Origin of the sequence: Sphingomonas sp. LR55, from assembly GCF_036856015.1 — a bacterium.
Taxonomy (GTDB): domain Bacteria; phylum Pseudomonadota; class Alphaproteobacteria; order Sphingomonadales; family Sphingomonadaceae; genus Sphingomonas.
In genome coordinates this window covers 662,672-1,585,417 of sequence record NZ_JASPFO010000001.1, presented here as the reverse complement: position 1 = coordinate 1,585,417, position 922,746 = coordinate 662,672, and the positions used below count along the sequence as shown (strand labels likewise).

Genomic DNA, 922,746 nt, shown 5'->3' with positions numbered 1-922,746 from the left:
TCGTCGTAATCGTAGAAGCCCGCCTTGGTCTTCTGCCCCCAGCGGTTCTCCGCCGCCAGCGCATCGCGGATGTTCTCGATCCGGCTCGGATCGCGGTGCCAGCCGATGTCGACGCCGGCCAGGTCGCTCATCTGGAACGGCCCCATCGGCATCCCGAACGCGACATGGACCTTGTCGATCTGCTCCGGGCTCGCGCCTTCCAGCAGCAGCTTGGTCGCCTCGACCTGACGCGGCATCAGCATGCGGTTACCGATGAACCCGTAGGTGACGCCGGCCACCACCGCGACCTTCTTGATCTTCTTGGCTAGCGCCATGACGGTCGCCAGCACGTCGTCCGCGGTCTTGTCGCCGCGCACGACCTCCAGCAATTTCATCACGTTGGCCGGCGAGAAGAAGTGCATCCCGACCACGTCCTCGGGCCGCTTCGTGCACGCCGCGATCGCATCGATGTCGAGATACGACGTGTTCGACGCCAGGATCGCGCCCGGCTTGGCGATCGCGTCGAGCTTGGTGAAGATTTCCTTCTTCACCTCCATCGTCTCGTACACCGCCTCGATGATCAGGTCGCACTCGGCGAGATCGGCGAAGTCGAGCGTCGGCTTCAGCGCGCCCATCGCCTGTTCGACCTGCTCGGGCTTGATCCGGCCCTTGGCGGCGGTCGCCTCGTAATTCTTGCGCACGACACCGGTACCGCGGTCGAGCGCGTCCTGCTGCATCTCGACGATCGTCACGGGGATGCCCGCGGACAGGAAGTTCATCGAAATGCCGCCGCCCATCGTGCCCGCGCCGATCACGCCGACGCGCTTGATCTCGCGCAGCTTGGTGTCCGCGGGGACGTCGTCGATCTTGGCCGCCTGGCGCTCGGCGAAGAAGATGTGGCGTTGTGCGGCCGACTGCACCCCCATCATCAGCTTCATGAACTCCTGCCGCTCGAACGTGATACCTTCCTCGAAGCTGGAGCCGTCCGCAGCCTTCTCGACGCAGGCGATGTTCGCGGCCGGCGCGTCGAAGTTACGGAAACGCCGCGCATTCTCCTTCTTGAACGCAGCCACGGCATCGGGATCGGCCTGTGCGGTCTTCTCGGACGCGCGGGGCAGGGGGCGCTTGGTCGCGATCTCTCGCGCGAAGGCGACGGCATCGGTCTCAAGCGAGATCCTCGCCGACGATCTTGACGATCAGGCCGGCGTCGAGCGCCTTCTTGGCCGAGATTGGATCGCCCTTAGCGGTCATCTCCAGCGCGAGCTTCACGCCGGCGATGCGCGGAATACGCTGTGTGCCACCCGCGCCGGGGAGCAGGCCGAGCTTCACTTCGGGCGTGCCGATCTTCGCCGAGGGGACGGCGACGCGGTAATGGCAGCCGAGCGTGACCTCGCAACCGCCGCCGAGCGCCGTGCCGTGAATCGCCGCGACGACGGGCTTCGACGACGCCTCGATCATGTCGACGACGGTGGGCAGGCCGGGCTCGACCATCTCCTTGCCGAACTCGGTGATGTCGGCGCCGGCGAAGAAGGTGCGGCCATCGCAGCGGATCACCATCGCGGTGATGCTGTCGTCCTTCACGCCTTCCTTGATCGCCGCTTCAAGACCCTGCCGGACCGCGGCGCCGAGTGCGTTGACGGGGGGATTGTTCGAGATGATGACGAGCACGTCGTCATGGCGTTCGGTGCGGATCGGGCTGGTCATTGCAAACTTCTCCTGGTGCCGGCCCCGTCATCCCGGCGAACCGGGACCCAGAGCCAAAATGATTGTACGTGCGGCCCTGGGTCCCGGCGTCCGCCGGGATGACGGCCGTTAAAGGGATCAGGTCATCGCGGCGTAGATCATCGTCTTCAGTTCGCGACGGATGGGATAAACACTGCTCGGCGAAAGCTGCGTCATGAAGACCATCGAGACGCGCTCGACCGGGTCGACGAAGAACGCGGTCGAGAACATCCCGCCCCAGTAGAATTCGCCCTTCGACCCCGGCACCATCGTCTTGGCGATGTCGTCGGTGATCGCGAACCCCAGCCCGAAGCCGGTGCCGGCGTTCGACGCCTCGCTGAACAGCGACTTCGACATCGCTGCGAGATCCGATTTTCCGGGCAGGTGGTTCTGCGTCATCAGGTCGAGCGTCTTCCGCCCGAGGATGCGCGCGCCGTCGAGTTCGCCGCCGTTCAGCAGCATGGTGTTGAACCGGTGGTAATCGAGCGCGGTCGAGACGAGCCCGCCGCCGCCGGACACGAGCTTGGGCTGCCGGCTCCACGCGCTCTCGGCGCCGCGATCGTACATCACGCGGCCTTTACCCGCGACGAGCGTGTAGCAGTCGGTCAGGCGGTCGAGCTTGTCGGCGGGGACCTGGAAGAAGGTGTCGTCCATCTTCAGCGGCGCGAAGATGCGCTCGTTGAAGAACTGGTCGAGCGGCAGGCCCGACACGCGCTGCACGACCGCGCCGAGCACGTCGGTCGCGACCGAATAATTCCACGCGGTGCCGGGCGAGAATTCGAGCGGGATCTTCGCCAGTGCGCCGATGAAGCCGTCGAGGTCATACCCGCCATGCCAGCGCTCGATCTTGCCGTCCCGGTACGCGGCATCGACGTTCGAGCGGTTCTGGAAGCTATACGTCAGCCCCGAGGTATGCCGGAGCAGGTCGACCATCCGCATCGGCTCGGCGGTCGGCCTGGTCACGAAGGGCACGCCGCCACCGCCGCCATTATAGACGCCGATATCCTTGAACTCGGGCAGCACGTGGTGGACCGGCGTATCGACCGCGACGAGGCCCTGTTCGACCAGCATCATGAACGCGACCGAGGTGATCGGCTTGGTCATCGACGCGATCCGGAACAGCGATCCTTCGTCGACGCTCTTGCCGCCCTCACGCGCCGCGCCCGCGTTCGAGAAATGGACGATCTCGCCGTCGCGCGCGATCAACAGTTGCGCGTTCGGCAGCTTGCCCGAATCGATGTAGCGCGTCTGCAGCAGCGTATCGATCGCCGCCAACCGGCACGCGTCGAAGCCATGCGCGGCAGGTTCAGCGATTTTCACGATTCGACCGTCCGTGTCATAACTCGCTCCATACCCCTAGTTCGAACTTGGTGCCTCTATTGCCTTGAGTGCAGCAGGAATCAACTATAACCTGTCTTCGAACAGGCGATAAGCCAAACCCGAAATTCAACTCTGGAGTCAACCGGTCTTGGCAAGCGAACCGATCATCGCACTCGATCCCTCCTGGCCGGCGATGTCGCTCGCCGATGCCGAGCGAATGCTGACCGCGCCCGGCGCGAAGTTCGAGATGGAGATGCTGACGATCGACGGGATCGAGACGCGCATCTGGAAGAACGCGCCACCGTCGTTGCGCTGGCTGGCCGAGGCGGCGCGCGCGCATGGCGACCGGGTCTTCACGGCCTATGAGGACGAGCGCGTCACCTACGAGGCGAACTTTCGGGCGATCGGGGTGCTGGCGCACCGGTTGCGCGAGATGGGAATCGGTCCCGGCGACCGCGTCGCGCTGGCGATGCGCAACCTGCCCGAATGGCCGGTCGCTTTCTTTGCAGGCGCCAGCATCGGCGCGATCATGGTGCCGCTCAACGCGTGGTGGACCGGCGCGGAGATGGAATACGGCTTAGCCGACTCGGGCGCGCGCGTGCTCATCACCGACGACGAGCGTCATCACCGGCTGGAGGCGGCCTACGCGACGCTGCCGGCGCTGGAGCACGTGTTCGTCGCGCGCGCCGCGGAACCGCTGACGGGGATCGTAACGCGGCTGGAGGACGTGATCGGCACCCCGCACGACTGGGCTGCGCTACCCGATGTAGGCCTCCCCGAGGCGACGATCACGCCCGACGACGACGCGACGATCTTCTACACCAGCGGCACCACCGGCGCGCCCAAGGGGGCGCTCGGTACGCACCGCAATATGATGTCGAACATCATGTCGGGCGGCTATTCGTCGGCGCGCTCGTTCCTGCGGCGCGGCGAGGCACCGCCGGAGCCGACGCCGCGGGTGACACTCACCGTGATCCCGCTGTTCCACGTCACCGCCTGCTCGGCGGGGATGATGGGGGTGATCGCGACCGGCAGCACGATGATCTTCATGCGGAAATGGGACACGATCCGCGCGATGGAGATCATCGAGCGCGAGAAGGTCAACATCACCGGCGGCGTGCCGACCATCGCCTGGCAGCTGCTGGAGCATCCCGACCGCGAGAAATACGATCTCTCGTCGCTCGAATCGATCGCCTATGGCGGCGCGCCGGCGGCGCCCGAACTGGTGAAGCGCATCCATGCCGAGTTCGGCGCGATGCCCGGCAATGGCTGGGGCATGACCGAGACGATGGCGACCGTCACGCATCACGGCAGCGAGGATTATCTCAACCGGCCGACCAGCGCGGGGCCTCCGGTGGCCGCCGCCGACCTGAAGATCATGGCGGACGACGGCGTGACCGAAATGCCCCTTGGGGAAGTCGGCGAACTCTGGGCGCGCGGGCCGATGATCGTGAAGGGATATTGGAACAAGCCCGACGCGACCGCCGCGACGTTCGTCGACGGCTGGGTGCGGACAGGCGACTTGGCGCGGCTCGACGAGGAGGGGTTCTGCTACATCGTCGACCGCGCGAAGGACATGATCATCCGCGGCGGCGAGAACATCTATTCGAGCGAGGTCGAGAACGTCCTCTACGCGCATCCCGCGGTGACCGACGCGGCGCTGATCGGCATCCCGCACCGGATCCTCGGCGAGGAGCCGGCGGCGGTTGTGCACCTCGCGCCGGGCGCGGTGACGACCGAGGCGGAGTTGCAGGGCTGGGTCCGCCAGCATCTCGCGGCGTTCAAGACCCCGGTGGCGGTGCGCTTCGTGCACGAGACGTTGCCGCGGAATGCGAACGGGAAGATCCTGAAGAAGGATCTGCAGGTGTTGTTCGCGGATCGGGTCGGTGTGACGGCGTAGGTCTAATCGCTGGCAAATTGCCGACATCCTGACGAAAGTCAGAACCCAGGGGTAACGGAGGGCAGCGATTTTTGGCTCTGGGTCCTGACTTTCGTCAGGATGACGAAGAGCGGGGGTCTCGGGATCAAGACAATGATCGGACATAACACGGGCTTTTCGAGGAATTCCATCGCACTGGCACCGCGCGCCGCTTGAATGCCGACCGCGATTACGGGATGGGGGTGGCAAAGGAATTGCCATGACGGACGCCATGACGGGCGAGGGACTTCGCCAGGAACCGCACCAGCCACAGGGCGAGGGCGGCGCCGTTGCGGAAGGTCCGCCGGCCGAGAGTGCGTTCGGCCTGCCGATTGCGGTCGGGGTCGAGGATGCGATGCGGATCGCGCAGCGTCGCGACCGATTGCTGGCGGCGCTGACGCTGACCGCCGGGGTCGGGCTGATCCTCGCCATCCCGTTCGCGCTGAAATCCGGCGCCGAGTTCTTCCTACCGCTGACCATCGCGCTCGTGATCTCCGTCGCGCTCGTCCCGGTGCTGGAATGGCTCGAGCGGCGTCATGTACCGTCGCCGCTCGCCGCGATCCTCTGCATCCTGGTGTTCCTGATCGCCGCGAACATCGCGATCGCCGCGATCCTCGTGCCCGCGACCGATTTTTTCCGGTTGCTGCCGACGCGGCTGGACCGGATCCAGAGCAACCTCGCGCCGCTGCTCGACCTGTATTCGAGCCTTGAGAAATACGTGAACAAGACGCTGCGCCAGGTCGCGTCGACGCCGATCAAGCAGCCCGCGACCGCAGGCGTTGCCGCGCCAGGATCGATCCTCGAACTCGCGGCGACGTCGGCGCCGGCGGTTATCGTGCAATTCCTGTTCGGTGTCCTGATCGTGTTCTTCTTCCTGTCGGGCTGGACGCGGATGCGGCGCGAGACGATCACCGGGCGGACCAGCTTCGACGGGGCGATGGCGACCGCTCGGGTGATCCAGGATATCGTCGACGACGTGTCCGCCTATCTCGGGACGATCACGCTGATCAACATCGTGCTCGGGATCGTCACCGGGACCGCGCTGTGGTTCATCGGCATGCCGTACCCGGCGATGTGGGGCGGGATCGTCGCGCTGCTGAATTACATCCCGTATTTCGGTCCGGTGATCGGTGCGTTCCTACTCGCGCTGGGCGGGCTGATGACGTTCTCGGACATCTGGATGGCGATGCTGCCGCCGGCGCTGATGTACGGGCTGCACCTGGTCGAGGCGAACGCGATCACGCCGTTCGTCGTCGGACACCGGCTGACGATCAGCCCCTTGCTGATTTTGATCTCGCTGAGCTTCTGGGGCTGGGTGTGGGGCACGTCGGGCGCGTTGCTGGCGGTGCCACTGCTGATCATCATCCAGACCATCGTGAAGGCCGCAGGCAAGCCCGATATCGCCGGTTTCCTGTTCGAGCACGGGACGTTGGTGCAGCCCAAGGTGGGGCGAAATCGCCGTCGCGGCGATCCGCCCGAGGCACAACGTGAAACTGGCGGATAATTTGGGTTGACGGTATCCGAACCCTCGCCTAGTTGCCGCCTCCACGCTGTTTCAGCGGGTGTAGCTCAGTTGGTTAGAGCGCCGGCCTGTCACGCCGGAGGTCGCGGGTTCGAGTCCCGTCACTCGCGCCATCGTTTGCCCTGACCGGGTAGATGGTTCGGAATAGTGTTGAGGTTTTGACGAGCCTTCCCGCGTGGCCCTAGGGTCGCTAGGGTTCGTCATTGGGAATGCGGGTGTAGCTCAGTTGGTTAGAGCGCCGGCCTGTCACGCCGGAGGTCGCGGGTTCGAGTCCCGTCACTCGCGCCACCCTATGGGGTGAGCGTGATCCTTTTAGATTTTCGGATGCTGTGAGTATCCAGTCCTACCGCCAGGTTAGGACCATATCCCCCCACACCGTTCGTGCTGAGTAGAGACCGAGTAGCTCCGTCAGGAGCGTATCGAGGGCTCGTATCGAAGCATGTGTTCCGCCCGCCAACCTGTCCTTCGATACGCCCTCTCGATACGCCGCTGCGCGGCTACTCGATGGCTACTCAGGACGAACGGTAGGGGGGCGGACGGAGCGCGTCGGCTTAGGGAGGCGGTAGTTGGGGGTGGAGCGCACCGGCTCAGGGAGCCGACAAGCGCGGCTGGGTTACCGCCCTATCTCCATCCACCGCAGTACCGGCTTCAGCGGTGCGATCCAGATCAGGCCGGTGAACACGTAGAACACCAACTGCCCCAGCCAATGCCAGCTGCCGACGATGGTCGACAAACTAACGATCGCCACGCACCACACCAGGATCAGGAGCAGGATGCCGAGCATCCCGACGGGTTTGCGCCAGGTTGGCGTCATGGCGTGATCCAGTCTGATTCGGTGGCGATGGCGTGGAGCGGGACGTCCCACGGGTCTGGGGTCAGGCTATCGACCTGCTGCACCGATAGCGCAATGCCGACGCGCCAGGCGTTCGGGTGGGCGAGGAAGACGCGGTCGTAATAGCCGGCGCCCTGGCCGATCCGGTTGCCGCGGCGATCGAAGCCGACGAGCGGGGTCAGGATGATGTCGGGTTCGAGTTCGGCGGCGTCTGCGGCGGGCTGGTGCAGCCCGAACGGCCCAGCGATCAGCGCCGCCTCGGTCGCCCAGGACAGGAAGCGCATCGGCAACGAGCGGCGGACGACATGGGGTAGGGCGATCACACATCCCGCATCGACGGCAGCGCGCGCGAAGGGCGAGGGATCGGCCTCGCCGCCGAACGGGACATAGGAAGCAACCGTCAATCCGGGCTTCAGCCGGGTCAAAAACGCCGATGGCACCGGAATATCCACAGGCGGGCGCGCTTCCCGCGCGGCGCGGAGCGAGGCTCTCAGCGCGCTCTTGTCGGTCATGCGCTTGCGACCCTGAAATAGGGAGAAAATGGTGGTGTGGCGGGCCCACCATGGCCGTGTGCCGGGTTATCCACTGACGCACGGTACGTCAGGTGGGGACCATATGCTTCGGACCAGGATCCTAACAGGGACAGCCCCCTATGGATGATGAATAGCCTCAGGGATAATAAAGGCTCGTACCGGGCAGAACCCGCCACAGCCAATCTAGGCGTTGGGCGGGCTAAGCTCAAGGGCTTGTGCGAGGCCTTCAAGACGATCTGCGATCCGCGTGAGTGCGATCTCGCTGACCGCCGAGCCTTCGGGTGGGCGATGCGCGGCTTCGTCGAGGTCGTCGGCGAGCATCAGCGCGACGAACAGCATCGCGCGCTCCGCGCTGAGACCGCCGGCCGCGCGGTCCGCGGTCGCCCAGCGTTCCGCGACCATCGCGCCCAACAAGCGGACGCGGGATTCTTCGCCATCGCGGCAGGCTACGGCGTGGGGACGACCGCCGATATCGAGCATGACCTGGGCCATCAGTTGGGGCTCCCGCGCGTGATGACATCGTCGAGCGCGGCGACGGCTTCGGCCATCCGCGCCTTGAGGGCGGCGTGGCGCTTGGCGAGCGCGTCGCCGGCTTCGGTGCGGGCTGCAATGGCGGATTCGATCCGTGCGATCGCGGCGTCGATCCGTTCGACGGCAGTTGGTCCGTCGGGAAGTGTTTCTGACATGCCATGCGAGATAGCATGGACGGGGGTGCGACAAGTCGGTTTAGGCGAAACCCAACACCATCCACGGTGTTGACAGGGCGCCCCACCGCCCCGCAAAGGCTGCGCGCCCGGAACGGACTCGCGGGCGTAGCGGAGAGACAGCAATGACGGTCAAGGTTGCGATCAACGGTTTCGGGCGCATCGGCCGTCTCGTCGCCCGTGCGGTACTCGAACAGTCGAACGGCGCACTCGAACTCGTCGCGATCAACGATCTCGGCGATGCGAAGTCGAACGCCTGGCTGTTCAAGCGCGACAGCGTCCACGGCAAGTATCCGGGCGAAGTTTCGGCCGAAGGCAACGAGCTGGTCGTCGACGGCAAGCGCATCCGCGTCACTGCCGAGCGTGACCCGGCCAACCTGCCGCACGCCGAGCTGGGCGTCGACATCGTCCTCGAGTGCACCGGCTTCTTCACCGACAAGGCAAGCTGCCAGAAGCATCTCGATGCAGGCGCCAAGAAGGTGCTGATCTCGGCACCGGGCAAGAACGTCGACCTGACGGTCGTCTACGGCGTCAACCACGACAAGCTGACCGCCGAGCACACGATCGTCTCGAATGCGTCGTGCACCACCAACTGCCTCGCGCCCGTCGCCAAGGTCCTGAACGATGCGATCGGCATCGAGCGCGGCCTGATGACGACCGTCCACGCCTACACCAACGACCAGAAGATCCTCGACCAGATCCACCCGGACCTGCGTCGCGCGCGTGCTGCGGCGATGTCGATGATCCCGACGACGACGGGTGCCGCGCGTGCGGTTGCCGAAGTGCTGCCGGAGCTGAAGGGCAAGCTCGACGGTTCGGCGATCCGCGTGCCGGTGCCGGACGTGTCGCTGATCGACCTGACCTTCACCCCGTCGCGCGATACGACGCGTGAAGAGGTGAATGCGGTGCTGAAGGCGGCCTCCGAGAGCGGCCCGCTGGTCGGCGTGCTCGACTGGTCGGACGAGCCGCTCGTGTCGATCGATCTCCAGCATACCCCGGCGTCGTCGACGATCGACAGCCTGGAGACCGCGGTGATCGACGGCAAGCTGGTCCGGGTGGTCAGCTGGTACGACAACGAGTGGGGCTTCTCGAACCGCATGGTCGATACGGCGACCGCGATGGCGAAGTTCATCTAAGGTAGACGGACGCTGCGTTCCTACAACTTCCGGTCCGACCAAAACCGTCATCCCAGCGAAAGCTGGGATCTCCCCATTCGGGTCGAGACGCCCGCCAACGAGGAGACCCCAGCTTTCGCTGGGGTGACGGACATTGGGATGGGCCGTTGATCGGCACCATCGCCGGCATAGCCCGCCACGCCCGTGCGAAAGCCCCGATGGAGGTCATCGACCATGTCGAGATCACCATCGAGGCGGGACTGCACGGCGACTTTCGCGGCTATGTGAAGCCGGGCGGCAAGGGGCGGCGCCAGGTCACGTTGCTGGAACACGGCGACTGGGCCGCGGCGATGGCCGAGGTGGGCCAGGATATCCCATGGTATGAACGCCGCGCGAACCTGCTCGTGGACGGCTTCGACCTACCGCAGATACCTGGCACCCGTCTGCGCATCGGCGCGGACGTCGTGCTGGAGGTGACGCGCCACACCGATCCGTGCGAACGCATGGAGGCCTTGGCGCCAGGATTGTTCGCCGCGCTGACGCCCGACTGGCGGGGCGGGGCTTGTACCCGAGTTTTGATGGGCGGCAGAGATCGCCGTCGGTGATGAGATCAGGATCGAAGAACCATGACCAAGCCATTCAAGACGCTAGACGATATGGGCGATATCCAGGGCAAGCGCGTGCTCGTGCGCGAAGACCTCAACGTGCCGATGGCCGAGGGTCGCGTTACCGACGACACCCGCCTTCGCGCGACCGTCGCGACCGTCGGCGAGCTTGCTGACAAAGGCGCGATCGTCCTCGTCCTCGCACATTTCGGTCGTCCCAAGGGCGTGCCGAGCCCGGAGTTCTCGCTGTCGCAGGTCGTTAAGCCGTACAGCGAAGTGCTCGGGCGCGAAGTCCGCTACATCGACTGGGAAGGGGCGGATGACGCCGTCGCGACGCTGGAGCCCGGTGACATCGCGGTGCTCGAGAACACGCGCTTCTTCGGCGGCGAAGAGACCAATGACGAAGCGGTGGTCAAGCGTTTCGCGAGCCTTGGCGACCTTTACGTCAACGACGCCTTCTCCGCCGCGCACCGCGCGCACGCCTCGACCGAGGGCCTAGCCCACGTGCTACCCGCGTTCGCCGGCCGCGCGATGGAAGCCGAACTCGACGCGCTCCAGAAGGCGCTCGGCGCGCCCGAGCATCCGGTCGCGGCGGTCGTCGAGGGCGCCAAGGTGTCGTCGAAGCTCGACGTTCTGCGTCACCTCGTCACCAAGGTCGATCATCTGATCATCGGTGGCGGCATGGCCAACACTTTCCTCGCGGCGCGCGGCGTGGATGTCGGCAAAAGCCTGTGCGAGCATGAGCTTGCGAGCGTTTGCGAACAGATCATGGAAGCGGCGGACAAGGCGAACTGCACGGTTCACCTGCCGTATGACGTCGTGGTCGCCAAGGAGTTCAAGCCGAACCCCGCCACGCGCACCGTCAACGTCCACGAAGTCGCCGCCGACGAGATGATCCTCGACGTCGGTCCGGCTGCGGTCGAATCCCTTGGCGACGTTCTGAAGAACTGCCGCACTCTGGTCTGGAACGGCCCGCTCGGCGCGTTCGAAACGCCGCCGTTCGACAAGGCGACCGTCGCGCTCGCCAAGACTGCCGCGGCCCTCACCGAAGGCGGATCGCTCGTCTCCGTTGCAGGCGGCGGCGATACGGTCGCGGCGCTCAACCATGCCGGCGTCGCGGACGCCTTTACGTTCGTCTCGACCGCTGGCGGCGCGTTCCTGGAATGGATGGAAGGCAAGGACCTTCCCGGCGTCGCCGCGCTGACCCGCTAGGATGCGGGTTCCCGCAGCAGCGGGACTAGCAGGCCGTTCAAGTCGTCAAGGTCGAACGCGCCGGTTTTCGCATAGCGAACGATACCGGCGCGATCGATGATGTAGTTGGTCGGCAGCGCGCCCAGAACCGCGAACGGCCCCTTGATCCGACGTGCGGACGGGATCGTCATCGCGGCGAACAGCGGCTTGAGTTTGTACGCGGGCAGCGAATCCTCCGTCGCCACCGCAAACACCCGCAGGCCATTGTTCTTGCGAAGGCGGTAGTAGTTATCGAGCAGCGGCAGTTCCGCCTTGCACGGTCCGCACCACGTTGCCCAGAAATTCAGAACGATAACTTGGCCGCGAAGGTCGGCGCTGCGGACCTTGCTGCCGTCGATCAGCGTCAGTTCGAAGTCGGGTGCGCGCTCGCCGATCTTTACCGCGGCGGTCGTTGCCGTTGCTGGTCCCGGTGCCGCGGATGCCGCCAGCAGCGCGGCACACGTCATGATCCCGCGCAAAATCGTCATCGCTCTTGTCCTCCCGTCGACACTCTCCGCGTCCGACGACCTTCCGTCAATCACGCGGCAAACCGAGCGGGCAGGGGATTGATCCCAGCTATCCGCGCGCCTATGTTTAACATGTTAAACGGAGACTCGGATGCTCGGCGTCAGGCTCGATAGCGAACTCGAAGAGCGACTCGCGGCGGTTGCGCGCACCCAAGGGCGCAGCAAGAGCGATATCGCACGCGAAGCCGTGCGGCGCTATGTCGAACGCCACGACGAGGCTTTTCTCGCCGAGGCACGGCGGCAGTCGCTCGCGGCTGCAGATCACGATAGGCGGGCAGGTGAAGAAGATTGGGATTCACTGATCGCGGCGCCTCCTGCATGAAATTCGTGCGCGGTATGATCGTCATCGGGGCGGGCAAGGGTGATTTCTCTGGAAAACCGCGTCCGTTTCTCGTCGTCCAGTCCGACCTCTTCGCGGATCATGCGACGATATCGCTTTGCCCGCTAACCAGTGTCATCAGCAGTACGAACCTGTTTCGTGTGTCGCTCGAGTCCTCTCCCGAGACCGGCCTCGTTCGAGATAGCGAGATCCAGGTCGACAAGGTCGACACTCTCCGTCGCGACGAGATCACCCAGATTATTGGCATGACACCCATCACCACCATGACCCGGGTCGACGACGCACTGCGCCGCTGGCTCGAACTCTAGACAGGAATTCAGCATGACCTCGACGATCACCCCGCAAATCAAATCCATTCTCGATAAATACGAAGCCACTAGCCCGGCGGTGAAGGCGAACCTCGCGCGCATCCTGATGCAGGGCAAGCTCGGCGGCACCGGCAAGCTGGTGATCCTCCCGGTCGACCAGGGCTTCGAGCATGGCCCGGCGCGCAGCTTCTCGGTCAATCCGGCGGCGTACGACCCGCATTACCATTATCAGTTGGCGATCGACGCAGGGCTCAGTGCCTATGCCGCGCCGCTCGGGATGCTCGAAGCGGGCGCGGATACGTTTGCGGGGCAGATCCCGACGATCTTGAAGTGCAACAGCTCGAACAGCTGGGCGACCTCGATCGACCAGGCAGTGACGGCGACCGTGTCGGACGCGGTGCGGCTCGGGTCGGCGGCGATCGGCTTCACGATCTATCCGGGTGCGGACCAGTTCTTCGACCTCGTCGAGGAAATCCGCGAGCTGAGCGAAGAGGCCAAGTCGGTCGGCATCGCGACGGTGATCTGGTCGTACCCACGCGGTGGCGAGCTGACCAAGGACGGCGAACTCGCTTTGGACGTCGGCGCCTATGCCGCGCACATGGCGGCGCTGCTCGGCGCACACATCATCAAGACCAAGCTGCCGACCGCGCATATCGAGCAGAAGGAAGCCAAGCCGCTTTACGCGAACACCGACTGGTCGAAGCAGTCGGACCGCGTGAAGCACGTCGTCCAGTCGAGCTTTGCCGGGCGTCGCATCAACGTGTTCTCGGGCGGCGCGTCGAAGGGCGAGGACGCGGTGTTCCAGGACGCGCGCGACATTCGCGACGGCGGCGGCAACGGCTCGATCATCGGCCGCAACACCTTCCAGCGCCCCCGCGACGAAGCGCTGGCGATGCTCGACCGGATCATCCGGATCTACAAGAACGAGGAATAAGCGCCGTTCTGCGCGCTCGTCACCCCGCCACGCGCCGGGGTGACGAGCGCGGCTTGAGGGGCTAGGGGGCGGGGATGACCGAATTCGAAGATCCGCTGGGCCCGCTCGATCCCAATTTCGCCGAGAATTTCCGCCGCGACATGCGTCGGCCGGCTTGCCAGCTTTACCTGGTGTCGCCGTTGGATGTCGGCGGTGACTTTCCCGAACGCCTAGCGCGCGCCCTGGATGCTGGCCCCGTGGCCGCGTTCCAGTTCCGTGTGAAGGATATCGACCAGCATGCGGCTGCCGCACTCGGCGAGCCGTTGCGCGCGATCTGCGCCGAGCGTGATGTCGCGTTCATCGTCAACGACGACATCGGGCTCGCCAAGCGGCTTGATGCGGATGGCGTGCATCTTGGGCAGGACGATGGCGATCCGCGCGAGGCGCGGGCGCAGCTCGGCCCCAATGCGCAGATCGGCGTGAGCTGTCACGGCAGTCGCCATCTGGCGATGGAAGCGGGCGAGGCCGGGGCCGACTATGTCGCGTTCGGCGCCTTCTATCCGACCACGACGAAGGTCGCGACGCATACCGCCGAGCCGGTGATCCTGTCCTGGTGGTCGACGCTGTTCGAGATGCCCTGCGTCGCGATCGGTGGTATCACCCCGGAAAACGCCGCGCCGCTGGTTGCTGCCGGCGCGGATTTCATCGCTGTTTCGGGCGCCGTCTGGGGTGGTGACGAGGTTGCGGCGATCAAGGCGTTCGCTGAGGTTCTTGCGAAGCGCTGAGATCGCGCCCAACCGTTGGAAACAACCGTCGTCCCGACCGTTTGATGCAGAAGCGTAACGGTTTGGGATGAGCGGCATGACGGCATTTGTGACGAAAGCTTCGGTTCTTGCGGCGTGCCTGTTCGGCGTGGCCTCGCCTGTGTTGGCGCAGCCTGCACCGACTACGCCGGTTCCGATCGACCGCAATATTCTCCACGTACAGGTGATCCTCGATCATCTCGGCTTCGGGCCGGGTGTGCTTGATGGTCGTGGTGGGCAGTCGCTGGTCGCGGCGTTGAAGGGATTCCAGGAGGCGAAGGGCCTGCCGATCACCGGCAAGCCCGATGCGCGGACGTTGCAGGCGCTGTATCCGTACCGCGCTGCGCGGCCGACCGTAACGATCGCGCTGACCCCCGAGATGCTGGCGGGGCCGTTCGTCAGTCCGTTCCCGACGGACCCGGCAAAGCAGGCCGAACTCCCATCGCTCGGCTACAAGAATGTCATGGAGAAGCTCGGCGAGATGTTCCACACGACGCCGGCGGTGATCGTTGCGTTGAACTCGCCGACGACGAAATTATCGCCGGGCACCAAGGTGGTGTTCCCGAATGCGCTGCCGACCTCGCGCGCCTATGATCCGAAGCTGAAGCCGGACTGGATCGCGACGCTGACCATGCTCAACGTCGATGCGAACCAGCCCAAGGCGGACCATGTCGTGGTCGACAAGTCTGACGGCGTGCTGCGCGTGCTCGATGCGAATGACAAGCTGATCGCGCAATTCTCCGCGACGATGGGGTCGAGCCATGATCCGCTGCCGCTCGGCACGTGGACGATCAAGGGCTCCGACTACAATCCTAAGTTCCACTTCAATCCTGCGCTGTTCTGGGATGCGAAGAAGGGGCAGCAGAAAGAGATGCTGCCGCCAGGGCCGAACGGTCCGGTCGGGGTCGTCTGGATGGACCTGTCGAAAGAGCATTACGGCATTCACGGTACGCCCAACCCTGAGACAATCGGGCGTGCGGAGAGTCATGGCTGCATTCGCCTGACCAACTGGGATGCGGCGCGGTTGTCGATGATGATCAAGCCGGGGACTAAGGCCGTGTTCCAGGCCTAAGGCAATGACGCGGACGTTCTGGATCATTCTCGGGCTGATCGTGGTAGTGGTCGGCGGCTTTGCGTCGATGGTGTCGTTCGGGAGTAGCGGCATTGAGCGACGGGTGCCTTGGCGCAAGCCAGCGCCTCCTGTCGAGGTCGCTGCCGTTACCGCAACGCCGGGAGCGCTGGCTGTCCCGGTGGCTGGTGTTCCGCGAAAAGCGATTGCGGACAGCTGGAACGATGCGCGGGGCGGCGGGCTGCGAGGCCATCACGGGACTGACATCATGGCGTCGGGCGGAACGCCAGTGATTGCAGCCGCGCCGGGACGAGTCGAGAAGCTGTTTCAGAGCGGGCTTGGCGGGATCACGCTTTACGTCCGATCGCCCGATCGCCGCTGGACCTATTATTATGCGCACCTTGCGGGGTACGCAGCTGGCATCCGCGAGGGGATGGCGGTCAAGGCAGGCGATACGCTGGGCTATGTCGGCGACACCGGCGATGCGGGGGCGGGCAATTACCATCTTCATTTCGGGCTGACCAAGATGCAGCCGGGGGAGCGCTGGTGGCAGGGTGAGAACGTCAACCCGTACCCGCTGCTTGCCGGACGCGAGCGCGCCCGCTAAAGCCCGCCGCTTCGGGTTTCCGCAGAGCCACGCCTTGATGGCCATGCTTCGCGGACGGCCCCTAGCTCTTTCCAGCAGGAATCGGTCATGAAGATCAACGCGGTCGAGATTCGTCCCGGCAACATTCTTGAATATGAGGGCGGCATCTGGCGCGCCGTCAAGATTCAGCACACCCAGCCCGGCAAGGGCGGTGCCTATATGCAGGTCGAGATGAAGAACCTCATCGACGGCCGCAAGAACAACACCCGCTTCCGCTCCGCCGAGAGCGTCGAGAAGGTGCGGCTCGAGACCGTCGACTTCCAGTTCCTGTTCCGCGAAGGCGACATGCTCACCTTCATGGACAAGATCAATTACGAGCAGATCTCGCTCGACGCCGACATTCTGGGCGACGCCGCGGCGTTCCTGCAGGACGGCATGGACGTGGTGATGGAGCTCTGGGAAGAGCGGCCGATCTCGGTCCAGCTGCCCGACACGATCGAAGCGCTGATCGTCGAGGCGGACGCCGTCGTGAAGGGGCAGACCGCATCGTCGAGCTACAAGCCGGCTGTGCTGGAGAACGGCGTCCGCGTGATGGTCCCGCCGCATATCGGTGCGGGCACGCGTATCGTCGTCGACGTCTACGAGCAGACCTACGTAAGGCGCGCGGACTAAGTTCTGCTCCCCCTCCCGCAAGCGGGAGGGGGCCGGGGGTGGGCACCCGCCCTCCATGTTACGCGACGATACTGGCGCGAACAATTTCGATGCCGCGCGACGCTGATAGCGCGAGCCCACCCCGGCCCCTCCCGCTTGCGGGAGGGGGAGATAGAATACCATGCCTAGCCATTCCGGCATCATGACCGTCATCGAGCGCGCTGCCCGCAAGGCCGCGCCGCGCCTGCGCCGCGACTTCAACGAGGTCCAGCAGCTCCAGGTGAGCCGCAAGGGTCCGGCCGACTTCGTCAGCCAGGCCGACCAGCGCGCCGAGCAGACGATCTTCGAAGAACTTTCGCACGCGCGTCCCGACTGGGGCATGCTGATGGAGGAGCGCGGCGAGGTCGAGGGTGACCCGAACAAGCCGCGGTTCATCGTCGATCCGCTCGATGGCACGTCGAACTTCCTCCACGGCATCCCGCATTTCTGCATCTCGATCGCGGTCGAGGAGCCGATGCCGAACGGCAAGCGCGAGGTCACGACGGCGTTGGTGTATCAACCGCTGACCGACGAGAGCTTCTGGGCGGAGAAGGGGCGGGGGGCATGGCTCACCGACCAGCGTCTCCGCGTGTCGTCGCGGCGTGATCTGTCCGAATCGCTGATCGCTACGGGGATTCCGTTCCTAGGGCATGGCGACTTCGCGCAGTGGAGCCGGATTTTTGGCGCGGTTGCACCTGAGGTTGCGGGGATCCGTCGTTTGGGCGCCGCGGCGCTTGATCTGGCTTGGCTTGCTGCGGGCCGGTTTGACGGGTTCTGGGAATCGAACCTGAAGCCTTGGGATGTTGCTGCGGGCATGTTGTTGGTGAAGGAAGCCGGCGGTTTCGTCACCGACTTCCGCGGTGGCGATCGCGCGATGGAGCGTAATGAGTTCCTCGCTGCGAACGACGCGCTGCACTCGCGACTGCACAAGCTGGTAGCTGGCGCGCTGCGTTAAGGTGGATTGTGAAAAGGGCAACTGGGACCGAATTCGGTTGCCCCCGCTCCCAATCCGACTGCCATCCCCATCCGTCACCCCAGCGAAAGCTGGGGTATCCCCGTGATGGTCGCCGCGCCCGCCAACCACGATACCCCAGCTTTCGCTGGGGTGACGGATGGGGGAGCGTAAGGGCCAGAGTGGGGTCAACAGCGCAACGGCGTCGACCCCGGCTCGGTCCGTCATGCCGGGCTTGTTCCGGCATCCACCGTTCCACATTCTCGCCGCGGCTGGTGTGCAACACCGTGGACCCCGGAACCATTCCGGGGTGACGGGTACGTTTCGGTGGCGTCCCCGACATTCAGTGGAAGTCGCGGCCGCAGTCGTCGACGCGCCAAGTAACGCATGTTTCCCATCACCCCGGCCCCTCCACTTGCGAGTGATTCTCACACCCTCCACGCCTTGCCCATCACCCCCCATCGGCCTAAAGCGGCCCCGTTCCGTTCGCACTTGCGAGAAGCAATTTGGTCGACCTGTCGCACTATCTTCCGATCCTCCTGTTCCTCGGGATCGCTATCGCATTGTCGAGCACGTTCGTGTTCCTGCCGATGGCCGTCTCGCGCCTCACGGGATCGCACAAGCCTACGCCTGAGAAGCTCAGCGAATACGAGTGCGGCTTTCCCGCATTCGAGGATCCGCGGAGCCAGTTCGACGTGCGCTTCTACCTGATCGCCATCCTCTTCATCATCTTCGATCTTGAGGCCGCGTTCCTGTATCCCTGGGCCGTCTCGGTCTTCACGCTCGGCTGGACCGCGTGGATTTCGATGATGATCTTTATCGGCGAATTGGCCCTTGGCCTCGTCTACGCATGGAAGAAGGGAGCACTCGATTGGGAGTAGAGCTTCAGCCCGCACCCGGTTCGCCCAGTTCGCTGGTGCCACCCGACCAGGGCTTTTTCGACGGATTGAACGGTGAGCTGACGGATAAGGGTTTCCTCGTCACGTCGACCGAAGAGCTGTTCCAATGGGCCCGCACCGGCTCGCTGTGGTGGATGACGTTCGGGCTCGCATGCTGCGCGGTCGAGATGATCCACGTCAACATGCCGCGCTACGATCTGGAGCGCTTCGGCGCCGCACCGCGCGTCCCCGCGCCAGTCGGACGTGATGATCGTTGCCGGCACGCTGTGCAACAAGATGGCCCCGGCACTCCGCAAGGTTTACGACCAGATGTCGGAGCCGAAGTACGTGATCTCGATGGGGTCGTGTGCGAACGGCGGCGGCTATTATCATTACAGCTACAGCGTCGTGCGCGGCTGCGATCGGATCGTGCCGGTGGATATCTACGTTCCCGGGTGCCCGCCGACGGCTGAGGCTTTGCTGTACGGCATCATGCAGTTGCAGCGGAAGATCCGGCGGTCCGGGAGCATCGAGCGTTGAGGGCTCCCGCACCAGCATACACGTCGAATGACGGCGTGATCGACAGCGCCCGCGCGGTGCTCGGTGGCATGCTGCTCGACGCGGTCGACCATGTCGGCGAAGTCGCGCTGCACGTTCGTCGCGAAGACCTGTACGACGCGATGATCGCGCTGCGCGATACCCCGGGGCTTGCCTATCAGCAGCTCATGGAGATCGCCGGCGTCGACTATCCGGATCGCGCGGAGCGGTTCGAAGTCGTCTATTGCATGCTGTCGCTGACGCGGAACCATCGCCTGCGCGTGCATGTCGCGACCGACGAGGAAAAGCCGGTGCCGTCGGTGACGGATATCTGGCCGGTCGCCGGTTGGCTCGAGCGCGAAGTGTACGACATGTACGGCGTGCTGTTCAGCGGTAACCCGGACCTGCGCCGCATCCTGACCGATTACGGTTTCCGTGGTCATCCGCAGCGGAAAGACTTCCCGCTGACCGGGTATGTCGAGCTGCGCTATTCGGAAGAGTCGAAGCGCGTCGTGTACGAGCCCGTGCAGCTTGCGCAGGATTTCCGTACGTTCGATTTCATGAGCCCTTGGGAGGGCGCGAACTACGTCCTTCCGGGTGACGAGAAGGGCGCGTTGCCCCAGGCCAAGGGCGCGCAGACGCCGTTGTCGGCGGACACGATCGTCAAAGCCAACGCGGCGCAATCGCCGACCCAGGCGCCGACCGAACCCAAGAGCACCGAGTCGACCGCGCAGACGGGCGCCGGTAAGTCGGAGTCCGATGCGACGCCGAAGCCTGCGAACCCCGACGTGGTCCCGACCAAGGGTGGAGGACAGAACCAGTGAGTCTGTATGTCGAAGAGCTTCTGGGTGAAGCCGACGCAGCCGATCCCACGACCGGCGACGTCACGATCCAGAACTACACGATCAACTTCGGTCCGCAGCATCCGGCCGCGCACGGCGTGCTCCGTCTTGTCATGGAACTCGACGGCGAGATCGTCGAGCGCGTCGATCCGCATGTCGGCCTGCTTCACCGCGGCACCGAGAAGCTGATCGAGTACAAGACCTACACGCAGGCGCTGCCGTATTTCGATCGTCTCGATTACTGCTCGCCGCTGTGCATGGAGCATAGCTGGGTATTGGCGGTCGAGAAGCTGCTCGACCTCGAAGTGCCTGAGCGCGCGCAGTATCTGCGGGTGTTCTTCGCCGAGCTGACGCGTATCTCGAACCACATGTTGAACCTCGGTAGCCACGTCATGGACGTCGGCGCGATGACGCCCAACTTGTGGCTGTTCGAGATCCGCGAAGACTGCATGAACTTTTTCGAGCGTGTTTCGGGCGCGCGCATGCACTCGAACTATTTCCGCCCGGGTGGGGTGCATCAGGATGCGCCGTTGAAGCTGCTCGCCGATATCGGCGACTGGCTCGACACGCGCCTGCCGCGGCTGTTCGAGGATGCGATTTCGCTCGTTGCGGACAACCGCATCTTCAAGCAGCGCAACGTCGATATCGCCGTGGTCAGCCGCGACGATGCGATAAAGTGGGGCTTTTCCGGCCCGATGATCCGTGGCTCGGGGATCGCCTGGGATTTGCGCAAGTCGCAGCCCTATGACGCTTATGCGAAAATGGACTTCGAGGTGCCGGTCGGCACGCGCGGCGATTGCTATGACCGGTTCATGGTGCGCGTCGAGGAAGTGCGTCAGTCTGCGCGGATCATGAAGCAGTGCCTGCGCGACATGCCCGAGGGGCCGATCGCGTCGCTCGATCGCAAGGTCGTACCGCCCAAGCGTGGTGAGATGAAGCAGTCGATGGAAGCGCTGATCCATCACTTCAAGCTTTACACCGAGGGCTTCCACGTGCCCGCCGGCGACGTCTATGTCGCGACCGAAAGCCCCAAGGGCGAGTTCGGCGTGTATCTGGTCGCCGATGGCTCGAACAAGCCGTACCGCTGCAAGATCCGCCCGACCGCGTTCTCGCATCTGCAAGCCATGGACTTCATGGCGAAGGGCCACATGCTGGCGGATACGACCGCGATCCTCGGCGCGATGGATATCGTTTTTGGTGAATGTGACCGCTGATGGCTGAAGCTCCGAAAATTCCCGACGAGGCCGAGACCCGCGCACGCTGGGGTTCGTTCGCGTGGACGGACGAGAACCAGGTGAAGGCGAACGAGATCCTCGGGCGCTATCCGAAGGGTCGCGAGCAGTCGGCGTCGATCCCGCTGCTCGATCTGGCGCAGCGCCAGGTCGGTGCGGAAACGCAGACGCAGGGCTGGTTGCCGGTGCCTGTGATCGAGTTCGTCGCGCGGGCGATCAGCGTGCCGTACATGCGCGTGTATGAGGTCGTGACCTTCTACACGATGTTCAACCTGGCGCCGGTCGGTCGCTTCCACGTTCAGGTCTGCGGCACGACGCCGTGCATGCTGCGCGGGTCGGACGACGTCCTGGCCGCCTGCAAGAACCGCGGTCTGGTCAAGGGTGGCACGACGCCCGACGGCATGTTCACGCTGACCGAGGTCGAGTGCCTGGGCACGTGCGCGAATGCGCCGATGGTGCAGATCAACGACGATAACTTCGAAGACCTCGATTACGACAAGACGACCGAGATCCTCGAGGCGCTGGCCAATGGCGGGCACCCGATGCCGGGTCCGCAATTCGGTCGCCGCGCAAGCTGCCCCGAAGGCGGCCCGACCTCGCTGAAGGCGATGGTCGACGCGAACCACGATTACCGGGGAGTGGGCCTGATGCTCGCCGACAAGGACCGCATCTTCACCAACGTCTACGGTTTCCAGCCGTGGAACATCGACGCAGCGATCATGCGCGGCGATTGGGACAATACCAAGGACCTGATGGCGCTCGGCCAGGACGCGATCATCGACGTGATGAAGGCGTCTGGTCTGCGCGGTCGTGGCGGCGCGGGCTTCCCGACCGGCACCAAATGGTCGTTCATGCCGAAGGAGCCGAAGCCCGATCGGCCGAACTTCCTCGTCATCAACGCCGATGAATCCGAGCCGGGCAGCTGCAAGGATCGCGAGATCATCCGCCACGATCCGCACAAGCTGATCGAAGGCGCGCTGATCGCCGGGTTCGCGATGCGCGCGCGCCGCGTACATCTACATCCGCGGCGAATATATCCGCGAGGCCGAGACGCTGTTCGCAGCCGTCGCCGAGGCGTACGACCGCGGCTTCATCGGCAAGAACGCATGCGGGTCGGGGTACGACTTCGACGTGTTCGTGCACCGGGGTGCAGGCGCCTACATCTGCGGCGAAGAGACCGCGATGTTGGAGAGCCTCGAGGGCAAGAAGGGCCAGCCGCGGCTGAAGCCACCTTTCCCGGCAGGTGCTGGACTCTATGGCTGCCCGACGACGGTCAACAATGTCGAATCGATCGCGGTTGCGCCGACGATCCTGCGGCGTGGCGCGGCGTGGTTCTCCAGCTTCGGCGCGGAGAACAACCGCGGCACCAAGCTGTTCCAGATCAGCGGCCATGTGAACAAGCCGTGCGTGGTCGAGGAGGAGATGAGCATCTCGTTCCGCGACCTAATCGAGACGCATTGCGGCGGTATCCGTGGCGGCTGGGACAATTTGCTCGCCGTAATCCCGGGTGGCTCGTCGGTGCCGCTGGTGCCCGCCGCGCAGATCATGGACTGCGCGATGGACTTCGATGGCCTGAAAGCGGTCGGGTCGGGCCTCGGCACCGCGGCGATCATCGTCATGGACAAGTCGACCGACATCGTCCGCGCGATCAGCCGTATCTCGTACTTTTACAAGCACGAGAGCTGCGGTCAGTGCACGCCGTGCCGCGAGGGCACCGGCTGGATGTGGCGCGTGATGGAACGGATGCGCACCGGCGACGCCGAACTGTCCGAGATCGACATGCTCCAGCAGGTCACGAAGCAGGTCGAGGGTCACTCGATCTGCGCGCTCGGCGACGCAGCCGCATGGCCGATCCAGGGCCTGATCAAGCATTTCCGCCCCGAGATGGAGCGCCGTATCCGCGAACGTGGTGGTGACACCGCGCCGATGATGGAAGCCGCAGAGTAATGCCTTTAGTCAAAGTCGATGGCGTAGAGATCGAGGTGCCTGCCGGTGCCACCGTGCTGCAGGCGTGCGAGCTTGCCGGCAAGGAGATCCCGCGTTTCTGTTATCATGAGCGGCTGAGCATCGCCGGCAATTGCCGGATGTGCCTGGTCGAGGTGAAGCCTGGTCCGCCCAAGCCGCAGGCGTCGTGCGCTTTGCCGGCGGCGGACAAGCAGGAGATCTTTACCAACTCGCCGATGGTGAAGAATGCCCGCGAGGGCATCATGGAATTCCTGCTGATCAACCATCCGCTCGATTGCCCGATCTGCGATCAGGGCGGCGAGTGCGATCTCCAGGACCAGTCGGTTGCGTATGGCCGCGGCCATTCGCGCTATGACGAGAACAAGCGCGCGGTCACCGAGAAGTACATGGGCCCGATCGTCAAGACGGTCATGACCCGCTGCATCCAGTGCACGCGCTGCATCCGGTTTGCCGAGGAAGTGTCCGGCGTCGAGGAGATCGGTGCGATCTTCCGCGGCGAGGACATGCAGATCACGTCGTATCTCGAGAATGCGGTCAAGAGCGAGCTGAGCGGCAACGTCGTCGATCTGTGCCCGGTGGGTGCGTTGACGTCGAAGCCGTATGCGTTCGAGGCGCGTCCTTGGGAATTGCGCAAGACGCTGACGATCGACGTGATGGACGCGGTGGGCACCAACATCCGGCTCGACAGCCGTGGTCGTCAGGTGCTGCGCTGCGTGCCGCGGATCAACGAGGACGTGAACGAGGAGTGGGCGACCGACAAGACGCGCCACGCGATCGACGGCCTTGTCCGTCGTCGTCTCGACAAGCCCTATGTCCGGGTGAACGGCAAGCTCCAGCCCGCTACCTGGGACGAGGCCTTCGCGGCGATCAAGGCGGTCAACGCCGGGTCGAGCGTTGCGGCTGTCGCCGGCGATCTGGTCGATTGCGAGACGATGTACGCCGCCAAGGCGCTGCTCGCGAAGATGGGTTCGAGCCTGCTCGAAGGCCGTCAGACCGGCATGGATTATGACGCGACGAGCATCGCCGCGGTCAATTTCAACACGACGATCGCCGGCACCGAGCGGGCCGACGCGATCCTGCTGGTGGGCACCAATCTGCGCTGGGAAGCGCCGCTGGTGAACACTCGGGTGCGGAAAGCGATCAAGAAGGGCGCGAAGGTCTTCGCGATAGGGCCGGAGACGGACCTGACCTACAAGGTCGAGTGGCTCGGTGACGATCTGGCGCTGCTTGGCAAGCTGCCCGAGGCGGTGACCGAGGCGTTCGGCAAGGCTGAGCGTCCAATGGTGATCGTCGGTGGCGGCTCGCTGAAGGGTGGCCAAGCGGCTGCTCTCAAGCTCGTCGATACGCTGGGTCTCGTGAAGGCGGACTGGAACGGCTTCAACGTCGTCCACATGGCGGCCTCACGGATGGGCGGGCTGATGCTCGGTTATGCGCAGAAGGGCGGTATCGCCGACGTGATGGAGGCGAAGCTCGGCTTCTTCCTCGGCGCGGACGAGGTAGATTACTCGAAGTTCGCAGGCTTCAAGGTGTTCGTGGGGCATCACGGTGACAAGGGTGCGGCGGCTGCCGACGTCATCCTGCCGGGCGTTACCTATGCCGAGAAGTCGGGCACGTGGGTCAATCTCGAAGGCCGCGTCCAGCGCGGCGAGCGCGCGGTGTTCGCACCGGGCGACGCGCGTGACGACTGGTCGATCTTCCGCGCGCTGTCCGACACGCTCGGCCACACGCTGCCGTTCGACAGCTTTGAGGGTCTCCGCGAGGAAATGTACGTGGACGTGCCTGCGCTGCGTCATCAGGCGCTCGCGACGTTCGAGTGGAACCCGCCTTCGCTTAACGGTGCAGGTGAGGGCGTTCTCGCCGGCTATCCGATCAAGGACTTCTACCTGACCAACGCGATCTGCCGCGCGTCGCCGACGATGCAGCGCTGCTCGGCCGAACTTCTCCACGGAGAAGATTACGCGGAGGCAGCCGAATGATCTCCTGGTTCGAATCCTCGCTCGGTTACGACTGGGCGTTCTTCCTCGCGACGATCATCGACATCCTCGTGATCGCGCTGCCGCTGATGCTGGCGGTGGCGATGATCATCTATGCCGACCGAAAGATCTGGGCGGCGATGGCGTTGCGGCGTGGTCCCAACGTCGTCGGTCCGTTCGGTCTGCTGCAGAGCTTTGCCGACGGCCTGAAGGTGTTCCTGCAGGAGACGATCGTCCCCGCAGCCGCCAACCGGACGCTGTTCCTGCTGGCACCGATCATCACCTTCACGGTCGCGCTGATCGTCTGGGCGGTGGTGCCGTTCGGCGTCGGCGTCGTCCTCGCGGATATCAACGTGGGCCTGCTCTACGTGCTCGCGGCGTCGTCGCTTGGCGTCTACGGCATCATCCTGTCGGGCTGGGCGTCGAACTCGAAATACCCGTTCTATTCGGCGCTCCGTGCGGCTGCGCAGATGGTGTCGTACGAAGTCGCGATCGGCTTCATCCTGATTTCGGTCGTGCTGTGGACCGGCAGCTTCAACCTGTCGGCGATCGTGATGGCGCAGAAGTCGCATGTCTGGTTCTTCAACGGGTACATCCTGAACCCGCTGATGTTCCCGATGGCGGTGATGTTCTTCATCTCGTCGCTGGCCGAGACGCAGCGCGCACCGTTCGATCTGACCGAGGCGGAGAGCGAGCTCGTCGCCGGGTACCAGACCGAATATTCGTCGATGTCGTTCGCGCTGTTCTGGCTCGGCGAGTACGCCAACGTGCTGCTGATGTGCGCACTCAACGCGACGTTGTTCTGGGGCGGGTGGCTGCCACCGGTCGACTGGGCGCCGCTCTATTACGTGCCGGGGATCATCTGGCTGTTCGCCAAGATCCTCTTCTTCTTCTTCCTGTTCAGCTGGGTGAAGGCGACCGTGCCGCGCTATCGCTACGATCAGCTGATGCGGCTCGGCTGGAAGGTCTTCCTCCCCGTCTCGCTGTTCTGGGTTTTCCTCGTGTCGGGCTATCTCATGCTGACGCGCGTTGGAGTGGGTTCATGAGCGTCGCTCAGATCATCAAGTCGTTCACCCTGTGGGAATTCGTGAAGGCGCACGCTTTGACGCTTCGCTATTTCTTCAAGGAAAAGGCGACTATCAACTATCCGTACGAGCGCAATCCGGTGTCGCCGCGGTTCCGGGGCGAGCATGCGCTGCGTCGTTATCCGAACGGCGAAGAGCGGTGCATCGCGTGCAAGCTGTGCGAGGCCGTTTGCCCCGCGCAGGCGATCACGATCGAAGCCGAGCCGCGTGACGACGGTTCGCGCCGCACGACGCGCTATGACATCGACATGACCAAGTGCATTTACTGCGGCCTGTGTGCTGAGGCGTGCCCGGTCGATGCGATCGTCGAGGGGCCGAACTACGAGTTCGCCACCGAGACGCGCGAAGAGCTGATCTACGACAAGTCGAAGCTGCTCGATAATGGCGACCGTTGGGAAAGCGCGATCGCGGCGAACCTTGCCGCCGATGCGCCGTACCGTTAAGCGAGCGCCGCGATGACACAGATTAACTCCGTCATCCCAGCGCAGGCTGGGATCTCGTGCCGCACGGGCGCGCCCACCAACCAGAAGACCCCAGCGTTCGCTGGGGCGACGGGGAGGGTGATCGCGTGATCCAGGCCTTAGCCTTCTACCTTTTCGCCTTCGTCGTCGTCCTGTCGGGCGCGCTGACGATCGCGTCGCGCAACCCGGTCCATTCGGTGATGTGGCTGATCCTCGCGTTCTTCAATGCGGCGGGTCTCATGATCCTGGTCGGTGCCGAGTTCATCGCGATGCTGCTCGTCATCGTCTATGTCGGTGCTGTCGCGGTGCTGTTCCTGTTCGTCGTCATGATGCTCGACATCGACTTCACCGAGCTGCGCGCAGGCGTCGCCCGGTATTTCGGGATCGGTCTCGCACTCGCGGTTGCACTCGCCGCCGAAGTGATGATCGCGATCGGCGCCTGGAGCACCGGTCCGATCCAGCTCGCGCGGCGTGCTGCTCCGATCAACGAAACAGTGCCCAACATCCAGGCGATCGGTAACCTGCTCTATACGCGCTATCTGTTCGTGTTCGAAGGTGCCGGTCTGGTGCTGCTGGTCGCGATGATCGGTGCGATCGTGCTGACCCACCGCCAGCGTGGCGGCGTCAAGGCGCAGAACATCAGCCGCCAGAACGCGCGTCGTCCGCAGGACGCCACGCGCAACACGAGCCCGGTCGTCGGGCAGGGAGTCGAACTGTGACGATCGGTCTCGTCCATTATCTGGTCGTCGCGGCGATCCTGTTCACGATGGGGGTGCTCGGCATCTTCCTGAACCGCAAGAACCTCATCGTCATTCTGATGGCGATCGAGTTGATCCTGCTGGCGGTGAACATCAATCTCGTCGCGTTCTCGGCGTTCCTCCACGACCTCGTCGGACAGGTGTTCGCGATGTTCGTGCTGACGGTCGCCGCGGGTGAAGCCGCGATCGGCCTCGCCATTCTCGTGATCTATTTCCGCGGTCGCGGCACCATCGCGGTCGACGACGTCAACCGGATGAAGGGGTAATACGGTTGATCCAGCTTATCGTCTTCCTGCCGTTACTGGCCGCGATCGTTGCCGGGTTCGGCAATCGCGTGATCGGCAACGTGCCGGCGAAACTCGTCACCACGGCTGCGCTGTTCGCGTCGTGCCTGTTGTCCTGGCCGATCTTCATCGGCTTCCTGTCGGGCACCAGCACGGCGACCGTCGCGCCGCTGCTCGACTTCATCCACTCGGGCGACATGAACGTCGCATGGTCGCTGCGTGTCGACGCGTTGACTGCGGTGATGCTCGTGGTCGTCACGTCGGTCTCGGCGCTCGTCCATCTGTATAGCTGGGGCTATATGGACGAGGATCCCGACCAGCCGCGCTTCTTCGCGTATCTGTCGCTGTTCACCTTCGCGATGCTGATGCTCGTGACCGCGAACAACCTCGTCCAGATGTTCTTCGGTTGGGAAGGCGTGGGTCTCGCATCCTACCTCCTGATCGGGTTCTGGTTCCGCAAGCCTTCTGCCAGCGCAGCGGCGATCAAGGCGTTCGTCGTCAACCGCGTCGGCGATCTCGGCTTCATGCTCGGTATCTTCGGCACGTTCCTGGTGTTCGGCACGGTCTCGATCCCCGAGATCCTCGCCGCGGCTCCCGGCATGGCGGGCTCGACGCTCGGCTTCCTCGGCTACCGTTTCGATACGATGACGGTGCTCTGCTTGCTGCTGTTCGTCGGCGCGATGGGCAAGTCGGCACAACTCGGCCTGCACACCTGGTTGCCGGACGCGATGGAAGGCCCGACCCCGGTGTCGGCGCTGATCCACGCGGCGACGATGGTCACCGCTGGCGTCTTCATGGTCTGCCGCCTGTCGCCGATGTTCGAGATGAGCCCGGTCGCGCTGACCGTGGTCACCTCGGTCGGTGCGGCGACCTGCCTGTTCGCCGCCACCTGTGGCCTCGTACAAACCGACATCAAGCGCGTGATCGCGTATTCGACCTGTTCGCAGCTCGGCTACATGTTCTTCGCGGCGGGCGTCGGCGCGTACGGCGCGGCGATGTTCCACCTCTTCACGCACGCGTTCTTCAAGGCGTTGCTGTTCCTCGGCGCCGGCTCGGTCATCCATGCGATGCACCACGAGCAGGACATGCGCTATTATGGCGGCCTGCGTAAGAAGATCCCGGTGACGTTCTGGGCGATGATGGCGGGCACGCTCGCGATCACCGGCGTCGGCATCCCCGGCATCTTCGGCAACACCGCGATCGGCTTTGCAGGCTTCCATTCGAAGGATGCGATCATCGAGGCGAGCTGGGCTGCGGGTCAGCCGGGCGTGTGGTTCGTCGGCGTGCTCGTCGCGTTGCTGACCAGCTTCTATTCGTGGCGCGTGATGTTCCTGACCTTCTGGGGCAAACCGCGCTGGGCCGCATCGGAGCATATCCAGCATGCGCTCCATGACGCGCATGGTCACGATGATCACGCGCACGACGCGCATCACGCGGATGACCATCATGCGAACCCGGCTCAGGCCGAGGACGCAGGTCATGCGCCGCACGGTCATCACGACGCGACGCACGCACCGGCCGAAGGCGATGGTGGCTATCACCCGCACGAGAGCCCGTTGCCGATGCTGATCCCGCTGATCGTGCTATCGGTCGGTGCGGTCCTCGCCGGCTTCGTGTTCCACGGCTTCTTCATCGAGCCTACCGCAGGCGAGGAGTTCTGGAAGGGCGCACTCGCGTTCCGCGAACATCTGATGCACGAGATGCACGGCGTGCCGTTGCTGATCAAACTGTCGGCGACGATCGCGATGCTGCTCGGCCTGCTGACCGCCTGGTATGCCTATATCAAGGCACCGACGTTCCCGGCCAAGGTCGTCGAACAGTTCGGCGTGCTCTACGACTTCCTGCTGCATAAGTGGTATTTCGACGAGCTGTACGACCTGATCTTCGTCCGTCCGGCGTTCGCGATCGGCCGCTTCCTGTGGCACCGCGGCGACGAGAAGACGATCAACCGGTTCGGGCCTGATGGCGCGACCTGGGTCGTGCAGATCGGTAGCCGCGTGGCCAACCGCTTCCAGACGGGATACCTCTACACCTATGCCTTCGTCATGCTGATCGGGCTGACCGCAGCCGTAACCTGGGCGATCGGACTGTAATGACCGGCTTTCCTATTCTCTCCGTCCTGATCGCGGTCCCGATGATCGCGGCTGTCGTGTGCCTGTTCGTTTCGGCGAATACGGCGCGGACGCTGGCTCTGGCGGCGACGCTGATCGACTTCGTTCTCGGCATCATGCTGTGGATGAATTACGACATCGGCGGCGCGCAGTGGCAGTTCGTCGAGCATGCTCCCGGCATCTTCGGCCCGTTCGGCTGGTCGCTCGGCATAGACGGCTTTGCGCTGATGCTGATCATGCTCAGCGTGTTCCTGATGCCGATCTGCATCGGCGCCAGCTGGCGCTCGATCACGACGCGCGTGCCCGAATACATGGCGGCGTTCTTGTTCACCGAAGTGCTGATGATCGGCACGTTCGCGGCGCAGGACCTGTTCTTGTTCTACGTGTTCTTCGAAGCCGGTCTGATCCCGATGTACCTGATCATCGGCATCTGGGGCGGCGCCAACCGGATCTACGCGTCGTACAAATTCTTCCTGTACACGCTGCTCGGCTCGGTCCTGATGTTCATCGCGATGTTGTACATGGCGAAGACCGCGGGCACGACCAGCATCCCGGCGCTGCTGAACTACGACTTCCCCGCGTATGTGCAGACATGGCTGTGGCTGGCGTTCTTCGCATCGTTCGCGGTCAAGATGCCGATGTGGCCGGTCCACACCTGGTTGCCCGACGCGCACGTCCAGGCGCCGACCGCAGGCTCGGTGATCCTGGCGGGCGTGCTGCTGAAGCTCGGCGGATACGGCTTCCTGCGCTTCCTGCTGCCGATGTTCCCCGAAGCCTCGGGGCAGCTGACCTGGCTGATCTTCGGCCTGTCGGCGGTCGCGGTGATCTACACGTCGCTCGTCGCGCTCGTGCAGTCGGACATGAAGAAGCTGATCGCCTATTCGTCGGTCGCGCACATGGCGATCGTCACGATCGGTCTGTTCGCGTTCAACCGGCAGGGCATCGAAGGCGCGATGATCATGATGCTGAGCCACGGCCTGGTATCAGGCGCGTTGTTCCTGTGCGTCGGCGTGATCTACGACCAGCTGCATACCCGCGAGATCTCGCGCTATGGTGGCCTCGCGATCAACATGCCGAAATACGCGATCTTTTTCCTGTTCTTCACGATGGCCTCGATCGGCCTGCCGGGCACCAGCGGCTTCGTCGCCGAGTTCCTGTCGCTGATGGGCACGTATCAGGTCTCGACCTGGACCGCGCTGCTCTGCACGACGAGCATCATCCTCGGCGCCGCGTACATGCTGTTCCTGTACCGTCGCGTCGTGTTCGGCGAGATCAAGTCGGACGACGTCCGGGCGATGGTCGACCTGTCGGGCCGCGAGATGTGGCTGCTCGCACCGATCGCAGCCGTCGTGCTGTGGATGGGCGTGTATCCCGAGAGTTTCCTGGCACCGATGCGCAAGGATGTGGGCGTGCTTCTCGGTCGTGTCGATCGCGCCAAGCCCGCCAGCGATTCCAACCCAACTGCGGGGAAGCCCGCCACCGTCCACGCGGGGAACCCCGCCACTGTCGATAGTGCCGCGCACGGGAGGCACACTGATGGATTACGCCGCTAACATCGCAATGACGCTGCCCGAGCTGGTGCTGGCGTTGGGTGCGATCGCCCTGATGCTCGTCTCGGCCTGGGGCGGGGACAAGTCCACGCGCGCCGTCTCGATCGCCGCCGTGTTCGTCCTGGTCGGGGCAGGGATCGCACTGGTCGGTCCGGCGTCGTCGGGTGGCTATGCGTTCGACGGCCTGTACCGCGCGGACGCGTTCGGCGCGTTCGCCAAGGTGCTGATCTACATCGCCTCGGCGGTCGCGATCGTGATGGCGCCGAGCTTCTTCGCCCGTACGCACGGCGACGATCTCCGTCCGGAATATCCGGTGCTGATCCTGCTGTCGGCCTGCGGCATGGGGATCATGGTCTCGGCCACCGACATGCTGACGCTGTATGTCGGTCTCGAACTCCAGAGCCTTGCGGCCTACGTCCTCGCCAGCTTCATGCGGCGCGACGGGCGTTCGGCCGAGGCGGGCCTGAAGTATTTCGTGCTCGGCGCGCTGGCCAGCGGCATCCTGCTGTACGGCATCTCGCTGGTCTACGGGTTCAGCGGTACGACGTTGTTCTCGGGCATCTCGGAAGCCTATGCGGGCACCAAGTCGCTTGGCCTGCTGTTCGGTCTGGTGTTCGTGTTCGCTGGCCTTGCGTTCAAGATCAGCGCGGTGCCGTTCCACATGTGGACGCCCGACGTGTACGAAGGCGCACCGACCCCGGTCACCGCGTTCTTCGCGTCGGCGCCCAAGGTCGCGGCGCTTGCGCTCAGCGTCCGCGTGGCGGTCGATGCGATGGGCCCGGCGACGGACCAGTGGCGCCAGATCGTGATCTTCGCAGCACTCGCCTCGATCATCCTCGGTGCGGTTGCCGCGATCGGCCAGACCAACATCAAGCGCCTGCTCGCCTACTCGTCGATCAACAATGTCGGCTTCGCGCTGATCGGTCTTGCGGCCGGGACGCCGGAAGGGGTGTCGGGCGTGCTGATGTACCTGACGATCTACGTCGCGATGACGCTGGGTTCGTTCCTGGTCGTGTTGCAGATGCGTGGTGACGACGGCCAGCCGGTCGAGACGATCGACAGCCTCGCCGGCATGTCGCGCACGCGGCCTGCACTCGCCGCGGCACTCGCGATCTTCATGTTCAGCCTTGCCGGCATCCCGCCGCTGTTCGGCTTCTACGCGAAGTTCGCGGTGTTCAGCGCGGCGGTCGACGCCGGGCTGTTCCCGCTGGCGGTGGTCGGCATCGCCGCTTCGGTGATCGGCGCGTATTACTATCTGCGCGTCGTCAAGACGATGTACTTCGACGATCCGGCACCGGCGTTCGCGCCGATGGAGAGCAAGGTCGAGGGTGGCCTGATCGCCATCGCCGCGGTGTTCGTGTCGCCAGCCGGCTACCTCCTCATCCCCGTGCTTGGCGCATGGACGATGGCGGCCGCACGGGCGTTGTTCTGAGCACCATTCGCACCGTCGCGGAAACAGGATCGACCAACGCCGACCTGCTGGAGCTTGCGCGCGGCGGTGCCGAGGACGGTCTCTGGTTGCGCGCGATCCGCCAGACGGCGGGGCGGGGGCGGCTCGGGCGCGAATGGTCGTCGCCCGAGGGTAACCTTTACGCCAGCACGTTGGTCCGGTTGCGGCCGAACGATCCGCCGGCTGCCAGCCTCGCGCTGGTTGCCGCGGTTGCCTTGCAGGAAACGGTGTCGACCTTCTTGGTCGCCGGGATCTGCCAGGGCACGACCGATGCGAGCGAGACGCTGGTACTGAAATGGCCCAACGACCTGTTGCTTGCGGATGCCAAGCTGTCGGGCATCCTGCTTGAACGTGCGGATAATGCGGTGATCGTCGGCTATGGCGTAAACATCGCACATCATCCCGATCTGCCCGACCGTGCGACGACCGATCTCGCCGCGCACGGTGTGGTGGTCGAGCCGGCAATGTTCCTCGACATCCTCGCGGACAGTTTCGCGCGCTGGATCGGCCGCTGGCGCACCGAGGGCATCGCGCCGGTTCGCGAGCGCTGGGTCGATTGCGCCCATCCCGTCGGTACCGCGCTGACCGCACGACTTCCCGATGGTAGCGGCATCGACGGCCTGTTCGTCGGGCTCGACACCGACGGCGCGCTGATCCTCCGCTTGGCGTCTGGCGAGCGGCGTGTCATTCACGCTGCCGACGTCTTCCTGCTTTGAGGCCCTGCTGATGCTGCTCGCGATCGATGCCGGCAATACCAATGTCGTGTTCGCGCTCGTCGAAGCCGGCGAGATCGTCGCGCGCTGGCGGATCGCGACCGATCCGCGGCGGACGGCGGACGAATATGCGGTGTGGTTGAGCCAGCTGATGCAGCTCGGCGGGCATGATCGCACCGCGGTCGAGGGCGTGATCGTCGCCACGGTCGTCCCGCGCGCTCCACAATCTCCAGGTACTCGCGTCGAAGTACTTCAACACCGAAGCGCTTATCGCGGGCCATGCGCCGGTCGAATGGGGCATCGCGATCGATGTCGACGAGCCTGCCTCGCTCGGCGCCGACCGTGCGGTCAACACGATCGCCGCGCATGCGCTGCATCCCGGCGACCTGATCGTGATCGATTTCGGCACCGCGACCACGTTCGACGTCGTCGACTATAGCGGCGCGTACAAGGGCGGGATCATCGCGCCGGGGATCAACCTGTCGCTCGACGCGCTGGTGACCGCCGCGGCGAAGCTGCCGCGGATCGCGATCGAGGCGCCGACCGATACCAGCGTCATCGGGCTCAACACCGTCTCGCAGATGCACATCGGCATCTATTGGGGCTATGTCGCGATGATCGAGGGGCTGGTGGCGCGGATGAAGCGCGAAATCGGCCGTCCCGTGAAGGTCGTCGCCACCGGCGGCCTCGCCACATTATTCGAGAAACAGACCGACGTGTTCGACGTCATCGAAGCCGACCTGACGATCCAGGGGCTGGCGATGATGTGGGATCGTCACCATATCTAGGGCCATTGGGCTCGCGCCGACCGGCCTGCGGGCCATATTCCTGTATAATCCTGAAAGTAATCAATGACTCCGAAGAACGAACTCCTTTTCTGTGGCCTTGGCGGCTCCGGCGAAATCGGCATGAACGTCAACCTGTACGGGTGCCAGGGCAAGTGGGTGATGGTCGATCTCGGCATCACCTTCGCCGATCCGCAATATCCCGGCGTCGACGTGATCCTGCCCGACCTGTCCTTCATCGAGGACCGGATCGACGACCTGCTCGGCATCGTCATCACGCACGGCCATGAGGATCATATCGGCTCGCTGCCGTACCTCGCCGAAGACCTCGGCGTGCCGATCTACGCGACCCCGTTCACGATGGGTCTGATCCGCGGCAAGCTCGAGGAAGAGGGCATCGCCAACCGCGTGAAGCTCAAGATGATCCCGATGGGCGGCAATTTCCAGCTCGGGCCGTTCGGCTTCACGTTCGTCGAGATGTCGCATTCGATCCCCGAGGCGAACGCGCTGCTGATCGACACGCCTTATGGTCGCGTGTTCCACACCGGCGACTGGAAGCTCGACAAGAACCCGGTGATCGGCAACCCGACCACGCCCGAAGGCTTCATGGCGATCGGCGACAAGGGCGTCGACGTGCTCGTCTGCGATTCGACCAACATCTTCAACACCACCGCGTCGGGCAGCGAAAGCACCGTCCGCCAGGGCCTGCACGAGGAAGTCAGCAAGGCCAAGGGCCGCGTTATGATCACCAGCTTCGCGTCGAACGCCGCGCGGCTGCACACGTTCGGCGAAGTCGCGAAGGAAACCGGACGCAAGCTGTGCGTGACCGGGCGTTCGCTCGACCGGATCATCAAGGTGGCGCGTGCGACGGGCTATCTGAAGGATTTCCCCGACACGATCAGCCCCGACGAGGCGATGCGCCTTCCCAAGAACAAGGTGCTGATCATCGCCACCGGTGGCCAGGGCGAGGAACGCGCGGCGCTCGCACGCGTCGCCAATGGCCAGCACACGATCACGCTCGACGCCGACGACACGGTGATCTTCTCGTCGAAGCAGATCCCGGGCAATGAGGTCCAGATCGGTCGTATCCAGAACACGCTGGCGGCCAAGGGCATCCGCATGATCACCGAGCGCCAGGCGCACGTCCATGTGTCGGGTCACCCGGGTCAGCCGGAACTCGCGCAGATGTATGATTGGCTGCGGCCCGAGGTACTCGTGCCGACGCACGGCGAGATGCGTCATATGATGGAGCATGCGCGCTTCGGTCTCGAGCAGGGCATTCCGCGCGCGATCGTGCAGAGCAACGGCGACATCATCCGTCTGGCGCCCAAGGGCCCTGCGAAGATCGGCAACGCGACCGTCGGGCGTCTGGTGCTCGACGGCGACGTGATCCTGCCGGCCGATGGCGCGACGCTGAGCGAGCGGCGGAAGCTCGCGATCAACGGTCAGATTTCGGTCGGTGTCGCGCTCGGCAAGGACGGCCGGATGGTCGGCCAGCCGCAGGTCCGCGTGCAGGGCGTGCCGGTCGAGGAAGACCGCGCGGCATTCATCGCCGATGCGGTCCAGGCAGCTGCGGACACAGTGCGCGGCGGCAAGCGCGAGAGCGAGAAGATGCGTGAGCAGATCCGTCTTGCGGTGCGCAAGGTCGCGAAGCGCTGGACCGGCAAGCAGCCGATCGTCGACGTGCTGCTGATCGAGGGCTGATTGGGTGCGCTGGACCTCGGCACTCGCGATCTACGTCCTGTTCTGGTCGTTCTCGGTGTTCCTGGTCCTGCCGTTCGGCGTGAAGACGACGCGCGAGGTCGGGGGCGAACACGTCCCCGGCCAGGCCGAGAGCGCGCCGCATGAGTTTCGCTCGGGGCGGACGGCGTGGCGGGTGACCGTGGTGGCGACGGTGCTGTTCGTGCTGTTCCAGCTGAATTATTCGTACGGGTGGATCACGCCACAGAGCGTCGACCTGTTCGACCGCGGCAACATGGTCACGCGGTAACTGTGCGGGTGTGACTAACCCATGCCACGTCGTACCTCGCCAGCGAAGCCTTTAGCCAGGGGCGGTAGGATTAAGTCAATTCGGCATTTGGTAATCGGGAAAGGGGATCAGGAAAATCCTGAGAGAGCACCCGGTCAACCAAACGTGAAAACAACGCTGTATCCAAAAATTAGTTAGGGTAGGCTCGCTTTAGCGCAGTTATATCAGCCGCCGAAACAAGAACGACCTGGCGGCTCGACCCCTCTGGAATCTTGCTTTCAAGGTCTGTATATTGGGAATTTGCGGCGGCAGACTCCTTGGCTTTGAAGCGACGCAAGGTCACCTTTCCTTCATCCGGATCTACTTCGATAATAAAGTATTTGGCGTCTTTGGCAGCGCCAAGCGTTTCCAAAGTAGTATTGTATGCTCGAAGCATATCTTTTGCTCGAAGATTTTCCGCTAACGTTGATATTTCGCTTACCAAAGAGCTTTTGTCTCCGGGAGTGTCCGGTACGCAAGGTGTCCGTTCAATTGCGGCAATAGCAGAACTCATCAGGGCGAAAAATCTGAGCCAATCCTCGTCCCCTTGGTTTGATTTCAATGCTTGGCGCGTAAACAGTCCAACGGCTTCGACTGCTGTTGCCCACGAATGTTGCAACTGTGTCCTAAGTTGAATTTCAACGCGCATCCCGCTATAATCTGACGTTGATGCCGTTCCGACATACTCGTAAACTAGATGATAAGAACGATAACCATCTGGCTTAGGGTTGCTTATGTAATCCTTTTCGTTTCGGAACTTATGGTCGAAATCGGTCTTTTTGTAAAATTCCGCCAAACGGTAGACGTTGGTTAGCTTCGAGAAAATTGCGCGGCATCCGGCAACATCCTGCATCTGCGTCAGTCGCATGGTCTTTTTTGACAGAAGCTTTCGATGAATTGAGTCAAGGCGCTTTGCACGCTGTGCAACAGTAACTCCCTTTTCAAATTTTCTTGCCCGATTTCTCAAGGTAATCTGAAAAGTGTTCAATGGGTAGGCGTGTGCTGAGCGCCAATTATTGATAACGTCTAGCGCTTGAAGAGCGTCTAAAGTGTTAATGGGAAAAGCTGTTTTGGCAAGCAATCGCGCAGCTGAGTTGTATTCATCCGGCTGAAAATCAAGTGTCGTCCAAACCATCTTTAAGCCTGCCAATCGAGAGAATGGTAGATTACCGCGGAGTGCCGCTTAAAAAGATGCGGCGTACCGTGTATTTTGATGACTGACCCGGTTTCATTAAAATAACCGCTCGGTCAGAATCTAAAAGCGCAATTAGCGCAACCGTTCGATCGCCTGTGCCAGTGCGACGTAGAGTTTGCCCATGTCGGACGACAGCAATGTCACCCCGAGCGGCGAGCCGTCGCGCTGCGTCAGGATCGTGCGGAGCATCGCTTCGAAGTCATGGATGTAGCGGTTGACCATCTCGCGGAAGGTCTCGTCCTCGTCGTAGAGGCCGGCGATCTCGCGGACTTCGCTGGCGTCGAGGATGCGGACCGCGCGGCGGGTGAACACCCCGCGGTCGCCCTTGAGGTACGCGCCCCATGCGCTGTCCGAGATTTCGGGTGCGATCGCCTTGGTGATGTCGATCGACGCCGAGTTGAGCGACTCGATCAGCAGCGACACGCGACGCGCAAAGGTGTCCTGGTCGGCGTCTTCGCGTTCGGTGCGCGCCTCTTGGATCCGCGTTTCCACGATTGCGGTCTGGTCGACAATCGTCTGGACTTCACGCGCAAGGCGTTCGGTCGCGCCGGTGGCGGCATCGACCGCAGCGCCGGTTGCGTCGGTGAGCGCCTTGACCTGGCGTTCCACGGTGTCGTTGGTCGCGCGGCGCATCGCGTCGGCGCTGGCGGCCTCGAGCGCGGCTGCGGCCTCGGGGATGACCTTCGACAGCGTTTCGCGGGCCTTGTCGGCTGCGACCGCGGCGGTTTCGCGGACGCGGTGGAGTGCCTCGATCAACTGCGGCGCGGCGTCTTCGGCGAAATGCTGAGTCCGGCCGATCGCTTCGTCGACCATCTGGCCTAGCGCATCGGCCTTCGCGCGACCGGTATTGAGCGTGTTGAGCAGGTCGGTCGACAGCGTGTCGAGGACGAGGCGCTGTTCGGAGATCACGCCGGCGATCGCCTCGATAGCGTCGTGCGTGCTTTCCGCCGCAGTGACGAGCGCGAGCAGTTCGGGGCGTGCGGAGACGACGATGCTCTTGCTGGCGAGCACCTGCAGAATCGAGCCGGCCCAAAGCTTCAGGCATGGTCTCGTCGATCTCGCGTGCGGCGGCGTCGAGCGCGACGAGCAGCGTTTCGGTCGTGGCGATCGTGCGGTGCGCCATGTCGTCGCCCGCGCGCAACGCTTCGGTCATCGCATTCGCCGAGCCGCCGAGCGCGCTGATCGACGCGGCGAGGTCTTGCGTGCGCTCGGTCCCATGGCGGTGGAGCAGTTCGATCCGCGATTCGACTTCGCCGAGCCCGGTGTGGAGGTCGTCGACGATCCGGTCGCCGGCGCTGCGCTGTAGATCGAGGCGGATCGCGACGCGTTCGATCGCGTCCTCGACCGCGGCGATCCGGTGCGCGAGCGCTTCGGCGCTGTCGCGCGCGGCGCTGTCGAGTGCGGCCTGGTTGGCGCCGACCATCGCCAGCATCGCGTCGCCCTGCGCGGCGATGCCGCGGCGCGACAGATCGACCGCGTCGGCGGTGCGGTTAAGCAGCGCGTCGACCGCAGCAGACATGCCGTCGGTGACCGATTCGAGATGCGCGCCTGCGGTCTGGCTGGTCGCCTCCATCCGGACGATATGCGCGGCGAGGCGTTGCGCGGCGCCGCTGGCCATCGCGTCGGCCTCGCGGCCGCGTTCGGCGAGCGCGACGATCTGCGCGTCGAGTGCGGCGGCGTGTTCGCTGGCCGACAGACCCGTGCGTTCGAGACGCTTGGCGACGTCGTCGATATCCGCCTGTGCACGGGGAAGGGTGGCGATCAGGACGCCGAGGCTGGTTTGTGCGCCGGCAGTCGAGGTTGCGAGGTTGCGCGCGTGGGCTGCAGCCTGGTCGATTTCGGAGACCATGCCGCGACCGATCGCGGCGAGCTGTTCGGTCGCGCCGCCGCCCATCGCCATGAGCGCGTTCAATTGTTCGGCAAGGTGCTGGCGATTGGCGTCGATCGTGTTCGACAACGCTGCGACGGTGCGCTCCAGGCTGGCCGCTTCGTCACGCATCGCCTGCGCCGTGATGCCGAACCGATGCGCCTCGGTGCGGCTGGTGCGCATGGTGAGCAGCCAGACGATGCCGACGAGCGCAGGGACGACACAGAGCGCTGCGATGAACTGGACCAGCGCGACCGGTTCGATCGTAGCAAGCGAGCCGCGTGCGATCCACAGCATCGCGGCCAGCCAGACAACGACGATCGCAACGGCAATGCCTGCAAACACCGCGCCGCGTTCGGGCGCAGGCTTTTGATAGGGCTCGTCGAAATGGGGCTCGGTGACGGTTTCGGACATGTCTTCTATCACCGGATCCATCACGATGTCCGCGCGAATGGGATGGGCATTGCCTGCCGACGCGCGAAACCCGATCATTGACGAACCCCCGTTCATGAATTGCGGAAGTATCATGGATTGTCGTCGGACAAAACGGATGATGCGACGGTTCGGCGAACATCCGTCCGGTAAGCGGGGCGACACGGCGTATGATCGTGGTGGCGCCGCGAGAAGCCGCGGTCGATCCTTGTGATAAGCACGGGAGGATGTGGCGGTGTAGTCGCCCCAGCCGGGTGGTTTCTCGCGCGTAACGTTGAACCGAACCGCGGCGCAGGGCAGTTCGACCTAACGCGGGCTTTGCAGGACGGCGCGTACCGCCTAACAGCCTGCGATGCTTGCCGGCCTATTATTTGCAATTCACGACGCCGACGATCGCCCCGATCGTCTGGCCGCGACGCTGCCGTTCAGCGGCGTCACGCTTATCGAATACCAGGCGCGGTTGCTGATCGCGGCCGGCGTGTCGCAGGTGATCGTCGTCGTCGCGCGGATGACGCCCGAGCTTTTGGGGGCGATCAACCGGATCGGGCGGCGCGGCGTTTCGGTCGATACGGTGCGCTCGGCGACCGAAGCGGTCGAGAAGTTGCATCCGCTCGCCCGCGTGCTGATGCTTGGCGACGGGCTGGTCACCACCGAGGCGATCGTCAAGGCGATGGCGGGCGAGGAGGGCGATTGCCTGCTCGTCGTGCCGGAGAGCGATGCTGGGCCGGGGTTCGAACGTGTCGGCGGGCAGATGGCGTGGGCCGGGGTCGCCCGGCTGAGTTCGAGCCGGATCGCCGAGGTCTCGGCTTTGCCACAGGATTACGATCTTCAGTCGTCGCTGTTGCGCTTGGCGGTACAGTCGCGCGCGACGCAAGTGTTGCTGCCAACCGATGCGGTGCGCGGTGGGCACGGTATCGAGCGGCAGGCGCGGACGCTGGAGGAACGCGGGCGTGCGGTGCTGATGACGATCGTGTCGGGGCGGCGCGGCTGGTTCGACCGGTTCGTGCTCGCGCCGATCGCGCGGCTGGCGTTGCCGCTGCTGGTCGATCGCGGCGTCGCGGGGACCACGGTGGGCGCAGCTGGGCTGGCGCTGGGCGTCGCCGGGCTGGTGACGATCGGCGTAGGCCTGTCCTCGACCGGGCTGATCCTGGCGCTGGTCGGGTGCATCGCATTGGCACTTGGTTCGGTGTTGAGCGGGCTTCGCGACGAAGAGCCGATGGCGCATGGCCAGACCGTGGCGATCGGCGGTGTCGTTGCCGCCGCCATCCTCGTCTTTGCGTTCTTCGTCAGCGGCTATGCGGGCGAGAACACCGCGCTGGCGATCGGTACCGCCCTCGTCGCGATCGGCGGACTGGCCGAGCGCGCGATCGTCGAACGCGAGCGCCAGTTCTGGTGGGGCAGTCCGGCGGCGTATCTGCTGATCGTGACGCTGACCGCACTGGTCGGTTTTCCGGTAGTGGGATTGGGGTTGACTGCGGCTTATGCGACCGCGACGCTGGCGGCGGTGATCGAACGATTGCGCCGCGCGCCTTAGGCGGACCTTAACGACCGGAGGCTAAGCACGGGGCGATGTCGGTCGGCCGAGACCCAGTTGACGCTATGCCGTCCTATGACGATCCGCTCGCGCGGGCCGAGACCGTGCGCTTGCGCGCGGAGACGCGACTGGCAGGGACCGTCGCCGACTTCTTCCTCGATGCGGATGCGCGGTTGGACGACCGGACGCGGCTGATGCTGGCGCATGTGCTGGATGCGATCGTCGGTTCGATCGAGTGGGATATCCGGCGCCACGCGGCGCGGTCGCTTGCCGGAAACGGATCGAGCAAGGCGGGCGAGGCGATCCTCAAGGCGGGCGCGGGGGGTGTCGTCGATCGACTGACGCGCGCCGGATTGCTCCGTGACGAGGAGTTGATGGACGAACTGATCGCGCGCGTCCGTCACGATCTGATCGCGGCGTCGCTGCCGGTCGAGGTGGCCGAGCCCGACGAGGCGAGTCTGCTGGTCCGTCTCGTTGGCGTGCCGGACAGTATCGTAGCGTCGGCGGCGTCTGCCCTGCTCGCGGCCGAGAGCCGGCGGCGGGTCGCGAACGAACAGGGTGTGGTCGGTGGGAGCGAACTCCCCGCCGAACTCCATCACCGCCTGGTCTGGTGGGTGGCGGCGGCAATCCGCGACGGCTTGCGGCATGCGACGCGCGAGAGCGACCGCGCGATCACCGACGCGGCGCAGCGCAGTCTCGCGGCGCATGACGAGGGCGAGCGGCCCGATGCAGTGGCGATGCGGCTGGCGGGGGCGCTCGATGCGCGCCCCAATGAACTGGCGGCGGTGCTGGTCGAATCGATCGGTGATCGGCGGCTGTCGCTGTTCGTCGCGGTGCTGGCGCATGCGCTCGGCATCGCATTCGATCAGGCGCGGGCGATCACGTTGGAGCCCGAGGGTGATCGGCTGTGGCTGGCGTTGCGCGCGCTCGACATGGATCGACCGACGATCGCCCGGATCGGGCTGGCTCTGTCGGAAGCGGACCCGCGGCGCGATATCGAGGCATTTGCGGACGCTTTGGATGCGATCGTTTCGGTCGGTGTCGATGATGCGCGGGCATCGATCGCACCACTGGCACTGAACCGCGATTTTCGGATGGCGTTGCGGGCGCTGGCGCGTACGGGTCGGCGATGAGCGTGTTCGACCCTTCGACCGAAAGCCCCATTGCCCACGCGATCGTCGCACCCGACGGATCGCTGTCGTTCGCGGATCCGGCGCTGATCGCACTGAACCAACGGGCGGGGGTATGCGCGGTGCGCCACTCGCGGTGCCGCAACTCGCGACGATTGCGCGGTTGGCGCGACGGCTCGGCATCGTCGTGTCGCGCGGCGTTGTCGTAGCTGACGACGAAACCGACGTTGATCTGTGGGTACGTGCCCAACCGGATGGCGATAATGTCCGTCTCACGGTGAGCGGCTGGCGCGAGATCGCCGCGTGGCGCCCGGCCCGGCCGGCACCCGATGCGCAGAATGATTTTCTCGGCAGCGATACCGACTGGCGGTGGGAAACCGACTCCGCGCTGCGGCTGACGTTCTTGACGCTGGATGCGGGGCCGAAGCATGGGTTCGATGCGTTCGCGCTGCTCGGCCAGCCGCTGACGGCGATGTTCGCGCTCGATGCCGGAACGGACGGGACGTTGCCGATTCTCGACTCGCTGGCAAGGCGGCGGGCGATGGCTGCGCAGCCCGCGCATCTGCGGAGTTCGGGCCGCGCGGTGACGCTGACCGCCAATGTCCGGCACGATGCATCGGGCGATTTTGCCGGGTTCGTCGGCGTGGCGCGGATGGTCGTCGAGGACGCCCCGGCGCCAGTTGCTGCCGACACGCTATCGCCGACTTTCACCAGCGGGCTCGACAAGGCGTTGCGGATTCCGCTCGCGCGGATCGTCGCCAATGCCGACAGCATCAATGCGCAGGCCGATGGCCCGGTGCAGCACGACTATGCCGATTACGCCGCGGATATCGCCAGCGCCGGCCGGCATCTGCTCGAACTGGTCGACGATCTCGTCGATCTGCAAGCGGTCGAGCGGCCCGACTTCACGCTCGCGCCCGAGCCGATCGACCTAGCCGATGTCGCCCGCCGTGCCGCTGGCCTGCTGACCGTCCGCGCAGCAAACGCCGAGGTGACGATCGTCCGGCCGGCGATGGACATGCGTGCCCCAGCGCTCGGGGATTTCCGGCGCGTGTTGCAGGTCCTGGTCAATCTGGTCGGCAACGCGGTGCGCTATTCGCCGCCGGGATCGCAGGTCTCGGTATCGGTGGAGCGCAACGACACGCGCGCAATCGTCGTCGTCGCCGATCTGGGCAAGGGCGTCGCGCCCGAGGATCAGGTCCGGATTTTCGAAAAGTTCGAGCGCGTCGACCCGTCGGAAGCCGGCGGCAACGGGCTCGGCCTGTACATCGCGCGGCGGCTGGCACGGGCGATGCAGGGGGATCTCACGGTCGAAAGCGCACCCGGCGAAGGCGCGCGGTTCGTGCTGACGTTACCTTCGGATCCGGCGCGCCACTAGGATCAGCGCGAGGCCGAACGCGGCGAGGAATGCGCCGCGATCCGCCCAAGGCCGCTGGTCGAGCATGAAGCTCGACTGCGGCCAGTGGACGTAACCGAGCCCCTGGCCGATCCAGAGCAGACCCATCAGCGCGCTGAGCACGCCGACGACCATCAGGATCGGCCGGAGCGCCTTCATCAGCGTGACGCCATCGGGACGTAGTCACGTGCGGTCGGGCCGCTGTAGAGCTGGCGCGGACGGCCGATCTTCTGGTCGGGATCGGTGATCATCTCGTTCCACTGCGCGACCCAGCCGACGGTGCGGGCGAGCGCGAAGAGCACGGTAAACATCGAGGTCGGGAAGCCGATCGCCGACAGGATCACGCCCGAGTAGAAATCGACGTTCGGGAACAGCTTCTTCTCGATGAAGTACGGATCGCTGAGCGCGAGACGCTCGAGCTCGATCGCGACGTCGAACACGGGGTCGGTGACGCCGAGTTCGCCGAGCACTTCCTTGACGGTCGTCTGCATGACGGCCGCGCGCGGGTCGTAGTTCTTGTACACGCGGTGGCCGAAGCCCATCAGGCGGAACGGGTCGTTCTTGTCCTTGGCGCGGGCGATGTACTCGGGAATGCGGTCGACGGTGCCGATCTCATGCAGCATGTTGAGCGCGGCTTCGTTCGCGCCGCCGTGCGCAGGGCCCCACAGGCAGGCGATGCCGGCCGCGATGCACGCGAACGGGTTGGCGCCCGACGAACCGGCGAGCCGGACGGTCGAGGTCGACGCGTTCTGCTCGTGATCGGCGTGGAGGATGAAGATACGGTCCATCGCCTTTTCGACGATCGGGTTCACGACGTACTTCTCGGCCGGTACGCCGAACGTCATCTTCAGGAAATTGCCAGTGTAGCTCAGCGTGTTGTCCGGATAGACGAACGGCTGGCCGACGCTGTACTTGTACGCCATCGCGGCGATCGTCGGCATCTTGGCGATCAGGCGGTGCGACGCGATGACGCGCTGTGCCGGATCGTGGATGTCGGTCAGATCGTGATAGAACGCCGACAGCGCGCCGACGACGCCGCACAGGATCGCCATCGGATGCGCGTCGCGGCGGAAGCCACGGAAGAACTGCGCGAGTTGCTCGTGCACCATCGTGTGGCGCGTGATCGTGGTCGAGAAGTTCGCCAGTTCGTCTTCGCTCGGCAGTTCGCCGTTGAGCAGGAGGTAGGCGACTTCCATAAAGTTCGACTGCTCGGCCAGCTCGCCGATCGTGTAGCCACGGTGCAGCAGCGTGCCGGCGTCACCATCGATATAGGTCAGCTTCGACTGGCACGACGCCGTCGAGGTGAAACCCGGATCATAGGTAAAATTATCCGTCTGCGCGTACAGCTTGCGGATATCGATGACATCGGGTCCGACCGTACCGGACATCACCGGATACTCGAAATCCTTGCCGTCGACCTTGAGGGTTGCGGTCTCGCTCATGCTTGTATCCTTCCTCGAAATCTTATCAGCTAGCCATCCGGTCGGCGATCCGTCCCAGGCTCTCGTCGCGCCCGAGCAGGTCGAGCACATCGAAGATCCCCGGCGACGTCTTGCGTCCCGTCAGCGCGGCGCGAAGCGGCTGTGCGACCTGGCCGAGCTTGACGCCCCGCGCTTCGGCCACGCGCCGTACCGCGCCTTCGAGCGCCTCCGTATCCCACGTGGCGAGCGCGTCAAGTTCGGCATGGGCATTGACCAAAATTGCACTCGCTTCACCCTGCAAAAGGCTCGCTGCGGCGTCGTCCATCGCCAACGGGCGCTGGCTGAACAGGAAATTCGACCCTTCGGCCAACTCGTTCAGGTTTGCGGCACGCGGCTTCAGGACGGGCATCGCGCGAGTCAGAAGATCGAGTCCGCCGGTCGGCAGATCGTGACCGAGGCGATCAGCGGCGAGCTGCGCAAGGCGCGCGTCGTCGGCTTCGCGGATGTAGTGGCCGTTGAGATTCTCGAGCTTCTTCAGGTCGAAGCGTGAGGGCGACTTGCCGACGCCGGACAGGTCGAACCACTCGACCGCCTGTTCACGGCTGATGATCTCGTCGTCGCCGTGACCCCAGCCGAGCCGGAGCAGGTAATTGTCGAACGCCTCGGGCAGGATGCCCATCTCGTCGCGATAGGCTTCGATGCCGACCGCGCCATGGCGTTTCGACAACTTGGCGCCGTCCGGGCCGTGGATCAGCGGAATGTGCGCGTAGATCGGCTCGGGCCAGTTCATCGCGCGGTAGATCGGCAGCTGTCGGAACGCGTTGTTGAGGTGATCGTCGCCGCGGATGACGTGCGTGACGCCCATGTCGTGATCGTCGACGACGACGGCCAGCATGTAGGTCGGGGTGCCGTCGGAGCGTAGCAGGACGAGGTCGTCGATCTCCTCGTTCTTGACCGTAACGGCGCCTTGAACGCGGTCCTCGATCGTGACGGCGCCTTCCTGCGGCGCGCGCAGGCGGACGACGTGGGGGAGGTTCGGCGCTTCGCTCTCGGGACGATCGCGCCACGGGCTGCGGATGCGGAGCGGCTTCTTCGCGGCCTGTGCCTCGGCACGCATCGCGGCGATCTCGTCGTTGGTCATGTAGCAGCGATAGGCATGCCCATTTGCCACCATCTCGTGTGCGACCTGGGCGTGGCGCTCGGCACCGGCGAACTGCATGACGACGTCGCCGTCCCAGTCGAGCCCGAGCCAGCGCATGCCGTCGATGATCGCGTCGATCGCCGGCTGGGTCGAACGGACCCGGTCGGTATCCTCGATGCGCAACAGGAATTTACCCCCGTTTGCTTTCGCGAACAGCCAGTTGAACAGCGCGGTGCGCGCGCCGCCAAGATGCAGGAACCCCGTCGGCGACGGAGCGAAACGGGTAACCACGGGTGCGGCCGAAGCGGCGGTGCCCGTATCAGATATTGCGCCCAACCGCGGGTGCTCCCAGACTGATGAAACGATGGAGAAACGATGGCCATGACAGCCGTCGCCGCCCCTAGCATGCGTCCTTTGCGGCGACAAATGGGCGTGCCGCGATGGGGGGCTGTCGTGGGGCTTGCCGTGGAGCGCGGGGGGCTGGCGGTCGAGCGCTGGCTGGAGGCGGAGCGCGACCAGTTGGTGCTGTGGCTGCCGGTGATGCTGGGGGTGGGATAGCGCTGTGGTTTGCGCTGTCGGACCCGGCGGCATGGTGCGTGGCGGTGTTGCTGTTGGTGGCGAGCGGGCTTGCGTGTCTGGCGGTGGGGCAGGGCGGACGTGCGGCGCGCGCGCTGGCGATTGGTTTGCTGACTGCGGGGCTCGGTCTTGGGCTGATCTGGGCTCGGTCGGAATCGGTGGCACGACCGGTGTTGGGCGGCCCGACGATCGCGAGCTTCTCGGCGAAGGTTGAGGCGATCGAGCCGCTGGTGGCGCGAAAATTGGTGCGATTGACGGTTCTGCCACTTGGCAAAGGTAAGGAGACTGATGGGCAGCCGGTTGCCTTGCCTTACCGGGTCCGCGTCAACCTCGCGGAGACCGATGCGCCGAAGCTGCTCGGGACCGGGGCAGTCGTACACCTGCGCGCTCGCCTGATGCCGCCGCCTTTGCCAGCGGTGCCGGGCGCCTACGACTTTGCGCGCGTCGCGTGGTTCGGCGGAATCGGCGCGACCGGGCGCGGCTTCGCACCGGTGGTGGTGACGGCGCCGAGCAAATCGGGGGCGGGCATTCGCGTCGCTCTGTCGCACCATATCGTCTCGCGACTGGACGGCAGCGCAGGCGGCATAGCGGCAGCGCTCGCAACGGGTGACGTTGGTGCGATCAGCGAAGAGGATTCGGAGGCGATGCGCCGGGCGGGCCTCGCACATCTGCTGTCGGTTAGCGGGTTGCATATCACCGCGGCGGTGGCAGCGACGATGTTGATCGTGCTGCGGCTACTGGCGCTCAGTCCTTGGCTGGCGCTTCATGCGCGACTGCCGCTGATCGCTGCATTGGCGGGTGCGGCGGCGGCGATCGGCTATACCTTGCTGACCGGGAGCCAAGTGCCGACGATCCGGTCGTGCGTGGCCGCGTTGCTCGTGCTGGCGGCACTGGCGATGGGACGCGAGGCGATGACGTTGCGGCTCGTCGCGGCCGGAGCGGCGTGCGTCATGCTGGTATTGCCCGAATCGGCAGCCGGACCGAGCTTCCAGCTGTCGTTCGCGGCGATCACCGCGATCATGGCGCTGCACGAGCATCCTGTGATCCGCGCGTTCTTTGGTCCGCATGACGAAGGACGCGGGCGCAAACTCGCGCGGGGTGTCGCATCGCTGCTGTTGACGGGCCTCCTGGTCGAATTCGCGCTGATGCCGATCGCGGTCTATCATTTCCACAAGGCGGGGCTATACGGCGCGTTCGCCAACATCGTCGCGATCCCGCTGACGACGTTCGTGGTGATGCCGCTGGAAGCGTTGGCACTGCTGCTCGATGCGGGCGGTCTTGGCGCACCGATCTGGTGGCTGGTCCAACGCTCGCTCGATGCGCTGCTCTGGCTCGCGCATATCGTCGCCAGCGCTCCCGGCTCGGTGCGGTCGTTGCCCGCGATGCCGACGGCGGCGTTCGCGCTGATGATCGTCGGGGGGATTTGGATTGCGCTCTGGCGGACCCAGTGGCGACGCCTCGGGCTGATGCCGCTGGCGGCCGGCGCGATCTGGGCGCTGACCACGCCAGCGCCTGACGTTCTGGTGACGGGAGACGGTCGCCACGTCGCGGTACGAACCGCGGCGGGGCTGGCGATGCTGCGCGACCGGGCGGGCGACTATACGCGCGACATGCTGGCCGAGAATGGTGGGGTGGATGGCGAGCCGCTCCTGCTCGCGGACCAACCCGATGCCCGATGCAGCCGCGATCTGTGCGTCACAGATATCGCTGGACGAGGACGGATGTGGCGCATCCTGGCGACCCGCAGCGCTTATATGGTTCCGATCGCCGAGTTCCTTGCCGCCTGCCGCGGTGCCGATGTCGTCGTCAGCGACCGCGGTTTGCCGAAACGGTGTGCGCCGCGGTGGCTGAAGCTGGATCGTCGTGTGCTCCGGCGGACGGGCGGTGTCGCGCTGACCTTGGGGAGCGGGACTGTCGTGACCATCCTCAACGCCGGCGATCGTCACCCGTGGCGCAATCCGCCTCTCCTCGAACACACCGCGCACTCGTTCGGGCCGCGACATGGCCGGTTTCACGGTGCTGCGTCGGCGTTTCGCGCCAGCCGAGGTCGTCGAAAGTAGAAATATTCACGCGAACGCGCAAAGGCGCGAAGGTGATGCGACTCCTACATGAACGATCAGCCGGTCCCGGCTTTTCGGTAGTCTGCGAAGGCAAATAGACGCCAATCTAAACACCACATCTTCGCGCCTTTGCGCCTTCGCGTGAACAAGATCACTCGTCGTCGCCTGCGATCTCAGTACGAAGAATTGGTTCACGCGGAGACGCGGAGAAGGTTCTTGTACGGCGGGGTGTCGGGCTGGCGACTGTTTGGTTTTACTTCCGAAAAGCGTTTGGAATCGTTTCGTTCTCCCTAAGCGAAACACCTCCGCGTCTCCGCGTCTCCGCACGAACCAATTCTTCGGCTGCGCGGGGGATTGGCGGCGATATGTTCGCGCAGAGGAGCAGAGATTTACGGTTTGAGTCGAGGTCGCGCTTATGTAGCGGGGCGGGAGAAGGTCTTCCGGACGCCTGGCGGTCTGAGCTTGGGCGTGTTGAAGAACTAGCCACTTTTTCGATGGCTCGGAGCACATCGCTTAGTTTGCCGAAGAGGCCCGGTCGCTGTTGCCGGTAGGATAGAGCGACTTGGCTTACCGGCTTGGCTGTCTCTTTTCCTTACCAAGAACCGAGACCGGCCAGCGTCATGATGACGAAGGCCGGTCTCGGCACTTCAATCGTAGCGGCGGAGGATGCCGGAGAGTTTGCCTTGGACGCGGACTTGGGCGGGGGCGTAGCGTTGGGGGGCGTAGGCTCGGTTTGCCGGGTCGAGGCGGACCATGGCGCCTTCGCGGCGGAAGTATTTCAGGGTGGCTTCGCTGTCTTCGATCAGGGCGACGACGATCTCGCCGTCTCGGGCGGTCTCGGTGCGGCGAGATCAGGGCGTAGTCGCCGTCTAGGATACCGGCCTCGACCATGGAGTCGCCGGAGACTTCGAGCGCATAGTGTTCACCCGAACCCAGCAGTGCGGCGGGGACGGCCAGCATCGTGCTGCCTTCGAACGCTTCGATCGGGACGCCGGCGGCGATGCGGCCGTGGAGGGGGATCTCGACGACGTCGTTCGCTGGCTGTGGCGCGGTAGCGGGCGCGGGCTTTACGTTCGACGCCTTTGATGGCGCCTTTTTCTCGGCACGCTCGGGCATGCGAAGCACTTCGAGTGCGCGCGCACGGTTCGGCAGGCGGCGGATGAAGTTGCGCTCCTCGAGCGCGCTGATCAGACGGTGGACGCCCGACTTCGACTTGAGGTCGAGGGCGTCCTTCATCTCCTCGAACGACGGCGAGACGCCGGTTTCGTTGAGGCGATCGTTGATGAAGCAGACGAGTTCGTGCTGCTTGCGCGTGAGCATGGCGGTTCTCCGTCCGGAACAGACTGGGAACTTCTATGGAACATAATTAACGCCGTCAAGCGTCCGTATCACGCGATCACGAGGATTTCCGCCGATTCGCCTCTCTTTGCAACCGGAGCGTTGCCGGGGCGGACGATGAGGCAGGTCGAGCGGGCCAGCGTTAGCAGCATTGAGCTGTCCTGGATCGTCGAGGCATAGGCTTTGCCGTCGCGCAGCTCGGCGCGGAGATAGTCGGTGCGGGCGTTGTTGGCGGGGAGGTCTTCGCCGAGCAGCGCGTGGGTCGACTGGGGGAGCGGATCGCGTGCGCCGGCCATGTGCGCGACGACGGGCTTCACGAACAGCGTCGCGGTGACGAACGCGGAGACCGGGTTGCCGGGGAGGCCGAGGACCATCATCTCGCCGATCCGGCCGGCCATCATCGGCTTGCCGGGGCGCAGCGCGATCCGCCAGAAGTCGATGGTGCCGCCGGCGGCTTCGATCGCGGGGCGGACGAGGTCGTGGTCGCCGACCGACGCGCCGCCGGTGGTGACGAGCAGGTCGGCCTCGACGCTCGCGAAGGCTTCGCGGAGGATCTCGAGATTGTCGGGCAGAATGCCGAGATCGATGATGTCAACGGGCATGTCGGCGAGCATCGCGGCGAGCATGATGCCGTTCGATTCGGGGAGCGCTACGCCGTCGGTGGTCGAGCCGGGGGGACGAGTTCGTCGCCGGTGGCGGCGACGGCGACGCGGACGCGACGGTTGACGGTGAGGGTGCCGTGGCCGCCGGTTGCGGCGACGGCGATGCGCGCGGGGCTGAGGCGATCGCCGGCGGCGATCAGGCGGGTGCCGGTGGAGAAATCGAGGCCCTTGCGGCGGGTGTTGCGGCCAAGTGTCGGCGGGCCTTCGCCGGCGAGGATCAGGGTTTCGCCGTCACGCTCGGCTTCTTCCTGGACCATGACGGTGTCGGCGCCTTCGGGCATGGCGGCGCCGGTGAAGATGCGGGTGGCCTCGTTGGAGGCGACGTTGCCTGCGAAGGGGCGGCCGGCGGCGCTTTCGCCGATGACTTTCCAGGGGCCTGGGAGGTCTTCGAAGCGGATCGCGTAGCCGTCCATGGCCGAGAGATCCGCCGCGGGTTGCGTCCGGCGGGCGAGGATGTCCTCGGCGGCCCAGCGGCCGGCGGCTTCGCGTAGCGTCACGGTCTCGTGGCCGACGCGAGGGGCCATGGCGAAGAGGCGGGACTGGGCTTCGGCGACGGGGACTAGGGTCATGCGTAAGGCTCTGTTTCTGGGCGGTTCGGAAAAGTGAAGTATAGGAAGTGTAGACGCTGGGAGCGTTTTGGCGGTTTGTTCTTTGGGCGATGTATGGGGAAGCGCGGGGCGTGGGGGTAGGTTCCGTGCTTTGCCATGGGTTTGATATGTAGGACAGGCGTTGTTGGCTAAGCGGGGCGCGGAGAGCTTAGCCGCCATGGCGATGTCTGGGCGGGCAGATATCGAACGTTAGCTACCGCCTTCTTGTTCTCCCGCGAAGGCGGGAGCCCAGGGCTGGGTCCCCGCCTTCGCGGGGAAACATAAATTTGGCGGTTGTCGTGCTTCGCTACTGCGACCTTCCCAACTGGGCCCCGGCCTTCGCCGGGGTGGGGTTTTGATCTGTGTGAGGACTTCCTCGACAGTAACGGCGAGTGTGAGGTCGTCGTTGCTCGCCGTCTCTGAACCTCTGGCCAGCGCGGGTTCATCCTTTGCGGGGCTATGTTTGGGGGAAAGAGACACCAGATCAGCATGATGACACGCAATCAGCCTCGGGCGAGAGACAGGATCGGGGCGGCGGTGGGCGCCGTGCTGTTGCCGGGGGTGCTGGGCTATGCGCTGCTCAACGGGCTGGTGGTGACGATGCCGGCGGTGGTCAGCGATGCGTTGAAGGTGTTCGATGCGGCGCCGCCTCCGCCACCGCCGCCGCCTGAGGAGAAGGTGCGGCCTAGGCCGTCGCCTAGCCGCAAGCCGGAGGGGCTGCGTCGCCGCCTAATTTGAAGTCGAAGGCTACCGAGGTAGTGGCGCCGCCGCCGGTGGTGCCGGTTGTGGTGCTGCCGCCTGTCGTGGTTGCGGAGAAGGCCGGGGTGGGGGCGCAGGCTACGGCGGGCGCTTCGGATGTGCGCGGGCCGGGGACGGGGAGTGGCGGGATCGGCAATGGCACCGGGAGCGGTGGGTATGGCAATGGCGACGGCGGGGGTGGTGAGGAGACGCCGCCGCGGTGGCGCAAGGGGCGGCTAAAGGATTCGGACTATCCGCGCGAGGCGGCCGAGACGGGGATCCGGGGGCGGGTTTCGGTGCGGTATCTGGTCCAGACCGATGGGCGGGTGTCTCGGTGCCGGGTGACCCGGTCGAGCGGGAGCCGGGAGTTGGATGCGCTTACGTGCCGGTTGATCGAGGAGCGGTTTCGGTATGAGCCTTCGCTCGATGCGGCGGGGCGGCCGGTGGAGTCGACGATCGTGGAGGATCATGAATGGGCTATGGGTGGGGATTGAAGTCCCAGGCTAGGCGCGTTCTGCTTGGCTTGCCCTCACCCTCGCCGCCTTTGGCGTCTATCCCTCTCCCCTTTGGGGAGAGGGTGCCTTGTTACGCGGTCCAGTTGCCGGATTTGCCGCCGGACTTTGCGCGGACGCGGATGTCGGTGAGGACCATCGTCTTGTCGATCGCCTTGGCCATGTCGTAGATCGTCAGGAGCGTTACCGTGGCAGCCGTCAGGGCTTCCATTTCGACGCCGGTCCTGCCTTCGGTTGAGGCGGTGGCGGTGGCGGTTACGCCGGTTTCGTCGACGATCAGGTCGATTTCCACCTTGGTGAGCGGGAGCGGGTGGCAGAGCGGGATGAGGTCGCTGGTGCGCTTGGCGGCCATGATGCCGGCGACGCGCGCGACGGCCAGGACGTCGCCCTTTTTCGCGGTGCCGGCGCCGATCGCCGCGGCGGCTTCGGCGGACATGGTGATGCGGCCGGAGGCGATGGCTTCGCGGGCGGTGACCGCCTTGCCGCCTACGTCGACCATTCTTGCCGCGCCGGCTTCGTCGATGTGGGTGAGGCCGGTCATCCGACGAGAGCGCGCGTTGCCGCTTCGACGTCGTCCTGGCGCATGAGCGCTTCGCCGATCAGGAAACAGTGGATGTCGTGTTCGGCCATCGCGTCGAGTTCGGCGCGAGTCGTGAGCCCGCTTTCGGCGACGAAGGTGCAGTCCTTGGGCGCCTTGCCGACGAGGTCGTAGGTGCGCTGGAAATCGACTGAGAAGTCGCGCAGGTCGCGGTTGTTGACGCCGATCAGGCGCGACTTGAGCCTCAGCGCGCGCTCCATCTCGTGTGCGTCGTGGACCTCGACCAGCACGTCCATCCCGCATTCGAGCGCGGAGGCCTCGATCTCGGCCATCTGGATGTCGTCGAGTGCTGCGACGATGATGAGGATGCAGTCGGCACCGATCGCGCGCGCTTCGGTCGACTGCCATGGGTCGACCATGAAATCCTTCCGCAGCACGGGAATCGAGACGGCGTCGCGCGCGGCGGTCAGATAGGCGTCGGAGCCCTGGAACCACTTTTCATCGGTCAGCACCGAGAGGCAGGCGGCGCCACCGGCTTCGTAGGCGCGGGCGTGGGCTACGGGATCGAAGTCGGCGCGGATAAGGCCTTTCGACGGACTCGCTTTCTTGACCTCTGCGACCAGCGCGTAGCCGGTCTTAGCGTCGAGTGCTGCGCGGAAGCCGCGAGGCTTCGACATGCGGGCGATGCCGGCGTCGATGTCGGCGAGCGACGTGGTGGCCTTGCGCGCGGCAACTTCGGCGCGCTTGGTCTCGAGAATACGGTCGAGCATGGTCATGTCAGTAGGCGATCCAGCGGGCGAGCAGCGCGTCGGCGCTGCCGGTGTCTAGGGCGGCGGCGGCCTTGGCCGCGCCGTCGACGAGGTTGGAGACGGTGCCGGCGACCATCAAGGCGGCGGCGGCGTTGAGCAGGACGGCGTCGCGGTAGGCGCCGGCCTCGCCCTTGAGCAGGCGGCGGAGAGCGTCGGCGTTGTGTGCCGCGTCGCCGCCGCGGATGTCGGTGATGGCGTGGCGGGTGAGGCCCGCGTCTTCGGGGGTGACCTTTGCGGGCAACGCGACGCTGCCGACCGAGGCGACGATGCTGGGGCCGGCGCCCGACAGTTCGTCGAGGCCTTCTTCGCCCGAGACGACCAACGCGGCTTCGGTGCCGAGCTGTTCGAGGGCTTCGGCGTAGAGCGTGACGTAGTCGGGGCGGGCGATGCCGATGAGCTGGCGGGTGGTGCCGGCCGGGTTGGCGAGCGGGCCCATCAGGTTGAAGATCGTCCGCTTGCCGATGCGTTGGCGGATCGGGGTGATGCGCTTCATCGCCGGGTGGTGGTTGGCGGCGAACAGGAAGGCGATGCCGATCTCGTTGAGGCTGGCCTCGGCGGTGGCGCCGGCGCGGTCCATGTCGAGGCCGAGGACTTCCAGCGTGTCGGCGGCGCCGGCCTTGCTCGAGGCGGCGCGGTTGCCGTGCTTGGCGACGGGGACGCCGCACGCGGCGACGACCAGCGCGACGGCGGTCGAGACGTTCAAGGTGTGGTGGCCGTCGCCGCCGGTGCCGCAGACGTCGATCGCGCCGGCGGGGGCGTCGATCGGGATCATCCGGTTGCGCAGCGCGCGCGGCTTCGGCGATCTCGATGCTGGTTTCGCCGCGGGTCGCGAGGTCGGTGAGGAAGGTGGCGATCGCGTCGTCGCTCGCGCGGGCGTCGAGGATGTCGGCGAACGCTTCTCGGGCGGATTCGCGGGAGAGGGGGAGGACGGGTCCGGGAGGAGGGTAGTCGTTGTCATATTCCCCTTCCGCTTGCGGGAGGGGTTAGGGGAGGGGCTACTTCGGAAGTCGCGAGTGCGGCACGCCCCTCCCCGACCCCTCCCGCAGGCGGGAGGGAGTTGGTGTGGGATGTTCGCCATCTTCAGGAAGTTGGCGAGCATCTCGTGACCGTGTTCGGTGGCGATGCTTTCCGGGTGGAACTGGACGCCGTGAATCGGCAGCGTCGTGTGGCGGAAGCCCATGACCGTGCCGTCCTGCGCGGTCGCGTTGACGACGAGCGTGTCGGGAACCGCGTTGACGATCAGCGAGTGATAGCGCGTGGCGATGAATGGCGAGGGCAGCCCGGCGTAGAGCCCGGTGTCGTCGTGGACGACGGGAGAGGTCTTGCCGTGCATCAGGCCGCCGCGTTCGACCTTGCCGCCGAAATGCTGACCGATCGCCTGATGCCCGAGGCACACGCCGAGCAGCGGTTTGCCCGCATCCGCGCAGGCGGCGACCAGATCGAGGCTGACGCCCGCCTCGGTCGGCGTGCAGGGGCCGGGGGAAATGAGGAACGCGTCCGCGCCCGACGACAGAGCCTGCCCGGCGGAGATCGCATCGTTGCGGACGACTTCGACCTCGGCGCCGAGCTCCATCAGGTAATGGACCAGGTTCCAGGTGAAGCTGTCGTAATTGTCGACGACGAGGATCATGGCGCCGCCATAGCCTAAGCGGGGCCGGGTGCAATATGTCCGCGTACGGCTGCGGTCGTACCGGGTCATCGCGATTTCGCCGCGGGCGGGTCGCGATCGGCCGGAGCGAGCCCTATATAGCGGAAGCAGCGCAGGCATTCATTCAGTGCGGAGCAATGCCGTGTGACGGACGTTATTCGTTCAAAGGAGCCTGATCCATGTTTCGTACCGTCGTCCTTGCCGCACTGATTGCACTTCCCACAATGGCGTTCGCGCAGGATGCTCAGGTCGCCTCGCCACCGCAGCGCATCCGCAGCGTTACGCTGACCGGTGATCAGAAGTGTCCGCCGTCGACCAACGGCGAGGTGGTGGTGTGCTCGACGCTCGATCAGCCGTATCGCATTCCGAAGGCGCTGCGCGACGACAAGCCGATCGCGGCACAGAACCAGAGCTGGGTGAACCGTGCCGCGTCGATGGACCAGCTTGGGCGCGTGGCTGGCGGGTTGCCGGATACGTGTTCAGCGGTCGGGACGGGTGGCCAGTCCGGCTGCTTCCTGGCGCGGAACAATGCTTATGCTCAGGAGCGTCGTGCGCCGGCTAGCGAGACGAATACGACTCCATGATTTGATCAGCTAGAGTTGGTCAGTAATTGTCGTCGAGCAACTACTTCTACCACCCCGGCGGAGGCCGGGGCCCAATTGGGGGACGGTTTTAACTGAGGTTGCGCGTTGTTACGGCGACCTTCCCAATTGGGCCCCGGCCTTCGCCGGGGTGGCGTTATCGGGCGGGCCTACTGACCGAAGCCCGGAGCTTTCGCCCGGCTGACTGCTTCGCGCGCCGCGGCGAGAATCGCGCCAGCCTTGGCTTCGCACTCGCGCTGTTCGTATTCGGGGACGCTATCGGCAACAATGCCGGCACCGGCCTGGACGTGGATCGTGCCGTCCTTCACCACCGCCGTCCGCAGCACGATGCACGAGTCCATCGATCCGTCGGGAGAGAAATAGCCGACCCCGCCTGCGTACGCGCCGCGGCGTTCGGGTTCGAGTTCGGCGATGATCTGGCAGGCGCGGACTTTCGGCGCGCCGCTGACGGTGCCGGCAGGGAAGCCGGCGAACAGCGCGTCGAGCGCGTCCTTGTCGGGGGACAGCGTGCCGACGACGTTCGAAACGATGTGCATGACGTGGCTGTAGAATTCGACGCCGTAGCTGGCGGTGACGTTCACCGACCCTGGCGCAGCCGCACGGCCGACGTCGTTGCGCCCGAGATCGAGCAGCATCAGGTGCTCCGCTCGCTCCTTGGGGTCGGCGAGCAGGCTGACGCGGTTCGCCTCGTCCTCGGCGGCGGACTTGCCGCGGGGGCGGGTGCCGGCGATCGGGCGGATCGTCACTTCGTCGTCGCGGACGCGGACGAGGATTTCCGGGCTGGAGCCGATCAGCGCGAAGCCGGGCAGGTCGAGGTGGTAGAGGAACGGCGACGGGTTGATGCGGCGTAGCGAGCGGTAGAGCTCGAACGGCGGCAGCGCGAACGGCGTGCTGAAGCGCTGGGCGAGCACGACCTGGAAGATGTCGCCGGCAAGGATGTAGTCCTTCGCGGTGGCGACCATCTCGCCGTAGCGGCCTTCGGGTAGCGCAGGCGTGTAGACAGGCTCGGCGACGTCGGCGCGGATCGGGGCGGGGACGGGCGTGCTGGCCAGCTTCGCTGCGACCGCATCGAGCCGGTCTTCAGCTTCGGTCACGATGGTGTCGGCGTCACGGGCCGGATCGGGCCAGGCGGGCGCGACGAGGTACAGCGCGTCGGTCAGGCGGTCGAACACGAGGACGACGGTCGGCCGCACGAAGATCATGTCGGGCAGGCCGAGAGGGTCGACCGGCGGTTGCGGTAGCGTCTCGACCAGACCGATCGTCTCATAGCCGAAATAGCCGACCAGGCAGGCGAGCGCGCGAGGCAGTTCGGCGGGAACCTCCGCGCGGCACTCGGCTACCAGCATCCGCAATGCGTCGAGGGTCGGCACCGGGCACGGCTCGAACGTCCCGCGATCGGTCGCCCAGTGACGGTTGATCTCGGCGCTGTGGCCATGCGCGCGGAACAGCAGGTCGGGCGCGAGGCCGATCAGGCTGTGGCGACCGCGGGTCTCGCCGCCCTCGACCGATTCGAGGAGGAAGTCGCCACGCCCCGGCTCGATCAGCTTTAGCGCGGCTGCGACCGGGGTTTCGGTATCGGCGACCTGACGACGCCAGACGAGCGCGGGGCGCCCCTCGGCCAAAGCTTCCCGCGCGCTCATGGCGATCAGTTCCCGGTGCCGCCCTGGCCGAGCAGGTCGGCGCGGACGCGGGCGAGCGATGCCGCGTTGGTCTTCACGCCAACATCGGCGCGGACTGCCTTGGCGAACTGCTCGACATATTCGCGACCGACCGAGCGGCCGATATTGGCGCGCGCGGCCTTGATCGCGGCGTCGTTGCCCGCCGCATTGCCACTGGCGATGCTGTCGAGCTTGATGACGAACCAGCCGCTGTCATCGGGCGCGGCCAGCGTCTTGGCGGTGTTCGGCGCCATGCTGAACATCAGCGCGAGCGCCGGCGGTGCACCGCGCGGATCGGCGGCGATCTGCGCACGCGAGGCGGTCAGCGGACGCGCGGCGGGCAGCTTCAAACCGGTCTGCGAAAGCGACTGCTGGATCGGCATGCCCTTGTTGATCCGTGCGAGCACGTCGGCGGCGACTTTCCGCGCAGCCTGACGCGAACGATCCGCGGTCATGTCTTGCAGCACGGCGGCGCGAACCTGTGCCAGCGGGCGCGGCGTCGCGGGGACGACGCGGCCGAGCGCGACGACGGCGAACCCGCCATCCGTGCCGAGTTGGACGAGCTGCGGGCCATCGCCTTCAGCCGCCTGGAATGCGGCGGCAACGAGCGGCGCGATCGCGGGATCGGGCTTGCTGGCCGCGTCATCCGGATTGACGCCGCTCGCGATCAGCGCAGGCGTGGTCACGGCCGCGAGCTTCTGGTCGGCGATCACTTCGTCGAAGGTCGCGTTCTTCGACAGCGAGATCGTCGATCTTGTCATGGACGTCGGATAGCGCAGCGGCCGCCTTCTGGATGCCGAGTGCGGCAGCGATCTCGCCGCGGACCTGGTCGAGCGAGCGACCGGCGACGTTCTCGATCTTGTCGACCTTGGCGACGGTCCAGCCGAGCTGCGTGCGGACCGGGCCGATCACGGCGCCATTCGCGGCGGCGAACACGGCATCGGCGACCTGTGCGGACGCGGTGTTGGCATAGGCGGCCTTCTCGACGCCGGTCTGCGTGGAGGCTTCGAGACCGGCAGCGCGCGCGGCGTCGGCGAGGCTGGTACCGGCCTTCACCTTGGCGGCGAGCGCGGTCGCGCCGGCCTGATCGGCGACGACGACCTGCGTGATCGTGCGCTTCTCGGTCGCGGCGTAGCGTGCGCGGTCCTGCTGATAGGCCTTGGCGATCTCGGCGTCGGTCGGAACCGCCTGCGCCTTGACTCGGTCGGGCGAGACGATCGCGTAGCGGACGATCCGGCGCTCAGGGACGGTGTAGCGCGCGATGTTACGCTTGTAGAAAGTGTTAAGGTCGGCGTCGCTCGGCGCGGGGCCGGCGGGGACGATTGCGGCGGGGATGAAGCCGATCGTTCCGGTGCGCTTCTCGAGCAGCAGCGACGCGTAGGGAAGCGCGAGCTGGCTCGAAACCTGCGTGGCACCGGTGCTCGGGATGGTAAGTTGCTGCGCGAACGTATCACGGACGATGTCGCTGCGGATCTGCGCGTCGGTCAGCTTCCGCTGGGCGAGAACCTGACGGTAGAGATTCTCGTCGAACTTGCCGGTCGGGCCCTGCAACGCCGGGATGCTGGCGATCTGGCCGTCGACGGCGCGCTTGCTGACGACCATGCCCTGTGCACGGCCGAACTGCTCGAGCGCCATGCTGGAGATGATCCGGTCGAGCGTGCCGTCGAGCCCGCCCTGGTTGACGAAGGTCGCCATGTCGAGCGTCGGCTGCTCCTGGCGGAAGCCTTGGAGCTGCGTCTGCGCCTGCGTCTTGACTTCGTTCGCGGTGACCTCGGCCTTGCCGACCTTGGCGACGTCGCCGCCGGTGATCCCGGCGCCGCCCGTCATCGAACTCAGGCCGGTCACGTCACCCGCGGCGAACGCGAGCGCGATCACGCCGAGCACGAGGAAGGTGATGATCACGCCGACCCTGGAGTGGGTAAGACGGCGGAAGAAAGCGAGCATGGACAGCCGATCGACAGGGATAGAACGGGGTTGCTTTACGGGGGCGCGGGCGGCTCTTCAAGTCGGGCGCGTCACGCGGCGATCAGGTCGTGCGGGGTTGTGCGGTGCGGGTGTGGCGCTATCGCTGGGCAAAATATCTGGGAGATGACGATGCGGCGTAAGCTTGTAGCCGGAAACTGGAAGATGAACGGGTCGCGGGCGATGCTCGTCGAACTCGAGGCGATTGCTGCGGCGGCGAGTGCTGCGCCGGGGATCGACGTATCGGTCGCGGTGCCGTTCACGCTGATCGCCGCGGCTTCTGAGCGTGTGCCCGGCCTCGCGATCGGTGCGGAGGACGTCCACGAGGCGGATAGCGGCCCGCATACCGGCTGCGTCTCGGCGGGAATGGTCAAGGAGGTCGGCGCGTCGTTTACGATCGTCGGGCATTCGGAGCGGCGCGCGGACCAGCACGAGACCAGCCACGATGCGTGGGCGAAGGCGGCGGCGGCGCGGCGGCAGGGGCTGCACGTCATTTTGTGCTGTGGCGAGACCGAGGCGGAGCGCGATGCGGATCGTGCGGAGCGCGTGGTGCAGGCGCAGATCGAGAAGTCGGTGCCCGACAATGCCGACGGCAGCTGGTTTACGTTGGCCTATGAGCCGCGCTGGGCGATCGGTACGGGGCGGACGCCTACGTTGGAAGAGATTGCGGCGATCCATGCGATTGCGCGCGCGAAACTGCGGATGCTGATCGGCGATGCGGCGGCGGGAGTGCGGATCCTGTATGGTGGATCGGTGACGGGGGCGAATGCGGCGTCGATCCTCGATACACCCAACGTCGACGGGGCGCTGGTCGGCGGGGCGAGCCTGACGGCAGAAAAGTTCGTGCCGATCATCGAGGCAGCGGCCTCGTTATAGATGTGGGCGGCGATGGCTTGCGTTGAAAGTCGTTAAGTCCCGATAAACCCTAGCGTCTTATGATTAATTGGCGATTCGGAGGGCGGATCGCTGATCGGCGTGACGCTGCTTTGGTGCGAGGGTTGATATGGCCAGGTGGATTCCCGGGTGCATGAGCGCCTCGATTGCAGTCTGTGCGATCGTCTCTGCGATCCCCGCTCGGGCGGAGACTCCGCGCGAACTGCTGACCCAGGCCGGGTTCGTCGATCGCGATCGGAATGTGGCATTGGCGCGGATCGACAAGGCGGCGGCGGCGGCGGGGCAGGCGCTGAGCCGGTCGCCGAACGATCCGGAGGCGGCGATCATCCAGGCGATGGCGAACGGCTATCGCGCGAAACTGCTTGGCAATCGCGGGCAGGCGATCGCCGCGCGGAAGCAATATGAGGAGCTGGTAACGCGCTATCCGCGCAATGCCGAGGCGCAGGCGGCGCTGGGGGCGTGGCATGTCGGGGTGATCGCGAAGCTCGGGCGGTTTGTCGGGCGTGCGGTGGCGGGCGCGCAGAAGGCGACCGGGCTGGAGGCGCTCGACAAGTCGGTGGCGTTGGGCGGCAACCGTGCGATGTTCGCCGGGCTGGCGGGGTTGTTGCGGCTTGAGCTGGATCCGAACGACGCTCGGGGACGGGCTTTGGTCGAGACCGCGAGCAAGGCGCCGACGCCGAGTGCGATCGACGGGTATGTGCGGAAAGCGGCGTTGGCGGTGTTGGTGCCGCTGCGGGCTGGCGATGCGAATGCGACGAAGGCTTTGGCGGATAAATTGCTGCCGTTTGGGCAGTTCGCGACGGGGTGAGACGGTCTTCAGCATGGTACCAACCATCGACTTGTTCCCCCGCGGACGCGGGGGCCCAGGATCTCGCAGGGTAGCGTTCGTAACCCTGGACCCCCGCCTCCGCGGGGGAACGGGCTAGCTAAGCGGGAACCTTGTCTTCAACATCGTGAATGCCGCGCGCAGGGCGTAGGCTTCGCCGCCCTTGGGCCGACCCGGCTTGGCGGATGGTCGCCATGCGAAGACGTCGAGGTGGGCCCATGCGGTTCCCTTGGGCACGAACCGGCGGAGGAACAACGCCGCGGTGACTGCGCCCGCGAAACCGCCGTCTGGTGCATTGACCATGTCTGCGACGTCCGACTTCAGCATCTCGTCATAGGCGTTCCAGAGTGGAAGGCGCCACATCTGGTCGCCCTCTGCAATGCCGGCTGCCAGCAGGTCCGCAGCCAGCGACTCGTCGTCGGTGAACAGCGGCGGCAGGTCTGGGCCGAGTGCGACACGGGCCGCGCCGGTCAGAGTGGCGAAGTCGAGGATCAGCTCCGGGTTGCTCTCGCCCGCCTTGGTCAGTGCGTCGCCGAGCACGAGGCGACCTTCGGCGTCAGTGTTGGTGTTTTCGACGGTCAGGCCTTTTCGCGTCGCGAGCACGTCGCCGGGGCGGAAGGCGTTGCCGGCGATCGAGTTCTCTACTGCGGGGATTAGCAGATGCAGGCGGACCGGGAGCTTGGTGGCCATTACCAGGCTCGCGAGAGCCAAAGCGTGTGCCGCGCCGCCCATGTCCTTCTTCATCAGCCGCATACCCGCGGACGGCTTGATGTCGAGCCCGCCGGTGTCGAAGGTGACGCCCTTGCCGACCAGCGCGATGCGAGGATGCGAAGGATCGCCCCATTCGAGTTCGATCAGCCGCGGCGCGCGGTCCTTGCTCGCGGCCTGCCCGACCGCGTGGATCATCGGGTAGCCGGTCGCGAGCGCATCGCCGCGCGTGGTCGTGACGGTCGCGGCGTGGCGTTTGGCGAGCGTCTCGGCGGCCGCTTCGAGATCGGCAGGGCTCATGTCGGAGGCGCCGGTGTTGACGAGATCGCGGACGAGCGCGGTGGCTTCGGCGAGGCGAACCGTCTGGTCGATGTGCGCGGCGTCTTCGGTCAGGAGTATGCGGGGGCCGGTTGTGTCGGACTTTACGTACCGCGTGAACTGGTGCTGGGCGAGCATCCAGCCTAGCCCGGCCGCGCCGACTGGTCCCTCCGCGAGACGGTATGTTCCCGCCGGCAGCGAGGCGCCGAGCGAGGCGATCCGCCACGGCGACGTCACAGCTTCGTTGCAGACCAGCAGCATCGACCAGTCGTCGGCGGTGTCGCCTGGCAGCACCGCGCGATCGCCGGGCTTGCCGGTCAGGCGGTGTGCGGCGACGGTCGTACGGAAGCGCTGCGACTGTTTGGCGAGCCAGCCTTCATACGCGTCGGGGTGGACGACGTGGATCGTCCGTGCGGGCTGGCCGCGGTCGGGTTGCAGCATCGAAGCGAAGTCGGTCATTGAGCAGGCGCCACCAGGAGTTGTTCGTATCGGCCACTCGCGCCGGGCTCGGCATAGGTGCTGAGCGAGAGCGTGCGGTCGGGATAGGTGATGCGGTAGGTGCGGTTGACGAAGCCGCCGCGCAAGCGGGTCTTGCCGGTTTGTGCGAACGCGGTGGGTTCGCCGAGCACGCCGAGGCTGGTCTTGTAGTCGGCGAGCGCGACCGGCTTGAAGTAATAGTTGGCGTCTTCGGTCAGGCCTTTCCGGTCGAGCGTGCCGGTGCGGAGCTGGTCGTAGACGGTGCGGGCGCGGGCGAGCGCGGCGGTGTCTTCGGCATTCGCGGGTGCGGGCGGCAGGACGATCTTGGCGACGCCCGCGGCGATGCGGCCCGTTGCGTCGCTAAACCAGCTGTTGGTGAGGACGACGATGGCGGCCTTGTCGTCGGGATAGACGGTGTTCTCGGACAGGAAGCCGACCGCTTCGCCGCTGTGCTCGACATAGCGGCGGCCGTTCGTGCTGCCGGTGAAGACGCCGAGGCCGTAGCCGTTGCTCGATCCGTCGGCGAGCTTGACCGGGGTTTCCTGCGCGGCCCAGTCGCCGGCGGGGAGCGTGGTGCGGTTGAGGCGCGCGACGTCCCATTTGGCGAGGTCTTCGGCGCTCATCGAGAGTTCGCCCGCGGCGTAGAGCCAGCCGTCCGCGCTCGGCGTTTCGGGGCGGACCGGGCCTAGTGCGAAGCGGCCATAGCCTTGCGGGAAGGCCTTGCCGATCGCCTTGTCCTGGTCGAGCGCGCGGATGTCGAGCGGCTTGAAGATGCGTTGCTGGAGGAAGATGAGGAGCGGTTGGTGCGCGACCTTCTCCACGATCATGCCGGCTACGACATACCCCGTGTTGGAATATTGCCACTGCGTGCCGGGCTGGAAATCGAGCGGCTTCTTGGCCCAGCGATCGACGATCTGTTGCGGCGTGACGGGCTTGGCCATCGCCGCGAAACTGTAATCCTGTGGCCAGTAATCCTGGAGGCCGGAGGTATGGCTGAGCAACTGGCGGATCGTGATGCGGTCGCCGTCGGTGATGCCGGGAATGTATTTCGCGACCGTGTCGTCGAGGCTGAGCTTGCCCTCGTCCTCGAGCAGCAGGATCGCGGCGGCGGTGAACTGCTTCGAGATCGATGCGATCTGGTAGGGGAGTTTCGGGTCTGCCTTGGCGATCGCCTCGGAGGGCTTCCCGTAGGCCTTGGCGAACACGATACGTCCGCCGCGCACCACCGCGATCGAGGCTGAGGGCACGCCGGTGTCGCCGAGCGCGCCGGTCACCAGCGTGTCGATCTGCGCGGTTTCGGCGGGGGTGAGCGACTGCGCGATGGCGGGGGCCGGGAGCAGCGCGGCGACGGCGAGGAGGCGGAGGATCATGGCGTGCAACGAAGCAGAACCGGCCGGCGCACGCAACGCCGCGATTTTTATTCCGTGGCGGTTGAAGGGGTTAGGCTAGGGCAGGAATGTTGACGGAACACGCCGTGTTACACGCACGTTTCATCGTCCGACCGGGAGCCTTTTCACGTTTTAGGGGACACAACCATGCTGTATACCATCGCCGTTATCCTGCTGATCCTCTGGCTGGCAGGCTTCGCCTTCCATGTCGCAGGCGGACTGATCCATATCCTGCTGGTGATCGCGGTCATCGTCGTTCTGGTGAAGCTGTTCACCGGCCGCAACGTCGTCTGACTTTTCCGTCATGCCGGGCTTGTTCCGGCATCCACCGTTCCGCGTATCGAATGCTATCGAGTTTGCGGAACGGTGGACCCCGGAACAAGTCCGGGGTGACGGAGCGGGTTAGGCCGGCACGCCGTAGAGGTCGTGATCGTCGGCGTCTTCGATCGTGACCGGGACGATGTCGCCGACCGTCAAGTGACCGGCGTCGCGGAGGAAAACTTCGCCGTCGATCTCGGGCGCATCCGCCTTTGAACGACCGGTAGCGCCTTCTTCGTCGACCGCGTCGATGATCACGTCGAGCGTGCGGCCGACCTTAGCCTGCAACTTGGCCGCGGAGATGGCCGCGGTCTTTTCCATGATGCGGGCGTAGCGCTCTTCCTTGAGCTCTTCGGGCACGTGGTCGGGGAGCAGGTTCGCCGCGGCCCCTTCAACCGGCTCGAAGCGGAATGCGCCGACGCGGTCGAGTTGCGCTTCGTCGAGCCAGTCCAGCAGATACTGGAAATCCTCCTCGGTCTCGCCGGGGAAGCCGACGACGAAGGTCGAGCGGATCGTGATGTCGGGCGCGATCGTCCGCCAGTTGTGGATGCGCTGGAGCACTTTCGCGTCATTGCCGGGGCGCTTCATCCGGCGCAGCACGGACGGTGCAGCGTGCTGGAACGGGATGTCGAGATACGGCAGCACGAGCCCTTCCGCCATCAGCGGGATGACGTGGTCGACGTGCGGGTACGGGTAGACGTAGTGGAGGCGGACCCACGGCGCGATCTTGCCGAGTTCGCGCGACAGGTCGGTCATGTGCGCGCGGACGTCGCGGGCTTCGTTGCGGGACATCGGGCCGCCGGTCTTCACCGGCCAGCTGGCATGGCGCAGGTCGACGCCGTACGCCGAGGTATCCTGGCTGATGACCAGCAGTTCCTTGGTGCCGGCTTCGACGAGCTTCTCCGCCTCGCGCAGGATCGCGTCGGGGCGGCGGCTGACGAGATCGCCGCGCAACGACGGGATGATGCAGAACGAGCAGCGGTGGTTGCAGCCCTCCGAGATCTTCAGATAGCTGTAGTGGCGCGGCGTCAGCTTCAGGCCGGCGTCGGGGATGAGGTTGAGGAATGCGGACGGTGGCATCGGTGCGGCCTCGTGGACCGCGCCGACGACCTGCTCGTATTCGTGCGCGCCGGTGATTGCGAGGACCTGCGGGAAGCGTGCGCGGATCGCGTCGGCTTCCTTGCCCATGCAACCGGTGACGATGACGCGGCCGTTCTCGGCGATGGCTTCGCCGATCGCCTCTAGGCTTTCCTCCTTGGCGGAATCGAGGAAGCCGCAGGTGTTGACCAGCACGATGTCGGCGCCGGCATAATCGGGCGACATCTGGTAACCGTCGCCGCGCAGCTGCGTGAGAATCCGCTCGCTATCGACGAGGTTCTTCGGACAGCCGAGCGAGACCATGCCGATCTTCGGCGGGGAGGGGAGTGTTGTTGCCATGAAGCCCGCGCACATAGGCGCAAAGTTCGGTTTTTCTAGGCGGGCGAATTTGCTTCGGCCATGGATGGGCGGATTGCGCGGGAAGGAACCGATATGCTGGCGATTGGACTGATGTCGGGGACGTCGCTCGACGGGATCGATGCCGCGTTGATCGAGACCGATGGCGAGGCGTTCGTGCGGCCGATCGCGTTTCGCGGCGAGCCCTATTCGGATGCGGCGCGGGCGCAACTGGCGGAGGCCACGCGGATGGCGCTGACGTTCGACAAGCCGCGCGCTAGTCCGCCGGTGGTCGCCGCGGGCGAACTGATTACGCGCGCATGTGTTCGCTGTGCACAAGTTGCTGGCGGATGCGGGGGTTGCGGCGGCGGATATCGATGTGATCGGCTTTCACGGGCAGACGATCGCGCATCGGCCGGACCGGCGCTGGACGTGGCAGATCGGCGATGGGGCTGCGTTGGCGCGGGCTACGGGCATCACGACGGTGTCGGATTTTCGGTCGGCGGATGTCGCGGCTGGCGGGCAGGGCGCGCCGTTGCTGCCGGTGTATCATGCGGCGTTGGCGGCGGGGCTCGAGGGGCCGGTCGCGGTGCTGAACCTCGGTGGGGTGGGGAACATCACCTTCATTCCCGGTGGGCGCGACATGCACGATCTCGCGCGAGATGTCGCCGGAGCGGGCGCAGATGACGGACCGCGATGGTCTGGTGGCGTTCGATACCGGGCCGGCGAATGGCTTGATCGATAGCTGGGTCGAGGCGGAGACTGGCGCGCGGTATGATGCCGGGGGGCGTTGGCGGCGTCTGGGCGGGTGGACGAGACGGTGTTGACGGCGATGCTCGATCACCCGTTTTTCGATGCGCCTCCGCCGAAGTCGCTGGATCGGAATGACTTTACGATCCAGCCGGCTCGGGGGTTGTCGGCGGCCGATGGGGCGGCGACTTTGACGGCGTTTACGGCCGCTACCGTGGCTGAGGCTTTGCGGCATTTGCCGGCTCGGCCGGTTCGGTTGCTGGTTGCGGGGGGTGGTCGGCATAATCCGACGATGCTGGCGATGATCGCCGCGCGGACCGGGTTGGTGGTGGAACCTACCGATGTGCTCGGGTGGAACGGCGACGCGCTGGAGGCCGAGGGGTTCGCGTATATGGCGGTGCGGACGTTGAAGGGGCTGGCGATTAGTTTTCCGGGGACAACTGGGGTTCCGGTGGCGATGGCTGGTGGGGTTGTGGATTGGGTTTGAGGGGGGCGGCGAAAAGACTCACGTTACCCAAGCCGGCCTAAAGCTTGTTCTCCCGCGAAGGCGGGAGCCCAGACTGGGCTCCCGCCTTCGCGGGAGAACAAGGAAGTGCGAGCCGTCCAGTGTTGGATATCCACCCCGGCGGAGGCCGGAGCCCAGTTGGGGAACGTCGCTAACTGAGGTCGTGCTCCGTTACCGCGACCTTTGCAACTGGGCCCCGGCCTCCGCCGGGGTGGTGCAGGAGTTAGGAAGCATAACCCCTGCTAAGATCAAACGAGACGTATCAGTGCGGCTTCTTGGCCTTGGCCGGCTTCTTGGGCTCTGGCTTCTTCGGTGGCGCCTTCTTCTCTGCTGCGTCCTTCGCACGCAATGCTGGTGCAGCGATCGCCGCTGCGATACCCGCGATCACCGTCGCGCCGACCGCGATCGCCGTCTTCGGGTGCGACTTCACCGCATCCGTTGCCGTCGCGAGGCCGGCCTTCGCTGCGTCGGTCGCGTCCTCGACCCAGTCGCTGGTCGCCGCGGTCTTCTTCGCGTCGGGCTTCGGCTTGTGGTCGTCGTCGTGATGGACCTTGGCGTGCGGCATGGCGGAGTTGGGGATCGACGACATAGGGCTTGTCCTTCGGTAAGGGATGATGCCCGATAAACCGATCGCCACCGTGACGGTTCCGTTACAGTCCGCCGCTTACCGCGCCAAACTCACCGTTTGCGGGTCAGTTCGCGCATCGCGTCGTCGAGCCCGGCGAGGCTCAGCGGGTACATGCGGTCGGTCATCAGCTCGCGGATGATCCGCACCGACTGCGAATAGCCCCATTGCGCCTCGGGCACCGGGTTGAGCCACGCCGCCGCCGGATAGGTGTTCGTCAGCCGCTGCATCCACACCGCGCCCGGCTCCTCGTTGAAATGCTCGACCGAGCCGCCGGGGTGGGTGATCTCGTACGGGCTCATCGACGCGTCGCCGACGAAGATCAGCTTGTAGTCGTGGCCGTATTTGTGGAGCAGGTCCCACATCGGCGTGCGCTCGGCAAAGCGCCGCGTATTGTCCTTCCACACGCCTTCGTACGGGCAATTGTGGAAATAGAAGAATTCGAGGTTCTTGAACTCGGTGGTCGCGGCCGAGAACAGTTCTTCGCAGAGCTTCACGAACGGGTCCATCGAGCCGCCGACGTCGAGGAACAGCAGCAGTTTCACCGCGTTGCGGCGTTCGGCGCGCATGACGATGTCGAGATAGCCTTGCCGCGCGGTGCCGGCGATCGTGCCGTCGATGTCGAGTTCGTCGGCGGCGCCGTCGCGCGCGAAGCGGCGCAGGCGGCGGAGCGCCACCTTGATGTTGCGGGTGCCGAGTTCCTTGGTGTTGTCGAGGTTGCGGAACTCGCGCTGGTCCCAGACTTTCAGCGCGCGCTTGTGCGTGCTTTCGCCGCCGATGCGGACGCCTTCGGGGTTGTAGCCGCCGTTACCGTATGGCGATGTGCCGCCGGTGCCGACCCATTTGTTGCCGCCCTGGTGGCGTTCCTTCTGCTCCTCGAGGCGCTTCTTGAGCGTCTCCATGATCTCGTCCCACGAGCCCAGCGACTTGATCGCAGCCATTTCCTCGGGGCTCAAGAATTTCTCGGCGACCGCCTTCAGCCAGTCCTCGGGCACTTCGCCGGCCGGCGTGCCGTAGCTGGTGGCGAGGCCGCGGAAGACCTTGGCGAAGACCTGGTCGAACTTGTCGAGCAGCCCCTCGTCCTTCACGTACACCGCGCGGGAGAGGTAGTAGAAATCCTCGGGCGTCCGCTCGATCACCTCGGCGTCGAGCGCCTCCAGCAGGATGAGGTGCTCCTTGAGGCTGGCGGGAATGCCGGCGCTGCGGAGTTCGTCGAGGAAGTTCAGGAACACAGGCTCACGTCCTCACTTGGTAGCCGCGATCGGCAGTTCGATCGCGCTGGCTTGCGCGGCCGAGTGGAAGACGCTGATCGTGGCCTTGCGGTAGTCCGTGGGCTTCGCGTCGAAGATGTTGGGGACGTAGGTCTGCGGGTTGCGGTCGTAGAGCGGGAACCAGCTCGACTGGACCTGGACCATGATGCGGTGGCCGGGGAGGAAGACGTGGCTGGCGTTGGGCAGCACGACGCGGAAATGCGTAGGCTGGCCGGCGACGATCGGCGTCGGCTTCTCGAAGCTATCTCGGTAGCGGCCGCGCAAGATGTCCATCGAGACGGCGAGCTGATAGCCGCCCATCTCGGGCTTGTCGGAATATTCGGCGGGGTAGACGTCGATCAGCTTCACCACGAAATCGCCGTCGGTGCCGGTGGTGCTGGCGATCAGGTCCGCAACGGGCGCGCCGGCGATCGCGACCGGGCTAGTCAGCGGCGGTGTCTGGTAGGTGAGGACGTCGGTGCGGTCGGAGAACGGGCGCTGGTCGTCGACGAGCCATTGCCGCCAGGTCGAGCCGGTCGCGTAGGTCGGGCGGATCGGGCGGAGGCGGTAGGGGATCGGCTTGGCGGGGTCGGAGATATAGTCGTCGTGGCCGTCGCTCGCGGGGGCTGTCTGGGCGAGGCCGCTGGCGGGCTGAAAATAGAGTTTCTGCGTGGCGGTCGAGTTCGGCCAGCCCGCGAGCGTCTGCCACTGGTTGGTGCCGGTCTGGAACGCGGTGACGGGGGCGAGCGCGGGCGATGTCGCGCCGGTCTTCAGCGCGCCGTTCAGGAACGGGAGCAGAACGTTCTTCCTGAACCAGAGCGCAGTGTCCGCGTCGAAGCGGATCGCGCCGAGCGTCGAGCCGTCGCCGTTTGCGCCGCCGTGTGCCCAAGGACCGAGCGCGAGGTGGTTGACGTGGTTGGGGTCGACCTTCGACACGGCTTCGTAGGCTGCGACCGCGCCGTAGATGTCCTCCTGGTCCCATTGGCTGGCGACCCAGAGCGTCTGCACGGTCTGCGGCTGCTTCGGCAGGATCGTCTCGAGCGCCTGGCCCTGCCAGAATGCGTCGTAGGTCGGGTGATCATGCATGCGATTGACGAACGGGAGTTGTTCGAGGCCGCGACTCTTTACGAACGCGCTGGCGGAACCGGCGCGGAGGAACGTGTCGTAGTCGTCGTACGCGTCGCGCCAGAGGTCGCCGGCTTCGCCCTTGGCCGCGTCCTGCGTGTAGTAATAATCGTAGCCGATCTGGCGGAAGGCGCCGCCGTGGAAGTCGTCGTCGCCCTTCCAGGTGTTGATCACCGGGTTCATCGGCACCGCGGCCTTCAGCGCTGGGTGCGGGTTCACCAGCGCCATCGCGGCCATCATGCCGTCGTAGCTGCCACCGATGATGCCGACTCGACCGTTGCTGTTCTTGAGGTTCTTCACCAGCCAGTCGATCGTGTCGTAGGCGTCGGTGGAGTGATCGACCTTCGTTTTGTTCAGGGGGCCGATCAGCGGGCGCTCGTTGATGTACGCGCCGTTCGATCCGTTCTTGCCGCGAACGTCCTCGAACACGCGGATATAGCCGGCATCGAAGAACATCGCGTCGGAGGCCTTGACGTTCATCGCACCGCTGGGGCTCGAGGTACGGCCGGTGCCGCTTTCCGCATTGTAGGGCGTGCGCTGGAGCAGGATCGGGGCATCGGTGAGCCCCTTGCGCTGGATGATGACGGCGTGGAGCGTGACCCCGTCGCGCATCGGAATGTCGACTTCGCGGCGGTCGAAATCGAAGCTGGCGTTGGCGGGGATGAACTTGGCGGGAATGTCGCCACCGGGGGGCGGGGACTTTTCCTTCTGCGCGCCTACGATTGTGGGGGCGGTGGTCGCGAGCAAGGCCAGCGTGACCGTCGTAAGAGCCTTGAACCGCATCGCTATCCTCACCGTCTTTTCAGCGACGGTGGTGGCACGGTTTGGCAGGTGGCGGCAATCCATTCGCACCGTCATCCTGACGAAAGTCAGGATCCAGGGTTACGAACGCTGTCTTTCTTGGCTCTGGATCCTGACTTTCGTCAGGATGACGGACGCGGGTTCAGCGCGCGATCGGTTCTCCACTGACGGGCACATAGGCGTCGATCAGCGCGCCGACATAATCTGGGTTCCGGCTCGTCAATTCAGCGGCGGCGTGCGCGTGACCGTAGATGAAGCCGTAGACCGGGTAGACGCCGCCACCGAGGCCGTCGACGTCCTTGTACCAGACCTTCACGTCGCTCCAGTCGTTGTTGCGCGAGACGTCGAACAGCGTGACGTCCTGTTCGGCATGCCCGCGTTCGCCGTTCTGCCGCGACCAGTTGGCATGCGTCAGCATCACGACCCGCTTCTCGACGACGCGGCTGACAACCGCGACATGCCCCATCGGCAGGCGCGCGGTCTTGGCGAAGACGATCACCGCGCCTTCCTTGGGCTTGTGCGTGCGTTCGTATTTGCCGTCGGCTTGGCTCCACCAAGTCCAGGCATTGCCGTAGATCTGGATGCCCGACGCGGCGCGCGCGAACGGCACGCATTCGCCGACATAATTAAGCAGCGAGCTGGCATTGGCGCTGGCAGCCGATGCGGTGAGGGCGATGGCGAGGAGCGTTCGGGGAGTCGCTTCATGGGCCGACGGTATCAAGCGGCTGATGACTGGTCGGTTGCGGCCTATGGTTAACGAGGGGCTCTGCCGCGTTTTTCGGGCAGATCGCCGCGGGCATACAGCGCCCAGTCGACGCCGGACAGGAGCGCGCGTCGTTTGACGATCAGCAGGCGGTAACGTGCGGCGCATCGTACCACCGTGCTCGCGGCCGGGGCATCGTCGTCGAGATCGAGGTGCAGGAACTCCGCCGCGGGGCAATCCTGCGCGATCGAAAGCGGATAGCCGCGTTCGGCGGCTCCGACGCGCAACGTGGCGATCGGGCGGAGATGATCGACGAGCACGGTCGCGCCTGATGGGTCGAGCGCTGCCATCGCCGCGATCGCGGCGCCGGTATCCCCCGGCGCAACGCTGATTGGGAAAGATCGTCGCGGATGCTCGCGACGACGATCGTGGCGAGAATGACCATGCTGACGAGGCGGATCGTGCGGTGCTTGCCGAGGCCGTCGGCGAGCAGGTGCGCGAGCAGCACGAGGATCGCGAGCGAGGACAGGAGGAAATAGCGCGGCATGCCGGTGTTGCCGACGCGCAGGACGGCGAGGCCGAGCGGGAGGCCGACGATCGCGACGAGATAGAAGATCGCGAGCGGCTCGCGTCTCCGGACGATCGCGACGAGCGCGAGCCCGATACCGATCGTCACGACGCCCGCGACCCACGCCGGTGCGGCGAGCCCGCCGACACTGGACGCGACCATCATGACGAGCGCATGGCCCATCGCGGCGGGCGAGAACGCGACGTAATCGCCGACCTGCATGCCGGTGGGGCTCACGGCGGCGGCGCCCAGCACGACGCCAAACACGGCTGCGGTCGCGACGATCGTCGGCAACAGCAGGCGGATCGTGCCGGCCGTCGCAACGTCCGCAGGATGACGATTTCGCAGCGCGACCGCGATCCAGATGGTGATCGCGCAGAGGCCGAACACCATCGTCAGTTGCGAGAACAGCCCGAGCGTGGCGAGTGCGGCCAGTCGCCACCTCGGCCACCGTGTGTCCTCAGCCGCGGCAAGCCAGCGCTGGACGATCCAGACCATCGTCATCAGCGCGAGCAGCATCGGCATGTAGCCCCGCGCTTCCGAACCGTAATCGACCATGATCGGCGACACTGCGAAGAGGGCGGCCGCGACGAGTGCGTGGCGGCCACTGCGCTGCGCGCCGATCCCGGCAGCGACGAGGATCGTCGCGGTCCCCGCGGCGATCGACAGCGCGCGCAGTGCGAGCGGCGGTGCGCCGTAGCCGCACAGCCACATCCACAGGCTGTTCAGATGATGGTTGTTGTCATGGTTGATCGCGGTGAAGATCCCGAGCGGGGTCCGAGCACGCTCGACCATGACGGCGGACCAGGCTTCGTCGACCCACAGGCCACCGCGCGCTCCACAGACGGAGGGCGAGGCCGAGAAGGGTGATTGCAGCGAGCGCGAGTGCCATGTGGAAGGTTCGCGGAGTGCGTCCGCGCGAACCTGTCGATCCTCCTCCGCCAGGGGGAGGTGGCAGGCGTAGCCTGACGGAGGGGAGGTGAGAGGCAACATCGGTTTCGTGTCCTCCCCCTCCGTCGCCTACGGCGCCACCTCCCCTTGCGGGGAGGATTGCAACGGTCCGGCAGCTATGGCGCGGTCAGGTTAAGGTCGTCCTTACCCCTGGTTCTTCTGGCGTTTCGCCATGAACGCGAGGCGTTCGAACAGCATGACGTCCTGTTCGTTCTTGAGCAGCGCACCGTGCAGTGGCGGGATCGCCTTGGTCGGATCGCGGTTTTGGAGGATGTCGAGGGGCATGTCCTCGTGAAGCAGCAGCTTCAGCCAGTCGAGCAACTCGCTGGTCGAGGGCTTCTTCTTCAGGCCCGGCACGTCGCGGACGTCGTAGAACAGGTCCATCGCCTTGCTGACCAGGATTTTCTGGATGCCGGGGAAGTGGACGTCGACGATCGCCTGCATCGTGCCGCGATCGGGGAACTTGATGTAGTGGAAGAAACAGCGACGCAGGAACGCGTCGGGCAGTTCCTTCTCGTTGTTGCTGGTGATGATGACGATCGGGCGCTCGACCGCGCGGACGGTTTCCTTGGTCTCGTAGACGTGGAACTCCATCCGATCGAGTTCCTGCAACAGGTCGTTGGGGAACTCGATATCGGCCTTGTCGATCTCGTCGATCAGCAGCACGGGTGGCGCGGGCTGCGTGAACGCCTCCCACAATTTGCCCTTGCGGATATAATTGCCGATGTCGTGGACGCGCGCATCGCCGAGCTGGCCGTCGCGCAGGCGGGCGACCGCGTCATATTCGTACAGGCCCTGTTGCGCCTTGGTGGTCGACTTGATGTTCCACTCGATCAGCGGCGCGCCGAGCGCCTTGGCGATCTCGTAGGCGAGCACGGTCTTGCCGGTGCCGGGTTCGCCCTTGATCAGCAGCGGGCGGCGCAGCGTCACGGCGGCGTTGACCGCAACCTTCAAATCGTCGGTCGCGACGTAGCTCTGGGTGCCCTCGAAGCGCTTCATGCGATATCCCGTCCGGTTCTGAATACCGGGTATGGATAGAGGGTTTTCACAGCCCCGTGCAAGCCGGTTACAGATCGCCGCGGGCGCTCGCACGGGCTTCGAGCAGAGACCACAGGCCGCGGTGCTGCGCGAACAGCTGTTGCGCGCCGAACAGGATCGCGCGCTGGGTGCCGGGCGAGGTACCGAGCGCCGTGATCACCGCCTCGGTGTCGACGTCCGAGGGAAATGTCGGTGCAGGTACCGCGAGGCCGAAGCGTTCGGCGGCGATATCGAGCATGACGCGGATCGCGCCCCAATCGAGCAACAGCGCCGCGACCGCGCCGGTCGCGCAGCCGCGCCGCTCGGACCGGGCAAGCATTTCAAGCGCGTGGCGTTCGCCGACCAGCGCCGATTCGGTTTCCGCCTGGCCGGGGGTCGAGGGCAGCGGGCCGACCGCGGCGGTCAACTGCGCGAGATAGGTGCGCTCGTCGACGAATCCGGCGGCGGCGGCGGTCAGCCAGTCCTGTGCCTCGGGCTGGACCGCGTTTGTCAGGACATCGGCGATCATGCCGGGATGGTCGCCGTGCACCGAGCACAGCGCGTGGACAGCGTCGGTCAGGTTGCGAGCCGCCTGCCCGCCGGCAACGAGGTGGCGATAATGGGGGTGCGCGACGCTGCTATCGGCCTCGGCCAGCCGGACGAGCGCCTGCCATGCGCTGTGCTCGCCTACGGGCTCGATGCCCTGCGGTATTGTGGTCGAGACCATCATACTCCGGTCGTGCTGCGCCGTGGAACGATCGTCCACGGCGGGGTTCTCGTCGGTCCGTTTAAACGAAGCGCGTAAAGACGCGGTTTACGCGGTGGTAATTATCTCATGCTCATCGGTCGGCAATCGGAATGGTCTAGATCGTCGTTGCGATGCGCCCTTTACGCCGCCTCCTGCCGTCGCGATAACGCGCCACCGAACATCTTCGGACCGTCGGGCGGTATCCGGCGGGATGATCCCACGGAGTCTACAGGATGCGAACATGGTTGCTCGGGCTTGCGCTTGCTTCGGTCGGAACCGCCGCGATGGCTGCTGATCAGGTGGCCCCGGCGGTAGCGCCCGCCGAGCCGGTCAAGCCTGTCGAGGCGGCTAAGCCCGGCGATCTGACGATGGCACGCGTCTTCGGCAATCCGGACCTGTCTGGCTCTCAACCGCGCGGTGCGGCTGTCGCCGGACGGCACGCTGCTGACGAGCTTGCGCAACCGCGACGACGAGAAGGAGCGCTTCGATCTCTGGGCGGTCGATACCGCGACCGGGCAGGCGCGCATGCTGGTCGATTCTGAAGAAGGTCGGCAGCGGTGCCGAGCTGACCGAGGCCGAGAAGATGCAGCGCGAGCGCGCGGATCGGCGGACAGAAGGGCATCGTCGCGTATGACTGGGCGCCCGACGGCAAGTCGATCCTCGTGCCGCTCGACGGCGACCTGTATCTCGCAGGGCTCGACGGCAAGGTCACGCGGCTGACCAACACGCCCGGTGGCGAGCTGAACCCGGTTGTCAGCCCCAAGGGCGGCTTCGTCTCGTTCGTCCGCGACCAGAACGTGTTCGTCCAGCCGCTGAGCGGCGGCACCGCGCGGGCTGTCACCACCGGAGGGGGCGGCACGGTCCACTTCGGCGAGGCGGAATTCGTCGCGCAGGAGGAAATGGATCGCCGCACCGGATACTGGTGGTCGCCCGACGAGCGCTATGTCGCGGTCGAGCGGTTCGACGAGGCGCCGGTGCACACCGCAACGCGTGCGTCGATCGGCGCGACCGGGACCAAGGTGTATGAGCAGCGCTACCCGGCGGCCGGTACGCCCAACGTGCTGGTCGACCTGTATATCATGAAGCCCGATGGTTCGGGGCAGGTGAAGGTCGATCTGGGCACCAACCCGGATATCTATCTGGCGCGCGTAGACTGGACGCTGGACGGCCGGATGCTGCTGGTCCAGCGCCAGAGCCGCGACCAGAAGCTGCTCGAGATGCTGCGTGTCGATCCGGCGACCGGCAAGTCGACGGTGCTGTTCACCGAGAAGTCGGGCGTAAAGAGCTGGCTCAACCTGTCGGATGCGTATCATGTGCTCAAGGACGGCAGCCTGATCTGGCGGTCGGAGCGGAGCGGCTACGGGCATCTCTACCGGTTCGCATCGGGCAAATGGACGCAGCTGACCAAGGGCGACTGGGTCGTCACTGATCTGGTCGGCGTCGATGAAACGAAGGGGCGGCTGTTCTTCCTCGGCAACAAGGACGACGCGCTCGAGCAACAGCTCTATTCGGTCGACGTCGCCAAGCCGAACGCGATCACCAGGCTGACCGAGGCTGGCTGGTGGAACAGTGCGACGATGGATGCGGCAGCCAGCCGCTTCATCATCTCGCGCTCGAACCCCAAGCAGCCGACCCAGGTCTATCTGGCGGACGCGACCGGCAAGCGGCTCTCGTGGATCAACGAGAATGCGGTGGTCGAGGGGCATCCCTATTACCCGTATCTGTCGAGCCATCAGGAGACCAAGTTCGGCACGCTGAAGGCGAAGAACGGCATGACGCTCTATTACGAGATGATCACGCCGCCGCTGGAGCCGGGCAAGAAATACCCGGTGTTCTTCGAACATTATGGCGGCCCCGGCACCGGCCAGCAGGTCACGCGCGGCTGGCAGGGTGCGCTGCCGCAGTATCTGGTCGATCGCGGCTGGATCTATTTCAAGATCGACAATCGCGGCTCGTACAACCGTGGCAAGGCGTTCGAGGACCAGATCTATCACGCGATGGGCACGGTCGAGGTTGAGGACCAGCTTTCGGGCGCGAATTATCTGAAGTCGCTGCCGTTCGTCGAACCGAGCAAGATCGCGACCTATGGCTGGTCGTATGGCGGCTATATGTCGTTGAAGATGCTCGAGAAGACGCCGGTCGTGTATGCGGCGGCGGTCTCGGGCGCGCCGGTCACCGACTGGCAGCTGTACGATACGCATTATACCGAGCGCTATCTGGGCGATCCGGCGAAGGACCCGGCGAGCTATTCGACATCGGCGGCGGTCGAGGAGGCGAACCGCATCGTCGATCCGTTGCTGCTGATCCATGGCATGGCGGACGACAACGTGTTCCTCGACAATTCGACCAAGGTCGCCGCGCGGATGCAGGCGACCGCGACACCGTTCGAGATGATGTTCTACCCGGGGTACACGCACCGCGTATCGGGGCCTGGGATCAGCGAGCATGTCTGGGGGACGATCCTGAACTTCCTCGACCGGACGGTGAAGGACAAGCCGGTGCCCGAGGCGGCTGCGGTTCCGGTCAAGTAAACGCCGGTGCGGTTCGTCGAGACGTTTCACCTGTGGCCGTTCCTCGACACACTGGTGAGCTATATCGCCGCGTTCGTGTTCGGGACGCTGATCGGGGCGGAGCGGCAATATCGCCAGCGGACCGCGGGGTTGCGGACGAACACGCTGGTCGCACTCGGGTCGGCGGCGTTCGTCGATCTCGGGCAGCGGCTGGGTGGCGACGTCGAGTCGATCCGGATCATCGCCTATGTCGTGTCGGGGATCGGCTTCCTCGGCGCGGGCGTGATCATGAAGGAGGGGATGAACGTCCGCGGGCTGAACACCGCGGCGACGCTGTGGTGCTCGGCGGCGGTGGGGTCGTGCGCGGGCAGCGACATGATCGCGGAGGCGGGATTGCTGACGTTCGTCGTGCTGCTGGCGAACACCGCGTTGCGGCCGCTGGTCGACGGGATCAACCGCATCCCGACCGAGGGGCGGACGATCGAGGCTACGTATAGCGTGATGGTGACGGTTGCGGCGGGGGATGCCGGGCCGATCGGCGATCTGGTGGTCGAGCATCTGGAGGCGGCGCAGTTGCAGGTGGCGGAGCTGGACGTCACCGAGCGGGGCGAGGACCGGGTCGAGATTGCTGCTACGCTGGTGGCGACGAACGTGCCGGCTGGGGAGCTGGATGCGATCACGGATCATCTGGCGAAGGTGCATGGGATCGAGCATGCGACGTGGCAGGCAAGGACGCACGATTGAGGCGGGGGCGGATCTAGCTGTGCACCTTCCCCAGCCACCACCCCGGCGAAGGCCGGGGCCCAGTTGGAAAGGTCGCAGTAATGGACCGCAGCGCTCAGTTAGCAACGTCCCCCAATTGGGTCCCGGCCTCCGCCGGGGTGGTGCTACTGCTCAGGCAGGTGCTGATCCACATCGCTGAGCACTAGCTTGTTCCCCGCGAAGGCGGGGGCCCAGTCTGGGCCCCCGCCTTCGCGGGGGAACAAGGAAGCAGGTGCAACGGTCGCCGCGATCCCCCCAAACTCCCCTATCCACGCAACAAGTCGAAAGCCGTTGGACCTCGTCGCGCAACGTCGGTACTGCCCGCCCAAGTCCAATCGGAGTTAAGACATGGGTTATCGGGTGGTGGTCGCAGGGGCGACCGGCAATGTCGGGCGCGAGATGCTCAATATCCTGGCGGAGCGCGAGTTTCCGGCGGACGAGATCGCCTGCGTCGCGTCGTCGCGCAGCCAAGGGTTGATGGTCGATTACGGCGACACCGGCAAGCAGATCAAATGCCAGAACATCGAGCATTTCGACTGGAACGGCTGGGACATGGCACTGTTCGCGATCGGCTCCGAGGGGACTGCCGTCTACGCACCGATCGCCGCCGCTGCCGGCTGCGTCGTGATCGACAATTCGTCGCTCTACCGCATGGACCCCGACGTGCCGCTGATCGTGCCCGAGGTGAACCCGGAAGCGATCGACGGCTACAAGGTCCGCAACATCATCGCCAACCCGAACTGCTCGACCGCGCAGATGGTCGTCGCGCTGAAGCCGCTGCACGATGCCGCGAAGATCCTGCGCGTCGTCGTCTCGACCTATCAGTCGGTGTCGGGCGCGGGGAAGGCTGGTATGGACGAGCTGTTCGAGCAGAGCCGCAACATCTTCGTCGGCGATCCGGCCGAGCCCAAGAAGTTCACCAAGCAGATCGCCTTCAACGTGATCCCGCATATCGACAGCTTCCTCGACGACGGCTCGACCAAGGAAGAGTGGAAGATGGTCGTCGAGACCAAGAAGATCCTCGACAAGAAGATCAAGGTCACCGCGACCTGCGTCCGCGTCCCCGTGTTCGTCGGCCATTCGGAAGCGATCAACATCGAGTTCGAGAACGAGATCTCGGCCGAGGAAGCGCAGAACATCCTCCGTGAGGCGCCCGGCATCATGCTGGTCGATAAGCGCGAGGACGGCGGCTACATCACCCCGATCGAATGCGTCGGCGACTTCGCGACGTACATCAGCCGCGTGCGCGAGGATCCGACCGTCGAGAACGGCCTGAACCTGTGGTGCGTCAGCGACAACCTCCGCAAGGGCGCGGCGCTGAACGCGGTCCAGATCGCCGAACTGCTTGGGCGCCGGCATTTGCAGAAGGCCTAAACTGCGCGGGGCGACTCGCCCCGATATCAACTGCTTCGATCCGCCTGACCGCGTCGCCATCCAGAGTGGCGGCGCGGTTTATGGTTTTCGGAGCGTGCCCAAAATTTTTCGGCGCTCGTCGCGGGGCCTTCAGACCCACTTCGACAATTGGCCACATAACAAACCTTGTTTTGTTTTGGGTCAAATGTTGATCTTCGGTCAGGAGATAGCCTGTTAACATTTGTAGCAAAATCGAACTTTGATATCTCGTAATGCTACGATTTATAACCAATGTAAGTATAAATCTAGAATCCGGTCATAGTGACTAGATATCAAAGCCGTTTTAACAGGTAACTTACTGTTAGTAATCATAGGTCGAGGCTTCCCACGTTCCGGTCACTAGGTTGGAAGACAACCAGTGTCCGGTGACGGTTGGGCTGCATTTGCAGTCGCTTGTGGAGGTTATCGGCATGTCTATCGCATCGGCTTATGGGAATGCGTCGCAAGCTCGGAATTCGGGCGTCACCACATCCGGGATGCACCAAACCGCCCGGCGGCGGCGCGACACGAGCATCATGCGGCAGATTCGCGGCGGTGTATCGCTGATTGGGCTGGCCGCTGCGACGACGCTCGCGTCACAACCAGCCGTTGCCCAAATTGTCCCGCCCCCCAACGTCGTTGGCGTATGCTCCGGCGTCAGCCTTCCGAAATCGGTCGTTACCGAGATCATGCGCCCCGTCATCGGCGGGGTCGTCACACCTATCGAGAACACGCTTAATCCTATCCTGACGACCGTAAACCGAATTCTCGTCCTGCCCTTGGTGGGTGGGTTGATTCCGGCGCTTCCCGCAACGACGCAGACCATCGACGTTGATGGGTTGCTGACCTCTGCGGCCGATGGCGACAACATCACGCTGAGCGTACTGGACATAAACGGAAATGCGATCGGGCCGAATTCCAACTGCGTTTCGCAGGCGGACGGTTTTGAGCTCCGGACCCCGGCCGGCATCGCGATCGGCGGCAACCGGATCACCGGGCTCGGCGCGACCGGGGCGGCGGCGTTTGCAGGCGAGGAGAACTCGATCGCGTTCGGCAACGGGTCGGTGACCGATGCGACCGCGCTGGGGTCGATTGCGCTCGGCACCAATGCTGGCGTCGGTGCGGGCGCGACGGGCGCGGTTGCGCTGGGTACGGGGGCGACCGCCACCGGCGTCAACGGCGTTGCGTTGGGGGCGAACAGCATTGCCGCGCGCGGGCCACAGGCGGATTACGCCGCGGTCGGGCTTGCCGCGCTTCAGAACTCGGCGGGCGAAGTTTCCGTCGGCACCGTAGGGGGCGAACGCCAGATCACCAACGTCGCGGCAGGCTCGGCGGACACCGACGCGGTGAACGTCAGCCAGCTTGCCGGCGTCCGGGCGCAGATCGGCACGGTTGCCAGCGGTGCGGTCCAGTATGACGATGCGACCCGAGCAAGCGTGACGCTGGGCGGTGTCGGTGCGGCGGCACCGGTTGCGCTCCGTAACGTCGCGGCGGGCACGCTAGACGCGACCTCGACCGAAGCCGTCAATGGCAGCCAGCTGTTCGCGACCAACACCAACGTCAGCAACCTGACGACGAACATCACCAACGGCGCAATCGGCGCGGTGCAATATGCCGACGCGGCCACGCCGACGGTTCCGAACGGCGGTACCCCGACCAACGACGTCGCGCTGGTCGGTGCCACGGCAGCACCGGTCGGGCTGCACAATGTCGCGGCCGGCGTCGTCGCGGCAGGCTCCACCGACGCCGTGAATGGCGGCCAGCTGGCGACCGTGTCCGGCCAAGTCGGCGATCTCGCCACGCTGGCGGTGCAGTATGACGATGCGACGCGCGCGCGTGCGACGCTCGGCGGTGTCGGTGCGGCGGCACCGGTCGCGCTGACCAACGTTGCGGCAGGTACGCTCGATGCGGCCTCGACCGACGCCGTCAACGGCAGCCAGCTGTTCGCGACCAACACCAACGTCACCAACACCAACACCGCGCTGACGAACCTGACGACCAACATCAGCAATGGCGGCATCGGCGCGGTCCAGTATTCGAACGCCGCGACGCCGACCGTGCCCAATGGCGGTTTGCCGAGCAACGACGTCGCGCTGGTCGGTGCGGCGGCAGGGCCGGTCGGGCTGCACAATGTCGCCGCGGGTGTCGTCGCGACGGGATCGACCGACGCGGTCAACGGCGGTCAGCTTTCGACCGTTGTCGACCAGGTCGGCACGCTCAACACGCTGGCGGTCCAGTATGACGACGCGACCCGCGTGCGGGCGACGCTCGGCGGCGTCGGTGCGGCGGCACCGGTCGGCCTCGGCAACGTCGCGGCTGGCGCACTGGGTGCCACCTCGACCGACGCGGTCAACGGCAGCCAGCTGTTCGCGACCAACACCAACGTCACCAACCTCACCACCAATATCGCCAATGGCGCGATCGGTGCCCTGCAATATTCCAATATGGGTACGCCGACCACGCCGAACGGTGGCGTGCCGTCGAACGACGCCACGCTGGTCGGCGGCGCAGCCGGTGCGGTCGCGCTGCACAATGTCGCCAACGGGGTGGTTGCGACCGGGTCGACCGACGCGGTCAACGGCGGTCAGCTGGCGCTGGTCTCCGGCCAGGTCGGCACGCTGAACGGGCTGGCGGTGCAATATGACGACCTGAGCCGGTCGCGCGTCACGTTCGGCGGGGCAGGGGCCGCGCCGGTGGTGCTTGGCAACGTCGCGGCAGGCACGCTCGGCGCGGGTAGCACCGATGCGGTGAACGGCGCACAGCTCGGCGCCACCAACGATGCGGTCGGCGTCAACACGACCAACATCGCGAACATCAATACCAGCGTTACCGCGCTTCAAACCGACGCCTTGCTGTACGACAGCACGCTTCAGGCGTTCAGCGCGAACCGTGGTGGCGCAGCGCAGCGCATCACCAACGTGGCTGCGGGTGTGCTGGGCGCCGGCAGCCTGGATGCGGTTAATGGCGGGCAGCTGTTCGGGCTGGGCAGCAGCGTTGCCTCCGCGCTCGGCGGGAGCTCGACCTACGATCCGGGTACCGGCGCGGTGGCTGCTGGCATCCTCTATGGCGGCACCACCTATGGTAGCGTGCAGGGTGCCGTGTCCGCGATCGAGACATCGCTCGGCGGCATGCCGACGAGCGCCGATCTGCGCTATTTCAACACGACCTCGGTCATGGCGGACTCGCGGGCGATGGGTACCGATTCCACGGCGATCGGCCCGAACGCCGTCGCCAGTGCCGATGGCGCCATCGCCGCCGGGCGCAACACGGTCGCCGCGAGCGCGGGATCGGTGGCGATCGGCGACGGATCGAGCGCGATCACCGGCAGGGCGGTGGCGATCGGTTTCGCCAATATCGCGTCCGGTGACGGCGCCGTGGCGATCGGCGATCCCAATATCGCGACCGGCGACGGTGCGGTCGCGCTTGGCCGCGACAACCAGGCAACGGGGATCGGCGCGGTGGCGCTGGGCGACACCAACTTCGCCACCGGCAACGGATCGGTATCGATCGGCCAGACCAACCAGGCGACCGGCAACGGGACGATCACGATCGGCACGAGCAACGTCGTCAACGGTCTTGGCGCGCTGGCGCTCGGCAACCGCAACCAGGTGAATGGCGATGGCTCGCTCGCCTTCGGGTCGGACATCGTGACCGGCGGCGTCAACACGCTGGTAGTCGGCAACGCCAGCACCGCCACGGGAGACTTCGCCGCCGCTTTCGGTAACAACTCGGCTGCGAGCGGCCTGAACGCGACGGCGCTCGGCACCGCCGCATCGGCGTCGGCGGACTATACGCTGGCCGTCGGCGAACGCTCAGTTGCCTCCGGCTTCGGTTCGTCCGCGCTTGGTACGCTTTCGTCGGCCACCGCCTTCGCCTCGACCGCGCTTGGCGCAGGGGCGATCGCCAATCTGGAGAACAGCGTCGCGCTGGGCAGCGCCTCGTCGACGTTGCGCGGTGGGGTCGCCAACTACACCGCGTTCGGGCTCACCGGCGCGCAATCCTCGATCGGCGAGATCGCGGTTGCCCGCACCGCCGACTATGTCGATCCCGCCACCGGGACGTTCGCGCCGCTCGGCACACGCCAGATCACCGGCGTCGGCGCCGGCAGCGAGGATACCGACGCGGTCAACGTCGCGCAGTTGCGCGGTGTCTCGAACACGCTGGGCAACGCGTTCGTCGCAAGCCTCGGCGGCGGTGCTGCGTACAACGTCACGACCGGCGCGATCACCGGCCCGAGCTACGTCATCAACGGCACGACCTACACCAATGTCGGCGATGCGCTTGCCGGCGTGGGCGGGCAGATCGGCCAGGTGGCGACGAACAGTGTGAGCTACGACAATGCCGCACAGACCTCGGTGACGCTCGGCGGAGCGGGAGGCACGACGATCAGCAATGTCGCGGCGGGCGCGATCAACGCCACATCGACCGACGCGGTGAACGGCGCGCAGCTTAACGCCACCAACCAGGCGGTCGCCTCGAACACCACGGCGATCACCAATCTCGGCAATACGGTGAGCGACCTGTCGACTACGGTCACCAATCTCGGGGGGACCGTCGCCAATCTCGGCGCCTCGGTGACCAATGTCAGCACTGCGGTCACCAATCTCGGCAACGATATCAACAACGGCGCGATCGGGACGGTGCAATATTCCAACCCCGGCAGCCCCACGACCCCCAATGGCGGCACGCCCACCAACGACCTGACGCTGGTCGGTGCGGCGGCCGGTCCGGTCGGGCTGCACAATGTCGCTGGTGGATCGATCGCCGCGGGATCGACCGACGCGGTCAATGGCGGGCAGGTGTACGCCCTGGCGCTAACCGCCGTGAACGCGGTGTCGTACGGCACCGATGCGAACGGCGTCCGCACCAACACGGTGACGTTGGCGGGAGGCAACGCGGCGGCACCGGTGACGGTCACCAATGTTGCCGCCGCAGCTGTCGCGGCCGGATCGACCGATGCGGTGAATGGTGGTCAGCTCTACACCACCAACCAGGCGGTCGCGACGGCGCAGGGTACCGCGGACAGCGCCTTGGCGCTCGGCAGCAACTCGGTCCAATACGGTGCCGGACGGACCAACGTGACGTTCAACGCAGGCGGCGCGGCAACCGTGCTCAGCAACGTCGCGGCGGGCGTGTCGACCACCGACGCGGTCAATGTCGGGCAGCTGAATTCGAGCATGAATTCGGCGGTGACGCAGGCCAATGCGTATACCGACGGACGGATCGCGGCGCTCGACTTCGACCTCCGCTCGGTGCGACGCGACGGCTATGCGGGCACGTCGGGCGCGCTCGCGGCAGCCGGACTTCCCCAGGCGTATGAAGCAGGCAAGGGCATGGTCGCGATCGGTGGCGGCACCTATGCCGGACAATCGGCAGTCGCGGTCGGCATGTCGAAGGCCTTCAACGACGGCCACACTGTGGTCAAGCTGAGCGGCACCTACGACTCGCAGGGTCGGGCCGGTGGCTCGGGCGGGATCGGATATCAGTTCTGATCTGCCCAAGACGACGACGGGAACGGGCGGCCTTCGGGTCGCCCGTTTTCGTTTGGCGGCGTTGACAGACGGGTTCGGGTCTCCGAACGGACGCCGACACCATTGCAGGATGAGACCGTGGCCAGCACCCCCAGCGAGACCCAATATTTCGACAGCTTCGACGGCACGCGCCTCGCGTGGCACGAAGTCGGTGAGGGACGCGCGGTGGTGCTGATCCACGGTTATTTCTCCGACGCGAAGACCAACTGGATCCGCTATGGCCACGCCGCGAAGATCGCCGCCAAGGGCTTCCGCGTGATCATGCCGGACCTGCGCGCGCATGGCGACAGCGACCGGCCGCACGGGCTGGAGGCGTATCCGGCGGATGCCCTGACGCAGGACGGCCATGCGCTGATCGCGCATCTCGGGCTGACCGAGTATGATCTGGGTGGCTATTCGCTGGGCGCGCGGACGACGTCGCGGATGCTGGCGACGGGCGCGACGCCGCGGCGGGTGATCTTTTCGGGGATGGGGCTGGAGGGGCTGACGCAGACGTCGCGTCGGGCCGGGCATTTCCGCAATATCCTGACGAAGCTGGGCCAGCATGTCCAGGGTACGCCGGAGTGGCTGGCGGAGGCATTCCTGAAGACTACCGGTGGCGATCCGGTGGCGTTGCTCGGCATACTCGAGACGTTCGTCGATACGCCGCTGGAGAGCGTGAAGGCGATCCAGCAGCCTACGCTGGTGGTGTGCGGCGGGGAGGATCAGGACAACGGCTCGGCGCCGGATCTGGCTGCGGCGCTGCCCCACGGAACGTATGTCGAGACGCCCGGCGGCCACATGAGCGCGGTGGTGAAGCCCGAACTTGGTCAGGCGATCGCCGACTTCCTGGCCGCCTGACTTGCTTCCTCTTTGATCCTCCCCGCCAGGGGGAGGTGGCTGGCCCTTGCCAGACGGAGGGGGAGGTAAGCGATGACCGATGTTCCGTGTCGTCCCCCTCCGTCACCTTCGGCGCCACCTCCCCCTGGCGGGGAGGATCACAGGGTTGGCCGGTAGGCGGTTGACCGGGCGGCGGCGGACCATCACTCTGGGCGCATAATCCAGGGGAAGATCATGATCCGTACCGTCTCTCTTATCGCGCTCGCGTGCGCGATTGCCGTGCCCGTGACGGCACAGGCCCAGACTGCAGCTCCCGCCGCCACTGGCAAGCCGACTGTCGCGCAAGCCGACGCGTTCGTCGCCGAAGCCGAGCGCGTGATGGCGGCGAAGTCGATCGATGCGAACCGCGTCGCGTGGGTCAACGCGACCTACATCACCGACGACACCGATGCGCTGGCGGCGAAGTCGGGCGCGGAGATGACCGATCTCGGGGTGAAGTATGCGCTCGGCGCCGCCCGCTATGCCTCGCTGCCGGGGCTGTCGTTCGATACCAAGCGCAAGCTCGATTTGCTGCGCGGCGGGCTGACGCTGCCGGCACCGACGCGGCCGGGTGCGTCCGAGGAGTTGTCGACGCTCACCACCAAGATGTCGTCGTCCTACGGCAAGGGCATGGGTACGCTCGACGGCAAGCCGATCAACGGGTCGGATATCGAGGCGGCGATGGGCTCGGTGCGCGATCCGGCCAAGCTGACCGAGATGTGGACGAGCTGGAACGACAAGGTCGGCGCACCGATGCGTGGCGACTATGCGAAGATGACCGCAATCTCGAACGAAGGCGCGCGCGAGCTCGGCTACAAGGACGTCGGCGCACTGTGGCGCTCGGGCTACGACATGACGCCCGAGCAGTTCGCGGCGCTGACCGACACGATCTGGAAGCAGGTCGAGCCGCTCTACATGGCGCTCCACACCTACACGCGGTGGAAGCTGAACGAGAAATACGGCGATGCGGTGCAGGCGAAGACCGGCCCGATCCGCAGCGACCTGCTCGGCAACATGTGGGCGCAGGAATGGGGCAACATCTACGACATCGTCGCTCCGAAGGGGGCGGGGGATCTTGGTTTCGATACCGGGGAGTTGCTCAAGGCGAAGGGATATGATCCGCTCAAGATGGTGAAGCAGGGCGAGGGGTTCTATTCGTCGCTCGGGTTCGCGCCGCTGCCGGAGACGTTCTGGAAGCGGTCGCAGATCACCAAGCCGGCGGACCGCGACGTGATCTGTCATGCGTCGGCCTGGGACCTCGACAACCAGGACGATATCCGGATCAAGATGTGCACCAAGGTGAATGCGGACGACTTCGTCACGATCCACCACGAGCTTGGCCACAATTACTATCAGCGCGCGTACAAGGCGCAGCCGTTCCTCTACAAAAACGGCGCGAACGACGGCTTCCACGAGGCGATCGGCGATACCGTCGCGCTGTCGATCACGCCGGATTACCTCGTGAAGATCGGCCTGCTCGACCAGGCGAAGGTGCCTAGCGCGGACAAGGACATCGGGTTGCTGCTGCGCCAGGCGATGGACAAGGTCGCGTTCCTGCCGTTCGGGCTGCTGATCGACAAATGGCGCTGGGGCGTGTTCTCGGGGCAGATCCCGACGACCGGGTATCAGGCGGCGTGGGACCAGCTGCGGCTCCAATATCAGGGGATCAAGCCGCCGGTCGCGCGCGACGAGACCAAGTTCGATGCGGGCGCGAAATATCATATCCCGGCGGCGGTGCCGTACACGCGGTATTTCCTGGCGCGGGTGTTGCAGTTCCAGTTCTACAAGGCGGCGTGCGACCAGTCCGGCTGGAAGGGGCCGCTGCATCGCTGTTCGTTCTACGGCGACAAGGCGGTGGGGACGAAGCTGAATGCGATGCTGAGCATGGGGCAGTCGAAGCCGTGGCCGGATGCGTTGCAGGTGTTCACCGGCAGCCGCGAGATGTCGGGCAAGGCGCTGGTCGAGTATTTCGCGCCGTTGAAGGCTTGGCTGGACGTGCAGAACAAGGGGAAGCCGACCGGGTGGTGATGGGGGCGTTGACTTATCGCCAGCTGATTTTCGCCCGCTAACTCCTAGTTCCCCCGCGAAAGCGGGGGCCCAGGGTTACGAACGCTACCGCGGTTTTAGCTCTGCCCCGCCTCCGCGGGGGAACGAGAGGAGTAGGCCGGGTTATCCAACCCAATTCACCCCGGCGAAGGCCGGGGCCCAGTTGGAACGTCCCGAGTAATGAAGCGCATCGCTCCGTTAGCAGTGTCCCCCAACTGGGCCCCGGCCTCCGCCGGGGTGGCGTGCTATCAGGGGTGGTGTGCTGCTCGGCGTGAGCAGCTTACTCCGGAACCGTCCCCGGATCGGCGATTCCAGCCTCGAACGACTTCGACGAGTCCGCCCCGTCTGCTTGATGCGCGTGCTTGCCGTTAGGCTTGGGCGCCGCCGGAACCTTGGGCGTGCTCCCGCGCAGCGTCAGGAGCGCGCCAACTGCGGCGCCAGCGACCGCGACACCGCTGAAGATCGCAGCGGCGCCCCATTTGCCACGCGTCTTTTCGGGTGGCTTGGCAACCACGACCGGCGTGGCGGTTTTTCGCGCGGGGGCCGGGCGGGGCGTGCTGCGCTTGGTCGAACGCGGCTTTGGCGTTGGTTTCGCGACGGGTTTGGGCGGCGCGGCGGACACCGGCTTGTCCGCGGCCGGCTTGGTCACCGGTACGGGCTTGGGCGCGACCGGCTTTGCAGACGACGTCGCAGCCGGAGCCGCCTTCGGCGCACTCGCCTTGCGCGGCGCGCGCCGACGGGCGGCGGGCTTCTTGGCGTCCGTATCGGGCGTGTCAGTGTCGGCCATGGCTATGGTCCCTCAGCAATGATTCCGGAAGCGTAACGCATTCCCGCGCGATCCGCTCCGGTTTTTACCGGCCAGGCTTACCGGAACGGAGGCTCGTCGAAGGCGCGCAGCTTGCGGCTGTGGAGCTTGGCGCCCTCGAGTCGCAGTTGCTCGCAGGTCTCGATGCCGATCCGCAGATGCTCGCTGATCGCGCGTTCGTAGAAGCGGTTGGCCTGACCGGGCAGTTTCAGCTCGCCGTGGAGCGGCTTGTCCGAAACGCATAGCAACGTGCCGTAGGGGACGCGGAAGCGGTAGCCCTGCGCGGCGATGGTCGCGGACTCCATGTCGATGCCGACTGCGCGCGAGAGCGAGAAGCGCAACGCGGACTTCGAATAGCGGAGTTCCCAGTTGCGATCGTCGGTGGTGACGATCGTGCCGGTGCGCAGGCGGCGTTTCAATTCCTCGCCCGACTGGCCCGAGACGATCTCTGCGGCCTTCGCCATCGCGAGCTGGACTTCGGCGATCGCGGGGATCGGGATTTCGGGCGGCAGGACGTCGTCGAGGACATGGTCATCGCGCAGGTACGCGTGCGCGAGGACGTAATCGCCGATTCGCTGGCTGGGACGCAGGCCGCCGCAATGGCCGATCATCAGCCACGCCTCGGGACGTAGCACGGCCAGATGGTCGCAGATCGTCTTCGCATTCGACGGGCCGACGCCGATATTGACCAGCGTGATGCCGGTGCGGTCGTCCGCCATGAGGTGGTACGCGGGCATCTGGTGCCGCCGCCACGCGCTGTCGGAGATGATCTTGTCGATGTCGTCGCCCGAAGAGATCGTGATCCCGCCGGCGCCCGACAGGCTGGTGAAGCGCGAGCCTTCCCCCAACTGCGTGCCGGCCCAGCGGACGAACTCGTCGACGTAGCGGTGATAATTGGTGAACAGCACGAAGCGCTGCGCGTGCTCGGCGGGGGTGCCCATGTAATGGCGCAGGCGGGCGAGGCTGAAATCGGTGCGCAGGCCATCGAACAGCGCGAGCGGACGCGTCTCGTCCTGCGCAATCCACAGGCCGTCGGCGATCTCGTCGCCGATATGCGCGAGTTCGGTCGCCGGGAAATGGCGCGACAATTCGGTGGCGGAGACCTCGTCAAGGCTCAGCGCGTGGCCGGGCTCAATGACGTACGGAAATGGGATTTCCTGGCGGCCTTCGACGGCTTCGACGGTAACATCGTAATCCTCGATCAGCAGCGTGAGCTGTTCGATCAGATATTCGGCGAAGATCGCGGGCTTGGTGACGCTGATCTTGTACTCGCCGGGCGTGACCATGCGACCGAACGAGCGCAGTGGCGTGGGGCGGTCGACGCCGCCCTTATAGATGAGGCGGATCTCGGGATAGGCGAACGAGCCGTCGGTGCGGCTGACCGGATCGGGCGCCGTGCCGTCGGCGATATAGGCGCTCATCGCGGCTTGGAGGCGCTCGACGGAAGCGCGGTAGAGGCGGTCGAGGTCGGCGACGAGGTCGGATGCGATTGTCATCGGGCAGTGTTAGGTGGCGGAGGTTACGGTGGCAAGACCACCTCAATCCTCCCCGTGTCGGGGAGGTGGCAGCCCGCTTGGGCTGACGGAGGGGGCGCCCCACGAGCGTAACGCTCGCGGTGAGCCCCCTCCACCATTCGATAAGCGAACGGTCCCCCTCCCCGTGCCGGGGAGGATTAGATTTCGCTGAGGAGATGCTCGGCCGAGCTCACCTTGAATTCGCCCGGAGCCTCGACGTTCAGCTGCTCCACCACGCCGTCGTTGACCAGCATCGAGTAACGCTGGCTGCGCGTGCCCATGCCGAAGCCCGAGCCGTCCATCGTCAGCCCGATCGCCTTGGCGAAATCGCCATTGCCGTCCGCCAGCATCGTGATGTCGCCGGCACCCGCCGACTTGCCCCATGCGCCCATCACGAACGCGTCGTTGACCGAGACGCAGGCGATCTCGTCGACGCCCTTGGCCTTCAGTTCGGCTTCCTTTTCGACGAAGCCGGGCAGGTGTTTGGCGGAGCAGGTCGGCGTGAATGCGCCGGGCACGGCGAAGAGGGCAACCTTGCGGCCCTTGAAGAAGCTGTCGGTGTCGACCTGATCGGGGCCATCCGCGGTGGCCTTGACGAGAGTGGTGGTGGGAAGGCGGTCGCCGACGCTGATCGTCATCTAAAATCTCCTGTCGCCGCGAGTTGGTCTCGCGCGAGCCGTACCTTGGACGCGGGCGCCGGTATTTCAAGCGTGGCGGGCGATCGTCTGCGCCGCTATGTTCCAACGCATGGACAAGACGGCCTTTCTTTCGGGACAATTCCTGCTCGCGATGCCGGGGATGAGCGACCCGCGCTTCGCCCGCGCGGTGATCGCGATGTGCAGCCATGACGAGAATGGCGCAATCGGGATCGGGATCGGTGCGACGATCGACGGGCTGGGGTTTCACGATCTGCTCGAACAGTTCGGGATCGAACCGGGCGACGCCCCCAACGCTCCGGTCCATTTCGGCGGTCCGGTCGAGCCGCGGCGCGGGTTCGTCGTGCACTCGTCTGACTGGGGCGGACAGGATTCGGTCGATGTCGCCGGGCGGTGGAAGCTGTCCAGCACGGTCGACGTGCTGCGCGCGATTGCCGAGGGGAAGGGGCCGTCGGAATGGGTAGTGGCGCTTGGCTATGCCGGTTGGGATGGCGGACAGCTCGAGGGTGAGCTGTCGCGGCCGGGGTGGTTCAACGTGGCTGGGGATACGGACCTGCTGTTCGACACGGCGGCGGAGGATCGGTGGACGTTCGCCTTCGCGCAGGCCGGTGTGGATCCGCGGTTGCTCGTCGCAGAGACGGGTAGGGCCTAGCCGTTCTCCTGCGAACGCAGGAGCCCAGGATTACACAGGACACCGTTCGTTACCCTGGGCTCCTGCGTTCGCAGGAGAACGGCGAGGTTCGGCAGGATCGTCCGGTTGCCCGAAACGTCATATAAAGATATCTTTATATTTGATTTGAGCCCCCAATCCCCTAAGTGGCACCGCATCCGGCACGGGCATGAGGCTCGCCGATCCAGATTATTCCCAGGAGATATCCTCGTGGCCACCACGCTCGCGCCCCAGAAAACCGACGGCAAGCCCGACTACGTCGTCGCCGACATCAGCCTCGCCGATTTCGGCCGCGCCGAGATCAACATTGCCGAGACCGAGATGCCCGGCCTGATGTCGCTGCGTACCGAGTTCGGCGCAGCGCAGCCGCTAAAGGGCGCGCGCATCACCGGTTCGCTGCACATGACGATCCAGACCGCGGTGCTGATCGAGACGCTGACCGCGCTCGGCGCCGACGTCCGCTGGGCGACCTGCAACATTTTCTCGACGCAGGACCATGCCGCCGCCGCGATCGCCGCGACCGGCGTGCCGGTGTTCGCGATCAAGGGCGAGAGCCTCGCGGACTATTGGAACTATGTCGGCGACATCTTCTCGTGGGATCGCGACGTAGAGGGCCAGACCGCCAACATCATCCTCGATGACGGTGGCGACGCGACGATGTTCGCACTCTGGGGCGCCAAGCTCGAGGCCGGCCACACGATGCCCGAGCCCGAGAACGAGGAAGAGGTCGAGATGCAGCGTGCGCTGAAGGCGTACGTCGCGAAGAACCCCGGCTACCTGACCGAGACCGTCAAGAACCTGAAGGGTGTTTCGGAAGAGACCACCACGGGCGTCCACCGCCTGTACGAGATCGCCAAGAAGGGCGAGCTGCCGTTCCCGGCGATCAACGTCAACGACTCGGTCACCAAGTCGAAGTTCGACAACCTCTACGGCTGCAAGGAATCGCTGGTCGACGCGATCCGTCGCGCGACCGACGTCATGCTCGCCGGCAAGGTCGCCTGCGTCGCCGGTTTCGGTGACGTCGGCAAGGGTTCGGCGCAGTCGCTCCGCAACGGCGGCGCGCGTGATGGTCACCGAAGTCGATCCGATCTGCGCATTGCAGGCGGCGATGGAGGGCTTCGAGGTCGTGACGATGGAAGAGGCCGTCACCCGCGCCGACATCTTCTGCACCGCGACCGGCAACGCCGACGTCATCACCGCCGATCACATGAAGGCGATGAAGCCGATGTCGATCGTCTGCAACATCGGTCACTTCGACTCGGAGATCCAGATCGCCGCGCTGTCGAACTACGACTGGACCGAAGTGAAGCCCGGCACCGACCTGGTGAAGTTCCCGGACGGCAAGCAGATCATTATCCTGGCGAAGGGTCGCCTGGTTAACCTCGGTTGCGCCACCGGCCACCCGTCGTTCGTGATGTCGGCCAGCTTCACCAACCAGACGCTCGCGCAGATCGAGCTCTGGACCAAGGGCGAGAACTACAAGAACGAAGTGTACGTCCTGCCGAAGCACCTCGACGAGAAGGTCGCGATGCTCCACCTCGAGAAGCTCGGCGTGAAGCTGTCGAAGCTCTCGGACAAGCAGGCCGGTTACATCGGCGTGCCGGTCGAAGGCCCGTTCAAGCCGGACCATTACCGCTACTGATCCTCAGGATTCCGTAGGGTTTTCGAAAGCCGCGTCCGCCACCAGGCGGGCGCGGCTTTTTCGTTACGCAACCGTGTTGCGGCGATGTCACACTTTCGTAATGTTTCGTCGCACGGATTGAAAAATAGACAGGAAAGGTGTCCTTCTGACTGCAGTAAACGCTTAGGTTCAGAGGGTTGTTAGTATGATTGGCATATCGGTCCGGAAGTCCGGATTGTTCGTAACCGCGTCCACAGTCGCGTTCGTATTGGCCTCGGCGATCCCGGCAGCAGCGCAGACAGCGACGCCGGTAGATGCCGCGACCCAGGCTCCCGGTTCCGATCCGGCCGCTCCCGTCGGTTCCGATACCACGACTGGCGCAGTTGCGCAGACGGCGGCGCCCGAAGCCAATGCCGGCAGCGATATCGTCGTCACGGGCTCGCGTATTGCGCGCCCGACGCTTGATTCGCCTGCGCCTGTTACCACGCTGACGATTGCCGACTTGACGCGCACCGGTGCGATCACCGTTGGTGACGTGTTGAACGACCTTCCGTCGTTGCGTTCGACCTACAGCCAGGCGAGTTCGACGCAGTTCATCGGCACTTCGGGCCTGAACTTCCTCGATATGCGCGGGCTCGGCGTTACCCGTACGCTGGTGCTGGTCAACGGCCGCCGGCATATCACCTCGTCCGAGGGTGATTTCCTGGTCGACACCAACACCATCCCGACCGACCTGATCGAACGTGTCGACGCGGTTACCGGCGGCCAGTCCGCGGTCTATGGATCGGACGCGATGGCCGGCGTCGTCAACTTCGTACTGAAGCGCAATTTCGAGGGCCTGACGCTCAACGCGCAGAGCGGCTTGAGCGACAAAGGCGATCACGGCACGTATCGTCTCAGCGGCACCTACGGTCAGAACTTCGCCGACGGCCGCGGTAACATCGCGCTGAACCTCGAATATAACCAGTCCGACCTCGTTACCTATGCCGATCGGCCGGGCCTTACGGGCGCGTACACCGGACGTCGCCAGTTCCAGCAGGTGGATAGTCCCGCGCTCGACAACACGGTTCCGAACCGCACGTTCCTCAAGGATGTTCACAGCTTCGGCTATGACAATGGCGGCAACTTCATCGCCTATAACGGCGCCGGGATCGGTGCATGCAGCAATGGGACCGTGGCGGCAGGCTGCCTTGCCAACGGCTATCCCCGCGTGTTCGGTTTCAACCCCGGCGGTTCGCTGTACGAGTATAACTACGGCACCGATTTCCGTCCGGCCGGTTCGAACAACAACAATGGCGGCGACGGCGGCATCCTCAACGACCGCGGTACCTTGCAGCCATCGCTGAAGCGCTACGTCGCCAACTTGCTGGGTCACTTCGACGTATCCGACGCCTTCAAGCCGTTCATCGAGGCGAAGTTCGTCCGTGTTGAGAGCTTCAACCAGGGTACGCCGACCTTTGCCCAGGGTGGCGAGCAGGGCACCGTCGCGGACGAGGACGCCAACGGCAATCCCTTCACGCGTGCGGCCGTTGGCGGGTTCAGCCGGCAGACGATCGGGATCCCGATCTCGCTGGACAATCCGTATCTCCAGCCCGGCGATGCCGCGACGATCCGTTCGCTGCTGCCGGCGGGCGCACAGTTCTTCCGCCTGAATCGCAACAACAACGATTTCGGCACGCGCGACGAATTCGACCGTCGTGATACCTACCGCATCGTCGGCGGTGCGGAGGGCACGTTCAACACCGACTGGAAGTATGATTTCTCGGTCAACTACGGCGAGTTCCGGACCCGTTCGTCGTTCTTCAACAACCGCATCAATCAGAATTTCTACAATGCGGTAGATACCGTGCGGAACGGCGCGGGCACCATCGTGTGCCGGATCAACCAGACCAGTGTCACCGATCCGAACTGCGTGCCGTTGAATGTGCTCGGGAATGGCGCTCCGAGCCAGGCGGCGCTCAACTACATCAACACGACCTCGCACCGGACCGGAAAGGCGACCGAGTTCGACGTGACGGCCAACATCGTCGGTGACAGCTCGCAATTGTTCGAGCTGCCTGGTGGCCCGGTGCAGTTCGCGCTCGGCGGCGAATATCGTCGTGAGACCGCGTCCTACGCGTATGACGACCAGGTGAAATCCGGCGCAACGTTCCTCAACGCGATCCCCGATTTCACGCCGCCGTCGTTCGCGGTGAAGGAAGCGTATGGCGAGCTCAACCTGCCGCTGCTCAAGGGCATGCGTTTCGCCGAGGAACTCTCGGCGAACGCGGCTGTGCGCGTCGCCGACTACAAGGGTTCGGCGGGTACCGTGTGGACGTGGAATGCGGGCGCACTGTACGCGCCGGTTCGCGACATCAAGTTCCGCGTCAGCTATGCCAAGGCCGTCCGTGCGCCGACATTGAGCGACCTCTACTCGTCGCCTTCGCAGAACTTCGACATTCTGAACGATCCCTGCGACGTCAACTTCATCAAGACCGGCCGCTCGACGCGTGCCGCCAACTGCGCCGCAGCGGGCGTTCCTGCCAACTTTATCAACAACGCAGCCCGTGCTGGCAGCACCGAATTTTTGTCGGGCGGTAACCCCAACCTCGAAGCCGAGACGTCGCGGAGCTGGACGTACGGCGTGATTCTCCAGCCGTCGTTCATTCCTGGCCTCGCGATCACGGCTGATTATTACGACATCAAGATCAGCAACGTCATCGCCGCCGTCGGCGCGCAGACCATCCTCGATGCCTGCTATGACGCAGCATCGCTGGACAACCAGTTCTGCGGTCTGATCAACCCGCGCCAGTCGAGTGGCGAGTTCGCCCAGACCGCGCTGCTCCAGAGCACGGTCAACTTTGCTGCGCTGCGGGCGAAGGGCATCGACGTCGATGTGTCGTACAACCGCCGTATCTTCGCCGACGACAAGATCGCATTGCGGTTCGTCGGTACCTGGGTTCGCGATCGCACGGATTATCCGTATCTCGACAATCCCGGCCAGAAGGAGCGCATCAAGGGCGAGCTGGGTGATCCGGTCTACAACTTTAACGTCTCGGCGGACTACACGCATGGACCCGTCACGGTCGGGTATCAGCTTCGCTACGTCGGTCGCCAGTCGATCACTGATTGGGAAGCCCAGCACGACACCAACGGCGTCGCTGCGCTGGATCCCTATTATGCCGACCGGGTCTACTATCCGTCGGTCGTCTATCACGCGCTGCGGGCGTCGGTGGACGTCGACAAGCGGTTCACGTTCTACGGGGGCGTCGATAACCTGACCGACAAGAAGCCGCCTTATGGCTTGCTGGGTAACGGGAACGACGCGATTTTCGATAACGTCGGCCGGTTTATGTACGTTGGCGCTCGCGTGAAGCTTTAAGGCTCGCCGTCGTCTGCGAAGATGATGACTAGATCACGAAGGGCGGGTCCGCATGTCGGGCCCGCCCTTTTGATTGTCTGGTGGCTTTCCCCAAGGGACGGTTTGGCCTACATGGACGGATGATGTCGCTACGGGCTCCCCGATAATGGTCCTCGGGACCGGTACTGCCGTGACGGTGGGGGCGATTCTGCTTCTGGCGATCCTCGGCGGTTTGGCGCTGCTCTATCTCGGCATGCGTGCGCGAGCGGATGCGACGGAAACGGTGGAGGCGAACGCGCAGTTGCGGACGATCATCGACGGATCGCCGGCGATCGTCACGGTGATCCGCTCGGGTGGGCGGATCGAGATGACGCAGCGGATGGCGGACTGGCTTGGGCTGGACGTACCGCCGCGGTCGCTGGCGGAGCTGGCCACAGGGGGCACGAGCCTGTCCCCGGACGATGCCGCACGGTTGATCGCGGATGTCACTGCGGCGCAGCGGTCGGGGCGAGCCTTCGTTCGCTCGGTCCGGCTGCAGGGTTCGACGCGCGATTACGTTTCGCGGGGGCCGAGCCCCCGGCGAGATGGGCGCCGCGGGTGCGGTGCTGCTCTGGGCATTCGACGCGACCGATAGCGAGGCGGAGATCGCCCGGCTCGGGGCAGAAACCGCGCGGCTGGGCGAGGCGTATGAATCGCTGACCGGGCTGATCGAAGCCGCGCCGATGCCGATGTGGTACCGCGCGACCGATCTGCGGCTGGCGATGGTAAACACGGCCTATGTCGATGCGGTCGAGGGGCGTGACGCTGCCGATGTCGTCGCGCGCGGGCTGGAACTGGTCGAGGGATCGGGGCGCGGCGGGCCACTCGCCGGCGCGGCGGTTGCGCGCGAGCAGGGGCGGCCGCATCAGCAGGTTCTGCCCGCGACGATCGACGGCGCCCGCCGATCTCTGCAGATCTACGACGTGCCGCTGCCGAGCGGCGGCGTGGCCGGGTTCGCGATCGATATCGAGGAACTGGAGCAGGCGCGGTCGGGGGCAAAGCGCTTTGCCGAAGCCCAACGCGCGATGCTCGATCGGTTGTCAGCCGGCGTGGCGCAGTTTGGCGGGGACCGTTCGCTCGTGTTCTGCAATCAGCCGTTTCGGCGGATGTTCGCGATGCGCAGCGAATGGCTCGCCGACCGCCCCGAATTCGACCGCGTGCTCGAGCGAATGCGCGAAGCCAACCGGCTGCCCGAGGTCCGCGACTTCCCGAGCTGGAAGGCGGAACGGCGCGACTGGTTCATGCAGACGGGCGCGGCGCAGGGTGGCTCGGTCGGCGGGGGGCGATGGAGGAGAATTGGCACCTCCGGGGCGGCACGCATCTTCGCGTCGTCGCGCAGCCTCTGCCGGACGGCGGCCTGCTGCTGATCTTCGAGGATCGCACCGAGCAGGTCCAACTCGCCAGCGCGCGCGATACCTTGCTGCGCGTGCGGACCGCGACGTTCGACAATCTGTTCGAGGCACTCGGTGTGTTCGCGGCGGATGGCCGGTTGCAACTGTGGAACAACCGGTTCCGCGCATTGTGGGGGCTGGAGGAAGAGTTCCTCGCCTCGCATCCGCGTGTCGATGCGTTTGCCGAGGCGGCCGGCGCCAAGCTCGCGACGCCGGGGCGGTCCGCGTTGATCCCCGATCTCGTCCGCTCGGCGACAGTCGGACGCCAGCAGCGCGGCGGACGCGTGGCGTTCGCGGATGGGCGGCATTTCGAGTTCGCCGGCGTGCCGCTGCCCGACGGGAATGCGCTGTTCACAATGCTCGACATCACCGACAGCCGGCGCGCGGAGCAGGCTTTGCGGGATCGGGCGGACGCGCTCGAGGCGACCGACAAGGTGAAGACTGCGTTCGTCGCGAACATGAGCTACGAACTGCGAACCCCGCTGACCTCGATCAGCGGGTTCGCGGAGATGCTGCACGGTGGCTATGCCGGCGCGATGACGCCGCAGGCCGAGGGCTATGTGGGTGCGATCCTCGAGTCGGTCGAGCGGCTTGGGTTGCTAGTCGACGACGTGCTCGATCTGACGCGGGCGGAGAGCGATCGGGCGGAGACGGATCGCAGCGATGTCGATCTGGCCACGACGGTTCGCGCGGCGGCGGAGACGATCCTGCCGTCGGCCAAGCGGCGGAAGCTCGACTTCGCGGTCGAGGTGGCGCGTTCTACCGGGCGCGTGAACGGCAATCCGAAGCGGTTGAAGGAGGTCGTCGAGCATCTCCTGCGCCACGCGGTCGCGGCAACGCCCGATGGCGGGCGGGTGTTGCTGCACACCGACGGCAATGCGACGTCGGCGCGGATTGTTGTTTCAGACGACGGGGTCGGGATGGATGCCGAGGCGGTCGCGCACGCGTTCGACCGGTTCGCGGAATCGAAGCCGATGGGGGATCGCGCGTTGGGACTGGGGTTACCGTTGGCCAAGCAGTTTGTCGAAGCGCATGGCGGGACGATCGAGCTGGTCTCGGAGCCCGGCGCGGGCACACTGATCACCGTAGAATTGCCGCGGCGATGATTACTGCCACTCCGTCATGCCGGGCTTGTTCCGGCATCCACCGTTCCGCGTGCTCGCCGGCCGTAGAGAGTGCTGACGGGTGGCCCCCGGAACAGGTTCGGGGTGACGGAGGGTGGTGAGACTCCTCGATCCGCAAGCGACCGAGGCATTCGGAGCGATGCTCGCAGGACGTGTCCGCCCCGGCGATGTGATCACCCTCGAAGGCACACTCGGCGCCGGCAAGACCAGCGTTGCGCGAGGACTGCTCGCATCACTCGGCCTCGCTGGCGAGGCGCCATCGCCCAGCTTCGCGATCGTCCAGCCCTACGAGCCGCCCGAGGTCCGCTTCCCCGTCCTCCATGTCGACCTCTACCGGATCGACAACCCCGCCGAGATCGAGGAACTGGCTCTCGACGACGCGCGCTATGATTCGCTGTTGCTGGTCGAATGGCCCGAGCGTGCCGGTCCTGATTACTGGCCCGATGCGCTTCGCTTGAGCCTGACGATCGAGCCGGACGGCACGCGCGGCTTGACAGTAAGAGTCCCGGAAGCTTGGAGGTCGCGATGGCCGACATGACCCCGCCGCCCGGCGCCGCCGCTTTTCTCGACGCTCATGGCTGGGGTGAGGCGCAGATCCTCCCGGTCGCCGGCGACGCGTCGTTCCGGCGCTATTTCCGCGCGGTCGAGGTTGGGCGTCAGGCGATTTTAATGGACGCGCCGCCCCTCACGAAGACCCGCGGCCGTTCATTGCCATCGCGGAATGGCTGGCCGAGCGCGACTTCGCGGCGCCAGCGATCTTGGCGTGCGATCTCGACCAAGGGCTCGTGTTGATCGAGGATTTTGGCGATATCCGTTTGCGCGAGACCGTCGATGCCGCGCCGGACGAGGAACTGTCGCTCTATGCGCCGGCAATCGATCTGCTGGTGCGGTTGCGCGCCGAGCCGGCGGGACCGGTACCTCCCTATGATCGCGCGGTGCTGAAGCGTGAGGCAGGGCTGTTCGTCGAATGGTATTGCCCGGCGGTCGGGATCGAGCCCGATCTCGCGGGCTGGGACGCAGCCTGGGAGACGGTGTTCTATCACGCCATCGCCGAAACGCCGGTCACGGTACTCCGCGACTATCACGCCGAGAATTTGATGCTGGTTGGGCCCGAGCGTTCGCTCGGCCTGCTTGATTTTCAGGACGCGCTGGCGGGGCATCCGGCCTATGACCTCGTGTCGCTGTTGCAGGATGCGCGGCGGACGGTCGATCCGGCAGTCGAGGCGGCGATGCTGGCGCGCTATCGCGCGGCGGCGGACGCGGGGGAAGAGTTCATGAACGCGTATCACGTGCTCGGCGCGCAGCGGAACGCGAAGATCCTCGGCATCTTCACGCGGCTATGGAAGCGCGACGGCAAGCCGCACTACGCGACGATGTGTCCGCGTGTCTGGGCGTATCTGGAGCGCGACCTGGCGCAACCGGTGATGGCGCCGGTCGCGGCATGGTTCGAGGCCAATGTACCGGCGGCGTTGCGCGGCGATCCGCTGGTCCTGAGCGCGTGAGCCGCCAGCAGACGATCCGCCCTGTCCCGCGCGGGATCGTGCCCGAGACGGCGATGGTGATGGCCGCGGGCTTGGGCAAGCGGATGCGCCCGCTGACCGCGACGCGCCCCAAGCCGCTGGTGCAGGTCGCCGGCAAGCCGTTGATCGACCACGTCTTCGAGCGGTTGCAGGCCGCCGGGATCAAGCGCGCGGTCGTCAACGTACATTACCTCGCGGACACGCTGGAGGCGCACGTCACCGACCGGTTCGCGGGGATCGATGTGCTGATTTCCGACGAGCGGAAAATGCTGATGGAGACGGGCGGCGGGCTCGTCCAGGCGCGGCATCTGCTCGGCGAGGCGCCGGTGCTGGTGGTCAACAGCGACAATCTCTGGATCGACGGACCGGTCGACACGATCAAGCTGCTCGCATCGCGCTGGGATGATGCGAAGATGGACGCGCTGCTGCTGATGGTGCCGCTCGCCCGCGCCAACAATCACACGGGCGTGGGCGATTTCTACCTCGGCAGCGACGGGCGGATCGCCGGGCGGCGCAAGCCCGGCCGGGTCGCGCCGTTCGCCTATACCGGCATCCAGATCCTCCACCCGCGGCTGATTGCGGACTGGCCGGAGGGGCCGTTCTCGACCAATCTGTTCTGGGATCGCGCGATCGAGGCCGGCCGCGCTTACGGTCAGGTCCACCAAGGCCTGTGGTTCGACGTCGGCACGCCCGCCGCGATCCCGAAGACCGAGGCGATCCTCGCGGATGGCTGATCTCGCCACGTCGGGTCGCCCGACGCTGTACACGATCCCGGCGCACCGCGCGTTTGCGGATGCGCTCGTCGCCGGGCTGATGCGGCAGGCGGGGCGCGATCCCTTGGCGCTAGCGCGCGCGCTGGTCGTGTTGCCGAACAACCGAGCGGTGAAGGCGGTGACCGAAGCGTTCGTGCGCGCGAGCGGCGGCGGGCTCGTGTTGCCGCGGCTGGTGGCGCTGGGCGATCCGGAGATGGGCGAGTCGGTCGGTGCTGCGCTCGATCCCGCGGACGATGTCGATCCACCGCTGCCTGCGGTGCCGCCATATCAGCGGCGCATGATCTTGGCGCGACTGGTGTCGGAAGAGCGGGCGCGGGAAGGCCATCCCGTCGACGCGGCCGAGGCGGTACGGCTTGCCGGCGAACTTGCGCGGACGCTCGATCAGCTGCTGGTCGAGGAGGTGCCGCCAACCAAGTTGCGCGATATCGAGCTCGGCCCCGAACTCACCGAGCACTGGCGGCGTGCGCTGGCGACGTTCGAGATCGTGCTGCAACGCTGGCCGGGCGAACTCGCGCGGCTGGGGCGGGTTGATGCGGCGACGCGGCGCTCGGCCTTGCTCGACCGGCTTGCCCAGCGCTGGCGGAATGCGCCGCCGGCCGGGATCGTGTGTGCGGCAGGCGTGACCGACTCCGCGCCTGCGGTGGCGCGGTTGCTCCGTTGCATCGCCGACATGCCGCAGGGGATGGTGGTGTTCGCCGGGCTCGACCTGGCGTTGCCCGACGAGGAATGGGACGCGCTCGGCCCGCATGATCCGAACCCCGTGACCGGGCTCACGCGGCGGTCGATCGAGACGCATCCGCAGTTCGACGCGAAACTGATGCTCCTGCGCATGGGGGTCGCTCGCGGCGAGGTGCAGACGTGGCGCGAGGGTGGCGGGCATGACGCCGATGCGGCGCGTGGCCGAGCGATCGCCAACGCGCTGGCGCCGGCGGATTTCACCGGCAAGTGGACGCAGATCGCTGCTGAGGATCGTCGCTTGAAAGGCGTGACCGCAGCCGAACTCGCAACTCCGGCGGAGGAAGCGCAGGCGATTGCGCTGGTGCTGCGGGAGGCGCTGGAGGTGCCGGAGCGGACTGCCGCGCTCGTCACGCCGGATCGGGCCTTGGCGCGAAGGGTTGCGGCGCATCTCGGGCGCTGGAATATCGGCATCGACGATAGCGCGGGGCGGCCTCTGTCGATCCTCCCGCCGGGGACGTTGTTGCTCGCGCTGGCCGAGGCGGCGGCGCAGCGCTTTTCGCCGCTCGCGTTGCTGGCGTTGCTGAAGCACCCGCTGGTCCGCGCGAGCGAAAAGCCCTCCGAACGGCCGATACGTCTTGAATGGCTAGACGGTGCGCGCGCGCTCGACCGGCGGCTGCGAGGACCACGGCCGGCGGCGGGGCTCGACGGGATCGCGGGGCATCTCGAGGAGCGCAAGGGAACTGCGGCAACATGGTGGGCGGACGTCCAGCCGCTGCTGACGCCGCTGGCCGGTGCGTTCGATCAGGGGCCGCAGCCTTTAGCGTCGGTGCTCGCGTGCCTGCGCGAGACGGCGCAGACCTTGTGCGGCGACAATCTCTGGTCGGGGCTGGCAGGGCGTGCGGCAGCGGAGTTTCTGGCCGATCTGGAAGCCGAAGCACCTGCCGGACCGCCGCGGATCGATCCGCGCGAACTGCCGCAACTGTTGCGGACGTTGCTCGACGAAGTCGCGGTGCGGCCGGCACCGGGCGGGCATCCCCGTCTCGCAATCTACGGCCTGATCGAGGCACGGTTGCAGACGGCGGACGTCATGGTGCTCGGCGGGCTGAACGAAGGCGTATGGCCGGGGCGGCCTGCGCCGGACCCGTGGCTCGCACCACGCATCCGCATGGAGCTCGGGCTGCCGGGGTTGGAGCGGCGTGTCGGCACGGCGGCGCATGATTTTGCGCAAGCGTTGGGTGCCCCGCGGGCGGTCGTCACCCGAGCGCGGCGAGATGCGAAGTCACCCGCTCTGGCCTCGCGCCTCTGGCTCCGGTTGCAGGCACTCGCAGGAGATCGGTTCGAGCGGGCGTCGGCACTGGAAGGCTGGACGCGCGCGCTCGATGATCCGGGCGAACATCTCCCCGCCGACCGTCCCGCGCCTTCGCCGCCTGCGCTGCTACGTCCGAAAGCCATCTCCGTCACTGAGGTGGACCGGCTCAAGGCCGATCCCTACGCCTTTTACGCGCGCCGCGTGCTCGGGCTGATGCCGCTCGATCCGGTCGATGCCGATCCCAGTGCGGCTTGGCGCGGGACGGCGGTGCACGACATCCTCGAGCAATGGTGGAAGCAGGACAACTGCACCGTCGACACGCTGCGACAGCGAGCGAAGGCGATGCTCGACGATGAGCGCACGCACCCGATGATGCGCGCGCTGTGGCAGCCGCGCCTGCTCGAGGCGATCGACTGGATCGCCGGCGCGATCGTCGCACAGGGCGAAGACGGCCGGACGGTCGCCAGTGCCGAGGGCAAGGGCAAGATCGAAATCGCCGGCGTAACCCTATCGGGCCGCTACGACCGCATCGACAAGCTCCCCGACGGGCGCCTGGCCGTGATCGACTACAAGACCGGCAAGCCGCCTTCGCCGACCGCGGTGCGCGCCGGCTACAGCCTGCAACTCGGCCTGCTCGGCCTGATCGCCGAGCGCGGCGGCTTCCCCGACGTCTCCGGCACAGCAGGCGCATTCGAATATTGGTCGCTCGGCAAGAAGCGCGACGCGTTCGGCTATATCGAGAGCCCGGTCGATCCCGAGGGCAAACGCGACAAGATCCCGACCGCCGAGTTCACGTCGATCGCCGCGCACAACTTCACCGAAGTCGTCGGCGAATGGCTGACCGGCAGCGCCGCCTTCACCGCGAAACTCGTGCCCGAATACGCCCCCTATGCCGAGTATGATCAGCTGATGCGACGCGACGAATGGTACGGCCGTGAGCGGTGATGCGCTCGCCACGCTCCCCCGGCTGAGGGGCGCGCAGGCCGATGCGAGCAACCCCGCCTCGCACGTCTGGCTGTCGGCGTCGGCCGGCACCGGCAAGACGCAGGTGCTGGCGGCACGCGTGTTTCGGCTGCTGTTGCGCGGGGTCGATCCCGGTGCGATCCTGTGCCTCACCTTCACCAAGGCGGGCGCCGCCGAGATGGCACAGCGGATCAACGGGCGCCTCGCCGCGTGGGTGCGGATGCCCGCGCCGGCGCTGGCGGCGGACCTGATCGCGCTCGGCGAGAGCCCGGTACAGGCGTTGCAGGACCGTGCGCGCACCCTGTTCGCCAAGGTGCTCGACGCGCCGGGCGGGGGCCTGCGCATCCAGACGATCCACGGATTCTGCCAGGGATTGTTGGCAGCGTTCCCGGTCGAGGCAGGCCTCACCCCCGGCTTTCGCCCGCTCGAAGCCCGCGAGGAAGCCGGTCTCGCCCGCGAAGCACTCGCGACGATGCTATCGGACGCGGAGCGCGAAGGCCGCGAGCGTCCGGTCGAGATCGTCGGGCGCCTGTCGCTCCGGATGGGCGAGGGCGGGGCGGAGGCGTTCTTGCTTGCCTGCGCCCGCGCGCTGCCCGCGTTGGAGGCCCTCCCGGTCGGTATCCAGCCATGGCTGCGACGTGAACTCGGCCTGCCCTCCGGCGATATCGACGAGGCGATCGCGGAGTGGTGCGACGCGCTCGATCTGGATGCGATCGCGCGCATTGCTGCGGCCAATCGCGCCTGGGGGACGGCGACCGGGCAGGCCGCAGCGGCGACCGTGCAGCGCTGGCTAGACTCCGAGGATCGCGCGGCGACTTTGGACGAGCTCGCCAGCGTCGTGCTGACCGGCACGGGCACGCAGCGCAAAGCCTCGAAGAAGCTGATCGATGCCGAGCCCGATTACGAGGTGCTCGCGCGCGATCTCGGCGAGGCGTGCACCGACGTGCTGTCGATGGTCCAGCGCGCGACCTATTGCGACCTGCTCGCCGACGGGCTGGAGGTCGGGCGCGACTATGCGCGCGGCTATGCGCTGGCCAAGCGACGCGCAGGCGCGGTCGATTTCGACGACCTGATCGCGACGACGGTGGCGCTGCTCGACCAGCCGGGGATCGGTGAATGGGTGCGCTACAAGCTCGACCAGGCGACCGAACACCTGCTCATCGACGAGGCGCAGGACACCAACGGCCACCAGTGGCGGATCGTGCGCGCGCTGGCGGACGAATTCTTCGTCGGCCGCGGCATCTATGCGCCGTCGACGCGGACGCTGTTCACGGTCGGCGATTACAAGCAGGCGATCTTCGGGTTCCAGGGCACCGATCCGCTCAACTTCCAGGCGGCCGAGCAATATTTCGGCGGGCGTGCGAGCGAGGCGGAAGGCGACGACGACTGGCCTGAGGAGGAACGTGGGCTCCCCTTGGCACGACTGTCGCTCCGCCACTCGTTCCGATCGACGCGAACCGTGCTGGAGTTCGTCGATGCGGCGATCGATGCGATCGGCGAGCCGGGACTAGGCATCGCCGGCGAGGTAGAACAGCACGCCAGCGAGGTCGCCGGGCCGGGCACCGTGACCTTGTGGCCGCCGGTGTCCGCGGGCGGCAGCGAGGACGACGAAGAGGGCTGGGTCGACGACGCGGTGCGCAAGCTCGCCAGCGATATCGCGCGTGCCGTGAAGGATTGGCTCGCCCCCGACACGGGCTTGATGCTGGAGAGCAAGGGGCGGCGGTTGCGGCCCGAGGACGTGATGATCCTGGTCAAGCGACGCGGCGACCTCGCCTCGCTGATCGTCGCGCGGCTCTATGCCGAGGGCGTGCCGGTGGCGGGCGTCGATCGCTTGAGGCTGAACGCGCCGCTCGCGGTGCAGGATCTGCTCGCGACGATCCGCTTCGTGTTGCAGCCGGAGGACGATTTGAGCGTCGCCGCGCTGCTCGTATCGCCACTGATCGGCTGGACGCAGGACGAACTGATGGCCGCCGCCCCGCGCGAGGCCGGACCGTTGTGGCGGCACCTACAACGCACGCAACCCGCGACGCGGCTGGCGCCCTTGCTGGCGATGCTCGCGCGCGCCGACATCGCCACGCCGTACCAGTTCCTAGAGGAACTGCTGTCGGGCCCGCTCGATGGTCGCCGAAAACTCATCCGCCGGCTCGGCACGGAGGCGCGCGATCCGATCGAGGAACTGCTCAACGCCGCGCTGACCTTCGAGAGCACTACGACGCCCTCGTTGCAGCGGTTCCTCGACTGGTTCGACCGCGGCGATGTCGAGATCGTCCGCGATCCGTCTGCGCCGCTCGATGCGGTCCGGGTGATGACCGCACACGGCGCGAAGGGGTTGCAGGCACCGCTGGTGATCCTGGCGGATGCAACGGCGGACCCGTCGGCGGCGCCGCGCTCGATCCTGAAATGGGCGCCCGAGCCTGGGGCTGCGCCGATCCCGGTATTCCGGCCGCGGTCGAGCGAGCGTGGCGGACCGCTCGACGCGGTCGTATCGGCCGCCGAGCAGCGCGAACTCGAGGAGCATTGGCGGCTGTTCTACGTCGCGGCGACGCGCGCCGAAGAGCGGCTGGTGATCGCCGGTGCGCTCGGGCCGCGCGCGAAGGGCGTGCCGCCGGAGAATAGCTGGTACGCGGCGTCTGATCGTGCGCTGACGGCGCTCGATGTCCCGGTGGGCGAGGGCGCGCGGACGTTCGCCGGGGTCGAGCCTCAGCCTGCGGTGATCGCCAAGGCTTCGGCTTCGGTCGAGATTGCGGCTAACGCACAGCTACCGGCTTGGGCGCACGAATCCGCACCGCAAGAAGCGCGTCCGCCTCGTCCGCTGTCGCCGTCTGCGCTGGGTGACGACGCGGTGTCCGATCCACCGCCGACGCCTGCGATGCGCGTCGCAGCGGAGCGGGGCCGGTTGATCCATGCGCTGTTCGAGCGTCTGCCGGCGGTTGCTGCCACCGACCGCGCGGCGGCAGCGGATCGCTGGCTGGCAAAAGCAGGCGGCGTCGACGATCCCGCAGCACGGTCCGAAATCGTGCAGAGCGTGGTCGCCGTGCTCGACGACCCGCGCTTCGCCGAGCTTTTCAGCGCGGATACGTTGGCCGAAGCGCCGATCGCCGCCACCCTCGCGAACGGCATGGTCGTGTCGGGGACGGTCGATCGCCTGCTGATCGAGGCAGACCGCATCCGCGTCGTCGACTTCAAGACCGGTCGGCGCGCACCGAGAGGGCTGGACGACGTGCCCGACTACCACCTGAAGCAGATGGCAGCCTATGCCGAAGCCTTGAGCGTGATCTTTCCGGATCGGTCGGTCGAGGCGGCCTTGCTGTACACCGCAGGACCGCGGTTGATCGTGCTGAACGACGAGACGCTGGCCGCAAACAAGCCGCACTATCGGCCCACGGAGCAAAGCTAGCGCCTCGGTGGTTGAGCGCACACGCGAGCGACCTTAGATACGACTCAACCAAGGAGAATTCACGATGGCGACCAAGCAGATCACCGATGCCAGCTTCGATGCAGACGTACTGAACGCCGACGGCCCCGTGCTCGTCGATTTCTGGGCGGAATGGTGCGGCCCGTGCAAGATGATCGGGCCGTCGCTCGAGGAGATTTCGGAAGAGCTAGGCGAGAAGGTGACGATCGCCAAGCTCAACATCGACGAGAACCCCGACGCGCCGGGCAAGTACGGCGTCCGCGGTATCCCCACGATGATCCTGTTCAAGGGCGGCGCACCGGCGGCGACCAAGGTCGGCGCGGAGCCCAAGGGTCGGCTCAAGGCCTGGCTCGAAGGCGAATTGGCCTAAGGACCACCTACCTCTCCGTCATCCCAGCGAAAGCTGGGATCTCCCGGTTCGAGCCACCCCGCTTACCAACCGGGATACCCCAGCTTTCGCTGGGGTGACGGCAATAGGGGGTTAGCTCCGATAGTCGGCGTTGATCGAGATGTAGCCATGCGTGAGGTCGCAGGTCCATACAGTGGCGCGGCCTTCGCCTAGCGCGAGGTCGACGCCGATTTCGATCTCGTGGCCCTTGAGATGCGCAGCGACCGGCGCCTCGTCATAGCCACTCTCCGCCAAGCCACCTTCCGCAACCTGCGTATTCCCGAACCGGATCGACAACGTGTCGCGATCGGCAGGCTCACCGGCCTTGCCGACCGCCATCACGACGCGGCCCCAGTTGGCGTCCTCCCCGGCGATCGCTGTCTTTACCAGGGGCGAGTTGGCAATACTCATTGCGATGCGGTGCGCGCTGCGATCGCTCTCCGCGCCGGTCACCTGGATCTCGATCAGCTTCTGCGCCCCCTCGCCGTCGCGAACCACGAGCATGGCGAGTTGATGACACAGGTCTGCCAGTGCAGCGCGGAAGGCGTCCGCCCCCACGCTGTCATCGTCTGCCAACACTGCATTACCAGCTTTGCCGGTCGCGAACGCCAGCACCGTGTCGCTGGTCGAGGTATCGCTGTCGACCGTGATGCACGAGAAGCTCGGCGCGTTCGCCTTCGACAGCGCGGCTTGCAGGAACTCGGGCTCGACCGCGGCGTCGGTGAAGATGAACCCCAGCATCGTCGCCATGTCCGGCGCGATCATCCCCGAACCCTTGATGATCCCCACCAGCTTGACGGTCCGGTCGCCGATCACCGCGGTCGTCACCGCCCCCTTGGTGAACGTATCGGTCGTCATGATCGTCGCGGCGGCGTCTTCCCAACCACACGGCTCGGCAGCGAACGCGGCGTCGAGCCCGGCTTCGGCCTTGTCGATCGGCAACGGCACCCCGATCACGCCGGTCGAGGACACGAACACGTCCGAAGGCTGGCACCCCAGATGCGCCGCCGTCCGCGCCGCGATCGCCTCGACCGCCGCACGGCCCCGCGACCCGGTAAACGCGTTCGAATTACCCGCATTCACTACCAGCGCCCGCGCCTGCCCGAGGGTCAGCGCCGCACGGCACCACTCCACTTCGGGCGAAGGACATTTGCTCTGCGTGAGCACACCCGCCACCACAGTCCCGGGCTCCAGCGTCACGAACGTGAGGTCGCACCGGTCCCAGGTCTTGTACTGCGCCCGCGCAACATGCAGCGCGACTCCGTCGATCGCGGGCGCGGTGGGGAAGGGCAGGGCGAGGGGGGATGTGGACTCGGTCATCCCTGCCATTTGCCGCTTGTGCCCGGCGGCTGCAACGGCTTGGTTGCGCACTGGATCATTTCGAGGGAATACTGCCGATGCGGCGATACTGGGCTGTGGCTGGTTTGGCGATGATCGCGAGCGGCGGACGACTGGGGGCAGCGCCGCAACGCATCGATCCAAAGCCGCCATCCGAGCTGGCGACGCTGTTCGGACCCGAAGCCTATCCGCCGTTGGCCGACACGCTTCGCGAAGATGGGACGGTAATAGCCGCGTTGGCGATCGATCCGCTGGGGGCGGTGACAGCTTGCCGCATCGCGACGTCGTCCAATTCCGCGTCGCTCGACGCCGCGACGTGTCGGATCATCACGACACGCAAGCCGAATTTCGTGCCAGCGCGCGATGCCGCCGGTAAGGCGGTCGCGGGGACGTACGATTTGAAAGTGCGCTGGACCTTGCCCGATGCGCAGCCCAGCCCCTTGGCGAGTGCGGGGCAGCGGCTGACGCTGCTGCTGTCCAACAAGGCCGCGATCAAGCGCTGCGAACTGCGCGACTTGCCCGCCAACGTCGCGGTCGAGGCGACGACGATGTGTGCGGGGTTTCGTGAGAAGATCGCCAGCATGTTCGGCGGTGATCCCGCGGTCTCACCACCGGGCGATATCGAGCTCGTGGCCCTGATCGACCGGTCCATCGGCCCGGCCGCACCGCTATCGGGGCCGATGCCGACGGGGATGACGGTCCTCCAGGATATGGGCAGCGAGTTCCTGGTGCAGCGGGATGGCACGCGTACCGGTTGTCCGCCGGTGTCCACGCTCGTCGACACGTCGAGCGACGATGCGGATGCGACAGAAACGGATATGTGCGATGTCACCGAACGCTTCGTCAGGCATCAGGGTACGCCCATCAAGGTGCAGGACCGTGTGCGCATTGCCTATCGGCTCGTCGGGAAATGATCACCGGGCGACGGATGGACCTTGACGGCGTGTTCGCATAAAGCCGTTTCCGCATGAACCTGCTGCTGCTTCTCTCTGCCCTGCTCTCCGCGCTGACCGGCGTGGTGCCCGGCGTGCGTGGGCAATCGGCTCAGGCAGTGGCGCAAGGTAGCGTTTGCGCGAAGACTGCGAAGGTCGCCGTCGCGAAGGTCGCGGTACGGCCTGTAGCCGCGCTGGCGTCGCTGGACGACGTCGCCGTCTCCGCAACGTTACGCGCCGTCACAGTCGGCACTACCCCGATATGGGCGGACCGTCGGCGCGAATAGCGGCGGGCGCCTGATTCTCACGGCTCGAGTGCCGCTCCCTATCTCTACGCTTGCGTGCCCCAATGTGCCGCCGCGTCTCAAATTCAGGAAATCAGCCCATGTTCGGTGGCCTCGCCAAATCCTTGTTCGGTTCGTCCAACGACCGCTACGTCAAGTCGCTCAACCCGATCCTCGCCAAGATCGCTTCGTTTGAGCCGTCGCTCCAGGCGATGTCGGACGAGGAACTCTCCGCGCAGACCGTCAAGTTCCGCGCGCGCCTCGCAGAGGGCGAGAAGCTCGACGACCTGCTCCCCGAGGCGTTCGCGACCGTCCGTGAGGCCGCGCACCGCGTGCTCGGCCAGCGCCATTACGACGTGCAGATGGTCGGCGGCATTGTCCTCCACCGCGGCGAGATCGCCGAGATGCGCACCGGCGAGGGCAAGACGCTCGTCGCCACGCTCGCGACCTATCTCAACGCGCTGCCCGGCGATGGCGTCCACGTCGTCACCGTCAACGATTACCTCGCGGCGCGCGATGCCGAGTGGATGGGGCAGGTCTACACCTTCCTCGGCATGACGATCGGCGTCATCATCCCGAACCTGTCGGACGAGGAACGCCGCGCCGCGTACGCAGCCGACATCACCTACGGCACCAACAACGAGTTCGGGTTCGATTACCTGCGCGACAACATGAAGTACGAGCGCAGCGCGATGACGCAGCGCGCGTTCAACTTCGCAGTGGTCGACGAGGTCGATTCGGTGCTGATCGACGAGGCGCGTACGCCGCTGATCATCTCGGGCCCGACCGACGACAAGTCCGAGCTGTACATGCAGGTCGACGCGGTCGTGAAGCAGCTCGATCCGATCGACTATGACAAGGACGAGAAGCAGAAGACGATCATCCTCACCGAGGACGGCACCGAGAAGGTCGAGCGGATGCTCGAGGCCGCCGGGCTGCTCGAGGGGCAGAACCTGTACGACTTCGAGAACACGCAGGTCGTGCATCACCTCAACCAGGCGCTGCGCGCGATCGTGATGTTCAAGTCGGACATCGACTACATCGTCAAGGACGGCAAGGTCATCATCATCGACGAGTTCACCGGTCGCATGATGGACGGCCGGCGCTGGTCGGACGGCCTGCACCAGGCGGTCGAGGCGAAGGAGGGCGTCCAGATCGAGCCCGAGAACCAGACGATGGCCTCGATCACGTTCCAGAACTATTTCCGCATGTACCCCAAGATCGGCGGCATGACCGGCACCGCGGCGACCGAGGCGGCCGAGTTCTACGACATCTACAAGATCAACGTCGTCAGCATCCCGACCAACGTCGAGGTGAAGCGCGTCGACGAGGAAGACGAGTTCTACAAGGACACCAAGGACAAGTTTGCGGCGATCGCCAAGAAGATCAAGCATCACGCGGACCTCGGCCAGCCGGTGCTGGTCGGCACGGTGTCGATCGAGAAGTCGGAGATGCTGAGCGAGTTCCTGGTCGGCGAGAACGTCGATCACAAGGTCCTCAACGCGCGCTTCCACGAAATGGAGGCGCACATCGTCGCGCAGGCTGGGCGCAAGTCCGCAGTGACGATCGCGACCAACATGGCGGGCCGCGGCACCGATATCAAACTCGGCGGCAACCTCGAATTCCGCATGCTCGACGAGCATCCCGAGCTGGTCGAGGGCACGCCCGAATATGACGAGGCGGCGGCGCGAATCACGATCGAGATCGAGGCGGAGAAGCAGGCGGTGCTCGCCGCGGGCGGTCTGTTCGTGCTCGGCACCGAGCGGCACGAGAGCCGGCGTATCGACAACCAGTTGCGCGGGCGTTCGGGTCGTCAGGGCGATCCGGGCCTGTCGCGCTTCTATCTCAGCCTCGACGACGATCTGCTGCGCATCTTCGGGCCGGACACGCTGTTCGCCAAGATGATGCGCAACAATATCGAAGACGGCGAGGCGATCGGCAGCAAGTGGTTGTCGAAGGCGATCGAGACCGCACAGAAGAAGGTCGAGGCGCGCAACTACGACATCCGCAAGCAGGTCGTCGAATATGATGACGTGATGAACGAGCAGCGCAAGGTCATCTACGAGCAGCGCGCGGACATCATGGATGCCGATACGGTCGGCGACGTGGTGACCGACATGCGCGCGGAGACGGTCAACGTGATCGTCGGCGATGCCTGCCCGCCGAACTCGTACCCCGAGCAGTGGGACGTTGCCGGGATGAAGACGCGGCTTGCCGAGGTGATGAATCTCGAGCCGCCGATCGACGCGTGGCTGCTCGAGGAGTCGGTCGATCCCGAGGTGATCGAGGAGCGTGTCCGCGCGATGGCGGACGAGGCGATCGCGCAGAAGTCGGCGGATCTCGACACGGAGACGTGGACGTCGGTCGAGAAGTCGATCCTGTTGCAGAATCTCGACCATCATTGGAAGGAGCATCTTGCGACGCTCGATGCGCTGCGTCAGGTCGTCCACCTGCGCGCGTATGCGCAGAAGACGCCGATCAACGAGTATAAGCAGGAGGCGTTCTCGCTGTTCCAGCGGATGCTCGAAACGATCCGCGAGGACGTGACCAAGACGATCGCGCATGCGCAGTTCCAGATGCAGGCACCGGTCGGGCTGCCCGAGCTGCCGGACTTCATCACGACGCATTTCGACCCGTTCACGGGTGAGGACAACTCGAACGACTTCGATGGCGGCACGCGGGGTCACATCACGTCGACGATGCCGCCGTTGCAGATCCCTCAGCCGCAGGAGGCCGATATCGGCGAGGATCCGGCGAACTGGGAGGGTGTGGTCAGCCGTAATGCGCCTTGCCCGTGCGGGTCGGGGCGGAAGTACAAGCAGTGCCACGGGGCCGTTTGATCGATTGATTACGGCTTGCCCGGAGGTTTGGCTGCTCCGCGCAAGCTGTGATCACTCGTCACAAGGTTAGCGAAGACGGTCGGCCGCCGACCGCAATCGGCGTTCGGCGGCGATGAAAACATGAACGAAATCTCACGGAACATCAGCGTATTGCCGCGAGTAGTTCCGGTCCTAACCCTGTTCTTCAAGGACCTGAGGCATGCGTTACATTTCCCTGATCGCACTCCCGTTACTGGCCATGACGGCATCGCCAGCCTTGGCCAAAGGTTGTATTCGCGGTGCGGCAGCCGGTGGCGTCGGTGGCCATTTCGTTGGCAAGGGCCACGCGGTGATGGGCGCCGCGGTCGGTTGTGCCGTAGCGCATCATCACTATGCGAAGCAGGCAAGGGCCGAAAAGGCTCGCGCCCGGGCCCATGGCTGAGGTCTGCCAAAGACTGGAATGTCCAGGTCGATAGCTAGCATGGCCTAGTCGTTTTGGATGGCGCACCAGATCACGACGCACTGTCCGGTGACAGCTACAGTGCGTCGTCTGGCTTTATGCCGGCCCGTCTTGGCATGCCCGTCTCAGCCTGCTGCACGATTGATGCTCTGGATCGGATCCGTGTGCTTGCCGATGCACACAGCGCGATGACGGCAACGTTAAGCGATCCGAGACTTTAACAGCGCGACGAAACGGTCGAGCCGACACGGCGCCGCACAGCCCGGAACCGCGAGCGGTGTCGCGATGACCTCTGGGCGCAGCGCACGGATCGCCGCGAGCGACTGTACGCGGTAGTACAGGCGGACGAACCGTTCGCCCGATCGTGGATCGCGCAACCGTTCGATCACCATCGCACCGCCCGGAGCGACGTCGTTGCGAGCAAAGCCGGGGGCATCGAGCGCAACGTGCAGCGCGGCGGCCAGTGCGGTGACGTTGGTATCGTGGCCGACCATCACATCGAGACGCGGCGCGCGAGCGGCGGTCAGCGTATCGATGATCCGATGGCCAAGCGGCGAAGCCTGGTGCGCCGCCATATAGGGTGACCGCGTGAACACGTCGAACAGCGCGGCATGAAGGGCGCCGAGCCGCGCGATCGTCGCGGGATCGGCGCGTCCCCATCCAACCGCACGACGCGGCATGCCCTCGGAGTCTTCCAGCAGGAGGACCTGCGCGATACCCGACGCCGCCCGGATCGGCCCGGATAGTTCGATCCCACGGCGATCGGTCGACGCGACCAGCGACGGCGGGTCGACCGGGCTGCATGCGCCATGACCGCATCCCAGCACGGTCTCGAGCAACGCAAGGGCTGGGCGGTGACGCGCGACCAGCGCGGCCATCCCACCGGTGAAGCGGTCGATCGCGGCGATTGCCTGGCTGGGGCTAAAGGCGGTCGCGTCGGCGGCCAGCGGTTCGAAGATCGGATCAGTCCGATCTTCGGCAAGGTGGCCTACGGTCAATCGACAATCGGGCGCGAACCCCTGCGCATACGCCTCTCCACTGGCGATCGTCCGGCTGGCCGTGTTGGTCCAGATCCGAACCGTAGCTGCGGCTGGACACCGCGTGAGCGCGAGCGACGCGAGCCAGCGACGATCATGGCGCGCAAGCAACTCGATTGCGGAGGCACCGTGCGGTGTCAGCTGGCCTTCGGGAACGGGCCAGTTCGGCCAGGGCTGGGCGGTGCGTGTCGTCACCGGCACTTCGCCCGAGAGCGGCGCGCGGACGCCGTGCCGCATCACCATCACGACTCGTTCGAGGCGCAAGACTCTGGGAACCGGGTGTGCCTGGGTCATGGTCGGTATGGCCGACAGCAGGGCGAGCGCCGTACAAAAATTGGACAACGAGGGACGAATAGCACGCATCGAGGGAGTCCTGGTTTGACATGAGACGGCAGCCGCCGATCGCGCTGTACGCGCACCCCTTTTCACTGGCGTGACATCATCCTCGTCTCTTTCAGGGCCGATCCCGATACGGCGAGCCGCACCCGATGACGATCGGATGGGAACATACCCCGGCCGCTGGGCGCATACCGCGATAGCGCTTTCCAACACTCGCCCAACCACCTAAGCGACAGACATCCCCGGGGGGCCGCTGATGCGCGGTTGAGAGGTGGGCTGCAGCCCATGACCCGCTGAACCTGATCCGGCTTATACCGGCGTAGGGAGGGTCTGCGGCTGGCCCGTCGTCCCTCCGATTGGAGTGGACGTGACGTTTTTCAGTGCTGGTTTTATTGTGACTTCCGCCGGGCGCGAGCGGCGGCTTTTGGGGCGGGTCGCGTTGACCCTGTCGGCGACCCTCGCCGCATCGTCGGCCGGGGCGCAAGTCGCACCCGATCCAGTCGAACCGGCCGAGATTCGCGTCGTCGGCAAACAGGATCCTGCCGGTCTGCTCCCTGACCAGAGCGTGCCGCGCGCGCAGAGCGCGATCTCCGCCGACTTCATCGTCAAGCAGGCGCCGACGCTCAACGCGTTCCAGTTGGTGACGTTGCTGCCCGGCGCGAACGTCGCGTCGAGCGATCCGTACGGCCTGTCGACGAGCTCCAGCCTGACGTTGCGCGGTCTCGGCCAGGACGAGATCGGCGTGCTGATGGAGGGCGCGCCGCAGAACGACATCGGCTATTATTACGCCTATCCGTCGCAGTTCGCTGACCCCGAGAATCTGAAGCGCATCTCGCTCGCGCAAGGCTCGGTCGATATCGATTCCCCGACGCTTGGCGGGGCAGGCGGGCTATTGTCGCTCGCGCTCGACGATCCGAAGACGCGGCCCGGCGCGCTCGTCGACCTGTCGCTCGGCAGCTACGCGGCGCGGCGGGGGTTCTTCCGTGTCGATAGCGGTACGATCGGCAATACCGGGCTGAAGGCGTTCCTGTCCTATTCGAACACGCGCGGACAATTGGCGGGGTGCGGGCTACGACACGCGCCAGCACATCGACGCGAAGATCCTGAACGAATGGGGTGCCGGCAACCGTGCCAGCCTCGCGCTGTCGTATAATGATGCGAACTCGTCGAGCTATCCGAGCCCGACGCTGGCCGAGTGGACCGCGCAGGGGCGCGGCTTCAACTACGATCGGCGCTACACGGCGGGGAACACCAACTATTGGCGGCTGTACCGCGCGCCGTTCCGCAACCTCTACGCCTCCGCGCCGGTGCATCTGGCGCTGACCGACCGGCTTGCGCTCGACACCACCACCTATCTCCAGTTCGGCTATGGCAACTCGCCCTACGGGACGCAGCTGACCACCGAAGGCAATTTCCTCGGGATTGAGCAACTGGCCCAGCCGATCGCGCTGCCCGGTGCGGTCGACGGCGTCGCAACCGTGCTCGGCAATTATACCGGCGACCAGATGCGGGTCGGCAACGTCAGCAAGCTGACCTTCAAGACCGGCGCGCACACGCTCACCGCCGGACTCTGGTTCGATTACGGCACCGACCGCGTCACGCAGTCGTACACGTCGATCGACGCCGAAGGGCAGCCGGTCGACCGCTGGGGATACCGTGCAAAGGCGATCCGTACCGCCGATGGCCGCCTGCTCGCCTATGAGAACCAGCGGACCGTGACGGTAACGAAGGGCTTCTTCCTCGCCGACAGCATCGCGCTGACGCCGCGGCTGACGATCGATGCCGGGTTCAAGGGTGTGAACGTGCTGCGCAACGGCCGCAATTATCTACCCGGACCGCAGGACACGGTGCGCAACGACAGCTTCGCCGCATTGCCGCGCGCCGCGATCCACTACCGGATCGACGATCGCCAACAGCTGTTCGCCAACATCACCACCAACTTCCGCACGCCCAACGAGTTCACGCTCTACAACAGCTATTACGGTGGGGAAGTCGTCGTCCAGGGCACCAACGCGCTGAAGAACGAATATTCGGTCTCGGAGGAGATCGGCTATCGCTTCATCGGCGAGCAGCTCTCCGCCTCGGTGACGGGCTTCCACTACAAGTTCCGCAACCGTCAACTCGCCACCGTGATCGACCAGGGCGGCGCACAGGTGAATGCGACGCTCAACGCCGGCGGCCAGACCTCGTACGGGGTGGACGCGGAGATCGACTACCGCCCGGTCGCAGGCGTCAGCCTGTACCTCTCGGGCGAGTATCTGCACGCGCGGATCGACGACGATCTGCCAGTCGGCGCGGACTTCCTTCCGACCAGGGGCAAGCATGCGGTGTCGAGCCCGACCGTCCAGTTCGGCGCCGGCGGGATCTACGACGACGGCCGGTTCTTCGGCAGCGTCGCGTCGAAATATATCGGCCGGCAATATGCGAGCTTCATGAACGACGAAGCGATCAAGGGCTATGCGACGCTCGACCTGTCGGTCGGCATGCACCTGGCGGACTGGCTCGACGGCAAGCGCACCGACCTGCGCGTTAACGCGATCAACGTCACCGATCCGCACGTCCTCGCCGGCGTCCAGTCGGTGAGCACCAACGCGCAGGACACGATCGGCCGCAACGGCACGGTCATCGCCGGCGCGTCGCCCGCTTATTATGTCGGCAGCGGCGCGGCGGTCATGGCGACGATCTCGCGGGCGTTCTGAGGTGGCGACGCAGCCCGCGCATCTCGTCCACGGCATGGGGACCGCGATGGAGGCGCCTACCTGGCCCGCCATCACCGCCGACGAGGCCGAGGCGGTGCTCGTTCTCTTTCCGGGCGTGGGCCGGATGACAGGGCTGCACTGGCATTCTCCCCGGCCGTTTTCCGCCGCGACCTTGGTGCACACGACGAACGGCGTGTTCCTGTTGAAGCGCCACCATCACCGCGTTCGCACGGTCGATGGGCTCGCCGAGGAACACGCGTTCATCGCGCACCTCGCTGGCGGGGGCGTATCGGTGCCTGAGGTGATGGCGACCGCGGACGGTGCGACGGCGGTGGCGAGCGGCGCCTGGTCGTACGAACTGCACCGCGCGGCGCCGGGTGTGGACCTGTACCGCGACAGCCTGTCCTGGACGCCGTTCGCCTCGCGCGCGCATGCCCAGGCGGCAGGGGTGGCGCTCGCGACGCTGCACGAAGCGGCGCGGAGTTTCACTGCCACGGCGCGCCGCCTGCAGCCGTTGGTCGCAAGCTTTACGATCCTGCCCGCCGCCGATCCGATCGCCGCGGCCGAAGCCTATATTGCTGCTCGCCCCGCTCTGGCCGCGTTCTTGAACGTCAAGCCTTGGCGACGCGAACTCGGGCAGCTCTTTGAAAGCTTGGGGCAGGGGCTCGCGCCGTTGCTTGCCGACCAAATGCCGTTGTGGACGCACAACGACTGGCACCCGTCCAACCTGCTGTGGGCGAGCGATGGCGGTGTCGAAACCGTGTTCGACTTCGGACTCGCCGATCGCACCTGCGCGGTCCACGATATCGCCATCGCGATCGAGCGCACCGCCGTTCGCTGGCTCGAGCTGGGGCAGGGGACGGACGACATCGGCGATCCGGCGGCAGCACTCGCGCTGCTCGCGGGCTATGCCACGATCGCGCCGCTCGGCCGTACCGACGTTGCGGCGATCGTCCGCCTGTTGCCGCTTGTGCACCTCGAGTTCGCGCTGTCGGAGATCGAGTATTTCGCCGCGGTCGTCGAAGACCCCGCGTCCGCGGCACTGGCCTGGGACGAGTATCTCATCGGTCACGCCGCGTGGTTCCAGTCCGCTCCGGGCCGGGACTTGCTCCGCGCGATCGAAGCCGGAGCGCTTCCTTGATGACCGCGTTCGAGATCGTCGCGGTCGCAGTCAGTGCCGCGGGCATCTGGCTGACCGCCACTCGCCGGATGCTGTGCTGGCCGGTCAACCTCATCGCCTGCGCGCTGTATTTCAAGCTGTTCCTCGACGTCCGGCTCTACGCCGACATGGTTCTGCAAGCGCTGTTCGGGCTCGCTATCCTGTACGGCTGGGTCGCCTGGAGCCGCGGAAAGGACGCTGCTGGTGATGTCGTCGTGGCGCCGCTCCGCCCTACGCAGGCACTCGCCGGTCTCGTTGCGGGCGCGGTCGGCGCTGTCGCGATCGGGTGGTTCACGAGCCGCCATACCAACGCCGCGCTGCCGTGGATGGACGCCGCGCTCAGCAGCTTCAGCCTGGTCGCGCAATATTGGACAGCGCGCCGCCACGCCGCGAGCTGGCTGCTCTGGATCGGCGTGGACGGTTTGTACGTCGGAATGTTTCTCGTCAAAGGGCTGGTGCCGACTGCAGGGCTCTATGCAGCGATGATCGTGCTTGCCGTCATCGGGTACAGGCAATGGCGACGGGCCGAAACCAGGGGGCCGGCTGCCGCTTGATGGCCCCCTTAATAGCGGTTGCCGCCGAGGTTGCCTGACGACCTCGTGCATGCTCTACCTACTCCGACAAATAGGATAGTCTGGAGAGGATGTCGCGATGATCGACCCATGTCACGCCGGGTATGCGCGTCGCCACGTCCTGACCGGCGTCGGCAAGGCGGCGTTGGTGGCGGGATTGGCGGCAGGCCAAGTGTCCGTGCTGGACGCCGCCAAGCCGTCCTCGTTGGCGACTGCGCTCCCGTTGCCAATGGCGCGGCTCGTGCCGTTCGACATGGCTGACGTGACGCTCGGTGACGGCCCATTCCTGCATGCACAGCACAAGACGTTGGCCTATCTGCTGACGCTCCAGCCCGACCGCATGCTCCACAATTTCCGCGTGAATGCCGGGCTGCCGCCCAAGGCCCCGGTCTATGGCGGGTGGGAGTCGGATCCAATTTGGGCGGATATCAACTGTCATGGCCATACGCTCGGCCATTATCTGTCGGCGTGTGCGCTGGCCTATCGGTCGACCGGGGACGCGCGGTTCAAGGCGAGGATCGACCATATCGCGCGCGAACTTGCCGCGTGTCAGGTGGCATCGGGCACAGGGCTGGTCTGTGCCTTTCCCGACGGTCCCGCCGTGGTGGCAGCGCATTTGCGCGGCGAGGCGATTACCGGTGTGCCTTGGTACGCTCTGCATAAGGTCTATGCGGGGCTGCGCGACGCCGCGTGTCTGGCCGACAGCGACACCGCACGTACCGTCCTGGTGCGGCTCGCCGACTGGGCCGTGGTCGCGAGCCGGCCATTGAGCCCGGCGCAGTTCGAGACGATGCTCGACACCGAGCATGGTGGCATGAACGAAGTGTTCGCCGACCTTTACGCGATGACCGGCACGCCCGACTATCTCCTGATGGCGGAGCGGTTTTCGCATAAGGCGATCCTCACGCCGCTAAGCCAGCACCGCGATCATCTCGACGGACTGCACGCCAACACGCAGGTCCCCAAGGTCATCGGCTTTCACCGCGTCTGGGAGATCACGGGCAAGCCCGAATATCGCGACGCCGCGGCGTTTTTCTGGAAGACGGTAGCGCTGACCCGGTCGTTTGCTACCGGTGGGCACGGCGACAACGAGCATTTCTTTCCGGTGGCGGATTTCGCCAAACACGTGTTTTCCGCAAAGGGATCGGAGACGTGCTGCCAGCATAATATGCTGAAACTGACACGTGCTCTGTTCCTGCAAGATCCGCAGGCGGGCTACGCCGATTACTATGAGCGCACGCTCTATAACGGCATCCTTGCGTCGCAGGATCCGGATAGCGGCATGGCGACGTATTTCCAGGGTGCGCGGCCGGGTTACATGAAGCTGTATCACGCGCCCGAAACCGCATTCTGGTGCTGCACCGGCACGGGAATGGAGAACCACGTCAAATATCGCGACTCGATCTATTTCCACGACGATCGCGCGCTGTACGTGAATTTGTTCGTGCCGTCGGCGGTCCGGTGGAGAGACCGGGACGCGGTGCTGACGCAGACGACCGCGTTCCCCGAGTCTCCGACGACGATCCTCCGCTGGACGGTAAAACGCCCGACCGAGGTCGCGCTCAAGCTACGTCATCCAGGCTGGAGCCGCGCGGCGGTCGTCCTGGTCAACGGCGTCGAAGCGCTGCGCTCCACCATCCCCGGTCGCTACCTCGAGATCGTCCGCGTCTGGCGGAACGACGACACGGTGGAATTGCGTCTGGACATGCATCCTGTCGCCGAGCGCTCGCCGGCCGCCCCGGATATCGTCGCATTCACCGTCGGTCCGCTGGTACTGGCCGGCGCGTTCGGGCGAGATGGGCTTGCGCCGGGCGCGGACATCATCGTCAACGAGCGTAAATATGGCGATTACAATGCAGCGCCGTTCACGCCACCGACGCTCGCCGGCGATCCCGCGACGCTGGCGAACGCGATCCGCGCTAGCCATCGTCCACTCGAGTTCACGATCCCCTCCGCCGACGGCCAACCGGTTCGCCTGATCCCGTATCACCGCATCGCCCACGAGCGCTACGCAACCTATTGGCAAGTCCAGCCGGCGCCGGCCTGACCCGAGGCCAGATTCACAGTTTTCGACAGCGGTTGAAGCGATGCCGGCACGGCGCGTAACAAGATTACCGTACGTAACGTTACTGTCGCGAAACGTTCGCTCAAATGACGCAGACGATACCTAGTGGCGCCGGGGGTGGCAGCGTCGCCACGGGGAAAAATCAACGATGCATATGGTCAAAGGTCTGTTGCTGGCCTCGGTTCCGCTTACCCTGACGCCCGGCATTGCCACCGCGCAGGCACAAGAGCGCGTGGACGCGGCCTCACAAACATCCCCCTCGACGGATGCAACGACCCAAGAGAATGGCGAGATCGTCGTCACCGGCAGTTACGCACGCAGCCTGCGCGCCGCGACTGAGACGAAGCGTCGCGCGGATTACGGCGTCGACTCGATCAATTCGACCGACATCGGCAAGTTCCCGGCGCAGAACGTCGCGGAGGCGTTGCAGGTGATCCCCGGCGTGACGATCACCCGTCCGCGCGGCGAGGGGCTATACGTCAGCGTCCGCGGGCTCGGGCCACAGTTCCAGAGCACGTTGCTCAACGGCAGCACGGTCGCGCTGAACGACCTGATCGAGAATGGCGGCGCGAACGGCCGCCAGTTCCGCTTCGAGATGCTACCCGCCGAATTCACCGCAAGCATCGACGTCGTCAAGACGCCCACCGCCAACATGACCGAAGGCGCGCTGGGCGGGAACATAGACGTCAAGACGTTCCACCCGCTCGACGTCGGCAACAAGAGCACGGTCAATCTGCGCGGCACCTATACGAGCCAGACCGACAAGGTGAAGCCGAACGCGACGGTCATCACCAGCGCGACCAACGCGAGCGGCACCTTCGGCATCCTGGCCGGCGCGCAATATTGGCAAAAGGCGGTGCGCAACGATCGCTTCCTGAACTTCGGCTGGAATCTGGACAAGTTCACCGCGCCTGCCTCGGGGGGCTCGCGACCGGACTCTACACGCCGACCCGCACGCGCCCGACGATCGAGACCGAGGATCGTAAGCGGATCTCGGGCATGGTCTCCGCCCAGTGGAAGCCGAATGCCGAGTTCGAGACGACGCTCGATATCCTCGCGACTCGGCTCGACGTCGCCTATGACGAATTCGGCCTCGACATCTATCCCGACGACGCGAGCGTGGCGGGGCATCGCCCGGTGATCGTCCCCGGCAGCGTCAAGCTCGACGGCGATACGGTGGTCGGCGCGACGATCAACGACGTGCGGTTCATGGCGTCGCGCGAATACAGCCTCAACCGCCACGACTTGCTCAACATCGGCCTGCGCCAGACCTGGGATTCGGATGCCTGGCATGCGTCGGGTGCGGTGAACTGGTCGAGTGCGCACAGCTATCACCCGAACTACGACAAAGGCACGGTACGCAGCCGCGCGATCTTCTTCGCGCCACTGACCTATGACGCGTCGGCCGGGTACAAGACGATCCCGACCTTCACGACGACGACCGATGCGACCAACCCGGCCAACTACCAGCTCTACCAGTTCAACATCGCGCCCAAGGACAGCAAGGACTGGGATTTCTACACCCGCGCCGATCTGTCGCACGATTTCGACGGGTTCATCACGAAGCTCGCGGCGGGTGGCGAGTATCACTGGCGCAAGCGCGATTATTTCCGCCGCGACTTCAACGTCAATCCGGCCGCCAACACGCCGCTGTCCAGCCTCGGTACGGGCGCCTACGAGCAATTGCCGTACGACGATTTCCTGAAGGGCGTCTCGGGCAACACGCTGCGGCAGTTCCTGGTGCCCGTCACGCAGGCCTATCTCGACGCTTTCTTCACCCCCGCGGTGCAGAATTCGCCGCTGACCGCGGGCGATCTACGCTCGTCATTCGTCGTGAAGGAGAAGATCTGGGGTGCGTATGCGCGTGCCGATTACGGCTTCGACGTCTCTTCGGTGGCGGTCACCGGCAATCTCGGCGTGCGCTATGTCCACACCGATCAGGTCGCGAGCGGCACGCTGACCACGGGCAACGTTGCGACGCCGGCGAGCTTTCCCAAGACGTTCAACAACTGGCTACCGAACTTCAACCTGCGCGCCGAACTGACGCACGACCTAGTCGGCCGTCTCGCCGCGAGCCGCGTGCTGACCCGCCCGAACGTCACCGACAGTGCGCCGCGGATCACCGTGTCGACCGATGCGCCAACCGCGGGCGGCGGCAATCCTCAGCTGGTGCCGTTCCTGGCCACGCAGTTCGACGGCTCGCTCGAATGGTATTTCAATCGCGCGGGCTCGCTGACGGGCGCGGTGTTCTACAAGGCGATGGACGATTACATCACGCAGCAGAACGTCAACATCGACATCCCCGGTCGCGGTACGGTGCTGCTGTCGACGCAGGTCAATGGCGGCGATGCGAAGGTGTACGGCGTCGAGGCGGCGTACAATCAGGTCTTCACGTTCCTGCCGGCGCCATTCGACGGGCTCGGCGTGCAGGCATCCTATACGCACACCTCGGTCAAGGCGAGCTACACCGCAGGCGCGCGGCCGATCCGCGACGAACTGATCGGGCTGTCGAAGAACAGCGCCAACATTAGCGGCTTCTACGAGAAGGGACCGATCTCGACGCGACTGTCGTACGTCTGGCGCGACCGGTATCTGTCGGGCACCGGCAGCACGACGCAGGCGCCGGTCTACACCGCGCCGTTCGGATCGCTCGACGGCAATATCTCGGTCAAAGCGAGCGACCGGGTGACGTTCAGCCTGGAAGGCATCAACCTGTCGGGCGCGCATCTCTATACGTATAACGACGACGAGAACCGCTTCGGCGAGATCAATTACTGGGGGCGGACCGTGTTGTTCGGCGTGCGGGCAGAATTCTGATGCGGACCCTCGTACTCGCGGGGCTGTTGGTCGGTCTGTCGATCGGTGGCTCGGCCCACTCCGCCAAGCCCGCCGGTCCATCGGGGCGGGGGCCGGCGCGGATGAACGACATCCAGGTCGTCGGCTCGCACAACAGCTTCAAGGCGAAGATCCCGGATACGGTGATGGCCGAGCTGCGGCGGCGGGATCCGAAGACCGCGGCGGCGCTCGATTATTATCATCTGCCGCTGGCCGCACAGCTCGATCGCGGCGTGCGGCAGCTGGAGATCGACATCTTCGCGGATCCGCAGGGCGGCCGCTACGCCGATCCGAAGGGCGAGCGGCTCGCACGGGCGGCGGGGGAGACGACCGCGTTCGATCGCGCGGCGATGCTGCGGCCGGGGTACAAGGTGTTCCACGTTCCCGACATCGATTATATCTCGACCTGCGTGACGTTGCAGCGTTGCCTCGGCGAGGTGAATGCCTGGTCGCGCGCGCACCCGCGGCATCTGCCGATCATGATCACGATCAACGCCGCCGATACGCAAGCGTCGCCGCAGGTCGCGGCACCGCTGCCGCTAGACGATGCCGCGCTGCTCGACTTGCTCGATCGTGAAATCCGGCGGGCGATACCGGGACGGCGATTGATCGTGCCGGACGAGGTGCGGGGTAAGGCTACGACGCTGGCGGCGGCCGTGCATAACACGGGCTGGCCCACGCTGGAGGCTGCGCGCGGTCGGATCTACGTGCTGCTCGACGTCCGTCCGGCCGTCTCGAACGCGTATCGCGCGGGGCATCCATCGCTGCGGGGGCGGGCGATGTTCGGCTGGTATCCCGATGGCGAGCCCGAAAGCGCGATCCAGATCGTTCAGGATCCGTTGGTCGACGGCGCCAGCATCCGCGACTGGGTGAAGGCCGGCGTGATCGTCCGGACGCGGACCGACGCCAACACCGTCGAAGCGCGCACGCACGCTATGACCAAGGCAAAGGCGGCGGCGGACAGCGGTGCGCAGGCGGTCAGTACCGACTATTATCCAGGCGCTCCCGACCCGCAGGGGTTCGGCTTCGCGGTGACGCTGCCCGGTGGAGCGATGGCACGGTGCAACCCGGTGCTCGTCGCGGCGCCGTGCACGGTCGCGCCTTGAGGACCGCCGCTGTCGCGCTCTCGCCACCCTTTCGATGACCGTCTAAACGTCGGCGATCATGGAGGATGAACGCGTGACGGTCGAACTATACGGAATTCCGAACTGCGACACGATGAAGAAGGCGCGAACCTGGCTCGACGCACACGGTGTCGCGTACGCCTTTCATGATTACAAGAAAGAGGGCGTCGCGGAGGACCGGCTAAGGCGTTGGATTGGTATCGCGGGCTGGGAGGTGGTGCTCAACCGCAGCGGCACCACGTTCCGCAAGCTACCCGAGTCCGAACGCACAGATCTGGACGCAGATCGTGCGGTCGCTCTGATGCTTGCGCAGCCTTCGATGATCAAGCGCCCCGTGCTCGAAGCGGGGGAGACGCTGCTGGTAGGGTTCACGCCCGAGCGGTATGACGTGGCGGGGCTGGGTCACGCTTGAAGGAGATTGGAATGCCTGTCGCTACCTGGAATGGCCACGAGATTGCCCGGTCGGACGATACGGTCGTGGTCGAGGGCAATCATTATTTTCCCGCGGACAGCATCGACGCGGCGCTGCTGGAGGATAGCGCAACGCACTCGAACTGCCCGTGGAAGGGCGTCGCGAGCTACAAGACGCTAGTCGTCGACGGAAAACGCAACGTCGATGCGGTCTGGTATTATCCGACCCCGAAATCGGCCGCGGCGGAGATCGAGGGCCGCTATGCGTTCTGGAAGGGCGTGACGGTCGCCTGAGGTGCAATAGGACCGACGATCCTCCCCTTGCGACGGAGGCCCCTTGCGAGGGAAGATCGTCGGGTCCAATCAGATCGCGCCGGAGAACGTATCGCACTGCGCGGGGTCGCCGCTGTCCAGCCCGCGCTTCAACCACGACTGGCGCTGCGCCGACGTTCCGTGCGTGAAGCTGTCCGGCACCACGCGGCCTTGCGATTGCTTCTGCAGCGTATCGTCGCCGATCGCCTGCGCCGCGGTCATGCCTTCCTCGATATCGCCTGCCTCGAGCCGCGACCGGTTCGCCGCCGCCCAGACCCCCGCATAGCAATCCGCCTGCAGTTCAAGCTTCACCGACAGCGCATTGCCTTCCGTCTCGCTGGCCTGACGCTGCGCCTGCTGGACCTGCGCATTGGTGCCGAGCAGCTTCTGGATGTGATGGCCGAACTCGTGCGCGATCACATAGTCCTGCGCGAAGTCGCCATTCGCCTTGAAGCGAGTCGACAGCTCGTTGAAGAAGCTCGTGTCGAGATAGATGCCCTGATCGGTCGGGCAATAAAACGGCCCCATCGCCGATTGTGCCGCACCGCAGCCCGAACGGCCGTTGCCGTCGAAGAAGACGAGCTTTGGCGCTTCAAAACGCTGGCCGTTCTTCTGGAAGATCGCTTCCCAGGTGTTGTCCGCCGAACTGAACGCGTTGCACGCGGCCTTGCTCTCGGGCGTCAGGTTGCAACTCGATGTCGTGTCCGTGCCCGCACGGGGCGGTCCGCTCTGGGTGGTCGGGGCGGAGGACTGGCCGCCACCAAGCAGGCCGCCGAGACCGCCCATGCCACCGAACACGGCCATCAGGATCAGCACGACGACGATCCCGCCACAGCCGAAGCGGCTGCCGATCATCGGCAGCAGGCCCATCAGCAGCCCGCCACCGCCGCCGCCAAAGCCGCCGCCTCCGCCGCCCGACCCACGTTGGTCCTCGACGTTGATGTTCGGATCGTAATCGTCGAGCCGCATGAATATGCCCCTTTTCGTTTCTGCTTGGGAACGAAATGCGCAAGGTGGCGCTAGAGTTGCACGGCGGCCGAATCCGCTGCGCAAAGCGATTGGGGAGTGTGCATGTTCCTGAAGGGCAAGACCGCGGTCATCACCGGATCCACCTCGGGGATCGGGCTCGCTTATGCCAAGGCGTTTGCGGCCGAGGGCGCAGCAGTGGTGCTCAACGGCTTCGGCGATGCGGACGCGATCGAGCGGGAGCGCGCGGCGTTGGCGGAGATCAGCGGTGCGCTCGCGTTGTACGATGCGGCCGACATGACCAAGCCCGATGAGATCGCGGCGATGGTCGAGCGGGCAGCGACCGAGACCGGCAGCGTCGACATCGTCGTCAACAACGCGGGCATCCAGCATGTCGCCGGGATCGCCGACTTTCCGATCGACAAGTTCGACGCGATCATCGCGATCAACCTGTCCTCGGCATGGCACATCATGCGCGCCGCGGTGCCGCACATGCGCGCGAAGGGCTGGGGCCGGATCATCTCGACCGCGTCGGCGCACTCGCTCGTCGCGAGCCCCAACAAGTCCGCCTATGTCATGGCCAAGCATGCGATCGCTGGGCTGACCAAGACGATCGCGCTGGAGACGGCGACCGACGGCATCACCGTCAACTGCATCTCGCCGGGCTATGTCTGGACGCCGCTGGTCGAGAACCAGATTCCCGATACGATGGCGGCGCGGGGACTGACGCGCGATCAGGTGATGAACGACGTCCTGCTCGCCGCGCAGCCGACCAAGGAATTCATCACGCCCGAACAGGTTGCGGCGTTCGCGCTGTTCCTCTGCCGCAACGAAGCCAAGGCGATCACCGGCGCAAACCTGTCGATGGATGGTGGCTGGACCGCGGCCTGAGCGATCTGGCGGCACGGGATAAATGCCGTTGCGGTCGGGTATGCCAAAAGCATAGCATCTGTGTTGTGTAGAGGAACGATGACGATGCGGACTTGGCTAAAGACGACCGCATGCAAGACGATCGTGACCTGCGGGTCGATCGTCGTCAGCGTCGCGCAGGTCGGCGCTATGCCGCTGCCCGATCGTCAGGATCGTGACATGGACTGGCGCCGGGTCGCGACCGAGGCCGATCGTGGGCGGTTGAGGGGTGGCGCGGTGCGTGGATCGACGCGCTGGCACAAGTCGACCCCAAAGAGGTCGCGGGCGATCCGATATTGTTCAACCCGGATCACTCGCTCGTCGATCCGTTGCCGCCCGAAGGCGCGTATCGGTGCCGCACCTACAAGCTGGGCGCGCGTGCCGGGATCGGTCCGACCTTCACTATGTCGGGATGGTTCGCCTGCCGGATCGGTACGGGCGACGACGACGGCGAGAAAGTGGTCAGCCTCGTCAAGCTCGACGGATCGCAGCGCCCGGTCGGTACGATTTTCGCCGACACCAACGCGCGGGCCGTCTTTCTCGGGACGATGGAGCTCGGCGACGAGAAGCGGCCGATGCGCTATGGCCGTGATGCCAACCGCGACATGGCGGGGCTGATCGAACGGATCGGCGCCAAGCGCTGGCGCGTCGTGCTGCCCTATCCCAGGTTCGAGTCGGTGCTGGACGTGGTCGAACTGGTGCCCGCAAACTAGCGCGGCGAGGCGGATGTCGGTTGGGTGAGCGTTGCCGTCGCGGACTGATACGCGGTCGCGGCGGACGCCGACGCCGACGTTGCGGATATGGCGCCGACCGGCACGATCGGCGCAAGGCTCGCGAGATACGCTTTGCCGTGCATCCCGACCGGGATGACCCGACCGATGTTCGCCGCGCCGACCGCCTTCAGATACGAGCGCGGCTTCTTCATCAGCTTGGGCTGGTCGAGCCCCGACAGTCCGACTATCCGCGCCGCTTCCTTGACGAAGTGGACGCAATTGTGATCGCCGAGACGGTACACGCTGTCGGGCTTGCCCTCGCTCCACGCGTCGACCAGCTTCAGCACCTGCGTATATTGAACGTCGGTCATCACCACCGAGAACTGCGCGTCGCTGCCTGCGACATAGGTAGGCTTTGCGATGTCGAGCTTGCCCGAGACCGGGCCCATCAGCAGCGCGGGGGATACCGATTTCGCAGTGAAGCCGAAGTTCGCGTCGACCGGCGCGCCGCCAGCGTCGGGTACGCCCCGCAACGTGAAGAACGCATGCGGAAAGCTGTTGCCGAGCTCGTGGCTCCAGAAGGTGATGGTAACGGCAGCCTGTGCGGGGAGCGCATATCCCAAGCACAGGCAGAGCAGGGCGATCAGCCGAAATAGCGGTCTCATTCCCCAATATTATTTAGGAATGTCGAGCCTTGCCAGTGGGATGAGTCTGATTTTCATCAGTGTGGCGTGGTAGTCACATCAGCGGTGTCCGGCGTTGCAGGGGTATGGGCGAGCGTCGCGTTCTCACGCTTCTCGGGCCGGATGTAGATCGACGACAGCGTCGGGACGGCGGCGCGAAGTTCGGTCTCCATCGCTTCGATCATCGTCTCGCCGTCGCCCATCGTCACCGAATCGTCGAAGTCGGCGCTGATCGCCGCGAAGATGCTCTCGGGCGCCGTGTGGATCGTGCGAACGTGATTGACCGAGACGACCGCGGGATGCGCCGCGACGATTTTGCGGATCGTGGCGATCACCGCGGGGTCGGCGCGCTCGCCGATCAGCAAGCCCTTTGATTCGCGTGCGAGCAGGACCGCGACCATCGCGAGGATCACGCCGATCGCGATCGACGCGGCACCATCGATCCAGGGCTGGTTGAACGCATGGCTCGCCCAGATGCCGATCCCGGCGATCACGAGGCCGGCAAGCGCCGCCGAATCCTCGAACAGCACGATGAACCCGGCGGGGTCCTTCGACCGGTGGATCGCGTCCCACCAGCCCAGATCGCCCTTGGCCTTGGCGAACTCGCGCATCGCGATCGTCCAGCTGCTACCCTCGAGCGCGAACGAGATCGCCAGCACGACATAGGCCACCGTAGGGCTGGTCAGCGGCTCGGGCTCGCGGATGTGCCGCCAACCCTCGAAGATCGACACGCCCGCGCCGATCGCGAAGATCAGGATCGCGACGACGAACGCCCAGAAATACAGCTCGCGGCCATAGCCGAACGGATGCGCCTCGTCGGCAGGGCGCTTGGCCTTGCGCTGGCCATAGAGCAGCAGCACCTGGTTGCCGCTGTCGACCACCGAATGGACGCCTTCGGTGAGCATCGACGACGATCCGGTCATCCCGGCCGCCACGAATTTCGCCACGCCGATCCCGAGATTGGCGGCGAGGGCGCCATAGAGGACGATGTCGTCCTTGATGCGAGCAGTCAGTGTCTTGGCCATGCCGCCGTCCTACACGAGGGAGGGCCATTGGAAAGGGCCGGCTTCGCAACGGTTTGGGTATCGCCACTCGACCTTCTCCTTGCCGGGGAGGATAATCAAGAACGGGAATACCCGCCGATGGACGAGCCATCGGCGGGTACCTTTCCTCCCCAGGAAACTGTGTGAAGCGCGTCAGCCAAGCCGACCGAGGCGGTGGTACAGCGCACTCATCCGCGTCAGGCGTTCGTCGTCGATCGAGGTCTTGCTGATCATTTCGCCGAGCACTTCCTTCATCAGCGCGAAATCATTGGTCGAGAAGACGGCGCGGGCACGGGGTTGTTCGGTGGTCGTCTGCATGGCTTGCCTCCTTCGATGATACACGGGTCGTCTTGTCTCTCTCTTTACAGCGAGGCTGGGTCGAGAGAGGCTATGCACACGTACTAACGGGGATGGCGGGCAGGTTGGAACGCAATACCGCATCCTCTCCGCGTCGCGGTGTCCGTACAGCTTGTCTAGCGACTGTCGATCTGTAAACATCGTGACAGGAGGGTTTGCGATGGCGGAGCGGAAATTGCTGGCGGGGCATGCGATCCGTCGCTTGCGGCGTGGGGCGGGGCTTACGCAGGCGGCGATGGCCGACATGCTCGCGATCAGTCCGAGCTATCTCAACCTCGTCGAGCGTAACCAGCGTCCGGTATCGGCGACGCTGCTGATCAAACTGGCGGAGAGTTTCGACTTCGATCCGCGGTCGCTTACCGCGGCCGAGCCCGGCGGCGGTGCGGATGCGATCCGGCGCCGGCTGGCCGATCCGATGTTCGCCGACCTCGAAATCGATCGCAACGAAGTCGAGGAATGGCTCGCCAGCGCGCCCGGCGGCGCGGCGGCGTTTGCGCGCGTGTTCGACCGGATCGGCGATGGCGCGGTGACCGAAGCCGGCGACGATCCGGTGACCTTGGTGCGCCGCGAGATCGAACGCTGGCGCAACCACTTCGCCGATCTCGACGCGGCGGCGGAGGCATTGGCGGACGAATTGCGGCTCGGTGCGGGCGATCTGTATGGCGCGATCGCCGAACGATTGCGCGCGAAGCACGGCCTGACGATTCGGGTGCTGCCCGCCGACGTGTTGCCGGACATGCTCCGCCGGCTCGACCTGCATGCGCGCCAATTGCAGCTGAGCGAGATGCTTGACCCTGCCTCACGCACGTTCGCGGTTGCTTTCCAGCTCGGCCAGATCGAGGCAAAGGCGGAGATCGATGCTCTGGCCAAGGGGGCGGGGTTCACCGATCGCGCCGCCGAGCGGCTTTATCGTCGCCACCTGCTCGGGTATTTCGCGGCCGCGCTGATGATGCCGTATGCGCGGTTCCTGCGTGGCTGCGAGGCCACCGGGTACGACATCGAGTTGCTGCAACGGCGTTTCGGCGCGGGTTTCGAGCAGGTCGCGCACCGGCTGACGACGTTGCAGCGCGTCGGTGCACGCGGCTTGCCCTTTTTCATGATCCGGATCGACCGCGCGGGGCAGGCATCGAAGCGCTACCCCGGCGCAAGCGGTGCTGCATTGGTCGAGGCGGATGGGCGTTGTCCGTTGTGGCGCCTGCACCACGCGTTCGACCGGCCCGGCAGCCTGATGGTGCAATTGGTCGAGCTGGAGGATGGTGCACGCTGGCTGACGATGGCGCGGACGGTGACGCCGCAAGGCAGTCGCTTTGGTGCGGTGCATGCCGAGTTCGCGATCGGTCTCGGCGTTGCCGCGTCGCAGGCCGGCGTGCTGGCGGCGGCAAGCGGCTTCGACTTGGCGGGGAGGGCGATGCCGATCGGTCTCGGCTGCCGCGCCTGTTTTCGTAATGATTGTCCGCAACGCTCGATCGCGCCGGCAGGGCGGGCGCTGCTGATCAACGAACGCGAGCGGCGAACGTCCGCACTGACGTTTGCGGGCGACTGACACCATGGCAACGAAACCGGATCATTGCACGCTGTGCAAAGCTTCTCGCTGGCGATTTGGTGTCGTTCCGCTATATCTTCCGTTCGCGCTACGGGAAATGGTAAGCAAAAAACATGCGGTTGATTAACATAGACTGGACATCGGACGCGGTTATATTCCTCGTCACGGTATTCGCCTTGGTCGTTGTTACAGTCGTCATGCTGGAAACACTGTTCCCAAAAGGTCGAGACAAGCGGCGGCGATCGGCGGAAAAATCGAATGAAATCATAGACTAGATACTTTGAGATGAGGTGATCATCTCCGAATGAAAAAACCATCAAAACCACGGTTTTTCACCAGTCCGTAGAGTATTCGCTCAAACCTATAGACCAACCAGCGGCATGTCAGCGCTGAGTGCATTCGTATGGGTACCCAAAAGACAGCCCCTGCGCTAACCGTGATTTGCGTCCTCTGGTGATTTGGGGCGCATGGGGGAAGTGTCATGGCGCGTGTTCTGATATTCGGTTTCAGCGTCACGGAAGAAACCGCCGGCTTCGTTCCCTTGGTTAGACGCGCTTTGTCGGGCGAGATCGCGGTCGAAAGAAAGGCGCTCGGCGGCGCGGCCATTCCTGTCGTGCCCTATCTCGGGCGGCTGCTGCGCTACGATCGGTACGATTACGTGCTGTTCGAGATTGCCACCTGTCTGCGCTACGCCGAGGCTGATCCGGATCGCTATGATCGTGAACTGGCGGAGATCGTCGCGCAGGTGCGGCAGGCCGGTGCGATGCCGTGTTTCGTCAACCTGTTCCGCGGCCCGGTCGATTATCGGACCGATCGGCTGATCCGAGCGATCCGCACCCTGGCGGAAAAGGACGACCTGCCACTGCTCGACCTCACCGATACTATGGTCGAAGCGAAGGCGGAGGGGCGCCTCGCGGACCTGTTGCGCGACGGTACGCATACTACACCGCTGGGGGCCGCGTATTATGCCGATGCGATCACCGCGTTCCTGCGTCGCATCGTCCGGGATCGACCCTGGGCCAATCATACCGATACGGTTTGCGAAGGCCGTTTCCGGTATATTCCTGCAACCAGCTTCGGTCCGGTGGCCGGCGTAATGGAGCGCAAGGGTATCAAATTGCCGTATGTCGAGCTTGCGGCGGGCGCCGTGCTGCGCGGCACTCTGCCCGAGGGATTGACGTTTCGCGGGTTGCTGTTCGCCATGGGGCCGGCGACGGGAATTTTCGAAGTCGCGTCCGGGGGGATGGCGCACAAGGCGACCGCCTATGATGAATTCAGCTATTATCGACGCTTTTCCTATTGGCTTCGTAGCCTGCCGCAATCGCGCAACTTCATCGTCCGGCAACTCGATCTCGAACCGAAGGCCGTGCTACGCAAGGGCGAGCGCCATCACGGTCCCCGCGTCGGACAGATTGCCGGCATTCTCGCCGAAGAGATCGGCGAGCCGGGCGTGACCGACCAGACCGACTGACGCGCAGCAGGTCGGCGGACACAACCATCGTTCCGGTCCCGGCGCGCGCGATGCTGCTGTACTGGGGGCGGGTGTTCCCGATGCGTTGACGTCCGCGAGGCTTGCCAATAGCCAGCCTGCATGTCTTCCGTCGCCCCCCGCCCGCGGATGCGCGACCCCGCGCGCCACGCGACCTGATATTTCTGCGAGGATCGATCATGCCGTTTCCTGATCGCTACGACGTCCTGATCGTCGGTGCAGGCCATGCCGGGTCACAGGCGGCGATCGCGCTGCGCCAACGCGGGTTCGACGGTACGATCGCGTTGCTCGGCGACGAGCCCTCGCTGCCCTATGAGCGACCACCTTTGTCGAAGGAGTATCTCGCGGGCGACAAGCCGTTCGAGCGCATCCTGCTGCGGCCGGCAAGTTTCTGGGACGATCGTAGGATCACGCTCCTGCCCGGGCAGACGGTCGTCGAGGTCGATCCCGACGCACACACCGTGACCACCGCCGAGGGTGCGGCGGTCGGATACGGAACGTTGATCTGGGCGACCGGCGGCGTGCCACGGCGTCTGCCGTGCGCGACGCATGATCTGGTCGGCGTTCACAGCGTACGGACGCGCGCGGATGTCGATCGAATGATCGCGGAGCTGCCGGCCGTCGATCGCGTCGTCGTGATCGGTGGCGGGTATATCGGGCTCGAGGCGGCCGCGGTGCTTACCAAGCTCGGCAAACGGGTAACCGTCCTGGAGGCCCAGGACCGCGTGCTCGCGCGCGTCACGGGTGCGGCCGTGTCGCAGTTCTACGAAGCTGAACACCGCGCGCACGGCGTCGACGTTCGCACGAGTGTCGGCGTCTCGGGCATCGAAGGTGCCACGGGGATGGTCAGCGGTGTCCGCCTCGTCGACGGCGATGTCGTGCCCTGCCAGATGGTCATCGTCGGGATCGGCATTATACCCGCAGTCGGTCCGCTGTTGGACGCCGGCGCCGATGGCGGCGCGAATGGCAGCGATGGCGTGCGCGTCGACGATCATTGTCGCACCACAGTGCCGGATATCTTCGCGATCGGCGATTGTGCCGCGCATGCCAATGCGTTCGCGGAGGGACGGGTGATCCGTCTGGAATCGGTACAGAATGCCAATGACCAGGCGACCATTGTCGCAAAGACGCTGACGGGCACGCCAGAGCCGTATCACGCGATGCCGTGGTTCTGGTCGAATCAATACGACCTGAAGCTCCAGACGGTCGGTCTCTCGTCGGGGTACGACCAGACGGTGCTGCGCGGCGATCCGGCTACTCGGAGCTTCTCGCTAATTTATCTGAAGGCTGGGCGGGTAATCGCACTGGACTGCATCAACCGCGTCCGAGATTACGTGCAGGGCCGCGCACTGGTCACCGGATCGGTCGAGGTGGATGCAGCCGTGCTGGCGGATACGTCGATCGAGCTCAAGACACTGGGTGTTGCCGCTATCGAGCGCTGAACGATCCGCGAGCCGAGGCTGCACGTGGTGCGGGACACCGTACAGGCGCCAGCGGTCAGGCCAGCCACCCTCCCGTGAAGCCCGCACGCTGCAGCCCGCGCCGGATATGCGGATTGCGCTGCATCGTCGACCACACCAGTCCGGTCCGCCAATTCTCCATCATCACGACGATCGCACCCTGGTCGATCCCGAGATAATCGCCATCGACCCAGCCCATCTTCGGATCGATACTGCCATGCTTCAGTGGGGCCGACGCAGCGGTCAGCGTCGGGTTGAACGAGTCGAGAAACCCGTATTTGCCGTAGATCTGCGTGCCGTAGCGACCATGCATCGTCTCGATCGCGCGGCGTGCCAGTTCGGGCTCGAACGCGATCGACGCCGCCGCCGCGGTGGGTGCGAGCGTGCCGTCGTCGCGATCGTCCGGCCCGCGCGGAATAGCTGAAGAACTCACGCTTGCGCCCGCCGAGGTCGATCGTGAAGTCGCCTGGCCCGTCGCACGCGGTCAGTCCCCAGACGTCGGGGCCGTAACCGCTCCACCCACCCGGATTGGCGATTGCATACGCCCGCTGCGCGCGCACCGCTCTGCGGCTGTTCTCGAAATAATCGATGCCCTTCTTCGCCATGTAGCGGTCGCGGATGCCGCGGAAGTCGATCCAGCAATGGCTGTATTGATGCACGAACAGCGGCGCGAAATGGATATGCGGCTCGCCGCCCCACTTGTCCGTCCACTGCGCATCGAAGCGATCGGTCCACGCGTCCCAGGTGTCCGCCGGCAACGCATGCGTCGGCGAGCCGAGTGCCAATACGTACAGCAGCATCGCCTCGTTAAAGATGTTCCAGTCGTGGGGAATGAAGCCGCTTTCGGGATGCCAGCCCATCGACATGAACGGCGGCCGCGGCACGATCCAGCTCCAGTCAATCGCCGCATATAGCTGATCCGCAAGCCCCCGGATCCGGATCTCGCCGGGATGATCCGAGTCAAACCAGCTCTGCGCGAACAGCACGCCGCCGATCAGGAGCGCGGTGTCGATCGTCGACAGTTCCGCACGCGCGAAACGGTGGCCCTTGGTGGTACCGAGGAAGTGGTAGAACAGCCCCTTGAAGCCGCTGTCGTCGCTCTTGCTGTCGCCCTGCGGCGCGGCGGCAAAGAATTCCAGCGTAGCGAGCGTCCGCGTCCGCGCCTCGTCGCGCGTGATCCAGCCGTTGACGACGCCGATCGGATAGGCGGTGAGCGCAAACCCGACCGCGGCGATCGATGCGAACGACGGCGTCGGCCAGCGATCCGGCGCCAGCCCGGTCGCCGGATCCGTCGTCTCCCAGAAGAACCGAAAGCTGCGCTGGTGCAGATCGGCGAGCAGCGCGGTCGGCATCGCCGTGCCGGTAGCCGTACCGGTCGTGGCGCCGGTCCCGCTGCCGAGCCGGGTCGCGGACGGCATCGCGCAGCCGGCTATAAGTCCCGCCAGGCCCAACGTCGTGTGGCCCAGCAACTGCCTGCGATCGATCATGGCGTCCTTCGGTTACTGATAAGCGAACAGGGGCGGGACGCGGCATGACCGCGTCCCGCCGGCGTGTCTTAGAACGAGAAGCCCGCTGACAGCTTGACGGTACGTGGTGGGTTGCCGCCGATGCTGTAGGACGACCGCTGACCAAAGGCCGGATCGCTCGCATTGGCGTTGAAGTCGACATAGTTGCGATCGTTCATCACGTTCAGGATATCGAGCCGCATCCGGACCCGCGCCTGATCGTTCACGAAGCCGATCGGCACATATTTGGTGAAGGCGAAATCGAGCTGACGGCGACCCCAGGCATCGCCGAGGCCGGCCGTCTGCCGTCCGACCAGGACACGCCCGAACGGATCCGCATTGTCGATGAAGCCCTTCACAAAGCTCGGCGATTCGATCTGGAACTTGCTCGAGAACGTGACGCCGATCGGGGTGTCGACGCTGCCCGCGATCACAAACCGGTGACGCGGCACGCCGGACGAGCGTAGCGTCGGATAGTCCGAGATCTGCGCATAATCGAGCGAATAGGTCTCGCCGAACTGCCGGTTCTCTTCCGCCCGGGTATAGGTGTAGGTGGCGTCGATGCTCCACGGCGAGGATGCCGAATACACCTTGGTCAGCTTGAAATAGGCGGCGTCCGAGTTGGTCTTCAACCCATTGCTGCCGAGGATGATCGAGCCGTAGCCACTAGGCGTGAAGGTGAAGGGCGATTGCGGGATATCGGTCGCCGAGGTCGGATCGTTGAAGAAGAACGAGCCGTCCGGACGGCGATTGCCGAGCAGGAAGACGAACCCGTCATTGCTTTCGATATGCGTGACGCCGACCTCCAGCTCGACCGGCGAGAAGCGACCGCGCACGCCAAGGCTGAACTGGTCCGAATAGGGCACCTTCAGGTCGTTCTTCATGAAGCGGAACTCGCTGCCGCCGCCGGTCGCGGCGCCGAGCAGTTGCTGGCGCCCGGCATCGGTCAGGTAGATCGGATTCCAGGCTATGCAGGTCTGGCTCGGCGTGCAGGGATTGACCGAGTCGTTGCCGATGAAGTTGAAGCTGCGGACCTGGAACCGGCCCTGGCTGACTTCCTGCTGGAGGAAGTCGAACTGGTTGCGGTCGTAGGACCGGCCATAGCCGCCGAACATCGAGAAGCGGCCCGCCTCGTCGAAGCGATAGGTGAAGCCGAGACGCGGCTGCCACGCACCCTTGAACGCCTTCCGCTTGCTGCCGTCCGTGATGAAGTCGTTGATGTTATAATCGGCGCCGATGAGGTTCGGATAGTTTTCGGGCGACACCGCAGCCACATTGACCGCTGGCGTGACGTAATCGAGATAGGCGGGGGTCCGCTCATAGTCCCAGCGCAGGCCGAGATTCAGCGTGAGGTGGCTGGTGACGTCCCAATCGTCCTGCGCATAGAAGCCGATCTGGAAGTTCTTGGACCGGACCGTCGCGTTACCCGAGGCATCCGTCGTCGCACCGAACTGGAGCCGATAGGGCAGCGTGTCGTTGAAGGCGACGCCGGGGATCGCGTTGACGTCATAGGTGTATAGCGGGTTGGTCAGGTTCTGCTCGAGCGAATTGAGCTTTACCCATTTGGCCTTGCCGCCCACCTTGATCGTATGGCCCTGGAAGCCGGTAAAGGTGAAATCGTCCTGGAACGTCCAGCCTTTCTGGCCCTTCGACTGGAAGTTGCTGCCCGCGCCGAACCGCAAGAGGTCAGTCCGCGAGACGGCCGTTCCGAACCGCTGGGTCGCCTGGAAGAATTGCGTGATGCCGTCGCTGGCGGGCGTCGGCGAAAAGACCGCATCCTCATAGGACAGGCGCACATCGTTGATCCACTGGTTGCCGGTATGCTGCCAGCGCAACAGCCCGCGCTTTTCGTCGACCTTGTTGAGCGTGGATGTGCTCGCTGCGTCGATCCCGGTGGTGTTCTGGAGGCCCGATTCCTTGCGGTACTTGCCGGACAGTTCAATCAGGTCGTTGTCGGTCGGCACGATGTCGATCTTGCCGAAATACAGGTCTTCCTTGAACGTCTGCGCGAAGGTGCCGAAATTGTCGCGATACTGCTCGGGGACCGACGAAATCGGGAAACTGTTGTTCGGGCGGACGTCATACGGGCTGGAGATGCGCTTGCCTTCGTAGGTGCCGAAGAAGTGCATCTTGTCCTTGATGATCGGGCCACCCAGCGCGGCGCCGAACTGTTTGTTGCTGGTGTCCGCCTTGGGGATGTTGGTCGGGAAGATCTCGCTCGGGCGGCGGTCGCGCAGATCCTGATTGGTGAAGTCGAAAAACGCCTCGCCGTGAAACTCGTTGGTGCCCGACTTGGTGCCCGCGGTGATCGCGACCGAACTCACCTGGTCGAACTCGGCCTTGTAGTTGGACGACAGCACCTGATACTCGCCGATCGCGAGCTGCGGAAAGGGGTTGCCCGAGCTGGTGTCCTGGCCAGTGATGCCGTTCTTGAGAACATAATCCTTCTGACTGACGCCATCGATGAAGACGTTGACCGTGCGGCTGTCCTGCGCGCCACCCTGGATGCGCGACGTGCCGCTCGAATCCTCGAGGAAGCGGACGCCCGGTGCGAGATCGGCGAAGGCGAGGAAGTTGCGGTTGTTCTGCGGCAACTGCTCGATCAGGCGCGACGAGATGACGCTGCCGACCTGGCCACCCGACAGCGAACGGATGCGGTTGCCGGTGACGACGATCTCGTCACCGCTGGAGGCTGCACCAGTGGCTGGCACATCGGCGCCGGGGGTGCCGGCAGGTTCGGCGCCGGTGGTCGCAGCGGGTGCGGTAGGCGCGGACAAGTCGAGGTCGAGCCCGGCGACCTGGCCGACGCGCAGCGTGAGCGCGTCCGAATTGCGCGTGCCGTTGCGCTGCTTGATCTCGAGCCGATAGGTGCCTGCACGCAATGAGGCAAAGTTGTACGCGCCGCGGGCATCCGCTGGCACGGTGCGCCGCAAGCCCGTGGAAATCTCGATCGCGCTGACCTCGACGACCGGATTGTCGGCGGGTGCGGTGATCGTGCCGCGCAGCGAGGCCTGGCCGACCTGCGCAGCCGCCGGGGCAGGCGCATACAGCAGCCCGCCGGACAGCGCAGTCAGCGAGACGACCGCCGCACGCAACATCATCTTGTTCATTGTAGTTCCCCTTTTCCCGATTGTTCGGGTTTCTTGTTGTGGACGTTGGAAAGATTCTGATTGGGCTGGGCACTCAGCCTCGGCCCGGTGGACTCGCGCACGATCACGATCGGTACGCGCTGCTCGACACCGCCATCGTCGTCGCCCGCGATCGCCTTCACGAGCCGGGCGACCGCGCTGGCGCCGAAGCTGGCGATGTCGATGCTCGCGGAGGTCAGCGACGGCGAGATCAGCCGGGTCAGTGGGATGTCGTCGAACCCGGCGATCGCGATCTGGTCGGGGACGACGATGCCGGTGCGCTTGAGCGTCATCATCGCGCCGATCGCCATCATGTCGTTGGCGGCGAAGATCGCGTCGATATCGGCGCCCTCCTCGACCAACGTCGCGGCGGCAGCGGCGCCCGATGGCTCCTTGAAGTCGCCGGCCAGCACGCGGAGCGGAAGCCCGGCGCGCGCGCACGCCTCCTGCGCGCCGCGCAGTCGTTCGTCGGCATCGATGTTGCCCGCGGGCCCGGAGATATGGACCAACCGCCGCCGGCCGGTCGCGATCAAATGCTCGACCAGCGCCGACGCGCCCGCGACATTGTCGATCCGCAATTCGGTGCGACCCGAGTGTCCGGGTGCGCAATTGACCAGCACGGCAGGCATGCCACGCGGCAGGTGCGCCAGCAGTTCGTCCGCAGACACCTGCGGCGCCATCACCACTAGCCCGTCGACGCGACCGCGCATCGCGTGCAACGCCGCGACACCGCGCTGCGCATCGCCGTGCATGACCATCATCATGCAGTACAGGCCGCGCTCGGACGCCTCGCGGTCCATGCCGCGCAACAGTTCGGAGAAGAATTCGCCGTGAAGGTCGGGCACCACGACGCCGATCATGCCCGACTTCGCCGAGCTCAGATGACGCGCCGCGGCGTGGGGGACATAACCGAGCCGCGAGGCGACGCGCTCGATGTGCTCGCGTACTTCGGGGCGCACGTTGCTGTGCCCGTTCAGCGCGCGCGACACGGTCGCCACCGACACCGCGGCTTCGCGGGCGATATCACGGACAGTGGCGTGCGGCATGAAGCGTCAGGATCCCCTCTTGCGCCGATCTTACGTCTCGCGACCGGCATCTTGTTCTTGATGTAACCGGTTACATGATCCAGAAGCAGGGATCAAGAACCTTGCGACGATCGTCTTTCCGGTGAGTGCCGGCGCGATCGCTACAGGCATGGACAGGGGTGAGCGGATGACTGCGGCAACAAATTCAACGGCGATTTCACGGCGGGCGATGATGATGGGCGCTGCCGCGGTGACGGCCTGGGCGGCGAGTCCCGCACGCGCGCTGCTTCAGCAGGCGAGGAGCGGTACGGCGGCATTGCCCGCGTCAGTCGAGGCGCTGATCGGCCGGATGACGGTGGTCGAAAAGGCCGGCCAGCTGACGCTGATGGCGGCCGCCTGGGCAGGTGGCGCGGCGACGTCGCTCAACCCGGCCGGCGGGACCGCCAGTTTCGATAGTCAACTTGCCGATGTTCGGGCGGGGCGGCTTGGTGGTGTGTTCAATGGCAACGGCGCAGTGATGGCGCAGCGGATGCAGACCGTTGCCATGCGCGAGTCGCGTTTGAAAATCCCGTTGCTGTTCGCGGCGGACGTCATCCATGGGCTGCGGACCGTGTTCCCGGTGCCGCTGGCCGAGGCGGCGAGTTTCGATCCGGAGCTGGCCCGGCGCACCGCGCGCGGCCGGGGCCGAGGCTGCTGCGTCGGGGATCGACTGGACCTTCGCACCGATGGTCGACATCGCCCATGACGCGCGCTGGGGTCGCGGCGTCGAGGGCGCGGGCGAAGACGTGCTGCTAGGCCGGATGATGGCCGCCGCCCGGGTGCGCGGGTTCCAGGGCGAACGCGGGCTTGCGGCACCCGATGCGGTCGCGTCGTGCGCGAAGCATTTCGCCGCCTATGGCGCGGCCGAGGCAGGGCTCGACTACAATTCGGTCGACATCTCCGAACGCACGCTGCGCGAAACGTATTTCCCGCCGTTCCAGTCGGCCTTTGCGGCAGGCTCGCCGACCGTCATGGCGTCGTTCAACGAGATCAACGGCGTCCCCGCCACCGCTAATCCCTGGCTGCTCACCGACGTGCTGCGCCGCGAATGGGGTTTCGGCGGGCTGGTCGTCTCCGACTATACCGGTGACGAGGAGCTGATCGCGCACGGTTTTGCCGCGGATGCGCGTGAAGCGACCAAGCTCGCCTTCATAGCCGGCGTCGACATGAGCATGCAGAGCGGGTTCTACCTCAAGCACCTGCCCGATCTGGTCGCGTCGGGCGATGTGTTGATGGCGCGGCTCGACGAAGCCGTCCGCCGCGTGCTCGCGTTGAAAGTGCAGCTCGGTCTGTTCGACGACCCGTTCCACCGGATCGATCCGCGCCGGGAGAAGACCCGTATTCGGACGCGCGAGAGCCTTGCACTTGCGCGTGAAGCGGGTGCGAAGTCGATCGTCCTGCTCAAGAACGACGGCGGCGTCTTGCCGCTGCCGCGCGCAGGCAAGCAGAATCGCGTTGATCGGTCCGTTCGCGGCCGGGCAGCACGACCTGATCGGCCCGTGGAACGTCTACGGCACCGATGCCGAGGCGGTCGATCTCGCAACCGGCGTTCGCGCCACCGTCGCCGATCCGTCGCTGGTCAGCGTCGCGCTCGGTTCGGGCGTGGACGAACTGCTGGCCGGCGGTATCGCAGCGGCGGTCGCTGCCGCGCAAGCCGCCGATATCGTCGTACTCGCGATCGGCGAAAGCCAACGCATGTCGGGCGAGGCGCAGTCGCGCGTCGATATCGTCATTCCGCCCGCGCAGATGGCGCTGGTCGAGGCAGTCGCGGCAACCGGCAAGCCGATCGTCGTTCTACTCCGCAACGGCCGCGCATTGGCGCTCGGCGGTGCCGTGCTCGAGGCCCCCGCGATCCTCGTCACCTGGTTCCTAGGCTCGCAGGACGGTCCGGCGATCGCCGACGTTCTGTTCGGCAAGACCGGGCCGTCCGCGCGCCTCCCAGTCTCGTTCCCGCACGCGACGGGCCAGGAGCCCTATCATTACGATCACAAGAGCACCGGTCGTCCCAACCCGCCGGGGTCGCTGACCGAATACAAGGCGCATTACCGCGAGTTCGCCAACGACGCGCTGTTCCCGTTCGGCCACGGCCTGACCTATGGCACGATCAGCTATTCAGGCCTCGACCTCGGTACAGCGCAGATGGCGAGTGACGGTGCGCTGATCGTGCGCGCGACGATCACCAACACCGGCACGTGGGCTGCCGAGGAAACGGTGCAGCTCTATATCCGCGACGTCGCCGCCAGCGTCACGCGCCCGGTCCGCGAACTGAGGGCGTTCCGTAAGGTTATGCTGAAGCCCGGCGAGCGTCAGGTCGTGGCGTTCACCCTGCGCAAGGCCGACCTGCTGTTCGTCGGACGCGACCTGAAACCGACCGTCGAGCCCGGCCGGTTCCAGGTCTGGGTCGCGCCCTCGGCGCAGGCCGAAGGCGTCTCCGGCGAGTTCACGCTCGCCTGACCTGCAACAGCGTATCGCGGCGAAGCGGGATGGCGATCACCGCCACCAGCATCGCCGCGATCAGCAAGGCGGGGCCCGCCAGCATCAGCCACCGGATCGCGTACAAGCTGTCCGAGCCTTGCGCCGCACCGGCCACGAACCCGTTCGCCTGATAGACCGCACCGATCGCGAACCCGGCGCCGGCCAGCGCAATCTTCTGCACCAGCGCGAAGCTGCCGAACGCCAGCGCCTCGACGCGTTTGCCGCTCTGCGCTTCGCCCCAGTCGACCGCATCGGGCAACAGCGTCCACGCCGCCACCGAGACGCCGACGAACGCCGCCTGCATCGCTAGCAGGAACGCTGCCGTCGCGGTGGTGCCGGGGCTTGCGATCAGCGCGAACCCGGCGGGCAACAGAAGCGCGAACACTCCAGCAACGATCCAGGCGGTCCGCGCACCCCGGGCTCTCGCGACCGCCGTCCAGAGTGGCACCGCCACCAGGCTGCCGAGCGCCATGCCGGCCAACGCGTGCGGGCCACCAGGTGCATCGTGGAGCACATAGCGAAAGAAATAGAGCACCGATTGGCTGGTCAGCGCGGTCGCGGCACCGCCCGCTGCCGCTGCGATATTGAGCGCGACGAACGCGCGATTGCGAACCAGTGCGCCAAGCCCGGACAGGATCCGGGGATGGTCGGATGTCGAAACGGGCGGTGTCGGTTCGGGAACCCGCCAGGCGATGACAATCAGCACCGGCACGCCCAGCATTGCGAGCAGCGCAGTCGCGGCGGCGTAGGTGCCGGTACCTCGGACCAGCCACGGCAGGGCCAAGGCGACCAAAACGCCTGCCGCTGCGCCGAACCCCATCCGCAGACCTGCCACCAACGAGCGCTCCCGGCTGGTCGGCGCGACCCGCGTCGTCCACGCGGCATAGGGTATGTTGGTGAAGGCATAGAGCGTGCGGAACACGACCTGTGTCGCCAGCGCCCAGGCGGCTGCACCAGCCGGGACCGCGAACATCGCTACGAATGCCAGCCCGAGCGGCAGCGCACCCCATCCGACTAGCCGACGATAGGAAAGCCGCATCCGCTCCGCTGCCGCGCCGGCGGCGAAATCCGCGATCCCGTCCCAGATCGCGCCGATCATGAAAACGATACCCGCGGTCGCCGGCGGCAACGCCAGCACGTCGATATAGTAGAATAGCAGATATAGACTGATCGCCTGCCAGTAGAGATTGAACGCGAAGTCCCCGGCACTGAACACTACCAGCGTGCCGCGCACGGACGACGATCTGCGACGTCGGATCATAGGGTCACGCGGTTGAAACGGCATTTCACGCAGGATCGCACGCAGTTGGACCGGCGGCGTCGGCCTAGGAGAATAACAACCGGGGCAACGCAATCTGCGAGTATCGCGAGGGGCGGTGGGGGAAGCGACATCATGCCGCGTCTTCGCGGCTCGTTTGCCCCGGCGCAACGGCTGACCGCGTCACTAAAGACTGGCATCGCAAAACACTGCCCTGTAAACAAAGGCATGCAGGCACATTCCGCGTTGAAACTTCTCGTCGTAGCGCTGGGTGCTCTGCCGTCGATCGCCACCGCGGGTGGGCCGCTGCTCGCGGCTGGACGATGGGATGTCACGTCCACCGTGGCCGACATCGCCATACCCGGAGCGCCGGGCTTCATCTTGCGGATGATGCGCGGCAAGTCGAAGGCCGAGCATAAGCGACTACCGCCGGCGCAAGGCGTCGAGGCTTTGTTGGTCCCCGATCCAAAGGCGGGGTGCAGGGTCGATAGTCAGCGCATTGCGGATGGCCGCTATGCACAGGCGCTCACCTGTCCACAGAAGCGCGGCGAGCCGATGCAGATTGCGCGCGCCGGCACGTACGACGGCAATGGCTTTGTCGGGCAGGCGACGGTCACGGGTACGACCCCGAAGGGCGCGATGCGGATCGTGTTGAACCAGCGCGCGGCGCGGATCGGCAACTAGGCTCAAACGCGACATTTTCGGCCGGATGGATCATCCCGCGATCGGTCCTGTATCAAGTTCAAAGTAGAGTTCTTCCGCAGCAACATCGCTGTGCGTGCAGAAGGACGTCGCAATGAGCCTCGAATACTCCCCGATCGTGTCAGCCGACCTGGATGAACCGTCTTATCAAGCCGTCGAAACGCGGCCTACACCCGCGCCACGCAGACTTTTCGAGGCCGCCGATCTGGAAACGCAGTTCGACCCCGCGAGCAATACCCTGTGGACCTATATGCGGCAGCGCGGCCGGCCCAGTTTCAATCCGGGGCTGCTGGCCGAATTCCGGCAATGGCAGGATGATATCTGCATCGCACAGTCATCTGGTGCCATGCCGATCCGCTATGTCGTACTTGGATCGCGTTTTCCCGGCGTCTTCTCGCTGGGTGGCGATCTCGACCTGTTCGCGGCACACATCCGCAACGGCGACCGCGGCGCACTGGTCCGGTACGGTCGGGCCTGTGTCGAGATCCTGCATCGCAACATGCGGAGCCTGGACCTTCCGATCATCACGATTGGCTTGGTCGAAGGCGATGCGCTGGGTGGCGGTTTCGAAGCCCTGTTGTCGTTCAACGTCGTCATCGCCGAGCGCGGCACGCAGTTCGGGCTGCCGGAAACCAATTTCGGTTTGTTTCCCGGGATGGGCGCGCACTGCTTCCTGTCGCGCAGGCTTGGTGCCGCACGCGCGGAGCATATGATCCTCAGCGGGCGGTCCTACAGTGCCGAAGAGCTGTACGATCTCGGTATCGTCCATGCTCTGGCAGACCCCGGCAAGGGACGCGCCGAAGTCGAGAGCTATATCCGCCAGAACCGACGTCGTCACAGCGGGCATTGCGCCATTTACGAGGCCTCGCGCTCGGTCAATCCACTGCCCCTGGCTGAACTGGAAACGGTCGTCGACCTTTGGGCGGATGCGGCGTTGCGGCTCAGCGAGGCGGATCTGAAATTGATGCGCCGGTTGGTCGGTGCACAAACCAGATTGCTGGAGAAGGCGGCGGCATGATCGCCGCGTTCATGATCGACCCTGTGCCTTGATGTCTTCACCGGCGAGCATGGTCGCGACCATGCTCGCCGGCATTGGCCGCGCCAGCAGGAAACCCTGCACCGCATCGCAGCGAGTCCGGCGCAACTGATCCAATTGGGCCTGCGTCTCGATCCCTTCGGCGACCGTCCGCATCCCGAGCTTTGCCGCCAGATCGATCACGGTCTGGACGATCGCGACCGATGCCGGGCTTTGCTCGAGATCGGCAATGAACGATCGATCGATCTTCAACGTCTGGAAGGGAAATTTCGTCAGGTAGCTGAGCGACGAATAGCCGGTGCCAAAGTCGTCGAGCGTCGTGCGAACATGGAGGCGATTGATCGCGTCGAGTGCGGCCAACGAGGCTTCGATGTCGTCGAGCAGGACCGATTCGGTGACTTCGAGCTCGAGCCGTTCCGCGGCGAGGTTGCTCGAGGCCAATGCACTCATGATGACCATCGGCAAATTGGCCGATCGCAACTGGATCGGCGACAGATTGACGGCGATCTTGACCTCGACCGGCCATGTGCTTGCGGTACGACATGCTTCGCGGATGACCCAACTGCCGATCGGCACGATCAGGCCATTGTCTTCGGCGATGGGAATGAACTCGGCCGGCGAGATTGGACCGTGACGGCGATTGGTCCAGCGCAGCAGCGTTTCGCAAGACAGCACGCGTTGTCCCGCGAGATCGAATATCGGCTGGAACATCAAGTGGAACTCGCCGCGCTCCAACGCACCCTGCATTTCGCTGGCGAGATCGCGGCTACGCTCGATCTTTTCATCCATCAACGGTTCGTAGAAACACATCTGTCCACGCCCGCTGTCCTTGGCACGATAGAGAGCGAGATCGGCATTCTTCAACAGCGTATCCGCGTCGGTTCCGTCGACGGGTGCGATCGCGATGCCCAGCGAGGCACCGACATGCAGCAGGCGCCCGTCGTGGTGAACCGCCTGCTCGACCAGTTCGATGATCGTCCGGCCGATCGTCGTCGCGGCGATGCGGTTCTCAACCTCGCAAACGACTGCGAACTCGTCACCGCCCAGTCTCGCAACAATCCCGGTGCTGCCAAACGCATCGTTCAACCGGTGCGCGACCCCTGCAAGCAGCGCATTGCCCGCAAGATGTCCGAACGAGTCGTTGATCTCCTTGAAGCGATCGAGATCGATCCAGTGGATCGTCAGCCATCGGTCCGCGCCGGAAAGTGCCCGCAACCGCGCCTCGAATTGTTCCCTGAACGCCGTTCGATTGGCGACCCCGGTGAGATCGTCGCGCCGCGCAACCGCGGCATGATACTCGGCCAGTGCGGCTTTTTCGCGAGAGACGGTGGTCGCCTTCAGGATCACGCCGTACGTCTGGAGGGTGATGTCCATCATCGCGACGACGAACAGCATGATCACGACCGCGAGCGCGACCTTCAGCGGATCGAACGAGACAATCAGACCTACTGCAAGCGGCAGGGACGCGAAGCATAGCTGGGACAGGGCAATCCAGGGGCGGCCGGCGTTACGTCCTGCGATCCCGGCCGCGTATCCGATCGTCGTCGTAACCGCGAGCAATTGCAGAACCGCGTCGTGCGTATTCACGAGCGTCAAAAGCCCGAACACGCCAAGCAAGCCCGAATAACACAACGCACCGAACCGGTAGAGCATCTCCTGGCGGTCGGTCTGCATCCCCGCCAGCACGCCCCTCCGTTTGGATCGCGGCCATATCCCGATCGCGTCGAACACCCTTACGCCGGCGACGAATGCAATCGCGACGGCGCACAGGATCATCGATCGGTTGCGGCTGACGAGCGCGACGATGGTCATGACGCCGCTGGATGTCAGCGCACCGATCACGAGCGACTGCGGGGACGCATAAAGCGATCCCACAAGGGTCTCGCGCACCGAGGCGGCGATCGCATGGTCGGAGTGCCTGAGCTGTCTCAGGCGTGATATCAGGCCGCTCATCCACGCTGCCATGAACGGCATAAGTGTAAAAGCAACGAACAAAACCCTTCAAGTCGGCCAAACTGCCAGATATTTTCGATCGAGCGCCTTTAGGGTTCATGAACGCGCCCGCGGTTAGCAAACGGCCAAGGTGGATCTTACCAATCCAATTTGCGCAGGCGCCAAGTGAAGGCGATCCGGCATCGAGAGCGTCAGCGGCCTGCTGATTCACCTCGCCGCTAGCGGTCGGTCTCGGTGACAAAATCGAGCGCATCGGCGGGCCCCACTTTCTGCTCGCCCGAGAACAGCTGGTCGAGCCGCGCATCGATCTCGCTGCGGTGATCGCGCGAGGCGAGACGGCGATAGGGTCCGATTGCAAGTTCGTCGCCGATCGCTGCCTTGATCCGCGTAAGTGCGGCTTCGGTCAGCACGTCGGCCTGCCTGAGTTCGATGCACAATTGGATCAAGCCGACCGCGGTCGCTTGTGCGCGCAAGCCGACGTTCGTCACGTCGTGATGCAGCCGTTTCTGCTTCTCGTAGGTGTTCGTCACTGCCGTCTCCCTGAGGGTAGCTGAGTGGATCTTCTACGACGGATCGTATCGGTCTCGACCAACGCAGCGCAACATCCTGATTATCATACGCATTCGATCAAGAGCGCAATGCCCTGATCGACGCCGATGCACGTGAATGCCATCGCATAACGGCCGCCGGTGCGGTGCAACTCCTCGACCGCGCTCATCGTGATCCGCGCGCGACATGCCGAGCGGGTGGCCGAGCGCGATCGCGCCGCCGTTCCTGTTCACCGGCGGATCATTAAACGGATCGATGCCGAGGTCGCGCAGCGTCGCGATCGCCTGGCTGGCGAACGCTTCGTTAAGTTCGATCACGTCGAGCGTGATGCCGCCGATCCGCATCAGCTTGCGCGCCGAGGTCGCGGTTATACAGGTTGTTCGCGGTGGTCGGCGTATTGCGATAGTATATCGCACCGGTCTGCCAGCTGAACTTCGAAGCGCTCGGTGTGCTGTGCATTTGCAGCTCATGTGTCACGAACTTGTCGTCCGGCGTCAGAATGGTCTGGTCGGCGTTGAACACCGTACCGCGTGCCACGATCGTCGCGTTCTGATACCAAGTGCGGACCGCGGGATGTAGGTGACTTCGACGGGCCCGAGGTCGAGTTTGAAGTTCGCCCAATATTGGCGGAAGTGGTTCTTGCCGGTGCCGCTGCCCTGCGACGTCGCGACCGTCGCGGCGGCGCCGCCGACTACGCCGGGGACGTCCTCGAGGATGTTCTTAAGTCCGTAGCGACCCTGGTGAAGCATCTCCGCGCACGGACGCACGGTGATCGCCGCCGCGGTCTTCTACGCGGTGTTGAACCGGCGCTCCGCCGTGACGATGATGTCCTGCAATGCGGAGGCGTCGACGGGCGCCTGGCCGGGTGTCGATGGGGGCACTGCCTGAGCGGGGCTGCCGAGGCGAGAGCCGCTTCGTCCTGCGGGTTCGCCGTGGACGGCGGGGCAGGGGAGACCGTCCTGCGCCATAGCCGGCGTGGCAGCGGCCATGGCAGCGGACGCAGCAATATGGCTGATGGGTGCTGAGCGCGATGCGTCCAGAAACTGCTGCAGGCCGAGCGGGGAAGCGATTACCGTGCGGTATCGATCGAGTACCCCCGGGGGGCAAGGCGGGGAAACTATAGCGTCACGTGCTTCGACGAGCATGACGAGCCGATGGGGGCGCTACTGAAAGCGCGGTCGCCGGTGAGGCGGGAGGCGACCCGTCGAAGGTTGGCACAGAGTGTGCCATTTCGTCCCGCCGCGTCGCAACGCCAACAGGGAATAAGAGGGTGATTTTAAGGGAAGGCCAGATTGCTAGCGAGCGCTAACCTAATCGATCATTGAAAAGGCTGGTGACCCCTACGAGAATCGAACTCGTGCTTACGCCGTGAGAGGGCGTCGTCCTAACCGCTAGACGAAGGGGCCGTGTAGCAGAAGCGGGCGTCTACGGAATGGGTCGGTAGCCGTCAAGACGGTTACCGACAATTCTTGCGACGCCCGCGTATTTTATCAGGCAGCGACCTTCTTGCGTTCGGCCATTTCCTCGTTGAGCATCTCGGCCAGCAGGAAGGCGAGCTCGAGGCTCTGGCTGGCGTTGAGGCGCGGGTCGCAGTGCGTGTGGTAGCGATCGGCGAGCGACTGCTCGGTTACATCGACCGCGCCGCCGGTGCACTCCGTCACATTCTGCCCGGTCATCTCGGCGTGGATGCCGCCGGCGTGCGTGCCCTCGGCGCGGTGGACCGCGAAGAAGCCGCGGACCTCGGCGAGAATCCGGTCGAACGGCCGCGTCTTGTAGCCGTTGGCGGCCTTGACGACGTTGCCGTGCATCGGGTCGCAGCTCCACACCACCGGGTGGCCTTCGCGCGTCACGGCACGGACCAGGCGGGGCAGGTTGGCCTCGATCTTGTCATACCCATAGCGCGTGATCAGCGTCATCCGGCCGGGTACGCGGCCGGGGTTAAGCGTGTCGAGCATGCGCATCAACGCGTCGGGCTCCAGGCTAGGCCCGCATTTGATGCCGATCGGGTTGCCGATGCCGCGGAGGTATTCGACATGCGAAGAGCCCTCGAAGCGCGTGCGATCGCCGATCCAGAGGAAGTGCGCGCTCGTGTCGTACCAGTCGCCGGTCAGCGAGATCCTGCCGGGTCAGCGCCTGCTCATACTGGAGCAGAAGCGCCTCGTGGCTGGTGTAGAAATGCGTCTGCGCGAGCTGTGGCACGGTCTCGGGATCGATCCCGCACGCCGCCATGAACTCGAGCGCCTCGCCGATCCGGTCCGCGGTCTCGGCGTATTTCTTCGACCACGGGCTGCGGCCCATGAAGTCGTGCGTCCAACGGTGGACCTGGTGGAGGTTCGCATAGCCACCTTGCGCGAACGCCCGCAGCAGGTTGAGCGTGGCGGCCGACTGCGAATAAGCGCGGATCATCCGCTGCGGATCGGGCGCGCGCTTCCGGCGTGAAGGCGATGTCGTTGACGTTGTCACCGCGGTACGAGGGCAGCTCAACGCCGCCGATCGTCTCGGTATCGGTCGAGCGCGGCTTGGCGAACTGACCCGCCATGCGGCCGAGCTTCACCACCGGGAGCTTCGACGCGAACGTCAGGACGACCGCCATCTGCAGGATGACGCGGAACGTGTCGCGGATGTTGTTAGCGCTATGCTCGGCGAAGCTCTCGGCGCAATCGCCGCCCTGGAGCAGGAACGCCTTGCCGGCAGCGACCTCGGCGAGCGACGCGGTCAGGTTGCGGGCCTCGCCGGCAAAGACGAGCGGCGGGAAGGTCGCCAGCTGGTCAGTCGCGGCGGTCAGTGCGGCCGCGTCGGGATAGGTGGGGAGCTGTCGTGCTTCGTGACGCGTCCAGCTGTCGGGGGCCCAGTTCGCGGCCATATCATGTCGTCCGGATGGTGAATTGTGCGGCTGGCCATGCGCGAAAACGCCTTTTCGCGCAACGAAGTAAAGCTTGTGGGGCTTAAGCAAGTGCCGTTGCGAGGCCACCATCGAGGGGTAGGCCCTTGAATGCGCCTGGTTTGCCCATTTATGTCGTAGCTGAGACGATTGGGAATGGCGCAATCGCTGTCCCTTCGGCATTAGCCGCGTATGGATATCCCTTTGCGTGTCATGATCGCGTTTTCAATCATCGCCGGCGTCATCGTGGTCGGCGTGCCTATGCTGTTGGTCCTTGCCCGTCGTCGCCGCGCAACCAAGCTGCGTCGGCGCGGCGTCAAGAGCTACAACCGCCAGCAACGCACCGAGCCCCTCAGCATCCGCTCGAACGGTCAATAGCCCTCGTCGAGATCGGCGACGTTCTTCATCGGTGTACCGGCGAGAAACGCGGCAAGATTTTCGAGGAACATCGTCGCCCCGCGTTGGAACATCGTCGTCTGGCTCCTGCCCGACAAGTGCATCGTCACGATCGCGTTCGGTGCGGACCAGAGTGGGTGGCCAGCGGGCAGGGGTTCGGGCTGAGTAGGGTCGAGAAACGCGCCGCCGATCGTTCCGCCCGCCAGCGCACTGCATAAGGCTTCGTCGTCGATCATGTCGCCGCGGGCGATGTTGATCAACCAGGCCGACCTTTTCATCTGCTGGAGTTCGGCATGGCCGATCATCGCCTGCGTGGCGCCGGTCGACGGTGCGGCGAGAATGATCCAATCGAACGCGCCGAGCCGGTCGCGCCAGGCATCCGCTGTGATCGTGCCATCGCGGCCGGTCCGCGAGACGCCCGTCACCCCGACGCCAAACCCGGCAAGCCGGTCGCCGATCAACCGGCCGATCGTACCATAGCCGATGACCAGCGCCTTCGTCCCCTCGAGCTCGATCTTCCCTGGCGCGTCCTTGAGCCATTCGTGGCGATCGTACGCCCGCAACACCGTATCGAAGCGCTTGGCCGCGACCAGCACGCCCATCACGGCATATTCCGCCACCGTCACCGCATTGATCCCCGCGCCGTTGGTCAGCGTGACGTCATTGGCCTTGAGGTGTTCGAGGGGAAACGCGTCCAGCCCAGCATAGATCGTCGATACCCACGTCAACCGGGGCCCTGCCGCCCGGATCGCCTCGGCAACGAGATGGGTCGGCTGCATGTCGACCCAGGCGATGTCGGCATCCGCGATCATCGCCTTCGCATCGTCCGGCGTCGAAAACCAGGCGACGTCGAGCGTCGTCGGGAGATGGGGTTCGAGGAGCGGGCGAGCGGCTGCGGGCAGGACGGCTTTCATTCGCTCAGCATCGGTCGTGGACGGAGCCTGTCAAGTGCCGTGATCGGTGCCGGTACCTCGTCGCCACCTCGTCGCATTGCCGGACGTCCTGACCGTCATCCGCCGGTCACCGCGGCGACATTGTCGTCGCCGTTACGGTCTACGTAGAAATTATAGGGATCGACCCCGGCGAATGCGGGCTTGCGCGTCGTGATGATGCGGATGACCTGTTCGCCCGAGTGGATCGGGCGGCGTTCCTTCAGGATGACGTCCTTTGTCGCAAAGCTGCCAAGCCCGGGACGCTGATCGAACACGCCGACGTCGATCATATCCGACAACGGTGCTTCGGTTTCGACGCCTGCACCATTTGCATGAGACTTGGTGGCTTTGATCGTCAGTAGCGTTTCGAAACGGCCGTCGGATCGCTTGCGCGTAACGGCTGCGGTCGTCTTCAGGTCGTACACGGTGATCCGGTCGAGCAGGTCGAGCACGAGTTCTCTTTCCGCCGGGGTTCGCGCCAACGACAGGAACCCGTCGACCAGATCGAGCGAGCGCGGATATGGCTTGCCCTTGAACCGATACCGCGCAAGCAGGCCGCGCAGCATCGCGTTGACCCGCGCCTCGCCAAGCCGATCCTGGAGAAGATACATCACCAGCGACCCCTTGCGGTAGTGGATGTACCCCTGGCCCTCGACCCGGTCGAGCGGGACTTCTTCGACGACCTCGCTACCACGCGAACGCAGATAGCTGTCGAGTTCATACTTCAGGAAACGACGAATCTTGTCGTCGCCATATTGATGTTTCATCACCATCAGCGCCGAATATTGCGCCATAGTCTCGATCAGCATCGAGCCGCCCTGCATATCCGCGCTGACCAGTTGATGACCCCAATATTGGTGGCCTAGCTCGTGTGCGGTGATGTAGCTGATATAGTCGACCTTGGCCGGATCGCGGTTGTCGGCAATGAACCCGAGCCGTTCCGAATAAGGGATCGTGCCAGCGAAAGCCTGCGCATAGCTCGCATAGCCCGGATATTCGAGGATGCGGGCATAATCGAACTGATAAGGCCCGAAATTGGCGCGGTAATAGCGGAGCGAACGCTGCATCGCGTCGAGCATCCGATCGACGTTGAAGGCATGCTGCGGATCGTAATACACCGTCAGTGCAGTGCCGTCGGCGGTACCGTTCTTCTGCGCGTATGCCGCTGACTGGACCGAGAAGAAGGCGAGGATCGGAACGGTCGAGACGAACCGGGCAGTGCGCCGCCCGCCAGCGATGGCGTCCGAGACTTTCCGACCCGGCGCGATCGGGATCTGGCTGGCGAGCGTCGAGACGGTGATGTCGGAACGAACCCATGGTGCGTTGCCCAGCAGGTTGCGGTCCTGTGCAGTGCGATCCTCGAGCTTGGCGGGACGCAGTTCGGGCGTCAGGCCGTATTTGCGCCGTTTCGAACGCTCCTCGAGCAGACCGTCCTTGCTCATGCCGATCTGCGGCGCGAATTCGCGATTCTCCAGAAACGTACCGTTGGCCACCACGCGCGTGTCGTCGCCCGTGGCGACGAGGCCGCGTTGCCAGCGGGTCGTGTGGAACGTCAGCGTGCCATGCGCGCCCGGCGCAAGCGGAGTCGCGAACCGGTAGATACGGTATTGCAGGTCGGAATCGTTCATCACCAGCGTAGCGCCGGGAATGGCGACCACCCCCAGCCGGGTCCTGTCGTCGGGCAGGCGAACGTGAAGGTCGCGTACCGGCGCTCCGCTATCGTTGACGAACGCGTAGGCGCCGTCGGTCTCGAGCCGGCGTTGGTCGGGATAGAGCGCGACGTTCAGCCGGATATCCGTGACCGAAGGCTGCTTCACGCCGAGATAGCGTAGATATTTTTTCTCGTAGAGCGCTTGGCGCGCCTCGCCGTCCTGCTTGGTGCGATAGACGCTCAGAACGTCCATCTGGTAGTACAGGAAGACGCCGGTCGCAGTGGCCATGATGAGCGCACCGGCCAGGACCGCGCCGGGCGTGCCGATCAGACGACGTGGCACCTGCACGAGCCGCACCCGCAGCCGGGTTTCGGTGCCGCGCCGCCAGAGCAGATGCGCGAACACGCACAGGCCCAGCGCAATCGCGCCCCAATACAGCCGCAACCACCATGCCCGCGCGCCACCAATCTGTGCGCCGTTCATGTCCGACAGCGTAACGGTGCCGACCGTGCCATATTGGTAGAGTGGGTGTTCGAAGCCCATGTTGGTCAGCGTGATCGTGCCGACGAGGTAGAGGACCATGATCGCCCAACCGATATATTTGTTCGGACTGAGCGCCTGGACGAACACCGCCAGCACCGCGAGGATCACGGCATCGACGGTCATCGGCAGCACCCACCACGCGACATAATGGCCGAGCGCCAGATCGGTCTGGCCGCGCGAAAGCTGGACGACGCACGCAGTGACGACCGCCACCACGGATGTCGCGAACAGCACGCCGGTGATCGCCAGGACTTTCGGCACGAGATACGCCCAATTGGGCAGCGGGGTAGCGTCGACGATCTCGTGCATCCCGCGCTCGCGGTCGCGCCAGACGAGTTCGCCCGAATAATAGATCGCGATGATGAGCGGGATGATGCTGAATGCACCCTCCAGCGTCCCGATCACTGCAAAGGTCAGCGGGCGGATCGCGGTACCGTACATTTCGTTGGACGAGAGCAACGCGGCCAGCGCGTTGAAGATGCCGATCAGCATCAGCACGAGGAATGCGGGACTGCGGAACACGAGCGCCATCTCGAACCGGCAGCGCTCGCGAAGGCGGGTCCAGCCCGCGGCGGCGGGACGCGCCGCGGGGAGCTGGTCGACCAGCAGCGGCGGGGTGGCGGCGAGCTTTGCGGTCGTCCGGCGTTGCCGGCGAAGCGCTCGTTTCGAGACGCCACGCTCGGCGAACGAAAAGCGGACATAGGCGATGCCGATCGCGACGAAGCCGATCAGGATCGCGAACAGCCGGTTCCACACCAGCACGCCCGTAAAGGGGGCAGGCCGGCATTCGCCTCGCTGGCGGTGAAATAGCGCGTGGTGCTCGCAAACGCGCCAAGCCCGAACGGTTCGAGATAGCTGCCGACCGCGCGCCATTCCGGTTTCGCCCGCAGCACCGCGTTGATCGCGAGGTACAGGACCAGGAGGACGATCACGCCCAGATAGCTGTACATCATCGACCGCGTCATCGTCGCCACCGCGAAGAAGATCGCGGAGGTCATGAACACGCTCGGCAGCGCCAGCAGGAAATACGCGTAGGCATAGTCGCCAAGACGATTGGGTCCGAGCCGTTCGGCATCGACCCACGGCATCATCGACCCCAGCCAGATCGCCAACGGGATCGCGACGAACGCCAATGCCGCGGCACCGAACGCACCCAGGAACCGCGCGGTCAGATAGTCGAACTTGCTGACGCGCGTCGACCGGACCATCGGCCCGAACCCGCTCTCGTCATCGCGGACGATCACGTTGGCGACGAAGGCTGTCGTCACGAACATGAAGAACAGCGACATGATCAGATGGACCTGGGCGATCGCGACCGGTGCATTCTTGTGGATATTGGCGCCGCTGCCGATCTGGATCTGCTCGATCGTCATCGATCCGAAGCTGAGCAGGAAGAACAGGATCGCGACGGTCCAGAAGACCGGGTTGCGCAGCTGATAGCGCAGTTCGAAGCGGGAGATCTGGCCGAACATCAGGCGGCGACGAACTGGTCGGACGCTGCTGCCGGTATTCGCCGCGACCTAGCGAGCGTCGAGAAATAGACGTCCTCGAGCCCGCCATGTGCGGCGGCGAAGCCATCGCCGGGATCGTCGGGCGACAGGATGTGAATGATCGTCCGGCCAGCGAACAACCGTGTCGAGATCACCTCGTAGCGCAGCTTGGCCTCGTCGAGTTCGTCCCGACCGATCGTCTTCGCCCAGACCTGGCCGCGGGTCCGCTCGATCAGGTCGAGGGGCGCGCCTTCGAGCTGGATCCGTCCGCCCGCCAGCACCGCCATCCGCGGGCATAGATCGGCGACGTCCTCGACGATGTGCGTCGACAGGATCACCACGACGCTCTCGCCGATCTCGGCCAGGAGGTTGAGGAAGCGGTTGCGTTCCTCCGGGTCGAGCCCGGCGGTCGGTTCGTCGACGATGATGAGGCCCGGGTTGCCGATCAGCGCCTGCGCGATCCCGAAACGCTGGCGCATGCCGCCCGAGAAGCCGGCGATTGCCTTTTTGCGGACGGACCAGAGGTTGGTCTGGTTGAGCAGCGTCTCGACCGTCTCCTTGCGTTCGCGCGCCGAGGCGATTCCTTTCAGCACCGCCATGTGATCGAGCATGTCGTAGGCCGACACGCGCGGATACACGCCGAAATCCTGCGGGAGATAGCCGAGCGTCTCGCGCAACGCCTCCGGGTTGGCGATCACGTCGATATCGCCGAACCGGATCGTCCCCGAGGTGGGGGTCTGCAACGTTGCCACCGTCCGCATCAGCGTCGACTTGCCCGCGCCATTGGGACCCAGCAGTCCGAACATGCCGTTGGGGATGCTCAGCGTCACGTCATCCAGCGCGCGCGTGCCATTGGCATAGACGTGCGTGACGTTGACCAGATCGAGCATGTGGAACCCCCGTTCGTTTCGAAGGCGCAACCTATCAAGTGTATTGCCGTTGTAAAGCGCTCAGACTGAGGGGATGTCGCGGGCGCGGTGGCGTATGATGGATTTGAGGGGCGGCGAGTCAGCACGATCCTTGTGTTTCAAAGACGTCGCTAGGCGGCGGGTAGTTGTGCCGATCCTCGGTTGTCCGCACGCCAACATGCGGAAAACAATCTTGTATTGTTGGGCTGGCCCCGACAGAGACGCGGGGCGGTCGGCGTGGAAAAGGCGGAATGGTGTCGAAGGAATTCGCGTTCTTGGGCGACGGCGGGCGACTGGCGACGCTGATCGGCGAGACGGACTGGGCGTCGACCCCGCTCGGACCGATCGACGGCTGGCCGCAATACCTCAAGACCGCGACCTCGATCATCCTGCGGGCGCCGGTGCCGATGGCGTTGTTGTGGGGCAGCGACGGCGTCATGATCTACAACGACGCCTATGCCGCCATCGTCGGCGCCCGGCACCCCGCGGGTTTGGGGGCAACGGTTCATGCTGCGTGGCCCGAGGCGCGGGCATTCAACGAGCATGTCCTGCGCGTCTGCCTGGCCGGCGAAACCCTGTCGTTCGCGCGGCAGGAGATGTCGCAATATTTTCCGACGCACGATCACGCGGTCTTTCTCGATCTCAATTACTCGCCGGTGCTCGATCATGATGGCGTGCCCGGCGGCGTGCTCGCCGTCGTCGTCGAGACGACCGACGCGGTGCTCGCCGAGCGCGGGCTGCGGGGAGAGACGCACACGCTCGAGACGCTCAACCTCACCGGCGCGGCGCTGGCGGCCGAACTGGAACTGGAGCCGCTGATCCAGATGGTCACCGATGCGGGCGTCAAGCTGACCGGTGCGCAGTTCGGAGCGTATTTCCACAACCTGATGGATGAGACGGGCGAGAAGCTGCATCTGTTCACGCTGGCCGGCGCCGAGCGCGCGGCGTTCGAAGCGCTCGGGCGCCCGCGTGCGACCGCGGTGTTCGGCCCGACCTTCCGCAACGAAGGCGTGATCCGCTCGGACGATATCCTCGCCGATCCGCGCTATGGTCGCAGCGCGCCGCATTACGGAATGCCGAAGGGGCACCTGCCAGTCCGCAGCTATCTGTCGGTGCCGGTGACGTCGCGATCGGGGGCCGTGCTCGGCGGATTGCTGTTCGGGCATTCGGCGGTTGGGCGGTTCACCGAGCGGCACGAACGGCTGTTGGTCGGGGTCGCGGCGCAGGCGGCGATCGCGATCGACAATGCACGGCTGTTCAAGGCGGTCCAGGACGTCAACGACACGCTGGAGCAGCGCGTGGTCGAGCGTACGCTGGAGTTAACCGAGGCGCACGAAGCGCTTCGCCAGGCGCAGAAGATGGAGACGCTGGGCCAGCTCACCGGCGGGATCGCGCATGATTTCAACAACCTGCTGACGGTCATCCGCGGATCGGCCGATCTGCTCAAGCGCCCCGACCTGACCGAGGATCGCCGGACGCGCTATATCGCCGCGATCGCCGATACCGCCGACCGTGCGACCAAATTGACGAACCAGCTGCTCGCGTTCGCCAGGCGATCGTCGCTGACGCCGACCATCGTCGATGCGCGGACGATCCTGCACGGGATGACCGACATGATCGCGACGCTGTCGGGCGCCTTCATCGAGGTGTCGATGCGGCTTCCCGACGAGCCTTGCCTGGTCAACGCCGACGCCAGCCAGCTCGAGACCGCGATCGTCAACCTGGCGGTCAATGCGCGGGATGCGATGCACCAGCGCGGCCGCCTAACGATCGACGTCGATGCCGCGCAACGTATTCCGGCGGTCCGCGGTCACGCGGCACAGCGTGGGGATTTCGTCAGGATCGCGATCCGCGATACCGGCACGGGCATCGACCCTGCGCATATCGAGCACATCTTCGAACCGTTCTTCACGTCCAAAGCAGTCGGCCACGGCACCGGACTTGGGTTGTCCCAGGTCTTCGGGTTCGTCAAGCAATCGGGCGGTGAAGTGATCGTCGACAGCGTCCCGGGCGAAGGCGCGACGTTCGCGCTGTATCTCCCGCGCGAGCGTAACACGACGCCGATCATCGCCGATCCGGAGCCGGCCATCTGTCCCGAGCAGGTCTCGCTGCGTATTCTCGTGGTCGAGGACAATCCGGATGTCGGCAATTTTGCGATCTCGGCGCTTGCCGATCTGGGTCACGCCATCGTTTTTGCGCGCGATGCCGAGGAAGCGCTCGACATACTCGACGGGCAAACCACGAGGTTCGATGTCGTTTTCTCAGACGTGATGATGCCGGGCATGACCGGGATCGAGCTCGGGCGCGAGATCCGCCGGCGCTATCCCGAGACCGCGATCCTGCTGACCAGCGGGTATAGCGAAGTCATTTCGCGCGAGGGCTCGCACGGATTCGATCTGTTGCGGAAGCCGTATTCGATGGGCGAACTTGCCGCTGCGCTTCAGCGCGCAACGTCGGCGTTTGTCGAGTAGATCCCGTCAGTCGACCGACGGCGCGGCGCAATAGGCGGCGACCATCGTCCGGATATCGACCTTCGCCTTCAACCGGGCAGCCAGCAACGCGGTGCCGCTGATCTTGCGCTGGACGAACAGCGTGTCGATCGGCGGGAGGTGCCATGTCTCGCGATCGCGCGCGATTTCGGTGCCCTGCTCGCGGAGCACGCCGACGAACGCGCGGTCGCCAAAGTCGAACGGGCCGGGCTTGGCGAGCTCGCCGAGGATCACGTCGATCATCCGGTCGACCAAGGCACGATGCCGGACCACCGCCGCCTCGCCGAGGAAACCCGCAGCGATGGCGGCCTCGCGAACCGCATCGCGGTCTCCCGCCAGTGCGGCGGCAAGCAGGCGGCGATAGCCTTCGCCGGTTTCCGCAGGCAGCGGGCGCGCCGCACCGAAATCGAGCAGGACGAGCTTTTGAGTATCCGGCTGCCAGCGGTAATTGGCGAAGTTCGGATCGGTCTGCATCAGCCGCCAGTCGAACAATTCTCGTAGGACCAGCGAGATCAGATCGTGCATCACCCGGTCGCGCACCGCCTGCGGGGCGGTTTCGAGCGACTCGACGGGCACGCCGGTGACGAAGCTCATCGCCAGCACGCGCGGTGTCGTCAGGTCGGCGACCAGCGCCGGCACGACGAACGCGCTCTCGTCCGCCAGCAGTTCGCCGTAGCGCGCGAGCATCGTCGCCTCGCGCAGATAGTCGGCCTCCTCGTGGAGCTGGCGCTTCGCCTCGTTCAGCAGCGGGGCGATGTCGAGCGACTTGGGCAACAGCCCCGACACGCGGAGCAGCGTGGCGACGTTGTCGACATCGGCGTCGATGCTGTCCTTCACGCCGGGATACTGGACCTTGATCGCCAGTTCGGATCCGTCGGGCAAGCGCGCGCGGTGGACCTGGCCGATCGAGGCGGCGGCAACCGGGTGCGCCTGGAAATGCGCGAACCGACGCCGCCAGTCCTTGCCCCATTCGGTGGCGAGCACGCGGTCGAGCTGTTGCGGCGGCATGTGGTGCGCGTTGTTGCGAAGCTTGGCGAGGATCGTCGCGAGCTCGGGCGGGAGCATGTCGCCCGCGTCCATCGAGATCATCTGACCGAGCTTCATCGCCGCGCCGCGCAGATGCGAGAGCTGATCGGCGACGCGCGTGGCGTTGGCGGGGGTAAGCAGCAGGTCGCCCATGCTTGGACGTTCGCCACTGGCGAGCCGCCGTGCACCTTCCGCGACGACCCCGCCGGCGACACCACCCGCGAGACGTCCGAAAACGCCGAGACGCGCGAGACGGCCACTGGGAATCGCGCGTCCTGCGCTGGCTTTGCTGCCGCGGTCTTCGGTCAAATCACATCCTTCAGTCGCTGGGCGCGACCTTCGACCAGGATATGGGGCGGGAGAACGGGGGCGCAATTGATGTGAGTCACCGCGGATCGATAAGGTCACGATCCGCCCCCGGCAGGGGGAGGTGGCAGGCGCAGCCTGACGGAGGGGGAGGGAGGGGAAACATACGTTCCGGGTCCTCCCGCTCCGTCGCCTTCGGCGCCACCTCCCCCTGGCGGGGGAGGATCGACTGGCGTTCTATTCTGCGTCGGTCAGGCGAACCGTCGCTGTTGCGGCCTCCAGCGGATCCGCAAGGATCGTTTCGCCGAGCGATGCCAGCACCGCGGCCGCAAGCGCGTCGAGGCCGTAGGGCTTCTCCAGCATGATCGCATCGGTTTCGTCCGCGACCGACGCCGTATCCCCCGTCGCGAAGACGATGCCGACGCCAGGCCGCAACGCCCGCGCGGTCCGTGCGAAGTCCGGCCCGGACACGCCCGGCAGGTTCACGTCGGTGACCAGCGCATCGATCGGCACGGTCTGGAGCGCGGTCATCGCGTCCTCCGCGCTGGCCGCGTCGACCACCACGAAGCCGCTGCCCTGCAACATCTCGGCGGTGTTGGCGCGGATCAGCGCGTCGTCCTCGACCAGCAGCACGGTACGGCGGGCAGGCGTGTCGAGCCGACGATCGGCCTCGATCCGTGCGTCGCGCGCGGCCTTGGCGGCGGGGCTGCCCGAGCGCTGGCGATTGGCGAGCACCTGGCGGAATTTCCGCGCGAGGGCTTCCCGCGTGTATGGCTTCGACAACAGCTCGAGACCCGCATCGAGCTTGCCGCCATGAACGATCGAGTTCTCGGTATAGCCAGACGTGAACAGCACCGCGAGATCGGGCAGGCGTTCCTTGGCCTTCCGCGCGAGTTCGGGGCTTTTCAGCGTGCCGGGCATCACGACGTCGGTGAACAGGATATCGATCGGCACGCCGCTCTCGACCACGTTCAGCGCGCTGGCCGCATCGACTGCCTTCAGCACGCTGTAGCCGAGATCGGTCAGCAACTCGACGACCGTGCCGCGCACCTCGTCGTCATCCTCGACCACCAATACGGTCTCGGTGCCGCCGGAGATCGGGCTGGCATCGGCGACGACCTCGACGTCCTCGCTCTCCATCGCGCGGGAGGTAGAGCTTGATCGTGGTGCCTTCGCCGACCTCGGAATAGATCTTCACATGGCCGCCGGACTGTTTGACGAAGCCATAGACCATCGACAGGCCGAGGCCCGAGCCCTTGCCCTCGCTCTTGGTCGAGAAGAACGGTTCGAAGACCTTTTCGATGATCTCCGGGCTCATGCCGGTGCCGGTGTCGGACACGGCGAGCATGACATATTGTCCTGCCTCGACCTCGTCATGACCCTGTGCATAACTGTCGTCGAGGTGCGCGTTGCCGAGCTCGATCGTCAGCTTGCCCTGGCCCTCCATCGCGTCGCGCGCATTGATCGCGAGGTTCAGGAGCGCGTTCTCGATCTGCGCGGGGTCGATGAAGGTGTTCCACAGGCCACCGCCGACCACGGTCTCGATCTCGATGCCTTCGCCGATCGCGCGACGGAGCATGTCGTCCATGCCGCGCACGAACCGCGTGACGTTGACGACCTTAGGCTCGAGCGCCTGGCGACGCCCGAACGCGAGCAGCTGCGCGGCGAGCTTCGACCCGCGCGAGACGCCGGCCATTGCATTCTCGACCCAACGTTCGGCGCGCGCGTTGCCGGCGAGATTCTTGCCGAGCAGCTGGAGATTGCCCGAGACGACCTGGAGCAGGTTGTTGAAATCATGCGCGACGCCGCCGGTGAGCTTGCCGACGGTCTCCATCTTCTGCGACTGGGCGAGCTTGGCTTCGGCCTGGCGACGTTCGTCGATCTCGCGGATGACGCGCGCTTCGAGCGTCTCGTTGAGCTGGCGGAGCTGATCCTCGGCGCGCTCGCGGTGGCGGACTTGCCGCGCGAGCGCCTCGGCCTGTTCGCGCAAGGCGGCCTCGGCAGCGCGCTGATGCGTGATGTCGGTGTGGACGCCGACCCATTCGAGGATTTCGCCGGCGTGGTCGAACATCGGCAGGCCGCGTACCGCGAAAGTGCGCCACGTCCCGCAGTGCCGACGGACGCGGTGCTCGAAAACGAACATCGACTTGCTAAGGACGGCGGCAGTCCACGCCTTGATCGTCGACGCCACATCGTCCGGGTGGATCGCGTCGGCCCAGCCGAAATTCTGGTATTCGTCGATCGACTGGCCGGTCAGCGCCGCCCAACCGGGCTGTTCGCCGATCATCCGGCCATCCGGGCTGTTGGTCCAGAGTACGCCGTGGACCGCGTCCATCGCGGTGCGGAAGCGGCCGTTGCTGATGCCGATCGCCGCTTCGCGCTCGGCGCGCTCCTCGACGTCGATGCCGAGCACGTAGATGCCAGGGATCGCGCCGTCCGCCGCGATGTGTGGCACGTAACGAAATTCGGCACGGCGCGCGCGACCGTCGCGGTGCGGAAAGACGGTCTGCGCGGTGAAGCTTTCGCCGGCCAGCGCCCGGTCGAATGAGGGGCGGCGATCCTGATAGACCGCGTCGCCGAGGACGTCGCGGACGGGTCTGCCGATCATGGCTTCGGGGTTGGCGCCCAGCCACTCCTCGTACTGCGCATTCGCCAGGCGATAGACGTGATCGCGGTCGATGTACGAGATCAGCATGGGCACCGCATCGGTGATCCGGCGCAGTTCGGCTTCGCTGGCGGCGAGACGGTGCTCGGCTTCGACCCGGCCGGTATTGTCGACCATCGTGCAGAGCACGCCGCCGACGCCGGCATGCGGGCGGTAGACGGGCGTGTAGAACAGGTCGAGCGTCAGCGTCTCGGGGCCGTCGGGGCGCTGGAACAGGATCGGCTGATCACGATAGGCGACGGTCTCGCCGCGGAAGCCGGCTTCGAGGACGCCGCGATTCCAGTCCCAGACTTCGGGGAATGCGGTCGCGACCGGGCTGCCGAGCGCGGCAGGGTGACGATCGCCGGCCACGGCACGGTAGCTGTCGTTGTAGAGCATGATGTGCTCAGGTCCCCACATCACGACCTTGGCGACCGGCGAGTTGAGGATGTTGGCGAGCGTGACGCGGAGCTCGGCGGGCCATGAGTCGATCGGGCCGAGCGAGGTCGCGCTCCAGTCGCGCTGGCGGACCAGCATGCCGCATTCGCCGCCACCGATCAGGCTTTCGCTCGACGATGTCGCTGCGCCGTCACGCATCCGTTCGAGCGCGGTGCGGAGAATAGTGGTGGCGTCGCCGTGACCGGCGGCGGTGAGATCGTCGATATAGCCTGCAAGGTCGTCTGGCAGGGAAATGGTGCGCGACGCGACTGGGGTTGTCATGCCGGACTAGTGCGTATGCGACGCACGCGTGTCAATGAATTCGCGTGGTTAGGGATGGCATGCGCCGTATCCAGACACCCGTCACCCCAGCGAAAGCTGGGGTATCCCCGTGACGAGCGATCCTTGCGCCAAGCTTGATACCCCAGCTTTCGCTGGGGTGACGGCGTTTGAATGCGTCGGCCGCAGCAGCTTCCGGCGGACACCGTGCCACCGGCATAACCCAAGAGGGCGCTTCCGTACGGCAGCGCCCTCTTCCCTATCACTTCGAGTCGATCAGCCCTCGGTGCGCGGCAGGTTCAGCGGGTTGCCGTGCTTGACCGCCTTGGGCAGCAGTGCGTCGGGCAGATCCTGGTAGCAGACCGGGCGCAGGAAGCGCTCGATCGCCGCGGTGCCGACCGACGTCGTGCGTGGGTCCGAGGTGGCCGGGAAGGGGCCGCCATGCACCATCGCCGGCGCGACCTCGACACCCGTCGGCCAACCGTTTGCGAGGATCTGCCCGGCCTTGCGCTCGAGCACCGGCAGCAGCGCGGCGGCGTCGGCATAGTCGCCCTCGTCGATCTGCAGCGTGATCGTGAGCTGACCCTCGATCTTTTCGAGCACGCTGTGAACCTCGGCGAGATCGGCGCAACGGACGATGATCGAGGCTGCCCCGAACACTTCGTGCGACAGCGCCGGGTCGGCGACGAACGCCTTGCCGGTGGTCGAGAACAGCGCGGCGCGACCGCGGTTTGCGCCCTCGGCCTCGGTGCCGCGCGCGAGTGTCTCGACCGAGTCGTGCCCGGCGAGCGCCGATACGCCCTGTTCGTAGCTGGCATGGATGCCCGGGGTGAGCATCACCTGCGGCGCGGCCTCACCCAAGGCGGCAGCCGCTGCCTCGACGAACACGTCGAGATCGGGGCTCTCGACCGCGACGACGATCCCGGGGTTGGTGCAGAACTGCCCCGACCCCATCGTCAGCGACCCGACATACGCCTTGCCGAGCGCCTCGCCCCGCGCCGCGAGCGCTGCCGGGAACAGGATGACCGGGTTGATGCTGCTCATCTCGGCATAGACCGGGATCGGCTCGGGACGTGCTGCGGCGAGCTTGACCAGCGCGAGGCCACCGCCACGCGACCCGGTAAAGCCGACCGCCTTGATCCGCGGATCGGTCACGAGCGCCGCGCCGAGCTCGTTCGCCGGACCCTGAACCAGCGAGAACACGCCCTCGGGCAAGCCGCACTTGGCGACCGCGGCCTGGATCGCCTTGCCGACCATCACCGACGTGCCGGGATGCGCAGGGTGTCCCTTGACCACGACCGGGCAACCGGCCGCCAGCGCGGAGGCGGTGTCGCCGCCCGCGACCGAGAAGGCGAGCGGGAAGTTCGACGCCCCGAACACCGCGACCGGACCGACCGCGATCCGACGCTGGCGCAGATCGGACCGCGGCATCGGCTTGCGGTCGGGCTGTGCCTCGTCGATTACGACCGACGCCCAGGTGCCGGCGCGCAGATGCTTGGCGAACAGGCGAAGCTGGCCGGTGGTACGACCGCGCTCACCCTCGAGACGCGGGCGGGGCAGGCCACTCTCTTGGATCGCGCGCGCTACGAGCGGCTCGTGGATCGCCTCGATCTCGTCGGCGATCGTCTCGAGAAATACTGCGCGAGCCTCGGGATCGATCTCGCGGAAAACGTCGAACGCCGCTGCGGCGAGCGTGCAGGCCTCGGCGACATCGGCCTCGCTCGATACCGCGAACGCGGGCTCGATCTTTGCATCCGTTGACGGATCGATCGCGAGGAAGGTGACGTCGCTGCTCACGGCGCGCGCGCCGATCGGGAAGGTGCCGTCCATATCAATTCTCCAGGTCAGTCGATGCCCGCCGGATCATCGCGTCGAGGCCGGCGAGCGTTGCGCATGCAGTATTAGTGGGAGCGGTAACACGCAAGCGCAAGCCAAGCGTGATCACGGTGCAACGGCTTCGATGATGTTGTAATCACGGCGCCACGACCGACGGAAGGATGCTTTCAAACCGGGTTTGCCCCGCGAGGGAATGGGTGAGCGTAAGATCGCCGTTATGGCCGCGAACGATCTGGCGAGCGAGGGCCAGCCCTATTCCGCTGCCCGCCTGTTTCGTCGTGAAAAAGGGTCGGAAGATGTCCTTCAGGTTCTCAGCAGGAATACCGGGTCCGTTGTCCGTCATGGTTATGCGCGTTTCGCCAACGCGGGCCTGGATAGCCAGCGTGACGTGAGGAGTGGGCGTGGCGTCCAACGCCTCCGCTGCGTTTTGCAGCACCGCCCAAATTGCGGCGGTCAACTGATCGGGATCGGCCAGCAGAAACGCCGGCGCCTCCTCAAGATCGGCGGTGAAGGCGATGTGGGGCCATCTGGTCGTAAACAACGCCGTAAGGTCGTTCGCAAATCCCGTAAGCGGGATCCGCGCGGGGATCGGCAAGGGCAGCTTTGCGAGCGTACGGTAGCTTTCGCCGAAACGATGCAGGCTGGCGGCGCGGCGCGCGACGGTCTCGATCGCCTCGCGGATCTTGGGCAGCGCAGGCTCGGGATCGTCGAGCATTGCCACCGCGGTCTCGGCGAGCGAGGCGATCGGGGTCAGCGCGTTGACGATCTCATGGCTCAGTACCTGGACGAGATCGCGCAATGCGGCAGCCTCGGCCGCCTTCAGTTCGGCGTCGATGTCGATCAGCGCGCCGATCCGCGTCATCCGGCCGGTCAGCGCGAGATCGCCGGTGGCGAGCGCGAAGCTGCGGACGTCGGCGTCTTGGCCGATGTCGATCGTGACGGTGCGGCCGGGACGAGTTTCCGAGAGCGCCGCGACGAGCCCCTCGGGTGGATCGGCGACCAGATCGCTGGCGCCGAGCAAGCGCCGCGCGGCGCGGTTGACGACGCGCAGCCGACCGTCGTCGAGCGCGACCAGCGGTGCGGGCGACAGATCGAGATAGGCGTTCAGGCGGCGCCGTTCCTCTTCTCCGGGGAAAACGGGCGCAGGGGGCGGAGGTGCCGGCGGCCGTCGAGGACCGCGATCGACCAGGTCGAGCGCGGCGATCCAGACCGTGATCAGCGCGGCAAGCAATGCGGTGGCGTACAGGCCGCGCATGGCGGCAACCGCGCCGCCAGCGCCGGCCGCGGCGATCACCAACGCGCGCAGCATCCCGCGCACCTGGTCAGAGGCCATAGCGCGCCATCCGTCGATACAACGCGGCGCGCGTCAGACCGAGCTGGGCGGCGGCACGGCTGACGTTGAAGGCATGGCGTTCGAGCGCTGCGGTGATCAGGGACTCTTCGTTGCGTGCCAGCGACAGGTCGGGCGCGAGCGCTGCGGGCTCGGCGGTGGCGGGTGACAGCATGAGGTCGCCGTTGCCGAGCAGTACCGCGCGTTCGATCGTCTGGCGCAGACCGCGGACGTTGTCGGGCCAGCGATCCGCGGCGATCGCGCGCGCCGCATCTTCGTCGAGCGCTATGCTCGGCCGGCCATGGCGGTACGCGAACAGCGCCAGGAAATGGCGGGCGAGCACCACCGCGTCTCCGACGCGATCGACGAGCGGGGACAACGGAATCTCGATGGTGGCGACCCGGTCGAGCACGTCTTCGCCGATCGCCCCCGGATCCCGATGCGATCCAGCCGCGCGGTCGCTATGACGCGAATGCCATCTAACGCAGCTAGCAGAACGCCGTTGAGCGCGCGAGGCAGTCGGTCGATATGGTCGATCACCAGCATCCCACCAGCTGCGGCCGCAGTGCGTTCGGCGATAGCCGCGGCGTCCGCCGCCTCGGCATCCAGCGTGACGAGCGGCAAATGGGCATGCGGCGAGGCCTGATGGATCAGCCGGGCGATCAGCGTCTTGCCGGTGCCCGCAGCACCGTGGACGAGGATCGGCGCGGTGGTCGGCGCGACGCGGGCGATCAGGTCGCGGGCGCGCGCGATCCCGGCGCTTTCGCCGAGCAGGATGCCGTCATGGACAGGCGGTGTCGCGGCGGTCTCCAGCCTCGCGCGGCGCAGCGCCAGACCGCGCTCGACCGTCGTCAGCAGCCGTTCGTTGTTCCAGGGCTTGATCACGAAATCGGTCGCGCCGCTGCGCATCGCCCGCACTGCCACCGCGATCCCGCTGTGCCCGGTGACGACGATCACGACCGCGCGCGCGTCCGCGGCGATCAGCCGGTCGAGCATCGTGAAGCCCTCTTCGCCGGTGGTCCGCCCGCGCGCGAAATTCAGGTCGAGCAGGATGACGTCGATCGGTTCGCCCGCGAGCAAGACCCAGGCCGCCTCCGGGTTCGCCGCGGTCGACACGCGCATCCCGTGCCGCTCGAGCAACAACCGCGCCGCCTTGGCGATGTCGGGATCGTCGTCGATGACCAGGATATGCGATTCGGTTGACATGGCCGTCATAGTGTCCGGAAACGGACAGTTGGTACAGTCGTAGTGACCGCTCCGGTGCTTTCCTCAAGAAAGCCGCCTAATAACAGCGGCTTAGGTTTGCTTCGTTCGATCCCGTACACTGTCGGCATGACGGAGACGACCTCAACAGGCACCGGTGCCGCGATGGACCGGCGTATCGAGCGTCCGCACGCCCGGCGGCGCAAGCGGATCGTGCGCGGTGCGCTTGTACTCGCCGTGCTGGCTGCGGCGGTGCTGCTGTGGTTGTTGATGCCCGGCGCCAATGCGCTGACCGTCGATGCCGCGGCGATCCGCACCGGCGATGTGGTGCGCGCGCCGTTCCGCGATTTCGTGCCGCTACGTGCCGAGGTCGCCCCCTTGCGGACCGTGTTCGTCACCGCGATCTCGGGCGGGCAGGTGGCGGAGCTCGCCGCAAGCGACGGCGCGATGGTCGCGGCCGGCACGCCGCTCGCGCGGCTGTCCAATCCATCGCTCGAACTCGACGTCGCCAGCCGCTCGGCCGATATCGTCGGGCAATTGAGCGCGATCAGCGGCCAGCGGTTATCGGTCCAGAACACCCGGCAGGATGGCGCACGCGATCTGGCCGAGGCGCGTAATGCGCTGTCCAAGGCGCGGACGTTGCTCGCGCAGAAGCAGGTGCTGTTCGATCGGGGGATCATCACGCGCGCCGCGATCGATCCGGTGCGCGAGGATGTCGGCTATCAGCAGGCGCGTGTTTCGGCGCTCGATCGCGGGACCGCGGAAGCGGGCGCGACGCTGGCGGACCAGTCCTCAGGGATCGCCGCGACCGCGCGACAGTTGCGCGAAAGCCTGGCGATGGTCCGCGCGAGCCTGTCCGCGCTGGTGTTGCGCGCGCCGGTCGCGGGGCGGCTGACCGCCTTCACGTTGCAACCCGGCCAGACGCTCAAGGCCGGCGACCCGGTCGGGCAGATCGACTCCGAAGGACAGTGGAAGCTGACCGCCGATGTCGATCAATTCTACCTCGGACGCGTCCGGGGGGCTGGCGGCGACCGCGGATATCGACGGACGCAGCTATCCGATGTCCGTCATCAAGATCCTGCCACAGGTGACCGAAGGCCGGTTTCGCGTCGAGCTTGGTTTTCGTGGGGCTGCACCCACGGGACTGAACCGCGGCCAGACGCTCGACGTGCGGCTCGTGCTCGGCGCGGACCGGCCCGCGGTGGTCGCGCCCTCGGGCGGCTGGCTCGATGCCGGCGGCACCACCGCGTTCGTGCTCGACGGCGACAAGAAGGCCGTCAGGCGGGCGATCGTCACCGGCCGACGCAATCCCGACCAGGTCGAAATCGTCTCCGGCCTCGCCCCCGGCGAGCGGATCGTGACCACCGCGCTCGGCACCTACACCCCCTTCCAGACCCTCCTCATCCGATAGGATTCGATATGATCCAGCTACAGGACCTCAGCCGCACCTATGCCTCGGACGAGATCGAGACGACCGCGCTCGGCGGTATCGACCTGCTCGTCGAGGCGGGGGAGTTCGTCGCGATCATGGGCCCGTCGGGGTGCGGCAAATCGACCTTGCTCAACATCATCGGCACGATCGACCGACCGACCGACGGGCGGTACCTGTTCGAGGGCGCCGATATCGCGCGCGCTCCGGAGGCGGAGCTTGCCAGGCTGCGCCGAGACCGGCTGGGCTTCGTGTTCCAGAGCTTCAACCTGATCGACGAGCTGACGATCGCCGAGAACGTCGCGCTGGGGCTCGCCTATCGGACGATGCCCGCGCGAGAAGAAGGAGCGGGTTGCGGCGGCGATGGACCGCGTCGGCATCGCCCACCGCCAGCGTCATCACCCGCACCAATTGTCGGGCGGCCAGCAACAGCGCGCCGCGATCGCCCGCGCGATCGTCGGCGAGCCGCGGCTGATCCTCGCCGACGAGCCGACCGGCAACCTCGATACCGAGAACGGCGCCCAGGTGATGGACATCCTCGGCCAGCTGAACGCGGAGGGCGCGACGATCGTGATGGTCACGCACAGCCCGTCGCACGCCGACATCGCCAAGCGGACGGTGCACATGCTCGACGGCCGCATCCTGTCGTCCGCACGGCGCGCCGCCTGATGCGCCGCTCGCTCCAGATGATCGTGCTGATGCTGCTCGTGGTGGTCCTCGTCCGCCACCTCGCCGCGACCAAGCCCGGGGGCAAGCCCAGCTCCAAGCCCGCAAGCGACGCCTGAAGGAACCGCCATGTCCGCGCTCACCAGTCTCTATCGCTCGCTCGCGCACCACCGGTTGTTCGCGCTGCTCAACATTGGCGGTCTCGCGCTCGGGATCGCGACGTTCCTCGTCCTGTTCCTCTTCGTGCAATTCGAGACCGGGTACGACCGCGTATTGCCGCAACAGGACCGGTTGTGGGTGATGGAGGAGCGCTATGTGATGCCGGGCTACCCGGCGGACACCAATCCGAGCACGATGGGCAGCGAGCTCAAGATCCTGCAGGCGGACTATCCGCAGTTGGTCGGCACGCGCTACATGAACATGGCGGCGACGGTGCAGCAGGGCGGGCAGGCGACCGCCGAGGATTTGGGCACGGTCGACCCGAACTTCTTCGATCTCATGCGCTTTCCCGCGGTCGAAGGCGATCCGGCAGCAACGCTCGCCGATCCGAACGGCTTGGTCGTCACCCAGAAGACCGCGCGGAAATATTTCGGGAGCCAGTCGGCGATCGGCCGAACGCTGCAACTGTCGATCGATGGGACGACCTATCCCTACAAGGTCGGGGCGGTGCTGCGCGACATGCCCGACGACGTCACCTTCAAGAGCGAGATGTTCGCGCAAATCTCACGGACTCGCTTCGGCAACGAATGGTGGGAGCATTGGGGCAGCGCGTCGCTCACCACATTCCTGCGGTTTCCCGATGCGGTGGCAGCGCGGGCGTTCGAGGCGCAATTGCCTGCCTTTCTCGATCGCCACGCCTATGCCGACCACAATCTCAAAAAAGGCGAGTATTTCCAGTCGCTGCGACCGCTGACCGCGATGCATCTGTATAGTCCGGGCGATCGCGCGATCGTCACGACCTTGGGGGCGGTCGGGCTGCTGACGCTGCTGATCGCGATCGTGAACTACGTCAATCTGGCCACCGCCCGTGCCGGGTTGCGTGCGCGCGAGGTGGCGATGCGCAAGGTGCTGGGCGGCACGCGGCGGTCGCTCATCCGCCAGTTCCTGGGCGAGGCGCTGGCGACCGTCGCGGTGGCGGCGCTGATCGGGCTCGCGCTTGCCGAGATTGCGCTGCCGTTCGTCAACGCGCTTGGCGGAACGTCGCTGGCGATCCGCTACGTCGGTTGGGACGGCGTCGTCCTGCCGCTGGTCCTGCTGGTCCTGGGCATAGCACTGGTTGCGGGGCTGTATCCCGCGTTCGTGCTGTCGGGGTTTCGCCCGGCGGCGGTGCTCGCCTCGACGCGCGCCCGGTGGTGGGCGTAGCGGCACGAGGCTGCGAAGCGCGCTGGTGGTCGTACAGTTCGCGATCGCGATCGCATTCGCCATCGCCACCGGCGTCATGCTCAGCCAGACCGAGCATATCCGTGACGCCGATCTCGGGTTTCGTCGCGACGGCTTGATGATCGTCCGCTCGCTGATGACCGGCGGGATCGACTCCCCACAGCGCTCTGCGATCCTGCGCAGCCTCGCAGCGGCCCCCGGCGTCGTCGGCGTCACCGTCGCCAACAATGCCCCGGGCGACCAGAGCACGACCAATTTCTCGGGGTACACGCGCGGGCGCGTCGGGCAGCAAGATATCGTTGATGGATGTCGGTACTGGTCGCGACTATTTCCGCGTGTACGGCGCGCGTCTCGTCGCGGGGCGCCTGTTCGATGCCGCGCATGCCGACGACCGCGGCCTGTTGACGACGGCCGAACGCAAGCGGGCAGGGCCCAATGTGGTGATCAACCGGACCGCGGTGACCGCATTGGGCTTCGCGTCGCCGGCCGCCGCACTGGGACGGGCGATCAACGATGGCGAGCGGGACGCGACGATCATCGGCGTGGTCGACGACCTGCGCTTCAGGAGCCCGCGCGATGCCGTCACGCCGGTCGCCTACACCTACAACACCGTCGATATCCTTTCGCCGTTCGCCGCGGTCCGCTATGCCGGCGTCGACGCGAAGACGATGATGACCGCAATGGAAACGGCGTGGAAGCGCGTCGTGCCGGGCGTTCCGTTCGAGGCGCGCTCGGTCGAAGACAATCTGTACCAGCGCTATTACAAGGCCGACGCGCAACGCTCTCGACTGTTCACGATCGGCGCGGTGCTGGCGGTCCTGATCGGCTGCATCGGGCTTTACGGCCTGGCGGCGTTCGACACTGCGCGGCGCGTGAAGGAGATCGGTATCCGTAAGACGCTCGGCGCCTCGACCGCCGAGGTGCTGCGGCTGCTGATCGGGCAGTTCCTGCGACCCGTGATCCTCGCCAACCTCGTCGCGTGGCCGCTCGCTTATGTCGCGATGCAGCGCTGGCTCGGCGGGTTCGACGACCGGATCGCGCTGTCGCCGCTGTTCTTCGTCGGTGCCTCGCTCGCCGCGGTGCTGATCGCGAGCGGGACGGTCTTCGGCCAGGCTTGGCGCGTCGCCCGTGCCGAGCCCGCGCGCGCTGCGTCACGAATAGGGGCCGATCGATGTCCTCAGCCTTCCTGACGCTGTACCGGTCGCTCACCCGGCATCGACTGTATGCGGTGCTCAACATCGGCGGGCTCGCGCTCGGCATCGCGGTGTTCCTGGTGCTGTTCCTCTTCGTCCGCTTCGAGACCGGCTACGACCGCGTGTTGCCGGGATGGGAGCGGGTCCGCGTCGTCAAGCAGACGATGCAGTTTCCAGGGTCTCCGGAAATGGCCATTCCCTCGCCGATGCCGCTGCTCGGGCAAATCGAGAGCGACTGGCCAGAGGTCGACGGCGCGCGGTTGCTGGAGGACTCGATGCCGGTGCAGAACGGCACTATGGTCACCAAGGAAAAGGTGGCCCGCGTAGACCCTGCCTATTTTACGCTGTTTCCCCTGTCAGCGATCGCCGGAAACCCCCATGCAACACTCGAGACCCCCGATGGCGCGGTGATCACGCAGCGGATCGCCGAAATTTACTTCGGCAAGGGACCTGCGATCGGACGCACGCTGATGCTGATAGTCGATGGCAAGGCGACGCCGTTCCAGGTCGGAGCGGTGATCGCCGAACCGCCGGCTGCGATGACGTACCGCCAATCCGTTTACATCGCCTTGCCAAGCGTGGATGTCGGCTTGGCGGGCGGCTCGGGCGTGGTCACCTTCCTCCGCTTTGCCGATGCGCAGGCCGGGGCGCGAATGGCCGCCATGTTTCCGGCATTCCTGCGCCGCCATCCCGGTCTTAATTTCGCGGACCTGCCGCGCGACGTGCTGAAGCAGAGCTTGGTACCGGTGGCCGATGTTCATCTGGCGAACCCGACCGACCGGATCGTCGTCGGCGCCTTGGGGTCGGTCGGCGTCCTCGCGCTGCTGATCGCGATCGTGAACTACGTCAATCTGGCCACCGCCCGCGCCGGGTTGCGTGCGCGCGAAGTCGCAATCCGCAAGGTTGTCGGCGCGACCCGCCAAGGGCTCGTCGCGCAGTTCGTCGGCGAGGCGATGGTGACCGCGGCCATGGCTGGGCTGATCGGGCTGGCGCTTGCCGAACTCGCGTTGCCGCTGGTCAATGTCGCTGGCGGTACGACGCTGTCGATGACGTATATCGGCACGGGATCGATCGTGCCGCCGCTTATGCTGCTGATCCTCGCGGTCGGCCTGGTCGCCGGCATCTATCCCGCGTTCATCCTGGCGCGGTTCCAGCCGGCGGCGGTGCTTGCCTCGGTCCGTTCGCCGGGTGGGCATCGTGCCGGAACGCTGATGCGTCGCGCGATGGTGGTCGGCCAGTTCGGAATCGCGATCGGGTTGATGATCGGTACCGCGGTGCTGGTAGCCCAGACGCGCCATCTCCAGGCTTCGGACGTCGGGTTCGATCGTGAAGGGCTGATCGCTCTACGCATGTTCGGGGACCAGGCCATCGACGATAGTCAGCGGCGGGCGTTCATGGCCGCGGTTGCGCGACTACCCAGTGTCATGGCGGTGGCACAATCGGCGGTGGCACCGACCGGTGGCAGCTTCGGGATCGCGGCGATGCACCGCGAGGGGGCAACCGGCACGGAGCCGATGATCGTGCGTGCCGACGTCGCGCAAGGATTCTTTGCGACCTATGGCGCGCGTCTGCTCGCCGGACGGTTTCTCGATGCGCACCGCTATCGCGGTGACGACGCGCTACGCAAGGCACCCGGCGCCAGCGCGATCGTGCTGAACCGGACCGCGGTGCGAATGCTGGGTTTCGCCACCCCGCAGGCGGCGATCGGCCGTACCGTCCGCGACGCCAGCAACGCGGGCACGGGGAATAGCGCCACCGTCGTCGGGGTCATTGATGACATGCGGTTCAAATCACCCCGCGATCCGGTCGAACCGCAAGCCTATTATCAACGCGATCAGACACTTTCGAACCCCGTCCTGGCCGTCCGTCATGCCGGCGATGGTCGCCAGTTGACGGCTGCAATGGAGACGCTCTGGCGGCGGATCGCGCCGGCCATACCCTTTGTCGCGTTGCCAGTGGATCGACAATTATACGACACCTATTACCGCGCCGATGCGCAACGGTCGCACCTGTTCATGATCGGAGCAGTGCTCGCCGTCGCGATCGGCTGTATCGGTCTCTATGGCCTAGCCGCATTCGACACCGCGCGGAGGATCAAGGAGATCGGTATCCGCAAGACGCTCGGGGCTTCGACCGGCGACGTCCTGACGCTGCTGATCGCGCAGTTCCTGGTTCCGGTCTTCGCTGCCGGAGTGATTGCAATACCGGTGTCATACCTCGCGATGACCCGCTGGTTGGCCGGGTTCGACGATCGGGTCGCGCTATCCCCCTGGCTGTTCGTGGGGGCGATCATGTTTGCCGGGAGTATCGCGACGGCAACGATCTTCGGTCAGGCATGGCGGGTTGCGCGCAGCGAGCCTGCGCGAGCCTTGCGGTACGAATAGATCCGATAGGTCCGACGCGGCGCACGGTAGTTCACAACCGGTCTACGCACCCGAGAATCATGACGTTTTACTCTATTTGTGCAATGAAACTGCATGATGCGGACGACGCCGCGCGAAGAGATATTCGTTTCATGGTGCGGGACGCGTTGCGGACGGTGGCGGCGCTACCATGTTGTCGGGATGCATGATGATTTGATCCGTCTCGGCCTTATCGATGACGACGACGTCGTTCTCGACGAGGCGGCGCTGGCGTTGGCGATGCCCGATCATCCCAATGTCGATCCCGATCGCGTGCTGAATGTGTTTCAGTCGATCGCAGACAGGCTGGCCGCAATCGGCGGCGAGGCGCGTGACGCCAAGTCGCAGGCCCGGCTTCTCGCCAATGTCCTTGGCAACGAATTCGGTTTTGTCGGTGATCGAACGACGTATGATGATCCCGCCAATACCGACATGATCCGCGTTATCGAACGCCGTCGGGGGCTGCCGGTGAGCCTGTCGATCCTCTACGTCGCGGCGGCGCGGCGGCTGGGTTGGACGGCGAACATGCTCGACGTTCCGGGCCATGTGCTCGTGTTGCTCGGCGAGGACGCGGTTCCGGTCATGATCGATCCGTTTCGCGGAGGCGAGGCCGTCGATCGCGATCAACTCGTCGTACTGCTACAAACGATGGATCCCGGGCGGATCGCTGCGGCCAGCCACGTCGCGACCATGTCGAACCGGGCGATCCTGGTCCGCCTGTTGCTGAACGAGGCGACGCGGGCGGAAGCGGCAGGGGAGGGACGGCGCGCGCTCACCCTCTACCACCGTATGACCCTCGTAGCGCCCGACTCCGGTCATGCCTGGTGGGAGCGGGCGCGTCTCGAACTCATCGGCGGCGACGTTGCCGGCACTCGCAAGAGTCTGAGTGCCATGCTGGAGATCACACGCGAGCCGGAACTGCGCGCAAAGGTCTCCAGCATATTGGCGTCCTTGCAGACGTGAGAGCCGCGTCGGGGTTCAACCGGGAATACCCCAGTTCGCATCCTCGTTCGCGGCCTTGGCGGTCCGCACCAGATGCTCGACATAGTTCTGGAAAACCGGGACCGTAAAGGTGACGAGCGTCGGCTCGCCGTTCGGCTCCTTGAACGTGAGCACGACGAAGCGGCTGCCTTCCTCGTCGAGGACCAAGCCGGCTTCCATAGCGCCGGGGCCGCTGGGCGTGATGACAGTTGGGGTCATGGACAGGTTCTCTTGGGTGCGGCGTTACGCGCTAGGCGGGCGCAGCCACGTCGCAACGCCGATGTTGTCGGTTCGGCATCAATTTGCACAGGTTCGTCGACGTGTCACGGTCGCGTGCGTCGCAGGTCGATGATGAGAGCGTCAATCGCGTGGCGGTCGAACGTATGCGGCGGGACGCGACGATCGGGTAATGATACCGACAGGCCGCGACGCGCGTCCGGCGGCATTGCGGCAACCGTTTCCACCACGTGGTGCAGCGGGCCTTGCTGCACCATCTCGCGGCTCGCCGCCGTTTCAGTCGTACGGTCGGTGACCCGGATCAGCGTCGCCAACTCGTTCCACGGGATACCCATGTCATTCCCCCCAGGCCACAGTTCACAAGGGTGTTTAGCATTGTCGTCGCAAACTTAAATTGACGTGGCGCAATACGCGCGGGTTTCAGGCGGAGGCGGTCATCGTCACCGCCGCGAGGCCGTGTTCGATGATCGCGGTGCCGGCCGTCTTCACCGGCGCATCGGGACGTGTGACGCTGTCGACGGTGCGGAACTCGGTCTTCCACTGGTCGGCGGTCACCTCGCAGAGCAGGTAACCGCGCCGGTCATTGGTCCAGGCGAGGAACGGGTTGCGGTCTCGGATGCGGTCCTCTCCAACGCGGCGGTCCGCGCCATCGCCGCCCGACGTGATCGACGTGCCGACGAACTCGACGGCGACGGCGTCCCCCTGGCCACCCTCGGTACGTAGCACGCCTGCATAGTTCTGATGCTCGTCGCCGGTCAGGACGACGGTGTTGCCGAGTCCTTCGACCATCTTTAGCACGCGTTCGCGCGGCGCGTCGTAGCCGCCCCAGCTGTCCATATTGCGGATCGGCGTTGGCTCGTCACCGGTGCGACGGTCGAGCGGCATCATCATCACCTGCTGCGCCAGCGCGTTCCAGCGCGCCTTCTTCTGCTTCAGCGCGGTCGCCAGCCACGCTTCCTGCGCGCGTCCCATGACCTGCGCCGCCGGATCCGCCCACCCCTTGCAACGTGTCTTGAAGCCATCGTCGCAGGGCTGATCGGTCCGAAATTGCCGAGTGTCGAGCAGGTGCAGGTCGAGCAAATTGCCGATCGTCGCGCGACGGTAGATCTGCATGCCGGCCGGTCCCGGAAACGCCGAACGGCGCAGCGGCATGTGCTCGTAATACGCTTGGAACGCCGCAGCCCGGCGCAGCGCGAACACTTCGGGCGGATCATTCTCCTGGTCGATCGCGCCGACCCAGTTGTTCTCGACTTCGTGATCGTCGAACGTCACGAACCACGCCGCCGCCGCATGCGCGGCCTGGAGGTCCGGGTCGATCTTGTATTGGGCGTAGCGGCGGCGATAATCGGCTAGGTCGAACAGCTTCTGCCCGGCATGCTCGCGAACGAACCGTCGCGGCCTGCCGTCATACCCGACCGGCATCGGCGCGCTTCGGCCTTCGTAGATATAGTCGCCATAGTGGAAGACGAACGCCGGCTCCTCCGCCGCGAGGTGACGATAGGCGGTATAGAGCCCATCCTCGTAGTTCTGGCAGCCGGCGACCGCGAAGCGAAGCCGCTCGACAGACGCACCGGCGACCGGCAGTGTCCGGGCACATCCTGCCGGCGAGCGCTCGCTGCCGACGCTGAACCGGTACCAATAGGAGCGATCAGGCAGCAGGCCTTCGACCTCGACATGGACCGAATGCGCAAGTTCAGGCCGCGCCAGCGCCTTGCCGCCGGCCACAAGCGTCGCAAAGCGCGGATCGGTCGCGACCTGCCACTCGACCTCGACCGGCTGCATCTGCATGCCGCCATGCTCGGCCAGCGGATCGGGGGCGAGCCGCGTCCAGATGACGAAGCCGTCCGCGACCGGATCGCCCGCCGCGATGCCCAGGCGAAACGGGTAGGCGCCGAACAGCTGTTGTGCGCGCAGGATCGCCGGTGCGCCGATCATCGCTGCGGCGGCACCGATCAGGGTGCGGCGATCTAGAAGCAGGCGAGAGCTAGTGTCGGTCATGGATGTCCCGTCAGTAGAGAGGCTAAGCGACGAGTGCCGCTTCGTGGGTGCAGAATGCCGTGTCGGGTTTCGCCGCGCCGCCGTCCTGTCGGAGCGCTGCGATCTCGTGTTGTGCTACGGCCAGATCTGCGACGAACGCCGGGTCGCTTCGCATCGCGGACACCGTCAAACGCGTCATAGGGTGAGCATCCTGCTGCCTCGGACCACAGGGTAGCCCGGCTGACACGTATCGGTCATGGATCGGGAATGTGTCAGCTGCGTTGCATGGCGCCGTTTTCCCGACATTGCGTTTTTGATCGTCGAGGACAGTCCAACGCGCGAAGTCACCGCGCCTCCGCAGCGGGAGCCCTTGGTGGAGACTCTGGATCCGATATTTTGGTCCGAACAATCGTCGAAGCTTTCTTGCGACCGCATATGGTGCATCGGTGTTTTACTCTTTATGAGATATGATGTATCATTACATACTTGATGTGAGGTCGGCAAGATGAAGAGTGCGCGTATCTACGGTGTGGACTGGCTCGATCGATTGGCGGTGACGGGATCGGCGGCGTGCATGATCCATTGTCTGGCACTGCCGTTGCTTCTGGCTGCGGCACCGTCATTGTCCGCGATCATCGCCATTCCCGAAAGCTTTCATCGCTGGGTACTGCTGTTCGCGGCGCCGGTCGCGGTGGTCGCGCTGCTGGGTGGAAACGTCCGCCACAAGGTCCCGTTGCCGCTCTGTCTCGGGTTGATCGGGCTCGCGCTGATGACGATCGGCGCATTCGTGCTGCGGGAGGGAGCGGCCGAGATCGCCATAACCGTTGCCGGTAGCGTCCTGGTTGCTACGGCGCACATCATGAATCAGCGTCTGCGGCATTCCTCCTGCACCGCCTGACGGCACCATGCGCGATACGCAGTCGATACGATATCCCGCCTCTCAAGGCCGCGCGATGGCCGCGAAATTGCGCCGGATATAATCCAGTTTGGGATCGATATACCGGCGGCAAAAGGGCCGGCCCGGGTTGCTGCGGTAATAATTCTGGTAGCGTGCCTCGGACGGTTTGAAGCCCCCGAACGGGAGCACCATCGTCCGTGCCGGCGCTCCGGACTCGTTCGCGATATGGTCGATCATCAGCACCGCTGTCTGACGCTGATGCGCGTCGAAAACGTAGATGGCGCTGCGATACCGTCCGCCGGGGGAGTAGGTTCCGTTCGCCGAATGCGTCCTCAGGTGGACCTCGGCAAGTGTCCCGAGATTGATGATCGCAGGGTCGAAATGGACCAGCACACCTTCCGACCAGGCATCCCACGGTGCGTCAGACTGAATGAAGCCCTGCTCAACCTCGACGACGCCGCGCAACGCTTGGAATACCCCTTCGGTGCACCAATGGCAGCCACCGCCAAATCCAATTTTCTGCATTGCCAACTCCCCAACGCTGGTTGCGACGCTATATTACGCCGGGCGGTCAGCGGCAGACCGCCCGGAGAGTATGACCGCTGTCCCCAGCCGGCGCGCCATGGTGATGAAACGTCCGAGCCTAGCGCCCGTCAACCGAACGGACGTCGTAACATAACAGAACGGCGCCGTGATCGAGGCGATCGCAGCTTTTCAACGACAGACTGGTTTTGCCGGAAAGTCCGTTTCGACCGTTTGAGACGAATGCCTGCATATCCGCACGCGCGTCCAGCGTTGGCGTGACGATGACGTTCAATTCGTCGACCAGACCCTCTGCCAGAAAGCTGCCGACGATTGCGGCACCGCCCTCCACCAGCAATCGCGTAACGCCAAGATCATCGCGCAGGACGCCAAGCGCTGCCTTGAGATCGACCTTCTCTTCGGCAGAGACGATGTAAGAAACGCCGCTGGCTGCCAGTTCCGCGAGATGCGTGTTCGAGACGTCTTTACCGAGCAGCACCACGACGTCGTCGCCGGCTATCTTCGGCTCACCGAAATGCAGTTTGCCGTGCGTATCGACTGTGATCGCGAACGGCTTGGCAATCCCCTTTGCGAAATGCCGTGGCCGCTGGACCGTCGAGACGGCCGCAAGCGGGTTAGCCTCACCCTTCGCCATTTCCGCCATCGTCGCGCGCCCGACGAGCCAGGCATCTCCCGCCAACCGATCGTGCAGAGCCTCGTAGAGCATGGCCCAGTCCTTCGACGTGCCGTCGGGGCTCTTGGTACACCGACTGGCGTGGAGACCGCCGTCGAGGGATGATGACATCAGGCAAATGGTGTGAAGGCGATCAGGCATGGGCGAACTCCGCTACGACGTTGAAGCGCCGGTCGTGTGATACTCGACGCCGGAGATACCCATTATTGTCAGCGCGTTATAGCGCCATCACAGTTAACGGGACGGTCTCGCGATGATCGCCGCGCCGAGCCGGGTGCAGCTGGCGAACACCGCCCTGAGCCGATCTGAGGGTAATGCCCGAGCTGGGCGCGTGCGGGGTGATCCACCCCCGATTGCGTAGTTTCCGACGGTGATGCCCGGCGACGTCGATCGATAGCAGCGGGTCGAATGCTCGCCTCGGCGAGGCCCTTTGGATCGGAACAGATCATGATGCCGTGCCGAACCTCGCGCCGTATCCGTCCCGCACGGTCACTTGTCCTGCCGCTGGCCCTGACGCTTGCCATGACGCTCGCGGGCCCCGTGGTAGCGCAGGCCCCGCCGAGCATCGACGGTCGGATCGAGCACCTCAAACCCGGCGAGTATCTCTGGGCGCCCGAGATTGCCCCCGCCGGGCCTGTCACGGTGATCGTCAGCCTCGCCACGCAAAAGGCCTATGCCTACCTCAACGGCGTGGCGATCGGCGTCTCGACCGTGTAGACCGGCAGCGATGGCCATGCGACGCCGACCGGGGTCTTCACCGTGCTTCAGAAGGACGCGGATCATGTGTCGAACGTCTACAAGGACGCGGCGATGCCGTTCATGCAACGGCTGACTTGGGGCGGGATCGCGATGCATGCAGGCAATCTGCCAGGCTATCCCGCGTCGCATGGCTGTATCCGCCTGCCGCCCGCGTTTGCCAAACTTCTGTTCGGGATCACCCGGCTTGGGATCACCGTCGTCATTACGCGTGACGCGACTGTTCCGGTGGTGGCTGCGGTGCCGGCTATGCTGATATCGGCGGGATCGGCGGCCGGGGACTTCGCGTGGAACCCCGCCTTGTCGCCCAAGGGGCCGGTCTCGATCGTGATTAGCGGGCGTGACAGGCGCGTGGTTGTCCTGCGCAACGGTATTGAGATCGGCTCCAGTGCGATCGCGTTCGATGCGCCGATCGCGCGGACCTCGGCGTTCACGCTGCAATCGGTCGATGCGGACGGCGAGCACTGGCTGCGCCTGCCGTTGCCCAGCGATCCGAGAACCGGCGAACTGACCGCCGAGGACCGCGCCAAAGGGCATCTCCCGGAGCGCTTCCGCATCGCGTTGGCGACCGTGACGACGCCCGGCACGACGCTGCTGGTGACGCGCGAGACGCTGGCGAGCGCGGGCACCGGTACGCCCGTGACGATTATCGAGGCGACCGGGCAATGATCGCCGAGCGCCCGATCGACCAGCCGCACATGCCGACGCTCGTTCCGCGACCTTGGCATGCGACGTCGGCAGCACGCGTGACGGCGTTGTTGAACACCCGTGCGACCGGCTTGAGCGCAAGCGATGCTGCCGCGCGCCTGATCCATGACGGCCCGAACGCACTCGCGCCACCGCCTGTCGCGTCGATGCTGCGGCTGTTCGTTCGGCAGTTCGACAGTCCGCTGATCTATCTGCTGATCGCGGCGGCGGCGATCTCGCTCGGGCTTGGCCACCACACCGATGCGGGATTTATCGGCGTCGTGCTGCTCGTCAACGCGGCGATCGGCACGGTGCAGGAGAGCAAGGCGGCCGACAGTCTGGCCGCGCTCGGCCGGATGATCGGCCAGATCGCGACCGTGCTGCGTGACGGTGCGGTGTCGGTAGTCGACGCGCGCGCGCTCGTTGTCGGTGACGTCGTCGCGCTCGAGAGCGGCATGGCGGTGCCCGCCGATATCCGACTCTCGTCGAGCAGCGCGCTGCGCGTCGACCAGTCGACTTTCACCGGCGAGTCCGTCGCGGTTGCCAAGGACCAGGCGGCGCTGTTGCCCGAGCGGACCGCGCCGGGCGAGCGGACGACGATGGTGCTGGCGGGGACGATGATCGAGCAGGGGCGTGGTGGCGGCATCGTCGTCGCGACCGGCGCGGATACTGCGCTGGGGGCGATCGATGAGTCGTTACGGACCGCGAAGGCGACGCCGCCACCGCTCGTGATTCGGCTCGACCGGCTGGCGCGGCAGATCAGCCTCGCGACGATCGCGCTGATCATCCCGTTCGCGCTCGTCCTGCTGGTGCAAGGCCGGCCGGGTGACCAGATCCTGCTGCTCGCAGTTGCGTTGGCGGTGTCGGCGATCCCCGAAGGGTTGTCGATCGCGGTGACGGTTGCGCTGGCGGCGGGCACGCGGCGGATGGCGGCGCGGAACGTGATCGTCCGCTCGCTGCCCGCAGTCGAGGGGTTGGGTGCGTGCACGATCATCGCCAGCGACAAGACGGGCACGCTGACGCGGAACATCCTCTCGGTGGAAAGGATATTGCTCGCCGACGGACAAACTTTCGCGGGTGCTGACTGGGGCGCGGATGCTCTGGCGGAGATGCGTCGTGCCGCCGCGCTCTGCAACGAGGCGTCGATCGGACCCGATGGTGTGCCGGTTGGGGATTCGGTCGACGTCGCTTTGCTGCGGTTTGCGGGCGAGGGCGACGAGGATCTTGCCGCGCTGCATGCGGTGGTGCGGACCGCGGCGCTTCCTTACGAACCGGTCCGCAAATTCTCGACCGTCGCGGTGTCCGAGGGGCAGGGCGTCCGCGTGTTCGCCAAGGGGGCGCCCGAGATCATCCGGCAGATGTGCCGCGCGATCGATCCCGCCGCGTTCGCCGCCGCCGCCGCGATGGCCGGTGAAGGCTATCGCGTGATCGCGGTCGCTGCGTCTGCCGGTGCGACGACCACCGACCTGACCGCGCCGAACGATCTCGTGCTGCTGGGCTGGATCGGGCTGATCGACCCGGTTCGCCCCGAAGTCCCCGCCGCGATTGCGCGCTGTGCCGAGGCGGGGATCGGCGTGCGGATGGTCACCGGCGACCATCCCGGCACCGCGTTGACGATCGCCCGCGGGCTCGGGCTTGAGGTCGCGGCCGAGCAGGTCGTCACCGGTGCGCAAATGACTGACCTCGGGGACCAGCCCGAACGGCTCGCCGCACTCGTGCTCGGCGGTCGCGTGTTCGCGCGGATCGAACCGGTGCAGAAGCTCGAGATCGTCCGTATCCTGGCCGCCAGTGGCGAACTCGTCGCGGTCACCGGCGACGGCGTCAACGATGCGCCCGCGCTTCAGGCTGCGCATATCGGCGTGGCGATGGGCGTCGCCGGCACCGACGTCGCGCGCGGCGCCGCCGACTTGGTGCTCGCCGATGACAATTTCGCGTCGATCGTTGCGGGCGTCGAGGAGGGGCGCGTCACCTATGCCAACGTCCGGCGGATCGTCGTCATCCTGCTCGCCACCGGGATCGCCGAGATCGGCATGTTCATCGGCGCGGTGATGCTCGGGCTGCCGATGCCGCTGACCGCGGTGCAGTTGCTGTGGCTCAATCTCGTCACAAACGGCGCGCAGGACGTGATGCTGGGGTTTGGTCGCGGCGAGGGCGACGAACTACGCCAGCCGCCGCGTCCGCCGAGCGCGCCGATCCTTGACCGGAGCGCGATCGCGCTGATGATCCCGCCGGCGCTGCTGATGACTGGGCTTGCGCTGTATCTCGTGGCGCAGATGCGCGGCGAGGGTCGACCGCTCGCCGAGATCCAGAATGCTGTGCTGCTGATGACGGTGCTGTTCCAGAACGTCTATGTGCTGTGCATGCGCAGCGAGCGTCGCTCGATCGTCCGCGAGCCGCTGTTCTCGAATACTTGGCTGCTGGTCGGTGTCGGCATCGCGCTGGCGTTGCAGGCGACCGCGATGCTGTGGCAGGCGCTCGGTAGCGTGCTCGGGACGGCGCCGGTCTCGGCTGCGACGATGCGGTTCTGTGTCGTCGCGGTCTTCGGGACGATCGTCGTCACCGAAGTGACCAAGCAGGTGGTTGCGCTATGGCAACGCCGCGCGTGACCACCTTCGTCCCGACGATCGTCACGGCGATGCGCGAAGGCTATTCGCTCGCCACGTTGCGCGCCGATGCGATCGCCGGCGCGACGGTCGCGGTCGTCGCGCTCCCGCTCGCGATGGCGCTTGGCATCGCGAGCGGCGCGTCGCCGGACAAGGGGCTCATTACCGCGATCGTCGCAGGCTTCCTGGTGTCGGCGCTCGGCGGATCGCGCGTCCAGATCGGCGGCCCCACCGGCGCTTTCGTGGTCGTGGTGTTCACCGTGATCGCGCGGCACGGCTATGACGGGCTGATCTTGGCGACGTTGCTCGCCGGCATCATCCTGATCGTCGCGGGCTATGCCCGGTTGGGGGCGTTGATCCGGTTCATCCCCTATACGGTCGTCGCGGGCTTTACCGCGGGCATCGCGGTGATCATCGCGTCGAGCCAGGTTCGTGACTTCCTCGGGCTGGCCATGGCCTCGGTGCCCGCCGACTTCGTGCCGAGATGGGCGGCCTATGCGGGCGCGATCCGGACCATCGACGTCCCGACTGTTGCAGTCGGAGTAGGCGCGCTGGTCGTCATCCTGATCCTGAAGCGGATCGCACCGCGCGTGCCCGGGTTCCTGGTCGCGGTCGTGCTCGCTTCGGTAGTCGTCGTCGCGAGCGGCGTGCATGTCGCAACGATCGGCTCGCGCTTTCCGGCGATGCCGAACGGGATCGCGATGCCGGCTTTCCCCGTCTGGACGCTCGCGAAGCTTCAGGCGGTGCTGCCCTCGGCGTTCACTATCGCGTTTCTTGCCGGTATTGAGGCGCTGCTCTCCGCGGTCGTCGCGGACGGGATGATCGGATCGCGGCACCGGTCGAACCAGGAACTGGTCGCGCAAGGGATCGCCAACATCGCGTCGGCGCTGTTCGGCGGGCTGCCCGCGACCGGCGCGATCGCGCGCACCGCGACCGCGATCAAGGCGGGCGCGCGGACCCCGGTCGCGGGGATGCTCCACGCGGTGTTTATCCTGCTGTTCGTGGTGTTCGGCGGGCGGCTGATGGCGTTCGTCCCGATGGCGGCGCTCGCGGCGATCCTGTTCGTCGTCGCCTGGGGCATGAGCGAGCAGGAACGCTCCGTCGGCCTGTTGCGGATGCCCAATGGCGACCGCGCGGCGTTGCTGCTGACGTTTGGCCTGACGGTGCTGGTTGACCTGACGGTGGCGATCGGCGTCGGCGTGACGCTCGCCGCGCTGCTGTTCATGGCGCGAATGAGCGAGACGGTCGCGATCATTGGCCCCGAAGACGACGCGCCCACCGAACGCGAGGCGCTGCCGGGCGGCGTCGAGGTCTTCCGGATCGACGGACCGTTCTTCTTCGGCGTCGCCGCCGGATTGATGGATACGTATCGCCGGTTGGGCAGCGTGCCGCGCGTGCTGATCCTGCGGCTGGAACGCGTGCCGATGCTCGATGCGAGTGGTGTTGCCGCGATTGCCGAGTTGCTGCGGCGGGCGGAGGCGACGCATACGCGCGTCATCCTCTGCGGCATGGCCCTACAACCCGCCGCGATGCTCGATCGCGCCCGGCTCGCGCCGATCGTCAGCACCGCGACCTATGCCGAGGCTCTGGTGCTGTCGGCAGCGTCAGGCTGAAAGTGTCATCCGCAGCATCATCGATGCGGGATCGCCCGGGCAGGCCGACGCGATCCAGCCGCGTTCGCGTTCCAGCTCGATCCCTGGTGATTATCGCGGCTCTCGATCGATTCGAGCGTCGCGATCCCCTTCGCACGGGCGAACGCCGCGACGTGATCGAGCAAAGTCCAGCTGATCCCGCGGCGCTTGAAATCGGCGCGGATCGCGACGGCGACTTCGGCGCGGGTCAGACTCTCGTCGGCTGCCAGCATCGCGGTCGCGACGATCCGCCCGGTCGCAGGATCGAACGCCAGGAAGTTCTCAATATGCTCGTGGTCGACGGTGACGAGCGCGCGGAGCTGGTCATGCCCGACCTTGTGGATCGCGCTGAGGAAGCGGAACCGTAGGTCCTCCTTGTCAACATGCTCGAAAAATTCCGCGAGCGCAGGTTCGTCGGTGGGCGAGGCGGGGCGGACGTGGAAGACGTAACCGTCGCGTGTCGCGAGGTCGGCACTCCACGACACGGCCGGGAGTGTATGCGGGGCGGCTGCACGCTCGCTGACGAGTTCGACCATGAGAATCCTTTGCGATTGCGCGCCGTCGATGGCGATGCACGTCGTGCTAACCGCAAAGCCTGCGTCCCCGCAGCGTCGGGAAACACGTAGTTTCCGACGCTACCGGGCCGGTTGGTGCGCGCTAGGCTGCCTCCCAAGGGCGATCTCCGCCCGTCGAGGAGACCGCATGACGATCGATATCCAGCGGATGCAGGATCTGGCGCATGAGATCGTCCGGCTTCAGGGTGAACTCGACCGCGAGATCGAAAGCAGGCGGCGTGCGCTCGGCGTCGAACTCACCGGGCGGATCGTCGGGTTCGAACACGGCGTGCTCGATGCGCAGCGGCGGCTGAAAGTGTCGGTATTGCGGTTCGTCGCGCGGTCCGACCTGGTCTCGATCGTCACGGCGCCAGTGATCTATTCGCTGATCGTGCCGCTGGTCATCGTCGATCTCTGGGTCACCGCGTATCAGGCGATCTGCTTCCGCGCCTACGGGATCGCGCGGGTGCGGCGGCGCGACTACATCATGTTCGACCGCGCGCATCTCGGCTATCTGAACCGGATCGAGGCGCTCAACTGCGCCTTTTGTTCCTATGCCAACGGCTTGATCGGGTTCGTCCGCGAGGTCAGCAGCCGGACCGAGCAATATTGGTGCCCGATCAAGCACGCGCTCCGCGTCAGCGATCCGCTCCACCGCTATTACGCATTCCTCGAATATGGCGATGCCGATGGGTATCGCGCGGCTGGCGGAGTTTCGCGACCGCCTTCGCGAGCGTGAGGTGGCGGATCGCACGGCCTGATTGACCGTCGTCAATGTCGCGCGCGAAACGGCGTGCGACCGCGGCTCATGGAGAGCCGCGATGACCGAGCATGACGAGTTTGCCGCGCGCGTCGTGCCGTTCGCGGCGCGCTGGCATGTCATCCACGAGCTCGATCTGGCAGGGCTGGTTGCTGCCCATGCCCGGCTGCGCGACGTGTGCGATCGGCTGGAGGCGTGCGCCGATGCGTTGCCGGGGCGGCTGTCCGATGCCGAAGCCAAGGCGATCTGCCGAGACTTGCGCGCGGTTGTCATCAGCCAACCGCGTGACGAGACTGCGGTGGTCGACGCGCTGTTCGCGCGGAATTTGGGCGATCCCCTCACAACGGCTGTGACGGCGCGCGTGCGGGCCCGTCATGCGAGCGAGGCAATCCAGGCCGATGACATTCTCGCCGCGCTGTCCGGCGTTACGACGCCCTGCGCGGAAGCGTTCGGCTATATCTTGCGGAGCTTTTTCGACGGGGCCCGGCAGGCGATGGACTTCACCCAGCTCGCCATCCTGATGCTCGGCGCCGGACGTCTGACGCGTGGCGCACGCGGCATGCTGGTACGCGGGCTTTGCGAGCGCAGCGTGGTCTAGGCCGCCTCGGCGCGTCCTTGCAGTGCATCCGGGTCGGAGATCGTGATCGCGCGGCCCCCGGTAGAGCGATCACGCCGGCAGCTTTCAACCGGGTCATCTGGCGGCTCACCGTCTCGATCGTCAGCCCGAGCACGTCGGCGATCTGGCCGCGCGTGAGCGGCAGGTCGAACGTCATCGGTCCGTCCGGCGTCGCGCGACAGCCGGTCGCCGTGGCCCGTGTCGCCATGTCGAGAAGAAAACCGGCGATCTTCTCCTGCGCCGACTGTCGGGCGAGGGACAGAATCCGCGTCCGGGCGACGCCAAGCGCCGCCAGCGTACGCTGCAACAAGAGCCGCTCCATCCGCGCGTGATCTTCCAGCACGCGTTCGAAGGCGTCGCGCGGGAAGATGCACAGCTCGGACTCGGTCAATGCGGTAATCGTGAAGTCGGCGTGGCCGGCATAGGGCTGGCCCACGAAATCGGCGGGATACAGCAGCCCGACGATCTGTTCGCGGCCGTCGGACGTCGCCGCCACCAGCTTGAGCACGCCCGACAACAGGTTCGCGCAGATGATGCTCTCGTCGCCCGCCCAGATCAGCGTCTGGCCGCGCGCGATCTTGCGACGACGGCCAAACGTATTCAGCGCGCCCAGCTCGACATCGCTGAGGCTGCTGCACAGCAGCCTTGTCGCGGACCGCGCAGTCAGCACAGATGTCGTGGTGAGCCATTGATCGAGTATAGTATGAAGGCGCACAATATCCGCGCAAATTCTTTACGCGACCGTTACGAGTTCGCCGGAGCGTCCAGATCGTCTTCGATCGGCAAATGGAACTCATGCCAGATGCCGTTGAGAATGCCGAAGCCGACCGCGAGTCCAAGGCCGAGAACCCAGGTGAAATACCACATGATCAGATGTCCTTAGTGATCGAGGGTCAGTAGAAATCGGGGTTGGTCGCGACCTCCTGCGTGGTCACCCGGCCGAACATGACCTTGTACGCCCAGGCGGTGTACGCGACGACGATCGGCAACAGTACTGCGGTGACGAACAGCATGATCCCGAGCGTCTTGGCGCTCGACGACGCGTTCCAGACGGTGAGACTGGAATGCGAGTCGATGCTCGACGGCAGGATGAACGGGAACATCGACAGCCCGACCGTCGCGATGATTCCGATCGCCGACGCCGACGACCCGGCGAACGCGGCGGCCTCCGATCCACGCCGGATGCCGAACAGCGCGAGCGCCGCGCCGCCGAAGCCGAGGACGGGGGCAATCATCATCCACGGGTAGAGGCCGTAATTGGCGAGCCAGCCACCACGCGCGAGTTCACTGGTAGTGCGTAGCGGGTTGGAAGGCCCCGAGGGATCGATCGCGCCGACGATCCGGTAGCCGATGTCGCCATAGGTCACGAACGCCCAGCCGGCTGCGAACAGTGCGAGCGACGCGATTCCAGCGACCGTGCCGAACTTGCGCGCACGATCGTGTACCGGGCCATGCTCGACCTTGATCGCCAGCCACGCGCTGCCGTGCAGCACCAGCATCGCGACCGAGAGCAGCCCGCACAGCAACGTGAACGGCGTAAACAAGCCGAGGAAGCTTCCGTCGAAGAACGCGCGCAGGTCGCTATCGAGGCGGAAGGGGGCGCCTGACAGGACGTTGCCGACCGCTACGCCGAACACGAGCGCCGGCACGAACCCGCCGACGAACAACGCCCAGTCCCAGCGCGAGCGCCATGCCGCATCGGGCCGTTTCGAGCGGTATTTGAACCCGACCGGGCGCAGGATCAGCGCCGCCAGGACGAGGAACATCGCGAGGTAGAAGCCCGAGAAGCTGATCGCGTAGACGAACGGCCACGCCGCGAAGATTGCGCCGCCCGCGAGGATGAACCACACTTGGTTGCCTTCCCAGGTCGGCCCGATCGAATTGATCACCATGCGTCGTTCTGCATCGGTGCGCCCCACGAACGGGAGCAGCGCCGCGACGCCGAGATCGAAGCCGTCGGTCAACGCGAACCCGATCAGCAGGATTCCCATCAGCGCCCACCAGATCAGACGCAGCGTTTCATACTCGAACATCGTCGTGTCTCCTGTCAGGCAGCCAAGGGAAGGGGTGGCGTTGGTGCTTCGAGGATCGGGCCCGCAACCGGCTGTGGATCCTCGTCATGCTCGAACGGCCCTTTGCGGATCGTCGCGAGGATCAGCCGCACCTCGATCACCGCCAGCGTGCCGTAGATCGCGGTGAAGCCGATGATCGTCGCCCACAGCACCCCGGGGGTCAGCGACGAGGCGGCAAGGAACGTCGGCAGCACGCCCTCGATCGCCCATGGCTGGCGACCGATCTCGGCCAGCATCCAGCCAAGCTCGATCGCGATCCATGGCAGCGGGATCGCGATGACGGCGAGCTTGAGGAACCAGCGTGTCTGGGTGTGCAGCCTGAGCGAGGTCAGCACGAACGCGGCACCGAACAGCGCGATCATGAAGAAGCCGATGAACGCCATGATCCGGAAGCTCCAGAACATCAGCGGCACGTTCGGCACGACGTCCCACGCGGTCGCCGCGATCAGCTGTGGGCTCGCCATGCGCGGATCGGCGACGTGGCGTTTCAGCAGCAGCGCATAGCCGAGGTCGCGCTTATGCGCCTCGAACCGGGCACGTTGGACGACATCGGTCCTGTCGACCTTGAGGCGCTGAACCGCGTCATAGGCGATGACTCCCGAGGTGATCCGCTCCTGCGCCTTCAGCACCAGTTCGGACATTCCCGTCACCTCCTTGTCGAGGCTGCGCGTCGCGATCAGGCCGAGCACCCAAGGCACCTGCACCTCGTAGCGGGTCTCGCGTAAGGCGACGTTGGGTATCCCGAACAACGTCAGGCCGGCGGGGGCAGGGGCGGTGTGCCAGGCCGCCTCGATCGCGGCGAGCTTCATCTTCTGGTTGTCGGTCAGCGCATAGCCGCTCTCGTCGCCAAGCACGACGACCGACAACGAGCCGGCGAGACCGAACGCCGCGGCTACCGTCATCGAACGGCGCGCGACCGCGGTGTAGCGGCCCTTGAGCAGCCAGAAGGCGGAGATGCCGAGCACCACGACCGAGGCGCAGACATAGCCGGCGCTGACGGTGTGAACGAATTTGGCCTGTGCGATCGGGTTGAACAACACCGCGCCGAAATCGCTGACTTCCATCCGCATCGTGTCGGTGTTGAACTCGGCGCCGGTCGGGTTCTGCATCCAGCCGTTCGCGACGAGAATCCACAGCGCCGATAAATTAGTGCCGAGCGCGACCATGAACGTGACGAAGAGGTGGCCAAGCTTCGACAGCCGGTCCCACCCGAAGAACATCAGCCCGACGAACGTCGCCTCGAGGAAGAACGCCATCAGCCCCTCGATCGCGAGCGGCGCGCCGAAGATGTCGCCGACATAATGCGAGAAATACGACCAGTTGGTACCGAACTGGAATTCCATCGTCAGGCCGGTGGCGACGCCCAGCACGAAGTTGATCGCGAAAATGCGCCCCCAGAACCGCGTGATGACGCGCCAGATCGGCCGGTTCGTCATCACGTACACGGCTTCCATGATGACCAGCATCATCGACAGCCCGAGCGTCAGCGGCACGAACAGGAAATGGTACAGGGCGGTCAACGCGAATTGCAGCCGCGACAGATCGATGACCCCAAGGTCCATGGTGATGCTCCCCGCAAGGCCGCCGACGGCGCTGCCTGGACGCCGGGCTAGCCGCGGTCGGCGACGCGAACATTGACCGCGGTCAAAGACGCGCGCGGTCTGGGGCTCGATGGCGGCGGGCATGGACAGCCTTACCGAACGCGACGGATCGAAACAGCGCGCGTGCGTCGAAAGCGTATCTGAGCGCGGTGGTCGCGGACGGCGGTGGCGCGCGCGTGTCAGCCAGCCTGTTGGTGCTCGACAGCGTTGCGGCGATCGGCTTCGCGGCAGGGCTGGCGGGTGGAGTCGTCGCGGTTCCGGCGGGCGTCGCGGCGATGCTGCCCTGGGTGGTGCTCGCCGGTGTCTCGGCGATCGGGCGTGGCGTGTGCGCGATGCTGGCGGCGCGCGTCGGCGCGGGCGGTGCGTACCGGGCGAAGACGCGGTTGCGGCGGCGGATCGTCGACGCGGCGCTGCACCGCACGCCGGGCTCCGACGTGACCACCGGTACATTGATGACCGCGGCGGTGGACGAGGTCGATGCGATCGACGGCTATGTGTCGCGCTTCCTGCCCGCGCGGATGGCGGCGTCGATCGCGCCGCTGTTGGTGCTTGCCGCGACCGCCATCGCTAGCCCGATTGCGGCGGCGATCTTGGTGGCGACGGTCTTTCCGTTCCTCGCGGCGATGATTCTTGCAGGCGGTGCCGCGGCGGACGCGTCGCGCCGTCAGTTTGTGGCGCTGGCCCGGTTGTCGGGACTGTTCGCGGATCGGATCGGCGCGCTGCCGATCATCCTCGCCTTTCGTGGCGAGGGGCGCGAGGCCGCGGTGCTGGGCGACGCTGCGGAGGATCTCGCGCGGCGGACGATGCGCGTGCTGCGTGTCGCGTTCCTGTCGTCGGGGGCGCTCGAGTTCTTCGCCGCGCTGTCGGTCGCGCTGGTCGCGGTGTATGCCGGGTTCAACCTGCTCGGCTTGCTCCCGTTTCCAGTTCCCGAGACACTCGACCTCGGCCGCGCGTTCTTCGTGCTCGCGCTCGCGCCGGAGTTTTATGCGCCGACCCGTCGGCTGGCGGCGGCGTATCATGATCGACAGGCGGCGGAGACTGCGGCGGAGCGATTGGCGACGGTCGAGCGGGGCAAAGCCACGTCGCCGTCGACCGTGCCAGTATGGTCGAACACCGCGTCAACGATCCGCTTCGAATCCGTGGCGATCCGCTACGATGGCCAGGACCGCGCTGCGGTATCTGGCGTTTCGTTCGAGGTTCGGGCCGGCATGATCTTGGCGCTGGTAGGTCCCTCGGGGAGCGGCAAGAGCAGCCTGCTGCATCTGTTGCTCGGCCTCGCGCCCTTGTCCGAGGGGCGCGTTTGGATCGGCAACCTTAACCTTGCCGAGATCGGCAGCATCGCGCCCGTCGCGGCGTGGATGGGGCAATCACCGCTGATCCTGGCGGGCACGATCGGCTCGAACATCGCGCTCGCCGATCCGCGCGCCTCGGCCGAGCGGATCGCGGAGGTCGCACGGATCGCCGGGCTGTCGCCGATGCTGCTCGCGCGGGGAGGGTTGGCTGCGGTAATCGACGCAAGGGGCAGCGGGCTGTCGGGAGGAGAACGGCGCCGGGTCGCGCTCGCCCGCGCGCTGTTGAAAGATGCGCCCGTATTGTTGCTCGACGAGCCGACCGCGCATCTGGATGCGGACTCCGAAGAGCGCCTGATCGAGGCAATCGCGCGGGCTTGTGTCGGGCGAACGACGATCATCGCAACGCACAGCGCGCGGCTGGCCGCGATCGCCGATGTCGTGATCGACCTGGGAGAGCAGGCGTGACCGCGTTCGAAGCGCTGATCACCGACGAGCGACGGCGGCAACGACGCGGGCTGTGGCGGGCGAGCGGTTATGCGGCGATCGTCGCAATGGCGTCGGTCGTGCTGCTCGGGCTGTCGGGCTGGTTCATCACCGCCGCCGCGGTTGCCGGGCTTGCCGGACCGATCGCCGCGCAGGGCTTCAACTATATGCTGCCGAGTGCTGGCATCCGTCTGCTTGCGATCCTGCGCACCGCCGGGCGCTATGGCGAGCGGCTGGCCAGCCACGACGCAGCGTTCGGCGCACTCGCCCGCATTCGCCCCGCGCTGTTCCTCGGTCTGGCGCGCGGCCCTGTGGATCAGGCGCTGGCGCTCACCCAGGGCGAGGCGACCGCACGGATCGTCCAGGACGTGAACGTGGTCGAGGCGCAGTTCGTCCGGTTCTCCGCGGTACCCGGCATGATCGCTGCGCTGGCGAGCGGCCCGCTCCTGTGTGCGTTGGGAGGGTGGCGGCCTGCGCTGGCGTTGGTACTGTGCCTGACGGGTTTGTTGATGATCGCGACCGCGCTAGCGAGACGGTTGGAAGGACCGGGACGCGAGGTGCAGCGCGCGAGCGGAGCGTTGAAGGAGGCGTTTGCCGGCATGGCCGATGCCGCCGCGGAACTCCGATGCTACGGGATCGAAGCGAAGGCGATGGCAGCGATCGATGCCTGCGGCATGCGTCTGGCGGCAGCGCAACGCGGGCAGGCTGGCGTCGCGGGGTGGTTCGAGTTCATTCAGGCGGTCGCGCTCGGCGTGGCAGGACTCGCGGCGCTGCTTCTCGCCGCGCCTGCGGGTGCGCCGATCGCCGCGTTGTGCGCGCTGGCGGCGGTCATGACGATCGACGCGGCGGGGCCGGTACTGCGCAGCCTTGCGCAGCGGAGCGCGGTGCGTGAAGCTGTCGCGCGGCTCGATCATCTGCTGCCAGCTGCGGTGGAGCCGGACGCCGAGATCGCGAGCGTCACCGCGCCGTCGATCGTTCTGCTCGGCGCCTGCCTGTCCGCTGGAACGCGTGTCGCGTTGGTGGGCGCGTCAGGGTCGGGCAAGACCACGCTCGTGGAAAGTCTGCTCGGTCTTCGTTCCGTGGAGCCGCGCACGGCGTTCATCGACGGGGCGGACATTGTCGGCATCCCGCTCGCTATCCGCCGCGCGACGTTCGGCTGGGCACCGCAGGATGCGGCCTTGTTAGGCGGCACGATCCGCGACACGCTCGCGCTCGGCGATCCCTTGGCCGAGGATGCGGCGATGTGGGCAGTGCTCGCCGACGTTGCGCTAACCGACGTGATCCAGGCCATGCCGAACGGTCTGGACAGCTGGATCGGCGAGCACGGCGTACGCTTGTCGGGCGGCGAAAGGCGGCGGCTTTCGCTTGCCCGCGCCTATCTCGCCAAGGTGCCGTGGCTGTTGCTCGACGAACCGACCGAGGGACTCGATACCGCCACCGAGCGACGCGTCGCCGACCGCCTGTCCGTGCGGCTCGCAAGAACCGGGCAGGGGCTGATCATGGTCAGCCACCGTCCGGCGATGGTCGCGCTGTGCGATCAACAACTCGCGGTCGCGCCGGCCTCGGATGCGATCGTCGCGCGCCCCACGGATGCCGGGCCGCGATCACGTCGGTATAGCCGAGATTGAACACCGTCGGGTTTTTGACCAGCCGTTCGCCGCGCCGATAGAGCGTCCCGAACACGCGGTCCGAGGCAAAATTGGTACTCCCGAAATTACCCGTGTCGTCGTGGAAAGGATGCTCCATGTGGCGCACCTTCATGGTGGCCAGTCATGCGAACCGGGGCTTGTATGCGAGGCACTGGATGCAAAACGCGTGCGGCGTCACAACCGAATGCCTAGCCCGAGGCCGAACACGAGCGGATCGAGGCTGATCGCGACCCGCTGCGTGCCGGCCGCGGTCGTCCGCAGCCGTGCGGTCGTGTCGATGTCAATGTATTTGACGTCGAGATTGAGGAAGACCTTCGGCGTGATGTTGATGTCGACGCCCGCCTGTGCCGCCCAGCCGAAACTGTCCTTCATGCGGACGTCGGTCGGTCCGACCGCGGCGGCGAGCCCAGACGACGCCTTCTCGTTCCAGAAGATCGTGTAGTTCAAGCCGGCACCGACATAGGGCCGGATCTTGCCCATCGGGTTCAGGTGATATTGTGCGGTCAACGTTGGCGGCAGGACCCAAGTCGAGGCGAGCTTGCCGATCGAGCCGGTCGTGCCGGTGCGGCCATCGGCTTGATGCTTGGTGGTCGCGGCAATCAGCTCGAAGCCGATATGGTTGGTCGCCATGTAGGTGACGTCGACCTCGGGCATGACGCTGTCGTTGACGCGTACATGCTCGCCGGGAAACGCGGGCAGGACGCTGCCCGAGGTCTCGTTCGGCGCTACCATGATCGCCCGGACGCGGACGAGTACGTCGCCGGCGGCGATGCCTTGTCGCGGTGCTGCGTCGGCCTGCGCGAAAGCGGGGATGCGACCGCAGTCACTGCGCATGCCGCGAGGGCGAGGCTCTTGATCGACGTCGTCATGGTCCGGCTCCTGTAATCCATACGGCCGGGCTATCTGCGCTGGAGAGTTGGGGCGTTGATCGCGGACAAGCAACGTGTTGACCGCGATCAAGGCGCCGTCCGGACCGCAGCGATGCCGAGCGTTTCCGGGCGGCCATCCGGCGCGCGTTCGAATGGTAAAATATGACAAAGAAATTAATTGTCGTATAATAATGGTAGGGCTAACACGGAACGAAGCACCAGGCTGATAAGGTGCCGGTTGGGGACTGCGACGGCCAAGAGCCTGCTGCGGAAAAAAGGGGAGGATTTCATGAGCGCGCATATTCTTGACGTTGATCGGCGCCGCGGAGCCGTTGCTGCAATGCGGACCGGTGTATCCCTGGTCGCTTTGCTGACCGCTGGGGTAAGCGGCACGGCGTGGGCGCAGGCTGAGACACAAAGCATCTCCCCCGACACGACTCAGGCCGCCGTGCCTGGGCAGAATGTCGGCGAGCCCGCAGCGGACCAGACGGATGGTGACATCGTCGTCACTGGTCGCCGCGCCGCACTCGAGGCTGCCGACGAACGCAAGCGGCGCAGCGAGACGATCGTCGACTCGGTCGTCGCCGACGATGCCGGCAAGCTGCCCGACAACTCGATCACAGAAGTTCTGCAGCGCGTCTCGGGCGTGTCGATCGTGCGCTTTGCCGCGCTCGGCGATCCCGATCACTATTCGGTCCAGGGTTCGGGCGTGCAGGTGCGCGGCCTGACCGGCGTCGCTTCGCGCCTCAACGGCCGCGAAATCTTCAGCGCGAACAATGGTCGCGCGATCCTGTGGAGCGACGTGACCCCCGAACTGATGTCAGCAGTCGACGTCTACAAGGCATCGACAGCGGACCTGATCGAGGGCGGCACCGGCGGCCAGATCGATCTGCGCACCAAGCTGCCGTTCGACTTCAACGGCAAGTTCCATATCGCGGGCACCAGCGAACTCGCGCTCGGCGACATGGCGAACAAGGCGGATCCGTCGGGCTCGGTGCTGATCACCGACTCGTTCGATACGCCGATCGGCCGGATCGGCCTGCTCGGCGACGTCGCGTTCAGCCAGTTCAGCTCGCTGTCGCAGTTCATTCGCGTCAGCCCGTATTTCAAGACGACGCTTAGCGATGGCAGCGGCAAGTACGTCCCGAGCGGCTTCGCGTATGGTGACGAGGCGTTCCAGTATAAGCGCTACGGCATCTATGGCGCGGCGCAGTGGCAGCCGGCAGAGTCGCTGACCTTCACCGGCAGCTTCTTCCAGTCGCGCTACAAGAGTCAGTCGAGCGATTACGGTACGCAGCTCGATCTCGCAGACGCTGGCGGTCGATCCGGCGAGCAGCACGTTCGACAGCAACGGCCTGCTGACGAAGACCGACGCGCTCTTCAATCGCGATACGGCCACGTTCCTGCCCACCGGCGGCGCGGTCAACAGCAGCGGCAACAAGGGGTTCGTGGAGAGTAACACGCGGACACGCGATTACTCGCTGTCGTTCGCCTGGGCACCCGTTGATAGCCATTTGTCGCTCCAGGGCTCGTTGCAGCGCGTCAACTCGCGTCAGATCTACGATCGCCTCGACATTTTTCGCGACATCGGCTTCGGCCAGAGCTTCGGCATGGATCTGACCGGCGACCTGCCGCAGATCACCGTCAGCCCGGCGACGCAGGCGTCGTTCGCGGATCCGGCGAATTATTTCTGGACGGCGTCGATGCCGCACAACGAACGCAACAAGGGCCGTCTCGACGCAGGGCAGCTCGATGCCGAATACAAGTTCGACAACAGCTTCTTCCGGTCGGTTAAGGTTGGTGGCCGTTATGCCAAGCGGACCGAGCGCGACCTGTCGAACGGCTATAACTGGACCGCGCTCGGCCGCGGCTGGAACGGCGACCCGCAGCTAACCTACGCCAACGCGGCGCCGGGCGACGTCGCCAGCCACGCGTTCAAGGACTTCTTCCGCGGCAACACGACGCTGCCCGGCAACCTGATGTTCGCGTCGGAAAGTCTGGCGGACCGGTTTAACGCCAACCGCACCGGGCTGGTAACGGCGCCGCCTGCCGGCTTCTGCACCGGTCGTGAGTTCGATTGTTCGGCCTCAGGTCCTCTCCCGGTCACCGGCTATGGCGGCCAGTTCAATCCGGACGGCACCCTGGCAATCAGGCCGGTCGGCTTCGTCTTGCCGGGCGATCAGGTCGAGAACCGCACCAAGAATATCGCAGGCTATGCGCTGGTGCGTTTCGGCCCCGAGGGCGACGCGCGCGGCATCTCCGGCAATATCGGCGTGCGGGTCGTGCGCATCGAGAACGAGGGCAGCGGCTTCATCCAGCAGAATGGCGGGACCGTCTTCATTCGCAATGGCGCTCAGGTGACGCTTGCGAACACCTTCCTCGCACGCGGCGGCAAGGCCGACTTCACGCGCGTCCTGCCGTCGGTCAATCTCGAATATGCGCCGACCGACAAGATCAAGGTGCGCGGCGGCTATAACATCACGATGGATTTGCCGACCTTCAACGCACTGCGCGCCTCGGGTTCGATCGGCGTGGCGACGACGCCCAGTCAGACTCCGGGCGGGATCGGGACGTTCAACAACTTTACCGCGGACACCGGCAATCCGTTGCTCAAGCCGACGCTGTCGAACAATTTCGATCTCTCGCTCGAATATTACGGACGCGCGGGCACGTCGTTCCACATCGCCCCATTCTACAAGCGGCTGACCAACCTGCCGATCTACGCGCTGACGACCCGGCAGGTGACGGTCCAGTTTACCGATGGAACGACGGAGAATGTATCGGCGTCGGCCACCGACTACAGCAACTCGACCAAGGCGGCGACCGTCAAGGGCGTCGAGGTCGGCGGACGCTTCTTCTTCGACATGCTGCCGGGTGCGCTTGCCGGGATCGGGTTCGAGGGCAACTACACGTTCATCAAGAGCAGCAATCCGGGCGACGTCTACCGCGACATTACCGGCGCGGTGAAGAGCGACGCGCCGCTGGTGGGTCTGTCGAAGCACAATCTGAACGCGACGCTGCTATATGAGCGCAATCCGATCTCGCTGCGGATCGCGTACTCGTGGCGCTCGCAATATCTGCTGTCGACCAACAGCAACGGCACGAACGGCACGTACACCTATTACAGCGCGCCAGGCGTCGTCAGCAATCAGGATGGCGGCCTCGATGCCTCCACCCAGATCGCGCTGCCGATCTATGGCGGCAATTACGGGTCGATCGATGCCGGCGTCCGCTTCAAGGTGACCGACTATCTGTCGTTCGGCGTGCAGGGGACCAACCTGACCGCGTCGACGCAGCGTACGCTGATGGGCGGGTATCCCGGCGGCAAGCTGGTCGGGCGTAGCTGGTTCCAGGCCGATCGTCGTATCAGCACTGGTATCAACCTCGCCTTCTGACGATGATACGCCGCTCGTCGACACCGTGTCGGCGAGCGGCAAAGCGAGGCTGTGATGACCAAGCGGATCCTGATCGTGGGCGGCGGCACTGCCGGGTGGCTGACCGCAGGCTATCTCGCCAAGCGGCTCGGCGCTGATCTGCCGGGCGGCGTCGCGATCACGCTCGTCGAATCGCGTGACATCGGGATTCTGGGTGTCGGCGAGGGGACGTTCCCGACGATCCGGCGGACATTGGCGACGATCGGGATCGACGAGGCCGATCTGATCCGACGCTGCGGCGCGACGTTCAAGCAGGGTGCCAAGTTCGTCCACTGGCGCCACGCGCCGGGGCAGGGGGCGACCGATCATTATTCGCACCCCTTCCAGGTCGCGGACGCGAGCGACGGTCTCGACCTGCTGCCCTATTGGCTGCTGGGCCTCGGCGGCACGGAGAATTGGGACGAGGTCTCCAACCCGCAGAAGAAGGCGGCCGACCGGCACCGCGCGCCCAAATTACCGACGCATCCCGATTATGTCGGGCCGCTGAACTATGCCTTCCATTTCGACGCAGTCGCGCTTGCCGGCCTTTTGCGCGAGCAGGGCGTGAAGAACGGCGTCCGCCACCTGACCGACACCGTGAGCGAAGTGCTGCTTGATGCGGACGGCGCGATCGGTGGCGTTCGGACCGAGCGGAACGGGATACTCGACGCCGATCTATACATCGACTGCACCGGCTTTCGCGCTGAGCTGATCGGCAAGGCGATGAAGATCCCGTTCCGGTCGTGCCGCGACGTGCTGTTCTGCAACCGCGCGATCGCCGCGCAACTACCCTATACGCGGCCCGACGAACCGATCGCCTCGTACACGATTTCAACCGCGCAGGAGGCGGGCTGGATCTGGGACATCGGGCTCGATCGTCGCCGCGGCATCGGCCATGTCTATTCGTCCGACCATAGCGAAGACGATGCTGCCGAGCGTGTGTTGCGCGGCTATCTGGGCGCGGCGGGCGAGACCGCCGACGTACGCCATTTCAAGTTCGAGGCCGGCTATCGCGAGGTGAACTGGTACAAGAACTGCGTCGCGGTCGGGCTGTCGAGCGGCTTTTTCGAGCCATTAGAGGCGACCGGAATAGCGTTTGCCGAAGTGTCCGCCGGTATGATCGCTAACCTGTTCCCTTGGGGCGGCGATTACGAGACGTCCGCGCGCCAGTTCAACGCCAACATGCTGCGCCGCTACGAACGTGCGCTCGATTTCATCAAGCTGCATTATTGTATCTCGGAACGCCGCGACACCGCGTTCTGGCGCGACAACGTGGCCGACGCATCGGTGCCGGACCGCCTGCTGGAGATGCTCGATCGCTGGCGGTTCCGGCCGCCCAACGAGCTCGACATCGACGGGCAGGTCGACATCTTCACCGAGGCAAGCTGGCAATATGTTCTGTACGGCATGGGCTGGAAGACCGACCTGAGCGCCAAGGCCGGCGCGCTTCGCTACGGTGAGGATGCACGCCGGGCGTTCGCGGAGGTGCAGCGCCAGGCGCGTTATGCGATCGCCAACCTCCCGTCGAACCGCGATCTGGTATCCTACGCCCAGTCCCACAGCTTTGGCGCGCGGGCCGCAGCGTGACCGTCACCCGGCCCGGGAAGATCACAAAGGTCGTGATCGTCGGCGGCGGCACGGCAGGCTGGATGACCGCGGCGGCTCTGTCGCGACTGGTCGCCAGCGGCGTTTCGGTCACCTTGGTCGAATCCGAGGAGATCGGCACGGTTGGTGTTGGCGAGGCGACGATCCCGTCGCTGCTCGATTACAACCGCATGCTCGGGATCGACGAGGACGCGTTCGTCCGCGCGACCGGCGCGACGTTCAAGCTGGGGATCGAGTTCCGCAACTGGACGCGGCTCGGCGACTCCTATCTGCACCCGTTCGGCACGCACGGCCGCGACATCGACGGCGTTTCCTTTCACCAGCTCTGGCTCCGGCAGGCTGCCTCGGGCAACGCGGATCCCGGACCAATCGACGACTATTGCCTGTCCTCCGTGGCGGCTCGGCGCGGGCGGTTCACTCGGCCGAGCGCCAATCCGCAGTCGGTGCTGTCGACCTTGTCGTACGCGTTCCATTTCGACGCAGGCCTCTACGCGACGTTCCTGCGCGACATCGCCGAGCAGGACGGGGTGGTCCGCGTCGAGGGGCGCGTGATCGCAGTCGATCGGAATGCCGAAACGGGGTTCATCGAGGCGGTGCGGCTCGAAGGCGATCGCCGGATCGAGGGCGAATTGTTCATCGACTGCAGCGGTTTCCGGTCGCTGCTGCTCGGCGATACGCTAGGTGTACCGTTTGCGAGCTGGAAGCAGTGGCTGCCCTGCGACCGGGCGTGGGCGGTGCCGAGCGAACGACAGGGGCCACTGACGCCCTATACGCGGGCGACGGCGGATAGCGCCGGATGGCGCTGGCGGATTCCGCTCCAGCACCGCGTCGGCAACGGCTATGTCTATTCCAGCGCGCATATCGACGACGACGATGCCAAGCAGGCGCTGCTGGCGGGGCTCGATGGCGCGGCGTTGGGCGAACCCCGTCAGTTGCGTTTCGAGGCAGGGCGGCGCGAGCGGCTTTGGGACCGGAACTGCGTGGCGATCGGGTTGTCCGGTGGTTTCCTCGAACCGCTCGAATCGACCAGCATCCACCTGATCCAGTCGGGGATCGCGCGGCTGATGACCCTCTTCCCCGATCGTGGTTTCGATCCGGTCGAAATTGACGAGTACAACCGTGTCATGCTCCGCGAATACGCGCAGGTCCGCGATTTCATCATCCTCCATTATCATGAGACCGAACGATCGGATTCGCCATTCTGGGACCATTGTCGGACCATGGCGCTCCCGGAATCGCTGCAGGGCAAACTCGCGTTATGGCGGGGCAAGGCGCGGGTGTTTCGCGAGCAGGGCGAATTATTCACCCCCGATAGCTGGATCGCGGTGTTGCTCGGCCAGAATGTGCAGCCGGCGTCCTTCGATCCGTTGACGGGCGGATTGCCGCTTGAAGAGGCGACGCGGTTCATGGCTCATATTCGAGAGATGATCGGCAAGACCGCCGAAGCGATGCCGACGCACGAGGATTTCATCGCCCAGCACTGCGCGGCACCGATGTTCCGACAAGCATGATGGGGACGCGCTATTCGGCCGATGCCACGGCCATTTGTGGGGTGGATGAGATACAGTCCTGGTAAGGCAATCTGGTGCGCTCATCATCTTTGCAGGGTAAAAGTGGGCACCTGTCGTGCGATATGCAGAGGGACGCTTGTAGCGGTCACGAATTTGGGCGACCAAGCCCTATGACCGAACCCAAGCCCACGAAGGTCCGCACGGCGCTGGGCCGCAATCTGACTTACGGTATGCTCGACGCCGTGGGTCGCGCGATCGTCACGGGCCATTACGACGGAAAGCGATTTCCTACCGAGGCGGAACTGGCGATCGAGCACGGCGTGAGCCGGTCAGTGACGCGCGAGGCGGTCAAAATGCTGACCGCGAAGGGTTTGCTTTCCGCGCGCCCGCGGCAGGGCACCATCATCCAGCCAAATTCGACCTGGAACCTCTTCGACACCGATGTGCTGCGTTGGCTACTCGAACGCCAGTTTACCCTGCCGCTGCTCCGCAGCTTCAACGAGCTGCGCCTTGCAGTCGAGCCGATGGCGGCGCAGCTCGCGGCATTGCACGCCACGCCGTCGGGCATCGCGATGATTGCGGCGGGCTATGCGCGCATGGAGGCGGCCGAGCGCGGCGATGACGACGCGCTCGAGGCCGACATCGTGTTCCACGTTGCGATCCTGCGAGCGTGCGACAACCCATTCTTCGCACAGTTCGAGGATCTTGTGTCGACGGCGCTACGGACCTCGATCCGCTTCACCAACCGGTTCAAGGGGCGCAGCGCAAGCCTGCCCGCGCATAAGGCCGTGCTCGAGGCGATCGCTGCGCGCGATGCGGCTTCCGCCAGCGCCACGATCCGATCGATCATCGAGGACGTCATGATCCTGATCCGTCAGGCCGAAAGCGAGGGCGCGGTGGTCGATCGCGGAGCGGCCTTGCTCGGCTGAGCAGCGTTCCCAATCGTATCAGCGTTGATCCGGAGTCCGTAAGGTGCGGCCCGAAATGGTCAGACCAGGCCTCGGCCTTCGATCTTCAGGACAGGGACGAAGCCGCCGCCCGGGTTCGCGGGCATCGTCAGGTGCAGGCCGCGCGCATCGCGGCGATGCGCCATGCCGCCGCTGCCGAGCAACGTCACGCGCTCGACCACGCCATCGGCGAAGCGGTTGCGTCCCAGCGCCTCGATCGTGACCGCACCCTGCGGCCAGCCCAGGAACAGCGCGTAGAGCGCGCCCTTGTTGGTGGTGAACCGCACGTCGCGGGCCGTGAACACGCCAGACGATTGTTCGTTCTGCATCCCGGCCTGCAGCCTGGTCGGGCCTTCGCCGTAGATCCGCCATGGCCGCGAGCCGAAGATCGCCTCGTCGTTGACTGCGATCCAGCGGCTCATGCCGTCGAGGATCTTCTCCTCCTCGCCGTCGATCGAACCGTCGCCGGGCTGCGGGATCGAGAGCAGCAGATTGCCGTTCTTCGACACGACATCGGCGAGCCTCTGGATGACCTGCTCGGCGGTCTTGTAGCTTTTGTCGTTAAGCCGCGCGACGTTGTAGAACCAGTCGCCGATACAGGTGTCAGTCTGCCACGGCTCGTCCCACAGATGGTCGGTGAAGCCGCGCTCGACGTCCTGCACGATACCGAACCGCGCATAGGGCTTCAGCTGCTTGGCGGTCAGCACGACGTCGATCTTGCCGTGCCAGGCGATCGAGCGGTTGTAGTAATCCGCCGCTGCCTGGAGCCCGACCGGCCCGAACGGCAGTTCGTAGTCGTCGAAATAGCAGAAGTCGGGCTTGTACTTGTCGATCAGGTCGGTCTGGCGCAGCAGCCATTTTGCGGCGTAGCCCGGATCGTTCGGCGGCGGCGTCTCGATCCACTGGCCGTCATTCGCGTCGTGCCATGCGGTCATCGCCGCGATCGTATCGATGCCGTTGGGCAGGACCGCATGCGCGCCGGTATAGAGCTGTTGCGGGTCGAGACCTTCCCACCACTTACCGTGGCCATCGGCGGTCCGCAGTTTGAACGCGTCGTATCGCTGCCCCTTCAGCGGCCCGGTCGGATCATAGCCGTAGGCGGTCTGATACCAATGCCAGCTATGCGCGGCGTGGTTCGAGACGCCGAACTTCAGCCCCGCCTTGCGCGCCGCCTTTTCCCAGGTGCCGACGACATCGCGTTTCGGCCCGACGCGGAGCGAGTTCCAGGCGTGATAGCGGCTGTCGTAGCAGTCGAGATTGTCATGATGGTTGGCGAGCGAGACGAAATATTTCGCCCCCGCCTTGGCATAGCGGGCGATCAGCGCGTCGGGATCCCAGCGCGCCGCAGTCCAGCGATTCATCACCTCCATCATCCCCGACTTGGTCGGATGACCATAGGTCTTGAGGTGATGTTCGTACGCCGGATGGCCCTGCATATACATGAAGCGACCGTACCAGTCGCCTTGCTCGGGCACCGACTGCGGGCCCCAATGCGACCACAGGCCGAGCTTCGCGTCGCGGAACCACTCGGGGTAGCGATAGTGATCGACCAGCGATTGCCAGGTCGGCTGCACCGGACCGCGCGCCAGCCCCATCGGGCTTTGCGCAAGGGCGTGTGTTGCGGGGCCGAGTGCGGCGATCCCGGCGAGGACCGAACGGCGGCTGAGATCGATACTCACTTGGCTGCGATGGTCCGGCGGATCGCGGCCAGGGCCAGCGGGCGCATCATCGCATAGCCGGCGGGAGTCGGATGGACGCCATCGCTCGCGAGCCCCGGCTTCATCGCGCCTTCGGGTGTGGCTAGCGCGGTGTAATAGTCGACATAGGTGAAGCCGTTCTTCGCCGCATAGGCCTTCAACCAGCCATTGAGCGCGCGGATCTGCGGCACCGGCTGCTTGTCCTTGCTCCACGGGAAGGCGGCGGCGGGCGGGGTCGAGGCGAGGATGACCTTGATACCGTTCGCGCGCGAGGTCGGCCATGCTGGCGATGTTGCCCTGGACGATCTCCATGGTCGAGGCGCCGGTGTTGCCGGCGATGTCGTTGGTGCCCCCCATGATGTGGACCGCGCGCGGTTTCAGCGCGATCACGTCCTCGCGGAAGCGCACCAGCATCTGCGGCGTGGTCTGCCCGCTGATCCCGCGATCGACCAGTCCGCCGGTGAACAGCCCGGCATCCGCACCGATCCAGTTGTCGGTGATCGAATCGCCCATGAAGACCACGCGGACCGGTGTGTTCGATGCCTTCAGCTGTTCGTTCTGCGCGCGGTACCGGCACAATTGGCCAAAGTCGCGCGTGAGCGAATGCAGCTTCCACGCCTCCCATCCGGCGCCGTCTGTCGGCGACGGATGCGCAGGGCAGGGCGCCGCGACGATCCCGACCGGATCGCCGGCATAGGGATCGCCCGGAACATTGGTCTGCGCGGCCACCGGAAAGGCGACCAACGTCAGTGCGGCGATGCAGACTGCGCGGATCACTTCGAAGAGACGATCTGGATCAGCGATGCGGCGTCCTGCCCGGTCGGCAGCTTGCCCGATGCGGTCAGACGCCGGGTCTTGTCGTCCCAGCGCAGCATCGCCTTGCGCCCGCCCTTGGTCCGATAGTCGTTGGTCACGCCGTCATCGTCGTACAGCGCGAAGCTCGCATCGGCGCCGGGATAGACGCGGATGCTCTCGAGCGCCTGCGCGGTCGCGGTGCTCGGCACCTGGACGCCCATCGGGATGATCGACCCGGCGCGCACGAACAGCGGGATCTTTTCGATCGGCGCATTCGCGGTGACGGTCTGGCCGCCGGTGAACCGCTGGTTGGTCCAGTAGTCATACCATTCCGCACCCGCCGGCAGATAGACCTGGCGGCTGGTCTTGCCCTGTTCGGTGACGGGCGCGACCAGGAAGGCGGGGCCGAACATATATTCGTCGCCCATGTCGGCGACGTTGGGATCGTTCGGGAAATCCATGAACAACGCGCGCATCATCGGCGCATTGCTCTCGTAGGTATGGCGGCCGAGCGAATAGATGTACGGCATCAGCGAGTAGCGCAGCTTCAGGAAGTTCGCGAGGACCGGCTCGGCCGCGGTGCCATATTGCCAGATCGCGGTGGCCGGGCGCTGGCCGTGGATCCGCAAGGTCGGCGTGAATACGCTATAGCCGAACCAGCGCGTGAACAGCTCGGGATAATCCGCGTAATCGGGCGCCATCGCGGTTGCGCCCGCCGGATCGAGCAGTACCGGGCGTGTCGCCTTCGGCCCGTTCGGCCATTGCCAGCCACCGATGTCGCTGCCCCAATAGGCCATGCCGCTCGCGGTGAAGCCGAGCCCGGCCGGCACCTGTCGATGCAGCGCTTCCCAAGTCGACTTGATGTCCGACGACCAGAACAGGCCGCCGTTGCGCTGGGCACCCAGATACGCCGCGCGCGACAGGATCAGGTTGCGCATCGTGGGACGGTCCTTAGCCGACCCATCCGCGACGCTCATCGTGTGGAGCAGCGGGAAGACGTTGTGGTAGCGGTCGCCCGAGCCGATCGAGTAGAAGCTGCCGTCGGGCACCAGATCGGGTTCGGTCTCGTCGAGCCAGAACCAGTCGAAGCCCTGGCTGGCGATGTTGTCGCGGATCCGGTCCCAGAACCAGTGGCGCGCATCGGGGTTGGTGCTGTCGAGCAACGCGCCCGCACGATCCGAGCGGATCGGCAGGCCGTCGACGACGTTGCCGTCTTTGTCCTTCAGCAACCAGCCCTTGGTCGACAACAGGTCGAAATACCGCGATTCCTTCTCGAAGCGCGGCCAGACGCTGATGATCGAATGCATCCCCATCGACTTCAACTTGTCGTTCATGCCCTTGGGATCGGGGAAATAGTTCCGGTCGATGTCGAGCTGGCCCATGCGCGACCAGTAGAACCAGTCGAGCACCATGATGTCGAGCGGCAGGCCGCGGCTGCGATACCCGGTGGCGACGTCGAGCAATTCTTTCTCGGTCTCGTACCGCGCCTTGCTCTGGATAAGGCCGAACGCAGCCTTTGGCGGCAGCGGCGTGGTGCCGGTCAGCGTCGCGTAGCCGGCATAGATCTCGTCGGTGGTGGCGCCGGTGATGACGAAGAACGAGACGCGCTCGCCGACCTCCGACTGCCAGTGCGTCGAACTATGCAGGCCGGGGGAAACGACGGTCGAGGACGGATTGTCCCATACGATGCCATAGCCCTTGTTGGTGACCATGAACGGCACGCAGACCGTCTCGCCCGCGGGCGCATCGTAATTGTGGCGGCAGTCGATCGTGCGGCCGCGCAGGTCGAGCTTGCCCTCCTGGTTCTGGCCGAGCCCGTAATAATGCTCGTCAGCGGGCGAGGCGAAGCTCGCGCCGACGCGGAACGTCTTCTCGCCGTTGACGGTATGCGGCGCCATTTCCCAGCCGGTCATCTGCGTTAGCATAGTGCCGTCCGCCTTGCGGATCGTCACCGACACCGGCGGTAGCGACGGTGCGAAATAACGCTCCATCTGCGTGGGCGCCTTGGGCCAAGGCTTCGCATCGACCGAGAGCGACAGCGCGGAAGAGACGAAGACGTCGGCGCCTGCGTCGTTACGATGCATCCAGCCGGCGGCATCGGGCTTTGCGTTGGGGCCATCGCCGGGGGCGCGTCGACCTGCCCACGGTCGGTCGCGATCGTCACGCGGACGATGTTGGGGGCATAGGCCTCGACCGAAACCAGGCTGCCGTTGCGATCGACCGTCGCGATCGGTGCAGCAGTGGCGGCGGTGCCGAGCGTCGCTAGTGAAACCCCCATGGTCAACCGGGCGATCAGCCGCGAAGACCAGCCCCATCGCGACGTGGTGCGGGACTGGTCAGACGATTGCGCGTCGATACGGGCTGGGGAAATGTACATCGAAATCCTCTCCACGGGTCTATGCCCTGACGGTAGCGCTATCTTGGCCGAGACGGTAATTTTGTCGTATAATTGCAGATACGGCGCGCGGATCAACCGTATTCCGCGTCAACGCAAGGCGAAGACCCGGATTGGCCACTTATCGGACGTCGTTATTGGAGCAGCGCCACGCCGTACGGCAAAAGGTCGAGCCGATCGGTATAGGCTTTGCCGCTCAGAATATCGTGCTGCTCGCCTGCCAACGCCACACGAGCAGGCGCGGTGTTCGTGTTCACGTACAGCGTCCGCCCATCGACAATGCGCGCGACTACGCCCGGCGGAGTGACCGGGCCACGCTTGATCCCGAGTTCGGTATAGAGCGATCGCACGAGCGGATCGAGAAACGCGCCTTGCGCGGCGGTGGCGAGATAGATCGCCCGGCCCTTGCCGAAGCGGTTGATGGTGATCGCCGGGCTTGGCTTGGGCGTGTTGGTGAACATCGCCAGCGGTTTGGCCGTGCTCGGTTCGAGCACCTCGTAATAGGGATCGCTACCGATCTGCTCTTTGCCGTCGAACATGATCTTCAGCGGTTGCTCGGCGCGATAGAATTCGTTGGTCCGCACGCCGAACACGTCGGTCAGCCGGCCGGGCAGGGGCGTCTCGAACCATTTGCCGGTCTCATCGACCTTGGCGGAATAGCCGGTCATGATCACCGTCCCGCCGTTCGCGACGTAGCGACGCACGGCCTCGGCAGTTTCCTTGTTCATCATGTACGCGCTGGGCAGGATCACGAGCTTGTAGCGGTCGATCGCGTCGTGGCCGATGTCGATCACCGCGGTGTCGATGTTGTCGACGAACAGCGGTGCGAGCGCAGCCTTGGCCTGGTCGGGATAGCTGGTCTTGAAATATTCCTGCATCGTGTTGGGCCCCGGCGGGGGCGAGGTCAGCCAGTTGGTCTGGAACGAATAGGCGATCGCCACCTCGGGCTTGCGATAGCGCGGGAAGCCCATCGTCTTCAGCTTGGCGAACTCGCTGGCGATCTGGCCGAACTCGCCGACCTTCCACGATGGGCGGCCGTCATGGTCGACCAGTCCGAACAACCCCTGTTCCTCGCCGCCGCTATGCGAGTTGAAGGTCCAGGCGAGGAAGGTCTGCGCGTAGTAGATCAGCCCGAAATAGGCCCACATCCGTGACCGGCCCGGCGTGCCGTAATAGCCGCCACCGCCGGCCGTGAATTCGTTCAGCCACATCGGCGTATCGTGCCCGGCTCGGTTGCGCGAGACGTCTAGCGCCGCGCCTAGCGGCTCGCCCGGATAGAAGCCCTGGCCGCCATAGGTCGAGACCTTGTCCCACGACCGTAGATAGTCGAACCCCTTGGTCCAGGCGTCGGGCCAGAAGTTCGACGCGACGGGCAGGTTCGGTGCATATTGCTTGCGGACTGCTTCGAGGTCGGTCAGCGCACCGATCGTGTCGTCCGACCAGAAGCGCCGGAGGTCGAGATTGCGCTCGTTCGGCCCTGGGCCATTGCCATAGGGTAGGTCGACCTCGTCCCAGCTATTGATCCGACGCGACCAGCGCTGCGTCGCCCAGGCGGTGTTGAGCGCCGCGATCGTCCCGTATTTCTTCTGCAGCCAGCCGACGAAGCGTTGCCGGTCAGCCGGCGAATACGACATCTGGCCGTTGCCGATCTCGTTGGTGTAGCCGACCGCGATCACCGCGGGATTATGCGCGTACCGCTTGAGCATCTGCTCGGCGAGCCGCCGGACCAGCCGGCGATAATCGGGATCGCTGATATTGTCCCAATAGCGCGTCGCGGCATTGCGCCGGACGCCGTCCTGCGTGACGAGATCGACGCCGGGATATGTCTTGTGCAGCCAGGTCGGTGCCGGCTGGCCGGGAATGTCGAGGAGCACCTTGATCCCGGCGGCATGCATCTGGTCCAGGATCGCGTCGAACCATTCGAACGTGAAATGGCCTTCCTGCGGCTCGAACGAATCCCAGGACAGGTCGCCCATGCGGACCATGGTGAACCCGGCCTTCTTCATGATCGCGATGTCCTGGCGGATCTGCTCGGGCGAACGGTCGATCGGCTGGTAGCAGGCGCCCACGAACAGGTCGCCGCGGCCCGGCCAGTCGGGATGCCCGACGGCGGTCTGCGCCTGCGCTGGAACGATGCTGGCAAGCGGAACAGCCAGCGTAGCCGCCGCAAGCATCGCAAACCGCAGGGCGCGGATCAGGGGTGTTTCAAATAGCCTCTCCAAGCTCGTGTTCGATCGACGCGCACATCGTGCACGTGCGGTATTTCTCGTCAGGCGAAATCGATCGCGAACGCGCTCGCGTGACGCGTCGGCAAGGTCGCAGGCAGGTCGATCACCAGAGCCTGTCCGGTCTGGCGAAACGCGATCGCGCCGGGGCGGCCGAGCAGGCGCACTGCGCGTACCCGGCGTCGTTCGTGCGGGTTGGGCTGGGCCAGCGACGTGATCGCGGTCTGCCCCCGAGGCATGCCGAGCGTGATCGCGTACAGCGTCTCGCCCTTGGTCGTGAACCGGATGTCCTGCGCCGTGTAGCTGGTCTTCTCCGCAAACGCGCCCGCTACGGCGGTGGTCGGACCCTCGCCATAGATGCCATCATACCGGATGAATTGTCCACGTAAATCGAATTAGCATATAAATGATCTAAATCATTCGCTAGGCGCCGCTGACGATACGGTAGCGGCGTGGCCGCGCACGATATCCAAGAGTGAACCGCGGGCGGTCCGTAAGGATCAGACCCGCTGGAGGAGAGTGTGACGAAGCGTTCCAAGATTAGCGTTGGCAGCATCAAGGGTCTGAGCACGACCGTGTCGCTGCTAGCACTCGTGATAGTTGGTTCGGTAGCGCAGGCGCAGGTCGCGGCACCGCAGGATGGCGCGCCCGCGCCGGTTGCGGATGCTCAGCAGACCAGCGGTACTGCCGCCTCGAGCGCCGATCAGGGCCAAGCAGTCGATACCGCGCCCGTCGCCGCAGAGGCGGGCGATGACATCGTCGTGACCGGCGTCCGTGCGAGCCTTCAGTCCGCCCAGAACATCAAGCGCAACTCGGCGCAGATCGTCGACTCGATCGTCGCCGAAGACATCGGCAAATTGCCCGACCGCAACATCGCCGAAGCGCTGCAGCGCATCTCGGGCATCCAGATCCAGCGCAACTTCGGCGAAGGCAGTTCGGTCGCGATCCGCGGCCTGACCCAGGTCCGCACGGAGCTGAACGGTCGCGACATCTTCACCGCGAGCGGGTCGAGGAACGCGCTGAGCCTCGAGGACGTACCGTCCGAGCTGCTCGCCGGGATCGACGTCTACAAGAACCCGTCGGCGGACCTGATCGAGGATCAGCTCAGCGTCACGATCAACTTTCGTACGCGCAAGCCGTTCGACTTCGACGGCTTCAAGATCTCGGGTTCGGCGACGAACACCTATTATGATCTGATCAAGAAGAGCCAGCCGGCCGCATCGCTGCTCGTCAGCGATCGTTGGAATACCGGCATCGGCGAAATCGGCATCCTGGCGAGCGCGTCGTATCAGAAAACCAATTTCCGCCAGGACACGATCTCGACCGAGCCGTTCTACACGCTCGACGAAAGCAATCCCGGTGACGCCGCCACCGCCGCGCTGCTCGGGCGGACCGGCCAGACCACGACGCTGCCGCATGGCACCGGCATCGGCGAAGTGTTCGGCGACCGCCGTCGCCTCGGCATCGACGTGTCGCTCCAGTGGCGCCCGACCGACACGCTTGAGTTCACCGGTGAGGTGTTCCGCAACGATTACAAGCTGCGCTCCTATGGCTACAGCTATTTCGCGTACACCAGTGGGGCGTCGATCACGCCGCTGGCCGGCGCGCCGTTTACCTATGCACCCAACGGAGATTTCCAGAGCGGCACGTTCACCGACGTACCGATCGGCAACAATACCTCGCTCGGTTCGCGGCATTCTCTGACGACCGATTATTCGCTCAACGGCAAGTGGAAGCCGACCGCCAACCTGACGATCACCGGCGATCTCCAATATGTCGATTCCAAGACCGACAACCTGAACTCGATCGTCGGATTGAGCGGCGTCGCCACCACGTTGACGCAGGACATCTCGGGCGAGATCCCGTCGTTCCAGATCGTGTCCGCCGATGGCCTCGCGAACCCCGCGACCTACAGCAACGGCTTCTACCTGGATAACCTCAACAACTCGAAGGGTACCGACAAGGTCGGCCGCCTCGACGGCGAATATCGCTTCGACGGAGGTATCCTGAGCTCGATTAAGGCGGGCTTCCGGTTCGCCGATCGTCGCAACCGCACCAGCGATACCGGCTATCGTTATACCGGGCTGACCGGCGCTGCGACAAATCTCCGTTATGTCGACCTCGGCGGCTTCTTCCGCGGCCAGGCCGATCTGTTCGGCGACATCCAGGCGTTCTCGCTCCCGACCGTCCTCGACTACGACGCCACGCGGGCGTCGCTCGGCATTGCGACCTTGCCGAGCTATGTCCCGAGCGGGACCAACACGCAGGCGCAGAAGACCTATACCGGCTATGCCGCGGCGTTCTTCAAGGCGGACGATCTGCCGGTGCCGATCGACGGCAATATCGGCGTGCGCGTGGTCCAGAGCAAGGTCGCGGTCTCGGGCTTCTACCAGCAGGTCGACCTGATTACCGCGCCCGACGGCACTCAGTCGACCGCGGCTCCGACCTTCACCGAGGTCAACGAGGCGACCAAGTACACGTCGGTTCTGCCGAGCCTCAACGTCCGTGGGCGTCTGACCGACCGGCTCCAGCTGCGTTTTGCCGTGTCGAAGAATATCTCGCGCCCGAACTTCAACCAGCTCAACCCGAGCCTGACGATCACCGAGCCCGGCACCGCGCAGATCGACCAGCAGCACGTGACGTCGACCGGCAATCCCTATCTGAAGCCGATGAAGTCGACCAATTTCGATGCCTCGCTCGAATGGTATTTCGCCAAGAGCGGATCGCTGACGGTCGCGGGGTTCTACAAGGATATCTCGAACTACATCCAGACGGTCATCACGCCGCGTGACGTAACCTTTACCGACGGCGTCACCGCTACCTACGACGTCACCACCTACAGCAACGCCGCCAAGGCCAAGGTGAAGGGTGCGGAAGTCGCGTATCAGCAGTTCTTCGACTTCCTGCCGGGGCCGCTCGCCGGCTTGGGCGTGCAGGCGAACTTCACTTATGTCGACTCCGAGGCGCCAAGCCCGGCCAGCGACGGTCCGGTGACGCAATTGTCGCTCGAGGGGCTGTCGAAGTATAACTACAACCTGATCGGCATATACGAGCGTGGGATCGTATCCGCGCGTCGCCTATAACTGGCGCAGCGAGTTCCTGGTGACGACGTCGGCCAACGGCACCGGCAATCTGCCGCAGTTCCAGAAAGCGTCGGGGCAGCTCGATGCGTCGATCACCGCCAACGTGACCCCGCATCTGTCGCTGACGCTGAACGGGACCAACCTCACCAACACGGTGCGGTCGACCTATTATGGCATCACCACCCGGCCGCGCGATTCGATCATGAGCGACCGCCAGATCAGCGGCGTGGCGCGCATCACCTTCTGATCTGGCAACGCTGGACGTTAGGGCTGGGCTCGATCTTCGGATCGGACTCAGCCCCTGGCGGGCAGGGAATGGCGGACACTGTTGTGACAGAGCCGCTGGCTTCGGATACGCCAGCGTAAAGCATGGCCGCTATATGCGCGCTTCGGAGGGGGAAACGATGAAGCAGGACCAGCCGACGACCCGGATCAGCCGCCGCCTGTTTCTTGCAAATGGTGCAGCGCTTGGCGCGGCGATAGGACCGGCGCAGGTCGCGCGCGCCGCGGTAACGCGGTCCGAGGAAGCAACTGCGGGGGCGTTGCCGATGCCAGCGACACGCGATGCGATACCGCTACGCGCGCCGGTCGAAGATCCCGGCCGACTACTGCTCGACGGCGGCTGGCGGTTTCATCTCGGCGACATACCGATGACCGAGATCTCGCGGGCATGGCTGGTCCTACAACAGCGCGAAGGCCGGACAGGCACAGGGCGCCGCGGCCATCTATTATGACGATCTCGGACTGGCCCGAGGTCGCATTGCCGCACGACTGGGCCATGGCGATGCCCGTCGCCGAAAGCGCCAACGTGTCGCAGGGCTATCGCCGTCGCGGTTTCGGTTGGTACCGGCGGGCGTTGCGGCTCGATCCGCAGGATCGCGGGCGCTATCTCGAAATCCAGTTCGGCGGGATCGCGACGAACGCGACGATCTGGTTCAACGGATCGGTCGTGGCGCACAACTGGAGCGGCTACAATTCGGTGTACGTCGATATCACCGACCTCGCACGCTATGGCGACGACCTGAACACGATCGTCGTGCGCGTCGATGCGCAGACGATGGAAGGCTGGTGGTACGAGGGCGCGGGCCTGTACCGTCACGTCTGGCTGGTGAAGCGCGATGCCACCTATATCGCCACCGACGGTATCCACGCCGATCCGCGTCGCGGACCCGACGGCGCATGGTCCGTCCCGGTCACAGCGACGCTCGGCAATATCGGCAAGGACGCGGTTGCCGTCTCGATCGAAGCGACACTGATCGATCCGGACGGCCGCGTGATCGCGACGCAAACCGCCGGCGGGACGGTGCCGTCGCTCACCCCGGCCGACGTGGCGCTTACTCTCCCGGTAACGACTCCCCGGCTTTGGTCGGTCGAGACGCCGACGCTCTACACGCTGCGCACGCGGTTGATCCGCGCGGGAAAGACGGTCGACGAGCGGACGCTTCGGATCGGCTTCCGTACGCTGCGGTTCGATGCCGCGACCGGGTTTTACCTCAACGACCGCCCGCTCAAGATCAAGGGGACGTGCAACCACCAGGATCATGCCGGCGTCGGCGTCGCGGTGCCCGATGCGCTGTGGGACTGGCGGCTCCGGCGGTTAAAGGATCTTGGCTGCAACGCGATCCGGTTTTCGCACAACGCGATCGCGACCGAGGTCCTCGACGCGTGCGATCGCCTCGGCTTCCTGGTGATGAGCGAGAACCGCAACTTCAACACCAGCCCCGATTACATGGCGCAGCTGCAATGGCTGGTGCGGCGCGATCGTAACCGGCCGAGCGTCATCATGTGGTCGGTCTTCAACGAGGAGCCGATGCAGGGTACGCCCGCCGGCTATGAAATGGTCCGTCGCATGTCGCGGACCGTCAAGGCACTCGACGACAGCCGCCCGGTGACCGCGGCGATGAACAGCGGGATGTTCGCGCCCGTCAACGTCAGCCAGGCGGTCGACCTGGTCGGCTTCAATTACCAGCGCGATCAGTATGACCGGTTCCACGCCGCCAATCCGACGCTGCCGATGATCAGTTCGGAGGATACGTCGAGCTTCATGACGCGCGGCGCGTGGACGACCGACCGTGCCGCGCACGTCATGGCGTCCTATGACGAGGAGCCGGCCGACTGGGGCAGTACGCACCGCGCCGGCTGGAAATCGATCGCCGAGCGCTCCGTCGTCGGCGGGACGTTCGTGTGGACCGGGTTCGACTATCACGGCGAACCGACACCGTTCGAATGGCCGTCGGTGAGCAGCTATTTCGGGATCATGGACCTGTGCGGGTTTCCCAAGATGGCCTTTTATCTCCACCGCGCGCAGTGGATCGACGACGTGCCGCTGCTGGACCTGATGCCGCACTGGAACTGGCCGGGACGCGAGGGCCAGCCGGTCAAGGTGATGGCGCTGACCAACGTCGATACGGTGCGGCTGCTGCTCAACGGTACGGTGGTCGGCGAGCAGGCGGTCGATCGCTTCACGATGCCGCAGTGGCAGGTTTCCTATGCGCCGGGGCGGTTGGAGGCGATCGGCTATCGCGGCGGGCGCGCGGTCGTGCGCAGCGTGGTCGAGACGACCGGCGCGCCGGTCGCGCTTCGGATCACGGCCGATCGCAGCGCAATGGCTGCGGACGGCGAGGACGTGCAGCCGTTTACGATCGATGGGGTCGATGCGTACGGACGCCATGTGCCGACCGCCAACCTCCCCGTCGCGTTCGCCGTGACCGGCGGCACGATCATCGGGCTCGGCAACGGCGATCCGATCAGCCACGAGCCCGAGCAGGGTGACAGGCGCGCGCTGTTCAACGGGCTAGCACAGGTCATCGTTCGTGCTAGGCAGGGCGGGGCTGGGGCGCTGTCGCTCAAGGCAACGTCGGCCGGTCTGCGCAGCGCGACGACCACGGTCCGCCTGCTGGCAACCCCGCCCCGGCCGAGCGTGCCGACCACCGCGGCGACGCTCATGCTGCAGGACTGGCGGCAATCGCCCGCGTTCGCGACCCGGCCATCGCCCGATATCGTGCTCGCGGACAACGACATGAACAGCTGGCTGTTCGTGCGGGCGGGCGAGATCCAGCCGGCGCAGGGTCACGGGACCTGGAGCGTGCTGCGCGCCAAGGTCATGCCGCGTCGGCCGGTGCGGGAACGCGGCGGTAAGCTGGTCTTCCAGGGCGTCGTCGGTCGTGGCGAAGTCTGGATCGACGGCAAGCGCGTCGGGACGAAGGCCGGGTTCGCACCGGGGACGGTCATCGTGCCGATGCCTGCGGGCGAAGGCGAACGGATCGTATCGGTTCTGCTGGAAAGCAACGGCACGCAAGCGTCGGGGCTGGGGGGCATCGTATTCGTAGAGGAATGAGGCGTTCCGCGCGCATGCGTCACAGCGATAACCGGTGCGGAACGCAAGTATTTCGGCGACGATCGGCAGGGGATTTCCGGGCGGCGCTGCTTCGAGAGAAAAGGATTCAGTGATGGTTCGTATGAAGAAAATGCTCGCGGGCTTAGCCCTGTCGGCGTCGCTGATCGCCGGCATCGCGTCGGCACAGACGACGACCGAGGTACCGCGGATCGTCACCAAGGGCGGCCGGCATGCGCTGATGGTCGATGGGGCGCCGTTCCTGATGCTCGGCGCGCAGGTCAACAACAGCAGCAACTATGCGTCCGCACTGCCGCAGATATGGCCGATGCTCGACCGGATGCATGCGAACACCGTCGAGATCCCGATCGCGTGGCAACAGGTCGAGCCGGTCGAGGGCAAGTTCGACCTGTCGTTTCTCCAGACGCTGCTCGATCAAGCGCGCGCGCATGACAAACGCGTCGTGCTGCTCTGGTTCGGGACATGGAAGAACACCTCGCCCGGCTACACGCCCGACTGGTTCAAGGCCGACAACAAGCGTTTTCCGCGGATGAAGTTGAAGGACGGCACCGACCATTATGTCCATTCGCCGATGTTCCGCGCGACGCTGGAGGCGGACAAGCGCGCGTTCGTCGAGGCGATGAAGTACCTCAAGGCGCACGATCCGCAGAACACGGTGATCATGGTGCAGCCGGAGAACGAGGTCGGCAGCTATCGCTCACCGCGCGATTACGGTGCGCAGGCCAACGCCGTGTTTGCCAAGCCGGTGCCCGCCGAACTGGCGAAGGCGCTCAAGAAGCCGGGCGGAAGCTGGACGCAGATGTTCGGTGCGCAGGCCGACCGCGCGTTCAACACCTGGCATACCGCGCGCTTCGTCGATGAGATCGCGGCGGCGGGGAAGGCGGTCAAGCCGCTGCCGATGTATGTCAACGCCTCGCTCGCCGGGCCGTCGAACGTGCCCGATCCGACCGGCGTCGCGAGTGGTGGCCCGCAGCAGGACGTGCTGGATATCTGGAAGGCGGCGGCGCCCGCGATCGATTTCCAGGCGCCCGACATCTATGACCGCGATGCCGCCCACGTCGCTCTCTACCTTGACGCCTATGCCCGCCCCGACAACGCGCTGATGGTGCCCGAGATCGGCAACGCGAAGGAATTTGCGCGTTTCTTCTACGCGGCGCTCGGCCGCGGCGCGATCGGCTATGCGCCGTTCGGCATGGATGAGACCGGGTATTTCAATTACCCGCTGGGGGCAAAGGCGCTCGACGACGAGACCGTCGATGCGATCGGGCTGAAATACGCCGCGCTGTCGACGATGGCGCGCGACTGGGCGAAGATCGCGTTCGAACATCCCACCTGGGGTGTCGCCAAGCCTGACGAAAGCGCGGGGCAGGCCGCAGTCCAGTCGGTCACGATGGGCGACTGGACGATCGGCACCAGCTATGGCGAATGGCAGTTCGGGCAGAAGGACTGGACGTGGATCAAGTCCGAGCCGCCGGTCTGGGCGAAGGAGCCAGTCGGCGGTGTCGCGGTCGCGCATCTGTCGCCGAACGAATTCCTAGTGGTCGGCGATCATGTCCGGTTGAACTTCGGGACCGCGAAGGGTGGCCCCGCGAACGGCTCGGTATTCCGCGTCGAGGAGGGCCGCGTGGTCGACGGACGCTGGGTGATGAGCCGCATCTGGAACGGCGACCAGACCGATTACGGCATCAACCTGCTCACCCCGGTCATCCTGAAGGTGACCATGGGGCGCTACAAATAGCGATCGCGGCGCGGCTGATCGTCGCGCGGGGACTCGCTGAACGCTATCCGTTTTCTGGTGCTGCCGGCAGGTCAGGCAGCACCAGAAGCTGACGCGTGCGTCTGGACAGCCGGGCACGGCGCGGCTTTCAGACGAAAGCAGATGGGAAAATATCGCGTCCGTCGCCTGAACGCCAGCGGGGCGGAGAGAGGCATCGACGGCAAGGCTAGGGCCCCTGCCGTAAGCGTTAACCTTGCGTGAAGCGCCCTAGAATGCCATATCCGGCATGGATAGTCGCCGCTTACCATAGACATGGCGACACCCAGACATTCCGACGACAGATTAGGCGAGGACTTGGAGCATCAGCTGTGCTCGGTCGTCGGCCTCGTGCTGTCGGTTCCGTTTCACACATGCTCCCGACGATAACCAGGTGATGGACGATCGCTTTTCGCCGTTTGACCGGTGAAAAGCGCGCGAGGCCAGCCGCAACGAGAAGGTAGCATGGTGCCGCGCGACATGAACAACGATAACTCACATTCCACGACCATTTCGGCCGCAGATCCGGCCGGTGCCGCGGCAGGCGTAACGCGGCGCGGCCTACTCGGCTCCGCGATCGGCGCGGGCGTCGTTGGCGGGGCTTCGATGCTACCGCTGGCGCAAGCCGATGCCGCGACGACCGAGCGCAACGTCGACGTGCTGCTGGTCGGCGGCGGCATCATGAGCGCGACGCTCGCGGTGCTGCTCCACCAGCTCGAACCGACCTGGACGATCGAGTTGATCGAACGCCTCGACAAGGTCGCCGAGGAGAGCTCGAACGGCTGGAACAACGCCGGTACCGGCCACTCGGCATTGTGCGAGCTGAACTACACGCCGGTCAACGCGACGGACGGACTGGTCGAGATCAAGAAGGCGATCGAGATCAACGAGCAGTTCCAGGTCACGCGCCAGTTCCTAAGCCATCAGGTCAAGGCGGGCATGCTCGCCAACCCGCGCTCGTTCATCAACTCGACGCCGCACATGAACCTCGTCTGGGGCGACGCGAACGTCGAATTCCTGCGCAAGCGTCACGCTGCGCTCCAGGCGAGCCCGCTGTTCTCGGGGATGGAATTTTCGACCGATCGCAAGCAGATCGCACAGTGGGTGCCGCTGATGATGCAGGGCCGCGACCCGACGATGAAGCTCGCCGCGACGCGCTCGCCGCTCGGCACCGACTGCAACTGGGGCGAAGTGACGCGCCAGTATATCAAGACGATGACCGCGCAGCCGGGGTTCACGCTGACCACCGGGCATGAGGTCCGCTCGCTCGAGCGTAGCGCCGACAAGCGCTGGCGCGTCACCGCGCGCGACATGAAGAGCGACGAGAAGCAGATCATCAACGCGCGCTTCGTGTTTGCAGGTGCTGGCGGCGGTGCGCTGCCGATCCTGCAGAAGTCGGGGATCCCCGAGGCCGACGATTATGCCGGCTTCCCGGTTGGTGGGTCGTTCCTGGTGACCGAGAAGCCCGCGGTCGCGCAGGCGCATCTCGCCAAGGTGTACGGCAAGGCTGCGGTCGGTTCGCCGCCAATGTCGGTGCCGCATCTCGACACGCGCTATCTCGACGGCAAGCAGGCATTGCTGTTCGGGCCGTTTGCGACCTTCTCGACCAAGTTCCTCAAGGAAGGCTCGTATTTCGATCTGCCGGCGTCGGTGACGCTCGACAATTTCCGGCCGATGATCGCGGTCGGCTGGGACGATTTCGACCTGGTCGAGTATCTCGCGGGGCAGCTGATCATGTCGGATGCCGACCGGATGACCGCGCTGCGCGAGTATTTTCCGGGCGCGAAGGATGGCGACTGGCGGTTGTGGCAGGCGGGCCAGCGCGTGCAAATCATCAAGCGCGATCCCGAGAAGGGCGGCGTGCTGAAGCTGGGCACCGAGATCGTCGCGTCGAAGGACGGCTCGATCGCTGCGCTGCTGGGCGCGTCGCCGGGTGCGTCGACCGCACCGTCGATCATGCTCGATCTATTGAAGAAGGTGTTCCCGAACCATCTCGCGACCGCGGCGTGGCAGGGCAAGATCCGCGAGATCGTGCCGAGCTATGGCACCGCGCTGAACGATAATCCGGAAGCGATCGCCAAGACTTGGGCGTCGACGGCCGAGACGCTGCAACTGACGGTGCCGTCGCCTGCGGTGTCCGTCGCGACCCAGCCGAAGCCGGCGGCGACGCGGGTGAAGGTGGACCGGAGCCCTGATCTGGCGCTGTAGTGCGCGGAACGGTCCAAGCACGCACCTCACGTCATCCTGACGAAAGTCAGGACCCAGAGCCAAGCAGCGCTGTCCTTGGTATCCCTGGGTCCTGACTTTCGTCAGGATGACGGAGGGGTGGCGGCACAATCCAGCCAAAAAAGGGCGCTGCCGGTCGAACCGGCAGCGCCCTTTTTCGTAGTGGTCGCGGCTGAGGACCCGCCGCGACCTTGCGTTCTTACACGCGGCGACGGGTCGCTGCGGTTGCGCCGAATGCAGCGGCGGCTGCACCGATCAGGAGCGCGATCACGATCGTGAACGACGTCCCTGCAGCAGCACCGGCAGCCGTGTCGGTGGCCGACTTGGCGGTTGCGATCGCCTTGTTCTTGCTCTGAACGAACTGCGCCTTGGCGCGGGTCACCTGGGCCTGGGCTTCCGGTCGGCTGATCTTGCGCTGCGCTGCGATGATGTCGACGATCCGGCTCTCGGCACGGGCGCCATCCTGGCCACCAGCGGCGAGCGCCGGCAGTTCCTGGGCGATTTCCTTCTGCGCCTGCTCAGGCGTCATCTGTGCGGGATCCGACGGTGCGGTCGAGAAATACTGCGCCGCTTCGTTGCGCACGTCGCTGACGTCCACACCGGCGACGTCTGCCACCTTGGGCGCCGCTGCGCCGATACCCGTGCCGGCTGCCGAGGCGACCGAACCGACGGTACGGAAGGCGCCGCCGACGATGCCGCCGACTGCCGAGGTGAGCAGGTACAGCGTCAGGATCAGCGTGACGCCCCACACGACCAGGCCGTGGACCAGACCGTCGAAGCGGTCATGGACGCCGGCGACGCGTGCTGCAGTGTAGCCGCCTGCGCCGAGCGCGATGACCGTGGTGATCAGCCAATAGATGCCCGCGCCGATGCCGAACCCGGCTGCCCCCGGCGTCGTGCCCTCGACCGGATCGACCATGCTGAGGCCAATCCCAGTGCCGAGGATGCCGAGCACGAGCTGAACCGCGATCGCGAGGACGACGCCTGCGAAGATCGCGCCCCAGGATACGCGGGTGACGGACTTGCCGTAGCGTGCGTCTTCGGCCGGCACGTAGCCGGTGGTATTGTTGATCATAAACACTCCTGTTGAAACGAAAATTTGTCGGTCGGCGTCAGTGCGCGCCGTCCTTTTGCCCCGTGCGCCTGCGTCCCGATGTCGGACGGGAATCAGGCTTCGGCTCAGGGGAAGGCTTGGTACGCGGTGGCGCTGCCTTGGCGTCGGCCCCATCGGCCTCGCGCGCGCCGGCTTCGCTTTCGCTGGCCCCGCGCTGCGTGACACTGGTATCGCCGATCAGCTTGCCGATCGCCTCCTGTACGGAGCCCTTGGCCTGCCGCGCGCGGCCCTTGTCGGTGTCGCGGGTCATGCGGCGACCTCCTTGATATTGGGAATAACGACCGAGTCCCCGTCGAACCCGCGTGCACGCGCCCAGGCCGCAGCGGCGTTGCGACGGTTGACGCCGATCTTCGAATAGATCCGCGCGACATGGTTGCGCACGGTGTTGGCCGAGACGTCGAGCGTCCGTGCGATCGACTTGTCGTCCAGCCCGCGGCAGATCAGCGCCAGCACCTCGCGCTCGCGCTGCGTCAGTTCGCCGAGACCGACACCGGTCGTTTCGGCTTGCGGTGTACGGATCCGCGCGAGCTTCTCCATGATCGAGCGGCTGAGCCAGCTCGTATCCTGCATCACCGCCTCGATCGCGTTGACGAGTTCGCGCTCCGACGTTTTCCGCGTGGTGATGTCGCGCATCGCCCACAGCACGCACTTCTCGTTCTCGAGCATGATCGGCTCGGTCGAGACGATGCCGTCGATGACCGTGCCGTCCTTCAGCTTGATCCGGACTTCACGATCGCGGATCGGGCGACCCGCCGCGATCTCGTCCTCGAGTTCATGACGTTGTGCCGCGGTTTCCCACAATTCGACATCGCCGAGCGGCGTGTCGGTGATGTCCGAAGCAGCATAGCCGGTCAGTTCTGTGAACGCGGCGTTGACGTCACACAGACGGTGACCGTCGAGTGTGCCGATCGCCAGCGCGACGGGGGCGAGCGAGAAGGTCCGCATAAAGCGTTCCTCGCTCTGGCGCAGCGCAGTCTCGGCCTTTCGACGCGGCTCGAGATCGGCGAAGGTGAACAGCATGCAGGGTTGATCGCCCATGTCGATCGGCTGGCCCGCGACGATCACCAGTTTCGACGTTCCGTCCGGCAGCGCCAGTTCGGCCTCCATCTGCGGGATCGTCCGACCCTCGGCGAGGCGCTCCTTGGCCAGATCGCGTTGCTCAGCGCGTTCGAGCACGTCGATGTCGTACACCGTCCGCGCAAGTATGACCTCGCGCGCGTGCCCGGTCATGTCGACGAACCCCTGGTTCACCTTCACGAACCGCAGATCGCATAGCCGACAGATAACTGCGGGCGCGGGGTTGGCGTTGAACGACTGTTCGAAGCGATCCTCTGCTTCGAACCGTGCCGAGACGTCCTGAATGATCATCACCAGGCATTCGGGCTCGTCATGGTCGTCGGTCAGTACCAGACTGCGGACCTGATGGATCCAGCGCGGTTCCTCCTCGCCCGCAACCGCCACCTCGACGACGACCTCCGAAAATGCCTCGCCGGAAACGACGCGTTCGATCGGATAGTCGGCGTTATCGAGGCGGTGGTTGTTGCGATACCGCAGCTGAAACCGGTCGCGATACTCGTCGACCGTCTCACCGAGCTCGGCCATCGACTCGACCCCGTGCATCCCAAGGGCGGCAGTGTTCGCCCACAGGATGCTCTGATCGGGATCGATCAGGATGACGCCCTCGTCGAGCCCTGCGATGATCTGACGCAAATGCATCAGATCGGCAGAGTCGCGCAGCGATTTCAAGGCGGTCCGGGTCGACAAGGTCTCAGTCGCGCGAACCGTGGACGAGCCAGGCGAGGCCGTAACCGACTGCCGCTGCGCCGAGCGCCCAAAGCAATGGTGCATCCTTGGCAGAGTCCTGTGCGGTCTGCGCACCGCGGCGTGCGACATCCGCAGCGCGATCGGCGACGTCACGCGCGTCATGGCTCAGCTTGTCGGCGAGCTCGGGTGCGCCGTCGACGATATCGCCAACTGCCGACTTGGCGCGACCGTAGAGGTTCTGCGCGCCACCAGCGACTTGATCGACGACACCATCGACCTGCCAGTCCCGGCTGCCGACCACATCGCCCACGCCCTTTTCGACCTTGCCGCCGACATAGCGCGCGCCGCCCTGGAATTCGTCCTTGTTCATGGTCATTACCTTTGCTTGAGGTCTCGCCGACGTACGCCACCGATCTCGTCGCGATTGGCGCGACGAGTGCCGATGACGGACTGCCGATAGAGCTTCGTCAAATCTTGCCAGGACCGGTCGCATCGATACGTCCGGTGTGGACGGATAAACCCCGTCCCGGTCACTAGGTTCCTGGTATTTCTAACGAATTTCCTAAGCGGAATGTACCAGCTCAGGACAATGCACGGGCGTGATACAGCTTTGCAAAGCGCAAATGGAGCGATCGCGTGCTGTCGTCGGTGGCCATTTGCGCACGATTTTCGTGCCACTGCGCTCGGCTCAGGAAATAGGGCTTGTCACCCTCGCCGACGGATTGGGTGTAGTTGGTCTCGTCTAGCGTCACGCTTGGCATCCATCGCAATGTTGCGCCTTTATACCCGGCCTGACACGCCGCGCGTGATCGGGAAGGACTAGACCATAGGGTGTTTTGGACAGTCCCGCAGACCATCGTGCCAACTTGCGAAAGGCGATTGGCGCGCCCGGAGGGGTTCGAACCCCCGACCGAGGAGGTAGAAGCTCCTTGCTCTATCCAGCTGAGCTACGGGCGCGCGCTGCGGCGACGACTAGCGCGGATTGTGCGGGCTTGGAACCTCGATCATAACGCGCGCATGGAAAATGGAACGGGCATTGGGAATGCGCGCGAGCGGGGGCTCGAACTGGTCGACGCGAATGCGGTCGGCGGCACGCACTTTCGCTATTTCGACTTTGTGATGGCGGCGTTCGTCACGATCCTGCTGCTGTCGAACGTGATTGGCGCGGGTAAGCGTGCGGTGATCGACCTGCCGTTCATCGGCGCATGGCCGTTCGGCGCGGGCATACTCTTCTTCCCGGTCAGCTATGTGATCGGCGACGTCCTGACCGAGGTGTACGGGTACGCGCGGGCGCGCCGCTGTATCTGGGCAGGGTTTGGCGCGATGTTGTTCATGGTGTTCATGTCGGCGGTGGTCGTCGCCTTGCCGCCCGACAAAGGGTGGACGGGGCAGGCGGCGTACGAGTCCGTCTTCGGTCAAGTGCCGCGGATCGTGTTCGCGTCGATCTGCGCGTTCTGGGTCGGCGAATTCGCCAACAGCTTCGTGCTCGCGCGGATGAAGATCTGGACGCAAGGGCGGATGCTGTGGACCCGGACGATCGGCAGCACCGTGGTCGGGCAGGCGTTCGACAGCCTGATCTTCTACCCGCTCGCGTTTTATGGCGCACCGGACTGGCCCGTCGAGGCGATGCTGATGGTGATGGTCAACCAGTTCTTGCTGAAGGTGTCATGGGAGGTGCTGCTGACGCCGCTGACGTATGTGGCGGTGGGGTGGCTGAAGCGGCGCGAAGGGGTGGATGTGTACGACCGGGGGACGGACTTCTCGCCGTTCCGGACTCGGGTTTGAGGGCTTATCCCGCCTTCCTGTTCTCCCGCGAAGGCGGGAGTCCAGGGTTACAGGCGCTGAGGGTGGTATCCTGGACCCCCGCTTTCGCGGGGGAACGGGTAGTGGTCAGGCGCTGACCGCCTCCAGCAGGCCCTCAAACAAACGCCGACCATCCGTGCCGCCGTGCGCCGCTTCGATACGACGCTCCGGATGCGGCATCATGCCAAGCACGTTGCCCTTGTCGTTCAGCAGCCCAGCTATATTCCGGGCCGAACCGTTGACGCTCTCGGCGTAGCGGAACGCGACGCGGCCTTCGCCTTCGAGGCGGTCGAGGGTGTCGGCGTCGGCGAAGTAGTTGCCGTCGTGATGCGCGACCGGGAAGGACACGCGTTCGCCTGCGGAATAGCCCGACGTGAACGTCGAACTCGCCGTCTCGACGGTCAGCGCGACATCGCGACAGACGAAGTTCAGCCCCTCGTTGCGCATCAGCGCGCCGGGCAGGAGTCCCGCCTCGGTCAACACCTGGAAGCCGTTGCAGACACCCAGCACAGGCAAGCCCTTGCCCGCCTGCTCGACGACCGCGCGCATAATCGGCGATCGTGCCGCGATCGCGCCCGAGCGGAGGTAGTCGCCATACGAAAACCCACCCGGCACCGCGACCAGCCCGACATCCGCCGGCAAGTCCGCGTCACCATGCCAGACCATGAGCGGCTTGACGCCGGTCACCGCCTCCAGCGCGACGGCGATGTCGCGGTCGCAGTTGGAGCCCGGGAAGACGATGACCGCAGTTTTCATGCGCGCTCGACCCGGTAGTTCTCGATCACCGTGTTGGCGAGCAACTTGCGGCACATGCCGTCGATCGTCGCGTCGTCGGTATCGTCGGCGACTTCCAGTTCGATCAACTTGCCCTGGCGGACGTCTTGCACGCCGTCGAAGCCGAGGCTGCCAAGCGCGTGGTGGATCGCCCGGCCCTGCGGATCGAGCACGCCGGGCTTCAATGTCACGAAAACCTTGAGTTTCATTTACTTGCCCCGGTTCTTGCGATGCTTTTCGAGGTCGAGGACGGCGTTGTCCGCACCCTCGGGCAGCAGGCCGAGCCGGCGTGCAACCTCTTGATACGCCTCGACTTCACCACCGAGATCGCGACGGAAGCGATCCTTGTCCATCTTCTCGTTGGTTTCCATGTCCCACAGACGGCAGCCATCGGGGCTGATCTCGTCGGCGAGGATGATGCGACCAAAGTCGTTGTCGAAGATGCGGCCGAATTCGAGCTTGAAGTCGACGAGGCGGATGCCGACACCGGCGAACAGCCCGCACAGGAAATCGTTCACGCGGATCGCGAGGTCGGCGATGTCGTGCATCTCCTCCTGGCTCGCCCAGCCGAACGCGGCGATGTGTTCGTCGGAGATCATCGGATCGCCGAGCGCATCGTCCTTGTAGTAATATTCGATGATCGTGCGGGGCAGCTTGGTGCCCTCCTCGATCCCGAGGCGCGTCGAGATCGAACCCGCGGCGACGTTGCGCACGACGACTTCGATCGGGACGATCTCGACCTGGCGGATCAGCTGCTCGCGCATGTTGAGCCGGCGGATGAAGTGCGTCGGCACGCCGATATGATCGAGCAGCGTGAAGATGTGCTCGGAAATCCGGTTGTTGAGCACGCCCTTGCCGTTGATCGTGCCCTTTTTCTGGGCATTGAACGCGGTCGCGTCGTCCTTGAAATACTGGATCAGCGTGCCCGGCTCGGGACCCTCGTAGAGGATCTTGGCCTTGCCTTCGTAGATCTGGCGGCGGCGAGCCATGCGCGGTCCCCTGGAAATCGAGCGGTGAAAATCGAGCGGCCCCAGCCTACGCGATATACACCGCGAAGCCGAGGCCGGAATAGGCCGCGCCTATAGGCGAAGGGTGCGGGGGTGCAATCGGATCGGTGCGGTGAGGCGAAACCTATTGTCGGGCGGCAATTGTCGGCACGGCCGTACGGGCAAGAGAGGCGGTTGCGCGCTCGCTGCTTTCCTCCGTGCAACCAAGACGATAGGAGCGCTCAGATGGAGCCACTCACTCGCGATCGCCCAGACGAACAGACGCGCGCTCGCCCGGATTGCCACCAGGCGATCAGCATCCTCGATCTGTTCACGATCGGGATCGGGCCGTCGAGTTCGCATACCGTCGGGCCAATGCGTGCGGCGTGGCTGTTCGCCGATCTCGTGGCGGACGAGCATCCGGTGGCGGTGCGGGTCGATCTGTATGGTTCGCTGGCACTGACCGGGCGGGGACATGCGACCGACAGCGCGGTGATGCTGGGGCTCAGCGGTGCACAGCCCGAGACGATCGATCCGGACCTGATTCCGGTGCGCCTCGCCGCGATCCGGTCGAGCGGGCGGCTGATGCTCGCCGATCGGGTGGAGATCGGGTTCGAGGAGAGCCAGCATTTGCTGTTCCATGCGCAGACCTTCCTGCCGGGGCATCCCAATGCGGTGACCTTCACCGCGTCGTTCGGCGACGGGCGTACGGTCGAGCGGACCTATTTCTCGATCGGGGGCGGGGCGATCGTCGAGGCGGGGTCGGGGCCGGTGAAGGCCAACATCCTGTTGCCGCGGCCGTTCTCGTCGGGGGCGGAACTGCTCGCGACCGGCGACGCGACGGGGATGACGATCGCCGATATCGTCCGCGAGAACGAGATCGCGTGGCGGCCTGAGAGCGAGACGGATGCGTTCCTCGATGCCGTCCGTGGTGCCATGTTCGCGTCGATTGATCGCGGGTGTCGGCAGGGTGGCATTTTGCCGGGTGGGCTGAAGGTGCCGCGTCGGGCGAAGGCGCTGTTCGAGGGGTTGCAGGCGCGCGATACCGCCGCCGATCCGTCCGCAGTGTTCGAATGGGTGAGCCTGTATGCGCTCGCCGTGAACGAGGAGAATGCGGCGGGTGGCCGGGTCGTGACCGCGCCGACCAATGGCGCGGCGGGCGTTCTGCCCGCGGTGCTGCGCTTCTACGAGACCTTCACCAGGGACCCGACGGCCAAGGGCGCGCACGACTTTCTGCTGACCGCGGCGGCGATCGGGTTTCTCTACAAGAAGCGCGCGTCGATCTCCGCGGCGGAGATGGGATGCCAGGGGGAGGTCGGCGTGGCGTGCTCGATGGCCGCTGGCGCGCTGGTCGCGGCGCTCGGCGGCACCAACGAACAGATCGAGAATGCCGCCGAGATCGGCATGGAGCACAACCTCGGCCTGACCTGCGATCCGATCGGCGGGCTGGTCCAGATCCCGTGCATCGAGCGCAACACGATGGGTGCGATCAAGGCGATCAACGCCGCGTATCTGGCACTTCGCGGGGACGGTCGCCATATCGTCAGCCTCGATGCGGTGATCGAGACGATGCGCCAGACCGGTGAGGACATGCGCTCGCAATATAAGGAGACGTCGCTTGGTGGCCTGGCCGTCAACGTCGTCGAATGCTGAAGGATTTCCCATGACTGCCCCGACGAACCCGCTTCTCGATACGCTGTCGCTGCCCCGTTTCGCCGAGTTATCGCCCGACCAGATCGCGCCTGCGCTCGACGAGGCGATCGCGCGGCATGAGGCGATGGTCGAGGCGCTGACCACTGCGCGGCCGACCGATTTCGCGGGCGCGTGGCTGCCGTACGAGCGCGCGAATACCCAGATTGGGGCGATCTGGTCGGCGGTGTCGCACCTGCACGGTGTGGCGGATACGCCCGAACTGCGCGCGGCGTATTCGGAGGGGCAGAAGCGGCTCGTCGAGAACGACATGAAGGTCGGCCAGAACCGTGATCTGTACGAGGTGTTCGTCGCGCTGAGCGTTTCGCCCGAGTTTGCCGACTTGGCGACCGAGGACCGGGTCGCGGTGGAGCAGGCGATCCGCGACTTCACGCTGTCGGGCGTGGCGCTGGAGCCCGAGGCGCGCGACCGGTTCAGCGAGATTTCGGTCGAGCTGTCAGGATTGTCGAACGAGTTCGGCAGCGCGGTGCTGGATGCGACCGATGCGTGGTCGGAGCTGGTGACGGACGAGGCGGATCTCGCGGGGATATCGGACGCGGACAAGGCGATGTTCGCGGATGCCGCCAAGGCGAAGGGGCAGGCGGGCTGGCTGGTCACGCTCCAACAGCCGAGCGTCAACGCGGTGCTGACCTTCGCCGAGAACCGCGAGTTGCGCTCGCGCATGTACCGCGCGTTCGCGACGCGCGCGTCGGATCAGGGGCCGAATGCGGGCGAGTTCGACAACAGCGCGCGGATCGCACGCATCCTCGAACTGCGGCATGAGGGCGCCAAGCTGCTCGGCTTCACCGATCCGGTCGCTTGGTCGCTGGAGACCAAGATGGCTCCGAACGGCGCCGAGGTGATCGCGTTCCTGCGCGATCTGGCGCGGCGCGCGAAGCCGGCGGCGGAGTGTGACCTTGCCGAGCTGAAGACGTTTGCTTCCGAGCAACTCGGGATCGCCGATTTCGAGCCGTGGGATGCGGGCTTCGTGTCGAACCGGTTGCGGCAGGATCGCTATGCGGTCGATGCGCAGGTGGTGAAGGCGTATTTCCCGGTCGAGCGCGTGATGGAGGGCTGGCAGACGCTGATGCAGCGCTTGTTCGGTATCAAGCTCGTCGAGCGCGACGATGTCTCGCTGTATCATGACGATGCGCGGTTCTTCGACGTGGTGGACGAGAGCGGGACGGTGTTCGCGGGGCTGTATCTCGACCTCCACGCGCGTACCGGCAAGCGCGGTGGCGCGTGGATGGCGCAGGCGCGACCGCGGCTGCACGACGGCAACACCGTCACGGTGCCGGTCGCGTATCTCGTCTGCAACTTCGCGCCGGATGGTGGCGAGACGCCGTCGCTGCTGAGCCACAACGACGTGACGACGCTGCTGCACGAGACCGGCCACTGCATCCACCTGCTCTTCACCAAGGTGAACCGGCCGAGCATCGCAGGGACCAACGGGTTCGAGTGGGACGCGATCGAGCTGCCGAGCCAGCTGATGGAGGATTTCGCCTGGTACAAGGACGTGCTGACCGGCATGTCCGGCCACTACAAGACCGGCGAGACGCTGCCCGCCGACCTGTTCGAGCGGATGGTGAAGGCACGGCATTTCCAGGCGGGGATGTTCATCCTGCGCCAGGTCGAGTTCGCGCTGTTCGACCTGCTGTTGCATCTGGGCACGATGGGCAGCGATCCGATCGAGGTGATCGAAGCGGTACGCGACGAAGTGGCGGTGATCCGCCCGCCCGCATGGCACCGCTTCCCGCACGCGTTCAGCCACATTTTCGCGGGCGGCTATGCGTCGGGCTATTATAGCTATCTCTATGCCGAGTTGCTGGCGGCGGATGGCTTCGAGGCGTTCGCGGAGGCCGGCCTGGTCGATCGCAAGACCGGCGACCGGTTCCGCGAGGAAGTGCTCGCGCGCGGTGCGACACGGCCGGCGGCGGACAGCTTCCGTGCATTCCGTGGGCGTGACCCCGAGCCGACCGCGATGCTGGTCCGTCACGGGCTGCAAGCGTGACTAAGCGCGTCGACCGGCGCTGGTTGTCGGAGGCGGTGCGGCGGATCGAGGCGGACTATAACCGGTCCGCCGACACGCATCTGATCCGGGTGGATTTGCCGCGGTATCCCGGCATCGTGCTGTACCTGAAGGACGAGAGCTCGCACCCGACCGGCAGCCTCAAGCACCGGCTCGCGCGGTCGCTATTCCTGTACGCGCTGTGCAACGAATGGATCGGGCCCGAGACGACGGTGATCGAATCCTCGTCGGGATCGACCGCGGTGTCGGAGGCGTATTTCGCGAAAATGCTCGGGCTGCGCTTCATCGCGGTGGTCCCCGCGACGACGGCGAAGCCCAAGCTCGACGCGATCCGCTTTCACGGCGGCGAGATCCACATGGTCGACGATCCGCGCACCGTCTACGCGGTCTCACACCGCTTGGCGGCGGAGACCGGCGGGCATTATCTCGACCAGTTCACCTATGCCGAGCGCGCAACCGACTGGCGCGGCAACAACAATATCGCCGAGAGCATCTTCGCGCAGATGGCCGAGGAGGAGCATCCGTGCCCGTCCTGGATCGTCTGCGGCGCGGGGACCGGGGGCACGTCGGCGACGATCGGGCGCTTCATCCGCTACTGCCGGCACGACACGAAACTGTGCGTCGCGGATCCGGTGCACTCGGTGTTCCACCGGCATTTCGAGGACCGATCGGTGGTAGCGCTGCCGGAAGGGTGCGCGTCGCGGATCGAGGGGATCGGGCGGCCGCGGGTCGAGCCGAGCTTCGTGCCGAGCGTGATCGACCGGATGATCGCGGTCGAGGATGCCGACAGCGTCGGTGCGATGCGTGCGCTGTCCGACCGGCTCGGCCGGCGCGTTGGCGGTTCGACCGGGACCAACCTCTGGGCGTGCGCGCAGATCGTCGAGGAGATGGCGGCGGCGGGCGAGACGGGCAGCATCGTCACGCTGTTATGCGACGGCGGCGATCGCTATGGCTGCACCTATTACGATGACGCATGGCTCGACGATCGCGGGGTCGCGTGGACCGGGGCAGCGGCGCGGATGACGCAATTTCTGGGCTGAGTAACCGATGACCACATGGCAGTTCTGGATCGACCGCGGCGGCACGTTCACCGACGTCGTCGCGCGGCAACCGGACGGACGGATCGTCACCGCCAAGCTGCTGTCGGAAGATCCCGAGCGCTACGGTGATGCAGCGGTCGAGGCGATCTGTCGGCTGACCGACGGGGCGGACGTACCCCTAGAACTGCGGATCGGCACGACCGTCGCGACCAACGCGCTGCTCGAGCGCAAGGGCGAGCCGACGTGTCTCGCGATCACCCGCGGGTTCGGCGATGCGCTGCTGATCGGTCACCAGGAACGCTCCGACATTTTCGCGCGCGACGGGAACCGTCTGCCACCGCTGTTCGCGCATGTCGTGGAGATCGACGAGCGGGTCGGGGCGGAGGGCGATGTGCTCCGTCCACTCGACGTGGATGCGGCGCGCGCGGGCTTGCAGGCTGCGTTCGATAGCGGTTTGCGCGCCGTCGCGATCGTGCTCATGCACGGCTATCGCTTCACTGCGCACGAGGAGGTGCTGGCGGCAATCGCGGCTGAGATCGGCTTCACGCAAATCTCGGTCAGTCACCGCGTCGCGCCGTTGATCAAGCTGATCGGGCGCGGCGATACGACCGTCGTCGATGCGTATCTGTCGCCGGTCGTCGATCACTATGTCGCGGGCCTGAGCAACGCGCTGGGGCAGGGCGCGCTGTTCATGCAGTCGTCGGGCGGACTGGTCGACGGCGCAGGCTTTCGCGGCAAGGACGCGATCCTGTCGGGGCCGGCGGGCGGCATCGTCGGCATGGCCGCGACCGCGCGCGAGGCCGGGTTCGAACAGATCATCGGTTTCGACATGGGCGGTACCTCGACCGACGTGTCGCACTACGCCGGGACGTACGAACGCGACACCGAAACGCTGATCGCTGGCGCCCGCATCCGCGCGCCGATGCTGCGGATTCACACGGTGGCGGCGGGCGGCGGCTCGATCTGTCGGTTCGATGGTGAGCGGCTGATCGTCGGACCGGAGAGCGCGGGCGCTGTGCCGGGGCCAGCATGTTATCGCCGCGGCGGTCCGCTGACCGTGACCGACTGCAACGTGATGCTCGGCAAGGTGCGCCCCGAATTCTTCCCGGCGCTGTTCGGACCGGCGGGCGACCAGCCGCTCGATGCCGAGGCGGTGACCGCCCGGTTCGCGGAATTGCCGCTCGATCCGCAGGTCGCAGCGGAAGGGTTCGTCGCGGTCGCGGTGGCGAACATGGCGAATGCGATCCGGACGATTTCCGTCGCGCGCGGCCACGACGTCACGCGCTACACGCTCGCCTGCTTCGGTGGAGCCGGGGGCAGCATGCGTGCCTGGTCGCCGACGCGTTGGCGATGGACCGCGTGATGATCCACCCGCTGGCCGGCGTGCTGTCGGCGTTTGGCATGGGCCTCGCCGATCGCCGGGTTCTGCGCGAGGCGACCTCGGGCGCGGCGTTTGCTGAGTATGTCCAGATCACGCAGGCATTGGACAGGCTGGCGGAAGCCGCGCGCGAAGCATTGGTAGCGCAGGGCGTCACGGCGGACGACGTTCGGATCGAACGCCGCGTGCATCTTCGCAGAGGCCAGACCGACCACACCATCGAACTCGATCTCGACGAACCGCCAGCGATGATCGCCGCGTTCGACGCCGCACATATCGCGCAGTTCGGGTTCGCCAGCGAAGCACCGCTGATCGCCGACCGGATCGTCGCCGAGGCGATCGCCGAGAGTCCGCCGATCGACGCCGCGCTCGTCGCGTTTCCCGAAGAGCCAGCCGCGCCGCTGTCCGTCGCCCCCGTCTACATGGCCGGTGCATGGCACAACACGCCCGTCCTTGCCCGCGAGGGCCTCCCCGCCGGCCACGCCATCGACGGCCCCGCACTGATCCTCGACAGCGTCTCGACCACCATCGTCGAGCCCGGCTGGCGCGCGCGTCGATCCGATCGGCAATCTGATCCTCGACCGCATCGCACCGCGTGTCGGCGCCAGCGTTGGCACCGAGTCCGATCCGGTCCGGTTGGCGATCTTCGCGGGGCTGTTCATGAGCATCGCCGAGGAGATGGGCGCCGCGCTCCAGCGCTCGGCCGCGTCGGTCAACATCCGCGAACGGCTCGACTTCAGTTGTGCGCTGTTCGACGCGCACGGCAACCTCGTCGCCAACGCGCCGCATATCCCGGTCCATCTCGGTTCGATGGGCGAAAGCATCCGCACGATCATCGACGCGCGCGGCGGCGGCGCAGACGGCCGCGGTATCCGCCGCGGAGACGCCTACGCGCTCAATGCGCCGTATCGTGGCGGCACGCACCTGCCCGACATTACCGTCATCATGCCGGTCTTCGCAGACGATAACGACGCCCCAGCCTTCTTCGTCGCTGCCCGCGGTCATCATGCGGACGTCGGCGGCATCACCCCAGGATCAATGCCCCCGAAAGCCGGTCGGTCGAGGAAGAGGGCGTGCTGCTCGACGACGTGCTGGTGGTCGACGAAGGCGGTTTCCTCGAAGCGGAACTGCGCGCGGTGTTCGCGTCCGGCCCTTATCCCGCGCGCAATATCGACCAGAACATAGCCGATCTCGCCGCACAGTTGGCCGCCTGTACGCGCGGCGCGACCGGTCTCACACGGCTCGCGAACGAGTACGGCACGGACGTCGTCGCGGCGTATATGGAGCACGTCCAGGCCAACGCCGACGCCGCAGTCCGCCGCCTGATCGCGACGCTCGACGACGGCGCGTTCGCCTATGAGATGGACGATAGCGCAGTGGTCCGCGTGGCGGTCCGCGTCGATCGCGAGGCCGCGACGATGGAGGTCGACTTCGCCGGCACCAGCGAGCAGCGCCCCACCAACTTCAACGCCCCCGTCTCGATCGTCCGCGCGGCGGTGCTATACGTCGTCCGCGCGCTGATCGACGAGGCCGTCCCGCTCAACGACGGCTGTCTGCGCGGCGTGACGATCCGCGTGCCCGAAGGCTCGATGCTCAACCCGCGCTATCCGGCGGCCGTCGTCGCCGGCAACGTCGAGACGAGTCAGGTCGTCACCGACGCGCTGTTCGGCGCACTCGGCGCGATGGCCGCCAGCCAGGGGACGATGAACAACTTCACCTTCGGCAACGACACGCACCAATATTACGAGACGATCGCCGGCGGGGCAGGCGCGGGGCCCGGCTTCGACGGCGCGTCGGTGATCCAGACGCACATGACCAACAGCCGGCTGACCGACCCGGAAATCTTCGAAACGCGCTTTCCGGTATTGTTGGAAGAATTCTCGATCCGCCGCGGCTCGGGTGGGGCAGGCGCACATCACGGCGGCGATGGAGCGACGCGGCGCGTGCGCTTCCTCGAGGACATGACCGCGTGCATCCTTGCCAACCGTCGCCGCATCGCGCCTTTCGGCATGGCGGGCGGTGCAAGCGGCGGGCTGGGCTCGGCGACCGTCGAGCGCGCGGATGGCAGCGTCGAGCCGCTCGGCTCCACCGCCAAGGTCGACATGAAAGCTGGCGACGTATTCGTCATTGAAACGCCCGGCGGCGGCGGGTTTGGGAGAGACGAATGACACACGGCATCGATCAGGCGACCGCGGCGCGGTTCGCGACGCTGACACTGGGGCATCTGACCCGCGAATGGCCGTACAAGCTCGACCAGACGCTAGGCGGTCCGGGCGATCTCGCCTTGCCCAAGACGCTGCATCCGATCTTCCACGGCAGTTTCGACTGGCATAGTTGCGTGCACGGCTGGTGGCAGGTGATGCGGCTTGCACGCCTGTACCCGGCCATGCCCGAGGCGGTGGCGATCGAGGCGCTGGCGGACCGTATGCTCGTGCCGGCTTTGGCGGCAGGCGAACTCGCCTATCTGGCAAGGCCGACGACGGGAAGTTTTGAGCGACCGTATGGCTGGGGCTGGCTGCTCGCGTTGCATGACGAACTGGCGCTTCGGACCGATCGTTCCTGGGCGGTCGCGCTCGCGCCGCTCGCACACGCATTCGCCGCCCGGTTCGCCGAGTATCTGCCGAAGCTTATTTATCCGGTACGCAGCGGCAAGCATGACTGCACGGCATTTGCGCTGGTCCACGCGCTACGCTGGGCGCGTACGCATGACGCGGCGCTCGCGGCGTTGATCGAGACGCGTGCGCGCGATTGGTTCGGGGCGGATCGCGCGTGCCAACCGTGGGAGCCAAGCGGTGAGGATTTCTTGTCCGCGACGTTGTGCGAGGCGGTGCTCATGCGTGAGGTGCTTGGTGCCGACTTCACGGCGTGGCTGACCGCATTCATGCCCGATCCGTTCGGCGCGGCAACCACCTGCCTGCGAACGCCGGCGATCGTCAGCGACCGCTCGGATGGAAGGCTCGCACATCTCGACGGCGTGAATTTGTCGCGCGCATGGGGGTGGCGGTCGATTGCCAAGGCACTACCCGACCCGAAGCGGGCGTGGTTGGTGGCGGACGATCACCTCGCCGAGGCGCTGCCGCATCTTGCCGACGATTATATGGGTGAACACTGGCTGGCGACGTTCGCCCTCCTCGCTCTCGATGCCGAATCATAAGACGATATCGGGCCTTGCGGTGGCTTCGTATCGTTACGCACCCGAAATGGACCCTTCTCCGGTGATGTACCGGCGATAGTCGATCGGTGTCGCTGCTGATGGTCTGACGTACGGAGCTTTGGGATTGTGTTGATACGGCAAGGGTTTCCGGACCGGTCCTGCCTCTGTCGCTCTGACCCATGCTTAAACTCCGCCTCATCCGTACCCGATCGGATTGCGCGCTAAATCCGATCGACGATTGACCGCTCGAGGCGGGCGTGAAAGCGTCTGTTCAAGGAATATTGCAGGAGGCGGCCATGCTAGTTCTCGCTCTCGTTATCGGTATCGTCGCCGGGTTGCGCGCGATGATGGCGCCAGCCGCGATCGCCTGGGCAGCCTCAACCGAGTTGGTGCCTCTGCAGGGAACATGGCTGGCCTTTCTCGGGTGGCGGTTCACGCCCTGGGTAATATCGTTTCTCGCAGCCGCCGAACTCGTCACCGACCAACTGCCCTCGACGCCCAGCCGGACGGTACCGGCGCAGTTCGGCGCACGGATCGTCACGGGCGGCATTTCGGGCGCGGCGATCGGTTATGCCCTGGGGGCGCCGCTTTTTGGACTGGTGCTCGGCGTGATCGGCGCCGTCCTCGGGACCTTGGGCGGTGCGAGATTGCGCGCGCGGCTGGCGGCATCATTCGGCAGCGATCGTCCCGCCGCGTTGGTTGAGGATGCGCTGGCGATCGGCCTGGCTGTGCTGGTCGTCGCACTGTTGTGATGCGGCGGTTCGACGCGATCATCGTGGGCGCCGGTCAGGCGGGACCGCCGCTCGCGGGGCGTTTGACCGAGGCCGGGATGACGGTGGCACTGATCGAGCGCAAGTTGGTCGGAGGTACCTGCGTCAATACCGGGTGCATGCCGACCAAGGCGCTGGTTGCAAGCGCCTATGCCGCCCATCTGGCTCGTCGGGCCGCGGAGTTCGGCGTGCGGACCGGCGAAGTCGGCATCGATATGCCGGCGATAGCGGCGCGCGCGTGCCATCGTGATGGATGCGCGTTCGCGTAACGAAGCCTGGTTGGACGGCATGGCCGGGCTGACCTTGATGCGCGGTCATGCGCGCTTTACCGGCCCTGGTACGATCATGGTCGACGGGGAGGAACTGACCGCACCGCGGATTCTTCTCAACGTCGGCGGACGCGCGAGCGTGCCTGATATGCCGGGCGTAAGCGACGTCCCCCATCTGGACAACACCGACATGGTCGCGCTGGAGGCCGTACCCAAGCATCTGGTCATCGTCGGCGGAAGCTATGTCGGGCTCGAGTTCGCGCAGATGTATCGGCGGTTCGGTGCTGCGGTGACCGTGGTCGAGCGGGGCGAGCGGCTGATCGGACACGAGGATGCCGACGTGTCGGAGGCCGTGCGCGCGATCCTGGAAGACGAGGAGTCGCCGTACGAACGGGCGCCGAATGCATCGCGTTCTCGCAGCATGCAGACGGCGTCGCGGTATCGGTCGACTGCCAGGCGGGCGATCCGCAAGTGGTCGGTAGCCATGTGCTGCTGGCAGTCGGACGGCGGCCCAACACCGATGATCTCGGGCTCGAGCTTGCCGGGGTGATGACGGATGCGAAGGGCCACGTAATCGTCGACGATCTGCTCCAGACGAACGTGCCGGGCGTATGGGCGCTCGGTGATTGTAATGGGCGGGGCGCGTTTACGCACACCGCCTATAATGATTTTGAAATCGTCGCCGCGAACCTGCTCGATGGCGACGAGCGGAGCTTGAGTCAGCGGCTGGTCGGCTATGCGCTCTATATCGACCCGCCGCTCGGTCGCATCGGTATGACGCAGACCGAGGCGGAGAAGACTGGTCGAAAGATCCTCGTTTCGAAGAGGCCGATGACGCGGGTCGGTCGCGCGATCGAGAAGGGCGAGACCAAGGGTTTCATGAAGATCGTGGCGGATGCGGAGACGCAGCGGATCCTTGGTGCGGCGATACTCGGAACGGGCGGCGATGAGGCGATCCACGGTATCCTCGACATGATGAACGCGGATCAGCCGGTGTCGGCGCTGCGCTGGGCGGTGCCGATCCATCCGACTGTGTCCGAGTTGATCCCGACACTGCTGCTCGGTCTCGAACGGGTGGAGCCTCGATGACCACGACCGACAGCGTCGCCTCGCGCGAGCATCAGATGTTTCCCGTGCTCGACGTTGATCAGATCGAGACCGCCAAGCGGTTCGCAAGCGGTCCCGCGCGAAAATTCGCAGCGGGAGAGCAGGTCTATGCGATCGGCGAACAGGGCGCGCCTGCATGGCTGGTGCTGGCGGGATCGATCAAGGTCATCCGCCGCGACGGGCTGACGCACGAGGCGCCGATCACCTCGCACGGAGTCGGACAGATCACCGGCGAGGTGAACCAGCTTGCCGGACGCCCGTCGATCGCGGGGGCCGCGCCGGCGCCGATGGCTGTACCGCGCTGCCCTTCGATCCGGCGCATTTGCGCGCGTTGATGGTCGGCTCGGCGGACGTCGGCGAAGTCGTGATGCGCGCGTTGATCCTGCGCCGCGTCGGACTGATCGAGCAGGGCAGCGGCGGGACGGTGATCGTCGGCGTGCCGGGCAGCCCCGATATCGTCCGGTTGCAGGGTTTCCTCACCCGGTCGGGCTATCCCAACATCGTGCTCGACGCGGCGTCGGACGAGGAAGGGCGTGCGCTGGTCGAGCGGATCGGCGTGTTGCGTGCCGATCTGCCGCTGGTGGTCTGTCCGAACGGGAAAGTTCTCAAGCGGCCGTCGGATGTCGAGGTTGCCGCGTGCCTGGGGATCACGCCCGATCTCGATCCAGACGTGGTGTACGACGTGGCGATCGTCGGCGCGGGGCCGGCTGGGCTGGCGGCGGCGGTGTATGCCGCGTCTGAGGGACTGTCGGTGGTCGTGCTCGACGAGCGCGCGATTGGCGGGCAGGCGGGGGCGTCCGCGCGGATCGAGAATTACCTGGGGTTTCCGACCGGCATTTCAGGGCAGGCGCTGGCGGGCCGCGCGTTCAACCAGGCGCTGAAGTTCGGCGCGGAGATCGCGGTGCCGCTGGAGGTCGCGCGGCTCGACTGCGACGACGCGCGGCCGGCGGACGATCCGCTGGTGCTCGCGCTGCCGGATGATACGCGGGTCCGGTCGCGGACGGTGATCGTGGCCTCGGGCGCGCGCTATCGTCGCCCCAACATTCCCGGTCTGGCGATGTTCGAGGGCGCGGGCGTCTCCTATTGGGCGTCGCCGATCGAAGCACGATTGTGCGAAGGCGAGGATGTCGCGCTGGTCGGCGGCGGCAACTCGGCCGGGCAGGCGGTGGTATTTCTCGCGCCTCGCGTGAAACATCTTCACCTGATCGTACGACGGCCGCTGGCGGCGACGATGTCGAAATACCTGATCGACCGGATCGCGGCGCTGCCCAATGTCACCCTGCATGTCGGCACCGAGATTATCGGTCTCGAAGGCGACCGCGCGACCGGGCTCATGGGGGCAATGTTCCGCCAAACAGACGGCTCGACCAAACAGTGCGCGATGCGTCACCTGTTCCTGTTCATCGGCGCCGACCCTAATGCCGGATGGCTGCAAGGATGCGTCGATACCGACGACAAGGGGTTCATCGTCACTGGCAAGGCTGCCCTCGCGTTACAGACGAGCCGCGCGCGTGTTCGCGATCGGCGACGTGTGCGCTGGCTCGACCAAGCGCGTCGCGGCGGCGGTCGGCGAGGGTGCGGCGGTGGTCGCGCAGGTTCATGTCGCGCTGGCCGACATGGCCGAACGAGAGGCGTCATGAGTTACGGCTGCACGCATATGGAGACGATCCGGTCGGTCACGCCGAGCGCCAAGGGGTGCGAGGATTGCCTTCGGATCGGCAGCGAATGGGTCCATCTGCGGCTGTGTCGGGCATGCGGGCATGTCGGCTGCTGCGACGATTCGCCACACCGCCACGCGACCGCGCACTTTCATGCGACGCGGCATCCGATCATCGAGGGCTATGACCCGCCGGAGGGCTGGGGCTGGTGTTTCGTGGACGAGTCGATGGTCGACCTGCCCGACCAGACGCCGCAATGGGGGCCTATCCCGCGGTATGTTTGAAGAGGGGTAGGCTTCGTTTGCGTCGGTTCAACCACGTGTACCACCACCCCGGCGGAGGCCGGGCCCAATCGGCAAAGCCGCAGTAAAGGCGGGCGATCCTTTGTTGTTGCCGTCCCCCAATTGGTCCCCGGCCTCCGCCGGGGTGGTGGTGCTCAGCGCGGCACCGATCGTCGATCCAACCATACCGTTGATCACCCTCGCTTGCTTCGCCCGACCCCGACCGCTAGCCGACCTTCATCGGTAAAGGCGTGAGTAGTCGAACATGCGGCGTGTGATGATGGGGCTAATGGCCGTTGCGGCGCTCGCTACGGCGGGATCTGCCCAAAAGCCGAACCGCGCAGGACCGAAACCCGGCATCGTACGCGTCCGCATCGTCACGTCGGAGGGGCCAATCCTGCTGGCGCTCGACGCGCGCCACGCGCCGAAGACGACCGCGAATTTCCTCGCCTATGTCGATGATGGACGCTTCGATGGCACCGACTTCTACCGTGCGAGCCGCCAGAAATCCGCGCCGAAGCTCGGCTTCATCCAGGCGGGCATCCGCACCGACGCGCGGCGGATCCTGCCGCCATTCCCCCTCGAGACCACGGCAATGACCGGGATCAAGCATCTCGACGCGACGATCTCGATGGCGCGCGGCATGACGCCGGCGTCGGCTGGCGGGAATTTCTTCATCACAGTCGGTCCGGCACCGGCGATGGACGCCCGAGCGGGCTATCCTGGCTATGCGGCGTTCGGACACGTCGTCGCGGGAATGGACGTGGTGAAGCGCATTCTCGCCAAGCCGACCGGGGGCGGGATGGACGCGTTCAAGGACCAGATGATCCTGAAGCGCGTGGCGCTGGTGAGTGCGCGACGGCTCGACGGAGTGGCGAAGCCGACGGGGTTGCCGCGCGCGTGGTTGATCGAGACGGGGCCTGATCGGAAGAAGTGATGTATCCGTCGCCCCAGACTAGTTTCGGCGCCTATCCCCTTCGAACACGTGCCGACGATGGTCGTACGGTACCACGTCCTTCCTTGTTCTCCCGCGAAGGCGGGAGCCCAGACTGGATCCCCGCCTTCGCGGGGAAACAAGCTTTTACTTACAGGACGGAGGGTCCCGCAGTCAGGCTGAGCGCTACCGCTTCCGCGACCTTGATCCCGTCGACTGCGGCGGAAAGGATGCCCCCTGCATAGCCGGCGCCTTCGCCTGCCGGAAACAATCCCGCGGTGTTGAGGCTCACGAAATTATCACCGCGCGTAATCCGAACCGGCGACGAGGTCCGCGTCTCCACCCCCGTCAACACCGCATCGGGATGATCATAGCCAGGAATCTCGCGGCCGAACGCCGGCAATGCCTCGCGCAACGCGGTGATCGCGAACTCCGGCAGGCATTCCGACAAATCCGTCATATGCACGCCCGGTTTGTACGACGGGATCACCGAGCCCAGCGCGGTCGACGCACGCCCTGCGAGCAGGTCGCCAATGCGTTGCGCGGGCGCCTTGTAGTTCGAGCCGCCGGCGACATAGGCGCGCGATTCCCAGTGGCGTTGGAGTTCGATCCCGGCGAGCGGGTGGCCGGGATAGTCGCGCTCGGGGTCGATGCCGATGACGATCCCCGAGTTCGCGTTGCGTTCGTTGCGCGAATATTGGCTCATGCCGTTGGTCGCCACGCGGCCTTCCTCGGAGGTCGCGGCGACGACGGTGCCGCCTGGGCACATGCAGAAGCTGTACACGGTGCGGCCGTTCTTGCAGTGATGCGACAGGCTGTACGCCGCCGCGCCGAGATCGGGATGGCCGGCGCATGGCCCGAACCGGGCTTCGTCAATCCAGGACTGGGGGTGTTCGATGCGGACGCCGATCGAGAACGGCTTGGCCTCGACGTGAACACCTTTGGCATGGAGCATCTCGAACGTGTCGCGCGCGCTGTGGCCGACTGCGAAGACGACGTGGTTGGCTTCGAGATAGTCGCCTGTGCTGAGATGGAGGCCGCGGAGTTGGCGGGTGCCGGCCTCCTCGACGATGTCGAGACCGTCGACGCGCGTCGAGAAGCGATATTCGCCGCCGAGTGCCTCGATCGTCTCGCGCATGCTCTCGACCATCGTGACGAGGCGGAAGGTGCCGATGTGCGGATGCGCTTCGGTGAGGATCTCGGGCGGCGCGCCGGCCTTCACGAACTCGGTCAGGACCTTCCGGCCGAGATGGCGCGGATCCTTGATCTGGCTCCAGAGCTTGCCGTCGGAGAAGGTGCCGGCGCCGCCCTCGCCGAACTGGACGTTGGATTCGGGGTTGAGGACGCTCTTGCGCCATAGGCCCCAGGTATCCTTGGTGCGCTCGCGGACGACTTTCCCCCGGTCGAGGATGATCGGGCGGAACCCCATCTGCGCGAGGATGAGCCCGGCAAACAGGCCGCATGGGCCTGCGCCGACGACCACGGGGCGCGGGCCGGTATAGCTCGGGCCGCCCTTGGTGACGAAGCGATACCCCGTGTCCGGGGTACGCTGGACGTGGCGATCCTTCCGGAAGCGCTGGAGCACCGTGTCCTCGTTCTTCAGCGTGACGTCGACCGAATAGACGAGCTGGATGTCCATCTTGTCGCGCGCATCGTGCGCGCGTCTCGCGATCGTGTAGCGGATCAGGTCGCGCGGGGTGACGCGCAGGCGATCGCGGATCGCGGCGGGGAGCGCTTCGTCGGCGTGGTTGAGCGGGAGCTTGAGATCGGTGATGCGGAGCATGCTCGGTCCTCTAGCGCCGCGCGGCGCGATCCGCCATCGGAAGCAAAAGAGGACATGATCATGCGGACCGACGACGAGCAAAATGCCAAGAGCGCCAAGCGCAAGGAAGTCCACGACCGGATCGTCGCGAGCAAGAGGATCGAGAAGGGGCTGATCATCGTCCACACCGGCAAGGGCAAGGGCAAGTCGACCGCCGCGTTCGGCATGGCGGTGCGGATGATCGGGCATGGGCGCAAGGTCGGCGTGGTGCAGTTCGTCAAGGGCGCGATGGCGACCGGCGAGAAGGCGATCTTCGACGCGTTCCCGGACCTGTGCGAATTCAAGCCGATGGGGGAGGGGTTCACCTGGGATACTCAGGATCGTGCGCGCGACATCGCGGTGGCGCGCGAGGCTTGGGACGAGGTCAAGCGGATGATTGCCGATTCATCCTATGCGATGGTGGTCGCGGATGAGCTGAACATCGTGCTGCGGTATGACTATCTGCCGGTCGACGAGGTGCTCGCTGTGTTGGCGGCAAAGCCGGAGATGACGCATGTCGTGGTGACAGGTCGGAATGCGCCGGATGCGTTGATCGAGCTGGCGGATCTGGTGACCGAGATGACGCAGGTAAAGCATCCGTTCCGGTCGGGCGTGAAGGCACAGGCGGGGGTGGAGTTCTGATTTCTTGATCCTCCCCTTGCAGGGGAGGTGGCTGGCGCTTGCCAGACGGAGGGGTATTGCGATCACGACGGCGGGTCACCCCTCCGTCAGCCCAAACGGGCTGCCACCTCCCCTGTCAGGGGAGGATTAGAGGCTGCTTGTCTACGGTCGATCGTACGCGTATCGCTCGGCCTGCGACAGGTTTTTCCGAGGCGGCAACGCTTAGGGAAATGAAAATGGGAACGGGAAACACCCGGCTGCCCCTGCAACTGTACGCGGCGAGCCATCGTGCCTCATGCCATTGGGATACTCCCGAGAAGGCGGCGCGGACGGCGTTGACCCGCGAGCCAGGAGACCTGCCCGTCGCGGTCGTCTTTCGTCCGGCCAGGGTGCGCCGAACGGACGGGTAACACCCCGAGCGACGACATCGCTTCGCGTCGCGCGGAGGCTGGAGGCGTGCGCCTTTCGCCCTTTGCGCGGTGCGGGATCGACTGTCCGAAGGGGTTCCTATGCCTAGTATAAATCGTTCTGTGATCGTCCGGGAACGGACATGCTGAAGCCGGTCGAAGACGGCGTCGCGGTGGTCGCGTGCAACACGTGCCGCCATTCGGCCGATGCGCGCGACGACGAGCAGGGCCAGCGCGGCGGCGCGCGGCTCGTGCAGGCGCTGAAGACGGTGCAGCAGAGCGACCCGGCCTATGCCGACGTCGCGGTGCAGGAGATGCCGTGCTTGTTCGCATGCCAGGATTTCTGCACGATCCACCTGCGCGCACCCGCCAAGGTCAGCTATGTGCTCGGCCGGTTCGAGCCGACCGAAGACGCCGCGCGCGATCCTCGATTACGCGAGGCTCTACGGCGAGAGCGCGTTCGGGCAGGTGCCGTTCAAGCAATGGCCGCAGGGCGTGAAGGGACATTTCATTACCCGCACCCCGCCCGAAGGCTTCGTCGTCGAATGACCGCGTTCGCGACGCCCGCCGGGTTTCTGGCGGCCTTGCGCGGCTTGCCGCAGGCGGACGCGGCGGCGCGATCCGCGGCGATCGCCCGACAAGGCGAACTGACCAAGCCGCCGGGCTCGCTGGGGCGGCTGGAGGATATAGCGGTGTTCATGGCCGGCTGGCAGGGTAACCCGCTGCCCCGGCTCGATCGCGGGAGCGCGGTGGTATTCGCGGGCAACCACGGCGTCGTCGCGCGAGGTGTGAGTGCGTTTCCGGCCTCGGTCACCGCGCAGATGGTCGCCAATTTCGAGCATGGCGGCGCGGCGATCAACGCGCTGTCGCGGGCGGCGGGCCTTGAGCTGAAGATCGTATCGCTCGATCTCGACCGACCGACGGCGGATTTCACGCAAGCCCCGGCGATGTCGGAGGACGAATGCCTTGCCGCGTTGAACGCGGGCGCGGCGGCGGTCACAGATGCGCCGGACCTGATTGTACTCGGCGAAATGGGGATCGGCAATTCGACGACCGCCGCGGCGCTGTGTCTGGCGAGCTTCGGCGGGTCGGCGAGCGAGTGGGTCGGGCCGGGCACGGGGGTCGACGATGAGGGCATCGCGCGGAAGATCGCGGTGGTCGAAGCCGGGGTCGCGCTGCACCGGGACGCGCTGAGCACGCCGTTCGAGATCTTGCGGCGGCTCGGTGGGCGCGAGTTGGCGGCGATCGCAGGCGCGGTGGTTGCCGCGCGACTGGCGGGCGTGCCGGTGATGCTCGACGGGTTCATCTGCTGTGCGGCGGTCGCGCCCTTGGCTGCGGCGTGTCCCGACATTCTCGCGCATTGCCTTGCCGGACATGTCTCGGCCGAGCCGGGGCATCATCTTTTGCTCGAGCGAATGGGGCTCGAGCCGTTGCTCTCGCTCGGGATGCGGCTGGGCGAGGCGAGCGGTGCTGCGACGGCGACGTTGCTCGTCCGGGCCGCTCTGGCCGCGCATGCAGAGATGGCGACGTTCGCCGAGGCGGGCGTTTCGGCTGCGTGAGTGCGTACATGCTGCACCTGATGCGGCACGGGGCGCTTGAAGTGGCGGGGCGAATGCTCGGACGGACCGACGACCCGGTGACCGAGGGAGGGATTGCCGCCTGTATGGCACGCGCCGAGAGTCTTGCGATCGAACGGATCAAGGCCCCCGATCTGATCCGCGCACGCGCCTGTGCGGCGGCGATCGGTGAACCGCGAGGCGTTGCGGTCGAGGTCGACCCACGCTGGCGCGAACTCGATTTCGGGGCATGGGACGGGCTGGCCTCGGCGGCAATCGATCGTGTCGAGCTCGCCGCATTCTACGACGATCCCGATGCGTCTCCCCCGCCTGATGGAGAGCGCTGGTCCGCGCTGCAGGACCGGGTAGCGCAGGCGTTGGCCGAGATGCCCCAGGTCTCGACACTCGTGGTGACGCATGGCGGTGCGATCCGGGCGGCGCTCGCGGACTTGTGCGGGTTCGATCGACGGCAGATCTGGGCGTTCGACTTGCCCTATGCCGCGCTGGTCTCGCTGCGCATCTGGCCGGGCCCGACGCGGACCGTGCAGATCGTCGGGCTGGCGACATGAAACGGCTGATCGTCGCGTTCGGCTTCCTGACCCGGCTGCCGATGCCGCGCGTCGACGTCGAGGCAGAGGATTTCGCGGCAGCAATCCGGTGCTACCCTGTCGTCGGTCTCGCGATCGGCCTGATCGTCGCGGCGGCCGGCTGGCTGGGTACGCTGGTCGATCCTTGGACGGGGGCCTGCGCTGCGTTGCTGGCTTGGATCGCAGTGACGGGGGCGCTGCATCTCGACGGGCTCGCCGACCTCGCGGATGGGTTGGGCGCGGCGCATGGCGATCGGACGCGGCTGCTCACGGTGATGGCCGATCCGCATATCGGGAGCTTCGGCGTCGTCGCGATCGTCGGTCAGGTGCTGGCCAAGCTGGTATTGCTCCACGCGGCGGGGATGGGCTGGACGCTGATCCTCGTGCCGTGCGCGGCAAGGATGGGACCGCTCGTCTGGGCGAGACTGTTGCCGCCGCTGCGGCCCGGCGGGCTGGGCGCGGCCGTCGCCGGCGCGGTCCGAACGCGTGACCTGCTGGGGTGGGGACTTGTGCTTGCGCTCGCGGCGGTCGCGGTGCCTGCACTGGTCGCCCTACCGCTGCTCACGTTAGGCGTCGCGGCATGGTTGCGGCGGACGCTGGGCGGTGTGACCGGCGACGCGCATGGCGCCGGGATTGAGATCGTCGAGACCGGGCTGCTAGTTGCGCTCTCGGTGGCCGGCGCGCTCGCTTAGCGCGAGTAGCGCATCGAGATCGACATGGCGTTCAAGCGTCGCGGCGATCGCATCGAGCGCGGCGTCGATCGACGCGCCATGATCTGGTCCACTGGCCGCGACGCCGAGCCGAGCCAGCCACGCCGCGCGTTGCTCTGCCAGCGCGAGCAGGCCGTGGACGTAGCTGCCCGAGATCAGTCCGTCCGCACTCGTCGCGCCTTCGGAGCTGCCATCGGCGCGGTGGCCGACCGGGTGCGCGGTGGCGGGTCCGGTGGTCGCGCCCATGTGCATCTCATACCCCTCGAACGCGGCGCCCTGCGCCCTGCCGCGCACCCGCTCCAGCGTCTTGCGGCCTGTGAGGACCGTGTTGACGTCGAGCAGCCCGAGCCCGTCGACCCGCCCTGCCGGCCCCTCGATTCCGTCGGGATCGGCAATGCTGCGACCGAGCATCTGATAGCCGCCGCAGAGCCCGAGCACCGGCTTGCCGCGGCGGTAATGCGCGCGGATATCGATGTCCCATCCCTGCGCACGAACGAAGGCGAGGTCGGGGATCGTCGCCTTTGATCCGGCGAGTACGATCATGTCGACGTCCGGGATCGCCGTGTCCGGCGGTACCATGACCAGCGCGACACTGGGCTCAAGGCGAAGCGGATCGAGGTCGTCGAAATTGGCGATCCGCGGCGTGATCGGGCAGGCGATCGTGACGCGGCGCTGCGTACTGGCGGCGGGGCGTTCGAGAATCACCGCATCCTCGCTCGGTAACCGTACCGCGTCTGCAAGCCATGGCACGACGCCGTACCCGCGCCATCCGCTCCGCCCTTCGATCGCGCGATAGCCGTCGTCGAACAGCGCGGGGTCGCCGCGGAACTTGTTGATCAGGAAGCCGTGGATCATCGCCGCGTCGGCCGGATCGATCACCGCGCGCGTGCCGACGATCGCCGCAATCACGCCGCCGCGGTCGATGTCGCCGACCAGCACCACGGGCACGTCGGCAGCGCGCGCGAACCCCATATTGGCAATGTCGCCGGCGCGCAGGTTGATCTCCGCCGGGCTGCCCGCGCCTTCGACGACGACGAGATCGCAGCCTGCCGACAGCCGTTCGAAGCTGTCGAGCACGTCGACCAGCAGCCCTTCGCGTCCCTCGCGCCAGCGTGCCGCGGCGAGCGTGCCGCGCACCTGCCCGCGGACGATCAGTTGCGAGGTGCGGTCGCCCTGTGGTTTCAGCAGCACCGGGTTCATGTCGACGCTCGGCTCGACGCGACACGCGATCGCTTGGGTGGCCTGCGCGCGACCGATCTCGCCGCCATCTGCGGTAACGGCGGCGTTGTTCGACATGTTCTGCGGCTTGAACGGGCGGACCGACAGTCCGCGATTGGCGAACGCGCGGCATAGCCCGGCGACGAGCACCGACTTGCCGACGTCGGAGCCGGTTCCCTGGAGCATCAGAGCGCCCATGCGATCCCTCCGGCGATGACGAACAGGAGCACACACGCTCGGCGATAGATGCCGAGCGCGGCGCGTAGATCGGCGGCGGTAGCGTCCGCGCGGCCGTCGCCGATATAGGGCTTGGCGACGCTCACCCCGTCATAGGCGATCGGGCCTGCGAGCTTCAGATCGAGCGCACCGGCTATCGCCGCCTCTGGCCAGCCGGCGTTGGGCGAGGCGTGGTTGCCGGCATCGCGCCACATCGTCTGCCAACCGCCGAGCCCGGCGACGCACAGCAGCACGCCGCTCAGCCTCGCCGGGATCAGATTGGCCAAATCATCGGTCCGTGCCGCAGCCCAGCCGAACGCACGCCAGCGCTCTTCACGGTGCCCGATCAAACTGTCGGCCGTGTTGATCGCCTTATACGCCCACAGTCCCGGCAGCCCGGCCACGAGCAACCAGAACAGTGGCGCGACGACGCCATCGCACACGCTCTCGGCAAGGCTCTCGATCGCCGCCCCCGCGACGCCGGCTTCATCGAGCGACGCGACATCCCGCCCGACGATCATGCCAACGCGGTCACGGGCAGTCTGGAGGTCGCTCGCTCTCAGCGCATGCGCCACGGGAACGACATGATCGTGCAGGCTACGGATCGCGAGTCCCGGCGCGGCTAACAAGGCGATCGCGACCCAGGCGGAAGACCCGAGCAGCATTCGCAGAACGACGTCTAGCGCGAGCGCGATGACGACCGCGACCCCGACGACGACTGTCATCGTCAAGACACCCGCCGCCCGACGGGTCGCAAACGATGTTCGCGGATCGTTCCAGCGTGCCTCGGCGGCGCCGATCAACCGCGCGAACCCGCCCACCGGATGTCCTACCCGCGCATAGAGTGCGGCCGGCCAGCCGATCGCAGCGTCGATCGCTATCGCTAGGACCGCTATCGGCTCAGCCATGCGCCAGCGCTCGGTCCAGCCGGTCGAAGGCGGTGTCGTCGCGTGGCAGGCCGATCCGCAGCCAGTGTGGTGCATGGTCGAACGTGCGCGTCAGTATCCCAGCATGCGCCAGACGGTCGAATATTGCGGCTGCGGCGCTGCTTTCCACGAGCCGGAACAGGGGGCAGGCACCGGTCGCGTGCAGCCCGTGGCGCGCCAGCATCGTGTCCAGGCGTGCCGCCCGGGCGATGCAGGCGAGCCGGGTCGCATCGATCCAGGCGCTATCGCGGTAGGCGGCGGTCCCATAAGCCACTGCGCAGGCGGAAACCGGCCAGCTTCCCAGCTGGTGGCGCATCGCGGCAACCTGTGCCGGCGGGGCGATCATGAAACCGAGCCGGACTCCGGGCAGGCCGAACGTCTTGCCGAACGAGCGAAAAACGATGACCCGGTCGGACGGCCGAAGATGCGGGACGATGCTGTACGATGGGACCAGGTCGACAAACGCTTCGTCGACTACCAGCCATGCGCCGTTTCGCGTCACGGCGAGCAGGCGCTCTGGTTTGTCGAGTAGTCCATCCGGATTGTTCGGGTTTGCGAGCAGCAGCGTTCCGTCTTCGATGTTATCGATGGTCGGTCGCATAACTGCGCTGGCGTGTCCGAACACTTCCGCATGGGTTGCGTAACTCGGCGCTACAAATCGGGCGGGCCGTGGCAGATCGAGACCGGCCAGCAAGCGTAGTCCGATCTCGCTGCCCGGCAACGCGAGAACGCAGGCGGAATCGGTTCCGAACATTGCAGCCGCCGCTTCTTCGAGCACCGCGATCGATGCCGGCGATGGCAGCGTCGTGAGATCGACGGGCGGCAAAGGGTCGGACCGCCAGGCGCACGGATTGATCCCGGTCGACAGATCGATCCACGGGGTGGGGGCATCGGGGTACAGGGTTGCGGCGAGATCGACCCTCCCGCCATGCGCGCGCAACCCCGTCATGATATCCTTTCGCTTGATCTTGCGCCGCTCATCGTCATTCCGGACGCGCGCTGCAAGCGCCAAGGAGAGACCATGCCGCCATTACAAACCACCCCGTCGTTCGGTAGGAGCCTGTTCGTGCTCGGCGGCGCGCGGTCCGGCAAGAGCCGTCATGCGCAGGCCGTCGCCGAAGCCGCCGCGGCATCGTTGGCGGGACCGCTGGTGTATATCGCGACCGCGCAGGCATTCGACGACGAGATGCGCGATCGGATAACGCGGCATCGGACCGACCGCGATGCGCGGTGGCAGACCGTCGAAGCCCCAACCCAACTCGCCGCCGCATTGCGCGAGGTGGATGGCGCGAACACGGTCGTCCTCGTCGATTGCCTTACTTTATGGCTTTCTAACCTGTTGCTCGCTGATCTCGACATCGACCAGGAAGTCGATGTTTTGCTAGCGACGCTCGCCTGCGCGCAGGCGCGGATCATTCTCGTCTCGAATGAAGTCGGTCTCGGTATCGTCCCCGACAACGCGCTCGCGCGGCGCTTTCGCGACGCCGCGGGATTGTTGCACCAGCGGCTTGCGGCACAGGTGGATTCGGTCGACGGTCTGATGGCTGGTCTAGTCCAGTCTTGGAAACGCCCGGTCTGAGCGCGTCTGGGCGACGCATGACACCGCGCGCGCCGACCGCAATTGCCATCTTGCCTGCCGACACCGGGAATGGTTAATCGTCGCCAACTGCACCGAACTGGTCGCAACGACCATCATGCGTGAACGGAGGCCGGAATGCATAGCAAAGCGCAGGCAGTCGCACGTTTAAAATCGATGGTCTTCCTGATCGAGGAAGCGCTGCGGATCGCCGATGAGGGCGACAATCCGCTATTCGGTGCCAAGTTGAGCGATTGTATTGATTGCCTGCAAGGCGCATTGGATGAAATCAGCAGCGCGACATCCGTCAAACCGTAACGCGTCACGTGATCGATATCCGTATGGATAAAACGCTACGGCGCAAAGGCAATGTCCCGACAGGCCAGTATAGTCGAAGATGCTGGCAGCATCGCCTTCGATAGACCCGGGGTCATAGCTTATCGATTTTAACGCAGGTTTATTTTGCGTGAAGACCAAATGTTACGATAAGCCTTATCCGAATATGTTATCGTCTTTTACCGACAGCCGATCATTGGGCGCTGACGGCCGAGAGAGGCATGTGCTCCCGCCCCGATTTGTGCGGGAGAACGCATTTGAACGATGTTCTGACGGATCATGGTGCTGTGATTTCCCCTTTGGCCCCCTTGGCTTTGATGGTGCGAAAGCTTGAAACACACGCGGTTCTGCACGAAGCTGATCGTCGCGCACTGCTGGCGTTACCCTATACGCTGCGAACCTACGAACCGTCGTCCTATCTCGTCCGGGAAGGTGACGCGCCCGAGCAATGCGCCGTCTTGCTGTCCGGGTTTGCATACCGCCAGAAGCTGACCGGCTCGGGGATGCGACAGATCGTGTCACTGCACGTGCCGGGCGAGGCGCTGGACTTCCAGCACCTGTTTCTCGACGTTGCCGACCACAATGTGCAGACGCTGACCCGCGCGGACGTCGCAACGATCTCGCGGACGGCCTTGCGCGATCTCGCACGGACGCGAGCGTCGATCGGCAATGCGATCTTCGTCAATACGCTGGTCGAGGCGTCGATCTTCCGCGAATGGATACTCAACATCGGCCGGCGCGATGCGCGGTCGCGGCTGGCGCACTTCCTGTGCGAATTCGCGATCCGGCTCGATATGCAGGGCTTGGTAGACGAGACCGGCTATGAGTTGCCGATGAGCCAGGAGCAGCTCGGTGATGCGCTTGGGCTGACCGCGGTGCACGTCAACCGGACGATCAAGTCGCTCGAGGCGGACGGTCTGATCTCGCGCAACCGGCGGCGGATCAGCTTTCCGCGCTGGGATGCCTTGCGCGAACTCGCCGATTTCTCGAGCCGCTATCTGCACCTGTCGCAGCAGAAATCCTGACGGGTCAGCGTTCTCGGCCGTGACTGACCGAGTCGATAATCCGCCCGCCTGCCATGAAGACTGCGATCGGGCAGGCGGCGAACAGCATCCAACCGCCATAGCCGGGATATTGCTGAAGATAATGGATGCCGCGCTCGACCGCGCCGAGCCCGAGGCCGTAGATGACGAGGAATGCCTCGAACTTGGTCTTGATGATGAAGAGGCGGGCAAAGCGAGTCCACATGGCCGCGACCTAGCAAGACCGGTGCCAATGGCTGATTTCCGAGGTTTAGCCCTCCGCCAAGATGGTTAAGTGTAAGTTAACCCGACAAGATCGAGCTCGGTGAGGAGCGCATTCCGCGCGGCCTCGATAGCTGCGATCAGCGTGGCATCGCCGATCGATGCCGGATCGATCGCCTCGGGCCAGTGCGCGGCGATGATCGCGGCGATCCGGTCGAGCTTGGCGTGATCGACGAGGAAGCGGGGATCGACGGTTGCCGGATCGGCGACCACACGAAGGCGGAGGCAGGCGGGACCGCCGCCGTTGCTCATCGATTCGCGGACATCGACGACGTGCAGGTGGCGGATCGGACCATTGCCTGCGACATGTGTCTGGAGCCACGACCACACCGCGGCATTGGCACGCGCCTCCTCGGGCAGGACCAGCGCCATACCATCGGCCAGCGAAACGAGTTGCGCGTTGAACAGATAGGACGCGATCGCGTCGGCGAGGCTGACGCGGTCGGCGGGGACCTCGACGATCTCGACCTCGGGCAGGAGGCGGCGCAGATCGGCGTAGAACGCATCCTTGTCCTCGAAGGCGTGTTCGTGGGCGAACAGCACGCGCTCGTTGGCGACCGCGACGACGTCGTTATGGAACGCCCCCGCGGCGATCGCAATGTCGGACTGCTGGACGAACACAGTCTGCGCCGGATCGAGACCGTGCGCGCGCGATGGCTTCGCTCGCGTCGCGGTGCTGACGCGCGGGGAAGCGTCCGCCGGGCTTGCCGTAGACGAAGATCTCGACCCCGTGTGCGGCATGATCCGCGCAGAGCCGCATGTGGTTGGCGGCGCCCTCGTCGCCGAAGGGGGCCGGGACGGGGGAATGCACGACGAAGGCGGGGTTTGCGAACGCCGTCCGGAGTTGCGCAAGCGTGCCCGGCCATTCGTGACTGCGATGCGGCATCGTCACAAGGTTGGCGACGGTCAGGTGAGAGCGGCGATCGCGGGTGTCGGCTGCGGGCGATACCGTCGCCGCGTTTGCCGCCCACATCGCCGACGCCGACAACGCCTGCGCGCGAAGATGCGGCGGCGCGTCGTCGTAGGTGGTCGCCAAAGTTTCGAGCCAGCGATGGTCGGGGCGGGCGAGCGGCATCAGCACGCCCTGCACGAGCCCCAAATCGAGGTTTGCGCGCATCTTGGCGATGCCCTGCAACGCCGCCGCCCGCGGATGCGCGATCTGCCCGGCATGCTGCGTGGCCGCCAGATTGCCGGGGCTGAGCCCGGCGAAATTATGGCTGGGGCCGATCAGCCCGTCGAAGTTGATCTCGACCATGGTCATAGCCGTGCGACATGCGTCACGAGCGCGCCCTCGGCTAGCGCGAGCGCCGCGGCGCTTTCGGGAGAGAGGGCAACGCCGTCCCCCGTCTCGCGGACATGACCAAAGGCACAGCGGAACTCTGCGAGGTTGCCGGTCGCGACCAGCGCTTCGGTGCCGCCGTCCTGGTCGATCGCGACGACGCGGCTTTCGCGCGCGTCGGCGATCGAGCGGACCCGGTCGGTGCGCGCGGTCATCGTTGGGCCGCCGTCGAAGATGTCGACATAGTTCTCGAACGCGAAGCCCTCGTTCTCCAGCATCCGCATCGCCGCGCGGCCCGAGGGATGCGGCAGGCCGATCGCCGCGCGTGCGCTCTCAGTCAGCATCGCGGTGTAGATCGGATGTTTCGGCATCAGGTCGGCGATGAACTGGTGGCCGTTGATCGCATTGAACTGATCCGCGTCCTGGAAATTCATCCCGAAGAAGCGGCCCGCGAGACCGTCCCAGAACGGTGAGCCGCCGGCTTCGTCGATCACGCCGCGCAGTTCGGCGAGGATGCGATCGGCGAAGCGCGCGCGGTGCATCTTGATGAACAGATAGCGACTGCGGGCGAGCAACAGGCCGAGACCGCCGGCGCGTTCGCCGGGATGGAGAAACAGCCCGCCGACCTCGCTCGCGCCTTCGAGGTCGGTGGCGAGCGAGAGCATATCGGCACGAAAGGTGCGGTTGAGCTCCTTGCTGTGCTGCGTGAGCTGGCCGATCCGATAGCTGTAGAACGGATAGCTCTGGCCGACCTGCGTGAAGATCTGGCAGGTACCGCGGACTTCGCGCGTCTCGGTGTTTTCGAGGATCAGAACGAACAGCTCGTCCTGGACCGGGCCATCGCTGCGCGCAAACGCGGCATGGCTGCGCTCCAGCTTGGCGGTCAGCGCGCGCCGATCGGGCGGCAGGTTGGTAAAGCCGCCGCCCGTGAGCTTGGCCATTTCATAGAGATGCTGGAGATCGTCGTCGACCGCGGCGCGGATCCTGAAGCTCACAACCGGCCCTCCGCGATGCGTAATATGGTGACCGCCGACAGCGCTGCCCGCTCGGGCAGGCTGTCGGGGATCATGAACTCGTCGGTCGAGTGGATCGCACCGCCGCGGACGCCCATCGTGTCGACGACGGGGACCCCGGCGGCGGCAATGTTGTTACCGTCGCAGACGCCGCCGGTTGCCTTCCAGGCGATGTCGAGACCGAGATCGCTGCCGGACGCCTTGACGAGGCCGAACAGGCGCGCGGCACCGTCGTCAATCGGTTTGGGTGGGCGGTTGAAGCTGCCATGGACTTCGATGCGGACGTCGTGCTCGACGGTTACCATCGCGACCGCGGAGTCGATGTGCGACTGCGCGCGCGTGATATCGTCGAGCGTGGCGGGGCGGAAGTTCACGCGGAGGATGGCGAGGTCGGGGACGACGTTGTTGGGGCCACCGCCTTCAATGCGCGCGGGGTTGACCGCGAGCCGTGGGCCGCGGACCTTCGACAGCCGTACCGCGATGTCGGCGGCCGCTACGAGGGCGTTGCGGCCGTCCTCGGGGTTGCGGCCGGCATGCGCGCTACGGCCGCGCACGATGATCGAGAAATTGCCGGTGCCGCCGCGTGCGCCTGCGAGCGTTCCGTCGGCGAGCGCCGGTTCGTAAGTCAGCGCGGCAATCTTGCCGTGTGCGGCGCTAGCCAGAAGCGGGGCGGAGGAGAACGACCCGGTTTCCTCGTCGGAATTGATGAAGACGTCATAACCGATCCGGGCGGCGAGGGGGCTCGCTTCGACCGCTTGAAGCGCCGCGAGCATCACGGCAAGCCCGCCCTTCATGTCCGCAACACCCGGCCCGTTCAGCCGGCCATCGTCGAGCCACTGGAGCGACTGGAACGCGTGATCGACCGGATAGACCGTGTCCATGTGCCCGGTGAACAGCATCCGCACCGGCGCGTCGGGGCGGACGACGAGATGCAGATGCTTGCCGTGCTCGATCGACGACACGACGCCGTCCGTCGCGACGCTGTCGACCGGGGTCGGCTCCACCAGTGTGATCTCGCCGGGCAGGGCCGCAAATGCGTCGCCTAGCAAACCGGCCATCGTCGCGAGGCCGGGCAGGTTGCGCGTGCCGCTGTTGATCGCCGCCCAGGTCTCGACCTGCCCTAGCATCGGAGCCGCGTGCGCCTTGTCGACGGCATCGCGCTCTATCGTTGAAAGTCCCCTCATCACCCGACCCTAGCGAAACCGGCCGTGTGAGGGAACAGCGTCAGAAGCTGTAGACGAGGGACGCGCGGCTGGTGGTGTCGGTCGAGACCGATCCGACCGGCGGCTCGCTTTCATACTGGACGCTGTACGACAGCGCGGCGGAGAGCGGCCCGATCAGTTTGGCGTTGAGCGAGGTCGTTCCGCTGAGCGTGCTGTTGTAGCGCTGGACATAGGCCGACGCGACCTGGCTGACCGACAGGCCGCTGAGAATGCGGATACTGAAGTTGGCGGTGCCACGCGCGGCGATGCTGCTCTGTACGGTATTATCGGTAAACTCGGTATCACGATACGCCGGCCCAAGTTCAAGATCGAGCTTGGTGCCCGCAGTCTTGATGACGCTGTAACCGGCGCCCACCGAGGTCGAATATCGGTTGAAATAGCCGAGGAACCGATCGCTTTCATACTGCGCGACGCCGTACACATAGGCACGGTCGTCGATCTTGTAGTTGGGTTCGTACGACGCGAGGTAGTGCTCGCGCGTCGTTATGTTGAGGTTCGATTGATAATCGGCTTGAGCATGAAACTTGTGCCGCCAGCGCAGGCCTTCGCGGTTGAGGTCGAGCACCGCGGTGCCGCCGGCGGTGTCGGAATTGCCGGTAGTCAAATAGCCGCCGATTTCCGCTTTGCCGCTCCAAAGGTCGAGAAAGCTGGCCTGACGGATGACCTGCGTGCGTTGAGCCGCGCGGTCGGCCTTCCACTTTTCGGCGATCGCGAGCACCGCGTCGCCGCTAAGCGGGTCGGCGGCGCGCGCGTATTTGGCGATCGTGTTGACGTCGGCCTCGTTGCCCGCCTCCAGCGCCGCGTCGAGCATCGCGCGGATTGTCTCGGGGATCATCACCGATTGCGGATCGGGCGCGTTGGCGAGCAACAGCGGGGCGAAGATGAGGCATGTTAAGCGGCGCACGCTAGATTCCGTAACGGCAGCGCAACGCGATGGGAACTGCGGACCGATGCGGTTATGCGCCGAGATGTGGCGCGAAGGCGGCGAGTACCTGTTCGTAGAGCGCGGTCTTGAACGGCACGACCAGCCGCGGCAGGTCGGCGGGATCGCTCCAGCGCCAGACGCGGAACTCCTGATGCTCGGTGGCGATGTCGATGTCCGCGTCGGTGCCGTTGAACCGATACAGGAACCAGCGCTGCGCCTGACCGCGCCATTTCCCCTTCCACACCTTGCCGAGCAGTTCGGGCGGGAGGTCGTAGACGAACTCGCCTGGCGCTTCCGCGATCAGGTCGACCTTGTCGGGCATGACGCCGGTTTCCTCGCCGAGTTCGCGCAATGCGGCGGCTTCGGAGTCCTCGCCGGGATCGATCCCGCCCTGCGGCATCTGCCAGGCCTCGGACGGCGAATCATTGCGCTGGCCGACGAAGACCTTGCCGTCGGCGTTGACGAGCATCACGCCGGCGCACGGGCGGTAGGGAAGGGTCGAGTAATCGGTCACGAAAGTCTCCGGAACGCAGGCGCTTGTGCGGTGAACCGCTTGGGGCTCGGGCAGCGCGCTCCTACCTACGGAGCATGATCCATGTCGTCCACCATCCCGACTATGTTACGCCAGCGCCGGCGCGCTCGACCTATCGCTGGAACAAGAACGGGCTGATTCGCGATCTGCTGATCGAAAAGGGCGATGCGGTCGCATGGCACCAAGCCGAAACGACGCCGACCGCGTGGCTGGAGGCGGTGCATGACGAGGATTACGTCGCCGAGGTGCTTGGTGCGCAGGTGCCCAAGGAGAAGGAGCGGCGGATCGGGTTTCCGGTGACGGCGACGGTGGCTTCGCGTGCCGCGATCGTCCCGCATGGGACGTGGCTGGCGGCTTGCCTCTCACTGGAACACGGGTTTGCGGCGAACACGGCGGGTGGGAGCCATCATGCGCTGGCGAATACCGGAGCGGGGTTCTGTGTGTTCAACGATCTGGCGGTGGCGGCGGCGCGGTTGATCGACGAGGATCGCGTGGCGCGTGTGCTCGTGGTCGATTGCGACGTGCATCAGGGGGACGGGACGGCGGCGCTGCTGGCGGGACGGCCCGAGATCGCCACCTATTCGATCCATGCGGAGAAGAACTTCCCGGTGCGAAAGGCCCGTTCGACGCTAGACGTGCCGTTGCCCGACAAGGTCGGCGACGAAGTCTATTTGGCGACCTTGGAGTCGACCCTGGTGCCGCTGCTCGATGAATTCCGGCCTGAGCTGATCCTCTATCAGGCGGGGGTCGATCCGTTCGAGGGCGATCGGCTCGGCCGGCTGTCGCTCACGCTGGACGGGCTGGCGCAGCGCGAGCGGCTGGTCGCTGGTCTCGCGATCGATCGCGGCATGCCGCTCGCGAGTACGGTCGGCGGCGGCTATGGTGACGATGCGCTGGCAATCGCAGAGCGGCACGTCGGGTCGATCCTGACGCTGGGCGAAACTTTTGCCGCCGCGGGTGACGCCGGACTGCGGGTTGGTGCATTGAACGCGCGATGACGACACCTTCTTTGCTCTGGCTGCGCCAGGACCTCCGCCTTCACGATCAACCCGCGCTGATCGCCGCCGCGCATGCGGGGCCGGTGATCCCGGTCTATGTCCTCGACGACGACGCGCCGGGGAAATGGAAGATCGGCGGCGCGCAACGCTGGTGGCTGCATCACACGCTCAACGCGTTTGCGAAGGCGCTCGCTGACAAGGGCTCGAGACTAATCCTGCGCCGCGGCGATGCGGTCGAGGTACTGACGGCTTTGCTAGAGGAGACCGGCGCCGAGCAGGTACACGCGATCCGGCATTACGAGCCGTGGTGGCGCAAGGCCGAGGGGGCGCTGGGCGATCGGCTGTGCCTGCATGACGGCAACCATCTTGCCCGCGTCGAGGACGTGAAGACGGGGTCGGGTGGACAGTTCAAGGTGTATTCGTCGTTCTGGAAGGCTCTCAACCAGATGATGCCGCCGGGCGAGCCCGACCCTGTACCGCGGACCATCCCGGCGCCGTCGAAGTGGCCGAAAAGCGAAAAGCTCGCGGACTGGGACTTGTTGCCGACCAAGCCGGACTGGTCGACGGGGTTCAAGGAGTGGACGCCGGGCGAGGCTCAGGCGATGAAGAATGCAAAAGCGATGGCGCCGATCGTCGAGGCGTATGATGTGGATCGCAACATGCCGTCGATCGAAGGCACCTCGCGCCTCTCCCCGCATCTGCATTTCGGCGAGATTTCGCCGCGCGCGGTGTGGCATGCGGTCGACGGGCACGGCGACGCGACGACGTTTCGGAAGGAACTCGCGTGGCGGGACTTCACCGATGGCGTCGTGCTGACTATGCCCGATTACGGCGACACCAACGGGCGGCCCAAGTTCGACAAACTCCCCTGGCGGTCGGGCAAGGAGGCCGAGGCGGACCTGAAGGCGTGGCAGGAGGGCAGGACCGGCTATCCGATCGTCGATGCGGGAATGCGCCAGCTCTGGGCGACGGGGTGGATGCATAATCGCGTGCGGATGATCACGGCGAGCTTCCTGGTGAAGCACCTGCTGATCGATTGGCGGGAAGGCGAGCGCTGGTTCTGGGACTGCCTGGTCGATGCGGATTACGGGAACAATGCGGTGAACTGGCAATGGGTCTCGGGGACCGGGGTGGATTCGAACATGTTCGGGCGGATCATGGCGCCGCTGTCGCAGTCGGAGAAGTTCGACGCAGGGGATTATATTCGCGAGTGGGTGCCGGAGTTGGCGAAGGTGTCAGGGGCGGCGATCCATGATCCGGACGAGTCCGGCTGCCGGCCGAAGGCGTATCCTGCGAAGATCGTCGGGCATCGCGAAGGGCGGGAGCGGGCGCTCGAGGCCGGGCGGCGCGCGCGTTGAGTAGCGGCTACCGTCGCACCCCGCCGTCATCCTGACGAAAGTCAGGACCCAGAGCCACGATCGTCACCGTGCGTTACCATGGGTCCTGACTTTCGTCAGGATGACGGTTCGGGGAGGGTGTGAGCGGCTTGCTCCATATTTGGGTGTTTGACGCCTGCCTCTTTCCTCGCTCGCCCCCCTGTTGCATGGAGCGCCGCGATGACCGCCGTTCCCGCTTTCGACGATGTGCCCACCGCGCAAATTTCCCCGGTTGCGCGGATCGTCGCGCCGATATTTCACCGATTGCTCGACCGGATCGATGCGGGGCTTGAGAGCGGCGGGATCGACGCACGACTGCCAGACGGCACGCGGCGGATGATCGGCGGACGCGCGCCCGGGCCTTTGCCGGTGGTGACCGTGCATCGCTGGCGCGCGCTGGTGCGGTTGGCGACCGCGGGGTCGGTTGGCTGGTACGAGGGCTGGGCAGCCGGCGACTGGTCGAGCCCCGATCCGGTGCCGCTGTTCGACCTGTTCATGCGCAACCGCCGCTCGCTCGGGGGCGCGGCGCGATCGGGGGGCGTGGTAAGGCTGGCGGCGCGGGCGTGGCACCGGATGCGGCGGAACGATCCGACCGGCTCGCGCCGGAACATCGCCGCGCATTACGACCTCGGCAACGACTTTTACGAGACGTGGCTCGATCCGAGCCTGACGTATTCGAGCGCGATCTTCGCCGAGCCCTTCGACGATACCGAACCGCATGAGGGGGCGCAGGCGACCAAGCTGCGCGCGATCCTCGACCGGACCGGGACGCGGGCCGGCGATACGATCCTGGAGATCGGCTGCGGCTGGGGATCGTTCGCCGAGATGGCGGCGCGGGCGGGGGTCGGCGTGCATGCGCTGACGCTGTCGACCGAGCAGAAGCGGCAAGTCGACGACCGGATCGCGGCAGCGGGGCTCGACGGCGTGCGTGTGGCGCTGACCGATTACCGCGACGTCACCGGCACGTATGACGCGGTCGCGAGCATCGAGATGGTCGAGGCGGTCGGCGAGGAATATTGGCCGGTCTATCTCGACGCGATCGCTCGGGCGTTGAAGCCGGGTGGGCGTGCGGCGTTGCAGTATATCTCGATCGACGATGCCATCTTCGACTCCTATTCACGGAGTGTCGATTTCATCCAGCGCTACGTGTTTCCGGGCGGGATGCTGTTGTCGGAGCCGCGGTTTCGCGCGCTGGCCAAGGCGCGTGGGTTGGCGTGGGAGGACCGGCGCGGGTTCGGGCTGCACTATGCCGAGACGCTACGGCGGTGGCGGGTGGCGTTCGATGCGGCGGTGGCCGAGGGGCGGTTGCCGGCGCGGTTCGATGCGCGGTTCGTGGCGTTGTGGCGCTATTATCTGATGTATTGCGAGGGCGGGTTTCTCGGCGGCGGGATCGATGTCGCGCAGGTTACGCTGGTGAAGCGCTGAGGTTTTCCTGCGTACGCAGGAATCCAGGGTAACGGGCAGTCGCGCTCGGTATCCTGGGCTCCTGCGTGCGCAGGAGAACGGTTAGTTTACACGCTCGAAATGGCCGGGTTCAAAGCCTTCGATCGCCAGCGCGACGATGCGGTCGGCCACCACCGTGGGCTCTTTCACCGAGTTCGGATCCTCGCCCGGATAGGCGCGGGCGCGCATTTTCGTCCGTGTAGCACCGGGATCGACGATCGCGGTGCGGATCGCGCTGATCTCGGCCATCTCGTCGCCGTATGCGCCGAGGAGGGTTTCGAACGCAGCCTTCGAAGCACCGTAGAGGCCCCAATACGCGCGAGGCTTGCGGCCTACGCTGGAGGTCACGCCGATCACGCGCGCCGACTTCGCCGTTTTCAGCATAGTGTCGAATGCCGCAATCAGCGCCGCCTGCGCGCTGACGTTGAGCGTCAGGACCTGCGCCATTTCCTTGGGATCGATCGCCGGCACCGACGACAGCGAGCCGAGCATGCCCGCATTGAGCACCAGAATGTCGAGCGCATCCCAGCGGTCGCCGATCGCCGTTGCGAGGCGCGCGATCGCTTCGCTCTCGGCGAGATCGAGCGGGGCGATCGTCGCCGAGCCGCCGGCCGCGTGGATCGTCGCCTCGACCTCTTCGAGTCCGCCGGGCGTGCGTGCGGTCAGGACGACGTGCGCGCCGTTCGCCGCGAGCGCGATGGCCGTCGCAGCACCGATGCCGCGGCTGGCACCGGTGACCAGCGCCAGCCGGCCTTCGAGAGGCTTGTCGGTCATATACGCTCCGCGAGTATCAGATGACGCGTTCGGCGAGCATCGCGAACTGGTCGACTTCCGAGCCTTCGTCATGGTCGGTCAGCGTCGTCGGATAGTCGCCGGTGAAGCATGCATCGCAATATTTCGGGCGGACATCCGCGCGTTTCGCCTCACCGAGCGCCTTGTAGAGGCCGTCGATCGAGATGAAGTTGAGGCTGTCGGCATGAATGAAGCCGGTCATGCCCCCAAGATCGAGCTTGGCCGCGAGCAGCTTCTCGCGTTCGGGCGTGTCGACGCCGTAGAAGCACGAATGTCGGGTCGGTGGGCTGGCGATCCGCATATGGACTTCGGCCGCACCGGCTTCGCGCATCATCTCGACGATCTTGAGCGAGGTCGTGCCGCGGACGATCGAATCGTCGACGAGGATGACCCGCTTGCCCTTGATCAGCGCGCGGTTGGCGTTGTGCTTCAGCTTCACGCCGAGATGGCGGACCTTGTCGCCCGGCGAGATGAAGGTGCGGCCGACATAGTGCGAGCGGATGATGCCGAGCTCGAACGGGATGCCCGATTGCTGAGCATAGCCGATCGCCGCTGGCGTGCCCGGATCGGGGACCGGGATGACGAGATCGGCATCGACCGGCGATTCGATTGCGAGCTGCGCGCCGATCGCTTTCCGCACCGAGTAGATCGAGTGATCGTCGACGATCGAATCGGGGCGCGAGAAATACACCCATTCGAAGATGCACGGCCGCGCCGCCATCGGTGCGAACGGGCGGATCGAGCGGATCTCGGAGCCCTGGACGATGACCAGTTCGCCGGGCTCGATCGCGCGGACGAAGGTGGCGCCGACGACGTCGAGCGCGACCGTTTCGGAGGCGAAGATCACCGCGTCGCCGAGCTTGCCCATCACGAGGGGGCGGATGCCGAGCGGATCGCGGCAGGCGATCATGCCCTCGGGCGTCATCACGATCAGTGAGTACGCGCCTTCGATCTGCTTCAGCGCATCGATGAAGCGATCGAGCAGCGTCCGGTAGTTCGAGGTCGCGACGAGGTGGATGATCGTCTCGGTATCGCTGGTCGACTGGAAGATCGACCCGCGGCGGACTAGCTCGCGACGCAACCGCATCGCGTTGGAAATATTGCCGTTATGCGCGATCGCGAATCCACCGGTCGACAGCTCGGCGTAGAGCGGCTGGACGTTGCGCAGCGCGGTCTCGCCGGTCGTCGAATAGCGGACGTGCCCGCAGGCGACGGTGCCCGGCAGCGACCGGATCACGTCGTCGCGGTCGAAGTTCCCGGCGACATGGCCCATCGCGCGGTGCGTGTGGAAATGTGCGCCGTCGAAGGTCGTGATGCCGGCGGCTTCTTGGCCGCGGTGCTGCAACGCGTGCAGCCCCAAGGCTACGAGTGCGGCCGCTCCATCGGTGGCCGAAACGCCAAACACCCCGCATTCTTCGCGGAGTTTGTCGTCATCATAAGGGTTTGTCGTCAGCATGCCGGTTCTCACGTCGTGCGGAAGCTGCCCTATACGAGCGGATCGCCGGCTTGTCGCCTGTTTGTAATAACATTGCGCGCTGCCGGTCGCATCGCGGCGGGTTTCAGGTATATCCAGCCCATGACAAACAGCCGCGACACGGGCCTGACGCTCGATCCGAAATTCGATTCCGCCGGGCTCCTGACTGCGGTCGTCACCGATCGCGTATCGGGCGACGTGCTGATGGTCGCGCACATGAATGCCGAGGCGCTGGCGGAGACGCAGGCGACCGGCGAGGCGCACTTCTGGTCGCGCAGCCGCGAGAAGCTCTGGAAGAAGGGCGAGACGTCTGGGAACGTGCTGCGTGTCGCCGAGCTGCAGAATCGATTGCGATCAGGACGCGGTGTGGGTGATCGTAGATGCGGCGGGGCCGGCGTGCCATACCGGCGAGCGTACCTGCTTCTTCCGGCGGATCGAAGGGGCAGACTGGTGCCGGCCGAATGAAGCGGATGCTGCTGCTCGCGCTAATGCTCGGCGGGTGTGGGCGCGAGCCGAAGATTGCGGCGGCGGACAGCGCGGGGGCTCGGCTCGAAGCTGCGGCGGAGACGGCGGGGATCGTGCCCGACCCGAACGCGCCTCTGCAAGGATCATGGGCGCGCGATACGGATCGCGTCTGCGTTGTCGGCACCGAGAAGATCGCACGGATCGGCGTTAGCGTCGACTATGGCGAGGATCAGGCGTGCGCCGCGTCGGGAACCGTGGAGCGGGCAGGCGATGCGCTCAAGCTCGCGTTCGGTGCGTGCAAGTTCGACGCGCGCTTCGACGGCGATCGCATCGTGTTTCCCGCCGAAGTCCCCGAAGCCTGCGAGTCCCTCTGTACTGGCCGCGCGTCGCTCGCGGCACTGACCGTAGTCCGCCTCAGCGAATCGCAATCGGAGGCCGCGACGCTACGGTCGACGAAGGGAAAGTTGCTTTGCGGCAATTGACGTTGACGTAAACGAGAGTTATTTCTCCGGGGATGGCGACACAAGCATCCCCTCGATTGCAGGCTACCCCGCAATCCTACGCGGTGATCGAGCCGCGGCATGATCGCGAAAGCTTCACGATCTCCGATCTCTCCGCCGAGTTCGACGTCACGGCGCGGGCGTTGCGATTCTACGAGGACGAGGGCCTGATCGCGCCCGAGCGTCGCGGGACGCAGCGCATCTATTCGCACCGCGACCGCGCGCGTCTCGCCTGGATCCTGCGCGGCAAGCGCGTCGGGTTCAGCCTCGGCGAGATCCGCGAGATGATCGATCTTTACGATGTCGGCGACGGTCGCCGTGCGCAGCGCCAGGTCGTGATCGAGCGCAGCCAGGCCCGGATCGCACTGCTGACCGCGCAGAAGCGCGACATCGATCTCGCCATCGACGAACTCACCAGTTTCGTGGCCCTCCTCGAAGTGAGCCGCGCCCAGGACAACCAAGGATAAACCATGCCCCAGTATACGCCTCCCGTCCGCGACACGCGTTTCGTCCTCGAGCATGTCGTCGGTCTCGATCGCTACAATAACCTCCCCGGCTTCGATGCGGCCTCGCCCGACGTCGTCGATGCGGTGCTCGAAGAAGGCGGCAAGTTCGTCGCCGAAGTACTGTTTCCGCTCAACCTGTCGGGCGACCAGCAGGGCTGCACGCGGCACGAGGACGGCTCGGTGACGACGCCGGACGGCTTCAAGGAAGCGTATAAGCAGTATGTCGAGAGCGGCTGGGCGACGCTCGGCAACCAGCCCGAATATGGCGGGCAGGGCATGCCGCACGTCGTATCGACCGCCTTTCAGGAATACATGATCTCGTCGAACATGGCGTTTGCGATGTACCCCGGCCTGACGCACGGCGCGATCGCCGCGCTGATCGCCAAGGGCTCGGACGCGCAGAAGGCGATGTACGTGCCGAAGATGGTGTCGGGCGAATGGGGCGGGACGATGAACCTGACCGAGCCGCAGTGCGGCACCGATCTCGGCCTGATCCGCACCAAGGCCGAGCCGCAGGCGGACGGATCGTACGCGATCACCGGCACGAAGATCTTTATCTCGAGCGGCGAGCATGACCTGACCGAGAACATCATCCACCTTGTGCTGGCGAAGACGCCGGACGCGCCTGACAGCTCGAAGGGCATTTCGCTGTTCGTGGTGCCGAAGTTTATCGTCGAGGAGGACGGTTCGCTCGGTGCGCGCAACGGCGTCACGTGCGGGTCGATCGAGCACAAGATGGGAATTCACGCAAATTCGACCTGCGTGATGAACTATGATTCGGCGACCGGCTGGCTCGTCGGCGAGGAGATGAAGGGTCTCGCCGCGATGTTCATCATGATGAACGCCGCGCGTCTCGGCGTTGGTCTCCAGGGTCTCGGTGTTGCGGAAGTCGCGTACCAGAATGCGGTCCAGTACGCGCAGGACCGCCGCCAGGGTCGCGCGCTGACGGGCCCCAAGGAGCCGCAGGAGAAGGCGGACACGCTGTTCGTCCATCCCGACATCCGCCGCATGCTGATGGAGGGCAAGTCGCTGACCGAGGGCCTGCGCGCGCTGATCCTGTGGACCGCGCTGCAGGCCGATCTCGAGCATCACGCCGAGACCGAGGAAGAGCGCCAGCTGGCCGGCGACATCATCTCGCTGCTGACCCCGGTCATCAAGGGCTATGGCACCGACATGGGCTACGCGATCGCGACCAACGCGCAGCAGGTCTATGGCGGTCACGGCTACATCGCCGAGTGGGGCATGGAGCAGTATGTCCGCGATGCCCGGATCGCGATGATCTACGAGGGCACCAACGGCGTCCAGGCGATGGATCTGGTCGGGCGCAAGCTCGCACAGAATGGCGGGCGCGGGATCCAGGCGTTCTTCAAGCTGGTGGCAGACGACGTTACTGCGGCGAAGAATGATCCGGCGACGGCGTCGTTTGCTGAGGCGCTGGAGAAGGCGAACGGCCAGCTTCAGGCGGCGACGATGTGGTTCATGGCGAACGGCATGAAGAACCCCGAGAACGTCGGCGCGGGTGCGGTCAGCTACATGCACCTGATGGGGATCGTCGCGGTCGGCACGATGTGGCTGCGGATGGCGGTCGCTGCGACCAAGCTGAAGGCGGCGGGCGAGGGCGAGACGGCATTCCTCGACGCCAAGCTGGTGACGGCGCGCTTCTATGCCGAGCGGATCCTGCCGGATGCAGGCGCGCTGCGTCGGAAGATCGAGGGCGGGGCGGAGTCGCTGATGGCGCTGCCGCCCGAAATGTTCATGGCGGCCTGATCGAAAACGGGGCGGATCGCCAAAGCTATCCGCCCCGTATGCTTCCCCTCACCGAGAGGGATGCATTAGCGCTATTTTGTAGCCGTCGCGGCTGCAGAAGACGATGTTTGCGTTGGCGATGACGACGCTGCAGCGCTCGATTTTTGCCGAACACCGCTGAGTTCTCCCGCCGCTGCGGCTGCGTTCGGTGCGACTGGAGGGGACTGCGGTACTGCAGTCATCGTCGCCCGTGTCACGATGCATTGCGTCGGGTCCGCACGCTTGAACTGACGACAGTTCCAGAGCGAACGTTCATAATTGCTCCCCCGATCGCGCATGTAGCTAAAGCTCAATGCAGCCATTTGCGCGAGGTCCAGCGGGATCGACGTCGCTGTCTTTGTGGCGTCCGTCCAGGCCATGAAGCGGCAAAATGGTTTATCGCCGCAGGCTTGGGTTGCGAGTGCGACGAGGCCGTCGGCCGTTTGATTGCGCGGCAATGTAACGAGAACCGTATCACCGTCGACCGCGCTCGCCATGACCGAAGGGTCCGTCTCCGTCCCTGTAGCGAACCCCATTGCAGCCGATGCTTCGGCCAAGGCCGCATTGGCCTCGACGAGCGCGGCGCCAATTTTGTGCGCATCGGAGAGCGCGGCAAGCTGTGTGATCACGGGCTCGATGGTTTCGGGATGACGGCCGAATGCGGAGGGTGTCCCCCACCAGCCGGACCAGCGGAAGAACAGGTGCGTGTTGACCGCGGTAATCTTATCGAGGCTCGACTGCCAGTATGGCACGACCCAGTCGGTATGATAGTGGGTGGCATAGCCGACCTGCTTGAACACCGCGCCGTTAAGCGCCGCCGCGGCCACCTCGCGCGCACGCCGCCAAGCGTCATCAGTCGGGTGCCAGCGGGTTAGCGCGCCGTCGCAACTGAAGCTGAATTGACAACCGGTTGAACGGTCCTGGCCCTCGAATACGACGCCGCATACCGTCTTGGGGAAAGCCGGGTGGCGCAGGCGGTTCAGCACGACCTGAGCGACCGCGCGTTCACCCAGCGTATCATCGCCGGCTTCGTAGAGGATGCCCGCCGCCATGCAGTCGGTGGCGCGTGCCAGATCCTCTGCACCGCCAGCGAAGAGGAACGGCCGCGCAGCGGGTTGGGCGCGGTCGAGAACGGCACGGTCGCATTGAACGCGCGTGCGTCGTCGGGCGTCAGGTCGACGAACTTTACCGGTTCGACCTGAGGCACTTCGGCTTGCGGCACGACCCGCCCCGGCGGCAGTTTAACCCGCTTCGACACGTGGACGATCGTCGGCGCGTTGGCGACCACGAGCGCGGGCCCAATGATCGCTAGCGCGGAAATTCCGACGATAGTGGCGCGCAGCACCGTCGTGCCGCGCGGGGATAGAGGCTTTGTCACTGTTCGGGCAGGAAGTCCGGGACCGACAGATAGCGCTCGCCGGTGTCGTAGTTGAAGCCGAGAACCCGAACGTTGTCAGGCAGATCGGGGAGCTTCTGAAGGATCGCTGCGAGCGTTGCGCCGGAGCTGATGCCGACCAGCATACCCTCTTCGGTTGCCGAGCGGCGCGCCATGTCCTTCGCCACCGCGGCATCGACCTCGATCACGCCGTCGAGCGCCTGGGTGTGCAGGTTCACCGGGATGAAGCCTGCACCGATGCCCTGGATCGGGTGCGGGCCGGGCTGGCCACCGGCGATCACCGGCGATGCGGCGGGCTCGACCGCGTAGACTTTGAGCGACGGCCATTCCTTCTTCAGCGCTTCCGCGACGCCGGTGATGTGGCCACCGGTGCCGACGCCGGTGATGATCACGTCGATCGGCGTGTCACGAAAGTCGGCGAGAATTTCCTGTGCGGTCGTAGCGACATGCACCGCGATGTTCGCGGGGTTTTCGAACTGCTGCGGCATCCACGAGCCCGGCGTCTGCTCGACGAGCTCCTTCGCACGCTCGATCGCGCCCTTCATGCCCTTCTCGCGCGGGGTCAGGTCGAAGGTCGCGCCATAGGCCAGCATCAGGCGGCGGCGTTCGATCGACATGCTCTCTGGCATGACGAGGACGATCTTGTACCCTTTGACGGCCGCGACGAGCGCCAGGCCGATGCCGGTGTTGCCGCTGGTCGGCTCGATGATCGTGCCGCCGGGCTGGAGGTGGCCGTCCTTCTCCGCCGCCTCGATCATGGCGAGCGCGATGCGGTCCTTGATCGAGCCGCCGGGGTTCGAGCGCTCGGACTTCACCCAGACTTCGGATTCGGGGAACAGCTTCGACAGGCGGACGTGCGGCGTGTTGCCGATCGTATCGAGGATCGAGTTGGCCTTCATGGCTTGGCTTCTCCGTGTTCGGGTTCGGTCTCTAGGATCTCTGGGGGATCAAAGGTTTTCGCGCGGCCTAGTTCCGGGAACAGTCGCGCCCAGCCGATCGTGATTGCAATAGCACCGACGCCGCCGAACACCACCGCGCCGACCGGACCGAGCAGCGATGCCATCACGCCGCTCTCGAATTCGCCGAGCTCGTTCGAGGCCGAAATGGTGAGCTGCGACACCGCGCTGACGCGGCCGCGCATTGCGTCGGGCGTGTGGAGCTGGATCAACGACTGGCGGACATAGACCGAGATCATGTCCGCGCCACCCGCGACGATCAGCGCGACGAGGCTGAGGACGAAGGCGGGCTGCACGGGGATGCCGCCGATCGTGCCGGGTGCGATGCCGAGTAGGTTTACGATGGGCGTGGCAATACCGAAGGTCAGGATCGCAAGGCCGAACACGACGACAGCCACGAGCATCTTCACGCCGACATTGGTGCTCATCGGGCGGACGGAGAACCAGATCGCGGTCACCGCCGCGCCGATGCCCATGCCCGCGGCGAGAACGCCGAGCCCCTGCGAACCGACGTGGAGGATGTCGCGCGAATAGACTGGGAGCAGCGAGGTCGCGCCGGCGAGCAGCACCGCGAACAGGTCGAGCGTGATCGTCGCGAGAACGAGGCGGTTGCGGCGGACGTAGGTGAAGCCCTCGATGATGCGGGCGAGGGGGCGGTGATCGGTCTGCGCGGCGGGCTGCGGCACCGGGCCGATCAGGAACATGAAGAGGAGCGCGACGACGAACAGGATCGTCGCGACGCCGTAGGCGACCTCCGGGTGGATCGCGTAGAGCAGCCCGCCGACGCTGGGGCCCGCTATGGTGCCGACCTGCCACGCGATCGAGCTGATCGCGATCGCGGTCGGGAGGACCGCGCGGGGGACGAGGTTGGGGGCGAGCGCGGAATAGGCTGGTCCAGAAAAGGCGCGCGCGACGCCAAACGCGACCGCCGCCACGAACAGGACGCCGAGCGTGAGGTGGCCCGTCCAAGTCAGCAACCACAGGGTCGCGGCGGTGAGCACTAGCAGACCTGTCGTGCCGCGGACGATCCAGCGGCGGTCGAAACTGTCCGCGACGAGGCCGGTGATCGGCGTGAGCAGAAACAACGGAACAAACTGTGCGAACCCGATCATGCCGAGCATGAAGGCGGCTTGCCGGATGTCCATTGTCTCGCGGGCGATGTTGTAGACCTGCCACCCGATCACGATCGACATCGCGCTGACGGCGATCGTGCCGGTGAAGCGGGACAGCCAATAGGCGCGGAAATTTGCGATCCGGAGGGGATGCTGGTGGGGATCTGTCGTGGGAGCCATTGGGGTTGGCTTTAAGCGCGGGGCGAGGCGCGGGGCAACCAGAGCTTTGCTTTGGGTGGGGATAGTGGCGCGAGCCAAGGTTGCTCGTTCCCCTTGTTCTCCCGCGAAGGCGGGAGAACAAGGAAGCGGGAGGTGTCTCGCTTGAGCAACCGGATCGTCACCACCGCTACCCCTGCATATCGGCACCACCCCGGCGGAGGCCGGGGCCCAATTGGGGGACGTCGCCAACTGAGCGATGCGCGTCGTTACTACAACCTTAGCAATTGGGCCCCGGCCTTCGCCGGGGTGGTGGCCTTTTCGCGACGGCAACAGGTGGAGAAGACGCCATCCCACTCCCCCAAAACCGACATACCCCAGACGGGAATTGATGTTCCGCCCCGTCCGCGCCTATAGGCTCCCTCAACTCCCCTACGGAAAACGAGGTTTCCCACATCGTGGCCAAGACCCCCCACCAGTACGCGCAATCGCCGAACCGCCGATTACGAACCGCGAACGACCGGCCGAACCAAAGCCGTACGAGGCGTCGAAGGACGAACTGCTCGAAATGTATCGGCAGATGCTGCTGATCCGCCGTTTCGAAGAAAAAGCGGGCCAGCTCTATGGCTTGGGCCTGATCGGTGGCTTCTGCCATCTCTACATCGGACAGGAAGCCGTCGCGGTCGGGCTTCAGTCCGCGCTCAACGGCGAGACCGATTCGGTGATCACCGGCTACCGCGATCACGGCCACATGCTCGCCTACGGGATCGACCCGAAGGTGATCATGGCCGAGCTGACCGGGCGCAATTCGGGGATCTCGAAGGGCAAGGGCGGGTCGATGCACATGTTCTCGACCGAGCATAAATTCTACGGCGGCCACGGCATCGTCGGTGCGCAGGTGTCGCTCGGCACCGGCCTCGCGTTCAAGCATAAATACTCGAACGACGGCGGCGTCTGCATGGCCTATTTCGGCGATGGAGCCGCGAACCAGGGCCAGGTGTACGAGAGCTTCAACATGGCCGAGCTGTGGAAGCTCCCGATCATCTTCGTGATCGAGAACAACCAGTACGCGATGGGCACCAGCGTCAACCGCGCCTCCGCCGAGGACCAGCTGTATCGCCGCGGCGAGAGCTTCCGCATTCCCGGCATCCAGGTCGACGGCATGGACGTGCTCGCCTGCCGCGGTGCCGCCGAGGAAGCGCTGGCATGGGTTCGCGCGGGCAAGGGTCCGGTCATCCTCGAGATGAAGACGTACCGTTACCGCGGCCACTCGATGTCCGATCCGGCCAAGTACCGTACGCGCGACGAGGTCCAGGCAGTCCGCGACAAGTCGGATCCGATCGATCACATGAAGAAGCTGCTCGACGCGCAGGGCGTGACCGAAGCGGACCTCAAGTCCCTTGAACAGGAAATCAGGAAAATCGTGAACGAAGCCGCCGATTTCGCCGAGCAGACCCCGGAGCCGGATGCTGCCGACCTCTACACCGACGTTCTGGTGGAGAAGTACTGATGGCGATCGAGATCAAGATGCCCGCGCTCTCCCCCACGATGGAAGAGGGCACGCTGGCCAAGTGGCTCGTCAAGGAAGGCGACAGCGTCAAGTCGGGCGACATCCTTGCCGAGATCGAGACCGACAAGGCGACGATGGAGTTCGAGGCGATCGACGAAGGCAGGATCGGCTCGATCAGCGTCGCCGAGGGCACCGACAACGTGAAGGTCGGCACCGTCATCGCGACGATCCTCGAAGAGGGCGAGACCGCGAGCGACGCCAAGCCGACCGAGGCACGCTCCGGCGATGCGGCCAACGCCGCGCCGAAAGAAACGCCGTCGGATGACAAGGCTCCCCGGTTCCCGAAGGCGCGTCGCCTGCGAAGGCCGAGAGCGGCACGCAGCAGCTCGTCGCATCGGCGGAGAAGGTCGGCATCTCCGACCCGGCGATCCCCGAGGGCACCGAGATGGTCAAGACGACCGTCCGCGAAGCGTTGCGCGACGCGATGGCCGAGGAAATGCGCGAAGACGATCGCGTCTTCGTGATGGGCGAGGAAGTCGCGCAGTATCAGGGCGCGTACAAGGTCACGCAGGGGCTGCTCGACGAGTTCGGCGACCGTCGCGTGATCGATACGCCGATCACCGAATACGGTTTTGCCGGCATCGGTGCAGGCGCGGCGATGGGCGGCCTTCGCCCGATCGTCGAGTTCATGACCTTCAACTTCGCGTTGCAGGCGATCGACCACATCATCAACTCGGCCGCCAAGACCAACTACATGTCGGGTGGCCAGATGCGCTGCCCGATCGTGTTCCGCGGTCCCAACGGCGCGGCGTCGCGCGTGGGTGCGCAGCATTCGCACAACTTCGCGGCGTGGTATGCGAGCGTGCCCGGCCTGATCGTGATCGCGCCGTATGACGCTGCGGATGCCAAGGGCCTGCTCAAGGCCGCGATCCGCACCGAGGATCCGGTCGTGTTCCTCGAGAACGAGCTGATGTACGGTCGCAGCTTCGACGTCCCCAAGCTCGACAACCACGTCCTGCCGATCGGCAAGGCGCGGATCGTCCGCGAGGGCAAGGACGTCACGATCGTCAGCTACTCGATCGGCGTCGGCATTTCGCTCGAAGCTGCCGAGAAGCTCGCCGAAGAGGGCATCGACGCCGAGGTCATCGACCTGCGCACGCTGCGCCCGCTCGACACCGAGACGGTGCTGAAGAGCCTCGCCAAGACCAACCGCATGATCATCGTTGAAGAGAATTGGGCAACCTGCTCGATCGCCTCGGAGATCGTGTCGGTGGTGATGGAACACGGCTTCGACGATCTCGACGCACCGGTGCTGCGCGTGACGAACGAAGACGTGCCGATGCCCTACGCGGCGAACCTCGAAAAGCTGATGCTGGTCGACGTCGCGAAGGTCGTGACGGCGGCGAAGAAGGTTACCTACAAGGGCTGATGTTCGCGTCCAGTCGCGGCATGCCGCCGCGGCTGGACGTCAGCTCGTATATTTGTCGCAGGTCATGCGCGTTGTGGTCGGCGATGGATTATAAATCTCGCCAAAATCGTGTCGGTCGCGAACGGTCAATGACACGATATAATGGATCTTCGCAGCACCGTTCGGCAGCCCGCCACTTCCTACGACTGGCTTGTAGTCGTGGTCGACTTGAATATCGTCCCGGTTGGGTTTCACCGGCTAGGACGTGACCGTGCAGGTCCCGATGTTAAGACCACCGCGTCACGCGGCGACCCTTCATAGTTCCAGTTCTTTACAAGGTATTCCGGCGTCAGTTCCTTGGTTGCATACCCGGCATTGACCGTGGACGTGTACGTCGCGAAGTCATAGCGTAGGTCGATCGTAGAACTGACGATACGGCGGACCCTGTAAGTCCGGCCCAACGGGTGTCGTTAACAAGCGCGTAATCGTCTGTTCGCGACGCGTGATGCCCGGTATGCGCGGTCGATGACCCCGGAAGATCCCCTGCGCGCGCTCGCACTCAGTTATGCACCGGTACCTGCAAGGGCAGCGCTAGCGACGCTGTTTGCGCTCGATGACAAGTTTTCCGGTATCTTGCGATCGACACGCGAGCCACTCATCGGGCAGATGCGGCTAACATGGTGGTACGAGGCGCTGGCTCGATTGGATGCCACGCCGCCGCCGGCCGAGCCGCTGCTGCGCGAACTATACGCCACGGTTCTACCGGCGGGTGTATCCGGCACCATGCTGGCCGAATTGACCGATGGTTGGGACGTACTGCTCGAGCCTGCGTTGGATGAGGCCGCAATCGACCGGTTTGCGGTACGGAGGGGACGGCGGTTGTTTGAACTTGCTGGCGCAGTCCTGGATACCGTCGACGATCGCATAGGGCTTGCCGGAGAAGGGTGGGCACTGGCTGACTTGGCGCTGCGAACGCTGACGCCGTCGGACCGTGACGCGGTGCGAGCGCGGGCGGTGGAGCGACTTGATCGCGCGCTACAGGGGCGTTGGCCGGTACCCGTTCGGGCGCTTGGCGCGATGACGCTGTCCGCTAGGTTCCACGCTGCCGAGGCACCCGGGACGCTAGGGAGCGCAAGGCATGTCGGACGCTTGGCGTGGCACAGACTGACCGGATACTGACCCATCACTTGGGGATCGTCGCGTTCGAGGCCTAGCGTGCGCGCTTGGCAGGCGGAGCGACGGCGATGTGGCGATATCTGGCGGGCGGTACGGCGGTGATCGCGTTGATCATCGCGGGGTTCCTGGTCTTCAGCGGGAATGCGCGGCCGCGGCCGCTGCTGCCCGCGCAACCGGTATCGCAATCGGGCGAAGCGCCTGTCGCGAGCGATCCGCTACCAGACGCCGTGCCCCAAGCCACCGACAAGACCCGCGAACAGAAGCGGTTCGATCGCTACGACAAGGACCGCGATGCGAAGATCACGCGGGAGGAATACCTCGTCCAGCGGCGCAAGGCTTACGCGCGGCTCGACGTCGACGGCGACGGCAAGCTCTCGTTCGACGAGTGGGCGGTGAAGGCGACGACCAAGTTTGCCGACGCGGATCGCGACAAATCGGGCACGATGACCGCGCCCGAATTTGCCACGACCGCGGTCAAGCGGAAGGGGCCAGCTCGGGTGAATTGTCCACCGGTTCAGGCTCCTGCCGAGGAGAGTTGAGCCACTCCGCAAGCGCCGCGCGGCCGCGATCGGTGTACATCTTCTTGCGATCGGTCTTCTTGGTGCGGCCGGGAATCGGCGGGAACAGGCCGAAGTTCACGTTCATCGGCTGATACGTCTCCGCCTCCGCACCGCCGGTGATGTGGCCGAGCAACGCGCCGAGCGCCGTCGCATAAGGTGGCGGCGTCAGTGTCTTGCCGGTCAGTTCGGCCGCCGCGAACAACCCTGCGAGCATGCCGATCCCGCAGCTCTCGATATACCCCTCGCACCCGGTAATCTGGCCGGCGAACCGGATGTTCGGGCGCGACTTCAGCCGCAGCGTCTCGTCGAGCAGCTCGGGCGAGCGGATGAACGTGTTGCGGTGCAGCCCGCCCAGCCGCGCGAACTCCGCATTCTCCAGGCCGGGAATGGTCCGGAATAGCCGCACCTGGTCGGCGTGCTTCAGCTTGGTCTGGAAGCCGACGATGTTCCACAGCGTCCCCTGCGCATTGTCCTGCCGAAGCTGGACGACGGCGTGCGGCCAGCGCCCGGTCTTCGGGTTGTCGAGACCGACCGGCTTCATCGGGCCATAGCGCAGCGTATCGACGCCGCGCTCTGCCATCACCTCGATCGGCATGCAGCCATCGAAATACGGCGTGTCCTTCTCCCAGTCCTTGAACGGGGTCTTCTCGCCATCGACCAGGCCCTGATGGAAGGCGAGATACTGGTCCTTGTCCATCGGGCAATTGATGTAGTCCTTGCCCTCGCCCTTGTCCCAGCGCGATGCGAACCACGCGGTGTCCATGTCGATCGAGATCGCGGTGGACGATCGGCGCGAGCGCATCGAAGAACGCGAGCGCCTCACGGCCGGTCTCCGCACCGATCCCCGCGGCGAGCGAGGCGGCGGTCAGCGGGCCGGTGGCGATGATCGTCGGGCCGTCGGGCAGCGCGTCGACGCGTTCGCGGACCAGCGTGATGTTCGGATGCTGGTCGATCGCCTCCGTCACGCTGTTCGAGAAATTGTCGCGGTCGACCGCGAGCGCGGAGCCCGCGGGGACGCGGTGGATGTCCGCCTGGCGCATGATCAGCGAGCCGAGCGTGCGCAGTTCCTGGTGGAGCAGCCCAACCGCGTTGCTATCCGCATCGTCCGAGCGGAAGCTGTTCGAGCAGACGAGTTCGGCGAGGCCGTCGGTTTGGTGTGCGGGCGTGCCTTCGCCGCTGCCGCGCATTTCGGAGAGGCGCACCTTGAGGCCGGCTTCGGCGAGTTGCCAGGCGGCTTCGGAACCGGCGAGGCCGCCGCCGATGACGTGAATATCGTGGGTCATTCCGGTCAGATAGCGCCGGACGCCTGTCCTGTCAGCGGTTGTCGTGTCGGCGGGGCAGTCCCACTTCGCTCCCATGACCCATCCCACGACAATCTTCACGATCGGCTATGAAGCCACGACGATGGCCGACTTTCTGGCGGCGCTAAAGGCGGCGGGGGTGGAGCGAGTGATCGACGTCCGCGCGCTTCCGTTGTCGCGGCGGCCGGGGTTCTCGAAGACCTCGCTGGCTGCGTCGTTGCGCGAGGTCGATATCGACTATGTGCATCTGAAGGCGCTCGGGACGCCGAAGCGCGGACGTGACGCGGCAAAGAAGGGCGACGTAGCGACGCTTACCGCGGTGTACGATGAGCAACTCGACCTCCCCGAGGCACAGGCGCAGGCCGCGATCATGCTCGGGCTCGCCGCGGAGAAGCCGAGCGCGCTGCTCTGTTACGAACGCGACCCGTGCCACTGCCACCGAACCTTGCTGTTGCAGGCGGTGGGCGAGGGGGCAGAGGTCGTGGATCTTTATACGTAGGCCGGGCTAGCCGCCCCTTCGTAAAACCCGGCCGCGCCGCCTCGTCCGCTACCCGCACTATCCGTCACCCCAGCGAAAGCTGGGGTATTCCTGTTTGGCGTGCGACATCTGCCCCGAGAGATACACCAGCTTTCGCTGGGGTGACGGTAAGATAGGTGGGGCATGCGAGAGGTTGCGGTCGAGGGTTAATGTCGACAGCGTGACGCAGGGGAATGTTGCGTTGCAGCACACTCTCCGCTAACGAGCCCCTACTCGCTTGGACCCGGTGCAATTCCGGGTGGCTATTCCGGCCGCCGATCCGCCGGACAACGCACCGACGCTTTTATCACGAACCGCCCGCGCAACCGCCGCGGTTCTCGCGTCCTATGCGGATACACACATGACATCATATTCTCGTTACCGGGCCGAATGGTTCAGCGGCCCCACGGCTGCGCGCCGTGACGTTCTCGCCGGCATGGTCGGCACCTTCGCGCTGATCCCCGAGGTCATCGCCTTCTCGTTCGTTGCCGGCATCGATCCCGAAGTCGGCCTGTTCGCCTCTTTCGTGATCGGCATCGTCATCGCGGTCGCTGGCGGGCGCCCCGCGATGATCTCCGGTGCGGCAGGCTCCGTCGCGCTGGTCGCCGCCGCGCTCGTCCACGCGCACGGCCTGCAATATCTGCTCGTCGCGACGATCCTCGCGGGCGCACTCCAGATCGCCTTCGGGCTCGCCAAGCTCGACATATTGATGCGGTTCGTCTCGAAGTCGGTCCATGCCGGCTTCGTCAACGCGCTCGCGATCCTGATCTTCTCCGCGCAGGTGCCGCAGATGGTCGGCGTCAGCTGGCAGGCGTATGCGATGATCGCCGGTGGCCTAGCGATCATCTACCTCATGCCCCGGATTTCCAGCGCGATTCCCTCGCCGCTGATATGCATCGTCGTGCTTACCGCGATCGCGATGTGGTTTCCGATGCCGCTGAAGACGGTCGGCGATCTAGGCCGCTTGCCGGATTCGCTGCCGTCGTTCGGGTTGCCCGACGTTCCGCTGACCTGGGACACGCTGCGGATCGTCGCGCCCTATGCGTTCGCGATGGCCGCGGTCGGCCTGCTCGAATCGATGATGACCGCCAGCGTGGTCGACGAACTCACCGAGACCACCAGTTCGAAGGCGCGCGAGTGCACGGGGCTCGGCCTCGCCAACATCGCGGCGGGCGCGTTCGGCGGCATCGCCGGGTGCGGGATGATCGGCCAGACCGTCGGCAATGTCCGCTATGGCGGCACCGGGCGGCTCTCGACGATGGTCGCGGGCGTGTTCCTGCTGATCGTCATGGTCCTGCTGCGGCCATGGGTCGCGCAGGTGCCGGTCGCGGCGCTGGTCGCGATCATGATCATGGTGTCGATCAGCACCTTCTCCTGGGGCTCGCTCCGCGACCTCGCGCGGCACCCGAAGATGTCGAGCGTGGTGATGGTCGCGACCGTCGTCGTCACCGTCGCGACGCACGACCTGTCGCTCGGCGTCGGGGTCGGCGTGCTGCTCAGCGGCGTGTTCTTCGCGTGGAAGGTGACGCGGATGATGGACGTCGCAATCGATCACGACGTGGCAACCGACACGCGTAGCTACCGGGTAAGCGGTCAGATCTTCTTCGCCAGCGCCGACATTTTCGCCGATCGGTTTGACCTGCGCGAGACGGCCCGCGCCGTCCGCATCGACCTAACCAACGCGCATCTTTGGGACGTCACGGCGGTCGCCGCGCTCGAAGATGTCGTCGGCAAACTGCGCCGCCACGGTCGCGAGGTCGAGGTCATTGGCCTGAACACCGCGAGTGCCACACTGGTCGATCGCCATGCCCCGCTGATGATGGACCCGATCGAGGGGTAATGCTCGATCTTTGGGGCGGGCGAGAAATACGATGCTGTACGCGCCGCCGCGACGTCCTACGTCGAGGAGGATGACGAAACTTCCAGATACCTGCCCCGTGTCGCTCACGCATCTCCAGCGGCTCGAGGCCGAGAGCATCCACATCCTTCGCGAGGTGGTCGCCGAGTGCGAGCGCCCGGTAATGCTCTACAGCGTCGGCAAGGATTCCGCGGTGATGCTGCACCTGGCGCGGAAAGCCTTTTATCCGTCGCCACCGCCTTTCCCGCTGCTGCATGTCGATACGACGTGGAAGTTCAAGGCGATGTACGATCTGCGCGACCGGATGGCGGCGGAGAGCGGGATGGACCTGCTCGTCTACAAGAACCCCGAGGCCGAGGCGCGCGGGATCAACCCGTTCGATCACGGTGCTCTGCACACCGATATGTGGAAGACCGAGGGGCTGAAGCAGGCGCTCGACCTCCACGGCTTCGATGCGGCATTCGGAGGCGCGCGGCGCGACGAGGAGAAGAGCCGCGCGAAGGAGCGCGTCTTCTCGTTCCGTGCGGCGCATCACCGCTGGGACCCGAAGCAGCAGCGCCCCGAGCTGTGGAACCTCTATAATGCTCGGAAAGCGAAGGGCGAGAGCATTCGCGTCTTCCCGATCTCGAACTGGACCGAACTCGATGTCTGGCAGTATATCCAGCTCGAGGACATCCCGATCGTCCCGCTCTATTTCGCCGCACCGCGCCCTACCGTCGAGCGCGACGGCATGCTGCTGATGGTCGACGACGATCGCTTTCGGCTCGAGCCTGGCGAGGTGCCGGTGGAGCGCTCGATCCGTTTCCGCACGCTCGGCTGCTACCCGCTGACGGGAGCGGTAGAGAGCGAGGCCGACAACCTGTCCGCGGTGATCCAGGAGATGCTGCTGACTACTACCAGCGAACGCCAGGGCCGCGCGATCGACCGCGACGCGGGCTCGGCGAGCATGGAGAAGAAGAAGCAGGAGGGCTATTTCTGATGGCTACGCGCACGCAGGAGTCCGCCTATCAGGTGCAGGACATCATCGCCGAGGACATCGACGCCTATCTGCTCCAGCACCAGCATAAGAGTCTGCTCCGATTCATTACCTGCGGGTCTGTCGACGACGGAAAGTCGACGCTTATCGGGCGGTTGCTGTACGATTCTAAGATGATTTTCGAGGATCAGCTCGCTGCGCTGGAGAGCGATTCTGAAGAAGGTCGGCACGCAAGGCCAGGAGATCGATTTCGCGCTGCTGGTCGACGGGCTCGCCGCCGAGCGCGAGCAGGGCATTACGATCGACGTCGCCTATCGCTATTTCTCGACCGAGAAGCGCAAGTTCATCGTCGCCGATACGCCGGGGCATGAACAATACACACGCAACATGATCACCGGCGCGTCGACCGCCGATCTCGCGGTGATCCTAATCGATGCGCGCAAGGGCATCCTGACGCAGACCAAGCGCCACAGCTATCTCGCGCACCTGATCGGCATCCGGCACCTCGTGCTGGCGGTCAACAAGATGGACCTCGTCGGCTACGACCAAGCGACCTACGACCGGATCGTCGCGGACTATGCGGCGTTTGCGGAGTCGATCGGGATTGCCGGCTTCACGCCGATGCCGATTTCGGGGTTCAAGGGCGACAACATTACAGCCGCAAGCGCGAATACGCCCTGGTACGACGGGCCGACGCTGATCGACCATCTCGATACGGTGACGCTCGACGTCAGCGAGGATCAGGCGGGCGCGTTCCGGATGCCGGTGCAGTGGGTGAACCGTCCCAATCTCGACTTCCGGGGCTTTTCGGGGCTGGTCGCGAGTGGGTCGATCGCGCCGGGCGATGCGGTGCGCATCCTGCCGGGCGGGCGCACCTCAACGATCGCCCGCGTTGTAGCGTTCGGCGGCGATCTGCCGAGTGCGGTCGCCGGGCAATCGGTGACGCTGACGCTGGCGGACGAGATCGATTGCTCGCGCGGCGACGTGATCGTGGCCGCCGAGTCGCCGCCGGAAGTGGCGGATCAGTTCGAGGCGACCGTAGTCTGGATGGCGGACGAGGCGATGCTGCCGGGGCGCTCTTATTGGCTCAAGCTCGCGACACAGACCGTGACGGCGACCATCCAGCAGCCAAAATACGCGATAAATGTCAACACTATGGAACGGCTTGCTGCCAAGACGTTGGAGCTCAATGCGATCGGTGTCGCGAACCTGTCGACCGACCGGCCGCTGGTGTTCGAGCCCTATGCGGACAATCGCCAGCTCGGCGGGTTCATCCTAGTGGACAAGATCACCAACGCGACGGTGGCGGCGGGGATGCTGCACTTCTCGCTCCGGCGTGCGCAGAACGTACACTGGCAGGCGACCGATATCGGCCGTGAGGCGCACGCCGCGCTGAAGAACCAGAAGGCGGCGGTGCTGTGGTTCACGGGGCTGTCGGGTGCGGGCAAGTCGACGATCGCCAATCTGGTCGAGATGAAGCTGGCCCGGATGAACCGGCACACGTTCCTGCTCGACGGCGACAATGTCCGCCACGGGCTGAACCGCGACCTCGGCTTCACCGATGCCGACCGGGTCGAGAATATTCGGCGCGTCGGCGAGGTCGCCAAGCTGATGACCGATGCCGGGCTGATCGTGATCACCGCGTTCATCTCGCCGTTCCGCGCCGAGCGCGAGATGGTGCGGCAGATGATGGCGCCGGGCGAGTTCATCGAGGTGCATATCGACACGCCGCTCGCCGAGGCCGAGCGGCGCGACGTTAAGGGGCTGTATGCGAAGGCGCGGGCGGGCAAGCTGGCGAACTTCACTGGGATCGATTCACCTTATGAAGCACCGGCGAACCCGGAGATCCGGATCGACACGACCGGTATGACGCCTGACGAAGCCGCCGATGCGATCGTCGCGGTGCTGATTCCATGAGCAGTGCGATGACCGACGGCGAACTCGCCGCGCATCTGGCCGAGACGGCGGGGCGGTTGCTGCTCGAAGTGCGACGGTCGGGCGTGTTCTCGCCCGGCGCACTCGGCAAGGCCGGGGACGAGACCGCGAACGCGTTCCTCGTCCATGCGTTGCAGGATGCGCGGCCGGACGACGGTCTGTTGTCCGAGGAACGTCGATGTGACGGGACGCGGACGGCGATGTCGCGCGTGTGGATCGTCGATCCGGTTGACGGAACGCGCGAATATGGCGAGGCGCGCGACGATTGGGCGGTGCATGTCGCGCTCGCGATCGACGGGGTCGCGGAGGTCGGTGCGGTGGCATTACCGGGATTGGGTCTGGTCCTGCGTTCGGACCAGCCCGCACCGGTGCCACCGCCGGGTGATCCACTACGGATGGTCGTCAGCCGGACGCGGCCTGCGCCCGAGGCGGTGAAGGTTGCGGAAGTCCTTGGCGCGACGCTGATCCCGATGGGCTCGGCCGGCGCAAAGGCGATGGCGGTAGTCCGCGGAGAGGCGGATATCTACCTGCATTCAGGCGGGCAGTATGAGTGGGATTCGGCCGCGCCGGTGGCGGTAGCGGCAGCGTTCGGGCTGCATTGCAGCCGGATCGACGGGTCGCCGTTGGTGTATAATTGTCGGGATGTCTACATGCCCGACCTGCTGATCTGCCCGGTTGCGCTGCGCGATCGGGTCATGGCGGCGATGACGGCGTAGACTTCGACCTGATCCTCCCCCGGAGGAGGTGGCACCGAAGGTGACGGAGGGGGGACACGGAACAGAGGTTTCCCTTACCTCCCCCTCCGCCAGGCTACGCCTGCCACCTCCCCCTGGCGGGGGAGGATCGTAAAACGTCCGCTACTGCTGCGGTTCGGCGTCGTTCTCCACCGGCGCTTCATCGCGCGTCACGCGCGGTCATGCCCGTGGCGTCGGCATCGTCAAGCATCTGCTCGTCCGGCGCGACCGGCTTTTCGCGCGGCGGTTCGACCACGGCAGGTGCGGCCGGCGCCGCTTCGACCGGCGCAGCCTCGACCGGGGCAGGGGCCGCCTCGGACTCGGTTACGCCGGTATCCTCGACCATATTCGTATCCGTCGGCGGCTGCTCGGGCTCGGAGCGCGAGCAGCCGGCCAGCGCCATCGCGGCAAGCAAGCCGCCGGCGATGGCGGTACGGGTGCGGGTGAAAATCGTCATGTCTGACCCTCTCAGCGAGCGGCGATCGTCTGGCGTGCGGTGCGCGCCTCGATCTTGGAGGCGAGGATGCCGTCCCAGTCATAGGGATCGGCGCGGAAGTTCATCTGGCCGTTGCCGCTGGCAAACGCGGTCCAGTAGAGCAGATAGACCGACACAGGCTTGGTCAGGCGAGCACGGACCGTGTCACCCTTGGCAACCGCAGCGTCAACCATCTCGGGCGTCCACGCGGGATCACCCTTGAGCAGCAGGTCGGCGAGTTCGGCAGGCTTTTCAAGGCGAACGCAGCCATGGCTCGCAAGCCGGCTAAAGCTCGCGAACTTCGCACGGCTTGGCGTATCGTGGAGATAGACCGAATAGTCGTTGGCGAAATCGAACTTGAACCGCCCCAAAGCGCTCTGGTCGCCAGCTTGTTGCTGAAGTCGCGTGCCGTCGATCACCTTGATGCCGTTGCGCTTGAAATAGCCCGGGTTCGCGCGTTCCTTCGGCCACAATTCCTTCGTAGCGATCGACGTCGGCACGTTCCAGGGCGGGTTGATGACGATGCTGTGGATCGTCGACGAGAGCATCGGCGTTTCGTCGCCCGGTCGCCCGGTGACCGCGCGCATCGACTGCACCGGCGTGTCGCCGTCGAACACCGTGAGCACCGCGGCGGCGATGTTCACCTGGATACGGTCGCGCGGCAGGTCTTGCGGCAGCCAGCGCCAGCGCTCCATGTTCGCCATGATCTGACGCACGCGGTCGGTTGCCGACACATTGAGCGCAGCCAGCGTCTGCGTCGAGACGATCCCGCTGGGGTTGAGGCCGTAGCGTCGTTGCGCGCGACGGACCGCATCGACGAGCGCGGCATCGAATTTGTCGCCGCTCGTCGAGACGTCCTTGTCCTCGGCCGCCAGCCGCTTGCGCAGCGCCAGCACGCGCGGACCGGATGCGCCGATGGTGAAGTCCGGGCCGGACGCCAGCGGAGACCAGCCCCCGTAGCGGCGATCGATCGGTAATTCTGGAGGCCCTTACGAAGCCCGTCATAGCCGGCATAGGGCGGCGGCAGCGACGCGAACCACGCGGCGATCCGATCGAGCCGGACCGCGTCGGCAAACGCCGGGGTCGGATCATAGGCGGGCGGACGCAGGCCCCAATCCTTCTGGAAATCGGCGCCGCTGAGGCGGCCGGCATGCACCGCGCGCGCATGGTCGAGCGCGGCACGGACGAGTTCGTCCTTGCTCGGCGCACTGGTCGATACCGTGGCGGCGGACTTCAGGCCCTGTGCGACGATGTCGCCATTGAGCAGCTTGTCGAGCAGCGCGGCCTGCGTGTCGCTGAGTGGCGGCACGGTGATCACCGGTGGCGCGAGCGTCGGCGTTGGCATGGCCGCAGGCGTGGTCGGGACGACCGGCGGCGGCGTAACCTGCGCGAACGACGGAGTTGCCATCAACAGCGGGGCCGCCGCGAGCACGGACCGGATCACGCCAGTCTTCATTCGTCCATCATCGAAACCGCGAGCCATAATCGTCCTGTCTTGTATCTGGTCGATGCTTTCGCACGACGTAGCTCTCCCTTAGCTGAACCGGACTCGCTAAGCATCGCCAATCGGGCAAAATTAACGGTTGAGGCTACGGATTAAGGTTTTTCCTGCCGGGCAAGCACTTCATAGGCCATCACGGCCGTTGCGACGGCAGCATTGAGGCTGTCCGCCTTGCCGAGCATCGGGATCTTGACGAGCACGTCGCATGCTTCGGCCATTTCGGGGGGCATGCCCTGCGCCTCGTTGCCCGTGAGCAGGAAGGTTGGGCCGTTATAGGTCGCTGCCCTGTAGTCGGTGTCGGTGTCGAGGCTGAGCCCGACGAGTTGGCCGGGTCCGGTGCGCAGCCAGACGTGGAATGGCTCCCACTCGGTCTTCACGACAGGGATCGTGAACAGCGCGCCCATGCTCGCGCGCACCGCCTCGACCGAGAACGGATCGACTGACTCGCCGATCAGGATCAGCCCGCCTGCACCGACGGCATCGCCGGTACGCAGTATCGTGCCGAGATTGCCGGGATCGCGCAGGCGTTCCGCGACCAGCCAGATGCCGGAACGCGTGCGATCGAGGTCTTCGAGCGTCGCGTCGAACTCGTCGAACACGCCGACGACCGCCTGCGGGTTATCCTTGCCCGACAGCTTCGAGAGGATATCGGGCGTGGTCTGGATCGAGATCACCGCCGGCATCCTCGACGTCCATCGACAGCGCGTGCACCAACGGATGGTTCGCGCTGGCCGCTGCATAGAACAAGGTGCTGGGCAGGCGGCCGGTCTCGCGCGCTTCGGTGAGGATGCGCAGGCCCTCGGCAAGGAATTGCCTGGCCGCACGCCGATGCCGCTTGTCGCGCAGGTCGCGGACGTACTTGATCAGCGGGTTCGAAAAGGCGGTTATCTCGCGGGGCATCTAGCGCCCCTTCCGCGTGCGGGAGGGGTTGGGGGAGGGGTTTGTAAACACGCCGTCGCTCATGCCCTCCCCGACCCCTCCCGCAAGCGGAAGGGGGAAGATCGTCAATCCTCGCCGAACTTCGCCTCGACCAGTTCGGCCAGCGCAGCCACCGTATGCTCCGCGCCGTCGCCGCTCGCGCTGATCGTAATGGCGTCGCCCATCGCCGCGCCAAGCATCATCAGCCCCATGATCGAAGTGCCGGTGACGTGATCCGAACCGTCCTTCGTGACGCTAACCTCGACCGGATGCGAGGAGGCGAGCGTGACGAACTTGGCGCTCGCCCGCGCGTGGAGCCCGCGGCGGTTAGTGATCTGGACGGTGCGCGAGACCTGGCTCACGCAGCTGCCTCGCCGAGAACCTCGGACGCTACCGAGATATATTTGCGACCCGCCTCCCGTGCGGCCGCGACCGCAGCGACGACTGTCATCGATTTCCGCGCGGAGCCGAGCCGGATCAGCATCGGCAGGTTCATGCCCGCGATCACCTCGATCCGCCCGCGCTCCATCAGCGAGATGGCAAGATTGGAGGGGGTGCCGCCGAACAGGTCGGTCAGCACGATCACGCCGCGGCCGACATCGACCGCCTGGATCGCGGCGGCGATATCCGCGCGGCGTTCTTCCATATCGTCGTCGGGACCGATCGCGATCGGCGCGACGCGCTCTTGCGGGCCGACGACATGGATCATCGCGCGAACAAATTCCTCGGCCAATCGACCGTGGGTTACTAGAACAAGGCCGATCATATCAGCGTTTCATACTCATAAGACGACCGGTGATCCTTCGAGCGCATCTTGTGGAGCGGCCCCCAGGTCGCGGTGGACGATACTGGGCGAAAATCCCGCGTCGCGCAACCGTCGGGCGACACGGTCGGCGACATGCACCGACCGGTGTCTCCCTCCGGTACACCCGAATGCCACCGTGACGTAGGACTTGCCCTCCGCCCGGTAGCGCGGGAGCAACAACATCAGCAGCTCCTCGATCTCGACTCACTGCGGCTTCGTAGGCGGGATCTTCGATGATGTAGGCAGAGACATCTGCGTCGAGCCCGGTACCGGGACGAAGTGCTGCGTCCCAGTGCGGATTACGGAGGAAGCGCATGTCGAACACCAGATCGGCGTTGCGCGGTAGCCCGCGGGCGAACCCGAACGATCGGATCGACAGCGTCGGCTCACCGAGGTCGTCGCCACCGAAGCTCGTGCGGATTTGTTGGGCGAGCTCGTTCGCCGCCATGTCGGTGGTGTCGATCAGCCGGTTCGCCCAGTCGCGCAACGGGGCGAGCAGCTCGCGTTCACGACCGATGCCGTCATTGGCGGGACGATCGAGCGCGAGCGGGTGCCGCCGCCGCGTCTCGGAATAGCGGCGTTCGAGTTCACTACCGGAGCAATCGAGGAACAGGATCCCGACCTCCAAGCCGTGACGATCACGCAGATCGCGGATTCGGCGGATAATCCGCTCCGGATCGAAATCGCGGGTCCTCGCGCCGATACCGATCGCGAGCGGTCGCGAGATCGTCGGTCGACCCTTCGGGAAGCGGCGCATCGAGCAGGCGGTCGAGCAGCAGCAGCGGGAGGTTGTCGACCACCTCCCAGCCGAGATCCTCGAGCGTCTTGAGGACGGTTGACTTGCCTGCCCCCGACATGCCGGTGACGAGCAGGATGTCCTTCGGTCGAGTCATGGCGAACACATCATTCTAGAGGCTCCGGATTGCGCAATGCGAGTTCGACCTTGATCGGGGCGGAGACTTCGAAGGGATTGACCGCGAACTGACGGATTTCGATCCCGGCGATTTTTCGGGCGCGGCGTTCGGGCATCCGTTCGATCGCGCCATCGACGCGGACGAGCAGGCCGACCGGAACGTCCTCGACATAGGGCATGGCGAGGATACCGATCCCCCGGACTTCGATCCGGCCGGCTATCGTCGCCGGTGCGCGTGCGCGGAGCATTTTGCCGGCGCGGATCACGAGCGTCTGGTCGTCACTGACGAGGACTGCACCGCGGTCGATCAGGCGCAACGCGAGGTCGGACTTGCCCGATCCGGACACGCCCTCGATCATGACCGCCACGCCGCCGATTGCGACTGTGGTGGCGTGGAGCCTGTCGGAGGAGGGGACGACCACGAAGCGTCCTTACTCCGGCATATCGGCGAGCGGTAGCCTTACCACGAAGCGCGCGCCATCGAGCCGGTCTTCGCGGGATTCGACGAAGATCGTGCCCTGATGGCCGTCGACGATCGTCCGCGCGATCGCCAGCCCCAATCCGGAATGCTGGCCGAACGTCTCGCTGTCGGGGCGGACCGAGTGGAAGCGCTTGAACACGTCTTCGCGCGCCTCTTCCGGAACGCCGGGACCTTCGTCCTCGACGCGGATGACGAGGTCCTCGCCTTCGCGGATGGCGGAGATCGCGATCAGGCCTGCGTCGGGCGAGAAGGAGAGCGCGTTGTCGATCAAATTTTCGAAGACTCGTTCGAGCCTCGCGCCTTCGCCGAGTATGACCGTGCGATCGTCGGGGTTGCGATCGAACCGGAGGCGGATACCACGCTCGACCCCGCGTGCGTCGCGTTGCGCGACGAGCCCGTCGATCATCGCCGCGACGTCGACGGGCTCGAACTTCGCCCGACTGAGCTGTGCGTCGAGCCGCGAGGCTTCGGAGATGTCGGAGAGCAGGCGGTCGAGCCGGCGGACGTCGTCGCGGACGATCGCGAGCAATTGTGCCTGGAGCGCCGGATCCTTGACGCGCGACAGTCCCTCGACCGCGGACCGGAGCGAGGCGAGGGGGTTCTTCATCTCGTGCGTCACGTCGGCGGCAAACGCCTCGGTGGCGTCGATGCGGGCCCTGAGCGCGAGACTCATGTCGGAGAGTGCGCGTGCGAGCATGCCAAGTTCGTCGCGGCGCGAGGGAGTCGGGGGACGACGACCTCGCGAGCACGACCCAGCCGGACACGCACAGCGGCACGCGCAAGGCGGCGAAGCGGGCGGACGATCGTGCGCGCGAGGAACAGCGACAACAGGATCGAGACGATCGACACGCCGAGCAGCACCATGCTGAGCCGGAACCGCTCGATCCGCACCGTCTTCGTGATATCGCGTGCGTTGACCGTGGTCATCACGACGCCGCCCATCGGCAGCGGCGCGGCGGCGGTCAGCACCGGCGTACGATCGGGCGCCCGCCAGACCGTCGTCGATACCATGCTGCGTCCGCGGACCGCCGTCACATCAGGCCATTGCTGCGTACCGCTGCGCTCGCGGTAGAGCGGCGGGCGCGGTGCCATGACGATGACGTCGATCGCCGCGTCCAGGAAGCGGGCGATCGTCTGGTCCCAATCTTCCTTGTCCGGATCCATCAACACGAAATTGCGCAGGCCCAGCACGCGGCTGTCGACGGTCGTCCGCCCCGTGCCGTCGAACAACCGGATCCGCGAGCCCGTGTCGCGCGAGAGCCTCAGCACCAGTGGATCGCGCAACGTCGGATCGACGGCGGCGATCGCCTCGCCGATCAGTCGTGCTTCGCGTGCGGTCTGTGCGACGCGATTGTCGACGACCCGGCTGCGATACGAGTCGAGATAGAAGAACCCGCCCGCCAGCAGCAGCAGTGCGAAGATGTTGACCGCGAGAATCCGCCGCGTGAGCGAGATCTGTCCCGACCAGCGCAGCGTGAGATCGCGCCCGTCGACCCCCAGCTCATTCCTCAGAAAATCGATACCCGGCACCATATAATGTCTCGATAGCGTCGAACGCGGGATCGACCTGCCTGAATTTGCGGCGGAGTCGTTTTATGTGGCTGTCGATGGTGCGATCGTCGACATAGATATCGTCCTGATACGCCGCATCCATCAGCTGGTTGCGCGTCTTGACGATGCCAGGGCGCTGGGCGAGCGTTTCGAGGATCATGAACTCGGTAACGGTCAGTGTAACAGGCTCGCCGCCCCACAAAGTCCGGTGCCGTGCAGGGTCCATGCTCAGACGACCGCGATCGAGCGGCCCAGCAGCCTCAGCCTCGGTCTCCGTCCCCGGCGATTGCGTCAGCTCGGTACGCCGCAGGATCGCGCGGATGCGGGCGATCAGCAGCCGCTGCGAGAACGGCTTGGCGATGTAATCGTCCGCGCCCATCGCGAGCCCGAGCGCCTCGTCGAGCTCGTCGTCCTTGCTGGTGAGGAAAATCACCGGGATCTGGCTCTTCTCGCGCAGCCGACGCAGCAGTTCGAGCCCGTCCATGCGCGGCATCTTGATGTCGAACACCGCGAGATCGGGCGGGTTGTCGGTCAGCGCCTTCAACGCGGTCTCGCCGTCCGAATAGACGCGCGTGACGAAGCCCTCGGTCTGCAGCGCGATCGACACGGATGTCAGGATGTTGCGGTCGTCGTCGACCAGCGCGATCGTTGCCGTCATCTGGGAAGCTTTGCCTCGGTCGTTGGCGTGTCGGCGTAGGGCAAACCGTCGCCGCACTCAACTAGAGCCGTATCGGGACGGCGTCGTGGCTCAGTGGATTTGACCGGTGGAAAGCTGACCCGTACAGCCGGCCGCAACGACATACATACGTATGCGATATAAACTTAGGAGAGAGATGCCGTGTCGAGCGAGCGTATTCCGGCCGTCGGCCTATCCGCGCAGGGGATCGAAACCCGCGCCAATTTACACTGGAACCTGGTCACCGCGCAGCTCGTCGAGGCCGCGCTGGAGCGGAACGAGGGGACGCTGTCCGCCGACGGTCCGCTGGTCGTCGAGACCGGCGCGCATACCGGGCGATCGGCGCAGGACAAGTTCATCGTCCGCGATGCCGAGACCGACGCGACCGTGTGGTGGGGCAAGAGCAACAAGGCGATGGAGCCCGCGCATTTCGCTGCACTGAAGGAGGATTTCTTCGCGGTGCTGGCGCAGAAGGACGAGCTGTTCGTCCAGGATCTGTACGGCGGATCGCAGGCCGATCACCGCGTCAACGTTCGCGTCGTCACCGAACTGGCGTGGCACAACCTCTTCATCCGGACGATGCTGGTCCGGCCCGAACAGGCGGCGCTGAAGGACTTCGTCGCGGAGTACACGATCGTCGACCTGCCGAGCTTCCGCGCCGATCCCGCGCGGCACGGCTGCCGGAGCGAAACGGTGATCGCGGTGAACTTCACCGACAAGCTGATCCTGATCGGCGGCACCAAATACGCAGGCGAGATGAAGAAGTCGGTGTTCGGCCTGCTCAACTACCTGCTGCCACCAACCGGCGTGATGCCGATGCACTGCTCGGCGAACATGGGCGAGAACGGCGACACCGCGGTGTTCTTCGGGCTGTCGGGCACCGGCAAGACGACGCTCTCGGCCGATGCCAGCCGCACGCTTATCGGCGACGACGAGCATGGCTGGTCCGACACCGCGGTCTTCAATTTCGAGGGCGGTTGCTATGCCAAGATGATCCGCTTGTCCGCCGATGCCGAACCCGAGATTTTCGCGACCACCAAGCGGTTCGGGACGGTGCTGGAGAACGTCGTAATGGATCCGGCAACGCGGCTGCTCGATCTCGACGATCATACGCTGGCCGAGAACAGCCGCGGCGCGTATCCGATCGACTTCATCCCGAATGCGTCGGCCGAGAACATGGGGCCGGTGCCGCGCAACATCGTGATGCTGACCGCGGACGCGTACGGCGTGCTGCCGCCGATCGCGAAGCTGACGCCCGACCAGGCTATGTACCATTTCCTGTCGGGCTACACCGCGCGCGTCGCCGGGACCGAGATCGGCGTCACCGAACCGGACGCGACCTTCTCGACCTGCTTCGGCGCACCGTTCATGCCGCGGCATCCGTCGGTCTATGGCAATTTGCTCAAGGAGCGGATCGCGAAGGGCGGCGTCGATTGCTGGCTGGTCAACACCGGCTGGACCGGCGGCAAATACGGCGTCGGCAACCGCATGCCGATCAAGGCGACGCGGGCGCTGCTAAACGCCGCACTCGATGGGAGCCTGAACGATGCGGAGTTCCGGACGGACCCGAACTTCGGGTTCCAGGTCCCGGTAAGTGTACCGGGCGTCGACAGCGCCATCTTGGATCCGCGCACGACTTGGGCAGACAAGGATGCGTACGACGCGACGGCCGCCAACCTGGTCGACCTGTTCGTCGAGAACTTCGCCCAATTCGCCGAGCATGTCGACGAAGGTGTCCGGCAAGCGGCGCCGAAGGTTCGCGAGGCCGCCTAAAACTCCTCTTCCCTAGGGGGAGAGGAAGGGGCCCGCACGACGAAGTCGGGTGGGAAGGTGAGGGCACGTGATACGGCGTGCCCTCACCCGCGCCGCTACGCGGCTTCCCTCTCCCCTGAAGGGAGAGGGTTTAGAGCGCCTCCACCACCACCTCACCATCAACAACCGTGGTGACCCGTACCCGAGCGCCAACTAAAGCATCCTCGCCACGAGCCGGCCAGCTCCCGTCTCCGATGCACACCCGACCACGCCCGGCAACGATTGCAGTCTCGACAACGACAACCTGACCCACCAGCCGAGCAGACCGATCGTTCAACATCGGATCCCCACCCTCGACCGGATAATCCCGGTACCAGCGCTTCCCGATCAGCACGGTAACCGCACTCCAAACGCCGAAGGCAGCCAGTTGCGCCGCCACCGGCAGGTCCGGCAACACGAACACCGCTGCGCCGGTCACCGCCGCAGCAATGGCAAGGAACACCAGGAACACCCCCGGCACCGCCAGCTCGGCGATCCCCAGCACCAGCGCCGCGATCAACCACGCGCCAGCCGACCCGATCACGTCCATCAGCTCTTCGGAACCTCAGTCGACTTCGACAACTCGAACGGGCCCCGAGCAGCAGGCTTTGCCGGCGGTGAAGCAGTCGCATCACGCAAAGCATCCTTCGCCAGTTCGCCAATCCCGCCAAGCGTCCCCATCAACTGCGTAGCCTCGACCGGAAACAGGATCGTCTTCGCATTGGGCGAGGTTGCGAACTTCCCTATCGCCTCGACATATTTCTGCGCGATGAAGTAGTTGATCGCCTGCGCGCCCCCTCGTCGATCGCCTGAGACACCGCACGCGTTGCCGAAGCTTCAGCAACGGCAGCCCGCTCGCGCGCCTCGGCATCGCGGAACGCCGACTCCTTGCGCCCCTCGGACTCGAGGATCTGCGCCTGCTTCTGCCCCTCGGCGCGGAGAATCTCCGAAGCCCGCGAACCCTCAGCGTCCAGAATGTTGGCCCGCTTCTCGCGCTCGGCCTTCATCTGCCGCCCCATCGCGTTGACGATATCGGCCGGCGGACGGATGTCCTTGATCTCGACGCGCGTGATCTTCACGCCCCACGGCGTCGTCGCGTGATCTACCACGTTCAGCAGCCGCGCATTGATCTCGTCGCGCTTCGACAGCGTCTCGTCGAGGTCCATCGAGCCCATCACCGTGCGCAGGTTCGTCGTCGTGAGCTGCAACAGCGCCTGGTACAGGTCCGACACCTCGTACGCGGCCTTGGCCGAGTCGAGCACCTGGAAGAACACGACCCCGTCGGTCGAGATCATCGCATTGTCCTTGGTGATGATCTCCTGGCCGGGGATGTCGATCACCTGCTCCATCATGTTCACTTTCCGACCGACACGGTAGAAAAATGCCGGGTAGAAATTGAAGCCCGGCCGGGCGACCGTCGTGAAGCGGCCGAAATGCTCGATCGTGTATTGATAGCCCTGGTGGACGATCTTGATGCTGGTGAAGAGGTACAGCAGCACCAGCGCCAGTGCGAGCGCGGCAACGATCAAGCCCATCGGTTCATCCCCCATCCGTGTATCGCACCGCTATAGCACGTCGCTGAAGGAGAGGCCTAGCCGTACGCCGCGCGTTTGGTTACATGGCGCGCCACCTCACACCCAGGAACGGCAGCTCTCATGGATATCCGCCTCGGCCTCACATTCGACGACGTCCTCCTGTATCCGGGGGAATCGGACGTGCTGCCAAGCCAGGCCGATACCCGGACTCAGCTGACGCGCGGTATCGCGCTCAACATCCCGATCCTCTCGTCCGCGATGGACACCGTCACCGAAGCCGACATGGCGATCGTGATGGCACAGCTCGGCGGCATCGGCGTGCTCCACCGCAACCTGACCGTCGAGGAGCAGGTCATCGCGGTCCGTCAGGTCAAGCGGTTCGAGTCGGGCATGGTGGTCAACCCGATCACGATCAAGCCGACCGCGACTCTCGGCGAGGCGCAGGCCCTCATGTCGGGCCACCGCATCAGCGGCATCCCGGTGGTCGAAGCGGATGGCAAGCTCGTCGGTATCCTCACCAACCGCGACGTGCGGTTCGCGGGCGATCCGAAACAGCCCGTCAGCGAGCTGATGACGCACGAGAATCTCGCCACCGTCTCGACCGAAGTCGGCAAGGAAGACGCGCGTCGCCTGCTCCACGCCCGCCGCATCGAGAAGCTGCTGGTGGTCGATGCGCAGTATCGCTGCGTCGGGCTGATCACCGTCAAGGACATCGAGAAGGCGGTGATGTTCCCCGATGCGACCAAGGACGAGGCGGGCCGCCTGCGCGTGGCGGCGGCGACGACGGTCGGCGACAAGGGCTTCGATCGGACCGAGCAGCTGGTCGACGCCGGCTGCGACCTGATCGTGATTGACACCGCGCACGGCCATAACCGCGACGTTGGCCGCGCGGTGGAGCGTGTGAAGAAGCTGTCCAACTCGGTGCAGGTGGTGGCGGGCAACGTCGCCACTGCCGAAGCGACGCGCGCACTGATCGGTGCGGGCGCGGACGGGATCAAGGTCGGGATCGGCCCAGGCTCGATCTGCACGACGCGGGTGGTCGCTGGCGTCGGCGTGCCGCAGCTGACCGCGGTGATGGATTGCGCGGAGGCAGGCCACAAGGCTGGCGTCCCGGTGATCGCCGACGGCGGCATCCGCACCTCGGGTGACATGGCCAAGGCGCTCGCGGCCGGCGCGTCGACGGTCATGATCGGTTCACTGCTTGCCGGCACGGACGAGGCACCGGGCGAGACGTTCCTTTACCAAGGCCGTGCATACAAGTCGTACCGCGGCATGGGCTCGGTCGGCGCGATGGGCCGCGGGTCGGCGGACCGCTATTTCCAGGGCGACATCAAGGACCAGCTGAAGCTCGTGCCCGAAGGCATTGAAGGGCAGGTCGCGTACAAGGGCCCGGCGAGGGATGTCGTTCACCAGCTGGTCGGCGGCATCAAGGCGGCGATGGGCTATACCGGCTCCGCGACGATCCCGGATCTCCAGGCGCGGGCGGAGTTCGTGCAGATCACCGGTGCCGGGTTGATGGAGAGCCATGTTCACGACGTCACGATCACGCGCGAAGCGCCGAACTACCCGACGCGGTAACGGCGCTTCCCCTCGCTGGAAAGGGAAGCGGGCTTGGGTCGGTTGCCGCTTGCTCACTGGCCAGCGACTGGGAAGTATCCCTACTCACAATCGTCATATTCGCCTGCGCGGGAATGACGATTGTATGCGGGTCCTAAGCCAGAACGACGTGACAATGGTCACACCCTTCCGTCATCCCGGCGAACGCCGGGACCCACGGACACGGTGGACCCAGCGTAGCGCGCAACCATCACTCAAATCGCAACCATGGGTCCCGGCGTTCGCCGGGATGACGGGGAAAGGGATGAGACGGGGAAAGGGATGTCGGGTGAACGGGTGGGATGCGCTGCTACGTGGCGGCCAACCCGAAATTATTCCCCTCCCGCTCGCGGGAGGGGCTAGGGAGGGGATGATGACGAACACTCCGTACCAAGCCTCCCCCGAACCCACGCAAAGTCGGGAGCCCAGAAGTGACCCCCCGCACGCACCCAAGCCGCGATCGAACTCCTGGACCAGATCATCGCCGCCGCCCGCGAGTCCGGCGCCGCCGCAGACACGCTGATCGCCCGCTATTTCGCCACCCGCCGCTACGCCGGCTCGAAGGACCGCCGCGCGGTCCGCGAACTCGTCTACGCCGCAATCCGCAAGGCCGGCGACCGCCCCGAAAATGGCCGTACCGCGATGCTCCTCGTCGCCGACGCCGATCCGGAAGTCGCCGCAACCTTCGACGGCTCCACCCATGCGCCCGCCCCGATCGCCAAGGATGAACCCCGCGCCCGCGTCGGCGTCGCACCGCAGTGGCTGAGCAAGGCACTCCGCGCTTCAGGCCTCGACGGTGCCGCCCTTACAGATCTAGCCGGCCGCGCCACGCTCGATCTCCGCGTCAACACGCTGATCGCCGACCGCGCGACCGTCCTCGCAGCACTTCCCGACGCCGAAGCCACCCCCCACGCCCCGGACGGCATCCGCCTCCCCACCGGCACTAACGTCGAAGCGCTCCCGCTCTTCAACGAAGGCGCGCTCGAGGTGCAGGACGAAGGCAGCCAGCTAGTCGGCCTCGCGATGCAGGCAAAGCCCGGCGAACGGATCGTCGATCTCTGCGCAGGCGCCGGCGGCAAGACGCTCGCGTTGGCCGCAACGATGAAGAATGAAGGCGTGATCCTCGCCTGCGACACCGACCGCAACCGCCTTTCGCGCCTTGCCCCCCGCGCGACCCGCGCCGGCGCGACGATCGTCGAGAGCCGCCTGCTCAACCCGACGCGCGAGATCGAGGCGCTCAGCGAATGGGCCGGTCGCGCCGACGGCGTGCTGGTCGACGCCCCCTGCTCGGGCACCGGCACATGGCGGCGCAATCCCGAGGCGCGCTGGCGGCTTACCCCCGATCGCGTCTCGCGGCTGCAATCGACGCAGCAGCAAGTGCTCTCCGTGGCCGCCACGCTGGTCAAGCCCGGCGGCGCGCTCGTCTACATCGTTTGCTCGCTGCTCGACGCCGAGGGTACCGACCAAGTCATCTGGTTCCTCAACGCGCATCCCGGCTGGACGACCGAGCCCCTGACGCTCCCCGCCGGCGCCAAACACGGCCACGGCGTCCGCCTCGAACCCGGCCGCGACGGCACCGACGGCTTTTTTGTCGCGCGCCTCCGGGCTGCGTGCTAGCCAGCCGGTTAATGACCCGCCTGGAGACGATCATGCGTTTTTCGTCCGTTGCCCTTGCCGCCACGCTGACTCTCGTGTGCGTATCGACCTCGCTCAGCGGGCAGCGTCCCGACGCGCAGATCGATGCCCGCTCGATGCAGCTTCTAGCGCAGGGGCGTTCGTTGATGACGGCGGGCAATCTCGACGGCGCGACCGATGTGCTGGAAACGTCGGTCGCGGTCGACCCGCGCAACCGCGCGGCGTTCCTGCTGCTCGCCCAGGTCGCCGAGAGCCGCGATCTGCCGGGCAAGGCGATCCGGCTGTACCGCGAGGCGCTGCTGCTCGAACCGAACGATGTCGCGGCGCTGAAGGGCCAGGGCGAGGCGCTGGTCGCCAAGGGTGCCGTGGTCCGCGCGAAGGATAACCTCGTGAAGATCCGGACGCTCTGCAAGGGCGCTTGCCCCGAGGCGACTCAACTTGCCGCGGTGATCGCCAAGGGCCCGCCGATCGCAACCGCACAGGTCGAGAAAACCCCGGTCGCCGCCAAGGACTGAGGGTTCCCGCGAAAGCTGCACCTCCCCGGCGGAGGCCGGGGCCCAGCTGGGGAACGGTTATAACTTCGGACGGCGGGTCGTTACTACGCCTCTTCCAACTGGGTCCCGGCCTCCGCCGGGGAGGTACTCCTCGAAATGTCCTGCGCGTGTAGGCTAGTCGCCCCGGGGCGCTCCGACCGCTTTCGCCAACGCCGCGAAATCCGCTACCGACAGCGTTTCCGCCCGACGCGTCGCGTCCACCCCGATCCGCTCTAGCGCATCGAGCGCGCCCGGCACGCCCTTCAGGCTCTGCCGTAACATCTTCCGCCGCTGCCCAAATGCTGCGCCGGTCAGCCGCTCGAGCACCGCGAAGTTCACCCCCTCCGGCGCCTCAACCGGCACCAGATGCACCACAGCGGACATCACCTTCGGCGGCGGCGTGAACGCCGACCGGTGCACCGGCATCGCGATCCGCGCGGTGGAGCGCCACTGCGCCAGCACCGCCAGCCGTCCATAATGATCGTCGTTGGTCTTGGCGACGATCCGCTCCGCGACTTCCTTCTGGAACATCAGTGTACACGACTGCCACCAGGGCAGCCAAGACGTCGACAGCCACCCGACCAGCAACGCGGTGCCGATATTATACGGCAGGTTCGACACGATATGCGGCTTGCCCTCGAACAGCGCAGGGGCATCGATTTCCATCGCATCGCCCTCGATCACACGTAGCTGCCCCGGGTACGCCTCGCCGAGTTCCGCCAGCGCCGGGATGCACCGCCGGTCACGCTCGATCGCCGTCACCCGCGCTCCCGCCGCGAGCAGCGCGCGCGTCAGGCCGCCGGGGCCAGGGCCCACTTCGAGCACTTCGGCATCGTGGAGATCGCCCGGCACCGCGGCGATCCGCTTGAGCAATTGCCCGTCGAACAGAAAATTCTGCCCAAGCGCCTTGCTCGCGTTCAAGCCATAGCGCGCGATGACCTCGCGCAGCGGGGGAGGTCCGTCATAGCTGGTCCGCTCACGACTGGGCGGCGGTCTGCGCGCGTCGGTCCGCTGCTTCACCCGCCATCGCGATCGCCGCGATCATCGCGCCGGGTTCGGCGAGGTTCTTGCCAGCAATCGCGAACGCGGTGCCGTGATCCGGCGATGTCCGCACGATCGGCAAGCCGAGCGTCATGTTGACGCCTTCGTCGAAATGAATCGTCTTTAACGGGACGAGCGCCTGGTCGTGATAGCAGCACATCACGACGTCATAGGTCTCGCGCGCGCGGGTGGAACATCGTGTCCGCCGCAAACGGTCCGGTCGCATCAATTCCTTCCTCGCGGAGCATCGCGATCGCCGGCGCGATGATATCGATCTCTTCCCGGCCAAGCGCACCCTGTTCGCCGGCATGCGGATTGAACCCCGCGAAGGCGAGCCGCGGGTTCTCGATGCCGAAGTTCCGCAATAGTCCGCGTGCGGTCGCGCGCGCCTTGGCGACGATCAGATCGACCGTCAGCAGCGCGGACACGTCTTTCAACGGCACGTGCGTCGTGATCGGCACCACCTTCAGCGAAGGTCCGGCCAACATCATCACAGCGTTGTCGCCCGCGACGCCGTAGCGCTCGGCCACGAACTCGGTCTGCCCTGGATGACTGAAGCCGATCGCATACAGCTGGGACTTAGACACGGGGCCCGTAACGAGCGCACGCGCTGCACCTGTGCGGACCAAGCCGACGGCGAGCTCGAGCGAATGCAGCGCACACCGCGCACCATCGGCGTCCGGCTCGCCCGGAACGATCGCGCCTGCATCGCCGACGGTGAGCACGGGCAATGCCGTTGCGAACGCGTCGGCAGCGGCGGTCATGTCCGCGACGCGCGCGATCGGGCCCGCCCAGACCCGCTCGATCGCACGCGCATCGCCCACCGCCACGAAAGGCGGCAGGCTATGCGTTGCACGCGCATCCCACGCCTTGGCGATGATCTCGGGCCCGATCCCGGCAGGATCGCCCATCGACACCGCCAGCGGCTGGACGCGCGTCATGCCGCGATCACCGATATTCGACCACGGCATCGCGCCGCAGATCGCGCAGCTTCTGCTGCGCGCGCAGATTGACGCGCTGCTGTTCGAGCTGGCCCTGGATCTGCTCGGAGTTGGGCACCGAACCGCCCGCCGCTTCGTCGCGACCGCACAGCACCAGCGCACGAACGCCCTGCTCGGCGGACCCGAACGGCGGGCTCGACTCGCCGACCTGCAGCTTTAGCATCACTTCCTGGAGCTGCGGCGGCAGGTCGCGGATCCGGACCGTATCGTTGTCGACCACGTCCGCGCCGATCCCGGCCGCAACCTTCTCGACCGTACCGCAGCCGCGCAGCTCCTGCGTCGCCTTCGCGAACGCCTGTGCCCGCGCCGAAGCCTGCGCCTGGTTGGTGTTCGGCGGGAAGCGCAAGGTAAGCTGCTTCAGGCTGAGCTTGGCGTCACGCGGATCGGCGGTCAGCACCTGGCGCTTGTCGGTGAGGTAGAGGATCGAATAGCCGCCCGAGACCTCGATCGGTCCGGCAACCTGACCGACCTGCATCGTCGTCGCGGCTTCAGCCAGCTGCGCCGGCAAAGTCGCCGCACGAGATCCAGCCGAGATCGCCTCCGACCGCGCGGGTCGACGCTTCGGAGAATTGCCGCGCGTAATATTCGAACGGCTGCGCACCCTTCTGGATTTCCTGCAGGATCTGTTTGGCGTTCGCATAGACCTGCTGGCTGTTCGCCGGCGTTGCCGCGAGGTAGATTTCCTTGAGGTTGAACTCGTCGGTGCCCTTGGCGGCCTGGAGACGGTCGATGATCGACTTCACCTCCTCGTCGCCGACGTTGACGAACGGCTCGACCCGGCGACGCAGATAGCGCTGCCACGCAAGCTCACCCTCGATCTGGCGCTTCAGCGACCGCTCGGACGAACCGGACTCGCGCAGATAGGCGCGCATCGCGACCGGCGTGCGGTTGAACCGCTTCGACACCGCGTCATAGCTCTGCGTGAGCTCGGCCGGGGTGATCGTGATGTCGGCGGTCTTCGCTTCCTGGATCTGGAGCGTTTCGTCGATCAGCTGGCGGAGCACCTGGAGCTTCAGCCGCTCGCGATCCTCCGGCGACAGCTTTGCCTCGTTCGCCATCGCCACCAGCGCCACGCGCTGGTCGACGTCGGTGCCCGTGATCACTGTGTCGTTGACGATCGCGGTCGGCTTGCGGACGTTCGGATCGAGCTTGCCGAAGATCTGGAGGTTGGTCGGGATGTCGAGACCGGTATTGTCCGGCACGCTCTGATCCTGGACCGTCTGACCCGGAGGCGATGGAGCCGGAGCCGGCTGCGCCTGCGCGGGCTGGGTCGGCGCGGGTCGCGATCCGCGTCGACCTTGTGCAGCCTTGGGTGGCACGGCCTGCGCGATCGCGCTTGCCGCCAGCGCGGCCAGAACCACCGAACCGATCACACGGCCGCCACGCGCCGCCAGTCGAACATCATGCTTCAAGTGTCGGTATCCCATCATCGCGCACCGCAGATCGCGCCATCATCTCTCATGACGGCGCATACCCGGTGCGGTTTGCCCCAAAGTAGCTGAACGCGGGCTTAGCGGCCGAGGTTGGTGAAGGCCAGCGTCAACAGGAAGCTGTTGCCCTTCCGCGCGTCGCCGGTGTCGTTGTAGGTGCGCCGCCACGTTCCACCGAGCCGCAGGCAGTCGTCCTCGTACTGGATGCCGATGCGGTGGCGGATCGGCGTGAAGCCATCGCTGTTGGACAGCGGGTCCTCCGCGGTATTGGTCAGATCGACCACGCCCGAGCCGAATGCGGACCAGAATCGCGCGAACTGGACGCGGCCGGCGAGCCGGACTTCCTCGCGGTCGCGCAGATCCTCGATCGACGGATCGATGTTGCGGTTGAGCTTGAGATAGCCGACCAGCACATAGGTCGCGCGCGAGCCGATCGTCGCGTCGACTTCGTTGCGACGGATCGCAAAGCCGTCCTTGTCGAGCCGGTAGCGATGGACGATCGAAACGAAATCGCGAAACCGGAGTTCGCTGCGTCCGACGATATCGGAGAAACGGTCGCTCAGGCCCGTTCCGTCAGGCAGGATCGTCGGCCGGTCGCCGAGACGGTAGCTCTGCCCGACATTGGTGGTGAAGCTGATCCCCGGCAGGTCGAGCGCCCATTCGCCGCCATAGGTGGCGCGCGAGGAATCCTCGAACCGGTCATAGCCGGCGAACCGGTTGAGCGAGAACAAATTGGTGTCGTCGAGATCGACCGCGCGCAGATCCTCGTTCGGCAGCGTGATGTTGGCGACCTTTGGTGCCGCAATGAACTGGACGCGCGGCGTGAAGCGCTGTGTGCCACCAAGGAACGAGCCGATGAACGGCCATTTCACATCGACCGAAAGCGCGCCGATCGCACGCTGGCGAAAACCCTCGAGCCCGCGATAACTGATAATCCGGGTCTCGTCGGTGTCGCTCGTATTGTAGATGTCGCCGCGCGCGAACGCGGTGAAGGTAACCTCCTGGCCCCAGTTCGTCAGCCGGCGCAGATCCCATTGCAGGCTGGCAAATGCGCGCTGCGTGTCCTGCCCATCGGTGCGCGTCAGCGCGAGCGTGTTGAGCTGGAGCTGGAACCGGCCTCCGACCAGCCCATCGTCGAAGCGCTTGCGATATTCGATCTCGGGCAGCGCGATCGGCTGCTGTCCCTGGCTGTCATTGACTCGCAGTGTCTGTGCATACCAGCCGCTGAGCGAGAAATAACTGCTGTCGTCGATCTCGTTCCAGGCTGGCCGTGGTGCGCAGCCGGTCGTCGCGCGAGATGTCGTAGCGCCGCAGGAACGTGCGGTCGGTGGTCAGCCGCAGCGAACCGCTCGCGGTCCAGTTCGGCGTCAGCTGATAGCGCGCCATGCCGTCGATATACCCGCGGAACGCCATGCTCGTGTCGGTCGGGGTAGCGGTGTTGAGGTCGTCGCTTCGGCGGCTCTCGGTTCCGTAGGCGCGGACGCTGAACGCACCCTTGGTGCTGAGCGCGGAATAATCGACCTGCGCCATCGGCAGCACGCTGCTGTAGATGTGCGGGGTGATCACCAGCCCCTGGTTGGGGGCCAGCTTCCAGTAATAGGGTACGCTGACCTCGAGCCCGTTGACGCGGCTATAGCCTCCGTTGGGCGACAGCAGTCCACTGTCGCTGCCACCACCGACCGGGTTCGAGAATTTCGGGAGTGGCAGGCTCGGCAGTCCGAACAGATGCAGCCGCGCACCGGAGTAATAGATACGCTTGCGTTCGGGGCGATAGGTGACGCGGACCGCGGTGATCTTCCACGTCGGCTCCTTGGGGCAGCCCGCCGAATTGGTGACACCGCAAGGCGTATAGGCGGCGCTCTTCAGATTGACCGTGCCGTCGGTCTCGCGCGTGCCCTGCTTGGCCGCGAGGCGCCCGCCTTGTTCGAGAACGACGAGCATGTTGTCGACCACGCCGTCCTTGAGCGAGTCGGTCAGATTGATCTCATCGCCATAGGCAATGTCGCCTTCGGGATTGGTGACCGCGATATTGCCCGTCGCGACGACCTTGCCGGTCTTGCGGTTCCAGACGACCTTGTCGGCGCGCAGGCGACTGCCTTGCCGGAACATACGGACTTCGCCGTTGGCGGTGACGATTTCCGTATTCGTGTCGTATTCCAGGCCGTTAGCGCTGAACTGGACCTGATCCTCGGCGGGAGCTGCAGCAGGCGTGTTCGCGACCGGTGCGTCCTGTACCGGCGGCGCGACCGGGCGGTTCTGGAAATCCTGAGCCTGCACGGGGAAGTCGCCAGTCCGCACGCCAGCGCGAGCGAAACGGCACAACCCGTCAAAAGGTCGATACGCAACACGATCCGAACCAACCCCTTTGGCACTCGGCAGCCATTTGCCGCCCTATCGCCCGCCTATCGCACCACCGGGGCTTCGCTGCAATCGCCGTGCGATGGCAGGCCGCCACCTTGCTTTGCCGGGCATGCGGCATCAACTTAGTGTATCCGTTCAAAACGCTTCCCGAGGTTTCTTCATGCAAATCGTCTTCGCGCCTACCGTCCCCGCCAATGCCCCGATTCTCGCCGTTCCGGTCGCGAAGGACGGCATGGCGCAGGTGACTTGGCGCGCGATCGGTGGCGATGCGGAAACGCTCGCGACCAGCGCGACCGCTGCGGCTCGGTTTGCCGGCGAGGCCGGTTCGGTGGTCGAACTGTTCGTGTCTGTCGAGGGTAAGGTCCGTCAGGTCCTGCTGGTCGGTGTCGGCGCGGGCGAGACCGCCGATTGGGAAAAGGCCGGCGGTGCGATCACAGCACGTCTGCTGACCTCGGGCGCGACATCGGTTGTGGCCGACCTCTCGGCTGGAGCCACGCCGACGCCGAAGGCCGCCGCACACTTCGCCGCTGCCGCCGCCCAGCGGGCATGGCGCTACGACACGTACCGCACGAAGCTCGCCGAGAAGTCGAAGCCGACGCTGACCGAGATCACCATCGCGGGCGCGCCCGACGGTACCGACGCAGCCTGGACCGAGGCGGCCGCGGTCACCGGCGGTCTCGACCTGACGCGCTGGCTCGTCACCTCGCCGCCGAACGTCGTCTATCCCGAGAGCTTCGTCGAGAAGGTGACGAAGGACGTCGAAGGTCTCGGGCTTGAGATCACCGTACTCGACGAAGCACAGATGACCGAACTCGGCATGGGCTCGCTGCTCGGCGTCAGCCAGGGCTCACGCCGTGAAGCACGCATCCTCGCGCTCAAGTGGAACGGGGCAGGGGCCGACGCGCCCACCCTCGCGTTAGTCGGCAAGGGCGTGACGTTCGATTCGGGCGGCATCTCGATCAAGCCCGGCGCTGGCATGGAAGACATGAAGTGGGACATGGGCGGCGCGGGTGCCGTCGCCGGCGCGATGAAGGCGCTGGCCAGCCGGAAGGCGAAGGCGAACGTCGTCGGCGTGATGGGCCTGGTCGAGAACATGCCCGACGGCGCCGCGCTGCGTCCGAGCGACGTCATCACCTCGATGTCCGGCCAGACGATCGAAGTGCTCAACACCGACGCCGAGGGTCGCCTCGTGCTCTGCGATTGCGTCACCTGGGTACAGCAGGCGCACAAGCCGACCACGATCGTCGACCTCGCCACGCTCACCGGCGCGATGATCGTCGCGCTCGGTACGGAGAATGGCGGCATCTTCGCCAATGACGACGCGCTCGCCGACCAGCTGATTGCGGCAGGCAAGACCACTGGCGACACGCTGTGGCGTTTCCCGTTGTCGCCCGCTTACGACAAGCTGATCGACTCGCCGATCGCCGACATGAAGAACGTCGGCCCCCGCGGCGCCGGCTCGATCACCGCAGCGCAGTTCATCAAGCGCTTCGTCGACGAGGGCGTGAAGTGGGCGCATCTCGACATCGCCGGCATGGTCTGGTCGGACAAGCCGGGGACGAACCACGACAAGGGTGCAACCGGCTACGGCGTACGGTTGCTCGACCAGTTCGTCGCCGACAATTTCGAGGGCTGAACGCAAGAATTCCCCTCCCGCTTGCGGGAGGGGTTAGGGAGGGGCCAACCGCGAGCGGTGTCGGGCGAGGCAAAGCCCACCCCGACCCCTCCCGCAAGCGGAAGGGGAGTAAGAATGCAGGTCGATTTCTACCACCTAACCAGCCCCTCGACCGCGTCCTCCCGCGCATCGCCGAGCGCGTCGTCGCAACCGGAGGCCGCCTCCTGATCGTCGCCGAACCCGAAGAGCAACGCGTCGCGCTCGACCGGCTGCTCTGGTCCTACGCCCCCGAGAGCTTTCTCCCCCACGCCCAGGCCGGCAGCAACGACGACACCGCACAACCCATTCTAATCGCTCAAGATATCTCGGAAACCGCCCCCACCAACGCTGCCCGCAACGTCGCAGTGGTAGACGGACGTTGGCGTGACCTTATCCTAACCTTTGACCGCGGCTTCCACCTCTTTGACGACGAAGCGATCCAGGAAGCGCGCCTGGCGTGGAAGGCGTTGGCCGACCGCGATGGCGTCGAGCGTCGCTACTGGAAGCAGAACGACTCCGGCCGTTGGGAACAGGCCGCATAGGTTGCTTTAGCGCCAGTCCCCGCCTAAGCGCCGCGCATCTGATTACCGTCAACACAGGAGCCCGTGACCATCATGGCCGCGAACCGTACCTTTTCGATCATCAAGCCCGACGCAACCCGCCGCAACCTGACCGGTGCGGTCACCAAGATGCTCGAGGAAGCCGGCCTGCGCGTCGTCGCTTCGAAGCGCATCCAGATGACCCGCGAGCAGGCCGAGGGCTTCTACGCGGTCCACAAGGAGCGTCCGTTCTTCGGCGAGCTCGTCTCGTTCATGATCTCGGGCCCGGTCGTCGTCCAGGTTCTCGAAGGCGAGAACGCGATGCAGCGCAACCGCGACATCATGGGCGCCACCAACCCCGCCAACGCAGAGCCTGGCACGATCCGCAAGGAACTCGCTGAGTCGATCGAAGCCAACTCGGTCCACGGTTCGGATTCGGACGAGAACGCCGAAATCGAGATCGCCTATTTCTTCAAGCCCGAAGAAATCGTCGGCTGATGACCTGGCGGTTGCGACGGGCAGGGCCGGGCGACGCGCCCGCGCTGTCGCTCGTCGCATCCGCCACGTTTCTCGACACCTATGCGACCGTGCTGACGGGGGCGGATATCGTCTCCCACTGCACGATCAAGAACAGCATCGCCACGTTCGAGACGTGGCTGGCCAACCCTGCGACGATCGTGACGCTGGCCGAGTACGAGCCCGGCCACGCGCCAATAGGCTACACGGTGTTGACCGCACCGGACTTCCCGATTGAACCCGGCCCCGCGGACATCGAACTCCGCCGCATCTATCTCATGAAGCAGGCCCAAGGCACAGGCCTGGGCGCCGCCCTGATGGCCCGCGCCCTCGAAGACGCCACGGCGGCAGGCCGGACCCGAGTCCTGCTAGGCGTATGGGACCAAAACACCCGCGCCCGAGCCTTTTACGAACGGCAGGGCTTCGAGGTGATCGGCACCCGCCAGTTCACGGTCGGCACCACCCTCCACGACGACCCGGTCTACGCTCGAGCGGTGTAAGTAAGGCGCGCACCAACCCAACAGTGACCACCCCGGCGAAGGCCGGGGCCCAATTGGGGAACGTCGCTAACGAAGCGCCGTGCGCTGTTACTGCAGCCTTGCCAATTGGGCCCCGGCCTACGCCGGGGTGGTGCAACTGAGCGGCGTGATTACGCGGCCGGCTTTTCTTTCGCCCAGATCGCATCAAGCTTAGCCTGATCGCCACCACGCTGCCGAACCCGCAACCCCTGCAACTTCAACGAACGCCCGAATGGGAATACGCCAGCCTTCGTCTGCCAGATCACATCATAAATCCCGCTGGCCGACCGCGTCGCATCGCCGTCGGTATAGTTCACCGTGATGAACACCGGCAGCCGCCCCGCCTGATCGTCCGCACCGCCATCGGTCGCCTTGAGCAGCGCCTTCTCGAACCAGCTCCGCTGGATCTGATCGGTCAACGCATCCTGCCGCCCGACCCCCAACGCGGTCGGAAACGCCACGGTCGCGTCCTGGATCTCGTGCTTTTCGTCACGCAACAGCATCAGCGAGTCGCCATTTTCCGCCGCCACCGCGCGGATTTCGAAACGCTGGTCCTTCCGCGCTTCGCTAGCCCGCGCGCTCGCCTTCTCGGCATTGTCCGCGCTGCGCTCCGACCAGTTGCTCCACAACGTCAGCGCCGCGATCAGCACGCCGGCAACGGCCAGCACCTCTGCCAGCGTCACCCAGCGCCGTCGCGTCGCCGCAGCCTCGCGTCGTTCGGTCGGGGTCTCGCCGCTCATCGACCGCCAGCCTCCAGCAACCGCGCAGGCGCCGCCAGTTCCCAACTCCGCGCGATCCTGTCCTCGACCAGCGCCCAGTCCGGATCGCCTGCGACATTCATCCCGACCCAACCGGTTGCGCCAAGATACGCCGGCCGCGAATACACGTTCGGGTTCGCCTCGATCAGCATCGCCTGCTCGTCGCTCCCGCCCGTCTTCACACACACCACGGTCAGTCCATCGCCGTGATGATCCGCCCGGAACTGCGCGAACTGCTTGCCCGCGACGAAGAACGTCGGCTGGCCATGCGAAACCTTTTCCTCCGTCTCGGGCAACGCCAGCGCCGCCGCACGAACGCGGTCGAGGGGGGACAAGTCGGTCATCGCGTCACGAACTCCGCCAAGGTCTTCGGGTACAAAGCATGTTCGGCCGCCAGAACGCGACGCGCAAGCGCATCCGCATCGTCGCCGGCATGGATCGGCACCTCGGCCTGACCCAGCACCACGCCGCCATCGAGTTCCTCGGTCACGACATGCACCGAGCAACCGCCAACCGCATCGCCCGCCGCGATCGCCCGCGCATGCGTGTCGAGGCCCTTGTACTTGGGCAGCAGCGACGGATGGATATTGACGATCCGGTCCCGCCACGCCGCGACGAACCCGTCCGACAGCAACCGCATATACCCGGCGAGCGCAACGACCTCGACGCCAGCCTCGCGCAACGCCGCGTCGATCGCCGCCTCAAAGGCCGGCTTCCCCAAACCCTCCGGCGAGAGCGCGAACGTCGCCACCCCCTCCGACCGCGCCCATGCGAGTCCAGCCGCGTCCGGCTTGTCCGACGCGACCAAGGCGATCTCATACGGGCAGTCGGCCGCCCGCGACGCGCCGACCAACGCCATCATGTTCGATCCGCGCCCGGAGATCAGCACGCCGACGCGCGTCTTGTCAGCCATGCGTCGCGGTCCAGTCCTCGCGTGCGCTCCACGTGCCGGCAGACCCACGGACCGTGCAGCCATGCGCCCCGGTCTCGATCCGCCCGATCGTGAACACCGTTTCGTCCGCCGCCTGAAGCGCCGCTGTCACCGCCTCGGCCTCGTCCGCGCTCACGATCACGACCATGCCGATCCCGCAATTGAACGTCCGCGCCATCTCCTCCGGCTCGATCGCGCCCTGCGCCTGGAGGAACGCCATCAACCGCGACTGCTCCCACGCATCGGCGTTCACCACCGCATGCACGCCGTCCGGCAGCACGCGCGGGATATTCTCAAGCAGCCCGCCGCCCGTAATATGCGCCAGGCCCTTGATCCGCCGCTCGCGCAGCAACGGCAGCAGGCTGGCGACATAGATGCGAGTCGGCGCCATCAGATGATCGATCAGCAACTTGTCCTGATCGAACAACGCAGGCCGATCGAGCTTCCACCCGCGATCGGTGGCGAGACGACGCACGAGCGAGAACCCGTTCGAATGCACGCCCGACGACGCCAACCCGAGCATCACGTCGCCCGCAGCGATCTCGCGTCCGGTCAGCACGTTGGTCCTCTCGACCGCACCGACGCAGAAGCCTGCCAGGTCGTAATCGCCGTCCGCATACATGCCCGGCATCTCGGCGGTCTCGCCCCCGATCAGCGCGCAACCCGCGGTCTTGCACCCCTCCGCGATCGAGGCAACGACGCGCTCGGCGACCGCCGCATCAAGCTTCCCGCTCGCATAATAATCGAGGAAAAACAGCGGCTCGGCGCCCTGCACGATCAGGTCGTTGACGCACATCGCCACCAGGTCGACGCCGACGCCCTCATGCCGGTCCCACTCGATCGCGAGCTTCAGCTTGGTGCCCACGCCATCGTTCGCCGCGACCAGCAACGGATCGACGAACCCTGCCGCCTTGAGGTCGAACATCCCGCCAAAGCCACCAAGATCGGCATCCGCCCCCGGCCTACGCGTCGAGCGCGCGAGCGGCGCGATCGCCCGCACCAACGCATTGCCCGCGGCGATCGAAACGCCCGCCTGAGCGTAGGTGTAAGGGCCCGAAGCGGGAGCGGCGGAGTCTGGCGTATCGGTCATGATCGGTGCTGCTAGCCACATCGCGCTTGGATTTCCACGTCTGCTTCGCCAAAAGGCCCGCTTGATGCGTATCCGTACCCTTCCCACCGCGCTTGCTGGCGCCGCTCTCTTCCTGAGCGGTGGAGCCGTGCTCGCGCAAATCGAAGGCGGCAGCCGAGGCGCAGCTCCGGTCGACAGCGGCAGCGCCTACGAGGTGAGTGGCGTCACCGTCGACGTCGCGGGCAAGACCGCCGACGCCGCGCGCTATGGCGGCTGGCGGCTCGCCCAGCGCAAGGCCTGGGTCCAATTGTCGAACCGGCTCGGTGGCGGAGGCGGTCTCGTCTCCGATGGCACGCTCGATTCGCTCGTCTCCGGGATCGTCGTCGAGAACGAACAGATCGGCCCGCAGCGTTACATCGCCAAGCTCGGCGTGCTGTTCGATCGCACCCGCGCCGGATCGATCCTCGGCATCTCGACCTATTCCGATCGTTCGCAGCCGATGCTCGTCATCCCCGTCCAGTATTCGGGCGGCGTCGGCCAGGCGTTCGAGCAAAGCACGCAGTGGCAGCAGGCCTGGGCGCGCTATCGCACCGGCAACAGCAGCATAGACTATGTCCGCCCGTCCGGCTCCGGCCCCGACGCGCTCCTGCTCAACGTCGGCCAGACGCAACGCCCCGGCCGCGGCTGGTGGCGGACGATCCTCGACCAATATGGCGCGAGCGACGTTCTCACCCCGGTCGTGAAACTGTATCGCCAATGGCCCGGCGGCCCGGTGATCGGCGTGTTCGAAGCGCGCCACGGCCCCGACAACGACCTGATCGGCAGCTTCACGCTGCGAGTCGGCACGCCCGACGGCATCGCGCAATTGCTCGATACCGGCGTGAAGCGGATCGACGACCTGTACCAGCAGGCCCGCCGCAACGGCTCGCTCCGCGTCGACTACAGCCTGTCGCCACCGCCGCCGCCCGAAGCCGCGGTGATCGACGACCTGCCGACCGACGAGACCGCGGACGCAAACACCGCGGCGCTGACCGGCGGCGAGGGCATCTCGGTCATCGTCCAGTTCGACACACCTGCTGCTGCAAACGTCTCCTCGACCGAAGCCGCTCTCCGCGCGATCCCCGGCGTCCGCTCGGCCGCGACCACCAGCCTCGCACTCGGCGGCGTCTCGCTGATGCGCGTCGCGTACGATGGCGATCCGGCCGCGCTCAAGACCGCGCTCGAAGCCCGCGGCTACCAAGTATTCGGCTCCGGCCAGACGATCCGCATCCGCCGGGTCGCCCAACTTCTTCCGCCGGACTTGCCCGCGGACAATGCGACGACAGGGTGAGCGCGACCAAGATGACTCAAATTGCGCTGCCACTCGGGTGGCCGGCGGACCCTCGCGACGACGCCTTCCTGGTTACCCCCTCCAACTCGCGGGCCGTCCACACGCTGGAGCACACCGCGACCTGGCCCGTCATGACTGCCATCCTCACCGGCCCGCGCAAATCGGGCCGCAGCCTGCTCGCGCGGATCTTCGCGGCGAAGAGCGGCGGCACGATCATCGACGATGCCGAGCGCGTGCCCGAGGCGCAGCTGTTCCACGCCTGGAACCGCGCGCAGGAGGAGCACAAGCCGCTGCTGATCGTCGCCGACGCCGCGCCGCCCGAATGGAAGGTAAAGCTTCCCGACCTCCGCTCGCGTCTCGCCGCCAGCCCGATCGCGGCGATCGGCGCGCCCGACGACGAGCTCATGCGGCTGTTGCTCGCGCACTTGTTCGAGCGTCGCAGCCTCGATGCGCGGCCCGATCTGATCGACTGGCTCGCGACCAGAATCGAGCGCAGTCATATTACCGTAACGCGAACCGTCGATGCGCTCGATCAGGAGGCGATGGAACGTCGCAAGCGCTTGTCCATTCCTCTTGCACGAACCACACTCACCGAGGCCGGGCTGATCCTCCGGCCGCAACTCGCTCTCGACCTTCCGCTCTTTACGCCACCATAAGCCCCCAAGAGGCCCGATGAACCGTCCAGCCCATATCGTCCGCCAATCGGAAGACGACGACGATCCCATCGGCGCAGAGCCGAACGACCGGTTTTTCAACCGCGAGCTGTCCTGGCTCGCGTTCAACCGGCGCGTGCTGGAGGAGGCGTGCAACCCTGCGCATCCATTGCTAGAGCGGCTCCGCTTCCTGTCGATCTCGGGCTCCAACCTCGACGAGTTCTTCATGGTCCGCGTCGCCGGCCTGAAGGGGCAGCAGACGCAGGACGTCGACCGGCGCTCGGCGGACGGGCTTACCGCAGGACAACAGCTGACCGCGATCGTCCGCGAGGCCGACGCGCTGATGGCGAGTCAGCAGGCGGTATGGGGCGATCTCCGCGTCCTGCTCGACGAAGCCGGGCTGTTCGTCCTTCGCCGCGAAGCGATCGAAGGCGAGGCGGATGAGTGGCTCGAAACGCATTTCCGTGACCAGATCTTCCCAATCCTGACCCCGCAGGCGCTCGACCCCGCACATCCGTTCCCGTTCATCCCGAACCGCGGCCTGTCGGTGATCTTCGACCTCGTCCGTATCTCGGACAATGAGCCGGTCCGCGAACTGGTGATGCTCCCGCACACGATGACGCGCTTCGTCCGCCTTCCCGGCGAGCCCGCGCGCTACATCGCGGTCGAGACGCTGCTCAAGCGGTTCGCCCCGGTCCTCTTCCCCGGCTACGACGTCCTCGCCGCCGCGAGCTTCCGCGTGCTGCGCGACAGTGACATGGAGATCGAGGAGGAAGCCGAGGACCTCGTCCGCTACTTCGCCAACGCGATCAAGCGCCGCCGCCGGGGTCGCGTGATACGCCTTGAACTCGAAACCGGTATCCCCGACGTCCTCGCCGCGGTCCTCAAGGACGAACTCGGCGGCGCCGACGCGATCATCACTGAGAGTGGCAATCTCCTCGGCATCGTCGACCTCGACGGGTTGGTCGACGAGGATCGCCCCGACCTGAAGTTCCCGCCCTTCACGCCGCGTTTCCCCGAGAGAATCCGCGAATTCGGCGGCGATTGCTTCGCGGCGATCAAGGCCAAGGACATCGTCGTCCACCACCCGTACGAGACGTTCGAAGTGGTGCTCGCCTTCCTCAAACAGGCGGCGAACGACCCCGATGTCGTGGCGATCAAGCAGACGCTCTACCGCGCCGGCAAGCAGCCCGCGGTCATTAACGCGCTCATCACCGCGGCCGAGGCGGGCAAGTCGGTCACCGCAGTGGTCGAGCTCAAGGCGCGGTTCGACGAAGAACAGAACATGGTCTGGGCCTCCGCGCTGGAGCGTGCGGGCGTACAGGTCGTCTACGGCTTCATCGACTGGAAGACACACGCGAAGGTGTCGCTGGTCGTCCGCCGCGAAGGCCAGGCGTTCCGCACCTACTGCCATTTCGGCACGGGTAATTACCATCCCGTCACCGCCAAGATCTACACCGACCTCAGCTTCTTCACCGCCGACGCCGCGGTCGGGCGCGATGCGGCGCAGATGTTCAACTACATCACGGGGTACGTCGAACCGACCGACATGGCGCGCGTAAGCCTGTCGCCGCGTGATCTCCGCCAGAATTTGATGAACCTGATCGACGTCGAGATTGTCAACGCGCGTGCCGGCAAGCCCGCCGGCGTCTGGGCGAAGATGAACTCGCTGGTCGACCCGGCGGTGATCGAGAAGCTGTACGAGGCGAGCGGGGCGGGGGTCGAGATCGACCTCATCATCCGCGGCATCTGCTGCCTGCGCCCCGGCGTGCCCGGCTTGTCCGAAACGATCCGCGTGAAGTCGGTGATCGGCCGGTTCCTCGAGCACAGCCGCATCTGGGCGTTCGGCAACGGCAAGGCGCTCCCCAACGACGGCGCCAAGCTGTTCATCTCGTCGGCGGACTGGATGCCGCGCAACTTCGACCGCCGCGTCGAATATATGTTGCCGATCCTCAACCCGACCGTCCACGACCAGATCCTCGATCAGGTGATGGTCGCGAACCTGATCGACAACGAGCAGAGTTGGGAGCTAGGCCCCGACGGCGAATACAGCCGCGTCGATCCCGGCGACCGCCCGTTCAACCTGCATCGGTATTTCATGACGAGATCCTTCGCTCTCCGGCCGCGGCGCCTCGCTCGCGACCAGCAATGCCGTGCCGACGCTGTCGCTCCGTCGAAAACGATGAGCGTTACCAGCGTCCTGTTTGGCAATTCGCCCCCCAAGGCGGAGACAGATGATCACCCGCGCACCGGGATCATCGACATCGGCTCGAACTCGATCCGTCTGGTGGTGTATCAGGGGCCACCACGGCTGCCCGCGATCCGGTTCAACGAGAAGGTGCTCGCCGGCCTCGGTCGCGGCCTCGCGGCGACTGGGTCGATCGAGAAGTCGGCGCTAAAGACAGCGCGTGTCGCGTTGGCGCGGTTTGCTGCCGTCGCGCGAGATGGAGTGCTCGACGCTTCGTACAGTCGCAACGGCGGCGGTGCGTGATGCGAAGAACGGCGGCGAACTCATTGCAACCGCTGAACAACTCGGCCTCAAGGTCGAGACTCTTTCCGGCGAGCAGGAAGCCAGCGCGGCCGGCTACGGCGTGCTCTCCGCGATCCCCGACGCGGATGGCATCGTCGGCGATCTCGGCGGCGGCAGTCTCGAACTCGTCCGCGTTCGCCGCGGCAAGATCGAGGACCGCGTTTCGTTTCCCTTGGGCGTACTTCGCATCGGCCCGCTTCGCGCCAAGCGCGGCAAGGTGCTCGAACGCTATGTCGCAAGGCTGGTGCGCGAGGCTGGCTGGACGGCCAAGGGGCAGGGGCTGCCGCTCTATCTCGTCGGCGGATCGTGGCGTGCGCTGGCGCGGCTCGACATGGAGCTGTCGAATTATCCGCTACCGATCATCCATCAATACCCGATGACCGCCGCGACCATCACGCGGTTGAGCCGAACGATCCCGCAGCTTTCGAAGCCCCGCCTGAAGGCGATCCCCGGCTTGTCTTCAGGCCGTACCGCGACGCTGGCGGACGCAGCCGCGTTGCTCGGCGTGCTGATGCGCCAACTCGGCAGCAAGACGACGGTCGTATCGGCATACGGCCTGCGCGAAGGGCTGCTCTACGAACATCTGAAGCCCGCAGACCGCACGCTCGACCCCCTGATCGTTGCAGCCCGCGAAGAAGGCCGCCTGCTTGGCCGGTTTCCCGAGCACGGCGACCTGCTCGATCGCTGGCTCGCGCCGTTATTCACCACCGAGCCGCCTGCAATGGCGCGACTCCGTCATACCGCATGCCTGCTCGCCGACGTTGGCTGGCGGGCCAATCCGGAGTTCCGCGCCGAACGCGGCGTAGAGGTCGCGCTGCACGGCAATTGGGTGGCGATCGACGCTCCAGGCCGGGGCATGTTGGCGCAAGCGCTTTACACGAGCCTCGGCGGCGACTTGGCGGCCGCAGATCCGGTGGGCCGCCTGGCGAGCCCCGCGGCGGTAAAGAGCGCGACCGCGTGGGGGCTGGCAATGCGCCTTGGCCAGCGCATGAGCGGCGGCCTGGCCGGACCGCTGAAACGCTCCAGCCTCGCGGACGACGGGGTCTGCTTGACGCTGACGCTCCGCTGGGACGATCGCGGGCTTTACGGAGAGGCGGTAGAACGTCGCCATACCGCGCTGGCGACCGCTTTAGGCCGCAAACCTGTGTTGGCTCTCGCGTAGATCCTCCCCTGCGAGGGGAGGTGGCAGTCCGCAGGACTGACGGAGGGGTGACGCGCTATCGAGAGGGTGTCACCCCTCCGTCTGGCGAGCCAGCCACCTCCCCTTGCAGGGGAGGATCAAAGCGATCAGGCGCAGGTGAAGCGCTCGATCCGGCCCTTCGCATCGACGTACACATTCAGCCGGTCAGCCCGAAAATCCATCGTCACCGCGGTATTCGGGGCGATCCAGCGCAGCGTCCGCGATCCCGACCGGGTCTGCATCACATCCGCCCGGGCATCGCTTGCGCGCTTGCCGACCAGATCGCCCAACGAGTCGGCATTGCACGCGGTAGCGACCGGCGCAGCGGCAGGCGTCTCGCCGCGCATCTCTATCGGCGTACACGCCGCCGTGGCGGCCAAGGCTGCGACAAGAACGATTCTCATGCGGCATCCTCCGTACGCGTCATCTTCAGCTTGCCGCCGATGACCGCAAACGCCAGTCGTCCCTCGACCAGATCGAGCGCATCGCGTCCGAACTGATCGAAGCGCCAACCCTCGAGCATCGGCAGCCCGGTCCGCACGCCCGCCGCCAAAGCCTCGAGTTCATCGGTCCGCGCGAGCAATTTCGATGCGACATCAATGTCTCGCGAACGGATCTTGAGCAACAGCTTGAGGAGATCCGCCACCAGCGAACCCTCCTTGCCGAGCCCCGGCTTGCGATCGTCGCGCGGTGGCATCTCGTCTTCGCCGAGCGGCTGCGCCTCCTCGATCGCCGCCATCAGCCGGCCACCGATGTCGTTGCCGGCCCACGTTGCCGAAAGCCCCCGCACCCGCGCCAGATCGGCTTGCTTCTTCGGCGGATGCCCCGCCATGTCGCCCAGCGTCTCGTCCTTGACTATCCGCCCGCGCGGCAGATCCTTCGCCTGCGCCTCCAGCTCACGCCACCGCGCCAGCGCCTTCAGCCGGCCCAGTACCTCGGGCTTCCGCCCCGAAATTCGCACACGCTTCCACGCCAGATCGGGATCGTTCGCGTAGTTCGCGATATCGCCAAGCCGCTCCATCTCCTGATCGAGCCACACCCCGCGCCCAGTCTTGCGCAAACGCTCCAGCATCTTCGGGAAGATCTTCGACAGGTGCGTCACGTCGCCGATCGCATATTCGATCTGTCGCGCATCCAGCGGCCGGCGTGCCCAATCGGTGAACCGCGCGCCCTTGTCGACCGCGATGCCGAGCCAGCTGTCGACGAGGTTCGAATAGCCGATCTGCTCGCCCTGGCCGAGCGCCATCGCCGCGACCTGCGTGTCGAACAGCGGGAAAGGCGTCTTGCCAGTCAGGTTATAGACGATCTCGATGTCCTGCCCGCCGGCATGAACCACCTTCAGCACGTCGTGATTCTCGACGAGAAGGTCGAGTAGCGGCTTGAGGTCGATCCCCGGCGCCATCGGATCGATCGCCGCGGCTTCCTTGTCGTCGGCGATCTGGATCAGGCAGAGTTCCGGGTAATAGGTGCTCTCGCGCATGAATTCGGTGTCGACGCACACATAGTCGGCGTCGGCCATGCGCGCGCACAGATTGGCGAGCGTGGCACTGTCGGAGATAAGCGGGTGGATATGCATCGCCCGTCCATAGCGAGCCTCGTCCGGGTTGACAAAGCCCGGTAGGGAAGGGAAGCGCGAGGCACCTGTTTATCGTCCGAGAAGACCCATCATGCACGCCTATCGCACCCACAACTGCGCCGCCCTCCGCCCCGAACAGGTCGGCGAAGAGGTCCGCGTCTCCGGCTGGGTCCACAAGAAGCGCGATCACGGCGACCTCGTCTTCATCGATCTGCGCGATCATTACGGCATCACGCAGATCGTCACCGACGTATCGGGCCCGGTCTTCAAGGTCATCGAGGGTCTGAAGAGCGAAAGCGTCGTCACGATCACCGGCAAGGTGACCGCGCGTGCGCCGGAAGCGGTGAACCCGAACCTGCCGACCGGCGGGATCGAGATCCGCGCCACCGCCGCGACGGTTCAGTCGATGGCGGGGGAGCTGCCGATGCCGGTGGCGGGCGAGGCCGAGTATCCCGAGGATATCCGCCTGCGCTATCGCTATCTCGATCTGCGTCGCGAGCGTCTTCATGCGAACATCATGCTCCGCAGCCAGGTGATCACGTCGCTGCGCAACCGGATGAATTCGCAGGGCTTCACCGAATTCCAGACGCCGATCCTGACCGCGTCGTCGCCCGAGGGCGCGCGTGATTATCTGGTCCCGAGCCGCGTCCATCCGGGCAAGTTCTACGCGCTGCCTCAGGCGCCGCAGATGTTCAAGCAGCTGCTGATGGTCGCCGGCTTCGACCGCTATTTCCAGATCGCGCCCTGCTTCCGCGACGAGGACGCCCGCGCCGATCGCTCGCCCGGCGAGTTCTATCAGCTCGATTTCGAGATGAGCTTCGTCACGCAGGACGACGTGTTCGCGGCGATCGAGCCTGTCCTTCACGGCGTGTTCGAGGAATTCGCCGACTGGCAGGGCAAGGGTCGCCAGGTCTCGGCCCTCCCGTTCAAGCGCATCCCTTACCGCGAATCGATGCTGAAGTACGGCAGCGACAAACCCGATCTGCGCAACCCGATCCTGATCCACGACGTCGGCCATCACTTCGTCGATTCGGGCTTCGGCCTGTTCGCGGGCATCGTCGCCGGCGGTGACGTGGTCCGCGCGATCCCCGCGCCGAACACCGCGGACAAGTCACGGAAATTTTTCACCGACATGAACGACTGGGCGCGCGCCGAAGGGCATGCCGGGCTCGGCTACATCACCCAGAAGAACGGCGAACTCGGCGGCCCGATCGCCAAGAACCACGGCGAGGAAGCCACCCGCAAGCTGATCGCCGAGATGGGCCTCGGCCCGAACGACGGCATCTTCTTCGCTGCCGGCAAGGAACTGCCCGCCTCCAAGCTCGCCGGTGCCGCACGGGCGCGGATCGGTGCGGACTTGGGCCTGATCGACGAGAACCGGTTCGAGTTCTGCTGGATCGTCGATTTCCCGATGTTCGAATATGACGAGGACGCGAAGAAGGTCGATTTCAGCCACAACCCGTTCTCGATGCCGCAGGGCGAGATGGATGCGCTGGAGAACAAGGATCCGCTCGATATCCTCGCGTATCAGTACGATATCGTCTGCAACGGCGTAGAGCTGTCGTCGGGCGCGATCCGGAACCACCGTCCGGAGATCATGTACAAGGCGTTCGAGATCGCCGGCTATACGCAAGCCGACGTTGACACGAACTTCGCCGGCATGATCAACGCGTTCAAGGTCGGCGCGCCGCCGCATGGCGGTTCGGCGCCGGGGATCGACCGGATGGTCATGCTGCTCGCGGGCGAGCCGAATATTCGGGAGGTCGTGCTGTTCCCGATGAACCAGAAGGCCGAGGATTTGATGATGGGCGCGCCGAGCCCGGTCAGTGCCAAGCAGCTGAAGGAACTCAACATCCGCCTGACGGTGGATGGTCCGAAGGACGCGACTAAGGTGGTCGCGCCGAGCGCTGGGTAACGTCTATCTGTCCCTCGCCCCTACGGGGAGAGGGAAGGAGGAGCCGCTTGGCGACGGGAGGGTGAGGGGCGGTTGGTGCGCGCCAACTTCCCCTCACCCTCTCACCCGCAAGCGCGGGCGGGCCCCTCCCTCTCCCCGAAGGGCGAGGGAAAGACGTCTCACGCTTCCTCAACCCCCTCAACCATGCAAATACCCCTGCACGATAAGGGGTTGGCATGCGCGACGATCAGATGACACCGGCGGCTGCGCCAAGCCTCGTCCGCAGCCTCGGCGTCACGGGCGTCCTGTTCCTCACCCTCTCCGTCGCCACCCCGGCATCGTCGGTGTTCGTCATCGTCCCCGGCATGCTCCAGGTCGCCGGCACCGGCGCAGTCTGGGCAACGCTGATCGCCGGACTCGTGTGCGTCGCCACCGCGTTCGTTTATGCCGAACTCTCCTCCGCATGGCCGGTAGCGGGCGGCGAGTATGTCGCGGTCGCGCATACGCTCGGGCCGATGGCGGGGTTCGTCATGCTCGGCGTCAACGTCTTCAACAACCTGCTCTTCCCCCCGGTCGCAGGCCTGGGCGTCAGCGCGGTGCTCGGCACGCTGGTCCCCGGCCTGCCACAGATCCCCATCGCTATCGCCGTGGTCGCAGGGTCGACGCTGGTCGCGATCCTCCAGATCAAGGTGAACGCCTGGCTCACCGGGCTCTTCCTGCTGGTCGAGATGCTGGCGATCGTCGCGGTCGTCTGGCTCGGGTTCGCCGATACCGTCCGCCCGATCGGCGACCTGTTGCTCCACCCTGTCATGCCGCAAGGCGCCTCCCTCGTCCCCGCGTCAGCCGCATCGATCGGCCTCGCCACCTCGATCGCGATCTTCGCACTCAACGGCTACGGCGCGGCGGTGTATTTCGGCGAAGAGATGCTCGAGGCCCCCCGACTGATCGCGCGCGATCATGGCCTCGCTCGCGCTGACGCTGCTGTTCGAGGGCATCCCGATCGTCGCGGTCCTCGTCGGTGCACCAGACCTCCACGCCACGCTTACCGCCGACGACCCGTTCGGCCTCCTCGTCACCCTCCGCAGCGGCACCACGACGGCGAACTGGATCTCGATCGGCGTCGTCGTCGCGATCGTCAACGCGGTGATCGCCTGCATCCTCGCCTGCGCGCGCTTCTTCTACGGCACCGCGCGCGACGGGAGCTGGGGGCGTCCGCTCGATCGGTGGATGACGCAGGTCCACCCGAAGTTCGGCTCGCCCTGGGTCGGCACGCTGCTGGTCGGCGGGTTCGGGATCGTCGCGTGCTTTCTGCCGCTCCAGTTGCTGCTGGTGCTCAGCGGCACCGGCCTCGTCGCGATCTACACGGGCATCTGCGTCGCGGCGATCGTCGGCAGGCGTACCGGCAAAACCGCCCACGCCCCCTACCAGATGCCGTTCTACCCAATCGCTCCGGTGGTGACGCTGCTCGCGCTCGGTTATGTCTGCTGGACGAGTTGGCTCGATCTCGAGGAGGGACGCCCCGGTTTGATCATGACGGGCGCGCAGATCCTGCTCTCGATCGCCTATTATTGGTTCGTCCTGCGTCGTCGCGGCGCCTGGAACGTTCAGATCCCGACCCTTGCGACGGAGCGCGATGCATGACGATACACCTGGCCGATTACGAAGCTGGCGACGAATACGACGGCAAGTACAAGCACGACCTTGCCGCGCTTCAAAAGCGCCTCGAGCATATCCAGGTCGCGCACATCGTCGGTGGTACGCGCGCGATCGTCATGTTCGAGGGCTGGGATGCGGCAGGGAAGGGCGGCATCATCCAGCGTCTCTCCGCCGAATGGGACCCGCGCAACTACAAGGTCTGGCCGATCTCGGCACCGACTGCGGACGAGAAGGCGCATCATTTCCTCTGGCGCTTCTGGAACCGTCTGCCCGCGAACGGCAACATCGCGGTGTTCGATCGCAGCTGGTACGGCCGCGTCCTGGTCGAGCGTGTCGAGGGGTTCGCCAGCGAGACCGAATGGCGCCACGGTTACGACGAGATCAACGCGTTCGAGGCACAGCAGGTCGAGAGCGGCACGACCCTCATCAAGCTGTTCATCCATACCACGCAGAAGGAGCAGGACCGGCGATTGAAGGCGCGGCTCGACGATCCGTGGAAGCACTGGAAGACCGGGCTCGACGATTTCCACAACCGGTCGCGGCGCGAAGAGTATCTGGAGGCGATGGCCGAGATGTTCGCGCGCACCGACACCGCGACCGCGCCGTGGACCGTCATCGACGGCAACGACAAGAAGGCGGCCCGGATCGCAGCGCTGACGCTTATCGCGGACCGCCTCGAAGCCGGCGTATCGATGGTGCCGCCACCGCTCGACCCGAAGGTCAAGAAGGTGGCGGAGAAGGCGTTAGGCCTTCGCTGACTTGGCTTCTGTCGACTCTGCTTGGATGAACTCGTCATCCTCGTTGAGCAGCAGCATCTGGCCCTTGTCGATGCCGAAATAGGCACCGCGCAGGGCCAGTGTGCCAGCGGCTTCGGCCTCGGTCACGAACGGGAAGGTGCGAAGGTTGGCGATCGAGGTCCGGACGGATTCGAGTTCCATCTCGCGGCCGGCCTCGGCACCTTCACCGTACTTCGCGATGACCTTCTCGCGGGCACCGTCGAGCAGACTGACCCAGTCGGACACGAAGCCGCCTGCACCGTGATCAGCATCGGCAAACGCCTGCGTCAGCGCGGCCTTGCAGCCACCGCACTTCTCGTGGCCCATCACGACGATCTCTTCGACCTTCAGCTGCGTAACCGCGAACTCGATCGCCGCGGAGACGCCGTGATAACCACCACCGGTTTCGAACGGCGGGACGAGGTTGGCGACGTTGCGGACGACGAACACTTCGCCCGGCAGCGTATCGAAAATCTGCGCGGGTTCGACGCGGCTGTCGGAGCAGGCGATGATCATCACCTTGGGGCTCTGGCCGTCCTGCAGTTCCTTCCAGCGCTCGCGCTGCTCCTCCCAGGGGCCGTCCTTGAAGCGGTGATAGCCTTCGATCATTTCCGGAAAGTGAGTTGGCACGGTTAGCCTTCCATATCAGTTTGCGATGCAACATGACAAACTTGTCATGTTGAAACTGGTTCCATGATTTTATCCGGTTCGTCCGATGGTTCCAACCCGCCGACATGGCCCGCCACCATTGTCTCAGCGGCAGGGCGGGGCTATCTGGCGTGCATGAACGACATGACCCCGATGGTTGCACCGGTCCGTGCGCGCAAGCCCGACTGGATCCGCGTCAAGGCGCCGACCTCCGCTGGCTTCGCAAAAACGCGTGAGCTCATGCGGTCCAAAAGCCTCACCACCGTGTGCGAAGAGGCGGCGTGTCCGAATATCGGCGAATGCTGGTCGAAGAAGCATGCGACGGTTATGATCCTCGGCGACACGTGCACGCGGGCGTGCGCGTTCTGCAACGTCAAGACCGGCATGCCGCGCGCGGTGGATCGCATGGAGCCGCAGAACGTGGCCGATGCGGCCGCCCAGATGGGGCTCAACCACATCGTCATCACCTCGGTCGATCGTGATGACCTCCCCGATGGCGGTGCGTCGCAGTTCGTGAAGGTCATCCAGGCGATCCGTGCGTCGAACCCGACGACGACGATCGAGATCCTCACGCCCGATTTCCGCAACAAGGCGCAAGCGGCGATCGAGTCGATCGTCGAAGCGCGCCCTGACGTCTACAACCACAATCTTGAGACGGTGCCGCGGCTCTATCCGACGATCCGTCCGGGCGCGCGCTACTACGCGTCGCTGCGCCTCCTGGAGAGCGTGAAGAAGCATGATCCGTCGATCTTCACCAAGTCCGGCGTGATGCTCGGGCTCGGCGAGGAGCGGTTGGAGATCCATCAGGTGATGGACGACATGCGCTGTGCCGACATCGATTTCCTGACGATGGGCCAGTATCTCCAGCCGACGCCGCGTCACGCGAAGGTCGCCGAGTTCGTGCCGCCCAAGGCGTTCGATGCCTATGCCTCGATCGCCCGCGCCAAGGGCTTCCTGCTGGTCGCGTCGTCACCTCTGACCCGGTCGAGCTATCACGCAGGCGACGATTTCGAGAAATTGCGCGCGAACCGCGACATGAAATTGGGCGTCGCGCGCATCTGATGCCGAAGCATTCGGAAACGCGCCATTTGCCCTACACGCCTGAGCAGATGTTCGACTTGGTCGCCGATGTGGGCCGCTATGCCGAGTTCCTGCCTTGGGTCAGCGCGATGCGGGTGCGCTCGAACAGCGAGACGGAGACGCTCGCCGACATGATCGTCGGCTTCAAGGGCCTGCGCGAGACGTTTACGTCGCGCGTGCAGAAGGTGCGCCCGAGCGAACTCACCGTCGATTACGTCGATGGCCCGCTGAAATACCTCCGCAACGAATGGCATTTCCGGCCCGAGCCGCAGGGCTGCGCGGTCGATTTCACCGTCGACTTCGCGTTCAAGAACCGGATGTTCGAGATGATCGCGGGCCAGGTGTTCGGCGCCGCGTTGCGGAAAATGATCGGCGCGTTCGAGACTCGTGCCGCCGAGCTTTACGGTGCGGATGCATCCGGCAGCAAAAGTTCGAGCGCCCACAACGTGGCCTGAAGCCGGATCCCGCCACGACCCAGATTGCCGAAGTCCTTGCGGTCGGCGTGGACGTCGGACGGGTCGCCGCCCTTCTCCGCGCGGCCGAACACGACCGTGCCGACCGGCTTCTTGAGCGAACCGCCACCGGGGCCCGCGACGCCGGTGATCGCGACCGCGATGTCGGCGCCGGACTGCTTGAGTGCAGCCTGCGCCATGCTCCACGCCACTGCGATCGAGACCGCGCCGAACGTTTCGAGCACGTCCGAACTGATCTTGAGCACGCCGAGCTTGGCTTCGTTCGAATAGGTGACAAAGCCCACCTCGAAAACGTCGGACGATCCGGGGATCTCGGTCAGTGCAGCGGCAACGAGGCCACCGGTGCAGCTTTCGGCGACCGCGACGCGGCGACCGATCGCGCGGTTCTGCTCGACGACTTTACGCGCGGCGTCGACGAGTTCGGCGGGAAGGATGGTATCCATCAGCGAGTCTCCACCGGGCAGAGCAGCATCGCGACCGCGGCGATATCACCGCTGCGCGACTTCTGGGATTTGAGGTACCGCAACGTCTCGACGACGATGCCCGCGGTGTTGCGCGGTGGCAAGGGCTGGAGCAGCGTTACCATCCGGTCGATCGTCCCGCAATCGCGCGTCGCGATCCGCCCGACGATCTGCGGGACCAGCAGCGTCGTGAGCAACGGTCGCGCAAACTCCGAGTCGAGCATCGCGTCGACCGCAGGATCGCTGAGCTTGACGATCGCCGCACGGGCCGCGGGCCAAGCTCGGTCGGACTCGATCTGATAGCGATCGATCAGTGCACTCGACTGCGACCGGATAAGGCTGGCGGCGGGAAGCTGTGCCGCGCAGACCCGACCGGTTTCACGGAGGATGTCGGGCATCGCGACGAGCGTCAGCGATTCGGCCTCAGGGCCGGTGATGCACCGCGGTTGCGCCGCTGCGGGGCTGGCGACGAGCGCGATCGCAGTGAGCGTTGCTGCAATCTTCACAAGGACGATCCCGGAACGCGGACGGTCGCAACGGCCTGCGCAGCAATGCCTTCGCCGCGCCCGGTGAAGCCAAGCCGTTCGGTCGTCGTCGCCTTGACGCTGACCCGGTCGAGCGTGAGCCCAAGCAGGTCGGCGATCCGCGCGGTCATCGCAGCCCGATGCGGACCGATCTTCGGTGCCTCGCACATGATCGTCAGGTCGACGAAATCGATCCGGCCTCGCTTGTCGGCGATCAGCTTGGCCGCGTGCTGGAGGAACTGCGCGGAGTCGGCGCCCTTCCACTGCGGATCGCTCGGCGGGAAATGCGTGCCGATATCGCCCGCCGCGATCGTGCCGAGCAGCGCATCGGTCAGCGCGTGGAGCGCGACGTCGGCGTCGCTATGCCCCGACAACCCTTTGTCGTGCGGGATCAGGACGCCGCCGAGCCAGAGTTCTTCGCCGGTTTCGAGCCGGTGGACGTCGAAGCCCATCGCGGTGCGGGTCTCGTACGCGACACGCGCCTCGGCGGCCGCGAAATCTTCGGGATGGGTGACTTTCTCGAGCATCGCCGAGCCCTGCACCAACGCGACGCCGACGCCAAGCCGTCGCACCATCTGCGCGTCGTCCGTCGCTTCTTCATCCGCCGGCCAGACGGCATGCGCGGCGCGCAACGCTTCCACGGCGAAGGCTTGAGGAGTTTGCACCCGGTTGAGGTCCGCGCGGGGCACGATGTCACCCAGCAGGCCACTGCCGCGCGCGAGCGTATCGGTCACCGGGAGCACTGGAATCGCCGCGTCCCTAATCTTCAAGGCGGCGACGAGCGAGATCGATAACCGCGGCAGGCAGGAAGGGGCGGGCGGCGTCGTGGATCAACACATGCGTTGCACCGCCGACTGCCGCAACCCCGTTCGCGACCGACTCGCGCCGGGTCGCACCACCAATGACGATCGTCGCATCGCGCCCCAGGGCGTCGATCGCCATCGCCTGCTGCCCTTCGGCCACGACGACGATCGTCTCGGCAATCGAAGGATGCGCGGCGAACGCGGCGTGCGAATAGGCGATCATCGGTCGCCCACCGATCCGCGCATATTGCTTGGGAACCGATCCCCGGCGCGCACGCCGGTTCCGGCTGCGACGATGATCGCGACGATACGCTGTCCCTGTGTCATCCCCGCGACCTAGCGGTTCGCCCCCGCGCTCGCCAGTCTTGCGAGAAACGGCCAGACAGGGTAGGGCCGTGCCTCTTTTTCAGGCACATTCATGCGTAATCTATCCCCCATCCAGATCGGTCCCGTCCGGATCGAAAGCCCCGTCGTGCTCGCGCCGATGACCGGCGTCACCGACATGCCGTTCCGCACGCTCGTGCGACGCTATGGCTCGGGCCTCAACGTCACCGAGATGGTGGCGAGCCAGGCCGCGATCCGCGAGACCCGCCAGTCGCTCCAGAAGGCGGCGTGGGATCGGCTGGAAGAGCCGGTGTCGATGCAGCTGATCGGCTGCACCCCGTACGAGATGGGCGAGGCCGCCAAGCTCAGTCAGGATCGCGGCGCGGCGATCATCGACATCAACATGGGCTGCCCGGTGCGGAAAGTCGTCAACGGCGATGCGGGCTCGGCGCTGATGCGCGACACCAAGCTCGCCAGCGCGATCATCGAAGCGACGGTCAAGGCGGTCGACGTGCCCGTGACGTTGAAGATGCGGATGGGCTGGTGCCACGACAGCCTCAACGCCCCAGACCTCGCGCGGATCGCCGAGGACCTCGGCATCAAGCTGATCACCGTTCACGGCCGCACCCGCAACCAGATGTACAAAGGCAGCGCCGACTGGGGCTTCGTCCGGAAGGTCAAGGACGCGGTCAGCGTGCCGGTGATCGTCAACGGCGACATCTGCACCATCGAGGACGCCGAAGCCGCGATGGACCAGTCCGGCGCCGACGGCCTGATGATCGGTCGGGGCAGCTACGGCCGACCCTGGGTGCTCGGCCAGGTGATGGAGTGGTTCGCCACCGGCCGCCGTATCGAAGACCCGTCGATCACCGAGCAATATGACGCGATCGCAGGGCATTACGAGGCGATGCTCGAACATTACGGGATCGAGACCGGCGTTAACATGGCGCGGAAACATATCGGCTGGTACACCAAGGGGCTGCCCGGTTCGGCGGAGTTCCGCAACAAGGTCAACCAGGTCCCCGATCCCAAACAGGTCAAGGCCATGCTGGCCGAGTTCTACGCTCCCTGGCGCGAACTTGCAGCGGCCTGATACGCAATCCCGGGGGCGGCCAGGCTTTGCGGAGCTGTTTGCGGCTCTTCCGGTCGCGGTCGTCGTCGTCGATCCCGACCACCGTGTCGCGCACGCCAATGCGCTTGCCGAACAACTGCTGAACTTGTCCGAGCGGCTGATGATCGGCCAGCCGCTCGACGCGATCATCCCGCCGCCCGACGATCCACGCAACCGCGATGGCCACGGCCTGGCCGTCTACGACACCGAGATAGCAACCGCGCGCGGCGTCAAGATCCGCGTCGATTTTGCCGAGACACAGATCGCCGACTATCCCGGCTGGCGCGCGATCACGCTGCACTCCGCCGCGACCTCGCGGCGCCTCGGCCATTCCGCGGACCGCGCGGCCGGCGCGCGCGGCGGTCGGTGCGGCGGCAATGCTGGCGCACGAGATCAAGAACCCGCTGTCGGGCATCCGCGGCGCGGCGCAATTGCTCGGTGCCGGTGAGCTTACCACGCTGATCGTGACCGAGGTCGATCGCATCGCAGCGCTGATCGACCGGATGCAGGACTTTAGCGACACGCGGCCGCTGCCACTCGCCAGCGAGAACATCTATCCGCTGCTCGGCCATGCCCGCCGGCTCGCGCTCGCCGGGTTTGCACGCGGCATCACGATCGAGGAACGCTTCGATCCCTCGCTTCCGCCAGCCCAGATCAACCGTGACGCGCTGCTTCAGATCATCATAAACCTGCTCAAGAACGCGCGCGAAGCCGTTCGAGACGAACGCGAACCCCGCATCGTCATGACGACCGCCTACCGTCACGGCATTACCGTCAGCTCGGGCCCGGGCAAACCGCGCCTGCCGCTGCCGATCGAGATCTGCGTGTTCGACAATGGGCAGGGCGCGCCCGCCGACATCGCCGATCACCTGTTCGATCCGTTCGTCTCCGGCCGTCGCGAAGGACAGGGGCTAGGTCTCGCGCTGGTCGACAAGCTCACGCGCGACATGGGCGGGATCGTCCAATATGCCCGCGAAGGAAATCCCGAGATGACCGTCCTCCGCCTGTTACTGCCAAGGGCCGCATCATGAGCACCGTCCTGGTCGTCGACGACGATGCCGCGATCCGCACCGTCGTCGCGCAGGCACTCCGCCGGGCGGGGCATGACGTCACCGTCGCCGACAGTCTGGCGCAACTCGAACGCGCGCTCGCCGTGTCTCTCCCCGACGTCCTCGTCACCGACGTCATTCTCCCCGACGGCGACGGCATCGATCACGTCCGCAGCGTCGCCGCGCGCTTTCCGCTGCTGCCGATCATCGTCCTCTCGGCCCAGAACACGCTGACCACCGCAGTCCGCGCCGCCGAGGTCGGCGCGTATGAATACCTGCCCAAGCCGTTCGACCTCGACGTCCTCACCCGTGCGGTCGCCGGTGCGCTCGCCCGTGGCGGCATGGTCAGCGAGGATGCGCTCCACGACGCGGATCGCGCGCTCCCGCTGATCGGGCGCTCGGCGGCGATGCAGGACGTCTATCGGATCATCGCCCGGGTCGTCTCGAACGACCTGACCGTGCTGATCTCGGGCGAATCGGGCACCGGCAAGGAACTCGTCGCGCGCGATCCACGATCTGGGGCCACGCAACGCCGCGCCGTTCGTAGCCATCAATATGGCCGCGATCCCGCGCGAACTGATCGAGGCCGAACTGTTCGGTCATGAGCGCGGTGCCTTCACCGGCGCGGCAACGCGCAATGCCGGGCGGTTCGAGCAGGCGTCGGGCGGCACGTTGTTCCTCGACGAGATCGGCGACATGCCGATGGAGGCGCAGACGCGACTTCTCCGCGTGCTTCAGTCGGGCGAGTTCACCAGCGTGGGCGGGGCAAGGACGATCTCGCGTCGACGTCCGTATCGTCGCCGCAACCAACCGCGATCTGGCATCGCAGGTCGCCAATGGCCAGTTCCGCGAAGACCTGTTCTACCGCCTCAACGTCGTGCCGATCACGCTGCCAGCACTCCGTGAGCGGCGGCAGGACATCGCCTTGCTCGCGCGCCACTTCCTCGATCACGCCGCCATGCAAGGCCTGCCACGCCGTCAACTCGGCAGCGATGCGCTCACCGAACTGGGCGCGCACGACTGGCCCGGCAATGTCCGCGAACTCGAGAACCTGATGCGTCGTCTCGCTGTGCTGGCGCGTGACGAGGTGATCGGCGCCGAGGCGATCCGGGCGATGATCGGCACGCAGGCGGCGTCGGGCGAAGCGGTCGAGATCGAGATCGGCCAGGCGGTCCGCGCGATGATCGACCGGATCGCGCGCGAAGATCCTGCATCGCTCGACGATGGCACGCTCTACGACCGCGTGATCGGTGAAGTCGAACGCCCGCTGATTGAGGCAATGCTCGCGCGCCACGGCCAGAACCAGCTTCGCGCGGCGCGCGCGCTCGGGATCAACCGCAATACGCTCCGCAAAAGGCTCGATACGCTCGGCATCCATATCGATAGCGGTGTCGATGCGCAGCGCGGTGACGAGGCGGAACGGCGCTGATCCTGTCATTATGTGGTTTCCTGGCAACGGTTGACGTTGTATCGGGGCAACGATGATCGCTTCCGCGACGCTACCGATGGATGATGACGGGCCCGCGCACCGGTTCGCGGTGACGCCTGCGGTCGAAGCGCTTGTGCTGGGCGTCGCGATCGCGATCGCCGTGGCCAGCTATTTCGTCATCACCGGCTCCGACGCGCCGCAGCGTCTGTTGGCCCCGCCGCTCGTCGCGCTGCTGCTCGTCGCCAATCTCGTGCCAGGAATCGCCCTGCTCATGCTGCTGGGGCGGCGCGTGGCGATGCGGCGTGCAGCACGCTCGCCGGTCGGTGGCGGCGGTCGTCTCCACGTTCGCCTCGTCGCACTCTTCTCGATCGTTGCGGCGGTGCCGATGCTGCTGGTGACGATCTTTGCGTCGCTGCTGTTCCAGTACGGCGTCCAGTTCTGGTATTCCGACCAGGCGCGCGGGATGCTCGAGAATGCGACCGGGCTCGCCCAGTCGTCCTACGCCCGCCAGCTCAACCGATGGCAGGAAGCCACCGTGACGATGGCGAGCGACATGTCCGCCTATCTCCGCGAACGCTCGCTGCAGAGCCCGGACTTTTCCGGCTGGTTCCTCCAGCAGGTCTATTTTCGCAGCCTGTCGGAAGCGGCTTTGTTCAAGCTGTCTCCTCAGCAGGGGATCCAGACGCTGGCGATCGTCAACCCGTACGAGATCGACTTTACGCGTCGCGTCACCCCCTCGGCGATCGCCGAGCTACGGTCGGGCAAGAGCGCGGTCGTGGCGGTGACGGGCGATCGTATCCAGACGATCACGATGCTGCCGGGATCTGACGAGCTGTTCCTCTATGCGGGCCGCGTCGAGGATACGAAATTACTGTCCGAACAGACCACGCGTGCGAACGACGTGTTGAAGAGTTATCGATCGCTTCTGGCCAGGGCGCGCAGCCTGCAACTGCAGTTCAATGCGGCACTGCTGCTGATCTCGTTGCTGATCGTCGGGATTGCTGTGTGGATCGCGCTCGCAGTTGCGGATCGCCTCGTCCGGCCGGTCGGCGAACTCGTCGACGCCGCACGCCGGGTGGCAGGTGGCGACCTGACCGCGCGCGTCCCCGATCCGCGCAGCCGCGACGAGGTCGGCACGCTCGCCAACGCGTTCAACCAGATGACCGGGCAGCTGGAGGCGCAGAACACCGAACTCGTCACCGCCAACGGCCAGCTCGAAAGCCGTCGCGCGCTGATCGAGGCGGTGATGGCGGGCGTTTCCGCGGGCGTCGTCGCGACCGGACGCGAGCGGACGATCACGATCGCCAATGATTCGGCGACGACGTTGCTCGGTACCGATGCCGGCGGGCTGGTCGGTCGTCGTCTGGTCGACATCGCGCCCGAGCTCGACGCGATGCTCGATGGCAGCGACCGCGAGGCGATCGTCGAAGTCGGGCAGGGTGGTGACGTCCGCACGCTGGCGGTGCGGATCGCGCGGCCTGCGACGGGCCCGATCCTGACCTTCGACGATATCACGCAGCAACTGCTCGATCAGCGGCGTGCGGCCTGGTCCGACGTCGCGCGGCGGATCGCGCACGAGATCAAGAACCCGCTGACCCCGATCCAGCTTGCCGCCGAACGCCTGCAACGGCGCTATGGCGCAAAGACCGAGATGCAGGACGGCACCTTCTCGCGGCTGACCGACACGATCATACGTCAGGTCGGCGATCTCCGCCGGATGGTCGACGAGTTCTCGTCGTTCGCACGGATGCCAAAGCCCGTCTTCCGCGAGGAATCGCTGGTCGACGCCGCGCGGCAGGCGCTTTTCCTGCACGAGGTGGCGCACCCCGCAATCGGCTTCCATCTGGTCAATGACGATCCCGGCCTCGCGCTCGTTTGCGATCGTCGCCAGATCGGTCAGGCCCTCACGAACCTCGTGAAGAACGCGGTCGAAGCCATTGAGGCAAAGGGTGAACCCGGCGGTTCGGTCACCATGACGCTGAGCCAGGATCCGGGCCGCAGCGTGACCATTGCGCTGGCCGACACGGGCATCGGCCTGCCCATCGATCGCGACCGGATCATGGAGCCCTATGTCACGACACGGGCGCGTGGCACCGGTCTCGGGCTTGCCATCGTCAAGAAGATCATTGAGGAACATTGTGGCACGATCGGGTTCTCCGATCGACCGGGTGGCGGCACGCTCGTCACCATGATCTTCGATATCAGGGCGCTGACCGCGCTCGACCAAGGGGGCCTGGATCAAGGGGGCTCGACGCAAGAGGGCCGCTACCCGAGGGGCAGGGGATGGCCAACTCGCCACCATGACTCGCAACCGGACATGATTTGATGGCGCTCGATATTCTCGTCGTGGACGACGAACGTGACATTCGCGAACTGGTCGCCGGCGTCCTGGAGGACGAAGGCTATGCGACGCGCGATGCTGGCGACAGCGACAGCGCGCTAGAGGCGATTGCCGCGCGGCGACCATCGCTGGTGCTGCTCGACGTCTGGCTGCAAGGCTCGCGGCTCGACGGGCTAGAATTGCTCGACGAGATCAAGCGGCGCGATCCGTCGATCCCGGTGCTGGTGATCTCGGGCCACGGCAACCTCGACACTGCGGTCGCCGCCATCCGCCGCGGCGCGTCCGATTTCATCGAAAAGCCGTTCGAGGCCGAGCGCCTGTTGCTGATGGTCGCGCGCGACCGAGACCGAGCGGCTGCGTCGTGAGGTCGCGACGTTGCGAGCAACCGTCGGCCGCGAGACCGATCTCACCGGCAGTTCGGGATCGATCAACGGCGTCCGCGCCACGCTGAAGCGCGTCGCCGCGACCGGCAGCCGCGTGCTCATCATGGGCGGGGCAGGGGTCGGCAAGGAAGTCGCCGCCCGGCTGTTGCACGGCTGGAGCCTGCGCACCGACGCGCCGTTCATCGTCGTCAGCGCCGCACGGATGACCCCGGAGCGCGTCGACGAGGAGCTGTTCGGCGTCGAGGAAGCGGGTGATCTCGTCCGTCCCGGCCTGTTCGAGCAGGCACATGGCGGCACGCTGTTCCTCGACGAGATCGCCGACATGCCGATCACCACGCAGGCGAGGATACTGCGCGCGCTGACCGACCAGAGTTTCACACGCGTTGGTGGCACCCGGGTGGTCAAGGTCGACGTTCGCGTCGTCTCTGCGACGGCCCGCGATTTGGTGTTCGAGATCGCCGAGGGTCGGTTCCGCGAAGACCTGTATTACCGCCTCAATGTTGTCCCCGTGACGATCCCGCCGCTGTCCGATCGCCGCGAGGACATCCCCGCGCTGGTCCAGCATTTCATCGCGCATTACGCGTCCGAACGCCGCGTGCCGACGCCCGAGATCGCAGCCGACGCGATGGTCGCGCTGCAATCCTACGACTGGCCCGGTAACGTCCGCCAGCTGCGCAACGTCGTCGAGCGGACGATCATCCTCGCACCGGGCGACCGGATCGGCCGGATCGACATCGACCTGTTGCCCGCCGAAGTGCTTGGCGATCAGGGCGACATGGGCGCCGCGGGCGGCACCGCGATCATGGGATCGCCGCTGCGGGAAGCACGGGAGACGTTCGAACGCGAATATCTCCGCGTCCAGATCCGGCGCTTTTCGGGCAACATCTCGCGGACGGCGAGCTTCATCGGCATGGAGCGATCGGCGCTTCACCGCAAACTGAAGCTCCTCGGCATCACCGAAACACGCGACGAATAAGGCGCCGCAATTTCGCCCCCTCTGGAACTATTGCGGTGGCGATCATAGATCATATACGGTGCCCGGTAACCGGGCGCATCTCCGACGCTGGGAAACAGCGCCTTGCGGGCAAAGTCCCGCCAAAAACAAAGGGTTATCCCATTGGCCGATAAACCAGGCTCGCTTCAGGACCTCTTCCTGAATGCACTCCGGCGCTCCAAGACGCCGGTCACGATGTTCCTCGTCAAGGGCGTTAAGCTCCAGGGCATCGTCACATGGTTCGATAATTTTTCCGTGCTGCTCCGCCGCGACGGCCAGTCGCAGCTGATCTACAAGCACGCCATTTCGACGATCATGCCCGCCGGACCGATGGACGTGTCGGCAATCGTCGACGCGGTCGGAGAGAACCAGAAGAAGCATCCGCTGTTGCAGGATATTTTCCTCAACGCGGTGCGCAAGTCCGAAGACAGCGTGACGATGTTCCTGATCAATGGCGTCATGCTGCAGGGCCAGATCGCCGGCTTCGACCTGTTCTGCATGCTGCTTCAGCGCGAGGGCATGGCACAGCTCGTCTATAAGCACGCGGTATCGACGATCCAGCCGGCGCGCCCGCTGAACCTCGCCGAGGAACCCACTGATACGGATGATGCCGATGACGCGGACCAAGACGATTGAGTAGCGGTTTCGAACGCGATCGGGACGAGTTCACCCGCGGTACGCGCGCGATCGTGGTGTTACCCGATCAGGGTGATGCGTCGCGCGACGTCGATGCCCGTCTCGAGGAGACCGCTGGTCTTGCTGCGGCGATCGGCGTCGAGGTCGTCGAGCGAATCGCCTACCGCGTTCGCCAGCCCAAGCCGGCGACGTTGATCGGCAGCGGGCAGGTCGAACTGCTCGCGACCCAGGTGCGGATGGAAGAGGCGGGGCTCGTCGTGTTCGACGCGAGCCTCAGCCCGGTCCAGCAGCGCAATCTCGAAAAGGCGCTCGAAACCAAGGTCATCGATCGCACCGGGCTGATCCTCGAGATCTTCGGCGAGCGCGCAGCGACCGCCGAGGGGCGCCTGCAGGTCGAACTCGCGCATCTCGATTATCAGGCCGGCCGGCTGGTACGGAGCTGGACCCATCTCGAACGCCAGCGCGGTGGCTTCGGCTTCCTCGGCGGTCCGGGCGAGACCCAGATCGAGGCGGATCGCCGCCTGATCCGCGATCGGATGGCCCGGTTGAAGCGTGAGTTGGAGCAGGTCAGCCGTACGCGTGGTCTCCACCGCGAACGGCGCCAGCGTGCGCCGTGGCCGGTGATTGCGCTCGTCGGCTACACCAATGCGGGCAAGTCGACGCTGTTCAACCGGCTGACCGGCGCCGACGTCATGGCGGAGGACCTGCTGTTCGCCACGCTCGACCCGACGTTGCGGCAGATCCAGTTGCCCGGCATCGACAAGGCGATTCTCTCCGACACGGTGGGGTTCGTCTCGGACCTGCCGACGCAGCTGGTCGCCGCGTTCAAGGCGACGCTCGAGGAGGTGGTCTCTGCCGATCTGCTCGTCCACATTCGTGATATCGCGCATCCCGATACCGAGGCGCAGCGGACCGACGTCGAGACCGTGCTGGCCGAAATCGGTGTGGACGAGAACACGCCGCGGTTCGAGGTTTGGAACAAGCTCGACCTGCTCGATGCCGATACGCATGACGAGATCGCCGGCCAAGCCGCGCACCGCGACGACGTCGTCGCCATCTCGGCGCTGAGCGGGGAAGGGGTGGATGAGTTGATCCACCAGGTCGCCGCCAAGCTGACCGGCGCGCATCGTCGCTACAGCATCACGCTCGACGCAACCGACGGGGCGGGGGCGGCATGGCTGCATGCTCACGGTGAGGTGCTTGGCAGCTTGGACGACGAACTCGAGACCACGTATGACGTGCGGCTGTCCGAAAACGACTACGATCGGTTCATCCGCCGCGACGCTTGACCGCCTGCCAAAGGGCTTCCTTCTGATCGAGTGTCATGGCGGCGAAAGCATCGCCGCCATCGGCCTCGATCGCCCGGAACCGCGCCTCGAACTTCGCATTGCCGGCGCGTAACGCCGCCTCCGGATCGACGCCGAGATGCCGCGCCCAGTTCGTCACGGCAAACAGCAGGTCGCCGATCTCTTCTGCCACCGTGTCTGAACCAGCCTCGCGAACCTCTTGGATTTCCTCGACGATCTTTGCGATAGGCCCCTCCACATCGGGCCAGTCGAACCCAATACGGGCGGCACGCTTCTGGAGTTTCTCGGCGCGGGAGAGAGCGGGCAGGCCGACCGCGACGCCGGCCAGCGCACTCGGATCCGGTTTCTCCGCACGCTCAGCCGCCTTGATCGTTTCCCATCCCGGCGAGGTCGCGGCATCGCCGAAGATATGCGGATGGCGGCGCTCCATCTTGTCGCTGATCGCGGCGACGACATCGGCCAATGTGAACGCGCCCGATTCCTCGGCGATGCGGCTGTGGAACACGACCTGGAGCAGCAGGTCGCCCAGTTCGTCCTTGAGATCGACTGGATCGTCGCGTGCGATCGCATCGGCGACCTCATACGCTTCCTCGATCGTGTAGGGCGCGATCGTCGACCAGGTCTGCACGCGGTCCCACGCGCAACCGTCGACCGGATCGCGCAACCGCGCCATGATGGACACCAACCGTTCGATCATCGAAATCATCTGCCTGTCATCAACCTATCGTATCGCCATAGCGCGCGACGTTACCAAAGCGCGACGCTCATTGCGCTGCTGACAGGCAATTGGTGGCCGGAGATCACGAACGCTCTGTATCCGATATCAATCTCACCATCTCTGCAAGATCGATAATATATATTATGTTAAATCAAATATAGTATTGGGCGGGTGAGGCCCATGCTGCTCGCGGCATATGCGTCGGAAAAGCAACCTAGCTCACTATCGCGTCACTGTCGCCAGCTCGGCGCACATGGCATGAGCGACGTATGATTGACGATAGCTTTCTGCGCGTTGCGGGTCTTGCAAAGTCGGTGCCCGGTGGTCGCGAGCTGTTCCGCAATCTCGACCTGGTCGCCCAGCGTGGCCAGTTGATCGCGATCGTCGGCGAGAGCGGTGTAGGAAAATCGACGCTGCTCAATATTCTCGCCGGTCTCGACCGCGCCGATGCCGGGCATGTCATGGTCGAGGGCGTCGATCTCGGATCGCTCGATGAAGCCGCGTTGACCCGTCTCCGTGCGACGCGGGTCGGCTTCGTGTTCCAGGCGTTTCACGTCCTGCCGTATCTGACGCTGCGTCAAAACGTCGCTTTGCCGCTCGCGCTCGTGTCCGCCGATCGCAAGGCGCTCGCCGCGCGCGCCGACGATATGCTTGATCGCGTCGGTCTTGGCGCTCGCGGCGACGGCTATGCGCGCGATCTGTCGGGTGGCGAATTGCAGCGCGTCGCGATCGCTCGCGCCTTTGTGCATCGCCCCGCAATCATCCTCGCCGACGAGCCGACCGGCAATCTCGATCCCGATACCGCGGCAAGTGTTCTCGACCTGTTCTCAACGGCAGTCCGCGAGGACGGGGCCGCGGCGATCATCGTCACGCATTCCGAAGCCGCCGCGGCGATTGCGGATGTCGTCCTGACACTGACCGCGACGGGTCTGGAACGGCGGCCGTGAGCCTGGTATCGGCGCGGCTTGCGCTAGGTTGGTTGATCGGCGGGGAATGGCGTGCGCACCCTGCCCGGCTTGCCCTCACCGCGGTTGCGATCGCGATCGGCGTGGCGCTCGGATTCGCGGTTCATCTCGTCAACGGGTCGGCGCTGACGTCGTTCGAAGGCGCGCTGCGGACCGTCAACGGCAGCGCGGATGTCCAGGTCAACGCGACCACACCGCTGGGCTTTGACGAGGCGCTGTACGCTAGGGTCTCGACTGCGTCCGGCGTCGCCGATGCAAGTCCGGTCGTCGTGCTACGCGCCACAGCCGGCAAGGCGCGCTTCACGCTGCTGGGTCTCGACGTGATTCGCGCGGCTCAGGTTACGCCGTCGCTGGTCGGCATCGCGCCCGCCGGGATCGACCGTCGCACCGACGACGCGTTCGATGAACAAGCGCTGTTCCTCTCGTCAGCGGCGATGCGCGCTATCGGCACCAAGCCGGGCGACAGGCTGACCGTCGCCGCGAACGGTCGGGCCACGCCGTTGCGCATCGCCGGTTCCCTTCCCGGCGTCGCGGAAGGCCAGGCGATCGGCGTCGTCGACATCGCCACTGCGCAGTGGCGGTTCGGCAGGCTGGGCCGGCTGGACCGGATCGACGTCAAGCAGGCAGATGGGGCCTCGACAGCCGCGCTCGCCACGATCCTGCCGCGCGACGCAACCATCGGGACCAGCGCCAGCGATGCCTCACGCAGCGACGCGCTGTCGCGTGCCTATCGCGTCAATCTCGACATGCTCGCGCTCGTCGCATTGCTGACCGGCGGCTTTCTGGTGTTCTCCGCGCAATCGCTGTCGGTCGCACGCCGGCTGCGCGCCTTCGCACTGATCCGCACGCTTGGCCTGCCACGCAACGGGATCGTCGCCACCGTCGCGCTCGAAGGTCTCGCGATCGGCGTGATCGGGGCGAGCCTTGGACTGCTGCTCGGTTATGCGCTCGCCTATGCCGCACTGACCCGGTTCGGTGGCGATCTCGGCGCAGGCTATTTCGCCGATGGCAGCGTCCGTCTGACCTTCGCCCCAGCCGCTGCGGTCGGGTTCTTTTCGCTCGGCCTGCTCGCAGCGGTCGCGGGCAGCGTCCTCCCGGCGCGTATCGCCGCCCGTGCCGCGCCAGCTGCGGCGTTGCGCAATGCGGGCGACGTGATCGATCCGCGCACGCCGGTCCCCTGGATCCCTGCCGCGGTCCTGATCGCGGTCGGCGGCGTCGCGGCGCTGCTTCCGGCGATCGGCGGGCTGCCATTGTTCGGGTTCGCCAGCATGGCGCTGATCCTTGCGGGCGGCATCGCCGGCATGCCCTGGCTCGCGCGGACGTTGCTGAGCCCCCTCGCCCGCCGCCCGGACCGCAACGTCGCAACGGGCCTCGCAATCCGTCATCTTCACGGCGCCCCCGGCCAGGCCGCCACCGCGCTGTGCGGGATCGTCGCCAGTACCGCGCTGATGATCGCGATGGCGGTAATGGTCACCAGCTTCCGCGGCGCGGTCGACGAATGGCTCGGCCAGATCCTGTCGGACGACCTGTATCTGCGGGTCGAGGGTGGCACCGGCTATGATCCCGCCGCGCAGGCGGTCCTCCGCGCGACGCCCGGCGTGGCCCGCATCGCGTTCAGCCGTCAGGTGCCGCTCACGCTTCGCGCCGATCGTCCGCCCGTGACTCTGATCGCCCGTCCGGTCGCTGACGGCGAGGATCCGACGCTGGTATTGCTCGACAAGGCCGAGCGTCTCCCCGCCGGCACGACACCGATCTGGCTCTCCGAACCTGCCGCCCGGCTTTATGGCTGGAAGGTCGGCGCACCCGTCACGTTGCCGCTCGCCGGTCGCTATGCGGTCGCCGGCATTTGGCGCGACTATGCCCGACAGCAGGGAGCGATAGTGATCCGCGACACCGACTATGCGAAGGCGACGGGCGACCTTACCCGCACCGAGGCGGCGATCACGCTTCGCCCCGCCGCCAACGCCCGCGAAGTCCAACGCGCGCTCGCCGCCCGCTCCCCCGCGCGCTCGCCAGCCTGATCTCGATCGCCCAACCGGCGACATTGCGCCGCTACGCGCTCGAGCTGTTCGACCGCAGCTTCGCCGTCACCTATCTGCTCGAGGCGGTTGCGATCCTCGTCGGGCTGGCCGGGGTCGCAGCGACGATGTCCGCGCAGACCATCGCCCGTACGCGCGAGTTCGGCATGCTCCGCCACATCGGCGTCTCGAAACGCCAGATCATCGCGATGCTGGCGAGCGAAGGCGCGCTGCTCGGGCTGGTCGGTGGGATCGCCGGGATCGCGCTCGGCGGCATCATGGCGCAGGTCCTCGTCCACGTTATCAATCCCCAGTCGTTCAATTGGACGATGGCAACGCGGGTGCCCTGGGGTATCGTCGTCAGCGTCGCAGGCGCACTGGTCATTGCCGCCGCCGGCACCGCCACGCTCGCCGGACGCCGCGCGATTGCCGCCGACGCGGTCCGCATGGTTAGGGAGGATTGGTGATGCGCCGCTCGGTCAAATCCGTTCTCACCGTCGCCGCGCTTGCGCTGACCGCCGCAACGCCCGCCGCGACCGATTATCCCGTCGTCCGCCCCGGCGCGCGCTTCGTCTTCCCCCGCGAGCACGGCGCCCACCCCGCATTCCGTACCGAATGGTGGTACGTCACCGGCCTGCTCAAGACCCGCGAAGGCCGCGATCTCGGCTTCCAGATCACCTTCTTCCGCACCACACCCAAAACCGACGCCGCCAACCCCAGCCGGTTCGCGCCAAAGCAGATTTTGTTCGCGCATGCCGCCTTGTCGGACCCGAACATCGGCCATCTACTCCACGGCGAACGCGCAGCCCGCGCCGGCTTCGGCCTAGCCCAGGCGCGGATCGGCGACACCGACGTGACCTTGCGCGACTGGCGGATCCGCCGCCTCCCCGACGGTCGCTTCGTCACCAATGTCGCGACGCCCGACTTCGCGCTCGCGCTGACCTTCACTCCACGCCAATCCCCGCTGCTCGAAGGCCAGGATGGCTACAGCCAGAAGGGGCCCCGCCCCGAGCAGGCGAGCTATTATTACTCGGTCCCGCACCTCGTCGTAACGGGAAGCCTCACGCGCGACAGGAAGGCGCAACCGGTCACCGGCCAGGCGTGGCTCGATCGCGAATGGTCGTCGGATTATCTCGGCGGCGGTGCGGTCGGCTGGGACTGGACGGGGCTGAACCTCGACGATGGCGGCGCGCTGATGGCGTTCCGGATCCGAGGGGCTGGCGGCAAACAGGTGTGGGCGGGCGGCTCGCTCCGTCGCGCAGACGGCCGCGTCGTCCGGTTCGCGCCCGGCGACGTCCGTTTCGATCCGCTCAGGCAGTGGCGCTCGCGGCGCACCGGCGCGCTCTACCCCGTCACGCAACGGCTCAGCATCCGCCTGCCCGAAGGCGTCCGCCGGTTCGACCTGAACCCGCTATTCGCCGATCAGGAGCTCGACGCACGGCGCAGCGGCATGCCGGTCTATTGGGAGGGCGCGGTCCGCACGGCCGGCGGCAGCGGCTATCTCGAACTCACTGGTTACGCGGATCCGCTCAGGATGTGATCGCCGCGCGGCTCGGTCAGGAACAGCGCGAACGCCGCCACCGCCAGCCCGCCGCCAACCGCCATCGTCGCGGTCCAGCCGCCATGATACAGGCTGAACGACGCCAGCATCGATCCCGCCGCCCCGCCGAGGAACACGACGGTCATGTAGATCGCATTGATCCGCCCGCGCGCCTCGGGCGCGATCGAATAGATCACGCGCTGGCCGAGCACCTGGTTCAACTGCGTCGCGGCATCGAGCAGCACCGCCGCGAGCGCCAGCACGATCAGCATGTGCACTGCGCCCGCCCAGCCCGCGACCATGCAGGCGAGGATAGCGCTGCCCAGCGCGATCCCGGTCCCTATCCGGATATAGCCGCGGTCCCCCAACCGGCCGGCGATCGGCGCGGTCAGCGCACCGCCCGCTCCCGCCAGCGCGAACAGAGCGATACCGACTTGTCCCAGACCGAACTGCCGCGCGAGCACCAGCGGCACCGCGGTCCAGAACAGGTTGAAGATCGCGAACATCGTCGCCTGATACGCGGTCCGCCGCCGGATCGCCGGCGTCCGCGCGAGCAGCCGGAAGCTCGACGCAAGGATCTGGCCATAGCCGAGACCCGGGCTCGGTCGCCGCTCGGGCAGCATCTTGGCCAGCAACAGCGCGAGTGCGACCATCGCCACCGCCGACACGGCAAAGATCGCGCGCCATCCGGCGACCGACGCGAGCCCGCTCGCCAGCGGCCGTGCCAGCATGATCCCGGTGATCAGCCCCGCCATGATGTTGCCGATCACCTGGCCGCGCTTGGCATCTGGGGCCAGATGCGCGGCGAGCGGCACCATGATCTGCGCACCGACCGAACAGAAGCCGGTAACGAACGAGAATAGCAGGAAACTCATCGCGCCGGTCGAGAACACCACGCCAATCAGGCCGACCGTCGTCCCGGCGACCATCATAAGGATCAGTCGGCGATTTTCCACCAGATCGGCGAGCGACACGATCAGCAGCAGGCCCGCGCCATAGCCGAGCTGCGTCAGCGTCACGATCAGCCCGGCGGTGCTGCCGTGAAGCCCTAGCGCCGGCGCGATCTCGCCGATCAGCGCCTGTGCGTAATAGAGGTTGGCCACCATCATCCCGCACGCGACCGCGAACACGGTGGTCAAAGCGGGCGTCATTCCGGAGGAAGTCTCGGGCGTCTTGCTGTCGGTATCCGTCATTGCGGTCGCGTTTACGGAAATGCCGTCGCCCGCGCTAGCGTAGCATCTGGAAACCTGTCGCGACCCTCGCTAGGCCGATCCGCATGGACACCGATATCGCCATCGCCCGCAGCGTCGCGCTGCGCCCCATCGCCACCATCGCGGACGGCCTCGGCATCCCCGACGCGGCGATCGAGCCTTACGGCCGCTTCAAGGCAAAGATCGCGCTCGACTGGCTCGAAACGCGTAAATCGGGCGCGAAGGGCCGGTTGATCCTCGTCACGGCGATCAACCCGACCCCGGCAGGCGAAGGCAAGACCACCACCTCGATCGGTCTCGCCGACGCGCTCCGCCACACCGGCCGCAAGGCGGTGCTAGCCCTGCGCGAACCCTCGCTCGGGCCGTGTTTCGGCACCAAGGGCGGCGCGACCGGCGGCGGGCGCGCGCAGGTCGCGCCGATGGAGGACATCAACCTTCACTTCACCGGCGACTTCCACGCCATCACCGCGGCGCACAACCTGCTCGCGGCGATGATCGACAACCATATCCACTGGGGCAACGCGCTCCAGATCGACGTCCGCCGCGTGGTCTGGCGCCGCGTCCTCGACATGAACGACCGCGCACTGCGCGACATCGTCCAGTCGATCGGCGGCGTCGCCAACGGCTATCCGCGCGAATCGGGGTTCGACATCACGGTCGCGTCCGAGGTGATGGCGATCCTGTGCCTCGCGAACGACCTCGCCGACATGGAGCGCAGGCTCGGCGATATCGTCGTCGCCTACACCCGCGACCGCAAGCCGATCACCGCGCGTGACCTGAAGGCCGACGGCGCGATGGCGGTTCTGCTGGCCGAGGCGATCAAGCCCAACCTCGTCCAGTCGCTGGAGGGGACCCCGCGTTCCTCCACGGTGGCCCGTTCGCCAACATCGCGCATGGCTGCAACTCGGTGATCGCCACGCGCGCCGCATTGTCGTTGGGTGATTACGTCGTCACCGAAGCCGGCTTCGGCGCGGACCTGGGCGCCGAGAAGTTCTTCGACATCAAGTGCCGCCAGGCCGGCCTCGCCCCCGACGCGGTCGTGATCGTCGCGACCGCGCGCGCTGAAGATGAATGGCGGCGTCGCGAAGGCAGACTTGGCGCAGGAAAATGTCGAGGCGGTCCGCAAGGGCGCGGTCAACCTCGTCCGCCACATCGAGAACATCCGCCAGTTCGGCGTCCCCGCGATCGTCGCGATCAACCATTTCTACACCGACAGCGACGCGGAGATCGCCGCGATCGTCGAGGCTGCAGCCCAGCACGGCTCCCGCGCGATCCTCTGCCGGCATTGGGCCGAGGGCGGTGCGGGCGCAGTCGAGCTGGCCGATGCGGTCGCCGAGATCTGCGAGACGCATGGTGGCGGATTCGCACCGATCTATGGCGACGAACTGTCGCTGTTCGACAAGATCGATACGGTCGCGCGGCGGATCTACCGCGCGGAGCATGCCGTCGCCGAGCCGAGCGTGCTGGCGCAACTCAAGCGCTGGGAGGATGCGGGCTACGGCCACCTGCCCGTCTGCCTTGCCAAGACGCAGTACAGCTTCTCGACCGACCCGGCGCTGCTAGGCGCGCCGACCGGACACATCGTCCCCGTCCGCGAAGTCCGCCTCGCCGCTGGTGCGGGGTTCGTCGTCGCGATCTGCGGCGAGATCATGACCATGCCGGGGCTGCCCCGCGTGCCCGCGGCGGAGGCGATCCATTTGAACGCCGAAGGGCTGATCGAGGGGCTTTTCTGAGGCTCGAGATGATACCCTCACCTCCGTCATCCTGACAAAAGTCAGGATCCAGGGTAACCGTCGGTGCGCTTCGTGGCTCTGGATCCTGACTTTCGTCAGGATGACGGCGGGCGGGGCGTCAGTCTCGCGTGACGACCAGACCGTCCGGCCCGACCGCGACCGACAACCCGACATAATCGACCACCGTCGGATGTGACGTCGCGACACCGTGCGAATGCGTGGCGGTGATAACCAGCACATCCGCCCCCGCCGCTTCGCCAGCCGCGATCCCTGCGGCCGCATCCTCGAACACGAGGCAATCACCCGCCGCAACGCCGAGCCGTTCGGCCGCGACCAGGAAACAATCGGGTGCGGGTTTGCCGTTCGGAATGTCGTCGGCGGCGATCATGGTGGCAGGCATCGGCAGGCCGGCAGCCTTCAACCGGACTTCGGCCAACGCCCGCGGTGCCGAGGTGACGATCGTCCAGCGTTCGGGCGGTAGGCTCGCCAGGAACGCAGCCGCCCCGGCGATCGGTTCGATATCGTCGACATCCTCCATCTCGGCGGCAGTGATCGCCGCGGCTTCGGCGACCGGGTCGACGCCGGGGAGGTTCAGGCGGCGAACGGTCTCGACCGATTGCACGCCGTGGATCGTCGGCACGAACGTCGCAGCGTCGAGGCCGTGGGCGATCGCCCATTTGGTCCAGGTGCGCTCGGCGGACGCGATCGAGGTGAGAATCGTGCCGTCCATGTCGAACAGGAAGGCGGCGTAGCTTCGGGTGGGGAGGGTCATGCGGGTGCTCGTGGGGGAGGTTGGCGGGTTGGGCAAGGCGGTTTGGTTCTCTGCACCATCCCGGCGAAGGCACCACCCCGGCGAAGGCCGGGGCCCAATTTGCATGTCAGAGGTAACGACGCGCTGCCCTTAAGGAGCATCGTTCCCCAATTGGGCCCCGGCCTTCGCCGGGGTGGTAGTAGTTGCGGTTGCGGTTGCGATGCAGCGGAACCTACCGCGCAAAGAAAAGGCCGCTCCGGTTTCCCGGAGCGGCCTGTATTCTCACATCAAGCCAAAGCTTAGATGTCGTCGCCGAGTGCGCCCTTGACGCTGCCCTTGACGTTTTGCGCAGTGCCCTTGGCCTGCTGCGCTTCGCCCTCGGCTACCAGCTTCTCGTTGTCGGTCGCCTTGCCGACGGCTTCCTTGACGTTACCTGCAACCTTGTTGCCTGCTGCTGCGACCTTGTCGGTGAACTCGCCCATCAGAGCCTCCACTTGCTTTTGCGGACCCGCCAACCGGGCCGCTTGAACTTGCTAAGGTATAACGGCCGTCTTTACCGTGGGTTCCGTGACGTTTGCGTCATGACCCCGTTTGCGATCAGGCGAATCAGATCAGTCCCGCCAGCGGGCTAGACGGATCGGCGTAACGACGCTGCCCCATCCGCCCGGCACGGTAGGCGAGCCGCCCCGATTCGACCGCAGCCTTCATCGCCGCCGCCATCATCAGCGGGTCCTTGGCTTCAGCAATAGCCGTGTTCATCAGCACGCCGTCGCAGCCGAGCTCCATCGCCACCGCCGCATCGGACGCGGTGCCGACGCCGGCGTCGACCAGCACGGGCACCCCTGCCCCTCGACGATCAGCCGGATCGTCACGCGGTTCTGGATGCCGAGCCCCGAACCGATCGGTGCGCCCAGCGGCATGATCGCGACCGCGCCCGCGTTCTCCAGGCGCTTGGTGGCGATTGGATCGTCGACGCAATAGACCATCGGCTTGAAGCCTTCGTTGGCGAGGATCTCGGTCGCGCGCAGCGTCTCGACCATGTCGGGATACAGCGTCTTCGCCTCGCCGAGCACTTCGAGCTTCACCAGCTCCCAGCCGCCCGCCTCGCGCGCCAGTCGCAGCGTGCGAATCGCCGATTCGGCATCGAAGCAGCCAGCGGTGTTGGGCAGGTAGGTGATCTTCTTCGGGTCGATGAAGTCGGTCAGCATCGGCGCGTTGCGGTCCGACACGTTGACGCGACGGACGGCGACCGTGACGATCTCCGCGCCCGATGCCTCGACCGCCGCGGCGTTCTGCGCGAAATCCTTGTACTTGCCGGTGCCGACGATCAGCCGCGACCTGAAGGTCTGGCTGGCGACGGTCCAGCTGTCCTCATGCCCGTTATTCTCATGGTCGCCGCCTCCGACGAAATGCACGATCTCGAGGTCGTCGCCGTCCTCGACCATCACGTCGGCCAAGGTCGAGCGGGGAACGACCTCCATGTTGCGCTCGACCGCGATCTTCTCGGGTACGAGGCCGAGTTCGGTCGCGAGTCCCGCGAGGCTCAACCCGGCAGTGACACGCTTGTGTTCGCCGTTGACGGTAATGGAGACGGTACCATCGGAGTGGGGCATGCAAAACTTTCCGTTCGTTTCGAGCCCCTCGACATGGCTCGGGACAGGCTGATCGAGAAACCCTTCGTCCGCTGCCGGTCTCATGTCTCGACTTCGCTCGACACGAACGGGTAAGGGTGGGACGACGCATATAGGGGGTCGTTCGCAGCCCCCGCAACCAGGAGCTGCCCTTGCCAGATACCGTCACTGCGACAGTGTTCGTCCTGAACGGCCCCAACCTCAACCTGCTGGGAACGCGCGAGCCGGAAATCTATGGCGACGAGACGCTCGACGACATCGCCGGGATGCTGGAGGACCGCGCGCGCGAGCTCGACCTGGAGATCGACATGCGCCAGTCGAATCACGAGGGTCACCTCGTCGACTGGATCCAGGAAGCGCAGGCGCGCGGTGCCAAGGCCGTGATCCTCAACGCGGGTGCGTTCACGCACACCTCGGTCGCGGTGCACGACGCGATCAAGGGTGTGAAGACTCCGGTGATCGAAGTGCATCTTTCTAATCCCCACGCCCGTGAATCGTTCAGGCATGTGAGCCTGGTCGGCCAGGCGGCGAAGGGCACGATCGCGGGTTTCGGCGCGCTTTCGTATCTGCTCGCGCTTGAAGCCGTCGCACGGTTCTGACAGGAGGCCCCGCCATGAACGATACAACTGAAAACACGGGCGCAATGCAGGTCGACGTGACCCTGGTGCGCCAGCTCGCCGAACTGCTCGACACCACGCAGCTGACCGAGATCGAAGTCGAGGACGGCTCGCGCCGGATCTGCGTCGCGCGCAAGGCCGCTCAGGCAGCCCCCGTCGCGCACTACGCGCCGGCGCCTGGCCCGGCTCCCGTCTCCGCACCGCTGTCGATCCCGCAGGCCGAGGTCGGCGCGTCCGCCCCCGCGATCAGCGCGAGCGCAGTCAAGTCGCCGATGGTCGGCACGGTCTATCTCGCCGCCAACCCCGAAGCGAAGCCGTTCTCGACCGTCGGCCAGAAGGTCAACGCCGGCGACACGCTGCTGATCATCGAGGCGATGAAGGTCATGAACACGATTGTCGCGCCGTCGGCCGGCACCGTGACCGCGATCCTGGTCGAGAACGGCCAGCCGGTCGAGTTCGACCAGCCGCTGGTCGTGGTGGAATAATGCCGCAAATCAAGAAGCTGCTCATTGCGAATCGCGGCGAGATCGCGCTGCGGATCCACCGTGCCTGCCATGAGATGGGCATCAAGACGGTGGCCGTGCACTCGACCGCCGACGCCGACGCGATGCACGTCCGGCTCGCGGACGAGGCGATCTGCATCGGACCGCCGTCCGCCGCGGACAGCTATCTGAACATCCCGAACATCATCTCGGCCGCCGAAATCTCCGGCGCGGATGCGATCCATCCCGGCTACGGCTTTCTCAGCGAGAACGCGCAGTTCGCCGAGATCGTCGAGTTGCACAACATCCTGTTCGTCGGGCCCAAGCCCGAACACATCCGGACGATGGGCGACAAGGTTCAGGCCAAGCGGACCGCTGGCGCACTCGGGCTGCCGCTCGTGCCCGGTTCTGATGGTGCGATCAGCGACATCGCCGAAGCGAAGCGGATCGCCGAGGAGATCGGTTATCCGGTGATCATCAAGGCGGCATCGGGCGGCGGCGGTCGCGGGATGAAGGTCGTCAACGACGCCGACGATCTCGAAACGCAGATGCAGCAGGCCGGCAGCGAGGCGAAGGCCGCGTTCGGCGACGCCACCGTCTACATGGAAAAATACCTCGGCAATCCACGGCATATCGAATTCCAGATCTTCGGCGACGGCAACGGCAACGCGATCCACCTCGGCGAACGCGATTGCTCTTTGCAGCGCCGCCACCAGAAGGTGCTCGAGGAAGCCCCCTCGCCGATCATCACCGCCGAAGAGCGCGAGCGGATGGGCGGGATCGTCGCCAAGGCGATGGCCGACATGGGCTATCGTGGCGCGGGGACGATCGAGTTCCTGTGGGAAGCGGGCGAATTCTACTTCATCGAGATGAACACCCGGCTTCAGGTCGAGCATCCGGTGACCGAGATGATCACCGGGCTGGACCTGGTGCGCGAGCAGATCCGGGTGGCCGAAGGTCATCCGCTGACGCTCCGCCAGGAGGACGTCCAGTTCCGCGGCCATGCCATCGAATGCCGCATCAACGCCGAGGACCCGCGCACGTTCGCTCCGTCGCCGGGGCTGGTGAAGGTATATCACGCGCCGGGCGGGATGCACGTCCGCGTCGATAGCGGGCTGTATGCAGGCTATCGCGTGCCGCCTTATTACGACTCGATGATCGCCAAGCTGATCGTCTACGGGACGACCCGGCAGGGTGCGTTGCGCCGGTTGCGGCGTGCGCTCGAGGAGATGGTGATCGAGGGCGTCACGACGACGATCCCGCTGCACCGTGCGCTGCTCGACGATCCCGAGTTCCAGGAAGGCGCGTACACGATCAAGTGGCTGGAAGAGTGGTTGGCCAAGCAGGGGCTTAACGGCCGCCTCACCCCCGTCATCCCAGCAAAAGCTGGGATCTCCCGCTTGGTTTGCGGTGCGACCCGAACGGGGAGATCCCAGCTTTCGCTGGAATGACGGAGGTAGAGCGGGATGACGGGGTGCCAGATGATGACGGAGCATTCGTGAAGGCGACGATCTACCACAACCCGCGTTGCTCGAAGTCCCGCGAGGCGCTCGCGCTGCTGCAAGAGGCAGGAGCGGACGTCACGATCGTCGAATATCTGAAGACCCCACCCTCCCGCGCGGAACTCGTCCGCCTCTACGACCGCGCCGGCATGGCGCCGCGCCAGGGGCTCCGCATGGCCGAGGATGGCGCCAAGGCGGTCAAGCATGGCGACGCCGAGGCGATCCTCGATGCGATGATGATCGATCCGCTGCTGATCGAGCGCCCGCTGGTCGAGACCGACAAGGGCGTCCGGCTCGGTCGCCCGATCGCGCGGCTGCACGAGATCCTGTGATCGGCTCCTCTGCCCTTACATTGCGCACGCACCGCCCAGGTGCTGCAATTTCGGGCAGTGAAATCAACGATATTCCGCGGTTGCCCGAGGGCGCCGCGGCTGGCACGCTTGGTGCAAGGCGCCCTTCAGGGCGGACGGCTCGCTCGCAAGGGCGAGGGTTTCAACAATCGGGGGCGTACCTGTGAAAAAGATCGAAGCCATCATCAAGCCGTTCAAGCTGGATGAGGTGAAGGAAGCGCTGCACGAGATCGGCGTGAGCGGCATCACCGTGACCGAGGCCAAGGGTTTCGGCCGGCAGAAGGGCCACACCGAGCTCTATCGCGGCGCGGAATATGTCGTCGACTTCCTCCCGAAAGTGAAGCTCGAGGTCGTCGTCGAGGACGGTCTCGCGCAGCGCGTCGTCGAGGCGATCGCGGCGGCTGCACAGACCGGCCGGATCGGCGACGGCAAGATCTTCGTCATTCCGGTCGAAAGCGCGCTTCGCATCCGCACCGGCGAGCGCGACGACGACGCAATCTAGTTCCTAGCCATGCATATTGCGTTGACGACGAGTGACGACATCGTCATTTGACGCAGCGCAACATTGTGTGGAAATTCTGTTCCATACCGCAATTAGATTCCCCGCATGATGCGGCGGAAATCTCAAAACGAAGGGCAAGCATCATGGCGAATTCGGCCTCCGACGTTCTCAATATGATCAAGGACCAGGAGATCGAGTGGGTCGATCTGCGGTTCACTGATCCCAAAGGCAAGTGGCAGCATCTGACGATGGTCGCGAGCCTGATCGGCGAAGACGAGCTGACCGACGGCCTGATGTTCGACGGCTCGTCGATCGAGGGCTGGAAGGCGATCAACGAGAGCGACATGACGCTCAAGCCCGATCTCGACGCGGTCTATGTCGATCCGTTCTCGGCGACGCCGATGATGATCCTGATCTGCGACATCGCCGATCCGTCGACCGGCGAGCTGTATTCGCGCGATCCGCGCTCGACCGCCAAGCGCGCCGAGGCGTATCTGCTGACCACCGGCGTCGGCGACACCGTGTATGTCGGCCCCGAAGCCGAATTCTTCATGTTCGACGACGTCCGCTTCGAGAACAGCTATTCGACCAGCTACTACAAGATCGACGACATCGAGCTGCCGGGCAATTCAGGTCGCGAATATGAGGGCGGTAACCTCGGTCACCGTCCGCGCGCCAAGGGCGGCTATTTCCCGGTCGCACCGGTCGACTCGGCTGTCGACATCCGCGGCGAGATGGTCTCGACGATGATCGAGATGGGCCTGCCCTGCGACAAGCATCACCACGAGGTCGCGGCCGCACAGCATGAGCTGGGCCTGACGTTCGGCACGCTGACGCAGACCGCAGATCGCATGCAGATCTACAAGTACGTCGTCCACCAGGTCGCGCACGCGTACGGCAAGACCGCGACGTTCATGCCGAAGCCGATCAAGGAAGACAACGGCTCGGGGATGCACACGCATTTCTCGATCTGGGAAGGCAAGACCCCGCTGTTCGCCGGCAACGGCTATGCGGGCCTGAGCGACATGTGCCTGTATTTCATCGGCGGCATCATCAAGCACGCGAAAGCAGTCAACGCGTTCACCAACCCGTCGACTAACAGCTACAAGCGCCTCGTCCCCGGCTACGAAGCGCCGGTGTTGCTCGCATACTCGGCACGCAACCGCTCGGCATCGTGCCGCATTCCGTACGGCACCGGGCCCAAGGCGAAGCGCGTCGAAGTGCGCTTCCCGGACGCGCTGGCCAACCCGTATCTCGCCTATGCGGCGCTGATGATGGCGGGCATGGACGGCATCCTCAACAAGATCCATCCGGGCGAAGCGATGGACAAGAACCTGTACGACCTGCCGCCGGCAGAACTCGCGCAGGTCCCGACCGTCGCGGGTTCGCTCCGCGAGGCGCTCGAGTGTCTGCTCGCGGATCACGACTTCCTGCTGAAGGGCGATGTTTTCTCGAAGGATCAGATCGAGAGCTATGTCGAGATCAAGTACGCGGAAGTCGCGCGCTGGGAAATGACGCCTAGCCCGGTCGAGTATGACATGTACTACAGCGGGTGAGGCGCACGGCGCACGCAGCCAGCGCAAGCTGACCGCGAGACGCCGAAGCCCGGCCGGCGTCGCGAAGCGCAACGACCGAAGGCGTGGCTTCGCCACGTCGCTGAATGGAGAAAGGGCGCCCGGAGGAATCCAGGCGCCCTTTTTCATATCGCACCCGCCCATCCCGTTCTGTAATCTTCTTTACACAACGACACGGTGCGCCCGCCGCCAGTGACATCCACACCTCATCCTTAACCGCATTCCTGACCAAAACCCTGTCAACAACCCTACACGACGATCAACGCAGCAGCGAAGGATCGCCCGTGACCTACCAGACGCACATCGCCCGGATCACCAAACTCATCGCCGACCAGAACGGCACCTGGGACGCGATCTCACCCGAATCGGTCGCGAGGATGCGGCTCCAGAACCGTTTCGCCACCGGCCTCGACATCGCGCGCTACACCGCCGCGATCATGCGCAAGGACATGGCCGCCTATGACGCCGACCCCGCGAACTACACGCAGTCGCTCGGATGCTGGCACGGGTTCATCGCGCAGCAGAAGATGATCAGCATCAAGAAGCATTTCGGCACCACCGCCCGCCGCTACCTCTACCTTTCGGGCTGGATGGTCGCGGCGATGCGGAGCGAGTTCGGCCCCCTGCCCGACCAGTCGATGCACGAAAAGACCAGCGTCTCCGCGCTGATCGAGGAGCTCTACACCTTCCTGCGCCAGGCCGACGCGCGCGAACTCGGCATGATGTTCCGCGAGGTCGACGCCGCGCGCCGCGGGGAACGCGATTGAGGAACAGCGCCTGCTGAATGCGATCGAAAACCACCAGACGCATGTCGTGCCGATCATCGCCGACATCGACGCGGGTTTTGGCAACGCGGAAGCAACCTATCTGCTCGCGCGAAAAATGATCGAGGCGGGCGCCTGTGCGCTCCAGATCGAGAACCAGGTCAGCGACGAGAAGCAGTGCGGTCATCAGGACGGCAAGGTCACCGTGCCGCACGAGGACTTCCTCGCGAAGGTCCGCGCCTGCCGCTACGCGTTCCTCGAACTCGGCGTCGAGGACGGCATCATCGTCACGCGCACCGACTCGCTCGGCGCCGGCCTCACCAAGCAGATCGCGGTGAGCAAGGAAGCGGGCGACCTTGGCGACCAGTATAACTCCTACCTCGACTGCGAGGAGATCGACCCGGCGACTGCACAGAACGGCGACGTGATCCTCAACCGCGACGGCAAGCTGCTCCGCCCGAAGCGCCTGCCCTCCAACCTGTTCCAGTTCCGCGCCGGCACCGGCGAGGATCGCTGCGTTATGGATTGCATCGCGTCGCTTCAGAACGGCGCCGACCTGCTGTGGATCGAGACCGAGAAGCCGCACATCGAGCAGATCGCCGGCATGGTCGACCGCATCCGCGAAGTCGTCCCCAACGCGAAGCTCGTCTACAACAACTCGCCGAGCTTCAACTGGACGCTGAACTTCCGCCAGCAGGTGTTCGACGCCTGGGTCGAAGAGGGTAAGGACGTCTCCGCCTATGATCGCGCACGCCTGATGAGCGTCGACTATGACGGCACCGCGCTGGCCGACGAGGCCGACGAGCGCATCCGCACCTTCCAGGCGGATTCGGCCAAGCGCGCCGGCATCTTCCACCATCTGATCACGCTGCCGACCTATCACACCGCGGCGCTGTCGACCGACAACCTCGCCAAGGAGTATTTCGGCGACGCTGGGATGCTGGGCTATGTGAGGGGTGTTCAGCGCAAGGAGATTCGCGAGGGCATCGCCTGCGTCAAGCACCAGAACATGTCCGGCTCCGACCTCGGCGACGATCACAAGGAGTATTTCGCGGGCGAGGCGGCGTTGAAGGCCGGCGGCGCGCACAACACGATGAACCAGTTCGCCGCCTGATCTGGACGCCGGAGCGCAGGCTCCGGCGTCGACTCCGGACGGAGCGAGCCCCGTTCAACGGCGCATCCTGATCGAAGATAAGCGACAGCGCTCCATCCATACATGAAATAATTGTCATTTTCGGGTTTACGCCGCCCCGCCCCCACCGCTAGGGGACGCCCTTCCAAAGGGTGGCAAGGTGATGATGCGGAAGGCTATTTTTCTTTCCGTGGGCGCGTGCCTGCCGCTGTTGGCGGCGTGCAACCGACACCAGTCGACGCTCGCGCCGTTCGGCGAGGAAGCGGACAAGGTCCTCTCGATCACCATCGTTCTGGTCATCGGCGCGATCATCCTCGCGGGTGGGCTCGCGTTGCTGATGCGTCACGCGATGCGCGCACCCGAGGGGCGGCTGACGCACAAGGGCGGGATGAAGCTGGTGCTGTGGCTCGGGGGTATAGGGCCTTCGATCCTGCTGCTAGGCCTGCTGCTCTACGCCCTCCCCGCGATGCGCCCACGTGAAGTTGCGAACAACGATCTGCGGATCGGCGTCGAGGGCGAGCAATTCTGGTGGCGCGTCCGCTATGCCCCGCCGGGCGGATCGGTGGTCGAGACCGCCAACGAACTTCGCCTGCCGGTCGGTCGCACCGTCGAACTGTCGCTGCGGAGTCCCGACGTCATCCACAGCTTCTGGGTGCCCGGTCTCGCCGGCAAGATGGACATGATCCCCGGCCGCACCAATCGCCTCGTCGTCCGCGCGACCAAGGCGGGCACGTACCGCGGCGTCTGTGCCGAGTTCTGCGGGCTCGGCCATGCGCTGATGGCGTTCGATGTCATCGCGATGGAGCCCGCCGCGTTCGCGAGCTGGCTCGCCGCGCAGGCCAGGCCCGCCACCGTCACCGCATCGCCCGGCGCGCGTCTGTTCGCAAGCTATGGCTGTAGCGGTTGTCACAGCGTCCGCGGCGTCGGCCCGGTCGCGAAGATCGGCCCCGACCTCACCCACTTCGGCTCGCGCCCGACACTCGCCGCGGGTGTGCTGCCGATGACTCACGCCAACATTTCCGGTTTCGTCCGCGATCCGGGCAAGACCAAGCCCGGCGTGCGGATGCCCGCCTTCCCGCAGATGTCGGCCGCCGAAGCCGACCAGATCGCCAGCTACCTTCAGGGGCTCAAATGACCACCGAGAGCACCCCCTATGTCGCGCCCGACCAGAACGATCCTGCGGTGCGGAAAGGCCAGGAAGATCGCCTGCGTGAAGTATGGAAGCCGCCGTCGGGCTGGTTCTTCCGCTGGACCGACGTCAACAACAACCGGATCGGTGTCTGGTACACGCTGACCGCGTTCGGCTTCATGCTGTTCGCGGGCGTGCTGGCGCTGATCATGCGCACGCAGCTGGCAGTGCCGAACAACGATCTCGTAACCGCGAACACGTTCAACCAGCTGTTCACGCTGCACGGCTCGATGATGATGTTCCTGTTCGCGGTGCCGATGTTCGAGGCGGTGTCGATCATCCTGTTGCCGCAGCTGCTCGGCGCGCGTGACCTGCCGTTTCCGCGGCTGTCGGGGTTCGGATACTGGAGCTTCCTGATTGGCGGCGTGTTCGTGTCGGGCTCGATCTTCTTCGACGCGGCGCCCGATGGCGGCTGGTTCATGTATCCGCCGCTGACGACGCGGACCGATCTGAGCGGGCTCGGCGCCGACATCTGGATGCTGGGGCTGAGCTTCATCGAGGTGTCGTCGGTCGCCGCCGCGGTCGAGCTGATCGTCGGCGTGCTGAAATGCCGCCCGCCAGGCATGCGGCTCAACCTGATGCCGCTCTACGCCTGGTACATCCTGGTCGTCGCGGTGATGATCCTGTTCGCGTTCCCGCCGCTGATCGCGGGCGACGTGCTGTTCGAAATGGAGCGGCTGCTGAACTGGCCGTTCTTCAACGCGGAGAAGGGCGGCGATCCGCTGCTCTGGCAGCACCTGTTCTGGATCTTCGGGCATCCGGAAGTCTACATCGTCTTCCTGCCGTCGATCGCGCTGTTCGCGATGCTGATCCCGACGTTCGCGCAGCGGCATCTGCTCGGCTATCCTTGGATCGTGCTGGCGGCGGTGGGGACGGCGTTCCTGAGCTTCGGACTGTGGGTCCACCACATGTTCACGACCGGTCTGCCGAAAATCAGCCTCGCCTTCTTTGCAGCCGCATCGGAGGCGGTGGCGATCCCGACCGGCGTTCAGATCTTCGTGTTCATCGCGACTTTGTGGGCGGGCAACGTCAAGAAATCGACACCGCTTCTGTACGCGAGCGGAAGCCTGGCCGTGTTCGTGATCGGCGGCCTGACCGGCGTGATGGTCGCGGTCGCCCCGTTCGACTGGCAGGCGCACGATACGTATTTCATCGTCGCGCATCTTCATTACGTGCTGATCGGCGGCACGCTGCTGCCGCTGTTCGCCGGGCTGTATTACTACTGGCCGCTGGTGACGGGCAAGAAGCTGTCGGACAAGCTCGGCCGGATCGCGTTCTGGATTATGTTCGTCGGCATGAACCTGACCTTCTTCCCGATGCATCTGTCGGGACTGCTCGGCATGCCGCGGCGCGTGTTCACCTATCCGGAGGAACTCGGGATCGGCGGGCTCAACCTCGCTTCGACCGCGGGCTCGTACATGTTCGCAGCTGGCGTGCTGATCGTCTGCATCGACCTCGCGCTTTCGCCGCGCCGCCCGAAGGCCCCGCGCAACCCGTGGAACGCCGGCACGCTCGAATGGCTCGCGCTGCCCGACGACGAGGATTGGGGTATCCGCTCGGTGCCGCTGATCGAGAGCCGCTATCCGATCTGGGACCAGAAGAACTTCGTCCAGAAGGTCGACGAAGGCCGCTTCTTCCTGCCCGACGCGGAGGAGATGCGGCGCGAGTCGATCGTCACCTCCGTGCTCGACGCGCGCCCGGTGCAGGTGATCCGCCTCGGTACGCCGAGCGTGAAGCCGATGATGACCGCGGTCGCTCTCGCTGGCGTGTTCATCCTGACGACCTACCATCTGTATATCTGGTCGGCGGTCAGCGGCGTCGCGACGCTCGCCTGCGTGCTGTGGTGGCTATGGACCGGCACCGCGGAGATCCCCGAAAAGCCGACCAAGCATATCGGCCACGGCATCGAGGTGCCGCTCTATACCTCCGGGCCGTCGGCGCCGGGCTGGTGGGCGATGTTCATCACGATGATGGCGGACGCGACCGCGTTCTCCGGCCTTGTGTTCGGCTATTTCTTCTTCTGGACGATCCACAACGACTTCCCGCCGAACGGCGTCGGGCTGAACGGGCCGGGCGTGTTCTGGCCGATGGTCGCGCTGGCGCTGACCCTGGCCGGCTGGGCCGCGACCGTCGGCGCGCGCGAAGTGCATAGCCGCGGCAACATCGGTGCGGGCCGGGCGCTGCTGGTCGTCGGCATCGTCGCCACGCTGGCGAGCCTGTTCGCCGGGCTTGCCGGGCCTTGGTATTCGGGGCTCGATCCCGAACTCCACGTCTATCCCGCGATCGTCTGGACACTGGCGATCTGGACCGCGGTCCACGCTGCGATCGGGGTCATCATGCAGGGCTATACGTTGGCGCGCAGCCTCGCGGGGAAGATGACGCCGGTCTATGACGCGGATCTGCGTAACATCACCGTGTACCATCATTTCCTCGCGCTGACGGGCATCGTGACGTTCTGCACGATCGGCCTGTTCCCGGGGTCGCATGACGAAGCCCGAGCGGAAGCCCGACGCCGAGCGCAAACACTGGGCGCGCGACCTGAAAGTGACGCTGTGGACGCTGATCGTCCCGCCGACGATCTGGGCCGTGCATTTCCTGTTCTGCTACCTGTGGGTCGCGGTAATCTGCGCGAAATCACCGACCCCGGGGACTGCCTTGAACGGCTTCCCGCTCGCAACGCTGATCGCTACGATCGTCGCGCTGCTGGGGATCGTCGCGGCGGGCTATATCGCGCGGGTCCAGTCCGAGACACCCGGCGATCCGGCCCCGCACGAGCAGGGCACGGCAATCGACCGCCTCCGCTTTCTCGCGCTATCGACGCGGTTGCTGGCGGGACTGAGCTTCGTCGCGGTGATCTTCACGGCGCTGCCGGTCATCATCTTCGGCGATTGCCGGTGAGGCGCGCGAGCCTCGCACTGGGCGTCGTGCTCGTCCCGCTCGGCTGGGCGTTTGCGGCCGCACCGCTGGGTATGGTCGGGCATATGACCGGACACATGATCGCGGTCGCGGTTGCCGCGCCGTTCCTCGCTTACGGGATCGCCGGCTCGCGCTGGGACCCAGCCGAGCGCTGGCCCGCGATCGTAACCCCGCTCGCGATGTCACTGGCCGAGCTGGTCGTAGTGTGGATCTGGCACCTCCCCGCGCTGAGGCTGCGCGTCGATATGCAGCCAATGGCTTTGTTGATCGAACAGGCGAGCTTCCTCATCGCCGGCGTCCTCCTCTGGAGCGCCGTACTTGGCACACGCATTGGCGGTGCGACCGACCGTCGCGCATCAGGCGTGGCAGCCTTGTTGCTGACCTCGATGCACATGACCCTGCTCGGAGCGCTGATCGGTCTCGCCCCCGACCGCTCTACGCGATGATGGCGATGCATCCGGCTACACACGGCCTCGACGCACTCGAAGACCAGCAACTTGGCGGCGTCGTCATGCTGATGGTCGGCGCGGCAAGCTATTTCATCGGCGGGCTAGCGATGCTCGGCGGACTGTTGAAGACACGGAGCGCGACCGCATGACGATCCGGATTACCTGGGCGCGCGCCGCCGCCGCCATCGTCGGGCTGGCGCTCGCCGGGCTGTTGTTCGCGTGGTCGGGCGTGTTCAACATCGCCGCATCGTCGGGCCATTGGAAGATCACCGACTGGTTCCTCCACTGGACGATGCGCAACTCGGTCCGCACCTACGCCGCGGTCACCGCCCCCGACGATGCCAAGGCGAACGAGGGTCTCGTCAGCGCCGCCGGCCTGTTCAAGGCAAGCTGCGCCTCGTGCCACGGCGCGCCCGGCGTTCGTCCGCTCCCGGTGATGCAGGCGGCGACGCCCCCGCCCCCGACCTGTCGATCAACGCGCGCGAATGGACCGACAAGCAGATCTTCTGGATCCTCAAGCACGGCGTCAAATACACCGGCATGCCCGGCTGGGCCGCGAAGGACCGCGACGACGAAGTCCGCCGCATGGTCGCCTTCGTCCGCCTGCTCCCCGAGATGACGCCCGCGACCTATCGCTCGCTGACCGAAGTGCCGGGTGTCACCGATGCCAAGATCGCCACCTGCGCCGGCTGCCACGGCGCGGACGGGCGAGGTCGCAACCAGCCCGACATGCCCGTACTCGGCGGCCAGAGCCCGGCGTATCTCCGTGCAGCACTGGAGGCCTATGCGACCGGTAAGCGCCAAAGCGCGGTCATGGCGAACGCCGCCGCGACGCTGACGCCCGCCGAGATGACGCGATTGGTGGATCACTTCGCAGCGATGAAGGGTATCGGCAGCGTCACGCCGTCGGGCTCGACCGAGGCCGCGAAAATCGACCGCGAAGGCCTGCCGAAGGTCCAGCTCCCCGCCTGTGCGAGCTGCCACGCGCCCGGCAAGCCCTACCCCGTCCTCGCCGGCCAGCGTGCCAGCTACATCGCGCAACGCCTCCGTAACTGGCGCGGCGACGAGACGGTGGTCGACGCGCGGAAGTCGCAATCGACGATGCCGGTCATCGCCCGCCGCATCCCGGAGGACATGATCGACCCGCTCGCCCACTATCTCGCAGGCCGCTGATCGCTCAGCTTTTCGCGGGCAGCATCTCGATCGACATGGAACGCTCGCCAAGCAGATCGGCGAGCGCTTCGCCGGATGCGAGTGCGGTGTCGCCCCACCAGTCGCGGGCGTCGATCCGGTCTAGATAGCGCTCGGCGCAGCGTAGCGGGATCACGCAGCGCAAAATTGCATCCGTACCGATCCGACGAAACGCAATGGCCTGGTCGGCACGGATACCGGTTAACGCGATAGGTTCGTAACGTCCCTCAGAGAACAATCTCGGATGCGTCCGTCGCAGCCCGAGAAGCTGCCGGATCAGCGCCATCTTTGCTGGCGTTTCACCGTCCAGCGAAGCCTGAAGCTGCGCGTAATCGACCGGACGGCGGTTGTCGGGATCGACCAGACTGAGATCGGCGATCTCCGTGCCCTGATACAGATCGGGGACGCCGGGAACGGTGTAGCGCAGCGCGACCTGCGCAAGGCCGTTCGCCGCCGCCGCGGGTGCGATCCGCCCGACGAACGCGGTAATGTCGTCGAGGAAAGCCTGCGATCGCTCGGGATCGAGCAGCGCGCGTGCCAGCCCGTGACAGCGGTTCTCATACGCCTCGTCCGGCGCCTCCCAGGACGAGCGCAGCTTCGCCTCGCGCAACGCCTTTTCCTGCCACGAGACGATCCGCTCGGCAAAGTCCGACAATCCTTCTGTATCCGATGCGGTCAGGCCCTCGGGCCATGCGCCGAACAGCGTCTGCAGCAGCATATAGGCGTCCGCGGGATCGACTCCGTCGGCAAACGGCGCAGCGAGTTCGGGCCATCGTTCCACGCGCGCCCCAAAGATCGGGCAGTTCGCTCAACACCGCGAGCCTTGCGCGGACGTCTTCGCCCCGCTTGTGGTCATGCGTGGCGATTGCGAGCATCGCCGCCGGCCAATCGCGGGCGCGCTCGACCATGGCCGCGTGGAACTCGTCGATATCGAGCGACATGCGAGCCGCGTCGAAGCCAACGTCGTTGCGCGAGAGCAGGCGACCATAGCGATAGAAGGCGGTGTCCTCGACCGCCTTGGCGGCGATAGGCGCGGAGAGTTGCTGGAACTTCCGCACCGCCTCGGCGGCGAGCTTTGCATCCCCAGGCCCCTCGCCTGCCAGCCATACGAGGATCCGCTCGACCACCGCGTCCTCGCCCGGCGGCACAAACTGAGCCACGCGTTGGCGGACCGTCTCGCGAATCGCGGCGTCTGCTGCCGGGGCGGAATCGCCCGTTCCATAGGTACGATAGACGGGAAAGACCCACAGCAAGCGCTCGATCGCGCGGTCGAGCATACCACGCGTTAGGCCATCACATTCGGGCGTCGATCGAGCGAGCGCGACAAAGGCGTCGACGCAGCGGCGGCGCTGGCCATCGAACTGCCACGCTAGCAATTCCTGTCGCGCGCGCAGTTCCTCGGGCGCGAAGTCGCCAGACCTCTCGCTTATGTCCGCCCAAAGTTTGGCGAGCGGTTCGGCGCCGGCGGGGGCATGGAGCAAGGCCGTGACCTGCTCCATGAAATCGTACCCGCTGGTGCCGTCGATGCCCCAGTCGGTCGCGAGCGGTTCGCCGTCGGCAAGGATCTTCTCAATGACGATGTAGGCGGGGCCGGGTGGCACATCGGCAGGACGCTCGATCGCATCGAACCTCGCACGGAGCTGACGGCAATAGCCCGCGGGGTGGGTCAGCCCGTCGACGTGATCGACGCGGACGCCGTCGATCAGGCCCTCGGCATACAGGCGGAAATAGAGCGCGTGTGTTGCCTCAAACACGACCGGGTCTTCGGCGCGTAGGCCGGCAAGGTCGTTGATGGTAAAGAACCGCCGCCAGTTCAGTTCGTCATTCGCGACGCGCCAGGAGGCGAGACGGTAATGCTGGCGATCGACCAGCGCAGCGATATCGTCGGTCGCTGCGGTGGGCTGATCTTCGTCCCGGATCGGCAGGCGGTGTTCGCCGTACGCTTCGAGGACATAGCGGCCGTCGACCTGCTCGACCTTGAGCGCGCCGCTGGCCAGCGTTTCGGCGAGCGGATCGCCGAGGATCGGGAGCACGAGCTTCTCACGCCAGTCGATGTCGAAGTAGCGCGCGAATTCGCTGGTTTCACCGTATGCTAGAACATCATTCCACCACGAATTCTCACCACCGACAACGCCCATGTGGTTGGGCACGATGTCGATAATAACGCCCATACCGCGCGCGGAGTGCTGCGACTAGGTTGCGGAACGCCTCTTCACCGCCGAGTTCGGGATTGATCCGGGTAGGGTCGACGACGTCGTAGCCGTGGGTCGAGCCGCTCCGGGCGGTTGTGATCGGCGAGGCATAGAGGTGGCTGATCCCGAGATCGTCGAGATAGGGCACCAGCGCCTCGGCATCTGCAAAGGTGAAGTCCTTGTGGAACTGGAAGCGGTAGGTTGCGCGGGGGGTCATGCGGGTCTCGCGGCGTTGAGCGCGTCGATGCGGGCGGCGATTTCGGGGCGTTGCAGGAGCGCCTCGGTCGTGTCCGGCATGCGGCGGCGCCAATTGGGATGTTCGTCGATCGTGCCGGGCAGGTTCGGTTGCTCGATCAGTCCGGCGAGGTCCTCGATGGGGACGATCGCGAGTGCGCACGGGGTTCCAGCGACATGCGCGATCGCGGCGTCGACCACGGGGGCGGTGTCGTCGGGCGCGGGTTGCTCGGTACCGGTGCCGAACGCGGACCAGAGCGCGGCGCGGTCTTCGGCACGAGCGGCGCGGTCGGCGGGTTCGTCTGGCGAGTCGGATTTGCGACCGAGGTCCCACGTCCAGTCGATGTCGCGCCCGCTCCACCAGCCGGCGATCGTCGCCAGATCGTGCGTGCCGGTCATCGCGACCGCATCGCGCGACCATTTCGCAGGGGGCACGAAGCCGTCCGCGTCGCGCTCGAACCAGAGCACGCGCATGCCGAGCATGGCGCGCGCGTCCATCGCCTCACGGAACCCGTCGGGAACAGTGCCGAGGTCTTCGCCGATTACGATCGCCTTCGCCCGCTGCGATTCCATGGCGATGATCCGCATCATGTCGTCGAACGGCATGTCCAGATACGCACCCTCTGCGGCTGAGGCGCCTTCGGGGACGATCCAGAGGCGGCGAAGGCCGAACGCGTGGTCAATCCGAATGCCGCCGGCGTGTGTGAGCGCTGAGCGGATCGTAGCAATGAACGGGGCAAAGGCGGTATCCCGCAGCGCTTGCGGATCGAACCCGGTGATGCCCCAGCTTTGCCCATCCGGCCCGAGCGGATCGGGCGGTGCGCCGATCGACAGGCCGGTCAGCAGGTCGCCGCGGCGACTCCAGCCATGACTGCCGCCCGGGTCCATGCCCACGGCAAGATCCGCGATGAGCCCGACCGCCATGCCGGCGTCCTTGGCGGCCGTATGCGCGGCGTCGAGGTCGCGCCGCGCTAGCCATTGGAGGAAAATGTAGAACGTGACATCGTCCGCATGCTCCGCGACGAAGCGGCGGACGGTTGGGCTGGCGGGATCGCGATACTCGGCGGGCCACTGCTGCCATCCGCGTGCTTCCGTGGTTGCGAAGAAATGCGCGTGGAGGGCGTCGAACTCGCCATGGCGTTCAAGGTCGTCGCCACCTTGTCGCCTGAATACCGTTAAGGCTTCTTCAATCGGTGGAAGCACTTGGTCGAAGCTCTTGCGTAGTCGCGCGAGCTTTTCGGGGATCGCGGCGTGCCAGTCGATCAGTTCGGGGCAGTCGCGGCTGTCGAACTTTGCACCAAATGCCGCCGGGTCACCGTAGAGCCCGTTGAGGAACTGCCGGCTTGAGGGTGCGTAGGGGCTGTATCGGCTGGCGTCGGCGGGGAACAACGCGTGCGTCGGGCTGATCGCGAGGGCATCGGCGCCGCGCTGGCCAAAGGCTCGGGCGGCGTCTGCGAGCGAAACGAAGTCACCGAACGCCTTCGGCGCATCGGTGCGCAGGCTCGGGATCTGGACGGCGGGCGCCCAGAGTTTGCGGCCCGGTAGCGCATCGGCGATCGTGTAGCAGCGGCGCGGCGCGACGAGAATGTCGATGACTTCGCCATTGATTTCAAGCTTGTGGTAGCCGCTTTTGCTTATCGGCCTCAACTCACCGTTATCGACCGTGACGGAGCGCGTCGTACCGTCCTCGAACGTAAGTTCGGCGTTGCCTAATACCTTCGGTGTCAGCCGGATCGGGTCTTCCACATCGACGGACAAGAAACGGACACCTTGCGCGTTTCGCGCTTCGATCGCGGCGAGGCTTTCGGCGATCTGCTTTTCGCTTCCGGACGGATGGCCCAGGCAGTTCAGGATCGCCCGCAGCGCATCGTCGGCGACGGTCAGGCGACGACCCGCTGCGTCCTGCCATTCGGGTTGCAGGCCGGCCGCGACAGCGAGTGTTCGCAGGCTGCTCATCGATCCAGCCATACTGCCACGCTAGCAGCCTCCCCCGGTTCGCCCTCGGCGAAAATCGGCGAAACCTCTAGTGGAGGAAAACCAACGACATCGTTGCCGAGGTTGAGTGCAATTGTCAGGATAGCGCCGTCACCCATCCGCCAGCGCGCGACGACCGCCCCCTTCCCGATCGCCTCGGCGCCGATTGCGGTCGTGTCGCGCAGGCGGGGGATGATCTGCTCGTGTCGGATCTTGAGCAGGGCGCGGTACAGGTCCTGCCACTCGGCCGCATCGGCGCCGGGCCGTGCTCGCGATTGGAGGAAGGTTTCGTGTGCGTTGGGGTCTGGGATCGCCTCGCGCGCTTCGGGGTCGGCGAAGGCCGCGAACTTGGCGAACTCTTTCCGTCTGCCTTCGCGAACCGCGTCCGCTAGCTCGTCGTGAAAGTCGGTGAAGAACAGGAACGGGCTTTCGCTGCCGTGGTCGTCGCCAATGAACAGCAACGGGATCTGCGGGCCGAGCAGGAGCAGCGCGGTGGCCGCACGAAGCTTCTGGCGGTCGGCGAGCAGCGTCAGGCGCTCGCCCATCGCGCGGTTGCCGATCTGGTCGTGGTTCTGGAGGAACGCGACGAATGCAGTCGGCGACAAATGCGCGCTGGGCTTGCCGCGCGGCTTGCCGTCATGGTTGGGCGAGCCTTCGCCCTGGTAGATGAAGCCTTCGCCGAGGCAGCGCGCGAGGCGCTCGGCGGGGCGGTCGGCAAAGTCGGCGTAATAGGCGCTCGTCTCGCCGGTGAGCAGGACGTGGAGGACGTTGTGGAAGTCGTCGTTCCACTGGGCGTCGAACGCAGCGGGGTGGAGGCGCTCGGCGTCGTTGCCCTCGTTTTCGAGGACGAGGTGGACGTGGCGACCTTTGGTCTTCTCGCGCAGTTCGGCGGCCATCGCGTCGAGGAACGCGTTGTTCGCGATCGCGTGGACCGCGTCGAAGCGGAGGCCGTCGAAGCGGTAGTCGTTCAGCCACATCAGCGCGTTGTCGACGAAATAGCGGTGGACCGGCGCCTGGTCGACCGCGACCGCGCCGCCCCAAGGGGTGTCGACTTCGGGGTGGAAGAAGCCCTTCGCATAGTCTCCGAGGTAGTTTCCGTCGGGGCCGAAGTGATTGAAAACCACGTCGAGGAACACGGCCAAGCCGAGCTCGTGGGCGCGATCGACCAGCGCCTTCAGCTCGTCGGGCGTGCCGTAGCTCTCGGCGGGGGCGTAGGGCAGCACGCCGTCATAGCCCCAGTTGCGGGTACCGCCGAACGCGTTGACGGGCATGAGTTCGATCGCGGTGATGCCCAGCGCGGCGATCGCCGCGAGGTGGTCCGCGACGCCTGCGAAGCCGCCGAGCGTGCCGACATGGACCTCCTGGATGACCATTTCTTCCCACGGGCGCCCGCGCCAGTCCGGGGTGCGCCAGTCATAGGCGTGTTCGACAACCACGCTCCAACCATGAACGCCGCCGTCCTGTGCACGCGAAGCCGGATCGGGAACAGTCAGATCGTGCGCGAGCCGGAACCGGTACCGTGCGCCCGCACCGACCGGGGCCTTAGCACTAAACCAGCCCCCCTCGCTGCTCATGGGAACCGCGTTGCCCTCAGCGATCTCCAGCGTCACCGCATCGCGATCGGGAGCCCAGAGGCGGAAGGTCGTCCCGTCCTCGGCGAGTATCGGTCCCCAGGCCGTCATGCTGCTGCGATCGTCCATGTCAGCAACGCCGCACCCTGCGGGGAGCTCATAGCTGTCCTTGATCGGCGTCGCCGGCTGGTCGGTCCTGCTGCTGTCGATCAGCACGGTGCGCTCGACGTCGGCCGGGGGCGGCATGTGGAAGGTCAGCGGGCCTTCCGAGGCGTTCAGGAACAGCGAGATCACTTGCACCTCGCCCGAGTCCCGCTCGCACGCGCGGCGCATCACCAGCGCGCGGCCGTTGGTGTTCTCCCAATCTTCCGAAGTCAGTTGCAGACCGCGTTCATCCCACCATTCGATGTCCTTGAGGCCTTCCGCAGGCGTGTCGTCGCCGTAGAGGAAGTTGCCCGCGCGGAGCATCGGGTAGTCGCGGCGGAGCGCGATCAGCCGCGCGGTGAAGTCGATTAGCGCATCGCCTTCGGGAGACTTCGCCTTCTCCCAATCGAGCCAGCTGATCTCGTTGTCTTGGCAATACGCGTTGTTGTTGCCGTTCTGCGTGCGGCCGAACTCGTCACCCGCGACCAGCATCGGCGTGCCGAGCGAGGCGAACAGCGTAGTCAGCATCGAGCGCATCACGCGCGACCGGGTCTCTAGGATCGCCGGGTCTTCGGTCGGGCCTTCCACGCCCCAGTTGCGGGAGCAGTTGTTCGAGTGGCCGTCGTTGTTGTCTTCACCGTTCGCTTCGTTGTGGCGTTCCTCGTAGGCGACGGTGTCGGCAAGCGTGTAGCCGTCATGCGCGCCGAGCAGGTTGACGCTCGCCCAGGGGCGGCGTGCGCGGCGGTCGAACAGGTCGGCCGAGCCGGTCAGGCGTGCGGCGAGATCGGCGCGCTGCGCATGGTCGCCGCGCCAGAACTTCCGCACGGTATCGCGGTACTTGTCGTTCCACTCGGCGAAACCGGGGAAGTTGCCGAGCTGGTAGCCGCCGGGGCCGATGTCCCACGGCTCGGTGATAAGCTTCAGCCTGCCGAGCACCGCGTCCTGGCGGAGCACGTCGAAAAAGCCCGCGCCGGGATCGAAGCCGGTGTCCGTGCGGCCGAGCGTCAGGCCGAGATCGAAGCGGAAGCCGTCGATCCCGAAGCTGGTCGCCCAGTAACGGAGAGAATCCGCGACCATCTGGATCACGCGCGCCTTGGTGAGGTTCAGCGTGTTGCCGGTGCCGGTGTCGTTGATCGAGTAGCGGGGGTCGTCCTTGACCAAGCGGTAGTAGCTGGCGTTGTCGAGCCCGCGCCAGGACAGCGTGGGGCCTTGTTCGGAGCCTTCGCAGGTGTGGTTGTAGACGACGTCGAGGATCACCTCGATCCCGGCAGCGTGGAGGCGGCGGATCGAGCGGCGGAGTTCGTCGTGGCTGTCGGTCGCGAAGAACGAGCGCTCGGGCGTGAAGAAGTTGAGGGTGTTGTAGCCCCAGTAGTTGCGCAGTCCCTTCTCCTGGAGAAAGCGGTCCTGAATGTAGGTGTGGATCGGCAGCAGCTCGATCGCGGTGACGCCGAGGCGCTTGAGGTGATCGATGACCTTGGGGTTGCCGAGCGCCGCGAAGGTGCCGCGTTCGGAGGGCTGGACCTCCTCGAACAGCTTGGTCAGGCCCTTGGTATGCGCCTCGTAGATGACCGTCTCGGACCAGGGCGTGTTCGGGCGCACGTCACGCGACCAGTCGAAATGGCTATCGGTCACGACCCCCTTGGGCATCGTCAGCGCGCTGTCGCGCTTGTCGAAGCTTAGATCCGCGCGCGGCGACTTCACCTGATATCCGTACATCGCGTCGGTCCAGCGGAGTTCGCCGATCATCTGCTTGGCGTACGGGTCGAGCAGCAGCTTGTTCGGGTTGAAGCGGTGGCCTTCCTCGGGCGCGTACCGGCCGTGCGCGCGGAAGCCGTAGACGAGACCGGGCTGCGCGTCGGGAAGGTAGCCGTGCCAGACTTCGTCCGTCCATTCGGGGAGCGCATAACGCTTCAGCTCGCGGCGACCGGTCTCGTCATAGACACAGAGCTCGATCTTCTCGGCATTGGCGGAATAGACCGCGAAATTAACGCCGAGACCGTCGAAGGTCGCACCGAGCGGATAGGCCGAGCCGGCGTCGAGCGTGTCGGGCAGTAGATGCAACGTGAAGACCCCCATCTGTCGTCGCTGCCGCGGCTTTATCGCGGTGCAGCATTCCTTGGCGTGAAACCCGCCCGCTGGTTCCTATGTTCCGCATCGAGCAGCGAGTTTTCGCCGTACTCCTCTACGTATCAAGGGACACGCCGATGCCTTATTCCATCCGATCGATCTTCGCATGAGCGGGCCGAAACTGTTCGAGCCGCTCACGGTCGGCAACCTCACGCTGGCCAACCGGATCGTCATCGCGCCGATGTGCCAATATTCGGCGAACAATGGCTGCATGAACGACTGGCACCAGATCCATCTGGGGCAACTCGCGCTGTCGGGCGCGGCCCTTTTGACGATCGAGGCGAGTGCGGTGCTGCCCGAGGGGCGGATCACGCATGGCGATGTCGGGCTGTACGACGATGCGACCGAGGCGGCGATGGCGCACGTGATCGAGAGCGTGCGGCGCTGGTCGGACATGCCGATCGCGATCCAGTTGTCGCATGCCGGGCGGAAAGCGTCGTGCGAGGTGCCGTGGAAGGGCGGACTCCAGATTGCGCCAAGCGAGCCGAACGGGTGGCAGACCGAGGGGCCTTCGACGGTGCCGTTCCTGCCCGAGGAGAACGCGCCGGTCGCGCTCGACGTCGATGGGCTCGCGCGCGTGCGCGATGCGTTCGTGGCCGCAACGGTGCGGGCCGCTCGGCTCGGCATCGATGCGGTGCAGTTGCACGCGGCGCATGGCTATCTGCTGCATGAATTCCTCTCGCCGCTGTCGAACCGGCGCGAGGACGAGTATGGCGGCAGTCTCGAAAACCGGATGCGGTTCCCGCTCGAAGTGTTCGATGCGGTGCGCGCGGCGTTTCCGGCTGAACGAGTTGTGACGATGCGTGTGTCGGGAACGGACTGGGCCGAGGGCGGCTGGGATTCGGACCAGACCGTGGCGTTCGCGAAGGCGCTCGAAGCGCGTGGGTGCAGTGCGATCCACGTGTCGAGCGGCGGGATCACGCCGGCGCAACAGATCCCGGTAGGGCCGAGCTATCAGGTGCCGCTCGCGCGTGCGGTGAAGCAGACGGTGTCGATCCCGGTCGTTGCGGTTGGACTGATTACCGATTTCGAGCAGGCCGAGGCGATCGTGGGCACAGGTGACGCGGACATGATCGCGCTGGCCCGGACGATCCTCTACGATCCGCGCTGGCCCTGGCATGCGGCGGCGCATCTTGGGGGGAAGGTGAAGGCGCCACGGCAGTATCTGCGGTCGCAGCCTCGGCAGTTTAAGGACTTATTCGAGGGGTAACCCGCCGCCCCTGCAATCCTCCCCCGCCAGGGGGAGGTGGCGCGAAGCGACGGAGGGGGAGGAACACGCACCATCGGTTGCACCTGCCTCCCCCTCCGGCAGGCAAGTGCCTGCCACCTCCCCCTGGCGGGGGAGGATTGCTCGGCTCCGCTCCTGGGGGAGTGGCGATGCCTGAGCGCTCAGCCCGCCACCGTCATCACCGAACCCGAGTCCACGCGGATATTCGCGCCATTGATAAAGCTCGCGCGCTCCGAGCACAGGAACAGGATCGCCGACGCGACCTCTTCCGCCTTGCCGCGGCGCTTGAGCGTCATCCCGGGACGCTCCTCTTCCAGAAACGTCTCGATCGCCTCGTCGAAGCTCACGCCCTTCTCGTCGGCGCGCTTCCGCATCATCGTATCGGTCATCGGCGTGGCGATGAACGCGGGCGAGACGGTGTTCACCAGCACGTTGTCGCACCCGTAAGCCTTCGAAAGCCCCTTCGACAGGCTCGAAATCCCCGCCTTCGACGCGCAATAGGCGAGTTCGTCGACATAGGGCTGCACCGCGTCCTCCGAGCTCATCAGCACGATGCGGCCCCATTTCGCCGCGCGCATCGCCGGGATCGCCTCGCGGCAGACGCGCACCGCGCCCATCAGGTTGATGTCGAGCGTCGACTGCCAGCCGGCATCGTCGACGTCGAGAAAGTCGCCGGTCGCGCCGGTCACGCCCGCGCAATTGACCAGGATGTCGGGCTCACCGAGCTGCTCGCGGACCTTGGCGAACAACGCCTTGACGTCATCGAGCTTGGTCAGGTCAGCCTCGACCGCAATCACCTCGCCGTGCGCCGTCAGCTCCTCCACACTGGCGTCGAGGTCGCCGCCGGGTTGGTCGGTGATTGCGACGCGGACGCCTTCCTGAAGCAGCATCCGGGCGGTTTCCTTGCCCATGCCGCTGTCCGCGCCGGTGATGAGTGCGATCTTGCCCGTGATATCGAGGTTCATGCTGTCGTCCTTGCGTCAGTGAAAAAGGTCATGCCCATTCCCGCGGACCGTCGCTGTCGAGCGCACGGTCGAGGTAGAAGGCTGCACTGATGAGCGCCAAATGGCTGAAGCCTTGCGGAAAATTACCGAGGAAGCTGCCGTCCTGCGCGATCTCCTCGGCGAACAGGCCGAGATGGTTGCCGTGCGCAAGCAGCTTCTCGAAGTTCAGCCGCGCCTCGTCGAGCCGCCCTGCCCGCGCGAGACATTCGACGTACCAGAACGAGCAGGCGACGAACGTCCCCTCCTGCCCCGGCAAGCCGTCGTCGATCCGGTAACGATAGACCTGCCCGTCGTCGGATAGATCCTCGCCGATCGCCTCCAGCGTCGCGAGCCACTTGGGGTCGGTCGCGCCGACGAAGCGGACCAGCGGCATCATCAGTAGCGCGCCGTCGACCGCCAGATCCTCCGGCGCATCGCCGATCGCGCGGACGAAGCGGCCGAGATCGTCGTTCCAGAAGTTCGCCCAGATATCGTCGTGGATCGCCGTCCGGGTTTCCGACCAGCGGACCAGCGGCGCAGGAAGCGAACGTTTCTGCGCGAGCCGCACCGCGCGGTCGACCGCGACCCAGCTCATCAACCGCGAGTGGAGATAATGCTTGTTCGGCCCGCGGACCTCCCAAATCCCCGAGTCTGGCGTGTCCCACGTCTCGCAGACCTGATCGACGATCCGGCCGATCGCGACCCAGGAGTCATGCGCGATCGGCTCGCCGTATTTGCTGCCGAGATAGGTCGCATCGAGCAGCGCGCCGTAGATGTCGTGTTGCGTCTGGTCCTTCGCCTCGTTGCCGACGACGATCGGCGTCGCGCCCTCGAACCCGGCGAGGTCCAATTTGCGTTCGTCGGCGATCTCGCCGCCGTCGAGCGCGTACATGACGCCGAGATGGCCCTTCGAACACGCTTGAGCGCGGTCCATCGCCCAATGGAGGAAGCCGACCGCCTCGCCCTGATAACCCAGTCGCAGCAAGGCGTAGACGGTGAACGAAGAGTCGCGGATCCACGTCGCGCGGTAATCCCAGTTGCGGACGCCGCCATGCGCTTCGGGCAGGCCGAAAGTCGCGGCGGCGGCGATCGAGCCGTGCTTGCGTGAAGTGAGCAGTTTCAGCGCCATCGCCGAACGCTCGACCGTCTCGCGCCAGCGGCCGCGGTAGCGCGACTTGCGGCTCCACGCGCGCCAATAGGCGGTGTCCTTCTCGACGATCGCATCGAGCGCGTCGGTGTCGAGCGAGACGTCGTCGGGGTTGCTGAGGATCAGCGAGACGGTGTCGCCTTCGTTGAGGTGGATCTCGGCGGTCAGGTCGCAGCCATCTGCTACGAGAGTTGCTGCGCCGTGAACCGCCAGCGCGAGGCCGCTCTCGTGATCGAACCGCCCGCGCGATACGTCCGCATCGGTGGTCGTGACCGAGGCCGTGCGTCCCATCACGCCATAATCGAACCGCGGCGCACAGCGGACGCGGACCGTCGCCGACCCGCGCGTGCAGGTCAGCCGACGGACCAGCCGCGACGGCGCCTCGTCCTTGTCGTTGCCAACCGGCATGAGGTCGACCAGATCGACGCTCGCCGCGTTCGCCATCCATCGGGTCAGCAGGATGTTGGTCTCGGGCAGGTACATCTGGACGATGTTCGCATCGGGGAGGTCGGGCTCGACCGAGAAATGACCACCCTTGTCGCCATCGAGCAACCGCGCGAACACCGACGCGCTGTCGAGGCACGGCCAGCAGAGGTAATCGATCGTGCCGGCCGTATCGACCAGCGCGATCGTCTCCAGATTGCCGATCGCGCCGTGATCCGCGATCGATATGGCGTGCTTATCCCCAAGGTCAGCCATTATCGCGGAAGCCGGGATACAGGCTCATGCCGCCATCGATGGTGAGCGTCGATCCGACGATATAGTCCGCCGCGTCCGACACGAGGAACAGGGCCGCGTGGGCGACGTCCTCGGGGTCGCCGATGCGGCCGTAGGGGATCAGTTCGAGCAGCTTGTCCTGGTCGGCGGTCGCGCCTTCATTAATCTCGGTCGCGATCGCGCCGGGGGCGATGCCGTTCACGCGGATGCGGTCGCCGGCGATTTCCTGCGCGAGCGTCCGCATCAGCATCCCGCTGCCGCCCTTCGACGCGGCGTAGTTGGCGTGGCCCGCCCAGGGGATGACCTCGTGCACCGAACTCATGAACAGGATCTTCCCGATCGACCGGCTGAACCCGCGGTCGCCCTGCTTGCGGAACCGACGGACGGCCTCGCGCGAGACGAGGAACTGCCCGGTCAAATTGACGTCGATGACGCGCTTCCAGTCTTCCAGCGTCAGATCGGCATAGGCCGCATCCTTCTGCATGCCGGCGTTGGCAAAGACGATGTCGACCCCGCCGAAGCGCTCGACCGTCTCGTCGAACAGCTTTAGCACCGCCGCCTCGTCCGACGTATCCGCCTCGCACGCGAAAGCCTCGCCGCCCGCCTGCTCGATCGCCTCGACCACCTCGCGCGCCTTGTCCGCGCTGCTGTTGTAGTTGACCGCGACCTTTGCGCCGGCCTTGGCAAAGGCGATGGCGGAGGCGCGGCCGAGTCCCGAACTCGCGCCGGTAACGATCGCGGCCTGGCCCGTCAGGTCGATGTGCATGGCTAATCTTTCGCTGGGGGATATCGCTGCTCAACGCGTCCCTGCGAAAGTTTATCCCTCCGCTCCCCATCGACCAGCCGGCGCTATGCGTCTGAAGCCGCTCGGCGTTTTGCCGCCAACCTTTGGTTAACGGTTAGCGGGCATGATCCCGGGAGCGAAGGGATTGGACCAATGGCACGCCAACAGGATATTTTTACGCTGGTCGGCAACCGGATGCGCGCGCCTGCGCCCTGCGAGATCGAGTATCCAGCCTTTGAGCGGCCACCGATCGCGGACTTGATCCGGCGTATCGACCAGGCGCTCGAGGCTCGTCGAGCAGCCTGACCCCAGTCGACCGCCTTATCAGTCGTCCGCCCCTCAGTCGTCTGCCTCGTCGGACTGGCTCAACATGCTTGCATACATCTCCGCCGCACGTCGCTCGCGTGGATCCTTGAAGGCGAGGTGCGGCGCAGGCGCCTCGCCAGTCGCGCGAAGAACGGTCCATAACGCAAACCGCCGCCCCGACTCCCGCTCGGTCCCGAATGCGAGCGAGAGGCGGTCCCGCCCTGCCTGCAGTGCATCGGGATCGAGGGTGTCGATATCGGTCGTGCCGAAAAAATGATGCGAGATTGCGTCGAGGTCCATGCGATCGTCATGCCGTCGGCGCTGCCTTCGCGCAACACGTAGAGCCGCTCGCCTGCCCAGATAGCGCAGGTGTTGCGAACCGACCGTGCACCGCCTAGATGCGCTCACCGACTGACTTGGAAGAGTGTCCGAGTGGTTTAAGGAACTGGTCTTGAAAACCAGCGAGGGTGCAAGCCCTCCGTGGGTTCGAATCCCACCTCTTCCGCCAAGTCAGCATTATCCGGAAGGCCGCGCGGGAAACATGATCGCCGGCTGATCGGGTTGCCAGGGCGCAAACCGGACCATCGCGCGTGCGAACAGCGGCGAACTCAGGAAATCGGCAAGCCAGCGTTGCAGATCGGCATATGGCAGCGCATCGAAATACGCCCGGTCGGTTTCGGCGAACTGCCGGACGAACGGGAGTATCGCGAGATCGACGGTCGATCGCCGTTCCCCGGCCAACGCCGAGCTTTTGCCAAGCCGTGCATCGAGCCGTTGCAGGAATCGGTTCGCTTCGGCCCGGTGGTCGGTCGGATCGTCGGGATACCGATCGGCATATTTGTAGCGATCCAGATGGTGCTTGAACGCCCCGTCGTTGTCGGCAACCAGCGCCGCGTCGTCGGGCGTCATCCAACCGGCATTACCGCTTTCGACCGATGCCCATCGCATGATGTCGAGGCTCTCGTCGATAACCCGGCCGTCTGGCAGCACCAGCACCGGAACCGTAGCCTTGGCCGATACCGCGAGCATTGCCGCCGGCTTGGCCCGCAACGCCACTTCGCGAAGTTCGACCTCCAGCCCGGCGATCAGCAACGCTAGGCGTGCGCGCATCGCAAAGGGGCAGCGGCGGAAGCTGTACAGGATCGGTGCGGTCATCTGCCAGCGTGTACCTGATCTGGCGGGCATGATCACCGTCGCGCTGCGGGCCCGTCGGTCCCCGCCAGCCGGTCCTGTTCGCCGTGCAGCAATCGACCAATGATCTTCATGAGAAGCCGCGCGTTGTCGCCGAATGATACAGCCAGGCAACCCGATAGACGAAACAGGAACGCTGATCCGGGAGGGCGGTGCCTTCCTATTGCAGCGTGATTCCGGTGGTCGATACCATCTCCAACTCGGCCGTATGCCGGTCGATCATGTCCAGAAACGAGTCCGTATAATCGGGGTGGAAATTGCGCCGGATTTGATCAGCGTCGACGGTGTATCGAGCGCGTGATCGTCACTGATCGAAAGAATTTCGTCGCCAAATTTTGTCCCGAATAGTGTCGATTATTTCATAACGTCGTGTCTTTTCATTCTGTTGCGCACGTTGTAGTCACGCCCCCGCCGGGGGCCGTAGAGACAAGGACCGAGTGTGACCGATACATTGAACGCCGTTGAACTGGCCGCGGAACTGACCGCAGCGTGGCTCGCGAGATCCGAACACTCGTACGTCGGCCGACGACGTTCCTGCGTTTCTGCTCTCGATGCATGCTGCCGTGGTCAAGCTGACCGATGGCACCGATACCGATGTTGAGGCCGCTCCCGCGCAGAACTACGAGCCCGCCGTCACGGCGCGCAAATCGCTTGCTTCGCCCGATCACATCATCTCGATGCTTGATGGCAAGAAGTACAAAACGCTGCGTCGCCATCTCACCACCAACGGCCTGACGCCCGAGCAGTACCGCGAGCGGTTCAACCTTAAGCCCGACTATCCGATGGTCGCCGCGAACTATTCGGAAGCGCGTCGCGCGATGGCGAAGTCGATCGGTCTGGGCCGCAAGGCTGGCAGCACGGTCGAGAAGGCTGCCGACTCCGCGGTCAAGACGGTCCGCAAGAGCGGCAAGGCCGCACTCGATGCCGCCAAGAAGACGCTCGGCAACGAAGAGTGATCGTACGCGGGGAAGATTGCCGATCTTCCCCGCATCGTTCCGGATGGCCTACAGGCCGGGCAAAGCCAGCCGCAAGTTGGTCTTCGCCAGTTCGACGACTTCGTCACCGCGCCCGTTTAGTATCGCCTTGGCCATATACAGGCTGAAGCCCTTCGCCTGCTCCGCCTTGATCGATGGCGGCATCAGCAGTTCGTAGGACGCCGTCTTGACGGACACCAGTGCCGGACCGTCATGCGCAAATGCCTCGCGCAACGCGCTTTCGAGATCCGCCGACTCGGTGACGTTGATCCCCAGGATACCCGACGCCTGCGCGATCATCGCGAAATCCGGGTTCTCCAGCTTCACGTTGACGTCGAGGAAACCGCCGGCCTTCTGCTCGAGCGCGACGAAGCCCAGTTCGCCATTGTCGACGATCACGATCTTCACCGGCAAATTGAGCTGCTTCAGCGTCAGCAGGTCGCCCATCGACATCGCGAACCCGCCATCGCCCGACAGCGAGATCACCTGACGGCCCGGACAGGCCGCCTGCGCGCCGATCGCCTGCGCCAGCGCGTTTGCCATCGATCCGTGATTGGCGGAGAACAGCAGCCGACGCTTGCCGTTGACGGTGATGTAGCGACACGCCCAGGCGGTCGGCGTGCCGACATCGGCGGAGATGATCGCGTCGTCCGCCGCCAGATCGCTCAAGACCTTGGCGAGATATTGCGGATGGATCGGGCGCCCCGGCTTGGACGGCGCCGCGAGATCGTCGAGCCCCTTGCGAGCACTGGCATAAAGCTTTCGCGCCGCCTCGATGAAGGTGCGATCGGTCCGTCGCGTCAGCCGCGGCAACAACGCGGCCAGTGTCTCGCCGACATCGCCGACGATCCCGAGGGTCAGCGGCGCACGCTTGCCGAGCTGCGACGGATCGCGGTCGACCTGGACGATCTTCGCGTCCTTCGGATAGAAATTGCGATACGGAAAGTCGGTGCCGAGCATCAGCAGCAGGTCGCCATTCTCCATCGCCTGATAGCCCGATGAGAAGCCGATCAGACCGGTCATGCCGACGTCGAACGGATTGTCCCACTCGACATGCTCCTTGCCGCGCAGGGCATGGACCACGGGCGCACCGAGCGTGTCCGCCAATGCGACGACGGCGTCATGCTGCCCGGCACAGCCGGCGCCGGCCAGGATCGTCACCGTCTTGGCCTCGTCGAGCAACGTCACCAGCGTATCGATATCGCCCGCATTGGGCACGATCCGCGGCGGATTGAGCCGAGGGAATGTCCCGCTCGCCCCCTTCGGCGCATCGAGCAGCGCGACATCGCCCGGAACGACGATCACCGCGACGCCACGCTTGCCGATCGCCGCGCGCATCGCCCGGTGCATCACCTCCGGCATCTGCGCCGGGTTGGTAACAAGCTCGACGAAGTGGCTGCATTCGCGGAAGAGTTCCTGCGGATGCGTCTCCTGAAAATAGCCGAGGCCGATCTCCGACGACGGGATATGCGCAGCGATCGCCAGCACCGGCACGTGGTTCCGGTGGCAATCGAACAGACCATTGATGAGATGCAGGTTGCCCGGCCCACAACTGCCCGCACATACCGCAAGCTCACCGGTGATCGCGGCTTCGGCGCCCGCGGCGAAGGCGGCCACCTCCTCATGACGGGTCATCATCCAGTCGATCTTGCCCATCTTCCGAAGCGTTTCGTTGAGCCCGTTAAGGCTGTCCCCGGTGACGCCCCAGATCCGCTTGACGCCGGCATCGGCGAGCGTGAGTGCCATGATATCCGCGATCGTATGAGCCATTGCGCGCTGTTTCCCATGTGATGACCCGCAGGCTTTTTCGTGACCGCTCGTCGACGGGCCTATGCGGTGGTCATCAACGCAAAGCGTCGCCGACGCGATCGGTTCCGTGCCAGCGCGGATCTAACCTAGCGCAAGATCTCCAGCGTCGCCCGCACGACCCTGGGTGTTGCGAAACGGACACGCGGAGATCGCTAAATCGACCTGTCGAAAGGGGCCGACCCGGAATTACCGGCTAGACATCAAACCGTCATCGAAACGTCGCTGCCCGGTAACCTGCCACGTCGATGGGCGCTGAGAGCGCTGCGTCATGGCAGCGCAGGGGACCATTATGAACCGTCTATCCGGCCTTCTCGCCAGTGTTGCCGTGCTCGCGATCGCCGCACCTGCCGTCGCACAGACCACCGCCGATGCTTCGGCTCCGGTCACGCAAGCCGATCAGACGGTGCCGGCCGATAGCGCGGGCGCCGACGGCTCGCAGGGCACCCCCGCCGACATCGTCGTGCTCGGCTTCGGCCAGAGCCGCCAGGTGCAGAGCGTCAGCGCGGTCGATCTCGCGCGCCTGACCCCCGGTTCGAGTCCGTTGAAGGCGATCGAGAAACTCCCCGGCGTCAATTTCCAGGCGTCGGACCCGTTCGGCGCGTATGAATGGGCGGTCCGCATATCACTGCGCGGGTTCAACCAGAACCAGCTCGGCTTCACGCTCGACAGCGTACCGCTCGGCGACATGAGCTACGGCAACGTCAACGGCCTCCACATCAGCCGCGCGATCATCTCCGAGAACGTCGCGCGCACCGAAGTCGCGCAGGGCGCCGGCGCGCTCGGCACCGCCTCGACCAGCAACCTCGGCGGCACGATCCAGTTCTTCAGCGACAAGCCCCGCGACACGCTCAACGTCACTGGCGGCGGCACCTATGGCTCCGACAACACGTATCGCGGCTATGCCCGGCTCGACACTGGCGATCTCGGCGGCGGCCTCAAGGGCTATCTGAGCTATGGCTACCTCACCACCGACAAGTGGAAGGGCGACGGCGTCCAGCGCCAGCACCAGGCGAACGGCAAGATCGTCAAGGATCTAGGCAGCTTCGGCAGCCTGTCGGCGTTCGTGAACTTCTCGGATCGTCGCGAGCAGGACTACCAGGATCTGAGCTACGACATCATCCGCCGTCGTGGCCTGCGCAACGACAACATCGCCGATAACTACCCGCTCGCGCTGCAGATCGGCAAGACCTACCAGAATCAGGCGGCGCTCGCCTCCTACACGAAGGCGAACAACGGCTCGTCGGTCGGCTTCGTCGCGCCTTGGGCCGGCGTCGGCACGACTTTCCCGACCGGGTTCGGCACCGTCGACGACGCCTATTTCGATGCCGGTGGCGTACGCCGCGATTATCTCGGCGGCGTGACCCTGAACGCGAACCTGACGCCCGAACTGACGATGGTCACGACCGGCTATTACCACGACAACAAGGGCCAGGGATCGTGGATAACGCCTTATTCGCCAACTGCGGCGGGTGCGCTGAACCAGGACGGCAGCGCGATCACCGCGCCCAGCCCGCTCGGCTTCCGCACGACCGAGTACAGCATCAAGCGCGGCGGTGCGCTCAGCAACATCGCCTATGAGACGGGCGCGAACACCGTCGAGGTCGGCGGCTGGCTCGAGACCAACACCTTCACGCAGGCGCGGCGCTTCTACGGGATGACCGACAGCGCGACGCCGAACCGCGACGTGCTCGAGTTCCAGAAGAACCCGTATGCGACGCAGTGGGACGGCAAATACGGCACCGACACGATGCAGTATCACGTCGAGGATACGCTGAAGCTCGCCGGCGACCGTCTGGTCGTCAACGCCGGATGGAAGGGCGCCTATGTCGTCAACAGCGCGACGATGCTGCCCGACACGACCTCCCCGCTCGCGGTCGGTCGCATCTCGGCGAAGGACTGGTTCCAGCCACAGGCGGGTATCCTGTTCAAGCTGACCCCGGCGGCGGAAATCTTCGCGGACTATACCGAGAACATGCGCGCGTTCGTCTCGTCGGCGACGACCGGGCCATTCGCGGCGACTCAAGCGGGCTTCAACGCCGTCCGTGGCCGCCTCAAGCCCGAGCGCTCGAAGACGGCGGAAGGCGGCGTCCGCCTGCACAGCGGACCGTTCCAGGCCTCGGCGGTCGGCTATTATGTCGACTTCTCGAACCGCCTGCTCGCCTTTGCCAACGGCGTCGGCATCCTCGGCAACGCGCCGACGCTCAACAACGCCGGCAGCGTGCGGACCTATGGCGCCGAAGTCTCGGCCAACTACCGCGTGTTCCGCCCGCTCTCGCTGTTCGCCAGCTACTCCTACACCAACGCGGAATATCAGGACACGGTCACCGACGCCTCAGGCTCGGTCCAGGTCCGCAAGGGCGATACCGTCGTCGATACGCCCAAGCACATGGTCAAGGGCGAGATCGTGCTCGAACAGTCCGGCTTCACCGGCCGGGTCGGCGCGGACTATATGAGCAAGCGCTACTTCACCTACCTCAACGACCAGTCGGTGCCGAGCCGCGTGCTGGTCGACGCCAGCATCGGCTACCGCTTCGAGGGCGACGGCCCGATGCACGGCGTCGCGATCGAGGGCAACGTCACCAACCTGACCAACAAGAAGTACATCGCGACGGTCGGCTCGAACGGCTTTACCGCGAGCGGCGACAACCAGACGCTGCTCGCCGGCGCGCCGCGGCAATTCTTCGTGTCGCTGAAGAAGGGCTTCTAAGTAGGCGGACGGGCTCGTGCGGCCGTCAGGCTGTCAGCACGAGCCCGTCATAACCGGGCTCGACCCCACTGGGCAATTCATCGCGCAACGTCGCGTAATCCATCGTGTTGTCCATATGGATCAGCGCGGTCCGCGTCGGCGTGAGGCGGTCCACCCAGCCGAGCACCGCCGACAACTCCATGTGCGTCGGATGCGGTCGCCGGCGAAGTGCATCGACCACCCAGATATCCAGATCTTGATACAGGGTGCCCATATCGTCAGTCATCACGTTGAAATCGGTCGCATATCCGATCGACGTGCCGTCCGCATCGAAGCGCAGGCCGGCGGCGTGGATGCTGCCATGCGGCTGATCGGTCACGCGGATGTCGATCCCGCCGATCCGCAATCGGTCCGGCAAGACCTCGGCCGCGATCGTCGGCGGATAGCCGGGGCGACCATGAAAGGCATAGGTGAAGCGCGCATCGAGCGCCGCCAGCGTGAACGGCCGCGCATAGCCGCGGACCGGCGTTCCCATCGCGTGGAAGAGTTGCCGCACGTCGTCGATGCCGTGGCAATGATCGGCATGGTCGTGCGTCCAGAGTATCGCATCGACCCGGTCGATATCAGCCGCCAGCAACTGCTCGCGCATGTCGGGACTGGTGTCGATCAGGATCCGGGTGCCGTCATGCTCGACGATTGCGGAAGCGCGCGTGCGGCGGTTACGTGGCTCGGTGGGGTCGCACTCGCCCCAGTCGTTGCCGATCCTCGGCACACCCGAGGATGTGCCCGAACCGAGGATCGTGATCTTCATGCTGCGACGGCTCCAGACGCTCGCGTCTTGGCGAACAGCGCATGGAAGTTCTCGGCCGTACGCCGCGATAATTCCTCGACATTCTCGCCGCGCAGATCGGCCAGAAACTGCGCAGTATCCGCGACGAAGCCGGGCTCGCCGGTCTTGCCCCGATGCGGTACCGGCGCGAGGAACGGCGCGTCGGTCTCGATCAGCAACCGCTCAATCGGCAGCCGTGCGGCGGTTTCCTGCAGGTCCCGCGCGTTCTTGAACGTCACGATCCCCGAGATCGAGATATAAAGCCCCATCTCCAACGCCTTGTCGGCGAAAGCTCCGCTCGCAGTGAAGCAGTGGATGACGCCGGGATAGGCCCCCTTCGCCATCTCCTCCGCCATGATCGCCGCGGTATCGTCCTCGGCATCGCGGGTGTGGACGACAATCGGCAAGCCCGTCTCGCGGGACGCCGCGATGTGCGCGCGGAAGCTCGCCTGCTGGCGGGCACGGTCGGAGGTGTCGCGGAAGTAATCGAGGCCACTCTCGCCAAGCCCGACAACCCGCGGATGCGCCGCGCGCGATCAGCTTCGCCGCGTCGACGTCGGGATAGGTATCCGCCTCGTTGGGATGGATGCCGATCGTCGCCCAAACGTCCGGCTCGCGCTCGGCGGTGCCGACGATATCGTCCCACTCGCTCTCGCGCGTCGAGATGTTGAGCATCGCCGTCACGCCGCGTGCCGCGCGCGTTCGAGCACCGCCTGCTGGTTCTCGACGAGGCCCTTGTAGTTCAGGTGGCAATGGCTGTCGGCGAGCATCAGGCCTCCGCGGGCATTTCGAGACGGGGAAACACGGGCGATGGCGGCGCGATCCGGAAGTCCGATGCGGCGATCCGGTCGTACCAGCCATCGTCGTCGATCGCGGCGTGGTCGCGCTCGGTCGCGCCGATCTGGTCGAGCACCTTGCCAGCGGACTCGGGCACGACCGGCAGGATCGCGATCGCGAGCATGCGGATCGCGCGGACCAGCGTGCGGAGTACCGCGTTCATCCGCTCGGGATCGGTCTTGCGCAACGCCCAGGGCGCCTGCGCGTCGATATACTGGTTGCAGGCGAACACGCCGCGCATCCACGCCTCGATGCCCTGCGACAGCGCGAGATCGGTGAAGCCCGACTTGAACCCGGCGCAGGCGACGACGACCTCCTCGATCAGCATGCCGTCGGCATCCTGGACCGTACCCGCCGTGGGAAACTCGCCGCCCAAGTTCTTGGCGATGAACGACAAGGTCCGCTGCGCAAGGTTGCCGAAGCTGTTTGCCAGCTCGGCATTCACGCGCATCACGATCGCCTCGGGCGAGTAGCTGCCATCCTGCCCGAAGCTGACCTCGCGCAGGAAGAAATAGCGCAGCGCATCGACGCCGAACGCATCCGCGAGCGCCATCGGATCGACGACGTTGCCGACCGACTTCGACATCTTCTCGCCGCGCGTCAGCAGGAATCCGTGGCCGAACACGCTCTTGGGCAGCGGGATGCCCGCCGACAGCAGGAACGCCGGCCAGTAGACCGCGTGGAAACGGACGATGTCCTTGCCGATCAGATGGATATCCGCCGGCCAGTATTTCGCCTTGTCGCCGGTCATGTCGGGATAGCCGATCCCGGTCAGGTAGTTAGTGAGCGCGTCGACCCACACGTACATGACGTGTCCAGGGCTGCCCGGCACCGGCACGCCCCAGTCGAAGCTGGTGCGCGAGACCGACAGATCCTTCAAGCCACCCTCGACGAAGCGCATCACCTCGTTGCGACGGCTTTCGGGACGGATGAAATCGGGGTTGGCGGCGAAGAGATCGAGCAAGGGCTGCTGATATTTCGACAGGCGGAAGAACCACGTTTCCTCGGCGGTCCACTCGACCGGCGTACCCTGCGGCGAGCGGCGATCGTCGCCCTCCCCGGTCAGTTCGGACTCGTCGTAGAACGCCTCGTCACGGACCGAATACCAGCCCTCGTAGCGGTCGAGATACAGGTCGCCCGCATCCGCCATCGCCTGCCAGATCGCCGAGCTTGCGGCGTAATGATCCTCGTCGACGGTGCGGATGAAACGATCATAGGAGATGCCAAGACGGTCCGCCATCGCGTGGAAATACGACGACATTTCGTTGGCGAGGTCGCGCACGGGCATATCGCGGTCGCGCGCGGCCTGGACCATCTTGAGACCGTGTTCGTCGGTGCCGGTCTGGAACAGCACGTCGCGGCCCGCCTGGCGCTGGAAGCGCGCGATCGCATCGGCGGCGACCATCTCGTAGGCGTGACCGATATGCGGACGGCCATTGGGATAGTGGATTGCGGTGGTGATATAGAAAGGATCGGCCATGCCGCGCTCCTAGAGCATCGCCCCGGTGAGGTGAAGCCTGCGCGGCCCGATCACTGGCGTAATGTCGCGACGATCCCCGCCATCTCGAACACGGTCGCCTGCGCATCGAGCGACAGCCCGATCGCCGCACCCGCCAACTCGCGTGCCGCAGCGTGCGCATCGAGCGCGGATCGCAGCGCTGGGCCCGACCGGGCCCGGGCGGCGTCGGCGATGAACGCCGGCGCACGGTCGAGAAATGCCTCGTACCGCGGTTGCGCTGCCTTGAGCCCGAGCGCCTTGGCCAGCTTCAACCGGCGTCCGTTATCCCGATCGCCGTCCTGCGCGATCGCGGCGATGGCATCGTCGATCGCGGCGATGTCGAGCCCGGCGTAGCGAAGCGCGCGACCCGGCGCGCCCTCGCTCGCCCGCACCAGCGCGGCGACCTCACTCTCGTCGGCATCGGGCTGCAACGTCCGGATCGCGGTCGCGACCTCGCCGTCCGAGAGCGCCTCGAACCGCAGCAACCGGCATCGCGACCGGATCGTCGGCAGCAACCGGCCGGGCGCATGGCTGACCAGCAGGAAGATCGTCCCGGCCGGCGGTTCCTCGAGGTTCTTGAGCAGCGCATTCGCCCCGCCCCGCTCCAGATCGTCGATCGCGTCGATCACCACGACGCGCCGCGGACTCATCGACGGCGTCGTCGCGAACAGCGGTTGCAGCGTCCGCACCTGTGCGATCGTGATGCTGCGCGCGAGATCCTGATCGGGCTTTTCCGGATCTTTCGGCAGTCGCGCGAGCACGCGGAAATCGGGATGCGACCCGGCCTCCATCAGTGACCGCGTCCGGTTCCCCTCGGGAACCTCCAACCCGGTCGACCCGCCATCGGGATCGGCCGCATCCGCCAGCATCCGCATGGCTGCGGCGCGCGCGAAACTCGCCTTGCCGACACCCTGCGGTCCGGCGATCAGCCATGCGTGATGCAACGACCCGCCGCGCATCGCCGCCATGAAGGCGGCCTGGGCGGCGGAGTTGCCGATGATTGGCGTCATGCCGGCAACGCCGTCGGCGCCGCGGTCATCAGCCGAAAAAGCCGGTCAGTCCTGCCCATGCACGCCCGAAGAAGCCGGCGACCGCAACGTCCTTCTCGGCGACCAGCGGCATCGTCTGCTGGAGACCGTCCGAGGTCGTCACGACGAGATCGGCGACATGCTGGCCCGCCTTGATCGGCGCCTTGATCGGCCCCTGATAGACGACCTTCGCGGTCATGGTCGGCGAGGTGCCGGCGGGCAACGTCACGGTCAGCGCCTTGGGTGCGACGAGGCCGACCGACGCGCTGTCGCCCATCTGGACGGCTGCGGTCTCAACCTTCTTGCCCTTCGCGACGATCGGCTTCGACTGCCACGCACGGAAGCCCCATTCCATGAACCGCACCGACTCTTCCGCACGCTGGCCCGCGCTCGTCAGGCCAGCGACGACCATCACCAGGCGACGGCCGTTCTGGATGGCGGACCCGGTAAAGCCATAGCCGGCTTCCTCGGTGTGACCGGTCTTGAGCCCATCGGCGCCAGCGACGCGGCCGAGGATCGGATCGCGGTTCGCCTGGGTGATGGCGCTGCCGCCCATCGTCTTGCCCCAGGTGAAATCACGCTTCGAATAGAATTGCTTGTAGAGATCGGGATAGTTGGTGATCGTCGCCGCGGCGAGCTGCGCCAGATCATGCGCGGTGACATAGGTGACGCCATTGTCGGGCCAGCCATTGGCGGTGCCGAAATGACTGTCCTTAAGGCCGAGTTCGGCGGCCTTGCGGTTCATCCGCTCTGTGAAGGCCTGCTCCGAGCCCGAAATGCCCTCGGCGAGCACGATGCACGCGTCGTTACCCGACAGCGTGACGATCCCGTAGAGAAGATTGGCGACGCTGACGTTCTCACCCGACGACAGGAACATCGTCGAACCTGCTGACGGACCATGCCATTTCGCCCAGGTCTCGGGCCGCACCGGCATCATCTGGTCGAGCTTCAACTCACCCTTCTTGACCATGTCGAACGCGACATAGACCGTCATCATCTTGGCGAGCGACGCGGGCGGCATGCGGCGATCCGCATCGCGCGCGAACAGGACCGCGCCCGACGACAGATCCTCCATATAGGCGATCGGCGCCGCGGTCTGGAACTGCGGCGCGGCGGCGATGGACGGGTGCGCCAGCGCGAGGGCGACGAGCGGTGCGACGATCAGCTTCTTCATGGGGTATTCCGTGAGCAAAAGGGCGGTCCGTGGGCAGGATGTGATGCAGGTCATAGCCGCGCCCGGCGACCGCGTCACGTATCCGTTGCGTGCAAATTCAGCCTAGCGCTCGACCGCGTCGGCAAGCAGCCCGACCGACAGCGCATAGAAATTCGAGCAGTTGTAATCGAGGATCACGCGGTAGTTGCTGGTCAGGAGATATGCGGTCGCCCCCTGCCCGTCCGGCTCGAGCAGCGTCGCCATCACGCTGTCGGCGGGCAGGCTGCGACCTTGCGGCGAAATCCCCAGCGCGCGCCATTCGGCGATCGTCCGCCAGCCGCTATGCCGCTCGAACACGCGCGGGCAGCGCGGCGAGACGAGCCGGTTACGCACCTGCGACCGGTCGAACCCCGCGGGCACGCTGACCGCGACACCCCAGGGCTGACCCGCACGCCAACCCGCATCGACGAAATAATTGCCGATCGACGCCAGCGTATCCGCCGGGCTGTTCCAGATATCCGCACGCCCATCGCCATCGCCGTCGCGCGCCAGACGCAGATAGATCGACGGCAGGAACTGCGGGTTACCGGTGGCACCTGCCCAGCTCCCCTTCAACTGGTCGCGCGTCACGCCGCGATCGAGCATCTTGAGGCCAGCGATGAACTCGCCCGCGAACAGCGACCGCCGTCGGCCTTCATAGGCAAGGCTGGCGAGCGACCGGAGCAGATCGAAATTGCCGGTATAGCTGCCGTAATTCGTCTCATGCCCCCAGATCGCGACCATGATCGATTCGGGCACGCCCGTCGTCTGCTCGATCCGCTGCAAACGAGAGCGTTGTGCCTGATAGGTCTGGCGACCGCGCGCGATCCGCGCCGCGTCGACATGCTGCGTCCGATACGGTGCGAACGCCGGCACCGCGCTGGGGTTGGAAGCCCCTGGCTGTTGCCGATCGAGATCGATCACCCGTTGATTAAGCGTCAGGCCGGGAAACACCGCATCCGCGGTCCGCGTGCTGACCCCCTCGGCAAGCGCCTGCTGCCGGAGCGCGACCATATAGGCCTGAAACCCGGCATCGTCCTGCGCCCGTGCCGGACTGCTGCCGGCCAGCATGGCGACGACGCCGATCACGAGATTGCGCAGCCGCACGGTTTTCGATGTCCCACCCATCCGAAGGCTCTGCCACAGACGTGCCGCGATCGGAACCTCGCATCGTCGCACCGGGCGCACGCACGACCGTACCGCCCTCGTCGGCGATGCTTTGCCCTCGGTCTTTCATCACGAAGAACACGAAGCCGCTTGCCATCCGGCGAAGGCTGCGGCTAAGGGCCGTCGCAGTCGGGGAGTGGCGCAGGCTGGTAGCGCACCTGGTTTGGGACCAGGGGGTCGCAGGTTCGAATCCTGTCTCCCCGACCATCTGCCGGTGCGGTTTCGGCCGCACCGGTATGGATCTCGGGGCCTTACACCGACACCCTCACCATTCGACACCGATCTTGCCGAAATGCTCGCCGCTCATCTCGAACGCGAAGGCGTCCGCGAGCGTGTCGAGCGAGAAGCGACGATCGATGACCGGACGGATGCCAGTCGTGTCGAGCGCGCGGACGAACGCCTGTTGATCGGCGCGACTACCAACGATTAGCCCTTGCAACCGCGCCTGCTTCGCCATCAGCGCGGCGGTCGGCACGTCGCCGCCACGTCCGGTCAGCACACCGATCAGCGATATGTGGCCGCCGATCCGCACGGCCGCGATCGACTGCGCCAATGTCTCCGGCCCACCGACCTCGACCACGTGATCGACCCCGCGGCCACCGGTCCACGCGGCGATCTTGTGACCCCAATCCTGGTTCTCGCGGTAGTTGAGCGTGAAGTCGGCGCCAAGCGCCTTGGCCCGCGCCAGCTTGGCATCGGACGACGAGGTGATCGCGACGATCGCGCCCATCGCCTTGGCGATCTGCAGCGCCCAGATCGAGACGCCGCCGGTGCCGAGCAGCAGCACCGTGTCGCCCGCCTTCAGACCGCCATCGACCACCAGCGCGCGCCACGCGGTGAGGCCCGCAGTCGTGATCGTTGCCGCCTCGACCGCGTCATAGCCGCGCGGTGCGTGCGTAAACGCGGTTGCGGGGAGGACGACATGCTCTTGCGCGAACCCGTCGATCCCATCGCCCGGGGTGCGGTTGAAGTCGCCGATCGTCGGTGGACCGTTCTGCCAGTCGGGGAAGAAGCACGATACGACGGAGTCGCCGGCCGCGAACTCTGTGACGCCGTCGCCGACGCGCTCGACGATGCCGGCCCCATCGGACAGCGGCACGCGACCCTCCGCGCTCGGCATCTTGCCGGTGACGACGCCGAGATCGTGGAAATTGAGCGAGCTGCCGTGGATCGCCACCCGGATCATGCCGGGGCCGGGATCGCCCGGATCGGCGCGGTCTTCGGGCTGGAGCGTGTCGAGGCCCACCGGGGACCGCAGCGTCATGACCTTCATCGCAAACTCCTCATCTGCGGATCACAACGCCCCGATTCCCCAAATTGTCCCGTCCGGGCTTACTGCGCCTTCAGATACCGGTCGAACCATCCGACCGATCGTTTGCGGACATCGGCGGCATTGGCGGGCGCGCGGATGCCGTGGCCTTCGTCGGGATAGATCACCAGGCTGGTCGGCACGCCCAACTCCTTCAGCGCGTGCCAATATTCGATCGACTGGGTCGGCGGCACCTCGATGTCGCGCTCGCCGACATAGATGAAGGTCGGCGTCTTCGCCTGCTTGATGAAGCTGATCGCGGACACCGCACGATAGGCCTCGGGATCGTCATAGGCGGACTTGCCGAAGAACGGGATCATCCACTGGTCGATGCCGTTGGTGCCGTAATAGCTGATCCAGTTCGACAGCCCGGCGCCCGCGACGATCGCCTTGAAGCGATTGGTCTGGGTGTTTGCCCACATCGACATGAACCCGCCATAGCTGCCGCCGGTGAGTCCGAGGCGCGCGTCGTCGACCGGCGCGATCTTCTCGACCGCGTCGATCCCGGCGAGAATATCGCGCAGGTCGCCGCCGCCGAAATCGCGGCGGTTGGCGGCGGTGAACGCCTCGCCCTGGCCATAGCTGCCGCGCGGGTTGGGCATGAACACGTAATAGCCCGCGTCGAGCAGCGCCGCCGGCCCCGATCCGCTACCGACATAGCTGGGCGTATTCGCCGCCGACGGACCGCCATGGACGATCGTGACCATCGCCGCTTTCCGCGCAGGGGCGGCCGATTTGGGGGCGAGCAGCCAGCCCTGGACGTCGAGCCCGTCATTCTTCCACGTCACGCTGCGCGCGGACGCGTTCGCCGGGAGCGCATCATTGTTATGCGTGATCTGGCGGGGTTTCGCTATCGGGCCTGCGAAGATCGCCGGGCCGTGCGTGAAATCCTGCACGGCGGTCGCGACGATCCGGCCGTCCGCGCTATAGGCGGCCTTGCCCTCGCCCGCCGCGAAGCTTGCCGGGCGGCTCCAGCTTACCATCGTCTTGCCGGTCGGATCGAGCGTCGCGATCTCGGCCGCGTCGCCGTGCAGGCGGACCGCACGCAGGCCACCGCCGGTCCAGTCGAGCGAGGTCACCGTCGCCTTCGCGCCCTCGGTCCGGTTGACGGGTACGCCACCCGCGATCGGCACGGTCCAGACATCGCCGCCGATCGAGCCGAAATCGCTCATCAGGCCGCCGATATACGCAACCGTGCGGCCATCGGGCGACACGCGTGGCATGTTGAGCTGCGTCGTCGGCTTGGCGATCGTGCGCACCGTGCCGGTATCCGCATCGACCGCGTCGAGCGTCGCCACCCACCAATTGTTGTCGCCATTGCCGAGCGCGCTCGTGACGACGAAGCCGCGGCCGTCGGGGGTCCAGTCATATTCGTAGATATAACGGTCCGCCGGCGACACCGGCTTGACCGTGCCGGTTGCGAGATCGACGATCGCGAGACGTTGCTCGTCGCTGGTCTCGCCGATCTCGCCGACTTGACGCACGCCGGCCTGCGTCGCGCCGGCTTCCTTGGCCGCGCCGAAGGTCGCGAGCAGCGCCAGCCGCTTACCGTCGGGCGAGAAGCGCGGTGCCTGGGCGATGCCGTCGATCGCCGCGACCTGCCGTGCGCCGCCGGCGTCCGCCAGCATCACCAGCGCGCGGGATTTGCCCGCCTCGCGCGCTAGGAAGGCGATCCGGCCATCAGTCGCAAAGGTCGGCGCGCCGTAGCTGCACGTCGCACAAACATCGATCGTCTGGACGATGCCGCCGTCCGACACGCGCCGCACGACGATTGCTGCATGCGTGGGCGTGACGGGTTCGATGCTGGCGAGACGATCGCCCGTCGGCGCGAGCGCGAGCGCGCCGTATTGATGCACCGGCGCCTGCGCGAACGCGGGCGTCGTGACGAGCAGCGCTGCGATGGCAAACCTACGCATCACTTGCCGCCCGCCGTCAGGCCGCGGTCTTCGAGCATCGGACCGATGTCCGGGTCCTTGCCGTAGAACGCCTTGAACATCGGCCCGTAATCCTCGGTATGGCCCTTCGACAGGATCATGTCGCGGAAGCGCTGGCCGTTCGCGCGCGTCAGCCCGCCATGCGCCACGAACCACGCATACGCGTCGTTATCGAGCATCTGCGTCCACAGATACGCGTAGTAGCCGGCCGCATAGCCACCAGCCCAGATGTGCGCGAAATAGCTGGTCCGATAGCGCGGCGGCACGTCCTTCGTGTCGAGCCCCATCGAGTTCAGCGCCTTGGTCTCGAACGCATCGACATGCTGCGGCCCCGCTGAAGCCGGCAGCGAATGCCAGTCCTGGTCGAGCGTCGCCGCCGCGACCAGTTCACCCAGCTCATACCCCTGGTTGAACTTCGCCGCGTTCTTGATCTTCGTGACGAGCGCCTGCGGCATCACCGCACCGGTGCGGTAATCCTTGGCGTAGTTCGCAAAAACCTTCGGATCGAGCGCCCAATGCTCATTGAACTGCGACGGGAACTCGACCCAGTCGCGCGCGGTGTTGGTGCCCGAGACCAGCGGATAGGTCTGGTTCGCGAACAGCCCGTGCAGCGCGTGGCCGAATTCGTGGAACATCGTCGTCACGTCGTCGAACGTGATCAGCGCGGGCTGGCCCGGCGCGGGCTTGGTGAAGTTGCCGACGTTATAGACGACCGGCTTGGTCTTCAGCAGCTTCGACTGGCCGACGAAGTTCGACATCCACGCGCCACCCGCCTTGTTGTCGCGCTTCCAGTAATCGAAATACATCAAGCCCAGCTCGGAGCCGTCCTTGTCGTAGACGGTGAACACGCGGATGTCCGGCTGGTAGGTCGGGATGTCGCGGCGTTCCTTGAAGGTGACGCCGTAGAGCTGATTGGCGGCGAAGAATACGCCGTCGGTCAGCACGCGGCTGATCTCGAAATACGGCTTCAGCTCGTTCTGGTCGAGGTCGTACTTGGCCTTGCGCACCTTGTCCGAATAAAAATCCCAGTCGGACGGTGCGAGCGGGAACGACGCGCCGGTCGCGTCGATCGTCTTCTGCAACTCGGCCGCTTCGCGACGCTGTTCGGCGGCGGTCGCAGGCACCAGCTGAGTCATGAAGCCCTTTGCCGCCGCCGGGGTCTTCGCCATCTGGTCGTACAGCGAATAGGCGGCATAGTTCGGATAGCCGAGCAGTTGCGCCTTCTGCGCACGCAACTGCGCGATCTTCTGGATCAGCGCACGCGTATCGTTCGCATCGCCGCGCTGCGACCGGTTCCAGCTCTTCTCGAACAGCGCCGCGCGGGTCGCACGATCGGAGAGCGAGGCCAGCGCCGGCTGCTGCGTCGTGTTCTGGAGCGACAGCACGTACTTGCCGGGCATCCCCCGCTCCTTCGCGCCTTCCGCCGCCGCGGCGACTTCCGCATCGCTCAGCCCGGCGAGCTTGGCCTTGTCGTCCACCACCAGCGCGCCCGCCTTGGTCCCGGCAAGCAGCTTCTGCTGGAAGTCGGTCGTCGCGGTCGAGATCTGCGTGTTGAGCAACCGCAGCTTGGCCTTGTCGGCATCGCTCAACTGCGCGCCGGCGTGGAGGAAATCACTGTGGTAGATCTCAAGGACTTGGCGTTGCTCGGCATCGAGACCGAGCGAGTCCTTCTTCGCGTACAGCGCCTGGACGCGCGCGAAGAGCTTGGGGTCGAGATAGATCGCGTCGCCGTGCTGCGCCATCTTCGGCGCCACCGCGCTGCGGACCTTGTCGAGCGCATCGTTGGTGTTCGCCTGCGACACGCCGAAGAACGCCTGGCTCGCGCGGTCGAGCGTCCGGCCCGAGCGCTCCATCGCCTCGATCGTGTTCGCGAAGGTCGGCGCGGCCGGGTTGTCGGCAATCTTGCGCATTTCGGCGATCTGCTCGGCCATGCCCTGTTCGAGCGCGGGCTGGTAATCGGTGTCCTTGATCTGGTCGAACCGCGGCGCCTGGAACGGCAGCGTGCTGGGCACGGTCAGCGGATTGACGCGACCGGTATTGGGCGCCGCCAGGAGGGTTGCGGGGCTGGCCAGGCAGCACAGGATGGCGGCGGAACGGAGCAGGCTGGAACGCGGCATCTTCAGACTCACAATGGCAGGAGTGATGACGCTCTTGTTGCATGGAGCGCCAAGGCGTTACAATGTCTCGTTATTGATCGTGCGGCAGCGCGCGACGCAGCGTGATCCGCGTCATTTCGGGTGGGCGGCCTAGCCGCAGCGCGAAGCCCGGCCACAAGCCGGTGCCGTTGCTGACGTACAGAGTCATGCCGTCGACGTCGTAGCGGCCCGCGACGAAGCCGCCATTGGCGAGCGCGAAGATCCGATCGAAGCCGCGGATCATCCCGCCATGCGTGTGCCCCGACAATTGCAGCGCGACGCCGCGCGCCGCCGCCTGCCGCGCCATCTTCGGCTGGTGGTCGAGCAGCACGATGGGCGCGGACTTGGGAGCGCCGGCCAATGCGGCGCCGAGGTCGGGTCCCGCCTGCCCGACCGCGGGCGCGGACAGATCGGTCACGCCGGCGATCACGAGCCGCGCATCGCCGCGCGCGAGCAGCACATGCGCGTTGGGCAGCATGCGGATGCCCATCCCCGTCAGGTGCCGCATCCACGCCGCGTAATCGAAGAAATATTCGTGATTGCCGGGGATCGCGTAGACGCCGTCGGGCGCGCGCAGATCCGCGAGCGGCGCGACGTCCTCCCGCCGCATCGCCACCGATCCGTCGATGAAGTCGCCGGTCACGACGATCAGGTCGACCCCCGACGCATTCGCCCGCTCGACGACTTTCCGTGTCCACGCCGCCGGAAACAAGCGGCTGATGTGTAAGTCGGTGAGCTGCAACAGCCGATAGCCGTCGAACTGCGGCGGCAGGTCGCGGATCGCAACCTCGATATCCACCACCGGCGGCACGCGGATCGCGTTGGCGACGCCGATCGCAGCGAGCAAAGCGGCGAGTGCAGCGATCGCATAGCGCACGCCGTCCGGGACGACCGTGCCGCGCTGGACGATCAGCATCACCAGCGTGCCGAGATCGACGAGGATCTGAAGGATCGCGAGCAGCAGGATCGCCCCGAACGCCCAGTTGAACGCAATGACGATCGCGCGGGGGAATTCGGGTGCGAACACCGATCCTGACGAGAGCCGGCTCCACGAATGATATTGCGACGCGAGCAGCAACAGCACCGCGACGCCGAGCTTGACCGGGATCGCCAGCGACAGCGGCCAGAGCCATCGGCCGATCACGTACAGGCACGGCAGCGAGAAGATCAGCTGGAAGATCGGACAAGTCCTTTGTCGGCGCGCCCCGCGGACCGGGGACAGCGCGCCTCGATAACGCCGGAGAGCCGCCTTCGCTGCAACTTTCTGCTTACCGATCCTCCCCCGCAAGGGGGAGGTGGATCGCGTAGCGAGACGGAGGGGGAGGAAAGCGAAACCGCTGTTCCGTGTCCGCCCCCTCCGTCGCCAAACGGCGCCCCCCTAGCGGGGGAGGATCAGACACTACCGCGAATACACCCCGATCAGCGCACGCCGCAGCATCCGGTCCTCCAGCGAGAAATACAGCGCGATCCGGTCGCCCTCGATCACCGTCGACGCGGCGAACGCGATATCGGTCGCCTCGCGGCTGAGCGCAGGCGGCGGCACGAGCATCGGCTCGATCCCGCGCCCGGTCACGCGCGTGAACCCCGGATCGAAGCTGATCCAGCCGATCCGCCAGCGCGCGTCATGCGTCGCGCCGTTATAGAACATCACCGGGTCGCGGTCGCCGACCTGGATGATCGGCCCGGTCGACAGATGCCAGTTATCCCAGCTGTCCTCGCGAATCCCGAACGGATCGGGCAGCACGGTCCACGGGCCCTTTGCGGTCGGGGCACTGGCCATCCCGATCCGCGACGCCTCGTTCGCGGCATATTCGTAGAACAGGCGCCAGTCGCCCGCCGACGTCTGCGCGAGCGTCGCCTCCTTGATGTTGCCCTCGCCCGGCGGCGCCTTGAGCACCAAATCCTCCTTCGCCAGCGCGGTGAGCTCGCGCCCCGCCGCGAGGATCATCGAGCCCTGCGCCCGCGCCGCATCGACGCCGGTATAATAGACCAGATATTCGCTATCGGTGACCAGGACGGTCGGGTCCTCGCACCCGCCGAGATCGGCAGGCCCCGGTCCCGGCACGATCGCCAGCCCCGGATCCATCTGGAAATGCAGCCCGTCCCTGCTCGCCCCGCCGGCGATGATCCCGGTCGGATCATGCGCCCCAAGCGGATGTGGCACCCCGCGGATCATCACGCGGTACAGCTCGCCTTCCTTCCAGACGAACGGACTCATCAGGTCCATCCCGTCGATCGGCGACGCCGCCGAGATCGTCACGGTATCGAGCTGCTCGACGACATAACTCAGCATCGGATCAGGCCCCTGTGCGACGGTCAGCGACAGCGCACCGTCGATCGTCACGGTCGTGCCGGTGATATAATCCGCGGCGGGCGACAGCAAGAACACGACCAGCGCGGCGACCTCGTCGGGCCGCCCAGCGCGCTTCCACGGGATCGCCGCTTCCTTCGCCGCCAGTTCCCCCGGATGATCGAGCGCGGACTGGTTCATCGGCGTCAGGATCATCCCCGGCGCGACGCCGTTCACCGCGATCCCCTTCGGCGCGAGTTCGAGCGCGAGCGTCGCGGTCAGCTGCGACAGGCCGCCCTTGGCCGAATCATAATCGACCCCGCCCGGCCGCGGCGCGCGTTCGTGGATCGACGAGATGTTGACGATCCGCCCCTTCGCCGCCTTTGCCTCCAGCGCGCGCACCATCCGCCGGCAGGTCAGGAACGGCCCGTACAGATCCGATCGGATCACCCGGTCGAACTGCGCCAGTTCCATATCGACGAGGTTGACGCCGGTCATGTTGAGCCCCGCCGAATTGACGAGCAGGTCGACCGTACCGAACGCCTTTTCGGCGGTGGCGAAAAGCTGTCCGACCGCCGCCTCGTCGCCGACATTGGTCTGGACGGCGATCGCACGGTCGTCTCCACCGATCGACGCGCAGACCGCGTTCGCTGCCGCGACATCCTTGAAATAGGTGATGACGACGCGCGCGCCGGCATCGCCCAGCGCCTTGGCGCAGGCCGCGCCGATACCCGATTCCCCACCCGTGACGATCGCGACCCGTTGCTCGAACATGGCTATTCCTGACGTCTGTTTTCTCAGTCCGTCGCAAGCGCTTAACCGGGGCGCGGTGCAAATGAATTTGCTGTCAGGGCCACGACATGATGCCGCCCTGCGACAATCTGCAATTCAATTTGGCTTTTTACCAAGCCTGTGCTTGATGCGGCGCAGTTCGGCGGGGCGACCAAGATCCCGCTTCTGGGAGGATAGGAATGCGCAACCGTCTGTTTGCAAGCACGATTTCGATGCTGGCCTTGTGCGGCGCCACGGCGGCGACGTCGCAGACCTATGGCCCCTTCAACGTCGTCGCGCCTGCGGGCGGCGATAGCGTCAGGACCGTGATCGGCGGGGAGCGCGCCGCAGCAATCAACGCGCAGAACTGGACGATGTCGAGCTGGATCGAGCCGAAAGCGATTCCGAACGGTAGCGCGCTGGTTGCCGGATTTGGCGACGCCGCGACGGGTCCGCGCCGCTATCTGGCGCTCGATCAGGGTCGCCCCAGCCTCGTCACCGAAGCCGGCGTGCTGGCCGCCAGCGCGCGCATCACGGCAGGCACATGGCATCACGTCGCCGCGACCTTCGACGGCACGCAGGCGCGGCTGTTCGTCGACGGGCGGCAGGTGGCGCAGCGTCGCCTGACGGTGGCGCCGGTCGCTCCGGTCGCGACGATTGCCCCGCGGGGGGCCGGTCCGGTCTTCGCAGGGCGCGTCGCGGAGTTCGCGTTGCAGGTCGGCGCGCTCGATGCCGCGGCGGTACGCACGCAGGCGGGCACGACGCCCGATCCCGCGCTGACGCTGTATCAGAACGGCAGCCCCGACTGGCCGGTGCAGGTCCGCCAGTCGCTCGGCCAGACCGTCCAGCAGGATGCGTGGACGCGCCCCGTTTCGAAGGCCCCTTCCCCGCGCCGGTCGCCAAGCCGCTACCGACCGGCCCCGCGATCGTCGCGGTCCGTCCGGGCGAATGGACCGTAGCCGGCTGGCAACTGGCCGAGGCACCCAAGGTGACCGCGCCGGGCACGACGCTCAGCCGCGCCGGGTTCGATGCCTCGCGCTGGTATGTCGCCACGGTGCCGGGCACGGTGCTGACGACCTTGGTCGACCGCGGCGTCTATGCCGACCCCGCCTACGGTCTCAACAACATGACGATCCCCGAACGCCTCGCGCGGCAGGATTACTGGTACCGTACCGAGTTCGATGCGCCGGCCGAAACCGCGGGCAAGCGTCAAATGCTCACCTTTGATGGCGTCAACTACAGCGCCGAGATCTGGCTGAACGGCGCACCGATCGGCACTATGAAGGGCGCGTTCGTCCGCGGGCGGTTCGACGTCACCGGCAAGCTGCTGCCCGGTCGCAACGCGATCGCGGTGAAGGTCTCGCCGCCGCCGCATCCCGGCATCGCGCACGAGGAATCGATGACCGCAGGCGTCGGCGAGAATGGCGGGATGATGATGCTCGACGGCCCGACCTTCGTCGCGACCGAGGGCTGGGACTGGATCCCGAGCATCCGCGACCGCAACACCGGCATGTGGCGCGGCGTGACGCTGACCACGAGCGGCGCGGCGACGCTCGGTGATGCCCAAGTCGTCACGACCTTGCCCAAGCCCGACAACAGCGTCGCGGACATCGAGATCGGCGTGCCCGTCGCGAACCCGTCCGACCGCGCGGTGACCGCGATCGTCCGCGCCGCGTTCGACGGCGTCTCGGTCGAGAAGCCGGTGACGCTCGCACCCGGCCAGACGACGACCGTGGTAATGAAGCCCGCCGACTTCCCGCAACTGTCGGTGCGCAATCCCAAGCTCTGGTGGCCCAACGGGTACGGCGACCCGGCGCTGCACGACCTGACTTTGACCGCGACCGTCGATGGCGCGACCAGCGATACCAAGCACGTCCGCTTCGGCATCCGCCAGGTCACCTACGACATCTCGCTGATGGACAAGGACGGCGATCTCGACCGCGTCGGCATCGACCTGTCGAAGGCACGGCAGCGCGGCGAGCGGATCGTCGACGGCACGCACACCGGCATCCGCAAGGTATCGAACGGCTGGGCCGCGAGCCTCGTCCCCGGCGCGGAAAAGTCTCCCGCGGTGACCCCGATCAAGGATCAGGACGGCCTGTCCCCCTATCTCGTCATCCGGGTCAACGGCGTGAAGATCGCGGCGCGCGGCGGCAATATCGGCATGGACGACTTCATGAAGCGCGTCGACCGCGCGCGCCTCGAGCCGTTCTTCCGCCTCCACAAGGACGCGCATCTCAACATTATCCGCAACTGGGTCGGCCAGAATACCGAGGATACTTTCTACGACCTCGCCGACGAATACGGCCTGATGATCCTCAACGATTTCTGGGAATCGACGCAGGATTACAATCTCGAGGCGCAGGATCCGGCGCTGTTCATGACCAACGCGACCGACGTCGTGAAGCGCTATCGCAACCACCCGTCGATCGTCGCGTGGTTCGGCCGCAACGAGGGCGTACCGCAGCCGATTCTGAACGAGGCGCTGGAGACGCTGATCGACACGGAGGACGGCACGCGGCTCTATATGGGCTCGTCCAACCGCGTGAACCTGCAGAATTCGGGCCCGTATAACTGGCGCCCGCCAGTCGAGTATTTCACCGAACACGCCAAGGGCTTCTCGGTCGAAAGCGGCACGCCGTCGCTGCCGACGCTGGAGGCGTGGCAGCGCGCGATCCCCGCGGCGGACCAATGGCCGATCAGCGACAGCTGGGCCTACCACGACTGGCACCAGACCGGGAACGGCGCGGTGAAGACGTACATGGACGTGCTCGGCACGCGTTTCGGCGCGGGCACCAGCCTCGCCGATTTCGAGCGCAAGGCGCAGATGATGCAGTATGAATCGTACCGCGCGATCTTCGAGGGGATGAACGCGCGGCTCTGGACCGAGCATAGCGGCCGGATGCTGTGGATGACGCAACCCGCCTGGCCGTCCTCGGCGTGGCAGATCTTCTCGTCGGACTACGACACGCAGGCGTCGTTCTACGGCGTCAAGAAGGCGTCGGAGCCGGTCCATGTCCAGATGAACCTGCCCGACTGGAAGGTGGTACTGGTCAACAACCGGCTCGCCGACCTGCGCGGCGTCAAGGTTACCGCCAAGGTCGTCAGCCTCGACAACCGCACGCTCGCCGATCGCACCGAGACGATCGCCGCCCCGCGCGAGGCGACCACCGACGCGTTCACGCTCGATCTGGCGCCGCTGCTGCAACAGGGCGTCGCGCTGGTCCGGCTCGAAGCCACCGACGCTGCGGGCAAGCGGCTGTCGACCAACTTCTACTGGCAGGCGAAGGACGATGCCGCGTTCCAGGCGCTCAACACGCTGGCCGCGGTGACGCTCGGCGGCACCGCGACCACCCGGATCGACGGCGCGGAGACGGTCGCGACGGTGACGCTGACCAACGCCAGCGCGACGCCCGCGATCGAAACCAAGCTGACGGTGATGAACGCCGACGGCACGCAGGTCCTGCCGGCGTATTTCAGCGACAATTACGTCTCGCTGCTCCCCGGCGAGACCCGTGATATCGAGATCCGCTACCCGACCGCGAAGGCATCGTCGCCCAGCGTCACGCTGCGCGGCTGGAACGTCGCCGCATCGCGCGTGGTGGCACGATGAGGGGTCAGATTCTCGCCGCAGCGTTACTGTCGACTGTCTCGGCCACGGCTTCAGCACAGTCGCTTGCATCGCCGGACGGGCGCATCACCGTGACTTTGGGCACCAACGACCAGGACCAGCCGACCTACCGGCTCGATGTCGGCGGGCAGACGCTCTTGTCCCCGTCGACGCTCGGGCTCGAGTTCGAACATTATGCCAAGCTCGCGAACGGACTGAAGGTCGCGACCATCGATCGTCGGTCGGGCACCGATCGCTACACGCTGCCCGCGGGCAAGGTGTCGCGCGTCGACGATCGCTATAACGAGATCGTCGTCCATTATGCCGAGCCGCTCGCGACCGGCCGCAAGCTCGATATCGTTCTGCGCGCCTACGACAGCGGGATCGCATTCCGCTACGCCATCCCGCGCCAGCCGACCCTCACCTCGGTGCGGATCGCCAACGAACTGAGCCAGTTCGCCTTCCCCGCCGATTATGCCTGTCACGGTCTCAATCTCGGGAGCTTCGGCACCAGCCACGAGGGGGAATATGATCCGGTGCGCGCTTCGGCGATCCGTCCGCATAACCTCTACGAACTGCCGCTGGTCTGCGCGACCGGGAATGGCGGACCAGCGCTGGCCTTTGCGGAAGCGGACGTCACCGACTGGCCCGCAATGTACCTGACCGGCACCGAGACCGGCGCGCTCGGCGTCGCCGCCAAGCTCGCCCGCCGCCCCGACGATCCCGATATCGCGGTGAAAGCCGAGGTCGGCACCGGTCTGCGCTCGCCGTGGCGGGTCGTCATGGTCGGCGCGAACCCGGGTGCGCTCATCGAGAACACATTGCTCACCAGCCTCAACCCCGCGCCGGTCGGCGACTTCTCTTGGGTGAAGCCCGGCAAGACCGCCTGGGACTGGTGGTCCGGCCCGATCCTCGCGGGCGTGCCGAATGCCGGCACCAACGACGCCACGATCAAGCGCTTCATCGATTTCGCCGCGCAGACGGCGCTGCCGTACATGATGATCGACGATGGCTGGTATGCGAACAGCGGCGACGGCTCGACGCTGCGTCCCGGCGCCGACCCGACCAAGCCGATCGCGGCGATCGACCTGCCCGGACTGGTCACGTACGGACGTCAGCGCGGCGTCGGCCTGATCGTGTGGATCCACTGGAAGCTGCTCGACCAGGATATGGACCGGATCCTCGATCAGGTTGCGGCATGGGACCTAAAGGGGATCAAGGTCGACTTCATGAACCGCGACGACCAGGTCATGATCGGCTTCTACCACCGTCTCGCCGCGGCGACCGCCAGGCGTCACCTGCTGCTCGACCTGCACGGCGCGACGCATCCATGGGGCATGACGCGGACCTGGCCGAACTTCATCACGCAGGAAGGCGTGCTCGGCGCGGAGTACAATAAATGGACGCGGCGGATCACCGCGCGGCACAATATCACGCTCGCCTATACGCGGATGCTCGCCGGGCCGATGGACTATACGCCGGGCGGGTATCGCAACCGCACACCCGCGACGTTCCGCATCACCGCGACCGCGCCCGAGGTCCAGACGACGCGCGCCGCCGGCCTCGCCATGTACGTGGTGTATGAGAGCCCACTCGGCAGCGTCGCGGACTCGCCCGACGCGTATCGCGGCCAGCCCGGCCTCGATTTCCTCCGCGACGTGCCGGCGACCTGGGACGAGACGCGCTTCCTGGCGGGTGACATCGGCGACTATGTCGCGATCGCGCGCCGCAAGGGAAAGCGCTGGTATATCGGCGCCATGACCGATGCCGCGCGCACCGTGACGCTCCCGCTCGGCTTCCTCGGCACCGGCAGATATGTCGCGCGTCGCTGGACCGACGGCACCGCGCCAACCGACTTGGTAACCGAGCGGACGACCGTAACCAAGGCAGACCGCCTGACCCTCGAACTGGCCGCGTCGGGTGGCGCCGCGGTGATCCTGGAGACCGAACGATGAAGTCCCTGCTCGTTGCCCTCTCGCTGGTTGCCATGGCCACGCCCGTCGTCGCGCAGACCGAAGACGCCAAGACCAAGGCGGCGCGCGAAGCCGAAGACCGGCTCCACACCGACTGGGCCTGGCTCGGCCGCTATCAACAGGCCAATGCGGCAGTCCCCGCCAAGGGCGCACAGCCGCGCGTGGTCTTCATCGGCGATCTCGATCACGCAAGGCTGGTTCGACATGGTCCCGGCGTTCTTTGCCGACAACAACCGCTTCGGACGCGGCATCGGCGGGCAGACCACGCCGCAGATGGTGCTGCGCTTTCGCCAGGACGTCATCGACCTGAAGCCGGCGGTGGTACAGATCATGGCGGGCACCAACGACATCGCCGGCAATACGGGGCCGATGACGCCCGACCAGTCGAAGGCGAACATCATGACGATGGCCGAACTCGCGCGCGCATGGCATCCGTGTCATCCTCGCCTCGATCCCGCCGGCCGCGAACTTCCCGTGGCGTCCGGGTCTCGAAACCGCCGACAAGATCGCGGCGATGAATGCTTGGCTGAAGACCTACGCCGCGCAGACCAACTTGACCTATGCCGATTACTGGACCGCGCTGCATGACGGCAAGGCGTTGCGCGCGAGCCTGACCTATGACGGCGTCCACCCGAACAAGGCGGGGTACGCGGTAATGGGCCCGGTCGCCGAAGCCGCGATCCGCTCGGCACTGGCAAAGCCTGCGCCAAAGGCGATCGCCCGGTGATCTTTGCGCTCGCGCTCGCCGCCGCTGCTCCGGCTACTTCTGGCCCGGTGGTCCGTACCGACGATGGACCGGTCCGCGGTGCCGCGCTCACCGGTGGCGGCGCGGTGTTTCGTGGCATCCGGTTCGCCAAACCGCCGGTCGGCCCGCTGCGCTGGCGTGCGCCCGAGCGCCCCGCACCCTGGACGAGTCCCGTCGACACGATCGCCGAGCACCCCGCCTGCGCGCAGCTGGTCTATGGCGACTGGAACCGCGCTGCGGCCCAGACCAGTGCCGAAGACTGCCTGTTCCTCGATGTCCGCACGCCCAAGCTGGCCGGTGCCGATACGGCTGACAAGCCCCTTCCCGTCCTCGTCTGGATCCACGGCGGTGCCAACCGCGCCGGCGCTGGCGGCGGCACGGTGGAATCGAAGATCACCGAGGCCGGCATCGTGCTCGTCAGCGTCCAGTACCGCCTCGGTGCACTCGGCTTTCTATCGCACCCTGCGCTCAGCCGCGAACAAGGCGGCCATTCGGGCAACTACGCACTGATGGACCAGCAGGCCGCACTCGGCTGGGTCCAGCGCAACATCGCGCGGTTCGGTGGCGACCCACGCCGCGTCACGATCGCCGGTGAGTCCGCCGGCGCGCAGGACGTCGCGCTGCACCGCCTCGCCCCAGCCTCGCGCACGCTGTTCGCGCAGGCGATCCAGGAAAGCGGCACCGCAGGCTTCGGGGTCGCGCCGCGGAGCCTTGCGCAGAACGAGCGTCTCGGCGCGCTGATCGCCACGACCGCCGGGCTGCCCGCGGTGGCGACCGCGGCCCAGCTCCGCGCGCTGCCGGTAGACTCTATCCTCGCCGCGCAGGATGCGGTCGACGTCCCCGATCTCGACGACGACAGCTTCATCTGGTTGCAGGCGGTGGTCGATGGCCGCGTCCTGACCGATACGCCCGCGCATCTGCTCGCCACCGGCAAAGTCTCGCGCGCGCCGCTGATCGCCGGCATCAACGCACGCGAACTGACGCTGCATGGCGGCCTGCCTGCGGCGACCGCGACGATCCGCCGGGAATTCGGACCGAATGCCGATCGCGCAGCGACGCTCTACGGGCTCCAGCCAGGCGGCACCCCGGTCACCGACCCGAGGCTCGGCGACGTGACCGTGCAGCTCGCCAACGACCTCACCTTCCGCTGCCCCACCGTCGCGCTCTCGAAAGCCCTCACGCGCGTCGGCGTCCCGGTCTGGCAGTATCAGTTCGACTATGCGCCACCGGGCGGCACCGTCAGCCACGCCAGCGAGCTCGGTTACGTCTTCAACCCAGCCAAACCGGGCGAGCCGCCACTCGCCGCCTATTGGACGAATTTCGTGAAGACCGGCGATCCCAACGGCGCCGGACTGCCGCACTGGCCGGCCTATTCGCTCGGCAAACGCGGCTATGTTGCGTTCCAACAGACCGGACCGGTGGCCCGCACCGATCTTCGTGGGTCGATCTGCGGGTTACGCGACACGCCCTGATCGTCCCCCGGGTCAGGACTTGATCAGGACTCTGTCAGGACTTGATCAGGATCGCATCGGAGGGGAGCATCCGGTCGAGGAACGGCAGGATCGCCGCGCCGACCGCCGGTGCATCGCGCGATAACGTCGCACGGCGGATCGGTGCGGAGGCCGGGATATTGGGCGCCGCGGCGGTCAACTTGCGCAACGTTTCGGCCGCCAGACGATCGAGGATCGCATCAGGCAGGCGTCCGCCGAGCAGGATCGCGGCCGGATTGATCAGGCAGTTGATCGCGGTCAGTGCGGGCACGAGCGCGGTCGACGCCTCCTCGATCCAAGTCTCGAGATGCGGCGCATGGGCCTCGGAGAACATCTGCGTCGGATCGAGTCCGGCGATCGACAGCCCCGCCGTCTCAAGTCGCTCGGCCAGTGCCGACAGCGATACGACGTCCTGCAAGACACGCGACGGATCGCCCGCCAACGGCAGGAAGCCGATCTCGCCGCTGCGTGCATCGGCACCGCGATAATAGGTGCCGTCAATCACGATCCCGCCGCCGAGCCCGGCGCTGATCAGGATGTAGAAGACGCTGGCGTGATCCAGGCCGCTGCCGAACTGCGCCTCGCCGATCGCCGCGGCGGCGGCATCATTGTCGATATGGATCGACCACGGCACGACGTCCGCGAGCAACGCCTGAAGATCGACCTCGCCCCAGCGCTCATACCCCTCGGGCCGGTGCGGCAGGACGACGCGACCGAGGTCGTCGGGGAGCGCGACACCGACGCCGAGCACGCGGTCGGCGCGGATCACGCCGCTCTGCTCGATCTCGGCGAGACCGGTCCGCACAATCGCGACGACGTCTTCGGGCATCGCGAACGCGATCTGGCGGGTGAATCGCGATCGGACCGTGCCCGCCAGATCGAGCGACACCAGCGTCACATGATCGCGGTCGATGTTGAGGCCGATTGCGAAGCAGCCATCGGGATTGATCCGCAACCGCACCGCGGGCTGGCCGCGGGCACCGGTGCGGCGGCCGGCATCGACGATCAGCTCGGCGTCGAACAGCCTGGCCGTGATATTAGCGATCGTCGGCGAGGTCAGGTTGGTCATCGCCGCGATTTCGCTGCGGGTGATGTCCGGATTGCGCCGGATCACCCGCAGCACGACGCGCTGGTTATAATCGCCCGCGCGTTCCAGGTTGGTGCCCGACAGGCTCGGCCCAAGCCGCACCGCACGCTCGTCCGCGGTAACTCCGCCTTGGACCGCCGGCTCGAAATCCGAAAAATTCAACCTCATCCCTCCGGTGATCTTGAAAGATCCCATTTTGGTATTGTCGATCGTCCCCCGTCACCGAACCCAAGTCAACATTCAAAAAATCATTTTGGTATTCTTCTGGAATGCCGTCAGCGCGTGGCGCCGCCCGCGGCAATCCAGCGGTCGATCTTCTTCTCCAGCACCGGCATCGGCAGCGCGCCGGTATCGAGCACCTGCGCATGGAAGCCGCGCGGATCGAACTTCGCACCCAGCGCCGCCTTCGCCTTCGCCTTGGTCCGCGCGATCGTCAGCTGGCCGATCTTGTACGCCAGCGCCTGCCCCGGGATCGCGATGTAGCGCTCGACCTCGGCGGTCGCGTCGGTCCGCGCCATCGGCGAGTTGGCGAGCATGTAGGCGATCGCCTGGTCGCGCGTCCAACCCTTGGCATGGATGCCGCTATCGACCACCAGCCGCATCGCGCGCAGCATCTCGTCGTTTAGCCCGCCCATCCGCTGATACGGATCGGTCTCGACGCCCAATTCCTTCCACAGGCTCTCCGAATACAGCGCCCAGCCCTCGACATAGGCGGTATTCCCGCCGAACCGCATGAACGCCGGCAGCGCAGTGTTCTCCTGTGCGAGGCTGATCTGGAAATGATGCCCCGGCACGCCCTCGTGCAGGAACAGCGTCTCCATCTCCCAGGTGTAGCGCGACGGCAGATCATAGGTGTTGTAATAGAACACGCCGGGCCGCGTCCCGTCGGGCGTACCGCCCTGGTACGAGCCACCCGCCTCGGTCTTCTCCTTGAACGCCGGCACTGCGCGGATCTCGAGCTTGGTCTTGGGCACCAGCGAGAACTGCTCCGGGATCCGCTGATAGATCCGCGTCTCGATCGCCTGATACCCCTCGCGCAGTTTCTCGGCCGACGCAGGCGCGAACTTCGCATCGGTCCGCAGATAGGTGAAGAACTCGGGCAACGTCCCCTTGAAGCCGACCGCCCGCTTCTGCGTTTCCATGTCCTTCAGCAGCCGCGCGACTTCGGACAGACCCAGCGAATGGACCGCGTCCGCGGACAGTGGCAGCGTCGTGTTCTGCTCGATCAGATACGCATACAGCTTCGCCCCGCCCGGGATCGCCGACAGCCCGACGCTGTCGCGCGCCTTGGCGCGGTATTCGTTGGCGAGGAAATCGCGCATCCGCTGTTCGGCCGGCAGGATCACGTCGCGGATCTGCGTCGCATACGCCTTCCGCAACCGCGCCTGATCCGCCGCGCCGACGCTCGCCGGAAACGTCTTGAGCGGCCCCGCGAAGGTCGAGCGCTCGACACCCTCCTTGATCAGATTGTCGAACTGGCCGATCATGTTGTCGACCACCAGCCGCGGCTGGACGATGCCGTCCTTCATCCCCTCGCGGAACAGCCCGATCGCGCGATCGAGCACCGCGGCATAGTCGGCATTACGCTTCAGGTTGTTCTCGTAATCGACGAGCGTCTTGAACGGCGCGGCGCCCTGCCCCGACGCGAAATCGGGATAGAAGGTCTGGAACCCCGAGAAATGATCCATCGGCAGGTCGCGCTGGATCTTGAGCAGGTCGGGCGCATAGCCGCGCAACGTGATCCGCGTATTCGTCTCGAACACGTCATACGCGATCTGGTCGACCGCCGAGAGCTTACCGCGATCGATCCGACCCAGCGCGGCGAGATCGGCCTCCGCCGCCGCCCGCTCGGCCGCAGTATACGCGTCGGTGAGATAGTCGCCGAGATGATCCGCATAGCGCAGGTCGCCGCGAAAGATCGCCGACACCGGGTTGCGCTTCAGGCTCGCCTCGTCGCTCGCGTAGAACAGCGCCTTGAGCTTGGTATCATCGGCGCTGTCGCCGGCCTGCGCGGTCGGTGGCGGCAACGCCTGCCCGACCGCCGTACTCGCGCCGGTGGTTGCAAGAAACGCAGCGAGCAGCAGCTTGATCGACACCGGCAAATTCCCCCACCGCAAACACGCGGCTATCAGCGAGGATTAGGCCGGGCATCCAACCGCTGCAAGCAACGCTTTACCGCGGTTTGACGAACTTCAGCGTCATCCGGTCGCTCTCGCCGATCGCCGCATATTTCGCGCGGTCGACGTCCTTCAACGCATAGCTCGGGGGCAGCGTCCACACGCCGCCCGGCCAATCCGCGCTGTCCTTCGGATTGGCGTTGACCTCGGACTTGCCCGCCAGCTTGAACCCGGCCGCGGTCGCGAAACCGATCACCGAACTCGGCTTCATATAGCCGCTCTTCTCCTCGGCAGCGACATCGCGCGTCTCGGGCAGGCGATGTTCGACGACCCCCAGCGTACCGCCCGGCTTGAGCATCTTGAACATCGCCGCGAACATCGCGCGCGCCTGATCCACGCCGCCGAAGCGCCAGTTATGGACGTTGCGGAACGTCAGCACGACATCGGCGCTGCCATCGGGCACGCCCGGCTTCCCCGCCTCGGCCGGGAACGCCGCCAGCCGAACCTTGCCATAGGTCGCGGCATTCTTGGCCTGCATCGCACGCACGCCGTTAAGACCCTTCTCCCACGGCCCTGCTGCGTAATAGGCGCCGCCGCGCGCGGTCAGCGGCGCGAGGATCTCGGTATACCAGCCGCCCGATGGCCAGATCTCGACCACCGTATCGGTCGGCTTCACCCCGAAGAACGCCAGCGTCTGCGCCGGGTGGCGATAGCGATCGCGCGCGACATTGGCCGGCGTCCGCGTCGTCGCAGCCACCGCGGCGGCGATCGGCGCAGGTACGCGTTGCGCACTAGCCACGGTTGGCATGCCCGCAACGAGCAAGGCTGGGGCGGCACAAAGCATGAGACGGACAGAGCGGTTCATCGTCGACCTTTCGGAATGAGCTGACCCGAGCGTGGCCCGAATGCGGCCGATCCACAAGCCCGCAGCCACAGCGCCGCCCGTCCGCGTCTGGAAAAGGACAGCATGATTACCCATATTCTTGAAGAGGTTGAACAAAGGACGAGGCAATGGCGGGCGGCTGGACACGCGACGGCGCGGTACAGGATCAGATCGATGACACGGTGATGGACGCCGTGCTCGCCGCGCGTGCACGCATGCCGACCGGCGAGAGCGAGCCGTATTGCGCGGAGTGCGGCGACGACATTCCCGAAGGACGCCGCTTGGCGATCCCCGGCGTACGCACCTGCGTCGCCTGCCAGAGCGGCCGCGATCGCCCCGCCTCCGCCCTCTTCAACCGCCGCGGCAGCAAGGACAGCCAGCTTCGATAACGTGACGCAAGTCTTCGCCCCCGATGCCGGGCGAGGATCGGCCCGTCTTTACTTGGCCCAGCTTGATCGTCAGGGCAGACCCATGAGCGACGTGACGCACAGCACTGCCCCACAAAACGACGCCCCCGATTTCGTCGTGATCGACGTCGAGACCGCCTGCTCGCGCGTCAGCAGCATCTGCCAGATCGGCATCGTCGGTTTCAAGAACGGCCGCGAGATCTTCGAATACGAGACGTTGCTCGACCCGCGCGATATATTCGAGGTCTTCAACACACGGATCCACGGCATCGCCGAGCATCACGTCGTCGGCCAGCCGACCTTCGCCGACGTCCACGCGATCGTCCACGGCCATCTGTCGGGCCGCACCACCGTCGCGCACTCCTATTTCGACAAGGGCGCACTGGCTGCCGCCTGCCGCGTCCACGACCGCGCGATGATCGAGACGACCTGGCTCGACAGCGTCCGCGTCGCCAAGCGCGCCTGGCCCGATCTCGAAAGCCACCGCCTCGGGCTGCTCGCGCGCTATCTTGGGATCACGCACAAGCATCACGACGCGCTCAGCGACGCGCGCGCCGCCGGCTGGGTGATCGTCAAGGCAAGCGAACATACCGGCCTGTCGCTCAACGACTGGCTCGCCCCGCCGCGCGTCGCCGGCCCCGCACCCGCGGCGGCAGCCGACGGACCGCTGAAAGGCGACCGCGTCGTGATCCTCGGCGAACCCCGCGACGGCAAGCTCGCGCACATCGCCGCCGGCTTAGGCGCGCGTAATGACCGGGGTCGGCAGTTCGACGACGCTGCTGGTGGTAGCCGGCCGCGAGCCATTCGGCCGCGCGACCCGGTCGAGCGTCGCCTATTCGAGGGCGCAGGTTCTCCGCGCCGAGGGCTCACCAATCCGGATCATCGCCAGCGACGCGCTGAAAGCGATCGCCGCCAACCGCCGCCCCTGATCCTCCCCTATCGGCTCACGCCATCGCCATCAGGCTCGCATTGCCCCCTGCCGCCGTGGTGTTGATCGAGGTCGACACCTCCTCGACCAGCCAGTCGAGCCGGTAGCCACCCCGGCCTGGGTGGGCACGATCGGCCCAGGCAGCGCCGCGATCGCCTGGTTGAGCGAGCGAACCCGCGCCGCATCCCCCTCGATCAGCGCGCCCGCATAAGGCCCCGCCGCCGCCCAATCCTCGACCCACCGCACGCGAGCGGCAACCGTCTTGGGAAGGTCCAGCGTCAACGCCGTCGCATCGCCGACGACGAGATCGTTGCCGGTGGCGAGACCTGCGGCGAGTTGCGCGACCAGACCGTCCTGCGTCTCGGGGAGCAGCAACACGGTGCCACGCGGATGGATCGCATAGACGTTGGTCTCGCCGACCGGACCGGCCAGTTCCGTCACACCGCCCAGCGGCGACCGCGTTGCGTACTCCCGCACGCTCTGCGCAGCGCGCGAATCACCGCGACCCTCGAGCCACAACGCAAACTCCGTCGCCACCGGATCGCCCGAACCGCGCGCTCCGACATCCGCCCCCGTCACCAGCCGCCCGAGATACAGCGGCCCGCCCGCCTTCGGCCCGGTCCCCGACAACCCGCGCCCGCCGAACGGCTGCACACCGACCACCGCGCCGATCACGTTGCGGTTGATATACAGATTGCCTGCCTGCACCCGCGCCGTGACAAACGCGATCGTCTCGTCGAGCCGCGTATGCAGCCCGAACGTCAGGCCGTACCCCGTCGCGTTAATGCGATCGATCAGCGTGCCCAGATCGGCACGCCGGAAGCGCACGACGTGCAGCACCGGCCCGAACACCTCGCGCTCCAGATCGGCGAGATCGTCGAGCTCGATGATCGTCGGCGACACGAATGTGCCGTGCGTCGTGTCCCCCGCCGGCGCGATCTGCTCGACCGGGCGGCCGAGCGACCGCATCCGCTCGATATGCCGCTCGATCATGGTCTTCGCCTCGGCCGAGATCACCGGGCCGATATCGGTCGCCAGCGTATCGGTGCGGCCGATCCGCAATTCGCGCAGTGCCCCCTTCAGCATCGCCAGCGTCCGGTCGGCGACATCCTCCTGCAAACACAGGATGCGCAGCGCCGAACACCGCTGCCCCGCGCTGTCGAACGCCGACGCGACCACGTCCGCAACCACCTGCTCGGCCAGCGCGGAGGAGTCGACGATCATCGCATTCTGCCCACCGGTTTCGGCGACCAGCGGAATCGGTGCCCCCGTCGGCGACACGCGCTTGGCGAGTTCCGCCTGGATCAGCCGCGCGACCTCGGTCGAACCGGTGAACATCACCCCCGACGTTTCGACCGCCGCGACCAGCGCCGCACCGATCGCGCCGTCACCCGCCACGAGATGCAACACGTCCTCGGGCACGCCCGCCTCGTGCAGGATTGCGATCCCCTGCGCAGCGATCAGCGGCGTTTCCTCGGCGGGCTTGGCCAGCACCGCATTCCCCGCGACCAGCGCGGCGGCCACCTGCCCGGCGAAGATCGCGAGCGGGAAATTCCACGGGCTGATGCACGTCACCACCCCGAGCGGGACCTGCCCCGCGGGGAGCAGCCGAGCCTGCTGCGCATAATAGCGCAGGAAATCGATCGCCTCGCGCACCTCGGCCACCGCATTCGCGAGCGACTTGCCCGCCTCGCGCATGACCAGCGGCAACAACACCGGCATCCGCGCCTGCATCACGTCTGCCGCGCGATCGAGACACTCCGCGCGCTCGTCGACCGACACCGCCGCCCAACGCGAAGCCGCCTCGGCCGCGGTCCGCGCCATTGCGAGCGCTGCATCCGGCGACAGTTCCCAGACCGTACCGACGACGTCGCGGTGATCCGCCGGATTGAGCACCGGCCGCGCGTCACCCTCGGTCCCGGCCTGCACCGGCGCCAGCGCCCCGCGGAACGTCTCGCTCAGTGTCGCCAGCACACCCTCGTCGCTCGCATCGAGCCCGTCGGAGTTGCGTCGCATCCCATACAGATCGCGCGGCAAGGCGATCGCCGGATGCGGCTCGCCCGGCACCGGCATCGCGCGCACCGTCGCGACCGGGTCCGCCACCAGCTCGGCGATCTGCACCGCCGGGTCCGCGATCCGGTTGACGAACGACGAGTTCGCCCCGTTCTCCAGCAGTCGCCGGACCAGATACGCGAGCAGCGTCTCATGCGTCCCGACCGGCGCATAGATCCGGCACGGGCGGTTCAACCGGTTACCGCCAACGACCTCCTCGTACAGCGGCTCGCCCATCCCGTAGAGGCACTGGAACTCGTAATCGCCGATCACGAAGTCGGGCCCCGCCATCGCGTGGATGGTGGCCAGCGTCTGCGCATTGTGCGTCGCGAACTGCGGGAACACCGCATCCCCCGCCGCCAGCAGCTTCCGCGCACACACGATATATGCGACGTCGGTATGTACCTTCCGCGTGTACACCGGGAAATCGGCCAACCCGTCGACCTGCGCGCGCTTGATCTCGGCGTCCCAATACGCGCCCTTGACCAGCCGGACCATGATCCGGCGATCGGCCCGCCGCGCCAGATCGACGATCCAGTCGAGCACGAACGGACAGCGCTTGCCATACGCCTGCACCACGAAACCCAGCCCGTTCCAACCGCTCAGATCGGGGTCGGTCGCAAGGCTTTCGAGCAGGTCGAGCGACAGTTCGAGACGATCCGCCTCCTCCGCGTCGATGTTGAGACCAATGTCGTAGCGCTTCGCCAGCAGTGCGAGCGCCTTCACGTCGGGCAGCAGCTCGGCCATCACGCGGTCGGCCTGCGACCGGGCATAACGCGGGTGCAGCGCCGACAGCTTGATCGAGATCCCCGGCCCGCCATAGATCCCGCGGCCGGCGGATGCCTTGCCGATCGCATGGATCGCCGCGACGTAATCGCCGTGATAGCGCCGCGCATCCTCTGCGGTCGTCGCCGCCTCGCCGAGCATGTCGTAGCTGTACTGGAAGCCCTCCGCCTCCGGGCCCTTGGCGTGCTTGAGCGCCTCGGCGATCGTCTGGCCGGCAACGAACTGCTCGCCCATCATCCGCATCGCCATCGCCACGCCACCGCGGATCACGGGCTCGCCCGCGCGCGATCAACCGGGTGAGCGCCGCGCCCAGCCCCTTGTCGTCGACGCTCCCGGTCAGCTTGCCGGTCAGCGCGAGGCCCCAGGTCGCCGCATTGACGAACAACGAGCGCCCCTCGGCCAGATGCGACGTCCAATCGCCGCCCGCGATCTTGTCACGGATCAATGCATCACGCGTCTCCGCATCCGGAATCCGCAGCATCGCTTCGGCCAGGCACATCAGCGCGACGCCCTCCTGGCTCGACAGCGCATATTCCTGGACGATCCCCTCGACCCCGCCGCCACGCTTTTTCGCCCGCAGCGCCGTGATCAGCGATGTCGCGGTGCGCGTCGCATCCGCCGCGGTGGCGTCGTCGAGCGTCGCTTGATCGAGCAGCGGTGCGAGGCATTCGGCCTCGGGACGTCGATACGCGGCGGTAATCGCACGGCGCAGATCGCTCTGCGCGCGGATCGGCGGGGCGAAATCGGCAAACAATGGCGAAAGCGAAGATGTGTGCGGCATGCGGCGAGCCTCGTCTGGAACCTAACCAGACCGTAGCATGGACGCGATTGGCGATCCGCCTTATCGATGGCCTTATATCGGTCGGTTCGACCATTTTCAGAAGGCAGGAGCGGCGGAATGCCCGATAAAGTGGATCACGCCAGTGAGATCGACCAGTTCGACCGCCGCATCATCGACCTTCTGCGCGACGACGGCCGGATGTCGGTAGCAGAACTCGCGCGTCGCGTCGGACTGTCGAAAACGCCCTGCCAGGTCCGGCTCAAACGCCTGCTCGACCAAGGCTATATCCGCGGCTTCCGCGCGGTGCTCGATCCAGTCAAGCTCGGGCTCGATCACATCGCCTTCACCGAGGTAAAGCTGTCTGACACGCGCGAGGCGGCGCTCGACGCGTTCCGCCGCGCGGTGCTCGCGATCCGCGAGGTCGAGGAATGCCACATGATCGCCAGCAGCTTCGACTATCTGCTGAAGGTCCGCACGCCCGATATCCGCCGTTACCGCGAGGTCCTGGGCGAACGCATCTCAAGCCTGCCGCATGTCGCCAGCACCTCCACCTTCGTTGCGATGGAGACGATCCGCGACGGCGCGATGTGATCCCATCTCGATCCTCCCCCGCCAGGGGGAGGTGGCACCGAAGGTGACGGAGGGGGAGGACGCGGAGCAGCGGTTTCCCTTTCCTCCCCCTCCGTCTGGCAAGCGCCAGCCACCTCCCCTAGCGGGGGAGGATCAGCTCAGCCCCCTTGGCGGGAGCAACGACCCCATCGGTCTTCGACGCGACCAGATACCCGCCGACCACGAACACCAACGCACCAATCGTATTCCCGACCGTCACGATCGCGAGATTGCGGACCATTCCAGCGAGATCGATCGACGAATGCGGCACCAGCAGGCCGAGCGTCAGCGCAGTCATGTTGGCCACCGAATGCTCGAACCCGGCAGCGACGAACGCGAGCAGGATCCATGCCATCGCGATGCACTTGGCGGCATCGCCCGTCATCCGCGCCGCGGTCCAGAACGCCAGGCAGACGAGCCAGTTGCACAGGATCGCGCGTGCCAGCAGCGCGGTCGCGTCGACCGACACCTTGTGCAGCACATAGCCGTGGAACATCGCATCGGCGTTGGCGAAGATCGCGCCGCCACCGCCTGCCGCGAACACGAACGAGAGCACGACGCCGCCGATGAGGTTGCCGATCCACACCACGACCGCCAGCTTGAGCGCGTCACCGATCGTGATCGTCCGCCGCGCCAAGCCGAAGCCCAGATACATCACATACCCCGTGAACAGTTCCGCGCCCGCGAACACCGTCAGGATCAGCCCGAGCCCGAAGGTCGCGCCCATCACCAGCGGCCGCACGCCGGGCTCGAGCCCCGACGCCGTGCTGAGCGCCAGGATCATCGCGATCCCGATATACGTGCCGGCGAGGATCGCGCCCGCGAAAAAGCCCGCGGGCGAGCGCCGCAGCGCCTCCGCCTTGGTCGCCGCGAGGGTCGCGTAGGTGTCGATCGTCGACGAATAACCGGTGCTCATGCGGGAACTTTGCTCTCGTGGCCGACGATCCCCGCGCGCACCACGCCACGATCCGACCCCAGGTCGGCAGCGGCGGGACGGACGGTCACCGGGATGGATTTATAGGAGGGGGTGAAGCTCTGCGGATCGTGATCCTCGAGCGCGATCAACGGCTGCGTCTCGGGATAATAGGAGGCGACGCAACCATCGGGCAGCGCGTACCGCACCAGCATCAGCTTCTGCACGACCCGGTCGGGCCGCGCGAACTGCAGCGCGGTGGCGATATCGACGACATCGCCTTCCTTGTGCCCGAGCCGCGCCATGTCGCGCTCGTTCATGAACAGGATGTCGCGCCGCCCGAACACGCCACGATAGCGATCGTCGAGGCTGTAGACGGTGGTGTTGTACTGATCGTGCGCGCGCAGCGTGGTCAGCCGCAGCACGGTCGGATCGCCCGCGCCCTCGTCCTCCTCGACGCCCTTGGTGACGAGGAAGTTCGCCTTGCCGCTGTCCGTCTTCCACTCGCGCATCGCCGCAGAATTGGGGAGGTGGAAGCCGCCCGGCTTGCGGATGCGCGTGTTGTAGTCGGCAAACGCCGGGAACACCGCCTCGATCTTGTCGCGGATCAGGCTGTAGTCGCCGACATACGCGTCCCAGTCGATGTCGACCGGCGCGCGGCCCTTCGCGGCGAAGGTCGCCTTGGCGATCTCGCCGACGATCCAGATCTCCGACTTCACGTTCTCGCCCGGCGGCATCAGGAACCCGCGCGAGGCGTGGACCATCGACATCGAATCCTCGACCGTCACCGACTGCTGGCCGGTCGCCTGCATGTCGAGTTCGGTCCGCCCCAGGCACGGCAACACATAGGTCGCCTTGGCCATCAGCAACTGCGTGCGGTTGAGCTTGGTGGTGATGTGCACCGCCAGATCGAGATTGCGGAACCCTTCCGCGCACGCCTGCGGATCGGACGACGCGATTGCGAGATTGCCGCCGAGGCAGACGATCGCCTTGGCCTTGCCGTCACGCATCGCGGCGATGCTTTCGACCACCGAATGGCCATGGTCGCGCGGCGGCTCGAACCCGAACACATCGCGCATGTTGTCAAGCAGCAAGGGCATCGGCCGCTCGGTAATGCCGACGGTGCGGTCGCCCTGGACGTTGCTGTGGCCGCGCAGCGGACAGATGCCCGCACCCGGCTTGCCCATGTTGCCACGCAGGAGGAGCAGATTGGCGATCTGCTGGACGTTGGTCGTGCCGGTGCGATGCTGCGTGACGCCCATGCCATAGCAGCAGATCGTCGACTTCGACTTCGCATAGGCCAGCGCGACCTCTTCGAGATCACTGCGCGAGAGCCCGCTGGAGCGCTCGATGTCCGCCCATTCGATGGTCGCGAGATCGGCGATATAGTCGTCGAGCCCCGCGGTATGCTCGGCAATGAACGCGTGATCGAGCGCGGGTTCGCCACCCGACACCTTGGTCGCCTCGTCGAGCGCGACCAGCGCCTTGGCGATACCCTTCAGCGCGGCCGCGTCGCCGCCGACCTTCACCTGGTAATAGCTGCTCGCGATCGGCGTTGCCGACATCGTCGCCATCTCGACCACCGACTGCGGCGATTCGAAGCGTTCGAGCGAGCGCTCCTTGAGCGGGTTGAAGACGATGATCTTGCCACCGCGCTTCGAGACTTCGCGCAATGTTGCCATCATCCGCGGATGGTTGGTGCCGGGATTGTGGCCGATCGACAGGATCAGGTCGGCATGGTCGAAATCCTCGAGGCTGACGGTGCCCTTGCCGATCCCGATCGACCTCGGCAGCCCGACCGAGGTCGCCTCGTGGCACATGTTCGAACAGTCGGGGAAGTTGTTGGTGCCGTACAGCCGCACGAACAGCTGGAACAGGAACGCCGCCTCGTTCGAGCAACGACCCGAAGTGTAGAACTCGGCCTGATTGGGATCGGGCACGGCGGCAAGCCCCGCGCCGATCTCGCGCATCGCGTCCGCCCAGCTCACGACCTCATAGTGATCGGTCGCCGCATTGTAGCGGAGCGGTTCGGTGACGCGGCCCTGATCCTCGATCCAGTGATCGCTCTGCTTCCAGATATCCGACACGCTGTGCTTGGCGAAGAACTCCGCACCGATCGTCTTCGCGGTCGACTCCCAGGCAACCGCCTTGGCACCGTTCTCGCAGAATTCGAAGGACGAGGTATGCTTCGGGTCGGGCCAAGCGCAGCTCGGGCAGTCGAAGCCGTCGGGCTGGTTGGACTTCAACAGCGTCTGGCCGCCACGCACGACGATCTGCTGCGCTTTCAGCGAAACCGCGACCGCTTTCAGCGCACCCCAGCCCCCTGCCGGGCCGGTATAGTCGGCAATGCCGTCTGGACGTTTGGTCGCCATGTCGCTTCTCCCGCTGACAGTCGCGCTTCCGACAGCTAGGTCAGCGACGCATACATATCCTGCGCCCTACGAGCCTAGCCAACATGCGCTAAAGCAATAATTCCCCACTCCGTGATCGTGATATTTCGTAAGTGTTATCGCAGGTTACCCCGACGGCCTTGCACAACGCATCAGGCCTCGGTCATCACGCCCTGATAAGTCGGCTCTTCCATCGCCCGGCCCGCACCGATCGCGACGCAGGTCAGCGCATTCTCCGCGACGATCACCGGCAGCCCGGTCGCATCCGCCAGCACCTCGTCGATCCGTGCGAGCAACGACCCGCCGCCGGTCATCACGATACCCTGATCGCAGATGTCCGCCGCCAGTTCGGGTTCGGTCTTTTCCAGCGCGGTCAGCACGGTCTCGACGATCTGGCCGATCAGATCGCCCAGCGACCCGGCGATGTCGCCTTGCGTCACCTCGATCTCGCGCGGGACGCCGGCGCGCAGGTCGCGCCCCTTGACGCGCATGATCTCGCCGACCCCATCGTCGGGCATCCGCGCCATCCCGACCGCGAGCTTGACGCGCTCGGCGGTCGCCTCGCCGATCATGAGATTGTGCTTGCGACGGATCATCGAGGCGATCGCGTCGTCCATCTTGTCGCCGCCGACGCGGGTCGAGGTGCTGTAGGCGAGCCCGCGCAGCGACAGCACCGCGACTTCGGTGGTGCCGCCGCCGATATCGACGATCATCGCGCCGACCGGCTCGGTCACCGGCAACCCCGCGCCGATCGCCGCCGCCATCGGCTCCTCGATCAGGAACACTTTCCGCGCGCCGGCATTGGACGCCGCCTGACGGATCGCGCGGCGCTCGACCAGGGTCGCGCCCGACGGAATGCAGATCGCGATCTCGGGATAGCGCGGCATCCGGCTATGCCCGCCATGCGCCTTGTCGATGAAGAACTTGATCATCTGCTCGGCGACGTCGAGATCGGCGATCACGCCGTCGCGCATCGGCCGGATCGTCTCGATCCCGTCGGGCGTCTTGCCCATCATCAGCTTGGCCTCGGCGCCGACCGCACGAACCTGTTTCACCCCGCCGCGCGTCTCGATCGCGACCACCGACGGCTCGTTGAGCACGATGCCCTGCCCGCGCAGATAGACGACGGTGTTCACCGTGCCGAGATCGATCGCCATGTCACTGGAAGCACGGCTGAACAGACGAGGAAGACGCATCGGCTTTGACATTCTGCAACAAGGGCGCGCGGTCATGCCGACCGTCGCCATAGAGACCATCAGCGCTGTGCGTACGCGCGATCCGCGTCAATCCGCCTGCGCCCGACCGGGCGATCCAGACGACGATTACGAAAAATGGCCCGGCAGAGGGGTTCTGCCGGGCCACGAGGATCCGTCCAGGGAGCTTCACTTCGCCTCGACGTTACTTCGGTGTAATGCATACCAATCAAATAGGAATAAAGTTTTGCAAAGAGTACGACGAAGCGAGCGTAAAATACGACCGAGCAAGCTTCCAATAAACCACTGACATAGACTGTAAACACAAACAGATAACGCCCCCCTTTTGATCGGGAGGCATTATCTGTTCGAGCCACTCAGGGCGATGTCTACCGAACTTGGCGCGCCCTACGAGAACGCGCTACGACCGGTCGATCAGAACGTGTTTCCGGTCGTGTTGGTCTCGGTCGTATTGATCAGGTCGGTCGAATTTTCTGTTGCGACGCCATCGACCGCCGAGAAGTTCGCATCGGATTCCTCAACGACCGTGTTGCTGTCGATAGCCGAAACGTTCGACGGTTCGGCAGTCTTCGAGCAGGCCGCAAGACCAAGTGCCAGGACTGCAATCATGGGCACGATCGTGATTTTCTTCATGAACTGGTCTCCGTGGTGACGACGTCAGAACTGCAGTCACATAGCGCAACATTGGCTCTGGAACCGAAAGCTACCGCCGATGATCGCCCGGCGCAATACCCTATCGTGGAGATAGGATTTATCACCAGCTCAAGCCGGCGCGTGCATAGAGATAGCGACCGTTGAACCCGAACGGCGAGTAATAGGGGAAGCCGATCACCCCGGTGCTGTTGTTCGCGGGGATGGTCGCGTCGGGATACACGTCGAACAGGTTGCTGACGCCGAACCCCAACTGCGCGCCCTTGGTCGCCTGATAGCGGAGTTCGATATCGGTGATGACGTGCTTGCCGCTATGGACGTCGGCGGCGGCCGTCGTGCCCGGCTGGTTGACGTCGCCGTAATAGGTCACGCGGGCAAGCGCGCCGAACTGTTCGAGCGACCAGTCGATCGATCCGGTCACCTTCTCGCCGGGGGTGCCGTCCTCCAGCGTCAGGATACGACTGCGCGCGAACAGCGTCGGCGCGGGATTGAGCGCCGATGTCGAGGTCGGCACGCGCGTGACTTTCGAGATCGTTGATGTTGCCGGCGATCGTCAGGTCGAACGTCCCCACGGAGTCGGTCGGCATGCGGTAATGCGCGACCGCGTCGATGCCCTTGGTGGTCGAGGCAAGGCCGTTGAGGAAGAACCGCGCGGCGGTGGCGCCGGATCCCGCCAGAAGGTTGGCGATCTGCGTATTGACCGCGACGGACTGGGTCGGCGACGTCGATATATTCTCCGACAGGCCGATCTGGTTGCGGATGTGGATGCGATACGCATCGACGGTCAGATCGAACCGGCCGGCACGAATGACGGCACCAGCCGACAGGTTGGTCGACTTTTCCGGCTCGAGCGGAAGGCCGCCGAGCCGGCTGGCGACCGGGCTGATCGACGGAAAGGTGCCTGTCTGGATCGGATTGCCGTTCTGGATGACGGTCGCGATCGAGGTGAAATATTGCTGTTGCAGCGCCGGCGCGCGGAACCCGGTCGACGCGGTGCCGCGCAGCGCGAACCAGCGCGTGAAATCATAGCGTGCGGAAAGCTTGCCGGTCGCGGTCGAGCCGAAATCGGAATAATCCTCGCCGCGTCCGGCAAGGCCGACCAGGAACTTGTCGGTCACCTGCGCTTCGACATCGAGATAGACGCTGCCGTTGCGCCGGCTGCGCTCGATCGCGTTGGCGGGCGAGAAGCCGCCAAACCCCTGCGCGCCCGGCGCGGCGCCCGCGGCTGCCCCCGTCACCGTGCCGGCCGCGGGATAGCCGTAGGAGGCGAGCTCACCCGCCTCGATTTTGAACCCCTCGCGGCGCCCTTCAAGACCGAACGCGACGTTGACGCCCTGCAGCAGGTCGAACTTGCGGTCGACATCGAGCCCGACGATGTACTGGTCGTAGATCAACGCGCCGTCGGAAAAGTCCTTCGGCGTGGTGCTGCCGAACGCGTAATTCGCCGAATTGAGCGTGCGGAAGCCGATCTTGTTGCGGCCATAGCTCGCGTTCAGGTCGACGTTCCAGTCGGCGACCACACCCTTGATGCCGACCGCCGAATTGATGTCGCGCGACTTGGTGTTGATCAGCGGCAGGAAGCCATCCAGGTAGCCGGCCAGCGCGGTCGTCGCGTTTGCCAGGCGTGGGAACGCCGCGCTGCGCGTGTCGCGGTCTTGATAGCCGAGCCAGCCATACAGCTTCCACGTCCCCGTCAGCGTCGTGCCGGCATTGGCGAAGATGCTGTATTGCTCGACTGCCGGATCGCCGAACCGACCCGTCACGCGTGTTCCGGGGACGCGCGGATCGAAATCGGCGCGGTTGGTCGCCTGACGGTTCAGATACTCGCCCGACAGCGTCAGGAATCCGTCTTCGCCGAAGCCAAGTCCCTGCCAGCCCGAGACGGTGACGGCATGTTCGCCGGTCCTGCTGCGGCTACCGCGCGCGGTGTCGATGTCGGTGTTGTAGAAGCCGTAATTGACCGTGGCCGCGCCGCCCGACCGCGCCTCGCGCAGGCGGAGGTTGATCACGCCGGCGATCGCATCGGAGCCATATTGCGCCGATGCGCCGTCGCGGAGCACTTCGATCCGGTCGAGCGCGACGGTCGGAATGGTGTTGAGGTCGACCGCCGCCGAGCCACGCCCGACCGAGCCGCCGACGTTGAGCAAGGCCGCGGTATGGCCGCGCACGCCGTTGACCAGCACGAGCGTCTGGTCGGGCGACAGGCCGCGCAGCGTCGCGGGACGGATCGCATCGGTACCATCGACCGCCGAGGGCCGCGGGAAGTCGATCGAGGGTGCGATCGTCGCCAGCGCCGCGCCGAGTTCGGTGGTGCCTTGGCGCTGGATCGCGGCCGAGCTCAGCACGTCGACCGGCGACGCGCTGTCGAGCCGCGACCGGCCGACCGCGCGCGTACCGGTGACGATGATGTCGTCCTGCGTGTCGGGCGCAGCCGCGGCGGCGGGATCGGCCGAAGGACCGGCGGCAGGCTGGGCCGGCACGTCTTGGGCCGGTACGTCCTGGGCTGCCGCGGCCTGCGCGCTGACGAGAGCGAAGGTCGAGGCGGCGAGCGTCAACGCGGTACGGTAAGCAGTCATGTCATGGTCCCTGATGGTGGATCGTTCTGCGACGACCTCTGCGTGTGTGGTACGAATGAGGGCGATCAACGGTCCCGACAGGTCCCGAGCGATCGCCCGATAAGCGAGAAAAAGGCCTGGCTCGTGGCGCTGGCGGCGACATCCCATTCGGGATGCCACTGCACCGCCAGCACATCGCCGCCGCACGGCCGTGCCGAGAACGCCTCGACCAGACCGTCCGAGGTCGCCCGCGCCTCGATGCTCAATCCGGGCCCAAGCCGATCGATCCCCTGCCGGTGGACCGAGGTAACCGAGATGCTGTGACGTGTCGTCACCGAGGCCAGCATCCCGCCCGCCTCGAGATCGACGTCGTGGACGTGATCGAACAGCGTTTCATACGCGGTCGCGTCTTCGGTGGCGCGGTGATGCCCCTCGTCGAGCGTATCGGTCAACGTGCCGCCGAATAGCACGTTCAATTCCTGCAACCCGCGGCAGATCCCGAACACCGGCCGTCCGCCCTCGATCATCCGCCCCGCCAATTCCATCGCCACCGCGTCGCGGTCGAGATCGAGCGCATCGTCGTTGGCGTCGGCCTTGCCATAGCGTGCGCCGGCGACGTTCGACCGCGATCCGGTCAGCAACAGCCCATCGAGCCGCCCCGCCAGCGCGCGGGTGTCCATCGCGTCCGCGACAGCGGGCACCAGCAGGACGGTCGCGCCTGCGTAGCGGACCAGCGGCTCGACGAACCGCGTCGCGACCGCCTGGATCGGGCGATCGGCGATTTCGTTGCAGCACAATACGCCGATCACGGGCTTGATCGGCCCGTCATCGCTACGGCAGCATGCAAAGCGCATCATGCGCCGTAGCCGCACATCGTCGAGCGTCGTTGTTTCCTTTGCATCGCGGTGGCCTTTCGCGATCAATATCCATCGATCGCGTCGGATATTGGAGCGCTATAAGCTTTGGCACGGCCAAAAATTCATTGTCCGCACCGGACCGCTCGCAAGTGCCTACGAATTACCCAAATGAATTTCTATTTTCGCGGATATCCGCATAGACCGCACCCGTCTGATTGGGCAGATATCGCGATGCGTGCAGCAGACACGGCGTGGGATGGATGGGAGTATGATATGACGATTAACCGGCGCACGGCGCTTTTGACCGGGGCAGCGATCACCAGCGGTGCGCTTCTTTCCGCCTGCGCAACCGTGACGCAGCCAGTTGGTCGGGCCCAGCCCTCGGCGTTCGTCACCGTCGTCGGGCATGGCTTCGAACGCAACGGCAAGCCGTATCGGTATGCGGGTGCGAACATCTGGTACGGCGCGTGGCTCGGCGCGGACACCGCCTATGGCAATCGTGCGCGGCTCGGGCGCGAACTCGATCGTCTGAAGGCGCTCGGCGTCCGCAACCTCCGCATCCTGGGGTCAGCCGAACTGTCGCCGCTCAAGAACTCGATCACTCCGGGATTTCGCGATCAAAGCGCGACGTACAACGAGGACCTGCTCAAGGGTCTCGACTGGACGCTCGCCGAGATGGCGAAGCGCGACATGACCGGCGTGATCTACCTGACCAACTTCTGGGAATGGTCGGGCGGAATGATGACCTATCTGTCGTGGGTCAACGGCGGCAAGTTCATCAACATGAACGACCCCGCGCACCCCTGGCCCGAATTCGCCGACTGGAACGCCGCGTTCTATACCAACGGCCAGGCGCAGGCGATGTACCGCGATTACATCCGCGCGGTCGTCTCGCGCACCAACACCGTGACGGGCGTTGCCTATGCCGCGGATCCGACGATCATGGCATGGCAACTCGCGAACGAACCGCGCCCCGCTGGCGGCGACAAGGTCGCGGTGCCTAATCTCTCGCATTTCTATCGCTGGATCGACGAGACCGCGCGCTACATCAAGACGCTCGATCCCCATCACCTCGTCTCGACCGGCTCGGAGGGACTGAAGGGCTCGATCGAGCGCGAGGATGTCGTGCTCGCCGCCCACAAGTCGCCCTCGATCGACTACCTCACCACGCATATCTGGCCGAACAACTGGACCTGGATGGACGCAGGCAATCTCGCCGGCACCTATGACGCCGGTGCGGCGAAGGTGGCCACCTATATCGACGCGCATATCCGGCTCGCCACGACGCTCGGCAAGCCGCTGGTGATCGAGGAGTTCGGCTACCCGCGCGACGGCCAGGCCGCCTATGATCCGTTCATCACGACCGAATATAAGGACCGCTTCTACCGCCAGATCTACGCCGCGATCGAGGCCAATGCGAAGGCCGGCGGGCCGCTTGCAGGCTCCAACTTCTGGGCCTGGAACGGCGAGGCGCGGACACCGCATGCCGATCACCGGTTCCAGCGCGGCGACCTTGGCTATATGGGCGACCCCCCGCATGAACCGCAGGGCTGGTACGGCGTGTTCGACAGCGATGCCTCGACCCAGTCCGTGATCCGCGCGCACGCCGCGGCGATGGCGGCGCTCTGATGCTCAACCGTCGTGAGACGCTCGGGATGACGGCGGCGCTTGGTCTGCTGCACGGCATGCCGGCGCTGGCTGCGGTGCCGAACCGCCGTCTGAGCAATCCGAAAGCCTCGCCCGCCGCGCGCCACCTCTATGCCTATCTGTGGAGCCAATACGGCAGGAAGACGCTGACCGGGCAACAGGAGCAGGGCTCCGCGCCGCCCAATCCGCACGGCGAACTCGACTATCTCCAGCGCGTGACGGGCAAGCTCCCCGCGATCCTCGGGCTTGACTATATCGATCCGCGCGACAACGACGCCGTCAACGATCGGGCGACCGCCTGGGCGCGGTCGGGCGGGATCGTCACGCTGTGCTGGCATTGGGGCGCGCCCGACATCGGCACCGGCTACGAGAATTCGAAGAAGGATTTCGACGTCGCCGCCGCGCTGAAACCGGGGACGCCGCAGAACGTCGCGATGATGCGCCAGATGGCCGAAGTCGCGCGGCTGTTGAAGGTCCTGCAAGACCGCGGCGTCGCGGTGTTGTGGCGCCCGTTCCACGAATTCAGCGGCGACTGGTTCTGGTGGGGCAAGCACGGCCCCGCCGCGTTCAAGGCGCTCTGGGCGCTGATGCACGACCAATTTACGCGTGTTTTCGGTCTGAACAACCTGATCTGGGTACTCGGCTGGGCGGGCCAGAACGTCGACCCCGCCTGGTATCCCGGCCGCGAGACCGTCGATGTCGCCGGCGCGGATATCTACGCAAATGACCACGGCAACCTCGCCCCGATGTTCGCGCAGGTGAAGGCGATCGTCGGCGACACGCTGCCGATCTGCCTGCACGAGAACGGCCCCGTCCCCGACCCGGCGTTGCTCGGCCCCACCGCGGATTGGCTCTGGTTCATGACCTGGCACACGCGCTGGCTGACCGGCGCCGACCAGAACACGTCGGACCAGTTGCGCCACGATTTCAATGCGAACCGCTACGTCACCAAGGACGAACTCCCCGCATCGCTGAAGGTGAAGGCATGAAGACGATCCTCGGCCTGTTCGCCACGGCACTCCTGTCGACCTCGGCGATCGCCGCCCCGCCGGCGGTGACCCCGACCACCACGAAAGCCGGCGCGCCCCTCCCCGTCCACATCGGCGGCCGCGTCGAGCGGACCGCGGAGGGCTATAAGCGCCAATGGCCGGGCACCTATTTCGAGGCGGCATTCCGCGGCCCCAGCGCGCTGCTCAGCATCGGCCAAGGCGACGTCATCCTCCGCGTGTCCGTCGACGGCGCGCTCGCCGCCAAGCTCGTCAAGCCGAAGCCCGGCCTCTACCGCGTCGCCGGGCTGTCGAACGGTCGCCACACGATCCGCGTCGACGTCGCCAGCGAAAGCCAGTCCGCCCCGACCGTCTTCGGCGGCCTCTACGCCGACCGGGGAACGCGTGCCCTCCCTGCCCCCACCCGCACCCGCACCCGCCAGATCGAGTTCATCGGCGACTCGCACACCGTCGGCTATGGCAACATCTCCACCAAGCGCGACTGTACGCAGGCGGAAGTCTGGGCGACCACCGATACCGCGCAAGCCATGCCCGCGCTGACCGCCCGCCGCTACGGCGCCGACTACCAAGTCAACGCGATCTCGGGCCGTGGCATCGTCCGCAATTACGACGGCATGGCCGCCGATACATTACCCGTGGCCTACCCCTTCACGCTGTTCGACAAGGCCAGGCGCTACGCCGACCCCGCCTGGCACCCCCGCCTGTTCGTCATCGCGCTCGGCACCAACGACTTCACGACAAAGCTGCACCCCGGCGAGCCATGGCAGACGCGCGACGCGCTCCACGCCGACTACGAGCGACATTATGTCGAGTTCGTCAAACGCCTGCGCGCGCGCGATCCGAACGCGCACGTCGTCCTGTGGGCGACCGACATGGCGGACGGCGAGATCGCGTCCGAAGTCGGCAAGGTCGCCGCGCGCCTCAAGGCCGAAGGCGAGCGCAACGTCACCTTCGTCCTCGTCACCGGTCTCGCCTTCAGCGGCTGCCACGCGCATCCTTCGACCGCGGACGACGCCCGGATCACGACTGCGTTATCGACCTATATCGACGCGCATCCGGAGATCTGGGCGCAGAAATAAGCAAATGATTTGCACATTGTAGCGCTAACCCGGTAGCAAGGATGCCAAGGTGCGGATCACGATCGCGCACCGACCGGGGAGAGTATGATGTCGGCAGGGTTTTCAACGTTCACCATCGCGCTTCTGCTGCAATCCGCAGCGACGCCGGTAGCGCAACCAGCGCCGCTATCTGCGGTCGCGCATCCCGGAATCTGGCCAACCGCCAACGCCCGCCCCTTGCGCGACCCGAAAGTCGAAGCGCGGATCGACGCGATCATGAAACGCATGTCCGTGGAGGACAAGATCGGCCAACTGATCCAGGTCGACATCGCCAGCATCGAGCCCTCCGACCTGCGCACCTACAAGCTCGGCTCGATCCTCAACGGCGGCAACGCCGGCCCCGGCGGCAACGACCTTGCACTCCCCATCGAGTGGTTGAAGCTCGCGGACGCCTTCTACGACGCCTCGATGGCCCGCAGCGACGGCCGCCCCGCGATCCCGGTGATCTGGGGCACCGACGCGGTCCACGGCAACAACAACATTCCCGGCGCGACGCTCTTCCCGCACAATATCGGCCTCGGCGCAGCGCGCGACCGCGACCTGGTACGCGAGATCGGCCACGTCACCGCGATCGAGACCGCCGCCGCCGGCATCGACTGGACGTTCGCCCCCACCCTCGCCGTCGTCCGCGACGATCGCTGGGGCCGCACGTACGAGAGCTATTCCGAGGAGCCGCAGGTCCAGGCGGACTACGCCGGCGCGGTCATCGAAGGCGTCCAGGGCAAGGTCGGCACGAAGGCGTTCCTCGCCCCCGACCACGTCATCGCAACTACGAAGCATTTCCTCGGCGACGGCGGCACCGGCGGGCGCGACCAGGGCGACGCGCTGATCCCCGAAACGACGCTGCGCGACATTCATCTGGGCGGTTACCCCGCCGCGATCGAGGCCGGCACGCAATCGGTGATGGCCAGCTTCTCGAGCTGGAACGGCGCCAAGATGCACGGCAACAAGAGCCTGCTGACAGGCGTGCTGAAAGACCGCCTCCACTTCGACGGCTTCGTCGTCGGCGACTGGAACGGCCACGGCCAGGTCGATGGCTGCTCGAACGAGAGTTGCGCCGCGGCGATCAACGCCGGGCTCGACATGTTCATGTATTCGGGCAGCGGGTGGAAGACGCTCTACGCCAACACGCTGAAGCAGGCGCAATCCGGCGAAATCCCCGCCGCCCGCCTCGACGACGCCGTACGCCGCATCCTGCGCGTGAAAATCCGCGCCGGCACGTTCGATCGCGGTCGCCCGTCGTCGCGCGCGCTTGCCGGCAAGATGAACCTCATTGGCGCCGCCGACCACCGCGCGATCGCGCGGCGTGCTGCACGGGAATCGATGGTCCTGCTCAAGAACGAAGGTGGCCTGCTCCCGTTGAAACCCTCCGCCAACATCCTCGTCGCCGGCGGCGGTGCGGACAACATTCCGCAACAGGCCGGCGGCTGGTCGCTGACATGGCAGGGCGGCGGCACGACCAACGCGAACTTCCCCAATGCCGAGACGATCTGGTCGGGCATCAGCACCGCGGTCAAGGATGCCGGCGGTACCGCGACGCTGTCGGCGGACGGCAGCTTCGCGAAAAAGCCCGACGCGGCGATCGTCGTGTTCGGCGAACAGCCCTATGCCGAGTTCAAGGGCGACCGCCCGAACCTCGAATACAGCGCCGAGGACAAGTCCGACCTCGAACTCCTGCGCAAACTGAAGGCCGTCGGCGTGCCCGTCGTCGCGGTATTCCTGTCGGGCCGCCCGCTCTGGGTGAACGCCGAACTGAACGCCTCCGATGCGTTCGTCGCGGCGTTCCTGCCGGGCAGCGAAGGCGGCGGCGTCGCCGACGTACTGTTCCGCAAGAAGGACGGCAGCGTCGCCAACGACTTCCGCGGCAAATTGAGCTTCTCCTGGCCAAAGCGCCCCGACCAGTATGTCCTGAACCGCTCCGATCCCGGCTACGACCCGCTGTTCGCGTTCGGCTACGGCCTGAGCTACGCCAAGCCGGGCACCGTCCCCAAGCTCGACGAAACTCGCCCTGCCGGCATGGCCGCGTCGTCGAACGGCACGATCTTCGGCAAGGGCCGCGTGCCCGAAGGCTGGTCGCTGACGCTGGTCGAGCAGGACCAGTCGAAGGTCCGCCTGCTCGGCGTCAATGCGACGACCGCGACCAAGCGCCTCACCGCCTCCGCAGTTGATCGCCGTCGCCAGGAGGACGCACGTGCGCTCGTCTGGACTGGTGGCGCTGCGCACGCCCGCGTCGAGGCCTCGGGCCCGCTCGACCTCACGCGCGAGAGCAATGGCGAACTGAGCCTCGTCGTCGACGTCCGCGTCGATCGCGCGGGCAGCGCACCGGTCGGTCTCGGCATGGTCAGCAACGACGGCAAGGCGGTCACCGTCCCGATCGGCAAGACGCTCGCGGCTGGCAAGCCCGGCGATTGGGAGCAGGTGATCGTCCCGCTGCAATGCTTCGCCAAGCGCGGCATCGACATGGCGCACGTCACCGCGCCGTTCGTGATCGCGACCGACGGCAAGCTGGGCCTGTCGATCTCCGACGTGAAGATCGACTCCGCACCCGTGCCGATGACGAAGTGCGGCGATTGAGCCGGCTCCTGCTCAGTGCGGCGGCCGTCCTGCTGACGACTGCCGCCACGCAAGCCCCGCCTGCACCGATCCGGATCGACCAGGCCGGGTTCGAGACGACCGGCCCCAAGCTGGCGGTCCTGTCGTCGACGCAGGCCAAGCCGCTCGCCTGGACGCTGACCGATGCGAAGGGGAAGACCGCCGCGTCGGGCCAGACGACACCGATAGGCGCCGACGCAGCATCGGGCGAAAGCGTCCACCGGATCGACTTCGGCACATTCCACACGCCCGGCACCGGCTATCGCCTCCACGTCGGCGCGGACGCCAGCCACCCGTTCGCGATCGCCGACCGCCCCTTCGCGCGCGTGGCGACCGCGGCGATGGCCTTCTTCTATCAACAGCGCAGCGGCGTCCCCATCCTGCCCGCCTTCGTCGAGCGCAAGGACCTCGCCCGCCCCGCCGGCCATGCGCCCGACATCGCCACCTGCTTTGCCGGCATCGACCAGCAGGGCGTCAAATGGCCCGGCTGCGACTACAAGCTCGACGCGACCGGCGGCTGGTACGATGCCGGCGACCACGGCAAATACGTCGTCAACGGCGGCGTCTCGACCTGGACATTGCTCGATCTCCACGAGCGCTTGGCCGTGTTCGGTGACACCAACGCGTTCGCCGACGGCCGCCTCGCACTACCCGAACGTGCCAACGGCAAGGACGACCTGCTCGACGAAGCGCGCGTCGAAGTCGCCTTCCTGCTCGCAATGCAGATCCCCGACGGCACCAAGCTCGCTATCGCTCCAGACGCGGGCGTCGCAGGCAAGGCGATCACCCGGTTCGAGACGATCGAGGGGGTGGGTTGGTTCATACCAAGATCGCCGACAAGAACTGGACGGGGATACCGACCGCGCCGGCTGACGATCACGAGACCCGGTTTCTTTATCCGCCCTCGACTGCGGCGACGCTCAACATGGTTGGTGTCGCGGCGCAGTGCGCGCGGATTTGGCGGACGATCGATCCGGCCTTCGCTACCAAGTGCCTCGCCGCGGCGCGACGTGGCTGGGCGGCGGCACTCCGCCATCCGAACCTCCTCACCAGTTCCGACTTCACCGGTAGCGGGGGCTATGGCGACCCGGATGTCCGTGACGAGTTCACCTTCGCCGCCGCGCAACTCTACGCGACCACCAACGAAGCGGTTTTCCTCGATCGCCTGCGCAAGGACGGCATCTTCACCGATCCCGGCACGGATATCGGCTGGGGTTCGCTCAGACTGGCCGGCGCACTGACGCTCGCCACCTTGGGCGACACGCTACCTGCGGACGACCGTGCCAAGCTCCGCACCCGGATCACCGCGCTCGCCGACGGCTTCGTCGCCGAGGGTAAGCGCAGCGGCTACGGCATCCCATTTGGCGGCACCAACTACCCCTGGGGTTCGAACAGCTCGATCCTCAACCGCGCGATCGTGCTCGGCGTCGCGTGGCAGATCGACCGCAAGCCCGCCTATCGCGACGCGGTGGTATCGAGCCTCGACTACATCCTCGGCCGCAATCCGCTCGACCGATCCTACGTCACCGGTATCGGCACGCGCCCGATGCAGCACCCGCACCACCGCTTCTGGGCGGCTGCGGCGGACAAGCGTTATCCCGCGCCACCTACCGGCGTCCTCTCCGGCGGCCCCAACTCCGCCGCCGCGAACGAGCTCGGCCCGATGAAAGGCTGCGCACCCCAAACCTGCTGGATCGACGACTACCGCGCCTTCACCGTCAACGAAGTCGCGATCAACTGGAACGCCCCGCTAGTATGGACCGCCGCCTTCCTCGACGCGACGCGAGGGCGCTAGAGCCGTTCTAGCGTTCGCGCGAGGTATCCGCGGATCGCGTCGGTCCGCTCCGGCGACGGGCTTCCGAGCACGCCGCGCATCGCGTCAGGCAGATGCGCGGCCGCGTCCTGCGCCGCGTCTCCGAACACGTATTGATCGAACCAGCCGCGCACCGCTGAGCGCTCGCCCTCGGGCAAGTCGCGGATCGCGAGGATCGCGTGGATTAGCGCGGGGAACGGCGAGGCCGCGCCAGCTTGCCCCCACCAGTAATTGACCAGCACGTTGAACCGCCCAAGCGCCTTGACGTCATGCCACCACATCGACGGAATGAAGATCGCATCGCCCGGCTCCAGCACCGTCACCTGCATCTGCGCACGCGCCTCGGCAAATCGCGGATACCGCTCCAGATCGGGCGCTTCGAGATCGATAAGGCTGACCGGCTGTCCGGCGATCGTGACATCGAGCGGACCGACATACAGGTTGGGCCCCTGCTCGGGCGGAAACAGGCAGAACCGCCGCCGCCCCGCCACCACGACAGCGACGTTGCTCGACACGTCGTAATGCGTCGAAACCCGGCTCTCGTTTCCAATCCACACCCGCGGCACCGCATCGGGCGTGGGCAGCGGCAACACGTTCGCCTCAGCCCAGCCCGGCAGGAATTCCCCGCCGCCGCCGCCCCGGCATAGATGGCCGGCGCGCCGGGCACCCCCTGCAACGCGATCAACTGGTCGACCAGCGTCGGGATCGGCGCCTTGGCGCGCTCGAAATTGAAGCCGCTCAGGTCGTCACTGTAGAAGAACCGCCCGCGCACGTCGCTTTGCGCGACCATGACGTCGGCCGAGCGCCCGCCATCGAACGACACGATATGCTCGCCGATCGCGCGATCGGATTGACGCGCGGCGCGGACGGCAGGCCAGTCCGCCGCCAGTCCGCGCATCACCACCGGGCGATAGCCGTGCGCGACTTCGGCTTCGAACCGCGCCGCGTCGATCGCACCGGTTTCGGCAACCGGAAGGCCAAGGATCTCACTCATCGCGTGCGTGTAATCCCTGGCCTCGTATCCCGCTACCTCAGAAGGTCATGCGCGCCGACAGCGTGTACGACCGGTCGTTCTTGAAGAAGCTGCGCGGTGCCTCGAGCCCTGCGCCGTTCAGCAGGAAGTTGGTCTTGGTCGTCTCGTCGAGCAGGTTCGACGCGGTCACGCCCAACTTGAAATGCTCGTTCACCGTCACGAACGCCGAGGCATCGAGCTGTCCGGTCGGCAATGCGTAGACTGGCAGGAACGGGAAGCAGCAATCGCGGTTGGTCAGCAGAAACTTCGAGCGCCAGCTATACGCGACGCGGGCATAGAATGGACCCTTGTCGTAGAAGCCGGCGACGTTGACGGTATGCTTCGACAGGCCCTGGAGCGGGAGGTTGTCGTACAGACCGGCGACGTCCTGCGGTGGACGGCTGCCATCGGCGGCGCCGTTGGCGGGCACCGGGTTGGGGATCTTGCCCGCCTTCACATAGGTGTAGTTCGCCTGCACGCCGAGACCGCTGAGCGCACCGGGCAGGAAGTCGAAGGTCTGCTGGTACGCGATTTCCGCACCCTTGATCCGCGACTTGCCGTCGACGTTGGCGGGGCCGTTGACCTGGACGTCGAACGTCTGGCCGTTGTTGGTCAGCGTGCGCGTGTAGCCGAGATTGTCGACGATGATGTTCGACAGCGTCTTGTGGAACACCGTCGCGGTCAGCGAGCCGACCTTCGAGAAATACCACTCGCTGGTCAGATCGAATTGCAACGCCTCGACCGGCCGCAGATACGGGTTCCGCGACGTCGCCGAGAACTGGTAGTTGCCCGCGGTGTTGCCCGACGACACACCGACGCCGACGAAGTTGCGCAGATCGCCGAAGTTCGGACGCGAGATCGCCTTCGATCCGGCGGCGCGGAACAGCAAGGTCGGCGTGACCTGCAGCTTCACGTTGGCGCTCGGCAGCCAGAAGTTGAACTTTTGCTTGGCGACATCCGGGATCGATCCGGAGTTCGCATAGGCGAGGATCGCCGCCTGCTGGGCTGCGGGCACGGTGCAGATCGCGTTGATCGTCCCCGACGCGGGCGGCTTGTCACGCTGCGACTGACAGAACCCGGCCAGCGTCTGGGGATACGCTCCACCGGTCGGGGTCGCCGGCAGGTTGGACGCATCGAAGATGCTGCTCTGATTCGGGAAGGTGATCGCGCCGTTGGAGCTGTCCTTGGTATTGACGAAGCGCACGCCGACGTTGCCGGTCAGGCTCATGCCGTTGCCGAAATCCTCAACGCCGAAATCGGCGCGGACATAGGCGGACTTGGTCTGCTCGCGGTTACGATAGAGTTCGCTGTTCAGGTACGCGCCATCGTTCAGCGGGCTGCCATCGCCGTTCTTGCGATCTTCGAGCGCGGTATACCCGCCGCCGCCCAGGGTCGTGATCTTGCGCAGCAGATCGGTGAAAGCGTCGTGATCGCGCAAAATGTCTTCGGCGACGAACGTCGCGCTCGGCGGCGTGTTGGTCTGACCACGGAAGAAATTGGTGAAATTGTGCAGGCTCTGCTCGTTCTGACCAAGTGCCGCATAGCTCACCGGCCCCTTTGCCGACCACGTCTCGGACAGATAGCCCCAATTGTTGTAATCCGCCGACCGCACGAGCTGCTTGCGATCCGCATACCGGCCACCGACGCGAACGTTGCGCAGGAACGCGGTGTCGCTGACGTCGAACTGCGCATCGCCGCGGAAGGCCCATTCGTGGCCATCGTTATCCTGGCGACCGTTGAAGGCGTCGCGGAAATAGATCGAGTTGGGGTTGGCGAAATAGCTGGTCGTATCGAAGCCCGGTGTGATCGACGTGATCTGCGGGATGCTGCCGCGCAGGTCGATCGCGGTCTGGCTGAACGTCGCGGTGTCGAGGATGTCGTCGCGAACCTTGACCTTCGAAGTGGCGTATTGCCCGTCGAAATTCAGGTGGAGGCGCTCGATCGGCTCGAACTTGATGTTGAGCGACTGATCCTGCGAGATCGACTTCGAGAAGAAGTGACGGTTGGATTCGGTCGTGAACACGCCGTTCGGCGAAAACTGGCTCAGCACGCCGTACCCGTTCGGGCCGTTGCCCTGCACCGCGCCGGTTCGCTTGCCGAGCGTGCCGCTCGTGAAGACGCCGTTGTCGTCGTAGGTGAAGTCCGAGCCACCGACCGGGAACACCGTGTTGGCATCGCCGTAATAGACGTTGGGCTCGACGGTGTGCTCGAGCCAGTCGTCGGTCGATTCGGCGCGGACGAACTGTGCGGTCACCAGCAGGTTGCCCGACGCGGTCTCATATTGCGCGGCGCCCGAATAGCCGATGCGTGTGCGGTCGAAATCCTGCGAGCGCGAACCGGCGCCCAGCGGTGCGTATACGACGTTGCGACCGGCCGGCAGCGGGAAGGTATCGAACAGCGTCGACTGGAACGGCGTACCTGCGTTCAGCACGCGGCCTTCGCCGGCATCCTGGACGCCGTTGCCGTTCTTGTCGTCGTTATAGCGCGGCAGCATCGACGAGATGAACACCGAGTCCGAACGGCTATAGAGCTTCTGGTAGGTGCCGCTGGCGAGGATGCCGAACCGGCCTGCGCTGCCCAGGTCGAACTGCTTCGAGACGAGCCCGACGAACTGCGGCGCGCCGCGCTTCTCGAGATCGCCGAGGTTCATGCCCGCCGAGAGGAACAGCAGGTCCTTCTTCGAGTCGAACGGCTTGCGCGTGTTGATGTTGACGGTACCGGCGATGCCGCCCTCGACCAGATCGGCGGTCAGATTCTTGAAGACCTCGACCGAGCCGACGATTTCCGCCGGAATGTCGTTGAAGCCGATCTCGCGACCGCCACCTGCTGCGAATGCATCACGGCCGTTGAACTCGCCGCGGACGTAGCTGAGACCGCGGATCACGACACCCGAGCCCTGTGCGGAATAGTGCGCCGAGTCGCTGGGGGCGGCGAAACGGCTGATCGACACGCCGGGAACGCGCTGCAGCGCCTCGTTGACCGACCGATCGGGAAGCGCACCGATGTCTTCCGCGGTGATCGCGTCGACGACGGTGTCCGAATTACGCTTGATGTTCTGTGCGTTGGCCAGGCTCTGGCGAATGCCGGTGACGACGATCTCGCCGCGGTCGGTGTCCGGGGTCGGATTACCGGCGTCCTGCGATGCGCCCGAAGTGCCGGTGGTGTTGCTAGCCGAGCCGGGGGCCGTACCCGCGGTTGCCGAGTCGAGGCTGGCGGAACCCGACGTCGTGCTTGCGACGCCCGAACCGGCCGGCGCCGGCACTGCCTGCGGATCAGCTGCGGCAGGATCGGCGACCTGCGCGAAGGCTGAGGGTGCCATGACGGCAATTGCGATTACCGAAACGCTTGCGCCAATAAGACGCGACGCGCGGGCGATCGCCCGCGATGATGCAACACCAGCCATGATAAACCCCTAAGCATCCTTCAGCGCGATCGCCGCCGCTCTTCGAGCAGACGATCTAATCGCACATCTCCAGATCGACGAACGTCCTTCGCTCGCCTTACCAAGGTGTTAGGCAGCAAAATTACGGATCACAAGACGAATAAGACAATTTGAAAGACAGATGTGTCAGACGTTGCCGAGGTGTGGCCAAAGTGTAACAGGCTCGGAACGGTCCTACTGATAAGAAGCTGTCGGAAGAGACTGTGCAGACAGTGCTGGCGAGAGGATGAAGGCGGGGATGGAGACGGGCGGAACGCGGGTTGTCGTGGTCGGTGGCGGAACGGCGGGATGGATGACGGCCGCAGCGCTGGTCAGGCTGTTGCCGACAGGGTGTAGCGTCCATCTGATCGAGTCGGCAGAGATCGGCATCGTCGGCGTCGGCGAAGCGACGCTGCCCCATATCCGCGCCTTCGTGGAGCGACTGGGTCTCGACGAGGCCGACTTCATGCGGGCTACGCATGCGACCTTCAAACTGGGAATCGACTTCCGCGACTTCGGCGCGATCGGCGACAGTTATATCCACCCGTTCGGCACGTTCGGCCGACCGCTCGACGATGTCGGCTTCCACCATTACTGGCTTCGGCTCGCGGCGGAGGGACGCGCAGGGCCAATCGGCGACTATTCGGTCGCGGTCGCCGCTGCGAAGGCGCACCGCTTCGCGATTCCCGATGGCCCGGCGGACGATCTCGCGGCGAGCTTCGGCTATGCCTATCAGTTCGATGCGACCTTGTTCGGCCCCTATCTCCGCCGCTTCGCCGAAGCGCATGGCGCACGCCGGACCGAAGCGCGGATCATATCGGTCGACCAGGATGCGGTGAGCGGCGACGTCCGTGCGGTCCGCCTCGACAATGGGGAGACGGTCGAGGGCGACCTGTTCGTCGATTGCTCGGGCTTCCGCAGCCTGTTGCTCGGCAATGCGATGGCGGAGCCGTGGGAGGACTGGTCGCGCTGGCTGCCGTGCGACCGCGCGGTCGCGATGCCGTGCACCTCGCCCGAGGGACCGATCGAACCCTATACGAGAGCGACCGCGAAACCGGCCGGGTGGCAGTGGCGGATCCCGCTCCAGCACCGCGTCGGCAACGGCTATGTCTATTCCAGCGCGCATATTGCGGATCAGGCCGCTGCGGATGCGCTGCTCGCGTCGGTCGAGGGCACGCCGCTCGCCGATCCCCGCTTCCTCAAATTTCGCGCCGGTCGTCGCAGCAACAGCTGGGTCGGCAACGTCGTCGCGATCGGCCTCGCCTCGGGCTTCCTCGAGCCGCTCGAATCGACCAGCATCTACCTCGCGCAGATGGCGATCACGCAGCTGATCGAACTGTTTCCGCAGCGCGCCGGATCGGAGGGTATTTCCGCGACCGACCGGACCGAGTTCAACCGGATGGTCGACATGGAATATGACCGCATCCGCGATTTCCTGATCCTGCATTACCACGCCACCACTCGCGACGATTCGGACTTCTGGAACCATGTCCGGACGATGGAGGTCCCCACGACGCTCGCCGACAAGATGGAGCTGTTCCGCCGCGCCGGTCGCGTGACGCAGTATAGCGAGGGGCTGTTCCTCGAACCGAGCTGGATCGCGGTCTATCTCGGGCAGGGGATCATCCCGCAGGCGTGGGACCAGCGTGCCGATCGCCCCGGGCTCGACGGTCTCGACCGCGCGGTCGCCAGCCTGCGCGATCATGTCGCCGCCACTGCTTCGGCGATGCCCGACCATGCCGCGTTCATCGCTCGCCGCAACGCGACGATTGCCGCGTGACCAGCCGCACGCCGATCGCGAGCATCGCCGTGCTCGGTGCGGGGATCGTCGGCTTGTCCGCGGCGATCGCGTTCGCGCGCGCTGCCGGGGCTGGCGGTGACCCTGATCGAGACGCCGGATGACGCTGCCGCGCTGACCGATCGCCTCTCGGGCACGCTGCCGTCGATCACCGCGTTTCACGATCGGATCGGCCTGCGCGAACGCGATCTGCTGGCGGCGGGCGCGACGCACCGGCTCGGCACGCGGCTGTCGGACTGGAGCGGGGACGGGGCGCCCGTCGTGCTGGCGCAGGGCGAGGGCGGCGGGGCGATCGCTCCCGGCGCATTCCACCAGCATTGGCTGAATGCACGCCGTGCCGGGAAGACAGCGGCGTTCGATGCCTTCTCGGTGCCGGCCGTGCTCGCCGCCGCAGAGAAATTCGTCCATCCGTCCGACGATCCGAACTCGCCGATCTCGGGCTTCGGCTATGCGCTACGGCTCGATCCGCCCCGCTACCGCGACCTGTTGCGCGCGCTCGCTCGGCATATTGGCATCGTCCCCGTTCCCGGCGACTTTGCGGGTGTCGAGCGCGGTGAAGACGGCAGGGTCTCCGCGGTGTTGCTGGCAGACGGCCGCCGCTTGGTCGCCGATCTGTATGTCGACTGTTCCGGCCCCGCTGCCCCGTTGCGGTCGGCACTGGATACGCAGTGGGACGATTGGCGGACCTGGCTGCCGGTCGACCGTCTCTTGCTGGGGACGGCGCCTGTGCAGACCCTGACACCGACCGACGATCTGGTTGCGGTGCCGGCCGGCTGGCGGTTCGCAAGCCGGTTGCGCGACCGCACGCTGGTCGGGCTCGCCTACGCGGCGGATCAGACCTCGGATTCCAGCGCGCGGCGGATTCTGCCGGCCGGCGACACCATCGTACCGCTCACGCCGGGCGCCCGCCCCGAGCCATGGAAACACAACGTCCTAGCGTTGGGCGATGCCGCGGTCGTGCTCGATCCGCTCGCCGACGCCAACCTGCACCTCGCCCATGCCGCGATCCTCCACGCGATCGACCTGTTGCCGGGTCGCGACTGCGCGCCGACCGAACTCGCCGAATATAATCAGCGCAGTTACCGCCAGGCCGCTCGGGTTCGCGACTATCAAGCCGCACACTACCTGCCGACTGGCCGCACGCGTGGCCCCTTCTGGAAGAGGGCGTCCCGCCTGCCCCGTCCCGACAGCCTCGCGCACACGCTCGAGCAATTCGCGCATCGCGGTCGCCTGCCGTTCTACGAGGACGAGAGCTTCGACAAGGACGACTGGCACGGGCTGCTGCTCGGGCTTGGCATGATCCCCCACATCGCCGATCCGATCGCCTCGGCCAGCCCGCCCGAAACGATCGCCGCGACGCTGAAACGGCTCGCCGAGGCAACCGCCGCGTTGCCGGCGCGCCTGCCCCCTATCCCCTGTATCTCGCGCAACTGGAGCGTGGACGATGACCGATCCCAACCCTGGCCCCATCCGCAAAGTCGTCATCGTCGGCGGGGGGACCGCCGGCTGGATGGCCGCCGCGGCCGCCGCCCGCTATCTCGACGATGGCCAGCGCCAGGTCGTCCTGATCGAGTCCGACGCGATCGGCACGGTCGGCGTCGGCGAGGCTACGATCCCGCCGATCCTTGGCTTCAACGCGCTGCTCGGGATCGACGAACGCGACTTCCTCCGCGCGACCGGCGCCACCTTCAAGCTCGGCATCGAGTTCGTCGGCTGGGACACCGGTGACGACCGCTACATGCACGCCTTTGGCGGGCATGGCCGCGACATCCAGGGTCTCGCCTTCCACCAGCTCTGGCTGAAACTGCGCGATCGTCCCGGTATCGGCACGCTCGAGGAATATGCGCCCTCCGCGGTCGCCGCCTATCTGCACAAGTTCGGCCAGCCAGGCGGCCAGCCACCGCTCGCCTACGCCTATCATTTCGACGCCGGGCTCTACGCGGCGTTCCTCCGTCGCCGCGCCGAGGCCGGTGGCGTCACCCGGATCGAAGGGCGGATCACCGGCACGGATCGCGATCCGCTGACTGGCCATGTCCGCGCCGTTCGGCTCGAAGGTGGCCAATCGGTCGACGGCGATCTGTTCATCGACTGTTCCGGCTTCCGCAGCCTGTTACTCGGCGAAACGATGGGCGTGGCGTTCGATGACTGGTCGCACTGGCTCCCCTGCGATCGCGCAGTCGCGGTGCCGACCAAACCGAGCACGCCGCTATTGCCCTATACGCGGGCCACCGCGCGCACCGCCGGCTGGCAATGGCGGATCCCGCTCCAGCATCGCACCGGCAATGGCCATGTCTATTCCAGCGCGCACATCTCGGATGACGAGGCGACCGCTACGTTGCTCGCCAACCTCGACTCGAAACCGACCGCCGAGCCGCGCCAGTTGCGGTTCAAGGCGGGGCGTCGGGAAAAGCTGTGGGAGGGCAACGTCGTCGCACTTGGCCTCGCGGGTGGGTTTCTCGAGCCACTCGAATCGACCAGCATCCACCTGATCCAGACCGGTATCTCGAAGCTGTTCGCGCTGTTCCCCGACCGCGGTTTTGCCGATGTCGAACGCGACGAATATAACCGCCTGATGGGTGACGCCTATACCTCGGTCCGCGACTTCATCATCCTGCACTACCACGCCACCCATCGCGATGATTCCGCGTTCTGGCGGCATGTCCGGACGATGCCGATCCCCGATAGCCTGACGCGCAAGCTCACGCTGTTCCGCAAAAACGCCCGCATCTTCCGCTACGACGATGAACTTTTCGGCATTTCGAGCTGGGTGCAGGTGCTGCTCGGCCAGGATGTCGTCCCGGTAGGTTATGACCCGATCGTCGATGCGCTCGACGCCGACCGCGTTGCGGACGCGGTCCGTCAGATCCGCGGGGCGACGTTGCGCACGGCGCAGGCATTGCCCGGCCATGGCGACTTCGTTGCGGCACATGGCCGGTTTGAGGGCGTCCCGCCCATGCGGTCCCCAGTTCGAACCTGACGCCCAAAACATTTCGGCCCCGAGGCGCGCCTAAGCGCCTCGGGGCCGATCAGGTTGTCGGTAACGCAGCAGCTCAGCCGTGCAGCGACCGGCGGAACGTCTCCGGCAGGAACACCAACCCGACCAAGGCCGTCACCGCGCAGGCGACGATCGGATACCAGAGCCCGTAATAGATATCCCCGGTCGCCGCGACCATCGCGAACGCCGCGGTCGGCAAGAACCCGCCGAACCAGCCATTGCCGATATGATAGGGCAGCGACATCGAGGTGTAGCGGATCCGCGTCGGGAACAGCTCGACCAGCAACGCGGCGATCGGCCCGTAAACCATCGTCACGTACAGCACGAGCAGGACGAGGATCGCGACGACCATCGGCTTGTTGATCTGCGCCGGATCAGCCTTTTCGGGGTAACCCACCGCGGTCAGCGCGGTCTTCACCTCGGTCTGGAACGCCTTGATCGCCGCCGCCTTATCAGGCCCAGACACGACCGCCGGGTTGACGACCGGGATGGTCGCGCCGCCGATATGGATCTGCGCGACGGTGCCCGCGGGCGCGATCACATTGGCGTACGAAATGCCGGCCTTCGCCAGATACGCCTTGGCGATGTCGCACGAGCTCTTGTCGAACTTGTTCTTGCCGACCGGGTCGAACTGCACCGAGCATTCGTCGGGATTGGCGACGATGCTCACCGGCGAATTGGCCTGCGCCGCATACAGCGCGGGGTTGGCGGCCTTCGACAGCGCGTGGAACAGCGGCATGTAGGTCAGCGCGGCGAGCGCGCAGCCGGTCAGGATGATGTATTTCCGCCCGATCCTGTCCGACAGCCAGCCGAAGAAGATGAACGCGGGCGTTGCGATCAGCAGCGCGATCGCGATCAGGATGTTGGTGGTCGGCCCATCGACGCGCAGGTTTTTCTCGAGGAAGAACAGCGCGTAGAACTGGCTGGTGTAGAACACGACGCCCTGCCCAACGACCGCACCGAACAGCGCGATCAGCACGACCTTCAAATTGCTCCACTGCCCGAACGCTTCGGTCAGCGGCGCCTTCGAGGTCTTGCCCTCGTCCTTCATCTTCTGGAACACCGGGCTCTCTTCGAGCTGCATGCGGATCCAGAGCGATACCGCGAGCAACGCGATCGAGACGATGAACGGAATACGCCAGCCCCACGCCGCGAACGCCTCTTCGCCAACCAGAGTCCGCACGCCGATGACGATCAACAGCGCCGCGAACAGCCCGAGCGAGGCGGTGGTCTGGATGAAGCTGGTGAACAGCCCGCGCTTCTTGTCAGGCGCATGCTCCGCGACATAGGTCGCAGCCCCGCCATATTCTCCGCCGAGCGCGAGGCCCTGCAACAGGCGCAACACGACCAGCGCGATCGGCGCGGCGACGCCGACCGAGGCGTAGCTTGGCAGCAGGCCGACCAGGAACGTCGACAGGCCCATGATCGCCATCGTCACGAGGAAGGTGTTCTTGCGGCCAACGACATCGCCGATCCGCCCGAACACCAGCGCACCGAACGGCCGCACCGCGAACCCGGCCGCGAACGCCGCCAGCGCGAAGATGAACCCGGTGGTCTCGTTGACGCCGGAGAAGAACTGCGCGGTGATGATCGTCGCGAGCAGGCCGTAGAGGTAGAAATCATACCATTCGAACACCGCCCCCAGCGAGGAAGCGATGATAATCAGCGGCTGGCTCTGCTTCACGTGACCAAGGGGCGATGCGTCCCCGGTTGTAGTCGCCATGGCGGTATCCTCTCAGGTGGTGCGGTGGGGATTCTGCAGCGTTGGGCAGTCAGAACCCGTATTTGAATGCGAATTCGAGGCGATCGAGCGCGCCGGTGTCACCGGAGACGAGTTCGCGCACGGCGTGGCGATATTCCACGCCGATGTCGAAGCCCTTGCCCGGCGACCAGAACAGGTTGCCCGCGCCGCCATAGGACTTGGCGTTCGCCAGCCCCGTGACGATCACGCCTGCAGGATAATTGGCCGACTGGTAGCTGCCCATGAGCGTCGAGTGGATCGCATCGGTCCAGCCGATACGGAACGCCGCGAAGGCCGCGAAATTATCGATCCGCTCGAGCTGGGTCGCGGCGCCGCCGTAGATCGCGTCGGGCACGTATCCCAGTCCCAGATAGCGGCCGATGCCCTGCCCGTAGGTTGCCATGAAGCGCAGGTCGTGACGCTTGCCGATCGGAATCTTGCCGGACCCGGAAACGCCCCAGCCGAAGGCGGTATCGCCGCTGCCCAGCGTATCGGTGCGCAACTCGCGCGCGAGGCCGGCGAGCGCGAAATCGCCGAAATGCGGCTTCCAGTTCACCCGTGCCACCACGTCGGGCAGGCGATCGTCATCCGTGTCGACCAGCGCGGCGTTGGCCGGCAATGCCGTTTCCGTTTCGGGGTTCTCGGCCGCGATCTGCAACGTCAGGCCGGATCGCAACGGGATGGTGTAGCGGACCTGGGCCTGGCGGTTGAACACCGTGCCGTCCAGCGGTCCGACGAAATCCGTCGTCTCCGGCAGCACCGCGATGTTCTGGAAAGTCGACCATTCCTGGCCGACCAACAGGTTGCCATATTCGATGAAGCCGCGGCGGAAGGTGGGCGTGTAGGGATTGGTCGCACGCTGCGCGCCGACCGGCGCCGTCGCGAGCGCGAAATCGAACTCCACCAGCGTCTTGATGTCGGTGCCGTTCATCGGCGTCGACGTGCTGAACTGCAGGCGGGTCTGGCGTGCGGAGAGCAGCAGATCCTGTGTGGAGAACCCGCCGCCGACCGGAATCTGCTGCGGCAGGAAGAACTCCTTGCCCAGCCCGCCGACCGCGGCTTCGCCATCGCTGTAGCGGCTGGCAATGACGTTGAGGCGAACGAAGCCGCCGAGCTTGACCGTCGTGTTGCCGACGCGGAAACCGTCGGTCGGTGCCGAATTTGCCGCGACAGGCTTGGCCTGGGCCACGTTGGTCGCGCCGGACGATCGGCCTGGCGACTCGGATGCCACGCTCATCGACGACGCGGTCATGGGATTGGTGTTCATGGGAGCCGGGTTCATGGCAGTCGGGGCGATCGGCGCCGCAGCGGTCGCGCGCTGCATTCAGCTCGCCGCGCAGATCCCGCACGGCGGCTTCGAGCGCCTTCAATCGCGTCTCGAGCTCGATCTCGCGTGCCGTCTGCGCCTGCGCCATACCCGGTACCAGCGCAGTACCCGCCAGCAACGCCGTCAAGGCCAGCCTCGTCTTGAATGCCATCCGTGTCATCCCCGTCTCCGCGCTCTTCCACTGGTCTTACGCGTGGAATTAGCGTCGTCATCATGGCGCATTGCGTCCGCCCGTCCATCCCTTACTTTGGTGCGGGATGATCGCCCGAACACGACCGCGTACAGCGCGGCAAAAGGAGAGCCAGATGACCGAGGCAAGCTATCCCGTCCCCGCGGAATGGGCGAAGGACGCCCTGATCGATGCCGCCGCCTATGACCGGATGTATGCCGAGGCCGCCACCGATCCCGACGCGTTCTGGGCGAAGGAGGCCAAGCGGCTCGACTGGATCGTCACCCCGACGAAGATCAAGGACACCTCGTTCGACGAGAGCGATTTCCACATCCGCTGGTTCGAGGACGGGCAGCTCAACGTCGCCGCCAACTGCGTCGATCGCCACGCCGACGCGCGTCCCGACGCGACCGCGATCCTGTGGGAGGGCGACGACCCCGCCGACGACCGCAAGATCAGCTATGCCGAACTGCGCGACGAGGTCTCGAAGCTCGGCAATGCGCTGAAGGCCAAGGGCGTCAAGAAGGGCGACCGCGTCACGATCTATCTGCCGATGATCCCCGAGGCGGCGTTCGCGATGCTCGCCTGCGCGCGGATCGGCGCGATCCATTCGGTGGTGTTCGGCGGTTTCTCGCCCGAGAGCCTGTGCAACCGCATTCACGATTGCGACAGCCGCATCGTCATCACCGCCGACGAGGGCCTGCGTGGCGGCAAGACCGTGCCGTTGAAGGCGAACGTCGACGCCGCGCTCGACCACGGCGATCTCGCGGTCGAGACCGTCATCGTCGTCCGTCGCACCGGCGGCAAGGTCACCATGACCGAAGGTCGCGACTGCTGGTACGCGGACTGCGTCAAGGGCCAGTCGACCGACTGCGCCCCCGAGCCGATGAACGCCGAGGACCCGCTGTTCATCCTCTACACCAGCGGCTCGACCGGCCAGCCCAAGGGCGTGCTCCACTCGACCGGCGGCTATCTGGTATGGGCGTCGATGACGCACGAATACGTCTTCAACTACCGCCCCGGCGAGATCTTCTGGTGTGCAGCCGACGTCGGCTGGGTCACCGGCCACACCTACTCGCTCTACGGTGCGCTCGCCAACGGCGCGACGACGGTGATGTTCGAGGGCGTGCCCAACTACCCCGATCACAGCCGCTTCTGGCAGATCGTCGACAAATACCAGGTCAACATCCTCTACACCGCACCGACCGCGCTGCGCTCGCTGATGCGCGAGGGCGACGACTGGGTGACGCGCACCAGCCGCAAGTCGCTCCGGCTGCTCGGCTCGGTCGGCGAACCGATCAATCCCGAGGCATGGAACTGGTATCACAATGTCGTCGGCGACGGCCGTTGCCCGATCGTCGACACCTGGTGGCAGACCGAAACCGGGGGCCACATGATCAGCCCCATGCCCGGCGCAACCGCGCTCAAACCGGGTAGTGCGACCAAGCCCCTGTTCGGCGTGATGCCCGAACTGGTCGATGCGGACGGCAAGGTGCTGGAGGGCGCGGTCGAGGGCAATCTCGTCATCGCCGACAGTTGGCCCGGCCAGATGCGCACTGTGTGGAACGATCACGAGCGCTTCTTCCAGACGTATTTCTCGACCTATCCCGGCAAGTATTTCACCGGCGACGGCTGCCGCCGCGACGAGGACGGCTATTACTGGATCACCGGCCGCGTCGACGACGTCATCAACGTCAGCGGCCACCGGATGGGCACCGCCGAAGTCGAGAGCGCGCTCGTCGCGCATTCGAAGGTCGCCGAAGCCGCGGTCGTCGGCATGCCGCACGACGTGAAGGGCCAGGGCATCTACGCCTACGTCACCTTGAACGCGAACGCCGAGCCGAGCGAGGAGCTGCGCAAAGAGCTGGTGCAGTGGGTCCGCCGCGAGATCGGGCCGATCGCGACGCCCGACATCCTCCAATTCGCGCCCGCTTTGCCCAAGACGCGGTCGGGCAAGATCATGCGCCGTATCCTGCGGAAGATCGCGGAGAACCAGCTCGACCAGCTCGGCGACACCTCGACGCTCGCCGATCCCGCGGTGGTCGACGCGCTGATCGCCGGCCGCGAGGAGGCTATCCCCGTACCGGCATGACGCGCACGATCCTCATCGCCGACGATCACCCGCTGTTCCGCCAGGCGCTCAAACTGGCGGTCAGCCGCGCCGCGCCCGACGCAGTGGTGATCGAGGCGGGGCAACTCTGCGAGGCGGTCGACGCGGCGCGCGACGCCAAGCGGCTCGACCTGATCCTGCTGGATCTGCGCATGCCGGGCTCGGAAGGGTTCGCGGGGGTCGCGCTGCTTCACGCCGAGCGTCCGGACACACCGATCATGGTGATTTCCTCGGCCGACGAAGCCGAAGCGGCGCCCCGTGCGCGGGCGTATGGCGCAATCGGCTTCGTCTCAAAAATCGCCGACCTCGCGACGCTGGAAAACGCCGTAGCCCGAGCCCTAGCCGGCGAACGCAATGCGCCAGCCGAAGGCGCCCCTGTCGACGACATGGCCACGCGCGTCGCCAGCCTCACCCCAACCGAACTCAAAGTCCTGCTCGGCGTGCTGGCCGGTCGCCTGAACAAGCAAGTCGCCTTCGACCTCGGCATCTCCGAAGGCACGGTGAAAGGCCACATGACCGCCATCCTCCGCAAACTCGGCGTCCAAAACCGCACGCAAGCCGTCCTCGCGGCTCGGGCAATGGACATCCACTTCGCCGATTAGCCGCGCACAGACTGCCCCTCCCACAACGTCATCCTGACGAAAGTCAGGACCCAGGATACCACCCACCCCGATCGTGGCTCTGGATCCTGACGTTCGTCAGGATGACGAAGTGTGCCCGTGCCCCCAATCCTCCCCCGCCAGGGGGAGGTGGCGCCGGAGGAGACGGAGGGGGAGGCCCTCGCAACAGCGGTTCCTCCTTTCCTCCCCCTCCGTCAGGCAAGCGCCTGCCACCTCCCCCTTGCGGGGGAGGATCAACTTCCCCGCGCTGCCGCCGCCGAAGCCTCCTCGATAAACCGCCACAGATCCGCCGGCACCACCGGTTTGGTCAGCACGACGAGCCCCGCACACCGCACATCCTCCGCCACCGCACGATCCGCCGTCACCAGCGCAATCGCCGGCGCCGGCACCATCGCCCGCAACCGCGCAACCACATCCAGCCCATCCTCTACCTCGTCCAAGTGAAAGTCGACCAGCGCCACATCCGGCTCCTCGTCCGCCGCCAGTTCCATCGCCTCGGCGGTCGTCGCGGCCAGCAACGGCACGCACCGCCGGGCGCGCAACGCCGCATCGAGCGCCGCCAGGATCGTCGCGTCGTTGTCGAGACACAGCACCCGCAACCCCGGCACCAGCGCGCGGCTCGCCGGAGGCGTTGGCAACAAAACGTCCAACCCGGCCGGCGCCAGCGGCACGCGCACCGCAAACGTCGTCCCCCGCCCCAATTCCGACCGCAACTCCACCGTCACCCCGAGCAACCGCGCGATCCGCCGGACGATCGCCAGCCCCAGCCCAACGCCGCCGCCCGCACTCCCCTTGCTTTCGAGCCGCTCGAACTCCTCGAAGATCCGCTCGCGGTCCCCGGCAGCAATCCCCGGCCCGGCATCACGCACCTCGATCAGCACGTCGTCACCCCGCCGCCGCGCCCCGATCCAGATCCGCCCATCCGCCGAATAGCGCACCGCATTCGACAGGAAATTCTGCAGGATCGACCGCAGCAACGACCGATCCGTCGCCACGCTGAACGCCCCCGGATGCGACGCCAGCACCAGCCCCCGCTCGCCTGCCAACGGCCCAAACTGCACCGCCAGTTCCTCGATCAACACCCCCAGCGCGAACCGCTCGACCTTCGGCACGACGCCCCCCGCATCGAGCCGCGACACGTCAAGCAACGCCCGCAGCAACGTGTCCGCCGATCCGATCGCACCATCGATCGCGCGGACCAGTTCACCCTGATGCGGCGCCTTCCCCTCGTCGAGCGCCGCACAGAACAGCCGCGCCGCATGCAACGGCTGCAACAGATCATGGCTCGCCGCCGCCAGAAACCGCGTCTTGTCGCGCGTCGCGGTCTCCGCCACCGCCCGCGCCTCGTCGAGCATGTGGTTCGACCGCGCGAGATCCTGCGTCCGCGCGACGACCCGCGCCTCGAGATCGGCCTGCGCCTCCTTCTCCGCGGTAATGTCGGTGAAGCTCTGGACGTAGCCCCCGCCCGGCATCGGCCGTCCGACCATCTTGATCCACCGCCCCGATGGCCGTTGCCGCTCGAAACTATGCGGCGTGCCGCGCGCGAGATGCGCCACCCGCCGACCGACATGCGCCGCGATATCGCCGACCCCCTCACGCTCGGCATTGTACCGGATCAGGTCGGCGATCGAGCGCCCGACCACGACATAGCCCTCGGGATAGTCGAACATCTCGACATAGCGCGGATTCCACGCGACCAGCCGCAGGTCCGCATCGATAACGCTCACCCCCGGGTCGATCGTCTCCAGCGTCGCGGACAGCAACGTGCGCGAGAACCGCAGCGAGCGCCCGCGCTGGTCGAGCAGGCGGACCACGTCGCTGACGTCGATCGCCGACCCGGCGATGCTCGACGCGACGATCTTCCGCGCCGACGGTGCGCCGATCACGCCCGCGATCAACCGCTCGGCGGTGCGCGCCGCAGGGCCGTCGATCGGCGCGCGCAGATCGGGTGACGCCACACCGATCGCCTCCGCCTCGCCGTCGCCGACGAACCGCGCGACCAGCATCCGCAATTCGCCGAGCGTCGTGACATGGTCGAGCGCCGCGTTCCCCCGATGCCGCTCGCGCAAGTGCAGACCGGCGATCAGCGCGACGTTGACGGCAAGACTCCACACCGTGCCATTGACCAAAGGCGAGCCGAGCCGCCAGCCGAGCAACGCATCGGGATCGAGCCAACCGCGCGTGAAGTGTGCCAGCATCGGGCCAATGCTCTCGCCGATCGACGGCAGCAACAGGCAGTAGATCCAGACGATCACGCCCCCGATCAGTCCGGCCCGCGCCGCGTTGTGATTGGCGAAGTTCCACCCCACCGTCGCGATCAGCGCAGGCGCGAACTGCGCGACGCCAGCGAACGCGATCAGCCCGATCGAGGCCAGCGGCAGGTCCGCACCCAGACTGCGCCCATACACCAGCGCGACCGCGACGATCGCGGCGATGATCACCCGCCGCACGCGCAGCATCCGCCGGCCTAGCTCGCCCTCCCCCGCCTCGCCGTGCCGCCGGAGCAGCAGCGGCGCAAGCAGATCGTTGGTCGCCATCGTCGACAACGCGATCGTCTCGACCACCACCATCGCCGTCGCGGCCGAGAACCCGCCAAGAAATGCGATCAGCGCGACCAGATGCTCACCCTGCTGCAACGGCACCGCGAGCACGTACAGATCGGGCTCGGCATCGCCCGGCAACAGCGTCATCCCCGCCAGCGCGAGCGGCAGCACGAGCAGCGAGATGACCACCATATACGCTATGAACGGGCCGCGCGCCCGGGCGACGGCGTCGGGCCCGCGCGCCTCGATGACGCCGACATAGAATTGCCGCGGCAGGCACAGGATCGCAAGCGCCGACAGCAGCGTCCGCACCCAGAAATCGGACGTCAGCGCGCCCCAGGTGAAGCCCGACTGCAGCCGCGCTAGTGACGGTGCCAGTGTCTCAGCCGGTACGTCGACGAGCAGCATCACGGTCACCACTCCGAGGACGACGAAGCACAGCAGCTTGATCAGCGACTCCGCCGCGATGGCCGCGACCACGCCAGGGTTGCGCCCGGCGACCTCGTACCGGCGCGCGCCGAACACGATCGCGAAGACCGCGAGCAGCAACGCGACCAGCAAGCCGACCTCCGCCGAGCTGCCGACGCCGGCGATCGCGCCGAAGCTCAGCGTCACCGACCGCAACTGGAGCGCGATATACGGCACCGACGCGAGCAACGCCGTCCCCGCGACGATCGCCGCGGTCCCCCGACTGCGGCCATAGCGCGCGGAGATGAAGTCGGAGATCGAACTCGACCCCTCCTCGCGGGCCAGCCGCACCAGCCGCGCGAGAAACTTCGGCGCGAGCAGGAACACCAGCGCCGGCCCGAGATAGATGGCGAGGTAGTCCCACCCCCGCGTCGCCGCAGTCCCGACCCCGCCGAAGAACGTCCAGCTGCTGCAATAGACTGCCAGCGACAACGGATACGCGATCCGCCCTAGCCGCTGCGACAGCCCGCGCCGATCGACCACCCACGCAATCCCGAACAGCAGCGCGCCATAGCCGAGAATGGCGAGAATGATCATCGGTCGGGTGATGGATGCGCTCCAGTCTGGCGCCGAAGCGCGGTGTCACGACAGACATAGCGCCGATCCGCGCGGTCGGCGACAGCCACCCGGCGTAAACCGAGTGGTTGTCGCTCGCCTCGATCCTCCCGCCAGGAGGAGGATACGCAGGTGAGAAGCTAGAGCAGCTTGTCGAGCGTGATCGGCAGGTCGCGAACGCGTTTGCCGCAGGCATTGTAGACCGCATTGGCGACCGCCGCGGCGACGCCGGTGATGCCGATCTCGCCGATCCCATGCGCGCCCATCGGCGTGTGCGGGTCGGCGATGTCGGTCCAGATCACGTCGATCTCGGGCACGTCGAGATGCACCGGCACGTGATATTCGGCGAGGCTCGGGTTCATGATCCGGCCGTTGCGCTCGTCGAACTGCGTCTCCTCCATCAGCGCCATGCCGAGGCCCATGATGATCCCGCCGCGGAACTGGCTGCGCGCCGTCTTGGGGTTGAGGATACGCCCGGTGTCGAACGAGCCGAGGAAGCGGCTGACGCGCGTCTCGCCGGTGACGCTGTTGACGCGCACCTCGCAGAACATCGCGCCGTAGGAATGCATCGACCAATGCATCAGTTCGAGCGGTTGCGACGCCTCTTCGGTCACGCTCACGCTGTCGCGCTGCGCCCGTGCGAGGATCGAGGCATAGCTTTCGCGCCGCGCCGGATCGTCGAGCTTGGCAAGACCCGCGTCATCGCTGCCGACCTCGTCGACCGACAGCCCGGCAAGCGGGGAGTCGTTCCCGGCAAGCTTGAGCAGCTCACTTACCAGCGCATTGTGCGCGGCGATCACCGCCGCACCGATCGCCGCGGTCTGCTGCGATCCGCCGGCGAGGATCGCACCGGGAATGACCGAGTCGCCATAGCGCACGTCGACCGCCTCCATCGGCAGGCCAAGCCGCTCGGCCGCGACCATCGTCGTGGTCGTCGCGGTGCCCATCCCCATCTCCTGTGCGGACACTTCGACGATCGCGGTCGCGGCCCCCGTCCCCGGTGCCGACAGCGTGATCCGCGCCGCAGCGCCCGGCATCCGGTAATAGGGATAGGTGGCGGTCGCACAGCCCATCCCGATCAGCCACTCGCCGTCGCGGCGCAGGCCCGGCTCGGGCGACCGCTGGTCCCAACCAAACTTCTCCGCGCCCGCACGCCACGCTTCGACCAGATGCCGCGACGAGAAGGGCAGCCCCGAAAGCGGATCGGTGTCCGGTTCGTTGCGGATGCGGAGGTCGATCGGATCGATACCGAGTTCTACCGCAAGTTCGTCGATGCCGGATTCGAGCGCGAAGGTGCCGACCGACTCGCCGGGCGCGCGCATGAACGTGTTGGCAAGCATGTTGAGCCGGACGACCTCGACCGACAGTTTCACGCTGTCCGCCGCATAACCCGATTTCGAGCCGACGATGAACGGCTCGGGCATGTCGTTGTGCGGCGTCGTCGCGGTCGTGCCCGCGTGGATCATTGCCTGGAAATGGCCATCGTCCGCCGCGCCGATCGCGACGCGCTGTTCGGTCAGCGTGCGGCCACCGACGATCCGGTAGACACCCTCGCGACTGAGCGCGATCCGCACCGGCCGCTGCACGAGCTTGGCCGCAGCCGCGCCGAGGATCTGGTGATCCCACAAGCACTTTCCGCCAAAGCCGCCACCGACATAGGGCGACAGGACATGGACCTGGTCGGCGGCAAGATCGAACACGTCGGCGATCGTCGCGGCCTCCGCGGTGACCAGCTGGCTCGCATCGTGGATCGTCAGTCGATCACCATCCCAGACCACCGTCGACGCGTGCGGTTCGATCGCATTGTGGTTGTGGCGCGGCGTCCGATAGACGTTATCGACCGCATGCGGTGCCGCCTTCAGCATCGCCTCGGCGTCACCGACCTCTGCCTGCAACGCCTGTCCCATGAACGCACCGGGCTCCGCCCCCGCGGTCTTGGCCTCGTCGAACGAGGTCAGCGCCGGCTCCGCGTCATAATCAGCGACGATCAGCGACGCGGCATGATCCGCCTGCTCCTGCGTCTCGGCGAGCACGACCGCGATCGGCTGGCCGTTCCAGTGGATCCGGTCGTCCTGCATGATCGGCAGGTCGGCGGGGCCGGCAGCGGTCGGCGACGAGCCGAACACCGCAGGCCGGTTCATCCGTGGCGCGTTGCGATGCGTCATCACCAGCACGACGCCGGTCGCGGCCTCGGCAGCTTCCGTATCCAGCCGCGCAATCCGCCCGCGTGGGATCGTCGCATAGGCCAGCGCGGCATAGACCATCCCCGGCAGCGGCACCTCGGCAGCAAAGCGCGCCGCACCCTGCACCTTGGCCGCGCCATCGAGACGCGACACCGGCGTACCGATCAGCCCGTGCTGGCGGCGGATCAACGGATCGGGAACGCCCCCTGGAATCCAGCTGTCGGGTGCCAGCGGCACGAGTTTCTCCATCGCGCCCTGCACCACGGCTTGCGTTGCGCCCTTGACGCTGTCGACGATGCTCATGCGCTTGCTCCTGCGAGATCGCCGAGCACGGCGACCAGCGTCCGCTTGACGAGTTCGATCTTGAAGCCGTTGTCGCGCAAGGGATGCGCGTCGGCCAGTTCGGCCAGCGCCGCCTCGCGGAACAGCGCCTCGCTCGGTACCGCACCGCGGAGGATCGCTTCCGCCTTCAGCGCGCGCCACGGCTTGTGCGCGACGCCGCCCAGCGCGATCCGCACGTTGCCTACCCGGCCATCGTCGATCCGCAACGCAGCGGCCACCGAAACCAGCGCGAACGCATAGCTCGCCCGGTCGCGAACTTTGCGGTAGGTCGAGTTGGTCGCCAACGGCATCGGCGGCACTGTGATCGCGGTGATCAGTTCGCCAGGTGCGAGCACCGTGTCGCGGTCGGGATGGTCACCAGGCAGCCGGTGAAGCTCGGCGAACGGCAGCGTGCGCGCCCCTGCGACGCCATCGATGTGCACGGTCGCATCGAGCGCGGTGAGCGCGACGCACATGTCCGACGGATGCGTCGCAACGCAGGCGGGCGAGGCGCCGAGGATCGCGTGGATCCGATTGAACCCGCCCGCCGCATCGCACCCCGATCCAGGCTCGCGCTTGTTGCAGTTCGAGCCGTCGGTATCGTAGAAATAGGTGCACCGCGTGCGTTGCAGCAAATTGCCGCCGACCGTCGCCATGTTGCGGATCTGCGGTGACGCCCCCGCCAGGATCGCGCGCCAGCACGGGATAGCGTTCGCGTACCACCGGATGCTCGGCGAGTGCGGTGTTACGGACCGCGGCGCCGATCGACAGCCCGCCGTCCTCGGTTTCGGCGATCTCGGCGGACAGGCCTGTGACGTCGATCACGCGATCGGGCCGGGCGATCGTCTCACGCATCAGGTCGACCAGATTGGTGCCGCCACCGAGATAGGCGGTTACCGGATCGGCCCCGAGCCGCACCGCATCGGCGACATCCTCGGCGCGTGCGTAGGTGAACGGCGTCATGCCGCGACCTCCGCCGCGCGCATTTGCTCAGCCTCGACAGTCTCCGCGATAGCGTCGATGATTCCGTTATGCGCACCACAGCGACAAAGATTGCCGCTCATGCGCTCCCGGAGTTCTTCGCGGGTCAGCGTGACGAAGGCGGACAGATCGGCGGTGACGTTACTCGGCAAGCCCCGCTTGGCCTCGTTCGCCATACCGATCGCCGAACAAATCTGCCCGGGCGTGCAATAGCCGCATTGGAACCCGTCATGATCGATGAACGCCTGCTGCAATGGATGCAGCGCGCTCTCGGTCGAGAGCCCTTCGATCGTGGTGATGCTCCGGCCGGTATATTGCACCGCCAGCGCCAGGCAGGACAGGATCCGTTCGCCATCGACAAGGACGGTGCAGGCGCCGCATGCGCCCTGGTTGCAGCCCTTTTTGGTGCCCGTCAGATGGAGATGTTCGCGGAGGAAATCGAGCAAAGAAACGCGCGGATCGACTGGCGGTTCGGCCGCCGCCCCGTTGATGATCATCGACATCGCGATCTCCTGAATTTCGGTATTTTATCGTTCTTGCCGGTTTATCCGAAGCAGGGTTCCGCCACCATAGCGGCATGGTCGTAACTGCCGAAAAGATCGATTAAAAAACCGGAGGCGCATCGTCTGCACCCCCGGTCTTTGTTCACTAGTCTAATTCTGCCGCTGGCGATCAGGCAAGCATGCGCACCTTGGGTTCGCGATCCCAGTAGCGCTTCGTGCCCGCCGTCGCGATCTTGCCGAGATCAACGACACCGGCATCCGGCTCGACGCCAGCCTTGTCGAGCAGCGGCTTCGACGCGGCGTTGGCTGCAACCGCCTTCAGATGCCCGAATGCGTCCATGACCCACTGAACCGCGGCGCCTTCCTTGAGCAGCGTCTTGCATCCGTCCTCGGAGAGCACCACCGCGACCGCGTCGAAGATCTGCGACGGGCTGCCAGCAAGCTGGCCGTGCGCCTTCTTCTTGCTGCCATCGGCCAGCTTAGCGCCACCGACCTTCGGCGCGACCAGCACAGCCTTGCCGCCTGCTCCCTCGACCGCGCTGACGACCGCATCGATCTCGGCGCCATCGGAGCCATCCGCGATCAAGATGCCGACCTGACGACCCTCGAGCGTCTCCTTCATCGACTTCTGGATCGACAGGGCGTCGCTTGGCTTCATGTCGACCGGCTCGCGGAAGGCAGGGTTAGCTGCCGGCAGGTCGATCCCGAGACCTTCGGCAATGCGCGATGCCAGTTCTTCGTCCACGTTCCGCAGGTTGGCGACGGTGCGCTCCTGAACGTGCGCGAGGCCGACCTTCGACAGTTCGAACGTAAAGGCCGACGCGACGTGCGCCTTCTCGTTGTCCGTCGCCGACACCCAGAACAGCCGCGCCTGGCTGTAATGATCACCGAACAGTTCGGCGCGCATCCGCAGCTTCTCGCCCTGCTCGTCCGCCCCGGTCGGGTTGGTGGTCGTCACGAACCCGTTCGGCGATTCGCGTGGCCCACCGTCTTCGCCCACGACCGACAGGCTGTTCGGCTCGTAGTTCGCACGCCCCTTCGGCACCTTGGTCTGCATCATCCCGTCGCGCTGGAAATTCTGCGCGTCGTTGCGTGGTGCATTGACCGGAATCTGGTGGAAGTTGGTCGTTCCGAGACGCGATTTTTGCGTATCGAGATAGCTGAACAACCGTCCCTGGAGCAGCGGATCGTTCGAGAAATCGATTCCCGGCACGATGTTGGTCGGCAGGAACGCAGCCTGCTCGGTTTCCGCGAAGAAATTGTCGACGTTCCGGTCGAGCACCATCCGGCCGATGATCCGGACGGGGACGTCCTCCTCGGGGATCAGCTTCGTCGAATCGAGCACGTCATAGGGCTGCGCCTCGGCGAATGCCTTGTCGAACACCTGGATGCCCAGCTCCCACTCGGGGAAGTCGCCGGTATCGATCGCTTCCCACAGGTCGCGACGATGATAGTCGTTGTCGGCGGCCTGAAGCTTGAGCGTCTCGTCCCAGATCGTCGACTGGAGACCGAGCTTGGGCTTCCAGTGGAACTTCACGAAGCTCGACTTGCCCTCTTCGTTGACCAGCTGGAAGGTGTGGACGCCGAAGCCTTCCATCATCCGCAACGAGCGCGGCAGCGTGCGATCGGACATCGCCCACATCTGCATATGCGTCGATTCCGGGGTCAGCGACGCCCAGTCCCAGAACGTGTCATGCGCCGAGCCGGCCTGCGGATAGGCGCGGTCGGCCTCCATCTTCACCGAATGGATCAGGTCGGGGAATTTGATCGCGTCCTGGATAAAGAACACCGGGATGTTGTTGCCGACGAGATCCCAATTGCCCTCGGTCGTGTAGAACTTGACCGCGAAGCCACGCACGTCGCGCGGCGTGTCGACCGAACCGGCGCCACCGGCGACCGTCGAGAAACGCGTGAACAGCTCGGTCTTGGTGCCCTTCTTGAACACCGCCGCCTTGGTCAGGTCGGAGATGTCGTCGGTCGCCTCGAAATAACCGTGCGCACCCGAGCCTCGCGCGTGGACGATCCGCTCGGGGATCCGCTCGTGATCGAAGTGGAAGATCTTCTCGCGCAGCACGAAATCCTCGAGAAGCGTGGGACCACGCGCGCCGGACTTCAGGCTGTTCTGGTTGTCGGAAACGGGCACGCCGTGGTTGGTCGTGAGCACGGGCACGTCGCCGCCGGCGCGCTGATGGGTTTCGCCACCATTGCCGGGATTGCGCTCTGCGGGGTCGCTCATTGCAAATCCTTGGTTATCAGTCGGAGTTATGGGCGGTTAACGAACGCTGCGCTGGCCTGGGTCCACGCACGCGAAAGAATTCCTGACCTATTGCCCGCGCCGATTGGCTCACCGATCGCCCCCGGCCGCGTGGACAGGATGTCACAGTGACAGCAATGGGCATGCCGTCTACCGGTACGCGGTGTCCGCCTTGCGCCGCCTCATATTGTCCCGCCCGCTGCTGATGGGATGGCTGTGCGTGGCGGCGCTGGCGATGAAGCTGCTGGTGCCGTCGGGCTACATGATCTCCGGCGAAGGCGGCCGCGTCGCGATCATCCTGTGCTCGGGCGTCGCTCCGTCGAGGGCTGCCCCGTCGATGATCGGGACGTCGACAACCGGCCCGTCGTCAACCGGCACATCGATGGCTGCGTCGCCGAATATGGTCATGGGCGATCACGTCATGTCCGGTCATGCCATGCCAGAGCACGATCCTTCCACCAATCACGGCAAGATGGAGATGCCCTGCGCGTTCTCGGGGCTCTCGGCGCAGGCGCTCGCGAGCGTCGACGCGACCCTGCTGGTGGCGGCGATCGCGTTCGTCATGGCGATCGGCGTCCGCCCCGTCCGCCGGTTAGTGCCAGCCCGCGCGTCCTATCTGCGCCCACCTTTACGCGGCCCACCGATCGCCCTCTCGACTCTCTGACACGAGCCGCCCGTCCCGAGGGGACGCGGCTCGCCACATTTGCCGGCGCGCATCGTCACGGTCGCGCGCCTGTCGAAGGCTCCTGCATATGTTTCGTACTCCGCCTCCATTCGGGGCGGCGATGGCCGTCGTCCTCGCCATTCCCGCCGGCCTCGTCGCACCTCCCGCCGTCGCTCAGACAACCGCCCCCACCCCCGCCCCTACCCCTACCGATACCGACACGCGCTTCACGATCGGCGAGGTCGTCGTCACCGCGCGGAGCATGGCGCGATCGACCGAGACGATCCTGACGTCGGTCGACATCCTCGGCGGCGACATCGCGCAGCGCCAGTCGGTCGACAACACCTGGGAGCTGTTCGCTCGGCTGCCCGGCGTCGTGCTGACCGACTTCAACCAGGGTACCACCTCGGGCCGCTTCTCGATCCGCGGGTTCAACGGCGAAGGTGAGATCAACGCGGTCAAGCTAATGATCGACGGCATTCCCAGCAACGACAATGCCGGCGGGATGACCGGAATCGACATGGTCTCGCCGCTCGACATCGCCGCGATCGAGCTGGTCCGCGGCACCGCCGATCCGCGCTGGGGGCTGAACGCGATCGCCGGCAGCGCCAACATCCTGACGCGGATCGGCGGCACCTACCTCGACGCGCGACTGATCGGCGGCGCGTTCGGAACGGTCGACGGACAGGTCTCCGCCGGCCTCGAACGCGGCGGGTTCAGCCAGAACTATTTGGTCGGATACCGTCGGACCGATGCCTATCGGGACCATGCCGATCTCGACCGCCTCAACCTGGCGGGCAAATGGTTCTATGATTTCGGTTCGACCCGCCTGGGGGCGATCGTCCGCTATTCTACCGCAACCGCCGAAGAACCCGGCTATCTGACCGACGCCGACGCCTATACCGACCGCACCCGCTCCTACGCCGTGTCCGCCACCGATGGCGGCACGCGGAATATCGGCCAATACAGCCTGCATCTCGATTCCGACCTCGCCGACACGCTTGCGTTCAGCGCCAAGGGCTATGCCAACAGCCTCCACGACGATCGCTATGTCCGCTTTTCGGCCAGCGTCCCGCAGCAGCGGCGCCTGACCGAGGAATGGCAATATGGCGCGACCGCCGCGCTGCATTACCATCCCCAGGTCGACTTTCTCCACGGCCTGATGGTCGAGGCGGGCGGCGACGTGCAGGTGCAGGACAACAAAAGCCTGCGCTGGCTGACCGACCGCCGTACGCTCAGCCGCCAGACGCGCGACCAGGATTTCGGGCTGACCGTCTATGGCGGCTATCTCCAGGCGGTGATCGAGCCGACCGACTGGCTCAAGATCACGCCGGCATGGCGGCTCGACCGCGTCGCCGGCGACTTCACCATTCGCCTGGCGGGCACCACCGCTCCGATCAACGCTTACGGCACGATCAGCCAGCCCAAGCTGAGCGTCGCGATCACGCCCGTGACCGGGGTCACCGCCTATGCCAATTACGGGCGAACGTTCCAGATCGGTGCAGGCTCGGGTGCCTATCTGGTGCCGCCAAGGACCACCGACGTCGCGCCCTCGATCAACGAAGGCTATGAAGCGGGCATAAAGCTGACCCGCGGCCGCTGGCTCGAAGCCCGCGTCGCGCTGTGGCAACAGACCGCGAGCGGCGAGCTGAAGCGGCGGCTGAACGATCCGTCGGGCGATGTCGACAATCTCGGCCGGACGCGGCGGCGCGGCATCGATCTGCAGCTCGACCTGAAGCCGGTCCGCACCGTCGCGCTCTGGGGCAGCTATTCACACCAGACCGCGCGGATCGTCACGCCCGACCCGGCCACCCCGTCGCAGGCCGGCAACGCGATCGACCACGTCCCGCAGAACGTCTTCTCGGGCGGGCTCGACGTCACCCCCGATCCGAAGGTGCGGCTGTCCTTATGGGGTAACGGCCAGTCGAGCTACGAACTCGACCCCGCCAACACGCAGGGCCGCTACGGCGATTACGTCGTGCTCAACGCCGAGGTGGCCTACAAGCTGACGCCGAGGATCGAGCTGTCCGCGCAACTCAAGAACCTAGCGAACGCGCGCTACGAATATGTCTGGTACGACGGTACGCAGCGGCTCCACGCACCGGCCGATCCGCGATCGCTGTTCGGCGCGGTCCGGTTGACGCTCTGATGACACGCCGGCCGCCGCTGCGCGTGATCGTGCGGCGCATCCACCTCTGGCTGGGGCTGTCGATCGGCGCGCTGTTCGCGTTCGCCGGGCTGACCGGCAGCATCCTCGTCTTCTATCCGGAGATCGACGCAGCGTTCAGCCCGGCGTTGCGCGCAGTGCCGGACGGCGCCCGGCCGGTATCATGGCAGGCGGTCGTCGACACGCTCCACCGCGAGCATCCGGATCGCACCGGCGCATGGCGGATCGAAGTCACGACGGACGGCGGCGCGATCCCGGTCCGATATTATCGGCCCAAGGAAACCGCCGGCCGGGATTTCGCGCCGTTGCTCGGGTGGATCGACCCGGTCCGGCTGACGACGATCCGCACCGGCTTCTGGGGCGATACCATCGTCACCTGGATCTACGACCTGCATTACCGGCTGCTCCTGGAGAAACCCGGCGGCATCGTCATGGGAATCGCCGGGATCGTCATGCTGCTGATGATCGCCAGCGGGATCTGGGCGTGGTGGCCACGCCCCGGCGGCTGGTGGCGCGCGCTCCGCTTCAAGCGCGACGCCGCTCCGATCCGCCGGCTGTACGACTGGCACAAGCTGATCGGCCTGGCCGGCGCAATCCTGCTGCTCGTCGTCACCGCGACCGGGGTGATGCTCGACCTCCCCGATCAGACGCGGGCAGTCATCACACGTGTCTCGCCGCTCTATCCCATGCCGGCGCTCAAGGTTGTCGCGCCGGGCGAGCCCGTGTCGGTCGACCGACTGGTCACGGTTGCCGAGCGCCGCTTTCCCGGTGCCGCACTCGCCTGGATCGAAACCCCCGCCTCGCCGACCGGCACCACGCGGATCAATCTCGCACAGGACGGCGAGCCAAGCCGCCGCTTTCCGCGCACCAACGTCTGGCTCGATCCTTATACCGGCGCCATCCTCGCGACCCGCGACGGCCTCGCCGAGACACGCGGCGACGTCGTGATGAACTGGCTCCACCCGCTGCACGGCGGCGAGGCGTTCGGATTGGCGGGGCGCGTCCTCGCCTTCGCCGCCGGGATCGTCCCGATCGCGCTGTTCGTGACCGGCGTGCTGCGCTGGCAACGACGGCGGCACCCGCAAAGGACGATTGGCACCCGGCACGAACCCGGCTAGCACGACGTCAGAGCGGCCGGTTCGACCGGTGGCTCGCTAGATCGCGTCGGTGCCCGGAAGGGCTTGATTGGGAATGCGGTGCGGACGGTTCGCCGTCCTATGCCGCGGCTGTCCCTGCAACTGTAAGCGGCGAGCGAAGCGCACGAGCCCTCTTCGCGAGGGCAGCCACTGGGCCGAAAGGCCTGGGAAGGCGGTGCGCCGAGCCTTGACCCGCGAGCCAGGAGACCTGCCGGCGTCTGGTCGCTCTTGTCCCGGTCCAGGGGGTGACCGAGGCACGGTGAACGCCGCCTGCGTGACACTGGCTGAGCGACGACCATGTGGCGGGGGCCGCATCGGCGTCGTGCGTCGGCCGCTCATGGCGTCCGGTCGTCGCATGGCCCGGCCGTTCGCGGCAGGCCCCCGTCCTCGTCGGACGCTGCGGGGTTATTGCATGACGACTTTGACGATTGAGCGACCGACGCGGGGTTCGACACGCAAACGCATCGGCTGGATGTTCTTTGGCCTGATCGTGGCCAACATCGCGGCGTGGTGCTGGGCGTTCTCGCTGTTCCACGCGCAGCCGCTGATGCTCGGCACGGCGCTACTCGCCTGGGGCCTCGGCCTGAGGCACGCGGTCGATGCGGACCACATCGCCGCGATCGACAACGTGACGCGGAAACTCATGCAGGACGGCCAGCGCCCGATCGCGGTCGGCTTCTGGTTCGCGATCGGCCATTCGGGGATCGTCCTGATCGCTGCCGTCGCGATCGCGCTCACCGCCAGTGCGCTGTCGCAGTTCGAGGCATTCAAGCAGGTTGGCGGCGTCATCGCCACCGTCATCTCCGCCGTGTTCCTGTTCACGATCGCGGCGATGAACCTGATCATATTGCGCTCGGTTTGGCGCACCTTCGGTCATGTCCGCAGCGGCGGTATTTATGTCGAGGAAGACCTGGACCTGCTGCTCGGCAACCGCGGGCTGCTCGCGCGGCTGTTCCGACCGATGTTTCGGCTCGTCACGCGCAGCTGGCACATGGCCCCGCTCGGCTTTCTGTTCGGCCTTGGCTTCGACACCGCCACCGAGGTCGCGATCCTCGGCCTGTCCGCGAGCCAGGCCGCCGACGGGTTCTCGATCGGCACCGTCCTCGTACTCCCCGTGCTGTTCGCGACCGGCATGGCGCTGGTCGACACCGCGGACGGCGTCGTCATGCTCGGCGCGTACGAATGGGCGTTCGTGAAGCCGATCCGCAAGCTCTACTACAACATCACGATCACGCTGATCTCCGCGATCGTCGCGATCGCGATCGGCGGGATCGAGACGCTCGCGCTGCTTGGCGCAAAGCTCGGCCTGACGGGCGGCATCTGGGATCTGGCAGCCGCACTCGGCGAGAACTTCAACGGCCTAGGCTTCGCGATCATCGGCCTGTTCGTGCTGTGCTGGGTCCTGAGCTTCGCCATCTACCGCTGGAAACGCTTCGATGAGATCGAGGTCGTACACGGATAGCTGGCGGCGTGGCGGAAAGTCCTCTAACCCACCCCCGAGGCTCGGTTGCACCGAACCTCATAGATCGCGCCGGTGCCCGAAAGGGCTTGAATGGGAATGCGGTGCGGGAGGAGTCCTCCCAATGCCGCGGCTTTCCCTGCAACTGTAAGCGGTGAGCGAGACGCACACGTCCTTCGTTTCGGAGGGCAGCCACTGGGGAAACCTGGGAAGGCGTACGTCGAGCCTCGACCCGCGAGCCAGGAGACCTGCCAGCGTTATGGTCGCTCTTGCTACGATCCAGGGGATGGTCGCGGCACGGTACTCCGTCTGAGCGACGAACGCGTGCGACCGAAAGGTCGTGCGTGCGTGTGCTTTAGACGTCGAGGAAATAATAATGTCCGATCTTTCAAAGGTCCCCGTCACCATCGTCACCGGCTTTTTGGGTGCCGGCAAGACGACGCTCATCAGCCATCTGATCCGCAATGCAAACGGCCGCCGTCTCGCGGTCGTCGTCAACGAGTTCGGCACGCTGGGCATCGATGGCGACATCCTCAAGGGTTGCGCGATCCCCGATTGCCCGGCCGAGAACGTCGTCGAATTGGCGAACGGCTGCATCTGCTGCACCGTCGCGGACGACTTCATCCCGACCGTCGAGACGCTGCTCGCACTCGACCCGATGCCCGATCACATCCTGATCGAAACCTCCGGCCTCGCGTTGCCCAAGCCGCTGCTGAAGGCGTTCGACTGGCCCGCGATCCGCTCGCGCATCACCGTCGACGGCGTCATCGCGCTCGCCGATGCGGAAGCCGTCGCCGCGGGCCGCTTCGCCCCCGACGTGGCCGCGCTCGAGGCCCAGCGCGCCGCCGACCCAAGCGTCGATCACGAGACGCCGCTCTCGGAAGTATTCGAGGATCAGCTCGCCTGCGCCGATCTTGTCCTGCTGACCAAGGTCGATCTCGCCGGCCCCGAAGGCGTCGCCAAGGCACGCGCCGTCATCGCCGCGGAGTCCGCAAGACCACTCCCGGTGATCGACCTGACCGACGGCATCATCGATCCGCGCGTGATCCTCGGCCTCAACGCCGCGGCCGAGGACGATATCGCCAGCCGCCCGTCGCATCACGACGGCGAGGACGATCACGAGCATGACGATTTCGACAGCGTCGTCGTCGAGCTTGGCGAGATCGCCGACCCGACGGACCTGACCGCAAAGATCGAGGCGCTCGCCCGCAGCGCCGACATTCTTCGCGTGAAGGGCTATGCGGCGGTCACCGGCAAGCCGATGCGCCTGCTCATCCAGGCGGTCGGCGCCCGCGTCCGCACACAATACGACCGCCCTTGGCGTGCGGGCGAACCTCGCCGCACGCAACTGGTAGTTATCGCCGAGCACGACCGGATCGACGAGGCCCGCATCAAGGCCGCGCTGGACGGCTGAGGCTCACAATGCACGTCGTCTTCCGCGAGACCCACGGGCTGGAGGAAAGCGCGGTCCCGCAGGACCTCGCCCAATCTCCCGCGGATCTCGTCGTCCTTTCCTTCTCCGACGGCGACCTCGGCGCATTCGCCGCGGGCTGGAGACGTGCGGATGCGGCCGGAAGCCGGCTGCCGTCGCTGCGCCTGGCTAACCTGACGGCGCTACAGCACCCGCTCTCTGTCGACACCTACGTCGAACAGACGCTGGCCGGCGCGAAGGGCATCCTGATCCGGCTGATCGGCGGGCGCTCCTATTGGAGTTATGGCCTGCAACAGGTCGAAAACCTTTCGCGGGAAAAGTGCATCGCGCTCGCCGTGCTCGCCGCTGACGGCCGCATCGACACGCGCCTCGATGCCGCCTCGACGATCCCGTTCTCGACGCTGCGCCGCCTAACCCATCTCTGCGACACCGGCGGTGCGGTTGCGGCGCAGGCGGCACTCGCGCAGTTCGCGCTGGCCGCCGGTTGCTATGCCGGCCCGGTCACCGGCGTCCGTGCGATCGCCGATGTCGGTGGCTGGCAACCGCACGACGGCGTGACCTGTCCGGCCGCGTTCGCGCTCAACGCGCACCGCCCCCGCGTGCTGGTCGTCTTCTACCGCTCCTATTTGACCGCCGCAGACCTCCACCCGATCGAAGCCCTGCACGCTGAACTGACCGCGCGAGGCTTCGACGTCGTCGGCCTCTTCGCGCCGTCCTTGAAAGGCCCAGACGCAGCCGGTTGGCTATCCCGCTGGGTTACGGCCCTGAAGCCCGCCGCGATCGTCAACGCCACCGCGTTCTCCGCACGCGGCGCGAGCGACACGACCCCACTCGACGGCGCCAACGTACCGGTCTTCCAGATCGCTCTCGCCACCTCCGACCGCGCAGCCTGGGCCGGCGCCACCCGAGGCCTGTCGCCCGCCGACCTCGCCATGCACGTCGTCCTTCCCGAAGTGGACGGCCGCCTCTTCGCCGGCGTCGCCAGCTTCAAGGAATGCGCGGCGAGGGACGGCGACCTCGAATACACCCGCCGCGAACACCGCGCTGACCCAGCACGCATCACCGCCATCGCCGCGCGGATCGAAGCCTGGACGAACCTCGCCAGCAAACCCGTCGCCGACCACCGCATCGCGATCGTCCTATCGACCTATCCCGGCAAGACGTACCAGATAGCGCACGCCGTCGGCCTCGACGCGCTCGCCTCGACGCAAGCAATCCTCGGTGACCTTACCGAAGCCGGCTACGCGATCACCTCGGACGCCAACGATCTCACGACATCACGCATACACTGGCCACTCGAAGAGTATCGCAAAGCACTCGCGCAACTGCCCAAAGCGATCCGCGAGGACCTCCGGCAAAGCTGGGGCGACCCCACCGAAGACTTCACCTTCACCGCGATCGATCACGGCGGCGCGCTCGTCGCGCTGCAACCCGAACGCGGCCGCACCGAGCACCGCGCGGAGGAGTATCACGACCTCTCGCGCTGCCCCTGCCACGCCTATGTCGCCTTCTACCTGTGGCTCCGCGAGCGCGGGACCGACGCGCTGGTCCATGTCGGCGCGCACGGCACGCTCGAATGGCTACCCGGCAAGTCGGTCGCGCTGTCCGACGCCTGCTGGCCCGAAGCGCTCGTCGGCGCGATGCCCGTCATCTATCCGTTCATCGTCAACGACCCCGGCGAAGCGGCACAAGCCAAACGCCGCATCGGCGCCGTCACGCTCGGCCACGTCCCGCCGCCGCTCGAACGCACCCGCACCGGCGCAGGTCTGGGGCGCCTCGAAGCGCTGCTCGACGAATTTTCCAACGCCGACGGCCTCGATCCAGCCCGCCGCGACCGCCTGCAACGCGACATCCGCGACGAAGCAACCGCCACCGGCCTCGCCGCAACGCTAGGCCTCGACGATGCGCAGTCCCAAGCCGACACGATCACCCGCATCGACACCTTCGTCTGCGACGTGAAGGAGAGCCAATATGGCGACGGCCTCCACATCTACGGCCGCGGTGAACACGGTGTCGCCGAACGAACCGGATTGCTGTCCGCGCTCCAAGGCAAACGCATCGCACCTGGCCCCTCCGGCTCCCCTTGGCGAGGCCGCGCCGACGTCCTCCCAACCGGCCGCAACCTGTACACCACCGATCCTCGAGCAGTGCCTTCGCGGGCCGCCCATACCCAGGGCGTAAAGCTCGCCGACGAACTCGTCCGCCGCCACTTGCAGGACCACGGCGACTACCCCCGCAATCTCGTCGTCGATCTCTGGGCTTCCGCGACGATGCGGACAGCCGGCGAGGAGTTCGCGATGGCGCTCCACCTGCTTGGCGCGGAGCCGGTGTGGGACATGCAGTCCGACCGCGTGACGGGCGTCGAGATCCTGCCGCTGGCGGACTTCGACCGCCCCCGCATCGACGTCACCTTGCGCGTATCCGGCCTTTTCCGCGACGCCTTCCCGACGCTCTGCACGATGTTCGGCCAAGCCGTCCGCGCGCTTGCCGCACGCGACGAACCGCAAGACTGGAATCCCTTCGTCGGCAAGGCGGTCAGCGCTCGCGTCTACGGCCCCGAACCCGGCCGCTACGGCCTGCTCATGGGCGACGCCGCCGAAACCTACACGCCAGCAGCGCAGAATCGAAGCTGGCAACGCGTGGCTATCCGCCTCCAGCCACGCGCTCGACGACGGCGTCGACAGCTTCGACCCGACCGGCATTCGCGACCGCGTCGCTGCCGCCGATGCCTTCGTCCACGTCCAGGACCTGCCCGAAACCGACCTACTCCTCGCCGCGGACTATGCCGCGCACGAAGCCGGCTTCGCCGCCGCGCAATCGGTCGCCGGAGGGAGCGCCACGCTCTACCACCTCGACGCACGAGACCCGAACCAGGCCAAGGCCCGCTCACTCAAGGAAGAGATCGCCCGCGTCGTTCACGCCCGCGCGGCAAATCCAGCCTGGGTCGACGGCATGATGCGCCACGGCTTCCGCGGCGGTGCCGAGATCGCCGCAACGCTCGATCACCTCGGCGCCTTCGCGCACTTGGCCAGCGCGGTCCGTCCCGAACTGATCGACCTCTATTACGACGCGACCTTGGGCCGCGACGACGTCCAAGCCTTCCTCGCCAAAGCCAACCCCGGCGCACTCGCTGCGATGCAGGCGCGGTTTGCAGCGCTCCACGCCGCTGACCTCTGGCCGACCCGCCGCAACTCGATCCTCGCGCGCCTGTATTTGCCATCGTGAGCGCGCCCGTCACCAATGGCATAGTGAAGGGTTGGTGCCCCGACGCGTGGCGCCCGATGATGGCGGGCGACGGCCTGCTGGTACGCGTCCGCCCTCCGCTCGGTCGCCTGGCACGCGTTCACGTGCTCGGCCTATGCGAAGCGGCAAGGCAGCACGGCAATGGCCAGATCGACCTCACCACCCGCGCCAACCTCCAAATCCGCGGAGTCCGCGAGGACAGCTGGCGCCCGCTGATCGACGCGCTTCTCGACCTCGGCCTGATCGACCCCGATCCGACCCGGGAAGCCCGCGCCAACATCGTCGTCGCGTCCGACTGGCGCGCAGGCGACGACACGCACCGCGTCGCCGAAGAGCTGCGCGGCCGCCTGTCCGAACTGCCCGATCTCCCCGGCAAAGTCGGTTTCGCGATCGACGCGGGTGCCGCGCCGATGCTGCAAGACGCTCCCGCGGACTTCCGCATCGAACGCGCTGCGTCCGGCCAATTGATCCTTCGCGCCGACGGTCGCGATCTCGGTGCGCCGCTGTCTTCCGGGACCGAAGTCGACCAGCTAATCGCGCTGGCCCACTGGTTCGTCGAGAGCGGCGGCGCGGCGAGCGGTCGCATGGCACGACACGACGCGCCGCTTCCGGACTGGGCCGTCGGCAGAATACCCCCTGCGGCATCGGCGGACAGGCTCCAGCCCGGCGGGCACCCGTTCGGCATCGCGCTCGGCCTGCCATTCGGTCGGGTCGCAGCAACCGCGTTGAGCCGCTTCGTCGAAGCCGAAACCGTGATTGAAGCGATCCGCCTGGCTCCTTGGCACATCGCGATCTGCGAAACGGATGCGTCGCTCGCGGGACATCCCGACCCCGCCAACTTCATCGCCGACCCATCCGCGCCGATCCGGCGCGTCAACGCCTGCGTTGGCGCGCCGGCGTGTCCGCAGGCCAGCGTCCAAACCCGTGATCTGGCACATCGGCTCGCCCCTCATATCGCCGGCCGCCTTCACGTCTCCGGGTGCGCCAAGGGGTGCGCGCACGCTGCTCGCGCCGACGTGACGCTGACCGGTCGCGACGGTCGCTACGACCTCGCCTTCGACGCGCATGCCGGCGCGCCACCCTCCCGCGCTGGCCTCGACGTCGCGCAGATCCTCGCTCATTTCGGAGCCGCCTGAATGCCGTACGCCTATGAAACCGACGGCGCGGCGATCTACCGCCAGTCCTTCGCGATGATACGCGCCGAAGCCAATTTAGCGCGCTTCTCGCCCGAGGAAGAACCGGTCGCCGTCCGCATGATCCACGCCGCCGGTCTTGTCGGTTTGGCCCAGCACCTCCGCATCTCGCCGACCTTTGCAGTCGAGGCTCGGCGCGCGTTGCAGGCCGGCGCGCCGATCCTGTGTGATGCGCGCATGGTTACCGAAGGGATCACGCGAGCAAGGCTGCCGGCCAACAACCGCATCATCTGCACGCTCCACGCCCCCGAGACGCCAGACCTCGCCCGAACCATGGGCAATACGCGATCGGCAGCGGCACTCGAACTCTGGCGTCCGCATCTCGCCGGTGCGGTCGTGGCGATCGGCAACGCGCCGACCGCGTTGTTCCATCTGCTGAACATGCTCCAAGACCCCGCTTGCCCGCGCCCAGCGGCCATCATCGGCTGCCCGGTCGGCTTCGTCGGCGCGGTCGAATCGAAGGCGGCGCTGTGGACCGATCAGCCCGTGCCGTGCGTCGTCGTCGAGGGCCGGATGGGCGGCAGCGCGATCACCGTTGCGGCGATCAACGCGCTGGCGAGCGGCACCGAGTGACACCCGGCACGATCCACGGCGTTGGTTTGGGCCCCGGCGCGCAGGACCTTATGAGCGTTCGCTCGGATCGCCTCGTTCGCGGCGCGCGTCATGTCGCCTATTTCCGCAAGGCGGGTCGGGCCGGACAGGCGCGGAAGATCGTCGACGGCATGCTCCGCGCGGACGTGATCGAGTTCCCGATGGAATACCCGGTCACTACCGAGATTCCGGTCTCCGATCCGCGCTACAACGACTGCTTGTCGGCATTCTACGACGGCTGCATCGACCATCTCGCCACACTCGCCCGCAGCGGCGAGGATATCGTCGTGCTCTGCGAGGGCGATCCGTTCTTCTACGGCTCGTTCATGCACCTCTACACGCGCCTCCAGACGATCGCACCGGTGCAGGTCGTCCCCGGCATCACCGGCATGTCCGGCGCTTGGACCGCCAGCGGCGCGCCGATCACGTGGGGCGATGACGTGCTGACGGTGCTGATGGGGACGCTGCCCGAGGACGATCTGGTCCGCCGCATCCGCGACACCGATGCGCTGGTGGTGATGAAGATTGGCCGCCACCTCGCCAAGCTCCGCCGCGCCGTCGCCGCCGCCGGACGCGAGAGCGAGGCGTGGCTGGTCGAATACGCCGCGATGGCCGATCAGCGCGTTACGCGGCTCTGTGAAGCGGACGCGATCACGCCGTATTTTTCGATCCTGTTGATCCACGGCCAGGGCGTCGCCCATGACCGGGTGGCTCGCCATCGCAGGCCTCGGACCGGGCGATTTGAACCTCGTGACTCCCGAAGTCACCGCAGCGCTCGCCGAAGCTACCGACGTCATCGGCTACATTCCGTATGTCGCTCGCATCGCGCCCCGTGATGGCCTGACGCTCCATCCGACCGACAACCGCGTCGAACTCGATCGCGCCACGCATGCGCTCCAACTGACGGCACAAGGCCACCGCGTCGTTGTCGTCTCCTCGGGCGACCCCGGTGTGTTTGCGATGGCGGCCGCGGTCTTCGAAGCGCTAGAAGCAGGCCCGCAGGCATGGCGCGAACTCGACATCCGCGTGCTCCCCGGCATCACCGCGATGCTCGCCGCAAGCGCCCGCGCCGGCGCGCCGCTCGGCCATGATTTCTGCGCGATCAACCTGTCGGACAATCTGAAACCCTGGCCGCTGATCGAACGCCGCGTGCGCCTTGCTGCCGAGGCCGACTTCGCGATCGCGTTCTACAACCCGCGATCGAAAGCGCGCCCCGACGCCCTGATCCGCGTCTTCGAGATCCTCCGCGAGACCTGCCGCGACGACCGCCCCGTGCTGTTCGCCCGCGCCGTCTCGACCCCTGAGGAAACCCTCCGTATCGTCCCGCTACCCGAAGCCCGCGCGGACATGGCCGACATGCGGACGATGATCATCATCGGCTCCAGCCTGACGCGGATCATCGATCGCCCGGCCGGCCCGATCCTCTACACCCCGGTCGGCGCCATGATCGAGCCAGCGCAGCACATCTTCCGCGGCATACGCTTCCAACCGCGCAGGCAGGACGGGACGATCGATCATAATCACCGGCAGCCCGAGCGCACGCGCCGCGCCCAGCTTGGCCTGCGCGCCCGACCCGCCGGCATTCTTGCAGACCACGACCTCGATCCCGTGCGTTGCCATCAAGCGCCGGTCGCCCTCGACGTCGAACGGCCCGCGATCGACCACCAGATGGTACCGCGGCAACCCCGGCGGACGATCGGGCGCATCGACGAACCGCAACAGATAGTCATGCTGAGGCTGCACCGCGAATGCGTCGACATGCATCCGCCCGAGCGCCAGCATGACGCGCCGAGCGGGGCCGGCCAGCGCCGCGACCGCAGCCTCGATATCGGCCACGCGCGTCCATCGATCGCCCGTATCGGGAGCCCAAGCCGGCCGCGTCAAGGCAATGTGAGCAACGCCCGCACGCGCCGCAGCAACGACGGCATTCGCGCTCATTCGCGCCGCGAACGGGTGCGTCGCGTCGATCAGATGCGTAACGCCGTTATCGCGCAGATACGCGACCAGTCCCTCGACGCCGCCGAAGCCACCGACGCGTACCGGGATCGGCTGAGCCTTGGGGTGGGCAACACGCCCGGCATAGCTCAGCACCGCCGCATCGCCTCGCGCCGCCAGCAAGGCCGCGAGCGCGCTAGCCTCGGTCGTGCCCCCCAGCACCAGGATGTTCGACATGGCTGACACTCCCTGGCTGACGATCGTCGGCATTGGCGAAGACGGCGCGGCCGGCTTGTCCGCCTCGGCAAAGGCAGCGCTGGCGGATGCCGAGATGGTGACCGGTGCGACCCGGCATCTGGCGCTCCTCCCCGAGCTTACGGGCGAGGTCGTGCCGTGGCCAGTCCCGTTCGACGCGGGTATCCCCGGACTGCTCGATCGCCGCGACCGAAAAACCGTCATGCTGGTCTCCGGCGATCCGTTCTGGTTCGGCGCAGGCACGTCCGTCACCCGCCATCTCGCGCCGACCGAGTGGATCGCGTACCCGGTGCCGTCGACCTTCGCCCTCGCCGCGGCACGTCTCGGCTGGCCGCTCGACGATACCGCCTGCCTCGGGCTGCACGCGGCGCCGCTCGCGCGCCTACGCCGACACATCGCGCCAACCCGCCGCGCCTTGGTTTTGGTTCGCGACGGCGAAGCGGTTGCTGCACTGGCGCGGTATCTGACCGAACTCGGCTTCGGCGGGTCGCAGTTGCATGTCCTCGAAGCGCTCGGTGGCCCGCGTGAAAGGATCCGCGAGATGGTCGCCGCTGCCCCCGCGTTCGAAGACATCGCGCACCCGGTGGCAGTCGGCATCGCCTTCGCAGGAACCGGCGCGGTTCTACCCCACGCTTCCGGCCTGCCCGATGCGTGGTTCGAGCATGACGGCCAGATCACCAAGCGCCCGATCCGCGCGCTGACGCTGTCCGCGCTCGCGCCGAAGCCGGGCGAAACGCTGTGGGATATCGGCGCAGGCTCCGGCTCGATCGGCATCGAATGGCTGCTCGCCCATCCATCCATGCAGGCAATCGCGTTCGAAGCCGATCCAGTCCGCGCCGGTCGCATCCAAGGCAACGCCGCCGCGCTGGGTGTCGATCGCCTGCGGGTGGTCGAAGGCCGCGCCCCCGACATCTTACATGGCCAAGCTCAGCCGGACGCGATCTTCATCGGTGGCGGGCTGTGCGAGGCGCTGCTCGAACGGCTCTGGTTCGAGCGTGCGTCCGGTACCCGTCTAGTCGCGAACGCCGTCACGCTGGAGTCCGAAGCGCTGCTCACCCGCTGGCACGCCGCAAAGGGTGGTAGCCTCCTGCGCGTCGACCTGTCCGAGGCCGTCCCGCTCGGCACGCGGCGTGGCTGGCGGGCGAGCTATCCGGTCGTGCAGTGGAGTGTCGTGCTGTGATCGTCGCCGGCTTCGGATTTCGCAGCGGGGCAGACGTCGCCGCGCTGCGTGCCGCGCTTGCTAGTGCGCAGGCGGGGCACCCTCCGGTCACGGCATTGGCAGCGCCGGACGACAAGCTCGCGTTGGTCGCGGAGCTTGCCGATACGATGGGCCTACCCGCTATCGCAGTATCGGCCGACGCGCTGCAAGGCCCGCGAACGCCGACCCGGTCGATCGCCAGCCTGTCCGCGCGCGACCGGCAGCGTCGCCGAAGCCTGCGCACTCGCCGCCGCCGGCCCTGGCGCACAGGTGCTCGCGACCCGCCGCATCTCCCCCGACCGGATGGCCACCTGCGCCATTGCTCAAGGACCTGCCACATGACCGTCCACTTCATCGGCGCAGGCCCCGGCGCGCCGGACCTGCTCACGCTGCGAGGACGCGACCGGATCGCGGGATCGCCGGTCTGCCTTTATGCCGGGTCGCTGATCCCGGCGGCGATGCTCGATCACTGCCCGCCCGGCGCGCGGATCGTCAACACGGCACCCTTGTCGCTCGACGACATCATCACCGAAATCCAAAGCGCGCACGATGCTGGCCACGACGTCGCCCGGCTTCATTCGGGCGACCTGTCGATCTGGTCGGCGATGGGCGAGCAGCTCCGCCGCCTGCGTGCGCTCGACATCCCGTTCACGATCACCCCCGGCGTGCCCGCCTTCGCCGCCGCCGCCGCCGCGCTGGAGGTCGAACTGACGCTGCCCGAACTCGCGCAGTCGGTGGTGCTGACGCGCACGCCCGGCCGCGCGAGCACGATGCCGCCCGCCGAGACGCTGACCGCGTTCGCCGCGACCGGCGCCACGCTTGCGATCCACCTGTCGGTGCACAATCTCGCGCAGGTCGTCGCGGACCTGACGCCGTATTACGGATCGGACTGCCCGATCGCGATCGTCTGGCGCGCGAGCTGGCCCGACCAGCAGATCGCGCGTGGCACGCTGGCGACGATTGCGGATGCGATCGCAGGCAAACCCGATCGCACCGCGCTGATCCTCGTCGGGCAAGCACTCGCCGCGCAGGACTTCGCCGAAAGCAGCCTCTACGCAGCAGGCTATGACCGCCGCTTCCGCCCGCAATCGGCGGACTCGAAGTTCGCAGGACACGACATATGACACCGGATTCGACCCCGGGCCTCCTCATCGCCGCGCCCGCCTCGGGCACCGGCAAGACCACAGTCATGCTCGGCCTCCTTCGCGCGCTTCGCGACGATGGCCTCGTGGTGCAGCCGTTCAAGAGCGGCCCCGACTATATCGACCCCGCGTTCCACCGCGCCGCGAGCGGCCGCGCGTCGTTCAACCTCGACAGCTGGTCGATGGAGGCGGCGATGCTCGACATGCTCGCCGCCAAGGCCGACGACGCCGACTTCGCGCTCGCGGAAGGCTCGATGGGGTTGTTCGACGGAGTCGCGAAGCTTGGCGCGACCGGCAATGGTGCCAGTGCCGACATCGCGCGGCGGATGGGCTGGCCGGTGGTGCTGGTGATCGACGTCTCGGGCCAGGCACAGTCCGCCGCCGCCACCGCGCTCGGCTTCAGCCGCTACGACCCGAGCGTCCCGATCGCCGGCGTCATCCTCAACCGTGTCGCCAGCCCGCGTCACGAACGGCTCGCGCGTAGCGGGATGGAGGCGGTCGGCATCCGCGTGTTCGGATCGCTGCCACGGCGCGGCGACCTGAAGCTGCCCGAACGCCACCTAGGACTGGTGCAAGCCGCCGAGCACCCCGATCTCGACGCCCGCATCAACGACTATGCGACGTTCCTGCGCGCGCATGTCGACATTCCTGCGCTCCGGGACGCCGCCACGGCCGTCGCGCGTCCGGCCAATGCTCAGATTTGGATCCGACCGCCCGCCCAGCGGATCGCACTCGCGCAGGACGCAGCGTTTTCCTTCACATATGCACACGTCCTCGAAGGCTGGCGCAAAGCCGGCGTCGAGATCCTGCCGTTCTCGCCGCTCGCCGACGAAGCCCCGGCCGCACACGCCGATCTGGTCTGGCTTCCCGGCGGCTATCCCGAACTCCACGCCGGCAAGCTCGCCGCCGCCGCGACGTTCCGCGCAGGTCTCGCCGAGCATGCGCGCACGCGGCCCGTCCACGGTGAGTGCGGCGGCTATATGGCGCTGGGCGAAGGCCTGATCGATGCCGACGGCACGCGTCACCGGATGGCGGGACTGCTCGGCCTTGTGACCAGTTACGCGCAGCGAAAAATGCATCTCGGGTATCGCCGCGCGACGCTCCACGCGCCGATGGGCGGCTTCACTGCCGACACAGCGCTGACCGGGCACGAGTTTCATTATTCGACGATCATCGACCAGCCCGACGCGCCGCTCGCGCACGTCACCGATGCCGAGGGCAATGCGGTGGCCGAGACAGGCTCATATCGCGGGCACGTCAGCGGCAGCTTCTTCCACATGATCGCCGCCGCGTCATGACCGGGTTCGTCTCGTTCGTAGGCTCGGGGCCGGGCGATCCCGAACTGCTGACGCTGAAGGCCGTAGCGCGGTTGCAGGCGGCGGACTCCGTGCTGTTCGATGACCTGTCTTCGGCCGTGCTCGGTCATGCGCGCGCCGGGGCCGATCTCGTCGCGGTCGGCAAACGTGCGGGGTGCCCGTCACCAAGCCAGGCGCACGTCTCGCAACTGCTGGTCGAATACGCGCAGTCCGGTCTTCGCGTCGTCCGCCTCAAGTCGGGCGATGCGGGCATCTTCGGCCGCCTCGAAGAGGAGATCGTCGCGCTCAGGGCGGCGGGTATCGCGTTCGAGATCATCCCCGGCGTCAGCGCCGCAAGCGCCGCCGCGGCCGCCGCGAATATCCCGCTGACCCGGCGCCTCAGTGCGCGCCGCGTCCAGTTCCTGACCGGCCACGACGTCACCGGCGACCTGCCCGAACAGCGCAACATGGCCGCGCTCGCCGATCCTGACGCGACCACGGTCGTTTTCATGCCCAAGCGCACCTTCCCCGCGCTGGCGGCCTCGCTGATCGCGCATGGCCTGTCGCCGGACACGCCCGCGCTGATCGCGGAGAATGTCGGCCACCCCGATCAGACCCTGACCCGCTCGACAATTGCCGAGCTTGCCGCCCAGTTGCAGGACGGCTTCTCCGGCAAGCCCGCCCTGATCCTCTACGGTCCGCTGATGGAGGCGGAATGATCGACCTCCAGCTGATCGGCATCGGTACCGGCAATCCCGATCACCTCACGCGCGCCGCGATCAAGGCGATGAATGCCGCCGACCTGATCCTCCTGCCCCGCAAGGGCGACGCCAAGTCCGACCTGATCGACCTTCGCCGGACGATCTGCGCGGACGTCCTGCTCTGCACCACGAAGGTCGTCGAATTCGACCTTCCCGTACGCGATGCCGGCGCGCCCTACCGCGACGCCGTCGATCGATGGCACGACGCGATCGCCGGCGTCTGGGCCGAGCAGATCGCACGGCATCTTCCGAACGGTGGCCGCTTGGCGCTTCTCGTCTGGGGCGATCCCTCGCTCTACGACAGTACGCTGAGGATCGCCGACCGGCTGCGTGTCGACGGCCTGCCGTTGACGGTGACGGTCGTCCCCGGCATTACCAGCCTCCAGGCGCTAACCGCCGCGCATGCGATCCCGCTCAACGCTCTCGCCGCGCCGGTGCTTATCACCACCGGCCGCCGCCTGCGCGAGAGCGGTTGGCCGGACGCGGTCGATACGCTCGCGGTAATGCTCGATGGCACATGCGCGTTCGGGACGTTGGATCCGGCAGGCGTTACGATCTGGTGGGGTGCCTATCTCGGCATGGCGCATGAAGCGCTTGCGACAGGTCCGCTCGCCGACGTCGCCCCTCGTATCGTCAGCGAGCGCGCGAGACTGCGTACTGCCCATGGATGGATCATGGACACCTACCTCCTGCGCCGCACGCCGATCCACTCATGACCGCCGACACACCGCCGGTGTTCGAGGCCGATTTCGCCGCGCAGTTCGACACGCTGCTCCGCTGGCGCCGTGACGTCCGCCATTTCCTGCCGACGCCGATCACCGACGCCGACCTCCGCGCCTTGCTTGAAACCGCTGCGCTGGCGCCGTCTGTAGGCAATGCGCAGCCGTGGCGCTTCGTACGCGTCCGCTCGCCACGCATCCGCGCGCACCTCGCCGATCATGTCGATGCCGCGAACGCCGTCGCCGCCAATGCGCAGCCTGACCTCGATCGCCGCGCGCACTACCGCTCGTTGAAGCTCCATGGCCTTCGTGAAGCGCCGGAGGTCGTCGCCGTCTTCTCGGACGAAGCGCCGCTCGCCGGCTACGGCCTGGGCCGGACGACGATGCACGACACGCTACGCTATTCGACGGTGATGGCGATCCACACGCTCTGGCTCGCCGCGAGGCTACGCGGGATCGGCGTCGGCTGGGTTTCCATCCTCGATCCGGCCACCGTCACCGCGATGCTCGAAACCCCCGAAGACTGGACGCTGATCGCAGTCCTCTGCCTCGGCTATCCCGAGCATCCCTCGACCATACCCGAACTCGAACGCCGCGACTGGCAGCACCGCGAACCCGTAGCCGATCGGATCATCGAACGCTGACCCAGCGCCCGATGATCCGCTTTCGTCAGGTCAGAACGCGACCTTGAACTGCCCGCCGATGATCCGCGGTTCGTTGATCATGCCGGTCAGATTGTTGAAGTCGATCGCCGAAATGCTGCGATATTGGTTGGTGATGTTGCGGACGAACGCGCCGATCTCATACCCCTGCGGCGATTTATAGCCGACCTTGAGACCGCCTTCGAGCGACGACTTGCCGGTGAACTCTACCGCTTCGTACAGGAAGAAGTTGATGCGGCTGCGGTAAACCCAGTCGGTATAGGCATAGACCTCGCCGCCGTTCGCGAGCGGGATGCCGTAGCGCGCGGTCCAGTTGGCGATCCAGCGCGGCGCCTGGGGAAGATCGTTGCCGTCGATGATCGCGAACCCGTTGACGATCGGATCGAGCACGGTGCAGGTCGCGCAGACCCCGACACCGATGTTCCGATCGCGGATTTCGGTGAAGTTGTAGCTGCCGCTCGCAGTCAGCGTCAGTTCGGGGAGTGGCCGCGCCTCGAACTCGCCCTCGACGCCGTAGCCGATCGCCTTGTTCGCGCTGATCAGCCGTGCCGAATTGCTGCTGCCGCCGACCGCGGTGATCTGCAGGTCCTTGGTGCTATACCAATAGGCGTCGAGCGAGAAATTCACTTTCCGATCGAGCAGCGTGCCCTTGAAGCCGCTTTCGCCCGAGAAGGTGGTCTGCTTGGGCGCGGTGCTCTGGACGCTGCCGAATGTCACGCGGTCCTGGATCGCCGGGCCCTGATAGCCGGTCGCGAGCCGCGAATAGACGTTGATCGCGGGCGTCAGTTCATAGGTCGCGCTCGCATCCCAGGTAACGTTCGAGCCGCGGACGACCGCGCGCGCCGGCAGCGTGTCGCTGATCCCGCTGCCCGGAATCGGTGCGGTGACGAGGTCGTTGCGATAGTCGTGCGAATAGCGGACGCCTGCGCGCAGCGTCAGCAACTCGGTCGGCTTGGCCTCGATCGACGCGAACGCGCCGTAATTCTCGTTGCGATTGTCGTGGAAGATATCCTGCGTCAGGTCGGTCGCGCGCGATCCGCTACCGCCGAACGCATAGTCATATTGGTGATAGCGCAGCGTCTGGTGGAAATAATACAGCCCGCCCTGAAGGCGGATGCCGTTCATGTCCTCGCTCGCGTAGCGCAGTTCCTGGCTGAACTCCTTCGGCTTTGTCAGGCCGCCGGTGTTCGACGGGAACAGCCCGACGCCGATCGCGCCGATGGTGCCGCCGAGGAACGTGTAGTTGTTGCCGCCGTCGACGTCGCCCGTGCTCTCGACCTTGGCCTGCTCGTAGCCGGTGACCGAGTAGAAGGTGCCGATGCCGTCGAGATGATAGTCGAGCCGGAGGTTGGTGCCCCACTGCGTCAGGCTCTGGCTGGTATAGCCGTCGAGCGTGGCGTGCTTAGGGTCGAACCCGGTGTTGAAGTCGTTCGTGCCCGGCTTGAACAATCCGGCGCGGAAGATGCGCGGCGATCCGGTAAGGTCGCGAACATGGACGTTCAGCAACGCGTTGAAGTCGCTGCTGGTATAGCCAAGCTGGAAGCGGCCGGCGACGTCGCGATAGCCCTCGAGCTTGCGGTCGGCGTTGCCCGTCGTGGAGTCGTTCTTAACCCAATCATCGCGCGACTGGATGATGCCCGAGGCGCGGAACGCGAAGCCGTTGCCGATCGGCAGGTTCAGCGCGGCCTCGCCGTTGATCGTGTTGTAGGTCGCCCAGGATCCAGTCGCATAGCCCGAGACCTTGTCGGGGTTTGGCTTGGCGGAATCGATCTTCACGACGCCGGCCGGCGTGTTGCGCCCGAACAGCGTGCCCTGCGGCCCACGCAGCACCTCGACGCTTTGCAGATCGAAGACCGGGAACGACTTCAACATCGGGTTCTCGAGGGCGACGTCGTCGTACACGACCGAGACCGGCTGCGCGGCGTTGGGATCGAAATCGGTGTTGCCGAGACCGCGGATATAGAAGCGCGGGAAGGTGCGGCCGAACGAGGATTCGACCTGGAGACTCGGCGTGCGGCCAGCGAGGAAGCGGATGTCGAGACCGCTCGAATTGAGCACGTCGAGCTTCTCGCCGCTGATCGCAGTGACCGCGAGCGGCACGTCCTTCGACGATTCCTGGCGGCGTGTCGCGGTGACGACGATCTCGCCAAGTCCCTGATCGCCTGCCGGATCGCTGGCAGTCTGGCCAGTTGGCGCTTGTTGCTGCGCGACGGCTGGCGCGGCGAAGACGAGGAGTGGCGCGCTGGCGGCCAACAACCGGGCGATGGCAGACGTACGAACGGGCAAGCGAATCATGGATGGTCCCCCCTTGGGCTTCGAACATCCTCCGGCGTCGATCCGTGTGACCCGGATCCGTCGCCAATCGGTAACACCGCTGTAACGTGCTGCAATAGGCGGGATCGGGCACGATGCGTTTTTGCCGAGCACCGCGACATCTTTGCCCCAGTCGGCGCTGCCGACGGGGTGATGGTCAGCGTCGGCGCTGCCGACGCGGTGATGGTCAACGTCGGCGCTGCCGATGCGGTGACGATCAGCGCCGCCGGGGTCGGGTGTACAGCGTCTGCATGGCCGCCTCCATCTTCGCGCGGTCGACTTGTAAGACAACGGTCTGCGCGCGTTCGCCAAGGTGGGGCCGATACGCATCGTGCCACGACAGCGTATCGCCGTATCCGGCGGTCTGGCTGGTGTCGAAATCGATGTAGAGTGTCTCGGCGCGCGTGACGATGGCGGGCTCCAGCCAGGCCATCGCCGCAATCTCGTCCCACATCGGAAACCCCGGCTCGAGCCCGGTCTGAAGTGCATCGGTGAGCGGGGTATGCGCCGGTTTCACGCTGTCCAGAAAGCCGCGCGTCCACTGCGTCCCCGTCGACGGGTCGATCGGTACCATCGTAACCTTCGGCCACGCGCCGTGCGCCATGATCCGCGCCGCTTCGGGATCCCAACGGATGTTGAATTCGCGCCGCGGCGTGTTGACGAACTCACGCGCAAATTCCGCAGCCGCCGGCGTGTCGAGCGTCTGCTTCGGATTGAGACTGCCGCCCATGTAGACCAGTTCCTTCACGTTCGCAGCAAAGCCCGGATCGAGGCTCTGCGCGATCGCGATGTTGGTCATCGGTCCCGTCGCGAACAGCGTGATCTGGTGCGGATGTGCGCGCACCATCCGGACGAGAAACGCGGCGGCGATTTCACCCGACGGCTTGGTGACCGGATCGCCGATCGGCAAGCTCGGGACGATTGCGGGCGACGGCGTACCCGGGGCCGGCTGGATCTCGGCGCCGGAGGCAGGCTCGGTCCACGGCCCTTTGAATTCGAGCCGACCATATTGCCCCTCCCACCGCCTGGTTGCCTCCTGCGTGTTGAGGAGCGGAAGGGTTGCGCCTGGTACCACCGGCACATCGGTACGCCCGAGGATCTCGACCGTCCGCAACGCATAGGCGGTCGCGGTATCGCGCCAAACCGAGCCACTGGTCGTTGTGATCCCCAGCACGGCGACATCGGGCGCCTGGAGCAGCAGCGCGGGGGCACCGTTCAGTCCCACCACGTCGTCGTCGATCAGGACAAGGCGCTTGGCCGGCATATCCTTAGCCACGCCCGCGATGGGAAAGGCCAGCGCCATGAGCGCCGCGAGACAAGAGGCCGAAACTGTTCGCATGGGCACGCTACACTCTTCTCTGCGGATGATGTCTACGGATGATCGGCGCGATCATCCCCTGCCCGCATCGCAGCCGTCAATTGCAAAGCGGCAGCTCCCCTTTTCAGTCGCTATCGAGGGTGCACGATCAAGGCATGGGCGACATGTGCGTCGGCGGCCTCTTGAATTCGTTTCGGTGCCCGTCCAACTCTCCGCCACGAATATTCAGCGAAGGTCGTTCCGTACCATGACTCCAGACACCGCTTCCATCGAACCCCAGACGACGACGCCCCACACTCATGCCTTCGAGGCGGATGTCGCGCGGCTGCTGCACATGATGGTGCACTCGGTCTATTCGGATAAGACCGTGTTCCTGCGCGAGCTGATCTCGAATGCTGCCGACGCGTGCGAGAAGCTGCGCTACGAGGCGTTGAGCGCGCCCGAACTGCTCGGCGACGAGACCCGCACGCAGATCGCGCTCACGCTCGATCCCGAAGCGCGCACGCTCACGATCGAGGACAACGGCATCGGCATGACCGCCGACGACATGGGCGAGGCGCTCGGCACGATCGCGCGCTCGGGCACCAAGGCGTTCATGGACCGCATCGCCGCCAGCTCGGGCAGCGAAGGCGCACAGCTGATCGGCCAGTTCGGCGTCGGCTTCTATTCTGCGTTCATGGTCGCCGAAAAGGTCGACGTCGTCTCGCGTCGCGCTGGCGCCGACACTGCCTCGGTCTGGTCGTCGGACGGCCTCGGGACCTACACGATCACACCCGTCGACACCGCCGAAGCGCCTTCGCGTGGCACCCGCGTCGTGCTCCATCTGCTCGAGGACGCGACGTCGTTCACCGAGCGCTACACCGTCGAGCGGCTGATCAAGGACCAGTCGGGGCATGTCCCGGTCCCGATCACGCTGCGCGAAAAGCCCGATGCCGAACCGGTCGATATCGCAGATGGCGCCGCCTTGTGGACCAAGCCCAAGTCCGAGATCAGCACCGAAGACTATGCCGATTTCTATCGCAGCGTCTCCGGCCAGTTCGACGAGCCGGCGCTGACGCTCCACTACCGCGCGGAAGGCGTGCACGAATATTCGGTGCTCGCCTTCGTGCCCGGCGCCAAGCCGTTCGACCTGTTCGATCCCGACCGCAACGGCCGGATGAAGCTGTACGTCAAGCGTGTCTTCATCACGGACGATGCCGAGGTCCTGCCGCGCTATCTGCGCTTCATGCGCGGGCTGGTGGATCTCGTCGGATCTGCCGCTCAACGTCTCACGCGAGATGATCCAAGAAAGCCCGATGCTCGCCGCGATCCGCAAGGGCGTGACCGGCCGGGTGCTGAGCGAACTCGACAAGCTCGCGACACGCGATGCTGACGCGTATGCGAAGATCTGGGAGAATTTCGGCGCGGTCCTGAAGGAAGGACTGTACGAGGATTACGAACGCCGCGAGGCGCTGCTCAAGCTCGCGCGCTTCAAGACCACGACGTCCGGCGGCGCATGGCGTTCGGTCGCCGACTATGTCGGCGCGATGAAGGAGAACCAGACCGCGATCTATTACGCGGTCGGCACCGACCTCGACCGTCTTGAAGCCTCGCCGCAGCTCGAAGGGTTCCGCGCGCGGGCATCGAGGTCTTGCTGCTGCCGGACTCGGTCGACGGGTTCTGGGTAACGGCGGGCATCGACTCCGACGGCAAGCCGTTCAAGTCGGTCACGCAGGGCGCCGCCGATCTCGGGCTGATCCCGCTGGTCGATGGCGCGGAGGCCCCCACCGCCGATGCCACGCCCGAAGTCGCGGACTTCATCACCTTCGTGAAGACCACGCTCGGCGATGCGGTTTCCGAAGTTCGCGCGTCCGAGCGGCTCACCGACAGCGCGGTCTGCCTGGTCGCGGCGGATAGCGGGATGGACCGCCAGCTCGAACGCATCCTGGCGGCCAGCGGTCAGGCGATGCCGGCCGCCAAGCCGGTGCTGGAGATCAACCCGCGCTCGGCGTTGATCGCCAAGCTGGCCGCGCTCGGCGAGGACGAGACGGCGCTGCGCGAGGATGCCGCATACTTGCTGTTCGACGAAGCGCAGATCGCCGATGGCGAGCGGCCGCTCGATGCGCGGGCGTTTTCGGCGCGGCTGAGCCGGCTGTTCACGCGGGCGCTCGGGTAACCGGTTTGCGTTCTCCCCACCCTGCGAGGTGGGGAGAAGGCCGGCCTCACATCCGGACCACGCGCGTCCCGATCCGTTCCGCTTCGGCCGGGTCATGCGTCACCATCAGGATCGGCAACTTCAGCACGTCGCGAACGTGTTCGATCGCAACGAGCACTTCCTCGCGTCGGGCGCGATCCAGCGAGGACAGCGGTTCGTCGAGGAGCAGAAAGCGCGGGTGGCTAAGCAACGCGCGACCGATCGCGACGCGTTGCGCCTCGCCGCCCGACAATGTGCGCGGCCAGCGATCCAGAAGGTGACCGATGCCGAGGAACCCGATTTGCTCCTCGAACGCGTCATGCTCGCGGCCGGCGCCGTAGAGGAGGTTCGCCCGGACGCGCATGTGCGGGAAGAGGCGTGCGTCCTGGAATACATAGCCGGCGCGGCGACGTTCGGGGGGTACGTCGATACCGTTCCCGAACAGCGTTTCGCCGTCGACCGCGATGCGGCCGCGGTCGGGGCGGAGCAACCCGGCGATCATGTTGAGCACGCTCGACTTGCCGATGCCGGACGGACCGAACAGCACGGTGGCGCCATCGCCTGCGTCTAGCGTCAGCGCGACGTGCGCGTCGCCGAGACGCTTCTCGATATCGATCTCAAAGGACACGAAGGCCTCGCCCTGCGCGGCGCGTCAGCAGTTCGGACGCGATCAAAGCGATCAGCGACAACCCCACCGATACACATGATAATCGCCATACCAACGCGTCGGCACCGGGCTGCTGGAGCGCCGAATAGATCGCGAGCGGCAAGGTCTGCGTTTCGCCGGGCACGTTGGAGACAAACGTGATCGTTGCCCCGAACTCGCCGATCGATCGCGCGAAGCCGAGCACAGCACCGGCCAATACGCCCGGCACGCTGAGCGGCAGCGTGAGCGTCCAGAACACGCGCCACGGCCCCGCCCCCAGTGTCCGCGCCGCGTTTTCAAGGCGACGGTCGACCGCTTCGATCGAGATCCGCATTGCGCGCACCATCAGCGGCAATGCCATCACGCCCGCCGCAATTGCCGCGCCGGTCCAGTGGAATAACACCGTGACGCCGAACCAGTCCTGCAGCCACGCGCCGATCGGGCCATTGGGACCGAATGCAAGCAACAGCAGCCAGCCGGTCACGACCGGCGGCACCACCAGCGGCAAATGGATCGCCGCGTCGACCACGACTTTACCCGGAAAGCGGACCCGCGCGAGCAGCCACGCCAGTGCGAACGCGATCGGCAAGGTCACCGCCATCGCCACGCCGCCGACCTTGAGCGACAGCGCGACGATACCCCATTCGGCTGCATCGAGCATCTAGCGCGCGGAGAATCCGTAGCGAACGAAGATCGCCTTGCCCGCGGGCGAAACGAGGAAGCGACGGAAGCCCTCGGCCTCCGGGTTCGTCGATGTCATCAGCCGCGCGATCGGATAGGTGATCGCGGGATGCGTTGCGTCCGGGAAGACGCCAGCGATACGAACCTTGGCCGATGCCTTGGCATCGGTTGCGTAGACGATCGCGAGCGGCGCCGCGCCGCGCTCGACCAATGCCAGCGTCGCGCGGACATTCTCCGCACGCACCACTTTCGGCGAAACCTGCGCCCAGACGCCGAGGTTCTCCAGCGACGCCTGCCCGTACTTGCCGGCCGGGACCGCAGTATCCGCCATCGCCAATGGCCCGGCCGTGAGGACGCGAACAAGGGCGGCGGGCGGGCGCACCGGGATCCGCACCTTGCTGCCCGCCGGTGCCGCCACGACTAGGCGGTTCCCGAGGAACGTCACGCGGGTACTCGCGACGATTAGATTCTTCGTAGCGAGCGCGTTCATCCAGTCCTCGTCCGCCGACACGAACAGATCCGCGAGCGCACCGGCCTCGACCTGCCGCGCCAAAGCCGACGACGCCGCGAACGAAATTGTCGGCTTTACATGCCCCCTCTTCGCCCATGCGTCGGCAGCGGCGGTAAGCGATTCCTGTAGCGAGGCTGCAGCGAGCACTAGCGGCGGGCGCTGCTGTGCCTGGGCACCCGTCGCGCCAAGGCCGACCGTCATCACCAGCGCCGACGTCAGATACCGCATGCTGCTTGCCCCTCGAACTTTGCGCATACCGATATATAGCGCGGGACCATAACGCTAGCCGGTTCGATATGTTGCGCGCTTAGTTCGCCGTGACGCGTCCGGTCCGCGCGAGCTTGCCCCAGCCGACCAGCGGCCCCCGCAGAGCCTGCGCGATCGCCTTCAGCACGACGTAGTACATCACCTGACGGTAGCCGATCCGCTGCGGGATCAGCAACCAGAGCAACCGCCAGCGTTCCTTACGCTCAAGCGCAAACGCGATCGTTGCGGCAAGCAGGTCGATCGCGGTGAAGATCAACCAATAGGCGAGCATCGTATAGACGTCGTGGCTCGTCTGTTCCCAGCCATGCGCCTGCACCGCGAGATAGGTCGAGGCGAAGCTGACCAGCAGCGCGAGATCGATGATCGGCGAGATCGAGGCCAGCACGATCTGGAACACGATCGCCTGCGGCAACCCGACCCAACCAAGCCCGCGCGGATGCGACCGGCCGATCGCTGAGCGGTGCTTGTAGAGGCACTGCAACGTCCCGAACGCCCAGCGGAAGCGCTGTTTGGCGAGCGCGCGCATCGTCTCGGGCGCCTCGGTCCAGGCGATCGCGAACTGGTCGTACTGCACCTTCCAACCGTGACGCTGGATCGCGATCGTGAGGTCCTGATCCTCGGCGAGCGTGTCGTCGGGGTAACCGCCGACGCTACGGATCGCTTCGAGCCGCCACGCGCCGACCGCGCCCGGCACGACCGTCATCGCGTTCAGCCGGGCGAGCGCGCGCCGTTCGAGGTTCTGTGCGGTAATGTATTCGAGCGCCTGCCATTTGGTGATCAGGTTGACGCGGTTGCCGACCTTCGCATTGCCCGCGACCGCACCGAGCTTCGGATCGTCGAACCAACGGGCCAGACGCGCGATGGTCATCGGTTCGAACTGCGTATCGGCGTCGAGCGCAATCACGATCTCGCCACGTGCCAGTTCGAGCCCGCGGTTGAGCGCGCGCTTTTCCCCGTTCTCCAGCGTCAACAGGCGGACGCGGTCGTCGCTTGCGAACGCTTCGGACACGACGCGGCTGGTGCCGTCGCTCGAACCGTCGTCGATCACGATCACCTCGATCGCAACCTCTGCAGAGGCGAGCACGCCTTGTACGGCGCGGACGATCACGCGCTCCTCGTTGAACGCCGGGATCATCACGGTGACGAACCGCGACGGATCGATCGCCGGGAACACCGTCTTCAACTCGCGCCGCGCCTGGATGAGGGCGAGCGCCGACAGCGCCAAGGCGCGGATGATACCTATCGTGATCGCGATGCCGAAAATCCAGCGCAGCGCTACGACGATACCGCCAAGCGTGCTGAACAGCGCCAGATCGGCGACGGCGGCGACGCGGTCGCTCGACGAGATCACCGGCATCGACTGGTTGCGCGAAAGCCCGGCGAGCGTGGAGACGGGGACGAAGCTGTAGCCCATCGCGCGCAGCCGCTCGATAATCACCGGCAGCGCTGCGACGGTCTCCGCGCGGTTGCCGCCGGCGTCGTGGAGCAGGATGACGTTGCCGCTGCGTTCCGGATTGCCGGCCTCGACGCCGGCAATGGTCCGGTCGATGATCGCCTGCACGCCGGGGCGCTTCCAATCGTCGGGATCGACGTGGAGGCCGACCGAGATATAGCCGCGCTGCTGCGCTTCGAGCGCGGGGAGGATTTCGTCCGCGGTGCTCGGCTCGGCATCGCCGAAATAGGGCGCGCGGAACAGGCGCAATGACCGCCCGGTGAACGCTTGGAACAGCCGCTGCGTCGCGTTCAGCTCGTACTTCACCTGCCGCTGCGAGACGTTGGCGAGGTTGGGATGCGTATAGGTGTGGCTGCCGATCTCATGACCTTCATCGACCATGCGTTCGAGCAGCGGCCGCTCAGTCAGCGCGTTCTCGCCGATCACGAAGAACGTCGCCGGGGCATGCTCGCGCTTGAGCACGTCGAGGATCTGCGGCGTCCATTCGGGATCGGGGCCGTCGTCGAAGGTCAGCGCGAGTTGTTTCGGACGATAGCCGGTCCGCACCACGACATAGGGCGACGGCATCCGCGTGAAGACGACATCGGCGAGTGTGCCGTCCTTGGCCGGGACCGCGTCGCGGATGCCGGTGACGGGCTCGGCGGCGATCTTGAGGATCTCGCCGCTGCCCTCGATATCGACGTTGGTGCCGGCGGGCATCGCGTCGATCGCATCGGGGATCGGCAGTTTGCGATGTTCGCGACCCCAGATGGACCAGAGTCCGGGGTCCTCCGAGCCCAGACGCCAGAGCGCGACGCTGCCGAGGCCCGCCTTTTGCAGGAACGCGATCTGGTTGTAGGCCGACGCCGCATCGAGCAGCCAGACCTGATGCTGCACGCCGCCTTCGGAATAAGCGAAGCTGCTGTTGCCGCTCGCCTTGTCGAAGGTCGGCATCGTGCCCGAGTCCACCGCGTTCTGCCACGCTTCCTCGACATCGAGTGCATCGCCGTTGCCCGCATCGGCGCCCGCGTGCCAGTCATACGCGTACGAGCCGATCGCGACGACCAGCTTCGACGGGGGATACCGCGCGCTGCGTCGGCGACCATGCGCGCGAACCAGCGCTGCGAGGCGATCGGGCCGGGCGCGCCGCTGGTCTCGTGCTCGTCATACGCCATCAGGAAGACCTTGTCGGTCACCTTGGCGTAGGCGGGCAGGTTCCAGTCAGGGTTGCCGACCGGCGCAGCGATCGCGACCACCCAGCCGCGGCTCGCGAACCGCGCGCGTTTCGGCGAGGAACGTGCGGTAGTTGGGCTGCGCCGACGCGGGCAGGTCTTCGAAATCGTAGAACACGCCGCCGGCATGGTTGGCGCTGAGGAACGGCACGAGCTTGTCGAGGAAGGCCGCGCGTGCCTTGGGGTCGGCGAACAACGCCGCACTGCCAGCCCCGTCCCAGTTCCCGTCGACCGCGTTCTGCACCATTGGCAGGATCATCGGGCGATGGACCGCCTTGTTGAGGATGTCGCGCCCGGCCTGGTCGCGGAACACGGTGATGTGGTGATCCTTGCCGGTGATCGAGACCCAGCCGGGGATCAGCCAGTCGAGTTGTTCGACGTGCCGCGCGAGGCTGGCGGTGCTCGCCTCGTCCCACGGTGCGTGGAAGGCGATCGCGAGTGCGGGGTTGGCGCCGTTGCCGATACCGGGCTTGGCGGCGCTCGTCCCGAAGAGCTGCTTGGCGTAGTAATTGAGGTCGCGGCGGGTCTCGCGAAGGATACCGCCCCGCGGCGCGGGCAGCTTGTGGAGTGCGGGGTGCTCGGGCTCGATCGGCAGCAGCGGCGCGGTCGGCACCGCGCCGATCGAGACGGCGAACACCGCGATCGACAGCAGCAGCAGCGCGATGAACGCCGCGACGCCGAAGGTGAACCGCCGCCGACGACGGCCGCTTGCATCATAGAATACGGGATTGAGCGACATGGTGCGAGTATCAACCGGCCGAAGGAAAACGGCAACTCGCCGCAATAATTCGCTACAATGCCGTGCGTGGGAACGCTGCTGAAAAATGCGTCACGCGTAGTTTAGGGAGGAGCTGACAATTTCTGCATCCCCTCCCGCACGCGGGAGGGGACCGAGGGGTGGGCGCCCGGCCCGAACACATGCTGCGCTTGACGATAGCGCGAGCCCACCCCCAACCCCTCCCGCTTACGGGAGGGGGAAGGTCAGCCGATCAGCGGAACTTGCCGCTGAGCGAGACGCCGATGATCCGCGGCTCGTTGAACACCGCTGCCATGTAGTTCTCGATCACGCCCTTAAGGTTCTTCTCGCCAGTGATGTTGCGCGCGAATACCGCCAACTCATACGCATCGTCCGGCGCCGCGTAGCCGATCTTCAGGCCACCTTCGAAGTTGCCGTTCGAAGTGAACTCCTTGGTCTTGTACAGCACGAACTGCGTGTAGCCCTGGATGTTGAAGTCGCCCGCGATGAACGCGCGACCGCCATTACCGAGCGGCTGGTCGTACCGCGCGGTGAGGTCGACGTTGTATTCCGGCGCATTCGGCAGCGGCTCGCCGTCGATCTTGACCAGGTATGTCGTACCGAACGGACCGACGATCGCCCGCGGCGTCCGCGATGGCGTGCAGACCACGACGCTGTTGAGCGCGCAGATCTGTACCTCGGTGGTCTTGTCGCGGATCGCGCTGTGCAGCAAGCTGAGCCCTGCGCCCAGCGTGAGGTTCGGGACAGGCTTCCAGTTTGCTTCGGCTTCCATGCCGTAGGCCTCGGCCTTGTTGCCGTTGAACAGGATGCCGTTGCCGTTCACATCGTTGCCGTTGAGCTGGATGTCGTTGACGCGGTAGCCGAACACCGTCGCGTTGAGGCTCAGCGTGTTGTCGAGCAGACGCGTCTTGATCCCCGTCTCCCACGACAGGATCGTCTCCGAGTTCGCGGTCGAGAAGTCGGAGTTGAACACCGCCGAACGCCCCTGGATCGTCGGTCCGCGGAAGCCCTGAGCTACGCGCGAATACAGGCTAATGTCGGGGTTCGCCTGATACAGGATGCTCGCATCCCAGCTTGGCTTGGTCGACTTCAGCGTGACGTCGCGACGGAAGCCTGCCGGGTACTGGTTGACGCCCAGCGCATTCTGGACGGTCTTCAGCAGTTGCGTACGCTTCTTGTCCTCGGTGATGCGACCGCCGAGCGTGACCGTCAGCTTGTCCATCAGCTCGTAGCTGACTTGGCCGAAGCCCGCCCACGACGTGTTGACGTCGTGCAGCCGTACCCAGTTGTTGGGGTTCGGCCGGGTTCCGTTCACGTCCGGCGCGGTCAGGAAGAACGTCCGCTGGTAGAAATCGGTGATGTCGCGGTTGTCGAAATACAGGCCGCCGAGCTGCCAATTGAAGCGGCCGCCGGGGGTGCCGGCAATACGCAGTTCCTGCGACCATTGGTCAAGATCGCGGATCTGCCCCTGCGACTCGCCAAAGCCGTTCGCGCGCCCATTGAACGGAAAGCTGACGGCCGCACCACCATCGGTATCGCCGCGGCTGAAGCCCGACGTCGTCTCGTACGCAGTGATCGAGGTCAGCGTGGCCGGACCGAAGTCGTAGGCTGCGCGCGCCGAGCCGCCATAGGTGTTGTAGCTCTGCGGATTGTCGTTCCCCTCGTCGAGCGCCACCGTATTGCGCGGTTCGGCCGACACGTCGTTCGAGCCCTTTTTCAGCGCGCCGCGGTGGAACAGCGTCGAGGTGCCGTCATACCAGCGGGCATGCCCCGACAGGTCGAGCGTGAAGCGCTCGCCCGGGGTCAGCATCAGCTGGACGCGGACGTTACGGTCGTCGAAGCCGCCCATCGCATTGTTGCGCGGCGTCGCGGTGCTGTCCGCGCTGACGCCTGCGAACCGGTTGTCGATATAGTTTTCGCGGTGCTGGATCAGCGTCGAGAGACGGATCGCCAGCAGGTCCTTGATCAGCGGACCACCGACACCGGCGTCGAGGCTGACGCTGTTGTACGAGCCGACCGAGGCCGACGCGCGGCTGTCGAACTCGTTGGTCGGCTTGTTGGTGTCGAACTTGATGATGCCCGCAGTGGTATTGCGCCCGAACAGCGACCCTTGCGGACCGCGCAGCACTTCGACCTGACGGACGTCGAACACCGGGTTCGACTTCAGCACGACATGCTCGAGGATCACGTCGTCCTGGATGATCGTGACCGGCTGCGAGGCGCCGAGGTAGAAATCGATGTTGCCGAGCCCGCGGATGTAGAAGCGCGGGAAGATGCGGCCGGTCGTCGATTCGACGTACAGTCCGGGGACGCGACCCGACAGCGCGAGCAGCGTGTCGTCGCCGCCGGCGGTATAGGCGCGCAGCGCGTCACCCGATGCGACACCGACCGAGAGCGGCACCTTCTGGAGGTTCTCGGAGCGACGCTCGGCGGTGACGACGATATCGCCGAGACCTTCCTCGGGAGCAGCCTGCTCCTGAACGGGCGCTGCCTGCGCGAACGCGGCCGTACCACCCACAACCGAACCAAACGCGACGCCGAGCATCAGCGCCGACTTAACGAGCGAAATCTTCACGATGATATTCCCCAATCGTGCGGCGCCGTCCCTGACGAGAAGCCGCACATCCCAAAATACAACGTCGTTGATCGTCCTCGACCATCCTCCCCGGACGGCACGACGACGCCTCGCGACGCTCACTCCCCAGGCCGGCGGTTAGGTCGGGATTGTGTTAGGATGATGACAGTTGGTTGCGGCGTTTTGGGACTGGCGCCGGTTTGCAACACGGTGCGATATTTTTGCCGATGGCAGGGAGCGGGAACGCCATGCTAGCTTCAACCTATGGGCTTGGTGATGCGATTTTGGCTGACCATTCGGCGTTCGGGTTGGTTCGAGCCCAGTGCGACCGGCGGCCTCTTCCCGTTCCCTTTCGCCTGGCAGGCCTGGGCGATTATGGCGGCGTTTATCGCCGCGATCGCGGCGAGCGTCATACTGCACGGCGAAGCGGCCTGGCTGACCCGGATTATCCTGTGCGTCGGCTACATCGCGTTTGGAATCGCAACGTACGAGTGACGGCGACGGGCAGATGAGGAGGGAGCGGCTTGGGCGTAAACGATCTCTACCCCCGTCATGCCAGCGAACGCTGGTATCTCCCGGTTCGAGCCGGACGTGCGCCCCGGAGATACCCCAGCATTCGCTGGGGTGACGGCGGTTGGTGATGGGAGAACAAGAGCGAACTGTCGTTCGAACGCGGCCTCAGTCGCGCCGCGGCAAAGCCGCGTCGTCGGACGACACGACCGAGGACGAGCTCGATCGGTCGCCGTCCGGCTTGGCGCTAGCCTCAGCTAAGCCGCGGCGCGACTTAGCCTTAGGCGCCTACGCGTCGTCGCCCATCCTGAGCGCTGCGATAAACGCCTCCTGCGGGATGCTGACAGACCCGTATTCGCGCATCTTCAGCTTGCCCTTCTTCTGCTTCTCCAGAAGCTTCTTCTTGCGGCTCGCGTCGCCGCCATAGCATTTGGCGGTCACGTCCTTGCGCATCGCGCTGATCGTCTCGCGCGCGATCACCTTGCCACCGATCGCCGCCTGGATCGGAATCTTGAACAGATGGCGCGGGATCAGTTCCTTGAGCCGCTCGACCATGCCGCGGCCGCGCACTTCGGCGGTGCCGCGGTGGACGATCATGCTCAGCGCGTCGACCGGCTCCTCATTGACGAGGATGCCCATCTTGACGAGGTCGCCCTCGCGGTAGCCGATTTGGTGATAGTCGAAGCTGGCATAGCCCTTCGACATCGATTTCAGCCGATCGTAGAAGTCGAACACGACCTCGTTCAGCGGCAGTTCGTAGGTCGCTTGGGCACGACCGCCGACATAGGTGAGGTTCTTCTGGATGCCACGGCGATCCTGGCAAAGCTTCAGGACGCTGCCGAGATACTCGTCGGGGACGTAGATCGTCGCCTCGATCCACGGCTCGCTGATCGTCGCGATCTTGTTCGGCTCGGGCATGTCGGCGGGGTTGTGCAGCTCGATATGCGTCGTGCCGGACGGATCGGGGTGAGTCAGCTCGATCTCATAGACAACGGACGGCGCGGTGGTGATCAGGTCCAGATCATATTCGCGCGTCAGCCGCTCCTGGATGATCTCCAGATGCAGCAGCCCGAGGAACCCGCAGCGGAAGCCGAAGCCCAGTGCGGCCGACGTCTCCATCTCGAACGAGAAGCTCGCATCGTTGAGCCGCAGCTTCGAGATGCTCTCGCGCAGCTTCTCGAACTCGGCGGCATCGACCGGGAACATCCCGCAGAACACGACCGGCTGGACTTCCTTGAAGCCCGCGAGGGCCTCCAATGCAGGCCGCTTCGCATCGGTGATCGTGTCGCCGACGCGGGTCTGCGCGACCTCTTTGATCTGCGCGGTGATGAAGCCCATCTCGCCGGTGCCGAGCTCGGTCAGCTGCTCGATCTTCGGGCGGAAACAGCCGACCCGGTCGACCAGATGCATCGTGCCGGTCTGCATGAACTTGATCTGCTGGCCCTTCTTCAGGACCCCGTCGATCACGCGCACCAGGATGACGACGCCGAGATACGGATCGTACCAGCTGTCGACCAGCATCGCTTTCAGCGGCGCCTCCGGGTCGCCGCTGGGCGGTGGGATCTTGGTGACGATCGCCTCGAGGATCTCGACGATGCCGATGCCCGACTTTGCCGACGCCAGCACCGCCTCGGATGCATCGATGCCGATCACGTCCTCGATTTCCTTGCGCACCTTCTCGGGTTCGGCGGCGGGCAGATCGATCTTGTTGATCACCGGCACGATCTCGTGGTCGTGCTCGATCGACTGGTACACGTTGGCAAGCGTCTGCGCCTCGACGCCCTGCGCGGCATCGACCACCAGCAGCGCGCCTTCGCACGCGGCGAGGCTGCGGCTCACTTCATAGGCAAAGTCGACGTGGCCCGGCGTGTCCATCAGGTTGAGGACGTAATCGAGGCCGTCCTTGGCGTGATACGCAAGGCGCACGGTCTGCGCCTTGATCGTGATCCCGCGCTCCTTCTCGATGTCCATGTTGTCGAGCACCTGCTCGGACATTTCGCGCGCGGTCAGGCCACCAGTTTCCTGGATCAGCCGGTCGGCGAGCGTCGACTTGCCATGGTCGATATGGGCGATGATGGAAAAATTGCGGATGCGGTCGAGCGGAGTCATGCCGCGCTCCTAGCAGCGCCGTCGCGTGCGCGATAGATCGCGGAAGCAGCTGATATTTGTCTTGCCCGGACCCGCGGTCGCGGCTAGGGGGCTCACCGGCAATGTTGTCGGGGCGTGGCGCAGTCTGGTAGCGCACTGGTCTCGGGGTCCAGGGGTCGTAGGTTCGAATCCTATCGCCCCGACCATTGCCGATTTTTCGGGGCAAGTGCCCCCTTCCCCGAGCTGAATTTCCGATCGACGTGTCGCACGCCCCCTAGGGGCCCCGTGGTCGGACATCCGCGTCGATCTCGATCCATGCGCCGAACCGTATCGACCCTCCCCCGCCAAGGGGAGGATCGTAGGAAGGGCATCGTCGGCGGGCTCAGGCGATTTTTTCGAGCGGCGCATCGGGACGGTCCGCGTGCGCACGGAAGCGCGCGGCAGTGGCTTGCGTGTAGGGCTTGGCCATTACCGTCGACACCGTCACCGAGTCCGCCGTCGCATGGTCCGGCGTGAGGGTGAGCAGCGTGAACCCCTTGCCGTCCTGGTCGCAGAAGCGGACTTCACCCTTGTTGGCGTCGGCTATCAGTGTGCCGATGCCGGGGAGCAGCGAGCCGTAGGACGGGCTGGTGATCGCGGTGCAGCCGAACTCCGCGGCGACCAGCTTGCCCGATGCGTCGTGCAGATCGTTCGCCCACGCCGCGTGGCTGTCGCCCGAGAGCACGATCGGCCGCGACTTCGCGCGCTGGAACGCCGCATACAGACGCTCGCGGGCGGGCGGATACCCGTCCCAGCTGTCGAACCCGAACGGCAGGCCGGCACGATACGAGGCGATGCTCGCGGTCAGCCGCTCGCGCCAGATCGCGGGCAGCTTCGCCATCGTCTCGGCGAACTTCACCGGTCCGAGCTGGCGCTCCATGTCGGGGCCCGCGACCTTCGCCATCACCACCTGGTTGCCGAGCACCTGCCACGGCTTGCCCGCCGCGACCGAACTAGCCATCGTTTTCTCGACCCAGGCCAATTGCGCCGGTCCGAGCAGTTCGCGATCGGTGCGCGCGCGCTCGGCGAGCATCGGTGCATATTCGGCGGGTGTGATCTCCTCGCCCTTCGACACGACCTGATGGCTGCGCGCGAGCAGCCGCGTCTCGACCATCACCAGCGTCGCGAGATCGCCGAAGTCGAAGCTGCGGTTGATCGCGGCCCAGGGCTGGCCGGGCTTGGGATCGCGGATCGGCATCCACTCGAAGTACGCCTGCATCGCCGCCGCCTTCCGCGCGTCCCAGTCGCCTTCGGTCTTCGGATCGTGATTCTCGGCACCGTGCATCCAGTCGTCGTTGGCGACTTCGTGATCGTCCCAGACGCAGATGAACGCGGCGCGGGCGTGGGCGGCCTGCATGTCGACGTCTCGCTTCACCTGCGCGTGGCGCATACGATAATCGGCGAGGCTGACGATCTCGTGGCGTGGCTCGACCAGGCGGCCGATCTTCTTGGCGATGTCTGCGCCATAGCCGTCGACGCCATATTCGTAGATGTAGTCGCCAAGGTGGAGCACCGCGTCGAGCCGATCGAGCTTGGCGATCGCGTCATAGGCGTTGAACAGCCCGCCCGCGTAGAGCTGGCACGAGACGACGGCCATCACGACATCGGCGACCTTGCCCTTCGGCAGCGTGCGGAACCGGCCGACCGGCGAGCGCGTGCCGTCGGCGGCGTCGAACCAGTAGCGATACTCGCGGCCCGGCTGGAGCCCGGTTGCGTCTACCTTAACGGTGAAATCGCGTGCCGCACGCGCCTTGACGGTGCCCGAACGGAGCGACTTGCCGCCCTCGGTCTCCGCAACGTGCCACGTCAGTGCGATGTCGCGGGCTTGCGTCGCCTCGGCCGGAGTCGCACGCGTCCAGAGGATCGCGCCGTCGATCGCGGGATCACCGCTCGCGACACCGTGATCGAAGCGTACCTTCACTGCGCCCGCCGCCCGCGATGCGACTGCGGGCAGCACAAGCGTGGCACCGGAGCCGGCGAGTTTGAGGGCGTTCTTCAAGGCATCGCGGCGGTTGATCGTCATCGGCTCAAGCTTTCGTGTCGGGTGTTGGCCGCCTGCTACCTCTGATCGAAGACACCCCGGTGGCAGCGATGTGACACGCGCGTTACGCAATAGTCATCTTGCTTTCATCATTGCGACGTCGAAACGTCACGCGCCGCCCCTAGTGCCTCCCCAACGACACGGGGGACTTAATGACACGCATCTTCACGCGGCTCGCAGTTGCGACGCTCGCCACGACCTGCTCGACCGCCGCACTTGCGCAGGCGTCGGCACAGATGGCGGCAGCGGCCGACGTCCAGGCCAGCACGCCAAACGATGAGATCGTCGTCACCGCGCAGAAGCGCGAACAGCGGATCGCCGATGTCCCCGTCACCGTCACCGCAGTGACCGGCGCGAAGATGGCCGCGATCGGCGTCAATTCACTGACCGAGGTCGCCGCCTATATTCCCGGCCTGCAGATCCAGGAGCAGAGCGCGAACAATCCGGGCTTCGTGATCCGCGGCATCACCTCGGACAACGGATCGTCGCAGCAGGGCGCCCGCGTCACGCTCTATTACAACGGCATCGACATCAGCCGGTCGCGCGGCGCGTATCAGGACCTGTACGACCTGGAGCGGATCGAGGTCGTGAAGGGCCCGCAGGCGACCTTGTTCGGCACCGCCGCCGCGGTCGGCGCGATCAGCGTCATTTCGGCGAAACCACAGCCCGGCGTGTCGGGCGCGATCAACGGATCGTACGGCAATTTCAACCGGACGCAGGTGTCGGGCTTCCTCAACGCCGGCAACGACGTGCTCGCCGGGCGGATCGCCTTCGCCTACAAATACCGCGACGGCTATGTCCGCAACATCGCCGGCGACGCGAACGTGCCGAACCAGAACCAGGGCGGTGTCGATCAGGACGATCTGAACGGCCAGGACCAGCGCGGCATCCGCGGATCGCTGCGCTATCGCCCGAGCGACAGCATCACCGCCGATCTCGTCCTGACCTATGACGGCCAGCGCAATCCCGGCACCGCGTTCAAGAGCCGCGCGCATGCCCCGACCGGCGGCCAGACCGGCGACTATGGCTATGCCGAACTGTCGGGCTCGCCGTACAGCGCGGCGGTGCTCGGCGCTCGGAAACTCGGGCTCGACCGCAACGTCTACGACGCCAATTTGACGATCACCGCGGAGCTGTCGCCGGGGATCACCTTCACCACCGTCAACGGCTATCGCCGGTTCGACGCACTTGAGATCTTCGACGCTGATGGTGGACCCGCCGCCTATCTCGAATTCGCCGAGGATGCGAAGGGCGACCAGTGGAGCCATGAAAGCCGGTTCGCCTTCGAAGGGCCGAAGTATCGCGCCTCGGTCGGCTGGAACGCGTTCTTCGAAAACGGCTTCCAGCGCGTTCCGTTCGCGACGGAAGAGGGCACGTATCTCGCCTGCTCGGTTGCCGCGGCGTATCAGCCGATCCGGACCGCGCTCAACCGCGCGGGCATTCCGACCGAGACCGGCTGCGTCGCCGCCAACGGCACAATCCCGGCCACCCGCGCGACGTCGATCCTGACCGGCGGACGTGCCACCGCAATACCTTACGCGGCAGAGTTCACGAACTTTGGTAGGAACAATACCTACTCGGTGTTCGCCGACGCGACGTATATCCCGGTGCCCGCGCTCGAGCTGACCGCCGGCGCCCGCATCCTGATCGAGGATCGCCAGTCGGGGTATTCCTCGGTCCAGCCGAACTCGGTGATCCTCGCATCGCTCGGTATCCAGTCGACCCTGCTCGGCACGGCGAACACCAACGGCAGCAAGTTCGTCGCCGAGAGGAGCTTCACCGCGATCCTGCCGCGCTTTAACGCGCTGCTGAAGCTCAACAGGGCGGTCAATCTGTACGGCACGATCAGCAAGGGCCGGCGCTCGCCGGTGGTCCAGCTTGCCGCACAGCGCACCGCGTTCGGCGTCGGTCCCAACCTCCAGATCATTCCGGAAGAGAAGGTCTGGAATTACGAAGGCGGCATCAAGGGAAGCGTCGGACCGTTCAGCGGCGCCGCCTCGGTGTTCTACCAGACCTATGACGGCTTCCAGTTCTCGGTGACGAGCAACGGCGTGACGACGGTCCGTAGCGCGGACTCGGCCAACAGCGTCGGCGTCGAGCTCGAAGGCAATCTGAAGCTCGCGTCGTATCTCTCTGCCTCCGCGACGTTTGCGTATATTGATGGCGGGATCGGCGACGACGTCGCGAACGGCCCCTATGCCGGCAACCAGTTCCGCCTTCAGCCCAAGACGACGGCGTCGGGCGGCCTGATCCTGCGCGCGCCAGTGGGCGGCGTGACCGTCTACGCGACCCCCAGCGTGACCTACAAATCGAAGGTCTTCTTCGAGCTGCCGAACACCGAGGCGGTCAGCCAGAGGGGCTATACGCTGGTCAACCTCCGCGCCGGGCTGGAGTTCGCGCAGGGCCGCTACAGCGTCGGCGGCTTCGTCCGGAACGCGACCAACAAGCGCTACCTGATCGACGCGGGCAACACCGGCGGGGGCTTCGGCATCCCGACCTACATCGCCGGCGAGCCACGCTTCTACGGCGTCGAGCTGGGCGCGAAATTCTAACTCTCACGCATCATTACACACCACGCAACCATCCCCGGGGGGACCAAGCATGACGTTCGAGACCATCTATACCGACGGCGATATCGATACCAATCCGACCGCGAACCCGCATCTCAACGACCTGATCGAGGTGCGCTATTCGCGGCGCCAGACCTTGATGGGCGGTATGTCGGCGACGGCCGCCGCGGTGTTCGGCGGCATGTTGCTGACCGGGTGCGACGACGACAATAACGGCGGCTCGGACCCTTCCACGGTGACCGCGACCGCCGGGGGCAGTTCGACCGCCGGCCGCGTCGCGACGCTGACCGGTGCCGCGATCGGCCAGGTCGACAGCGTGAGCTGGACGCAGACGGCTGGACCGACGGTAACGCTGGCAGGCGCGACGACGACGGTTGCGACGTTCGTCGTGCCGGGTGCCACCGCAGGCACGGTGCTGAGCTTCCTGTTCACCGCCGTTTCGGCAAGCGGATCGGTCACCGCGACGACCAGCGTGACGGTCGGCGCGGCGTCGCTGGGCTTCACGGCGGTTGCGAAGAGTCTCGCCGATGTGGTTGCAGTACCGTCGGGATACGCCGTCACCGTGTTGTATCGCCTCGGCGATCCGATCGGCAGCGGCGTCGGCGCCTATGCCAATGACGGCACCGATGCGACCTTCTCGAAGCGCGCGGGCGATCACCATGACGGCATGAGCTATTTCGGGATGTCAGCGACCGGTACGCCCGACGCGAACGGCAACACGCGCGGCCTGCTCGTGCTCAACCATGAGAACATCACGCAGGCCTATCTGCATCCGAACGGTGCGACCACGACCGGCGGTGTCCGTCCCGAGGCCGAAGCGCTGAAGGAGATGGAGTGCCACGGCGTGTCGGTGATCGAGATCAACCGCGCCGCCGCCTGGAGCTACACGACCGCGTCGTCGTTCAACCGTCGCATCACGCCGCTGACGCCGATGAGCTTTTCGGGGCCGGTGCGCGGCGCCGACAGCCTCAAGACGCGCTACTCCCCCGACGCCACCACAGGTCGCGGCACGATCAATAATTGTGCCAATGGTACAATGCCTTGGCACACGTATTTGACGAACGAAGAGAACTGGGTTGGCTATTTCAAGCGTGAAGTCGGCGATGCCGCGCGCCGTGCGGCGACCGGCGCGGTTGGTGTGAAGGCCAACACGTCGCTGACGCGATATGGCAAGTCCGAGAGCAATACCGGCGGCAATTACGGGTGGTCGACAGTGGCCCCGGCGGACACGACCAGCACGTTGTATTCGCGGTGGAACATCACCGCGCAGGCCGGTGCGCCCGCCGACGGCTCGGGCGATTTCCGAAACGAGATCTTCCAGTACGGCTGGGTGGTCGAGATCGATCCGTTCGATGCCACCTCGACGCCGCGCAAGCGGACTGCGCTGGGTCGCATGAACCACGAGGGCTGCCAGATCGGCCGGACGATCGCGGGCGTGAAGCCGGCCTTCTACATGGGCGACGACGCGCAGAACGAATATATCTACAAGTTCGTGTCGGCCACGCCGTGGTCTGTGGCGGATGCGAGCGCGGCGAACCGCTTGGCGATCGGCGACAAGTATCTGGATACCGGAACGCTTTACGTGGCGAAGTTCGCAGCGGATGGTAGCGGTCAATGGATGCCGCTGGTGTTCGGCCAGGGGCCCCTCACCTCCGCCAATGCGGCCTATTCGTTTGCTAGCCAGGTCGATGTGCTGATCAACACGCGGTTGGCGGCGGATGCGCTGGGTGCGACGCGGATGGATCGGCCGGAGTGGACTGCGGTCAACCCTGCGACGGGCGAGATGTATTGCACGCTGACCAACAATTCGTCGCGGACCGTGGCAACGGCGGATGCACCCAACCCGCGCGCCTATGTCGATCCGAAGACTACCGGCGGGCAGACCACGGGTAACGCCAATGGGCACGTCATCCGCCTGCGCGAGACGGGGGATACGTCCGAGGCGCTGACATTCGCCTGGGACATTTATGCGTTCGGCGCGGGCTCCGATCTGGATGCTACCAACATCAACCTGTCGGGGCTCGATGCGACCAACGACTTCTCATCGCCGGACGGCCTGTGGTTCGGCCTGCCAAGCAACGCCTCGGGGACGATCGCGCCGGTGATGTGGATCGAGACCGACGATGGGGCATTCACGGACGTCACCAACTGCATGCTGCTCGCGTCGGTCCCGGGGATCGTCAACGACGGTGGCACGCGGACGGTGACCAGCACGATCGGCGCGGCGACCGGCTCGGTGACAACGCGCGTCGGCAAGGCACCGGGGGCGGCGCTACGCCGCTTCCTGGTGGGGCCGAAAGAGTGCGAGATCACCGGCATCCACTCGACGCCCGATGGCCGCTCGCTGTTCGTCAACATCCAGCATCCCGGCGAGAATGGCGGGCCGACCAACATTACAAGTAGCTGGCCGGCGAACCAGGCAGCTCCGGTCGCAGCCCCGTCGCGGCCCCGGTCGGCGACGATCGTGATTACGAAGAACGATGGGGGTGTTGTCGGGCTTTAGGCTTGGGCTTTTCAGCGAGGTCGGGGACTGGGGTCACTAGCCTGTTCGGCTTGACCCTGGGCTCCCGCCTTCGCGGGAGAACGGGCGAGTGCGGTCACCTCCCCCAAACACACCTCCCCGGCGCAGGCCAAGGCCTAATTGGGAAGGTCGATGTAATGAAGGATGGTCTGTCATTACCTTTGTTTCCCAATTGGGCCCCGGCCTTCGCCGGGGAGGTAATTACTTGAGCGTATCAAAGCCGCAAACACTCAGTCGCCCGCGGGAATCCGCGCCAGTGCCTCCTGCTCGATCTTCTCCAGCTCGTCGCGCGTCTGGACGATCGCCTCGCGTTGCGCGTCGAGCAGGTCGATCCGCTGCCGACACCGTTCGGCCAGCGCGCGCATCTGCTCGACATGCTGCGGATCGGCGTCGTAGAGATCGAGGAACTCCTCGATGTCGCGTAGCGTGAAGCCGAGGCGTTTGCCGCGCAGGATCAGCTGCATCCGCGCCACTTCACGCCGCGTGTAGACCCGCGTTGTGCCGATCCTACACGGTTCGATCAGCCCCTTGTCCTCGTAGAACCGCAACGTCCGCGCGCTCACGCCGAGCATGCGCGAGACCTCCTGTATGCCGGTAAGATCGTCCTGTCGGTCGTTCACGCGTCCACTCCCTCGCCTCCGTCGCTGCGGCCTTTGCGGCCTCTTCTGCAACAAGCTCCTTTTTGGAAAGCTTGCCGATCAGCGTCTTGGGGAGACTGTCGCGGATTTCGACCTCGCGGGGAAGCTCGATCTTGCTGATCTTGTCGCGGAGAAAATCGCGCAGTTCTAGCGGGGTAGCGACCGCACCTTCGGCCAGCACGACGAACGCCTTGGGGGCCTGACCGCGGTATTTGTCGGGCACGCCGATCACGACCGCTTCGAGCACCGCGGGGTGTTCGTACAGCGCCTCCTCGATCACGCGCGGATAGACGTTGTAGCCGCCGGCGAGGATCAGGTCCTTGATCCGGTCGACGATGAACAGATAGCCGTCCGCGTCGAGATACCCGACGTCGCCGGTGCGCAGCGCGCCGTCGGCGAACAAGTCGGCGGTGGCGGCGGGCTTGTGCCAATAGCCCTGCGTGATCTGCGGACCGCGCGCGCAGATCTCGCCATTCTCACCTACGGGCAGCAGCCGGGTTGGGTCCTCGCGGTCGCGGATCTCGATCGTCGTGCCGGGAAAGGGCAGCCCCGCGGAGCCTGGCTTGTTAAGGCCATCGATCGGATTACACGTGATGATCGGCGAGGCTTCGGACAGGCCGTAGCCCTCGCATAACTTTGCACCGGTTGCCGCCTCGAACGCGATCCGCACCTCCGCCGGCAGCGGTGCGCCGCCGGAAATGCAGGCGTGGATCGAGGACAGATCGATCTTTTGAGTCTCGGCAGCGGTCGTGATTGCCGCGTAGATCGTCGGCACTGCGGGGAAATAGCTCGGCTTGGTGCGCTCGATCGTTTTCAGCAGCGCTCCGAGTTCGAACCGCGGCATAAGGATCATCTCCGCACCGGTGCGGATCGAATAGGTCAGCACGGTGGTCAGCGCGAAGACGTGGAACAGCGGCAGCGCGCCGAGCACGCGGTCCTGGTGCGGTTGCTCGCCGCCGACGAACACCACCATCGCATCGGCGTTCGCGACGAGGTTGGCGTGACTGAGCATCGCCGCCTTGGGCTCGCCGGTCGTGCCGCCGGTATATTGCAGCACCGCGACCTCGTCCGGGGAAACGGTAACGGGGGACGGCGCACCCTTCGCCTTGAGCAGCGCGTCGAACGTGGAATGGCGCGCGTCAGTCGGTGCCCGACCGATCTCGGCGCACTTGAAGATGCGGTAGGCGATCGACTTCAGCGTCGGCAGAGCGCCTGCGATCGGACAGGTGATGACATGCTTCACGCCCATCTGCCCTGCGACCTTGAGGACGCGCGCGTGGATCTCGGCGATGTCGCAGGTGGCAATGATCGTCGCGCCCGAATCCTCGAGCAGATGCGCCAGCTCGCGCTCGACATAGAGCGGGTTCACATTGACGACGACGCCGCCCGCCTTGAGGATCGCGAAGAACAGGATCGGATAATAGGGCGTGTTCGGCAGGCAGAGCGCGACGCGCGTGCCCTTCACGACGCCCATGTCCTGGAGTCCGCGTGCTGCCCGGTCGACCGACTCACCGAGCGCGGCATAGGTCAGCGTCCGCCCCATGAAGTCGAGCACGTTGCGCGACCCGAACCGGCGCACCGACGTGTCGAGCATGTCGCCCAGGAGCCGTGGCTCGCCCCGCAATGGCATGCCGATCGCCTTGCCCCCGGAAGTGTCCTGCATCTCGCTCTCCATTACTCGATGTGCGTAAGCCATATTGTCGGCCGCTTCACCTTGACGTAAAGGTGAGGTATCGCACCTTAAGGGTAACCCGCAAGCGTTAACCGGGTCGACCGCAACATGAGAGGATCATCGTGACCAACGTCGTCATCACCGGGTACGCCCGTTCGCCGTTCCACCTCGCCGGCAAGGGCGAGCTCGCCCGTGTCCGTCCGGACGATCTCGCCGCGCAGACGATTCGCGGGTTGCTCGACAAGACCGGCATCGATCCGGCCGAGATCGAGGACATCATCCTCGGTTGCGCCTTCCCCGAGGGCGAGCAGGGCCTCAACGTCGCCAAGCTGATCGCGCAGATCGCCGACCTGCCGATCTCGGTCGGCGGCATGACGGTCAACCGGTTCTGCGGCTCATCGATGAGCGCGATCCACATCGCGTACGGCCAGATCGCGGTCGGCGCGGGCGAGGCGTTCATCTGCGCCGGCCTCGAATCGATGAGCCGCGTGCCGATGGGCGGCTACAACCCCTCCCCAACCCCGAGCTCGCGAAGAAGAGCGCCGGCGCGTACATGGGCATGGGCGAGACTGCGGAGAACGTCGCGCGGCAATACCAGATCACGCGGGCCGAGCAGGATGCGTTCGCGGTAAAGAGCCAGGACAAGGCTGCCGCTGCGCGTGCGGATGGCCGCTTGTCCGACGAGATCGTGACGATCCAGACCAAGGCGGGCCCGGTCAGCCAGGACGGCACGATCCGCGCCGGCACGACCACCGCGGCGCTTGCCGGCTTGAAGCCTGCGTTCAGCGCGGATGGGTCGGTGACCGCCGGCACCTCGTCGCCGCTGACCGATGGTGCGTCGGCAGTGCTGGTCACCTCGGAAGAGTTCGCCAAGAAGCATGGCCTGACGATCCTCGCGCGGATCAAGTCGATCGGTGTGTCGGGCTGCGCGCCCGAGACGATGGGGCTCGGCCCGATCGGTGCGTCGAAGAAGGCGCTGGAGCGTGCCGGGATCACCGTCGCCGACCTCGACGTGGTCGAGATCAACGAGGCGTTCGCGAGCCAGGCGATCGCCTGCATCCGCGACCTCGGGCTGAAGGACGAGACGATCAACCTCGACGGCGGCGCGATCGCGATCGGCCATCCGCTCGGCGCGACCGGCGCTCGGATCGTCGGCAAGGCGGCTGCGCTCTTGTCGCGCGAAGGTGGCCGTTATGCGCTGGCGACGCAGTGCATCGGCGGCGGTCAGGGCATCGCAACAGTGCTGGAGCGCGCATGATGGTCAATGCTGTGAAAAAAGTCTGCGTCATCGGCGCGGGCGTCATGGGCGCAGGCATCGCGGCGCAGGTCGCCAATGCCGGCATCCCCGTGTTGCTGCTCGATATCGTACCCCGAGAGGGTGACGACCGCGATGCGGTGGCGAAGGGCGCGGTCGCCAAGATGCTCAAGACCGACCCGGCGCCGTTCATGTCGAAGCGGGCGGCCAAGCTGGTCGAGACCGGCAACATCGACGATCACCTCGACCGCGTCGCCGAGTGTGACTGGATCGTCGAGGCGATCGTCGAGCGGCTCGACATCAAGCAGGCGCTCTACGCCAAGCTCGAGGCGCTGAAGCGTCCGGGCACCGCGGTGTCGTCGAACACCTCGACGATCCCGCTGGGCAACCTCGTCGAGGGGCGGTCGGACCAGTTCAAGGCCGACTTCCTCATCACGCACTTCTTCAACCCGCCGCGCTACATGCGGCTGGTCGAGATCGTCCGTGGTGAGCATACCGACGTCGCGGTCGCCGAGACGGTCGAGGATTTCGTCGATCGTTTCATGGGCAAGCGGATCGTCCGCGCGAAGGATACGCCGGGCTTCATCGCCAACCGGATCGGCACCTATTGGCTGGCGATCGCGATCAACGCGGCGATGGACCAGGGGCTGACCGTCGAGGAAGCCGACCAGATCGGCGGCCGTCCGATGGGCGTGCCGAAGACCGGGATCTTCGGGCTGATCGACCTCGTCGGTGTGGACCTGATGCCGCTGCTGTCGAAGAGCCTGTCGTCCACGCTGCCGGCCGGCGATCCGTATTTCGATACGATCCGCCCGCTGCCGCTCGTCGATAAGATGATCGCGGAAGGGTTCACCGGCCGCAAGGGCAAGGGTGGGTTCTACCGCTTCGACAAGGCGACGCGGACCAAGCTGTCGCTCGATCTCGCGACCGGCGAGTATCGGCCTGAGGCCAAGCCGGCGGAGTTGCCCGGCAAGACCGGCAAGGATCTTGCTGCGCTGATCGCCGAGCCGGGCAAGATCGGCACTTATGCCTGGACGATCCTCGGCAGCGTTCTGTCCTACGCGGCGATGCTCGTCGGTGAGGCTGCGGACGATATCGTCGCGATCGATGACGCGATGAAGCTTGGGTATAATTGGAAATACGGGCCGTTCGAGCTGATCGACCGGATGGGTCCCGGCGTGCTCGCCGCGCGGCTTGCCGACGAAGGTCGCGACGTTCCGGCGATCCTGACGACCGCGGGCGATCGTCCCTTCTACCGCATCGAGAACGGCCAGCGTCAGTATCTCACCGCGGGCGGCGAGTATGCCGACGTGCCGCGCGCGGACGGTGTCGAACTGCTGGAGGATATCAAGCTCCGCTCGCAGCCGATCCTTCAGAACCTGTCGGCGTCGCTCTGGGACGTCGGCGACGGCGTCGCGGCGCTCGAGTTCCACACCAAGATGAACGCGCTCGACGATCAGGTCGTCGCGCTCATCAACGAGGCGATCCCGCTCATCCGCGAGCGTTTCAAGGCGCTGGTGGTGTATAACGAAGCATCGAACTTCTCGGCGGGTGCGAACCTGGGCGCGGCGATGTTCGCGGTCGGGGCGGGCCTTTGGGACATGGTCGAGGCTAGCGTCTCGGGTGGTCAGCAGGCATACAAGGCGCTCAAATACGCGCCTTTTCCGGTCGTCAGCGCGCCTGCCGGGCTCGCGCTCGGCGGCGGGTGCGAGATCCTGCTCCACTCCGATGCGGTGCAGGCGCATGCCGAGACCTATGCCGGCCTCGTCGAGTGCGGCGTCGGGCTGGTTCCCGGCTGGGGTGGCAATGGCGAGATGCTAGACCGCTGGACCAAGTCGCGGACGCTGCCGAACGGGCCGATGCCGGTGCTGACCAAGGTGTTCCAGGCTGTTTCCACCGCGCAGGTCGCCAAGTCGGCGGCGGAGGCGAAGGAGATGATGATCCTACGCAAGGACGACGGCATCACGATGAACCGCGACCGGTTGCTGGCCGATGCAAAGGCCAAGGCGTTGTCGCTGGTCGAGGGTTATGCGGCACCGGAGAAGCCGACCTTCCGCCTTGCCGGCGAGAGCGGCCGGACGGGGCTGAACATGGCGGTGGCGGACTTCCACAAGAAGGGGATGGCGACCGAGTACGACCTCGTCGTCGCGGATCGCCTTGCGGAAGTGCTGACTGGCGGCGAAGCCGATCTGGTTGACACCGTGACCGAGAACCAGTTGCTCGACCTCGAGCGCGCGGCGTTCATGTCAAGCGTCAAGGATCCGCGCACCCAGGCCCGCGTCGTCCACATGTTGCAGACGGGCAACCCGCTACGCAACTGACCCTGTTTCCCCACGAAAGCGGGGGCCCAGGATCAAGCAGCGCCGCGTTCGTTGCCCTGGGCCCCCGCGTGCGCGGAGGAACGATAAGTCCATGAAAACTTTTTCACCCGCTGGAATCGGTAAGAAGACTTGACTTGTCTTCGTACAATTCTAGTCGGGACCAATAACTGCCGTATACGGCAACAAGGTCGCGATAACGTCGACGACCTGACGAGACATTCGGTGACCGTACGCATACGGCGCCATCAACCGACACTAGGAGAGGATAGAAGATGTCCCTGTTGATTATCGGTGCTCTGCTCGCTGGCGCTTCCGCGACGCCCGAGACCGTCATCGGTCGCTGGAAGACCGAGACGCACAACGCCATCGTCGAGATCGCCCGCTGCGGCCCGTCGATCTGCGGCAAGATCCTCACCTCCGACGCGCTCCGCGCCAATCCTTCGATGAAGGACGCGAACAACGCGAACACTGTGCTGCGCAATCGCCCGATCCAGGGCATGCAGATGCTGAGCGGGTTCAAGCCCGACAAGGACGGCGTCTGGAGCAGCGGGCAGGTCTACAATGCCGAGGACGGCAAGACCTATAGCGGCAAGATCACGCCACTCGGTGCGAACCAGCTGAAGCTGCGCGGCTGCGTGTTCTTCCCGCTCTGCAAGACGCAGACCTGGACGCGCGTGCGCTGAGGCGACTCCTCCACCTTCCCCTATCAGTACAGCTTTCAGGACCTTACCCATGACAGTTCGCAACAAAGCTCCGCTTCTCGCGGTATCCGCTCTCGTGTCCGCGTTCGGCTTCGCCAGCACCGCCTATGCCGACGCCTTCTATCTCCAGGCGCAGTCCGCACGCGGCGCAGGCCGTGCGTTCTCGGGCGAAGGCGCCGACACAGGTCCTGACTCGCTGTGGTGGAACCCGGCCGCGATCGCCGGCATCCGCGACGGCAGCGCGACGCTCAGCGCGTCCGCAATTCTGCCGAAGGGCGACGTGGTCGACACCGGCACGCGGATCTGCCGCCCGGGCCAGGCCTGCACCGCGATCAGCGGCCAGTCGAACTCGCGCGATCCGATCAACAAAGGTGTCGTGCCATCGGGGTCGATCGCCTATCCGCTGACCGACCGGATCGCCGTCGGCCTCGCGGTGACCTCGCCGTTCAGCTTCACAACCAACTATGATGGGGACAGCTGGGCCCGCTACAGCGCCGACAAGACGCGGCTGCGGACGATCGATATCCAGCCGTCGGTCGGTATCGTCGTGACCGACTGGCTCCGTGTCGGTGGTGCGCTGAACGTCGAATATACCGACGCAACGCTCAGCAACGCGCTCCCCAACCTTTCCGCGGCGCTGCCCGATGGTCGCCAGGAACTGAGCGGCGACGGTTGGGACTTCGGCTGGACCGCGGGCGTACAGCTCCACAACGACTTCGCGACGGTCGGCGTTAGCTACAAGTCGAGCATCCGGCACAATCTGAAGGGTGATCTCACGGTCAGCGGCCTCGTCGGTCCGCTTGCGTCATCGAACACGACCGTGTCGGGCGCCAAGGCTGCCTTCAACACCCCGGGTCAGGTGATCGTCGCAGGCCGGTTCCGTGGTACCGACAAGCTGACGCTCAACGCGCAGGTCGTCGCGTATAATTGGAGCAAGTTCGACACGATCGATCTCGGCGCACCGCTGAACACCGCGATCCCCGAGAACTACATGGACAGCTGGAGCCTCGCGGGCGGGCTCGACTATGACGTCACGCCGAAGCTCACCGTGCGGGCAGGTCTGCAGCGCACCAAGTCGCCAACGCAGGACGGCTCGCGCGACGCACGCGTGCCCGACGCCGATCGCTGGACCTATGCAGCGGGTGGCTCGTACCAGCTGTCGTCGCACATCGCGCTCGACGCCGCTGCGCAATATGTCGACTTCGAGAACACGACGATCGACCGCATCACGGCGGCGTATGTCGGCACCGCCGCGCAGACCAACATCCTGACATCGGGTGCGCTGCGCAACGCCTCGGCGGTCGTGCTGTCGCTCGGCGGACGTTTGAGCTTCTGATGTCGGACGGGGTGCGTCGCCGGTAGCGGCGCACCCCAAAGCCGGCATCCCGGACTGAGGTGGGTAACAGAGGCGCACGGTGCTCCGCATCTTGCACAAGGCTGCCGACGCCCCACTTCCACAGCCATGGTAAGCTTATATTTGGCGGCGCTGTTGATGGCGCCGAGCGCGGCTGTCCGGCCGATCGGCCCGGACGCTGCACAGTGCGCGCCCGGTAGCGCCCATCCCGCGCTTCTGGTCGAGGTCACCGGTTTCAAGTCGCGCGCCGGGACCGTCCGCGTGCGCGTGTTCGGTGGTGCGCCGTCGAGCTATTTCGACAAGAAGCATGCGTTGCTGCGGACTGAGATCGCCGTACCGCGTGACGGCATCGTCGCGGTCTGCATGCCGGTCGCGCGGCCTGGCGTGTATGCGGTCGACGTTCGCCACGACTATAATGCGAACGGCAAGACCGATCGCAGCGACGGCGGTGGCGCATCGGGCAACCCGCACGTGACGTTGTTCGACATGCTGTTCTCGCGCAAACCAGATCCAAAAACCGTTCAGGTCCGCGTCGGGAACGGTATGACGGTCGTCCCCGTGACGCTCACCTATCTCCAGGGCGGGTCGCTCAAGCCGATCCGCTAGGACATCACCACGCGATGCTGCCACCGAGTCTAACCGTGCGCGGTCGCAGCGGGGTATATTCGGTGCGCGCGGCCAGAACGAACGGGTTACCGCCGGCAAAGCGGTCGCCCTTGACGTCGAACACGTTCTCGATCGTGCCGCTCAGCCGGACGCGTCCTTTCGACCATGTCGTACCGAAATGCGTAGAGCCATACTCGCCTTGTGACACGTCGAGCGGCGCTTGCGTCCCGATCGTCGAGCGGCCGACATAGCGCCAGGTGGCGTTGGTGCTCATGTGTGATTCAGTGCCAAGTACCCAGGTGTAGCTTATGCCGCCCGATACCGCGAAGGGCGGCGTATTGGGCAATCTGGTACCGACCTGACGCCGCAGCGCGGGGTTGGGGTCGGTGACCCGTGTGTCGTTGAGGAACATCGCCGCGTCGAGGCTCAGCCCCGCCACCAGGACCCAGTCGAGGCTCGCCTCGGCACCATGAATGTGGCTGTTGCCGAGATTGGTGGTGAAGGGGAAGCCCGATCGATCGACCAGATCAGCCTGGATATGCCGCCAGTCGGCCACCGAAAACCCGATCGATCCGGTCAGCCCGAGCGGCCCCTTGCGTTCCCGGCGAAGTCCGATCTCGCCGACATGGATGCTGTCGGGCACGAGATCGGCGACCCGGCCAACACCCGGGGCGACGGTGATCCCGCCGGTCCGGAAGCCGGACTGATAGCGCGCGAACGCGGCAAGTCCGAGAGTGAGGAGCCAGGATGCGCCAAGCGTCGGATCGACCCGGGTGACGCTTCGGCCGCGGATGAAATTGGTCGTACGCAAGCTGGCGATCGGATCGCCATCGCTCCGTTGGTGGGTCAGGCGTCCACCAGCCGTGATCGTCAGCGCCGGTGTCACCGCGACGCCGACGTCGCCGAACATCGCGGCATCGAACGTCCGGTTGGTGACGCCGACGATATCGCGCAGCCGGTCGGGAACGCCGTACATGCGGGCATAGGCATCGCGGGCGTGGATCACCGCGACCCCGACCAGCCACCCGGCGCCGTTCGTCCCCGTCCGCGACAGCCGCGTCTCGTGCGAGAACAGCCGGCTGCGCTCGTCGGTATCATAGGCGATCGGCAGGGTCGGCTGGCTGGGTTTGGTGGCATCGAACCGGCTTTCGGCGTCACGGTGGACCAGACCGGTCGCAGAGACCAGATGCAGGCCGTCGTCCCACTGCTTGTCGACGACGAGGCGACCGAGAAAATACTGCTGCTCGAAGGGTTGGGCGAGCAGCGAGGCTCGCGCCAGCGGACCGGCACCGCGTTCGGCATATTGAAGGTCGGGCGCGGACACGTTTTGCCCGACGATCCCGGCGTCGATCGTCCAGCCTCGCGCCGGTGCGACCCGCACGTCGAGGCGTCCGCCGGTCGTCTCCACGCGATTGACGTTGCGCAAGCCGCGGCGCACGTCGTCGATATAGCCGCCTTCGACGACCGTGTAGCCAATCGCGCGCACGCCGACGACCCCAGTGCGGATCGGCAGGTTGATCATGCCGGCGAGATCACCGCCCGGCGCTCCCGATCGGGTGGTGCTGACGCCGCCCGACAGGCTGCCGGCCTGTCGTGTCAGATCGACCGGGTGCGGGACAAGCCGGACGATGCCACCGATCGCACCGGCGCCGTACAGCGTTCCCTGCGGCCCCTCGAGCACCTCCACCTGATCGACGTCGTACAGGTTCAGCCCGGGGTCCGGGCCGTTATAGGCGACCGGCACCTCGCCAAAATAGACGTTGGCGGTCGCTTGCGTCGGGCCGGTAAAGCTACTGTCGGCGACGCCGCGGATGAACAGTTTGTTGCGGCCCGCCCCGAGCGCGGTCCCCTGGAGGATCGGCGTGGCGGTGATCGCGCGGTCCATCCCGCCGGTTGCGTCGGCGCCGATCAGCGCGGTGCCATCGGCGCGCAAGATCGTCAGTGCTCCCGGAAAACGAAGGCGGGAGGTCGCGCGCTTCGTCGCGGTCACGACCACATCGGGCGTCGGCTCAGCAACGGCCGGCATGATCGGCGGCCGGTCGGGCGCTACGGACTGGGGCGAACGCCGCACCGGACGTGGCGCAATCCGGCGACGAACGATCCGAAAACCGTCCGGGGCGAGCCGTTGCGCCGTGTATCCCGTACCCGCGAGCAGTCGATCGAGCGCATCGGCGACGGTCAGCCGTCCCTGGACGCCGCGCGCGCTGACCTGCCCCAACCCAGGCTCGGCACTGCCGATATCGACCCCGGTCTGCTGTGCGAGCACACCGATCGCGCGATCGAGTGGACCCGGCGCGATGGCGATCGGCCGTCGCGCCGCCGCCTGGAGGGAGCGGGCACGGACAATGCGAACGACGGGGCGACGAGCAGCGAAATGGCCAGGCGAAGTTTACGGACCGGCATGGCCTCCGACCAGACGCCAGCGACCATCGACGTGCTCCGCCCGAGCCCCGATCAGCGCGGCCACGCGGGGAATCAGGCGATCCGCGCCGCCCGTGACTCCGATCGATCCGGTAAACGGCGTGTCCGCCAGCGCCGGTGCGACCCTGACGGCCGTCCCGGTGCTCCGCTCCAGCGCGGCGGCGACCAGCCGTACCGGAGTCTGCTGAAATACGAGCCGTCCCTTGCGCCAGCTGCCGACATCGTCGACCGCGACGCCCGACAGGCGCGGCGCCTGACCGTCGAGATGCGACAGGGCCGCGCCGGCGGTCAGCATGATCCGCTCGTCATCGGGCTGGAACATCACCGCTCCCTCGGCCACCTGGACGCCGAGATGCGCGCCCACGCGTGCGACATTGAAGACGGTACCGACGTCCTGCAGCCGCATTTCGCCCGACTGGACGACGAACGGGTGCGCAGGATCGTGCGTGACGTGAAAGGTCGCCTCGCCGCGCTCGAGCGTGACCCGCCGTACGGCACTCTGGTCGATCGCCAGTCGCGTGCCACCATTCAGGTCGATCCGGCTGCCATCGCCGAGCATGACCGCGCGACGGACGCCACGCGCCGTCTCGACGATCCGCACCGTGGGGTCGGTCTCCAACGGCAGCATCACGCCGGCGATACCCGCGGCGGCAAGACCACCCAATGCCGCAAGCGCCCAGCGACGGCGCGGTGCGGGGCGATCGTCGTTGGCCGCGACGCGGGAGGTGGTCTCCGACCGATCGCGGGGCGTCGTCTCCGACCAGTCGGGTGGCGTCAGCGCATCGTCCAGTTCCGCATCGGCGCGGGTCAGCGCATCATAGGCATCGGCATGCGCCGGATCGGCTTCGAGCCATGCGGTGAACGCCAGCCAGTCGTCCGCATCGGCGGAGGGCAAGCGAAGGTGCCACGCCACCGCCTGATCCGCGGCTGCGCCTGCTCTGCCCTGGTCGGTCCACTCATCGACCATCGCGCTGGTCCTCCTCATGAGGGAGACGTTTGGCCGGCGCGATATCCACACCGGAATTGCTGCGCTGCAAGTGGATTCTCAGATAGGCGCGGTGCAGCAGCTTCTCGACGCCGCTGACGGTGATACCCATCCGTTCGGCGATCGCCTTCTGCGGCAGGTCGTCGAACCGGTACAGGCGGAACGCCGTTGCGACACGGTCGGGCAGGCCGGCAAGCGTCGCCTCGACCCGTGCAAGCCGGTCGCGGGCGATCAATGCGCGTTCGGCGTCCGGATGCTCGTCCGCGGTCGCCTGCGTTTCGAGCCAGTCGGTATCGCGATCGGTGCGCCGCACCGCGCGACGACGCCGGTCGACCGCGATGTTGTTCGCCATCCGGCAGATATAGCCGAGCGGTTCGGCGATCGGGCCGCCGGTGACCGTCTCCAGCCGCAGCCAGAGATCCTGCAACGCGTCCTCCGCTTCCTCGACGCTCCCGAGCCGCGCGACGAGCAACCGCAGGAGCATCGCCCGCTCGGCGAGGAAAACCGCACGGAGCCCGCCTATGGTCATGCCGGTCGACCCTTTGCGTCGCTGCGGAACATCAGCGCAAGCGCGACGATCGCGGCACCGTTCTGGAGCAGCGCGTGCCATCCGGCCCCATCGGTGCCTAACGCCCAGAGCATCGCCGGCAACAGCGGGTACAGCGCGAGACTGGTCACCACCCCGACGGTCATCGAGCGGCCCGGCAAGCCAAGCGCGGTCAGACCCGATGCGAGTGGCGCGCTTGCTAGCCCCGCGGCACGCGCGCCGGCGATCAGGATCAGGAGGACGGTACCGCCGCCGAAGCTCGCGCCGCCCAGCGTGACCAAGAGCCGATCGCCGGCAAATGCAAGGACCGCCACGATCGGCACTCCGATCGCGAGTGCCAGACCCGCGCTCCGCCAGACGGTATGCCGGAGCGCGGCCAGATCATTGCGGGCGACCTGGGCGGCAAGCACAGCGTAGCTCGCCTGGCTGAGCAACACGGTCGGCTGGGCGAGCAGAGACGTGGCGCGCTGGGTTAGCGCGAGCAGCCCCGCGGCCGCCGGCCCGAGCAACCAGCCGACCGTCAACGGGGCGAGATTTGGCGCGAGCTCGCGTACGGTGATGTCGAAATTCGTGATGAGGATGAAGCGCCTGAGGCCATCGGTGTCGCGGGCGGCGTGGCGCCACGGGCCGCGCAACGGTTCCCCGGCGGCCAGCTTGCGCCATGCCACCCAGCCGAAACCCCACATCGCCAACCCCTCGGCAACGGCCGCGATCAGCCAGACCGCGATGAAGCCGATCAACCCGCCGCCCGCGAACCAGATCCCGAGCGCGCCGACGAGCCGGATCAGCGGCGACACCGCCTGGTGGATGCCGATCAAGTCGAACCGATTGGCAATCTGGAGCAAGCCCTGCGGTGTCGCACGGACCGTCGCGATCACCGCCAGACTATACGGAATGGCGATCCGAATAGTGTCCGGCGACCAGCCGAGCCGCGGCCCGATCAACGGCACCAGCAACGCGGCGACGATCACCGCCACCGCGCCGCAGCCAAGTTCGATCACCGCGAGGAACCGGACGATCCGCGCGAACCCGGCACGATCGCCCGCTTCGAGCGCAATCCCGCCATAGCGCACCACGCCGTGAAAACCCGAGAATGCCAGCACGCTGCCGATCAGCACCGCATAGGCGTTGACCAGCACCAGCACGCCGTACTCAGCCGCCCCCAGCCGGTGCGTCACGAGCACCAGATAAACGAGGCTCATCACCCCCGCGGCCGCCTTGCCCCCGAGCAGATGACCAAGGTTCGCAAGGACCAGCCGCAGGCCAGACCGCGTTTCAGCCGTCCGTTCGAACGCCCGTTCGGATTTCGCGGGTCGCACCTTACGAGACGTCATACGGTTGAGGAGCGAGCGCATCGCGAGCGCTTAGACTCCTCCTGTTGCAGCGACGAACAGAAAGTTCCGCCCAACCCGCAAAGTGACGAAATATTTAATGAGGGTCGGCCGCTTCGGGAACGTCTACCGGGCATGAAGATCGGTTTTCTGTTCAATCACGACCAAGTGCATCAGGTCGCGCACGCCCTACCAACCGCCTTGGCGATGGCGGAGGGCTATCCGGATGCGGAGATCGTCGTCGCGACCACCAATGCCCGGCTGACCGACGAAGTCCGGCGGCTGTGCGCAAGGCTGGGTGTCAGCATTCCGCTCGTCGAACTCGGCCTTCACCGCACGTCGACGCGCGCGCTGGCGAGCACGCTCGAATGGGCGCTGCCGGTGACCAAGATCGGCATCTACCGCGACAATCTCGATTTCTTTCGATCGCTCGATGCGCTGGTCGTTGCCGAGAAGACGTCGCTTTTGCTGAAGACGCGCTACGGCCTCGACGATCTCAAGATCATCCACACGCGGCATGGCGCCGGCGACCGCGCGATCGGCTTCAACAAGCATAGCGCGACATTCGATCACGTGCTCGTTTCCGGGACCAAGATCCGCCAGCGCCTTCACCGCGAGGCCGGCGTGCCGTTCAACCGGATGAGCCTGATCGGCTATCCCAAGTTCGATCTGATGCCGGAGCCCGCGCCGCGTCTGCCGTTCCAGGCGAACGGCAAGCCTACGGTGCTGTATAATCCGCATCCGTCGCCGCATTTGTCGTCCTGGTATGCGCAGGGCCGTGCGGTGCTCGAGCATTTCCTCCACGACGACCGCTACAATTTGATCTTCGCACCGCACGTCATGCTGTTCCACCGCAAGTTCGTGCTGACGATCGACAAGTTCCGGATCGACCGTGCCGGCGTGATCGAGCAGCGTTTCCGCGATGCGCCGAACATCCATGTCGATCTGGGCAGCGCGGCCTCGACCGACATGACCTACACTGCGGCGGCGGACATCTATCTCGGCGACGTCAGCAGCCAGGTGTACGAGTTCCTCCACACCCCGCGGCCGTGCCTGTTCCTCGACGCGCATGCGACCAAATGGGACGGCGATGCGAACTATGCGCACTGGCAGGCGGGCGAGGTCGTGACCGGCACGGACGGACTCGGCGATGCGCTCGATCGCGCGGTGGGGCAGCATGATCGCTATCGTCCGGTCCAGCGTGCGCTATTCCAGCGCAGCTTCGAGCTGACCGCGGAGCGCTCCGCGGTGCGTGCGGCGCGCGCGGTGATGAGCGTGCTCGGCGATACGACCCCGAGCGTGCTGCCGGAGCGCGAACCGGAGACGGCGATCGGATTGCAGGGGTTGCGCGTAGCCTGAACCGCCGCGAGAAGGCCGGCGTGGCGTCCTTGCCGGGCGTGGCATTTGGGATCGATCGACCACCGTGGCTTTACGCAAGGATATCTGGCGCCCCGCCATCGTGATGGCGACTGCCGAGGCGATCGTCGCACGTGGCTCGATCGAGGGCTTGCCGATGATGTGGCTGCCGCCGATGGGCAGCTTCCAGTTTCTCGCGGACCCGTTCGGACTGTGGCGCGACGGACTGTTGCACGTGTTCGTCGAGACCTACGACTACCGCGTGCGGATCGGGGCGATCGAAGTGCTGGTCTATGACGCCGACTTCCGCCTGGTCGACCGCCAGCCGGTGTTGAACGAGCCCTGGCATCTGTCCTATCCGCTAGTGTTCGAGGCGGAGGGGGAAACGTGGATGCTGCCCGAAGCGCACCGCTCGAACCGGCTGACGCTGTACCGCGCGGTCGACTTCCCGACCCGGTGGGAGCCGGCGCACGTGATCGAACTCGATCACGTCGCGGTCGATGCGACGCCAATACTTCACGGCGGGCTCTGGTGGCTGTTCTATACGTCGGCGGACCGCGAACCGGACAAGATGCGTGCTCTGCACGTCGCCTATGCCGAGCGACTGGCGGGCCCGTGGATGCCGCATGCCGCCAATCCGGTGCGCGTGGACGTTGCGAGCGCCCGCCCCGGCGGGATGCCGCTGGTGATCGATGGGCACATCATACTGCCGGTGCAGGATTGCAGCCGGACCTATGGCGGCGCGATCCGGCCGCTGACGATAACGACGCTCACGCCGGAGCGGTTCGAGGCTGAGATCGGCGATGCGCTGAAGCCTCCGGTATCGTGCGCGCCGTATGCCGAGGGGTTCCACACGCTGTCGGCAGCGGGACCGGTGACGTTGGTCGATATGAAGCGCACCGAATTGTCGCTGCACGGGCTTTCGATCGAAGCCGTCCGCGAAGTCAGGAAACTCGGTCGCGCAGTCCGAAAGCGCGCATCCGTTCGAGGATAGCCAGCCCGGTCGCGGCGAACCGCTCGGGTCCGAAGGTGGCCAGAACGCGGGTGCGGCCGGCCTGCCCCATCGCCGCCAGTTGCGCCGGCCTCGCCAGCACCGATGACAGCGCCCGCGCCAACGCGACGGGATCCCCGGGCGGAACGGTAAAGCCGGTTTCGCCCTCGACGATCGTGCCGGGGAGTTCGCCGACCGCCGAGGCGACGACCGGCAACCCCGCCTGCATCGCCTCGTGCGCAGCAACGCATAACCCCTCCGATCGCGACGGTTGCACATAGACATGACAGTCGGCGAGGAACGCCGCCGGGTCGGCCGCGTAACCGGCGAACCGCAGCGTTGTCAGCCCAAGCGCTTGGGCGCGGGCTTCGAGCGCCGCGCGTTCCGCGCCGTCGCCGGCGATGACGATCTCGTACGGCGTGCGCGTTTCGATCAAGGCGAGCGCCTCGATCAGGACGTCGTAGCCCTTGACCGGGTGGAGACGGCCGAGGCTGCCGATGCGTACGGGCTGCTCTTCCCGCCACGGGGTCGCCTGTTTCGCGTTCGGATCGGCGCGGAAGATCGACCATTGCACCAGGCGCGCGGGGGAACGTGAAGCCGTTCCGCGGTCAGCCGGGTTACCGCGGTGGAGTCGCCCACCCACAGTCGCGACAGGCGCTGCATCGCGCGTAGCAGGACGCGGTTGGCGGGCTTGAGGAACGCGGCGTGCTGCCAACTGACGACCGGCCAGCCGCAACGCAGGCCGATCATCTGCCCGAGCAGGGTTGCGCGGGTCAGCGACGTCCAGAGATGCGTCGGCGCCCAGTCGCGGAGCGTCGCATCGAGCCAGCGAAGCGCCGCGACGTGATCGGTCTCGCCGCCGTCGCGCACTTGCACGTCGAACCCGGCGGCGCGCATCGCCGTCTCGCCGCGGCGGTCGCGTGCGGCAAGCGCGAACACCGCCACCTCTGCCCCCCCATCGCGCAATATCCCGAGCACCGCGGGCACCGGCGACGCGGCCCCGCCGCCTTCGACCGAGTTGATCACATAGGCGATCCGCATCGGCAGAGCGCTCACGCGCGCACCGCCGCGAACAGATCGAGATAGGCTTTAGCGACCGCACCGATCCGGTGGTGCGCAACCGATGTTGCCAGTTGCGCCGCATCGGGCGACGATTGGGACAGCATCTGCGTGATCGCCTGCGCCAGGGCGATGGTGTCGCCAAGCGGTACCACCTTGCCCGCCCCCGGTGCGTCGAGCAATCGCGTCGCTGGCGTGCAATCGGTCGCCACGACCGGCCTACCCGCCGCCAGCGCCTCGACCATCACGGCCGGATAGCCCTCGAAATCGGACGGCAGCACGAACAGCCGCGCAATATCGAGCCAGGGTCGGATGTCTGCGACATAGCCCGGGAATGCAATCCGATCGGCGATCCCCAGCGTCTCGGCTTGCCGCCGAAGCGCGTGCGCTTCCGGGCCGTCGCCGACGATCACCAGCCGGGCCGATTTTTCGGGTAACGCGGCGAACGCTGCGATCAGTCGCGCAAACCCCTTCTCTGGCACCAGACGCCCCGCCGCCAGGATCGCCGGGCTCTGCGTTTCCGGGATTGGGATCGGCGGCACGCTATCGTCGGCCAGCGCGGGCAACGCGATCGTCGTGGCGACGCGGCGGCGCAGGATCCGGTCGGCCTGATCGCGCGCGACATCGGACAGCGCGACCACCGCCTGCACGTGCCGCAGCAAATATCGCATCCGACGCTCGAACGCCCATTGCCGCACTCGCCCCCGTTGCGGCTTGTCGAGCGCGGCGCTGACCTGCGCGACGACGGGAATGCCCGATCCGGCCAGCGCGACGGCGACGGGCCAGTGGAAATTACCGGGGATGAAGACGCCGTCGAACCTGCGCGGTGCGACGAAGGCGCGGGCCGCGTGCGCCAGACGACGGCGCGATCCGCGGCCGCGCGGGATCGGCGGATCGGCAAGCGCGACGTCTACCCGATCCCCCGCCAAACCGCGGAGTGGCCCTGCGTCCGATCCGGCAAAGATGGTGACCTGGACGCCGCGCTTTGCCCACGCTTCGGCGAGCCGTACGGCAACGCGTTCGGTCCCGCCCAGGGCGAAGTCATGAAGAACGATGAGGATCGACAGGGCGGCCATGACCGGGCGGTTAGCCCCGACCTTGCCCCGAAGCCAAGCCTAGTTACATCGCGACCCAGATCCGATCGTGGCCGAGATCGAAGATTACCCGCATGTCCTCGAACGCGCTGAGCCCGACCGTTGGGCTGGCGCCGTGCACGACTATGGCGTTCTTGAGGATCGAATGGCCGAGCGCGACGGCGCTGGCTTCGGTCGGCGCGGTCACGGCGGTGGCGTGCGCAAGGTCGAGTACCGCAGCGGTTGGTGGCGCGGCGTCGAGCGTCAGCGGCACCGTCATCGTACCGTCCGCCTGGTGCGTGACCGGGATCGCGGTCATGCCGCGTTCGGCGCGCGCTGCCTCGCCCGGCAGCAACAGGCGGAGTTCGTGGTGCGGGAAGTCGATCTCGATCGGGTGCGCGTCGAGGATATCCTGACCGATCCGGAGGTCTGCACCGTCCGCAGGGGCCGGTTCGACCGCGGCGATCGGCGCGTGGAGATACTCCGCGCGGATACCGATCTTGACCCGGTCGCGGTGTGCGATCCGATTGGCCAGCCTCGTGCCGATCGCCGACTGCGGAGCGCCGGGAACGATCGCGATCGTCGTCGGCGCGTTGTCCACCCGGCCGTGGAACAGCAGGGTGGCCGCCATCAGGACGAACTTGCCGCTCGTCGCGCTTATCATGCCGCCCATCGATTATCCTCCTGTGACGCCGCCGCCCGCGGCCTGAAATAGCGCAACCGTGTCAGCCAACCGGGCGGCGCGCCCCTGCACGGCTTGGCCGCGTGCCTGCGCGTCGGTGGCGGTCGCGTTGAGCAATGCGGGCGTGCCGACGTCGCCGAGCGCGAGTTGGCGGCGGACGAAGTCGAGCGCCCGGCCGGATGCGTCGGTCGCGCGCGTGGCGGAGTCGAGCGCGTCGGCGTCGGTGCGCAGACCGGTCAGCGCGTCGGACACGTCGCCGAATGCCTGGAGCACCGCGGCCCGATATTGCGCCTTCGCCCCATCCAGCGCGGCCTCGGCGGCGTGCTGCTGATGGCGGAGCGCGCCGGCGTGGAAGATCGGCTGGGTGATCCCACCGATCAGCGTCCAGAACGGGTTGCCGCTCTTGAACATGTCGCCGAACCGTTCGGACGTCCCGCCCGCCGATCCGCTGAGCGAGATCGCGGGGAGCCGCGCGGCAATGGCAGTGCCGACATCGGCCCCTGCCCCTTCAAGTTGCGCACGCGCGGCCAGCACGTCGGGGCGTCTTGCGACCAGATTGGAGGGGACTATCAGGGGCAGATCGCGTGGAAGGGTCAACGACGCGAGCGTCGGTAGCGGCGGCATGTCCGAGCCTGCCGAGCGCCCGATCAGCGTTCCGATCACCACGCGCTGATGCGCTTCGGCGCGGACCAGCGGGGGAGTGCGCCTTCGGCCGTCGCGAGTGCCGCCTGCTGCGTCGACACATCGGCAGCCCCGACGGCGCCGAGTTGCTGGCGCTTGACCAGTGTCTGCAGGATGTCGCGGTTGACCGCGATCGCGGTCTGCGCGGCGGCGATCTGATCGGCCAGCGAGGCGCGCTGGATCACCGCCTCGACCAGGTTGGCGATTACCGTCGTCCGTGCCGCCGCGAGCCGCTGCCGCTGCGTCTCGGTCGCGGCGCGCGGAGTGGATCTTCGACCGCGTGCCGCCGAACAGGTCGGGCGCATAGCTCACCGTCACCTGCGCGGTATGCAGCGTGTAGAGCTGCTGGTTCTGGTCCGCGACCGCGGGCGACAGCGCGTTCGAGATCCGCGTGCGCTCTGCCTGATAGTTCACGTCGGCTTGCGGCAGCGCCGAGCCCGCCGTGGCGGAACCCTGTTCGCGGTACTGCCGCAACGTGGCCTCGGCCACGGCGATATCCGTCGCATGCGCCTGCGCCTCGCTCACCAGCGTGTCGAGCTGCGCGCTGCCGAACGTCCGCCACCACTCCGACGGCACCGCCGCGAGCGTAGTAGCCTGCGCCGCGCCGCTTGACGGTGCGAAGGTCTGTGCCGCAGCGGTCGGCGGCAGGCTGGCATGCGCGTCGAGGTTGCGCGGGCCCATCGTGCAGGCGCTGGTGACGCCCGCAAGAAGGAGGATAGCGAAACGCTTCATGCCGTGGCCTCCGTATGGCCGTCAGTATTGGGATGGTGCCCGACGTCGCGCCCGTGTGCGCCGCGGTCCTCGGGCGGTACGCGTTTCGAGAAGCGGGCGATCAGCACCGGCAGCACCAGCAGGATCAGGATCGGCGCGAGCGTCATGCCCCCGACCACGACCAGCGCGAGCGGCTTCTGCACCTGGCTGCCGATCCCGCTCGACAGCGCGGCGGGGAGCAGGCCGATCGCTGCCACCAGGCACGTCATCACCACTGGACGCAGGCTGTGGCGCACCGTGGTCGCGAGCGCATTCTCGCGCGCGAACCCTTCGTCGACGGCGTGATTATAGGTCGTGACCACCAGGATCCCGTCCATCACCGCGATTCCGAACAGCGCGACGAAGCCGATTGCCGACGAGATGCTGAACGCGGTCCCGGTCAGCGCCAGCGCGAGCACGCCGCCGATGATCGCCATCGGGATCGCCGAGAACGCCAGCAGGCTGTCGCGGATCGAGCCGAAGTTCGCATAGAGCAGCAGCAGGATCACCAGCAGGCTGATCGGCACCACCACTTCCAATCGCGCGACCGCGTTGTTGAGGTTGTCGAGCTCGCCCGCCCATTCGAGATGATAGCCCGAGGGCAGATGCACGGTCCGTTCGATCCGCGCATGCGCCTCGTCGACCGCCCCGCCGAGATCGCGGCCGCGGACCGAGAACTTGATCGGTATGTAGCGTTCCTGATGCTCGCGGTAGATGAACGAGGCACCGGTCGTCAGCTTGACGTCGGCGACCTCGAGACAGCGGCACCTGGATCGTGCCCGCGCCATCGGGCGACGGTGCACCGATCGTGATCCGGCGGATCGCGTCTATCGTGTCGCGCTGTTCAGGTTTCAGGCGCACGACGATTGGGAAGTGGCGATCGGTGCCCTTCTCGTACAGGTCGACGTTCGACTGCCCACCGATCGCCGCGGCGACGGTCGCGTTGATGTCGTCGGGGGTCAGGCCGTAGCGTGAGGCACGCGCGCGATCGACGTCGATCCGCACGGTAGGCTGGCCGAGCGACTGGAACACGCCGAGGTCCTCGATCCCGCGGACCTTGCCCATCTGCGCCTTGATCTGGTTGGCATATTTCTCGAGCGTAGTCAGGTCGGGGCCGAACAGCTTGATCGAGTTCGCGCCCTTCACGCCCGACGCCGCCTCCTCGACGTTATCCTCGATGATCTGCGAGAAGGAGAAGTCGACGCCCGGATATTTGGCCGACAGCCGCTTCGACAGTTCCTCGGTCAGCGTCTCCTTGGTGACGCCGCTCGGCCAGGTGTCGAACGGCTTCAGCGGCACGAAATATTCGGCGTTGAAGAAGCCCGTCGAGTCCGTGCCGTCGTCGGGACGGCCATGCGCCGACAACACCGCCTGCACTTCGGGATATTGCATCAGGATGCGGCGGACGCCGTTGACCACCGGCTGGCCCGCCTCGAGGCTGACCGACGCGGGCAGTGTCGCGCGGATATACATGTTGCCCTCTTCGAGATGCGGCAGGAACTCGATGCCGAGCGAGCGCACGCCGACCACCGCGAGCAGCATCAGCAACGCAGCCCCGATCGCGACGACACGGTTGCCGAGCGCGAACGCCGCGGCCGGTTCGTAGACGCGGCGCAGTTTCCCCACGATCCACGTCTCCACCTCGGACAGCTTGTCAGGCAGCAGCAACGTCGCCAGCACCGGCGCGACCGTGAAGGTCGCGATCAGCCCGCCGGAGATCGCATAGGCATAGGTCTTCGCCATCGGCCCGAAGATGTGGCCCTCGACGCCGGTCAGCGTGAACAGCGGCAGGAAGCTGGCGATGATGATCGCGGCGGCGAAGAAGATGCCGCGGCTGACCTCGGAGCTGGCGCCGAGTACCGCCGAGAAGCGGTTGGCGAGCGTGTAATGCCCCCTCTTCCATCAAGGCGGCCGCTTTCGACATGCGCGGATCGCTCGACCATGTGGCGGAAGATGTTCTCGACCATGATCACGCAGGCATCGACCACGAGCCCGAAATCGAGCGCGCCGACCGAAAGCAGGTTCGCGCTTTCCCCCTGCAACACGAGGATAAGGATCGCGAAGGCGAGCGCGAACGGGATCGTCGCCGAGACGATGATCGCGCTGCGCAGATTGCCGAGGAATATCCACTGGAGCGCGAAGATCAGCAGGATGCCGACCACCATGTTCTCCAGCACGGTGTGGATCGTCAGGTGGATCAGGTCGGAACGATCGTAGATCCGGTCGAGATGCACGCCCGGCGGCAGGATCCCCGACGCGTTGATGTCGGACACTTCCTTCTGCACCGCGAGGATCGTCGGCATCGACTGCGCGCCGCGCTGCATCAGGACGATGCCCTGGACGATGTCGTCCTGGTCGTTGTAGCCGGCAATGCCGAGCCGCGGCGCGTTGCCGATCCGGACGTGCGCGACGTCCTTCAGCAACACTGGCTGGCCACCGCCGGTGCCGACCAGCACGTTCTCGATACCGCCGACCGACTGGATCAGCCCGATGCCGCGGACGATCGCCGCCTGCGCACCGAAATTGATCGTCTGGCCGCCGACATTGCCGTCGCTCTTGGCGAGCGCCGCCAGCACCTGCGACACGGTCACGTTGTGCGCGGCGAGGCGATCATTGTCGATCACCACGTCATAGGTGCGCAGCTTGCCGCCCCAGCCGGTGACGTCGATCACGCCCGGGATCCGCTTGAACCGGCGCTGAAGGACCCAGTCCTGCAACGTCTTGAGGTCCATCACCGAATAGCCCTTCGGCGCGGTGATCTTGTAGCGGAAGATCTCGCCAACCGGACTGGTCGGGGACAACGTCGGCTGCGCGCCACCCTGGAGTGGCGGCAGCTGCGACAGGCGGTTGATGACCTGCTGCTTGGCCTGATCGTTGGTCAGGTCGTAGCTGAACTGGATCTTGATGTCCGACAGCCCGAACAGCGAGATCGCGCGGATCGCAGTCAGATGCGGGATGCCTGCCATGCCGACCTCGATCGGGATGGTGACGTTGCGCTCCATCTCCTCAGCGGAGAGACCCTGCGTCTGGGTGATGATCTCGACCATCGGCGGGACCGGATCGGGATACGCCTCGATGTTGAGATTGTAGAATCCGACGCCCCCCGCCACCAGCATGGCGACGAAGATGCCGACGATCAGCAGCCGCTGACGCAGCGCGAATTCGACGATCCGGTTCATTCGCCGAGACCGGCTTCGTTGACGAAGAGCGCGCCCGCGGTGACGATGCGCTCGCCCGATTGCAGCCCGGCGGTGATCGCGACCTTGCCGTCCTGCTCCTCGCCGGCGGTGACTTTGCGCGCGACCAGCAGGCCGTCGGGGCGCACCACCCACACGCGTGCGTCGTCGCCTTCGTGGATCACCGCCGCGGCGGGAACGAGCAACGCATCGCCGCTATGCGGGCGCTGGATCGAGAAGCTCGCGAACATCTGCGGTTTCAGCGCGCCGTCCGGGTTGGCGATCGTCGCACGCACCGGCAGGCGACGGCTCTGCGGATCGAGCGCGGCACCGACCAGATCGATCGTCGCGTGGAAACTGCGGCCCGGCAGCGCGGGCGTCGTCACGGTGACGCTGTCGCCGCGATGCACTGCGCTCGCGTCGTTCTCGGCGAGTTGCGCGATCAGCCAGACACGCGACGGATCGGTGATCGTCATCACCGGCTTGTCACCGCCTTGCGAAAGATACTGCCCTGACGACACGTCGCGCGTCGCGATCAGCCCGGAGATCGGTGCGTGCAGCGTCGTCACGTCGTGGATGCCCGAGACCTCGCCGACGCTCTCCAGCCGCGAAATCTCACCCTGCGACTTGCCGAGGATCGCCAGCTTGTCGCGCGCTGCACCGAGCGAGGCGGCGGCGGTCCGCGCGGTCGCCTGTGCGGCAGCGAGATCGGTCCTGGCCTGCTGGTAATCCTTCAGCGCACCGCCGGCCGTCTCGTAGATCAACCGCTGGCGCTCCGCGGTCCGCTGCGCCGTCGCAAGTTGTGCCTGTGCGTTCTGCAACCCGGCGCGCGCCGCAAAGAGTCCGCTACGTGCATCGACGAAATCGCTCGTCTTCACCAGCATCAGCGGCTGGCCTTGCGTCACGCGCTGCCCCGCGTCCGCGAGCACGCGCACCACCTGCCCGGAATAGGGCATCAACACCGGCGTGCTGCGATCGCCATCGACGGTGATCGCGCCGCTCGCGAGCGTCCGCGCATCGGACGCGCCATAGCCGACGCGCATCGTCGTGAGCCCGGCCATCTGGTCCCTGGTAGGCCGGAACGTCCCCGGCGGTGTGACCGGTGCCGGCGCCGGTTCGTGGTGCGTGAGCTTGCCGATCAGCACGACGATCAGGACCAGCCCGACGATCACGCCGGCCGCGATCCCGAGCCAGCGTAACTGCGCGGATCGCGAGAGCGTGGCGGCGGGAGGGAGCGTTTCGGGTGTCGTCGATGCGTGCATAATCAGCCCCTTGGGGATTAGACTGGAGCCGGTAGCGCCGCTGGCTTACAGCGCGCTTACGGATGCTGCGCCGCGGCAAGATGGGCGAAAATTGGGGACGGGATCGGATGCGGGTGCTGTTGATCGAGGACGACCGCGATCTGGCGCAGGCGCTGACAGCAGCGCTGGCCCCGCGCGGGTTCGCGGTCGATCTCGCGCGTAGCGGCGACGAGGCCGAGGCGTATCTGAAGGACGGCGATTACGCCGCGATCCTGCTCGATCTCGGGTTGCCGGACGAGGATGGGCTGGCACTGCTCCACCGTATGCGCGATCGCGGCGACACGAGTCCGGTGCTGATCCTCACCGCGCGCGGCACGATCGACGCGCGCATCCGAGGCCTCAACGAAGGCGCCGACGATTATCTGGTGAAGCCTTTCGACGTCGACGAATTGCACGCGCGCCTGCTCGCGGTCCTGCGTCGCCAAGGGGGATATCTCGGACGCTCGCTGACCTGTGGTCGCCTCACGTTCGACCTCGAAATCCGCGTCGCGCATGTCGAGGGTACGACGATCGCGCTGTCGGTACGCGAGACCGAACTGCTCGAACTGCTGCTGCGTCGCGCCGGCAACGTCGTCCCCAAGCGGATCGCGGAGGATCACCTGTTCGGACTAGGCGGCGACCTTGGCTCGAACGCGGTCGAGGTCTATGTCCATCGCCTGCGCAAGAAACTCGACGACGCATCGAGCGGCGCGCGGATCGAGACGGTGCGCGGCGTCGGCTACATCATCGTCCCCAAGCAATGAGGCTGCGTCTGCCGCGTTCACTGTTGGGTCAGTTCGTCGCGCTCCACGTCGTGATGGCGCTGATCGCCACGATCGCGCTGTCGCTCGGCGTCGCTGCGTTGCTCCACAGCACCGCGGATCACTACCAGCGCCGCCTGCTCCGCCAACAGGCCGCCATCGTCGCGAATGCCCTGCCGCTGATCACACTGCCCAGCGACGTCCTGACCGACGGCATGGCGATCGCGATCATCGACCGCCGCCGCGCCGTCCTGATGGCGAAGGGCCCCGCCCGGCCGCGGATCGTTGCCGCCGTGCCGATGGACCACGGCGCGCACTTCTTCCGCCGCGGCGTGATCGAGGCGTACAGCGTACCGATCGCCGGCAACCGCTGGATCGTCGCGTCGCAGGACAGCGCCGCCCCCGAAGTCATCACCGACGATATCGTCAGCGCCTTCCTCAAACGCTTCGCGCTGCTCGTCCTGCCGATCGCCGCGCTGGTGCCGCTGATCGGCGCTTTGCTAACCCGCCGTCTCACCCGGCGGATGCAGGCGGTGTCGGCGACCGCCGCCGCGATCGGCCCACGCACGCTCGACACGCGGTTGCCGCGTGGCACGCTGCCGTCCGAAGTCGAGCCGCTCGCGGCGGCTACCAACGAAGCGCTCGACCGACTGGAAGAAGGATTCCGGACGCAGACCGCATTCGCTGCCGACATCGCCCACGAACTGCGCACGCCGCTCGCCGTGATCCGCCTGCGCGCCGATGCGGTGGAGGACGGTCCGGTGAAGGCTTCGTTGCTCGCATCGGTCGATCGCGCCGCCCGCGTGGTGACGCAATTGCTCGCGCTCGCCGATCTCGAACGCCCGGTCGAGGACGCCGGCGAACCGCTCGACCTCGCCGCGCTGGCCGAGGTGCTAGTCGCCAATCAGGCGCCTGCGATCATCGCCGGCGGCCGCAGCATCGCGCTGGACGTCGAGACCTCGGAGATCGCGCCGGTCATCGGCTATCCGGGCGCCGTAACGCTCGCGCTGGAGAATCTGGTTGGCAACGCGGTACGCCATACGCCGACGGGCACGCACATCCTCGTCCGGGTTGGGCCTGGTGCACGACTGACCGTCGCCGACGATGGCCCCGGCGTGGCGCCCGAGCACCTCGCCCGGCTCAAGGACAGGTTCTGGCGCGCCGACGGATCGCGTTCGGAAGGATCGGGGATCGGGCTGTCGATCGTCGACCGCGTCGCCCGCGCGCATCACGGCCTGCTCGACGTCACGCCTGGCCCCGGCGGGACGGGGCTATGCTTCGAGATCGCGTTCGGAGCGACGACGCCGCGACACAGGTAGCAAACTACGCAACAGTTCGGCTAAGCCCGCTGGATGCACGACGTTACTTCGGTAAGCCCCTCGGATGAGGCCATTTTGCAGCGCACGGGCATCGCCTCGATTGCTCCCGCCCCGGCACTCCGCGCAGCCGAGCCCTACGCCCGTGACGAGCTGCTGCACGAGATCTTCGACGCTACGCGCGCCACGCATCCCGACGCGACGGCGCTGCGGCTGATCGGTGCGGACGAGGAATACGACCGCAAGACAACCTGGACCTATACCGACCTCGCCACGCGCAGCCTCGCACTCGCACACCGCCTACGCGCGATGGGGATCGGCCGCGGCGACCGCGTCGTGCTGTGCCTGCCGCGCGGGCTCGACCAGTATATGGCGATCCTCGGCGTGCTGCGCGCTGGTGCCGCCTATGTGCCGGTCGACTGGGGCTATCCGCAGGATCGCATCGACTTCATCGTCGAGGACAGCGAAGCCGCGCTGACGATCACCGTCGCCAGCCGCGTTGGCAACCTGAAAGGGGCCACGCTCGCGCTCGATGCGGCGTTGGGCGATCTCGCGGCTGAGCCGTCCGAACCGATCGGCCGCGACGTCACGCAGGCCACCCCGCAGGACCTCGCCTACATCATCTACACCTCGGGCACGACCGGCCGCCCCAAGGGCGTGATGATCTCGCACGGCAATGCGTGTCACTTGGTCCGATCGGAAAGCGCGATCCTCGATCTGACCCCGGCGGACGTCGTGTTCGGCGGGTTCAGCCTCGCGTTCGACATGTCGGTCGAGACGATGTGGAGCGCGTTCTTCGTCGGTGCGGTCGTGCTCGTCGCGACCGAAGCGCTGGTGACCAGCGGCCCCGACGTGGCGATCGCGCTCGCCGAGGCGAACACGACGATCTGGCACGTCGTCCCCTCGCTGATCGCGCTGGTCGAACATCCGGTGCCGACGCTGCGCCTGCTCAACATGGGCGGCGAAGCGTGCCCGGCCGACCTGCCACGCCGGCTCGCGCGTCCCGGATTGCGGTTGCTCAACACCTACGGTCCGACCGAGACGTCGGTCACCGCGACCTGGACCGAGGTGTTTCCCGGCCAGCGTATCACGATCGGCAAGCCCCTCCCCGGCTACACCGCCTGGGTCGTCGACGAGCATATGCAGCCGGTCCCCGACGGCCAGGAAGGCGAACTCGTGATCGGCGGGCCGGGCGTCGGCGTCGGCTACGTCAACCGCCCCGACCTGACCGCCGAAAAGTTCATCATGACGCCGTTCGACGGGTCGTCGGGCGCACCCGAGCGGATCTACCGATCGGGCGACCTGGTAAAGCTCGACGCAGCGGGCGACATCGATTTCGTTGGCCGGATCGATACGCAGGTGAAGATCCGCGGCTTCCGCGTCGAGCTCGCCGAGATCGAGGCGGTGATCGGCGAATGGCCTGGCGTCGCGCAAACCGTCGTCCAGCTCTTCACCGACGACGACGGCTCGGAGTTCCTCGCCGCGTTCCTGATCGCGCGTCCGGCGGAGGAGATCGACATGGTCGGCCTCAAGGCCCGCGTCGCCGAGCGGCTCCCCAATTACATGCGCCCGGCTGGGTATCAGCTGTTGTCGCACATGCCGACGCTTCCCGCCTCGGGGAAGGTCGACCGCAAGGCGCTGGTCAAGCCCGAGATCACCGTGACGTCGGACCGCGAGATGGTCGCGCCCGCCACGCCGATGGAGGAAAGCCTGCACCGCGTCTGGGCCGAGGCGTTCGCGCCGCAGCCGGTATCGGTGCTCGACGACCTGTTCGAGGATCTCGGCGGCCATTCGCTGAAGGCCGCACGGCTAGTTTCGGCGGCGCGAAAGGTGCGCGGCCTCGAAGGGCTGTCGCTCGAGGATGTCTACGCCGCGCCGACCATTCGCGAGCTCGCGCTGCGGATCGGTGGCACCACGCCGGTCGCGATCCTCGACGAGACCAGCTTCCATCACATCGCGCCGTGGAAGCGCCGGCTGTGCGTCGCCGCGCAGACGCTCGCACTGCTGCCGATCTACACGCTGGCAGGGCTCCAGTGGTTCTCGCCCTATCTCGCCTATACGCATCTCGCCGGCGACATGCCGCGGGTCGATGCGCTGATCCTCAGCGGGCTGTCCTTCACGGTCGTGCCGATCGCGTCGATGTTTCTGTCGATCGCGCTGAAATGGCTGATCGTCGGGCGCTTCAAGGCGGGCGATTACCCGCTCTGGGGCAGCTATTATTTCCGCTGGTGGCTGGTTCGCCGGATCATCGGCGTCACCGCGACGCCGTATCTCGCGGGCACGCCGATGATCCGCGGCTATTACCGGATGATGGGCGCGAAGATCGGCGAGCGCGTCCATATCGGCACCGGGATCATCGATACCGCCGACCTGCTCCACGCCGACGACGATGCGATCATCAGCGACCAGTCGGTGCTGTCCACCAGTTCGGTCGAGCGCGGACTGCTCCGACTGGGGACGGTAAAGCTCGGCAAGGGCGCGTTCGTCGGGTCGATGGCGGTGGTCGGCCGCAATGCCGCGCTTGGCGACGACGCGATGCTCGACGACCTGTCCGCGCTGCCCGCAGATACGACCATCCCCGCCGGCCAGCGCTGGGCCGGCTCGCCCGCCGCGCACGACGGCGATGCCCCCGCCGCCCGGCCACCCCCGCCCCGCGCAACGCCGGGCCGGCGGTCGGCCTGTTCCTGTGCGCGCTGATCCTGCCGCTCGTCGCAATCCTGCCAATCGCGCCGGGCCTGATCGCGTTGATCGAGCTCGACTGGGCGACCAGCGGCTATGCCTATGTCGCGGTCGCGCCGCTGCTCGCGGTCACCTATGTCGTGATGATGTGCGTGCTGACGGTGGCGGCCAAGCGCCTGATCCTCGGCCGCGTCGCACCCGCGGTGTATGCGCTCAACAGCGGGTTCTACGTCCGCTACTGGTTCGTCCAGCAGATCAACGACCTCGCACTGCGCCTGCTCCACCCGATCTTCGCGACGCTGTACGTGGTGCCGTGGTACCGTGCGCTGGGCGTGAAGGTCGGACGTCGCGCGGAAATCTCGACCGCCAGCGCGATCGTGCCGGACCTGGTCGAGATCGGTGAGGAGAGTTTCATCGCCGATTCGGTGATCTTCGGCGCGGCGCGGATCGGCCACGGCACGATCGAACTCGCGCATACCAAGATCGGCCGCCGCAGCTTCATCGGCAATTCCGCGCTGCTGCCGAGCGGCACGCAGATCGGCGACGAGGTGCTCGTCGGCGTCCTCTCGAAACCGCCGAGCGATCCCGCGCTCGCCACCGAGGCGGGCAGCACCTGGTTCGGCTCGCCCGCGATCAAGCTGCCGGTGCGACAGGTCAACACGATGTTCGACGAGGGCGCGCGGTTCAATCCGTCGCGCGCGCTGATCGCCACCCGCCTGTCGATCGAGGCGGTCCGCACCACGCTGTCGCTGACTGCGTTCCTGGTGTTCTTCAGCCTGCTTCTGTCGGTGGTCGGCGACCTCGACGATCTCGACAACGGCGCGCTGGTCGTCGCGGCGACGTTCCCGTTCCTGTACGTCGGCTTCTGCCTCGCCTGCGGGATCTTCGTGCTCGCGCTCAAATGGCTGGTCGTCGGCCGCTACAAGGTCACCACTGCGCCGCTCTGGAGCCCGTTCGTCTGGCGCACCGAACTCGTCACCGCGACCTACGAGAATCTGGCGGTCGCCAATTTGCTCGAACCACTCCGGGGCACGCCGTGGATCGCGCTCTATCTCCGGCTGATGGGCGCGCGGATCGGCAAGCGCTGCTACATCGACACCACCGACCTGACCGAGCACGACCTCGTCGACATCGGTGACGACGTCGCGCTGAACGACTTCGCGGGCTTGCAGACGCATTTGTTCGAGGACCGCGTGATGAAGGTCGGCGCGATCCGCGTCGGCGACCGCGCGACGATCGGCTCGCTCGCGATCGTGCTGTACGATGCCGAGATCGGTGCCGACGCACAGCTCGGTGACCTGTCGGTCGTGATGAAGGGCGAGACGCTGCCCGACGGCACGAGCTGGGACGGGAGCCCGGCGCGGATCGCCGTCGCGACGTGACGACGGTCTGGCACGACGGTCCGCTCGACGCGCTCGTCTGGGACGGTCAGTCGCCAGTCGCATGGAGTGTTGCCGAGACCGGACCGTACGCCGCCGGCCTGCAAGGCGATGCGCGCGATCCGGCAGGGTCTGGCCGCCGCCCTGATCCGCAAACTGGCCGGCAACTCCATCGATGTTCGACTGACACGCAGTCCAGCCGGCGCGCCGATCGTCTCCGCCCCCGGCGGCTGGTATCTAAGCCTCTCCAGCCGCGACGCGCACGCCCTTATCGGCGTTGCACGCCAACCGATCGCGGTCGACCGCGAGGTAATCGACGACCACGCTCCGCTCTGGGACATGCTAACCCCGACCGAAGCAACCTCGCTCCGCAGCCTGCCCGCGCCCGTGCAGCCCCAAACCTGGCTCCGTCGCTGGACGATCAAGGAAGCGCACGCGAAACTTATCGGCGAACCCCGCCGCATCCGCCCCGAGGCGATCGAAACCGTCGTGATCGATCCGACCCATGCGACCGCGACCTTCGAAGGCACTTCGCGCTGCTGGAGCCGTTCGACCACCGACGCGATCGAAACCGTCGCGCAGTGGAGCCAGCCATGACCAGAGATCCTGACCCGCCGCTACGAAGAGAAAGACCGCGCCGACGTCCTTGCCATCTTCGACTCGAACCTCCCCGAGTATTTCGGCGCCGGCGACCGCGAATGGCTGGAGGAAACGCTCGACGAGCCCGACGGCCCGGCGTTCGTCGTCGACGTCGACGGCATTCCCAGCGCGTTCGGCGGCTATGAGATCTGGGAGCATTACGACAAGGCATTGCTCTTCTGGGGCATGGCCGCGCGCGCATCACGGGTCGGGCCTCGGCAAGCTGCTGCTGTTCGAACGCCTGCTCCACGTCGCCACCTCTGCCGAACCGGCCACGCGCTACGTCACCGTCGACACCTCGCCGCAGGTCTCGCCGTTCTTCCAGCATTGCGGGTTCGAGCTGACCAGCATCTGGCCCGGCGGCTACCGGTCCGGCATGGACATGCACGAACTGCGCTTCGACCTCGCTGGGATATCGCTCGCGGAACTCGAAGCCAGACGCGACGCAGCGCTTGCCAGATGTGGGACGGTCTTAACACCGGGTGTGGCCGGGGATCGGTCGCAGCCCCCAATGGTTGGACAGCCATGACCAATCCTCTTCCCGACGCGCTTGCAACCTGGGCCGAGGCGGCGCGCGTTCGTTCGCTGAACGCGCACGGTGTCCGCCCCGCCGCGTGCTATGTCCTGTGCTGGTTGCAGCAGGCGTTGCGCGCGCGGGACAACCCGGTGATCGATGCCGCGATCTGCCTCGCGAACGATCTGGGTCTTCCCGTCCTCGTCTATCACGGGCTTCGCGAGGACTATCCCTAGGCCTCCGATCGCCTGCATCGGTTCATCCTCGGGGCTAGCCGCGATCTTGCCCTGGAATGTCGGCAGCGTGGCGTGGCGTGCATCCAGTATGTCGACCGGGCCGAGAAGCGCGAAAAGGGACTGGTCTATCGGCTGGCGGCGGAAAGCGCCGCGGTGCTGGTCGAGGATCAGCCGACGTTCGTCGCGCGCTGGCAGTCGGAACGTTTTGCGGCGCAGACGGATCGCGCCGTCCTCGCGGTCAACGCCGCCTGCCTGGTGCCACCCGCCATACTCGGCGACGACATTGGTTCGACGACCGCGTTCCGGCGCCGTCATGAGCCGCTGCGCGCGGACTGGCTGACCGCGTCCGACCTGATGCCCGAGCTAGCCCCCTATGACGGCCCGCTCCCGTTCGTCCCCGATCGGCTCGATACCAGCACCGATGCGGACATCGATCGGCTTGTTGCCGCAGCCGCAATCGACCATTCGCTGCCGCCGAGCCCGATGTTCCCGCTTGGTCGAGGCGGCGCGTTGGAGAAGCTCGAACGGCTGATGGACACGGTGCTGCCAACCTATGCCGCCGTGCGCAACGATGCGACCAATCCGGTCGGGGCCAGTACGCTGTCGCCCTATCTTCACTTCGGCGTCGTCGGCCCCCGCGAGATCATGGCCACGGTCGAGGCCGCCGCGGCACCGGCCGGCGCCAAGGACAAGTTCGCCGACGAGTTGCTGACGTGGCGGGAATGGTTCCATTATCAGGCGTCCGCGCTGGTGGCGCCGGAACGTTACGATCGGATTTCCGGATGGGCACGCGAGACGCTTGAAGCGCATGCGGCGGACCCGCGGCCGGAGCTTGAGACGCTCGACGCGTTGCTGCACGGCGAGACGCGCGACGAAACCTGGAACGCGTGTCAGCGGCAGTTCCTAGTCGATGGCTGGATGCACAACAACCTGCGGATGTATTGGGGCAAGCGGATCATTGCCATGACGCCGGACCCGCAGACCGCGTGGGCGACGGCGTGCTACCTCAACGATCGACTGAGCCTGGATGGTCGCGATCCGTCGACCTATGGCAATATCGCGGCTTCGTTCGGCGGGGGATCTCCCGGTCGGGAGGGGCCCGCCGTCTACGGCAAGGTACCGACGCGATCGGACGGATCGACACGCCACCGCCCCGATGGTCCGGCCTGGCTCAAGGCCGCCGCAACGCGACCACGGCCCGAAGTGGCTATGCCAGCCGACCTACCGGCGGACTTGTACCTGGAGGGAAAGCGCCGGCCTGAGGGATTCGCGACAACTTTGGCGAAATTCATCGCAGGAGATACTTGGCACGCGACTAAATTCCCGGGCGATCGTTGAGCGGACTTCATCACAGGAGCTACCATGAGCAACGACCACGACGTGTCCGTCCTGAACGGCCTGATCAAGACCACCCTCGACAGCATGAAGGGGTATGAGGACGCCGCGAAGGATGCCGAGAGCACCCAGTATGCAACGATGTTCGCCGATTTCGCACGCGATCGGGCCCAGGTTGCCACGCAGCTTCAGGGCCAGGTCCGTACGCTCGGCGGCGAGCCGGAAATGGAGTCGAGCATGCTGGCCGCGGCGCATCGCACGTTCATGGATCTGAAGCAGGCGCTGACCGGCAAGGACGACAAGGCGATCATCCTCGAAGTCGAGCGTGGCGAAGATCACATCAAGGCCAAGTACGAAGAGGCCATGAAGGATACCGACCTGTCGTCGGCAACGCAGACCGCGATCTCGGACGGCTATGCGTCGGTCCGCGAAGGCCACGACAAGATGAGCGCGCTGAAGCACAGCCTCACCTGATCGATCCGAGGCGGCAGGCATTGGCTTGCCGCCTTGGCTGTTGGCGTGGGGAGTGGCCCGACGGGCCATCTCCCCGCTTAAAAATCGAAGCGTCCTCGGTAAGTGTAAATGGTCGTATGTTACCGCGGTGGAGATTGCGAGACGATCAAGTTGAGTGACAGGAACGCGACCCCCGCCCCTGCCATAACCGCAGCGATCCAGAGGATCGGACCAAAGATCCAGCCGCGGGCCAATATTGCCGGTGCGATGCTGATGATCAGAACGCCCCACCCCCGTTCCGCAACAGACTGCGTCGTTGGCGCGAAAGTCCCGCACCGAACCGGCGCCGATACTGCGCGTCGGTGGCGAGGCCGAGCAGCAAGAAGGCTGTAGTCGTCAGGATCAGGACGACGATACTCATTCGACTGATTCCAATAGTTTAGGGACCGCATGAGTTCGTGACGGTCGGACTCGTCGGGCCGGCGGGCGATAGTTCGCGACGCGTCTGGCCAGCAGAAGGAACGTGACACCGAACGCCAGCAGCGTTGCGTCGATTCCGGCGATCATGAGATCTCCGATCGCGATCATCGCGAACAGCCCCCGATCCGTCGCGATGATATCATACAGCGGTAGCGTGACGAGCAGCAGGCCGGTCGCGGCGAACAACGTCGGCCAGACCCGCGACGGCTTGGCAACAACCGCGGCCAGCGCGGCCATACCCCAGGTGATGAACAGCGCGTGGACTTCCCAGGCCGCACGACCGCTCAGGGCCACAGGTAGCAGCCGGTTCGCCCAGAAGAAGCAGGCGATGCCGAATGGAAAACCGCCGACCACCGCGACGTTGAGACGCTCGACCAGCTGAAAGCCGAAATGCGGTCGGGTCGGGTCGGGGAGGCGTTCACGGCGCTTCACGGTCCACAGAACGAGCCCGCTCGCCACCATCAGCGTCCCGGCGATCCCGCACAGGAAATACAGCCAGCGGCCGCCATAGCCGGCGAACCGTCCGGCGTGCAGGCCGATCATCGCGCCCGCGGTCTCGGCCGCCGCACCAGGCGGAGGCGAACGCCACACGAGGCGTCCCGATACACCGTCATAGGTCAGTCGGGGCGTCCGCGACGACAGCATCGAATGCGCACTCTGACTGACCGAGACGCGTGCCGATGCATCGCCGGGATCGCTTACCTCGATGAAGCTCGCCGGTGCGCCGAGCCGGCGTTCGGCATCAGCGGCGATCGTTCGGAGATCGATCAGCGGTGCTGGCCGACCGCTGCGCTCGACCACAGCGGCGGTGGGGAACAACGCCTCCGACACGGTACGTTCGCTGGTATAGTTCGCCACGACCGCCCACGGCATCAGCAACGCCATCAGCGTGACGAGCCCGGTATAGGTGATCATCAGATGGAACGGCAGTGCGAGCACCGCGGTGGCGTTATGGCCATCGAGCCAGGACCGCTGACCCTTGGCACGCCGCAACGTGAAGAAGTCCTTGAAGATCTTCTTGTGCGTGACGATCCCGCTCATGATCGCGACCAGCATCATCATGGTCGCGAAACCGACCAGCCACCGTGCCCAGATCACCGGCATGTACTGAAGATCGAAATGGAACCGGTAGAAGAACTCGCCGCCGCGCGTGTCGCGGGCGTTCGCAGGCTTGCCGTCGGCACCGATCAATGCCTGCGTGTCGCGCCGGCCGGGCCGGCCACGCCCGCCCGTCTCACCAGGCTTGGGCTGGGGTATCCAGAACAGCTGTGCGCCCGGAGACTGGTCGGTCGCCACGGCGATGATCCAGCTCTTCGCATCCGGCGCCTTGCCGGCGAGGAACGCTTGCGAGCCGGCGAGCACGCGCATCGGCTGTTCGACGCGTGCGAGCTCGGGCCGCATCCAGCGGTTCAGCCCCTCGCGCCAGAACGCGATCGTACCGGCGACGAACACAAGGAACAGGATCCAGCCGAGCAACAACCCGGACCAGGTGTGCAGGAACGCCTGCGACTGTCGGAACCCCTTGCTCATAGCCGCCCCGACGCATCGATCGAGACCCACGCGATCGCACCACCGACCGCGCCGGCAACGAAGAGGGTCCAGAGTGCGCGCCAGCCGCTACGGGCTGCGAACGCCCACATCGCCGCAATCGCGCACAGCATGAGGGCTATCAGCGACGCGGTGACACTCGCCTCGGCTCGGTCGCCGGGCAGCAGCCGCGCGATCGCCATCGCCCACAGGCTGGCCGTCGCATAGCCGAGCGGTACCGCCGCGACGACGCGCAATCCGATATCGCCACGCCGTGCCCAACGTGCGCGGGCATGCGCATCGCCCGCGGTCATCGGCCGCTCCCCCGACCGCGATCATTCGAACGTGTACCGAAGCGTCGCGAACGCGGTGCGCGGACTTCCGTAGTAATTGCCGCGGCCGGTGGCGGCGATACGCGCATAATAGGTCTTGTCGAGCACGTTGTTGACGTTGACCGATACGCCGAGCCGTTCGCTTAGTCGGTAGCCTGCTCGCAGGTCGAGGACCGCATAGCTCCCCTGGCGAACGATCGTCGACGGACGGAACGATCCATTGGCGTTGACCCCCGCCGTGACACCTCCATAGGTGCCGCTGAACCACGTCACGCCGCCGCCAAAGCTCACGCCTGCCAGGGCGCCGTCGGTGGGCGCATAATTGGTGAATGCCTTGGCCATATGCTTCGGGATGATCGGGACCAGCGGCAGGCCTTCGTTCGCGGTAGTCTGGTCCTCAAGATAGCGGGTCTTCGTGTAGGTATAGCCACCATTGATCCGCCAGCCGGGCAGGATTTCGCCAGACGCCTCGGCCTCCAAACCCCGCGCCCGGACCTTGCCGGTCTGAAGTACCACGGTCGCGATATCGGGATCGTTGAACAACCGGTTGGTCTGCGTGATCTGGTAGACCGCCGCCGACAGCAGCAACCGGTCGTTCATCAGCGAGAGCTTGGTCCCCGCCTCATATTGCGCACCGACCAGTGGTTCGATCCGTCCACCATCGGGCCGCGCCCGTCCGACCGGGGCTGCCTGCGGCGTGAAACTGTCTGCATAGCTGGCATAGAGGTTCAGGGTGCGCGTGACGTCCCAGACCAACCCGGCATAAGGCGTGAAGCGATTGTCGATTCCGTACCGTGTCGGCGCCGGCAGCACCCCGCTCGGTGCGAGCAGCGTCGCGGTCGTCGTATCCCACCAGGTCAGACGCCCGCCGCCGATCAGCGTGACGCCATCGACGGGACTGAGCCGCATCTGTCCGTACAGGCCGTATTGCTCGATGTCGGTCGATGATCCGCCATAGACCTGCAACACGCAATTCGCCGGCGCGGGGACGATAGCGGTACTGGCATTGGGGCACGTCGCGCCACTGCCTTGCACCGGATAATAGGGCGACGCCGCGTAGGGGTCGAGCGGCGGTTCCAGCGGCGAGACCGGGTTGTACACGTCGATCCGCGCATAATTGGACAGGCGCGTGGCGTAGGAGGTTCCCGAACTCGCCTGGTAGTCCGCCCCTAGGATGAGGACCTGGTCCCGCGCGAACAGCGGAAAGCTGCCCACGCCGTTGAAATCGAACGAGCGAGTCTGCTGCTTGCTGTCGCCACGATAGGCGATGTGGCTGGTCGTGCCGTTGGTCGCCGTGACCGGCTGGTTGCCGATATAGCTATAGATGTCGACGCGATCGACATCGGTGAACAACCCCGTCGCACGCAGCGTCCAGCGATCGCTGATCTTGTGCGTGATCTCGGCGAATCCGGTCCAGGTCTCGGCGTTGAACCGATTCCAGTCGGCCCCGAGATAGGTCGAGCGCTTCACGTCGAGCAGTTGGCCGTCGCTACCGTCCAGGCCACCCAGGATGCCGGGCAGTCCCGACTGGACCGCGGGTCGAAAGCGATCGTAATTGCCGCCGACGGTCAGCGTGGTGCGATCGCCGATCTCGAGCGACCCCACGGCGAATGCGCCGATGCGGTTGCGGTGCGCGGTGTCGAAGAACTGGTCCTGATCCTGCGCCATGACGCCGACGCGAAGCCCTGCCTTCGGACCGATCGGTGCGGACACATCGAGTTCGAACCGGGCATTGTCGTAGGTGCCGTAGCCCGCGCTCGCCTGCATCTTGAACGAGTCGAGCGGGCGCTTGCGGATCATGTTGATGCTGCCCGCGGGATTACCCGAACCGCTGAACAGTCCCGCCGGACCGCGCAACACCTCGAGCCGATCGTAGAAGAACAGGTCCGGGACGGCGGACGGGAAGTTGAACGCGAACGTGGGGACGCCGTCGATCAGGTAATTCGAGATCGCGAACCCGCGCGAGAAGAACGATGGATCCTCGCTGCCAACGCCGTTGACGGTGATGCCGTTGGTGGCGGTCAGCGCATCCTCCAGCGTGAACAGGTTCTGCGCCTCGATCTGGTTGCGCTCGATCACCGTGACGGTGTTGGGCGTGTCCTTGAGCGGCGTGACCGTCTTGCCGACCTCGCGACCATAGCTCTTGCCCAGGACCAGGATTTCGTCCGATTTCTGCGCGTCGTCGGGGCTTTCGGCACTGGCCAAATCCCGTGCCGGCGCAGCCGATATGGCCGCTTCCGGAATACCGACGAACGCTGCCCCAGCCAGCAATATACTCGTTACACTCATTCTGAACCCCCGTGTTGGAGGCGCTCCTAGATCAATCGCTTTTGCGAGTCACTATCAATCTAAACATTCCGTCATGTTTGTTCGGCATCTCGCTCTCATGACGATTTTTCCAAGTTCTACGCATCGCATCGCACGGCGGCACGTTGCGACGGGATGAGTCACACCCCTGCTGTCCGCTACCCCTATCGTCCGATCACCGATCGACCCGACTATGACTGGCCGGAAGGCAAGCGGCTCGCGATCTACTTCGGCGTCAATCACGAGGTATTCGACTTTGGCGGCGGACTGGGTGCCGAGTTGGCGCCATCGCAGACCGAGCCCGACGTGATGAATTACGCGTGGCGCGATTACGGGAACCGGGTCGGCGCGTGGCGGCTGTTCGACCTGTTCGACAGACTCGATCTGCGCACGACCGCATTGTTGAACGCCGACATACTCGATCGCTGTCCAGGCCTGGCCGAAGCCTGTCGCGATCGTGGCGACGAGATTGCGGCACACGGCCTGACTAACGCGACCGCGCAAGGGACCCTGTCCCGGTCATGCGAACGCGCCATGATCGCCGATGTGACGCAGCGACTGGCGACGCTGGGGGTTCGTCCGACGGGGTGGCTCGGCCCCTGGATTTCGGAGAGCAAGGATACACCCGATGTGTTGGCCGAGGAGGGCTATCGATACGTGCTGGACTGGGCCCATGACGATCAGCCGACCCGCCTCGCCACTACGCACGCCAGCCTGTTGTCGATACCTTATTCGCAGGAGATCAACGATTTGCCCGCGGTGATCCAGCGTCATCGCGAGGCCGACGACTTTGCGGCGATGATCCGCGCCGCGGTCACGCAATTGTTATCGGAAACCGACCGCCGCCCCTCCGTTTTGGGGATCGCGCTGCATCCCTATATCATGGGACAGGCACACCGAGTCCCGGCGCTGGCCAGGATATTGGAAGAGCTTCGCGAGGCGAACGATCCGCGCATCTGGTGGACGACGGCGGGCGCCATCGCCGACCATGTCGAGACGCACGACCTGGCGGTTTGACACCCGCGACCCAACGCCCCGCTGACTTTAACGGGGCTGGTTTCAGCGGCGGCGGTCGGCGATATACCGGTTCACCTGTTCGTCGAGCACGTCCAGCGGGAGCGCACCCTGGCTCAAAATCGCCTCGTGAAAGTCGCGTATGTCGAAGCGATCCCCGAGTTCGCGCTTGGCACGATCGCGCAGTTCGGCGATCTTGAGCTGGCCGACCATGTAGCTGGTGGCCTGCCCAGGCCAGTTGAAATACCGGTCGACCTCGCGGCCGATATCCGTATCCGATACCGAGCTGTTCGCCTTGAAGTACGCCACCGCTTGGTCACGGGTCCACCGCTTCGAATGGATGCCGGTGTCGAGCACCAGCCGGATCGCGCGCCAGACCTGCAGCGATAACATCCCGAACCGGTCATAGGGTGTCTTGTAGACCCCCATCTCGTTCGCGAGCCGTTCCGAGTACAGCCCCCACCCCTCGACATACGCGCCATACCCACCGAATTTGCGGAACTTGGGAATGCCGACGAGTTCCTGCTGGCGGGCGATCTGGAAGTGATGACCGGGCGCGCCCTCGTGCGCGGCGATGCCAGCGACCTGCACCTTCTGCGTCTGGTTCATGTCGACCAGATTGACGTAGTAGATGCCGGGACGCGTGCCATCCGCGGACGGCGGATTGTAGAACGCGGTCGACGCGGTACCTTCGCGCCACTTTTCAACGGCGCGAACCTCGAGTGGCGCCTTTGGCAGCTTCCGGAAATAGCGCGGTGCCGCGACCATGACCGAAGCGATCACGCCGCGAGCATCGCCGAGATACTGTTCGCGACCTTCTGCCGTATTCGGATATTTGAACTTCGGATCGGTCCGGATCTGATCGAAGAATGCCTCGAGCGTGCCAGTGAAGCCAACCTCGCGCTTGACCGCCTCCATTTCCTGGCGGATCGCGGCGACCTGCTTCAGACCCAGTGCGTGGATCTGGTCGGCGGTCAGGTCCGTCGTGGTCGAGTTCTTCAACCGATCGGCATAATAGGCCGCGCCATTCGGCAGGCTCCAGGCACCGAAATTGCCCTTGGACTGGGGTTCGATCTCGTCGAGCGTGGTCAGCAACACGCCGTACCCCGTGCGAAACGGCCCTGTCAGCGCCGCACTGCCATCGGCCAGGAGTTTCGCCTTGACGGCGGCCGGCGCGGCCATCGCGCCGACCTTCTTGCGAAAGTCCGCCCACACGCTCGAGTCCGGCCCGGCGTCGAACGGCGCGCCGGTGATGATCGCCTTCGCATCGCCGCGTGCCGGCGCGAAGTTCACCTTGTTCGGGACGATGCCCGAGGCCGCCTGCGCACGCATCGTCGCCGACACCTCGCGCATCACCCGCTCGGTATCGCGAAGGCGGGCGATGTACGCCCTCGCATCGGCGACCGTATCGACCTTGTGATTGTTGATGAGCAGAACGGGGATCTCGCCCGCCGGACTGCCGTTGGTCGATACGGGGAACCGCAACTTGCGAAATTGCAGCGACTGACGGCCGCGCTCGACTTCATATTCGAACAGGCGGTAGCTCACCCGCGCGCTTTCGCTCAACTGTTCCGGCTTGAACTGAGCGTGCATCGCCGCCAGCTGCCGTTCGGCGAGCGCTTCGGCACGCAGCGATGCGGCATCGGTATAATCGTCGAGCCGGTCGTAATTGGTTTTCAGGCCCAGCTGGGTCTGCGATTCCGGACTGAGCGCGAGTTGCTCGTCATACGCACGATCGAGGAACGCGAGCAGTGCGGCATCCTGCACGGTCGAACGCGTTACCGCATCCGGCGCCGCGAGATTGGCCTGTAGGAGCGGAACGGCCGGCAGCAGAACGAGGGCGAAAGCTAGACGCATGAAATCTCCGATCAGGCTGCTTGTCGCCCGCCACCGGATGCATTGCAATCGTCTCCTGCCCGCTCGGCGATCCGGCCCGAGGCCAAACCTCGCAACGCGCGACATCTTTCGTGCACGGACTGGGATCCGAGGCTGGAAGAATAGTCGACCCGACGGCGTGCGAATGTCGCGGAACCCGTCCGTCGCTCATGTCTTTGAAAGACAAACAAGGAGTTTCGCCATGTCGCTGATCAATCGCCGTCAAGGTCTGTGGACGCTTGCAGGGGGCGCCCTGGCCGCAACCGCGATCGGTACGCGCGCAGCCGCGCAGATCCTGGCGAAACCAACCGCGAAGATGGAAACGCTTGCCGTGGTCGAAAAGAACGAGGGTCGCGTCGCCTTCTACGCGGTTCCCGGCGGCAAGCGCGTCGGTGTCGTCCCATTGGGGACGCAACCGCACGAGATCGTCGCCGATCCCACCGGCCGCTATGCGTTCGTCGGCGATTATGGCGTCGAAAGCTGGAAGGCGCCGGGCGTCGGCGGTCATCGCGTCTGGGTCATCGATCTCGAGAAAAGGACACTTGCACGAACCATCGACCTGACCCCGTTCGGCCGGCTGCACGCGGTGCGGATGGACTCGAAGGGGCGGTTGTATGTCTTGTCCGAGAAAGACAGCGTGTTGGCGCGGTTCGACACCCCGCAGACGGACGATGCACCCGCGCGACTGGTGCCGGTCAATGGAGCGCGAAGCCATTACCTGGTCATCCGCCGCGACGGCGCCCGCGGCTATGTCGCCGACACGCTGAGCGGTGCGGTCATCATAGTCGATACGGACGACATCGGCGTAGCCCCGGTCCGCCAGCATATCGGCGTCGCCCCCGAAGCGATGACGTTGAGCGCGGACGAACAGACGCTGTTCGTCATCGATCGTCCTAGCGGCACGCTGCATGCTCTCGATGCGACATCGCTGACCCGGCGGATGCAACGCACGATGCGCGGTGAGGCGGTCAGGATCGTGACCCAGACGGACGGCAAGCTGATCGTATCGAATACGCAGGACAAGAGCTTGTCGAGGCTGAACCCGACGACGTTAGCCGAGGAGGACTATTTGCCGCTTCCGGCGGCGGCACCGGGTCTGAATATCGTCGGCGACACGGTCTATGCGTCGTTGCAGAACGACCGGGTGGCAATCGTCGATCTGCGCGCGTGGAAAATCGTCGGCGGCTTCGCGACGGGATCTGCACCGGACTCCGCAGTCCTGATGCGGTGAAGCCGCTGGCTCCACCGCACTGAATTACGACATCGCGCTCAGGCCTTCTTCATCTGGCGCACCGCATGATCGGCGGCACGGGCGGTGAGCGCCATGAAGGTCAGCGACGGGTTCACGCACGAGATCGACGCCATCTGCGCGCCGTCGGTAACGTAGAGGTTGGACGCCGCATGCGCCTGGCTCCATTCGTTGAGCACCGACGTGCGTGGGTCGCGGCCCATGCGGGCACCACCCATTTCGTGGATCGCGTCGCCGGGGACGTGCTCGCTTTCCGAACTCTTGACGTTGGTCAGGCCCGCCGCCTTCAGCATCGCCTCGCCCTGCGTTCGCGCGTCGGCCATCATCTTCAGTTCGTTGTCGCGGAAGCGCACGTCGAACCGCACCAGCGGCACCCCGAACCGGTCGACCTTGCTCTGATGGAGCGAAACCTTGTTGTCCGCATAGGGTAGGCATTCGCCGAATGCGCCCATGCTGAACCGCCACGGCGCGTATTTGCGCATGCCCTGCTTCATCGATGCGCCGAACCCGACAGGGGCGGCAGGGTTGCGATAGGCGCTGCCCTGATAGCCATAACCGCGCTTGAAGCCGACGCCCTCGTCGCCGCCGATATTGCGGAAACGCGGGACGTAGACGCCGCCCGGACGACGACCGAATTCGATGAACTCTTCCATCCCGGGGATGTCCCCCTCGACCCCGACACGGAAGATGTGATCCATCACATAGCGCCCGAGCGTGCCGCTCTCGTCGAAATAGCTGCGGTCGCTGCCCGGCGCGCGCGAGTTAAGCATGATCTGTGTGGACGCGATCGCCGAGGCGCAGAGGAAGACGAGATCCGCGTTGACGGTTTCCGCCTGGCCGGTCTTGGCGTCGATATAGCGAACGCCGGTGACTTTTTTGCGTGCCGCGTCGTACACCAAGTTGGTGACGACCGAGTCCGACTTGAGCGTCAGCCGGCCGGTCGCGCGGGCGGCTGGCAGGGTAACGGCCTGGGTCGAGAAATACGCACCGAACGAACAGCCATTGCCGCACTGGTTGCGGAACTGGCACTTGGTGCGGTTCTGGTCGGGCTTGTCCTCGGTCATGTTCGACAGCCGCGTGTTGATCAGTTTCCGGCCCGGAAACTTGCTTTCGAGGTTCTGCTTCAACCACTTCTCGGCGACGTTCATCGGCATCGGCGGCTGGAATTCGCTGTCAGGCAGATAGGCGAGATTTTCGCGCGAGCCGGACACGCCGATGTATTTTTCGACATAGCTGTACCACGGCGCGACGTCGTCATAGCGGATCGGCCAGTCGCCATCGATGCCGTCGCGCTTGTTCGCCTCGAAATCCTCTGGGCTCCAGCGGAAGCACCAGCGGCCCCAGATCAGCGACTTGCCGCCAACCGCGCCGGGCCGGATCCAGTAGAACTTGCTGCCCTCGTCATAGGCGTACGGATTCAGCCGGTCGTCATTGTGGAACTCGCGGTTGCTGGGCTGGACATAGCCGTGCTTGGCGATGAAATAATCGCTGTCCAACAATGGCTTGGGCATGATGTTGCGCGCCGGCACCTCGTAGGCAGGCTTGCCGTCATAGGTGTAGCCTTCGCCGTGCTCGACCATCTTGCCTCGGTCGAGCATCAGGACGCGAAGGCCCTTTTCGGTCAATTCCTTCGCAGCGAAACCGCCGCTTACGCCCGAACCAATGACGATCGCGTCGAACCTGTTGGTCTCAGCCATGATCTTCCTCTCCTAATACTCAGAAACACGCCCCGTCAGGAGCGCCTCGTTTAAAAACGAAGCGCGCGCAGTGTCCGGAAACTCGTGGTGATGTCGGGAAGATACGGCGCGGGGGCCTGATCGTTCTCGACGTAGAAATGGCGCACGCCGGCACTGCCCTTCAGCTTGAACAGCGCGCCGAAATCGACCGTGCCCGCGCCGACTGCCGCCATGCTGCGATCGGGCCGCATATCCTTGACGTGATAGGCGTAAATCCGCGTCGACAGCCGCTCGATCAGCGTCGTCAGGTTTTCGCCGGCATGCAGCGCCCAGTAGAGATCGAGTTCGAGCTTCACGAGCCCGGGATCGGTCTCCTTCAACAACCGCTCGTACAGGCTGACGCCACCCGGCTTGGTAGTGAACTCGAAATCGTGGTTGTGATAGGCGAAGCCCAGCCCGGCCTTCTTCAGTTCGGTCGCGAACTTGTTGAAGTTCGGCAGCGCCGCGGCCCAGCCCGCCTCGTTGCGATGCTCGTCGGTCATGTACGGCAGTACGACGGTGGTCGCGCCGAGCGTCTTGGCCATCGTCACCGACTGGTCGAACTGCTTGAGCAGCGCGTCGTAGCCGATATGCACCGAGGGCGCGGTCAGGCCGAGCTTGTCCATCGTCCGGCGCAGCATCGCATGATCCATGCCGTCATAGCCGCCACCGCCGAATTCGACCTCGCGGTAGCCGATCTTGGCGACCTGCCCGAGCGTGCCGACCGGGTCCTTCGAGAAGATGTCGCGGATCGTGTAGAGTTGCAGGCCGATAGCCTTCAACTGTGCGGCCGATGCGGTCGGCACGAACGCGAGGGCTGCGACCGCACCGGAGCCGGCGAGCAGGTTTCTACGGCTGAGGATCATGCGGAATACACCTTGTTGACCTGGGAATAGGGGAATTGGCCGTTATACTCGCCTGGCACCGGCAGATATTCGCGCTCCTGCGTCATGCCGATTTCCGACGTATAATAGCCGGTGACGACAAGCTGTCGGAATGCCTCGAAGAAGACGCCCCCGGACGGGATCTGGTCGTTCATCGCGAGCGTGAGCAGCGCGTCGTGCTGCGCCGCGGTCGCCTTCGCGCCGGCGACCTTATAGTCCTTCAGGCTGCGCGCCTCGATCGCGTCCAGCCCGGCGAGGATCGGCACCCGGTCGGCCGGTGCGGCCCAGTCGGCGAGCAGCTTTTCGATGTACGCCGGGACACCCGCGGCGATCGCGCCCGGCGTGTCGGTGGTCGGCAGGACGCGCTCGCTTAGCGCGGTCATCAGCGCACGCTGGGGGCTGTGAACACCGCGACGCTGGGCGGGCCTTCGCTGATAACGGGGATGCCCGCCGCTGCGCCCGGTGTAGCCGCGACCCCGGCTGCCCGCGCGATCGGCGCATACAAGGCCGTGCCAAACATGGCGACGACGCCCGCGAGCGCAGTTCTACGATCGATCATTTACCGTCCTTCTTCAGGTCCTGCGCGATCGCCGCTTCGGTCAGCGGGCGGACCCAGATGTTGCGGAACGACACCGGCGAGATCGTGATCCTGGAGCTGGATCGGCGCGGCGTCGGCGTGCGCAGTGTAACTGGCGACCTTGCGCCAGATGGTCGTGCCGAGCATCGCCTGGTGGTTCTGGACGAGCACGCCGTTGAGCAGCGCCGTGACGTACGCAGGGCGCAGCAGGCTGCCGTCGGTGGCGAAGCGGGGCCGCTCGAATACGACATCGTAGGTCTGCCACTCACCCGGTCGACGGGCAGCGTTCACCAGCGGCGGCTTCCAGCCATAGACCGCGCCGACCGTGCCATCGGCGTAGGTCGGGTTCTGCGAGCCATCGAGAATCTGCAATTCATAGCGTTGCATGAACCAGATGCCGCTATTGCCGCGATCCTGCGACGTTTTGGTCGGCGGGTTGGGCGAACGGAATTCGAGATGCATCTGCACGTCGCCGAAGCTCTGCTTCGAGACGAGGTTGTTCTCGCCGCCGCTCTTCGCACGCGAGGGGATCGTAAGGATGCCTTCATCGATCGGCCACGCGATGCGATCCGGCTTCCACGCGTCAAGCGAGCGCCCGTCGAACAGCACGACCGCATCGGCAGGCGCACCGCCGGGGGTCGCGGCCGGTGCAACGACGATAGGCGCAGGGCGGTCGGAGTCATGGACGCGCCACTGTCCGCCGGGCAGCATCGGCGTATCCTTGAAGCCGGGCTTCTCCTGTGCCGCCACTGGCCCCGTCGTCATCAGCGTCATCACCGTGACAGCGCTCGCCATCAAACAGGTCTTCATGCGTCTTCCCCTCATCCCCGTCCCCCTCATGCTGCATCGATTTCGCGATAGGCGGCGATCAGGCGATCCTCGCCCGCGCGGCCGGCGATCGAATTGCCGTGTTCCATCCCGATCACGCCCGAATAGCGTTTGGCCTTCAGCCACTTCACGATGGACTTGAAGTTGATCTCGCCGGTCGAGGGTTCGTTGCGGCCCGGATTGTCGCCGAACTGGATATAGCCGATCTCGTTCCAGCAGGTGTCGAGCGTCGGGATCAGATTCCCCGACTGGATCTGCTCGTGATACAGGTCCGCGAGCACCTTGACCGCCGGGCTGTTGGCGCCGCGCGCGACCGCATAGCCCTGCGAGATCGTCTGCATATAGACCCCGGGATGGTTGGTCCGCGTGTTGAGCGGTTCCATCACCATCGCCGCGCCCGATGGCGCGACGATGTCGCCGGCGCGGCGCATCACGTCGATGACGCGCGCGGTCTGGATATCCACCGGCACCTTCGGGTCCATGAAGCCGGTGACGACGGTCATCCGCTTCGCGTTCAGCCGCTTGGCGACGTCGAGCGAGGCGCGGATGTCGGCGAGGAACGCCTCGCGCTCGGCACCGTCGATCGCCCCGAGCAAGGGCCTAGACTTCGACCATTTGGGCATGCTGGCGACGAACACGCCCATCGTCATGCCGCGCTGCGCGAGCGCCTTGGCCATCTGCTCCTGCTCGGCCACCGACCGCGTCGCCGCCTCGTTGTCCTCCCAGGCGGTGAAGCCCTGATCGGCGGCGTAGGCGATCTGTTCGATCCGCCCGCCGCGGCTGGCGAAGCTGCCCTCGTGCGGCGCGTAGCCGAGCGAGAAGCGCGCGGCGTTCGAGCTGCGGCGTTGCCCCCGGCCATGCCTGGCACCAGCGAAGCGGCGGCGCCGGCCGCGAGCCCAGCACCGAGCAGATTTCGGCGGGAGAGCGTCACGCGACCATTACCATCATTTCGAGCCCTCGGCCTTGAGATACGCGATGATCGCCGCGCGCTTGGCGGCATCGGGGGTGGCGATCGGCATGCGCGTGCCCGGCACTTTCTTCTGCGGCGCGGTCAGATATTCGTTCAGCGTCTTCTCGTCCCAGCGCAGCTTCGATGCCTTCATCGCCGGCGAGTAGTTGAAGCCGGGCGTCGCGGCGGCGGCACGGCCGACCACGCCGTACAGGTTCGGACCGATGCCGTTCTTGCCGCCATTCACGACGGTGTGGCAGGCGCGGCAGGCGGCGAAGGCCGGCGGTGCCGTCGCGGTGGATTGCGCGGTGGTCGGTGCTGACACCGTGACCGCCGCAACTGCCGCGATACTTCCTGCTACCAAAGCCATGAGCAGCTTCATTCATTCTCTCCCGGATTTACTGAAGTCCATTTGTGGTCCGCGCCGGCGTTGGCGATCACCGCCTCAATGAAGCGCATCGTGCGCAGGCCATCGGTCACGCCCGGAAACCAGCGGCCGTCTTGATAGCCGCGGATCGCCGAGGCGAACGCGCGGTAAAGATTGCCGAAAGCCTCGATATAGCCCTCGGGATGACCCGCGGGTGTACGCACCAGCGTCGCGGTGGCGTCGAGCATGCCCGGACCGCCGGTCCGCACGCTCTCCGCGGGGCGGTCGAGCCAGCGCAGCGTCAGCGTGTTGGGCTCCATCTGCGACCAGTCGAGCCCGCCGCGTTCGCCGTGGACGCGCAGTCGAAGCCCGTTCTCCTCGCCCGCCGCGACCTGGGTCGCCTTGAGCGTGCCGCGGGCGCCGCCCTCGAACCGGAGCAGTGCGCTGACGTCGTCGTCGAGCCGCCGGCCTTTGACATGCGTCGTGAGGTCTGCCGAGACCGATTGCACCGACAGGCCGGACACATGCTCGGCGAGCTGGAACGCATGCGTGCCGATGTCGCCGAGGCAGCCGCCGAGCCCGGCGCGGGCGGGATCGGTGCGCCACTCCGCCTGCTTGTTGCCGTCGGTGTCGATCGGCTGGCTGAGCCAGCCTTGCAGATATTCGACCTGGACCAGGCGGATCGCGCCGAAATCGCCGCGTTCGACCCGCGCGCGCCTCGTCGATCAGCGGATAGCCGCTGTATGTGAAGGCCAGTGCGAAGTGGCGGCCGCTGGCCTTGGCGGCGGCGGCAATCGCCTCGGCCTCGACCACGCTCATCGCCATCGGCTTTTCGCAGAATACGTGGAAGCCGGCGTCCAGCGCGGCGATCGCCATCGGTGCGTGGAGATGGTTCGGCGTAACGACCGCGAGCGCGTCGATGCGCTGGTCCGCGGGCAGCGTAATCTCGTGCGCGATCAGTGCATCGAGCGTCGGGTAGACCCGCTGGGGATCCAGACCGAGCAGCGCGCCGGTGCGCGTGTTGCGCCCACCATCGGTGCTGAACGCGCCCGCAACGAGGTCCCAATCGCCATCAAGCGCCGCCGCCATCCGGTGGACGGCGCCGATAAAGGCCCCTCCCCGCCGCCGACCATGCCGAGACGAAGCCGGCTCATGCCTGCCCCTCGGACAGTCCGAGCAGCTTGCGGATCGCGGCGCGATCGATGCCGCTGGCGGCAAAGTCGTCGAACGGGCGTTCGGTCAGGCGGATCATGTGGTCGCGGATGAACGGCGCGCCTTCGCGGGCGCCGTCGTCGGACCGTTTCAGCGCGCACTCCCATTCGAGCACCGCCCAGCCGTCATAACCGTACTGCGCCATCTTGCTGAAGATGCCGGAGAAATCGACCTGCCCGTCGCCGAGCGAGCGGAAACGGCCGGCGCGGTCGACCCAGTTCTCGTAGCCGCCGTACACGCCGGTTCGGCCGGTCGGGTTGAATTCGGCATCCTTGACGTGGAAGCACGAGATCCGGTCGTGATAGCGGTCGATGAAGTCGAGATAATCGAGCTGCTGCAACACGAAATGCGACGGATCGAACAGCAGGCGCGCGCGCGGATGATTGTCGACCGCGGCGAGGAAGCGTTCCCAGGTCGCGCCGTCGTGGACGTCCTCGCCGGGATGCACCTCGAATGCGCAGTCGACACCGGCCTCCTCGAAAACGTCGAGGATCGGAACCCACCGGCGAGCGAGTTCGGCAAAAGCCTCCTCGATCAGCCCGGCGGGACGTTGCGGCCACGGATACACGTACGGCCAAGCCAGTGCGCCGGAGAAGGTGGCGTGCGCGGACAGGCCGAGATTTGCGCTGGCGCGCGGCGAGCTTGACCTGCTCGACCGCCCAAAGCTGGCGCTCGGCAGGCTTGCCATGAACTTCGGGCGGCGCGAAGCCGTCGAACAGCGTCTCGTACGCCGGATGCACCGCGACCAACTGCCCTTGCAGGTGCGTCGACAATTCGGTGACCTCGATGCCGTGCTTGGCAATGCTACCGCGAAGATCGTCGCAGTACGCCTTACTCTCGGCGGCGAGCTTCAGGTCGATCAGTTGCGCGTTGCAGGGGATCTGGACGCCGACGTACCCGAGGCTGGCCGCCCACTCCGCCAGCCCGTCGAGCGTGTTGAACGGGGCTGCGTCGCCGAGGAACTGGGCGAGGAATATCCCGGGGCCCTTCATGCCGGTCATGCTGCACTCTTTCTGGTGTCGTCGCGGAAGGTGAACTGGAACAGCAGCGCGATCACCGCCGCGGCGATCGCGGGATACCACCACATGTGCTGCCAGTCGGCTATGGTCGGCGACGCGGGCAGCTGCGCGTACAGCAGCGCGCCGATCTGCGACCCGAGCAGCATCCCGACGCCGTAGGTGAACAGCGTCAGCATACCCTGCGCCTGCGCGTTGACGCCCTTCGGCGTGGCGATCGTACCGGTGTAGATCGCACCTGCGACGAAGAAGAAGTCGTAGCACACGCCGTGCAGCGCGACGCCGAGATAGACTGCCCAGATCGAAGAGCCGCCGTCGCCGATCGCGAACAGAGCATAGCGCAACGCCCATGCGGCCATGCCTACCAGCAGCAGCGGCTTCACCCCGAACCGGCGGTACAGCCACGGCATCGAGAACATGAAGACCAGCTCGGACATCTGCCCGATCGCGAGCGTGCCGCCGACATTGCTGATCCCGGTCGCGCCAACATAGGGCGAGGCATAGGCGTAATACATCGCGAGCGGGATCGAGATCAGCGTCGCGCAGGTCATGAAGATCAGGAACGAGCGCTGTTTCAGCAGCCCGAACGCCTCGACGCAGAACACCTGGCGGAGGACGCTCTCGTCGCGCGGCGCGTCCGCGGTGACGTTCGGCAGCGTGAAGCTGTAGAGCCCCAGCGCGATCGAGACGACCGCGGCGACGCGGAAGATCTCCGGGCTCGCAGACAGCCCCGCCCAGCCGATGATCAGGCCGGCGGTGATCCAGCCCAGCGTCCCGAACGCGCGGACGAACGGGAATTTGTCTGTCCGCTCGCCGAAGCTCTTCAGCGCGATCGTGTTGGCGAGGCCGACCGTCGGCATGTAGAGGATCATGTAGCAGAGCAGCAGCCAGACGAAGGTCTGGCCGTTCTCCGGGGTCACCAGCGATGGGAGCACAAACAACAGCACGCCGCCGACCAAGTGCAGGATCACCATCAGCATCCGCGGGCTGACGTAGCGTGCCGCAGCCATGCCGAGCAGGAACGAGCCCACGATCGACGCGATCGGCCCGACCGAGAACGCGTTGCCGATGAGGTTGCCGATCCCGACCGTCTGCATGACGAGGCCGAGGGTTACGGTCCAGGCGCCCCATACGAAGAATTGCATAAACATCATGGCGCTCAGGCGGCCGGTTAGCAGGCCGCCCTGCGTGGCCTGGGGCCCAGTGTCTGCACGCGCCATTCGCTACCTCTCCGATCGCAGTTTTCCTGCTTGTCGACCCGGAAGCTACGGAGCCGCGAAACGAATGTAAAGGATTACATCGGATATATATCGACAGTGTCGACGACCGGATCCATGACGACCCTATGCCGACGATCATCGAAGTGGCCGCTCTCGCAGGCGTCTCGACCGCCACGGTTTCGCGCGTTCTCAGCCGCCCCGAACAGGTGTCCGAGGACACGCGACGGCGGGTGCTGGCGGTCGTTCGCGAGTCCGGCTACGCGCCCAACGTCGCCGCGCGGAGCCTGCGGACGTTGCGCGCGGCGAAGATCCTGCTGACCGTCCCCGATATCTCCAACGCGTTCTTCGCCAGCGTCATTCGCGGCGCCGAAGAAGCCGCACGAGACGCCGGTTACTCGGTCGTGGTCGGCGACACGCGGCACGATCCGGACGTTGAAGACCAATATGCCGACATGCTCTCCCGCCGCGAGGTCGACGGGCTGATCTTCCTTGGCCACCGCCTGCCAACCAGCCTCGCCCCGCTGATGGCGCGCAAAGGGCTGCCGCGCCGATCGTCAATGGCTGTGAATACAGCTCCGATCTGGGTGTCCCGAGCGTCCACATCGACAATGCCGCAGCGAGCGCCGATGCGATCGAGCATCTCGTCGGCCTCGGCCACCGCAGGATCGGCGTCGTCACCGGCCCGGAGATCAGCCCGATCAGCCGCGATCGTCTCGCCGGCGCGATCGACGCCGCGACCCGCGCGGGCCTTCGCGACAGCCTGCACATCCGCGTCGGCGACTATTCGGCCGGCCCGGCCGTCGACCAGACCCGCGACCTGCTCGCCCAGGACGTCACTGCGATCTTCTGCTTCAGCGACGAGATGGCGATGGGCGCGCTCAGCGCGATCGGCGACGCGGGACTATCGTGCCCGAAAGACGTCTCGGTGATCGGTTTCGACGACCTCCCGCTCGCGCGCTATTTTCAGCCGCCATTGACGACGATCGCGCAGCCGAAGGCGATGATCGGCCGCCGCACCGTCGAGTTGCTCGTCGATATCCTGCGCGGCGTAGACAGCCCGTCGCGACAGGTCACGCTGGATCACGAACTCATCGTTCGCGGCAGTACTGCACAGCCAGCTTCGGCTCGCTGACCGATTAAATCGGGCGGCGCTTCTCAGATCGACGATCGCCTGCAATATTCCGCGGCAATCTCTTCCTCCATACGGGCGATCTCGATGTCGGTTTTCAAGCGATCACGCCTTGCGGGCGCCTTGCTGGGTTTGTTTTTCTCCACCAGCGCCAATGCCCAGGACGCGGCCACGCCGAGCGATGCGGTCGATCCGTTCATCGGCACCGGCGGCGAAGGGCACACGTTCCCGGGGGCGGTCGCGCCGTTCGGCATGGTGCAGTTGTCGCCGGATACCGATACCTCCTGCGTGATCCGCACCTGCTACGGCCACGCCGCCGGCTATCGCTACGACGACCCGACGATCGAGGGGTTCAGCCACACGCATTTCTCGGGCGCAGGGCATTCCGATCTCGGCGATATCCTCGTCATGCCGGTGTCGGGCGACACCGTGCCGATGGACCCCGGCACGCTCGTCGCGCCCGGTTATCGCTCGCGCTTTTCGCATGCCACCGAGGTCGCCAAGCCGGGCTATTACGCGGTCACGCTGGATGGTCCTGGCGTGCGTGCGGAAATGACGGCGGGCACGCGGATCGGCGTGCATCGCTATAGTTTTCCCAAGGGCAAGGCCGCGCACCTTGTCGTCGACCTTCGATCGTCGCTTTATAATTACCCCGGCAAGATCCTGTGGTCGGGGCTGCACCTGCGCGACGACGGCGTACTCACCGGCTTCCGCGAGACGCGCGGCTGGGCGCCCGGGCGCAAGCTCTACTTTGCGATGCGGTTTTCCGCGCCGCTGGTGGGTCATGCGCTGGTCGATCGCGACAAGGACATCGCGTACAAGGGATTCCAGGGTCCGGGCCGCGGCAGCGATGCGCTCGCAGAGAAGCTGGGTCGGGCGCTGGAGGCGCGGCTCGATTTCGGCCCGCTCGATGCGCCACTGGAAGTGAGGGTCGGGATATCGGGGGTCGACGAAGCCGGGGCCCTCGCCAATCTCGACAGCGAACCCGGCGGCTTCGACGCGGTCCGCAGCAGGACGCAGGGCGAGTGGGATACGGCGCTGGGCGCGGTCAAGTTCGAGGCTGCGGCACCGATGCGCCGGATCTTCGCGACCGCGCTCTACCACAGCCTGCTCGCCCCCAGCGTCTGGAGCGACAGCGACGGGCGGTATCGCGGGCCCGACGATCAGGTTCATCAGGCCGACGGCTTCACGGTCCGCTCGACCTTTTCGCTATGGGACACGTTCCGCGCCGAACATCCGCTGCTGACGCTGATCCAGCCGGAGAAGACCAACACCGATATCGTCCGCTCGCTGATCGCCAGCCAGCAGCATAGCCCCGACGGAATCCTGCCGGTCTGGCAGTTCGCCGGGCGCGAGACGTGGACGATGATTGGTTATCACGCCGTCCCCGTCATCGCCGACGCGTATATGAAGGGCATTCGCGGCTTCGACGCCGAGGCCGCGTTGCAGGCGATGGTCGCGAGCGCCGATCGCGCCTCCTATGGCGGGCTCGGCGAGTATATCCAGCGCGGCTACGTGCCGATCGACAAAGAGCCGGAGGCGGCCTCGAAGACCGTCGAATATGCCTATGACGACTGGACCATCGCGCGGATGGCGCGGCGGATGGGCAAGACCGCCATCGCCGAACGGTTCGAGAAGCGCGCGGGCAACTGGCGCAACAGCTTCGACGCGAAGTCCGGCTGGCTGCGTGCACGGCTTGCGAACGGCGCGTTCCGCACGCCCTTCGATCCGACCGCGATCAACTATGGCTCCGATTATACCGAGGGCAATGCGTGGCAATATAGCTGGTTCGTGCCGCAGGATCAGGCGGGCCTGTTCCGGCTGCTCGGCGGCGATGCGAAGACCGTGAAGAAGCTCGACGCGATGTTCGATTTCGACAATTCGAAGGTCGATTACAGCCATGCGGAGGATATCGCCGGGCTGATCGGCCAATATATCCACGGCAACGAACCGAGCCATCACGTCGCCTATCTCTACAGTTACGCCGGCGCACCGTGGCGGACGCAGGAGCGGCTCGGGCAGATCGTCGCCAGCCAATATGGTGCCAAGCCCGATGGGCTGAGCGGTAACGACGATCTCGGCCAGATGTCCGCATGGCTGGTGTTCACGGCGCTCGGCTTTTATCCGGTCGCGCCGGGGTCGAACGAATATGTCATCGGCCGCCCGTTCCTGTCGCAGGCGGCGCTCGCGCTCCCCGGCGGCAAGCAGTTCGCGATCCGGACGGACAATCTGTCGGATGCGAACCCGTATATCCGGTCGGTGACGCTCAACGGCACGCCCCTCACCCGCAGCTATGTGCGCGACGACGAGATTCGCCAGGGTGGCGAATTGCGGTTCGTAATGGGCGCGCAGCCGAACAAGGCCTGGGGCAAGGGTGCGAAGGCCCGGCCGTTTTCGTCCTCGACTGCCGCCCTGCCCCACTGATCTGCCCCGCTGATCTGCGTCCGTCCTATAACGGAGCGGGTCGACATCGCGGAGACCGGGCGGAGCGATGCGCCCGAACGGCGCCCTCCGCGTTATCCTCTGGAACCGATACCGCGAGAGACAGACCATGAAGAGCGTGACGCTTCCAGGCGGAGAAACGATACCGGCGCTTGGCCAGGGTAGCTGGATGATGGGTGAGCGCGCCGCGCACCGTGCCGACGAGATCGCCGCGCTGCGCCACGGCGTAGAGCTAGGCATGACGCTGATCGACACCGCGGAAATGTACGGCGATGGCGCAGCCGAGACGCTGATCGGCGAAGCGCTGGGCAGCGTGCGTGACGACCTGTTCCTCGTCAGCAAGGCGTATCCGCAGAACGCATCGCGCAAGCGGCTGGCGGCGGCATGCGAAGCGAGCCTCAAGCGGCTGGGGACCGACCGGCTCGACCTGTACCTGCTGCACTGGCGAGGATCGGTGCCGCTCGCCGAGACGGTCGAGGCGATGGAAGCGCTCAAGGCGGACGGCAAGATCCGCCATTGGGGCGTGAGCAATCTCGATACCGACGACATGGCCGAACTGATCGAGGGTGGCGGCGATCGCTGTGCGACCGACCAGATCCTCTACAATCTCTCGCGGCGCGGGCCCGAACTCGACCTGATGCCGTGGCTGGCCGAGCACGGCATCCCGGTGATGGCCTATAGCCCGGTCGAGCAGGGCCGGTTGATCGCGGATCCGACATTGGCGCAGATCGCGCGGACGATCGGCGCGAGCCCGGCGCAGGTCGCGCTCGCCTGGGTGCTGAACCGTGACGGCGTCATCGCAATTCCGAAGGCCGGCACGGTGGCGCATGTGCAGGACAATCGCGGTGCGGCGGACCTGCGGCTGTCGCCGGACGATTTGGCTGCGCTGGATACTGCGTTCGCACCGCCACGGACGCGTCGCCCACTCGAGATGCTGTGAGCGTCGGATGACTGTGTATTTCACGGCGGATACGCATTTCGGCGATCATCGGACGCTCAATATTAACCGTCGTCCGTTTGCCAGCGTCGCCGAAATGGACGCCGCGATCGTCACCGGCTGGAACGCGGTCGTTGGTCCCGCGGACACGGTGTGGCATCTCGGCGATGTCGCGCGCCGCCCGTCGGACGTATCCGACCTGCTGGCACGATTGCACGGGACCAAGCATCTGATCCGGGGCAACAACGATCCGCCCGCAACCGGCGCGGCCGAAGGGTGGGCCAGCGTACAGGATTACGCCGAACTGACGCTCGACGGGACGGCGCTGGTGCTGTGCCATTACCCGTTCAGCCGCTGGAACGGGCAGCATCGCCGGTCGATCAATCTGCATGGGCATAGCCACGGCAAGCTCAAACCGGTGCTGCGCCAGTTCGATGTCGGCGTCGACCCGCGCGGCTTTCGCCCGGTAACGCTTGCCAATCTGCTCGACCGTTCGCCACGTACCGAAATCCACGATCCGATCATCCGCCGAGGGACTGCAACCGCATGAAGACACCTTCGCCACACCAGACGGCATCGCACGATTATGCCCATGGCCGACGCGATGGGTTGCGGCTGGCGCTGTCGATCCTCGCGGGCGAGGAGGCGAAATGGGCGGCGCTGCTGGGGGAAAGCTCGTCGTGGCGCACCAATGCGATCCGCGAAGTCCGATACAAGACGTTGCAGGTCGCGCAGAGCCGGATCCACACGGTGCTCAATCGCATGACGCCGAAAACGGGTGTCGCGATCGATCCGGAGATCGCCGCCAGGCTCGAAAAGGCGGGACTCTAGCGCCGCGACGTCAGGCGCTCCCGGTCGGCTGTGTGAAGATCCGGGGCAAAAATGCGGCCGCCCAAACCGGGGGTGATGATTTTGTTCGTCGGTCGTTCTGGCTCGGCAACCATGTCGGCCTTCACGTCGTTCTCGACGCAATCCGGGTTCTCGACGCGATCGCGGTTTTCGACGCAATCCGGCAATCCTGTGCGGATTACACTGCTTGCCGTGGAAAGACGGGCCTTATGCCGAGTGCGACGACCGGATTGCCGCCGTGCCCGCGATGATCGCCCCCAATCCCCAGACCGCGCACCGCTGACCGAGCGGACCGCCTGCCACGCCTGCCCTTTTGCACCCTTCCCCTTCACGCAGAGCTATCATCATGACCGAAGTTTCCGTCGTCACCCTGGGCAAGGGGCGTCCCGATCATCTCGTCAACGTGGTCCGCGGACTCATGCGACAAACGCTGATGCCGGTCGAGCTGATCGTCGCGGTGATGCAAGACGATCTGTACGACCTGCCCGAGGCGCCGTTCCCGATCCGCCAGATGCTGATCGTCGCCGACGCGTTGCCGCTTGCCTCCGCGCGCAACGTCGCGGCGCGGGCAGCGACCGGCGAGGCGATCGTCTTTCTCGACATGGATTGCATTCCGACGCCGAGCCTGCTGGCGGATTATGCCGGGTTCCTCGATAGCTTCGACGGTCTGTTGATGGGTGAGGTCCTGTACCTGCCGGGTGGCGCGACCGCGGGCGACTGGTCGTATGAGCGGTTCGCGGAGATTGCGGTTAAGCATTCGGATCGTCGCGGCCCGCCGCCGCAGGGGATCGAGATCTGCACCGATTATCGCTGTTTCTGGTCGCTCAATTTCGCGATGCGGCGGGCGACGTTCCTCGGCCTTGGCGGCTTCGACGAACGCTATGTCGGCTATGGCGGCGAGGATACCGATTTCGGCAAGGCGCTCGACGAGGCGGGCATCCCGATCGCCTGGATCAAGGGCGGTCTGGCGTATCACCAATATCATCCGCACCACATGCCCCCGGTGCATCATCTCGACAGCGTGGTGCGCAACGCTGAGCTGTTCGAGACCAAATGGGGGTATCGGACGATGGGGCATTGGCTCCAGGCGTTCCGGCTGATGGGGCTGATCGATCCGACCCCGGGCCGGCCGATCCGGATCCTGCGACGCCCCGATGCCGCCGATCTCGCGCTGACCGGACAGCAGAGCCACCAGCCCTATGCCAATACCGCGGTCGTGATCCGCCTGCTGGAAGACCGGCTGGCGGCGAGCGAGAGCGCCGAGGCGGCCGAATGAGGATCGCCGTCCTGTGCCATGTTCGGCAGCCGATCGCCCAGCCCTTTGCCGGCGGGATGGAATCGCAGTGCTGGCAGCTGGCGGCGGGATTGCAGGCACGCGGCCATGACGTGGTGCTATTCGCATCGGGTGACAGCGACCCGCGGTTTGCGCTCGATGCGGTGATCCCGGAGGCCTACGAGCGGAGCTTTCCCGGCGCCGAGCATCGCGGCGTCGCAGCGCTGATCGCGCATCTCGATAAGGGGTATGCGGCCGCCTGCGACCGGATCGCCGCCGGTGGCTTCGACGTGGTGCACAACAACAGCCTGCACCGGTTTCCGCTCGAGCCGGCGCGGACCGCTATGGTGCCGACGGTCACGTCGCTGCACGTGCCGCCTTACGATGCGCTGCGCTGGTTCGTGCAGGCGAGCGTGGGACCGACGCACCGGCTGACCGCGACCTCGGCCCGCCAGCTCGCTGCCTGGTGGCCGGAGGGGCCCCCGCGCGAAGCCTCGGTGCTGCACAACGGCATCGATCCCCACGCATGGCCGTTCGTCGCGCAGGGCGACGGCAGTGCGGTCTGGTGCGGCAGGATGACGCCCGACAAGGCACCACACCTCGCGGTCCAGGCGGCGCGGATCGCAGGCGTCCCGCTGACGCTGTTCGGACCGATCGAGGATCGCGACTATTGGGATGCTGCGGTGGTGCCGTTGCTCGACGGCGACGCGCGCTACGGCGGACATCTTAGCGGCGCGGCGCTGGCGACCGAGCTGGGACGGGCTTCCGTCTTCGTCTTCACGCCGTGCTGGGATGAGCCGTTCGGGCTGGTCGCGGTCGAGGCGATGGCGTGCGGCCTGCCGGTCGCGGCGTTCGATTCCGGTGCGGTCCGCGAGATCATCGGCGAAACCGGAGCGTTCGCGCCCGCGGGCGATGTCGCGGCGCTGGCCCGCGCGATCGTCGCTGCGCTCGACGCACCCCGCGCGCCGCAACGCGAGCGGGTCGAGGCGGCGTTCACGCGCGACCGCTGGCTGGACCGCTGCGAAGCCTTGTACCGAGCCGCCCTCAGCGGCGCGGCCGCATCGACGACCGGCGCGGCCGCTTGAACCAGAAGCTCCAGACGCTGAGCGTTCCGAGCAGGCCGAGCACGAGCCCCGACAGCGTCATCACGAGGCGGTAGCCGAGACCGCCGACCTTCGCCGCATGAAGCGGGTACAGGATGTTGTAGGCCGCGACCACGCGCGAGAGCGACGCGGCGTCGCGTGCCGCCAGCAGATGGCCGTCATCGGCGGCGAACCACAATGTCGTGCGGCCGTTCGGGAGCCATTCCGCCGGTCGCTTCATGCGCAGCGTGACGACGCCGCTGCCGTTGCGCGGAAGCGACAGGCTACGCAGTTCGGCGTCGGGAAAGCGGGTCCGCGCGGCGATGATCATGCCCCGCCAATCGAGGTGGTCGGCGAGCGCGACCTTGGCACCGGTCGGCGGCTTCAGCGCCGCGTCGATCGTCGCGGGTGCGGCGGGCCCGAGGAACACCGCGGTCAGCGGGCGGAACACCAATGTCGCGCCGGTCAGCAGCGACAGCACCAACAGCGGCGCCGCGACGATCCCCAGATCGCGGTGATGCCGGACGATCGCCGGACGACTGAGCCGCTTGGGCAGCAACCGGACCGCAAACGTCTTGCGCGTCCGCCACCACAGGATCGTGCCGGTGATCACGAAGAACAGCCCCGCCACACCTGCGATACCGATGATCGTCTCGCCCGTGTCGCCTGAAAAGAGGTGATGGTGCAGGTCGAACAGCCATAATTCGGGCCGCGCCCATTGGCTCTGCCACTGGCTGACGATCGTGCCGGCCTGGTCGGTATAGGCGCCTGCCCCCTTGCCGAAATCGAGCCGGTCCACGCCGAGATTGGCGTTGGCGAACGTGATGCTCTGCGGCCGGGTCGCGGGGTTCGCCATCAACCGCTCGGTGGTCGCGGCAAGCAGGCGCGTATCCTGGATCTGCGCGTCACCGGCGTGGGGCACCATGATCCACGCATCGCGGTGAACGAGGATCGCGCCGGTCAGCCCGAGGATCGCGAGCACCAGTCCGAGAAACCCGCCGGTCCAGCGGTGCAACGTATCGAGCAGCGCCATGCTAGAACCTGACGTCCCAGCCGAGCGTGAAATTGCGGCCGCGCCCGGAGAAGAAATGCGCGTTGTCGGTCGGCCGCACCGTGTCGCTGTAATAATCGATGTAGAACTGGTCGAAGATGTTCTGCGCGCTCAACGTCAGCGCGCCGATCGGCAACGCGTAGCGTATCGACGCATCGGTGACATTGTAGCCGCTGAAGTCATTGGCGGCGGGCAGCCCGGCATATTTGCGCGCCAGGTAGAATTGTTGCTGGACGCGAGCGGACACCTTGCCGCGGACATAGCTGGCGGCGAGGTTCAGCCGATCGGGCGAGATGTTCGCGCCGTCGAGATCGATATCCACAGCGCCGTCGTCGTTCGAGTCCGTCCGCCCGACCAGATGCGCAAACCCGGTCGACAGCGTCAGCCCCGGTAGCGGCATCCGCGCCTCCAGATTCACCTCGATACCCTGGATCTCGACACGCTGGCGTTGCGCTTCATACGCGCCGCCGGTGAACACCAGAACCTGTCCGCGCGTGCTGGTCGACCAGAAATAGGTCGCGCTCGCGTTCATCGGCCCGCGCTTCACCTCGACGCCGAGTTCGCGGTTGTTCGACACGATCGGCGCGATGTCGACATAGCGGTCGAGATCGACGCCATCGCGGTTGATCGCGCGTGAGATGCGGCCGACATCGGGCACGGTAAACCCTTGCGCATAGCTGCCATAGGCGCGGATGCCGGGGATCGGCTCGACGATGACGCCGCCGTTGAACAGCGCCTTGCTGAAGCTCGGGCTACCCCCTGCGACTGCATGGCTGCCGTAGGAGGCGAGCGTCGTGTAGTCGTCGATGACGATCTTGACGTTCTCGTAGCGCGCGCCGCCCGCGATCCGGACGACCTTGTCGAACAGCGCGAGATTGACCTGCCCGAACGGTGCGAGGCTGCGGAAGTCCGCGGGTGGCACCCAGACGCGGTCGGTCGCGATCAGGCGTTGTTCGGTGCGATCGTACAGCGCGTCGAAGCCGAGCGTTGCGGTCAGCGCCTCGAAGCCGGGGACGGCGCGCTCGTAACTGAACTTGCCACCATATTTGCGCGAACGATTCTGCGACTGGTCGAACAGCGTACCGATCGGCGCGAGCCGCACGTCCTGGAACGTCGCGATCGGCGCCACTTCGCCACCGAACGTGTCGCGCGACCGGTTGAAGAAGACCTGGGTCACGAGATTGCCGCCCCAGAGATCGGGATCGGTGAGCGACAGCGCAATGCTCTCGGTCCGGTTCTCGGCGGGATCGCCCGGCGGCGTGCCGCGCACCGACGTCGTCGGCAGGTTCGTGCGGAAATCACCGTTGCTGGCGATGTAATTGCCGCCGCCCTTCAGCTCGAAGCGATTGGCGATCAGGTCGATCCGCGCGGTATCGGTGAGCGCATAGCCGGCGCGTGCGAAGACCGACCAGCTGCGCGAATCCTGCGTCTCGCCCTGCGTGAGGTCGGTGCCGACGCGGTTGCCGTGACCGTCGTAGAACGCGCCGCGCTTGTCGTAGGCCCCGCCCGCCATCACGTCGAAGCGTCCTGACTTCCACGCGAGCAGCCCGGCGACCTTGCCGCCCTTGCCGTCGCCGCTGAAGCCGGTATCGGTCGTCCCCTGCACCAGCGCGCGGCCCGACAGCCCTTCGGTGCGTGGCGGTTGCACGGTCACCTGGTTGACGATCCCGCCGGTGCCGCCGATCCCCTGCAACGCGTTCGAGCCGTAGATCAGCTCAACCCGGTCGATGAAGAACGGATCGATCGTGAAGCCGTCGCGCGATCCATCGCGCAGCGGCGTCGACTGCGGGATGCCGTTGATCGCATAGAGCGGTGAGCGCCCGCGCAACGTCTCGCCCGCGCCCGACAGCTTCTGTCGCGTCGGCGAGAAGGAGGGCGTCAGGTTCGAGACCGCATCGACCACCGAGCCGCCGATCGCGACCTGCTGATCGAGCGCCGCTCGGTCGATCACGTCGATCGTCAACGGCAGCGCATTGGGCGGCAGGATGCTGCGTGTCGCACTGACGATGATGTCCGGTGAGGGTTGATCCTCGGTATCGCCAGGCGCCGAAACCGTAGCGACCTGCGCCGCCACCGGCGCCGTCGTGCCGATGATCGGCAGCGTCAATATCCCGAGAAGTCCGTACCGCATGATGTCCCCCGATTGCGGGTGCCCCCTAGCCGGACTGGAACGCTAATGCAAATCGTTCGCACTTGACGTTTAAGGAGCGCAGTAATTTGTCTTTGGCGCCAGCTGGCGCTGTCGCTCGTGGTCGAGCAGGATATAACGGGCACCGGACACGAACTCGTTTGGAACCGTCATGACCAACCTTCGCCTGCCAATACCGCCCTTCACCGCCGAAACCGCGACCCAGAAGGTCCGGGCGGCCGAGGATGGCTGGAATGGCCGCGATCCGTCACGCGTCGCCAGCGCCTACACAGCCGACAGCGCATGGCGAAACCGGGACGTGTTCATCACCGGTCGCGACGCGATCACCGCGTTCCTTGCCGACAAATGGACCCGCGAGCAGGACTATCGCCTGATCAAGGAGCTATGGGCGTTCACCGACGACCGGATCGCGGTGCGCTTCGCCTATGAGTGGCACGACGACGCAGGAAACTGGTTCCGGTCCTATGGCAACGAGAACTGGGCATTCGCTGCGGACGGGCTCATGCGCGAACGGCACGCGAGCATCAACGACGTCGCGATCACCCCGGACGAACGCCTGTTTCATTGGGATCGCGCGGGGTTCGGCCAGCGGACCACCCCGGCCTTTCAGACCTGGGACTCTGATCCGCGGGCGAGATTGCGTTCGACCGGTCGGGCGATTGCCACGCACGATCTCTTGATCGCGCAGCGGGGCTTATCGTGGCGCACCGGGACAACGACATCCAGAACAGCGACAGTCCAGAAGCGACATCCCAGAAACGACATCATCGTTCAGCTACCTTCACGCCACAACGGAGACGATTCATGACGACGGCCTATGATACCAAGCTCGGTCTGTATATTGCCGGCGAATGGCTGAGCGGCGACGGTCGCGACACGCGCGACGTGCTCAACCCCGCGACTGGTTCGGGTCAGGCGGCGTTGCCGCTCGCCAATGCCGCGGACCTCGATCGCGCGCTCGAAGCGACGCAGCGCGGGTTCGTCACCTGGCGCGCGACGCCGCCCGAAAAGCGTGCGGCGATCCTGGTACGGACCGCGCAGCTGTTGCGCGAACGCGGCGATCATATCGCGCGCATCGCGACGCTGGAGCAGGGCAAGATCCAGGCCGAGGCGAAGGGCGAGGTTGCGTTCGCCGCAGCGCTGCTCGATTTTCACGCGGCCGAGGCGCAGCGGATCTATGGTCGCGTCCTGCCGCGCCCATCGGGGTCGCGCAGCCTGGTCCTGCACCAGCCGGTCGGGCCGGTCGCGGCGTTCTGCGCCTGGAATTTCCCGATCATGAACGTCGTGCGCAAGATCGCCCCCGCGGTCGCGGCCGGGTGCACGATCATCATCAAGCCATCGGAGGAAACCGCGGGTAGCGCGGTCGAGGTCATGCGCTGCTTCCAGGATGCCGGGTTGCCGGGCGACGTCGCGCAGTGCGTGTTCGGCGTACCCGACATGGTGTCGCGCCATCTGCTGGCCGCGCCGATCACGCGGAAGCTGAGCTTCACCGGGTCGGTGCCGGTCGGCAAGGCGCTGATGAAGCTGGCGGCGGACACGATGATGCGGACGACGATGGAGCTTGGCGGGCATGGCCCGGTGCTGGTGTTCGACGATTGCGATCTCGACAAGACGCTCGACACGCTGGTCGCGCACAAGTTTCGCAATGCCGGGCAGGTCTGCGTCGCGCCGACGCGGTTCCACGTCCAGGACGGCATCTACGACCGGTTCGCCAAGGGCTTTGCCGAGCGGACGCGGACGCTGAAGATCGGCGACGGCATGGATGCGGCAAGCCAGATGGGCCCGATGGCCAATGCCCGCCGCCCCGATGCGATCGCCGAGCTGGTCGGCGACGCGACCGGGCACGGTGCCAAACTGCTGGCGGGCGGCGACTATGGTGGTGGAGCCGGGGGTGGTGGAGGCGGGTTCTTCTTCCAGCCGACGGTGCTGGGCGACGTTCCGCTATCGGCGCGCGCGATGAACGAGGAGCCGTTCGGCCCGCTCGCCTTGCTCAGCCGCTTTGGGTCCGACGAGGAGGCGATCGCCGAAGCCAACCGCCTGCCGTTCGGTCTGGCGGCCTATTGCTTCACCGAGAATGGCCGTCGCCAGAACCTGCTCGGCGACGCGATCGAGGCGGGGATGATCGCGATCAACAATGTCCGGCTGAGCTATCCCGACAGCCCGTTTGGCGGGGTGAAGGAAAGCGGGCACGGATCCGAGGACGGTCCCGAGGGCATCGCCGCGCATCTCGTCACCAAGGCCGTGCATATCAGCTGATCCGGAGACGTCGTCCGGCCGCTGGCCTGATGATCCCGTAGCACATCACGCCGCAGGGCTTTCCGTTCCAGGACGGAAAGCCCTGCGTTTCTGCGCGCGTTCGGCGGCGATCGAAGGAGGTCGGCGGATCGGCGCACTTGCGTCTTCAAGGTCGCTCGTGAGGCTCAAACGCGCCTCTCCCGCGCGTCATCACATGAGATAAAAATGCAACAAAACGGCAGAAGGAATGCCTTCTGCCGCATTTTCTATTGTCAAACCGGCCCCGCTATGGCGAATTGTTGCAATAATGTTTCCCGGTCCATGCGATCGGGAACCATCGGTTGTCGCCTTGGCCCGGGAAGGAAGGTTTGCGTTGCAGTCTGCCGTTCGTCCTCCCAGCCCGATGCCGTCCGCATGTGGTTCGATCAGGGCTCTCGTCCCTGTTCCACCGACCCATGCCGACAACGCCGCCAGTGTTCATCGCCGCACGACCGTCTCGCGAGACCGTGCCCAGTTTGCCGTTTCGGCCGAGGGGCTCGCACCGCGCGCTGCCGCGCCGTGCCCGTCGCACCGAGTATAAAGACACTTGCAAACACGCCGAGCGCAATCGGCGGTCCAAAGCGAGGACGCGTTAGGGAAGGATCCTGAAAGCCACTTTTAAGGGGGCTAAGGATAATGAAGTACACGACCTCAACCGTCGCCATGGCGGTAGCATTGGTATCCGGATCCCAGGCATATGCCTCGGAGCGCGCACCGCCGCAGGACGCCGTCCCCGCAGCCGAGCAGGATACGGCACCGCAAGCCGTCGCGCCGGTCGAAGCCGAACCCGCTGGTGACATTCTCGTGCTGGGCACGCGCCGCACCGATCGGACGCTGGCAAATTCGGCCTCGCCGGTCGACATCATCAGTTCGGCCGACCTGACGACGCAGCCCGCCGCGAACATGATCGATGCGCTCAAGAACATCGTGCCGTCGTTCTACGCCGGGCAGAACTCGATCTCGGACGCGTCGACCTTCGTCCGCTCGCCGTCGCTGCGCGGTCTGTCGGGCGACCAGGTGCTCGTGATGCTGAACGGCAAGCGCTACAATCGTTCGGCACTGGTGCAGGTCTATGGCGGCAGCGACACCGGGCTCGGCCGCGGTGCGCAGGGCCCCGACATCTCGGCTATCCCGTCGCTCGCGATCGGCAACCTGCAGGTGCTGCGCGAAGGCGCCACCGCGCAATATGGCTCGGATGCGATCGCCGGCGTGCTGAACTACGGGCTGCGCGAGGACCAAGGTATCGAACTGGTCGGACGCACCGGGCAATATTATGCGGGCGACGGCGAAAGCTATCAGATCGCGGGCAATGCCGGCATCAAGGGCGATTGGGGCTTCATCAACGCGACCGGCGAATATGTCGATGAGGGCCAGACTAGCCGAGGCCGGACCCGCCCGTCGGCGGCGAACTTCGCGCAGAACTTCCCCGAACTGGCGTCGCAGCTGCCTAATTACCCGCTGCCCGTGCAGATCTGGGGCAATTCGCCGTCGCACGGGTTCAAGTCGGTGCTCAATGCGGCGATCAACGTCACGCCCGACAGCAAGCTGTATTTCTTCGGCAACTACGCCGAGAACAAGGGTAACCAGAGCTTCAACTATCGCGCTTCGGTGAGCAGCACCGCGGTCGACACGAATGGCGTCGTGCGCAATCAGGGGGCCAATGGCGCGTTCAACAACACGTTCTTCCTGACCCCTGCCCCGCTGGCAGCGCGACCTGCAAGGCGGGTGGCTTCGTGCGGGACGGCAACACCTTCAAGTTCAACCAGCTCTATCCGGCCGGCTTCACGCCGCGCTTCGTCGGCAAGACGCAGGAGCTCTACGGCGTGCTCGGCTACAAGGGGACCAGCGGCGACTTCAGCTACGACCTGTCGGGGACGCTGGCGCGCAACAAACTGTCGCTGTCGATGTATGACTCCGCCAACTTCTCCTACGGGCCGGCGACGCAGACGAGCTTCGACTTCGGGGACCTGATCCAGCGGGAAGTGAACTTCAACGCCGACTTCACCTATGCGGCCGAGGTCGGATTGGCGGCGCCGTTGACGATTTCGGCAGGCGGCGAATTCCGCAAGGAGACTTACGAGCAGACCGCGGGCGACCTGCAATCCTATGCCGCCGGTCCCTATGCCGTCGCGCAGCAGCTCTACACGCAGACCGCGCCGGGCGTGTACGTCGATTCGGGCACGACCGCGGCGCAAGGCGTCGGCGCCAGCGGCTATGCCGGCACCAGCGAGGCGACCGCGGGCAAGTTCGACCAGAAGGCCTATGCCGCCTATGTCGGTCTCGAAACCGATCTCACCGATGCGCTGACGGTCGGCGCTGCTGGCCGCTACGAGCATTACAACACCTTCGGCAGCGCGTGGGTCGGCAAGGTCAACGCGCTGTACAAGCTCGTCGAGGGCCTCTCGGTCCGCGGCAGCTTCGGCACCGGCTTCCACGCGCCGTCGCCGGGTCAGTCGAACGTCTCGATCGTCACGACGTCGTTCAACAACGGCAACGCGTTCCAGGCGGGCACCTATCCGGTCGACAGCGCACCGGCGCAATATTACGGCGCGGAGGCCCTGACGCCGGAGAAATCGACCAACTATGGCGTCGGCGTCATCCTCGAGCCGGTCCGCGGCATGACGATCACGATCGACGGCTATCAGATCGATCTGCGCAACCGGATCGGCCTGACATCGCCGTTCATCGTTGACGCGGCGGCGGTCGCTGCGCAGCCAGCGCTGCAAGCGGTCGGCGTCGATGGCCAGGTGCAGTATTTCACCAACGGCTTCAAGACGCAGACGCGCGGCGTCGACTTCGTCGGTACCTATCGTACCAAGTTCAGCGGGGCGATGCTCAACTTCTCGCTGGCCTATAACTACAACAACACCAAGCTCAAAGCGTTCGACCAGCAGGTGATCGGGCTTGCCCAACGGATCGATGCCGAAAACCTGGCGCCGAAACATCGCCTGGTGGCAAACGCGAACTGGTCGTTGGGCAATCTGAGCTTCAACGTGCGGGAAAACTATTATAGCTCGTGGACCAGCGCGCAGGATTACGGGGTGACCGTCACCAAGGCGGCTACCGCGACGACGCCGGCGGAGGGGTACGCCAATCAACGGTTCGGCGACAAGTTCACCACCGATCTCGAACTGAGCTACATCTTCGCCGAGCATTTCACGCTGTCGATCGGGGCGCAGAACTTTACCGACGAGCATCCCGATCGCCTTGCGGCGAATTCGACGGTGCAGATCTATCCGCTGACCGGGGGCACGTCCGACGGTCAGGTCTATGCGCGGAACGGCGGACCGTTCGGGTTCAACGGCGGCTTTTATTACACCCGCCTGCGCGTGAAATACTGATCCGGACAGGGGCGCGGGATGCGCCCTTTTTGGCCAATCCGGTCTTTCTTGGCGGAGCATGCTTTGCGGCGTGCTCCGCCTTACCGTTTCTGCTGTGGCTGAGCGGATCGGACTGCTCACAGATCGCCATCAGGCCGGCAAGGACCTGACCGCATGGTTCGCACTAGGCATTCACCATACCAACCACGTGGTAGATAGGCATTGACGCGAGCGTGGTATGCGGACATTTAACTCGCTACCGATCACTTGGTAGGGAAGAAACGATGACTGACCAGCTGCCCCCGACGACCGCGACGACCCAATCAAACACGCCCGCGAAGCTTCGCCTGTTCACGTCGCCCTCCGCGTTCCCCAACCCGCAGCGTCTGCGCATCTTCCTGCACGAGAAGGGCATCGCCGACCGGTTCGACGAAACCGTCTACGACATGTCCCCGGTCGGCGAGCAGCGGCAGTGGAAGCATCTGAAGATGAACCCCTGGGGCGAGACGCCGACGCTTGAGCTGGCGGACGGCAGCTTCATCTCGGAGACCGCGGCGGTCGTGCGCTATCTCGACCAAGCGTTTCCGGGTCGGCGGATCATGGGCGAGACACCGGAAGACCAGGGTCTCGACACTATGTGGGACAATCGGATCTGGGTCCATATCCTCTACCGCATCACGACCGCGTTCCACGTCCTGCACCAGGGTCTCGGCCCCAAGCTCGAACTGACCGCCAACGCCGCGTGGGGCGAGCATTGCCGCAAGGAGGCGCTGGCGCATACTGCGCTGGTGGACCGGCATCTGGCCGACGGCCGCGAGTGGTTGCTCGGGGGTGACGCACCCACGTTCTCGGATATCACGCTGGCGACCGCGATCGCGTTCTCGAAGTTCAAGGTGAACGCGATGCCGCTCGACGAACGGTATGAGCATATCGATGCGTTCTGGCAGCGTTGGCAGCGCCGGCCGACGTTCCTCGCCGCCTATGCGGATCGGAGCAGCGGCGTGCCGGAACTCGACGATCGTCGCTAATCAACGTGCGGTCGGCGGACCGCACGTGCCGACGGCCGGCACGTGCGGTAGGAATAGGGGCGGTTCGGAATGAGGGCGCCCTAGCGCTTCACCCGCACGGCCATCGGCGCATTGCCCTGATCGGCGGCGATCGAGCTTGCGGATCGACCTGCAGCGTCCTGGATCGTGCGGTCCGCGCCCGCCGCGAGGAGCATGTCGACCTGCCGCGTGCGGTTGAAGAGCGAGGCCATCATCAGCGCGGTCTGCCCGGCATTGTTGCGCGTGTTGACGTCGCATCCCGCCTTCAACAGCCGCGCCGCGATCGCGTCCTCGCCCTTGAAGGCGACGCCCATCTGCGCGGTGTTGCCCTGATCGCGGTCCGGGCGGCATGCGTTCGCCCCCTTGGCGATCAGCGCGTCGACGGTCGCCGCCTGCCCGTTATACGCGGCCAGAATCAACGGCGTGAATCCGCGATCGTCATACGCGTTGATGTCCGCACCAGACTTGAGCAACGGATCGATCATGTCGGTTCGACCGAGCCGGGCCGCATCGAACAGCAATTGCTGGCGGCGTTCGGGCGATGGCGCGACGACCTGAGGCGCGACGCCCTGAGGCGCGGCTGGGCGGTTGGCGGGCGCGGCTTGCGGGGCCGCAGCGGCGGCGAGCGCCGCGAAGAATATCAGCATCGTCAGTCTCGTTTCTCGAAAGCAAAATGGAGGGGGCACGGATCACGCCGCGCCCCCTGCCCGCTTTTAGCGGCGCGCGGTCTGCGCCGGGTTGGCGGTGCGGTACTCTGCGACAGCGCGCGACACGTCCGCCATCGGCACGTTGACCGCGGTCGCGAGGCGCGTGCCGAAGTCCTGATCCGCCTGGTAGAAATAGCTGACCATGATCGTCTTCGTCCGCGCCGACGTGACGACGTTCAGGTCGCCCGCCAGGTTGGTGACGAGGTCGGTCCGGTCCTGCGGCTTCAGTGCGCGGTAGAACTCGCCCGCCTGCGCGAAGTTGTTGGTCTTAGCGATCGGCTTGGCGTCGACCGTCGCATCGACCGCGTAGGTCGAGGCGCGGTAGCGGGCGTCGGTCGACTTCGCGGCGGTTGCTGCCGGGAAATAATTGACGTCCGAGGTCCGCGTGGCGTGATCGAGCTGACCGTCCTGGTTGTTGTTGACGACGCTGGCGAGCGGCCGGTTTACGGGCAACTGCATGACGTTGGCGCCTATGCGGTGACGCTGCGTATCCGAATAGGAGAACAGCCGGCCCTGAAGCATGCGGTCGGGCGACGCCTCGATCCCCGGCACCATGTTGGCGGGCGCGAACGCCGACTGCTCGGTGAACTCGAAGAAGTTGGTAGGCACCTTGTTGAGCGTCATCTCGCCGATCTTGCGGAACGGCACGCCCAGCCACTCCTTGGTGTCGTCGAACGGGTTGTAGTCGAGCTTGGCGAACTCGGATGGCTTCATCGTCTGCACCATCAGGTCCCAGGTCGGGTAATCACCCTTGGCAATTTCACCGTAGAGATCGTCGGTGAGGTAGTTCCACGACGCGGTCGCGACCTGTGCGCCGTTAAGGTTCTTCACGCCCTGGCGGCTGATCCAGCGGAACTTGGCGAACACGGTTTCGCCCTTTGCATTGACCAGCTTGAACGCGTGGACGCCGTTGCCGTCCATCGTCCGGTAGGACGCGGGCGTGCCGAGGTTCGAATAGACGTGGGCGAGCATGTTGGTCGCCTCGGGCGTGGCCGAGAAGAAGTCGAAGAAGCGGTTGGGGTCCTGCTTGTTCGTCACCGGCGATGGCTTCAGCGAATGGATCATGTCCGGAAACTGGATCGCGTCGCGGATGAAGAAGATCGGCAGGTTATTCCCGACGAGGTCCCAGTTACCCTGGTCGGTGTAGAACTTGGTCGCGAAGCCGCGTGGGTCGCGCATGCCCTCGGGGCTGCCCGACGGGTGGATCACGGTCGAGAAGCGGACGAACACAGGCGTCTGCTTGCCGTTCGCGAACAGCGATGCGCTGGTGATGTTGGAGATATCGGCGGTCGCGGTGAACACGCCGTGCGCGCCGGTGCCGCGCGCGTGGACAACGCGTTCGGGCTCACGCTCGCGGTCGAACCGGGCGAGCTTCTCGATCAGCGTGGTGTCTTCGAGCAGCACCGGACCAAGATCGCCGGCTGCCTTCGAGTTACGGTTCTCGCCGATCGGCGCACCATTGTCCCGGGTCATCTGCAGGGTCGAGGCGCTGCCTGCATCGCCCTTCGCATCGACCGTTCCTGCGACGCCCGCTTGCGCGAGCGCGGGCTTGCCGGCGCTGACCGGCGCGGCCGCGGTGGTCATGCGGGTCTCGGCCTGCGTGTCGGCTGGCGTCACCGTCTGCGCGGCAACCGGCTGGATGAGGGCGCTGGGCGAGGCTGCGACGAGCAGCATCGCCGCCATCGCCTGACGGCTGTTCAAGTTCTTCATCGGGACCCTTTGTCTGTGCTCGCGTCTATGGACGCGTGCCCGCACGGAACGTGCGGCGAGCCGCGGTCCCTGGTCGAACGATGCCCGCTTTCGAAACGGGGAATATCCATGACAGCGATCGAGTCCTTCGATCGGCCGTTCCGGAGGCGTTATCAGCGGTTATTCTTGAGGGCGGCAGAAGCACCGGCGCCCCGGGTCTCGCGCGCCGTCAATGTTGCGGGTCGGCCGACACCGTGCCGAGCAGGTGCGTCGTAAAACGTGGCAATGAACAGGGGTCGGCGCAACCGGCGATGGACAATGCGGCCAGCTCGGGCGGTGCGTCGATCGACAGCGGCGTGCGGTATCGCATCTGGTCGAGCCGTTGTGCGACATAGTTGATACGGACGACCTGCTGGCCGGTCGTGGCGAGACGCCAGACCTCGAACACGAGCCCGCCACCGGGTGCGGCTTCGCCCTTGCCATAGTCGCGCAGTTTCCAGTTCAGGCCGAGCATTCCGGCGAGCATCGTCACGGTGCCGTCGTGTCCGCTGAGGACGACGATCTTCTCTGCCTCGCCGATCGGATCGGCGAGCGCGGTCGCGCCGGCACCGCGCTGGAGCGTGGCGAGTAGCCGCATCGCGAGGTAGCTGCTGGTCTGGCGTCCGACCTCCGGGGTGCGGGTGCGCAGGTCGATGCCGGCGCCGTGCACGACGAGCGCCTTGCCGATCGTCGCCGCATCGATCCCGCGCCATCCGGGGAAGGCGAGCCCGTCAGCATAGGCCATCACCAGGCTCTCAGCGATCCCGGCGACTTGCAGGCTGGGGGATGTCAGGTCCGGTTTGCCATCGTCGATCCGCATCGCGACGGGCGTGTCGTTTAAGCGGCGCTGCACCTTGGTCCGCTCGACCGCCGAGCAGGGGATGCGGCGACATTGCAGCAACAGCGCCTCGAACCGATCGCGATCGGGGGCCTGCCGCGCGTCCCATGCGGCGAGATTGCCATCGACCCGCGCGGATATCGCCGCCAGCATCCGCTGCGGGTCGAGTGGCGCGAGCGGTGTCAGCGGTGCCTCGAACAGCGGATCGGGGGCCGCAGCGGACTGGGAGATCGTCGTTGCACATCCCGGCGTCAGGCCGGCGGCGAGCGCGGTGGTGGTCGCCTCGGTCCGCTGCGTGTGGTTCGCCCAATAATAGACTGCGCAGTCGTTTGCGTTGAGCAGCCCGAGCTGGCGGTAATGCGCGCGGTACCAGCCGCCGAGCATCGTCACGAGTGTTGCGCCGTTGGCGGTCAGATAACCCGGCGGCACCGCGAACCGCGGCCACGCCCGGCGACTGTAGCGGCCGAGGTCTTCCGGGCTCGACATCGCGCTGCGAACGCCGTGGCGCATGACGATGACGACGCGCTCGAGCTTGTCCTGGGGCGGCGGTGTGGTCTGCGCCGCAACCGCCCCCGCCATGGTCGAGACGACCAGTGCGAAGCCGGCTGCGAGCGGTGCGACCCGCATCAGAACTTCGCCCGGACGCCGGCGGTGAACGTGCGGCCGTAATCCGTGTAGCCCGCGAACTGGTTGTCGCGGACATATTGCCACTGGACGCCGCCGGCGACGTTCATGCCCTGCACGACGAAGGTGACGTTCGGCGTGACCTTGTACGACATGTCGAAATCGAGGCTGCCGAACGCGCTATCGTTGTTCGCCGCCAGCCCGGCTCCGCCGACATCGCGCAGCACGTTGCCGCGCCAGCTATAGCTGACGCGCGCACTAACGCGCGCCTTCTCGTAGAACGCCGTCAGGTTGAAGCTGTCCTTGGCGACGTCGACCAGCGCATCGCGGAACGTACCGCCGGTCGCCAGCGCATAGGTGCCGCCAGTCGCGGTGTGCGTGTAGTTCGCCTGCGCGCCGAGACCATCGAACGGCGCGGGGAGCATCTTGAAAAGCTGCTGATAGGCGACCTCGATCCCTGCGACATAGGCGTCGCCGCCATTCTTGGGCGCGGTCAGGCGATAGGTCTGGCCATCGAGGACGAAGTCGCGCGTCTGCTGGAACACGAAGGTGGTGATGTCCTTGTAGAACACGCCGCCGACCAGCGCGCTGCCCGGCGCGAAATACCATTCGACCGTGCCGTCATATTGCCACGCCTCGAACGGCTTCAATTCGGGGTTGCCGCCGACCGCGGTGAGGACGGTCGGGCTCGAATTGATCGTCAGGCGCGGGGCCAGATCGGCGAGCGACGGCCGGGTGATCACCTTCGAGGCGGCGAAGCGCATCTGCAATTTGGGGGTGAACTCGGCGACCAGATTGAGCGAGGGGAGGAAATTGTCGTAGGTCTTCTCGTAGCTGACCGGCAACGCGACCTTGCCGTCGTCGGCATAGCCCGACGAGGTCTGGCGCGTCCGGGCATAGCGCACGCCGACGTCGCCGCGCACCGCGATGCCGCCGATCGGGAACGCGAAGTCGGCCATCCCGTAGCCCGCGAGGATCTCCTCGCCGATCGCATAGCTGTTGCGCAGATCGCCGCGCGCGAGCGGGGCGGCGAGCAACGCTTCCTTGCCGGTGGCGGCGGCGAGGAACTTGGCTGGCTCCGGTATCGCCCAGGTCGTCGGCAGATCGCCCTTGGCACCGTCGAGGAAGTCGTCGACCGGGAACGGCACGAAATAACTTGCGTCGAAATACTTGCCGGTGATGCCGCTGGTGAAGTTGATGTCGCGGCGATTATAGGCGCGCGTCCGCTTCTGGTATTTTGCGCCGGCATGCAGCGCGCTGAAGACGCCGGTGAGGTCACGCGTGATGTCGAGCTTGGCGGCGCGTTCGCGGTCCTTGGAGTCGTTGACGCGGTATTCGATCCGCCGTCCGGGCAACAGCGCCGGGTTCGACAGATCGGCGTTCAGCAGCGTGACATTGGGCAGCCGGTCGCCCGCCTTGCCGAAGTCGAAAATCGTCGCGCCGACCATCCCGAGCAGGCGGGTGCGATAGATCGGCTCCGGCGTATTCGAATAGGCCTGACCGATGCTGCCATCCGCAGCGATCGTCCAGCCGTTCGCCTGCCAGCGTGCGTTCGTGCCGACCAACCAGTTCTTATATTGCAGCACGGACGTCTCGCGACCGATCTGCGTGGTCGAGGCGGTCGTCGTCGCGCCGGTCAGCACGCCGTTCTCGATCACCGCGCTGCCCGGTACGATCCCGCGCGGCAGGCCGGCGCCATCCGCCGCCGAATAGGTCAGCTCATCATAGGCGACGTTCAGCCGGCTCCACAGCCCGTCGACGTTCAGCTCGAACCGGTCGTCGGGCTTCCACTGCACCGCGCCGTTGAGACCGATCCGATCGCGCTTCTCCTGCTCGAGCGTCGGACGGATCGCGGTCGGGATCAGGATCGTCTCGCTGTCGAGCGAGCCGTTGCCGTCGGTATCGATCTTGCCGTCCGCCCAGCCGACGCCGGTGATGCGGTCCTGACGGGTGGTGCGTTCGTCATAGACGGCGGCGATCAGCGCGCCGATCTTGCCGTCGGGGCTCGCCCAGCTCGCCATGCCGGACAGGCGCGGGTCGACCGTATCGGCAAGCCGCGGCGAACTGGCGGTGGCAGACAGCGACAGCACAGGCTTCTTGAGGTCGAGCGGGCGGAAGGTGCGCAGGTTGATGGTACCGCCGATGCCGCCTTCGTCGAGACTCGCGCGGGCTCTTAATCACCTCGACCGCGGACATCAGCTCGGACGGGAGCGTGTCGAAGCGGAACTGGCGACCGCTCTGGCCGCTGTCGCGGACGTTCTCGTTCACCGCGACCGAGCGGTCGTTGAGCGTCACCACCTGGAAATTGGCGCCGAGCCCGCGGATCCGGACGAACACGCCCTCGCCGCGATCGCGGACGATCGAGACGCCGGGGACGCGCTGGAGCGCCTCGGCGATGTTCTGCGCAGGGAACTTGCCGATGTCCTCGGCCTTGACGACGTCGATGACGTTGGTCGCCTTGCGCTTCTGCGCGAGCGCGGTGGTCAGGCTGCTGGCATAGCCGGTGACGACGATATCGGCGGTGTCGGTCTGAGGGGCTTCGGTCGCCACCGTCTGCGGCGCGGTGCCGACGACCGCACTCGACACGAGCAGCGCACCGTTGGCTTCGCGACGCACGGTGAGCCGCGTGCCGCTAATCAGGCGCTCGACCGCAGCCTGCGGGGCCATCGTACCGTTGAGCGCGGGGGCGGTCATCCCGGCGACCGCGGCGGGCATGAACAGGATGTCGGTGCCGCTCTGGCGGGCGAGCGCTTCGAGCGCCTTGCCGAGCGGTTGGGCTGCGAGATGCAGCGTCACGCGCGCCTGCGCGGTCGCGGCGGTGGCGAGAAAGGCGGTCGACAGCGCGGCAACGGCGGCGCCCAACACGAACGATCGGCGCAGACGCCGGCGATTGGTGATCACGGTGTTCATCCCCCCAAGGAAGGCGGCGATGATGCCGCACCTCCTCGACGGGCGAGGATCGATCTACCCCACCCCACCCCACGGCGAATTGCGGCGAATTGCGGCGAACTTTATCCGCCGAGCAGGATCGCGCCCTCGATCGTCCGCACCCGCAGCGCGAGCAGCGTGGCGAGCGACCGGCCCAGCGCGACGTTGTCGCCCATCCGGTACATCCCGCTGACGCGCACTCCGGCGACCGCCGGGTCGGCGATCACCAGCCGGGTCGTGCTGTAGCGGTTGGCCTCTTCGGCGACTGTCGTCAGCGTATCGTCGTGGAAGGCCGCGCGGCCGCTCGTCCAGGCCTGCGTCGCGGCGAGGTCGGGGCGGTCGATCCGGCCATCGGCCAGGCGCTCGCCACCGGTCAGCTGCCTTGCGCCGCCGGTGGTCTCTGTAGCGCTGCCCTCGATCGCGGTCACCGCCACCCGGTCTTCGCGATCGCGGCGCAGGTCGAACCGGCCTGCGCTTGCGGTCATGTCCCCTCGCCCCGCGTCGATCATAAACGGGATGGTCCGCGGCGCCACGGTCAGGTCGACCCGACCGCGCTCAAGCCAGAGCTGACGCCGCTCAGCGGTCGCGATCAGGCGAACACGCGTTGCCGCATCGAGCATCAGCGACGAGCCATCGCGAAGCCCGATCCGCCGCTGTTCACCGATCCCCGTTTCGTACGGCGTCGCGGCGTGCGCGGCCTGGAATGCGATCGTTCCGCCGGCGGTCGTCGCGGTCAGCGCCATGAGACCGGCAAGCGCCCGGCGCCGCGTCACCGGTGCTCGCGACGGCGCCGTCCCCGGCACCATGTCCCAGAGATCGGTAGCACGCTCGAACCGTTCGGCATGATCGGGGTTCGCGGCGAGCCAACGCCGGAAGCTCGCCGCGTCCTGCGCGGTCGCGTCGTCGGCATTGAGCCGCGCAATCCATTCTGCCGCGCTTCGGTTGGTTGCAGCCGGGTTCGCATCGAAGCTGTTCGGGGAACGGCGGCCGGGCATCGCGAAACTCACCAACCCTCCGTCCAATCGGCCAAGAAGGTCATCGCCTTGGCCATGTGCTTCTCGACCGCGCCCTGGCTGATGTCCAGCCGCTCGGCAATCTCGCGGTACTTATACCCGTCGAGCCGCTGCATCAGAAAAATCTCGCGGGTCCGCGGCGTCAGCCGGTCGATACCCTCGCGGACGCGCGCCAGTCGCGCTTTGGCGATCATCACCTCGTCCTGGATCGGTGCGGGATCGCGTAGCCAGTCGATCGCCTCGGCTGGTTCGCACGCCCCGCGCACCGCCTCCCGGCGAAACGCATCGCGACCCCTGTTGACCGCGGCGTGGACCAGGAACGCCTCGTCGTTGCGCGGCGCGGTCGCCAGCCCCGCCATGCTGACATAGGCGTCATGGAGCAGGTCCTCGCCATCCGTGCGCCGCGTCATCCGCTCGACCTGCGCGCGCAAACGCGACCAACCCTGCCACAGACCGCGTGGCGCAGGATCGGTGGCGGTGAGGTTGGCGGCAGTCATCCCCCGACCGGGTATGAGCCTGCCGGTACAGTTTGATGACGTCGCGGGGTCGGATCAATGACACGGACGTCGCCGATCCCGATCCGTCCTCACCGCGACGTCAACGATCGCTAGTCGACGGAGCCCGTGTGCATCAGACCACGCACGTCGGCGGCCACCTGATTGTTGGCGCCGAGCCGCTCGATCAGCTGCGCCTGACGGCTGCCGCGCAACCCGGCGGTGGTGAGCTGCTTGTCGCGGACATAGGTGTAAACGCCGCTGACCGCGAAGGCCGAGACATACGCGATATGCGCCTTTTGCGCGGCGTGCGTTGCGGTGAACGCGTCGGATTCGAAGAACGCGCGCCGGGTCAGCGGGCTTTCGAAGGCGAGTTCGATCACCGCGATCCGTGCGCGCTCCGGGGGTACCAGATGATCGACATTGGGTGCCGGCGGGGCGGGTTCGGCATTGTCGTAGCGGTCCGGCACGTGCAGGCGAAGCTTCAACACCGCGGCGTCGGCGGCGAGCGTTTCGGCGAACTCGGTCATGAACGTCGCGAACGTTCCGGCGTCGCCGTCGGCCGCGCCGAAGTGGACGTGGATACGGTCGAAGCCGTCGTCGCCATTGGGGATCGGATCGGCGATGCGGTCGACCAGCGTGCGCGATCCGTTCGGCAGCGCATAGGCGACGGTGGCCGCGAACATGTTCTGCTCGTCGGCGAACAGGATGTGGCTCGCCGCGTTGAAGACGTCCTGGTCGGCCTTCGACGCGAACCCGATCTCGACGCCGCCGTCGAGTTCATAGTCCGCGAACGGCGCGATACCGTCGATAGCCGGCCAGAGATGCGCGTCCTGCTCGCGGTTCAGATGGTTCTGGACGTACCAGCCGAGACCCGGGATGCGCGAACACAGCGGGCCGTGGACGTCGCGCCAATAGGTGGCGAACACGTCGTGCGGCACGCGGGGGCGGCGCAGGACCGTCGTGTAGCTGTTGATCGCGATACTCGCGTCGCGCGATGCGTAATCGGTCGTGGTGGAAACCTTGGGCATGGGTGACATCCTGATGATGAGGGGCGTTAACGCGCGTCGGTCGGAAAATGCGGCAGGACATACGTCGCGAGTTCGTCGGCCACGTCCGCAAAGGGGCGGCGCGACGGCTTGGGGTTGAGCGCGACGTGCGCCACGCCCTCGTCCCGCTGACGCTTCCAGAGGTCGATCAGCGCGTTGCGACCGCTGCGGATACCGCCGCTGGCATAGGCCAGCGGTGCATCCGGGTCCGCGAGCAGATCGAACATCGCACCGTAGCCGTAAGGCTTGTACGGGCCGCCGGCGGTTGCCGTTCGCCACCGGGCGAGAACGTCGGGCAGGCGCCGCGCGTCGCTGAGATGCCAGATCCAGCCATCGGTGTTCGCACCGAGCCAGTCCAGCGTCTGCCCGGCGCGGCCGATCGCGAGGATCGGCAACCGCGGTCCGATCGGTTTGGGGACCATGTCGATGCTGCCGTCGAGCGTGCCGTAATACGCAGACGCATGCCGGGCGAACGACCGTTCGGTCGCGGCGCGGATGACGTCGATCGCATCGCGGTAGCGTTCGGGACGATCGTCGAGATTGCTGTTGAACGCGGCGAACTCCGACGGCCGGTCGCCGGTCGACAGCCCGAGCAGAAAGCGCCCGCCGAGCAACTGGTCGACGCTCGCCGCCTGCTTGGCGACGATCAGCGGATCGCGCAGCGGCAGGACGATACCCGCCGTGCCGATCGCGATCCGAGTCGTCTGCGCGGCGAGCCATCCGGCATAGACCATCGGATCGAGGACTTGCCCGACATCGCCGAAGCTCGGATCGTAGAACGGCACGTCGCGCAGCCAGATCGCCGCGAAGTCGAGCGCATCGACCTTTCGCGCCAGTGCCGCGTGATCGGCGAGCGTCGGCCACGGTGCGGTCGGATAGGCTTCGAGCGGGGCGATGAAGCCCAGCGTCAGCCGGCCGGGCTGGAACACGCGCGCATAGGCGGCGTGTCCGGCCAGATCCGGTGCCAGTGCGTCCGGCGTGTCCATCAGCTGACGCTCCGGGCCTTCAGCCGGTGCACCAGCGGTGTCACCAGCACCGCGAGGATCGCGATCGCGGCGGCAACATGGCCGACCGCGCCGAGCCCGAGATGCTGGATCACCGAACCGCCGATGATCGCGCCGAAGCCGATGCCGGCATTGGCCATCGACACGTTGAGCGTGCCCGCCAGCGCCTGCGCATGGCTCGCCGACTGCATCACGCGCACCTGGCAGATCGGGTAGAGCGCGGTGTTGGCGATGCCCCAGACCGCGAGCGCGATCGCCAGCCAGACGGTCGAGCCTGCGACCAGTGTCGTCGCGGCCATGCCGATCGCCAGCACCAACGCCGTGATCGCCGTGACCAGCAGCGGCCCCCGGCCGACGAACTGCCCGCCCAGCCAATTGCCGGCGAGACCGACGATCCCGAAGCCCATCAGCCACCAGCCGACCTGCCCTGCCGGGATATGTGCGATCTGCTCGAGCGTATCGGCGAGATAGGTATAGGCGGTGAACATCGCAGTGAAGACGATGACCGACAGCACGACGTTGCCGAGGAAATACGGGTCCTTGAGGATGCGTGCCTGTTCGGCGAGCTTGACGCGCGGGGCGTGCCAGCGTCGGCATCACAACGAGCAACAGCACCGCCATCAGCAGCGACAGCCCCGACAGCCCCCAGAACGTCCCGCGCCAGCCGAACGCGGTCGAGGCGAGCGTACCGAGCGGAATGCCGAGCACCATCGCGCCGGAAATCCCGAGATAGACGTTGGCGACCGCCTTGCCGGCCTTTTCGGGACCTGCGAGTTCGCCTGCGGTTTCGCTGGCGGTGCCCCAAAACACCGGTAGTGCCAGCGCCGGCAGGAACCGCGCGAGGCCGAGGACCCAGATATCGGGCGCTGCGGCGGCCAGAGCGTTCGCACCGGCGAAGATCACGAGGATCACGACGAACAGCCGCTTGCGCTCGAAGTGCGAGAGCATCGCGGTCAGGAACGGCCCTGCGAGCATGACCGTGAAGGCGAACAGCGTGACGAGCTGCCCCGCGACGGTGATCGAAATGCCGAGATCGCGCGCGAGGCTCGGCAACAGTCCGACGATGATGAACTCGGTGGTGACGATCACGAACGCGGAGATCGCGAGCAACAGCACGGCTAAGCCATGCCCCGCCGACTTCGTGCCCGGCGGGGCGGCGTGGATAGGATGGCTGGGGGACGACATCGGCAAAGGGCTCCTGAATGGCGCCCTCTCTACGCGCGACGAAAACGCACGTCGTGCGGCATTAATTCGTGCATAGAGCGACAATTATTCCATAATGGACGCACTGCCATGATCCCGTCGGAACGTTTCAAGGGTATCGAAGCCTTTGTCTGCACCGCCGATGCGGGCAGCTTCACCGCTGCCGGGGCGCGGCTCAACCTGACCAATTCAGCGGTCAGCAAGAGTGTCGCGCGGCTCGAGGCGCGGCTGGGCAGTCGGCTGTTCGAGCGGACCACCCGCCGCCTGACGCTGACCGACGTCGGTGCCGCTTTCTACGAAACATGCGTGCGGGTGCTCGGCGAGCTTGCCGATGCCGAGGCGGTGCTTGCAGCGCATCGGTCGGAGATCGTCGGGCGGCTGAAGGTCGACGTGCCGATCGCGTTCGGGCGGATGCAGGCGATGCCGCTGCTGCTCGCCTTTGCCGAACGCCACCCGAATTTGCGCCCGAGCATCACCTTCACCGACCGCAAGATCGACATCGTCGAGGAGGGCGTCGACGTCGCAATCCGGATCGGCGCGGGGGAACCCTGGCCGGACAATCTCGGTCACCGCTATCTCGGCAGCGAGCGCGTCATCATCTGCGCCGCCCCTGCCTATCTGGAGCGGCGGGGCATGCCTGAGAATGCCGATGCGCTCGCGGCGTTCGACTCCATCCTCTACGGCCGCGGCGATGGCAGCACGGCCAATTGGCGGTTCGCCCGCGACGCCGGGCGCATCGAGGAATACCCGATGGAAGCCCGCATCGTCCTCGGCAGCGCCGAAGCGCAGGTCGGCGCAGTGAAAGCCGGGTTCGGGATCGCCCAGCTCGCGACATGGTTGATCAAGGACGAACTCGATCGCGGCGAGCTTGTCGAGATCCTCCCGGAACTGGCGACGGTCGGCCTGCCGCTGCATCTGGTCTGGCGCCGAAGCCGCCAGCTTACGCCCAAGGTCGACGCGCTGCTCGAAGCGCTGACCGAGGGGTTGCGGATCGAGTGACCGGCGGTCCCGGTTAGCGCGCCGGGGCGACGGGCGGGATAACCGGCGAGCTGGCGGGCGGGACGGCGAACGTCCTGGATAACCCGTGATAGAGTTTCTCGCGGCAGACCCACTGGCTGGCGGCGTCGGCGATGAACGCGGTCGCGAACATCGGCAGCATCAGCCCACGGCTCGCGGTCGTCTCGGACAGGATGATGACCGCGGTCAGCGGCGCGCGGACGACGCCTGCGAAATACGCGACCATGCCGAGGATGACGATCGCGCTTGCCGGCTCGCCGGGGAACACCTGCCGCAGCAGATTGCCGACGCCTGCACCGACCGCGAGCGATGGCGCGAAGATCCCGCCCGGCAGCCCTGCGATCGCGGTCGCGGCGGTCGCCACGAACTTGGCCGGTCCGAACCACAAGGGCGCATCGACCCCGACGATCATCGCGCGCGCCGCGGAATAGCCGGTGCCCCAGGTCAACCCGGTCGCCACGCCGAGAACCGCCACCACCACGCCGCAGCCGCCCGCGAATGCGACCGGGTTGGCGCGGGTCCACTGCGTCACCCAGTTGCGGGCGAGCGCCATCGCCAGCAGCGTGCGCGAGAACAGGCCACCCGCCATCCCGCCGGCGATCCCCGCGACCGGTGCGACCAGCAGCGCCGACAGCAACGGCATATGCGCGCCGATCGCACCGAAATAGATATAGTCGCCCTGGACGGACTGCGCGACCATCCCGGCGATCACGATCGCGGCGAGTACCAGCAGCGTGACGCGCTGTTCATAGGCCGACGCCAGTTCCTCGATCGCGAACATCAGTCCGGCCAGCGGCGTGTTGAAGGCGGCGGCGACGCCTGCCGCACCGCCGGCGATCAGCACGCCGCCACGCAGCGGTACGCGCAGGATGCGGTGCGTCGCCCCCATCACCGCGGCGGCAAGCTGGACGGTCGGTCCCTCGCGCCCGACCGACGCGCCACCGAGCACCGCGCCGATCGTCAGCACCGCCTTGGCCGCGACCGTACGCACCGAGATCAGCGTTCGCGTCGCGGCATTGGGATCGGCCTGCGCGGCGATGACCTGCGGTATTCCCGATCCCCGCGCGAACGGTGCGTATCGACGGGTGAGCCAGACCAGCGCCATGAACGTCAACGGAGTCGTCAACAATGGCAACCAGTGCCAGCGGCGGGCATAGCCGGCGAACATCGCCGCCGCCCGGTCAGCCGCCTCGGCGAACAGCGTCGCAACGATGCCGACGAGGATCGCACCGACGAGGATGGCCGCGCGCGTCCGGAACTGGACCGAGCGAGGACCTCGCGCTCGAAGCAGCGCGCGATACCGGGACGGGGTCCAGCGCTTTGCCGGCATCAGACGATCGAGAAACGCAGCCATGAGGCCGACCTAGATCAGGACGCGGGCGGCGTCACCCCGATGCGAACCTCTGTCCGAGACTCCTACGATGCGGGAGCAGAAGCGGATGCCGTGGTAAGACAGACGCGGGCACGCTTGCGCGCGACCATGACGCACATGCGGCGCGGCACCGCCAATCGCTCCAGCCGACCATCGGGTGCGGCGTCTTGGCGTCGACAGCGGGAGCGTCGCCAACCGGCGTAATGGAGCGCGGCAACCGCAAACTCGGCCGCGTACATGCGCGCTCGAGCCGGGTCGTGTGCGGCCCCTCGGCGCGATCCCTAACGCACTGCGACCCGACACTATTCTTAGCTGAAGTTTAACGATCTTGGGGCATCATCCAGCCGTTGAGGGAGCTATTGTTCGTGCCGACCACAGATGCGAGTTTTGACGTCGTTTCGCTGAACGATCTCGAGTCCATGTCCGACGAAGACCGCGACGCGCTGCCGTTCGGGGTGGTCGGCTTCGGGGCGGACACGATCGTGCAGACCTATAACGCGACCGAGGCGCGGATGTCGGGACTCGATCCCTCGACGGTCATGGGTGTGCCGTTCTTCGACGCCGTCGCGCAGTGCATGAACAATTTCCTGGTTGCGCAGCGGTTCGAGGACGAGCCGGACATCGATGACATCGTCCCCTATGTGCTTACCTTGCGGATGCGCCCGACGAAAGTTCGCCTGCGGCTGCTCGCGGACGCGGGGATGCCACGCCGCTACATCCTGATCGAACGATGAGGTTGCATCGATGACCGGCAAGTCGAGCGAGGAACAGCTCCTAGAATTCCTGTATGCGTGCCCCGTCGGGTTGATCGAATGCGACCTGACCGGCGATATCGCCTTGATGAACCCGCATGCGATGCAGCATCTGCTACCGCTTGCCGGGCCGCGCGATGCCGGCAATCTGTTCACCGCGTTCGAGCAGCACGCCCCCGAGTTGCGGAGCATCGTCGCGGGCTATGCAGCCGCTACCGGCAAGATCTGCGACGGGCATCGGATCTTCGTCGATCTCGGTCAGGGCCGGCGCGCACAGGCACCAAAGGTGCTGGCCTGTACGATCGTCAAGCTGGGCGCGGATCGCCTGATGGTGACGCTGAGCGATATCAGCCAGCAGGTCGTCCAGGAGGAGCGACTGCGGCAGGCGGATACCTGGTTCGCAACGCTGCTGGACGGGGTCAACGAATATGCCGCGCTCGCGATCACGTCGGATGGCCGGATCGCGTCGGCCAATGCCTGCTTCACCAAGCAGACCGGTCATGACTGTGCTGCGGTGACCGGCCATAATCTGGCGGACGTTCTCGACAGCGACACGTCCGGCGGCGACCTGCGTCTCGACGAGCAGCTCGAAATCGCTGCGCGCGATGGCTGGCATCTGCAAGAGGGGTGGCAGCAACGCGCCGATGGCGAACGCTATTGGTGCCAGCGCCTCGTGGTCGCGCGATCCGATGGCGATGGTCCGCGCCCGACCGGCTTTTCGGTGATCCTGCGCGACGTCCCGCGGCGCGAGGCCGCCGCCGAGGACATGCGCCGGCTGCTGACCTGCGATCACCTGACGGGCGCATCGAACCGCCGCCACTTCAGCCAGATCATGGAGCGCGAGCAGGCGCATTGGCGCGAGCTGCGGCAGTCATTGTCGCTGATCGTCCTCGATCTCGATCATTTCAAGGCGGTCAACGACACGCATGGCCATCCGGTCGGCGACGTCCTGCTTCGTCGGGTCGCCGAGGTCTGCACGCTGCTTCTGCCGCCCCGCGGCATCTTCGCGCGGCTGGGTGGCGAGGAATTCGGCGTCCTGCTGCCCCGCTTCGATCACGATCAGGCGATCGGGTTGGCCGACGACATGCGCAAGGCCATCGCCGCGCTGGAATTGGACACGCCGCGCGGGCCGCTGAAGGTCACGGCAAGCCTGGGCTGTGCGACGCTCGACGAGGCCGGCGGATCGATCGATGCGGTCATCGCGCTCGCCGACAAGCGCCTCTATGCCGCCAAGAGCGAAGGACGCAATCGGGTCTATCGGTCCACCGCCTGCGCGGCGTGACGGTGACCGCCCTCCCCCGCGCCGCCATCTCCCGGACCGCCCTCTCCCGCGCGGCCGTCCACCGGATCGCGTGCGCCGTCGTGGCCGCAGAACTGCGCCGCTGGCGCGCAACCGGCGCCGCGTCGGTTCAGCCGGACGACTGGCCCGAAGCCCTGCCGATCGGCGACGACGGACTGGGGCTGGACTCGATGGAGCAATTGGGCGCGCTGGGCGCGTTGGCGGAGACGTTCTGCCTCGACGACGCGCTGCTGGGCCGGGAACCGCCGCGCATCGTCGGCGAGTGGATCGATTGGATCATGCTCGGACAGGATGCGACCAATGGTCGGATGACCGTTCGGACATCGGGGTCGACCGGCAGTCCCAAGTCTTGCGCCCATGCCACCGTCGACCTGCTCGACGAGGCCGCGTTCCTCGCGACGCAGCTTGCCGGACGCCGCCGCGTGGTGGCGCTGGTCCCCGCGCATCATCTCTACGGAATCATCTGGACCGCGCTGCTACCGGCTGTGCTGGATGTCCCGGTCGTCGTTCGGACGATCGGCACGCCGCTCGATCTGACCGCGGGAGACCTCGTCGTCGCCGTACCGGACCAGTGGCGCGCGATCGTGCGCCTGACCCGCTGCTTTCCCGCGGACGTCGTCGGCGTAAGCTCGGCGGGGCCGCTCGACGACCGGCTGGCGGCCGACCTGCTTGCGGTCGGGCTGACGCGACTGATCGATATCTACGGCTCCTCGGAGACCAGCGGTATCGCGCTGCGCGATCTGCCGGCCACCGCGTATGCGTTGCTGCCACGATGGCAGCTGATCCCCTCCGGCACCGCGGAAGGTCACGGCACCGACGAATGGCAGCTGCGTGACGCGCGTGGCGGGCATCACGACCTGCCCGACCATATCGAGCGGATCGGTGACCGCAGCCTGCGTCCGATCGGCCGGCGCGACGGCGCGGTGCAGGTCGGCGGCCACAATGTCTGGCCCGGACGCATCGCCGACAGGCTGCGGGCGATCGACGGGGTCGCCGACGCGGCGGTGCGACTGCACGTCGACGGTCGGCTGAAGGCGTTCATCGTGCCGGACGATGATGATTGCGACGCCGACGAACTCCGCGGGCGGATCGACCGGGCGGCGGCCGATCAACTGACGGGACCCGAACGGCCAAAGAGTATCCGGTTCGGAGATATGCTGCCGCGCGATGCGATGGGAAAGCTTTGCGACTGGGGGTGACCTGCGCGAAGATCCGGCACCGCTGGGCCGTGTGACGGCGCGCTTGACGTTCACGTTGCGCGTCGCGACTGTCTGGACCGATGGCTTCCACCCTCCCCCCGCTGGCCTGACGATCTGATGCAGGCGGCGCTGGCATTGCACGACAACCAGCTTCACATCGCCGAACCGCTGCTGAAGGCGTATCTCAAGCAGGACCCGTTCGACGCGCGCGATCCGGATGCTGGCCGAACTGGCAGGGCGGATCGGCCGCTATGGCGATGCGGAGGCGTTGCTGCGGCGCGCGGTCGAGCTGGCGCCGGGCTTTACCGCGGCGCGCGCGAACCTCGCGCTCGTGCTGTACCGCCAGAACCGCGCGCCCGAGGCGCTGACCTTGCTCGATGCGGTGATCGCCGACGAGCCGGACAATCCGGGGCATGCGAATTTGAAGGCCGCCGCACTTGGCCGGCTCGGCGGGTTCGAGGATGCGATCGCGCTGTATGAAAAGGTGCTGCGCGATGCGCCCGGCCAGCCGCGCGTGTGGCTGAGCTATGGGCATATGCTCAAGACGGTCGGGCGTCGCGACGACGGCATCGCCGCGTATCGCCGCGCGCTGTCGCTGTTACCGACGCTGGGCGATGCGTGGTGGAGCCTCGCCAACCTCAAGACGGTGAAGTTCGACGACGACGATATCGCGGCGATGGAAGCCGCCCTCGCACGCGACGATCTGGACGACGAGGACCGCTTTCATCTCGACTTCGCGCTCGGCAAGGCGTTCGAGGACCGCCGCGATCCGGTGCAGTCGTTCGCGCATTACGCGGCGGGCAACGCGCTCCGCCGGACGCGGATCGTGTACGACGCGGACGAAACGACGGCGTTCGTCGATCGCAGCATCGCGTTGTTGACGCCCGAATTTCTTGCGGCTCGGCTCGATCACGGGTCGACTGCGCCGGACCCGATCTTCGTGCTCGGGATGCCGCGCGCTGGCTCGACGCTGATCGAGCAGATCCTGGCCAGCCACAGCCTGGTCGAGGGGACGACCGAACTGCCCGACATGCCGGCGCTGGCGCGTCGCATCGTGCACTATCCGCAGGGACTGGAGGCGCTGTCCGCCGACGCGTTGCGCGACATCGGCGAAGACTATCTGCGCCGTGCCGCGATCCAGCGGCGCACCGATCGCCCGTTCGTCATCGACAAGCTGCCCAACAACTGGGCGCATATCGCACTGACAACGCGCGGATCATCGATGCGAGACGCGACCCGCTCGACTGCTGTTTCTCGAACTTCAAGCAGCATTACGCGCGGGGGCAGACCTTCAGCTATTCGCTCGACGATCTCGGCCGCTATTACACCGACTATGTCCGGCTGATGACGCATGTCGACGCAGTGCTGCCTGGCCGTGTCCACCGCGTCGATCACGCGGCTTTGCTCGACGATACCGAGGCCGAAGTCAGCGCGTTGCTCGCGGCCTGCGGACTGGATTTCGAGCCGGCCTGCCTCGCCTTCCACGAGACCGAGCGCGCGGTCCGCACCGCCAGCTCCGAACAGGTGCGCCGGCCGATCAATCGCGACGGCGTCGATGCCTGGCGTCCCTATGACCAGTGGCTCGGGCCGTTGCGATCCGCCCTGGGACTCGCCGCGACGACCTGACCCGTGGCGAAAACGTCACGGATGCGTCACAAAATGTTTATTGCCGCGAAGCTTCGTTTGACGTTTGTTGCGCCGCAACACAGGTTGCGGACACAAATCGTCGTGGGGGCAACGAGCATGCACATAATCGATCGTCGCGTGGTGATCGCGTCGCTCTTGGCGTCGTCGGCCATCGTCACGCCAACCTTCGCGCAAACTGCGACCACTGCCGCGCCGACCACCGCCCCGCCGACCATCGCCCCGCCGACCATCGCCGAGCCGACCCCGGACGCAACGGCACCGCAGGCCGGCGAGTATGAAGGCGATATTGTCGTCACCGCGCAGAAGCGCGACCAGAATATCCAGGCGGTCCCGATCAGCATTCAGGCGATCGGCACCAAGCGGCTCGACGATCTGAACATCTCGAACTTCAACCAATACACGCAGCTGTTGCCGTCGGTGTCGTTCCAGACGACGCAGCCGGGCTCGACGGTCGTCTACATGCGCGGCGTCGCATCGGGTGGTGACGGCAACCATTCGGGTCCGCTGCCCTCGGTCGGCACCTATCTCGACGAGCAGCCGGTGACGACGATCGGCGGCACGCTCGACGTGCACATCTACGACATCGCGCGGATCGAGAGCCTCGCCGGGCCGCAGGGCACGCTGTACGGCGCGTCGTCCGAAGCCGGCACGATCCGGATCATCACCAACAAGCCGGACACGAGCGACTTTTACGGCCGTGTCGACGGCGAGGTGAACAGCGTCAAGTCGGGTGGGATCGGCAGCAAGATCGAAGGCATGCTCAACATGCCGCTGTCCGAAAGCGCGGCACTGCGCGTGGTCGGCTTCTATCAGCGCGACGCGGGGTTCATCGACAACGTCGCCGGGTGTCGCAGCTATCTGCCCGAGCCGACCGCGACTTCGTGCACCTCGGCGAATGGCGGCGTGGTCGTCGATAATGCCGCGTTCGTGAAGAAGAACTACAACGATACCGAGACCTATGGCGGCCGCGCCGCGCTGAAGGTCGATCTTGACAGCAACTGGACCGTGACGCCGACCGTGCTGTACCAGGAACAACGCAACCACGGCACCTATGGCTACGATCCGAAGGTCGGCGATTTGCAGGTCCAGCATTTCTTCCCCGAGTTCCGCCGCGACCGCTTCATCCAGGGCGCGCTGACGATCGAGGGCAAGGTCGGCAATTGGGACGTCACCTATGCCGGCGCGTATCTCGACCGGAAGACCTACACGTCGAGCGACTATACCGATTATGCCGAAGCGTATGACTCGGCCTATTCCTCGGTCGGGGGCTCGCCGGCTATTTCTATTACCAGGACAATGCCGGCCGGACGATCGATCCGCGGCAGAAGATCATCGGCACCGACCATTTCAAGAAAACCAGCCAGGAACTGCGCGTCGCCTCACCCGTCGAGGACCGGTTCCGGATCGTCGCCGGCGCCTTCTATCAGCGCCAGACCAACGCGATCTTCCAGGACTACCAGATCGCCAATCTCGGCACCGCGGTGTCGGTCAACGGCTCGCCGGGTACCTTGTGGCTGACCAAGCAGAAGCGCGTCGACAAGGATTACGCGATGTTCGGCGAGGCGAGCTTCGATATCCTGCCGAACCTGACCGCGACGGCGGGTGGCCGCGCGTACATCTACGACAATTCGCTGATCGGCTTCTACGGGTTCGGGCGCAATCCTGCGGTCGATCCGGACGATGGCCGGCCCTACACCGCCACGCCGTTCAATGCCGCGGGCAGCAGCCAGACCGGCGTCGCGGGCTGTTATCTGGCGAACGGCCAGACCTTGCGGGAAGCCTATCTGAGCGGTGGCGACACCTCGACGTTGTTGCCCGCAGCCGTGTCGGGCTCGCCGTGTACCAATCTGGCGACCTATACGACCACCGGCCTGATCCCGAAGAAGACGCAGGGGCAAGGCGCGACCTACCGGTTCAACCTGACGTTCAAGCCCACCGACACGGTCATGGCCTATGCCACCTTCTCGCGCGGCTTCCGGCCGGGCGGGATCAATCGCCGCGGCGATGTCGCGCCGTATGATGCGGATTTCCTGACCAATTACGAGCTCGGGCTGAAGACCACCTTGTTCGACCGGCTGCGGTTCAATGCGTCGATCTATCAGCAGGCGTGGGACAAGTTCCAGTTCTCGTTCCTCGGGCTGAACAGCTTCACGATCATCCAGAACGGGCCGAATGCGCGGATCAGGGGGCGGAGGCGGATGCGAACTTCTCGACGGGCGGCCTGTCGCTGACCGCGGCGGCGGCTTATACCGATGCCAAGACGCGCAGCGATCTGTGCGCGACGCAGATCTGTAGCGGCGACGGTACCGATGTGCTGGCGCCATCGGGTACGCGCCTGCCGATCACGCCGCGGTTCAAGGCGAGCGGCACGGCGCGCTACAGCATGCCGATCGGCACGGCGAAGGCGTATATCCAGGGGCTGGTCGCACATCAGAGCTCGGCGTCGGCGGATATCCGACTGGCGCAGGCGGCGACGCTGGGACGGCTCAAGGCCTATACGACGGGCAATGCCTCGGTCGGCGCGGAGGTTTCGAACTTCACGTTCGAGGTGTTCGTCCAGAACCTGTGGGACGAACGCGCGCAATTGTCGCGGTATCAGCAATGCGGGACGTGTTCGCAGCGGACCTATATCGTCACCAGCACGCCGCGGACCATCGGGCTGCGCGCTGGGGCAAAGTTCTAAGAATGGCTCGTTGCGACCCTCCCCCTGGCGGGGGAGGATCGTTTTCTCCGAAGAAAGATGATGATGACGTCAAAGCTCAAGCTTCTCCTGGCCTGCACCGCCGCGATGACCGCCCTGCCCGCTGCGGCGCAGGCGCAGACCGCCGCGACCAACGGGCTCGAGATCGCCAAGAAAATGATCGCGTTTCGTAGCGTTCGTGGTCCCAGCAACCAGACGCCGCAGCTCGCGGCGTATCTAAAGTCGGTGCTGGTCGGTGGCGGTTTCGCGGCGAGCGACGTGACGGTCACGCCGGTCGACGACACCGCCTATCTGGTCGCGACGTGGAAGGGCAGCGACGCGGCGTTGAAGCCGATCGTCCTCTCCGGCCATATCGACGTGGTCGAGGCCAAGCCCGCCGACTGGCAGCGCGACCCTTTCACCGCAGTGGTCGAGAACGGCTATCTCTACGGCCGTGGCGCCACCGACATGAAGCTCGACGCCGCGCTCGCTATCGCGACGCTGCTCGACATGAAGAAGGCGGGCTACGCGCCCAAGCGCGGCATCGTCCTCGCGCTGTCGGGCGACGAGGAGACCGTCATGAAGACGTCGTCGCTGATCGCCGACCAGCTCAAGAACGCCGAGATGGCGCTCAATATTGATGGCGGCGGCGGGCTGTACGGCGAAGATGGCAAGGCCGAGTATTTCACGATCGGCGCGGCCGAGAAGACCTATGCCGATTTCCAGCTCGAGACGACCAGCGCCGGCGGCTATTCGTCCGCGCCGCGGAAAGTGAACGCGATCAACCAGCTTGCTGCGGCGCTGGTCAGGATCGGCGACTATCGCTTCACGCCGCAGCTGTCGCCGATTACCAAGGGGTATTTCGAGGGCGTCGCGCCGCGGCAGACGCCCGAGATCGGTGCGGCGATGCGCGCGTTTGCCGCAAATCCGAAGGACCAGAAGGCGATCGAGACGCTTGCCGCCAATCCGGGGTATGTCGGCCAGATCGGCACCACCTGCGTCACATCGATGATCAACGGCGGTCATGCGCTCAACGCATTGCCGCAGCGCGCGACCGCGAACATCAACTGCCGCATCTTTCCCGGCGTGAAGCCCGCGACCGTGATGGCCGAGCTTGCCAGGGTCGCGGCCGATCCCGGCGTCAAGTTCAGCGACGTTACCGAAGGATCGAACCCGACCGACGCCTCGCCGCTGCGCGCGGACCTGACCGGTGCGGTGAAGAAGGCGATGGGCGCGATCCGTCCCGGCGTGCCGATCTTTCCGAGCATGTCGGCGGGCGCGAGCGATTCGATGTGGTATCGCTCGGTCGGCGTGCCGAGCTACGGCGTGAGCCCGACCTTCATCAAGCAATCCGACGACTTCAGCCACGGCCTGAACGAGCGCACGCCGATCGACAACATCCCGCTGGCGATCACCTATTACCGCTCGCTGCTGACTGATCTGACGAAGTAACGCGGAGACAGGGCGCGCGGTCCTCTCGCGACGTCACGAATTAGTAGGGGAGCCGGGCATTAAATGCCGCCGCCCGGCTTTCTACATTGACGCAGTGCAGCATCACTTCTAGCTGCCCGCGCTCAACCCAACGCTAAGCCCTTTGGCGCAGCTTGCCCAGCGCCGGAGGCGCCGCGTTACCATGACCATGACCTTTGCCGATCTCTCCCTCGCGCCGTTTTTGCTGCAGGCGCTAGCGGAGGAAGGTTATGTGAGCCCTACCCCGATCCAGGCGCAATCGATCCCGACGCTGCTACAGGGCCGCGACATGCTCGGCATGGCGCAGACCGGGACCGGCAAGACCGCGGCGTTCGCGCTGCCGCTGCTCCATCGCCTTGCCGCCGATCCGCGGCCGGCGCCCAAGGGCGGTGCACGTATCCTCGTCCTCGCGCCGACGCGCGAGCTGGTGTCGCAGATCGCCGCTGGCTTCGAGAGCTTCGGTCGGCATCTGAAGCCGAGCGTGATGACGATCTTCGGCGGCGTCAGCCAGTTCCACCAGGTCAAGGCGCTGGAAACGGGCGTCGACATCATCGTCGCCGCGCCGGGACGCCTGCTCGACCTGGTCGATCAAGGCGTTTGCGACCTGTCGCAGCTCGAAGCACTGGTGCTGGATGAAGCGGACCAGATGCTCGACATGGGCTTTGCCAAGCCGATCGAGCGGCTCGTCGCGACGCTGCCGACGGACCGGCACACCTTGCTGTTCTCGGCGACGATGCCGAAGTCGATCGCCGCGCTGGCCGAGAGCCTGTTGCGCGATCCCGCCAAGGTCGAGATCGCACCGCCATCGACCACCGTCGACCGGATCGACCAGTCGGTGATGTTCCTCGACGCCGCCGACAAGAAGGCCGCGTTGCTCGCGTTGCTCAAGACGCCCGACATGGGCCAGGCAGTGGTGTTCACACTGCAGAAGAACATCGCCAACGACGTGTGCGCGTTCATCGGCGAGGCGGGGATCACCGCGGAGGCGCTGCATGGCAACAAGTCGCAGGGCCAGCGCGAGCGTGCACTCGACGCGTTCCGGGCGGGCACCGTGCAGGTGCTGGTCGCGACCGATATCGCCGCGCGCGGCATCGACGTCGATACCGTGACCCACGTCTTCAACCACGATCTGCCGAGCCTGCCGGAGAGCTATGTCCACCGGATCGGCCGCACCGGTCGCGCCGGCCGCAGTGGCTTTGCGATCACGCTGTGCGATGCCGAGCAGCGCGCGTGGCTGCACGATGTCGAGCGCGAGATCGGTCGCACGCTGACCGTGCAGGACGATCATGAATGGCATTGCGAAGTGGCGCGCCACTCGACCAAGCGCGCGCCCGTGCTGGGCGGCGGTCCGGTCAAGCAGGTCAAGCCGGCCAAGGCACCGCGCGAGCGGAAGGTCTGGACCGAGGCAGAGAAGATCGCCGCGCGGACGGCCGCCAAAGCCGCTTGATGCGATCCTGAGCGGCGCGACGGAGTGAAAGAACCGCCCCGTCACGCCGCTCAGGATCACCGGTCTGAGTTGGGGCCGATAAAGCTCAGCCGGCGAGGCGGGCGGCCAGGAAATCGACGAACACGCGGACGCGCGCGGGCATGTTCCCACCGCCGACGAATACCGCATGGATCAGCTCAACATCGCCGGGATTGAAATCGTCCAACACGGCGATCAGCCGACCAGCGGCGATATCGTCGACGACGCTGAACGCACCGACCCGCGCGATGCCGACGCCCGCCGCGGCAAGCTGGCCGAGCGTTTCGCCGTTGTTCGCCTCGATATTGCCCTTCACCGACAGGGTGACGTCGCGTCCTTCGACGCGGAACGGCCAGACTGGCTCGACCCGACGGAAGTTGAAGTTGAGGCAATTATGCCGGTGGAGATCTTCGGGACGCATCGGCATGCCGCATCGCGCCAGATAGTCGGGTGCGGCGACGATCACCCGCCTGCTCTCGCCGAGCTTGCGCGCGGTCAACAGGCTGTCACCAAGCGGCCCGAACCGGATCGCCACGTCCGCTTGCCCGGCGGCCACGTCGGCGATCGTATCGGTCAACGCGAAGTCCACCAGGATATGCGGGTAGAGGCGCGCGAATACGCCGAGTAGCGGCACGATGCACAACCGCCCGTGCGACAGCGCGGCGCTGATCCGCAGCCGTCCACGCGGCGCGCCCTGATCGGCGATCTGTTGCTCGGCATCGTCGAGATCGGCGAGGATCCGCCGGGCCATCTGAAGATAGGCCTGCCCTTCCGCGGTTGCCGTCAACGCGCGGGTGGAGCGGAGCAGCAGCCGTACCCCGAGCCGCGCCTCGATCCGATCGAGCGACCGGGCGACCGCCGATGGCGTCAGCCCCAGCACCCGGCCCGCACCGGAGAAACTGCCTTCGCGCATCACCGTCGCGAACAGTTCGAGCGCGCGTGCCCGATCAGCCCCCAGACCTATCTTTGCGTTCATTTCACAAATCCTTCGCGCACGCGGCTGCTAATAGCTTGGCCTCGATCCACCCATCTATGCATCAGGTTAATAGCGGGGATATGGATATGGACTATCGGCAATTGGGATCCTCGGGACTGCGCGTCCCGGCCCTCAGCTTCGGAACGGCTACTTTCGGCGGATCGGGGCCGTTGTTCGGCGCCTGGGGACACAGCGACGAGACCGAAGCACGCCGCATGGTCGACATTTGCCTCGACGCCGGCGTCACGCTGTTCGACACCGCCGACGTCTATTCGAACGGCGCGTCGGAAACGGTACTCGGTGCTGCGATCAAGGGCCGGCGCGATCAGGTGCTCGTGTCGACCAAGACCGGACTGCCGATGGGCGACGGGCCCGACGACTGGGGCACGTCCCGCGCGCCTGATCCGTGCGGTCGAGGCGTCGCTGCGACGTCTCGGCACCGATCACGTCGATCTCCTTCAGGTCCACGCCTATGATGCGTCCACCCCGGCCGAGGAGCTGATGGGGACGCTCGACACGCTGATCGCCGCCGGCAAGGTGCGCTACGCGGGAGTCTCCAACTATCCGGGCTGGCAGGTGATGAAGGCGCAGGCGATTGCCGACCGTTACGGCTGGCCGCGTCTCGTCGCGCATCAGGTCTATTACTCGCTGATCGGGCGCGCCTATGAAGCCGATCTGATGCCGCTCGGGGCGGACCAGGGTCTCGGCGCGCTGGTGTGGAGTCCGCTCGGCTGGGGCCGACTGACGGGCAGGATCGGGCGGGATCGGCCGATCCCCGCAGGCAGCCGCCTCCACGATACCGAGCAATTCGCGCCGCCGGTCGAGACCGACCATCTGTACCGCGTGATCGATGCGCTCGAGGCGGTTGCAGCGGATATCGGCAAGACCGTGCCCCAGGTCGCGATCAACTGGCTGTTGCGGCGTCCGACCGTGGCGTCGGTCATCATCGGCGCACGCACCGAAGAGCAGTTGCGCGACAATCTCGGGGCGGTCGGTTGGGCGTTGTCGGCGGATCAGGTCGCCACGCTCGATGCCGCCAGCGATGTCCTGCCCCCCTACCCCCACACGCCGTACCGGCAGCAGGAGGGCTTTGCCCGCCTGAACCCCGCGCTGGTCTGAGGAGCGCCACCATGAAACTCAATCCCGGCCTGTTGGCCCTGTCCGTCGGCGCCTTCGGCATCGGCGTGACCGAATTCGCGCCGATGGGCCTGCTCCCCGTCATCGCCACCGATCTTGGCGTGTCGATCCCGACCGCCGGGCTGTTGATCAGTGCCTATGCCTTGGGCGTGGTGATCGGCGCGCCGCTGATGACGCTGACCACCGGACGCGTGCCGCGGCGGACGTTGCTGATCGCGCTCGCCGGGATCTTCACCATCGGCAACCTGCTTGCGGCGGTATCGACCGGATACGGCATGCTGATGGCGGCACGAGTCCTGACGTCGTTCAATCACGGCGCATTCTTCGGCGTCGGCGCGATCGTCGCGGCCAGTCTCGTCCCGGCCGAGCGCCGCGCGGGCGCGGTCGCGGCGATGTTCATGGGGCTGACGATCGCCAACGTGGTCGGCGTGCCGCTTGCAACCTGGGCCGGCGATCATCTCGGATGGCGTTCGGCATTCTGGGAATCTCCGCGCTCGGCGTCGCGACGATGGTGGCGCTCCGCCTGACGCTGCCGGCGCTGCCCGCGCCCGTGGGTAGCGATCCGATCGCGGAACTCCGCGTGCTGACGCGGGGACCGGTGCTCGGCGCGCTGGGCCTCACCGTCATTGGTGCGAGCGCGATGTTCACGGTCTTCACCTACATCACCCCGATCCTCCGCGAGGTGACGCACGCCTCGCTCGGCTATGTCACCGCGATGCTGGTGACGTACGGCGTCGGCCTGACGATCGGCAACTGGCTCGGCGGACGCTTCGCCGATCGCTCGGTCGACCGGACGCTGATCGTGACGCTCGCTGCGCTGGCCGCGATCCTCGTCGGGTTCGCGATGCTGATGCCGTTCAAGGGACCTACCGCGATCCTGATATTCCTGTGGGGCATCGCAAGCTTCGCGCTGGTCCCGCCGCTCCAGGTCCGGGTGATGCACGCCGCGGCGGACGCGCCCAACCTCGCGTCGGCGATGAACATAGGTGCGTTCAACCTCGGCAACGCGATCGGCGCAGCAGTGGGCGGCGGCGTGATCGCGGCGGGCATCGGCTATCCCGCCGTGGCGCTGGCGGGAGCCGCCGCCTCCGGGCTGGGCTTGGTCGCGGTGATCGTCGCACGGCACCGCGCGTCGAAACGCGATCGTCGAGCGCCAGACGTGGCGATCGAGGCGGCGGCCCGGTCGGCCAATGCCTGACGATCGGGGCTGGCTTCACGTCCTGTGCTCGGGCGCTCTACCGGTCCCGGCGGTCACCGCGCCAGCCAGTCCCTGATCCCCGAGACACTGCGAAAATCATCGATGGCGCGGACGTCGAGTGCCGGATCGACCGCACGCACCATATCGGCGAGCGCGGTGCCCGGCCCGAGTTCGAGTATACTGCGCGACGTGGGTCCGCTCGCCACCGATGACGAACAGGAGGTCGGGATTGACGATCGCGATGGCGCAGCCGAACCGAGCGACAAGCGCATCGACGCACTCGCGTGGCAGACCCCGGATAAAGCCTAGCCCGTCGTCGGTACCGCTCGCGGCATCCATCGCCTCGGCGCGCGCGGCGGTCAGATGCAGCGTGCGTTCGGGTGACCAAATCCCCGCAATGCCCCATGCGGTCATCTCGCCGACGCTGTATCCTGCGACGACAAACGGCATCGTCGGCGCGAGACAGGCCGCCGCGACGAGTCCGCGGGTGACGCAGAGGATCTGGCTCGTCCGGTTGGCGAACAGCGTCGCCGCGTCATCAGTGCGCAGGACCGTGAAGACGTCTTGCCCCAGCACGTCGCTCGCCTCGGCGAGGATCGGTGCGGCGCGCGGATCGTCGGCGAACAGGTCGAGCATCGCGCGATCCTGCCGGCCCTGCCCTGAGCACAAGAGCGCAAGCGTCATAGCGCGGTGGTGTCGACGAACAGCGCCATGAGCGCGTGGACGCGACACGCTTCTTCGTCCGCGCTCAGACGTCGCGCTTCGGCGAGCGCGGGCAAGGCGATCCGGTAGAGCGAGGGAAAGCCGCCCGCCGCCTCGAACGCAGCCGCTGCTCCGCATCCACCAAGCCAGCGAAGCGGCGGTCAATGCAGGCGACGTCGATGCATACGATGCGCTTAACCGCGAGTTCCACGAGGCGATCTACCGCACCGCGCACAACGACCTCCTGGCGGAGCAGGCGATCGCAGTCCGCACGCGGCTCAACGCGTTCCGTCGGATGCAACTTCGCCAGGACCGCCGCCTCGCCAAATCGCGCGGAACACGACGCGGTGATGCGCGCGATCGCCGAGGGCGACGGCGACGAAGCCGCGCGCCGGATGCGTGCGCATATGCTCAACGCCGCGAGCGCGCTCGACAGCTACATCGCGCACCAAAACGCGTTGCATATCCAGCCGGCCAAAACCTGAGGTTGAGCATTTTTGCCGCGTGCTGGCCTCAGTGGTTGCCCGTGCCCAGCGACTAAGGATTAGTGCTGGAAATGCCGTAACATTCGCGCGTTCGTGCCGTACGTTAGCCGGGGTCCAACTATCGCACGGCAGCCTGACCTAGAGGCTGTTCAGCGGCGCGTGCGTCATCTTGGGCAACACATGACGCGCGAACAGGTCGGCTTCCGCGGCGTGGGGATAGCCCGACAGGATGAACGCCTCGATCCCCATCTCCTGGTACATAGCGAGCTTGGCGAGTACCTGGTCGGGATCGCCGACGATCGCGGCACCGCAGCCCGAGCGTGCGCGCCCGATGCCGGTCCATAGATTGTCCTCGGCATAGCCATCGGCCGAAGCGCCTTCACGTAATGCCGCCTGCGCCGCGACGCCGGCAGACCCGGAATCCAGCGACTTGGCGCGGATCGCCGCGCCCTGCTCGGCATCGAGCTTCGAGAGCAGGCGATCGGCGTACACCCGCGCCTCGTCCTCGGTCTCGCGGACGATGACGTGCGCGCGGTAGCCGAAGCGCAGCGTGCGGCCGTGGCGAGCGGCGCGTGCGGTCATGTCGGCGATGATGTCGGCGACCTTCTCGCGCGTGTCGGGCCACATCAGATATACGTCGCATTCCTTCGCTGCCGCCTCGCGCGCGTCCGGCGACAGTCCACCGAAATACAGCAACGGCGCCTTGCCCGACACGGTGCCGATCCGCGGCGGGTCGAGCTTCAGCTTCCAGAACTCGTCGTCATGATCGAGCGGCTCGCCGTTCAGCAGCGTCTTGAGGATGCGCATGAGCTCGACCGTGCGGGCATAGCGCGGGCCGGATGCCAGCGTCTCGCCGGGGAGGTCGGACGAGATGATGTTGATGTTGAGCCGTCCGCCGAGCATCCGGTCGATCGTCGCAATCTGGCGTGCGAGTTGCGGTGGCCAGCTTTCGCCGACGCGCACCGCCATCAACAGCGCCAGCCGACGGAGCATCGGCGCGATCGCCGCGGCGAACGCGGTGGTGTCGAGCCCCAGCGCATAGCCCGAGGGGAGCAGGATGTTGTCGTAGCCACCGGTCTCCGCCTGGAGGACGATGTCGCGGCAATGCTCCCACGTCGATTGCAGCCGGGGATCGGGCACGCCGAGAAACTCGTAGTCGTCGTCGCTCAGCGCCGAGAACCAGCTGACTTCGCAGGATTTGGTCACGGCAACGCCTCGCCGCGCGCCGCGACCAGGACATCGTACCAGTCCTGCCGGGTCCAGGTGATCGCGAACGCCTGCGCGAGTTCGGCGATCCGCGCCGGGTTCTGCGTGCCGACGATCGGGATCGCCCGCACCGGATGCGCCATGATCCAGCTATACGCGGTCGCCGCCCGGCTCGCGCCCGTCTCGGCTGCCTTGCGATCGAGCGCCGCCGCCACCCCTGCGCTGCGCGCGTCTGCGGGCACACCGAGCCGGCCACCGCCGAGCGGCGACCAGGCGAGCACCGCCATGTCGCGCTCCATCGCCTGATCGAACAGCCCGTTTTCGAGCGGTTCGAGGTGGAGTGGCGAGAACTCCGGCTGATGGCTGACGAGCGGAATGGTCAGGAACGACGCCAGCGCCTGCGCCTGCGCGGGCGTGTAGTTCGACACGCCGACCGCGCGCACCTTGCCCGCCGTGACCATATCCTCGAGCGCGCGCGCCGCTTCCTGCGGGTGCGTGAGGATGTCGGGGCGATGGATCTGGTAGAGGTCGACCTGCTCGACACCGAGCCGGGTCAGCGAGGCATCGAGCGCCTTCGCCAGATAGGCCGGACTGGAATCATACGGCAGCGGCGGGAGGATACCGCCCTTGGTGGACAGGACCATCCGCGCGCAGACCGGGCGAACCTGCGAAGATGCGGCCGAGCAGCACTTCCGCATCGCCGAACCCGCCAGCGCCGTCGAAACCGTAGATGTCGGCGGTGTCGAACAGCGTGACGCCCGCCTCGAACGCCGCCTCGATCAGCGCGCGTCCTTCGGCGACGCCGACTCCGGCGAACCGCCACATGCCCCAGGCTATCGGGCTGACAAGGATTCCGCTCTTGCCGAGGGGAAGGGCTTTGGGTGTAGGATCAAGCTGCGACATCGCTGTCACGAATAGGGGTAATAGGCTTGGTCGAGCAAGTACGTTATGGTTTGGTCGGAACCGGCATGATGGGGGTCGAGCATCTCCAGAACCTGGCGGTCACCCCCGGCGCGGTGGTGACGGCGATCGCCGATCCGGTGAGCGCGTCGCTCGGCTGGGCGCGCGATGCGCTGGGTCCGCGCGACGACGGCGTGCAGGAATTTGCCGATGCGGCAGCGCTCGCGCGCAGCGGACTGGTCGATGCGGTGATCGTCGCGAGCCCCAACTATACGCACCGCGACGTGCTGGCGCCGCTGTTCGATGCGGACGTCGCGATCCTGTGTGAAAAGCCGCTGGCGACGACGCTGGAGGACGCGCGCTGGGTTGTCGACCGCGCCGCGCAGATGACGCGGCCGTTCTGGACCGCGATGGAATATCGCTACATGCCGCCCGCCGCAGCGTTCATCGACCAAGTGCATGGCGGCCGGATCGGGCGCTTGCGGATGCTGTCGATCCGCGAGCACCGCTTTCCGTTCCTGCCCAAGGTCGGCGACTGGAACCGCTTCAGCCGCAACACCGGCGGGACGATGGTCGAGAAATGCTGCCATTTCTTCGATTTGATGCGGCTGATCGTCCAGTCGGAACCGGTCCGGGTCTATTGCTCGGGCGCGATGGACGTGAACCATGTCGACGAGCGCTATGACGGCGAACGGCCCGACATCATCGACAACAGCTATACGACGGTGGATTTCGCCAACGGCGTGCGCGCGATGCTCGACCTGTCGATGTTCGCGGACGGCGCCGAGAACCAGGAGGAGATCACCGCGGTCGGCGATGCCGCCCGGCTTGACGTGTTGATCCCCGAGGGCGCGCTGGTGTTCAGCCCGCGCACCGGGTTCCTCAATCCGAAACGGGTCGAGCGTCAGGTGATCGCGGTCGACCAAACCGCACTCGACGCCGGCAGCCATCACGGCTCGACCTTCTATCAGCACCAGAAGTTCATCGCCGCGGTGCGCGGCGAAATCGGCGTCGAGGTTACCGCGCGCGATGGGCTCATGGCGGTCGCGATCGGCACCGCAGCGGAGGTCAGCGCGCGCACCAAGCGCGTGGTAGAGATGGCCGAACTCGGGTTTTGAATGAAGCGGTACTTTGCACCCTCCAAGGCGAATTGGTGTATGACAGCGCAGGACACCGTATAACCTACTCATGAAGTAGGAATTGTGTAGGGGACGCGCATGAAAACGCATTGGTTGCTGACGGGGGTGGCCTTGGCCGCAGGGCTGAGCGCACCGGCTTGGGCGCAGGATGCGCAAGCGATTCAGACCGCACCGGACACACCGACCGACCAAACCGCCGCCAGTCTGCCCGACGCGTCCGTGCCGGGCGAGATCGTCGTGACCGCGCAGAAGCGCTCGGAGCGTCTGCAGGATGTGCCGGTCGCGGTTTCCGTGATCTCGGGCGTGCAGATCGCCGCGCAGGGTGCGGTGAACCTCGAAGGCGCGCAGTACCTCGTACCGACGCTCAACTTCCGCAAATCGGGCACGACGATCAACCAGTCGCTGTTCCTGCGCGGCGTCGGCACCTCGACCTTCTCGGTCGCGGGCGAGCCATCGATCTCCACGGTCGTCGACGGCGTCGTCTACAGCCGTGCGGGCGAAGCGTTCAGCGACCTGATCGACATCGACCGGATCGAAGTCTTGCGCGGTCCGCAGGGCACATTGTTCGGCAAGAACACGAGCGCCGGCGTCATCAACATCGTCACCCAGCGTCCCGGCAACGTGCTCGCCGGGTCGGTCGAAGGATCGTTCTTCACCGGCAACGGCAACGAGTATCGCACCCGCGCCGCGCTCGACATTCCGGTGAGCGAGACGATCAAGAGCCGCTTCACCGGATTCTACGGCAATTACGCGGGCAACATTCGGAACATCGCGCATGATAATCGGCGCGTGAACGGGTACGAGCATTACGGCTTTCGCGGCATGCTAGTCGCCGACGCTACGCCCGACCTGACCTTCACGCTGATCGGCGACTATCGCCGGAGCAACGACGATTGCTGCGCCGAGGTCATCGGCACCACACCGACCGCCGGGCTCACCGCCAGCGTCCTGCCCGATCGCAACGGCAACAAGTCGCGCACCGTCAACCAGGACCTGATCACGCATACCGACGAGAAGAGCTGGGGCGTTTCGCTGCAAGCCGACGCGACGCTCGGCACGCAGACGGTGACGTACATCGGCTCGTACCGCGAATACGACAATACCGAGATCCGCGACGGCGACTGGCTGCCGACCGCGTATGTCGGCGCCAACCAACTCCACGATTTCGGGCCGCAGACGAGCAACACCTTCACGCAGGAAGTCCGGATCGCGTCGCCGTCGAACCAGTTCTTCAGCTACGTCGTCGGCGCATTCTACTCGCGCGGAAACCGAACGGACGTTCCGTCGCGACGACGTCGTCTGCACCGCTACGCCGACGCCGACCGTGCTCACCCCGTGCTCGACCGCGGGCACGACGGTCACCCGGCCGACCGGCACCGCGGTGTTCGGCTCGACCTTCAAGAACCTCGCCTTTTTCGGGCAAGGGGTCTTCAACCTGACCGATCGGTTCCGCGCGATCGCCGGCGTCCGCTATACCAGCGACCAGCTCGACGTCTTCCACAGCCGCGTCACCACGCTGGCGGGGCCGGGCATCAACCCAAGCTTCGGGCCGTTCGCGGGCAAGACGACCAATACCAACTGGTCGGGCAAGGGCGGCGTGCAGTTCGACGTCACGCCGCACTCGACCAGCTACGCGACCTATTCGCGCGGCTATAAGGGGCCAGCGTTCAACATCTTCTACAATCTCGGCGCGACCGGCACCAACGTCATCGATCCGGAGACCGCGGATAGTTACGAAATCGGCCTGAAGAACACGCTGTTCGGCGGCAAGCTGGTGGTCAACCTCGCCGCCTATTACGCCAAATATCACAATTTCCAGGCCAACAACCCGGACGTGGTCGCCGGCGTGCTCGTCACCCGCTTCACCAACGCGGGCGACATCTCGACCCGCGGCGGCGAGCTCGACCTGCTCTACCGCCCGGTCCGTGATCTCAACATCTCGGGCGGGCTCGCCTATACCGACGCGCATGTCGACCAGTTCAAGATCCCGACCAACGGCTCGACCACCGGCGTCGTACCCGCGGGCACGCAACTCGGCTATGCGCCGCGGTGGAAGGGGTCGCTCGGCGGCGACTACCGGATCCGCACGGGCAGCAGCATCGACTTCACGCTGGGTGCGCAAGGCTCCTACCAGTCCAGCCAGATCTCGCAGTTCGACGCGAGCGCCGCGATCCGCGACGCGACGACGATCAAGGCGTACGGCCTGCTCGATCTCTCGGCCGGCATCGTCGACGCGAAGGATGCATTCAGGATCATACTCCAGGTGAAGAACGTGCTCGACACCAGCTTCGCTTCGTCGATCGTCAGTGGCGGGCCCGGTGGCGCCTATCGCTACATCATCCCGCGCGAGGCCGATCGCTACGCCGGCATCACCGCAAGGCTGAACTTTTGACGGAAATGGTACAGAGCCCCACCCCGGCCCCCTCGCCCGCCCAATCCAAGGCGCGCTGGGTGGTCGTGGCGCTCGTGTTCTTCGCGATCATGCTGAACTATGTCGATCGGCAGATCCTGGCGTTGTTGAAGCCGACGCTGGAACTCGAGTTCGGCTGGTCGGACCAGGATTACGGCAACATGGCGTCGGCGTTCCAGTTCGCCGCCGCGGTCGCGTTTCTGGGGACCGGCTGGTTCATCGACCGGGTCGGTCTCCGGATCGGCTTTGCGGCGGGGGTCTTCGTATGGAGCCTCGCCGGGATGGCGCACGCGTTCGTGTCGGGCGTGAGCGGATTCATTGGCGCGCGCGTTGTGCTCGGCGCGGCGGAGTCGATCGGCACGCCCGCCGCGGTCAAGTCCGCCGCGACCTATTTCGGCCCCAAGGACCGCTCGATCGCATTGGGTATCGGCAACACCGCGCCCAATGTCGGTGCGGTCATCACCCCGCTCGTCATCCCGGCGCTGGCGATCGCGTTCGGCTGGCGCGCGGCGTTCCTCGTCGCCGGTGGCCTCGGGCTGGTCTGGGTCGTCGCGTGGTTCGCGTTCAAGATGCCCGCCGCGATCGCAGAGACCGGCGGCCCCGCGCCCATCCGCTGGATCGATCTGTTCAAGGATCGCCGGACGCTCGCCATCGCGGTCGCCAAAGTGCTGTCGGATCAGGTCTGGTTCTTCATGCTGTCGTGGTTGCCCGATCTGTTCCACCGGCTGTTCGGACTCCCGCAGGGTCAGGTCGGACTTCCCGTCGCGCTCGTCTATGCGCTCGCGGCTTGCGGCGCGCTCTCCGGCGGCTGGTTGCCGACCCGGTTGATGGCGCGCGGCTGGAGCCTCGACCGTGCGCGGAAATCCACGTTGCTGCTGTACGCGCTGCTGATTCTACCGGTACCGATCGTGCTGTCGCTGCAAAGTCCGTGGACCGCGGCGCTGGTGCTTGGGCTCGGGCTGTTCGCGCATCAGGGGTTTTCGACCAACGTCTTCGCACTGACCACCGACGTCATGCCCGCGCGATCAGTCGGGTCGACGATCGGGATCGCGGCATTCTGCGGCAATATGGGGTCGATCGGGATGATTCAGCTATCCGCCTGGTCGCTCGGTCACGGCTTTGGCTATGCGCCGATGCTGGCGATCTGCGCGGTCAGCTATCTGTTGGCGCTAGGGTTCATCCAGTTGCTCATCCCGCGGATCGAACCGGCCCGGTAGAGTCGCGGCGGATCAGTTCGAACGGGACTTCGATCCGCTTCACCGCGAACTCGGCGGCGAGAAGCAGGTCGGCCGCCATGTAGCCGAGCGTCCGCGTCGGCTGGCGGATCGTCGTCAGCGCGGGCCAGACGAAGCGCGAGATCGCATCGTCGCCAAAGCCCGCGATCGACAGGTCGGCCGGCACCGACAGCCCGCGGCGGTGCGCGACGCTGAGCACGCCTGCCGCCATGTCGTCGTTCGAGGCGAAGATCGCGGTGGGCGGCAGGCGAAGCGCCAGCAGCGCCTCGGCCGCGTCGGCGCCCGACGCGAAGTCATAGTCGCCGGGGCGGACCAGGACGGGATCGAACGCGATCTCGGCTTCATCGAGCGCGGCGCGATAGCCGGCCAGTCGCTGCACGCTGGTCGCATAGCTCGCATGCCCCGAGACGAAGCCGATGCGGCGGTGGCCCAGCGCCAGCAGATGCCGGGTCATCACGGTCGCGGCGCCGATATTGTCGATGAACACCGATGCGGTGAGATCGAGGTCGGTCCCCGGCGAGACGCGGACGAACCGGACGTTGCGACGCGCCATGAGCGCCAGCACTTCGGGATAGTCGGTAGCGGGCGGCGTCAGGATCAGTCCGTCGACACCCGATCCATCGATCAGACTCTCGATATCGTCGATCAGCCGGTCGGAATCATGGTCATAGGGCTGCGCGATCATCCGCACACCATCGAGCAGGCAGCGGTCGCGGATGCCGGACTGCATCTCGTACACGTAATAGGGGCTGGGATTGTCGCAGGCGAGCGCGATCTGGAAGCTGCGATGCCCCGCCAGCGTTCGCGCCGCCATGTTCGGCCGGTATTTGAGCGTCGCGAACGCCGCCGTCACCCGCGCGCGCGTCGCATCCGACACGCGTGCTTCGTTGTTCAGGACGCGCGACACCGTCTTGATGGACACGCCGGCAAGTCGTGCGACATCGTTGATCGTTGGCCGCACGCAGTCCCCTTCCTCGCCGCCCGCGCTTCGGAAACTCCGGTCCGACATCGCCGCGGGCTTAAGGCTGTACAGTCTTCCTATCGACCTTCCAGCCGCGCACCACGAAAATCCTTCGTTCTTGTCGACCAGGGTCGTCGACCATCGGTAATAGGATTGCAGGGGCAGCCCTTGTGCGTGCCGATAACCTTACCGATCGGCGACAGCCCGCCTCGGCCCCCGGCGTTCACGCGCAGCGTCGCGACGGTTCCGGCGAGCATCAGCGCCCCCGCGACGTACAGCATCGCGCGCGCATCGCCGCCCAGCAGCGACCGGTAGAATAACGGCACGGTCAGGCTCTCGATCATCATCGGCACGACGATGAACATGTTGAAGATGCCCATGTAGATACCGAACCGCGCCGGCGGGACGGTATCGGTCAGCATGACATAGGGGTTGCCCATCATGCTCGCCCAGCCAAGCCCGATCCCGATCATCGGTAGGTACAGCCAGCCCTCGACGCCGATGCCGGGGATTGCCAGCATCGCCGCACCCGACGCGGCGAGGCACACCGCGTGGACGACGCGCGCGCCGTAGCGCTTCGTCACCGGGACCAGCATAAGCGCGCTGACGAACGCGACCGCATTGTAGAATGCGCCGATCTGCCCGACGGTCAGCGCGGCGTCGCGAAACCCCTGGCTCGCAGGATCGGCGGTGCCGTGAAGCGAACGCGCCAGCGCGAACGCGATGAACTGCCAATAGGCGAACATCGCATACCATTGGCACAGCATCGCGACGCCGAGCTGGCGCATCGCCGGCGGCATATCGCGGATCGCGGCGACGACGTCGCGCAGCGCACTGCCGAACGTGACCTTGTCGGCCTGCATCGCCGCGCGCTCCTCGGCAGACAGCGGCAGTTCGGGGACGCGGATCACCGACCAGACGATCGTCGACAGCGACAGCACCGCACCAACGAGGAAGGCGATCCGGGTGATATCGGGAATGCCGTTGGCATCGACCGCATCCTTGTTCATCCCCCACCACACCAACAGCGACGGCGCGAGATAGGAGAGCGTCTGCGCGAGACCGGTGAACGCGGCCTGGATCAGGAAGCCGGTCGGCCGCTGGTCCTCCGACAGCCGGTCGCCGACATAGGCGCGATAGGGCTCCATCGTGACGTTGTTGGCGGCATCGAGGATCCACAACAGGCTGGCGGCGACCCACAGGGCCGGGCTGTACGGCATCGCCAACAGGCACAGGCTGCACAGGATCGCGCCGACCAGGAAATACGGCGTACGCCGGCCCAGCCGGCTCGTGGTCTTGTCGGACAGTGCGCCGATCAGCGGCTGGACGAGCAGCCCGGTCATCGGTCCTGCCAGCCACAATAGCGGCATCGACGCCTCGTCCGCGCCGAGATAGCCGTAGATCGGCGCCATGTTCGCCTGCTGCAAGCCGAACGAGAATTGCAGGCCGAGGAACCCGAGGTTCATCTCGATGATGCGCGCCAGCGACAGACGGGGTTTCATGCGCGATCTCCCATGAGCCACACGGCCTGCCAGGGTGCGAGCGTCGCAGCCGCAGCACTGCCGGACAGGCGGTCGGTGCCGATATCCGACAACGGTACCGCGCGATCCGAGAAATTGAGATACACGCGATCGGTGCCGCAGCGGATCCCGAGCAGCGCGGGAACCGATGCGTCAGTCACCAGCAGGGTCGGTGCACCCGCTCCTGCACCGGCTACGCGCGCGGCGCGCAACCGGGCAAGATCGCCGGCAATCCGCGTTGCCGCGGGGCTATCGAGCGCCGACCAGTCCATCTGCGGCCGGTGAAGCCAGCGCCCCTCATGCGCCCGGTCGGGGTCGTCTCGATACGCATAGTCGTTCAGCATCCCCGCCTCGTCGCCCATGTAGATCGTCGCGACGCCGCCGCTGGCGACGGCGAGCGTGTTGAGCAACGCGATACGCCCGAACGCCGTCTCCCGCGATACGTCGTCGGTGGCCGCCTCGAGTCCGGCAAGCGATGCCAGCGTGCCGTTGGTGCCGTGCAGCACCGAACCGTCCGACTGGAACGGTACGCCGCGTGCCCAGCTACCGCCTGCACCTTCGATGAAGTGCGCGGCGTTGGTCAGCCGCGCTTCGGGATCGGAGTCGATACCGCGCAGATCGCCCAGTACCGCGCCCCAGCCGATATCGTCATGGCAGCGCGCATACGTCAGCCAGTTCGCGCCATGCGGCAAACCGCCGCTGGCATCGACGATCGCGGCGGGCAACGCCGCCGATTGCTCGGCCAACGCGACCCAGCCGGCGACCATCAGCGAATTATTGTAGACGAGATGGCATTCTGGTTCGAACCCCTCGCCCTCGTCCGCGCCGAAATAGGGCGGCACGAACGCGGTCGGCACGATCGCCTCGGCCTTGAGCAACGTCGCCGGCGCGACGATGTCGAGCGCAGCGCGCAACGCGCGGACGATGAAATGCGATTGTGGCAGGTTGCGGCAATCCGTCCCCGCCTGCTTCCAAAGGAACGCAGTCGAATCGAGCCGGAACGCCTCGAACCCGTGATTGGCGAGTCGCAGCATCGTGTCGACCATCGCCAGCATGACCTCGGGGTTCGCCCAGTTCAGGTCCCACTGGAACGGGTAGAACGTCGTCCAGACTTCGCCGCCCATCTCGGGCACATGCGTGAAATTTCCCGGCGCGGTGGTCGGGAATACCTGCGGCAATACGGCTTCGCGCGCCGCCGCCTCGGCCTTGTCGAGGACGATGTAATAGTCGCGGTAGTGCGGATCGCCGGCCTTGGCCTTCAGCGCCCAGACATGGTCGTCCGCGGTGTGATTGAGCGCGAGGTCGACGCACAGGCTGATCCGGCTGGCACGCAGGCGGCCGCAGAGCGCCTCGACATCCGCCATCGTCCCGAGCGTCGGTTCGATGCTCAGATAATCCGCCACCGCAAAGCCGCCGTCGCTGTCGCCGGTACGCGCCTTCAACAACGCGAGCAGGTGGAGATACCGGACACCCAACGTATCGAGATACTCGACCTTTTGGGTCAGGCCGGACACGGTTCCGGCAAAGCGATCGACATAGGTCGAATAGCCGATCATGTCGGGCGCGACGAACCAGTCGCGATCGGCGATACGCGCGACGTCGAGCGCCTGCATCACCGCCGGACGCTCGGCCATGCGGTCGCGGAGCACGGCGCCGATCCGCGACCACAAGGCGTCGACGTCGTGCGAGGCGCCGTACAGCCGCTCGAGCTGACGACGCAGCGTGGTACCGTGCTGGCGCAGTCGGGTGTCCAGATCGGACGATGTGGTGGCCATGACGGTCACGCCCCCGCACGAGACGGGCGGCGCCTGCCGGACCGAAGTCCCGGCATGACGCCCGGCATGACGGGTGCGAGGCTGTCTGCTGTTCCAATCCGTCCACCTCGTATTCGCGCGGCAGGACATCGCCCGTGCCGCGTTTGTCTCCTGATGGCCCCGGATGCCGTCCTTGGCATCCGGGGCCACGGCCTGTCACCAGAACTTCAGGCCGATCGTCGCGCTGATGTTGCGGCCGGGGAATGCCCGCGCGGTGTTGATGCCGTTCGTCGGCAGCGTGTCGGTCGCCAGCCCCAGCTCGGTGATCGCCAGTACGTTGAACAGATTCTGCGCATTGACCGAGACATGGACCGCAGGCGTGATCGCATAGGATGCGAACGCACCGGTCAGGACATAGCCTGGCATCTTCAACTGGTTGAGATCCGACGCATAGGATGACGTCGTGCCGATGACGTTGGCGCCAACGGTCAACTTGTCCACGACGATCGACGGCGATGCCTGGAAGATCAGGTCCGCCTGGCGATATGGCGTATTGCCGTTCAGCGCCGGGGTCAGCTCGCTCTCGATGATGCGCGCGTGCGTGTAGGTGGCGCCGCCGGTCAGGTGGAACACGCCGTAGTCGACGCCCGCTTCGAGCTCGACGCCGTAGGAGCGGTAGCGATTGTTGATCGTGCGCTGCTGCGGGATGATGATCTCGTTCGATTCCGCAGTCGTCGCGCGGAAGCCGGTGACGTTGGCGAAGAACGGACCCGAGCGGAACTTCACGCCCGCCTCCTGCTGATTGACGAAATTCACCGCGACGTCGTCGGCGATGCTGCCGTCGTCACGGACACCGCCGCCGAACAGCACGCGATCCGCGTTGAAGCGCGCACCGCGGCTGACGCGGGCGAACAGCGCGAGATCGTTCTTGATCTCGTAGTTCGCGCCGACCGACCAGGTGAAATAGTTCTTGCGGTAGTTCACCGGCTTGGCGGCGGACAGGCTGACGACTGGGACGGTCTGTTCGGGAACCTGGATCACGCCATCCTGATTGACGTCGAGCACGGTCAGCGCGTTCGACGCGTAAATGCCCTTCGCCTTCGAGCTGTTGTAGCGGACGCTGCCGTCGAGGTTGAGACGACCGGTCTTCCACGTCGCCGCCAGATACGGCGCGTCGATGGTGTAATCGACATCGTAATAACGCTGGCAGCAATTGCCGTACACCGGCTCGCCATAGGCGATCAGCCCGTTCTGCGTGATCGGCTGGCCTGCCGCGTTAAAGACGTCGAGCAGCGCGGGCTCGTTGCCGTTGACCTCCTGCAGATAGCTGTTCCAGTGCCAGTCCATCTTCACCGCCTGGCGCGACTTGAAATAGCCTGCTGTGAGCGAGCCCGTGCCGAGGCTGCCACCGTTGATGTCCTTGCCGATCGTCAGGATGTTGGTGATGTTCGTGAAGTCTTCGAGCGTCGCATTGAACAGCAGCGAGTTGCTGGCCAGGCCGTTGCCGTTCAGCGCCGCCGGGTTGGCGATCGTCTGACCGGCATTGGGACCGGTGGCATAGCGCAGCGTGGCGCCCGCGCCGCCGATCGAGTTCGCGAACGACGCGGCGGTGTTCACGTTTGCTGCGTAAGGCGAGGTGAAGCCGCCCGAATTCTTGGCGTAGTTAAACTTGTCGTCGAACGTCCAGCCGCCGCCGAGATCGAACGACGCTTCGCCGCCGATGCCGCGCACCTTGGTCCGATAGCCATCGGCGATATCGGTGCGGATACGGCGACCGTTCAGGCCGACCGACAGATCCGAGCGGAAGTTCGGCGACTGGAGCGTGTCGCTCTTCGGGTTGAAGTTCGCGAACGCACCGAATTTGGGATCGCTGTTCGTGCCGGTGTTGCTGACCGGGACCGGGATATAGACCGGTGCCTTGTCGTCGAGATACTTGGCGTTGATCCGGACGAAGCCGTTCGAGAAGGTGCGCGTGACGTTGGCCTTGATCTGACCGCCCTTCTCAGCGTTGTAGCCGATGTCCTTCACGCCGTCGCCGATCCGGTAAAACCCGCCGACATGGAAGCTCCAGTCGTCGCCGATCGGTGCGCCGTAATCGGCGTCGATCCGGGTCCGATCGAAATCGATGCCCTTGGTCAGCGAGATGTTGCCGCCCGCGGTCTTGCCGGTCTTGCTGATGAAGTTGATGATCGCGCCCGGCGCGTTGCTGGTGAAGGTCGATGCCGAGCCGCCACGGACGACCTCGACGCGCTGGACGTTGTTGTCGGGGCGCACGAATGCGTCCGCGGTTGCAAAGGCGATGTCGCCGAAGTCGAGGACGGGCAGACCGTCTTCCTGAAACTGGACGAACTTGGCGCCGCCGCTGGCGACCGGCAGGCCGCGCACCGCGATGTTGGCATTGCCTTCGCCGCCGGACGCTTCGGAGCGCAGACCGGGGATGTTGCGGACCAGATCGGCGCTGCCGAGTGGCGCGGCCTGGGCGATCTGCGTCGCGTCGAGCGCGCTGACCGTGATGCTGGTGGTGAGACGACGCTCGGGGCGCGAGGTGCCGGTCACGACGATGTCGTTGCCGGCCTCGGCGGTGTCCGTGGTGGTTTCGGCAACCGGCGCAGGCGCCGATGCGGGCGCGACCTGTGCGGCGGCGGCAAAGGGCAAAACCGTGCCGAGCGCTGCGCCGACGAGCCAATAGGATGCTGTCTTCATATACCCTCTCCTGCAGGATCCGCCGTAACCGCGGACTGATATTCAGAGCCGGTATGCGCCAATGCAATGGATTGCAACAATCGATTGCGGTGGGGTGATCAAACGTTTCTGGTGTGACTTTTTCGCATCATTATTACTGGCAGTAGGCGGCGGTCAGGCTGAATCGCGCAGGATGAGATCGGCCGGCATGACGACCGATGGCGCGTCTTCGCCCCCCAGTCGGGCAAACAACGAGGCGATCATCGCCGATGCACCCTCCTGAATGTCCTGGCGCACCGTCGTCAGCCGCGGGACGATCGTGCTGGCAAGCGGCAGATCGTCAAACCCGATCACGGGCAGGCCGCCCGGCACGGCAATGCCGCGGTCCGCGAGCACCCGGATCGTGTGCATCGCGATGACGTCCGACGCAGCGGCGATGCCGTCGATCCTGCCGCGGAGACGATCGAGATGGCCCGCGATTTCGTCCGACATCACATCGGACGCCAGATGGGTGGCGCATTGGATCGGTTCGCCCAGCCCGGCCTCCTGCGTCGCCTGTCGCAGCCCGGCGTACCGCTCGCTCAGCTCGAGCGTGCGGATCTCGCCGAAGAACGCGATCTGGCGACATCCGCGTTCGATCAGCCGTCGTCCCGCACGCAGTCCACCAGCGCGGTTATCGACGCCGACGGCACAATGATGCTGGCCTTCGATATGGCTGCCCCAGACCACCAGCGGGCGATAGCGCTGCGCCACCCGCTCGATCGCCTCGAACTGGTCCGACTGCCCGATCAGCAGCACGCCGTCGAGCATGCCGGAGTCGACGATCCGCTCGAGCCAGTCGTTCGCATCCGGGATAACGCGCGACAACATGATGTCGTACCCGGCTTCGGTCAGTGCGTCGGCAAGATGCCCCAGGATCGCCATGAAGAACGGATCGGAGACGTGCTGGCGGCGCTCATGGCCGAGCGGCACGACGACGCCGATCACGTTGGTCTTCTGCGTCCGCAATCGGCTCGCCATCTGATTGAGGCGAAAATCATGCTCATGCGCCAAGGCCTGGATACGCGCCCGCGTTTCCGGGTTGACGAGCGGATTGTCCGCCAAGGCGCGCGATACCGTCCCCGGGTGCACACCCGCCAACTTGGCAAGATCGCTGATCGTTCGTGGTTTGGTCGACGGAATGATGGGGTCGGTCATCCCGTCTTATACAAACGCCTCTCCGAGCAACCCAACTGAAAACGGGTACCCGTGGTTCATGCCGTCCCCGCGGTTCCTTGAACCATCACGCGGACCGCGGCGAAGCGCTGGATCACACGGCATCGTCCAGGCTGAACCGGTCCGCATCCTCGTCATACGCGAACACCTCGGCATAGCGGCCCCAATGCGTCACGGTCCGCAAGGTCTCGTCCGCGTAGTCCTCCGACATATGATCCTCCAGCTCGTCGCGGAACCGGCGCGCGGGCGCGACATGCCCGCTACGCTCGTCGAGAATCCGGCGGATGTGCTGCGCGAGCGGGACATGCGCGAGCAACGCCTGCGCGAACAGCGCTTTCCGCGCGTCGACATCGACCTGCGCATAGCGTCGCGCCGCCGGCGTCAGTAGGATATCGGCCCCCTGCAACTCGGCGAACCGCAGCAACTGGAGCGTCTCCGCCATCGGGAAAAGATCGTCGACCTCCAGCTGGAGCTGGTCGGCGAGATCGGCCATCGCCGCGCGGCCGTCGAACGGGCTGGCGTCGACTTCCTCGATCAGTCCGGCGAGCGCATTGGTCGAGACGCGAGGCAGCACCATCTGGATGCCGGTGCCGGGGAACAGCCCGTCGCGGACCGGCTCGGCCGGCGCGCGCGGTCATCTGCGCGTAGATGTCGTCGACCAGCTTGCGGAAGGCGGGATCGAGCCGGTCGCGTGGCTGCGGCAGGTCGACCTTGATCTCGGCGGCGACGCGGCCGGGGTTGGAAGAGAAGACGAGGATGCGGTCGCACATCAGCACCGCCTCCTCGATATTGTGCGTGACGATCAGGATCGACTTGATCGGCATCCGCCCCTCTGCCCACAGATCGAGCAGGTCGGTGCGCAACGTCTCCGCGGTCAGCACGTCGAGCGCGGAGAAGGGCTCGTCCATCAGCAGCAGCGACGGATTGACGACGATCGCGCGCGCCAGCCCGACGCGCTGGCGCATCCCGCCCGACAATTCCTTGGGATAGGCGTTCTCGAACCCGTCGAGGCCGATCAGGTCGATCGCCGCCAGCGCGCGGGTGCGGCGCTCGTCCGCCGGAACGCGCTGCGCTTCCAGGCCGAGCTCGACATTCTGGAGCACGGTCAGCCATGGGAATAGCGCGAAGGTCTGGAAGACCATGCTGATCGTATGCGCAGGCCCATCGGGTACGTCGGCGAAGTGCACGCGGCCCTCGTCCGGCCGGATCAGCCCCGCGATCGAGCGCAGCAACGTCGACTTGCCCGAGCCCGAGCGACCGAGCAGCCCGACCACCTCGTCCTCGTGCAGCGTCAGGCTGACATCGTCGAGCACCGGTGCGCCGCCATCGCCGCGGCCATAGCGATGACTGACATGCTCGACCCGAACGAGCGGGCGGCTGGCCGGAGCGCGGAGGAATGCTGTTGCCATGTCTTGTCCTTTCGACATCAGGCGAGCCGGAGACGGCGTTCGGCAAAGGCGTACATCGGACGCCAGACGAGCCTGTTGAAGGCGATCACGAACATCGACATCACCGCGATGCCGAGCGCGACGCGGGGATAGTCGCCCGCCTCGGTCGCCTTGGCGATGAACGTGCCGAGCCCGTGCGCCTCGACCTTCTGCGTCCCCCACGAGACCGCTTCAGCGACGATGCTGGCGTTCCACGATCCGCCCGACGCGGTCAGCGCGCCGGTGACGTAATAGGGAAACACGCCGGGCAGAGCGACCTGTCGCCACCATTGCCAGCCGCGCACGCCGAACATCCCCGCCGCCTCGCGCAGGTCGGTCGGGATCGCGCTGGCGCCGGCGATGACGTTGAACAGGATGTACCACTGCGTGCCCAGGATCATCAGCGGCGACAGCCAGATGTCGGGCGACAGCCGCCAGTGGACGATGCCGATCACCGCGAACGGGAACAGGACGTTGGCGGGGAACGCCGCGAGGAACTGCGCGACGGGTTGCAGGCGCTCCGCCCATTTGGGGTTGAGGCCGATCCAGACGCCGATCGGCACCCAGACGAGGCTGGCGAGTGCGATCAGCACGACGACCCGCAGCATCGTGATGCAGGCCAGCCCGAACACCGCGACCGCATCGCTGAGCCGCAACGTCGCGAAGACATAGCGTCCCGCGAGCCAAAGCGCGGCGACCACCGCGATCAGGACCACCGCTTGCCATAGCCGCTCAACCACGATGCTCGGTTCGCGGACGCTGCGCTCGCGCGGGCGCGCCCTGCCCCGGTCTAGCGTCAGCAGCAGCTGGCCAAGCGCGGTGACCGGCGCGAACAGCACGGGCAGCAGGCGCGTGCGGCGGAACAGGTCGTAGGCCCAAGATTGCGGCCGCTCGGTGCTGGCGGTCTGTTCGAACCGAAAGCGATCCGCCCAGGCGACGACCGGCCGGAAGACGAGCTGATCGTACAGCAGGATGACGATCCCCATCGCCAGCACCGCCAGCCCGATCGCGGTGAAGTCCTTGCGGGCGATTGCGAGTGCGAGCCACGAGCCGACGCCGGGCAGAGTCACGGTCGTGTTGCCGACCGTGATCGCTTCGGATGCGACGACGAAGAACCAGCCGCCCGACATCGACATCATCGCGTTCCACACCAGCGACGGAGTCGCGAACGGCAGGTCGAGCCGGAGGAAGCGCCGCACCGGCGACAAGGCGAAACCGCGCGTGACCTCGTCCAGGTCGGACGGCACCGAGCGCAGCGACTGGTAGAAGCTGAACGCCATGTTCCACGCCTGGCTGGTGAAGATCGCGAACACCGCGGCCAGCTCGACGCCCAGGATCTGGCCGGGGAACAGTCCCATGAAGGCCGTGACGGTAAAGGTCAGGAACCCGAGGATCGGCACCGATTGCAGGATGTCGAGCATCGGCACGATGATCTGCCCGGCGCGGCGGCTACGCGCCGCCAGCGTCGCGACCACCAGCGTGAAGACGAGACTCGCCGCGAGTGCCGCGAACATCCGGATCACGGTGCGCAGCGCGTAATAGGGCAGATACCGCGGATCGAGCGTCACCGGCTCGACGCGCAGGCGCGACAAAGGCTCGGCCACGCCCTCCGCGCCGCGCACCAGCAGCGCGGCGATGCCGATCAGCAGCACGAAGGCGATGACGTCGGCGCGATTGGGCTGGGTCAGCCGGAGGATGCGCGAGAACGAGCGGACCCGGCCGCCGGTCGCTACCGTATCAGTCACGACGCGATCCCTCCCCACCGACGGGACGCGCTAGCGTCGCCGCGTGACAGGCGTGCGTCATGCCGACGGCTCGGTCACGGCGCGGGCTCCGCTCGCCGGCCACCCACGCAGGATGCGGCCACGGTGGAGCGGTGCTGCGGCAAGCGCAGCGTGGATGGCACGATCATGCTGGATCGTGCGGAAAACTACGTTGGTCATCAGGCGTCTCTTCCGGGCTCGTGGGCCGAGTCCGGGACAGACGCTCAGCCGGATCGCACTCGCGATTCGTGAACGGCGTGCCCGAACCCGGGACGTCCAGCCGTGATCGTCAGCAGGGCAGAGCCTCTACTGTCGCCATCGCCGGACAAGGGGGTAGATCGGGGTTTCATGTGCGTCCTGTTCGTTACCGGTGCCGCGATTGCGCCACCTGCCGGGCGCCCTTGGCGTCGCGACGAGCGCCCGCTATACCCTAGGGGGTATAGATCAAGAGGGTGATGCATTTCGGCCATGAGTCATGTCGAAAAAGAGAAGAAGAAGCTGCTCAACCGGCTCAAGCGGCTGAAAGGACAGATCGAAGCGCTCGAACGCGCGATCGAGGAAGACCGGGAATGCGCGCGGGTGCTGCAACAGGCGACCTCGTGTCGCGGTGCACTCGACGGGTTCATCGCCGAGGTGATCGAGGATCATATCCGCGAGCACATGATCGACCCCGCGACCGCGCGTGACGACCCGCGCACAGTCGCGGCCGAGGAGCTGGTCGAGATCGTCCACGCCTACCTCACCTGATCACGCCACCCCTTCAAGCCGCGAACTCCTCGGGCAGATAGCGATCGGCGACGATCTCGAACCGATCGCCATCGACCAGCACCTGCGGGCTGAGTGCGCGGCAGTTGTAGGTCGACGCCATCGCCGCGCCATAGGCTCCGGTAGCGTGCAGCACGGCGAGGTCGCCGCGGCGGACACGGTCGATGTCGCGCGCGACTGCGAACACGTCGCCGCTTTCACAGACCGGGCCGGCAATGCTCGCGACCATCCGCTCGCCGTCGGGCATGACCGCTTCGAACCGGTGAAAGGCATCGTACAGCGCCGGCCGCGCAAGGTCGTTCATCGCGGCATCGACGATCACGAAGGGATGGTCGGCGCCCGGCTTTACCCAGATCACCCGCGTCAGCAGCACGCCAGCGAGCCCGGCGACCACCCGCCCCGGCTCGAACGTGAGTTCGACATCCCAGTCGCGCGTGACCCGCGCGACCATCGCGGCATAGGCGTCGAGCGTCGGAACGACGTCGTCGGCGCGGTAGGGGATGCCGAGGCCGCCGCCGAGATCGACGCGGCCGACGACATGACCGCGCGCGCGCAAGTCCGCCACTAAGCGGCCGATCCGATCATAGGCCTCTTCCAGCGGGGCGAGATCGCGCAACTGGCTGCCGATGTGCAGAGCGACCCCGACCAGATCGAGACCCTCGAGCCGCGACAGGCGATCGTACATCGCGGGGACGTCGGTGATCGCCACGCCGAACTTGTTGCCGCGCCGCCCCGTCGAGATCTTGGCGTGCGTGCCGCCATCGACGTCGGGATTGACGCGCAGCACCGCGGTCGCCCGCCTGCCCTGCGCACGGGCCAGCGCGGCGAGCACCTGTCCCTCTTCCTCCAGTTCGATGTTGAACTGACCGACGCCGGCAGCGAGTGCGTTGGCGAGTTCGCGATCAGTCTTGCCGACGCCCGAGAAGACGATGTCCGACGCCGCGATCCCCGCGTCGAGCGCGCGCCGCATCTCGCCGCCCGAGACGATGTCAGCGCCGAAGCCGCATCCGCCCAGCAGGTGTAGCACTGCGCCGTTCGGGTTCGCCTTGACGGCAAACGCGACGCGCACGCGTGGCAGGATCGACAGCGCCGCCCTGAACCGCTGTGCAGCATCGCGCAGCGCGGCGGCGGAGTAGACGTGGACGGGCGTGCCCACCGCTTCGGCGATGACGGGCAGCGGCACGCGCTCGGCGAACAACACGCCGTCCCGCAGACTGAAATAGGTCATGGGTTTTCGGTGTCCGGTATCAGGAGTAGGGCGGATCGGCGCGCCGGCGGGTGCGACGAAGGCGCACGGCATGGATCGCTTCGGCGGTGTGTCCGTGGCCATGCCGTTCGGCGCGCAGCACCACCGCCACGCGCTTGCCGTTGATCATTAACGTCAGGCCGAGCAACGCGATCGGAAACACCAGCATCGCCAGCGCCGACCCGTTCATCGCCGCGGCCACGCCGCAAGCTCCGGCTGCCATGACCAGCCCAACCGTACGCCACGCAATATCACGCCTGGTCATGCCGCGATGTCCTGATCATGCGAACTGGCCTGATCGTCGATGACGATCCGCCCGGCCTTGCACAGCGCAAGCCGCGCATCAGGCTGCCGCGCCCGCGCGGAGCCGTGGCAGATCACGATATCGGCGGGCAGGTCCTGCTCGTCGTGCAAGGCCGTGATCATGTCCGCAAATTCGAAATCCAGGCCGATCGCAGGGTCGACGACGCGAAGCGCGGCGGACCGCGCGCGGCCGATCAACAGCGGCGATCGGTCGATGCCGTGTCCCTCGATCGCGGTAAAACCAAGCCGTCGCGCCTCCGCCAGGGCGTGCAACAGTAGCGTCCCGGCACCGCATTGGGCATCGACGATGCGCACCGCGTGTCGGCCATTCGTCCGCAATGCCGACAGCGCGGCCTCGATCTGGGGCCAGCGCGGGTCCTGCACGGCGGCCTTTGACGGGTGCCGCGACGTGTTACCGCCGATCGCCGTCCGCAACCGGACGGGAAGAGCATGAACGTTCATCGCAATCTCCCGATCAAGCCGCACGTGGCAGCGCCCGCTCGTCGCGACCGACGAGGGCAAAGGACACGAGCGGCGTCAGCGGCAGGTCGGCGATCTCGACGCTCGCATGGTAGATATCCCGTTCGGCCTGCGCGTAGCGCATCGCCGCGCCGTAGGAGATGAAGCGGCCTTCCAGGTTGCGCCTGCTGTCCTGGACCAGCCAATGGCCCGCGCGATCCTGGCCGACATAGATGACAAGCCCGGTAGGATCGGGCTCCGATATGGGTTCAGACGACATCTCGCCTCGGTACCTTTCGTATCGCGAGCGTCCTGCCCGCCCCCGGGATTTACGAGGTACGGCATAGCGCTTCGAGATCGATCCGCGCCGATCGCATAGTACCAGCATAGTATTCCGCGGAGGTGGGGCGGCAGTCGATCTAGCGGGCTCGACCCTGCGCCAGGCGGTCGTGATTCGGCGGCGTTAAAATCGCCATTTGAAGGTGACGGCGGCGGCGGGCGTCGTGGCTACCGGACTTGTCTGCTGGATCGCGTGGAGGGTGGTCTCGGCTTTCAGGGGGCCGGTGAATTCCGCGCGAACGGGCTTCGCCACAAAACCCCGTACATCGCCGAGCCAGATATCCATCCCCTTCGGCGCGCACACGACGACGTCATCGGAACCGGTTCGATCCGCGCAGGTCACTTCTTTGGGACGAACCTTGGCGAGGTCGAATTCCAGCGCGAGGGGAACAACCGTGTGTGACCCGGCCGATGCAGCGATGGCCATGACGATCAGATCGCCCACCATGTCGACCTCCTTTCTTAAGTCCCGAAAAATTCAGAGACCGTCGCAGCCGGTCTTGGATGCCTCGGCAATCGATGTCCGCAGCGCGCTCCCGTCACCCGCCATCGGAGCAAGATCGGGCGATTCCACCCGGACATGGCGAACCCCGGCTCGCCATTGCTGACGCCACCAATGGTTGCCCGCCTGTGCATCGATCGCTGGAAGACGGGTCTGCGCGCGTCGCAATAATGCGCTGGGCGGGATCAGCGCCCTGCCCGCGGCAAAAGCGTGAGAAAGGTCCTTGGCCAGTTCGACGTTCTGGACTTGGCCCATGGCGCTGGTGCGCCGGTCGAGATCCTGGATCAGATCGCGCTGTGCCGCGTCCCATTCTTGATCGGAGAAGCCGCCACTATCAAGAGCGCACCTCACCCGGGCCAGACCGGCAATGGCGGGGTGCCATGCGTTGCCCACGAAATTGTCCCAGAGCATGATCAACCGATGACCCTGCTCACCATTCTCGATGTAGAGCCCAACCTTGCCCGGTGGACTGTCTGGTTGCATTGCGCTCAGCCGGGTATCGACCGCACGGACCACCAGCATCTCCAGCAGCATAGCGTCGATCTGTTGTCCGCGGGTCGGCAGCGGCGGAGCCGTCGGCATCACCACCGTCATCAGCGCGGTCCTTCGCCCCTGGGGCAGCGCTGCAACGCTGATCGGTGCGATGCGGTCGGATTGAAGCGCTGGCACGGCGACATGCGCGGTAGCCTGCCCGGCGTGCCGCCAACTGCCGAAATGCTCGCGGATCAGCGCCTTCGTCTTTACCGGATCGATGTTTCCGACGATCACGATCATCATGTTCTCCGGCTGGTATAACCGCTGATAGAGAGCCCTGATCGTGGCGATGCTTGCTGTCGGTACGTCGTCCGAATTCTGGGCGTCGATCACGTCAGTCGGAGAGCCAGGTGCGACGGCCGCGATATACCTGGCGTAGATGTCGTTCCCGAGCGTTTTTTCGGCCATTTCACTGGTCACGTCCGCGCGCTGATCGTCCACCGCGTCCGCACGGAACGTCAAGTCGGTCGCCACCTCGCGGAATAGTCCCAGCAGCGTGTCGAGATCGGTCATCCTGGTCGTTCTTGTCGAGACGAAGTAATTGGATTCCCGCCAGCTCGTCGTCGCGGCGGAGGGCGCGGGAAAGGTCAGTGGCAAGCCGACTTTTGGAAAATGCCGAAGTTCGTCGGGCGCATTGATTGTCGGGCTGGTGAAGACGAGATGTTCGATCAGGTGGGTGAGCCCGCGTTCGCCCGGGCGGCGTTCCTCGATGAAGCCACCCTCGTTCCGCATTAGCACGCCGATGCCGGGTTCGCCCCCGCGCCGGGGCAGAATAGCGAAGCGCACGCCGTTCTTCAGGCGTCCGGTCATCACCGGCTGCCAATCGGCCGAAGACGATCGCGTCACGCTCGCCTGCGCCATCGTCTCGGGGACAGCGAGGCTACGGCGCTCGTTCGCCTGTGCAACGGTCGCGGCAAGACTAAATAGGCCCAAGCGCAATGGCACCGTCGAGACGTTCCTGAAACGCACGCCTGATCTCCCGCACCTATCCGAACGCCGCGTGACATCGGATTTTAGGGATGATGCGGGGCATTTGCGGCAACACGGTGGCGCCAGTCGTGACGTGCGCGACCAGCGGTATTTTACTGGCATACGACATCGAACCAAGGTGATCTTCCGTTGATCGGCGCGCTGCTACCGGGACGTTTGTCTAGCGGTCCTAAATCCCCAGCCGGACGACTGCCCTGAAGGTCAAAAGAGTTTGCGGAGCGACAGGACTACACTGCGGCCGACGGCATCGAGCAGATCCGGCTGATAACGATAGGGAACGGAGCCGCTCGCATCACGCACTCGTTGACGCGCATCGGTAATGTTGGCGACTTCGAGCTTGAAGCCGAGATGCCGGGTCCAGTTCTGGTGCGGCAGAAAATGGTGGATGCTCAGCGAACCGCTGAGATTGATCTTGCACAGAGGCGCGAATGTGAGGGTCGATGCGGCGACCGTCCCGCGAACGGTGGCCCGGCCGGTGCAGTAGAAGTCGAACGTGCCGCCATTGCCGAGATAGCTCAAACCCCCATAGCCATAGCCGGCCAGTCGCTGCGTCGTGCCACCCGACAGCGTGTCACCGGCCAGCAGGTCGAGCATCGGCGCCCCCGGCCTGAGCGCGATCCGGTCGGCAAAGCGGACCGTCGGGCCGATCCCGCCGTAGAAGGTCGGGCGGTCGGGCGGCCGACCATCCGGCGTCGTGGGAGGCTTGGCGCGACCGAGCTGGCCGTTGGCGGCGAGTGTGACGTTCAGCGTCCGCTGACGCTCTCGGAAGACGTTGGTCGGACGGAAAGCGACCGATACCAGTGCGCCGGCGCCATCGCGGACGAACAGGTCGGGCAGCGCCGCCTGGATGGCCGGGGTGAGCGCGTAGACGGTCTGGATGCCATCCCGTATCTCGGTTGCCGCGTAGGTTGCGCCGATCCGAAGCTCGCTCTTGGTGAACGGTTTGACGGTCGCGCCGATCGAACGCGTCCGGCGACGCTCCGCGGACAGCGCCGGGTTGCCGCCCAGAAACAGCGTGACGAGCGTCGAGCGGCCGGTAGCGAAGTCGAACAACGAGACCTGTAGCGCCGAAATCTGCGGCCCGGCAAGCTGGTCCAGCGTCGGCGCAACGGCCGACCGTTTGAACTGCGCCAACAGCTGCAGACCGGTGAACGGCGCCCAGTTCACGCCCAGCGTAGAGTCCGATAAAGTGCCGAAACCGCCGACGTGGCGGACGCTGGCGGAGGTGTTGGCCGACAGCTCGCCGATCCAAGGCAGGACATCCTCACGGCGTGATGCGATCGGCAGGTCGAGCGCCACTGCGCCCTCGACCCGGCTGCGATCAAAGGCGATCGCGGAGGGCGTGGCGCCGCGCGTCCTGCTGTCCGTACCGATCTGCTCGCCCTCGACGGTGGCGGTTAACGTGACGCGGCCCGCGGGGAGGCGCAACGGGCGGTTGGTCGCAACGAATTTGGTCCCGGCACCATAGGTCGATTGCACGGTATGATCGACAAGCCGGGTGGCAAGGAGCGCGGAATCGAACGGCCGGAACGGATCGGCGCCGGCGGCAATCGCGGCATTGGCGGCGGTGATGTCGATCGCCTTGGCGACGATGCCGTCCCGGTGCTGCATATCGAGCGTACCGGTCCAGTCCCATTGCCAGCCCCGCCATGCGCCACGCACCACGGTACCGGCATGAAGCGTGGTGATATCGGTGCGCTGGCTGAGCGGCGGCGCCTCGACGAGGTAGCGCTGGAGCAGCACGTCCCGGCTGAACGGTGAATACGGATTGCCACTAGGCAGCACGAACGTCGCGCTGGCGGGGCCGAACACGGTCCGCTCGCGACTATGGTCCGCGGTCAGCGTCAGAGAACCGGACAGCGTTCGACCGATCCGGTTGGCGATCACCGCTTCGCCGTGGATCGTGTCATTCGAGGGTGCGAGCGTACGAAGCGGCGACAGATCGAACAGCCGCGGCTGGTTTGCGTGCGCCGCAAAACTGTCCAGTCCAACCATGCCGACCGATAGCGGCCCCGCCGGCACCGGGACGATCGTCACGACCTGCCCCGCCAGTGCGGACAATGCCGGGTCGATCTCACCCCCTGCCAGCACACCGGTGATGTTGCCCTTCGCATCAAACGGCACGTCCGGATCGGGCAGGACGCGACGCCGCGATTGCAGCAGCGCATCGGTGTGACGCGCATCCAGCGACAGAGTCAGGCGACCGTCGCCGCGCAGCCGCGTGAAATCGAGATGCGCGTTGGCATTGTCGGCACCACCGCGTGTCGACGTACCATCGGCCTGCTTCAACGACAGTTGGCGAAACCGGCGCTTGGTGATGAAGTTCACGATCCGCCGGGTCGGTGGATAACCATATTGAAGCGCGACCGGCTCCGGAAACACCTCGACCTTCTCGATCGCTTCCGGCGGCAGATTGCCGATTTCCTGATATCCCGACACGCGTTGCGCATTGAGCAGGAAGATCGGCTCCTGCCCGTCGCCCGATTGCGTCACCCCGCGAATGGTACGCAGCAGTTCATCGATCGAGGTCGCGCCGGTGGCGGCTATCGCCCCCGCATCCAGCGTCGCCAGCGGCTGGATCGCGGTGTCGACCTGCCCGCGTCGGCCGACGACAATGATATCGTGACGCGTATCCAATGCATCGGGCCGGGCGGGTGTTGCATCGGGATCGGCGTTGACCGGCGCATTCGGAAGCGCTCCGGACTGGCAAATACCCGCCACCGACCAGTTGAATGCGAGAACCGCTAGAGAAAGACGACCAGCCCGTAGAGTATCGCAATATATCCTGTCGGGTGATCTCACGGGTTCTTCACCTTGATGAGGTTGCGGTAATCGGCGACACCAAGCGGATCAACTATACCCGGAATCGTACTGCGTATTCGCGGTGTCTCGATCTATGCACCATTGCCACCGCACGAGCACCAGGATCGCAACATGCTGCGCGACAAACGCCAGGATCGGCAGCGCCATGCGGGTCTCATCGAACCCGAGCAGCGCAACGAATACTATCAGGGTCAGTGTCGCCGCCGCGGTGAACCGCTCAAGCGCCGCAACGCGGTCCCAGTTACGGTCCAGGATCGCCCAGGCGATGAGAACACTCGCGCCGGCCAGCAGGAACACGGCTAGCGACAGTGACGATGCCGCCGCTCGGTTGCCGTCGTCGAGAAGAGTCGGGCGCGCACCACCGAATGACAGGATACCAACGACGTCGTAATGCCCAAAATCCAGATACGGGAAGCCGACAATCGCGCCAATCGTCAACACGGCGGCGAGGGGAAGGATCAGGCCGACCGCGAGCGCGTAACTCGTCAGCGCGAAGCGCCCGTCCGGGTCGGTGAGCATCATCCGCCACGCGCCGTGCAGGCAGCCAAGCGCAAAGGACAACGGCTTGCCATCGGCGATCGACGCCTCGAACTCGCCCTGCATCGCAAGCCCCCAATCGCGACGACGAACACCGACGCAGCGGATCGCGATTTTCATCAGGCATCGGGACAGCGCGACAGTCATATCCGGAGCATTTCCCCGACGGGTTGCGCACGGTCATTCCCGATCGAGCGCGCAAGCGATACTCCCGCGGCGGTCAGGCGATAGACGTGACGCGGCGGCCGCCCGGCCTGTATCGGTTCGCGCCACTCGGCCTCCGACAATCCCTGCTCCGTCATCCGTACGAGCAACGGGTAGAGCGTACCCGACGAGATGCCGGTATCCTTCATCAGGTCATACCCATGCCGCCAGTGCTGAGGATGATCCGCCATCGCCGCGAGTAGCGTGAGCATCTGTTTCGAGGGTCGTCGATCACGCGTCATTCGCTTTTTCAACATATGTAGAGTTAAGAGTCAACGGTGATACGGTTCAGCTGGCTGATGATGATTGGATTGGGTTTGCGCGGTCCCCGATGTTCATGACCGCGACGCGCAAAGTGCGAGCGAATTGATCGAGATTGCCTTCCTTGCGGCAACCCGAGGGAACGGACACGGTCCTGCAACGTCCGGCAAGGACGTATCTCGCGAGGCTTCATGACCGGACTGACATTGGTGTTTCTTCACGCGCTAGGCGCCAGCGCGCGTGAATGGGAGCAGGTCATCAATCATCTCCCGGGGTACGAATGCGTGGCGCTCGACCTGCCTGGGTTCGGCGACGCTGCGGGAGCTGGCCATGCCGATGTCGTCACGATGACCGACTGGCTGGCAAACGAAATACGCTCTCGTCAGCCCAACCCGTGCGTCCTTGTCGGACATAGCATGGGCGGCAAGATCGCGACGCTGGTTGCAGCGCGTGCAGCGTCCGGAGAGATCGGCCTGTCGGGTGTTCTGGGCGTCGTTCTGGTTGCCGCGTCGCCCCCTAGTCCAGAGCCGATGGAAGAGGATCGGCGGGCCGAGATGATCGGCTGGTTTGCCGATGGTCAGGCGTCACGCGAGGACGCCGCGACCTTTGTCGATGCCAATACCGCTACGCCGCTGCCGGACGTGTTGCGCGACAGGGCGATCGACGACGTTTTGCGCTCGAACAGAGCGGCGTGGCTGGGATGGCTGGAGCGCGGCAGCCGCGAGGATTGGAGCGGCGACGCCGGACGGATCACTCTTCCGGCGCTGATCGTCGCCGGTGCCGAAGACGGTGATCTCGACGCTGATGCACAGCGCCGGCTGAACCAGCCGCATTATGTCACCGCCGAATTGCGGGTGGTGGCAGATGCGGCACACCTGATCCCCTACGAACAACCCGAAGCGCTTGCCGCCCTGATCCGCGAACACGCGGCATCGGTTGCAGGCGCAATCCTGCCAACGCATTTTGGCCAGATCCTCGGCTCGGATCGGGTCAGCCAGAGGACACGAAGCGCGATGCTGGAAAGGCTGCGCCCTGTCCGCGATGCAGCGAACTGGACCGACGATCACTATGCCACGCTTGCCGTCTTGATCGGGCAGATCCTGCCGGATTGCGGCGTCGACCACGACCTAGCGCGTCGTATCGCATTCGGCGTTGCTCAGGGTGATGGCGATGGGTGGCGCTTCGCTGCGTTGCCCGCCGATGGCGAAGCCTGGATCCGCGGCTTGGCGACCTTGCACATGCTGATGGACGGTCTTGCGGCGCAGGATCACGCCTGGACCAGCCTCCTCGAAAAGGTTGCGGAGGGAGAGGCTGGCCGCGCAGACGACGACGCGTATCTTTCCCCCGCGCAGATGAAGCTGTGGTTCGAAGACGTTCGCGCGGAAGTCGTGCGTGTCTGGATGTCGCTGCCGACGACAATGGCTGAAATCGGATATGACGGGTTTGCGGTGGGCGGGGATGCGCGTCGCAAGCAGGGCTATATACGGACAGGGGCGGACGACCTGGAACCTTGGCAACGTGCGTCGGAGAGCGCGTCGTGACGCGTTTTAGTCACAGCGAGGCGGACGTCGTCGATGCCGTCGTGATCGGCACGGGAGCCGGTGGAGCACCGCTTACCGCACGTCTCGCCAAAGCAGGCCTGTCGGTCGTCGCGCTCGAGGCTGGCCGCGTATTCCGTTCGGAAGACCATGTCGCCGACGAGGTCGCCGCGGACATCTACTGGATGGAAGAGCGACTGAGTGGGGGCGCCAATCCTACCGCGTTCGGGTCGAACAATTCGGGTATGGGGGTTGGCGGGTCGACGCTGCACTGGGGCGCGTTCTGCCCCCGCCCCGACCCGCGCGACCTGCAATTGAAGACGCTGACCGGCGAAGGCGCCGACTGGCCGATCGATCATGCCGAGTTGATCCGCTACATCCAAGAGGTGGAGCAGTTCACCGGGGTATCGGGCCCGGCGCGGTATCCGTGGGACGAGCACCGCCGCTACGAGTATCCGCCCGTGGCTCGCAACGCCCCGGCCGACGCGATGGCGCGGGGCTGTGCGGCAGTCGGCATCGTCGCAACCGACGCACCGGCGGCACTGGTGTCACGCGACCGGGACCAACCGCACTGGGGCCAGCGACAGGCTTGCGTGAATTGCGGCGCCTGCCACCAGGGCTGCCGCAACGCCGCCAAGACGAGCATGGACACGACCTATCTGCCGCTCGCCGCTGCCCATGGTGCGGAAATTCGCGCTGGGTGCCGCGTGCTGTCGTTCGAATTCGACGCCGGCGGCCGGATCAGCGCGGTCGTGTACCGGCAGGGTGACGCGGAACACCGCCAGCACTGTTCGGCAGTCTTCCTGTGCGCTGGGGGTGTCGAAACACCACGCCTGCTGCTCAACCTGGGTATCGCCAATTCGAGCGGCCAGGTGGGACGCAACTTCATGGCGCATGTCGCGACGCAGGTTTGGGGCCGGTTCGATGCCGATATGCGGATGAATCGCGGTTACCCCTCGTCGCTCATCAGCGAGGATATGCTGCGCCCCGACGATGCCGACTGCGCCGGCGGCTATCTGATCCAGAGCCTGGGGGTATTGCCAGTCAATCTTGCCACCGGTCTCGCACGCGGCGCGGGCATGTGGGGCGAACGCCTCCAGACTATCTTGCGCGGCTACAATCATATGGCGGGGATCGGCATCAATGGGGAATGCCTGCCCCATCCGGACAATCGCTTGACGCTTGCCGACGAGACCGATGCCTTCGGCCATCGCAAGGCGCGGATCGACTTCAGTTATCACGCCAACGAGCATGCCATCGATCGCCACGCCCGCCGCACGCTCAGCGACATCTGGGCGGCGGCGGATGCAAAAGACATCTTCGCCGTCGATCGCTCCGCGCATACCATCGGCACCTGTCGCATGGGCCATGACGGCGACGAGGCGGTGGTCGATGCGGATGGTCGCAGTTTCGACATTCCCAATCTGCTGATCTGCGACAACTCGATCTTTCCAAGCGCGCTGGCGGCGAACCCGGCACTGACGATCATGGCGCTGTCGCTTCGCACCGCCGACCGGTTTATCGCATCCCGTCGCTAGGTGGGTGAGCATGCGGCTGGCACCAAAGATCACTTCGCGATGATCCGGTATGCAGGGTCGGCGACACGCCCGAATAGCAGGAGCCAGGGCGACCGGGCGCGCCGCGGCCTCGCTCAAATCTGGGCGCGGTTGGCAAGGCCGATTGCTCACGTCGTGATTGCCGCATAGCGTCTATCGTTCATTCTTACCGGAAGGCCGCGATGTCACCCCCCATGGATCGAAACCCTATGAGTCGTCGCAGCATCCTGATCGCCGCCGGTGCCACCTCGGCAGCGTTGGTGGCAAGCACACCCGCGCTAGCGGCGACGCCTGGCCTGCCGGCATCTTGGGATCAGCAGCCGCGGATACCGTTATGGCCGAAGGGCACGCCCGAAACCGGCTTTGCCGCGCAACCCCAACCAGCCGACTACCCCAAGAATTTCGTACGCAACGTGGCGCAGCCTGAGTTGCGCGTATTCGTCCCCGCGCGCTCGAACGGCCAGGCGGTGCTGTCGATCCTCGGCGGCGCCTACACGTTCGTCTCGGTCGTCAACGAGGGGATCGACGTCGCGCGCCGGATGAACGCGCTCGGCTACACGGTGTTCGTGCTTATCTACCGCCTGCCCGGTGAAGGTTGGACACACCGCGCCGACGTGCCGTTGCAGGATGCGCAGCGCGCAGTGCGCGTGATCCGGTCGCGCGCTGCCGAATATCGTCTCGATCCCGCGACGCTGGCGGTGGTCGGCTTCTCGGCTGGCGGGCACCTTGCCGCAAGCCTTGCGACCGGGTTCGGCGAGGCGGTGGCGCCGGTGCGCGATGCGATCGACCGTCTGGACGCCCGCCCTGCGCATGTCGGGTTGATCTACCCGGTCATCAGCCACGTCCCCGGCATCGGCCATGCCGATCTCGAGCCTGAAGCTGCTTGGCCCCTCCCCCGACGCCGCGCTGATCGCCCGCCGCTCACCCGCCGAGCACGTCACCGCGGCGACCCCGCCGATCTTCCTCGCCCACGCACTGGACGACCCCGCGGTGCCTGCGGAGAACAGCGTCATCATGATGCGCGCGATGCAGGCGGCGAAACGCCCGGTCGAGGCGCATTTCTTCCAGCGCGGCGGGCACGGCTTCGGCACCGGCGAGCCCGACCTGCCCGCCAGCGCCTGGCCTGACCTGTTCCTGCGCTGGATCGCCGACCGCGTCGCTGCCGCTTGACCCGACACGGAATGGAGACCGACATGACCGGATGGACCAGGCGCGACATGCTCCGCACTAGCAGCGCGGTCGTCGCCGGCACGATGCTGGCGGACGTGGCCGGCGCCGCCGCGACGCCGCAGCCATCGAGCGAGGCGCTGGCGCATGTCGCGCCCGAACTGCGTCCCGCCGCGCGGCAGATTATGCTGCTCTCCGCACAGGGCGGCCCGTTCACCGACGCCAAACTGCCCAAGCTGCGCGCGACGGGCGCAGCCGACGCCCAACCGCCGCTTGCCGACATACCCGTTCAGGCGCGGCCAGTTGTAGTTGGTCGCGGGCAGCCCGACGTTACCGTCTATGTCGTCAATGCGAGGCCTGGTGGTCCAGCGCGCCCGGCGATCCTGCACACGCATGGCGGTGGTTTCATCGTCGGGTCGGCAAAGCAGGAACTCGCTTATCTCCAGCAACTGGCCACGGACGTCGACTGCGTCATCGTCACCGTCGAATACCGGCTGGCGCCCGAGACGCGCTACTCCGGCTCGATCGAGGAGAATTACGCGGGGTTGCGCTGGCTCCATGCGCAGGCTGCGATGCTCGGCGTCGACCGCAGCCGGATCGCGGTAATGGGCGAAAGCGCGGGCGGCGGCCATGCCGCGCTGCTTGCGATCGTCGCGCGGGATCGCGGCGAGGTGCCGGTCGCGTTCCAGTCGCTGATCTATCCGATGCTCGACGATCGCACCGGCGGCGCGGTCCGGCTGCCGCCGTTCATCGGCGCGGTCGGCTGGGATGGCCCGGCCAATCAATATGGTTGGCGCTCGTTCCTCGGCATGGCGCCCGGCACCGCGCAGGTACCCAGCGCCGCCGTCCCCGCGCGCGTCGCCGACCTGCGCCGCCTGCCGCCCGCCTTCATCGCGGTCGGCGGCGTCGACCTGTTCGCACCCGAGGACATGACGTACGCGCGGCGCCTCACCGAAAGCGACGTCGCCACCGAGTTCCTGCTCGTCCCCGGCGCGTTCCACGGCTTCGACCGCGTCGCACCGGAGACGCCCCAAGCGCAGCAGTTCACCCACGCCAAACTCGCCGCACTACACCGCGCTTTTGCTGCCGGTGGATGAGACTCTCGCCCCTCCCCAATCGTGACAAGATCTGCATCGCCAGTGCGCATAGGAGCACGCGGTCTGATAGGCCTCATCGCCTGAGGTAATGATTTTTGATCGTCCGCGAGGGGCCGGGCAACGGCACGCGTAGGTACTGGATAAGGCAAAGGAACGATGATGATCGACGACCTGGACGTCCGGCTGGCGCGTATCGCCTCGGTGACGTTGACCGACGAACTCGGGGGTCTCGAACAGGCCGTACTGGGTCGGATAGCGACCGAACGGGCCCAGACCGACACAATGCTTCGTCTCGGCGTCGCCGCCGTCACCGGCGCATTGCTGCTCGGCGGACTCAGTTCGCTTGACCAGACACGACCGACGCGGGCGGTCGGCACGTTCGAGATGCTGGGCGGGGCAAGTGCCCTTGCGCCGTCCACCTTGCTGGGCGGATCGTGATGAGGCCGCGTACCGGCGTGCTGCTCATCATTCTGGCGGCCTTCGTGGCCGCAATCGCGGGTGTTATCGCGGGCCGCGTCTTGACCGTCCCGGCCGCGACGCCCGCCGCCGAATTGCACGCCGTCCTGCACGACCGGATGGATCTGAATCCCGATCAGACGACGAGACTCGACGCGCTGGAGCATGTTTACGCGATCCGTCGCGCGACGATCGAACGTCGGATGCGGGCCGACAACACGGTGCTCGCCGCCGCGATCGAGACCGAGCACGGCTATGGTCCGGGCGTCGCCGCCGCTGTCGACCGCACGCACGCCACGATGGGGGAACTACAAAAGGCGACACTCGCCCACATCTTTGCGATGCGCCAAGTGTTGACGCCTAGACAGGCCCCGCAGTTCGATGCCGCGGTGGTCAAAGCCTTGACCGACGACTCCCATGCCGCGAAGTGACGACCGCGTTCACCTCGATGTCCGATGCCGAGCTGATCACGCTGGCGCTCGCACGCGAGGACGCTGCATTTGCCGAAATCGTCCGTCGGCATCGTGCCGCGCTCTACAGGCTCGCGCGCGCCAGCCTGGGGGATGCCGACGACGCACTCGACGCAACCCAAGATAGTTTCGTACGCGCGTATCGATCGCTCAGCCGGTTCGATCTCGAACGACCGCTGCGCCCTTGGCTCGTACGGATCGTGCTGAACGCCTGTCGAGACCGCATACGGCGCCGGATGGTGCGCCGCTATATACTGCCATTCGCCGCCGAGGCACATGATCGCGTCGCCGACGACTCCCCGCATCAGGGCGTCGTAGCTGGCGACCGGCAAGACCTAGAGCGGACCCTGCGCGCGATCGCCGCGCTTCCCGCCGCCACGCGCGAGCCGCTGGTCCTCTGCGCGATCGACGGCATGAGCCAGGCGGACGCCGCGACGATTCTTGGCATAAGCATCAAGGCGGTGGAGACACGTGTTCGGCGCGCTCGGGAGGCTTTACGAACCGCGCTCGATCGCCTCTGACGAGGAAAATCAAGCGCCGTCGAGGGGGCGGCCTTCCGCGTGCGTACCACCATCACCACCCATACGGTACTCTGGAGCCTGAATGCACGACCATCTTACCCGCCGCACGGTGTTGCGCGGTGCCGGCCTCGCTGGCGGGGCCGCTGCGTTTGCAGGCTGGATGCCGGCATGGGCGCAGTCGGTCTCGTCCGGGCTGATCGCACCGCTACCAACGGTGTCGGGCGACGACATCCGCCTGACGATCGCGCGGCAACGCATGACGATCGATGGGCGTGTAATGAAGGCGATCGGGATCAACGGCACGGTTCCAGGCCCGTTGATCCGCCTGCGCGAAGGCCAAACCGCGCGCCTGTCGGTCGTCAACGACCTCGACGAGGACAGTTCACTGCACTGGCACGGGCTGCTCGTACCCGCGCATTATGATGGCGTACCCGGCGTCTCGTTTCCCGGTATCGCACCGCGATCGACCTATGTCGCGGAGTTTCCCATCCGACAGGCAGGCACCTATTGGTATCACAGCCATTCGGGTTTGCAGGAGCAGCTCGGACAATACGGTCCGATCGTCATCGATCCCGCGGACATCGATCCGGTCGCGTCGACCCGTGAGCATGTCATCGTGCTGTCGGATCACAGTCCATCGTCGCCCGCCGCGATCTTCCGGCGGATGAAGCTTGGCGATGGCTATTACGACTTTCAGAAGCAGACGCTCGCGGGAACGCTGGCAGGCCGCGACCAGCCGCTGAAGGACCGGCTGAAATGGGGCGGGATGCGGATGTCTCCGACCGACATCGCCGACGGGACCGGCGCCGCTTATGTCTATCTCGTCAACGGTCATGGCCCCCGCGACAATTGGACGGCATTGTTCACACCGGGCGAACGCGTCCGCCTGCGGATCATCAACGCCTCGTCGATGACGACTTTCAACGTCCGCATTCCCGGCCTGCCGATGACGATCGTGCAGGCCGATGGGCAGAACGTCCGGCCCGTCGCCGTCGACGAATTCCAGATCGGCGTCGCCGAAACCTATGACGCGATCGTGACTCCCGGGGATTTGGCCTACACGCTGGTCGGTGAAAGCGTCGATCGATCGGGCATGGCCCGCGCGACACTTGCGCCCCGCGCCGGCATGACTGCCGCCGTTCCACCGCTGCGCGCACGACCGTTGGCGACGATGATCGACATGGGCATGGGTGGAATGAGCCATGCCAGCATGGAGAAGGGCGACCCACACCGCGGGGTCGATCCGACAGCCGAACAAAATGCCTCGGCGCAACTCGCGACGCCCGGAACGCCCGCATTGGCTACGCCATCGCCCGCCATGCCCGGACCGACGTCGAAAATGGACCCAGCCATGGATCATGGAGCGATGCCGGGCATGAACCATTCGGCCATGGCAATGGGGCAGCCCTCGGCCATGCACGGGAGCGACATGGCCGACATGGCCGACATGAAGATGTCGATGCGCGACTTCTCGAACGCGCCGGCGATCGATCGGAACCCCGGCGTTCAGACGGTCGCGATGGCCCCGATCGATCGCACCGCTTATCCGGGACAAGGCTTGGAAAATGTCGGGCACAGGGTGCTGACCTATCGCGATCTGGTCGCGCTGGAGCGCAACCCCGACGTCCGCGCGCCAAGCCGGCAGCTCGACATACACCTGACGGGCAACATGGAGCGCTTCATGTGGTCATTCGACGGCGTGAAGATGTCGGACACGATGGACCCGTTTCCCTTCACGCTCGGCGAGCGTGTCCGCGTGACGCTTATCAACGACACGATGATGGCCCATCCCATCCATCTCCATGGTCATTTCTTCGAACTGGTGACCGGACACGGCGACCATGCACCGCGCAAGCATACGGTGATCGTCCAGCCGGGCGGTAAGGTAAGCTGGGATCTTACCGCCGACGCGGTCGGCGACTGGGCGTTTCATTGTCACATGCTCTACCATATGCATGCCGGGATGATGCGGACGGTGAGCGTCCGTCCAGCGGGAGACACGGCATGAACCGCGTCCTCGTACTACTGCTTGTCGGCAGCGCAACGATCGCAACGCGTGCCCTTGCGCAGGATCACGCGATGCACGGTATGGCAATGCCCGGTATGGCGATGCCCGGTATGGCGATGCCCGCAAAACCGAAGCGCGCTAAACTCGCGCCTCGCAAGCTTCAGCCTGCCAAGCGTGCGACTGCCAAGACACCGACGCGCTCTGCCGCAGCGCGGAAGGCTTCGACGGTCCGCCCGACGGCCCCTGCTGCGCGCCCGTCTACGGAACCCGCGATGCCGGCCATGGATCACGCGCATATGCCCGGCATGACGATGCCAGGTATGACGGCGCCTGGTATGACGGCGCCCGGTATGACGGCGCCCGGTATGACGGCGCCCGGTATGACGGCGCCCGGTATGACGGCGCCCGAGGTGGACAGGCCCGGCGGACATGCCGGTCACGACATGACTGCGCCCGCAATCGCCACCGACACGATCGCGCCGACGGGTACCGCACTCCCGGCAGGCAATGCCCCTGCCCCGCCCTTACCAACCGGTCATTTTGCCGATCGTCAGTTCGGAACCGCCGCAATGATGCCGGCTCGCGCGCAGATGATGCGGGAGAGCGGTGCGCAACGCCTGGCGCAGGTGATGTTCAACCTCGCCGAATATCAGATCCGCAACGGCAAGGACGGCTATCGCTGGGACGGCGAAGGCTGGTTCGGTGGCGATATCGACCGCGCGGTCATCAAGACCGAAGGCTCCGGCGCAGTCCGAGGCGGTGTCGAGGCCGCCGAGGTACAGGCGCTCTACAGCCATGCGATCGGCCCTTATTTCGATGTGCAGGCGGGTATTCGCCACGACTTCGCACCCTCACCGACGCGGAGCTATGCGACGGTCGGCGTCGAGGGTCTCGCGCCGTACATGTTCGATACCGAGGCGGCGGTTTTCGTCTCGACCAAGGGGGACGTGCTCGGGCGCCTCGAAGGCTGGTATGACCAGCGCCTTGCTCAGCGGCTCGTGCTCCAGCCCCGGGTCGAATTCAATCTGGCCGCGCAGGATATTCCCGAAACGCGGATCGGTGCAGGACTATCCGACGCCGAACTCGGCTTGCGCCTTCGTTACGAGATGGCGCGTGAGTTCGCCCCCTATGTCGGGATATCCTATGAGGCGAAGACCGGTCGCACCGCCGATTACGCGCGGGCCGACGGCAAGGATGTGACGACGACCAGCCTGGTTGCGGGTGTACGATTCTGGTTCTGATGGTGGTGTACGCCGTGCCGCGCAGCCAGGCCGGCCTTCACAGCGCAGTGCTTCACCGCTCCCCGAACAGGTCGCGCTGTGCCTTTTCGAGTTCCTCGGCATAGCGTCGTCTGACGAAACTTTCCGACAAGATGCCGAGCACTCGCCGGTCGTCGTCGAGCACTGCGAGTTCGTCGGCGCCCGATGCGTCGAAGCGACGCATGATCTCGGCAATATCCATGGTCGGCGTCAGCGCGGAGTCGATGTTGATTGCCAGCGGGCCGACCGGCGACTGCGGATCGAGCCCTTCCGCATAAGCCGTCGGGGTCTGGACGATGCCTGCATACCGATCCTCGCCATCGATCAGCACTGTTCGGCTGGTCGCACCGAGCGGTACGCGCCGTCGGAACTCGGCGATCATGATCCCCGCCGGCAACGGCTTGGCATCACGCCGCATCATCCGCCCCGCGGTCAACGTCTTGACCCAGCCGACGTCGCGCGCGCTCTTGATCGTCTCGCCGCGCAAATGCAGTCGCCAGGTCGAGAAGCTGTAGCCGAACGTCTCGCGCACGATCGTCGATGAGACCAGCGCCGCCGCCAGTACCGCGCCGGTGAGCGCGAAATCATGCGTCGCCTCCAGCACCAGCATCGCCATCGTCATCGGCCCGCCGACCACCGCGACCGCGAGCGCCGCCATCCCGACCAGCGCGGCATTGCGCGGATCGACCACGTCCTGCCCGGCCAGCGCAGCCAGGCTGCCGGCAAACAAATGGCCGACCAGTGTGCCCAGGAACAGCGACGCGAAGAACAGCCCACCACGAAAGCCGAAGCCCAGCGACACGATCGAAGCCGCGCATTTCGCGAGGAAGATCATCGCGATGAACGCCAATGATGCCCCCAAAGCGAGATCGGCATGAAGCGCGCCATGTCCTGCAGACAGGACTTGCGGTGAGACCAGCGCGATGGGGATGAGCAAAAGGCCGCCGATTGTCGGCCGCGACCATTCCGGCAGTTTTGCGCGCCGCGATGCGGTTTCGACCAGCGCCACCGCACGCATCAGGACGATACCGATCCCGGCACACAGCGCGCCAAGCCCAGCATAGATCAGATAGTGATGCGTCTCGGTCGGCATCGTCGAGACCGAATCGATAACATAGGGCTGAATACCGAGAAGCTGCGCGACCAGCGTCCCCGCCAGCGCCGCCGCCACCACTGGGGCGAGCGCGGTCGGCGTGTAGGCACCGATCACGATCTCGAACGCATAGAAGGCGCCGGCAAGCGGTGCACCGAAGGCTGCCGCGATCGCCGCGCCCGTCCCGGCGCCGACGAGATTCCGCAGGTCGGCACGGCGCAGATTGAACACACGACCGGCGACCGATCCGATTGCGCCGCCCAGTTGCGCATAGGCCGCCTCAAGCCCGACCGACGCGCCGAACCCGTTGGACAGCATAGTCTGTACCGAGATGACGAGGCTGTCGGACACCGACATCCGACCACCGTGCAGCGCGTTCGCTTCGACCGCATCGACCATCCGGCGCTTGCGCGATCGGACAGCCAAGGAAAAAGCCGCCAGCACGACCCCGCCGATCGGCAGCACGACGAGTGCGCCGGCCGGTAATGCCGGCAGCGCGCTCAAACGCCCGGCCGACGACAGCCCGAACAGCACATGCTGCAACGTCCGCGCGATCGCGCCCTGCAGAACACTGAGCAGCCCCGCCCCGGCCCCGACGAGCGTCGCCAGCACGATGAAGGCAGCCTCGCTCGCGCGGACACGGCGGCGGATCCATTTGAGGAAGGAAAGAGCGTGCAGGGTCGTGCGCCAGGCCGGGGATTCGGTCTTGCTCATCTACGTCGGGACGCGGCAATCATGACAGGAATTTCGTTCGCCATTCAATTGACACACCCACCGCAGCTTCAGGGCCGGGTTTATGCACGTCCCCCGCCGCAGCACGTGCGATGACGGAATACTTAAAGGACAAGCTGCCGACGACCGCGGCGCTGTTCCAAATCGACAAGACCAAACATAGTGACCACCTTCGACATCCCGTCGGCGGTGGACAGCGTGCGCACAAGGCGTTGATCTGACCATCTTGAGCCAAGTCGAGCCGGTCATCGCGCACGCCAGGCACGCGCGAACGCGTGCTTCGATGGGTGTTTCAATACTAGCGCTCGCGTCGGACTTGCCCGTCGAACATCGTCGTCGTCCGACCGCCGACCCAGACCTGTCCGTTCCTATCCTGTACGACGTCGATGCGTCCGTCGCGACCGATGCACGAGCCTTGCGCGGCAAAATAGCGATCGTGCGCACGGCCGCTGGCGAACAGCCATTGGCCGACCGAGGCGTTGAGGCTGCCGCAGACCGGGTCCTCGATCAGCGCGCCGTGTGCGTCGCTGAAGATCGCCCGGATCTCGAACGTGGAGTCGCTGCCAGCCGGGTGCGGGCCGACGATCCCGATGTCGATGCGCCGGGAATGATGGCGGGCAGGCTCGACCGCCAGCACGTCCGCAGCGGTGGCGAGCATCACCGCGATCCAGCCGGGACCGTTGTCGACCCATTGCGCATCGACGATCGCGGCGCGGTCGATCCGCAGCAGGTCGGCCACTTCCAAGATTTCCACTTCGGTCGGCATGCCGCTGCGGATCAACGGCGGTGCGGCGAACGCGAGCCGGTTGTTGTCGTGGCGGACCTCGACGAGACCGACGCCGCATTCCTGCACGATCACGCCCGCGCGTTTCGGCGTTCCCCCGGCCTCCAGCCAAGCGTGGCACGTCCCAAGCGTCGGATGCCCGGCGAACGGCAGTTCGCGCGCAAGCGTGAAGATGCGGACGCGGTAGTCGGCGAGGGTATCGGTCGGCGGTAACAGGAACGTGGTTTCCGACAAATTGAGCCAGCGCGTGATGCGCTGCATGTCGTCGGTCGAAAGGCCCTCCGCGTCGGCGACGACCGCGAGCGGATTGCCGGTGAACGGCGCGGTGCCGAACACGTCGACCAGCTTGAAGGCCTTGGTCATGAGCGAGTCTCCGGTTGGCGGCGGTCTTGCCAAGCTCGAGTCAGGAGCGGTGCGTCGATCCGGCGGACCGTATCGCCGACCGCCCCGCGCCAGCAGACGGAAGCCTGGATCGCCTGGGTAACTATGCGCAGGCTCCCGCCCGCCCCGCCGCACGCCGCGGTCGCCGCGCGATCGATGCGGCGCAGCGCACGGCGTGCCAAGGCCGGCGTGGGCGATGACAGGTCCGCGCGCGGCACCGTGACGGCGTACCGCTCGGGGCCGATCCGCATTTCGCGCGCGATGCTTGGAGCGGACAGCGTGGCTAGCATTAGGGCGGCGAGAATCTTGGTCGTCATGAGAACCTCCTGTGCAGGCGAACCGATGCCGATTTTCGGCTGGCCAGGACAGGGACGGATGCGTACGATCGAGGCGAACTGTATTGGTCAAGAGAGCGGTACGATGGCGACGAACATGCTCGAGACGCGGACCGGACAGGTCATGCACGTCATCCGCGATCGGATCGAGCGGCGGACGCTGACACCCGGCGCGCGGCTACCGTCGGTGCGCGCGATGGCGGAGACGATCGGGTTTTCCAAATCCACCGTGATCGAGGCGTATGACCGGCTCGCCGCCGACGGCACGATCCGGTCGCGGCCGGGGTCGGGCTTCTATGTCGCCTCGCCGCTCGCCCCGCTGGCGCTTGACCGATTGGGTGGCGCGGTCGAGCGCGAAGTCGATCCGCTGTGGATGCTGCGCCAGTCACTCGCCGATGGTGGCAAGCGCATCAAGCCTGGCTGTGGCTGGCTGCCGGACGAGTGGCTGGCCGGCGATGCGATCCGCAAGGGGCTGCGGGCCGCCGCGCGTGACACCCGCGATCGCGCGCTGACCGGTTATGCCTCGCCGCAGGGATCGTTGCCGCTGCGCGCGCTGCTCGCCCGGCGGCTCGCCGGACAGGGCGTCGATGCCGCGCCCGACCAGATCCTGCTGACCGACAGCAGCACGCATGCGCTCGACCTCGTCTGCCGCTTCCTACTCGAACCCGGCGACACCGTGCTGGTCGACGATCCGTGCTATTTCAACTTCCTCGCGTTGCTCCGCGCGCACCGCGTCAAGGTCGTCGGCGTGGCGATGACGCCGACCGGGCCGGACGTGACGGCATTCGCCGCAGCACTCGCCGAGCATCGCCCACGTTTCTACCTGACCAACTCCGCGGTCCATAATCCGACCGGCGCGACGCTGGCCGCCGCGACCGCGCACAAGCTGCTGAAGCTTGCCGACGCGCATGATCTGGTGATCGTCGAGGATGATATCTTCGCCGATTTCGAACATGCGATCGCACCCCGGCTGGCCGCGTTCGACGGTCTCGACCGCGTGATCCGGATCGGCAGCTTCTCGAAGTCCGTTTCCGCCGCCATCCGCTGCGGGCATATCGCGGCGCGACCGGACTGGGTCGAGGCGCTCGCCGACCTGCGGATCGCGACGTCGATGTCGGGCAACCCGCTGTCGGCTGATCTGCTCCACGGCGTGCTAACCGACGGCAGCTATCGCCGGCATGTCGAGACCCTCCGCGCCCGGCTGGCGCGCGCGATGGCGCGGACGGTGAAGCGACTGCGCGCGGTCGGGATCGAACCGTGGATCGAGCCCGACGCCGGCATCTTTCTATGGGCGCGGCTGCCGGATGGCATGGACGCGGTCAGGCTCGCCCGCGCGGCGCTGGCGCAAGGCATCGTACTCGCGCCCGGCAACGTGTTCAGCACGAGCGGGGCGTGGGGCGACTATTTGCGGTTCAACGTGTCGATGTGCGACGACGAGGCGCTGTTCGCGTTTCTGGGTGACGCCTGCCGGTCGGTGGGTTGAGGACAGCCTAGCGCGATCAGCGCCGGACCAGATTGTCCGCCATGTGATCGACGAACCCGCGAACCTTGGGCGCGACGTGACGGCACGCCGCTCGGGTTGCGGGAACGTTCCTTGGCGGCGCGCTCACGCTGTTTCAGACGGCCTCGACGCACGCAGCGGACTCGGCTGCGGACGTTGCGATCGATGATCGTCGCCGCCTGGAATGTCGCGATCGCGGTGGGCGGATATGTGCTCGATACGCGGGGGGCCGGCGTTTTGCCGTGGAGCCTGTGCATCCTGTTGGTGGCGTGCTTGGTAGTCGTGTCGATGGCCCGGCTGCATGGTTTCTTGTCCCGCCGCGCTTTGTCAATCCTGCAAGGTATAGCGAAAGCGATCAGTGTGTGACCGGATCGCCAGCCCAGACCCTCGCTAGCGATGCCCCATCGGCACGTCTGGGTCCGCGTCATCTGCGCGTGGTAAAGGCCCTGCCCGAGATATCGCTATCATAGAGGCTCCTCCCGGCACGCTTACGCACACAGATTTTTGCGTACGCACAAGGATGGCGATGGTCAGGACAGGTGTGATTTTCGTCAATCAAACCTGGATCTGGGCATTCGCAGCCTTTCTTGCGGGAAGACTAACAGTCTGGTCTGACGGTTGTTGATCTATATTACTGATTATCGAATACTATATTCGGGATCTGCTGTGGTACCCCGCTAAACATAGTGCCAATTATGTCACAAAGCGGAAATACTGATAATAAAAGTAAAACTGCTTCGCGTCGGATTCGGGCGTAATCAGCAGTCGCCGTTCCGCAAACCCCTGTAACGGAACGAGATGCTCCACCGTTCCTAGTCGTTTTGGATCTAAATTACGACGTTCCCGCCGTTGACACGATCTCTCTGAATGGTAGCCCTATCATAAGCGGCAACGACCGTGTGCACTCTGGCCTGATCAGGGCGGCCGGAATTAGGGGAGGGACTATGATCAAATTTCCGCGCGTTGGCGCATTCGGTATCTACCATCGCCGTCGTGGCCGGGCTGGCAGCCTCGAACACCGGCAGCGCGCAGACAGGTCCCGCGCAGACGGGTCCAGCGCAGACGGCCCCCGCCCCCAGCGCGCAGACGACGCCTGGCGCGCCCCCGCGGCCGACACGCTTGGTGAAGGCACGACCGAAGACATCGTCGTTACCGGTATCCGCGCCAGTCTCAACCGCGCGATCGACATCAAGCGCACGTCCGCGGGTGTCGTCGACGCCATCTCGGCCGAGGATATCGGCAAGTTTCCCGACACCAACCTGGCTGAGTCGCTGCAGCGGATCACCGGCGTGTCGATCACCCGCGCCAATGGCGAAGGTTCCCAGGTCGCAGTGCGCGGGTTCAGCGGTGGCTTCAACCTCGTGACATTGAACGGCCGTCAGCTGGCCTCGACGAGCATCGATACGAGCACCGGCAACGCCTTCGCGGTCGGCACCGGCCGTTCCTTCGACTTCCAGAACCTGGCGTCGGAAGGCGTCGCAACGCTGGAAGTCTACAAGACCGGCCGGGCCAACATCCCGTCAGGCGGCATCGGCGCGGCCATCAACGTCGTCACGCGCCGGCCGCTCGACTCCCGCGAGGACGGCTTCTCGGGCTCGATCGGCGCCAAGGCCTTGTATGACAGCTCGGTCGAGAACGCGGAGGCCAATCTCAAAAAGGTCACCCCGGAACTGTCCGGACTGATCAATTGGAAGAACCCCAGCGAAACCTTCGGCGTCAACCTCTTCGGCAGTTACCAACTGCGTGAATCGACCTCGGTCCAGTCCAATCCAAACTATTGGAACATCGTACCGCTCGCCGATTTCATGGCGCGCAACGGTGTTTACACCGATGCGGCGACGAAGATCACGAACGCGCCGACCACCGCCTATGTACAGATCCCGAACGACAGCCGGTACCAGTTCTCGGAAAACCGTCGTGAGCGGCTCAACGGGCAGGCCAACATCCAGTTCAAGCCGACCGACCGGCTCGAGATAACGATCGATGGTCTCTATGCCCGGAACAAGCTGAGCGACGAGCGTAGCGAGCAGACCAACTGGTTCCAGCGGCCCTTCACCGAAGTCACGTTCGACGACAACAAGCAGATGCAGACCGCTGTAATCCTGGCTGAATCGAAACAGGCGGACAAGGGCTACGAGCAGCAGCGGTTTGCGACGAAGACCGAGCTATACTCGTTTGGCGGCAACGTGAAATGGAACTTCACGGACGTCCTGTCGCTGAAGCTCGACGCGAACCATTCGAAATCGACGACCGATCCGGACAATGCGAACGGCACCTCGGCAACGACGATCTCGATCGGCGCCCCGGTCCGTGCGACGCATAAGGTCGACTTCACCAACGGCTTCCCGCAACAGTCCGAAACGCTGAACGACTGCAACGCCACCAACGGCGGCCGCGGTGGTAACTGCAACAACATCCTGGATATCGGAGATGTCGGCACGCAGATCGCACGCGAAATCTTTTCGGAACAGCAGTCGCGGGTCAATCAGTTCAACGGGGAATTGGGCTGGGATCTCGGCAACGAGAGCCGCTTCGTGTTGGGTGGCAATTATGTGGATGCGAAGACCCGCTCGGCCAGTTCCAACACGCAGCAGCTGCTGGGTGACTGGGGCATCACCGACACCGGTCTGGTCAGCCAGCTCGCCGGCGACCTCGTCAGCACCTATTGCCTGACCTGCAAATTCGACAAGTTCGACCCGGCGTCGACCGGATCGGCGCTGGTCGCGTTCCGCGGCAATGCGGTCGACCTGTTGAACGTGTTCTCACCCTATTACGCGAATGTCCCGGGACGCGGCCGGGTGTTGCAGGGCGCCACGGATGATACCGTCGGCGAAAAGACGTGGGCGGTCTATGGTCAGATGAAATGGGCCGGCGACATCGGCGGCCGTCGCGCGAACGCGCTGATCGGCGTTCGCTACGAGCAGACCCGGGTCGACTCGCTTGCTATCCAGTCGATCCCGACGGCGCTGGAATGGCAATCGGACAACGACTTCGCCATCCTCGGCGGAGCGACCGGTGGCGCCGTCAACGTCAAGGCGAAGTATAACAACCTGCTGCCGTCGCTCGATTTCAACATCGAAGTGCTCGACAATGTGGTCGCGCGTACGTCGTTCAGCCGGACGCTTGCGCGAGCCGACTACGGCAACCTCTTCGCCTCGGTCACCGCAAACGCCCCCAACCGCCCGACCGCGCTGGGAGCAGGAGCAGCACCGGCCTCACGCCAGAACCCAGCGCTGTTGCCGCTGATTTCGGACAATTTCGACGTGTCGGTCGAATGGTACTACAAGCCTACAAGCTTCGTGTCGGTCGGCTTCTTCAAGAAGAACGTGCGAAACTTCGTCGGTAACCAGGTGACGAGTGGCAATCTGTTCGGGCTGCGCGATCCGGGTTCGGGGGCGGCGGGATCACGCTCGGGGACGGCGCTCGACTATCTGCGCACCAACGGGATCGCCCAGACCGACGAAAATCTGTTCGCCTACACCGCGTTGCTGCAGAAGAATGCCGGTAACCAGGCAGCGGCAACCGCGGCCTTCCAGGGCGCGCTCGATCCGGCAACGGGTAAACTCAACGGTGCATTCTACAACCAGCTTGCACTCGACGTTAACCTTGTCGGCGACGTCAACGATCCGCTGGTCAATTTTGCGATCAGCGAGCCGATCAACAATCGCGAGGCGGACATTCACGGCTTCGAAGTCGCCTGGACCAACTTCTTTGGCCAAACCGGCTTTGGGTTCGCGGCCTCGTATACCAAGGTCAACGGCGATGTGAATGTCGACCCCTATGCCGATCCGAACGTCAACATCTTCGCACTGAGCGGCTTGGGCGACAGCGCAAACTTGACCGCCATCTACGACAAGAACGGAATCTCGGCCCGCGTATCGTATAATTGGCGTGATAAATATCTCGCCGCTACCAACCAGGGTACCAACCGCAACCCGCTCTTCACCGCGGCGTTCGGCACCCTGGACGCGAGCCTCAGCTACGACGTGACGCAGAATATCTCGGTGTCGCTCGAAGCGGTCAATCTGACGAGCGAGCCGTTCCGTCAATATGCCCGCACCGAGACGAACCTGGTCTATGTGCAGGAGCTCAAACCGCGCTTTTATCTCGGCGCGCGCTACCGTTTCTGACGAAGGCGGGCGTGGATCTCGGTCCACGTCCGGCACTATGAAGGCCGCCGCGACGTCGTGCGGCGGCCTTTTTCTTTTGTTGGCCGCCATCGCACTGATAGACCTGATCCAACAACAGGACCGGAGCGGATGAATCCCGTACAGATCAATAATATCGACCATGCCAATCTGCGCGTCAGCCCCAGAGCAGGTAGTGCGTTTGGCGATGCCGCCAATCAGGCACTGATATTCCCGGCCGAGTTCGAAGAGGCACAGCGTGAATTCGCGATCATATTCCGTCGCCGCGACGAAGGGTTGCAGGCCTACGCTTTGTTGGGACTGGACCGCGACGAGAATCTGTTTCTTGCCGGCGACTATTGGACGAGCCGCTATGTCCCAGCCAGTCACCAGCGCGGCCCCTTCTCGATCGGAATGGTCCGAGCATCCGGGGACGATGTGGGCGAGCCGATGCTGCACGTCGATCTCGACGATGCGCGGGTCGGCGATAGTGCAGGCCTGCCGCTGTTCCTCGAACATGGTGGCAACACACAGTATCTCGATCATGTCACCGGCGTGCTGCGGCTGCTGTACCAGGGAATCGAAACCGCGCCGGCGGCCTATGCCGCGCTCGACGAGGCGGGTCTTCTCACGCCGGTGACGCTGACCGTCGATGTCAGCGAGGAGCGGCGCTATACCATCCCCGACGTGCTGGTCGTGGACGTCGAGCAACTCGCTGCGCTGACCGGGGAACCGCTTGAGCGGCTGCATCGATCGGGTGTGCTGCGCCTCGCCATCCTCGCTGCGGCATCGCTTGGCAATATCCAGCAGTTGATTGCCCGCAAGCAACAACTGCTGAGCCAGATCGGTTGAGCGCGGTGGCCGGTATCACACGCCGTACGCGGGTGATCGAGGGGGCGGACGCGGCCGGCGTGCCTATCACCGATCTGATCGCCGACGGCCTTCCGGTGATCCTGCGCGGGATCGCGCGTGACCTGCCGCTGGTCGCGATCGGGCTGGACGGCGCACAGCCGGCGATGGCGTGGCTCAAGCAGTTCGACGGCGGGCGTCCGGTCACCGCGTATCTCGGCGATCCGGCGATCGGCGGCCGGTTCGGCTATTCCGACGATTGCACCGCGCTGAACTTCAAGCGGGAGAGCGGTTCGCTGTCCGGCTATCTCGATCAGATCCTCGCCAGCATTGGCGATCCGGATGCGCCCGCCATCTATATCGGTTCGACCGACATCGATCTGTATCTGCCCGGTCTTCGTGCGCAGGCGGCGTTGCCGTTCGGCGATCCGCAACTCGTCGAGAACCCGCCGCTAGTCAGCATCTGGATCGGCAATCAGACGGTCGCCTCGACGCATTACGACATGTCGAACAACCTGGCGTGCTGCCTCGTCGGCCGACGACGCTTCACGCTGTTCCCGCCGGATCAGGTCGCCAACCTCTATCCCGGGCCGCTCGAGCCTACGCCGGCCGGACAGGTGGTCAGCATGGTCGATCTCCGTGCACCCGATCTCGACCGCTACCCGCGCTTTGCCGAAGCGCTGGCGCAGGCCGAGGTCGCCGAACTCGAGCCGGGCGACGTGCTACTCTATCCGGCGTTGTGGTGGCACAATGTCGAGGCGCTGGACGCGTTCAACGTGATGATCAATTATTGGTGGAACGCGGTGCCGCGGTTCATGGATACGCCGATGAACACGCTGCTCCACGGGCTGCTGTCGCTGCGCGACCGGCCCGATCACGAGAAGCAGGCATGGCGCGCGATGTTCGACCATTATGTCTTTGGCCCTGTCGATCAGGCCAGAGCGCACCTGCCCGAGCACGCGCACGGCGAGCTTGCACCGCTGGATGCGCTGTCGGCGCGGCGTTTGCGCGCCAAAATTCTCCAGCGCATCAACCGATAGGAGCCGATCATGGTCGAGCAGCGCATCAGGAAAGTGGTCATCGCCGGCGGTGGCACCGCGGGCTGGCTCACCGCCGCCGCCCTGTCACGCCAATTGGGGCAGCTGCTCGACATCACGCTGGTCGAATCCGAGGAGATCGGCACGATCGGCGTCGGCGAAGCGACGATCCCGACGATGCGCTCGTTCCATGCGATCCTGGGGCTGGACGAGCGCGAGTTCATGCGTACGACGCAAGCCACGTTCAAGCTCGGCATTGCGTTCGAGAACTGGGCACATGACGGCGATCGCTATATCCATTCGTTCGGCGACCTCGGCAAATCGACCTGGATGGGCGACTTCCACCATTTCTGGCTTGCCGCCAAAGCCGCCGGTGATCCGAGCGAGATCGGCGACTATTGCCTCGAGCTTCAGGCGGCCAAGGCGGAGCGGTTCGCGTTGCCGTCCGAAGGTCAGATCAACTACGCCTATCACCTCGATGCAGGCCTTTACGCCCGGTTCCTGCGCGCACGCAGCGAGGCGAACGGGCTGAAACAGATCGAGGGACGGATCGCCAGCGTCGATCGCGATGGCGAAACCGGCTTTATCCGCGCGCTGGTCCTCGACTCCGGCGAGCGCGTCGACGGCGACCTGTTTATCGACTGCACCGGCTTTCGCGGGCTGCTGATCGAAGGCACCTACGCCGCCGGTTACGAGGATTGGTCGCAATGGCTGCCGACCAACAGCGCCTTGGCCGTGCAGACCGCTTCGACGGGTCCGGCGCATCCTTACACGCGCGATCGCGCATGACGCGGGCTGGCGTTGGCGCATTCCGCTGCAGCACCGCGTCGGCAACGGGCTGGTCTATGCCAGCGAGCATCTGTCCGACGACGAAGCGCATGCCCGTCTGCTCGGCGCGATCGGCAGCGCGCCGCTGACCGAGCCGCGGCTGATCCGCTTCCGCACCGGTCGAAGGCGACAGGTATGGAAGGGCAATTGCGTCGCGCTCAGCCTTGCCAGCGGGTTCGTCGAGCCACTCGAATCGACCAGCATCCACCTGATCATGACCGGCGTCCTGCGGCTGATGAAAAGCTTTCCGTTCGGCGGTATCGCCCCCGCGGTGGTGACGCGGTTCAACGATCAGGCGCAGGCCGAGCTGGAGCACGTACGCGACTTCATCATCCTCCATTATCACCTCAACAATCGTCCCGAGCCGTTCTGGGCAGCGCGCAGAGACATGCCGATCCCCGACACACTGATCGAACGTATCGCGCTGTTCGCCGAAGGCGCGCAGGCGTATCAGGGCGGTGAGGACCTGTTCCGCGTCGCCAGCTGGGTGCAGGTGATGCTCGGCCAGCATCTCGTTCCACACGACCACCATCGCCTGGGCAGCATCATGGGTGGCCCACAGCTCGCCAGCGTATTGACCAAGATCCGCAGCGACATCGCCGGCATGGTCTCTGGCATGCCGACGCACCAGCAGTTCCTGGATCGCTACCTCGCGCCACCGATCGCGGCCGGGTCCGGGATCCGATCGATGAACTGAACCGCTCGGAACGATGCGGTCGAGCACCCTATCCTTCTCCCGCGGTGAGCCTTGCGATCTGCAGCGCAAGACGGGGCGCAACACATGCGAGCTTGATCGCCGTCCACGCCATATTCGACCAGAACAGCGCCAGATACGCCCCCTTCGTCATACGCTTGTGAAGGAGGACGCTAAGCCCAGATCGACAGCATGATGGGGGTGAGCACTAGACGTAAAAGCGGGCAATCGGGGCGGACGATACCGGATCGGATAAGGCGGCATCTAAGCACCCGGCAAGCCCTCACCTCTAGCGGGCTTGGACCTGCCCTATCCCGAGCGACCTCTCAGCGCTTCGTGCAGATGCCCCGCGGCATCGCCTGCCAGGATCGTCGCCGTTGGCTGGGCGACGACGCCGCCCGCGGGCACGTCCTCCAACAACCAGACATTGCCGCCGATCGTCGCGCCCCGACCGATCGTCACCCGGCCGAGGATCGTCGCACCCGCATAGATCACCACGTCGTCCTCGACGATCGGATGCCGCGCCAGCCGCTCGCGCGCCGAGACATCGGTCACGCCGAGGGGGCTGCGGGCCCCCAGCGTGACGTGCTGGTAGATCTGCACGCGGTCGCCGACGATCGCGGTTTCGCCGATGACGACACCGGTGCCGTGGTCGATAAAGAAGCTGCGCCCGATCGTCGCGCCGGGATGAATGTCGATACCGGTGCGGTTGTTGGCGAGTTCGGAGATGATCCGGGCCACGATCGGCGCTCCCAGACCGTAGAGCGCGTGGGCGATCCGGTGATACAGGATCGCGACGATTCCAGGGTAGCAGATCAGGATCTCGTCCGCGCTGCGGGCCGCCGGATCGCCGAGAAACGCCGCGCGGACATCGTCGTCGACCAGTTCGCGGATCGGCCCCAGTTCGGCAGCGAAAAGCCCGACGATCATCGCGGCCTGACTGACGTCGAACGCGAGAAGCGCCTCGCCTTGCCAATAGTCGAACTCGTTCTCGATCTGTCGTTGCAATCCCGACAGCGCGCGTCGCAAATGCGTCTCCACGAACGCATCCTCCATGCTTTCCGGCCCCGCAAACGCGCCAAGCCGTCCGGGGAAAAGCGCTGCAACCAGGTCATCGATCACGCGCACGGTCTCCTCCCGCGACGGAAACCGCGCGACATTGTGCCCGCCAATGGCGTCCAGTCGCCACGACGTCCTGGCCGCGCGCAATTCTTCGAGTGTGGATGCGAGATCGGGTGATGCATCCGATGCGGTCAACGACATGATCAAATCCTTGTTGGGCTCAGCGCAGGTCCGGGTATCCGGCGCGTGCGGCGTTTGACTGAAGCCTCATTATCGGTACCGAAATGGCTTCCTCGGCTGGCGCGGTGCCCGCCAGGAACAGGCATGCCCGTACGGCGGCCAGTTCCGGATCGAGCATCACGTGCCTAAGAGCGAATTCGAGCGCGGCGACCGTGGCGGCGCTGGTCGAGGCGGCGGTCACGAACGGCAACGTGGGCGACACCGGACTGCTCATGAGTATCCGCAGCCGCGCAGTCAGTTCGGGCTCGAACCGGGCGATTGCCGCGTAGGTGACGCAGTCGATCGCGGCGATGTCCGCATCCCCCGCACCGACCGCGACGATGCTGCCACGATGCGATCCCGTCGCGATCACGGTTTGGAAAAAGCCGCCGGTTGCCGATGAACGCCCTGCGATCGGCGCCAGCGTCGCCCGAAACAGATTCATGCCGGTATTGGAGTGTGCATCGTTGATCGCCGCGCGGGTGCCGCGAAACGCCTCGATCGTCTCCCGCTCATCATTTGCGCGCGCGACAAGGACGCTGGTGTGCGTCGCGCCGACGCAGCCCGGCGCATCGTAGACCGGAAGGGCGACCACCCGGAGTGCCAGCGTCGTATCTACGGCCAGCGGATAGCCGCAGGCCTGCGCCAATAAAAGCCGAGGGTCGCGCCAGGTCGCCTGCACGTCTTGGGTCCGATCGAGGTGGGGCGGCACGTCCTCCACGCCCCGCTCGCGAAGGAGGCGCGCGATCGCGGTCCAGAGCTGATCGTTGGCGTTCCTTTGTGCCGGGTGATCGTACATGCCCAGCGAAGCAATCCGATGAGTCACGATAACGGTATCCGGTGCGATGGATGGATCATGTCGTCATGCGGATTGAACGCGAACCGTCGCACGATCTCGCCATATCCCCGATAGATCGGCGCGCCCTGTGCGGCAAACCGTGCTCGGTGGATTTGATGATAGGCTGGCAAGTCATGCCAGGCGAGCGCCGGGCGCTCATGATGCGCCGCATGCAGATTATTGTTGAGAAATAGCAGCGCCAACAGGCCGCCCTCCTCCACGCTCGCCGCTCGACCGGGACTTGCGAGATCTGCTCGGTGTTCAGCATAAGACCGCAGCATCGTCAATGCCATGCCGGGATAGACGAACGTCACGCCATACCGGATCACGCTCAGCCCGACATGATCCAGCCACCAGAGTACCGCCATGACCGCCGCGAGATGCGGTAGCCAGTCGCGAACCACCAGCGCCGGTTGGTGGATCGCACGGCGCCCTTCCCCGGCCAGAAAGCGCAGAATGAGGATCGGCGGCCCGAAGACCATCTGCCCGAGCAGCGTCGATTGCAGCCTACCACATACTGCTCCCATACCACCGGTCGCGCTACGATACCGGGACTCGGGATCATGCTGGGGATCGGTGATGACCTCGGCCGCGTGATGGGCGCGGTGGCTGCGACGGTAGAGCCGATAGGGTAGCCAGAGCGACAAGGGCACAGAGCCGATCGCGTCGTTGATCGAGCGATTGCGCGTCGGGTGCCCATGAATCGTCTCGTGCTGCAACGATCCATGCCAGGCAAGCAACCAGCCGCCGACAAGGATGAGCAAGGGCCACGGAAGGACGGCATGAAACGCCGTTACGACAAACCAACTGCTGTATATTGCGGCTGCGACGAGCACCGTCCGCCACTGTACCGCTTCGCTGAGATCATCTCGCTGCATCGCCACCTCCAGTTGGAAATCGAATATCTATCGGGCTGGTAGGATTTGACAGTCGATTGCGCTTTAGAATGAGAAAATTCTGCTTGTGTGCTCGGCGAGGCCGGCCGGACCGTCACGGCTTTTGGAACAGGCATGGCCCATACTCGTGACCGGATAGGGTACCGGCCGCCGCGATGGTCGCCGCGATCGGGAGCGGTTCATTTCGCTGAATCCGGACTGGTCGCAGCGGGCTTGCCGACGGGAGGGTCGATGGTCGTCATCGAATAGGTAGTGAAATGCCGCTTGGCATCGGCTGACCTAGACCGATGCGCCCTCGCCATCGGAAACGGTACTGCATAAGACGATGGCATGCGGATCGCGATCATCGACACGAGCACCACGCGAGCGGCGATCATCTCTGATGGCCTACGCGAAGCGGGGCTCGATGATATCGTCGTGATCGACGGGACGTTGGGGATGGTCGCGGCGCTCGAGAAGGCCGCGCCCGAGGTGGTGCTGATCAACCTCGAAAATCCCAGTCGCGACGTGCTCGAGGAGTTTTTCGCGGTGTCGCGCGCGCTGGCGCGGCCGATCGCGATGTTTGTCGACCAGAGCGACGCGGAGTCTACCGCCGCGGCGGTCGACGCAGGGGTGTCGGCGTATATCGTCGACGGGTTGGCCAAGCAGCGGATCAAGCCGGTCATCGACCTTGCGATCCGGCGGTTTCAGGCGTTTGCGCGGTTACAGGCGGAGTTGCACGAAGCGCGCAGCGCGCTGGCCGATCGGACGACGGTCGACCGCGCCAAGGCGATCCTGATGAAACGCCGCGGGATCGACGAACCTACCGCGTACGGCCTGCTCCGCGCGCAGGCGATGCGATCCAACCGACGGATCGCCGAGATCGCCGATGCGATCATCACCAGCGACGCGCTCATGGGAGATTTGTAATGGCGCTCGACCGGGTCCGCATCGGATTCCTGCCGCTGGTCGATGCGGCGCTGCCGATCCTCGCGCGCGAACGTGGGTTCGCGGAGGCCGAGGGGCTGGAGATCGAACTGGTCCGCGACATGACCTGGGCGACGGTGCGTGATCGGCTGCTGTACGGGCATACCGACGCTGCGCATATGGTCGCGCCGCTGGCGATCGCGACGGCGCTGGGGCGTGAGCGGCCGGCGGTGGCGATGGCGGTGCCGTTCGTGCTGGGGCTGAACGGCAATGCGATCACGTTGTCGTTGCCGCTCGCCGCGCAGGTGATGGACGGCGATGCGCTTGGCGATCCGGTCGTGCTCGGCGCGCGGCTGAAGATGGTCGTGGTGGCGCGTGCTGCGGCGGGGCGGCGGTTGCGGTTCGGTGTGGTGCATCGCTATTCGAGCCATAACTACATGCTGCGTTACTGGCTCGCGGCGGTCGGCATCCGGCCCGATACCGATGTCGAGATCGTAACGACCAGCCCGACCTTCGCGGCGGATGCGCTGGCGGCCGGCGAAGTCGACGGCATCTGTGTCGGCGAACCTTGGAACGGCGTCGCGGTCGATCGCGGCGTCGGGCGGATTGCCTTGGTCACCGCACAGGTCTGGCGGCGCGGGGTCGAGAAGGTGCTGACGATGCGCGAGGCTACGCTGGTCGAGCGCGGCGACGTCGTCCACCGGCTAATCCGCGCGCTGCATGCTGCGGCTGCGCAGTTTGTAGATCCGGATACTCTTGAGGCCAATGCGGCGATTCTTGCTCGTCCTGAGTATCTCGATGCGCCGGTCGATGCGGTGTCGCGGGCGATCGGCGACCGGGTGCGGCTAGTGAAGGATGCCGTGCCGATCCACGTTCCGGACTTCATGTTCCAGTACCGCGAGGCGGCGAACTTCCCGTGGCGGAGTCAGGCGGCGTGGCTGTATTCGCAGATGGTGCGGTGGGACGGCACGCCGTTCTCGGCCGAGGAGGCGGATGTCGCGCAAGGCGTGTTCCGCCCGGACGTGTACCGCGCGGCTCTGGCTGGGTCGGGCGCGCCGTTGCCCAATGCGAGTTCGAAGCTGGAGGGGGCGATCGGCGCGGACAGCATCGGTGCGGGGTCGACGCAGGGGCGGTTGATCCTTGGGCGCGATGCGTTCTTCGATCGGCGCGCGTTCGATCCGGATGATATCGAGGGATATCTGGCGGGGCTGCCCTGACGGCAAGCGGCCCTTCACCTCCTTGTTCTCCCGCGAAGGCGGGAGCCCAGTCTGGGTCCCCGCCTTCGCGGGGAAACAATCTGCGTTTGGGTAGTGGCGATGCCGTTCAACCCAAATCTGCTGCACCCGCGAAATGACGCTTGCGCGATGGGGCCGTTTCGGTCATCTTCACACCGTTCGGCAAAGGAGTCGGACACGAAATCATCGCGAGACCGGTTCCAACGAAGGGACCTGACCGCGTAGGACGATTTACCGATCGTCCACAGGCAACGAAGCCGCTCCGATGCGTCCGCAAGGTCGCCGTCGGGGCGGCTTTTTCTTTGTCCATCGCAGATGGAGGACCGACCATGTTGTTCGCATCACCGGGTATCGACACCACCGCACCGAAGGCCACGCGGATCGACCTGTTCAGCGCCGCCACGCCGCAAATGCGCGCGTTCCACGTCACGTGGCTCGCGTTCTTCGTATGCTTCTTCGCGTGGTTCGCCGCCGCGCCGTTGATGCCGCTGATCAAGACCGAGTTCGGGCTGAACAAGGACCAGATCGCCAACATCAACATCGCCGCGGTCGCGGTGACGATCCTGATGCGGCTGGTGGTCGGTCCGCTCTGCGACCGGTTCGGTCCGCGCCGTACCTATACATGGCTGCTGCTGCTCGGTGCGGTCCCGGTGTTCGGGCTGGCGTTCGCGCAGACGTACGAGACGTTCCTGTTCTTCCGCCTCGCGATCGGCGCGATCGGCGCGTCGTTCGTCATCACGCAATATCATACCAGCGTGATGTTCGCGCCCAACGTCGTCGGCACCGCCAACGCGACCGTCGGTGGCTGGGGCAATGCCGGCGGCGGCGCGGCGCAGAGCCTGATGCCGCTGGTCGTCGCGGCGCTCGTCGGCCTCGGCGTCGAGCACGCGTTCGGCTGGCGCGCGGCGATGTTCGTGCCGGGCGTCGCGATGGTCGCGATGGCGTTCGTCTATGCGCGCTACACGCAGGACACGCCGCAGGGCGACATCGTCGACCTCCGCGCCGCGGGCATCGAACTCGACGGCGGCAAGGCAACGGGCATGGTGATCTTCCGCCGTGCCGCCGCCAATTACCGGACCTGGATGCTGGCGGCGACGTACGGCGCGTGTTTCGGGGTGGAGATCTTCATTCATAATATTGCCGCAAGTTATTACGTCGATCGGTTCGGGCTTTCGCTGACCAATGCGGGGCTGGCAGCAGGGATCTTCGGCGGGCTTGCGCTGTTCGCCCGTGCGCTCGGCGGGATCGCCAGCGATCGGATCGCGCTCAGAAAAGGCCTCGACGGCCGCGCGCTGCTGTTGTTCGCGCTGATGCTCGGCGAAGGCGTCGGGCTGGTGCTGTTCGGTCATGCCGGCAGCGTCACGCTCGCGATCCTGGCGATGACGATGTTCGGGCTGTTCACGCACATGGCGTGCGGCGCGACCTATGCGCTGGTGCCATTCATCGACCGCAAGGCGCTGGGCGGTGTCGCCGGGCTGATCGGTGCGGGCGGCAACATCGGCGCGGTCGCGGCGGGGTTCCTCAACAAGGCGTCGGCCACCCCGCAGCAATGCCTCATCGTGCTCGGCTACGTCGTCGCAGGCACCGCGGTCTGCGCGCTGGCCGTCCGCTTCTCCGCCACGCACAAATCGGACGAACGCGCGCTGCTCGACGCGGCGCTCGACGCACGCCGCACCAGCGACCGCTCGGTCAGCGGCGCGCTCCCCGCGTGACCCTCCCTTCCCGGCTCCAACCCGACTGGACGATCTGATGGAACACCAGACTATCACCCCCTCCCCCGACACCCGCGAACACCTCGTCGTGATCGGCAACGGCATGGCCGGCTGTCGCGCGGTCGAGGAACTGATCGCGCGCGATCCGACCCGGTACCGCGTGACGATCTTCGGTGCCGAGCCGCACGTGAACTACAACCGCATCATGCTGTCGCCGGTGCTGGCGGGCGAGAAGACGTTCGAGCAGATCGTCATCAACGATCACGCCTGGTACGCGACCAACACGATCGAACTCGTGACCAGCGACCCGGTACAGGCGATCGACCGCGTGGCCAAGACCGTCACCGCGCGCTCCGGGCTGACGGTATCGTACGACCGGCTGCTGATCGCGACCGGCTCCGATCCGTTCATCATCCCCGTCCCCGGCAAGGACCTGCCCGGCGTGATCTCGTTCCGCGACATGGCGGACGTCGATCACATGCTGGAGGCTGCGGGCAAGGGCGGCGCGGCGGTCGTCATCGGCGGCGGGCTGCTCGGGCTGGAGGCCGCACACGGCCTCACGTTGCGGGGGATGAATGTCACGGTGATCCACCTGATGCCGACGCTGATGGAGCGGCAGCTCGACGAGGCGGCGGGGTGGTTGCTCAAGTCGGCGCTGGAATCGCGCGGTCAGGTCATCCTGACCGAAGCGAACACCGCCGAGATCGTCGGCGATACCCGCGTCGAGGGCGTGCTGCTGAAAGACGGCACGCTGATCCCCGCCAGCCTCGTCGTCATGGCGGTCGGCATCCGTCCCTCCGTCGCCCTCGCGCGCGACGCCGGGCTCGAGATTGGCCGCGGGATCAAGGTCGACGACCACATGGTCACCAGCGACCCGTCGATCCTAGCGGTCGGCGAATGCGTCGAGCATGACGGCAACGTCTACGGCCTCGTCGCGCCGCTGTGGGACATGTGCCGCGCGCTCGCCGACGGGCTGACCGACAGTCACAGCGGCTATCGCGGATCGGTGACCTCGACCAAATTGAAGGTCGCCGGGCTCGATGTGTTCTCGGCGGGCGATTTCTCGGGCGGTGCAGGCGCGGAGGACATCGTCCTGCGCGATGCGTCGCGCGGCATCTACAAGCGCGTCGTGGTCAAGGACGACCGGATCGTCGGCGCAGTGCTGTACGGCGACACGACCGATGGCGGCTGGTATTTCGACCTGCTCAAGCGGGCGGAAGACATCGCGCCGATCCGCGACATGCTGATCTTCGGTCAGTCCTTCGCCTCGGGAGGAGGCACAGCGGACCCTAAGGCGGCCGTTGCGGCGCTCTCCGACGATGCGGAGATCTGCGGCTGCAACGGCGTCACCAAGGGCAAGGTCGTGGCGTGCATCGGCGCCGGCAACGCGACGCTCGACGCGGTCCGCGCGACCTGCAAGGCGTCGGCATCGTGTGGATCGTGCACCGGGCTGGTCGAGACGCTGCTCGCGGTCACGCTGGGCGACGAGTATTCGGGCGAGCGTGACGTCAAGACGATGTGCAAATGCACCAGCTTCGGCCACGACGACGTCCGCCGCGAGATCGTCGCGCAGGGCATGCGCTCGATCCCCGAAGTCATGCAGAAGATGAGCTGGTCGACGCCGGATGGATGTTCGTCGTGCCGCCCTGCGCTCAATTACTATCTGCTCTGCGCGTTGCCCGGCGACTACAAGGACGACCAGCAGAGCCGCTACGTCAACGAGCGCGTGCATGCCAACATCCAGAAAGACGGCACCTATTCGGTCGTGCCGCGGATGTGGGGTGGGCTCACCAACCCGCGCGAGCTGCGTGCGATCGCCGACGTCGTCGAGAAATACGATGCGCCGATGGTCAAGGTGACGGGCGGCCAGCGGCTCGACATCTTCGGGATCAAGAAGGAGGATCTGCCCGCGGTCTGGGCCGATCTCAACGCCGCCGGGATGGTCAGCGGGCATGCGTACGGCAAGTCGCTGCGCACCGTGAAGACGTGCGTCGGGTCGGACTGGTGCCGGTTCGGGACGCAGGACTCGACCGGGCTCGGCGTCAAGGTCGAGCGGATGACCTGGGGCAGTTGGATGCCGCACAAGTTCAAGATCGCGGTCAGCGGCTGCCCGCGCAACTGCGCCGAGGCAACGATCAAGGATTTCGGCGTGGTCTGCGTCGACAGCGGCTACGAGCTGTCGGTCGGCGGCAATGGCGGGATCAAGGTCCGCGCGACCGACTTCCTGTGCAAGGTCGCGACCGAGGAGGAGGCGATGCATTATTGCGCCGCGTTCATCCAGTTGTACCGCGAGGAAGCGCGCTATCTGGAACGCACCGCGCCGTGGATCGAGCGGATCGGCGTCGAGTATATCCGCGAGCGGATCGCCGACGATCCGGAGGGCCGCGATGCGCTGGCGGCACGGTTCCTGTTCTCGCAGCAGTTTACGCAGGACGATCCGTGGGCGGCACGCGCGGCGGGCGAGCACCGCGAACAGCATGCGCCGATGGCGCGCTTCACACCTCTGGACACGCCCGTCTTTCTCGGGAGGGAAATGGCATGATCGGCGAATGGCTCGATATCGGCTGGGTCGACGAGATCCCGGTCCGCGGCAGTCGTACGGTGCAGGTCGCCGGCGGCGACGACATCGCGGTCTTCCGCACCGGCGACGGCAAGGTGTTCGCGCTGGCGGATCGCTGCCCGCACAAGGGCGGACGCCTGTCGCAGGGCATCGTGCATGGCGGCGCGGTGGCGTGCCCGCTGCACAACTGGCGGATCGCGCTGGATACGGGCGAGGCGCTCGGAGAGGACAAGGGGTGTACGCCGGTTATTCCGGTGAAGGTGAGCGGTGGGCGGGTGCTGCTCTGCCGCACCTCGACCATGAAGGCCGCCGCGTGATCGCGCCACTGCTCCCTCTCCCCGCTGAGGAGAGGGTCGGGGTGAGGGGTTGGGGCGCGTGCGGCCCGTCCCAACTGCCCCTCACCCAACCCTCTCCCCGAGGGGGAGAGGGCTAATGGCTTCCACCCGCGTGATCGCGCCACTGCTCCCTCTCCCCTCTGGGGAGAGGGTCGGGGTGAGAGGTTGGGGCGCGTGCGGCTCGTCCCAACCCCTCACCCAACCCTCTCCCCAAGGGGAGAGGGCTAATGGCGGCCGTGCGCACGACGTGCGCGTATTGCGGTGTCGGATGCGGTATCCTCGCCACCCCGACTGGCGAGCGCAGCGTCGCGATTAACGGCGACCCCGACCACCCCGCCAACACCGGCAAGCTCTGCTCGAAGGGCACCCACCTCGGCGAGACGATCGGACTCGAAGGCCGCCTGCTCACCCCAATGATCGGCCAGCGTCGCGCATCCTGGGACAAGGCACTCGACCTCGTCGCCAAACGCTTCCGCGACACGATCGCACAGCACGGCCCCAACAGCGTCGCCTTCTACGTCTCCGGACAATTGCTCACCGAGGACTATTACGTCGCCAACAAGCTGATGAAGGGCTTCATCGGCTCGGCCAACATCGACACCAATTCGCGGCTGTGCATGGCGAGTGCAGTCGCGGGCCACATGCGCGCGTTCGGCGAGGATATCGTGCCTGCGAGCTACGACGATCTCGACGTCGCGGACCTGATCGTGCTGGTCGGGTCGAACACCGCGTGGTGCCATCCGATCGTCTATCAGCGCATCCGCGCGCGCTGCGACGCCGGCGCGAAGCTCGTGGTGATCGACCCGCGCCGGACCGAGACCGCAGACGAGGCCGACCTTCATCTCGCGATCCGGCCCGGCACCGACGTCGCGCTGATGAATGGCTTGCTCGCATGGTGCCGTGACGTGGGCGTGGTCGACTACGACTATCTCGCCGCGCACGTCGCGACGCCCGATGCGTTCTGGGACCAGGTCGACGAGGGCAGCGACCTGTGGTCGGTGGCGCGCATCTGCGACGTTCCGCTGCAGGATCTCAGGCGCTTCTATGAACTGTTCGCCGCGACGCCGAAGACCGTGACGATGTTCAGCCAGGGCGTGAACCAGTCGCTGTCGGGCACCGATCAGGTCAACGCGATCACCAACCTCCACCTCGCCACCGGCCGCATCGGCAAGGCCGGTGCGGCCCCCTTCTCGATCACCGGCCAGCCCAATGCGATGGGTGGTCGCGAAGTCGGCGGCCTCGCGTCGTCACTCGCCGCGCACATGGATTTCGCGCCCGAGAACGTCGCCCGCGTCGGCCGATTCTGGGCCGCGCCCAACATGGCGACCAAGCCGGGGCTGAAGGCGATCGACCTGTTCCGCGAACTCGGCAACGGCCGGATCAAGGCGCTGTGGGTGATGGCGACCAACCCCGCCGTCTCGATGCCCGACGCCGGCCGCGTGCGCGAGGCGCTGGCGGCGTGCCCGTTCGTCGTCGTGTCGGACGTGATCGAGACCACCGACACTTCGGTCCACGCGCATGTCCGCCTGCCAGCCGCCGCGTGGGGCGAGAAGGACGGCACCGTCACCAATTCCGACCGCACGATCAGCCGCCAGCGCGCGTTCATGGCCGCGCCCGGCGAGGCCAAACCGGACTGGTGGATCGTCTCGCAGGTCGCGCGGCGGATGGGGTGGAAGACGGCGTTTCCCTATGATCGCCCCGCCGAGATCTGGCGCGAGCATTGCCGGTTGTCGGCCTATGAGAATGACGGCACGCGGCTGTTCTCGCTCCCCGGCCATGCCGCCAAGGGCAATGCCGAGTATGACGCGATGCCGCCGTTCCGCTGGGGTGGCACGCCATTTGCGAACGGCCGTTTCTCGACGCCCGACGGACGCGCGTGGCTGGTGCCGGTCATGCAGAAGCCCGTCGTCGCCCCGCTCGCGAAATGGCCGATGACCCTCAACACCGGCCGCTACCGCGACCAGTGGCACACGATGACCCGCACCGGCCTGTCGCCGAAGCTCGCACGGCACCGTGAGGAGCCGCTGGTCGAAATCCACCCCCATGATGCCGAACGGCTCGGAATCGTCGATGGCAGCCTCGCGCGCGTGTCGACGCCGCAGGAGAAAGCAGCTTCCGCGCGAGCGTCGCCCTGACGCAGCGGATCGGCGAACTGTTCGTGCCGATCCACTGGACCGACCGCACGGCGACCGGTGGGCGGACCGGCCTGCTGCCCCGCCCGCTCGCCGATCCGATCTCGGGCCAGCCGGGCTTCAAATCGACTCCCGTGCGGATCGAGCCGGTGGCAACCGAGTGGCGCGGCTTCGTCGTCGTCCGAGGCGAACTGGCAAGCCGCCCGGACTGCCTGTGGGCGACACGCGTCGCGGTGCCGGGTGGAACGACATGGGACATGGCCGGCAACGGCGACGCCGCAGCGCTCGACGCGCTGCTGCCAAAGGGCCAGCGGGTCGAGGCTGTCGATGCAGCACGCGGCAGTCGACGGATAGCGATCCTTGATGGCGGCAGGCTCGCGGCCGTCCTGTTCGTGACGCGCGACGGCACACTCCCGCCCCGCGACTGGCTCGTCGCGCAACTGAGCGAGGACGTTGCCGCCCCGACCCTGCTCGCCGGCCGCGCACCGGGCGTGCAGATCGACCGCGGGCCGATCGTCTGCGCGTGCTTCGACGTCGGGTTGAAGACCATCCTCGCCGCGATCGCCGACCAGCAGCTCGCCGACGTACCTGCGATCGGGGCGGCACTGAAAGCCGGCACCAATTGCGGATCGTGCCGCCCCGCCCTCGCCAAACTCCTCGTCACGCAAGGATCAGCAAATGTCGCATGATTTCCCGCCCGGTTCGGTCTGGCTGGTCGGTGCCGGCCCGGGCGATCCCGACCTCCTCACGCGCAAGGCCGAACGCCTGCTCGCGGCGGCCGACATCGTCTTCTACGACGCGCTCGTCGGCCCGGGCGTCCTCGCTCTCGTTCCGGCGGGAACCGAGATGGCAAGTGTCGGCAAGCGATCGGGGCGCCATTCGAAGGATCAGGTCTCGATCAACGTCCTGCTCGCCGACGCTGCGCTCGCAGGCAAGCGCGTCGTCCGGCTCAAGGGCGGCGATCCGTCGATCTTCGGCCGCTCGACCGAGGAGCTCGACCACCTCGCCGCCAGCGGCATCACCGTTCGCATCTGCCCCGGCATCACCGCCGCCAGCGCCGCCGCGGCCTCGGGCGGCGCCTCGCTGACGTTACGCGGCCTCGCGCGGAAGCTCACCTTCGTCACCGCGCACGCCCGCGCGGGCGAAGCGCTCGATCTCGACTGGACCGCGCTCGCCGCGCCCGACGCTACGATCGCCGTCTATATGGGCCGCGCCGCCGCCGCCGCCGGCGAAGTGTCACGCGAACTGATCGCCGCCGGGCGCGCGCCCGACACGCCGGTGATGGTCGCGGTCAACGTCTCGCTGGCGACCGAACGTATCCTGCGCGGGCGACTGTCGGCGCTGGCGTTCCTGGTGGAGACGATCAGCGACAACGATCCCTCGCTGCTGCTGATCGGCGATGCATTGGCAGTATCGTCGATCGCGGCCGTAAACACGATGGCGCAAACGCGGGGCTTCGAGGTTGGGGTGGCATAAGGCCGAAGACGCAAGCTTGTTGGCCAGCGAACATGTGCTCGCCCTAGTCTGGAGCGAACCGCTGCGAGTTTGCCGGAGGCTATAAGTTTCGCGCCACGCTGGCATATCGACGTTGTCGGCGGCAGTATGATGCTGTTCCTAGGGTTCAACGGCATCCGCCGCGCGGTTGCCCCTCCTCGACGCCATACGCTCATTCACCGTCTGATCCCGGATGGAGAGACGGTTGCGCATCGTTCGAGGACGGGTCCGGGACGATGGTGCCGCCCTTCATGACCATCCGAACGCGACGGAGCGCGGCTATATTTAACGTCGGATCGCCCGACACCGCAACCAGATCCGCCAGCAAGCCAGGTTTCACCGTACCTCGCGTGTCGCCAAGATGGAGCGACCGCGCGTTGCCGGAGGTCGCGGCCATCAGGACCGCCGCGCGGGGCATCCCCGCCGCTACCAGCAATTCCATCTCGCGCACGTTCTGCCCGTGCGCGAATACCCCCGCATCGCCGCCGACGCAGATCGGGACGCCTGCCTCGAGCGCCAGCTTGAGGCTTGAACGACTGAGTGCGACGGCGGGCGGCGCTGGTTCGCTACCGTTCCAGCCGCGATAGCGTGCGGTCGCGTCGGATGCGGCGAGTGTCGGACACAGCGCGATGCGCTTGGTCGCCATGTCTGCGAAGATCGCGGGCGTACCGCCATAGCCGTGCTCGATGGTATCAACGCCCGCGGCGACCGCGCGCCGCATACCCTCGGCGGTCGCGGCATGGACGGCAACCGGGCGACCCGCATCGTGCGCCGCCGCCACCGCCGCCGTCATCTCGGCGAGGCTCAGTGTCGCACGGCTCTCCTCGCCGGGTCGCCAGCGATAATCGGCATACAGCTTGACCCAATCCGCACCGGCCGCGATCTGGCGGCGCACCGCGGCCACCATCTGGTCGACGCCCGACACTTCCTCGGCCCCCTGCGGCACCGCGACGCCTGGCTCGAAACCCTTCGGACCATAGGCGCCGAGCGCGACGATCGCGCGCGTCGCGACCGATAGTCGCGGGCCCGGCACGATGCCCTGGTCGATCGCCGCCTTCAGCCCGACGTCCGCATAGCCGGCGCCCTCCGTGCCGAGATCGCGTTCGCTGGTGAAGCCGGCGAGCAACGTCGCCTTTGCGTTCGCAACGGCGCGCGGTGCGGAGCGCGAGCGGCTCGTGCAGGACCTGATCGTCCCAGCTCGTCTCGTTATACGGATGCAGGAACAGATGCCCGTGCCCCTCGATCATGCCGGGCATCAGCGTATCGCCGGCAAGCTCGATAGTCTGCGTGTCGGTGGGCACCGGTAGATTGGGACCGACTGCGACGATCCGGTCGCCCGAGACGAGCACCTGCCAGCCGGCATGGACGATACCATCCGCGCCATCGAAAACGCCCGCGGGTTTCAGCAGCGTCGATCGGGGGTTAGACGCCGGCACCGCGGCTGCGGGTCCGAGCAGAACCGCCGCGGACGTCAGCACTATCGTCGTCAGCCACCGCATGGTCTTTCCCTCGTTCCCGCCTTACGCTGCCACCATGAATAAGCTCCTTCGGCGTGCGCGCAATCCGGTGATCCTGTTGGCCCTGCTGACGGCTGCGCCCAGTCCGCCACCAACCGACATAGCGCGGTGGCAGGTGCAGGCCGCGCGCATCACGATCACGCGCGACGACTGGGGGATCCCGCATATCCGTGGGCGATCCGACGCGGATGCGGTGTTCGGGCTGATCTATGCGCAGGCGGAAGACGATTTCGCGCGGATCGAGGCGAATTACCTGACCGCGCTCGGGCGTAGCGCCGAAGCAGACGGCGAGGACGCGGTCTGGGCCGATCTTCGCCAGCGGCTGTTCGTTGATCCCGCGGACCTGAAGAGCCAATATGCCGCCAGCCCGGCTTGGTTGCGGGCGCTCATGCAGGGCTGGGCGGACGGGCTGAACTATTATCTGGCGACGCATCCGCAGGCCAGGCCGAAGGTTCTTACTCGGTTCGAGCCGTGGATGGCGCTCAGCTTCACCGAAGGGAGCATCGGCGGGGATATCGAGCGGATCTCGCTCAGCGATCTGAAGACGTTCTACGGCAAGCCCACCCCGCCCTCTCCGGAGGAACGCGGCATGGTGCCGCGCGAGCCGTCGGGGTCTAACGGGATCGCGATCGCACCCCGCCTCACCGCGAACGGCCGCGCGCTGCTGCTGATCAACCCGCACACCAGCTTCTATTTCCGCTCCGAAGCGCAGATGACGAGCGACGAAGGGCTGAATGCGTATGGCGCCAGCACCTGGGGGCAGTTCTTCGTGTACCAGGGCTTCAACGCCAAAGCCGGCTGGATGCACACCTCCGCGACGGTCGACAATATCGACGAGTTCGCCGAACGGATCGCGCGGACCGGTGACCGCTATGCCTATCGCTACGGCAGCGAAGTGCGGCCGGTCACCACACGCACCGTCGTCCTGCGCTATCGCCGGTCCGACGGCACGATGGGCGAGCGCCGCTTCACCACCTACGCCACGCATCACGGGCCGATCGTCGCGATCAATGCCGGGCGCTGGATCGCGACCGCGCTGATGTGGAAACCCGTCCCCGCGCTCGAACAAAGCTATCTGCGGACCAAGGCGACCGATCTCGCCAGCTACATCGCGGTCGCCGAGCGGAAGGCGAATTCGTCGAACGACACGCTGTTCGCCGACGACAAGGGCGAGATCGCGTTCCTGATGCCGCAGTTCATGCCGATCCGCAGCGACCGGTTCGATTATACGCGGCCGGTCGACGGCAGCGATCCCGCGACCGACTGGCACGGGCTCCACACGCTCGCCAGCCTACCGAGCGTCGCAAACCCGCGGACCGGCTGGGCGCACAACACCAACGACTGGCCGTGGAGCGCGGCGGGGCCGGACAGCCCCAAGGCGGCGGACTATCCGAAGTACATGGACCAGGTCGGCGGCAATGCGCGCGGCGTCCATGCCGACCTGTTGCTGACCGGCAAACGCGGTTGGACACCGGACACACTGCGTGCCGCGGCGTTCGATTCCTATCTGCCCGCCTTTGCGCGACTGCTGCCCGGTCTGGTCGAGGCGTGGGACGCACTGCCTGCCCGCGACCCACGGCGGGCGTCGCTCGCGGAGCCGATCGCGCTGTTGAAGAAATGGGATCACCGCTGGAGCTACGACTCGGTCGCGACAAGCCTGGCGGTGTTCTGGGGCGACCAGTTGTGGCGCGAGGTCGGCAGCTTCGCGCAGGCCGAGCGATTGAACGTGCCCGACTACATCGCCGCGCGCGTGTCGCCCGACGCCAAGCTTACCGCGCTGTCCGCCGCGGTCGATCGCCTGACGCGCGACTTCGGCGACTGGCGCACACCGTGGCAGCAGATCAACCGCTTCCAACGGCTCGATGATGCGATCCAGCCGCATTTCGACGACGCGCGCATCGATCCCGGTGCCGTTCACCTCGGCACAATGGGGCAGCCTCGCGTCGTTCGGCGCGAAGCCCTGGCCCGGCACGAAGCGTTATTACGGCACCAGCGGCAACAGCTTCGTCGCGGCCGTCGAGTTCGGCCCGCGGGTGAAGGCAATGGCGGTGATGGCCGGCGGCCAGAGCGGCGACCCGGCATCACCGCACTTCGCCGATCAGACGCAGCGCTATGCGGAGGGCAGACTGCGCCCGGTCTATTTCTATCCCGATGACCTCAAGGGCCACGTCGAGCGCAGCTACCGCCCGGGCGGGTGACGTCGCGCCCGCCCGCGCACTACGTCACCGCGCCTGAATTTACGCCGCGGTGGCGTCCAGCTTGTCCTGTGTCCGTGTGTCGAAGTCGCTGGCATCGTGGCGCTCGTGGAGCTGGCTGGCGGGATCACCCATCACGCGGTTGACCATCCGGCCGCGCTGGACAGCCGGACGCGCCCCGATCAGCTCGGTCCAGCGCAGGACGTTCTTATAGTCGCTCACCTGAAGGAATTCGGCGGCGTCATACACCTGCCCCGTCACCAGCGCGCCGTACCAGGGCCACACCGCCATGTCGGCGATCGAATAGTCATCGCCACCGACATACTCGCTCTCGCCCAGTCGCCGGTCCAGCACGTCGAGCTGGCGCTTAACCTCCATCGCGAAACGGTCGATCGCATATGCGATCTTCACGGGAGCATAGGCGTAGAAATGCCCGAAACCGCCCCCCAGCATCGGCCCTGCCCCCATCTGCCAGAACAGCCATGACAGCACTTCGGCGCGCTTGGCGACATCGGTGGGCAAGAACGCGCCGAACTTCTCGGCAAGATAGAGAAGGATCGATCCGGATTCGAATACGCGGATCGGCTCCGCGCCGCTGCGATCAACCAAAGCGGGAATTTTCGAATTGGGATTGGCCGCGACGAAGCCGCTGCCGAACTGGTCGCCGTCCATGATCTTGATCAGCCAGGCGTCGTATTCGGCACCGGTATGACCCGCGGCGAGCAGCTCCTCGAGCATCACCGTCACCTTCACGCCGTTGGGCGTTGCCAGCGAATAGAGCTGGATCGGGTGCTTGCCGACGGGCAGGTCCTTGTCGTGCGTGGCGCCGGCGATCGGGCGGTTGATGCTGGCGAACCGGCCTCCGCTCTGCTTGTCCCAGGTCCAGACCTTGGGCGGCGTGTATTCGGCGGTCTCGGTCATTCTGGCTCTCCGCTATCTCTACTCTGCGTCGGCGAAGTGCGCCGTTGTGGGCTTATGCGCAAGGGCCCGAACCGAAGTCGCTCGGCCATGCGTGGCTTACCAGAGCCGTAAGGTACCAGCCGCTTCCGTAACGTGAATGTTCGAATACCCGATCGTCACTCTCGGTCCCCCTTTTCGCACGCGATCAGCGATCTCGGGTCAGTTGCCCGCACGTGCGTGGAGCGTACGGACCTCGTCGGCGAACGCTGGCACCGGGCCGGTGACGACCGCATCGGGGACGACGTCGGTGATCCGCAGCGGCACGATGCCGAGCGATGGCTTGCCGAATTCGCGCAGCCATTCATTCAGCTGGATCGTCGACGTCGCGTAGACGATCCTTCCCATCCCCACGAGCCCATGCGCCGCCGCGCACATCGCGCAATGCTCGCCCGAGGTATAGACGACAGCCTGTCGCCGCTCCTCCGGCGACAAATGCTCGGCGGCCCAACGCGCGATCGCGAACTCGGGATGACGCGTCGGATCACCGCCGCCGGTTCGGTTTCGGTCCTCGAACAGCACCTCGCCGGCGCGCGACACAAGGATCGAGCCGAACGGCTGGTCGCCCGCGTCCACGGCTTCGGTCGCCAGCTCGACGCACCGCCGCAGCTGGCTCATGTCGATATCGTTCATTCCATTTCCTCAAAGCGCATTGTGTAGACGCCTTGCAAACGTTCAGCCCTCCATCTGGCTGCCAGGTTTTCAACGGCCATCCCCGTACCACGCTGATACAGGTTCGGTGCAAACTGACCATCTAAGCTGTTCGAAACGCTGGCTGTATTCGCTAGGGCACGGTCAGTTTCATGGCGGGCAGCCTCAGCCCGGCGTGAGGCCTGTGGCGAAACGGGGACGAACGATGGCGAACGCAGCACCGATAACGGTCGACGGCAATCTGAACGACTGGACCGCCGGCGACCGCATCGATCGCGGGCTCGGCACTGGATACGCGATCTATGCGCGCAGCGACGGCGCCGATTTCGCGTTCGCGATCACCGCCCCCGCCGCGATCGGCGCGAACACCACCGCGTGGCTCAACACCGATCGCAACGCGACCACCGGCTATCAGGTGTTCGGGTTTGCTGGCGGTGCTGAGTACAACGTCAACTTCGCCGCCGACGGTACCGTCTCGCTGTACAGCGGCGCGGCGGGGCAGACCCTGGTCGCGAGCGGCCTTCAGGCGGCTTGGTCGGCGGATCGGACCACCGTCGAGTTCAAGGTGCCAAAGGCGGCGATCGGCAATCCGCAGGCGATCGACACGATCTACGACGTCAACGACACCGCGTTCCTGCCCGGCAATTATTCGAACCCCGCCTTTACCGTCTTCAACGACACCGGCATCGTCGCCGACCCGTCGCACCGGATCGCGATCGTGTGGTCCGATCTCGACCGCCAACGCCTATTTCAGCAAGACCGCCTATTCGCAGCTGTTCATGGCCGCGCAGTCCCAGGCGATGCAGGCGGGCGTGCCGTTCGACATCCTGACCGAGGGCGACCTGACCAGCCTGGCGACGCTCGCCAAATACGGCACGATCGTCTTCCCGTCGTTCCGCAACGTCGAGGCGAGCAAGGCAGACCTGATCGCGCAGACGCTGGAACAGGCGACCAAGCAGTTCGGCATCGGCCTGGTCGCGGCGGGCGAGTTCATGACCAACGGCGCAGACAATAGCGCGCTGGCCGGCGATTCCTATGCGCGGATGAAGCTGTTGTTCGACGCCACGCGCGTGACCGGTGGCTTCCCCGCCGACGTGACGGTGAAGGCGAGCGACGCGTCGCACCTCGTGCTCGACGGCTATTCGGATGGCCAGGTCATCCGCCAATATACCGGCGTCGGCTGGAACGCGTTCACCAGCGTCAGCGGCACGGGCACGACGATCGCCACCGAGACGGTGAACGGCCAGACCTATTCGGCGGCGATCGCGACGCAGACCGGCGGGCGCAACGTGCTGTTCTCGAGCGAAGCGGTGATGGCCGACGACAACCTGCTGCAGAAGGCGATCGATTACTCGGTCCACGGCGATACGCTGTCGGTCGGATTGCAGATGACCCGCCAGGCCGGGCTGTTCGCGTCGCGCGTCGACATGGACCAGAGCCAGCAGACCACCGAGGTCAATCCGGCCGGCACCGCGCCCGGCATCTACGACAAGCTGCTGCCGATCCTGACCGAGTGGAAGACCGCATATAATTTCGTCGGCAGCTATTACGTCAACATCGGCAACGATCCGGCGAACGGCCAGGCGACCGACTGGGCGGTGTCGCTGCCGGTCTACAAGGCGCTGCTCGATGCCGGCAACGAAGTCGGCTCGCACAGCTATACGCACCCCGAGAACACCAATCTGCTGACCGACGCGCAGATCGCGTACGAGTTCGGCCAGTCGCGCGCCGAGCTGGAAAAGCAGCTGAGCGCGTATCTCGGCAAGACCGTGACGGTCGGCGGGGCCGCGGTACCGGGTGCGCCCGAGCAGATCGCGACGAGCCAGGAAATCCTGAAATACGTGACGTATCTCAGCGGTGGCTATTCGGGCGTCGGGGCGGGCTATCCCAACGCGCTCGGCTATATGACGCCGCAGAACGCCGCGGACGACAAGGTGTATATCGCGCCGAACACGTCGTTCGACTTTTCGCTGATCGAATTCCAGAAGAAGACCGTCGCCGAGGCGAGCGCGATCTGGGCGAAGGAATTCGGCGCGCTGACCGCCAATGCCGACGCGCCCGTCATCGTGTGGCCGTGGCATGACTATGGTCCGACTATGTGGGCCGCCGACGGCGCCACCAGCCTGTATACCAAGCAGATGTTCACCACCTTCATCGCGCAGGCCGCCGCCGCCGGCGTCGAGTTCGTGACGCTCGCCGATCTCGCGGGCCGGGTCAGCGCGTTCCAGAACGCGACGATCACCTCGACCGTGGTCGGCAACACGATCACCGCGACGGTCGGCGCGACCACCGGCACCTTCTCGCTCGACGTCGATGGCCAGAGTAGCGGCCAAATGATCAAGTCGGTCGCCAACTGGTACGCCTATGACGCGGACACGGTGTTCCTGCCCAAGGCGGGCGGCACCTATGCGATCACGATGGGCGCGGTGGCGGACGACGTGACGCATATCACCGCGCTGCCGATGCGCGCGACGCTGACGACGCTGAGCGGCGACGGGCGCGACCTGTCCTTCACCGTCGAGGGCGAAGGCAAGGTGACCGTCGACCTCAAGGCACCGGGGACCGACTGGACGACGCTGAGCGGCGGCACGATCGCCAGCCAGATCGGCGAGATCCTGACGATCGATCTTGGCGCGATCGGTGTGCACGACGTCAAGATCGGCCATCAGGCGAACGTCGATCCGGTGCTGACCTCGTTCGGCGGCGGCACCACCGGCGCGCTGTCGATCGCCGAGAACGGTACCGCGCTGACCACGATCACCGCGACCGACGCGAACATCGTCTGGGGCGATTCGATCAAATATTCGATCGGTGCAGGCGGCGACGGCGCCAATTTCTCGATCGACGCGACGACCGGCGTGCTGAAGTTCGTCACCGCACCCGATTACGAAGCGCCGACCGACGCCAACCGCGACAACATCTACGGCGTCACCGTGGTCGCGACCGACGCACGCGGTGCGGTCGATGCGCAGACGCTGACGATCGGCGTGACCGACGTGATCGGGATCACCAAGACCGGCACGATGTTCGCGGACACGATCAACGGCACCGGCGAGCAGGACGTGCTCGATGGCGGCTGGGGCAACGACGTGCTCAACGGGCTTGGCGGCAACGACAAGCTCACCGAGGGGCTCGGCAACGACACGCTCAACGGCGGCGCGGGCAACGATACGCTGATCGGTGGCGACGGCAAGGACATCCTCAACGGTGGCGACGGCAACGACATCCTGATCGGCGGCGACGACATGGACACGATGACCGGCGGCGCTGGCGCCGACATCTTCCGCTTCGAGGTGAAGGGCGACAGCCTGCCCTCGTCGTCGCGCGACGTCATCACCGACTTCGCGGTCGGGCAGGACAAGATCGACCTGTCGATGATCGACGCCAACAGCTCGCTGTTCGCGCGCGGCGACCAGGCGTTCAGCTTCATCGGCACGACCGCGAAATTCTCCGCGCCGGGCCAGTTGCGCTACAGCTACCAGATGATCGGTGGGAAGGAATGCACCGTCGTCGAAGGCAATACCGACAGCGGCTCGGCGGCCGACTTCTCGATCGCGCTGACCGGCCACCACGTGCTGACCGCGAACGATTTCTTCATGTAGTCCGCGGCATAGGCCGGCGTGTCATGGCGGGCATAGGCTTCCAATTAGCGAAAACCGCGCGGGAGGGCGGCGTCGGCGGGATCGTCGGCGCCGCCGCGTTCGGCGCGGTGATCAGCGCCGGGCCGTGGCTGATCACCGCGGTCGCGATGGCGATGCTCAACCACTGGTCGGGCGCGCATCTCGGCGCCGATGGCGCGCGGACCGTGCAGACGATCCTGGTCTATGCGTTCAGCCTGTCCGCGCTCGCCGCCGCACCGGTCGGCATCCTGGCGACGCGGATGGTCGCGGATCGCATTTTCGCACGCGATGCCGGCGGCGTGTCGGGGATCATGCTGGTCGCGCTCGCGGTCGGCGGCGCGATCGCGATGGGCGTCGGCGCGGTCGTGTACGGCATGCTCGCGCGGCTTCCCCTCGGCGAGGCGGCGCTCGCGACGCTGATCCTCGCGTGGCTGACGCAGGTCTGGATCGCCGCGCCCCTGCTCACCGCGCTGCGCCGTTACCGCGCGATCCCCCTCGCCTATCTGCTCGGCATCGGTTTTGCGACACTGCTGCTGGCACTGTTGCCCAAGCTCGACGTCGTCACCGTGCTCGCCATCATCGCCGGCGGCATCGGCCTGACGCTGGCGGCGATCATGGTGGTGATCCGCCGGCATTTTTCCGCCCCGCCCGTCCTGCCGACGCGCGATGCGATGACGCCGCGGCTCGCCTGGATCGTCGCTGCGGCCGGGGTCGCCGGGGTCGCGGCGATCTGGATCGACAAATGGTTGTTGTGGCTGGGGCCTGACAGCCTGCGCGCGATCGGCCTGTTGCGGCTCAATCCGATCAACGACCAGGGCAGCTTTCTCGGGCTGTTGACGATGGTGCCCGGCCTCACGCTGCTGCTGATCGTGACCGAGACGCGCTTCGACCGCGCATTCGGCGACCTGATCGTGCGGTGTACCGGCACCTCGACGCTGCAACGGATCGAGGAGGCGCGCAGCGAGCTCGCGCGGACGATGTTCGACGGGCTGCGGATCATGCTGCTGGTGCAGGCGCTGGTCGCCGCGCTCGCCTGGGTGTTCGCGGTACCGCTGTTCGACCTGATCGGGGCCGACGCACGCGCGATCTTCGCGTTTCGCCAGACCTCGCTCGGTACGGTCTTCCACCTCGTCGTGATCGCGGCGACCGTCGTGCTGGCCTATTATGATCTGTTCGGCCGGATCCTGCTGACCTGGAGTGCCTTCGCGGTCGGCAGCGCCATCGCGACACTGCTGCAATGGCATGCGGGGTTTGCCGCGTTCGGCTGGGGCTATATGGCGGGTGCGGTGGTCGGAGCGTCGGTCGGCATCGCGCTGGTCGCCGAAGCCACGGTGAGCCTCACCTATCTGCTGTTCGTCGGCAACAATCCCTCGGTCGTGGGGCACGGAGGGCGTCTGTTATGACGGGATCTGACGATATGGCGCGGCGGACGATCCTGCAGCGTGTGCTCGCGATGGGTGCGATCGGGCTGACGATCGGCGCGCGATCGCGGTCGCAGGCGACACCGAAACCGTCCCCGGACACGGTGCTACGCTGGGGCATCGATTACGGCGCCACCACCGATCCCGTGCTGGCGCGGGCATGCGCGCTGCTGGTGCTCGAGCCGCACCATGCCCGGCCGATCGCACCACTGCGAGGCCCCGGCAGCATTCTGCTCGGCTATGTCAGCTTCGGCGAGGTCGAGCGCGGCCGGCCGTATTTCGCCGCGCTCGACAAGGCCGGCGCGCTCAGCGCCGCCAATCCCAACTGGCCCGACGCGCGGCTCGCCGACCTGCGCCACCCGGCATGGCGTGCGGCGGTGCTCGACCGCCTCGTCCCCGCGATCCTGGCGCTCGGCTATGACGGAATCTTCATCGATACGATGGATAACGCCGAAGCGATGGAACGGCAGGATCCGGTGGCCAACACGGGCATGGTGGCGGCAGGTGCGACGCTGATCGCCGCCGTGCGCGCGCGTTTCCCAAAATTCGCATCATGCTCAACCGCGGCTACGCGCTGCTGCCCGACGTCGCGCCCAAGATCGATTATCTGCTTGGCGAGGCGATGGCGTCGCGGTGGAATTTCGCTGCCAAACGCTATGAATTGCTCAGCGAGTCGGACTGGGCGTGGCAAGCGGGTCGCCTGCGCGCCGCGCGAGCCGGAACCCGGCACTGGCGTTGATGACGCTCGATTACTGGAATCCTGCCGATACGACGCAGATCGCGGCGCTATATGCGCGTGAGCGCGCGGCGGGGTTCAGCCCCTATGTTGCGACGCTCGCGCTCGACCGCCTGATGCCGGAACCGACCGGATGAGGATCGACCGCCGACGCGGACGGCTCGCGATCGTCCTGCCCGCAATCGCCGGGCTCGGCCTGCTCGCGGGCGGGCTGTTGCTGCTGCCGAACGCGCGCGAGATCCGTCACGCCGAGCGCCGTGCGCAACCGGTGCCGGCGCCGGTGCCGGCGAGTTCGATGCCGGCCGCCCCGGTACCGCCACCGGTGCTGCCGCCCCTGCACCCGACGATCGCGGCGCAGATCGCGACCGCCGACGCGGCGGCACTCGCAGCGCTCACCGTACGGCTGATTGCGGAGGGTCAGCCGGTGTCGACGCTGCAGGTCACCTATGATCTGGTCGCGGCGAAGAGACCGGCGGTGGCGCTCGACTATCTCGCGATCCGGTCCGATGGCGCTACCGCCGCGACGTGGCGGTTGCGTGTCGACCTTCTTCGCCGAGCCGGGCGGACCGCGGATGCAGCCGTGCTCGTCACGCAGGCGACGCAGAAGCGCGGACCGGTGGCGGCTGAGGATATCGTCGCGGCGGCCTATGCGATCGATCGGCCCGACCTCGTGATCGCGGCGGCGGCGAACCATGTGATCCCGCCGCCCGATGCCACGCTGTCGCTCGATCTCGCGCGCCGCGCCGACACGGCCGGCCGCGGCGACCTGATCGCGCTGCTTGACAAGGCGACGGCCGCGAACTGGCGGGCGGCGGATCCCTGGCTGGCGATCCGCGTGGCGGCGCGTGCGAACGATACCGCGGCAGGGTTGCGGGCGGCCGACTATCTCCCGGTCGCGCAGCGTCCGGCCGCGCGAGGAAATCATGACCAAGGCGGGCGACCGCGAGGGTCTGCGGACCGAATTGCTGGCCCGTGCTGCGGCGCCGGGCGCACCGCCCGAGCGGGAAGCGGAACGCTTGCTGGCGGCGGGTTATCGCGCCGATGCGATCGCCGTCCTGCGCCGGGCGGCGAGCGGAATGCCACCCACCGCGCCGGTAGCGCAGCGCCTGCTGTACTTGATGGGCCCACGGCCTGGGTCCGAGGATCTCTCCTGGCTGAAGCAACAAGCGCTGCAGGGCACCGCGAGTCAGCAGCGTGGCTGGCTGGTACGCTATGCCGAGCGGGACCGGCCGGGCGAGGCGCTGGCGTTCGTGACGCGGCATCCGCTCGCGAGCCAGACCGACATGCTGCTGATGCGGCTGTCGCTGGCCCGCGCGGCGGGCAATGATGCCGCCGGTCGCACGCTGGTGACGTCGCTGCTCGACGGGCGCGCACTTGATCCGGCGCAGCTCGGCGCGCTGTCGGCCGCCGCCCCCGCACGGATCGATCTGACCCAAGCGGCAGCAATCGCGAAACGCCGCGTCGCAGCCGGAGTCGCGGCACCCCGCGATCAGCTCGACCTCGCCTGGACCGCCTGGAATGCGGGCGATGCCAAGGGCGCGGCGGCAGGGCTTGACGAACATCTGGCGACCGCGCCGACCGACCTTCCGGCGCTGCGGCTGATGGCCGACGTGCAGGCGCGGCTCGGCGGCGAGCGGGCGGCCCGCCCCTGGCTGGACCGCGCGCTCGCCCAGACTCCGGCCGACAGCAAGGCACGCGTGGAGATCCTGGAAAAGCTCGGGCGTCGGTCCGAGGCGGTAGTGTTGGTCGAAACACTGCGGTCGGAGATGCCGCGTGACCGATCGCTCGCCGCGCTGCACGCCCGCCTGCTCATCGCGCAGGGCCAGCCGGGCCGGGCGCGGACGGTGTTGGCGCAATGATCGCGCTGTTGCTCTGCCTGACGGATGCGCCCGTGCTGACCGTTCCCCGTACCGTCTTCGCGGACAGCCGGATCGCCGCGCCCGAGACCAGGCTCGCCTGGCCCGACGCGGCCGTGGTCCGCATCGAGGACCGCGACGGCGAGCTGGTCGCGCGGTTCAACCAGCCGATCACGCCCGACCGGATCGCCGCATTTCGTGACGCGGCAGGCGATGCGATCGGCGATCTGCGCTGGAACGACGACAGCCTCGTGCTGCGTCCCGCCGCCGGCTGGACGATGACGTGGCGGCAGGCGGGCCCGGTGGTCGCGCTGGCCTTCTCACCGCCCGCCTCGAGCGAACCGCTGGCCGACAGCACCGACGACACCGCCTCCGATGCCGCGCTGGCCGCGATCGAGGCGGACGCCGCGGCGGGCTATCCGGGGCCGGCACGACGCGCCGCGACAGCCTTGGCGACACGCTATCCGACCGATCGACGCGCCGCGCGCATGCTTGCCGACACGCGGCTCGCAGACGGCGACGTGCGCGGGGCGGCGCGCGAGTACCTTGCGCTCGCGGCCGACGACCTGACCGCACGGCGCGCGATCGCCGCTGCACCCGGGACTGCGAGCATCGGCGTCACCGCGCGCGACGGCAGCGATCTGTCGCAGGCGGAGTTTGGGGCGCGGATCGACTCCGCGGTCGGCGATACGCTGGTCGCAGGTGGCGGCCTTCGCCATGTCGTCAGCCGCGTCGGCACCGATGCGCAGACCGTCCACAGCGGCGAGACCATCCTCGACGCCTCGCTGGCGGCGGCGTTCGACGGCGCCGTCCGCGTCCAGCTGCTCGCCTCCGCGGCGCTCGACGACGGCGTTACCGGCGGTGGTGCCAAGGCGGTCGCGGGATCCGCCGATGCGCAGTTTCGCGCGACGCTGACCCGGCACATGCCCGACTATTCGACCCCGGCGCAGGTACTGGCGGGCGGATATTTGTCGCGGGCACTGATCGGAGTTACCTATCGCCTGACACCCGGCCTGCTGGGGCAGGCGGATATCGGCGCGAACCGGTATGGGCTCGCCGGCAGCAACGGCGCGAGCGACACGATTGTCGCGAGCGGCGGGGTGGATTATCTCATCCGTCGCCAGTTCCCCGCACTTGGCCTGACCTATCGGTTCGAGGCCGAATATGTTCAACGCCAACAGCTGGGCGTGAACGGGCTCCCGCTCATTCCGCTCGCCACCCGCGAAAACCATACCGTCCAGGGCCTGGTCAGCGGCGCGGTCGGTGCCGTCCAGATGACCGCGCTGGCGGGGTGGACGATCGACCGGTTCGGCGGCGACGGCCCGACCGCCAGCCTGGGCATAACCGCGCCGATCGCGGTGGCCTGGCGGGTCGAGGGCAGCGGCGGCATCACCTCAATCGCGCGCCCCGGCTTTTCGGGACGCCAACTCTATGCGCGGGCGCTGCTGACACGCAGCCTTGGGGATACGCAGTGACTCACGACGAACAAGGCATCCAATCGCTGACCCGGTGGCGACGTCCCGTGCGCATCGCGGTCGAGATCGCAATCGCCTTTGCCGCGCTGGCCGCGCTCGACTGGTGGCTGACCGGCGGCACCGGTTTTGCGCGCGTCCAGCCGAACCCCTATTGGCTGCCGGTCCTGGTGATGGCGCTCGCCTACGGCACCGGCCCCGGCGTTCTAGCCGCCGCGATCGCGTCGGGACTGTGGCTCGCCCATGTTCACGACAATCCGGGCGAGCGCGATTATCTCGACCATCTGTTCCATTTGTCGCTCCAGCCACTGATGTGGTTCGTCGTTGCCGGGGTCATCGGCGAAGTGACGATCATCCGCACCGGGCGTCACGATCGGCTCGAGACGCGCGGCCGTGTCGCGACGCGTAATCTCGCGCGACTGACCGAGGCGTTCGCGACACTGTCGCAGACCAATCGCCAGTTGCAGGTCCAGATCGCAACCGAAGCTCATACTGTTGGTCATGCGATCGAGACCGCCGCGCGGCTGTGCTCGCCGGACTCGGCCGAACGGCGCGGTGCGATCGCCGAGCTGATCGCGCTTGCCGCACGGACCCCCGACTTCACCTGCTACCGCATCACCGGCGACGAGGCACGCGCCTGGCTTCGCGGGCCGGTCACTGCGGGACGACGCGACATCCTGCCCGCCGCGCTCATGGAGCGGATCGAACGGCACAAGCGGGTCCTGCATGTCGCCAAGCGCAGCGATCGCCACGTGCTCGACGGTATCGGCGTTGCCGCCATCGCCTTGCCCGATCGGAAGACCGGTGAGGTCGTCGGATGCCTGGTCCTCCATACGCTGCCCTTCGAGGCGCTGAACGCCAGCCGTACCGCCGAACTCGCCGAGATCACCACGTGGCTGACGCCCCTGCTCGCGGCTATGCCGAACACGACACGGCCGTCGGTGCGATCCGCCGAGCTGGTCGCATGATCCTCCGCCTGATCGCGCTGGCGATCGTCGAACTGCTGATCCTGACGGCGTGCCAGATATTTGGGGTCGCGGTCGGCTGGGGCCTCGCTGCGCACGCCGTGGTGAGCGTGTTCGGGTTCGGCGTGTGGCTTCGCGGTGGCACTGCGACCGGCTTTGCGGCGGCGATGCTTGGTGTGCTCGGGCCGTTCGGACTGCTCGTCGCGCTCCTCCTCGCCGGGTCGCTTGGGCGTTTATCGCGGTCCACCACGCAGCGGAGCGACGACGCCATGTTCGGCCCGGTTGCCGGCGGGTCCGCGCAGCGCGGCGCGCGTCTCGCGGTCGCGCGGATGCTCGATGGACGGGTGCATCATGCGACCCCCGACACGCTGAGTTCGCTGGTGACGATCATGCGGCACGGTGCGGTCGCCGAGCGACGGCGGGCGCTGGAGACTGTGGTGCGATCGTTCGAGCCGGCGCTGTCACCGCTCATCGCGCTGGCGCTTACCGACGGCGACCAGACGATCCGCGCGCTGGCCGCCGCCGCGTCGTCGCGGGTCGCGGAGAACCTGGTGCTGGCGCGTGTGCGGCTGTCGGCGCGGGTTGCCGAGGGCGACGATCCGGATGCCGCGCTCAGCCTGGCCACGCTGCTCGGCGATCATGCCCGCTCGGACGTGCTGCTGTCCGATCTGCAACGCCGCCACCTGCGCGAAGACGCGGTCGCGACGATGGTGGCTTCGGTAGCGTCCGGGGCGAATGACCCGCGATCGGAAACGCGCGATGCGTTGATGATCGAGGCATTTTGGGCCGTGAGCGATTACGACGCGATCGACCGGATGGCGACCATGATCGAGGCATCGTCGGAGCGGGACGACGCTCCCGTCGACGGTAGCGACCGCGGCGCGACGACGCTGGCGACATGGTGGCTGACGGGAGCCGCGGCGTGATCGCGCTGTCGGCCTTGGCGGACGACCGGTCCCGGCCCGCCTCGCGCGACATCCCCGATGCGGACATCTGCCTGATCGTCGAGGGTGCGTATCCCTATGTGATCGGCGGCGTGTCCGGCTGGCTGCAGGATCTGATCACGCATCTGCCCGACGTCCGGTTCGTGGTCGCCGCGATCAAGCCCGGCGCGGATATGCTGCCGTTCCAGCTGACCCCGCCGCCCAACGTCGTCGGGATCGTCGAGATCGGCCTCGCGCCCGCGCCCGCCGTGCCGCGTACGATCCTCGACCGGATCGCGGTGCCGATCGCCGACGCGCTGGTCGCGTTCGTCGCGACCGGCGGCGCGGAGCGGCTCGCCACGCTGATCGATCTGATCGGCGGCACCGCCCGGCCGCTGGCGCCCGGCGACATCCTGTCGCATCCCGCGGTCTTCGCGCGGCTCAGGCGACATTACCAGGCGATGTTGCCCAAGGCGTCGTTCCACCATTATTTCTGGGCGATGCGCGTTTTGCTGGGCGGGCTGCTCGCGGTGCTGACCACGCCCCTGCCGCAGGCGAAGGCGTATCACACGATCTCGACCGGGTTCGCCGGGCTGCTGGCGGCCCGCGCCGCGCGCGAGACCGGACGTCCGGCGTTCATCACCGAGCATGGCATCTACCTGCTCGAACGCCAGATCGAGGTGATGATGGCGGACTGGATCGGCGACCAGGTCGATACCGGGCTCGAACTCGAACGCAGCGTCCGCGATCTGCGCGATCTGTGGGTGCGCGCGTTCACCAGCTATGCGACAGCCTGTTACGACAGCTGCGATCCGATCGTCGCGCTGTACGGTGAGAACACCGCGGTCCAACGCCGCCTGGGCGCCGCCGCGGACCGGGTCCGCGTAATCCCCAACGGCATCGACTCGAAGCGGTTCGCAAGCCTCCCGGATCAGCGCGATCCGGCGCATCCGCTGGTCGCGCTGCTCGGCCGGGTGGTACCGATCAAGGATGTGAAGACGTACATCCGCGCCGCCGCGATCGCGCATGCCGAACGCCCCGACCTGCGCTTCGTCGTGCTCGGCCCCGAGGACGAGGACCCCGAATATGCTGCCGAATGTACCCGGCTGGTCGAGGATCTCGCGCTCGGAGCCGTATTCCGCTTTGCCGGCCGCGTGCGGATCGAGGACTGGATGGCGAGGATCGACCTGCTCGTGCTGACCAGCCTGTCCGAAGCGCAGCCGCTGGTGATCCTCGAGGGCGGCGCGTGCGGCATCCCGGTGGTCGCGCCCGACGTCGGTAGCTGCCGCGAGATGATCGAGGGCCGCGGCGGCGCGGACTCGGGGCATGGCGGGATCGTCACCCCGCTGGTCAACCCGGCCGCGACCGCCGCGGGCATCCTGGCGATCGCCGGCGATCCCGCGCTGCGGACGGCCATGGGCGAGACGATGCGCGAACGGGTGCGGCGCGATTACGATCACGACACGATCATCGGCGCCTATGCCGCGTTATACGGGTCGCTGATGGCGGCATAGATGGCCGGCTCCGAACCCGGTTCACGAGCGCTCAAGCCGCATGATCCTCCCCGCCAGGGGAGGATTGCGGGCGTGCGGGGCTGGCGCCCCTCCCGTCATCCTGACGAAAGTCAGGACCCAGGGTTACAGGCGTTGTTCCCTTTAGCTCGGGGTCCTGACTTTCGTCAGGATGACGGAGGATGTCGCGCCGCGGCTCAGGCCCCGCCGGTCACGACCGCGTCGCTCAGGTCGGCGCTTGCCGGCGTCGCCAGCACGGGGATCGTTGCGATCGGGAGGGTGGTGCCGAGCGGGCCGGGCAAGGCCTCGACGATCGCGGGGCGTATCCGCGTATCGGTGGCGGGGGCGACGATCGGCGCGACGCGTGCGCGGCTGCTTGGCACCTGCGCGCGGTCGATCGGCGCGAGGATCGGGTCGAACGGGCCGAAGGTCGCCGCCCGCACGCGCTGCGTGTTGCGCGCAGGGTCGTAGGCCGGCACGCCCTGGTCGATCGCCGCCGCCTGGAGCCGGCCGAGCGTCGCGAGCAGACGGGCCTCCGCGGCGTAGGCGCCGTAGGTCGCGTTGACGAACACGAGTTGCGCGGTGAGCAGGCGCTGTTCGGGATCAAGCACCTCGAAATTCGAGCGAAAGCCTTCCGCAAACCCGCGCTGGACACCGGTGAGCGCGGACTCCGCCGCCTCGGTCGCGAGCTGCCCCGCGGTCATTTGCTCGCCACCCGCGACCGCCTGGTTCCAGGCGTTCTGCGCGTTGGCGAGTGCCGTGCGCCGTGCGGTCTCGACCTCGAAGCCGAGCTGCTGGCGTTCGGCGACCGCGGCACGGACGCGCGATCCGATCACGCCGCCGCTCAGCAGCGGCATCGTCAGCGTGACCGCGCCGGTCGCCTGCGCGCCCAGATCGCGCACCTGATAGGTATAGGGACTGGCATAGCCATAGCTGCCGGACAGCGCGACGATCGGCGCGCGTTCGGCGCGTTGCGCGGCGATACGCGCATCGCCCGCCCTGGTCGCGAGGATCGCCTGCCACAGGCTCGGGCTCTCCTTCTCGGCGATCGCGAACACGGCATCGAGCGAATTGGGCAGCCCCGGCAGCGTCGGCGGCGCGAGCAGCGTCCCCGGATTGCGCCCGACCGCCGCGGCGAACCGCCCCCGGCTCGCCTGGAGATTGACCGTCGCCTGCGCCAACTGCGCGCGGATGATCTCGCGTTGCGCCTGCGCCTGCGCGATGTCGGTCCGCGTCAGGTCGCCGCCGCGTTCGCGCGCGATCGCCTGCGTCACCTGCCGCCCATAGGAGTCGAGCGAGCGTTGCTGGATCGCCACCAACGCCTGATCGCGGCGGACCGATACGAACGCGTCGACGACCTCGTACAGGATCGCGTTTTCCGCCTCGCGCAGCCGCTCGCGGCCGGCGAGCACGGTCGCCTCGGCCGCCGAGACCTGCGCCGCGGTGCGCCCGCCGTTGAGCAGGATCTGCGACGCGGTGAGCGTAGCCCCCATCGTCCGCCCGCGCGCGACCGCGAAATCGCCGAGCAGCCCGCGCTGGTCCTGCGACTGGTATTGCAGCGTCATGTTTACGCCCGCGGTCAGCCGGTAGGCCGCGCCGGCCTGGACGATCTGTTCGTCGAGCGCGCGGAGTTGCGCCCGCTGCCCCTCCAGCGACGGATTGGTGCGATAGGCATCGGCGATCGCTTGGCCAAGCGTTTCGGGTGCGGCGACCTGCGTTTCCGGCGCGGTCTGCGCGACTGCCGGGGTTGCGAGGAGAAGCGCGCCGGCGAGGCGGATCATATCAGCGTTCATGAAGCGACCTGGAAAAGGCTTCGGTCAGCGGATCGAGCAGATAGTCGAGCGCGGTGCGCGAGCGGAGCTTGACCAGCACGGTGACGGGGACGCCCGCGCGGATCCCGGTATCGCGCCCCCGCACCGCCTCGATCTTGGCGATCTGGTCGCGCGGTACGGTGATCTCCGCGCTGAAATAACTGTGGCCGGTTTGCTCGTCGCGGAGTGAGTCGGCGGAAACCGTGCGGACCGTGCCGAGCAGGATCGGCAGGTCGCGTTCGTGCAGTGAGAGGAACTTCACTTCCGCCTCGCGGCCCGCGAACACGCCGTCGATATCGCTCGGCGAGAAGTTCGCGCGCACCACTAGCGGCGCGGCGTCGGGGACGATGTCGAGGATCGCCTGCCCTGGCTGGATCACGCCGCCGACCGAGAAGACGCGCAGCCCGACCACGCGGCCAGTGACCGGCGCGCGGATGATCGTCCGCGCCAGCTGCTCGCGGGCGGCGGCGAGTTTGGGCATCACCTCGTTCAGCTGGAACTGCGTGTCGCGGAGCAGCGTGGCGCTGTCCTCGACATATTTGCGGCGCGTCTGGACGCCCTCCGCGCGGGTTTGGCCGATCTGTTCGCGCGCTGCGGCCGAGGCGCGAGACATAGTCAGCGTCGGTGCCTTCGAGCTGCTGGATTGAGCGCTCGATCGCGCGCACGGTGTTGCGCGAGACATAGCCCTCGTCGGCGAGTGCGCGCGTGCTCTCGAGCTGCTGGCGGAGCGAGGCGCGCTGGCGGGCGGTCGCCTTTGCCTGGGCGTTGAAGCCGGTAGTCTGCTGCGCGACGGTCGCCGCCTGCTGACGGAGGACCGCGCCGTTCGCCGCCAGCGCTGCCGAGCGCGCGGTGCGTTGTGCGATCTGGAGCGACTTCGCCCGCTCGACGAGGCGGCGGTCGTCGCCTTGCGCGGAGGCGAACTCGGCGGGCCAGACGATCGCGCCGCCGCGAACGTCCGCCTCCAGCCGCGCGTTGTGCCTGGAGATCGATCACGCTCGCCGCCAGCGCGCGTTCGCTCGCGGTCACTTCCGCGCCTTCGAGCCGGAACAGGATGTCGCCGGCGCGGACGTGCTGGCCGTCGCGCGCGGCCATCGCCGCGACGATCCCGCCCTCGCGGTGCTGGACGGTCTGCCGATTGCCCGCGACGACCACCTGCCCCTCGCCCGCCGCCGCGGCATCGAGCCGCGCGAACGCCGCCCAGCCAAGCCCGACGACGAAGAACAGGATCGCGACGATCCCGCCGACGAGGATCGCGTGACGCGGCGAGTCATCGAGGCGGAGGCGATCGGCGAGGCTCGCGCCGCCCGCAGAAGGGACCGGGCTCGCCAGTTCGGCGGGGATCATCGTACGCCTCCCGCAGCGGCGACATGCGGTCGAACAACCTTGGCACGTTCGTCGAACAGCTGGATCGTGCCGCCGCGCAGCACCATGATCTTGTCGACCGCCTGGAGCAGCCCGGTGCGGTGCGTCGAGACGATCACGGTCGCGCCGCGCGCGCGCAGTGCCGCGAGCGTCGTCACCAGCCGCGCCTCGCCATCGCTGTCGAGGTGCGCGTTGGGCTCGTCGAGGAACAGGATCGTTGGCGTCCCGAACAGCGCGCGCGCCAGCGCAACCGACTGGTTCTGCCCCGCCGACAGCCCCGATCCGTCCGCCATGCTGAGCATCGTCGCATAGCCATTGGGCAGCCCGAGGATCACCTCATGCGCGCCCGCCGCCTGCGCCGCCTCGACCACCGCGGCGTCGAGCTGCTCGCTCTCGCCCGCCAGCACCGACTGGAACCGCGAGATGTTGGTGTGGACCGAGGTCGGGAACAGCGACGGCGATTGCGGCATGTACCCGACGTGACGACCGAGCTGTTCGCGGTTCCAGTCGGCCAGGCTCGCGCCGTCGATCCGGACCTCGCCGGTGTCGGGCGACAGCGCCCCCGACAGCACGCGGAGCAGCGTCGACTTGCCCGCCCCGCTCGGGCCGACCAGCGCGACGATCTCGCCGGGTTCGATCGCGAAACTGATGTCCGACAGCAGCGCTCGGTCGGTCCCCTCGGCACGGACGGTGACGCCGCGCACGTCGATCCGGCCGACCGGCGTCGGCAGCGTGGTCGCATCGATCGACGGCCCCGGCATCGCGCAGAACGCATCGAGATCGCGGTAGGCGTTGCGCGCGGCGGCGAGCGGCTTCATCGCGCCGAGGATCTGTTCGACCGGCTGGAGCGCGCGCCCGAGCAACAGCGACGCGGCAAAGATCGCCCCACCCGAGATATCCTGCCGGATCGCCAGCAGCGCCCCCAGCGCCAGCGCCAACGATTGGAGCAGCAGGCGGAGGAACTTGGTGATCGCGAGGAACTGCCCTGCGGTGCCGGCTAGCGCGGACTGGCGGCGAACGAGTTCGGCACGCTCGAGCAGGTGGCGGGTGATCAGCGCGTTGCGCATGCCCATCACTCGCGCAACCTCCGATCCGTGGATCGACACGTCCTGTTCGCGTGTCGCCAACACCGCGCGCATGCGTGTCGCGCGCCGCGGCGGCGGTGACGCGGTCGCTAGCAATCGCGATCCCGCCAAGCAGCAGCGCACTGACCAGCGCCAGCACACCGATCCACGGATGGAGCAGGAACGCGATGCCGATATAGATCGGTGCCCAGGGCGCATCGAACAGCGCGATGATCGTCGGCCCGGTCAGCGTGCCGCGCACCGTATCGAAATCGCGCATCGCCTGGCTACGCTGGCCGATCGTCGCGCCATCGGTGCCAAGAATCCGCAGCAAGATGCCCGGCGCGGCCTGACGTTCGAGCCGCGTGCTCGCGCGCAGCAGCAGCCGCATCCGCACCGCGTCGAGGATCGCGAACACGATCAGCGACAGCACCAGGATCAGCGTCAGCAACAGCAAGGTCGCACCGCCGCGCGTCGGCACCACACGGTCGTACACCTGAAGCATGAAGATCGACGGGACGAGGTACAGGACGTTCACCAGTCCTGAGAACACCGCGGCGAAGACGAGATGGCGTCGACACCCCCGAACGGCGTTGGCTAGGGCATTCTGGCGATGCCCGGACGTTGCCGTCGCAGGCGCGGAGAAGGACGTCGGCATGCCGTCCGCTTAGCCGCCAAAGGTTAAACGAACGGTTTCGCAGACACTTGCAGCTAGCCAACACGGCGCATTTCGATTGCGTTTCACCGACCTACCGCCGCCTAGTACCCCAACGACCTACGCAAAAGGTATGATAACGCAGCGCGGCAAACCCGATGCCACGCGTCGGCCGGGTTTCGGCAGGCAAGGGGTTTTTGGCAACCATTCCATACGCCCAGCCGCTGCTGGAGATTGGGCATGTCTGAATTGATCACCGCCAAGCGATATTCGGCAGTTCGACAATCCTGCGTTCTCACGTCGGAACGTGTCCCCCGGTAGGCTGCCATGGCCAACGGCAACCGAGCAATGTTGCAACTAGTTGAAACATCGCGGGGGAGGCTAGAGATCCTCGGTGTGCACGCCCTGCTTCCACAGCTTGACGGTCGGGATGCGGACGCCCTCCTGGAAGATGCTGGTCGCATCGATCGGCATCGTTCCCGGCACCTTGCCGCCAACATCGCTCATATGCCCGAACATCGAGGTACAGGCGACGAGGCGGCCGTCCTTGAACACCGGCATCAGCACGAGCCAGTCGTTTAGGTGGCTGATCGCGCCCTGCACCGAATAGGGATCGTTGGGGAGGATCAGGTCGCCATCCTCGACCGTGCCGTCATATTCGTCGAGGAACGGGCCGATATACGAGCTGAACTGGCCGACGATCATGCGGCCCTTGCTGTCGGCGATGAGCGGAAAGGCGTCGCCCTGTTCGCGGATGCCGGGCGACATCGCGGTCCGGACGAGCGTCGCGTCCATCTCGATGCGGGCGTTGCGGAGGGCGTTTTCGATGACTTCCAGCGTGACGGGATCGATCGGTACCGTCTCGAACGGCGTGTCGTTGGCCTGGATGATGCGTGCGGGCATGATGGTCCTCTCAGGCCAGATTGACCAGGATGTTGCCGACCGAGTCGACGACGCCGATGCAGCCGCCTTCGATCAGCGTCGTGGAATCCATCTCGACGATGATCGCCGGGCCGGGGATGACGTCGTTAGCGCGCAGTTTCGACCGGTCGTAGATGACCGCAGGCCGCATCGCGCCGTCGGTCCAGAGCTCGTGATCGCGCAGTTTCGCGGCGATTGGGTCGCCGTTGCCCTCCTCCAGCACCGGCGCCTTGAGATCGAGCAGCGGCCCGAGTGCGACCGCGCGGAGGTTCACGAGTTCGTGCGCGGTTTCCATATTGAAGGTGAACAGCCGGTGGTGCTCTTCGTCGAACCGCGCGGTGACGCCGGCGAGTCCGTCGCGCGCCAAGGTCTCGGCATCGATCGACAGCGGCACCTCGAACGCCTGGCCTTCGTAGCGCACGTCGATCTTGAACAGCGAGGTGATGTCGGCGTCGGCGATGCCCTCGGCAGCAAGTTCGGCACGCGTTTGTGCGGCCATGTCGTTGAGGATTACATGGACTTCGGTCTCGTCGGTCTCACTGAACCGGCGTGAGAAGCTGCGTGCGGTCTCGGTGCGCATCTGCGTGGTCGCATCGCCGAGCGCGCACAACACGCCGGGCGAAACCGGCGACACCGCGGGCCAGCTCCCCATCAACCGCGCGACCACGTTGACGTGGAGTGGCCCCGCCCCGCCAAAGCCCATCAGCGCGAAGTGCCGCGGATCATAGCCCTGCTGGACCGAGATCATGCGGAGCGCGCCGAACATGTTCTCGTTGACGATGTCGATGATCCCGCGCGCCGCCTGCATCAGGCCGATGCCGAGCTTGTCAGCGATCCCCTGCACGGCAATCTTGGCGCCCTCGCGGTCGAGCTTGAACGCGCCGCCGAGCAGCGATTCGGGCAAATAGCCGAGCACGACATTGGCGTCGGTCACGGTCGGCTCGGCGCCGCCTTTGCCGTACGCAACCGGCCCCGGCACCGGGCCCGCGGACCGCGGACCTACCCGCAGCGCGTTGGTCAGTTCGGGGACGTAGGCGATCGAGCCGCCGCCAGCGCCGACCGTCTTCACGTCGAGCGCGGACGCTCGCACCGCCAGATGGCCTACCTCGGTAGTGCGTACTCGGCGCGCCTCGAGATTCTCGATCAGCGCAACGTCGGTCGACGTGCCCCCGACGTCGAGCGTCAGGATGTTGCGGATGCCCGCGTTCTTGCCGACCCACAATGCGCCGGTCACGCCGCCCGCTGGCCCCGACATCAGCAGCGACACCGGATGCTCCTCAGCCTTCTCCGACAACATCAGCCCGCCATCCGAGCGCAGCAGCGACAGGCTCCCCGCCATGCCGCTGTCGCGCAGCTTGGTGCGCAGGTTGCGGACATAGTTGCGCATGATCGGGCGGACCGCGGCGTTGGCGACGGTCGTCAGCGTGCGTTCGTATTCCTGCATCTCGGGCAGCACGACATGGCTGAGCGACAGCGGCACATCGGGCAGGATTTCTGCCGCCAGTTCGGCGACGCGTAACTCATGCGCGCCGTTCAGGTACGCGTTGATCAGCGACACCGTCAGCGCCTCGATCTCCTGCACCTTCATCGCCTCCAGCGCGGCGCGGATATCGGCGTCGTCGATCGGACGGACTTCATTGCCCTGCGCATCCATCCGCCCGGCGATCTCGACGGTATCCTCCAGCGCGGCGAGCGGCTCGGGCTTCGGCCAGACGATCCAGCCGGCAAGGCCCCCGGGCACGAAGCTGCGCGCGATCTGCATGATCTGGCGATAGCCCTCGCTTGTGACGAGACCGACGCGCGCCCCCTTGCCTTCCAGCACCGCGTTGGTCGCGACGGTCGTGCCGTGGAGGAAGAACTCGACCTCGGCAGGCGTGATGCCCGCCTCCGCGCAGATCGCGTCGACCCCGGTCTGGATACCAACCGAGCTGTCATGCGGCGTCGACGGCGTCTTGTGCCGCCAGAACCCGCCACTCTCCTGATCCAGCAGCAGCAGGTCGGTGAAGGTCCCACCGACATCGACGCCCAAACGATGAGCCATGATGTCCCCGCTATGATGATCGCGCAGCCACCATCCGGGCCGGCGCTTGTGCTGGGGCCTTCCTAGAACCGCGCGGTGATGCGGTTGGCCCGCGTCACCGCGACTATCCGCTGTGCGACTTTTCAGGCGTGGCGATTGGTCACGCGCGGCGGGCTTCGCCACGGTGCCAGCCTTGCAGGAGAAGCCGTCATGATCGTCCGCCCCGAACTTCGCGCCGACACGCGCGCCTTCCTCGATCGCCGTGCGACGGGGTCAGGATTGCTGATCGGCGGCGCGTGGCAGTCGGCCGAGGAGGGCGTACGCTTGGAACGCTAGACCCGGCGACCGGCGAAGAGATTGGCCGCCTCGCCTCCGCCTCGGTTGGCGACGTCGACCAGGCAGTGACCGCTGCGCGCGTGGCCTTCGACGGCTGACGCACCACCACTCCGGTCAACCGGGCACGCATATTGTGGGCGATCGCCGACCTAATCGAGGCGCATATCGACGAACTCGCCGAACTGGAGACGCTTGACCAGGGCAAGCCGCTGTTCGTCGCGCGCTGGGCGGAGATCCCCGGTGCGATCAACCAGTTCCGCTTCTTCGCCGGCCAGGCGATGGCGATCGGGGGCAACACGATCGAGAGCTCGATCGATTACCAGCCCGCAGGCAAGCAGGTCTCGACCTGGACTCTCCGCGAACCCGTCGGCGTAGTGGCCGCGATCGTGCCGTGGAACTCGCCGCTGGTGCTGACCGCGATGAAGCTCGCACCGGCTTTGGCCGCGGGCTGTACGATCGTCCTGAAGCCGGCGGAGGACACCTCGCTCAGCGCCCTCCGGCTCGGCGAACTAATGACGCAGGCGGGGTTGCCCGCCGGCGTGCTCAACATCGTCACCGGGCCCGGCAGCGAGACCGGCGCCGCGCTCGCCGCGCACCCCGGCGTCGACAAGATCGCCTTCACCGGCTCGACCCAGACCGGCCGCGCGATCCTCGATGCGGCCAAGACCAATTTCAAGCGCGTCACGCTCGAGCTCGGCGGCAAGTCGCCCGCGATCGTGCTGCCCGACGCCGACCTCGACCTCGCCATCCCCGGCGTCGCCAACGCGATCTTCTTCAACGCGGGGCAAGTCTGCATCGCCGGCCCGCGGCTGTACGTGCACCGCTCGATCCACGACCGGGTGATCGAAGGCGTCGTCGCCTATGCCAAGGGGCTGGCGATGGGCCACGGCCTCGATCCCGCAACGCAGATGGGGCCGCTCGTCTCGGCGCGACAGGCCGAGCGCGTCGCGAGCTTCGTCACGGGCGCGCGGGACGAAGGCGCGATCGTGCTGACCGGCGGCGATCGCTCGGGAGAGGCCGGCACGTTCGTTGCGCCGACCGTCGTGGTCGACGTCCGCCCCGACATGACGATCGTTCGCGAGGAGGTGTTCGGCCCGGTCCTCGTCGCGCAACCCTATGACGATCTCGACGAAGTGGTCGCGGCGGCCAACGACAGCCAGTACGGGCTGGCGTCGAGCATCTGGACGCAGTCGCTCTCCAGCGCACACCGCCTCACCGGCCAGCTGCGCGCAGGGACGGTCTGGATCAACTGCCACGCGATGTACGACGCGTCGCTACCGATCGGCGGGATGAAAGCGTCTGGCTGGGGTCGCGATAGCGGCAAGCAGGCGATGGATAGTTATCTCGAGTGGAAGACGGTGTGTGCGGTCATTTGAACTCCACTATATCCGAGATACAGCCGAATACGTCACCCGCAACCTCAGTCTGCAATTCGCGGCTTGGCCTAATTTAGTGCCCAAAAACTGTGTACCGCGGCCAGTGATGGACTTCGAAATGCCCGCCCCCCAATTATTGCACAGTGGGTTATGCGGGCTGATCGTGTTGAACCAACTTCTATACCGGTAGCGCGCATCGATGGCCTGTATTTGACGGGCAGGCATCGGTTTGGCCTCTCCTGAAGCAGCAGCACGAGTCGCTGCCCGCCGGCATGACGTCCTGGTCAGCCAGCGAGCAACGACAGTCGGTCAGGCTTCCGCGGGCGCCGAATAGTCCATCGCGGCTAGGTCGGTAAGCAGGTCGGGCCCTGTCGGCTCCCACCCCAGCCGCGCCCGCGTCCAGGCGTTCGACGCGGTCATATCGAGCGCTGCGAACGGTGCCATCCAGCCGAAATAGCGCTCTACCTCGTCGGCCTCGATTCCGCGGACGGGCAGCCCGGTTCCTTTTCCGATCGCCTCGGCAATGGCGCGTGCAGTGACGCCCTCCTCCACCGACGCATTGTATCGGGCACCTGGCTCGCCCCTTTCCAATGCGAGAACATAGAGCTTCGCCACATCGCTGACGTGCGCCGCCGACCAACGGGTCCGCCCCTCGCCGACGTACGCCACGGCCCCAGCACGGCGCGCCTCGGCGACCAGCGGCGTGATCAGCCCGGCCTTCATGGTGTCGTGTACCTGCGGCAACCGAATGGTGCGCACGTCGATGCGTCGCGCGATCAGCGCCGCGCCGGCGAGCTCGGTAGCGATCCGTGGATTGGCATGCCGCGGGTTCAGCACGTCTTCGGTTGCAGGACCTCCATTGATCGGTGTGCCGATGCCGACGCCCGAGGTGATCAAGATCGGCTTCTGCGTCCCTTCCAACGCCGCGCCCATCGCCGCGATGTTGCGTTCGTCCTTTTTGGTATTCTGGAAAAAAGTCGCAAAATTGTGATCGAACGCGCAGTGGATCACCGCGTCGGCCGCTGCGGCGCCGCGCGCCAGCGTCTCGGGCTGTTCCAAGTCGCCACGATGCACTTCGACACCGGCGTCCTCGAGTCGACGAGCACCGGCGTCGGAACGGGTCAGGCCAAGTACCTGATGCCCGCGATCGAGCAGCACTGGAATGACGTGCGAGCCGATGAAGCCTGTCGCCCCGGTGAGGAATACGCGCATGTAAAATCTCCTTCTTGCGAAAGCGACGTATCGCGGCACATCCAAAGGTATTAAAGTAGTGCCTTTATAGTGGTATAGGTTTTAACAGGATCGATCATGGCCGGCGATGCACCCAATCAACTCGGAACCTATCTTCGCGATCGTAGAGCACGTCTCGATCCCGTGGCATTCGGGTTTGACAGCGGCCGGCGGCGTACCCCGGGGTTGCGTCGTGAAGAGGTGGCAAGCCGCGCGAACATCAGCCCGACTTGGTACACATGGTTGGAACAAGGTCGTGGTGGTGCGCCTTCGGCGGACGTGCTCGATCGCATCGCCAAGGGGTTGATGCTGACCGAGCCCGAACGCGAGCACATTTACATGCTGGGTCTGGGCCGTCTCCCCGAGGCCCGCTACCAACCGGTCGACGGCATCAGTCCCCGGCTTCAGCGGGTATTGGACGGGATGTTGCTGAGCCCGGCGATCATTAAAACGGCGATGTGGGACGTCGTTGGCTGGAACCGGGCGGCTGCACTGTTGCTCACCGACTATGCCAAGCTTCCGCGCGAAGGACGCAATATCCTTCGCCTGATATTCGGCAGCGACCATATCCGCGCCCGGAACGAGGATTGGGACGACATCGCCCGGTATGTCGTCGGTGCCTTTCGCGCCGACGTCGCGCGGGCGGGCGCCAACAACAGTGCGGCAGCCACCACGCTGATCGCCGAACTGTCTCGCCTCAGCCCCGAGTTCGCGACGTTATGGGAGGACAACAACGTGTCCGCTCATACCGAGGGGGTGAAACGTATCCATCATCCTGACGCGGGGCTGCTGGCAATGGAGTTTTCCTCGTTCGCCGTCGAAGGGCGACCGGAACTCGGGATGATCATCTACAACCCAGCGTCGCCCGGAGATGCAGAGCGGCTACGCGGGCTACTAGACGTGAGGCAAGAGTGAGTGGACGAAAGCTAATTGTCCACTCGACGATCGGACTCCTGCGGAAGTTATGGTGCCGGATGGCATCATAGTCTCGACCGTCACTTGCCAGCAAAACCGTCGCGCGCGAGAAGGTGAAACCAAACATCAGGCACTTATCATGAGTGTACGCATTGGACCGTCAGGCTGATTGCGGGCCCGGCTGTTTGGGATCCACCGCGAATGTCGCCAGCGTCGAGATGGATCCGCCGGGCCGATCGACCTGGTCCATCACCTTCACTTCGGCGAGCCATCGATCCGGCGTCACGGTGAAGAGCTGATAACCGCGCTGGTTGTTGAGCAACGCGACGTTCGGGTTGTTGTCCAGCGTGCGGGCTTCGCCTGGATAGTGCGCCCCGCCGGTGCCGCCTGACGAGATCGAGGTGGCGAGAAACTCGGTGGCTAACGCCGCGCCGCCGACGTCTTCCGCAGTCCGCGGCACCGATCCGATGACGTTCTGGTGAAGATCGCCGCTGCCGATCACGACATTGGTCAGGCCCCGCCGCGCGATACCGTCGACGAGCCGCTGGCGAGACAGCGGATAGCCGTTCCAATTGTCCTTGCCGACGATCGGCGTCGTGTCGCCGTCCTTGCGCGCGTCATAAGGCATGAACAGCACTTGTTGCGCGACGAAGTTCCAGTGGGCATCGTTGGCGAGTCCCTGGTCGAGCCAGCGTTCCTGTGCCGCCCCCAGCATCGTCCGCTCCGGCCGATCGACGGGAACGCACGCGTCGAGCTGAGCGCGCGGCAGTCCGGGGCGCTCGCAGAGCCGATAGCTGCGGAACGAGCGTGTGTCGAGAACGTGCATCCGCGCGAGCGTGCCGTAATCGAGCCGGCGATAGGCGTGCGTGCCGTTCGTCCCGGGCCGCTGTGCGCGACGGACGGGCACATGCTCGTACCAGGCCTGCAGCGCCGCCGCCTTACGGTGCGCGAAGATCTCGGGCGGGTTGCCATCCTTGTCGAACTCGCCCGCCCAATTATCGTCGAACGACATGATGGAGGCGACCGCGGCATGCGCCGCCTAGAGATCGGGCTCGCGGGGACGTGCGCAAAGGCGGTGAAGAAGCCCGTCTCGAAATCCTGGCAGCCCAGCATCGCGAGCCGCAACCGGTCGAGCGATGCCCCACCCGCCGGCGCGGTCCGTGCGGTGTCGATCGGGCTCGCGCCGGCGCCGGCAACGAGGAAACGGCACCAATAGGGACGACGCGGCCGCAGTCCGTCGCCATCGGCATTGACCGAGTGCGCCAGCGCCGCTTCCACCACCGCCACCGCCACGCCGATGCGGACGATCTTGCGAAAGCCGGGATTTTCGGCGACCTCCCACTCGCCCGACCGGTCATAATTTTCGCTGAACCGCCCCCGGTGGGGACGAACGCGATCAGCTGGGGGCGCCGGTGGCGAACGAGCCCCGAAATCGAGGGCGATACTTTCGCCAAGGCAATCACGCTTGACCGGAGGTTGAGTCCCGCGGGGCTTGTCCGACAACGTCTGCGACCGATCGATGTTGCAATGATGAGTACAGCTCATCGCTTCATCAACGACGCGACGAATTGTTCGAGCAGACCAGACGGACTATTTTGGCACTTCGCCATACAGCCGGTCGTCGCCGACCGTGCTCAAGAGAAAATATGAGCCTGCGCGTACATCGTCCGGGCACTCCCCATCCGCCGGAAGGACGCGCCGACATGGCCACCCTCGTTGCTACTCCAGCGACTCGCTTCGATGCGACGCAAGGCAGTGCCAGGCCGGCACGCTGGGGCGCCGTGTATGCGATGGCGCTATGCAGCTTCGTGCTGGTCGCATCCGAATTCCTGCCGGTCAGCCTGCTCAGCCCGATCGCGGAGACGCTGCACCTGACCGAGGGGCAGGCCGGTCAGGCGATCGCGATCTCCGGTGTGTTCGCGGTCGTCACGAGCCTGTCCTTCTCCGTGCTGCTCGGGCGGATCGACCGCCGCCGCGTCGTGCTCGCGCTGATCGCCATGCTGATCGTCTCAGGTGCGATGGTCGCGTTGGCGCCGAGCTACCTCGTGTTCATGACGGGGCGTGCGCTGCTCGGTGTCGCGATCGGCGGGTTCTGGTCGATGTCGGCGGCGATCGCGATCCGACTGGTGCCCGAGGAGTCGGTTGGCAAGGCGCTGGCGATCATGAGCGGCGGCACTGCGCTGGCGACGGCGCTTGCCGCCCCACTCGGCAGTCTCCTCGGCAGCCTGATCGGTTGGCGTGGCGCGTTCTTCTGCGTGGTGCCGGTAGCGGTCGGGGCACTCGCCTGGCAGGCGATCGCGTTGCCCAGGCTCCCCGTCGCGGAGCATCAGTCGGCACGCGCGACGATCGGGTTGCTGCGAAGTCGCGCCGTGCTGCTCGGGCTGTTCGCGGTTGCAATGCTGTTCGTCGGCCAGTTCGCGCTGTTCACGTATCTCCGCCCGTTCCTCGAACAGGTCACGCACGTCGGCGTCGTCATGCTCTCGGTCATGCTGCTGATCGTCGGCGCCTCCGGGTTCGTCGGGACCGTCGTGATCGGTCGGGTCATCGTCAAGCGCCTGTTCCTGGCGCTCTGGGTACTGCCCGCGGCGATGGCGGCGGTCGCGGTCGGTCTCGCGCTGTTCGGCGGATCGACGATCGCGACGGCTGCATTGCTCGCGATATGGGGCTTTGCGGGGACCGCGGCGCCCGTCGGATGGTGGACCTGGCTCGCCCGGACCCTGCCCGAAGACGCCGAAGCGGGGGGTGGCTTGATGGTAGCGGTGGTCCAGTTGGCGATCACGCTCGGCGCCACCGTTGGCGGCGTGGTGTACGATACCGCCGGTGCCGTGCCCGAGTTTCTCAGCAGTGCCGCGTTGCTCGGCGTGGCGGCAATTGCAGCGCTAGCCGTCGCACGACATGACCGCACCACTGCTGTCGATCAATGAGCAATTCTCACCGCTCCGTTGAGCCACGCCACCGACACGAAAGCCGCGGCGCTGCGTTGGTATCCAGTGAACATACCCTGTCTTGGGCCAAAGCCTGCAATCTTTGTGGCGCGGCGCAAGCCGGTCGGGAAGGAAATTGAGTTTCATGTCGGACGCCCCCGAACTCGAAGTATCGCGCCGCGGGCTGCTCGCCGGTAGCGCCGCGACGGCCGTCGTCGCGGCGACGCCTGCCCCCGCCGCCCCTCCCCAGACCAAGGCTGCGCCAATGATGCCCGTCAGTTTCGCGGTGAACGGCAAGCGCGAGACGCTGTCGCTCGACCCCCGCACCACCTTGCTCGATGCACTCCGCGAGCATCTCCACCTCACCGGCACCAACGCGGTCTACAACGCCACCGGAGTTCGCGTGCGCGACTATCCGGTGACGCTCGACAAGCATTTCGCAGAATTGCCCGACCTCGTCTGACACTCAGCCTCAAAGGAGTACGACCATGGAATTGAAACGCGCAGGATCGCAGCCGTCGCAAAAGGGCCCTGCCGACTGGTTTACCGGCACGGTCCGCATCGATCCGCTCAACACCGCGAAGGAGCCTGCGCGTCACAGCTGTGCGGCGGTGACGTTCGAGCCCGGCGCACGGACCAACTGGCACACGCATCCGCTCGGCCAGACGCTGATCGTCACGGCCGGCTGCGGCTGGACCCAGTGCGAGGGCGAGGCGATCGTCGAGATCCGCGCCGGCGACGTGATCTGGTGTCCGCCCGGCCACAAGCACTGGCACGGCGCGACGTCGACCACCGCGATGACGCATATCGCCATCCAGGAAGCGCTGGACGGCAGCCCGGTCGACTGGCTGGAGCCGGTGACCGATGCGCAGTACCTGGGTTCGGCCGCGTAGGGCTCTGGGATACATAACAGGACATGGTCACGAGCCGATCCGATTTCGCCGACTTCAGCTACTTCCTGGCGATCGCGAAGCACCGCAGCTTCCGCGTCGCCGGGTTGGAGCTCGGCGTCAGCGCGTCGGCGCTTAGCCATGCGCTGAAGGGGTTGGAGGGTCGGCTCGGCGTGCGGTTGCTCAACCGGACCAATCGCAGCGTGACGCTAACGGCGGCGGGCGAGGAACTGCGCGATGCGATCACGCAGCCCTTCGCGGCGATCGACCAGGCAGTCGAGGATCTCAACCGTTACCGCGACGCACCGACCGGTCGCATCCGACTGAACGTGGTCGTCGATGCAGCGACGCTTCTGCTCAGCCGGGTCCTGCCCGAATTCACTGATCGCTATCCAGACATCGACCTGGATATCGTTGCCACCGACCGCATGGTCGATATCGTCGGCGGTGGCTTCGACGCGGGGATCCGGCACGGCGGCACCGTCCCCGAGGACATGGTGGCGCAACGCATCTCGGCCGATATCCGCTGGGTGGTCGCGGGATCGCCCGCCTATCTCGACCGGTTCGGCGACCCGCAGCACCCTGACGAGCTCCAACAACACCGCTGCCTAGGCGTCCGGCTAGGCGACGACCGCATCTACCGGTGGGATTTCGAAGGCCCCGATGGCGAGTTCGCGGTCGGCGTGCCCAGCAAGATCTACGTCAACGAAGGCCGCGCGATGCTCGGGCTAGCACTCGGTGGCGCCGGGCTGATGTACGGCCCCGAACCGCTGTTCGAACCCTATTGCGCGCGCGGCGAACTACGCATCGTCCTGCGCGATTGGGCGACGACGGGCCCCGGGTACCACGTCTATTATTCGAGCCGCAGACAGGTACCTGCCGGCCTCCGCTTGCTGATCGAACTCATCCGCGAACTGCATCCCTTGGGACTGTAGTGGGAAGGAGACCCGAAACATGTAGCGAAGCGGTGTTCTGGTCCGGTCAATCGCCTACCGATCCGGCTTTGCAATCTAAGCCGCTCGTTTACCGGCATCGGCGCCAACCATAAATGGAAGCAGCAGCTTTACCTCCGCCGATGTACCCAACAGCGCTCACTCAACGTACTAGAGCTATGCGCTGGAGCACGCGTCGAGCACGTCTTGCGATAGCGTCCGACGATCGTAGTTGGCGGTAGCATGCAAAAGCGCTCCATCACCCCGGACTGGTTCGGGGTGACGGTGACCGAGGGGGTCTAGCGGACCCAAACCGAATATCGCCCGCCTATCGTCGCCGGTACCGCGCAACCTTCTGGATCGCCCTCGACAGCGCATCGATCGAGTAAGGTTTGTGCAGCAACTCGAAGCCGTGCGTCCCGCTCTGCGCAAGCACTTCGCTGTAACCGCTGGTGAGCATGACCGGCAGCGTCGGATACAGACGGGCGATTTCCTGGCCGAGTTCCACGCCCGACATGCCAGGCATCATCACGTCCGAAAACACGACGTCGAACCGTTCGACGCCGGTCGCCAGTTCCGCCAGCGCCTTGGCACCGTCCATCGCCAAGACGGTGTTGTAGCCCAACTCCGCCAACGCCTGCGTCGCGAACATGCCGACCTCGGCATTGTCTTCGACCACCAGAATGCACGCGCGCTCGCCCAGCTGTAGCGATGTATCGCCCGCTTCGATCGCGACGTCGCCGAGACCCTCCACGCGCGGCAGGTACATAGTGAAGGTAGCGCCTTCCCCTTCCGTGCTTTCGACGAAGATGTCGCCACCCGATTGCTTGGTGAAGCCGAACACCTGGCTGAGGCCGAGGCCGGTCCCCTCGCCCACGCCCTTGGTGGTGAAGAACGGTTCGAAGATCTGGTCGATCCTGTCCGCCGGGATGCCCGGCCCGCTGTCGGTGAGGGAGACCGCGACGAATGCGCCGGATACCGCCGGATGTGCGCGAATGGCGGGCATCCGGGACGCTTCCGCCACCGTGATGGTCAGGTCGCCCTCCCCTTTCATGGCGTCGCGCGCATTGACCGCCATGTTGACGATCGCGGTATCGAACTGGCTGCGATCCGCGTCGATATGACACGGCTCGGACGGCAGCCGGACCGACACCCTGATGCGCGATCCGGTCAGCGTCCGGACCATGTCGCTGATCGTGCGAACGCTGGCCGCGGCATCGAACACCTCGGGCGTCAGCGACTGACGCCGTGCGAAGGCGAGCAATTGGCCGGTCAGCTTGGTGGCGCGATCCGCCGTATCGGAGATCGCATCGATATAGCGTTGCCGCCGGTCGTCGGACACGCCGGGACGACGAAGCAGGTCGACCGAGCCGCGGATCACCGTCAGCAGATTGTTGAAGTCGTGCGCGACGCCGCCGGTGAGCTGACCGATCGCCTCCACCTTCTGCGACTGGCGCAGCGCATCCTCGGCCTTCATCAGCTCGCCGGTGCGCTCGGCAACGCGCTGCTCGAGATTTTCGTTGAGCGCGCGCAGCGCCGCGATCGCGCTGTCGCGTTGGGCTGCGACGGCGCGCCGCTCCTGCACGTCGATCAGGACTCCGGGAAAGCTCGACGGCGTACCATCGGGCGCGTGGTCGACACGCCCGTTCGCTTCGATCCAGTAATAGTTCCCGTCGACGCGGCGGACCCGATACTGGTGCGCATAAGCCCCGCCACGGGCGATCACTTCGTTGATCGCCTCGGCCAATCCTTCCTGGTCGTCGGGATGGACGGTCGCCACGATCTGGGCGAGCGGAATGCCACTCCTGCCCAGCGCCGGATCCAGACCGAAGGCGCGCGCGAACGCCTCGTCGATCGTGAACTGATCGCTGGGAAGGTCCCAATGCCATGTCCCGACGATCGCACCGGCGGCCAGCGCGAGTTGCACGCGCTCGACATTCTCGCGGGCCAGCGCTTCGCTGGCACGGAGCCGATCCTCCGCCTCACGGCGTTCGCTGACGTCGTTGAACAGGATCGCGACCTGAAGCTCGTCAGGATCGCCGACCGGGACGGCGCGCACGTCGAACCAGCGCGCAAAGCCCTCGGCATAGCTTTCGAAATTGGCCGGCTCGCGCGTCCTGGCGACGCGTCCATAGGTCTCGAACCAGAACCGTTCGAGATCGGGCGCGTGCTCCGTTACCCATTTGCCCCGCAGATCGGCACCCGACTGACGCGCGAAGGCGGGGTTCGCTTCGACGAAACGATAGTCGACCGGCCGATCATCGGCGTCGAACTTCAGCTGTATGATCGCGAACGCGGAATCGACGGTCTCCAGGATGGTCTGGAAACGCTCCTTGGCCTGTTTGAGCGCGACGCCGGCGACATGCTCCTCGGTGCGGTCCCGGAGGATCTTGACGAAGCCCAGATGCACGTTGCCGCCATCATGAAGCGGCATCATCTCGCCCGAGGCCCAGAAGCGTTCGCCGGTCTTGCGCACATGCCAGCGCTCGTCCGACGCGCGGCCATCCGCTAGCGCTCGGGTCATCTCGTGATCGACACGCCCGTTCGCGACGTCTTCAGGCAGGAAGAACCGTTCGGCATTGTCGCCGATCATCTCCTCGGCAGCCCAGCCCATCACATGCTCTGCGCCGGGGTTCCAGTCGGTGATGATCCCGTTCGGGTCGGTGATGACCATCGCGAAATCGGTCGAACTGTCGAAGATCGCGCGCTGCCGCGCCGCGCTGGCGACAAGCGCGTTCCGGCTGCTCTCCAGCGTCGCCACTTGCGCGCGCAACCGCGCATTTTCCGCCTCAAGGTCTTCTCTGGTCATCGAAATCGGGGCCACGCACTTACGGATATCTGTCGATTGTCGAGGGTTGGTCGCTACAGCCTAACCCCGCGGCGATTGTGCTATCAAGCCGGCAGGAGTCCGGCCGACCGGTAGCTGTCAATCATCGTGTCGAACAGCGCGATATCCGAACGGCCTCTCGCGAAGAGCTGCGCCCCTGCGACGGCCGCGTAGATGGCCCGCGCCCTGGTCTCGCTTTCGGCCGATCCGACAATCTTGGCATCGACGAGGAGCGTGCTCAGCCAGGCGACGTTGACGTCGGCAAAGCCCTGGACTTCGGTTTTCACCGGGTCCGGAAGATCGTCATATTCCGCCGCCATGAAGCTCGACAGGCAGATGCGGTTGTCGTTCGACAGCGATTTTCGGAAGATTTCTGGATAGCGGTGGAGCGCCGCGAGCGGATCGGGAGTCTCGTCCGAAATCGCCGCTAGCTGCGCGACGGTGTCCTCCCAATAGCGCCGCGCGACCGCCGCGCCGAGATCCGCCTTGGTCGCAAAATGGTGATAGATACTTGGCGCCTTTATCCCGACCTCCGCTGCGATATCGCGAAAATTCAGGCCGTTATAGCCGCGTGCCATCGCGCTGCGCCTTGCCGCGGCGAGCACGGCTTCCCGGGAGTTCGACGTCGCCAATTGCATTACCCATCCTGCAAACCAACCAAGTGGTAGATAGACCTTGACGCGTTGGACGCAAGCCCATATTCAGTCAACTACCGATCACTTGGTAGAGGGCCCACATGCAGCGCTGCTCGAAGAACGGCAGGTGCATGCCGGCGCGTTCTGGCAGCTTACAATGCTGCCTGACGTTCCTCGCCGCATACGCCAACCGGAGCAGCGGTGTACCGGAACTCGACAACCGTCACTAACCTGCAGGCTGCCCGAAACTTCGACCGTCTCGGCGTCGCGTCGGGATCAAGTAGCCGCCCGCGCGTTACATCCTCGCCCCGCCCGAATTCTCCCTAATTCTACGGAAGATACCGCCATGTCCGATCAGCTTGCCAGCCCCGTCCTGCAACCCGTCACGATCGGTGACCTGCACCTGCAAAACCGTATCGTCATGGCGCCGCTCACGCGCAGTCGCTCGAACGAGGAGGGCATACCGCCCGCCTTCGCCGCCGATTATTATGCGCAGCGCGCGGATGCCGGCCTTATCATCACCGAGGCGACGAATATCTCCGCACAGGCGCGTGGCTACGCGCTGACTCCCGGCATTTGGTCCGATGCGCAGGTCGCAGCGTGGAAGCCGATCGTCGCGGCGGTCCACCGGCGTGGTGGCAAGATCTTCCTTCAGTTGTGGCACACGGGCCGCATCTCGCACCCCGATCTGCACGGCGGTGCGCTTCCGGTGGCGCCGTCCGCGATTGCGCCGGAAGGGCAGGCCTTCACCAATGACGGACTGAAGGATTTCGTCACGCCGCGTGCGCTCGAAACGGACGAGATCCCCGCGATCGTCGAGGACTATCGGCATGCCGCCGAACAGGCGAAGGCCGCCGGCTTCGATGGCGTCGAGGTCCACGCCGCGAACAACTATCTGCTCGAGCAGTTCATCCGCGACAGCACCAACCAGCGCACCGACGACTATGGCGGCTCGATCGAGAACCGCCTGCGTTTTCCGCTCGACGTGGTCCGTGCCGTGGTCGATGTCTGGGGCGCCAATCGGGTCGGCATCCGCATCTCGCCGGCGACGACCGAGCCTGGCAAGACCCCGCTCGATAGCCAGGTCGGCCGTACGTTCGACACATTCGTAGACGCGCTGTCGAAGATCGGGCTGCTCTATATCCACGACATCGAAGGCGTGACCCAGCAGACGCGCGACGTGCCGGACGGTGTCGACTTCCAGGAACTGCGCAAGCGCTTCTCCGGCGCCTACATCGCCAACAACCAGTATACGCTCGATCTTGCCGAGCAAACGCTGGCGGACGGTAACGCCGATCTGTTCAGTTTCGGCCGGCCCTTCCTTGCCAATCCCGATCTCGTCGAGCGGCTGCGCACGGGCGCCCCGCTGGCCGAAGCGCCGAAGGACTATTGGTATGGCGGCGGCTCGGTCGGCTACTCAGACTGGCCCGGCATGAACGGGAAGATCGAGCTTGCGTAACACGGCACGACAACGCGCATGATGTGACCCTGGGACGAGGACAGGCGGCAATTACCCTGCACTCGTCCCCTCGGTCGCAAACCTTGCGCGACCTGCGACATTGAGCCCGAGTTCGATTCGTACTCCTTGGAAGACGACCTACGCCAACTTCGTCTGGTCGCGCGGGCCCTTACTAAAAGAGTCAGCCGGTCAGCACTAGTCGCCCTATCTCGCCAACATCGCGGCGACCTTCGACGACAGCGCCTCCAGCGTGAACGGCTTCGTCAGAAGCTCCATGCCTGGCTCCAGATGGCCGTTCCCCACGGCCGCATTCTCGGCAAACCCGGTGATGAACAACACCTTCAAACCCGGCCTCAGCCGTCGTGCTTCGTCGGCAACCTGACGGCCGTTCATACCGTTCGGCAACCCGACATCGGTAATCAGCAGGTCGATCCTCGCCCCGGACTGCAGCACCTTGATGCCAGCCGCACCGTCGCCCGCGCCGATGACGGTGTAACCAAGATCGTCCAGGACCTCGTCGATCAAGTGCCGGATGGTCGCCTCGTCGTCGACGACCAATATCGTCTGCCCGTTTCCACCATCGACCAGCGCGCTGGTCTGGGTGTCGATGTCGAGCAGCGCATCACCGTGATGCCGCGGCAGGTATATGCACACCGTCGTGCCCTCGTCGATCTCCGAGTAGATCCGTACCTGGCCGCCGGACTGCCGCGCGAAACCGTAGATCATCGAAAGGCCGAGTCCGGTGCCCTGGCCGATCGGCTTGGTGGTAAAGAAGGGCTCGAACGCGCGCTCGATCGTCTCCGCGCTCATGCCGGTGCCGGTATCGGTCACGCACAACGAGATATACTGGCCCGGCGGCAGATCACGTTCGCGGCTGGTGCGATCGTCGATCCACTTGTTGGCGGTCTCGATCGTGAGCTTGCCACCGTCGAGCATCGCGTCGCGACCGTTGATGCACAGGTTCAGGACCGCATTCTCGAGCTGGCCCGCATCGATCTCGGCGGTCCATAGCCCGACTGCGCCGACGATCTCGATATCGGTCGTCGCGCCAACCGTACGCTGGAGCATTTCCTCGAGGCCGAAGATCAGCTTGTTAACATCGGTCGGCTTCGGATCGAGCGTCTGCCGGCGCGAGAAGGCAAGCAGCCGCTGCGTCAGCGACGCCGCCCGCCGCCCTGCCCCTGTGCCGCGTTGACGAACCGGTCGAGGTCGTCGTGCCGCCCGCGCGCGACACGCAACTGCAACAGCTCGAGGTTGCCCATCATCCCGGTCAGCAGGTTGTTGAAGTCGTGCGCCAGCCCGCCGGTCAGCTGCCCTACCGCCTCCATCTTCTGCGCTTGGCGCAGCGCCTCCTGAGTCTCGGCGAGTTCGGCGTCCGCGCGAAGCCTGACCGATATGTCCCTGGCGTAGTGGAAGGCGCCTATCACGGTCCCCGCTGGGTCGCGCAGTGGTGAATAGGAGACCTCCGAGCACGGCTTGGCGAGATCGGGATCACCGAATTCCTGGCTTACCGTATAGCTTTCACCGGTCAGCGCGCGCGCCATGAAGCGGCGTATGATCGGCGCCTGGTCGTCTGAAAACAGATCGGGAAAAACCTCTCCAATCTGAACGCGATGGCCATAGATCCGGTAGAAATCGTCGCTGTGCGCCTCATTGAACGCGATGATCCGGTAGTCGGTGTCGAACGCGCAGATCGGATCGACGCTGGCCTCGATGATGTCCTGCGATAGCTGGAGCTGCGCCGTCCGGCTGGCCACCTCCTGTTCCAGCCGCTCGTTCAGGCTCCGCAGCGCGTCCTCGGCGCGACGACGGGCGGAAATGTCGTTGAACAGGATCGCGATGCGCCCATCATCGGCGCTGCCGACCCGGAACGCGTAGACGTCGAACCATCGGCCTAGAACGTCCGAGCCTTGCTCGAAACGGATTGGATCGCCGGTGCGCGCGACGCGTCCGTATGTCTCGTACCAATGCTCCTCCAGATCGGGGACGGCTTGACGCAACCAATGTCCGCGAATGGCTTCGGGGAACCCGGTTTGTCGATAGAATGCCGGGTTTGCATCGGTGATGCGGTAATCGACCAATCCCGCCGAATTATGCTGCACGACCTCGGCCAGGCAGAAGCCGGATTCGATGGATTCGAACAATGTCCGGTAGCGCGCCTCGCTCTCCTGCGCCGCCGCATATTGCCGTTCGCGCTCGCGATCGGCTCTCCGCAGGTCCAGTTGCGCCATGACCTGGCGCGACAGAACGCGGAGCGTCTCCAGTTGAAGCGCGGTCAAATCTCGCGGGCGGTAGTCGAGCACGCATAACGTGCCGATCGGTACGCCTTCCGCCGTTTTCAGAACGGCGCCCGCGTAGAACCGGATATGCGGCTCGCCGACGACCAGAGGATTGTGGTCGAAGCGACTGTCCTGGGTGGTGTCCGGCACCAGCAGGAACTCATCCTCCAGGATCGCCTTCGCGCAGAACGAGCTGTCATAGGGCGTCTCGCGTACGCCGAGACCGGTCTCCGCCTTGAAGAACTGACGCTCGTCACCGATCAGGTTCACGACCGCGATGGGCGTGTCGCAGAGCTTTGCGGCCAGCTCGGCGAGCTCGTCGAACGAGGGCTCGCGCGGTGTATCCAGAACCTCATAGCAGGCCAGTGCGGCAAGCCGCTGGGCACCGCGCACATCCATCTCACTCACGCCAGCCATCCCGGTTCAGTACACTACACGCTTTGGCATATCCGTGATGGTGACTCGAGGACACAAATTTAGTGTTCAACCGCTGACCGATGCGTAGGCTGTTGCCCTTCCTTGCCTGTCTGATGCTCGTCCTGACCGCCTGGGTAGGATCCGTCACCGACAAGCACGCTACGCGCATGCGGAGCGGGTTCCAATCGATCCTGAAGCGGCATCGGATAGACACTACCTACTTCAACGAGCGCATATGATGTCCGCGCTGCACGGCGCCCGTCGCATGGGTTTGCGCGTGGCCGATTAGAGACCGTGAAACGGTTATGGCCTCGGGCTGAAGGACAGCACGCGAGGCGCATGGGTGAGGATGATGCCCATCTCCTGACCGGTTCGTCAACGAGTGGGAACTGGCCACCGAGCCGATCAGTCCTGCTCGGTGACGCAAAAATGTAAATCATGGCTTGCTGTCGATGCTGGCGTCGAACCAGCCCTTAGAGGTGCTTCTCGGCCGGAGCATAGACTGGCACCACCCAGTACCGGAATTTAACGCGACTTTCCGCGCTTCCCCCTGCCGATTATACGGCGCAGGCAAACGTGGCTGCAAGAAGTCCCATTTAATCAAGGCTGTCGGGCTGCCTGCGACTTTGCTCTTTCCGCTGCAAACGGCTCGGCCGCGGACCAGCTAGGCCAACCACGTCCCGTGGCGATCTCGCGACCGAGCCCATAGGCAACGCTGCCCTCCTGCGCGGCGCCCGTCATGTCCCAGCGGGGATCGAATTCGTCGCAAGTCTGATGATAGCATGCCGCGTTGTAGCGCGCTCGCTCCCGCTCGCCGGCAACGAGACCACCATTGACGAGATCGCGGCCCGCACGGAAATACACGCCGGGCACGCCCTTCTGTGCCAAGGCGTAGTGATCAGACCGGTAGTACCAGCCTGCCTCGGTGTTTTCCTCGGGCACGATCTTCAGCCCTTGCGCAGCAGCGACGCGCGCTAGGTCGGTTTCCAGCGGCGTCCTACCGACACCGATCAGTTCGAGATCATGCGTCCGGCCCAAGACGACATGCGGATCGAGATTGAACTGCGCCGCCGTGATTGCGAGCGGCAGCGAAGGGTGTTCGGCATACCAGCTTGCGCCGAGCAGCCCCTTCTCTTCTGCCGTCCACAGGGCGAACACTACCGAGCGCCGGGGTCGCTTCGCACTCACGAAGGTGCGGGCGATCTCCAACAGCGTCGCGGTCCCAGTACCATTGTCGATTGCACCGTTGCGGATGCGGTCCGCGGGCGGATCGAACGCGTTCTCGCCATACGCATCCCAGTGCGCGCCGTAGAGCACACTGCCGGCGGCTGGATCAGTGCCGGGCAGGATACCGACGATGTTGTGGCTGACGACACGGTCAAGAGAGACAGTCGTCGACGCGGTGAGATACGCGCCCTTGAGTTCGACTGCCCCAAAGTCGGCCTTCTGCGCGGCGAGCTTTGCGGCGGCATAGTCGAGACCGCCCTGTTTGAGCAGCGCGATGCCGATGTCATTGCGCAGGGTTCCACGCAAACCGAATGCAGCCGGCACGCTGCCGGTGTCGAGCGCATATCCCGGGACGGCATCGCCCTTTGCAAGTTGCAGCCATGGGTAACTCGACGGGAACGTGTCGTGGATTTGGAAGAACGCGGCAGCACCGCGTTTCTGCGCCTCGGCAAGCTTAGTACGCGCTGCGGGCGATGAAGCCCGGCCACCGAAGCCGAGATCGCGCCCCGCCTCGACATCCGGATCGCCCGCGAGCGCCACGACCACTTTACCGCGCACATCCACGCCGCGATACGGATCATAGCCGAGGCGCGGTTCGACAACGCCATAGCCAACGAAGACGATGGCTGCGTGGTCCAACCCGGCGGTACCGACGATCCGGGAACTCGCCGCGACGTCGGTGCCCGGTGTGAGCGCCCGCTTGGCGCCTCCCAGATCAAGCGTGAAACTGGCACGATCGCGGGTCCAGCGGAGCATCGGTACCGTCTGGCGATATCCCTCATCGCCGCCCGGCTTCAAACCAAGCTGCTTGAACCGAGCATCAAGGAACGCGAGCGTTACCGTTTCACCGGCCTGCGTCGGTCCGCGGCCATGGAAATCATCCGCGCTGAGCGTGCGGACATCGGCCTTGATCCGAGCGGCGGACAGAATCGGTGGAGCCGGATCGGTCGCAGCGGTGAGGAGGAGGACTAGGGGAAGCAAGCGTTTCATTACAACAGGATGACCGCGAACCGGCATTGACACAAGCGCGATACGACAATCGACCGGACTGCATCACCACGCCGCTCGTTCGGCACATGAACTTCGCAAGGTATGCAATTATGGACTAAACCAAACTCGGTACCACCGGCCTCGACGTATCGCGGTCGTGTCTCGGCAAGCGCGGAATGCCGCCGGAACGGGCTGGTACCCAGTCAGAGTACTAGAGCGGTACCAGACGCCATGGTTGGTACTTTCTCCTTAGGCGCTACCATGGCCGGCATGAAGACAGACAAGATCGACGACAGCATGCGGGCCGCGATCCTGCGCCTGACGACAGGTGAGCGGGAGTGCTTGAAGCGTTGTCTGGATCATCAGACGGCCAAGGAGATGGCGCTGGATCTGCGCGTCTCTCCTCACGCTGTCGAAAAGCGTCTCAAGATGGCGCGAGCCAAGCTGGGCGTGTCGTCCTCGCTTGAGGCGGCAAAGCTGGTGGCAGCAGCCGACGAGTCCAACCGCTTGGTACCCCAAGCGTCCGGCCTATCCGGAACCGGCACGATCGTTGAGGAGGTTCCCGCCGCCATTCCGCACCCGCCGATCACGCGGGGTGAGCAGCGCCCCTCCACCTACGTGATTTCAGGAGCGATCCTTATGATCTTAGTCGCGGCAGCCGCCCTCATCGTCTGGCTCCAGGCCTCTGGCCCTGGCGGCCAACAGGCATTTCCACCCGCCGTCGCCAATGCGGCGCCGGCAACGTCAGCGACCGCAGCGCCAATACCAGGCACCGAAGCTGTGCTGCGGCAGCTTGTCGCCGGTCTCGCGAGCGGCTCACCTGATTACGAAAAACTTTCGCCTGGGTTCGCTGAGGTCGTTCGCCGCGACCTGCCCATGACCCACCCCATGTTCAAGGCCCTCGGCGAGCTCAAATCTGTGACGTTTCGCTCACGCGGCATGAAGAACGATGACATCTACAACCTTGTCTTCACCAACGGTGAGGTCCTGATGTCGGCCGCGCTCGATGCCGAGGGCAGAATGGCGGGCGGCATACTGCAACCAGGCAACCGCATTCCTTCTTCCGCGACGCCATCCCCTGGCACTGAAGCTGCAGTAAGGCGCCTTGTCGCTGGTCTCGCGAGCGGCTCCCCCGACTATGACAAGCTTGCCCCGAAATTCGGCGATCTGGTGCGCAGTGATATGCCGATGTCACAACCCATGTTCAAATCCATGGGCGAGTTGAAGTCGATCACGTATCGGGGGAAGGGCAGGATGGGGGACGACGTCTACAATCTGGTCTTCGCCAACGGTGGAGTATTGATGTCGGCTTTCCTCGACGCGAACGGACGAATGGCCGGAGGGTTCATCGCTCCGCCGAGCACACCGCTTCCTTGATCCTGCAAAGTTGCGGCCGGAAAGAGGCCTCCATGACGCAAATGTTCACGTGTCGGGAGCGAGGTGACGTCTTACAACTTTACAACTGCCTCGTGACCTCGCTCAATCGCCCGAGACACGGGACCCTTCACTGAGCGCTGCCACGGTTTTGGATGCGAGAAAGCGGCCGTTTTTCCTGTGCAGCGACGACCCATTTTCCGTCATTGAGCCTTTAGGTAATTTAGGTGATCAGCTGAGGCTGTTCGAGATACCTCATTCTGCACAAGGCATCCAACAAAAACTGTCGTGTTTGCCGAGGGCCTCACCTACAGACCGTCAGGCTTAGGCAAGGAAACCTAGTGATGAGGCGCTGGATCACATTTGGAATCGTGGTGGTTGGGGTGGTGCTAATTGCTGGCCTTGCCATTATGCTGCCGAATTCCGCAGCGGGAAAGGGCGAGAACGGGACCTTTGTCAACGACTACTGCGGAACGATCACGCTTACCGATGGCGAGATGTTACTGAACGGCCAGCGCAAGATCCGCTATACCGTGGCCCTAGACGCGGATGGGCCGTACATACTGCCGCAGGTATATGTTGGCGCCGTTCCAGACATCGGGTTCGACGTGGACGGTACCCGCTCAATCTTGAAGCTTCGCCTCGACCGGCTCCCGGCACCGACCAGAATCGTCCTCCACGAAGGCCTGACGCCCTATGTCTTCACTCGACATGCGTCGAGCCGCCGTTAGTTGCGGTCTCGAGGCCGCCCAAAACGTGGTGAGGGAACCAACTACAATGGTCTCGTCGTGAAAATTCTGCCTGACCCACCTTCGAATTCGACAAATCGGCGGTCGGCCCCACCATCTTCTGGCAGACCATAAGTGGCAGTCGCTAGCGGGCCAGACACGCTGCGCCGTTTTCGTCCTTCACGTGGCCTGAGCGGCTAAGGCCGCTCAACAACCCGCGCTCGTCCCTCGCCATGAAACGCGACTCCATCCATCTCTCGACTTAAGCCGTCGATCGACTGAGGCGCGTCATCGCCATGGCTGCCACGGCAAGCAGGAGGATCGCGCTGGCCTCGAACACGATATTTTCAGGCGCCATGTCCTTGCTTTGCAGCACGATGAGCCGCGCCAGCGCGGTGATCGCGATGAATATCGGATAGATAAAGGTGGCGCCTTTGCCGGTGTAGAACACGTTCACCATGACGATCACCTCGGTGTAGAGAAACATCAGAAGGATATCGGCGAGATTGATCGACCGGGTCTGGTAGATCTGGTAGATCTCGGTTGCCGCACCGCAGATCGTCATCAGCGCGACGAGCAGGAGTAAAATGCGTTCGACGACATGAAAGCCGATCGACGCGACAGTGTGCTCGGTTTCGCCCACTGTCGGCTTGAAGGACCGATCGGCGACGATGTCCTCCTTCGAGGCGCCTGCCTGATCTTCTCCGAAAGACTTCATGCAAGGCCCTATGCAACGCGTATTGTAACTACTGCCGGGGGCAGAGTGGACGTGGCGCCGGACACATCGGCGCCACGAATAACGTCACGGCATGAGCACCGTGTCCACCACGTGGACCACGCCGTTCGACTGCATCACGTCTGCCGTCGTCACGGTCGACTTGCCGCCCTTGGCGTCGGTCAGCACGATCTTGCCGTTCGTGACGCGCGCCGTGAGCGCCTCGCCCTGCACGGTGGTGAGCGTCGCCTTGCCGCCCCCGGCCTTGATCGCGGCCAGCGCATCCTTCGCAGTGATCTTCCCCGGCACGACGTGGTAGGTCAGAATACCCGCAAGCTGCGCCTTGTTCTCGGGCTTGAGGAGCGTCGTCACCGTGCCGGCGGGCAGCTTCGAAAAGGCCGCGTTCGTCGGTGCGAACACCGTGAACGGGCCTGGGCCGGACAGCGTCTCGACGAGACCGGCGGCCTTCACGGCGGCAACAAGCGTCGTCAGGTTGCTGGCGGCAGAGGCATTCTGGACGATGGTTTTGCTGGCATACATGGCGGCACCGCCAACCTTCGGGTTAGCCGCGACCGCAATAACCGGCACCGCAACCGACAGTGCGAGGCAGACGCCCAATGTGCGCGCGATCCGTGATGTCATCTTGGTTCTCCTAGCATCATACACTCCCGTCTGCCGGCCACCGACAAGCGTTCGGGATCCTGAAACGACGGGCCTGAAGGGGAGTCACAGCGCCTTTTCGGGGCGCGCAATCACTCACCATCAGCCCGTCTGCGGTCTCGGCACTAGGCGTTCGCCAGGCAATACGGACCAAAGGACGGGTCCGACCTACCCCGATCGGCAATGCGATCCCCGATACGCTGCCGTGCGATCATATCCTCTCGTCGAGCGACGCGACGCTGGCCGGCACGGGATACGGCCCAAAGTCCGTATCGTGACACGATTGACGAGAGCGTAGCGAAACCCACCCGCGGGTCTGCCCCCACCAGCACCGATCGGGCGTTGCAGCCGTTCGCCCCTGTCGCGGTGCCGCATCCGCGGTTATCGCACGGGATCGAACGACCGCTCGTGGAGCGCCGCAGATCCTCTCCCGACTCCCAGGAAAGACGACCGTCATGACCCGCCAGCGCGCTATCGTAATCGGATCGGGGATCGGCGGCATCGCCTGCGCGATCCGCTTGCAGAGCCTCGGCTTCGATACGCAGATCGTCGAGCAGCTCGGCGATGTCGGCGGCCGCGCCTATGTCCGCCGCGTCGATGGCTTCGTCTTCGACATGGGCCCGACCGTGCTGACCGTTCCGCATTTCATCGAGGAGCTGTTCTCGCTCGAGCGCGACGCGGCGATGCTCGACGAACCGGACTTTCCGCCATCGGTGCTCGCCGAGGGTAGCCGCATCGTATCGGGCGCAAGCGGCGGCCCCAACACGCAGCGCTACGTCGACATCGTGCCGATCCTGCCATTCTACCGGATCTATTTCGACGACGGCAGCTTCTTCGATTACGACGCCGATCCGGTCAACGTCCGCGCGCAGATCGCGCGGTTGGCCCCTGAGGATCTCGACGGCTACGAACGCTTCCACGAGGCCGCCCGCGCGATCTTCGAGCGCGGCTTCCTCGAGCTCGGCTATACCTATTTCGGCTCGCTCGGCTCGATGGTCGGCGTGCTCCCGGACCTGTTGAAGCTCGGCGCGATCCAGCCGCTGTTCTCGCTGATCTCGAAATATTTCAAGAGCGACAAGATGCGGCAGGTGTTCAGCTTCGAGCCGCTGCTGATCGGCGGTAATCCGCTGAAGGTGCCCGCAATCTATGCGATGATCCATTTCGTCGAAAAGACCTGGGGTGTGCATTTCGCGGTCGGCGGCACCGGCGCGCTGGTCAAGGCGATGGTCCACAAGTTCGAGGAACTCGGCGGATCGGTGAAGTTGAATGCCAAGGTCGATCGGATCGAGGTCGAGAAGCGCGGCCGCAAGCGCGTCGCGACCGGCGTGACGCTGGCGAACGGCGAAACGCTGGTGGCGGGTCTGGTCGTCTCGAACGCCGACTATGCAGCCACCTATCTGAAGCTCGTCGACAAGGCGCACCGGCGGATTAATCGCGACGCGCTGGTCAAGTTCCGCAAGCAGAGCATGTCGCTGATGGTGATCTATTTCGGCTATCGGATACAGGATGGCGACCCCGACCTGCGGCACCACAATATCATCCTCGGCCCGCGCTACGAGGAGCTCCTGACCGACATCTTCGAGCGCAAGATCCTCGCCGACGACTTCTCGCAATATCTCCACATCCCGACGATCACCGACCCCAGCCTTGCGCCGGCGGGCCATCACGCGGCGTACACGCTGATCCCGGTCCCTAACAACCAGAGCGATATCGACTGGGATGCGGTCGGCGAAGGCTTTGCCGACACGGTGCTGACCTTCCTCGACGAACGCGGCTACATTCCCGGCCTGCGTGAGCGGATCGTCCATCGCAGCTTCGTGACGCCGGACTATTTCGAAGAGGTGCTGGGATCGCACCTCGGCAATGGCTTCGGGGTCGAGCCACGGATGACGCAGACCGCGTTCTTCCGCCCGCACAACCGCAGCGAGGATGTCGCGAACCTCTATCTGGTCGGCCAGGGTACACAGCCGGGCGGCGGCACGCCCTCGGTGATGATGTCCGCGAAGATGACCGCGCGCGAAATAGCGCGCGACTTCGCGATCGATCCGCGGATCGTCGGCGGCGTACCGGGCGCGTGTGTCGGGGATCGAGCGCTGGCGATGGGACTGGCCGGGGTCTGAACGGCCGGCCAGCGGCACGCGCGCTACACGGCGGCCAGGGCGCAACTACGCCCGGGGCTTTTCAGCCATGCATGGTCTGGATGAGCGCGTGATCGCGCATGCGCAGGATCGGCCTGCAAGGCCAACAAAGACGATCGTAACCGTCTCGTATATCTCCAACCGGTGGCACCGGGACGTTGCTGCCCCGGTGCCGGATTGTAGAGGTCTCAGCCGGTCGGCAGCAGCACCTTGTCGATCACGTGGATCACACCGTTGGTGCAGGCGATGTCGGCGGTCACCACCTTGGCGCCGTTGACGGTCACGCCATCGGTGCCATCGACATGGACCGTCGCGCCGCCGGCGGTTGCCGGGTCAAGCACCTTGCCGCTCACGTCCGCCGCCATCACCGCACCGGGCAGCACGTGGAGCAGGAGGATTTCGGTCAGCTTGGCCTTGTTCTCGGGCTTGACCAGATCATCGACGGTGCCGGCCGGCAGCGCGACGAATGCGTCGTCCGACGGTGCGAAGACGGTGAATGGCCCCTCGCCCTTCAGCGTGTCGACCAGCCCCGCGGCACCGACTGCGGCGACCAGCGTCGTGAACGAACCCGCAGCGACGGCGGTGTCGACAATATCATGCTTGGTATCGGTCATCTTCTTCGTCCTGAATCAGAGAAAAATAGCGCGTTTGCCAAGGTTCAACCGGCGCCACGATCCGCCGCAGCCGCCGTTTGGGGCCGAAGATCAGAGTTCGTCGCGCCGTGTCGTCGTCTGGCGCACCCCTCATTCCACCCGGCCATGCGATGCGCGATATGACCTTTCGGTCGTATGGAAATCGGCGTCGTCAATACCACGTGCCAATCCACCTCGGGAAAAGGGCTGCAGCTTTTTCCAACAGTTCCGGGATGTCGGCAGCGCTGCCGTAGGCATCCGAAAGCTTTTTCCAGCCAGGGTCACCAAGTCCGATCGTAACCCAGCCTAAGCGACGTATCCTATGTCCGCAAAACCCGGTTGCGGAATGCACGGTCTTGTCGAGACTAATTGACGAGGGTCAGACCCGCGGAACCATCACGAACGGATCGCTACACGTAATTCGGTCGGGGGCGTCGATGCGCCCTGATACCCGACGCAGATAGTTCGGGACATTCGCTGCACCGATCGTGATGTCGTACCACCCATGGCTCTTGCTTAGCGGCCAGCTACGCTGGGCTTCGGTCAGCGGCGTCACCAGGGTCGTCGCGCCGATGCGTTCGGTCCGCGCGATCAGCTTGTGCGTGTGGTGCCCGGCGGGAAGAAGCAATGTCATCTCGGTCGTGGTCGCGCGCCAGATCAGCCCGGACAACAGCGCCGGGTCGTCCCTGTGCCCCATGAAGTGTCGGTGAAACCCGTTCGGACCGAGCACCCAGAGATCGTAGCGGCCTTCGTGATCGAACGGCCAGCGCCCATCCAATGCGTGTCCGGGCTCGACCGTGAAGCGGCGCGGCGTCTGGGTCAGGTTGGTCCGATCATAGACGTGGAACACCGCAGCCTGCGTGCCGTCCGCCGCGAAGCGAAGCGTGATCGCGCCATCGGCGATCGTCTCGCCGACGGTCAACGCATACGGTAGCGGGCGAGCACGACGGATCCCGGGTTCCTGCCATGGAGGCGATGACCCGGCCGGTGCCTGCGGGCTTACCTGCTTGGGGATCGCGGCAGCCCGCGCGGCGTCGGTACGCGGATCGGGCATGGCGGCGAACGGCGCAGGATCTGCGGCGGTGAAGTCGAACGCGGAGGTCAGGTCACCGCAGACCGCGCGGCGCCAGGGCGTGATATTGGGCTCGTGAAAATCGAACCGCTTTTCGAGGAATCGGATTACCGAGGTGTGATCGAACACCTGCGAATTGACCCACCCGCCCCGGCTCCACGGCGAGACGACGTACATCGGCACGCGCGGGCCTAGCCCGTAGGGACGACCGCGATAGGCGGCGAGGTCGATCGCCGCATCGCCCTTGCTCGGTTCCGTGTGATAGCTGCCGGCCAGATCGACCGTCGAGCCACCAAGTAGCGTGCCGTCGGCCGAACGCGACGGCGGCGCAGGGGCGGGACGTGATCGAAGAACCCGTCATTCTCGTCGAACATGACCAGCAACGCGGTCCGCGCCCAGACCTTCGGATCCGCGGTCAGCGCGTCGAGCACCTCTGCGGTATAGGCAGCGCCTTGCGCGGGGCTCGACGGACCGGGATGTTCCGAGCCTTTCGCGGTGGCGATCACGTATGACACTTGCGGCAGTCGCCCGGCGAGCACGTCGGCGCGCAACATGTCGAGCCCGCGTGTCGTCAGCGCACGGTCACGTAATGCAGGATCCCCGCTACCCTGGTGCGCGTCGCGAAACGTAGCGAAACCGACCAACGGGTTGTCGGTGAAATTGTCGGCCATGTCTTGGTAGATGCGCCAGTCGACGCCCTTGGCCTGCAACCGCTCGACCACCGTCGTCCAGCGATACGGCTCGGCAGCGCCGCCGTCTGCGGGGAAACTGTCGTGCGAATTGCCGATCGCGGGGCCACCCATCGTGCCGCCGGGATCGTTGGTGCCGCTCCACAGGAACAGGCGGTTGGTGTTCGTGCCGGTCTGGACCGAGCAATGATACGCGTCGCAGACCGTGAACGCCTCGGCGAGCGCGAACTGGAACGGGATGTCCTCGCGCCGGTAATGCCCCATTGCGCGCTGGCTCTTCGCCTCGGGCCAATGCGCCATCCGGCCCTCGTCCCACCCGCGCTGCGCATCGGGCCAGCTGTGCGGCGTGCCCTCCATCCGCATCAGGTCGAAATTCGTGCGCGTGGCGAGATGGAACGGTAGGACGGTACGCGCGCCGCCGGCCGCCGTCCGGTCGCGCTGATACCAGACCGGCGCAGGCTTCGTCGCATCGGCCGCCGAAGGCACGGGGATCGGCAACCGGTCCGCAAACCCGCGGACGCCGCGCAAAGACCCGAAATAATGATCGAAACCGCGATTTTCCTGCATCAAGATGACGACATGCTCGACATCCATGATCGACCCCGTCTTCACGTTGGGCGCGATCGCCGCCGCCCGTGCGATCGCCGCGGGAAACGCGGACAGCGCCGCCCCGGTGAGGCTGGCACCTAGCAGCGAACGGCGGGAAACGTCGGTCATTGGGGCAATCCACATGTGAAGGACATGGTCCGCAAACGCCGACGAACCATGCCCATTTCAGATCAGAAGTCGAGCGACAGCGACGCGGTCACGGTCCGCGGCGTGCCGAGGAACGCCGAGCCACCATCGGCACTCGACAGATAGCGTTCGTCGGTCAGGTTGGTCGCCTGCACCGTGAACGACACGCCCTTGAGCTGCTCGCTCACCGCCTCAAGATCGGCGCCGACATAGCCGCTCACCAGCGTGAAGCTGCCGGCCTGGGCCTTGCCCTGCGTGTCGATATTGCGGTCGCCGACGAACTTGGTGGCGACGCCTGCCTTGAAGAACGACATTTTATAGTCCGCCGAGACCACCCACATCGTGCGCGGCGAATTGATCACCTGCTGGCCGGGCGTCACGCCGACATCGGCATCCTGCGCGGCGTTGCCGGTGCCGATATAGGTCGCGTGGTTGTAGGTGAAGCTGCCCGACAGCGTCAGCGGTGGCAGCACGCGGTAGGCCAGCGCCGCCTCGATACCGCGGCTCTTCACCCCGCCGACGTTCAGATAGACGCTGTCCTGCTGCTCGAGATAATCGATCCCGGTGACGAGGTTCGATGAGATCGAGACGATCTGGTTCTTGAACTTGATGTCGTAGCCGGTCAGCGACGCCTGGATCCGCCCGGTATTGTAGCGCGCCCCGATCTCGATGTTGTTCGCGGTTTCCGGCCGCAGGTTGCGAGATCGTCTCGGGCGGCTGGCCGAGCGGTCCGTTGCCGATCGCCGCGAAGTTCTGCGAATAGCCGGCGAACAGCTCCATGCCCTGCAACGGTGTCGCATAGGTCAGGCCGGCATTGATCAGCGGATCGGAATGCGACTGGATCGACGTCGTGCTCAGATTGCCGAGCAGTTCGGTGCGGCTCTGGTCGAGGAAGAACTGTTTGACGCCGAGCCGCGCCGTGACCGGGCCATAGGTGACCGCGTCCTCGGCATAGTACATCACCTCGTCGAGCCCGTAGTCGGTGCTGAACTGCACGTAATAGGGCGTGCCGTCGAAGGCGGGGCCGACCCGCGCGTTGGTGATCTTGTGCCAGTCGCGAAGCTGGTTGGCGCGGCTGTGCTCGAACCAGAATCCGGCGCGGAACTGATTCTGCACTACGCCGAAGTCATGCTGCCAGTCGACGTCGCTGGTGAAGCCCATGCGGTCGTTCTTGTAGTGGGTGTGACGGTACGACATGACTGGCGTCGCGTTGGATGCGTAGCAGGTCGGCGAGTATTCGGCAGGCACGCCGCTGGTGCCGACGCACCCTGGCGTCAGGGTCGCCGCCGCACCGGTCGGCGTGACGAAGTAGATCTTGCCGAGCGCATCGCTGCCGCGCACCGTCGGGCCGCCGACATATTCGCTTTCCGGGTTGCCGCTGCCGTCGTTGCGGACATCGACCAGGTACGGCGGCGCGAAATCGCCGCGGCCGCGCATCCGGTGATAATAGCCCGCCACCTGCAACTTCACTTCACCGAGTTCGGTACGGGCCTTCAGATACCCGAACAGGTTCTTCCGCAGCGCGCGCGAGGTCGGGCGATAGGCCTGGTCGACGTACGGCAGCCCGGTCCAGCTGTCGGTATAGGCGTCATGGTTCGGATCGTTCGCGAACTGCGCGGGCGATACCGATCCGAACTCAGATTCATCCGCATCGTCGTACGAGACGAACCCTGTCAGGTCGACCGTACCGACACGGCTCAACACCTTGGCGTCGATATGGTCGCGGCTCGTCTTGCCCGATCCGCCGATCCAGTCGCGCACGCGTGAGGTCGATGCGCTGACATAGGCGGTGGTGTTGGGCGCGATGGTGCCGGTATCGCCGCGTACGTAGAATTTGCGCGCACCGAAATCGCCCCCGGCGGCGGTGAAGCGCAACCGGCTGTCCGTGGTCGGATCGGAGGTCACGTAATCCAGCGTCGCACCGAGCGCTTCGTTCGAGCGTGACGAGATGTCGGCGGTCCCCTGCGACACGTTGACGGTCTTGAGGTCGAGCACGTCGATATACCGGTTGGCGCGCGATCCGCCGCCATAGCCCGAGCCGCCGTTGGGCAAACCGTCGATCGTCGAGCCGATCTGCTGGCCACCACCACCGCCGCTGTTGAAGCCGCGGATGCTGATCGAGGTCGCCCAGTCGGACGAGCCGAACGCGTCGCCCTCCGCGACGAACACGCCGGGCAGTTCGTTGATGACGTCGTTGACGCTGGCGAGCGCGGACTGACGGTCGATCATCGCCGTGGTCACGCGCGTGTTGGCAAATGCGGTCGACTGTCCGGTCACGACGATCTCGTCGCTGCGCGGCTGTTCCGCATCGCCAGCTGGCGTCGCGGACGGCGTTACGGTCGTCTGCGCGCGCGCATTCGTCGTCGCCGCGATCGCCAGGATCGCAGCCCCCATCATCCACTTGGTCATGTCGTCTTCCCCTTGCCACGGTCCGAGTATTGCCGGGCATCCTGTGACGCAGCCCTTGCAAGCGCCGTGTGACATGGCTGTGACATCGTGTGGATATTGTTGGTATTTTGTGGCTTGTACCCAACGGGAGATGCGGAGAAACAGGCCGTACAGGAGAAGCCGTGTGACGCAGTCGGATCGTATCGCCAGTCTAGTCGCGTTGCTCGAAGCGCGGGGCTCGTGTTCGATCACGATGCTCGCGGATCACTTCGCCGTATCGGACGAGACGATCCGGCGCGATGTGCGGCAACTTGAGGCGAGCGGCCGCGCGTACAAGGTGCATGGCGGGGTCAAGCTTCCCGACACCAGGCTGGAAGCGCCATACCGGTTGCGGATGCAGGCGCAGGCGGACGCGAAGCAGGCCGTCGCGCGCCAAGCGGCGACGCTGATCGAGGACGGGATGACCGTGCTGATCGATTCGGGCACCACCTCGTGCTGGGTCGCACGCGCACTCGCCGATCGGCGACGACTGACGATCGTCACGAACAACCTGGAGGTGGCAGGCGACATGCTCGGTCGCGACGGGATCCGCGTCTTTCTGGCCGGCGGCGCGGTCAACGTCGATTATCGGGCGACGTTCGACGCGGAGGCGATCCGGTATTCGCGCGGCTTCTCGCCCGACGCGACGATCCTGTCGATGGGCGCGATCGAGGCGAAGCGCGGCTTCATGGATTTCGAACCCGACGAGGCGGCGTACAAGCGCGCGCTGCTCGATGGCGCGCGCCGAGTAATCGTCGTCGCCGACGCGGCGAAGTTCGACCGCGCCGGCACCGTCCATGTTGCCGACTTCGCGCAGGTCCACGATCTCGTTACCGACCTTCCCGCGCCACCGGCGATCGCCGATGCCGCGACACGCGCCGGCGTCCGGCTCCACACCCTCTGATCGCCCTCACCGCGTCGGCGGATGGCGGACGAACCAGAATGCCGAGACGAACGTCAGCACCAGCAGCGCGGCGCCGGTCAGCACGCCGGCATCGAGGAACAACCCGAGCCAGTTCCGCCCGGGGGCAGTCGTGCTCCGCATGAGCAACAGACCGATACTGCCCGAATAGCCGAACGCGTCCGCCAGATAGATCAGGAATCCCGCGGTGCCAGGCGACGGACTCGCGGCCATGATGCGGTCGAACAGGATCGCGCTGAACGGGGCATAGGCGAGGTAGATCCCGATGCCGGTCAGGATCATGCCGGTCACCGGCCCGATCGCCCCTGCCCGCAACGCCAGCATCGATCCGCCAAGGATCACGGCGCCCGCCATGATGACGCCGTGGATCGTGACCACCGCGTACCGGTTGTCGCGTACCAGCCCCAGCATCGCCAGGCCGAGCAGCACAATCACCGCCACGGGCACCTCCGTCGCCACGTACAGCGCAGGCGTCGCCGGGTGATCGAGCGCCATCCACAGCTCGGGCGCGAAATTGTCACGCAGGTCGCGAAGTGCCGCCAGCATCGTATAGCCCACAACCAAAGCGGTCACCGGCACCCAATGCCGCTTCAGATACGCGCGCCGCGCTGCCGCATCCATCGGCCCACGCACGCCTCTCGCGATCGAGTCCGCCGCATCCGGCGGGGGAGAACGCGTCAGCGCCGCCACGCTCACCAACAACAGCGGCGTGAAGATCAACCCGGTCAGTGCCGGCATCCAGAACGCGCTGACGCCGTGCTCCAGTAACAGGCTGCCGACCGATCGCGTCACGCCCGACGACAGGATGAAACTCGCGGTCAGGATCGACGCGAGCACCTCTGAATTGCGCCGCCCCTCGAGATAGCTGAAGACCAGCCCCCAGATCATCCCGAGCGGCAAGCCGTTCAGCAGCATCGCCAGCGGGCCAAACCGGGCAGGCAACAGCGCCAGCAGCAACAACGCCGCCCATGCCGCTCCGATCAGCGACAGCATCAGGCGCATGCGATGCTCCGGCCGATGGACCGAGACGACATGGACCCCGATCATCTTCGACAGTGCGTAACCGACCGCCTGCGACAGGATCAGGGCCGTCTTGTAATCGAGCCCGGCAAACACGGCCGGCACGCCGTCGAACCCTGCCGCCGCGATTGGCTTGCGAAACCCGTACATCGCAAAATACACGCAGAACGCGGCGATGCCCGGCGCGGTCGCCGTCAAGGTGGTTGGGAGGCGCATCGACGACGACAGGGACCGTAAGTTCACCGGCAGTCGCTAGACCAGTCACGTTGCATCCACGTGACGCCGTTTCGCGTCGGGCTGCCTCACCCCTCTACCAGATCCGGATCACCGCAAGGAAGCCGCAGCACGCCACCGGGTTCTCCACGGCCTGGATCCGGATAACCCTTCTTCCATGACCGCGTTGCCGCCTCGCGACGGCAAATCGCTCAAGACTCCTTCGTCCATCCGATGGCATTCAGGAGGACGTCGAACAGATGCGTGTTTGCGAAAAAGCCATGGATAGTCTCCGCCCCTGGCCCCGAGGCAGCGGCAATAACTTCCTCGCCGGTATGACCGTCCTGGACCCCGATCACGTCGTTGCTCGCGATCGTGGCGCCTGGTTTGGCCGCGGCTGCGGCAAACTGTTCGGCGAGCGGTGCGTCACGATCGCCGCCCGACATGCGCAGGCCAAAGCTGTGGTCGGCCGTGAACAGGATGAGCGTGTCCTTGCCCGCAATGGCGGTAACGCGGCGGATCATGTCATCCATCTCGACGACGTGGCGCAGCCCCGCTTGCGGGTTATCGGTGTGCATGTCCCATTCGACCATCAGGAAATAGCCCTTGGGGTTGCGCGCGAGTTGGCCGATCGTTGCCTCGACGGCCGGTAACGGCGCGTAATCGTCGTCGCGCAGAACGGCGGCCCGCGCAGCGGTGCGAACGAGCGCCGGATCCGAACCGTAGCGATACCCCGCCTTGGCAAAGGCCTGCTCGGGCGTCTGCTGAATCTTCCCAAAGGACGCGACCGCGTCCTTGCGGCCCTTGCCGATCAGGATGTCGACGCCGTTCCCAAAGCGGGGCGCCAACATCTGACGGAAAATCTCGTCCTTGTCCTTGCGGGACGCGACGTGCGCGTAACACGCTGCCGGGGTAGCATCCCAGATCGGCATGTTCGTGACGACCCCGGTAGAAAGACCGTGCTGCTCGGCATATTCGAGGAACGTCTTGACCGGCTTCACCTCGCCGCCCGAGCTCGCCGGCACGACCGATACCATCGCATTGTTCGTCTTCCGCCCGGTCATGATCGCAGTCATGCCCGCAGCGGAATCCGTCACCCATCGGTTGAGCGACGAAGTGTCCGATAAGCCGACATGCGGCATCGACTGGATGAACAGGGATTGCGGTTTATCGTGCGCAAGGATGCCTGCGGCGTTAAGCGTCGGCAGACCGCCGGCATCGCCCAGGAACACGATGACGTTGCGGAGCTTTACGGGTCGCGCTTGAGCGGACGCTGCGCCGCTCCCCACCAGACCGGCGGCCAGACAGCACGCTGCCAATACATCCTTACGCAACGTGCGTTCGGAGGTGCTTCCGGTTCTTGTCATTGGTCGAGTCCCAGACTGGTAACGCGTTCGAGCGAAGATTTGTGAGTTGTCGCTACAGCGAGCATCTTACCCATTTGTGACAGCAGCGTTTGCAATCCCGCTGCGAAACCGCGCCCCTTAAAGGCGGCCAGGAATGACACCCGTCACCGTCCAGTCACGCAATCATCATGGGACAGTAATGTTACCGTAGTCCCGCCGTCATAGCCCGCCCCCATAGCGCTGTGGACACGTCGGCCGGTAAGGCCGGGACACATTGGGGTTCGAGTTACCATGCAGACGATCACGATACTGCGGGGGACCGCGGCGTTGATGGCCATCGCCGTCGCCACCGGCCCGGTCGATGCACAATCAGCGCCGATCGCACAAAAAGACACTATGTCGGCGCCCGATGCCGGTTCCGGAGATGAGATCCTGGTTACGGGCCGCCTCGGCACCGTCGCGCAGAAGAAGGTGGATGCGAGCTATTCGATCACCACGATCAGCGAGAAGGACCTTCGCGAGCGAGCGATCGGCAACCTGGCCGAGGCGATGCAGCAGATCCCGGGCGTGTGGGCGGATTCCTCAGGCGGCGTCGGTGCGAACAACACGCGCGTCCGCGGCATCCCGCGCGGCGGCTACGAGTCGCTCGCGGTGTACGAGGACGGCCTGCCGATCCAGCATGATCCCGGCATCAACTGGATCAATGTCGACCAGTTCCTCCGCATCGACGAGACCTATTCGGGGATCGAGGCGGTCCGCGGCGGCCCCTCCTCGATCTTTGCCGCCAACGCGCCCGGCGGCCTCGTCAACTTCATCCCGCGCAAGGGCACGCCGCAGCTGAGCGGACTGCTCAAGCTGACGACGTCCGATTACGGCCAAATCCGCGGCGACGCGTGGCTCGGCGGGCCGATTGCGGACGGGTGGCGCTTTCGGTCGGCGGCTATTACAACAAGGACCAGGGCATCCGCGATCCGGGGCCGGCGGCGAACAACGGCGGCCAGGGCCGCGTGCTGATCTCCAAGGATTTCGCGCGGGGCAGCATCTCGTTCGGCGTGAAGTACATGGAAGATAACAACTTCTTCTTCGACGCCATCCCATTGGTGCGCAACGGCGACGATCTGAAGCCGCTCGCGCCGTTCAACGGCCATGACGACACGCTGACCGGACCGCAGGACGGTCGCGTCCAGATCAAGACGCCCGACGGTATCCGCAAGGCGCAGTTCAACCTGTTCAACCAGACGAGCGACCTGCAATTCACGCTGAAGGGCAATACCGAGTTCGACGACGGCACGACGATCAGCGGCGGGTTCCGCTATCGCGACTCCACCACCGATCGCAACGCGCGGGCTGAACAGCCTTAATACGCAGGCGGCGCAATTGTCCTCGGTCCGTGCCAACGCGGTCAAGGCGTTCGCAGGCCGCGGCGCGACCGACGTGCGGCTGGTCTATAACGACGATGGCAGTGCGTATGGCGCCAATGCGAACGGCAACGGCCTGGTCGGGGTCAACACCTTCCAGTCGATCCAGAATCCGATCAAGGAGACCATGGGCCTGATCGAACTCGGCCATGTCTACGAGACCGGGATCGGTCGACACGACGTGAAGCTCGGCCTGTACGGCACCACCGCAGACTGGGCGCATGATCGCAACGACGGCGTCGGCCTGACCGAAGTCGCGCCGAACGCACGCCTGCTCGATATCGTCGCGGTCAACGCGGGCGGGCAGGTCGTCGGGCGCGTCACCGACACCGGCATTCAGCGCTACGAGGCACGGTTCGCGCATTCCTATGGCGGGTATGAGGACGTCGCGTTCTACATTTACGACGAGTGGCAGGTCACGCCGAAGCTGCGCGTCGATGGCGGCTTTCGCTACGAGACGATCTGGATCCATGGCTATTCGGAAGGCGTGAAAAGCTTCAATCTCGGCAATCCCGACACCCTCGCCGACGACAACGTCTTGTACGGCTCGGGCGTGTTCAACCGCTTCGACCCGAAGTTCAGCGACCACAGCTACACGATCGGCGCGAACTGGCAGTTCATCCCCGAGGCGGGCATCTTCGGGCGCTACACCAGCACCTACCGCCTGCCGCAGATCGGCCAGTACCGCGACAACGTGCTGCCGACCGGCATCCGCAGCCAGTCGATCGAACAGGCCGAGGCGGGCGTGAAGTTCCAGAAGCCCTGGGGCAGCCTGTACGCCACGCTGTTCTACAATTCGTTCAAGGACGTGCAGTTCACCAACACGTATATCGACCCGGCTAGCTTACGCATCGTCCAGGAGATCAATTACGGCGACGTCAGCACGACCGGAGTCGAGCTGGAAGCGAACCTGAAGCCGGTGCGCTGGTTCGACGTCTCGGCGACCGCGACGTACCAGGAGCCGAAGTTCAAGAACTATACCTACAACACGATCGTCGCCGGCGCGCCTGTCACCACCTCGTTCGACGGCAACCGCCCGTCGAGCATGCCGAAGGTCATGGCGAGCATCCGCCCGCGCGTATCGCTAATCGGCGGCCGCCTGCGCGTGCTGGGCGAATGGCGGTATGAGGGCGACAAGTTCAACGACGATTCCAACCTCGTGAAGCTGCCGGCGTTCTCAGTGTTCAATGCCAGTGCCGAGCTGGACGTGACGCAGAACGTCACCGTGCAGGTCAAGGGCACCAACCTGTCGAATGCACTCGGGCTGGGCCAGGGCGGCGGACAGCAGCTCGTGCCGGGGGCGGCGGATGGTGCGGTGATCCTCGCCCGACCGATCTTCGGCCGCGCGGTGCAGGGTTCGGTGTTGTTCAAATTCTGATCGGGAGAGTATCCGTGAAGCGATCGATCTTGGCGGGGCTGACCCTCGGCCCTCTTACCCAAACGGCAATGGCGCGCGATACCGCGCCGCCGCTGCGGATCAACGACGTGGCGGTGATCGGCACGCATAACAGCTATAAACAGCCGATGCCCGCCGCGACGATGGCGAAGGTCCGTGCGGCCGATCCGGCGATGGCGGATGCGCTCGATTACTCGCATCGCAGCCTGACCGAACAACTCGATGCCGGCGCCCGGCAACTCGAGATCGACGTGAACTACGATCCGCAGGGCGGCCATTACGCGCGCGGCTCGAACGATCCGAAGCTCAGACGGCCGGGCTTCAAGGTGCTGCACATCCCCGGCATCGACAACGCATCGAGCTGCGTCCTGCTGACCGAATGCCTGACGATCATCCGCGACTGGTCGGCAAAGCATCCGCGTCACGTGCCAATCCTGCTGATGTTCAACGCGAAGGACGAGCGCAACGCCGCGCGGGGTGGGATCGACGCGCTGCCGTTCGACGAGACGGCGTATGATGCGCTCGATGCGGAAATTCGCTCGGTGATGGCGCCGGCCAAGCTGATCGTGCCCGACGATGTGCAGGGTCGCTATCCGACGTTGCGCGAGGCGGTGCTCGCGGACAATTGGCCGTTGCTGGAGGTCTCGCGCGGGAAATTCCTGTTCGCGCTCGACGAGCCGCCCGCCAAGGTCGCGGTGTACCGGGGCAGGCGGCGTTCGCTCGAGGGGCGCGTGTTCTTCATCAACACCGACGAAGCCTCGCCTGCGGCCGCCTATCTGACGCTCAACGACCCGGTCCGCGATGCCGACCGGATCCGCCGCGACGTCGCTACCGGGTTCATCGTCCGCACGCGGGCCGATGCCAACACGCGCGAGGCTCGTGCCAACGACATCGTTCCTCGCGACACCGCACTGGCGGGCGGCGCGCACTATGTCTCGACCGACTATCTCTGGGCCGATCCGCGGCTGCCCGGCGGCTATCACGTCGCCCTGCCCGGCGGGCTGGTCGCCCGCTGCAACCCCGTGCGCCACCCCAAGGGCTGCGGCGATCTGGAAGGCGCCGCAAAGTGATCCGCAGCCTGTCGCTGCTCGCCGTCCTGGCGCTGACAGGCGCGGTGGATGGTCCCGCCGCCTATCTCGCGAACCAGTCGATGCCGGACCTGATGCAGGTCCTGCCCGCCCCGCCCAGGCCCGGTTCGCCGCAGGATGCCAACGACCGCGCAACCTTCCAGCAAACGCGCGCACTGCTCGGTACGCCGCGGGGCGAGATGGCGACCCGCGACGTCACCGACGACCGCTTCACTGTGTTCGCCTGCGCGATCGGCCGTAAGCTCGATACGTCATCGTCCCCTGCCCTCACCCGCATCTTCGCGCGGATGAACGACCAGGGCATGGTCGGCCGCGCCAAGGACGGATTTGCCGTCAAGCGTCCGTACCTGAAAGACGACCTGCCGATCTGCGAACCGAAGACCGCACATCTGGCGGGCAATGGCGACTATCCCTCGGGCCACACGACTTCGGGGTGGTCCGCCGCGCTGATCCTCGCCGAACTGATGCCGGATCGCGCCACCCGGATCCTGCGCCGTGGACGCCAATATGGCGAGAGCCGCTACATCTGCGGATCGCACAGCCGAAGCGCGGTCGAGGCGGGCTATATGGCAGGATCGGTGCTGGTCGCGATGCTCCACACCTCGCCGGACTTCAGGCGTGAGATGGACGTGGCGCGATCGGAACTCGCCGAGGTCAAGGCGCCTGCACCGGACGCGAACCGGTGCAGGGCCGAAGCAAAGGGCGCCGGTCAGGGATGATCCTCGGCCGTCACGTGCGCACGGATATGGAATGTGTTGTCCGCCACTTCGTCCATGTCGAACGGGACCGCCATGCGATAGCCGTCCTTGGCAAGCGCGGCCGCCAGTCCGCCGAGCAACATTTCCTGTCGCCGATCCAGATCATTCTGCGACACCAGCGGGCGGATCGTCGCGGTCAGCGAGCATTGCCTGGTCCGGCATTCCATCGCGACCTCGGATAGCAGGGGATACGCACGGCGGAGGTCCGCAACCGCAGTCTCGACTGGCATTGCGGTCGGTGCGACGCGGGTCGGCCTGATCGGGGTGAGCGGTACGGCCTTGGCGGCGGTAATAGGCGCGCCGCGGACCACGATGATTCCCGTTACCCGATCCGAACGCGCCGAGGATGCCATCCGGCGATTATCCCGCTCACGGCGAGCATCGACGTCACGCCGAGCAACACCGCACCGGATCGGAAACGAACGCTTTGCATACGGCCTCCACAGCGCCGAAGGACCCTGCGCTACCGAGTGACCGGCGGCGCAGGGTATCGATCAGCAGATGGTGGAGCCCGATGGGCATCCCGGCGAGTCACCGCCGGCATCGACGTTGGCGTCGGAGCGAATTACCCTTGATCGTCGCGGATTGGATCACCTGCGTGCCGCTGACGTTGCCGGTCAGCGCGTTATAGCCGCCCGCCGCGATCGCCCAGTCGTCGCGCTTGTCGGCAAGGTGTCCGTACAGCAGGTCGACATCGATCTTGAAATTGTCGCCGGGATGATATTGCAGCGCGCTCGTGACGCCGATCCGCTCACGATCGGTGTACCAGGTCGATGGCGATTGCGCCTGAGGCGCGAAGATCGTGCCACCGCGCAATAGTGCACGCGTCGCCGCGTCGATCTCGGGGCCGATATTGTTGGCGCCGTAGGTGACCTTGCCCCAGTTCCAGTTGCGATAGCCATATTCGTTGTTGCGAACCTTCGAATACGCGACCGAGACGAGCGCACCGAAATCGCCCTGACGTTGCGAGAACAGGCCGACGAGCCGCGGGGTGACGCCGTTGGTCTGATCGTTCGTCTGGGCCTTCGCGGACAGCACGATCTTCTGGCCGTCATAGTCGAAGGGCTTGGCGGTGAAGAGCTGTACGGTGCCGGCGATGCCGCCCTCGTCCTGGTTGGCGGCGTAGCTTTTCTGCACGCTGACGCGGTTGAACAGCTCGGACGCGAACAGACTGAAATCGAAGCCGCGGCTACGGCTGACATTGCCGCGGTTGTCCATGCCGGAGGCGGTGTTGCCGAGCACCTCCATGCCGTTGAGCTGCGTGCGGGTGAAATCGGGGCCGAGACCGCGCAGCGCGATCTGGCGTCCCTCGCCCGTGTCGCGGGTGATGGCGACACCGGGGACGCGCTGGAGCGCTTCGGCGAGATTCATGTCGGGAAACGCGGCGATGTCTGACGCCACAATATTGTCCTCGGTCCCGACCGCGCGACGCTTCAGGTCCTGCGCCGCCAGCAGGCTGCTGCGATAGCCGTTGACGACGATGTCCGGGGTGGTCTCCGGCGTTTCACGCGCGAGTGTGGTCGCCTGGCTAGCGGCGGCCGCAACGACTGGCGCGTGCGCGCCAACAGTGCTTGGCGGCGGCGGTGCCTGGTCCCGGCGGAGGATCGTCACGCCGTTGCTCTCGACCGGACGCAAACCCGTGCCGCGTAGCAGCATCGCGAGCGCGGCCGACGTGGTGAGCCGCCCACTGACGCCCTTGGTCCGCTGCCCATGAACGAGCGCGGGCGCGGCGATGACCTGCATGCCGGTGACGCTCGAATAGGCTGACAGCGCCCGTGCGAGATCGCCTGCGGGAATGGCAAACATCCGTGCGCCCGTCGACTGCGCATCCGCCACCGTCGGTGCGGCTAGAGCGAACGCTACCAAGGCCAGTGCCGACGTTCCGTGAAACCGCGTCATCATATTCCCCCGTCTTGGCGCCATCAGACGCCACCCGGAGGGAAGACGGCCGGTGCCGCCAAATCCGGACAGTGTTTTTCGTCAGTGCGCGGTTTCGAGCGTCAACGTCCCCTGCCGCTGGATTACGGTGAAGCCGAACCCGCTGCCGATCGCGTTCAGAAGCCGATCCGGATGGTCGGTGCGAAACCGCCCGAACACGGTCGTCGATGCCAGCGGTTCCGCCGGGCGTGCGATCCTGACACCCCCTGGCGGTCGAGAATTTCGACCAGATCGTCCAGGCGCATACCCGCCGTGTCGATCCAGCCCTTGCGCCAGTCGGGCAGCACCGGATCGAACCGGGTCGGTGCTGCCGCCACACCGCCACGGACGGCGCTGCGGTACCCGGCCCGGACCACGACACCGCGCGGCGTCCCGAACGGGTTGAAGCCGACCGCGCCGCGGTAGACCGCCAGTGCAACCTGAGTCCGGGTCAGATCGAGGTCGAACGCGGTGCCGAGGACGCGTGTCTCGCTGGCACCAGCGCGTACGACAAAGGGGCGAGAAACGTCATGCCGCACGTCGAAGAACGCCTGTCCCGCAAGCAATTCCGCGCGGCGCTGTCGGTCCGCATAGACAATTCGAAGCCGCGTCGAGCCGTTGAGCGAAACGGTCGAACCGTCAGCCAGCGTCACGGTCGTGCATTCCCCCGCTCGGGCGGTATCCTATCGGCACGCTGTTGCCGACCGAGTTCGAGCTCTGCGACCAGTTCGGCGCGAGCCGCTTCACCGTGCGCGAGGCGATCAAGCGGCTCGTGCAATCGGGCATGGTCTCGCGTCAGGCCGGAGTCGGCACGCGCGTCCTCGGGCTGTCGCGCCCGGCTGCGTATCGCCAGGTTATGGAGGGGCTTTCCGACCTCCAGCAATACACCAACGAGACCAGCCTCACGATCATCGCGCGTGAGACGGTCGCGCTGGACGGACCGCTCGCCGAACAGGTCGGCGCAACATCGGGCCAGACCTGGCTGCATCTCATGGCGCTGCGCCGCGCCGCCGGGACCAGCCCGATCTCCTATTCGGACATCTATCTCCACCCCGCGTTCCGCAGCCTGAAGCTCGACGACGATGTCGGCGACGTGCCGATCTTCAGCCGGATCGAGGAACAGTTCGGCGAGCGCGTCGCCGAGGTTCGCCAGCATATCGAAGCGGTGGCGATCCCCGCGCCGATCGCCGGGTTGCTCGAAACCAAGACCGGCGCGCCGGGCCTCCGCCTGACGCGGCACTATCTCAACGCGCGCGGCGAGATCGTCGAGATGGCGATCAATACGCATCCCGCGGACCGCTATTCCTATTCCCAGACTTTCCGCCGCGATCCCGTATCCGGCCTGTAGAGGATTTTTCATGACCATTGCCGCCCGCAGTATCCTGTTCGTCCCCGGCGATCGTGCCGAGCGTTTCGAAAAGGCGCGCGCGAGCGGCGCGGATATGGTGGTGATCGATCTCGAAGACGCGGTCCTCCCCGACCGCAAAGTCGCGGCGCGGGATACGATCCATGATGCGCTCGCGGCCCTGACAGAACCGCGGTTCTTCGTGCGCGTCAACAGTCTGGATACCGAGTGGCATGCAGACGACGTGCGTGCACTCGCGGCGTTGCCAGGCGTCGCGGGGCTGATGCTGCCCAAAGCCGAGCGCGCATCGGACTTTATCGCGATGCACGAGGTCGCCGGTGGCAAGCCGCTCCATGCGCTGGTCGAGACCGTTGCGGCGATCCTCAACCTTGCTGACCTCGTCACCGCGCCTGGACTCGCCCGCCTATCGTTCGGCACGGTGGATTTTCAGGCCGACGCCGGGATCGACGGCGATAGCGCGGAGATCGACCATGTCCGCACCCAGATCGTCCTTCACTCGCGCAGCGCAAGCCTTGCCGCACCGGTGGACGGCGTCTCGACCGACCTCACCGACGACGCGGCGCTGGCCCGCGACACCGACCACGCCCGGCGCTTCGGGTTCGGCGGAAAACTCTGTGTCCATCCACGTCAGGTCGGCATCGTCAACATGGCCTTCCTGCCGTCCGACGCCGACGTGGACTGGGCCACCCGCGTGGTCGCCGCTATCGATGGCGCGTTCGGTGCGGTTGCGGTCGACGGCAAACTGATCGACAAACCCGTCGTCGACCGCGCTCGGCGACTTCTTGATACTTATTCGGCATTTACAGCTACGCGAGAGTAAGAGTTCGCTAGGTTTGCTTTTAAAAATGGGGTTGGCTCAAGGACATAAATACCATCATTTTGAGTGACATCTCAGCAGTTAGCGCAAGCTATGATGATCCACTTCCAGACACTCGTGGCCTCCAGCGCCCTCCCTACCTTCGGACTTTCGTTCAGCCTGAGCACGGATCGTTGTTGCCCTCCCATTCGGTGAGGGGAAGGTGTAGTATGGCCGCTCGGAGAAAGGCTGCCGCCGGATGGTACGATATTCATCGCTATTAGGCGTCGCACTGCTTGCGCTCGCGCCCATCCAAGCGGGCGCGGACGTGACGGCGACTTACCAGCGGCCTGGTGCGGTAAGCACAGCAAGCGCGCTTATCATAGAGGTCGCGTCAAACGGCGACGTTCGAGCCGGAAACGACGATCGCGGCTACTATCTCTGGACCAACGGCAAAGGTTACGATGTCAGACCCGGGCCGGGCGGCCCGACGGTCATCCGGACTGCGGACACCGCTGCGGCTCGCGCGGGCATACGTCCCGCGTCGGAGATCATGCAACCTTGGCTCCCGGTCGACACAGTGTCGATCAACGGCCGGAAGGGCACCCGCTACTTCATCAGCGGTGCCAGCCACAATCCCGGTGCCATGCCGCTGGTCATCAGCCGCGATCCTTCGCTGGCAATGCTCGCGGCCGGCCACCGGCGCCTCGTGGCCATGCAGGAGAGCAGCTTCCCGGGCGCCGACAGTCCGGAGCGCGTCAGCTTCCGCGAGGTGATCGCGCAGGGTGCTCCGATCGACCTCCTCGGCTCGCAACTGGTCTCGATCAGCACCGCCGCCATCCCATCGACGCGCTTCCGTGTTCCGGCCGCCCCTGTGGCCGCCGCGACCGTGCGCAAGCATCAAGCGGCAGTGCGCGCAGCGACGAACCCTGCCGCCCCCACTCCGGAGAATATGCTGCACAGACAGGACCGCTTCATCAAGCGAGCGGTCTGGGCCTCTGATCGCCTTTGGCTGCTTACAGAGCGCGGCACGCTCTCGAGCGTCGCACCAGGGGAGACCAACCGCCGTACCGAGACGACGCCCGGACCGGCGGCCGACATCTGCGTCGCGGGCGCCGCACTGGTCATCCTTGGCGTGGATGGCCAGTTATCCCGCCTCCAGGATCGTTCCTGGCACGCGATGCAACGCCTGGACCTCAACGGGGAAGCGGTTCAGGCTCTGAGTTGCACCGACCAGCGTGTGATTGCGGTGAGCCGGAGCCGCCTCGTCGTCAGCGCGGGCGCGCGGCAGCGCACCGTCGGCCTCTCGACGCCGCTCATCGGTCCCATCGTACGAACAGCGCCCTTCGATACAGGCACGACCCTGTTGCTGGGGCTCGCGAAGGGAGAGTGGGGTGGCGGCCTCGAGCGCATCGATACAAGTACTGGCGTGGTCAGTGAAGTCCCCGGACTCGGCGGCCCGATCAACGGCGTGGGACCCGAACCTGGCCGCCCGGGCTGCGTCGTGGCCACCGTCGGCCTAGTTCACTTCTTTCCCAGCGGACAGGTGGTCGAGGCGTGCGGCGACAAGGTCCGACGCCTCTACTACAAACCGTACATAATGCAGAAGAGCTGGCCTGCCGATCCACCGAAACTGCCTTTTGAGACGGTGCCCTTCTACGCACTGACGGCGGCGGCCGATGGTTTGTGGCTAGCGGGTGGAGACGGTCTCTACGCGATCACCGCCGGTCGCCCGATCACTTTCAAAACAATGCCACCCTTCGAGCAAATCGACGGAGTGGATGTAAGCTTTGCCGTACCCGGCCTGGCGCTGGTGCGCACTGACATCGACGCGCATGTCTCGCTTGGCGGCGGTGCGCCCCTCCTTGTCGCCCGCTGAATCACCGCTTCTGCGAACTGGACCCATAATCGGTTATTCGGAGCTCCCGTGCCGCCTCCCGGTTTCGGCCTTGCGTTAATCTAACAAATGGCGGCTCACCGCGCCCGGATGGGGTGAATAAGCGGTGTGGATGGAGAAAGCGGAGGTTCGTTATTCCGCTACCTCGAGCCGTATTGCCGCGCCGTCAGCCACCTATGCGCTAAAGCGGATCGCCACTACACTCGGCCTGGCGAGCGGCAAGATTTGAGGGGCACGCGATGATTTATGGGGTTTTGTCGGCGGCTACAGGAGCTGCCATTTTGGCTTCTGGATCAGCGAGCCCGCCGCAATGTGTAGTTTCAGGTTCCTACGTCCTAGACGGCGGACGAAGCGACAACGTCGAACGAGCGATCGCGAGCGCTACCGCCGGCCTTCCCAACACCGACTATTTCTCGCGCAGGCTGCGGAAGGCTAACATGGCTGTCGATGGGATTCGGATTAGAATCTCGAGTCCACCAGGCGGGTTCTCGATCAAATATGAAACCAGGCCGCTGATCCTTGTTTCGACAAGCGGAGAGCTGGCTCAGTGGAAGCTCAACGACGGGCAGGTTTTTGACGTGTCCGCAAAAGCGAGCGGTGACGCTGTTTTGATAACGTTCCGTGCGCCCGACAACGAGCGCACCACAGTGTATCGAGTAGTGGGGCCGGACTTTGTGGAAGAGACTATGATCACAAGTCCTCGTCTCCCCAAACCGCTTCACTATAAGCTCACCTATAAGGAAGCGAAATGCTAGGATTTACGAGCTAGGCTCCCTGTTGAATAGCCACTGAGCTTTTGTCGTTTCATGGCTGCCCAGGCTGGTCCATATGATCGCCCCAGCGTCAACTTTCTCGAATGGTCTCGTGCAAGGCTGGCGTTGAGCACCGTGCCCAGCACCGCGGTTCCAAGAGTGCTACCGAGATTGCGGGCAAAAAGATTTGAGGCTGTGGCAGCACCACGTTCCGTCCGCCCGCCACTATCTTAGATGAGCACGTCGCTGCAATGCTCGGGAAGCCCGTCCCGAAACCCATGTTCAGCGAACCGAGACCAGCCACCAGAGGCAGGGTGGTGGGTGACAGCAGCACGAACGGTATAGCTCCAATTGGCGGTAGTGCGGCACCGAAAACCAGGATCCGTCGCAGACCAAACCGACCAAAATTACGGGCACCAAGCGTTGGCGCAACGTTCAGGCTGGCATAGGCTTGAAGCTGCCGGCCGACGTCGTCGAGGAACTCGGCCAAGATATACCCGCCCGCCCCCAAATCGCGCTGATGCGCGCGATTCAGCGACCAACGATAATAATTGACCGCATCGAGCTTCGGATCGGCGGATTCGAAAAACGGGATGCGGTTTTCATATCAGGGCGCATTGTTGACGAACCGCACGCGGGCGATGCGGTGCGTGCCGCGGGCGGCGGATGACGCCGCAGCCCCACACACTATAGCGAGACGGACAATCGGCCTGACGTCGCGCGACCGATCATATTCCCTTCTCCTTCGAATGGACGGCAGCAGCTTTACCGCCGCCGCCCGCCATCATCATTTGAACGTATAGCGTGCCCCTACCGCGAACGTACGGCTGAGTAGCGTCGTCCCCAGATTGAAGCGGTCGGGGCCGCCGACATCCTCGAACTTGTAATAGGTCTGCTGCTTCGCCTTGAGGAGGTTCACCGCGTCGAAGGTGAAGCCGAGACGATCGGTCGCGTTGAGGGTCAGCTGAAGATCGAGGCTCTTCTCCGGATTGCGCCAGACGCCGATCGGATTGGCGAACAGCCGCGCTTCGTTGTTGGCGAGGAACGCCTTGCGCCAGATGTACGACAGACGCGCCCCGATCGGCCCGCGATCATACGCCAAAGTCGCATTGTACGACAGGTCCGACACCCCGAAGAACGGCGACGACGCCTGCCCCGTGATGTTACCGGCCGCATCCGACAGCGGGATGTTCTGCTTCGAGTCGAGTACGGTCAGGCTGCCCTGGAAACCCACCCCCTTCAGCACGCTGGGCAGGTAATCCGGGAAATAGGTCAGGCCGAGTTCGACGCCCTTGAGCACGCCGTTCGACGCGTTGACCGGCCGCGTGATCGCGAACGAGTTCGTGGCGCCGGCGACGATCCCGTTGTTGAGGATGGTCTCGCGGACGGTCAGCGGCACGACCAGCCCGTCGACCTCGCGGCGGAAGCCCGTCACGAAGATCGCGCTGTTGCGATCGAAATACCACTCGACTGCGACATCGTAATTCTTCGAGTGAGTCGGCTTCAGCGTCGCGGTGCCTGCGCTGCCGCTGCCATAGCCGACATTGGTCAGATCGCCGACCAAGTTGAAGTTCGGGTTGATGTCCGTGAAGTTCGGCCGGCGCAACGTCTGGCCGTAGTTGAACCGCACGCGCAGCTTGTCGGTCAGTTCGTAGCGCGCGGTGAAGCTTGGCAACCACCGCTGCGATCCGGTCGACACGAAGGTCTGCGCGCCGTTGTTGTAGCGATCGAAGAAATTGTAGTCGGTATCGACGGTGATGTGCCGCACGCCGGCCTGAAGCTTCAGCGGCCGCCCGAAGATCGAGACTTCGCCGTCGGCCTGGATATAGGCGGCGAGCGTGGTCTCATCGATGTCGAACACGCGTTGCAGCGACAGCTGATCGGACGTCTTAAGCCCATATAGACCGCGCACTGTGTCGGCGTTGTCGTGCAGCCAATAGCCGCTCGGCAACACCCAACTGCTCGGGGAATCGCTCTTGCCATCGAAGAAGCCGGAATTGGTGAACAGCGCTTCCGACGGCAGCGTCGAGAGACTGCGCCCGCCCAATCCGCCTGCATCCTGCGTCCGCACCGACGTCGAGGCCTTGCGGTTGTCGTAGCGGAAACCCGCCTTGACCTGGCGAAGGAAGCCCTCGTCCCAGCCGTAATAGCCGTCGAGCGTGCCGGTCAGCGCGCTGCCCTTGTCGCGATTGGCGTTGTCGTAAAATTGGGCGATGTTCCACTGCGCCGGGTCGGTCAACAGGGCGTCGTTGTCGAAATGGTACGACGGGATGCCGCCACCCGCATTGAAGTCGACGTTGATCTGGTTGGCGGTGCGTTCGGTCCGCATCGCGGTGAACGAACTCGTCACCTTGCTGGTCTGATAGGCGACGTCGCCGATGATCTTGCCGTGCGAGCCAACGTCCCATTTGCCGTTCAGCGCATAGACGAAACTGTCGGTCTTCGACTGGTTGTAGTCGCCGCTATTGAAGCCGTAGACGCTGTTGGCGGTGCGGGTCTTGACGATGTTGGTACCGTCGTAAAGCCCGACCGGCTGCGGATTGGCCCAGAAGTCGACGAAGCTGAACTGGAGGCTGTTGAACGTCTCGCCGCGGAAGCCCGCATAGAACACTTCGGCGGTGTAGACCGAGCTGCTGTTGGGCGCCCATTGCAGAGCGATGTTCGCCGAGGGCCGCTCGCGCTTGCCGTACAGATCCGAGCTGAAGATCGCATCGCGCGAGAGGTAATACGGCGTCTGTACGCCGTTGATGTTGAGCGTCGAGCCCGGCGCGGTCGCGAGCCCGCGGTCGAGGCCGGGCGTCCAATTCTCGTTGTTCGCACCCGGGAAGATGCGCTCCAGCGGTGCGAGGCCGGACCCGGCCGGCGGGGTTTCGGTCGCGAACGGCACCAGTGCGCCCGCCGTGATCGTCTGGTCGCGGTATTTGGTGCGCGTATAGCTGCCGTTTACCAGGATACCGATATCGCCGATCCCGGTCTCCCAGCGATCGCTGACCAGCAGCGCGACGTTCGGATTATAAGTGTCGGCCTGCTCGTTGTAGATGCCGCGCGCGAGGCCCGAGATTGCGAAGCCGTCGAAATCGAACGGACGACGCGTGGCGACGTCGATCTGGCCGGCGAGACCCGTCTCGATCTGCTCGGCGGCGCGCGTCTTGTAGACGTCGACCTGCTTGACGAGGTTGGCGGAGATATCCTGCAACGCGAACGCCTGCCCCGCCGCGGTGAAGATGTTGCGGCCGTTGAGCGTGGTCAGCGCATCGGGAAGCCCGCGAATCGAGATCGCCGCCGCTTCGCCGCCGGTGCGGTTGGTCACCTGGACGCCAGTAACGCGCTGCAGCGCCTCGACGACGTTGTTGTCGGGCAGCTTGCCGACATCTTCGGAGACGATCAGAATCGACGATCTGGGTCGAGGCCTTGCGGACGTTCAGCGCGCCGACGATCGAGGCGCGGACGCCGGTGACGACGATGTCCTGGTCGGTCTGATCCGCTGTCGGGACGTCCTGGGTCGTGGCGGCATCGGTTCGGGCGGGCGTTCCGGTCGCCGGGACGTCGGTGCGATCCTGCGGCGTGGTAGCGACGGCCTGCGCGGAGGCCGGGGTGCCGAGCGTAAGCGCTACGATCGATGCGGAACACAGAATTAACGGTTTTATCGCCATGCGGCCTCTCCCTAACGCGTCCGGTCGGCCTTGTTATCGGCTCGTTATTACTCCGACATTCGCTAAAAGCAGATGAGCCCCAATGCAAGAGCTAATTTACGCGCCGACCGTATCAGCCGGACCTGAGCCGATACAGCGCGGCACCATGCGATGGCACATCCTGCGTCAGGATGCCCGAGGCCGTTGCCAGATCATGACGGGCCCATAGGTCGCGGACCCCGACGTGTCCCTTCAGCCCGATCATATCGAGCCTAACCTGCACGCGCTTCGTCGTTTTGTCTGTGTTGAACAGCGCGAGATAACGATCGTTCGAGCGCGGCATACGGGCCGACCACATCCGAACGCCATCTTCGACGAAGTGCGGCTGGTTGTAGTAACTCACCTGGTTGACCGCGATGACTTCGGGGTTGGTGAGAAGGTCGAGCGTCGGGCGGTCGAGATGGCGCAGGTCACCGCCCATGATCAGCGGCGAACGCGCGATCGACCACAGGGTCATCAGCGTGCGCTGTTCGTCGGGCGTGAACTTGGTGTCGCGCGCACCGAGCGCGAGACGCCCGAGCGGGAGCATGTCCGCATCGGGCCAGCCACCGGGCACGCGGTGCGCGTTCCAGTTCTCCAGCCGGGTGAACTGCGCTTCGAGCAGCGGCCATTCGTCCCAGAAATCGTCGCTGATCCGCCACATCTGCGCAAAGCGGCGGACGTGATCCGCGCGGGATACCGGCGTTTCGCCGGGCGACAGGCTCAGGATGATCGGTCGCCTGGTCGCGACGATCGCGGCGTGTGCGGCCTCGATCTCGGGGGCATGCGCGTCGTAGGGCCGGCTCATGTCGTCCATTTTGACCAGGTCGACGCCCCAGGATGCGTAGAGCGCGAACACACTGTCGTAATAGGCCTGCGCGCCGGGCTTGCGCATGTCGACGCCGTACATGTCCGGGTTCCAGGTACAGATGCTGGTGGTGTCGGCGATGTCGCGCGCGCGGTATTTCGTGCCGAACACGGGCAGGTTTCGCTCCACCGCCAGCCGCGGAATGCCGCGCATCAGGTGGATGCCGAACCGCAGGCCGAGCGCGTGGACGCGGTCGGCGAGCGGGCGGAAGCCCTTGCCGCCGACGCTCGACGGGAACCGGTTCGGCGCAGGGAGCAGTCGGCCGTAGCCGTCCATCGCCGGTGTCGGCTTGGTCGCGTAGGTGTAGCTGGTCGCCCCCGGCTCGTACCACTGGATATCGACGGTGAAGATATCATAGCCCGAGGGCAGCAGCTTCTCCGCCATGATCGTCGCGGTCTCGATCGCCTGCGCCTCGGTGATCGTCGTCGCGAAACTGTTCCAGCTGTTCCAGCCCATCGGCGGCGTCGGCGCCAGGAGCTTCGAGCCAGCACTCGCGCCAGCGCCTATCGCGGCCGCAGGTACCGCTGCGGCTCCCGCGGCGAGGAACGTCCGGCGATCGAGGCCGCTCACCGCAACGGGCCGTTGGCAACCGGTTCGCCGAAATCGGGTGTGCCGTCGGGCTTGTACGTGAACCTCTGGACGCGGGTGTGGCGGTTGGGATCGAACAGCGGGTCGCCCTTGATCGCCTCATAGTCGCGCGCGTGATAGACCAGGATGTCGCGGCCGCGCTCGTCGACGGTGAAGCTGTTGTGGCCCGGCCCGAAGACCTTGTGCGCGGGCGACGACTTGAACACCGGCTGCGGCGATTTCGTCCAGGCCGACGGATCCATGATGTCGGCATCGTCACGCGCAGTCAGCATACCCAAGCAGTAGCGCGCGTCGGTCGCACTCGCCGAATAGGTCATGAACAGCTTGCCGTTGCGCGCCAGCAGCGCAGGCGCCTCGGCGACCTTGAACCCGCGGATCTCCCAATCGAGCGTCGGTACCGCCAACCGCGCGGGCTTCGCCGCCAGCGTCAGCGGGGTGGCGAGCGGTGCCAGATAGAGGTTGCTATTGGTCTCGATCCCCGGCTCGCGCTGGGCCCAGGCGAGATAGCGCGTGCCGCGGTGGACGAAGCTGGTGGAGTCGAGCGTGAAGCTGTCCCACGGCGTCGTCAATTGCCCCAGCACGGTCCAGGTACCGGTCATTGCGTCGGGTCCGTCGCAGACCACCGCGAAGGTGCGGATGCGGAACACGTCCTCGCCGCCGCCGCTGGGGCCTGCCGCGAAATACATGATCCAGCGCCCGTCGATCAGGTGCAGTTCGGGCGCCCAGAGAAAGCCGGACATTGGCCCGGTCTTCTCGTGCCGCCACAACACGCGCTCATTGGCGGTCGACAGCCCTGCCAGCGTGCGCGAGCGGCGCAGCACGAGCCGGTCGTATTCGGGTACCGAGCCGGTCATGTAGTAATAGCCGTCGGTGTGCAGGAAGACCTGCGCATCGGCGCGCTGGCGGACCAGTGGGTTGACCGGCACCGGCGCCTTGGCCGAGACCCGTGCGAGCGCACCGCTAGCGGTCGCAGCACTAGCACCGGCCAGGAACAGCCGTCGTGTGAAATCCATCGTCATGGTCGATTCTCCGCAACTGGCCAGCCGTCCGCACCCCAGGCGATCGGTGCGATGCGCAACGTCGGGGTGCCTTTGGTCTGGGAATCATAGGCATGGTAGACGACATAATCCTTGCCGTCGGTGTCGTGCATCACGCCGGGGTGGCCGGGGCCGCGATAGCGCTGCTTTTCCTGCAGGTCGGCGCGCAGGAAGATCGTCCCCCCGCCCTGCATCATCGCGCTGCCGTCCTTGCCGAGATACGGCCCGGTGATCGCCTTCGATCGGCCGACGACGGTGTAATAGGTGCTGTTCACGCCCTTGCAGCAATAGTCGTAGCTCGCGAGCAGCCAGTAATAGCCGCCATGGCCGATGATGAACGGCGCCTCGACCGGGGCCGGGCCGCCGGCGGGTGCGGGACGGCGCGCGATCGCGTGGGGCTTCTCATTCGGGTCGAGCAGCTTGCCGGTCTTGGGGTTCAGCGCGAACAGCTTTAGGCCCGTCCAGAAGCTGCCGAGCGACAGCCATTCGCGGCCCTGCGCATCGACGACGTGGTTGGGATCGATCGCGTTGAAATCGTCCTTGGGCGTCGACATCACCACCAGCCCCTCGTCGCGCCAGCCATAGCCGGGGACCTTGGGGTCAAGCGTCGGGCTGGTCGCCAGCCCGATCGCCGAGCGGTTCGAGCCGAACGTCGAGACCGAATAATAGAGCCGGTAGCGCCCGTCTGCGCTGCGCGAAATGTCGGGCGCCCACATCCCCTTGGTGCCCGGCACCGCCTTGGTCGCCCAGTCCGGCAGGCTTGCGAACGGCGGCGTACCCGCGGTCCAGTGGACCAGATCGGGGGACGTGCGCGCGCTCAACATCTGGCCGTCGAGCCCGGTGCCATAGACGTAATAGATATTGCCCGCGCGGATCATCACCGGGTCGTGGACCGGCGCGATGTCGCCCGTCAGGCTAGCGTTGAGGCCCCCGCGTGCACGGGGGTATCCGCGGTTTGCGCCACCACGCTACTGGCCAGCGTCAGCGCGATCAGTCCGGTCGCCCATCTTGGTGCGGCCATCGTCTCTCTCCCGGTAGGTGCGCCCGCCGGTTGGTCCGGCGGGCGTCACGATCATTTCAGTTCGAGCATCACCACCGACATCGGCGGCAGCGTCACAGACAGAGTGCCGCCGCTCAGCCGCGCGCCGTTGAACGCCGTCGGCGCGACCGCATTGGGTGCCTCGAAAGTGTTGAGCGCGGTCATCGTCGGCGCGGTCAGCACCTGCCCGGTGACGGTTTGCGCGGTCACGCCTGGCAGCGCGGCCGACACACTCGTTGGCTTGTTCGGATCGAGGTTCGAGAGCGCGATCCGCACCACGCCGTCCTTGCCGCGCACGGCCGACGCGCTGACCGACGGCATCGTCCACTGGTCCTTGTTGTACCAGGGCGACTTGATGTCGATCGGCAGCACCGTGCCGTCCATGTACGGCTTGTACATCGCGAACACGTGGTAGGTCGGCGTCAGCACCATCTTGCTGCCGTCGGTCAGGATCATCGCCTGCAGCACGTTCACCATCTGCGCGATCGCGGTCATCTTCACGCGATCGGCATGCTTGGCAAAGATGTTGAGGTTGATCGCGGTAACCAGCGCGTCACGCAGCGTGTTCTGCTGACGCAGGAAACCGGGGTTGGTGCCCGGATCGCCGGCATACCACGTGCCCCATTCGTCGACCGCGAGCCACATCGTCTTCTTCGGATCGACCTTGTCCATGATCGCCGAATGCTTGGTGATCAGCTCGTCCATCCGAAGCGTCTCGGACAGCGTCTCGGCCCAGCCACGCTCGTCGAACACCGTCGCGGACGCACGCGGTGGCCAGCCGCCGGGGATCGTATAGTAATGCAGCGACAGCGCATCGACCTTGCCGACCAGCTCGCGCGCCATCGTCTCGGTCCAGTTATAGTCGTCGACGTTGGCGCCGCTCGCGATCTTCATCACGCGCGTGTCCTTCGGCGCCTTGATGAATGTGGCGTAGCGCCGCGTCACGTCGGCGGCATATTCCGCGCGCATGTTGCCGCCACAGCCCCACAGCTCGTTACCGACGCCGAAATACGGGACGGCCCATGGCGCCTTGTGGCCGTTCTTGGCACGTTCGTCCGCCAGCGTGCCGGCGGGCGAGGTCATGTATTCGACCCACTCCGCCATTTCCTGCGGCGTGCCGTTGCCGACGTTGCCGGCGATATAGGGCTCGGCGCCGAGCTGTCCGGCGAGGTCCATGAACTCGTGCGTGCCGACCGTATTGGGCTCGGTCACGCCGCCCCAATGCGTGTTGATCTTGACCGGGCGCTTGGCCTTGGGACCGATCCCCTCGCGCCAGTGATATTCATCGGCGAAGCAGCCGCCCGGCCAGCGCACGACCGGCACGCCGATTCCGCGCAGCGCGGTGACGACATCGGTGCGGAAGCCGCGGACGTTGGGGATCTTCGATTTCTCGCCGACCCAAAGCCCGCCATAGATGCCGGTGCCGAGATGCTCCGCGAACTGCGTGAAGATGCGGCGATCATAGGTCGGGCCGGGCGTGTCGGCGTGGACCGTAACGGTTGCCCCGGTCGAACTGGGCGCGGTGGCGGGTGCGTCGGTCTGCGCAGTGCCGATGCCGGCGGTCGACAGCAGGAGTGCGGCGGCGAGGCCCTTCAGCGTGCGGGTCATTTTTGCCTCAATCATCGAAAGCCTCCACGGATGTGCGGGTGCCGCGCAGGAATGCGTCGGCGACGAGTGTGAACGGGGTCGTATCGACTTCGCTTCGGCCGCCGCGGATCAGCGCGGCGAAGCGGGTGTAGAGGCCGGGATATTCCTCGTCGTCATTGTGCACCGTGCCGCTCGGCAAAGTGAGCACCGCACCGCCCTTGGCTAGGCTGAGCGTACCGGCGTCGGTCTCGACGGTGATGTCCCAGCTCTGCGGGCCGGTCTGGCGCCAGTCGAGATCCATGCTGATCGGCGTGCCCGATGCACTGAGGAAGGTCAGGTCGGCGGCGATCGGCGCGGCGCGATTGGCGGGCGTCGACAGCGTCGCGGACGTCAGGAAGAACGGCTGCGGCAGGATCTCGGTCGCGATCGACAGCGCGTTGATGCCGGGATCGAACACGCCGAGCCCACCCGGCTCCCAGATCCACGCCTGCCCCGGATGCCAGACGCGGACGTCCTCGCGCCAGACGATCGACACGCGCTCGATCTTGCGCTCGGCGAGCCACGCCTTGGCCGGCGCGACGCCTGCTGCAAACCGCGAATGCCAGCCCGCGAACAACGTCGCGCCCGTCTCGGCAGCCTGGGCTTCGAGCGCATCGACTTCGGCGAGCGTCGCGCCGGGCGGCTTTTCAAGGAAGACGTGTACGCGCTTGGCGAGTGCCATCGAGGCCAACTCGTAGCGCACCTGTGGCGGGGTGCAGAGCGCGATCGCGTCGATCGCCGGACCGTCGGCGAGCAGCGCCTCCAGCGACTTGAAGTTGACGACCCCCTCGACGCCCGGATCGCGCGGGCTGACGCTGGCGACGAACTCGAAGTCGGCGTTGCCGGCGATCGACGGCAGATGCTGGTCGCGGGCGATCTTGCCCATGCCGACGACTGCGATCTTGATAGCGGCCACGATCAGAGCGCCTTCACGACGACGGGCTGTGGTGCGGCCTTGGTCAGCGTGTTGCGCAAGGGCAGCGTGAACGGCGCGGCCTCGATCTCGAACACATCGCCTTCGCGCGTCGTCACGCCGTCGGCGAACGACAGCGTCGCGGTGCCGAAGAAATGAACGTGGACGTCGCCCGGACGGCGGAAGAGGTCGTATTTGAAGTGATGGGCCTCGAGGTTGGCGATGCTGTGCGACATGTTCGCCTCGCCAGAGAGGAACGGCTTTTCCCACAGCAGCGCGCCGTCGCGGTGGATGCGGCTCGCACCCTCGATATGCTGAGGCGGCGTGCCGACGAGCAGCTCGGGGCCAAGCGATGCCTGGCGCAGCTTCGAATGCGCGAGCCACAGATAGTTGTGGCGCTCGGTGACGTGATCACTGAACTCGTTGGCGAGGCACAGGCCGAGGCGGAACGGCGTGCCGTCGGGACCGATCAGGTAAATCCCGGCAAGTTCGGGCTCCTCGCCGCCATCCTCGGCGAAGTTGGGCATCGTCAGTGGCGCGCCGGGTGCGACGAGTCCCGAGCCATCGCCCTTATAGAACCATTCGGGCTGCTGTCCGCGCGTCCCCGCGGCGGGCTTGCCGCCCTCTACGCCTTCGAGGAACATCCGCATCAGATCGGTCTGCTTCTCGGCGTCCGCGGCCGCGCGGTGCATCTTGTCGCGACCCTCGGCCGAGCCGAGATGCGTCAGGCCGGTGCCGGTCATGATCAGGTGCGCGGGATCGACATGATCGATCGGTGAGGTCAGGCGGCCGGCCGCCAGTTCGGCGGCGATGTTGACGCTGTCGCCCGTCCCGCAGGCCGCGATCGCGGCGGCGAGATCGGTGCCATCGGCGATCGCGCGTTCGGCCAAACCACGGACGCTATCTACGCCGGTAACGAACGCGGCCCCTTCACTGGTAGCAGCGATCACCGATCGCGTGCCGTCGACGCCAACATGCTGCAACAGGCGCAAAGTCATCACACTCTCTCCTAAGCGAGACGCCGTTGTTACGGTTCGTCCCCGATATTTTCAGGTCAGTTGGCGGGAACGCCGTCGATCAGCCGCGGCGCGGTGGTGCCGTCACGCAGCACCTCCGGCAGCAGTTCGGGCAGCAGATTCTGGTACGACACCGGCCGCAGGAACCGGTCGATCGCGAGGCTACCGACCGAGGTCGTGCGGCCGTCCGACGTCGCCGGGAACGGACCGCCATGCACCATCGCATGGGCGACCTCGACACCGGTCGGCCAGCCATTGGCGAGTATCCGCCCGGCCTTGCGTTCGAGCAGCGGGATCAGCCGCGTCGCCATGTCGGCATCGCCCGCATCCATCTGGATCGTCGCGGTCAGCTGACCCTCGGCGGCACGCAGCACGGCGTGAAGCTCGTCCTCGCTCGTGCAGCGCACCAGCAACGACGACGCACCGAACACCTCATGGCCGAGCGCCTTGTCGCTCAGGAACTGCGCGGCGGTCGTCTCGAAGAACGCCGCCTGCCCCTGTGCGACGCCTTCGCCGACTTTGCCGCGCGAAATCTCCTTCACCGCTGCATGGCTCGCGAGTGCGGCGATGCCCTGCTCGTACGCGGCATGGATACCGCCGGTGAGCATCGTCGCAGCGGGCGCCTCGGGCAGCGCGGCAGCGGCAGCGGAGACGAATGCGTCGAGCCCCTCGCCTTCGACCGCAAGCACTAGGCCTGGGTTGGTGCAGAACTGCCCCGCACCCATCGTCAGCGACCCGACGAACGCCGTCCCCAGCGCCGCGCCGCGAGCCTTCAGCGCTTCGGGCAACAGCACGACCGGGTTGATGCTCGACATCTCGGCATAGACCGGGATCGGGACGTCGCGCGCCTGTGCCAGCTTGACGAGCGCTAGGCCGCCCGCGCGCGAACCAGTGAACCCGACCGCGGCGATGCGCGGATCCTGCACCAGCGCGCTACCAAGATCGTTGCCGGGACCGACCAGGTGCGAGAACACGCCCTTCGGCAAGCCGCACGCTGCAACCGCGGCGTCGATCGCGCCGGCGACCATCGCGCCGGTCGCGGGATGCGCAGGGTGACCCTTCACGACGACCGGGCAGCCTGCGGCCAGCGCCGACGCGGTGTCGCCACCAGCGGTCGAGAAGGCGAGCGGGAAATTGCTTGCGCCAAACACCGCGACCGGGCCGAGCGGGATCATCCGCAAGCGCAGGTCGGGACGCGGCAACGGTGCGCGATCGGGCAGTGCCGGATCGATCCGAAGCCCCATCCAGCCGCCACGACGAACGACACCCGCGAACAGCTTGAGCTGGCCGACGGTACGGCCGCGCTCGCCCTCGAGACGTGCGCGCGGCAGGCCGCTTTCGCGCATCGCGGTGACGATCAGGTCGTCGCCGAGCGCGACGATCTCCTCGCCGATCCGCTCGAGGAAATCGGCCCGCGCGTCATTGCCGGTCGCGCGATACGTATCGAATGCGGCATCGGCGGCGGCGCAGGCGGCCTCGACGTCGGCTGGACCATGGATCGCGATCGGATTACCCACCGCAAGTCCGGTGGCGGCATCGATGGATCGAAACGCCGAACGCTCGGCCTGGCTAGTGCTTGTGTCTGACATAGTATCCACTCCCTATACTCCGACATATAAGCGGCGCCGGGCTTTGGCAATCTTTGTCGTTCCTTGATCGCACAGGGACTGTTACGCCGTGCCCAGGGAGCAGGCGGCATGACGGAAGTGGATTACATTGAGGAGCCTGTTGAGGGCGGTAACGACGATGAAACCCCGGCCGTCCGCGTGCCGCGCGGCACCGGTCGGCGTCTTCACGGTGCGGTCGCGCACAAGCTCGGCACCGCGATATTGTCGGGGAGTATGCGCCCGGCGACACGCTGTCCGGCGAGGTCGAGTTCTCGAAAACGCTCGACGTGTCGCGTAGCGCCTACCGCGAGGCCGTCCAGGTCCTGACCGCCAAGGGACTGGTCGAGAGCCGCCCCAAGATCGGTACGCGCGTCCTGCCCCGCAGCCGGTGGAACCTGCTCGATCCCGACGTGCTCGCCTGGGCGTTTGCCGGCGAGCCCGACATCGCCTTCGTTCGCGGGCTGTTCGAATTGCGCGCGATCGTCGAGCCTGCGGCGGCAGCGCTTGCCGCGGAACGGCGCGAGCGAACCGACCTGAAGATCATGAAGGACGCTCTGGCGGCCATGCGTCGGCATACGCTGGCCACCGAAGCCGGCCGCGCGGCGGATCGCGAGTTTCACGACGCGGTGCTGACGGCGACCCGTAACGATGCGCTGATCGTGCTGAGCGCGAGCATCGGTGCCGCCGTCAACTGGACGACGCAGTTCAAGCAGCGTGCGCGGGCCCTGCCCCGCAACCCCATTCCCGATCACATGCTGGTCTATGACGCGATCGCCGCAGGCGATGCGAACGGCGCCAGCGCGGCGATGCGGACGCTGGTCGACCTGGCGCTGGAGGATACGAAACTGGCGATGGCGCGCTGATCGCACGCCACCGCCGTTTCATGGTCGACCGCTAGATCGGCGCCCCGGTCATGGGGCGCCACACTTTAGGGAACGGCGACAGGATCGGGCAGCGCGTCGGTCACGCGCGAGCCCCACACCGCGTAGAACAGGATGTAGAGTTCGCACGCCGCGGTCAGCAGGAACGAGATCTGCAATCCGTAGGTATCGGCGAGCCAGCCCTGGACGATCACCAACGCGCCGCCCGCGATCGCCATGATCAGCAGCCCCGACCCTTCCTCGGTCAGCGGCCCCAGCCCGCGGATGCCGAGCGTGAAGATCGTCGGGAACATGATCGAGTGGAACAGCCCGACCGAGATCAGCGCCCACATCGCGACATGCCCGGTGGTGAAGGTCGCGATCAGCATGACGACGAATGCACCGATGCTCGCCACTGCCAGCACGCGTTCGGCGGGTATCGTCCGCATCACGACGCTGCCGATCAGCCGACCGACCATCATCCCGCCCCACAGGATGAACAGATAGTGCGAGGCCTGCTCGTGCGTCAGATTGCCGATCTGCGGCTGGCTGACGAAGTTGATGAAGAGATTGGCGACACCGATCTCGGCGATCAGGTAGATGAAGATCGCCGGGATGCCGAGCACGAGGTTGCGGTGCGACCAGAGCGACAGGCCCTTGCGGTCGGCCTTCGCCGAGCGCTGCGTCGCGGTGCCCATCGCCGGCAGCGGGAAACGCGCGATCACGATCGCGAGAACCACCAGCACGCCTGCAACGATCAGGTACGGCAACACCACCGACTGTGCATCGGCAAGCCGCTCGGCCGGCGTCAGCACCGCGGTCGATCCGGCAACCGCGGTCCCCGACGTCGAACGCCCGAGGATCAAATAGCCGCCGAACAGCGGCGCCAGCGTCGCGCCCGCCGAGTTGAACGCCTGCACGAGGTTGAGTCGCGACGACGCGGTCTCGGGCGGGCCGACGACCGCGACATAGGGATTGGCGGCGACCTGCAGCAAGGTGATGCCGCTGGCGATCACGAACAGCGCGAAGAGCGTCACACCGTAGCTTGGCAGTCGCGCGGCAGGCACCATCATCAGCGCGCCGACCGCCATCAGCCCCAACCCGAACACCATCGCGCGTTGATAGCCGACCCGCTCGATCAGCTTAGCCGACGGGATCGACGCGAAGAAATAGGCGATGAACCAGACGCTCTCGATCAGCGTGGTCTGCGTATAGCTGAGGTCGAACACGCTGCGCAGGTGCGGCAGCAGCGTGTTATTGATGACGGTGATGAAGCCCCACATGAAGAACAGGCTGGCGAGCAGGGTCAGCGCAGAGCGATAACTGGGGCTGCCCACCGGCGGACCCTGTGTCGCTTCGTCCTCGACGGGCCGTCGCATCTGTATCGGCATCGCCATAATCGCTCACCCTCCGTGCCATGTCTGCGACTGAACGACAGTCTTTTACCGCATGGCTTGCTCAGAAATATATTGTCCGACTATATAGCCGAACAAGGCGCGTCAACGGCGTCGAGCGATTAAGGACGGGAACCGAAATGCGCGCAATCGAAAAAACGGGGATCATCGTGGCGGCCGTACTGACGGCGTTGTCGACGCAGGCCGTGCAGGCGGCCTCCGCCAAGCGCGAATCGTTCGGCAAATTACCCAACGGCACCGCGATCGAAGCCGTCACGCTGACCGGCACCAATGGTGTCAGCGCGCGGATCATGACGCTCGGCGCGACGCTCCAGTCGTTGAACGCACCCGATCGCAACGGCAGGACCGCCGACATCACGCTCGGCTACGACGATGCCGCAAGCTACGTCACCGCACCCAATTTCTGGGGCCAGACAATCGGCCGCTATGCCAACCGCATCGCCGGCGGTCGCTTCACACTCGACGGCAAGCCCTATCAGATCACGCTCAACGACAAGACCAACACGTTGCACGGCGGCACGGTCGGGTTCGACAAGCACATCTGGAAGATCGTGTCGGTCACCAATGGCGCGCAGGCGAAGGTCGTGATGACGCTGACCAGCCCGGCGGGCGACCAGGGCTACCCCGGCACGTTGGTGGCCAAGGTCACCTATGCGCTCGACGACAAGGGCGCGCTGACGATCGACTTCGACGCGACCAGCGACGCACCGACGATCGTTAACATGACCAACCACGCGCTGTTCGATCTGGCCGGCGAAGGTTCGGCGACCGGGATCTACGGCCAGCGGCTGACGATCCCAGCGCGGCGCTACACGCCCGTCAATGCGACGCTGATCCCGACCGGCGAAATGAAGCCGGTTGCAGGCACCGTATTCGACTTTACTAAAGGCCGCGCGCTGTCCGACGGCATTCGCGACGGCCGCGATCCGCAGATCGTGATCGGCCACGGCTGGGACCATAATTTCGTGCTCGATAAGGGTGCGACGCCAGAGCCCGGCCTCGCCGCTCGCGTAGAAGATCCAGCGTCAGGTCGCGTGCTCGAAGTGCTGACGACCGAGCCCGGCGTGCAATTTTATTCGGGCAATTTCCTCGACGGGTCGCTGGTCGGCAAATCCGGCCATGTCTACCGGATGGGCGATGGCATCGCGCTCGAACCGCAGAAGTTTCCCGACACGCCCAACCAGCCCGCATTCGGCTCGGCGCGCGTCGATCCGGGCAAGCCCTATCACCACCGCATGATCTACCGCGTTTCCGTCGCCCGCTGATACCGGCCCCGACTTCCCAGAAAGCCTCTCGATGACCGACACACCAAAACTCCGAAGCCGCGCGTGGTTCGACAACCCCGAGAATATCGACATGACCGCGCTCTATCTCGAGCGCTATCTGAACTTCGGACTGAGCCTTGAGGAACTGCGCTCGGGCAAGCCGATCATCGGCATCGCACAGACCGGCAGCGACCTGAGCCCGTGCAACCGCCACCACCTCGTGCTCGCCGAACGCCTGCGCGAAGGCATCCGTGAAGCCGGCGGGATCGCACTCGAATTTCCCGTCCACCCGATCCAGGAAACCGGCAAGCGGCCGACCGCCGGGCTCGACCGCAACCTCGCCTATCTGGCGCTGGTCGAGGTGCTCTACGGCTATCCGCTCGACGGCGTCGTGCTGACGATCGGCTGCGACAAGACGACGCCCGCCTGCCTGATGGCGGCGGCAACCGTCAACATCCCCGCCATCGCGCTCTCCGTGGGCCCGATGCTCAACGGCTGGCACAAGGGCGAGCGGACCGGGTCGGGGACGATCGTGTGGAAGGCGCGCGAGCTGCTCGCGACCGGCGCGATCGACGATGAGGGATTCATCAAGCTCGTCGCCTCGTCGGCGCCGTCGACTGGCTATTGCAACACCATGGGCACCGCGACGACGATGAATTCGCTCGCCGAGGCGCTCGGCATGCAGCTGCCCGGTTCGGCCGCTATCCCCGCGCCGTACCGCGACCGTCAGGAGGTCGCGTACAGGACCGGCAAGCGCATCGTCGACATGGTTTCGGAAGATCTGAAGCCGTCCGATATCCTCACCAAGGAAGCATTCCACAACGCGATCGTCGTCAATTCGGCGATCGGCGGTTCGACCAACGCACCGATCCATCTCGCCGCGATCGCGCGCCACATCGGCGTCGACCTGCCGATCGACGACTGGCAGACGCACGGCCACAAGGTGCCGCTGATGGTCAACCTGCAGCCCGCCGGCGAGTATCTCGGCGAGGACTATTATCATGCCGGCGGCGTGCCCGCGGTGGTTGCCGAGCTGATGAAGCAGGGCCTGATCCACGAAGACGCGATGACCGCGAACGGCCAGTCGATCGGCGACAATTGCCGGACCGCGACGATCGAGGACGAGCGCGTTATCCGCCCGTTCGCGACGCCGTTGCTGGAAGATGCCGGGTTCATCGTGTTGCGCGGCAATCTGTTCGACAGCGCGATCATGAAGACCAGCGTGATCTCGCCGGAGTTCCGCGCGCGCTATCTGTCCAACCCGGACGATCCCGAGGCGTTCGAAGGCCCTGCGGTCGTGTTCGACGGCCCCGAGGATTACCACCACCGGATCGACGATCCGTCGCTCGGGATCACCACCGACACGCTGCTGTTCATGCGCGGCGCCGGCCCGATCGGCTATCCGGGTGCCGCCGAGGTCGTCAACATGCGGCCTCCGGCGTATCTTATCCGTGAGGGCATCCATGCCCTCCCCTGCATTGGGGATGGGCGTCAGTCGGGCACGTCGGGGTCGCCCTCGATCCTCAACGCCTCGCCGGAGGCGGCGGCGATGGGTGGTCTCGCGCTGATCCGGACCGGTGACCGGGTTCGCATCGATCTCGCCAAGGGATCGGCCAACGTGCTGATCTCCGACGAGGACCTGGCCGAGCGCCGCCGAGCGCTGACCGAGGCGGGCGGCTACACCTTCCCGCGCTCGCAGACGCCCTGGCAGGAAATCCAGCGCGCCACGGTTGGCCAGATGGAGACCGGCGCGATCCTCGAAGGCGCCGAGAAGTATCAGCGGATCGCGCAGACGATGGGCCTACCGCGCGACAATCACTAGGACGTATGCAGCATCGCTATCCCATGGGATAGCGATGCTGCACGCCGCCTACCGCTGGCGACGTACGGCCGGACTATCGGACGGCGCCACCGGTACGACGCCCTTCGGCGCTGCACTCATTCGCCGGATCAGATCGGTCTCGGCCTGCCGATACGGCGTGCCGTCGTTCCGGAACACCTCGTGAAACCAGATCGTCGGCTCGGCCAGGACGTACGGTTTCTGCCAGCTATCCCAGGGTAGCCGCGTCTGCGTCTTCCCATCGACGAACCCCCAGTTGATCATCCCGACATTGTAGCGCTTGCCGATCGGCAGCGATCCATCGAAGGTCGAGCCGTTGCCGCGCGCCATATACTCGGTGCAGATCACCGGACGATTATAGGCGAGCAACTGCTTGATCCGCCGCTCGAACGTCTCGGGCCAGCTATAGTCGTGGAACGTGACCACGTCCGATTGCGCGAGCTGGAGCTTTTCCATCGGCGACGTCTTGCCGCCCGGCGTCCAGTCGTCGCCGATCCACACCCCGGAGGTGAGCGGCTGCGACGGATCGGCATCGCGTGCCCAGTCGAACACCTGCGCCAGCAGCGCGCGGACCAGCGGCTCCTTGCCCTCCTGCCCCTTATATTGATCGGCGCCATTGTCGGGCTCGTTCCAGACGTCCCAGCCGAGAATCCGGTCGTCGTTCGCGAACGCGCCGATCACGCCCTGCACATAGGCCTTGTAGCCGGGATAGCGCGTGCGATCGCGCAGGCCCGGCATGCCGGGGCCCTGCACCCAGCCCGAATTATGCACACCGGGGATCGGCGGATGCTGTGGCCCGAGTTTCGGATCGGGATCCCAACAACTATCGAACAGCACGAACAACGGCTTGATCTTGCGCGCCCTGGCCATCGTCAGGAACGCGTCGATCCGCTGCTTGAAGCCTTCCGGATCCTCAAGGGCACGATGCGGACGACCGGTGTCGCCGGTACGCAGCCGCTCGACAGCATCGAACCCGTCAAGGTCGTTGCCGGCATCTTCTACCAACCCGAGGCCGGACCGTTCCGCGCAGAGGTCATCGCGACGCATTCGGCGGGCAAGAAGGTCGGCGATACCAACAACAGCTGCAACACCGCAGCCACCAGTTGCTTCACGCCATCGGGGTTCTGGATCCTCGACGCCACCGCGTCGCTGCGCGTGATGGATCATGCGACGCTGCGCGCGGGGATCTTCAACATCACCGACAAGAAGTATTTCTGGTGGAGCGACGTTCGCGGACTGACCTCGACCTCGGTCGTCCGCGACGCCTATTCGCAATCTGGCCGCAACGCCGGGCTCTCCTTCTCGCTCAACCTGTGAGGCCCCTGATGTTCCGCTCCCTTATTCTCGCGTCGGGCCGGCCTCGAGCTTGGCGTGTCTGCCTCCATGGTCAGCCATGCCCTCAAAAGTTTCGAAGAGCGCGCGGGTGTCCGACTGATCAACCGGACCAACCGATCCGTAACGTTGACGTCGGCTGGAAAGGCGCTGGAGCAGTCGGTCTCCGGGTCATTTGCCGACATCGGCTCCGCGTTGGAGAACCTCGATCACCTCCGCGCCTCTCCTGGCGGGAAAATCCGCATCAACGCCGTGGTTGATGCGGTAACGCTGGTGCTTGGTCCTGCTTGCCGAACTGTCTCGCCGTCACCCTGATATTGAGGTCGATCTGGTATCGAGCAATCGCATCGTCGATGTCGTCGGCGAGGATTCGACGCAGGCGTTCGGTATGGCGGCACCGTCCCCGAAGACATGATCGCGCAGCGACTTTCAACTGACCTCCGATGGGTTGTCGCAGCTCTCCCAGTTACCTCGAAGAACATGGCACACCAACGCACCCAAACGAGCTGAAGCATCACCGGTGTCTTGGAGTGCGTCTTGGGGACGACAGTATCTACCGGTGGGAATTCGAGGGGCCTGACGGGGACTTTGATATGCCTATCAAAAGCGCGATGACTGCCGACGATAGCCGATCAACGCTGGCAATGGCTTTGAACGGCGCGGGGCTGACGTTCGGTCTTGAAGCCCTGTTCGCCAAGCATGTCGCACACGGCACCCTGCGCCTTGTGCTAACCGAGTGGGTGGCGACCGGGCCGGGCTTCTACCTTTACTATTCCGGACGACGACAGTTACCCGCGGGTTTGCGCGCGCTGCTGACGATTGCAGGTGAACTAAAACCACTCGGCTGACGCGCCTGTTCAACACCAAGCATTCAAGGCGTCTGAAGCCCGGCCCTTAATAACGAAGCGACGACCCATAAAGCGACATTGAATCCCCCCGAGTCACGCCCCAAGACCCGACACTTGTTCAGGTTCGCTTGCGGCTTTGCCACTAGACGACTGTCAGGTATCAGAAGGCTGTGACGGCGAGTGTCAGTGCGCCCGATATGAACCCCAGCGCGTTCTCCTATCGACACCGACTGGTCAGGAAACGCGATGACGACATACCCCTTGAGTGAGCCGGCGACGATTTATTCGGTCGATGCGTCTGGTGACGTGACCTCAGACGCGCTAGGACAAGGAACGCTGGAAGACTGCGTTGAAATTATCGCCGGTCTGTCCACAGATAGACAGAAAGCCATATCCATTCGTATGGATGGCCTTGCCCTAACGTTTGGACCGAAAGAAGTTGGCGAACTCTTGCACTTCCTGCACGAGGAAGGCGCTGGTCTTTCGAACAACGAAATTACAGACATCAAGAGTACCGAACGGTGATTGCCCATTTTGGGGTATCGCACGGCTTCGCCATAGCGGTAGGCGGATCCTATGATTACCGGGTCAGTTGACGTTCGCGCCGACCCATAGTCGGACGCTGGGGGTCGGCTTGTCGTTCCCCAACTTCGCCCGTTTGTTCATGTAGGCAAACCGTTGCCGACGGGGCCGCATTGATGGCGGGAATTGGGACGACCCTCGAGAGCCTGGCGATGCGTACCCCCGCTATAGTCGCCGCAATTGCGCACCGTCAGATGAAATACGCCGCGGCGCGCAGCGACGAGGCGCTGACTTTCGAGGGTGATTGACGGGCGTTGCGCATGGCCGACGCCACGGCGCGATCTGCGAGTGAAACAGGCCGGGCCGACGCCTTCAAGAGCAGCGACGGCGATCGATTTTAGACCACCGATAGCAAGCCGAACGGCACATTTATGCTGCCACCGGCCGTCGTGCTGGTCCACATTGCCGACTGGCTCGTTAGATCGGGATGCGCTTGAAGACATTGTACCAATCCACGGTCCCGCTGCTGATCCTGCTTACCCACGGAGCGGCGCACGCTCAGGTCGTTCCGATCGACGCCGTAACCCGTCCAGACCCCATCGCGATTGCGATCGACAAGGCCGAAGTGACGGACCCCAGACTTCGGACGTTGTACACCAAGTCGAAATGGCGAGCTTTGTGGTCCAAGCAGAGCATCACGGCATTCCAGTCCGCGCTCGCCGACCGCGGCCGGCACGGTCTCGACCACCTGGCCTTCGCCGCCGCGGACGCAATGGATGCAAGCCCCGCCGTCGCCGACGTAGCGCGGTCGCGCGCCGCCCTCTCCTATGCCGAAGCGTTGGCAAGAGGACGCATCGATCCTGCCTCGTTGCACGAAGTCTATACCCTGCCCCGGCCGAAAACCGACGTAACGGCCGGCCTCGGCGTCGCCCTTGCGACCGGTAAACTCACCGAGTGGCTGGCGTCGCTGGCACCGCAGGACGCAGAATACCGGGCTTTGTCCGACGCCTATCTCCGCTTCAGTCAGGCTGCGGCCGCGGCCGGACCAGTCCAGCCGATCACCGGTGGCCTGATCCGTGTCGGCGATCGAGACCCGCGGGTAGCGGCCATCGCCGATCAGCTGACGCAAAGCGGCTATCTGGCACCCTCCGGTTTAGCGACCGAGCCGTTGCAACTCGCGCCTTCCCCCATGTCGGCGCTCTACACGCAGACGCTGGCGGACGCGCTGAAGGGATTGCAAACCGATTACGGGATTGCTGCCGACGGCGTCGTCGGCCCCGAGACGCTGAAGGTGCTCAACCTGGGCGCCGGCGATCGCGCCCGCGCGCTGGGCGTTGCGCTGGAACGCCGACGCTGGCTCGAACGCACGCCATCGGCCACGCGGATCGACGTCAACACTGCGGCGTCACAGTTGCGCTATTACCGCGACGGCACGGTGGCGGACGAGCGAAAGGTCGTGGTCGGAGAACCCGGGCACGAGACCCCGGCGCTCGCATCGCCGATCTTCAGGCTGGTCGCCAATCCGACCTGGACCGTGCCGAAATCGATCCAGAACGGCGAAATGGCGAATGTCGACGACGCGTATCTGCAGGCGCACAACATGGTGCTGCGTGACGGATGGATCGTTCAGCAGCCGGGGCCCGACAATGCGCTCGGCCTCGTCAAGTTCGACATGGCCAACAACCAGGCGATCTACCTGCACGACACCTCGGCACCAGCCCTGTTCGAGCGCAGCCAGCGCCATCTCAGCCATGGCTGCGTCCGCGTCGAGGACGCGCTCGGCTTCGCGCAGATGCTCGCCGAGGACGAGGGCGTCGCGGACGCCTGGCAGGCCGCGCAGGCGACGGGCGAGATGACCTTCGTGCCGTTGCCGCGTCGTATTCCGGTCCGGCTGCTCTATCACAATGTCTATGTCGGCGCCGACGGGGCGATAGCCTTCCGCACCGACCCGTACGGATGGAACGATCCAATCGCTGAGCAACTGGGTTTTGCCAAGTCGTCGGCGCGCCGGGCGGAAGCGCAGGCGATCGACATCGGCCCTTAGTCACAACCCTTCCCCTTGCCCGCGAACGCGAGCGCATGGGTTTGGCCACTGGTTCCTGCCTATTGAGGGATCGCTTAGACAAAGCATTGCTGGCCGCTGGGCAGCCATACCCCACCAAGCGGATCGGCGTTGAATTCCAACCGCCGTCGTGTATCCGTACCGCGCCACAAAAAGGGTTGATCATGAAGAAAGTTTTTGCTGTCGCCGTCGTTACCGGTCTGCTCTCGCTCGCAGCCTGCAATTCCAGCCCGCGCGAGCAGGCGGCCGATAAGATCGAGTCGAACACTGAAGCCGTCGCCGATAACCTCGAAGACGCGGCCGACGCCACGGGCAACGAAGCAGCTGAAGCGAGCCTGGAGAACAAGGCCGACGCAGTGCGCGCCACAGGCCAGAATCAGGCGGAAGACATGCGCACCAACGATCCGGATACCAATCTTTCGAATGGCATCTAAGCGACTAAGCGCTTAGAGCTGCAGGCAGGTTGCTCCCAAGCGGCTTGCAAAATTAGGGCATTCGAGGCGACTCGGATGCCCTTCTTGCGTCTTGGAGTAAGCTCCAGGGCTGTTGGCAGCTGTAGTCCTCCGATGCACCATGCATGATCGAAAGGCTGCCCCCGAACGTGGCGACTTCACCGGCGCTTGGCGCTTCTTCCTTGGTTGGGGACAGGTTTGGCTGACGCTGTTGCGGAACGAGTCGCTCCGACAGCAACTGGTCAGCTCCCCGCACTCGCGGGGCCAGATCCACGCGGTGAACCCGCTACGCAACGTGGATGCTTGGTACGCCGGGTGGAGGATCGATGCTAGCCAGAGGCAGTATCTCGCGCCGGCCGACCGCGTACGGATCTGGCTACAGTGTCATCCGCCAGATATCTACGCCGGGCGGCAAATGGGGAGTTCAGGATTGAGGTGACTTGCTGCCCCTATTCGTCCGCCAGCGCTACTCATCCGCGCGAAGACCCACTTGTGCACATCCAGATCGCCCTTTCCGGCCCCCAACTTCGGCCGTTCGTTAATGTGCTTTAAAGCGGTTTGAGACACGCGTCCCGAGGCCTCTTAAAATCGAAAACTTGCCCATAGAGCCGCGTAAGACAAGTCCCGGTAACCCGCAGTCTCCAGCCCACTTTTGGCGAAAGCGTGTTCCAACCGTCCGGTCAGCGACAGGCGAGGACTGACAGTCCAGATCGCTTGTAGCCGGGCGACGTCGACGGTCCGTCGACCGCCGGTCTCTGCCGTACCGACAAAGGGCGTGCCGTTCGATCGATAGACCGCATCGCTCGTCGTCTCGCGCCAGGTGAACTGGTACTCGCCCGTCACGCGGACCGTCATGGCAGGCGAGACGGTCAGGCTGGGCGCGATGGCGATGAGGTTGGTCGGGGTCAGATAGCCCAGATAGCTGTAGTAGACGTTGTTGCCGTAGGGCGCGAAGGCGGTCTTCAGCTTGCCCTGCCCATCGACGCCTCCCCCGTCGCATAGTCGAAGTGGAGGCCGAGGCGCGGCGCGGTGTTGGCTTTGCCGAGGCGATACGTGCCGGCCAGCAGGACCTGCCACGCATTGAGACCACGGCCGCCATAGCTGCCGCCCTGATGGTTGGCGGTCCAGTCGATCGTGACCGGCCCCGCCTCCCCCCAGAGATGCGCGCCGACATAGGTTCGCTCTTCGCCCGCGGTCTCGGCTCCCCATGTCGTCTCCCGGTTGCGCAGACGCCAGACGAACGGATCGAGATACAGCTTCGAACCACCGAACAGATGCTTCGGGAGGACGATACCCGCCGTGACGCCGCTGAATCGGCGGCCCCAGTCGATGGGATCGTCGCCGATGCCGCCGTTGCCATAGGTCGTGTAGTAGAGATCGAACACGTCTGCTCGCAGCGTCGATCCGCGCGCCCAAGCCCGCACGCCGGTCAGGCTGGTCTGCACCGTGTTGTTGTCGCGGTTCGCCAGCAGCAGGTTCGAGCCGTCGATGAACACCTGCCGGCCGATGCGGGCGCCGACGTCGGTCTGGCCGACTTGCCACGTGCCATCGACGAACGCTTGCTGAACGAGCAGCTTGTTCGACAACGTGCCCGAGGGCGAGCCAATGTTCTTGCCATCCATATGCCCGCGCGCGAGTTCGCCGTATGCGCGGAAATGTTCGCCCAGATGGAGGTCGGCGCCGAGGAAGATGCGGTAGCTGTCCTGGCGTTGATGCTCGGACTTGCGGCCTTGCGGGTTAGAGAAGTAGTTCACGCGCGCGCGCAGTTCGCCCGACAGGGTCAGGTACACGTCGTTCGATCCTATGGGGATGTACTTCAGGCTGTCGAAAATGTCGTTGCGCTTGGCGGGATCGCGCATGCTGCGCCAACAGGCGACCAATGCCAGCGCCGAAGCGCGTGACGAAACGGGCAATAGCGCGGCCGATCCTGCAGTCGCGACTCTGTCGGTCCAGCAGATCGCGGACGCCGGCATCGAGGTGACCCGTCCGACGGTGGGAGGTGTAGCCGGCGCGATCGAGCTTCCGGCGACGATCGAAGGCGATCCGCAGGGCGTGCAGGTCGTCTCCGCCCCGATCGGCGGCAGGCTGGTCTCGCTTACCAGAAATCTCGGTCAGTCGATCGGGCGCGGCGAGACGCTGGCGATCATCGAAAGCCGCGAGGCAGCATCGCTCAACGCCGAAGTGGAGGCTGCCAGTGCGCGGTCCGCGCTGGCCCAGTCGAACCTCCGCCGCGAACAACGGCTCTTCGCCGAGCGCGTGTCGCCCGAGCAGGATCTCGTCGCCGCCCGAACCGCCGCGACCGAGGCGAGCATTGCGCTGCGTCTCGCGCGGCAGCAACTGTCGGCCACCGGCGGCGGCGGCGGAGCGCTCAATCGCATCGCGGTGCGCTCGCCCATAACCGGGCAGGTGATCGCCCGCTCCGCCACGCTCGGCCAGCAGGTCGCCGCCGACGTCGAGCTTTTCCGCGTCGCCAACCTCGCCAAGGTATCGGTCACTATGTCGCTCGTCCCCGCTGACGCCGGACGCGTGAAGCCCGGCGCGCGCGTCGAGGTGACCTCCGCCGGCCGCCGTCAGGACGGCCGCGTCACCTTCGTATCGCCGATCCTCGACGAGACCACGCGCCTGGTCCCCGTGATCGCCACGATCGACAATGCGGGCGGCACATGGCGTGTCGGCGAGAACGTCGGCGTCTCGGTCCTGCTGCCCGCAAGCGGCGATCGCAGCGTCGCCGTGCCCTCCGCTGCTGTGCAGATGATCGGCGACAAGCCACACGTGTTCGTCCGCACGGCGTCCGGCTTCCGCGCCACGCCGGTCACGCTCGGCCGCACGAATGGCGGTGCGGTCACCGTTACCGCCGGCCTGACCGGCGAGGAGCGCATCGCCTCCACCAATTCGTTCACGCTCAAGGCCGAACTCGGCAAGGGCGCGGCGAAGGACGAGAATTAAGCCATGCTTTCCCGCATCGTAACGCTCGCCGTCGAGAAGCGCTGGCTCGTCCTGCTGCTGACGCTTGCCGCCGCGCTCGCCGGCGTTTTCGCCATCCAGCGACTGCCGATCGACGCCGTCCCCGACATCACCAACAACCAGGTCCAGATCAACGTCGTCGCGGCCGCGCTCTCGCCCGACCAGATCGAGAAGCAGGTCGCGTTCATGGTCGAGACCGCGCTCGCCGGCATCCCCGGTCTCGAATACAGCCGCTCGCTCAGCCGCAACGGGTTCGCGCAGGTCACCGCCGTCTTCGACGAGAAGACCGACATTTACTTCGCGCGATCGCAGGTGGCGGAACGATTGCGGACCGCCGAAAGCGATCTGCCGGAAGGCGTGACACCCGAGATGGGTCCCATCGCCACCGGCTTGGGCGACATCTTCATGTGGACGGTGGAATATCGCGAGCTCGATCAGGTCAACCACCGGAACGGCGAGCCCGGCCTGCAGAAGGACGGCAGCTACATCACGCCCGAGGGCGACCATCTCGTCAGCGAACCCGACAAGGCGACCTATCTGCGCACCGTACAGGACTGGATCGTCACGCCGCAGCTGAAGAGCAGTGCGGGTCTAGCCGGCGTCGACAGCCTCGGCGGCTACACCAAGCAATATCTCGTCGTCCCCGACATCCAGCGGATGGCGGCGATGAAGATCACGCTGAACGACCTCGCCGCCGCGCTCGAGCGCAACAACACGAGCGCCGGCGCGGGCATCGTCGATCGCAACGGCGAAGGTCTCGCGGTTCGTGCCGATGGCCGCGTTCGCAACGCCGACGAACTCGCGCGCACCGTCGTCGCGACGCGCGAAAGCGTGCCGATCCTGCTCAGCCAGATCGCCACGGTCCGTACCGGCCAGGCGCTGCGCATGGGGTCGGCATCGGAAAACGGCCACGAGGTCGTCGTCGGCACCGCGGTCATGCGGATCGGCGAGAACAGCCGCACCGTGTCGACGGGCGTGGGCATGCGGCTGGAGGAGATCGGCCGCGCCCTGCCCGTCGACGTCGTGGTGAAGCCGGTGCTCAACCGCACCGAACTGGTCAATTCGACCATCGCGACCGTCGCCCGCAACCTCGCCGAAGGGGCCGTGCTGGTCATCGTCGTCCTGTTCGTGCTGCTCGGCAATTTCCGCGCGGCGCTGATCGCGGCGCTGGTGATCCCGGTCACGATGCTGCTGACCAGCATCGGCATGCTGAAGGCAGGCGTGTCGGCCAACCTGATGAGTCTGGGTGCGCTCGACTTCGGGCTCATCGTCGACGGGGCCGTCATCATCGTCGAGAACGCGTTGCGTCGTCTGGGCGAGGCGCAGCATGGCAGGGACGGACCGCTGCCGCTTCGAGAGAGGCTGGATCTGGTCGCCGCATCGGCGCGCGAGATGATCCGACCGTCGGTCTATGGTCAGGCGATCATCATCCTCGTCTACGCCCCGCTGCTGACCTTCACCGGCGTCGAGGGCAAGATGTTCGAACCGATGGCGCTGACCGTCATCATCGCGCTGGTCTTCGCCTTCGTCCTGTCGATGACGTTCGTGCCCGCGGCCATCGCGATCTGGCTGAGCAGGCCGGTCGACGAGACGGAGAGCCGCATCATCGGCTGGCTGCGTCGCCGCTACGAGCCAGGGCTCGGCAAGGCGATGCGCCGCCCGAGCGTCACGCTCGGGATCGCAGTCGGCGCGCTCGCGATCGCAGGCGTCGCCTTCACCACGCTCGGCCAGGAGTTCCTGCCGCAACTCGACGAGGGCAACATCCTCGTCCAGGCGGTCCGCATCCCCGGCACCTCGGTCGACCAGAGCCAGGCGATGCAGTTCCAGGTCGAGAAGATGCTTGCGCACCAGTCCGAAGTCAGGTTCGCCTTCTCGCGCACCGGCACTTCCGAGATCGCGAGCGATCCGATGCCGCCGTACGCCACCGACACCTTCGTGATCCTGAAGCCGAGGGCCCAATGGCCCGACCCCGGCCTCGCCAAGGAAGCGCTGGTCGAACGGATCGAAAAGCGGCTCTCGACGCTGCCCGGCAACGCGTACGAGATCACCCAGCCGATCCAGATGCGCTTCAACGAACTGATCGCCGGCGTGCGCGGCGACATCGCGGTCAAGGTGTTCGGGGACGACTTCGGTGGCATGAACGCCGCCGCCGACCGTATCGCCGACGTCCTGCGCAAGACTAAGGGCGCCGTCGACGTTCGCGTCGAACAGACCGAGGGGCTGCCGATGCTCGACATCCGTCCGAACCGCATGGCGATGTCGCGGATCGGCGTCACCGCGGGCGACGTGCAGGACACGGTGGCAGCCGCGATCGGCGGGCGCGAAGCCGGCCTGATCTTCGAGGGCGACCGCCGCTTCCCGGTCGTGATCCGCCTGTCCGACGCGTCGCGCTCCGACCTGACCCAAGTGGCGCAGGTGCCCGTGCCGACGTCAGGCGGCGGGTTCGTGCCGCTGTCGACCGTCGCCGATATCGCGGTCGTCGACGGTCCCAACCAGATCAGCCGCGAGAACGGCAGACGCCGCGTGGTCGTCCAGGCCAATGTGCGCGACCGCGACGTCGCCAGCGTCGTGGCCGACGCGCGCGCCGCGATCGACGCGCAGGTGAAGATGCCGCCCGGCACCTATGTCGAATGGGGTGGCCAGTTCGAGAACCTCGCCTCCGCGCGCGATCGGCTGCTCCTCGTCGTCCCGGTGTGCTTCGCGGTCATCATGCTGTTGCTGTACGGCGCGCTCGGCTCGGTGCGCGACGCGGTGATCGTGTTCACGGGCGTACCGCTCGCGCTGGTCGGCGGCGTGCTAGCGCTCGTGCTGCGCGGCATGCCGTTCTCGGTCTCGGCCGCGGTCGGCTTCATCGCGCTGTCAGGGATCGCGGTGCTCAACGGCCTGGTCATGGTGTCGTCGATCCACGACATGATGGCCCGCGGCATCGACCGGGTCCGGGCCGCACACGACGGCGCGCTCGCCCGATTGCGCCCCGTCGCGATGACCGCGCTCGTCGCCAGCCTCGGCTTCGTGCCGATGGCGCTTGGCCACGGCGCCGGCGCCGAGGTGCAGAAGCCGCTGGCGACCGTCGTCATCGGCGGCCTGATCTCGGCGACGCTGCTGACGCTTTTCGTCCTGCCGACACTCTACGCTCGGTTTGGCGGATGGAGGGGCTCGGAGAATATGATCTTCGGCGACGGGCGCGATCGGGAACAAGCTGGTTAAGCGAAAACCACGACGACCCATACTCGGACATTCACAACCCGTTTTCCGTTCCCCAACTTCGGCCATTTGTTCATCTTTGCTGCAAAGCCGAAATCAGCTCTTCAAGCCCTAGTCACATCATATTTTTTTCAGAGCCAAGGGTGTTTAGGGATATGCCGATTTGAACCAGGACCTTGCGACGACGTTTGCGGATCTCGATGTCTTGAAAGCACGTCCGGATATCAGTCGCTTCCTGCGCTGGATTGCCGACAAGACTGCGGATTTTCACGCCCCCACTCGCCGTGCCGAGATCCGCTGATTGCATCGGCCTCGACGATGGATCGTCATCGTCAACGGACTTTTATGGCGGCGGCACTTAACGATCGGATGACCGTTCCTCCAGCGACCCGAATAGCAGGACGCTTTCCATGACCGATGATCCGCGCACGAACCACCCGACCAGCTTTCCCGGCGAACCGCAGCAGCCGCGCCCCGGGCTTGTCGCCAACATGACGACCAAACCCGACCACGGCGAAGAAAGCTATGTCGGCAAGGGCTTGCTGCGAGGTAAGGTCGCGCTGATCACCGGTGGTGATTCCGGCATCGGCAAGGCCATCGCCATCGCTTACGCGCGTGAAGGCGCGGACATCGCAATCTCGTACCTCGCCGTCGAGCAAGAGGATGCCGAAGATACACGCGCCTGGGTCGAAAAGGCAGGACGGCGATGCGTATTGCTGCCGGGCGACATTCGCGACCGCGATCACTGCGTCACGCTGGTGGAGCGCACCGTCAGTGACCTTGGCGGGATCGATATTCTGGTCAACAACGCCGCCGCCCAGACGATGAACGAGGATCTGGACAGCATCGACGATGACGAGATGCAGGGCGCGTTTTCCGCCAATGTGTTCGCCATGATCCGTCTCGCCAAGGCTGCGGCGCCGCACATGAAGCCGGGGTCGGCGATCGTGAACACCACGAGCGAGCAGGCCAAGGTCGCGACCAAGAGCATGATCGTCTACGCCGCAACCAAGGGTGCGATATCCAGCCTGACCGTGGGGCTGTCTAACCTGCTCGTCGGCAAGGGCATCCGGGTCAACGCGGTGGCGCCCGGCCCGATCTGGACGCCGATCCAGCCGATCGCGAAATCGCCGGAGGAACTGGAGAAGCTCGGACAGGATACGCCCCTGGGACGCGCGGGTCAGCCTGCCGAGCTCGCGCCGGCCTATGTTTTGCTGGCGTCGTCGGAAGGAAGCTACATGACCGGCGCGGTGATTGCGGTCACTGGTGGCGTGCCGATCAACTGATCGAACGGAGGGGCGCCCCGGTGCCCGTCCATCGATACGGCTAGGAGCTCGCCACCTCGACGCGACGCGCCGCGCGCGCATGCTCTTTCGTGAAATCGCCGACACCGCGGTCGGTGTGGCACAGCCTGTCCCAATGGCGGAAATACAGGCCGTAGTTGCAGCCATAGAGTTCGTGGTGCCGCTGGTGATGGCTGGCCGTTATCAGCCAACCTCCCAGCGGGCCCGACCACATGAAACGCGGGAAGATCTCCCATCCCATGTGGTTCGTGACCCCCATCACCGTCATGATCGTGAGCACGATACCGAGGGCGGCGATATGGATCGGAACGAAGAACACCAGCAACGGAATGACCACCGCGCCGGTCAGCGCCTCTATCGGGTGAAACGCCATCGCAGCCCATGCCGTCGGCGGGCGGCTGGCATGATGCAGCGCGTGCGCCAGCTTGAACGGTTTGGGACGATGCATCCAGCGGTGCGTCCAGTAGAACCATGCATCATGCAGCAGCAGATACAGGAAGACCGAGACCGGCAGGTACCAGAGCGGATAGGCATGGATGTCGGCGTACACCTGCGTCCAGCCATGATGCTGCCATCCCCAAGCGACAACGCCGGCCGGGATCCCGTAAAGCGCCGCGGACGCCAAGCTCCAGATGATTTCGCGGCGGACCTGCGGGTCCAGCCCGAGGTACAGCCCCGGATGCTTGCGGACCGTAATCCACGCGAACGCGCCTGATACGAGGAGATAGCGAGCGCCGACGATGACGGTCATCGCGACGGCGGAGAGGATGATGGCGAGCGTCATGCTTGATCCTCGACGACTCTGCGATCGGCGGCTCGCACGGCAAGCGCACGACGACGCGACGGAAGCCCCCACCACGGCGTTCCCGGCGAGAGATGATGCTCGTGATGATACCCGCCGAAGTGGAAGCAGGTCAGCAGCGACAGGACCGGGCCCACATCGATGCTGTGCGCGCGGTGCGGATCGGCAAAGGAGTCTCGCGCTCCCGGTGCGGCAACCACGTCCCGAACACGAACAGCTGTGCGACCGCACCCAGCGCCGGCAGAGCCCAGAAGATGACGATGTTGCCGAGCGGTGCCCCGAGCAGCAGCGTATAGATCAGTGCGACCACGGTGATCCGGATGATCTGCCCGTGCGAATAATAGGTCTTGAAGAACTGCAGGAACCAGCCGCCGAGACTTGGATCGCCACCGTGAAAATCGGGATCCCCGCCCTTCCCGTTTCCTTGTGATGCAGATGATGCTGCGGCAACAGTGATGCATAGGACAGGCAGGCATAGAGCGACAGGCAGGTCGCACCGATCGCGCGGTTCAGTCGTGGTCGATCGGGTGCCAGCGCACCGTGCATTGAATCATGCGCGACGATGAACAGTCCGGTACTTAGCCAAGTCTGTACGATGACCATCCCGATGGCCAAGGGAATTGTATCCGCGCTCCACCGCCAGAAGAAGATGCCGGTTACGTGGATCGCCAGCCACGCCACGACGATCGCGGCGGACAGCGACACGCCGACACGCGTCTGGTGCCTCAGGGCCTCCGATTGACGAACCGTCCCGCTCACTTCTTCGCGTCTGCCGAGACGAGGTTTCCGGCTTTGTCGGGACGTACCGCACGCCGCTGCGGATCGGCGTTCGCGCGCAATTGCGCCTTCAACACCGACGGCTTGCGCGCGAACAGGAAGCCGTGGCTGACGGTACCGTCCTTGCCCTCGACCGCGTGGTGCAGGCGGTGCGCTTGCAGCAGGCGCTTGAAATACCCCTGCTTGGGTACCCAGCGAAAGCCGCCGCGCTGGTGCACGAGCATGTCGTGCACGAAGGCATAGATGCCGCCGTACACCGTGATGCCGAGCGCTGCCCACCACAGCGGTTCCCACCAGAGCCCGACGACGAACAACACGATCGGCACGATCGCGAAGACGATTGCGTAGAGGTCGTTCTTTTCGAACCAGCCGTCATGATCTTCGTGATGCGACTTGTGCCAGCCCCAGCCCCAGCCGTGCATGACATAGCGATGCGCTGCCCACGCGAAGCACTCCATGAACAACACCATGAAGACGACGATCGCGAGTTTCTCGAACCAGGTCACTGTGCTCGATCGCGCGAAATGACGATGGCCGGGTGCAACGAATTCAACATGATGCCTACATAACGGTTACCGGCGTTCGATGCGAGGGCGCGCCGCCACAAAATCTCGGGTCGGTGACGGCTGCGGCCGGCCTTTTGTCGTCGCCGTTTGCAGAACGCTGTCATGGGCCTTCGCGACGAGGCGTGCCGGTAAAATCCCATCACCCTGGCACCAGAGGGTGACGAGCCGCGTTCGACCGCGATGATCGCCCGAGTCTTACGCGCCGACCACCGGGACACTCCCTCCTGGCTGTTGATCGCAGCCATGCTGATGAGTTTTCTCGCGGCCCAATATCATCACCGCTTCACGGTGGATCCAATCCGCGCGGCCCCCGCGATAGCGTCGCTGGTGACACTCGGCAGCGCGCTGGTGATCGGCAGGTACACCGCGCGACCCCGGCTTGCGGCCGGCGCGACCGCGTTTCTTCAGATGACGCTGTTTACGCTGCTCGGCGTCGTGCTGGCGTATGCGTTAGCGGCGAATGCCGGACAATTGTGGGACGCGCGGCTCGCCGCCGCCGACCGTGCAATCGGCTTCGACTGGCCGGTTGTGCTTGCCTTGCTGGACACATGCACTCCCGTGATCTGGCTACTCGGATTGGCGTATCACAGCCTCACCTTGCAGATGATCGCCGTCATCGTCGCGTTGAGCGGCATGGGGAAATTCGACACGCTGAGGATAATGGTCTGTGCGGCGATCCTGTCCGGTTTCGTCACCATATTGATCTCAGGCCTTACCCCGGCAATGGGCAACCTGTTCGACCCATCCCGCTACGCGCATCTCTGGCCATCGATAGCCTGGCTGGAACAGGGGCTGATATCCGGGCTTCGCGACGGATCCCGACGCGTGCTCGACCTCACCATGCTCATGGGAATCGTCAGCTTTCCCAGTTTCCACGCGACGCTCGCCGCCATCTTCATCTGGGCATTCGGCGCGATGCCGCGGGTTGCCCTACCGGGCCGGGCATGGGCCATACTGACGATCGTCGCGACGCCGGTCTTCGGCGGTCACTATGGGGTGGACGTCATCATGGGGCTTGTCCTCGCACCGCCTGCCCTCCTTGCAGCCCGCCACCTCACGCGGCAAAGGCAGTTGTTCCATCGGGTGGAGTCAGCCCTGCCGGCCTGACGTCGGTCTCACGGCCGAGCGCCGCGTCGACCATCGCCGCCGCCTCGGCTGCGCCGCCTGCCGCCGCCATATCCGTCGCCATGCTGCGTGCCGCACGACGGTATTCCGGATCGCGCAACACCAGCCGCAACGCCGGTTCGAGACCTCCCTTGCCCGCCTCGGCAGCCGAGACGACGCGGGCAGCCCCGATCCGCTTCAGACGCGCCGCCGTCGCCGGTTGTTCGAATGCCAGCGGCACGGCAACGATCGGAACACCGGCCGCCAGCGCGTCCAGCACCGTATTGAACCCGCCATGCAGGATCGCGGCAGAACATAGGGGCAGGATGCGGGTCTGCGACCAGAATGCCCTCACCAACGGGTTTCCCGGTAGCGAATGGGCTTCGCGGTCGCTCAGCCCGCCGCCATGCGCCACCACGGCACGGGCACCCACCGCGGAACAGGCCGCCGTCATCGCCGCGAACAGCGATCGGCGCGCACCCTGCAACGACCCCAGCGAACAAAATATGAGCGGTCGACCGTCGTCGTCCGGCAGGTTTTCCTCGGGCTCGTCTCGTCGCCAAGGCCCGCCGTATCGAAAGCTCTCCGGCAAGGACAGGCGCGGAAAGTCCAGGCCTCCGGGGCATTGCGCGATCTGCAATCGTTCGGACCATTGATATCGGGGGTCGGGATCGAGCCCCCAACGCCGTGCATACGTCGCCACCATCGTCGTGATCGGCCGCATCAACAGGTCGCTGACTGCATACCCGCCACTGTTGCGATTCCGCCCCACCGCATCGGCACGATACGCCCACCCGAGAAAGGGTGGCGGTACCGTCGGCTCCCTGAGCAAGGGCAATCCGGTAACGGCGGTTACGAACGGCAGTCGGAGATGTCGTGCCACCAGTGCTCCGGCTGGCTCAACCGAGTCGGCGACGACCGCATTGACCCCCAGCCTCGACAGCGCCGTCGGGAGAGCCCTCAGAAGCAGTTCCGTCATCGATGCGGTGCCGCGGATCATCCGCGGTAGTCCGACAGGCCCCGATGGCTGCGCCAGCTTGCGGTAATACTCCGCCAGCAAGCCTTGACCGTCCGCGGGGTGATCGAGCGCCGCAAACCCGACGCCACAGTCGGGCACCAGCGACGCGACGTCGGCCAAGTGGAGTATCGTGACTCTATGCCCCGTTTCGACGAGCGATGTTCCCAATGCTGCTAGCGGATTGATGTGGCCCGCCGTTGGCGGCGCGATGATCGCGATATGTCGCCTTTGGACCGTCAATGCCGTGGAGCTTTCCGTCGCCGTCGTATTCGATCGGTTACTATCAGCATGCGAGGGAAGAGCGATAGCGCAATAATTCGGAGGTAGTACCGCCTCACCAATGACCGCGACCGGCGAATTCTAAAAGGGAGGTTTGATGCGAGCGAAGCCGACCGGCGCCTTGACTTCCAAGCGTGTAACGGGCCCGGAGCTGGTTAAGGATCGGTCCGAAGCACCAAAACGATCGATATAGCTTCGCTTCCGTTAGCGATACGCGGTAAATCACCCGAGCATACCGATGAACTATCGGCCGTTGCTAAAATACGGGCTCGGGCGTTCGTAACCGCATGAACGCCAACCCGCTATCGATCCGAGACCAGACCAAGAGTAGCATCGTAAGGCAGGTACGGACCCTGTTTAATGATCGGGCACGCGGCGAGGAGCCGGTGACGCGCAGCGACGATGCGCTGTTTCCGACCGGCTCGATGATCTGGCGCGTGCACGGCGATGTTGTCAGCATGATGGTAGGCGGCGTCACCGCGCTGCTGCTTCAGATGCTGCATCCTGCAGTTCTGGCAGGCGTCTGGAACCATTCGAACTTCCGAACCGACATGCTCGGCCGGCTGCGGCGCACTGCCCGGTTCATCGCTGCGACCACCTATGGTGAGCGGACCGAGGCCGAGGCAGCGATAGCGCGAGTCCGCGCGGTGCACGCGCACATCGGCGGCACGCTTCCTGACGGTACGTCCTACCGGGCCGACGACCCAAACTTACTGGCGTGGGTCCACATATCCGAGGCGTGGTCCTTCCTTGCTGCCTGGCAACACTATGGGGATCGTCCCCTCACACCCGCGCAGGAGGATCTTTATTATGCCCAGTTTGCCACCATAGGCGCCGCACTGGGTGCCGACGCTCTCCCGCGGAACCGTGCAAGCACACATCAGGCGCTTCGCACCATACAGCCGGTACTGGTCGCAGACGGTCGCACGCGCGAGGTGGCGCAGTTGGTCCTTGCTCAGACACCGAGCAACCCTCTGGCGATACCGCTGCAACGGATCGTCGCGCAGGCGGCAGTGGACCTTCTCCCGAACTGGGCACGTCGGATGCATTGTCTGAAGGCTTCGCCGATATTTATGAAACCGGTCGTCCGGTCCGGTGCACGACAAATGGCGAAAACGTTGCGCTGGGCCTTCGACGGGACTTGAATCCGAATACCCGGATGTGGACGCTTCTAAAGCGCATGGTGGTCGTGCGGTTGGGGTCATTGGCCCGCGGGCGAAGGGCAAGGTCTGGGCGAGCCGGATTATCGCGAGCCGCGCATCGAAGTATTGCAATGGCCTGGCGGAATTAAGGCGGCCGACCTGCCCCTCCCAATCCTGACCGAGCTACCAGATCACGATATTCGCGCAGTATGTCGGCCGAGATAGCAAACTCATTGATCCAGATTGAGATGGCCAGGATCGCTGGAACATTGCCCATCCGTGCCGGTTCGGTTTGTAGCGGTGGGTTGAACGCGCCGCAGCCCCCAGGAGAATGTCATGACAAAGCTTCTTACGCTCGCAGCCATGATCGCACTGCCCACCGTCGCGGCCGTCGCGCAGGCACCGATGGCCGCGCCGACCTATGTAATGAAAGCGGGTGCCGGCGATCAGTATGAAATCCAGTCCAGCCGTTTGCTGCTCACCTCGACCAAGAACCCCAAGCTGCGTTCGTTCGCATCGATGATGGTCACCGATCACACCAAGTCGACCGCGGATGTGAAGGCCGCTGCAATGCGCGCTGGCCTGCACCCTGCGCCGCCCAAGCTCGATGCTATGGGCACCAGGAACGTCGCGGCCTTGCGCGCAGCCACCGGGACTGCGCGCGACCGGTTGTATGTCGAACAGCAGAAGTCTGCGCATCAGCGCGCGCTGACACTGCACCAGACCTATGCACAATCCGGAACGGCGGCGCCGCTCAAGACGGTCGCGGCCTCGATTGCGCCGGTCGTGCAGACCCACATCACCGAGCTGTCCACGATGTGACCGACGCGCGATGGCCGGCGATTGCACCTGCGCGCCGGCCATCGCTGCACCAGGACCTGGCGCCGCGCGCATCGACAGGAGATCAGACATGAACGATACCAACCCACATAGCGACGACGCGCCGCCAACCACGTGGAAACGCGGCGATTCTCTCGGGGCGGCTGCTATTTCAGAGCGCAAGGACGATGCGATCGTCGCGCGTGCGGTCACTATCAACCGGCCCGTTGCCGAGGTGTTCACCTATTTTCGCGACTTTGCCAATCTGCCGACGTTCATGGAGAACGTCGAACGGATCGACATTCTGAGCGACACGCGGTCGCACTGGGTCGTGAAGGCACCCGCCGGCAAAACAGTCGAATGGGACGCGGTCGTGACCGAAGAGGCACAGGACAGATTGATCGCCTGGACGTCCGAGCCTGGTGCCGATGTCGCGAACAGCGGCCGGGTGGAGTTTCGTGATGCCGGCGCGCGGGGTACGGTCGTCACCGCGACCATTGCCTATGATCCGCCCGGCGGAATCGTCGGCAAGCTGATCGCCAAGATGTTTCAGCGCGAACCCGCGATCCAGGCACGCCGCGACCTGCGCCGCTTCAAGCAATTGATGGAAACCGGGGAGATCGCGACCGCCGCGATGAACCGCAAGCAGCATGAAGAGGAACTCGCCTGATGCGCGCTCTGGCATGGCACGGTAAGCACGACGTCCGCGTCGATACCGTCGACGACCCCGAGATCGTCAATCCGCGTGACTGCATCATCAAGGTCACCGCAACCGCGATCTGCGGCTCCGACCTGCATTTGTACGACGGCTATATCCCGACGATGAAGGCGGGCGACATCCTCGGCCACGAGTTCATGGGCGAAGTCGTCGAGATCGGCGCCAAGTCGACGCTCAAGAAGGGCCAGAAGGTCGTCGTCCCGTTCACGATCGCGTGCGGCAGCTGTTATCACTGCGGCAAGCATCAATATTCGGCGTGCGACAACGGCCTCCCCGCCGACAATCAGGATATCGCGCAGGAACTCTACGGCCAGCCGATGTCGGGCCTGTTCGGTTACAGCCACATGACCGGCGGCTATGCCGGCGGACAAGCGGAATACGTCCGCGTGCCATTCAGCGATGTCGGTCCGATCGTCATTCCGGACGGAGTCGACGACGAGAAGGTGCTGTTTCTTTCGGACATCCTGCCGACCGGCTGGATGGCGGCGGAGAATGCGCAGATCGAGCCGGGCGATACGGTTGCGGTCTGGGGCTGCGGCCCGGTCGGGCTGTTCGCGGTGCAGTCGGCGTTCCTGATGGGTGCCGAGCGCGTCATCGCGATCGACCATTTCCCGTATCGTCTCGATCTCGCCAAGAAGTTCGGCGCCGAGACGATCAACTACGAGGAAAGCGCGGTCTACGAGGCGCTGATGGTGATGACCGGCGGGATCGGTCCCGATGCGGTGATCGACAGCGTCGGCCTGGAGGCACACGGGTTCTTCGTCGACAACGTGCTCGACCAGATCAAGGCGTCGACCTTCCTCGGCACCGATCGTGCGCATTCGATCCGCCAGGCGATCATCGCGTGCCGCAAGGGCGGGCGGGTGTCGATGCCGGCGGTCTATGGCGGGTTCATCGACAAGTTCCCGCTCGGTGCGCTGATGGAGAAGGGGCTGACGCTCAAGACCGGCCAGACGCACGTCCAGCATTACATGCCCGCGCTGCTCAACGCGATCATGGAGGGCAAGATCGACACGACCTTCCTGATCTCGCACCGGATGGACCTGGAGGACGCCCCCAAGGGCTATGACATGTTCAAGAACAACCAGAACGAAGTGACCAAGGTCGTGCTCAAGCCCGGCTTCAATTGAGAGGATTGGACGACATGGCCGATAAATTCGCGATCATCACCGGAGCCTCGACGGGCATCGGTTTCGAACTCGCCACGCTCGCGGCGAAGGACGGCTACGACATCCTCGTCGTCGCCAACGAAGCGTTGATCCAGTCCGCCGCCGCCGACTTCAAGCAGTTCGGCACCGAGGTGACCGCGGTCGAGGCAGACCTGTCGACGATCGAGGGCGTCGATGCGCTGCTGGCCGCGACCAACGGGCGGAAAGTCGATGTGCTGTGCGCCAATGCCGGACACGGTCTCGGCCACGGCTTTCTCGACCAGACGGTCGACGACTGGCGCAACGTTATCGACACCAATATCACCGGTACGCTGTACCTTCTTCAGAAGGTGATGCCGGCGATGGTCGCGCGTAATGACGGCAAGGTGCTCGTGACCGGGTCGGTCGCAGGCTACATTCCCGGTGCGTTTCAGGCGGTCTACAACGGCTCGAAGGCGTTTATCGACAGCTTCACCGAGGCACTGCGCAACGAGATCAAGGACGCGGACGGCGTCACGCTGACGACGCTGATGCCGGGGCCGGTCGATACCGAATTCTTCGACCGTGCCGACATGAACGACACGTCAGTGGGCACGGATCCGAACAAGCGGGATCCGGCCGATGTCGCCAAGGACGGCTGGGATGCGCTGATGAGCGGGAAGGCGTCGGTCTTCTCGGGCTTTATGACGAAGGTCCAGGGCGTACTCGCCAACGTCATCCCGGGGTCGGTACTCGCCGAACAGCACCGGAAGATGGCCGAGCCCGGCAGCGCGAAGGACTGATCGGCGGGTCGCTATCCAAGCTGCATGACGTAATGCCCCGCTTCATGGGAGCGGGCATCGTCTCACAATTGCATCATGCGAGCGGCGGTTGAAAGACCGTCGGTGAAGGGAAAATTACAGATGGCGGCACCGTTGACGGCTCGGCGATCGGTCGTCGTCATCAGCGACTGGGTCGATGGGCGGCATCCCGGACACGACCGCCCGTCACCCGCCGTGCTGCCAGTACACGCAGTCGACTCGGCCAGCCAGCCGTGGATCGGCGATCTCGTCCCCACTGACGTGACGGGCGGGTATCTGGAGCGGTTACCGCTAGCGCTGGTCGCCGCGGGTATCGTCGATCAGGCCGAAATCTGGCATCATTGGCGCGGCGCGGACGAGCCTCCATTCCGCAGGGACAACGCGGTTCTGGCACGTCGCGCCTTCCGGATCGACGACGAGCGCGCGCCCTTCGCATCGTCGCAAATGATCGCGTTCGTCGAGGCATTCGGCGCGCCGCATATCCTCGTCGTGTTCGGCTTGGGTGTCGCGCCCGACCTGCTCGAACTCTGCGCGAACAGCATAATTCTCTACAACTCGATCGACGCGCCATCGCTGCGCGTACCTCGGCAAGTCAGCGAGCATTTCGATCTCGTCATCACCGGCGCACAGTGGCAGTCGGACGAAGTCGAGGCGCGCCACCCCGGCATGTGCACCGCGATCCTGCCGGTCGGGCCTGAGTTCGCCGCGATCGACCAGTTCCGTCCGCTCGGCAGGCCCAAGGACGTCGACCTGATCTACGTCGCCGCTGCGCAACCCTATAAGCGCCACGACATCCTGTTCGACGCCCTCGCGCAACTCCCGCGCGACGTCCGCGCGCTCTGCGTGTTCGGCTACGGCGAGGATGCCGACGCACTCCGCCACCGCGCCCGCGACCAGAACCTTTCGATCGAGTTCGTCGGACCACCGGGCGTGCCTATCGAAGAGGTCAACCGCCTGATGAACCGCGCCAGGTTCGGCGTCGTCTGCGGCATCGACGACGGCGCGCCCGCGATCCTCACCGAATACATGCTCGCCGGCCTGCCCGTACTCGCCAACGCCGAATTACGCTGCGGATTGCAGTTCATCCTGCCCGAGACCGGCATGACGGCTTCGACGACCGGGTTTGCCGATGCAATTCTTACAATGCGCGAAACCTACGAAGAATTTCAGCCCCGCCAGGCCGTGTTGGAACGTTGGACGTGGCAGCATAGCATTCTGCGTTTGGGGGCAATTATCCAGCAAATACATGATGCAAAGCAATGACATTTACATAGTCAGGTTTGAGGTGTGGGCTTAGGTTCGATCAACAACGCGGATAACCGCGGATTTGCGGATTGGAAGAGCGTGCACGGTATCGGACCTATTCTCACGCCCTCGAAGTTCGACGATGCCGCCCCGCCGCCGCTGATCTGCTTCTCGCATCTCCGCTGGGATTTCGTCACGCAGCGCCCGCAGCATCTGATGAAGCGGTTCGCGCAGGCTCAGAGCGTCTTCGTCTGGGAAGAACACATCCCCTGCGACCACCCGCTGCCCTTTCTCGAACACCATCCCTTCCCCACCGACAACGTGATCGCGCTGCGCCCGCGCCTTCCGCATTGGTGGAATGCCGAGCAGGTCGAGACAGGGTTGCGCCAATTGCTCGACATGCTGGTCGCGACGAGCATTCGCGCCAAGCCCGTCCTCTGGTTCTACACGCCGATGATGCTCCCGTTCGCCGAGCATCTCGACGCCGCAGCGATCGTCTACGACTGCATGGATGAACTGTCCGCGTTCCGCTTCGCCGACCCTGCCTTGCTCAACCGCGAAGCCCGGTTACTCGCGCGCCGACCTCGTCTTCACCGGCGGCTACAGCCTGTACGAAGCCAAGCGCGGCCGTCACCGCGACGTCCACGCCTTCCCCTCGGCAGTCGACGTCGCGCATTTTGCCCAAGCGCGGACCGGCAACATCGAACCCGAAGATCAGCGCCACATTCCCGGCCCGAAGCTCGGCTTTTTCGGCGTCATCGACGAGCGCATCGACTTAGCGTTGCTCGACGCGGTCGCCGTTCAGCGACCCGACTGGTCGTTCGTGATGATCGGCCCGGTGGTGAAGATCGACCCCGCGCACCTGCCACGCCGCGCCAACCTCCACTGGCTCGGCGGACGCGGCTACGACGAACTCCCTACCTATCTCTCGGGCTGGGACGTTGCGCTGATGCCGTTCGCGATCAACGCCGCGACGCGCTTCATCAGCCCGACCAAGACGCCCGAATATCTCGCCGGCGGCCTGCCCGTCGTCTCGACGCCGATCGTCGATGTGATCCGCCACTATGGTGACGCAGCGGCCGTCTCGATCGCCGCCGACGCGCCCGCGTTCGTCGCCGCCTGCGAGACCGCGCTCACCCTCCCCCGCGAGGGGGCGTGGCGCGACGACGCCGACCGCCTACTCGCCACGCAATCCTGGGACCGCACGCAAACCGCCATGGCCACCGAGATCGACCGCATCCTCCGCGCGACACGCACCTTCCGCCCCGCGCCGAAACGCGAACGCTACGACACGCTGATCGTCGGCGCAGGCTTTGCCGGCGCCGTCCTCGCCGAACGACTGGCAAGAGACAGCGGCCAGCGCGTGCTGGTCGTCGACCGCCGCCCGCACATCGGCGGCAACGCCTATGACGAACACGACGCGGCCGGCGTGCTGATCCACCGCTACGGCCCGCACATCTTCCATACCAACTCCGCCGACGTGTTCGAGTATCTGTCGCGCTTCACCGAGTGGCGCCCGTACGAACACCGCGTCCTCGCCAGCGTCGACGACAAGCTCGTGCCGATGCCGATCAACCGCAGCACGCTCAACGAACTCTACGGCCTGTCGCTCAAGGACGATGCGGAAGCCGCCGCCTTCCTCGCCAGTCGCGCAGAGTCCGTCGAGGACATCCGCACGTCCGAGGACGTCGTCGTCGCCGCGGTCGGCCGCGATCTCTACGAAACGTTCTTCCGCGGCTACACGCGGAAGCAATGGGGCCTCGACCCGTCCGAACTCGACCGCGCCGTCACCGCGCGCGTCCCGACCCGCACCTCGACCGACGACCGCTATTTTACCGACAAATTCCAGGCGATGCCGGCGAACGGCTACACTCGGATGTTCGAGGCGATGCTAGATCATCCCGGCATCACGCTCGATCTCGGCGTCGAATACCGCGACGTGATCGACCGCATCGATGTCGACCACATCGTCTTCACCGGCCCGATCGACGAATATTTCGACTTCCGCTTCGGCAAGCTGCCCTATCGCAGCCTCCAGTTCCGCCACGAGACGCATGACGTCGCGCAGTTCCAGCCGGTCGCGGTCGTCAACTATCCGGATGAGACCGTGCCGCAGACGCGCATCACCGAATACAAGCACCTCACCGGCCAGCTCCACGCGAAGACCAGCATCAGCTACGAATTCCCGAGCGCGGAGGGCGACCCGTATTACCCGATCCCCCGCCCCGAGAACCAGGCGCTGTTCAAACGCTACGAGGCGCTAGCGGATGCGGAGGAAGGCGTGACATTCGTCGGCCGGCTCGCAACGTATCGCTACTACAATATGGACCAGGTCGTCGGCCAAGCGCTCGCCACCTATCGCCGCATGGTCGCGAAGTCCGCGGTTCTCGAGACCCCCGTGATGGCCGCCGAATGACCCGCATCTGCCTGCTGACCGACAGCCTCGCCCCGTCCGGCGTCGGCGCGCACATGATGACCCTCGCCGAAGGATTGGGCGGAGACGAGATCGTCGTCGCCGCGCGTCCCGGCACCGGCCTGCTCGAACACGCCGCCGCCAGGGGTTATGCAGTCAAGGCGCTCGACGACGATGCAGGCCTCGCGCGATGGCTTGACCGCGCAGCGCCCGACATCGTCCACGTCCATGCCGGCATCGGCTGGGAAGGCCACGCCGCCGTCCGCGCCGCGCACGCGGCTGGCGTCCCCGTGATCCGCACCGAACACCTCCCCTACCTCCTCACCGACACCGCCCAGCGCGACGAACACCGCGACACCTCGGCCGCGCTTGCACGCCTGATCTGCGTCTCGGACGCAGTCGGCGACAGCCACCGCGCAGCCGGTATCGATCCAGCACTCGTCGCGACGATCCACAACGGCGTCGGCGCGCACAAACCCTCGCGCTCCCGCGAAGCCCTCCGCAGCGAATGGGGCGTCGACAATGCCCCCGTCCTGCTCATGGTCGCGCGCTTCGCCGAGCAAAAGGGCCACGCGCTCCTGCTCGACGCGCTACCGGCTATCCGCGACGCCCACCCGGACGTGATCGTGCTTCTTGCCGGCGAAGGCCCCTCCTTACCCAGACCGCACGCGCGATCGCTGCGAAGGGCTTGGCCGGCACCGTCCGCATGCTCGGCACCCGCAGCGACGTCGCCGACCTGATGACGCTCGCCGACCTGCTAGTCCTCCCGTCGGCGTTCGAAGGCCTGCCGCTGGTCGCGCTCGAAGCGATGGCCGCCGGGCTCCCCGTCGTCGCCACCGTCGCCCCCGGCAATGCCGAAGCAATCGAGGACGGCGTCACCGGTCGCCTGACCGCCGCTGACCCGGCTAGTTTCGCCGATGCGATCGTCACGCTGCTCGCTGACCGCGACAGCCTGAAAACGATGGCCAGCGCGTCGATCGAACGCCAGCAAGACCTATTCTCGGCCGATCGCATGATCGCCGACACACGCGCGGTCTACGACGCCGTGCAGGACCAGACCAAACACACAAAGGGAGACGGCGTGGAGCGGACACGGATCGGGTTCATCGGTGCAGGCGGCATCGCCAACCGCCATTTCGGCGTACTGGAGCAGTTCGACGACGTCGCGATCGTCGCGGTCGCCGACGTCGACATGGCCCGCGCGATCGAAGCCGCCGCCCGCTTCGGTGCGCGCGCGTTCGACGATGCCGCGGCGATGCTGGCCGCAGTCGAACTCGACGCGCTCTACATCTGCGTGCCCCCTTCGCGCACGGCGAACCCGAACGCCTCGCGATCGAACACGAGTTGCCGTTCTTCGTCGAAAAGCCCGTCGCGCTAGACCTCGGCACCGCGGAGGACGTCGCAGCCGCAGTCGACCGGCTCGGCCTGGTCACCGCGGTCGGCTATCACTGGCGCTATCTCGATACCGTGGACGAGGTGAAGGCGCTCCTCTCGGCAACCCCCGCCCGCCTCCTGTCCGGCTATTGGCTAGACTCCACACCGCCGCCGCGCTGGTGGTGGAAGAAGGACGCATCGGGCGGCCAGATGCTCGAACAAACGACACACTTGGTCGACCTAGCGCGCTATCTCGTCGGCGACGTCGTCCGCGTTTACGGCCAGTCGGGCCATGTCGACCGCGCCGCCTTCCCCGGCCTCGACGTCGCCACCACCAGCACCGCGATGCTCACCTTCGCCAGCGGCGCGATCGCCAACTTCGCGTCGACCTGCCTGCTCAACTGGAACCACCGCGTCGGCCTGCATTTGTTCGGCGAAGGCCTCGCGATCGAACTCACCGACCGCGACGTGATGATCGACATCGGCCGCGGCCGCCCGGTCCGCGGCACCGGCAGCGATCCGGTCGTGCTGGAGGATCGCGACTTCATCGACGCGGTCCGCGGGGGCGAGAACCGGATCCGCTGCCCCTACCCTGCCGCGCTCGAAACGCTCCGCCTGGCGCTGGCGATCGAACGCTCCGCCGTCGAAGGGCGCGCGATCGACGTCCGCGAGCGGGAGGTGATCCATGTCTGAGTGGCGCCACGTCCGCTCGCTTGGCGTCGAACGTCCCGGCCAGGCCTATTTCTTCGGCTATGACGAGGCGCCCCCAGGTGACGGGCAGGTTCGCCTCGACCTGCTCTACACCGGGTTCTCCGCCGGGACCGAACTCACCTTCGTCAAGAACAGCAACCCGTATCTCCACTCACGCTGGGACGCAGGGCGCGGCGTGTTCGTCCCCGGCGAACCGAGCGCGCACTATCCGGTGCCGTTCCTCGGCTACATGGAATGCGCGCGCGTCAGCGACAGCCGGGTCGACGATTTCGCGAACGGCGACGTCGTCGGCACCGTCTTCGGCCACAAGACCGGCCACACCGCAGACCCGTTCAACGACCTGCTGACCAAGCTCCCGCCCGAGCTCGATCCGATCCTCGGCATCTATATCGGCCAGATGGGTCCGATCGCCGCCAACGGCATTCTCCATGCGGATGCCGAACTACTGGGACCCAACGTCGTCAACCTCGGTGACGGCATCCGCGGCCGCCCCGCTTTGGTGATCGGCGCAGGCATCGTCGGCATGCTCACCGCCCTGTTCGCGCAAGCCGCCGGCGCCAGCGAGGTCGTGATCGCCGACCCTCCCCTTCCGCCGCCTGCGCGCCGAATGCCTCGGCATCACCGCGATGACCGAGGATCAGGCCTGGGCGTATGCCAAGGCACGCTGGATCCACGGCGGCGGCGATCGCGGCGCGGACGTCGTGTTCCAGACCCGTGCCGACGCCGCCAGCCTCCACGCCGCGATGCGCGCGCTGAGGCCGCAGGGCACGGTGATCGACCTCGCTTTCTACCAGGGCGGCGCCGACCGGCTCCGGCTCGGCGAGGAATTCCACCACAACGGCCTCAACCTCCGCTGCGCGCAGATCAACCGCGTCCCCCGCGGCCTTGGCTTCCAATGGGACCGCCGCCGCCTAGCCAACGAAACGGTCAAGCTGCTGCTCGCCCGCGGCCCCGAGATCCGCGCGCAACTCATCACGCACGTCGTGCCCTATGACGACGCCCCCAAGTTCATCGCAAAGCTGGTCGGCGAGCGCCCCGAATTCCTCCAGATCGTCTTCAAGGTCGGCGATTGAGCACCGCACTCACTGCCGACGCCCGCCCGATCCGCATCCTGTTCGTCTTCGCCTGGCTCGTCGTCGGCGGCGAGGAGACGGAGGTGCGCCTGCTCGCCCAGGCGCTCGACCCGACACGCTACCGGATCGAGGTCGTCGCCTGCTTCCGAAAAGACGGCATGCCCGAGCAGACGCACGCGCAGTTGGAAGCGATCGGCGTGCCCGTAGATCGCACACCCTACGCGCTCGGCTTCGACGAGACCGTCGCCTACCTCGCGAGCAAGCTGCCCGCGTACGACGTCGTCGTCTCGTGCCAGAACGTCGCGGACATCTATCCCGCGCTCGAACGCATGCACCTTCGCCCGCCGCTGATCGAGCATGGCGGCCTCGTCTCCGAAGCACTCGCCGGCCCCAAGCATTTCACCACGCGCTATGTCGGCGTCTGCGCCTCGATCCGCGACGCCGCCGCGAGCCGCATGCCCGGCCGCGAGCACGACGCGATCGAGATCCCGTCGATGGTCAACACGCGCGCCTTCGACCCCGTGCGCCGCGCCCCCATCCGTGCGACGCTAGGGATTGCCGAAGACGTACCGTTGATCGGCTGGCTAGGCCGGCTCGACCCGAAGAAACGCGTCGAGGACTTCATCGAAGCCGCCGCGCTCGTCCACGCCAACCACCCCCGCGCCCGCTTCGTAGTGATCGGCGGACCGGACGCCTTCATCCCCGAATACGCAGTAGCGCTCCGAAACCGCGCGCATGCGCTCGGCCTCGACACCGCCCTGACCCTCCTCGGCGACCGCGACGACGTGCCCGACCTGCTCGCCGCGCTCGACATCTTCGTCTGGCTCTCGCGCGGCGAAGGCATGCCGCACGTCATCGCCGAAGCCGGCGCCGCACGCCTCCCCGTCATAGCAACGCGCGACAACGGCTCCGAACAACAGATCGTCGACGGGGTGAGCGGCCTGTTCGTGCCCCATGAAGACCCGCCCGCGGTGGCTACCGCGATCACGAAACTCATCGAAGAACCGGCACTCCGAACCTGCCTCGGCACCGCCCTCCGCGCCAAGGTCGACAGCGAGTACGCCGTCGCCGCCGTCGTCCCCCGCTGGGAAGCCCTGTTCGCCGAAGTCCTGTCAAACCGACCGCCTCTTCCTCGCCCAACCGGCCTGTTCCGGAGCTTCCTGCAAGGCGGCTTCGAATCCTCCACGCACCGCCGCGCGCACGACCGCAAGCGCGTCGATGTCATCGCCGCCAGCCATCACGACACCCTCGCCGCCCACGATTACAGCGAACTTGCCAAGCTCGGCATCCTGACGGTCCGCGACGGCCTGCGCTGGCATCTGATCGAGCGCGAACCCGGCATCTACGACTGGTCCAGCCTCGATCGCCAGCTAGACGCCGCCAAGGCGATCGGCACCGAAGTCATCTGGGACCTGCTCCATTACGGCTGGCCCGACGACATCGACATCTGGACGCCCACCTTCGTCACCCGCTTCGCCGCCTTCGCCGCCGCCGCCGCGCGCCACATCGGCCCGGCCCCGGCTGGAGAGACCCGCTTCTACGCCCCGGTCAACGAGATTTCGTTCTTCGCCTGGGGCGGCGGCGACGCAGCCTATCTCAACCCGTTCGCCCGAGGCCGCGGCTACGAACTCAAGGTTCAACTCGCGCGCGTCGATCGCAGCGATGGAGGGGATCCTCGCGGTCGACCCCACCGCAAGGTTCGTCCACGCCGACCCGGTCATCAACGTCATCACCGACCCGGCCCGCCCGAACGACGCCCCCGCCGCCGAAGGCCACCGCCTCGCGCAATTCCAGGCCTGGGACATGATCGCGGGAAAAGCGTGGCCGCAGATCGGCGGCCGACCGGCGTTGCTCGATATCGTCGGTGTCAATTTCTACCACAACAACCAGTGGATCCACGGCGGCCCACCGCTGACGTACGATCACCCCCTCAGCCGCCCGCTCCACGCGATCCTAACCGACGCCTACGCCCGATACGGCCGACCGATCTTCATCGCGGAAACCGGCATCGAAGGCAGCGCCCGCCCGGCCTGGCTCCGGATGATCCTGCGCGAGGTGAAGATCGCCCAATCGCTCGGCGTACCCGTCGAGGGCGTGTGCCTCTACCCGATCCTAGACCACCCCGGCTGGGACGACGATCGCTACTGCCCCAACGGCCTCCTCGCCTGCTCGCCGATCGTAAGCAACCGTATCCCACATGCCGCACTCGCAGACGTCATTCGGACTCGGCCACTTTTAGTAAATCCAGAGAGTGCCTGAACTAAAGTACGCTCGTATCTTCAAGGCAAACCTTCAGCATGTTTAGGTTTTTCAGCAAAAATTCGAGTCTTGAGTAGCAGACTGCCGCCAGCTCTCTCGAAAGCATTTCAAATATACAATATTATCTAAGTCGACGCTGGGGTAGCTCAGCACAACTACTCATGTTTCAGATTAAGAGGTCATTCCTATATTTTGCGAAATTTCACTTAAGCTGGATTTTGAACTCGAACGTCGAGATAGGTCGCATCGACACCTGCGATGTTCTGAGGACGGCAGATCGTAATTCCAGTAGCGCGCCACCTTTCGAATCAGGTTTCAATTCCTTTTTCGTAAAAAATATTACTCGAGCGGCTTCGGCTGCCTTGAAAGCGGAAGCCTTCTCTCGCTTACCCACTCCAAAGCGACCGCTTCGCAACCCAGTGGGACGAGCGCTCAAGGCACCAAACGACGCGTAAACAAACGTCTATTTGTCTTTGAACGCTGGCTTAAAGTCTAACAGCGGACGGGGGCCTTCTACTAACAGCAGCCTGTTGGGCCCATGCGCCAAAGCCTGAACGAACGTCTGCTTACGATCATCGCCTTCCGTAAGCAGACAGGCCGCTTTCCACCAGGAACCGGCCCTTCGCTACCCTGCTCCACCTTCTGAACGAACGTCCGTTTACGCCGATCGCTTCCCGAAAGCGGCCATTCCGTTTTCCAGCAATTTTGAATGCGGACGGTCATGTTTCGTCACGGCGATCCGCCACACAATTGATATCCGCACGCCCGATCGATCAGACAAGGCTCCGTGTGCGTTGATACTCTTGGACGATGTGCCGCCACGACCGACTTCATTGCTTTGAACGGCGAAATTCCTGTAATCTTTCCTCCGCTTACCTTTTGTCCACTGCGTCCCGCCTCATGTTCCAATCGACGGCATCACCACCAGCGCGGCAGGCAAAGCATTGCCATGCCGTGTCAGTCGCGTGGAGGCTGCGGGTTACATCGAGATGCCACGGACAGGCACCACGGAGCCGGTCATCTCCATCGACGAATGGTTGCAGCTAGACGGTCTGGCTAATCAGCCCGACCACCGCATCGCGCGTTGATCCGTCGCGCGATGAGAACGTATTGTTCTCCATAGTCGCCTGCCTCGTCCAGACCGCCGATCTGTATGCTGGACCATCATTTCGGTTGGTTCATCACAACGATCGCCGAGCCGGAGCAACCAAGAAACGCGGATTGGGTCGGTGTCGGCATCAGCGATGACCCCGCCCCGCTCGAACGCACGGTGCAGAGATTGCATGAACGATCGGCGCCAAGATCAGAATGAGGCGCAGCGCAATTTGCCCCCCGCGACCGCAGCGAGGAGCGGGTGGCCGAACACAATCCTCCGATCTTCACGAACGATGTTTCCGTCTTCCGGGTGCCAGATGAACACCGCGGAGCGTGCAACCTCACCGCGCTCGATCCGGGACAATTGCGACGCGGAGACGCCGCTACGGCGGGCAAGCTCGGCGAGCGTCGAACCAAGCCGTCGGCGTCCCCATCGCAGAGAATCACAAAGATAAACTTGCTGACCATCTTGGGTGGTGTCGGGCATCCGGGGATGAGGCCCCGCGTTCGGTCCAACCTCCGCCACTTGTGCCCAGTCCAATTCAAAGATTGCCATCATTCGCTTGAGCGTCTCGGAACGGGGCCACGCTTTCCCGTTTTCGATCCGTGAAAACGCAACCCGACTGATCCCGACCTGCACCGCAAAAACCTTCGGCGCGATCGGCTCCCCCATTCCCGCCTCGCCTCGTCGATAGCTCCGTATGATCTCACCCAAATCGGCACGAAGCCCGCCAGAGCCTGCAGGCAGACGCATGCGGGGACGCGGACGTGCGCAAGACATTAAGGGCATTTACCGACTTTGTATCGTTGATGCACACTCGATAACGACCATCCCAAAACGTCAGCATGGTCGCTGTGCAAATCGAGTGGGTGGAAGACGAGAAGGCGCAGGAGGCGCTTGCCGATCTCGTCCGGCTGCTCGCGCATCAGGCAGCAAGAGAGGCTCATCGGGAAGCGCAGGATTCCCGGCGCCTCGAAGTTATGAAAGAGTAAGTCATGCTGACTCCCCTACCCCGCCGCATCGCGCTCTACGGCCGTCACTCGACTATCATGCAGACCGCGTCATCGAGCGCTGATCAGGTTGCGGCCTGCGCACCGGTGGTCGGCTTTCTGGGCGGAAAGGTCGTGGCAACCCAGCTTGATCCTCAGTTGTCAGGTTATCGCCGCAATCGTCCAGGATTGCAGCTGTTGCTGCGCGCAGCAGAAGCTGGTGAAATCGACATCATTGTCTGCAAGTCGCTCGACCGGCTAGCGCGTGATGCAGAAGACGTGGCTTGGCTGGGTAAGAAGCTCGCCTATCACCGCGCCCCAGCTCCACACGGTTAGCGAAGGCCATGTCGACGAGATCAAGTTCGCAGTGGCAGGGCTACTCGGATCGATCTTCCTGAAGCATCTCGTCGACAAGGCGTTGCTCAGCATGGAGGCCGCCGTGCTCGCGGGGCGGTTCGCGCCAGTGCGTGCGTATGGATACAAGCGGATGGTGCGGCTCGATGCGAACGGCGAGGTTCAACGCGGGCTGCTCGAAATTGACGACGCGCAGGCGGAGGTGATGGGTCGCATCTTCACATGGTTCGCCGCGGGGTTGTCCTCTATTCAGATCGCCACTCAGCTGAACGACGACGGCGTGCCGGGCCCCCGTGGTGGGAAGTGGAACGCCTCGACGATCCGAGGCGATCCCGCCAAACTCGTCGGCATCCTCAACAACCCGCTTTATGTGGGACGCCTAGTATGGGGGCGCCGGGAGTGGCGCAGGAACCCCGACAGCGAGAAGCGCGAACACCGCTATCGGCTCCGTGACCAGTCTGAGTGGGTAGAAGTTGCGGTCCCTGACTTGCGGATCATCGATGATACTTTATTCGACGCCGCGCGCGATGAAATCGAACGCCGGAAGCGCCCGGCAACGGCATCTTCGACGGTCGGCAGCAAGCGCGCAAAACATTTGCTGTCCGGGCTCATCCGCTGCGGTTGCTGCGGGGCAAACTATACGATCAGCGGGAAGGATTATTACCGCTGCCCTGGTCAGAAGGAGCGAGGCACGTGCGGTAATCGCGTTTCCGTGCGCAAGGAAACTCTGGAGGCCGCGACGCTGGCGGTTCTGCAGGAGCATCTGCTGACCGAAAACCATGTGCGCCTATTTATAGAAGAATTCGAGCACGAGATGCAGCGATTGGGCCGCCAGGACGCGGGCATGGAGCACGCAGCTCAACACCGCCTCAAGCAGGTCACTACTGAACTCGACAATCTGTACCAGAACTTGCTCGCCGGCATTGCCAGTCCGGTGCTCCGGGCGATGATCGCGGAGCGAGAGGCGGAGAAGGAGCGGCTGGCGGCACAAAGAGTTGCAACAATTACTGGGAAACCGATCGTAGTCTCCCTGCCCCACCCGGTGCTTGTGGACCGCTTCCGCAGCAAGGTCGCCTTGCTCCGCCAGTCGCTCGACGACGAAGCGATCCGAACCGAAGCAGCCGCAGTGCTTTCGGCACTCATCGAGAGCGTGACGATATTTCCCGACGAGCCGGGCGGCCCGGAGGCGGAGGTGGTGGCGAGGGTATCCGACTTGATGGCCTTCGCTACAAACGACAACGCCGCCCCGAGGGGCAGCGATTGTAGTTCTATAGCGGTGGTTGCGGGGAGGGTGTGTCTACGCGTTGCCTGGCAACCCGCAGCTGGCGCTCAAGCTCTATCATCGTCCCGATGCCGAACGCGAAGCCAAGATCCGTGACATCGTTCAGGCACAGCTTGGCGGAAGCTGCCCGCAGGTCGCCTTTCCGCTCGACCTCGTATCTTTTGGCGACGGGCGGTTTGCCGGCTTCATCATGCCGCGCGCCACCGGCCACCACCCTATCCATGAATTGATCGCACCCCGCTCCAGGCGCCAAATGTTTCCGGACGCCGACTGGCGCTTCCTGGTGCGGGTGGCGCATAACGTCACCCGCATCGTCGCTGGCGTTCACGGCGCCGGGGTCGTCATTGGCGACATCAACAGTGCCGGGTTTCTGGTGTCACGCGACGCACTGGTCACCCTGATCGACGCGGACAGCTTCCAGGTCGGCACCCATCGCTGCCGGGTCGGCATGCCCGAATATACGCCGCCCGAAATTCAGGGTACGCGCTTTGAGGTCATCGACAGAACCGCCGATCACGACGGCTTCGGCCTCGCTGTCCTCCTTTTCCAGATTCTGGCGCTCGGACGACATCCTTACGCCGGCGTTCTGCCGGGACGCCCGCTTGCCATCGATGCCGCCATCGCCAAGGGCCGGTTCGCCTATTCCCTGATCCGGGAGGTAGGCACCTCGCCACCGCCTGGCACGCTACGCCTGACGGACCTACCGGCCGGGATAAGGCTGCTGTTCGAGCGCGCTTTCGCGCCTCGCGGCGGGGCTCGCCCGACGGCGCAAGAATGGACCTGGGAGTTGGCCCTGCTCGAGGGCAGTCTGGCGTCCTGTCCCAACAGGTTGCATCACGCGATCAGCAGCTTGGCGTTGCCCTGCCCGTGGTGCCGCATCGAGCAGCTGGCCGGCCATACGATCTTTCCAGCGCCCGCCGCGCTACCGGCCAAAGCCCGCCCCGTCCAGACCGTACTCGATCAGGATGTCGCTAGGGCCCTTCGCCGTGCTAAGCCGTTCATCGGCGAGAAGGTTGTACCGCTATGGCGCATGCCGAACATTGCGCCTAGTCCGGCAGCCACGCACGTTCAGCCCGTGCCAGGGAACAGGCAGCAAGCTTTTGCCCAATCCCTGTGGTCGATCACCGGCATACCCTCGAAATACCGGCCGTTCGTGGAACGCTTCGCCGGAGCGCATATCGCCGCCATCCGCGCGCTGACGAGCTGGAGGACGCAAATCGGTGTCTGGAAAGCCCGGACGGCCGCCGACCTGTTGCGGCAGGATCTGCTCGACCTCCACCCGGTCATGGCATCCCTGCCGATTCGGCTTGCCCAGGCAGAGGCGAGATGTCTCGCCCAGGCCACCAGGCAGATCATGGCAACTTACACCATCGCAGATGCGCGCCTGCCGGGGATCGGTACGGCGCTGATCGGTCAGCTTGCCACCCGGTGCATATGCAGTGCCGCCGACATCGATCGCGCTGCCCTGAAGGCGATCCTAGGACTGGGAGAAACCCGCATCGTCACCCTGCTGTTCTGGCGGGACGCCCTCGCCGTGCATGTAGAGCGCACAGCCCGGCACGATGGTTTGGCAATCGCAGCGGCGCTGGCCCGCGAAAAGGCGCGCCTCGACCGGAACCTGACGGATGCCGAAGCATCGATCCGCCGCAGGATCGACTACCTTGCCGCGCGAACGGACGCGGTGCGGACCCTTGCTGCCGTCGTCGATCCCGCCGTCGAGGCCGCAATAAGAGAGCGCGATCAGGCAGCAGCGGACCTGGCCTGGCTCGGCATCGACACCAACGATGCGGTTGCTGCCGTTGCGTCGTCCACCGCGTCTACGTCGCATTCTCGCGTTGCAACCAAAGCGAATTCCAAATCTGGTAACTCCAAGTCCTCCAAGACCAAAGTTGGCAAGGCGTGCCCTAAATGCGGGGCACCCATGATCAAACGTTGGTCCGCATCCGCCGGGAGCGGCGGAAAACTTCTAGGATGCACAAAATACCCGCAATGCAACGGATCCCGCATGACCGGCAGGAAATCCTCTCGACCCTGACGCCGTTTGACGTGCTCCCCGTTTTCAGGCCGCTGATAACTGAGCTTCAATGTCCATATGCCCTTGGCGGGGGCGGTTCTTAAACTCGGCGGGTGCCAACCCGCCAAGGCTGCTGTGCGGACGCACTGTATTGTAGTCCGTCCGCCATGCCTCAATGATCCGACTTGCCGCAGCCAGCGACGGGAACATGTGCTCGTTCAGACACTCGTCGCGCAAGCGACCGTTAAAGCTTTCGACGAACCCGTTCTGCTGCGGCTCACCCGGCGCGATGTCATGCCACTCAACCCCGGTGTCCTGGCACCAGGCGAGGACGGTGTGGCTGGTCAGCTCGGTCCCATTGTCACTGACCACCATGCACGGCAGCCTGCGACGTTCGCCGATGGCGCTCAGCTCACGAACCACCCGCCGACCGGACAGCGAGGTATCGACGATGCAGGCTAGGCATTTCCGGCTGTAATCGTAGATGACGTTAAACAAGGGGAACTTCCGGCCGCAGGCCAATGCGTCCGACACGAAGTTGAGCAACCAGCGTTGGTTGGGCTTCTGGCCTTGCGGTGCCATAGGAACGATCGAAAGAGCCCCCATCTACCGAGTTATGACTAATACCATTCTTCATCTCGGGCTGATGGAAGACGGCGAAATCGAGCTTGATCTGGCCGCCCTAGAACTCGCTGCCCTCGATCATCCCGATATCGATCTCGATGAATATGTCGACGAGCTCACCGACATAGAGATAGCCCTACGCGCTGCTGACGGCGATGCAGTAAGCAGCGTCGCTCAGGCCCAGGCTCTGAGCAGCGTGATGGTTGAAGAGTTCGGATTCTCCGGCGACCGTATGCACTACGACGATCCCCAGAATGCGGACCTGATCGCTGTCGTCGATCGACGGCTCGGGCTGCCGATCAGTCTGTCGATCCTCTATGTGGCAGTGGCGCGCCGCTTGGGTTGGTCGGCGATGCCGCTCAATACCCCCGGCCACGTCCTGGTCCGTCTCGGCGACGCATCGGATGCGCTGATCATCGATCCCTTCAATGATGGTCGCATCGTTGCCCCTGAACAGGTGCAAGCGTTGCTGGAGCAGATGACAGGCCAAGCCCAGTTTTCCGACGGCATGCTTCCCCTGTCGAGATCGATCGGCGCTCGTTCGACTGCTGCTTAACCAGGCGACCCGTGCCGATCAGACTGGCGATCCCGCGCGCGCTGGTCCTGTATGACCGCATGACGATCGTGGCGCCGGCGCACGCCCATGGTTGGTGGGAGCGAGCCAGACTTCAGCTGGTCACAGGCGATGTAGCCGGCGCCCGCAGCAGTCTTAGCGCGATGCTGGAAATTACCCGGGACGACGATCTGCGCCTGCAGGTATCTGCAGCGCTCGACGCCCTTCCCCGGCCAACGTCGTCTTGAAAGTCGGGGCGGACTGGCTCTCGCTGTGACGGCTTATCCCAAGCGGGTCCATCGTCGCTCATGCCAGGCCCGGGACTGAATCGCGTCTCCGAACCGCCAGAACCGGGTTTCCCGCGTGTGGGGACCTGCACGAACGAGCGTCCAGCATTCGCCTGTTGGCAGCTCGACGATGCGGTGAATGTGTCCGGCGTCGACATGATAGGTTTCGCCGGGAAGCCGGCGAACGAGTTCGCTGTGCCAACTGCCGTTAGGATCCAGGTGGAACACTTCTTCGACATAGCCACCATCGAGGATCTCGGTGTCGAAACTCCAGGGATGATCATGCGGCGTCACGTGCGGCTCTTCCATCTCGAACCGGTGCAGTGCGCGTCCGTCATCAAGATGGTATTTGGTAAACGCCCGCGACAGTCGCTCAACGCTGACGATCCGCGTGCCTTCCGGAACGCGAGCAACGGCCGCTCGCGGTAGTCTCATACTCACGGTTCAGACACCTCTTCATAACAGCCTGCGCGGCGCAGCTGGCGGACAATACCGTTGAACGCCGCGGTGACACCCTGGGCGCGTCCGATCTCGTTCGTCTGCGATCCCGAATCCCAGTAGAGAGCGAGCGGCCATTTCTCGGGGCAATGCGGCAGCAGGCAGCGGAGTGCCAAGCGAATCTCAGGCACGTCAACGCGGGCTTCAGAACAGCGCGACACGCCACAGCGCAGAATATGTACAGACAGCGCGATCACGACGCGCTGATGCCTCGGCAGCTTGGACATAGGATCAGTGGAAGTCGTGCGACTTGAACCGAACGACCTCCTCCGGATCCATGCCGTCCGCATGTGGCGGCCAGTATTGGTTGCGTGCCTCAGGCTTCCAGCCCTTGTCACCGCGATCGGGTGAGCCTGGATGCTGGCCAGCATCACCGCGGCCAGTCCGATGCGGAAACGACATGTCGCCAACCCGGTGCAGCAGGTCGCCGTGATCGATGATCCGGTCGCAGATCACGTGGATGATCTCGCCTTCCTTCTGGATCCTGCCTTTCAGGCCGACCATCGAGGCGGACATGATCGTGCGGCGCTGCGCCTCAAAGCGATCAGGCCACAGGATGCCGTTGGCGATCCCGGTCTCATCTTCGATCGTGATGAACAGCACGCCCTTGGCTGACCCCGGCTTCTGACGAACGAGAACGATGCCTGCGACCTCGACGTGACGGCCGTCGCGAACGTTCGCGAGGTCAGCGCATTTGGTAACGCCACGCCTGGCCAGTCCGTCGCGCACAAAGGTCAGCGGATGGGCGCGGAGCGACAGCTGCAGCGCACGGTAGTCCTCGATGACCTCACGGCCATCAGTCAACGGCCGCAACTCAACGTCCGGCTCGATGCCTTCTGCGCTGAACGTCTCGGCCACGCGGTCGGCCGCGGCGAATAGCGGCAGCGGTGCGTCGCCAAGGCCCTCACCTTCCAAAGCCCCTGGCGGCGATCGACGCTGAAGCTGTGGAACGCGTCGCCGTCAGCCAGCTTCTCGATCGCGGCGCGCGGCACCCCGATCGTCGCCACACGTCCTCCACGCTCTCGAAAGCCGTCAACTCACGCGCGCCAACGATCTTCGCGCCATCCGCGTTCGACAGGCCACGGATCTGCCGCAACCCAAGTCGGACAGCCAGATAGCGCCCGCCATACGGTTCCAACGTACAGTCCCAGCGGCTCGCGTTGACGCAAGGTGGCCGCACCACGACGCCATGGTCGCGTGCGTCGCGAACGATCTGTGCCGGCGCGTAGAAGCCCATCGGCTGCGCGTTCATCAGTGCCGCGCAGAACACATCGGGGTGATGATGCTTCATCCACGACGAAGCGTAGGAAATCTTGGCGAAGGAGGCGGCGTGGCTTTCCGGGAAGCCGTACGAGCCGAAACCTTCAAGCTGGCGGAAGGTGCGTTCGGCGAACTCACGCGGGTAACCGCGCTCGACCATGCCCCCGATCAGCTTTTCGCTGAAGTGCGACACGCCGCCCGTGAACTTGAACGTCGCCATCGCGCGGCGCAGCTGATCCGCTTCGGCCGGCGTGAACCCGGCGCCGACGATCGCGACCTTCATGGCCTGCTCCTGGAACAGCGGCACGCCCAGCGTCTTTTCCAGCACAGCGCGCAATTCCGGCCGCGGATACTCCGGCTTCTCCAGTCCTTCGCGCCGGCGCAGATAGGGATGGACCATGTCGCCCTGGATTGGCCCCGGCCGCACGATCGCGACCTGGATGACGAGGTCGTAGAAGCGCCGTGGCTTCATGCGCGGCAGCATCGACATCTGTGCGCGGCTTTCGATCTGGAAGGTGCCGAGCGTATCAGCCTTCGAGATCATCGCGTAGACGTCGGGATCATCGTCCTGCAGGTCCGCCAAGCCGACCCTCAGCCCCTTGTCCGCCTCGAGCATATTGAACGCGCGGTTCATGCAGCCGAGCATGCCAAGCCCCAGCACGTCGACCTTCATGAACTTCAATGCGTCGATGTCGTCCTTGTCCCACTCGATGATCTGACGATCGTCCATCGCGGCGGGCTCGATCGGCACCAAGTCATCGAGGCGGTCATGGGTGAGGACAAAGCCGCCCGGGTGCTGGCTCATGTGACGGGGCACACCGATCAGCTTGCGCGCCAGCTCCAGCGTCAGGCGCAACCGGCGATCGCCGATATCGAGATTGAGTTCTTCGACCTGCTTCTCGCCCACGCCTTCGGCTGACCAGCCCCAGACCAGCCCCGCCAGTGACGATGTGAGGTCTTCCGGCAGGCCGAGCGCCTTGCCGACGTCGCGGACCGCGCCGCGGGCCCGGTAGCGTGTGACCACCGCGGTCAACGCTGCATGATTGCGGCCATAGGTCTCGTAGATCCACTGGATGATCTCTTCGCGGCGCTCATGCTCGAAGTCGACGTCGATATCCGGAGGCTCACGGCGTTCGCCGGACACGAACCGTTCGAACAGCAACTCATGCTTGATCGGGTCGATCGAGGTAACGCCGAGCACGAAGCAGACGCAGGAATTTGCGGCTGAGCCCCGCCCCTGGCACAGGATCCCCGCCTGCGCGCCTCGCGCACGATCGCGTAGACCGTGAGGAAATACGGGGCGTAGCCAAGCTCGCCGATCAGCCGCATTTCATGGGTTATCTGGTCGGTATAGGCTTGCGGAACGTCGCCTTCGAACAGCCGCTCGACCGCTTCGTTTGCGAGTTTTTGAAGCGCCTCCTGCGCCGTCAGGCCATCGATCAGCTTCTCATGCGGGTATTGATACTGAAGTTCGCTGAGATCGAAGGTGCAGATCCGCGCGATGTCGACGCTCGCCTGCAATGCGTCGGGATAGGCGCGGAAGCGCCGGACCATTTCGTCCGGTGATTTGAGCGCACGATCTGCGTTGACCTCGCGGCGGTAACCAAGCTCGTCGACGGTGCATTTCTCGCGCACCGCGGTCACTACGTCCTGCAGCAGCCGCGCGTCAGGTGCATGGTAGAGCACGTCTCCAGTGACGACCGCGCGCACGCCGACACCGCCTGCTTGGCGCGCCAGCGCATCAATGCGGACCGCGTCCCCCGGGCGACGACGCTGGAACAGCGCCATGTAGCCGCGACGCCCGTAGATCGCCTTCAGATCGGCCAAGGCAGCAAGGTTCTCCTCGTCCGCCTCATGTGGCAGCAGGATCGCGATGATCCCATCTGACCATGGCTCCAGGTCGTGCCAGTGCAGCAGACAACCACCCTTCCCTGCCCGCTTCTTGCCGACGGTCAGCAGTCTCGTGATCCGCGACCAGGCCGGACGGTTGGTGGGATAGAGCAGCAGTCGCCGGCCGCAGGATAGATCGACACGCGTGCCTGCGATCGAGCGGACGCCGGTCGCTTTCTGCGCCTCCCACGCCCGCACGACGCCGGCGACGGTGCCGATGTCGCTGACCCCGATCGCTGGATAGCCGAGCAGCGCCGCAGCCGCGAACAGTTCGTCGGGACTGGACGCGCCGCGCAGCAGCGAAAAGTGCGTCAGCACCTGAAGCTCGACATAGTGGGTCATCCGAAGACCCCGTGCATCCACCAGCTGAGATCGCCGGTGTCGTTCTCGAAGCCGTCACCCCTGCGGAAGACCCAGTAACGACCTCCTGCCTCATCCTCGACACGGTAATAGTCGCGGACTGCCCACACCTCGGCATCGCGCCGCCACCATTCGCCGTGGACACGCTCCGGTCCGTCGCCGGCAACGACCTTGTACGTCTTGCCCCTCCACTCGAACCGTTTCGGCGGTTGGTCAGGCATCAGCGCCATGACCCGGTACAGTGGCTCCGGATGCCCGAAGAGACGGATCGGGCGTTGCCAACTGGGCCAGTCTCCCGGCACCACGTTTGGATCGGAGCGTACAACGGCACGCTCCGGCACATGGCTTTCGACAGGCGCCATGCGGAAGACGGCGTGCCCCCCGATCCGTCCGGCGATCAGGTCGACCAGCCGGGACGGATCGCGCACCAATGTCTCACCGGCAAGGACAGCGCCAAGGTCGACCGCATCGAGCGGTTCTGTGTGCGGAGCGACCAGCCAGAATTGCTCAAGTCCCATGCCTGGGTCGATGCGCTCGATGCGCAGCTTCAGCAGCCGCAGGAGATGCGAGACCTCGCGGGTCGGCCGGGAGGTGCCGACCGCAACAATTTGCTCACTTCCGTCGACGCACAGGCCGGTCAGGCGCAACGATCTGGCACCAAGCCCCTTTGCCTGCAGCAGCTCCGCAAGGGCGCGCAGGAGGTCGCCCATGACCTGCTCGATCGCCTCGGCGGTACTGATCGGCTCCAGCAAGCGCCGCTCGACGGCCGGCACCTCCGCATCCTCGCGCGGGGTGATCGGCTCTCCCATCCCACCCAGGGCCTGATCGAGGCGCGTGATGGCGGCCAAGCCAAGCCGTCGAGCCAGCGGCCCGCGCGACTGGCAAGAGATCCGCAATCCGCTCGAAGCCAAATTTGCGCGCCGCAGTGAGCGCCGTTGGTGCCAGGCGCAGAGCGGCTACCGGCAATGGGCTCAGCGCCTCGACTGTCCGGCGTGGTTCGACGCAGGTCAGATCGTCCCTTCCGAAACGGGCCAGCGCGTGCGCAGCGCCTGGTGTGTCGGCTACCGCAATACGGGCTGTGAAGCCGGCGCGACGACAGAAGGCGAGCAGGCGACGGCAGAACTGCTCCTCCCCGCCATGGAGATGATCGCAGCCGGCAAGGTCGATCCAGAGCCCATCGGCTGGCGTCACTGCCGCGATCGGCGACCAGCGCCGGACCGCCAGTAGCGCTAGGCGATCGAGTAGCGCCGCGTCGGCTTCAGGCTCGGCCGGCCGGAAGTCGAGATCCGACACTAGCGCGCGTGCATGGGTGGCGGCCATCCCAGGATGGATGCCGAGCGCTTGGGCACCGGTGCAAGCATGAACGACCTCTTCGCGCCGTCCGACCTTGCCGATCAGCGCAAGCGGCGCCTGCTCAATTGGCGGCGCTACAGGCGCAAGGGCGCGTAGAGCGGGTGCTGCAGCTTTGTACGGATGGCTTGCCGCCTCCGATTGCCGACCAAGCTCCCGCATGGGCGGCTTGGCATGCATTGGCAGCGCAGCGATCTGCGTTTCAACGTCCCCGCGTGGTTGCACACCGTCTCGCGCCGAGCGAGCGCCAGGACGCCAACCGCCGCCCCGCGGTACCGAACAGGCACCCGGATCGTCGTCGACCGGTAGTTGGAGGGCTGGCCGTTCAGGCAGCCGCGTAGCGGGCCGTTCCAACCGTCTCAGCCGCTCGATGGCCAAGTTCGGCAGGAACAGCGAGACGACCCGTCTCATCGCTGCCCTCCACTATCAGGGAAAAGCCTTCACCGCCGCGTTGCCGCGCCAGTTCGACCAACCATCTCGCTCGTCCTACACCCGCGATCTCCAACCGCGCTGAAGGCGCGGAGCCGATCCGCCAGCGTGTCCACGCAGCGGAAGGTTCGGAAAATGGATCCTGGTCACGGCCGCGTCGATGACGAAGGAGCAGCACCGGCATGTCGGCTTCAGCTGCCACCAACTGAAGACGGCGGGTTGCGACCATCGACACCTTGCTCGCCTCTGCGACGATCGCTGATGGCGTCCCGTCGCGTACCGCGTCCTCGATCACAGCTAGCAACGCCGCGTCGTCGTATGGCTGAGCGTAGATGACATTTGAGGAAGAAAGACCTGCCTGAGCCAACGCCGGCGCGTAGAGATCGGTGCGGCACGTAGCCCACAAGACAGGACCGTCGGCATTTCCAGCTTCGCGCGCTGCAATGCCGGCAAGGAACAACGTGGTTGCCGCATCGTCTACCAGCGATGCGCTGCGTGCCGTCGCCTCGTGAAGCGCGCCGGCACGCAGGCCCCTGGCCCCAAGCCGTCCGTCGATCGCAGCCACGCCGAACGGCATGATGCGGTAGTCGGCCACTGGCGTAGCGATCGTACGCAGATGCGCGATACTTTGGGATAGGGACTCGTGGGCGACGGATGACATAGTGGCTAGACTCTACTCGTTCCCTTTATGTTCCTTTACCGCCCGGCGTTGGTCAACGAGTTTATATTGGCAGTTCGGACTCTTTGCGCTTGACCGCGGCTGAGCGCCACACGGAACGGGTGCGCAACGAACCGTAAACATAGTGGAACGAATTCGCTTTCGTTCCGGACGCGACTGACTCATAGAATCGTCATGCCGATCCGCCCCGAAAACCGCTGGCTCTACCCGATCGACTGGCTGCAGCTGTCTCAGACGGTCCGGTTCGATCGTGCCGGAGCCAAGTGCGAGGATGCGGTCGACCGCATCTGCGCCGTGTGGTCCATCTTGGCGACGGACGCTGGTGGGATGCCGATGTCCGGTGCTGGCGGTCGGACCGCGGCAAGCGTATTTCCATGAAAGCCGGGTTTGTGCTGGCGTCGGTCCGCGTGACCTATGTCGTCCTGGCCTGCGCGCATCTCGATCATGATCCGGGCAACAGCGCGCCTTCGAACCTCAAGGCGCTATGTCAGCGTTGCCACATGATCCACGATGCGGCCGAGCACCGCTGGCAGCGCTGGTGGAATGTCTTTCGGCTCCGGGCGATCCGCGATCTTTACGAAGATCCCCGCGTCACGCGCGAACGCATCGCTAGCCGTTAGAGATCGATATTTCGAGCGCGCATCGCTCCGGCCGCTAAATCGGCGATCGGCCCCTACCCTGAGGTGGCCTCATAGACCTCGGCAATATCGTGATCGGCGAGCTTGTCCACATCAGCCGCACAGCCGCGACGCTTGTGTCGTCCAGTACGGTCTTTGTCTCGTCGTTCGCCATGGCTAAGGTCCCGCCGGTGTTTCCAATGGAGAACGAATAGCATGAACGTAAGTGAACTGGCCAAGGGCGTCGCTGAGGCGACCGGTTCGAACGAAGCTGATGCGAAGAAGGCGATCACCGCCGTATTTGACCAGATCGCGGCCGCAGCCGTGAAAGGTGAGGAAGTCTCGATCCCAGGGTTCGGCAAGTTCACCGTTAAGGATCGGCCGGAGCGCGAAGGCCGTAACCCCGGTACCGGTGAGGCGATCACGATCGCGGCCTCGAAGAAGGTTGCGTTCACAGCCGCCAAGGGGCTGAAGGACAAGATGTAAGACGTGTGCGCCGGCGAGCGGTCTCGTCGGCGCCAACCCGAGGAACAGACCCGTGTGCAACCGGTATCGTATGACCGCAAAGAGGTCGACCTTGCAGTCACCTTCGGTATTCGACCTTATGAAAAGGACGAGGAATACACCGTCGGTGACATCTTCCCGACCGGCAAGAAGACCCCGTTCTACGGCAAGGTGATCGTGCAGGACGGCGCCGAACGGAAGCTCGAGCGGATGGAATGGGGCGTACCAACGCAGGTCCCTAGCGTGCGCGACCCTGCGGTTAAGCTAACGAAGTACGTGACGAACGTGCGGAACCTGAACTCCAGCTTCTGGCGATCGATGCTGACGACACCCGCGCGGCGCTGTCTCGTTCCGGTCACCGCCTTTTCTGAATATGGGTTGGCGCCCGGCGAAGACGGCAAGAAGCCGCTGCACTGGTTTGACGTGCCCAGCCGCTCGGTCTTCGCCTTTGCAGGCATCTGGCGTCCGACAGAGCGTGGCAACGCCTACGGCTTCCTGACGACGGAGCCGAACACGATCGTGGCCCCCATCCACCCCAAGGCCATGCCGGTCATCCTACACGACGAGGATTACGACCGTTGGCTGACCGCCCCCTGGGACGATCTGAAGGACGTGGTTGCGCCCTACCCCTCGCAGTTGATGCGGGTTGAAGGCTTGGTCACAGCGGACGCGGACCATGCCCGATCGCCTGTGCTATTCTAGCTTTTGAACCCTGTAAGGTGACTGACAATGACAGAAGCGACATGGGGCAAAAGCGCCAAAACCCCGGACATTAACTGGTGGATGAGCGCGTCGTTGAAAACGTGCCCCGCGGTGACACCGATATCGCCGAAGTGACGAACCTAGAGTGAGCCGTGTGGGATTGGGTTAGGCTGGACCCTAAACATAGGGAAGCGGCGACCTTGACCACGGATCATGCCGTTCAGATCGAAGGGGTTTCCAGTACGACGTTCACTGGTGAAGCTATCGCAGCCCTAGCCGAGCATTTGCCATCCACTCCAACCGTAGAGGAGTAATTACTATGGTGAAATCCAGCGTCCGGTTCGAGCGCGGCGATAGATATTGAGTCGCCGAGCGTGATAGCATCGGCCTCACCGGCACGACCGACTTTGGTCCCGTCGAGTTTCTGATCACCAGCGAAGCGTTGGCCGAAATGCTGAACCCAGCGCTAGAAGGAATTGACCCAGAAACTGCGGTCGAGGTCTTCATCGAGTTCGAAAGCGACATTCACCGCATCGCCCAGCGTGAATCTGTTAAACGCCTTGGTAGTGAGCCACCGATCCTGCTGACGACTTCAGATGTGGCGCTTTAGCGTCGAAGCACGTTTGCGATTCAACTAGTTCAATGGTCCGGAGCGGGGTACGCTCCGGACCCACTTCGTCTCCACGCCTATTTCAGTATAACCCGCCCTCTTCTCGCTCCTCCGCGCCTTCCTTTTGCGCTTCCTCAAGATCGTTTGGCTCTTGTTCGTCGGCGACTGGTTTATCCTCAAGGGTATCTTCTGGCCCGTTGTTGTCGTCCGGTAATTCGTTGACGTCGGCTTCAAAACCGGGCTCTTCGGCTTGCGGGGCGGTCACCATCGTTGCTCTCCTTCATACAACCAAACGATCCAAGAAACCGCTCGGTTGCGAACCGGCGGACGATATCTGACACCTGTCCACGAGCGCTCGCGTTACCGTCCCTGGTGAACTTAATCATGGTGTACCTTTAGAGGACCGATAGCCGAATGACCCACTTTCAGCCGTTCGGGCCGGCCTTCCCGTTTCCCAACTTCAGACACTCATTCATATTCGTGAGTCTTCGAAGGTTGACGGCGACGTCCCCCAATCGAAGTGCCCCTTGTTCATGCTGATCATCAACTGCCCTCAATCTTGTCGAAGCACGCTTTCGATCACACGCGCATTGCCGTCACGAAGGCCTGAAAGGCGGCAGTCGGTTGACGTCGGCTGGGATAGTAGAGGTGGTTCGGGGCCAGCGTGGGTGCCCAGCCGGCCAGCACTTCGACAAGCGTCCCGGTGGCCAAGTGCAGCGCGGCATGTGGCAGCGGCAGGCAAGTTACGCCCAGCCCTGCCACCGCGGCGTCGCGCATCACGTCGATATCGTTCGTGATGAAGTCACCGCGGACTGACCGTTCGACCGTCCGGCCATCCCGCTCGAATTCCCAGCGGTGGACGACGCCGGACGACGTGTACCGGTAACACAGGCACCGATGCGCGACGAGATCGTCGGGATCGACGGGAGCGGGATGATCGGCGAGGTAAGCCGGGGCGGCAACGAAGACGAGCGGCACTGGCGCGCTGATACGGACCGATATCATGTCGGCTTGCAGGGTTTGGGCATGCCGGATCCCGCAATCGAAGCGGTCCGCGACGATGTCGACGAACCCGTCGTCGACCACCAGTTCGACGGCGATGTCGGGATAGGCTCGCGCGAAGTCGGCCAGCCGCGGCAGGATGGCGTAGATCGCCGCGACCCGGTGCGCGCTGACCCGGATCTCGCCCCGCCGGCCGTTCGCGGGCATTGTCGAGGTCGGCCAGCGCGCCCGCGACCGAAGCGATCGCCGGCCTCAACCGCGCCAGCAGTTCCTCACCTGCGGGCGTCGGCGCCAGCGACCGAGTAGTACGGTCGAGCAGCCGGACGCCCAGTTTCGTCTCAAGCGACCGCATCGCATGGCTGAGCGCAGAGGCGGACAATCCAAGCCGCGTCGCTGCTCGCGCGAAGCTGCCAGCCTCGACGATCGTTTCGAACACCGCGAGACCGGACCAGAGATCACGATCCATTCCTGAACACCCTTCAGCAACCCATGCGCCGCAGACGATCTAATCCTCGGGCGGTCCGGCGTCCATCTGGAGGTATCACAACGCAGGATGCCACCATGACCCTCGACACCTATCGCCCGCTCGGCCGCTCCGGCCTTCTCGTCAGCCCGCTGGCGCTCGGCACGATGACCTTCGGTACGCCGCGATGGGGGCTGGACGAGCGCGGCAGCCGGGCGGTGTTCGATCGCTACACAGATCTCGGTGGAAATTTCGTCGACACCGCAGACGTTTATGCAGGCGGGCGATCGGAAGAGATGGTCGGCAGTTTCGTCGCCGCACAATCGTCGCGCGATCGGCTGGTGATCGCGACGAAATCGGGGTTTGCGACCGGTCGCGGCTATCATGCAGGCGGCAATGGCGCGCGCCACATTCTGGCGTCCGTCGAAGGATCGCTCCGCCGCCTCCGGACGGACTTCATCGACCTGTACTGGGTGCATGTCTGGGACGGCGTCACCCCCGCCGAGGAAGTGCTGCGGACGATGACCGCGCTCGTCGCAGCGGGCAAGATCCGCTACTGGGGCATATCCAATACCCCAGCCTGGTACGTCGCCGAACTCGCGACGCTGGCGCGGGTCCAGGGCGATCCGGCGCCGATCGGCCTGCAATATTTCTATTCGCTGGTCGAACGCGGGGTCGAAGCCGAGCATTTGCCGCTCGCGCGATCGGCGGGCATGGGTCTCGTGCCCTGGAGCCCCCTCGCCTATGGCCTGCTCACCGGAAAATACGACCGCGCGACCGTCGAGGCGGGTCCGAAGCGCGCGGGCGGCGTCCCCAACCAGGCCGGGCAGGACGACGCCGCGCGGCCCGGCGACGACAAGCGGCTCGATGGCGACAATCCATTCGGCGACACATTGTTCACAGAGCGCAACTGGCAGATTCTTGAAGTACTGAAGCGCGTCGCCGCGGAAATCGACGAGACGCCGGCACGCGTCGCGCTGTCCTGGGTGGTCGGGCAGCCCGGCGTCGCATCGACGCTGATGGGCGTGAGCCGGGCGGAGCAGGTAACCGACAACGTCGCCGCGCTCAGCCTCAACCTGTCGGCGGAGCACCGTGCTGCGCTCGATGCGGTGAGCGGTGGCAACCTGCCGTTTCTCTACGGCCTGTTCGCCCCTGCCGTGCGCAACCAGGTTGTCTTCGGCGGCGGAGACATTCGAAGCTGACGCGTCATTCTGGAGGCGCCCGCCCGAGACGAAATCTACGCGTGGTCGGCTCCAATCGACAAACTCCGCGTTTAAAGGTGTCCGGTCGGCAGCAAGTTCTTTGCTGACGCCGGCGTGGGGGTGTTCATGCGGATCGGAATCGTCGGGGCGGGAATGGCGGGCCTGTCCTGCGCGCAGGCGCTCCGCCGCCAGGGTCACGCGGTCGTCCTGTTCGACAAGGGCCGCGGTCCCGGTGGTCGCATGTCGACGCGGCGGATCGACACGCCGCTGGGTTAGGCTGCTTTCGGTCACGGCGCACAATATCTGACGGCACGCGACCCCGCGTTCGTCGCGCAGGTCGAGCATTGGGCGCAAGACCGCCGGGTTGCGCGTTGGTTGCCGGCCGGCGCGGACGCGTGGGTCGGGACGCCGGCGATGAACGCGCCGATCCGCGCGATGGCGAGTGACGGCGACGTCAGCTAGAACACAGCCATCGACACCCTGTATTATGCCGGGTCCCATGACGGCGAATGGCGGATCGGTTACGAACGGTTCGACGCGGCGATCGTCGCGGTGCCCGCCGAACAGGCCGCGCCCTTGGTTGCTGCCCACGATGTCGCGGTGGCCGATGCAGCACGCTCTGCGGTAACCGATCCGTGCTGGACCGTCATGGCAGCATTCGACGGTCCCGCACCGATTGATCGCGATCGGCTTACCTATTTCAGCATCATCGGATCCGCCTTCCGCAACTCGGCCAAGCAGCGCGGACCGGACCGGAGGCCTGGGTGCTCCAGGCCAGTGCCGAGTGGTCGCGCGTGCATCTCGAAGACGATCCGGACATGGTCCAACGTGCGCTTCTCGCTGCGTTTGCGGACCATGTCGGCGTCGGGTCACCTGCCGTCATCGCCACCAGCGTCCACCGCTGGCGGTATGCGAAGGTCGGCGCGTTAGACAGAGGTACAATCTGGAACTCGAACATCCAGCTTGGCGCCTGCGGCGACTGGCTCCTCGGACCGCGGATCGAAGCCGTTTGGCTTTCGGGGCAGCAACTCACAGCGTCAGAAGGATCGACAAATTGGACTGTCTCCGAACAGAATTTCTAATGCTGAGGCCCAAAGGCGAACGTCCTCGGCCGATCAAGGGCACCCGGAAGCGGTCATTTGTTCAGCAGTCGTGCGGCCGGTTTCAAATCTTACTTCGAACAGGTTTTAACGCCGTCCCCGCTGGATGGGTCAACGCTGTCGCCCTAACCCCGTAGCCGTCCAGTAAATGCCGCCTAGCAGGTGCTGTAGGTACCGCTCGTCCCGGTACATCTCGACATTGTGTCCGAGCAGGGTGACGAACACGCGCCCTTTCTCATACTGCTGGAACCACGCTTCTGGATGGTCCCCGCCCATCCGTTTGCCCACTTGGCCAGGCCAGATCCTGGTAGGATCGTAGCTCGCCTCGTCCACTTTCAGCACGGTATTGATCGTGACGCGATATGGGTTGCTCGTGACGTAGAATTCGTCGCTCCAAAGCCAGCGGTCCGGCAAGTCAAATGTCGCGGGAAATCCCTTGTCCGCAATGGTGACGACCGCAGTCTGGACCATCGGATGGTTGATGAAGGAGCGTCCGATTAACTTCTCGTACCAGGGCCAGGCATTGGGCGGGATGATCGCTGCTCGGTGCACCACCATGGCATTCCCGCCCGACCGCATATACTGCTCAAAACGGCTGCGCTGCGTCTGGCTCAACTGCTCCGCTGGTGTGTTAAGGAAGAGCACCGCTGCATACTGACGCAGGTCGCCGTCGAAGACGGCAGGGTCACTTGTCCAGGTGACCCCGAACGAGTGAAGCCTCGCCAAACGCTCGAGGTTTTCCCGGGCCACAGGGATATACTCATAATGATACTTGCTGGGTGTCGCAATCACGAGCAGCTTGAACTGATCCTCGGCCCAGCTTGTGGAAGGCATAACGACGCAAAATAGCGCGGCAATTACTGGAACAACGGCCTTCATTATGTACTCCTCCCAACAACTCATGCTTGTAGCGCGAGAACAGGCCAGCGCCAGCCAGACCTTTGTCGACGAGCGATGCTGGTATGCGCCTGCTCTACCGACAGCGGCCCAGCCGCTCGAAGTTGGCGGCGTTGGCATACCGCAGACGGCTCCGATCAGACAGTTTGGCGGAAAGGCGACCCACTTTCAGACATTCAGGCGCCCTTTTTCGCTTCCCAACTTCGGCCATTTGTTCACGTAGGCATATCTGCACCAACGGCATCGCGTGGGATCGGCGTCACACTATTCGACTGATTCCTCCAGCAGCGACGTGATCCGGCGCAGTTCCCCCGCAATGCGGGCACGACATGATCGATAAACGAGCGAACCGGCGTGCGCATGCCGCGGTCGGGATGAAAGACGAGATGCGCCGGCGCTGGCGGCGGTTCGAACGATGCCAGAACCTGTACGAGGCGACCAGCTGCTAGGTCGTCGGCCACTTGATACGCGCGCGTCCGCACGAGTCCGTACCCTCGTCGGGCGGCATCGATCGCGGCGCCCACGTCGTTGAGGCTAAGCCGCGTCGGAACGCGCACCGATCGCACTCGCGCACCCGTTTCTTTCGCGCCGAACCGCCAGAGTTCACCGTCCCCCTCTGCGTTCAGCCCGATACAGTCGTGACGTCCGAGGTCCTGCGGATCGCTCGGCGCGCTGACGCGCGCAAGATAGTCGGGCGAAGCGCAGACGAGTACTCGTACTTCTCCCAGCCGGATCGCCGTCAGCATCGAATCCGGCAGCGGTGCCAGCCGAACGGCCACGTCCACACCCTCGCCGATCATATCAACGAGTCGGTTGATCAGCAGCACGCGCGCCGACACCAACGGATGTGCGCGGAGGAAGGGTTCAAGGACGGGCATCAGCTTCAGCCGGCCGAAGAGTTCGGGTGCGGTCAGGACGATGCTACCGCGAAGCTGGCCGGCCGACCCCGAGGGCGCGATCGCGCCGAGCTGCGTCAGCACGTCGCGCCAGGTCGCCACGTGCCGTTCCCCGGCCGGCGTGAGGCTCAATCGGCGCGTCGATCGCAGCAACAGCGTTTCGCCGGCATTGTTTTCCAGCAGCGTCACGGCGCGCGTGAGGGTGGCGGGAGATCGACCATGATGCCGGGCCGCCGCTGCGAGCGATCCTTCGTCAACCGCCGTTACGAACAGCGCCATCGCCTCCAGCCGATCCATCGTTTCTCTTTCTGCAATCCAGCCAACCAGAATACGACTATTCTACCCAGTATTGGCAAGGCTTATCTCCCGGCTTCCGAGAAGGAAGACATCATGCACTCCGGATTATCCCTTTCATCGCGCCGCGGCGTTCTAACCGGCCTGGCAGCTGGATCCGCCACCTTAGCCATGCCGGGCATGGCTAAGGCGAGCCGCACGCAAACTCCGTTGAAGGACAAGGCAATGACAGCCGTTCGATACCGCACGCAACGCGTAGGTGAGGTAGATGTCTTCTACCGCGAGGTCGGGCCGGTTGACGCGCCCGTCCTCCTGCTGCTCCACGGCTTCCCGACGTCGAGCCACATGTTTCGCGATCTGCTCCCCGAACTGGCAAACAGCTACCGCGTTATCGCGCCCGACTTGCCCGGTTTCGGCCAGACGAAGGCGCCGCCGCGCGGCCACTTCGATTACACCTTCGATGCGCTCGCCGAGGTAATCGGTGGTTTTGTCGAGGCGCTCGGCCTGAACCGTTATGCGCTCTACATCTTCGACTATGGTGCGCCGGTCGGCCTGCGCTTGGCGATGCGCCACCCCGAGCGCGTATCCGCGATCGTGTCACAAAACGGCAACGCTTACGTCGAAGGCTTCAGTGACCAATGGGGTCCGTGGGAAGCCTATTGGCGTGAGCCGAGCGCCAAGAACCGCGACGCCTGCCGTCCCTCTCTTGCGCCTGACACGATCAAGAATTGGCAATATGGCACCGGCGCGGACCGGAGCCTCCTGTCGCCCGACGGCTATGAACTCGACATCGCCTATATGGCACGGCCCGGCGCCGAGGATATCCAGCTCGATCTGATCCTCGACTATCGCAGTAACGTCGGGCTCTACCCGGCCTTCCAAGCCTATTTCCGCGAGCACCGCCCGCCGCTGCTTGCCGTTTGGGGGCGCCACGATCCGGCGTTCGTACCTGCGGGTGCGATGGCCTATCGGCGGGATCTTCCCGATGCCGAGGTCCACCTGCTTGACGCTGGGCATTTTGCGCTGGAGACGCACCATGCCGAGATCGCCACGTTGATGCGCGACTTTCTCGGACGACGCATGTCCGCCTGAGGTTCGGGAATGGCAATGTGAGTCAATGATGGCGCTACTCCCGCATATGATCGATTAGCGCACGCAGCTTGGGCGGCTGACCGGCTACACTGGCACGGTACAGCAAGGTGTGAGCGCGGTGCCGATTGTCTGCTTGGATCAGCGCGGTCGGCAGCCTTCATCGAGACCGGATCCTCGTAGGACCGGCTCTGTCGATACCTACCACTTCGATCACGACCAGGATCTGGCGCACGCTCTTGTAGATAATGCGGAGCCTCGCCGGGGGCACTGCGTCGAACTCGGCGAACAACGGCATGAGCTTTTCGAGCCAAGCCTGCTCTCGGGCAGCGTCAGGCTGCGGGTTCCCGTGAACGAAGAGATTGATGTTGAAGGGGCGTGCCGTGCGGCAGCGCACTTCCTCGATCATTACGCGCGCCAGCTGCATCAGTAGCGCCTACTCCTATGGAACCGAGCCCCCTGCCCCCGAAACGGATGCTGCCAGCAAGGCCGTGGACACACCGGCCATTGGTGCCTGGACCAAAGGCAGCGCAAGCTTGAAACGATCTTCAAAAGACATCGGCGCAGCATCCACATTTGAACGATTGTCTGCTTATGAATGCCGCTGCGCGTCGTGTGAACGGTTACAATTCGGCGGGAACGTCCCCTACCCATGCACACCGTCAGACCTGCAAACGGACGTTGCTATCTCCGGCAGCTATCCCTTGCGCAGCCTCGCCGACGTCTCGAGCAACCAATGTCGGCTGCGGAATACCGTCAAGGACGAGGGGAGCGTTCACGCCTCGCGTGATCAAGACGCCCTTCCATCCAAATGACTGCGCGCCGATCGTGTCCCATGTATGTGCCGCGATCAGCCAAGTAGCGTCCGGCGAGGACTGCATCGTATTTTGTACCAGCTGATAGGTGGCCGGCGCCGGCTTGAACCGCTGCACGGTATCGACCGTAAAGCGCCGATCGAACATCGGTCCCAGACCCGCCTTGTCGAGCGCATCCGGCCCGGCACTCGCCGGCGAGTTGGTGAGCGTGACGATAGAGAACCCGGCGTCCTTCAGCACGGCCAGACCGGCAGCGACATCGTCGTGTACCGGCATATTGGTCATTAGCACGCCAAGCTGACGGACATGGTCGTCCGTTACCGGGATGCCGTGGACCTCGCCAAGCATGCGTAAGACGCCGCCGCCCATCTTTCCGAACGGAACGTAAGGCCCGGATAGCGACAGCGTCTGCGAATACAGGATCACTTGTGCGAACCACTCCCGCATCCGACCGGGGGTCGTGAAAATCTCGGTGAAAAGAGGCTCGAGAGCATTCAAATCGAGCAATGTCTCGTTGACGTCGAATACGATCAACGGTCGTGTACTCATGCGCACGTGTCCCCCGGAAGCATTTAGGCGTCATCGCAAAACCCAACGATCGCCGGCGGTGTTCTGACCCACGGCTCGCAAGCGACGCGCGAAAATGCAGCGATACCCTCCACGCTGTGCTTGCCCCGGTCGGAATTGATCACGTCATAGGCCATCGCAACGTTACCGCGAGCCGTGCAAGGCAAGACCGGCCGCCCGCATCGAACCGAGACGATCAGGCGAGGATACCGACAAGCTGTTCCACGAGAATGCAGAACGAAATGCCGCGCCATCTGACCAGATGCGCTGCGCGACGATCATCATTTCCTCAGGGGTCGGCGCCCTCCCCTCACCCATGCAATCGATCACGGCATCCACGAACAAGGGGCTGGTCGATCGCGACATGCTGAGACACCTCATTGCGGCTTGAGCACGATGTAGGTGCCGGACGCTTCACCGACATGGCGGTCGACCCGATACGCGCCAGACCGAATGCTGCACGAGCCGGACGGTACGAACGCTGTATCTCCCCAACCCGCATCGGCGTATGCTATCGCATCGTCATCACCCTTGCCGCGAGCACGGTGACGATAGAGAGCTGGAATCAGCTTCCGCCCGCAGTGCCGAGTGCCTGCCATGCCCGACGTTCAAGACTATGATCTCGCCTACAGCAAAAAGCGCGAACAAGCCGAGCGGCAGGCGTCAGCCTTGGCGAACGATAGATGCGCCAAAGCCGTCCATCGATCCTTGGCGCTGCTATATGGTGATCGTGTTATCTCCGCCCGGCGCGCGATCAATGAGAGCAGCTTGAGCTCATCGCGTTAGCCGTGAAGCGACGCTGAGTCCGAATATGGCCGTCGCAGCGGTGGACCAACCAGAACCGCAATAGGAGTGTTCCGATGCGTCCCACCATCACCGCGTTCGACTGGGTCCCCGATTTCGCGAAGGGGCAAGTCCGCGACGTCCGTGTCCGGTGGGCGCTCGAAGAGGTCGGTCAGCCTTATGACGTGATCTACCTGAGCCAGGGTGAGCAGAAACAGGCGCCACACCGGGGCCGTCAGCCTTTCGGCCAGGTCCCGACCTACGAGGAGGGCGACGTGCTGCTCTTCGAATCCGGCGCGATCGTCCATCATATCGCCAACACTCACGGCAGTACGCTGCTGCCCGCCGATCCCGCGGCACGAGCGCGCGCAGTCGAGTGGATGTTCGCTGCGCTCAACACGGTCGAGCCGCCGATCATGGATCATGCGATCGCCACGCTGTTCGAAGGCGGCGAGCCATGGTCGGCACCCCGCCTGCCCTCGGTCCTCGATCGGATCGACGAGCGGCTCGGCGAACTGTCGCGGCGGCTGGGCGACCGGACCTGGCTCGACGGCGACGTCTTCACGGCGGGCGATCTCCTGATGGTGTCGGTGATCCGGATCGTTGCCGGCGATGGTCTGCTGGACGGTCATCCCAATCTCATCGCCTATGTCGATCGCGGCACCGCGCGTCCCGCCTTCGTCAAATCGTTGGCCGACCAGATGGCCGGCTTCACCGGCAGCCCACCGCCCGAATTCGCGGCATGGCTCGCCGAGCAGGGAGAACAGGCATGACGTATATCGAAGGCTTCGTCGTCGCGGTGCCGACCGCCAATCGCCAAGCCTATCTTGAGCATACGACCAGCGCGGTGGAGTTTTTGAAAGAGTTCGGCGTAGCGCGCATGGTCGAGAATTGGGGCGACGACGTCCCCGCCGGTACGCTCAACGACTTCGCAGGGGCGGTGCAAGCGACCGCGGACGAGACCGTCGTCTTCAGCTGGTTCGAATATCCCGACAAGGCCGCCCGCGACGCCGCCAGTACCAGGATAATGACCGACCCGCAGATGGAGGGGATGGGCGCATCGATGCCCTTCGACGGCAGCCGGATGATCTATGCAGGGTTCCAGGCGGAGGTCGAGGAGGGCGCGGCCACGGGCACGGGGTATGTCGACGGCTTCATCCTGCCGGTCTCGCCCGCGGACACGAATGCGTATTTCACCATGGCGCGCACGGCGTCGGCGGTCTTTCGCGATCACGGCGCGATCCGCGTGGTCGAGACCTGGGGCGACGACGTCCCCGCCGGCGAGAAGACCGACTATGCCCGCGCCGCCCATGCCACCACGGACGAGGTCGTCGTCTATGCCTGGGTCGAATGGCCGGACAAGCTGACCCGCGACGCCGGCATCCTGAAAGTCACGGCGGACGCGCGGATGCAGACGCCGCCCGCTGACCTGCCGTTCGACGGCAAGCGTGTGATCTATGGCGGCTTCACCACCATCCTGGATGCATGAGGAGACGGCCGATGCAAAATCCCGACGGCACCCCGATCTGGTTCGAACTCAACACCACCGATGAGGCCAAAGCGCGGCACTTCTACGCTGCCACGATCGGCTGGACGATCGCGCGCTCGCCCATGCCCGAGCATGGCGCCTACCTGATCGCCAGCGCCCCCGATGGCGCGGCGATCGCAGGCATCGCGACACCGCCGCCGAACGCGCCGTCGCTTCCCGACTGGTCGATCTATTTCGAGACGAGCGACGTCGACGCGACCGCGGCGCAGGTCAGGGAACTGGGCGGCTCGATCCAGGTCGAACCGACAGACATTCCCGGAGGCGGCCGTTTTGCGATTGCGATGGACCCGCAGCATGTCAGCTTCGTGCTGATGACGGGCGCGAGTCCCGACCCGTCGTTCGCGTTCGTGCAGGGCCCGCACCACGGCCACGGGGTGTGGATCGAACTCGCCACTCCCGACCCCGACGGCGCACTTGCCTTCTACGGCGCGCTGTTCGGCTGGACCCGGGGAGGCGCGATGCCGATGGGACCGATGGGCGATTATGTCTTCCTCGGCAGCGGCGAGGCCCGCCCCGGCGCGGTCATGTCGAGCGCAACAACCGGGGCACCCGCGCGCTGGAACTGGTACGCCTACGTGCCCGATATCGACGCCGCGATCGCTACCGCAACGGGACTTGGCGGCATTCTCCTGCAGGGCCCAGACCAGACTCCCGGCGGCGGCTATTCTGCCAATCTTGGCGACCCCGCCGGCGCTCAAATCGGCATCGTCGGCGAGCGGATCGGCGAGGCGGCATGATCAAGATCGCGCCCTGCGTCTGGTATGACGGTACCGCTGAGGACGCGGCGACGTTCTACGCCGCGACCTTTCCGGACAGTCGTGTCGATGCGATCCACCACGCGCCGGGCGATTACCCGAACGGCCAACTTGGTGACGTTCTCACCGTCGAGTTCACGGTGTGCGGCATGGCGTTCCTCGGTCTCAACGGCGGCCCTCAGTTCCCGCAGACCCAGGCCGTGTCGTTCCTGGTTTATACCGACGACCAGGCGGAGACCGACCGTTACTGGAATGCGATTGTCGGCAATGGGGGCGCAGAGAGCGCATGCGGCTGGTGCAAGGATCGCTGGGGCGTGAACTGGCAGATCACGCCGCGCGTCCTGATCGAAGCGATCAGCGGTACCGATACCGTGATAGCTGCGCGCGCGTTCAAGGCCATGATGACGATGCACAAGATCGACATCGCCGCGATCGAGGCTGCCGTTGCAGAAGGCACTGCGTAGCTCGTGCACGGAATCGGCGCCAACGACACCGACCCCCACGCCCTGCCGAAGCAGCTTCCCGGAAGATTTTCGTGAGGACCTACCGCCAGTATTGGGGTTGAGTTCGATCCCTACGCAGTAACCGTCATGGCCAAGGTTTTCATCACGACGCTGGCAGCAATCGTCGAACGGCCCGACCTTGGCCAGATCATCATCGAACTCACCAAGGGCGATCAGCCGATCGGCACGACGCTCGATCGTCTGGCCGGGTGCTGATCCCCCGCCCCTAGCCCCAGAAGGTCTTGCGATCGAGGAAGTCGTCATACGCCTCGGCCGCGGCGTCGATGATCTTCGATTTCTTGCGATGCGCCAGCAGGCTCTTCGCACCCGGATCGTCGCGCAGGCCTAGCCGGTCCAGAACCGTCGGCGCCGTCGCCATATCGTTCAGCGCGCCGAGCTGATCCTGGAGCTTTTCCAATGACTCCACGAACTTTCCGTAGCGACGCGAGCGCTTCCTCTTTGGGAAAAGGGACCCGAGAAACTCCGTGCCATAGCGGAGCCGCTTGGCGGTCTTTCGGACTTCATGCCGCTCCTCGTCCGCCAGTGACTGAAGCGACCGACCACGTTTGCTGAGGCGACGACGTAGCGCGCGCAGCGTCTCCGCCGCGAAGTGCCGCGCCGACGCATCCCGCGCATCGCGCGTCGATTGCGCGGTGCGCCATGCACCACATGCCAACCACTCCGTCAGATCGAGCATCAGCGCACGAACCCGGTCCGATCCCAGCGCCTTGTCGACTTCGACATAGGCAGCGTCGCGGGCTTGATTGAGCCCCTCGAACAGCAAGCCACCGGGCTTCGCCTTCGCCAGCAACACGTCCAGGTCGCGCGCTTCGCCCAGTACGGAGCCGAGCCAGCGCAGCTCGCTTTGGAAGTGCGGTATCTCGTCGCCATCGAGCAGTGGCTTGAAGATCGAAAAGGCGGACCGCAGCCGACGCAACGACACGCGCGCCTGATGCAGCGCTTCCGCGTCGGCCTGCGTAAGCAGGATAGCCTCGTTCAGGCGATATTGACGTATGCACGAGCCGGCGACTGACTCGAAAGCGTCCGCTGCGGATGCGGTCCGCGTCAGCGCGACCCGCTCCGCCTTGAACGCCCTGGATGCGGGACGAAGCAGGTCATAGCCGCGCTCGGACTTGGTGACGACGCCCAGACGGACCGGAAATTGAGCCGCCAGCGCTTTGGCAAGCGTGAACAATGCGGCAGGCTGTCCCTGCTTCAACTCCAGCTCGAGTTCGCAGACCGGCGACTGGCGGTCACCCGCCGCAACGTGACCGCGGTCCAACACCAGCTCGATCGACGCCTCGCCGCTGTCGATCATCCATGTCAGGCGCTCGACCGCGACGGTGAAGATCGGAGCGATGGTGCCGGCCTCGTCGCCGAGCAGTGCCGGGATAGGCGTCCGGTCGTCGACGACCGGCGTCGCATCGGCCACCCCCTTTTCCCATTCGGATCGCGCGAAGAGACCCGCCGCCTTCGCATCCGCGACCTTGATCGTCTGCGTCCGCGTGTCGCCGGACTGCCGGATCTCGCAACGAGACACCCCCTCGGGAGAGCGCGAGATCGGGCGTGTCGAAGTACACCGCCTGCATCTGCCGTGTGCTCGTCGGACCGCCGACCAGATCGGACCTGACAAAGGCATCGGCCGTGGCGATGTCCAATACCAGCTTCAGCTCGACTTCCTTCGACACTGGATACCTTCCCGCAAAACCGCGACGCCTCGTACTTATAGCAACCTGTGATAAGTTCTCTGGTTCCCGGAGAGCCACCCGCTCAACCTCTCCGCGCAAACTTGACGCGGCGCGCGACGAAAACCACTCACGGTTAAACCCAAACCTCGGATGTCACAGTAGCTGACCGCGGTCTTCGCGGTCTGACCCACAAGCGGACGCTCAGCGCCCTTCTTGTGCTTCCCAAGTTCGGACATTCGTTCATGGTTCGCAACTGCCCAGCAACGCTAATAAATGGTCAAACTGACGGCTTTGCTGCTGGGCTTAACGCAACCTCTCGAACGGCAGGTTCGCCGCAAACTAGCATCCGGTGTTCGTCTGGCCGACGACGCGTGATAGAATCCGGTGGCGCGATCAGGGGGTAACCTTAACCATGATCACCCCATGCGCTGGCACCAGTGCGGCGTAGCGGTCAGAAACCTTGCCTATCGACCGATGGCTCCACACGTCGCGTACGTCTGCACGGACCGAGCGGGTCAGACCGATTTCCGGCCAATTGACCTCGATCTTGGCAGGACTTTCGGAGCGGTTGAATAGTATCACGGCCCGGCTTCCATCGCTCAACGGCTTCGACCAGACCTCCAGATCGCCATCATCGCGTATACGACGACCCTGCTGACCCAGGGGGTCCTGGTTGACCGCGATTACCTCCTTGTTCAACAAAATGTCGCGCGTTGCTGCACTCATGTTGGTGATATCGTTACCGGCAATCAGTGGTGAGGTCATCATCGCCCACAGACTGAAATGAGAGCGGTACTCGGTATCGGACATTCCACCATTGCCGACCTCGAGCATGTCGGCATCGTTCCAGTGCCCGGGCCCCGCATACGGATAAAGCGGCTCGTTCGCGTCAACGATGTCGACCATACCGATCGACCATTTGTCTCGCCCCTTCCAGGCGTCGCGAATATCGCTGGTGGTGCGCCACGAGTTGCCAATCTTCTTGCCCCATTCCCAAGGACGATTGTTGCCCCATTCGCATATCGCCAGAAGCACCGGCCGCCCCGTGGCTTTGAGGGCATCAGACATGAGAGCGTAGGCGCTTTCGGCGTTCAACGTGCCAGTCGAGCACCAGTCATACTTCAGATAGTCTACGCCCCACCGAGCGTATGTAAGTGCGTCCTGATATTCATGTCCAAGGCTGCCGGGCTTGCCGCCACACGTCTTGGCGCCGGCATCGGAGTATATCCCGAACTTGAGGCCGCGCGTGGACGTAATCGGCCAGTGCCTTCATGCCCGATGGAAACTTCTCTCGACTTTCCGTGATGAAGCCGTTGGCATCGCGCTCACCGTGCCAGCAGTCGTCGATAACGACATACTCGTACCCCGCATCGCGCATGCCATTCGTCGCCATGGTGTCGGCGATGCGACGCACCGTCTTCTCATCGATCTTGCAGCCGAACTTGTTCCAGCTGTTCCATCCCATCTGCGGCGTTCGTGCCAACCCATTGGCCTTGCGGTTTGGGTCCAACGAAGGACGCAGCGTGTTTGGATCGACAAACTGATCCTGCGCCCGCGCCACGCCGACCGCAAACGGCAGAAAGGCAAGTACAACTAGATGCGCCAGCTTTTTCAAAAGTACTTCCTTATAAAAGCAATACGTCTGGTCATTCGTTTGGCTAAGCCAATTGCGTCTTGATGAGTATCCCGTCCGACGGCAGGATGCGGTCGAGAAAAGGCAGGATCGCGGCGCCTATTGCCGGACTATCTCGCGACAGACTCGCCCGAGCGATCGGCGCAATTATAGGGATATTGGGTGCTGCCGTTCGCAATTTTCGGTAGGTATCCGTAGCGAGCTGATCGAGGATATCGTCCGGCAGCCGCCCTCCAACGAGAACAATCGCCGGATTGACTAGGCAGTTCACGGCCGTCAGCGCTGGCACGAGCGCGTCCGATGCGTCCTCGAGCCACGCGGCGACGTGCGGCTTGAACGCTGCGGGAAACGGTTGCGTCGGATCCATGCCCGCCGAGTCCAGTCCTGCAGTCTCCAGATAGCTCGACAATGCCGACAGGGAGACGACGTCCTGCAGCACCTTGGTCGGATCAGTGACGAGCGGCAGAAAGCCGATTTCCCCGCCGCGGGCGTTTGCGCCGCGGTAATAAGCGCCGTCGATCACGACCCCGCCGCCCAGCCCCGCGCTGACGAGAATGTAGAAGAAGTTCGCATGGTGCCCCTCGCCGAACTGCGCCTCGCCGATGGCCGCTGCGGCGGCATCGTTGTCGATATGGATCGACCAGGGAACGATGGGTGCGAGCATCGCCTGGATATCGACATCGCTCCACTGCTCGTACCCGGGCGGGCGATGCGGCAGGTCGACACGGCCGAGATCGTCGGGAAGTGCCACACCCATCCCAAGCACCCGGTCAAAACGGACCGCATCGGTACGAACGATTGTCGCAATTCCTTTTTCGACGACCCGTACGACGTCTTCAGGCGATGCGAATGCGATCTGTCGGGTAAACCGAGATCGCACCGTGCCCGCCAAATCGAGTGATACTAAAGTAACATGATCGCGATCGATGTTAAGGCCGACGGCATAGCCTCCTTCCGGATTGATCCGAAGGCGCGTCGCCGGCTGGCCTCGACCGCCCAAGCGTCGACCGGCATCGATCACCAGTTCGTTCTCGAATAATCGCCCTACGATGTTGGCGATCGTCGGCGCAGTCAAATTGGTCATCACCGCGATTTCGTTTCGCGTGATGTCAGGATTGCGTCGAATGATCTGCGTTACGACGCGCTGATTATAGTCACCTGCACGTTCCAGGTTCGTGCCTGACAGACTAGGCCCAAGCCTGACCGATCGGTCGTCTGCAGTAACGCTGGCGCTGGTCGCTTTTCCGGAAACGTTGAAATTGGAGGGCCTATCCATTCGCGGCAAAGTTCATTGACCGGGATGCGGGAGGAGTCGACGCAGGGGCAAAGGACTTGAGAAAGGTCTCGTGCGGTTCGGCAAGCGCAACGGCGTCACGTATCGAACCCTTCATCCGCTCGAACGCTGCCTCGAGATCTGACAGGGAGAAATGATCCGCCAGCGGGTCGTGCGCAGCGGCATCGATACCAAATCCGGCGTACATAGATAGCCAACTCGGGTCCTGAAATGACTCCCACTCGTAGCGCACGAGGTGCCCGCGAGCCTTGAACAATGTCAGCTTGCGCGCCAGCTCCTCGGGCAGCGCGGTGCCGCGGCAGCGATCCCACATCGGCTGACCCTGCCGGCCATTCGCAAAGTAATGCAGGACGAGGAAGTCGCGGATGCGGGCATATTCCAGTCCGGTCGTGCGATTATACTCATTCGCCAACGCCGGATCGAAACCCCGATCAGGCAGCAAGGCCAGCAACTTTTCCAATCCGGTCTGGATGAGCGTGATGCTCGTCGATTCAAGCGGCTCCATGAATCCCGCTGCGAGTCCGAGTGCGACGCAGTTGCCTTGCCAGAATGCTGTCCGACGACCGGTACGGAAACGGATCATGTTCGGCTCGGCCAGCGCTTCGCCTTCGAGCCTGCCCTTCAAAGTCGCCACCGCCTCGTCATCCGAAATGTGGCGGCTCGCATAGACATAGCCGTTGCCGACCCGGTGCTGCAGCGGAATCCGCCACTGCCAGCCAGCAGTCAGGGCCGTGCTACGCGTATATGGGGTCAGCGGTCCTGCTCGTTCGCATGGCATCGCGACTGCGCGATCGCACGGAAGCAGGTTCGTCCAATCCTCGTACGGGACGCCTAGCGCGTCACCGAGCAATAGCGACCGAAACCCCGAGCAGTCGATGAAGAGGTCGCCAGCGATCGCCTTGCCGCACTGCGTATCTACACTGGAAATGAAGCCTGTGGCCTGATCGACGAGGACATTGGTGATCGTGGCGTCGATGTGTTCCACGCCCCATTCGCCCGCCTTTTTCGCCAGGAACCTGGCGAACAGGCCTGCGTCGAAATGTACCGCCCAGTCGAAGAACAGTAGGTCATGCACCGGACTGTCGGTCGGTCGCATGAAGAGGTTACGCTCGGCAAGCGCGGTTGCGAGACAGAAGTCGGACAGCGGCGTAGCTCGCCCAGCTGCGTTCATCTTGCGCCAGTAGTGGTGGAACGCCACCCCCGCGATCGCATCCCGTACAGGCCGAAGGGATGGAAGAACCGCTCCCCCTCGCGCTTCCAATCCACGAACTCGATGCCGAGCTTCACCGTGCCCTGCGCAGCCGCCATGACTTCCTGCTCGGTGACGCCGATTTCCCGGAAGAAATCCCGAATGCCCGGAACGGTCGCCTCGCCCACCCCCACCGTGCGTATGTCGCTGGATTCGACTACCGTGATGGTCACGGACTGACGATCGAGCCGGCGCGCGAGGAGCGTCGCCGCCATCCACCCCGCAGTGCCCCCGCCGACGATCACGATCGAGCGTATCGGTCCTGAGCTACGCGTTGCTCCTGCTCCATCCGTCACGCCCGATCCCCCATCCTGTGCGTTGCCACGCAAACGCCCGCCACCTCGCAAACAGGGTGGCGAGCGCTTACAGTCTCACCCGCAGATCAGAACTTGAAACGCGCGCCCGCCATGAATCGACGCTCATAGATGTTGTTGTATGCCTTCTCGTCTGGGAAGGTCAGATAGTATTTTTCATACTCGCCGGTCAGGTTCGACCCTTGCGCATACAGCGTCAGGTTTGGCGTGAAGTCGTAGCTGATCGATGCATCGACGTAGTTCGTCGGCTGCTGATACAGTTCGAGGCCTCGAATGCCGCCGAAGTCCTGCTGGACCGCACGCTTCGAACGGTAGTTCCAGGCGACGCGAGCTTGGAAGTGATTGTCCTGGTAGAAGCCGGCTAGATTGGTCTGGATCTTCGAATTGTCCTGGAACGGGATCGAGTCTCTCTTCAAATCGACCGCGCCTGAATCGGACGGCGAGTAGGTGATATTCGCATCTATGCCGAAGTTGGAGAGCACCGTCGGAATGAAGCCGAAGTCGTTGAACGACAGCTTGGCACCCGCTTCGACACCCTTGAGCGTACCACCGTCGCCCTGAACCGGGGTGCTGATCGACACGGTCCGGTTGCGAACCACGCCGTCATTGTCAGGCAGATCGGTTCGCACGATGTTGCCAGACTGGATGAAGCTGGCGACGTCGATGTAGAAGGCACCCACGCTCAGCAGGCTGCTGCGACCGATATAGTATTCCAGCGAGCCTTCGACGTTCGTGGCGCGCCAGGGATCGAGCTGCGGATTGCCGTTCGAGCTGCCGCCGGTGACGCGGAAGACGGGCGATCCCGGGTTGCTCGTGTCGATCGCGTAGTTTGGATTGAGCCCGCCACCCCATTGGTTGAGATCCAGCAGCGTCATCGTCTTGGAGTAGGCGAGGCGCAGCTTCAGGTTGTCGGCGAAGTTGAACGCCAGGTTGAACGCCGGCAGGAAGTCGGTGAAGCTCCGCTTGGTCTCGACCGTCCCGTTGACCGTGTTCGCGACGCCGTAGGGGCGCGGCGAACCGGTCACGAACTGGGTGATGTCGAGCTTGGTGTTGATGACCTTGAGGCCGGCGTTGCCGGATACGGGAATGCCGAACACGTCACCCTTGACGTTGAGCTGTGCGTAGCCCGAAATCTGCTTCACGCCGACGTTAAACGACGCACCGGGGTTCTGAATCTCGACGTTGCCTGGGTAGAAGCTGTTCTGGAACGCGAGCGCGTTATCCATGACCTTGGGATCAAGTACGTAGATCGGTGGCAGGCCGGCACCCGGTAGATTGAACTGCTTAACCTGGCCGTTGAAGATCGGGTCGCTGGCCTTGCGGACCACGCCCGACGTGTAGGGCCTGAAGCCTGGGGTATCGAACGTGCCCGAGCCGGCGTAGCAGGATTTATCGCTCAAAGGCACGTCGAACGCCTTCCACTTGACCAAGCAACCGCCCGGCTGCGACGCTTGCCCTGCATACAGCGGTGCCGCCCGATCGAACTCGAAGTCGTCGACCGAGCGCTCGCTGTATCGGCCACCGGCACTCAGGCTCACACTGTCATTGGCCTCATACGAAACGTCGCCGCGGATGATCTTCAGGTCGCCCTTGCGGCGATAGTTACCCTCGGAAGACGTGGTCTTCATCGCGTAGTTGTCGATGTTGCCGAGCGCCGTCGTCAGCTGCGACGGCAGGGTGAAGACGGGCTGGTTACCGGTGAAATCGACCGTAGCTGGCAACGATGCCGTACCCGCGATCGTGTTGACCGCATAACCACCCGGATTGAACGCGACGTCGCCGGTCGGATAATGACCGATCCCGCCCGGCTGCCACTGCGCGCCGTTCGATGGGCTGAACTGCAGATAGCTCTGGTCGTAGTTCGAATAGGCCTTGCCGTAGACACCGCGCAGGCTTGCCTTGAACCGGCCGCCATTGTCGTACTTCAGCTCGGCATTGTAGTTCTGCGACTGAGACTTGAACTTGTCATTCTGTGCGTAGGAATCGAAATTGCCCAGGTCGTAATTATAGACCTGCGTCGTGTTCAGATCATAATCGCGCGTCACGCCACCGTTGCTAAGCGACACGGTCGAGCCGGTGTTGCGCGACTGGCCCGGCACGAATTCGCCGGCCTGCCAGTTTACGTTCTGCATCTGAATGCCGGCGGTGCGATCATTCTCGTTCTGGCGGGTGAAGAACGCATCTGCGTTCAGCGTCAGGGCGTCGCTGATCTCCCACTGCGCCGAGGCGTTGATGCCGATCCGCTCACGCTGGTTGACCTTGTCCCAAGCGGTGAAGCCCTGAGGAACGATGAATGCGTCGTTCGCGTCGCCGTCGCCATTCACGTCGCGGCCCGTCCCTACGATCGTCCCCTTGGGACGATTTGCGGGTGAGAAGCCGTTGCTGAGGTTGACGTCGCCAGTAGGGTTGGCCGCGGTGTTGAACTGCTCGTTGTGCAGCGCGGCCCCGTAGCCTTCCTGGATCCCGTTGTGTGAGTTCGAAAGATGCAGGTTCGAATAGGCGCCCGACACTAGGAACCCGAACTTCTCGCCCCGGAAGCCGAAGAGCCCGTTCAGGTTCGGATCGAACTCCTTGGTCTTGTCGCCGTAGGCGCCCTCGGCAGCGGCGGCGACGGTGAAGCCCTTCTTGAGATCGAACGGACGGCGCGTGCGCAGGTTTACGGTGCCGGTGATTCCCGCGTTGAGCAGGTCTGCCGTGCTCGACTTGATGACGTCCGCGCCAGCGAACAGCTGCGACGGGATATCGTTGAAGTTCGGCTGGATCGTCGTGATCGACTGAGCACCGAGATAGGCCTCGCCGTTGAGCAACGTCGTAACCTGCGGCAGGCCACGAATGTTTATCGCCGCGCCCTCACCGGCATCACGACGGATCTGCACGCCGGGGATACGCTGGAGCGAATCCGAGATCGTCACATCGGGCAGCTTGCCGATGTCCTCGGCCGAGATGGAGTCGGTGACCGACGCGGCATCGCGCTTGAGGTTGACCGCACGCTGCTGCGATCCGCGAATGCCGGTGACGACGATGTCCTGCGTTTCAGCAGCCGCGTCGCTCGCGGGCATGGTCGGGTTCTGAGCTTCGCTCGCCTGGTCGGCAGCAGCCGCCGAGGGCGATGCGGCTTGATCGGTAGGTGCGTTCTGCAACACCCCCTGTGTTGTCGACGTCTGCTGGGCAAGTGCGGTGCCGCTACTCACCAGCGCCGTCACGGAAGCCGCGACCATCAACATATTCTTGGAACGTGCACGCAACATTTCGACCGTCTCCCTCAGCACCCGAAATCGCCAGCGACTGACGAACATTTTAGCATGCTAAGATCGAGCCGATCGGCGACTCATCGCCCCACCCTCTCCTGCCTGCCAGTCGCAACTTTCCGTTGTCTCGACATCGCGTGTTTAATCGTCCGGTAGATCCGGTCAATAACAAAATCAATTTGCGTTTATAACGATCGCTGGCATGCTTGGTTGACGATGGCCGAGCAGCGGTCACGCCAGTAAAGAGGGGAGCATTGCCTTGCAAAACAGTATCGCTGCTCGGGCTATCGAGCCGCAGTCAGCATCTGTACCGGCTTTAGGGATCGACTTTGGTGGCACCAAGATCGAAGCCGTCTTGTTAGGTGCAGACGGTGAGACGCTTTGGCAGCAGCGGGTTCCCAATCCCGGTACGTATGATACCGCGGTAGCTGCGATCGCCGAGTTCGTCGTGGCTGCCGACATCGCGGGGGGCACGGCATGTACCGTCGGCATTGGCGCACCCGGATCGCCGTCGCCGCGTACCGGCATAATGCGCAACAGCAACTCTCTTTACCTGAACGGTCGATCGTTCTCCGAAGACCTCACCGCTGTTCTCGGCCGACCGGTGCGGCTAGTAAACGACGCGAACTGCCTCGCGCTGTCCGAGGCCACCGATGGCGCAGCCACCGGTGCGCGCAGCGTGTTCGCACTGGTGATCGGTACGGGCGTCGGTGGCGGCATCGTACTCTCGGGAGCTTGTCTCGACGGCGCCCACGGCATTGCCGGCGAGATTGGGCACTTACCTCTACCCTGGCCGCGCAGCGACGAACTGTCTCCGCCGCCATGCTGGTGCGGCCTGACGGGGTGTATCGAAAGCTGGGTTTCCGGCACGGGTTTCGCGCGTGCCGCCAGGACAGAACATGGTCTGTCGCTCAGCGCGCCCGAGATCGTTGCAGCCGCCCGCGCCGGGAATCCCGCCGCCCGAGCTGCACTGGATGCGTATGTCGATCGGCTGGGACGCGTACTGGCCTTGGTTGCAAACCTGCTGGACCCCGAGGTCGTCGTATTGGGCGGAGGCATGTCGAACGTCGCCGAGATCTATGAAGAACTTCCGTCCATCGTCCGCCGCTATGCCTTCTCGGACCTATGGGACGGTCGCATCGTGCCCGCGCGCTGGGGCGATGCGTCCGGCGTGCGCGGCGCTGCGCGATTGTGGACTGGGGACGCCTGACCGACCCAAGGTCCGGCAAGACAAACTAAGAACCAACCGGCCGGTAGAATATCGAGCCAGGAACTCAGGAGAGATCTATCCATGCGATCGTTGCCACTAACAGCCGCCTTGCTGCTCGGTGCCGCATTTTCTTCCTCGCTGGGCGCCCAAGCCGTGGTGCCGACAATGCGGCCGACGATCGCGAATGCCGGCCCCTACAATGTTGCCATCCTAGAAGGCGGGACCGGGGTGGAGCGTGATCTGACAGGCGCCGACGCAGCTGTCCAAGCCAATGCCCCCTGGACGCTGTCCACTTGGGTTCGCCCAAGCGAAGCCGGAGAGGACGGTTTGCTGCTGGCCGTCGGTAATCCGCTCGAAACCTGTCGCTGCCTTGACCTTACCAATGGGCGTGCGACTGCCGTAGACGGAGCGACCCGAGTAACCGGCGGACCGGCGTTGGCCGCGGGCAAGTGGACGCATGTCGCCGCTGTGGCGAACGGACGGACACTGATCCTCTATGTCGATGGTCGCGTCGTCGCGTCCGTCGCGAACCGCCCGAGCGAAGTCGTCGCCCGCCTCGCCGTCGCACCGGTGACGAACGGCCCTAAAGCGCCTCGCCATTTTGGCGGATCGCTGGTTGCGGCGCAGCTCAACGGCGCGGCGCTGAGCGCCAGCGAGATCACGGCCGCCATCCGAGCGCGGCCGGATTTCGATCTCGTGCAATTCTGGCAGGTCGGCGTCGGCTGGCCGTTCCAGAAGCAGGCCAATATCGGCCTTACCCAGCAGCAGGATGCCTGGACCTTGCCGAAGGCGCGCGTGAGCGCGACCACGGCGCCGATCGCGCACTTGCCCCTGCCCCCGACGGGACTGGCGCGCGAAAGCGACGGCCGCTGGCTGGTCAATGGCTGGCAGCTCGCCGCAGCCCCCGAAGTCCGCGAAGATGCCGCCAACCTGTCGCGTCCGGGCCCTGCCACGGGCACGTGGCGTGCGGCGACCGTGCCGGGCACCGTCCTGACGACGCTGGTCGACCGCGGTGTTTATCCGGATCCATATTACGGGCTCAACAACCTCAAGATTCCCGAGAGCCTTGCACGGCAGGACTATTGGTACCGCACCAGCTTTACGGTGCCCGCCGCCGCCGCGGGCAAGCGCCTGACATTGGTGTTTGGTGGCATCAACTACGCCGCTGACGTCTGGGCAAACGGCCGCAGGCTGGGCGACACCCACGGCGCCTTCATCCGCGGTCAGTTCGATCTCGTCCCGGTTGCCGGCGAGAATGTCGTCGCGGTCCGCGTATCGCCGCCACCGCATCCCGGCATTCCGCACGAGCAGTCGATCAGCGGCGGCGTCGGCGAGAACGGGGGCCAGCTTGCCATCGATGGCCCAACCTTCGTCGCAACCGAGGGCTGGGACTGGATACCGGGCATTCGGGACCGTAACACGGGGATGTGGCGGCCCGTGGAACTGCTCGCGCATGGGACCGTCCGGCTGCTCGATCCCAAGATCGTCACCGATCTGCCTCTGCCGCGTACTGACAGCGCTGACGTCTATATCACCGTCCCGGTCCAGAACGCTGGTGCGACAGCCGCAAGCGTCACCGTACGTGCAGCGTTTGGCGGCGTCCGAATGGAGAAGACGGTCATCGCGCCGCCCGGTGAGACGAAGGTCGTCTTCAACCCTAAGGAGTTCGCGCAGCTTCACGTCGCCAATCCAAAACTTTGGTGGCCGAACGGCTATGGCGAGCAGGCTCTCTACCAACTGTCGCTTGAAGCGTTGGCCGACGGCCAGCTCTCGGATACGCGCACCGACAAGTTCGGTATTCGCGAAGTCAGCTACGACCTGTCGCTGTTCGATGCGGCGGGTGCGCTGCGCCGGGTCAATCTCCAGTTCACCGACGGCAGCTTGCGCGGCGAGCGCCTGATCGATGTTCGCCATCAAGCTATCAAGCAATCCCCCAACGGCTGGGCGGAATCGCTGACGCCGCAGGGCGAGCGTTCCCCGGCGGTAACACCGGTCGAGGCGACGATGCCCGAACCGCATCTGACGATCCGCGTGAACGGCGTGCAGATCGCCGCGCGCGGGGCAATTGGGGCATGGACGATGCGATGAAGCGCATCGGACGCGCGCCTCGCACCCTATTTCCGTCTCCAGAAGGAGGCACACATGAACGTCATCCGCAACTGGATGGGCAACAATACCGAAGAAGAGTTCTACGACCTCGCCGATGAGAACGGCATGATGATCCTCAACGATTTCTGGCAATCGACCCAGAATTTCCAGGTCGAGCCGGAAGATCCGGCACTGTTTTTGAAGAACGCCGACGACGTGGTCCGCCGCTACCGCAACCACCCGTCGATCATCCTGTGGTTCGGTCGCAACGAGGGGGTGCCCTATCCAGCCCTGAACGAAGGCCTTGATGACCTGATCGCGCGCGAGGACGGCACACGCTGGTTCACGGGCAGCTCCAACGTCGTCAACCTGCAGGGGTCGGGACCGTACAACTATCGTCCGCCGGTGGGCTATTTCACCGGCCTCGCCACCGGTTTCTCGGTGGAGACGGGAACGCCGTCGCTCTCCACGCTCGAGTCCGTCCGCGCCAACATGCCCGACAGCGAGACCTGGCCGCTCAGCGACACGCTCGCCTATCACGACTGGCATTTCGCGGGGAACGGCGACACCAAGACGTTCATGTCCACGCTCGACACCATGTTCGGGCCCGGCACCAGCTTCGCCGATTTCGAGCGCAAGGCGCAGATGATGAACCTCGAAACGCACAAGGCGATGTACGAAGGGTTCTTAGGCCATCTGTGGACCAAGAACTCGGGTCGACTGCTCTGGATGACGCATCCTGCATGGCCGTCGAACGCGTGGCAGATCTACAGCTGGGACTATGACACGCAGGCCTCGTATTACGGTGCGAAGAAGGCCGCTGAGCCGCTTCACGTCCAGCTCAACCTGCCGGGCAATGAACTGGTCGTGCTCAACACGACCCGTGAGGCACAGCCGGGATTGCGAGTCCGCACACGTGTCGTCGGACTTGACAACGCCGAACTGTTCACGCGCGAGGATCGTGTCGACGCGGGCGCCAACATGGCGACGCCGCTTGCAGCGGTGCCGCTCGATCGCCTGTTCGCGTCGAACCCCATGCTCCTGGTCAAGCTCGAATTGATCGATCGAGCGGGCAATACGGTTGCCGACAACTTCTATTGGCGCGGGAAAGACGAAGCCGCCTACCGGACGCTGAACACGCTGCAGAGCGTCGCGCTGACCGGGTCCGTCGTAGCGCAGGCGGTTGACGGCGCGGACAACGTCGTGACGGTGACGCTCGCCAATCGAACTGCGGTTCCAGCGCTGAACGCGAAGCTGACGCTGGTGGATGCACAGAACAAACGTATCCTGCCCGCATTCTACAGCGACAATTACGTCGCGCTTCTGCCCGGAGAGGAGAAGCGCATCGAGATCCGCTATCCCAAGACCATGGGCACTGCGGCGGCCGCGCTGACGGTACGCGGATGGAACGTCGCGCAATCGGATCGGTTCATCACGCTCGCACCCCGGACCGTCAGCAGTGGAGATGCGCAATAGCGACCTGTCGGCGCAACTTCGGTTGCGCCGACCGCGCAGGCGGGGTCATCCTGTCGGCGCCGTCCTTCGCCGAGTGCGTTAGCCGGGTTTGCGCGCCACGGGCATTGGCGGCGGACTCAGGGCGTCAGCGATCTGTACCGTAAACCGGGCATTGCGCGTTTCGGACGGCGGCGCGAGCACGCCCAGCGCATGCACCGGCAGGTGATTGCCGGCGTCCGGCGCCGTGTCGTCGAATACGTAATGGTCGAACCAGCGACGCCATGCCAAGCGTTGGGCCGGGGCGAGATCGCGGATTGCGAGGACGGCGTGGCTCAGCGCGCCCATCGGCGAAAGCGCATGCGGCTCGGCCCACCAGTAATTGACCATCACGTTGAACCCGGCGGTCGCCTTGACGCTATGCCACCAGATAGGCGGAATGAAGAGCGCATCGCCGGGATCTAGATCGGCCACGAGCCCGTGCCGCATGGCATCGGCGAATTTGGGGTAGCGTTCGAGATCCGGGTTCTCGAGATCCACCATGCTGACCGGCGGTCCCGCGATCGTGAAGTGGAACGGGCCGACATACAGGTTGCCCACCTGTTCGGGCGGGAACAGCGTGAAACGCCGCCGACCCGCCACGACCACCGCAACGTTGCTCGCCTCGTCGAAATGCGTCGCGACGTGCGTGCGATTGCCTACCCAGATCCGCGGCTTGGCACCCGGCAGATCGAACGACAGGGGATTGTCTGCGATCCAGGCGGACAGGTGATCGTCCGCCGCGGCAGCGCCGGCATAGAGCGCGACCGGCTCCGCCTCGCCGCGAAGCGACAGCAGCTTGTCGAGCAGCCCGCTGAGCGAGCCGAACCGCTTCTGGAAATTGCAGGCCTGCATCGACGCATCGTAGAAGAACCGACCATCGATCTCCGGCGGACCGATCAGCACTTCGGCCGGGCGTCCGCGGTCCATCGCCTTCATGTAATCGACCAGTGCCTCGTCGGACCGGAGCCCTGCCGCAACGGCCGGCCACAGTTTCGCCTGACCGCGCAGTAGGATAGGGCGGTCCCGCGTCGCGATCTCATCAGCGAACCGCGCGGCATCGACGGGGCCGGTTTCATCGACCTTGGCGTGAATCGTCATAACCGGCTCTCCTCGCCGCCTTCTAGCGCCGGTTACCTCGAAGCTGAAGACCGTCTGCTGTGCCAATGCACATGCCACGATTGCCGGAGCGCGGCGCCCTTGCCGTCGCATCAAGGCAGGTGCAGTTGCTGGCTGCATGCCAACTGGTCATGCGCTTCTTCGATGATATTCTGCCGCCGAGACATCGCGACGGTCAGCGCCGCACATCAGGGATAACGCCGATCATGAAGCTTTTGCTCTACACCGCCCTCCTCGTCGCCACGGCAACGTCACCTGCGGCCGCACAGCTCAAGCTGCCGCGTCTCTTCAGCGACCACACCGTGTTGCAGCGTGATCGGCCGCTGCACGTCTGGGGCTGGGCGCGTGCGGACGCGAACGTTACCGTGTCGTTGCACGGCCAACGCGTAATGGCAGTCGCCGACCGCCTCGGTAGATGGGACGCGTGGTTGAAGCCCGAAGCGGCAGGCGGTCCCTTTGTGCTCGTCGTCGACGGAGACGCGGCAGAGGGTAAGGTCCAGGTACAGGACGTGATGCTCGGCGACGTTTGGTTCGCATCGGGCCAGTCGAACATGGAGTTCCCGCTAAAGGGCTTCGACGGCGCGCCTCTAAAGAATGCCGCCGCGGAGATCGCGGCAGCGACCGACCCGCACGTTCGGCTCCTCCGTATCGAACACAAGAGCAGTTCCATCCCGCTACGCGACATCGATGCAACCTGGACGACTACTACGCCCGCGACCGCCACCGACTTCTCGGCCGTCGGCTATTTCTTTGCCCGCGAAATTGCAGCCCGCGAGCACGTGACGGTAGGCGTAATCGACTCGACCTGGGGCGGCACACCTGCTGACAGCTGGGTGTCGACCGAGGCGTTCGCGACCGATGCAACGTTGGCCCCAGCCATCGACGCACGTGCTCGATTCCAACAGGACCAGACCGACGCGGACCTAGCCACCGTCGCCGAGGCTCGCGAGGATGCTGCCATCCTTGCGTCGGGCGGTAAGCCTCCCACGCATCCATGGCACCCCCCGAGGATGCGTACCGGCCGTCATCGCTTTACAACGCAATGGTTGCGCCCTTCACGGGCTACGGCATCAAGGGCGTTATCTGGTACCAGGGCGAGACGAACAGCAACGTCGCGCGCGCCATATTACGCCGACCTCTTCCGGGGACTGATCACCGACTGGCGTCACAATTTCGCGCAGGGGGCTTTCCCATTCCTTTTTGCGCAGATCTCTTCATTCAACTCACCCGACGAGGAGTGGGGTTTGGTACGCGATGCGCAGCGTCGTGCGCTTGCCCTGACCAACACCGCCATGGCGGTGACGACCGACGTCGGCGACCCAGGCAATGTGCATCCGGGCGACAAGCAAACCGTTGCCGCGCGACTTGCGCTCGCGGCACGCAGCATCGCGTATGGAGAGCGCGTCGCATATCAGAGCCCGCTCTTCCGCGAGACGAGCGGCGAACCGGGCGGGAAGCGCGTTTGGTTCGATCATGCAGAAGGCCTGACTAGCCGAGGCGCACGAGTTACGGGTTTTGAGATCGCCGGCCCTGATCACAAATTCGCCTCTGCCAAGGCGCGGATCGATGGCGAGAGCGTGGTCGTAACCGGAGCAATATCGAACCCCCGCTACGTTCGCTACAACTGGAGCGGCGTCGTGCCTGGTAACCTCTTCAATGCCGTAGGCTTGCCCATGTCGACGTTCACCTCTGAGGAACGCATCCAAGGGCATCTTACCTACCCTTGATGAGAGCTCTGCGCCTTCAGGGCCAGCCAGGGCGCCCGAGAGACGACGATCACTTTTCAGATGAAAGTTATTGGCGTGAGATGCATTGACATCCGTCTGCGCTCGACGAGGGGTCGATTGGCTCATTGGGGAGGGCCGATGTCTTCCCCGGCCGGCGCTTTCGAAATGACGGCGGCTTCTCACGGGCGTCCGGTAGTCCGCTCCGCATTCTCGTTACTGCCCTGATGCCGGCGAATGACTCGTGCACTCATCATCAACCCCGTAGCTGACGAAAACATACTTTCCCAACGCGACGCTATAGTTCTACCCGCATTTCTCCATGACTTTTTCCGATGTGCCGTGCGTTAAGTTAAACGAGTTCTGCAGTGCAGAATTCCAACGTGCGGACTGACCCACATCTGGACATTCAAGTGCCCTTTCCCGCCTCTGAACTTCAGCCATTCGTTCATCGGGCTGAGCGGTAGCGTTCGGCGGATGATCCATTGCCTCGATGGCTTGAAAGGAGAAGACTGCGGACGGTCCGTTTTCGGCTAAGCAGGCCGTGATAGCAGACATTGGGCAGCTGCCGCCTTTCCCTGGAAGGATCCGCTAGCTGGATGGTATAAGTTGGAGAACCCAGCGGAGCTACCTTCCAAGGGCACGCTGGAGCTGAGATCGAACATTATTGCCGCTGTTGTCTTTTCAAGCGGCCCGTCGCATCAATCAGTTGATGCTGACGGAGATTATCGGTGCGGGCATTCCAACTGGGTTTGAGTGCCATACTTCTCGGATCGGCTTCCGCCAGTGCAGGGACTCAGCCGCAGAGCGTCCCCGGTGTCCCACCCGCCCTCACCTCTTTCTTGCACAACGACATCGTCGAACCTGGCGATTACCGATGGTTACGCGGGCGGTTTGCTGATGCGACAGCTGTGGACAAGCAGGTGTTCATCGCTGCTTTGGAGTGGAATGAAAAGTGTGAGAACCAGTCGCGTACGGCGATGAAAGGCCTACTGGCCACGATGGGCCAAAGTTTTGATCCTGGTAAGGACGTCTATACTCGGCCTGCACCGTGCCGTCAGTTCGTACAGCTCCCAATACCAGCGGACGTGACATGGCCTGCGTTTTCCGCTGCGCTCGATCGCGTCCGGCCGTATGCACTCGGTATTATTCGTGCGACTGCGCTTTTCGAGCAGCAGGTGATCGATCAAGGCAACTATGCCGAGCAATTGCGCACCCGACCACTCGGCGAGCAGACCTTGCGTTTCGCATGGGTCGAAAGCCAGCGCCATGAGGGGCAAACTGCCGCTTATTCGTCGCTTGAACGGATCGTTTACGAAGGCATTCTTCTGCGTGCCCTGGACGACCGCGATCAAGGTAATACGGCATGGCTTTCGACCAAGGTGGCTCATGAAGGCTGGCCAACGCGTTCAAAGGTAGGTGACGCGGCATCCAGCGCGGCTTGGCTGCTTGTCCAACATGCGGATGCCAATCCAGCCTTCCAGCTGACTGCCTTGCGCCTCATGGCGCCGCTGGCCTCTGAAGACGAGATTGATCCGCGCAACTTTGCGATGTTAACGGACCGCGTCGAGCTCAAGCTCTCCGGTCAACAGCGATACGGCACGCAATGGACCTGCAACCGCGGCAACCGCGTGCCGCTTCCACTGGCGAACACTGATGCGGTCACTGACGCTCTGCGCGCGAAGGCAAAACTTGGGTCGCTCAAGCAAAACGCCGCCCAAATCGATACCTTGTACGGACCGTGCCCACCCGCGGCCTAGGTCAGACCCAAAAAGACCCATAATCGGACGCTCACGCCCCTTCCCCCACTTCCCAACATCGGACGCTGGTTAATCTTCGCGACGAACCGATTGTGAAGGCGGCAATCCGGTCGCGAATGTCGTGATGGGAGAGGAAAGCGGTCCGGCTGCTTTCGAGGATTTCCACGTCAGCACGCGCCACAGCGTGGCGTGAAGACGTAGACGCGCAAATTGCCGATATGCGCGTGATTGTAGACCGTTGGCCCAAGGGAATAGATGCCAACATTGCCCGGATCGATCGGCACGAAGCGCTCGATTTGGCGGGAGAGGCTGTTGTAGAGCGTAAGGGGAGCACGGGTCATGCCGCGAGCCTTACCCGGGTGCGCAGCAAAGGGGAGAAAGAGCGCTACTCACGCGAACCGACGCGGCATATCGTTCCGGCGCCGGACCGTGCGAGAGGCGAAGCCGCCGCGCACGATCTCGCAACCGTGCTGCTGTGTCAGTCTAGCTTCTTTACCCAAGCCTACGCCGGTGATGTGCGCCGTGCCGTCGTCGACCGCTAGGGTGAAGCCATATTCCCTGCCACCCGGACCGAAAAACCCGCCGCTCAGCTTGCCGGTCGCCCCGCTTGCGGTCGTCACGACGCCCTGGAACCGCGTCGTTCCGGGTATCAGCGTGGCCGTGAAATTCACGGTATAGGTCTTATCGCCCACCCCGGTCAGGGTCCCCTTCAGCACGCCGCTCGCGAGGTCGAAGGTGACGGTGGTGATGGTCCGGGCGTCGGTCGAGTCTTCCGGATTGTCGGAGTCGGTCGTCAGAATGCTGAGCGAAACCAATGAGCCGTAGCTGCCCGACGACAGCTCACTCGACGATATCGTCGGTGTACCGCCGACCAGGATCAGACCGGACGTATCCGCAGCAGGCGGTACCGGGTCCAGATTGACCGCGTAGACCGCGGTCACCGTATAGGCGAGGGCGAGACTGGACGGAATGCAGCCGAATCCGAAAAGATTGGCGCCTGCGCTATAGGCGATACCTTCGTCACCGGGTTCCGGGATATTGCGCTGCGCCCCTGTGAATGAGGCGATTGTCGCGCCGTTGCGTACCAAACTCACGTTGCGGGTCGCGGCGTCGAGCTGGAAGGACGAGTTCGTTCCGAGATCTACGAGTGCAGCCGACGCGGACGCATACCGATAGGTGCTGGGCGAGGGGAACGTGGGTTTCGCCTGCACCTCGGCGCCAAACAGCAGGTTCACCGCCTGGCTGCGCGTGAAATCGCAAGGGGAGACATAAGAAGCCGGCGTCGGCGTCGGCGTCGGCGCGGGCGTTGGAGCCGGCGTCGGTGCTGGCGTCGGCGTCGGCGTCGGCGTGGCACCGGGGACCGTCGTGATTGGCGGCGTCGTAGCCGAACCGTCGTCGCTACCGCAGCCGGACGTCAGGACGATCAGGCTGCACGCGGCAACCCCAGACAACAGCTTACGCATTACGCTAACCCCCGAACATCGAGACTAATTCACGATTTTTACAAAAATATAACTCGATAATTCATCGCGGCGGTCAACGTGGTCTTTCAAGATACATCGAAATGCGATCAATATTGTTCTCTGCAATCAAGATGATGAGCGCCACCATCGCCAATAACGTTCGGGACTGGCCGCGTGCCAGCCCCGAAAGAAAAAGGGTAGCAGAACGCGCCCCGCCCTACGGCTTCCGGCCAGACCCTCTTGCAGACTTTCAGACGCCGTTCCCCGCATCCCAACTTCACCCGTTCGTTCATCTAGTTGGGCGGCAACGCTTGGCGGCCGATCGGCTGCCTGGCCGGCTTGAAAGGCGAGAATAACATTCGGTCCGGTTCGACCACATCAGCGCCGAACTGCTTAACGCCATCAAGACCTGATCCGCGCTGGCGCTGGCGATGGCGATGGCGAACGGCATCGACACACTGGCACCGAGCGAGCATCGTCCCGGCCAGTATGCAAATCGACAGCAAAGACCCGGCAATGCCCCGCATGCCCCGCATGCCCCGCGCCGAGCTATCTCGTTGCCGATGGGCGCAGAGCGACCCTTTGCTTGCGGCGTATCACGACGACGAATGGGGCGTGCCCGAGCGCGACCCGCGCGCTGTGGGAAAAGCTGATGCTGGACGGATTTCAGGCCGGGCTGGCCTGGATCACGATCCTGCGCAAACGCGACGCATTCCGGGTTGCCTTCGCGGGCTTCGATCCGGACGTCGTCGCGCGGTTCGGCGAGCCGGACATCGCGACGATGCTCGGCAACGCCGGTATCGTCCGCTCACGCGCCAAGATCGCGGCGACGATCGGCAATGCCCGCGCCTATCTCGCGATGCGCAACGCCGGCGAGGATTTCGGCAGCTTCGTCTGGAGTTTCGTCGATGGTGCGCCGGTGATCGGCGACGGTGCGAAGGCGCTGACCCGCTCGCCTGCCTCCGAAGCGCTATCCGCGGCGCTCAAGCAGCGCGGGTTCAAGTTCGTCGGCCCCGTCATCGTCTACGCCTGGATGCAGGCCTGCGGTCTCGTGAACGACCATGAGACGTGCTGTTTTTGCCGAACCGAGCCATGAATGCGCCACCGCCGGGGTCTGGCGACCACCCTCATGCAGGGGCCCACGGACCACAGCTGTTCGCTATCCTGGCTGGACGATCGCCGCGACGATGCTGGCTTCGAGCCTCGCCTTTATCGACGGCTCGGTGACCAACGTCGCGCTTCCCGCGATCGGCAAGGATCTTGGTGGCGGTGCGTCAGACCTCCCCTGGATCATCAACGCCTATCTGCTGCCGCTATCGGCGCTGCTTCTGCTTGGTGGCGCAGCAGGCGACCATTACGGCCGCAGCCGGATGCTGGTGCTCGGCACAGTCCTGTTCGCGCTTGCGTCGATCGGCTGCGCACTGGCGCCGACGCTCTCGATCCTGCTGACAGCGCGCGGAATGCAGGGCATCAGCGCCGCGATCCTGATGCCCAACAGCCTGGGTATCCTCGGCAGTTCGTTCGAAGGCGAAGCAAGGGGGCGAGCGGTCGGGACATGGGCCGCAGCTGGCGCAATCGCCAGCGCCGTCGGACCACCGCTTGGCGGCTGGCTGGTCGACACGCTGGGCTGGCGGACGATCTTCTTCCTCAATCTGCCTGTCGCGGCGGCCGCGATCGTGGTCGCCCTGCGCTATGTCGAGGAGAGCGAACCCGGCGCACAACGCCTCGACTGGCTCGGCGCGATCTTGGTGACCGCGGCGCTCGGCATCCTGACATGGGCGCTGACCCTGTGGTCGAGCGGTCATGTCCTGTCGCCGAAAATCGGTGCGGGCCTGGGCATCGGCATCGTCCTGCTGGTTGCGTTCGTCGGCCAGGAACACCATCTAAGCAACCGCGCGACGATGCCGCTGACGCTGTTCGCGTCACGCCCGTTCGTCGGGCTGACCTTGTTGACTCTGCTGCTGTACGGCGCGCTGGGCGGGTTGCTGGTATTGCTACCGTATCTTTTGATCGTCGGCGGCGGATACACGCCGACCCAGGCGGGTTTCGCGTTGCTCCCCTTTTCGATCGTGATCGGCACCGCGTCGCGCTTTGCCGGACGACTGAGCGAGCGGATCGGCCCGCGCTGGCCGCTGACGATCGGGCCGATCGTTACCGGGGTCGGCTTCGTGCTGATGGCGACTGTCGACCCTGGGGCCCGCTATTGGAGCAACGTGCTGCCAGGTCTGGTGGTGATCGCGCTCGGGATGGCCGGCGCGGTCGCTCCGCTCACGACCGCAGTTCTTTCGTCCGTCGACGATCACCACACCGGTACCGCATCGGGGTTCAACAGCGCGATCGCACGAACGGGCGGCTTGATCGCAACGGCACTGGCCGGTGCCGTTGTCGCCGCATCGGTCGTACAGTTGACCGAGGCGTTCCATGTTGCAGCCTTGCTAGCGGCATTTTCGGCAGTGATGGCAGGCGTCATTGCATTTGTGACACTCGGTCGAGAGCGTGGCAGACGCTAGCCTTGCGTCTGGACCCACAAGCGGACGCTCAGGCCGCCCTGCTCGCTTCCCAGCTTCGGTCGTTCATTCAGTGTCAATTGTTGGCCCAAAATTTTTATAGGCCATCAGTAACGACCGCTTGCCGCATAGTCTTTCCTAGGAAACCGGCCGCAGTCGAAAAGCGATCGCGAACCTGGTATGTCCCGGGTGCGATGTCAGTGTCACCTGCGTAGCGTGCGCTTCGGCAACCTGCGCTACGATCGCGAGGCCGAGACCGCTGCTACCTGCCGAACGGTCCCGTTTCCAGAACCGATGGAAGATCGCCGCATGGTCCTGTTCGCGGATCCCGGGGCCGTCGTCGCAGACGGCCAGCGTCCCGTCCGTGCCGACCGAAACGTCGATCCTGCTGCTGGTACCGCTATGCTTGACCGCATTCTCCAACAGGCACCCCAGCGCCTTGGCGATCCAGGCCGCGTGCCCGGCGACCATCACGCTGTCCGCACCGGGTGACAACGCGATCGACTTGTCCGAGCGGAAGGCCAGCGGTGCGATCGATGCCACGCCGTCCGTCGCGATCTGGACGAGATCGACCGATGCCGCGGTATCCAGTGCCACGGTCTCCAACTCGGCGAGTTCCAAGACCTGCTCGACGATCCGGCCGAGCGCGTCCAGGTCGCTGCAAAGCCTTGCCCGCAACGCCGCGTCGTCGACCGCCTCGACACGCAGCCGGGCGACGGCGATCGGCGTACGTAGCTCGTGGGCGGCATCGGCGATGAAATCGCGTTGCATGCGGTAACTCGACGTCAGCCGTTCGAGCAGCGCGTTGACGGCTAGCGCGAGCGGGCGAACTTCGGCAGGAAGCCGCTCGTCATGCAATCGAAGATCAAGCGGCACGCCTTCCGCGGTCTCCAGCGAAGCCGACGCCCTACGCAATGGCAAAACCGCGCGGCGGATGATCAGCACGTCGATCGCGAGCAATAGCAACAGCAGCGGCGCCACGATCGCCATTCCGTAGAGCAGGAACTGCGCGAGCAGATCGTCGAGGATATAATCCGGATGCGTGAGGTTCTGGAGCACGGCGATCCACACCCGTTCGTTACCAACCTGAGCCGGGCTACTCGTCCCTGCATAGAAGGTGCGGCGCGACTGGCGACGAAAGAAGCTTTCCTCGTCCTCCAGCGGAATATCCGCGGTCGGCAGGACCATCTTTGACGCCGATTGGAACAGGACCGTGCCGCGTTGATCGAGAATGCGGAACGAGAAGCCTGCACTGGGCGCGAACACCGCCGCGCTGGTATTGTCCTGCGTCAACCGGAGCCGGCCGGTCCCGTCGTGCGATAGCGCCTGCCGCAAGGCTTGCGCGTGGACGTGGAGCGTCTGGTGCTGAATCCGCGCCGCGGTCGTGTCGAGGAACAGGTACACGCTGCCGGCGACCGCGATGGCAGTGATCAACACCGCGATCGCATGCCACCGCAGGATCTGCGCCATCAGCGACCGCGACTGGCTTGTCATGCGGCACGCTCCATAATCATATACCCCACCCCGCGGACGGTGACGATCTCGACATCCGCCTCGGCCAACGTCAGCCGCCTTCGCAACCGGTGGATATACACCTCGACCGCATTCGAGCCGAGATCGTCAGCGAGCCCGAACAGCAGTTGCTCGATATGCGCCTTCGTCACGACCCGGCTCGACCGGCGGATCAGCGCGGCGAGCACCTCCAGTTCGCGCGCGGACAGCACCGTCGGCACGCCGCCGATCGCAACCTCGCGCGTGGCGGGATCGAAGCTTACATTGCCGCAATCGATCGTCCGATCGACAATCGTCCCGCTACGCCGGAGCAGGGCCTGGATCCGGGCGAGCAGTTCCTCGGGCGCGAACGGCTTGGCGAGATAATCGTCGGCGCCTGCTTCGAGACCCGTCACCCGGTGTGCGACGCTCGCCCGTGCGGTCAGGGCGATCACCGGCGTGCGATCGTCCCGCTCGCGCATCGCACGCACGACCGATAGCCCATCGGCATCCGGGAGTCCCAGATCGAGGATAACGACGGCGTAGCGCGTGTAGGAGAGCACGATCAGCGCATCCTCGGCCGTGGTCGTGCAATCTGACGCATAGCCCGCCGTATCGAGCAGACGGACCAGCATCGTGACCAGCTCGGCATGGTCCTCAACGATCAGGATTCTCATCGCTCGGCCCGGCTCTGGGCGCGCCGATTGCGCGGCGCTTCACGCGGCGATCGGTCTGTAAGGCTCACGTAAGCCAGGCCGCGTAGCCCGGTCGATCCACGATCCAGATCTTGATCCCAATCGATGTCGCACGATGCGCCCTCAGCAAAAATCAGAGTGTCTCCATGTTCGATACCCTTCGCCCGTTCCGGCGACCCGCTACGCTTTCCGCCCCGGCGATATTCGATGTGCCACGACGGGTCGCGCTGTTTTCCGGCAACTACAACTATCTTCGCGACGGCGCCAACCAGGCGCTGAACCGCTTGGTGGCGTATCTCGAACGCCGCGGCACCGACGTCCGGGTCTATTCGCCGACCTCGGATACGCCGGCGTTCGAGCCTGCGGGAACGCTCGTTTCTGTTCCGTCGGTGCGCATCCCGGGTCGCGGCGAGTATCGACTGGGCCTGGGATTGTCCGCTGAACTGCGTCGCGACGTGCAGGCATTCCGGCCCGATATCGTCCATGTGTCCGCTCCGGACTGGACCGGCGTCGCAGCACAGCGGCTCGCGAGGACGATCGATGTTCCGGTCGTTGCCAGCCTCCATACGCGGTTCGAGACCTATGCGCAGTTTTATGGCGCAGGGCTGATCCGGCCGGCGATGGAGCGACACCTCGATCGCTTCTACCGGAGCAGCGACATGATCCTCGTTCCGACCGCGCCAATTGCGGACGAATTCGCCGAGCAGGGCTTTGCCGACCGCACGCGCCTATGGGGGCGCGGCGTCGACCGCGACCAGTTCTCGGGCCGCCATCGCAATCTCGCCTGGCGGCGATCGCACGGCTTCCAGGACGACGACGTGGTCGTCCTCTTCTTCGGCCGCCTCGTTCGCGAGAAGGGCACCGCATTGTTCGCCGATATCGTCGACCGGATCACCACCTCGGGCGTCGCGATCCGGCCGCTGATCGTCGGCGACGGTCCCGAACGCCGCTGGCTCGCGAAGCGACTGGCGAATGCGCGGCTGACCGGCAGCCTGTCGGGCGACGAGCTCGGCCGCGCGGTCGCCAGCGCGGACATCTTCGTCAACCCGAGCATCACCGAAGCGTTCGGAAACGTCACGCTGGAGGCGATGGCGTCGGGCCTGCCCAGCGTGTGCGTCGACATCCCGAGCGGCCGCAACCTCCTGCGCAAGGGAACGGGCATGTTCTACGCCCCCGACGATATCGACGGCGCGGTCGCGGCCGTCCGCCGCCTCGCGGTCTTCTCCGATCTGCGGTCGACCATGGCGCGCGCCGCGCGTGCCGCGAGCGAAGAGTATAGCTGGGACAAGGCGTCGAAGATGGTCATGGACGCGTATCGCGCGCTCCTGAACCAGGAGCGTGGGGAGACCGTACCGACTGCCAGGCCGCTGACCCGGTCGATCTCGGGCTGACCACGGTGATCGCACGGTGGCGTGGTCCGGCATGGTCGGGGTTGCGTCGCGCTACCTCCTCGCGGTCGGTTCGTACCGGCGTTGCCGTGGTGGCGATGCTCGCGATCGTCGGCATCGCCGTGTCGGCGTTGTCGCACCTGCTGGACGGCGTCAATGGGAGCGACATCCGCACGGCCTTGTCGCGGATCAATTGGCCACGCCTGTTCGCCGCCGCTGTCGTGACCGCGATCAGCTACGGGGTACTGACCGGATATGACGTGGTCGCGCTGCGGATCGTCGGGAAGCGCGTCCGCTATACGCGCGCCGCACTCGCGTCGTTCACCAGCTATGTCTTCAGCCACAATTTTGGGTTCGCGCTGCTGACCGGCGGCACCGCGCGATTGCGGATCTACCAGCCGGCGGGCCTGACGATCGGCGAAGTAGCGCATATCATGGTTCTGACTGGCGTAACCTTCTGGTCCGGCGTCCTGCTATTGCTGGGGTTCGGACTGATCGTCCAGCCAGGGACGGTGGCTGTCGCCGGCGTAGCGCTGTCCTATCCAGTGCACGCTGCGATCGGCGGGTCGAGCTTTGCCATTCTCGCTGCGGTTCTGGTTGGACTGAAACGTCGCGCAGGACGGACGCTCGTCCTATTCGGCCGCTCCATACCGCTGCCCAGCGTGTCGCAGGCGCTCGCTCAGATCATGCTGGCGAGTGTCGACATCGTTTTGGCAGCCACCGCGTTGTTCGTGCTGCTGCGAGATGCGGAGGCAACGCTTTTTCCCGCCCTGCTGCTCGGGTATCTCGTCGCGATCGTCACCGGTCTCATTACGCACGCGCCCGGCGGGGTCGGCGTGTTCGAGGCGGTGATGCTCGTCAGCCTGCCCGATATCGACCGCGCAAGCCTGTTCGCCGCATTGCTCGCCTATCGCGTGGTCTATTACCTGATCCCGCTGGCGATCGGCATGCTGCTGTTCGGCATCCATGAGCTACGCGGCGCACGTGTAAGGTCCGCGTAAGTCGGAGACGCGATGAGGGCGTGTCCATCTGCTCGGTCTATCGGAACCCTCACATGTCCATTCGCGCCCTGTTCTGCGCATCGGTCGTCCTCGGCGTAGTCGTCGCCACTGGCGCGGACGCGCAATCGGCGATACCAACGTCAATTCCGGGCGCGACGTCCGCTGCGATCCCCGCCATTCCCGAACCGATGATCTTCGACATGGTGCGCCCGCTTGGCGCCCGTCGCGGCGAACTCGAAGTCAACGCGCTCGCGCAGGTCAATCTCAGCGGCCCCGGCCGGCATGTCGAATGGGCACCGGAAGTCGAATACGCCGTTGCCGACGGCTTCGCGGTCGAGATCGAACTGCCGTTCACCAATAGTCGCCCGACCGATTACAAGATCGGCCTGCAAGGCACATTCGGCACGTTCCGCGGCGGCCGCAGCATCCACGGTGTCCAGTATCTGGGACTCCACAACCGCCGTGACGGCGGCTGGTCGAGCAGCCTGTTGTACCTGCTCGGCAATCGCTTCGGCGAGCGACTGAGTACGATGACGATGGTCGGCGCGGGCGACGTGACGCTCAAGAGCACGAAGGGTACCGGGCTGATCGTCAATCACACGACGTTCTGGGACGTCGGTCCAGACACCGTGCTTGGCTTCGAAGTGAACCGCCAGACGGGGGCGAGCCGGTATTGGCTGCTGATGCCGCAGTTGCACCGCGCGATCGGGCAGAAGGTGTCGGCGCAGATCGGCGCGGGTACCGAACGGAGCGCGACTGGTCCGTTCCGCCCAAGGGTCGGCTTACGCGTCATTCGCGAGTTCTGACATCTGGCTGGTTTTACGAGCGCTGGCCCGGCCGGTTTCAGACTGCCGTTGGGTCCGGCGAGCCTTGAGCAGATCCTGTCGCGAGAGGATGCCGACAACCTGTCGCGTATCGCGCGCGACGATCGGCACGCGTCCGACACCGGATTCGACCATCATGTCGGCCACGACTCCGATCGGCGTATCGGGATACGCGACGAGCAGCGAAGCGTCCGACAAGGTCTCGGTCAGCGATACGTCGGTGCCCGGTTGCATAGTCCGCCAGCGCAACGCGTCGGTCCGCGACACGAGGCCAAGTATGCGACCCGCATCGTCGACGACCGGATAGCTCCGATGTTCGGCGCGATCCGCGAAAAAATCGCCGCGTCTGCGGTCGTCATCGAACCCGGCAGCGTCGCGGGCGCGCGTGACATCAACTGGTCCGCCTGCATCAGGTCGAGCGGATCGACGCTATATTCCTGCAGGATATGCCGGCCGCGGCGTGCGATCTTCTCGGTCAGGATCGACCGCCGCATCAGCAATACGCTGACCGCATAGGCCGCCGCTGCCGCTGCAATGGTCAGCGGCAAGGCATCGAAATGCCGCGTCAGTTCGGCCGCGAACAGCGCCCCGGTGATCGGCGCCCGCATCGCCCCGCTCATGATCCCGGCCATGCCAATCATCGCCCAGAACCCAGGACCGCCGGGCAGGACCTGCCCGGTCAGCGCGCCCGCGGCGCCACCAAGGATCAGCAACGGCGCGAGGATGCCGCCCGACGTTCCCGATCCCAGGGCAACCAGCCAGACGACCGCCTTTACGACCAGCAGCGCGAGGATGACACGCACCGCGAGGGACCCGTCGAGTAGCGCCTGGATATTGGGATAGCCGGCCCCCAGGACATGCGCGTCGACCAGTCCGCCAAGTCCGACGACGACCCCGCCGATTGCAGGCCACCACATCCAATGCACCGGCAGGCGATGAAACGCGTCCTCAACCGCATACAGCGCGACCGACAGCGCCGCTGCCAGCACGCCGGTGACGAGGCCTACTCCTGCGGCCATCGCGAGCGGCCAGGCGCCGGACGGGGTCGTGCTCGGGAACGGGAACATCGCACCGCCGTCGAGCAGCACCGGCCGCCACGCGAACGCGACCAGGACGGCGACCACGACCGGTACGAAACTGCGCGGCTTCCATTCGAACAGCAGCACCTCGATCGCCAGCAGGATTGCCGCGAGCGGAGTTCCGAAGATCGCGGTCATGCCCGCCGCCGCGCCCGCGACGAGCAGTGTCTTGCGCTCGGCGGCACTCATGTGGAAGCGTTGCGCGAACAGCGATCCGATCGACCCGCCGGTCATGATGATCGGCCCTTCCGCCCCGAACGGCCCGCCACTGCCGATAGATACCGCGGCGGATAGCGGCTTGAGCAGAGCGACCTTGGCCGACATCCGGCTTTCGCCGAACAGGATCGTCTCGATCGCCTCGGGTATGCCATGCCCCCGGATCTTGTCGGAGCCGTAGCGCGCCATCAGGCCGATGATGAGACCGCCAATAACGGGAATGGCGACCATCCACGGCCCGACGAGCGTGTCGACGATTGCGGCTGACCGCGTGGAAAGTCGACCGAACCAGAAGAGGTTGGTCGCGAGCGCGATGAGTTTGATGAGCATCCATGCCGCAAGCGCCCCGCCGGTCCCGACGACGATCGCCATCGCCGCCAGCATCAGCATCCGCCGGTCGGCGCTATGGTCCGCGAGCTGGTGGTTTTCGATTGCTCGTACCGCTGCGATCATGATGAGAGTCTTTCGCCTCCGAGGAAGGCAGGCTATTATATCGTAGTGCGATATATATCAACACGGGCAGATTGCGATGAGTGATACGGACGCATTGAATGACGCCGATTACCAGGCACTGGCGGATTTTCGCCATGCGCTGCGGCTGTTCACGACCTTCAGTGAGACTGCGGCGGCGGCGGCTGGGCTTGCGCCGCAACAGCATCAGGCGCTGCTCGCGATCCGGGCCGCGCCGGTCGACGACATCACGATCGGCTATGTCGCGACGCGGCTCGTCCTCAAGCCGCACAGTGCCTCGGGACTGATCGACCGGTTGGAGGCGTCGAACCTCGTCGTCCGCTATAATTCCGATGGCGACAAGCGCCGCTCGCTCCTGCGCCTGACACCCGAGGGAGAAACCATGCTCGCGGGCCTGTCGTCGGTCCACCGCGACGAGATCGCCCGCCTCCGCCCCATGCTTACGGAGATGCTCGATCGATTTGGGTGAAACATCGATATCGGCCGGGAAGGTTCTGTCGTAACGCGATCTAAAATGCCAGGTAACGCAAACGCGGATGGCTGGCTGTTGCGCAAAGAAGCGCTGGGTAACGAGGGGGAATTCGAACGATGGTGACCGGTAGGCGGGGTCTTTGGGCCTTCGTGGTCGGCTGTATCGCGGTGACGATCGGGGTCGCGCTTCATCTGCCGATGTTCCTGATGGCCCGCAGCATGGGCTACCGGATGGCCGGCATGCCGATGGACGTCGGCATGCTGATCGGCATGGCGCTGATCGTCGGCGGGACCGGCCTCGCCGCCTATGGGTTGCTGCCGGGCGATGCGATGCGGTTGCGGCGGCAATTGACGCATATGACCGTCACCGGGCTGCAGGATGCACCGTTGCGCGCATCGCACTGGGTCATGATGGGCGCACTGATCGTGGCGTTGGTGATCGACGTCATGAAGCCCGCCGCGCTTGGCTTCACCCTGTCGGGCATGACGAGCGAATATGGCGTGTCGCGTGCCACCGCCTCGCTGGTGCCGTTTGCAGCGCTGTCGGGGACGGTCGCGGGATCGATCCTGTGGGGCTTCGTTGCGGACATATACGGGCGCAAGGCGTCGATCCTGCTCTCGGCGGTGATGTTCGTCGGCACGTCGATCTGCGGCGCGATGCCGAGCCTCGCCTGGAACATCGCCATGTGTTTCATGATGGGCGCGGCCGCCGGCGGGATGCTGCCGGTCACCTATGCGCTGCTTGCGGAGATGATGCCGAACCGACACCGCGGCTGGAGCCTCGTGCTCATCGGCGGCCTGGGCGCGGCGGGAGGCTATTTCGCTGCCAGTGGCCTGTCGGCGCTCCTCCAACCGATCTTCGGCTGGAGGATCCTGTGGCTGGCCAATCTGCCGACCGGACTGCTGCTGATCCTTCTTGGTCGGCTGATACCGGAATCGCCACGGTTCCTGGTCGTTCAGGGGCGCACGCACGAGGCGGAGATGGTGCTCGCGCGCTTCGGTGGCGGGCGCGTGACGAGGCAGGACGCGCTGTCGAATGATGGGGCGGACGTTGCGGCACGGCCGACCCTGCGCAACGCTGGAGCACTCGTCGCCTTCAGCATCGCCGCGCTGGCCTGGGGCTGCGCGAATTTCGGCCTATTGCTGTGGCTGCCCGCCGACCTCGTCGCTCGCGGTTATAGCGTCGGCGTGGCTAGCGGACTGCTCGCCAAGGCCTCGCTGATCGCGGTCCCCACGATCTTCGTCGCGGCGCTGCTCTACAGCCGCTGGAGCAGCAAGGGTGCGCTCGTCGCGGCCATCGCGATGCTCGCCTTGGGACTCATCGGAGTATTGTGGGTCGAGCGGCAGTCCGGCATCGTCAGCCCCGTACTGCCGGTCGCCGCACTGATCGTCGGCGTGAACGCCATCATCGCCATCTTGTTGCCCTACGTCGCTGAGAGCTTCCCGGCGCGCATTCGGGGGCGCGCCACGGGATGGGTGGCGGCCTGTTCCAAAGCCGGTGGCCTGGGCGCACAAGGGCTCGCGATCGCGGGCGCGGTCCCGCCGCTGGCGACGGTAGCGGGCTTAGTTCTGGTACCGACGGCCGCCTCTCTCGTGCTCGTGGCGTGGCTGGGTCGCGAAACGAAAGGACGAGATGTCGACGTTATCTAGTCAGCGATCTAAATGTACAATTCGCTGCGTGAAGCAAATGACGGCGTCTGACGACCTCAGACTTAACCAGCGCATTCGTGGTTAGCGTCTTCGAACTGCCAAACCTAAAACCGGGTTATACCAACTACAGAGACCCATAACCGGTCATTCCCGGCCTGCCTGCGACTGCTCTACTTCGGCCGTTCGTTCATATAGGCGGAGAAGCGGTTCCAGCTGCCCCCCTGTAAGCAGCTACGTCATTTCAAAGCCCAATCGCTAACCGCAGCGTGATCGTCCGCGGACGCACGGGCACGGTCTGCATCGTGCTGCCGAGAGTAAAGGGTTGCCGAAGCCGAAGCTGTTGCCACGGCTGTCGAGCAGATTGGTGACGTCGACCGACCAGCGCCGTGCGCCCATATCGATCGAGCTACCGGCATCGATCGTCGCATAGCGGCCTGCCGGACGGTCCAGCAACGGATCGAAGCTCAGTCGGGTCCGACCGATATAACGAGCGGCTGCATAGACTTGAGCAGGCAGCCCGCGCACGTCAAAGTTTCTCGAGGCAGCGAGCCTCGCAGATATATCAGGTACTACGGGCAGCCGGCGATCATCGTCATCGACCGTTGCAACCGACGAGGTTGAGGTCAGGCGCGCGCGCTGCAGCGTCATGCTAAAGTCGATTGCGACCGGCGCTAGGTCCAGCCGGCCCCCTAGTTCGAGCCCGTAATTGTTCGCGTTACCCGCATCGACCGTCCCGAGCAGGCCGTCCGCGCCAACGGTATCGCTGCGCAAATGCTCCCAGACCGAGCCGAAGACTGCTCCGTGTAGCGCTAGAACATCCCCGCCCACGCGGATCCGCCACCCCAGTTCGAGGCTCTGCAACTCGTCGCCGGGGATGCGGCGGTCGGCGATCGGCGCGGTGCGACTGACGCCCGCCGGACGGACCGCGCTAGCATAGCGCAGCCACACGAGACCGAGATCGTCGCGATGCCAGCTGAGTGTCGCGCTGGGCGTGACGCCGACCCGCGCCGCGCGTTCGCGTTCGGGGTCGACCTGTTCGAGATGGCTGATGGTCGAAAACGCGCGCAGACCAAACTTGAAATCGAGCGTCTGCGTCAATTGCTGGGTGCCCTCGGCGAACACAGCGGCGTCGATCACATCTTCTTCGTCGCGCCGCGCGGTCACCGCAGGGGATCCGCCGGTGGAGAAGTACCGGCCGTCGAGTCGGCTGGTCGAATGCAGGATCGTCGCACCGACGATCCACGGATGGCGCGCGGTCAGATCGCTGACGCGGATCTCTTGCGACAGGAGTTGCGCCGAGCGATCCTCAATATAGGCCAGCGGCGCCGTCAGGCCGAGCGAGGACGCCAACACGCTGGCATCATAGGTACTGCCAAATTCTTGGTCGACGAATGCGGTCGTCGCCTGTGCGTCGAGCTTGCCGATCGGCCCCTGGAGGGTGAGCGTTGCCGCAGTGAAGTCATTGTCCTGCGGCTCGGCGATCCGGGTCGCGCGCGACAGGCCATCGGTCGCATATTGGCTGTCGCGCGCATCGATCCGCTGCGCGATGCCGCCAAGCGTCGCGTGCCAGTCGCCGAACGCCCAGCGCAACGCCGCCCGACCGCCGATCCGGCGTGTCCGATTGACGTCTCGGCGGTTGCGCCCGATGTCGTCGATCCAGCCGGGCATCGTCTCGCTCCAGCCAGAGGCGCGCAGGGCCAGCGTGCCGGGCAGGATCGGCACGTTGACGATGCCTTCGACCGCACCGCCGAGCGAACCGTTGGCGACGCCCGTTCCCTCGATTGCGGCGCTACCGGTGATGCGATCGAGATCGGGCGCGACCGTGACGATGCGGACGACGCCGCCCAGCGCACCGGTGCCGTACAGCGTACCCTGCGGACCACGCAGCACCTCGACACGGTCGACATCAACGAGCCGCAGATCGGGATCGGGCGCGGCATAGCCGATCCGCACGTCGTCGAGATACAGGCTGACCAGCGACTGGCTTGTGCCGTTGAATGCGCTGTCGGCGACCCCGCGCAGGAAGATGCGGTCGCGACCGGGCCCCAGATTGGTGGAGAACGCGCTGTCGGTGCTTGCCATCACGTCGACCAGCCCACGCCGCCCGGCCAGACGGTCGAGCACCTGCCCGCCCGCAATGCTGATTGAGGCGGGTAGATCGGAGAGGCGTTCGTCGCGCTTGCTGGCGGTGACGATGATGTCACCGCTGGCGAGGTCGGGCGGCGGCGCGCGGCGCCGAGGCGGACGCGAGGGACTCCGCGGAACCGCCTCTATCCGCCACGTGGTCGCGTCGACCCTGACGGCACGCAGCCCGCTGCGGGCAAGCATCTGCCGCAATGCATCGCCGACATCACGCGCGCGATCGATGCGCCGGACACGCAGGTCGGGAAGCGATCCCGCCATCCCGATCGATATGCCGCTCTGCCGTGCGAGAGCGTCGAGCGCCGATCGCAGCGTACCGGCCGCGATCGTCAGCCCCGGCCGCCCGCCCTTAGCTTCGACCTGCTCAGCGTGAGCCGGCGGCGTCCAGATACACCACGCCGCCGTCGCGACGAGCGCGTATCGGCAGCACCGCGCGAAGCTGATCGACGAGCCGTGATCCATCACCAATCGTCAATACCCCGGAAAAACGCAGGTTCGCCGCGGACGGATCGACCATCAGCGGGGCGTCGGCATACCGCGATATGTCGGCCGCAACCAGCGCCAGCGGTGCGCCATCGTAATCGAGTCGTCCATCGGTCCAGTCCGAGACGCGTGCAGGATCGACGGTGCGGCGCTCGGCGATCTGCTTCGACGGCGTGATGTCCAGGCTTTGTCCGGCGTGCAGCATCGTCGTGTCCACCGATGACCCGCCGATCGGCGTGACGTCAACCGCACCCTCCGCGACGGTGACCGCTACGCGCCCGCGCGCTAACGACGTCGAACCGCGTGCCGATATCGCGTATTTCATAACCGCCGGCGCGCACTATCAGCAGGCGCGAGGGGTCATGGCGCACCGCGAAACTCGCCGCCCCGTCCGCAATCTCGATCACTGGGCTCGTCCCGCCGCTGACCGACACGCGAGACCCGCGGTCGATCTGCATGCGGCTGCCATCGGCGAGCGTAACCGCTTGGGTTTCGCCGCGACCGGTCGTGTAAAGCTGTCCCGCCGTATCGGCCGACGGGACGGCGAGCAGCACCGCGAGGCCTGCCGCAAGCGCGCCGCCACTGCCGAGCGCAGCCCAACGCCAGCGCGGCGATCGTGTCGGCGCGGGCGTCTCGGCGACCATGTCGTCGTTCGCGGGCATCGCAGCTGCAATCGCGGGCGCGGCCTCGCCGATCTCGGCGTCGAGCAGCGCGATGCTGTCATAGGCGCGGCGATGCGACGGGTCGGCGTCGAGCCAGGCGCCGAACGCCTCCCAGTCCATCTCCGGCGAATCAAGGCAGGCGTGCCAGGACGCCGCGTCGTCGATCGCCGTGCGTATGTCCGTCATGCCGCCCTCCTTTCCCCGCCCGAATGATAGACGCCGCCGCGCATCGCGCACCGCAGTTGCTTGCCTCGATCAATCATCGAGCGCCTTTCTGAGGTGCCGGAGCGCGACCGCGACGTGTTTTTCCACCGCGCTACGGGATATGCCCAGTTCGGCGGCGATCTCCGAATGCGAGGCGCCATCGATGCGGTGCCGTCGGAAAACACGCATCGCGCCTTCGGGCGGCCCCGACAGAGCAGCGACGAGCCGGTCGAGCCGCTCACGCCCCATGGCCGCGTCGAAAGCGGAGGGCGCATCGTCGATCGCCTCCGCGGCCATGACCGACGTCGTCACCTCGACATAGCCCGCGTCGCGTCGGCGGCGCCGCTCGCCGGCCCGTACCCGGTCAAGCACGATGTTCATGCCGACGCGGTGCAGATAGGCGAGCGGGTTCGCGATCGGGCCCGTCATGGGCTCGGCGATGTGCAGCCATATTTCCTGCACCACGTCTTCGGCCTCCGCGACGCTTCCCGTTCGTCCGGTGAAGAACCGGACGAGTTGCGGGCGGTTCGCCGTGAGCACCGCGGACAAGCCGGCGGGCGGGATCGGATCGGCGTCGGCTACGACATGGCTCCGCGTTTCAGGCGCCGAGCCTGGCATTCACCTTGGCGAGCAATCGTTGCACGTCATCCCGGCGCCCGGCATTGGCAATCTCGTGGCATACTGCCCTCGTCCGAACAGGAAGTCGCCTTCGAAATATTTGAAAACGATATCACGCCGCCCGCCGGTCGAACGGTCCGGCGGATCATTGCGTTGCCGGACGGCGCGCGGCTGCGTGGAGAGCCGGCGGATATCGCGGTGTCGACGGCGTGCGCAAGGGCTGGCTGATGCACCGCGCCCATCGCAGTATCCGACCCGAACCGCACCTGATCCTGGCAAGACGCTGACGGCCGATCGCCAGCGTTTCAGGCCAGCAGGAGCAGAAGCGGCAACACTGCTCCCGCCACGAGAACGATCACCGACGTCCGGCGCATCGTCCGATTGGTGAGCGCGATGACGATGCCGAGGATCGCCGACGCCAGCAGCCCGATCGACATCAGCACGACGAAGATCTTCAGGGGCAGCGGCGAGATGCGTGCGAACGGTCGATCCTCCCCGCGCTTTGCGGGGCCGGACGGCGATCCCGACGACATCTCGGTGGAAGGTCCCGACGCCGCCCCGGCGCGCGGTGCCGACGGCGTTAAAGTGCGAGGCCCGCCGCGTTTCTCGCGCGGCAGCGACTGGTCCTTGTGCACGCTGGCCATCCAGACGATCCAGCCGGGCGGCGTGCCGCCATAGCCCTTCGCCTCCTGCAGGCGGAATGTCTGGAGCGCACCGCTCAGCGCGAACAATAAGATCGCGGGCGCGAAGAACATGCCCAAATAGAAATGATACTGGCGGATACGGCGCATCGTCTGGGCTTTCATCGCGGACTCCGGTGGCTGGCCTCGGCATAGGGCATGACGTTCATACCGCAGTGCCGACGAGATGCCCGATCCCGGCGGTCGCCGCCATCGCTGCCGCACCCCAGAGCAGCACGCGGACCGCAGGGCGGAACGGGCGGGCGCCCCCTGCCCTCGCGCCTACCACGCCGAGGATCGCAAGACAGACCAGCGTCGGGCCGATCACCACGACCAGCCGGTGCGGCGCCGGGGCGAGGGCCGCGACCGCGAGCGGCACGACCGCGCCGGTGACGAAGCTGATCGCCGAGGCGAACGCCGCCTGGACCGGGCGCGCCATGACGATTTCGGAGATGCCGAGCTCATCACGCGCGTGGGCGCCGATCGCGTCATGCGCCATCAACTGCTCCGCGACCTGATGCGCGAGCGTCGGATCAAGCCCGCGCCCTACATAGATCTGCGCCAGTTCGTCATGCTCGTGCGCCCAGTCGCTGGCGAGTTCGGCATGTTCGCGCGCAAGGTCGGCGGCTTCGCTATCCGCCTGCGAACTGACCGAGACATATTCGCCCGCCGCCATCGACATCGCGCCCGCAACCATCGCTGCCGACCCCGCGACAATCACCGCGCCGGTGGTCGCACCCGACGCGGCGACGCCCGCGATCAGGCTTGCGGTCGAGACGATCCCGTCGTTCGCGCCGAGCACCGCCGCGCGCAACCAGCCGGTCCGCGAGACGAGATGGCGTTCGCTATGGACGCTCATGGCAACTTCCTAATGGTTTCCTCTAGCGTCGCGACGGTAACGCCCAACTTGCGGACGATGAGATGGTTCTGCGCCACCTGCCCATCGGACGACAGCCTCAGCCACTGATCGACGCGCATGCCGCCCTTCATCGAAAAGCCGAGGTGCAGCCGATTGCCCTCGACCTCCCCAGTTACCGGGCCGGAGGCGTCGGTCAGCGTGCCCTTATAACGGCCGTTGCCGAGCGGCCGGATCCGCCACTGCCGATCGCGTGCGGGCTTACCCTGCTGTTCGATGTGCTGGTCGAGCAGCAGGATCCCGTCGGCGTCGACACGACCGATGCTGATCACGTGCGTCGTGATCGGCGCGTGCAGCACGATCTTGAGCGTGCCGACGCCATCGAGGCGGCCTGCGAAGAAACGCTCTGCGACGAAGCGCGGCGCGGCACCGGAGGTGTTGGCTACGGGTGGAGCGCCCGCACAGGCCGAGACGAGCACGGCGAACGCTATCGCGACGGCTGGCCTCGAGGTCAAGAACGGCATCATCGCAGGGGCTTTCGGCAGGAGCGCGGTGTGGTCGAACGGCACGATTGCAACGTCCGATACTATGCTCAGTGCCAATATCTAAGCTATCGACGACCCTTGCGCCACCACCCGTTCCCTAAACTCAAGTTCATGGGACCGATCTACGCGCTGAAAGCTGATAATGAGTATCATTTATTCCTCCGGCTTCTTTGAAAGGAGGACTAAATCGTCGATTGTCCCCGTTTGCCGACGTCAAATCGTCGTTAACTGATGTTTTTTGTCAGCGTGGACTGAGGTCGTGACGTGAGGGCGGCGTCCCATCTGCATCTGGGAGGATGCATATGCACGACGCCGCGCTGATCGCGCTGATCCATGACCGTTACGCCGCCGTACACGGGGCCATCCCTGCGAGCGATTATCCGACCTACCTGACTGTCGGTGCGCCTGATTTGCCGCAAGCGACCCTCGGCTATCGACTTGCCGAAGCCGGCACCCTGTTTCTTGAGGGGTATCTCGACCGCCCAATCGAGGTGCTGTTGACCGAACGGTTCGGGCGACCGGTACCCCGCGCGGGTCGTCGAGCTCGGCGACCATGCCTCGCAGCGTCCCGGCGCGACGATAACTCTGTGGCACGAGGCGGCAGCGGCACTCGCCGGTCAGGCGGATGTCGCGGTCGCCGTACTGACCCGGCCGTTGCGGTCGATGTTCGCGCGCCTGGGTCTCGAGTTGATCGAACTCGCCCCCGCACGGATCGACGCGCTCGGCGCGGCAGGCGAGACCTGGGGGCGTTATTACCAGACCGATCCGGTCGTGTGTGCGGGCGACATCGCCGCGTGTCGCGCGCGGCTCGACCGGAGTGTGCGCGCATGACGCGGTTACTCGACGCGATCCTCGGCCATGCCGAACGCCGTCCCGATGCGATCGCGATAGACGGCGCCGCGCCGATGACCTGGGCCACGCTCGCACGCGTGCTTGCGCTGTTGGTCGAGAACTTGGCGGGGCGGTTCGCCCATGGCCGCCCGGTCGCGATCCAGCTCGATCACGGTATTGACGAATGCATCCTCGATCTCGCTCTCCTCGAAGCGGGCATAGCAACGATCCCGCTTCCGCCGTTCTTCACGCGCGCCCAGACCGATCACGCGCTCGACGCAGCGGGCGCGGAGATGCTGCTTTCGGGGCCGGTAATGCTGTCACTTGGCGCGCAGCCCTCGCTGCATGTTAGGGAGGATTGTCGGAGCAGGTCCGCTCGCATCCTGCCCCAGGGTACGGCCCGCATCACCTTCACCTCGGGGTCGACCGGCGATCCGAAGGGCATCTGCCTGTCGCGCGACCATCTCTTCGGCGTCGCGCAGGCGGTGGTCGATACGCTCGGCGTGCATCATGCGGGGCGGCATTTGCCGATATTGCCGCAGGGCATCCTGCTAGAGACCGTCGCTGGCCTGCATGCGACGATGCTGGCAGGCGGGACCTATGTCGCGCTGCCGCAGTCTGCGGTCGGCATGGCCGATCCGTTCCGCCCGGACGTCATGGCGATCCTCGGCACGATCGATCGTGAGGCAATCACGTCGCTGATACTTGTGCCGGAATATCTCGGCGGCCTCGTCGCGGTGATGCGTGCGACCGGTATCCGGCTGCCACGACTGACACTCGTGGCGGTCGGCGGTGCGCGGGTTGATCCCCTGCTGCTCGACGCCGCGGCGGACCTCGGATTGCCCGTACGTCAGGGCTATGGCCTCACCGAATGCGCCTCGGTCGTTTCACTCGACGACGGCGATCCGTCATCGCGCGGCAGCGTCGGCAGGAGCATCGGTGCCAATATCCTGCACCTGGCCGACGACGGCGAAATCCTGATCGACGGGCCGCTTTTTCTCGGCACCGTCGGCGCACCGCGCGCTCCCGGCCTGCTCGCGACCGGCGATCTGGGACGGATCGACGATGCCGGCCGGCTTTGGATCGAGGGGCGCAAGTCGGCGCTCATCGTTACCAGCCACGGTCGCAACATCGCCCCCGAATGGGTCGAGGGGATACTGACGCGCCAACCCGCCATCTTCCAGGCGATGGTGCGCGGCGACGGGCGCGCGACGATCGACGCGCTGCTCGTTCCGTCATCACCGACCGCGGACGTCGAGGCCGCAGTTGCCGCCGCCAACGAAGCGCTCCCTGCCTACGCGCACATCGCGGACTGGCAGGTCGTCCCGCCATTCACCCCCGCGACGGGACTTCTCACCGGCAACGGCCGCCTCCGCCGCGCCGCGATCGACACCGCCTATCCCGCCCAGGAGATTCCCATGGATCACGCGCCATCAGAGCTGCCCTTCTTTAACCGCCTCGTTGCCGACACCCGAGAGGCACAAGCGCGGTTTGCGATGACCCCGCAACTCGTCGCCGGGATGACCGGACGGATCACGCGCGGATTACATCGCGTATCTGACGCAAGCGTTCCATCACGTCCGCCACACCGTGCCGCTCATGCAGGAAGCACGGGCTCGGCTTTCGCACCGACCTGTCCTGGTCGCCGCACTCGACGAGTATATCGAGGAAGAGACCGGTCACGAATTCTGGATCCTGGAAGACATCGAAGCGGCTGGGGGCGACAGCATGGCAGCGAGCAAAGCCCCCTCTCCTGCCACGCGCGCCATGGTAGAACATGCGTACGAGACGATCCGCACGGGCAACCCCGCCGCGTTCTTTGGCATGGTCTATGTCCTGGAGGGCACCAGCATCGCGATGGCGAGCCACGGCGCCGGCGCGGTGCAGGCGTCGCTCGGGCTGCCCGACGACGCGTTTCATTACCTGACCTCGCATGGTGCGCTCGACCAGGACCACATGGTGTTTTTCGAAAAGCTGATGAACCGGATCGACGATCCCGAAGACCAGCGCGCGATTATCGACATGGCCAACGCCATGTTCCGACTGTTCGGCGCGCTGTTCGCCGGGATCGAGCTGGAGGCGACGCGTGTCCCGGCTTGAAGGCCGCCATATCGTGCTGACCGGTGCGGCCGGCGGGCTCGGCGGCCTGCTCGCGGCCCGACTACGCACGCGCGGTGCACACGTCACGGGGATCGATCGCGTCGCGTCGAGAGACTGCGATGATCATCTCGTCGCCGATCTCGCCGATCCTAAGGCGCTGGCCGACCTCGCCCGCACGCTCGCCGAGCGCAATGTGGACATTCTCGCCAACGTCGCGGGGCTCCAGTATTTCGGACCGTTCGAACAGCAAGGCGTAAGCCGGATCGCGCTCGGCTATGCGGTCAACCTCGTAGCACCCGCGGTCCTGGCAGGCGCAGTCGTGCCGCAGATGATCGCGCGCGGCGATGGCCAGATCGTCAACATCGGCTCGGTGATGGGCGCGGTCCCCTACCCCTATTTCACCGCCTATTCGAGCGCGAAGGCAGGGCTGAAGGGTCTGAGCCAGGCATTGCGCCGCGAACTCGGTGGGCGCGGGATCGCGGTCACGCACGTCGCGCCCCGCGCGGTCAGGACCGGCTTCAACACCGCGACGATCGAGCGTTTCATGACGCTGACCAAGATGACCGCGGACGATCCCGCCACCGTCGCCGACCGCATCTTCCGCGCGATCGAGCGGCGCGAGCGCGACGTGTCGATCGGGCTGCCCGAGCGCGTCTTCACGCAGCTCAACGCGATGCTGCCGGGCGTCGTCGATCGCGGTCTCGCGGGACAGGTGCTGACCGCGCGCGGCCTATTTCAGGACAATCCTTCAGGAGCCCTATCATGACCGTCCGTTACGCTCTCGCTTTCGCCGCGCTCACCTTTGCGGGTGCCGCCAACGCTAGCAACAACCCGGCGATGGACGCCGCGGTGCGCCGTATCAACGATCAGTGGGCGCATATCCGCTATCAGGTTGCCGACCGGAACGAGCAATATCGCCAGCTCGATGCGCTCGCCGGCCAAGCCGCGCAGGTGTCCGCACGCTATCCTGGCCGGGCAGAGCCCCTGTTGTGGCAGGGGATAGTCGTCAGCGAAGAGGCTGCGCGCGCCAGCGTCCTCAAACAACTCGGTCTCGCCCGATCGGCGCGCGACATCCTCGAAAAGGCGCAAGGGATCGATCCGAACATCGCCGATGGCGGCGTCAAGATGAGCCTCGGCGTCCTCTATTACCGCGTCCCCGGCTTCCCGATCGGCTTCGGCAGCACGGCGAAAGCGCGCGCTGCTCGAGGCGGCGCTGAAGCAGGACCCGAACGGTCTCGACAATAACTTCTTCTATGCCGACTTCCTCAACGACGAGGGGCATCCCGCCCAGGCCAAGCAATATGTCCTGCGCGGGTTGCAAGCGCCGGCGAACACGGTCCGCCCAGTCTGGGACGCAGGACGTCGTGCGGAAATGCGGGCGCTGCTCGGCAAGATCAACGCAAAGCTCAAGGCGGCGTGAACCCGCTCGCCGCTACCCTCGCGCGGCAGCTTGAGAACCCTAGCGGCGTGGGCGGTCGGCTGGTCGGGCATGCGATGCGCGTCGCCAACCGTCGGCCGACGCGCCTCGCGATCGCGGCGCTCGATGTCCGACGCGGCGATAGCGTTCTCGATTTCGGCTGTGGTACCGGCGACGCAATCCCCGCGCTGACGACGGCAGCGGGAGCAGGACGGGTTTATGGCCTCGATCATTCGCAGGACATGATCGACACCGCCCGCCGGCGTAACCCCGGCGCGGTTTTCTACCATGCGCCGTTCACCGACATCCCGATGCCCGATGAGTGCGTCGACCGCATCCTAGCATCCAACGTCGCCTATTTCTGGCACGACGATCGCCCGGTCTTTGCCGAACTGATGCGCGTGCTGCGTCCCGGCGGACGGCTCGCAGTCTATGCGACAACCGCAGAATCTTTGCGCCGCACCGGGATCGGACGCAGCAGCACGCACCGGCTGCTCACCGTCGCGGACTTGATGAGCATGCTCGGACCGACCGCCGAGATCACCACGGTTAAGGCGGGGTTTGGCGTGGCGGGCATGATCGGAACTTTCGATAAATCACCGCAAAAAGGGACCCTGGCGGAATGAAGGTCAAGATTATCGCATTGCTGGTACTCGTGCCGGTGGCGTGGGCCGCCCCCGCCACCGCCGGTCCAAAAGGCTGGGCAGATGCCAGCGATATCGGCCGTGACCTGCTCGTCGGTGCCGCCCTCGGCGTGCCCGCTGTTCAGGGTGACTGGCGCGGCGATCTGGACGCGGGTGCCAGCATGCTCGTCGCTGGCGGCACGACATTCGCGTTAAAGGAACTGATCCATGAGCGCCGCCCGGATCGTAGCGACGATAAAGCTTTCCCTCCGGCCACACCTCGGTGTCGTTCGCCGCGGCGGCATCGCTCGAGAAACGCTACGGCTGGGAAGCGGGATTGCCCGCGTTGCTGGTTGCCTCGTTTGTTGGCGTCGCACGGGTCCGGGCCGACAAGCATTATGTCCACGACGTCCTTGCCGGCGCGGTGATCGGCAGCGCCAGCGGTTTCCTGCTGACCTCGCGCCACGACGACCGCGTCCGCCTGACGCCGTGGGCGGGCTCTGGCGGCGGCGGGATCGACGTCGCCATGCGGTTCTGAGTCATGCGCTTTTGACGCGGTAGGTCAGGTTGCACGATTGCGCACCGGATCGCCCATCGGCGTGATGCCTCCCCACGGGACTGCACCACGCCAACGCTCGCCCTCTCCTTAGTTGATCGGCGCGCTCGGCGTTCCGGCGGGGGCAAGCGTGCGACCGTTGTTGAGGTCAGCACCCGTATTGGGATCGGTGGGCGTCGACTGGATCATTGCACGCATCTGCCACTGATACTTGTCGATCGCGTGCTGTACTTCCTGCAGCAGGTTGCCTGTGGTCGGATCGGTATCGTTGGTCGCCTTGATGCCCTGCCCCAGCTCGTCGCTGGTAACGCGGTAATATTGCGCAAACCACTGGATCACTTTGCCGTCGTCGACGAAACCGCCCGGGAATTCGGGGATGCGGCTGGTCCGGATGATCGTGTTGGCGCGTCCGTCGGACGAGACGCCCACGCTCTGCAAGCGCTCGGCGACTTCGTCAGCGTATTTGGCAACGCCTTCGTAATGCTCCTGAAGCAGTTCGTGGAGCGGGTAGAACAACGTACCCGAGACGTTCCAGTGCGCCTGCTTGGTCTGCAGCTGGAGCTGCTGCAATTCGGTCAGCGCCTGCTGCAGCGCCTCGATCGAGTTGCGCAGATCGCCGGCTTGCGGTCCCGAATGGACCCGGTCGGTGACGCTGTTGAGTGGGAACGGGCCGGTCTGCGACTGGGTCTGTGCCAGCGCGGGGGAGGCGAGCAGAAGCGAAGCCGTAGCCAAGAGAATATACCGCATAGATCGTCCTTTCGAGCGAGGAACGGCGGCGGATGCAGGACGAATTCCCCATCTCGTTACGCGTCGTTTCGTCGAGGATTGAACGTGCGATCGGCACCCTGGTTGTCTAAATTCGGGTTCAGTCTTGATGTACGCGTCCGACCAGCGAGACTGCGCTGCCGCCCTCGGCGAACCGCAACGTGAAGCCATGCAGGTCGGCGATCGCCTTGACCAGGCTGAGCCCGAGCCCGGCGCCCTCGCAATCCTGCCGGCCGCGGTAGAAACGTTGCGTGACCAGCGAGCGCTCGGCGATCGGTACGCCCGGCCCGTCGTCGGCCACGGTGACGACCACGCGCTCGCCCTCCTGCCGCAACGACAACCGGACGCGACCGTGCGGGGGTCCGAACTTCATCGCGTTGTCGATCAGGTTCGAAACCGCTTCCATGAGCAGGCTCGCATCGCCTTCGACCGAGGCGGTCGTGGCGATCTCGCAGGTCAGCTCGATCCCGCGATCCTCCGCGGTCGGACGATGAAGCTCGCATGCATCCTCTGCGAGCCGCGCGAGGTCGACCGTGGCAAAGCGACTGCGGCGCGCGTGATCCTCGAGCTCGCGGATCCGCAGCAGCGCCGCGACGATCCCGAGCAGCGTGTCGACCTCGGCCAGCGCGGCATCGCCGACCGCCTCGAACTGCGCACGCGTGTCTTCCTCGCGCAGCCCGCGTTCGACGCGCGCGCAGGCGGGTAAGCGGCGTACGCAACTGGTGCGCGATGTCGTCGCCGACGCCGCGCACCTCGGTGACGAGCAGCTGAAGCCGGTCGAGCATTGCGTTGATATGCGCGCAGAGCAGCCCGAAGCTGTCGGGATCGGGCCCGACCGGCAGGCGCTCCGCCAGATCGCCCGCGACGATCCGCGCGGTCAGTTTGCGCACCGCATCGACCTGGCGCGCCGCGCGCCGACCGGCGGCGAGTCCGAACCCGATCGCCAGCAGGATCGCGGGGATCAGCGCGATTGCGAGCGACCGCTCGACCACCCGCAGCGCCTCCTCCGCATCGTCAAGATCGACACCGGTCACCAGCCGCGATCCGTCGGGCATCGCGCACACGACCAGCCGCGCGGTATCGCGGGTCTTGCCCGGCAGTTCGGTGGTCTCGACGTCGGCGATCACCGATCCTCGCGTAATCACCGACACCGGCAGGCGCGCGATATTGCCCTCGATCAGCGTACCATCGGCGCCAAACAGCGCGAGGAAGCGATCGCGGTGGATATCGCGCGTCAGCATCGCCCGGACGGCCGACTGCCGCCTCGGCGGCGCCAGTGAAGCCAGATCGCGACAATCGCGCGCAAACCCGCGCTCGGTCATCCGTCGGTGACTGCCGTTCGCCAGCACCCAGAACAGCCCCGCGACGACCAGCGACTGGACGATCAGCAAAGCCGCGATCGCCCCGCCCCACCGCCATGTCGCGCGTGCGCGGGGTTAGACCGGGACATCGAACACATAACCCTGCCCGCGGACGTTGCGGATCAGTTGCGGTTCGCCCTCGCCATCGACCTTGCGGCGGAGGCGGCCCATATGGACGTCGACGACGTTGCTGTTGGGCTCGAAGGTATAGCCCCAGACGTCGCGCAACAGCATCGACCGCGTGACGATCCGGTCGGGGCGGCGCACCAGATAGTCGAGCAGCTTCAGCTCGCGTGGCAACAGGTCCAGCGCCCGCCCCGACCGGGTTGCGGTTCCTGCCAGCAGGTCGAGATCGAGCGGGCCGACGATCAGCCGCGTGTCGCGTGTCTCGTTGGGCCGTCGCAGCAACGCCTCGACCCGCGCGATCAGTTCGACCAGCGCGAACGGCTTGGGGAGATAGTCGTCGCCCCCCGCGCGCAATCCCCGCACCCGGTCGTCGAGACTGCCGAGCGCGCTGAGCACCAGCGCTGGCGTCCGCCGGCCCTCGGCCCGCAACCGCGCGATCAGGTCGAGCCCTTCCCCGTCGGGCAGTTGCCGATCGACTATCAGCAGGTCGACGCCGTCCCCCTGCGCCGCGAGGAAACCATCCGCCAGCAAGGCGTGGTGCGTCACTGCATAGCCGTTCGCCGCCAACTCGAGCGTGATCTCGTGCGCCGTGCCGGCATCGTCCTCGATGAGCAGGATATGCGTCATGCGACCAGTTCGCAGGCCGGGAGACGCGCCGTCAATTGAATTGCAGTTCAGACTCTGAACGCGGATTTAATCGACGCACCGCCGACCCCTCAGCTACCGATTTTTCCAAGGGTATGTCCTTGGAGAATCACGTAATGCGGATTGTTGCCTTGGCCCTTATGGCTGGCGCCGTCATGCCGACCGCCGCGTATGCGCAAGCCCCGACTGGCACGGCGATCTCACTCGACCGGCTGGCGCAGGACGTCGTCGCCAACAATCCCGAGCGGCAATTCTATCAACGCCAGATCGAGACGGCGGGCGTCGAGCGATCGGCGGCGGGGCGCTGGGCCGATCCCGAAACCGTCGTCGAATTCGGCCAGCGCCGCGCCGACGATCGCACGACCGGGATGCCGCTCGGCGACGGGCTGACCTATGCCGTCTCGGTGGTCCAGCCAATCGAGTTCGGCGGCCGCATCGCGCTGCGCCGGGCCATTGCCGAGCGGCAGGTCGATCTCGCCAAGATGGGTCTCCAGCAGTTCGACGCCACGCTGGCGGCCCACGCGCGAACGCTCGGCTATGCCTTGTTCGCCGCCGACGAGAAGGCCGGCGTCGCGCGCGAAGTGGCGAACCGGATGCGGGCGCTGGCGCGCGTGATCGTCTCGCGTGATCCAGCCGGCCCCGCCCCGCGCCTCGAAGCCGCGTCTCTGCAAGCGGGCGCGATCAGTGCGGAGCGGACCGCGGCGATGGCCGATGCCGAGGCGAATTCGGCGCTGTACGAACTCAACCAATTGCGCGGCGCGCCGTTCGCCGCGCGGCTGCGAATCGTCCGCCCCGACATGTCGCTCCCCGATCTTCCGTCGGGTACGACGCTGGCCGCCAACGCGACCGCGAACAATTTCGAGCTGAAGGCGCTGCGGGCACAATTCGAGCAGCAGGGCCTGCGCGTCGATCTTGCGCGGAAGGCGCGCATCCCGACCGTCGGCATCGGCCCCTATTACGACCGCGCGCGCTCCGACATCCGCGAGACCAACTACGGCGTGCGCCTGTCGACGACGATCCCGCTGTGGAACCGGCAGGCGGGCGAAGTTGCGGTCGAGCAGGGACGCCAGGCGCAGGCCAACGCGACGCTGGTCAACGCCGAACGCCGCATCGCGCGCGACGTGTTCGACCAGGCCGCGCAATATGAGGCGAAGCGATCCGCGCTCGGCAAATGGGATGGCAATACGCCGCGGAGCTTTGCCGATGCCGCCGAGGAGGCCAATCGCAACTTCCAGCTCGGCGCGATCCCGCTCGCGATCTACATGCAGATGCAGCAATCCTATATCGAGGCGACCAACGCGGTGCTCGATACGCGGCGCGAGGCGCTCGAGGCGTTGCTCCAGTTGCGCGCGCTCAACGGCGGCAACGCGCTCGCCCGATGATCGCCAGCTTGCTCGATTTCGTCACGCGGCGCCGGCTGGCGATCGCGGTGGTGACCGCGCTGATCGCCGCGGTCGGCCTGTGGTCGTTCGCCAACCTCCAGATCGACGCGATCCCCGACATCACCGGGGTGCAGGTGCAGGTCAACACGATGGTCCCCGCGCTCGCACCCGAGGAGATCGAGCGGCTGGCGACGCTGCCGATCGAGCGCGCGATGGCGGGTCAGCCGGGGCTCGAGGAGACGCGGTCGCTGACCAAGACCGGGCTCAGCCAAGTCACGTTGCTGTACAAGGACGGCACCGACCAGATGCGCGCACGCCAGCTCGTCACCGAGCGGCTGAACGCGGTCCGCGACCAGTTGCCGCCGGGCGCCTCGCCACAGCTCGCGCCCATCACCACCGGGCTCGGCGAGATCTATTACTACACGCTCGAATGGAAGCACGCGCCCGCGAGCATGGACACGAAGCGCCAGTTGATGGAGCTGTACGAGGCGCAGGAATACACGGTTCGGCCGATGCTGCGCGCGGTCACCGGCGTCGCCGACGTCAACACCAATGGCGGCCTCGAACAGCAATTCGTCGTCGAACCCGATCCGCGCCGCCTCACGATGCACGGCGTGACCGCGGCCGAACTCGCGCAGGCGGTCGGCAAGAACGTCGAGAATGCGGGCGGCGGTATTATCGCGCGCGGCGCCGAGCGTTTCACCGTCCTCACCAACGGTCGTGTGACGAGCGCGACCGATATCGGCGCGATCCCGGTGAAGTTCGCGGGCGGAATCCTGCCGCTCCAGGTCCGCGATCTCGCCGACGTCGTGATCGGCGCCGCCCCGCGACAAGGCGCCGCGACGCAGAACGGCCGCGAAACCGTCCTCGGCACCGTGATGATGCTGGTCGGGCAGAACAGCCGCGAAGTTGCGTTGCGGGTGCAGGACGCGCTGCCCGATATCCAGTCGGCGCTGCCTAAGGGCATGGTCGTCCACCAGCAATATAGCCGGGCCGACCTGGTCGACCGGACGATCTCGACGGTCGAGCATAATCTGGGCGAAGGCGCGCTGCTGGTCGCGCTCGTGCTGTTGCTGGTGATGGGCAATTGGCGCGCCGCGTTGATCGTGACGATCGTCATCCCGCTCGCCTTCCTCGTCACCGTCTCGGGGATGCACGCGATCGGCGTGTCGGGAAACCTGATGAGTCTCGGCGCGCTCGACTTCGGGCTGATCGTCGACGGCGCGATCGTGGTGGTAGAGAACAGCCTGAGGCTGCTCGCCGAACGTCGCCGCGCCAAGGGCGAGGATCTAACGCCTGACGAACGCCGCGACACGGTGGCGGACGCCGCGCGGATGGTCGCGCGCCCGACGATGTTCGGGATCGCGATCATCGCGCTGGTCTATGTCCCCGTGCTCAGCCTTGGCGGGGTCGAGGGCAAGCTGTTCCAGCCGATGGCACAGGCGGTGATGCTGGCGATCTTCGCCGGCCTTGTCTGGACGTTCACGGTTGTCCCCGCGCTGTCCGCCTGGCTGCTGCGCGCGCCCGCCAGCGAGAAGGATGACAGCCGTCACAAGGGCCTGATCGGGCTCGCCGAGCGCGGCTATTCACCGACGCTAGAGCGCGCGCTCGCCCATCCCAAGCTGCTGGTGATCGGCGCGCTGGTCATGCTTGCCGTCACGTTCGGCGTATTCAAGACGCTGGGGTCGCAGTTCACGCCACAGCTCGACGAGGGCTCGATCACCGCGATGGTCTACCGCCCGGTCGGCATGTCGCTCGACCGCAGCCTCAGACTCGAGCAGGAGACCGAGCGACAGATCCGCCGGCAGTTCCCGCAAGTCACCCACACCTTTTCGCGGATCGGCACCAGCGAGGTCGCGACCGATCCGATGCCGCCCAACGAGAACGACCTCTACATCTTCTACGCGCCCGAAAAGGACTGGCCGACCGGCGACGGCAAGCCGAAGACCAAGGACGAACTCGTCGCGGGGATCGAGAAGGTCGGGCGACAGGTCTACAAGGGCCAGATCCTCCACGACGGCGGCAAGCGTCGCGCCGCGCTGATGGTCACGCTTAACACCAGCGACCTCGCCGGCTATGTCGCCAAATCGCGCGCCGCGGTCGATGGCCAGGTCAAGCTCCCGCCGGGCTACCGGATCGAGTTCGGCGGGCAGTTCCACCAGCTAGAGGCCGCACAGAAGCGCCTGTCGATCGTCGTCCCCGCCGCGCTCGTACTAATCTTCCTGCTGGTCTACGCCGCGCTTGGCAGCGTGAAAGAGGCGGCGATCGTCTATACCGGCATCCCGTTCGCGGTGACCGGCGGCGTGCTGGCGCTGTGGCTGCGCGGCATGCCGTTCTCGATTACCGCGGCGATCGGCTTCATCGCGCTGTCGGGGATCGCGATGCTCAACGGGCTGGTGCTGGTCGACCACATCAATTTGCTCCGCGACGGCCGTGACGGCGACCCGCACACCGTCGACGACGCCGTCCGCGAAGGCGCCCGCGATCGCCTGCGCCCGGTGTTGTCCACCGCGTTGGTGGCGTCGATCGGCTTCGTTCCGATGGCGATTGCGAGCGGCGCGGGCGCGGAGGTACAACGGCCATTGGCGACCGTTGTGATCGGCGGGATCGTCACCTCGACGCTGCTTACGCTGCTGCTGCTCCCGAGCCTGTATCGTTGGCTGGTCCGGGAGCGTGCGTCCGACATGCAGGCCGATCACGTAGACCCGTCCTCCTGATCATCGATGCAGACGGACGTGATCCCCAGCACCACTGCACCGCTTTCGGTGACTTGGCCGCAGACGTCTTATCTGGCGGACTTCGGCGAAAAAGCGCGCCCGGCGCCCGCGCTCGCCGCGTGGATCCGCGTGCACTTGACCTATTGGTGGCGGCACCGGCGGCGATTGTCGATTGACCGACCGCAACGCTTCACCGAGTTCGTACAGCGACGCAAATTGGTCGACCGCGATCCCCGCATACCGCATATGATCGACAAGGTAGCCGTAAAGCCATTCGTCGCTGCCATGCTTGGCGCCGATTGGGTAACCCCCACCCTCTGGTCGGGCGAGATACTGCCTGACCAGATCCCCTTTCCCGGCCCGTTCGTCGTTAAATCGCGTCACGGCTGCAACCAGTACCGCATCGTTCGCGATGCGTCGGACGACTGGAACGTCGTCCGTTCAGCGGCAGCGGCATGGATGCAACGGTCCTACGGCCTCTGGCTTGACGAATGGGGCTATCGTGACGTGCCGCGCGGCATACTGATCGAACCCTTTGTCGGCGAGGGACCGGCGCTGCCGGTCGATTACAAGCTTTACGTGTTCCACGGCCGGGTCGAAGCGATCCAGGTTCACGTCGATCGTGAGACATGCCACCGATGGGTAATCTTCGATCGGGATTGGCGCGGAATGTCGACCGATGCCGATCGCCTCAATACTCAGCCGCCGATCAGTTTGCCGCTCATGATTGAGGGGGCAGAAGCTTTGGGATGCGAGTTCGCATTCGTCCGTGTCGACTTCTACGACACAGGCGTCATACCGCGATTTGGGGAAATGACATTTTATCCCGGCTCAGGCCTGGATCCGTTCGACCCGCCTCGATTGGACGAGTTGCTCGGTGATCATTGGCGTCAGATTTCCGGAACGGACAGAACCATGACTTAACGCTCGAGCGTATCTTTGCCTGTGCCAACCTCTAACCCTCATCGAGCTTCCAATCGAGGTTTTGTTTGCTCGATGACTGGGGGCGTTACATTAATTCGCCCGCGACACCCTCCGGCCCGCTGACAGAGGCAACGATCGTTCCTGCGCGTGGTCGACCGGAAAGGTCGAGGCAATTTTGTCATGCGCATGCCCTGCGTTTTGATCTCGCTGGTACGCGGAGTATTCGGCCATTGCATGACGCCGCCGCTAACTGCTTGTTTGGTAAAGAAGATCAACGATTCTCGTGGGGCTTTCCGGCGGCCATGCGTTTGACCCACTCGATCACGAAAGGGTTAGCCATGGATCAGAAGAGTGCGCCGTTGGCCGATGCGCTGGCGGCAATCGAGAAGAGGCCGGTCGTCGGCTTCGGAGCGCCGGGCCACAACCAAGGCTCGGCTATTCCCGGCGGCATGAAAGCGCTGCTCGGCAAGCGAGTCTTCGAAGCTGACGTGCTCACGCCGAAGGGTCTCGACGATCGGACCGAAGGAAAACTCGCGCTTCAACGGGCGCACGAGATTGCGGCGGAGGCCTGGAATGCCGACTTCTGCCGGTTCGTGACCGGCGGATCCACGCAGAGCCTTCACACCGTGATGGCGTCCGTCGCCGGGCCGGGTGACACCATCCTGATCGCCGCAAACGCCCACAAAGCAGAGCGAACCTATGCGCTGGCGACAGGGCTCGATGCCGTTGTCGTCCCCGTACAGATCGACGAGGCATGGGACATCGAACATGGCGTCGAGCCGCAGGCGCTTGGCGCCGCGCTGGCGGCGCATCCGACTGCCAAGGCATTCATCGTCGTCAGCCCGACCTACTACGGCGTCACGAGTGATATAGCGGCGCTCGCCACCGTCTGTCACGATCACGGCATTCCGCTGATCGTCGACGCCGCCTGGGGTGGTGCGTTCGCATTCTGTGAAGGACTGCCGGACGATCCGCTGACCAAGGGGGCGGATGCCGCCGTCTACAGCGCCCATAAGACGATGGGGGCCCTCGCGCAGGGGTCGGTGATCGTCGCCAAGGGCGACCTGATCGATCGCCAGCGATTGTGGATGGCCTATGAGCTGTACGAGACCACCAGCCCATCGGTACCGATCCTAGCAACGCTTGACGCGACCCGGCGCGATCACGCACTGAACGGCGAGCAGATGTGGAACGGCGTCATTGCGCTAGCGGAGAAGGTCCGCAGAAAGATTGCCGGTATCGCCCGGTTGCGAGTGTTTGGTTGCGATCATTTGCCGCCAGATGCCGATCTGGACGTCACCAAGGTGCTGATCGACGTCTCGGCGCTGGGCGTATCGGGGTATGCCATCGACGATTGGCTCTACAAGCATCACCGGATCAGCATGGGACTGTCCGACGCCCGTCATATCCTGGCCGTCCTGTCGCTGGGCACAACCAGGTCCGATCTCCGCAAGCTCGTCCGTGGCTTGCAGGATCTCGTGAAGCAGCTCGGTTCCGATCCCTCCATCCTGCCAGCAATCTCGCCTGTGCCCGGGATCGGCACCCTGTCCGTCGACATGGCGATGCCCGGGCCTGCGGCACTCTACGGCCCAGCCGAGATGGTGGCCTACGAGGCAGCTGCGGGACGAGTCGCGGCCGAAATGATCGCGCCTGCGCCACCTGGCGTCCCTCGGCTGGTTCCGGGCCAGCGCATCACTGCTGCGCACGTCGCATGGCTTGTCGCGAACCGTGATGCCGGGGCTTTCGTGATGGATCCGGTCGACCCGACCGAAGCGACCGTGAGGGTGGTGCAGAGCTGAAGCAACCGAAGCGGCCCGCCAAATCTGACAGCAGCTGCAATTAGGTGGATACGTAATGCAGACTCATACCGACGAACACTGGATGCAAATGGCGATAGACGTCGCGCGCTCCAAAGGATCCGATCCCTCAACCTCGCCGCTTGGATGCGTCATCGTGCTAGATGGGAAGGTGATTGCCGCCGAACGCAATCAGACCAAGGAGTTGCCTGACGCAACCGCTCATGCCGAGATGATGGCGATCCGTCGGGCTTGTGAGCAGACCGGAGAACTGGAGCTACGGGGGCGACGCTATACTCGACGCTGCAGCCGTGCGGCATGTTCACGATGGCGTCGATCTGGTCGAAAGTCGGCCGCGTTGTCTACGGTGCTGGTCGCAGCGATGTGCATCCGATGCCGATGTGCTCGACGTGCCGGTCAACATCATCAAGGTGCGGCTGGGCGACACCATCCTGCCGCGCTCTGCCCTCGCAGGCGGGTCGCAGCAGGCGAACAACCTCGGCAGTGCCGTCACGCGCGCCGCAAGGAACGCGCGATGCACTAGTTGCGCTGGCGGCGAACGATCCAAGATCGCCGCTGGTGACGGCGAAAATCGGGGATCTGACTTACGCCAAGGGCGCGATCCGTCCGACCCGCCGTCCCGGCAGAGGCCTCGCGATCGCCGACCTGCTCAAGGCGGTCGGCCAGGCCACGCTCGAAATCGAGGGCAATACCTTCGCCGCGGATGCTACCGAGGAAATGAAGAAGGGCGCCGACCGCAGCTTTGCGCAATTGAAGGGCGCGACGGAGGGCGGCGTGTCCGCTCATGCTTGGTGCGCGCAATTCGTCGAGGTGCGCGTCGATGAGGATTTCGGCACGATCCGCGTTAAGCGGATGGTCTCAGCGTTCGATAGCGGCCGCATCTTCAATCCCAAGCTCGCCGAAAGCCAATGGTTTGGCGGCATGATCATGGGCATTGGGCAAACCCTGCTTGAGGAGGGGCTGATCGATCATCGCGACGGCCGCACCGTCAACGCTAACTTCGCCGACTATGCGGTACCGGTGAACGCCGACGTGCCCGATATGCAGGCCATCTCGGTTGGCATTCCCGACATGAAGGCGACCGCGTTGGGCGGCAAAGGCGTCGGCGAAATTGGCGTGGTCGGTGTGGCGCCGGCTATCGGCAACGCCGTTTTCCACGCAACAGGTCAGCGCATCCGAAGCTTACCAATCACGCTGGAAAAACTGGCGTAGTCCGAGCGATTATCCTGCGTATTCCCTGCATCGACCCAGAAGCAGACACTTGTGACGTCATCTTCACTTCCCAAATCCGGCCGTTCGTTCATCCGGTTAGATGGCAACTTTCAAGGGAGACGAGAGATCGTTCGCTGCAACCAGTTCCCGTGGTCAGTATATGAGAGCCCCGCGAGTTGTAACGACACCTAAGCATCTGCTTTTGCTGGATCGTCGTGACCGACCGGCAGCGTTACGCCAAGGTAAAACTGCAGCATACCAGACGTCACGCGGTATCAATTGCCGGTTTAGCGGGACGGAGTTCGAAGACGAGCAAGGTGGACGTCGCGGTGGCGCAAATCTGTCCCTTTTCGTTGAATAACGTGGCCTCGGAGAAAGCCGCGCGGCCACCCATCGATATCAGGCGCCCGACCGCTCTGATCTTGCCGCTGGCGTCGTTCAAGGAGCGGAGGAACGACACTTTCAGCTCCAGTGTCGTGTACCCGAACCCTGGTTTCAGACCGGTGTGGGCGGCGATACCGCAGGCGCTGTCTAGGATCGCAGAGATATATCCGCCATGCACCGATCCCATGGGGTTGTAGGACGTGCCGTCGGGCGTGGCTTCGAATACGGCATGGCCATGTTCCGCTTCGACTAGAGAGATACCCAACTTCTCGCCCAGAGGAGGTTGTCGTCCGCTAGCAAGCAGAGCACGAACCTGAGCAAGGCCGTCGGGATTTGTGGGGGCATCGGTCGTCATGGGTTATCCTCACATTGCAGGCGTCGATAAGGTCACTGGAGCAACTGGATCCCAGCCCCCGCCAAGTGCCCGGAACGACGCGACGGCACCACGACTGGCGGCGGCGCGTGCCTGGATCACCCCGTCCCGCGTTTCGAGCAGGCGCCGGTCCGCATCCAGAACCTCGATCAGGCTCGACACCCCGCCCTTATAAGCCGCGAACGAGGCATCCCGGGCGCGGCTCAACGACGTCTCGCCCTGGCCCAGCATGGTCGACCGTGCGTCCTGCTGGACGAGCGTCGAGAAGGCATCCTCGACATCCTGCGATGCGCGCAGGACGACCAGGCGGTAGGCGCCAAGCGCTTCCGCGTTCCGTCCCTTGGCGCTTTTCACTTCGGCATCGACGCGGCCGAAGTCGAACAGGCGCCAGCGCAGGCCCAGCACGCCGTTCGCCTGTGTCGCATTGCCACCAAACAGGCCGCCTGCCGCGGTCGTCGCGGTGCCGAGCAGACCGCTCAGCGAGAATTTCGGGTAATATTCTGACATCGCGACACCGATCCGTGCGTTCGACGCCGCCAGCGTTCGCTCGGCCGCGATGATGTCGGGACGACGGCGCAACAGGCTGGCCGGACCGCCCGCGGTCGCGATCGCCGGAGGAGACGGGATCGCGGTCACGACTGTGAATTCGGAGCGGGTCGCGCCCGGCTGAACCCCGATGAGAATGTCGAGCGCAGTCAGCGCCATGTTGAGTTGGTTCTGGATTGCCGGGGCCGAAGCGCGAACCTGCGCCAGCGCCCCTTCCGCCTGCCGAAGTTGCAATTCGGCCGCCACGCCCTTGCGGTATTGCAGCGCGATCAGATCGACGAGACGCGCCTGCGTATCGGCCTGCGCGCGGGCAACGCCGAGCCGTGCCTGCAAGGCCCGTATCGCGATGTACGTGTCCGCCGTCTGCGCCGCGACCGCAAGACGCACGGCTACCGCAGCGGCGGCGGACGCCTGCCAGTCGGCCCGTGCCGCATCGCGTGAGGCGTCGCGCCCGCCAAAGACGTCGAGTTCCCAGCTTGCGCCGACATTGAGTTCGTAGGTTTCGGTCGAACGCTCGAACTGCGGAAACGCGCTGCCGATCCGGCCGATCGGTGTCTCCAGCGACTGATAGATCTCGCCCCCCTGCCCGCTGACCTGACCGGACGGAAGCAGGGCTGCGTTGGCGGTCTTCAGCGCAGCCCGCGCCTGCGCCACGCGCGCCGGCCTGTTGCAGGTCGAGATTCTGTGCCAGCGCGCGCTCGACAAAACTGGTGAGCAACGGATCTTGAAACCCGCGCCACCAGTCGACGAGATCGGCCTGCCCTGCATCCGCCGACCTCTTGTCGACGGCGCTGGCGCCGACAAAGGCGGCCGGTGCGGACGACGCCGGCACCGCGTAGCGCGGCGCGGTCGTGCAGCCACTCACCGACAGCAGCGTGGTGGCCAAAGTAGCAGCAGAGCGGAAATGGCGCATGATCGACCTTCGATGACCCAGACCGTGACCAATGATGCATATGGTCATTGTTTGTCAACGGGCCGATGTCCGCCTATGACGCGGCGATGACCGATCCCGTTCCCCAATCCCCCCGACGCGTGGCCCTGCCGAACATGCGGTCCGCGATCAGATCGTCGAGGCCGCAAACGACTGTTTCGCGCATTACGGATACAGCAAGACGACCGTCGCCGACCTTGCGCGCGAGATCGGGTTCTCCAAGGCCTATATCTACCGGTTCTTCGAGTCGAAGCAGGCCATCGGCGAGGCGATTTGCGGTGCGCGCCTCGAACAGATCTTGACCGAAGCGCGCAAGGCCGTCGATGCGGGCGGCAGCGCGACCGACCGGTTTCGCCGTATGTTCAGGAGCATAACCACGCTCGGCGTGGCGCTGTTCTTCGAGGATCGCAAGATTTACGAGATCGCAGCCTTGGCCGCGTCGGAGCGCTGGGGGTCGGCGCAAGCCTATTCCCGGTCGCTCCAGGACATGATCCAGGAGATCGTCAGACAGGGCCGGGAAAACGGCGAGTTCGAGCGCAAGACGCCGCTCGATGAGACGGTCCGCTCGATCTATTACGCGATGACGCCGTTCATCGATCCGCTGCATCTGGAGCGCAATCTCGACCTGTTGCCTGACGCGCAGAACGAAGTCACTGGGCTCATCCTGCGAAGCCTCGCGCCGTAGATTTCACAATGTGACCAGTTGACAATATAGTCATAAGACAACATTCGGGTCCCGCTTCTGTGGAGGACTCGTGTGTCGAACCGACTGTATATCGCCCTGGCCGTGCCGCTGGCGTCCGCGACGCTGACGGCATGCCATCGTACGGAGCCCGATCCGCGCACACAGCCGCCGCTGGTCAGGGTCACGACGCCAGTCGCCGCCAACGCGGCAACGCGCGAGTTTACCGGGGTCGTCGCGGCACGCGTCCAGAGCGACCTCGGCTTTCGCGTCGGCGGCAAGGTCACGCAACGATTGGTCGATACCGGCCAGATCGTGCGCCGTGGCCAGCCGATTATGCGGATCGACGGAACCGACCTGTCGCTGGCGACCCGCGCTTCGCAGGGAACGGTCAATGCAGCACGCGCCCGTGCGGAGCAGACCGGCGCGGACGAGAAACGATATCGTGACCTGGTCGGCGCGGGCGCCGTCTCCGCGTCGGCCTATGATCAGGCGAAGGCCGCTGCGGACGCGGCGCGTGCGCAACTGAGCGCCGCACAGGCACAGGCTCGCGTCGCGCGCAACGAAGCCAACTACACCGTCCTGCTCGCGGATACCGACGGGACCGTGGTCGAGACGCTGGCCGAGCCGGGGCAGGTCGTTGCCGCGGGGCAGATCGTCGTCCGTGTCGCACGATCGGGGCCGCGCGAGGCTCTAGTGCAATTGCCGGAGACGCTGCGACCGCACCTGGGCTCGACCGCGCGTGCCCGTACTTTCGACGGGGCCACCGGCAGCGCGACGCTTCGGCAGTTGGCCGATTCCGCCAACGCGGCGTCGCGGACGTTCGAGGCCCGGTATGTCCTCGCCGGGGCGACCGCGCGTGCGCCGCTCGGCTCGACCGTGACCGTCACGCTGTCAGAGCCAGGCGACACGGTCGCGACCGAAGTACCGCTCGGCGCACTCCGCGATACCGGCCACGGGGCCGGTGTATGGATCGTCGGTGCCGGCGCGCAGCCAAGGATCACATGGCGGCCGGTGAAGGTGACCGCGATCGGGGAAGAAACCGCCACCGTGACCTCGGGTCTGAAGTCAGGTGACCGCTTCGTCGCAACGGGTGCGCACATGCTGCACCAGGGCCAGATCGTCCGGGTTGCCGCACGATGAGTGGCGACGAGCAGAAGACGCCCGGCCGCTTCAACTTGTCGGCGCTTGCGGTCCGCGAACGATCGGTCACTTTGTTCTTCCTGATCGCAATCATCATCGCCGGGGTCGTCGCCTTCACCAGACTGGGGCGTGCGGAGGATCCGGGGTTCACCATCAAGGTCATGACGGTCGTCACCGCCTGGCCCGGCGCAACGGCGCAGGAGATGCAGGACCAGGTCGCCGAGCCGCTCGAGAAGCGCCTGCAGGAACTGCGCTGGTACGATCGCAGCGAGACGTTCACGCGACCCGGTCTCGCCTTCACCACGCTGACGTTGCGCGATACCACTCCCCGAAGGACGTGCCGGACCAATTCTACCAGGCGCGCAAGAAGATGAGCGACGAGGCTCCGAGCCTTCCGCGCGGCGTGGTCGGGCCGTTCGTCAACGACGAATATGGCGACGTCACCTTCGCGCTCTACGCTTTGAAGGCGAAAGGCGAGCCGCAACGCTCGCTTGCGCGCGAGGCGGAGACGCTGCGTCAGCGGCTGCTGCATGTGCCCGGCGTCAACAAGATCAACATCGTCGGCGAGCGACCGGAACGCATCTATGTCGCGTTCGCCGAGGAGCGGCTGGCAACGCTCGGCGTCTCGCCCCGCGACATCTTTACCGCGCTTTCGAGGCAGAACCTCATCACGCCCGCGGGCTCGATCGAGACCAAGGGGCAGCAGGTCGTGGTCCGCCTCGACGGCGCATTCGACGATTTGTCGAAGATCCGCGACCTGCCGATCGTCGCGAACGGCACCACACTGCGGCTGTCCGAGATCGCCAAGGTCGAGCGCGGCTACGAGGATCCCGCGACCTTCCTCATCCGCAGCCAGGGTGAACCCGCCCTGCTGCTCGGCGTCATCATGCGCGAAGGCTGGAACGGGCTCGACCTCGGCAAGGCGCTGAACGCCGAGGTCGCGAAGATCGGCGACGAACTGCCCCTCGGCATGAGCCTCACCCGCGTCACCGACCAGTCGGTCAACATCACCGACGCGGTCGATCAGTTCATGCACACCTTCCTCGAGGCGCTCGCGATCGTGATGATCGTCAGCCTCGTCAGCCTCGGCTGGCGCGTCGGCATCGTCGTCGCGGCCGCGGTGCCACTGACGCTGGCAGTCGTGCTCGTCATCATGTGGGCGACCGGCCGGGTGCTAGACCGCATCACGCTCGGTGCGCTCATCCTCGCGCTCGGCCTGCTGGTCGACGACGCGATCATCGCGATCGAGATGATGGTGGTGAAGATGGAGGAGGGATACGACCGCATCCGCGCGTCCGCCTATGCCTGGAGCCATACCGCTGCGCCGATGCTGGCCGGCACGCTGGTGACCGTGATCGGGCTGATGCCGGTCGGCTTCGCGCAGTCGACCGCGGGCGAATATGCCGGCAACATCTTCTGGGTGGTCGGCTTCGCACTGATCGCATCATGGTTCGTCGCGGTGATCTTCACACCGTACATGGGTGTGAAGATGCTGCCCGAGATCAAGCCGATCGAGGGCGGTCACGCGGCGATCTACCGGACGCCGCGCTACGAAAGGGTCCGCAGCATCATCGCCTGGGCGGTGCGCCGCAAGTTGCTGGTCGCATTGGCGACGCTGGGTGCGTTCCTGATTGCAGGCGCGGGCATGGCGCTGGTCAACAAGCAGTTCTTTCCCGCCTCGGATCGTCCCGAGGTGCTGGTCGAGGTGCAGATGCCCAAGGGCACCGCGATCGCGCAGACCGCCGAGGCCGCGAAACTGGTCGAGACGTGGTTGCGCAAACAGCCCGAAGCCAAGGTCGTCACGACCTATGTCGGTCAAGGCGCACCGCGCTTCTTCATGTCGCTGTCGCCCGAGCTGCCCGACCCGTCCTTTGCCAAGATCATTGTGCTGACTGTCGACGAGGATGCGCGCGACGCCTTGAAGGTGCGGCTGCGTGAGGCCGCAGCGGAGGGGCTCGCGCCACAGGCACGGGTTCGCGCGACGCAACTCGTGTTCGGCCCCTACTCCCCCTTCCCCGTCGCGTTCCGTGTCAGCGGCCCCAATCTCGCAACCGTCCGCAGCATCGCCGAGAAGATGCAGGGCGTGATGCAACGGGATCCGACGATGCGTACCGTCAATGCCGACTGGGGCGACCGCGCGCCCGCGCTGCACTTCGTGCTGGAGCAGGACCGGTTGCGCGCGCTTGGGCTGACATCGAGCGACGTTGCCGAACAGCTGCAGTTCCTGTTGACCGGCACGACGGTCAGCCAGGCGCGCGAGGATATCCGGACGGTCGACGTAGTGGCGCGGTCCGGGGGCAGCGATCGGCTCGATCCGGCGCGCATCGGCGATTACATGCTGACAGGTGCCAATGACCAGCGCGTGCCCGTCGGCCAGATCGGCAAGCTCGAAGTCCGCATGGAGGACCCGATCCTGCAACGCCGCGACCGGTTGACGACGATCACGGTCCGCGGCGACATCGCCGATGGCCTTCAGCCGCCCGACGTATCGACCGCGCTGCTCGAGAAGTTGCAGCCGATCATCAGGACGCTGCCATCCGGCTACCATATCGACATGGCCGGCTCGATCGAGGAGGCCGGCAAGGCGAATGCCGCGCTCGCGCCGATCTTCCCGATCATGATCGTGCTGATGATGGTCGTGATAATCCTCCAGGTCCGCAGCCTGTCGGCGATGGCGATCGTGTTGCTGACCGCACCGCTGGGGCTCATCGGCGTGGTGCCGACGCTGCTCGTCACGGGCCAGCCGTTCGGCTTCAACGCGATCCTCGGCCTGATCGCGCTGGCGGGCATCCTGATGCGCAACACGCTGATCCTTATCGGGCAGATCCACGATCACGAGCGCGACGGGATGGATCCCTATGACGCGGTCGTCGAGGCGACCGTGCAGCGATCGCGGCCGGTAATCCTGACGGCAATGGCGGCCGTGCTCGCCTTCGTCCCACTGATCAGTTCGGTGTTCTGGGGATCGATGGCGGTGACGCTGATCGGCGGGACGCTGGGCGGGACAGTTCTGACGCTGGTGTTCCTGCCTGCGCTTTATGCGCTGTGGTTCCGTATAAGGCCGCCAGTAAACGATCGGCGTGAGGCACCCGGATCACAGCACGTCCTGGCGTGATCAAAGAGGCATCGGGTTGGCCGTTCCGGCGTTGATACGGCAACGAACATCGATAGCGGCGGGTCAACGTCGCGGAAGGGTAGACATGGCACGGGTCTTTATTACCGGCAGTACCGACGGCCTTGGCCTCGCGGCGGCACAGTCTCTGCTCTCCGACGGGCACCATGTCGTTCTGCATGCACGTTCTGCGCAGCGCGCTGCCGATCTAGGCAAGTTACGCGAACAGGTTGATGGTGTCGTTATCGGCGACCTGGCAAGCGCGCAGGACGTGCACGGAATTGCGGATCAGGTGAACGCAATCGGCCATATAGATGCGGTGATTCACAACGCCGGGCTCTACGCCGTGCCGGAGCGAGGCGCGACGCCGGACGGCCATCCCACCCTGCTCGCGGTTAACACGCTGGCACCATATATGCTGACCGCGCTGATCGAACGGCCCGCCCGGATCATTTATCTCAGCAGCAGCTTGCATCGCGGAGGCGAGGGATCGCTGGAGGACATCGACTGGACGGCGCGCGCATGGGACAGCTCTCGCGCTTATGCCGAAAGCAAGCTGCACATGGTCGCGCTGGCTTTCGCTATCGCTGGGCGCCGCCCAAACGTACTGAGCAACGCGGTCGATCCGGGATGGGTGCGCACGCGAATGGGTGGCGCCGGCGCGCCAGTTGATCAAGACACCGGGCAACGCACGCAGAGTTGGCTCGCGGTCAGCGATGATTTAACCGCACTGTTCAGCGGTGGCTATTGGCACAACCTACAGCGTCAACAGCCCGCGGCTGAAGTTACGGATACGCGCTTCCAGGAAAGGCTGGTTGCCAAACTAGCTGACCTTACGGGTGTAGAGATGAGTTGAGCTGATCTGCTTCGGCTAAGACCCACAAGCAGACAGTCGCGGACTACTTCATGCTTCCCAACTTCGGCCGCTCGTTCATCTCGGTCAGAATGCTGATGTGGGATACAGCTGCCTAGCCCCCACCGACGGCCGTCTCAATGAGAGAACGTCAGGTGCTCTTGTCATCCTTGAACAAGCATATCGATAAGGTGGTCCTCGGCGGGTAGTTGCCCATCGAGCATCAGCATGGCGAGGCCATGAACGAGCGACCAGGATCGCAGCGCGCCAGTCTCCACTTGATCCGACCCGGCGTCAGTCGGCGATGCCGCTGCCGCATTGGCATGTAACATCCGTAATGCCTCTATTTCTCCTGTCGCCTGCAACTGCGCTGAAGACGTGAAGATCAGTCGAAAGATTGCCGGATTGGCGAGCGCAAACCGCACATAGGCCCGACCGGTTGCCGCAAACGCAGCGGCGCCGTCCTTGCCGCTTGCCGCGTTTCGCTGGGCGATGGCGAGCCGGTCCAACCCTTCCAAGGCAAACGCGCGCATCAGCGCCGCCTTGTCGGGAAAATGCCGGTACACCGAGGTCGCGCTGACACCGACCTCGCGGGCCATCTCGCGCAACGACACGCCTTCCACGTCACGTTCGGCCAGAAGCCGCAGCCCTACCTCGATCAGCGCCGCGCGAAGATCGCCATGATGGTACCGTTTTTCCATGTTGACACTGTTACCTTCTCGCCTATGATCACGGTGTAAACATTGGAGGCGGGCATGGCTAGCGTTCTGACGCGGATTAATGAGGGGACCGGGGAAGCCAAGCAGGCGGCGCACCCCTTCCTGTGGGGCATTCACCGGCCGATGGAGGACGAACTGACGCTTACCGAGTTGGAGGTCCGTGGCGCCATCCCGCAGGCACTACGCGGTCGCTACCTGCGAACCGGGCCGAACCCGGTCGCCGCCGATTCCGCCTCTTACCACTGGTTCACTGGTGACGGCATGGTGCATGGCCTGGCGATCCGCGATGGCAAGGCATTGTGGTATCGTAATCGCTGGATCGGATCGCGTAGCAACGCGGCTGCCCGTGGAACAGCGCCGGCACCGGGGCCGCGGCACGGCTCCAGCGACACCGTGAACACCAACGTCGTCGATCTGGGCGGGCGCGCCTTTGCGGTCGTGGAAGGCGGCAGCTACCCCGTCGAACTGTCCGAGACGCTCGACGAGCAGCGCTACGATAATTTCGGTGGATCGCTTGTCGGCTCGTTCACCGCGCATCCCCACCGCGATCCGCTGAACGGCGAGCATAATGGCATCTGCTACGAAGGGCGATGCCCCAACGAGATTCGTCACGTCGTCCTCGATGCCACGGGCAGAGTGGTGCGCGAGGCGCCGATCGCGGTCGAACATGGCCCGATGATCCACGATTGTGCGATCACCGCGCGTTACGTCGTCATCCTTGACCTTCCTGTGACCTTCTCGCTGGCGGCCCATCTTTCCGGTCAGCCGCTACCCTATGCCTGGAACCCCGCGCATCGTGCCCGTGTCGGGCTGATGCCGCGCGACGGCGATCAGCACGCCATCATCTGGTGTGACGTCGATCCGGCGTATGTCTTCCACGTCGCCAACGCCTTCGACCTGCCTGATGGTCGAGTGGTGCTCGACGTGTGTGCCTATCCGACGATGTTCGCCGGAGCGCCCGGTGGGCCCGATGCGACCTCGCGCGGGCTGGAGCGCTGGACGCTCGATCCTGCTGCCCGCACAACCACGATCCGGACCATCGATGGCGCGCCACAGGAGTTTCCCCGCATGAACGAGCGCCGGTTCGGCCAGGCCTACCGCTACGCCTATGTCGTGGCAACGCAATCGGACCGTCGGTTCCAGAGCGCGAGCCGGCTCTACAAACACGATCTCGTCGAGGGCGGACGGGAGGTGCACGACTTCGGTGCCGGCCACCATCCCGGCGAATTCGTGTTCGTGCCCGCGCACGAGAATGCGGGTGAAGACGAGGGATGGCTGATCGGCTTCGTCATCGACGAGCCGAGCGACACTACCGAGCTGGTGATCCTCGACGCGCGCAAGTTCGAGAGCGGTCCGGTCGCCACGATACGCCTGCCGCACCGCATTCCGCCGGGCTTTCACGGCAACTGGATCAACGGAGGAGACGCACAATGAACACGATCGTCACGACCATGAAGGACAGCATTGAAATGAACCGCCAGACCGGCAGTCGCATCGGCCTCATCGCCATCGAAGCGGGCATCAATTTCGGATTGCCGCTGCTGATCTACGATCGCGTGGCGCCGCAATCGGGCGACGTGGTCGCGTTGATGGCGTCCTCGCTTCCACCACTGATCTGGTCGCTCGTCGAGTTCGCCCGCCGTCGTCGCGTCGATGCGCTGTCGATCCTGGTCCTGGCAGGCATCGCTCTGTCGTTGCTCGCCATGCTCGGGGGCGGGTCCGTCCGCTTTCTCCAGTTGCGCGAGAACCTCGTCTCGGCACTGATCGGCCTGGTGTTCCTCGGCTCGGCCGCGATTGGTCGCCCGCTAATCTATCAGCTTGCCCGTGCCGGACTTGCGCGGAAATCGCCGGACGACGTCGCCGCGTTCGAGGCAAAGCGTGACACGCCCCGCTTCCGCCGCGTCATGACGATCATGACGTTGGTTTGGGGGATCGGCCTGCTCGCATCGTCGGCGCTTGCCTGCACGCTCGTCTTCGTACTCAGCATCCATGATTACATGCTCGTCAGCCCGTTCGTCGGCTACGGTTCGATGGGCGCGCTCGCACTTTGGACGGTCTGGTACAGGCGCCTCGCCCAACGCCGCGCGGTACGTTGAAACGCGGAGCCTTATCTTAGACGACCCACAATCGGACGCTCACGTCCCGCCCCTAGCTTCCCAACTTCGGACGCTGGTTCATATTTGCACGAAAGGCGGCAGCGGTCCTCAAGAACAAGATTACCCCGACATTCGCGCGGTCTTTCCCGCTTTCCTATGTTGGCCATTCGTTCATTTGGTTGGACGTCAACTCGCTCCGCTTTCTGTACGGTACACATGGAAGGCAAACAGCCATGGCAGTCGTGGAGTGACATATTTGGAAACGCCGATTGCCCGACCATCCGTGGGTTGTCGTCCGATCTCGATTCCGCCGATAGATAGTGTCAAGATTGCGATCTAATCCACATCCTACCAAGGCCCCTGCGGTAGGAAGATCATGCCCCAGCAAGATCGAGCTAGTATACGCATCGATCAAGCGCGCCTTTGGTTTGGACCCGCGCGGCCGTGCGACCTACCTAGATCCCCGGATTGGCCGCGACATGAGGGCGGACCAGGCGATCGAGGGGATGCACGTTATGACGACCATGAGCCCGACCGAAATGGCGCAGCGCCTTGGCGGCGGATTGCTGTCGTTCCCTGTCACCCATTTCGATGCGGAGGGTGCGTTCGTCGAGGACGAATATCGCAAGCATTGCGCATGGATGCTCGAGCACGAACTGTCCGGCCTGTTCGCGGCAGGCGGCACGGGCGAGTTCTTCTCGCTGACGCCAGCCGAAGTCGCCCAGGTCGTCGGCGGCGCGGTGGCCGAAGCCGGCGGGCGACTGCCGGTAATCTCGGGCTGCGGCTACGGGACCGCGATCGCAACGGGAATTGCGCGCGACGCGGAGAAGGCTGGCGCAGACGGCCTGTTGTTGCTCCCCTATCTGGTCGGATCGAAGCAGGAAGGGCTCGCCGCGCATGTAGAGGCGGTCTGCAAGGCGACCGGGCTAGGCGTGATCGTCTACAACCGCGACAATGCGATCCTCGACGACGATACGCTGGCGGGCTTGTGCGATCGCAACCCCAATCTGGTCGGCTTCAAGGACGGTGTCGGCGACATCGAGCTGATGACGCGCGTCTATGCGCGGATGGGCGACCGGCTGACCTATATCGGTGGCCTGCCGACCGCCGAGACGTTCGCAACGCCGTATCTGACGATGGGCGTCACGACCTATTCGTCGGCGATCTTCAACTTCCTGCCCGAATGGGCGCTGGCCTTCTACAAGGCGGTGCGCGCTGACGACCGGGTCGAGGTGCTGAACCAGCTCCGCGATTTCGTGCTGCCCTACATCACACTGCGCAACCAGGGCCGAGGTTATGCGGTGTCGATCGTCAAGGCGGGCATGCGCGTCGTCGGGCGCGATGCCGGGCCGGTGCGCTCGCCGCTGACCGATCTGTCGGCGGCGGAGGACGAACGGTTGCGCGTGCTGATCGAGAAGGTCGCCCCCACCGCTCTTGCCAAGGCGGCGTGACAGCGGGCGAAAACCGACGGATAGTGCGGCGATGATGTTCGAACTGAGCCAGCTTCGCTGCTTCGTCGCCGCCGCCGAGGAACTCCATTTCGGGCGCGCGGCACAGCGCCTGAACATGACGCAATCGCCGCTCAGCCGGCAGATCCAGCTGCTCGAGCAGATCCTCGACGTGACGCTGCTCGAACGCACCAGCCGGCAGGTGAGCCTGACGCCTGCCGGCCGCGTGTTCCTGATCGAAGCGCGGCGGATCGTCCGGCTGTCGGAAAGTGCAGCGCTATCGGCGCGGCGCGTGGCGAAGGGCGATGCGGGACGCGTCGCGATCGGCTTCACCGCGGTGTCGGGGTATAATCTGGTGCCGCAGATCGTCGCGCAAGCGAGAGCGAGCCTGCCCAATATCGACCTCGAACTGCGCGAGATGGTGACGACCGATCAGGTCGATGCGTTGCTGACCGGGTTGATCGACATCGGCTTCGTACGACCGCCGCTCGATCGTCACGAGTTCGACACCGTCTGCGTACAGGTCGAGCCACTTGTCGTCGCGCTGCCCGCGGGGGATCCGCGACAGGCGAAGGCGGTACTCGAACTGAGTGATTTCGATGGCCTGCCGCTGATCATGTATGCGAGGCAGGGCGCGGGGTATTTTCACCAGATGCTTATCGGGCTGTTCGACGGTGCGGGCGTGTCGCCGCACTATGTCCAGCACGTGACGCAGATCCATTCGATGCTGGGGCTCGTGCATGCGGGGCTGGCCGCAGCGATCGTGCCGGAATCCGCATCGGGGCTGCACATGAACGACGTGCAGTTCCGTCGGCTTGCGACCGAGCCCGAGAAGCCGGTCGAGCTGCACATGGCGTGGCGGCGCGACAACAGTAACCCGGCGCTGGAGCCGATGCGGCGGTTGTGCGCCGAAACCGCGGCGTGATCGACCGGCGCGCGTTGCTCGCTGGGCTCGCGGCGACACCGGCGCTGGTTGCGGCGCGCGTACCGGCGAGCCTCGTCGCGACGACGCGATGCGGACGGGTGCGCGGGACGGTAGAGGGCAATGTGCTGGTCTTTCGCGGGGTGCGCTACGGCGCGGATACGCGCACGCGACGGTTTGCGCGTGCGGTGGCGCCGACGCCTTGGACCGACATTGCGGATGCCACGCGGTACGGCGCCGCATCGCCGCAGACCAAGGCGACCGAGCCGACCAGCGAGGATTGCCTGTTCCTCAACGTCTGGACGCCTGCGCTCGACGCAGCGCGACGGCCGGTCATGGTGTATATCCACGGCGGGGCGCACGCGCACGGCTCGGGGTCCGATCCGCTGTATGATGGCGGCAATCTGGTGCGGCGCGGCGACGTGGTGGTCGTCACGCTGAACCACCGGCTGGCGGCGCTCGGCTATGCGTATCTCGCGCAGCTTGGCGGGCCGGCGGAATCGGGCAATGTCGGCAATCTCGACATCATCCTCGCGCTGCAATGGGTGCGCGACAACATCGCAGCGTTCGGGGGCGATCCGAGCCGGGTGATGCTGTTCGGCCAGTCTGGCGGCGGGGCGAAGATCGTGACGCTGATGGCAATGGCGGAGGCGCGCCCGCTGTTCCACGCCGCTGCGACGATGAGCGGCCAGCACGTTACGGCGGCTGGGCCGAACCACGCGACGATCCGGTCGCGGGCGTTTATGGCGAAGGCCGGCGCAGGCGACTTTGCGGCACTAAACGCGCTGCCGATCAAGCGGCTGGTCGAGGCGATGGCGACGACCGATCCGATCGAGGGCAAGGGCGAGATCAGCTTTACCTCGACGCTCGATCACCACGTGCTGAAGCGTCATCCGTTCTTTCCCGACGCGCCGCGCGAGGCTGCTCATATTCCGCTGATCGTCGGCAATACGCATGACGAGACCGGGTTGTGGATCGGCGAGATCCTGAAGCGCGGCGACACGAACTGGGAGAACCTACCCGCGCGGTTGGTGCGGGAGATGACCAAGGACCTCGAGCCCGATCACGTCATCGCGCGCTACCGCGACCTCTATCCCGATCGGACGCCGGGGCAGATCCTGCTGGCGGCATCGACCGCGGGTCGGTCCTGGCCCGGGCATCTGATCCAGGCCGAGGAACGCGCGAAGATCGGTGCGCCGACCTGGATGTATCAGCTCGACTTTCCTTCGCCGGAAGCGGGCGGCGTGCTCGGCGCGTTCCATACGCTCGATATCGGCCTGGTGTTTGACAATACGCGGGAGCCGAGCGCGCGGACGGGTGATGGGCCGGAGGCGAGACAGCTGGCCGGGCGGATGGCGGATGGGTTCATCGCGATGGCGCGGACCGGCGATCCGAACTGTGCGAGCGTGCCGACCTGGCGTCACTATGACCTGGCACGGCGCTCGACGATGATCTTCGATCGGGCGGTGCAGATAGAAGACGATCCCCGGCGCGAGGAACGCCTGCTGTTCGCGGTCGCGCCGTATATCAAGCCGGGCGGCTAGCGGTCCCACGGAAAGGCGAGCGTCGGGCGGTTGGCGTAGCGGCGCAGGCGCAGGCTCAAGCGCGCACCGGCGCCGGGCTCGAGCCGGATCGTGAACGCGGCGCCGACGACGTCGGTCGTGCGGCCGTCGATCGTCACGGCCTCTATCCGGTGCTCCGCATAGGCGCCGCCTTGCACCACGACCGTACGCGGTTGCGTGGTGCTCAAGTTCACCAATGTTACCTCGGTCGTCGTGTCGCCCAGCGTTTGCACCAGCGCGGCGACGTCTTCGGGCACGCCAGCGCGTTTGCGGTCCGCATCGAAGTAGCGGAGCCGGCAGTGGAGCGGCACGCCGCCTTGCGATGGCGAAGTCTTCGACCAGGGCGGGCGGGCGATGTGCAGGCCCCTGTCATGAGCTGCACGAGGCTGGTGACGTTGGCGGGGTTGATGTCGATCGGCCAGTCTGCGAGCCGGGTCTCTGGCGTCGTCGGATCGGACACGCGCGCCGCGACCCGGTCGGCGACGGCCTTCAGGTCCGAGCGCAACGCGGTTACGGCGTAGCTCGGGTTCTTGCCTTCGAGGAAGCTCACCCACGGATGATCGCCGGCAGCCGCGCGGTCGGCGGGCGCCTGCGACATGTACCAGATCTCGAAGCCGTTGGTCTTGAACGGACCAGGTTGCCAGCCATACCAGCCGTCCGCACCGTGCATCGTCGGCGTAGACAGCACGCCGCCGATCGTCTTGGCTTGCGCGTTGATCCGCGCGGTCTGGCGGCGCCAGACGTCGATATACCCCTGGTCGCTGGTCAGCAGCGTACCAGTCATGAACGCCGTGATCGAACGCGGCACGCGGTTGCGGTTCTCGCGCTTGCCGGTCTGCGGCACTATCGGCGAGAAGCCCCAGCCATAGACGCCACTCCACCAGTCGCGCGGGACGATGCCATCCAGACCGACGCGGCTGGGGATGATGTCGCCGTTCGCTTTTGCCCTGCCAACCCACGCGTCGAGATAGTCGAGCGCCCAGGTCCGGTATCGGTCCCCTGCCCCGAGCGCATAGGCGTTCAGTCCGAGCGTCGTCGCCTGGAGGTTGAGCGGATTGTCGCCGATAACGTCGCCGTACTCGGCATAATGCGCGAGCGTCTGCGCATAAGTCGTCTCGCCATGCTCCATGTGGAAGCGTTCGCCGGCAGCGAACGGATCGCCCGCCCAGTCGAGCTCGGTCGCGCGGCGCAGCATCGGGCCACGACTTCCGTTCATCAGGCTACGCATCATCCGCAGCTTCGGGTCGTAGTTGCCCGTCGTCGAATCGTGGCCGGTGTAGAAATCGGCGTAGCGGCGCGTGCGTTCGATCAGCTTCAGGTCGCGCGGGCCGGACAGCCCCATCATGTTGAAGGTCGTCAGCCCTTCCGCATTGTGCTGCCAGTCCATCTGGACGGGAAACTCGCGAAAATACATCCCCTTGCGTGCGATCGGCACGTCGACCGTGCGCGCAGCGGTGAACTGTTTGAGGTGACCCTCCCACGCCCGTGCGTACAGGTCGCGGATACGATCGGAACCGCCTAGCGCGTGCAGGATCGCCCAGTCGTTCGTCGCTTCTGCCGCATCGTCGGGGCCATCGTTCGCACCCCAGCGCTCGAACACGCGCAGCCAGCCGCGACTGTCGACATACTTTGCGTAGAACGCTTCGCAGGCTTCGGCATTGGCGGCGAGCAATCGGCGTTGCAGGACTGCCCATTCCGGCGCTGCCATAGGCGTTGTAACCCGCAACGTCGCTGGCGCAGCACGAACGGCTGTGGGTAATGTGGCAAGCGCGGCCGCGGCACCCCGAGCAGCGTACGGCGATCGACGGTCATGCGGCCAGCTCGACACGGCGGATAGGACCGACGATCACCAGAAACGAGAAGATCGTCAGCAGGCAGTGCGCGCCGACGAACACCAGCGCCCAATCGAACGAGCCGGTAGCGCCGACGATAAAGCCGATGACGATGGGCGTGACGATCCCGGCGACGTTGCCGAACATGTTGAACACGCCGCTGGTCAGCCCGGCGAGCTGCTTCGGCGCGACGTCCGACATTACGGCCCAGCCGAGCGACGCGACGCCCTTGCCGAAGAACGCGACCGCCATCAGCGTGACGACCAGCCACTCGGCTTCGACGAACACGCAGGCGATGATGAGCGTCGCCAGCAGCATCCCGAACACCAGCGGCACTTTGCGCGCGATGTCGATCGAGCCGGTGCGCTTGAGCAGCAGATCGGACGTGTAGCCGCCGACCAATCCGCCGACGAAGCCGCACAGCGCTGGTGCAGCAGCGGCGAAGCCCGCCTCCATGATGTTCAGCCCGCGCTCTTTTACGAGGTAGATCGGGAACCAGGTGACGAAGAAATAGGTCAGCACGTTGATGCAATACTGGCCGAGATAGATGCCGAGCAGCATCCGGTTCGCGAGCAACTGGCGCAGGTTCGTCCACGAAAAGGCCTGCGGACGGTTGGCGGCATCCTCCATCCGGATCAGCCCGCCGCCAGCCTCGATATGCGCGAGTTCGGCGGCGTTGATCTTCGGATGGCGGACCGGGCTGTGGATGTAGCGGACGAACAGCGCGGTCGCGACCAGGCCGATCGCGCCCATCACCCAAAACACTGCGCGCCATCCATAACTATGCACCAGCCAGCCCATCAGTGGAGCAAACGCAACGAGCGAGAAATACTGCGCCGAATTGAAGATCGCCGACGCGGTGCCCCGCTCGGCACCGGGAAACCAGGCCGCGACGAGGCGGGCATTCCCGGGAAACGACGGTGCTTCGGCGAGCCCGACCAGGAAGCGCAGCGCAAACAGCATGGCGACCGCAGACACACCCGCGATCAAACCGGTCAGCCCTTGCGTGGCGGTGAAGATCGACCAGGCGAGGATCGCGCCCGCATAGACGCGCTTGGTGCCGAACTTGTCGAGCAGCAGCCCGCCGGGGATCTGCGCGAGGACATAGGCCCAGGCGAAGGCGGACAGGATGAAGCCGGTCTGGACCGACGACAGCCCGAGTTCGGTCGAAGCGGCAGAGCCTGCGATCGAGAAGGTCGCACGGTCGGCGTAGTTGATCGAGGTGATCAGGAAGATGAGCGCGATCACGCGGTATCGCACCGCGGTCGGACGCCCGGTCACGCCTCCTGCGACCGCATCTTCGGCGGGGGATGATGCGGCGATCGTCATGTTTCGCTCTCCAGTCCGGCACTCGATCTGTGCGAGTGTTCCGGTTCGGTGTATCGAGCAGAATGGGGTCGGTCCAAGTCCTAAAACGGGTTGATCCAGCCAACCCATGACTTGATGGGATAGCGGAGCGACAAGCCGGTCTCCGATCAGTGCATCGTTCGCATCGATCGATGTCGGAATGAGATTGGCTTAGGCGACCGCACCCGGCCTAACACAGATTGCGACAGACCGGCTCTAACGAAGCCGGCAGCGGGCACATCGTGCCGGAGTTAGGGGAGTGAGTATGACTGGGATCCGCAGCTTCAAATCCGTGTTGGCCATGTCGAGCGCGATCGTCGCCTGCTCTCTGGCGACGATGGGCCATGCCCAGAGCGTGCCGGAAACGACCGCGCAGAAGGAAGCGCGCGCCGCTGGCAACACCACCGATACCGACACGCCCCCCGCCTCCCCTGCTCTGCCGCCCGAGCAGAGCGTGACCGACGCGCCCCTCGCAGCAGATGTGCCCGATATCGTCGTCACCGGGTTCCGCGCGAGCCTCAACAGCGCGATCAACATCAAGCGCACGCAGACCGCGACCGTCGACGTCATCAAGGCGGAAGACATCGCCGAATTCCCGGACCTCAACCTGGCGGAATCTTTGCAGCGCATCCCCGGCGTCTCGATCAGCCGCGTCAACGGCGAAGGCCGCAACATCTCGGTACGCGGTCTCGGCCCCGACTATACCCGCGTTCGGATCAACGGCATGGAGGCGATCGGCACCACCGGCGGCACCGACAACTCGGGCGGCGTCAACCGTGGCCGCGGGTTCGATTTCAACATCTTCTCGTCCGACCTGTTCAACAGCATCGCAGTCCGCAAGACCGCCACCGCCGACGTCGAGGAGGGTTCGCTCGGCGGCACCGTCGACCTGCAGTCGTCGCGCCCGTTCGACTACAAGAAGGCCACCGCAGTCATTTCTGCCAGCGCGAGCTACAACGACCTGCGCGAGAAGGTGACGCCGAAGATTTCGGGGCTGATCACCAAGACGTCGGATGACGGCCGGTTCGGCGTGCTGCTGTCCGTCGCGTACGAAGAGCGCGCGATCAAGGAGGAGGGCGCGAACATCACGCGCTGGACGTATGGCGGGTTCAACGCCGGGTTCAACGCCGCGTCGCGGTTGCCGGGCAAGACGCTCGCACAGATCAACGATCCGAACCCCGTAACCGGGCTGTATCATCCGCGTATTCCCGGCCTCGTCAGCTACGACATCTTCCAGAAGCGGCTGGGTGCAGCAGGATCGGTCCAGTTCCAGCCTACGTCCAAGACGCTGATCTCGCTAGACGCGCTGTATTCGCGGCTCGATGGGACCCGTAAGGAATCGCAGCTGCAGGGGATAAGCTTCAGCCGTTCGGGCACCGGCAAGCCGCAGACGATCATCCGCGACGGCGTGGTCGACGGCGACAACAACATCATCAGCGGCACGTTCGACAATGTCGATCTGCGCACCCAGTCGCGCTACGACAAGCTGGTCACCGATTTTTACCAGGTGACCGGTACGCTCGACCAGAAGTTCGGCGAGAACTTCAAGGTCGGCGCGGTCGTCGGCTATGCGGACTCGGCATTCAGCAACCCGATCCAGTCGACCGTCACGATCGACGCCGCCAACACGCCCAATTTCTTCTACGATTTCCGCACGCGGTTTCCGACGATCAAGCCCGGCGTGGACCTGACCAACCCGAACAGCTTCACCTTCGTCAGCGGCACGTCGGAAGTTCGCATCCGTCCGCAGACCGTCAACAACAGCTTCACCAACGCCAAGACGTTTGCCGAGTGGACGGTCAATCCGTTGCTCAAGCTGAAGGTCGGCGTCGACTGGCGCCGGTTCGACTACAGCTCGACCGAGCAGCGACGCCTGTCCGGCGAGTCGGTCGTGCAGACGCTGACGCCCGCGCAGCTCGCCGCGGCGACGACGCTCTTCTCCGGCTTCGGCAAGGGCCTCGACACGCCAGCCGGTACGCCGACGGCGTGGGTCGTCCCCGATCTCGCCAAGTTCGCCGAGCTCTACGGGATCTACTCGAACCCACTCTACGCGACCGGTGGGGTGAACAATGCCAGCGCACGCGGATCGTTCATCACGGTGCGCGAGGACGATATCGGCGGCTGGGGCATGGCGGAGTTCAACTTCGCCGATCGCGGGCTGCCGATCCGCGGCGATGTCGGCGTGCGCTACGCCAACACCGACCAGCGCTCGACCGGCTATGCGGGACAAGGCGTCGCGACCAACCTCGTCGTCGCGGACCGTAGCTATCACCGCTGGCTGCCGTCGGGGAACCTGGTGATGGACGTCACCGATACGCTGCTGGTCCGCTTTGCCGCGGCGAAGACACTCGCGCGCGCCGGCATCTCGGCGATCGCACCGGGCGGCAACCTCAGCGTTTCGGGCGGCAACCGCACCTTCAGCAGCGGCAACCCCGATCTGAAGCCGACAGAATCGGACAATCTCGACGTTTCGGTCGAATGGTATCCGACGCGCGGCGCGATCTATGCCGTGTCCGCGTTCCAGAAGGACATCGGCACGTTCGTCCAGTCGCTCAGCACCACGGTGCCGTTCAGCAGCCTGGGCCTGCCGGACTCGCTCCTGGCTGGCACGAGCGCATCGCCGACCGACCTGTTCATCGTCAGCCAGCCGGTCAATTCGAGCGGCGGTCGGCTCAAGGGTTTCGAGGTCAACGTCCAGCAGCCCTTCAGCTTCCTGCCGGGCTTCCTGTCCAACTTTGGGGTGTTGGCCAACTACACGCACGTGACGTCGAACATCCAGTATCTCACGTCTGCCACCGGTGGCACGTCGGTGACGGCGCCGCTGATCGGGCTGTCGAAGCACGCCGCCAACGGCACGCTGTATTTCGAGACGGCGAAGTTCCAGATCCGCGGCTCGATCGCCTATCGCTCGCGCTATCTGACGGCCGTCCCCGGCACCGAGGGCAATGCGTATAACGGCACGAGCGGCACCACCAACGTCGACGCGCAGATGTCGTACAATTTGACGGATAACCTCAAGTTCAGCATCGAGGCGATCAACCTCACCGATCAGGTCAACGACCAGTTCGTCGACGAGACCAACCGCCTGAATGTGCTGACGCATAGCGGCCGTCAGTTCACGGCGGGGATGCGCTTCTCGTTCTGATGGTTCGGTGCCGCCCGGCTGGATGGTGACAACCATCGATCCGGGCAGCATCATGCTGGGACGACGGGTCTCGACAGTCAGGTCACGACGCCAAATTAGAACAGGACGAGCGCATGACTTATAATCGCCGCGAGACGTTTGGACTGGCATTGGCGGGCGGTACGGCTGCGCTCGTTCCGGCTACGCCCGCCGTCGCGGAACCGCCCAAGCCGGACGCGTGCGTGCCGCGCTTCGAGGACGACTGGCGGCGCGGCTTCGAAGGCCAGCGCGTAGCCGACCTCGGGGATGGCCGCTTCCTCAATCCGTTGATCGCCGGCGACCATCCCGATCCCGCCATCCTGAAGGATGGTGCGAATTATTACATGACCTTCTCCAGTTTCGATTCCTATCCGGGACTGACGATCTGGCACAGCCGCGACCTGGTGAACTGGCAACCGCGCAAAGCGGCGCTGACGAAGAACATCGGCTCGGTCTGGGCGGTCAGCCTCGAGAGGCACGATGGCCGGTACTTCCTGTATATTCCGGTCAAGGCCAAGCCGAACGCGATCTACGTCATTTGGGCCGATCACATCGACGGCCCCTGGTCCGACCCGATCGACCTCGGGCTACCCGACCATATCGATCCTTGTCACGCAGTCGGCGAGGACGGATCGCGCTGGCTTTTCCTGTCGGGCGGCGACCGGATCCGGCTCGCCGCCGACGGCCTGTCGACGGTCGGCAAGGTCGAGCATGTCTATGATCCGTGGCGCTATCCCGACACCTGGGACGTCGAGGGCTTCAGTCCCGAGGGGCCGAAGATCGTCCGCCACGGCGGCTGGTTCTACATGATCACCGCGGTCGGCGGCACCGCCGGACCACCGACCGGGCATATGGTAATCGTCGCCCGCTCGCGTTCGATCCACGGCCCCTGGACTAACGATCCCGCCAATCCGGTGGTGCGGACCGTGAGTACCGATGAAAAATGGTGGTCGCGCGGCCATGCCAGTCTCGTCGAGGCCCCGGACGGCAGCTGGTGGTCGGTCTATCACGGCTTCGAAAACGGCTATTGGACGCTCGGACGGCAGGCGCTGCTCGATCCGATCCGCTGGACCGCGGATGGCTGGTTCGCGATGACCGGCGGTGACCTGTCGAAGCCTCTGGCGAAACCGAAAGGTGGCGCGGCGCTGCCCCATGGCCAACCGCTTTCGGACGATTTCCGCACGCTGCAACTCGGCAGCAAATGGAATTTCTTCCGACCAGGGCCTGCCGAACGCGAACGGGCGCGGGCCGAAGGCGGTGCGTTGATCCTGAAGGCCAGCGGCACCGCACCGGTCGACTCGTCGCCTTTGATGCTGATCGCTGGCGACCAGGCCTATCGGTTCGAATGCGATATCGAGATTGCGCCCGGCGGCACCGCGGGCCTCGTGCTGTTCTACGACGACAAACTATATTGCGGGCTCGGCTTCGACGAACACCGGTTCGTCACGCATCAATATGGCAACGAGCGCGGGCGTCCCGCCAATCCGCACGGACGCCACATGCGGATCCGGATCACGAACACGCGTCACATCGTCGCGATCCATACCAGCGGCGATGGCGGCAAGACCTGGCAGCGCTTCGATCGCGGCATGGAGGTGTCGGGCTATCACCACAATGTCCGCGGGGGTTCCTGATGCTGCGACCCGGCTTGTATTCGGCCGGTAGCGGCGAGGCACGCTTTCGCGACTTTCGGTACGAGGCACTCTGACCCCGCCCGACTTTCTCAGCCAAGGCCTTGCGCGTGCGCCCATTGCTCGAACAGCGTCGGCCATAGCGCCGCTGGCTTGCCGGCCGCTTTGCTCAGGCCGAAACCATGTCCCCCGGTCGCGAACAGGTGCGTTTCCACCGCCACGCCAGCCTTTGTCGCCGCCGCCCGGAACGCCAGCGTATTGTCGACGGCGACGCTCCGATCGTCTTCGGCGTGGACGAGGAAGCAGGGCGGCGTGGCCGGCGTCACGTTCGAGGCTGTCGAATGCGCGTGCTCCAACGCCAGCGTCGGTGACGGCCCGAGCAGCAGCGTGCGTGAACCGGGATGCGCGAGCGGCAAGGCCATCGATTGCACGGCGTACATCAGCGCCGCGACGTCGGGCCGTGCGCTGCCTCGATCTGCGCTATCGATCGGCGTGTAGGTTGGCTGCGCGAACCTCGTCGCCAGGTCGCCGCAGACATGGCCGCCCGCCGAGAACCCCATCGCTGCGACACGGTCGGGCTTGATCCCGTACGTGCCAGCCCGTGCGCGGATCAGCCGCATGGCGCGTTGCGCATCGGACAAGGCGACGTCCGGCCCAGCCGTCCAGGCCTCGCCGGGCAACCGGTAGAACAGCACGAACACCGTCCAGCCGCGATCCGCCAGCCAGCGTGCGATCTCGTACCCCTCGCGGTCGACGACGATCCGGACATAGCCGCCGCCCGGCATCACCAGTATCGCCGACCCGTTGGGCTTGGCGGGGCGGAACACGACCATGCGCGGACGGGCGATGCCGTGGACGGCGCGATCCGTCATGGCGGTATCCGTCGCCCGATCCTCGACGATTTCTACCGGCAAGGTCCGTGGTGCGCCGGGTGCTCCAGCCGGCCAGAGATCGATCGTTTCGGTCGGGTCCGGCTGCTTCGGCCCACGGCCACCGACCTGCGCGGGTGGCGGTGTCTGTGCATCGACGCCCGCCGACAGACCGACGGCCAGCGTCCCCAGGATTGCACTCCGACGATCGATCATACGCTTAGGCCCATCAAAGAAATAGGCGCACTCCGTGAGGAATGCGCCCGAGGAGAGGAGAGACTATGCCCGGCGCGCCTACATCTTGAAGCGCGCACCAACGAGGAAGGTGCGGCCGAAGTGATTGTTCTCGTAGTTCCGGTTCGCATCGAGATCGGTGTAGCGGGTGCGATAATTATCGGTAAGGTTGGTCCCCTCGAGCGACACCTCGATCGCCGGCGTCAGCTTGTAGCGCATCGACGCATCGACGTTGGTCGTCGCGCCATAACCCTCGAACAGATTGCCGGTCGCCGATGCGCCGTCGATATACGGGCTGCGATAGCTGATCGATCCGCGCGCTGAACTTCGCGTCCTCGTAATACAGCGTGCCGTTATACGCGCGCTTCGACAGCCCATAAAGCGTCGCCGAGCGGGTCGTGTTCGGCAGCGCGCCGAGCGTGCCTGCGGGCGTAACGATCGTCGTGGCCGGACCGCCCTGCGAATAGCCTGCACTCGAGATCGACGAACGTCGCGTTGGCGAGCGCGCCGAAGTTGCGCAGGAAACCGGGCAGGAAGCGGAACGTCGTCTGGAGCGAGATTTCCGCCCCCTTCAGCGACGCGCCCGTGCCGTTGATGGGCGAGGTGATCTGCCACAACTGCCCTTCCGGGTTACCGGCGGCGGGCGAGCTTGCCGGGATAACGGACAGCGGCAGGCCGGTCGACGCGAACGTCCCGCTACGCGTCGCCGAGACGGGGAAACTCTCGACGTTCTTCTTGAACAGCGCGACCGAGAAGATCGACTGCGGTGCGAAATACCATTCTGCCGAGATGTCGAACGCGGTCGCGCGGAACGGGTTGAGCTGCGGGTTGCCGAAGGTCACGCGGTAGTTGAAGCCGTCGACCGAGCCGCCCGGCGTCAGACTGCCGAGACTCGGTCGCGTCAGCACCTTGGCGATTGCGCCGCGAATGATGACGTCTTCCGCCGGGAACAGCGCGACGTTGATCGCGGGCAACCAATCGTCATAGGTCCGTTCCACGGTCGCAGGGGTATTGACGGTCACGCCGCCGACGACCGCGGACGACAGCCCGGTCGAGCGCTGCTTGGTGTGGACGTACCGAATGCCGGCATTCGCGGCGTAGCGCAGGCCGAGGATGTCGCCTTTCACATCGAACTCGGTGTAGCCGCCGGTGACCTGCTCGGACACGCTGCGGGTGTCGCCGACCAGCACGGTCGCCGGACGGTTGTAGAGGCCCGTATAGGCCGCCGACGCGTCGATGTTCGGGATCAGAAAGCTGGTTGTCGTGCCGGCAGGCTGGCCCGCCTTGCCCAGGTTGAAGATCTCGCCGAGGTTGCCAGCGGGGAAGCCGTACACCGCGGTCGGCCCGAACAGCGTGTTCGGCGAACAGGTCAGCGTCCCCAGCACGACGTCGCGACCGCCGGCATTGGGGCAAACGACCGCGTCGCGCGAGAAGCCCTGCGTGTCGAAGGTGAACTTGCGGTACAGCCCGCCCGCCTTGATCTGGAAGCCTTCCGCGACGTCCCATTCGGTCCGCAACTGCGCGGTGCGGAACTTGTTGACCGTCTCGGACGGCCGATCGCGAATTTCCGCGAGCTGGAAGTTTGCCGGATCGGTGACGCTGGTGCCGAAAGTCAGCTTCGGGCTCTTCATGTCGGTATAGTCGTAGCTATACCCCTGCGCGTCGCGGTCATCGAACACGAAGGTGGTCTCGACCGGGATCGTCGCATCCGATTTCGAAATGCCGCCCATCAGCGTGAAGCGCAATTTGTCGGTGACGTCTTGATCCCAGCTGCCGCCAAGCTGGTAGAATTCGGTCTGCGACTTGCGCAGATAATGCTCGGTGCGGACCCAGGCGTCGTTGAGCGTCGCCTTGATCAGGTTGTTGTTCGAATCGATCGTGTAGTTGCTGATATCGATCGACCGCTCGTTGGAGCGCAGCAGGACCTCGCCCCATTTCTCCTCGCGGGTTTCCTTGAACCGCGAATACAGCCCGTCGATCGAGACCTTGGTCGCCTCGCTCGGCGACCACTGGACGCTGCCCGTGATACCCAACCGCTCGCGCTCGTGCCGGACCGAGCCGTAGCGCGGGATGCGCGGATGGAAAGCGAGCGCAGCCGCGGTGCAGGCCGTGCTTGGCACATACACCCCGCCACGGTTCTGCGTGGTGTAGCAGCGCGTGCCGTCCACCGAATCGAACGGCCCCTGTGCCCAGCGCACGGTGTTGTTGCCGAGTTCGAAGTTGTTCGTCTTCGAATAGGCTGCCGACGCCGCGACGCCGAAGCTGCCGTCCGCCGACTTCCACGACAGCAACCCGGCGAGGCGTGGCCCGGTATTCTTGCTCAGGTCGTTATAGCTCGCCTGTGCCGAACCGACGGCGGTAAAGCCGATCTTGCCACCGAGCGGGTTGCCGGTGTTGAGATCGACGACCGCACCGAGCGATCCTTCGTCGAGCGAGGCCTCCGCGGTCTTGTGGACGACGATCGAGTTGAACAGTTCGGAGGCGAAGACGTTGAAGTCGAACGCGCGATCGCGGTTCGAGCTGGCGCCGTCGGTCGAGGTGGCGACTGTCTCCATGCCATTGACGCGGACGCGCGTGAACTGCGCACCGAGGCCACGCACCGTGATCGCACGGCCTTCACCGGCGTCGCGCTGGATCGAGATACCCGGAATGCGCTGGAGCGATTCGGCTAGGTTCTGATCGGGAAACTTGGCGATATCTTCCGCGACGATCGCGTCGACCGCGGCAACCGACTGCCGCTTGACGTTGAGCGCGGCGTCCAGCGACTTGCGAAAGCCAGTGACGATGATCTCGGCGGTCTCGCCTTCCGCCTGCACCGTCCCGGGTGCGGTTTGCGGTGCGGTGGTCGCGGCCTGATCTACAGTCTGCCCCTGCGGCACGACGGCGGTCTGTGCAGGCGACGGATCGACCTGGGCCGGCGTTCCCGGCGACGCGCTGTTGGGGATCTGTGCCGCCTGCGCCGCTGCGATCGAAGGCATTGTGAGCGCGAGAATCAGACTGCCTGCAGACACGCCGCCCAGCCAGCCCATCCGTCGAACCGCAACCGTTGCTTGAACTTCCATTGCATCCACTCCCCGTTCGGCAATCGCCGATGACACCGGTTGCGCTATCGACGGCCCGCCGTTGCGCTTCCGACCTGACTATCTTGGAGAGTTCGACCCGTTACTGACCACGGTGGCGCCCGATCCTCTCCCGAAAAGCCAGCTCTTGCTGGTCTCCCCACCCGTCCCTTGCCTGCCTAGGTAACCGGTGTCACAACAATGTCGCAGGATCTTTGGCGTGTCAACATGCCGCGTCACACATCATATCAAGCAGGAGATGCATTGATGAAATTGTTGGGAATTATCGCCCCCGCGCTCGCCATCATGCTTTCCACGACGGCACCGGCACAACAGCCCGCCTCGCGCCCGATGGTCATCGTCGACGAGGCCGATACGATGCGCCAGGAGCCCCTCCCCACGGCGCGATCGGCTTGAGTACCGCATATCGGATCAGTGACGGCGTCCCCGGCCGTACGATGGAGTTCCGCAAGCGCATCCTCCATCCGGGCAGCGCGATCGGTCTCCACCGCATCGCGCATGACGAGGTCTATTACGTGATTTCGGGTACGGGTGCGGTCTCGTCCGGCGGCGCGACACGACCGGTGCGGACGGGGGTCGCGGCCTATCTGTTCGACGGCGAAACGGTGGGCATACGCCAGACGGGTCGTGACCCGCTCGTGCTGATTATCGCCTATCCGATCCCGCGCTAGGTTCCGGGCTGAATATACGGGACGCGCGCGAACAATTCGCGCTCCCACCTGCGCGGATCGTCCTCAACCCTGGATCGCGCGTCGAAGATCATCGTCGCTCGACGAGCGCGGTCGTACCGCGGCCAATGGGCCATGCCCGCATGATCAGGATCGCCCGTGATCGCGAACGCGACGAAACTGTCCTGCATCGCCTTCGACGCCGCCTGCGCATCCGCCGCGGTGCCGGTCTGAGATCCGCTCGCGCCCAGCGTGCCGAACACCAGCGGGATATCCATCGTATGGAACGCACCGCGCCGTGGGTCCGTCCGCGACGCAAAATCTACCTGATAAACCCAGGTCGGCGTTCGCGCATCGGCGCGCGCCTCCGCCTCGATCACCTGCCCGCGCCAGCTCCGCCCCGCCGTCGTCGCGCCGTAGAAGACGTCGGTCGGCGACCAGTCCGGATAGCGCGCGCGGTACTGCGCCACGACCCATTCGGGCAGGATGTCGATCTTGAGCTCAGGCGCCATCCGCGCGGCAACGTTGCTCCAGTCGAGCCCCTCACCTTTGGCGAGTCCAGCGCGATGAACGCCCGCGTTTCGTCATGCGTGTTGCCGAGCATCATCGGAATGCGGTTGCCGAGCGGGTTCGCATCCGGCCAGAACGGGTGTCGCGTCAGCCACGTCATGTCGAGCACCGGCCCGAAATAGACTCCGCCACCCATGATCGGATCGGTCGCCGACAGCGCCGCGACCAGCTTTTCGACCGGCATCGTCATCAAAGGCGATAGGTCGGCCTCGGCCGCCCCCAGCTTCGCCAGATAAGCGCGCGCCCGCGTCGTTGCGTTGAGTGGACCGGATGCGGTCACCTGCTGCCCGCTCATCGTCGCCGCGCGGTGGAACAGGCCGGCGGCGGCGGGCATCCCCATCATCGTCGCGATCTTCGCGCCGCCGCCTGACTGGCCGAACACCATGACGCGCGACGGATCCCCGCCGAACGCCGCGATGTTGTCGCGCACCCATTGCAACGCGAGGATCAGGTCGAGCTGCCCTGCATTGCCACTGTCGGGAAACCGAGAATCGAGCCGCGCGAGATACAGATAGCCCAGCGCATTGAGCCGGTGATTGACCGTCACGACCACGACATCGCCGCGCGCCGCCAGCGCCTGCCCGTCATTCTGGGGATCGGTGACGCTGCCGTTCGAATACGCGCCACCGTGGATATAGACCATCACCGGTTTCTTCGCGCGGCGGTCGGCGTCTGCGGTCCAGACGTTCAGGAACAGGCAGTCTTCGGACTGCGGACCGTAAGCGCCGGACTGCGGGCAGACCGGTCCGAAATCGCGTGCCGGGCGCGTCTGGCCCGGCATCGCCACGACGGTCGGCGGACGAAACCGTTCGGCGCGACCGTAGCGTATACCTTTGAAGGCATGGACGCTTTGATCGACCGTTCCGACGAAGTTACCAGCCGGCGCGCGGACCGTGAGCGACGTCGCCGCGTGGGTGCCGGACGCCAGGATCAGCGCAGCGCCTCCACCCAGCGCCCCACGTCGCGTCCAGCCGTCAGCGACGGACATCGAGTCCACCCGCCAGATACGCGTCGATATCGGCCTGTCGGAACAGGCTCGCATCGCCCGGCAACGAATGCTTCAGGGCAGCAAGCGCGAGGCCGATCCGCGCGATGTCGCCAATGTCCTCGCCGGAGCGAAGACCGTGCAGCACGCCTGCCGCAAAGGCGTCGCCGCCACCGATCCGGTCGACGATCCCGGCCAGCACCACTTCGTCCGTCTGGACATGCGTCGCGCGCGTGTCGATCCGTGCGGACAGGCGGTGGAGGTCGACATGCTCGACGTGTCGCGCGGTCGACGCGATCGTCTGCAGCCGCGGGAACGCTTCGAACGCCGCTTCCGCCGCCTCGCGCCGCCGGTCCTCCGCACCGCCTGCAAAATCGCGGTCCAGCAGCAGCGCGATGTCGCGGTGGTTACCGAACATCAGATCGGCATGCGCGACGAGGTCGGTCAGGATCGCACGCGGGTTCGAGTCCCAGCGCTCCCACAATTTGCCACGCCAATTGCCGTCGAACGAGACTGGAATGCCGCGCTGCGTCGCTGCTTCGACGGCCGCGAGCGCACTGGCCGCCGGAACCGGGCCGAGCGCCGGCGTGATGCCCGAAAGGTGGAAACGATCGACACCCCCGAGCAGCGTATCCCAGTCCCACGCGCTCACCGGCGCTTCGGCAAACGAGGACCAGGCGCGGTCGTAGACCACTTCGGTCGCGCGCAGGCCCGCGCCCGAGGTGACGAAATACAGCCCCATCCGCTCGCCGCCGAGCGAAATCGTCGACGTGTCGACACCGTGACCGCGCAGCGTCGTGATCGCCGCGCGGCCGAGGTCGTTGTCGGGCACGATCGTCGCCATGCCGACGTCGTGGCCAAGCCGTGCCAGCTGTGTGACGACGTTCGCCTCCGCGCCGGCGACCCATACGTCGAGCTTTGGCGTCTGCAACAGCAATTCGCGCCCCGGTGGCGAAAGCCGCAACATGATCTCACCGAACGCCAGGAATTTGCTCATATCGCCCCTTCATCTGATCCTCCCCGTTCCGGGGAGGGGGACCGCCGCCAAGGGCGGGGGTGGAGGGGGCCACCACGGCCGTTACGCCCGTGGTGGCCCCCCTCCGTCAGCCTGCAGCTGCCACCTCCCCATGCCGGGGAGGAGTTATCGCGCCAGCCAGCCGCCATCGACTGCGAGGATGTGCCCCTGGACATACTTCGCCGCCGCCGACGACAGGAACACCGCCGCGCCGCCTAGATCGCTCGCATCGCCCCATTTGCCCGCCGGAATACGGTCCATGATCGATTTGTTGCGTACTTCGTCCGCCTGCAACGCCGCGGTATTGTTGGTCGCGATATAGCCCGGTGCGATCGCGTTGACGTTGATGCCCTTGCTCGCCCATTCGTTGGCGAGCAGCTTGGTCAGGCCGCCGATACCCGACTTGGACGCGGTATAGCTCGGCACACGAATCCCGCCTTGGAATGTCAGCATCGACGCAATGTTGACGATCTTGCCGGAACCTTGCGCGATCATGTGCCGCCCTGCCGCCTGGCACAGGAAAAACACCGACTTGAGGTTGGTGTCGATCACCGCGTCCCAGTCCGCTTCGGTGAAGTCGACCGCGTCGGCGCGGCGGATGATGCCGGCATTGTTGATCAGGATGTCGAGCCCGCCGAGCTTGGCGACGGTCTCATCGACGACGCGCTGAACCGGCTCGATGGTCGACAGATCCGCGGATACGATCTCCGCCTTGCGACCAAGCGCACGAATCTGCGCGACGGTGTTTTCGGCAGGCGTACGGCCGACGCACGCGACGTCCGCGCCGGCGGTCGCAAGCGCGACGGCAATCGCCTGGCCGATACCCGTGTTCGCGCCGGTGACGATGGCGACCTTGCCGGTCAGGTCGAAGGGATTTGTCATGCTTTCTCTCTCATTCCCCTCCCGCTTGCGGGAGGGGTTAGGGAGGGGAAACGCGGACCAACCTTGCGGCACGCCCCTCCCCGACCCCTCCCGCATGCGGGAGGGGAGAAGATTTACGCCAGCTGGCAGATATCCAGGACGTTCATGTCGGTATAATCCTGGTTCTCGCCGGCCATCGCCCAGATGAATGCGTACGCCTTCGTGCCCGATCCCATGTGGATCGACCAGGGCGGGCTGATCACCGCTTCCTCGTTCGCCATCACGATATGCCGGGTCGCCTCGCCCTCGCCCATGTAATGGAACACGCGGTCCTTCTCGAGATCGTCGAGTTCGAAGTAGAAATAGATCTCGCTGCGACGCTCGTGGATGTGCGGTGGCATCGTGTTCCACACCGAACCCGGCTTCAACACCGTCAGGCCCATGACCAGCTGCGCGCTGTCGCAGATGCCCGGGATGACCATCTGGTAGATGGTCCGCTCGTTCGACTCCTTGAGGCTGCCGCGCTCAAGCGTTGTTGCATCGCCGACCGAGATGACGCGCGTCGTGAACGCCTTGTGCGCCGGGCACGACGCCAGATAGAAGCGCGCGCCGTCGCCAGAGAACTGCACGTCCTTCGCGCCCATCGTCACGTACAGGCAATCCTTGTTACCGAGCGTGAACGTCTCGCCGTCGACCGAGACGGTGCCACTGACCTTGCCGACATTGACGACCGCAAGCTCGCGGCGTTCGAGGAAAGGATGCCCTGCCGCCGACGCTGGCTCAGCCTGATCGGGCAGCTTCACCGCTCCGCTAGCAATGGCGACGCCGCCGATCACGAAGCGCTCGGCGTGCGTATAGTTGAGAACGCACTCACCGTCGCGAAACAGGTCCTGAATCAGATAGCGGTCGCGCAGTTCGTCGTTGGAGACGCACTCCATCATGTCGGGATGCGTGGCGTAATACGTGCGGTCGTACATAATTAGCTCCGGTCAGGCCGCTTGCGCGGCGAAATGGGGTTCGTCGATACGGTAGGCGCGGCGGACGAGGCCGCTGGTAAGTTCGTGGGCAAGATCGGCCGCTTCCCAGTCGGCAAGCCGGTGTTCCGCCACCAGTCGCGCGAGGAACCCGCAATCGATCCGCCGCGCGACATCGTGCCGTGCCGGGATCGAGAGGAACGCCCGTGTGTCGTCGTTGAAGCCGACGGTGTTGTAGAAGCCCGCGGTCTCGGTCGTCATTTCGCGGAACCGGCGCATCCCTTCGGGACTGTCTTGGAACCACCAGGACGGCCCGAGCTTCAGGCACGGATAATGCCCGGCAAGCGGCGCCAGTTCGCGCGCATACGAACTTTCGTCGAGCGTGAAGAGAATGATCGACAGCTCCGTGCTGGTTCCAAACCGATCGAGCAACGGCTTCAGCGCATGCACGTAATCGGTCCGCGTCGGGATGTCGGCGCCCTTGTCACGGCCATGGCTCGCGAACAGGCCGGCGTTGTGATTGCGCGACGATCCCGGATGGATCTGCATCACCATGCCGTCCTCGACCGACATCGCCGCCATCTCGGTCAGCATCTGCGCGCGGAACAGTTCGGCGTCCGCCGGCGTCCAGTCGCCGCGCGTCACCTTGGCGAACAGCGCCTCCGCCTCGACGCTCGACAGGTTCGCGGTCGCGGCGGTCGGATGACCGTGGTCGGTCGCCGTGGCCCCTGCCGCACGGAAGTCGGCGCGGCGCTTGCGGTGTGCAGCGAGATACCCTTCCAGTCATACACGTCCTCGCCGGTCAGTTCGGCGAAGCGCGCCATCGCTGGCTTGAACGCCTCGTGCTCGACGTCGATCACGCCGTCCGGGCGATAGGTCGTCACGACGCGCCCGTTCCAGCCCGATTGGCGGATGCGGCGATGCGCGGCGAGATCGTCGTGCGCGCCTTCCGTGGTCGCGAGAAACTCGATCCCGAACCGATCGAACAGTGCACGAGGACGGAACGCGTCTGAAGCCAGCTTCTCGCCGATGAGGTCGAAATACCGGTCCGCAGTCGACGCTTCGAGCGCGACGTCGATCCCGAACACGTCGGCGAACACATGATCGAGCCACAGCCGCGATGGCGTTCCCCGGAACAGCGTGTAATGCTCGGTGAACAGCTTCCACGCCGTCCGCGGATCGGTCGCGGGGGTGCCGTTCAGCCGCGGGATCGCCAGCGCATCGAGGTCGACGCCCTGACTGTAGAGCATCCGGTAGAGATAGTGATCGGGTGCGAGCAGCAGCGAAGTCGCGTCGGTCCAGTTGGCGTTGTCCGCGAACCAGGTCGGATCGGTATGCCCATGCGGGCTGACGATCGGCAACGCCGCCACCTCGGCGTACAGCGCCCGCGCAATCGAACGCGTCGCCGGTTCCGCCGGGAAAAGGCGGTCCGGATGCAGTTCCAGAGCCCTTGCCATCGTCCATCCTCCTTGCCGCTTCGCGCGATCCTCGGCGGATCTGGTAACCGGTGTCAGCAGATCGTGCAACTGCGATTTCCGCCGATCAGCCTACGACTCGCCTTCCGCCGGTGGCGAAACCGATGCACGCCGGATCAGCGTCGAGAGGAACAGTGACGGCTCCTCGACCAGATCGCTGCCATCATCGACACCCGCGATCAACTTCAACGCGGCCGAGCGCGCCATCGACGCGATCGGCCAGCGCACCGTGGTCAGTGGTGGCCAGACATGCGCAGCGATCGGCGTGTCATCGAAACCGATGATCGACAGGTCGCGCGGGATATCGAGCCCGCGTTGCCGCGCGGCATGAATGATCCCCGCCGCCATCTCGTCATTGGACGAAAAGATCGCGGTCGGTCGCGGCATCACGTCGAGCAATCGCTCCGCCGCGACCAGCCCCGACTCGAACGTGTAATTGCCGTCCGCGATCATGCTGCGTGGCAGGGCGATACCCGCCGCAGCCAGAGCATCCTCGAACCCCAGACGCCGCTCGCGCGCCGAGCGGAACCCGTGCGGCCCGGCCACCAGCCCGATCCGGCGATGCCCCTGCTCGATGAGGTACTCGGTCGCGATCTCGCACCGCCTCGCGGTCGTTGGACGCGACCATATGGTCGGTATCGTCGATCACGGCCGAGCCCATCCGGACATAGCGACAGCCGATCGAGATCGCACAATTTGGCGACCGAATCATTCTCGCTGACCGGTGGCATCAACAGCACGCCGAACAATCGCTGCCGCTCAAGAAAATGCCGGAGGTCGTCGAGCATCGTCGCGGAGCCGCGATCGAGTGGCCGCACCACCATCTCGAACTCCGTCCCCTGCAACGCCTCAAGCATGCCCTGCTGCACGTTCAGCACGGTCTGCGCATTGGGGTTGTCGTGGACCAGCCCGATCAGGAAATTGCGGCGCAGCGCCAGCGCCCGCGCCTGCGGGTTGGGAATATAGCCGAGCTCGCCGATCACGTCCTCGACGCGCTTGCGTGTATCGTCGTTGAGCAACGGCGACCGGTTGATCACCCGGCTCACCGTCTTCTTGGAGACCCCGGCGATCCGGGCAACGTCGTTAATCGTCGGCTGACCGGTCTTCTGCATCGCAAGGACATAGCCCGACCAGACCAAGCCGTCTTGCGGAAAAGCCATCGCCGCCGCATAACGCTGACACCGGTTACCGATATAAGAGGATGCGATGGTCAAGGCTCTGAGGGTCGATCCGCGCGACGGCGTGGCGACGCTGCTGCACGATGCGCTGGCGGGCGAAGTCGTGACGGTAGGCGAAGACGCGTTGGTCCTGAGCGCTGATATCGGGCGCGGTCACAAGGTTGCGCTGGCACCGATCGCCGCGGGCGAGCCAGTGCTGAAATACGGCTTCCCGATCGGCACCGCGACGCAGCCGATCGCTCCCGGCGCGCACGTCCATTCGCACAATCTCAAGACTGGCCTCGAAGGTACGCTGGCCTATCGATTCGACCCGGTCGATACCGCGTCTGCCCCCGACGCATCGCCCGCGACGTTCGAAGGCTATGTCCGTGCGGATGGCAGCGTCGGCACGCGCAACGAAATCTGGATCCTGTCGACCGTGGGCTGCGTCGCGCGTACCGCCGAACGAGATCGCCGCCAAGGCCGCAGCGCTGGTCGGCGATAGCGTCGACGGCGTCCACGCCTTCACTCATCCGCATGGCTGTTCGCAGCTCGGTCAAGACCTGGAGGGAACGCGCACTATCATGGCGAGCCTCGCCTGCCATCCCAATGCCGGCGGCGTTCTGATCGTCGGGCTTGGCTGCGAGGAGAACCAGATCAGGGCGTTGCTCGCCACGATCCCGGAGTCACGCCATGCGCTGATCCGCACGTTGACGACGCAGGTCAGCGGCGACGAGATCGCGGAAGGCTGCGCGCTGGTCGCTGAACTCGCCGCGCTGGCGAACGCTCAACGACAGACCGTCGGTCTCGACAAGCTCGTCCTCGGCGTCAAATGCGGGGGTCGGATGGCCTATCGGGCCTCACCGCCAACCCATTGGTCGGCCGAATGAGCGACCGCGTCACCGCGGCGGGCGGCCGCGTCCTCGTGACCGAAATCCCCGAGATTTTCGGCGCCGAACAGATGCTGATGAACCGTGCGGCGAGCGAACCCGTGTTCGACCGGATCGTCGCAGTCGTGAACGATTTCAAACGCTACTTCCTCGATCACGGCGAGACGGTGTCGGAGAACCCGTCGCCCGGCAACGTCGTCGGCGGCATCACCACGCTCGAGGAAAAGTCGCTCGGCGCCGTCCAGAAGGCGGGTCGCGCCGCGGTTGCCGACGTGATCGATTATGGCGCGCGGGTCCGGATCGACGGGCTGACGCTGTTGGAGGCGCCGGGCAACGACGCGGTCTCTTCGACGGCTCTGGCGGCGGCGGGGGCAACCGCGATCCTGTTCACGACCGGTCGCGGGACGCCGCTCGGCTTCCCCGTGCCGACGATCAAGATCGCGTCCAACACCGACCTCGCCACACGCAAGCCCGGTTGGATCGACTTCGATGCGGGCGCGGTGTTGGAAGACGGCTTTCCCGCGACCGAAGACGCCTTGCTGGCGCGGATCATGGAGGTTGCATCAGGCGGCCAGACCGCTGCGGAGCGCAACGGCGAACGCGAGATCGCAATCTGGAAACGAGGCGTAACGCTGTGAACCGACTGTCTCTTGCCAGCCTCTCTGCCCTGCCCGCATCCGTCCGAAGCCCCAATACACGGTCCGTTGGCGGCGCCGGCATCGTCCATTTCGGCCCCGGCGCATTTCACCGCGCGCATCAGGCGGCCTATGTCGACGACCTGCTCACGCACGATCCTCGCTGGGGGATCGCCGCGGTTTCGATGCGGACGCGCGGTACGATCAACGCGTTGGCGGAGCAGGATGGGCTTTATACGCTTGCGATCCGCGACGCCGATCCATCGATGCGCGTGATCGGCGCGCACCGTCACTTCCTGGGGCCTGAGGACGCCGCGCAGACCCACGCCCTGCTTGCCGACCCGGCCGTCGCGCTGGTGACGACGACCGTGACGGAAAAGGGCTATTGCCTCGCGGGCGATGGCACGCTCGACATGGGCCATCCCGATATCGTCCAGGACCTTGCCGGAACGACGGTTCCGCGCAGCGTCGTCGGCTGGATCGTCGCCAGCCTCGCCGCGCGCCGGGCCGCCGGGACCACCCCGTTCGTGCCAATGCCGTGCGACAATCTCGCGAGCAACGGCGCCAAGTTGCATGCCGCACTGGTCGCCTTTGCTGGACGGAGCGACGCACCGCTGGCGGACTGGATTGCAGGCGAAGTCCGCGTTCCGTCGACGATGGTCGATTCGATCACGCCGGCGAGTGACGCCGCGCTCTACGCCGATGTCGCCGCAACGCTCGGCGTCGAGGATCGCGCGGCGGTCCAGCGTGAATCATTTACACAATGGGTCATCGAGGACATCGGACGCCCGCTCGGCCCCGACCTCGCCAGCGTTGGCGCGACCGTCACCACCGACGTCGGAGGCTATGAAAAGGCCAAGCTGCGGATCCTCAACGGCGCGCATTCCACGCTCGCCTATGCGGGCCTGTTGCGCGGATCGAGCAGCGTGGCCGACGCGATGCGCGACCCGGAACTCGCCGTGTTCGTCGACGCGATGATCGCCCGCGACATCATCCCGATGCTGCCCCCCGTCCACGGGCTCGACATTCAGGACTATCGCGCAGCCGTCCTGCAGCGCTTCCGCAACCCGGTGATCGTCCACCGGCTCGACCAGATCGCGCAGGACGGCTCGCAGAAGCTCCCCTACCGCCTCGGCGACACGCTGATCGCCAACCGGCGCGCGGGACGCATGCCGACGCACGTCGTCGCGGCATTCGGCGCCTGGACCGCGTTCCTGATCCGCCGATCGCGCAGTGGACAGCCGATCGTCGACCCCGCCGGCGACAGGCTAACCATACTGGCATCCGAGGGCACCCCGGCGGATATCGTCGCGCGCTTGGCTGACGAAGCCCTCGGCATTCCTCGCGAAGTGCTTGAGGACGCAGAGTTAATGGCTACGCTCGGCCACGCCGCGACCGATGCTCACGACCAAAACTGGGGCTCATTGTTCGCGGGCTGAGCAAGTCGGCTTGTCAATGACACCGGTTTCCCATACGCTTCGAAAAAATAGAACGACATCACAGGAGGGGTTCTTGGCGGCACAGCCGAACACGACCAACACGACACGGATCGCCCAGGCCTTCGTGGACGCGCGCCGCGACGGTGGCGTCGTTCCCGAATTTCCCGGCGACGTGCCGGTCACGCTCGACGAGGGCTATGCCGTGCAGGACGCGGCGCTGCTGCTCGCGGACGGCGTCGTGGCGGGCTGGAAGGTCGGTCGGATCAACCCGCCGCTCGACGGGATCGACCGCCTTACGGGCCCCATCTTTGCCGATCAAATCGTCATGGCCAGCGCCGATCCGGTCGCTATGCCAGTATTCGCGCAGGGGTTTGCCGCGGCAGAGGCCGAATTCCTGCTTAGGATCGGCACCGCGCCCCATCCTGCCAAGTCGACCTATACGATCGATGAAGCCCGCGCGATGATCGACGCGGTGCATGTCGGGATCGAGATCGCGAGTTCGCCTTTTCCGGGAATCAACGCGCTCGGGCCGACCGTCACCGTATCCGATTTCGGCAATAATAACGGCTTGGTCGTCGGCGCCGATGCGGAGGGATGGTGCGAGGGCGACGTCAACGACTGGCCGGTCGAACTATGGATCAACGATGCCTTGATCGGTGCCGCGACGAGTGCGACGATGCTCGACGGACCGTTCGGCGCGGTCCGCTATCTGCTCGAACACATGGCCGCACGCGGGATCGCATTGTCGCCGGGACAATGGGTCTCGACCGGCGCGGTCACGGGCGTCCATCCGGTTGCGATCGGCGACCGGGTCGAGGCGCGCTTCGACGGACGGTTCGCCGTCCACTGCACCATCAAGGCCCGCTAGAGGCTGTCTTTAGGAGAGAAGCCAATGGCGAGCATGAACATGCCGGAGGTGGGCGCGCCCAACGCGAACGGCGCGATCGGTGACGCAGGGGTAGGCGGCAAGATCGGCCGCTATCGCTGGCTGATCTGCAGCCTGTTGTTCGCCGCGACCGCGATCAACTATGTCGACCGGCAGATGATCGGCGTGCTGAAACCGACCATCTCCGCCGAACTCGGCTGGAACGAGACGACCTATGCCGACGTCATCTTCTGGTTCCAGGCGGCCTATGCGATCGGGTATCTGAGCTTCGGCCGGATCGTCGACGTCCTCGGCGCGCGGATCGGCTATTCGGTCGCATTCGTGATCTGGACGCTCGGCCACACGCTGTGCGGGTTCGCGGGCAATGCGTTCCAGTTCTCCGCGGCGCGCGTCGTGCTCGGCCTTGGCGAAGCGGGCAACTTCCCCGCGGGCATCAAGGCGGTCTCGGAGTGGTTTCCCGCCAAGGAGCGCGCGTTCGCGACCGGCGTGTTCAACGCCGGCGCGAACATCGGCGCCGTCATCACGCCGCTGATCGTGCCGATCATCACGATCGCGTTCGGCTGGCGGATGGCGTTCATCATCACCGGCGCGATCAGCCTGATCTGGCTGGTGGCGTGGATCACGATCTATCGTCGTCCGCGCGAAGTGGCGAAGCTGTCGCCCGCCGAACTCGCGCATATCGAGAGCGATCCAGCCGATCCGGCGAAGAAGATCGGCTGGCTAAAGCTGCTCGGCTACCGCGAGACCTGGGCGTATGCGCTCGGGAAATTCCTGATCGATCCGATCTGGTGGCTGTTCCTGTTCTGGACGCCGGACTTTCTTGCGAAGACATACCATCTGGATCTCAAGAGCTTCGGTCCGCCGCTGGTCGCGATCTACCTGCTGTCCGATCTCGGCAGCGTCGCAGGGGCTGGTCGTCTTCGAAGCTGATGAAGCGAGGTCATTCCGCCAATTTCGCGCGGAAGGTCACGATGCTGGCCTGCGCGTTCCTGGTGATGCCGATCTTCTTCGCGCAATATGTCGACAATCTCTGGCTGGCGGTCGGCATCGTCGGCTTGGCCACGGCGGCACATCAGGCATTCTCGGCGAACTTGTACACGATCCCGTCGGACATGTTCCCGCGCGGCGCGGTCGGGTCGGTGGTCGGGATCGGCGGCACGGTCGGCGCGATCGGCGGCATGATGATGGCGAAGTTCACCGGCTACGTCTTGCAAACGACGGGAAGCTACACGCTGATCTTCGCTGTCGCCGGCAGCACGTACCTTATCGCGATCACCGTCGTGCACCTGCTCTCGCCGAGGCTGGCGAGAGTGGACGCGGGCTAACACTGCCGTCTCTTGTTCTCCCGCGAAGGCGGGAGCCCAGTCTGGGCTCCCGCCTTCGCGGGAGAACAAGCTTCTGACGACGAACATTCGGCCAAATCGCTCAATGCCGATTGGCCTCAGGGAGAGAGCAGTGAAGCGTTTCACCACGGCGTCCGTCCTAGCATTAGCCGTTGCGAGCATCGCTCCGGCACAAGCACAGGATGCGACCGGGCTTCTCTTCCGTGCCTCCGCCGATAAGAGCCTCACCGCCGACTACGCAGCCGGCGATTCCGTCCCCAATTTCCGCAGCGGCGTCGACATCACCCCGGATGGTGCAATCGGTGGCGCCGCACGTTGGGCGGACGATGGCTATGTCGCCTGGAAAGCCCCCGGCAACATTCGCGCGGACCGTGGCACGCTCGCTTTCTTCTGGCGTGCCCGTACACCCGTCGGCGAGGCCCCGTTCGTGATCTTTCGCACGGGGTTCGCCGACCATTCGAGCTGGGACATGGCGTTCCTCAGGATCGACTGGAACGGCCACGGCTTCGACGCCTTCGTGACCGACGCCAACCTGTCCCGCATCCGCGTCTCCTGGGCGATCGCGCAAGCTCCCGCCGCCGATGCGTGGTCGCACATCGCCTTCGCCTGGGACGAAACCGTGGGCGTCCAACTCTTCGTGAACGGCAAGCTGGTCGCGCGAAAGGACCAGAAGGCGGACCTCGACAGCGGCCTCGACCAGTTCGGTCTCGCCGGCCGCGTGATGTCCCCACACCAGGTCCAGAGCCGTTACAATTTTATGCGCGGATCGGACCTCGACGAGATCCGCGTCTACGACCACCTGCTCCCCGCCACCGACATCGCCGCGCTCGCCGACAAGCGCGAACCGTCCCCCGCTCCCTCGACAGACCCCACCGCCAGACGAACCGCGTGGCTGCACCGCTACGGCTGGGACAAGACCGCACCACCCGTGCTCGACGCCCCCGTCACCCGCGTCCGGAAGGTCGAGTTCGCCGACGCGAAGGACCTCAAGGAATGGATGTGGAAGGGCGTCGACGGTATCGCCGAAACAACTTGGCCCGGCGTCTACAACCGCTCCCGCCTGCCCGGCCGCGACGATTATTTCGAACTGCCCGACTGGAATACTTATGTCGAAGGCGGCAAGCGCTACGACCTGACGATTCCCGCCGGCGAACGCGTCAACCGCGTTGAGATCCGCGGCGCGGCCTATGGTCGCCTGGACTGGAGCGACGGAACCAAGCCCGCCCTGATCGCCACCCGCGCCCAAGGCACAGTCCGCAGCGTAAACCAGTTCGCCCCCCGCACCGGCGGCACGCTCAGCTTCACCAACAAGATGCAGGAACAACCGATCCAGGAGCTCTGGGCCTACGACATCGGCGCAGGCGCAGAACCCGCCGGCAGCTTCAAGCTTTCCTACACCGTCGACGCAACCGCCTCTCCCAACCTCGCTTCCCTCGCGCCCCTCAACGCCTACATCGCAGGCCGCTTCGCCCCGGACGAGCGCAGCACCGTCGTCGCGATGCCCTCCGCCGGCCTGAAAGCCGCTGTCGGAGCCGGCACCGGCGGCGCATCGGGTGCGCCCATCCGCCGCGACAATGCCGCCCCGATCGTCCACATTCTCATCCCGGCGAGCTTCGGCGACGCGCTCCCAGACCGGCCCCTCGCCCGCGCGTTCGATTACGGCTGGCAGAACCTCAACGATGGCCTCGATGGCATCGCGATCGACATCCCCGCGCTGAAAGCCAAGCCCAACGCCGCCGGCCTGATCGCGCTCAACATCCGCGTGAAGGACCCGATCTGGCCCGGCCGCGACATGATCGACCTCTCCGTCTCGCTCCGCCCGAACGAAGCGCGCACGCTCTGGCTCGACCTGCGCGACCGGATCCTGCCCAACGACAGCCTGTACCTGACGATCGCCAGCGCAGCACCGGACTTCGACGCCACCGCGCTCAACGGCACCAAGATCCGCCTCGTCTTCAAACCTCGTGCGGAAAGCCTGCCCGAACACATCGCCGACCGCATTGCGCAGGTGAAGGACAATTGGGGCTTCCTCGTCGAGGAACACACCGCCTCGAAGCGCGCCGGCCTCTACCAGCGCCTGTTCGCCGACATTTCCGACCTGCTCCGCGTCGACCCCGACAATGCGCGCGCCCGCGTATACTGGGCCGACATAAACTATCGCCCCGAAAACCTGCCGACCTTCGCCCAACCGATCGCCCCCGCCGGCGTCCCCCTATGGGCCTTCCGCCAGCTCGAAGACCTCAAGCGCGTCCGCCAGTTCGTCACCTGGTGGATCGACGAGCGCCAAGTCCCCTACGGCGATTTCGGCGGCGGCATTTCCGACGACACCGACCTGACGCAGCAATGGCCGGGCCTCGCGCTGATGGGCGTCGAGCCGGACAAGATCAACGACTCGCTCCGCGCGCTTTCCGACGCGGTCTACAAGAACGGCATGATCGTCAACGGCCTCGGCTACATCACCGCCGACGAGCTCCACGCGTACGAGGAGGGCCTGAACAGCAACGCCGAGCGCCTCTACCTCAACTGGGGCGAACCCAAGGCGGTCGAGCGCCTGATGGACAATACGCGCGCCCTGCAGACCGTGATCCTCAAGAACCCCGCCGGCCACATGCACTTCGCCAGCAACTGGTATGGCGGGCGGAAAATGTACCGCGAGGGCGCGTGGGAATGGCAGAAGCCCTATGCGTTCACCGTCATGCACGGCCCGATGCTGGTCGGCCTCTACAACGCCAACCCGCTTGCGCGCGGTCTCGTGACCGGCGTGATCGACGGCTGGATGGCGCACGGCAAGCAATCGCCAGATGGCAGCTGGACCTATCCCAACGAGATCAACTGGCGCACCGATGCCGAACGCGTCGGAGACGGCGGCGGCATCACCACGTCGCTCCAAGCGACCTGGGCCGCATGGCGCTACACTGGCGACGCGAAATACCTCCGCCCGATCGAAGCACGGCTCGCGAAAGCCGGCCCCGGCGCGCTGGCCGAATTCAACGAGAACGCGTTCGACGCACTCCCCGGTGGCGCCGCGGCCCGCACCAAACTTGCCACGGCCAAGTCCGAAGACCCGTTCGCCCGCTACACTGCCTGGGCCGCGACCGGAGACAGCGCGCCCTTGGAAGCACTTCACGCCGACGCGATCGCCGACAAATCGCAGCACATGGACATGTACACCGAGGGCCATTGGTGGAGCGACCGCGTCGACCAGCCGAGCGAGATCCTGCAACGCGAACGTCTCGGCGGCATCGCGCTGCGCCGCAACCAGAGCTGGCCCGGCAATACCGTAAGCTGGCGCTTCGCCGAACCGGGTGCGGCCGAACGTGTCGCGATCCTGCTGCCCGGCGCGACGCCGACCAGGTTCCGGGTGATCGCGTACAATACTACCGATCACGCCCAGCGAGCGACGATGTCCACCTGGACCGTCACCGCCGGCCGCTGGTCGATGCAGGCGTCGAGCAGCACCGACAGCGGCAAGACACTCGCACCGATCGGCAGCGCTCAGACCATGACGCTCGAACGCAGCGCAAGCACCAACATGACGTTCGCACCCGGCACCACGGTGTTCGACTTCGCGCTCGTCGAGCCGGGCACCCCGGTAGACGAGCGCGCGGACCTCGGCATCGGCACGGACGACGTGATCGTAAAGGGTCGGAGCGTAACGGTCATCGTCCACAGCCTTGGCGCGAAGGACGCGAAAGGCGGCCGTGCGGAATTGATCGACGCGACGGGCAAGGGCGTCGCCGCCACGCGCATCCCCCCGCTAGCCGCCCCGCTCGATCTCAAGCCCAAAACCGCAACTGTAAAGCTTGCGGTCCCGGCGCGCATCGATCCCGCGACGCTGACCGTCCGCGTCGTGCTTACCGGAGACGAGCCCGAGATCACGCAGGCCAACAACCGCGTGGCATTGCCCCGATGATGCGCACCCCATGACGCCTCCCCAATTTCCCGGCGCCTGTTCCGTCGGTTGCGTGGCCGCCCCCATCCCGTTCGTGCTGAGCGAATTTGAAGCGCACCTCCCTTGGGTAACACCCTCTGACGTCGCTCAGGACGATGGGGATTCTGTGGGATGATGCCGAACCGCAGAAAGATACTCGCTGGACTGGCGTCATCAATGTTCTTCCCCGCGAACACGCACGCCCGGACCACCGCGTCTCTACGCCAAGCCCTCGACGCAGCCGCAGCGACCGATCCAGACGAAGCACTCCGCCTGCTCGCCCCCTTCGACCCACACGCCCTGCAACAGAGCGACCGCCTCGATCTGACGACCGCCCGCGCCGGCTTGGCGATCGACGCTGCCATCGCACGGTCCACGTTCGGCCGCACCGGACGCAGCCCCTACCGCGTCACCCCTACGACTGGCGCGTGGAAGGCGGCACGCCCCGATCGCGCCAGGATCGACGCCGACACCACCGCGATCCTCGCCGATGCCGAAACCGGCATCGTCCTCCCCCGCCTGTCTCTCGATCGCACGGTCGACGCTCTGCGGACGGCGCTCCCAAATCCCGCGATCGATCGACAGATCGCCGCGCTCGAAAGTCTCCGCGACACCGCGCCCTCCGCTCCCGGAGTCGGACGCTTCAAGGGCGGCGCGGACTGGTACGCTCTCCAACTGCAACGCTCGCTCGGCACCATGACGCCGGCCTATGCCGAACGCCGGCTTCTCGTAGAATTGAACCGCCTCCACGCCCGCGCCGCGCACCTGTTCGACCGGACCGGCGCACCCAACGGGACGGTCGCAGCACGCTATGCCAAACTCTGGCAGGACGAGCGCTTTCTCTATCCCGACACCGCTGCTGGCCGCGCCGAAGCAATTGGCGACATGAACCGTATTCTCGCCACCGCGCGAGCCAAAATCCCGACGGCGTTCGGCGCGCTCCCTCCCTGGTGCCTGAACGCCAGCGCCCGCGCGTTATCCGCAAGGAGATCGCCGCCGGCCGCGGCGGCTATCGAGAGGTCCCGACTCCAACCCAGGCCGGCGCCTATGTCGTCGACCTCAAGGACATCCGCCGCCGTCCACGCTGGACGCTCCCGAGCGTCGTGGCACACGAACTGCTCCCCGGCCACATGATCCAGCTGGGTCTGGAGGGTGCCAGCCCGCCCCACCCGCTCCGCATCGAATACGCGTCGGCCTTCGTCGAAGGCTGGGGCATCTACGCCGAGCAACTTGCCGAAAAAGCCGGCGCCTATACCGACCCCCACGATGCGCTCGGCCATATCCACTGGCTTCTGTTCCGCGTCACCCGTGCGCTCGTCGATCTAGGTATCCACCTCCACGGCTGGTCGATCGGTCAGGCCCGTGACCGCTTTACCGAATGGCAAGGTCAACCCGCCTATTTTGCGCCGTTCGACATTGAACTGGCCCGGATCCCCCTCGAACCGGGCATTCGCGTTGCAGAGGCATTGGCTTGGCTGGCAATCGTCGACCAAAGCCGAAGTCGATCAGCTACCGCCTATCATAGAAGCCTATTGCTCCCCGGACGAAGCCAAATCTTATCTACTTGATAATTATGTCGATAATCATGAATTCCAATGATCTGGCTGAAGAAATTACCCTTTCTACCGAGATACCCCCCGTAACCTAAACTGTCTCTACTCTTGAATATGAACGTACGTCCACCGCTCCGCTAGTGGCGTTCGAAAGCGGCCATTCCGCTTTCACCAGGATCGGCCAATTGCGCCCCTGCCCCATCAAATGAACGAACGGCTGCTTACGCTGATCGCAGACTGATAACGGCCTGGCCGCTTTCCACCACTTTTGCCGAAATGCGGACGGTCCGCATTGAATGGGTACGCGCTTTCCTCATCCGACAAGCTGCACGTTACCATACCGCGCGCCTGCTTCGCATGACACCATACAGATCGAGTCTATTAAGCAGAAGGGGACGCCTGCAATCATCGCGGCGCAGGCGGCCAGCGTTTCGCTACGCTTACGGAGGCTGTGAGGCATGGATTACCTTTACCTAGCCGGTCGCTTAACCTGGACTGAGGCCCCGCGATACGTCACCGTCGCATCCCCCGCCCCGTCCAGATCGAGCGGACGCCCAGCCGTCATCCACCGCACCCGCACCGTCCGGCTCGCAGGCATGGCCTTATACCCCTGCCCTTCGCGAGCCCCAAGTGTCACCACCCCGGTCGTGTCGTCGTACGTCACCGGAATCCGGCTGTATGCGCCACCACGATACTGTTCGCTGGTGCCGTCATCCTCGTACAACCCAAAGCTGCCGTTCGCGCCGGTATAGACCGCCAGCGTCAGCGGCGCGTCCGGCTTCTGGTCGACGTACTGCGTGACCGGCCCCATCGGCACGATAGCGCCCGCCTTCACGAACAGCGGCATCCGCTCGAACGGCGCCGCCACCGTGACCGTCTGCCCGCCACGATACACCTGCCCGGTGTGGAAATCATACCAGCTCGCCGTCCCCGCCGGCAGATACACCGCGCGCGACCGCGCCTTGTATTCGGTCACCGGCGCGACGAGGAAGCTGTCGCCGAACAGATATTCGTCGTTCACCTTCCGCGCCTGCACGTCGTTCGGATAGTCCATCACGAGGCCGCGCATGATGCTGCCGTCCTTGAACCACGTCTCGGCCGCTACCGTGTAGATATAGGGCATCAGGCGGTAGCGAAGCTGGTCGTACCAGACCATCGAGTTGCGCATCGGCGAGCCTTCGGGCGAGATCTCGTAGATCTCGCGGAACGGCGCCTCGCCGTGGCTGCGGAACAGCGGGCTGAACGCACCGAACTGGAACCAGCGCAGGTTCAGCTCGCGCCACTCGTCGAGGTTCGCCGCGGTCGGCGTCTTGCTCGCATAGCGATCCTCCAGCGCGAACCCGCCAATATCGTGCGTCCAGTTGGGGATGCCCGACATCGAGATGTTGACGCCCGCCGAGATCTGGGCGCGCAGATCGTACCAGCGGCTGGCGACGTCGCCGGACCACACCGCCGCTCCCTCGCGCTGCAACCCGCCAAAGCCGGACCGCGTCAAAATGAACGGCCGCACGTCCGGCTTATACTGGCGCCAGCCATCATAGACCGCGCCGACGTGCACCAGCGGATAGCTGTTGAAATACTGCGCGCCCGGCCCGGCCGCGGTCGGCCCCATCGTCGCGATCCGCTCGGGGATCGACAGGTTCGAATGAATGTCGGGCTCGCTCGCATCGAGCCACCATGCATCCGTGCCGATCTTCGCGAGGCTGTCTTTGATCTGTCGCCAGTAGATCGTCCGCGCTTCAGGCGCATAGGGATCGTAATCGGTGTTCGCGTAGCCCTTGCCGACCCAGTCCATGTTCTTGACGTCGAGATTGTTGCGATAGGTGTAGCCCTTCGCCGCAAGCTCCTTGTAGTTCTCAGTCGTCGGGTAGAATTTCGGCCAGACCGAGATCATGAAACGCGCGTTCATGTCGTGGATCTTGTCGATCATCTTCTGCGGCTCGGGGAAGCGCGCCTTGTCGAACGCGTGGCTGCCCCAAGCATTCTCGGGCCAGTAAAACCAGTCCTGGACGATGTTATCGAGTGGGATCTTCAGGTCGCGGTATTTCTTGACGACGTCGACGACCTCGTCCTGCGTATTGTAACGCTGGCGCGACTGCCAGAAGCCGTAGGCCCATTTCGGCATCATCACGGCCTTGCCGGTCAGCGAGCGATAGCCGGCGACGACATCGTCCATGTCCTTGCCGGGCACGTACCAATAATTGACCGACTTCGCGATATCGCTGGTGAACCACACCGAGTGGCGATCGGGCGCGGCCAGCGGATTATTGTGGAGCAGCGCGATGTAACCTGCGTTCGGCTCCCATTCGATCCGCACCGCGACGCGCTTGCCCTTGGTCATCGGCAGGTCGAAGTTCGCGTACCAGGGGTTCCAGTTCTGGCGCCAGCGGTTCAGCACTTCCTTGCCGTCCGCGAACACCTTGAAATAGCTCGATCCGTAGAGCTGGAACTTGTGGACGCCGCTGACGTCGGGCGTGACGTCGCCGGTCCAGACGACCTTCTGCGTCTCGACCGCATTGCCCGCGGTGTTCTGGCCACCGGTCGCGGCGACCGTCTTTGCCTTGGCGGCGGCGGGCCACTTCGCCTGATCCTTGATATACTGGTAGTTGATCGACGCTTCCTGCTGCGTCACGGCCAGCCGATCGCCTAGATAATATTGCGCGGTAAAGCCCGGCTTGCCGCCGCTCGTCACCTTCAAACCATCGGTGCCGACCAATGAGTATGGCCGCGGGTTACCGAAGCGGGTGATGCCGTCATTGTCCCAGAGCAGGCCGTAGTTGCGCGTAGAGACGACGAATGGGACGGCGATGTCCATGTTGTGCTGCGCGAGTTCGACGTCCTCGCCATTGTAATCCATCTGCGCGTTCTGGTGCTGGCCGAGGCCGTACAGCCCCTCGTCCGTGCCGCAGTTGAACTGCTGCGACGCGACCAAGAACGGCTTGCCGTCCGCGCTCGTCGCAGCGAACGAAGGCGCCGCAGCCTGATCGAGCACGACCTTCCCCGCAGCATCGAGGAACCGCACGCGGCCGGTCTTGAGATCGACCTCGGCGGTATCGCGGGCGGTGGCTACGAGAACGCGCTTGCCCTGCTGCGTGACGGTGTACTGCCCCGCGATCGGCGGAGTCGGCACCATCAGGCTCGGCGCGGTCGTCACGCGCGTCGGGCTGGCGACGACGTGGATGATCCCATCCCCGTGCACCGTCACTTCGACCCAGCCCGCAGGACCGCTCGACGGCACAACGCCGATCCCGTTCGTGATCTTCTCGAAACCGCCCTTGGCGACCTGTCCTTGCGCCAGTGCCGGGGTAAGTGCGCTGCCCGCAAGCAGCACTGCGAAACCGAAAGCCTTCATCGTCGTCATCCCTTTGATATCGCCGAGCTTCGCGCTCGTTATTTATAGCTGCCCATGGTCACCTTCAGGATGACCGGCGTGATGAGGTTGATGCCGTAATCGGTCTGGTCGCCGTTCCAGACGCGGCTCATCACCCAGCGCCCGTCGACCACGCGGCCCTCCTCGACGCGGAATACCGAACCGTTCTTGGGTCCATCCTTCTCGGTGCCGAAGTTCAGCCGGACATGATCGCCAACCACGAGGAACTCGTTAGGCGACAGATGCGCGACCGCGACCCCGCCGACCGCTTCCTTCGCCCAGACCGGCGGCTCGGACTTGATCCACGTCCAGTCCTTCTGCCCGAACTGCCACTCGCCATAGCTGGTCGCGATCGTCCAATCGCCCATCGTCGTGGTCTGCGCGGCACCATCGTCCGGCTTGGCCGCACCCCAGGTCGGATGCTCGAAGGCGATCTTCGCCCAGTCGCGCCCCATCGTCGCCAGCGCGCCGTATTTCAGCCCGATCGCATCGAGCGTCTCGCCATCGAGCGCCTTCGCACCAAGCGGGTAGTTGAAATACCCGGTGTCATCCATCCCGAACGGCGCATAGCCGATCGCGCCACGTCCGAGCGCCGCCCAAAAGAAACGCGCAAATTCCTTCGCGTTGCCGATCTCGGGCACCATCAGCGCGTTGTCCGGCCGCGCATAGGCGTCGAGGTACAGCGCGACGTGGCCCGCATCGCGGTCGTAGATATCGGGCGCGGCGAAATCGATCGCGGGGGCCGCCGCCTTCCAGATATCCAGCACATCCTGCTGCGGCCCGCCGCTCGCGACGCCGGTCGGGTCCGGCACGTTCGAAGGCCCGGCGAGCGATGCGTTGACGTACATCGGCAACGGCTTGATCGCCTTGCCCGCTGCCGCGATCTCATCGACGAACCGTGCGGTATGCCAGGTGTTGAACGCACGATCCGCCTGCGCACCGAACATCTGCGTCCAGCTTCCGCCCGGCTTCTTCAGCGCCTTCGCCAGTTCGGCAGGCACGGGTTTCGCGAACACCGCATTGGCCTGCGCGCCGTAATCGCGTGGCGAACGATAGCTGCCGACCTCGTTCTCGGGCTGTACCATGATCACCGTGTTCTGCGGGTCATGCGCCTTGAGGTATTTCATCACCTCGACGAACGCGCGCTTGTCCGCCTCCAGCGTCGCGCGGAACATCGGCGAATGGACGTAATGGTCCGTGCCGTCCTTCGCCTTCATCCGCGGAAAGCGCTTGTTATTGGCCTTGAACCAGTCCGGCGTGTAGCCCGGCGAGGTGTTCTTCCACGTCCCGAACCAGAGCAGCACGATGCGCTTGTCATGCACGCGCGCCTGATCGAGCAGCGTCTGCAGGAACGAGAGGTCGAACTTGCCCTCGACCGGCTCGACCTGCTGCCAGGCGACCGGGATCTCGACCGTATTCGCATGGATCCGGTCGAGCATCGGCCATACCTGCGGCAGCGCGGATGCGTAGTTGCTGCTGTTGTTGACCTGCCCCGCCAGCATCAGGAACGGTGCGCCGTCGACGATCAGGGCGTGCCGACCGTTCTTCGTCACCAGCCGCGGGATTTCGGTCGCGGTCTGCGCGGGTGCGGGCGCGGCGATTATCGATGCGGACAGCGCGAGGCCGGCCAGCACGCTCTTCATACGAACCATCTCAATCCTTCTTCGCAAAAGCAGGGTCGCCGTAAACGATCCCCCGCCCGTCAGTGCCAATATACACCCGGCCATAGGTCTTCGGATCTCCAGAGATCACGCGGAAGCGCAGTCCCCATTGATGCCGCTCGTCGTTGATCCGCTGCCAACCCGCGCCGCCGTCGATCGACCGCCACACGGCCTGCAGGTCGTCCTTGCGCCCTATCGCGTAGACTGCGGGCCACTTCGCGCCCGGCGCCGCACGACCGAGGCCGTAGAGATCGACCGCCAAGCCATCGCTGACCTTGGCCCAGCGCTCGCCGGCATCGCTCGACCGATACAGGTCGCTGCCGACCTTCAGCCATAGCGCGCCGGCGTCGCCCGGTACGGCCACCAGAGGGTTCTGCTGTTCGCGATTAGTCGTCCGAACCGCACTGAGATCAGTGGGCAACCCGCGCCCGGCCGCAACAGCGAAGCTCGCGCCGCCGTCATCGCTCCGCAGCACCGCGTGCCGCCCGATATCGACTGCATAGAATTTGCGCGGATCGACCTTGTCTGCAGTGACCCGCGTCTCGAACGGCAGGCCCTTGGGCGCAGACCAGGTCCGCCCCCGGTCACGCGTCAGCAACGCCAGCCGCGTGCCGACGAGGAACGTCGAACCATCCGCCGACACCACAATCGGCGCATCCCCTGTCTTCTCCGGCGGCAAGCGTCCGGCCATCGCGGCCTGCGCCACGCTCGGCGGCACGATCGGTTGCCAGTTGGTGCCGCCGTCGCTCGACCAGGCCAGCGTGACCGCGGCCTCGCGCGCATGCGTATTGCCACTGCGCACGACGATATGCGGCGCCATGCCCGCATAATCGAGATTGTTGGTGTTCGTCAGATACGGGTTCGTATGCACCTTCGCGGGCGACACGCTGAGATCATCGTGCCTAAACCCGCCAATGTCGCCGAACCCGGAAATCAACGGCGCGCCACCGGTCGGACTGGTCAGCGTGATGATTGCGGTCTGCTCGATCCCCGCCGTCCAAGGCTTCCACGCCATCGGCCCCCGCACACCGAACGCATCGGTCGCATACATCGTCGCGCCGGTCACATAGGCCGCATGGTTCGCATCGAACGGATCGATCGCCAGCCCCGCGATCCAGTGCCCGAAATCCGCCTCGTCGCCCGCGAGCTTCAAAAACGGCGAAGCCGCAACGTCGCGCGTGCTGCGCGTGTAAAGTTCATTCCAGTGCGCGCCGGCGTCACTCGATCGCCATACCGTATCGATCGGCTTGAAGCGATCGACGGTACTGACTGCGATGATCCGCGGATCCTGTGCCGATACTGCAACGCCCATATAGCCGCCAACCGGTGCAGTCGGACGCTTGTCGGGCGTCACATCGGCCCAGATCTCACGCGCGACATCGTACCGCCACACCGCGCCACGCGTGATTCCGCTCGGACCAATCCCGTTCGCGAAGCTGATCGTCAGGACGCCGTCCGATCCCTGCACTGCCTTGACTGGCAGCATCGCCGCCTCGGGACCACCCGCTACCGCAACCCAGGTCGCGCCATCGTCGTCCGACCGGAACAGGTGGCGAGAACCCGGATCGGCGCTCGCCACGAACACCCGGCCCGGATGCGCCTTGTCGAACAGCACGAATGACAGGCCGCCATGCGTCGTCCGCGCGACTGTAGGCGTACCAAGCCCGGCTAGCGGAAACGCAGCGACCCTTGCCCAATGCGCGCCGCTGTCGACACTCCGCCACAGTCCGTCATGCCGGGATCCGAACAAGAGGTGAGAGGTCCGGTTCGGATCAATTGCCAGCCGTTCGCCGAGCCCGCGTCCGTCCTCGTTACCACCCATCCTGAACGGCACGGCCGTCGTTATCCAAGTCGTTCCGCGATCACCCGACCGCAGGATCGCCGCCTCGCCACGCCACGACATTCCCGCAGCTAGATACACCACGTTCGGATCGACTGGATCGGCCGCGACGCTCTCAACGCCCATATAGCTGCTGAACGAGTTGCCGTCCTGCAACGGCACCCAGTGCGCCGCAACCATGTCGAACCGGTAAGCCCCGCCCATGTCGGTTCGTAAATAAGCAAGTCCGCGTTCGGCTACGCTAAATACTACTCCCGGCGCGAAGCCACCGCCGCTGACGGTAACATTCCGCCATAGATAACGAATACCTGCAGTTGTGCTCGGCTTCGTTTCAGCCAATGTAGGAACAACTGCCAGTCCAAGCGCGATCAGAACCTTTATGTGCGTGCCCACCTCAATACCTCCACACAGGCGTCCTTTTCGTATCGTACTGCTGCGTTATGCCATGGACAGGCGCCTGCCCGATTCAGGCGGTCAATCCGACGCCGTCGATGACCAACGCGATTCCGATACTATTCCGAGCACCAACTGGTAGGCGGATCGCAAGTGAATCAGCGGAACGGGTAACGGAGAGCGGAGACTTGCTCCCCGGCAACGTCACTCGCTGCACTTCGCCTCTTCCGACCCGGCTGCCGCTCGCCAACGTCTTTAAATGAACAACGTCGTCTTCGGGCCACCCCATCACCAGCGCATTGAGCGCACCGTTGCGAGTAACGTAACGGACGTCCTCTGCCGTATAAGTTGAATTCTGTCCCCCTTCCGAGAAAGCGCCGCTTCCGCCGATCACAGACCCTTCCCCAAAGACGCGCCAGGGGCGGGAGCCGTAGATCGCCTCTCCGTACTGGTTCATCCACGTTGCGATCTCCTCGACGATTAGCCGCTCTTTGTCGTCAATTGTGCCGTCACCACGGAGGGGAACACTGAGCATAAGGTTGCCATTCTTGGAAACCACGTCGCAAAGGGTATGAATTACCTTCGCAGACGTTTTATATCGGTTATCACGGTAGTACTGCTCGCCGTAAAACCAGTTACCAAGACACGTTTCTGTTTGCCATGGGTACTGCTCGATGTAGCTCTTCTGACCACGTTCGACGACATCGACCAGACCCATCCGTCGCTGGGGGGCGTTTCTTTGGCGGTCACCACGCCCTCTAATCGTCCGTCGTTCCATTGCATGTTCTGATTGTAGAAATAGGCCGCCATGTCGAGCCCGGCCTGCTGTAGCGGTAAATCATGATTGTCAAAGTAAAGCATATCTGGGCGGTACTTATCGATCAGCTCCCGACAACGCAGCACCCAGCGACGTACAAAGTCAGGATTTGGCGACACACCCTCGTTCCAAAGTCCATCCGTCGCAGCGTGCCAGGCATTCGCCTCGGCGACTGACGTAATGCCACTGGGCATCGCCATGCTTGCTCCAGTGTAGAGCTGTTGGGGATCGAGCCCCTCCCACCACGTACCGCGCCCAAGAGCCTTATCTAGTCGCGCCGCATCGTAGCGCTCTCCCTGCCGCGCGCCTTCTGAGTCGTAGCCGTAAGCAGGCTGATTCCAGTGCCACGCATGACCCGAATGGTTCGACACCGCGAAACGTAGCCCACGCTCTTGTGCAAGTTTCTTCCATGTTCCAACAATGTCTTTGCGTGGTCCTACTCGTGTGGAATTCCACGAGTGATGGGAAGAAGCGTAGCAATCCAAATTATCGTGATGATTGGCGATCGCCATGAAATATCGAGCACCTGCCCGCTTATAAAGGTCTAGCAGCTCGGCCGGGTCCCACATCTCTGCTCGCCATCGGTTCTGGATTTCCATGAACCCGCTGTCTGCCGGATGCCCGTAATTTTTCAGATGATGTTCGTACGAGGGATGCCCCTGCAGGTACATGTCCCGTGCGTACCAGTCATCTCCTGCGGCCGGCACGGATGCTGCCCCCAATGGGCCCAGATGCCGAACTTCGCGTCGCGGAACCAGTCGGGTGCGCTGTATCCTGCGGTCAACGACGGCCAATCAGCGGAAAAGCTCTGGGGAGGTGCGATCTTCACTGGTCTGATAGACGAAGATATCGAACTAGCGCGTGAAACCTTACTCAGGACCGGACTTGCTGCTCCAGCAAGTCCGGCACCGATAATTGTCCGTCTCGTATGTTGCATGCTCGTTCCTCCACAATCGTAGCCTTATAGAAAGGCTATCGAAGACAATTCGTCCGGATCCACGTCAAGGTATCCGGACGATTTGCACGAAAGTCACAGTCGGCTTCTTAGTAAGTCAGACGTGCAGTGACACTGATCCTTCGATCATTCAAAACCGACGACTGCGGCCGGCTCGGCAAGCCATAGTATGTGCGGTTCTCAGTATCTGTCAGGTTAGTCCCATCGACGGTGAGCGCGAAATGCGGCGCGACCGTGTAGGTAACGGATGCATCAAGCTGACCGCGCGCATCGTTAAAGATCGGCAGGTTGCCGCTGCCATTGCCTGCGGTGGTGTCGACGAACTTGCTCCGCCAATTATAAGCTACACGGGCAGACAGTGCACCGCGGTCGTAAAAGCCGATCAAGTTGTAGCTGTACTTCGACAGCTTCTCCAACGGCACTTGCAACTGGTTGCCCGATGTATCGCGTGCGCCGGGGCTTGGAGCCTTGCTGTCAACGAACGTAAAGTTTGCTTGCGTTCCGAAACCGGAAAGCCAACCCGGCAGAAAATCGAAGAAGGTATTTCCGCCGACTTCAAATCCCTTGATCGTGCCGTTGTCACCATTGAGCGGACGCGTAACCTGATATGTGTAAGTATTAGCACCGAACGTATAGTTTTCCGGCGCGGTTATGTTCGCGATGAAGCCGTCGACCTTCTTATAAAAGCCGGCACCGTAGAACGATGTGCTCTTCGAAACGTAGAACTCTAAAGACGCGTCAAGCTGCTTCGCGGTAAGCGGGCGCAGATTGGCGTTGCCGGAGCTGGCAGTACGCTGACCGCCGGTCGCGACGTATTCGTTGATCGCGATGTTGGGGTTAAGCTGCGAGAAATCAGGGCGCGTCAGGCCTTTAGATGCTGCCAGACGCAGCTGCAGTCGGTCGGTAAAATGAAACGTCAGATTGAGGCTCGGCAAGAACTTTGTGTAATTGGAGTCCACGTTGACCGGAACGAAGGCAACCGGACCGTTGCCGAAGACTGGAAGTCCCGTAGTAGTGTCGGTGCCGGTCTGAACCGCCGCCGAGCGGCTCTCAAAACCCGATGTCCCAACCTTGGTCTTCACCACGCGCAGACCGATATTACCGTTGATCGGCACGGCGAAGTCAGCCACGCCGAATTTGGCGACGCCGTAAGCGGTGTAGGTCTTCTCACTTTGCGTATTGCGATCGCTCGGAAGATAGCCAACACCGTTCAGCAACGCCTGCGTTTGTGACGCATCGACATAGGGCGCGAGCGCTGCACGCGTGGCATCGTAATCGAGTACCGTGTCTCGGCTAAAGAAGACTGCTCCGGCAGGGACGCCCTGATACCCGCGATACACGCTGCCCGCGAATGGCCGCACCTCGTAGAGTTCAGACGCCAATGGGCGGGTCAAACCGTAATAGGCATAGCCACTGCTGTCTGTGACCGCCGAGCGGTCGGTATACCGTACGCCACCGCTTATAGACTTCAGGAGACCTCCGTCGAACTTGTAAGTCAAATCAAGCCGACCCGCTTTTTCCGTGCCGACCGAATGTTCGATATGATCAAGGTATCCGGCGCCTGAAGCGTAGTTCGCTGGATCGGTAGTGGAGCCGTTTCCGTTGGCCGCATTGCCGTCGGGAAATATCTGGAAGGACGGCACGACGCCCCGCCCCGTCGTTTCATACAGCCGCTCGGCTGTCGAACCGAGGATCACGATCGAGCGCGTTCCGTCCGTCACGCCTCGGACATATTGCACGTCGGCGTTTACGGTCAGTTGGTCAGTAGGATTCCACTTGGCATTTAACGAATAGTCGCTGGTCACCGAATGACGCGTTTCGAGGCTCGTGTTGGCGTTGGTCGGTACGTCGACGAACGTCCCGCTCGTGAAGTTCCCATCCTTGTCGAACGTGAACGGCTTAGTGAAATCTGGGGTGATCGGGTTGTCGCCTGTATAAGCGAAGTAGCTGTAGTCTCCGTATTTGAACTTGAAGTCCGAACGGATATATTCGCCCGTCAGCAGTAGCCGCTCGGTCGGCTTCCACTGCATTGCGACATCGATCCCGAGACGACGGCGGTCACCAAGATACTCACCGATACCCACGCCGTGCGACAGATAGGTCGGCGTGCCGGTACGCCCGAGTCCCGCGGCTGTTGCGACATCGCCAGGACTGTTGGGCAGACCGGTGGTCGCATTGACCGATTCGTTCAGCAGATAAAAGGGCTGGCTCGAAATCTGGTCCTGGCGAAACGCAGTTTGCTGATAGGCGAGGTCAACAAGCAAGCCGAACTCGCCGACCCCGGTCTGCCAGCGGTCGGAAAGCAGCAAGTTCGCCTGCGGCTTAGTAGTGCTGTACAAGTCGTAATAGTTCGAGCTGGCACTGACCGACGCCTTGAACCCGTCAAAATCGAACGGCTTGCGCGTGCGCAAGTTAATGAGACCGCCCAGTCCACCTTCAATCTGCTCTGCCGACGGGTTCTTGTACACGTCAACGCCGGCAAGCAGCTCCGACGGCACGTCTTCCAAGCTCAGGTTGCGACCACCATTGGCAGTAAAAACGTCACGCCCGTTGATCTCGGTGCGAACCTGGCTAAGGCCGCGAATCGCGACTTGGCTGCCCTCGCCAAAACTGCGCTGGATCTGGACACCGGTTATACGCTGTAGCGCTTCGGCCACGTTACGATCTGGAAGCTTGCCAATGTCTTCGGCAACGATCGAGTCTACGATCTGGTCCGAATTACGCTTGATAGCCTGTGCACTCGAGAGACTGGCGCGCACGCCTGTCACAACGATGTCGTCTCCTAAAGAAGCGCTGCCATTTCCTTGCGGGTTAACAACGCCCTGATCACCGCTCGGCGATACCGTTCCGCTCTGCTCGGACGCAGTCTGCTCAGGTGCCGTCTGTGCGACGGCGGGCATTGCCCAGCTAACCAGCAGCGCCCCTACCGAAGCCCCGGTCTGCAAACACATGCGCGCAGTGCGACGCATTTCAACTCGATCGGTCATGATCTCTTCCTCTCCACCCTGACGGCCCCTGAACAGAGCGCTGAGGAGGAATATATCCATTTATCGTACTTATGATATATAAAAAGTGGTTTCACGAGTGAATCTTTGTGCGGGCTTTGTTATCTATGCTCGTGATCGTAGAAGTTTTGGAAATGACACGGGTTGGGACCGATGACGACGAAATCGCGATATCAGGCTCCGGCGCTAACGAAGGGACTCGAGATACTCGAGTTGTTAGCGGCCGCGACGGAGCCGTTGAGCATGTCGGATATCTCCACAGCGCTCGCCCGGTCAGTCAGCGAGATCTTTCGGATGCTGCAAGTTCTGGAAGAGCATCGCTACATCGCTCGCGGGGACGACGGCTATCGACTTACCAACCGGCTGTTCGCACTTGGAATGGGCCAGCCCCCGGTTCGCAATCTCGTGGCAATCGCGCTTCCAGTAATGGGTGAAGTTGCTCGTGAAACAGGCCAAAGCTGCCACATGGCGGTTGCGTCTGGCGCCGAAATGGTCGTGATTCTCGGCGTCGAGGCACCCAGTTTATCAGGCTTCGCGATCAGGGTGGGATATCGCCGGCCACTTCATCGGTCTGCATCGGGACGCGTTTTGTTGGCGTTCCAGTCATCGGACGCGCGCGACGCGATGCTCGAAGACGTCCGGCAGACTGGCGCGGATATTGACCTGACCGCTTTGGGGGCAGAACTGGACGCGATCACGGCAGCAGGGCTAAATACCACCCCAAGTCCGGTTCTTACCGGCATTACCGACGTATCGGTCCCCATCCTCGCGATGGGTTCCGCACGGGCAGCGTTGACCGTGCCCTTCGTCGATGGCCCGGGCGCCCGCGTGACACTGGCCGCGTCGCAGACGGTCTTGCACCGGGCGGCTGCAACGATCTCGAAGCAACTGGCACCTGAAATCCGCGACGGTGTCAATGCGTCCATCTGCGGCCAAAATGGCATCGACTGTTGATCACGTCGCACATGGGATTGCGGCTGTCCTCTAACGTCGCAACGTAATCAGCTCCATCGCAGATTTAACGGTTAGGATTCCATGAGAAAGCTACTCTACGCCATAGCGATGTTCTTGCCATTCGAGGCTGCGGCCGACCAATACCAGAGTTCGCCGGAGCGGCGGGTCGTTGTCGAGAAGGACTGGGGCCCTTGGTTAGGGCCGTTCCGGGCAAAGCTGGTACCGAGCCTGATGCAAGACTTTGGCGAACGGTATGTATATCAACCTGCAAACGCAGCGTTACCACCGCCGCAGACGTCCGATAAGCGCGTCGTGTTCCTGGGAGACTCGATAACGGATCGTTGGAATCTTGCCACAAGCTTTCCAGGACAACCTTACGTCAATCGCGGCATTGGCAGCCAAGTAACCGCTCAAATGCTTCTGAGGTTCCATCAGGACGTAGTCGCGTTGCAGCCTTCGGCTGTCGTGATACTTGCGGGGATCAACGACGTGCAAGGTTTCCTTCAACGTGAGACCCCAAAGCAAATCAAAGATAATTGGGAAGCGATGGCGGACCTAGCCGATGCTCACGGGATCGCGGTCGTCTTCGGATCTTTGCTGCCGGTCAATAACTATACCGAGTCAGCACGTGACGTCGTTAGAGAAAGAAAACCGGAAGAAATACGTTCTCTCAACGCGTGGCTGCAAAATTTCTGCAAAATACGAGGCTATGGCTATGCAGATTATTATGCCCAGCTGGTCGATCAAAAGGGGCTGCTCCGCCACGACTATACGACGGATGGCGTTCATCCGCTCGATAACGCCTACATGCGCATGGCTCCGGTTGCGACACGCGCCATCGACATAGCACTGAGCCATTTAAACGAACGCAAGCGCTAGACCGCCTCAAGCGTGGTCGTACATCAACAAGGATCATTACCGTATGTGGCATTGCCTTTTCCTCGACCTTCACGATGATGCCGAGCTGATCGAGGCGTATCGCGATCGCCACCGCGCGGTGCCTCCGGCCGTAATTGCCTCGATCCGGGCAGCGGGCATAGAGGCGATGGATATCTATCAACGCGATGACCGGCTGGTGATGATGATGCGGACCGGCCCCGATTTCGATCCCAAGGCGAAAGCTGTGGCGGACGCCTCTGATCCCGCCGTGGTCGCGTGGGAGGCCGCGATGTCGCGCCTCCAGCGTCCGTTGCCGAGCGCGCAGCCGGGCGAGAAATGGCTGCCCGCCGAACGCATCTTCGCGCTCGACGAGCAGGGCTGACCGGTCAGGTCAGCGTGCGGTCGAGATGCGTGTAGCCGCCGTCGGGGATGATCCATTGCCCGGTCGTGTGCGACGACCGCGCCGACAGCAGGAACACCACGGTATCGGCAATCTCGCGATCGGTCGTCAGCCGGCGCTCCAGCGGGATGTTGCCCGCGATCTCGTCGAGCTTGGCCTGCGGATCGTCGAACGTGTCGATCCACGCGCGGTAGAGCGGCGTCATCACCTCGGCAGGGAGCACCGCGTTGACGCGGACGCCATCGCCGACCAGCGCCGCCGCCCATTCGCGCGTCAGGCCGAGCTGGGCAGCCTTGGCGGCGACATAGCCGCTGGTCTGGCCCTGCCCGGTCAGCGCGGTCTTCGACGAGATGTTGACGATCGCGCCGCGGCTGGCCTTCAGGTGTGGCAGGCAATGATGCGCCATGCCGTAATAATGGCCGACATTGGCGACCAGCGACGCGAGGAAGGCCGCCGTTCCCGCCTCAAGCCCGATCCCGTCATTGGCACCCGCATTGTTGACTAGGCCATGGATGCCGTTCCCCGCCGCGACGATCTGCGCGACTGCCGAGGCGCAGGCGGCGTCGTCGGTCATCTCGGTACGGATGAACATGGTTGCGGGCTGAAGCACACGGATATTCGCCTCGAACACAGGGTCGAGCGCGCTGCGCCCGAGGATCGCGGGGATCGCGCCCTCCTCCGCGAGCAGCGTCGAGATTGCGCCGCCGATCCCGGCGCCACCCCCGGTGACGATCACCAGTTTACCGTCGAGTCCCAGCTTCATGATAGTCCATCCTCGATAGGTGTCAGGCGATAGACGCGCGCCGCCGTGCCGCCAAAGATCGCGTCGCGATGCCCAGGGCAGGCGCGCGCGACGAGGGTTTCGATCAGGTCGACTACAGCCGCATGCTCGGCGGCAAGCAGGCACACCGGCCAGTCGGATCCGAAGATAAGCCGGTCCGGTCCGAAGCAGGCGAGCAGATGGTCGAGATACCGCGCGATGTCGGTCGGCGACCAGACAGCGTGATCGGCTTCGGTCACCAGCCCCGACAGCTTGCAGGTGACGCCTGGAAAGGCGGCGATGGCTGCGATCGTCCGGGCCCAGGGGCCCCATTCGCCACCCGCAATGTCGGGCTTTCCGCCATGATCGAGCACCAGCGCCCCCGGCCCGGCCGCCGCGAGCATGTCGGGAACGCATCCCAGTTGTGCCGGCCCACGGACGAGTATGTCATAGGCGAGACCGCGCGCCAGGATCGTCCGCACGCCGTGCAGGACATCCTCACGCAGCAGATAGCGCGGGTCAGGTTCGTCCTGCGCGATGTGCCGTATGCCCACAAGCGACCGCGATGCGTGGCGGTCGAGCTGGACTGCGACGTCGGGCGCGGTCAGGTCGATCCAGCCGACGACACCCATGATCCACGAGTGTGCCTCGGCAAGCGCGAGCAGCCAGTCGGTCTCCGCCGCGCTGTGGCAGGCCTGCACCGCGATGCAGCCGTCGAACGCGGCGGCCTCCAGCGCGGACCGGACGTCGACCGGGAGCCGGTCGCGCGCGAGCACGCTGCCGGGCTGGATCCAGTCATACTCCGCCGTGCGATAGCGCCAGAAATGCTGGTGCGCATCAATCCTCATCACCATCGGGCTTTTGCATCCCTTCACTTGTTGCTCACCTGTGACATGATTTTTTATATATGCAAACCTCTCTCAAGGGCTATGATGGCGGCAATCGCACCAGAGGCGACGAAGAGAGGATGTCATGGCACACGCTGCGAAGGGCTCGAGCCACATGGCCGACATAGCTGACACCGCGACGAGCACCGGGCGTTTCATCCGGCCGGGATTTCGGACGGGCTTCATCCTCGTCACCAGCCTGTTCTTCCTTTGGGCGCTTGCCAACAACTTCAACGACATCCTTATTCGCCAGTTCCAGAAGGCGCTCGACCTCAACCGCGCGCAGGCCGGCCTGATCCAGTTCGTCTTCTATGTCGGCTATTTCGTGATGGCGCTGCCCGCGGGTCTGGTCATGCGCCGCTTCGGATACCGCGCAGGTATATTGACCGGTCTGGCGCTGTACGCGATCGGCGCGCTGCTGTTCTGGCCCGCCGCCGAAGTCCGCGAATATGCGGCCTTTCTCGGCGCGCTGTTCGTGCTGGCGTCGGGCGCCGCCTTCCTGGAAACCGCCGCCAACCCCTATATCGTCGCGTTCGGCGACCCGGCGCGCGCCTCGCAGCGTCTGAACCTCGCCCAGGCGTTCAACGGCTTCGGCGCGGTGCTTGCCCCCACGATCGGCGGTTTGTTCATCTTCTCAGGCGTCGAGCATGACGCGGCGACGCTGACGACGATGCCGCAGGCGCAGCTGGTTGCCTATCGCGTCGCCGAGGCGCGCATGGTGCAGGTGCCGTATCTTCTGCTGGCGATCATCGTCGTGCTGGTCGGCGTCGCCATCGCACTGGTCCGCCTCCCCGCGCTCGACACCAAGACCGACGACAGCGCGCATGACGGGCTGTTCACGGTTCTACGCGCGCCGGGGCTGTGGCGCGCGGTGGTCGCACAGTTCTTCTATGTCGGCGCACAGGTCGGCATCTGGAGCTTCTTCGTTGATTTCGTGAAGGACAGCCTGCCCGCCACGC

General features: G+C 65.6%; 677 protein-coding genes, 7 tRNA genes, 129 pseudogenes, 4 riboswitches and 1 other annotated feature (2 of these 818 only partly in view). Of the genes and pseudogenes, 445 read left to right on the top strand and 368 right to left on the bottom strand.

All coding sequences use genetic code 11. From position 1 onward, the window contains the following. Positions 1-1,683, bottom strand: a pseudogene (locus QP181_RS07375) (3-hydroxyacyl-CoA dehydrogenase NAD-binding domain-containing protein) (it extends 349 nt beyond the left edge of the window). Between the two features lie 117 nt (positions 1,684-1,800). Beyond that, positions 1,801-3,021: a serine hydrolase domain-containing protein gene (locus QP181_RS07370; protein ID WP_333928134.1), complete on the bottom strand. Its 1,221-nt coding sequence runs from the start codon at positions 3,019-3,021 to the stop codon at positions 1,801-1,803. Between the two features lie 193 nt (positions 3,022-3,214). Between QP181_RS07370 and QP181_RS07365 the strand changes: the two genes are divergently transcribed. The 4 genes from QP181_RS07365 (at position 3,215) to QP181_RS07350 (ending at position 6,749) form a co-directional block, all read left to right on the top strand. After that, positions 3,215-4,921 carry a class I adenylate-forming enzyme family protein gene (locus QP181_RS07365; protein ID WP_333929581.1) on the top strand — a complete coding sequence of 569 codons (1,707 nt, stop codon included), beginning with the start codon at positions 3,215-3,217 and terminating at the stop codon, positions 4,919-4,921. Positions 4,922-5,294: 373 nt separating this feature from the next. After that, entirely contained in the window at positions 5,295-6,443 is a 1,149-nt protein-coding gene (locus tag QP181_RS07360; protein ID WP_333929580.1) for an AI-2E family transporter, read from the top strand. A gap of 54 nt (positions 6,444-6,497) precedes the next feature. Further along, positions 6,498-6,574, top strand: a tRNA-Asp gene (locus QP181_RS07355). 98 nt (positions 6,575-6,672) lie between these two features. Then, positions 6,673-6,749: transfer RNA gene (locus tag QP181_RS07350), tRNA-Asp, on the top strand. Positions 6,750-7,074: 325 nt separating this feature from the next. Here the strand turns inward: QP181_RS07350 and QP181_RS07345 are convergent. The 4 genes from QP181_RS07345 to QP181_RS07330 form a co-directional block, all read right to left on the bottom strand. Continuing rightward, positions 7,075-7,275 carry a DUF2842 domain-containing protein gene (locus tag QP181_RS07345; RefSeq protein ID WP_333928133.1) on the bottom strand — a complete coding sequence of 67 codons (201 nt, stop codon included), beginning with the start codon at positions 7,273-7,275 and terminating at the stop codon, positions 7,075-7,077. Continuing rightward, positions 7,272-7,805 (bottom strand): 5-formyltetrahydrofolate cyclo-ligase, encoded by a 534-nt coding sequence (locus tag QP181_RS07340; protein WP_333928132.1) that lies wholly within the window; start codon positions 7,803-7,805, stop codon positions 7,272-7,274. Before QP181_RS07340 ends, QP181_RS07345 begins: the two co-directional genes overlap by 4 nt. Positions 7,806-8,009: 204 nt before the next feature. Further along, the gene (locus QP181_RS07335) at positions 8,010-8,318 is read right to left on the bottom strand and encodes a cell division protein ZapA (RefSeq protein WP_056048487.1); all 309 of its coding nucleotides are present in this window, start codon (positions 8,316-8,318) and stop codon (positions 8,010-8,012) included. Further along, on the bottom strand, positions 8,318-8,512 hold the full coding sequence (locus QP181_RS07330) for a hypothetical protein (RefSeq protein WP_181321090.1): 195 nt from the start codon (positions 8,510-8,512) through the stop codon (positions 8,318-8,320). Before QP181_RS07330 ends, QP181_RS07335 begins: the two co-directional genes overlap by 1 nt. 143 nt (positions 8,513-8,655) lie before the next feature. On the opposite strand from QP181_RS07330, the gene gap reads away from it, so the two are divergent. From gap to QP181_RS07315, 3 genes are all read left to right on the top strand, one after another. After that, complete coding sequence (gene gap / locus QP181_RS07325; protein ID WP_056048489.1) at positions 8,656-9,666, top strand: type I glyceraldehyde-3-phosphate dehydrogenase; 1,011 nt, start codon at positions 8,656-8,658, stop codon at positions 9,664-9,666. 146 nt (positions 9,667-9,812) lie between these two features. After that, a complete protein-coding gene (locus QP181_RS07320; RefSeq protein WP_443027531.1) occupies positions 9,813-10,250 on the top strand; it encodes an MOSC domain-containing protein in 438 nt (145 codons plus the stop codon). Positions 10,251-10,271: 21 nt separating this feature from the next. Then, on the top strand, positions 10,272-11,462 hold the full coding sequence (locus QP181_RS07315; RefSeq protein ID WP_333928131.1) for a phosphoglycerate kinase: 1,191 nt from the start codon (positions 10,272-10,274) through the stop codon (positions 11,460-11,462). Here the strand turns inward: QP181_RS07315 and QP181_RS07310 are convergent. Further along, the gene (locus tag QP181_RS07310; protein WP_333928130.1) at positions 11,459-11,968 is read right to left on the bottom strand and encodes a TlpA family protein disulfide reductase; all 510 of its coding nucleotides are present in this window, start codon (positions 11,966-11,968) and stop codon (positions 11,459-11,461) included. The two genes, QP181_RS07315 and QP181_RS07310, sit on opposite strands and share 4 nt — an antisense overlap. Positions 11,969-12,098: 130 nt before the next feature. Here QP181_RS07310 and relB point away from each other — a divergent pair, with 130 nt between their 5' ends. From relB to QP181_RS07180, 26 genes and pseudogenes are all read left to right on the top strand, one after another. Then, complete coding sequence (gene relB, locus QP181_RS07305; protein WP_277983483.1) at positions 12,099-12,329, top strand: type II toxin-antitoxin system RelB family antitoxin; 231 nt, start codon at positions 12,099-12,101, stop codon at positions 12,327-12,329. After that, positions 12,326-12,655 (top strand): type II toxin-antitoxin system PemK/MazF family toxin, encoded by a 330-nt coding sequence (locus QP181_RS07300; RefSeq protein ID WP_333928129.1) that lies wholly within the window; start codon positions 12,326-12,328, stop codon positions 12,653-12,655. The genes relB and QP181_RS07300 overlap by 4 nt, the downstream gene beginning before the upstream one ends. A gap of 13 nt (positions 12,656-12,668) precedes the next feature. Then, complete coding sequence (locus QP181_RS07295; RefSeq protein ID WP_333928128.1) at positions 12,669-13,589, top strand: class I fructose-bisphosphate aldolase; 921 nt, start codon at positions 12,669-12,671, stop codon at positions 13,587-13,589. Positions 13,590-13,663: 74 nt separating this feature from the next. After that, on the top strand, positions 13,664-14,353 hold the full coding sequence (thiE, locus tag QP181_RS07290; protein WP_132739947.1) for a thiamine phosphate synthase: 690 nt from the start codon (positions 13,664-13,666) through the stop codon (positions 14,351-14,353). Between the two features lie 76 nt (positions 14,354-14,429). Beyond that, entirely contained in the window at positions 14,430-15,443 is a 1,014-nt protein-coding gene (locus QP181_RS07285) for a L,D-transpeptidase family protein (RefSeq protein WP_333928127.1), read from the top strand. Positions 15,444-15,447: 4 nt separating this feature from the next. Further along, positions 15,448-16,047 (top strand): M23 family metallopeptidase, encoded by a 600-nt coding sequence (locus QP181_RS07280; RefSeq protein WP_333928126.1) that lies wholly within the window; start codon positions 15,448-15,450, stop codon positions 16,045-16,047. 87 nt (positions 16,048-16,134) lie between these two features. Next, positions 16,135-16,698 carry an elongation factor P gene (gene efp / locus QP181_RS07275; protein ID WP_056482276.1) on the top strand — a complete coding sequence of 188 codons (564 nt, stop codon included), beginning with the start codon at positions 16,135-16,137 and terminating at the stop codon, positions 16,696-16,698. 160 nt (positions 16,699-16,858) lie between these two features. Next, positions 16,859-17,671, top strand: a complete 813-nt coding sequence (locus tag QP181_RS07270; protein WP_056048515.1) for an inositol monophosphatase family protein — start codon at positions 16,859-16,861, stop codon at positions 17,669-17,671. A 503-nt stretch (positions 17,672-18,174) separates the two neighbouring features. Next, a complete protein-coding gene (locus tag QP181_RS07265) occupies positions 18,175-18,549 on the top strand; it encodes an NADH-quinone oxidoreductase subunit A (RefSeq protein ID WP_056048518.1) in 375 nt (124 codons plus the stop codon). Further along, positions 18,540-19,086, top strand: a pseudogene (locus QP181_RS07260) (NuoB/complex I 20 kDa subunit family protein). Before QP181_RS07265 ends, QP181_RS07260 begins: the two are co-directional and overlap by 10 nt. Then, positions 19,083-19,907: an NADH-quinone oxidoreductase subunit C gene (locus QP181_RS07255; protein ID WP_132896769.1), complete on the top strand. Its 825-nt coding sequence runs from the start codon at positions 19,083-19,085 to the stop codon at positions 19,905-19,907. The pseudogene QP181_RS07260 and the gene QP181_RS07255 overlap by 4 nt, the downstream one beginning before the upstream one ends. 20 nt (positions 19,908-19,927) lie before the next feature. Continuing rightward, positions 19,928-21,139 (top strand): NADH-quinone oxidoreductase subunit D, encoded by a 1,212-nt coding sequence (locus QP181_RS07250; protein WP_274705252.1) that lies wholly within the window; start codon positions 19,928-19,930, stop codon positions 21,137-21,139. Further along, positions 21,139-21,795: pseudogene (locus tag QP181_RS07245) on the top strand (complex I 24 kDa subunit family protein); the annotation flags it as partial. The gene QP181_RS07250 and the pseudogene QP181_RS07245, both read left to right, overlap by 1 nt. A 9-nt stretch (positions 21,796-21,804) precedes the next feature. After that, a pseudogene (gene nuoF, locus QP181_RS07240) lies at positions 21,805-23,104 on the top strand (NADH-quinone oxidoreductase subunit NuoF). Next, positions 23,104-25,098, top strand: coding sequence for an NADH-quinone oxidoreductase subunit NuoG (gene nuoG, locus QP181_RS07235; RefSeq protein ID WP_333928125.1), 1,995 nt, complete (start codon positions 23,104-23,106; stop codon positions 25,096-25,098). Before nuoF ends, nuoG begins: the two are co-directional and overlap by 1 nt. After that, positions 25,095-26,141, top strand: coding sequence for an NADH-quinone oxidoreductase subunit NuoH (gene nuoH, locus QP181_RS07230; protein ID WP_056058320.1), 1,047 nt, complete (start codon positions 25,095-25,097; stop codon positions 26,139-26,141). Before nuoG ends, nuoH begins: the two co-directional genes overlap by 4 nt. Further along, complete coding sequence (gene nuoI, locus QP181_RS07225) at positions 26,138-26,623, top strand: NADH-quinone oxidoreductase subunit NuoI (protein ID WP_055877898.1); 486 nt, start codon at positions 26,138-26,140, stop codon at positions 26,621-26,623. Before nuoH ends, nuoI begins: the two co-directional genes overlap by 4 nt. A 125-nt stretch (positions 26,624-26,748) precedes the next feature. Beyond that, positions 26,749-27,360: an NADH-quinone oxidoreductase subunit J gene (locus QP181_RS07220; protein ID WP_132896766.1), complete on the top strand. Its 612-nt coding sequence runs from the start codon at positions 26,749-26,751 to the stop codon at positions 27,358-27,360. After that, positions 27,357-27,665, top strand: a complete 309-nt coding sequence (nuoK, locus tag QP181_RS07215) for an NADH-quinone oxidoreductase subunit NuoK (protein WP_082441002.1) — start codon at positions 27,357-27,359, stop codon at positions 27,663-27,665. The genes QP181_RS07220 and nuoK overlap by 4 nt, the downstream gene beginning before the upstream one ends. A gap of 5 nt (positions 27,666-27,670) precedes the next feature. Continuing rightward, positions 27,671-29,776, top strand: coding sequence for an NADH-quinone oxidoreductase subunit L (gene nuoL / locus QP181_RS07210; RefSeq protein WP_333928124.1), 2,106 nt, complete (start codon positions 27,671-27,673; stop codon positions 29,774-29,776). Then, complete coding sequence (locus tag QP181_RS07205) at positions 29,776-31,347, top strand: NADH-quinone oxidoreductase subunit M (protein ID WP_333928123.1); 1,572 nt, start codon at positions 29,776-29,778, stop codon at positions 31,345-31,347. Before nuoL ends, QP181_RS07205 begins: the two co-directional genes overlap by 1 nt. Then, positions 31,331-32,776 (top strand): NADH-quinone oxidoreductase subunit NuoN, encoded by a 1,446-nt coding sequence (gene nuoN / locus QP181_RS07200; RefSeq protein ID WP_060524719.1) that lies wholly within the window; start codon positions 31,331-31,333, stop codon positions 32,774-32,776. Before QP181_RS07205 ends, nuoN begins: the two co-directional genes overlap by 17 nt. Further along, positions 32,743-33,510, top strand: coding sequence for a biotin--[acetyl-CoA-carboxylase] ligase (locus QP181_RS07195; protein WP_333928122.1), 768 nt, complete (start codon positions 32,743-32,745; stop codon positions 33,508-33,510). The genes nuoN and QP181_RS07195 overlap by 34 nt, the downstream gene beginning before the upstream one ends. Before the next feature lie 10 nt (positions 33,511-33,520). Next, positions 33,521-34,295 (top strand): annotated as a pseudogene (locus QP181_RS07190) (type III pantothenate kinase). 63 nt (positions 34,296-34,358) lie between these two features. Further along, the gene (locus QP181_RS07185; protein WP_333928121.1) at positions 34,359-35,996 is read left to right on the top strand and encodes a ribonuclease J; all 1,638 of its coding nucleotides are present in this window, start codon (positions 34,359-34,361) and stop codon (positions 35,994-35,996) included. Positions 35,997-36,000: 4 nt separating this feature from the next. Further along, the gene (locus tag QP181_RS07180; RefSeq protein ID WP_093397299.1) at positions 36,001-36,282 is read left to right on the top strand and encodes a DUF1467 family protein; all 282 of its coding nucleotides are present in this window, start codon (positions 36,001-36,003) and stop codon (positions 36,280-36,282) included. A 169-nt stretch (positions 36,283-36,451) separates the two neighbouring features. Here QP181_RS07180 and QP181_RS07175 read toward each other — a convergent pair whose 3' ends face one another. Both QP181_RS07175 and QP181_RS07170 read right to left on the bottom strand, forming a co-directional pair. Next, the gene (locus tag QP181_RS07175; protein WP_333928120.1) at positions 36,452-37,435 is read right to left on the bottom strand and encodes a RelA/SpoT domain-containing protein; all 984 of its coding nucleotides are present in this window, start codon (positions 37,433-37,435) and stop codon (positions 36,452-36,454) included. A 132-nt stretch (positions 37,436-37,567) separates the two neighbouring features. Then, complete coding sequence (locus QP181_RS07170) at positions 37,568-38,506, bottom strand: hypothetical protein (protein ID WP_333928119.1); 939 nt, start codon at positions 38,504-38,506, stop codon at positions 37,568-37,570. On the opposite strand from QP181_RS07170, the gene QP181_RS07165 reads away from it, so the two are divergent. The 5 genes from QP181_RS07165 to QP181_RS07145 all read left to right on the top strand — a co-directional run bounded on the left by QP181_RS07165 (position 38,487) and on the right by QP181_RS07145 (position 43,836). Continuing rightward, positions 38,487-38,801: a hypothetical protein gene (locus QP181_RS07165; RefSeq protein WP_333928118.1), complete on the top strand. Its 315-nt coding sequence runs from the start codon at positions 38,487-38,489 to the stop codon at positions 38,799-38,801. The genes QP181_RS07170 and QP181_RS07165 overlap by 20 nt on opposite strands. Positions 38,802-38,852: 51 nt before the next feature. After that, entirely contained in the window at positions 38,853-39,857 is a 1,005-nt protein-coding gene (locus tag QP181_RS07160; protein ID WP_333928117.1) for a hypothetical protein, read from the top strand. A 289-nt stretch (positions 39,858-40,146) separates the two neighbouring features. Continuing rightward, on the top strand, positions 40,147-41,328 hold the full coding sequence (locus QP181_RS07155; RefSeq protein ID WP_333928116.1) for a hypothetical protein: 1,182 nt from the start codon (positions 40,147-40,149) through the stop codon (positions 41,326-41,328). 65 nt (positions 41,329-41,393) lie between these two features. Then, on the top strand, positions 41,394-42,461 hold the full coding sequence (locus QP181_RS07150) for a DUF2336 domain-containing protein (protein ID WP_333928115.1): 1,068 nt from the start codon (positions 41,394-41,396) through the stop codon (positions 42,459-42,461). A 112-nt stretch (positions 42,462-42,573) separates the two neighbouring features. Beyond that, entirely contained in the window at positions 42,574-43,836 is a 1,263-nt protein-coding gene (locus tag QP181_RS07145; protein ID WP_333928114.1) for a sensor histidine kinase, read from the top strand. Here QP181_RS07145 and QP181_RS07140 read toward each other — a convergent pair. The 3 genes from QP181_RS07140 to gltX are packed head-to-tail and all read right to left on the bottom strand — an operon-like array spanning position 43,810 to position 46,752. Beyond that, on the bottom strand, positions 43,810-44,013 hold the full coding sequence (locus QP181_RS07140; RefSeq protein ID WP_333928113.1) for a hypothetical protein: 204 nt from the start codon (positions 44,011-44,013) through the stop codon (positions 43,810-43,812). The two genes, QP181_RS07145 and QP181_RS07140, sit on opposite strands and share 27 nt — an antisense overlap. Beyond that, positions 44,013-45,296 (bottom strand): citrate synthase, encoded by a 1,284-nt coding sequence (locus QP181_RS07135; RefSeq protein WP_333928112.1) that lies wholly within the window; start codon positions 45,294-45,296, stop codon positions 44,013-44,015. Before QP181_RS07135 ends, QP181_RS07140 begins: the two co-directional genes overlap by 1 nt. Before the next feature lie 25 nt (positions 45,297-45,321). Beyond that, complete coding sequence (gene gltX, locus QP181_RS07130) at positions 45,322-46,752, bottom strand: glutamate--tRNA ligase (RefSeq protein WP_443027530.1); 1,431 nt, start codon at positions 46,750-46,752, stop codon at positions 45,322-45,324. Between the two features lie 191 nt (positions 46,753-46,943). Here gltX and QP181_RS07125 point away from each other — a divergent pair, with 191 nt between their 5' ends. Further along, positions 46,944-49,052, top strand: a complete 2,109-nt coding sequence (locus tag QP181_RS07125; protein ID WP_333928111.1) for a ComEC/Rec2 family competence protein — start codon at positions 46,944-46,946, stop codon at positions 49,050-49,052. 647 nt (positions 49,053-49,699) lie between these two features. Here the strand turns inward: QP181_RS07125 and lexA are convergent. After that, positions 49,700-50,372: pseudogene (gene lexA / locus QP181_RS07120) on the bottom strand (transcriptional repressor LexA). A gap of 68 nt (positions 50,373-50,440) precedes the next feature. After that, positions 50,441-51,621: pseudogene (locus tag QP181_RS07115) on the bottom strand (molybdopterin molybdotransferase MoeA). Between the two features lie 555 nt (positions 51,622-52,176). On the opposite strand from QP181_RS07115, the gene QP181_RS07110 reads away from it, so the two are divergent. Beyond that, the gene (locus QP181_RS07110; RefSeq protein ID WP_333928110.1) at positions 52,177-52,377 is read left to right on the top strand and encodes a hypothetical protein; all 201 of its coding nucleotides are present in this window, start codon (positions 52,177-52,179) and stop codon (positions 52,375-52,377) included. A 20-nt stretch (positions 52,378-52,397) separates the two neighbouring features. Continuing rightward, the gene (locus tag QP181_RS07105; RefSeq protein ID WP_333928109.1) at positions 52,398-52,871 is read left to right on the top strand and encodes an energy transducer TonB; all 474 of its coding nucleotides are present in this window, start codon (positions 52,398-52,400) and stop codon (positions 52,869-52,871) included. Between the two features lie 91 nt (positions 52,872-52,962). Here the strand turns inward: QP181_RS07105 and moaC are convergent, their stop codons facing one another. The 4 genes and pseudogenes from moaC to QP181_RS07085 form a co-directional block, all read right to left on the bottom strand. Next, complete coding sequence (moaC, locus tag QP181_RS07100) at positions 52,963-53,430, bottom strand: cyclic pyranopterin monophosphate synthase MoaC (protein ID WP_333928108.1); 468 nt, start codon at positions 53,428-53,430, stop codon at positions 52,963-52,965. Beyond that, on the bottom strand, positions 53,427-54,203 hold the full coding sequence (gene trpC / locus QP181_RS07095) for an indole-3-glycerol phosphate synthase TrpC (RefSeq protein WP_056048598.1): 777 nt from the start codon (positions 54,201-54,203) through the stop codon (positions 53,427-53,429). The genes moaC and trpC overlap by 4 nt, the downstream gene beginning before the upstream one ends. 1 nt (position 54,204) lies before the next feature. After that, positions 54,205-55,194 (bottom strand): annotated as a pseudogene (gene trpD, locus QP181_RS07090) (anthranilate phosphoribosyltransferase). Positions 55,195-55,302: 108 nt separating this feature from the next. After that, positions 55,303-55,866, bottom strand: a pseudogene (locus QP181_RS07085) (anthranilate synthase component II); the annotation flags it as partial. Between the two features lie 197 nt (positions 55,867-56,063). On the opposite strand from QP181_RS07085, the gene QP181_RS07080 reads away from it, so the two are divergent. Next, positions 56,064-56,468 carry a hypothetical protein gene (locus QP181_RS07080; protein WP_333922763.1) on the top strand — a complete coding sequence of 135 codons (405 nt, stop codon included), beginning with the start codon at positions 56,064-56,066 and terminating at the stop codon, positions 56,466-56,468. A 167-nt stretch (positions 56,469-56,635) separates the two neighbouring features. On the opposite strand, the gene trpE is transcribed toward QP181_RS07080, so the two are convergent. The 3 genes from trpE to QP181_RS07065 are packed head-to-tail and all read right to left on the bottom strand — an operon-like array spanning position 56,636 to position 60,088. Beyond that, positions 56,636-58,126, bottom strand: a complete 1,491-nt coding sequence (trpE, locus tag QP181_RS07075; RefSeq protein WP_333928107.1) for an anthranilate synthase component I — start codon at positions 58,124-58,126, stop codon at positions 56,636-56,638. A gap of 5 nt (positions 58,127-58,131) precedes the next feature. Beyond that, positions 58,132-58,905: a hypothetical protein gene (locus QP181_RS07070; RefSeq protein ID WP_333928106.1), complete on the bottom strand. Its 774-nt coding sequence runs from the start codon at positions 58,903-58,905 to the stop codon at positions 58,132-58,134. Next, positions 58,787-60,088, bottom strand: a complete 1,302-nt coding sequence (locus tag QP181_RS07065; protein WP_333928105.1) for a peptidylprolyl isomerase — start codon at positions 60,086-60,088, stop codon at positions 58,787-58,789. Before QP181_RS07065 ends, QP181_RS07070 begins: the two co-directional genes overlap by 119 nt. 150 nt (positions 60,089-60,238) lie before the next feature. On the opposite strand from QP181_RS07065, the gene tpiA reads away from it, so the two are divergent. Beyond that, complete coding sequence (tpiA, locus tag QP181_RS07060) at positions 60,239-60,982, top strand: triose-phosphate isomerase (protein ID WP_443027529.1); 744 nt, start codon at positions 60,239-60,241, stop codon at positions 60,980-60,982. 151 nt (positions 60,983-61,133) lie between these two features. Beyond that, complete coding sequence (locus QP181_RS07055) at positions 61,134-61,808, top strand: hypothetical protein (protein WP_333928103.1); 675 nt, start codon at positions 61,134-61,136, stop codon at positions 61,806-61,808. Positions 61,809-61,922: 114 nt separating this feature from the next. Here the strand turns inward: QP181_RS07055 and QP181_RS07050 are convergent, their stop codons facing one another. Together QP181_RS07050 and QP181_RS07045 are read right to left on the bottom strand one after the other, a co-directional pair. Further along, positions 61,923-63,311: a leucyl aminopeptidase family protein gene (locus QP181_RS07050; protein WP_333928102.1), complete on the bottom strand. Its 1,389-nt coding sequence runs from the start codon at positions 63,309-63,311 to the stop codon at positions 61,923-61,925. Beyond that, on the bottom strand, positions 63,308-64,699 hold the full coding sequence (locus tag QP181_RS07045; RefSeq protein ID WP_333928100.1) for a serine hydrolase domain-containing protein: 1,392 nt from the start codon (positions 64,697-64,699) through the stop codon (positions 63,308-63,310). Before QP181_RS07045 ends, QP181_RS07050 begins: the two co-directional genes overlap by 4 nt. Before the next feature lie 165 nt (positions 64,700-64,864). On the opposite strand from QP181_RS07045, the gene QP181_RS07040 reads away from it, so the two are divergent. Then, positions 64,865-65,011 (top strand): lmo0937 family membrane protein, encoded by a 147-nt coding sequence (locus tag QP181_RS07040; protein WP_107954842.1) that lies wholly within the window; start codon positions 64,865-64,867, stop codon positions 65,009-65,011. A gap of 108 nt (positions 65,012-65,119) precedes the next feature. Here the strand turns inward: QP181_RS07040 and rimO are convergent, their stop codons facing one another. Then, entirely contained in the window at positions 65,120-66,472 is a 1,353-nt protein-coding gene (gene rimO / locus QP181_RS07035; RefSeq protein WP_333928098.1) for a 30S ribosomal protein S12 methylthiotransferase RimO, read from the bottom strand. 93 nt (positions 66,473-66,565) lie between these two features. Between rimO and QP181_RS07030 the strand changes: the two are divergent. Continuing rightward, positions 66,566-67,706: pseudogene (locus QP181_RS07030) on the top strand (anhydro-N-acetylmuramic acid kinase). 280 nt (positions 67,707-67,986) lie between these two features. Here QP181_RS07030 and QP181_RS07025 read toward each other — a convergent pair. The 7 genes from QP181_RS07025 to QP181_RS06995 all read right to left on the bottom strand — a co-directional run bounded on the left by QP181_RS07025 (position 67,987) and on the right by QP181_RS06995 (position 75,530). Continuing rightward, positions 67,987-68,313, bottom strand: a complete 327-nt coding sequence (locus QP181_RS07025) for a hypothetical protein (protein ID WP_056048621.1) — start codon at positions 68,311-68,313, stop codon at positions 67,987-67,989. 89 nt (positions 68,314-68,402) lie between these two features. Beyond that, complete coding sequence (locus QP181_RS07020; RefSeq protein ID WP_333922754.1) at positions 68,403-69,581, bottom strand: vWA domain-containing protein; 1,179 nt, start codon at positions 69,579-69,581, stop codon at positions 68,403-68,405. Between the two features lie 12 nt (positions 69,582-69,593). Continuing rightward, positions 69,594-71,507, bottom strand: coding sequence for a CocE/NonD family hydrolase (locus QP181_RS07015; protein WP_333922753.1), 1,914 nt, complete (start codon positions 71,505-71,507; stop codon positions 69,594-69,596). Between the two features lie 160 nt (positions 71,508-71,667). After that, on the bottom strand, positions 71,668-72,243 hold the full coding sequence (locus QP181_RS07010; RefSeq protein ID WP_443027580.1) for a CHAP domain-containing protein: 576 nt from the start codon (positions 72,241-72,243) through the stop codon (positions 71,668-71,670). A gap of 127 nt (positions 72,244-72,370) precedes the next feature. Continuing rightward, complete coding sequence (locus QP181_RS07005; RefSeq protein WP_333928097.1) at positions 72,371-73,789, bottom strand: glycosyltransferase family protein; 1,419 nt, start codon at positions 73,787-73,789, stop codon at positions 72,371-72,373. 102 nt (positions 73,790-73,891) lie between these two features. Beyond that, positions 73,892-74,746 carry an AAA family ATPase gene (locus QP181_RS07000; RefSeq protein WP_121885167.1) on the bottom strand — a complete coding sequence of 285 codons (855 nt, stop codon included), beginning with the start codon at positions 74,744-74,746 and terminating at the stop codon, positions 73,892-73,894. 67 nt (positions 74,747-74,813) lie between these two features. After that, a complete protein-coding gene (locus QP181_RS06995; RefSeq protein ID WP_333928096.1) occupies positions 74,814-75,530 on the bottom strand; it encodes a DUF6975 family protein in 717 nt (238 codons plus the stop codon). Positions 75,531-75,796: 266 nt separating this feature from the next. Here QP181_RS06995 and QP181_RS06990 point away from each other — a divergent pair. The 6 genes and pseudogenes from QP181_RS06990 to QP181_RS06965 all read left to right on the top strand — a co-directional run bounded on the left by QP181_RS06990 (position 75,797) and on the right by QP181_RS06965 (position 88,593). Continuing rightward, positions 75,797-78,043: pseudogene (locus QP181_RS06990) on the top strand (S9 family peptidase). Positions 78,044-78,049: 6 nt separating this feature from the next. Beyond that, a complete protein-coding gene (locus QP181_RS06985; RefSeq protein ID WP_333922747.1) occupies positions 78,050-78,766 on the top strand; it encodes an MgtC/SapB family protein in 717 nt (238 codons plus the stop codon). 366 nt (positions 78,767-79,132) lie between these two features. Beyond that, the gene (locus tag QP181_RS06980; RefSeq protein ID WP_307085559.1) at positions 79,133-80,158 is read left to right on the top strand and encodes an aspartate-semialdehyde dehydrogenase; all 1,026 of its coding nucleotides are present in this window, start codon (positions 79,133-79,135) and stop codon (positions 80,156-80,158) included. 707 nt (positions 80,159-80,865) lie between these two features. After that, the gene (locus tag QP181_RS06975; protein ID WP_333928095.1) at positions 80,866-85,668 is read left to right on the top strand and encodes a YadA-like family protein; all 4,803 of its coding nucleotides are present in this window, start codon (positions 80,866-80,868) and stop codon (positions 85,666-85,668) included. 117 nt (positions 85,669-85,785) lie between these two features. Continuing rightward, complete coding sequence (locus QP181_RS06970; protein WP_333928094.1) at positions 85,786-86,547, top strand: alpha/beta fold hydrolase; 762 nt, start codon at positions 85,786-85,788, stop codon at positions 86,545-86,547. A gap of 213 nt (positions 86,548-86,760) precedes the next feature. After that, positions 86,761-88,593 (top strand): M2 family metallopeptidase, encoded by a 1,833-nt coding sequence (locus QP181_RS06965; protein ID WP_333928093.1) that lies wholly within the window; start codon positions 86,761-86,763, stop codon positions 88,591-88,593. Positions 88,594-88,891: 298 nt separating this feature from the next. Here QP181_RS06965 and QP181_RS06960 read toward each other — a convergent pair whose 3' ends face one another. The 3 genes from QP181_RS06960 to QP181_RS06950 all read right to left on the bottom strand — a co-directional run bounded on the left by QP181_RS06960 (position 88,892) and on the right by QP181_RS06950 (position 91,568). After that, positions 88,892-89,398, bottom strand: a complete 507-nt coding sequence (locus QP181_RS06960) for a hypothetical protein (RefSeq protein ID WP_333928092.1) — start codon at positions 89,396-89,398, stop codon at positions 88,892-88,894. Positions 89,399-89,475: 77 nt separating this feature from the next. Further along, the gene (locus tag QP181_RS06955; protein ID WP_333928091.1) at positions 89,476-90,912 is read right to left on the bottom strand and encodes an AMP nucleosidase; all 1,437 of its coding nucleotides are present in this window, start codon (positions 90,910-90,912) and stop codon (positions 89,476-89,478) included. Between the two features lie 176 nt (positions 90,913-91,088). Then, entirely contained in the window at positions 91,089-91,568 is a 480-nt protein-coding gene (locus QP181_RS06950) for a peroxiredoxin (protein ID WP_332754166.1), read from the bottom strand. Positions 91,569-91,677: 109 nt separating this feature from the next. Between QP181_RS06950 and QP181_RS06945 the strand changes: the two genes are divergently transcribed. The 12 genes and pseudogenes from QP181_RS06945 (at position 91,678) to trxA (ending at position 108,799) form a co-directional block, all read left to right on the top strand. Continuing rightward, the gene (locus tag QP181_RS06945; protein WP_333928090.1) at positions 91,678-92,238 is read left to right on the top strand and encodes a YqgE/AlgH family protein; all 561 of its coding nucleotides are present in this window, start codon (positions 91,678-91,680) and stop codon (positions 92,236-92,238) included. A 228-nt stretch (positions 92,239-92,466) separates the two neighbouring features. Continuing rightward, a pseudogene (gene ahcY / locus QP181_RS06940) lies at positions 92,467-93,898 on the top strand (adenosylhomocysteinase). Between the two features lie 184 nt (positions 93,899-94,082). Next, complete coding sequence (locus QP181_RS06935) at positions 94,083-97,238, top strand: TonB-dependent receptor domain-containing protein (protein ID WP_333928089.1); 3,156 nt, start codon at positions 94,083-94,085, stop codon at positions 97,236-97,238. Between the two features lie 145 nt (positions 97,239-97,383). Further along, the gene (locus QP181_RS19965; RefSeq protein ID WP_443027528.1) at positions 97,384-97,851 is read left to right on the top strand and encodes a hypothetical protein; all 468 of its coding nucleotides are present in this window, start codon (positions 97,384-97,386) and stop codon (positions 97,849-97,851) included. Beyond that, positions 97,802-98,623: a PAS domain-containing protein gene (locus QP181_RS19960; RefSeq protein ID WP_443027527.1), complete on the top strand. Its 822-nt coding sequence runs from the start codon at positions 97,802-97,804 to the stop codon at positions 98,621-98,623. Before QP181_RS19965 ends, QP181_RS19960 begins: the two co-directional genes overlap by 50 nt. Further along, the gene (locus tag QP181_RS19955) at positions 98,542-99,753 is read left to right on the top strand and encodes a sensor histidine kinase (RefSeq protein ID WP_443027526.1); all 1,212 of its coding nucleotides are present in this window, start codon (positions 98,542-98,544) and stop codon (positions 99,751-99,753) included. Before QP181_RS19960 ends, QP181_RS19955 begins: the two co-directional genes overlap by 82 nt. A 115-nt stretch (positions 99,754-99,868) precedes the next feature. Beyond that, the gene (gene tsaE / locus QP181_RS06925) at positions 99,869-100,309 is read left to right on the top strand and encodes a tRNA (adenosine(37)-N6)-threonylcarbamoyltransferase complex ATPase subunit type 1 TsaE (RefSeq protein WP_333928088.1); all 441 of its coding nucleotides are present in this window, start codon (positions 99,869-99,871) and stop codon (positions 100,307-100,309) included. Further along, positions 100,306-101,273: pseudogene (locus QP181_RS06920) on the top strand (aminoglycoside phosphotransferase family protein). Before tsaE ends, QP181_RS06920 begins: the two are co-directional and overlap by 4 nt. Before the next feature lie 53 nt (positions 101,274-101,326). Next, positions 101,327-102,025, top strand: coding sequence for a nucleotidyltransferase family protein (locus QP181_RS06915; RefSeq protein WP_443027579.1), 699 nt, complete (start codon positions 101,327-101,329; stop codon positions 102,023-102,025). Beyond that, positions 102,018-104,996: a double-strand break repair protein AddB gene (gene addB, locus QP181_RS06910; RefSeq protein ID WP_333928086.1), complete on the top strand. Its 2,979-nt coding sequence runs from the start codon at positions 102,018-102,020 to the stop codon at positions 104,994-104,996. Before QP181_RS06915 ends, addB begins: the two co-directional genes overlap by 8 nt. Further along, entirely contained in the window at positions 104,986-108,411 is a 3,426-nt protein-coding gene (gene addA, locus QP181_RS06905) for a double-strand break repair helicase AddA (protein ID WP_333928085.1), read from the top strand. Before addB ends, addA begins: the two co-directional genes overlap by 11 nt. A gap of 64 nt (positions 108,412-108,475) precedes the next feature. Then, positions 108,476-108,799: a thioredoxin TrxA gene (gene trxA / locus QP181_RS06900; RefSeq protein ID WP_055877560.1), complete on the top strand. Its 324-nt coding sequence runs from the start codon at positions 108,476-108,478 to the stop codon at positions 108,797-108,799. 111 nt (positions 108,800-108,910) lie between these two features. Here the strand turns inward: trxA and argJ are convergent, their stop codons facing one another. After that, positions 108,911-110,137 (bottom strand): bifunctional glutamate N-acetyltransferase/amino-acid acetyltransferase ArgJ, encoded by a 1,227-nt coding sequence (argJ, locus tag QP181_RS06895; protein WP_333928084.1) that lies wholly within the window; start codon positions 110,135-110,137, stop codon positions 108,911-108,913. A 77-nt stretch (positions 110,138-110,214) separates the two neighbouring features. Between argJ and QP181_RS06890 the strand changes: the two genes are divergently transcribed. The 4 genes from QP181_RS06890 to QP181_RS06875 all read left to right on the top strand — a co-directional run bounded on the left by QP181_RS06890 (position 110,215) and on the right by QP181_RS06875 (position 114,632). Next, a complete protein-coding gene (locus QP181_RS06890) occupies positions 110,215-111,069 on the top strand; it encodes an energy transducer TonB (RefSeq protein ID WP_333928083.1) in 855 nt (284 codons plus the stop codon). A 53-nt stretch (positions 111,070-111,122) separates the two neighbouring features. Continuing rightward, positions 111,123-111,374: a hypothetical protein gene (locus QP181_RS06885; RefSeq protein ID WP_333928082.1), complete on the top strand. Its 252-nt coding sequence runs from the start codon at positions 111,123-111,125 to the stop codon at positions 111,372-111,374. A 98-nt stretch (positions 111,375-111,472) separates the two neighbouring features. Further along, positions 111,473-114,211, top strand: coding sequence for a preprotein translocase subunit SecA (gene secA / locus QP181_RS06880; protein WP_333928081.1), 2,739 nt, complete (start codon positions 111,473-111,475; stop codon positions 114,209-114,211). A 199-nt stretch (positions 114,212-114,410) separates the two neighbouring features. Continuing rightward, positions 114,411-114,632 (top strand): hypothetical protein, encoded by a 222-nt coding sequence (locus tag QP181_RS06875; protein ID WP_132896716.1) that lies wholly within the window; start codon positions 114,411-114,413, stop codon positions 114,630-114,632. A 218-nt stretch (positions 114,633-114,850) separates the two neighbouring features. Here the strand turns inward: QP181_RS06875 and QP181_RS06870 are convergent, their stop codons facing one another. Then, complete coding sequence (locus QP181_RS06870; protein ID WP_333928080.1) at positions 114,851-115,951, bottom strand: histidine-type phosphatase; 1,101 nt, start codon at positions 115,949-115,951, stop codon at positions 114,851-114,853. A 308-nt stretch (positions 115,952-116,259) separates the two neighbouring features. After that, a riboswitch (TPP riboswitch) is annotated at positions 116,260-116,369 on the top strand. Between the two features lie 51 nt (positions 116,370-116,420). Between QP181_RS06870 and QP181_RS06865 the strand changes: the two are divergent. From QP181_RS06865 to QP181_RS06825, 9 genes and pseudogenes are all read left to right on the top strand, one after another. Beyond that, positions 116,421-118,725 (top strand): annotated as a pseudogene (locus tag QP181_RS06865) (TonB-dependent receptor). Position 118,726: 1 nt separating this feature from the next. Further along, a complete protein-coding gene (locus tag QP181_RS06860) occupies positions 118,727-119,866 on the top strand; it encodes a phosphotransferase enzyme family protein (protein WP_333928079.1) in 1,140 nt (379 codons plus the stop codon). Continuing rightward, entirely contained in the window at positions 119,866-120,438 is a 573-nt protein-coding gene (gene pnuC / locus QP181_RS06855) for a nicotinamide riboside transporter PnuC (protein WP_333928078.1), read from the top strand. Before QP181_RS06860 ends, pnuC begins: the two co-directional genes overlap by 1 nt. A 97-nt stretch (positions 120,439-120,535) precedes the next feature. Next, positions 120,536-122,503 (top strand): glycoside hydrolase family 127 protein, encoded by a 1,968-nt coding sequence (locus tag QP181_RS06850; protein ID WP_443027525.1) that lies wholly within the window; start codon positions 120,536-120,538, stop codon positions 122,501-122,503. A 166-nt stretch (positions 122,504-122,669) separates the two neighbouring features. Next, positions 122,670-123,137: pseudogene (locus tag QP181_RS06845) on the top strand (TonB-dependent receptor plug domain-containing protein); the annotation flags it as partial. 227 nt (positions 123,138-123,364) lie between these two features. Further along, the gene (locus QP181_RS06840; protein WP_333928077.1) at positions 123,365-125,338 is read left to right on the top strand and encodes a TonB-dependent receptor; all 1,974 of its coding nucleotides are present in this window, start codon (positions 123,365-123,367) and stop codon (positions 125,336-125,338) included. Then, positions 125,338-126,462, top strand: coding sequence for a Ca2+-dependent phosphoinositide-specific phospholipase C (locus QP181_RS06835; protein ID WP_333928076.1), 1,125 nt, complete (start codon positions 125,338-125,340; stop codon positions 126,460-126,462). The genes QP181_RS06840 and QP181_RS06835 overlap by 1 nt, the downstream gene beginning before the upstream one ends. A 73-nt stretch (positions 126,463-126,535) precedes the next feature. Beyond that, on the top strand, positions 126,536-126,892 hold the full coding sequence (locus QP181_RS06830) for an ArsC family reductase (protein WP_333928075.1): 357 nt from the start codon (positions 126,536-126,538) through the stop codon (positions 126,890-126,892). Between the two features lie 11 nt (positions 126,893-126,903). Then, on the top strand, positions 126,904-127,185 hold the full coding sequence (locus QP181_RS06825) for a DUF427 domain-containing protein (protein WP_056418405.1): 282 nt from the start codon (positions 126,904-126,906) through the stop codon (positions 127,183-127,185). A 69-nt stretch (positions 127,186-127,254) separates the two neighbouring features. Here QP181_RS06825 and ypfJ read toward each other — a convergent pair whose 3' ends face one another. Further along, entirely contained in the window at positions 127,255-128,172 is a 918-nt protein-coding gene (gene ypfJ, locus QP181_RS06820; protein ID WP_333928074.1) for a KPN_02809 family neutral zinc metallopeptidase, read from the bottom strand. 102 nt (positions 128,173-128,274) lie between these two features. On the opposite strand from ypfJ, the gene QP181_RS06815 reads away from it, so the two are divergent. Together QP181_RS06815 and QP181_RS06810 are read left to right on the top strand one after the other, a co-directional pair. Next, a complete protein-coding gene (locus tag QP181_RS06815; RefSeq protein ID WP_333928073.1) occupies positions 128,275-129,060 on the top strand; it encodes a 3-hydroxybutyrate dehydrogenase in 786 nt (261 codons plus the stop codon). Positions 129,061-129,263: 203 nt separating this feature from the next. Next, positions 129,264-129,791 (top strand): DUF4893 domain-containing protein, encoded by a 528-nt coding sequence (locus QP181_RS06810; protein WP_333929577.1) that lies wholly within the window; start codon positions 129,264-129,266, stop codon positions 129,789-129,791. Here QP181_RS06810 and QP181_RS06805 read toward each other — a convergent pair. From QP181_RS06805 to QP181_RS06795, 3 genes are all read right to left on the bottom strand, one after another. After that, positions 129,788-130,456 carry a hypothetical protein gene (locus tag QP181_RS06805; RefSeq protein WP_333928072.1) on the bottom strand — a complete coding sequence of 223 codons (669 nt, stop codon included), beginning with the start codon at positions 130,454-130,456 and terminating at the stop codon, positions 129,788-129,790. The genes QP181_RS06810 and QP181_RS06805 overlap by 4 nt on opposite strands. A gap of 56 nt (positions 130,457-130,512) precedes the next feature. Continuing rightward, positions 130,513-131,499 carry a cation diffusion facilitator family transporter gene (locus QP181_RS06800; protein ID WP_333928071.1) on the bottom strand — a complete coding sequence of 329 codons (987 nt, stop codon included), beginning with the start codon at positions 131,497-131,499 and terminating at the stop codon, positions 130,513-130,515. Positions 131,500-131,670: 171 nt separating this feature from the next. Continuing rightward, the gene (locus QP181_RS06795) at positions 131,671-131,835 is read right to left on the bottom strand and encodes a hypothetical protein (RefSeq protein WP_164913371.1); all 165 of its coding nucleotides are present in this window, start codon (positions 131,833-131,835) and stop codon (positions 131,671-131,673) included. Between the two features lie 199 nt (positions 131,836-132,034). Between QP181_RS06795 and QP181_RS06790 the strand changes: the two genes are divergently transcribed. The 3 genes from QP181_RS06790 to QP181_RS06780 all read left to right on the top strand — a co-directional run bounded on the left by QP181_RS06790 (position 132,035) and on the right by QP181_RS06780 (position 136,348). Beyond that, a complete protein-coding gene (locus tag QP181_RS06790) occupies positions 132,035-133,417 on the top strand; it encodes a helix-turn-helix domain-containing protein (RefSeq protein ID WP_332754145.1) in 1,383 nt (460 codons plus the stop codon). Positions 133,418-133,898: 481 nt separating this feature from the next. Next, complete coding sequence (locus QP181_RS06785; RefSeq protein ID WP_333928070.1) at positions 133,899-134,888, top strand: SGNH/GDSL hydrolase family protein; 990 nt, start codon at positions 133,899-133,901, stop codon at positions 134,886-134,888. A 197-nt stretch (positions 134,889-135,085) separates the two neighbouring features. After that, complete coding sequence (locus QP181_RS06780) at positions 135,086-136,348, top strand: NAD(P)/FAD-dependent oxidoreductase (RefSeq protein ID WP_333928069.1); 1,263 nt, start codon at positions 135,086-135,088, stop codon at positions 136,346-136,348. 55 nt (positions 136,349-136,403) lie between these two features. Here the strand turns inward: QP181_RS06780 and QP181_RS19950 are convergent. From QP181_RS19950 to QP181_RS06765, 3 genes and pseudogenes are all read right to left on the bottom strand, one after another. After that, positions 136,404-137,853, bottom strand: a pseudogene (locus QP181_RS19950) (glucoamylase family protein). A 68-nt stretch (positions 137,854-137,921) separates the two neighbouring features. Then, positions 137,922-140,981, bottom strand: a complete 3,060-nt coding sequence (locus tag QP181_RS06770) for a TonB-dependent receptor (RefSeq protein WP_333928068.1) — start codon at positions 140,979-140,981, stop codon at positions 137,922-137,924. After that, positions 140,978-142,045 carry a LacI family DNA-binding transcriptional regulator gene (locus QP181_RS06765; RefSeq protein WP_333928067.1) on the bottom strand — a complete coding sequence of 356 codons (1,068 nt, stop codon included), beginning with the start codon at positions 142,043-142,045 and terminating at the stop codon, positions 140,978-140,980. The genes QP181_RS06770 and QP181_RS06765 overlap by 4 nt, the downstream gene beginning before the upstream one ends. 208 nt (positions 142,046-142,253) lie before the next feature. Between QP181_RS06765 and QP181_RS06760 the strand changes: the two are divergent. Further along, a pseudogene (locus tag QP181_RS06760) lies at positions 142,254-144,517 on the top strand (glycoside hydrolase family 3 N-terminal domain-containing protein). On the opposite strand, the gene QP181_RS06755 reads toward QP181_RS06760, so the two are convergent. Then, positions 144,504-145,799: an MFS transporter gene (locus tag QP181_RS06755; RefSeq protein ID WP_333928066.1), complete on the bottom strand. Its 1,296-nt coding sequence runs from the start codon at positions 145,797-145,799 to the stop codon at positions 144,504-144,506. The pseudogene QP181_RS06760 and the gene QP181_RS06755 sit on opposite strands and share 14 nt — an antisense overlap. Before the next feature lie 225 nt (positions 145,800-146,024). Between QP181_RS06755 and QP181_RS06750 the strand changes: the two genes are divergently transcribed. After that, complete coding sequence (locus QP181_RS06750) at positions 146,025-146,480, top strand: DUF3617 domain-containing protein (protein ID WP_333928065.1); 456 nt, start codon at positions 146,025-146,027, stop codon at positions 146,478-146,480. 112 nt (positions 146,481-146,592) lie between these two features. Continuing rightward, a complete protein-coding gene (locus tag QP181_RS06745) occupies positions 146,593-147,516 on the top strand; it encodes a crotonase/enoyl-CoA hydratase family protein (RefSeq protein WP_333928064.1) in 924 nt (307 codons plus the stop codon). A gap of 9 nt (positions 147,517-147,525) precedes the next feature. Here the strand turns inward: QP181_RS06745 and QP181_RS06740 are convergent, their stop codons facing one another. The 8 genes and pseudogenes from QP181_RS06740 to QP181_RS06705 form a co-directional block, all read right to left on the bottom strand. Continuing rightward, entirely contained in the window at positions 147,526-149,424 is a 1,899-nt protein-coding gene (locus QP181_RS06740) for a putative bifunctional diguanylate cyclase/phosphodiesterase (RefSeq protein WP_333928063.1), read from the bottom strand. Between the two features lie 281 nt (positions 149,425-149,705). Continuing rightward, the gene (locus tag QP181_RS06735; RefSeq protein WP_132739737.1) at positions 149,706-150,017 is read right to left on the bottom strand and encodes a hypothetical protein; all 312 of its coding nucleotides are present in this window, start codon (positions 150,015-150,017) and stop codon (positions 149,706-149,708) included. Positions 150,018-150,100: 83 nt separating this feature from the next. Further along, positions 150,101-150,395 (bottom strand): annotated as a pseudogene (locus QP181_RS06730) (acetyl-CoA C-acyltransferase); the annotation flags it as partial. Further along, entirely contained in the window at positions 150,340-150,573 is a 234-nt protein-coding gene (locus tag QP181_RS06725) for a hypothetical protein (RefSeq protein WP_333929692.1), read from the bottom strand. The gene QP181_RS06725 and the pseudogene QP181_RS06730, both read right to left, overlap by 56 nt. After that, positions 150,531-150,785 carry a hypothetical protein gene (locus QP181_RS06720; RefSeq protein WP_333928062.1) on the bottom strand — a complete coding sequence of 85 codons (255 nt, stop codon included), beginning with the start codon at positions 150,783-150,785 and terminating at the stop codon, positions 150,531-150,533. The genes QP181_RS06725 and QP181_RS06720 overlap by 43 nt, the downstream gene beginning before the upstream one ends. Positions 150,786-150,824: 39 nt before the next feature. Continuing rightward, entirely contained in the window at positions 150,825-151,025 is a 201-nt protein-coding gene (locus QP181_RS06715; protein ID WP_333928061.1) for a hypothetical protein, read from the bottom strand. A gap of 342 nt (positions 151,026-151,367) precedes the next feature. After that, positions 151,368-151,442, bottom strand: a tRNA-Glu gene (locus QP181_RS06710). A gap of 84 nt (positions 151,443-151,526) precedes the next feature. Then, positions 151,527-152,899: pseudogene (locus QP181_RS06705) on the bottom strand (class II 3-deoxy-7-phosphoheptulonate synthase). Positions 152,900-153,130: 231 nt separating this feature from the next. Between QP181_RS06705 and QP181_RS06700 the strand changes: the two are divergent. After that, positions 153,131-153,295, top strand: coding sequence for a hypothetical protein (locus tag QP181_RS06700; RefSeq protein WP_333928060.1), 165 nt, complete (start codon positions 153,131-153,133; stop codon positions 153,293-153,295). On the opposite strand, the gene QP181_RS06695 is transcribed toward QP181_RS06700, so the two are convergent. From QP181_RS06695 to QP181_RS06680, 4 genes are all read right to left on the bottom strand, one after another. Further along, positions 153,289-154,227 carry a D-2-hydroxyacid dehydrogenase gene (locus tag QP181_RS06695; protein ID WP_333928059.1) on the bottom strand — a complete coding sequence of 313 codons (939 nt, stop codon included), beginning with the start codon at positions 154,225-154,227 and terminating at the stop codon, positions 153,289-153,291. The two genes, QP181_RS06700 and QP181_RS06695, sit on opposite strands and share 7 nt — an antisense overlap. A 95-nt stretch (positions 154,228-154,322) precedes the next feature. Continuing rightward, positions 154,323-157,202, bottom strand: coding sequence for an ABC transporter permease/M1 family aminopeptidase (locus tag QP181_RS06690; protein ID WP_333928058.1), 2,880 nt, complete (start codon positions 157,200-157,202; stop codon positions 154,323-154,325). Beyond that, the gene (locus QP181_RS06685; protein ID WP_333928057.1) at positions 157,169-157,912 is read right to left on the bottom strand and encodes an ABC transporter permease; all 744 of its coding nucleotides are present in this window, start codon (positions 157,910-157,912) and stop codon (positions 157,169-157,171) included. The genes QP181_RS06690 and QP181_RS06685 overlap by 34 nt, the downstream gene beginning before the upstream one ends. Continuing rightward, entirely contained in the window at positions 157,912-158,820 is a 909-nt protein-coding gene (locus QP181_RS06680; RefSeq protein ID WP_132741835.1) for an ABC transporter ATP-binding protein, read from the bottom strand. The genes QP181_RS06685 and QP181_RS06680 overlap by 1 nt, the downstream gene beginning before the upstream one ends. 272 nt (positions 158,821-159,092) lie before the next feature. Between QP181_RS06680 and QP181_RS06675 the strand changes: the two genes are divergently transcribed. Continuing rightward, positions 159,093-161,309, top strand: coding sequence for an ATP-binding protein (locus QP181_RS06675; RefSeq protein ID WP_333928056.1), 2,217 nt, complete (start codon positions 159,093-159,095; stop codon positions 161,307-161,309). Between the two features lie 6 nt (positions 161,310-161,315). Here the strand turns inward: QP181_RS06675 and QP181_RS06670 are convergent, their stop codons facing one another. The 7 genes from QP181_RS06670 to QP181_RS06640 all read right to left on the bottom strand — a co-directional run bounded on the left by QP181_RS06670 (position 161,316) and on the right by QP181_RS06640 (position 170,392). Beyond that, entirely contained in the window at positions 161,316-162,662 is a 1,347-nt protein-coding gene (locus QP181_RS06670) for an ABC1 kinase family protein (protein WP_333928055.1), read from the bottom strand. A 234-nt stretch (positions 162,663-162,896) separates the two neighbouring features. Next, positions 162,897-163,799, bottom strand: a complete 903-nt coding sequence (locus QP181_RS06665) for a response regulator (protein WP_333928054.1) — start codon at positions 163,797-163,799, stop codon at positions 162,897-162,899. After that, positions 163,717-166,023 carry a PAS domain-containing protein gene (locus tag QP181_RS06660; protein WP_333928053.1) on the bottom strand — a complete coding sequence of 769 codons (2,307 nt, stop codon included), beginning with the start codon at positions 166,021-166,023 and terminating at the stop codon, positions 163,717-163,719. Before QP181_RS06660 ends, QP181_RS06665 begins: the two co-directional genes overlap by 83 nt. A 273-nt stretch (positions 166,024-166,296) precedes the next feature. Then, positions 166,297-167,850 (bottom strand): aldehyde dehydrogenase (NADP(+)), encoded by a 1,554-nt coding sequence (locus tag QP181_RS06655; RefSeq protein ID WP_333928052.1) that lies wholly within the window; start codon positions 167,848-167,850, stop codon positions 166,297-166,299. 142 nt (positions 167,851-167,992) lie between these two features. After that, complete coding sequence (locus QP181_RS06650) at positions 167,993-169,189, bottom strand: sensor histidine kinase (RefSeq protein ID WP_333928051.1); 1,197 nt, start codon at positions 169,187-169,189, stop codon at positions 167,993-167,995. Beyond that, complete coding sequence (locus tag QP181_RS06645; RefSeq protein ID WP_333928050.1) at positions 169,179-169,529, bottom strand: helix-turn-helix domain-containing protein; 351 nt, start codon at positions 169,527-169,529, stop codon at positions 169,179-169,181. Before QP181_RS06645 ends, QP181_RS06650 begins: the two co-directional genes overlap by 11 nt. After that, the gene (locus tag QP181_RS06640) at positions 169,472-170,392 is read right to left on the bottom strand and encodes a response regulator (RefSeq protein WP_333928049.1); all 921 of its coding nucleotides are present in this window, start codon (positions 170,390-170,392) and stop codon (positions 169,472-169,474) included. Before QP181_RS06640 ends, QP181_RS06645 begins: the two co-directional genes overlap by 58 nt. 1,416 nt (positions 170,393-171,808) lie before the next feature. Here QP181_RS06640 and QP181_RS06630 point away from each other — a divergent pair. The 5 genes and pseudogenes from QP181_RS06630 (at position 171,809) to QP181_RS06610 (ending at position 178,422) form a co-directional block, all read left to right on the top strand. Beyond that, positions 171,809-172,487: pseudogene (locus tag QP181_RS06630) on the top strand (ABC transporter ATP-binding protein). Positions 172,488-172,613: 126 nt separating this feature from the next. Next, the gene (locus QP181_RS06625; protein WP_333928048.1) at positions 172,614-173,846 is read left to right on the top strand and encodes an ABC transporter permease; all 1,233 of its coding nucleotides are present in this window, start codon (positions 172,614-172,616) and stop codon (positions 173,844-173,846) included. Between the two features lie 245 nt (positions 173,847-174,091). Beyond that, on the top strand, positions 174,092-175,054 hold the full coding sequence (locus tag QP181_RS06620; protein WP_333928047.1) for an ABC transporter permease: 963 nt from the start codon (positions 174,092-174,094) through the stop codon (positions 175,052-175,054). Continuing rightward, positions 175,036-177,441, top strand: a complete 2,406-nt coding sequence (locus tag QP181_RS06615; RefSeq protein ID WP_333928045.1) for an ABC transporter permease — start codon at positions 175,036-175,038, stop codon at positions 177,439-177,441. The genes QP181_RS06620 and QP181_RS06615 overlap by 19 nt, the downstream gene beginning before the upstream one ends. A 180-nt stretch (positions 177,442-177,621) precedes the next feature. After that, positions 177,622-178,422, top strand: a complete 801-nt coding sequence (locus tag QP181_RS06610; RefSeq protein ID WP_333928043.1) for a SirB1 family protein — start codon at positions 177,622-177,624, stop codon at positions 178,420-178,422. A 15-nt stretch (positions 178,423-178,437) separates the two neighbouring features. Here QP181_RS06610 and QP181_RS06605 read toward each other — a convergent pair whose 3' ends face one another. The 4 genes from QP181_RS06605 to QP181_RS06590 form a co-directional block, all read right to left on the bottom strand. Next, the gene (locus QP181_RS06605; RefSeq protein ID WP_333928042.1) at positions 178,438-178,659 is read right to left on the bottom strand and encodes a hypothetical protein; all 222 of its coding nucleotides are present in this window, start codon (positions 178,657-178,659) and stop codon (positions 178,438-178,440) included. A 104-nt stretch (positions 178,660-178,763) separates the two neighbouring features. After that, a complete protein-coding gene (locus QP181_RS06600) occupies positions 178,764-178,991 on the bottom strand; it encodes a hypothetical protein (RefSeq protein WP_333928041.1) in 228 nt (75 codons plus the stop codon). A 106-nt stretch (positions 178,992-179,097) separates the two neighbouring features. Then, positions 179,098-180,675, bottom strand: a complete 1,578-nt coding sequence (locus tag QP181_RS06595) for an alkaline phosphatase D family protein (RefSeq protein WP_333928040.1) — start codon at positions 180,673-180,675, stop codon at positions 179,098-179,100. 22 nt (positions 180,676-180,697) lie between these two features. Next, positions 180,698-180,853 (bottom strand): hypothetical protein, encoded by a 156-nt coding sequence (locus QP181_RS06590; RefSeq protein WP_333928039.1) that lies wholly within the window; start codon positions 180,851-180,853, stop codon positions 180,698-180,700. A gap of 306 nt (positions 180,854-181,159) precedes the next feature. Between QP181_RS06590 and QP181_RS06585 the strand changes: the two genes are divergently transcribed. After that, entirely contained in the window at positions 181,160-181,552 is a 393-nt protein-coding gene (locus tag QP181_RS06585; RefSeq protein ID WP_333928038.1) for a MerC domain-containing protein, read from the top strand. Between the two features lie 42 nt (positions 181,553-181,594). Here QP181_RS06585 and QP181_RS06580 read toward each other — a convergent pair whose 3' ends face one another. Together QP181_RS06580 and QP181_RS06575 are read right to left on the bottom strand one after the other, a co-directional pair. Continuing rightward, the gene (locus tag QP181_RS06580; RefSeq protein WP_333929576.1) at positions 181,595-182,077 is read right to left on the bottom strand and encodes a peptide-methionine (S)-S-oxide reductase; all 483 of its coding nucleotides are present in this window, start codon (positions 182,075-182,077) and stop codon (positions 181,595-181,597) included. 118 nt (positions 182,078-182,195) lie between these two features. Further along, positions 182,196-182,909 (bottom strand): RibD family protein, encoded by a 714-nt coding sequence (locus QP181_RS06575; protein ID WP_333928037.1) that lies wholly within the window; start codon positions 182,907-182,909, stop codon positions 182,196-182,198. A 309-nt stretch (positions 182,910-183,218) separates the two neighbouring features. On the opposite strand from QP181_RS06575, the gene QP181_RS06570 reads away from it, so the two are divergent. The 4 genes and pseudogenes from QP181_RS06570 to QP181_RS06555 all read left to right on the top strand — a co-directional run bounded on the left by QP181_RS06570 (position 183,219) and on the right by QP181_RS06555 (position 188,427). Further along, a complete protein-coding gene (locus tag QP181_RS06570; protein WP_333928035.1) occupies positions 183,219-183,485 on the top strand; it encodes a hypothetical protein in 267 nt (88 codons plus the stop codon). A gap of 12 nt (positions 183,486-183,497) precedes the next feature. After that, a pseudogene (locus tag QP181_RS06565) lies at positions 183,498-184,193 on the top strand (L,D-transpeptidase family protein); the annotation flags it as partial. Continuing rightward, positions 184,190-186,817: a cation-translocating P-type ATPase gene (locus QP181_RS06560; protein WP_333928034.1), complete on the top strand. Its 2,628-nt coding sequence runs from the start codon at positions 184,190-184,192 to the stop codon at positions 186,815-186,817. The pseudogene QP181_RS06565 and the gene QP181_RS06560, both read left to right, overlap by 4 nt. Beyond that, positions 186,814-188,427 (top strand): SulP family inorganic anion transporter, encoded by a 1,614-nt coding sequence (locus QP181_RS06555; protein WP_333928033.1) that lies wholly within the window; start codon positions 186,814-186,816, stop codon positions 188,425-188,427. The genes QP181_RS06560 and QP181_RS06555 overlap by 4 nt, the downstream gene beginning before the upstream one ends. Positions 188,428-188,444: 17 nt before the next feature. Here the strand turns inward: QP181_RS06555 and QP181_RS06550 are convergent, their stop codons facing one another. Then, on the bottom strand, positions 188,445-188,981 hold the full coding sequence (locus tag QP181_RS06550) for a GNAT family N-acetyltransferase (RefSeq protein WP_333928032.1): 537 nt from the start codon (positions 188,979-188,981) through the stop codon (positions 188,445-188,447). Between the two features lie 166 nt (positions 188,982-189,147). Between QP181_RS06550 and QP181_RS06545 the strand changes: the two genes are divergently transcribed. After that, positions 189,148-189,738, top strand: a complete 591-nt coding sequence (locus tag QP181_RS06545) for a hypothetical protein (protein ID WP_333928031.1) — start codon at positions 189,148-189,150, stop codon at positions 189,736-189,738. An 82-nt stretch (positions 189,739-189,820) separates the two neighbouring features. Next, entirely contained in the window at positions 189,821-190,357 is a 537-nt protein-coding gene (locus QP181_RS06540; RefSeq protein ID WP_332753904.1) for a hypothetical protein, read from the top strand. Here QP181_RS06540 and QP181_RS06535 read toward each other — a convergent pair. From QP181_RS06535 to QP181_RS06520, 4 genes are read right to left on the bottom strand one after another with little or no spacing between them, the layout of a single operon-like run. After that, a complete protein-coding gene (locus QP181_RS06535) occupies positions 190,260-191,090 on the bottom strand; it encodes a Crp/Fnr family transcriptional regulator (protein WP_333928030.1) in 831 nt (276 codons plus the stop codon). The two genes, QP181_RS06540 and QP181_RS06535, sit on opposite strands and share 98 nt — an antisense overlap. Positions 191,091-191,119: 29 nt before the next feature. Continuing rightward, positions 191,120-191,242 carry a cytochrome bd-I oxidase subunit CydX gene (gene cydX, locus QP181_RS06530; protein ID WP_132897062.1) on the bottom strand — a complete coding sequence of 41 codons (123 nt, stop codon included), beginning with the start codon at positions 191,240-191,242 and terminating at the stop codon, positions 191,120-191,122. 26 nt (positions 191,243-191,268) lie between these two features. Beyond that, the gene (cydB, locus tag QP181_RS06525; RefSeq protein ID WP_132897061.1) at positions 191,269-192,408 is read right to left on the bottom strand and encodes a cytochrome d ubiquinol oxidase subunit II; all 1,140 of its coding nucleotides are present in this window, start codon (positions 192,406-192,408) and stop codon (positions 191,269-191,271) included. A 14-nt stretch (positions 192,409-192,422) separates the two neighbouring features. After that, entirely contained in the window at positions 192,423-194,009 is a 1,587-nt protein-coding gene (locus QP181_RS06520) for a cytochrome ubiquinol oxidase subunit I (RefSeq protein ID WP_333928029.1), read from the bottom strand. Between the two features lie 188 nt (positions 194,010-194,197). Here QP181_RS06520 and cydD point away from each other — a divergent pair, with 188 nt between their 5' ends. Both cydD and QP181_RS06510 read left to right on the top strand, forming a co-directional pair. Further along, positions 194,198-195,805, top strand: a complete 1,608-nt coding sequence (gene cydD, locus QP181_RS06515; RefSeq protein WP_333928028.1) for a thiol reductant ABC exporter subunit CydD — start codon at positions 194,198-194,200, stop codon at positions 195,803-195,805. Next, positions 195,802-197,451 (top strand): amino acid ABC transporter ATP-binding/permease protein, encoded by a 1,650-nt coding sequence (locus QP181_RS06510; protein WP_333928027.1) that lies wholly within the window; start codon positions 195,802-195,804, stop codon positions 197,449-197,451. The genes cydD and QP181_RS06510 overlap by 4 nt, the downstream gene beginning before the upstream one ends. 195 nt (positions 197,452-197,646) lie before the next feature. Here the strand turns inward: QP181_RS06510 and QP181_RS06505 are convergent, their stop codons facing one another. Beyond that, complete coding sequence (locus tag QP181_RS06505) at positions 197,647-198,306, bottom strand: OmpW/AlkL family protein (protein ID WP_333928026.1); 660 nt, start codon at positions 198,304-198,306, stop codon at positions 197,647-197,649. 324 nt (positions 198,307-198,630) lie between these two features. Between QP181_RS06505 and QP181_RS06500 the strand changes: the two genes are divergently transcribed. The 5 genes from QP181_RS06500 to QP181_RS06480 all read left to right on the top strand — a co-directional run bounded on the left by QP181_RS06500 (position 198,631) and on the right by QP181_RS06480 (position 205,799). Further along, positions 198,631-199,800 carry a TonB-dependent receptor plug domain-containing protein gene (locus QP181_RS06500; protein WP_333928025.1) on the top strand — a complete coding sequence of 390 codons (1,170 nt, stop codon included), beginning with the start codon at positions 198,631-198,633 and terminating at the stop codon, positions 199,798-199,800. Further along, positions 199,790-201,736: a TonB-dependent receptor domain-containing protein gene (locus tag QP181_RS06495; protein ID WP_333928024.1), complete on the top strand. Its 1,947-nt coding sequence runs from the start codon at positions 199,790-199,792 to the stop codon at positions 201,734-201,736. Before QP181_RS06500 ends, QP181_RS06495 begins: the two co-directional genes overlap by 11 nt. Positions 201,737-201,790: 54 nt before the next feature. After that, on the top strand, positions 201,791-203,341 hold the full coding sequence (locus tag QP181_RS06490; RefSeq protein WP_132897057.1) for a tryptophan halogenase family protein: 1,551 nt from the start codon (positions 201,791-201,793) through the stop codon (positions 203,339-203,341). Further along, positions 203,338-204,870 carry a tryptophan halogenase family protein gene (locus QP181_RS06485; protein WP_333928023.1) on the top strand — a complete coding sequence of 511 codons (1,533 nt, stop codon included), beginning with the start codon at positions 203,338-203,340 and terminating at the stop codon, positions 204,868-204,870. Before QP181_RS06490 ends, QP181_RS06485 begins: the two co-directional genes overlap by 4 nt. A gap of 170 nt (positions 204,871-205,040) precedes the next feature. After that, positions 205,041-205,799, top strand: a complete 759-nt coding sequence (locus tag QP181_RS06480) for a FadR/GntR family transcriptional regulator (RefSeq protein WP_332753894.1) — start codon at positions 205,041-205,043, stop codon at positions 205,797-205,799. A gap of 59 nt (positions 205,800-205,858) precedes the next feature. Here QP181_RS06480 and QP181_RS06475 read toward each other — a convergent pair whose 3' ends face one another. The 5 genes and pseudogenes from QP181_RS06475 to QP181_RS06450 form a co-directional block, all read right to left on the bottom strand. Further along, on the bottom strand, positions 205,859-207,490 hold the full coding sequence (locus tag QP181_RS06475; protein ID WP_333929575.1) for an alpha-L-fucosidase: 1,632 nt from the start codon (positions 207,488-207,490) through the stop codon (positions 205,859-205,861). A 189-nt stretch (positions 207,491-207,679) separates the two neighbouring features. Continuing rightward, positions 207,680-208,027 (bottom strand): annotated as a pseudogene (locus QP181_RS19945) (GDSL-type esterase/lipase family protein); the annotation flags it as partial. A gap of 260 nt (positions 208,028-208,287) precedes the next feature. Then, positions 208,288-210,587, bottom strand: a pseudogene (locus tag QP181_RS06460) (glycoside hydrolase family 31 protein). Between the two features lie 251 nt (positions 210,588-210,838). Further along, a complete protein-coding gene (locus tag QP181_RS06455; protein ID WP_333928022.1) occupies positions 210,839-212,878 on the bottom strand; it encodes a beta-galactosidase in 2,040 nt (679 codons plus the stop codon). Between the two features lie 95 nt (positions 212,879-212,973). Further along, the gene (locus QP181_RS06450; protein WP_333929573.1) at positions 212,974-213,216 is read right to left on the bottom strand and encodes an alpha-L-fucosidase C-terminal domain-containing protein; all 243 of its coding nucleotides are present in this window, start codon (positions 213,214-213,216) and stop codon (positions 212,974-212,976) included. A gap of 267 nt (positions 213,217-213,483) precedes the next feature. On the opposite strand from QP181_RS06450, the pseudogene QP181_RS06445 reads away from it, so the two are divergent. The 5 genes and pseudogenes from QP181_RS06445 (at position 213,484) to mqo (ending at position 223,328) form a co-directional block, all read left to right on the top strand. After that, positions 213,484-216,259 (top strand): annotated as a pseudogene (locus tag QP181_RS06445) (TonB-dependent receptor). 157 nt (positions 216,260-216,416) lie between these two features. Continuing rightward, positions 216,417-216,746 (top strand): hypothetical protein, encoded by a 330-nt coding sequence (locus QP181_RS06435; RefSeq protein WP_333928019.1) that lies wholly within the window; start codon positions 216,417-216,419, stop codon positions 216,744-216,746. Then, positions 216,743-219,349: a beta-galactosidase GalA gene (gene galA, locus QP181_RS06430; RefSeq protein ID WP_333928018.1), complete on the top strand. Its 2,607-nt coding sequence runs from the start codon at positions 216,743-216,745 to the stop codon at positions 219,347-219,349. Before QP181_RS06435 ends, galA begins: the two co-directional genes overlap by 4 nt. A 112-nt stretch (positions 219,350-219,461) precedes the next feature. Next, entirely contained in the window at positions 219,462-221,105 is a 1,644-nt protein-coding gene (locus QP181_RS06425) for a DUF5597 domain-containing protein (RefSeq protein WP_443027524.1), read from the top strand. Positions 221,106-221,585: 480 nt separating this feature from the next. Further along, the gene (mqo, locus tag QP181_RS06420; protein WP_333928017.1) at positions 221,586-223,328 is read left to right on the top strand and encodes a malate dehydrogenase (quinone); all 1,743 of its coding nucleotides are present in this window, start codon (positions 221,586-221,588) and stop codon (positions 223,326-223,328) included. A 217-nt stretch (positions 223,329-223,545) separates the two neighbouring features. Here the strand turns inward: mqo and QP181_RS06415 are convergent, their stop codons facing one another. The 6 genes from QP181_RS06415 to QP181_RS06390 all read right to left on the bottom strand — a co-directional run bounded on the left by QP181_RS06415 (position 223,546) and on the right by QP181_RS06390 (position 227,181). Next, positions 223,546-224,421: a hypothetical protein gene (locus tag QP181_RS06415; RefSeq protein ID WP_132897050.1), complete on the bottom strand. Its 876-nt coding sequence runs from the start codon at positions 224,419-224,421 to the stop codon at positions 223,546-223,548. Positions 224,422-224,458: 37 nt separating this feature from the next. Next, positions 224,459-224,710: a CsbD family protein gene (locus tag QP181_RS06410; RefSeq protein ID WP_333928016.1), complete on the bottom strand. Its 252-nt coding sequence runs from the start codon at positions 224,708-224,710 to the stop codon at positions 224,459-224,461. Then, positions 224,707-226,176, bottom strand: coding sequence for a PAS domain S-box protein (locus QP181_RS06405; protein WP_333928015.1), 1,470 nt, complete (start codon positions 226,174-226,176; stop codon positions 224,707-224,709). Before QP181_RS06405 ends, QP181_RS06410 begins: the two co-directional genes overlap by 4 nt. A 52-nt stretch (positions 226,177-226,228) precedes the next feature. After that, positions 226,229-226,594 carry a CsbD family protein gene (locus QP181_RS06400; RefSeq protein ID WP_132741781.1) on the bottom strand — a complete coding sequence of 122 codons (366 nt, stop codon included), beginning with the start codon at positions 226,592-226,594 and terminating at the stop codon, positions 226,229-226,231. A 211-nt stretch (positions 226,595-226,805) separates the two neighbouring features. Further along, the gene (locus QP181_RS06395; RefSeq protein WP_165911419.1) at positions 226,806-226,976 is read right to left on the bottom strand and encodes a hypothetical protein; all 171 of its coding nucleotides are present in this window, start codon (positions 226,974-226,976) and stop codon (positions 226,806-226,808) included. A gap of 128 nt (positions 226,977-227,104) precedes the next feature. Next, positions 227,105-227,181: transfer RNA gene (locus QP181_RS06390), tRNA-Arg, on the bottom strand. A gap of 60 nt (positions 227,182-227,241) precedes the next feature. Between QP181_RS06390 and QP181_RS06385 the strand changes: the two genes are divergently transcribed. After that, complete coding sequence (locus QP181_RS06385; protein ID WP_333928014.1) at positions 227,242-228,009, top strand: queuosine precursor transporter; 768 nt, start codon at positions 227,242-227,244, stop codon at positions 228,007-228,009. Positions 228,010-228,114: 105 nt separating this feature from the next. Here the strand turns inward: QP181_RS06385 and purQ are convergent, their stop codons facing one another. From purQ to purC, 3 genes are read right to left on the bottom strand one after another with little or no spacing between them, the layout of a single operon-like run. Further along, positions 228,115-228,783, bottom strand: coding sequence for a phosphoribosylformylglycinamidine synthase subunit PurQ (purQ, locus tag QP181_RS06380; protein ID WP_333928013.1), 669 nt, complete (start codon positions 228,781-228,783; stop codon positions 228,115-228,117). Then, complete coding sequence (gene purS / locus QP181_RS06375) at positions 228,780-229,010, bottom strand: phosphoribosylformylglycinamidine synthase subunit PurS (protein WP_056050714.1); 231 nt, start codon at positions 229,008-229,010, stop codon at positions 228,780-228,782. Before purS ends, purQ begins: the two co-directional genes overlap by 4 nt. Next, a complete protein-coding gene (gene purC / locus QP181_RS06370) occupies positions 229,011-229,790 on the bottom strand; it encodes a phosphoribosylaminoimidazolesuccinocarboxamide synthase (protein ID WP_056050712.1) in 780 nt (259 codons plus the stop codon). A gap of 243 nt (positions 229,791-230,033) precedes the next feature. On the opposite strand from purC, the gene QP181_RS06365 reads away from it, so the two are divergent. From QP181_RS06365 to QP181_RS06310, 12 genes and pseudogenes are all read left to right on the top strand, one after another. Beyond that, positions 230,034-231,440, top strand: coding sequence for an L-serine ammonia-lyase (locus tag QP181_RS06365; RefSeq protein WP_333928012.1), 1,407 nt, complete (start codon positions 230,034-230,036; stop codon positions 231,438-231,440). A 10-nt stretch (positions 231,441-231,450) separates the two neighbouring features. Next, positions 231,451-233,487, top strand: a complete 2,037-nt coding sequence (locus tag QP181_RS06360; RefSeq protein WP_333928010.1) for a M3 family metallopeptidase — start codon at positions 231,451-231,453, stop codon at positions 233,485-233,487. After that, entirely contained in the window at positions 233,484-234,545 is a 1,062-nt protein-coding gene (locus QP181_RS06355; RefSeq protein ID WP_333928008.1) for a PLP-dependent cysteine synthase family protein, read from the top strand. The genes QP181_RS06360 and QP181_RS06355 overlap by 4 nt, the downstream gene beginning before the upstream one ends. Positions 234,546-234,552: 7 nt before the next feature. Beyond that, positions 234,553-238,091 (top strand): annotated as a pseudogene (locus QP181_RS06350) (hydantoinase B/oxoprolinase family protein). Beyond that, complete coding sequence (locus QP181_RS06345; RefSeq protein WP_333928007.1) at positions 238,088-239,077, top strand: DUF2891 domain-containing protein; 990 nt, start codon at positions 238,088-238,090, stop codon at positions 239,075-239,077. The pseudogene QP181_RS06350 and the gene QP181_RS06345 overlap by 4 nt, the downstream one beginning before the upstream one ends. Before the next feature lie 296 nt (positions 239,078-239,373). Next, positions 239,374-239,829 carry a DUF4126 domain-containing protein gene (locus QP181_RS06340; RefSeq protein ID WP_333928006.1) on the top strand — a complete coding sequence of 152 codons (456 nt, stop codon included), beginning with the start codon at positions 239,374-239,376 and terminating at the stop codon, positions 239,827-239,829. After that, a complete protein-coding gene (locus QP181_RS06335; protein ID WP_333928005.1) occupies positions 239,829-240,116 on the top strand; it encodes an FAD-dependent oxidoreductase in 288 nt (95 codons plus the stop codon). Before QP181_RS06340 ends, QP181_RS06335 begins: the two co-directional genes overlap by 1 nt. Further along, a pseudogene (locus QP181_RS19940) lies at positions 240,097-240,722 on the top strand (FAD-dependent oxidoreductase); the annotation flags it as partial. The gene QP181_RS06335 and the pseudogene QP181_RS19940, both read left to right, overlap by 20 nt. Beyond that, positions 240,717-241,205: an oxidoreductase dimerization domain-containing protein gene (locus tag QP181_RS06325; RefSeq protein ID WP_443027578.1), complete on the top strand. Its 489-nt coding sequence runs from the start codon at positions 240,717-240,719 to the stop codon at positions 241,203-241,205. The pseudogene QP181_RS19940 and the gene QP181_RS06325, both read left to right, overlap by 6 nt. Next, positions 241,202-242,863: pseudogene (locus QP181_RS06320) on the top strand (FAD-dependent oxidoreductase). The gene QP181_RS06325 and the pseudogene QP181_RS06320 overlap by 4 nt, the downstream one beginning before the upstream one ends. After that, complete coding sequence (locus QP181_RS06315) at positions 242,860-243,165, top strand: UBP-type zinc finger domain-containing protein (RefSeq protein WP_132741759.1); 306 nt, start codon at positions 242,860-242,862, stop codon at positions 243,163-243,165. Before QP181_RS06320 ends, QP181_RS06315 begins: the two are co-directional and overlap by 4 nt. Positions 243,166-243,427: 262 nt before the next feature. Further along, positions 243,428-244,099, top strand: a complete 672-nt coding sequence (locus QP181_RS06310; RefSeq protein ID WP_333928004.1) for a peptidylprolyl isomerase — start codon at positions 243,428-243,430, stop codon at positions 244,097-244,099. A 148-nt stretch (positions 244,100-244,247) separates the two neighbouring features. On the opposite strand, the gene QP181_RS06305 is transcribed toward QP181_RS06310, so the two are convergent. Then, positions 244,248-245,879, bottom strand: coding sequence for an NAD(P)/FAD-dependent oxidoreductase (locus tag QP181_RS06305; RefSeq protein WP_333928003.1), 1,632 nt, complete (start codon positions 245,877-245,879; stop codon positions 244,248-244,250). Positions 245,880-245,933: 54 nt separating this feature from the next. Here QP181_RS06305 and cobO point away from each other — a divergent pair, with 54 nt between their 5' ends. From cobO to cobS, 5 genes and pseudogenes are all read left to right on the top strand, one after another. Next, a complete protein-coding gene (cobO, locus tag QP181_RS06300) occupies positions 245,934-246,539 on the top strand; it encodes a cob(I)yrinic acid a,c-diamide adenosyltransferase (RefSeq protein WP_333928002.1) in 606 nt (201 codons plus the stop codon). Positions 246,540-246,700: 161 nt separating this feature from the next. Next, positions 246,701-246,896: riboswitch (cobalamin riboswitch) on the top strand. Positions 246,897-247,068: 172 nt separating this feature from the next. Continuing rightward, positions 247,069-247,474 (top strand): annotated as a pseudogene (locus tag QP181_RS06295) (DUF1636 domain-containing protein). After that, positions 247,471-248,484: a nicotinate-nucleotide--dimethylbenzimidazole phosphoribosyltransferase gene (gene cobT / locus QP181_RS06290; RefSeq protein WP_333928001.1), complete on the top strand. Its 1,014-nt coding sequence runs from the start codon at positions 247,471-247,473 to the stop codon at positions 248,482-248,484. Before QP181_RS06295 ends, cobT begins: the two are co-directional and overlap by 4 nt. An 8-nt stretch (positions 248,485-248,492) precedes the next feature. Continuing rightward, the gene (locus tag QP181_RS06285) at positions 248,493-249,050 is read left to right on the top strand and encodes a histidine phosphatase family protein (RefSeq protein WP_443027523.1); all 558 of its coding nucleotides are present in this window, start codon (positions 248,493-248,495) and stop codon (positions 249,048-249,050) included. Then, positions 249,047-249,760, top strand: coding sequence for an adenosylcobinamide-GDP ribazoletransferase (cobS, locus tag QP181_RS06280; protein ID WP_333927999.1), 714 nt, complete (start codon positions 249,047-249,049; stop codon positions 249,758-249,760). Before QP181_RS06285 ends, cobS begins: the two co-directional genes overlap by 4 nt. Here cobS and QP181_RS06275 read toward each other — a convergent pair. From QP181_RS06275 to QP181_RS06265, 3 genes are read right to left on the bottom strand one after another with little or no spacing between them, the layout of a single operon-like run. After that, positions 249,725-251,194 carry a cobyric acid synthase gene (locus tag QP181_RS06275; protein ID WP_333927998.1) on the bottom strand — a complete coding sequence of 490 codons (1,470 nt, stop codon included), beginning with the start codon at positions 251,192-251,194 and terminating at the stop codon, positions 249,725-249,727. The genes cobS and QP181_RS06275 overlap by 36 nt on opposite strands. Further along, the gene (cbiB, locus tag QP181_RS06270; RefSeq protein WP_333927997.1) at positions 251,182-252,120 is read right to left on the bottom strand and encodes an adenosylcobinamide-phosphate synthase CbiB; all 939 of its coding nucleotides are present in this window, start codon (positions 252,118-252,120) and stop codon (positions 251,182-251,184) included. The genes QP181_RS06275 and cbiB overlap by 13 nt, the downstream gene beginning before the upstream one ends. Next, on the bottom strand, positions 252,113-253,087 hold the full coding sequence (locus QP181_RS06265) for a threonine-phosphate decarboxylase (RefSeq protein WP_333927996.1): 975 nt from the start codon (positions 253,085-253,087) through the stop codon (positions 252,113-252,115). The genes cbiB and QP181_RS06265 overlap by 8 nt, the downstream gene beginning before the upstream one ends. A gap of 72 nt (positions 253,088-253,159) precedes the next feature. Between QP181_RS06265 and cobU the strand changes: the two genes are divergently transcribed. The 3 genes from cobU (at position 253,160) to QP181_RS06250 (ending at position 255,075) form a co-directional block, all read left to right on the top strand. Then, positions 253,160-253,717: a bifunctional adenosylcobinamide kinase/adenosylcobinamide-phosphate guanylyltransferase gene (gene cobU, locus QP181_RS06260; protein WP_333927995.1), complete on the top strand. Its 558-nt coding sequence runs from the start codon at positions 253,160-253,162 to the stop codon at positions 253,715-253,717. Between the two features lie 135 nt (positions 253,718-253,852). Further along, on the top strand, positions 253,853-254,032 hold the full coding sequence (locus tag QP181_RS06255; protein WP_132897027.1) for a hypothetical protein: 180 nt from the start codon (positions 253,853-253,855) through the stop codon (positions 254,030-254,032). A 335-nt stretch (positions 254,033-254,367) separates the two neighbouring features. Continuing rightward, positions 254,368-255,075, top strand: a complete 708-nt coding sequence (locus tag QP181_RS06250; RefSeq protein ID WP_132741735.1) for a Crp/Fnr family transcriptional regulator — start codon at positions 254,368-254,370, stop codon at positions 255,073-255,075. 4 nt (positions 255,076-255,079) lie between these two features. On the opposite strand, the gene QP181_RS06245 is transcribed toward QP181_RS06250, so the two are convergent. The 6 genes and pseudogenes from QP181_RS06245 to QP181_RS06220 form a co-directional block, all read right to left on the bottom strand. Then, a complete protein-coding gene (locus tag QP181_RS06245; RefSeq protein ID WP_132741733.1) occupies positions 255,080-255,298 on the bottom strand; it encodes a hypothetical protein in 219 nt (72 codons plus the stop codon). A gap of 65 nt (positions 255,299-255,363) precedes the next feature. Beyond that, positions 255,364-256,609: pseudogene (locus QP181_RS06240) on the bottom strand (N-succinylarginine dihydrolase). Positions 256,610-256,611: 2 nt separating this feature from the next. Then, the gene (astA, locus tag QP181_RS06235) at positions 256,612-257,628 is read right to left on the bottom strand and encodes an arginine N-succinyltransferase (protein ID WP_333927994.1); all 1,017 of its coding nucleotides are present in this window, start codon (positions 257,626-257,628) and stop codon (positions 256,612-256,614) included. Then, positions 257,625-258,830 (bottom strand): hydrolase, encoded by a 1,206-nt coding sequence (locus QP181_RS06230; RefSeq protein WP_333927993.1) that lies wholly within the window; start codon positions 258,828-258,830, stop codon positions 257,625-257,627. The genes astA and QP181_RS06230 overlap by 4 nt, the downstream gene beginning before the upstream one ends. 40 nt (positions 258,831-258,870) lie before the next feature. Further along, positions 258,871-259,773 (bottom strand): DUF481 domain-containing protein, encoded by a 903-nt coding sequence (locus QP181_RS06225; protein ID WP_243643137.1) that lies wholly within the window; start codon positions 259,771-259,773, stop codon positions 258,871-258,873. A 52-nt stretch (positions 259,774-259,825) separates the two neighbouring features. Next, complete coding sequence (locus QP181_RS06220) at positions 259,826-260,308, bottom strand: RNA pyrophosphohydrolase (protein WP_333927992.1); 483 nt, start codon at positions 260,306-260,308, stop codon at positions 259,826-259,828. A gap of 74 nt (positions 260,309-260,382) precedes the next feature. On the opposite strand from QP181_RS06220, the gene QP181_RS06215 reads away from it, so the two are divergent. The 3 genes from QP181_RS06215 (at position 260,383) to QP181_RS06205 (ending at position 264,125) form a co-directional block, all read left to right on the top strand. Next, on the top strand, positions 260,383-261,324 hold the full coding sequence (locus tag QP181_RS06215; protein WP_333927991.1) for a histone deacetylase family protein: 942 nt from the start codon (positions 260,383-260,385) through the stop codon (positions 261,322-261,324). Next, the gene (locus QP181_RS06210) at positions 261,321-262,682 is read left to right on the top strand and encodes a cryptochrome/photolyase family protein (protein WP_333927990.1); all 1,362 of its coding nucleotides are present in this window, start codon (positions 261,321-261,323) and stop codon (positions 262,680-262,682) included. Before QP181_RS06215 ends, QP181_RS06210 begins: the two co-directional genes overlap by 4 nt. A 198-nt stretch (positions 262,683-262,880) precedes the next feature. Then, entirely contained in the window at positions 262,881-264,125 is a 1,245-nt protein-coding gene (locus QP181_RS06205; protein ID WP_333927989.1) for a class I SAM-dependent methyltransferase, read from the top strand. 81 nt (positions 264,126-264,206) lie between these two features. Here QP181_RS06205 and QP181_RS06200 read toward each other — a convergent pair whose 3' ends face one another. Both QP181_RS06200 and purF read right to left on the bottom strand, forming a co-directional pair. Next, positions 264,207-264,917, bottom strand: a complete 711-nt coding sequence (locus QP181_RS06200) for an SDR family NAD(P)-dependent oxidoreductase (RefSeq protein WP_333927987.1) — start codon at positions 264,915-264,917, stop codon at positions 264,207-264,209. Positions 264,918-264,933: 16 nt separating this feature from the next. Further along, positions 264,934-266,391 carry an amidophosphoribosyltransferase gene (gene purF / locus QP181_RS06195; RefSeq protein WP_333927986.1) on the bottom strand — a complete coding sequence of 486 codons (1,458 nt, stop codon included), beginning with the start codon at positions 266,389-266,391 and terminating at the stop codon, positions 264,934-264,936. A gap of 120 nt (positions 266,392-266,511) precedes the next feature. Between purF and QP181_RS06190 the strand changes: the two genes are divergently transcribed. From QP181_RS06190 to QP181_RS06175, 4 genes are read left to right on the top strand one after another with little or no spacing between them, the layout of a single operon-like run. Further along, on the top strand, positions 266,512-266,874 hold the full coding sequence (locus QP181_RS06190) for a phosphoribosyl-AMP cyclohydrolase (RefSeq protein WP_333927985.1): 363 nt from the start codon (positions 266,512-266,514) through the stop codon (positions 266,872-266,874). Beyond that, entirely contained in the window at positions 266,871-267,356 is a 486-nt protein-coding gene (locus tag QP181_RS06185) for a hypothetical protein (protein WP_333927984.1), read from the top strand. The genes QP181_RS06190 and QP181_RS06185 overlap by 4 nt, the downstream gene beginning before the upstream one ends. Positions 267,357-267,388: 32 nt before the next feature. Next, positions 267,389-267,841 (top strand): MerR family transcriptional regulator, encoded by a 453-nt coding sequence (locus QP181_RS06180; protein ID WP_333927983.1) that lies wholly within the window; start codon positions 267,389-267,391, stop codon positions 267,839-267,841. Between the two features lie 3 nt (positions 267,842-267,844). Further along, positions 267,845-269,647 (top strand): acyl-CoA dehydrogenase C-terminal domain-containing protein, encoded by a 1,803-nt coding sequence (locus tag QP181_RS06175; protein ID WP_333927982.1) that lies wholly within the window; start codon positions 267,845-267,847, stop codon positions 269,645-269,647. A gap of 71 nt (positions 269,648-269,718) precedes the next feature. Here QP181_RS06175 and QP181_RS06170 read toward each other — a convergent pair whose 3' ends face one another. From QP181_RS06170 to QP181_RS06155, 4 genes are read right to left on the bottom strand one after another with little or no spacing between them, the layout of a single operon-like run. Continuing rightward, a complete protein-coding gene (locus QP181_RS06170; protein WP_333927981.1) occupies positions 269,719-270,717 on the bottom strand; it encodes a cell wall hydrolase in 999 nt (332 codons plus the stop codon). Then, positions 270,645-271,043, bottom strand: a complete 399-nt coding sequence (locus QP181_RS06165) for a hypothetical protein (protein ID WP_333927980.1) — start codon at positions 271,041-271,043, stop codon at positions 270,645-270,647. The genes QP181_RS06170 and QP181_RS06165 overlap by 73 nt, the downstream gene beginning before the upstream one ends. Next, complete coding sequence (gene cysK, locus QP181_RS06160) at positions 271,040-271,960, bottom strand: cysteine synthase A (protein ID WP_056048760.1); 921 nt, start codon at positions 271,958-271,960, stop codon at positions 271,040-271,042. The genes QP181_RS06165 and cysK overlap by 4 nt, the downstream gene beginning before the upstream one ends. After that, entirely contained in the window at positions 271,957-273,309 is a 1,353-nt protein-coding gene (locus QP181_RS06155) for an MFS transporter (RefSeq protein WP_333927978.1), read from the bottom strand. The genes cysK and QP181_RS06155 overlap by 4 nt, the downstream gene beginning before the upstream one ends. Positions 273,310-273,787: 478 nt before the next feature. Here QP181_RS06155 and pdhA point away from each other — a divergent pair, with 478 nt between their 5' ends. The 4 genes and pseudogenes from pdhA (at position 273,788) to QP181_RS06135 (ending at position 277,918) form a co-directional block, all read left to right on the top strand. Next, a complete protein-coding gene (gene pdhA, locus QP181_RS06150; RefSeq protein ID WP_333929570.1) occupies positions 273,788-274,795 on the top strand; it encodes a pyruvate dehydrogenase (acetyl-transferring) E1 component subunit alpha in 1,008 nt (335 codons plus the stop codon). After that, a pseudogene (locus tag QP181_RS06145) lies at positions 274,795-276,224 on the top strand (pyruvate dehydrogenase complex E1 component subunit beta). The gene pdhA and the pseudogene QP181_RS06145 overlap by 1 nt, the downstream one beginning before the upstream one ends. Before the next feature lie 504 nt (positions 276,225-276,728). Further along, positions 276,729-277,382 (top strand): squalene/phytoene synthase family protein, encoded by a 654-nt coding sequence (locus QP181_RS06140; RefSeq protein ID WP_333927977.1) that lies wholly within the window; start codon positions 276,729-276,731, stop codon positions 277,380-277,382. Positions 277,383-277,447: 65 nt separating this feature from the next. Beyond that, positions 277,448-277,918, top strand: a complete 471-nt coding sequence (locus tag QP181_RS06135; protein ID WP_333927976.1) for an EF-hand domain-containing protein — start codon at positions 277,448-277,450, stop codon at positions 277,916-277,918. Here QP181_RS06135 and trmFO read toward each other — a convergent pair. After that, a pseudogene (gene trmFO, locus QP181_RS06130) lies at positions 277,854-279,222 on the bottom strand (methylenetetrahydrofolate--tRNA-(uracil(54)-C(5))-methyltransferase (FADH(2)-oxidizing) TrmFO). The gene QP181_RS06135 and the pseudogene trmFO overlap by 65 nt on opposite strands. Before the next feature lie 73 nt (positions 279,223-279,295). Between trmFO and QP181_RS06125 the strand changes: the two are divergent. The 5 genes and pseudogenes from QP181_RS06125 (at position 279,296) to QP181_RS06105 (ending at position 285,242) form a co-directional block, all read left to right on the top strand. Beyond that, positions 279,296-279,739 (top strand): DUF488 domain-containing protein, encoded by a 444-nt coding sequence (locus QP181_RS06125; RefSeq protein WP_333927975.1) that lies wholly within the window; start codon positions 279,296-279,298, stop codon positions 279,737-279,739. Between the two features lie 255 nt (positions 279,740-279,994). Next, positions 279,995-280,050 (top strand) — a sequence feature (sul1 is cis-regulatory element that is thought to sense ions involved in sulfur or methionine metabolism; They are found in Alphaproteobacteria). Positions 280,051-280,118: 68 nt separating this feature from the next. Beyond that, a complete protein-coding gene (locus QP181_RS06120; RefSeq protein ID WP_333927974.1) occupies positions 280,119-281,597 on the top strand; it encodes a SulP family inorganic anion transporter in 1,479 nt (492 codons plus the stop codon). A gap of 70 nt (positions 281,598-281,667) precedes the next feature. Then, positions 281,668-282,594 carry a sulfate adenylyltransferase subunit CysD gene (gene cysD / locus QP181_RS06115; RefSeq protein WP_132896314.1) on the top strand — a complete coding sequence of 309 codons (927 nt, stop codon included), beginning with the start codon at positions 281,668-281,670 and terminating at the stop codon, positions 282,592-282,594. Continuing rightward, positions 282,594-284,508, top strand: a pseudogene (gene cysN, locus QP181_RS06110) (sulfate adenylyltransferase subunit CysN). Before cysD ends, cysN begins: the two are co-directional and overlap by 1 nt. Beyond that, positions 284,505-285,242: a 3'(2'),5'-bisphosphate nucleotidase CysQ gene (locus QP181_RS06105; protein ID WP_132896316.1), complete on the top strand. Its 738-nt coding sequence runs from the start codon at positions 284,505-284,507 to the stop codon at positions 285,240-285,242. Before cysN ends, QP181_RS06105 begins: the two are co-directional and overlap by 4 nt. Positions 285,243-285,420: 178 nt before the next feature. Here the strand turns inward: QP181_RS06105 and QP181_RS06100 are convergent, their stop codons facing one another. From QP181_RS06100 to QP181_RS06060, 9 genes and pseudogenes are all read right to left on the bottom strand, one after another. Further along, complete coding sequence (locus QP181_RS06100; RefSeq protein ID WP_333927973.1) at positions 285,421-285,717, bottom strand: hypothetical protein; 297 nt, start codon at positions 285,715-285,717, stop codon at positions 285,421-285,423. An 11-nt stretch (positions 285,718-285,728) separates the two neighbouring features. Next, positions 285,729-287,191, bottom strand: a pseudogene (locus tag QP181_RS06095) (L,D-transpeptidase family protein). Positions 287,192-287,331: 140 nt separating this feature from the next. Further along, a pseudogene (locus QP181_RS06090) lies at positions 287,332-288,136 on the bottom strand (TrmH family RNA methyltransferase). 104 nt (positions 288,137-288,240) lie between these two features. Next, entirely contained in the window at positions 288,241-288,516 is a 276-nt protein-coding gene (locus QP181_RS06085) for an HPr family phosphocarrier protein (protein ID WP_132733989.1), read from the bottom strand. Beyond that, a complete protein-coding gene (locus tag QP181_RS06080) occupies positions 288,513-288,920 on the bottom strand; it encodes a PTS sugar transporter subunit IIA (protein WP_056058662.1) in 408 nt (135 codons plus the stop codon). The genes QP181_RS06085 and QP181_RS06080 overlap by 4 nt, the downstream gene beginning before the upstream one ends. Positions 288,921-288,935: 15 nt before the next feature. Then, a pseudogene (gene rapZ / locus QP181_RS06075) lies at positions 288,936-289,852 on the bottom strand (RNase adapter RapZ). 10 nt (positions 289,853-289,862) lie between these two features. Continuing rightward, entirely contained in the window at positions 289,863-290,294 is a 432-nt protein-coding gene (locus QP181_RS06070; RefSeq protein WP_333927972.1) for an HPr kinase/phosphorylase, read from the bottom strand. Positions 290,295-290,303: 9 nt separating this feature from the next. Continuing rightward, positions 290,304-291,886: pseudogene (locus tag QP181_RS06065) on the bottom strand (sensor histidine kinase). Continuing rightward, complete coding sequence (locus tag QP181_RS06060; protein ID WP_056058673.1) at positions 291,855-292,562, bottom strand: response regulator transcription factor; 708 nt, start codon at positions 292,560-292,562, stop codon at positions 291,855-291,857. Before QP181_RS06060 ends, QP181_RS06065 begins: the two are co-directional and overlap by 32 nt. Before the next feature lie 180 nt (positions 292,563-292,742). On the opposite strand from QP181_RS06060, the gene QP181_RS06055 reads away from it, so the two are divergent. Next, complete coding sequence (locus tag QP181_RS06055; protein WP_333927971.1) at positions 292,743-294,353, top strand: phosphoenolpyruvate carboxykinase; 1,611 nt, start codon at positions 292,743-292,745, stop codon at positions 294,351-294,353. Between the two features lie 130 nt (positions 294,354-294,483). On the opposite strand, the gene QP181_RS06050 is transcribed toward QP181_RS06055, so the two are convergent. Then, entirely contained in the window at positions 294,484-294,921 is a 438-nt protein-coding gene (locus QP181_RS06050; RefSeq protein WP_333927970.1) for an NfeD family protein, read from the bottom strand. Further along, positions 294,921-295,906: pseudogene (locus QP181_RS06045) on the bottom strand (SPFH domain-containing protein). The gene QP181_RS06050 and the pseudogene QP181_RS06045 overlap by 1 nt, the downstream one beginning before the upstream one ends. Positions 295,907-296,026: 120 nt before the next feature. On the opposite strand from QP181_RS06045, the gene guaB reads away from it, so the two are divergent. From guaB to QP181_RS06030, 3 genes are all read left to right on the top strand, one after another. Next, complete coding sequence (guaB, locus tag QP181_RS06040; RefSeq protein ID WP_333927969.1) at positions 296,027-297,484, top strand: IMP dehydrogenase; 1,458 nt, start codon at positions 296,027-296,029, stop codon at positions 297,482-297,484. 660 nt (positions 297,485-298,144) lie between these two features. Further along, entirely contained in the window at positions 298,145-299,119 is a 975-nt protein-coding gene (locus QP181_RS06035; protein WP_333927968.1) for an RsmB/NOP family class I SAM-dependent RNA methyltransferase, read from the top strand. Between the two features lie 32 nt (positions 299,120-299,151). Beyond that, positions 299,152-299,652 carry a tetratricopeptide repeat protein gene (locus tag QP181_RS06030; protein ID WP_332753837.1) on the top strand — a complete coding sequence of 167 codons (501 nt, stop codon included), beginning with the start codon at positions 299,152-299,154 and terminating at the stop codon, positions 299,650-299,652. Between the two features lie 153 nt (positions 299,653-299,805). On the opposite strand, the gene rsmA is transcribed toward QP181_RS06030, so the two are convergent. The 4 genes and pseudogenes from rsmA to QP181_RS06010 form a co-directional block, all read right to left on the bottom strand. Next, positions 299,806-300,591, bottom strand: a complete 786-nt coding sequence (gene rsmA / locus QP181_RS06025; protein WP_333929569.1) for a 16S rRNA (adenine(1518)-N(6)/adenine(1519)-N(6))-dimethyltransferase RsmA — start codon at positions 300,589-300,591, stop codon at positions 299,806-299,808. A 55-nt stretch (positions 300,592-300,646) separates the two neighbouring features. Further along, positions 300,647-301,682, bottom strand: a pseudogene (gene pdxA, locus QP181_RS06020) (4-hydroxythreonine-4-phosphate dehydrogenase PdxA). Next, positions 301,660-302,914, bottom strand: a pseudogene (locus tag QP181_RS06015) (peptidylprolyl isomerase). The pseudogenes pdxA and QP181_RS06015 overlap by 23 nt, the downstream one beginning before the upstream one ends. A 308-nt stretch (positions 302,915-303,222) precedes the next feature. Next, positions 303,223-305,490 (bottom strand): annotated as a pseudogene (locus QP181_RS06010) (LPS-assembly protein LptD). A gap of 173 nt (positions 305,491-305,663) precedes the next feature. Here QP181_RS06010 and QP181_RS06005 point away from each other — a divergent pair. The 4 genes and pseudogenes from QP181_RS06005 to QP181_RS05990 all read left to right on the top strand — a co-directional run bounded on the left by QP181_RS06005 (position 305,664) and on the right by QP181_RS05990 (position 308,712). Beyond that, positions 305,664-307,139, top strand: a complete 1,476-nt coding sequence (locus tag QP181_RS06005) for a leucyl aminopeptidase (protein ID WP_333927967.1) — start codon at positions 305,664-305,666, stop codon at positions 307,137-307,139. 114 nt (positions 307,140-307,253) lie between these two features. Beyond that, positions 307,254-307,699: pseudogene (locus tag QP181_RS06000) on the top strand (DNA polymerase III subunit chi). 72 nt (positions 307,700-307,771) lie between these two features. Then, positions 307,772-308,194 (top strand): nucleoside-diphosphate kinase, encoded by a 423-nt coding sequence (ndk, locus tag QP181_RS05995; RefSeq protein WP_031393391.1) that lies wholly within the window; start codon positions 307,772-307,774, stop codon positions 308,192-308,194. After that, positions 308,194-308,712, top strand: a complete 519-nt coding sequence (locus tag QP181_RS05990) for a GNAT family N-acetyltransferase (protein ID WP_333927966.1) — start codon at positions 308,194-308,196, stop codon at positions 308,710-308,712. The genes ndk and QP181_RS05990 overlap by 1 nt, the downstream gene beginning before the upstream one ends. Before the next feature lie 149 nt (positions 308,713-308,861). Here the strand turns inward: QP181_RS05990 and QP181_RS05985 are convergent, their stop codons facing one another. The 4 genes from QP181_RS05985 to purM are packed head-to-tail and all read right to left on the bottom strand — an operon-like array spanning position 308,862 to position 311,509. After that, positions 308,862-309,470, bottom strand: a complete 609-nt coding sequence (locus QP181_RS05985; protein WP_333927965.1) for a hypothetical protein — start codon at positions 309,468-309,470, stop codon at positions 308,862-308,864. Then, positions 309,467-309,832 (bottom strand): MmcQ/YjbR family DNA-binding protein, encoded by a 366-nt coding sequence (locus QP181_RS05980; protein WP_333927964.1) that lies wholly within the window; start codon positions 309,830-309,832, stop codon positions 309,467-309,469. Before QP181_RS05980 ends, QP181_RS05985 begins: the two co-directional genes overlap by 4 nt. Then, positions 309,829-310,401: a phosphoribosylglycinamide formyltransferase gene (gene purN / locus QP181_RS05975; RefSeq protein WP_333927963.1), complete on the bottom strand. Its 573-nt coding sequence runs from the start codon at positions 310,399-310,401 to the stop codon at positions 309,829-309,831. The genes QP181_RS05980 and purN overlap by 4 nt, the downstream gene beginning before the upstream one ends. Next, positions 310,394-311,509 (bottom strand): phosphoribosylformylglycinamidine cyclo-ligase, encoded by a 1,116-nt coding sequence (gene purM, locus QP181_RS05970; protein WP_333927962.1) that lies wholly within the window; start codon positions 311,507-311,509, stop codon positions 310,394-310,396. Before purM ends, purN begins: the two co-directional genes overlap by 8 nt. Positions 311,510-311,573: 64 nt before the next feature. On the opposite strand from purM, the gene QP181_RS05965 reads away from it, so the two are divergent. The 4 genes and pseudogenes from QP181_RS05965 to QP181_RS05950 all read left to right on the top strand — a co-directional run bounded on the left by QP181_RS05965 (position 311,574) and on the right by QP181_RS05950 (position 317,163). Then, positions 311,574-312,818: a heavy-metal-associated domain-containing protein gene (locus QP181_RS05965; protein WP_333927961.1), complete on the top strand. Its 1,245-nt coding sequence runs from the start codon at positions 311,574-311,576 to the stop codon at positions 312,816-312,818. A gap of 11 nt (positions 312,819-312,829) precedes the next feature. Continuing rightward, entirely contained in the window at positions 312,830-313,474 is a 645-nt protein-coding gene (locus tag QP181_RS05960) for an HdaA/DnaA family protein (RefSeq protein ID WP_056482954.1), read from the top strand. Between the two features lie 16 nt (positions 313,475-313,490). After that, positions 313,491-315,657 (top strand): annotated as a pseudogene (locus tag QP181_RS05955) (RNA degradosome polyphosphate kinase). Continuing rightward, a pseudogene (locus tag QP181_RS05950) lies at positions 315,654-317,163 on the top strand (Ppx/GppA phosphatase family protein). The pseudogenes QP181_RS05955 and QP181_RS05950 overlap by 4 nt, the downstream one beginning before the upstream one ends. A 125-nt stretch (positions 317,164-317,288) precedes the next feature. On the opposite strand, the gene QP181_RS05945 reads toward QP181_RS05950, so the two are convergent. Together QP181_RS05945 and rnd are read right to left on the bottom strand one after the other, a co-directional pair. Continuing rightward, complete coding sequence (locus tag QP181_RS05945; RefSeq protein WP_333927960.1) at positions 317,289-317,585, bottom strand: I78 family peptidase inhibitor; 297 nt, start codon at positions 317,583-317,585, stop codon at positions 317,289-317,291. After that, complete coding sequence (rnd, locus tag QP181_RS05940; RefSeq protein ID WP_333927959.1) at positions 317,582-318,757, bottom strand: ribonuclease D; 1,176 nt, start codon at positions 318,755-318,757, stop codon at positions 317,582-317,584. The genes QP181_RS05945 and rnd overlap by 4 nt, the downstream gene beginning before the upstream one ends. Before the next feature lie 91 nt (positions 318,758-318,848). Between rnd and aspS the strand changes: the two genes are divergently transcribed. The 4 genes and pseudogenes from aspS (at position 318,849) to QP181_RS05920 (ending at position 323,065) form a co-directional block, all read left to right on the top strand. Beyond that, on the top strand, positions 318,849-320,672 hold the full coding sequence (aspS, locus tag QP181_RS05935) for an aspartate--tRNA ligase (RefSeq protein ID WP_333927958.1): 1,824 nt from the start codon (positions 318,849-318,851) through the stop codon (positions 320,670-320,672). 215 nt (positions 320,673-320,887) lie between these two features. After that, positions 320,888-321,517 (top strand): annotated as a pseudogene (locus QP181_RS05930) (APC family permease); the annotation flags it as partial. Between the two features lie 91 nt (positions 321,518-321,608). Then, positions 321,609-322,292, top strand: coding sequence for an amino acid permease (locus QP181_RS05925; RefSeq protein ID WP_333929568.1), 684 nt, complete (start codon positions 321,609-321,611; stop codon positions 322,290-322,292). Then, the gene (locus tag QP181_RS05920; protein WP_333929567.1) at positions 322,289-323,065 is read left to right on the top strand and encodes a polyphosphate kinase 2 family protein; all 777 of its coding nucleotides are present in this window, start codon (positions 322,289-322,291) and stop codon (positions 323,063-323,065) included. Before QP181_RS05925 ends, QP181_RS05920 begins: the two co-directional genes overlap by 4 nt. Here QP181_RS05920 and QP181_RS05915 read toward each other — a convergent pair. Then, positions 323,051-323,692, bottom strand: a complete 642-nt coding sequence (locus tag QP181_RS05915) for a carbonic anhydrase (protein WP_132735238.1) — start codon at positions 323,690-323,692, stop codon at positions 323,051-323,053. The genes QP181_RS05920 and QP181_RS05915 overlap by 15 nt on opposite strands. A 174-nt stretch (positions 323,693-323,866) precedes the next feature. Between QP181_RS05915 and lipA the strand changes: the two genes are divergently transcribed. After that, positions 323,867-324,793 (top strand): lipoyl synthase, encoded by a 927-nt coding sequence (gene lipA, locus QP181_RS05910; protein ID WP_333927957.1) that lies wholly within the window; start codon positions 323,867-323,869, stop codon positions 324,791-324,793. Then, a complete protein-coding gene (locus QP181_RS05905) occupies positions 324,793-325,266 on the top strand; it encodes a type II toxin-antitoxin system RatA family toxin (RefSeq protein ID WP_333927956.1) in 474 nt (157 codons plus the stop codon). Before lipA ends, QP181_RS05905 begins: the two co-directional genes overlap by 1 nt. Here QP181_RS05905 and QP181_RS05900 read toward each other — a convergent pair. From QP181_RS05900 to QP181_RS05890, 3 genes and pseudogenes are all read right to left on the bottom strand, one after another. Next, positions 325,212-325,727: a CinA family protein gene (locus QP181_RS05900; protein WP_333927955.1), complete on the bottom strand. Its 516-nt coding sequence runs from the start codon at positions 325,725-325,727 to the stop codon at positions 325,212-325,214. The genes QP181_RS05905 and QP181_RS05900 overlap by 55 nt on opposite strands. Then, positions 325,727-326,251 (bottom strand): hypothetical protein, encoded by a 525-nt coding sequence (locus QP181_RS05895; RefSeq protein ID WP_333927954.1) that lies wholly within the window; start codon positions 326,249-326,251, stop codon positions 325,727-325,729. Before QP181_RS05895 ends, QP181_RS05900 begins: the two co-directional genes overlap by 1 nt. Then, positions 326,248-327,399: pseudogene (locus tag QP181_RS05890) on the bottom strand (bifunctional 2-C-methyl-D-erythritol 4-phosphate cytidylyltransferase/2-C-methyl-D-erythritol 2,4-cyclodiphosphate synthase). Before QP181_RS05890 ends, QP181_RS05895 begins: the two are co-directional and overlap by 4 nt. A 91-nt stretch (positions 327,400-327,490) precedes the next feature. On the opposite strand from QP181_RS05890, the gene dusB reads away from it, so the two are divergent. From dusB to hflX, 7 genes and pseudogenes are all read left to right on the top strand, one after another. Then, a complete protein-coding gene (dusB, locus tag QP181_RS05885; RefSeq protein WP_333927953.1) occupies positions 327,491-328,489 on the top strand; it encodes a tRNA dihydrouridine synthase DusB in 999 nt (332 codons plus the stop codon). Beyond that, positions 328,476-329,538, top strand: a pseudogene (locus tag QP181_RS05880) (two-component system sensor histidine kinase NtrB). Before dusB ends, QP181_RS05880 begins: the two are co-directional and overlap by 14 nt. Then, positions 329,535-330,985: pseudogene (ntrC, locus tag QP181_RS05875) on the top strand (nitrogen regulation protein NR(I)). The pseudogenes QP181_RS05880 and ntrC overlap by 4 nt, the downstream one beginning before the upstream one ends. Before the next feature lie 52 nt (positions 330,986-331,037). Continuing rightward, complete coding sequence (locus tag QP181_RS05870) at positions 331,038-333,311, top strand: sensor histidine kinase (protein WP_333927952.1); 2,274 nt, start codon at positions 331,038-331,040, stop codon at positions 333,309-333,311. Continuing rightward, positions 333,311-334,685 (top strand): annotated as a pseudogene (gene ntrX / locus QP181_RS05865) (nitrogen assimilation response regulator NtrX). Before QP181_RS05870 ends, ntrX begins: the two are co-directional and overlap by 1 nt. Positions 334,686-334,772: 87 nt before the next feature. Next, complete coding sequence (gene hfq, locus QP181_RS05860; protein ID WP_443027577.1) at positions 334,773-335,339, top strand: RNA chaperone Hfq; 567 nt, start codon at positions 334,773-334,775, stop codon at positions 335,337-335,339. Then, the gene (gene hflX, locus QP181_RS05855; protein ID WP_132734063.1) at positions 335,336-336,628 is read left to right on the top strand and encodes a GTPase HflX; all 1,293 of its coding nucleotides are present in this window, start codon (positions 335,336-335,338) and stop codon (positions 336,626-336,628) included. The genes hfq and hflX overlap by 4 nt, the downstream gene beginning before the upstream one ends. On the opposite strand, the gene mazG is transcribed toward hflX, so the two are convergent. Beyond that, positions 336,609-337,343 (bottom strand): nucleoside triphosphate pyrophosphohydrolase, encoded by a 735-nt coding sequence (gene mazG, locus QP181_RS05850; RefSeq protein WP_333927950.1) that lies wholly within the window; start codon positions 337,341-337,343, stop codon positions 336,609-336,611. The two genes, hflX and mazG, sit on opposite strands and share 20 nt — an antisense overlap. A gap of 290 nt (positions 337,344-337,633) precedes the next feature. On the opposite strand from mazG, the gene QP181_RS05845 reads away from it, so the two are divergent. The 4 genes from QP181_RS05845 to QP181_RS05830 are packed head-to-tail and all read left to right on the top strand — an operon-like array spanning position 337,634 to position 341,887. Next, a complete protein-coding gene (locus tag QP181_RS05845; protein ID WP_333927949.1) occupies positions 337,634-338,311 on the top strand; it encodes an ABC transporter ATP-binding protein in 678 nt (225 codons plus the stop codon). Continuing rightward, entirely contained in the window at positions 338,308-340,350 is a 2,043-nt protein-coding gene (locus tag QP181_RS05840) for an ABC transporter permease (RefSeq protein WP_333927948.1), read from the top strand. Before QP181_RS05845 ends, QP181_RS05840 begins: the two co-directional genes overlap by 4 nt. Before the next feature lie 23 nt (positions 340,351-340,373). Then, entirely contained in the window at positions 340,374-340,814 is a 441-nt protein-coding gene (locus tag QP181_RS05835) for an FtsX-like permease family protein (protein ID WP_333927947.1), read from the top strand. After that, entirely contained in the window at positions 340,814-341,887 is a 1,074-nt protein-coding gene (locus QP181_RS05830; protein WP_333927946.1) for a lipocalin-like domain-containing protein, read from the top strand. The genes QP181_RS05835 and QP181_RS05830 overlap by 1 nt, the downstream gene beginning before the upstream one ends. On the opposite strand, the gene QP181_RS05825 is transcribed toward QP181_RS05830, so the two are convergent. Further along, on the bottom strand, positions 341,863-343,080 hold the full coding sequence (locus QP181_RS05825) for an MFS transporter (protein WP_333927945.1): 1,218 nt from the start codon (positions 343,078-343,080) through the stop codon (positions 341,863-341,865). The two genes, QP181_RS05830 and QP181_RS05825, sit on opposite strands and share 25 nt — an antisense overlap. Before the next feature lie 83 nt (positions 343,081-343,163). Between QP181_RS05825 and QP181_RS05820 the strand changes: the two are divergent. Next, positions 343,164-344,831, top strand: a pseudogene (locus QP181_RS05820) (formate--tetrahydrofolate ligase). Positions 344,832-344,949: 118 nt separating this feature from the next. On the opposite strand, the gene QP181_RS05815 reads toward QP181_RS05820, so the two are convergent. From QP181_RS05815 to thiS, 3 genes and pseudogenes are all read right to left on the bottom strand, one after another. Next, positions 344,950-345,603 carry an HAD-IA family hydrolase gene (locus QP181_RS05815; RefSeq protein WP_333927944.1) on the bottom strand — a complete coding sequence of 218 codons (654 nt, stop codon included), beginning with the start codon at positions 345,601-345,603 and terminating at the stop codon, positions 344,950-344,952. Positions 345,604-345,881: 278 nt separating this feature from the next. Next, positions 345,882-346,064, bottom strand: coding sequence for a CsbD family protein (locus QP181_RS05810; protein ID WP_056050734.1), 183 nt, complete (start codon positions 346,062-346,064; stop codon positions 345,882-345,884). A gap of 124 nt (positions 346,065-346,188) precedes the next feature. After that, a pseudogene (gene thiS / locus QP181_RS05805) lies at positions 346,189-347,195 on the bottom strand (sulfur carrier protein ThiS). Positions 347,196-347,365: 170 nt separating this feature from the next. Between thiS and aroQ the strand changes: the two are divergent. The 12 genes and pseudogenes from aroQ (at position 347,366) to QP181_RS05745 (ending at position 359,863) form a co-directional block, all read left to right on the top strand. Next, positions 347,366-347,812, top strand: coding sequence for a type II 3-dehydroquinate dehydratase (gene aroQ, locus QP181_RS05800; protein WP_443027522.1), 447 nt, complete (start codon positions 347,366-347,368; stop codon positions 347,810-347,812). A gap of 14 nt (positions 347,813-347,826) precedes the next feature. Continuing rightward, a complete protein-coding gene (gene accB, locus QP181_RS05795; RefSeq protein WP_333927943.1) occupies positions 347,827-348,315 on the top strand; it encodes an acetyl-CoA carboxylase biotin carboxyl carrier protein in 489 nt (162 codons plus the stop codon). Then, entirely contained in the window at positions 348,315-349,763 is a 1,449-nt protein-coding gene (gene accC / locus QP181_RS05790; protein ID WP_333927942.1) for an acetyl-CoA carboxylase biotin carboxylase subunit, read from the top strand. The genes accB and accC overlap by 1 nt, the downstream gene beginning before the upstream one ends. A 47-nt stretch (positions 349,764-349,810) precedes the next feature. Then, positions 349,811-350,146: an arsenate reductase family protein gene (locus QP181_RS05785; protein WP_333927941.1), complete on the top strand. Its 336-nt coding sequence runs from the start codon at positions 349,811-349,813 to the stop codon at positions 350,144-350,146. Between the two features lie 181 nt (positions 350,147-350,327). Next, positions 350,328-350,666 carry a P-II family nitrogen regulator gene (locus tag QP181_RS05780; RefSeq protein WP_055875939.1) on the top strand — a complete coding sequence of 113 codons (339 nt, stop codon included), beginning with the start codon at positions 350,328-350,330 and terminating at the stop codon, positions 350,664-350,666. 143 nt (positions 350,667-350,809) lie between these two features. Continuing rightward, positions 350,810-352,222: a type I glutamate--ammonia ligase gene (gene glnA, locus QP181_RS05775; RefSeq protein WP_056490605.1), complete on the top strand. Its 1,413-nt coding sequence runs from the start codon at positions 350,810-350,812 to the stop codon at positions 352,220-352,222. Positions 352,223-352,524: 302 nt separating this feature from the next. Beyond that, positions 352,525-354,118: pseudogene (locus QP181_RS05770) on the top strand (isocitrate lyase). 184 nt (positions 354,119-354,302) lie between these two features. Beyond that, entirely contained in the window at positions 354,303-355,271 is a 969-nt protein-coding gene (locus tag QP181_RS05765) for a cytochrome c oxidase subunit II (protein ID WP_333927940.1), read from the top strand. Continuing rightward, a pseudogene (gene ctaD, locus QP181_RS05760) lies at positions 355,268-357,802 on the top strand (cytochrome c oxidase subunit I); the annotation flags it as partial. The gene QP181_RS05765 and the pseudogene ctaD, both read left to right, overlap by 4 nt. A gap of 890 nt (positions 357,803-358,692) precedes the next feature. Further along, positions 358,693-358,839 (top strand): hypothetical protein, encoded by a 147-nt coding sequence (locus tag QP181_RS05755; RefSeq protein WP_333927939.1) that lies wholly within the window; start codon positions 358,693-358,695, stop codon positions 358,837-358,839. Next, the gene (locus QP181_RS05750) at positions 358,836-359,309 is read left to right on the top strand and encodes a hypothetical protein (RefSeq protein ID WP_333929691.1); all 474 of its coding nucleotides are present in this window, start codon (positions 358,836-358,838) and stop codon (positions 359,307-359,309) included. The genes QP181_RS05755 and QP181_RS05750 overlap by 4 nt, the downstream gene beginning before the upstream one ends. Further along, positions 359,192-359,863 carry a c-type cytochrome gene (locus tag QP181_RS05745; RefSeq protein WP_333929565.1) on the top strand — a complete coding sequence of 224 codons (672 nt, stop codon included), beginning with the start codon at positions 359,192-359,194 and terminating at the stop codon, positions 359,861-359,863. Before QP181_RS05750 ends, QP181_RS05745 begins: the two co-directional genes overlap by 118 nt. A gap of 4 nt (positions 359,864-359,867) precedes the next feature. Here QP181_RS05745 and QP181_RS05740 read toward each other — a convergent pair whose 3' ends face one another. Genes QP181_RS05740 through glgX form a run of 5 tightly spaced genes read right to left on the bottom strand, consistent with a single transcriptional unit; the run spans position 359,868 to position 368,072 of the window. Then, on the bottom strand, positions 359,868-360,491 hold the full coding sequence (locus QP181_RS05740) for a DUF3459 domain-containing protein (protein WP_333927938.1): 624 nt from the start codon (positions 360,489-360,491) through the stop codon (positions 359,868-359,870). Beyond that, on the bottom strand, positions 360,439-362,052 hold the full coding sequence (treY, locus tag QP181_RS05735) for a malto-oligosyltrehalose synthase (protein ID WP_333927937.1): 1,614 nt from the start codon (positions 362,050-362,052) through the stop codon (positions 360,439-360,441). The genes QP181_RS05740 and treY overlap by 53 nt, the downstream gene beginning before the upstream one ends. After that, positions 362,000-362,290 carry an alpha-amylase family glycosyl hydrolase gene (locus QP181_RS05730; protein WP_333927936.1) on the bottom strand — a complete coding sequence of 97 codons (291 nt, stop codon included), beginning with the start codon at positions 362,288-362,290 and terminating at the stop codon, positions 362,000-362,002. Before QP181_RS05730 ends, treY begins: the two co-directional genes overlap by 53 nt. Next, complete coding sequence (gene malQ, locus QP181_RS05725) at positions 362,287-364,263, bottom strand: 4-alpha-glucanotransferase (protein ID WP_333927935.1); 1,977 nt, start codon at positions 364,261-364,263, stop codon at positions 362,287-362,289. Before malQ ends, QP181_RS05730 begins: the two co-directional genes overlap by 4 nt. Then, the gene (gene glgX / locus QP181_RS05720; RefSeq protein ID WP_333927934.1) at positions 364,260-368,072 is read right to left on the bottom strand and encodes a glycogen debranching protein GlgX; all 3,813 of its coding nucleotides are present in this window, start codon (positions 368,070-368,072) and stop codon (positions 364,260-364,262) included. The genes malQ and glgX overlap by 4 nt, the downstream gene beginning before the upstream one ends. Positions 368,073-368,229: 157 nt before the next feature. Between glgX and QP181_RS05715 the strand changes: the two genes are divergently transcribed. Next, complete coding sequence (locus QP181_RS05715; RefSeq protein ID WP_333927933.1) at positions 368,230-369,333, top strand: NADH:flavin oxidoreductase/NADH oxidase; 1,104 nt, start codon at positions 368,230-368,232, stop codon at positions 369,331-369,333. A gap of 179 nt (positions 369,334-369,512) precedes the next feature. Here the strand turns inward: QP181_RS05715 and QP181_RS05710 are convergent, their stop codons facing one another. Genes QP181_RS05710 through QP181_RS05700 form a run of 3 tightly spaced genes read right to left on the bottom strand, consistent with a single transcriptional unit; the run spans position 369,513 to position 372,964 of the window. After that, the gene (locus QP181_RS05710; RefSeq protein ID WP_333927932.1) at positions 369,513-370,316 is read right to left on the bottom strand and encodes an SDR family NAD(P)-dependent oxidoreductase; all 804 of its coding nucleotides are present in this window, start codon (positions 370,314-370,316) and stop codon (positions 369,513-369,515) included. A gap of 28 nt (positions 370,317-370,344) precedes the next feature. After that, positions 370,345-372,180 (bottom strand): glycoside hydrolase family 15 protein, encoded by a 1,836-nt coding sequence (locus QP181_RS05705; protein WP_333927931.1) that lies wholly within the window; start codon positions 372,178-372,180, stop codon positions 370,345-370,347. Further along, on the bottom strand, positions 372,173-372,964 hold the full coding sequence (locus QP181_RS05700) for a glucose 1-dehydrogenase (protein ID WP_333927930.1): 792 nt from the start codon (positions 372,962-372,964) through the stop codon (positions 372,173-372,175). Before QP181_RS05700 ends, QP181_RS05705 begins: the two co-directional genes overlap by 8 nt. A gap of 171 nt (positions 372,965-373,135) precedes the next feature. Between QP181_RS05700 and QP181_RS05695 the strand changes: the two genes are divergently transcribed. After that, positions 373,136-373,288: a hypothetical protein gene (locus QP181_RS05695; protein WP_165886423.1), complete on the top strand. Its 153-nt coding sequence runs from the start codon at positions 373,136-373,138 to the stop codon at positions 373,286-373,288. Positions 373,289-373,321: 33 nt separating this feature from the next. Here the strand turns inward: QP181_RS05695 and QP181_RS05690 are convergent, their stop codons facing one another. After that, positions 373,322-373,588: a hypothetical protein gene (locus tag QP181_RS05690; RefSeq protein WP_132734113.1), complete on the bottom strand. Its 267-nt coding sequence runs from the start codon at positions 373,586-373,588 to the stop codon at positions 373,322-373,324. 118 nt (positions 373,589-373,706) lie between these two features. Between QP181_RS05690 and QP181_RS05685 the strand changes: the two genes are divergently transcribed. Further along, positions 373,707-373,796: transfer RNA gene (locus tag QP181_RS05685), tRNA-Ser, on the top strand. Positions 373,797-373,804: 8 nt separating this feature from the next. On the opposite strand, the gene QP181_RS05680 is transcribed toward QP181_RS05685, so the two are convergent. Then, on the bottom strand, positions 373,805-374,443 hold the full coding sequence (locus tag QP181_RS05680; RefSeq protein ID WP_333927929.1) for a glutathione S-transferase: 639 nt from the start codon (positions 374,441-374,443) through the stop codon (positions 373,805-373,807). Between the two features lie 133 nt (positions 374,444-374,576). Between QP181_RS05680 and QP181_RS05675 the strand changes: the two genes are divergently transcribed. Both QP181_RS05675 and QP181_RS05670 read left to right on the top strand, forming a co-directional pair. After that, a complete protein-coding gene (locus QP181_RS05675) occupies positions 374,577-374,780 on the top strand; it encodes a DUF5818 domain-containing protein (protein ID WP_333927928.1) in 204 nt (67 codons plus the stop codon). Positions 374,781-374,918: 138 nt separating this feature from the next. Beyond that, positions 374,919-375,435, top strand: a pseudogene (locus tag QP181_RS05670) (Ros/MucR family transcriptional regulator). A gap of 48 nt (positions 375,436-375,483) precedes the next feature. Here the strand turns inward: QP181_RS05670 and poxB are convergent. Further along, positions 375,484-377,223 carry a ubiquinone-dependent pyruvate dehydrogenase gene (poxB, locus tag QP181_RS05665; RefSeq protein ID WP_333927927.1) on the bottom strand — a complete coding sequence of 580 codons (1,740 nt, stop codon included), beginning with the start codon at positions 377,221-377,223 and terminating at the stop codon, positions 375,484-375,486. Between the two features lie 328 nt (positions 377,224-377,551). Between poxB and QP181_RS05660 the strand changes: the two genes are divergently transcribed. Further along, complete coding sequence (locus QP181_RS05660) at positions 377,552-379,969, top strand: TonB-dependent receptor domain-containing protein (RefSeq protein WP_333927926.1); 2,418 nt, start codon at positions 377,552-377,554, stop codon at positions 379,967-379,969. A gap of 25 nt (positions 379,970-379,994) precedes the next feature. Here QP181_RS05660 and QP181_RS05655 read toward each other — a convergent pair whose 3' ends face one another. The 6 genes and pseudogenes from QP181_RS05655 to QP181_RS05630 all read right to left on the bottom strand — a co-directional run bounded on the left by QP181_RS05655 (position 379,995) and on the right by QP181_RS05630 (position 386,403). Next, positions 379,995-380,759 (bottom strand): MBL fold metallo-hydrolase, encoded by a 765-nt coding sequence (locus tag QP181_RS05655; protein WP_333927925.1) that lies wholly within the window; start codon positions 380,757-380,759, stop codon positions 379,995-379,997. Then, positions 380,756-381,547, bottom strand: a pseudogene (locus tag QP181_RS05650) (TatD family hydrolase). The gene QP181_RS05655 and the pseudogene QP181_RS05650 overlap by 4 nt, the downstream one beginning before the upstream one ends. Continuing rightward, positions 381,547-383,094 carry a methionine--tRNA ligase gene (gene metG / locus QP181_RS05645; protein WP_333927924.1) on the bottom strand — a complete coding sequence of 516 codons (1,548 nt, stop codon included), beginning with the start codon at positions 383,092-383,094 and terminating at the stop codon, positions 381,547-381,549. Before metG ends, QP181_RS05650 begins: the two are co-directional and overlap by 1 nt. Before the next feature lie 50 nt (positions 383,095-383,144). Continuing rightward, positions 383,145-384,122: a DNA polymerase III delta subunit-related protein gene (locus tag QP181_RS05640; RefSeq protein WP_333927923.1), complete on the bottom strand. Its 978-nt coding sequence runs from the start codon at positions 384,120-384,122 to the stop codon at positions 383,145-383,147. Between the two features lie 28 nt (positions 384,123-384,150). Further along, complete coding sequence (locus tag QP181_RS05635) at positions 384,151-385,314, bottom strand: D-alanyl-D-alanine carboxypeptidase family protein (protein ID WP_132896385.1); 1,164 nt, start codon at positions 385,312-385,314, stop codon at positions 384,151-384,153. 102 nt (positions 385,315-385,416) lie between these two features. Then, entirely contained in the window at positions 385,417-386,403 is a 987-nt protein-coding gene (locus QP181_RS05630) for a lytic murein transglycosylase (RefSeq protein WP_333929564.1), read from the bottom strand. A gap of 226 nt (positions 386,404-386,629) precedes the next feature. Between QP181_RS05630 and QP181_RS05625 the strand changes: the two genes are divergently transcribed. Continuing rightward, positions 386,630-386,706 (top strand) — tRNA-Pro (locus QP181_RS05625). Positions 386,707-386,764: 58 nt separating this feature from the next. Here QP181_RS05625 and QP181_RS05620 read toward each other — a convergent pair. From QP181_RS05620 to QP181_RS05600, 5 genes and pseudogenes are all read right to left on the bottom strand, one after another. Beyond that, entirely contained in the window at positions 386,765-387,772 is a 1,008-nt protein-coding gene (locus QP181_RS05620; RefSeq protein WP_333927922.1) for a zinc-dependent alcohol dehydrogenase family protein, read from the bottom strand. 59 nt (positions 387,773-387,831) lie between these two features. Next, on the bottom strand, positions 387,832-389,724 hold the full coding sequence (locus QP181_RS05615) for a S9 family peptidase (protein ID WP_333927921.1): 1,893 nt from the start codon (positions 389,722-389,724) through the stop codon (positions 387,832-387,834). Continuing rightward, positions 389,724-391,859 carry a M3 family metallopeptidase gene (locus tag QP181_RS05610; protein ID WP_333927920.1) on the bottom strand — a complete coding sequence of 712 codons (2,136 nt, stop codon included), beginning with the start codon at positions 391,857-391,859 and terminating at the stop codon, positions 389,724-389,726. The genes QP181_RS05615 and QP181_RS05610 overlap by 1 nt, the downstream gene beginning before the upstream one ends. Before the next feature lie 70 nt (positions 391,860-391,929). Further along, positions 391,930-393,021, bottom strand: coding sequence for a metallophosphoesterase (locus QP181_RS05605; protein WP_333927919.1), 1,092 nt, complete (start codon positions 393,019-393,021; stop codon positions 391,930-391,932). 1,158 nt (positions 393,022-394,179) lie between these two features. Next, positions 394,180-394,941: pseudogene (locus QP181_RS05600) on the bottom strand (SDR family NAD(P)-dependent oxidoreductase); the annotation flags it as partial. Between the two features lie 197 nt (positions 394,942-395,138). Between QP181_RS05600 and QP181_RS05595 the strand changes: the two are divergent. The 5 genes and pseudogenes from QP181_RS05595 (at position 395,139) to QP181_RS05570 (ending at position 402,738) form a co-directional block, all read left to right on the top strand. Further along, entirely contained in the window at positions 395,139-395,897 is a 759-nt protein-coding gene (locus tag QP181_RS05595) for a LamG domain-containing protein (protein ID WP_333927918.1), read from the top strand. After that, positions 395,795-398,551: a glycoside hydrolase family 2 protein gene (locus tag QP181_RS05590; RefSeq protein WP_333927917.1), complete on the top strand. Its 2,757-nt coding sequence runs from the start codon at positions 395,795-395,797 to the stop codon at positions 398,549-398,551. The genes QP181_RS05595 and QP181_RS05590 overlap by 103 nt, the downstream gene beginning before the upstream one ends. Continuing rightward, on the top strand, positions 398,548-400,503 hold the full coding sequence (locus QP181_RS05585; RefSeq protein WP_333927916.1) for a glycoside hydrolase family 97 protein: 1,956 nt from the start codon (positions 398,548-398,550) through the stop codon (positions 400,501-400,503). The genes QP181_RS05590 and QP181_RS05585 overlap by 4 nt, the downstream gene beginning before the upstream one ends. 144 nt (positions 400,504-400,647) lie before the next feature. Continuing rightward, positions 400,648-401,248, top strand: a pseudogene (locus QP181_RS19935) (GDSL-type esterase/lipase family protein). Beyond that, a complete protein-coding gene (locus tag QP181_RS05570) occupies positions 401,245-402,738 on the top strand; it encodes a carboxylesterase/lipase family protein (protein ID WP_333927915.1) in 1,494 nt (497 codons plus the stop codon). Before QP181_RS19935 ends, QP181_RS05570 begins: the two are co-directional and overlap by 4 nt. A 34-nt stretch (positions 402,739-402,772) precedes the next feature. Here QP181_RS05570 and QP181_RS05565 read toward each other — a convergent pair whose 3' ends face one another. From QP181_RS05565 to QP181_RS05555, 3 genes are all read right to left on the bottom strand, one after another. Then, on the bottom strand, positions 402,773-404,011 hold the full coding sequence (locus tag QP181_RS05565) for an ROK family transcriptional regulator (protein WP_333927914.1): 1,239 nt from the start codon (positions 404,009-404,011) through the stop codon (positions 402,773-402,775). Between the two features lie 107 nt (positions 404,012-404,118). Beyond that, complete coding sequence (locus tag QP181_RS05560) at positions 404,119-405,939, bottom strand: DUF885 domain-containing protein (protein WP_443027521.1); 1,821 nt, start codon at positions 405,937-405,939, stop codon at positions 404,119-404,121. 76 nt (positions 405,940-406,015) lie between these two features. Beyond that, positions 406,016-406,825 (bottom strand): class I SAM-dependent methyltransferase, encoded by an 810-nt coding sequence (locus QP181_RS05555; RefSeq protein WP_435368344.1) that lies wholly within the window; start codon positions 406,823-406,825, stop codon positions 406,016-406,018. 146 nt (positions 406,826-406,971) lie between these two features. Here QP181_RS05555 and QP181_RS05550 point away from each other — a divergent pair, with 146 nt between their 5' ends. Both QP181_RS05550 and QP181_RS05545 read left to right on the top strand, forming a co-directional pair. Then, the gene (locus tag QP181_RS05550) at positions 406,972-407,232 is read left to right on the top strand and encodes a DksA/TraR family C4-type zinc finger protein (RefSeq protein ID WP_333922436.1); all 261 of its coding nucleotides are present in this window, start codon (positions 406,972-406,974) and stop codon (positions 407,230-407,232) included. Between the two features lie 82 nt (positions 407,233-407,314). Next, positions 407,315-408,244, top strand: a complete 930-nt coding sequence (locus QP181_RS05545) for an exonuclease domain-containing protein (RefSeq protein ID WP_333927913.1) — start codon at positions 407,315-407,317, stop codon at positions 408,242-408,244. On the opposite strand, the pseudogene putA reads toward QP181_RS05545, so the two are convergent. Further along, a pseudogene (gene putA, locus QP181_RS05540) lies at positions 408,195-411,797 on the bottom strand (trifunctional transcriptional regulator/proline dehydrogenase/L-glutamate gamma-semialdehyde dehydrogenase). The gene QP181_RS05545 and the pseudogene putA sit on opposite strands and share 50 nt — an antisense overlap. Before the next feature lie 117 nt (positions 411,798-411,914). Between putA and QP181_RS05535 the strand changes: the two are divergent. Then, positions 411,915-412,388 carry an Lrp/AsnC family transcriptional regulator gene (locus QP181_RS05535; protein ID WP_132734164.1) on the top strand — a complete coding sequence of 158 codons (474 nt, stop codon included), beginning with the start codon at positions 411,915-411,917 and terminating at the stop codon, positions 412,386-412,388. A gap of 118 nt (positions 412,389-412,506) precedes the next feature. Here the strand turns inward: QP181_RS05535 and QP181_RS05530 are convergent, their stop codons facing one another. The 6 genes and pseudogenes from QP181_RS05530 to QP181_RS05505 form a co-directional block, all read right to left on the bottom strand. Beyond that, positions 412,507-413,322, bottom strand: a complete 816-nt coding sequence (locus QP181_RS05530; protein ID WP_333927912.1) for a formate/nitrite transporter family protein — start codon at positions 413,320-413,322, stop codon at positions 412,507-412,509. After that, positions 413,319-415,691 (bottom strand): FdhF/YdeP family oxidoreductase, encoded by a 2,373-nt coding sequence (locus QP181_RS05525; RefSeq protein WP_333927911.1) that lies wholly within the window; start codon positions 415,689-415,691, stop codon positions 413,319-413,321. The genes QP181_RS05530 and QP181_RS05525 overlap by 4 nt, the downstream gene beginning before the upstream one ends. Before the next feature lie 170 nt (positions 415,692-415,861). Then, the gene (locus QP181_RS05520; protein ID WP_333927910.1) at positions 415,862-416,905 is read right to left on the bottom strand and encodes a rod shape-determining protein; all 1,044 of its coding nucleotides are present in this window, start codon (positions 416,903-416,905) and stop codon (positions 415,862-415,864) included. 432 nt (positions 416,906-417,337) lie between these two features. Further along, a complete protein-coding gene (locus QP181_RS05515; protein ID WP_333927909.1) occupies positions 417,338-417,556 on the bottom strand; it encodes a hypothetical protein in 219 nt (72 codons plus the stop codon). A 121-nt stretch (positions 417,557-417,677) separates the two neighbouring features. Then, a pseudogene (locus QP181_RS05510) lies at positions 417,678-420,150 on the bottom strand (TonB-dependent receptor plug domain-containing protein). A 65-nt stretch (positions 420,151-420,215) separates the two neighbouring features. Beyond that, complete coding sequence (locus QP181_RS05505; protein ID WP_333927908.1) at positions 420,216-420,983, bottom strand: gamma-glutamyl-gamma-aminobutyrate hydrolase family protein; 768 nt, start codon at positions 420,981-420,983, stop codon at positions 420,216-420,218. Between the two features lie 276 nt (positions 420,984-421,259). Between QP181_RS05505 and QP181_RS05500 the strand changes: the two genes are divergently transcribed. From QP181_RS05500 to QP181_RS05475, 6 genes and pseudogenes are all read left to right on the top strand, one after another. After that, entirely contained in the window at positions 421,260-422,615 is a 1,356-nt protein-coding gene (locus tag QP181_RS05500) for a glycoside hydrolase 5 family protein (RefSeq protein WP_333927907.1), read from the top strand. After that, a complete protein-coding gene (locus QP181_RS05495) occupies positions 422,615-423,622 on the top strand; it encodes a glycosyl hydrolase (RefSeq protein ID WP_333927906.1) in 1,008 nt (335 codons plus the stop codon). Before QP181_RS05500 ends, QP181_RS05495 begins: the two co-directional genes overlap by 1 nt. Further along, entirely contained in the window at positions 423,619-424,719 is a 1,101-nt protein-coding gene (locus tag QP181_RS05490) for an SGNH/GDSL hydrolase family protein (RefSeq protein WP_333927905.1), read from the top strand. Before QP181_RS05495 ends, QP181_RS05490 begins: the two co-directional genes overlap by 4 nt. An 87-nt stretch (positions 424,720-424,806) precedes the next feature. Continuing rightward, positions 424,807-427,332 carry a glycoside hydrolase family 3 protein gene (locus QP181_RS05485; RefSeq protein WP_333927904.1) on the top strand — a complete coding sequence of 842 codons (2,526 nt, stop codon included), beginning with the start codon at positions 424,807-424,809 and terminating at the stop codon, positions 427,330-427,332. Beyond that, a pseudogene (locus QP181_RS05480) lies at positions 427,320-428,021 on the top strand (cellulase N-terminal Ig-like domain-containing protein); the annotation flags it as partial. The gene QP181_RS05485 and the pseudogene QP181_RS05480, both read left to right, overlap by 13 nt. 143 nt (positions 428,022-428,164) lie before the next feature. Beyond that, positions 428,165-429,145 carry a glycoside hydrolase family 9 protein gene (locus QP181_RS05475; protein WP_333927903.1) on the top strand — a complete coding sequence of 327 codons (981 nt, stop codon included), beginning with the start codon at positions 428,165-428,167 and terminating at the stop codon, positions 429,143-429,145. On the opposite strand, the gene QP181_RS05470 is transcribed toward QP181_RS05475, so the two are convergent. The 3 genes and pseudogenes from QP181_RS05470 to QP181_RS05460 form a co-directional block, all read right to left on the bottom strand. Further along, positions 429,142-429,756 (bottom strand): cupin-like domain-containing protein, encoded by a 615-nt coding sequence (locus QP181_RS05470; RefSeq protein WP_333927902.1) that lies wholly within the window; start codon positions 429,754-429,756, stop codon positions 429,142-429,144. The genes QP181_RS05475 and QP181_RS05470 overlap by 4 nt on opposite strands. Before the next feature lie 98 nt (positions 429,757-429,854). Then, positions 429,855-430,061, bottom strand: a pseudogene (locus tag QP181_RS05465) (cupin-like domain-containing protein); the annotation flags it as partial. Positions 430,062-430,194: 133 nt separating this feature from the next. Then, a complete protein-coding gene (locus tag QP181_RS05460) occupies positions 430,195-433,494 on the bottom strand; it encodes a TonB-dependent receptor (protein ID WP_333927901.1) in 3,300 nt (1,099 codons plus the stop codon). A gap of 349 nt (positions 433,495-433,843) precedes the next feature. Here QP181_RS05460 and QP181_RS05455 point away from each other — a divergent pair, with 349 nt between their 5' ends. From QP181_RS05455 to QP181_RS05440, 4 genes and pseudogenes are all read left to right on the top strand, one after another. Next, positions 433,844-435,376, top strand: a complete 1,533-nt coding sequence (locus QP181_RS05455; RefSeq protein WP_333927900.1) for a tryptophan halogenase family protein — start codon at positions 433,844-433,846, stop codon at positions 435,374-435,376. Then, positions 435,373-435,498 (top strand): hypothetical protein, encoded by a 126-nt coding sequence (locus QP181_RS05450; RefSeq protein WP_333927899.1) that lies wholly within the window; start codon positions 435,373-435,375, stop codon positions 435,496-435,498. Before QP181_RS05455 ends, QP181_RS05450 begins: the two co-directional genes overlap by 4 nt. Then, positions 435,473-436,672, top strand: a pseudogene (locus QP181_RS05445) (tryptophan 7-halogenase); the annotation flags it as partial. The gene QP181_RS05450 and the pseudogene QP181_RS05445, both read left to right, overlap by 26 nt. A 232-nt stretch (positions 436,673-436,904) precedes the next feature. Then, positions 436,905-438,371 (top strand): tryptophan halogenase family protein, encoded by a 1,467-nt coding sequence (locus QP181_RS05440; RefSeq protein WP_333927898.1) that lies wholly within the window; start codon positions 436,905-436,907, stop codon positions 438,369-438,371. Positions 438,372-438,444: 73 nt separating this feature from the next. On the opposite strand, the gene QP181_RS05435 is transcribed toward QP181_RS05440, so the two are convergent. Together QP181_RS05435 and QP181_RS05430 are read right to left on the bottom strand one after the other, a co-directional pair. Next, the gene (locus tag QP181_RS05435; protein ID WP_333927897.1) at positions 438,445-440,112 is read right to left on the bottom strand and encodes an MFS transporter; all 1,668 of its coding nucleotides are present in this window, start codon (positions 440,110-440,112) and stop codon (positions 438,445-438,447) included. Between the two features lie 49 nt (positions 440,113-440,161). Next, complete coding sequence (locus tag QP181_RS05430) at positions 440,162-441,454, bottom strand: DcaP family trimeric outer membrane transporter (protein ID WP_333927896.1); 1,293 nt, start codon at positions 441,452-441,454, stop codon at positions 440,162-440,164. Between the two features lie 308 nt (positions 441,455-441,762). Between QP181_RS05430 and acs the strand changes: the two genes are divergently transcribed. Beyond that, complete coding sequence (acs, locus tag QP181_RS05425; RefSeq protein ID WP_333927895.1) at positions 441,763-443,718, top strand: acetate--CoA ligase; 1,956 nt, start codon at positions 441,763-441,765, stop codon at positions 443,716-443,718. Continuing rightward, complete coding sequence (locus QP181_RS05420) at positions 443,715-444,338, top strand: response regulator (RefSeq protein WP_333927894.1); 624 nt, start codon at positions 443,715-443,717, stop codon at positions 444,336-444,338. Before acs ends, QP181_RS05420 begins: the two co-directional genes overlap by 4 nt. A 251-nt stretch (positions 444,339-444,589) precedes the next feature. On the opposite strand, the gene QP181_RS05415 is transcribed toward QP181_RS05420, so the two are convergent. The 5 genes and pseudogenes from QP181_RS05415 to QP181_RS05395 form a co-directional block, all read right to left on the bottom strand. Further along, positions 444,590-447,904, bottom strand: coding sequence for a hybrid sensor histidine kinase/response regulator (locus tag QP181_RS05415; protein ID WP_333927893.1), 3,315 nt, complete (start codon positions 447,902-447,904; stop codon positions 444,590-444,592). 158 nt (positions 447,905-448,062) lie between these two features. Beyond that, a complete protein-coding gene (locus QP181_RS05410; protein ID WP_333927892.1) occupies positions 448,063-450,408 on the bottom strand; it encodes a xanthine dehydrogenase family protein molybdopterin-binding subunit in 2,346 nt (781 codons plus the stop codon). Further along, positions 450,405-451,389: pseudogene (locus QP181_RS05405) on the bottom strand (FAD binding domain-containing protein). The gene QP181_RS05410 and the pseudogene QP181_RS05405 overlap by 4 nt, the downstream one beginning before the upstream one ends. Continuing rightward, a complete protein-coding gene (locus QP181_RS05400; RefSeq protein WP_333927891.1) occupies positions 451,386-451,910 on the bottom strand; it encodes a 2Fe-2S iron-sulfur cluster-binding protein in 525 nt (174 codons plus the stop codon). Before QP181_RS05400 ends, QP181_RS05405 begins: the two are co-directional and overlap by 4 nt. A gap of 169 nt (positions 451,911-452,079) precedes the next feature. After that, positions 452,080-454,146: a catalase gene (locus tag QP181_RS05395; protein ID WP_333927890.1), complete on the bottom strand. Its 2,067-nt coding sequence runs from the start codon at positions 454,144-454,146 to the stop codon at positions 452,080-452,082. A gap of 181 nt (positions 454,147-454,327) precedes the next feature. On the opposite strand from QP181_RS05395, the gene QP181_RS05390 reads away from it, so the two are divergent. The 10 genes and pseudogenes from QP181_RS05390 to cobJ all read left to right on the top strand — a co-directional run. After that, positions 454,328-454,828 (top strand): hypothetical protein, encoded by a 501-nt coding sequence (locus QP181_RS05390; protein WP_333927889.1) that lies wholly within the window; start codon positions 454,328-454,330, stop codon positions 454,826-454,828. 121 nt (positions 454,829-454,949) lie between these two features. Beyond that, positions 454,950-456,977: a TonB-dependent receptor gene (locus tag QP181_RS05385; protein WP_333927888.1), complete on the top strand. Its 2,028-nt coding sequence runs from the start codon at positions 454,950-454,952 to the stop codon at positions 456,975-456,977. Continuing rightward, positions 456,977-458,113 carry a PepSY-associated TM helix domain-containing protein gene (locus QP181_RS05380; RefSeq protein WP_333927887.1) on the top strand — a complete coding sequence of 379 codons (1,137 nt, stop codon included), beginning with the start codon at positions 456,977-456,979 and terminating at the stop codon, positions 458,111-458,113. Before QP181_RS05385 ends, QP181_RS05380 begins: the two co-directional genes overlap by 1 nt. Positions 458,114-458,143: 30 nt before the next feature. Next, positions 458,144-458,361: riboswitch (cobalamin riboswitch) on the top strand. A gap of 182 nt (positions 458,362-458,543) precedes the next feature. Next, positions 458,544-459,593 (top strand): HoxN/HupN/NixA family nickel/cobalt transporter, encoded by a 1,050-nt coding sequence (locus tag QP181_RS05375; RefSeq protein WP_333927886.1) that lies wholly within the window; start codon positions 458,544-458,546, stop codon positions 459,591-459,593. A gap of 53 nt (positions 459,594-459,646) precedes the next feature. Next, positions 459,647-459,860, top strand: a riboswitch (cobalamin riboswitch). A gap of 106 nt (positions 459,861-459,966) precedes the next feature. After that, positions 459,967-461,004, top strand: coding sequence for a cobalamin biosynthesis protein CobW (gene cobW / locus QP181_RS05370; RefSeq protein ID WP_333927885.1), 1,038 nt, complete (start codon positions 459,967-459,969; stop codon positions 461,002-461,004). A gap of 8 nt (positions 461,005-461,012) precedes the next feature. Further along, positions 461,013-464,247: pseudogene (gene cobN / locus QP181_RS05365) on the top strand (cobaltochelatase subunit CobN). Then, positions 464,244-465,401 carry a ferredoxin-like domain-containing protein gene (locus QP181_RS05360; RefSeq protein ID WP_443027520.1) on the top strand — a complete coding sequence of 386 codons (1,158 nt, stop codon included), beginning with the start codon at positions 464,244-464,246 and terminating at the stop codon, positions 465,399-465,401. Before cobN ends, QP181_RS05360 begins: the two are co-directional and overlap by 4 nt. After that, positions 465,402-466,031 carry a precorrin-8X methylmutase gene (locus QP181_RS05355; RefSeq protein WP_333927884.1) on the top strand — a complete coding sequence of 210 codons (630 nt, stop codon included), beginning with the start codon at positions 465,402-465,404 and terminating at the stop codon, positions 466,029-466,031. Then, a pseudogene (cobI, locus tag QP181_RS05350) lies at positions 466,028-466,741 on the top strand (precorrin-2 C(20)-methyltransferase); the annotation flags it as partial. The gene QP181_RS05355 and the pseudogene cobI, both read left to right, overlap by 4 nt. A 7-nt stretch (positions 466,742-466,748) precedes the next feature. Beyond that, a pseudogene (gene cobJ / locus QP181_RS05345) lies at positions 466,749-467,492 on the top strand (precorrin-3B C(17)-methyltransferase); the annotation flags it as partial. Here cobJ and QP181_RS05340 read toward each other — a convergent pair. Continuing rightward, positions 467,475-468,221: pseudogene (locus QP181_RS05340) on the bottom strand (cobalt-precorrin-6A reductase); the annotation flags it as partial. The pseudogenes cobJ and QP181_RS05340 sit on opposite strands and share 18 nt — an antisense overlap. On the opposite strand from QP181_RS05340, the gene cbiE reads away from it, so the two are divergent. From cbiE to bluB, 7 genes and pseudogenes are all read left to right on the top strand, one after another. After that, a complete protein-coding gene (cbiE, locus tag QP181_RS05335) occupies positions 468,211-469,419 on the top strand; it encodes a precorrin-6y C5,15-methyltransferase (decarboxylating) subunit CbiE (RefSeq protein ID WP_333927883.1) in 1,209 nt (402 codons plus the stop codon). The pseudogene QP181_RS05340 and the gene cbiE sit on opposite strands and share 11 nt — an antisense overlap. Further along, positions 469,416-469,779 (top strand): annotated as a pseudogene (locus QP181_RS05330) (cobalamin biosynthesis protein). The gene cbiE and the pseudogene QP181_RS05330 overlap by 4 nt, the downstream one beginning before the upstream one ends. Continuing rightward, a complete protein-coding gene (gene cobM, locus QP181_RS05325; protein WP_333927882.1) occupies positions 469,776-470,561 on the top strand; it encodes a precorrin-4 C(11)-methyltransferase in 786 nt (261 codons plus the stop codon). The pseudogene QP181_RS05330 and the gene cobM overlap by 4 nt, the downstream one beginning before the upstream one ends. Continuing rightward, on the top strand, positions 470,558-471,877 hold the full coding sequence (locus QP181_RS05320) for a cobyrinic acid a,c-diamide synthase CobB (protein WP_333927881.1): 1,320 nt from the start codon (positions 470,558-470,560) through the stop codon (positions 471,875-471,877). Before cobM ends, QP181_RS05320 begins: the two co-directional genes overlap by 4 nt. Beyond that, positions 471,874-472,593, top strand: a complete 720-nt coding sequence (gene cobA, locus QP181_RS05315) for a uroporphyrinogen-III C-methyltransferase (RefSeq protein WP_333927880.1) — start codon at positions 471,874-471,876, stop codon at positions 472,591-472,593. The genes QP181_RS05320 and cobA (QP181_RS05315) overlap by 4 nt, the downstream gene beginning before the upstream one ends. Further along, entirely contained in the window at positions 472,590-473,351 is a 762-nt protein-coding gene (gene cobF / locus QP181_RS05310) for a precorrin-6A synthase (deacetylating) (protein ID WP_333927879.1), read from the top strand. The genes cobA (QP181_RS05315) and cobF overlap by 4 nt, the downstream gene beginning before the upstream one ends. Further along, positions 473,348-473,998 carry a 5,6-dimethylbenzimidazole synthase gene (gene bluB / locus QP181_RS05305; RefSeq protein ID WP_333927878.1) on the top strand — a complete coding sequence of 217 codons (651 nt, stop codon included), beginning with the start codon at positions 473,348-473,350 and terminating at the stop codon, positions 473,996-473,998. The genes cobF and bluB overlap by 4 nt, the downstream gene beginning before the upstream one ends. A gap of 30 nt (positions 473,999-474,028) precedes the next feature. Here bluB and QP181_RS05300 read toward each other — a convergent pair whose 3' ends face one another. After that, positions 474,029-476,311: a TonB-dependent receptor gene (locus QP181_RS05300; RefSeq protein WP_333927877.1), complete on the bottom strand. Its 2,283-nt coding sequence runs from the start codon at positions 476,309-476,311 to the stop codon at positions 474,029-474,031. A 235-nt stretch (positions 476,312-476,546) separates the two neighbouring features. Then, positions 476,547-477,605 carry a nucleoside hydrolase gene (locus tag QP181_RS05295; protein WP_333927876.1) on the bottom strand — a complete coding sequence of 353 codons (1,059 nt, stop codon included), beginning with the start codon at positions 477,603-477,605 and terminating at the stop codon, positions 476,547-476,549. 289 nt (positions 477,606-477,894) lie between these two features. On the opposite strand from QP181_RS05295, the pseudogene htpG reads away from it, so the two are divergent. Continuing rightward, a pseudogene (gene htpG, locus QP181_RS05290) lies at positions 477,895-479,802 on the top strand (molecular chaperone HtpG). 46 nt (positions 479,803-479,848) lie between these two features. On the opposite strand, the gene QP181_RS05285 reads toward htpG, so the two are convergent. The 5 genes and pseudogenes from QP181_RS05285 to QP181_RS05265 form a co-directional block, all read right to left on the bottom strand. Then, the gene (locus QP181_RS05285) at positions 479,849-480,448 is read right to left on the bottom strand and encodes an ATP-binding cassette domain-containing protein (protein ID WP_333927875.1); all 600 of its coding nucleotides are present in this window, start codon (positions 480,446-480,448) and stop codon (positions 479,849-479,851) included. Beyond that, entirely contained in the window at positions 480,438-481,127 is a 690-nt protein-coding gene (modB, locus tag QP181_RS05280; RefSeq protein WP_333927874.1) for a molybdate ABC transporter permease subunit, read from the bottom strand. Before modB ends, QP181_RS05285 begins: the two co-directional genes overlap by 11 nt. Then, positions 481,128-481,886, bottom strand: a complete 759-nt coding sequence (gene modA, locus QP181_RS05275; protein ID WP_333927873.1) for a molybdate ABC transporter substrate-binding protein — start codon at positions 481,884-481,886, stop codon at positions 481,128-481,130. A 79-nt stretch (positions 481,887-481,965) separates the two neighbouring features. After that, positions 481,966-485,328 (bottom strand): annotated as a pseudogene (locus QP181_RS05270) (polysaccharide deacetylase family protein). Positions 485,329-485,578: 250 nt separating this feature from the next. Beyond that, positions 485,579-487,891 (bottom strand): TonB-dependent receptor, encoded by a 2,313-nt coding sequence (locus QP181_RS05265; RefSeq protein ID WP_333929560.1) that lies wholly within the window; start codon positions 487,889-487,891, stop codon positions 485,579-485,581. A 294-nt stretch (positions 487,892-488,185) separates the two neighbouring features. Between QP181_RS05265 and QP181_RS05260 the strand changes: the two genes are divergently transcribed. Then, positions 488,186-488,416 (top strand): hypothetical protein, encoded by a 231-nt coding sequence (locus QP181_RS05260; RefSeq protein WP_333927872.1) that lies wholly within the window; start codon positions 488,186-488,188, stop codon positions 488,414-488,416. Positions 488,417-488,719: 303 nt separating this feature from the next. Here QP181_RS05260 and lepA read toward each other — a convergent pair whose 3' ends face one another. Continuing rightward, positions 488,720-490,540: a translation elongation factor 4 gene (gene lepA / locus QP181_RS05255; protein ID WP_056049136.1), complete on the bottom strand. Its 1,821-nt coding sequence runs from the start codon at positions 490,538-490,540 to the stop codon at positions 488,720-488,722. Between the two features lie 108 nt (positions 490,541-490,648). Here lepA and QP181_RS05250 point away from each other — a divergent pair. After that, positions 490,649-490,725: transfer RNA gene (locus tag QP181_RS05250), tRNA-Pro, on the top strand. Positions 490,726-490,901: 176 nt separating this feature from the next. Here the strand turns inward: QP181_RS05250 and QP181_RS05245 are convergent. Then, a complete protein-coding gene (locus QP181_RS05245; RefSeq protein WP_333927871.1) occupies positions 490,902-492,581 on the bottom strand; it encodes an alkaline phosphatase D family protein in 1,680 nt (559 codons plus the stop codon). 170 nt (positions 492,582-492,751) lie between these two features. On the opposite strand from QP181_RS05245, the gene QP181_RS05240 reads away from it, so the two are divergent. Beyond that, complete coding sequence (locus tag QP181_RS05240) at positions 492,752-495,151, top strand: TonB-dependent receptor (RefSeq protein ID WP_333927870.1); 2,400 nt, start codon at positions 492,752-492,754, stop codon at positions 495,149-495,151. 49 nt (positions 495,152-495,200) lie between these two features. After that, the gene (locus QP181_RS05235; RefSeq protein ID WP_333927869.1) at positions 495,201-497,672 is read left to right on the top strand and encodes a PhoX family protein; all 2,472 of its coding nucleotides are present in this window, start codon (positions 495,201-495,203) and stop codon (positions 497,670-497,672) included. A gap of 248 nt (positions 497,673-497,920) precedes the next feature. On the opposite strand, the gene QP181_RS05230 is transcribed toward QP181_RS05235, so the two are convergent. Both QP181_RS05230 and QP181_RS05225 read right to left on the bottom strand, forming a co-directional pair. Next, on the bottom strand, positions 497,921-498,262 hold the full coding sequence (locus tag QP181_RS05230) for a MerR family DNA-binding protein (protein WP_235982539.1): 342 nt from the start codon (positions 498,260-498,262) through the stop codon (positions 497,921-497,923). Then, positions 498,198-499,991: a long-chain-fatty-acid--CoA ligase gene (locus QP181_RS05225; RefSeq protein WP_333927868.1), complete on the bottom strand. Its 1,794-nt coding sequence runs from the start codon at positions 499,989-499,991 to the stop codon at positions 498,198-498,200. Before QP181_RS05225 ends, QP181_RS05230 begins: the two co-directional genes overlap by 65 nt. 131 nt (positions 499,992-500,122) lie before the next feature. On the opposite strand from QP181_RS05225, the pseudogene QP181_RS05220 reads away from it, so the two are divergent. From QP181_RS05220 to QP181_RS05200, 5 genes and pseudogenes are all read left to right on the top strand, one after another. Then, positions 500,123-501,258 (top strand): annotated as a pseudogene (locus QP181_RS05220) (thiolase family protein). Then, positions 501,258-503,576, top strand: a complete 2,319-nt coding sequence (locus tag QP181_RS05215; protein ID WP_333927867.1) for a 3-hydroxyacyl-CoA dehydrogenase NAD-binding domain-containing protein — start codon at positions 501,258-501,260, stop codon at positions 503,574-503,576. Before QP181_RS05220 ends, QP181_RS05215 begins: the two are co-directional and overlap by 1 nt. Before the next feature lie 272 nt (positions 503,577-503,848). Beyond that, complete coding sequence (locus tag QP181_RS05210) at positions 503,849-504,259, top strand: DUF2147 domain-containing protein (protein WP_333927866.1); 411 nt, start codon at positions 503,849-503,851, stop codon at positions 504,257-504,259. A 49-nt stretch (positions 504,260-504,308) separates the two neighbouring features. Beyond that, positions 504,309-505,613, top strand: coding sequence for an OmpP1/FadL family transporter (locus QP181_RS05205; protein ID WP_333927865.1), 1,305 nt, complete (start codon positions 504,309-504,311; stop codon positions 505,611-505,613). A gap of 156 nt (positions 505,614-505,769) precedes the next feature. Further along, positions 505,770-506,237: a DUF2141 domain-containing protein gene (locus tag QP181_RS05200; RefSeq protein WP_132735270.1), complete on the top strand. Its 468-nt coding sequence runs from the start codon at positions 505,770-505,772 to the stop codon at positions 506,235-506,237. 4 nt (positions 506,238-506,241) lie between these two features. Here QP181_RS05200 and QP181_RS05195 read toward each other — a convergent pair whose 3' ends face one another. The 4 genes from QP181_RS05195 to QP181_RS05180 form a co-directional block, all read right to left on the bottom strand. Beyond that, complete coding sequence (locus QP181_RS05195; protein ID WP_333927864.1) at positions 506,242-508,503, bottom strand: TonB-dependent receptor; 2,262 nt, start codon at positions 508,501-508,503, stop codon at positions 506,242-506,244. Between the two features lie 123 nt (positions 508,504-508,626). Continuing rightward, the gene (locus QP181_RS05190) at positions 508,627-509,625 is read right to left on the bottom strand and encodes a FecR family protein (RefSeq protein ID WP_333927863.1); all 999 of its coding nucleotides are present in this window, start codon (positions 509,623-509,625) and stop codon (positions 508,627-508,629) included. Beyond that, positions 509,615-510,172: an RNA polymerase sigma factor gene (locus QP181_RS05185; protein ID WP_333927862.1), complete on the bottom strand. Its 558-nt coding sequence runs from the start codon at positions 510,170-510,172 to the stop codon at positions 509,615-509,617. Before QP181_RS05185 ends, QP181_RS05190 begins: the two co-directional genes overlap by 11 nt. Then, a complete protein-coding gene (locus QP181_RS05180) occupies positions 510,169-511,509 on the bottom strand; it encodes a lipopolysaccharide biosynthesis protein (RefSeq protein WP_333927860.1) in 1,341 nt (446 codons plus the stop codon). Before QP181_RS05180 ends, QP181_RS05185 begins: the two co-directional genes overlap by 4 nt. 147 nt (positions 511,510-511,656) lie before the next feature. On the opposite strand from QP181_RS05180, the gene QP181_RS05175 reads away from it, so the two are divergent. Then, the gene (locus QP181_RS05175) at positions 511,657-512,880 is read left to right on the top strand and encodes a CDP-glycerol glycerophosphotransferase family protein (protein WP_333927859.1); all 1,224 of its coding nucleotides are present in this window, start codon (positions 511,657-511,659) and stop codon (positions 512,878-512,880) included. A gap of 64 nt (positions 512,881-512,944) precedes the next feature. Beyond that, positions 512,945-513,871: a glucosamine inositolphosphorylceramide transferase family protein gene (locus QP181_RS05170; RefSeq protein WP_333927858.1), complete on the top strand. Its 927-nt coding sequence runs from the start codon at positions 512,945-512,947 to the stop codon at positions 513,869-513,871. Here the strand turns inward: QP181_RS05170 and QP181_RS05165 are convergent. The 6 genes and pseudogenes from QP181_RS05165 to QP181_RS05135 all read right to left on the bottom strand — a co-directional run bounded on the left by QP181_RS05165 (position 513,822) and on the right by QP181_RS05135 (position 522,551). Next, positions 513,822-515,012: a glycosyltransferase family 4 protein gene (locus QP181_RS05165; protein WP_333927857.1), complete on the bottom strand. Its 1,191-nt coding sequence runs from the start codon at positions 515,010-515,012 to the stop codon at positions 513,822-513,824. The two genes, QP181_RS05170 and QP181_RS05165, sit on opposite strands and share 50 nt — an antisense overlap. Further along, complete coding sequence (locus QP181_RS05160) at positions 514,921-516,003, bottom strand: glycosyltransferase (protein ID WP_333927856.1); 1,083 nt, start codon at positions 516,001-516,003, stop codon at positions 514,921-514,923. The genes QP181_RS05165 and QP181_RS05160 overlap by 92 nt, the downstream gene beginning before the upstream one ends. 43 nt (positions 516,004-516,046) lie before the next feature. Then, positions 516,047-516,673, bottom strand: a complete 627-nt coding sequence (locus QP181_RS05155) for a hypothetical protein (protein WP_333927855.1) — start codon at positions 516,671-516,673, stop codon at positions 516,047-516,049. A gap of 3 nt (positions 516,674-516,676) precedes the next feature. Then, positions 516,677-518,095, bottom strand: a complete 1,419-nt coding sequence (locus QP181_RS19930) for a TolC family protein (RefSeq protein ID WP_443027519.1) — start codon at positions 518,093-518,095, stop codon at positions 516,677-516,679. After that, positions 518,092-521,292: pseudogene (locus tag QP181_RS05140) on the bottom strand (efflux RND transporter permease subunit). The gene QP181_RS19930 and the pseudogene QP181_RS05140 overlap by 4 nt, the downstream one beginning before the upstream one ends. Continuing rightward, a complete protein-coding gene (locus tag QP181_RS05135; protein WP_333927853.1) occupies positions 521,289-522,551 on the bottom strand; it encodes an efflux RND transporter periplasmic adaptor subunit in 1,263 nt (420 codons plus the stop codon). Before QP181_RS05135 ends, QP181_RS05140 begins: the two are co-directional and overlap by 4 nt. A 107-nt stretch (positions 522,552-522,658) precedes the next feature. Between QP181_RS05135 and QP181_RS05130 the strand changes: the two genes are divergently transcribed. From QP181_RS05130 to QP181_RS05090, 9 genes are all read left to right on the top strand, one after another. Next, positions 522,659-523,333: a response regulator gene (locus tag QP181_RS05130; protein ID WP_333929558.1), complete on the top strand. Its 675-nt coding sequence runs from the start codon at positions 522,659-522,661 to the stop codon at positions 523,331-523,333. After that, positions 523,330-524,649 carry a sensor histidine kinase gene (locus QP181_RS05125; RefSeq protein WP_333927852.1) on the top strand — a complete coding sequence of 440 codons (1,320 nt, stop codon included), beginning with the start codon at positions 523,330-523,332 and terminating at the stop codon, positions 524,647-524,649. Before QP181_RS05130 ends, QP181_RS05125 begins: the two co-directional genes overlap by 4 nt. A 33-nt stretch (positions 524,650-524,682) precedes the next feature. After that, positions 524,683-527,343 (top strand): non-ribosomal peptide synthetase, encoded by a 2,661-nt coding sequence (locus tag QP181_RS05120; RefSeq protein WP_333927851.1) that lies wholly within the window; start codon positions 524,683-524,685, stop codon positions 527,341-527,343. Continuing rightward, complete coding sequence (locus QP181_RS05115) at positions 527,238-528,707, top strand: Pls/PosA family non-ribosomal peptide synthetase (RefSeq protein ID WP_333929557.1); 1,470 nt, start codon at positions 527,238-527,240, stop codon at positions 528,705-528,707. Before QP181_RS05120 ends, QP181_RS05115 begins: the two co-directional genes overlap by 106 nt. 108 nt (positions 528,708-528,815) lie before the next feature. After that, positions 528,816-529,301 carry a 4'-phosphopantetheinyl transferase family protein gene (locus tag QP181_RS05110; protein WP_333927850.1) on the top strand — a complete coding sequence of 162 codons (486 nt, stop codon included), beginning with the start codon at positions 528,816-528,818 and terminating at the stop codon, positions 529,299-529,301. A 184-nt stretch (positions 529,302-529,485) separates the two neighbouring features. Beyond that, positions 529,486-529,872: a GNAT family N-acetyltransferase gene (locus QP181_RS05105; protein WP_333927849.1), complete on the top strand. Its 387-nt coding sequence runs from the start codon at positions 529,486-529,488 to the stop codon at positions 529,870-529,872. Continuing rightward, the gene (locus QP181_RS05100) at positions 529,869-530,093 is read left to right on the top strand and encodes a hypothetical protein (protein WP_333927848.1); all 225 of its coding nucleotides are present in this window, start codon (positions 529,869-529,871) and stop codon (positions 530,091-530,093) included. The genes QP181_RS05105 and QP181_RS05100 overlap by 4 nt, the downstream gene beginning before the upstream one ends. 72 nt (positions 530,094-530,165) lie before the next feature. Further along, positions 530,166-531,431, top strand: coding sequence for a DNA photolyase (locus QP181_RS05095; protein WP_333927847.1), 1,266 nt, complete (start codon positions 530,166-530,168; stop codon positions 531,429-531,431). 24 nt (positions 531,432-531,455) lie between these two features. After that, positions 531,456-531,902, top strand: coding sequence for a ferritin-like domain-containing protein (locus tag QP181_RS05090; protein WP_277982424.1), 447 nt, complete (start codon positions 531,456-531,458; stop codon positions 531,900-531,902). Positions 531,903-532,021: 119 nt separating this feature from the next. Here the strand turns inward: QP181_RS05090 and QP181_RS19925 are convergent, their stop codons facing one another. The 4 genes from QP181_RS19925 to QP181_RS05070 are packed head-to-tail and all read right to left on the bottom strand — an operon-like array spanning position 532,022 to position 536,509. After that, positions 532,022-532,333, bottom strand: coding sequence for a DUF3325 family protein (locus QP181_RS19925; protein ID WP_443027518.1), 312 nt, complete (start codon positions 532,331-532,333; stop codon positions 532,022-532,024). Further along, on the bottom strand, positions 532,299-533,891 hold the full coding sequence (locus tag QP181_RS05080) for a PepSY-associated TM helix domain-containing protein (RefSeq protein ID WP_333927845.1): 1,593 nt from the start codon (positions 533,889-533,891) through the stop codon (positions 532,299-532,301). Before QP181_RS05080 ends, QP181_RS19925 begins: the two co-directional genes overlap by 35 nt. Next, positions 533,888-534,202 (bottom strand): hypothetical protein, encoded by a 315-nt coding sequence (locus QP181_RS05075; protein WP_333927844.1) that lies wholly within the window; start codon positions 534,200-534,202, stop codon positions 533,888-533,890. Before QP181_RS05075 ends, QP181_RS05080 begins: the two co-directional genes overlap by 4 nt. 21 nt (positions 534,203-534,223) lie before the next feature. Continuing rightward, on the bottom strand, positions 534,224-536,509 hold the full coding sequence (locus tag QP181_RS05070) for a TonB-dependent siderophore receptor (RefSeq protein ID WP_333927843.1): 2,286 nt from the start codon (positions 536,507-536,509) through the stop codon (positions 534,224-534,226). Between the two features lie 153 nt (positions 536,510-536,662). Between QP181_RS05070 and QP181_RS05065 the strand changes: the two genes are divergently transcribed. Beyond that, a complete protein-coding gene (locus QP181_RS05065; protein WP_333927842.1) occupies positions 536,663-537,544 on the top strand; it encodes a polysaccharide deacetylase family protein in 882 nt (293 codons plus the stop codon). Positions 537,545-537,586: 42 nt separating this feature from the next. Here QP181_RS05065 and QP181_RS05060 read toward each other — a convergent pair whose 3' ends face one another. Then, positions 537,587-539,398: a DUF885 domain-containing protein gene (locus QP181_RS05060; RefSeq protein WP_333927841.1), complete on the bottom strand. Its 1,812-nt coding sequence runs from the start codon at positions 539,396-539,398 to the stop codon at positions 537,587-537,589. 220 nt (positions 539,399-539,618) lie between these two features. Here QP181_RS05060 and QP181_RS05055 point away from each other — a divergent pair, with 220 nt between their 5' ends. Next, on the top strand, positions 539,619-540,647 hold the full coding sequence (locus tag QP181_RS05055; RefSeq protein WP_333927840.1) for a YncE family protein: 1,029 nt from the start codon (positions 539,619-539,621) through the stop codon (positions 540,645-540,647). Between the two features lie 38 nt (positions 540,648-540,685). Here QP181_RS05055 and QP181_RS05050 read toward each other — a convergent pair whose 3' ends face one another. From QP181_RS05050 to QP181_RS05005, 10 genes and pseudogenes are all read right to left on the bottom strand, one after another. Then, positions 540,686-542,362: a GMC family oxidoreductase gene (locus tag QP181_RS05050; RefSeq protein ID WP_333927839.1), complete on the bottom strand. Its 1,677-nt coding sequence runs from the start codon at positions 542,360-542,362 to the stop codon at positions 540,686-540,688. A 50-nt stretch (positions 542,363-542,412) separates the two neighbouring features. Continuing rightward, positions 542,413-543,246 (bottom strand): sugar phosphate isomerase/epimerase family protein, encoded by an 834-nt coding sequence (locus QP181_RS05045; protein WP_333927838.1) that lies wholly within the window; start codon positions 543,244-543,246, stop codon positions 542,413-542,415. After that, entirely contained in the window at positions 543,243-543,647 is a 405-nt protein-coding gene (locus QP181_RS05040) for a gluconate 2-dehydrogenase subunit 3 family protein (protein WP_333927837.1), read from the bottom strand. Before QP181_RS05040 ends, QP181_RS05045 begins: the two co-directional genes overlap by 4 nt. Continuing rightward, positions 543,647-543,823, bottom strand: coding sequence for a hypothetical protein (locus QP181_RS05035; RefSeq protein WP_333927836.1), 177 nt, complete (start codon positions 543,821-543,823; stop codon positions 543,647-543,649). The genes QP181_RS05040 and QP181_RS05035 overlap by 1 nt, the downstream gene beginning before the upstream one ends. Beyond that, a complete protein-coding gene (locus QP181_RS05030; RefSeq protein ID WP_333927835.1) occupies positions 543,824-544,651 on the bottom strand; it encodes a 3-keto-disaccharide hydrolase in 828 nt (275 codons plus the stop codon). A 26-nt stretch (positions 544,652-544,677) separates the two neighbouring features. Further along, positions 544,678-545,427: a hydroxypyruvate isomerase family protein gene (locus QP181_RS05025; protein ID WP_443027576.1), complete on the bottom strand. Its 750-nt coding sequence runs from the start codon at positions 545,425-545,427 to the stop codon at positions 544,678-544,680. 186 nt (positions 545,428-545,613) lie between these two features. Further along, positions 545,614-546,000: a c-type cytochrome gene (locus tag QP181_RS05020; RefSeq protein WP_333927833.1), complete on the bottom strand. Its 387-nt coding sequence runs from the start codon at positions 545,998-546,000 to the stop codon at positions 545,614-545,616. Next, positions 545,997-547,139, bottom strand: a pseudogene (locus QP181_RS05015) (Gfo/Idh/MocA family protein). Before QP181_RS05015 ends, QP181_RS05020 begins: the two are co-directional and overlap by 4 nt. Further along, positions 547,136-548,198, bottom strand: a pseudogene (locus tag QP181_RS05010) (sugar phosphate isomerase/epimerase family protein). Before QP181_RS05010 ends, QP181_RS05015 begins: the two co-directional pseudogenes overlap by 4 nt. Continuing rightward, positions 548,195-549,433 carry an MFS transporter gene (locus QP181_RS05005; RefSeq protein WP_333927832.1) on the bottom strand — a complete coding sequence of 413 codons (1,239 nt, stop codon included), beginning with the start codon at positions 549,431-549,433 and terminating at the stop codon, positions 548,195-548,197. Before QP181_RS05005 ends, QP181_RS05010 begins: the two are co-directional and overlap by 4 nt. Before the next feature lie 125 nt (positions 549,434-549,558). Here QP181_RS05005 and QP181_RS05000 point away from each other — a divergent pair. From QP181_RS05000 to QP181_RS04975, 6 genes and pseudogenes are all read left to right on the top strand, one after another. Further along, positions 549,559-549,864 (top strand): annotated as a pseudogene (locus tag QP181_RS05000) (LacI family DNA-binding transcriptional regulator); the annotation flags it as partial. An 11-nt stretch (positions 549,865-549,875) separates the two neighbouring features. Beyond that, positions 549,876-550,565, top strand: coding sequence for a substrate-binding domain-containing protein (locus QP181_RS04995; RefSeq protein ID WP_333929556.1), 690 nt, complete (start codon positions 549,876-549,878; stop codon positions 550,563-550,565). An 84-nt stretch (positions 550,566-550,649) separates the two neighbouring features. After that, entirely contained in the window at positions 550,650-552,986 is a 2,337-nt protein-coding gene (locus QP181_RS04990) for a GH92 family glycosyl hydrolase (protein WP_333927831.1), read from the top strand. A gap of 127 nt (positions 552,987-553,113) precedes the next feature. After that, complete coding sequence (locus QP181_RS04985) at positions 553,114-553,944, top strand: aldo/keto reductase (RefSeq protein ID WP_333927830.1); 831 nt, start codon at positions 553,114-553,116, stop codon at positions 553,942-553,944. A 7-nt stretch (positions 553,945-553,951) separates the two neighbouring features. Beyond that, positions 553,952-554,491 carry a metallophosphoesterase family protein gene (locus QP181_RS04980; protein WP_333927829.1) on the top strand — a complete coding sequence of 180 codons (540 nt, stop codon included), beginning with the start codon at positions 553,952-553,954 and terminating at the stop codon, positions 554,489-554,491. Next, positions 554,488-554,772 (top strand): hypothetical protein, encoded by a 285-nt coding sequence (locus QP181_RS04975; protein WP_333927828.1) that lies wholly within the window; start codon positions 554,488-554,490, stop codon positions 554,770-554,772. Before QP181_RS04980 ends, QP181_RS04975 begins: the two co-directional genes overlap by 4 nt. Here the strand turns inward: QP181_RS04975 and QP181_RS04970 are convergent. Beyond that, the gene (locus QP181_RS04970) at positions 554,769-554,897 is read right to left on the bottom strand and encodes a hypothetical protein (protein WP_333927827.1); all 129 of its coding nucleotides are present in this window, start codon (positions 554,895-554,897) and stop codon (positions 554,769-554,771) included. The genes QP181_RS04975 and QP181_RS04970 overlap by 4 nt on opposite strands. A 239-nt stretch (positions 554,898-555,136) precedes the next feature. Between QP181_RS04970 and QP181_RS04965 the strand changes: the two genes are divergently transcribed. Together QP181_RS04965 and QP181_RS04960 are read left to right on the top strand one after the other, a co-directional pair. Beyond that, a complete protein-coding gene (locus tag QP181_RS04965) occupies positions 555,137-556,066 on the top strand; it encodes a galactosyltransferase-related protein (RefSeq protein WP_333927826.1) in 930 nt (309 codons plus the stop codon). Then, the gene (locus QP181_RS04960) at positions 556,063-557,148 is read left to right on the top strand and encodes a glycosyltransferase (protein ID WP_333927825.1); all 1,086 of its coding nucleotides are present in this window, start codon (positions 556,063-556,065) and stop codon (positions 557,146-557,148) included. The genes QP181_RS04965 and QP181_RS04960 overlap by 4 nt, the downstream gene beginning before the upstream one ends. Here QP181_RS04960 and QP181_RS04955 read toward each other — a convergent pair. Both QP181_RS04955 and QP181_RS04950 read right to left on the bottom strand, forming a co-directional pair. Next, entirely contained in the window at positions 557,108-558,178 is a 1,071-nt protein-coding gene (locus QP181_RS04955; RefSeq protein WP_333927824.1) for a PepSY-associated TM helix domain-containing protein, read from the bottom strand. The two genes, QP181_RS04960 and QP181_RS04955, sit on opposite strands and share 41 nt — an antisense overlap. Position 558,179: 1 nt before the next feature. Then, on the bottom strand, positions 558,180-560,327 hold the full coding sequence (locus tag QP181_RS04950) for a TonB-dependent receptor (protein WP_333927823.1): 2,148 nt from the start codon (positions 560,325-560,327) through the stop codon (positions 558,180-558,182). Between the two features lie 169 nt (positions 560,328-560,496). Between QP181_RS04950 and QP181_RS04945 the strand changes: the two are divergent. The 5 genes and pseudogenes from QP181_RS04945 to QP181_RS04925 all read left to right on the top strand — a co-directional run bounded on the left by QP181_RS04945 (position 560,497) and on the right by QP181_RS04925 (position 566,967). Further along, positions 560,497-560,969: pseudogene (locus QP181_RS04945) on the top strand (nuclear transport factor 2 family protein). A 180-nt stretch (positions 560,970-561,149) separates the two neighbouring features. Beyond that, complete coding sequence (locus QP181_RS04940; protein WP_333927822.1) at positions 561,150-562,601, top strand: NAD-dependent succinate-semialdehyde dehydrogenase; 1,452 nt, start codon at positions 561,150-561,152, stop codon at positions 562,599-562,601. Positions 562,602-563,255: 654 nt separating this feature from the next. Beyond that, a pseudogene (locus tag QP181_RS04935) lies at positions 563,256-563,771 on the top strand (TonB-dependent receptor plug domain-containing protein); the annotation flags it as partial. Between the two features lie 581 nt (positions 563,772-564,352). Beyond that, positions 564,353-565,960, top strand: a complete 1,608-nt coding sequence (locus tag QP181_RS04930; protein WP_333927821.1) for a TonB-dependent receptor plug domain-containing protein — start codon at positions 564,353-564,355, stop codon at positions 565,958-565,960. 263 nt (positions 565,961-566,223) lie between these two features. Then, positions 566,224-566,967, top strand: a complete 744-nt coding sequence (locus QP181_RS04925; protein WP_333927820.1) for a glutathione S-transferase family protein — start codon at positions 566,224-566,226, stop codon at positions 566,965-566,967. Positions 566,968-567,047: 80 nt separating this feature from the next. Here QP181_RS04925 and QP181_RS04920 read toward each other — a convergent pair whose 3' ends face one another. The 11 genes and pseudogenes from QP181_RS04920 to QP181_RS04870 form a co-directional block, all read right to left on the bottom strand. After that, on the bottom strand, positions 567,048-567,632 hold the full coding sequence (locus QP181_RS04920) for an ankyrin repeat domain-containing protein (protein ID WP_443027517.1): 585 nt from the start codon (positions 567,630-567,632) through the stop codon (positions 567,048-567,050). Positions 567,633-567,698: 66 nt separating this feature from the next. Beyond that, positions 567,699-569,402, bottom strand: coding sequence for a catalase (locus tag QP181_RS04915; RefSeq protein WP_333927819.1), 1,704 nt, complete (start codon positions 569,400-569,402; stop codon positions 567,699-567,701). A gap of 208 nt (positions 569,403-569,610) precedes the next feature. Next, on the bottom strand, positions 569,611-570,885 hold the full coding sequence (locus QP181_RS04910) for a histidine-type phosphatase (RefSeq protein WP_333927818.1): 1,275 nt from the start codon (positions 570,883-570,885) through the stop codon (positions 569,611-569,613). Next, the gene (locus QP181_RS04905) at positions 570,885-573,008 is read right to left on the bottom strand and encodes a TonB-dependent receptor (protein ID WP_333929553.1); all 2,124 of its coding nucleotides are present in this window, start codon (positions 573,006-573,008) and stop codon (positions 570,885-570,887) included. The genes QP181_RS04910 and QP181_RS04905 overlap by 1 nt, the downstream gene beginning before the upstream one ends. Positions 573,009-573,105: 97 nt before the next feature. Beyond that, a pseudogene (locus QP181_RS04900) lies at positions 573,106-573,549 on the bottom strand (TonB-dependent receptor plug domain-containing protein); the annotation flags it as partial. Between the two features lie 344 nt (positions 573,550-573,893). Then, the gene (locus QP181_RS04895) at positions 573,894-574,817 is read right to left on the bottom strand and encodes a FecR family protein (protein ID WP_333927817.1); all 924 of its coding nucleotides are present in this window, start codon (positions 574,815-574,817) and stop codon (positions 573,894-573,896) included. Beyond that, positions 574,814-575,320, bottom strand: a complete 507-nt coding sequence (locus tag QP181_RS04890) for an RNA polymerase sigma factor (protein ID WP_132896484.1) — start codon at positions 575,318-575,320, stop codon at positions 574,814-574,816. The genes QP181_RS04895 and QP181_RS04890 overlap by 4 nt, the downstream gene beginning before the upstream one ends. 110 nt (positions 575,321-575,430) lie before the next feature. After that, the gene (locus QP181_RS04885) at positions 575,431-576,348 is read right to left on the bottom strand and encodes an EthD domain-containing protein (RefSeq protein ID WP_333927816.1); all 918 of its coding nucleotides are present in this window, start codon (positions 576,346-576,348) and stop codon (positions 575,431-575,433) included. A 26-nt stretch (positions 576,349-576,374) separates the two neighbouring features. Then, positions 576,375-577,295 (bottom strand): annotated as a pseudogene (locus tag QP181_RS04880) (TIGR03571 family LLM class oxidoreductase); the annotation flags it as partial. 56 nt (positions 577,296-577,351) lie between these two features. Further along, positions 577,352-577,885, bottom strand: a complete 534-nt coding sequence (locus QP181_RS04875; protein ID WP_333929551.1) for an MFS transporter — start codon at positions 577,883-577,885, stop codon at positions 577,352-577,354. A gap of 103 nt (positions 577,886-577,988) precedes the next feature. Then, positions 577,989-578,459 (bottom strand): annotated as a pseudogene (locus QP181_RS04870) (MFS transporter); the annotation flags it as partial. On the opposite strand from QP181_RS04870, the gene QP181_RS04865 reads away from it, so the two are divergent. Together QP181_RS04865 and QP181_RS04860 are read left to right on the top strand one after the other, a co-directional pair. Further along, a complete protein-coding gene (locus QP181_RS04865) occupies positions 578,344-578,631 on the top strand; it encodes a hypothetical protein (RefSeq protein WP_333929690.1) in 288 nt (95 codons plus the stop codon). The pseudogene QP181_RS04870 and the gene QP181_RS04865 overlap by 116 nt on opposite strands. Before the next feature lie 32 nt (positions 578,632-578,663). Beyond that, positions 578,664-579,572, top strand: a complete 909-nt coding sequence (locus QP181_RS04860) for a LysR family transcriptional regulator (protein ID WP_333927814.1) — start codon at positions 578,664-578,666, stop codon at positions 579,570-579,572. A gap of 13 nt (positions 579,573-579,585) precedes the next feature. On the opposite strand, the gene QP181_RS04855 is transcribed toward QP181_RS04860, so the two are convergent. Then, positions 579,586-580,944, bottom strand: coding sequence for a chloride channel protein (locus QP181_RS04855; protein WP_333927813.1), 1,359 nt, complete (start codon positions 580,942-580,944; stop codon positions 579,586-579,588). A gap of 437 nt (positions 580,945-581,381) precedes the next feature. Here QP181_RS04855 and QP181_RS04850 point away from each other — a divergent pair, with 437 nt between their 5' ends. The 8 genes and pseudogenes from QP181_RS04850 (at position 581,382) to QP181_RS04810 (ending at position 591,457) form a co-directional block, all read left to right on the top strand. Continuing rightward, positions 581,382-581,696: a PAS domain-containing protein gene (locus tag QP181_RS04850; protein ID WP_132896657.1), complete on the top strand. Its 315-nt coding sequence runs from the start codon at positions 581,382-581,384 to the stop codon at positions 581,694-581,696. A 10-nt stretch (positions 581,697-581,706) separates the two neighbouring features. Continuing rightward, positions 581,707-582,996 carry a sensor domain-containing diguanylate cyclase gene (locus QP181_RS04845; RefSeq protein ID WP_333927812.1) on the top strand — a complete coding sequence of 430 codons (1,290 nt, stop codon included), beginning with the start codon at positions 581,707-581,709 and terminating at the stop codon, positions 582,994-582,996. 80 nt (positions 582,997-583,076) lie between these two features. Then, positions 583,077-584,213: an AMP-binding protein gene (locus QP181_RS04840; RefSeq protein WP_333927810.1), complete on the top strand. Its 1,137-nt coding sequence runs from the start codon at positions 583,077-583,079 to the stop codon at positions 584,211-584,213. Between the two features lie 117 nt (positions 584,214-584,330). After that, positions 584,331-585,839: pseudogene (locus QP181_RS04835) on the top strand (sulfotransferase family protein). Positions 585,840-585,860: 21 nt separating this feature from the next. Next, positions 585,861-586,451, top strand: a pseudogene (locus QP181_RS04830) (TonB-dependent receptor plug domain-containing protein); the annotation flags it as partial. 719 nt (positions 586,452-587,170) lie between these two features. Next, positions 587,171-588,543: pseudogene (locus QP181_RS04825) on the top strand (TonB-dependent receptor domain-containing protein). A 63-nt stretch (positions 588,544-588,606) separates the two neighbouring features. Beyond that, entirely contained in the window at positions 588,607-589,992 is a 1,386-nt protein-coding gene (locus QP181_RS04815; RefSeq protein WP_333927809.1) for a M20/M25/M40 family metallo-hydrolase, read from the top strand. A 187-nt stretch (positions 589,993-590,179) separates the two neighbouring features. Further along, positions 590,180-591,457, top strand: a complete 1,278-nt coding sequence (locus QP181_RS04810; protein WP_333927808.1) for a DEAD/DEAH box helicase — start codon at positions 590,180-590,182, stop codon at positions 591,455-591,457. A gap of 85 nt (positions 591,458-591,542) precedes the next feature. Here QP181_RS04810 and QP181_RS04805 read toward each other — a convergent pair whose 3' ends face one another. Then, the gene (locus QP181_RS04805) at positions 591,543-592,451 is read right to left on the bottom strand and encodes a LysR family transcriptional regulator (protein ID WP_333927807.1); all 909 of its coding nucleotides are present in this window, start codon (positions 592,449-592,451) and stop codon (positions 591,543-591,545) included. Between the two features lie 86 nt (positions 592,452-592,537). On the opposite strand from QP181_RS04805, the pseudogene QP181_RS04800 reads away from it, so the two are divergent. Continuing rightward, positions 592,538-593,570, top strand: a pseudogene (locus tag QP181_RS04800) (aldo/keto reductase). Positions 593,571-593,581: 11 nt separating this feature from the next. Further along, positions 593,582-594,786 (top strand): annotated as a pseudogene (locus QP181_RS04795) (MFS transporter). A gap of 96 nt (positions 594,787-594,882) precedes the next feature. On the opposite strand, the gene QP181_RS04790 reads toward QP181_RS04795, so the two are convergent. After that, on the bottom strand, positions 594,883-595,422 hold the full coding sequence (locus QP181_RS04790) for an ACP S-malonyltransferase (RefSeq protein ID WP_333927806.1): 540 nt from the start codon (positions 595,420-595,422) through the stop codon (positions 594,883-594,885). 193 nt (positions 595,423-595,615) lie between these two features. On the opposite strand from QP181_RS04790, the pseudogene QP181_RS04785 reads away from it, so the two are divergent. Further along, a pseudogene (locus QP181_RS04785) lies at positions 595,616-595,759 on the top strand (FCD domain-containing protein); the annotation flags it as partial. Positions 595,760-595,838: 79 nt separating this feature from the next. Next, the gene (locus QP181_RS04780) at positions 595,839-595,973 is read left to right on the top strand and encodes a hypothetical protein (protein ID WP_333927805.1); all 135 of its coding nucleotides are present in this window, start codon (positions 595,839-595,841) and stop codon (positions 595,971-595,973) included. A 138-nt stretch (positions 595,974-596,111) separates the two neighbouring features. On the opposite strand, the gene QP181_RS04775 is transcribed toward QP181_RS04780, so the two are convergent. Together QP181_RS04775 and QP181_RS04770 are read right to left on the bottom strand one after the other, a co-directional pair. After that, positions 596,112-597,179, bottom strand: coding sequence for an LLM class flavin-dependent oxidoreductase (locus tag QP181_RS04775; RefSeq protein WP_333927804.1), 1,068 nt, complete (start codon positions 597,177-597,179; stop codon positions 596,112-596,114). Continuing rightward, positions 597,176-598,082 (bottom strand): annotated as a pseudogene (locus QP181_RS04770) (aldo/keto reductase). The gene QP181_RS04775 and the pseudogene QP181_RS04770 overlap by 4 nt, the downstream one beginning before the upstream one ends. Positions 598,083-598,108: 26 nt before the next feature. Here QP181_RS04770 and QP181_RS04765 point away from each other — a divergent pair. The 4 genes and pseudogenes from QP181_RS04765 (at position 598,109) to QP181_RS04750 (ending at position 602,845) form a co-directional block, all read left to right on the top strand. Beyond that, positions 598,109-599,197 (top strand): Gfo/Idh/MocA family protein, encoded by a 1,089-nt coding sequence (locus QP181_RS04765; protein WP_333927803.1) that lies wholly within the window; start codon positions 598,109-598,111, stop codon positions 599,195-599,197. A gap of 99 nt (positions 599,198-599,296) precedes the next feature. Continuing rightward, positions 599,297-599,749 (top strand): annotated as a pseudogene (locus QP181_RS04760) (TonB-dependent receptor plug domain-containing protein); the annotation flags it as partial. 607 nt (positions 599,750-600,356) lie between these two features. Next, entirely contained in the window at positions 600,357-601,610 is a 1,254-nt protein-coding gene (locus QP181_RS04755; RefSeq protein ID WP_333927802.1) for a TonB-dependent receptor, read from the top strand. Between the two features lie 5 nt (positions 601,611-601,615). Beyond that, positions 601,616-602,845 (top strand): MFS transporter, encoded by a 1,230-nt coding sequence (locus QP181_RS04750; protein ID WP_332754383.1) that lies wholly within the window; start codon positions 601,616-601,618, stop codon positions 602,843-602,845. On the opposite strand, the gene QP181_RS04745 is transcribed toward QP181_RS04750, so the two are convergent. The 9 genes and pseudogenes from QP181_RS04745 to QP181_RS04710 all read right to left on the bottom strand — a co-directional run bounded on the left by QP181_RS04745 (position 602,817) and on the right by QP181_RS04710 (position 614,365). After that, positions 602,817-603,824, bottom strand: coding sequence for a LacI family DNA-binding transcriptional regulator (locus QP181_RS04745; protein ID WP_333922320.1), 1,008 nt, complete (start codon positions 603,822-603,824; stop codon positions 602,817-602,819). The genes QP181_RS04750 and QP181_RS04745 overlap by 29 nt on opposite strands. 77 nt (positions 603,825-603,901) lie before the next feature. Further along, positions 603,902-605,326: an MFS transporter gene (locus QP181_RS04740; protein ID WP_333927801.1), complete on the bottom strand. Its 1,425-nt coding sequence runs from the start codon at positions 605,324-605,326 to the stop codon at positions 603,902-603,904. Continuing rightward, positions 605,323-607,119 (bottom strand): alpha-amylase family glycosyl hydrolase, encoded by a 1,797-nt coding sequence (locus tag QP181_RS04735; RefSeq protein ID WP_333927800.1) that lies wholly within the window; start codon positions 607,117-607,119, stop codon positions 605,323-605,325. The genes QP181_RS04740 and QP181_RS04735 overlap by 4 nt, the downstream gene beginning before the upstream one ends. 195 nt (positions 607,120-607,314) lie before the next feature. Then, complete coding sequence (locus QP181_RS04730) at positions 607,315-609,801, bottom strand: TonB-dependent siderophore receptor (RefSeq protein WP_333927799.1); 2,487 nt, start codon at positions 609,799-609,801, stop codon at positions 607,315-607,317. Between the two features lie 153 nt (positions 609,802-609,954). After that, on the bottom strand, positions 609,955-610,977 hold the full coding sequence (locus QP181_RS04725; RefSeq protein WP_333927798.1) for a LacI family DNA-binding transcriptional regulator: 1,023 nt from the start codon (positions 610,975-610,977) through the stop codon (positions 609,955-609,957). 112 nt (positions 610,978-611,089) lie between these two features. After that, positions 611,090-611,437: an AAA-associated domain-containing protein gene (locus QP181_RS19920; RefSeq protein WP_443027516.1), complete on the bottom strand. Its 348-nt coding sequence runs from the start codon at positions 611,435-611,437 to the stop codon at positions 611,090-611,092. A gap of 511 nt (positions 611,438-611,948) precedes the next feature. After that, positions 611,949-612,404, bottom strand: a pseudogene (locus tag QP181_RS19915) (ABC transporter ATP-binding protein); the annotation flags it as partial. Between the two features lie 17 nt (positions 612,405-612,421). After that, positions 612,422-614,167, bottom strand: a complete 1,746-nt coding sequence (locus tag QP181_RS04715; protein WP_333927797.1) for an ABC transporter permease — start codon at positions 614,165-614,167, stop codon at positions 612,422-612,424. 57 nt (positions 614,168-614,224) lie between these two features. Then, positions 614,225-614,365 carry a hypothetical protein gene (locus tag QP181_RS04710; protein WP_333922314.1) on the bottom strand — a complete coding sequence of 47 codons (141 nt, stop codon included), beginning with the start codon at positions 614,363-614,365 and terminating at the stop codon, positions 614,225-614,227. Between the two features lie 288 nt (positions 614,366-614,653). Between QP181_RS04710 and QP181_RS04705 the strand changes: the two genes are divergently transcribed. Next, the gene (locus QP181_RS04705; protein WP_132734421.1) at positions 614,654-614,932 is read left to right on the top strand and encodes a metal/formaldehyde-sensitive transcriptional repressor; all 279 of its coding nucleotides are present in this window, start codon (positions 614,654-614,656) and stop codon (positions 614,930-614,932) included. A gap of 13 nt (positions 614,933-614,945) precedes the next feature. Here QP181_RS04705 and lysA read toward each other — a convergent pair whose 3' ends face one another. From lysA to QP181_RS04660, 9 genes are all read right to left on the bottom strand, one after another. After that, on the bottom strand, positions 614,946-616,178 hold the full coding sequence (gene lysA, locus QP181_RS04700; RefSeq protein WP_333927796.1) for a diaminopimelate decarboxylase: 1,233 nt from the start codon (positions 616,176-616,178) through the stop codon (positions 614,946-614,948). Between the two features lie 19 nt (positions 616,179-616,197). Then, positions 616,198-616,398 (bottom strand): hypothetical protein, encoded by a 201-nt coding sequence (locus tag QP181_RS04695; protein WP_333927795.1) that lies wholly within the window; start codon positions 616,396-616,398, stop codon positions 616,198-616,200. 59 nt (positions 616,399-616,457) lie between these two features. Beyond that, the gene (locus tag QP181_RS04690) at positions 616,458-616,961 is read right to left on the bottom strand and encodes a methyltransferase domain-containing protein (protein WP_333927794.1); all 504 of its coding nucleotides are present in this window, start codon (positions 616,959-616,961) and stop codon (positions 616,458-616,460) included. Between the two features lie 13 nt (positions 616,962-616,974). Then, positions 616,975-617,238, bottom strand: coding sequence for a hypothetical protein (locus QP181_RS04685; RefSeq protein ID WP_333927793.1), 264 nt, complete (start codon positions 617,236-617,238; stop codon positions 616,975-616,977). Positions 617,239-617,421: 183 nt separating this feature from the next. Continuing rightward, the gene (locus tag QP181_RS04680; RefSeq protein WP_333927792.1) at positions 617,422-617,745 is read right to left on the bottom strand and encodes a hypothetical protein; all 324 of its coding nucleotides are present in this window, start codon (positions 617,743-617,745) and stop codon (positions 617,422-617,424) included. A 30-nt stretch (positions 617,746-617,775) separates the two neighbouring features. Further along, complete coding sequence (locus QP181_RS04675) at positions 617,776-619,194, bottom strand: M16 family metallopeptidase (protein ID WP_333927791.1); 1,419 nt, start codon at positions 619,192-619,194, stop codon at positions 617,776-617,778. A 330-nt stretch (positions 619,195-619,524) separates the two neighbouring features. Further along, the gene (locus tag QP181_RS04670) at positions 619,525-622,044 is read right to left on the bottom strand and encodes a TonB-dependent receptor domain-containing protein (protein ID WP_333927790.1); all 2,520 of its coding nucleotides are present in this window, start codon (positions 622,042-622,044) and stop codon (positions 619,525-619,527) included. 129 nt (positions 622,045-622,173) lie between these two features. Beyond that, positions 622,174-622,803 carry a hypothetical protein gene (locus QP181_RS04665; RefSeq protein WP_333927789.1) on the bottom strand — a complete coding sequence of 210 codons (630 nt, stop codon included), beginning with the start codon at positions 622,801-622,803 and terminating at the stop codon, positions 622,174-622,176. Between the two features lie 23 nt (positions 622,804-622,826). Further along, positions 622,827-623,099, bottom strand: a complete 273-nt coding sequence (locus QP181_RS04660) for a PadR family transcriptional regulator (RefSeq protein ID WP_333927788.1) — start codon at positions 623,097-623,099, stop codon at positions 622,827-622,829. A 240-nt stretch (positions 623,100-623,339) separates the two neighbouring features. Here QP181_RS04660 and QP181_RS04655 point away from each other — a divergent pair, with 240 nt between their 5' ends. From QP181_RS04655 to QP181_RS04610, 10 genes and pseudogenes are all read left to right on the top strand, one after another. Continuing rightward, positions 623,340-624,689: an alpha/beta fold hydrolase gene (locus QP181_RS04655; RefSeq protein ID WP_333927787.1), complete on the top strand. Its 1,350-nt coding sequence runs from the start codon at positions 623,340-623,342 to the stop codon at positions 624,687-624,689. Then, positions 624,686-626,224: a GMC family oxidoreductase gene (locus tag QP181_RS04650; protein WP_333927786.1), complete on the top strand. Its 1,539-nt coding sequence runs from the start codon at positions 624,686-624,688 to the stop codon at positions 626,222-626,224. The genes QP181_RS04655 and QP181_RS04650 overlap by 4 nt, the downstream gene beginning before the upstream one ends. A 200-nt stretch (positions 626,225-626,424) precedes the next feature. Beyond that, positions 626,425-627,018, top strand: a pseudogene (locus tag QP181_RS04645) (alpha/beta hydrolase); the annotation flags it as partial. Positions 627,019-627,100: 82 nt separating this feature from the next. Beyond that, positions 627,101-627,412 (top strand): alpha/beta hydrolase family protein, encoded by a 312-nt coding sequence (locus tag QP181_RS04640; RefSeq protein WP_333927785.1) that lies wholly within the window; start codon positions 627,101-627,103, stop codon positions 627,410-627,412. A gap of 23 nt (positions 627,413-627,435) precedes the next feature. Continuing rightward, positions 627,436-628,506, top strand: coding sequence for an alpha/beta hydrolase (locus tag QP181_RS04635; protein WP_333927784.1), 1,071 nt, complete (start codon positions 627,436-627,438; stop codon positions 628,504-628,506). Between the two features lie 159 nt (positions 628,507-628,665). Then, positions 628,666-628,944: a hypothetical protein gene (locus QP181_RS04630; RefSeq protein ID WP_333927783.1), complete on the top strand. Its 279-nt coding sequence runs from the start codon at positions 628,666-628,668 to the stop codon at positions 628,942-628,944. Then, positions 628,944-629,393: a periplasmic heavy metal sensor gene (locus QP181_RS04625; protein ID WP_333927782.1), complete on the top strand. Its 450-nt coding sequence runs from the start codon at positions 628,944-628,946 to the stop codon at positions 629,391-629,393. Before QP181_RS04630 ends, QP181_RS04625 begins: the two co-directional genes overlap by 1 nt. Beyond that, a complete protein-coding gene (locus QP181_RS04620) occupies positions 629,390-629,953 on the top strand; it encodes an RNA polymerase sigma factor (protein WP_333927781.1) in 564 nt (187 codons plus the stop codon). Before QP181_RS04625 ends, QP181_RS04620 begins: the two co-directional genes overlap by 4 nt. 82 nt (positions 629,954-630,035) lie before the next feature. Continuing rightward, positions 630,036-631,961: a copper resistance system multicopper oxidase gene (locus tag QP181_RS04615; RefSeq protein ID WP_333927780.1), complete on the top strand. Its 1,926-nt coding sequence runs from the start codon at positions 630,036-630,038 to the stop codon at positions 631,959-631,961. Further along, positions 631,958-633,202, top strand: coding sequence for a copper resistance protein B (locus tag QP181_RS04610; protein ID WP_333927779.1), 1,245 nt, complete (start codon positions 631,958-631,960; stop codon positions 633,200-633,202). Before QP181_RS04615 ends, QP181_RS04610 begins: the two co-directional genes overlap by 4 nt. A 52-nt stretch (positions 633,203-633,254) precedes the next feature. Here QP181_RS04610 and QP181_RS04605 read toward each other — a convergent pair whose 3' ends face one another. Beyond that, positions 633,255-635,027 (bottom strand): chloride channel protein, encoded by a 1,773-nt coding sequence (locus QP181_RS04605; protein WP_333927777.1) that lies wholly within the window; start codon positions 635,025-635,027, stop codon positions 633,255-633,257. Positions 635,028-635,137: 110 nt separating this feature from the next. On the opposite strand from QP181_RS04605, the gene QP181_RS04600 reads away from it, so the two are divergent. Next, entirely contained in the window at positions 635,138-635,266 is a 129-nt protein-coding gene (locus QP181_RS04600; RefSeq protein WP_333927776.1) for a hypothetical protein, read from the top strand. Between the two features lie 77 nt (positions 635,267-635,343). Here the strand turns inward: QP181_RS04600 and QP181_RS04595 are convergent, their stop codons facing one another. Further along, a complete protein-coding gene (locus tag QP181_RS04595; protein ID WP_333927775.1) occupies positions 635,344-636,192 on the bottom strand; it encodes a PhzF family protein in 849 nt (282 codons plus the stop codon). Then, positions 636,189-636,527, bottom strand: coding sequence for a UrcA family protein (locus QP181_RS04590; protein ID WP_333927774.1), 339 nt, complete (start codon positions 636,525-636,527; stop codon positions 636,189-636,191). The genes QP181_RS04595 and QP181_RS04590 overlap by 4 nt, the downstream gene beginning before the upstream one ends. A gap of 58 nt (positions 636,528-636,585) precedes the next feature. Between QP181_RS04590 and QP181_RS04585 the strand changes: the two genes are divergently transcribed. The 6 genes and pseudogenes from QP181_RS04585 to QP181_RS19910 all read left to right on the top strand — a co-directional run bounded on the left by QP181_RS04585 (position 636,586) and on the right by QP181_RS19910 (position 645,584). After that, a complete protein-coding gene (locus QP181_RS04585; RefSeq protein WP_333927773.1) occupies positions 636,586-638,028 on the top strand; it encodes an aminotransferase-like domain-containing protein in 1,443 nt (480 codons plus the stop codon). A gap of 183 nt (positions 638,029-638,211) precedes the next feature. Then, the gene (locus QP181_RS04580) at positions 638,212-638,412 is read left to right on the top strand and encodes a hypothetical protein (RefSeq protein WP_333927772.1); all 201 of its coding nucleotides are present in this window, start codon (positions 638,212-638,214) and stop codon (positions 638,410-638,412) included. A 578-nt stretch (positions 638,413-638,990) separates the two neighbouring features. After that, complete coding sequence (locus QP181_RS04575) at positions 638,991-642,176, top strand: TonB-dependent receptor (protein ID WP_333927771.1); 3,186 nt, start codon at positions 638,991-638,993, stop codon at positions 642,174-642,176. Between the two features lie 57 nt (positions 642,177-642,233). Continuing rightward, positions 642,234-643,025 (top strand): SapC family protein, encoded by a 792-nt coding sequence (locus QP181_RS04570; protein ID WP_333927770.1) that lies wholly within the window; start codon positions 642,234-642,236, stop codon positions 643,023-643,025. Between the two features lie 5 nt (positions 643,026-643,030). After that, on the top strand, positions 643,031-644,062 hold the full coding sequence (locus QP181_RS04565) for a cupin-like domain-containing protein (protein WP_443027515.1): 1,032 nt from the start codon (positions 643,031-643,033) through the stop codon (positions 644,060-644,062). Positions 644,063-644,071: 9 nt separating this feature from the next. Then, positions 644,072-645,584 (top strand): annotated as a pseudogene (locus QP181_RS19910) (tryptophan halogenase family protein). A 306-nt stretch (positions 645,585-645,890) separates the two neighbouring features. Here QP181_RS19910 and epsC read toward each other — a convergent pair. Genes epsC through QP181_RS04540 form a run of 3 tightly spaced genes read right to left on the bottom strand, consistent with a single transcriptional unit; the run spans position 645,891 to position 648,578 of the window. Beyond that, a complete protein-coding gene (gene epsC, locus QP181_RS04550; RefSeq protein WP_333927768.1) occupies positions 645,891-646,844 on the bottom strand; it encodes a serine O-acetyltransferase EpsC in 954 nt (317 codons plus the stop codon). Positions 646,845-646,863: 19 nt separating this feature from the next. Next, on the bottom strand, positions 646,864-647,688 hold the full coding sequence (locus QP181_RS04545; protein ID WP_333927767.1) for a phosphate/phosphite/phosphonate ABC transporter substrate-binding protein: 825 nt from the start codon (positions 647,686-647,688) through the stop codon (positions 646,864-646,866). Beyond that, on the bottom strand, positions 647,685-648,578 hold the full coding sequence (locus QP181_RS04540; protein ID WP_333927766.1) for a fatty acid desaturase: 894 nt from the start codon (positions 648,576-648,578) through the stop codon (positions 647,685-647,687). Before QP181_RS04540 ends, QP181_RS04545 begins: the two co-directional genes overlap by 4 nt. A gap of 348 nt (positions 648,579-648,926) precedes the next feature. Between QP181_RS04540 and QP181_RS04535 the strand changes: the two genes are divergently transcribed. From QP181_RS04535 to cobA (QP181_RS04505), 7 genes and pseudogenes are all read left to right on the top strand, one after another. Then, complete coding sequence (locus tag QP181_RS04535; RefSeq protein WP_060525221.1) at positions 648,927-649,505, top strand: ANTAR domain-containing response regulator; 579 nt, start codon at positions 648,927-648,929, stop codon at positions 649,503-649,505. Beyond that, positions 649,505-650,719 carry a CmpA/NrtA family ABC transporter substrate-binding protein gene (locus QP181_RS04530; protein WP_333927765.1) on the top strand — a complete coding sequence of 405 codons (1,215 nt, stop codon included), beginning with the start codon at positions 649,505-649,507 and terminating at the stop codon, positions 650,717-650,719. The genes QP181_RS04535 and QP181_RS04530 overlap by 1 nt, the downstream gene beginning before the upstream one ends. A gap of 347 nt (positions 650,720-651,066) precedes the next feature. Continuing rightward, positions 651,067-652,449: an MFS transporter gene (locus QP181_RS04525; RefSeq protein ID WP_333927764.1), complete on the top strand. Its 1,383-nt coding sequence runs from the start codon at positions 651,067-651,069 to the stop codon at positions 652,447-652,449. 37 nt (positions 652,450-652,486) lie between these two features. After that, on the top strand, positions 652,487-654,991 hold the full coding sequence (nirB, locus tag QP181_RS04520; RefSeq protein WP_333927763.1) for a nitrite reductase large subunit NirB: 2,505 nt from the start codon (positions 652,487-652,489) through the stop codon (positions 654,989-654,991). Further along, positions 654,988-655,326, top strand: coding sequence for a nitrite reductase small subunit NirD (gene nirD, locus QP181_RS04515; RefSeq protein ID WP_192238839.1), 339 nt, complete (start codon positions 654,988-654,990; stop codon positions 655,324-655,326). Before nirB ends, nirD begins: the two co-directional genes overlap by 4 nt. Before the next feature lie 245 nt (positions 655,327-655,571). Further along, positions 655,572-658,165: pseudogene (locus QP181_RS04510) on the top strand (molybdopterin-dependent oxidoreductase). Continuing rightward, positions 658,155-658,952, top strand: a complete 798-nt coding sequence (cobA, locus tag QP181_RS04505; RefSeq protein WP_333927762.1) for a uroporphyrinogen-III C-methyltransferase — start codon at positions 658,155-658,157, stop codon at positions 658,950-658,952. The pseudogene QP181_RS04510 and the gene cobA (QP181_RS04505) overlap by 11 nt, the downstream one beginning before the upstream one ends. A gap of 190 nt (positions 658,953-659,142) precedes the next feature. Here the strand turns inward: cobA (QP181_RS04505) and QP181_RS04500 are convergent. Continuing rightward, positions 659,143-660,628, bottom strand: a pseudogene (locus tag QP181_RS04500) (metal-dependent hydrolase family protein). Here QP181_RS04500 and QP181_RS04495 point away from each other — a divergent pair. Continuing rightward, positions 660,537-662,685 (top strand): annotated as a pseudogene (locus QP181_RS04495) (penicillin acylase family protein). The pseudogenes QP181_RS04500 and QP181_RS04495 overlap by 92 nt on opposite strands. Positions 662,686-662,724: 39 nt before the next feature. On the opposite strand, the gene yghU reads toward QP181_RS04495, so the two are convergent. Continuing rightward, positions 662,725-663,603 (bottom strand): glutathione-dependent disulfide-bond oxidoreductase, encoded by an 879-nt coding sequence (yghU, locus tag QP181_RS04490; RefSeq protein ID WP_333927761.1) that lies wholly within the window; start codon positions 663,601-663,603, stop codon positions 662,725-662,727. 198 nt (positions 663,604-663,801) lie between these two features. Further along, entirely contained in the window at positions 663,802-664,272 is a 471-nt protein-coding gene (locus QP181_RS04485; RefSeq protein WP_333927760.1) for a nucleoside deaminase, read from the bottom strand. Positions 664,273-664,495: 223 nt separating this feature from the next. On the opposite strand from QP181_RS04485, the gene QP181_RS04480 reads away from it, so the two are divergent. From QP181_RS04480 to pelF, 10 genes are all read left to right on the top strand, one after another. After that, positions 664,496-665,305: a hypothetical protein gene (locus tag QP181_RS04480; RefSeq protein ID WP_333927759.1), complete on the top strand. Its 810-nt coding sequence runs from the start codon at positions 664,496-664,498 to the stop codon at positions 665,303-665,305. After that, a complete protein-coding gene (locus QP181_RS04475) occupies positions 665,283-667,892 on the top strand; it encodes a M10 family metallopeptidase C-terminal domain-containing protein (RefSeq protein ID WP_333929546.1) in 2,610 nt (869 codons plus the stop codon). Before QP181_RS04480 ends, QP181_RS04475 begins: the two co-directional genes overlap by 23 nt. A gap of 23 nt (positions 667,893-667,915) precedes the next feature. Further along, on the top strand, positions 667,916-669,313 hold the full coding sequence (gene pelG, locus QP181_RS04470) for an exopolysaccharide Pel transporter PelG (protein WP_333927758.1): 1,398 nt from the start codon (positions 667,916-667,918) through the stop codon (positions 669,311-669,313). Beyond that, positions 669,310-670,131 carry an endo alpha-1,4 polygalactosaminidase gene (locus tag QP181_RS04465; protein WP_333927757.1) on the top strand — a complete coding sequence of 274 codons (822 nt, stop codon included), beginning with the start codon at positions 669,310-669,312 and terminating at the stop codon, positions 670,129-670,131. The genes pelG and QP181_RS04465 overlap by 4 nt, the downstream gene beginning before the upstream one ends. A 69-nt stretch (positions 670,132-670,200) precedes the next feature. Beyond that, on the top strand, positions 670,201-671,394 hold the full coding sequence (locus QP181_RS04460; RefSeq protein ID WP_333927756.1) for a hypothetical protein: 1,194 nt from the start codon (positions 670,201-670,203) through the stop codon (positions 671,392-671,394). Then, a complete protein-coding gene (locus QP181_RS04455; RefSeq protein ID WP_333927755.1) occupies positions 671,318-671,926 on the top strand; it encodes a tetratricopeptide repeat protein in 609 nt (202 codons plus the stop codon). Before QP181_RS04460 ends, QP181_RS04455 begins: the two co-directional genes overlap by 77 nt. Next, positions 671,923-673,398 carry a hypothetical protein gene (locus tag QP181_RS04450; protein ID WP_333927754.1) on the top strand — a complete coding sequence of 492 codons (1,476 nt, stop codon included), beginning with the start codon at positions 671,923-671,925 and terminating at the stop codon, positions 673,396-673,398. Before QP181_RS04455 ends, QP181_RS04450 begins: the two co-directional genes overlap by 4 nt. Continuing rightward, entirely contained in the window at positions 673,395-674,363 is a 969-nt protein-coding gene (locus QP181_RS04445; protein ID WP_333927753.1) for a hypothetical protein, read from the top strand. The genes QP181_RS04450 and QP181_RS04445 overlap by 4 nt, the downstream gene beginning before the upstream one ends. Next, positions 674,288-675,286 carry a hypothetical protein gene (locus QP181_RS04440; RefSeq protein ID WP_333927752.1) on the top strand — a complete coding sequence of 333 codons (999 nt, stop codon included), beginning with the start codon at positions 674,288-674,290 and terminating at the stop codon, positions 675,284-675,286. Before QP181_RS04445 ends, QP181_RS04440 begins: the two co-directional genes overlap by 76 nt. Further along, on the top strand, positions 675,262-676,797 hold the full coding sequence (gene pelF, locus QP181_RS04435) for a GT4 family glycosyltransferase PelF (RefSeq protein WP_333927751.1): 1,536 nt from the start codon (positions 675,262-675,264) through the stop codon (positions 676,795-676,797). The genes QP181_RS04440 and pelF overlap by 25 nt, the downstream gene beginning before the upstream one ends. 194 nt (positions 676,798-676,991) lie before the next feature. Here pelF and QP181_RS04430 read toward each other — a convergent pair whose 3' ends face one another. The 4 genes and pseudogenes from QP181_RS04430 to QP181_RS04415 all read right to left on the bottom strand — a co-directional run bounded on the left by QP181_RS04430 (position 676,992) and on the right by QP181_RS04415 (position 681,106). Next, the gene (locus QP181_RS04430) at positions 676,992-678,587 is read right to left on the bottom strand and encodes a TolC family protein (protein ID WP_333927750.1); all 1,596 of its coding nucleotides are present in this window, start codon (positions 678,585-678,587) and stop codon (positions 676,992-676,994) included. Further along, positions 678,577-679,218 carry a beta-barrel domain-containing protein gene (locus QP181_RS04425; RefSeq protein WP_333927748.1) on the bottom strand — a complete coding sequence of 214 codons (642 nt, stop codon included), beginning with the start codon at positions 679,216-679,218 and terminating at the stop codon, positions 678,577-678,579. The genes QP181_RS04430 and QP181_RS04425 overlap by 11 nt, the downstream gene beginning before the upstream one ends. A gap of 37 nt (positions 679,219-679,255) precedes the next feature. Then, a pseudogene (locus tag QP181_RS20220) lies at positions 679,256-679,543 on the bottom strand (HlyD family type I secretion periplasmic adaptor subunit); the annotation flags it as partial. A gap of 402 nt (positions 679,544-679,945) precedes the next feature. Beyond that, positions 679,946-681,106: an ATP-binding cassette domain-containing protein gene (locus QP181_RS04415; RefSeq protein WP_333927746.1), complete on the bottom strand. Its 1,161-nt coding sequence runs from the start codon at positions 681,104-681,106 to the stop codon at positions 679,946-679,948. Positions 681,107-681,203: 97 nt separating this feature from the next. Here QP181_RS04415 and QP181_RS04410 point away from each other — a divergent pair, with 97 nt between their 5' ends. After that, positions 681,204-681,578, top strand: coding sequence for a hypothetical protein (locus QP181_RS04410; protein WP_333927745.1), 375 nt, complete (start codon positions 681,204-681,206; stop codon positions 681,576-681,578). A gap of 492 nt (positions 681,579-682,070) precedes the next feature. Here the strand turns inward: QP181_RS04410 and QP181_RS04405 are convergent. Together QP181_RS04405 and QP181_RS04400 are read right to left on the bottom strand one after the other, a co-directional pair. Beyond that, positions 682,071-682,589: pseudogene (locus tag QP181_RS04405) on the bottom strand (hydantoinase B/oxoprolinase family protein); the annotation flags it as partial. Positions 682,590-682,599: 10 nt separating this feature from the next. Continuing rightward, the gene (locus QP181_RS04400) at positions 682,600-684,648 is read right to left on the bottom strand and encodes a hydantoinase/oxoprolinase family protein (protein ID WP_333927744.1); all 2,049 of its coding nucleotides are present in this window, start codon (positions 684,646-684,648) and stop codon (positions 682,600-682,602) included. A 75-nt stretch (positions 684,649-684,723) separates the two neighbouring features. Between QP181_RS04400 and QP181_RS04395 the strand changes: the two genes are divergently transcribed. Then, the gene (locus QP181_RS04395) at positions 684,724-684,963 is read left to right on the top strand and encodes a hypothetical protein (RefSeq protein ID WP_333927743.1); all 240 of its coding nucleotides are present in this window, start codon (positions 684,724-684,726) and stop codon (positions 684,961-684,963) included. A 131-nt stretch (positions 684,964-685,094) separates the two neighbouring features. Beyond that, a complete protein-coding gene (locus tag QP181_RS04390; RefSeq protein WP_333927742.1) occupies positions 685,095-686,339 on the top strand; it encodes an aldehyde dehydrogenase family protein in 1,245 nt (414 codons plus the stop codon). A gap of 309 nt (positions 686,340-686,648) precedes the next feature. Here the strand turns inward: QP181_RS04390 and QP181_RS04385 are convergent, their stop codons facing one another. Then, entirely contained in the window at positions 686,649-687,551 is a 903-nt protein-coding gene (locus tag QP181_RS04385) for an SDR family oxidoreductase (RefSeq protein WP_333927741.1), read from the bottom strand. 96 nt (positions 687,552-687,647) lie between these two features. Here QP181_RS04385 and QP181_RS04380 point away from each other — a divergent pair, with 96 nt between their 5' ends. After that, positions 687,648-688,484, top strand: coding sequence for a helix-turn-helix transcriptional regulator (locus QP181_RS04380; protein WP_333927740.1), 837 nt, complete (start codon positions 687,648-687,650; stop codon positions 688,482-688,484). Positions 688,485-688,644: 160 nt separating this feature from the next. On the opposite strand, the gene QP181_RS04375 is transcribed toward QP181_RS04380, so the two are convergent. After that, positions 688,645-689,496 (bottom strand): alkaline phosphatase D family protein, encoded by an 852-nt coding sequence (locus QP181_RS04375; RefSeq protein WP_333927739.1) that lies wholly within the window; start codon positions 689,494-689,496, stop codon positions 688,645-688,647. An 18-nt stretch (positions 689,497-689,514) separates the two neighbouring features. On the opposite strand from QP181_RS04375, the gene QP181_RS04370 reads away from it, so the two are divergent. Next, the gene (locus QP181_RS04370) at positions 689,515-689,700 is read left to right on the top strand and encodes a hypothetical protein (protein ID WP_132896556.1); all 186 of its coding nucleotides are present in this window, start codon (positions 689,515-689,517) and stop codon (positions 689,698-689,700) included. On the opposite strand, the pseudogene QP181_RS19905 reads toward QP181_RS04370, so the two are convergent. After that, positions 689,694-690,029 (bottom strand): annotated as a pseudogene (locus QP181_RS19905) (hypothetical protein); the annotation flags it as partial. The gene QP181_RS04370 and the pseudogene QP181_RS19905 overlap by 7 nt on opposite strands. A 158-nt stretch (positions 690,030-690,187) precedes the next feature. Here QP181_RS19905 and QP181_RS04365 point away from each other — a divergent pair. From QP181_RS04365 to QP181_RS04350, 4 genes are all read left to right on the top strand, one after another. After that, entirely contained in the window at positions 690,188-691,408 is a 1,221-nt protein-coding gene (locus QP181_RS04365) for an MFS transporter (RefSeq protein ID WP_333927738.1), read from the top strand. A gap of 145 nt (positions 691,409-691,553) precedes the next feature. Beyond that, positions 691,554-691,871, top strand: coding sequence for a twin-arginine translocation signal domain-containing protein (locus QP181_RS04360; protein ID WP_132896558.1), 318 nt, complete (start codon positions 691,554-691,556; stop codon positions 691,869-691,871). 25 nt (positions 691,872-691,896) lie between these two features. After that, positions 691,897-692,301, top strand: a complete 405-nt coding sequence (locus QP181_RS04355) for a (R)-mandelonitrile lyase (RefSeq protein WP_132736742.1) — start codon at positions 691,897-691,899, stop codon at positions 692,299-692,301. A 23-nt stretch (positions 692,302-692,324) separates the two neighbouring features. Next, positions 692,325-693,233: a LysR family transcriptional regulator gene (locus tag QP181_RS04350; protein ID WP_333927737.1), complete on the top strand. Its 909-nt coding sequence runs from the start codon at positions 692,325-692,327 to the stop codon at positions 693,231-693,233. Between the two features lie 325 nt (positions 693,234-693,558). On the opposite strand, the gene QP181_RS04345 is transcribed toward QP181_RS04350, so the two are convergent. Continuing rightward, positions 693,559-696,039 carry a PAS domain-containing hybrid sensor histidine kinase/response regulator gene (locus QP181_RS04345; RefSeq protein ID WP_333927736.1) on the bottom strand — a complete coding sequence of 827 codons (2,481 nt, stop codon included), beginning with the start codon at positions 696,037-696,039 and terminating at the stop codon, positions 693,559-693,561. Positions 696,040-696,122: 83 nt separating this feature from the next. Continuing rightward, positions 696,123-696,695 (bottom strand): TetR/AcrR family transcriptional regulator, encoded by a 573-nt coding sequence (locus tag QP181_RS04340; RefSeq protein ID WP_333927735.1) that lies wholly within the window; start codon positions 696,693-696,695, stop codon positions 696,123-696,125. A 343-nt stretch (positions 696,696-697,038) separates the two neighbouring features. Here QP181_RS04340 and QP181_RS04335 point away from each other — a divergent pair, with 343 nt between their 5' ends. Next, entirely contained in the window at positions 697,039-698,151 is a 1,113-nt protein-coding gene (locus QP181_RS04335) for an alkene reductase (protein ID WP_333927734.1), read from the top strand. A 204-nt stretch (positions 698,152-698,355) separates the two neighbouring features. Here the strand turns inward: QP181_RS04335 and QP181_RS19900 are convergent. The 3 genes and pseudogenes from QP181_RS19900 to QP181_RS04320 form a co-directional block, all read right to left on the bottom strand. Beyond that, positions 698,356-699,968 (bottom strand): annotated as a pseudogene (locus QP181_RS19900) (PAS domain-containing hybrid sensor histidine kinase/response regulator family protein); the annotation flags it as partial. 156 nt (positions 699,969-700,124) lie between these two features. Next, positions 700,125-700,829: pseudogene (locus QP181_RS19895) on the bottom strand (GAF domain-containing protein); the annotation flags it as partial. Between the two features lie 618 nt (positions 700,830-701,447). Further along, entirely contained in the window at positions 701,448-703,064 is a 1,617-nt protein-coding gene (locus QP181_RS04320; RefSeq protein WP_333927731.1) for a M28 family peptidase, read from the bottom strand. Positions 703,065-703,325: 261 nt separating this feature from the next. Here QP181_RS04320 and QP181_RS04315 point away from each other — a divergent pair, with 261 nt between their 5' ends. Then, complete coding sequence (locus tag QP181_RS04315) at positions 703,326-704,441, top strand: helix-turn-helix transcriptional regulator (protein ID WP_333927730.1); 1,116 nt, start codon at positions 703,326-703,328, stop codon at positions 704,439-704,441. Between the two features lie 341 nt (positions 704,442-704,782). Then, complete coding sequence (locus QP181_RS04310) at positions 704,783-705,169, top strand: hypothetical protein (RefSeq protein ID WP_333927729.1); 387 nt, start codon at positions 704,783-704,785, stop codon at positions 705,167-705,169. A 259-nt stretch (positions 705,170-705,428) separates the two neighbouring features. Here the strand turns inward: QP181_RS04310 and QP181_RS04305 are convergent, their stop codons facing one another. Both QP181_RS04305 and QP181_RS04300 read right to left on the bottom strand, forming a co-directional pair. After that, positions 705,429-705,809, bottom strand: a complete 381-nt coding sequence (locus QP181_RS04305; protein ID WP_333927728.1) for a phosphate-starvation-inducible protein PsiE — start codon at positions 705,807-705,809, stop codon at positions 705,429-705,431. A gap of 159 nt (positions 705,810-705,968) precedes the next feature. Next, complete coding sequence (locus tag QP181_RS04300; protein ID WP_132896567.1) at positions 705,969-706,523, bottom strand: fasciclin domain-containing protein; 555 nt, start codon at positions 706,521-706,523, stop codon at positions 705,969-705,971. Positions 706,524-706,996: 473 nt separating this feature from the next. On the opposite strand from QP181_RS04300, the gene crtI reads away from it, so the two are divergent. Next, positions 706,997-708,661 carry a 15-cis-phytoene desaturase CrtI gene (gene crtI / locus QP181_RS04295; protein WP_333927727.1) on the top strand — a complete coding sequence of 555 codons (1,665 nt, stop codon included), beginning with the start codon at positions 706,997-706,999 and terminating at the stop codon, positions 708,659-708,661. A gap of 206 nt (positions 708,662-708,867) precedes the next feature. Here the strand turns inward: crtI and QP181_RS04290 are convergent, their stop codons facing one another. The 5 genes and pseudogenes from QP181_RS04290 to QP181_RS04270 all read right to left on the bottom strand — a co-directional run. After that, positions 708,868-709,293: a fasciclin domain-containing protein gene (locus QP181_RS04290; RefSeq protein WP_333927725.1), complete on the bottom strand. Its 426-nt coding sequence runs from the start codon at positions 709,291-709,293 to the stop codon at positions 708,868-708,870. Positions 709,294-709,690: 397 nt separating this feature from the next. Next, on the bottom strand, positions 709,691-710,659 hold the full coding sequence (locus QP181_RS04285; protein ID WP_333929544.1) for a phospholipase domain-containing protein: 969 nt from the start codon (positions 710,657-710,659) through the stop codon (positions 709,691-709,693). After that, positions 710,575-711,789, bottom strand: coding sequence for an alkaline phosphatase family protein (locus QP181_RS04280; protein ID WP_333927723.1), 1,215 nt, complete (start codon positions 711,787-711,789; stop codon positions 710,575-710,577). The genes QP181_RS04285 and QP181_RS04280 overlap by 85 nt, the downstream gene beginning before the upstream one ends. A gap of 62 nt (positions 711,790-711,851) precedes the next feature. Then, positions 711,852-712,607: a TonB-dependent receptor domain-containing protein gene (locus QP181_RS04275; RefSeq protein WP_333927722.1), complete on the bottom strand. Its 756-nt coding sequence runs from the start codon at positions 712,605-712,607 to the stop codon at positions 711,852-711,854. 1,132 nt (positions 712,608-713,739) lie between these two features. Further along, positions 713,740-714,201 (bottom strand): annotated as a pseudogene (locus QP181_RS04270) (TonB-dependent receptor plug domain-containing protein); the annotation flags it as partial. Positions 714,202-714,379: 178 nt separating this feature from the next. Between QP181_RS04270 and QP181_RS04265 the strand changes: the two are divergent. Continuing rightward, a complete protein-coding gene (locus tag QP181_RS04265; protein ID WP_333927721.1) occupies positions 714,380-715,138 on the top strand; it encodes a DeoR/GlpR family DNA-binding transcription regulator in 759 nt (252 codons plus the stop codon). Positions 715,139-715,144: 6 nt separating this feature from the next. Here QP181_RS04265 and QP181_RS04260 read toward each other — a convergent pair whose 3' ends face one another. Further along, positions 715,145-716,374, bottom strand: a complete 1,230-nt coding sequence (locus QP181_RS04260; RefSeq protein WP_333927720.1) for a DUF5690 family protein — start codon at positions 716,372-716,374, stop codon at positions 715,145-715,147. A 227-nt stretch (positions 716,375-716,601) separates the two neighbouring features. Continuing rightward, positions 716,602-717,723 carry an alkaline phosphatase gene (locus QP181_RS04255; protein ID WP_333927719.1) on the bottom strand — a complete coding sequence of 374 codons (1,122 nt, stop codon included), beginning with the start codon at positions 717,721-717,723 and terminating at the stop codon, positions 716,602-716,604. 303 nt (positions 717,724-718,026) lie between these two features. On the opposite strand from QP181_RS04255, the gene QP181_RS04250 reads away from it, so the two are divergent. From QP181_RS04250 to QP181_RS04230, 5 genes are read left to right on the top strand one after another with little or no spacing between them, the layout of a single operon-like run. Further along, entirely contained in the window at positions 718,027-718,749 is a 723-nt protein-coding gene (locus QP181_RS04250; protein ID WP_333927718.1) for a TonB-dependent receptor plug domain-containing protein, read from the top strand. Beyond that, a complete protein-coding gene (locus tag QP181_RS04245; RefSeq protein ID WP_333927717.1) occupies positions 718,656-719,096 on the top strand; it encodes a hypothetical protein in 441 nt (146 codons plus the stop codon). The genes QP181_RS04250 and QP181_RS04245 overlap by 94 nt, the downstream gene beginning before the upstream one ends. 16 nt (positions 719,097-719,112) lie before the next feature. Beyond that, the gene (locus tag QP181_RS04240; protein ID WP_333927716.1) at positions 719,113-720,531 is read left to right on the top strand and encodes a TonB-dependent receptor domain-containing protein; all 1,419 of its coding nucleotides are present in this window, start codon (positions 719,113-719,115) and stop codon (positions 720,529-720,531) included. Between the two features lie 14 nt (positions 720,532-720,545). Continuing rightward, a complete protein-coding gene (locus QP181_RS04235; RefSeq protein WP_333927715.1) occupies positions 720,546-721,619 on the top strand; it encodes a phosphatidylinositol-specific phospholipase C1-like protein in 1,074 nt (357 codons plus the stop codon). Further along, positions 721,616-722,356 (top strand): acid phosphatase, encoded by a 741-nt coding sequence (locus QP181_RS04230; protein ID WP_333927714.1) that lies wholly within the window; start codon positions 721,616-721,618, stop codon positions 722,354-722,356. Before QP181_RS04235 ends, QP181_RS04230 begins: the two co-directional genes overlap by 4 nt. Here QP181_RS04230 and QP181_RS04225 read toward each other — a convergent pair. From QP181_RS04225 to QP181_RS04215, 3 genes and pseudogenes are all read right to left on the bottom strand, one after another. Then, positions 722,347-722,748 (bottom strand): hypothetical protein, encoded by a 402-nt coding sequence (locus tag QP181_RS04225; protein WP_333927713.1) that lies wholly within the window; start codon positions 722,746-722,748, stop codon positions 722,347-722,349. The two genes, QP181_RS04230 and QP181_RS04225, sit on opposite strands and share 10 nt — an antisense overlap. 178 nt (positions 722,749-722,926) lie before the next feature. Beyond that, positions 722,927-724,294 carry a TonB-dependent receptor gene (locus QP181_RS04220; protein ID WP_333927712.1) on the bottom strand — a complete coding sequence of 456 codons (1,368 nt, stop codon included), beginning with the start codon at positions 724,292-724,294 and terminating at the stop codon, positions 722,927-722,929. A 155-nt stretch (positions 724,295-724,449) separates the two neighbouring features. Beyond that, positions 724,450-724,974 (bottom strand): annotated as a pseudogene (locus QP181_RS04215) (FecR family protein); the annotation flags it as partial. On the opposite strand from QP181_RS04215, the gene QP181_RS04210 reads away from it, so the two are divergent. The 5 genes from QP181_RS04210 to QP181_RS04190 all read left to right on the top strand — a co-directional run bounded on the left by QP181_RS04210 (position 724,974) and on the right by QP181_RS04190 (position 729,793). Next, positions 724,974-725,660, top strand: a complete 687-nt coding sequence (locus QP181_RS04210) for a GntR family transcriptional regulator (protein WP_333929543.1) — start codon at positions 724,974-724,976, stop codon at positions 725,658-725,660. The pseudogene QP181_RS04215 and the gene QP181_RS04210 overlap by 1 nt on opposite strands. A 10-nt stretch (positions 725,661-725,670) precedes the next feature. After that, positions 725,671-726,498: an HpcH/HpaI aldolase/citrate lyase family protein gene (locus QP181_RS04205; protein WP_333927711.1), complete on the top strand. Its 828-nt coding sequence runs from the start codon at positions 725,671-725,673 to the stop codon at positions 726,496-726,498. 304 nt (positions 726,499-726,802) lie between these two features. Then, positions 726,803-728,353 (top strand): hypothetical protein, encoded by a 1,551-nt coding sequence (locus QP181_RS04200; protein WP_333927710.1) that lies wholly within the window; start codon positions 726,803-726,805, stop codon positions 728,351-728,353. 257 nt (positions 728,354-728,610) lie between these two features. Beyond that, positions 728,611-729,126, top strand: coding sequence for a hypothetical protein (locus tag QP181_RS04195; RefSeq protein WP_333927709.1), 516 nt, complete (start codon positions 728,611-728,613; stop codon positions 729,124-729,126). Positions 729,127-729,574: 448 nt separating this feature from the next. Continuing rightward, positions 729,575-729,793, top strand: coding sequence for a hypothetical protein (locus QP181_RS04190; RefSeq protein ID WP_333927707.1), 219 nt, complete (start codon positions 729,575-729,577; stop codon positions 729,791-729,793). Between the two features lie 117 nt (positions 729,794-729,910). Here the strand turns inward: QP181_RS04190 and QP181_RS04185 are convergent. From QP181_RS04185 to QP181_RS04150, 8 genes and pseudogenes are all read right to left on the bottom strand, one after another. After that, positions 729,911-732,776 (bottom strand): annotated as a pseudogene (locus QP181_RS04185) (TonB-dependent receptor). Positions 732,777-732,888: 112 nt separating this feature from the next. Further along, entirely contained in the window at positions 732,889-734,232 is a 1,344-nt protein-coding gene (locus tag QP181_RS04180) for a glycoside hydrolase family 27 protein (protein WP_333927706.1), read from the bottom strand. A 2-nt stretch (positions 734,233-734,234) separates the two neighbouring features. Next, positions 734,235-735,269, bottom strand: a pseudogene (locus QP181_RS04175) (glycoside hydrolase family 43 protein); the annotation flags it as partial. Further along, positions 735,266-736,308 (bottom strand): annotated as a pseudogene (locus QP181_RS04170) (arabinan endo-1,5-alpha-L-arabinosidase). The pseudogenes QP181_RS04175 and QP181_RS04170, both read right to left, overlap by 4 nt. A gap of 51 nt (positions 736,309-736,359) precedes the next feature. Continuing rightward, a complete protein-coding gene (locus QP181_RS04165; protein ID WP_333929542.1) occupies positions 736,360-737,934 on the bottom strand; it encodes an alpha-N-arabinofuranosidase in 1,575 nt (524 codons plus the stop codon). A gap of 7 nt (positions 737,935-737,941) precedes the next feature. Beyond that, positions 737,942-738,868, bottom strand: a complete 927-nt coding sequence (locus QP181_RS04160; RefSeq protein WP_333927705.1) for a Gfo/Idh/MocA family protein — start codon at positions 738,866-738,868, stop codon at positions 737,942-737,944. Between the two features lie 2 nt (positions 738,869-738,870). Next, positions 738,871-739,863 (bottom strand): AraD1 family protein, encoded by a 993-nt coding sequence (gene araD1, locus QP181_RS04155; RefSeq protein WP_333927704.1) that lies wholly within the window; start codon positions 739,861-739,863, stop codon positions 738,871-738,873. Between the two features lie 56 nt (positions 739,864-739,919). Further along, entirely contained in the window at positions 739,920-741,470 is a 1,551-nt protein-coding gene (locus QP181_RS04150) for an aldehyde dehydrogenase (NADP(+)) (protein ID WP_333927703.1), read from the bottom strand. Positions 741,471-741,578: 108 nt separating this feature from the next. Between QP181_RS04150 and QP181_RS04145 the strand changes: the two are divergent. Next, positions 741,579-742,351: pseudogene (locus QP181_RS04145) on the top strand (FadR/GntR family transcriptional regulator). 65 nt (positions 742,352-742,416) lie between these two features. On the opposite strand, the gene QP181_RS04140 reads toward QP181_RS04145, so the two are convergent. Then, the gene (locus QP181_RS04140) at positions 742,417-743,727 is read right to left on the bottom strand and encodes a sugar MFS transporter (protein ID WP_333929541.1); all 1,311 of its coding nucleotides are present in this window, start codon (positions 743,725-743,727) and stop codon (positions 742,417-742,419) included. A 155-nt stretch (positions 743,728-743,882) separates the two neighbouring features. Here QP181_RS04140 and QP181_RS04135 point away from each other — a divergent pair, with 155 nt between their 5' ends. Next, complete coding sequence (locus tag QP181_RS04135; protein ID WP_333927702.1) at positions 743,883-745,028, top strand: aldose epimerase family protein; 1,146 nt, start codon at positions 743,883-743,885, stop codon at positions 745,026-745,028. A gap of 31 nt (positions 745,029-745,059) precedes the next feature. Next, the gene (locus QP181_RS04130; RefSeq protein WP_333927701.1) at positions 745,060-746,850 is read left to right on the top strand and encodes an IlvD/Edd family dehydratase; all 1,791 of its coding nucleotides are present in this window, start codon (positions 745,060-745,062) and stop codon (positions 746,848-746,850) included. A gap of 48 nt (positions 746,851-746,898) precedes the next feature. On the opposite strand, the pseudogene QP181_RS04125 reads toward QP181_RS04130, so the two are convergent. Next, positions 746,899-747,783, bottom strand: a pseudogene (locus QP181_RS04125) (cellulase family glycosylhydrolase); the annotation flags it as partial. Between the two features lie 9 nt (positions 747,784-747,792). Here QP181_RS04125 and QP181_RS04120 point away from each other — a divergent pair. The 7 genes and pseudogenes from QP181_RS04120 (at position 747,793) to QP181_RS04090 (ending at position 752,523) form a co-directional block, all read left to right on the top strand. Beyond that, positions 747,793-748,185: a hypothetical protein gene (locus tag QP181_RS04120; RefSeq protein ID WP_333927700.1), complete on the top strand. Its 393-nt coding sequence runs from the start codon at positions 747,793-747,795 to the stop codon at positions 748,183-748,185. Positions 748,186-748,227: 42 nt separating this feature from the next. After that, positions 748,228-748,515, top strand: a pseudogene (locus QP181_RS04115) (LysR family transcriptional regulator); the annotation flags it as partial. A 128-nt stretch (positions 748,516-748,643) separates the two neighbouring features. Then, positions 748,644-749,048, top strand: coding sequence for a LysR substrate-binding domain-containing protein (locus QP181_RS04110; protein ID WP_333927699.1), 405 nt, complete (start codon positions 748,644-748,646; stop codon positions 749,046-749,048). Positions 749,049-749,294: 246 nt separating this feature from the next. Next, complete coding sequence (locus QP181_RS04105) at positions 749,295-749,573, top strand: hypothetical protein (RefSeq protein ID WP_333927698.1); 279 nt, start codon at positions 749,295-749,297, stop codon at positions 749,571-749,573. Between the two features lie 490 nt (positions 749,574-750,063). Then, positions 750,064-751,614 (top strand): L,D-transpeptidase family protein, encoded by a 1,551-nt coding sequence (locus QP181_RS04100; protein ID WP_333927697.1) that lies wholly within the window; start codon positions 750,064-750,066, stop codon positions 751,612-751,614. A gap of 182 nt (positions 751,615-751,796) precedes the next feature. Further along, a complete protein-coding gene (locus QP181_RS04095; RefSeq protein ID WP_121884093.1) occupies positions 751,797-752,066 on the top strand; it encodes a hypothetical protein in 270 nt (89 codons plus the stop codon). A gap of 139 nt (positions 752,067-752,205) precedes the next feature. Continuing rightward, positions 752,206-752,523, top strand: a complete 318-nt coding sequence (locus tag QP181_RS04090; protein WP_243693498.1) for a M13-type metalloendopeptidase — start codon at positions 752,206-752,208, stop codon at positions 752,521-752,523. Positions 752,524-752,666: 143 nt separating this feature from the next. Here QP181_RS04090 and QP181_RS04085 read toward each other — a convergent pair whose 3' ends face one another. Together QP181_RS04085 and QP181_RS04080 are read right to left on the bottom strand one after the other, a co-directional pair. Then, positions 752,667-753,161: an alginate export family protein gene (locus tag QP181_RS04085; RefSeq protein ID WP_333927696.1), complete on the bottom strand. Its 495-nt coding sequence runs from the start codon at positions 753,159-753,161 to the stop codon at positions 752,667-752,669. Next, the gene (locus tag QP181_RS04080; protein ID WP_333927695.1) at positions 753,047-753,943 is read right to left on the bottom strand and encodes an alginate export family protein; all 897 of its coding nucleotides are present in this window, start codon (positions 753,941-753,943) and stop codon (positions 753,047-753,049) included. Before QP181_RS04080 ends, QP181_RS04085 begins: the two co-directional genes overlap by 115 nt. Here QP181_RS04080 and QP181_RS04075 point away from each other — a divergent pair. The 4 genes from QP181_RS04075 to QP181_RS04060 all read left to right on the top strand — a co-directional run bounded on the left by QP181_RS04075 (position 753,942) and on the right by QP181_RS04060 (position 759,538). Then, the gene (locus tag QP181_RS04075) at positions 753,942-755,030 is read left to right on the top strand and encodes an efflux RND transporter periplasmic adaptor subunit (protein ID WP_333927694.1); all 1,089 of its coding nucleotides are present in this window, start codon (positions 753,942-753,944) and stop codon (positions 755,028-755,030) included. The two genes, QP181_RS04080 and QP181_RS04075, sit on opposite strands and share 2 nt — an antisense overlap. A gap of 3 nt (positions 755,031-755,033) precedes the next feature. Next, positions 755,034-758,255 (top strand): efflux RND transporter permease subunit, encoded by a 3,222-nt coding sequence (locus tag QP181_RS04070; RefSeq protein WP_333927693.1) that lies wholly within the window; start codon positions 755,034-755,036, stop codon positions 758,253-758,255. A gap of 160 nt (positions 758,256-758,415) precedes the next feature. Then, positions 758,416-758,553 carry a hypothetical protein gene (locus QP181_RS04065; protein WP_165886657.1) on the top strand — a complete coding sequence of 46 codons (138 nt, stop codon included), beginning with the start codon at positions 758,416-758,418 and terminating at the stop codon, positions 758,551-758,553. A 109-nt stretch (positions 758,554-758,662) separates the two neighbouring features. Beyond that, on the top strand, positions 758,663-759,538 hold the full coding sequence (locus QP181_RS04060) for an SDR family oxidoreductase (RefSeq protein WP_333927692.1): 876 nt from the start codon (positions 758,663-758,665) through the stop codon (positions 759,536-759,538). Between the two features lie 40 nt (positions 759,539-759,578). Here the strand turns inward: QP181_RS04060 and QP181_RS04055 are convergent, their stop codons facing one another. Genes QP181_RS04055 through QP181_RS04045 form a run of 3 tightly spaced genes read right to left on the bottom strand, consistent with a single transcriptional unit; the run spans position 759,579 to position 760,668 of the window. Further along, positions 759,579-760,340 carry a sterol desaturase family protein gene (locus tag QP181_RS04055; protein ID WP_333927691.1) on the bottom strand — a complete coding sequence of 254 codons (762 nt, stop codon included), beginning with the start codon at positions 760,338-760,340 and terminating at the stop codon, positions 759,579-759,581. Further along, positions 760,337-760,495: a fatty acid desaturase gene (locus tag QP181_RS04050; RefSeq protein ID WP_333922155.1), complete on the bottom strand. Its 159-nt coding sequence runs from the start codon at positions 760,493-760,495 to the stop codon at positions 760,337-760,339. The genes QP181_RS04055 and QP181_RS04050 overlap by 4 nt, the downstream gene beginning before the upstream one ends. Then, entirely contained in the window at positions 760,471-760,668 is a 198-nt protein-coding gene (locus QP181_RS04045; protein WP_333927690.1) for a fatty acid desaturase family protein, read from the bottom strand. Before QP181_RS04045 ends, QP181_RS04050 begins: the two co-directional genes overlap by 25 nt. A gap of 285 nt (positions 760,669-760,953) precedes the next feature. On the opposite strand from QP181_RS04045, the gene QP181_RS04040 reads away from it, so the two are divergent. Beyond that, positions 760,954-761,100, top strand: coding sequence for a hypothetical protein (locus tag QP181_RS04040; RefSeq protein ID WP_333927689.1), 147 nt, complete (start codon positions 760,954-760,956; stop codon positions 761,098-761,100). Positions 761,101-761,113: 13 nt separating this feature from the next. Here the strand turns inward: QP181_RS04040 and QP181_RS04035 are convergent, their stop codons facing one another. Then, positions 761,114-761,641: a sterol desaturase family protein gene (locus QP181_RS04035; protein WP_187504142.1), complete on the bottom strand. Its 528-nt coding sequence runs from the start codon at positions 761,639-761,641 to the stop codon at positions 761,114-761,116. Positions 761,642-761,950: 309 nt separating this feature from the next. Here QP181_RS04035 and QP181_RS04030 point away from each other — a divergent pair, with 309 nt between their 5' ends. Next, positions 761,951-762,808 carry a phosphatase PAP2 family protein gene (locus QP181_RS04030; protein ID WP_333927688.1) on the top strand — a complete coding sequence of 286 codons (858 nt, stop codon included), beginning with the start codon at positions 761,951-761,953 and terminating at the stop codon, positions 762,806-762,808. Here the strand turns inward: QP181_RS04030 and QP181_RS04025 are convergent. After that, a complete protein-coding gene (locus QP181_RS04025; RefSeq protein ID WP_333927687.1) occupies positions 762,756-763,943 on the bottom strand; it encodes a glycosyltransferase in 1,188 nt (395 codons plus the stop codon). The genes QP181_RS04030 and QP181_RS04025 overlap by 53 nt on opposite strands. Positions 763,944-764,389: 446 nt before the next feature. Between QP181_RS04025 and QP181_RS04020 the strand changes: the two genes are divergently transcribed. From QP181_RS04020 to QP181_RS03995, 6 genes are all read left to right on the top strand, one after another. Then, positions 764,390-765,247, top strand: a complete 858-nt coding sequence (locus QP181_RS04020; RefSeq protein ID WP_333927686.1) for an oxygenase MpaB family protein — start codon at positions 764,390-764,392, stop codon at positions 765,245-765,247. Between the two features lie 333 nt (positions 765,248-765,580). Continuing rightward, on the top strand, positions 765,581-766,066 hold the full coding sequence (locus tag QP181_RS04015; RefSeq protein ID WP_333927685.1) for a DUF4142 domain-containing protein: 486 nt from the start codon (positions 765,581-765,583) through the stop codon (positions 766,064-766,066). A gap of 88 nt (positions 766,067-766,154) precedes the next feature. After that, positions 766,155-766,733, top strand: coding sequence for an SRPBCC family protein (locus QP181_RS04010; RefSeq protein ID WP_132898339.1), 579 nt, complete (start codon positions 766,155-766,157; stop codon positions 766,731-766,733). Further along, positions 766,733-767,911 carry a zinc-dependent alcohol dehydrogenase gene (locus QP181_RS04005; protein WP_333927684.1) on the top strand — a complete coding sequence of 393 codons (1,179 nt, stop codon included), beginning with the start codon at positions 766,733-766,735 and terminating at the stop codon, positions 767,909-767,911. Before QP181_RS04010 ends, QP181_RS04005 begins: the two co-directional genes overlap by 1 nt. Positions 767,912-767,925: 14 nt before the next feature. Next, positions 767,926-768,711, top strand: a complete 786-nt coding sequence (locus QP181_RS04000; protein WP_333927683.1) for an SDR family NAD(P)-dependent oxidoreductase — start codon at positions 767,926-767,928, stop codon at positions 768,709-768,711. Positions 768,712-768,831: 120 nt separating this feature from the next. Beyond that, complete coding sequence (locus QP181_RS03995; protein WP_333927682.1) at positions 768,832-769,992, top strand: glycosyltransferase family 4 protein; 1,161 nt, start codon at positions 768,832-768,834, stop codon at positions 769,990-769,992. 30 nt (positions 769,993-770,022) lie between these two features. Here the strand turns inward: QP181_RS03995 and QP181_RS03990 are convergent, their stop codons facing one another. Then, positions 770,023-770,451, bottom strand: coding sequence for a hypothetical protein (locus QP181_RS03990; protein WP_333927681.1), 429 nt, complete (start codon positions 770,449-770,451; stop codon positions 770,023-770,025). A 34-nt stretch (positions 770,452-770,485) separates the two neighbouring features. On the opposite strand from QP181_RS03990, the gene glf reads away from it, so the two are divergent. Genes glf through QP181_RS03970 form a run of 4 tightly spaced genes read left to right on the top strand, consistent with a single transcriptional unit; the run spans position 770,486 to position 774,454 of the window. Next, positions 770,486-772,390, top strand: coding sequence for a UDP-galactopyranose mutase (gene glf, locus QP181_RS03985; RefSeq protein WP_333927680.1), 1,905 nt, complete (start codon positions 770,486-770,488; stop codon positions 772,388-772,390). Next, complete coding sequence (locus QP181_RS03980) at positions 772,387-773,127, top strand: glycosyltransferase family 4 protein (RefSeq protein ID WP_333927679.1); 741 nt, start codon at positions 772,387-772,389, stop codon at positions 773,125-773,127. The genes glf and QP181_RS03980 overlap by 4 nt, the downstream gene beginning before the upstream one ends. Then, positions 773,076-773,765, top strand: coding sequence for a glycosyltransferase (locus QP181_RS03975; RefSeq protein ID WP_333927678.1), 690 nt, complete (start codon positions 773,076-773,078; stop codon positions 773,763-773,765). Before QP181_RS03980 ends, QP181_RS03975 begins: the two co-directional genes overlap by 52 nt. After that, the gene (locus QP181_RS03970) at positions 773,732-774,454 is read left to right on the top strand and encodes a Gfo/Idh/MocA family protein (protein WP_333927677.1); all 723 of its coding nucleotides are present in this window, start codon (positions 773,732-773,734) and stop codon (positions 774,452-774,454) included. The genes QP181_RS03975 and QP181_RS03970 overlap by 34 nt, the downstream gene beginning before the upstream one ends. 169 nt (positions 774,455-774,623) lie before the next feature. Here the strand turns inward: QP181_RS03970 and QP181_RS03965 are convergent, their stop codons facing one another. Then, entirely contained in the window at positions 774,624-774,902 is a 279-nt protein-coding gene (locus QP181_RS03965) for a hypothetical protein (RefSeq protein WP_333927676.1), read from the bottom strand. A 196-nt stretch (positions 774,903-775,098) separates the two neighbouring features. Here QP181_RS03965 and QP181_RS03960 point away from each other — a divergent pair, with 196 nt between their 5' ends. Both QP181_RS03960 and QP181_RS03955 read left to right on the top strand, forming a co-directional pair. Then, positions 775,099-775,545, top strand: coding sequence for an MDR/zinc-dependent alcohol dehydrogenase-like family protein (locus tag QP181_RS03960; protein ID WP_333927675.1), 447 nt, complete (start codon positions 775,099-775,101; stop codon positions 775,543-775,545). Further along, positions 775,542-777,809, top strand: coding sequence for a glycosyltransferase family 4 protein (locus tag QP181_RS03955; protein ID WP_333927674.1), 2,268 nt, complete (start codon positions 775,542-775,544; stop codon positions 777,807-777,809). Before QP181_RS03960 ends, QP181_RS03955 begins: the two co-directional genes overlap by 4 nt. 867 nt (positions 777,810-778,676) lie before the next feature. Here the strand turns inward: QP181_RS03955 and QP181_RS19890 are convergent. After that, positions 778,677-778,847, bottom strand: coding sequence for a CHC2 zinc finger domain-containing protein (locus QP181_RS19890; RefSeq protein WP_443027575.1), 171 nt, complete (start codon positions 778,845-778,847; stop codon positions 778,677-778,679). Between the two features lie 260 nt (positions 778,848-779,107). Further along, positions 779,108-779,572: a helix-turn-helix transcriptional regulator gene (locus QP181_RS03950; RefSeq protein ID WP_333927673.1), complete on the bottom strand. Its 465-nt coding sequence runs from the start codon at positions 779,570-779,572 to the stop codon at positions 779,108-779,110. A 173-nt stretch (positions 779,573-779,745) separates the two neighbouring features. Between QP181_RS03950 and QP181_RS03945 the strand changes: the two genes are divergently transcribed. From QP181_RS03945 to QP181_RS03930, 4 genes are read left to right on the top strand one after another with little or no spacing between them, the layout of a single operon-like run. After that, a complete protein-coding gene (locus QP181_RS03945; RefSeq protein ID WP_168371610.1) occupies positions 779,746-779,892 on the top strand; it encodes a hypothetical protein in 147 nt (48 codons plus the stop codon). A 3-nt stretch (positions 779,893-779,895) separates the two neighbouring features. Then, positions 779,896-780,225 (top strand): recombinase family protein, encoded by a 330-nt coding sequence (locus tag QP181_RS03940; protein ID WP_333927672.1) that lies wholly within the window; start codon positions 779,896-779,898, stop codon positions 780,223-780,225. Continuing rightward, on the top strand, positions 780,158-781,621 hold the full coding sequence (locus tag QP181_RS03935; RefSeq protein ID WP_333927671.1) for a recombinase family protein: 1,464 nt from the start codon (positions 780,158-780,160) through the stop codon (positions 781,619-781,621). The genes QP181_RS03940 and QP181_RS03935 overlap by 68 nt, the downstream gene beginning before the upstream one ends. After that, positions 781,548-783,560, top strand: coding sequence for a hypothetical protein (locus QP181_RS03930; RefSeq protein WP_333927670.1), 2,013 nt, complete (start codon positions 781,548-781,550; stop codon positions 783,558-783,560). Before QP181_RS03935 ends, QP181_RS03930 begins: the two co-directional genes overlap by 74 nt. Before the next feature lie 24 nt (positions 783,561-783,584). Here QP181_RS03930 and QP181_RS03925 read toward each other — a convergent pair. Further along, positions 783,585-784,121: pseudogene (locus tag QP181_RS03925) on the bottom strand (integrase core domain-containing protein); the annotation flags it as partial. Between the two features lie 34 nt (positions 784,122-784,155). On the opposite strand from QP181_RS03925, the gene QP181_RS03920 reads away from it, so the two are divergent. Then, positions 784,156-784,719 carry a transglutaminase family protein gene (locus QP181_RS03920; protein ID WP_333927669.1) on the top strand — a complete coding sequence of 188 codons (564 nt, stop codon included), beginning with the start codon at positions 784,156-784,158 and terminating at the stop codon, positions 784,717-784,719. Between the two features lie 278 nt (positions 784,720-784,997). Here the strand turns inward: QP181_RS03920 and QP181_RS03915 are convergent, their stop codons facing one another. From QP181_RS03915 to QP181_RS03890, 6 genes and pseudogenes are all read right to left on the bottom strand, one after another. After that, complete coding sequence (locus tag QP181_RS03915) at positions 784,998-785,444, bottom strand: hypothetical protein (protein WP_333927668.1); 447 nt, start codon at positions 785,442-785,444, stop codon at positions 784,998-785,000. Continuing rightward, positions 785,441-785,728, bottom strand: a complete 288-nt coding sequence (locus tag QP181_RS03910) for a hypothetical protein (protein WP_254686107.1) — start codon at positions 785,726-785,728, stop codon at positions 785,441-785,443. Before QP181_RS03910 ends, QP181_RS03915 begins: the two co-directional genes overlap by 4 nt. A 4-nt stretch (positions 785,729-785,732) precedes the next feature. Beyond that, positions 785,733-788,993: pseudogene (locus tag QP181_RS03905) on the bottom strand (error-prone DNA polymerase). Continuing rightward, positions 788,990-789,859 (bottom strand): DUF6504 family protein, encoded by an 870-nt coding sequence (locus QP181_RS03900; RefSeq protein WP_333929689.1) that lies wholly within the window; start codon positions 789,857-789,859, stop codon positions 788,990-788,992. The pseudogene QP181_RS03905 and the gene QP181_RS03900 overlap by 4 nt, the downstream one beginning before the upstream one ends. Positions 789,860-790,109: 250 nt before the next feature. Beyond that, positions 790,110-790,406, bottom strand: a pseudogene (locus QP181_RS03895) (Y-family DNA polymerase); the annotation flags it as partial. Between the two features lie 280 nt (positions 790,407-790,686). Next, positions 790,687-791,367 (bottom strand): ImuA family protein, encoded by a 681-nt coding sequence (locus QP181_RS03890; protein WP_443027574.1) that lies wholly within the window; start codon positions 791,365-791,367, stop codon positions 790,687-790,689. Positions 791,368-791,843: 476 nt separating this feature from the next. On the opposite strand from QP181_RS03890, the gene QP181_RS03885 reads away from it, so the two are divergent. The 4 genes from QP181_RS03885 (at position 791,844) to QP181_RS03870 (ending at position 793,902) form a co-directional block, all read left to right on the top strand. Beyond that, a complete protein-coding gene (locus QP181_RS03885; RefSeq protein ID WP_333927666.1) occupies positions 791,844-792,089 on the top strand; it encodes a hypothetical protein in 246 nt (81 codons plus the stop codon). Positions 792,090-792,302: 213 nt separating this feature from the next. After that, positions 792,303-792,572, top strand: coding sequence for an HU family DNA-binding protein (locus QP181_RS03880; protein WP_333927665.1), 270 nt, complete (start codon positions 792,303-792,305; stop codon positions 792,570-792,572). 54 nt (positions 792,573-792,626) lie between these two features. Continuing rightward, positions 792,627-793,292: an SOS response-associated peptidase family protein gene (locus tag QP181_RS03875; protein WP_333927664.1), complete on the top strand. Its 666-nt coding sequence runs from the start codon at positions 792,627-792,629 to the stop codon at positions 793,290-793,292. Between the two features lie 442 nt (positions 793,293-793,734). Further along, positions 793,735-793,902 carry a hypothetical protein gene (locus QP181_RS03870; protein WP_333927663.1) on the top strand — a complete coding sequence of 56 codons (168 nt, stop codon included), beginning with the start codon at positions 793,735-793,737 and terminating at the stop codon, positions 793,900-793,902. Between the two features lie 82 nt (positions 793,903-793,984). Here QP181_RS03870 and QP181_RS03865 read toward each other — a convergent pair whose 3' ends face one another. From QP181_RS03865 to QP181_RS19885, 3 genes and pseudogenes are all read right to left on the bottom strand, one after another. Continuing rightward, positions 793,985-794,170, bottom strand: a complete 186-nt coding sequence (locus QP181_RS03865; protein WP_333927662.1) for a hypothetical protein — start codon at positions 794,168-794,170, stop codon at positions 793,985-793,987. A 311-nt stretch (positions 794,171-794,481) separates the two neighbouring features. Next, a complete protein-coding gene (locus QP181_RS03860; protein ID WP_333927661.1) occupies positions 794,482-795,111 on the bottom strand; it encodes a LysR substrate-binding domain-containing protein in 630 nt (209 codons plus the stop codon). Positions 795,112-795,187: 76 nt separating this feature from the next. Further along, positions 795,188-795,370: pseudogene (locus QP181_RS19885) on the bottom strand (helix-turn-helix domain-containing protein); the annotation flags it as partial. 95 nt (positions 795,371-795,465) lie between these two features. Between QP181_RS19885 and QP181_RS03855 the strand changes: the two are divergent. Next, positions 795,466-796,569, top strand: coding sequence for an aldo/keto reductase (locus QP181_RS03855; protein ID WP_333927660.1), 1,104 nt, complete (start codon positions 795,466-795,468; stop codon positions 796,567-796,569). 126 nt (positions 796,570-796,695) lie between these two features. Further along, a complete protein-coding gene (locus QP181_RS03850; protein WP_333927659.1) occupies positions 796,696-796,845 on the top strand; it encodes an FAD-dependent oxidoreductase in 150 nt (49 codons plus the stop codon). A gap of 245 nt (positions 796,846-797,090) precedes the next feature. Here QP181_RS03850 and QP181_RS03845 read toward each other — a convergent pair whose 3' ends face one another. After that, entirely contained in the window at positions 797,091-797,219 is a 129-nt protein-coding gene (locus QP181_RS03845) for a hypothetical protein (RefSeq protein WP_333927658.1), read from the bottom strand. A gap of 114 nt (positions 797,220-797,333) precedes the next feature. Between QP181_RS03845 and QP181_RS03840 the strand changes: the two genes are divergently transcribed. Next, on the top strand, positions 797,334-797,651 hold the full coding sequence (locus QP181_RS03840) for an NAD(P)/FAD-dependent oxidoreductase (protein ID WP_333927657.1): 318 nt from the start codon (positions 797,334-797,336) through the stop codon (positions 797,649-797,651). Between the two features lie 129 nt (positions 797,652-797,780). On the opposite strand, the gene QP181_RS03835 is transcribed toward QP181_RS03840, so the two are convergent. After that, on the bottom strand, positions 797,781-798,548 hold the full coding sequence (locus tag QP181_RS03835) for a ThuA domain-containing protein (RefSeq protein WP_333927655.1): 768 nt from the start codon (positions 798,546-798,548) through the stop codon (positions 797,781-797,783). Between the two features lie 233 nt (positions 798,549-798,781). After that, positions 798,782-799,741, bottom strand: coding sequence for a LysR family transcriptional regulator (locus QP181_RS03830; protein ID WP_333927654.1), 960 nt, complete (start codon positions 799,739-799,741; stop codon positions 798,782-798,784). Between QP181_RS03830 and QP181_RS03825 the strand changes: the two genes are divergently transcribed. Then, positions 799,682-800,848: an alpha/beta fold hydrolase gene (locus tag QP181_RS03825; protein WP_333927653.1), complete on the top strand. Its 1,167-nt coding sequence runs from the start codon at positions 799,682-799,684 to the stop codon at positions 800,846-800,848. The genes QP181_RS03830 and QP181_RS03825 overlap by 60 nt on opposite strands. Before the next feature lie 157 nt (positions 800,849-801,005). Here the strand turns inward: QP181_RS03825 and QP181_RS03820 are convergent, their stop codons facing one another. Continuing rightward, positions 801,006-801,272 (bottom strand): hypothetical protein, encoded by a 267-nt coding sequence (locus QP181_RS03820; protein WP_333927652.1) that lies wholly within the window; start codon positions 801,270-801,272, stop codon positions 801,006-801,008. A 235-nt stretch (positions 801,273-801,507) separates the two neighbouring features. Beyond that, a complete protein-coding gene (locus QP181_RS03815) occupies positions 801,508-802,194 on the bottom strand; it encodes a haloacid dehalogenase type II (protein ID WP_333927651.1) in 687 nt (228 codons plus the stop codon). 893 nt (positions 802,195-803,087) lie between these two features. Between QP181_RS03815 and QP181_RS03810 the strand changes: the two genes are divergently transcribed. The 5 genes from QP181_RS03810 to QP181_RS03790 all read left to right on the top strand — a co-directional run bounded on the left by QP181_RS03810 (position 803,088) and on the right by QP181_RS03790 (position 806,033). Next, positions 803,088-803,783 carry a glutathione S-transferase family protein gene (locus QP181_RS03810; protein ID WP_333927650.1) on the top strand — a complete coding sequence of 232 codons (696 nt, stop codon included), beginning with the start codon at positions 803,088-803,090 and terminating at the stop codon, positions 803,781-803,783. After that, positions 803,780-804,499, top strand: coding sequence for a DUF1428 domain-containing protein (locus tag QP181_RS03805; protein ID WP_333927649.1), 720 nt, complete (start codon positions 803,780-803,782; stop codon positions 804,497-804,499). Before QP181_RS03810 ends, QP181_RS03805 begins: the two co-directional genes overlap by 4 nt. Before the next feature lie 11 nt (positions 804,500-804,510). Then, complete coding sequence (locus QP181_RS03800; protein ID WP_333927648.1) at positions 804,511-805,296, top strand: VOC family protein; 786 nt, start codon at positions 804,511-804,513, stop codon at positions 805,294-805,296. Next, positions 805,293-805,778 (top strand): VOC family protein, encoded by a 486-nt coding sequence (locus QP181_RS03795; RefSeq protein ID WP_333927647.1) that lies wholly within the window; start codon positions 805,293-805,295, stop codon positions 805,776-805,778. Before QP181_RS03800 ends, QP181_RS03795 begins: the two co-directional genes overlap by 4 nt. Before the next feature lie 126 nt (positions 805,779-805,904). Next, positions 805,905-806,033: a hypothetical protein gene (locus QP181_RS03790; protein ID WP_333927646.1), complete on the top strand. Its 129-nt coding sequence runs from the start codon at positions 805,905-805,907 to the stop codon at positions 806,031-806,033. Positions 806,034-806,043: 10 nt separating this feature from the next. On the opposite strand, the gene QP181_RS03785 is transcribed toward QP181_RS03790, so the two are convergent. The 6 genes and pseudogenes from QP181_RS03785 to QP181_RS03760 form a co-directional block, all read right to left on the bottom strand. Beyond that, on the bottom strand, positions 806,044-807,357 hold the full coding sequence (locus QP181_RS03785; RefSeq protein WP_333927645.1) for a CYTH and CHAD domain-containing protein: 1,314 nt from the start codon (positions 807,355-807,357) through the stop codon (positions 806,044-806,046). Positions 807,358-807,898: 541 nt separating this feature from the next. Further along, entirely contained in the window at positions 807,899-808,231 is a 333-nt protein-coding gene (locus QP181_RS03780) for an alpha-amylase family protein (RefSeq protein WP_333929540.1), read from the bottom strand. Further along, positions 808,232-808,970, bottom strand: a pseudogene (locus QP181_RS03775) (glycoside hydrolase family 27 protein); the annotation flags it as partial. A 193-nt stretch (positions 808,971-809,163) separates the two neighbouring features. Beyond that, a complete protein-coding gene (locus QP181_RS03770) occupies positions 809,164-810,414 on the bottom strand; it encodes an ROK family transcriptional regulator (RefSeq protein ID WP_333927644.1) in 1,251 nt (416 codons plus the stop codon). Next, positions 810,407-811,896, bottom strand: a pseudogene (locus QP181_RS03765) (tryptophan halogenase family protein). The gene QP181_RS03770 and the pseudogene QP181_RS03765 overlap by 8 nt, the downstream one beginning before the upstream one ends. Positions 811,897-812,063: 167 nt before the next feature. Then, positions 812,064-815,213: a TonB-dependent receptor gene (locus QP181_RS03760; RefSeq protein ID WP_333927643.1), complete on the bottom strand. Its 3,150-nt coding sequence runs from the start codon at positions 815,211-815,213 to the stop codon at positions 812,064-812,066. A 289-nt stretch (positions 815,214-815,502) separates the two neighbouring features. On the opposite strand from QP181_RS03760, the gene QP181_RS03755 reads away from it, so the two are divergent. From QP181_RS03755 to QP181_RS03745, 3 genes are all read left to right on the top strand, one after another. Further along, complete coding sequence (locus QP181_RS03755) at positions 815,503-816,453, top strand: ROK family protein (RefSeq protein WP_333927642.1); 951 nt, start codon at positions 815,503-815,505, stop codon at positions 816,451-816,453. Between the two features lie 81 nt (positions 816,454-816,534). After that, positions 816,535-818,541, top strand: coding sequence for a glycosyl hydrolase 2 galactose-binding domain-containing protein (locus QP181_RS03750; RefSeq protein ID WP_333927641.1), 2,007 nt, complete (start codon positions 816,535-816,537; stop codon positions 818,539-818,541). 54 nt (positions 818,542-818,595) lie between these two features. Further along, positions 818,596-820,017 (top strand): glycoside hydrolase family 2 protein, encoded by a 1,422-nt coding sequence (locus tag QP181_RS03745; protein ID WP_333927640.1) that lies wholly within the window; start codon positions 818,596-818,598, stop codon positions 820,015-820,017. Between the two features lie 78 nt (positions 820,018-820,095). Here the strand turns inward: QP181_RS03745 and QP181_RS03740 are convergent, their stop codons facing one another. Further along, complete coding sequence (locus QP181_RS03740) at positions 820,096-821,133, bottom strand: cupin-like domain-containing protein (protein WP_333927639.1); 1,038 nt, start codon at positions 821,131-821,133, stop codon at positions 820,096-820,098. 71 nt (positions 821,134-821,204) lie between these two features. Between QP181_RS03740 and QP181_RS03735 the strand changes: the two genes are divergently transcribed. Continuing rightward, the gene (locus QP181_RS03735; protein ID WP_333927638.1) at positions 821,205-822,878 is read left to right on the top strand and encodes a sialate O-acetylesterase family protein; all 1,674 of its coding nucleotides are present in this window, start codon (positions 821,205-821,207) and stop codon (positions 822,876-822,878) included. A gap of 908 nt (positions 822,879-823,786) precedes the next feature. Beyond that, the gene (locus QP181_RS03730) at positions 823,787-824,635 is read left to right on the top strand and encodes a DUF6624 domain-containing protein (RefSeq protein ID WP_333927637.1); all 849 of its coding nucleotides are present in this window, start codon (positions 823,787-823,789) and stop codon (positions 824,633-824,635) included. Positions 824,636-824,794: 159 nt separating this feature from the next. Here QP181_RS03730 and QP181_RS03725 read toward each other — a convergent pair. Then, a pseudogene (locus QP181_RS03725) lies at positions 824,795-824,976 on the bottom strand (cysteine--tRNA ligase); the annotation flags it as partial. A gap of 48 nt (positions 824,977-825,024) precedes the next feature. Beyond that, positions 825,025-825,870, bottom strand: coding sequence for a HupA family protein (locus QP181_RS03720; protein WP_333927635.1), 846 nt, complete (start codon positions 825,868-825,870; stop codon positions 825,025-825,027). A 762-nt stretch (positions 825,871-826,632) separates the two neighbouring features. Here QP181_RS03720 and QP181_RS03715 point away from each other — a divergent pair. Further along, positions 826,633-827,194, top strand: a pseudogene (locus QP181_RS03715) (DNA-3-methyladenine glycosylase I). Between the two features lie 91 nt (positions 827,195-827,285). Then, positions 827,286-828,608: an MFS transporter gene (locus QP181_RS03710; RefSeq protein WP_333927633.1), complete on the top strand. Its 1,323-nt coding sequence runs from the start codon at positions 827,286-827,288 to the stop codon at positions 828,606-828,608. A 135-nt stretch (positions 828,609-828,743) separates the two neighbouring features. On the opposite strand, the gene QP181_RS03705 is transcribed toward QP181_RS03710, so the two are convergent. Continuing rightward, positions 828,744-830,099 carry a sensor histidine kinase gene (locus tag QP181_RS03705; protein WP_333927632.1) on the bottom strand — a complete coding sequence of 452 codons (1,356 nt, stop codon included), beginning with the start codon at positions 830,097-830,099 and terminating at the stop codon, positions 828,744-828,746. Next, positions 830,096-830,773: a response regulator gene (locus tag QP181_RS03700; RefSeq protein WP_056059971.1), complete on the bottom strand. Its 678-nt coding sequence runs from the start codon at positions 830,771-830,773 to the stop codon at positions 830,096-830,098. Before QP181_RS03700 ends, QP181_RS03705 begins: the two co-directional genes overlap by 4 nt. Positions 830,774-830,937: 164 nt before the next feature. Here QP181_RS03700 and QP181_RS03695 point away from each other — a divergent pair, with 164 nt between their 5' ends. From QP181_RS03695 to QP181_RS03685, 3 genes are read left to right on the top strand one after another with little or no spacing between them, the layout of a single operon-like run. After that, positions 830,938-832,182, top strand: a complete 1,245-nt coding sequence (locus tag QP181_RS03695) for a glycosyltransferase family 4 protein (RefSeq protein WP_333927631.1) — start codon at positions 830,938-830,940, stop codon at positions 832,180-832,182. Positions 832,183-832,187: 5 nt separating this feature from the next. Then, entirely contained in the window at positions 832,188-833,180 is a 993-nt protein-coding gene (locus tag QP181_RS03690) for a lysylphosphatidylglycerol synthase domain-containing protein (protein ID WP_333927630.1), read from the top strand. A gap of 53 nt (positions 833,181-833,233) precedes the next feature. Then, positions 833,234-833,986, top strand: coding sequence for a hypothetical protein (locus QP181_RS03685; RefSeq protein WP_197983150.1), 753 nt, complete (start codon positions 833,234-833,236; stop codon positions 833,984-833,986). Here QP181_RS03685 and QP181_RS03680 read toward each other — a convergent pair. Then, a pseudogene (locus QP181_RS03680) lies at positions 833,963-835,755 on the bottom strand (chloride channel protein). The gene QP181_RS03685 and the pseudogene QP181_RS03680 sit on opposite strands and share 24 nt — an antisense overlap. A 73-nt stretch (positions 835,756-835,828) precedes the next feature. On the opposite strand from QP181_RS03680, the gene QP181_RS03675 reads away from it, so the two are divergent. Beyond that, positions 835,829-836,239, top strand: coding sequence for a MarR family winged helix-turn-helix transcriptional regulator (locus QP181_RS03675; RefSeq protein ID WP_056059962.1), 411 nt, complete (start codon positions 835,829-835,831; stop codon positions 836,237-836,239). A gap of 152 nt (positions 836,240-836,391) precedes the next feature. Continuing rightward, the gene (locus QP181_RS03670) at positions 836,392-837,891 is read left to right on the top strand and encodes an MFS transporter (RefSeq protein WP_333927629.1); all 1,500 of its coding nucleotides are present in this window, start codon (positions 836,392-836,394) and stop codon (positions 837,889-837,891) included. A gap of 255 nt (positions 837,892-838,146) precedes the next feature. Here the strand turns inward: QP181_RS03670 and QP181_RS03665 are convergent, their stop codons facing one another. From QP181_RS03665 to QP181_RS03635, 7 genes are all read right to left on the bottom strand, one after another. Further along, a complete protein-coding gene (locus QP181_RS03665; protein WP_333927628.1) occupies positions 838,147-840,495 on the bottom strand; it encodes a TonB-dependent receptor in 2,349 nt (782 codons plus the stop codon). After that, positions 840,398-840,733 carry a FecR family protein gene (locus tag QP181_RS03660; RefSeq protein ID WP_333927627.1) on the bottom strand — a complete coding sequence of 112 codons (336 nt, stop codon included), beginning with the start codon at positions 840,731-840,733 and terminating at the stop codon, positions 840,398-840,400. Before QP181_RS03660 ends, QP181_RS03665 begins: the two co-directional genes overlap by 98 nt. Before the next feature lie 25 nt (positions 840,734-840,758). Further along, positions 840,759-841,364 (bottom strand): FecR family protein, encoded by a 606-nt coding sequence (locus QP181_RS03655; RefSeq protein ID WP_333927626.1) that lies wholly within the window; start codon positions 841,362-841,364, stop codon positions 840,759-840,761. 69 nt (positions 841,365-841,433) lie between these two features. Then, complete coding sequence (locus tag QP181_RS03650) at positions 841,434-841,922, bottom strand: RNA polymerase sigma factor (RefSeq protein WP_333929539.1); 489 nt, start codon at positions 841,920-841,922, stop codon at positions 841,434-841,436. Positions 841,923-842,305: 383 nt separating this feature from the next. Then, positions 842,306-842,791 (bottom strand): hypothetical protein, encoded by a 486-nt coding sequence (locus QP181_RS03645; protein WP_333927625.1) that lies wholly within the window; start codon positions 842,789-842,791, stop codon positions 842,306-842,308. A gap of 55 nt (positions 842,792-842,846) precedes the next feature. Continuing rightward, positions 842,847-843,539 carry a VIT1/CCC1 transporter family protein gene (locus QP181_RS03640; protein ID WP_333927624.1) on the bottom strand — a complete coding sequence of 231 codons (693 nt, stop codon included), beginning with the start codon at positions 843,537-843,539 and terminating at the stop codon, positions 842,847-842,849. Continuing rightward, on the bottom strand, positions 843,536-844,105 hold the full coding sequence (locus QP181_RS03635) for a DUF3833 family protein (protein WP_333927623.1): 570 nt from the start codon (positions 844,103-844,105) through the stop codon (positions 843,536-843,538). The genes QP181_RS03640 and QP181_RS03635 overlap by 4 nt, the downstream gene beginning before the upstream one ends. 272 nt (positions 844,106-844,377) lie before the next feature. Here QP181_RS03635 and QP181_RS03630 point away from each other — a divergent pair. The 7 genes and pseudogenes from QP181_RS03630 (at position 844,378) to QP181_RS03600 (ending at position 849,590) form a co-directional block, all read left to right on the top strand. Further along, a pseudogene (locus QP181_RS03630) lies at positions 844,378-844,912 on the top strand (thermostable hemolysin). After that, positions 844,909-846,252, top strand: a pseudogene (locus tag QP181_RS03625) (AMP-binding protein); the annotation flags it as partial. The pseudogenes QP181_RS03630 and QP181_RS03625, both read left to right, overlap by 4 nt. Before the next feature lie 259 nt (positions 846,253-846,511). Further along, the gene (locus tag QP181_RS03620) at positions 846,512-847,012 is read left to right on the top strand and encodes an iron-containing redox enzyme family protein (protein ID WP_333929538.1); all 501 of its coding nucleotides are present in this window, start codon (positions 846,512-846,514) and stop codon (positions 847,010-847,012) included. Beyond that, positions 846,999-847,778: an SDR family NAD(P)-dependent oxidoreductase gene (locus QP181_RS03615; RefSeq protein WP_333927622.1), complete on the top strand. Its 780-nt coding sequence runs from the start codon at positions 846,999-847,001 to the stop codon at positions 847,776-847,778. The genes QP181_RS03620 and QP181_RS03615 overlap by 14 nt, the downstream gene beginning before the upstream one ends. After that, a complete protein-coding gene (locus QP181_RS03610; RefSeq protein ID WP_333927621.1) occupies positions 847,775-848,257 on the top strand; it encodes a hypothetical protein in 483 nt (160 codons plus the stop codon). The genes QP181_RS03615 and QP181_RS03610 overlap by 4 nt, the downstream gene beginning before the upstream one ends. 171 nt (positions 848,258-848,428) lie before the next feature. Then, positions 848,429-849,055: a class I SAM-dependent methyltransferase gene (locus QP181_RS03605; RefSeq protein WP_333927620.1), complete on the top strand. Its 627-nt coding sequence runs from the start codon at positions 848,429-848,431 to the stop codon at positions 849,053-849,055. A gap of 280 nt (positions 849,056-849,335) precedes the next feature. After that, the gene (locus tag QP181_RS03600; protein WP_333927619.1) at positions 849,336-849,590 is read left to right on the top strand and encodes a phosphatase PAP2 family protein; all 255 of its coding nucleotides are present in this window, start codon (positions 849,336-849,338) and stop codon (positions 849,588-849,590) included. A 108-nt stretch (positions 849,591-849,698) separates the two neighbouring features. On the opposite strand, the gene QP181_RS03595 is transcribed toward QP181_RS03600, so the two are convergent. Both QP181_RS03595 and QP181_RS03590 read right to left on the bottom strand, forming a co-directional pair. Beyond that, entirely contained in the window at positions 849,699-850,355 is a 657-nt protein-coding gene (locus QP181_RS03595; protein WP_333927618.1) for a Dps family protein, read from the bottom strand. A gap of 118 nt (positions 850,356-850,473) precedes the next feature. Further along, a complete protein-coding gene (locus QP181_RS03590; protein WP_333927617.1) occupies positions 850,474-850,779 on the bottom strand; it encodes a sensor histidine kinase in 306 nt (101 codons plus the stop codon). A gap of 84 nt (positions 850,780-850,863) precedes the next feature. On the opposite strand from QP181_RS03590, the gene QP181_RS03585 reads away from it, so the two are divergent. Further along, positions 850,864-851,079: a hypothetical protein gene (locus QP181_RS03585; RefSeq protein ID WP_333927616.1), complete on the top strand. Its 216-nt coding sequence runs from the start codon at positions 850,864-850,866 to the stop codon at positions 851,077-851,079. Between the two features lie 121 nt (positions 851,080-851,200). Here QP181_RS03585 and QP181_RS03580 read toward each other — a convergent pair. Continuing rightward, positions 851,201-851,428 (bottom strand): annotated as a pseudogene (locus QP181_RS03580) (sensor histidine kinase); the annotation flags it as partial. A gap of 381 nt (positions 851,429-851,809) precedes the next feature. Further along, positions 851,810-852,487: a response regulator transcription factor gene (locus QP181_RS03575; protein WP_333927615.1), complete on the bottom strand. Its 678-nt coding sequence runs from the start codon at positions 852,485-852,487 to the stop codon at positions 851,810-851,812. A gap of 173 nt (positions 852,488-852,660) precedes the next feature. Between QP181_RS03575 and QP181_RS03570 the strand changes: the two genes are divergently transcribed. The 6 genes and pseudogenes from QP181_RS03570 (at position 852,661) to QP181_RS03545 (ending at position 860,557) form a co-directional block, all read left to right on the top strand. Beyond that, positions 852,661-853,887, top strand: coding sequence for a TolC family protein (locus tag QP181_RS03570; protein ID WP_333927614.1), 1,227 nt, complete (start codon positions 852,661-852,663; stop codon positions 853,885-853,887). Continuing rightward, positions 853,884-856,604 carry an efflux RND transporter permease subunit gene (locus tag QP181_RS03565; protein WP_333927613.1) on the top strand — a complete coding sequence of 907 codons (2,721 nt, stop codon included), beginning with the start codon at positions 853,884-853,886 and terminating at the stop codon, positions 856,602-856,604. Before QP181_RS03570 ends, QP181_RS03565 begins: the two co-directional genes overlap by 4 nt. Before the next feature lie 6 nt (positions 856,605-856,610). Continuing rightward, on the top strand, positions 856,611-857,528 hold the full coding sequence (locus QP181_RS03560; protein ID WP_333927612.1) for an ATP-grasp fold amidoligase family protein: 918 nt from the start codon (positions 856,611-856,613) through the stop codon (positions 857,526-857,528). A gap of 230 nt (positions 857,529-857,758) precedes the next feature. Continuing rightward, the gene (locus tag QP181_RS03555) at positions 857,759-859,327 is read left to right on the top strand and encodes an aminotransferase class I/II-fold pyridoxal phosphate-dependent enzyme (RefSeq protein ID WP_333927611.1); all 1,569 of its coding nucleotides are present in this window, start codon (positions 857,759-857,761) and stop codon (positions 859,325-859,327) included. 55 nt (positions 859,328-859,382) lie between these two features. Beyond that, positions 859,383-859,720: pseudogene (locus QP181_RS03550) on the top strand (nucleoside deaminase); the annotation flags it as partial. Positions 859,721-859,903: 183 nt separating this feature from the next. After that, a complete protein-coding gene (locus QP181_RS03545) occupies positions 859,904-860,557 on the top strand; it encodes a molybdopterin cofactor-binding domain-containing protein (RefSeq protein WP_443027573.1) in 654 nt (217 codons plus the stop codon). A gap of 265 nt (positions 860,558-860,822) precedes the next feature. Here the strand turns inward: QP181_RS03545 and QP181_RS03540 are convergent, their stop codons facing one another. Further along, positions 860,823-861,296, bottom strand: coding sequence for a PaaI family thioesterase (locus tag QP181_RS03540; protein WP_192191305.1), 474 nt, complete (start codon positions 861,294-861,296; stop codon positions 860,823-860,825). Between the two features lie 9 nt (positions 861,297-861,305). Next, a complete protein-coding gene (locus QP181_RS03535; protein ID WP_333927610.1) occupies positions 861,306-862,628 on the bottom strand; it encodes a TolC family protein in 1,323 nt (440 codons plus the stop codon). A gap of 251 nt (positions 862,629-862,879) precedes the next feature. Between QP181_RS03535 and QP181_RS03530 the strand changes: the two are divergent. The 6 genes and pseudogenes from QP181_RS03530 to QP181_RS03505 all read left to right on the top strand — a co-directional run. After that, positions 862,880-863,050 (top strand): annotated as a pseudogene (locus tag QP181_RS03530) (TetR/AcrR family transcriptional regulator); the annotation flags it as partial. Positions 863,051-863,089: 39 nt separating this feature from the next. Then, positions 863,090-863,476, top strand: coding sequence for a hypothetical protein (locus QP181_RS03525; protein ID WP_333927609.1), 387 nt, complete (start codon positions 863,090-863,092; stop codon positions 863,474-863,476). Between the two features lie 72 nt (positions 863,477-863,548). Further along, entirely contained in the window at positions 863,549-864,616 is a 1,068-nt protein-coding gene (locus QP181_RS03520; RefSeq protein WP_093399989.1) for an efflux RND transporter periplasmic adaptor subunit, read from the top strand. Then, positions 864,613-864,990 (top strand): efflux RND transporter permease subunit, encoded by a 378-nt coding sequence (locus QP181_RS03515; protein ID WP_333927608.1) that lies wholly within the window; start codon positions 864,613-864,615, stop codon positions 864,988-864,990. Before QP181_RS03520 ends, QP181_RS03515 begins: the two co-directional genes overlap by 4 nt. Then, positions 864,987-867,731, top strand: a complete 2,745-nt coding sequence (locus QP181_RS03510; protein ID WP_333927607.1) for an efflux RND transporter permease subunit — start codon at positions 864,987-864,989, stop codon at positions 867,729-867,731. Before QP181_RS03515 ends, QP181_RS03510 begins: the two co-directional genes overlap by 4 nt. Positions 867,732-867,816: 85 nt before the next feature. Next, positions 867,817-868,584, top strand: a complete 768-nt coding sequence (locus tag QP181_RS03505) for an SDR family NAD(P)-dependent oxidoreductase (RefSeq protein WP_093399991.1) — start codon at positions 867,817-867,819, stop codon at positions 868,582-868,584. A 161-nt stretch (positions 868,585-868,745) separates the two neighbouring features. Here QP181_RS03505 and QP181_RS03500 read toward each other — a convergent pair whose 3' ends face one another. Then, on the bottom strand, positions 868,746-869,204 hold the full coding sequence (locus QP181_RS03500; protein ID WP_333927606.1) for a TetR/AcrR family transcriptional regulator: 459 nt from the start codon (positions 869,202-869,204) through the stop codon (positions 868,746-868,748). A gap of 132 nt (positions 869,205-869,336) precedes the next feature. Here QP181_RS03500 and QP181_RS03495 point away from each other — a divergent pair, with 132 nt between their 5' ends. The 5 genes from QP181_RS03495 to QP181_RS03475 all read left to right on the top strand — a co-directional run bounded on the left by QP181_RS03495 (position 869,337) and on the right by QP181_RS03475 (position 875,310). Continuing rightward, the gene (locus QP181_RS03495; protein ID WP_333927605.1) at positions 869,337-870,734 is read left to right on the top strand and encodes an 8'-apo-carotenoid 13,14-cleaving dioxygenase; all 1,398 of its coding nucleotides are present in this window, start codon (positions 869,337-869,339) and stop codon (positions 870,732-870,734) included. Beyond that, entirely contained in the window at positions 870,731-871,396 is a 666-nt protein-coding gene (locus tag QP181_RS03490; protein WP_333927604.1) for a VC0807 family protein, read from the top strand. Before QP181_RS03495 ends, QP181_RS03490 begins: the two co-directional genes overlap by 4 nt. 515 nt (positions 871,397-871,911) lie before the next feature. Beyond that, positions 871,912-872,847, top strand: a complete 936-nt coding sequence (gene kdgD / locus QP181_RS03485; protein WP_333927603.1) for a 5-dehydro-4-deoxyglucarate dehydratase — start codon at positions 871,912-871,914, stop codon at positions 872,845-872,847. A 31-nt stretch (positions 872,848-872,878) separates the two neighbouring features. Next, positions 872,879-873,769 carry a LysR substrate-binding domain-containing protein gene (locus QP181_RS03480; RefSeq protein WP_333927602.1) on the top strand — a complete coding sequence of 297 codons (891 nt, stop codon included), beginning with the start codon at positions 872,879-872,881 and terminating at the stop codon, positions 873,767-873,769. After that, positions 873,766-875,310, top strand: coding sequence for a carboxylesterase/lipase family protein (locus QP181_RS03475; RefSeq protein WP_333927601.1), 1,545 nt, complete (start codon positions 873,766-873,768; stop codon positions 875,308-875,310). The genes QP181_RS03480 and QP181_RS03475 overlap by 4 nt, the downstream gene beginning before the upstream one ends. On the opposite strand, the gene QP181_RS03470 is transcribed toward QP181_RS03475, so the two are convergent. The 3 genes from QP181_RS03470 to QP181_RS03460 form a co-directional block, all read right to left on the bottom strand. Next, complete coding sequence (locus QP181_RS03470) at positions 875,307-875,522, bottom strand: hypothetical protein (RefSeq protein WP_333927600.1); 216 nt, start codon at positions 875,520-875,522, stop codon at positions 875,307-875,309. The two genes, QP181_RS03475 and QP181_RS03470, sit on opposite strands and share 4 nt — an antisense overlap. Before the next feature lie 5 nt (positions 875,523-875,527). Continuing rightward, positions 875,528-877,036 (bottom strand): DUF8034 domain-containing protein, encoded by a 1,509-nt coding sequence (locus QP181_RS03465; RefSeq protein WP_333927599.1) that lies wholly within the window; start codon positions 877,034-877,036, stop codon positions 875,528-875,530. 100 nt (positions 877,037-877,136) lie between these two features. Then, positions 877,137-878,489 (bottom strand): MFS transporter, encoded by a 1,353-nt coding sequence (locus QP181_RS03460; protein WP_333927598.1) that lies wholly within the window; start codon positions 878,487-878,489, stop codon positions 877,137-877,139. A 283-nt stretch (positions 878,490-878,772) separates the two neighbouring features. Between QP181_RS03460 and QP181_RS03455 the strand changes: the two genes are divergently transcribed. Both QP181_RS03455 and QP181_RS03450 read left to right on the top strand, forming a co-directional pair. Continuing rightward, the gene (locus tag QP181_RS03455; RefSeq protein ID WP_333927597.1) at positions 878,773-881,652 is read left to right on the top strand and encodes a TonB-dependent receptor; all 2,880 of its coding nucleotides are present in this window, start codon (positions 878,773-878,775) and stop codon (positions 881,650-881,652) included. A gap of 113 nt (positions 881,653-881,765) precedes the next feature. Further along, a pseudogene (locus tag QP181_RS03450) lies at positions 881,766-883,378 on the top strand (family 43 glycosylhydrolase). Between the two features lie 15 nt (positions 883,379-883,393). On the opposite strand, the gene QP181_RS03445 reads toward QP181_RS03450, so the two are convergent. Both QP181_RS03445 and QP181_RS03440 read right to left on the bottom strand, forming a co-directional pair. Next, the gene (locus QP181_RS03445; protein ID WP_333927596.1) at positions 883,394-884,386 is read right to left on the bottom strand and encodes an alpha/beta hydrolase; all 993 of its coding nucleotides are present in this window, start codon (positions 884,384-884,386) and stop codon (positions 883,394-883,396) included. 78 nt (positions 884,387-884,464) lie between these two features. Continuing rightward, a pseudogene (locus QP181_RS03440) lies at positions 884,465-887,433 on the bottom strand (TonB-dependent receptor). Between the two features lie 336 nt (positions 887,434-887,769). Between QP181_RS03440 and QP181_RS03435 the strand changes: the two are divergent. Continuing rightward, positions 887,770-888,155 (top strand): annotated as a pseudogene (locus QP181_RS03435) (cupin domain-containing protein). On the opposite strand, the pseudogene QP181_RS03430 reads toward QP181_RS03435, so the two are convergent. The 6 genes and pseudogenes from QP181_RS03430 to QP181_RS03405 all read right to left on the bottom strand — a co-directional run bounded on the left by QP181_RS03430 (position 888,152) and on the right by QP181_RS03405 (position 895,144). Beyond that, positions 888,152-889,710: pseudogene (locus tag QP181_RS03430) on the bottom strand (carboxylesterase/lipase family protein). The pseudogenes QP181_RS03435 and QP181_RS03430 overlap by 4 nt on opposite strands. After that, the gene (locus tag QP181_RS03425) at positions 889,697-890,704 is read right to left on the bottom strand and encodes a sugar kinase (RefSeq protein WP_333927595.1); all 1,008 of its coding nucleotides are present in this window, start codon (positions 890,702-890,704) and stop codon (positions 889,697-889,699) included. The pseudogene QP181_RS03430 and the gene QP181_RS03425 overlap by 14 nt, the downstream one beginning before the upstream one ends. Positions 890,705-890,848: 144 nt before the next feature. Next, the gene (kduD, locus tag QP181_RS03420; RefSeq protein ID WP_333927594.1) at positions 890,849-891,604 is read right to left on the bottom strand and encodes a 2-dehydro-3-deoxy-D-gluconate 5-dehydrogenase KduD; all 756 of its coding nucleotides are present in this window, start codon (positions 891,602-891,604) and stop codon (positions 890,849-890,851) included. 113 nt (positions 891,605-891,717) lie between these two features. After that, the gene (gene kduI / locus QP181_RS03415; RefSeq protein ID WP_333927593.1) at positions 891,718-892,560 is read right to left on the bottom strand and encodes a 5-dehydro-4-deoxy-D-glucuronate isomerase; all 843 of its coding nucleotides are present in this window, start codon (positions 892,558-892,560) and stop codon (positions 891,718-891,720) included. Positions 892,561-892,572: 12 nt separating this feature from the next. Further along, positions 892,573-894,014 (bottom strand): annotated as a pseudogene (gene uxaC / locus QP181_RS03410) (glucuronate isomerase). Positions 894,015-894,104: 90 nt separating this feature from the next. Continuing rightward, positions 894,105-895,144, bottom strand: a pseudogene (locus QP181_RS03405) (LacI family DNA-binding transcriptional regulator). A 94-nt stretch (positions 895,145-895,238) separates the two neighbouring features. On the opposite strand from QP181_RS03405, the pseudogene QP181_RS03400 reads away from it, so the two are divergent. The 7 genes and pseudogenes from QP181_RS03400 to QP181_RS03370 all read left to right on the top strand — a co-directional run bounded on the left by QP181_RS03400 (position 895,239) and on the right by QP181_RS03370 (position 905,881). Beyond that, positions 895,239-896,717: pseudogene (locus tag QP181_RS03400) on the top strand (UxaA family hydrolase). After that, the gene (locus tag QP181_RS03395) at positions 896,714-898,153 is read left to right on the top strand and encodes a mannitol dehydrogenase family protein (protein WP_333927592.1); all 1,440 of its coding nucleotides are present in this window, start codon (positions 896,714-896,716) and stop codon (positions 898,151-898,153) included. The pseudogene QP181_RS03400 and the gene QP181_RS03395 overlap by 4 nt, the downstream one beginning before the upstream one ends. A gap of 73 nt (positions 898,154-898,226) precedes the next feature. Continuing rightward, entirely contained in the window at positions 898,227-899,021 is a 795-nt protein-coding gene (locus tag QP181_RS03390) for a 2-keto-4-pentenoate hydratase (RefSeq protein WP_333927591.1), read from the top strand. A 24-nt stretch (positions 899,022-899,045) separates the two neighbouring features. Beyond that, a pseudogene (locus tag QP181_RS03385) lies at positions 899,046-900,364 on the top strand (MFS transporter). A 130-nt stretch (positions 900,365-900,494) separates the two neighbouring features. Continuing rightward, a complete protein-coding gene (locus QP181_RS03380) occupies positions 900,495-904,295 on the top strand; it encodes a LamG-like jellyroll fold domain-containing protein (RefSeq protein ID WP_333927590.1) in 3,801 nt (1,266 codons plus the stop codon). A gap of 195 nt (positions 904,296-904,490) precedes the next feature. Next, positions 904,491-905,447, top strand: coding sequence for a DUF885 family protein (locus tag QP181_RS03375; RefSeq protein WP_443027514.1), 957 nt, complete (start codon positions 904,491-904,493; stop codon positions 905,445-905,447). Then, positions 905,381-905,881, top strand: coding sequence for a DUF885 family protein (locus QP181_RS03370; RefSeq protein ID WP_443027572.1), 501 nt, complete (start codon positions 905,381-905,383; stop codon positions 905,879-905,881). The genes QP181_RS03375 and QP181_RS03370 overlap by 67 nt, the downstream gene beginning before the upstream one ends. A 454-nt stretch (positions 905,882-906,335) precedes the next feature. On the opposite strand, the gene QP181_RS03365 is transcribed toward QP181_RS03370, so the two are convergent. The 6 genes and pseudogenes from QP181_RS03365 to QP181_RS03340 form a co-directional block, all read right to left on the bottom strand. After that, complete coding sequence (locus tag QP181_RS03365) at positions 906,336-909,218, bottom strand: TIM-barrel domain-containing protein (protein WP_333927588.1); 2,883 nt, start codon at positions 909,216-909,218, stop codon at positions 906,336-906,338. Between the two features lie 38 nt (positions 909,219-909,256). Beyond that, positions 909,257-910,888, bottom strand: coding sequence for a DUF5597 domain-containing protein (locus tag QP181_RS03360; protein WP_443027513.1), 1,632 nt, complete (start codon positions 910,886-910,888; stop codon positions 909,257-909,259). 1 nt (position 910,889) lies between these two features. Beyond that, on the bottom strand, positions 910,890-912,941 hold the full coding sequence (locus tag QP181_RS03355; protein ID WP_333927587.1) for a WD40/YVTN/BNR-like repeat-containing protein: 2,052 nt from the start codon (positions 912,939-912,941) through the stop codon (positions 910,890-910,892). A 262-nt stretch (positions 912,942-913,203) separates the two neighbouring features. Beyond that, positions 913,204-913,848, bottom strand: a complete 645-nt coding sequence (locus tag QP181_RS20215; protein ID WP_522731689.1) for an alpha-L-fucosidase — start codon at positions 913,846-913,848, stop codon at positions 913,204-913,206. A 113-nt stretch (positions 913,849-913,961) separates the two neighbouring features. Next, positions 913,962-914,884 (bottom strand): annotated as a pseudogene (locus QP181_RS03345) (alpha-L-fucosidase); the annotation flags it as partial. A 107-nt stretch (positions 914,885-914,991) separates the two neighbouring features. After that, the gene (locus QP181_RS03340; protein ID WP_333927586.1) at positions 914,992-917,889 is read right to left on the bottom strand and encodes a TonB-dependent receptor; all 2,898 of its coding nucleotides are present in this window, start codon (positions 917,887-917,889) and stop codon (positions 914,992-914,994) included. A 171-nt stretch (positions 917,890-918,060) separates the two neighbouring features. Between QP181_RS03340 and QP181_RS03335 the strand changes: the two genes are divergently transcribed. The 3 genes from QP181_RS03335 (at position 918,061) to QP181_RS03325 (ending at position 920,122) form a co-directional block, all read left to right on the top strand. Next, positions 918,061-918,861, top strand: a complete 801-nt coding sequence (locus tag QP181_RS03335; protein WP_333927585.1) for an IclR family transcriptional regulator — start codon at positions 918,061-918,063, stop codon at positions 918,859-918,861. An 81-nt stretch (positions 918,862-918,942) separates the two neighbouring features. Then, the gene (locus QP181_RS03330; RefSeq protein WP_333927584.1) at positions 918,943-919,740 is read left to right on the top strand and encodes a GDSL-type esterase/lipase family protein; all 798 of its coding nucleotides are present in this window, start codon (positions 918,943-918,945) and stop codon (positions 919,738-919,740) included. Between the two features lie 43 nt (positions 919,741-919,783). Beyond that, complete coding sequence (locus QP181_RS03325; protein ID WP_333927583.1) at positions 919,784-920,122, top strand: L-rhamnose mutarotase; 339 nt, start codon at positions 919,784-919,786, stop codon at positions 920,120-920,122. A gap of 4 nt (positions 920,123-920,126) precedes the next feature. Here the strand turns inward: QP181_RS03325 and QP181_RS03320 are convergent, their stop codons facing one another. Then, positions 920,127-920,903 (bottom strand): L-fucose dehydrogenase, encoded by a 777-nt coding sequence (locus tag QP181_RS03320; protein ID WP_333927582.1) that lies wholly within the window; start codon positions 920,901-920,903, stop codon positions 920,127-920,129. Then, complete coding sequence (locus tag QP181_RS03315) at positions 920,900-921,748, bottom strand: amidohydrolase family protein (RefSeq protein ID WP_333927581.1); 849 nt, start codon at positions 921,746-921,748, stop codon at positions 920,900-920,902. Before QP181_RS03315 ends, QP181_RS03320 begins: the two co-directional genes overlap by 4 nt. A gap of 124 nt (positions 921,749-921,872) precedes the next feature. Here QP181_RS03315 and fucP point away from each other — a divergent pair, with 124 nt between their 5' ends. Continuing rightward, positions 921,873-922,746, top strand: partial view of an L-fucose:H+ symporter permease gene (gene fucP, locus QP181_RS03310; protein ID WP_333927580.1) — the 5' portion only. Its footprint extends 446 nt past the window's final position; 874 of the gene's 1,320 nt are visible here — the first part of the coding sequence; the start codon lies at positions 921,873-921,875; the stop codon falls past the right edge of the window.

Excerpts from the sequence above, each read along its gene's own strand:
- QP181_RS07365 (WP_333929581.1), top strand. The coding sequence starts at position 3,215 with ATGTCGCTCGCCGATGCCGAGCGAATGCTGACCGCGCCCGGCGCGAAG.
- QP181_RS07360 (WP_333929580.1), top strand. The coding sequence starts at position 5,295 with ATGCGGATCGCGCAGCGTCGCGACCGATTGCTGGCGGCGCTGACGCTG.
- QP181_RS07345 (WP_333928133.1), bottom strand. The coding sequence starts at position 7,275 with ATGACGCCAACCTGGCGCAAACCCGTCGGGATGCTCGGCATCCTGCTC.
- QP181_RS07340 (WP_333928132.1), bottom strand. The coding sequence starts at position 7,805 with ATGACCGACAAGAGCGCGCTGAGAGCCTCGCTCCGCGCCGCGCGGGAA.
- QP181_RS07335 (WP_056048487.1), bottom strand. The coding sequence starts at position 8,318 with ATGGCCCAGGTCATGCTCGATATCGGCGGTCGTCCCCACGCCGTAGCC.
- QP181_RS07330 (WP_181321090.1), bottom strand. The coding sequence starts at position 8,512 with ATGTCAGAAACACTTCCCGACGGACCAACTGCCGTCGAACGGATCGAC.
- gap (WP_056048489.1), top strand. The coding sequence starts at position 8,656 with ATGACGGTCAAGGTTGCGATCAACGGTTTCGGGCGCATCGGCCGTCTC.
- QP181_RS07315 (WP_333928131.1), top strand. The coding sequence starts at position 10,272 with ATGACCAAGCCATTCAAGACGCTAGACGATATGGGCGATATCCAGGGC.
- QP181_RS07310 (WP_333928130.1), bottom strand. The coding sequence starts at position 11,968 with ATGACGATTTTGCGCGGGATCATGACGTGTGCCGCGCTGCTGGCGGCA.
- relB (WP_277983483.1), top strand. The coding sequence starts at position 12,099 with ATGCTCGGCGTCAGGCTCGATAGCGAACTCGAAGAGCGACTCGCGGCG.
- QP181_RS07300 (WP_333928129.1), top strand. The coding sequence starts at position 12,326 with ATGAAATTCGTGCGCGGTATGATCGTCATCGGGGCGGGCAAGGGTGAT.
- QP181_RS07295 (WP_333928128.1), top strand. The coding sequence starts at position 12,669 with ATGACCTCGACGATCACCCCGCAAATCAAATCCATTCTCGATAAATAC.
- thiE (WP_132739947.1), top strand. The coding sequence starts at position 13,664 with ATGACCGAATTCGAAGATCCGCTGGGCCCGCTCGATCCCAATTTCGCC.
- QP181_RS07285 (WP_333928127.1), top strand. The coding sequence starts at position 14,430 with ATGACGGCATTTGTGACGAAAGCTTCGGTTCTTGCGGCGTGCCTGTTC.
- QP181_RS07280 (WP_333928126.1), top strand. The coding sequence starts at position 15,448 with ATGACGCGGACGTTCTGGATCATTCTCGGGCTGATCGTGGTAGTGGTC.
- efp (WP_056482276.1), top strand. The coding sequence starts at position 16,135 with ATGAAGATCAACGCGGTCGAGATTCGTCCCGGCAACATTCTTGAATAT.
- QP181_RS07270 (WP_056048515.1), top strand. The coding sequence starts at position 16,859 with ATGCCTAGCCATTCCGGCATCATGACCGTCATCGAGCGCGCTGCCCGC.
- nuoG (WP_333928125.1), top strand. The coding sequence starts at position 23,104 with ATGCCTTTAGTCAAAGTCGATGGCGTAGAGATCGAGGTGCCTGCCGGT.
- nuoH (WP_056058320.1), top strand. The coding sequence starts at position 25,095 with ATGATCTCCTGGTTCGAATCCTCGCTCGGTTACGACTGGGCGTTCTTC.
- nuoI (WP_055877898.1), top strand. The coding sequence starts at position 26,138 with ATGAGCGTCGCTCAGATCATCAAGTCGTTCACCCTGTGGGAATTCGTG.
- QP181_RS07205 (WP_333928123.1), top strand. The coding sequence starts at position 29,776 with ATGACCGGCTTTCCTATTCTCTCCGTCCTGATCGCGGTCCCGATGATC.
- nuoN (WP_060524719.1), top strand. The coding sequence starts at position 31,331 with ATGGATTACGCCGCTAACATCGCAATGACGCTGCCCGAGCTGGTGCTG.
- QP181_RS07195 (WP_333928122.1), top strand. The coding sequence starts at position 32,743 with ATGGACGATGGCGGCCGCACGGGCGTTGTTCTGAGCACCATTCGCACC.
- QP181_RS07185 (WP_333928121.1), top strand. The coding sequence starts at position 34,359 with ATGACTCCGAAGAACGAACTCCTTTTCTGTGGCCTTGGCGGCTCCGGC.
- QP181_RS07175 (WP_333928120.1), bottom strand. The coding sequence starts at position 37,435 with ATGGTTTGGACGACACTTGATTTTCAGCCGGATGAATACAACTCAGCT.
- QP181_RS07165 (WP_333928118.1), top strand. The coding sequence starts at position 38,487 with ATGCTCTTGCTGGCGAGCACCTGCAGAATCGAGCCGGCCCAAAGCTTC.
- QP181_RS07155 (WP_333928116.1), top strand. The coding sequence starts at position 40,147 with ATGCTTGCCGGCCTATTATTTGCAATTCACGACGCCGACGATCGCCCC.
- QP181_RS07150 (WP_333928115.1), top strand. The coding sequence starts at position 41,394 with ATGCCGTCCTATGACGATCCGCTCGCGCGGGCCGAGACCGTGCGCTTG.
- QP181_RS07145 (WP_333928114.1), top strand. The coding sequence starts at position 42,574 with ATGCGCGGTGCGCCACTCGCGGTGCCGCAACTCGCGACGATTGCGCGG.
- QP181_RS07140 (WP_333928113.1), bottom strand. The coding sequence starts at position 44,013 with ATGAAGGCGCTCCGGCCGATCCTGATGGTCGTCGGCGTGCTCAGCGCG.
- QP181_RS07135 (WP_333928112.1), bottom strand. The coding sequence starts at position 45,296 with ATGAGCGAGACCGCAACCCTCAAGGTCGACGGCAAGGATTTCGAGTAT.
- moaC (WP_333928108.1), bottom strand. The coding sequence starts at position 53,430 with ATGACCGGCCTCACCCACATCGACGAAGCCGGCGCGGCAAGAATGGTC.
- trpC (WP_056048598.1), bottom strand. The coding sequence starts at position 54,203 with ATGACCATGCTCGACCGTATTCTCGAGACCAAGCGCGCCGAAGTTGCC.
- QP181_RS07080 (WP_333922763.1), top strand. The coding sequence starts at position 56,064 with ATGTTTCGTACCGTCGTCCTTGCCGCACTGATTGCACTTCCCACAATG.
- trpE (WP_333928107.1), bottom strand. The coding sequence starts at position 58,126 with ATGAGCGCGCGGGAAGCTTTGGCCGAGGGGCGCCCCGCGCTCGTCTGG.
- QP181_RS07070 (WP_333928106.1), bottom strand. The coding sequence starts at position 58,905 with ATGACAAGATCGACGATCTCGCTGTCGAAGAACGCGACCTTCGACGAA.
- QP181_RS07065 (WP_333928105.1), bottom strand. The coding sequence starts at position 60,088 with ATGCTCGCTTTCTTCCGCCGTCTTACCCACTCCAGGGTCGGCGTGATC.
- tpiA (WP_443027529.1), top strand. The coding sequence starts at position 60,239 with ATGCGGCGTAAGCTTGTAGCCGGAAACTGGAAGATGAACGGGTCGCGG.
- QP181_RS07055 (WP_333928103.1), top strand. The coding sequence starts at position 61,134 with ATGAGCGCCTCGATTGCAGTCTGTGCGATCGTCTCTGCGATCCCCGCT.
- QP181_RS07050 (WP_333928102.1), bottom strand. The coding sequence starts at position 63,311 with ATGACCGACTTCGCTTCGATGCTGCAACCCGACCGCGGCCAGCCCGCA.
- QP181_RS07045 (WP_333928100.1), bottom strand. The coding sequence starts at position 64,699 with ATGATCCTCCGCCTCCTCGCCGTCGCCGCGCTGCTCCCGGCCCCCGCC.
- QP181_RS07040 (WP_107954842.1), top strand. The coding sequence starts at position 64,865 with ATGCTGTATACCATCGCCGTTATCCTGCTGATCCTCTGGCTGGCAGGC.
- rimO (WP_333928098.1), bottom strand. The coding sequence starts at position 66,472 with ATGGCAACAACACTCCCCTCCCCGCCGAAGATCGGCATGGTCTCGCTC.
- QP181_RS07025 (WP_056048621.1), bottom strand. The coding sequence starts at position 68,313 with ATGTCGTCGATCCCCAACTCCGCCATGCCGCACGCCAAGGTCCATCAC.
- QP181_RS07015 (WP_333922753.1), bottom strand. The coding sequence starts at position 71,507 with ATGCGGTTCAAGGCTCTTACGACGGTCACGCTGGCCTTGCTCGCGACC.
- QP181_RS07005 (WP_333928097.1), bottom strand. The coding sequence starts at position 73,789 with ATGTTGCCTCTCACCTCCCCTCCGTCAGGCTACGCCTGCCACCTCCCC.
- QP181_RS07000 (WP_121885167.1), bottom strand. The coding sequence starts at position 74,746 with ATGAAGCGCTTCGAGGGCACCCAGAGCTACGTCGCGACCGACGATTTG.
- QP181_RS06980 (WP_307085559.1), top strand. The coding sequence starts at position 79,133 with ATGGGTTATCGGGTGGTGGTCGCAGGGGCGACCGGCAATGTCGGGCGC.
- QP181_RS06975 (WP_333928095.1), top strand. The coding sequence starts at position 80,866 with ATGCGCCCCGTCATCGGCGGGGTCGTCACACCTATCGAGAACACGCTT.
- QP181_RS06965 (WP_333928093.1), top strand. The coding sequence starts at position 86,761 with ATGATCCGTACCGTCTCTCTTATCGCGCTCGCGTGCGCGATTGCCGTG.
- QP181_RS06960 (WP_333928092.1), bottom strand. The coding sequence starts at position 89,398 with ATGGCCGACACTGACACGCCCGATACGGACGCCAAGAAGCCCGCCGCC.
- QP181_RS06955 (WP_333928091.1), bottom strand. The coding sequence starts at position 90,912 with ATGACAATCGCATCCGACCTCGTCGCCGACCTCGACCGCCTCTACCGC.
- QP181_RS06950 (WP_332754166.1), bottom strand. The coding sequence starts at position 91,568 with ATGACGATCAGCGTCGGCGACCGCCTTCCCACCACCACTCTCGTCAAG.
- QP181_RS06945 (WP_333928090.1), top strand. The coding sequence starts at position 91,678 with ATGGACAAGACGGCCTTTCTTTCGGGACAATTCCTGCTCGCGATGCCG.
- QP181_RS06935 (WP_333928089.1), top strand. The coding sequence starts at position 94,083 with ATGATTGGCATATCGGTCCGGAAGTCCGGATTGTTCGTAACCGCGTCC.
- QP181_RS19965 (WP_443027528.1), top strand. The coding sequence starts at position 97,384 with ATGGTCCTCGGGACCGGTACTGCCGTGACGGTGGGGGCGATTCTGCTT.
- QP181_RS19960 (WP_443027527.1), top strand. The coding sequence starts at position 97,802 with ATGGGCGCCGCGGGTGCGGTGCTGCTCTGGGCATTCGACGCGACCGAT.
- QP181_RS19955 (WP_443027526.1), top strand. The coding sequence starts at position 98,542 with ATGGAGGAGAATTGGCACCTCCGGGGCGGCACGCATCTTCGCGTCGTC.
- QP181_RS06915 (WP_443027579.1), top strand. The coding sequence starts at position 101,327 with ATGGTGATGGCCGCGGGCTTGGGCAAGCGGATGCGCCCGCTGACCGCG.
- addB (WP_333928086.1), top strand. The coding sequence starts at position 102,018 with ATGGCTGATCTCGCCACGTCGGGTCGCCCGACGCTGTACACGATCCCG.
- trxA (WP_055877560.1), top strand. The coding sequence starts at position 108,476 with ATGGCGACCAAGCAGATCACCGATGCCAGCTTCGATGCAGACGTACTG.
- argJ (WP_333928084.1), bottom strand. The coding sequence starts at position 110,137 with ATGACCGAGTCCACATCCCCCCTCGCCCTGCCCTTCCCCACCGCGCCC.
- QP181_RS06890 (WP_333928083.1), top strand. The coding sequence starts at position 110,215 with ATGCGGCGATACTGGGCTGTGGCTGGTTTGGCGATGATCGCGAGCGGC.
- QP181_RS06885 (WP_333928082.1), top strand. The coding sequence starts at position 111,123 with ATGAACCTGCTGCTGCTTCTCTCTGCCCTGCTCTCCGCGCTGACCGGC.
- secA (WP_333928081.1), top strand. The coding sequence starts at position 111,473 with ATGTTCGGTGGCCTCGCCAAATCCTTGTTCGGTTCGTCCAACGACCGC.
- QP181_RS06875 (WP_132896716.1), top strand. The coding sequence starts at position 114,411 with ATGCGTTACATTTCCCTGATCGCACTCCCGTTACTGGCCATGACGGCA.
- pnuC (WP_333928078.1), top strand. The coding sequence starts at position 119,866 with ATGACCGCGTTCGAGATCGTCGCGGTCGCAGTCAGTGCCGCGGGCATC.
- QP181_RS06850 (WP_443027525.1), top strand. The coding sequence starts at position 120,536 with ATGATCGACCCATGTCACGCCGGGTATGCGCGTCGCCACGTCCTGACC.
- QP181_RS06835 (WP_333928076.1), top strand. The coding sequence starts at position 125,338 with ATGCGGACCCTCGTACTCGCGGGGCTGTTGGTCGGTCTGTCGATCGGT.
- QP181_RS06825 (WP_056418405.1), top strand. The coding sequence starts at position 126,904 with ATGCCTGTCGCTACCTGGAATGGCCACGAGATTGCCCGGTCGGACGAT.
- ypfJ (WP_333928074.1), bottom strand. The coding sequence starts at position 128,172 with ATGCGGCTCGACGATTACGATCCGAACATCAACGTCGAGGACCAACGT.
- QP181_RS06815 (WP_333928073.1), top strand. The coding sequence starts at position 128,275 with ATGTTCCTGAAGGGCAAGACCGCGGTCATCACCGGATCCACCTCGGGG.
- QP181_RS06805 (WP_333928072.1), bottom strand. The coding sequence starts at position 130,456 with ATGAGACCGCTATTTCGGCTGATCGCCCTGCTCTGCCTGTGCTTGGGA.
- QP181_RS06800 (WP_333928071.1), bottom strand. The coding sequence starts at position 131,499 with ATGGCCAAGACACTGACTGCTCGCATCAAGGACGACATCGTCCTCTAT.
- QP181_RS06795 (WP_164913371.1), bottom strand. The coding sequence starts at position 131,835 with ATGCAGACGACCACCGAACAACCCCGTGCCCGCGCCGTCTTCTCGACC.
- QP181_RS06790 (WP_332754145.1), top strand. The coding sequence starts at position 132,035 with ATGGCGGAGCGGAAATTGCTGGCGGGGCATGCGATCCGTCGCTTGCGG.
- QP181_RS06785 (WP_333928070.1), top strand. The coding sequence starts at position 133,899 with ATGGCGCGTGTTCTGATATTCGGTTTCAGCGTCACGGAAGAAACCGCC.
- QP181_RS06780 (WP_333928069.1), top strand. The coding sequence starts at position 135,086 with ATGCCGTTTCCTGATCGCTACGACGTCCTGATCGTCGGTGCAGGCCAT.
- QP181_RS06770 (WP_333928068.1), bottom strand. The coding sequence starts at position 140,981 with ATGAACAAGATGATGTTGCGTGCGGCGGTCGTCTCGCTGACTGCGCTG.
- QP181_RS06765 (WP_333928067.1), bottom strand. The coding sequence starts at position 142,045 with ATGCCGCACGCCACTGTCCGTGATATCGCCCGCGAAGCCGCGGTGTCG.
- QP181_RS06755 (WP_333928066.1), bottom strand. The coding sequence starts at position 145,799 with ATGATCCGACGTCGCAGATCGTCGTCCGTGCGCGGCACGCTGGTAGTG.
- QP181_RS06750 (WP_333928065.1), top strand. The coding sequence starts at position 146,025 with ATGCAGGCACATTCCGCGTTGAAACTTCTCGTCGTAGCGCTGGGTGCT.
- QP181_RS06745 (WP_333928064.1), top strand. The coding sequence starts at position 146,593 with ATGAGCCTCGAATACTCCCCGATCGTGTCAGCCGACCTGGATGAACCG.
- QP181_RS06720 (WP_333928062.1), bottom strand. The coding sequence starts at position 150,785 with ATGCTTCACCAGGGTCGCTACGGACTTAAGAACATCCTCGAGGACGTC.
- QP181_RS06715 (WP_333928061.1), bottom strand. The coding sequence starts at position 151,025 with ATGGCCGCTGCCACGCCGGCTATGGCGCAGGACGGTCTCCCCTGCCCC.
- QP181_RS06700 (WP_333928060.1), top strand. The coding sequence starts at position 153,131 with ATGATCGCGTTTTCAATCATCGCCGGCGTCATCGTGGTCGGCGTGCCT.
- QP181_RS06695 (WP_333928059.1), bottom strand. The coding sequence starts at position 154,227 with ATGAAAGCCGTCCTGCCCGCAGCCGCTCGCCCGCTCCTCGAACCCCAT.
- QP181_RS06685 (WP_333928057.1), bottom strand. The coding sequence starts at position 157,912 with ATGTTCGGCCAGATCTCCCGCTTCGAACTGCGCTATCAGCTGCGCAAC.
- QP181_RS06680 (WP_132741835.1), bottom strand. The coding sequence starts at position 158,820 with ATGCTCGATCTGGTCAACGTCACGCACGTCTATGCCAATGGCACGCGC.
- QP181_RS06665 (WP_333928054.1), bottom strand. The coding sequence starts at position 163,799 with ATGGAGAGCGAGGACGTCGAGGTCGTCGCCGATGCCAGCCCGATCTCC.
- QP181_RS06660 (WP_333928053.1), bottom strand. The coding sequence starts at position 166,023 with ATGACAACCCCAGTCGCGTCGCGCACCATTTCCCTGCCAGACGACCTT.
- QP181_RS06655 (WP_333928052.1), bottom strand. The coding sequence starts at position 167,850 with ATGGACGGCACCTTCCCGATCGGCGCGCGCGCCGTGAGCAGCGACGTC.
- QP181_RS06650 (WP_333928051.1), bottom strand. The coding sequence starts at position 169,189 with ATGGCCTCTGACCAGGTGCGCGGGATGCTGCGCGCGTTGGTGATCGCC.
- QP181_RS06640 (WP_333928049.1), bottom strand. The coding sequence starts at position 170,392 with ATGTCAACCGAATCGCATATCCTGGTCATCGACGACGATCCCGACATC.
- QP181_RS06625 (WP_333928048.1), top strand. The coding sequence starts at position 172,614 with ATGTCCGCGCTCACCAGTCTCTATCGCTCGCTCGCGCACCACCGGTTG.
- QP181_RS06620 (WP_333928047.1), top strand. The coding sequence starts at position 174,092 with ATGCCCCGGGCGACCAGAGCACGACCAATTTCTCGGGGTACACGCGCG.
- QP181_RS06615 (WP_333928045.1), top strand. The coding sequence starts at position 175,036 with ATGTCCTCAGCCTTCCTGACGCTGTACCGGTCGCTCACCCGGCATCGA.
- QP181_RS06610 (WP_333928043.1), top strand. The coding sequence starts at position 177,622 with ATGCATGATGATTTGATCCGTCTCGGCCTTATCGATGACGACGACGTC.
- QP181_RS06605 (WP_333928042.1), bottom strand. The coding sequence starts at position 178,659 with ATGACCCCAACTGTCATCACGCCCAGCGGCCCCGGCGCTATGGAAGCC.
- QP181_RS06595 (WP_333928040.1), bottom strand. The coding sequence starts at position 180,675 with ATGACCGACACTAGCTCTCGCCTGCTTCTAGATCGCCGCACCCTGATC.
- QP181_RS06590 (WP_333928039.1), bottom strand. The coding sequence starts at position 180,853 with ATGACGCGTTTGACGGTGTCCGCGATGCGAAGCGACCCGGCGTTCGTC.
- QP181_RS06585 (WP_333928038.1), top strand. The coding sequence starts at position 181,160 with ATGAAGAGTGCGCGTATCTACGGTGTGGACTGGCTCGATCGATTGGCG.
- QP181_RS06580 (WP_333929576.1), bottom strand. The coding sequence starts at position 182,077 with ATGCAGAAAATTGGATTTGGCGGTGGCTGCCATTGGTGCACCGAAGGG.
- QP181_RS06575 (WP_333928037.1), bottom strand. The coding sequence starts at position 182,909 with ATGCCTGATCGCCTTCACACCATTTGCCTGATGTCATCATCCCTCGAC.
- QP181_RS06570 (WP_333928035.1), top strand. The coding sequence starts at position 183,219 with ATGCCGTGCCGAACCTCGCGCCGTATCCGTCCCGCACGGTCACTTGTC.
- QP181_RS06560 (WP_333928034.1), top strand. The coding sequence starts at position 184,190 with ATGATCGCCGAGCGCCCGATCGACCAGCCGCACATGCCGACGCTCGTT.
- QP181_RS06550 (WP_333928032.1), bottom strand. The coding sequence starts at position 188,981 with ATGGTCGAACTCGTCAGCGAGCGTGCAGCCGCCCCGCATACACTCCCG.
- QP181_RS06545 (WP_333928031.1), top strand. The coding sequence starts at position 189,148 with ATGACGATCGATATCCAGCGGATGCAGGATCTGGCGCATGAGATCGTC.
- QP181_RS06540 (WP_332753904.1), top strand. The coding sequence starts at position 189,821 with ATGACCGAGCATGACGAGTTTGCCGCGCGCGTCGTGCCGTTCGCGGCG.
- cydX (WP_132897062.1), bottom strand. The coding sequence starts at position 191,242 with ATGTGGTATTTCACCTGGGTTCTCGGCCTTGGACTCGCGGTCGGCTTC.
- cydB (WP_132897061.1), bottom strand. The coding sequence starts at position 192,408 with ATGTTCGAGTATGAAACGCTGCGTCTGATCTGGTGGGCGCTGATGGGA.
- QP181_RS06520 (WP_333928029.1), bottom strand. The coding sequence starts at position 194,009 with ATGGACCTTGGGGTCATCGATCTGTCGCGGCTGCAATTCGCGTTGACC.
- QP181_RS06505 (WP_333928026.1), bottom strand. The coding sequence starts at position 198,306 with ATGCGCAGTGACTGCGGTCGCATCCCCGCTTTCGCGCAGGCCGACGCA.
- QP181_RS06500 (WP_333928025.1), top strand. The coding sequence starts at position 198,631 with ATGAGCGCGCATATTCTTGACGTTGATCGGCGCCGCGGAGCCGTTGCT.
- QP181_RS06490 (WP_132897057.1), top strand. The coding sequence starts at position 201,791 with ATGACCAAGCGGATCCTGATCGTGGGCGGCGGCACTGCCGGGTGGCTG.
- QP181_RS06480 (WP_332753894.1), top strand. The coding sequence starts at position 205,041 with ATGACCGAACCCAAGCCCACGAAGGTCCGCACGGCGCTGGGCCGCAAT.
- QP181_RS06455 (WP_333928022.1), bottom strand. The coding sequence starts at position 212,878 with ATGCTTGCGGCGGCTACGCTGGCTGTTCCGCTTGCCAGCATCGTTCCA.
- QP181_RS06435 (WP_333928019.1), top strand. The coding sequence starts at position 216,417 with ATGAAGCAGGACCAGCCGACGACCCGGATCAGCCGCCGCCTGTTTCTT.
- galA (WP_333928018.1), top strand. The coding sequence starts at position 216,743 with ATGACGATCTCGGACTGGCCCGAGGTCGCATTGCCGCACGACTGGGCC.
- QP181_RS06425 (WP_443027524.1), top strand. The coding sequence starts at position 219,462 with ATGGTTCGTATGAAGAAAATGCTCGCGGGCTTAGCCCTGTCGGCGTCG.
- mqo (WP_333928017.1), top strand. The coding sequence starts at position 221,586 with ATGGTGCCGCGCGACATGAACAACGATAACTCACATTCCACGACCATT.
- QP181_RS06415 (WP_132897050.1), bottom strand. The coding sequence starts at position 224,421 with ATGATCAACAATACCACCGGCTACGTGCCGGCCGAAGACGCACGCTAC.
- QP181_RS06410 (WP_333928016.1), bottom strand. The coding sequence starts at position 224,710 with ATGACCCGCGACACCGACAAGGGCCGCGCGCGGCAGGCCAAGGGCTCC.
- QP181_RS06405 (WP_333928015.1), bottom strand. The coding sequence starts at position 226,176 with ATGCATTTGCGTCAGATCATCGCAGGGCTCGACGAGGGCGTCATCCTG.
- QP181_RS06400 (WP_132741781.1), bottom strand. The coding sequence starts at position 226,594 with ATGAACAAGGACGAATTCCAGGGCGGCGCGCGCTATGTCGGCGGCAAG.
- QP181_RS06385 (WP_333928014.1), top strand. The coding sequence starts at position 227,242 with ATGGAAAATGGAACGGGCATTGGGAATGCGCGCGAGCGGGGGCTCGAA.
- purQ (WP_333928013.1), bottom strand. The coding sequence starts at position 228,783 with ATGAAAACTGCGGTCATCGTCTTCCCGGGCTCCAACTGCGACCGCGAC.
- purS (WP_056050714.1), bottom strand. The coding sequence starts at position 229,010 with ATGAAACTCAAGGTTTTCGTGACATTGAAGCCCGGCGTGCTCGATCCG.
- purC (WP_056050712.1), bottom strand. The coding sequence starts at position 229,790 with ATGGCTCGCCGCCGCCAGATCTACGAAGGCAAGGCCAAGATCCTCTAC.
- QP181_RS06365 (WP_333928012.1), top strand. The coding sequence starts at position 230,034 with ATGGAGCCACTCACTCGCGATCGCCCAGACGAACAGACGCGCGCTCGC.
- QP181_RS06360 (WP_333928010.1), top strand. The coding sequence starts at position 231,451 with ATGACTGCCCCGACGAACCCGCTTCTCGATACGCTGTCGCTGCCCCGT.
- QP181_RS06345 (WP_333928007.1), top strand. The coding sequence starts at position 238,088 with ATGACACACGGCATCGATCAGGCGACCGCGGCGCGGTTCGCGACGCTG.
- QP181_RS06340 (WP_333928006.1), top strand. The coding sequence starts at position 239,374 with ATGCTAGTTCTCGCTCTCGTTATCGGTATCGTCGCCGGGTTGCGCGCG.
- QP181_RS06335 (WP_333928005.1), top strand. The coding sequence starts at position 239,829 with ATGCGGCGGTTCGACGCGATCATCGTGGGCGCCGGTCAGGCGGGACCG.
- QP181_RS06315 (WP_132741759.1), top strand. The coding sequence starts at position 242,860 with ATGAGTTACGGCTGCACGCATATGGAGACGATCCGGTCGGTCACGCCG.
- QP181_RS06310 (WP_333928004.1), top strand. The coding sequence starts at position 243,428 with ATGCGGCGTGTGATGATGGGGCTAATGGCCGTTGCGGCGCTCGCTACG.
- QP181_RS06305 (WP_333928003.1), bottom strand. The coding sequence starts at position 245,879 with ATGCTCCGCATCACCGATCTCAAGCTCCCGCTCAACCACGCCGACGAA.
- cobO (WP_333928002.1), top strand. The coding sequence starts at position 245,934 with ATGATCATGCGGACCGACGACGAGCAAAATGCCAAGAGCGCCAAGCGC.
- cobT (WP_333928001.1), top strand. The coding sequence starts at position 247,471 with ATGACCGCGTTCGCGACGCCCGCCGGGTTTCTGGCGGCCTTGCGCGGC.
- QP181_RS06285 (WP_443027523.1), top strand. The coding sequence starts at position 248,493 with ATGCTGCACCTGATGCGGCACGGGGCGCTTGAAGTGGCGGGGCGAATG.
- cobS (WP_333927999.1), top strand. The coding sequence starts at position 249,047 with ATGAAACGGCTGATCGTCGCGTTCGGCTTCCTGACCCGGCTGCCGATG.
- QP181_RS06275 (WP_333927998.1), bottom strand. The coding sequence starts at position 251,194 with ATGGGCGCTCTGATGCTCCAGGGAACCGGCTCCGACGTCGGCAAGTCG.
- cbiB (WP_333927997.1), bottom strand. The coding sequence starts at position 252,120 with ATGGCTGAGCCGATAGCGGTCCTAGCGATAGCGATCGACGCTGCGATC.
- QP181_RS06265 (WP_333927996.1), bottom strand. The coding sequence starts at position 253,087 with ATGACGGGGTTGCGCGCGCATGGCGGGAGGGTCGATCTCGCCGCAACC.
- cobU (WP_333927995.1), top strand. The coding sequence starts at position 253,160 with ATGCCGCCATTACAAACCACCCCGTCGTTCGGTAGGAGCCTGTTCGTG.
- QP181_RS06255 (WP_132897027.1), top strand. The coding sequence starts at position 253,853 with ATGCATAGCAAAGCGCAGGCAGTCGCACGTTTAAAATCGATGGTCTTC.
- QP181_RS06250 (WP_132741735.1), top strand. The coding sequence starts at position 254,368 with ATGGTGCGAAAGCTTGAAACACACGCGGTTCTGCACGAAGCTGATCGT.
- QP181_RS06245 (WP_132741733.1), bottom strand. The coding sequence starts at position 255,298 with ATGTGGACTCGCTTTGCCCGCCTCTTCATCATCAAGACCAAGTTCGAG.
- QP181_RS06230 (WP_333927993.1), bottom strand. The coding sequence starts at position 258,830 with ATGAGGGGACTTTCAACGATAGAGCGCGATGCCGTCGACAAGGCGCAC.
- QP181_RS06215 (WP_333927991.1), top strand. The coding sequence starts at position 260,383 with ATGATCCATGTCGTCCACCATCCCGACTATGTTACGCCAGCGCCGGCG.
- QP181_RS06210 (WP_333927990.1), top strand. The coding sequence starts at position 261,321 with ATGACGACACCTTCTTTGCTCTGGCTGCGCCAGGACCTCCGCCTTCAC.
- QP181_RS06205 (WP_333927989.1), top strand. The coding sequence starts at position 262,881 with ATGACCGCCGTTCCCGCTTTCGACGATGTGCCCACCGCGCAAATTTCC.
- QP181_RS06200 (WP_333927987.1), bottom strand. The coding sequence starts at position 264,917 with ATGACCGACAAGCCTCTCGAAGGCCGGCTGGCGCTGGTCACCGGTGCC.
- purF (WP_333927986.1), bottom strand. The coding sequence starts at position 266,391 with ATGCTGACGACAAACCCTTATGATGACGACAAACTCCGCGAAGAATGC.
- QP181_RS06190 (WP_333927985.1), top strand. The coding sequence starts at position 266,512 with ATGACAAACAGCCGCGACACGGGCCTGACGCTCGATCCGAAATTCGAT.
- QP181_RS06185 (WP_333927984.1), top strand. The coding sequence starts at position 266,871 with ATGAAGCGGATGCTGCTGCTCGCGCTAATGCTCGGCGGGTGTGGGCGC.
- QP181_RS06180 (WP_333927983.1), top strand. The coding sequence starts at position 267,389 with ATGGCGACACAAGCATCCCCTCGATTGCAGGCTACCCCGCAATCCTAC.
- QP181_RS06175 (WP_333927982.1), top strand. The coding sequence starts at position 267,845 with ATGCCCCAGTATACGCCTCCCGTCCGCGACACGCGTTTCGTCCTCGAG.
- QP181_RS06170 (WP_333927981.1), bottom strand. The coding sequence starts at position 270,717 with ATGGCGGCGGGCATCCTCTACGAAGCCGGCGATGATACGCTGGGTGAA.
- cysK (WP_056048760.1), bottom strand. The coding sequence starts at position 271,960 with ATGAAGGCCAACTCGATCCTCGATACGATCGGCAACACGCCGCACGTC.
- QP181_RS06155 (WP_333927978.1), bottom strand. The coding sequence starts at position 273,309 with ATGGCTCCCACGACAGATCCCCACCAGCATCCCCTCCGGATCGCAAAT.
- QP181_RS06140 (WP_333927977.1), top strand. The coding sequence starts at position 276,729 with ATGACCCCGGAAGATCCCCTGCGCGCGCTCGCACTCAGTTATGCACCG.
- QP181_RS06135 (WP_333927976.1), top strand. The coding sequence starts at position 277,448 with ATGTGGCGATATCTGGCGGGCGGTACGGCGGTGATCGCGTTGATCATC.
- QP181_RS06125 (WP_333927975.1), top strand. The coding sequence starts at position 279,296 with ATGACCCATCCCACGACAATCTTCACGATCGGCTATGAAGCCACGACG.
- QP181_RS06120 (WP_333927974.1), top strand. The coding sequence starts at position 280,119 with ATGACATCATATTCTCGTTACCGGGCCGAATGGTTCAGCGGCCCCACG.
- cysD (WP_132896314.1), top strand. The coding sequence starts at position 281,668 with ATGACGAAACTTCCAGATACCTGCCCCGTGTCGCTCACGCATCTCCAG.
- QP181_RS06105 (WP_132896316.1), top strand. The coding sequence starts at position 284,505 with ATGAGCAGTGCGATGACCGACGGCGAACTCGCCGCGCATCTGGCCGAG.
- QP181_RS06100 (WP_333927973.1), bottom strand. The coding sequence starts at position 285,717 with ATGACGATTTTCACCCGCACCCGTACCGCCATCGCCGGCGGCTTGCTT.
- QP181_RS06080 (WP_056058662.1), bottom strand. The coding sequence starts at position 288,920 with ATGATCGGCCTTGTTCTAGTAACCCACGGTCGATTGGCCGAGGAATTT.
- QP181_RS06060 (WP_056058673.1), bottom strand. The coding sequence starts at position 292,562 with ATGACGGCAACGATCGCGCTGGTCGACGACGACCGCAACATCCTGACA.
- QP181_RS06050 (WP_333927970.1), bottom strand. The coding sequence starts at position 294,921 with ATGGACGTGATCGGGTCGGCTGGCGCGTGGTTGATCGCGGCGCTGGTG.
- guaB (WP_333927969.1), top strand. The coding sequence starts at position 296,027 with ATGGATATCCGCCTCGGCCTCACATTCGACGACGTCCTCCTGTATCCG.
- QP181_RS06035 (WP_333927968.1), top strand. The coding sequence starts at position 298,145 with ATGCTCCTCGTCGCCGACGCCGATCCGGAAGTCGCCGCAACCTTCGAC.
- QP181_RS06030 (WP_332753837.1), top strand. The coding sequence starts at position 299,152 with ATGCGTTTTTCGTCCGTTGCCCTTGCCGCCACGCTGACTCTCGTGTGC.
- QP181_RS06005 (WP_333927967.1), top strand. The coding sequence starts at position 305,664 with ATGCAAATCGTCTTCGCGCCTACCGTCCCCGCCAATGCCCCGATTCTC.
- ndk (WP_031393391.1), top strand. The coding sequence starts at position 307,772 with ATGGCCGCGAACCGTACCTTTTCGATCATCAAGCCCGACGCAACCCGC.
- QP181_RS05990 (WP_333927966.1), top strand. The coding sequence starts at position 308,194 with ATGACCTGGCGGTTGCGACGGGCAGGGCCGGGCGACGCGCCCGCGCTG.
- QP181_RS05985 (WP_333927965.1), bottom strand. The coding sequence starts at position 309,470 with ATGAGCGGCGAGACCCCGACCGAACGACGCGAGGCTGCGGCGACGCGA.
- QP181_RS05980 (WP_333927964.1), bottom strand. The coding sequence starts at position 309,832 with ATGACCGACTTGTCCCCCCTCGACCGCGTTCGTGCGGCGGCGCTGGCG.
- purN (WP_333927963.1), bottom strand. The coding sequence starts at position 310,401 with ATGGCTGACAAGACGCGCGTCGGCGTGCTGATCTCCGGGCGCGGATCG.
- purM (WP_333927962.1), bottom strand. The coding sequence starts at position 311,509 with ATGACCGATACGCCAGACTCCGCCGCTCCCGCTTCGGGCCCTTACACC.
- QP181_RS05965 (WP_333927961.1), top strand. The coding sequence starts at position 311,574 with ATGCGTATCCGTACCCTTCCCACCGCGCTTGCTGGCGCCGCTCTCTTC.
- QP181_RS05960 (WP_056482954.1), top strand. The coding sequence starts at position 312,830 with ATGACTCAAATTGCGCTGCCACTCGGGTGGCCGGCGGACCCTCGCGAC.
- QP181_RS05945 (WP_333927960.1), bottom strand. The coding sequence starts at position 317,585 with ATGAGAATCGTTCTTGTCGCAGCCTTGGCCGCCACGGCGGCGTGTACG.
- rnd (WP_333927959.1), bottom strand. The coding sequence starts at position 318,757 with ATGCATATCCACCCGCTTATCTCCGACAGTGCCACGCTCGCCAATCTG.
- aspS (WP_333927958.1), top strand. The coding sequence starts at position 318,849 with ATGCACGCCTATCGCACCCACAACTGCGCCGCCCTCCGCCCCGAACAG.
- QP181_RS05925 (WP_333929568.1), top strand. The coding sequence starts at position 321,609 with ATGGCCTCGCTCGCGCTGACGCTGCTGTTCGAGGGCATCCCGATCGTC.
- QP181_RS05920 (WP_333929567.1), top strand. The coding sequence starts at position 322,289 with ATGACGATACACCTGGCCGATTACGAAGCTGGCGACGAATACGACGGC.
- QP181_RS05915 (WP_132735238.1), bottom strand. The coding sequence starts at position 323,692 with ATGATCGAAGGCTATCACCGCTTCAAGGACGGCCCCTGGGAGGAGCAG.
- lipA (WP_333927957.1), top strand. The coding sequence starts at position 323,867 with ATGAACGACATGACCCCGATGGTTGCACCGGTCCGTGCGCGCAAGCCC.
- QP181_RS05905 (WP_333927956.1), top strand. The coding sequence starts at position 324,793 with ATGCCGAAGCATTCGGAAACGCGCCATTTGCCCTACACGCCTGAGCAG.
- QP181_RS05900 (WP_333927955.1), bottom strand. The coding sequence starts at position 325,727 with ATGGATACCATCCTTCCCGCCGAACTCGTCGACGCCGCGCGTAAAGTC.
- dusB (WP_333927953.1), top strand. The coding sequence starts at position 327,491 with ATGCGTAATCTATCCCCCATCCAGATCGGTCCCGTCCGGATCGAAAGC.
- QP181_RS05870 (WP_333927952.1), top strand. The coding sequence starts at position 331,038 with ATGATCGCTTCCGCGACGCTACCGATGGATGATGACGGGCCCGCGCAC.
- mazG (WP_333927950.1), bottom strand. The coding sequence starts at position 337,343 with ATGATCGAACGGTTGGTGTCCATCATGGCGCGGTTGCGCGATCCGGTC.
- QP181_RS05845 (WP_333927949.1), top strand. The coding sequence starts at position 337,634 with ATGATTGACGATAGCTTTCTGCGCGTTGCGGGTCTTGCAAAGTCGGTG.
- QP181_RS05830 (WP_333927946.1), top strand. The coding sequence starts at position 340,814 with ATGCGCCGCTCGGTCAAATCCGTTCTCACCGTCGCCGCGCTTGCGCTG.
- QP181_RS05825 (WP_333927945.1), bottom strand. The coding sequence starts at position 343,080 with ATGACGGATACCGACAGCAAGACGCCCGAGACTTCCTCCGGAATGACG.
- QP181_RS05815 (WP_333927944.1), bottom strand. The coding sequence starts at position 345,603 with ATGACCCTCCCCACCCGAAGCTACGCCGCCTTCCTGTTCGACATGGAC.
- QP181_RS05810 (WP_056050734.1), bottom strand. The coding sequence starts at position 346,064 with ATGGGCGAGTTCACCGACAAGGTCGCAGCAGCAGGCAACAAGGTTGCA.
- accB (WP_333927943.1), top strand. The coding sequence starts at position 347,827 with ATGAACGATACAACTGAAAACACGGGCGCAATGCAGGTCGACGTGACC.
- accC (WP_333927942.1), top strand. The coding sequence starts at position 348,315 with ATGCCGCAAATCAAGAAGCTGCTCATTGCGAATCGCGGCGAGATCGCG.
- glnA (WP_056490605.1), top strand. The coding sequence starts at position 350,810 with ATGGCGAATTCGGCCTCCGACGTTCTCAATATGATCAAGGACCAGGAG.
- QP181_RS05765 (WP_333927940.1), top strand. The coding sequence starts at position 354,303 with ATGCGGAAGGCTATTTTTCTTTCCGTGGGCGCGTGCCTGCCGCTGTTG.
- QP181_RS05755 (WP_333927939.1), top strand. The coding sequence starts at position 358,693 with ATGCATCCGGCTACACACGGCCTCGACGCACTCGAAGACCAGCAACTT.
- QP181_RS05750 (WP_333929691.1), top strand. The coding sequence starts at position 358,836 with ATGACGATCCGGATTACCTGGGCGCGCGCCGCCGCCGCCATCGTCGGG.
- treY (WP_333927937.1), bottom strand. The coding sequence starts at position 362,052 with ATGGGCGTTATTATCGACATCGTGCCCAACCACATGGGCGTTGTCGGT.
- QP181_RS05730 (WP_333927936.1), bottom strand. The coding sequence starts at position 362,290 with ATGACCCCCCGCGCAACCTACCGCTTCCAGTTCCACAAGGACTTCACC.
- malQ (WP_333927935.1), bottom strand. The coding sequence starts at position 364,263 with ATGAGCAGCCTGCGAACACTCGCTGTCGCGGCCGGCCTGCAACCCGAA.
- glgX (WP_333927934.1), bottom strand. The coding sequence starts at position 368,072 with ATGGGGGTCTTCACGTTGCATCTACTGCCCGACACGCTCGACGCCGGC.
- QP181_RS05715 (WP_333927933.1), top strand. The coding sequence starts at position 368,230 with ATGAGCGGGCCGAAACTGTTCGAGCCGCTCACGGTCGGCAACCTCACG.
- QP181_RS05710 (WP_333927932.1), bottom strand. The coding sequence starts at position 370,316 with ATGAACCTCGATATCACGGGCAAGATCGCACTCATCACCGGCGCGGAC.
- QP181_RS05705 (WP_333927931.1), bottom strand. The coding sequence starts at position 372,180 with ATGGCTGACCTTGGGGATAAGCACGCCATATCGATCGCGGATCACGGC.
- QP181_RS05700 (WP_333927930.1), bottom strand. The coding sequence starts at position 372,964 with ATGCACATCGACCTGACGGGCCAGGCCGCGATCGTTACCGGCGCGAGT.
- QP181_RS05695 (WP_165886423.1), top strand. The coding sequence starts at position 373,136 with ATGGCACGCCAACAGGATATTTTTACGCTGGTCGGCAACCGGATGCGC.
- QP181_RS05690 (WP_132734113.1), bottom strand. The coding sequence starts at position 373,588 with ATGGACCTCGACGCAATCTCGCATCATTTTTTCGGCACGACCGATATC.
- QP181_RS05680 (WP_333927929.1), bottom strand. The coding sequence starts at position 374,443 with ATGACCGCACCGATCCTGTACAGCTTCCGCCGCTGCCCCTTTGCGATG.
- QP181_RS05675 (WP_333927928.1), top strand. The coding sequence starts at position 374,577 with ATGATACAGCCAGGCAACCCGATAGACGAAACAGGAACGCTGATCCGG.
- poxB (WP_333927927.1), bottom strand. The coding sequence starts at position 377,223 with ATGGCTCATACGATCGCGGATATCATGGCACTCACGCTCGCCGATGCC.
- QP181_RS05660 (WP_333927926.1), top strand. The coding sequence starts at position 377,552 with ATGAACCGTCTATCCGGCCTTCTCGCCAGTGTTGCCGTGCTCGCGATC.
- QP181_RS05655 (WP_333927925.1), bottom strand. The coding sequence starts at position 380,759 with ATGAAGATCACGATCCTCGGTTCGGGCACATCCTCGGGTGTGCCGAGG.
- metG (WP_333927924.1), bottom strand. The coding sequence starts at position 383,094 with ATGGCCGATCCTTTCTATATCACCACCGCAATCCACTATCCCAATGGC.
- QP181_RS05640 (WP_333927923.1), bottom strand. The coding sequence starts at position 384,122 with ATGACGCCAATCATCGGCAACTCCGCCGCCCAGGCCGCCTTCATGGCG.
- QP181_RS05635 (WP_132896385.1), bottom strand. The coding sequence starts at position 385,314 with ATGAAGAAGCTGATCGTCGCACCGCTCGTCGCCCTCGCGCTGGCGCAC.
- QP181_RS05630 (WP_333929564.1), bottom strand. The coding sequence starts at position 386,403 with ATGCTGGCCGGCAGCAGTCCGGCACGGGCGCAGGACGATGCCGGGTTT.
- QP181_RS05620 (WP_333927922.1), bottom strand. The coding sequence starts at position 387,772 with ATGAAGGTCATGACGCTGCGGTCCCCGGTGGGCCTCGACACGCTCCAG.
- QP181_RS05615 (WP_333927921.1), bottom strand. The coding sequence starts at position 389,724 with ATGCGTAGGTTTGCCATCGCAGCGCTGCTCGTCACGACGCCCGCGTTC.
- QP181_RS05610 (WP_333927920.1), bottom strand. The coding sequence starts at position 391,859 with ATGCCGCGTTCCAGCCTGCTCCGTTCCGCCGCCATCCTGTGCTGCCTG.
- QP181_RS05595 (WP_333927918.1), top strand. The coding sequence starts at position 395,139 with ATGCGCAACCGTCTGTTTGCAAGCACGATTTCGATGCTGGCCTTGTGC.
- QP181_RS05585 (WP_333927916.1), top strand. The coding sequence starts at position 398,548 with ATGAGGGGTCAGATTCTCGCCGCAGCGTTACTGTCGACTGTCTCGGCC.
- QP181_RS05565 (WP_333927914.1), bottom strand. The coding sequence starts at position 404,011 with ATGAGGTTGAATTTTTCGGATTTCGAGCCGGCGGTCCAAGGCGGAGTT.
- QP181_RS05555 (WP_435368344.1), bottom strand. The coding sequence starts at position 406,825 with ATGAACCGCTCTGTCCGTCTCATGCTTTGTGCCGCCCCAGCCTTGCTC.
- QP181_RS05550 (WP_333922436.1), top strand. The coding sequence starts at position 406,972 with ATGGCGGGCGGCTGGACACGCGACGGCGCGGTACAGGATCAGATCGAT.
- QP181_RS05545 (WP_333927913.1), top strand. The coding sequence starts at position 407,315 with ATGAGCGACGTGACGCACAGCACTGCCCCACAAAACGACGCCCCCGAT.
- QP181_RS05535 (WP_132734164.1), top strand. The coding sequence starts at position 411,915 with ATGCCCGATAAAGTGGATCACGCCAGTGAGATCGACCAGTTCGACCGC.
- QP181_RS05530 (WP_333927912.1), bottom strand. The coding sequence starts at position 413,322 with ATGAGCACCGGTTATTCGTCGACGATCGACACCTACGCGACCCTCGCG.
- QP181_RS05525 (WP_333927911.1), bottom strand. The coding sequence starts at position 415,691 with ATGGCGACCAAACGTCCAGACGGCATTGCCGACTATACCGGCCCGGCA.
- QP181_RS05520 (WP_333927910.1), bottom strand. The coding sequence starts at position 416,905 with ATGCGTCTTCCTCGTCTGTTCAGCCGTGCTTCCAGTGACATGGCGATC.
- QP181_RS05515 (WP_333927909.1), bottom strand. The coding sequence starts at position 417,556 with ATGAAGAAAATCACGATCGTGCCCATGATTGCAGTCCTGGCACTTGGT.
- QP181_RS05505 (WP_333927908.1), bottom strand. The coding sequence starts at position 420,983 with ATGCGCTTTGCATGCTGCCGTAGCGATGACGGGCCGATCAAGCCCGTG.
- QP181_RS05500 (WP_333927907.1), top strand. The coding sequence starts at position 421,260 with ATGACGATTAACCGGCGCACGGCGCTTTTGACCGGGGCAGCGATCACC.
- QP181_RS05495 (WP_333927906.1), top strand. The coding sequence starts at position 422,615 with ATGCTCAACCGTCGTGAGACGCTCGGGATGACGGCGGCGCTTGGTCTG.
- QP181_RS05490 (WP_333927905.1), top strand. The coding sequence starts at position 423,619 with ATGAAGACGATCCTCGGCCTGTTCGCCACGGCACTCCTGTCGACCTCG.
- QP181_RS05485 (WP_333927904.1), top strand. The coding sequence starts at position 424,807 with ATGTCGGCAGGGTTTTCAACGTTCACCATCGCGCTTCTGCTGCAATCC.
- QP181_RS05460 (WP_333927901.1), bottom strand. The coding sequence starts at position 433,494 with ATGGCACCCTCAGCCTTCGCGCAGGTCGCCGATCCTGCCGCAGCTGAT.
- QP181_RS05455 (WP_333927900.1), top strand. The coding sequence starts at position 433,844 with ATGAAGGCGGGGATGGAGACGGGCGGAACGCGGGTTGTCGTGGTCGGT.
- QP181_RS05440 (WP_333927898.1), top strand. The coding sequence starts at position 436,905 with ATGGCCGCCGCGGCCGCCGCCCGCTATCTCGACGATGGCCAGCGCCAG.
- QP181_RS05435 (WP_333927897.1), bottom strand. The coding sequence starts at position 440,112 with ATGGCGACTACAACCGGGGACGCATCGCCCCTTGGTCACGTGAAGCAG.
- QP181_RS05430 (WP_333927896.1), bottom strand. The coding sequence starts at position 441,454 with ATGCAGCGCGCGACCGCTGCGGCGCCGATCGCCCCGACTGCCATGAAC.
- acs (WP_333927895.1), top strand. The coding sequence starts at position 441,763 with ATGACCGAGGCAAGCTATCCCGTCCCCGCGGAATGGGCGAAGGACGCC.
- QP181_RS05420 (WP_333927894.1), top strand. The coding sequence starts at position 443,715 with ATGACGCGCACGATCCTCATCGCCGACGATCACCCGCTGTTCCGCCAG.
- QP181_RS05415 (WP_333927893.1), bottom strand. The coding sequence starts at position 447,904 with ATGATCATTCTCGCCATTCTCGGCTATGGCGCGCTGCTGTTCGGGATT.
- QP181_RS05410 (WP_333927892.1), bottom strand. The coding sequence starts at position 450,408 with ATGAGCATCGTCGACAGCGTCAAGGGCGCAACGCAAGCCGTGGTGCAG.
- QP181_RS05400 (WP_333927891.1), bottom strand. The coding sequence starts at position 451,910 with ATGTCGATGATCATCAACGGGGCGGCGGCCGAACCGCCAGTCGATCCG.
- QP181_RS05395 (WP_333927890.1), bottom strand. The coding sequence starts at position 454,146 with ATGAGCGACCCCGCAGAGCGCAATCCCGGCAATGGTGGCGAAACCCAT.
- QP181_RS05385 (WP_333927888.1), top strand. The coding sequence starts at position 454,950 with ATGGCCGTCGTCCTCGCCATTCCCGCCGGCCTCGTCGCACCTCCCGCC.
- QP181_RS05380 (WP_333927887.1), top strand. The coding sequence starts at position 456,977 with ATGACACGCCGGCCGCCGCTGCGCGTGATCGTGCGGCGCATCCACCTC.
- QP181_RS05375 (WP_333927886.1), top strand. The coding sequence starts at position 458,544 with ATGACGACTTTGACGATTGAGCGACCGACGCGGGGTTCGACACGCAAA.
- cobW (WP_333927885.1), top strand. The coding sequence starts at position 459,967 with ATGTCCGATCTTTCAAAGGTCCCCGTCACCATCGTCACCGGCTTTTTG.
- QP181_RS05355 (WP_333927884.1), top strand. The coding sequence starts at position 465,402 with ATGCCGTACGCCTATGAAACCGACGGCGCGGCGATCTACCGCCAGTCC.
- cbiE (WP_333927883.1), top strand. The coding sequence starts at position 468,211 with ATGTTCGACATGGCTGACACTCCCTGGCTGACGATCGTCGGCATTGGC.
- cobM (WP_333927882.1), top strand. The coding sequence starts at position 469,776 with ATGACCGTCCACTTCATCGGCGCAGGCCCCGGCGCGCCGGACCTGCTC.
- QP181_RS05320 (WP_333927881.1), top strand. The coding sequence starts at position 470,558 with ATGACACCGGATTCGACCCCGGGCCTCCTCATCGCCGCGCCCGCCTCG.
- cobA (WP_333927880.1), top strand. The coding sequence starts at position 471,874 with ATGACCGGGTTCGTCTCGTTCGTAGGCTCGGGGCCGGGCGATCCCGAA.
- cobF (WP_333927879.1), top strand. The coding sequence starts at position 472,590 with ATGATCGACCTCCAGCTGATCGGCATCGGTACCGGCAATCCCGATCAC.
- bluB (WP_333927878.1), top strand. The coding sequence starts at position 473,348 with ATGACCGCCGACACACCGCCGGTGTTCGAGGCCGATTTCGCCGCGCAG.
- QP181_RS05300 (WP_333927877.1), bottom strand. The coding sequence starts at position 476,311 with ATGATTCGCTTGCCCGTTCGTACGTCTGCCATCGCCCGGTTGTTGGCC.
- modB (WP_333927874.1), bottom strand. The coding sequence starts at position 481,127 with ATGCTCGATGCAGCCGAATGGGGTATCGTCGCGCTGTCGCTCAAGGTC.
- modA (WP_333927873.1), bottom strand. The coding sequence starts at position 481,886 with ATGCGGTATCTGACGTCGGCGCTGGTGATGACGGTCGGCCTTGGCGCG.
- QP181_RS05265 (WP_333929560.1), bottom strand. The coding sequence starts at position 487,891 with ATGCTCGGCGTCGCGTTTGGTTCGGTTGTGGGTGGTACGGCCGCGTTC.
- QP181_RS05260 (WP_333927872.1), top strand. The coding sequence starts at position 488,186 with ATGGGCTTGGTGATGCGATTTTGGCTGACCATTCGGCGTTCGGGTTGG.
- lepA (WP_056049136.1), bottom strand. The coding sequence starts at position 490,540 with ATGACTCCGCTCGACCGCATCCGCAATTTTTCCATCATCGCCCATATC.
- QP181_RS05245 (WP_333927871.1), bottom strand. The coding sequence starts at position 492,581 with ATGACGATCAACCGCCGCGATGCCTTGAAGAACGCCCTCAAACTCGCC.
- QP181_RS05240 (WP_333927870.1), top strand. The coding sequence starts at position 492,752 with ATGACACGCATCTTCACGCGGCTCGCAGTTGCGACGCTCGCCACGACC.
- QP181_RS05235 (WP_333927869.1), top strand. The coding sequence starts at position 495,201 with ATGACGTTCGAGACCATCTATACCGACGGCGATATCGATACCAATCCG.
- QP181_RS05230 (WP_235982539.1), bottom strand. The coding sequence starts at position 498,262 with ATGCTCGGCGTGAGCGCGCGGACGTTGCGGTTCTACGAGGACAAGGGG.
- QP181_RS05225 (WP_333927868.1), bottom strand. The coding sequence starts at position 499,991 with ATGCAGGACACTTCCGGGGGCAAGGCGATCGGCATGCCATTGCGGGGC.
- QP181_RS05215 (WP_333927867.1), top strand. The coding sequence starts at position 501,258 with ATGGTCAATGCTGTGAAAAAAGTCTGCGTCATCGGCGCGGGCGTCATG.
- QP181_RS05210 (WP_333927866.1), top strand. The coding sequence starts at position 503,849 with ATGTCCCTGTTGATTATCGGTGCTCTGCTCGCTGGCGCTTCCGCGACG.
- QP181_RS05205 (WP_333927865.1), top strand. The coding sequence starts at position 504,309 with ATGACAGTTCGCAACAAAGCTCCGCTTCTCGCGGTATCCGCTCTCGTG.
- QP181_RS05200 (WP_132735270.1), top strand. The coding sequence starts at position 505,770 with ATGGCGCCGAGCGCGGCTGTCCGGCCGATCGGCCCGGACGCTGCACAG.
- QP181_RS05190 (WP_333927863.1), bottom strand. The coding sequence starts at position 509,625 with ATGGTCGATGAGTGGACCGACCAGGGCAGAGCAGGCGCAGCCGCGGAT.
- QP181_RS05185 (WP_333927862.1), bottom strand. The coding sequence starts at position 510,172 with ATGACCATAGGCGGGCTCCGTGCGGTTTTCCTCGCCGAGCGGGCGATG.
- QP181_RS05175 (WP_333927859.1), top strand. The coding sequence starts at position 511,657 with ATGAAGATCGGTTTTCTGTTCAATCACGACCAAGTGCATCAGGTCGCG.
- QP181_RS05165 (WP_333927857.1), bottom strand. The coding sequence starts at position 515,012 with ATGCGGCGCAACTGGCAACATCGGTTGCGCACCACCGGATCGGTGCGG.
- QP181_RS05160 (WP_333927856.1), bottom strand. The coding sequence starts at position 516,003 with ATGGCCGCCCTGTCGATCCTCATCGTTCTTCATGACTTCGCCCTGGGC.
- QP181_RS05155 (WP_333927855.1), bottom strand. The coding sequence starts at position 516,673 with ATGGGCGGCATGATAAGCGCGACGAGCGGCAAGTTCGTCCTGATGGCG.
- QP181_RS19930 (WP_443027519.1), bottom strand. The coding sequence starts at position 518,095 with ATGAAGCGTTTCGCTATCCTCCTTCTTGCGGGCGTCACCAGCGCCTGC.
- QP181_RS05135 (WP_333927853.1), bottom strand. The coding sequence starts at position 522,551 with ATGCACGCATCGACGACACCCGAAACGCTCCCTCCCGCCGCCACGCTC.
- QP181_RS05130 (WP_333929558.1), top strand. The coding sequence starts at position 522,659 with ATGCGGGTGCTGTTGATCGAGGACGACCGCGATCTGGCGCAGGCGCTG.
- QP181_RS05125 (WP_333927852.1), top strand. The coding sequence starts at position 523,330 with ATGAGGCTGCGTCTGCCGCGTTCACTGTTGGGTCAGTTCGTCGCGCTC.
- QP181_RS05120 (WP_333927851.1), top strand. The coding sequence starts at position 524,683 with ATGCACGACGTTACTTCGGTAAGCCCCTCGGATGAGGCCATTTTGCAG.
- QP181_RS05110 (WP_333927850.1), top strand. The coding sequence starts at position 528,816 with ATGCGCGCGATCCGGCAGGGTCTGGCCGCCGCCCTGATCCGCAAACTG.
- QP181_RS05105 (WP_333927849.1), top strand. The coding sequence starts at position 529,486 with ATGAGATCTGGGAGCATTACGACAAGGCATTGCTCTTCTGGGGCATGG.
- QP181_RS05100 (WP_333927848.1), top strand. The coding sequence starts at position 529,869 with ATGACCAATCCTCTTCCCGACGCGCTTGCAACCTGGGCCGAGGCGGCG.
- QP181_RS05090 (WP_277982424.1), top strand. The coding sequence starts at position 531,456 with ATGAGCAACGACCACGACGTGTCCGTCCTGAACGGCCTGATCAAGACC.
- QP181_RS19925 (WP_443027518.1), bottom strand. The coding sequence starts at position 532,333 with ATGCGGTCCCTAAACTATTGGAATCAGTCGAATGAGTATCGTCGTCCT.
- QP181_RS05080 (WP_333927845.1), bottom strand. The coding sequence starts at position 533,891 with ATGAGCAAGGGGTTCCGACAGTCGCAGGCGTTCCTGCACACCTGGTCC.
- QP181_RS05075 (WP_333927844.1), bottom strand. The coding sequence starts at position 534,202 with ATGACCGCGGGCGATGCGCATGCCCGCGCACGTTGGGCACGGCGTGGC.
- QP181_RS05070 (WP_333927843.1), bottom strand. The coding sequence starts at position 536,509 with ATGAGTGTAACGAGTATATTGCTGGCTGGGGCAGCGTTCGTCGGTATT.
- QP181_RS05065 (WP_333927842.1), top strand. The coding sequence starts at position 536,663 with ATGAGTCACACCCCTGCTGTCCGCTACCCCTATCGTCCGATCACCGAT.
- QP181_RS05060 (WP_333927841.1), bottom strand. The coding sequence starts at position 539,398 with ATGCGTCTAGCTTTCGCCCTCGTTCTGCTGCCGGCCGTTCCGCTCCTA.
- QP181_RS05055 (WP_333927840.1), top strand. The coding sequence starts at position 539,619 with ATGTCGCTGATCAATCGCCGTCAAGGTCTGTGGACGCTTGCAGGGGGC.
- QP181_RS05050 (WP_333927839.1), bottom strand. The coding sequence starts at position 542,362 with ATGGCTGAGACCAACAGGTTCGACGCGATCGTCATTGGTTCGGGCGTA.
- QP181_RS05045 (WP_333927838.1), bottom strand. The coding sequence starts at position 543,246 with ATGATCCTCAGCCGTAGAAACCTGCTCGCCGGCTCCGGTGCGGTCGCA.
- QP181_RS05040 (WP_333927837.1), bottom strand. The coding sequence starts at position 543,647 with ATGACCGCGCTAAGCGAGCGCGTCCTGCCGACCACCGACACGCCGGGC.
- QP181_RS05035 (WP_333927836.1), bottom strand. The coding sequence starts at position 543,823 with ATGATCGATCGTAGAACTGCGCTCGCGGGCGTCGTCGCCATGTTTGGC.
- QP181_RS05030 (WP_333927835.1), bottom strand. The coding sequence starts at position 544,651 with ATGAAGACCTGTTTGATGGCGAGCGCTGTCACGGTGATGACGCTGATG.
- QP181_RS05020 (WP_333927833.1), bottom strand. The coding sequence starts at position 546,000 with ATGAAGCTGCTCATGGCTTTGGTAGCAGGAAGTATCGCGGCAGTTGCG.
- QP181_RS05005 (WP_333927832.1), bottom strand. The coding sequence starts at position 549,433 with ATGGCGCGTGCAGACACTGGGCCCCAGGCCACGCAGGGCGGCCTGCTA.
- QP181_RS04990 (WP_333927831.1), top strand. The coding sequence starts at position 550,650 with ATGTCGGTTTTCAAGCGATCACGCCTTGCGGGCGCCTTGCTGGGTTTG.
- QP181_RS04985 (WP_333927830.1), top strand. The coding sequence starts at position 553,114 with ATGAAGAGCGTGACGCTTCCAGGCGGAGAAACGATACCGGCGCTTGGC.
- QP181_RS04980 (WP_333927829.1), top strand. The coding sequence starts at position 553,952 with ATGACTGTGTATTTCACGGCGGATACGCATTTCGGCGATCATCGGACG.
- QP181_RS04975 (WP_333927828.1), top strand. The coding sequence starts at position 554,488 with ATGAAGACACCTTCGCCACACCAGACGGCATCGCACGATTATGCCCAT.
- QP181_RS04965 (WP_333927826.1), top strand. The coding sequence starts at position 555,137 with ATGACCGAAGTTTCCGTCGTCACCCTGGGCAAGGGGCGTCCCGATCAT.
- QP181_RS04960 (WP_333927825.1), top strand. The coding sequence starts at position 556,063 with ATGAGGATCGCCGTCCTGTGCCATGTTCGGCAGCCGATCGCCCAGCCC.
- QP181_RS04955 (WP_333927824.1), bottom strand. The coding sequence starts at position 558,178 with ATGGCGCTGCTCGATACGTTGCACCGCTGGACCGGCGGGTTTCTCGGA.
- QP181_RS04950 (WP_333927823.1), bottom strand. The coding sequence starts at position 560,327 with ATGCGGTACGGACTTCTCGGGATATTGACGCTGCCGATCATCGGCACG.
- QP181_RS04940 (WP_333927822.1), top strand. The coding sequence starts at position 561,150 with ATGACGACGGCCTATGATACCAAGCTCGGTCTGTATATTGCCGGCGAA.
- QP181_RS04925 (WP_333927820.1), top strand. The coding sequence starts at position 566,224 with ATGACTGACCAGCTGCCCCCGACGACCGCGACGACCCAATCAAACACG.
- QP181_RS04920 (WP_443027517.1), bottom strand. The coding sequence starts at position 567,632 with ATGCTGATATTCTTCGCGGCGCTCGCCGCCGCTGCGGCCCCGCAAGCC.
- QP181_RS04915 (WP_333927819.1), bottom strand. The coding sequence starts at position 569,402 with ATGAAGAACTTGAACAGCCGTCAGGCGATGGCGGCGATGCTGCTCGTC.
- QP181_RS04910 (WP_333927818.1), bottom strand. The coding sequence starts at position 570,885 with ATGCGGGTCGCACCGCTCGCAGCCGGCTTCGCACTGGTCGTCTCGACC.
- QP181_RS04890 (WP_132896484.1), bottom strand. The coding sequence starts at position 575,320 with ATGACTGCCGCCAACCTCACCGCCACCGATCCTGCGCCACGCGGTCTG.
- QP181_RS04885 (WP_333927816.1), bottom strand. The coding sequence starts at position 576,348 with ATGCCCAAGGTTTCCACCACGACCGATTACGCATCGCGCGACGCGAGT.
- QP181_RS04865 (WP_333929690.1), top strand. The coding sequence starts at position 578,344 with ATGACCGTGAAGGCGAACAGCGTGACGAGCTGCCCCGCGACGGTGATC.
- QP181_RS04860 (WP_333927814.1), top strand. The coding sequence starts at position 578,664 with ATGATCCCGTCGGAACGTTTCAAGGGTATCGAAGCCTTTGTCTGCACC.
- QP181_RS04855 (WP_333927813.1), bottom strand. The coding sequence starts at position 580,944 with ATGGCTGCGTTTCTCGATCGTCTGATGCCGGCAAAGCGCTGGACCCCG.
- QP181_RS04850 (WP_132896657.1), top strand. The coding sequence starts at position 581,382 with ATGTCCGACGAAGACCGCGACGCGCTGCCGTTCGGGGTGGTCGGCTTC.
- QP181_RS04845 (WP_333927812.1), top strand. The coding sequence starts at position 581,707 with ATGACCGGCAAGTCGAGCGAGGAACAGCTCCTAGAATTCCTGTATGCG.
- QP181_RS04815 (WP_333927809.1), top strand. The coding sequence starts at position 588,607 with ATGACGTCAAAGCTCAAGCTTCTCCTGGCCTGCACCGCCGCGATGACC.
- QP181_RS04810 (WP_333927808.1), top strand. The coding sequence starts at position 590,180 with ATGACCTTTGCCGATCTCTCCCTCGCGCCGTTTTTGCTGCAGGCGCTA.
- QP181_RS04805 (WP_333927807.1), bottom strand. The coding sequence starts at position 592,451 with ATGAACGCAAAGATAGGTCTGGGGGCTGATCGGGCACGCGCGCTCGAA.
- QP181_RS04790 (WP_333927806.1), bottom strand. The coding sequence starts at position 595,422 with ATGCTCGACCTGTTCGCCGACGATCCGCGCGCCGCACCGATCCTCGCC.
- QP181_RS04780 (WP_333927805.1), top strand. The coding sequence starts at position 595,839 with ATGCGCGCGATCGCCGAGGGCGACGGCGACGAAGCCGCGCGCCGGATG.
- QP181_RS04755 (WP_333927802.1), top strand. The coding sequence starts at position 600,357 with ATGTCGGCGCCAACCAACTCCACGATTTCGGGCCGCAGACGAGCAACA.
- QP181_RS04750 (WP_332754383.1), top strand. The coding sequence starts at position 601,616 with ATGGTACAGAGCCCCACCCCGGCCCCCTCGCCCGCCCAATCCAAGGCG.
- QP181_RS04740 (WP_333927801.1), bottom strand. The coding sequence starts at position 605,326 with ATGAAACCCCGTCTGTCGCTGGCGCGCATCATCGAGATGAACCTCGGG.
- QP181_RS04735 (WP_333927800.1), bottom strand. The coding sequence starts at position 607,119 with ATGGCCACCACATCGTCCGATCTGGACACCCGACTGCGCCAGCACGGT.
- QP181_RS04730 (WP_333927799.1), bottom strand. The coding sequence starts at position 609,801 with ATGAAGACAGCATCCTATTGGCTCGTCGGCGCAGCGCTCGGCACGGTT.
- QP181_RS04725 (WP_333927798.1), bottom strand. The coding sequence starts at position 610,977 with ATGACCGACCCCATCATTCCGTCGACCAAACCACGAACGATCAGCGAT.
- QP181_RS19920 (WP_443027516.1), bottom strand. The coding sequence starts at position 611,437 with ATGGCGGAGACGCTCCAGTTGCTGCGGTTCGCCGAGTTGCAGGGGGCC.
- QP181_RS04710 (WP_333922314.1), bottom strand. The coding sequence starts at position 614,365 with ATGACCAACGTAGTTTTCCGCACGATCCAGCATGATCGTGCCATCCAC.
- QP181_RS04705 (WP_132734421.1), top strand. The coding sequence starts at position 614,654 with ATGAGTCATGTCGAAAAAGAGAAGAAGAAGCTGCTCAACCGGCTCAAG.
- lysA (WP_333927796.1), bottom strand. The coding sequence starts at position 616,178 with ATGACCTATTTCAGTCTGCGGGACGGCGTGTTGTTCGCCGAGCGCGTG.
- QP181_RS04690 (WP_333927794.1), bottom strand. The coding sequence starts at position 616,961 with ATGAACGTTCATGCTCTTCCCGTCCGGTTGCGGACGGCGATCGGCGGT.
- QP181_RS04685 (WP_333927793.1), bottom strand. The coding sequence starts at position 617,238 with ATGTCGTCTGAACCCATATCGGAGCCCGATCCTACCGGGCTTGTCATC.
- QP181_RS04680 (WP_333927792.1), bottom strand. The coding sequence starts at position 617,745 with ATGGTGGGCGATCTGATCGTCATGGCCATCGCTGCATCGGCCGGGTCA.
- QP181_RS04675 (WP_333927791.1), bottom strand. The coding sequence starts at position 619,194 with ATGGCGCAGGCGAGCGTGACGCGATCGTCTTCGGCCGATTGGCAGCCG.
- QP181_RS04665 (WP_333927789.1), bottom strand. The coding sequence starts at position 622,803 with ATGAAAATCGCGATCCGCTGCGTCGGTGTTCGTCGTCGCGATTGGGGG.
- QP181_RS04660 (WP_333927788.1), bottom strand. The coding sequence starts at position 623,099 with ATGCTCACGCTACTCGCGGCGATGGCGGATCATCCTCAGCACTGGCGG.
- QP181_RS04655 (WP_333927787.1), top strand. The coding sequence starts at position 623,340 with ATGACCGGACTGACATTGGTGTTTCTTCACGCGCTAGGCGCCAGCGCG.
- QP181_RS04640 (WP_333927785.1), top strand. The coding sequence starts at position 627,101 with ATGCCGATCTCGAGCCTGAAGCTGCTTGGCCCCTCCCCCGACGCCGCG.
- QP181_RS04635 (WP_333927784.1), top strand. The coding sequence starts at position 627,436 with ATGACCGGATGGACCAGGCGCGACATGCTCCGCACTAGCAGCGCGGTC.
- QP181_RS04630 (WP_333927783.1), top strand. The coding sequence starts at position 628,666 with ATGATCGACGACCTGGACGTCCGGCTGGCGCGTATCGCCTCGGTGACG.
- QP181_RS04625 (WP_333927782.1), top strand. The coding sequence starts at position 628,944 with ATGAGGCCGCGTACCGGCGTGCTGCTCATCATTCTGGCGGCCTTCGTG.
- QP181_RS04615 (WP_333927780.1), top strand. The coding sequence starts at position 630,036 with ATGCACGACCATCTTACCCGCCGCACGGTGTTGCGCGGTGCCGGCCTC.
- QP181_RS04610 (WP_333927779.1), top strand. The coding sequence starts at position 631,958 with ATGAACCGCGTCCTCGTACTACTGCTTGTCGGCAGCGCAACGATCGCA.
- QP181_RS04605 (WP_333927777.1), bottom strand. The coding sequence starts at position 635,027 with ATGAGCAAGACCGAATCCCCGGCCTGGCGCACGACCCTGCACGCTCTT.
- QP181_RS04600 (WP_333927776.1), top strand. The coding sequence starts at position 635,138 with ATGACGGAATACTTAAAGGACAAGCTGCCGACGACCGCGGCGCTGTTC.
- QP181_RS04595 (WP_333927775.1), bottom strand. The coding sequence starts at position 636,192 with ATGACCAAGGCCTTCAAGCTGGTCGACGTGTTCGGCACCGCGCCGTTC.
- QP181_RS04590 (WP_333927774.1), bottom strand. The coding sequence starts at position 636,527 with ATGACGACCAAGATTCTCGCCGCCCTAATGCTAGCCACGCTGTCCGCT.
- QP181_RS04585 (WP_333927773.1), top strand. The coding sequence starts at position 636,586 with ATGCGTACGATCGAGGCGAACTGTATTGGTCAAGAGAGCGGTACGATG.
- QP181_RS04580 (WP_333927772.1), top strand. The coding sequence starts at position 638,212 with ATGATCGTCGCCGCCTGGAATGTCGCGATCGCGGTGGGCGGATATGTG.
- QP181_RS04575 (WP_333927771.1), top strand. The coding sequence starts at position 638,991 with ATGATCAAATTTCCGCGCGTTGGCGCATTCGGTATCTACCATCGCCGT.
- epsC (WP_333927768.1), bottom strand. The coding sequence starts at position 646,844 with ATGTCGTTGACCGCATCGGATGCATCACCCGATCTCGCATCCACACTC.
- QP181_RS04540 (WP_333927766.1), bottom strand. The coding sequence starts at position 648,578 with ATGCAGCGAGATGATCTCAGCGAAGCGGTACAGTGGCGGACGGTGCTC.
- QP181_RS04535 (WP_060525221.1), top strand. The coding sequence starts at position 648,927 with ATGCGGATCGCGATCATCGACACGAGCACCACGCGAGCGGCGATCATC.
- QP181_RS04530 (WP_333927765.1), top strand. The coding sequence starts at position 649,505 with ATGGCGCTCGACCGGGTCCGCATCGGATTCCTGCCGCTGGTCGATGCG.
- QP181_RS04525 (WP_333927764.1), top strand. The coding sequence starts at position 651,067 with ATGTTGTTCGCATCACCGGGTATCGACACCACCGCACCGAAGGCCACG.
- nirB (WP_333927763.1), top strand. The coding sequence starts at position 652,487 with ATGGAACACCAGACTATCACCCCCTCCCCCGACACCCGCGAACACCTC.
- nirD (WP_192238839.1), top strand. The coding sequence starts at position 654,988 with ATGATCGGCGAATGGCTCGATATCGGCTGGGTCGACGAGATCCCGGTC.
- cobA (WP_333927762.1), top strand. The coding sequence starts at position 658,155 with ATGTCGCATGATTTCCCGCCCGGTTCGGTCTGGCTGGTCGGTGCCGGC.
- yghU (WP_333927761.1), bottom strand. The coding sequence starts at position 663,603 with ATGACCGAGACCGCCGAATACACGCCGCCCAAGGTCTGGACCTGGGAC.
- QP181_RS04485 (WP_333927760.1), bottom strand. The coding sequence starts at position 664,272 with ATGAACGATATCGACATGAGCCAGCTGCGGCGGTGCGTCGAGCTGGCG.
- QP181_RS04480 (WP_333927759.1), top strand. The coding sequence starts at position 664,496 with ATGGCGAACGCAGCACCGATAACGGTCGACGGCAATCTGAACGACTGG.
- QP181_RS04475 (WP_333929546.1), top strand. The coding sequence starts at position 665,283 with ATGACCAACGGCGCAGACAATAGCGCGCTGGCCGGCGATTCCTATGCG.
- pelG (WP_333927758.1), top strand. The coding sequence starts at position 667,916 with ATGGCGGGCATAGGCTTCCAATTAGCGAAAACCGCGCGGGAGGGCGGC.
- QP181_RS04465 (WP_333927757.1), top strand. The coding sequence starts at position 669,310 with ATGACGGGATCTGACGATATGGCGCGGCGGACGATCCTGCAGCGTGTG.
- QP181_RS04460 (WP_333927756.1), top strand. The coding sequence starts at position 670,201 with ATGAGGATCGACCGCCGACGCGGACGGCTCGCGATCGTCCTGCCCGCA.
- QP181_RS04450 (WP_333927754.1), top strand. The coding sequence starts at position 671,923 with ATGATCGCGCTGTTGCTCTGCCTGACGGATGCGCCCGTGCTGACCGTT.
- QP181_RS04430 (WP_333927750.1), bottom strand. The coding sequence starts at position 678,587 with ATGAACGCTGATATGATCCGCCTCGCCGGCGCGCTTCTCCTCGCAACC.
- QP181_RS04425 (WP_333927748.1), bottom strand. The coding sequence starts at position 679,218 with ATGTCTCGCGCCTCGGCCGCAGCGCGCGAACAGATCGGCCAAACCCGC.
- QP181_RS04415 (WP_333927746.1), bottom strand. The coding sequence starts at position 681,106 with ATGCGCGCGGTGTTGGCGACACGCGAACAGGACGTGTCGATCCACGGA.
- QP181_RS04410 (WP_333927745.1), top strand. The coding sequence starts at position 681,204 with ATGGAGCAGGAACGCGATGCCGATATAGATCGGTGCCCAGGGCGCATC.
- QP181_RS04400 (WP_333927744.1), bottom strand. The coding sequence starts at position 684,648 with ATGGCTCATCGTTTGGGCGTCGATGTCGGTGGGACCTTCACCGACCTG.
- QP181_RS04385 (WP_333927741.1), bottom strand. The coding sequence starts at position 687,551 with ATGCGCGTATTCCTCACCGGGGCGACAGGCTTCATCGGCTCGCACGTC.
- QP181_RS04380 (WP_333927740.1), top strand. The coding sequence starts at position 687,648 with ATGGCCGGCGATGCACCCAATCAACTCGGAACCTATCTTCGCGATCGT.
- QP181_RS04375 (WP_333927739.1), bottom strand. The coding sequence starts at position 689,496 with ATGTCGTTCGACGATAATTGGGCGGGCGAGTTCGACAAGGATGGCAAC.
- QP181_RS04370 (WP_132896556.1), top strand. The coding sequence starts at position 689,515 with ATGCGCCGCCTAGAGATCGGGCTCGCGGGGACGTGCGCAAAGGCGGTG.
- QP181_RS04365 (WP_333927738.1), top strand. The coding sequence starts at position 690,188 with ATGGCCACCCTCGTTGCTACTCCAGCGACTCGCTTCGATGCGACGCAA.
- QP181_RS04360 (WP_132896558.1), top strand. The coding sequence starts at position 691,554 with ATGTCGGACGCCCCCGAACTCGAAGTATCGCGCCGCGGGCTGCTCGCC.
- QP181_RS04355 (WP_132736742.1), top strand. The coding sequence starts at position 691,897 with ATGGAATTGAAACGCGCAGGATCGCAGCCGTCGCAAAAGGGCCCTGCC.
- QP181_RS04350 (WP_333927737.1), top strand. The coding sequence starts at position 692,325 with ATGGTCACGAGCCGATCCGATTTCGCCGACTTCAGCTACTTCCTGGCG.
- QP181_RS04345 (WP_333927736.1), bottom strand. The coding sequence starts at position 696,039 with ATGACCAGAGAAGACCTTGAGGCGGAAAATGCGCGGTTGCGCGCGCAA.
- QP181_RS04340 (WP_333927735.1), bottom strand. The coding sequence starts at position 696,695 with ATGCAATTGGCGACGTCGAACTCCCGGGAAGCCGTGCTCGCCGCGGCA.
- QP181_RS04335 (WP_333927734.1), top strand. The coding sequence starts at position 697,039 with ATGTCCGATCAGCTTGCCAGCCCCGTCCTGCAACCCGTCACGATCGGT.
- QP181_RS04320 (WP_333927731.1), bottom strand. The coding sequence starts at position 703,064 with ATGAAACGCTTGCTTCCCCTAGTCCTCCTCCTCACCGCTGCGACCGAT.
- QP181_RS04315 (WP_333927730.1), top strand. The coding sequence starts at position 703,326 with ATGGCCGGCATGAAGACAGACAAGATCGACGACAGCATGCGGGCCGCG.
- QP181_RS04310 (WP_333927729.1), top strand. The coding sequence starts at position 704,783 with ATGAGGCGCTGGATCACATTTGGAATCGTGGTGGTTGGGGTGGTGCTA.
- QP181_RS04300 (WP_132896567.1), bottom strand. The coding sequence starts at position 706,523 with ATGACATCACGGATCGCGCGCACATTGGGCGTCTGCCTCGCACTGTCG.
- crtI (WP_333927727.1), top strand. The coding sequence starts at position 706,997 with ATGACCCGCCAGCGCGCTATCGTAATCGGATCGGGGATCGGCGGCATC.
- QP181_RS04290 (WP_333927725.1), bottom strand. The coding sequence starts at position 709,293 with ATGACCGATACCAAGCATGATATTGTCGACACCGCCGTCGCTGCGGGT.
- QP181_RS04280 (WP_333927723.1), bottom strand. The coding sequence starts at position 711,789 with ATGACCGACGTTTCCCGCCGTTCGCTGCTAGGTGCCAGCCTCACCGGG.
- QP181_RS04275 (WP_333927722.1), bottom strand. The coding sequence starts at position 712,607 with ATGCGACACCGTTGCAGGGCATGGAGCTGTTCGCCGGCTATTCGCAGA.
- QP181_RS04250 (WP_333927718.1), top strand. The coding sequence starts at position 718,027 with ATGCAGACGATCACGATACTGCGGGGGACCGCGGCGTTGATGGCCATC.
- QP181_RS04225 (WP_333927713.1), bottom strand. The coding sequence starts at position 722,748 with ATGGCATCCTCGGCGCGTTCGGATCGGGTAACGGGAATCATCGTGGTC.
- QP181_RS04220 (WP_333927712.1), bottom strand. The coding sequence starts at position 724,294 with ATGACGCGGTTTCACGGAACGTCGGCACTGGCCTTGGTAGCGTTCGCT.
- QP181_RS04205 (WP_333927711.1), top strand. The coding sequence starts at position 725,671 with ATGACCATTGCCGCCCGCAGTATCCTGTTCGTCCCCGGCGATCGTGCC.
- QP181_RS04195 (WP_333927709.1), top strand. The coding sequence starts at position 728,611 with ATGATTTATGGGGTTTTGTCGGCGGCTACAGGAGCTGCCATTTTGGCT.
- QP181_RS04165 (WP_333929542.1), bottom strand. The coding sequence starts at position 737,934 with ATGACCCGCACGCTGAAGGGCCTCGCCGCCGCACTCCTGCTGTCGACC.
- araD1 (WP_333927704.1), bottom strand. The coding sequence starts at position 739,863 with ATGACTTTGCGCCTGTTGCAGCATGTTGGCGTCGACGGCACGCGATCG.
- QP181_RS04150 (WP_333927703.1), bottom strand. The coding sequence starts at position 741,470 with ATGTCAGACACAAGCACTAGCCAGGCCGAGCGTTCGGCGTTTCGATCC.
- QP181_RS04140 (WP_333929541.1), bottom strand. The coding sequence starts at position 743,727 with ATGCGACGGCCCGTCGAGGACGAAGCGACACAGGGTCCGCCGGTGGGC.
- QP181_RS04135 (WP_333927702.1), top strand. The coding sequence starts at position 743,883 with ATGCGCGCAATCGAAAAAACGGGGATCATCGTGGCGGCCGTACTGACG.
- QP181_RS04130 (WP_333927701.1), top strand. The coding sequence starts at position 745,060 with ATGACCGACACACCAAAACTCCGAAGCCGCGCGTGGTTCGACAACCCC.
- QP181_RS04120 (WP_333927700.1), top strand. The coding sequence starts at position 747,793 with ATGCGGACGACCGGTGTCGCCGGTACGCAGCCGCTCGACAGCATCGAA.
- QP181_RS04110 (WP_333927699.1), top strand. The coding sequence starts at position 748,644 with ATGGGTTGTCGCAGCTCTCCCAGTTACCTCGAAGAACATGGCACACCA.
- QP181_RS04105 (WP_333927698.1), top strand. The coding sequence starts at position 749,295 with ATGACGACATACCCCTTGAGTGAGCCGGCGACGATTTATTCGGTCGAT.
- QP181_RS04095 (WP_121884093.1), top strand. The coding sequence starts at position 751,797 with ATGAAGAAAGTTTTTGCTGTCGCCGTCGTTACCGGTCTGCTCTCGCTC.
- QP181_RS04090 (WP_243693498.1), top strand. The coding sequence starts at position 752,206 with ATGCATGATCGAAAGGCTGCCCCCGAACGTGGCGACTTCACCGGCGCT.
- QP181_RS04075 (WP_333927694.1), top strand. The coding sequence starts at position 753,942 with ATGCTGCGCCAACAGGCGACCAATGCCAGCGCCGAAGCGCGTGACGAA.
- QP181_RS04080 (WP_333927695.1), bottom strand. The coding sequence starts at position 753,943 with ATGCGCGATCCCGCCAAGCGCAACGACATTTTCGACAGCCTGAAGTAC.
- QP181_RS04070 (WP_333927693.1), top strand. The coding sequence starts at position 755,034 with ATGCTTTCCCGCATCGTAACGCTCGCCGTCGAGAAGCGCTGGCTCGTC.
- QP181_RS04060 (WP_333927692.1), top strand. The coding sequence starts at position 758,663 with ATGACCGATGATCCGCGCACGAACCACCCGACCAGCTTTCCCGGCGAA.
- QP181_RS04055 (WP_333927691.1), bottom strand. The coding sequence starts at position 760,340 with ATGACGCTCGCCATCATCCTCTCCGCCGTCGCGATGACCGTCATCGTC.
- QP181_RS04040 (WP_333927689.1), top strand. The coding sequence starts at position 760,954 with ATGACCATCCCGATGGCCAAGGGAATTGTATCCGCGCTCCACCGCCAG.
- QP181_RS04030 (WP_333927688.1), top strand. The coding sequence starts at position 761,951 with ATGAGTTTTCTCGCGGCCCAATATCATCACCGCTTCACGGTGGATCCA.
- QP181_RS04020 (WP_333927686.1), top strand. The coding sequence starts at position 764,390 with ATGAACGCCAACCCGCTATCGATCCGAGACCAGACCAAGAGTAGCATC.
- QP181_RS04015 (WP_333927685.1), top strand. The coding sequence starts at position 765,581 with ATGACAAAGCTTCTTACGCTCGCAGCCATGATCGCACTGCCCACCGTC.
- QP181_RS04010 (WP_132898339.1), top strand. The coding sequence starts at position 766,155 with ATGAACGATACCAACCCACATAGCGACGACGCGCCGCCAACCACGTGG.
- QP181_RS04005 (WP_333927684.1), top strand. The coding sequence starts at position 766,733 with ATGCGCGCTCTGGCATGGCACGGTAAGCACGACGTCCGCGTCGATACC.
- QP181_RS04000 (WP_333927683.1), top strand. The coding sequence starts at position 767,926 with ATGGCCGATAAATTCGCGATCATCACCGGAGCCTCGACGGGCATCGGT.
- QP181_RS03995 (WP_333927682.1), top strand. The coding sequence starts at position 768,832 with ATGGCGGCACCGTTGACGGCTCGGCGATCGGTCGTCGTCATCAGCGAC.
- QP181_RS03990 (WP_333927681.1), bottom strand. The coding sequence starts at position 770,451 with ATGCTCGGCGAACGGGAGCATCATCGGCGTGTAGAACCAGAGGACGGG.
- glf (WP_333927680.1), top strand. The coding sequence starts at position 770,486 with ATGAACTGTCCGCGTTCCGCTTCGCCGACCCTGCCTTGCTCAACCGCG.
- QP181_RS03980 (WP_333927679.1), top strand. The coding sequence starts at position 772,387 with ATGACCCGCATCTGCCTGCTGACCGACAGCCTCGCCCCGTCCGGCGTC.
- QP181_RS03965 (WP_333927676.1), bottom strand. The coding sequence starts at position 774,902 with ATGGAGAATGCCGTTGGCGGCGATCGGACCCATCTGGCCGATATAGAT.
- QP181_RS03960 (WP_333927675.1), top strand. The coding sequence starts at position 775,099 with ATGACCGAGGATCAGGCCTGGGCGTATGCCAAGGCACGCTGGATCCAC.
- QP181_RS03950 (WP_333927673.1), bottom strand. The coding sequence starts at position 779,572 with ATGGGGGAGCCGATCGCGCCGAAGGTTTTTGCGGTGCAGGTCGGGATC.
- QP181_RS03945 (WP_168371610.1), top strand. The coding sequence starts at position 779,746 with ATGGTCGCTGTGCAAATCGAGTGGGTGGAAGACGAGAAGGCGCAGGAG.
- QP181_RS03940 (WP_333927672.1), top strand. The coding sequence starts at position 779,896 with ATGCTGACTCCCCTACCCCGCCGCATCGCGCTCTACGGCCGTCACTCG.
- QP181_RS03935 (WP_333927671.1), top strand. The coding sequence starts at position 780,158 with ATGCAGAAGACGTGGCTTGGCTGGGTAAGAAGCTCGCCTATCACCGCG.
- QP181_RS03920 (WP_333927669.1), top strand. The coding sequence starts at position 784,156 with ATGACTAATACCATTCTTCATCTCGGGCTGATGGAAGACGGCGAAATC.
- QP181_RS03910 (WP_254686107.1), bottom strand. The coding sequence starts at position 785,728 with ATGTCCAAGCTGCCGAGGCATCAGCGCGTCGTGATCGCGCTGTCTGTA.
- QP181_RS03890 (WP_443027574.1), bottom strand. The coding sequence starts at position 791,367 with ATGCCGTTCGGCGTGGCTGCGATCGACGGACGGCTTGGGGCCAGGGGC.
- QP181_RS03885 (WP_333927666.1), top strand. The coding sequence starts at position 791,844 with ATGAAAGCCGGGTTTGTGCTGGCGTCGGTCCGCGTGACCTATGTCGTC.
- QP181_RS03880 (WP_333927665.1), top strand. The coding sequence starts at position 792,303 with ATGAACGTAAGTGAACTGGCCAAGGGCGTCGCTGAGGCGACCGGTTCG.
- QP181_RS03865 (WP_333927662.1), bottom strand. The coding sequence starts at position 794,170 with ATGGTGACCGCCCCGCAAGCCGAAGAGCCCGGTTTTGAAGCCGACGTC.
- QP181_RS03860 (WP_333927661.1), bottom strand. The coding sequence starts at position 795,111 with ATGCCCGCGAACGGCCGGCGGGGCGAGATCCGGGTCAGCGCGCACCGG.
- QP181_RS03855 (WP_333927660.1), top strand. The coding sequence starts at position 795,466 with ATGACCCTCGACACCTATCGCCCGCTCGGCCGCTCCGGCCTTCTCGTC.
- QP181_RS03850 (WP_333927659.1), top strand. The coding sequence starts at position 796,696 with ATGCGGATCGGAATCGTCGGGGCGGGAATGGCGGGCCTGTCCTGCGCG.
- QP181_RS03845 (WP_333927658.1), bottom strand. The coding sequence starts at position 797,219 with ATGACGGTCCAGCACGGATCGGTTACCGCAGAGCGTGCTGCATCGGCC.
- QP181_RS03835 (WP_333927655.1), bottom strand. The coding sequence starts at position 798,548 with ATGAAGGCCGTTGTTCCAGTAATTGCCGCGCTATTTTGCGTCGTTATG.
- QP181_RS03825 (WP_333927653.1), top strand. The coding sequence starts at position 799,682 with ATGATGCCGGGCCGCCGCTGCGAGCGATCCTTCGTCAACCGCCGTTAC.
- QP181_RS03830 (WP_333927654.1), bottom strand. The coding sequence starts at position 799,741 with ATGGCGCTGTTCGTAACGGCGGTTGACGAAGGATCGCTCGCAGCGGCG.
- QP181_RS03820 (WP_333927652.1), bottom strand. The coding sequence starts at position 801,272 with ATGCAGCTGGCGCGCGTAATGATCGAGGAAGTGCGCTGCCGCACGGCA.
- QP181_RS03810 (WP_333927650.1), top strand. The coding sequence starts at position 803,088 with ATGCGTCCCACCATCACCGCGTTCGACTGGGTCCCCGATTTCGCGAAG.
- QP181_RS03805 (WP_333927649.1), top strand. The coding sequence starts at position 803,780 with ATGACGTATATCGAAGGCTTCGTCGTCGCGGTGCCGACCGCCAATCGC.
- QP181_RS03800 (WP_333927648.1), top strand. The coding sequence starts at position 804,511 with ATGCAAAATCCCGACGGCACCCCGATCTGGTTCGAACTCAACACCACC.
- QP181_RS03795 (WP_333927647.1), top strand. The coding sequence starts at position 805,293 with ATGATCAAGATCGCGCCCTGCGTCTGGTATGACGGTACCGCTGAGGAC.
- QP181_RS03790 (WP_333927646.1), top strand. The coding sequence starts at position 805,905 with ATGGCCAAGGTTTTCATCACGACGCTGGCAGCAATCGTCGAACGGCCC.
- QP181_RS03780 (WP_333929540.1), bottom strand. The coding sequence starts at position 808,231 with ATGAGTGCAGCAACGCGCGACATTTTGTTGAACAAGGAGGTAATCGCG.
- QP181_RS03770 (WP_333927644.1), bottom strand. The coding sequence starts at position 810,414 with ATGGATAGGCCCTCCAATTTCAACGTTTCCGGAAAAGCGACCAGCGCC.
- QP181_RS03760 (WP_333927643.1), bottom strand. The coding sequence starts at position 815,213 with ATGGTCGCGGCTTCCGTGACGGCGCTGGTGAGTAGCGGCACCGCACTT.
- QP181_RS03750 (WP_333927641.1), top strand. The coding sequence starts at position 816,535 with ATGCGATCGTTGCCACTAACAGCCGCCTTGCTGCTCGGTGCCGCATTT.
- QP181_RS03745 (WP_333927640.1), top strand. The coding sequence starts at position 818,596 with ATGAACGTCATCCGCAACTGGATGGGCAACAATACCGAAGAAGAGTTC.
- QP181_RS03740 (WP_333927639.1), bottom strand. The coding sequence starts at position 821,133 with ATGACGATTCACGCCAAGGTCGATGAAACCGGCCCCGTCGATGCCGCG.
- QP181_RS03735 (WP_333927638.1), top strand. The coding sequence starts at position 821,205 with ATGCCACGATTGCCGGAGCGCGGCGCCCTTGCCGTCGCATCAAGGCAG.
- QP181_RS03710 (WP_333927633.1), top strand. The coding sequence starts at position 827,286 with ATGCTGGCTTCGAGCCTCGCCTTTATCGACGGCTCGGTGACCAACGTC.
- QP181_RS03705 (WP_333927632.1), bottom strand. The coding sequence starts at position 830,099 with ATGACAAGCCAGTCGCGGTCGCTGATGGCGCAGATCCTGCGGTGGCAT.
- QP181_RS03700 (WP_056059971.1), bottom strand. The coding sequence starts at position 830,773 with ATGAGAATCCTGATCGTTGAGGACCATGCCGAGCTGGTCACGATGCTG.
- QP181_RS03695 (WP_333927631.1), top strand. The coding sequence starts at position 830,938 with ATGTTCGATACCCTTCGCCCGTTCCGGCGACCCGCTACGCTTTCCGCC.
- QP181_RS03685 (WP_197983150.1), top strand. The coding sequence starts at position 833,234 with ATGTCCATTCGCGCCCTGTTCTGCGCATCGGTCGTCCTCGGCGTAGTC.
- QP181_RS03675 (WP_056059962.1), top strand. The coding sequence starts at position 835,829 with ATGAGTGATACGGACGCATTGAATGACGCCGATTACCAGGCACTGGCG.
- QP181_RS03665 (WP_333927628.1), bottom strand. The coding sequence starts at position 840,495 with ATGGATCACGGCTCGTCGATCAGCTTCGCGCGGTGCTGCCGATACGCG.
- QP181_RS03655 (WP_333927626.1), bottom strand. The coding sequence starts at position 841,364 with ATGACGGACATACGCACGGCGATCGACGACGCGGCGTCCTGGCACGCC.
- QP181_RS03645 (WP_333927625.1), bottom strand. The coding sequence starts at position 842,791 with ATGCGCCGTATCCGCCAGTATCATTTCTATTTGGGCATGTTCTTCGCG.
- QP181_RS03640 (WP_333927624.1), bottom strand. The coding sequence starts at position 843,539 with ATGAGCGTCCATAGCGAACGCCATCTCGTCTCGCGGACCGGCTGGTTG.
- QP181_RS03620 (WP_333929538.1), top strand. The coding sequence starts at position 846,512 with ATGCAGGAAGCACGGGCTCGGCTTTCGCACCGACCTGTCCTGGTCGCC.
- QP181_RS03610 (WP_333927621.1), top strand. The coding sequence starts at position 847,775 with ATGACCGTCCGTTACGCTCTCGCTTTCGCCGCGCTCACCTTTGCGGGT.
- QP181_RS03595 (WP_333927618.1), bottom strand. The coding sequence starts at position 850,355 with ATGCGGTATATTCTCTTGGCTACGGCTTCGCTTCTGCTCGCCTCCCCC.
- QP181_RS03590 (WP_333927617.1), bottom strand. The coding sequence starts at position 850,779 with ATGGAAGCGGTTTCGAACCTGATCGACAACGCGATGAAGTTCGGACCC.
- QP181_RS03585 (WP_333927616.1), top strand. The coding sequence starts at position 850,864 with ATGAAGCTCGCATGCATCCTCTGCGAGCCGCGCGAGGTCGACCGTGGC.
- QP181_RS03575 (WP_333927615.1), bottom strand. The coding sequence starts at position 852,487 with ATGACGCATATCCTGCTCATCGAGGACGATGCCGGCACGGCGCACGAG.
- QP181_RS03570 (WP_333927614.1), top strand. The coding sequence starts at position 852,661 with ATGCCGACCGCCGCGTATGCGCAAGCCCCGACTGGCACGGCGATCTCA.
- QP181_RS03565 (WP_333927613.1), top strand. The coding sequence starts at position 853,884 with ATGATCGCCAGCTTGCTCGATTTCGTCACGCGGCGCCGGCTGGCGATC.
- QP181_RS03560 (WP_333927612.1), top strand. The coding sequence starts at position 856,611 with ATGCAGACGGACGTGATCCCCAGCACCACTGCACCGCTTTCGGTGACT.
- QP181_RS03540 (WP_192191305.1), bottom strand. The coding sequence starts at position 861,296 with ATGACGACCGATGCCCCCACAAATCCCGACGGCCTTGCTCAGGTTCGT.
- QP181_RS03535 (WP_333927610.1), bottom strand. The coding sequence starts at position 862,628 with ATGCAGGGCAGGCCGATCTCGTCGACTGGTGGCGCGGGTTTCAAGATC.
- QP181_RS03515 (WP_333927608.1), top strand. The coding sequence starts at position 864,613 with ATGAGTGGCGACGAGCAGAAGACGCCCGGCCGCTTCAACTTGTCGGCG.
- QP181_RS03510 (WP_333927607.1), top strand. The coding sequence starts at position 864,987 with ATGAGCGACGAGGCTCCGAGCCTTCCGCGCGGCGTGGTCGGGCCGTTC.
- QP181_RS03505 (WP_093399991.1), top strand. The coding sequence starts at position 867,817 with ATGGCACGGGTCTTTATTACCGGCAGTACCGACGGCCTTGGCCTCGCG.
- QP181_RS03495 (WP_333927605.1), top strand. The coding sequence starts at position 869,337 with ATGGCTAGCGTTCTGACGCGGATTAATGAGGGGACCGGGGAAGCCAAG.
- QP181_RS03490 (WP_333927604.1), top strand. The coding sequence starts at position 870,731 with ATGAACACGATCGTCACGACCATGAAGGACAGCATTGAAATGAACCGC.
- kdgD (WP_333927603.1), top strand. The coding sequence starts at position 871,912 with ATGACGACCATGAGCCCGACCGAAATGGCGCAGCGCCTTGGCGGCGGA.
- QP181_RS03480 (WP_333927602.1), top strand. The coding sequence starts at position 872,879 with ATGATGTTCGAACTGAGCCAGCTTCGCTGCTTCGTCGCCGCCGCCGAG.
- QP181_RS03465 (WP_333927599.1), bottom strand. The coding sequence starts at position 877,036 with ATGGCAGCGCCGGAATGGGCAGTCCTGCAACGCCGATTGCTCGCCGCC.
- QP181_RS03460 (WP_333927598.1), bottom strand. The coding sequence starts at position 878,489 with ATGACGATCGCCGCATCATCCCCCGCCGAAGATGCGGTCGCAGGAGGC.
- QP181_RS03455 (WP_333927597.1), top strand. The coding sequence starts at position 878,773 with ATGACTGGGATCCGCAGCTTCAAATCCGTGTTGGCCATGTCGAGCGCG.
- QP181_RS03445 (WP_333927596.1), bottom strand. The coding sequence starts at position 884,386 with ATGATCGATCGTCGGAGTGCAATCCTGGGGACGCTGGCCGTCGGTCTG.
- QP181_RS03425 (WP_333927595.1), bottom strand. The coding sequence starts at position 890,704 with ATGAGCAAATTCCTGGCGTTCGGTGAGATCATGTTGCGGCTTTCGCCA.
- kduD (WP_333927594.1), bottom strand. The coding sequence starts at position 891,604 with ATGACAAATCCCTTCGACCTGACCGGCAAGGTCGCCATCGTCACCGGC.
- kduI (WP_333927593.1), bottom strand. The coding sequence starts at position 892,560 with ATGTACGACCGCACGTATTACGCCACGCATCCCGACATGATGGAGTGC.
- QP181_RS03375 (WP_443027514.1), top strand. The coding sequence starts at position 904,491 with ATGTTCTTCCCCGCGAACACGCACGCCCGGACCACCGCGTCTCTACGC.
- QP181_RS03365 (WP_333927588.1), bottom strand. The coding sequence starts at position 909,218 with ATGAAGGCTTTCGGTTTCGCAGTGCTGCTTGCGGGCAGCGCACTTACC.
- QP181_RS03360 (WP_443027513.1), bottom strand. The coding sequence starts at position 910,888 with ATGGTTCGTATGAAGAGCGTGCTGGCCGGCCTCGCGCTGTCCGCATCG.
- QP181_RS03355 (WP_333927587.1), bottom strand. The coding sequence starts at position 912,941 with ATGGGCGGGGCTTACCGGTTCGACATGGTTGCGGCGCACTGGGTGCCG.
- QP181_RS20215 (WP_522731689.1), bottom strand. The coding sequence starts at position 913,848 with ATGGGTCTGGTCGATGTCGTCGAACGTGGTCAGAAGAGCTACATCGAG.
- QP181_RS03340 (WP_333927586.1), bottom strand. The coding sequence starts at position 917,889 with ATGACCGATCGAGTTGAAATGCGTCGCACTGCGCGCATGTGTTTGCAG.
- QP181_RS03335 (WP_333927585.1), top strand. The coding sequence starts at position 918,061 with ATGACGACGAAATCGCGATATCAGGCTCCGGCGCTAACGAAGGGACTC.
- QP181_RS03330 (WP_333927584.1), top strand. The coding sequence starts at position 918,943 with ATGAGAAAGCTACTCTACGCCATAGCGATGTTCTTGCCATTCGAGGCT.
- QP181_RS03325 (WP_333927583.1), top strand. The coding sequence starts at position 919,784 with ATGTGGCATTGCCTTTTCCTCGACCTTCACGATGATGCCGAGCTGATC.
- QP181_RS03320 (WP_333927582.1), bottom strand. The coding sequence starts at position 920,903 with ATGAAGCTGGGACTCGACGGTAAACTGGTGATCGTCACCGGGGGTGGC.
- QP181_RS03315 (WP_333927581.1), bottom strand. The coding sequence starts at position 921,748 with ATGAGGATTGATGCGCACCAGCATTTCTGGCGCTATCGCACGGCGGAG.